Origin of the sequence: Paenibacillus sp. FSL H8-0175, assembly GCF_045040615.1 — a bacterium.
Classification (GTDB): domain Bacteria; phylum Bacillota; class Bacilli; order Paenibacillales; family Paenibacillaceae; genus Paenibacillus_AQ; species Paenibacillus_AQ odorifer.
The window spans coordinates 5,880,265-6,803,010 of record NZ_CP150299.1 but is presented as its reverse complement, the minus strand read 5'-3'; the positions used below and the strand labels follow the sequence as shown (position 1 = coordinate 6,803,010).

The following is a 922,746-nucleotide window of genomic DNA, read 5'->3' as shown; positions in this document are numbered from 1 at the left end:
TGCCGCGGAGAAGATTGAAGCCATGGGCGGGGTTGTGCAGACTTTATTGGTGGAATCTAATGATATGGAGAAGGCTATTGGGGAAATTCGCGGCATATCGGAAGAGGCGGCTGTGAATACAGAAACTATCGCAACTGCCGCACAAGAGCAGCTTGCTTCTGTAGAGGAGATGGCATCCTCGTCTACCGACCTTAGCCGTCTTGCAGAAGAACTGCAGAAGCTGGCGAGCCGCTTTAAGATAAACGCTTCTGGTAATAAGAATGATTTCTGATAGGAGAACCGTGCTTTTTATCTTCCCTTTTGAACTCCTTTGCAAGTATACTGATAAACAATAATGTTGGGTTAGGCAATGGAGAGAGGAGAGATAATAGGAAATGGCAGAGCAATTAAAAGGGATCACTGTCGCCTTGGCGGGTCCACGCAAATCGGAAGAAATGGCCAAGCTGGTTCAGAATATGGGGGGGACGGCAGTAGGCCGGCCTGCTCAAGGGACTGTATTTCTTGATGACGAGGCCTTGCAGGAAGGTTTGAATGCATGGATCAATCAGCCTCCCTACTTGGCGATCCTGACTACAGGGATGGGACTTGATGCTCTCTTCGATATGGCTGAGCGAATGGGGATCGAAGAACGTTTCTTAGAAGTACTTTCTGGTTCTATTATTGCCGCACGGGGTTATAAGACAGTGAATGCTTTGAAAAAAAGAGGACTTACGCCGGAGGTTCGTGACGACGACGGAAGTACAATCGGATTGATTCGTGGGCTTCAATCCCTGAATTTGCAAGGGAAAGAAGTCGTTCTTCAGCTGCACGGCGATCCAGCTCCTCATATGCTTGCATGGCTGCAGGAGGCTGGGGCTACTACCCGCCAAGTGCTGCCGTATCGCCATACCCCACCTGAGCCGGGCGAACTGGAAAGATTGCTTCTAGAAATCATATCAGGCAAAATTGATGCCGTGGCTTTTACGAGTGCACCACAGTTTCGTTTCCTCTGTCAATTTGCCCGGGAACAGGGAAAGCTGGAAGAAATGCTGAAGTCTTTCGAGGATAAAGTGCTTGCTGTTTCTGTAGGACGGATTACCTCTGAGGCGCTTAAAGAAGAGGGCGTACAGCGTATCATTATGCCTGAGCATGAACGGATGGGAAGCATGATTGTAGAGCTAGGCAAATATGTGGCGGCGAATCGCTAAGTCACAAGTTGCGTCAGCTTTACACGAATGACGTTATCGCACAGAAGCATTCCCGCCTGTTATCATGGCCGGGGATGCTTTTTTACCCGGAAAAATAAGCCCAAAGAGCAATATACCTGCCATCTGCATGGACATTCGCGGCAGTTTTCCTTAGAATATAGGCAACATGTGACGAATAATAACAACGAATAAGGAGGAGGATCCCATGGACAAGAGAAAATGTCTATTACTTGGTGATTACACCCATCCCCGGTTTCATCCACTTCAAGGAGTGGACCAACAAATTAGTGAGATCTTAAATGATTTATTAACCGTGCAATGTTCAGAAAATAAAAAATTAATGCGCATTGAGCATTTAGCAAGTTATGACCTATGTATTGCTTACAATGAATTGTGGAACGAAACAGTCTCCCCTCAACAAACGGCTGGTTTGCTCAGCTATGTAAGTGGAGGAGGCGGACTCATTGTTCTTCATACGGGAGCTTCGCTGACGAAACGTAACGAGCTTGCACAGCTAATCGGGGGTCGATTTAACGGACACACAGCTTACGAACCCCTGAACTTCAAAGTGCTAGAGCATGACATCACCGAAGGTGTGGAAGATTTCCAATTGGATGAGGAGCCCTATCATTTTGAATTTGACCCGTTCACAGAACGGACTATTCTGCTTCAATATGAATCTGAGGGGCAATGGATTCCAGCTGCATGGTGCCATAGCTATGGTTTAGGACGAGTAGTATTCCTTATGCCTGGTCATCATGAACCTTCCTTCCGTCATCCGGCACTACGTAAACTAATTCTACAGGCGGCTACTTGGGCTGCCCGTATTCCGGTCACTAACTAAGCAATGTTGTGTTTTTTTTGAAATACGTACACAGTGGGGTATACTTTAATCATAAACTCCGTTATGTAATGAAACGGAATCTTTGGGAGGAAAGTGCCATGAGTGATTTGTTTAAAAAAGCGATCTCTTTAGGAGTGGGCCTCACCATTGTCAGTAAGGAAAAAGTAGAGAAGGTTGTTGAAGAACTAGTGAAACGCGGGGAGCTTGCTCCTTCGGAATCTAGGGCTCTCGTCGATCGGCTAATTGAACGTGGTGAGGAAGAACGAGGCATGTTCAAATCTGCTGTACAAGAGCAAGTACAACGCGTGCTGAAGGAAATGAATGTGCCTGTACAAAACGATATTGCCGAGCTGGAAGGGCGAATTGCAGTATTGGAGCGCCGGTTGGCCGAGCTAGAGGGGATTTCCCATCTAGAGGGAACATCGGCGGAAACGCGTTCGGACTAAATGGCAGTACGCATTAGACATGCCGGACGTTACCGGGCAATCGCCATGGCGCTTATGCGCCATGGTTTTGGCTATATGGTGGAAGAGCTGGGGCTCTATCACTTACTATCCCTTCCACGTCGTCTTGTAACGCAGGAAGCACACACAAGCCTTACGCTTGGGGAGCGGATTCGGCTGGTGCTGGAGGATTTGGGTCCAACCTTTATTAAGCTGGGACAACTCGCCAGTACCCGTTCAGATCTGCTGCCTGATTCTATTATTCAGGAATTGGTAAAACTACAAGATAATGTGCCTCCTTTTCCTGTCGACCGCGTGCGCGCGATCATTGAGCAGGAACTGGATCAGCATATGGATGAAATCTTTAATTCTTTTGAGGATACGCCACTTGCTGCGGCATCCATCGGTCAGGTGCATAGGGCTGTGCTTCACAGTGGACAAGTCGTAGCTGTTAAAGTTCAACGTCCGGGTATTCTGCGAACGATGAGCAGGGATTTGGAAATCCTCAAAGATTTAAGCACGCTTGCTGAAAAGCGGCTCGCTTGGGCGAGGCAATATCAGCTGTGCCGTATGGTAGAGGAGTTCTCGAAATCGCTGCTTGGCGAGCTGGATTACAGCCAAGAGGGGCGTAATGCAGAGAAAATCGATCAGCAGATGGATTATGAGGGAGTGTACATCCCGGATATCTATTGGGACTATACGTCAACACGAGTGCTGACGATGGAATATGTGGTAGGGACAACGCTGAGTCGTCGCGATGAGTTGCTGAGTAAAGGCGTTAAGCTTAAAGCCATTGCTCAGCAACTTGTGGAAATGATGCTTAGACAAATCTTCATTCATGGTTTTTTCCATGCTGATCCTCATCCGGGCAATGTTATACGGATGGGTGATGGAAAGCTGGCTTTGATTGATTTTGGCATGATGGGTCGGCTGAATGAGGAGATGAAGGAGCAGCTGTCTGCACTTATTATCGCTCTGATGCGCAAAAATACGGATGCGATGGTCCGGGCAATTTTGCGTCTTGGAGTCATTCCTGAGGATGCTGATCGAAGTGCGCTGCATGATGATATGGATCGGCTGCGGGATGAATATTATGATGTTCCATTTAGCAAAATGAGTATAGGCAAAGCCCTGAATGATCTGTTCGGCATAGCGCGAAAACACCGTCTAGTGCTGCCGCCGGATTTGACGATGTTAGGGAAGACAATGCTCACGCTGGAGGGAGTCATCAGCAACTTAGATCCAACCATCAGTATTTTGGAGATGGCGGAACCCTTTGGGCGGGAACTTGTGAAGCAGCGCTTTAGCGGCAGTCGATTGCAGCGTAAGTTCCTGGGAGGCGTAGCCGACTTAACAGAGAGTCTGCTGGAGCTTCCTGGGCAGGCTAAGCAGTTATCCGCGCTGATCAGTAAGGGAAAGATAAAGGTGGAGATTGTGGCACCTGAGATGCAGAATCTGGAGCGTAAGCTGGACCGGGTAGGTAACCGTTTAGCATTCAGTATTGTGATGCTCGCGTTTAGCATCATCATGACAGGACTCATTATTGGTACTGCGATGCGTGGACAGCCTTCAGTGTTATGGAATTTCCCTACAGTGGAGGTTGGCAGCGTAGTGGCTCTTCTGATGTTCTTGTGGCTGATCTATGCGATTTTTAAATCGGGAAGGTTCTAGCTTAAGGGATTTGAATAATTATTCTTCAGCAGTTTCACACAAATGCCTTTCTATCAAGTACAATATAAAAGATAACTTTCTAAGCTTAACTTTACTTCTATTGTATAAAGTGGAATGGAACGCAAATGGAGTGCCGTCTTAACGTCCGGTGGATCGCTGCTGCCCAGAAACCGAACTTTGACCGCACTCTTTTAACGGGTCAAGGGATACATGGGACGGAAGGATGCCGGTGACGGTGTTCTTCCGCTTTTGTTTGAATATAGCTGAATCTGAAGCATATGCCCCAGAACAGGACAGCCTATGCAGGCTGCCTCATACAGGGCTTTTGAAGACGGAAGTTAAGAAAGAGATGTAATCAAATTAAACCGAGAAAATAGTGAGGTGGAGAATTTGCCGGGATTTAAAGATTTAGGAGTTTCAGAATTACTGTGTACATTGCTTCAAAGTCAAGGCATTGTTAAGCCTACGCCAGTGCAACAGGAAGCCATTCCGCCATTGGTGCAGGGCTTGGACGTAATAGCTAGAGCGAAGACAGGTACAGGGAAGACTTTGGCCTTTTTGCTGCCAATTATGGACAAGATCCATACGGAGCGGGCTTACCCTCAGGCGCTGATTATGGCTCCAACACGTGAGCTGGCTTTGCAAATTACAGAAGAGGCACGCAAGCTGGCGCGTCACACGGATATCAAAATATTGGCGGTTTACGGGGGTCAGGATGTAGAGAAGCAACTGCGCAAGCTGGAAGGCGGCAGACATCTTATCATCGGTACCCCGGGCAGACTTTTGGATCATATGCGCCGGGAGACGCTGGATCTTAGCGGCGTAAAAATGCTCGTTCTGGATGAAGCCGATCAAATGCTGCACATGGGCTTCTTGGAGGATGTTGAGACCATCATTACGGCTGTCCCTTATCGTCGTCAGACTATGTTGTTCTCCGCGACAATGCCTGATCCGATTAAACGTCTCGCTGCTAATTACATGAAAGAGCCACTGGATATCATCATTAAGAGTGGTTCGCCGATTCCGCTGGATAATATCAAACAGCAAGTAGTGGAATGCTCGGACCGTAATAAAGAAGAAGCGCTCAAATCCCTCATTGAACGGGATCGTCCTTACTTGGCTATTATTTTCTGCCGGACGAAACGACGGGTATCCAATTTGAACGAAGCGCTGCAAGCAGCCGGTTATGAATGTGACGAGCTGCACGGTGATTTGTCCCAAGGTAAACGTGAAGGCGTGATGAAAAGATTCCGTGATGCGAAGCTGCAGCTGCTTGTAGCGACAGACGTAGCAGCTCGGGGTCTGGATGTTGAAGGTATTACTCACATCTTTAACTATGATATGCCGCTTGATGTGGATAGCTATATTCACCGGATCGGCCGGACTGGCCGTGCTGGAGGCAAAGGGCTTGCAATAACTTTCGTATCTCCACGTGATCAAGAGGGTCTGGATTTGATCGAGCATGGCATCTCGCAGCGGCTGGATCGCCGCCGTTACGAGAAGGATGAATTCGGCGTTGGCGAATTCATCCCTGTGCAAGGCGGCGGACGCCACGGCGGTCGCCAAAGCGGCGGCGCTGAGGCAGCGCGCACGGGCCGCGGGCCGAAGACCGGCGGCTCTGGCCGCGGCGGAGCTCCGCGCGGCGAAGGCGGAGCGCGGCAAGGTGGCCGTGGCCGCGGTAAAGAAGCAGGCGGCTGGGGCGCGCCTGCAGAAGGTCGCCGCGGTCGTTCCGATGCGGCGGCGGGCAAGCGTGGCGGCAGCGGCTATGACGCTGCTGCTCCTAAGGGCGGCGGCAAGGCTGCCGGCGTAGTGCGAGTAGGCGGCGGCTATGGCGCCTTCGCCTCCCGAGGCGAAGCGTCTGCCAGCGGTAACGCGGCAACGCCTAGCGCCGGTTCGCGCGGTGCGAACCGGAAGGGCGGACCAAGCACTGGCTACAGTGAGAACGTAGCTAGAGGTGCGGACGGCGGTGCATACACTGGAGGCACTCCACGTGGCGGCTTAGGCAGCGGTTACGGTGCAGGCCCGTCTAGAGGCGGCAAAGGTGGTAAAGGCAGCAAAGGTGGATACGCCGGTGCCAAGGGTGGCGCTGCTGGCAAAGGCGGCCGCAACAGCGGCGGCGGATCTTCACGCGGTGGCCGTAGCAATGGATCCGGTGGCTTTAAAAGCGGCGGTCGCGGCACTTCCAGATAAAGTTAGTAGAGTTTTATAGATGAAACTTGTTACCATAGGGTAGTTAGCGCTGAAGCTAATGACCTATGGTAACCTTTATTTTATAGCGTGGAACATATTGATTTTTATATTAAAAATAGGTTCTTAGTGAAACATTTATGAAGGAAAGCCTGTCTAATAGATAAATAGAATGTTCGGCTTCGAGGAGGAAGAACTTACAGATGTCAAAAAAATTTAAAATTATAATCTTGTTAATTGTCGTTATTGCTGTCGGTTGGGGAATAGGAAAGTACACGTCTCCTTCTGCTTCGGAGAGTAACGGTTCAAATATAAATGTGGGGGATAATCTTCAAGGTGAGCCTGGGGAGACGGGGGAAAGTGATGGAGGGGGGATTACAGACCCGGCAGTAGCTGATCCATCGGATACACCAGATCCATCAGAACCCTCTAGTCCGCCTGAATCAGGCGGTGATAATGCAGGTAGTGTTCCAGATCCTATATCTGCAGAGCCTGATAGTATTACAGTGATGGTAAATAAGCAGTATGGTTTGCCTGATAATTATAAACCAACGGATCTTGTCTATCCTGATGTCCGGTTTACCTTCAAAGAGAAAATCGAAAAGCGTATGATGCGCAGCGAAGCCGCTAAAGCCTTGGAGAAGATGTTCGCAGGTGCAGAGGAAGACGGAATTTATTTAGCAGGCGTTTCTGCCTACCGCTCACAGGCAACCCAGACGACTTTGTATAACCGTTATGTGGAGAGAGATGGGGAAGAAAAAGCCCGTACTTACAGTGCAGTCCCTGGCTATAGCGAGCATCAGACCGGGCTGGCTATTGATGTCTCGGGAAGTGATGGCAAGTGTGCCGCTGAGAGCTGTTTTGGTGGGACGAAGGAAGCCGAGTGGTTGGCCAAGCATGTAGGGGAATATGGTTTTATCATCAGATATCCTGAAGGTAAGCAAGACATTACCGGATATAAGTACGAGCCTTGGCATATCCGTTATGTAGGTAAGGACATTGCTGCCTATATCAATGAGAAGGATATTACGTTGGAAGAATATTATGACGCAATTCCGGTATCGAAATAACACAGACGCAGAGAGCAGTCCTATGAAATTTGTAGGGCTGCTTTTTCTATGGCTATAAAAAGAGTTCAGAAGTTGCATTCCCTTACAGTTCGGGTAAGATACGTAGTGTAGTCTAAGTAAAAGGAAAGAAGGGGAATAAAGATGTCGATCTACAATTTTGCCGGCGTTACACCTTCGGGTAAAGAAGTGCCGTTTGCGGAGTATGAAGGTAAGGTGCTGCTGATTGCTAATACGGCTAGTAAGTGCGGACTTACGCCACAGTATGGAGATCTTCAGAAACTATACGAACAGTATAGCGATCAAGGACTTGTAGTATTAGGATTCCCCTGCAACCAGTTTGCGGGCCAGGAGCCAGGTACGAGTGAAGAGGCTGAGGAATTCTGTCAGATTAATTATGGAGTTACCTTTCCGGTATTCGCCAAAGTTGATGTTAATGGACCGGATGCCAGCCCGCTTTTCAATTATTTGAAGGAGCAGCAGCCTGGTGCTGGGGACAGCAGCGACATTAGCTGGAATTTCACGAAATTTCTAATTGATCGCAGCGGCAATGTAGTGGCTCGTGTGGAGCCCAAAGAATCGCCGGAAACGATGAAACAACATATTGAGTCACTACTGTAGATCCATAATGGGGTCAGTTGCAGAGTGATCTTCCAAGTATCCCCTCGACTCGGTTTCGACCGATGCTCGCGGGGATTTTCTTTTTTTTAAAGGATTAATGGAGATTGCCTTGAATTTTTATTGTGATAAATTATACTTGACGCTTTAAAAAGACGATGTATCCTTTGAAGAGAATATAGCAACTGTGCGAACATGCATAAAAAAGCGGAGTACAGCAGGATAATAACGGCAGGAGGGTTTTATACAAGCATGAAGTTAATTACAGAGGTAGCAGCACAAGCAGGAATCGACGAGCAGCATCTGGAACTATACGGCAAATATAAAAGCAAACTCTCACCTTCCTTATGGGAGGATATGAAAAACAAGCCAGATGGCAAGCTGGTTCTGGTCACTGCGGTGAATCCGACCCCTGCTGGAGAGGGTAAGACCTTAACAACCATCGGGTTGGCGCAGGCAATGAATGCAGCAGGTGTGAAGACTGTGGCTGCTTTACGTGAGCCCTCGCTTGGGCCTTGCTTAGGGATGAAGGGCGGTGCAACAGGCGGCGGGAAGTCGCAGATTGTTCCGGCTGATGAGATTAATTTGCACTTTACCGGTGACATTCATGCGGTAACTTCTGCGCATAATTTATTGTCCGCAATGATTGACAATCATATCTTCCAAGGCAATGAGCTGGGACTGGATCCGCAGCGTATCGTTTGGAAACGTGTCATGGATATGAACGACCGCAGCCTGCGCAGTATTGTGACTGGGCTCGGGGACGGAAATGGAGCGGTACGGGAAAGTGGCTTTCAGATTACAACGGCTTCTGAGATTATGGCTGTGTTATGCTTATGCGATAACCTTATTGATCTCAAGAAGCGTTTAAACCGTATTCTGATTGGATATGACCAAGAGGGACAACCGGTAACAGCCGAGCAAATCGGGGCCGTTGAAGCGATGACAGCGCTGCTTAAGGAAGCAGTTAAGCCAAACTTGGTACAGACTCTGGAAGGTACGCCTGTTATTGTACACGGGGGGCCGTTTGCGAATATCGCTCATGGCTGCAGCAGTGTTATTGGCACTCGTTATGCCCTTAAGCTGGGAGATGTTGTGGTCACCGAAGCAGGCTTCGGAGCGGATCTTGGTGCAGAGAAATTCATGGATATCAAATGCCAACAGGCCGGGTTAAACCCTTCTGCTGCTGTTCTTGTCGTAACTGTTAAGTCCTTAAAATATAACGGTGGTGTGCCTAAAGGTGAGCTTCTAACCGAGAATCGGACGGCGCTTCGCGCGGGATTGGTGAACTTAGAACGTCATGTAGAGAATCTCGGTAAATATGGAGTCCCTGTTTTAGTTGCCATAAATCATTTTGAAGGGGACAGTGAGGGCGAGATTAATGATGTATTGGAGGCCTGCCGCAATTTAAACGTGCCAGCTGCGATCTCAAAAGTATGGGCGGAAGGTAGTGCAGGTGGACAGGAATTGGCTTCTGAACTGAACAAGCTCTTGGACAATAGTGGCCCGAGCCAGTTTGCTCCTCTGTATGAGAAGGATCTCGACATTTCATCCAAAATCAACAAAATTGTCCGTGAGATCTACCGCGGGGCAGAAGTGAACTTTTCTCCGGCGGCTAAGCGGAGTCTGGCGGTTATCGAGCGGCTTGGGCTAAATGATCTTCAAGTATGTTTGGCGAAGACGCCTTATTCCTTCTCCGACCAGCCTAGACTCCTCGGAGCACCGGAAGGCTTTACGATTGGTGTCCGAGATATTACCCTTTCGCTTGGTGCAGGTTTTGCGGTAGTTATTACAGGCAACATCGTTACGATGCCAGGTCTGCCAGCTAAGCCAGCCGCTGAGGGACTATGGATGGATGAGGACGGAGAGATTCACGGTTTGGTGTAAAAGTGTTTTAATAAAAGGCTTCTCCTTGTTGGTATTAGAGGGGAGGCCTTTTTTTATGCTTCCTTTGGATTCCTGCAAATACGGATCATAATGTACCTCCCACGTGGCAAAGATAACGGAGTCGCATTCGGCAGCAGTGGCGGAAAAAAACTTAAAATTGTGAACAATATGAGGATATAGGTAAAAAAGACTTGTAATGTGATAAATATCACAATATAATCAGTTTATAAAGTGAAATCAATCACAACTAACCCATTGTTGATCAGATTCCATCATTGATCGGTCATGCAAGTCAAATATATAACCCGATTGTCCATTTGAAGGAGGAAGAAATAATGAAAGTAGCTGTCATTGGATGTACCCATGCCGGAACCGCCGCAATTGTGAATACTGCTCAGCTTTACCCGGATGCCGAGATTACTGTATATGAGCGTAATGATAATATTTCCTTCTTATCCTGTGGGATTGCCTTGTATGTAGGTGGAGTGGTTAAAGACCCAGAGGGGCTATTCTATTCTTCACCAGAAAAGCTTGCAGAGCTTGGCGTAAAGACCAATATGCGTCATGAAGTAACTGCAGTGGATACGAAGTCCAAAACATTGCGTGTACGCAATCTGGAGACAGGTCACGAGTTCGCTGACACCTACGATAAGCTGATTATGACTACAGGTTCATGGCCGATTGTGCCGAAGCTTGAAGGATTTGAACTCGAGGGGATTTTACTTTCCAAGAACTATGATCATTCCAACACTATTATAGAAAAAGCTAAACAAGCGAATAAAATCACCGTCGTCGGTGCTGGATATATCGGCGTTGAACTGGTGGAAGCTTTTCAAATGAATGGCAAGCAAGTTACGCTAATTGATGGTGAAGATCGCATTCTGAGTAAATATCTGGACCAGGAATTTACTGCACCGATCGAACAATCTTTTCAGGATCATGGGATTAAATTGGCACTGAATGAGAAGGTTAGCTCTTTTGCAGGCAAAGACGGTAAGGTAACAAAGGTTATTACAAGCAAAGGTGAGCATGAGACAGATCTGGTCATTCTCTGCATTGGTTTCCGTCCTAATACTGAACTCTTAAAAGGTCAAGTCGATATGCTGCCTAATGGTGCCATTGTAGTCAATAACTATATGCAGACTAGCTGCCCGGATGTATATGCCGCTGGCGACAGCTGTGCGATTCATTACAACCCTACAGGCAAACACGCCTATATCCCACTGGCAACCAATGCCGTACGGATGGGAACCTTAGTTGCGCGCAACTTGGTAACAGAGACCATTCCTTATATGGGTACACAAGGAACTTCGGGCATTAAGATTTATGAAGACAATATCGCTGCAACAGGGCTTACTGAAGAAGGAGCTAAGGCTGAAGGAATGGACGTAGAAACCGCCATGATTATTGATAACTACCGTCCAGAATTTATGCCCACCTTTGAGCAGGTTCAGTTAAAAGTAGTGTTTGATCGCGCCACACGCCGTATTCTCGGGGCTCAAATTATGTCCAAGATGGATCTGACGCAATCGATTAACACAGTGTCTGTATGTATTCAAAATCATATGACAATCGACCAACTAGCCTTTATCGATTTCTTCTTCCAACCGCATTACAACAAACCTTGGAACTTCCTGAATACAGTAGGTCTTCAAGCGCTGCCGACAACAGTACCAAGCAAAGAGGCTGTAACGGTTTAAAAAGGGACGTTGTTCCTGAGTGATTTATCGAAGAATAAGACAGCCTTGTAAAGCTAGAGAAGCAGTGATCCTCCTGTTACGGGAGGATCACTGCTTTTTTTTGTTAGGTGCAGAATGATTAGCTGCATGGGTAGGTGCAATCCAATGGCTTCGGTGATGGTAGCAAGCCAAATGTGCTCGAAAGTTACGACTAGGGTCAACTGTGTCCGATCGTGCTGAGTCATCGCCTTCTGCAGAAGCTTCCGGACTCAGGAGCTCTGTATAAGGTCAACTGAGTCCGATCGTGCTGAGTCATCGCCCTCCGCAGAAGCTTTCGGACTCAGAAGCCGCTAATTAGCAAATAATCGCCGTTTGAGCGTGGTTTCGGACTCCAATGCAGCTATTACATAGAATGAGTTACAACTAGTGTGTTTTTCGTGCTAATAGCGACCATGGGGTCCGATAGCGAGCCAAATTTGCTCAAAAGCTCTGTATAAGGTCATCTGAGTCCGATCGTGCTGAGTCATCGCCCTCCGCAGAAGCTTTCGGACTCAGAAGGCGCTATTTAGCAATTAATCACCTTTTGAGCGTGGTTTCGGACTCCAATGCAGCTATTGCATAGAATGGGGGACAACTAGTGTGTTTTTCGTGCCAATAGCGACTATAGGGTCCGATAGCGAGCCAAATGTGCTCAAAAGCTACGTATAAGGTCAACTGAGTCCGATCGTGCTGAGTTATCGCCCTCCGCAGAAGCTTTCGGACTCAGAAGGCGCTAATTAGCAAATAATCGCCGTTTGAGCGTGGTTTCGGACTCCAATGCAGCTATTACATAGAACGAGGTACAACTAGTGTGTTTTTGGTGCCAATAGCGACTATGGGGTCCGATGGCAAGCCAAATGTACTCAAAAGTTACGAATAGGGTCAACTGAGTCCGATCGTGCTGAGTCACCGCCCTCCGCAGAATTTATCGGACTCAGAAGCCGCTATATAGCAAATAATCGCCGTTTGAGCGTGATTTCGGACTCCAGTGCAGCTATTACATAGAATGAGGTACAACTAGTGTGTTTTTCGTGCTAATAGCGACCATGGGGTCCGATGACAAGCCAAATGTGCTCGAAAGTTGCGATTAGGGTCAATTGAGTCCGATCATGCTGAGAAACCGCCCACCTCAGAATTTTCCGGACTCAGAAGCCGCTATTTAGCAATTAATCGCCGTTTGAGCGTGATTTCGGACTCCAGTGCAGCTATTACATAGAACGAGTTAAAACTAGTGTGTTTTTGGTGCCAATAGCGACTATGGGGTCCGATAGCAAGCCAAATGTGCTCGAAAGCTACGAATAGGGTCAACTGAGTCCGATCATGCTGAGAAACCGCCCACCTCAGAATTTTCCGGACTCAGAAGCCGCTATTTAGCAATTAATCGCCGTTTGAGCGTGATTTCGGACTCCAGTGCAGCTATTACATAGAACGAGGTACAACTAGTGTGTTTTTGGTGCTAATAGCGACTATGGGGTCCGATAGCGAGCCAATTGTGCTCGAAAGTTACGATTAGGGTCAACTGGGTCCGATCGTGCTGAGACATCGCCCCCCGCAGAAGCTTTCGGACTCAGAAGCCGCTAATTAGCAAATAATCGCCGTTTGAGCGTGGTTTCGGACTCCAGTGCAGCTATTACATAGAACGAGTTAAAACTAGTGTGTTTTTGGTGCCAATAGCGACTATGGGGTCCGATAGCAAGCCAAATGTGCTCGAAAGCTACAAATAGGGTCAACTGAGTCCGATCATGTTGAGAAACCGCCCACCTCAGAATTATCCGGACTCAGAAGCCGCTATTTAGCAATTAATCGCCGTTTGAGCGTGATTTCGGACTCCAGTGCAGCTATTACATAGAACGAGGTACAACTAGTGTGTTTTTGGTGCTAATAGCGACTATGGGGTCCGATAGCGAGTCAAATGTGCTCGAAAGTTACAAATAAGGTTATCTGAGTCCGATGTCCGGGTGTGGGCCAAATATGCTCAAAAGCTAAGATTAGAGTCATCCGAGTCCGATAGAATGCCGATAGTGAAGTATGACGATAGTGAGGTATGACTCCAGTTAGGTATAGCTCCAGTGAGATATAGCTGCATATAGGGTCAACGGTGTCCGATAGCTGCTGCGTACGCTCAAATGTAATCCAACGAAACAAGATATGCTGGCTTAGTAGGCCAGTCGCAAACTTCTATTTGTGCACAGGTCGCAGTAAATTTGACATGTCAGTGAAAACTTTCACTTAGTTTTCTCAAAGTGATAATTATCACGTTAATGTGTTTTACGACACGCTACAATGGTCATAAAGGAACAAATTTGAAGTAAATAGATGAAGGGGATAGGAACCATGGCTTATAGCAAACCGCAGCAAATTGCCGAAGTAACTGTAGAGAACGGCATAAAAAAAGCTCATAATCCGCTAAGTACCGTACTTATTCTGGGCTTTTTGGGAGGAGCGTTTATTGCGCTCGGGTTTTTATTAGATATTCGCGTCATTGCTGGCGCACCACAGGAATGGGGTTCCATTGCTAACTTTATCGGAGCCGCAGTCTTCCCCGTTGGGCTGATCATGGTACTCCTTGCAGGTGGAGAACTGCTGACAGGGAATATGATGGCCGTGCCGCTCGCTTTTATGGCTAAGAAGATTTCTTTCTGGGAAGTTGTGAAGAATCTTTTGCTCATTACGATTAGTAATCTGGCAGGGGCATTATTTGTAGCTTATTTCTTCGGTCATGTGGTGGGTTTAACTTCAGAGGGTGTGTATTTAGAAAAATTGGTGGATATGGCTGGTCATAAAATCGATGCAGAATTCTTTCCGGCATTTGTTTCGGGTATCGGCTGTAACTGGCTCGTTGCGCTGGCCGTATGGCTCTCCTATGGAGCAGATAACTTCAGCGGCAAAATCCTTGGTATTTGGTTCCCGACGATGGCCTTTGTTGCGATAGGATTCCAGCACGTTGTAGCTAACATGTTCCTAATTCCAGCAGCTATTTTTGAAGGTTATTATTCATGGGGGCAATACTTCACTAACTTTGTTCCCGTCTGGCTCGGCAATCTAACGGGTGGAGCAATATTTGTCGCAGCTGCCTATTGGATGGCATACTTGCGTAAAGCACCTACGGCTATTCAATCCGTAGATAGCATGTCCGGCAGCAGTGTCAAAAAACACGCTTAAGCTCGTCTTATAGAGCACTCCATAGAACATTCAAGGTCTGCCTTATTGGTGGCGTTAATGTTTTAGGGGTGCTTTTTGTTATGTAGACACAAAAAAATCCGCCGTGATATATCCGCGCTCGGGGGAACGAAATCGGATCACGGCGAATTTTGAAGGGGGAGTGTTTCTAGGCTCTATTACCCCGTCTTTCTAAAAGCGAATCAGTTTCTTCTTGTTTAGTTTGCTTTACGGACGACAGCCACGGCTTTAAAATAAGAATAGATATTAGAACTAGGGAGGACTGCGGACGTGAACCCCAAGGGAGACGGGATATTTCATGCGATATGTGCGTCTTATCCTCTAGATTTCATGTATACTTTATCACGATAAAACGTCAATGTGTATGCTTGCTCATAGCCCTGTTTTGGGATGATACTGGATGAATTAATGACACATATATAACAGGGGATGTACACTACTTATGAAGTTTTTACAGGCATATCCAAAAGAAGTGAAAATATTTCTAATTGCCAGCCTAATTAACGCAACAGGTAGTGCGCTGATGTGGCCGCTCGTTACGATGTATGTATTTGATGAGCTTGGACGCAGCATGTCAGATGCTGGACTGGTGATTCTTATTCAATCGGTTGGTGGGATCGTGGGTCAACTACTCGGGGGCTCACTCTATCATAAGGTAGGCGTTAACCGGCTGATTGTCGGAGCGCTCGCCATGAATGCTTTGGCACTGTTCACCTTGCCGGCAGCTAGTAACAACTGGACGTTATTTATGGTAGCAATGGGACTGGTAGGATTATTTAATTCCTTATCATTACCTGCCATTCAGGCATTTATCGGCTTTCGTTTCACGAAGCAACGTGGTGAGCTGTTTAATGTTATTTATGTCGCCAATAATATTGGTGTAGCACTGGGGACGGCATTAAGTGGTTTTTTGGCCGATATTTCCTATATGCTAAGCTTTGTAATGAATGGTGTAACTTCGGCGGTATTTGCGGGTTTCTTTTTTATATATCTGAAGAAAATCGGTGGAGAACCTGCGCATGAGGTAATGGGGCATCAGAAGAATGAACCAGAGAAACAATCCACGTGGAAGCTAATGGGGCATACTCGTATTTATCTTTATATGGGGATCGGTTCTTTGTTCCTGCTTCTCGGTAACTCTATCTGGAATACAGGGGTATCTCCGTTCATTATTTCAGAGGGCTGGCCTAAGAAAACTTATGGTTTTCTCTGGACACTGAACGGTATTTTGATTTTTGCAGCTCAGCCATTGGTAACAATGATTAAGCGCTGGTTCGCGTCTACCTCAACGGCGCAAATGACTGCAAGTGCCCTGTTTTATTTGGGTGGCTATGCGTTTCTTTTGTGGATGCCTAATTATCCTGGCTTAGTGCTCGGAATGGTGCTTGCTACACTGGGAGAAATGCTGATTTCTCCAGCGATGCCATCCTTTATCTCGGATCATGCGGGGCGCAGCGCACCATTTTATTTGGGACTAAGCGGAGGGATAGGTGCAGTCGGGAGAGTCATTGGCCCTTACTTCATGGGCAGACTGTATGATAGCGGTGGTTTGGCACCGACAGCCTGGCTGGCCTGTGCGATGGCGCTGCTGTCTGTAGGATTTTTCGTCATCCATGCTTTAGTCAATCGTAAAGGCCATTCGTTAGAGCGGTCCGTAAGATAACTATACACAGTGGATTCCAACATCTGCTGTGAATTCTATAGAGGTGCAAGGCAAGGGGTGTACATCTTATGAAACAAATCAACAAGGCAAGGTTAACTATTAGACCCTCAGAGATTAAAGACGTGCGAGAACTGATTGATCTGGACCATCTAATTTGGACAGAGGACACTAGCCCGGGACCTATGTTGTGGCGCTCACAAGAAGATTTCTTACTGAATGCTCCCCCGGGCTCTCAGCTCGTAGCGCTGCAAGATGACAAGCTATGTGGATATGTCGGGTTTGGCTGCCCTAGTAGAATGGAGAGCAACCGGCATGTGTGCGAGGTTAATATTGCTGTTCATCCGAACTATCAACGTTTAGGCATTGGCCGGCAGCTCATGGAAGCCATTAAGGAACATGCTGCGGCGCATGCTATTCGTAAGCTTCGCCTGCGTGTATTATCCTGTAATGAATCAGCGATTTCTTTTTATCGGAAATGCGGTTTTGTGGAAGAGGGACGTCTGCGGGAGGAGTTTTATCTTGGCGGCCGTTATGTGGATGAGATATTTATGAGCTGCATGCTGACAGGAGGAAATGGATATGGAGATCGTCTCGCTTAATGTCGGTCGGCCGGTGACGGTGGATTATCGGGGAAAACCTTTGGAGACCGGAATTTATAAAACGCCTGTAGAAGGATCAGTTCAGCTTCATATCAATGGATTTGTTGGAGATGGTCAGGCAGATCTTAAACATCATGGAGGTCCTGACAAGGCGGTGTGCGCCTATCCCATTGAGCACTATCCTTATTGGGAACAGCAGCTGGGAAAGAAACTGGAGTACTCGGCTTTCGGAGAAAATATCACCACAACGGGTCTGCTGGAGATAGAGGTGTGTATTGGCGATGTATATGAAATAGGCACCACTCTGCTTCAGGTTAGCCAGCCAAGATATCCTTGCTTCAAAATCTCACAAAAGCATGGACCCGCAGATCTTCCGGCTCAAGTTCTGGATACAAGGTATAGCGGATTTTACTTGCGTGTACTTCGTGAAGGAATGATTTCAACCGGCGATGCAATTGTCAAAAAAGAAAACGGAGACAGCCATGCTTCCGTGGCGCATGTACTGCATTTAATGCAGGTTGGGCTGCAAGAGGAGGCTGCTCTGGCAGAGCTTGTGGAGCTGGAAGCCCTCTCAGCCGTAGTACGGAACAAGTTTCGAAAACAGCTGGGTATGCCAGAGATCTAATCTTGGTCTGCTCAATAAAATAAACCTGGGGGCGTATGCCAGCCAGGTTTATTTCTGCTTGCGTGTTTGTTTAACTTTGCTTTGCTTAAGTAACTTAGCCGAGCAGCTGCCACTCACTACGTAATAAACCATATACGGCGTGATTCACGTAGCCATCGGGCAGCTTTTCTGCCTGTCTGATCACACCTTCGAGCACAAAACCAAGCCGTTCAGGAATTGCCCGGCTAGTTACGTTGGCGGTTGCGCAGCGAATTTCTACCCGCTGCAGCTCCATTTCCAGCAGGGCGTAGTCTACTAGAACTCGGCAGGCACTGGTCATATAACCTTTGCCTTCATATCCATCACCAAGCCAATAACCAATCCCTACGGAACGGTTATGCCAGTCAATCTGGTGATACCCAATGACGCCAGCGAGCTCGCCGCGGACCCAAAGTCCAGCAGTGAAGGCGCCATTGTCGGTGCCTTGTTTTATAGCATTTTTAATGAAATTAAGGGTGTGATCCTGTTCCGTAACGGCATCAACCCAAGGAAGCCATTGCCTAAGTCGTTCCCGCGAGCGCTCCACTAACGCGAATATGTGCCTAGCATGCTCAGGCATGAGTGGCTTTAAGATAAGCTCTTCGTCGATGACATAATTAAACAAGCAGTTGCCTCCTTTTCGGCACAAGGCCTTATGTATGATTATGGATTTTTTCTTATGATTATCATGCTACTCTATCGCCCGCAGAGAAGTCAAAAGGTCTAAAGATGCTAAAAATTGATCCAGGCCATGTGCCCCCTTTTATTGAACAATCTACAGTTAACGGGTATATTAGTAGGAAACATGTTTATACAAGAAGTAGTGTAACACTACAGAACGAAAGGTTGATAGCTGTGGAGAACCGTACTACCCCCTCCAATTTTATTAAAAATGTTATTACCGAAGACCTCCGTACGGGTAAAGTAAAAGAAGTTGTCACACGCTTTCCGCCGGAGCCGAACGGTTACTTACATATCGGACATGCCAAGGCGATTTGGATTAACTTTACACTGGCGGACGAGTTCGGTGGCAAGACTAACCTAAGATTTGACGACACGAATCCTGCCAAAGAAGATACGGAATATGTGAACTCCATTCAGGAAGATGTAAAGTGGCTGGGCTATGAATGGGAAGAGCTGCGTTTTGCATCGGATTATTTTGAAGAAATGTACAAACGTGCCGAATTATTAATTACTAAAGGCAAAGCTTATGTAGATGACCTCAGCGCGGATGAAATTCGCCAATTGCGGGGAACGCTGACAGAGCCAGGACAGAACAGTCCACATCGTGAGCGCAGTATCGAAGAGAATTTGGATCTGTTCCGCCGTATGCGGGCAGGGGAATTCAAAGATGGTGAGAAGGTTCTTCGTGCCAAGATCGATATGGCATCACCAAATATTAATCTGCGTGATCCTGTCATCTATCGGATTACTCATGCGCATCACCATAATACAGGGGATAAATGGTGCATCTACCCGATGTACACGTTCGCTCATCCACTTGAGGACGCTATTGAAGGAGTAACTCACTCCCTTTGTTCGCTTGAGTTTGAAGATCAACGCCCATTTTATGATTGGGTCGTAGCGGAATGTGAGATGCCTTCTGTTCCGCATCAATATGAATTCGGCCGTCTGAATCTCGCTCAAACCATGACTAGTAAACGTAAGCTGAAGCTGCTGGTAGACGAAAAACATGTGGATGGCTGGGACGATCCGCGGATGCCAACGATCTCCGGCCTGCGCCGCAGAGGATATACGCCGGAAGCGATTCGTAAATTCGTGTACGAAGCAGGGATCTCCAAGAGTCAGGGTCTAGTGGACCTGCAAATGCTGGAGCACTTTATCCGGGAAGACCTTAAGTTAACTGTGCCTCGCACCATGGCTATACTTCGTCCGCTTAAGGTTGTTATCACCAATTATCCGGAAGGCCAAACAGAATGGCTTGAAGCGGAGAATAATACAGAGAATGAAGAAATGGGTGTACGCCAAATTCCGTTCTCTCGTGAGATTTATGTTGAGCGCGACGACTTTATGGAGAATCCGCCCAATAAATATTTCCGCTTGTTCCCCGGCAATGAAGTACGCCTGAAGCATGCTTATTTCATCAAATGTAATGAAGTCATTAAAGATGAGAATGGCGAGGTTGTTGAACTGCATTGTACGTATGATCCGGAAACAAAGAGTGGCAGTGGATTTACAGGCCGTAAGGTAAAAGGTACTCTGCACTGGGTAGAAGCTAGTCAAGCTGTGCCTGCAGAATTCCGTTTATACGAGCCACTGATTTCTGCTGAAGAAGTAGATGAAGCTGCAGAAGTTGAAGGTCTGGATTCCACGGTAGAGAAAGCGGAGCCTAGCTTCTTGGATCAGCTTAATCCTAAATCCATTGAAATCTTACAAGGTTTTGTGGAACCCGCGCTTAAGGACAGTGTGGCTCAGGATAAATTCCAGTTCTTCCGTCATGGCTATTTTAATGTAGATAGCAAATATTCGGCGCCTGGGCATCTCGTATTCAATCTTATCGTTTCACTGAAGAGTTCATTTCAGCCTCCAAAACAAGGCTAACACTTGATTCGTTCAGGTTCTTTATAATAAAACAGGCTCAAACGTCCCGTTTAGGTACGTTTGAGCCTGTTTTTTATATTTTCGCTTATAATATTTCGATGTGAGAGAGTTCTTCCTCATCCTCTGTAGGGGGCCGGTAGCCTCCACGGTTTACAAAGAGCCACATGAAAGTAAAGCCTAGCGTTCCAAACAGTGTCAAGAAGACACCCGCTTGATACATGCTCTGTGCCCCTAGATTTTGATACATCCACCCTCCGAGAACTCCTCCAACAATACCGGCTATACCGCTCCAAGTCAGTGTGTAGAGCGCTTGTCCTGAAGCACGGTAAGGTCTTGGAATAAGAAGCATGGTCAGTTGAGTGCCTACATAGAAGAAACCACCAAATGTTATGCAGTGTAAAATTTGAATGAGCACTACTTGGAGGGCTGTAGTCGCGTCCGCCATGAACCACCATCGTAGTACGAATAAAGCGCTAACCAGCGCAAGCCAGCCGAGCAGAACAGATATTTTACGTTTAAGGAATCGGTCGCAGAGAACAAATACACCCACTTCCAAAATAGAGGAGAGGAATACTGCGAGACCAATCATTCCCTTGGAGCCGCCTAGGTCCGTAATATACAAAGACATGAATGTAGTGTTCATGGTGTTCGGTATGGAAACTAGGATACCAAACAATATGAAACACAAGAAAAAGGGATTATAAATTAGTTTGCTGAAGCCTCTATACGGCATAGGAGCCATGCCAATGGTATGGTTAAGTTTCGGTAATGCAAGAATGGATAACATTGATGCACATAGTAAGCCTGCAAACAGATAGGACAAGATAGATACACCAGCCCAATCAAGGACCAATCCGGCGGCAATTGCAATTAGTGCCCACCCCAATGAACCCCAAAGCCGAAAAGAACGGAAGCGATAGTTAGTTCCGTCAATATAGCTGAGAATCATCGTATTGCTCTGAGCAAATAACGGTCCTTGGAAGAAATAGAACAAAAGAATGGAGATGTAGATCATCTCATATGTATTTGCCCGAAACATAAGCTGGGATAACACTAACGTTCCGATTAACATAAGCAAAACGATTCTCCGGATATTCTGGTATCGGTCAGTCCAGATTGCCCAGAATGGATTTGCAAAGATGGATACTAGCGCACCCATAGAAAATACGGCACCGATCTCTAATTTGTTCATCCCTACATCCAGCAGGTATAGTTGAAAGAAGCTGGAGAAGAGGACCATGGTTCCGTATACAAAAAAATTGAACCATTTTAAAGACGTGAAAGAAGATGGATAGTTAACGCCTTTCCGCAAATGCGTCACTCCTTTCCCACTAGATGTCTTGCATGGATATACTGACCAATATTAGGCCCTTCTATCACTGTAACACGTGTTGAAAAGGGATACAAACTTCCTTTTTTACTTTTTTACATTTTTTTAACGTTTATTTAAATTTGATCCGCTAAGTGACAAAAAACGCATATAACAAGTTTACGGGTGGCAGAAATGTTAGGAGTTTGCTCTTCCTTACTAGGAATATGCCTGAGGATTACCCTATCTACGTTTGTATAAAAGAGAATCAATGGGTTTAACTTCAGTTTACAATTCAGGGCTAGGATGGGGTTAAGCGAAACAGAGAAGATACATTCTTCTCGCAGATTCACCAAGAAAAGGGGAGTTTTTGCATGAAAAAATCCGAAGCTAAGGGGAAAACGGCGCTGAAGCCATTCCTCACATTATTAAAAGAAACCAAGCCTTCATACGGCTTATTGGCAATAGCCATTGCACTAAGCATGATCTCGACATTGGTTAGTCTGGTGATCCCAATGTTTACCAAAAATCTGGTGGATGGCTTTTCTTTGGCTTCTGTCAGCAAGCTGCAAATTGCAGGCATAGCGGGTGCTTTTATCGCGCAGACGATCGCCGGGGGAATCTCTATCTATCTCCTGAATTATGTAGGCCAGAAGATGGTTGCAGGTCTTCGTGACCGGTTATGGCGTAAATTTTTAGTGTTGCCAGTAGCTTATTACAATGATAATCGGACAGGAGAAAGCGTCAGCCGGATGACGAATGATACAGGGATCATCAAAACGCTGATCTCTGAACATCTGGCCAGCTTATTTACCGGAGTGATTTCCATTGTGGGCTCCATTGCTGTGCTGTTATTTTTAAACTGGAAGATGACCCTTGTTCTGTTCACCGTTCTTCCACTATCTGCGTTGATTTTGGTGCCACTTGGACGGCAGATGTACAAAATCTCCAAAGGCATGCAGGACGAAACAGCTTCTTTTACCGCCACACTTAGTGGTGTATTGTCAGAGATCCGTCTGGTGAAATCCTCGGGTGCAGAGAAAAAAGAGTACGAAGCAGGCAAAACCGGAATTATGAACCTGCTCTCCTTTGGTATTCGTGAAGGCAAAATCAGCGCTATGATCAGCCCACTGGTCTCTTTTGTCTTTATGATGTTACTTGTGGTCATTATCGGTTATGGCGGAATGCAGGTATCTTCCGGGGCTTTGACAGCTGGAGAGCTGGTAGCCTTTATCCTGTATCTTATTCAGATTATTATGCCGCTTACTCAATTGACCACGTTCTTTACACAGATTCAGAAAGCTAAAGGGGCATCAGAGCGCATTATTGAAACCCTGGCAGCAGAAGAGGAGGTATATGAGGGCCAGGAAGAGGCGAACGGTGCAGAGGGTCCTATCTCGGTAGAAGATCTAAGCTTTGGATATAAAAATGGTGAGAATGTGCTAACCGATGTAAGCTTCCGGATGCTTCCGGGTCAGGTGACGGCTATTGTTGGACCGAGCGGGGGAGGCAAGACTACATTATTTTCACTGCTCGAACGATTCTATGAGCCTCAGAAAGGTATGGTTAAGCTAGGCGATAAACCAGTGTCAACCTTCTCATTACGCTCATGGCGGAAACTGATCGGGTACGTCTCACAGGAAAGCCCATTGTTGGCAGGTACGATTGCTGAGAATTTAACCTATGGATTGGATCGAGACGTTAGCATGGAGGAGATGCGCGCAGCAGCAGCAATGGCTTATGCAGATGGCTTTATCGATGAGCTTCCTGAAGGATATAATACGGATGTCGGTGAGAGAGGTGTGAAGCTCTCGGGTGGACAGCGGCAACGGATTGCTATTGCTAGAGCGCTGCTGCGGAATCCAAAGATTCTTATGCTTGATGAGGCGACCTCCAGTCTGGATAGCCAATCAGAGGCCGTAGTGCAGAAGGCACTGTCCAATTTGATGAAGGGCCGGACTACGATTGTAATTGCGCACCGTTTGGCTACTGTTGTAAATGCTGAGCAGATTATTTTTATGGAAAAGGGCCAGATTACCGGGATGGGAAGACATGAAGAACTGCTGGAAAACCATGAGCTATATCGTGAATTTGCCACCCAGCAGCTGCAGATGAATAACCTTGAGATTCAAGACAATAAAGAGGAGGCTCCAGTGATACATGACAAAAATACTAGTAGCGGACGACGATCCGCACATCCGCGAATTGGTAGAAGTATTTCTGAGAGCTGAGGGGATGGATGACATCTATGGAGCTTCTGATGGATTGGAGGCTCTTCAGATTCTGGAGAGCCATAACATAGACTTAGCCATTATTGATGTGATGATGCCCAATTTGGATGGCTGGGAGCTGTGCCGGAAGATGCGCCAAACCTATGATTTTCCGATATTGATGCTGACGGCTAAGGGAGAGACCTCACAAATTGTGAAGGGCTTTGAGCTGGGAAGTGATGACTATCTCGTCAAACCCTTTGAGCCAGTGGTGCTTATTGCGCGAGTAAAGGCGCTGCTCAAACGCTACCAAATCTCTGCTGCACAAAGTGTGGGGATTGGCCGGCTGCGAATGAATCGTAAAACCTACGAGGTATCCTCAGAGTATGGAGAAGTCACCTTGCCGCTTAAGGAATTTGAACTGTTATTTAAGCTGGGCAGCTATCCGGGGCAGACATTGACTAGAGACAGGCTAATCGAAGAGATATGGGGTTATGATTTTGAAGGGAATGAGCGGACGCTCGATGTGCATATCAACCGTTTACGCGAACGGTTCGCTCCTGATAAATACGGGTTTGTTATTCGTACCATCCGCGGATTAGGCTATCGGCTGGAGGCAGAGGCATGAACCGGTTTAAGGAGCTTCTTAAGCGGATTGGGATGACTTTTATTTACTTCGGTGGTGTTGGGATTAGCTGGAGTGCAGCTTATTTCTTGATGAACTGGATATATGGCAGGGTTGGACGCCCCTCTTCGGAGTATTTGACCCAGTTAATCGGCGTGATGGTCGGAATTGTGATTTTGTTTTTGATGGCATTGGTAACCTCCAAGTTATTCCGGGGCTGGGAACGTGTTTTTTATAAATCGATTATCGAAGGTTTAGGGCGGATTGCTAAGGGCGATTTCAATGTGGTACTGGATAATACTAAGGACTACGGTGATTTCGGTGAGATTGTAGAGAGTATCAACGTAATGGCCAGCGAACTGAGCCAGATGGAGACCATGCGTCAGGATTTTATCTCTAATGTATCGCATGAAATTCAATCTCCGCTAACCTCTATTCGGGGGTTTGCTCTTGCACTGCAGGATGAAACTCTGAGTGTGAAGAGCAGGAGGCACTACCTTAATATTATAGTGGCTGAGAGTACCCGTGTATCTGGGCTTAGTGATAATTTATTGAAGCTGTCCGCGCTTGAATCGGGCAATTTTCCGTTTGAAAATCAGATTTACCGCCTGGATAAGCAGCTTAGAGATACGATTCTGGCTTCTGAACCACAGTGGTTGGAGAAAAAAATAGAGGTAGAGGCTGAACTGGAAGAAGTGAATGTATCTGCTGTAAAAGATTTAATGAGTCAGGTTTGGACTAATCTGCTGCATAACAGTATCAAGTTTACTCCGCAGAACGGTTGCATCCATATTAGCCTTCGCATGGTCGATGAGCAGGTAGAGGTGGAGATTCAAGATAGCGGGATTGGCATCTCGGAGGAAGATCTGCCTCGGATCTTCGAGCGTTTCTATAAGGCAGATAAAGCTAGAACCGCAAGTGGTGGCGGTAGTGGACTAGGTCTGTCATTGGTTAAAAAAATCGTTGAGCTGCATGAAGGTAAGGTAACTGCAAATAGTCGCCCGGGGGATGGGACAGCGTTCAAGGTGAGCTTGCCAGTACGAATGAAATAAACTTGCTGTATGTGAAAAACAGCTGAAGCCGGTATTCTGGGTGGATTCGAAGACAATACCTTCCGTCCTGAGAAAAAGGCTACAAGAGCCGAGGCGGCGGCGACTATTTCTAAGCTGCTCGAAGCTCTATCTCTCTAATAGTGATTGAATAGCTCATCGCTAAGCTTTAAGCACAACGCCGCTTTCCCAGATTGTTCAGTGGGAAAGCGGCGTTTTTGTATTTATGCAATCAAAAGAGGAACTATAATACCGGGATGAACGTTTATCCACCAATTTGAGACATGCGCCGAGCTGTCGGCGTGTGGCTCTGTGCTTTTTTCTCCAGAGCTAAGGCCATTTCATGATTATGGGGTTTGTTGCCCAGCGCTTTCCGGAATAAGGCCTGCACAGCAGCAGGATCGCTTATTAAAGGACGGACATTGTATTCATCTGCCCAATACAGGCAAGCTTTGATGTGCCCATCTGCGGTAAGTCTCAGGCGGTTGCAATTATCGCAGAAGTGCTCGCTCACCGGATGAATCAGGCCGAATGTACCAAGGGCTCCGACAACCCGCCGATTCTGGGAAGGGCCATTCCCGGAGGGCATTTCTGCCGCTTCCGTTTCCCAACCAGCCTCAGTACAAGCTTCTACAACCCTTTCCAGAGGCAGATAAGTTTGGCGCCAAGCATCAGTAGCACTGCCAATCGGCATGTATTCTATAAAGCGTACATTTAGAGGACTCTCCAGCGTAAGGGAGATGAAGTCTTTGATTTCGTCGTCATTAATTCCTTTCATCAATACAACGTTAAGCTTTATCGGTTGAAGTCCGGCGGCTTGTGCGGCCTCGATCCCCTTTAATACCTTGGCGACTTCGCCGCCACGAGTAATCATAGAAAATCGATCCTGCCGTAAGGAGTCTAGGCTGATGTTTACCCGTGACAGACCGGCTTCTTTTAGCTGTGCTGCTTTGGCTGGAAGCATTAAACCATTTGTAGTCAGCGAAATATCTTCTATACCTGGGATCGCAGATATCATAGCAACAAGCTTTTCCAGATCTTTGCGGACAAGAGGTTCTCCACCAGTTAGTCGTACTTTACGTAATCCAAGAGGGGCTAGCGACTTAACGACTGCGGTAATTTCCTCGTAACTCAGAATCTCGTCCTGCGGTTGGAATTGCATCCCTTCCGCTGGCATACAATAGATGCAACGCAGGTTGCAGCGGTCGGTAACCGAAATGCGGATGTAATCGTGTAAACGTCCAAAAGGGTCCGTCAGCGGCTCCATGGCGTTGCTCCCTTCCTTTAAATCTGGCTGATAAATTGCTCTTATACTTTCTCGTATACACGCATAACGTCCCTAATAGGACAGAACGCAAAGTTGTTTATACTTGTTTAGAATTTTAAAGATCGCTTGGATTCACGTCAATGAGCAAAGTTCTGGACGACAGGGTTTCATTACATAAAACTGGACAAACTAGATAAGAAGATAACGCATATTGAACAACGGAAAGTGTGACAAAAGTACGACAAATAAAGTTTTTAGACATAGAATGCTCACGGAAAGCGCTTTTAATATCCGATATAATCTAGGTGCGGATTAGTTTTAACGTTCACTTTTGCGAAAACAGATAGGATACCGGAAACCGCACGTCGGTAATGTGACGGAGAGTGACCGGGAAACCATTGAGGAGGATTTGCAAAATGAGTACACATACTGTTCCATCGCTCACCGTTCCGGAGGCTTTTAGCCGTTGGTTGGAAAGTCGGGGATTAATATATCAGCTTTTAGTGGATTTTTTGGGTAGAAAACCATCACTCTCTCTAGTGGCTCAATGGAGCCGCAATCGCCAGATGAGTGTAGCGGCTGAGATGACGGAAGGCGGTCGGGAGCTGAAGCGCTATTTGAGTCAGGAACCGAACAAGCTGCCAATGATATGCGAGAAAGAGAGCAAAGAATATAAACGGCTTATGCAAGAACAGTCCGTTAGTTCTTTTAAATTGCGCGAAGCAGCGATTTTAGGACGCTCGGAGGATTTCTGTAACGTGCTTGCGGATGTGTACACCTCCGCTGGAATTGTATTCAATAAGTGTAATGGTGAAGCCGATGATCATATTGCTATTGAGCTCGAATTTATGGCAGTCATGCATGAGCGTATGCTTTACAATAGCTTTTCAATAAGAAGTGCTATGGAGCTGCTTGATATTCAGGAGTCCTTTTTGGAAAAGCATCTACTGCAATGGACACCGCAGTTCTGTCAGAAACTGAATGCAGCAACGGATAGTCCGCTATATCTAGGCCTCTCACATATGCTTGAGGAATTTCTGCCACTTGATCTGCAAATGCTTCGTTCCTGGAGAGCTTCATTGGAGAGCAGTGCAGCTACAAGCATTTAATATTAGAAAGCCCGGCCTAATTGATAGGTCGGGCTTTTGCGTGCTGGTCAAGTAGATATGAAGCTTTAATAGAAGCTCTGTAGAAGCACAAATAGAAGTACCGTGGGAAGCATCCTAGTGATGATCTAATTAAACTCCGATAGAAGTAGAGGCTGAAGCACCAACTGAAGTAGTAATTGAAGTACCAACCGAAGCGCCTTATTGTTGCCTAACTCAAGCGCCGATAGAATAATTGGGCAATTTCTCCCTGAAATTCTAGAGTTTCTGGTCATTAGACTAATAATTAGGGAAAACCTCCCTAAAATATAGCTGATTCGGCGGTAATTAAAGAAATCCCCCTTATTATCAGGGAGGAATTCCCTAATTTCGTTCATTTAGAGCGAATATTGGCTTTTTTCAGGGATTTTCGCCCTAATTAGTTTAAGATCCACTCCGCACATCGCCCACGGTACTTCGTCCACCGTTCATAGCCCACTGCATATCGCATATTATACAGCACCCACAGTACATCAGCTATCACTCATCACGTATTTTTCACCGCTCAACTCTCCCTACTCACCACCCAACCTAATGGCGTTGAACAATTGGCACAGCACACAGTCTATTGGCTAAGGCAAGAATCCGCTGTGCAGCCTTTTACTAAAAAAAAGAAGCTGCCTCATAAGTAGAATTCACTACTTTGGAGACAGCCTCTCGTTTGAGCCTATTTACTTGTTCACATCATAGTTCTAATCAATTACCTTTTTGCTGCGGAATTTCATCAGGAATTCATACACGACTGGCACTACTACAAGTGTCAGCAGCGTGGAACTGACCAAACCACCGATTACGGTCACGCCGAGGCCCTTGGAGATAATTCCAGCACTGTTTTCAAGTCCAGTAACCAATGGCAGCAATGCACCAATCGTTGCAAGTGCAGTCATCAGGATTGGACGTAAACGTGTGCCACCTGCTTCAAGCAAGGCTTGACGCGTAGTGAGGCCTTCTTTTTCCTTATGAATAACGCGGTCGATAAGGACAATCGCATTCGTTACTACGATACCAATCAACATCAGCGCACCCATGAGCGAGGACACGTTTAAGGTTTCCCCAGCGATCAGAAGGGCAACGAGTACCCCGATCACTGTGAAAGGAAGTGAGAACAGGATAGCGAATGGTGCTAATCCACCGCCAAATGTAACCACAAGCACGAAGTATACGATGGCAATAGCAGCCGCCATAGCAATTCCTAATTGACCAAACGTATCATTAATCTGCTCGGTTACACCGCCGAAGGTAACAGTTACACCATCAGGCAATTCCATAGCGTCTATTTTTTCTTTCACGCTGTTCGAAGCGCTATTCACGTCACTCGAAATAATTTCGGCAGTAACATCTACCTTCATTTTACCGTCCATACGAGTAATCGAGTCAGGGGAGGAGCCATTTTCAATTTTAGCGACTTGCCCGATTGGCACGGAGATGCCTAGTGGGGAAGTCAAAGTAGCCTCTTCCATTTCTTTAATGCTCTTATACGTTTCTTTATCTGTTTCGATATAGACTTTGTAGTTCTTGCCGTCCAATTCTACTTCTGTGAGCACTGGACGTGTGCCTGCTGGACTCAGCTTCATCGCAATTTGTCCGGCTGTAAGTCCAAGGGAGCTAAGCTTCTGTTGATCCGCTACAATCGTATATTGATCGTAAGCTTCCTTGAGACTTGTTTCTGCGTCTTTGAAATTAGTGGTGTCAGCCTGTACGATTGAGGCAATCTCATCCGCGACCGGCTTCAGCTGATCCAGTTCATCTCCGAATACATTCACGGTCAGAGTGCTTCCACCCATGCCTCCACTCATCAGAGCGGACATGTCACCCCATACACCATCTGGCACTTCTGCGGTCAAACCTTCAATAAGCTTCTCTTTAACAGCTTCAAAATCAGGAGTGTCACTATCATAAACGATAAAAAATAGTCCTGAATTGCTGGATCCACCCATACCCATCGGGCTTCCGCCGCCAATGGAATATTGCATTTTGTCTATATGCTTCTGCGCTAAAATGTATTTTTCAGCTTTCAGACCTTGCTCTTGAACTTCCTCAATCCGTTGTCCAGCCTTTGGTGAATAAGTAAGCATTACGGTTTTATCCTCTTGGGATGGCATAAAGCTTACACCAATAGGTTTGATTAAGAACAAGCTGCCTGCAAGGAGAAGAACGGCAACTCCAAACGTAACGAGCTTATGAGAAAGGCACCAGTTCAGAATCTTTTGATAACCAGCAGAAAGTTTGTCTGGTTTCTCGCTGTGAGTTTTTTTACCTTTCAATCCATTACGGAACAACGAGTGAGCCATTGCAGGAACTAGGGTAATCGCAACTACTAATGAAGCGAGCAGGGCGAAGACCATGGTTAGAGCGAAAGGCAAGAACAGCTCACCAACCATACCACTAACCAAAGCAAGTGGTAAGAACACCGCGATGGTTACAATTGTAGAGGACATGATAGGCACGAACATTTCACGTGTGGCCGCACTGATTAATTCTCTGCCCTTCAGTTTCTCACCAGATAAGGAGAGCCGTCGATATATGTTCTCTATGACTACAATCGAGTCATCGACTACCCGCCCAATCGCGACCGTCATCGCTCCCAGTGTCATCATATTAAGCGTAATGTCCATCTGCCGCAGACACAGTACTGCGATCAGCAGGGATAATGGAATAGAGATGATAGAAATAATCGTCGAACGAATATTCCGCAGGAACACCAAAATGATAATTACTGCGAATAAGGCACCAAATACCGCTTTGGACAACATCGTATTTACGGAGTCCTCAATGGGCTTACCTTGGTCAAGTAGAACAGTAAGGTCAATGCCTTTATATTGTGCTTTTAATTCTTCAGTTTTGTCTTTAACACCATTTACAACATCAACAGTGTTGGCATCATTGGCTTTGACAATCTGAATACCGATCGATTCTTTACCATTTGTACGGGAGATGGATTCGGAATTGCCCACAACCTCAATCGTGGCCAGCTCTCCGAGCTTCACGGTTGGAAGTCCCATACTTGCAGCTCCGCCAGTAGCAGCATTTCCAGCACCAGCAGCTCCGTTAGCAGCACCAGCATCAACGCCGGCAGCTCCAGTAGCTCCAGCACCAGCAGCGTTAGCGCCAGTTGGCATTACCGGAATGGTCACATTTTTAAGATCCTCAACGGTAGTGATGTTGCCATCCACGACAACTGCCTTTTGAGCCTTGTCCATCTCGAATAGTCCGAGTGGAACACGGAGGGAAGAGCCTTGAATGATACCTTTAACGGTATCTTCGGTCAGTCCATATTGATTGAGCTTATCTTGATTGAATTTGAGTGATACTTCTTTGACGTATTGACCAGAGATTTGGATAGAAGCGACACCCTCAACATCCTCCAGGGCCGGGCGAATATCGTTCTCAGCAATACGGGTCAGTTCCTCAAGATCCTGGGTATCCCCGTTAGAAAGACTGAGGGAGACAACAGGCATTGAGCTAAGACTAAAGCGGGAAATGGAAGGCTTCTGCACATTGTCTGGCAATGAGACTTCATTTAGTGATTCGCGCACTGCTGCTGTAGCATTATCCAGATTTGTTCCATAATCGAATTCAATTTGGATACTGGAGGCATTCTCCAAAGAAGTGGAGGTGATCGTCTTTACACCATCCACATTGCGGAGCTTTTGCTCCAACGGTTTGCTGACATCATTAACGACGCCTTCTGGTGCGGCCCCCGGATAAATGGTTGTTACGCTAAGATAGGGTATACTAATATTAGGCAAGGTTTCTTGCTTCATCGTCAGTCCGCTATATAAACCGGCAAACACAATAATTATCGTCAGAAGCCAAATGGCAAATTTGTTCCTGAGCGAGAAATTAATTAAGCTTTTCATAAGTTTCGTTTCTGCTCCTCTCGGCCCTCTTCTTTACGAAATAGGGCGCCATTATAAAAAATCATAATACTCACTATCCATGACTTTCTCTCTACCGAACTCTTCTTAGAGTCAATTAACGAAATACACATGAATTGTGCGGAATTGAGGCAATTAGCTTCCTCAGCTCTTCCAATTCTGCTGTGAGCTCAGAGCAGGATTGGAGGTTGGACAGCATCCCCTGAATGATTGCTTTTCGCGGGTGAGGGATAAGCACTTCACCTTCCAGAATGTTGAGCGATTCCAGCAGATCGGCTGCTTCTTCGGATGTTATACTATCTAGTTTACTGATCGCAGTCTTCATTTCTTTAATGAGCTGTAATGGATTTTTTCGTTTGTTCTCCTCATTCTCCGCCATCCAGTTTGCTAAAGTAGCAGAGTTGATTAGCGGAGCCTGTTTACTAGTAAGCAAGCCAGACACGATCATATCCATTAAATTCATTAGATGATCTGCCATATCGGCAATAGGTACCTGCGTATCCTTACGAAAAATAACCGCAATATAAGATTTGATGAGACCATGTCCGATCATACATAAATCTCCGGTATAGGGAACGACGTCTTTTCCGTAGAGCAACTCCATTTTTACCTGGAACCATCTTAAGAAGGAAGCGTTGTTTCTACGCAGCCAGTCCGGGACTTCAGTATCAAATCCTTTGCCCGCAACCTCCTGAATTTGACGCTGCAAGAACTCGCGTAATTCGTACACATGACTTAGCAGAATTTCTATCTGATTCCTAAGCTTCTCACGTGGTGTTCGTCGGGTTTCCTGTTCTTCACGTAACAAGGGATCCCGAATCATCCGATAACAATAAAGGAAGATACTGCGCTCCAGCTCTTCTTTTGATTTAAATACCAGATATAAACTGCCCTTCGAAATCCCGCATAATTCAGCTATCTCTTGCATGGATGTGGACGAGGAGCCTTTTACAGCGAATAGCTGCATAGCAATCTTAATAATCTGCTCCTGCTTATCAACAGTTTTATCATTCATTAAAGGATTAACCTCCTTTCTGACTACCCGGTTCTATAATTGACTAATTGGTCAGAATAATTATATTCTATACAACCAGGCATTACAAATATCGGAACAGAAGGGTTACAGTTTTGTCGTAAATAGACTTTAAACAGTAATTTGCTAGGAAGAAATGTGTTCTTCATGTAATATATAAAATGTGTCAATTTCGTGTTGCTTGTATGAATAAGAAGGTAGGTAGAGTATGAGAAGAGGACTTCAATCTATAATTATCATTGGGGCATTCATAGCATTTTATTATTTTGGTTTCGGCATTTTTGGGAGTACTGCGGGAACGATTATTAGTATCTTCTCCACTCTGACAGTCATTTCGATTAGCTTGGCTATTTTTATGGAGAACCGTAATCCTTCTACAACAATGTCATGGATCTTATTGCTTGCGTTGATCCCGGTGCTGGGACTGGTCTTCTATTTTCTATTTGGGCAAAATGTGTTCAAACGCCGTAAATATGATAAAAAGGCACAAAGAGACCTTATGGCCTACGAAAGAATTGAGAATGACGCTTTACGTACGCACCAAGATTGGTCAGTCTTTGATCCCTCGCGCCAAAAACTGCTGCTGTTATCCAAAACTTTAGCACGTACTCCTATTTCCTTTGCATCAGAAACACGTATCCTCACTAATGGTGAAGAGACGTTTGGTACGTTATTGTTGGAGCTCCGTCAAGCTAAACATCACATTCATATGGAGTATTACATCTTCCGGGCGGACCACATTGGAACACGCATTAAACAAATTCTGATCGATAAAGCTCGCGCCGGTGTTGCAGTCAGATTTATGTATGATGCCGTTGGCAGTTTTCAGCTTTCCAAAGCTTTTTTGAAGGAAATGAGTGATGCCGGGGTTCAGGTGGCTTCGTACGGAAATTCAACATCCTTTTTTTCCAGTCGTGTGAATTACCGGAATCACCGTAAGATTGTTGTGATCGACGGTGATGTCGGATTCATGGGGGGTCTCAATGTAGGCGATGAATATTTAAGCCGCAGTAAGACTTATGGGTTTTGGCGTGACACACATATGTTGGTTAGAGGCGAAGCGGTACGGACGATGCAAATTATTTTTCTGCAAGATTGGATGCACACTACGGGTGAAAAAATACTGGAGCAAGACTATCTCACTCCGCAGCTTCGCTTTATGACAGGTGATGGTGCCGTACAGATTATTGCTAGTGGGCCGGATAACGAACGTCGTGCGCTCAAAAACATTTTCTTCTCCATGATCACTTCTGCCGAGAAATCGGTGTGGATTGCCAGTCCATATTTTATTCCTGATGAGGACATCTTAACTGCACTGCGTGTAGCTGCTGTTTCTGGTTTAGATGTGCGATTGTTATTCCCGGCTAAGCCGGATAAATGGATTCCGTTTCTGGCTTCACACTCTTATTTTCCGGCGTTGCTGGAAGCTGGCGTGAAGATTTATGAATATGAAAAGGGATTTATCCACTCGAAACTGCTTATCGTTGATGGTGAAATAGCGACCATTGGCACGGCCAATATGGATATGCGCAGCTTCCACCTTAACTTTGAAGTGAATGCACTACTGATTCAGACGGAGAGCGTTGCTCGTATTGTTGCTGATTTTGAACGGGATTTATTATCTACCAGCTTGATTGAGCATGAAGAATTTATGAATAAGCGTATGGTGATCCGTATACTGGAATCTGCTGCTCGGCTTATGTCACCGTTGCTATAACCCAAAAACCACCGCAGAGGGTGTTATGCCTCATCTGCGGTGGTTTTTGCTTTAAAAAGTAGTTAAACCCAAGGTGGTCTGCAACCGGAACAGAATGTACTTGAACCAAGTCACTTCGCCCTGATAAGCCTCAAGAGGCAGAGTATACTCATGGTCCTCGTTATTCCACAGTCGATTGAAGTAGGTTTCCATCTCGGCATAAAGAGGCTGGTCTTGTTTTACAGATACCCACAGATTATTCTCCAGGTTGTAGTCATCCAGATTGCGTGTCGTGAAATTGGTGGAACCGCCAAGAATGATGGAACTTCCAGTCTGTTTGGCAATGAAGAGCAACTTTGGATGATATTGCTCTTTGGTCGTATTGTACCAGCGAATAGAGATCTTTCCGTTCGTGCGCTTGTTCAAGTTCATGGCAACTGGACGGTTAGGAATGCCGATTTTATCACGGCCGAAGGCGTTCTGATTGGGGTCCAGTATCAATTTTACCGTAGCCCCTCGTTCGGTAGCCTCTACCAATTCATCGAGAATGGCATCATCGGCAAGGTAGAACATACCCATCCAAATGGTGTCGCCCTTCTGTGCAGATTGGAGGGCTTGCCGTGCATATTTATATACCTTTCCTTCCGTTAAATAGCGGACCTCCATAGATTCTTCAGAGTGCTGATCCTTCTCCTTGGTGAAGTCTGGCTCATAAGTGAGTAGTGGCCCTGCTTCCGAAAGATTGGCCGCGGCCTGTTCCGTCTGGAGAATATCAGCAATAATTGGGCCTTGTACTTCCAGAGCGATATTGGAATGATAGGCGCTGGCATCATGGATATTTCCTGAGGAGACTAGAGCGGTATTCTCACTAACAACCACCTTACGGTGGTTAGCCTTCACATTAAGTAGCTTCAAATAAGAACGTGCGGTAATATCCGGTCCTCCGCTGGCCATAAGATTGGGAATCCGGCCTTCGCCCGACTGTCCGAACCATTGAATAAAGGTACGCCAGACAGCGGAATAAGCAGGTGTAGAATCGCGTAGAGCATTTACATCGGTCAAAATCACTTTAATCCCCGCAGCCTTCAATTCTTCCAGAAGATGATTGGGTGCAGAGTTGTAATTGGTATTAACCTCATCTGTAATGAAGACGATCTCCATCTCAGGATAAGTTGTTTTTTGTAAAATAAGCTTGTCCGTCAACATTCGGCTGACCGGAGGAAATGACTGATCTTTATGGGTATAATCATTGAAAAGAAAGAGGTCAATCACCAAAAATTCTTTGGACTCCTCGATAATTTGTAGAATCCTCGAAAGAATCTGACTCTCTTGAGTGCCCGTGGCTGTACCGTCCGAATAGGTCAGGTCGTGCCAGAAGGATACATGATTCGTTTTGTATATAGGGCTTTCATAGGAAATGCCGCTGGGTAGAGATTTGTGTGTCTGATAAATCATTACGCCGGTTAACCAGAGGATTAGAATGACGAAAGCCCATAACACCCGTGTACGGCGGCGTGTACCGGAACGTTTCTTCGTAGTTAAACCGGGAGTGTAGTTTATTTCTTTAGGTTTATGGGGGTAAATGGGTTGCTGACGATCTGAATTCATGGAAGTTCCTCCTGAAATTATTGCAGAGCACTTCCTTGTGATTGTTATGCTCCGGTGTATTACCAACCTATTAACACCTAGTGGAGCGAAATGAAGCAGCCCAAATATCCTTAACAGTAATGAAATAACATTCGGCTAGCTATAATGAGTTTGAGCGATTAGTACGATGTTTATGAAATTAATGATTACGAAACCGGAGAATTGTAATCGCTAACCTCATATTGTAAATTCATCTGTAGGGATATGTTATAATAAATCGAGTTTGGAAATAGGAGGAACGCAGCATGAATCATACGCCAGAAGAGGCCGTGCCATATGATGCGACTAGGCAGTCTGGCGCAGATCATGGCAGGGACCTACCGGCTGCAGAGGCTTCTGACAAAAGATCTTTATTACCTACATCGAAGACAGGCGAACGCAAAATTGAACATGTACGCCTTTGCCTAAATGAGGAAGTAGGTGGCGTCGGTGTGACTACAGGGTTTGAACATTACAGATTTCAGCATAATGCTCTGCCAGAGCTGAATTTCGACGATATATCATTGCAGACTACGTTTTTGGATCGTAAGCTGCGTACGCCGCTGCTCATCAGCTCGATGACAGGTGGCAGTGCAGCTACAGGAGCGATTAATGCCCGGTTAGCCGCAGCTGCGCAGCGTCGGGGTTGGGCGCTGGGTGTAGGTTCGGTTCGGGCGGCAGTGGAGCGTTCTGAGCTTACGGCAACCTTTTATGTGCGGGATCAAGCGCCTGATATTCCGGTTATCGCCAATATTGGTGCTGTACAGCTGTCCTATGGTTTTGGGATTGAGGAATGTCGCCGGGCTGTGGATATCGCAGGTGCTGATTTTCTTGTACTACATCTGAATGGCCTGCAAGAGGTCTTTCAACCGGAAGGGAACACTGGTTTTGCCTCTTTGCTATCGCAGATAGAGAAGGTATGCCGGGCACTTGAAGTCCCTGTAGGTGTGAAAGAAGTAGGCTGGGGCATTGATGGAGATGCAGCTGCACGTCTTTATAATGCAGGAGCGGCTTTTATTGATGTTGCGGGTGCAGGCGGGACATCCTGGAGTCAGGTGGAGAAGTTCCGCAGTGTAGATCCTATACGGCGGGCAGCGGCGGAGGCTTTCGCGGATTGGGGTACTCCAACAGCTGATTGTATCACAGAGGTGCGTGCAGTTTCTCCGCAGGGCGCTTTGATTGGCAGCGGCGGACTGAAACATGGCGTGGATGCAGCGAAAGCATTGGCACTTGGAGCTGATCTGGCAGGCTTTGGCCGCAATCTGTTAGGGCCGGCTGTCGATTCTGAAGAGGCGCTGGATGCTGCATTAGCACAGGTAGAACTGGAGCTGAAAATAGCAATGTTTGGTATTGGCGCTCCAGATTTAGCAACTTTACGTGGAACTTCCCGTTTAATACGTAAATAGGATGGTAAATATTGAAGCGAGGAAGTGAGTAAGATTATGATTAAACTGATCCATATGGATGAGTCGGCCTTTCAATTTTTCTTAGGTCAAGCTACCCGGGATTATGCGGAAGATAAGATCAGCGCCGGTGCTTGGGATCCAGAGATCGCGATGAAGCTGTCTGAGGAAGCTATAACACGCTCTTTGCCAAAAGGGCTGCACACAGATGGTGCTTATCTATATTCCATAGTAGAAATAAGCAGTGATGAACAGGTGGGTTATATCTGGTTTAACGTAAGTGAAGGTCGTGGTGGCCGCGAGGCTTTCATTTATGATTTTTATGTTTTTGAACCGTTCCAGAGTAAGGGTTATGGCAAGCAGGCTATGATCGCACTCGATGAAGAAGCCCGGGAGATGAATGTTACCAAAATCGGGTTGCACGTCTTCGGCCAGAACAATCGCGCTTTTGAGCTATACAAAAAAATGGGGTATATCGTAACTGACATCACGATGTCTAAAGATCTGTAGTCCATAAGTGTGAGGACCTCGAAAGAGGTCTTTTTTTTGTTGTTCTACTGAATTATTATGTAAATAATTGTGATAAATATATTTGATTTAGGATGATTAGGAAAATATGATTAAAAAATAACTTCCTGAAAATGGATTAAGTCATAAAGAGAGAAAAGGGGGGATTAAGGTGAGGCCAAGGACTGTATCGTGGGTGGTTGTTTCCGCAGTAGTATTACTATTACTGGTTAGCTGCAACAGTGGCGATTTACCAGGAAAGAAGAAATCTGAGTCTGAGCAAGTTCAGGCAAGTCCGGTTGCACCGCTAGCCTCTTCAGCTGTAGTTGAAGAACAATCGAAAGTAGCGTTGCCTTCATTGACAGTGGAAAAAAGGCTAGAAGATTTTGATTACATGTGGAAGATTATTGAGGAGAACTATCCTTTCCTAGAGGTGAATAAACGTCTCAATGGAGAGGATTGGCTTGCTAAAAAAGAGGAATACCGCAATAAAATAGCAGCCGTGAAATCGGATGATGAGTTTTTGAGACGAATGAGATTTGTCCTTAGCAGATTAAACAATGGGCATACGAATTTTATATCCAAGGAGGAATATCCTTGGTATCTACATACCTATGTTCAAGCAGGTTTTGGTTATGAACCTTGGATCGACGTGGTTCAACAGCCTAACGTATTGGCCCGTTACAACCAGAAACCTTTAACGGAGCAGCAAAACTCTAATGATATCAATAACGATATGCATAATGGTGGAGATGGAGTAGGAGATGTAACAAAAAAGACTTCTGGGAATGTAAAAAAAGTCATTATAGAGCCCGATCGAATCGCTTATCTCGGTATGCAAAGCTTTGACGGGAGTCTCATGGAGATGGACAGCTCCGAGATCCATGATTTTTTAATAGAGGTAAAGGACTATAAGACATTAATATTAGATATCCGCGGAAATGGGGGAGGAAACAGTAATTATTGGAGAATTCATATTGTTCCTCTGTTGATTAATAAACCTATCGAATATAATACATACTTCCTTTATACAAGAGGCAAATATGCGGAGACTTTTATGCAGGCACGTCAGATCACAGCCGGGCAACAACCTATTTCCGGCATCAAAGATGAGCAACTGCCTAATCTGCCATCTGAGGCTTTAAAGATGTTCAAGACATATAGAAAAATAAATGATGTAGTAACTCCTAATAAATCTGTTGGATTTGAAGGGAAAATCTATTTGCTGGTTGATAGCTCTGTGTATTCATCAGCGGAAGGTCTTGCAGCCTTTGCAAAAGGCACCGGGTTTGCAACGGTTGTAGGCGGCAGGACAGGTGGGGATGGACTAGGGATAGATCCGCTTGTTGTTGCATTGCCAAATAGCGGTTATGTATTCAGGTTTTCCTTTGAAATGGGTCTGAATTCTGATGGAAGTTGTAATGAAGAGGTAAAGACTGTGCCTGATGTGGAGGTTGATCCAGATAAATCTAAGCCATTACTGGACCAGCCGGCGATAAAAAAGGTATTAGAGCTTGCGCGTTCGGACACATCTGCTTGACATCCGGTGTTGCTGGCGAATATGTTCTAATATATAATGGTTTAGATCGTATAGCTTATTCGGATGATCAATTTAGCTGAAAATAGGAGTTGTCATATAAATGGCTTTGAAAGCTGGAATCGTCGGACTTCCTAACGTAGGAAAATCCACATTGTTTAATGCGATAACGCAAGCGGGAGCAGAATCCGCTAACTACCCTTTTTGTACCATTGACCCTAACGTTGGTGTTGTTGAAGTTCCAGATGAACGTCTTGATAAACTGACTGAGCTGGTACAGCCGAACAAGACCGTACCTACTGCTTTTGAATTTGTTGATATTGCTGGTCTCGTGCGTGGTGCGAGTAAAGGAGAAGGACTAGGAAACAAGTTCCTGGCCCATATCCGTGAAGTAGATGCTATCGTGCATGTGGTTCGTTGTTTTGAAGATGAGAACGTTACCCACGTTGATGGAAAAGTAAATCCGATCAGCGACATCCAGACCATTAATCTGGAGCTGATTCTTGCTGATATTGAGAGCATTGAGAAGCGGATTGAGCGTTCCCGTAAGAATATCAAAGGCGGCGACAAGAAATACGCTCAAGAAGTTGAACTGCTAGAACGCGTCAAAGAAGTGCTCTACGAAGATAAACCTGCACGCAGTATAGAATTGTCTGATGACGAGAAGCTTATTATCCGTGATCTTCATTTGTTAACATTGAAGCCAGTGCTGTATGCGGCGAATGTAAGTGAAGATGAAGTGGCAAGTGCTGAGGACAATCCTTATGTACAGCAAGTTCGTGATTTCGCAGCTACTGAAGGTGCAGAAGTGGTTCCGATCAGTGCTAAGGTGGAAGCAGAAATTGCTGAGCTTGAAGGCGAAGATAAAGCTATGTTCCTGGAAGAGCTGGGACTGGAAGAATCCGGCCTTAACCGGTTGATTAAAGCGGCTTATAAACTGCTTGGCTTGTATACGTATTTCACAGCAGGCGTTCAGGAAGTTCGGGCGTGGACGATTCGCCGCGGCACCAAAGCACCTGGAGCTGCCGGTGTGATTCATACAGATTTCGAACGCGGATTTATCCGTGCTGAAGTAGTGGCTTACGCGGATCTTGTGGCAGCTGGTTCCATGAACGGTGCGAAGGAACGTGGTCAACTACGTCTTGAAGGTAAAGAATATTTGGTGCAAGACGGCGACGTAATGCATTTCCGTTTTAACGTTTAAGAAGTTTTAAGTGTACGAATGATAAAGGGGTCATCTCGAGCAGTGGGAGTTTCTATTGCTGGGATGATCCTTTTTAAAAATATAAGCTTTTTATTAAGGTATTGTGCGTACGGAACTGTAGCCATTTCACAATATCTTTGGTATAATATAAAGTCGTATATCTATTTTTATGACAGTACAAATTTGATGTTATATTTGCGAATTTGAAATTGAATCAGGAGAGGTGAATTCCCTTGTTGGACCGATTGCAATCCCTGGCGGACCGCTATGAGAAGCTCAGTGAACTGCTTTGTGATCCGGATGTTGCAAACGACAGTAAGAAACTGAGGGACTATTCCAAAGAACAATCAGACCTACAGCCCGCATTTGAGGCGTATACTGAATATAAGAGTGTAATGGAAGAGCTTGAAGCTGCTAAGCAGATGCAAGGCGAAAAGCTTGATGATGAGATGAAAGAAATGGTCAAGATGGAAATTGATGACCTTTCCAAACGTCAAGTGGAGCTGGAAGAGAGAATCCGCGTATTGCTGCTGCCTAAAGACCCGAATGATGATAAGAACGTAATCGTTGAAATTCGTGGTGCAGCGGGTGGTGATGAAGCAGCATTGTTCGCTTCAGACCTTTACCGGATGTACACTCGTTATGCTGATGCACAAGGATGGCGCGTTGAGTTAATGGATGTTAACGCGAGTGATCTTGGTGGATTCAAAGAGGTAATCTTCCTTATTAACGGCCGTGGTGCATACAGTAAGCTGAAATACGAAAGTGGTGCGCATCGCGTACAACGTATCCCAGCGACCGAATCCGGAGGTCGTATTCATACCTCTACTTCTACGGTGTCTGTGATGCCGGAAGCTGAGGCTTTTGAGATCGAGATCCATGATAAAGATATTCGTGTGGATACCTTCTGTTCAAGTGGTGCAGGCGGACAGTCTGTAAATACGACCAAGTCTGCAGTACGTGTAACCCATGTACCTACAGGCATCGTTGCTACCTGTCAGGACGGTAAGTCACAGAACTCCAATAAAGAAAAAGCGCTGCAAGTGCTTCGTGCCCGTATCTCTGATATGAAACGGCAGGAAGAAGAAGCGAAGTATGCTGGTGAACGGAAGAGCAAAGTAGGTACGGGTGACCGTAGTGAGCGCATTCGGACGTATAACTTCCCGCAGAGCCGGGTTACAGACCATCGTATTGGCCTGACACTGCACCGTTTGGAGCAGGTTATGAACGGAGAAATCACTGAAATTATCTCAGCCCTTTCAATCGCTGAACAAGCTGACTTGATGGATAATATGGATAATGGAGAATAATGCTTTGAACGATGGCGTATATGTCATGTCGGAAGTCAAAAGCATCCGGGAAGCCTTTGCGGAGGCTTCTTCTTTTTTGAGCCGGAGCGGCTGCAATGAACCGCAGCGCAGTGCACAATTGCTGCTGGAGCATGTGCTTGGAGTGTCTGGCGCAGCTTATTACATGGCGCTGGCAGATCCTTTTCCAGCTGCGGTTAAGGAAGCATTTGAGGCGGGAGTTACCCGCCGGGGCGCTGGTGAGCCGGTGCAGTATATCATCGGCGAGCAAGAATTCTACGGGCGGCCTTTTGAGGTGACGCCTGACGTGCTTATTCCGCGGCCGGAGACGGAGCTGCTTGTCGAGGCGATTTTACGTTACGGCGCGGAGCTTTGGCCGGACGGCGTTGTAACGCCGGGCGAAGCGGCGCTGGATAGCGCGGGCGGCGCTGCGGCCCGCAACGGAGGCGGCGCGGGGGACGTGCGCGCCGCAAGACCGCTGGCCGCCGTCGATATCGGCGCCGGCAGCGGTGCGATCTCCGTCACGTTGGCGGCGGAAGCGCCGGCGTGGCGGGTCTGCGCCGGCGATATTTCGCCGGCGGCTCTGGCTGTGGCCGAGCGCAACGCTTTGCGCAATGGCACAGCTGTGGATTTTCGGCTCGGCGATCTGCTCGAGCCGTTCGCGGGGATGGAGACGGATATTCTCGTCTCCAACCCGCCATACATCCCCGGCGAGGATATCGCCGGGCTGCAGCGTGAGGTGCGCGACCATGAGCCGCGCACTGCGCTGGATGGCGGAGCGGACGGGCTGGACCCGTACCGCCGCATGATGGAGCAGCTGACGCTGCTCCCGGCACCGCCGCGCCTGATCGGCTTTGAGCTTGGCTTCGGTCAAGCTGAGCAAGTCGCTGCACTCCTTGCGGCAGCGGGCCATTGGACGGAGATTATCACCATTAATGATCTGGCTGGAATCCCGCGTCATGTGCTAGGCATAACGAAATAATATTGCCTGCTTTGCAGAGGGTTCCTTTGTCCGGGGTAGAGAAATTGTATTTTCAATCCGACTTCCTTTACAATAGAATTTAGCAGGATTTCTTAGGGGATCATAAAGAAAGCCCAGATATAGAGTAGGGAGGCAGAGCGTGCTTCAGAAGATTAAAAAGATTGATGGTGCTATTGTAGTCGTTCTGTTATTACTCATGGTGGTCAGCATCTTCGCCATATATAGCGTTACTCATGGAAGAGAGAAGCTGGACGGACATCATATTCGTATGATGATGTATTATGCTATTGGTTTTGTAGCTTTTATTGGAATGACCTTTTTGGATTACAGAATTTTAGTGAAATATGCGATATATATTTATTTGTTTGGGATAGGGATGCTGGTGCTCGTCAGCTTTTTGGGCGAGACTAAAAATAATGCACAAGGCTGGTTGACCCTGCCTGGAGGACTGAGTCTGCAGCCTGCTGAGCTGTTCAAGCTGATATTAATTCTTTTTCTGGCGGCCATGCTTGTCCGCAAGAATAAGAGTAAGCTTCTGTTCTGGCGGGATGTTGTGCCGCTCGGCCTTCTGACCTTGTTTCCGTTCCTTATTGTCCTTACCCAAAATGACCTTGGGAATGCCTTGTCTTACGTTGTGATTCTTGCGGGTCTGTTGTGGATTGGCAATATTAAATACACGCATGCATTAATCGGGCTGGTCATCGTGGCTAGTTCTGCGATTGCGGGAATTATGAGTTATATCCATTATCACGATGAAATTAAAACCTTTCTTACGGATATTGGACGATCTCACTGGATTGAACGTTTTGATCCTTGGCTTGTTCCAGACAAAGCGACAGCCAAAGCCCTTTATCATACTAAAAACGCCAAGCTGGCGATTGCCTCAGGTGGAATGAGCGGCGAAGGCTACATGAACGGCAGTTCCGTTCAGACGGATCGGGTGCCATATACGTATTCAGATTCTATCTTTGTGCAGATTGCTGAAGAGTTTGGGTTTGTAGGTTCTGCGTTTGTGTTGCTGCTGTACTTTATTTTGATTCACCGGATGATTCTGATTGCGCTGGAGTCTAGGGATAGAGCTGGCCCTTTCCTGATTGTCGGCGTTGTCGCGATGATGTTGTATCAGATTTTTGAGAATATCGGCGCATTTATCGGCTTGATGCCATTGACTGGTATTACGTTACCTTTCATCAGCTTCGGGGGTACATCCCTGCTTATCAACATGGCCAGCATCGGGCTGGTAATGAGTGTGCGCCTGCACGGGCAAGAAGTGGAAGAGGATTTTCCTAAACCTACTCCTTATGCAGCTGCCAAACAGGTGTAACCACGAAATAAAGTAGAACCGTCAGGTCCTTATTGTTTAATAGGGGTGCTGGCGGTTCTTTTTGATGGAGCACGGCTTCGTCGGATTGGTGTAATACGTAATACGGGCCGTTTCAGGTAAGCAAGCTGGAAGCAATTCGTATTTGTATTTGTATCGTATTCGTATTTGTATCCTGACTCGGACTCAGATGCCCTTATATTCGAATATTAACTACTTATTGGATAGTATCGGACCGCAAAGACGTTATTTGATCAAAAAGACTGGATTTACTGCAAAATGGCAAGTAATAACGACTCTGGAGTCCGCAAAAGTTCCCGTGGAGCAATAAATTCATAAATAAAGTCTACGGAGTCCGATAGGTTTGGATCATAGAGTAAAATTACGTCAGAGTGTAATTTTAATAGAAAGATATTTTATAGATTGGCTACATAAATTTGGAATTATATTCACGAATGTTCTACAATAGAAAGGAACGACTTTCCCTGAGAGAGGAGAGTTGAAACCTTAACAGAGTAAGGGGCTTGCAGATGCTTCAAAAGTTCAAAAGGATTGATAAGGTAATTGTTACTGTTCTGATTTTGCTGATGGTGATTAGTATTTTTTCAATATACAGTGTAACCAATGGAAGAATAACGCCTCCGATGAAATTGGATGGATTTCATTTACAAATGCTTAAATACTATATTTTAGGTTTTGTAGTTTTTATTGTGCTCGCTTTTGTGGACTTTAAGATATTTGTTAAACATGCACTTTATATTTATCTCTTGGGCTTAGTCTTGTTAGTGTCGGTTAGTTTTATTGGTAAAGTAGAGAACGGTGCTCAATTGGGACTTGAGATCGGTGGACTTAGGTTTCAGCCTGCCGAGCTGTTTAAATTGGTATTAATTCTTTTTTTATCATCGATCTTAATTCGAAAACAAGGGTCTACCTTAACCTTCTGGAAAGGGATTGTTCCTCTCACCATTCTTACGTTCATTCCATTTGGTATAGTCATTATGCAAAATGATTTGGGAAATGCCCTTAGCTACATCGTAATATTGATTGGGCTTCTATGGATCGGGAATATCAAATTGTCGCATGCACTCATCGGTTTGCTTATAGTGGGTGGGATCGGCCTTGCTGGGATTTTGAGCTACATAAACTATCATGATGAGGCAGTCAAATTTTTTGAAGGCATTGGTAAGGATCATTTAGTGGAGCGGTTTGACCCTTGGCTGGTACCTGATTTAGCGACAGATAAGGCAAGCTATCACACGAAAAATGCCAAAATAGCTATAGCCTCCGGGGGAATGAGTGGAGAGGGATATATGCAGGGCAGCTCTGTGCAGAATAATCGTGTCCCATATACCTATTCGGATGCGATATTCGTGCAGATTGCCGAGGAGTTTGGATTTGTGGGGTCTGCGCTGCTGCTCTTGCTCTTTTTTATTTTGCTGCATCGGATGATATTGATTGCTCTCGAGAGTAAGGAGCGTAGCGGACCATTTCTAATCATTGGAATTACGGCTATGCTGTTGTATCAAATTCTTGAGAATGTTGGAGCTTTTATCGGCCTGATGCCGTTGACAGGAATAACACTTCCGTTTATCAGTTATGGAGGCACGTCTCTTCTGATTAATATGGCCAGCATGGGGGTCGTGATGAGCGTGCATCTTTATGGGCAGGATGTAGAGGAAGATTTGCAGCTGCATAAGGAGCTGGCATTGAAGTTATAAATTTAATAGATTCATAGGTTTGCAGTCTCTTATCTCCGGGCATACTACTAGCATGAGAGTTAAGAGGAGAGGGGCTGCAACAAATGAACGATAATCATATGGATAAAAGAGATTCCTTACGTGTAACTTTTAAGTATACTGCCATTTTAATTTGTTTTTTTATGGTCCTCATGATGGCTTGGGAAGGTCAAAAAACCGATGCTGCAGTAGCTGAAGTATCTATTCCCCAAGAATCTATCCGGTTACGTATTCTAGCTAATTCTGACGGAGCGCAAGATCAGCTGGTGAAACGGCAAATTCGCGATAAAATTGTGGAGCAAATGAACCAGTGGGTATCCGCTCTTGAGGATCCACAGAGCTTGGAGCAGGCACGTGCTCTGATTAGAAATCATCTGCCGGAGCTTAACGCGTTGGTTGGATCAGAGCTGGAGAAACGGGGCATTGAATATTCCTATAAAGTGGAGCTGGGCGTAGTCCCTTTTCCAACCAAATTATACGGTGGCACCGTCTATCCTGCTGGGGAGTATGAAGCTGTTCGGGTCACACTTGGTGCGGGCAAGGGGCAAAATTGGTGGTGTGTACTGTTTCCTCCGCTTTGCTTTATCGATGCAGGCTCTGGAGATGCGGCAGCACCTGCTGCTGACAAAGGTACAAAAACAGTGTCCGCTGCTGGTGCGGATAACAGTGCTAAGGTGAAATCAGCAGCTGCAAAAACAGTGCAGGCTGATTCCTCGGCAGGAAGTGCTTCATCAGGAGAAACTGCTGCTGAGCCAGAGGTACGGTTCTTCGTCTGGGAGCTGCTGCAAAACCTTTGGAACTGGATCAGTGGATTATGGTCGTAAGACCCCAGATGTGTTACTATTTTATAAGCAGATCTATCACGGCTCCCTACAGGGGCCGTTTTTTTGCTAAGCTAAATTATATCTTCTAGAAAGCCTGTGATGAGAATGAATGAACACAATAATCCTTTATTCGCCGTTCAGCGGCGGAGTGGAAATAGAGATGAGACTGTATACTGGAAGTTGAATTCCGCTGAGGGAACGAACTCTGAGGTATTTCAGCCGAATGAAGCTGACAAGCTGGCGATAGCGGAGGCAGCAACAATGCTTCGTGAAGGCGGAACCGTGGCTTTTACAACCGAAACCGTCTACGGGCTAGGGGCGGATGCCCGAAATACGGCGGCAGTTGAGGCTGTTTTTGCGGCAAAAGGACGGCCCTCTGACAATCCGTTAATTGTGCATATTGCGGATACGGCAGCTTTGGACGAGCTTGTTGCAGAGGTGCATCCTAAGGCGGCCGCGTTGATGGCAGCTTATTGGCCTGGTCCGCTGACAGTTGTGCTTCCTGTTCGTGAAGGTGTACTGTCGCCCTGTGTGACGGCGGGTTTGGATACGGTTGGTGTGCGGATGCCGGATCATCCGGTAGCTCTAGCACTGATAAGTGCCGCAGGTTGTCCAGTTGCGGCGCCCAGTGCTAATCGTTCGGGTCGCCCGAGCCCGACATTAGCTTCGCATGTGATGGAAGATTTGGCTGGATACATTGATGGCGTCCTTGATGGTGGTGCTGCTGGAGTTGGACTAGAGTCAACAGTCGTGCAGGTACAGCCTGACGGAAAAGTTGCTGTGCTGCGCCCCGGCGGGATTACTTCGGAACAATTGGCTGCAGTGGTGGGAGCAGAAGCTGTAAGCTCAGAGCCCGGTAATGCTGAGACAACTGCTGCCGCTACCGCAACCGCTACTGTCTTGGCTGATTCGGGGACGACAAACTCTGTTATTGATTTCAGTACTGCTGAGCCAATCACAGCTAAAGCAACTACCGCGCAATCTTCAGCGGATTGCCTGAATGTTAACAATCGTGAGCCTTTCGAAAGGGCTTCCGCATCTATTGAGCAGCATGGTGCGGATGCTGCTGGCGATATTTCGGCGCCGCGCGCGCCGGGCATGAAGTACACGCACTACGCACCGCGCGGCTGGCTTGGTGTAGTGCGCGGCTCTTCCCCGCAGCGCGTGGCGGATGAAGCCGCTAGTCAACTTCAGGCGGCGCAGCTAAACGGCGAGGTCACGGGCTTGCTCCTCTTCGAGGAGCATAAGGCCCTTTATCCCGCCGACCCTGCCGCCTGTGTTCTTTCCCTCGGCTCGTTATCCTCGCCGGAGGAAGGGGCTCGCTCCCTATATGCCGCCTTGCGGCGCTTCGATGAAGCGGGAGCGACTTACATCTTAGCCGAGGCTTGCCCGTATACCGGCCTCGGCGCTGCAATCATGAACCGGCTTATGAAAGCCGCCGGCGGATCTGTCATCGACGCCGGATAACCACGGCATTGCTTTTTCGTATATGACTCCCATATGAAGTCATGATTACCCCCTTGTCCGCATATCGTTGTTGTACAAGATATTTCGGACTTGGGGGGTTAAGCATGGGCTTAGGAGATGTATATACCGAATGGGGGCAGATTGTTACCATTACTATAATGGCGGTTGCATTAGGGATGGATGCTTTTTCGCTCGGTGTAGGGATCGGGATGAAAGGTATTCGTCTGCTGCATATTCTGCAAATGAGTCTGCTCATTGCTGTTTTTCATATGCTGATGCCTCTCCTGGGTTTATTGACAGGAAGTTATGTCGGACACCTGTTAGGTCAAGTAACGACTTATGCTGCTGGAGGTCTTCTAGTTCTTTTGGGCGGGCATATGGTGTACAACTCCTTTCGTCCGGACACAGGAAGCTCACGAGCTATGGATCATCGAACCTTGTGGGGGATGATACTTCTTTCGCTCAGTGTCAGTATTGACTCTTTCTCCGTGGGTGTATCACTGGGGATGTTTGTGAATGGAGTACTTTTGACCATCTTAGCCTTCGGTGCTTGCGGGGGACTAATGTCGATTCTAGGGTTGCTAATTGGACGGCATGTCAGTCGTGGTCTCGGGGATTATGGAGAAGCGCTAGGCGGTGCAATACTTCTGGGGTTTGGCTTGCTATTCATCTTTTGATACAATAACGGCATTAGAATATTTAATTTCATGGGGGTGCAAAACATGCTGCATATTTTATTCGTCTGCACCGGGAATACATGCCGAAGTCCTATGGCTGAGGGGCTTTTACGAAAGCTCGCGAAGGAACGTGGAATCGACCTGGAAGTGCGGTCTGCAGGTGTATCCGCCATTTCCGGTACTTCTATATCAAGACATGCTGCAGCTATACTGCAGGAAGAAGGAATTCATGATTCAATGGAGTCGTCACAATTGACAGGTCAAGCTGTCGCTTGGGCCGACCTTGTGCTGACCTTGACGGGTGGGCATAAGCAGCATTTGCTGCAGTATTTTCCAGATGCTGTAACGAAAACCTATACATTGAAGGAATACGTGCATGATGAAGATGCGGTGACGGAAGATATCAAGGAATTGGACAGCCTTTACGCAGATGCGGAGTTGAGCTTAGCCCTTGGTGGTGAACCGAATGCAACGGATCTGCAGCGGATGATTGAGATTCGCCAGCGTATTCCGAGCTTCGATATTTCTGATCCATTTGGTGGCACGCGTGAGGACTATGAGCTAACTGCTGCTGAGATTCGCACTGCGCTATTCAGTTTGCTGGATAAGCTGGAAACCTTCCGCCATTTGTAAATGGTTGATTTTCAGTTCACTTTGCTTTAAGATGAAGTTACAAATAATCGGTTCCGATGTAACTGGCGACAAATGTGGATCAAACCACGATGGAGCATCGGAATAAACGGCCGGTCGCCTGGGCAAAAGAGCAAATCCGCAGCTACCTGCGGACTGCTCTTTTTTGTTTAAAATAAGCTTGTTTGAAGTTTGAGGAGGTAGAGTGATGGACGAAGTTGTGGAGCTATCATTAACTGAAGCCACCGTCACTGTGTTAAGGGAGTTGGCGGAGGCTGGTAACCTTGGGTCAGGCAAAATTGTTGTCGTCGGAGTGAGCACAAGTGAAGTTGCTGGTGTCCGGATTGGAACTGGTGGTGCACTTGAAGTTGCAGAACAACTGCTTGAAGGTGTTCATTTAGTAGCAGCGGAAAAAGGATTTCATCCGGTGTATCAGTGCTGCGAGCATTTAAATCGTGCACTTGTCATGGAACGCTCTCTGCTAGAGTCACTTGGTCTGAAGGAAGTATCAGCTGTACCTATACGAGGTGCTGGAGGTTCGATGGCTACGGCTGCCTATCACGCTATGAAAGATCCTGTTTTGGCGGAAACGATAGAAGCTCATGCTGGTTTAGATATTGGCGAGACACTGATAGGAATGCATTTACGGCGGGTAGCCGTTCCTTTCCGTCCGACTCTACGATACATTGGAGCAGCCAGAGTGAATGCGGCATGGACCAGACCCCCACTAATTGGCGGGGAACGTGCGGTATATCGTGCTCCAGAACAAAGTGGTTCACAGTTTTGTGATTAACGAACTTTAGTTTTTATATTTTTTGCAGAAACGTAGACCTAAGTCTCTTTATGGCGGGCAAATCGTTTCTACTTAAATACAACATATCTACACACACTAGGGAGGAAATAAGAACATGGAACAATTGCGTAAGAGTGACCCGGCAGTACTGGAAGCGATGGAACTGGAACTGAAACGTCAGCGTGCCAACATTGAGCTTATTGCCTCAGAGAATATCGTTAGCGAAGCCGTAATGGAGGCTATGGGCTCCGTGCTTACGAACAAATATGCAGAAGGTTATCCAGGTAAACGTTATTATGGTGGCTGTGAAGATGTAGATATCGTTGAGAACCTTGCTCGTGATCGTGCAAAAGAATTGTTTGGCGCGGATCATGTCAACGTACAACCACATTCCGGCGCTCAAGCAAATATGGCAGTTTATCTGGCTGCGCTTAAGCCTGGCGACACTGTTCTTGGAATGAATTTGGCTCACGGCGGTCATTTGACACACGGTAGCCCAGTTAATGCTTCAGGATTGCTTTATAACTTCGTTGCTTATGGAGTACAAGAAGATACTTTCCTAATTGATTATGATGAAGTACGTAAAGCAGCCTTCAAACACCGTCCAAAAATGATTGTAGCTGGTGCTAGTGCCTATCCGCGTATTATTGATTTCGAAAAACTTGGCGCTATCGCCAATGATGTGGGTGCGCTATTTATGGTAGATATGGCCCATATCGCAGGATTGGTTGCTGCTGGTCTTCATCCGAGCCCGGTTCCTCATGCTCATTTCGTTACAACTACTACGCATAAGACTTTGCGCGGTCCCCGCGGAGGTATGATTATGTGCAGACAGCCATGGGCAGCTGCTATTGATAAAGCGGTATTCCCTGGTTCCCAAGGTGGACCTCTGATGCATGTAATTGCTTCAAAAGCAGTCGCATTTGGTGAAGCATTGCAGCCATCCTTTAAGACTTATGCTCAAAATGTAGTGAAGAACGCTAATGTTCTTGCAGAAACGTTGATCAGCGAAGGGGTTAACATTGTATCTGGAGGTACAGATAACCACTTGATGCTGCTGGATACCCGTAATCTGAACATTACCGGAAAAGATGCGGAAAAAGTACTAGATTCCATCGGGATTACTGTGAATAAAAACGCAATTCCATTTGATCCTACAAGTCCTTTCGTAACAAGCGGTATTCGTATTGGTACACCTGCAGTCACATCCCGTGGTATGGACGAGCAGGCGATGGTCACTATTGGACGTATCATTGCTAATGTTCTAAAGAATCCGAAGGATGAGGCAAACTTGGCAGAATCTGCTCGTCAAGTGGCTGAGTTGACTGACCAATACCCTCTTTATCCAGAATTGAAATACTAAATCTTTGCTTCTAATAAGAAATGATTCTGCCTCCATCCATACCCTCTTCCGGGTTTGATGGAGGCTTTTTTGTTGCATATTGTTCACAAATATTACAGTAGGTATTAGATGAAATTGAATGAAATTAATCATGAAAGTTCATGGAACTTTCAATAAAATTAGTGAAAATAATGTGAATAGTATGAAAAAGCCAAAGTTGCACAACATAATCTAGGTTTTATAAGTGATTGGTTTCCTAATTAAGCCAATCATTACCTTTAAAAACAAGGAAATACAAAGGAATATGTTCAATGTGAGTTCAAGTACCATTCTGAGGTGAAATGCAGCGGCGGGAGTGCTATAATAGACAGGATTTAGCCACTGAGAAGCAAAGCGCTTTCTATGGCTATAGACAAGACTTACAATTACCGGAGGGACAGTAAATGGGAAAATTGGTGATTTGCGATCATCCTTTAATTCAACACAAACTAACATTTATTCGCGACGTTAGAACAAACACGAAGGATTTCAGAGAACATGTTGACGAAGTTGCCACATTGATGGCTTATGAGATTACACGTGATATTCCACTAGAGACCATTACGGTACAAACACCGGTCACTGAGACGGAAAGCAAAGTGATTTCGGGAAGAATGCTGGGGCTTATTCCTATTCTTCGTGCGGGTTTAGGTATGCTTGAAGGTGTACTGAAGCTTCTACCTGCGGCTAAAGTAGGACATGTAGGGCTTTTCCGTGATCCAGACACTCTTCAACCAGTGGAGTATTATATCAAGCTTCCAACTGATGTACAGGAACGTGAGTTGATAGTAATTGACCCGATGCTTGCTACAGGCGGATCCGCAATTGCTGCGATTACCTCACTGAAGAACCGTGGTTGTACACAGATCAAAATGATGAACTTGATTGCAGCGCCAGAAGGTGTTGCTGCAGTTCAGGAAGCTCATCCGGATGTTGATATTTATGTTGCAGCGCTTGATGATCATTTGAATGAACATGGTTACATCGTGCCAGGTCTTGGTGATGCTGGTGACCGTCTTTATGGAACCAAGTAATAAGTAATTAAGTATTAAGTATAGTAATGCGAGAATATTTGATGAGAGGGTAGGGGTTATGTCCAAAATCAAAGTAATGACTATTTTCGGAGTGCGCCCCGAGGCGATCAAGATGGCTCCTCTGGTTCTTGAACTGAAGAAGCATCCTGAGCATATCGAATCAATAGTATGTGTAACAGCACAGCATAGAGAACTGCTCGATCAAGTGTTGGAAGTGTTTAATATCACCCCTGATTACGATTTGGACGTGATGAAGGACCGTCAGACCTTGAATGAGATTACTATTCGTGTGCTTGAAGGTTTGGAACCTGTACTGAAAGAAGTTAAACCTGACCTCGTGCTGGTGCATGGGGACACCTTAACAACGTTTTTAGCTAGTTACGCTTCCTTCCTGCAGCAAATTCAGGTTGGGCACGTAGAAGCAGGACTTAGGACATGGAACAAATTGTCTCCGTATCCTGAAGAAATGAACCGTCAACTCACAGGTGTGTTAGCTGATCTGCATTTCGCTCCAACCGATTTGTCAGCTAACAATCTGAGACACGAGAACAAAAAAGAATCAAGTATTTATATCACAGGCAACACCGTAACTGATGTGTTTCAATATACCGTACAGCCGGATTACCGGCATCCTGTTTTGGATTTTGCTTCAGGAAAAAGACTTATTTTGATGACCGCTCACCGCAGAGAATCTCAAGGTGAACCGCATCGTAATATCTTCCGAGCTATTAAAAGAATCGCTGATGAATTCGAAGATGTCGCCATTGTTTACCCTGTGCATCCGAGTCCTGCCGTTAAGGAACCTGCGCATGAGATACTGGGAGGACATCCAAGAATTAAGCTGATTGATCCGCTGGATGTCGTGGACCTGCATAATTTTTATCCGCATACCCACTTGATATTGACCGATTCCGGCGGTCTGCAAGAGGAAGCTCCTTCTTATGGAGTGCCTGTTCTTGTGCTTCGTGATACAACGGAGCGTCCCGAAGGGATAGAGGCTGGAACGCTGGAACTTGTGGGCACGGACGAGGAGAAGGTGTATCAACGGACACATGCTCTTTTGACTGATAACGAGCTCTATCAGTCGATGAGTCGGGCCGCCAACCCGTATGGAGATGGCAAGGCTTCCCAACGGATTGTCAATGCGATTTTGCACCATTTTGGTGTTAATAAGGAACGTCCTGAAGAGTTTCACAGAATGTTCACAAAAAATAAATAATTTCAATTAAACTAATATCTGATCTGATTAAAATCAACATACAGTGAAACTGTACGGTTTATATGGTTTTGGAACGTTTTGCTGTGATTATTTTCATGTTTTCAAGGGTTTTTAGGCAATGTTCAATGAATTGACAAAGACTCAGGAAATTCAGTAAAATTAGTTGGGATTGTAGCCCATGAAAGAACAAAATAGCAAGGACAGCTTGTTACAGACCGCGCTTGTCATTGGAAGTGCAGGCACTTTGCTTGCCGCTTACATTCTTATTGGTTTTTTTGCGGCAAGATGGCTGAAAGACCTGATGGAGGGGCCGAAATATTGGCTCGCCATTGGCACTATAACTGGAATGATTCTGGGAATTGTGAATGTCGCCTTGTTAATTAAAAAATTTTTGGGGGAGCAGAATGGATAATATGACTCCCATGATCAATACCGTCACTAGAGTTACGCTCGTCCTTATGGCAGGACTCTTAATGGGCTGGGTGCTTCATCATGAGACCCGGGCAATTACACTGGGCATGACTCTGGGTCTGGTGGCGGGATTGGTAAACTTTCGTTATCTGGCCGTCAAGGTTCGACGGGTTACGCAGTCGATTGCGAGCAACGAAGGGAATGCCTTCAGCCTCGGTTTTGTTACACGGATTAGCTTCGCAATTTTGGTCACCATGTTCTCGGTCAAGATTGAGCATTTCTCCCTGGTAGCAACTGTTTCGGGCGTATTCATTCCTCAGCTTCTCGCCATTCCTGCGGGGATATATCTGAGTGTGAAGAATAAGCTTTAACCAGATTAAAGAGAAAGGGGGATGATACTATGCATGACATGCCGAAAATATTTGTCGGGGGAATACCGATAGATTTATCCGCCGTGTTGATGCTTCTGATCAGTTGTACAGTGGTGTTTGTTCTGGTTATGCTTTCGGTTCGTAAGCTTTCCGTTGAAAATCCATCCAAGCTTCAGAACTTCATGGAATGGGTTGTGGAATTTGTAGAGGGTGTCATAAGCAGTGCCATGGATCTGAAGAAAGGAAAACCTTACATATCTTTAGGGTTGACATTGATTCTGTTTATCTTTGTTTCCAATCTACTTGGATTGCCTTTCTCCGTTGTAACTGAGGCGCATGGACCTGTAACAGTGTTTGGCCACGTGATTGAAGCAACTAAGAACTTGGCGAATGGTGAGCATGCAGAAATTTTATGGTACAAGTCGCCAACTGCTGACATTAACGTCACTGCAGGATTGGCAATCATAGTATTTGTACTGATGAACTTTCTGGGCATTAAGCTCAACGGCAAACATTATTTCAAACACTACATCGAGCCGTTTCCAATCTTTTTGCCACTGAACATTATCGAAAACCTGGCAAAACCTGTAGCGTTGGCTATTCGTCTATTCGCTAACATTTTCGCCGGAGAAGTACTGATTACAGTCATTTTGAAGCTGGGGATTCTCAGTATTCCGTTCCTGGCTGTATGGCAGGGCTTCAGTATTTTCGTCGGGGCACTACAAGCGTTTATCTTTACGATTCTGACGATGGTTTATATCGCACAGATGACGATTCACGAAGAAGAAGCACATTAATGAACTGCTGCGAAGAGAACGGCTATCGTCTGATTTTCCTTCGTGGGAGATATCTTATATCATTAAACACAAATATGAACCGAAATTAAAGGAGGATATTTACAAATGGAATTTTTAGCAGCAGCAATAGCGGTTGGATTGGGTGCACTTGGCGCAGGTCTTGGTAACGGTATGATCGTTAGTAGAACAGTTGAGTCCATCGCTCGTCAACCAGAAGCGAAAAATGCTTTGCAAACAACAATGTTTATTGGTGTAGGTATCGTCGAAGTTATTCCGTTGGCAGCAACAGTTATCGCATTCCTGATTATGTTTACTTAATAAACCGTAGTTACGGTTTGGCGGGGACGGCCGATGCCATCCGCGCCTTACTTTTGTATACGTCCGCATGACGCGGTAACGGAAGGGAGTGACCTCAGTGGATATTGTTTGGACAAACATAGTATTTTCAATTGTCGCCTTTGGGATTTTATATTTCTTGCTTAGCAAGTATGCGTTCAGCAAACTTTTTGCAGTTATGGAGAAACGCCGTGAGCTGGTAATGCAGCAAATGGACGAAGCTGCGAAGACTAGAGAACAAGCGGTCGCGTATGTGGAAGAGCAGAAGCAAGCGCTGAACAGTGCACGCCAGGAAGCTCAACAGATTATTCAACAATCGCAAATCACAAGCAATCTACAGGTAGAACAAACTTTGGCACAAGCCAAAGCAGATGCAGCACGTGTCAAAGAAGAGGCCGTGCGCGATATCGAGAACGAAAAGAACAAAGCAGTGGAAGAGTTGCGCAGCGAAATTGGAACGGCATCTGTTCGTATTGCTTCTAAACTTCTTAAGAAAGAAGTTAGTGCTAACGGCGAGCAGGAGCAACTTGTGAACCAATACCTCAAAGAGGTAGGAGGCCAATCATGAGCCGCGATACGGTAGTTGCCAAGCGCTACGCTAGAGCATTGTACAGTGCAGCGGTAGAGAAAGGGATTACCCTTGAAGTAGAAGAAGAGCTCAAGGCAGTGGTTGGATTATTACATTCCGACCAAGAGATAAAGCGGTTTATTCTTGCACCGCGCATCTCGGAGTCCGACAAGCTGAAAGTGCTGCGCACAGCGCTTCAAGATAAGCTCTCTCCCATCGTGATGAACATTGTAGAATTGTTAGTAGAGCGAGGCAGAACCGATATTTTTGCCGATCTGCTGGATACGTATATCAAGATTGAAGGAGACGCTCTTGGCATTGGTGATGCTAAGGTATACTCTGTTTATTCTTTAAGTGAAGAAGAAAAAGCAGCTGTAGCTGCAGAATTCGGCCAACTCGTAAACCGTAAAATCCGGATTACGAATGTGGTGGACCCAAGCCTGTTGGGAGGACTGAAAGTTTATATCGGCGATACGCTGTATGACGGCAGTCTGTCTAACAAATTGGAGCGTCTCGAGAAATCCTTTAATGATAAGCATAGAAGATAGGGGTGAGGATATTGGGCATCAGACCTGAAGAGATCAGCACTTTGATCAAAAGTCAAATTGAGGAATATAAAGCCGATATCGAAGTTGCCGAAGTCGGCACCGTCATTCAAGTCGGCGACGGTATCGCCCGTGTCTACGGTCTGGAAAACGCAATGGCAGGCGAATTGCTAGAGTTCTCCAACGGAGTAGTGGGCATGGCGCTCAATCTGGAAGAAAGCAACGTCGGTGTTGTTATTCTGGGTGAGTACAAGGAAATTCGTGAAGGCGATCAAGTAAAACGTACAGGACAAATTATGCAAGTTCCTGTTGGTGAAGCTCTGCTCGGTCGTGTAGTTAACGCACTTGGTATGCCGCTTGACGGCAAAGGCCCAATTGCTACAACTGAATTCCGTCCTGTAGAAAATAATGCACCAGGTGTTATCGATCGTAAATCGGTACATGAACCGATGCAAACAGGTCTTAAAGCCATTGATGCGATGGTACCAATCGGTCGTGGACAACGCGAACTTATCATTGGTGACCGTCAAACAGGTAAGACTGCAATCGCAATTGACGCGATTATCAACCAAAAAGGCAACGGCATGAAATGTATTTATGTTGCCATTGGTCAAAAGCAATCCACAGTAGCACAGGTTGTAGAAACTCTTCGCCGTCATGGCGCTTTGGAATATACAATCGTTGTAACTGCATCGGCTTCCGAGCCGTCTCCATTGTTGTATATTGCTCCATACGCAGGTTGCGCAATGGGCGAATACTTCATGTACAAGGGCGAGCACGTACTGATCATTTACGATGACCTTTCGAAACAAGCTTCGGCTTATCGCGAATTGTCCTTGCTGCTTCGTCGTCCACCGGGTCGTGAAGCATTCCCAGGTGACGTATTCTACTTGCACTCCCGTCTTTTGGAGCGTGCAGCTAAGCTTAGTGATGAGCTTGGTGGTGGTTCATTAACCGCACTTCCATTTATCGAAACACAGGCATCTGACGTATCAGCTTACATTCCTACGAACGTAATCTCGATTACAGATGGTCAAATCTTCCTTGAATCCGATCTGTTCTACTCTGGTCAACGTCCGGCGATCAACGTCGGTATCTCCGTTTCCCGTGTAGGGGGTTCCGCTCAAATCAAAGCGATGAAGAAGGTAGCCGGCTCGCTCCGTTTGGATCTTGCCCAATATCGCGAACTTCAAGCCTTCTCACAGTTCGGCTCAGATCTTGATAAATCTACACTTGCCCGTCTGAATCGCGGGGCACGTATGATGGAAGTTCTGAAACAAGGTGTGAATCAGCCGTTGTCTGTTGAGCATCAAGTGCTTAGCTTGTACACAGCTGTAAAAGGATATTTGGATGATATTCCAGTTAAAGACGTAAAACGTTTTGAAAAGGAATTCCTTGCTTACATGGATAGCAGTGCTGCTGATGTAGCTCAATCCATCAGGGATACAAAAGATTTGACAGCTGATAACGAAGCCGCTCTTAAAGCAGCGATTGATACCTTTAAAAGAGGTTTCGCTACTAGCTAATATAGATGACTTTAACGGATTTTACTAAGTGAGCTTTGGCTCTGCCGAAGCTCAGGCTGTGCTTATGAAGTAGCTTTGACTTCGTCAAAGTTAAGAGAATGCTTACGAAGTTAGCTTTGACTCCGTCAAAGCTCTAAGGTGGTGAAATCATGGCAAGAAGCATGCGTGATATTAAACGTCAAATTAAGAGTGTTCAAAACACAAGACAGATCACAAAAGCGATGGAAATGGTAGCCGCATCCAAGCTGAGAAAAGCTCAGGAGAAGGCAATTGCCGCCCGTCCTTATGCTGAGAAGCTAAAAGAGGTTGTATCGAGCATTGCTGCTGGCACCGAAGGTGTTCAACACCCTATGCTGGTTAGCCGCCCTGTGAAGAAGACTGGTTATCTAATCGTTACCTCTGATAGAGGGCTTGCAGGTGGCTACAACGCTAATATTTTGCGTAAGGTGACGATGCTCATCGCGGAGAAGCATAAGTCCAAAGATGAGTACGCATTATTTGTTATTGGTCGTAAGGGCCGTGACTTTCTACGTCGCCGTGAATATCCGATTGTACAGGAAGTCACTGAGCTATCGGATGCGCCGAAGTTTGCTGACATCAAGTCGATCGCGAATTCGGCAGTACAGCAGTTTGTAGATGGTACGTATGATGAGTTGTATGTTTGTTACAATCAATTCGTCAATGCTATCACCCAGATCCCAACCGTTGAGCGACTGTTGCCTATGGATGGAGTAGGGAATCAAGAGCATCATGAAGCTTCTGCAAACTACGAATATGAACCTTCACCGGAAGGCGTGCTAGAAGTATTGCTTCCAAAGTACGCTGAAACTTTGATTTATAGCGCTATTCTGGATGGCAAGGCCAGTGAGCTGGGGGCGAAAATGACAGCTATGGGCAGTGCAACGAAGAACGCGTCGAAAATGATCGGAGAACTTACCCTTACGTACAACCGTGCCCGTCAGGCGGCAATTACGCAGGAAATTACCGAGATCGTGGCCGGAGCGAACGCGCAGTCTTAAAATACAAGAAAAGTTAAACTAAGTGCTTAACTTGTCTTGTGTTTTACGAGAAACAGTGTCGCTTGCTTAGGGTGCATAGCTCCTTAAGAACGGCACTGTAAGTTCTTCTTAAAATATAAGAAAGTATGGTTTTACACTATACAAAATGCTTATATTTCTACGAGAAACGGTTGTCATCTTTATATGACGACAACGTCGTTTCTTCTTGATGTAACAGCTTTCGAGGAGGGAAAAGAAGATGAACAAAGGACGCGTTGTAAGCATTATGGGTCCGGTTGTCGATATTGAATTTGAACGCGGCCAGTTGCCCGAGATTTTCAACGCTATCAAAATTGAAACCGTCTTGGACAATGGTCGTCAGCTTAACCTAACACTTGAGGTTTCCAATCACTTGGGAGACAATCTGGTACGTTGTATCGCGATGTCTTCTACTGATGGTCTGGTTCGTGGACTGGATGCAATCGATCAAGGAGGTCCAATTTCGGTTCCTGTAGGGGAAGCGACATTAGGCCGTGTATTTAACGTACTTGGCAATCCAATTGATAACGCTGGTGAAGTTCTTGCTGAGAAAAAGAACCCGATTCACCGTCTCGCACCAACATTTGACGAATTGTCAACACAAGCGGAAATCTTGGAAACAGGTATTAAAGTTATCGACTTGCTCGCACCTTATGCTAAGGGTGGTAAAGTCGGCCTCTTCGGCGGTGCCGGCGTAGGTAAAACAGTAACAATCCAAGAATTGATTAATAACATTGCCCAAGAGCACGGTGGTATTTCCGTATTCGCAGGTGTCGGTGAACGTACTCGTGAAGGTAATGACCTTTATCACGAAATGACGGATTCCGGCGTTATTAAGAAGACAGCAATGGTCTTCGGACAAATGAACGAGCCTCCAGGTGCACGTCTTCGTGTAGCTTTGACCGGTTTGACCATGGCGGAATATTTCCGTGATGTGGAAGGCCGCGATACGCTGCTCTTTATCGATAATATATTCCGCTTTACCCAAGCGGGTTCCGAAGTGTCCGCTCTTCTCGGCCGTATGCCATCTGCGGTTGGTTATCAGCCGACTCTGGCTACTGAAATGGGCCAGCTGCAAGAGCGTATCACATCGACTAAAAAAGGTTCAGTTACATCGATTCAAGCAATCTACGTACCGGCGGATGACTACACTGACCCTGCTCCGGCTACAGCGTTTGCTCACTTGGATGCAACAACTAACCTTGAGCGTAAAATTTCCGAGAAGGGGATTTTCCCAGCGGTTGACCCACTGGCTTCCAGCTCGCGTTTGCTCGCTCCAGAAATTGTTGGTGAAGAACATTACAACGTGGCACAAGGTGTTAAACAATTGCTGCAACGTTATACCGAGCTTCAAGACATCATTGCCATCTTGGGTATGGATGAATTGAGTGAGGATGATAAGGTTATCGTAGCTCGTGCTCGTAAAGTTGAACGCTTCCTGTCGCAGCCATTCCACGTGGCTGAACAGTTTACTGGCTTTAAGGGTAAATATGTACCAATCAAAGAAACTGTACGCAGCTTTAAGGAAATCCTGGATGGTAAGCATGATGATCTTCCAGAAGCAGCTTTCCTATTTGTAGGTACGATTGAAGAAGCAGTAGAAAAAGCGAAATCGATGTAACCTGAGCTTAGCTAATGCTTTCGATGCAAGCTTTACTTCGTAAAGCTTAGTGCATGCTTTCGAAGCGAGCTTTACAATGTAAAGCTTTAAGGAGGAATGGAAGTGAATACCTTTTTGTTGGAAATTGTCACGCCGGAGCATCTCGTTTACTCCAAGCAAGTGAATAGCTTGATTGTAAGAGGGGTCGAAGGCGAGTTGGGTATTTTGCCGGGACACATTCCGCTTGTGACTCCACTTCAGGTTGCTCCGTTATCCGTCAAATCGGACGGTGTTACGATCTCCATCGCTGTTCATGGCGGGTTCGTTGAAGTGCATAAGGACAAAGTAACCGTGCTGGCTGAAAGTGCCGAGCTGCCAACAGATATCGATGTTGAGCGCGCCGAAGCGGCTAGAGAACGGGCTCAACGCCGTCTCCAGACTCGGAGCAAACAAGATGATATCGATCACCGCCGTGCGGAATTGGCGCTGCAACGCGCTGTTACACGGATTAAAGTGTCCACTGGAAAAGGACAACAGTAGGATAAAAGCAGTCAAGCCTTAGGGTTTGACTGCTTTTTATTATAGTAATCTATTGAAAAAAGGTTAAAATTTCTTCATTATTTTGGATAATGGCGTTGAATTGTTTAAAAATTTGTAAAAGTACTGGATTCTTTTGCCCTTCACAAGTATGATATAAGAGTCGATTTCCGAGTAATACGAACACGGAGGGTTAGCATGGAGGATATATTGTCGGGTGGGTTGTCTAGCGCAGTTGGAACCAGCAGTATGGTCTCAATGATTGTATCTTTGCTCAGTGTTGTATTATCTTGGTGGGCATTGCAGAACCTTAAGCTCGATTTGGTCATAAGATATCCCAAGAGTCCTCAGGGAAGGCTGCTGCACTTGCTGTTGGCCATTGTACTTGGTCGTTTTGTAGCGGGGTTCTTCCTGGATTACCTGAGCTGGAGTGGGATGATCCGATATATGTTTTAAGGGGATGTAGTTTGGTTATAAGTGTCTTAGGTCGCAGTGGTCAAAAGGTGTCGAATAATAAGGTTTTATTATGTCAACACTGAACTTTAAGGAACATGCCCGAGTAAATGGGCGTATTGATGGAGTAGAGAACTTTTTTTGCAATTACTTTAATCTAAAAAAATAATTTAAGAAATAATGGACGCGGAGGGAAACCGAAAATGAGCAAATTTATCGTCCGCGGTGGCAACAGATTGACCGGGAGCGTGAAAGTTAGCGGCGCAAAAAATTCCGTATTACCGATCATAGCCGCCTCTCTATTGGCAGAAGAAGGAGTAAGCGTCATTGTAGACGCACCTCCGCTTGATGATGTGATGACGATATCAAAAATGCTGGAATCTCTGGGTGCAGGGGTTACATATCAGAACGATATTATCCAGGTGGATGCTACAAACATCACTTCCTGTGAAGCACCTTATGAATGGGTTCGAAAAATGCGGGCGTCTTTTTTAGTCATGGGCCCACTGTTATCTAGACTTGGTCAGACAAGAATTTCCCTGCCAGGCGGCTGTGCCATTGGTACACGACCGATTGATCAGCATTTGAAAGGGTTTGAAGCACTGGGTGCGGAGATTAGTCTCGGCCAGGGCTACATTGAAGCGAAAAGCAACGGACGCCTGCGCGGTGCCAAAGTGTATTTGGATGTAGCAAGCGTAGGTGCGACCGAAAATATAATGATGGCAGCTACACTAGCCGAAGGCGTGACCGTTATCGAGAATGCGGCTAAGGAGCCTGAGATTGTCGACCTGGCCAATTACTTGAATGGTATGGGCGCAATCGTACGCGGTGCGGGAACAGGCGTTATCCGTATTGAAGGGGTAGAACGTCTGCATGGGGTCAAACATCATGTAATCCCTGACCGTATCGAAGCAGGTACGTACATGGCGGCTGCAGCAATTACCGGTGGCGATGTATATGTGGAAGGCGCAATTGCTGATCACTTAGGTCCTGTTATTGCTAAGATGGAAGAAATGGGCGTAACCATTATTCCCGACGAGAACGGTATTCGTGTAATCAGTGACAAGCCTCTCAAAGCTGTTGATTTGAAGACTTTGCCGTATCCAGGTTTTCCTACGGATATGCAGTCGCAAATGATGGCATTATTGTTGCGTTCTGAAGGTACCAGTGTCGTTACAGAAACCGTATTTGAGAACCGGTTTATGCATGTGGATGAATTCCACAACATGAATGCTGAGATTAAGATCGAAGGTCGCTCGGCGATCGTTACAGGTAATGCACAATTGGTCGGAGCTAAGGTTTGTGCTACGGATCTGCGTGCGGGAGCTGCGCTTATTTTGGCAGGTCTGGTTGCTGAGGGCACTACTGAAGTAAGCGGAACTCATCATATTGACCGCGGGTATGTTCATTTGGCTGAGAAACTATCCGGACTGGGTGCGGAAATTTGGCGCATCTCCATGGAAGATACTTCAGCGCAAACCGTGAAGGATGAAGTTCTTAAACCGGAAGTATCCAAGAGTGAATCGACTAAAAACGAAGAGGTTAAACCACGCTTTCAGGTTCAACCAACTTGGGTATAATATCAATCATTAGGAGAGACCAGGCTGCTGTTTGCAGCTTGGTCTTTTTTTATGGAATCCTCATCTGATGGGGATTTTTTTGTATGCAATTTAATAGCTTGTGGTCTAGTAATAGATTGAGGACAGGAACTCTCTTTCTCTCAAATTGTGTTCTAGCAGTTGCTGCAAATTCATATCTATAAGAATCACCAGTGATTCACGGAAGGGAGCCATAGAGATGAAAGATTTCCGCTACTTGCGAAGAAACAAGACAACGCGCTGGCACTCGCGTCCCCTTGCTCCCCGGCGCAGGCGACTCATCCCCGTCGCCTGGCTCGCAGCGCCTTTCCTGGCGGCGCTGCTGATTCCGCTGGCGGTTGTCCCGCTACACCGGGGACAACCGGCGCCTGTGGCCGTGCCGGCGGTCACGGCCCCTCCGGCGGCGCCGGAAACGGCTGCGCAGGAAGCGCCGCAGCCGGACGTCTCTGTCTATTTGTCGCACAGCGGACAAATAGAGACATTGCCGCTGGAGGACTACGTCCGCGGCGTGCTAGCGGCCGAGATGCCGGCCGACTTTGAGCTTGAAGCGCTCAAAGCGCAGGCCGTAGCGGCCCGCACCTTTATCATGCGCCGCCTGGTGGCTGGCGACAGAAGCGGCGTACCCGTTCCGGAGGCGGATGTAACCGATACGGTAAGCCATCAGGCTTACATATCTAAGGACACGCTGGAACGGCAATGGAAGCTCGGCGGAAGAAGCGCCGACCTCGCAAAGCTGCAGCGCGCGGTCCTTGAGACGCGCGGAGTGATCATGACTTATAAAGGGCAGCCGATAACGGCCTCCTTTTTCGCCTCCAGTGGAGGATATACTGAGAACTCAGAAGAGTATTGGAATGCAGCGATTCCCTATCTGCGCAGCGTGACGAGTCCTTGGGAGAAAGAGATTACCCCAAACTATGCAGTGACTAACACCTTTACTGTTGCTGAAATACTTACTAGATTGGGTCTGAACGATAAAGTCATTCCAGCCTCCAAAGAAACTACCAATTCAGGAACTACAACGAAGATTTCATCATCTTCGAGATTACCTATGGAAGTGTTGTCTCTTACCACTGGACATCGGATTAAAGAGGTCTCAATTGGAGGCTCTATATTTACTGGACGTGAAGTGAGAGAGAAGCTGGGCCTACGATCCAGCCAATTCAGTTGGAGTCGTAAGGGGAATAAGATCTTAATCACGACCTTCGGAAATGGGCATGGAGTAGGGATGAGCCAGTGGGGGGCAAATGGGATGGCTAAAGAGGGTGGAACTGCTACCCAAATTCTCAAACACTATTATAGTGGTATCTCATTTACACAAATCTCAACTCTTCTGAAAAAATAACTTGAAAGATACGTATAAAAGAGAAAACCCCGGTAACACTGGTTACTGAGGTGATAACCATATGAATGAACAAGACAAAAACAAAACAAACCAAGATGAATCTCTCAAAAAAACTCAGGGAGATTTACCTGGCGCAAAACCTTCTTCATGGAACAGACTGGTATCTAAACGTTGGGTATTCCCAGCAGTCTACACGGCGGCAGCGGCAATTATACTAACCTTGGTGTGGGTCTATCAGGATGCCGGCCAGAAGCCGCTCAACCAGGACACTGCCGCCACTTCGCAGCAAGTAGGAACTTCCGCTAACGAAGCTGGTACAACAACCGGTGGTCCAGATGCACTTGAAGTTGTTGCTTCAACGGAAAGTATGACTTGGCCAGTAGCTAATCCAGGTGAAGTAGAAGTAGTTAAGCCGTATTATGATGAGAATGGTACAGAGGACAATCACGTTGCCGCTATGGTGCAATATAACGACAAATTTATTCCTAATGTCGGAATCGATATTGCCCGTGAAGACAACAATACGTTCGATGTTAAAGCAGCGCTCAGCGGTGAAGTGACCAGAGTGGAAGATGTTGCGGTATTAGGTAAAGTGATTGAAATTACCCATCAAGGTAATTTGAAGACTGTATACCAAAGTCTTGGTGAAACAAAAGTTAAACAAGGCGATGTAGTGAAGCAAGGAGATACTCTTGCCACAGCTGGTCGCAGTGAGATCGAAAAGGACCTTGGAAATCATGTACACTTTGAAGTGTACGAAGATGGCAAAGTAGTCAATCCATCGGATTTACTGCCACAGCGATAAAAATTTCTATAGCAGGGGGCGAAAGCCCCCTATTTTTTTGTGTATATAAGGATTTTTAAGGTTGTGTTTGTGATGAGCCTTTTGTTTACGCGGGAAACGGTTGTTGTTCTAAAGGGAGAACGACGGCTTTTCATCATGCTAATAACACGGGTTATTAGGTTGTCCATTAAATAAAATGAGCCCTCCATAGCTTGTCATGTCTTGAAAGCGCGAATATATAAGCCCGCCCCTCATATAATGTACCAAACTATCCACAGTTGGGAGGCGGGAGCGTGCACGATTACATCAAGGAACGTACGATCAAAATCGGACGCTGCATCGTGGAAACCAGGCATACGGTCCGGACCATAGCCAAGGAATTTGGCGTTTCAAAGAGCACGGTGCATAAAGATTTAACTGAGCGTCTGCCAGAGATCAACCCTGATCTGGCCGATCAGGTGAAGCACATTCTCGAATATCACAAGTCCATCCGACATCTTCGGGGGGGAGAAGCCACAAAAATCAAATATAAAAAATCGACGGGGAAAAAACGTGAGGTTGCTGTAGCATCAAAGCCATGAGATTTTCGGAAATTTAAGGAAATATTCAGCTTTAATACATTGTGTACTTCCCCTAAAGTATGGTATTTTTAAATTTAGTACTAACTGCTGTTTTTTCAATTAAAATAACACTTTGGGGGCTCTTTCATTATGTTTAGCAAGGATATCGGAATCGACCTCGGCACGGCCAATGTGCTCATACATGTTAAAGGAAGGGGAGTCGTTCTGGATGAACCTTCCGTGGTCACACTTGAAAGTGATACGAAGAGAGTCCTTGCGGTGGGAGAACAGGCACGTCGCATGGTTGGACGTACACCTGGAAATATTATAACAATCCGTCCTCTCCGGGATGGTGTCATTGCAGATTTTGAAATCACAGAAATGATGCTCAAGTATTTTATCGACCGCGTTGGCGGCCGGTCCTGGTACGCACGGCCCCGTATTCTGATTTGCGCCCCTACAAATATTACATCTGTGGAACAGAAGTCCATACGGGAAGCGGCAGAGCGGAGCGGGGCTAAGGAAGTTTTTATGGAGGAAGAGCCAAAAGCCGCTGCAATCGGAGCGGGAATGGATATTTATCAGCCTAGTGGGAATATGGTCGTCGATATCGGTGGCGGAACGACGGATGTAGCCGTACTTTCTATGGGCGACGTCGTTACCGCTTCTTCGATTAAAGTCGCAGGAGACAAGTTCGATGAGGCCATTTTAAGATATATTAAACAAAAGTATAAGCTGTTAATCGGTGAACGTACGGCAGAGGATATTAAGGTTACAATTGGCACCGTGCGTCCAGGCCTGATACAGGCTGAAATGGATATTCGTGGTCGTGATATGGTAAGTGGACTCCCTCAGACGCTCACTATTACTTCAGGCGAGGTAAAAGAAGCACTATGGGATCCGGTTTCTTCTATTGTGGCAGCTGCTAAGTCCGTTCTGGAACGTACACCGCCTGAGCTATCAGCAGATATTATTGACCGGGGTGTTGTTCTAACTGGTGGTGGCGCTTTACTTAATGGATTGGACGAGCTCCTCTCAGAAGAATTACATGTTCCGGTGTGGATAGCGGAAGACCCGATGCATTGTGTAGTTAAGGGAACCGGAATAATGCTAGATAATTTGGACAAGGTCGTTAAGAAAAAGTTCTAAGCAGCCGATATAAAAGGTAGCAAAAGATTCGGAAGGGGACTACCTTCATGATAAGAGGATTATATACAGCCGCTGCAGGTATGGTTACACAGCAGCGTAGACATGATACGGCAACACAGAACATCGCTAACTTGAATACAACGGGGTACAAGCAGGTTGACAGTGTCAATCATGCTTTTCCGGATGTACTGATCTCTGCTATGAGTAATGGCAATACAAAGCCAGTGGGGCGCCTTAACACTGGGGTTTTTGCAGAACAATCGATATCCCAATATTTACAGGGTGATTTAAGGGAGAGCGGCAAGACCATGGATTTTGCTTTATCTACGGATTTGCAAGTAGCTGATCCAGTGACAGGTCAAAATATCTCCTTTGATGGTTCAGGCAAATATGTAAGCCCTGAGGGTGAGGTTGTTTATCGTCCACAGGCCTTCTTTACTGTACAGGATGCTGAAGGGAATAATCTGTATACGCGAAATGGGAGCTTCTCAATAAACGCGGCTACAGGAGAGGTACTGAGCAGTGGTGGCTTCAAGGTTCTTGATTCCACAGGCAAGCCCCTTGTCTTGACAGGAAATCAGGACACCCTTAAAGTGGACGGGCAGGGTAATTTGCTTAATCCAGTAACAGGACTTCCGACAGGGACCAAGCTTGGTGTGAGTGTAGTAACAAAGCCACAGGAGCTTGTACGTGACGGTAATGGTGTATTTCACGCTGATGATGTAGAGGCGGCAGATATCCGTTTCTCTAACGGAACAGATAACATGCAAGTACGCCAAGGTTACCTGGAAAGCTCCAATGTAGATCCTACTCAGGTTACTGTGGATTTGAATGCCGCCTATCGGGCTTATGAAGCGAACCAGAAGATTGTTCAATATTATGATGGCAGCTTGCAGAAGGCTGTAAGTGAAGTTGGCAGGGTATAGGCAGTGCTTAGGAATGAGCTTTACAGGTAGAGCTTATAGGAGGTTTGATCTATGAACAACTCAACGATTAGTGCAGCAGTCTCCATGTCGAGCCTTCAGCAGCGGCTTGATATTATAGCGGATAATCTAGCCAACATGGATACCAATGGTTATAAGAGCAAGCAGGGCTCTTTTGAGGACGTGCTGACTCGTGTACAACAGCAATCAGATGATTATGACCAACCGGGCCGTTCTACACCTCTAGGCTTTAATATGGGTTTTGGGACTTATGTACCTTCGATCTCAACGAATTGGGAAGAGGGACCCCTTAAAGAAACAGGGAGTCCGACCGACTTAGCCATTCAGGGCAACGGGCTTTTTGGTGTTCAGGTCAATGGTACTACGGCGTACACTCGTCAGGGTGATTTTCACTTTATTCCTGACACGACTGATGCCAAAAAGATGGTATTGGTTGATAACACAGGAAACTCGGTTTTAAATACAGAGGGCAAACCTCTAACGGTTCCTGTAGGTGTGAATGCTGCTATCGATGAATCCGGTCGTGTGTTAACGAAAAAGACGGAGAATGGACCTGTTCAGGTAGCGGGTACTATAATGATAGTAGAACCTAAGACACAGAATGCCTTAAAGGCTGTCGATGGTAATTTCTATATGCTTGCAGATGGAGTTACAGCACGGCAGGCTTTTGTACAAAGAGCGGCAGGCGAGGCATCTGGAATTGGAGTGCGCTCAGGATGGCTGGAGCAGTCGAATGTCGATATGACCTCAGAAATGACAGAAATGATGCAGATTCAACGCACGTATCAACTCGTAGCTCGGGCACTTTCGTCCAGTGATCAGATGTTTGGTCTAGCCAATAACATGCGCGCGTAGAGGTGAAGGAATGGATCGACAGGAAAAAGTTAAATCGGAAGAGAAGAAAGAACCCTCTCCACGAGGGATCTCCAAATGGACCATGATACAATGGGTTCTTATTCCCTTGCTTCTCGTAGCTGCACTTGGAGGCGGTCTGGCCGTCGGTTACGTTGTCCTGGGTAAGAAAGAGTTAAGCGATGCTCTGCAGTGGAGCACGTGGAGACATGTATATGATTTGGTTTTTGCTCCATAAATGAAGATGATTTAACCACTCCCTTGTTATATAAGGGAGTTTTCTTTTTTATGCTGAAAAATGTATAATGGTGGGGGGCCTCGGGCAGCAAAAAGGGCCCTCTCCGCCATGCTGCCGCATCCGGTGGAGAAAGCCCCTTATCTCAACCTCCACTTCTGCAGTTGGTGAAGGATAAATATAGTTTTTACCGAACCTGCCTAATTTTATGCATTTCGGCAAAGAATAAAAGAAAATGTGCAACATCCGAAAGGAGTTTTGTCATAATGCTGGATATCAACCAAATTCAAGAAATCATCCCCCATCGGCCTCCATTTCTGCTGGTGGACAAAATTATCGAGATTGAAATGGGCAAAAAAGCTGTAGGAATCAAAAATGTAACGATCAATGAACCGTTCTTTGTAGGTCACTTTCCGGGCTATCCGGTAATGCCGGGTGTACTGATTACAGAAGCCCTTGCACAAGTGGGTGCGGTTGCTATCCTGGGAGTAGAAGCTAATCGCGGCCGAATCGGTTTTTTAGCTGGGCTGGACGGATTCCGTTTTCGTGGTCAAGTGGTACCGGGCGATACACTTACTCTTGAAGTAGAGATCACCCGCCTTAAGGGCAGCATCGGAAAAGGACAAGCTACTGCTTCCGTTGAAGGTAAGGTTGTAGCCTCTGGAGAAATTATGTTTGCTCTGAGCTAAATATTTTATTTTTCTATAAATATATCTAAAGGAGAGATTCATATGACTCAATTAAGTGCGAAAGCGGCAGACACATTATCCCGCTGGTTGCAGGACCCTTCTGTTGACGAGGCTACAAAGGCAGAGCTTCGCGCTCTGGAGAATGAGCCACAGGAGCTTGAAGAGCGTTTTTACAGAGACTTAGAGTTTGGTACAGGCGGCTTGCGTGGGGTTATTGGTGCGGGCAGCAATCGTATCAATCGTTATACTGTTGGCAGAGCTACACAAGGCTTCGCTAATTATATTCTAGAAAAGCATACTGGAGAAGGCAGACCTTCGGTTGTTATCGCGCATGACTCTCGTCGCTTCTCGCCTGAATTCACACTTGAGGCTGCTCTTGTACTGGCTGCTAATGGCATCGAGGCGCATTTGTTTACCTCCCTTCGATCAACACCACAGCTATCATTCAGCGTGCGTTATTTGAAAGCAACGGGTGGTATTGTAATCACCGCGAGCCATAACCCTCCTGAATACAATGGTTATAAGGTCTATAATTCGGAAGGCGGACAGCTTGTACCACACGAAGCCGAAAAGGTCATTTCTTACATACTAGAGGTTGACACTTTTGATGGTGTAAAGCGGATTTCGCAAGAAGAAGCTGAAGCTCAAGGGCTGTTGCACTGGCTAGGAGAGAAGGATGACGAAGCGTTTACCGATACTGTTGCTGCAGTCAGTCTTGCAAGTGAAGAGATTGCCTCTACGCTTGGGAAAGATTTTAAAATCGTATACACTCCGCTGCATGGTACAGGTAATTTGCCAGTCCGCCGTGTACTTGAGAAAATCGGCTTCACCCAGGTGCATGTTGTACCTGAGCAAGAGCAGCCGGATTCTGAATTCTCTACAGTGAAATCGCCGAACCCGGAGGAACGTGAAGCTTTTACGCTAGCTATGAAGCTGGGCGAAGAGTTGAATGCTGACCTTTTGATTGGTACAGATCCTGATGCAGACCGTATGGGTGCGGTAGTTCGCGACAATGAAGGTAAATTTGTTGTTCTGTCCGGCAATCAATCCGGAGCACTGATGATTCATTACTATTTGAGTCGTTTGCAGGAACAAGGAAAGCTGCCTAGCAATGGTGCGGTTGTAAAGACTATCGTTACTAGCGAAATGGGGGCTGCTGTAGCTTCTCATTATGGTGCAACTGTATTTAATACGCTGACTGGCTTCAAATATATTGGAGAAAAGATGACCCAGTTCGAACAATCCGGAGAATACACTTATCTTTTCGGATATGAAGAAAGCTATGGTTATCTTGCAGGCAATTATGCTCGCGATAAGGATGCTGTTCTTGCTGCTATGCTTATCGCTGAAGCAGGTGCTTATTATAAAGCTCAAGGCAAAACATTATATGATGTTCTTCAGGAATTGTACGAGCAGTTCGGATACTTCTTGGAAAGCTTGGAGTCCCGTACGCTGAAAGGCAAAGATGGCGTTGCGCAAATTCAAGGAATCATGAATGATTGGCGTTCTAATGCACCACAAGAAATTGCTGGATCTGCCGTAACAGAAATTCAGGATTATTCCCTGGGCTTAAATGGACTGCCGAAGGAAAATGTACTGAAGTATTTGCTGGCTGACGGATCTTGGTTCTGCCTGCGCCCTTCCGGCACAGAACCTAAGATTAAGGTTTATTTTGCAGTAGTGGGTGACTCCCTGCAGAATGCTAAGGATAAGGTTGCTGCACTGTCGAAACAGGTTATGGCTCGCGTTGACGGGGGACAATAATAAATATAGAGTGCTTTCTATATTGTGAATTATATTTTACGTAGAAACGGGTACCGTCTCTAAAAGGATGACGATCCGTTTCTACTTTTGTTAAAAGAGTTTTTAAAGCGAAAGAGGAGGTACTTTTGGTGCGGCAAAAATGGCAACGTTGGAATATTACTTCCCGAAAGTGGCTGTGGATCATAGTTGTGGTTGGCGTTATAGCAGCCTTGCCAGTGGTCTATGATCGACTGCAGACGGAGAAGTCTTCCAAAACAGTAGAATTTGTGTTTGATTATCGTGATCTGGTTGATGTAGCCAGCTATCGTGCAAATCCACAAGATTATATTTCCGAACAGTTAGATCGCCTTAAAGACGCTGGTGTTCAGAGTATGGCGATTTACGAAAGCACATTGGAAGATTATCGTAAGGCGCGTCGTCTTATGATATGGGGTGCGGCTGATATAGCTAATCTTACGGACACAATCATTCCTGAAAATGAGAACTATACCTATATTCTTTTTACCAGTGCTGATTACAGCGAAACTTTAGCGCCTGTAATTAAAGAAGCATTTAGTAATCTTGGGATTAATTCAAGAGACTGGAGTTTCCGCGGACAGCAGGGTCTTATCATTGAGACCCCGCTAGAAGACGCTACATTGAAGCCGCTGCAGCCCGATCCATTTACACTGGACATGCTGCATAACAAGGGATTCAGTATTGTACCTCGTCTTGTGGATTCTCTGACTTATAATGAAGCCACGGTAAAGAAGCTGTTGGATCGTTATGAGGAATTGGGTGTTAAACGGATTCTATTTGAAGGTGAGTCTGTTAAAGGGTTTAATGATGATGCCGATACTGGCAGTATCACTGACTTTGCTAATCTCCTTAAGGAACGTGGAATGGGGATTGCAGCAATTGAGAATATTAAAAAACAGCAAAAGGGCTTTAACAGGCTCGCTTATTTGCTGGATTATAATGTGACACGTTTATATTCCCTTAGTGAGGGAGATTCTGCCTTAGATCCAAAAGTAATTTCGGACCGTTTCGCTCTGGCAACAAAGGATCGGAATATCCGCATGATCTACTTAAACACGATTCCTGCAAGAAATACTGCTAAGGCACAGGTTACAGATACATTAGATAACCTTATTACCAGCCTAAGCGAACCAGGCGGAGCAGTTGAGCAGATTAAAGACAATGGATTTAAACTGGGACAAGCTACGGCATTTGAGGTTGTAGATTCCTCTTATCAACGTTACTTTAAGCTAGTTGCGGTGGTTGGAGCAGTGTCTTTAGTGGCTCTGCTGGTCTCTTACTTCATTCCACAGCTCACGCTTGCTGCCTGGGTGTTAGGTCTGATTGGAAGTGCAGGCCTGATGCTAGTGAAGCCTGAAATGTTTGAACAAGCGCTCGCGCTTGCCGCTGCGATAAGTGCACCAACGCTTGCCGTTGTGCTTGCCATTCGTAAGGTTAATGAAATGGGGCCACCTCTACGGAGCAATCCCCTTACCTATAAGGCTATGAGCCCGCAACGCCGGTTTACACATAGCTTAGTGCTTTATTTTAAGACTTCACTGATCTCTTTGAGCGCTGTGCCGTTTATGATAGCACTGCTTAATAATGTAACTTATAGCCTGGTTCTCAACCAGTTCCGTGGTGTCAGTCTGCTTCATATGGCACCTATCGGTCTTGTGGCACTTTACGTGCTTTTGTATCGTGGGGATTTTGTCTTTAACAAGACAGGTAAGCTACTGCGGACACCAATCACATTTGCGATGATTATCATTGCCTTTGTTTTGGCGGTTGTTGGCTATTATTACATGACCCGTACAGGTAACGGTGGCAGTGTGAGTCCGTTGGAAATGGTTTTACGTACATTCTTGGAAAATACGGTTGGCGTTCGACCGCGTAATAAAGAGTTTTTGCTAGCGCATCCGTTATTAATTCTTGGCGCATTCTTGGCCTTTAGATATCGGAATGCAGCGTTTATCATGATTATTGCTGTAATCGGTCAGCTCTCGATGGTAGATACCTTTGCTCATATTCACTCGCCAGTTCTGATCTCGCTCATTCGTGGCTTGCTCGGTCTTGGATTAGGACTGATCATTGGTGTGATTGCCGTAATCGTATGGCAAATTGCAGAAGGGTGTTGGAAACGATGGTCGCCACTCCTAAAAAGATAGTTATTTCCGGTTATTACGGTTTCCATAACAGCGGGGATGAGGCGGTACTGCAATCTATATTGATTGCACTGCAACAACATGCTCAAGCTGCAGGTATAGAGATCGAACCCATTGTCTTGTCCATCGATCCTGAGTGGACTAGCGCCACATATGGAGTGAAATCTGTGCACCGGATGAAGCTGGTTGAAGTCCGTCAAGCTATTTATGAGAGTTCTGGTCTGATTAGCGGTGGAGGCAGCTTGCTGCAAGATGTAACAGGAAGCAAGAGTATTCCTTACTATTTAGGTATTATTAAGCTTGCGCAGTGGATGGGTAAACCGACCTTTATTTATGCTCAAGGTATCGGACCTGTGCATCGTAAGCTTTTCCACCCATTAATCAAATCAGTGTTTCGCAAATGTACTTATATCTCTGTGCGGGATGAACAATCCCGCGAGCTTTTACTTTCTATGGGATTAGAACAGAAGAACATAGAGGTTGTTCCTGACCCGGTGATGGGCTTATCTTTACCTGAAGAGACTGATGCTGCTGAATTACCAGAGTCTTCAGATTCACTTCCGGTAGTAGGTATTTCGGTACGTTATTGGGAACAAGATCGCAAGGAGCTGGACGCTCTTGCTCAAGGCTTGATTAAGGCGAATCTTGAAAAACCATTGCATTTAAGATTCCTTCCGTTTCATCTTCCATCTGATATTGAAGCCTCACGTTATGTGATGGAGAAGCTGGAAGAAAATATAAGCCAGCATGGGGGGCAGGTCAGTATTTGTGAAGATGCTAGTCATCCGCAACACATGCTGCGGGAAGTAGGGCAATGTGAAGTGCTGATCGGAATGCGTCTTCATAGCCTGATTTATGCCGCAGGGCGGCGAGTTCCGCTGATTGGTATCTCTTATGATCCGAAAATTGATCATTTTCTAGACAGAGTTCGGTGTCAGCCTGTGGGCACGACCCAATCATTAGATGCTGGACAAGTTGCTGCTGAGATAGGCCATCTTTTGGAAACAGCAGAGGGATGGAGAAATGAGCGGGAGACGATCCTCTCCTCGTTGATTCAAGAAGCAGGGGCTCCAGCACGGCAAATCGTAGAATATTTCCACCATAAAGGATGATCTAAAGTGAAAGCAGAAAGCGCGGTACCTACAGTTCCTATTTTTGGGATTAGAGTCTCCAAGGTTGATATGGCAGCAACTGTTGCATATTTGACAGAGGCGGTTCATACCCGTATCCCGCATCAAGTGATTACAGCTAATCCGATTATGGTTATGGCTGCTTTGGAAGATCCAGCTTATATGGAGATAATGAAGTCAGCTGAATTAGTTGTCCCAGATGGAACCGGTGTGGTATGGGCTGCTAATTATTGTAAGGAGCCTGTAACCGAACGGGTAGCTGGTTTTGACCTGTTACATGAATTGATGCAACAGGGTGAAAGATATGGATGGAAGGTATATCTCCTTGGTTCTACACCTGAGGTGATTCAGGAAACCGCTGAAAGGTTACAATTGCAATATCCGCGTGTTATTATTGCAGGATATCATGACGGTTATTTTGGTCCGGAATCGGACGATGAAATTATTGCTGGAATTGTTAAAACCAATCCTGACTTATTATTTGTGGCCAGAGGCGCGGATAGTCAGGAACCATGGATTGCAAAACACAAATCCAAGTTAGGTGTTCCGATCATGATGGGGGTCGGCGGCAGCTTTGATGTAATTTCTGGCAAGAGCAAGAGAGCACCAAAAGTTTTCCAAAAAATGAGAATTGAATGGTTGTACCGTTTATTAAAAGAGCCTACGCGGTACAAAAGAATGCTTGCGTTGCCGAAATTCGCATTAAAAGTGGTGCGTGAGAAAGATAAAGTAACAAAAGTCTAGTCAAATGCCGATATTCACCTAGAAAATCAGATGAATAGCCTAAAAAAGGGATTGGAATTTGTTTTTGTAACAGCGTATAATTCAATGCGGTAGAGAAATGGGGGTCGACTGATCAAATGTTAATCATATACATCGCTGGATTTATCGTATGCATGGGACTCGCACTTGGCCTCACACCTTTGGTGAAGAAATTCGCCATTAAGATTGGTGCGACAGATGTGCCGAATGCTCGTAAAGTGCACACGAAAATTATGCCCCGCCTTGGCGGATTAGCTATTTTTCTGGCGTTTGTGTTAGGCCTGCTTGCCGTATTGCCGATTATTCCATATGAGTTCACTCCGCGGGAGGCCAACTTCATCAAAGCGCTGCTGTGTGGCGGCGGACTGATTGTACTTATCGGAGGTTTGGATGACCGATTTGAATTATCAGCAAAGTTGAAGCTGCTGGGCCAAATTGTTGCAGCATGTATTGTAGTTTTCGGTTTTGGTATTACTGTAGATTTTGTGAATATTCCATTTAACAATACGTATTCTTCATTGGAAAGCTGGATTGCTATCCCGCTTACGATTTTCTGGATTGTTGGTGTCACCAATGCTGTTAACCTGATTGACGGGTTGGACGGGCTTGCTGCTGGGGTATCAGGGATTGCGATTGCTACGATTGCGGTAATGGCTTTCTTGATGGGTAACACGATGGTTGCCATGTTATGCCTGTTGCTTCTGGGTAGCATAATCGGATTCTTGTTCTTCAACTTCCATCCCGCCAAGATTTTTATGGGGGATACGGGATCGCTGTTCTTAGGCTTCTGCTTAGCTTTACTTGCTTTGCTAGGGTTTAAACAGATTGCCGTGGTTTCGTTTATTACACCTTTGCTTATTATTGGTGTACCGTTGTCGGACACGTTCTTTGCGATCGTGCGCCGTAAGCTGCAGAAAAAACCAATCTTTGCACCAGATAAAGGTCACTTGCATCATTGCCTTCGCGAGCTAGGCTTTAGTCATCGTCAGACTGTGCTCATTATTTATGGTATTGCTGCATTTTTCGGAGTTTTAGCTGTTATTCAATCCTCTGCCGCTCTTTACGAGGCGAACTGGGTTACCTTTGTAGTCATCTGCATCATGCTCTTCTTCTTGCAGATCGGTGCGGAAGTTACAGGTTTGATCGGTAAGACTAAACGTCCGCTGATTGATTTCTTTTTAAGAATTCGTATGAAGGCTAATCCGGAAAGAGGTTCCAAATCTTAATTTATTAATGGTATTATTCTAATATTTTCTATAACTAACAAAACTCATCCCTTTTCGGATGAGTTTTTTGTTGTTTTCCCTAAAAATATCGCTTCCTATGACCGATAAAGAACAAAGTGAAGGTTTACGAGAATTTATACTCAAAGGAGAGATATAACACATGCAACGCTTTAAGAGACCGTTCGTTTGGCTGATGCTGGCGGCTTTGATCGTTTCTATGTTCCCAGGTAAATACACGCCCATAGCGGCAGCGGCTACCACGAGCTCCACGACTTTCTTCAGTCCGGATGATCTCACATTACGTAATACTGTTCTGTTGAAACAGGATGTTGTAGCAACAACAGCTAATCCTAATCCTGAGGGACTTATTGACCGTTCTAGTGTTTACAAAGTAAGTAGCCCTACCTTTTCAATTACAGGAACCTACTCTCAGGTAACATCTTCCACGATGAAGGTTACTGTAGAGCAGCTTACAAAAGATAGTCAATCTAATAAATGGGTAACAGATGCTACTCACCTGACTACGGGAGCGGTAACAACAGATACCAATAGCCCGGATAACCGTTTTGTAGCATCTGGTCTTGTTTTGTATACAGGGTTTAATAAGGTGACCTTTTCTGGTATGCAAGGGAATCTCCAACGTTCAGAATCATTTTATGTTCTTTATGATAAAGTTCCCTATGTAACAGAATTAAAAGTTTTGGGTGGTCCTTCTGCGCTTAATTTAAATGAAGGAACACAAGTTGTTGTACCAGTATCTACAGTTACTCTTCAAGGTAAAGTAACGAATGCCACTAAAGTCAGTGTCTCCGTGAATGGAGGAACTGCATTACAAACTTCCCTATTGGAAGACGGAACATTTTTCACCCCCGCTCTGAACTTGAGTCCGGGATTAAGTACGCTTAAGATTGTTATTCAAAATGCTTCGGATTCAATAACAATAGACAGATCCGTATATTTCTTTGATAAGGATCAACCGTACGCTTCTTTGAACATCAACCACGACAATGCGGACTATAATATCTTAAATGATAATGTGCCTACGTTGACTGCTGATTTGACTCCAAGTGTTGCAGGTTTTACTGGACAGATCTTAGTTCCATATAACGTGGCTCCGTTTGCAACAAATGCTGTGCTAACTCTTAATAAAGGTAATAGTTCCGAAAAAGTTGTAACGATTAGTGCTGTGACAGAAGAATTAACAATTCCTGGTCCTGATGGCGTTACGCCAACGTATAAATTGGTTAAATTTAAGACTGCAGCTGATTTAGAAATCTTGGCGGGTGTAAATGACTTTAAATTGTCTGTAGATTATGGCAGCCACAGCAGTTCTCATCTTTATTCATATAAATTTTTGAAAAATGAGACTGTTATAACAGAAATGTACTACCTTCCTGGATATACAGGCTCAGGTGATCTTACCAATATCTCTAAATTGCCTTTGAATGGCCAACAGTTAGAGACGGATAGTTTCTATATAATGGCGAAGACAAATAGATCAACAACCCCAGAAGATATAACTGCGAACTATTTGCCATTGAGTAATAAACCACTATCCATAGATTATGTAACTGCAGGCACAGGAACAAATGAATATATTTATAAAATATCAGGGTTCTCTAATGGTCAACAAAAGGTACAATTCCGTTATAAAGGATCCGAATCCTTCTATAATGCTGATATTTCATATGTATCGAAAAACTATATATATGTAAGTAATCTGCAAGATGGTCAGACCTACGAATTCGATTCCAGTGTAGAAAAAAAACTTAATGTCGCTGGGGAATATATCGGGTTCGAAAATATAGAAAATGCACAAGTGCAAATTAACGGTACAGACAGTAACTCATTATCTAGCAATCCTTTTAAGCTTGAAGTAGAAAAAAACTCAACAGTAAATAAAACAACTTTTAATTTCACTGTGACAATCAGTCAGACGGGACCACTGGTATACGGTGAGAATAAAATCGTGTTTACTGGAGTCTCAAGAGATAATGCTGGTAACCAACGTATTATCAAAAAAGAACTTAAAATTTACATCATTGATACCAACATTTCTGGGATAAAACAATTCCATCCTACTTTAGGGGATAATCGTTTACCTTTTACAACTACAACCCTTTCTAATGAAGTCGAGCGTAATGCCATGCTGGCATTGCCAGCTGAGATTGTATATAAGGATGAAAAATATACAACAAGCAAAGATAAATTCGACTTGGTACTACAAGGTAGTGGTGCTACAACGCTGAATCTATATCAGGGCTCTACTTTGGTGTTTACTTCGACGGGGCAGGATAAGCTGCTAATTGACGGTACGGAATCCGATGGACCTATTGGTCCTAAACGTTATCCTGATGAAGTGGCTGCAAATGGTCTGTATTATGACTACATTGGCAGTGCTAAAAACTTTATTTTAAGATTACGTGACATTAAATTTGATGCCCCAGGAAGTCAAGTTTATACCCTAGAGCTTATTAACAAAACAGGAGCAAGAACTACACAACGTCTTGAAGTAGTGCGGGAAGTTGCTCCATATCGTCTTCTGTCACCTGTAGCGACGGTAGGTGAGCAAATTGTTGTTAACAAAAACTTTGTTCGTTTTGATATTGAGGCTGAAGGTGCCACTAAAGTAATAATTGGCAAAGAAGAAGCAATTAAACGTACGGATTTGCCAAATCAAGATCGCTTCACCTATGATTATGTGGGCTTAAAAGCAGACAAATCGAATCCCATTAAGATACAAGTGGTTCGTGCTAACTCCACAATAAGCGATACTATAAATGTGTATTATGCTAGTGCAGTGCAGATTGATACACAATATATGGCGGAGAAGGTAGCTACGAAGTATAGTGTCTTTAATAAAACCTTGGAATTGAACTTCCCTAAAGGCACGATTATGAAGGGATATACTAGCTCTGGTGCTGCAAAATATTATCCTAATACAAAACTGTTGTTTGGTATTGCGGATCCCGCTGATGGCGTTGTTGAACGTAAGAATGATTACGGGAACATTATCAACGTAACGGGTAGTGACGACAGAACCGAAGGCGGGGGCGGGCAGCTTGTGATTCCACAGGATCTTGCTCTGCGCTTTACATCAACCGTCTCTACTAATAACTTTTCGAGAGTATCGGATATCTATTGGCTCAGTGGTGGTCTAGGAAATGATGGCGTTAATCTTGAGACCAACGGGGTTACCCCGCATTTCGTGGATGCCAGTGGAAAGACTGGATACTTTACACAGTATAGTCAAACAAGAAAAATCGTACCTTCTCAACGTGGTGAATTGACGCTTACTTTCAACTCCAGCATTGTGGATGAAGTGGGATCGACTATTACAGTATTCCGATATACAGATTCAGGTAAGTGGGAGAACTTGGGCGGGGTCGTAGATACGAAAAAACATACCATCACCGTTCCATTCGATGAATTTGGTTATTACACTGTTATGAAGCTGCGCCGTGGTTTTGTTGATATTACGAATCATCCATGGGGCAGAAATATAATGAATGGATTGTATTCCAAAGGATTTATGACCAATCTTCGAGCAGATGCATTCGGAGCCGACGATTTGACCACTCGTGGTGAATTTGCTACATTGTTGGTGAAATCATTAAGTATTCCTTTGAACTATGATGCTAATAAACAAACCTTCTTTGATATTGTGCCAGAAGCCGTAGCGGCTACATGGGATTTCAAACACATTGAGACAGCTGCTAGGGCAGGTATTGTTACAGGCCTCAGTGATGGCTTCTTTGGGCCTGATCAAGCCTTAACACGTGAACAAGCCGCAGTAATGATAGCTAGGGCGTTGAAACTCAAGATGTCTTTGAATGACAGTAAACTGCTGGCAAGCTTAAGCAAATCATTTGTTGATACAAGTAACATGGATTTCTACTCACGTCCTGCAATTGAAGCTATATCTAAAGCTAAGATTATGGAAGGAAGCGCTGTGACCGTTACAGGCCAAAAGAAGCCCGTCTATAACTTTAACCCGAAGGGTAAGTTGACTAGAGCAGAGGCTGGTAAGATTACTGTGGCACTCTTACAGAAGAGTACAAGCATCTTCCCTAAGAACTTTAACTAAAGAATAAAAAAGTGCTCCGGCCTGCGAAAAGTATTCGTAGGTCGGAGTTTTGATGTAAAGATAACAATTACCAGCGACATAAATTTTGTAATCTGCACCGATTTACGATACAATAATGTAGAAAATATTATTTTCTGAAAGGTGAAAGCCATCGATGAAACCGATTTTATCAAAAGCACAGTTGGATTACATGAAAGCCAAGAATATGTTTGAGAATAGAGCAAAAGTGTTGGAGAAGGAAATTGCAGCTAAACGGGCACTACAGGAGATCACTCAAGAGGTCATGGAAGAACTGGTGCAAGCAACAGGATTCCACGATTCATACAACGAGCTTGTTGTTACTGAGAATGCTCTGATCGAATGGTCTCATACTACAATCAAGCATGAGAAGAGCTACCGCGAGAACCGCACAGCTATTGATGCAATGTATGACAATGTGAACTCGAGTCCTGAGAAGCGTCAGGAATTGATCCAATTATCTATGAAGATTCGTTAGAAACAATGTAATAGAAGCAAGCGTCGGCAACGGCGCTTTTTTTGTTTTTTGTAGGAATGTTTAAATTAATAGTACAAGTGTTAATGATTCTTAGTAAATATTGCATAATGACGTTTAGAAAGCGACTATGATATACTGTTTTCCGTAGGCACCCATGATTAACAATAGTTAGTAGAACATACATATGTATCTTCTAATGGGATCACACCGGAAAATATAAAAAAGAAGATTTTTTTTGAGAAACCGCAACTTTTTCAAATCTTCTGCGTTTAAGGTGTAGAGTCATTTACACAGGGGCTGAAATTAACCGCTGGTAAAGCCAATTTAACAAAATGGAAAAATTAGCTTTACGTGACTTGAGGCACATTGTATAATACTTAGGTATAATTAGGAATCTAGTATTGTCATGTCCTAAATTCGTTTACCAGTTTCTGTGATACCCGTCACAGACATTATTTATACTTAATTTGCTCAACTCGGGAAAGGGGGTGCATCGGCTAATGAGTGACATGAGCTACTCAACTAAAGAAAAATCTCAGTTTATGAACGTCCAAGGAGGAGAAAAAAAGGTTATGAAGAAAATTTTATCCGTAGCATTATCTACAGCAATGGCATTCTCGATGTTTGCCTCTGTAGCGTTTGGTGACGCAGCAACAACTCCGCAACAAAAATTTGATGCTTTGGCAGCGAAAGGTATTCTCAACGGATACCCAGATGGTCAAGCTCACCTTGAAAAAGATCTTACTCGTGCTGAGTTCGCGAAGATCGTTACTAAATTGTTCGACCTTACTGAAGTAACTAACAAATTGTCTTACAAAGACAAAGGTTACAACGCATCGAACTGGGCTGTGCCTTACATCGAAGCTGTTACTGCAGTAAACTACATGCAAGGTAAAGATACTGTTAAAGGTATCTTCGATTACAACGGTAAAGTAACAGTTGAAGAAGTTGCGGCTGTATTGTTCCGCGCTTTGAAACTGGAACAACCAACTACAACTGACAACTCTGCATCCGCATGGGCTAAAGGTTACGCTCAAGCAGTAATCGACGCAGGTTTGGTTGCTAAAGACACTAACTTCAAAGCTAACGCTAGCCGTTCTTTGGTAGTTGAAACAGCATATGCTGTTGATCAATTGGGTCAAGCAGCTACAATCGCTTCTGCTGAAGCAGTAAGCCCAACTAAAGTAGTTGTAACTTTCTCTGACAAAACTACTACAACTGTTGAATTGACAACTGCTCTTGTAGCTGGAGTTGAAACTACAATCAACTTCAAACACAACGATCATGATTACACTACTAAAGTAACTTTGGCAGCTCCTAAGGTTGTTTCCGCAACTGCTCCAAATGCTAAACAAGTAGTAATCAAATTCAACCGTTCGATCGATGCAGATACACTGGCTGAATCCAGCAAAGTTATCGACGGTGTTGTAAAAGTAACTAAAGTTGGTAGCAAAGATGATGAAGTAGCTAACGCTTATGTAACTTTCAATGCTGACAACACAGAAGCTACTATTACTGTGCCAGGAACTAAAGGTCTTAAAGGTAACTACACAGTTGTTGTGAACGATGCTGTGAAGACAACTGCTGGTGAAGCTGTTCCAGCATTCACAACTTTGCTTCCTATCGCTGACACTGTAGCTCCAACTGTTGCTACTATTAGTTCTACAGCTAAAGCAACAACTAAAGACGTATACGTAACATTTAGCGAACCAGTTAAAACTACTGGCATCGTGGCTTATGTAAATGGTTCTTCTGCTTCCGCGACTGTACAAAATGACACTTACACTGAGTTCAAACTGAGTGGAGTATCGTTGGAAAGCGGTAAATCATATGATGTATCCCTGCTTAATGTAACTGACTATGCAGGTAATGTTGCTAATCCAAACCCAATCAAAACAACTGTAACTGTTGTTTCTGACGTTGCTGCTCCTGTAATCAAGAGCGTAACTCCAGTTAGCGACAAATTCGTTGAAGTTGAGTTTGACAAGAACGTTGACCGTGCATCTTTGGTTGGTAATGTTCGTCTCTTGAACTCTGTTGGAGAAAGCCAAGGTACATTTAGTGTTATTACTACTGGTAATGGCAAGAAATTCACCTTGCAAAGTCCTCTGAATAGCTTCCCATCCACTGGTACTTTCACTGGAACCGTTGTATTCGGAGCTACTGTTAAGGATACATTGGGTAACACATTGGGAACTGCTTCAAGTCAAGCGATCACTTTCACTAAGGACACTGTAGCTCCTACAGTTACTGGCATCACTTACTCAACTTCAACTTCTGTTAAAGGTCTAAAATTGACTTTCTCTGAAGATGTTGTAAACACTGGAGTAGGTTCTGTAGTACTGATCAATAACAAAACTGGTCAATCTACTGCGATTGCTAACACTACAAATGGTAGCGGAAAAACACATACATTAACTGCTGTTAATGTAGACACTGGTGAGTACACTGTTCGTCTGCCAGAAGGACTCTTTAAAGATAAATCTTTCTCTGGCAATAAGCTTGCTGCAACTGTATTGACTGTGAAAATCGGATCAGAATCTACTGATGGCGATGCTCCAGTACTGTTCAACAACGGCATTGTAATCAATGACAGCCAAAAAGTTGTAACTGCAACTGGAACTGTTTATGGTGATGCTACTGTCACTGTTGATCTGAAAGATGCAAGTGGTCTTAACGTTGCTTCTGTACTAGATGTTAATAGCTACACATTGGACGACAAGGCATTGCCTGCTGGTACTTATGTAAATATTAGTACTCTTGATGAGAAGGGTAATGTAACAACTAGCTCTTCCAGTCCGAAATATGCTCGTGCAACAATCAATATCCCTAGCTCTTCAATCACTGAAACTAAATCTGACTACAAATTTGTAGTTAACGGTGTTACTGATGTATCTGGTAACACTATCGAAGCAGTTTCCAAGACAGGTAAACTTACTAGCAGAACTAGCCCAGTGTTCGAATCTGCAGTGGTTTCCAGCGGCAACTCTTATGAATTGATTCTTGGATTCTCTAAAGAAATAACAAATCTAGACGAACAACATCTGGCAATCTACATCAACAATGATACCGTTGGAACTCGTCTTGATCAAAAGTATTACAAAGTAACTAAGATTGCTAATGGATCGGATAAAGGCAAATGGTCTGTTACTTTCTCGAAGCAAATCATTGATTCCAAAGCAAATATCAATGACGAATTGGATCTGAACTCCAATGAAGTTAACAGAATCATCGTTAAGATCGTTAAAGATGCAGACGCTCACGATGAAGTTGGTAACAAAATTACTGGCGAAACAGAAATCTCCGCTAAGTAATCTCCGATTACCGAAGCACAGAATAGCCTCTTCGGAGGCTATTCTTTTTTTATAGGTTTTTATCCCCAATAATGAGGAGGAACTTCTTTGAAACCGGTATGGAAAGTAACAACCGCAGCCGTATTGCTGGCTGGTGGTGTATGGGCTGGATCTCTGCTAAATATTACTGCTGAAGGTGCAGGTGTTGGTTCTCAGCCTGGCACAACGGATGATCCTGTAGTTACGAAAAGCTACGTAGATCAGCAAATTCAGAAAGCACTTTCAGGTGGTACAGTGACGACTCCGGTAGCGACTGCTACACCTGCGCCTAGTGCAACCACAGCACCAGTAGCTACACCTGGTCAAAATAGCAGTAATGAATCTGTGATTGTTGATGTGAAGCCTGGCCAAACTTTAATTGCTTCTGCAGGTGCTGAGTTTATCGTTCGCGCGGGTAAAGCAGTAATCGTTTCGCAGGATGCGAATGGTGTGGCGGATTTAACAGACGGTAAAGATCTTACAAACGGACTAGCTGCACCATCTAACCACTTATTGTCCTTCCCTCGTGATGGTCGTGGAATAACTGTTCAAGAGGGTCAAACACTTGGTCTTGTTGTGATGGTTCGTGGTGGATATACCTTGAAATAATGTGTAATGATATATATTCATAATGCCCGTAAACAGACGTAATCATACCTTCAAACTGTTTTCCAAAGTTACAAATCATTGGCGTGATTGAAGATTAAGTGATGGACGCACAATATTCCTGTAATCTTACAAATTCACAGGAGGTGCTGTAACATGGCACGTAATAATCGTACAGTCGTACCTGAAAGTCGGACAATGCTGAAACAAATGCAATATGAAATTGCAGCTGAATTTGGTTTATATGGGGCTCATTATGGAGGCGGGGCAGACACGGAGTTTGCTTCTGAGTTAGGAGCAGTCGGAGGTAGTAGTTCTGGCCGTAGTCAGTACCTTGGGCATCTAAGTTCAAGGGATAATGGGTCTGTTGGAGGAGAAATTACGAAGAGACTCATTAAGCAAGCTGAACAGTCTCTTTTTCAATAATATCAGGGGTTAGGATGCCCTTATTCCTTATCTGATATTGCTTTTTTATAGCGTGAAATCAATATTCATACTCTCACGGGGGGTTCTGTGTTTAATTGACACCACCCCCTAAATAAGATAATATGACTTTTGAGGAAAGCCTTAAACCTTTTCCATATGGAAAAGGTTCATTTTTTGAAGAGTTTAGTGAATGTAGGCATCAAATTTTGCGAAAATCCTTCATAAAAAGAAATCAGGCAAACCTGAATTATTTATATTATTTAGTTTTATTATTTGGCCTGTTATCATTAAGGAATCCCTTATACAGTGTCAGACTAACCATATGGGAGGTTGTTATACTTGTCTATTAAAGGGCGTCATTTGTTTACTTCTGAGTCCGTTACGGAAGGGCATCCGGATAAAATCTGTGACCAGATTTCCGACGCGGTATTGGATGCATTTTTAGTTAATGATCCTAATGCACGTGTAGCCTGCGAAGTAGCAGTAGCAACAGGTCTTGTACTGGTGATCGGGGAAATCAGTACCAAATCAGAGTATGTTGATATTCCTGCCATCGTACGCAATACCATCAAAGAAATTGGATACACACGTGCAAAATATGGTTTCGACTATAATACATGTGCTGTGTTGAGTTCTCTTAACGAGCAGTCCGCTGATATTGCCCAAGGTGTTAACTCTGCTTTAGAACACCGTGATCCTGCTCAAGTAGCTGAAGAAACAGCTAATATTGGTGCGGGCGATCAAGGACTCATGTTTGGTTTTGCTACGAATGAGACACCTGAACTGATGCCACTGCCGATTGCCTTATCACATCGTATTGCACGTCGTTTATCTGAAGTTCGTAAAAATGGAACTTTGGACTATCTTCGTCCAGACGGCAAAACACAAGTTACGATTGAGTATCAAGATGAAAAACCTGTACGCGTAGACGCTATCGTAGTATCTACACAACATGCAGAGGAAATTTCTCTTGAACAAATTCAGGCGGATATTAAAGAACATGTTATTTTGCCTGTTGTTCCTGCGGAACTGCTTGATGCAGAAACCAAATACTTTATTAACCCAACCGGACGTTTTGTTATTGGGGGTCCTCAAGGGGATGCTGGTCTAACTGGCCGTAAGATTATCGTCGATACATACGGCGGTTATGCTCGTCATGGCGGCGGAGCATTCTCAGGTAAGGATCCAACTAAAGTGGACCGTTCTGCGGCTTACGCGGCTCGTTATGTAGCTAAGAATCTTGTAGCTGCTGGTTTGGCCGACAAATGTGAGATCCAACTTGCCTATGCCATCGGTGTAGCTACTCCTGTCTCGATAAATGTGGATACATACGGAACAGGTAAAATCAGTGAAGAGAAAATGGTTCAACTGATCAGCAACAACTTTGATCTTCGCCCTGCGGGCATCATTTCTATGCTTGATTTGCGTAAACCGATTTATAGACAAACTGCAGCTTACGGTCATTTCGGACGTACTGATGTTGATCTTCCATGGGAACGCGTAGATAAAGCAGAATTGCTAAGAGATCAAGCAGGGTTGTAATTTATCATACGGTCTTATAATATGTTAGCCCGCAAGTTGGCCATGGTGTCAACTCTGCGGGTTATTTTGCGTGCGAAAACGAGCAAGGCTAGTGAATCTAACCATAGAGAAGTAGACTACTAAACTTTGCCAGCCTTTTAGCCGAAATATAAGAATATACATAAAGACGATAGTATGGCTTGAGAGGAGTCTATCACGGAATGAAAAGAAAAATTTCAATATGGACGGCACTTATTCTAGCGGGAGAGTTAGTACTTGGTTCGGGTTATCCTGCTATTGGAATAGGGAATTCAGCAGTGTACGCTGCATCAGAGTTTGGTATAACAGTCTCACCAGCGCCTGGAGCAAGTTATGTAAATATCGGATCATCCCTTAGACTGAGCTTTGATCGTCAAGTAAACCCGCAGTCAGGTGAAATTACTATTACGGGTCAAGGTGATAGCTCACCTTTTTTAACGATTCCTATTGGTAGCTATGGTCTAATTGGTAGTTCAAAAGATTACGAGCTTAAGCTAAATCAACAGTTTACTTCAAACAAGACTTATACAGTGACAATTCCTAAGGGGTTGTTCAAGGATAATGATGGTAATGAGTCAGGTGTTACTTCATGGGCATTTACTACTGCGCCTGAGAGTAATACAGCGATTACGGCAGGCAACTTTTCACCTGCTAATAATACAAGAGTGGATGCAGGAGCCCTTAAGGAGCTAAGTCTAACCTTAAATAAAAACCTGATAAAAGGTGGAGGTTCCATTCGAATTTTGTCGTCTGCAGATAATGCAACCGTTCAAGAGTTCAAAATTAAGGATGATGATACTAGAGTCAACGTTCAGACTGATGCTAACTCTACTACAGTTAAACTAACATTGGATAAAACATTGGCCTCCGGAAGTAACTATTATGTTCTTATAGATTCTTATGCTTTTAAGGATGTTGATAATCGAACGTATTCCGGGATTTCAAGCGGTGATGTATGGAGCTTCTCTACTAAAGGTGTGGCAGAGATTCCAGTGACTCCTGCACCGGCAAACGGATCAGGTGGGGTATCTACCACTGGAGCCCTACAACTTACATTTGATCGTCCTATGATGCCTGCAGCTGGAACCATAACAGTATCTCCAGGTGCAGCTAACGATGCTAGAACGAGATGGCTTAATGTAAACTCCCCAGCCGTTACAGGAGGAAGCAGCAGAACTATAACATTGCTTCCAGCATCAGCAGCATCACCCTTGCTAAACAGTACGCAGTATACGGTGACGATACCGCAGGGAGCTTTTTACGATCAAGACGGAAATGTATTTCCGGCTTCGGGTGCGTATACCTGGACATTTACAACGGCTTCTTTGACAGGACTTAACGTAAGCGCGCTAAATCCGGCTGACCGGAGTGAATCCATAGCTAACAACAGATCATTTTCTGTCACATTCAATCGTAATGTGAATTATAACAGTGCTGTGGAAAATGGCGTAGCACTTTATAAAAGTGGCGGTGCACAGGTTCCGGTTACTGTTAACCGGAGTACAACTGCTGCAAACGAATATGTAATTACACCTAAAACAGCTTTAGATAGCGACTCAACCTATTATATTGATATTGCTAAAGGAGCTTTTGTAGACGCTATTGATGCTAATGTTATCTATGATGGACTAAGCGGAAAAAATTCATGGAGCTTCCGGACCTTGTCTCAGGACAAAACAGCTCCACAGCTCACATCTGCATCACTCGAGAACAATCGGACCATTCGTTTAAAATACAATGAGAGCCTCAACTCTTCCATTGCACTGTTGATCTCCAGCTTTGGTGCTACGGTGAATGATGAGAATCGTACAATTGAAAGTGTCTATATCCAGGGAGACAGCGCCTATGTGGTACTCAGTACAGGGGTAGCGGTTGGACAGAACGTGAAGGTTAGCTATACAGGTGGCCTGCGGACCATTCAAGATCCAAGCGGAAATGCAGCCAGCACCTTTAGCTCAAAGCAGGTTACTAACACTATCGAGTCCTCCATGCCTACACCCAAAGATGGACGGATCACGGGTAGAACTGTAGCGTTGAATTTCAATGACTCCTTAAAGGCAGTTTCCTCTTACGCACATAGTCAGTTTCTAGTGACTTCAGATGGGGGATCCCTAGGGGTCAACTCCATAAGCTCCAGCGGGAACACTGTATATTTAGGGTTAAATAGCGATGCTTCTAATGGCCAGACCGTTCGTGTCTCCTATTATGCAGGCTCTTATCCTTTGCAGAATTCTTTTGGACAAAATATTGCGGATTTCACAGATTTCTACATTCGCAACAGCAACGATACAATTCCACCCGTGTTCCAAAGTGCAACCGGAGGTGGCAATAAAATCCTTCTGAATTACAATGAAGGCTTGTCAACGACAAACCTCCCGATGAACAGCCAGTTCTCTGTGCTTGTTGGCAGCACTCCTAACTATGTTACGAATGTATCAGTCAGTGGCTCACAGGTCACGCTAACGCTCCAGAGTGCTTTGACGGTGAATCAGAATGTTACTGTATCCTATGTTCCGGGGACTACCGGAATAAGCGATTTAAATGGAAACCGTGCAGCTTATATTAACCTGCAGCCTGTGTCCATCTCGGAAAATAGCGGCACTAGCATACCTGAGATTAGTTCTGCCACCATCAATGGCGACGAGCTTACGGTTACATTCAGTAAAAACATGCAGGCATCTGGTTCCCTCTATGCTAATCAGTTCGGAGTTAGAGCAGATGGAAGCAGTATGGGTGTGCAAAACTACACTTTGTCAGGGGATATTTTGAAAATAACAACATCCTCAGTAGTAAAGACCGGGCAAACTATCGATTTGTCCTATATGTCAGGTTCAGGTACGATCAAGGATCTGACCGGTAATGTACTGTCCTCATTCTCTTCTCTCTCTGTTAAGAACCTAACCGGCGTGAGCACCGGAACGGGAAATCGTCCATCCTATCTAGGGACGCTTGCAACAAGTGAGTTTGGAAAAGAATACGCGCTGCTGAAGAGTGACTCTTCACAAATCGTGGATGACCGTTCGTTATACAATCAATCTGTAAAAAGATATACCTTAAACACAGATCGCCTGACGGCCAGTTATGAATATCTGTATAAGGCAAGTAGTGATACATTAGCTTTTGAGGTGCCTGCTACAGAACAATCGGCCTATGTGACTGTTCCTTTAAAGCCTTTGCTTGATGCTGTAAATCGCAGTAAAACCACAAAATTTATGATACGTTATGGCGATCACTTATATAGCGTAGGACTAGACGATATCGATATGAACGGATTAGCGACTAGCTTGATTGCAGACAGTAAAAATATCTCGCTGGTGTTCCGCTTAGAAAAGGTTCCGGCAGGTACGTTCTCCCCATTTGAGCAAAAGCTAAAAACTATGGGGATGCAGAGCGTTACTAGTCTTATGGATGTCCGGGTGACTGCGATAGTAAGCAGCAATTATTCTAATGCTAAGGCATTATCGGTACCTGGAGAATACACTGTGCGTACAACTTCTTCATTGAACAATGCGCAGACATCTGCTGCTAGACTGGATCTTTCCTATTACGATGCAGCTTATCTGCCAACAAAAGTAAGTACGGTAGGTAGCTATACGATTATTCGTGCTCGTACGGAGGGTAATCAGGTGTTAGGAACCTTTATATCAACCCGGGCCTTCTCAGATATGAGTAAGCATTGGAGTAATTCGATCGTAGCTGAGCTTAGTGCAAAGACTATCATCGATAGCAGTTACGGGACTACATTTAGTCCAGAAAAAAAGATTACCCGTGCAGAGTTTGCAGTAATGCTTAGCCGGGGACTTGGTTTGCTAGGCGATCGCGAGACCGCACAGCGCTTCCGGGATGTGCAGCCTTCCACACAAACTGGAGACTATATTGGTGCAGCAGCCAAGGCTGGTATTATTACAGGGAACACGGATGGCTCCTTCCGGCCTAATGATAATATCACTCGAGAGCAGATGGCAATCATGATGATTCGGGCAATGGAATACACCAAACATCCTATTACTTTAAGCGGCACTTCTGCCTCAACACTGGCTCGCTTTAAGGATAAGTCTAAAATTCAGAATCAAAGTGCAGAATTCGTAGCTAAAGCTGTGCAATCTGGGATTATTTTGGGAATGACCACAAGTGAGTTCCAACCTCAGGGTAATGCCACTCGTGCACAAGCTGCTGTGATGTTGCATCGGATGCTGAAGCAAACAGATTATTTGTAGAATAAATAGATTGGTAAAGCCTGGCATTCTGCTGGGCTTTTTTTTATGTTAATAGTTTGTGTTACGAGACTCTATAAAGCTTGAAATCTCTCAATTTCGCAACTTTTTCGCTTATTTTCAGTCTATTAAAAGAGTACTAGAAAAATAGGAACCAGTTTCCAGACTTTTGATAACGGACTTGAAGAGTAAAAAAGAGATGGGAGAGTTACGTCGAAATGAATGAAGTTTTCATGGAGAAGAAGAGTAGAGAAGTTGTTCGGGGAATGAAATTATCATCTACTAAAAAATGGGTTGCCGCTTCATTAGCAGGTGTGTTGTGGATTATGCCGGTAATTGGCAGTGAAGGCTTAGCTATGTTTGGTCATAGTTCCACACCAATTGCTGCCGCAGCCACATCTAATTTTAAAGTAAGCAAGCTGGGTGAAGAAGTAATTACTTCGGGCGCCATTATGATGAAATACAAATATACGGCTACACGTTCAGGAGCGAGCGCTTCTGGCTTGGCGGATGTTATTCGCGTTGACCTCAACAATCCATATGTTTCTTTAGATGTTATGACAGGTAAGGGTGGAAACCTGACAACACGTCAAAGTACTGGCGGGATGGCTAAGGAAACTGGAGCCGTGGCTGCAGTAAACGGAGATTATTTTAATACAGGCGGGGAAGGCGCTCCGATTGGTGGACAAGTATCCAGTGGAGTCTTGGTTTCCACCCCTTCGCAATTGGATGGCATGTATGCCTTTGCAGTGACTAAGGATCGCAAGCCTCTTATTGATGAGTTCAGCTTTGAAGGAATGGTAACCGCACCTGACGGCGCACAGTTTGAGATATCCGGTATCAATAAAGGTGCTTATAGTCCTGAAGGTGGAAGCTCTACTTATAGCCATGCTAATGCAATGTATATCTATACGGATGTATGGACCGCACTCGATCGTCCCAAAAACAGCTCAACCACACCGACAGAGGTGCTCGTTGAGAACGGCGTAGTTACTCAAATATCTGAAAATGCTGCGCTTCCTACAGCGGTTCCAAAGGGAGCTTATATTTTGCGGGCCCATGGCTTAGCCGCACGGTATGTTACTGCCCATCTGACGGTAGGGCAACCGGTAACAAGTGTGTACTCCCTGAAATCCAAGACTACGCAGCAATCGCTAGATCCTGCTAATCTGCAAACAATGATTGGTGGACATACGATTCTTGTAAATAACGGAAAAGCTGCAACGTTCTCTCGCTCGACTAGCAGCATTGGCGGTTATCGTGCACGTACGGCTTTAGGATACTCTCAGGATGGACGTTATGTTTATATTATAGCTACTGAAAAAAATGGCAACAGCTCAGGAATGTCATTGACCGAGCTGCAATCTTTTATGACCAATATTGGAGTCTGGAAAGGGCTTAACTTAGACGGAGGCGGCTCTACAACGATGGTAGACCGGCCTCTCGGTGAAAGCTCAGCTACTCTAACCTTTAATACAGAGTATGGCACAGAGCAGCGCAGCATTGTTAACGCGCTTGGTGTTTATACTAACGCACCACAAGGTGAAGTAAAAGGAATTAAAATTAGCGGAAGCACTTCGCTATTAGTTGGACAAAAGGCTACTTATTCGTTAAAAGGTTATGACACTTACTATAACCCTATAGATGTAGCAGCAGGCAATCCTACTTGGACATCAAGCGGAGGAAGCGCAACTGTAAGTGCAGGAGAAGTAACGGCAGTGAAGCCAGGCACCGTTACCTTAACGGCTAAAAGCGGCGTAGCAAGCGCTTCTACAACCCTTACAGTCTTGGGTGGAGATGATCTATCCAGCATGAGTGTAGGCACTGCTACAGCGCCACTGACAGCTGGGACAACTGTATCTGTCCCTGTAAAGGCCTCTACGAAGAGTGGAGCAACCATAAGCGTTCCAGATTCAGCGCTGAAGTGGGAGTTTGTAGGCTTTAAGGGAGTCGTTCAAAATGGCAAGCTTACTGTAAACTCTGTGGATGCAGGGGTTACTACAGGTTACGCTATTGCTCGTTATGATGGATTTAGCACAGCGGTTGTATTATCGACAGCAGCAGCTACAACATGGGAAGATTTCGAGAAGGTAAGTTATCCAGTTAACTTTACTACCAATGTGCCAGCGGTACAGGGGACTGCAACAATAGTAGACGGATCGGCTGAAAGAGTAGGCTCCAAGGTGCTGTCACTCAGTTATGATATGACGGCTGGCAGCGGTAAAATGTACGCTTATGCTCAACTTAACGGCACAAGTGGAAAAGCCGTTCCAGCGCTTGCAACTTCGATGTCAGTTGATGTGATGGGCGATATGAGCTTAAATTGGCTGCGTGCTGAGTTTGTAGACAATAGTGGAGCTACAGCCTATGTAGATCTTGCGAAGATTATCGATTGGAACGGTTGGAAGAACATAAACATCGACTTGTCAGGATCAGGGATTAAATTCCCGGCTACGCTGAAGAGACTTTATGTAGTGAATGTAGAGGAAGGCCAAGATGAACGGGCGAAGACAGGTACGGTTGCTTTTGATAATATCACCTTCACAATGCCTTCACTTTCCAGTGATGCAGGGTTACCAAAGGGTACAGCTTCGATGAGCATCGGCTCCAAAGCAATGACCGTAAACGGAAATAAGAAGGCTATTGATGTAGCTCCAATTGTGAAAGACGGCAGTACTTATGTGCCGATCCGTTATGTGCTGGATGCTTTTGGAGGGAATGCTACCTGGGATCAGGTGAATAAGAAGATCATGGTGTTGCGGGGAGCCAAGGCACTGGATCTGACGGTAAATAAAAAGGAATACCTGTTAAATGGTAAGCGACAAAGTGCTGAAGTAGCACCTATTATTTTACAGGGTAGGACTTTAGTACCTCTGAGACTGGTTTCTGAACAGTTAGGATTAACTGTAAAATGGGAACAGAAAACGAAGACCGTAACTATCGAATCGTGATATGTTAATATATAAGGAAAACCTTAATACGATCCGATAGAAAAGGGGCAAGCATCCGTGGAATTTCAAGCCGATGCGATTGATCGCGTTATTAAAAATACCATCGACGTGATGGAGAGCAGCAAGTATCAGATTTTTGAAATATTGCAGGTTGCACGTGATGAACTTGCTGCACTCAACAAGGAACTGCAGCGGGTCATGGACGAAACGGATGAAACGTTGAAAAAGGTAGACAAGCTGGAGCTACAGTATCACCGCTCCAGAATCCGGCTGACAGAGGTCAGCCGGGACTTTGTCCGCTACTCAGAGAAGGATATCCGTATTGCTTATGAGAAGGCTACAGAGCTTCAGCTCGAACTCATGATGACGCGTGAGCGAGAGGTCTATCTTCGAAGCAGACGTGATGAATTACAAATGCGAGTGCGCAGTGTCGAAAATTCTGTAGAGCGTGCAGAGTCAATTGGTTCGCAAATGAGCGTAGTGCTCGAATATTTGTCGGGAGAACTAGGCCAAGTGACGAGAATTGTCGAATCTGCGAAGAACAGACAGATGATCGGACTCAAAATTATCCTGGCTCAAGAAGAAGAACGGAAGAGAATTGCCCGGGAAATTCATGATGGTCCCGCTCAAATGCTGGCAAATCTAGTCCTTAGGACGGAAATTGTAGAAAGAATGCTGGTAAAGCAGGAATTTGGGCTGGTGCAGGACGAAGTAGTAGATTTAAAAGGGCAGGTTCGTAACAGCCTGGAAGAAATGCGTAAGGTTATTTTTAATTTACGACCGATGGCTCTCGATGATTTGGGCTTGATTCCGACTTTGCGGAAATATGTGCATGATTTTGAAGAGAAGACGAAACTGCGGACGACTTTGGAAACCCGGGGACAGGAACACCGACTATCTTCAGCGATGGAGGCGGCGGTATACCGTCTTGTTCAGGAAGCATTGTCTAATGCAGCAAAACATGCCTACCCAAGCTTCGTATTGGTGGAGATTACATACCAAGCGCAGTTAATTAAGATTGTGATTAAAGATAACGGATTAGGCTTTAATGTACAAAAGTTAAAAAATCAGCAAGGTAATCGGGAAAGCTTCGGGCTAGTAGGTATGCGGGAACGTGTAGAACTGCTTGAAGGAAGAATGGAAATTGTATCAGCCGAGAATCAGGGGACAACAATCGTGATCCATATTCCGACGAATGTGGAGAAGGGGAAGGAGTAGTGTGATGGAGAACTTAAACTCTAGTAAAACGCCCATTAAGGTTCTTTTGGCGGATGATCATCAGCTTTTTCGTGAAGGGCTGAAACGCATTTTGAATATGGAGGAGGATATCGAGGTCATAGGGGAGTGCGGCGACGGTATTCAGGTATTAGAGTTTTGTAACGGTACTAAACCGGACATCGTATTGATGGACATCAATATGCCTGTTGAGAACGGCGTAGAAGCCACTCAAAAACTTCGGGAAATGTTCCCGGAGGTTAAGGTAATTATTTTATCCATTCATGATGATGAGAGTTATGTATTTGAGACCCTTCGTAAGGGCGCCAATGGTTATTTATTGAAGGATATGGAGGCCGAATCCCTTATTAATGCCATTCGTTCGGTCTGTGAAGGACATGCTTTTATCCATCCAAAGGTTACTGGAAAGCTTATCAATCAATTGCGGCGTATGACTTACCTTAACGAGACTGGCGTAACTACAGATACAGTGGTGAAGGAAGCTGGTGTTAAATTTATTGCTGGTGACAACAATCCTCTAACCCGTCGTGAAGCAGAAGTGCTGCGTCTAATGGCTGAAGGTAAGAGCAACAAAATGATTGGTGAATATTTATTCATTAGTGAAAAAACAGTTAAAAACCATGTTAGCAGTATTTTGCAAAAAATGGAAGTGGATGATCGGACTCAAGCCGTTATTAATTCGATTAAATATGGCTGGGTAACCTTGTAGAAGCTTCACAGTAATACGTTACATATAGGAAAGAAATTAAGTAGACACAGCTTGCTTCCCTGATGGGTGTTCTGGGCAGTCACCGACCTTTTAATGCCGGCATATAGTGTTGGTATACAGAGGAGGTGCATCTCCATGGTAGCCCAGTTGATATGGATTGCGGTTGTTTATGTATCCGCTGCAGTGATGATTCATATGTTGCATAACCGGCAGAAGGTGCGTAAAACACCGCAGTCCGGAAAATGGATTCATTATATTTTTATTACCCGCAATCATGAATCTGTTGTGGAATGGTACATTCGGGCACTGACATTTCAAGCTCTTCTAACCGGAAAACGATTGCGAGTAACGTTCATGGATGATGGTTCGAGCGATGGAACACTTGGGATTGTTTCCAAAATGGCCGCTAGCGGCTGCTCTATCGATCTTGCAACATCTATGTACTCTCTTCAGATGAGTGAAGAATTGCAGCATGAAGGAATTGTAGTAGACTTGCGGCTGTCAGGGCAGTCTGTATCGCTGCCTTTTATGGGGATGGCAGGAAGTAGGGGATGCGAATCAAAGCGCAACAGATCTTAAGTAAATATGTAAGTAACGGGTGAAGCACACTCTCCAAGAACTGGGGGAGTGTGCTTTTTGCGTTTGGGGAGACGGAGTCGTGAATTTGGGATCAAATATGGAGTTGCTAAGTACAAGCGAAAGGTAGGAGGGATTATTATACAAGTCGCTGTATATGCTGTGGAATGCAAGGGGAGCTGGAGGGTTGGAATTTCATTAGATCTTAGCGTGGATAGATGGTGGTGGTCTGTAGCTAGACCGGAGAAGAAAGCTGGGAGTTCCTTAGCGGCGAATAGTTTGGTTCTGCTTTCTTCTGCGTTGCCGCTAGGTTGGGCTGTGAAGCTCCGGGACAACTTTAAACAAAGAAGCGTAATGGGCACCTGGGCGATTAAGGAATGGGGGCAATATATTAATAGTATGCTCGAGGCTGAGTTGAGAGAGGAGAAAGAGGCAGGGGGACTGTGGGAGGCACAGTGGTTAAATGATGGAATATTCATATGGAAGCCTAATAAATCGAGTTTCGGAATAGAACAGGACAATAAGAAGAATGAAAGGTATTGCGGGAGTGAAAAAAAGGGTTTTGATTCTGGATTGCTAGAATTGGATTCAGAGCAATTATTGCGGGCTGTGGCCGGACGCTCTTTATTGGAGCCGGAAGTAGAAGCGCTGCTGGCAGAAGAATTGCCAGAGCTAGGGGGTTGCTGGCGCCAGGCGGCACAACTGGCGCATCTGCAGGGGCGGCTGTTGCTTACAGCCGCCGTAGGCAATGCGCCCCCGGCTGCGCACGGGGCGCGGGCCCGCCAGCTCCCTGCGGGTGCTGGCGTTATGATGCGTGCGGCGGCTAGGCTGCCGCACTTATTGTGGCGCGGCGCTGTCGCTCGCCGCGCGGTTTCGCGCTGCCTGCGTTGCGGCAGCGTGCCCACCGGCCGCACGGCATGCGCCGCGTGCGGGCTTATGGGCTGCGCCTATTGCGAGGCCTGCCTCGCGCTTGGGCGCAGCCGGGCTTGTGCGCTGCTGCTGCGCAGCGCAGCACTTCCGGCCGTGCGATGCACGGCCGCCCTTGACCCCTCCGTGGCCGCAGGCCGGTGGGGGCTGAGCCCAGCGCAGGCGGGAGCCGCTGGCGCTGCGCTGGGTTTTCTGGCGGAGGCGCGCAAGCGCTCCGCCAGTACATGCCCAGAGCGGTTTCTGCTCTGGGCGGTAACGGGAGCGGGGAAAACGGAGATGATCTTCCCGCTCCTAGAGGCTGTGCTCGCCGCCGGAGGGCGGGCGCTGGTAGCGACGCCGCGCCGCGACGTCGTACTTGAGCTCGCGCCGCGGCTCGCCCGGGCTTTTCCGGCGGAGGTTCTCGCCGTACTTTATGGCGGCAGCGCAGATCGCTGGGTGAGTGGTCGCTTAACGCTCGCAACCACCCATCAGCTCCTGCGCTTCCATCAAGGTTATGATCTCGTAATCATCGACGAGCTGGATGCGTATCCTTACCACAATGATCCTATGTTGGCCTATGCCGCTGAACAAGCCTGTAAAGTGGACGGCTCTTTCATCTATTTATCAGCTACGCCACCACAAGAAATGCAGCGTTTGGTCCGGTTAGGCAAGCTTCCACATGCCAGAGTGCCTGTCCGCTTCCATGGTCATCCCTTGCCTATCCCGCAGCATTTGAGTATACCCTCGGTTCTGACCTGTCTAAAGCGTGGAAGTTTGCCAAGATCGCTTATACAAAATCTTCAAAAGTCACTGGAGCGAAAAGCACAAATTTTTCTATTTGTGTCTCGAATAGCTCATATCGAAGGATTGCTGATACTACTTCGTCGTAGCTTTCCCGGCGTGGTTATTGAAGGCACCTCGTCCAAGGATTCATTTCGGGCAGAAAAGGTAACTGCTTTTCGCAACCGTATCATCTCTTTGTTAGTGACTACTACGATCCTGGAACGGGGAGTTACCGTGCCACGCAGTGACGTATTTATTTTGGATGCAGACAGTGGTCTTTTTGACGAAGCCTCTTTGGTACAGATGGCAGGCCGTGCTGGTCGTTCTAAAGATGATCCTGATGGCCATGTTGTATTTGCCTCCCCTCAGTGGAGCCGATCCCAGCGTGGAGCGATTGCTCAGATTCGTACTATGAATATCATTGCTCGCCGCCAAGGATATATTCGTAAAGGTGGGGCTATATGAATACCAAGCTTACAAGGTTCCGAAAATCTCTGTCTTTCCTCCTTACCCCCTCCGTGCCTCAATGTCTAACCTGCGGGAAGCACAGCCCACAGTCCTCACAGCTGCCTGGTATCTGTAAGAATTGTGCGGAATCCATTCCTTGGATACGCGCTCCACGTTGCTTGATATGTGGGCGGCATGTAGGCTGTCCAGACTGCACTCGCAGCGCTGAGCCCTCACCCATTGTATGTAACCGGAGTGCGGTAGCCTACACTAATGAGATGAGAGAATGGCTCGGTCAATATAAATATCGCGGGAATGAACGATATGCCCCTCTGCTTGGACTCATGCTGGATAGGGCATATTTAACCCTAAAGGAGGAAAAGCAGCAGGGGGCTCTTTTATCTCAGAAAGCATCTTTTTTTCATCTTATTCAACATAAAAGGTACATAAAAAACAGCCTTTGGTCAGCTGATTTATTAGTTCCGGTACCTGTCAGTGATACCAGGCTTCTAGAACGGGGCTTTAATCAAGCGGAAAGATTGGCCGATGTCCTATCTCGGCATAGAAAGATTCCACAGCTACCGCTACTAATTCGTACACATCATACAGGTAAGCAGAGCTTTAAAGGACGTGCGGAGAGACTGGCAGATATGAAGAATGCTTTTGGAGCAAATCCGGCAGTCTCCACACTATTTAAGGATTGGCTGAAAGATAACTCACCTATAAGCCGTCCTATTCGAATTATTATTGTTGATGATATCTATACAACCGGAAGCACGATTCGTGCTTGTGCCGAAATTCTAAAACAAATGGTTTCTAACTATGATTATGCTGCAGAAATCTATAGCCTAACCTGGGCGCGTTCCTAAAACGCGAAAAATGCATGATTGTGAACAGCTATATCCATTCCATTAAGGATTAGTTGCGGTTGGTAGCGTTTCTTCTGTCCCATAGACGAATTCCTTGCAATCATGTAATCTAGGAGCATAAGAATATTATGCATTGCACAGAATGTACGGAGAGGAGCGGCTGCTTGTTATGAATCTAGACAATTGTCCAAGGTGCGGCCGGTTGTTTGTCAAGAATCTTATGGGGTTGTGCTCGGCCTGTATCAAAGAGCTGGAGCATGAATATGAGATCTGCGTGAATTATTTACGGGAAAACAAAGGAACCAACATTCAGGAGCTCTCCGATGCTACGGGGATTTCTATTAAAGAGATTACCCGCTTTATTCGAGAAGGCCGGATTTCTATAGCTAATGCACCCAATATGATGTACCCTTGCGAAGTGTGTGGTACACTGATTCGGGATGGCCATATGTGTGACAGCTGTCGTAGCCGGCTCAGGAAAGATCTCACGAATGCTGTCAAGGAAAATTCTGCTGAGGATACTACTAAAAAGACATCTGATGGTGCATATCGTGCCATAGATAAGCTGCGTGACCTATAAAATCTGCAAAAAAACGTTTGCAGCTATAAAGAATGTTTCAGTCTACGCCGATAAACTTAGTAAAGATTATCGGCTTTTTTATATTAGAAGGAAGGTGGAAGTTATGAAAATTAACGAGACCGGACGAATTAACGCGATTAATCCGTATCAACGCAGCGCGGAAGCGCAAAGGCAGGAACAAATGAAGAAAAGCACACGCAAGGATGAGGTTTCGATCTCTGATGAAGCGATTCAACTCTTGCAAGCACAAAACACTGGCAAGAATGATCCAGAACGCGCACTTAAGATCGACAATCTAAAGCAGCAGGTCTCCGCAGGTACCTATCAAGTTGATGCATCTAAGCTAGCAGAGAAACTCGCCCCTTACTTTAAGCAATCCTCCGAGAATTAGGTGAAAACATCCATGGCATTGACGACATTAATAGAACTATTGGAGCGGCTAGATGGAGTGCATGTTCAAATGCTGGATCTGGCCGCTGAGAAGAAACAGACAATTATGGATAACAAGGTGGATGCGTTAATCGACATCCTTAACCGTGAATCCAAGCTAATGAAGGTAATTGGGCAGCTCGAGGAAGAGCGAATATTAGCCGCATATACCGTTTTGCAAGGTGTGGGTATTCGTTCCAACCTGAACCTGAACCTAACGGAGCTGTCCAGGCTTATATTTGACCCTGAAGACAAGGCACGACTGCTGCATATTCAGCAGAAGCTTTCGGGCACTTTGCATCGCCTGAAAGAAGCCAATGACCTAAATCAGAAGCTGATAGAGCAGTCGCTTACATTTATAGATTATTCTTTGGATCTGTTGGTCGGAAGACCAAATCAGGATATCACTTATCATCGTCCGTCCGACAAAGGCAACAACGTAAATCGGTCGGGGATTTTTGATGCACGAGGTTAGAATTGTACTGATGAAGTGTTCTGCCGGAGCAGAACATAAGGAGGAGTAAGAAGCATGACATCCACATTTCACTCGATAGAGACGGCGAGACGCAGCCTTTTTACTCAGACCGCAGCTCTTAATACAACTGGACACAATATCGCTAATGCGAATACCGAAGGTTATACTCGTCAACGTGTTAATATGCAAGCCTCTTTACCTATTGAAGCTTACGGATTGTTAAAATCTACTGTTCCAGGTCAAATGGGTACAGGGGTGGAATTCTCATCTATCGATCGGATTCGAGAAATGTTTCTGGATGATCAGTACCGTGGTGAGAACGCTGCTTTCGGCAACTGGAGTCTACAAGCAGATACGCTCTCTAAGCTGGAAGCTATCGTTAATGAGCCATCCGATACAGGCATTCGTACAGTTCTGGATAACTTCTGGAAATCTTGGTCGGATCTAAGTAAGAACCCTGAAGATCCAACAGCCCGTAAGATTGTAGTGCAAACTGCACAATCTTTGACGGATGCTATGAACTATATGAGCACGCAACTGAATAATCTGGAGCGGGATCTAACCACTAATATAGATGTTAAAGCAAAAGAAGCTCAGGGTTACCTGACCGCGATCGCAGATCTAAATAAATCCATCTATAAGATTGAGGGTATGGGGGATCATGCGAACGATCTACGTGATCAACGAGACCTGATGGCGGACAAGCTCTCCAAAATTGCTAATATTACTGTTGTAGAGACGGAAGCGGGTTATAACATTTCTTTGGGTGGACAACCTCTCGTAGAGGGTGGAGAAGTAACTGCAACCGTAGATGGCGCGTTTCTTAATAATGCTTATGCCTCCGGAACTTTGAAGGGCGGCGAGGCTTACGGAATGATTTTTTCCAATAATACCTATGTTGCCGATTACAAGAAACAGCTCAATGATTTGGCGAGCACTATTGCTACAGGTGACGTTGAAATTACAGTGCCAGCTGGCTCCAATCTTCCTGAGGGCACAGTGTTGACAAGTGATGCCAAGATTACACAAGCTGACGGTACCGTAGTTACTTTGACCGCTGGTCAGGCCATGCCTAAGGGCGCAACAATGTATGAGGACGTCAAGACCATTGTCAAAGGGTTTAACGGACTTCACAAGTTAGGTTACGCGATGGATGGAAGCGCCGGACGCGATTTCTTTGTAACATCAGGCGAGGCTGGAACGATTAAGCTAAATCCGGAAATTGCTGCGGATGTGAATTTATTCGCAACTTCGTTACGTACAACTGTTGATGCGAATGGAAATACGCAAGTCGTTAAAGGAAATAATACGTTGGCACTCTTATTGACTAGCCTGAAGGATAGTAAATTTACTACACCGGATGGTAGTGTGAGCAACACTGTTGGCGGACTTTTTGGCTCTATGGTTGGCCAACTTGGTATTCAATCCCAAGAGGCTGCACGTCAGACGGATAACTCAGATTATCTGGTAGAGCAGGTTAACTCCCGGCGTCAATCAGTCAGTGGCGTTTCACTGGATGAAGAAATGTCGAATATGCTAGTGTTCCAGCATGCTTATAGTGCGGCAGCACGTTTTATGACTACTTTTGATGAACTGCTCGACAAATTGATTAATTCCACCGGCACAGTCGGCAGATAAAAGGAGATATAGCGTATGTTGAGAGTAACCTCTAACATGATGAATTCACAGCTTCTGCTTAACTTAAACCGCAATGCACGTACAATGAACGATACACAATTACAGCTTTCCAGCGGACGCAAGATCAACAAGCCTTCCGATGATCCGGTAGGGATTACCTATTCCCTGCGCTACCGTGCGGAGCTCTCCTCTAATGAACAATATACTAAGAATGTTGATAGCGCACTTTCATGGCTTGATTTCAATGATACAGTTCTAGGACAGGCTGGAGATGTCGTTCAAAAGATTCGTGAACTGACTGTACAAGCTTCGACAGGTACTAATCCGCAATCCGCACTGGACAGTATCAATGCAGAAGTGATGCAACTAAAAGAGCAGCTTGTGGATATCGCTAACAGTACACTAAATGGTAAATATATCTTTAATGGTGAGCAATACACCACCAAACCATATGATTTTGCTAAGGGTGCAGATGGAACTTACGATGTATCTAAAGCAATTACTACGGATACTGGGCAGATTCAGTTCATTGTAGGTGAAGGTGTCCGTTTGCCAATAAGTACAACTGGCAATGATGTGTTCGGGAATACCGGGGATGCGGACAATTTGTTTGCAATCATTAATAATCTTTCTGCAGGATTAAAGGCTGGCGATCTCACGGCTATTTCGGGTCAACTTGATGTAATTGATACGCGTATGGAATCCATTCTGACTGCCCGTTCTGAGATAGGAGCCAAAACCAATCGTGTAGAACTAATGCAGGAACGTCTGAGTGACTTAAATGTAAACCTGACTGATTTACAGGCAAAGACAGAAGATGCCGACTACGAGGGTTTGATTATGGAGTCAAAGATTCAGGAGAATATTTATAATGCTTCCTTGTCTGTGGGCGCGAAAATTATTTCCACAACTCTCGTAGACTTTATCAGATAACGGAGGTGGTTTTTGTGCTTCAGCCGATATTGCAAATACGTCAGTCTCCTGCAGTAATTGGTATTGATGCTGATCTAGGCACATACTCGATTACTCAGCCTAAGGCTGAGGTCGATATAACAACCACTCCGGGGAAACTTACGGTCCAATCTTTTAGGCCAGAGCTTACTATAGATCAGTCCCGAGCTTGGGCAGCCTATAATGGTGGCAATATGCTCGATATGAACAAAAGAATATACTCAGGTATTCAACATTTGTATCTTCAGGGTATTGCAAAAAAGGTCGAGCAAGGTAATCGAATGGCTCAATTTTTCAAGCCTGGAAATACTATTGCAGAAGTATATGGAACAGATACCGAACCAAATTCTTTTCCAGAGATTCGCGGACCGGCATCATTTGACAATGTAGATATTCATATAGAAACGAGAGCACCACAAATTGATTTTCAAGCCGCAAAAGTGAATATTCAAGTAGAAAGACATGATCCCGAAATTGAATATACTCGTGGCAAGTTAAATATTTATATGCAGCAATATGCTTCTATTCAGTTTATTCCACCTGAATTGAATGTCCAATTGTAGCTTCTTAAGCTATAGATGTGCCATTAAGCGCTTCTATAGCTTTTGTGTTTTGTATAATTTATTAGGATTTTGTAAGAGGTTTTTTTTTCCAGCATAACTTTTGAGGAGTGAACAACTTGATTATAGAAACGCTGTCTTGGGGGAAACTTGAAGTAGATGAAGAGCAGATATATTATTTTTCTAAAGGAATTCCTGGGTTTGAGGACGAAAAGAGCTTTGCGTTGATTGCAATGTCAGAGGCTCCTTTTTGGTACTTACAGTCAATTAAGGATCAAGGAGTGTCCTTTCTATTGGGAGATCCATTTGTTTTTCATCCATCATATGAATTTGAGCTGCCTGATAATGAAGCAGAAGAATTGGAAATTGATTCGGAGATTGTAGTTCGCTGTATTATTTCAATTAAGGAGAATACAGCACAATCAACAATTAATCTGTTGGCACCCATTGTATTAAACCCGGTGAAACAAGCGGGGAAACAAATCGTTTTACACAAATCGCCTTATCATACCAAACATAGCTTGTTTCATGAGAGTTCAGATACTGATGGAAAGGATTGTGGCTGAAGTGCTCGTATTATCTCGTAAAAAAGGTGAATCTATTGTAATTCAAGATCAAATTGAGTTGACTGTGCTAAGTGTGGAGGGAGATACGGTTAAAATAGGTATTTCAGCCCCAAAACATGTGGATATTTTTCGTAAAGAGGTATTTCTCACAATTCAGGAATCTAATCATGAATCCGCAGCTCCATTACACTCAGATATGAATGCATTAATTGATCGGCTTCGAAGTCCCAATAATGATTTATGATGTAATATTACAGGTCTAGAACAGTATATTATTATGTAAAAAGAAGCCCCTCAATCAATTAATTGATTGAGGGGCTTCTTTTTACATAAAGGTGACATTATAGTTTCACCATAAAATTTCTGTATCCAATAGTCTTGTGAATTTTTCGGCTCCTTTTATATTTAAATGTGAAGCGTCCATAAAATCTGATTCATTAAAAAAATCAGATTCGAAATAATCCAAATATTGAAACTGATATTTATTTTGAAAATAATTAATGGCATTTTCAAAATCATTGATTACTTTTGTACCATTTATATGTTCTTTGTAGAAGTTTGTTACAGGACATACAACTACAGTGGCTTTAATTTTATACTTCTTTAATAGTATGAGAATTTCTTCGAATATTCGATGATTTTCTTGTACTGTTAATGGGTAGTTTTTGTCAAAGTCCTTTTCGATTTCAGTAATCAAATTCTTTCTTGAATTGTCATCCAGAAAATTACTATCAAACAACTGATTATTATAATTATATAACTGCTGATCACACAAAGCTCTAAAGTTGGATGCGAAACGCACGGTATGATCTTCTAGGAAGACAATATCATTTAACATATTAATTTGGTTAATTTGATCTTTAAGCGCAGTATCCTTATTATTGTGAGTACTCTGCGTTCGATAATAATAATAGCCTAAAAGCCAGTTTTGGGAGCTTAAGGAAAGATCATATTCAAAACTGTATTTAGCTAACCCTATTACACAATGTTGTAATTTACCGTTGTCTTTTAATAAAACCTCTTTCAATAGCATCAAATCATAAAATAGATCTTGGCTAGAAGCGGAAATATTACACATTTTTCTGGTAAAGTATTTTGTGTTAATAGCTCGGAGAGTGTAGGAAATACCTAATACAATACCATCGCTTACGCTAATACGTTCTATCGAATTGAGGTAAACTGCCCAACTATGTGAATGAGTAAAAATAAGATTCCAATATGACTCATAGTTAATTAGTTTATTTAAGTCATGAATGAATAGATTTTTCACATCATCAGATTCGATGAGAATGAAATAGTCATAATCATTTTGGACTACATCGGTTGAGCAAATTAACGGAGTATTTGCATATGAATTCATTTGGGGATTATCCGATATATAGGCCTTAATACAAGTGTTATCTAAAGACAAGATATTACGAACTGCAAAGGTCTTTTCTCCCATACCACAAATTGCGACATTTATTTTAAATAATCTACGAAGGTTATCCTTCAGTTCAACAAGAAGATCAATCAATTTTATTGAAATTGTTTTTTTTAGATTATGTTCCAATTCAACTGCATATTGATTTTTAAAACAATATAGGACATAATTCATCACACTCTGTTTGATTTCCCGAGGGACAAAAATGCATTTGTAAGATACGAGTACTAGTTCGTAAACATTGTCGATATATTCATCTGTATTATAATTAACATTTTCAATACTTATTTTATTCTCGGCATTCCAAATTCTATAAAATAATTTAGCATCTATTTTTGACATATTAGAGTATTGAGTTTGTTCACATATATCAGACAAGTTTGATAAATAATTAGTTGTGTTATAATACGTAGAATTATCTTCAGAAATACTATCTGTAAGACAAAAAAATATAAAGGCAGCTTTGTATTTTTTTTTGACATAAAAGATGCACCCTAAATTATAGAGTAAATCGGAGATATCAGTAAACAAAACTAATCCTTTTTTTAGGGATTGTAGAGAATTATCATAGTCTCCAATTGAATCATAAAATACGGATTTAATAGAATAATACTCTGAAGTTTCTCCAAAGTTATTTAAATACAACTCAACTAAAGAGTAAGCTTTTTCTGTATCTGCATTATTTATAGCAGATTCAAAATTCTCTATTAAACACTTGATGTTACTGGATACAGTATCCCCGGTTTCCATATATAAAAATCCTTTCTATGTATAAATGTACACATCATATGTTTTACTTAAAATTTATGTAATCATAATTGTAGTACTTATATATAATATCGGTGAAATAATAGCAAATAATAAATTGTAAAAAAAGTAAATTATTATTTCCTTTTTAATGCCTGATTTATTGCCGATATATAGGGTTTTTAGAGAATAATTCAAATTATAAAAAACTCTATCATTTATTAATGAGGTGTTGTAAATACGCTAGAATACCCGGATTATGAAAGACGATTAATGTGCAACTCTCGATGAGGATTTTTTTGAAAAGTGATCATGGTTCTATTTTTAAAGCACCGAGAAGCAAAAAAGATGCAATCTCGAGTGATTAGAATACTTGCAAGAAAAGATCATAAATAAACTTGGATTTTCAAATGATTTAGTTCCATATAACTGGAGTTTTAAAAGATGCAAAAAAAGTTCGAAAAAAAACTAAACACTTGAGTACATTTAGTCGATATATATATTAGACGCTGTCCGGCAGGGCGGCCGACCTTAATGGTTCAGCGTTTACCACATGGATGTGGAACTAATTTATTTTCAGGGAGGAAATATTATTATGATTATCAATCACAATATTGCAGCAATGAACACTCACCGCCAACTGGGTACTAACACCACGAATACTAACAAAGCTATTGAAAAATTGTCTTCGGGTCTTCGTATCAACCGTGCAGGCGACGATGCTGCAGGTTTGGCTATTTCCGAAAAAATGCGTGGTCAAATCCGTGGTTTGGATATGGCTACTAAAAATGCTCAAGATGGTATTTCTTTGATTCAAACTGCTGAAGGTGCATTGAACGAAACACACAGCATTCTACAACGTATTCGTGAATTGGCTGTTCAATCTGCGAATGATACAAATACTAATGAAGACCGTGCTGAGCTTCAAAAAGAAGTAACTGAGTTGACTACTGAAATTACCCGTATCTCGACTGACACTGAATTTAATACTAAGAAATTGCTTAATGGGTCTGGCGTAAGCAATGCTGTATTCCAAATTGGAGCTAATACAGGTCAAGCTATTAAATTGTCAATCGGCGACATGAGTGCTGGAAAATCAGGACTTGGCTTGCAGTCCGTTGCTATCGGAACTCAAGTAGGTGCTAACTCAGCATTGGCTATTCTTGATAGTGCTATTACAAAAGTTTCTGCTGAACGTGCAAAATTGGGCGCTAATCAAAACCGTTTGGAACACACTATTAATAACTTGGGAACTACTTCTGAAAACTTGTCTGCAGCTGAATCCCGTATTCGTGATGTTGACATGGCTAAAGAAATGATGAATCAAACGAAGAACAACATTCTTGCTCAAGCTGCACAAGCAATGTTGGCACAAGCGAACCAACAACCACAAGCTGTGCTTCAATTGCTTCGTTAATAGTAATACAAAAAAAAGGAAGCCTCAGGGCTTCTTTTTTTTGTATTACTATTGCTAATCAGTAGGGTATGGAACTCCGATATATATAGTAAAACAACAAGTGACTTATGAGAGGATAACCATATGATCAAGACAGTTTCTTTATGCATGATCGTTAAAAATGAGGAAAAGTATTTGTCTAGATGTTTAGAAAGTGTACGTAATAAAGTTGATGAGATAATTATAATCGACACCGGATCGACTGATAGTACTCTTGAAATTGCGAAGCAATATACAAATAAAATATATCATTTCACTTGGGTTAATGATTTTGCAGCAGCAAGGAATGAATCGTTAAAATATGCAACTTCTCAGTATGTTCTTATATTAGATGCTGATGAATACTTGGATCCTGCAGCAGATCTCCAAAAGGATATCTCTAGTAACTTTGATTATTACTATGTAAAGATTATTAATGATATGTCGTACGGGACTATACTCAAACATACGGCTATACGGTTGTTTGCCAATCATAAAAAACTTATCTATCATAATCGTTTACATGAACATCTAAATGTTATGGATAATCAAGGGGATTATAAAGGTTCAGCGGGAGAATTAATTATTCACCACTCGGGTTACACGAATGAAGTTATACAAGATAAGGATAAGCAAAGACGTAATTTATCTCTAATGCTACAGGAAGTTAAGGAGAGTCCAACAGGATATAATTTCTTTAATATGGGTAAAACCTATATGTGGTTAGGAGAACATGAAAAAGCAATACCTTATTTGCAAAAGGCATACTCATTAAGCAAAGAAATGATAATTATACCAGAGATAATAGTTTCCCTTTGTTCGTGTTTAAAAGATTTACACAGATATGAAGAGGGTTTGATGATTCTAAAAGATGCTATTCCTATTTATCCAAATGAAACTGATATGAAATATATGCAAGGATGCTTGTTTATGGAAGCTGGATATACAAAAGATGCAATGAAGGCGTTCGAAAAATGTATAGAACTTGGAGATCAAGGTATAACTGTTACAGAAGGAAATGGAGGCTATTGGGCTCGGTATAAGTTGGCTGAAATTCATGAGGGAGCATATCAATTATTTGAAGGCTACGATCAAATTACGCAGGTTTTAAAAGAAAAGAAAACATTAGGTGTTGGGTTAGAAAAGTACTTTCAAATTGTATCAAAAGCAAACATTCCTCATGATGAGGTTTATGAAAATTTCAAGCAAATATATACGATAAGTGATGAGGAAGATTTAAAGCTAATACTTGAGGTGCTTTATAAATTACGACATCCACTACTATACAAATATGTTGACCTTTATAATGTCAGTCTTCAGGATAATATTATTGCGGTGGCAAAGCAATATAATAAGATGTATGAAGAAGCAAGAGCTAATTGGATGGTAATGGATGAAATACCGAAACAAAATGTTGAAGATGTTTTATTATTGGCACTGATTTTTAAAGATATGAAGCTTTTATTACTGGTAAGAGATGAATTGAATTTGAGTATTAAGGAATCAAAAGTATTGAATGCAATTATAAATCAGGATGCACTGGTATCTATGAAAATTACTACACCTATTGAAGGTTTACTTTATAGGATGTTAGAGCATTTGATTATTCTGAAAGAGTTTGATCATTTTCAATTATTATCGGAGTATTTTTTACAAGGATCAGTGGAGAATTCCTATAAATTAGGGGAATTGTTATCAGGTTATTCTTTCAAGGAACTTGCTATAGATATTCTAATACAATCATTCAGAAAAAGTCCGAATAATGTTAATGTTGTACGTTTACTTGGAGATATTTGTTTTGATTTAAATTATTTAGAAGACTCTCAGTTGTTTTATACTAAATTACTAGATATATGTCCAGAGTATAGTTCCTATGAAAGAATCTATAATTTATACGAAAAGTTGGATGACAAAAACGGAATGAGTGAAACAAAAAAAACCATGAGAAATAAATTCAAACTTTCTATTTCTGGTTAGTAATTAGACATTATGAGAAGGGTTGGGGGAAGTTTGAGTTTAGATAATTTGGAGAATTATTCAAGAGATTTTAAGGATAATATACAGAATTTGATTGAGAACGGTTATTTAGAAGAAGTTAAAGTAATGATACTAGAATATGAGAAAATTGTGGAAAAAGATTTTGAATTATATTCAATAAAAGGGACTATTGCTTTACTGGAGGGCGATCTAAAAAAGGCGGAAAAGTATTTTTTAGAGGGCTTAACTGAAAAACCATATGATAGCGATTTGATATATAATCTGGCTTATTTATACGAGATGAGAAAAGAAAATATTAGTGCTTATAGACAATATAAAAAGTTATTCCCTTTAGCATTGGGTGATCTAAAAGAAATTGTGTCATTAAAGATTACTGAACTTGAGAAATTAACTCAAGTAAATGATTATATTGAGAGAAAAAAAGTGCTTATTATAGCGTATATTTTTCCACCTCTCGGGGGATCCGGAGTACAGAGAACATTGAAGTTTGTGAAATATCTAAGGGATTTTGGATGGGAACCAGTTGTTCTCACAGTGGATGAAGGTGACTTTCCATTTACGGATAGTACATTAGAAAAAGAGATCCCGCAAGAGGTTGAAGTTATTAGAATTAGAGAGAACAAAGACTTAGATATTTATTATGTTAATAAGCTAATAGAAATGTACCAGACTGTTGTGGGAAATGATGTAATACTGAAGGAATATATTGAATTATTAGAAAGTAATCCAGATAAATTGAATGATTTTGCTTTTCTGCCGGATCATGCAATTGTTTTTGCTAAAGAAGTGCTGGACAAAATAAATGATCTTCTTAATTTTGATGAAATTGATCTTATTTATTCTACTTCAGGTCCATATTCAGATCATCTGATAGGATATTTTTTGAAGAATAAATATGAAAAAAAATGGATTTGTGATTTTAGAGATGAATGGACTAATAACCCATATGCAGATTTTGATAGAAAAAGCATTTTATTTAAAATGATAGAAAGCATGGAAATTAATATTTTGGAGAGCTGTGATAAAATTTTAACCACTACCCCGTTGGCAATGCAAAATTATATTAGAAGTTTTGATCTTGAAACTAATAAAATTGAGACAATAACTAATGGATATGATGAACAAGATTTCTCTGAATTATTAACTAGTAATGAACAGGGCGGGGATAAGAAATTCCGGATTATGCATAACGGAATTATATATATGATAAGAACCCCGGAAACCTTCATGAAGGCTGTCCATAATTTAGTGCTCTATGATCTAATTCCTAGAGAGAAAATAGAGATTATTTTTACATTAACGGAAAATGATGATCATTGGAGAGATATAGCAGAACAATTAGGAATAGACGATCTTGTGGATTTTTTGGGCTATCTAAATCATCAAGAAAGCTTATTGTATGCGTCTAATGCTGATCTTTTGTTACTGATAGTTGGACCTGGGGAAAAAAATAAATCTGTATATACAGGGAAAGTATTTGAATACCTAAGATTAGGAAAACGAATACTAGCACTTTCTCCTTCTGAAAGTCTTGTTGAAGCATTAATTAATAAGACTAGTAGAGGGGCGAATTATGAGTTTGAAGATGTTCAGGGTATGCAAGAATATATTTTAAGCTTGTACAAAGAATGGGAGACTAAAGAATTTTTGGATCTAGTTATTAATGAGGATATAAGAGGATTTGAGAGAAGACAGTTAACCCAAAAGTTAAGTGATGTATTTACTGAGGTTATTAAAGAAAATAATTAAATCTAGTGTACATTCTAGAGGGATACGAGGCTTGGAAACAAGCCTATATTAAACATTATAGCGAAGAAAATTTTCGGATTTACTATTAGATAATAGATTAACGAATTATATAGATATTGAATTGATAATTGAAAGGAGAATGGCAATATGAAAATATTAACTATAATTGGTGCACGACCCCAGTTTATTAAGGCAGCGCCATTCTCAGCATTATTTAGAGAAGAGAATGAGGAAATATTAGTTCATACAGGACAACACTATGATGCGAATATGTCTAATGTTTTTTTTGATGAACTCGGTATTCCAATACCTAATTATTATTTGGGTGTGGGTTCTGGGAGCCATGGTTTACAAACAGGACGAATGCTCGAAAAAATCGAAGAGATAATTAAAATAGAAAAACCTGATGGAACACTTGTATATGGCGATACAAATTCCACATTGGCAGGTGCGTTAGCCTCGAGTAAATTGCATATTCCAGTATTTCATGTCGAAGCAGGATTACGTAGTTATAATAAGGCTATGCCTGAAGAACAAAATAGAATATTAACTGACCATATTTCAAAACTATTATTATGTCCAACCGCAAACGCAGTCGAGAACCTAAAGCAAGAAGGTATAATTTCAGATGTGTTTAATACTGGAGATATTATGTATGATGCAGTACTTAGGAATATAGATATGTCTATAAACCAATATTCTAATGGAATTTGGCTATCTGAGATACATGGAGAAAATGGAATGATTCCTAAGTTACAGGAAAATGAATACTATTTAGCAACCATTCATCGTGCTGAAAATACTGATGATTGTGAAAAATTAGCCTATATCTTTGCAGCCTTAAGAGAGATGGATAAACCTGTAATTATGCCACTTCACCCAAGAACTCGTAAAATGATAGAAATGCAAAAAATTACAACTCACAATGTAATAATTATCGAACCAGTGGGTTATTTATTGATGTTATATTTGACAGCCCATGCCTATATGGTGTTGACAGACTCTGGTGGTCTGCAGAAAGAGGCATATTTTTTGAAGACTCCCTGTGTAACACTTAGGAACCAGACAGAATGGGTAGAAACCTTAGAGAATGATTGGAATGTTTTAAGTTCAATTGATAGTGAAAGTATTTTAACCGCAGCAAGTAGAAAGCTTGATTGTATGAATTATACACAACCTATGTTATTTGGTGATGGATATGCTGCTGACCGTATATACCAAGCTATAGTAAATGGAAGGATAACATAATGGATCTTTTAAAACAAAAATTAATGAATAAAACAGCAACACTGGGTGTTATTGGTTTGGGATATGTAGGTCTGCCTCTTGCTGTTGAAAAAGCAAAAGCTGGATATAAAACTATAGGATTTGATATTCAAAATTCTAAGGTTGATTTGGTTAATACAGGAGTGAACTATATTGGAGATGTCGTTAACGAAGATCTACAAGCTATCGTGCGTTCAGGCATGCTCTCGGCCACTACTGATTTTGCACAGGTTGCTAAAGCTGATTGTGTATGTATTTGTGTACCAACACCTCTAGATGAACATCAGCAGCCAGATATAAGTTATGTCAAGGCTTCTGCAGAGAGTATTGTTCCTTATATGCATAAAGATATGCTGATAGTGTTGGAATCAACAACATATCCAGGTACAACTGAAGAACTACTAAAACCTATTTTTGAAACCTCAGGATTAAAGTGCGGTGTTGAGTTTTATCTAGCATTTTCACCTGAACGAGTTGATCCGGGTAACCTTATTTACAAGACTAAAAATACACCAAAGGTAGTGGGTGGTGTTACACCAAATTGCACAGAAATCGCAGCGATTTTATACGAAAGTGTTTTGGAGGCACCTATTCACAGAGTATCTTCTCCGGCAATTGCAGAAATGGAAAAGATTCTTGAGAACACGTACCGAAATGTTAATATTGGCTTGGTCAATGAACTTGCAATTCTAAGTAACAAAATGGGTATTAACTTTTGGGAAGTTATTGAAGCTGCGAAATCAAAACCATATGGTTTTCAAGCATTCTATCCTGGACCGGGATTAGGTGGCCATTGTATACCGCTTGACCCTTATTACTTGTCATGGAAAGCACGTGAATATGGATTTCATACTTCAATGATTGAATCTTCAATGATGGTGAATGACCGAATGCCAGAATACTGTGTTGAGAGATCAAGTAAAATATTGAATAGATATAAAAAGGCTTTGAATGGATCGAAAATATTAGTTTTAGGAGTAACTTATAAGCAAGATATTAATGACTACAGGGAAAGTCCAGCGATTAGAGTGATTAATGAGTTTGAAAGGCAGAATGCTGAGGTTATTTTCTATGATCCTTATGTGTCTGAGTATCAGGAGCATGGGAAAATAAAAAAAGGCGAAACTGAATTGACAGCTCAACTCATTGAAAATGTTGATCTGGTAGTTGTTGCAACAGCACATACAACAGTAGACTACAGTCTCATACAGGAGTACGCTAAAGTGATTTTTGATACTAAGAATGCTATGAAAGATATTCAAAGTAGATGGAATATAGAATTGTTATAGGAGGCAATAACTTGAGCCTTAGATATGCACTAATTGGGTGTGGGAGAATATCACCAAATCATATAGCCGCAGCGATTGAAAATGATTTGCAGATAATTGCTCTATGTGATGTAGCGACCGAAAAAATGGACGAAGTGATTACTGTATTCAATCTAAAAAATGTTGCTCGGAAATATACTGATTATAAAGAGATGTTAGAAAAAGAGAGGCCCGAATTAGTAGCTATTTGTACTGAAAGTGGCAGCCATGGGCAAATTGCAATAGATGCTCTTAATGCGGGGTGTAATCTTATTATTGAGAAACCCATTGCATTATCATTAGTAGAAGCCGATAAAATTATTCAATTAGCAGCAGAAAAAAACCTCAAGGTAAGCGCATGTCATCAAAATCGTTTTAATAAGTCTATTCAAAAAATCAGAGAAGCTGTCGAGCAAGGAAGATTCGGAAAGTTGTTTCATGCAACTGCTCATGTTCGTTGGAATAGGGAAGAGAATTACTATAAACATTCTCCTTGGAGGGGGACATGGGAGCAAGACGGTGGTGCCCTAATGAACCAATGTATTCATAATATTGATTTATTGAGATGGATGATGAAAGACGAAATTGTTGAAGTTGTAGGAATGACAGATAATTTAAATCATGACTACATAGATGCTGAGGATCTTGGTATGGCAATTATAAAATTTAGAAATGGTAGTTATGGAGTTATCGAAGGAACTGTTAATGTTTTTCAGACAAATCTTGAAGAGACCTTGTACATTTTCGGAGAAAAGGGGACAGTAAAAGCAGGTGGGAAATCTGTGAATCTTATTGAAGAATGGCGTTTTGCGGACAATAGAGATAATCCGGATGAAGTTAAAGAAATGTATAATGAAGACCCACCAAATGTATATGGTTTTGGCCATAGACCACTATATGCAGATGTAATCGAAGCAGTTGAAAATGATAGGCAGCCGTATGTTACGGCTGAAGATGGTAGAAGAGCTTTAGAGCTTGTACTTGCTATATACAAGTCAGCATATGAAGGTAAAAGTATACAGTTACCCCTAGAAAAGGGGAGCACTATGGAGTTTAAAGGTAGGTTTAATAAATGAGTCACTTTGTGCATGAAAGTAGTTATGTTGATGATGATGTAAGCATTGGTGATGGAACGAAGGTGTGGCATTTTAGTCATATTCAAAGTGGGGTTCAAATTGGATCTAATTGCTCTCTTGGACAAAATGTCAATATATCAAATAATGTAAAAATTGGTAATGGGGTCAAAATCCAAAATAACGTATCAGTTTTTGAAGGAGTAGAATTGGAGGATTACGTTTTTTGTGGACCTTCTATGGTATTTACGAATGATTTAACGCCAAGAAGTAAATATCCTAAAGGAAGAAAAGGATATGAAAAGACAATAGTGAGATATGGTGCCACTATTGGAGCTAATGCAACTATTGTTTGTGGGAATACTATCGGTAAATGGGCGATGATAGCTTCAGGTGCTGTTGTAACTGAAGATGTCCCTGATTTTTCTTTGTGGGCAGGTGTACCTGCAAAACAGATTGGTTGGGTCTGTAAATGTGGCAAGTCACTTAAGGATAGAACGAACTGTATATATTGTGGAGAAAAATATATTGTTATTTCTGGTTTGCTTCAAGAAAATCGAATAGAAAAAGGGTAATTTTGAAGAGGTGGATGTATGCAATTTAGGGATCTGCAAGCCCAATATCAAAAATATAAGCAAGAGATAGATTCGGCTGTTCAAGAAGTATTACTTAATGGGGATTTCATTGATGGTAAAGTAATAAGTAAACTTGAAGAGCAACTGGCTGAGTATGTAGGCGTGGAACAATGTATTTCCTGTGCTAACGGCACTGAAGCTATGACATTGGTGTTGATGGCATATGGAATAAAAGAAGGGGATGCTGTATTCGTTCCTGACTTTACATTTTTCTCAACTGGAGAGGTTGTTTCCTTTAGAGGTGCAACTCCTGTATTTATAGACGTAGAGAGAGATACTTTTAATATTGATCCTTTAAAATTAGAAAAAACTATTCAAAGAACTATACAAGAAGGAAATTTAATACCAAAAGTTATTATTTCAGTAGACTTATTTGGTCTTCCTGCTAACTATTGTAAGATCGAGGAAATTGCAGATAGGTATAATCTGTTAGTGCTAGAGGATGGTGCTCAGGGGTTTGGAGGTAATATTAATGGAAGAAAAAATTGTAGTTTCGGTAATGCAGCAACTACTTCATTTTTTCCATCAAAACCTTTGGGATGTTACGGGGATGGAGGAGCGATTTTTACAAATGATAGTGGTTTAGCTGGAAAAATAAGATCTTTAAAGGTTCATGGTAAGGGAGAAAATAAATATGATAATGTTAGGGTAGGTGTCAATTCTAGACTGGATACGATTCAAGCTGCGGTACTAATTATAAAATTAAAAGCTTTTATTGAACACGAACTTGAAGATGTTAATAAATTTTCTCAGCAATACAATAATGAACTGAGTGGTATTGTAGAAACCCCTATTGTTCCAGAAGGTTTTTATTCCAGTTTTGCTCAATATACTATAAAGTTGAAAAGTAAAAAGCAAAGGGATGAATTGCAAGCAAGGTTAAGAGAAAATGATATCCCTAGTATGATCTACTACGTCAAACCAATGCATAAACAGAGAGCATTTTCATATTTAGAAGTAGACGATGAGAACTATACTGTAACTAATGAACTATGTGATGTCGTGTTGTCATTACCAATGCACCCATACCTGACAGAGGAAGATGTTCATAATGTGTGTGTGGTAATTAAAACTTGCATAGCTCCGTAATTTGAAGGGTTCAAAAACATTTTAAAAAATAAGAACTTCAGTCCCCTCTGTACTAAGATGTGGGACATTTGACGATTGATTTCTGTATGACGGTTGAGTGGAGTCCTTCGCTTTAATTGAAATGATTTTTATAGTATTTATCTGTACTATTTCTAAATTATCCCTTCCTGCAACCGATATATATATTATAAACTAAGTGTCGTTGGAGGTCGGGCTCATGAATGTACAGTTCTCCGTATCTGCTAATCCATCAACTGGTGGACAGAGCAGGTCTGAGTCAATACCTGGTAATGGAAAAGTCGGGTCAGTGAACGAATTGACTTCAGTTAAAGATATCAAGGATTTAAGTAGCAAAGAGCGTGAAGGCATTTCAGTCTCGGTTGCAGAGGAGCAGTTGATCAGGAATATTGAGCGCGCAGTGAAGACTTTACAAGGACCGAAAACTATTTTAGAAATCAGTGTACACGAGAAGACACATGACATTATGGTTAAGGTACTAAATGAAGACACTGGTGAATTGATTCGTGAAATACCGCCTGAAAAAACATTAGATCTAGTAGCGAAAATGATGGAAATTGCAGGAATTTTAATCGATCAACGTGTATAGGGAGGAGTGAACAAATGGTTCTTAGGGTTAATGGTTTTTCATCAGGAATGGACATTGATAGCATTGTTAAACAAATGATGTCGGCAAAAAGGCAGCCCCTGGATAAGCTTAATCAACAGAAAACTCTATTAGAGTGGCAGAGGGACAGTTATCGTGAGCTTAACAGTAAACTTGTAGATTTCAAAGCCAATAAGTTAAGTAGTTGGAACAAACAATCTCAAATGAATGCACAAAAGGCAGTAGTGAGTGGAAATACTCTTGCGGTAAAGGCAGAGGCAAATGCTGATGCTAATGGAGTAGAAATGAGTGTTCGGGTAACGAAACTGGCTACAAAATCTTCTTTAGAGTCAACAACACAGCTTACTACCAGTTCATCCGAAAAAGCAACGATTAGAACAAAATTGAGCGATATGCTAGGTGCGACTACTCCATTAGAATTTAAAGTTGATGGAGGGGTCACTCTTACTTTTACTGATGAAGACACCATATCCTCAGCGATTAGTAAAATTAATAGTAGTTCAGCAGGTGTGACGGCAAGTTTTGATGAGGTGAGTGGACGATTTACTATTTCGGCAAAAGAATACGGGGCTGACAATGTATTAGAGAAGAATAAGTTGAGCGGTTCTTTTTTAAGTCTAATGAATGTTGGTGCCGTGAAAAATGCGGAGAACGCTGAAGTTTATATTTCCAGTGGTAAGCAAGGAAGTACGGAAACTCCTGTTAAATATACTCCATCTTCCAACAATTTCACGGTTAATGGCATTCAATTAACTTTGCAAGGCTTGTCTGGAACAGCAGGTACTACAACAATTAATACACAGACAGATCCTACTAAAGCTATTGAAACCATTAAATCTTTCGTGGAAGCATATAATGAACTTATTAGCTTATTCACTAAAAAGACAGATGAGAACAAGTATCGTGATTTCGCGCCATTGACATCAGAGCAAAAGGAAGCGATGAAAGAGAGTGAAATCACAACATGGGAGGAAAAGGCGAAAAGCGGATTACTGAAGAATGATGCAATACTGAAGTCTACAGTTTCTGACTTTCGGTCCGTTATAACTTCTAAGCTTGGAGATCTTAGTTCATTTGGGATTACTACAGGACAATACTATGAGAACGGTAAATTATATATAAATGAAGAAAAATTAAAACAAGCCTTGACTGATAATCCGGAAAAGGTTACATCCTTGTTTCAGACTCCTTCGGGAGGTTCAGGTATATTTACAAGTCTTTCAACCTTAGCTGATAAAGCTCTGGATAAAATTGTATTGAAGGCGGGCACATCTAAATTCTCTGCGGATATAAATAGCACATACAAAACTGAGAGTGTTATGGGAAGACTTCTGAAGGATTATAATTCCCGAATTGATGCGTGGGCTGACAGATTGACTGATATGGAAACCAGATATTATAAGCAGTTTACTGCTATGGAAACTGCAATGAGTAAGTACAATTCCCAATCAAGTAGCTTATCAAGTTTTATGTCTAGCTAGTAAGAGAAAAGGGTGACACAAATGATAAATTCTCCTTATGAAAAATACCGTCAGTCATCGGTAAAAACATCGACCCCCTCACAGTTACTGATTATGTTATTTGATGGAGCGATTAGATTTGTAAGGGCGGGTATGGAAGGAATCGATTCAGTTGACTATCAAAAGACAAACATTAACCTGGGTAAAGCGCAGACAATTGTTAGTGAATTGATGTCAACACTGGATCCTACCTATGACATATCTAAAAGTTTGAATGATCTATACGAATATATAAATCATTTGTTGATTCAGGCGAATGTGAAGAAAGACAAGGTTCCTGCAGAAGAGGCGTTACAGTATTTAACTGAGTTCCGCTTAACTTGGTTGGAGGCGTCAAAGCTGGCACCAGCACACGAGAAGGCCCATGGATAATTGTATCTTAGAGTTAAATAAGATTACTCAAGATATTATTAATAGACTAGATAATTGTTCATATGAAGAATTAAATGATTTCGTCGAACAACGTCAAAATTTGATAGATCAACTCGAACAGCATGTGAAAAAACAGTCGATCGGTGTAAACCAGCAGCATCAGTTACGAGAGTTGTTGGAAGCCGATCCTATGATAATTGCAAGAATGCAACAACTTAAAAGTGAGGCAGCTAAGTGGCTTCAACAGAGAGAACAGGCCAAAACACAACGCAACGCCTATGAGGCCGCCTACACCCCAGACAGTTTTCTTATGGATCGCAAAAAATAGTTTTATCGGTGTTTCACTATAGGAGTAGACGGGTATTAAATACCGTCTGCTCCTTTTTTTGATCATTGTACCGAATCTATTTCTTGTTTATGGAAAATTTAATAGTTTATTTTACGTGGTAAATTATTGAATGTAAACATTTTCTTTTCCAATTGACAATAAAGAAGTTACGGTGGTATAGTCGAATTGTGAGCAAGACTCACGTTCATCTGATGACGAAGGGAATGTTTAATCAATGGAAGGTAAAGTAAAATGGTTTAACGCAGAAAAAGGTTATGGTTTTATCGAGACTGCAGACGGTGGCGACGTATTCGTACACTTTTCCGCGATTCAAACTGATGGTTTCAAGACATTGGATGAAGGTCAATCCGTAGAATTCGATATCGTTGAAGGTGCACGTGGACCACAAGCAGCTAACGTAATCAAATTATAATCATCCGGCGAAGCCGAACTACATATAAGTAGATGGTTAGCAATTTAGACAGCGCTAGCAGGGATCTTGGAATCTTCCAAGATCCTTTTTTTGTGCGTTCATATGTGTCTAGTATAGCCAATCCTAGTAAAGAAAATAGCCTATTTTGTAAATTCATTTTATGGAAAATGTTAGAACTCTGCAAAAGGTGGGTAATAGATATACGTTGAGCTGTTTATCTTACCTCGACACACACTATGTTAGCCTAGGTTACTACATTCACGAAGAAATTCAATATAGCCTAAGCTATCAAAACAATTAGGAGGGTGATTAGCAGGATGAAGAAGATGTGGCGCGGTCTTATGACCGGAATATTAGGTACTAGTATGTTATTGGGGTCTCTCGGCAGCGTATCTGCTGCAACTGTACCTAAGGATATTCAAGGCCACTGGGCACAAGGTCAGCTGCAGGAATGGCTAGATAGAGGTTACCTTGGAGGCTACCCAGATGGAACGGTGAAACCAAACAAAGCAATTACGCGTGGTGAGTATGTGACTATGGTAAATCGCCTGTTAGGGTTTACAACTAAAGCAACAGTAACTTTCAAAGATATGAAAAGCACAAACTGGAATTACAGTGAAGTGGCTAAAGCTGTGGAAGCTGGATATATCGGAGGATACGAGGATAATACGTTCCGTCCTAATAATCCGCTTACAAGAGAAGAAGCAGCTGTAATTACTGCAAAATTACTTAAATTGAGCACCAATACAACTTCGAACAAATTTAAAGACAATGCACAAATTGCAGCATGGGCAAAAGGTGCTGTAGCAGCCGCAGTGGAAAAGAAGATTGTTAACGGTTATCCAGATGGAACCTTTGGTCCTAAGAGATCGTTAACACGTGCCGAGGCTGTAGGTATTATCAATACTTCAGCTATTTATTATCCTGGTAGTGGCACAGGTGGTGGTGTAACACCTACACCAACTCCAACGGCTACTCCGACACCAACAGCTACACCAACCCCAACTGCTGCTCCAGGTGGCAGTACTGGCGGAGGTTCTGGTGGTGGTAACGGTGGCGGCGAAAGTAGCACAGCGCCAACAGTAAGTGGGGCAACCTACGGTAATGTTGGTTCGGTCACAGCGGATGTATACCTGACACCTTCCGTAACTGGTGCAGTATACTATGTTGTAGCTCCTTATAATGCTGATGTAACTGCTCCAACTGCATTGCAGGTGGAAAAAGGACAAATTAGTAACGGGACTGCAAGTGGTATCCATGGTAGTGTTGCGACTGTAGCTGAAACAACGGTTACATTCTCTGTTTACGGATTGAATCCTGGTACAGAATATGCAACATATATCACGCTGGCGGATGCAGCTGGTAACTTGTCTACTGTAACGACAGTTCGGTTGACTACTGCTCAAGCTACTGCTAGCTCGATTTCGCTTTTTGAGCCGGGACAAGTTAGTACAGTTACAGCAGATGTATATGTTAAATATGGTGTGACAGGTGGCACTACAACCCCAGTTAGATATGTAGTATTGCCAGCAAATGATAAGGCACCTACTGCAGCGCAGATTGCTTTAGGTCAAAATGGTAGCGGTACTGCACTGGCTGCTCCATGGACTGACACACTTACGTTTGCTCCTGGTGTAAAACGTACACAGACCCTAACTGGTTTAGCAGCAAATACTGCCTATAAGGTATATGTTATTGCAGGATCGGGTTCTCAATGGTCCCCTGTAGAAATCATTCAAATTCATACCAAATAGCCTGACCTTATGTGATTTCATTCGGAGAATATAAGAGTGGAATCCGTACTATAATAACGACAGGTTTACTTTTGGTCCGGTAGGGCGATTGGTTGCTCTTACCGGACTTGTTTTATTTGTGAACGCTATGACAACATTTGTTATCTAAATGTAAGGGCTGTAAGGAATTGCTTTTTACTTAGCGCTTACAATTTGGTATAATGAAGGTGTAACTAAAGGAGGAGTGGCCATGCAATTCACCATTCGAGGTCAACAAATTGACGTGACCGACGCTTTGAGAGAGTATGTTGATAAGAAGCTCAGCAAACTTGAGAAGTATTTCGAAGCACCCCCTACCTCTGAAGGGTCTGTGACGCTTGGCGTAGTTCGCGGCCTTCATACGGTGGAAGTAACCATTCCGCTTGCTGGCGTGACGCTTCGTGCGGAAGATCGCAGCGATGACATGTATGCTTCCATAGACGCCGTTGTGGACAAGCTGGAACGCCAAATTCGCAAACACAAAACGAAGCTGAACCGTAAGTTCCGTCAAGAGGGACTCAAGACGCTGTTTGTGGATGGAGCTAGTGCCGCTGTTGCTGTAGAAGAACAAGATTATGATGATTTAGAAGTGGTTAGGAACAAACGCTTTACGATGAAGCCGATGGATGTGGAAGAAGCAATTCTGCAAATGAACATGGTAGGACATAATTTCTTTGTGTTTTCCAATATCGACACCTCGGAAGTTAGCGTAGTTTACAAACGTGATGATGGTAAATATGGACTGATTGAACAGGGCTAAGATACAATGATGCCAGTTATGCTCTAAGTATAAAGGGCCTCGAGAGTTAGTCAGAACCTAGGAAATTTAAACCGAGCCCCTATTCGCTTATAGCGAATAGGGCTCTTGTGCGTATATATGAAAAATGTGGCTGTTACACCTTGTATTGCGGCATCTCTTACAAACTGTTACAATTTATGAAGCAGCGGAATCGAATTTATAAATGGCCCTTTCAATTTTGTGAGGATGGGCTCGGTTCCACCATCTGTGTTGCATGAAAGGGGTTAACCATGCTAGGACTTGTAAAGAAAATATTCGGAGACACAAACGATCGTGACGTTAAACGTCTCATGAAGACAGTCGATGTAATTAATGGATTGGAGCCGGAATTTGTAGCACTATCCGATGAAGCTTTAAAAGCTAAGACGGAAGAGTTCCGCGCCCGTATTGAGAAAGGCGAAACCTTGGAAGAAATTCTTCCTGAGGCGTTTGCAACCGTACGTGAAGCTTCCAAACGGACGCTTGGCATGCGGCATTTTGATGTACAGTTAATTGGTGGTATGGCCCTGCATGAAGGCCGAATCTCCGAGATGAAGACTGGTGAAGGTAAGACTCTAGTAGGAACATTGCCAGTGTACTTAAATGCTTTGCTTGGTAAAGGCGTACACGTAGTAACGGTCAATGACTATTTGGCTCAGCGCGACAGCGCACAAATGGCACAAATCTATAACTTCCTGGGCATGACGGTTGGGGTTAACCTAAGCGGTATGGACCATGCTGATAAACAAGATGCTTACGCCTGCGATATTACGTATGGCACGAACAACGAATTTGGTTTCGATTATTTGCGTGACAACATGGTGCTTTATAAAGAACAAATGGTTCAGCGCCCTCTTTATTTCTGTATTATTGATGAAGTGGACTCCATTCTTATTGATGAAGCACGTACACCTCTTATCATTTCCGGACAAGCTGAGAAGTCTACTGAATTGTACTTTGCAGCAGACCGCTTTGTGAAAAAGCTTAAAGCTGAAGAAGACTACACAGTTGATATCAAAGTGAAGTCTGTAGCCTTGACTGAAAAAGGTGTAGCTACTGCTGAACGTGCTTTTGGTATTGAGAACTTGTATGATCACAGTCATGTAACCTTGAATCACCATATCGTCCAAGCCCTGAAAGCAAACGTAATTATGCGTCGTGACGTAGACTACGTTGTTAACGAGGGTGAGGTCGTTATTGTTGATGAATTTACAGGACGTTTAATGTCAGGCCGTCGTTATAGTGACGGTTTGCACCAAGCGATTGAAGCGAAGGAAGAAATCGAAGTACAGAATGAGAGCATGACGCTTGCTACGATTACTTTCCAGAACTATTTCCGTATGTATCGCAAATTGGGCGGTATGACAGGTACAGCTAAAACTGAGGAAGAAGAGTTCAAGAAGATTTATGGTCTTGAAGTTCTTCAAGTCCCTACGAATAAACCGAATCAGCGCATAGATATGCCGGATGTTGTCTACAAGAGTGAGAACGGTAAGTTCAACGCTGTAGTGGCAGAAATTGTAGAACGTCACAAAAAGAACCAACCTGTACTTGTGGGTACAGTGTCGATTGAGAATTCAGAGCTCGTATCTGAAATGCTGAAGCGCAAAGGCGTTAGACACCAAGTGCTTAACGCGAAGCATCATGCTGCGGAAGCTGAAATCATTACACACGCAGGTCAGCCAGGTACAGTTACGATTGCTACCAACATGGCTGGTCGGGGTACAGATATCGTTCTAGGTGAAGGTGTGACAGATCTTGGAGGTCTGCATATCATTGGTACAGAGCGTCATGAATCGCGCCGGATTGATAACCAGCTGCGTGGTCGTGCGGGTCGTCAAGGAGACCCAGGTTCTACACAATTCTACTTGTCCCTTGGGGATGAGTTGATGAAGCGTTTCGGCGCTGACAACGTTTTGAGTATGATGGATCGCCTTGGCTTTGAGGAAGATCAGCCGATTGAGAGCCGCATGATTACGCGTGCTGTGGAATCTGCTCAGAAACGTGTTGAAGGTAATAACTTTGATATTCGTAAAGTCGTATTGCAATATGATGACGTGATGAATCAACAGCGTGAAATTATTTATAAACAACGCCGTGAGATTCTGGAGTCTGAAAATATTAAAGATATCGTACTTGAAATGATTAAGCCGGTTATTGAACGTATTGTTCACGCACACTGCAGTGACGATATTCCTGAGAACTGGGAGCTGCAAGAAGTTGCTGATTACGTAAACAGCAAGCTGCTTGAAGAAGGTGCTTTGACTCGCGATATTCTGTGGGGCAAGGAAGCAGAAGAGATCATTGAGTACATCTTTGAACGTGTACTTGAGAAATATGCTGCTCGTGAAGAACGCCTAGGTTCAGAATTGGTACGTGAATTCGAGAAGGTAATCGTGCTGCGCTCCGTGGACAGCAAGTGGATGGATCATATCGATGCGATGGATCAATTGCGTCAAGGGATTCACCTGCGTGCTTACGGTGGTACAGATCCACTTCGCGAGTATCAATTCGAAGGATTCGAAATGTTTAATACTATGACGGCTACGATTCAAGAAGAAGTAGCTACTTATATTATGAAGGCTCACATCGAGACAAATCAGGAGCGTCAATCCGTTGTAGAGGAAAATAAAATTTCCACTAACAGCGAACCTGCTGAGAAACGTCCGGTACATGTTGAGGCGGCAGCTGGTCGTAATGATCTTTGCCCTTGCGGAAGCGGCAAGAAGTACAAGAACTGCCACGGTCAAAACGCATAAGACAAACGTTTAGTAGCGCTCATATTCAGGTGTTGAAGATGTAAGTCTTTAACCCTGATCTCTATGGGTATACTAACCATAAAGAGCGGCTGGGCCCGGGGGTATCCCCCGTTTACGGCCCAGTCGCTTTTTTTGGATATTTAGCACTTTGAGTGAATGTGGAATGGAGAGAAGGTTTGGAACTGGAGAAACGGAGTGTTCGCCTTTGTTTCGGGATTCCAACCGCTATGCGGTTATCAATTCAAGGAATCTGGAAACAACAGCGATCGGAAGTCCAATCCTTCTCGGAATGGCTGAACATTCACTCATTACTAACTTTCCAATAACGACGACCGTAACAACCTATTTTGAAAGGTGAAGTGACCATATGATTGAAGCTAATGTAAAGCAGGATCTGCGTGAAATAGGCAAGAAACTAACTGACCTTAGGGGGTCTCTTTGACTTAGATCTTAAGCAAGAGATGATCTCGAACTTTGAAGAAAAAATGGCTGCTCCAGGCTTCTGGGATAATCCAGAGCAGGCACAGAGCGTGATCGGCGAGATGAATGCCGTGAAATCGTCCGTGGATCAATACGAGAAGCTGCAACAAGAATACGACGATGCTGCGATGATGGCAGAGCTTGCGGATGAAGAGGGCGATGAAGATCTTGCGGCAGAGATTGGGGAGACGATCAGCAGTTTAGGCAGCAAAGTGGATGAATTCGAGCTGCAATTGCTACTTAACCAGCCGTATGACAAGCTGAATGCTATTCTTGAGCTCCATCCAGGTGCGGGCGGTACGGAATCCCAAGACTGGGGCCAGATGCTACTGCGGATGTATACCCGTTGGGCTGAAAAACGTGGATTCAAGGTTGAGGTGCTGGACTACTTACCGGGTGATGAAGCGGGAATCAAGAGTGTCACATTACTTATTAAAGGCTTCAACGCCTACGGATATCTGAAAGCTGAAAAAGGTGTACATCGGCTAGTACGGATTTCTCCGTTTGACTCTTCGGGCAGACGGCATACCTCTTTTGTATCCTGTGATGTCGTTCCGGAAATTGCCGATGATGTAGAAGTTGAAATTCGTACTGAGGATTTGAAGATCGATACGTATCGGGCGAGCGGCGCCGGTGGACAGCATATCAATACCACAGACTCTGCGGTGCGGATTACTCACTTACCTACGGGTGTGGTGGTAACCTGTCAGAACGAACGTTCACAGATCAAAAACCGCGAGCAAGCAATGAAGATGCTGCGTTCCAAGTTGTATGAGCGTAAACTGCAAGAACAGCAACAGCATTTGGATGAGATTCGCGGTGAGCAATCCGATATTGCTTGGGGCAGTCAGATCCGTTCCTATGTATTCCATCCGTATAACATGGTTAAGGATCACCGTACTTCCGTGGAAACGGGGAATGTGGGTTCTGTTATGGACGGAGATATTGATGTATTCATTGATGGTTACCTGCGTAGCCAGATCAAGATTGAGGCAGAATAAAAGAGAAAGTTTCGGGGGAAACGGATACCATTCATGGATTAGGATGGGATGGCCGTTTCTTCTTTCGTAGAGCAAGATGACACTTTAAGGAGAGCCTTTGAAATGCAAAAAGTCAATTCACGTAATAAACCCCCACTGATTCCTCTGAATGGCCCACTCCGACATGTGGTGGATACGATGTTAATTTTGCTCGGATCGCTAGTTACAGCGCTGGGGTTTAATCTTTTTTTTCTGCCTAATCATATTGCTTCTGGTGGTGTATCCGGTCTGTCGGTATTGGCTGAAGCTTGGTTTGGGGCTGAGCCGGCATTTACGCAATGGGCGCTTAATATTCCGTTGTTTGTACTCGGGGTAATCTTCTTGGGTAAACAATACGGAGTTCGCTCGCTCCTTGGGAGCTTTGTGTTGCCGCTCTTTATCTTGTTGACAAAAGATTTGCCTGCACCTACCACCAATCCACTCTTAGCCTCCATTTATGGCGGTATCTGTGTGGGGGTGGGGTTAGGTCTTGTGTTCCGCGGACGGGGCTCGACAGGTGGACTTACTATTTTGGCGCAGATTATTCAAAAGATATCCGGTCTCAGCTTCTCGATTTCTGTAGTGCTGCTGGACGGGACGGTCATTGTGCTGGCTGCTTTTATACTCGGTATGGAACAAGCACTGTATGCACTGATCGGTCTGTTTGTTACAGGTAAGGCCATTAATGCGATAGAGGTAGGCTTCCGTTATACAAAGGTGGCTTACATAATCTCGGACAAGACGGAAGAAATATCTGAGGCGATTTTGAATGATCTGGATCGGGGTCTGACGAAGCTGGATGCACATGGCGGTTATACTGGTGATGAGCGTACGGTGCTAATGGTTGTAGTAGGTCAGAATGAGGTTTCCAGATTAAAAGCGATTGTTCAATCGGTAGATACTAGTGCTTTTGTGATTATAACTGAGGCGCATGAGGTGCTGGGTGAAGGCTTTAAAAGAGAAGTGTAATTTCTCCGAAAGGAGAAGCTACGCTTCTCTTTTTTTGTAAATAGAATTATATTTAGGAATAAAGAAAGTTAACACTATGTGTTGTATTTATATTAATTCAGTCGTATAATAATACATATTTCTAAGACGGTATGCATTATATTATTTATTATAATTCATGATAAGCAGGAAGTGGGGATGACAGTGGAAGGCAAGCTGAGAGCGGCGATTGTTGGATCAACGGGTTATGGGGGCGTAGAGCTGATTCGGCTGCTACAAAGTCATCCTAAGGTAGAGATTACTTCGGTAATTTCCTCATCAAGTGCAGGGGATGCTATAGAGGAAGGTTTTCCGCATTTGACGGGCATCATTGATCGAAGGCTGGATGGCGTTGACCCGGCTCAGATGGCTGAGCGGGCGGATGTGGTATTTACGGCAACGCCGTCGGGTGTGAGCGCAAAGCTGGTGCCGCAGCTGCTGGAAGCTGGACTTAAGGTCGTGGATCTGTCCGGTGATTTCCGATTGAAGGATGGTGCAGAGTATGAGCACTGGTATAAACATCCCGCTCCGGCTGATGAATATCTAGAGCAGGCTGTATACGGACTTTGCGAGGTGTTTGGAGAGCGTGCGGCTGGGGTTGATTTTATATCTAATCCAGGCTGTTATCCTACAGCTACACTTCTTGGACTAATTCCTGCAATTCAGGCAGGTTGGATTAAGCACGACAGTATTATTATTGATGCGAAATCAGGAGTTACTGGAGCAGGACGCGGAACAAGCCTGATGGTACATTATGCAGAGATTAATGAGAACTTTAAAGCTTATAAAATCAATAAGCATCAACATATACCAGAAATTGAGCAGACGCTCACAGAGATTGCGGGAGAAAAGGTAACGGTAACGTTCACCACACATCTCGTGCCGATGAGCCGGGGAATTATGAGTACGATGTATGCAGGGATGATGGACAATTATACGGAGCAGGATTTTGTGAATTTATACCGTGAATATTATGCGGGCCGGCCATATGTGCGGGTGCGTGATGTAGGTGTGATTCCGGCGACAAAAGAAGTTAGCGGCTCTAATTATTGTGATATTGGATTTGCAACAGATGCTCGTACAGGGCGGGTGACCATAGTCTCCGTCATTGATAATGTTGTAAAAGGTGCGGCAGGGCAGGCAATACAGAACCTTAATTTGATGATGGGATGGGAGGAAACCCTTGGCCTCGGCTACACACCTGTGTATCCATAAGGATCAGCGGTACAAATAATATGAGCGAGATTGAGTTATTTACCACCTTGGAGGGTGGAAGCATCACTTCACCTAACGGTTTTAGGTCCGGAGGATTGCATTGTGGATTGAAAAAAACAGATCGCAACGATCTCGGAGTGATTCTGTGTGAAGTTCCGGCAACGGCTGCGGCCGTGTATACTACGAATGTTTTTCAGGCGGCCCCGCTGAAAGTGACTCGGGAAAGCCTTTCGAACGGAGTATTGCAGGCGGTTATCGTGAACAGCGGGAATGCCAATGCCTGCACAGGCGAACAAGGTGAAGCAGATGCTTATGAGATGCGCGCTGCTGCGGCTCAGCATTTAGGTGTGGCCGTTAATGATGTGGCTGTTGCTTCGACTGGAGTTATCGGTGAACTGTTGAAGATGGACTGCGTACGTACCGGAATTACTGCAATACCAGAGAAGCTGGACGGAGGAGCTATTGGCGCGGAGGAATTCTGCCAAGCTATACTTACCACTGATTTAGTTAAAAAAGAGATCGCCGTGAAGGTGCTCATTGGCGGTGTAGAAGTTACAATTGCCGGAGCTGCAAAGGGCTCAGGGATGATCCATCCTAACATGGCTACCATGCTTGGCTTTATGACCACGGATGCTGATATTGCAGCGGAGGATTTACTTAGTCTTTTACGTTCAGCTACGAATGTTACTTTTAATATGATTACAGTCGATGGAGATACTAGCACCAATGATATGTTAGTGTCGATGGCGAGTGGGCTTGCCGGTAATGAGAAGCTGACACGGCTGCATCCGGATTGGGACGCTTTTGCTGCTGGATTCACTTATGTGTGCCAGACGCTTGCCAAAGCGATTGCTCGAGATGGCGAAGGTGCAACTCACCTGATTGAGGTTCAAGTGAATGGTGCTGTTCATGATGAGGCGGCGGCAGCGATTGCCAAGACAGTGGTTGGTTCTAGTCTAGTGAAATCTGCTATTTTTGGAGCGGATGCGAACTGGGGGCGGATTATTGCTGCGGTTGGACGCGCGGGTGTTCCGGTATCGCCGGAGCATGTGAACATCTCGTTAGGGGATATTGAGGTGCTTTTGCACTCGAAGCCAGTCGCTTTTGACGAGGAAAAGGCTTTGGCCTATTTGCAAAAAAGTGAAACTGTGCTGATCACTGTAGATCTGCATGATGGAAGTGGAAAAGCAACGGCTTGGGGCTGTGACCTAACTTACGATTATGTGCGTATTAACGCCGCATATCGCACTTGATTTATGGCGTGTTAAGCCCATAAGGGAAGGATATCGATTATATGACGCTAAATAGCGAGCTTGAACTTATAGATGCTTTAGATGGTAGTGGATTGTTTGTAATGAAATGCGGCGGCAGTACGCTTGCGGCTCTACCTGATTCTTTTTTTGAGGATTTGCGAGATTTGCAGGAGGAGGGCATTCAGCCAGTAATTGTTCATGGTGGAGGGCCAGCCATTTCCGAGAATCTAGCGAAACTGGGCATTGAAAGCAGCTTTGTGAATGGCCTGCGAGTAACCACCGAGGAAGTACTAGATGTTGTAGAGATGACGCTGGCAGGGAGTATAAACAAGGCGATTGTCCGGCGAATTCAAGGGAGTGGCGGTCTAGCTCTGGGGCTTTCGGGCATCGATGGCAATATGATTATTGCTAAACCAGTGGCGAACAGCGCCGAAGTAGGTTTGGTAGGAGAAGTAACGGAAGTTAAGGCTGAGATCGTAACTGGTATTGTTGGGATGGGTTATATTCCTGTCATTGCACCTATCGGAGTAGATGCAGCAGGTCAGCGCTACAATATTAACGCAGATACGGCAGCAGGGGCAGTTGCTTCCTATGTGGAGTCTCCCAAAATGATCGTCGTCACAGATGTGCCAGGCATCTTGAGTACAGTGGAAGGTGAAAAGATTGTGCTTCCCTCCGTTACTGTACAGGAAATCGAAGCCTTGATCAAAAGTGGGGAAATCTACGGTGGCATGATCCCCAAAGTTCGGGCAGCTATCGATTGCATTCAGGGCAGCGTATCAGAGGTTATCATTGTGGATGGAAAAGAACCACGGGTGCTTAGTCGAGTACTGCAAGGTGAAGCGATAGGTACACGTATTATTCGTTCGTAGAATCATAGATGAATACAAATTAGAGGCGCAGCCTGTTCACAGGAGCAGCCGATGGGAGAGTGACTTAGAATGAGCAAGCTTACACAAGCGGAGTTGGATTCGCAAGCAGGGGCACAGCAGACCGATACAGTAGGATCAGGTACATCGGATGTTGCAGCAGGCAAGCTGAGTGCAGTGTTCCCTTCTTACGCCAGATATGATATCAGCTTAGTTAAAGGCAAGGGCACCTGGGTATGGGATGATAAAGGCAATAAGTATCTGGATTTCACCAGTGGATTGGCTGTGACCAGTCTAGGTCATGCTCCTGAAAAAGTCGGCGCTAAGCTGAAGGATCAGATTGATACGCTCTGGCATGTCTCGAATCTGTTCCATATTCCGGGACAAGATAAAGTTGCCAACCTTCTGACAGAGAATAGCTGCGCTGATCAAGTATTTTTCTGCAATAGCGGGGCAGAAGCGAATGAGGCTGCTATTAAGCTGGCCCGCCGTTACCATCAGAAGATTAAAGGTGTCGACCGTTATGAGGTTATCACATTCGAACAATCCTTCCATGGACGTACACTGGCAACACTAACAGCTACAGGCCAGCAAAAGGTAAAAGAAGGCTTCCTGCCGCTTCCAGCAGGTTTCAAGACCGTACCCTTGCATGATCTCCCAGCGTTAGAAGCTGCTATCGGAGATCATACAGCTGCTATCATGCTGGAGATGGTACTTGCAGAGGGTGGCGTGCTTGAGGTAGAACCTGAGTTCTTGAACGCTGTAGTGGCCTTGTGTAAGAAACACGGATTGCTTCTGATTGTAGATGAGGTACAGACAGGTATGGGACGTACAGGCAAGCTGTTCGCTCATCAGCATTATGGAATTGAACCGGATATTTTCACCTTGGCTAAGGGGATAGCTAGCGGGTTCCCGGCAGGTTTAATGCTTGGCAAAGGGTATTTGCGTGAAGCCTTCTCAGCGGGCAGCCATGCGTCCACCTTCGGGGGAACACCGCTAGCAACAGCTGTTATGGCAGCGACGATTGAGACGATGCTGGAAGATGAGCTTCCACAGCGCGCCGAAGATATGGGTAAGTACCTGACAGGTCTTTTGAAAGAGAAGCTGGCGGACTGTTCTTTTGTGAAGGATATCCGTGGTAAAGGGCTGTTGATCGGGATTGAATGTCAATCCCCAGTGGGCGATATTGTACTGGCTGGACAAAAGAAAGGCCTGTTGTTCGTGACAGCCGGTCCTAATGTCCTTCGTCTGCTGCCTAATCTATATGTAAGCAAAGAGGAGATCGACCAAGCGGTGGACATCCTATGCGAACTCATTCATACTTATGCTAAACAAGCAAACGGGGAGGTAAGCTCATGAGTCAGGGCGTACAGAGTAACAAGCACACCATTGCGCAGCAGCTGAAAGGCCGTGATTTACTGGAGCTGAACGACTACAGCCCGGAGGAAATTACGTATCTGATTGATTCGGCGATTGAGCTGAAGAAGAAACAGAAAAATGGCGAAGAATTTCAGCCGCTGAAGGGTAAAACCATTGGTCTTATTTTTGAAAAATCCTCTACACGTACGCGTGTGTCGTTTGAAGTTGGAATGTATCAGCTGGGAGGGCATGCCCTTTTCTTGAGCAAAAATGATATCCAGCTTGGACGCGGAGAAACTGTTGGAGATACAGCGCAAGTAATGTCGCGTTATCTCGATGGAATTATGATCCGTACCTTCGGTCATGACAAGGTTGAAGATCTCGCTCGTTATGCTTCTATTCCCGTAATCAACGGTCTTAGTGACCTGGCACATCCTTGCCAAGTGCTGGCCGATTATCAAACGATTTATGAGCACAAAGGAAAGCTCAAGGGCCTGAAGCTGGCTTACATCGGCGATGGCAACAATATGGCGCATTCCTTAATGATTGGCGGAGCTAAGCTGGGCGTGGACGTATCTATCGCCGGACCGGAAGGTTATGAGCCAGATGCAGCGGTTGTCGCAGAAGCTCGTGAGATCGCTAAAGAAACCGGAGCGAAGATTGTGGTCACTCGCAGCCCGCAAGAAGCTGTACAAGACGCTGACGTCATCTATACAGACGTATGGGCGAGTATGGGCTTCGAGGAGGAGCAAAAGGCACGTGAAGCGGCATTCAAGGACTATCAGGTTAATGAGGAGCTTGTAAAAGGCGCTAAGAGCGATTATCTCTTCCTGCACTGCCTGCCAGCCCACCGTGAGGAAGAAGTCAGCACAGGCGTGATTGACGGCCCTAACTCGGTGATCTTTGATCAGGCTGAGAACCGGCTGCATGCACAAAAAGCTTTAATGGCTGCGTTGATGAGTTAAGGAATTTAAAAAATATAAAATATAAATCACTATATAAATTGAATTAATGTTGGGCGAAGTTAGACTTTGGACGATGGAGTAATGGAGCGGAATTTTTGGAACTGTAGGAGCGTAGCGTTCGCCTTTATCATCAGATTTTATCCGCACAATGCGGTTTGAAATAAAAGAAATCTGATGATAACAGCGACCGGAAGTCCAAATATTCAGTGTAATTGCGATTTATCGTCAGAGTGCTGGCAAAGGCACGTTTATTTTAATTTATATAGCCCACACGAAAGGAAGTTGCCACACCATGGCTAAAGAAAAAATTGTACTCGCCTATTCCGGCGGATTGGATACATCTGTTATTTTAAAATGGCTTAAAGAAACTTATGACGCGGAGATCATTGCCTTCACTGCTGATATCGGCCAAAAGGAAGAGCTCGACGGTTTGGAGGAAAAAGCACTCGCTACTGGCGCATCGAAAGTATACATTGACGACCTGCGCGATGAGTTCGCTAGCGATTTCATCTATCCAATGTTCCAATCTGGTGCCCTTTATGAAGGCCAATACTTGCTCGGAACTAGTATTGCTCGTCCATTGATCGCCAAGCGCATGGTAGATATCGCCATCGCTGAAGGCGCAACGGCTATCGCGCACGGCGCGACAGGAAAAGGGAACGACCAAGTCCGTTTCGAGCTTGGCGTAGCTGCATTGGCTCCGAACATTAAGGTGATTGCACCTTGGCGTCTAGAAGAGTTCCGCAATCAATTCCCAGGTCGTGCGGAAATGATCGCTTATGCGGAAGCTAATGATATTCCGGTACAAGCCTCTGCGGCGAAGCCGTATTCGATGGACCGTAACTTGCTGCATATCAGCTATGAGAGCGGCGTACTGGAAGATCCTTGGTTTGATCCAAGTGCACCAGAGAACAAAGGAATGTTCCTACTGAGCAATGCTCCTGAGGATGCTCCGGATGAAGCGGAATATTTGGAGCTCGAATTCGTTAAGGGAGACTGCGTAGCCCTGAATGGGGAGTCTTTATCACCCCTTCAAGTTATGGAGAAACTCAATGATCTAGGTGGTAAACACGGCATCGGACGTGTAGATATGGTTGAGAACCGTTTTGTCGGCATGAAGAGCCGTGGGGTATATGAGACTCCAGGTGGAACGATCCTCTTTGTCGCTCATCGCAAAATGGAGTCCATCACGATGGACCGTGAAGTTATGAACCTGCGTGACAGCCTGATCACCCGTTACAGCACTTTGGTGTATAACGGTTTCTGGTTCGCTCCAGAGCGTATTGCACTGCAGGCTCTTGTGACGCAGAGCCAACAAAATGTAACGGGTACTGTTCGAATTAAACTGTACAAAGGCAATATCATTGGCGCTGGAGTGAAGAGCCCAGTCAGCTTATACAATCCTGAGATTGCAACAATGGAAGCTGATCCTACACAAGCTTATGATCAAGGGGATGCTACTGGTTTTATCCACTTGAACGCATTGCGCCTTAAGGTTTCTACAGGTGTAAATGGAGCTTCTAAATAGTACGATAACATAAACTTAAACGGGCAACCCCGAAGGCCGTTCCTCCCGTCAGGATAGGAGCGGCCCTCTGGCGTCCAAGAGGAGGAAACAACAGGTGAGCAAGCTTTGGGGCGGACGGTTTACTAAAGGAACGAACAAGCTGGTGGAGGAATATACGGCTTCCATTGGCTTTGACAAGGCTTTGGCCAAAGAGGATGTGCAAGGCAGTCTGGCACATGTCACGATGCTGGGCAAATGCGGAATCCTTCCACAAGAAGACGTGGAAACAATCAAACAAGGCCTGAATAAAGTGCTGGACAAGGTCAATGCTGGAGAGGTTGTTTTCTCAGTATCGGATGAAGACATCCATATGAATATTGAAAAACATCTGATCGAGGAAATCGGTCCAGTTGGCGGTAAGCTGCACACAGGACGTAGCCGTAACGATCAAGTGGCGACGGACATGCACCTTTACTTACGTGGCCGTGTAGTTGAGCTAGTTAGTTTGCTGCATGAGCTGCAGGAAGCTTTGATCGAACAAGCAAAAGACAATGTGGAGACCATCATCCCTGGTTATACGCATTTGCAACGGGCACAGCCGATCCTGTTTGCTCATCACTTGCTGGCTTACGTATCGATGTTCCGCCGCGATGCAGAACGTCTGACGGACAGCTACAAACGGATCAACGTGCTGCCACTCGGAGCAGGAGCGCTTGCTGGAACGACCTTCCCGATTGACCGTCATTTTGTAGCGGAACAACTGGGTTTTGACAGTGTGTATGAGAACAGTCTGGATGCTGTCAGCGACCGCGATTTCATCGTGGAGTTCTTGGCGAATGCTTCCCTTATCATGACACATCTATCCAGACTCAGTGAGGAACTGGTGCTGTGGAGCAGCACAGAGTTCAGCTTTGTAGAACTGGATGATGCTTTCTGCACAGGCAGCAGCATTATGCCGCAGAAGAAGAACCCTGACGTACCAGAGCTGGTGCGGGGCAAAACAGGCCGCGTTTACGGCAACCTGATTGGCTTGCTGACGGTGCTGAAATCATTGCCACTGGCGTACAACAAGGATATGCAGGAAGACAAAGAAGGCATGTTCGATACGGTTACTACGCTGACTGGTGCACTGCAATTGTTCGCGCCGATGATCTCCACTATGAAGGTGAACAAAGGTCGTATGCGTGAAGCGGTGAACACGGATTTCTCGAATGCAACGGATATTGCCGACTTCTTGGTAGGCAAGGGGCTTCCTTTCCGCCAAGCGCATGAGGTAATTGGGAAAACGGTACTCTACTGCATCAACGAAGGCAAATTCTTGTTGGATTTGACGCTGGAAGAGTTCAAGCAATTCTCATCGCTGTTTGACGAGAATATCTATGCTGTTCTTCAACCGGAAGCTGTAGTTAACGCTCGTAACGTTTATGGCGGCACAGCCACTGTTCAGGTGAAGGCTGCAATTGAACGGGCAGAGCTGGCATTGCACGAAGCTAATGAATGGGTTGTACAACACGGAGACGCTATATTGTAAACCGTATCAATATCAAATCTCGCCTCAGACCTTTATAGGTATCAGGCGGGATTTTTTTATTATCTAAATGAACTATGACTGGATTAGCAGTGTTCTTTACGGTTATCCTTAGGTTAGAGATAGGAGGGTTCGTAGGTATGAACAGAGAGCAAATCCTAGACGAGCTTAGATCGGAATTAAAAGTAGGCAATCATATTATTGGAGTAGCCACCGGTGCTGGTATAACGGCAAAGTATGCGAAGCAGGGTGGAGCTGATTTCATTCTGATGTTAAACTCGGGTAAATTTCGCCAGATGGGGAGGAGCTCTCTCGCTGGTATTTTACCATTTTGTAATAGCAATGATATGGTGATGGACTTTGCATCTAGAGAGATCATACCGTTGGTCAGAGATATCCCTATTATTTTTGGCCTCAATGCAACTGATCCGACCAAAGATATGGAATCCTATATAAGTGAAATAAAGAATAGAGGCTTTGCCGGCATTAACAATTACCCCACGGTGGGTTTAATAGATGGTCAATTTGGAGAAGCGCTCGAAGAAGAGGGGAATGGTTATCTACTTGAAGTAGAAGCCATAAGAATAGCCCATGAGAAGGATTTGTTTACCATTGCTTTTGTATTTGACGAAATCCAGGCAGCACAGATGATCGAAGCTGGAGCGGATATTATTTGTGCACATCTAGGTCTAACAGAAGGCGGGTTATTAGGCGCTAAAAAAGTATTCTCTCTGGAAGCTGCCAAGGTTAAAGCGGATAAGATATTTAATACATGCAATGAGCTAAAGCCAGATTTAATTAAGCTGGTTTACGGTGGTCCGGTGAAAACGCCAATTGATGTGCAATATATGTACAGCAATAATCAAAACTTGATGGGATATATCGGAGGCTCTGCTTTTGAAAGAATTCCCTCGGAGAAGTCCATTACGAATATAACCAAAGCTTTTAAAGTGTCGGGGACGCTGGATGAAGATGATTTTATGGTCAAAATGTTAGACGGCATCACAAAGCACTATGATTATGTTGAATTTGTAAAAGAATACGTAGCTCAAAATTATAGGAATGAGATCTTGTTTGCAGATTTAGCTAAGGTGGCACATGTATCCCGAAGTTACTTGAGTAGTTTGTTCACCAAAAAAGTAGGCTGCAGCTTCCAAACGTATCTCGTGCAATTTCGGATGGATAAGGCGGCGGAAATATTACATAGAGACCCTATCCAGTTATCTGAGCTAGCGCCATTAGTTGGATACCAGGATTATGCGCAGTTTAGCAAAATGTTCAAGAAGTATAAAGGGTTCTCTCCAAAACAATATAAATCTAACATAAACACAAAAACATAAGACATAAAAGCGTTTTCATCCATAAATCAAAGAAGTATGATTAACTCATAAGTTGATCATGCTTTTTTTGTTGTAGATATTTGAAGAGGAGGTTGAAGAAATGAAGACGATTGCTATTGCCGGAACTTTTGACACCAAGGGTGAAGAATATCTCTACATTAAAAATTTACTGGAAAGCTTGGAGTTAGGTACGTTTACGATTCATACGGGTGTGTTTGAGCCCACTTTTACACCGGATATCTCTAATAGAGAAGTAGCAGCAGCCGCGGGTGTAAGTATAGATGAGCTCGTTGCCAAAAAAGATAGAGCACTAGCAACAGAATTATTAGCCAAAGGTATGGAAAAATTAGTACCTGAATTATATAAGCAAGGCAAATTTGATGGAATTATCTCCTTTGGGGGCACTGGAGGCACTTCACTTGTAACCCCGGGTATGCGGGCATTACCTATTGGTGTACCTAAAGTGATGGTTTCGACTGTAGCTTCAGGAAATACTGCTCCATATGTAGGCACTAGTGATATTGTCATGATGCCATCCGTAGTGGATGTTGCCGGACTAAACTCTATTTCAACAAAGATTTTTACCAATGCAGCTTTCGCCATCGCCGGTATGCTTAAATTTGAGAATAAACAAGTGATAGAGAAAAAACCATTAGTAGCTACAACAATGTTTGGGGTAACAACCCCATGTGTAACGGCGGCCCGTAACTATCTTGAGGCTAGAGGCTATGAAGTGCTTGTATTCCATGCAACAGGGGTAGGTGGCCAGTCCATGGAAGCGCTAATCGAGGCTGGTTTTATTGAAGGTGTATTGGATCTGACCACAACAGAATGGGCGGACGAAATTATTGGCGGCGTGCTGAATGCTGGACCTCATCGGTTAGAAGCTGCTGGTAAACATCATATTCCACAGGTTGTCTCGGTAGGCGCGCTTGATATGTGCAACTTTGGTCCTTATGATACGGTACCAGCGAAATTTGCTGGGCATAAGTTTTATAAACACAATCCAACAGTTACTCTGATGAGAACAACGGTAGAAGAAAATGAAGCCATCGGCAAAAAGCTTGTCGAGAAATTAAATATGGCCAAAGAGAAAACGGTGTTAATGCTGCCGCTTAAAGGGATATCCGGCATTGATGTTGCAGGGGAAGCTTTTTATGGGGTAGAGGAAGATCAAATGTTATTTGATACCTTAAGAAATGGTGTAAACAGAAATGTTGTCGAGGTTATCGAAATGGATTGTGCCATTAATGATGTGGAGTTTGCAGAAGCAGCAGCGCAGAAGCTAATAGATCTCATGAGCAAATAAGGCTTTTATAAGATAAATAAATATTTAAAATGGAGGCGTTACACATGAACAAAAATACAAGAACTGAAATCATGGCGAAGTTTAGAGAAGAAGTTTCAAATGGAAAGATTCTTTTAGGCGTGGGAGCCGGCACTGGAATTACTGCAAAAAGCAGCGAAGCTGGCGGAGCGGATATGCTGATTGTTTATAATTCAGGAAGATACAGAATGGCAGGCCGGGGATCACTGGCAGGGTTATTATCTTATGGGGATGCCAACCAAATTGTAGTCGAAATGGGCTCGGAAGTATTGCCTGTTGTTAAAAACACCCCTGTATTGGCAGGCGTATGCGGAACGGACCCTTTTAGAGTAATGGAAGTTTATTTAAAACAACTTAAGGAACAAGGTTTTAGCGGCGTGCAAAACTTCCCAACCGTAGGTTTGATCGATGGCGTGTTCAGACAGAATCTAGAAGAGACCGGCATGGGATATGGTTTAGAAGTAGATATGATTAGAGCTGCGCATGAATTGGATATGCTCACCACTCCTTATGTATTTGATCCTGAGCAAGCAAAAGCCATGGCAGAAGCAGGCGCAGATATTTTGGTGGCACATATGGGCTTGACTACCAAAGGTACAATTGGAGCTAAGACCGCTCTGACATTGGATGATTGTGTAGAAAGAATCGAAGCGATTATTAAAGCAGGGAAAGCAGTAAATCCAGATATTATGGTGATTTGTCACGGTGGACCGATTGCAGAGCCGGAAGATGCGGCGTACGTAATTGAACGGACAGAAGGCATAGACGGATTCTTTGGTGCATCGAGTATTGAAAGATTTGCTGCTGAAAAAGGAATCACAGAACAGACTGGATTATTTAAAAATATCACCAAACAAGCATAATTGCCTTCGGCGTCCTTATAATTAAAAAGAACCCTCCGAAGAGGGCAATCTGAGTAGAACAGATATTAAGATGCAGCTTATGGCTGCATCTTTTTGTTGTCTATTAAGTACAGCTAGTTACTTTTTAAAGGTAGCCATGCCAGCACATCGCGGATTTTGGCATCCCAGTATCCCCATTCATGTGTCCCCGGACCTTCTTCATAGGTTAAAGAAAGTGAGGTTGCCTGGCAAGCATCGCGGAATCTCAAGTTATCGGTGTATAGGAAATCTTCTGTGCCACAGCATTGATACAACGCTGGTTTTGGTCCCGTGGAGCGGTTCACTTCCTCAAGCAGCCAAAGAAGGTCTTCCGGCGTTCCGGCGGTATCTTCTTTTCCGAAGATCATTTCGTATTCTTTGCTTTTAGTGGTAGCACCTTCCCCGTTCAAGAAATTATGCGCCATATCAAGTGCTCCAGACAAACTCGCTGCCGCTGCAAAAGACTCGGGTTTACGCAGTCCCAGCTTAATTGCTCCATAACCACCCATCGACAACCCGGCTACAAAGTTCTCCTCGCGTTTATCGGAAAGCGGGAAAAATGAGCGCGCCAGCATCGGCAACTCCTCACTAATGAAGGTCCAATAACGGCCTCCCATCGCCATATCTGTGTAGAAACTGCGGTGCACATTCGGCATTACCACAGCTATCCCCATCTCCGCTACATACCTTTCTATAGAAGTCCGGCGCAGCCAGATCGAATCATCGTCAGACAAGCCATGCAGTAAATACAAAGTAGGGTGAAGATCACCTCTTGTTACATTACTCATCCCGATTTGTGTAGTTGTTTTTTGCGGCAAAATTACAGTCATTGAGGTATTCAAACCTAGTACTTCAGAATAAAATTTGCACTCTATTAAAGCCATTTCATTCATCTCCTCTCTTTCCAAATCATAGCATAGACCTAAAGTGAGAGATATTGTAGAAATATCTGAATTATAAGGGTTTTGAGGATTGCTGTAGCTGGATATGAGAGAATATAATGGAAGTAGAAAATTTAGGAAAAACGTGCAAATACGAAAAGTATTTTCATAGGCGAGAGGCGGAAAGTAGGATGAAACCGGGCCTAAAGCAGGAAAAAGGATTTACGTTAATCGAAGTGCTGGCAGCTATTGTAATTTTATCGATAGTTTCACTGGTGCTTACGTCTTACTTTACTAACGCCATGAGTTACTCTAAATCGAACCAGAACAAAACGATTATGGTCAATCTGGCGCGAAACGCGCTGTTTTATGTGGAGAAGCAGGATTTTGAGGCGATGAAGGAATTTTTTATAAAGCAGAATCATGATGCGATAGAGGCGGCGAAATGCCAAAAGGATACGGATGATTCTCTGAAATGTGAGGATTACAAGGGGCTTGTTCAGGATACAGAAATCTTAAACCAGGTTTTGAATCCTGCAATAAATGGTGTGAACTATCAAATAGATATTAAATATCAGCGTGATCTACATAACCAAAGCTTGGAATCTAGTGATCCGGAGAAACAAAATATGGCAGTATATTTGTTACCTGTGTTGGTCAAAGTCAGCAGAGCGAATTCTTCTGGCGGACCTGAAAGTGAACCTGTTGTGGAGGGATATATTACCGATGAGAAAATTCGTTAATCTTCTTCGCAGAGAAGGCGGCTTTACCTTAGTGGAGCTAATTGTGGCACTATCGTTGTTTACAGTTGCAGCGGGAATTATTTCGGGGATAACAATGCTGGGCTTACGAAGCTATCATAAAATATCGATTGAAAACTCATTACGAGACGAAGGTGATTTGTTAATGTCGGCGATTATAACGGAGTTGTATACATTTGCTCCTGAGAAGGTCACTCCAACTATTCTCAAAAATGATGCAGGGACTATTATTGATAGCTACATTACGTTAGAACGTCAGGATGGAACTAAGTCTCAGATTCGTATTGTTAATGGTGCTCTTACAATAGCAAATCCTGATGTAGTCGATCCACCAGTAGATGCAAGAACTGAGACGATATCTAAATTAGAACAGGGTTCTGCTATAACTTTAGAGTGTCAGAATAGCATCCCTTGTGATAGCGGCTTGATATCTATAGATTTATCGCTAGTTCAGAGCTACGACGGAAGGGATTACCCATTGGAGTTGAAAAGTAAATTCGGATTCTAGGAGGAGCAGGAGGGATGAAGAATAATGAAAGAGGCTCAGCTCTAGTATTAGTTATGTTTGTTGCTCTTCTACTTACTATACTCGGAGTAGCTGTACTCGGGGCAACGATGGGTGGCGCACAACGAACGGAGACAAGGGAAAACGACGTGCAGAGCCTGCATCTGGCTCAAAAGGGGCTCGATGAAGCAGCGGCATACATACAGACGAAGTTGGACGGGCGTACGGATATTGACCCTGATCATATGGAAGATGAGATTAAAAGTATTGTTAGTGAGGTGACCACCAAAGTTGTCGGCGTTAACAATGGCGTAAGTACGGGATTATCTGGAGCTGGCGGTACGATCAAAAGTATCACTTATGAGAAGCAGGATAAGCAAAAATATTATGTAGATATTGAAGCACAAGCCACAGTTAATGGCGTCATCAGACAGCTGAGACAAAAGATTGTCATTGATACCTATCCTGATTTTCTTAAATATGCTTTTGGATCGGAAAAAGTATTAACATTAAACGGAGCACCTGGTCTCCATGGCAATATATATGCGGGTGAAGAACTAAACATCAGCGATACGGCTGTTTATACGTATAAGAAAGTGAAAGATCTTAAAGAAAAGACTCAATATCCTAAAGTAGAATTACTAAAAGACTCTGCCAGTCCAGCATCTACGGAACCTCTTCCTGAGGTGCATGTGCAATCACTTGAAAGTATTAAATATTCCGGAAATGGAATTATTAACGCAGCAGTAAATAAAAACAATGCCTCAATTATTCTTCCTAACATACTGGGAGTTAATAAAGAGCAGGTGTTTATCAAACCGCAAAAAAAGTTCGTGCAGATTAATGTGCTGGAATCGTTTCTTGATAAAGTGGAGGAAGCGACAGGGTTGACCGGGAAAAGGTCTGAACTTGAGCAAGCTATTGTGGAAGGAAGATTGGGTAATTACTTAAGTGCAACAGCATTGGATAGATTACCCGATGAGAATCCACCCTACACTGAGCCAGTACTTGAAGATAATCCGACAAAAGAAGAAAAGGATAAGTACGAACTAGAGTACAGCCAATACTTAGAACAATTGAGCATATATCAGAATTCCTTGTTGGATAAGGATTTGAATAATTCTACTGTTTATAACAGTAATCTGCTTATCGATGGAATTGATTACAAACAGTTAAAGTTTAGTGATGAAGCCAAAACAGGTAATCCTTCTAATAAGCCCAAATGGTTTATTGTTAATGGTGATCTGGAGGTAAATAACTATAGTCCAGATATAACTAAATTTTTGGAGATTCAAGCTAATATTCTAGTTACAGGTAATGTTACTATTAAAGGACAGGTGAAATTCAACTCTACTATGTTTGTTTTAGGAGAAACGAAAGTCGAGGACGCCGTGATCCAAGGTTTAAGTAGTAAGGAGTTAGTCCTCATATCTCAAGGAGATGTGCTCATTAACCGAATTGATACTTTTACTAATCCACCTAAGAAAAAAGTTGAGCAGGATTCATTTTATATGAAAGCTTTTTTTTACACGGATAGTGACGCTGATTTGTACGGAGTGGGGTCAATCTTTTGGTTAAATGGTGGCTTCTTTGCCAAAGGGAATCTTACAGTAAACGCAGTACTAGGAGGAGTAACTGAGCCCTTAGATCCGGCTCTCGGCTTTAATTTTGAAAATCAGGATGCGGATCGATATAATTTGGGTCACCGTTTTCAGATTCAATATAATCAGGATGTTTTTACTCATCAGCAGTCTAGCCTCCCGCGTGTGCAGCAGGTGAATGTAACTGTAGGCCCTCTGGAGCTTGTGAGTCATTGAGACCAATTGAAAAAGGGTATCCTTAAGCGAGTGCTTAGGGATACCCTTTTTTTCGTTGGAAGTTTCTTATTTTTAAATGTAAAGATTAGTAACGATCGTCATTCTGAGGTGCTACAACCTTAACTGTAATATCTGCTTCTGCTGTTGTGCCTGTGCTTCCGGTATAAGTAACTGTAATGGTGGTTGATCCCTTTTTGACACCTGTAACAATTCCTCTGCTATCAATATTGGTTCCATTATCGACACTGGCGATTCCAGAATTGTCGCTTACCCAACTCAAGTTACCTTTGATTTGCTCGATCGAGATGGAGGTAGGGAATGCCCATAAAATATTGGTTAACGGGAAAGTATGGCCCACTTCAATAGTAATGGACTGTTCTTTAAATCTTAACCCTTTCAAAGCATCAACGATGTTAACCTCGTGTGTTGAAGTCATATCTTTGAATGAAACCTCAATCAGCAGTCCTTCTTTAGCGGTATCACCAGCCGTCAATTTAGCGGTTGAGCCATCACTAGAAGGCGTAAGAGTAGCAATATGATCATTCGTAATAGTGTCATCCGTAATATTTTTATCCGTTGATTTCACGAATCTCCATCTTAGCGTTGCTGGATCAGCATCCGTAGGATTTCTACTTGCGCTTAGGTCGATTTGTCCTCCTATCAATACCGTTGTTGGACCTGTAATCGACAATGAGGTTAGTGGGTTAGTAACTGTTATGGTTTTCTCTTGGGTAATTGGAACCGGGTTACTTGAATTTACAGTAAGACTTACTAGGTAAGTTCCTGACTGCGTCGCACTGAAAATCTTTTCGGTATCATCACCGGGATACTCTGGATTGGTATTAATTACAGCAGTGCTTGCCCCAGAGGTAATGTTTTTAACGGACCAGATATAGGTTATGTTGGTCTCAGGTTCTTTACTGTCTTGGACGTACGAGGCACTTAACGTAATGGATTCATAGATTCTCGCTGTTTCATATCCTTTAATTGATAGAGAACGAGAATTACGTTCTTCTACAGTTATGAATGCAGTACCAGTAACTTCGCTACCATCAAGAGCCTTAACAGTGACTTGTGCTGTTCCTTTGGCCAACCCGATAATATCGCCACTGCTGGAGTCTATTTGTACAACTGAAGCATTACTAGTTGTCCAGAGGAATGCAGAATTACTTAAATCAGAAGGCGTAACTATTGGAATTAGTCGAATCTTATCTCCTACATAAATAGCTTTGTCATCCAATTGCAGGGTTTTAATTTTATATTCGGCTGTAAAAGTTAAAGTCTCAAACGAAACCGTAGTCCGCGCTAAATTAGTCGATGAAGGATCTGTTGGGATTGGAACAGGTAGCGGATAGATTTCCGCTGGTAGGCTACCGGTAAAAGGGAAATGGTATAAAGTGGCACTACTCATATTCATTGAAGCTCCAATGATTGTTCCATACACCTGTCCTCCATCAAAGTTTATAGTAGATCGTGGTGCCAGAATGGTTCCGTATACGTTGGCTTGGGAAATTAGCAAAGGCTTGGCGTTAGGGAAGTTGTATAGCACACGGCTACCGTCGCTCCCCAGTGGGAAATGTAAGAATGGTTCACTGTTACTGTCTTGTTGTACATTAACAATTACCGTTGATCCTTGCGGAACCTTAAGCTCGGAACTGTTAAGCGTATTTAACGCTGAACTAGAAATATTAACAATATTGATATCTGAGTTACCTGTGACCGTAAGTTTTCCGTATTCATGAGTCGCCGTGGCATTGGAAGGCAACTTGGCAATAGCATCAGAGAGTCCAAGGAGATAACTCTCTTGCTTGTTGAAATCGAGAAGTTCTCCGTAATTGATGGTACCATTTTGGATAGAACCAGGACGTTGGTCTTTAACGGTGCCTTTAACCATTAGGTTTCCGTAAACTGTTCCTTCAGGAAGGGAAACATCTCCGCCCGTGACAATACCATATGGCACTTGGTCTTTAAATTGTTCATTTACTGTAATACCCGCGTTGTTGAAGTTGACTGTTCCCCCAGAAGCCAGTGGTCCCTTGATAGTGCCTCCACGAAGTGAAGTGGTATGAAGGATAAATGCGTTGTATTTACCTAAGATTCCTAGAGGTGGCAATGTGGCATGAATATCGACATAACTAAGTTTGGAATCATTTAAAATATAGGTTTGGGTCTCGGTCGGTTTAACTGTGATTTGGAACGTTATAGGCTGTTCAGAGTCTGGTTTATAGATTTGGGCGCCGTTCACCGTTTTCAGTGAATAGGTTATGTTATTTAGATTGCGTGTCAATCTAAACCCACTGGTTGCATTTCCAGTGACTATCGTACCGGCTGGTAATTCTCCTAAAATCTCCAGGTTAGGTGGGAGATTCTCGGTAAATACAATATCCGATATTAATTGTGTGTTAGAGGTCTGGTTGACCGTGCCGACTTTATCAAACGGTACAGATTTTGGGGTGATGGAATAACTAAGAGTGACCGGTTCTCCCTTTTCTATTTTGCCGTTCACAACATTCTGAGAGAGAGATCGTGTTACACTCAAATTGGTGTTCGACGGCAGGACATTTACTCTGAGCGTTTTAATTGAGAGCGCCCCATTTTGATCCCAAGCTTTAATTTCGATGTCGAGTAGACCTCCGTTAGGAAGCGGATTGTCAACTGTTCTATATATATTTTGACCGGACTTGATGTCCATCTTGCTTATTTCATTCATAGGAAAGTATGTGTTCCCTGATTTGAAACGGACTTCAGTTGTTAGATCACGATCGTTAAAGTCCAGATCAGTTACTGTATAGTCGACAAGGAGTGTTTTTTGATAAGACGGAATCGATGAATCATTAGCCGGCGTATGCACGGTAATCTCTGGAGCATGATTGGCACCAATAAAAGCACGATACATAGTATTAACGAACAATTGTTGTTCCCAGACAGGGAATTTCTTTAGATTGGCTGGAATATCACTTACTCCAAAAAAGTGACCTGTACCTGAGTAGGTAATATTTCCTTTGGAATATGTGTAATATTGATTCCAGCTATCCTCGGTATCACGTTGGTATTGATTATATTCTCCATTTGGTTTTATCCTCGTACCTGATGCTTCACTTTGAATGTTATACCAAGATACTACTTCGGGATCTTCCAGATTAAGTGTGAAGTACTGGTTATGTGTTGGTGCAATTTGTGGTGTGGAAATATCGATTTGCTGGTTGCTGTCGTCCCTCTTGCTTAGATAAAAAGGATATTCCATCAAAAGCCCGTCATTCACCGGCTTAACCTTGGTGGAAAGATTGATGGCATTATGGCCTAAGTTGGTCTCAGGATTCACCTGACCAGTAATCCCCATGAAATTATTGATCCAGTTCTTTTTATTTGCATCTAAATTAATGATGGTATCGTGAGTGAACAAGGCGCTTTGCTTGAAAGTACCAGTAAATTGTGTAATAGCGTTAATCGCATTAGTGTTTAAATTAGATTTTTTGTAGTATTCGTCTACAAATCCAAAGATGAGCATGTCATAGGTGCCATTTAATCCGTAACTATGTGTTGCAGCATAGCTGTCATCAACATATTTTTTAAATTCAGTCATCGTTTTGATTTTTATATCGAGCTTATAGTCAGATGTATCGAGAAAATTTGGATTCATATTACTAGTGTCTAGGAGGCTGCTTTCCGTTAGAGTGTCAGGCATAATCTGAAGAATATTTACTATGGTTTTCTCGCCACGGTAACGAATTACACCGCTGTCGAAGTCTTTTAATTGTCTACTGTGATAATCATTAACTTCTAGCTTCCAGTAGAGCAACCCAGAGTATGTTTTTGGCAGAGTGTATTCAATAGTTCCGCTGGACGTACTAATCTCAGTTTCAGCAACGACCTGTTCTTCTCCCATTTTGATGGATTTATCAAGACCAACGTACAGTTTGACTGAGAGTGGAGCACTATTTTGTGTAGAGGGTGTGGTGACATTGAAATTAAAAGAAAGCTTCTCCCCAGGAACATAGATTTTGCTGTTAGTTGCATTAGGGTCATAGTTGGGAATTCTATTCGTAATTTGTAGACGAGGGCGTTTCTTCAAGTCGCTTATGTATTTGGAGTCTTGTTTTTTTAAATCGGCAAAAATATCCGCCAGTTCACTGTCATCTACAAACTTAACATTTGGGTTGGAGGTGGAAAGACGATAACTGTTAAAAGAGCTGTACAGTATACCTTGCTCAGTTTGAGGTTTTGCATCTTTGTCTTTAAAGGGCTGGCTATGAAAAAAAACATATAATCCCTTGTTGATAAATTCCTTCGTAATTTGATCAGCCTTCAGATGAGTAATGTCATTCTTCATACTTTTGGTATTAAGGGCCTTAGCTCTATTTTCCTCCGAGGCGGGTTGTTGATTACTTACCTGTGCAGGATTGTAAGTCCCCTTCCCGATATATACTGCATCATATCTCCCGTCCAGATCATCCCGCAGCGCCACAAAGCGCTTCATACTCATCGTGTCGATGGTAAGGTTAGATATTCCCGTTTTTAGAGACGCAAGCTCACTAACCCCACTCTCTGTAACCTCCAGCATACGAATTTGGTATTCATTAGAACTGGCATCGACATTCATAAAGTGATTTTTGATTGGCAGAACAAGCAGAAGGAGAAGCAGGGTAGTTACTGTAAAAATAAAAACTTTTTTGTTACTGGCAAGTTTCATTGTCATCTCTCCCTGATTGTTAACTATTGGCAGATATGGTCGTATTCCGTCTCGTATATGCTAGATTCCGACAGCCTTTTTCATTCCGTGTCGTTGTAAAATTATCCAATCTATGTTATATACATTCTAGGACATTCAGCATTGATAGACAACATAAATCTATTGAAATATACCTATTAAATTATAACTAAAGTCCTAGTTAGATTGAAAAATACTCAAAATTGACAAATTTATGGAAGGTGTATTTATGGTAATTATATCTTTCGTTTTTGAGCGAATTTTGCTGGGAGTTTGATTTCTATTTCTATAAAAAATATCCATTATTTCAGCCGGCATAAATAACGGCATACGGAGATGAATAGACTTGGCTATCGCGAAAAAGAGACTGGGCGACTTGCTGGTAGAAAATAATATTATTTCGCAGGACCAGTTGCTTGAGGCTCTCGCGGAACAGCGTAAGAGCAAACGTAAGCTCGGCGATCTGTTAATCTCTCAAGGTTATATCACGGAGCAGCAGCTGATTGAAGTGCTTGAATTTCAACTCGGCATCCCGCATGTCAGTTTATTTAAATACCAGATAGATCCCGCAATCACGCAGATTATCCCTGAAAGTATGGCTAAGCGATATCAGGTGCTTCCATTCTTAAAAGAGGGCGGCAAGCTGATGGTTGCGATGGCGGACCCGCTGGATTATTTTGCGATAGAAGATTTACGTATGAGTACTGGCTTCCGGATCGAACCCGCTATTTCTACGAGAGATGAGCTGCAGCGGGCGATTGCGCGTCACTATGGCATGCGCGATTCTATGAATCAGATGCTGGTAGAACTCCCGACACAGGAAGAAATAGAAGAGACCGAGATTACAGATGAGGACTCTCCGATCGTACGTTTGGTCAACCAGATGATTCAGCAGGCAGTTGCCCTGCGGGCGTCTGATATACATATGGATCCAGGTGAAAATAATTTAACCATCCGCTACCGCATTGACGGAACCTTACGGACAGAGCGGATTATTCCTAAGCAGATGCAGGGCTTTATCACCGCCCGTCTGAAAATAATGGCCCGCCTGAATATCGCAGAACGGCGTTTGCCGCAGGACGGGCGGATCAAAATGCAGTTCGATTACAAAATGGTAGATATTCGTGTGTCTTCATTACCAACGATGCACGGAGAGAAGATTGTGCTGCGGCTGCTAGATTTAAGCACAGGGGTCAAATCCGTAGATGCTTTGGGATTCAGTGAGGGGAATGCAGAAGCTTTTAAGGAGATGATAGCTCGTCCTTATGGGATTTTGCTAATCACGGGCCCTACAGGTAGCGGAAAAACAACAACTTTATATTCAGCGTTAAATCAACTTAATGTAGAAAGCGCAAATATTATCACAGTCGAAGATCCAGTGGAATACCAGCTTGAAGGAGTAAATCAGGTGCACGTAAACTCGGCTATTGGACTAACCTTTGCAGCTGGGCTACGTTCGATTCTTCGACAAGATCCGAATATCGTAATGGTCGGTGAGATACGGGATGCTGAAACTGCTGAAATTGCTGTTCGCGCCTCATTAACGGGTCATCTAGTGTTGTCTACTTTACATACAAACGATGCGATTAGCTCCGTCTCCCGATTGCGGGATATGGGGGTAGAACCTTATTTGATCGCTTCTTCGCTGATTGGTGTGGTAGCACAGCGGCTGGTGCGCAAAATTTGCACTGACTGCAAAGAAACCTACAAACCATCTGAACAGGAAGCAATTATGCTACGTAGCCTAGGACTACCTGCGGAAGAGTTACAGCGTGGACGCGGCTGTGGTAGCTGTAACAATTCTGGCTATCGTGGACGAATAGCGATTCATGAAGTACTCAGTATTGATGATCACTTACGGCAGCTCATTACAAACACTGCCTCAGTAGAGGAACTGCGTGCAGCAGGTAAAGCGCGAGGGCTTGTTCAACTGATGGATGACGGACTACTCAAGGTCAGTCAAGGAATTACAACGCTTCAAGAAGTCATGCGCGAGACGGTCTCACATTAGAGGTTAACAGCGATTTAGCATTCTAACTTAGGGGGAGCGGCTAATGCCAACGTATACGCGGGATATTAGACAACTATTACAAACGGCTTACTCCTCCAAAGCTTCTGACTTACATATTTCCGTAGGATCACCGCCGGTTATTCGGATGGATGGAAAGCTGCACTCGCTTGAGGGTGAGTCCGTGGTTGCTGAAGAAGCGGCAGATATGGCCAAAATGCTACTTGGTAATGAACGAATTGAAGCATTTCGGAATGCGGGCGAGTTGGATTTTTCATATCCGCTTGATGGTGGGGTAAGATTCCGGGTGAACGTTTATCGTCAGCGGGGCGAGGTTAGTATCGCCGCCCGGGCCATTCCTGCAGAGATTCCGAGTCTGGAACAGCTGTCGATGCCTTCGATTTTAACTACTTTGTCGCTTAAGCCACAAGGTCTAATTTTGGTTACAGGACCCACAGGCAGCGGCAAATCTTCTACGCTTGCAGCTATGCTGAATTATATTAACCAGACGGAGAGCAAGCATATAGTGACGTTGGAAGATCCGATAGAATTTCTACATAACCATGGAACCTGTCTAGTAGATCAACGTGAAGTGGGAAGTGATACGGCTAGTTTTGCTAATGGATTGCGTGCTGCCTTACGTCAGGATCCGGATGTCATTCTCGTTGGTGAGATGCGGGATTTGGAGACCATTTCAGCAGCGGTTACGGCCGCAGAGACAGGTCATCTTGTGATGGCAACTTTACACACAACAGACGCACCACAGACGATTGACCGAATTATCGACGCTTTTCCGGGCCATCAGCAGGGACAGATTCGTTCACAACTAGCATCAGTGCTGCTGGCAGTAGTCAGTCAGCGGTTGTTCCCAAGGGCTGGAGGTCGGGGGCGTTTATGCGCTACGGAAATTTTGATCAATACACCAGCCGTAGCCAATCTTATTCGTACCGAAAAAACACATCAGATCAAAAATGTGATGCAAACGGGACGCTCACAAGGCTTGCACACCTTGGACATGAGCATCCGTGACTATTTATCGCAGGGGCTTATTGATCCAACAGCAGCTAAGGCGTTTATGGCGGAGGTGAGCAGCTGATGCCTCTTTTTGAATATCAGGTGAAGACATCCGCAGGCAAATCTATCAAAGGGAAACTAACGGCAACCGATAAACCTACGGCGATGGAGGAGCTACGCAAGCGGGGACTTACGGTATTTTCACTGATTGAACGCAAAACCACAATTTTATCGATGGACATTTATATTGGTAATCCCGTTAAGCCGATTCATTTCATCATTTATTGCAGGCAGTTTGCCACGCTTATGCGGGCGGGGGTATCGATTGTGGATGCAACGCGTATTTTGGCAGAGCAGACCGAGAGTAAGCCACTGCGCAAAGCGTTAGTAGATGTTAATTCCAGCCTGATGCGCGGGATATCGTTCTCACAAGCCGTTCAGGATCATAAAAAAATCTTCCCGCAGCTATTTGTCAGTATGATCCGTGCCGGTGAGGAATCCGGTGATATTGAGGGGACGTTGGACAGGTTGGCTATGTTTTTTGAGAAACAGCACACCACGACAGAGAAGATAAAATCAGCGCTTACGTACCCGATTACCGTAGGGGTTATGGCGATTGCTGCGGTTATCTATCTACTTTGGGCGATTGTGCCACAGTTTGTAACGATGTTTGAATCGATGGATGCCGAGCTTCCGGCAATTACACAGATGGTCTTGGCACTTAGCAAAAGCATTCAAGGTCAATGGTATTTCTGGATACTCGGAGTACTTCTCCTAGTGATAGCTTTTCAGATTACAAAACGTACGGAAAAGGGTGCTTACGCTCTGGATTATGCCAAGCTTAAGATACCTGTGTTCGGTAAGCTGAATCAAAAAGGCTCGATTGCTCAGTTTACGCGCACTTTTTCTTCTCTTTATGCCAGCTCTGTACCGATCCTACAGTCCTTGGTGATTGTTGAGGAGGTAGCAGGAAATAAGGTCATTGGGAAATTCATCCGTAGTGCAGGCGATTCGCTAAGACAAGGAAATCCACTATCTGAGCCGCTAAAAAAAGCTTGGGTCTTTCCGCCACTAGTTACGCAGATGATAGCGATTGGCGAAGAGACAGGGGCGCTCGACACGATGTTGTCTAAGGTAGCTGATTTTTATGAGATGGACGTGGAGAATACCGTCGACCGTCTGAAATCGCTGCTTGAACCGCTGCTGATTGCTTTTTTAGCTGCTGTTGTAGGTGTCATTGTAGCTGCCATTATGCTGCCGATGTTCAGTCTGTACGGTAATATGTGAACCTCTTGGTTCCTTGTATATATTGAGAGGGGTGACGCCGGGGAGGCGGGGCAAGATCCACGAACTTACGCTGGCGATTAGACGACGATGGACGAGCTGTTTCCGTAAGCACAAGAAAGCTGATGCTGGATTCACTGAAATTAAGAATATAAGTTTTATCACTCACACACCACTTAGAGGGGGAAATCAAATGTTAGCACAAGCTATTAAGAGAAGATTAAGCAAAGAGGAAAATCAAAAGGGGTTTACGCTGATTGAGTTGCTGGCGGTTATCGTTATTTTAGGGATTATTGCGGTTATTGCTGTTCCTTTAATTGGAAATGTAATTAAAAATTCAAAAGAAAGTGCTGATGTTGCTACCGCACGCCAAGTTTATGATGCTGCAAGATTATATATTGTTGGTGAAAGTAATGGAGACTTTAAAAGTGCTGGAACAGTGAATCTTTCAACTCTTCAAGATAAAGGATATATTGATAGTCCATTAAGTCTACCAAGTACAAAGTTGAAAATTAAATCTGGCACAGTTAACTTTAATGCGTTAGGTCAATTAGCTGATACTACAGCCACTAATGATGCTGTTACTCTTACAACTGAGGCTGCTACTTCTGGTGGTGCTGATGTAGCAAATAAATTTAGTGCAGAAAGCGTTTTAAGTGCTAAAAAATAAGGATAAGATTCAACGAGAAAAATTAACCGTCATTAAGGAATCGGACTTCCCGATTCCTTTTTTAAAATCCAGAAGCTAATAGAGGACAGCCATGACGATATTTATCGCAAGTTACATCACATTACTGGGCCTGATTCTAGGCTCCTTCTATAACGTAGTGGCGCTGCGGGTGCCGGCCAAGGAATCCTTGCTTAATCCGCCGTCACATTGCCCGAACTGCAATACGCGGCTGAAAGCGCGGGATTTGTTTCCGGTGCTAAGCTACCTGCTGTCAGGAGGCAAGTGCCGATACTGCGGCACAAGGGTATCGCCATTATACCCGCTTGGAGAAGCGGCAACGGGTTTGCTTTTTTTATTGGTGTATTTGCAATTTGGTCTGACGGGTAAGGGAATCATCGGGTTCATTCTTGTGAGTTTAGCGGTTATCGTGACGGTTGCGGATTTGAAGTACATGCTGATTCCCAACAAGGTATTGTTGTTTTTTTTACCGCTGCTGCTGATTTTTGTACTGCTATTTCCAGAAGGACCGATATGGCATCATCTGCTAGGAGCTGTGCTTGGGGGAGGGAGCCTTATCCCTTTTGTTCTATTAGGTGGCATGGGGGCTGGAGATGTGAAGTTATTTGCGCTGCTGGGCTTGGTGATTGGCTTTCCGAATGTGATTTTGGCCTTTTTTGTGGCTTGTCTGCTTGGGAGCGTGGTGGGCGGACTGCTGATGCTGCTCGGTGTAATCAAACGTAAACAGCCGGTACCCTTCGGCCCATGGTTAGCTATAGGAGCTTTAATTAGTTTTGGATATGGTTCACACATCATCGGCGCGTATCTCTCGCTCATCGGATAGGAGGACATCGATCACATGCTTGGATTAGGCCCCAAAGTGGCCGGACTTTCAATTGAAGCTGCCGGAATCCGTTATATTAGTTTTAAGAATAAACAGTCATGGGAAGTCCGTAAAAAACGGTTTCTCCCGCTCCTTCCAGGCATGATCATTGAGAATCAGGTGGCGGATAGCGAGGCGCTTTATGATCGGGTAAGGCAGTGGGTGAAGAAGGAAGGGTTAAGGGGAAGTAAGGTTTCTTTGTCCATTCCACCTTCGCAGATCATTATCCGTAAAATGAGTATTCCTAGTACCAATGACAAACAGGTAGAACAACTCGTGAAGCTGGAAGTGGAGACGGGACTGCATTTACCTTTTGAAAATCCTGTCTACGACTATGTAACGCTCGAAGTGGATGAGGAGCAAAGTCACCTGCTCGTATTTGCTGCTCCGCGAAAATCGATTCAGGATTACGTAGAAATTCTGGAGCGGGCGGGTCTTCGGATAAGTAGTGTCGAAATTTCGGCAACCGCCTTAGCGCGTGCTATAACCACTGGGCACGGGGAGAGCTTTGCGGAGACGATGCTGATTAATATGGAGCCATCGGTAATGGACATTTATATGTTCAGAAACGGGAATCCGGTCTTCATTCGTACGATAAACTTACTTGATCTACATAAAGGAAGAAATTTAGCGGGAATGGATCTTTTGACAGACAGTGAAACCTTGGCAGAAACAGCTGTCGCTGTGGAAGAACATTTATCACCCGAGCAAATGGTGGAAATCACTGCGGAAATCTCCCGTATGCTCAGCTTTTATCAATACAGCTTGCATGACGGTTCCACTCGTATCAACAATTTAGTGATTACGGGCACTCCCTCGATTCGTAAACAACTGGACCTGGAGCTCCAGCAGTCCCTAGCTGAACTTGAAATAACACCAATAAGTCTGGAACAGATGGCTAGTGCTGCTGTTTCTGACCCTGATCTAAATGATTACCGTGTAGCTGCCGGGACCGCTCTAAAAAATAGCATCAACACGGATACGATTGATCTATTGCCGAGAGAAGATCGAGAGACGTTGCTATTTCCTTATGTCACGATGGGGCTTGTAGCGATCTGGCTGCTGGGGATGATCGGAACGGGGATTTATTTTTCGGCCAATAAGGGTCAAATTTCTAATGGTAAAGAAGAGCTGCAAGGCCTGCAGGATCGCAGTTTAATGCTCCAAGTAGAGCTCGCGAAGCTTAAGAACAGCGGACCTGGACAGCTAGATCGGAAAGCAGCCATCACAGTGCTTCAGGACAATAAGGTGATTGCAGTCCCTATCTTGGACGAATTAGTGGAAGGATTGCCTAAGGAGGCACTAATCCGTGATATTAACTATACCTACCGGACATCTATAGATCTGACTGTAAATGTATCCACTATGGAGGATGCTTCCAACTATTTAAGACAACTTCGCCAAATGTCTTTTACGGCCGATGCCTCTATTCAAAAGCTTACTGAAGGTGCCGCCGATGCCATTTCATACAATACGTATACGGCTATTTATAAAGTGAACTTAGCAGCGGCTAAGCAGCAAAAAAGTGATACGGATGCCAGCCAAGGGGAGGTGAGAAGCGATGGAACAGATCAATAAATATCGCTCTCCCATCGTACTAGGGGTGTTAATTCTATTCCTGATATTGTTTGCATTCTATATGCTGGGTGTTCAGCCGACTAATAAGGAAATTTCCGCACAGAGCAGCGAGATCAGTCAGTTGGAAAAGGAAGCAGAAGTCCTCCAAACCAAAATCAATGAGCTGAAGGGCAGCGGCAATGAGGGAGATCTAGAACAGAAGGAATTACTGGGGGAACTCCCAAAGGGCGATGACAGCGAAGGTCTGATTGTTGATTTGCGGGAGGTTAGCACGTCCTCACAAGCGCGGCTAAAGGATCTTAGTTTTGTTTTGGATGAGGCTAATCCGATTCAGCAAATGACAGGTTCAGCTGAGGTGTCATTCCCGACGGTCAAACAGATCAAAATGACTGCAGTGGTGGAGGGCACATATTCGGGGATACGGCAATGGATGGATGAAATACAAGCCTTACCTCGTATTGTGAATGTGGACTCTTTCAATTTTCAGCAGTCCTACGAGGATCGTACTAAGAACAATACGGAGAGTATTTTGACTGCTAACGTAGCTTTTACAGCGTATTTTGAGGCCACCGCAGCAGCATCCAATTAGGGTTCTTGTGCTACTTTATTTAACTATATTACTCCGCTTTTCCTGTGAATCAGGAGGGTGGAGTTTTTTTATATTTTCAAAAGAGTTGTAATACGTTTTCATTCCTCTGTTTATTGGGTATTTTAGCTTGCGGGGTGCATAAGCTGAAACAGTGGCGATCGCCTGTATTTTTTAGATGAAAGAGGAGGAACTTCAGATGAACAAAAAATGGATGCTTGGTTCGTTGGCCCTATCCTTAGGCCTTTTATCAGCAGGTAGCGGAGTTATGGCAGCTTCATCATCAGTGGGAAGCTCGGCAATAAAAAATGTGGCTGTGATTGGTACAGGAAAAGAAGGTCCAGCTACCATAAACAATTTGACGGTAAAAAGTGTTGTACCGCTTGTTGTGCATGCCAGAGCAATCTATTTCTATACTAGCCGCGGGGGCAACTTTTTCCCGATGGAAACCTTCATGTATAAAGCGCAAGAGTACCGTTACCTTTCCAATGATATTGGGACAAAGGCGAAGCTGATGAATTACATAAAAAAAGCCTACACGCATAATGCAGCAGCTTATTATGTGCAGACTCAATTTTTGGAGCATGAAGGTAGAATGTCACAGGTGAATGCGGATCTTGGAAACTCATTAATGTTTGAAAAAGCCACCGCCCGAATGCTCTCCAAAACTGCAACAACCGCTGAATTTGACTTAACAGTTCCTTATTCGAGCGGGCAGGAAGGCAGTGAGTCGGTGTATGTGAAGCTGAAAAAGGTGAATGGATACTGGAGAATTGATACGTCACCGGATATTCTTTTTTGAGGAAGGTTTAGGGTAGAAGAGGAAAGGTAAAGAGGTTCTACGCTTGGGCGCGGATAAGGTCAGAGGTATATGCAACACCAGCGAATTTACCTTTGCGAGTGATAATGACACAATCATTTTTCATAGGATTTGGGCGGTTCATAGCGAGGCTCAATATCATATCGAGTGGAGTGGAAATATCAAGAATGAGCGGGGTTTTGTTCATAAGCTTCATGGCAGGTTCTCTGTAGAATAGATCTACTCCGGATCTTCCGGTAGCTTTCAAAAAGAAACGTTCGCTCATCAACATTCCTAGGGGTTCATTCATAGCATTGCAGACGACGATACATTTGGATTCTGGATGCTGAAACATGACGCGAAGGGCTTCTCTGCAAGTGCGTGAGGCGAAAATAGCAGGAGCACTGCGGACAATACCAGTAAGATCATTTACAAGAGCTGTTGTCATAGGTTGTTCATCCTTTCTGATTATGGGCCTACTTCTAATGTACCCCTGAATCGTAAATTTCAAAGCCGGGTAACGTAAGCTACAGGTAAAATAGATTGCTGGCAAAAATAACCGATCAGACCTTAGGGGCTCTGACCGGTTATTTGTTGTTAGCTATTCACTGCGGACGCCGTCCTCCACCAGCTGCTTTCGGGGGACATCCGGGATTATGGATTTGCTCACGCCTCCACGATTAATGGCGATTAATCGTTTTTGTGCGTAATATACGTCGCGGGACAGTTTATTCACCTCAGTGGATTTACCGTCAACATACTTTGTAATGTAGGTTTCAACAATATATCCGGTTTTCCCATTTTGAATAACTCGTGAGCTGCCACGAGGCAGTGAAGAATCGTTTACGTATTTATCGACTGGAGGGAGCACCTCTACTGTTTTTGAATGAACTTTGTAAGTGACATTTTGCGGAAACGTGCCGAACAGCTTTATGGTCAGTGCTTTACCCTGCACAGCTGCTTTAATTATGAGATATTTGCCAGTCGTATTGCGAAAACGAAAGTTGATATAACCTTCAGCGAATGTTGCGTCCTGACCTTTGGGCAAGTAGTTGACGGGCAAGGAATGATTACGGCGTTCCACAATTTCCAGCCCTATACGCAGTGCGGCATTGTAAAGAGTACTCGACACTTGGCAGATCCCTCCACCAACACCTGCTTGCAGCTTGCCGTTCACAATCACTGGCGCTTCACGGAAGCCGTAATTCACCTTTGCTTTTTCTATAGCTTTTCCATAATCAAAGACGGCTCCAGGCGGGAGAATGGTTCCATCCACAGCTTTGGCAGCAGCTTCCACGTTGTAGCTTCGTCCAGGTCCACTTGCACCTAGAGAGGTGCTGAACTGCATTACTTTTCGCTCGATACCTTGTTCCTTTAATTTCTTTAAAGTTATGTCAGGCTGTAGGATTAACAAAGGGACCTCCATCGTGATTCCCTTCTCCAGCAGGGTATTCAGATGATTAAAGCTGGTGGGGGCCGCTGCTCCTATTGAAGTCTCCAGAGCTGTCCAATCAACCTCTAGGGAAGTTTTCTCAGAAGTATATACGATTCGGTCATCGCCTGTAATTCGTCTCGTAGCGTCCACTGGTTCACCAAAGGACTCCTTCTCCCAAGTGGGACTTAGAATCTTTTGAAATTGTGCGATTTCTAAATGGGTTTCAAGCCTCCACAGCTGAGGGAAGCTATAGCGTGCCTTTACCCGCTCCCAAAGTGTTCCTTCGGCAAGCTCTTTTAAGCCCTGCTGAAAAGCAGCGGCTTCATAACTCAACCCAGTCTTACTAAGAGTCAGGGGGAGATCTGCACTGCCTTCCACTTTTAGCACTAGAGGGATGGATTCGAGGGCATGCAGCCGTTTATCCAGCTGGGAGCGGACCTCGGTGAGGGTCATGCCTCCGACCTGCCAGCCGGCAAGGGTTGTACCCTTTGGAAGCGTGGTTTTGCTGCCATATAGATGAAGCCCTCCGTAAATACAGGAGCCGATAAGGACGAGTGCGATGACCACTATGAGGGCAGCATGGATTTTTTTCATGATTAATCTCCTTTTGGGGATTTGGATTGCGCTAAGCAGGTGCGGCCCTGTAACACAACTTAAAGAACACTTCGTGGGATACCGATAATAAATTAGTAAGAAATAAGTAGTCTCTAATAAAGGGAGTTACGACATCTGATAACAGGCACCGCTAGGTGCTTTTTTATATGTATATGTCCAGTCACTACAAAACTTTCGAATAGTCGTGCAGTTACGGGGTACTCAATCAGTTACAGATTTGTTACAATAGATACATTGCGGAAATATTGAAGTTTATGGAAACTTGAGGTGGACAATGTCGATTCGCACAAGTGGAAAATGTCATAATTGGGAAGTGAGAAAATGATTGAAATGCAAGATGTATGGAAAACGTACCCTAACGGAACTCACGCACTGCAAGGAGTTTCAGTGAAAATCGACCGCAATGAATTCGTGTACGTTGTCGGCCCTTCCGGCGCGGGTAAATCTACTTTTATGAAATTGATTTATAGAGAAGAAGTGCCTACCAAAGGACAGATTTCGGTGGGAGGTTTCAATATAGGAAAGCTAAAACCACGCAAAATCCCTTATGTCCGCCGTAATATCGGCGTTGTATTTCAAGATTTTCGGCTTTTGCCCAGAATGACGGCATATGAGAATGTCGCTTTTGCTATGGAAGTTATTGAAGCGCCGAAAAAAGTCATCAAGAAACGTGTGAATGAGGTTCTTGATTTAGTTGGGCTGAGAAGTAAAGCGAATCGTGAGCCCTCACAGCTTTCTGGTGGTGAGCAGCAACGGATCGCTATTGCACGGGCTATCGTCAACAATCCTTCTGTTATTATTGCGGACGAGCCTACAGGTAACTTAGACCCCGAGACTTCATGGGGCATTATGCAGCTGCTTGACGAGATTAATTTTCGTGGAACAACGATTGTAATGGCTACCCATAACAGAGATATTGTGAACAAAATGCGCAAACGGGTGCTTGCGATTGAGAATGGAAACATTGTCAGAGACCAAGCGAGAGGGGAATATGGTTATGAGTTTTAAAACCTTCTTGCGACATGTGCGGGAAGGCTTCAAAAGCGTATTCCGTAATGGCTGGATGTCGATCGCCTCAATCACTTCGATTGTTGTTTCTCTTTTTGTTCTAGGTGTATTTATTCTTCTTGTTCTTAACGTAAATTCTGTAGCTGATGAGGCAGACAGTCAGGTACAGATCAAAGTGCATCTAGCTTTGAATACAGATCAGAAGATGCGTGAGACCCTGCAGACTGAAATTGGCAATATGCCGGAGATCAGCAAGATTACGTTCATCTCCAAGGAACAGGGACTTAAAGATCTCCGCGCAGATATGGGCGAGGAGGCAGCAGAGCTTCTGGAAGGGTTCGATGAAGACAATAACCCGCTTCCAGATACCCTTCAGGTAGAAGTTATTGAACCTACTACCGTTGCTTTTGTGGCTGAGAAGATTCAAGCCCTTAACAAGACACATACCGAACAGCCTATCTACAAAGTGAAATATGGCAAAGGCTCGATAGAAACATTGTTTAAAATCACGCGTGCCGTACGCAACATTGGCTTTATTTTTGTAGCGGGGCTGGCACTTATGTCTATGTTCCTCATCTCCAATACTATTCGGGTAACGATTCTTGCCCGGCGTAAAGAGATTGGGATTATGAAGCTGGTAGGCGCGACAAATTATTTTATTCGTTGGCCTTTCTTTATAGAAGGGGCATTAATTGGACTCATTGGATCATTGATTACTTCGGGTGTTTTATATGCCGGCTACAAGGGTTTGGAATCTTCGATACAGGGAGATCCAATGCTCGGATTGCAGCTGATCCCTTTCAGTGATATTTGGCTGCTGCTCGTAGGTCTGTTAGTTGGACTAGGTGTGTTGATCGGCGTCTGGGGAAGTACGGTTTCTATTCGTAAGTTTTTGAAAGTTTAATTTAAGAGTGAAGGATGGGGAGTGCGAGTTGAAGAAGATTGCCGCCGGACTAGCCGTAATGTTACTAGCTGTCACTATATTCCAACCCTCTGATGGATATGCCAAAAAAACAAGTGTTGCCGAAATCGATAAGCAATTAAAGCAGTTGCAACAAGAGGTGCAGGAAGCTAAGGCGCAGCAAGAGAAAGCGGAGTCCCAAACGCAGGAAGCGCAGCACTATAAGAATAAGACAAATATCAATTTACAATATGTATTGCAGCAAGTGGATCAAGTTAAAGGCAAAATGACCGAAATCTCTAACAAAATTTCCGACACAGAAGAATCTCTTAATGTTACAGCAACGGAATTGGATGAAGCAGAGGCACGAGTGGCCTCAAGAGAAGAACTCTTAGGATCCCGTGTCCGGTTGATGTACACCGATGGAGCGGTATCTTACCTAGATGTTTTGCTCTCATCGACAAGCTTCTCTGATTTTCTGGGCCGCACCGATTCGCTTAAGATGATTGTGGATCAGGATCAGGAGCTGTTAGTCCAACACAAGCTGGACAAGCAGACAGTTGTAGAGAAAAAGCAGGAGCTTGAGGGGCAATATGCTCAAGCCAAGCAGTTATACACCTCCTTGGAAAATCAGAGAAGCCTGCTGAAAGAGAAGGAAGCGGAGAAGCAGGAGCTTATCGCATTTTATGATAAGCAGATTCAAGAAAGCGATGATCTAAGTGAAGAGCAGAATGAGAAGCTGGTTAAGCTGGCAAGCGAACGTTCTGCTTTGGAAACCCAAAAGGATAAGATTAAAGCTGAGGAAGCAGCGCGCAAGGCAGCAGCCGCCAAAGCAGAAGCGGCACGCCGGGCAGCAGCAGCTGCCAAGAAAGCCGCAGCCAGCAAGGCAAGCAGCAGTTCAAGCTCCAGCTCCTCAACCGCGTATGCTGGTGGAGATGGACCCTTCCTGCTCCCTGTAGGCTCGGCAAGAATCTCCTCCTCCTACGGACCACGGACACACCCTATTACGGGGGAGAAGGGGAAAGTACACACCGGGGTAGACTTTGCAGTTCCACAAGGAACCAATATTCATGCGGCTGATTCGGGAACGGTAATCGTAGCTGAATGGTATAGCGGTTATGGATATTGTGTAATTATTGATCATGGCGGCGGAGTTTGGACCCTCTACGGACATATCCGTAAAGGTGGTATCAAGGTTAGTCCTGGGGATAGAGTCAATCGTGGGGATGTGATTGCTGAATCCGGTTCTACAGGTAATTCGACGGGCCCCCATCTCCATTTTGAAGTTCGGATCGACGGCAAGACAGTAAATCCGATGCCTTATCTCTAATTTTTAAGAACTTATAACTCATATTATTTGAGCGTACGGCATATACTGGAAGAGATACCGTACCTTTCAGGACGGACTTATGGAGTTGTTTGCGAGATGGACAAGAAGGGACGGTGGGAACATCATGTTAAAAAAAAGCACAGCGGCGTTTATGATTATCGCCGCCCTGCTATGCGGTAGTCTGGTGACCTTGGGCGTGACGGGTTATAGTCATGTTATCGGACAAGCTGCAGGAGAAGGGCTGGCCTCAGCATTGCAGGTTACTGGCCTTCAGCAGAAGGAATCCCAGAAGCTTGGAACGGCTCTCAGTCTGATTGAGAGCAATTACTACGAGACAGTAGATCGGGAGAAGCTGATAGACGGTGCTGTCAACGGTATGATGGAAGCGCTGGGCGATCCTTATTCCAACTATATGGGCAAAGAAACAGCTGAGAAATTCGAAGAAAGCATTGAGGGTTCCTTTTCAGGTATCGGTGCGGAGGTCTCTTCGGATAATGGCAAGGTAGTCGTGGTCTCTCCGATCAAGGGCTCACCTGCTGAGAAAGCTGGGATTCAGGCCAAAGATGTTATTCTGTCCGTTAACGGTGAATCGTTGGAAGGCATGGAGCTGAATGCAGCTGTTGCCAAGATTCGCGGTCCTAAGGGCAGTGAGGCCACTTTGAAAATACAACGTTCCGGCTCTGTAGAGCCACTCGAATTTGTTCTTACCCGGGATGATGTAAAGCTTGAAACAGTCTACGCTACCATGGAAAAGGACAATGTGGGTGTAATCGAGGTTACGCAGTTCTCCCTGAATACCGCAGAACGATTCAAGGAAGAGCTGGAGAAGCTGGAGAAGCAAGGCATGAAGGGACTTGTTATTGACGTCCGTAATGATCCAGGTGGTGTTCTTCCGATTGTTATTGAAATGGCAGAGCAATTCGTTCCAGCTGGCAAATCTATAGTGCAAATAGAATATAAAGACAAAAAACGCGAAGTTAGTACCTCAAAAGGATCGAGTAAAGCTTATCCAGTGGTCGTGCTGATGAATAAAGGTAGCGCAAGTGCTTCGGAAATATTGGCGGGTGCTTTGCAGCAGTCGGCAGGAGCTAAGCTAATCGGTGACAATTCTTTCGGTAAAGGTACCGTGCAGACGAGCTTTGACAAACAGCTTGGAGACGGCAGCTTGCTGAAAGTTACCATTGCCAAATGGCTTACGCCAGACGGCACATGGATCCACGGTAAGGGCATTAAACCTGATATCGCGGTAGCGCAGCCGGATTACTTCTCGGTGGCTCCGATTAACAAGAGCGTGGCGCTGCAATATAATATGAACAACGCTGATGTGAAGAGTGCACAGACGATGCTGGACGGTTTGGGTTACAAGCCTGGACGTAAAGATGGCTATTTCGATGCTGGCACTAAGGACGCAGTGAAGAAGTTCCAAAGTACAGCAAAGCTCCAAGTCACAGGCATAATTGACGCCAAGACAGCCGAGGCGCTGGAAGCAGCGCTGATCAAGGTCATTCAAGACCCTGTTCACGACAACCAACGGAATAAAGGGATTGCTGAGATTCAGAAGGAAATTAAGGCGGCAGCGTCGAAAAAGTAAGAAGGCTGAATTCAGCCTTCTTTTTTTCTTTTAGATATGAAAATGCCAACCGACGTAGAGGAATTAGAATATATACAAATCAGTCATCGGACGAAAAGGAGTGTGACGAACAGTTTGAATGTGATTCAGGAACTGTTAGGAAGCTTGGGCACTGCGTTCTTACACTTATTGATCCAGCCGTATTACTACATTGCTATTATATTTATTGCGTTATATTACCGTAGGCAGGTGGCATTAGAACGAAAGCTGATACATGTGAAATTACATAGCTGGGGTCAGGAAACGTGGCGGACGGTATGGAGTGGTCTAGTCATGGGTTTGGTCGTCTCTATAGCAGCCGTTCTGCTAGGAATATCATTATCAGGTACGGCTGTAGCCTGCATTTGGGTAGTTAGTCTCGTGTTGTCACTATTGCGTGTACGGTATTTGTGCTTCGCGTATTCTATAGGCTTGTTAGGTATCATTCAATTTGTAATTTCTTTCTTTCCAGATGCTTTAGATAGTGGAACGGTAGGGAATATTACCATCGCCATACGGGAGATGGATATTCCTGCTTTGCTAGTGTTAGCTGCGCTGCTGCACATGGCGGAGGCACTGCTGGCCCGCAGACAAGGGGCCAAGCTTGCAACGCCGCTCTTCCTGAAGGGGAAGCGCGGCATGGTCGTTGGCGGCTATCAGCTGCAGGCCTTCTGGCCGCTGCCGCTGTTCCTGCTGCTCCCATCGGGAGCAGGAACGGATTTGCCATGGCACTCGCTGCTCGGCGGCAGCCTTGGCATCGTCTCTTTGCCCGTCATCATCGGCTTCAGCGAGATGACACAGGGCATGCTGCCCGGGCGCAAGGCGGCCCGCACTGCAGGACGGCTGCTGATCTACAGCATCGTCCTGCTCGGCTTAAGCCTGCTTGCCGCTTGGTGGAGCCCGCTGACTCTGGTCGCGGCGCTCGCAGCTATTGTGCTGCACGAAGGGTTAAGCTGGTACAGCGCTCTGGAAGAGCGCAGCATCAGCCCCATCTTCGTGCATCCACCGCGCGGCCGCAAAGTGCTGGCCGTGCTGCCGGGCAGTCCCGGCCAGGAGCTGGGCATCCTGCCCGGCGAGATCTTACTGAAGGTCAACGGGGTCCTGTTGACCGATGCGGCGCAGCTACATGAGGCGCTGCGCATGAATCCAGCGTTCTGCAAGCTGGAGGTGCTGAACCGTGAAGGGGAGAGCAAATACCTTCAAAGCCCGATCTATGATGGGGATCACCATCAGCTCGGTATTATTTTGGTGCCGGAGACAGATGGGATGATTACCGCTGAGGCGAAGCCTTCCAGCATCTACAGCATCATCGGGATGAAGACAGGCATACGCAGTCGGAACCTTCCGGACGGCCAACTTAAACGAAAAAAAACCACTGAAGCCAAGCAGGAATCAGCGGAAGGATAACTAGAAGATGCCCCATAAGCCATGAAATGGTGAATGGGGCATCTTTGTTTTTGATTAGATGGTAGTTTTGCGTGCGAGAAGTTGCTATCGGACCCAGTTGCCCCTAATCGCAGCATTTTCGCTTTTTTAGAATGGTAACGGACCCCAAAGCCGCTATTGGCATCAAAAATACCCCAAATGAGCCTCTTTCTGAGGAATAACGTCGCTGGGGTCCGAAACTCTGCTCAAAAGCCGATAAAATTGTAAATAGCGTCGCTGGAGTCCGAACCCGCGTCCAAGGAGCAGCGCGTCACTGGAGTCCGAACCCGCGTCCAAGGAGCAGCGCGTCACTGGAGTCCGTAAGAAAAACTAACTTTGGCAGTGGACTATTCATATGCTATATGTTACTAGTTCAACCTTGCCTATTCTTCAAATAAAAAATTGCAATTTGCGTACGATCGCGGAGCTCTAATTTGCTTAATATATCCGTTATGTAATTTTTGACGGTACCCTCGCTTAAAAAAAGCTGTCCGGCGATTTCTTTGTTGCTATGCCCCTCAGCGATAGAAGCCACTACAGCCAACTCTGTTTTGGTCAATCCGAAGGATTCCAGTGGCTGTACCTGTGGCAATTCTTGCCGTGCCGTGGGCTGCAGAAAGGTTGCCAGCTTGCGGGCGATATCAGGGTGGATAAGCATGTTCCCTTCAAAAACCGTTTTAATGCCCTGGATGATCCGGTCTGGCGGTATGTTTTTGAGCAAATATCCACTAGCTCCGTTACGCAGTGCCTCAATGATATATTCATCATCGTCGAAGGTGGTCAGCATCAATATTGCAATTTGCGGAAAAGCCTGCTTAATCTTCTCCGTTCCTTCAACGCCACCGCAGCCGGGCATGCGGATATCCATCAGAGCCACATCGGCCATTAATCCTTCTTGAAGTAATTCCAAGGCTTCGTTACCTTCACAAGCTGCTCCAACAACTTCAATATCTGGGTCCATCCCTAGCAATACTTGCAGACTTTGGCGAATAAAGGGGTCGTCATCAACAATTAACACTTTAATCATTAGCATGGCTCCTTTCGTTATACAATCTCATCTTGCTTATAAATGGGCAGCCGCGTAATGACTGTAAAATGTGGCTCCTGCCTTAGTTCGAGTGTTCCACCGATCAGATGAGTGCGCTCGTACATGCCTTTCATCCCGTCCCCACCACTCCCCAATAATTTGCGGAGCTTCTCTTCTTCTGGAAGTGATCCATTGTTGCTAACCTCCATAGTGATTCCTGCTTGCACATAGTCAATTTTGATCCGGATGGACGTTGCTTTTCCATGCCGCAAGGCGTTAGTTATAGCCTCACGGGCGTTTTTGTACAGGATCACTTGAATACTAGGATAGAGCGGATAAGGTATGCCTTGTACTTGGTATGAGGTCTCGATCCCCGTCTCACGCCCAATCTCTTCGAGCAGCCGGTCTAACGCATAAGCTCCCTCAAGCTTCGGGGTATAGTTGATACGTTTAACTGCGGACCGCATATCGTCCATGCTAGCCGACAGCTGGTCACGAATCAATTCCATCATTTGCATTCCGCTCTCGGGAGAGGTGGGCAAGGTCTGGAGGGCGGCCTCCATCATCATTTTAATCCGGATTAACCGGTGGCCGATATCGTCATGGAGCTGGCGTGAGATTCGGACGCGCTCTTTGGACTGGGCAGACTCTTCTACTTGCGCGCTGAACTCCAGCAGGCGGTTGCGAGCTTCATCGAGTTCGAAATGCTTTTTGCGCAACTCATCATATAGAAGAAGAGTGTCTTCGCGCCGCTGGCCAGCTTTCAATAATAGCTTATTTAGGTAGGCAGTGAGCAGAAATGAAAGGTTAATGTAAGTCACTACGAGTGATGGAGAATTCTTGAGTGCAACGTTCAAAGCTATCAGATGTACACCTGTGAACACGTAAGGCACTGCTTTAGGCTGGAGTCTGGAATAATAAAGCAGTGCTGATATAGCGGGGAAAATCATCATGCTGCCATATTGATAACATAACCAGGCCGTGAACAAGATTTCAATGATACTAATCAAAGCATGAATGGATCGAGGGAGCTTTGGCACCATGACCACAAGGAATAGAAGCATCAGGATATGCAGCGTGAAGATTCCATAATCGTTATATTGATAGACATAAATGGTAATAAACGCAGGGATTAAGATGAGTCCGTAACGCAATAAGTTTAGCTCTCTGGGCACGCCTTAGTCATCCTTTATGTTTTTTAATAATCTTAGCATATTATCCCACTACTTCAGGAGATGACTTTAGTCACCTTCAAAAAATGACCTTTCGTACATCCGCAAAAATTCAACCTAGAATAAAATTGAAAATATAGAAGCACACACGACAGGGGAGATAAGAGATGGCAATCGCGGTGTTGACCGATGTGGTGAAACGGTATGAGAACAAATTAACGGTAGATCATGTGAATGTTACGATTCAAGCAGGAGAGATCTTTGGCCTGCTAGGCCCGAACGGGGCAGGTAAAAGTACAACTATAAGTATGATTTGCGGCCTGCTAAAGATTGATAGTGGAGACATTGTTATTGATGGGTTATCAGTCTCTTCGTATGCACTGGAGGTTAAGAAAAAGATCGGCTTAGTTCCGCAGGATTTGGCTTTGTACAATACAATGACAGCAGCAGAAAATGTAACTTTTTTCGGAAGATTGTATGGTTTGCGGGGAAAATTGCTGAAAGAACGGGTGGCGGAAGCTCTTGCTTTCACAGGACTTAGTGACCGGGCCAAAGAAAAACCAGCCACCTTCTCCGGAGGGATGAAGAGACGTTTGAATATCGCTTGTGCCATCATGCATCATCCAAAGCTGATTATTATGGATGAGCCGACCGTAGGGATTGATCCGCAGTCTCGTAATCATATCCTTGAGTCGGTCAAAGAGCTGAATCGGCTTGGCTCAACCGTCATCTACACTAGTCATTATATGGAAGAGGTTGCAGCCATTTGTGATCGGGTAGCGATTATGGATAAGGGACATATCATTGCTTGTGGCACGGAAAAGGAGCTGCGGGAACGGGTTTCTCAAGAAGAAAAAATAGTGGTCAAAGCAACGAACATCACCCCGGAGCTAATCAATGAGCTTAGTCTACACCCGCGGATCACGAGAGTGGAAAGTAAAGAGGGAACGGTAGAAATGTATCTCCCCTCCTCACAGGATGAGCTGCAGGATATCTTATTTATTTTTGCTAAACATGAAGGCGTTATTGGTTCTTTAAATATTGAGGAGCCGGATCTGGAGACTTTATTCCTTAGTTTGACAGGACGGACATTGCGCGATTAAAGGAGGGAGAGAACGCTTTGAGAAATATTTGGACAATTATGATTTATGAGCTTCGCAGGCTGTTTATTTCACGCTCAATCATCATTAATATGTTTCTGCTACCGCTGCTTTTGATCTTTCTGCTGGGTGCTTCCCTCTCCAGTGTAATCGGTGATAAGGCAGCGTCTAAGATTGACCCTGTACGTGTTGGTGTAGTTAATCTTTCTGGAGAAGGGTATGAAAGCTCGGCGATGATAGACAGCTTTTTGAAGACGCCGGAGCTTAAGGATATCATTATTCCGGTCAAAGTAGGGAGCCGAGAGACAGCGGAAAGTGGCCTGCGCGCCGGGAAATATGGTTATGCGGTTATTGTTCCCCTAGGCTTCGATAAGAAAGTACAAAGCGGCGAAACTGCAAAGCTAGAGTTTGTTCTGGGCAAAGATCGGACAGATAACATGGTTGCGGGGACGGTATTCGATAACTTTTTGAACAATATTAACTATAAGCAATCCGTAGCTATGACGTTGGGTCCAGAAGCTTTGACTGCTACTGCACCAAGTTTGGGAGAGCAGCCTTCTGTTAAGGTTGGGGCGCTCAGTGAAGGTGGCCGATCCTATACAGCCTCCCAATTCTATGCGGTATCCATGATGCTGATGTTTCTGCTATATAGCGGTTTGACCGTCAGCAGCTCTCTTTTTAATGAAAAAGAAAATCACACCCTCTTCCGAATAACCTCAATGCCGGTAAAAGGTTCTGAGCTGTTTATTGGTAAAATGCTAGGCGTAGGGGTTGTAAGTGTAGTGCAGTGCGCAGCGATTATTATCCTGACTCATTTGTTGTTTGGCGTAAATTGGGGCAATCGTCCGGGCTTGCTGCTGCTCTTCTGTCTCTTAATGATCATAGCTTCCATGACATTATCGATTGTTATTTCAATGTTTTGCAAAACTAAAGCAAGTGCAGGAAGTATTGTTAATGTTATCACTGTGGTCATGACCTTCATTAGTGGAGGGATGGCTCCACTTCCGGAATCATGGGTGAACTCGGTCGGGGCATTTACCCTGAATCACTGGGTACTACAAGCTGTTCTAAAAATGATGCTGCATGCAGAGGTCTCAGAGATTTTGCCGAATCTGCTGGTCTTGTCGATCATCTGTCTGGTTCTATTCAGTGCAGCGGTTATCTCGTACCGGAAGGTAGGTTACCATGGATAAGATCTTAACGATTGCTTGGAATATGGTGAAAAGAACGATTGGTTCTCGGAATGGGCTGCTTTCGTATATTCTTCTGCCATGTCTTGTCGTGGCCGGGGTAGTAGCAATTAGTGGAAGTATGGGTGAGAGACCGGCTACTATTTTATATTCGAATATGGACGATGGTGCAGCGGGCAAACATTTGCTTACCGAGCTGGAGAATACCGGTGATTATAAGCTGGTAGAGAAGACAGATGAGGCTGATTTGAGGGAGAGTATTATCGATCAGAACGGAGAAGCCGGTATTTTGATACCGCAAAACTTCACCTCCGCACTGCTTGCTGGAGAAGAGCCACAAATTAGTGTGTATGAGCTTAAGGCTACTGAAACATCCATTATGGTAAAAATGAAAATCAGTGTAATTGCTGATGAAATGCGAAACACTGCTGGACTAATTGGAGCAGCTCGGACTGAGGCTACGGACTCGGACTCACAGTTTGCTGCCGTAATGCAAAGAGCTGAGCAACATAGTGTAGGCAGTATAAGAACAGATTATGATTTATATCCCAAAGAGGGCTTAAGCATCGTCACAGGATTTACTTTGATGTTCTTAATGGGGCTGGTTACAAGTTCAGTGTCGCTTATTATGGATGATCGAAGAGAACGAACAATGAAACGTATGTTCAGTGCCCCGGTTCGTTCGTATGAGATTGCCCTCGGTAATTTTCTGGGAAGCTTCATTGTTGGGTTAATTCAAATTGTTGTAGTACTTGCTTTGGGCCGTTATGTACTGCAGTTTGACTTTGGATTACCGCTCTACTTGTATTTTTTGGTTCTTGCAGCATTTATGCTCGTTTCCATGGGCTTAGCCAGTACGGTAGCAGGTCTGATTCGCAATCCCAATAATACTGGCATGCTTAATTCGCTGATCCTGACCCCGACCTGTATGCTTGGAGGCTGTTTCTGGCCGTTATCCATTATGCCGGATTATATGCAGAAGGCAGCTAATTTTGTACCGCAAAAATGGGCGATCCAAGCGATCGATATCGCTGCTACAGGTGGAGGCTGGAATGAATTATGGCTGCCTTTTGCCATCTTGGGTCTTATGGCCGCGGTGCTGCTGGCGATTGGTTCTGCTATTCTACGTCCGAGTGAAGCCGGAATTAACGCTTAAAAAATTTACAGATCATATAGATATGCATAGCTTGGACTACTCTATTCAGGTACAATAATAGGTATCAAATGTCCCTAGTTCTTAATATGTGTAAAAGAGGGGATTTCTAGGAGGATGAGCAGATGAGCAGCAATAAATTGGCTTGGACATGGCGGGTGAAGGAAGAATGTTTAGAGGAGTATGTAGCTATGCATTTAAATCCTTGGCCAGAAATTTTGGAGGAGCACAGTAAGGCTGGTATTTCTAACTATTCCATCTTTCAGAATGGCAATCAATTTTTTTACTGTTATGAGTGTGAGGATAGTAAGGCGGCTTTTGATTACATTGCCAAAAGTGATGCCTGCAACCGCTGGAATGCGATTACCTCTAAGATGGTTGAAGGGTCATTTGATTTCAATGATGAGGTGCCTATGCAGCCCTTACGTGAAGTGTTCTATCTGAAATAAGCAATTCAATTCTAGAACAAATCAAATGTGCATAATTTATATTATCGGCGCATCTGGTTTACAGTTATTTTAAATATAGGTATAATATAATTTATAAAGTTAAATTGAATAATTATTTGTTTTTTGGAGGAGCCTGTCAACAAGGGCTCCTCTTTGTCTTTTTTTGGCTTGGAGAAGCTCCTGGTTGGCAGTTCTTATATACAACAAGGGAGTGGATTGAAAGATGGAGTTTGTTTTATATCTTATGCTGATCATATTGTTCACCAAAGTAGCTGGTGATCTATCTGTGCGGCTTGGGCAACCAGCTGTGCTAGGCAAGCTTATTGTGGGAATCATACTGGGGCCTGCGGTACTGGGCTGGGTTCAGGATGGAGAGTTTATTCATTATATCTCTGAGATCGGTGTTCTACTGTTAATGTTCATAGCGGGGCTTGAGACGGATCTGGATCAATTGCGCAAGAACTGGAAATCAGCTTTTGCAGTAGCCGTCGGTGGAATTATATTACCCTTTTTGGGTGGGTTCGCCTTAGGAGAAATGTTTGGTTTTGCTTATCATAATGCATTGTTTATGGGCGTTATTCTTAGTGCAACATCGGTCAGCATATCGGTGCAGGTGTTAAAAGATATGAATAAGCTGAACACACGTGAAGGCTCTACAATTCTGGGGGCTGCCGTAGTAGATGATATTCTAGTTGTTATTTTGCTCGCTGTTCTGATGAGCTTTTTCGGTACAGGGGCAGACGTTTCTATTGGTCTTTTAATTGGGAAAAAGGTGTTGTTCTTTGCCGTAGCGATTATTGCCGGCTGGTTCATTGTTCCTCGGGTCATGAAATGGATGGCTCCGTTGAAGGTGACAGAGGCGATTATTTCAGCAGCGTTAATGATTTGTTTCGCATTCGCCTATTTTGCTGAAATCATGGGGATGGCAGGAATCATTGGTGCCTTTGCGGCTGGGATTGCTATCTCGCAAACTTCCTTTAAGCACACGGTAGAATCCAAGCTCGAGCCGATTGCTTATTCGATTTTTGTGCCGGTCTTTTTTGTAAGTATCGGACTTAGTGTTTCCTTTGAAGGAGTAGGCAGTCAAATAGGCTTCGTGATCTTGCTTACGGTTGTTGCCATTCTGACCAAGCTGTTTGGTGGCGGTCTGGGTGCGCGTCTTACAGGCTTTGATAACCGCTCGTCTGCCATTATTGGGTCTGGGATGATTTCACGGGGGGAAGTTGCGTTGATCATTGCCGCCACAGGGCTGCAAAGCGGCTTGTTACAGCAACAGTATTTTACTTCGGTCATTATTGTTGTCATTGTAACTACACTTGTAACGCCGCCACTATTGAAATTTATGTTCCGTGATCCAGTACGTGCGGAAGGGAAATAAACCATAACAAAAGGGAGTCCTGTTGGTCATTTATATGGCTAACGGGGCTCTTTTTTTATGCTCACGTTCCAGTTGCCATCATGAAGAAAAAGGACGGGGATCTGTCTACAGAAGGGGAAAGTTCCCCGTCTTAAGACTGAGTACGAAACCAGCCGTAGGGCTGTTTTGAGTTCAGCCAAAAATGACTAAACTAAATCTCGGGATGGAAATTAATACATAATCAAACAGACATAAGGGGAGTGCCAGAAATCATGTGGAGTGGAAGGGGAAAAAGAAAATGAAATGGTTAACAAAATGGTCGTTCGGTAACAAGGCTGCGGTGGGGCTTTTAGTAGTCATGGCTCTTGTGGTGGGAGGGATGAGCTACACTTCGCTACCGATGGAATTTATGCCAGAGGCGGATAATCCTCAAGTGACTGTAACTGTGCTGGGTCCTGGCCAGGATACACATGCTATGGAGACTAATGTAACGAAGCCGATAGAAGCTGGAGCAGCTTTTGTGAAAGGGAAGAAGGAAATACTGTCCACTTCCGGAGACGGATATGCGCAGGTAAATATTTTTTATGATTCGAAAACGAATATGAAGGATGCTGCGCAGGAGGTTCAGAAGGTCGTCGATTCATTGAAGTTCCCGGAAGGGGTAATGGCTCCTTTTGTACTTCAGTTGAATACCTCCATGATTCCTGTATCACAGGTTACTCTTGCTTTTGACGAAGGCCTGACTAAAGAGAATCTTAAGCTTGCGGAAGAGACTATCATTCCAGAGATGCAAAAAGCTGAAGGGGTAGCGAACGTTGCTTTATATGGTAAGGTAACTCCGCAGGTCAGCGTTAAGCTGGACCCGAAATTAATGGCTGAGAAGGGAGTCACGACTCCACAAGTATTAGGTTTACTTCAAGGACGTAATGTATCGGCATCCCTTGGGGAGCAAACGATTGGTGGGCAGACCGGCAATGTTAACGTAGTTTCTACGATAGATAGTATGGATACTTTGAAAAAGCTTCCTGTATCTGCGGGCGTTAAGCTACAGGATATCGCTGCTGTCGAATTGAAGCAGGATCAGGAAAGTGTCAGCCGTTCGAACGGGAAAGACGTTCTATTCGCCATAGTGACCAAAGAGGCTAATGCGAATGCAGTCAGTGTCGGAGATAACATTCAGGCTGCCGTAGATCATATTAATACAACCACTCCTAATGCAGAAGCAGCAGTGGTATTCAGTACATCGGATATGGTAGTTAGCTCGGTAAACAGTATGATGCGTGAGGTATTGCTAGGTGCATTATTTGCGACGATTGTGATTCTGTTGTTCCTGCGTAACCTGCGGGCTACTCTGATTACGGCAGTATCCATCCCACTTTCGTTAGCAGTCACCTTATATCTGCTGAATATTTCCGGCATAAGCTTGAATATCATTACACTCGGGGGAGTCGCGGTTGCGGTAGGCCGCTTGGTCGATGATAGTATCGTGGTGATTGAGAACATTTACCGTAGGCTGCAAAAAGAACCCTTTTCCCGTGAAATGATTATTAGTGCAACTGGGGAAGTGGCTAGAGCGATTACCTCATCAACCATTGCTACCGTAGCAGTATTTCTGCCGATGGGTCTCTTGCGTGGTAGTTTGCAAGCTTTCTTACTGCCGTTTGCTTTAACAGTGACCTATTCATTGCTTACTTCACTAGTAGTAGCTTTGACGGTTGTTCCTCTTTTAAGCTCATGGCTGCTGAGAAGAACATCAATGAAAGAACACGAACCTTCTAAATGGTTTATCCGCTTTCTGGACTGGAATCTTCGCCGTAAATGGGTTAGCTTATCGTTGGGTCTCCTGCTTCTGATTGGCTCCATTGCTGCTTATGTGACTATGCCCAAAGGGGCGCTCGATGCTTCGGATGCCAGCTATGTTTCTGTTCAGATGAATTATCCGAAGGATGTTCCTGTCAAAGATATTTTGGAAAAGGGAAAGCAGTTAGAACAAGATTTGATGAAGCAGCCACAAGCAGAAACGGTAATCATGCAATCAGGGAATAGTGCGGACGCCGCTAAGTGGGGGAGTGTTACCTCTGAAACCTTAGTGGACTATACCGTTGTTATGAAAAAAGGTGCAGATGCTCAGGCTTTTATTGATCATGTTCGTGAGGTAAAAGATTCATACACTGGAGCAACACTTGTTGCTAACCAAATGAGTATGATGGGATCCAGCTCTACCAGCGAATATATTGATATTGTCGGAGATAATCTTACGGATATTACTACTGTAGCAACAGAAGTTACTGCTAAGCTGAAGACCGTAGAGGGGATTCAAAAAGTCAGCAGCAATATGGAGGATACGAAACCTGTATTTTCCTTTAAGGTAGATCCGGCGCAAAGCAATGCGCAAGAGATTTCAATGCAGCTGTCAGCGATGCTTAATCCGATTCCAATGGGGCAAATTGAGCTCGATGGTGATGCAGCAGGTGTAGTGTTAGATCCTATGGTTCAGCCGCAAACGGAGCAGGATTTAAAAGCGCTGACGCTCATGACGGCTGAGGGGCCGAAGCCACTGTCTCAGCTCGCAACTTACGAGGTTCGGAATGAATCAGCAATGTTGTTCCATAAAGATGGGAAGCCGTATGTACGAATTACAGCAGAGGTTGATCCGAAGAAGGTATCTGAGATCGGTGCGAATATTAAAAAAGAAACCGATAGTCTTACACTTCCGAAAGGCGTGACCTTATTTGCAGGCGGAGCGTCAGTTGATCAGTCAGAGGATTTCAACGACTTGGGCATGACGGCATTGATCTCCATCGGGTTGGTCTATCTGATTATGGTACTCACCTTTAAAACCCTTCGGGCTCCACTGGCGATTATGTTCTCCTTGCCGCTCGCGGCGATTGGTGCGATTGTTGGACTTATCGTGTCCGGTGTAACGCCTGACTTCACTGCTCTGTTCGGGGCGTTGATGTTAATAGGTATTGTTGTTACGAATGCCATTGTGCTCATTGACCGGATTAAGCAAAATGAAGCCAATATGAGTATCCACGAGGCTATTCTAGAAGCTGCCGGAACACGGATGCGTCCGATTCTCATGACGGCGATTGCCACCATCTGCGCCATGACACCGCTGCTGTTCGGCCATGCCGAGATGGGCAGCATCGTCTCGCAAAGCTTGGCGATTGTAGTCATTGGCGGATTAACCGCAGCAACACTGCTTACGCTGATTGTAGTGCCGGCGATTTACGAGTTGTTCTACTTCCGTAAATCGGCAAAAGAGCGTAAAGGAGCAGAAAAGACTAATGCTCCGGCGCTTTAAATAAGCAAACGGCAAGCCTCCGGGTTAATGGGGCTTGCCGTTTTTTTTGTTTTGTTACAAATTCTTATAATTATGGAGTTAACTTGTCTAAACTAATAGCCAAAACTTTGTTTAGGAAAGGCTGAAAGGCGCTTTGCCAGATTGCAATATCCCCCCCCTGAAATAAATATTTATTTTTTAATTTTAAATATTGCTATTTTCACAACAATGTACAGAGCATTTAACATAATTATTAAAAAAGATATTATTGGGAATATTCTATTTACCGCAGAAAACGCCAATATAAATAATGAAAACAAAAGTAAAAATGGAATAGACTTTGTATACTTTCTACTGAAAATCCCTACTAAACTCTTGATGGAATTCATTCCTTTCAGGGTAGCAGATATAAATATGTTGAGCATGATTTCTCGCTAGTCTAAGATTCCATTGTGAAATTTTTTTCTAATCAACGAATATCCTTATTTTCATAGAAAAAATGGATTTCGTATATATTCTAGGTAGGATATAGACAAGTGGTAATTGTTATGCTCTATTCTTTTTTTACGAAATTCCAAGAATACAGGACAGGTGAAAAGTTCTTATCAAATAATCGGCCATAGAAAAATAACCCAAACAATGTTATTTCAATTCTTACTAATCTCCCATAACCCTAACTAATTATGTCATTGTTTTCCTTTGGATGGAGTGCTATGCTCTGTTTAATAAATACCATTAGTTAGGAGAATCGACTGTTTGAATATTCTTGAATGCGAACGAGCTTGGTTTACAGTAGATGATGTAGATAAAAAATCTAATAATTCCTTGTGTGAATTTTACCAACCCTGGAGTAACCTCAAAACAGAAAAATCCTTTTCTATAGAAGAGCTGGTTCCCTACGAGATTTTAGTTGAAGTATTACATTCAGAATTGGCGAAAGTAATGGAATTTCTCTTATTGCCCTTTGTCTTTTTCTTAACAGATCAAGCCGGCAATATTATTAATATTGTCAGTCCATTCGAAACGTTTCAGGAGAAAGTAGATCATTATGGAATTAGGAGTGGAACTAATCTTTCGAAGCAAATCTCTGGAGTGAATGCAGTTTCTTTAGCGATGGAGGTTGAGTCAATTGCAGTAGTGCGTGGAGAAGAGCATAGTATGCCAATGTTTAAAGAGTGGAATTGTGTATGCGCTCCTATAATGATAAATGATTGTATATGTGGATATATAGACATCTCATTTGAAGCCGAGAGGCAACTTGGTTTTTCGATTCTCTTTATTAAACAATTATCCGAAAAGATTGTGTTGAAGTTGAAGGAACGAAGCCCGAAGTTAATTGAGTACATATTTCAGGAGAAGTGTGATTTGTATCGATTATCCCCTAGAGAGAGAGAGGTAGCGTATCACTGGGCACTAAGAAAAGGGGCGCTGCAAATTTCCAACGACCTTAATGTGAAAGAGGGAACTGTGCGGAATATCGTTAAGAGTATTTACAGTAAGATGAATATCAGCGAGAGATGGGAATTGATTGAAAGATTGGCCATTGTGGTCCCAACTATTTAGGAACTGTTCTATATCCGTATCAGCCAGAGAACGTAGGGGAAGCGGGTAAGATTGAGCTCCGGCGCTTTAGATAAGCAAACGGCAAGCCTCCGGGTTAATGGGGCTTGCCGTTTTTTTGTTTTGTTACAAATCCTTATAATTATGGAGTTAACTTGTCTACACTAATCGGATAGGTCTGATCCAGCATCCATTTGCCTGCTTTGGATTTCTTCAGCGTTGTGACAGAGGTGGAGCGGTTATCCTGAAACTCAGGACCCTTAAGCTTGATGCTCGTCTGAACCATATATACGGCTGCGGTATCCTGGGTATAATGAATGATTTTGGCAGATTCCAGAGTGAACTTTAGATCATAGACTGTGAAAATTTGGCTGAAGAGCTGTTTGGTTTGTTCGAGAGCAGGGGACTCAGGATCAATAGTAGATAGCACACCTTGAATATTCTCTGCATTGGTATAGTCCAAGTTGCTCTTAAGCACAGCTAATATATCCGTTTCATCCGACTTCGTCACAGCTGGCTTAGCGTTCAGCAGTTTATCTGGGAGTATATATTGTACGCCTTTAATCTGCAGGTTGTTGATTTTCCAGTCTTCAGTGCTGGCAGTACGCGTTAAGCTATAAATATATTCAGAGGTATTGTCTAAGGTGAATGGACCGCTGAGGTGTGTAGTCGTTTCAACGGTGTGAACCGTAGCCTCTGTGGGTTGAAGGCTGATAACCTCTAATTGATCAAGTGAAGTGGTCAGATCGTATTGTTCCATTTGGCTCTTAATCTGTGGCCCGATGACCACAAGAGGAGACTTGCTATCGATTAGGCTCATGAACCCTTCATAATTCTCATTGTTGGTATAGGTTACGTATTTTTCAAAAAAAGCATTGATTTCCTGCGGGTTTACCTGGTTAGTCTTGCCTGTAATGGTTACTGTCTTCGAGTGTGCATTCCAGGAGACTTCATTACCTGTAGCCTCCCCAACGAAGCGCAGCGGAATGTAAGTGGAATTATTGATGAGCTTAGGGGCAACAGAAAGTTGGGTTATTACACCATTGACGCTGGCCTGCTTGCTGCCTGGTCGCAGTGTAATCGTAAGCCCTTCCTTAGTACCTGTTATGGTACCTGTGGTATGATTCCAATCGATTGAAAGTCCTAGTTTTTCAAAAACCGGGCGAAAAGGAACGACAATTGTACCATTATCATTGAAGGGAGCCTGTCCCTTCAGTGCGAGCTGTTGCTGATTGATCTGAATGGAGATTGGCTTCTCTGCGGCATGGACAGGCCAGGCGATAGCGGTAGAAAGAAGAGTTGCTGCGATTAGGCTAGATATGGTTTTCAACTTGTGATATCTCCTTTGGGTTTTGAATGATAAATTAATAGTTATTAGAGGATAACTCCACTAAGAGCCAAAGTAACTTTTGCTTGGAATAAACCGTACTTTACTTTTTGCTTATCGAATTGCCGATTTAAGTTTAGTAAATCCAGCTTGTCCTGATCTGCCTGAGCCGCTGAGATTAACCCGCTATTTAGGAGAGTATCATTATCCTGGGAGACGCGTACGAGTTCCAATTGCTGCTCTTTTAGTTCTGAATATTCAAAATCAATTTCATTTGCTTCCGGCTTATAACTAGCCAGTTTTTCTTCGAGTTGTTGTTGTACTATATTTTTGTGTGCAATCTGGCTAGACCATAGGACTGAATAATAAGTGATGAGTTCAGCATCGGAAGCTTTAGCTGCATCAAGATTATCTTTGGCGAGTGTGATACGTGCATCTTCTTCGCGTAAATCATAATTACTAGAGAGGCTAATTACTGTATTACAATTCACAGGCTCTGGTGTACTGGAAATGACATCATCTAGAAGGACTTCTGAATAGGATGATAATCCTAACTCAAGCTTAAATTGTTCTAACTGAGCTTCATAACTTCGAAGGTTACGTTCAAAAATAGATTTTCGTACTATGTTTTTACGATTAAAATCGTCCAAACTTCTCTTAGACAGAAGACCATGCTCATAGGACCGCAAGGTATCCTCAGACTGTTGAAACCAATATTGGCTTTCTTGTTTGTCATATTCAATCGTTTTTTTTAGAGAAGAGAGTTGATAATATTTCTGCACAGCATAGTAGCGGATGAGGGCTTCTGTTTTTTGAAGTCGTAACTGATTAATTACTTTATCTGTTTCTAATGTGCGTAACTGGTCACGAAATTCCTTAAGCTGCGCTATTTTAGTCTCTTGATTGTAACTGTTTTGGCTTTCATTCTGAGCGCTAACCCATTGATTCAGAGATGTGTTAATCATAATTTGAATGAGAATGGATTGATTGACCCCTGCCTGTTCTTCTTCACTTAAATCAGCGTAACCAGGAATACTATTGATAAAAATATCAGGATTTACTGGCAGCAGCCCACTGGTTGTGACTACATTTTTTTGCTCCAACTTTTTCTCTTCAGATGATACATATGAAAATTTGGAATCCGTTTCTGCAATATTCCATTGTGAGAGCTTGATATCTACATAGTTAGTTAATGCTAGCTGGATTGCTTCTTCCATGGAAAGCGATTTTATTGCGCTAGATACCTGCGTATCAGCATAAACTGTAATGGAATGCGGCAATAGGAGTAATAAGAAGGCGAGTATCAAGAGAGCTGATTTCTTTAACATTTAGCTGGCAACCTCACTATTCCTTTAAGTTGATTTTTTCAAGAACAAAATCAATGATCTTCTTGGAGTCGGTAATAACAGAGGCTTGCGCTATCATCCCTACACGAAGCTCTCCACGTTCACCTCTGCGATTAACAAGGGGGTCATTGGATATCGTTGCCTCCACCAGATAGTAGCTTAGACCGTCTTGCTGAACAATTGAATCTGTGCTGATAGATGTAATCGTACCTTTTTGGGAACCAAAATTTTGTTTAGGAAAGGCTGAAAAGCTGAAATCAACTTTATTGCCAATCGCTATTTTTCCTGCTTCAGCATTAGGTACAGCGATGCTCATTTTATATTTTGACTCGTTGCTAGGTATAATGGAGATCAAGGCTTCGCCGGATTGTACCATGTCCCCGATGCTGGTTTCTTTTAAAATATTAATGGTCCCGGAAATTGGTGCTATGAGCAGTCTTTTGTCTCGTTCAAGCTCAAGTCCCTTAACAGCCTCTTGCAGCGTAATTAAGGTTCTTTTATTTTCTTCTATTGCTGAATGAATCTGTACAATACGGTCAAGTTTCAGTTTTTTCAATGAGGTTGCTTCAGATGAACGGTTAAGTTTCTCTTGATTCAGTAAATCATTTTGCTGCTCAGCCAGTTGTTTCTTTTGCATTTCTAAAGTTTTTCGTTCTGAAACTGATGGATCGTGCCCATTTTTTAGCAAATCGAGGCTGACCTCTATCTCAACCAATTGCTGATTGTAATTGGTGATATTGCTTTCTGAGCTGAGCACGGCTTCGGTTTGGAATTGGTTGATTTGCAAATATGAACTTTCATATTGATGCTGTTCATCTGTAATCTGGGATTGAGGCACAAGGCGGTCCCCCAAGCTGAGCGAACGATTGTAGATTTCTTTTTTCTCAGCAGATTGTTTAGACAGTTGGACATATTTAATTTGGTATGTATTATATTGTTCCGTCCGTTTGGTATCTTCAATTGGAAGAAGATTTTGATTCTCTTTGATGGATTGCACAAGCAATTTCTCGTTTGCAATTTCAACATTTAGCAGTTTCTTTTTTCGTTCCAATTCAATTTTATTCTGAAGAGATTTATCCGAACTAGATTCGGCACTAAAGGTAGCAGAATCTTGCAAGCCTATATTCTCGTGAATGGCAGCTGTAAGCTGATCCTGGGTTCCTTGAAAGGTCTGCTGCTGCTGGCTGTATTCAAGGAGAAATTGTTCTACCATGTCATAATAGTAACCCTCGTCTGTACGTTCAGAAGAAAATTGATTATCTAAATTGCTAATGCTTTGTTTATACAGCCCGAGATAGTGCAGTTTCTTAGTGAGCTTATTGATTTCTGAATTACGATTGGATAATTCTATATCAAGTTCTTTATGCTCAAAGGAAATTAACCGCTCGCCCTCTTTAATTTGCATCCCTTCATGGACATATACCTGTTCCACTTTTCCCACAGATGAAGTCTGAATGGTACTGACTTTTTCATTGGGTCTAACTACAGCAGAGGCTTTAGCAACTTCATCGATCTGGCCAAAATATGACCAGACTAACGCAGCCCCCAATAGAATGAATAAGATAAGTATGAAAATGGAAATCACAGGACTGGTCTTGGATTCCATGATTTCTCTGCTATCTGTCATTTCTGATAAGTTATGAATTTGTACACTCATACGAGAGACACCTCGCCTACTCCTGCAGCAGCATGTTGAATGGTGTGATCTTGCTTTTGCTCAATCCCGGGGAGTTGATCTTTCCACAAGCCATAGTATTTTCCACGGTAATCCAGAAGCTCCTGATGTGTTCCATGCTCAATGATCCGCCCTTGGTCCATGACATAAATTCGGTCACAGCGCATGATTGTACTCAGCCGGTGAGCGATAATAATCGTAGTCATGTCTTCGAAAGCATTGATCGTCTCCGATACAGCCTTCTCCGTTGTTGAATCCAGGTTACTGGTAGCTTCATCCATAATAAGGATATCCGGTCGTTTCAGCACCGCTCTGGCGATAGCCAGTCGCTGCTTCTGTCCTCCGGAAATATTGGTCGCATTCTCTTCTAACAAAGTGTTGTAACGGAGTGGAAGCTGATTGATGAATTCGTGAGCCTGTGCGGTTTGGCAGGCGGTAACAATCTGTTCCAGATCCAGATCCTGATCGACACCCAGACATAGATTTTCCCGAATTGTTCCGCTAAAAAAGAAAGTATCCTGTGAGATATATGCGATCCGCTGTCTTAAGCTATCTAAATGAATATCTTTAATGTTGTAGTTGTTAATTAAGATATCGCCTTTTTCGTGTTGGTAAAATTGCATAATTAATTTGATCAGGGTGGTTTTACCCGAGCCGCTCTCACCGACAAAGGCGACTTTCTCGCCCTGTCTAAGTCTCAAATCAATATCATGAAGTACAAGGGAACGTGTACCATATCTGAAGCTGACACGATCAAATCTAATATCACCTTTTAATGAAGCAGGTTGAATCTTCTTGTCCTCATCCTCAAGCTTCTCCGCTTCTAAGTCGAGTATTTCCCCCAATCGGTCCGCCGCTACAACAGCTGTTTGCAGGGTAGGCTGGAGATTGATGAGATTTTGAATAGGTTCAAGGAAGTAAGCAAGTAATGAGTTATAAGTGATAAGTTGACCCATGGTCATATTTCCTTTTATTACTTGATTACCACCTACCCAGAGGATTGCTACACCTCCAAGCAACTGAACCACACCTTTTAGCGAGCCTTGTATATTATTGAAAATACCAAAGCTGAACACGGATTTCAGAAACGTGATGAATTTCTGTTCCGTCTCAAAGCCAACTTTAGACTCCGCATGGTAGGCTTTGACCGTCTCGATACCGTCTATGGATTCAACGATGTAGGAGGTAAGTTGGGCGTTTTTCTCCATTTGTTCACGGTTTAACCGGTCGAATGGCTTGTGGAATCCCCACACTAACGCTAGATACAAAGGAACCAGCAGCACAGTTACACCAAATAAAAGGGCACTCTGCGAATAAAGAATGATTCCCCCCGCAATAACCATGATAATATCGATCATGATGGTTAGGGTTGCGCTGGAGATGGCATCCCGTACCTTAGAGGCATCCATAAGTCTTGAGATGATTTCCCCCGTCTTGCGAGTACCAAAAAAGTTCATGGGTAGCTTCAACACATGATGGTAATAGCCGAGAATTAGCGAAATATCAAGCTTTTGGCTCAATGTTAGTAGAATGTGACTACGAAAAGCGTTCAATAAAACTTTGAATAGATATAGAATGATTACTCCAATGGATACTATATTCAGAGTCTTCTTTAAGCCAAAAGGAAGAATCTCATCTAGCAGAAATTGAAAATAAAAGGCTGATAATATACCTAATATTGTATAGAGCATGGATGTCAAAAAAATTCCTAGTAGCATTCTTCTCTGAGGAATAAGTAAACCAAAAAAACGAGTGAATAAACCCTTGGACTCACCGCCCTTTTTGAACTGAGGGGTAGGAACCATTAATATGAGAACACCGGTCCAGATTTTAAAGAAGTCTTCTGGTGTATATTTAACAATGCCCTTCGCAGGATCCGAAACGACAACTGTTTTTTTTGTGATTTTATGAATAACAACGTAATGCAATAAAGTTTGGTCTATGACCACATGAGCAATAGCCGGAAGGGGGAAATCTTCGAAGAATGCCTCGTGAGTCCCTTTTACAGCCTTGGCAGTGAATCCTAATTTTTCAGCAGCTTTAACAAGGCCATAGGCGCTGGTACCCATTTTATCGGATCCCGACATCTCGCGAATTTTAGTTATAGGATAGTTGAGACCATAGTTTTTACTTATAGTGGCGAGACAGGCAGCCCCGCAGTCTTTAATATCTTGTTGTTTGACACATTGGTATTTAGTGAATGCCATATAATCCTCCGAAAAGCAATTATTAAATGATGATTTTATATTGTGACCTGTGCTATACAATGAATCATTTATCTTTGTTGCTCATGTAAAATGCAATGAAAAATCCGATCAGGCCTAACGCCACTAATCCTACGCTTAATAAAATATCTCCAGATCTATTGTCACTTCGAATAATACCTTTTGAAGTTAACATATCTAATATGACTAAAGAAAAATAGATGAAAGCATAAATAAAAACTGCTATAAATGTCTTGTTTTTATTTTTCTTATATATATATATACCTGTTAGAAAAATTAAGAAATTCATTATAAACCATTGGGATGGGAGGATTATATTAGGTCTTACAATTAATAAGAATGATATTACTAGCCCTAAAGTAATGTCTATTCTAATTAGATACGATATTAATTTATCTATTTTCAAAAAAATCACTCGCAATCTATTTATGATTATTCTCTTCTTTTATAGAAGAAAAGATGGAGACATATCCATCTGAAGATGAATGTCTCCATCAAAATTTAGAATGAAGTACCCACTAAATATCCGGCAGCCACTGTACCACTTATGTAGACAACTGCGGCTGTGGCTGTTACTGGTGCGGCAGCAACAGCAGACATGATTGTAACCATACCTAACACTCCTGCACCTACCTTGGCCCAATCAACGCCACCATCAATATTGATACTATCTTCAAGTGTAAGTTCTGAAAAACTAGGGGCATATGAAAGCATTTAATTCCTCACTCCTTATAACAGATATTTAATGTTTTAGTCCGCTACCAGTAAGATATCCAGATACTATTGATCCACCCACTGCCATAATCGCAGTAGGAATCGTTACTGGTGCTGTGGTAACAGCGGCTACCACGGTTACCATTCCCAAGACTCCATAAGCAACATTATCCCAATTTATACCTCCGGAAATCTCCATCGTTTCAATGTTGGACAATGTTGAAAATTGACTGTTAAGACTCAGTTCCATTCTATTCACCTCCTTTCGAGATAGACGAGTTTTGACTAGTTAAAGAAGACTAGGATTGATGCCAATACAAATATCTATTTTTATATTTTCACTAGTACCTTCAGATAAGTTTATATTATATGCGGATGTTATTTGATGTAGATTGTTTTGAGAGATATATTTGACTAAAAATTCATAAGCAGAATTGATGCCATTCATTTTACCTTCATACATCAAGCAAATTGCATTTATTAACTTGAATTCTTGCTTATATATAAAAGGGGGATTTTTTTTAATTTCTCCTTTTACTGGTACCATAATCTCAAAATCCACCATCTCTATGCCATTATTTCGGGATACAGAATGAGTAGAAGTGATTAAAGGACCATTCTTTTGGAGGTTATAGTTGTTTAGTGAAAGGATAAATTCGTTTAGTTTATGATGTAAACAACTGGAAGGAATAGTGTTGCGATATGAGACTAAATTAAAATACTGGAATGTTTGTTTTTCATTAATTTTATACAATTCCACTGTGTTATCTCCTTAGAGGTTTCTTTTTTCTATGACTTAAGGCACATTGAATAGAAGAGAGTGTAAGGATAATTATTAATAATAAATGGGGCATCTAGCGGTTATTTAAGTTCTACAAATGTAATTATGGTCTTTATAACAAAGTTTGAAAATATCCCCCATTGGATATTTACTAATATGAATAAATATGTTAATAGTTGGTTGAATCTTCAATATTTAAATATATAATGGTATCATTTTACATTATAAATGATGGAAATCAGGAGGAGTTGGAATTGACAGTAACATACGATCAGACAAAACTTTGGTGTTCAGCTGAAGATCTAAAAAAGGAACAAATGGATTCTATCTCTTCATTGGGTAAAGTCAAAAGTTCAAAGGCCCCACAAAGAACGAGTGCGCACTCGTTTGAGGAGATTGGCCAGGAATCTATTTATCACGAGGCAATGATTCTTTCCCTACATAACGAGATGATTAAAATTAGTAAGTTTATATCGGTAGATTTTGCGGCTTTTCTAACAGATGATATGGGGGGAATTCTCGATCTGTATTTCTCTTCAGTACATATAAAAGAAGAATTTGATAAGGCAGGAATAAGAGTTGGGAAGAGTTTTGCCAAACAGGATTTCGGGCTAAATGGTGTTTCACTTTCTATGGAAATGAATTCTATTGGAGTAGTTAAAGGGAGCGAACATACGAATTCTATATTTTCTAATTGGAACTGTGTATGTTCTCCTCTCTACTCAGATGGTGTTATAAGAGGCTATGTAGATATTTCTTTCTACAAAGGACTGCAAATCGAATTTGCTATTCCATTTATGCAACAGATAGCTGAAAACGTTACCGAGAAATGGATGTGGAGTAACCCTGAGATGCAGTTACTTAGACTAGAGTTTAGTTTTGAACAATTCAACTTGACTGCCCGAGAAAAAGAGGTGGCTCAAATGTGGTTATGTGAAAAAAGTGCATTGTGTATTTCTAACGAGTTGGGAATTAGTGAAGGTACAGTTAGAAATGTAGTGAAGAGCATATATAACAAAATGAATGTAACTGACCGTTGGCAGTTCACTAAGAAACTTTCATTTAATCCCGTACATAATCCAGAACTTCTGTATGTAAAATAGCATTTTTTAATATGAGAAAAGGAGACCACGTGTTAAGTGGTCTCCTTTATTTAGTGCGCCCAGCCGATAGTTATGGATTTCGTCCGAAAAGACAAGGGCATGATGCGGTAAGGAAAGCCAGAGCATTCATGAAAGAGGGATATCGATTCGTAGTCGATCTAGACTTGGAGAAATTCTTTGATCGCGTCAACCATGACCGACTGATGATGAAGATTTCGGCTAAAGTGAAGGACAAGAAAGTTCTCCTGCTGATTCGTAAATATCCTCAGTCAGGTGTGATGGAGAACGGGCTAGTAAATACGACAACAGAAGGGACACCGCAAGGTGGTCCACTCAGTCCGTTGTTATCTAACATCGTTTTGGACGAGCTCGACAAGGAACTCGAGAAAAGTGGACACCGCTTCGTCCGTTATGCGGACGACTGTAACATCTATGTGAAAACACTAAGAGCAGGAGAGCGAGTGAAGGCATCCGTCACCAGATTCATTGAGACAAGACTAAAACTAAAGGTGAACCAAGCGAAGAGTGCGGTGGACCGCCCATGGAGACGGAAATTTCTTGGGTTTTGCTTTAGTAGCGATAAAGAGCCCAAGGTGAGGATAGCAAAACAGTCCTTGCAGAAAGCGAAGGCTCGAATTCGGGAGATAACGTCCCGGAAGAAAGCGATGCGAACGGAAGAGCGAATCCAGGAGCTCAATCGATACTTGATGGGATGGCACGGATATTTCTCGCTGGCGGATACGCCAAGTGCCTTTAAAGCGATGGATATGTGGATTCGAAGGAGATTGCGAATGTGTCTCTGGAAGCAATGGAAGAGCCCGAGAACCAAAGTCAAAAGGCTTATATCCTTAGGCGTGCCTAAGGATATAAGCCTTTTGAGTGGGGAAATACTCGGAAAGGGTATTGGCGAATTGCAGGGAGTCCAATTCTGCAACGTGCATTGAATAACCAATATTGGGAATCCAATGGATTAAAGAGTGTATTGGACAGATACAACTCCTTACGGAAAACCGCCGTATACCGAACGGTACGTACGGTGGTGTGAGAGGCCGGGGGCTCGCCGCCCCCTCCTACTCGATTTATTATTGAAATATTAACCGCAAGAACAATTCAAAACCGGCTTACGCGCAGCCTGTGTCTCATCCAAACGGCTAATCTCTGTGGTATGCGGTGCGTTGATTACGATTTCGGGTGTCTCCTGCGCTTCTTTAACGATCTGAATCATCGTATCGATGAAGCCGTCTAGCGTTTCTTTACTTTCGGTTTCCGTCGGCTCGATCATCATGCATTCCTCAACGGTCAGAGGGAAGTACACGGTTGGCGGGTGGTAGCCGAAGTCGAGTAATCGTTTAGCAACGTCTAAGGTGCGCACACCATACTGCTTGAGGTTTTTGCCGGACATTACGAATTCATGCTTACATACACCCGGATATGGGATTTCAAAATACGGCGCCAGACGGTGCATCATATAGTTCGCATTCAGCACGGCATTTTCGGATACCTCACGTAGTCCGTCTGGACCATAGGTGCGAATGTAGGCATAGGCACGAACCAGAATACCAAAGTTTCCGTAAAAAGCTTTCACGCGTCCAATGGATTCGTGTCCGCCGAAGTCGAGTGAGAAGCTGCTATCTTCATTCTTCACCACAGTAGGTTGAGGCAAGAATGGAATGAGGATAGATTTTACGCCGACTGGTCCGGCCCCAGGGCCGCCACCGCCATGTGGGGTACTCATCGTTTTGTGCAAGTTCAGATGCACAACGTCAAAGCCCATGTCGCCAGGTCGGGTAATGCCCATAATGGCATTGGAGTTGGCTCCATCGTAATAGAGTAGGCCGCCTGCTTCATGCACGATCTCAGCAATCTCGACGATTTGGGTTTCGAACAAGCCGAGTGTGCTTGGGTTAGTTAGCATTAGTGCGGCTGTGTCACTACCGACGGCTGCTTTCAGTGCTTCAAGATCGACCATTCCTTTATCTGTGGAAGGGATCGTGATCGTTTCAAGTCCTGCTGCTGAGGCACTAGCAGGATTGGTTCCGTGCGAGGAATCCGGCACGATAACCTTAGTACGCGTCTCGCCGCGACTTTCATGGTAGGCGCGGATCATCATGAGGCCGGTCCATTCACCATGAGCACCTGCGGCAGGCTGTAAGGATACAGCATCCATGCCCGTCAGCGCGGACAGATCATTTTGCAGGGTATACATTAATTCCAGTGCGCCTTGAATACTTTCTTCCGGTTGGTAGGGATGAATTTTGGCGAAGCCGGAGAAGCGGGCAACATCTTCGTTAATCTTCGGATTGTATTTCATCGTGCATGAACCGAGTGGATAGAAGCCATTGTCTACACCAAAGTTACGACGTGAAAGAGAAGTGTAGTGGCGAATGACATCCACTTCCGATACTTCTGGAAGTACGACGGGTTCGCTACGGAGTAAACCTGATGGAATCAGGGACTCCAAGGTTTCTTCCTGTGGTACATCGCATAGTGGCAAGGAGTAGGCCGAGCGGCCCGGACGGCTTAATTCAAAAATTAGACTTTGCTCCGGTTTCATAAACAGCCCTCCAGTGCGCTAGCGAATTGGTCGATTTCGGTTTTGCTTCTTTTTTCCGTTACGGCAACCAGCATATGTCCAGCAAGTTCAGGATAATCACGACCCAGATCATAACCGCCGAGATAACCGTCCTTCAGCAGCTTAGAATTAATAGCGGTCACGCTGCTGCCTTCAGGAAGCTTCACAACAAATTCGTTAAAGAATGGGGAGGAGAAGGCAAGTTCAGCACCTGTTAGTCCGCTAAGTTTATTAGCAGCGTAATGGCTTTTGCGAATATTTAGTTCGCCTACTTCACGCATGCCTTCTTTGCCCATAACGGACAAGTAGACGGATGCGCAGAGAGCCAGCAGTGCCTGATTGGAGCAGATATTCGATGTCGCTTTTTCACGACGAATATGCTGTTCACGCGCTTGAAGTGTAAGAACGAAGCCACGTTTACCATTACGGTCTACCGTTTGGCCAACGATCCGGCCTGGCATGCGGCGCATCAGGTGATCAGCTACGGCAAAGAATCCGCAAGTTGGACCCCCGAGAGAAGCTGGAATACCGAGTGGCTGAGCATCACCGACTACGATGTCGGCTCCAAGTTTGCCCGGAGCTTCAAGTACACCAAGAGCTATTGGGTTCGCGCTGACTACAAGAAGACCTTTAACCGCATGGATCAGCAGCTCAACCGAGCGAAGATCCTCAATGCTACCGAAGAAGTTAGGCGATTGCATCAGTACTGCGGCAGTATCACCATCGATAGCTTCAGCAAGCTTAGCTTGATCGGTAACACCGTCTTTATAGTCAATCTCCACCACCTCCAGACCCCAAGCATTAGCCGAAGTACGTAGCACTTGGCGAGCCTCAGGATGAACGGTACGGGAGACGATTAATTTTTTGCGTTTGGTAGCACCAGCCGCGAGAACCGCTGCTTCGGATAAAGCTGTAGCGCCATCATACATACTGGCATTGGCAACTTTCATACCGGTTAGTTCGCAAATGTAGGATTGGAATTCGAAGATCGCTTGCAGCTCACCTTGGCTGATCTCCGGTTGGTAAGGAGTGTAGGCAGTGTAGAATTCAGAACGGGAAATGACATGATTTATGACCACAGGGATGTGATGATCGTATAATCCGGCACCGAGGAAGCTGGCGTGAGAATCAAAGTCGGCATTTTGGTCAGCCAAACCTTTCATGTGGCGCAGCAGGGCGTATTCATCGAGTGGTTCAGACATCGGCATAGTGCCTTGGTAACGTACCGCTTCAGGAATATCGGAGAACAGCTCATCTATAGACTCAATCCCGACGGCCTCCATCATCTCTACGCGGTCCTGTTCTGTCATGGGCAGATAACGGTGCTTCATTAAGGTTTCACTCCTTGGCTTTTTTAAAATATAAGAAAGTACAATTTTCACGCTATACTTTATTCTTCTATTTCTCGCTTAAAAGCTCACCGTCCTTATATGGACGCTAAAGGCGTTTATACTTGTAAAAAGGGGCCTTAATCACTACAGCCTTAAGCTGCTTACCGCGTATCTCTACGTAAACCTCTGTGCCTATTTCACTGTAAGCAGCATCAATCAAAGCCAACCCCAGGTTACGTTTCAGCGTAGGGGACTGTGTTCCGGTTGTGACCTCACCAATCTTAACCCCATCTGCCCAAACAGGATAATGGGAGCGTGGAATGCCTCGATCAATCATTTCTAGGCCGACAAGGCGACGGGGAATCCCAGTTTCTTTTTGCTGTATTAGTGCATCGCGTCCGATAAAGTCTATTTTGTCCAGCTTCACGAAGAACTGTACTCCTGCTTCAAGCGGGGTGATGTCAGCGGATAGCTCCTGACCGTACAGTGGTAATTTTGCCTCAAAACGCAGGGTATCCCGTGCACCCAGTCCAGCAGGTGTTAATCCGTGGGGCGCGCCTGCTGCAAGCAGTCCGTTCCATAACGTTTCTGCACCTTCCAGCGGAGCGTAGATCTCGAAGCCATCTTCACCGGTATAACCCGTACGGGAGATAAGTACCTCTACACCGCAAACGGTAGCGCGTTCGATGAAATGGAAAGGCTTGAGTGCTGAAATAGGAGCATCAGTAACTTCCGCGAGAATGGTCTCTGCCAGAGGACCCTGCAAGGCGAGCAAAAGCGTCTCGTCAGAGACATTAGTGAGCGTGACTTCATCGAATTCAGAGGTCAAATGCTCTTGCAGCCACTGCAAGTCCTTGTCGATGTTGGAGGCATTAACGACGAGCATATAACGCCCTTCGCTTAGGCGATACACGAGTAGGTCGTCGACAACTCCGCCATTTGGATAACAGAGCAGTGTATATTGTGCCGCACCATCCGTGAGGCGGCTGACATCATTGGTTGTCATTTTTTGCAAAAAGGCTTCTGCACCGTTTCCAATCACCATGAATTCACCCATATGCGAGACATCGAACAGCCCAGCCTGCTGGCGAACGGCTTCGTGCTCTTTCACGATACCTGTAAACTGTACTGGCAGCTCCCAGCCACCGAAGTCAATGCACCTGGACTCCGCATAAGCGGAATAGAGATCATAAAAAGGTGTTCTTCTCAAAGCATCCATGTCGTCACTCCCCTTGATCTGATTACATACGAAAAAAGGACAGGCAGAAGCAATCATGCATAAATGCACAAATCGCTTTCTGCTCTGTCCTTTGTACCTGAGAGTTACCCTGCCGTAACTAGCTTGCAGGTTTCCCCGTTGGTGATCTGACGCATCTAGCCTTGCGTCTGATGCTCTCCAGAGATACGTCCGACAAAGGTCCTTTTGCCTGAGAGATTCACCCCTGTTAGGGCTTACTCCTTCGGCGCCGTCTTCAAGTGAGACAGTCTCTCCCTATGCCATCATCCGCAATTATATTTCTTCGAGAAACGGTTATTGTCTATAAAAAGACGACAACGTCATTTCTTCTTGTATGTCTCCATTAAACGGGTATAGTCGGGCGCTGTCAACAAGAAAACGTCGAAAAAATGACAAATTTAAATTTCCTGTTAGTAATATTGACATTGTGAGCCGGGATAACTTAGGCTATAACTAAATTTAGAACTCCAAATTGGAAATGAGGCGGCTTGAAATGAGTGAAGTATTAGACAACCTTCTTTACAGCGAAGAGCATGAATGGGCACAGCAAGTAGAAGGGCGAGTAGTACGTGTTGGGATTACGGACCATGCTCAGCATTTATTAGGCGACATCGTATTTGTTGAGTTTCCTGAGGTAGGATCGACCATTTCAGCCGGTGACAGCGTAGGCAGTATCGAATCCGTTAAGACGGTATCGGAGTTGTATTCGCCCGTCTCTGGGACGGTTACCAAGGTGAATGATGGATTAGAAGCTAGTCCGGAGCTTATCAATGATCAGCCGTATGGCGGGGGTTGGATTTTTGAGATTGAAGTTGATGGAGAGTATGCTGATGCTGTAAAAGGTCTGTTAGATGCAGCTGGTTATAGCGCGTTAGTTGCTGAATAATTGGAAATCGGGGACGGAAAATAGTCTGATCAAGTGTGATATTTTTAGCAGCAAGTTTCTGTGATTCGGGGACTTGCTGTTTGTGTTTCTTATGTGGATTGTGCGAGTATTCGTAAACCCAATCGAGTGGTTTGAGGGTCTAGTGGAGTATGGAATTAGGGAAAACCTCCCTCATTTTAGACGATTATAGCGTGAGAGTTAGGGTTTTAGGAAATTCCTCCCTAATCATCTCGGTAAAACCACTATTTCAGACTAAAAAGAGTAATAATCAGGGAGAAATTCCCTCATTCCGCGATTGGATACGATAATAGGTGAATAATCAGGGAGGTTTTCCCTAATTAAATTGGATGAAGCCCCTTGTAAGCTCAATGTGGTAATTGCAAAGGCCCCTGCCGCCGAACTTAGCTCTGAGCGCAAGCAACTATATTTTATTCCACCTCTTGAAGCTGTCGAAGTACAATGATCTCTACGCGTCGATTTTTCTGTTTGCCTGCTACCGTAGTATTATCTGCTGTTGGTCGGGTATCGGCATAACCTGCATATTGAAAAGTGTCCGGGTTCAGTCCTTCATTATCTAAGAAAAAGCGCAGCACAGAAAGCGCACGAGCACCCGATAGCTCCCAATTGTCGTTATAACGTGAAGCTGATGACACTGGTGTATTATCCGTATGTCCTTCAATGCTGATCGTTGCTCCGATATCTTTGAATAAGCCAGACAACTGCTGAAGAGCAGGAAGGGCTGGTGACTTCACATCTGCTTTACCCACATCAAAAAGAAAACGGTCGCTGAGCGTGATTTCTATGCCCTGCGGTTTGTCGGCTACAAATATTTGTTCACCGAGATTATTCTCCTCCACATAGTGGGTGATCACACCCATTAACTCAGCAAGCTTCGCCTCTTGTTCTCGAAAAGCCAACTCCCGTGCTGAAGGTGTTTCATTCTCCGTTTGTTCATCAGAACCGTCATTTGGTTTTGCAGTTGCGTTCGCATTCCCATCTGTACTCTCTGGTTTGTTGTCAGGGGTCTTTCCAGCATCTAAAATACCATCCCCGCCTTCAAGAACAGTGCTGTTCGACTTGAAAGTCTGGGATAAAGAGCCGGTCACGATATTATATTTGTCAGTGTCCAGGCTGCTCATCGCATACAATATAACGAAAAATATAAGTAAAAGTGTAATTAGATCAGCGTAAGTAATCATCCAACGATCACGGCTTTCTCGATTCTCTTCCCGCCGTTTGCGCCGGTCTCTTTGTCTCATATAAAACCTCTTGCTTCTGCACGGTCATCTGTGGTGGTGTCTGAAATGAAGGAGTTCAGTTTTTTACGCACCAGCAGCGGATGATCCCCGTTCTGTAGAGAAAGAATGCCTACTAGAAGCATCTCCATGCTATGCAGCTCACTTTGGCTGCGGGATTTGATTTTGGAAGCAATGGGTAAAAATATTAGATTAGCGATGGCTACTCCGTACAGTGTTGCAGTGAACGCTACTGCGATAGAGGTACCTAGATTTGATGGGTCCGTAAGGTTGCCCAGTACCCTAATGAGTCCCATAACTGTACCGATGATCCCCATCGTTGGAGCATATCCGCCAGCGGCTTCAAAAATCTTGGCGTAGCTTTCATGCTTCAATTCTTTCGCATCCATTTCCAATTCCAAAATCTGTCTTACCTGCTCAGGGTCAGTGCCATCGACGATAAGCAACAGTCCTTCGCGTGTAAAAGGATCAGGATGCAGTTCCGCTTGTTTTTCGAGCATTAAAACGCCGCCGCGGCGGGCCACTGTGGCCATTGCGATAAGCTCTTCTGCTTTCTCTTCATCACGTTCAGGATTGCGGCCAAAAGCCATGCGCAGAGCGGCGGGAATGGAGCGTAGCTTAGCTGCCGGGAAGCTGATCATTACGGCAGCAATCGTACCTCCAAATACAATCAAAGCTGCATTAAGCTGCAGCAGTCCGGAAAGGCTTCCGCCTTCCCAGAGGTAGCCGCCGATTAGCGCAGCCAGTCCGGCCACTAGGCCGATTATTGCGGTAATATCCATGCTTCAAGCTCCTAACATTTCTGTGTATTATGGTTTGCATCGATCTAAGCAACACTGTATAATGAACGGGAACACATATTCTTATCTTCCATATTTTTTACTGTCGTATGGAGAGAGAAGATTCAGACAACAATTATAATATATTAATCTAGTTTAGACGATAGAGGGGAGACGGGCAAATGAGTGATATTGTCGTCAGTACGAAGACTTTTGAATTGGAGTCCGAGTATACACCCCAGGGCGATCAGCCTCATGCCATAGATGAATTACTACAAGGCATCCGGCAGGGTAAGAAGCACCAGACGCTGCTGGGAGCGACAGGTACAGGGAAGACCTTTACTGTCGCGCAAGTTATTTCCAAATTAAATCGCCCCACGCTGGTTATTGCGCATAACAAGACACTGGCTGCCCAGCTGGCAAGTGAGTTTAAGGAGTTTTTCCCGAATAATTCGGTAGACTATTTCGTCAGCTACTACGACTATTACCAACCAGAGGCGTATATTCCCTCCTCCGATACTTATATTGAGAAAGATTCCAGTATTAACGAAGAGATTGATAAACTTCGCCACTCCGCGACAAGCTCCTTGTTCGAACGGCGTGACGTTATTATTGTAGCGAGTGTGTCTTGTATTTACGGTCTCGGTTCACCAATGGAATACGGAAGCTTGCTGTTGTCCTTGCGGGTTGGGATGGAGAAACCGCGCAATGAGATTCTGAGCAGACTGGTGGATATTCAATACCAGCGCAATGATATCAATTTTGTACGCGGAACATTCCGTGTACGTGGTGATGTGGTTGAGATCTTCCCGGCCTCTCAGGGTGAACATGCGATTCGTGTTGAATTGTTTGGGGATGAGATTGAGCGGATCACTGAAATAGATGTTTTAACGGGCGAATTGATCGGTGAACGCGATCATGTCGCCATTTTTCCGGCTTCTCACTTTGTTACCAAGGAAGAAACGATGCGTGTAGCAATAGTCAATATTGAACGGGAGCTAGAAGAGCGGCTGACCGTGCTTCGTGACGCAGGCAAGCTTCTGGAAGCGCAACGTTTGGAACAACGGACACGTTACGACATTGAAATGATGAAGGAAGTGGGTTTCTGTTCGGGGATCGAGAACTATTCCGGGCCACTAACCTTCAGGGAACCGGGAGCAACTCCATATACGTTAATGGATTATTTTCCTGATGATATGTTAATCGTCGTAGATGAATCCCATGTTACCCTTCCGCAAATTCGGGCGATGTATAACGGTGACCGGGCGCGTAAAACAGTGTTGGTAGAGCATGGTTTCCGTCTGCCTTCTGCACTGGATAACCGTCCGCTTCAGTTCGAAGAGTTCGAAGATAAAGTAAACCAGATCATTTACGTTTCCGCGACACCTGGACCTTATGAAATGGAACACTGCGAAACTATGGTGCAGCAGATTATCCGTCCGACTGGTCTATTGGATCCAATCATCGAGGTCCGTCCTACAGAAGGTCAGATTGATGATCTGATTAGCGAAATCCGTGACCGGGTTGAACGCGATGAACGTGTACTCGTTACCACTTTGACGAAGAAGATGTCGGAGGATCTGACAGACTACTTTAAGGAAATCGGGATTAAGGTTCGTTACATGCACTCTGACATCAAGACACTGGAACGGATGGCGATCTTGCGGGATCTTCGTCTCGGTACGTTCCATGTACTGGTAGGGATTAACCTCCTGAGAGAAGGTCTCGACTTACCGGAGGTATCTTTAGTTGCAATTCTCGATGCCGATAAAGAAGGGTTCCTTCGTTCCGAACGTTCACTAATTCAGACGATTGGCCGTGCGGCTCGTAACTCTGAGGGTCGTGTAATCATGTATGGTGATCGGATCACTGATTCGATGGAGAAGGCGATGAGCGAAACATCGCGCCGTCGCGCCATTCAGATTGCCCATAATGAGAAACATGGCATCACCCCAACCACTATTAATAAAAAAGTGCGTGACATCATCGAGGCAACGAAGGTTGCTGAGTCTAAAGCTGATTATCTCACAGGTGTTGGTGGCAAGATGAATAAGAAAGAAAAACAAAGTCTGATCCAGCGTCTGGAAGCTGAAATGAAGGACGCTGCCAAGAACCTGCAATTCGAACGCGCGGCAGAGCTACGCGACGCATTGCTGGAGCTTCGGGCTGAGTAATAAACTATTAATGCATCACCGATATTTAAAATAGGTATTGAACGGTGCTGTCCTAGACCGTTCTTTTTGAATCAATAGAGGGTCGCGTATCCCGCGATGTTTATGACACTTATGCGTATCCGCAGGGACAGCGCCCGAAATGCACTTGGCACTTATGCGTATCCCACAGGGACAGCACCATGCAATGAACTTGGACTTTTGCGTATCCCGCAGGGACAGCACCATGCAATGAACTTGGACTTTTGCGTATCCCGCAGGGACAGCACCATGCAACGTCTATGACAGTTGCTTGTACCTGCTTTTAGGTAGTGCGAGAATGTCCAAGCGGTCCCGCAGGGATAAGCGCTCCGAGCGTCGTAGTCACTAAGTTACCTCCCACCATACTCCTTCTCCAGAAAATGCGGGTGTCCAGAGGGTGCAACCCTTGGGGCCCTCCCTTGGAAGGGAGGGTTTGGGAGGGATCGAAAGGCTTTGAAAGGGCTTTGAAAAGGCTTTGAGAATATTTTGAAATAAAGTTGAAATAGTTTTTTTAAAAGGAGAGGTTCCGTTGGCGAACGAAAATATTGTAATTAAAGGCGCGAGGGCGCACAATCTCAAAAACATCGATGTGACGATTCCACGTGACCGTTTCGTCGTGCTGACGGGACTTAGCGGCTCAGGTAAATCATCGCTTGCATTTGATACGATTTATGCTGAAGGACAACGGCGTTATGTTGAATCTTTGTCGGCTTATGCACGTCAGTTTTTGGGACAAATGGAGAAACCAGATGTGGATTCGATTGATGGTTTGTCCCCGGCGATATCTATAGATCAGAAGACAACAAGCCGGAACCCACGCTCCACGGTAGGTACAGTTACGGAGATTTATGACTATTTGCGGCTGCTCTTTGCACGTATTGGTCATCCCCATTGCCCAGAGCATGGCATTGAGATTACCTCCCAGACCGTTGAACAGATGGTAGACCGGATTATGCAGTATCCAGAGAAAACTCGGTTACAGATCCTGGCGCCAATCATTTCAGGACGTAAAGGTGAGCATAAAGGGCTTTTCACAGATATCTCTAAGCAAGGCTTCGTACGTGTGCGTGTGGACGGGGAGCTAAGAGATCTGTCAGAGGATATTGAACTAGAAAAGAATAAAAAACATACAATAGAAGTTGTGGTAGACCGGATCGTTGTTAAAGACGATGTGGAGACCCGGCTGACGGATTCACTGGAGACGGCGCTTAAGCTTTCGGGCGGTAAAATCCTTGTTGATATCATCGGCCAGGAAGAGCTGCTTTTCAGCTCTAACTTTGCTTGTCCAATTTGTGGTTTTAGTATTGAAGAGTTGGCACCACGGATGTTCTCTTTCAACAGTCCGTTTGGAGCTTGTACAGAGTGCGATGGACTTGGCATGAAGATGGTGGTCGATCCAGACCTGCTTATTCCTGATGCTGAGAAATCCATTGAAGAAGGTGCTTTTTTAGCTTGGACTGGAAGTACTTCTAATTACTATCCGCAATTTCTGAAGTCGGTTTGTGAACACTTTAAAATTCCTCAGAACGTTCCGGTAAGCAGTCTGACACCTGATCATATGAATAAATTACTGAATGGTACAGGCAGTGAGAAGGTTCGCTTCCGTTATGAAAATGATTTCGGTCAAAAGAAAGATGCGATGGTTGCTTTTGAAGGGATTATACCTAACCTCGAGCGGCGTTACCGTGAAACTGCTTCGGATGGTATTCGTGAATTTATCGAAGGATTTATGAGTGCTAAGCCATGTCATGTATGTAAAGGTAAACGTCTGAAAAAAGAAATATTAGCTGTGACTATCAATGATCATAATATTTCTGATGTTACGGACCTTTCAATAGGAGACTGTCAGCATTGGTTTGAAGAGATAAAATTGAGCGAAAAAGAAACAGCCATCGCCAATCTCATTTTAAAAGAGATCTGCAATCGGCTTGGATTCCTTGTGAATGTAGGCTTGGATTATTTGACGCTTAGCCGTGCAGCGGGTTCGCTTTCCGGTGGTGAGGCGCAGCGTATTCGCTTGGCTACTCAGATCGGTTCAAGTCTCATGGGCGTATTGTACATTCTGGATGAGCCAAGTATTGGCTTGCATCAACGGGACAATGATCGCCTGATCTCTACGCTTGCGCATATGCGTGATTTAGGCAACACGCTGATTGTTGTAGAGCATGACGAAGATACGATGATGGCAGCGGATTATATTATTGATATTGGTCCGGGCGCAGGTATTCATGGTGGACAAGTTATGGCTCAAGGGACGCCAGAAGAGATTATGAAAGATCCGAATTCATTAACGGGTGAATATTTAAGCGGACGTAAATTTATTCCGGTTACCGCTAAACGCCGTCCTACCGATGATCGCTGGGTAGAAATACGTGGTGCTAAAGAGAATAACCTGAAAAATGTGAATGTGAAGATTCCATTAGGTGTATTTACAGCGGTGACAGGTGTATCGGGTTCTGGTAAATCCTCGCTTATCAACGAGATTCTTTACAAGAGTCTGGCACGGCAGTTGAATAAGGCTGTGAAGGTGCGTCCTGGTCAGCATAAAGAAATTCGTGGACTAGAAAATCTCGATAAAGTTATTGAAATCGATCAGTCGCCAATCGGGCGGACGCCGCGTTCCAACCCAGCAACCTATACAGGTGTATTCGATGACATCCGGGACCTGTTCTCCAAGACAAATGAGGCTAAGGTACGTGGTTTCCAAAAGGGGCGCTTCAGCTTTAACGTAAAAGGCGGACGTTGTGAAGCTTGCCGTGGAGACGGGATCATTAAGATTGAGATGCACTTCTTGCCGGATGTGTATGTCCCTTGCGAAGTATGTAAGGGCAAACGGTATAATCGGGAAACACTAGAAGTGAAATATAAAGGCAAAAACATTTCAGATGTGTTAGAGATGACGGTAGAGGACGCAACAGAGTTTTTTGTAAATATCCCGCGTATCCATCGTAAAATGCAAACATTGATGGATGTAGGACTTGGGTATATTAAGATTGGTCAACCGGGAACCACTTTATCCGGTGGTGAAGCACAGCGGGTAAAGTTGGCTTCTGAGCTCTACCGTCGCAGCACGGGTAAAACACTTTATATTTTGGATGAGCCTACAACAGGCCTGCATGTAGATGACATTGGTCGTCTGCTTGAGGTATTGCATCGTTTGGTGGATTCCGGAGAATCGGTTCTTGTTATTGAACATAATCTGGATGTAATCAAGACAGCGGATTATATCATCGATATGGGACCGGAAGGTGGTAGCGGCGGGGGTACCGTCCTGGCAACAGGGACACCGGAGAAGATCATTACAGTCACAGAGTCTTACACAGGTAAGTATCTGAAACCGGTTCTGATTCGTGATACAGAGCGGACCGAAGCGCTTATGCTTGAGACGGCGGAAACCCTCTAAATAAACAGTAAGTAATATAACCTATGTATAATAAGGCCTCGGTATCTTGCCGGGGCTTTTATTGTAGGTTGTAAGCAATAATTTTCACAGGGAAAATATCTAACAAATAACAACGAACAGCTAATCTCGTCCTCTAGAATGGAGTCAAGGCCATTTAAGGCGTTGTAGTTTATCCGGTGATTATACGAAAGACGGCTCATAGATATATGATGTGATATTTCTAGCAAAAGTTATACGAATTCTATAGAAAAAATGGATTTAATAATAGGCAAGGTAGGCATATGTAGGACATGTTCGTAGTAAGATTCAATGAGGAGTATTCTGTTGATAGGGTTAACGGGTAAGTGATTAACATTAGGGTCAAAAGTTCCTTGAAAACCGAATAATTAATCCTTCATATCACTCTATCAAATAACTGTTTATTAGATTAGGGAAAACCTCCCTGAAAATCACAAAATGAGCTGATAATCGGTCAATTTTAGGGAATATTTCCCTAATTCATTAAAACCCTAAATTTCGAGCCCAGAGTTCTAAGTTCTAAGTTCTGAATTCCAATTCCAATTCACTGCTCAATTTATTTCATCTCTAAAGCAGTTAATGGACTTTCTATTGTAACCTTCACGACGAAAGAGTTGACTGGGCTCACAGCACTTTTCACTATGTTGCACTCAATTGTCAGTGATCAATCTCATCAATATTACGGATTTTGCAGGGATAAAATATATTTTTTGCGACAAATACATAATTTTTCTACAAAACCTATTGCATCGCCCAAATGGTAGCGATAACATAGAAGGTGATATGGGGATTACTGGATCTTGCTTGACAACATTTTTGAGGAGGTAAGGTTATGCTGCTTGCAGAAGTTGCCGCGCAAGGACCGTCTAAATTTCATACCTTTGATGTGTTTATGATTTTATTTACCATCTTGATTTTGGTCGGGGTTGTTCGACTATTGAAAGCTCCCCAGAAGAACAAATTTGCCATTGGTTTTGGAGCCGTTAGCTTGCTGGTTTTTGTGATCTCTGACTATGCCATGGTGATGCATTGGTTAAGTTAATGAAAGAACTAAATTGAACAGCTTTGCACCAAAAGACTCCTTTAACGCCATGGGCGCATTGAAGGCGTCTTTTTTCAAATTATATAATGTTAAATTTATCCATTGGCAAAGAGAGGGTTTGGTGAGGAATGAGGAGTATTGGGGAGAAGCTGGTGAAGAAAGGATTGGGTCTATTACTGTGCGGCGTAGTGCTGTCGGGAGTATGGAGTCAGTCGGTGTTTGCTTTTGATAGTACTAGTAAGGTAGTTAGTAAAGCAGCGGCAGAAGATCCGATACCTGGAATTATTAAAAGTATCACTCCTTCTGTTGTGGGCATTATCGGTAAAGACGAGAGTGGCGGTAATAGTGGCCCGGATGATCGGTACAATCTGACGCATGGCTCCGGCATCATTGTGAAATCGAACGGATGGATTGTAACCAATGCTCATGTAATCAAGGATCTGCAAAATGCCATAGTGGTCACTTCGGACTCCAAAACCTACACCGTTAAAGAAACCTATCTGGATGAAGTTAGTGATCTGGCGCTGATCAAAATCAATGCCACCCATTTAAAGCCCGCCAAGTTTATTCCAGCGAGTGGCAAAACAGTGGTTGGGGAGAAGGTTATTGCTATCGGAACACCGATTAGCTTTTCTCTACGAAACTCAGCGACAGTAGGCGTTATAAGTGGTCTTAACCGTGAGGTAGATGCGGCGTATCGTCTTATCCAGAGTGACACTGCGATTAATCCCGGAAACAGCGGAGGGCCGCTTGTAAATATGAAGGGTGAGGTGCTGGGAATCAACAGCCTGAAATACTCAGCGGTGGGTGTGGAAAATATGGGGTTTTCGATTCCAGCGAATACTGTGCAGTATATTATGAACCAGCTTTTAAAATATGGTGAGGTACAGCATCCGAGTCTAGGGCTAGAGCTGGAGGCGAGCTGGTCTACGATTGTGGGATTGCCAACGCTGGACCCGCTGTCCGTCACTAAGGTGGTGTCTTCAGAAGCGCTCAAGTCAGGGGTTGCTGAAGGGGACGTCTTGTATAGCATCGATGGGCATCGTGTGGTCTCACTAGTTGATATTAATGAATTGTTCAAAAGCTACCTGCCGGGAGCAACTGTGCGGCTGGTTATGCAAAGCGATGGGGATATCGTCGTCCGTAAACTCGTGCTCACTCAAGGTGATCCGTTGTTAAGCGGAGATGATTATGAAACGGATGGGGACGAGCACGCGGATGAGTGATCAGCAAACAGGAGAGGGGGACAATAAATGGGCTTAAGAATTTTAAAGCAAGGATTTTGTGCGATGCTGGCCTTATTACTGCTATTTTCTATATTACCCATACAAACAGTATTAGCTTCACAAGGAGATAAGCTACAGCTGAGTCTAAAAGTTGGCAGTACTTCAGCTACGGTGAATGGTAAGAAGTTGGCTATCGAGCGGCCTTATACGGAGAATGGAACGGTTATGGTCCCGCTTGGGGTTTTTAAAAAGACGTTTGGCAGCACTGTTTCCTTAGAGCAGAACAATGTTGTAAAAGTAACCTATGGTGCTCATTCAGGGGTGATGACGATTGGGAGTGATATCGCTTGGAAGGATGGGATCAAAGTTAAACTGGGCTCAGCGCCCCGGATGGTTTCAGATGTGCTGATGGTACCGCTACGTTTTGTAGCTGATGTGTTAGGTGCGACCCTCTCTCAAGGGAGTGGGGGTGAGCTAATGGTTACCCTAGTTCCTATAGACAACGAAGAAGATACGCCAGAGGATACTGGGATTGACAGCGATGTTGGTAAGACTCAAATTGGAAACAGTTATTATCATTGGACACTGAATTATCCCTCTGGGCTGATTGCTGGAAATAGCGGTGGAGATGAAAGTGTGGCTACCTTTTCAAGTGCGGACAATCTATATTATGTGGAGATTCATGTAAGTGACCAGGCGGTTGCGGTGGATGCGGATGGGCTGCTGGAACAGCTGGTTCGGGAGGTCGAGGCAGGTGGGGAGTTGATATTGGATCGGGAGTCGTTCCCCAAAGCCGCGGTACCTTATGCTAGATTGATCAGTAAAGATTCCAGTGGAGCGCTCTGGGAAAGCAGACTGTTATATGCTGAAGGTCGACTCTACGAGATTTATTTGACGGATAACAAAGCAGTTAATTATAAGGATTTTGCTAAATATACAGGATTACTTAACTCTTTCCAGCCTTCTTTTGATACTAAAAGTAAAAAAATCCGTGATCTTTCTACGGTGAAAAGTGGATTGCGTGACGCGTACAATGAGGACTATGGGATTTCACTACAGGTTCCCGCAGATTGGAGTAAGGACGACCAGCATCTCTATTACGAGAGTAAGCAGGGAAGTCATCTGAGTGTGGCAGTTACCTCGGCACCTGCTGGTTCTACACTAGAGAGCTGGGCTGAAGATCTGAAAATGAAAACTAAAGAAAATTTTGTAGCGGATGCTTATATTCTGAAAGACAGCAACAAGTCGGAGATCTCGGGCGTATCCGCACAAATTAATGAGCTACAGCTAAATTACGGCAACGGTGTTACTACAGAATATCAAGCTCTCATACTCAAAAATGGGTATCGTTATTATTTTGAATATGTAACAGCTGCTGGGCAAGATGACGATAAGGCAAAATTCAAAGCCATCATATCCTCTATTGATATTGATTTTGCTCTGCTGAAGGAGAACTTCGGGCGACTCGCTAGTGATGATTATAAGACGCTCAAAAATAAGACACTAACCAAAGTATCCAAAACCTACGGTTATGCCATTGATATTCCAAGTTTATGGACACCTTATCAGGATATTTTTGAGACGCAGTCGATTGAATATCGGTTCAGCGGAGGACGTCTACAGATCAACTCAAAACCCGAGGGTTCAGTGGATTATACAGTTAATGTGCTCAAAGATGCTTATCAAAATAAAAATAATGATCCCAAAGGCCCTCGTATAGAAAGTGTAGTGGAGTCTACCATTGCGGATGTCCCTGCTACGATCATAACTGCACATCAAATCAAAAATGGCATCCCTCTTCGCAGTAAGCAGGTTGTGTTTGGTAAAAATGATGTGGTCTACACGATTACCGTTACGCTGAATGATGCCAATGCCACTGCAGAACAGCAGGCTCTGTTAGACAAGACACTACAATCGTTTCGGTTTACAAACAGTAAGTAGTTAAAAAAGTACGAAAATCGTAGCTGACACACGAATAGAGGCGTATAATTTAATCAGACGAAGAACGTCCCAGTTGCCGATTTGGCTTGGGGCGTTCTTTTTTTGTATAAAGGGGGAAAAGGGATTCGACCTAAGGATGTTATGAACGATTATGGCGTTAACTTTCGTTTTGCTCGTAAATGGTTGCAGAGTTTAGTGGATAAGGGTTAGCTGCGGCCTATTATAAAAAATACATATATTTGTTACTATGTACCGATAGAAGGGTTGTCGGAAGGGTTGTTTTAGGAGGTTTTGATCCAATGTTATCCAAGTTGGGCATAATGTGAATAGCTAAAATGATGCTTTATGTACAACATTTAGTTGTCGAAGCGCTGGATTAGGCAATAAAGTTGCATGTTCTACAACATTCATGGAGTAAAGTGCAATAAGCAAGAAGTCAGCTTCCTGACAGCATTATGACTTTTATTCTATATAAATGTTGGTAAACGCATAGCGCTCAAGTGTGATATTTGATACAATTATCAAGTTAATCAACTAGAAATGACCCGTCAAATGGCGGTTTGGGAGGATATAAATGAAAGAGCAACAAATACGCAGAGAAGACGTGGAGCTATTGGCACCCGCAGGTGATTGGGACTGCATGCGTGCAGCGGTAGCAAACGGAGCGGATGCTATCTTTTTTGGCGTAGAGAAGTTTAATGCACGGGCCAGAGCGAACAACTTTCGCATGGACGAGCTGTCGGAAATTATGGCGTTTTTGCATAGCTATGGTGTGAAGGGATTTTTGACCTTTAATATACTGGTTTTTGAAAATGAATTGTCTGATGCAAAAGAACTGATTGATGCGTGCGTGGATGCTGGTGTGGACGCAGTAATTGTACAAGATTTAGGTTTGGTCAAAATGATCCGCGAAATCTCACCGGATTTCCCGATTCACGGATCGACACAGATGACCATTACTTCGCCGGAAGCGGTCGAGTTTACTAAACCTTTCAGTTTGGAACGTGTGGTATTAGGTCGTGAGAACAATCTGAAACAAATTCGTACGATCGGAGAGCAAGCCCGCTTACCGATGGAAGTATTCGTACACGGTGCTTTGTGTGTTTCCTACTCAGGTCAATGTCTGACTTCTGAAATGTGGGGCGGACGTTCTGCCAACCGCGGTGAATGTGCGCAGGCTTGCCGCCTGCCTTATGATCTGATGGTGGATGGTGAGGTAAAACCTATGGGAGACGTAACTTATTTGCTTTCTCCTAAGGACCTGGCAGCAATTGATCTAATGCCTGAGCTGATCGAGGCGGGTGTGACTTCTTTTAAAATCGAAGGTCGCCTCAAAAGCCCGGAATATGTAGCGAATGTAGTTAGTAAGTATCGTAAAGCGATTGATCGGTATTTTGAAGGCGATCTGTCCAAACCTTCGAAGGAGGAGGTGCGCGAGCTGCAACAAAGCTTCTCCCGTGGGTTTACACATGGTTTCCTGGATGGAACGAACAATAAGAAACTGGTAGACGGGACTTTCCCAAAAAGCCGTGGTGTATATTTGGGGACGGTTGAGCAAATTCTGCGTGACGGAGTGGTCTGCCGTATTCATGCACCGCTTAAGCGTGGGGACGGAATTGTTTTTGACGCTGGGGATCCAACGAAAAAAGAAGAAGGCGGTCGTGTCTACGACCTCCGTCGTAAAGGTGTGAAGCTGGAAGGCGAAGCCGGAGAAGGCTGGATCATCGACATCGTAGCCGGTCGTAATGATGTGGATCTTCGTCGTCTAAATGTCGGTGACCGCATTTGGAAGACAAATGACCCAGCGTTAGATAAGGCGCTGCGCCAGACTTATGAAACTGAAAAGCCGTACCGGGTATTTCCGGTACATGTTAGAGTGCAAGGCTGCGTCGGCGAGAAGCTGACGACTTGGTGGACGGACGTTCAGAAGAACGTTACCGTCCGTGTGGACTCGGAGCTCGCGCTGGAAGCCGCGCAAAAGCGTCCGATGGATACCGCGCTGCTGGAAGAACAATTCGGCCGCCTGGGCGGGACCGTGTTCCAGCTTGACGCGTTGGAGTCGCATCTGCAAGGCGACGTCATTGTCCCTATGCGCGAGCTGAACAGCATCCGCCGCCAAGCGGTGGAGCTGCTTGCGGGCGAGCGCCCGAAACCGCCCGTCTATGTGAAACGGGTGATCGAGGTTTACGGCGACGCCACCCACAAGGGCGTCGCTCCGCAGCGCGTTGGTGAAGCGGAGCTCACCGCGCTGTGCCGCAGCCTGCCGCAGGTGCAGGCTGCGCTCGAGGCCGGCGTGAGAAACATCTACGCCGACTTCGAGTTTATCAAGCAGTTCCCGGCAGCGGTAGATGCGGTACGGGCTGCAGGGGCCAGCATAGCGCTGGCCACGCCGCGCATTCATATGCCGGGCGAGAACGGCTACCACGCGAATATTCTTCGCTTGCAGCCGGATGCTGTGCTCGTGCGTAATACAGGCGCGTTATATTATTATCTGCGCCGCCGCCAGGAGCAGCCGGATGCTGTGCATCCACGCCTGATCGGTGATTTCTCACTGAATATCGCCAATCATAAAGCAGTGGATTTGTTCCTTGAGGCTGGCTGTGACATAGTAACGCCATCCTATGACTTGAACATTCAACAGATGGTTGATCTGCTTGAACACAGTGATACGTCCCGGATGGAGGTTGTTATTCATCAGCATTTGCCGATGTTCCATACTGAACACTGTGTGTACTGTACCTTTATGAGTGAAGGCACAGACTATACGAACTGTGGTCGTCCTTGTGAAGAGCACCGTGCTTCTTTGCAAGACCGTATTGGAATGTCACATCCAGTTCGTGTGGATGAAGGCTGCCGTAATACCGTCTATAACGCTGTTGAGCAGTCTGGTGCGGAGTATCTGAATAATTTCCGTGAACTAGGAGTATCTTCATACCGTGTGGAGTTCTTGGAAGAGACGCCAGAGCAAGTGGCTGAGGTAATCAGCCTCTACAGCCGCGCTCTGCGTGGTGAAATCTCTGGTACACAGGTATGGAAGAGCCTAAAGGCTACTAACCAACTTGGTGTAACGCGTGGGCAATTGGTGAACGCGAAGTAATAAGAGTTAAGAGTTAAGAGTTAAGAGTTAAAGATAAGGGCTAAGTAACTACCAGGTAGATGCTGGTATTGCTTAGCCCTTTTTTTAGAATTGATCTCGTCCTCATCCTAATTTGCATATACTAAATAGTAGTATATTATAGGGTCAGCAAAGTATTTAAAATAGCAATAATTGATTATAATTCCTGCCCTCTTATTTCATTGGAATAGATATACAAATATAACAAACACTCTGACATAAATGTGCTGTAACTGCTATAATTGAAAGAAATATGCCATTTTAGGGTACTTACAGATATGTAATTGAAAAGAGTATACGATAGAAGGAGTTAATGTGATGAAGATCCGTAAAGCGATTATTCCCGCCGCAGGTCTCGGCACTCGTTTTTTACCTGCAACTAAAGCAATGCCTAAAGAAATGCTACCGATTGTAGATAAACCAACGATCCAATATATTGTTGAAGAAGCAGTCGCTTCCGGGATCGAGGATATTATTATTGTAACGGGGAAAGGCAAACGTGCGATTGAGGACCACTTTGATAACTCATTTGAACTGGAATTTAACTTGGCTGAGAAGCAGAAGTGGGAGTTGCTTGAATCCGTTCGCAAATCTTCTGAAATGGCTGATATCCATTATATCCGCCAAAAAGAGCCAAGAGGTCTCGGACATGCGATTTGGTGTGCACGTAAATTCATAGGAAACGAACCGTTTGCTGTCCTACTCGGCGATGATATTGTTGAAGCGGACAAACCGTGCCTCAAACAGATGATTGACATATATGACGAGTATAAATCTTCTATCGTGGGTGTTCAGCCTGTTCCGTGGGAGGAAGTATCACGGTATGGTGTGGTAGATGGTTCGCCTTTGGCGGAACGTGTCTACAAGGCGAATCGTCTAGTAGAGAAGCCGAAGAGAGAAGAGGCTCCTTCGAACTTAGCTATACTGGGACGATATATTTTAACTCCGCGTATCTTCGATATGCTTGGAGAACAGCAGGTGGGTGTAGGTGGAGAGATCCAACTTACAGATGCGATAGCACGTCTTAGCGAGGTTGAACGAATTATTGCCTATGATTTTGAAGGTAAACGTCATGATGTGGGTGAGAAAATGGGCTTTATCCAGACCACCATTCATTACGCACTTCAACACGAGGAGCTCAAAGATGACTTGCTTCGTTATATGAAAGAGCTTGTTGAGAGTGAAGCGGCTAAGACCGGGCTATAATTAAATCTCGTATAATCGAAAAAAAAGGCGCGCCACGGTTATTACAGTGGCGCGCTTTTATGGTTTCATTCTTTTTTAAAATTGTGAATTTGTAATGGCCTCAACTTGTGCTGCTTCCGCAGGATCAGCTGCGATCAGCGAATCGTATAGTGCCTGATCCTCGCCACCAGTTTTCGCCAGTGCAGCAAGGTACCAACGAGCAATCTCACGATTGGTTGCATCAGCGAAATCTTGGCTTAAGGCTGTTTTTAAGATGGAGGCTGCAATTTGTATCTTTCCAGACATATATTGCATTTTCCCTACCTTCAGTGTCACATCCGGAGTAAATATCTTCGAAGGATCATTATCCGCAAGTACATGATCGTAGGCCAAAAGCCCAATAACAAAGCCAGCTTTCATGTTGTCTATTCTATCTGGATTATCTTGTTGTGCATAAGCTGCCTGCCCCAAATCAAATGAACGGCTGATGAGTGAACTGTACCAATTTATATCCCATGGAGTTTCACTGTTCATGATATCCGTGTAATTAGCATCTGAATTAAGCTTGAGAGTGGTGTTCGCTGCATCCTCTTGTCCGGATAAAAGTTGCATTTTGCCAACGTTCAAAGCGATAGTTGGCGTTACTGAGAAAGGGCGCCCTTGCAGTTGTTCTGGTGGAAGAGTCTTCAGATGTTCTATTCCAGCAAGAACGTGATTATATGCTTCTTGCGCTTCATTGAAATACTCTTGTTTCTTTGTCTCATCCTTTTGATTAAGTGCCTGCTGACCTAAGGCAAAGGAACGGCTGATTATTGCATCATACCAATCGATATCCCAGTTGAACTTATCTGCGTTGTCACGGTAAATACCCAAGGCGACGTCGCTTTGACCTTTCAGATCGTAGTAGCTCACTAATTGGAGCAGAAGATTTTTGTTGTATGGCTCATCTTTGAGTGCGCGAGTTAATACACTGTATGCCTCGTCAAGGAACTGTTCCTGTTGTGTTTGACTAAATACCTGCTGATCCAAGGCCGATAGATAAATTGTCGATTCTGGATGACTTGGACGTTTGTTCAAAGTCTCAATCAATGGGGCTCTAAGCTCTTCGTAGGAAGTGCTATAACTTCTCAATTGTTTAGCTTTCAAAGCAGAGTTACTGGAGCCAATATAGCTGATTGACAAGAACACTAGGAACAAGGTTCCTAAAGAAAGCACAGCGAGGTATCCGAAACGGATGCCCGCTTTATTCCAATTTTTCCGCAGTGGCTTGCTATCCATAACGGAGGCCATTCCGGCAAGGCCAATAAAAACTAGTATGCCCATAAAGGCATAACTCATGTTGAAATCAAGTAGACTGTGCACAAGAATAGATAGAGCAATAATTAGATAGAAGAAACCATTCTCAAATTCGTTTTTATCCCGTTTTACATATCCACGAATATATTTATAGAAGATATACAGAATGAAACTCATAAATATGAGAAATCCAACAATACCTACTTCAATGAGAAATTGTAAGAAGAAGTTATGCACCTGCCGGCTTGTATAAGGGTTGTTTTGATAATGCTCATACAGTGAGGCCCAGCCTCCTCCACCAGCACCGAGGACCGGATAATCCTTAACCACCTTCACGGCATCCTTATAAAAAGTAATCCGCTCGAGTACGCTATGTTGCTGGAAATTGATGTTCTCGAGGCGAGTCTCCATGTTGTCAGGTAAGATGCTTTTTGCACTCGTACCGATAAGCAAGAAAGCTACAATAGCAACTAGAGCGACAGATCCGAGCGGAATCCAAAGACCTGTCCGTTTACGTGACGACCAATTCTCTAGTTTTGCATACAACCATGGTGCGACAAAACGCTGAATGACCCAAGAAAGGCCAGCCACAACTATTGAGGCTCCTAATAGATACGCCCAACCTTTTAAAGCTGAAGAAGAAGTGAAATTAGCATTTAACTCTATTCCTAGGTTAGTAACGGGTGTCGTAATGAGCAAAGCTACAATACCAGCAATTCCTAGATGCAGAATCCAAAGGATTTGCTGTGCAGGTTTTAGGAATAGAAGTAGGAGTATGAATACTACAGGTAGCAGGACTAAGCCGCCACGAGATAAGGTTAACAAGATCGACACAATGATGGGAACTAACATAAAGCCATGCGTCAACGTTCCATACCATTTTTTAGAGCGAATAAGCGCGAATATTGCTACAAATAGAAAGGCCATCAAGAAGGCTGCGTACGTATTTGCGTACTGAAAGATCGAAGTCAGACGAAGTCCGTTAGAGTCAGTCATAACTGCATCTAAGTAGACATCATTTCGGACGGTGTTTGAGAACCAGCCCACAAGAGCTCCTGCTAATTTACTGCTGCCTAACCAATTTAAAAGTCCAAAACCCACTATAAAATATGCAATCGCTAATATAGCATTTTGAATGACAACATTTACTTGCTTTTGCTTCATGAGATAAAAGGCTATAATGAAAACTGCGGCATATGTACACTGAATAAATAGCATATTCATCGCCGTGTAATGCGAAACTGCGACAAACAGTGACAGAGCATAGGTCACAGGGAGCAATAATGCTGCCCAAGCTACTAAATCACTCTGCCCTTCAAGCTTGAACTTTTTGTAATACAAGCCAACACAGGCCAGCAGCATCAGTGCGCTTAATAGTGCTGATACATATATTGGCTTCTCGTAATCAACTAGTGATCCATTAAACAATCCCACTTGAAATGGGGTCCAACACAAAAATAAAATAAAACCAACAACTAATGCCCATATCGGACTTGCTATCTTTTCAACATTTCTCGACTGAGCGGCGTTTTTACCGTATACTGGTTTCGACACGTTATAATCTCCTTTTCCTGTAGGTACGACAATATTTTAGCATATTGCTAACTTCTATTACTACTACTATGAATTGCACAATAAAGACCAAGTAAACTAGTACCACTTATTGTATCATCTCTGGACCGTTCTACTAGCGATCTTGATTTAGTTAGACAGAATGGCGTGATTTTAAATATATATTTTTTTTGAAACAGAGGTTATTTCTAAATTTTCGTGATAATTGAAGGGGTATACGAATGAAATTTAAAAAATTGATACTTGCTGTAATGGGACTTATCTTAGTGGTCTTATTCTTTAATATGTTTGCTACATATCAAAAAAATGGAACCAAATTAACTTTTGAGGTTCAATTGAATTCTAACCAGTCCGATGATTACCAACTATTTTATATTATGAATAAGGATCAGGAATGGACAGAAGAACAATCACTTCATCAAAAATATGAGCAAAAGGGAGACTGGGTAAATCTAAAGTATGATTTACCTAAAAATGTATACTCCCTTAGATTAGATGTGGGGAATCAAAAGGCTATAGTTAAGATTAAAGATGTTAAGTTAAAAGGCAACTCAAGTGTAATCATTCCACTTGATGAAATAATAACTCAAGAGCATGAAGTGAAAATAACAAGTCAGAAAGATAAACAAATAGAACTTCAAGTATTAGATTCTGATCCGTATGTGATTTTAGATATTAAAGACCATCGTGATACGGCGATAGAAGGAACTAGCCTTCTGAATATTTCGATAATTTCATTAAGCAGTGTCGTTGCAACGTTAATTAGTCTTTACATTATAAACTCCATTAAAGAAGTTTATAGATTCTTGAGAGAGATATTTAAGGGTAGAAGGCTGATTTTCAGCCTAGCTAAAAATGATTTTAAAACTAAATATGCGTCTTCCTACTTGGGAATAGTCTGGGGGTTCATTCAACCACTACTAACCATTGTGACCTACTGGTTTGTATTTCAGGTAGGGTTACGAAGTGGTAGTGTATCGGATGTTCCATTTATTTTGTGGTTTATAGTTGCCATAATTCCATGGTTTTTCTTCTCAGAAGCTTTGTCTAGTGCTACAAATGTGTACTCAGAGTATAGTTATCTTGTCAAGAAGGTTGTATTTAAGATTGAACTTCTTCCTATAGTAAAGATTATTTCGGCTTTATTCGTACATTTGTTTTTCATTTTATTTATATTCGTGATGTATACTGGATATGGATATTACCCTGATTTATACAGTTTTCAGATGTTATATTATTTAATTTGTACAATCATGCTTGTTTTTTCGATGTCTCTAGTCACATCTGCAATTGTGTTGTTTTTTAAAGATTTAAATCAAATCATAATAATAATTTTGCAAATAGGGTTTTGGTTCACTCCTATTGGATGGTCATACACTATGTTACCGGATTTTTGGAGTAATGTTTTTAAATTAAATCCTATGTTCTATATTGTAGAAGGCTATAGAGATACTTTCATTTATAGCGTTTCATTTATCCAACATCCCTACTATACTCTTTATTTCTGGATGTTCTGCTTAACAGCACTTGTAGTTGGAATAAAGAGCTTGAAAAAGTTGAAGCCTCATTTTGCAGATGTAATATAAAGTTGTAAAGGTGGAGTAAAGTTTTGAATGAGATAATCGAAATTCAAGATGTTGTAAAATCTTATAAATTATACGATAAACCCATAGACCGCTTGAAAGAGGCTCTTTCCATATCTCATAGAACGTATCACAAAGAATTCAAAGCTCTTAACGGTATCTCATTTAAAGTTGAGAAGGGAGACGCTCTTGGGATTCTAGGTAAAAATGGATCGGGTAAATCAACGCTGTTGAAGTTGATAACAGGAGTCTTATCACCTTCAAGTGGGTCTATACAAGTAAAGGGTAAGATATCTGCAATTTTGGAGCTAGGAGCTGGATTTAATCCAGAGTACAGTGGCAAAGAGAATGTGTACTTAAATGGTCTGATGATGGGCTTTAGCCGTGAAGAAATTGACATCAAAATGAATGATATAATCGAATTTGCAGATATTGGAGAATTTATTGAGCAACCTGTAAAAATTTACTCTAGCGGTATGTTTGCGAGGTTGGCTTTTGCTGTTTCTATTAATGTAGAGCCAGATATACTTATTGTTGATGAAGCTCTTGCTGTTGGGGATGTACGTTTTCAAACGAAGTGTATTGATAAAATGAAAGAGTTGAAGAGTAAGGGAACAACAATATTGTTTGTATCCCATGCAACTGAGCAAGTGAAGAGGTTCTGCAATAAAGCAGTTTGGCTTAAGGATGGTATAGTGCAAGCATCAGGAGAATCATCTGAAATTGCTGATCTATATGAAGATTTCATGAAATACAATACTGAGCATATTATGGAAACTACGATTACCAATGATAATGAGCCAATTCCAGTCGTGCCACAAGATGATTTTATTAGACCGACGAATCCCGATGTATTAGCGTCAATTACAAAAGTGGAACTAAACAAGAATAACTTTAAAACTTTTGATGAGCTAGTAGTGGAAGTTGAATATGAAGTTTATGAAGATGTCATAGAAGATTTATTATTGGGTGTAGCGATTTATACTCCAGATCGAGAGTATATATTTGGCCCAAATACACACTTAGAGAAAATTGATATTCCGAATAAATTAGGAAGACATAGAGTGAAATATATTATATCTAGTTTGCCGTTACTTGGTGGGACTTTCTGTATAGATGTAGGGATATTCAATAATGAAGGAATAGTATGTCTACACTATAAAGAGAATATTGTGGACTTTATTATAACAAATAAATATATTTCTGAAGGGCTAATATATATGAACCATAGATGGGAAGTGTCAAAATGAAAAACACACTCTTTGATCAATATCAAAGATATAATAATATTCGGAAAATTATTAATGAAATGCGATGTGGTGATGAAAGCTTCCGTATTCTTGAAGTTGGGGCTAATGAACATCGTAATTTAGAAAATTTCTTGCCTTTAGACAAGATAACCTATTTAGATATTCAACTACCGGAAGAATTACAACATGATCCAAGTTATATTCTCGGCGATGCTACAAATATGGATTTCCCAGATGATGAGTATGATGTAATTGTTGCATTGGATGTATTTGAACATATTCCAGTGGAAAAGAGAAATCAATTTATTGATGAGTTATACCGCGTTAGTTCGCAAGTGTGTATTATAACTGCACCATTTCATTCACAACAATCGATAGATGCAGAATCTAGAGTGAACTCGGTCTATAAGAGTTTATTTAAAAAAAATTTCATATGGTTAGAAGAACATATGGACAATGGACTCCCTAATAAGGATTCTCTTAAAGAGTATCTCGAATTAAAAAATATAAGATATATGATGATTGGACATGGAAGAATAAATATTTGGGAAAAGTTAATGGGAATTCACTTTTTTGCCGCAAAGAATCCGGAATTGGCTGTCTATCGCCAAGAAATTGATAGATTTTATAATTCTTATATATTTGACCATGATTATACGGAAGATTCCTATAGGAAAATTGTTATTTTAGAAAAAGCAAGAAATCTAAACTTATCATTTGAAACATCTTCAGAAATTCCTGCAGAAACATTGAAAACGTTAGAAATGATGGAACGCACATTTTATAACCTATGCTCAATGACAGGTGAAAATGAGGAAGAAAATGCCTTTGTGGATAAAGTTCAGATCTTTATAGATTGTGGTGATGGGTTTACAGAGTCAAATAGTGAGTATTTTCAATTTAATGATGTAGAATTAATGAAATTTGTTAAAGTTGATCTTCGTGATTTTGATGTTATCAAAGGTATTAGAATTGATCCTTCAGATTACTGTGGTTTTTACAAAATCGATAATCTCAGACTTATTGGGGCTAATAATGATACTGAGATAAAATATCAAATGTCGGGTAGTTTTGATTTTAAAACTTCTAATGTTTATTTGTTTGAAAAGGATGATCCAAATATAATATTGAATTTTGAATCTGAAGTGGGCATAGCGCACATTGAATTCTATATATCGAAATTATCTACAACTGAGATTGTCAATCAATATGTGAGTATGTCAGTTAGTAAAGAAAATGAAATTATGTCTATAAATAATGAATATAAGCAGCAAATAGAGATGAAAGAAGCGCATATAAATAATTTAACTAATGACAAATATATCTTGGAAGAAGAAAATGAAAATCATTTAAAGACGAAGGAAATTTTTATAAGTAATTTATCAGATAATGGCAGGGTAATTGAAAATTTGAATGCTGAAATTGAGCACTTAAGAGCAGGAAATATTGTAAAAGAAACCGAAAAACAAGAGTTGATTCAACAATTAGTAGAAAAGGAGCAAATATTTAACCAACAATTAGTAGAAAAGGAGCAAGAGTTAAGTAGTATTTATAACTCTAAAGCATGGAAGTTAGTAGTTAAAACGAGAAGAATATTGGGGAAATAACTAACAAAAGAAGCGCACTTAGGAGGATTGTATTGAAGATTACAGACATAGTTATTCGAATTTTGACAGTGATAGCGGGTGTGTTTGGTTTTAGATCAACCTTGAACCCCCTTCCCGTATCTGATTTGAAAAAAGTGAATGGAACATGGATTTCATTGGGTACAGATCCAGCATTTATTTTGGAAGGGAAGTTTTATTACGGCTGGAACATCATATCTTGGAATTCAGTGAGCAGCGATAGTATTCCAGTTAAACTATATTGGGATGATGGTGCGGGGTTTTCGGAAGAAAAAAGTATGAATTTGGCCTCCATTTCAGCGGGTGAAAGTAAGTATAAAAGTATTTTTCACATCCCCATTGGCGTTAAAAAATTGAGACTAGATCCAGGTGATAGGGAATTTGAGTTTAAAATGGAAAAGGTATTGATTAAAAAAACAATTAAACACTATCTGATTTTAAAATCAATTCTGAATATTTTAAAACAACGTGGACTTAATATAAAAACAATTAAAATATTATTGCACAAAGCTTTAACTGTTTATAAAGCCCAAGGGTTAGCGGGTTTAAAACAAAAAATTAAGATTGTACAAGAAAATAAATTAGATACTAATAATAGTTATCAAGTGTGGCTTACTCGAAATGCTGTTACATCAAGTGCTTATCAAGAAGCTAATGAAAGCATGAAGAATTTTAATTATAATCCTTTAATATCAGTTATTCTTCCAGTCTATAATGTGGATGAAGTATGGCTAAGAAAATGTATTGACTCAGTAGTAGGTCAAATTTATACAAATTGGGAATTGTGTATTTCAGATGATGCCTCACCTAAAATGCATATTAAAAATGTGTTAAAAGAATATGAAGAGCAAGATGCAAGGATAAAAGTGGTGTTTAGGAAGACGAATGGTCATATCTCGGAAAACTCGAACTCAGCTCTTCAAATAGCATCAGGAGAATTTATCGCATTATTAGATCATGATGATGAATTAGCTTCAACGGCATTATTTGAGGTAGTGAAATTATTAAATACATATCCTGACGCTGATATGATTTATACAGATGAAGATAAAATAGGAGTTAATGGGGAGAGACATTCCCCATATTTTAAACCAGACTGGTCGCCTGACCTGATTCTTTCTCATATGTATACATGTCATTTAGGTATATATCGGAAAGAAATCGTAGATCAAATAGGTGGATTTAGAAAAGGTTATGAGGGCAGTCAAGATTACGACCTTGTATTAAGGTTTACTGAATTATCTGAGCGTATACATCACTTGCCGAAAATCCTCTATCATTGGAGATCGATTCCTGAATCTACAGCTTCTGGATCAGGTGCTAAGAATTATACACACTACGCAGGAGTAAGGGCTTTAGAAGATACAATTAAAAGAAGAGGTATAGATGGTAAAGTACAAGAAATTGATGGTTATCCTAATATGTATCGAATTCATTACAATATAAGCAAAGAACCTCTTGTTTCAATAATTATCCCTACAAAGGATGGAAGTGGAATACTAGATCTTTGTTTAGAGTCTATTGTTACTAGAACGAATTATAGCAACTATGAAATAATAATTGTAGATAATGGGAGTAAAGATGAAGAGACATTTTCTGTATTTGAAAAATGGGAACAACGTTTAAACGATAATCTTAAAATAATTCCTTTAGACATTCCGTTTAATTACTCAAAGATTAATAATGTCGCTGTTCAAGCATCTAATGGTTCTTTAATATTGCTGCTTAATAATGATATTGAAATTATAAGTCCGAATTGGTTAGAAGAAATGGTGGGGTACACCCTTCGACCTAATACTGGAGCAGTTGGAGCCAAGCTATATTACCCAGATCGAACTATACAGCATTCAGGTGTAATTATGGGGTTAGGTGGAGTCGCTGGGCACGCTTTTAGAACTTGTAATGAATTCGACCCTGGGTATTTTGGTATGTTATTAACAAATCGTAATAGTTCAGTGGTAACAGCGGCGTGTTTAATGGTAAGAAAAGAAGTGTTTAATGAAGTTGGTGGGCTTGAAGAGGATCTTTCTGTAGCATTTAACGATGTGGACTTTTGCCTCAAATTAATTGATAAAGGGTATTATAATGTTTGCCTAAATAATGTGAGTTTATATCATCATGAATCAAAAACTAGAGGCGCTGAAGATACGGCAGAGAAAAAGGCAAGATTTATGCAAGAAATTGAGTATATGTTAGAAAAATGGCCTGGATATATTAAGGCTGATCCCTACTATAATATAAATCTCTCATTAGAGAGTGATAAGGCTTATCTATTAAAAATTTAGAAACATATCATATTATAGTTATATAGTAGTTTAAAGGAGATTGAGCAATGGGCCCTTCCAAAAGACGTTTATTTGAATTAAATAATGAATTTCAATCTTTTTATTCTTATATAAAAAGTAATAAGCTGTTTTGTGTTGTCATTTTTTTTGTAGCTCTATTTGCCTACGGATTTCCATTAACACATTTTACACTTTCTATTGATGAAGAGAACGCTCTATTTCGTATTGGAGATGCTATAACTGTTTGGAGCATGCAGGGACGTTTTGGAATATCAATTTTAAAGACTCTGTTCTTTAGTGGGCAAACTAATTCTATTACGAGTACCTTTTTGTCTGTATCAGCACTCAGCTTAACAAGTCTAATATGGGCGTACGCCCTTAGTAGCTTGGATGCGGATAAAAATAAAATGAAGTTTGATTTTGGAGGATTGACTGTAGCTGTATTATTTTTAAGCTTTCCTGCTCATTCAGAAAATATAGGGTTCTCTATAATGAGTTTTGAGCTGGGAATTGGATGGGTATTTATATCGATAGCTACATTACTTGTTGCCAAATGGGCGATTTTAAGAAAAGATAACTGCTATATAGCAGTAGGTATTCTTCTATTAATATTGGCCATCTCTATATATCAAGCATATTTACCGGTTTTTATATGTGGTGTGATTTTACTTACATTGATAAATTTAATATCTCTAAGTAAGGTGAATACCAATGTTATTTTTAAGGAATACCTAATAGTAATATTAAAATATATACTTGTTACTGTGATTAGTCTAATTGTCTATAAGATTATTGATACAGTTATTTCATTATATATACCGAGATCCAATTATGTTGAAGGCTTTTTTGTTTGGGGTAAAGAAAATCCTAGTATTATAATCAGAGGCCTAATCAACAACTTTAAAGGCCTTATAATGGGGGATGTCATTTATGGTAGTAACATTATATTACCAAGTATGATTGTTTGTTTCTTACTTTTGTTTTTATTCATATATAAAGCTTTAATCCGTACTGAGGTAAGGAGAACTGCGTGGTTAATAGTAATCTTGTTTCTTAGTTTCGTAGTTTCTCCTTTTTTGATGTCTGTTTTGTTAGGATCTGCCATGCCAATTCGAGCGAATTTTGTTTTAGCATTATTTATCTCCGCAAGTTGGTATTTACTATATAAAATAATAGATATAAAAAAATTAAAAATTGTATTTATAGGTTGTACAATAATTGCGGTTTTTTATCAGTCCCAGTCAATGGCACAATTGTTTTATAGTGATTACAATAGATATGAAGAAGATGTGAAGATAGCTAACCAAATTAGTTATAGAATTATGGACCTTGATTTAGGTGAAACACCGCCATACCCTGTTGTTTATCTGGGTAAACATGAGCAAAAGAAAAGAGCTAATGTTATAAAGCAAGAGGTCTTAGGGTTTTCCTTTTTTGAATGGGATGGAGGGAACAATAATAGGATAGGTAAATTTATGAGTTCTTTAGGATACGAATATAAGATTCCTACTGAAATTGAAAGAGAGAAGGCAACTAAGTTGGCTGAATTAATGCCTGTGTGGCCATATAAAGGTTCTGTGGCATTAGTCGATGACTTAATAATCGTTAATCTATCAGATAATCCCGAAAAATACGGATTGAATTTAATAAATGATGAGAATAAATCTATGTCTCAATATAAGAAAACTGAAAGTGTAAAGCTAGATAAGGATAATATTGATTTTTTTTCTGACTTGGTTATAGAAAATGCAGAAAGTGATAGTTATATTTTGAAGGCTGGGGATATTGATCCTTATATATCAATATCACTTGCAGAAAAATTAGAAAAGGATTCTTTTGAACATATATCCTTTACTATAGAGTCTAATGTTGAAGGTGACATGCAATTATTTTTACTTCAAGAAAATGATTCCTATAGTGAAAAGTATAGTGGGGTTATTAAATTAAAAAAAGGGATGAACAAGATAATCTGTGAAAGACAACAGTTTATGAATAATCTTATATCTCTTCGAATAGATCCTCCTGCCTTATCAGTTATTAAAATTAAGGAAATATCTTTTTTTAAATGATTAGCATAATCAGTTAGTAGGATTTGGTTTTCTATATTATGAATTAAATCACGAGGAGATACGAGATGAAATTGGATGGAAATGAGAAGGAAAGTTCAATTAAAGAAAGTAGTGCACTTGGAGATGAAAGAGGTTATCTAACTGTTATAGAAGGGCAAAATTCTATTCCGTTTGACATTAAGAGAGTGTTTTATATTTATGGAACCTTACCCGATATACGTCGAGGATTCCACGCTCATTATAAAACTAGACAAGCTCTAATAAGTGTATCAGGGAGCTGTAAAGTTTATTTGGATAACACGAAAAGGAAGACGGACGTGGTTCTAGATTCACCAACTAAAATACTTATACTTGAACCAAATGATTGGCATGAAATGTATGATTTTTCTCCTGATTGCGTATTACTCGTTCTCGCTTCCCACTTATATGATTCAGCAGATTATATTCGTGACTATGACAAATTTATAGAGGTGTATGGGGGATGAAACATTACTTTACTCATCCGCAGGCTATTGTCGAATCGGAAAAAATTGGACACAACACCCGAGTTTGGGCGTTTGCACATATCTTACCGAATGCGGTGATTGGTTCAAACTGTAATATTAACGATCATACTTTCATCGAAAACGATGTAATCTTAGGGGATAATGTTACTGTTAAATCAGGAGTGTATATTTGGGATGGTGTTACAATAGAAGATAATGTTTTTATTGGTCCGAATGTTACTTTTACTAATGATTTGAGACCTCGTTCCAAACAGTACCCAACTGAATTTTTGAAGACTGTGCTTGAGGAATGGGTTTCAATAGGTGCAAACGCAACAATTATAGCAGGGAATACAATTGGTAGGTACGCTATGATTGGAGCAGGTTCTTTAGTGACTAAAAACATTCCAAACAATACGTTATGGTATGGTAATCCAGCCAAATTCAAAGGATATATTTGTAATTGTGGAGAAAAACTTAATAATGAATTGTTATGTTCTGCTTGTAGTAAACAATACTTACTGGAAGATGAAGTTATAGTTGAGCAACACTAAATTAATGAAATAGGTGAACAAAACATGATCCCTTTCCTCGATCTGAAGAAAATCAATCTGCGTCATGAAGAAGCTATATTAAATAGTGTTCGCAAAGTTCTACACTCTGGATGGTATATAATGGGTGAAGAAGTTAAATCTTTTGAATCGGAATTTGCTGATTATTGTGGCACCAAATATGCTCTGGGAGTAGCTAATGGATTGGATGCTCTGGAATTAATAATTAGAGCTTATGATATTGGTCCTGGAGACGAAATTATTGTGCCTTCGAATACCTATATTGCATCTATATTATCCATATCCGCTAATGGTGCAATACCTGTGTTAGTCGAACCTAACTTACTAACATATAACCTAGACCCTGACAAACTTGAAGATAGTATTACTCCTAATACAAAGGCAATTCTAGTTGTTCACCTCTATGGTCAAGCATGTAATATGACGCCAATTAAGAGTATTGCAGAAAAATACAACCTGAAGATAATTGAAGATTGTGCGCAGGCTCATGGTGCTGTTTATGCTGATAAAATGGTGGGCAACTTAGGAGATGCCGCAGCATTCAGTTTCTATCCTGGCAAAAATCTCGGAGCTTTAGGAGATGCAGGTGCCATCACTACCAATGATGAAGAACTATATACAAATCTTAAGGCTTTAAGAAATTATGGATCACATAAGAAATATGAAAATATTTTCAAAGGATATAATAGTAGATTAGATGAACTTCAAGCACCAATTTTGAGTGAAAAGTTAAAGTATTTAGATGAAGATAACAACTACAGAAGAACTATCGCAACATATTTCTTGAATAATATAAATAACGAAAATCTTGTATTGCCTTATGTTGAAGAAAAACCAGAATCACATGTTTGGCATGTGTTTGTTGTTAGAACGTCCTTGAGAACTGATTTTATTAACTTCATGAACCAAAAAGGTATTCAAACTATGATTCATTACCCTATTCCACCTCATAAACAGGAAGCATATAAAGAATGGAATGAATTATCCTTCCCTATTTCTGAGAAAATCCATTCAGAAATTCTTAGTCTTCCAATTAGTCCTGTGATGGATATGGAAGATGTGAAAAGAATTGTGGAGGTTGTAAATGAGTATAAACCGAATTAAATTATCGATTGTTGTACCTATATATTATAACGAGCTGAACATTCCACATACTATCCCACGATTGCAGAACTTAGAGAAAATCATTCCGAATTGTGATTTTGAGTTTGTATTTGTAGATGATGGTTCAAAAGATAATTCATTTTCTTTACTAATGGATGCTAAAGAAAAAGATCCCCGTATTAAAGTCATTAAACTAAGTCGTAACTTTGGTTCGATGGCGGCTATACAAGCAGGCTTAAAATATACTACTGGTGATTGTGTTGGCATTATAGCTGCTGATTTACAAGACCCTCCAGAAATGTTTGAAGAGATGTTAGAACATTGGCGGACTGGAAAAAAGGTTGTACTTGGAACAAGAGCAGATAGAGAAGAGTCTCTTTCTCAGAAAATGTTCTCCAATACCTATTATTTTTTATTAGAGAAATTTGCATTAAAGGGTTACCCAAAAGGTGGATTTGATTTTTTGCTAATTGATAAACAGGTTGTACAAGAAGTGTTGGAGATACAAGAGAAAAATACGAATATCATGAGTCTCATTTATTGGCTCGGACATGATCAAGTACAAATACCTTATGTCAGACAAGAAAGAAAACTAGGGAAATCTAGGTGGACACTCTCGAAGAAAATAAAACTATTTGTTGATTCATTTGTAAGTTTCTCATACACACCTATTCGTTTTATGTCATTTATTGGTTTTGCTACAGCTCTTTTGAGTTTTCTATATGGTGTTTTTGTTATATTTAGCACTGTTTTTGGTATTATTGAGTTACAAGGATGGACTACAATTATAGCGCTAATTACTTTTTTATTAGGGATTATAATGATTATGTTAGGGATTATAGGTGAATATCTCTGGAGGATATTAGATGAAAGTAGAGAAAGACCATCCTACGTTGTTGACCAAACTTTTGAATAAACAATTTATGAAATTTGTCATTAGTGGAGGAATAAATACATTATTTACATATTTGGTTTATTTGCTCCTTCTTCAAGCCCTGAGTTATTCCATGTCTTATACAATCTCATATATCTCGGGTATATTTCTTTCATATTACTTAAATACAATTTTTGTATTTAAAGAAAAAGTTACATTCAGGAAATTTCTTAAATTTCCGATCGTATATCTCGTGCAGTATTTAATTAATTTATTAATGTTGTTTGTTTTAGTAGAGTATTTAAATTTATCGAAACAAATCGTACCCTTAATAGTTATTGTAGTGACAATTCCAATTACCTACACACTTTCTAAGCTTATTATTAAAAGTAAATGAATGGAGGGAATATAATGAAAGGCATAATCCTAGCAGGTGGTACAGGCTCACGCTTATATCCATTAACAAAGGTAACAAATAAACATCTTCTTCCTGTAGGAAAATACCCTATGATTTTTCATTCTGTATATAAATTAAAGCAAGCGGATGTAACAGACATACTGATTGTTACGGGGAAAGAACATATGGGCGACGTAGTTAATCTATTAGGTAGTGGGCGTGAAATGGGCGTTTGCTTTACTTACAAAGTACAAGATGAAGCAGGTGGAATTGCGCAGGCATTGGACTTGGCAGAGCAATTTGTCGGAGATGATCAAATGATTGTTATCCTTGGCGATAATGTTTTTGCTGATGATATTGCTCCGTATGTGCGCAATTTCCGTGAGCAAAAGACAGGTGCGAAGATTTTAATACAAGAAGTTTCTGATCCTAAGCGTTTTGGTGTACCTGAACTAAATGGAAATCAAATTGTTTCTATTGAAGAGAAACCAGCTATGCCTAAATCAACCTATGCAGTAACAGGAATTTATATGTTCGATAGTGAAGTGTTTAATATTATCAAAACGATTACTCCTTCTGCACGTGGAGAATTAGAGATTACAGACGTTAACAATGCATATATCAACCGTGGAGAATTGACATTTGATGTTCTACAGGGATGGTGGACGGATGCAGGTACACATGCCTCATTAGCTAAAGCACATAACTTGGCTCAAGACCTTCTCTTTGGTGAAGAATTCGGAAAACTGAAACTTTAGATGTGAAGGAGTTTTGCAATATGAAAGTTACACCTCTACAACTACAAGGCGCTAGTATACTAGAACCTGTGGTCCACGGCGACAACCGGGGTTTTTTTATGGAAAGCTACAATGAAGAGATAGTGCATAAACTCGGTATAACTTACAATTTCATTCAAGACAATCAATCCCTCTCCGCAGAGGTTGGGGTGTTACGTGGCCTGCATTACCAGTTGAACCCTAAGGCGCAAACAAAGTTAATCCGCGTCTTATCCGGTGCTATTTATGATGTTATCGTCGATATCCGTCGTAATTCACCTACATTTGGTCAATGGGTCGGAGTAATTCTTAGTGAATATAATAAACGTCAACTACTGGTGCCTAAAGGCTTCGCTCATGGTTTCTGTACTTTGGTACCTAACACCCAAGTGTTATATAAGGTGGACGAATATTATTCCCCTGAAAATGATCGTGGCATATTATGGAATGATCCAGCCTTAGATATTGATTGGCCGACTTCTAGTCCGATATTGTCGGATAAGGATCAACGTCATCCATTACTAAAAGATGCGGAAATAAACTTTGATTAACAGTGGTAAGCAAAAATTTAAATATAATCTCAAAGAACAAAAGGTGGGCTATAAATGAAACTGCTAGTTACCGGCGGGGCTGGGTTTATCGGCAGCAACTTTGTGCTGTACATGTTACAACAACACCCTGATTACGAAATTGTTAATGTAGATGCATTAACGTATGCAGGCAATCTAGAGAATCTGAAAGCAATTGAGAATAATCCTAATTACACTTTCGTGAAGGCCGACATTACAGATGTTACTGCGATGGATGAACTGATTAGCCAGGGTGTGGATGTCGTTGTCAATTTCGCGGCGGAGTCGCATGTGGATCGGAGTATTTTAGAGCCGGAAGTGTTTGTGAAGACGAATGTACTTGGAACACAAGTGCTTTTGGATGCGGCGAAAAAATACAGTATCACTAAGTTTGTTCAAGTATCTACGGATGAGGTATATGGATCACTGGGAGCGACAGGATTATTCACCGAAGAAACTCCTCTGGCTCCTAACAGTCCATATTCAGCAAGTAAAGCAGGCGGAGACTTGCTAGTACGTGCGTATCACGAAACGTTTGGACTGCCAGTGAATATTACCCGCTGCTCAAACAATTATGGCCCGTACCAATTCCCGGAAAAGCTTATTCCGCTGATGATTTCCCGTGCACTTGCTGATCAAGCGTTGCCTGTTTATGGCGATGGAATGAATATCCGCGATTGGTTGTATGTTGAGGATCATTGCAGCGCGATTGATTTGGTTATTCATGAGGGTGTGAACGGCGAAGTCTACAACATTGGTGGCAATAATGAACGTACGAATGTGCATATTGTAAACACGGTATTGCAGGAACTAGGCAAGCCTGATTCTTTGATTACTTATGTTCAAGACCGTCCTGGTCATGATCGCCGTTATGGGATTGATCCAACTAAGATTATGAATGAACTGGGATGGAAGCCGAAACATACGTTTGAAACAGGTATTAAAGAAACTATCCAATGGTATCTCAATAACCGCGAGTGGTGGACCCGTATTCAATCTGGGGAATACCAAAAATATGCTGAACAGCAATATGGTGATCGTTTAGGTGACTCATTGTAATTTTGATACGGGGGTAAAATAGCTATGAAGGTACTTGTTACAGGTGCGGCCGGACAACTAGGTCAGGACGTAGTTTTACTGCTCCAGCATCAAGGTCACGAAGTGTTGGCTTGCGATCGTCAGGAGATGGATATTACTGATCTGGATCAGTGCATCCAAGTTATTGGCGGGTTTGGACCGGATGCGGTTATTCATTGTGCTGCTCATACGGCAGTAGATGCGGCAGAAAGTGATATTGATGCAGCTTATTTAATTAATGCTACTGGCAGCCGAAATGTAGCGCTTGCTTCTGAAAAAGCTGGAGCCAAGCTGGTGTATATTAGCACGGATTATGTATTTGATGGTATGGGTGCACAGCCTTACCATGAATATGATAATACAGACCCTAAGAGTATATACGGCAAATCGAAACGTGCGGGTGAGGTACTCGTTCAATCCCTCTCCTCTAAGTATTTCATCGTACGAACGTCATGGGTGTACGGCAAATACGGAAATAACTTTGTCAAAACAATGCTAAAGCTTGGTCAAGAAAAGCCAATGCTTCAAGTTGTCGATGACCAAAAAGGTTCGCCTACTTACACAGTCGATTTAGCTCGATTCTTGCTTGAGCTTGTTCAAACTGAGAAGTATGGTGTATACCATGCGTCAAATAGCGACTCTTGTACCTGGTTTGAATTTACACAGGCGATCTTTGTAGAGGCCGAGGATATTTTGGGTTTCAAATTCACTGCTACGCTTGAACCGTGTGCTACGGAACAGTTTCCGAGACCTGCACCACGTCCTCGGAATTCGGTGATGGAGCATCTGTCGATACGTACGAATGGTTTTGAGGACATTCGACCTTGGCGTGAAGGCTTGAGAGATTTCCTCTTAGAGCTAAAAGAATAGAATAACACCAATTGAAACTCCTAAATCGTTTATAACGATGCGGGAGTTTTTTGTGTTCTTTCGTTATAATAAGAAGGAAGCAGGTAGTTAATTAGAAATTACAAAGTCGAGGATACTCATGAATAACAAAACAGTTAGTGTACATATCGTCACCTACAACAGTGCGGATGACATTATAGATTGCTTAGAGGCAGTAATGGCACAGGATTATCCTATTGAGAAAATTGTTGTTGTGGACAATGCGTCTTCGGACGATTGTGCAGAGAAAGTGAATATATTCTTTAACGCGATCGATAAAGGGGCTTTTTTTAGTAATTCACTAGAGGAATTAGATCTGTTCAATTCACAAGCTAACAAGGAAGCGCCCACGAGCCTTCTACTTATCCAAAATCAAAAAAACACAGGCTTCGCCCCAGCTCATAACCAAGCTATAGCTGCTACAGAAACAGATTATGTGCTTGTCCTCAATCCGGATTTGACGCTGGCTCCAGACTATATCTCTAGACTAATCGCACAAATGGAAGCCAACCCGCAGATCGGCAGCGCCACAGGTAAGCTTTTGCTAAAGGCTGATCACGGATTAGTGGATAGCACTGGTCTTCGGATGAACAAAGCACGTCGTGCGTTTGACCGTGGTGCGGGTGAGTCAGCAGAACAATGGACACAGTCGGGGACAGTATTTGGTGTATCTGGGGCAGCGGCGATGTATTCTCGGCGGATGATTGAAGACGTTAGTGTTGATGGAGAGTTTTTTGATGCAGATTTTTTTGCATATAAGGAAGATGTGGATGTGGCTTGGAGAGCCCAGCTATTTGGCTGGCAGGGGTATTATGATGCTGAGGCAATTGGGTATCATGAACGTGGGTGGAAAACGTCTGGCCGTAGTACCAAACCAATGTTCATCCGGCGAATATCTTACATTAATCGCTACAAAATGATCTACAAGAATGAATCGGCTCGAACTATGCTGAAGACAATCTTAGTTTCTCTTCCCTATGAAATTGCCGCGCATGGTTATATGCTTCTGAGAGAGCCAAAGTTAATCGTAGCGTGGAAATCCTTTTTCACTCAGCTCCCAGCGTTAAAAAAGAAACGAAAATATATACAGACCATCGTAAAAGAGCGAAAGAACACGTAAATCAAACAGTATCTGGAAAAACCTCCCTGAAAGGTCACCTCCTCTCAGGGAGGTTTTATGTTATAATAATTGTCGGTAGATTACTATATTTGTCAGGAGCGTTACGCAGTGAATGTAGATGTAAGCATACTTATTGTCAATTACAACACGTGTCGCCTGACGATGGACTGTATCAGGTCGGTATATGACTCAGAAACGAACTATTCCTATGAGATTATTTTGATAGACAACAATTCCCATGATGATTCGGTAGAGATGATTGGTAGAGAGTTTCCAAGTGTCATGTTGATCGCAAATAACGACAATGTCGGTTTTGCGCGTGCAAATAATCAGGGGATGGAAGCTTCATCCGGACGGTATGTACTATTGCTCAATTCAGATACGGTGGTGCGCAGGGATACGCTGGAGACGATGATCTCCTTTATGGATGGTCGGCCCGATGTTGGGGCGTCAGGGTGTAAGATTATTTTGCCAGATGGGTCGCTGGATAAAGCGTGTAAGCGAGGATTTCCTACACCTTCAGCTTCCTTCTATTATGCTTTTGGTTTCAGTAAGTTGTTTCCGGATCGACCGAAGTTTAACGGTTATCAGTTAGGTTATCTGGACCCTGATCTTGATTACCCGATAGATTGTCTGGTGGGTGCGTTTATGCTGCTGCGGCGGGAGACGATTGATCAGGTCGGCGGATTAGATGAAGAGTTTTTTATGTACGGTGAGGATTTAGACTGGTGCTATCGTATTAAAGAGGCTGGTTGGGAGATTTATTATTATCCGAAGACCTCCATCGTACATCTCAAAGGCGGCAGTGCCAGACGTAGACCGTTCAAGATCGTCTATGAATTTCACAGGGCAATGATTTTATTTCATCGTAAGCATTATAGTAGGAAGTACAACAGTATTATAAATGGAACAGTATATGCTGGTGTTGGTATGAAGTTTGCTCTGTCCCTTTTGCGGAATGCCCTAATCTTTCCTAAAGCAGTTCCATCACCTGCACAGAGTCTTAGCTCTGCTACGGAAACAGGCGCTCGTAACGATAAGAATACTGAGGTGAGATTATGATTCGGCGGAATCAGAAATTTTTGACACAGCTCTATATGGTTGCTGACTTTCTTGTCATCCAACTGTCCTTTTTAGCGGCTTGGTGGATCAAGTTCAAGAGCGGATGGATGGAATCCTATAACACGCTGCCTGTAGAGTCTTACGCTTATTGGAGTATGATCTATGGCGGAGTAGCTGTCTTAATCGGTATCCTTTTATCGCTTTATTTGCCTAAGCGTAAGAAACGTTTTGTCGATGAATTTATTAAGATTTTCCAAGTGCATATCATGAGCATCTTCATCCTGCTCGGTCTAATGTTTTTCGTGAAAGAAATTGATATCTCCCGTACATATCTGGCTATTTATATGGGATTTAATGTTCTTTCCATTATGCTTTACCGTTATGTGTTGAAGAAGATGCTTAAATCTTTTCGAGAAAAGGGATTCAACCGCCAGTTCGTGCTTATCATCGGCGCTGGTACACTCGGCAAAAGATTCTACAACAATTTGGAACAATATCCTGAGCTTGGATATGAAGCCATTGGCTTTTTAGACGATTACCATACTTGGGACGGGATTGAGGAGCAACGGTATAAACCTATCCTGGGAACGGTCGATCAGTTATCTGGAATGCTGGAGATGCTGCCTGTGGACGAGGTTATTCTAGCCTTGCCGCTCGATGCGCATTCTAAATATCCTTCGATTATTGCGGCCTGTGAAAAAGCAGGGGTACGCACATTGATTATTCCGGATTTCTTTGATTATTTACCAGCGCGTCCTTACTTTGATAACTTTGCAGGTATGCCAATGATTAATGTTCGTGATATTCCACTGGATATGACGGGGAATAAGATGGCAAAACGTTTGTTTGATATCGTGTTCTCTCTATTCGCTATTATTATGATATCTCCTGTGATGCTGATCGTAGCACTCGGCGTACGTCTTACCTCACCGGGACCGATTATATTCCGGCAGGAACGGGTGGGACTTAATCGGCGTAATTTTATGATGTATAAGTTTCGTTCAATGAAGCTGCAGCAGGACGGGGAAGAGGATACAGGTTGGAGTACGCGGGAAGATCCTCGTAGAACTCGATTTGGAACCTTTATCCGTAAGACAAGTCTGGATGAGCTTCCGCAATTTTTTAATGTATTACTCGGTCATATGAGTGTAGTTGGCCCACGGCCAGAACGACCATTTTATGTAGAACAATTCCGTGATGAAATTCCGAAGTATATGGTGAAGCACCATGTGCGTCCAGGAATTACGGGCTGGGCACAGAGCAATGGGCTGCGCGGGGACACTTCAATTGAGGAACGGATTAAGCACGATATTTTCTATATCGAGAACTGGTCCTTACTGTTCGATATTCGAATTATTTTCAAAACGATTCGCAACGGCTTCGTTAACAAAAACGCATATTGAGACCTGCACTTATTTAGATTTGTGAAATTTTAATAATACCCCGTTTTGCCACTGGCAGAGCGGGGTATTAATTTTCTAATCTAAACTTTGCAAAGGAAACTCACAACTATGAATAAGAAAAAGATTATTGCAACCGTAGTAATGATTGTCGCACTAATAATAATTCTTGTAATAACGTTGAACAAAGAGGAAGAGCAACCCACGAGCGGTTTTGAAGCGTACAGAATCGTTGCACATGCCATGGGGGGAATTAACGGCTATACGTATACCAATGCTTGGGAGGCCTTTGTCGCTAACTATGAACGGGGAACTCGCGTATTTGAAGTTGATTTTTTGTTATCGAAGGATGATCAGTTGGTTGCCCGGCATGAATGGACAGGCAATATGAGCAAGCTTTTAGGTCAGTTGGAGGTTCTCCCTGCTAATAAACAGGGTGTGGCACTAGATTACGAGGAATTTATGGACAGCCCCATCCTGAATATATACTCTCCGCTTGATATTGAGAAGGTGCTTGATCTAATGCAGAATTATCCAGATGCTTATATCGTTACGGATACCAAAGAAATCCAACCGGAACTTATAGAGAAGCAATTTACATTGCTGACCGAAGCGGCGCAGCGTCGGGATCCAGGGTTGTTGGAGCGGATAGTTCCACAGATCTACAATCAGCCGATGCTTGATGAGATCAATAAGGTGTATTCTTTTCCAGAAGTGCTTTACACCCTGTACCAATCTAAGGATACGGATGAACAAGTTATTGAGTTTGTTAAAAAAACAGGTGTGGATATTACGATGCCAGTTAGCCGGGCCACCAAGAGTTTTGTCAAACAGTTAAAAAATATCGGAGCTCGTGTATACGTTCATACAGTGGATGAAGAGGATGAGATTAGAAAGCTATCTCGTATGGGTGTAGACGGATTTTATAGTGATTTTGTGCCTGAAAATGATTTGAATGACCTCAAAGGTATACGCTGAATCTTTCTCCACTCATTACAACTAATATATCCCCGCAAAGTGGTGCTTTCCTCAGATGCGTATTCAGGTACTTTGCGGGGATCTCAAATTTACATGCGAAAAAATGTTCGTATTTTTGTTCGCTTTAAATTGACACACCTCCTGTGCTGGCATAGACTAGATCTATATCTTTTGCGGCGGCAGGAGTGTTTTGTCTTGCCCAAATGACAATTAAGGATGATTCCCATGAAATCAGTACAGCAAATGATCAAACCTTGGCGGCATGTGTTTAAGTTGGACCCAGATCGTATGATTTCAGATGAGGATTTGGAGGCCGTTTGCTTGTCCGGCACGGATGCCATATTGATAGGAGGCTCTACAGGAGTTACTTATGAGAATACAGTAGATCTCTTATCAAGAGTAAGACGTTTTGAGCTGCCCTGTGCACTCGAGGTATCCGAACTTGAAGCTGCTGTACCCGGATTTGATCTTTATATGATTCCTATGGTGCTAAATACACCTGATCCAGCTTGGATTGTAGGCCATCATCGTCGAGCTATAGAGCGTTATGGATTTATGATCCCATGGGATCAGCTGCTAACGGAAGGTTACGTCGTTTTGAACAGTGATTCTTCAGTTGCGCGGATTACAGGGGCCGAGACAACCATTAATGCTGAAGAGGCGGCTGCGTATGCCCAGGTTGCGGACAAGCTGATGTCTCTGCCAATAGTATATCTTGAATATAGCGGTAGATTTGGGGATATGGAGACAGTACGTATAGTGCGTGAGATGGTGGAGCAAGCCCAACTATTTTATGGAGGCGGCATTACTTGTGAGGCAGAGGCCGAGCAGGCAGCAGCTCTATGTGATACAGTAGTTGTCGGCAATATTATTTATCGGGATGTAGAGCAGGCAATTCGTACGGTATTTGCTGTTAAAAAGACGGTGCAAGAGCAGTTCGACTAGCGGTTAGCTTATGGACTACTTATGATTTGTAATTTTATTTTTAGAAAGGAGCATGTTACACATGCAACTTATTAACATACAAGACGCGGTCAGCCGATTGAATCCTCCACAAAGGCAGGCTGTCGAAACTACTGAAGGACCCCTTTTGATTATGGCTGGTGCGGGCAGTGGGAAGACGAGAGTGCTGACTCACAGAATTGCCTGGCTGATTGCTAATCGAAAGGCGCCGCCTTGGGCGATTTTGGCGATTACATTTACGAATAAAGCTGCGAGGGAAATGCAGGAACGTGTATCTAAGCTCGTTGGATCTGAGGGAAGAGATATTTGGGTATCCACCTTTCACTCCATGTGTGTTCGGATCTTGCGGAAGGATATTGAGCGCATTGGATTTACTTCCAACTTCTCGATTCTGGACTCTACAGACCAGTTATCAGTCATTCGTAATTGCATGAAGGAACTGAATATTGATACGAAAAAATTCGAACCGAAAGCTGTACAAGCCATAATTAGCGCATCTAAGAATGAACTGATTACTCCGGCGCAGTATGAGCAAAAAGTCGGTGATTATTTCGAAGGTTTAGTTGCCAAGGTTTATAAAATGTACCAACGGCGTTTGAGAAGCAATAACTCGCTTGATTTTGATGATTTGATTATGAAGACTATCGAATTATTTAAGGAAGTTCCCGAGGTTCTGGATTTTTACCAAAAGAAGTTCAAATACATCCATGTGGATGAGTATCAGGATACGAACAGAGCACAATACATGTTGTGCCGCATGCTGGCAGACAGCCACCACCGCATTTGCGTGGTAGGGGATAGTGACCAGTCGATCTATCGCTGGCGTGGTGCGGATATTACGAATATTCTTAATTTTGAAGAGGATTATCCGGAAGCGAAGACGATTCTGCTAGAACAGAATTACCGTTCAACCGCTAATATCCTGAATGCAGCCAATGGGGTAATCGCGCTTAATAGTGGCCGTAAACCGAAAAAGCTGTGGACCGATTCCGAGGAAGGCGCCAAGATTAAGGTGTACCGGGCGGATTCCGAGCATGACGAAGGGTATTTTGTAACCGGAGAAATCAGCAAAAATGTGAAGCAAGGTCAAGCTTACCAGAATCACGCGATTCTGTATCGGACGAATGCTCAGTCACGGGTAATAGAGGAAATTTTGATCAAATCAGATATTCCATATCAAATCGTTGGCGGGATCAAGTTCTATGATCGTAAAGAAATCAAGGATCTGCTGGCGTATCTACGTTTACTGTCTAACCCTGATGATGATATCAGCCTGACGCGTATTATTAATGTTCCTAAGCGTGGATTAGGGGATACAACGGTTGGCAAGCTGGCAGCTGCTGCTGGTGAACGTGGTGTTTCTATTTTCCGAGTACTGCAAACGGTCGATGATTTGGGCTTTGCTGGACGGACGCGGAATATGCTAGTAGAGTTCTACGATATGATTGAAGCTCTGCACCGTATGGTGGAGTTCTTGTCTGTAACCGAATTGACGGAAAAAATACTGGAAATGTCGCAGTACCGTTTGGAGCTGCAAAATGAAAACACACTCGAATCACGCTCGCGGCTAGAGAATATCGATGAGTTCTTATCGGTGACGATGGAGTTTGAAAAGAACAACGAAGACAAGTCGCTGGTCTCCTTCCTCACGGATCTTGCACTTATCGCAGATATCGATAGTGTGAACGATGATGAAGAGGATCGTAGTGATGCGGTTGTGTTAATGACGATGCACAGCGCCAAAGGTCTGGAGTTCCCGACGGTATTTATCGTCGGAATGGAAGAAGGCGTGTTCCCACACAGCCGTGCCTTCCAGGACAACGACGAGCTGGAAGAGGAACGCCGGCTTGCGTATGTGGGGATCACCCGCGCGGAGAAACAACTGTTTCTCTCTTGTGCGCGGATGCGTACGCTCTTTGGCCGGACGACGGCGAACCAACCGTCCCGCTTCTTAGAGGAGATTCCGGAGGAACTGAAGGAAGATACCGTTAAGACTCAAGACCGCTTCCAGCGCGGAGGCGCGGAGGCAGGCGGTGCTTACGGCGGACGCGGCTTCGGCAGCGGTGGCCGTGGGAACTTTGGCGGCCGGGGTGGCGCCACCGGAGCTACGCCGGCAGGCGGCGGAAGCACGGCGTCAGCGGCGGCAAGCAAGAGCAGCGTGACCGTGACCTCCGGAGGCGCACAGCGTGCTACCGGAGCAGGGGCTGCTGCAGCTGGCGATTACAAAGCCGGTGACAAGGTCTCCCACGGCAAATGGGGCACGGGCACCGTTGTATCTGTTAAAGGCAGCGGGAATGACACGGAGCTACAGATTGCTTTTCCGGCTCCCGTGGGTGTGAAACGCCTGCTTGCGGGGTTTGCGCCGATTACCAAAGTGGAATAATAACAGACAACGATTAACGAACGGATATTTAGACCACGCTAACTTTAGGAAACTTATTGACGGAGGGATGTACCTGCATGGATGCTATGCATGTGATGGAAGAGCTTGTTGCGGAATTAAATAACTATAATTACCACTACTACACGCTGGATGCACCGCTAGTCAGCGATAAGGAATACGATGTTTTATACGACAAGCTTGTAGCACTGGAGGCTGAGAGTGGCTTCGTACTACCGGATTCGCCTACACAACGTGTAGGTGGAGAACTGCTTAAGGGCTTCACGCCGCATCGGCATCTGGCACCGCTTTGGAGTCTGGATAAAGCACAGAATATTGAACAGCTGCGCAGCTGGAATACCCGGGTGCTCCGGTTAGTGAATGAATACAATCTTAAGAATCCAGATACCCCTCTTCCTGATCCTTGTTATGCAGTAGAACTGAAGTTCGATGGCTTGACGCTGAATTTAACCTATCGTAATGGTGTTCTCGAACAGGCATCAACGCGTGGCAATGGTGTAGTTGGCGAAGGAATACTTGCACAGGTGAAGACCATCAAATCCGTTCCATTGACGATTCCCTTCAAGGATGGGGTCATTGAGGTTCAGGGTGAAGGGATTATGAATCTGTCTGTGCTGGCTGATTATAATACAAGGGCTGCAGAGCCGCTGAAGAATGCGCGTAATGCAGCAGCAGGTGCACTGCGTAATCTTAATCCGAAGACTACTGCGGACCGCCGTTTGAACGCTTTTTTCTATAATGTAGGCTTTGCAGAAGGCGCGGAGTTCGCTGACCATCAGGAAATGATGGATTTTCTGCGGAATAACAAATTTAAAGTGAACCCATACCTGACCTACTGCAATGATTTTGATGATGTAACTGAGCAGCTCGCTGGAATCGAGGAGAGTCGTTCGAGTCTTGATTACCTCATTGATGGGGCTGTAATTAAGGTCACGGATTTCCGGATCCGTGAGGTGCTTGGCTACACTGACAAGTTCCCGCGTTGGGCAGTTGCTTATAAATTTGAAGCCGAAGAAACGACGACCGTGCTGGAGTCTGTTAGCTGGAATGTAGGTCGTACAGGTAAAGTGACTCCGCTGGCTCGGGTTGAGGCTGTAGAGCTTGCCGGAGTTACCGTTCAGAACTGCACCCTGAATAATGTGGGTGATATTGAGCGCAAAAACTTGAAATTCGCCTTAGGTTCGCGGGTCTTTATTCGCCGTTCCAATGATGTTATCCCAGAAATTCTCGGCAAGGTAACAGAGGAGAATGACGGTGGAGAGATTATTTTCCCTGAGGACTGTCCAGCTTGTGGATATCCGTTAGAAATGCGCGGAGCACATCTTTTCTGTAACAATAAACTGAATTGTAGGCCGCAGATTATCAGTCGGATCACCCACTTTGCTTCGCGTGATGCGATGGATATCGAGACGTTTAGTGAGAAGACGGCGGGTCAGCTCTATGATGAGCTTAATGTACATGACTCTGCGGATCTGTATGAACTGAACTTTGAGCAGCTTGTACAGCTGAACCGTTTTGGTGAGAAAAAAGCACAGAATTTGCTGCAAGCTTTAGAGGATAGCAAAGGTAGAGATCTTGCTTCATTTCTCTTTGCGTTAGGGATCCCTAACACAGGTAAAGCAACGACGAAGATGTTGGCTGATCATTTCCGCGATCTGGATGCTGTGATGCAGGCCAAAGCCGAGGAGCTCGCTGAGTTACCAGACATTGGTGGGATTGTCGCCGAGAGCATTGTCAGCTTCTTCGCAGACCCAGTTGTAGTAGCTAATGTTTCCCGCTTGCGGACGTTGGGTGTGGAAGCAAAGGCTCCTGAGGCGCCACGTCCTGTTAGTACCGATTCCTTCTTTAGTGGCAAAACGGTCGTATTGACCGGTTCCTTGCAAAAGCTTACCCGAGATGAAGCAGCTGAACGTCTGGAAGCACTCGGAGCAAAGGTGTCGGGAAGTGTGTCGAAGAAGACGGATTTAGTTATTGCTGGTGAAAAAGCTGGCAGTAAGCTGGCTAAAGCGCAGCAGTTAGGCATTCAGGTCATTGAGGATGAAGATGAGCTAATTCGCTTGTTGGATATGTAAGTAACAAACTATATTCGATTCCAAAAGGTTCCCGGTTCCATTTCGTTTAAGTACGAGAGGAGCAGGGGCCTTTTTTGCGTGGATTACAACTAAACGTTTCATTTTTAGAAAAAAATTCGGATGATCTGCTAATATATAGCTATAGATATTTATTACTATATTTGAAAGGAAACCCTTCCTGTGAAGAGAGAAACGATATTGTTAGTAGACGATGAGAAGGAAATTGTAGAACTGTTAACGATTTATCTCTGTAATGAAGGCTATAGACTGCTAAAGGCTTATGATGGAATGGAAGCGCTGGAATGTCTGCAGAAAGAGGAAGTTGATCTAATTATTCTTGATGTCATGATGCCTAAAATGGACGGGCTAGCTGCATGTATGAAGATCCGTGAAGAGCGGAAAATGCCAATTATCATACTATCAGCCAAAAATACAGATATGGACAAGATCTCCGGCCTGAGCCTCGGGGCAGATGACTACGTGGGCAAGCCGTTTAATCCTTTGGAGATTGTGGCACGAGTAAAATCACAGTTGCGCCGTTATCACGGATTTAATAAGGATAGTAATACGTTGGGAAACGACAGCAAACTAAGCTTTGAGGATCTGACTATAGATACGTCTAAGCATGAGGTGTATGTAGACCAGCAGAAGATTAAACTGACTCCGCGGGAATTCTCTATTCTAGAGCTTTTAGCGAGACACCAAGGTCAAGTGCTTAGCTTGGAGCAAATTTACAATAAGGTATGGAATGAACCCTTTTTAGATGGCGGTAACACAGTGATGGTACATATTCGTAATCTCCGAGACAAAATCGAAATCGATTCGAAACGCCCACGTTATATACAAACCGTCTGGGGAGTTGGCTATAAATTAGACGGACCTTCCTGAAAGGATTAGGTGAGGCTTCTTGAATTCTAAATATATAACGACGATTCGCTGGAAGTTTATGTTTGCTTTTTTGCTGAGTGTGCTTTCGGGCGCTTTGCTGCTCATGGCAGGGTACCAACTCGTCAACTTTATGATCTATCTAAATCCGGCTTCAGAGTCGGCTCCCTATTCACGCATACTGCGCTGGATTATTAATCATATTGGCTCTATGCCACTAATGACAGCAGCGGGTATTATCAGCTTTTTATTATTCTTTTTTATCTACACTCGTAAAGTTGTGCTGTATCTGGAAGAGATCACAAAAGGGATTCGAGAAATTACAAGCTCCGGGATGTCCCATAGAATTGAAGTCAGAACCACAGATGAGCTGGGTGTGCTGGCTGAGAATATTAATGAAATGGCTGAGCGTTTGCAGCACTCCATAGAGGAGGAACGTAAAGCTGTAAATGCGAAAAATGACTTGATCACAGGTGTTTCCCATGATTTACGCACCCCGCTTACCTCTGTCTTGGGCTTTCTGGAATACATTGAACAAGATCGATGTCAGGAAGAAGCGGAAATCCGGTATTACGTGGATATAGCCTACAACAAATCCCTGGTGCTGCGTAAACTGATCGATGATCTTTTTGAATACACACGTGTAAATAGTGGAGAGTACCCTTTGGTTATGCAGAGATTGGATTTGAAGGCCTTCATACGGCAGCTGGCGGAGGAGTCAGTTCCTGAACTAACAAAGGCGGATATGATCTATGAAATCGAGGACGTTGCTGATGAGTTATGGATAGAGGCTTCGCCTAAAGAATTAGTACGTGCTTATGAAAATTTGATTACTAACGCGATCCGTTACGGCAGAAGCGGCGGGAAATTGGAGATAGGTTTCAGTAAAAAGGAAAATGATGCTGTGGTCCGTATTAGCAACTTCGGAGAGAGGATTGCGGAAAGTGATATCCCTTTTATTTTTGAACGATTCTATCGGGCAGAAAAGTCGCGTTCACAGCATACAGGCGGCTCAGGGCTTGGACTTGCGATTGCCAAAAGTATCATCGAACGCCACAATGGCGTTATTTATGTAGAAAGTATATCTCTTCGCACGGATTTTATTACCCGTTTCCCATTCTTCATAGAATCTTAAGAAAACTATGGCGGGTTCTTAAGATTTGGAAGTTATCCTTGTGGCACAAGGAGGGAACTACCATGCCAAAACTTCGGACGGTTCGTATCAGCTATTTATATATTTTTATGGGTTGCGCTCTTTTGAGTGCTGCCTTTCTTTTTGTTGTCCAGCGAGCTGTCGCTTTGCTGTATTCTCATTATTCGGGTCAATCAGGAGCCTTTTTTGTCCGGCTTATTCATTGGGTTATTAATCATATGGGTCAAACCCCTAGTGCCATCCTTCTATTTATTCTAGTCTTCGGTGGGCTGTATGTTCTTCGTTCACAGAAAATGGCTGATGATTTGCGCTCGCTAGTGGTGGGAACCTCGGAGCTGGCAGATAAAGGAGTCGCCCAGAACATCAAGGTTCTCTCTGGAGGAGAAATAGGTGAAATTGCTGCTAACCTCAATCGAATGCAAAGAATAGAAGTTCCAGAAAGAGGTGCAAGCTCAAAGCGGATAGAGGACACACCAGCAGTAGCTTTATTAATAAGGACTAGGGCGATACTTCGCACTCTCCGTGAGGTTGAAGAGGATGAGGCGGAAGTACATACACTTCTTGCAGCAGCGAATGATGAAGTGCGGAGTATGGAGCGGTTCCTGGAGAACCTGATTATCGAATCATGAGCAGATGGAATGCACGCACCCGGATATTGCGAGTAGGGTACCTATTATTTGATGTGAGTGTTATTAGTACGGTATTGGTGCTTTTGATTTTGTTCTATGTATACCAGTATGGGGGGATTGTACTTAACCGGCATGAGGATAGGCTGCAATTGCCAGAATCAAGCCTCATCACAGCTTCAGATGGAACAGTTATACGAATGACTCCGCTACCGAGCTCGGGTTATAGGCTTACAGCAGAGCTTGAGGAGATGCCGGCTTTATTAATAGATACCTTTTTAACAGTAGAAGACCGCCGTTTTTATAGCCATCAAGGGGTCGATTATAAAGGGATATCACGCGCGTTCTTAAAAAATATCTTGGACATGAGTTTATCAGAAGGTGGCAGTAGTATTACTCAACAGCTTGCTCGCAATCTTTATTTGAACAGAGATAAGAATATGCTGCGTAAGTTAAATGAAACCGCTATTGCTTTTGCCTTGGAGCAGCGACTGACGAAACGTGAGATTTTGCAGCTGTACCTCAATCAGATTTATATGGGGAGGGGACAATATGGAGTAAAAGCAGCAGCGAAGCGTTACTTCGGCGTGTCTGATCTGAAAAAATTGGAGATCTGGCAAATAGCCACTCTGGCGGGAATCCCTAAAGGCCCCTCTATTTATAACCCAGTAGACAATAGTGCATTATCCAAAACGAGAAGAAATCTAGTGCTAAAGATGATGTTCAATCAGCGACTAATCACGAATGGGCAAATGCAGGAAGCTATGAATAAACAATATCAGCCTCCAGCTGCGGTCGAAAATGGGGTTGCCGGAGTGTACTATGTGGATGCCGCCCTTAAGGAAGCGGCTCAGATCACAGGGAAATCCGTAGAGGAGCTTCGTGCAGGCGGCTACACTATAGTTACAGGTTTGAACATCAAAGCACAGCAGGCACTTGAGCAGGCCGTTCTCAAAGAGGCTTCATTTCCACCTGACGGAAAAGATCAGCAGGTAGAAGCAGCTATGACCATAATGGATCATCGTACAGGAGAAGTAGTGGCATTGATTGGTGGGCGAGATCAAAACGAGGGCAATTTGAACAGAGCTATTATTGATGCACGTCAGCCGGGTTCTAGCTTTAAGCCGATCATTGATTATGGACCTGCACTGGAGAGCGGGAAATTCAACCCGAATAGTATGCTGTCCGACCGTAGAGTTGCTTATGGCAGCTACAAACCTGAGAACTTGAACGGTATATACCAAGGTCAGGTCACAATGAACACAGCTTTGCAAAAATCCATCAATGCACCAGCCGTATGGGTATTGAAGCAGGTTGGAATCTCTTCTGCGCGGCAATTTGCCGCCAAATTAGGAATTGTACTGACGGAGGAGGACAATCATTTATCAATAGCTTTGGGGGGGCTTCATAATGGGGTTTCTCCACTAAAAATGGCCCAGGCCTACAGTGTCTTTGCTAGTGGAGGCAAATTTAATGCGGCTCATATGGTGCGCTCCATAACGGATTCAAAAGGGAAGGTCTTGTATACTCATCCCTCTGAATCACGTCAGGTAATCTCGCCGCGTACCGCAGAAGCGATGACGGCTATGTTACGCAATGTTGTTAATGAAGGAACAGGGAAAAAAGCGCAGATGAACAGACCAGTAGCGGGAAAGACCGGTACGACCCAATTGGACTTGGCTGGCGTGAGCAAGAAAGCTAATCGGGATCTTTGGTTTGTAGGCTATACTTCGGAGTGGACAGCTGCGGTATGGATGGGTTTTGATCGTACGAATCAGGATAATTACATGACTGAAGGCAGCGGGAAGGCTGCCGCTCTATTTTCTACAGTAATGAGTAAAGCCTTAAGTGATCATTGAGAAGTTATTGCGCCGCCCATTCTTCTAATTTCTCATCTCTAGGAAGCAGCAAGGCAAGAAACCCAAGCAGCGGGAGGAAGCCGCAAGCGATGAACACTTTAGCAATCCCGATACTATCAATGAGGTTGCCGAGGACTAATGAGCCGATCCCGCCGAGTCCAAAAGCAAGTCCCGTGATCAGACCTGAAACTGTGCCAATGTTGCCCGGATATAGCATTTGAGCATAAATGACGGTAACAGAGAAGCTGGACAGAAGGATGAAACCGCCAATCAGCAGCAATACAGCCGCCCATAATGGACCTACAAAGGGTAGAGCAAGTGCAAAGGGAACGGTTCCTACCATTGATAGTAAGATGAGATTACGCCGTCCAAAACGGTCAGCCAGCGGACCTCCAAAAAATGTACCCACTGCGCCAGCAGCCAAATACATAAAAATATAGATTTGGGCTTTATCCAGCGTCATTTGATATTTGTCCATTAGATAGAAGGCGTAGTAACTGCCGATAGAAGCGCCATACCAAGACCTAACAAAGACTAGGAATACAAGAATAATCGTTGCTGTTCGTATGCTTTTTCGGCGGGCAGGGTCGATTGCCCGTGCTGTTGATTTTTTATGAAAGGTATAACCGGCATCTAGCATTTCTCTATACCAGCGAGCTACATAGGTCTGAACAGCGATTCCGGCAGCCGCGACGATCGTGAAGCCTAGGGCACCAATCTGGCCAAAGGGGATGAATACCCATTTCGTAAGCATTGGACCCAGGGACTGTCCAGCATTGCCGCCCACTTGAAAAATAGATTGCGACAATCCCTTTCGCTGACCTGCGGCCATATGAGCAACACGCATACCCTCTGGGTGGAAGGTGGCTGAACCGAATCCGATCAGGATAACCGAGAATAAGACCAGAAAATAGCTATTGGCATAAGCCAATAGAAGTACACCTAAAAATGTGCTGCACATACCCAGTGGTAATAATATAGGACGGGGTTTACGGTCTGCAGCATATCCAATGACGGGTTGGATTACTGATGACGTCATATTTAAAGCGAATGAGATCCATCCTATCTGGGCGAAAGAGAGCAGTAGATTATCTTTGAGAATAGGGAAGATTGCTGGAATGACTGCCTGTATAGAATCATTAAATAAATGAACAAAACTGACAGCTAACAAAATTTTATAAATCGTTGCCTGCTGCAGATTACGCTGCTCCTTGTTCTTGCTGTCTACCGTGGATGCAGCGTCTGTAGGTTTGGTCTTCATTTTGACTCCTCTCTGTACTGATAGTTAAAAGGTAAGATTGGCGAATACGATAAATTCTATTTAGCCACAAATAATGGATGAATGGTATCAATTTGTGTTGTATCGAAGTTATTTATACGAATGATTTTTTTATTTCAAAAAAAGCTTGCAAACTCAATGACAGCATGGTATATTATCTCTTGTGCTTACGACGCATCGCACATACGAAACACAAGCGATGAAGAAATAAGTTGACAAGATAGAAACAAACATGATATACTCTAATTCCTGTGCAAGAGACATTGAATGTCGAAATGCTAGGAGCAAGTTCTTTGAAAACTGAACAAATGGAACACGTTAATTTTTAAAAAGATTCAATTAATGAATCGTCAGTTTCAAAATGAGCATATCGCTCTTTTCAATACTAATTGGAGAGTTTGATCCTGGCTCAGGACGAACGCTGGCGGCGTGCCTAATACATGCAAGTCGAGCGGAGTTATTTTGAAAGCTTGCTTTCAAAATAACTTAGCGGCGGACGGGTGAGTAACACGTAGGCAACCTGCCCTTCAGACTGGGATAACTACCGGAAACGGTAGCTAATACCGGATAATTTCTTTTTTCTCCTGAGAGAAGAATGAAAGACGGAGCAATCTGTCACTGAGGGATGGGCCTGCGGCGCATTAGCTAGTTGGTGGGGTAACGGCCCACCAAGGCGACGATGCGTAGCCGACCTGAGAGGGTGAACGGCCACACTGGGACTGAGACACGGCCCAGACTCCTACGGGAGGCAGCAGTAGGGAATCTTCCGCAATGGGCGAAAGCCTGACGGAGCAACGCCGCGTGAGTGATGAAGGTTTTCGGATCGTAAAGCTCTGTTGCCAGGGAAGAACGTCCGGTAGAGTAACTGTTACCGGAGTGACGGTACCTGAGAAGAAAGCCCCGGCTAACTACGTGCCAGCAGCCGCGGTAATACGTAGGGGGCAAGCGTTGTCCGGAATTATTGGGCGTAAAGCGCGCGCAGGCGGCTATTTAAGTCTGGTGTTTAAACCTTGGGCTCAACCTGAGGTCGCACTGGAAACTGGGTGGCTTGAGTACAGAAGAGGAAAGTGGAATTCCACGTGTAGCGGTGAAATGCGTAGATATGTGGAGGAACACCAGTGGCGAAGGCGACTTTCTGGGCTGTAACTGACGCTGAGGCGCGAAAGCGTGGGGAGCAAACAGGATTAGATACCCTGGTAGTCCACGCCGTAAACGATGAGTGCTAGGTGTTAGGGGTTTCGATACCCTTGGTGCCGAAGTTAACACAGTAAGCACTCCGCCTGGGGAGTACGGTCGCAAGACTGAAACTCAAAGGAATTGACGGGGACCCGCACAAGCAGTGGAGTATGTGGTTTAATTCGAAGCAACGCGAAGAACCTTACCAGGTCTTGACATCCCTCTGAATCTGCTAGAGATAGCAGCGGCCTTCGGGACAGAGGAGACAGGTGGTGCATGGTTGTCGTCAGCTCGTGTCGTGAGATGTTGGGTTAAGTCCCGCAACGAGCGCAACCCTTAACTTTAGTTGCCAGCAAGTAATGTTGGGCACTCTAGAGTGACTGCCGGTGACAAACCGGAGGAAGGTGGGGATGACGTCAAATCATCATGCCCCTTATGACCTGGGCTACACACGTACTACAATGGCCGGTACAACGGGAAGCGAAGCCGCGAGGTGGAGCCAATCCCATCAAAGCCGGTCTCAGTTCGGATTGCAGGCTGCAACTCGCCTGCATGAAGTCGGAATTGCTAGTAATCGCGGATCAGCATGCCGCGGTGAATACGTTCCCGGGTCTTGTACACACCGCCCGTCACACCACGAGAGTTTACAACACCCGAAGTCGGTGGGGTAACCCGCAAGGGAGCCAGCCGCCGAAGGTGGGGTAGATGATTGGGGTGAAGTCGTAACAAGGTAGCCGTATCGGAAGGTGCGGCTGGATCACCTCCTTTCTATGGAGAATCGTTCTCTGCAATGAGAACATTCAAATCGGAAGTTTAACTTCCACAACCAATTAACGTGTATCCATTTGTTCGGTTTTGATGGAATTTGCGGGGCCATAGCTCAGCTGGGAGAGCGCCTGCCTTGCAAGCAGGAGGTCAGCGGTTCGATCCCGCTTGGCTCCACCAACAAACTTCATCTATTTGTTATGTCTATACACTTGATCCTTGAAAACTGGATACCGAAACGAATTTGCGTTTTAGAACATCTTTTAGCAACTTGTGTAAACAAGTAAATGTTATTAGTGAGATGATTCCAAAGAGAATGTCATCGTATGATATTTTCCTGCGGAAAAATCAAGGTTAAGCTAATAAGAGCACACGGAGGATGCCTAGGCGCCAGGAGCCGACGAAGGACGTGGCGAACAACGAAACTGCCTCGGGGAGCTGTAAGCAAGCTTTGATCCGGGGGTGTCCGAATGGGGAAACCCAGCTGTGGTAATTCGCAGTTACTCATTTCTGAATACATAGGAAATGTAGAGGCAGACCAGGGGAACTGAAACATCTAAGTACCCTGAGGAAGAGAAAACAATAGTGATTCCGTCAGTAGCGGCGAGCGAACGCGGAACAGCCTAAACCTAAGAGCTTGCTCTTAGGGGTTGTGGGACGTCTCACATGGAGTTACAAAGGAATATGGTAGGTGAAGAGGTCTGGAAAGGCCCGCGATAGAGGTAAAAGCCCTGTAACCTAAACTGTATTCTCTCCGAGACGGATCCCGAGTAGTGCGGGGCACGTGAAACCCCGTATGAATCCAGCAGGACCATCTGCTAAGGCTAAATACTACCTGGCGACCGATAGTGAAACAGTACCGTGAGGGAAAGGTGAAAAGCACCCCGGAAGGGGAGTGAAATAGAACCTGAAACCGTGTGCTTACAAAAAGTCAGAGCCCTATTAATGGGTGATGGCGTGCCTTTTGTAGAATGAACCGGCGAGTTACGTTTAACATGCAAGGTTAAGCCGAGAAGGTGGAGCCGCAGCGAAAGCGAGTCTGAATAGGGCGATTTAGTATGTGGACGTAGACCCGAAACCGTGTGATCTACCCCTGTCCAGGGTGAAGGTGCGGTAACACGCACTGGAGGCCCGAACCCACGTACGTTGAAAAGTGCGGGGATGAGGTGGGGGTAGCGGAGAAATTCCAATCGAACTCGGAGATAGCTGGTTCTCCCCGAAATAGCTTTAGGGCTAGCCTCGGTATAAGAGTAGTGGAGGTAGAGCACTGATTGGGTGCGGGGTCCGCAAGGATTACCAAGCTCAGTCAAACTCCGAATGCCATATACTTATTGCCGGGAGTCAGACAGTGAGTGCTAAGATCCATTGTCAAAAGGGAAACAGCCCAGACCATCAGCTAAGGTCCCCAAGTGTGTGTTAAGTGGGAAAGGATGTGGAGTTGCACAGACAACCAGGATGTTGGCTTAGAAGCAGCCACCATTGAAAGAGTGCGTAATAGCTCACTGGTCGAGTGACTCTGCGCCGAAAATGTAACGGGGCTAAACACACCACCGAAGCTATGGCTAGATACGTATGTATCTGGGGTAGGGGAGCGTTGTGTAGGGGTTGAAGGTGTACTGAAAAGAGCGCTGGACACTACACAAGTGAGAATGCCGGTATGAGTAACGAAAAGATCAGTGAGAATCTGATCCGCCGAAAGCCCAAGGTTTCCTGAGGAAGGCTCGTCCGCTCAGGGTAAGTCGGGACCTAAGGCGAGGCCGAAAGGCGTAGTCGAAGGACAACAGTTTGAAATTACTGTACCACCGTAATCCGCTATGAGCGATGGGGTGACGCAGGAGGGTAGTGACGCGGACTGATGGATGTCCGTCTAAGCAGTGAGGCTGATGTGTAGGCAAATCCGCACATCATTAAGGCTGGGCTGTGATGGGGAGCGAAAATTATAGTAGCGAAGGTCATGATCTCACACTGCCAAGAAAAGCCTCTAGCCAGGAGAAGGTGCCCGTACCGCAAACCGACACAGGTAGGCGAGAAGAGAATTCTAAGGCGCGCGGAAGAACTCTCGTTAAGGAACTCGGCAAAATGACCCCGTAACTTCGGGAGAAGGGGTGCCCCGGTAGTGTGAATAGCACGAGGGGGCCGCAGTGAAAAGGCCCAAGCGACTGTTTAGCAAAAACACAGGTCTGTGCGAAGCCGCAAGGCGAAGTATACGGGCTGACGCCTGCCCGGTGCTGGAAGGTTAAGGGGAGTGGTTAGGGGTAACCCGAAGCTATGAACCGAAGCCCCAGTAAACGGCGGCCGTAACTATAACGGTCCTAAGGTAGCGAAATTCCTTGTCAGGTAAATTCTGACCCGCACGAATGGCGTAACGACTTGGGCGCTGTCTCAACGAGAGATCCGGTGAAATTTTAATACCTGTGAAGATGCAGGTTACCCGCGACAAGACGGAAAGACCCCATGGAGCTTTACTGCAGCTTGATATTGAATTTGGGTACGATCTGTACAGGATAGGTGGGAGCCGTAGAAATCGGAGCGCAAGCTTCGGTGGAGGCGCCGTTGGGATACCACCCTGATCGTATCTAGGTTCTAACCTAGTACCCTTACCGGGTACGGGGACCGTGTCAGGCGGGCAGTTTGACTGGGGCGGTCGCCTCCTAAAGAGTAACGGAGGCGTTCCAAGGTTCCCTCAGAATGGTTGGAAATCATTCGCAGAGTGCAAAGGCATAAGGGAGCTTGACTGCGAGACCTACAAGTCGAGCAGGGACGAAAGTCGGACTTAGTGATCCGGTGGTACCGCATGGAAGGGCCATCGCTCAACGGATAAAAGCTACCCTGGGGATAACAGGCTTATCTCCCCCAAGAGTCCACATCGACGGGGAGGTTTGGCACCTCGATGTCGGCTCATCGCATCCTGGGGCTGAAGTAGGTCCCAAGGGTTGGGCTGTTCGCCCATTAAAGCGGTACGCGAGCTGGGTTCAGAACGTCGTGAGACAGTTCGGTCCCTATCTGTCGTGGGCGCAGGAAATTTGAGAGGAGCTGTCCTTAGTACGAGAGGACCGGGATGGACGTACCGCTGGTGCACCAGTTGTTCCGCCAGGAGCATGGCTGGGTAGCTACGTACGGACGGGATAAGCGCTGAAAGCATCTAAGCGTGAAGCCCCCCTCAAGATGAGATTTCCCAATTAGTAAGACCCCTTGAAGACGACGAGGTAGATAGGTTGGAGGTGGAAGTGCAGCAATGCATGGAGCTGACCAATACTAATCGGTCGAGGGCTTATCCTATACGTAGAATGCAGATTTGTTTCGGATTCAGTTTTCAGGCATCAAGCCTGTAACACGCTTAGAAATTCATTCTCACTTCTGGTGAAGAACCGAATTTCACGCGGCAGCGTCTGTTTCACAGACGCATGTTTGGTGGCGATAGCGGAGGGGTTCCACGCGTACCCATCCCGAACACGACCGTTAAGCCCTCCAGCGCCGATGGTACTTGGACCGAAGGGTCCTGGGAGAGTAGGACGTTGCCAAGCACAAATAGACCACTGTTGATAACTCGACAGTGGCTTTTTTGCGTCTATTATAGATTGTGGAAAACTTGTGGATAATTCATTGGAATTTGCAGAAAACTTACGCACATGTGGATAGATGATTAAAAGGCAAAAAATCACCAAATGGTGTGGATTAAGTACATATTTATGTAGATCTGTCAACAGAAAACCTAAGTAATACACGGGTTGCTGTGGATATAGTCATATTTATGTGGATAGAGGGATTAATAAGTGGATAATTATTTTAACTTGAATAGAACAAGATTACAAGACTATTTTTAAAACTGCCTAAGGCTGTGGATAACTAAAAAAAGTTCGAAAAATATCCTTATAATTCGCACACAATACACTCTCTTGTTATACTAACCATAAAAGTAAATTCATAAATGATGAGGTGAGTTTTGTGGATATCAGACAGTTGCACTCAGAAGAGTTTGATCTAAGCATGGATTTATCTGAATATGCTTTTCAATATAAGCTGCCTAGTGAGAAAAGGGCGAATGCTAAGGAAAGATTTAAAGCAGAACGCGTATGGGGTGCTTTTGAAGAAGGTACTTTGGAAGCTAAACTTACTCTTCTTCCGTTCGAAGTGTACATACAAGGTAGATTAGTACCTATGGGAGGGCTCGCAGGGGTAGCGACATGGCCAGAGAATCGCAGACAGGGGCATGTGGCAAAGCTCCTAGCGCATACGCTGCAAACGATGAATGAGGCGGGGCAGACATTATCTTTTCTGCATCCGTTCTTGATCCCCTTTTATCGCAAATTTGGTTGGGAAGTTTATTGTGAATATAAGAAATACTCCATTCCTGTTGCCAAGTTTCCCAAGAAGGTTGAAGTTGAGGGCAAGGTAAGACGTGGTGTTATAGATATCGAAGTATTGGACAACTTATACAATCGTTTTGCAGTTAGATATAACGGAACACTTAAGCGTGATTTGGACTGGTGGGAAAACTCTGTTCTGGATGATGAAGGTCAGACTGCGGTATTTTATTCACAGCTTGGGGAACCTGAAGGATACGTACTATATAAGATAGAAAATAGAGAGCTGGTCATTGATGAATTTGTGTTTTTGAACGAACAGGCCCGGCAGGGGCTGTGGACATTTCTTGCGAATCACGATTCGATGGTGACCGGTGCATCGCTAAAACTGGTGCCATCCGATGATATGTTACCCTTTTTGCTGCCTGATCCGCGTATAGAGCAGGAGAATTATCCTTATTTTATGGCGCGTATTGTTAATGCTAAAGCATTCGTGGAGAGTTATTCTTTTAAGCGTCACAACAGTCAGAAGAAACAGGTTATCTATATTGAAGATAAATATGCCCCATGGAATGACGGGTTGTGGGAATGGACTGTCTCCGAAAAGGGAGCAGCAGCTTTCTTGCGTATAGAGGGTGAACGGGATGCAGCTGACTTAAGCTGTGATATTGGTTCGCTGACGATTCTAATGTTTGGATATAAACGCCCGGCAGAGCTGGCTCGTTATGGACGTGTGACTGGTAATCCGACGGCTCTGGAATGGCTCGAAGAAATCATACCGCAAGCTGAAACTGCACTTTTTGATCATTTTTAGAAAATAATTAGGCTCTCCCCTTCGAAAGATGCTGGGAGAGTTCTTTATTTCCGAATACATTCGCTGAAAAAAGTGAAAAATAAGAGAATCCTCTTGGAATTAGCACAGAATATGTTATAATATTAAAAAGTCAAAGAAAGTCAAAGTCAACGCACCTGATGACATACAGTGCGATCCTCTGAATTCGTGAAGTTTTCTTCAGACTTATATGAATGAAGTTCACTAATGAATGTCATTAAGGATGCGGGCCGTAAGCGATATTATGAAGCTTTAAAGAGCACTGGAGGATGAGTGATGCGCAATATCTCTGATATTATTGAACAATATCTGAAGAATATTTTGCATGAAAGTCCCGAAGGTACGGTGGAAATCCAGCGAAATGACCTGGCGGACCAGTTCTCATGCGTACCGTCACAGATCAATTATGTTATTAGTACACGCTTTACACTGGAAAAAGGCTATGTGGTGGAAAGTAAACGTGGTGGCGGGGGATATATTCGTATTCAACGTTTTGAATTGCCGCCCAACGTGGCACTGCATGCCCATTTAAACCATACTATAGGTGGCGGGATAGATCAGAACGCTGCCGAAGGGTTGATTTATCAACTGGAGGAAGCTGGTTTTCTAAGCAAGCGTGAGGCGTGTCTTATGCGCGCTGCTGTTTCTCGGGATTGCCTAACGGTTAAGATTCCATATCGGGATGAGATTCGGGCCAAGATTATGAAGGCGATGTTAATCTCTTTGTTAGGCAAATAATTGTCAATCATAAGGGAGGGGCTTTCGCTTATGCAATGTCAGGAATGTGGCGTCAAGCCAGCAACACTCCATTTCACCAAGATCGTGAATGGAGAGAAGACAGAATTTCATATCTGCGAGAGCTGCGCGCGGGAGAAGGGTGAACTGATCCCGGGAACTGCTGGAGGATTCTCCATTCACAGCTTGCTGTCCGGTCTGCTTGATCTTGAAGGGGCCGGTAAGGAAAAGACGGCTGCTACGAAGACTACGCAGAGTCTGCAATGTGAGAATTGTGGAATGACGTACTCGCAGTTTAGCAAATTGGGTCGTTTTGGCTGCAGCTCCTGTTATAAATATTTCAACAGTGCACTGGACCCGCTCTTTAAACGGGTGCATGGCAGCACTTCGCATGTAGGCAAGATTCCTAAACGTGCTGGAGCACAAATTGTGTTCAAGCGGCAAATTGATGAATTGAAGCTGGAATTACAGCAAAGTATCGCACAGGAGGAATTCGAAACTGCGGCAGAGCTGCGGGATCAAATTCGCCAACTTGAAAAAGAAATGGCACAAGAGTAAAGTCTTTGATATATAGGGGGGATATGACATGTCAAGTCTCCGATTTACTGAACAAGCGCTTAGTGATTGGATGCGCTCGGGAGGCAGTCACTCCGAGATTGTAATTAGCAGCCGTATGCGTATTGCACGTAATTTAGAGCATCTTCCATTCCCTATGCTTGCTTCCTTAGAGCAATCGGAAGAAGTATTAGAGCTGCTGGCCCCTGTGTTTCATGGGGAAACTGCTGCCGAATTCGGATCTTTTCAACTAATAAAGCTTGCTGAAGTGAATGAACTGGATAAAAAGGTATTGGTCGAGAAACATCTCATCAGTCCTAATCTGGCTAATGATTCACGTGGCGCAGCTGTGATATTAAATGAAGATGAGTCGGTTAGCATCATGATTAACGAAGAAGACCATCTGCGGATCCAATGTCTGTTCCCGGGTCTTCAGGTAAGAGAAGCATGGGAACGTGCGACAGCCATCGATGATATCTTCGAATCGGCTGTGAATTACGCTTTTGATGATAAAAGAGGATACTTGACCAGTTGTCCCACCAATGTGGGTACAGGGCTGCGTGCCTCAGTAATGCTGCATTTGCCAGCACTAGTAATGACCCAACAGATCAATCGCATATTGTCAGCAGTGAACCAAGTGGGATTGACTGTAAGAGGAATTTATGGTGAGGGCAGCGAAGCAGTAGGGAACATCTTTCAAATTTCCAATCAGATTACTCTCGGTCAAACAGAAAGTGAAATCATCGAGAACCTTCACAGTGTAGTCACCCAGATTATAGAGCATGAACGAAATGCCCGTGAAAGGCTGCTTGTAGATTCCGCTTTAAGAATTACAGACCGAGTGAAAAGATCTTATGGGATTTTGTGTTATGCAGCTCTAATGGAGCTTAAAGAATCCGCACAACGGCTGTCTGATGTGAGACTTGGGGTTGACCTTGGCATACTGGAAGGCCCTTCGATTTCCGTGCTTAATGAGCTTAACGTTAAGACACAGCCAGGATTTCTGCAAAAAATGTTCGGTGACGAGATGAACGCCACTGAACGGGATATGTATCGGGCGAAACTGCTCCGAGAAACACTGGGAACACAACATTAATATAGATATTTATTATTCATGGAGGTGCAGGAGATATGATGTTTGGAAGATTTACGGAACGCGCACAAAAAGTGCTAGCGCTAGCGCAGGAAGAAGCTGTTCGTTTAGGACACAACAATATTGGCACAGAACATATTTTGCTAGGACTTATTCGTGAAGGAGACGGCATTGCTGCTAAAGCATTAATCGCTTTGGGTCTGGGTCTTGAAAAAATCCAGGACGAAGTGGAGACACTGATTGGCAGAGGCCAAGAACAACCTACGAACATTGCTTATACTCCTCGCGCCAAAAAAGTAATCGAGTTGTCGATGGACGAAGCCCGCAAGCTGGGACATACGTATGTCGGCACTGAGCATATTCTGCTAGGACTTATTCGTGAAGGAGAAGGTGTCGCGGCTCGTGTGCTTAATAACCTAGGCATCAGCTTGAACAAAGCTCGTCAGCAAGTGCTTCAGCTTCTGGGAAGCAGCGAGGCTGCATCCAGTCATAGCGGAACACCTGCTAATGTCAGCACACCTACTCTAGACGGCCTAGCACGCGATTTGACGGCTTATGCCAAGGATGGCAACCTGGATCCAGTTATCGGTCGTAGCAAGGAAATTGAACGTGTTATTCAGGTACTGAGCCGCCGGACGAAGAACAACCCGGTGTTGATAGGTGAACCTGGGGTTGGTAAAACAGCTATTGCTGAAGGCTTGGCCCAAAAGATCATTAATAATGAAATTCCAGAAACACTGCGCGACAAACGCGTAATGACGCTCGATATGGGCTCTGTAGTGGCTGGTACTAAATATCGCGGTGAGTTTGAAGACCGCCTCAAGAAAATCATGGATGAGATTCGCCAAGCGGGGAATATCGTACTCTTTATCGATGAGCTTCATACGCTGATCGGTGCTGGTGGCGCAGAAGGTGCTATTGATGCTTCCAACATTCTTAAGCCGGCTTTAGCCCGCGGAGAACTTCAGTGCATCGGTGCGACTACGCTGGATGAATATCGTAAATATATTGAAAAAGATGCAGCTTTGGAGCGTCGTTTCCAACCGATTACGGTGGATCAGCCATCTCCAGAAGAAGCGGTACAAATTTTATTTGGACTTCGCGATCGTTATGAAGCACATCACCGTGTGAAAATTACGGATGAAGCTATCGTGGAAGCTGTAAAGCTGTCTGATCGTTACATTCCGGATCGTTTCCTGCCGGATAAAGCCATTGACCTTATCGATGAAGCAGGGTCTAAAGTAAGGCTTCACTCTTACACTATCCCGCCAAATCTGAAGGAACTAGAAATGCGCTTGGATGATATCCGCAAGGAGAAGGATTCTGCTGTTCAGAGCCAAGAGTTTGAGAAAGCGGCTGCCCTGCGTGATACGGAGCAAAAAATCCGTGAAGAGCTTGATACGACTAAGAACCAGTGGAAAGAAAAACAAGGACGTACCGATTCTGAAGTTACACCTGAAGATATTGCACAGGTTGTTGCAAGCTGGACGGGAATCCCTGTAAGCAAGCTGAAGGAAGAAGAGACCGACCGTCTGCTTAACATGGAAGCTCTGCTGCATGAACGAGTGATTGGTCAGGACGAAGCTGTTAAGGCTGTCAGCCGGGCATTGCGCCGGGCGCGTGCGGGTCTTAAAGATCCGAAACGTCCAATGGGCTCCTTTATCTTCCTCGGTCCTACGGGTGTAGGTAAAACTGAGTTGGCACGTGCGCTTGCTGAAGCTATGTTCGGCGATGAAAATGCGGTCATCCGTATTGATATGTCGGAATACATGGAGAAGCACTCCACGTCCCGTTTAGTTGGTGCTCCTCCTGGATATGTCGGCTATGAAGAAGGCGGCCAATTAACAGAGAAGGTACGTCGTAAACCATACTCTGTAGTACTGCTTGATGAAATTGAAAAAGCACATCCGGAAGTATTCAACATTTTGCTGCAAGTGCTTGAAGATGGTCGCCTTACCGACTCCAAAGGCCGGGTAGTTGACTTCCGCAATACACTTATCATTCTGACCTCTAACGTAGGCGCACAGGCAATCAAGAAGAATTCAACGCTTGGATTCACGGCTGTGCAAGATGCAGGAGCAGAATACGGCAATATGAAGGGCAAGGTTATGGAAGAGCTCAAGAAGAGCTTCCGTCCAGAGTTCTTGAACCGGATCGACGAAATCATCGTCTTCCACTCACTCGATGAGAAACATATCGCTGAGATCGTTACGTTGATGTCTGATGAGCTGCGCAAGCGCCTGCGTGAATATGATGTTGATTTTGTACTCACGGATGCAGCGAAGGCCTTCTTGGCTAAAGAAGGTTATGACCCAGCCTTTGGTGCACGTCCATTGCGCCGGGCAATTCAGAAGCATATTGAGGACCGTCTTTCTGAGGAATTGTTGAGAGGAAATATCCAAAAGGGTGATTCCCTCAATATTGATGAGGTCGGCGGAGAACTTGTGGTGACTAAAGTGGACGCTCCAGTAGCGCCAGCGCTTGAAAAAGAAGTAGAATCCGAATAAAATAAACAAGGCTTTCGCTCCTTATTTATAGAGGAGCGGAAGCTTTTTTTATTGGAAATAGATCAATTTAAAATATACATTTAATGCAAATACCGAATGACCTTTCGTTAAAGGGGTAGAAATGGTAAACTTTCATTAGAAGAAAATGATCCGAATTGTAAACAGTTCGGACCGTAAGGAGAACAAATGGCTAAAGCAAAAACAAAATTTTTTTGCACCGACTGTGGATACGAATCGCCAAAATGGTTCGGGAAATGCCCAGGGTGCCAGGCTTGGAACTCCATGGTGGAGGAAACGGAAAGCGTAGTCAAAACACAGGGAATGAATGCCCCTATTTTTCATAGTAAAGAAAAGGCACAGTCGATCATAAGTATAGAAAGTGACAAGGAACCGCGCATACTGACAGGTATAGGTGAGCTTAACCGTGTTCTCGGTGGGGGGATCGTACCAGGATCACTGGTACTAGTAGGGGGAGACCCAGGAATCGGTAAATCTACGCTCTTATTACAGACCTCGCACGCCCTTACAACACAGGGATTGCGAGTACTGTATATCTCGGGCGAAGAATCGGTAAGGCAAACTAAGCTGCGCGCGGATCGCCTCGATGCGTTGTCAACGGAGCTTTATGTACTATGTGAGACAAATATGGAAAGCATAGAAGAAGCGATCGAACAAATCCAGCCACAATTTCTTGTCATCGATTCTATTCAGACCGTATTTATGCCAGAAGTAACGAGTGCGCCAGGCAGCGTGACCCAGGTTCGGGAGTGTACGACAAGATTTATGCGTATCGCTAAGATTCGTGGAATTGCAACAGTTCTCGTTGGTCATGTTACCAAGGAAGGGGCTATTGCTGGACCACGGATGCTTGAACATATGGTGGACTGTGTGCTGTATTTTGAGGGTGAGCGGCATCATACGTATAGACTTTTGCGGGCTGTAAAAAACCGCTTTGGCTCTACGAATGAAATCGGCATTTTCGAAATGGGTGAAGCGGGGCTTACCGAAGTAGAGAATCCATCGGAGCTCTTTTTATCGGAACGTCCGCTTGGCGTGGCTGGTTCTACTGTGGTGGCCAGTATGGAGGGAACTAGACCTGTGCTTGTAGAACTTCAGGCACTTGTTGCTGCCACCCACTTCCCTTCCCCACGGCGAATGTGCACAGGCATGGATCACCAGCGGATGGCACTTATTATCGCTGTACTCGAGAAACGGATGGGCATGTTCCTGCAGAATCAGGATGCATACCTGAATGTTGCCGGGGGAGTAAAGCTGGATGAACCGGCGATTGATCTAGCTGTAGCTATTAGTATCGCCTCCAGTTTTCGTGATATTTCAACAAAACCTTACGACGTTTTCTTCGGAGAAGTAGGACTTACCGGTGAGGTAAGAGGCGTTTCGCGCGCGGAAATGCGCGTTAAGGAGGCCGCAAAACTTGGCTTCCGGCGGGTGATTATGCCTGAAAAGAGCATGAAGGGATGGAAGCACCCGCAAGATATCCAGATTATTGGCGTCAGTACCGTAGCAGATGCACTATCGGTCGCGTTAGATTAGGGGGCACAGGGATATGAAAGAATATAACCAATTAGAGAATATGAATGATCTGCTCAGACTGGCGGCACCGGGTACACCTTTTCGGGAAGGTTTGGAGAATGTGCTGCGCGCTAAGACAGGGGCACTTATTGTCGTAGGGTACAGTCCTGAGGTGATGGACGTAGTGGATGGTGGATTCTCCATTAACTGCGATTTTTCACCCAATTATTTATATGAGCTAGCTAAAATGGACGGAGCTATTATTCTAAGTGAGGATTTAAAGCGTATATTGTATGCTAATACACAACTTATACCGGATTCCTCTATCTCATCCATCGAGACGGGGATCCGTCACCGGACCGCGGAGCGGGTAGCGAAGCAAACGGGTAAGCTGGTGGTTTCCATTTCACAACGCCGCAATATCATCACGCTCTATCAAGGCTCGATACGTTATGCACTCAAAGAGATCGGGGCTATTTTGGCAAAGGCTAACCAAGCGATTCAGACACTCGAGAAGTATAAAGCAGTGCTCACGCAAGGACTGACGAATTTGTCAGCTTCAGAATATGAGGGCATTGTTACCGTTGCTGAAGTAGTGGGCGTTATCCAGCGTGTAGAGATGGTTTTGCGCATAAAAATGGAGATCAAACGCTATATCAACGAATTGGGCAACGAAGGACGCCTGATCAGCATGCAGATGGAAGAACTGGTTGGAAATACAGAGGAAGAAGCATGGCTTCTATACAGAGACTATGCTAAGGAAGAGCAGGAAGATAAAATCCGTGAAATTATCGCTGGTCTCAAACGGATAAGCGATGATGATCTGATGGATGACAACCATATTGCCCGTATATTGGGTTATTCTTCTACGGCAATTACCTCTGAAGAAGTGGTGACTCCACGTGGTTATCGCCTGCTTAACAAAATTCCGCGGCTTCCGAATGTGATCATTCACAATCTGGTGGAGCGGTTTGAAATGCTGCCTAATTTGATGTCCGCAAGCATAGCTGAATTGGATGAAGTGGACGGAATTGGGGAGGTGCGGGCCCGTAATATTCAGGATGGGCTCAAACGTTTACAGAAGCAAGTTCTTATTGACAGGCAAATGTAAATAACATACAATCACGTAATATTGGGGACGTTAAAGGCCAAAGTTAGAAAATTGAGGTGAAGAAATGATACAAAAATCAATTCCGAGTCTTTTTACGATAGGTAATTTGATGCTCGGAATGTTTGGTATCATGATGGCGTTTGACGGTAAGATTAGCATGGCCGCTATCATGGTTATTATTGCTATGCTGTTAGACGGCTTAGATGGTCGAGTAGCTCGCGCTCTAAAATGCGAAAGCGAATTTGGCAAGGAGTTGGACTCCTTATCTGATGTCGTTTCTTTCGGAGTCGCACCGGCCGTTATTTTGTACGTCTCAAGCCTGCAGGATTTGAACTCTGCATTAGGCTGGACAGTAACTGCGATTTTTCCGGTGTTTGGTGCTTTGCGCTTAGCCCGTTTTAATGTTCGTCCGGGGGTTCCGGGTTATTTTATCGGTTTGCCAATTCCTGCTGCAGGTGGTGTACTGGCCACATTAGCTCTTTTTAATAAAGATGTTTCGGCTCCGTTTATGATCGTTGCTACACTGCTCTTATCCTATTTGATGGTCAGCACTGTTAAATATCCTAATTTTAAAAAGATTGGATTGCCGAAAAAAGCGGTGGTTGGAGCGCCAGTGGTTATTGTTGTTGCAGTGGCTGTAGCTGTTGTGTTCCCAGAGCAAATCGCTAAGCTGATCTTTGTCTTACTTGGAATTTATGCATTATACGGCTTTAAGCAAAATATTGATCGGTTGACAGCCAGACGCCGTCATCGTCGTCGTAGCCGTTCAGAGGATAAAGTGTATCATTCCAAGAACGGTTAATCGGTCCAAAAGGTAAGGTAACTGAATAAATTATGACCAAAGGTTTTGTCTTCCCTGGGGGATGGCAAAGCCTTTTTGCATTTCCAGCGCTACCCCAAGTTTATCGTCTTGAAAATTGGAACATACTGGTGAGGAATAGATCCATTTAGGATGAATAAAAAGGAGGTGCGTTAGGTTATGTGGAAAAAAGTGATTTTGTCTTTTGCCTTAATATGTGGTGCTTGGTCAGGTTTTTCGCTATACCATGCGCTCGAAAGAGGATTCCCCAAGGGGATGGAAAAGCTGGGTGAAAGCTTACCTGTAGAAGGAAGCATTTTATTTACGGTGCTGGGTGCCATTATTTTTTTGTTTGCGGGGTCTTTATGCGCGGAATGGGGAGGTTCAAAACTGCGGGAGGCGGTTCACTACTGTTCGCGTATTCCGATGAATGAATTAGCTGCAAGTGCAGCTGGGCTAACAGGGGGGCTTCTGTTATCTCTCCTGTTATACCCTGCAATGATCTGGCTTGGGAAAGCTGGGCAGCTGCTGCAAGTGCCAGCTACGTTAGCTTTTGGATATCTGGGGCTGCGGATCGGTTTGGAGAAAAAAGAGGAGCTAGCTGCACTGTGGACATCTGGACGCTGGGGTCAAGCGGCTGAGCCGGAAGGCCGCGGGCTTGAGGAACATAAAATCCTCGACACAAGTGTTATTATCGATGGAAGAATCGCTGACATTTGTAAGACGGGATTTATTGAGGGAACCATTGTCATACCTGAATTCGTGCTTGAAGAGCTCCAGCATATTGCTGATTCTTCGGATCTGTTGAAGCGGAACCGGGGACGGCGTGGGCTTGATATTCTCAATAAAATTCAAAAAGAGCTTGATGTGAAGGTATTGATCTATGAGGGAGATTTTGAAGAAATCTCTGAGGTTGACAGTAAGTTAGTGAAGTTAGCGAAGGTATTGCAAGGTAAAGTAGTCACTAATGATTTCAACTTAAATAAGGTTTGCGAATTGCAGGGTGTTTCCGTTCTGAATATTAACGATCTGGCGAATGCTGTGAAGCCTGTAGTGCTGCCTGGTGAGGAAATCGTAGTTCAGGTCATTAAGGATGGCAAAGAACATGGGCAAGGGGTAGCCTACTTAGACGATGGAACGATGATTGTTGTAGAAGGCGGACGTGAATATATCGGGACTACGATGGAGGTTCTGGTCACTAGCGTGCTGCAAACTTCGGCTGGCCGAATGATATTTGCTAAGCCAAAACTTTTGGAAAAAGCGCAATAAGTGAAGATAAAGTGTATGGGGACTGTCCTATGGGTTGGAAATGCCCGCCAAACACGTTATGATGGGATTATACGTGAAAGACAGGAGCCAGATTAATGTCAAACAGTGTGGGCGTCGTCATTGTGGCGGCAGGCAGAGGAACGCGAATGGGAACTGCGGAGAGCAAGCAATATTTGTTACTGCAGGGGAAGCCGATTATCGTTCATACGCTGGAGGTATTCCAGCAGCACGAATTGATCTCTGAAATCGTGCTCGTAACCGGTGAAGAGGATATTGAACGCTGCCGGGAATGGATACAGCTCTATAAGCTGGACAAGGTTAAGGCTATAGTAACTGGTGGATCTGAGCGTCAGCATTCCGTACATAAAGGGTTGTTGAAACTTACGACACAGTGGGTAATGGTACATGATGGTGTTCGTCCGTTTGTACAGCCAAATGAAATTGAGGCTTGCTACGAACGAGCGAAGCAGATGGGTGCTTCGGTTCTTGCTGTACCCGTCAAGGATACGATCAAACAGGTGGATAATGAAGGACAAGTACTGTCTACGCCGGATCGGCGAAGTCTGTGGGCGATTCAAACCCCGCAGACTTTTCGTCTTTCTGATTTGCTGGAGGCTTATGCAGCGGCGGAGCGGGATGGCTTTCTGGGCACCGATGACTCCAGCTTGGCGGAGCGTGCGGGGATTCCGGTTTCTGTGGTAGAGGGAAGCTACAGAAATATTAAGATTACGACACCTGATGATTTGGATTATGCAGAATTCACAGAAAGAAACAGGGGAGAGGGACAATCATGATCGCTGTAGGACAAGGATTTGATGTGCATCAGCTGGTAGAGGGCAGGCCTTGTATTATTGGGGGAGTTACGATTCCTTACGAAAAAGGATTGCTTGGGCATTCCGATGCAGATGTGCTACTACATGCAGTTAGTGACGCGATTCTAGGCGCACTTGGACTTGGTGATATTGGCAGACATTTTCCGGATACAGATCCAGCTTTTAAGGACGCAGATAGCTTGAAGTTATTAGAAGAGGTATGGGCACTTGCTCGTGAGCGAGGATATAAGCTGGGAAATATTGATTCAACGATTATCGCCCAAAAGCCTAAGATGGCTCCGTACATTCCACAAATGACCGAGATTATTGCACGTGCGCTTAATGCCGACCCGTCCAAGGTGAATGTTAAAGCTACTACAACTGAGCAGCTTGGTTTTGCCGGACGCGGCGAAGGAATTGCCGCACAATCTATTGTCTGTCTACTCCAAGATGTGATATCATCTTGAGATGGTCTAAGTAGTAAATTAAGTTCAACCATATGAAGCGGAGGGAATACAATGACGGATGAAGTCCGGGTGCGTTACGCACCGAGCCCTACGGGACATTTACATATAGGTAACGCCAGAACGGCGCTGTTTAACTATCTGTTCGCCCGTAATAAAGGCGGTAAATTCATTATCAGAATTGAAGATACAGACGTAAAGCGCAATGTCGCTGGTGGTGAAGAGAGCCAGCTTAAGTATTTGAAATGGCTGGGTATGGATTGGGATGAGAGCGTTGATGTTGGCGGAGAGTACGGACCCTACCGTCAGACAGAACGTCTTGACTTATATCGTGTACATTGGCAGGATTTGCTGGACAGAGGTTTGGCTTACCGCTGCTATTGCACAGAGGAAGAGCTGGAAGCGGAACGTGAAGAACAGACTGCTCGCGGAGAAACGCCTCGTTATTCTGGCAAACACCGTGATCTGACTGAAGAGCAACGTTTAGCTTTTGAAGCTGAGGGACGAGTGGCTAGCATTCGCTTCCGTGTGCCAGAAGATCGTACGTATGCGTTTGATGATCTCGTAAAAGGCAGTATTTCTTTTGACACAAAAGAAATGGGTGACTTTGTTATTGTGAAGAAGGACGGAATTCCGACCTATAACTTCGCGGTAGCTGTTGACGATCATCTGATGGCTATTACTCACGTATTGCGTGGAGAAGACCATATTTCCAACACACCCCGCCAGCTTATGATCTATGAAGCGCTTGGCTGGGAGCCACCTTTATTTGGTCACATGACGCTTATTGTTGGCGACAACCACAAGAAGCTCAGCAAACGGGATGAATCCGTTATTCAGTTTATCGAGCAATATGATGAATTGGGTTACTTACCTGAGGCTCTGGTTAACTTCATTTCTCTGCTTGGCTGGTCTCCAGAGGGAGAAGAAGAGATCTTCAGTAAAGAAGAACTTATTTCTATTTTTGATGCGGACCGTTTGTCCAAAAGCCCGGCTGTATTCGATAAAAACAAGCTGGCGCATCTGAATAATCATTATATTAAGCATGCTGATCCTAAACGGATCTCTGCGCTAGCTATTCCACATCTGCAAAAAGCGGGTAAAATACCTGCTGAGCTGAACGAAGAGCAACAAGCATGGGCGGAAAGCCTTGTCGCGTTGTATCAAGAGCAGATGACTGCAGCTTCTGACATCGTGGCGCTATCGGAACTGTTCTTCCGCAGTCACCTAGAATTAGAAACGGAAGCAGCACAGGTTCTGGCTGAAAGCCAAGTTCCTGAGGTATTGTCTGCTTTTCTGGCTAAGGTTGAAGCCTGTCAGGATTTCAGTGCAAGCAACATGGCTGTTCTGATTAAGGAAGTACAGAAAGAAACAGGTCATAAGGGCAAAGCACTCTTTATGCCAATTCGTGTGGCTCTGACCGGACAAACGCACGGACGTGATCTTAATATAACCATTGCTTTGCTCGGCAAAAACCGGGTCATCGAACGTTTGAAATCACAAATTAAGGGCGCTTAAGGTCGTATTTCATACGACTAAACCCCCTTGTCAGTATCTTGTCTTTTGCGCTAAGATAGAATTATATGATAATAGCTGTGATCAGGAGAAGTACGTCCATTGAAGACAATTGCCAGAGAGAATAACCGAGAAAGGGACACCCTTTCGGGCTGGGAGTTATTCATTTGTCCGGGGCAGAACATGCGCCTGTGAGCTGCACGGTTGAATGACCTTTTTAAGGCTCATTAGATCGCGCCGGGAACGTCGCCGTTAATGATGCCAAGTGGAACGAAGAAATTCTGCCGTTTGTTACAATAGCGGCTCATTTGATTCGTTCAAGCAGAGTGGAACCGCGGTTAAACGTCTCTGCAGCATTATGCTGCAGGGGCGTTTTTTGTCTAAATATAAGCAAAAATAATTTTCATACAATACTCTTTGTCTTATATTTCTACGAGATAACAAACCAAGCGAACACTCACCGCATATGTATGATAAGGATGATGGGCCTGGAGACAATACCTTTCTTGTGTACCTGTAAACAGGAGATAAGGAAGTTAAGAAGAGAGGAACCGTGATGTTTAAGCATATTAAGTCGGACATTCGGGCGGTATTTGATAACGATCCTGCTGCCCGCAGCTGGTTCGAGGTTGTCTTCACATATGCCGGCTTGCACGCCATTTGGGGTCACCGGATCGCCCACTCTTTTTTCAAACGCCGCTGGTATACAATGGCTCGTATGGTTTCGCAGTTTAGCAGATTTATGACTGGTGTTGAGATCCATCCTGGAGCTGTCATCGGAAATAGGCTGTTTATCGACCATGGTATGGGGATTGTTATTGGAGAAACCTGCGAAATCGGTGATGATGTTATAATCTATCAAGGGGTTACGCTTGGAGGAACAGGAAAAGAAAAAGGTAAGCGACATCCCACGGTCGGCAACAATGTAGTTATTGGTTCCGGTGCGAAGGTTTTAGGATCTTTTCGTATTGGTGACAATTCAAATATAGGTTCGAATGCAGTTGTGTTGCGTGAAGTGCCTAACAACAGTACAGTAGTAGGGAATCCAGGTCGTGTGGTAAAACGTAATGGAGAACGGGTATCCGATCGGCTCGATCATACGAAGATGCCTGACCCGCTTGTCGATTCACTGCGGTTTTTGCAGAAAGAAATCGAAGAAATTAGGGAAAAGCTTGGCGCAGAAGATAAACAAAAAACCGCACAGCGGATAGCAGAAGCTCAGCAGTATATTGGTGACTACGAAATTTAAGCATCCCGGTATGAAGGAATCCGGAAGAACAGAAAGGGCTGGAATAAGGATGGCTTTACAAATATATAACACAATGACACGCAGCAAGGAGCAGTTTGTGCCCCAGGAGCCGGGCAAAGTTAAGATGTATGTGTGTGGTCCAACCGTTTATGGATATATGCATATCGGAAATGCTAGACCTATAATTGTTTTTGATATGGTCCGGAATTACTTGGAGCAGTTAGGTAATGAGGTGCGGTATGTTACGAATTTCACGGATGTCGATGATAAACTGATTCGCAAAGCCGAAGAAATGAACACTACTGTAGCAGAGGTAGCGGAAACTTTTATTGCTGCTTACCGTGACGACCTGGAAGGGCTTGGTGTTAAACCGGCAACCTTGAATCCCCGTGTAACGGAAAGCATGGAGCTGATCATTGGATTTATTAAAGAGCTTGAGGAAAAAGGATACGCATACGAAAGCGGCGGCGATGTATATTACCGCACTTCAAAATTTGAAGACTACGGTAAATTATCTCGTCAGAATCTGGATGAGCTGCAGTTTGGTATCCGTGTTGAGGTGGACTCACGTAAGGAAAAACCGGAGGATTTTGTGCTTTGGAAAGCAGCCAAACCTGGTGAAGTGCACTGGAGTAGCCCTTGGGGAGATGGACGTCCCGGCTGGCATATTGAATGCTCGGCTATGGCGCGAGAGTTCTTGGGAGATACGATTGATATCCATGGTGGTGGACAAGATTTGCAGTTCCCGCATCATGAATGTGAATGCGCTCAGACCGAAGCTCTGACTGGTAAACCACTCTCTAATTACTGGATGCATAATGGATTCATCAACATCGGAGACGAGAAAATGTCGAAATCGCTCGGTAATGGCTGGCTTGTAAAAGACATCCGTGAGCGTTTTAAAGCAGGAGCTATCCGCTATTTCATGCTATCGACCCATTACCGTAACCCGCTGAATTTCTCAGAGGAATCTATGACTTCCGCCGAAAAGAGCGTTGAACGGATCACGCTTGCAGAGAGTAACGTTAAACATCGGCTTGAACTCGCTGCTGATGGTGCTCAAGGTGAGGTCAACTCAGAGATTAATGATAAGCTGTCAGCTATAGTGGCCAATTTCCATGCTAGAATGCAGGATGACTTTAATACGCCTGATGCGATCACGGCTATGTTCGATTGGGTGAGCCTGGCAAACCATACGCTTGCGAATAACGAGGCTGCTCCTGCTGATTTTGCTGCATTACTGCAAGCTTTTGGCGAAATGAATGCTGTGCTGCGTTTGACGCCTGAACTAGAAGAGGAAATTGCAAGTGAAGAAGTTGAACGGTTGATCGCCGAGCGGGTTGAAGCTCGTAAGAATAAGAATTGGAGCCGGTCTGACGAGATCCGTGATGAATTAGGCCGCTTGGGCATATTGCTTGAGGATACTCCACAAGGAATGCGGTGGCGTCGTAAATGAGTGAGGAACGCAAGTTTGATAACGGATGGTTTCCTTATGAGCCTTCCAAACCTGCGCGACTACTTTCGCCTATTGTTCTAGCTTATGTAGGAGATGCTATCTATGAGGTGGCTGTTCGCCAGTATTTAGTATCTCTTCCTAATTTGCGTCCGAACCATTTGCATCGTTCTGCTACAGGGCTGGTATCCGCTAAAGCACAGTGTGCAATTCTGAACTTTTTGGAGCCTAGTCTCACGGAAGAAGAGAAGGATGTCGCCCGTCAGGGAAGAAATGCGAAATCGGGAAGTGTTCCTAAGAATGCGGATGTGCTTGAATACCGTCATGCTACAGCTTTTGAGTGCTTGATTGGTCACTTGTACTACACAGGACAACAGGAGAGAATAGAAGAAATTGTGCACAAGGGTATACAGTTTATGTTGAAACAGCCGTGATAGGCTTTGGCGAAATAGAAAATAGGAGAAGTGAACATGGAAGAAGAATTGAAGACTGAAGAGGAAATATTGGCAGGGAAGCATTCTGTGCTTGAAGCGCTTCGTGCTGGTCGTACATTAAATAAAATTTGGATTGCAGAGACAGCCCAGAAGCATCTGACAGCACCCATCGTTGCCGAAGCCCGGAAAGCGGGAATTGTCATTCAGCATGTGGACAAGCGTAAGCTGGATCAACTGGCACCAGGCGTGCAGCATCAAGGGGTGGTTGCACAAGCAGCACCATTTGCCTATGTTGAAGTGGATGATCTGTTAGCTATAGCAGAAGCCAAAGGAGAACCGGCATTCCTTATTTTGCTTGATGAAATTGAAGATCCTCATAACCTGGGCTCGATTCTGCGGACGGCGGATTGTACTGGAGTACATGGGGTAATCGTACCTAAACGCCGTTCGGCTCAGATAACTGCGACCGTGTCCAAAACATCCGCGGGTGCTGTGGAGTATGTTCCGGTTGCCCGGGTTACAAACCTGGGTCAGACCATTGACCGTCTAAAAGAACAGGGAGTCTGGGTAGTAGGAACAGACGTGGATACCGATCAGAATCTATACCAATCCGATATTTTCACGGGTCCGGTAGCTGTTGTAATTGGCAATGAGAATAAAGGAATGGGACGCCTGATTCGTGAAAAATGTGATGTACTTCTTAAGCTGCCGATGGCCGGAAAGATCAATTCATTAAATGCCTCTGTCGCCGCAGGAGTCATTATGTATGAAGTGATACGCCGCCGGCAACAGCAGGGATAGCTATGGCCGACTGGCGCGATGTGCTGCTTGTGGATGGATATAACATGATCGGTGGCTGGCCGGAACTTGTGGCACTGTCCCAGATTGGTATGCAGGAAGCACGCGACCGCTTGATGGATTTGCTGGCAGATTACCAGGCTTTCTCTGGACGAAGAGTTATTGCTGTTTTTGATGCATACCGTGTTCCGGGGTTGGGAAGGTCTTTTGTCCAGGGTAAGGTCCAGGTGTACTTCACCAAGGAAAAAGAAACCGCAGATGAATGCATTGAGCGACTGGTTGGGGAATATAGCAATCGGCGCCGGCAGATCTATGTGGCTACGAGTGATTTTATAGAGCAGCATATTATTTTTGCACAAGGTGCATTGCGAATTTCGGCAAGGGAATTGCATCTGGAAATTGAAGAGAATCAGAAACAAGTAAAAAAAGCTATTGAACCTGGCGGTGTCAGTTCTACTCGTCATTCTTTGGAAGACAAACTGCCTCCCGATGTGCGCAGTAAGTTGGAAAAATGGCGCAGACAGTGAGATCGAGGAAGAATCAGGAAATATTTTATTCCAATTTATGCTATTCTAGATTGATTTTGGACAAACTCCGGTTGACGGTGGAAGGTAACATAATATATACTGATCCTATATTTCGCGAAGTAACGATGTGTCTTGCGTTGCAGCCGGGGGGATTCTTGGTGAGTGTCGACCTCAAGGAAATAATGCTGTCTGAGTATGATTTCATAAGTGATGAAGATATTGTCGAGGCTTTCCGTGGTGGCGACAGTGGCGCATTAGAACACTTGATTAATAAATACCGTAACTTTGTACGTGCTAAAGCCCGCTCTTATTTCTTGATCGGGGCAGACCGTGAAGATATTGTACAAGAAGGAATGATTGGTCTATACAAGGCTATTCGTGACTTTAAAGGTGACAAGCTCTCTTCATTCAAGGCTTTTGCTGAGCTCTGCATTACACGACAGATTATAACGGCTATTAAGACGGCCACTCGTCAGAAACATATTCCGCTGAACTCTTATGTTTCCTTGGACAAGCCCATTTATGACGAAGATTCTGATAGAACACTTATGGATGTCATTTGTGGAACACAGGTTCTAGATCCAGAAGAGCTAATTATTAATCAAGAAGAATTCATTGGTCTTGAAGATAAGATGGCGGAGATTCTAAGTGACTTGGAGCGCAAGGTTCTGATGTTGTATTTAGACGGAAGATCCTATCAAGAGATTGCTGAAGATCTTAAGCGGCATGTAAAGTCTATTGATAACGCTCTACAACGAGTAAAAAGGAAATTAGAAAGATATCTAGAAGTACGTGACAATTGATGATATAATGAACAAGAGAGGGCTCGGACATCGAGTTCTTTTTTTTAGTCTTTTTGAAATCACTCGGATAGAATTAGGTGCTTGCACCATAAATTACTATTTGAGCCGATTTTAGTCGTTGCCGTTGAAGGTAGGTTTATACACAGACGGAATACCCCATAATGGTAAGGAAGACAGCGAAGTGTGAGGAAGAGATAGACCCAAAGACAGGGTACGGCCATATGACTACTAAACCCGGAATTACCCAGTGCAGAACGGAATTCTTTCGTTGACACAGACCTTGACATTATGCTAAAGTGTTTTAGGTAGGCCTAAATTCGCGGCTTTTTTTTAGGATCAATATTTGCGTCTTCTAATGTGAATTAGAAGGACGTCTCGGGAGGTGCACATCATGCGGGTAATTATCACTTTGGCTTGTACAAGTTGCAAACAAAGAAACTATGCGACTACCAAAAACAAGCGAAATCACCCCGACCGCATGGAGATGAAGAAATTTTGCAAGTATTGTAACTCGCAAACTCCTCATCGCGAAACCAGATAGTCTGTGGAGGTGTAGTCGGCATGAAACGTAGTTTCAAGTCTATGTTTTCCTTTTTCACTGAGAGCTGGAGTGAACTCAAAAAGGTTCGCTGGCCAAGTCGTAAAGAATTGACCAACTATACATTGATCGTTCTCGGTACGATTGTAGTTGTCGCTATTTACTTCTGGGTTCTGGACATCGGTATTTCCGCTGTGATTGAAGCGATTATTTAGAGAGGTCCCAGGTGGCTTGATATGGAAAAAAGATGGTATGTCGTTCATACCTATTCTGGGTATGAGAATAAGGTCAAAGCCAATTTGGAAAAGCGCGTTGAGTCCATGGGCATGGAAGACAAAATATTCCGCGTTCTTGTTCCTATGGAAGAAGAAATCGTAAACAAAGACGGTAAGAAAAAAACCGTTATGCGTAAAGTTTACCCCGGATATGTTTTGGTGGAAATGGTTCAGACTGATGATTCCTGGTATGTTGTCCGCAATACTCCGGGCGTTACTGGATTTGTTGGTTCGACAGGCTCAGGGTCTAAACCAACAGCTTTGCTTCCGGAAGAGGTAGAACAAATTCTGAAGCATATGGGCATGGTTGAACCTAAAGCGAAGATTGATTTCGAAATCAAGGAATCCGTACGTATTATGGTTGGTCCGTTTGCGAATTTTGTGGGCTCCGTGGAAGAAATTTTGGCTGACAAGAGCAAGATCAAAGTGCATGTTAACATGTTTGGACGGGAAACCCCGCTAGAGTTGGATTTCACTCAAGTGGAGAAAATATAACATAAGCTAGGGTTTCTTGTGGGAGAGCGCTATTGGCGTTCGAAGACCACTATTTTTGCAAGGAGGTGTCACTCATGGCTAAAAAAGTTATTAAAATGGTGAAACTGCAGATTCCTGCAGGGAAAGCGAATCCAGCGCCTCCAGTAGGTCCGGCGTTAGGTCAAGCAGGTGTCAACATCATGGCATTCTGTAAGGAATTTAATGCTCGTACTGCCGACCAGGCTGGCTTGATCATTCCGGTTGAAATTACAGTATTTGAAGACCGTTCCTTTACTTTCATCACTAAAACTCCTCCGGCTGCTGTTCTGCTTCGCATCGCTGCTAAAGTAGAAAAAGGATCCGGCGAACCAAACAAGAAAAAAGTAGCAAAAATCGGCCGCGCTGCGGTACGTGAAATTGCTGAAACAAAAATGCCTGACCTTAACGCTGCAACTGTTGAAGCTGCAATGCGTATGGTTGAAGGTACTGCCCGCAGTATGGGTATCACAATCGAAGACTAGTAGTTTTCGAAGAATCGGTCATTCGTGACCCGCAAGTATGTGGGAGGAATTTCCGCTAACACCACAAAGGAGGAACATTTTCATGGCTAAACATGGTAAGAAATACCAAGAAGCTGCTAAGCTGATCAACAGCGAAGCAACTTACGAGCCTTCAGAAGCTGTAGAGCTTGTGAAAAAGGCAGCGACTGCTAAGTTCGACGAAACCGTTGAAGCAGCAGTTCGTCTGGGTGTAGACCCGCGTAAACAAGACCAAGCAGTTCGTGGTGTTGTTGTCCTGCCTCACGGCACTGGTAAAACACAACGCGTGCTTGTATTTGCAAAAGGTGAAAAAGCGAAAGAGGCAGAAGCTGCTGGCGCTGATTTTGTTGGTGATCAAGACATGATCAACAAAATTCAACAAGGCTGGTTTGAATTTGATGTCTGCGTAGCTACACCTGATATGATGAGTGAAGTCGGTAAACTGGGTCGTCTGCTTGGTGGTAAAGGTCTTATGCCTAACCCTAAAGCTGGCACGGTTACATTCGATGTTTCCAAGGCTGTGCAAGAAATCAAAGCCGGTAAAATCGAATACCGTCTCGACAAAGCAGGTCAAATTCACGCGCCAATCGGCAAAGTGTCCTTTGATGCTGCACAATTGAACGATAACCTTAAAGCTCTTATCGACGCTTTGAACCGTGCGAAACCAGCTGCTGCTAAAGGTGTATACCTTAAAGGCATCTCGATTTCTTCCACAATGGGACCTAGCGCTCGTGTGAACACAACCGTCTTCAGATAATTAAGGGTTGACTCTTTGAGTCAATTTTGATAATCTATAACAGTTGTGAAACTTAAGGTATCAATCTTAACCTTGAATATGCTTACCGTAGACAGTAGGTGCCTTAGTGCTTAATTTCCTACCGAGGTGTTGTGATAGAAACAAGAAGTAACGAGCTCGCTCGTATAACTTTCGTTTTATCAAGCCTTCGTGATTCTGCGGAGGCTTTTCTACTGCCTGCGTAGGAGCGGTGAAGCTTTCCTTGGAAAGAACGCCGACACATAAATTTTCAGGAGGTGTATACATTGGCAAATGCAAAAGTAATTCAAGCAAAACAAGACGCGGTTGACGTCGTTACTGCAAAACTGCAAAACAGTCTTTCGACTGTTGTAGCTGACTACCGTGGATTGAACGTTTCCCAAGTGACTGAACTGCGTAAGCAACTTCGTGAAGCTGGCGTTGAGTTTCAAGTCCTGAAGAACACATTGCTGCGTCGCGCAACTGCTGCGGCTGAGTTGAGTGAATTGGATGAAGTTTTGACTGGTCCAACAGCTATCGCATTCAGCACAACTGATGCAGTAGCACCAGCTAAAATTTTGAACGATTTCGCCAAGAAAAACGACGCTTTGAAATTGAAAGGCGGCGTAGTTGAAGGTCGTGTCATTGACGCGGAACAACTGAAAGCACTGGCTGAGCTTCCATCCCGCGATGGTTTGCTGTCCATGCTGCTTAGCGTACTTCAAGCTCCAATGCGCAACTTCGCGCTTGCAGTTAAAGCTGTTGCTGAAAAAGAAGAACAAAGCGCGTAAGCCTTTGACTTTTGCAGCATAATCAATACCACAAATAAATTTAAATATAAAATGGAGGTTCAATCATGAGTAAAGAAGCAATCTTGGAAGCAATTAAAGGCATGAGCGTATTGGAACTGAACGACCTGGTTAAAGCAATTGAAGAAGAATTCGGCGTAACTGCAGCAGCTCCAGTAGCAGCTGGCGGTGCGGTAGCAGCAGTAGCTGAAGAGCAATCCGAATTTGACGTAATTTTGACAGGCGCTGGCGCTTCCAAAATCAACGTTATCAAAATCGTTCGCGAAATCACTGGTCTTGGCTTGAAAGAAGCTAAAGATCTTGTAGACAACGCACCAAAAGCAATCAAAGAAAAAGTAAGCAAAGACGAAGCCGAAGCTACTAAAGGAAAATTGGAAGAAGCAGGCGCAGCTGTAGAAGTGAAGTAATTCCTTCTATTACTGAAAACCCCTTGAACTTGTTCAAGGGGTTTGTTTTATAAATAGAGTCAGTAGGGCGTTTATACCAACTGCTAACATAATAGGAAAGGGAGGAAAGAGATGTCGCAACATTATTATTCGCAGCAGCCGGAAGTACGTCATGACAGACGTAGCATTGATACCGTACTAAGAGGCAAAAGCTTTCGTTTTACGAGCGATGCCGGTGTATTCTCTAAAGGAGACATCGATTACGGTAGCCGAGTTCTTATTGAAGCTATGATAATTCCGGACGGTTCAGCGGTGCTTGATGTAGGTTGTGGTTATGGGCCGATTGGATTAAGTGCAGCATACCTAGCTCCCAAAGGACATGTAACCATGATTGATATTAACAGTCGTGCGGTAGAACTGGCGCGTGAGAATGCTCAGCACAATGGAATCCGGAATGTTACGATAATGGAAAGCGATGTGCTCGGCGCATTGAATGAGCAGCAGAAGTTCGATGTGATTCTAACTAATCCTCCGATTCGTGCAGGAAAAGCTGTAGTGCATAAGATTTTTGAAGATGCTTATGAACATTTAAATGAGGGTGGCTATCTGTGGATTGTAATTCAGAAGAAGCAGGGCGCTCCATCAGCAGTGGCAAAACTAGAAAGCTTGTTCTCAATGGTGGAAGAAGTGGGGAAAGACAAAGGCTATCGTATTATTAAAGCGCAAAAATAAAATACAATAGGTTATTGACATGTGATAGTGATAATGGTATTATTATAAAATGTCAGTATTAAGATAGGCTCCATGTCTTTAGTTTGCTGAAATGTCAAGCAATATATTGTCGCCCGGCTAGCGCATGCCGCACGGCAAGTTTTTGCGAGTTGGTTGTCTATGCTCTAACGTAGCAAATGCTGCGCGGTAATAGATAATAGCGCATAAACTATTGCTTGGTGACGTATAATATGTACGTTTTGGGCAAATCTACTTGATAAGGAGTATTTTGGTCATGGATAAATGCGCTCTTTTTTCGAAGATTTCGATAAGGGCTTTTCTTTTATTTATGACTGAATCCTTGTAGTATGGTTCCATTATACGGTTCCAAACAAGGGTTCGCAATCAATTTTTAAGTGAGTAGACATGAGGGGTGAGTAAAGTTGGCAGGACATCTTGTTCAGTATGGTCGACGCACTCGGCGGAGCTATGCGAGAATTAACGAGGTACTCGAGGTCCCGAACCTGATCGAGATCCAACAAAAATCTTATGATTGGTTTTTGGAGGAAGGATTGCGGGAAATGTTTCAGGACATCTCGCCGATCCAGGATTTCACAGGTAATTTGGTACTAGAGTTCATTGATTACAGCCTGGGTGAACCGAAATATACGGTTGACGACGCTAAAGAGCGGGACGTAACGTATGCGGCTCCTCTGCGTGTAAAGGTGCGGCTCATTAATAAAGAGACCGGTGAGGTTAAAGAGCAGGAAGTGTTCATGGGAGATTTCCCGCTGATGACGGAGACCGGCACTTTTATTATTAATGGTGCGGAACGGGTTATTGTCAGCCAGTTGGTTCGCTCTCCAAGCGTCTATTTCAGCACAAAAGTGGATAAGAACGGCAAAAAAACCTACACCGCCACAGTAATCCCGAACCGCGGAGCCTGGTTGGAACTTGAAACCGATGCTAAGGACATTATGTATGTTCGTATCGATCGGACTCGTAAAATTCCTGTTACCGTACTTTTGCGTGCTCTCGGTTTCGGTAGTGATGCCGAAATTCTGGAATTGCTTGGCAATGATGAATATATTCGCAATACGCTGGATAAAGACAACACGGACTCCACGGAGAAGGCGCTTATTGAAATTTATGAGCGTTTGCGTCCGGGCGAACCGCCGACACTAGACAATGCCAAAAGTTTGCTGGTTGCGCGTTTCTTTGATCCAAAACGCTACGACCTAGCTAATGTAGGCCGTTACAAAATCAATAAAAAGCTACACATTAAGAACCGTCTTTTCAATCAACGTCTTGCTCAGCCTTTGGTTGACGACTCTACTGGAGAAATCCTGGCAGAATCCGGCCAAATGGTCGATCGTAGACTGCTTGATGAATTGATTCCATATTTCGAAAAGAATGTTGCCTTTAAAAACTACCGTGTTACTGGTGGAGTTATGGACAGCGAAGATATTCCTCTTCAAACAATTGACGTATTCTCGCCAATTGAAGAAGGCCGGGTTATTAAGCTGATCGCTAACGGCAATATCGACAAATCTGTTAAGCATATTACTCAAGCTGATATTATATCCTCAATCAGCTACTTTATTAATTTGCTTCACGGAATTGGCAATACCGATGATATTGACCACTTGGGTAACCGTCGTCTGCGTTCTGTAGGTGAACTCTTGCAGAATCAGTTCCGTATCGGTTTGTCCCGGATGGAACGTGTTGTACGTGAAAGAATGTCGATTCAGGATGCTAATGCGATTACGCCTCAGGCTCTGATCAATATTCGTCCGGTCATCGCGTCTATTAAAGAGTTCTTCGGTAGCTCCCAGCTGTCTCAATTTATGGATCAGACGAACCCGCTTGCGGAACTTACGCATAAACGTCGTCTGTCCGCCCTCGGACCTGGTGGTTTGACACGTGAACGCGCGGGCTTTGAAGTTCGTGACGTCCATCACAGTCACTACGGTCGGATGTGTCCAATTGAAACGCCGGAAGGTCCAAACATCGGGTTGATCAACTCCTTGTCTACCTTTGCCCGCATCAATGAATACGGCTTTATTGAAGCTCCGTATCGTTGGGTGGATCCGAAGACTGGTAAGGTGACTGAGCAAATTGACTATCTGACTGCTGATGAGGAAGATAATTATGTAGTTGCTCAGGCTAACGTGTTGATCGAAGAAGATGGCACCTTTAAAGAAGACATGGTAATCGTTCGTTACAACAAAGACTCAGACAACATTACAACGATGCCAAGTAATCGTGTCGATTACATGGACGTTTCGCCTAAACAGGTTGTATCTGTCGCTACGGCGCTCATTCCGTTCCTTGAGAACGATGACTCCAACCGCGCACTGATGGGATCTAACATGCAACGTCAAGCTGTTCCGCTTCTAATTCCAAAAGCTCCGCTGGTCGGAACAGGAATGGAACATAAATCCGCTAAGGATTCTGGCGTATGTATCGTTTCCAAGTATGACGGTATTATCGAACGTTCTTCAGCTAATGAAATTTGGCTGCGTCGCGTTGAGACTGTCGAAGGCAAGGAAGTTAAAGGCGATATCGTTAAATATAAATTACACAAATTTATGCGTTCTAACCAAGGTACCTGTATTAACCAACGTCCTCTAGCTAAAAGAGGGGACATTGTTAAGAAGGGTGATATCCTGGCAGACGGTCCTTCCACAGAAATGGGCGAACTTGCTCTTGGCCGTAACGTAGTCGTTGCGTTCATGACTTGGGAAGGTTACAACTACGAGGATGCGATCCTGTTAAGTGAAAAGCTGGTTAAGGAAGATGTATATACTTCGATTCATATCGAAGAATACGAATCTGAAGCTCGCGACACTAAACTGGGACCTGAAGAAATTACGCGCGATATTCCGAACGTCGGCGAAGAAGCTCTGCGCAATCTTGATGAGCGCGGAATCATCCGCATCGGTGCGGAAATCAGCGCTGGTGACATTCTGGTGGGTAAGGTTACTCCTAAGGGTGTAACTGAACTGACAGCAGAAGAACGTCTCCTGCACGCTATCTTTGGTGAGAAAGCTCGTGAAGTACGGGATACCTCTTTACGCGTTCCTCATGGTAGTGATGGTATTATCGTGGACGTTAAAGTCTTTACACGTGAGAACGGGGATGAGCTGCCTCCTGGTGTAAATCAATTGGTTCGTGTCTACATCGCTCAGAAACGTAAGATCTCTGAGGGAGACAAGATGGCCGGACGTCACGGTAACAAGGGTGTCGTTGCCCGTATCCTGCCAGAAGAAGATATGCCGTTCCTTCCGGACGGTACGCCAGTACAGGTTGTTCTTAACCCTCTGGGCGTTCCTTCTCGTATGAACATCGGACAGGTGCTTGAGGTCCATATTGGTATGGCCGCATTGCGTCTGGGAATTCACATTGCAACGCCGGTATTCGACGGAGCGCGTGAGTACGACGTGTTTGATACGATGGAAGAAGCAGGTATGCAGCGTAATGGTAAAACCGTGCTGTATGATGGCCGTACAGGTGAACGCTTCGAACGTGAAGTTACTGTTGGTGTCATGCACATGATCAAACTGGCGCACATGGTTGATGATAAGATTCACGCCCGTTCAACAGGACCTTACTCACTAGTTACGCAGCAACCATTGGGTGGTAAAGCTCAATTTGGTGGACAGCGTTTCGGGGAGATGGAAGTGTGGGCGCTTGAAGCTTACGGTGCTGCATATACATTGCAAGAAATTTTGACCGTGAAATCCGATGACGTGGTTGGTCGCGTGAAGACGTACGAATCTATTGTCAAAGGTGAAAATGTACCGGAACCAGGTGTTCCTGAGTCGTTCAAGGTATTGATCAAAGAACTGCAGTCCCTGGGTATGGATGTTAAGATTCTTAGCGGTGACGAGCAGGAAATTGAAATGAGAGAATTGGACGATGAGGACGAGACGTCAGGCGACAAACTAAGCCTCAATTTAGAAGGTTCAGAAGTCGGAGTAGAATAATCAAGCTGGAGCTTAAAAGTTCCATTTTATAAAGGACCGCACGCCCTCTTTTGATGTAACAGTCAGAAGAGGGCAAAGCGGTACTAAATCAGGATTAGGTTAAGGAGGGTTGCTCCTTGTTGGACGTTAACAATTTTGAATTTATGAAAATCGGACTCGCTTCTCCGGAGAAGATTCGTTCATGGTCCCGCGGAGAAGTTAAGAAACCGGAAACCATTAACTATCGTACATTGAAACCGGAAAAAGAGGGTCTTTTCTGTGAGCGTATCTTTGGACCACAAAAAGACTGGGAATGTCATTGCGGTAAATACAAACGTGTCCGTTATAAGGGCGTAGTCTGCGACCGTTGTGGCGTTGAGGTTACCCGTGCTAAAGTTCGTCGTGAACGTATGGGTCACATTGAATTGGCTGCTCCGGTATCTCATATCTGGTATTTCAAAGGTATCCCAAGCCGCATGGGGCTTGCACTAGATATGTCTCCAAGATCACTTGAAGAAATTATCTATTTCGCATCTTATGTTGTAACGGATCCAGGTGAAACTCCACTGGAAAAGAAACAACTTCTGTCCGAGAAAGAATATCGTAGCTACCGTGAAAAATACGGTTATGGTTTCCAAGCCGGCATGGGTGCTGAAGCTGTTAAAAAGCTTCTTCAAGATATCGACATTGATAAAGAGCTGGAATTCCTCAAAGAAGAACTGCGTACGGCCCAAGGCCAACGCCGTAACCGGGCGATCAAACGTCTGGAAGTCATTGAAGCATTCCGTAACTCCGGCAACAAGCCTGATTGGATGATCATGGATGTTCTTCCGGTTATTCCTCCGGAGCTTCGTCCGATGGTTCAGTTGGATGGTGGCCGTTTTGCTACGTCTGATTTGAATGATCTCTATCGCCGTGTTATTAACCGGAACAACCGTCTGAAAAGACTGCTTGATCTCGGTGCTCCTGACATTATCGTGCAGAACGAAAAACGGATGCTCCAGGAAGCTGTCGATGCTCTCATCGATAACGGCCGTCGGGGACGTCCGGTAACCGGTCCTGGTAACCGTCCGCTTAAATCGCTCAGCCATATGCTGAAAGGTAAACAAGGACGTTTCCGCCAGAACTTGCTCGGTAAACGGGTTGACTACTCTGGACGTTCCGTTATCGTAGTAGGACCGTACCTCAAGATGTATCAGTGCGGACTTCCTAAGAAAATGGCGTTAGAATTGTTCAAGCCTTTTGTTATGAAAGAATTGGTTAATAAGGGCCTTGCCCACAACATAAAGAGCGCGAAACGTAAAGTTGAACGCGTAAGTCCTGAAGTTTGGGATGTACTCGAAGAAGTAATTAGAGAACACCCAGTACTTCTAAACCGCGCACCAACACTTCACCGTCTCGGTATTCAAGCATTTGAACCGATTTTGGTGGAAGGTCACGCTATTCGTCTTCACCCACTCGTATGTACGGCGTACAATGCCGACTTTGACGGTGACCAAATGGCGGTGCACGTTCCTCTGTCTGCAGAAGCTCAAGCGGAAGCACGCATTCTTATGCTTGCATCTGGTAATATCTTGAACCCTAAAGACGGTAAGCCAGTTGTAACACCTTCCCAGGATATGGTCCTTGGTACTTTCTACTTGACCATGGATAACAAGGAAGAAAAGGGTAGTGGTATGATTCTGCGTACCGTTAACGAAGCTGTATCAGCTTACCAACGCGGAACTGCAGGACTTCATGCTCGTGTTGCTATTCCGGCTAAAGCACTTGGCAAAACATGCTTTACGGAAGAACAACAAAATGCAATGTTGATTACTACGGTCGGTAAGATCATTTTTAATGAAATCTACCCAAGTAGTTTCCCTTATATCAACGAAGCAACCAAAACTAACTTGCTGCACGGCACACCAGAGAAATACTTTATCTACGAAAAAGGCGCGAACATTCGCGAGCTGATTGAATCCGCTCCAGAAGCCAGTGCTGTAGGTAAAGAATATCTGGGTCTGATTATTGCTCGTTGTTTTGAAACTTATCACACAACCAAAACTTCTATGATTTTGGATAAAATCAAACAACTCGGATTCACTTACTCCACACGTTCTGGTGTTACAGTTGCCGTGTCGGACGTTATTGTTCCTGAGGAGAAAGTTACCATCCTGAAAGAATCTGAAGCTAAGGTTGATGTGGTTGCTAACCAATATCGCCGTGGTTTGATCACCAATGACGAACGGTATGACCGTGTTATTGAGATCTGGTCGAAGACTAAGGATGATCTTACGAACATCCTGCTTAAGTCGATGGACCGTTTCAACTCTATCATGCTCATGGTTGACTCTAAAGCGCGTGGTAACAAATCGCAGATCACTCAGCTGGGTGGTATGCGTGGTCTGATGGCAACACCTTCAGGTCGGATTTTCGAATTGCCAATCAAGGCGAACTTCCGTGAAGGTCTTACCGTCTTGGAGTACTTTATCTCCACTCACGGAGCGCGTAAAGGTCTTGCCGATACCGCACTTCGTACCGCTGACTCAGGGTATCTGACTCGTCGTCTTGTTGACGTTGCCCAGGACGTTATTGTCCGTGAAGAAGATTGTGGAACCGATAAAGGCTTCACAGTTAGTCGTATTCAGGATGGTAAAGAAGTTATCGAAGATCTGTATGACCGTATTGAAGGTCGTTACTGCTTCGAAACTGTTCGTCACCCAGAAACAGGCGAAATCATTGTTCACCGCAATGATTTGATTGACTCCGATAAAGCGGAGGCAATTGTAAACGCAGGTGTAACTAAGCTGCAAATTCGTTCTGTACTGAGCTGCCGTGCCCGTCATGGTGTTTGTAAGAAATGTTACGGACGTAACTTGGCAACTGGTAAACACGTTGAGATTGGTGAAGCAGTTGGTATTATTGCCGCACAATCTATCGGTGAACCAGGAACCCAGCTTACAATGCGTACGTTCCATACCGGCGGTGTTGCCGGTGATGACATCACTCAAGGTTTGCCGCGTATTCAGGAGTTGTTTGAAGCTCGTAACCCTAAAGGTCAAGCTACAATCAGTGAGATCGATGGCGTAATCAAGGAAATCCGTGAAACCAAAGACCGTCGCGAAATCGAGGTTCAAGGTGAAGCAGAATCCAAGACTTATTCCATTACTTATGGTTCACGTCTACGTGTTAGCGAAGGCCAAGAAATCGAAGCCGGCGATGAGCTGACAGACGGTTCGATTGACCCTAAAGAAATGCTGCGTATCAAAGGGATCCGTGGGGTACAAAACTACATTCTGCAAGAAGTACAGCGTGTATACCGTAACCAAGGCGTTGAGATCAATGATAAGCACATTGAAGTTATGATCAAGCAAATGCTTCGGAAGATCCGTATCATTGACGCAGGTGACACAAGTCTGTTGCCAGGTGCATTTGCGGATATTCATGAGTACGAAGGTGCTAACAAGGAAGCTATCTTGTCTGGTAAAGAGCCTGCTGTTGCTAAACCAGTCTTGCTCGGTATTACCAAGGCGTCTCTTGAAACGGATTCCTTCTTGTCAGCTGCATCATTCCAAGAAACTACTCGTGTCCTAACAGACGCTGCTATCAAAGGTAAAGTAGATAAGTTGCTTGGACTTAAAGAAAATGTTATTATCGGTAAGTTGATTCCTGCAGGTACTGGGATGAACCGTTACCGTAACGTTAAGCTAAGTGATCCAAATGCAGAAAGCGAACTTGAATCTTTAGAGACGGTTCCTGCTGAATAAATTAGCAATCATGGTAGTGTGCTCATGTCATACCTACTCATAGGTGTGGCATGAGTGTTCTGCTGTGTATAATTTCTATAAAAATTGTTGCTGAATTTCTTGACACCATCTATTGATAATGCTAAAATGTCTAAGGTGCGTGAGTAGCCATGTTATCCTTGTTCATTGGAGGTAAAGAGAATGACTGATGATAGAGGACTACAGGATGCTCAGGTCAAGATCGGTACCAAACAAACCGTCAAGGCGGTAGAGTTGGGCCTAGCCGCAGAAGTCTATGTGGCAGAGGACGGAGATCAAAGGCTTACTTCCAGGATAGTTTTGCTTTGTAACAAACAAGGTGTTAAGATCACATATGTGGATACGATGCTGAATTTGGGCAAGGCCTGCGGAATAGAAGTTGGCGCTGCGATGGCAGCCGTCTTAAAACAATAGCTACAGAAATGTTTTTGTACTGGGGTGAACACCAGCGGCAAGAACTTTTCATTTGTCTTTTTATGAACCGCCTGGGTCTGTGGGCTTAGAGTTCTTAAATCGACTATCATTTCAGGAAGGGGGTGGCAACAACATGCCAACAATTAACCAATTGGTTCGTAAAGGCCGTCAAGCCAAAATCGAAAAATCTAAATCTCCCGCTCTTCAAAAAGGGTATAACGCCCTCAAGCGTGAGGCTACAAATTTGAGCGCTCCGCAAAAACGCGGTGTGTGCACTCGTGTAGGCACAATGACTCCACGTAAACCAAACTCAGCGCTTCGTAAATATGCCCGTGTTCGTTTGACGAACCGTCTCGAGGTAACAGCTTATATCCCGGGTATCGGACATAACTTACAAGAGCACAGTGTTGTATTACTTCGCGGAGGTAAAGTAAAGGACCTTGCAGGGGTTCGTTACCATATCGTTCGTGGTGCTTTGGATACAGCAGGTGTAGCTAACCGGATGCAAGCTCGTTCTAAATACGGTGCAAAACGTCCTAAAGCTAAGAAGTAAGATAACAATATCTGAATAATAAACATTTAAGAAAGGGGGATATCCATGCCACGCAAAGGTCCAGTTACAAAGAGAGACGTATTGCCAGATCCGTTGTATAATAGCAAGTTGGTTACTCGTTTGATTAACCGCATTATGCTGGGTGGTAAAAGAGGTGTCGCTCAAAGCATTCTGTACAATTCATTCAAATTGATTGAAGAACGTACGGGTAAAGATCCGATGGAAGTTTTCGAAGCTGCCATCAAGAATATCATGCCGGTTTTGGAAGTCAAAGCTCGTCGTGTCGGTGGTGCTAACTATCAAGTACCTATCGAGGTTAAACCAGAGAGACGTACTGCTCTGGGATTACGTTGGCTCGTAAACTACTCTCGCAACCGCGGTGAGAAGACTATGGAAGAGCGTTTGGCGGCTGAGATCATCGACGCTTCCAACAACACAGGCGCTTCTGTTAAGAAACGTGAAGATACACACAAAATGGCTGAAGCAAACAAAGCGTTCGCTCACTACCGTTGGTAGGATAAAGGTCATTCAAATAACTTATATTTTGAAGGGAGATCCATTTCATGGCTAGAGAGTTCTCCTTAAAAAATACACGTAACATCGGGATCATGGCGCATATTGATGCTGGTAAAACAACTACCACAGAGCGGATTCTTTTCTATACAGGCCGTACGCACAAAATCGGTGAAGTTCACGAGGGTGCTGCTACAATGGACTGGATGGAGCAAGAACAAGAGCGCGGAATCACGATTACGTCCGCTGCTACGACTGCTGCGTGGAAAGGTCACCGCATCAATATCATTGATACCCCAGGACACGTTGACTTCACTGTTGAAGTTGAACGTTCCCTGCGTGTATTGGATGGGGCAGTTGGTGTATTTAGTGCAAAAGAGGGCGTTGAGCCTCAGTCTGAAACCGTATGGAGACAGGCTGACCGTTATAACGTTCCCCGGATTGCATATGTAAACAAAATGGACATTATCGGTGCGGATTTCCTTAACGTAATCGAAACTATGCGTGATCGCCTTCAAGCCAATGCAGTTGCTATTCAATTGCCAATTGGTGCAGAAAGTGATTTCACTGGTATTATCGACCTAGTTGAGCAAAAAGCACACATGTTCAGAGATGATCTGGGCCAAAACATCGAAGTAACGGATATTCCGGAAGAATATTTGGCCAAAGTTGAGGAGCTGCGTCTCGAGTTGATCGAGAAAGTTGCTGAACTTGATGAGGATCTGACTATGAAGTATTTGGAAGGCGAAGAAATTACAATTCCGGAAATTAAAGCTGCAATTCGCAAAGGCGTAGTTGAAGTTAAATTGTTCCCTGTAATTGCTGGATCTTCCTACCGAAACAAAGGGATTCAGCTTATGCTGGATGCTGTTGTTGATTACTTGCCATCTCCTCTTGACGTTCCAGCTATTACTGGACATCTTGATGACGGTACAGAAGCTGTTCGTCACTCTTCGGATGAAGAGCCGTTTGCAGCTTTGGCATTTAAAATCATGACAGACCCTTATGTTGGTAAACTTACGTTCTTCCGTGTTTACTCAGGCGTACTTGAGTCTGGATCATACGTAGTTAATGCAACTAAGAACAAGCGTGAACGTATTGGTCGTATCCTTCAAATGCATGCGAACAGCCGTCAAGAAATTTCCATCGTGTATTCTGGCGACATCGCAGCTGCTGTTGGTTTGAAAGATACCAGTACAGGTGATACACTGTGTGATGAGAAGAATCCAGTAATTCTGGAATCAATGAACTTCCCTGATCCAGTTATCGAGATCGCTGTTGAACCAAAAACTAAAGCTGACCAAGATAAAATGGGCGTTGCTCTCGGAAAGTTGACTGAAGAGGATCCAACTCTTCGTGCTCACACTGATGAAGAAACAGGCCAAACAATCCTGGCTGGTATGGGTGAACTTCACTTGGACATCATCATCGACCGTATGCGTCGTGAGTTCAAAGTAGAAACCAATGTGGGTAAACCACAGGTTGCTTACCGCGAAACGTTCAAGGCACCTGCTCGCGTCGAAGGTAAATTTGTACGCCAATCTGGTGGTCGTGGTCAATACGGTCACGTATGGGTTGAGTTTGAACCCCTCGAACCAGGTACTGGTAGCAAATTCGAAAGTAAAGTTGTTGGTGGCTCGGTTCCTAGAGAGTACATCGCTCCTGCACTTGCGGGTATTGAAGAACAAATGAAAAACGGCGTACTTGCTGGCTTCCCGCTAGTAGACGTTAAAGCTACCATCGTAGATGGTTCTTATCATGATGTCGATTCCAACGAAATGGCATTTAAAATTGCCGGTTCGATGGCACTCAAAGCAGCTAAAGACAAGTGTAAGCCTGTCCTGCTTGAGCCAATCATGAAAGTAGAAGTAACTGTTCCTGAGGAATATATGGGTGATGTAATGGGTATGCTGAACTCCCGCCGTGGCCGTATCGAAGGTATGGATTCCCGTGGTGGAGCGCAAATTATCCGTGCTAAGGTGCCTCTTTCCGAAATGTTCGGATACTCTACAACACTTCGTTCTGGTACACAAGGACGTGGCGTATTCTCAATGGAGCTTTCTCACTATGAAGAAGTTCCTAAATCCATTGCGGAAGAGATCGCTGCAAAGAACAAAGGCGCTGAATAATTACCAGTTTTAACTTGCCGTCCCGGGTATAAACACTCAGTCATCTAAGATTACACGTATGCGGGCGGCTCAAATATAAGGAACCCCACATTAAGGAGGAACTGTTCAAATGGCAAAGGCAAAGTTTGAACGTAACAAACCGCACGTTAACATCGGTACTATTGGTCACGTCGACCATGGTAAAACGACTCTGACTGCTGCAATCACTACTGTATTGTCCAAAACTTACGGTGGCGCAGCTATCGCATTCGATCAAATCGACAAAGCTCCTGAAGAGCGCGAACGTGGTATCACAATCTCCACTTCCCACGTTGAATATGAAACTCCTAACCGTCACTACGCTCACGTAGACTGCCCTGGTCACGCCGACTATGTTAAAAACATGATCACTGGCGCAGCGCAAATGGACGGAGCTATCCTGGTTGTATCCGCAGCTGATGGCCCAATGCCACAAACTCGCGAGCACATCCTGTTGTCCCGTCAAGTAGGCGTTCCTTACATCGTTGTCTTCTTGAACAAATGCGACATGGTTGAAGACGAAGAGTTGTTGGAATTGGTTGAAATGGAAGTTCGTGACTTGCTTAGCGAGTATGACTTCCCAGGCGACGATACTCCAATCATCCGTGGTTCTGCTCGTGAAGCTCTGCAAAACCCAGATGGCGATTACGCTAAAAAAATCATCGAAATGTTTGAAACAATCGATGAGTACATTCCACTTCCTGAGCGTCAAACTGACAAGCCTTTCTTGATGCCTGTCGAAGATGTATTCTCCATCACTGGCCGCGGTACTGTGGCAACTGGTCGCGTAGAACGCGGAACAGTTAAAGTCGGAGAAGAAATCGAAATCGTTGGTATTCACGAAGATACTAAGAAATCCGTAGTTACGGGCGTAGAAATGTTCCGTAAATTGCTGGATTCCGCTCAAGCTGGGGACAACATCGGAGCATTGCTTCGTGGTGTTGACCGTAACATGATCGAGCGTGGCCAAGTATTGGCTAAGCCGAACTCCGTTAAACCACACACTGAGTTCACTGCTCAAATTTACGTTCTGACAAAAGAAGAAGGTGGCCGTCACAAGCCTTTCTTCACTGGATACCGTCCACAGTTCTACTTCCGTACAACTGACGTAACTGGTATCATCAACTTGCCAGAAGGTACTGAAATGGTTATGCCTGGTGATAACATCTCCGTAACCGTACAACTGATCTCCCCAATCGCTATTGAAGAAGGTACTAAATTCTCCATTCGCGAAGGTGGCCGTACAGTTGGTGCTGGTAGCGTAGCTTCTATCCAAAAATAATAATTCGACTTCTATCTGCGGGTAGATTCCGAATTACAAACACCCCTGATTCTTCTTGCGGAGAATCAGGGGCTTTTTTTGTTTTTTTCTGAGAAAGATTTAATATTCGACACCAATTGATAATAAAGCATAACAATATGATCTTTTTCTACATAATTCGTCAAATTACAACAATCAATTGTTTACAATTATACTAATGATAGAGTAAAATGAAGGAGGAATAATAATGTAAAATAATAGGAATTGTGGGAGAGTGGTAATATGGGGAAATGTCCTTTTTCCTTCATGCATGCGTTAAATGCACGTAATAATAATGTAGATTCTCCTGCCTCTCATTCCTTAGACTTCAAGGATCAGAATCATTCTGTGGCAGAGTCTTTTCATAAGCTGGAGGGACATGGTGAGCTTAACGAGCAGATGAGAATGATTGATCTAACTGAAGCAGATTTGAACTTACTACGCAGGGTGAAACCTGTTGTTGAGCAGAATATAGACTATATCATTGATCAATTTTACAATTCGGTATTAGGCGTAAATAAACTTGAAGCTATTATTTTAGAGCATAGCAGTATAGAGAGGTTGAAAACTACTCTTCGTGGTCATATTCTAGAGATTTTTAATGGAAAGGTTGATGATGAGTACATAGCAAAGCGTCTAATGATCGCTAATATTCATAAAAAAGTAGGGCTTGAGCCTAAATGGTATTTATCTGCTTTTCAGAATCTTCAGAACGTATTTATACGCGTTATATATAATGAAACAAACGATGATAATACACGCCTTCGAGTGGTTCAGACCGTGACCAAGCTCCTTAACCTTGAGCAGCAGCTGGTTCTAGAAGAATATGAGAAGGAGAACATAAAAGAGAAGGAAGAGCAATATCTATTGGTGAAAAATGAATTAAAACAAAAAATTTCAGAGTTTAGCGTTGAATTGATAGATTATAGCATCGATACTAATGCTGCTGTGAAGCAGCTAGTGGCAAGCAGCAATGAAGTAAGTAGAACATTCCAACGTACGGCTGCATCCGCTCTGGAGTCACAGGGATTAGCTACAGATGGGCATGAACACTTGGGTGATTTGACTGAGCAAATTAATCTTATATATCAGACCACCAGTGAGATGGAAGACTCGATCATTGAGTTAAGCGATTCCTCTAAGCAAATTCAAAAAATTGTGAACTCAGTAAGGGAAATTGCCGATCAGACTAAAATCCTCTCACTTAATGCAACGATTGAAGCCGCTAGAGCCGGTGAGCATGGTAGAGGTTTTAGTGTGGTTGCTCAAGAAGTTAGCCGGCTTGCAGAGGATACTAAGAGTACTGTAATTCAGATCGTAGAGCTAACAAATAAATCAGGTCTACTCACTCAGCAGGTTGTAGAAGAGATTCGTAAGGTGCAGGAGTTAACTAAGAATGGGAAGCACCAATCGGTTGAGACTAGTCTTTTGTTCTCTGATATTGTAGACGCTATGCGTAGCAGTACACAGGAGATTGTAATAGTGGAAGAAGAAATAAGAACCTTAATCCAAACCATCGAGGGGATCGGAACAGCAACGGCTCAGACTGCTTCCTCCGCAGAGTTTTTTAAGTCTGCCACAGAGAATCTTTAACATATATATAGTAGAAGAACAGCGCATGAAAAAAATATGCGTTGTTTTTCTATTTTCGCTTGCAATACTGCTGCCTATTATATATAATAATAAATGTTGTTCTGAGACGTTGCGATGATGTGAGAGGTTACTGACACACCCGGCCCCTTTGCCATGGGGACGAGGTCAGAAAATTTTCACGGAGTATGTCCGATACCAAATTGGGCGATAGAAGGAGGGACTAAAATGGCAAAGCAAAAAATTCGTATTCGCTTGAAAGCATACGACCACAGAATTCTTGATCAATCCGCTGAGAAGATTGTTGAAACAGCAAAACGTTCGGGTGCAGGTGTGTCCGGGCCGATTCCGTTACCAACTGAGAAGCAAATCATTACTATTCTCCGTGCGGTACACAAGTACAAGGATTCCCGTGAACAGTTTGAACAACGGACTCACAAACGTTTGATCGATATTGTGAACCCAACACCACAAACTGTGGATGCCTTGATGCGCTTGGATCTACCGTCCGGTGTAGATATCGAAATCAAATTGTAATTCTATTTTAAGTAATTTAGGAAAAGAAAAGAGGTGTCAACATTGAAAGGTATCTTAGGAAAAAAACTCGGTATGACTCAAGTGTTTACTCCAGAAGGTAACGTAATTCCTGTTACTGTTATCGAAGCAGGACCTTGTGTAGTACTGCAAAAGAAAGACCTGAATATCGACGGATATGAAGCAGTGCAATTGGGCTTTTCTGATAAAAAAGAAAAACGTTCCAATAAGCCTGAACAGGGTCACGCCAAAAAGGCAAATGCAACACCTAAGCGCTACGTTCGTGAAATTCGCGGTGTTGATCTCGGGTCTCTCGAGGTTGGACAAGAGCTGAAGGCTGATATCTTTGCTGAGGGCGAATTTGTTGACGTAACTGGTACATCTAAAGGTAAAGGTTTCCAAGGTAACATCAAACGTTGGGGACAAAGCCGCGGACCAATGGCACACGGATCGCGTTACCACAGAAGACCGGGTTCCATGGGTTCTATCCAAGCTAACCGTGTTCCTAAGGGCAAACGCCTTCCAGGACATATGGGTCACACGACTATTACGGTTCAAAAGCTTGAAATTATCAAGGTTGATGTTGAACGTAACGTATTGCTGGTTAAAGGCGCTATCCCAGGTCCTAAAAACAGCTTCGTGAAAGTTAAACAAACCGTTAAGAAATAATTATTGAAGAAAGGAGGAACATGAAATGCCAAAAGTAACACTTTTTAATATTAGTGGCAACGAAGTTGGTGAAGTGGAACTGAGCGATACAGTATTCGGTATTGAACCGAATGAGCACGTTCTACATGAAGCTGCGCTTATGCAAAGAGCTTCCCTACGTCGTGGTACACACAAAGTAAAAGGACGTTCTGAAGTTCGTGGCGGTGGACGTAAACCTTGGAAACAAAAAGGTACAGGTCGCGCTCGTCAAGGCTCCATTCGTTCTCCACAATGGAAAGGCGGCGGCGTTGTCTTCGGACCAACACCACGTAGCTATTCCTGGAAACTGCCTAAGAAGGTTCGTCGTTTGGCGATCAAATCCGCTTTGTCCTCGAAAGTACTCGAGAATGACATTATCGTATTGGATAGCTTGACAATGAATGCTCCGAAGACGAAAGAATTCGCAGCAATCTTGAACAACCTGAAAGTAGATCGTAAAGCGTTGATCGTAGCTACTAGCTATGATGATAACGTAGCACTTTCCGCTCGTAACATCCCTGGGGTGAAATTCGTAGCGGCTGACGGCATTAATGTTCTTGACGTACTGACGTACGACAAACTGATCATCACTAAAGAAGCAGTTCTGAAGGTAGAGGAGGTGTTCGCGTAATGAAAGATCCTCGTGATATTATCAAACGTCCGGTGATTACGGAACGTACTTCCGACTACATGAGCGAAATGAAATACGCTTTTGAAGTGGATATCCGTGCTAACAAAACCGAAATCAAAAAAGCTGTCGAGGCTATTTTCAAAGTAAAAGTAACTAATGTGAACACAATGCGTGTACCTGGCAAACTGAAACGTTATGGTAAATATTCTGGTTACACTCCAGAGTGGAAAAAAGCCATCGTTAAGCTTAGCCCGGACAGCAAACCGCTTGAATTTTTTGAAGCGGTAGAATAATACTCTGTTGAAGTAAGGAGGGAACTACAGTGCCAATCAAAAAGTACAAACCGACCTCTCCGGCAAGACGCGCTATGTCCGTGTCTACGTTTGAAGAAATTACAACAAACCAGCCAGAGAAATCGTTGCTTTCTCCGCTGTTCAAACATGCGGGACGCAACAACCAAGGTAAAATTACGGTTCGTCACCATGGCGGCGGACATAAACGTAAATACCGTATTATCGACTTCAAGCGGACTAAAGACGGCATACCAGGTAGCGTTGCTACAATCGAGTATGACCCGAACCGCACATCTAATATTGCTTTGATCCACTATGCTGATGGAGAGAAACGTTATATCATCGCTCCTAAAGGTCTAAGAGTTGGGGATAAAGTAGAGTCCGGTCCTGCGGCTGACATCAAAATTGGTAACAGTCTTCCACTGGAGAACATTCCAGTAGGTACAGTTATCCACAACATTGAGTTGAAACCAGGTAAAGGCGGACAATTGGTTCGTGCAGCTGGTACAGAAGCTCAATTGCTTGGTAAAGAAGAAAAATACTGTTCCGTTCGTTTGTCATCCGGTGAGGTTCGTAAGATCCTTAGCGTATGCCGTGCAACTATCGGTTCCGTAGGTAACGAAGATCACGAATTGATCAAAATCGGTAAAGCTGGACGTAGTCGCTGGCTGGGCCGTCGTCCTGAAGTTCGCGGGGTAGTAATGAACCCTAACGATCACCCACACGGTGGTGGTGAAGGTCGCGCTCCAATCGGACGTAAATCGCCAATGTCTCCATGGGGCAAACCAACCCTTGGTTACAAAACGCGTAAGAAAAACAAGGCATCTGATAAATATATCGTTCGCCGCCGCACTAAATAAGACGCTTCTGGCAAGTTAATAAAGCGCGAAGCGTCGATTCGCGGTTTGAAGAACCGGATGAAGGGAGGATTCACACATGGGTCGCAGTTTAAAGAAGGGGCCGTTTATCGATGGCTACCTGCTTAAAAAAGTTGAGGAACTGAACGAGGCTGAGAAAAAGGTTGTTGTTAAAACTTGGTCCCGTCGCTCAACCATTTTCCCTCAGTTTATCGGACATACGTTTGGTGTATATGACGGCCGTAAACACGTGCCTGTATACGTAACAGAAGATATGGTAGGTCACAAGTTGGGCGAGTTCGCGCCAACACGTACTTACAAAGGCCACGCGGGTGACGATAAGAAAACAAGAAGATAATAATAAGGTCTCTGTTTGAAAGGAGGTTAAACAATGGAAGCAAAAGCACATGCAAGATCGGTGCGAATTTCCGCTCGTAAAGCGAAACTGGTTGTTGACTTGATTCGCGGTAAGCAAGTGGGGGAAGCAATTGCTATTCTTCGCCACACTCCGAAATCCGCTTCTCCGGTCGTTGAAAAGTTGCTTAATTCGGCAATTGCGAATGCTGAGCATAACTATTCTTTGGACGTGAACAGTTTGTTCGTTAGCGAGGTTTTCGTTAACCAAGGACCTACTATGAAACGTTTCCGTCCGCGCGCCATGGGCCGCGCAAGTCGGATCAATAAACGCACGAGCCACATTACACTGGTGGTATCTGAGAAATAAGGAGGGATAACACGTGGGTCAAAAGGTAAATCCAATCGGACTCCGAATCGGTATTATTCGCGATTGGGAATCTAAATGGTATGCAGGAAAAGATTTCGGTACTCTTCTGATGGAAGACGTCAAAATCCGGGAATACCTTAAAGGCAAATTGAAGGATTCCGCTGTTTCCCATATCGAGATCGAAAGAGCGGCTAGCCGCGTGAACGTTACAATTCATACAGCTAAACCAGGTATGGTTATTGGTAAAGGCGGAGCAGAAGTAGAAGTACTTCGCAGCGCAGTTACAGCAATCGCTGGTGGCAAAAAAGTACACATCAACATCAATGAAATCAAGCACCCTGAATTGGATGCAATTCTTGTAGCTGAGAGCATTGCTCAACAATTGGAACGTCGTGTATCGTTCCGTCGTGCCCTCAAACAAGCGATTCAAAGAACTATGCGTTCTGGCGCAAAAGGGATTAAAACTCAAGTGGGCGGACGTCTTGGCGGAGCTGAGATTGCTCGTTCAGAAGGTTATAGCGAAGGAACAGTTCCACTTCATACGCTTCGTGCCGATATCGATTACGGAACGGCTGAAGCACATACAACTTACGGTCTTATCGGCGTAAAAGTATGGATCTACCGTGGAGAAGTTCTTCCCCCAGCTAAGAAACAAGCTGCTCAGGAAGGAGGCAACTAATCATGTTGGTACCAAAACGCGTAAAACACCGCAAGCAACAACGCGGACACATGAAGGGTATGGCAAAAGGCGGTACTGAATTGAACTTCGGCGAATTCGGCCTGGTTGCACTTGAACCGTCTTGGATCACTAACCGTCAGATCGAAGCTGCTCGTATCGCGATGACACGTTATATCAAACGTGGCGGTCAAGTTTGGATCAAGATTTTCCCAGATAAACCTATTACTCAAAAGCCTCTCGAGGTTCGTATGGGTAGTGGTAAAGGTAACGTTGAGAAATGGGTAGCCGTAGTTAAACCGGGCAAGATTATGTTCGAACTCGGAGGCGTGTCGGAAGAAATCGCTCGTGAAGCGATGCGTCTTGCCGCTCACAAGCTGCCTGTAAAGACTAAGTTTGTGAAACGTGAAGAATTGGGTGGTGAAGCAAATGAAAGCTAATGAACTTCGCAACTTAACCACTGCTGAGATTGAACAAAAGATCGCTGGATTCAAAGAGGAACTTTTTAATCTCCGTTTTCAATTGGCAACTGGCCAATTGGACAACCCAACTCGGATTCGTGACGTGCGTAAGGAAATAGCTCGTGCTAAAACCGTGATCCATCAAAGAGTGCTTGGGATTAGTTAAGTGAGACGGATCGCAGATCCGTATTCAGGAAGGAGGCTAACTAATGAGTGAAGAACGTAATGCACGTAAAGTGCTAATCGGTAAAGTGGTCAGTGATAAAATGGATAAAACCATCGTAGTTGCTGTTGAAACCTATAAGAAACACAATTTGTACCACAAACGCATCAAGTCTACGAAGAAATTCAAAGCACATGATGAGGGAAATGTTGCAAAGATTGGCGATACCGTAAAACTCATGGAAACTCGTCCGTTGTCTAAGGACAAACGTTGGAGACTAGTTGAAGTGGTAGAAGCAGCGGTTATCATCTAAGATAATCAAGAGAGTTTTTCCGGAAGGAGGAAATTATAATGATTCAACCATTTACACGTTTGCATGTGGCTGACAACTCTGGTGCGAAGGAACTGATGTGTATCCGCGTACTGGGTGGTACTGGACGCCGTACAGCAGCAATCGGTGATTTGATCGTTTGTTCCGTTAAACAAGCAACACCAGGCGGCGTTGTCAAAAAAGGTGATGTTGTTAGAGCGGTAGTTGTTCGTACGAAACGTTCCGTTCGTCGTAAAGATGGATCTTACATCGCATTCGACGAAAATGCAGCTGTTGTTGTTAAAGACGACAGAAGCCCTCGTGGAACACGTATCTTTGGACCAGTTGCTCGCGAACTTCGCGATAAAGACTACATGAAGATCGTTTCCTTGGCACCGGAAGTTATCTAATAAACACGGCACCAATAAGTTGAAGGTTAGTTATAGGAGGTGTAATAAATGCCTAGAGTGAAAAAAGTTCTGGAATCCCATAACAATAAACTGCACGTGAAGAAAGATGACGTGGTGCTTGTGATCAGTGGTAAAGACAAAGGCAAAAAAGGCCGTGTCATCGCTGCTTATCCTCGTGAAAACCGCGTTCTGGTAGAAGGCGTCAATATGGTGAAAAAACACCAAAAGCCGAACCAGCTGAATCCACAGGGTGGAATTATTGAGCAGGAAGCTTCGATTCATGTGTCCAACGTAATGCACATCGATCCGAAGACCGGCAAAGTAACCCGTATCGGTTACAAAGTTTTGGACAATGGTAAAAAAGTTCGGATTGCTAAAAGATCCGGAGAGATTATCGACTAATCTAGCCCTTAAGAAAGGAGGTTAAATCTTCATGGCAGCAAGAATGAAAGAACGTTTTCTTAACGAAATTACACCTGCTTTGATGCAGAAGTTTAACTATACAACTGTTATGCAAGTGCCTAAGATCGAGAAGGTTGTCATCAACATGGGTGTGGGTGACGCTGTTCAAAACTCCAAAGTACTTGATGCTGCAGTTAATGACATGCAGTTGATCGCTGGTCAAAAACCAGTAATCACTAAAGCTAAAAAATCCATCGCTGGTTTCAAACTACGCGAAAATATGCCGATTGGGGTTAAAGTAACACTGCGCGGAGAGCGTATGTATTACTTCCTGGACAAATTGTTCAACGTAACACTTCCACGTGTACGTGACTTCCGTGGTGTTTCCACTAAAGCCTTTGACGGCCGTGGTAACTACACACTTGGTCTTAAAGAACAATTGATCTTCCCCGAGATCGAATATGACAAAGTGGATAAAGTCCGCGGTATGGACATCGTTATTGTAACGACTGCTAAGACGGACGAGGAATCCCGCGAGCTGCTGGGTCAGCTGGGAATGCCTTTCGCAAAATAAAGTCGGTTAATCCATTTTCTCCGAAAATGTTTAGGAGGTGTCAGGCTAAGTGGCAAAAACTTCGATGAAAGTTAAACAACAACGTACGCCTAAGTTTAAAGTACGTGCATATACACGTTGCGAACGTTGTGGTCGTCCACATTCGGTACTGCAAAAGTTCAAAATTTGCAGAATTTGTTTCCGTGAATTAGCTTATAAAGGCCAGATCCCTGGCGTGAAAAAAGCAAGTTGGTAAGAAGTTTATAAACGGGAAGGAGGTTTACACACATGACTATGTCTGATCCTATTGCAGATATGCTTACTCGTATTCGTAACGCTAACATTGTGCGTCACGAGACGGTAGAAATGCCTGCTTCTACTATGAAGAAACAAATCGCTGACATTTTGAAGCGTGAAGGTTTCATCCGCGATGCGGAATTCGTTGAAGATAGCAAACAAGGGATTATCCGTATCTTCTTGAAATACGGCCCTAACCAAGAGCGTGTTATTTCTGGTTTGAAAAGAATCAGTAAACCAGGCCTTCGCGTATACACGAAGAGCAATGAAGTGCCTCGTGTACTCGGTGGTCTAGGAATCGCGATTATCTCCACATCTAAGGGAGTTATGACCGACAAAGAAGCTCGTCAATCAAAATCTGGCGGAGAAGTTGTCTGCTACATTTGGTAATAAACGTCACAAGATAAGGAGGTGCAACACATGTCTCGTATTGGTCGCAAACCAATCGCAGTACCTAGCGGTGTAGATGTCACTTTGGACAACGCCGTTATTACAGTAAAAGGTCCAAAAGGTTCTTTGACTCGTGAGCTTCATAAAGACATGAAGGTTACAGTTGAAAATAACGAAATTACCGTTGTTCGCCCGTCGGATAACAAATTGCATCGTTCACTTCACGGCACAACCCGCTCCGTTGTCAACAACATGGTAGCAGGTGTGACTGAAGGTTTCTCGAAATCTCTGGAACTGGTTGGGGTCGGATATCGTGCAAGCAAATCCGGAGATAAAATCGTTCTGAACGTTGGTTATTCCCACCCGGTTGAAATTACACCGGAAGCTGGTATCGAGTTCGAAGTTCCTGCGAACACGAAGATCATCGTTAAAGGTATCGATAAAGAACGCGTTGGCGCATACGCTGCTAAAATCCGTTCCGTTCGTGAACCAGAACCGTATAAAGGTAAAGGTATCAAATATGAAGGCGAGCGTATCATCCGCAAAGAAGGTAAAGCTGGTAAGAAGAAATAACCAGTTTAAACTTAATTGTAAGATACCCCGTGCATCTTAAAGTGAAGCTGTTTACGGCAAACTGAAGGGAGTGAAAGGGAAGTCATGATTACAAAAGAAGATAAAAACAAGGCTCGTCTCAAAAGACACCTGCGTGTTCGTAAGAAGATCCAGGGAACTACTGAGCGTCCACGTTTGAACGTATTCCGTTCTTCGAAACACATCTACGCTCAACTGATCGATGATGTTAAAGGGGTTACTATCGTATCCGCTTCTACACTTGATAAAGATCTGAGCGCTAATATCGGTAATGGCGGTAGCGTTGAAGCTGCAGCGAAAGTTGGCCAATTGGTCGCTGAGCGTGCCAAAGAAAAAGGATATGCAGTGGTCGTATTCGACCGCGGAGGTTACTTGTACCATGGACGGATTCAAGCATTGGCTGATGCAGCTCGTGAAGCTGGTCTTGAATTCTAGAATAATTCTTAAAAGGAGGTTAACGACTTGCGTGTAGATCCGAACAGTTTAGAACTGACAGAAAGAGTTGTACACATTAACCGTGTTGCAAAAGTTGTAAAAGGCGGACGCCGTTTCAGCTTTAGTGCACTTGTTGTTGTGGGCGACGGCAACGGCTACGTCGGTGCTGGTATCGGTAAAGCCGGCGAAGTTCCGGATGCCATCCGTAAAGGCATTGAAGACGCCAAGAAAAACCTGATTCACATCCCAATCGTAGGAACTTCGATTCCCCATCTCGTTACTGGACACTTCGGCGCAGGACGCGTGTTGTTGAAACCAGCATCAGAGGGTACTGGCGTTATCGCTGGCGGTCCAGTTCGTGCGGTATTGGAATTGGCAGGCGTTGGCGACATTTTGACAAAATCACTGGGTTCTTCGAATTCCATGAACATGGTCAATGCAACTTTGGAGGGACTTTCCCGTCTGAAACGCATTGAAGAGGTCGCGAAACTTCGCGGCAAATCTGTCGAAGAATTGCGCGGTTAAGGAGGGGAACGTCAATGGCAAAATTGCAAATTACCCTCGTACGTAGTGTAATCGGACGTCCAGAAACACAACGTGTTACTGTTAAGACGCTCGGCCTGCGTAAACTCAACACGACAGTGGTTCACAATGACAGTCCTGCAATTCGCGGAATGATCAATAAAGTGAGTCACTTGCTATCTGTAACTGAAATTGAAGGCTAAACGCCTCGCATAAATTAACAAACATAAGGAGGTGCAAACGATGAAGTTACATGAACTTGCTCCAGCTCCTGGTTCCCGCAAAGAACGCAATCGCGTTGGTCGTGGTCCTAGTAGCGGAAATGGTAAAACTTCCGGTCGCGGTCACAAAGGTCAAAACTCACGTTCTGGCGGTGGTGTTCGTCCGGGCTTCGAGGGTGGACAAAATCCGCTCTATCGTCGTCTGCCTAAACGTGGTTTCGTCAATCCTACCCGTAAAGAGTATGCGATTGTGAACCTGGAAGATCTGAATAGCTTTGCAGAAGGAACTGAAGTGACTCCGCAGTTGTTGCTTGAAACTGGTGTTGTCAAGAATTCCAAAAGCGGCATCAAGATTCTCGGCAACGGTGAGTTGACCGTAAAATTGACTGTACAAGCAAATAAGTTCTCTCAATCTGCGGTAGAGAAAATCGAGGCTGCCGGCGGTAAAACCGAGGTGATCTAATGTTCAAGACGCTTAAGAATATCTGGCATGTTGAAGATTTGCGCAAAAAGATCCTGTTTACCTTGTTCATTCTGTTTATCTACCGTATCGGTTCGTTTGTTCCGGTTCCTGGTGTAAACAAAGATGTACTGGCAACAGCAAATCAGAGCGGTGACGCTTTGATGGGACTATTGAACACCTTCTCGGGCGGAGCGCTCAAAAACTTCTCGATATTTGCGATCAGTATTTATCCGTACATTACAGCATCCATCATCGTGCAATTGCTGTCGATGGATGTTGTTCCTAAGTTTGCTGAATGGGCTAAACAAGGGGAGCACGGAAAAAAACAATTGGCGCAAATCACTCGTTACGGTACAGTGATATTAGCCCTGATCCAAGGTTTTGCTACGTCGATAGGGTTTAACCGGATATACAATACTCAAATGATGCCGAATGCGACATTTGCTGATTACTTGCTGGTTGCCATTATCTTGACGGCAGGTACTTCTTTCTTGATGTGGCTTGGTGAACAGATTACCGAAAAGGGAATCGGGAACGGGATTTCGATCCTGATTTTTGCGGGAATCGTCGCCGCCATACCGGGATATATCACAAGTACGGCTAACTCAAGTTTTATTCAGCCGGATCAGGTGTTCCTGAATATTCTTAAAGTCGTTATTGTGCTGATTGTGATTGTAGCGATTATTACAGCAGTTATCTTCGTGCAGCAAGGTATTCGGAAGATTCCTGTTCAATATGCTAAACGCGTAGTTGGCAACAAAATGTACGGTGGACAGAATACACATATTCCGCTGAAAATTAATGCGGCTGGTGTAATTCCGGTAATTTTCGCCGTATCATTGCTTCAGTTCCCAGTTGTTCTCTCCAGTTTCTGGTCAACACATGCCTGGGCACAATGGATTACCAAATATTTGGCAACCGATGCTCCGCTTGGTATGCTTCTGTATGTAGTGATGATCATCGGGTTTACGTTCTTCTATACGTTCGTGCAGATGAATCCTCAGCAGATGGCCGATAACATGAAGAAGAATGGTGGTTACATCCCAGGTATCCGTCCTGGTAAAGCTACAGAGAAATATCTGACTAGAGTAATGTCTCGTTTGACTATGTCAGGCGCGTTGTTCCTAGCTTTGATCTCTGTACTACCGATGTTCTTCGGTGCTTTATCCGGATTGCCCAAAGAAGTTCGAATTGGTGGTACTGCGCTCCTTATCGTAATCGGCGTGGCATTGGATACTATGAAGCAGATCGAGAGCCATTTGATCAAACGCCATTACAAAGGCTTCATCAATAAATAGGTGATAGGTTCCGGTGAAGCTTAAGTTTTTATTCTTCCCGGCACCTATTATGCTGTTTCTTGCTTGGTGGCGAACTTTTGGGGGGAGAGAGAAATCGTGAACATTTTATTCATGGGCCCTCCTGGGGCAGGCAAGGGAACACAAGCGGCAGAAATCGTTAAAGAATTTGGTATTCCTCATATTTCGACAGGAGATGCTTTCCGTTTGGCAATCAAACAGGAAACTCCGGTTGGATTGAAGGCCAAATCATTTATAGATCAAGGTTTGCTTGTACCAGATGATGTGACCATTGGGATAGTCGAAGAACGGCTGCAGCAGTCCGATTGCGAAAAAGGATTTCTATTGGATGGTTTTCCAAGAACTCTTTCGCAAGCGGAAGCGCTGGATGATATTCTTAGCCGTTTGAACACTTCTTTGGATCATGTCATCAACTTGAATGTTGACCGTGGATTGCTAATGGCGCGTCTTACTGGACGTCGTATCTGCAGCGTTTGCGGAGCATCCTACCATTTAATCTTCAACCCGCCGAAGCAAGATGGCATTTGCGACATTGATGGCGGTGAATTATATCAACGTCCGGATGACAACGAAGAAAGTGTAGGCAAGCGCCTGGATGAGTATGATAATAAAACAGCGCCGCTGCTTGCGTTTTATGATAATAAAGGTCTTTTGCGTCAGGTAAACGGGGAAAACGAAATTAATGTCGTTACTTCTGAAATCGTGTCTTTAATGCGGGGTTAATGTAATGATCATTTGTAAATCCGAACAGGAACTTGCCTTTATGAGGGAAGCTGGTCGAATTGTTGCCGAGAGTCACCGTCTTATTGCTCAGGCCATTGAGCCTGGCATTACAACGGGCGAGCTCGACAGAATCGCCGATCAATACATTCGCAGTCAAGATGCTGTGCCGTCTTTCAAAGGCTACAACGGTTTTCCTGCCAGCATTTGCGCTTCAGTCAACGAACAATTGGTGCATGGATTTCCAGGTAAACGTAAACTGATCGAAGGCGATATTGTTACGCTGGATATCGGTGCAGAGTACCGCGGTTATCACGGTGATTCCGCCTGGACCTACGGTGTGGGCAGCATTTCCGAAGAGGCTCAGCGTTTGCTGGACGTTACGGAAGGCTCCTTGTACGCGGGACTGGCGTTAGTTAAGCCGGATGTGCGCTTGTTTACAATCTCCCATGCTATTCAGCAATACATCGAAGAGGCTGGTTTCTCAGTCGTACGTGAGTATGTTGGTCATGGTATTGGGGCAAAACTGCATGAAGAACCGCAAATTCCGAATTATGGCATAGCGGACCGCGGACCACGTCTGAAACCGGGTATGGTGCTCGCGATTGAGCCGATGGTAAACGCAGGAAAGAGACATGTCAGAACACTGGAAGATAACTGGACTGTCGTTACGGTTGATGGCTCACTATGTGCTCACTTCGAGCATACAGTAGCAGTTACTCCGGACGGCATGGAAATTTTCACAAAACTGAATGCGTAGGTGATCTCCTCTTGAATACTGTGAGCAGCCCGCAGGTTGGTCAATTAGTGAGAATTCTCAAAGGCAAAGATGCCGGAGAGGCAGCCGTTGTTATCGCAGTTGTTGATAGCAGATTTGTATACATTGCAGATGGAGACAAACGTAAGTTTGATGGGCCAAAGAAGAAGAATATTCTTCATCTTGAGCTCATACCCTTCATCAGCAGTGAGGTTGTGGACAGTTTGAAGGAAACTGGGCGGGTAACAAACGGAAAGCTGCGATTCGCAGTCATGAAGTATGCTGGACCCACCGGAATAAGTGCTGATGAGAAAGGAGACTAACTGTGGCTAAGGAAGATGTCATTGAAGTAGAAGGTACTGTCCTTGAACCGTTGCCAAACGCAACGTTTAAGGTTGAGCTTGAGAACGGTCATCAAATACTTGCCCATGTATCCGGTAAATTGCGGATGCACTTTATCCGTATTTTGACCGGAGACAAAGTGGTCGTGCAGTTATCGCCTTATGATTTATCAAAAGGTCGTATAACTTACCGTAAATAGATGGGAACTACGAAAAAAGTTTTGCTTCGCAAAACTTTGAGGAGGTAATTAACATGAAGGTAAGACCTTCTGTAAAGCCCATTTGCGAGAAATGTAAAGTAATCCGCCGCAAAGGGACTGTTATGGTGATTTGCGAAAATCCGAAACACAAACAAAAACAAGGTTAAGAAGGGGGTGTAGCGTAAAATGGCTCGTATAGCTGGAGTGGATTTGCCACGTGACAAACGCGTTGAGATCGCCTTGACTTATATTTTCGGAATCGGTAAAACGACTTCTCAGAAAATTCTTAATGAAACAGGCATTAGCGCTAATACACGTGTCCGTGATTTGACGGAAGATGAAGTCAGCAAACTGCGTGAAACGATCGACAAAACGGTTAAGGTTGAAGGTGACCTGCGTCGTGAAATTTCCTTAAATATTAAACGTCTTACTGAGATCGGCTGTTACCGCGGTGTTCGCCACCGTCGTGGATTGCCTGTTCGCGGTCAACGTACTAAAACGAATGCCCGTACCCGGAAAGGCCCGCGTCGTACGGTAGCAAACAAAAAGAAATAATAAGGGGGGATAAGAGACAATGGCTAAACCGAAAAAAGTCGTACGTACCAAACGTCGCGACCGTAAAAATATCGAATCCGGCGTGGCACATATTCGTTCCACGTTCAACAACACCATCGTTACCATCACGGATCCTCACGGAAATGCAATTTCCTGGGCAAGCTCCGGCGGCCAAGGATTTAAAGGTTCCCGTAAGTCCACTCCATTCGCAGCGCAAATGGCAGCTGAATCAGCAGCTAAAGCAGCTATGGAGCACGGCATGAAGTCGGTTGAGGTTATGGTTAAAGGACCGGGCGCGGGCCGCGAAGCAGCCATCCGTTCCCTTCAAGCTGCAGGGCTTGAAGTTAACCTTATTAAAGACGTAACTCCGGTTCCTCACAATGGATGCCGTCCGCCTAAGCGTCGTCGCGTATAGTGAAATCAGTATTGTGAATGTGGTATAATTCTGACGCATCTGCTAATAATAGGTGTTTAGGCATACTACATGATGCACCTGATGGGGTGACAGTTTCATATAGGAGCGACGTTGAAGGAGGGGTAAACTCGTGATAGAAATCGAAAAGCCGAAGATTGAGACCGTAGAAGCTAATGATGAAGGTACCTATGGGAAATTCGTAGTTGAACCGCTGGAACGTGGGTATGGCACGACTCTGGGGAACTCGCTTCGCCGGATATTGCTTTCTTCGCTTCCAGGAGCCGCAGTGACTTCGGTCCAAATTGACGGCGTTCTGCATGAGTTCTCGACCGTTCCAGGCGTAATGGAAGATGTGACGGAAATCATTCTGAACCTTAAAGCCTTGTCTCTGAAGATTCATTCAGACGAGGAAAAAGTGTTCGAGATTGATGCTGAAGGGGAAGGCATCGTTACCGCAGGTGATATCCGTGCGGACAGCGATGTTGAGATCCTCAATCCGGATCTTCACATTGCAACGCTGGGACCTGGTGCGAGACTTCATATGCGTATTTTTGCAGGCCGTGGTCGCGGCTATGTCCAAGCGGACCGGAACAAACGTGACGATCAGCCAATTGGTGTTATTCCAGTTGACTCCATCTACACTCCAATTTCACGCGTTAACTACGGCATAGACAATACACGTGTTGGTCAAGTGACTAACTATGACAAATTGACGCTTGAAATTTGGACGGATGGAAGTATCAGACCGGAAGAGGCTGTAAGCCTCGGAGCCAAAATTTTGAACGAGCACCTCGTTCTGTTCGTAGGTCTTACGGACGAAGCGAAAGACGCCGAAATTATGGTTGAAAAAGAAGAAGACAAAAAAGAAAAAGTACTTGAGATGACAATCGAAGAGCTTGATCTTTCTGTTCGTTCCTACAACTGCCTCAAACGTGCTGGTATTAATACCGTACAAGAGCTTACCACGAAGACTGAAGAAGATATGATGAAGGTGCGTAACCTTGGTCGCAAATCTTTGGAAGAAGTTCAGGAAAAGCTTGAGGAACTTGGTTTGGGTCTCCGCACAGAAGAATAGCTGCAGATTGCTTTAGTAAAGGAGGGAAAACACAATGGCATACCAAAAATTGGGCCGTGATTCCAGTGCGCGTAAAGCGTTATTTCGCGACATGGTAACGGATCTGTTTTTATACGAGCGCATCCAAACAACGGAAGCTAAAGCGAAAGAAGTTCGTTCTATCGCTGAAAAGCTGATCACTAAAGCTAAAAAAGGTGATCTTCATGCTCGTCGTCAAGTAGCTGCATTTGTTCGCCGCGAGACTGTTGATGGTGAACAAGATGCAATTCAAAAATTGTTCTCTGACATTGCTCCTCGTTACACTGAGCGTCCAGGTGGATACACTCGTATCCTTAAACTAGGACCTCGTCGTGGCGACGCTGCGCCTATGGTTTATCTTGAATTGGTAGACCGCGCGTAGTATCACAAGTATTGATTTCCGATGCTTCCCTTTCATCCAGCCCTCTTTGGAGTAAAGATGGGGGAAATATCAGCGTTATTGTGCTGCAGAGGCGCAAGACTCTGCTGTACTAATAACCGTGGGAATCACCTTGGTTCAATTGAAGGAGCTCCCGCAGGGGCTCTTTTTTTTGAAATTAAGGATCCTATAGGACTTGTAGTTCTATATATGAAAAATGGATGCCGTCCTTCTAGGGACGGCGAAGCCATTTCTTCAAATAGAAGATCAGACAGTGCTTCGATCGACGTTCTGCTGACCGGTTTAAAAAGGAGAACGGAATGCGTAATCTATTGATGAAGGTCAATTATGACGGAACGAATTATGATGGCTTTCAGACCCAGCCTCAGGGCAATACGATTCAGGATCGGCTGGAGCAAGCCATACTCCATCTGACAGGTGAGAAGCTTAAGATTACTGCTTCAGGCCGCACAGATGCCGGAGTACATGCCTATGGCCAGCCTTTTAACTTTACAACCTCCTCTCGAATCCCAACTGAACGTTGGTGTCTAGCGCTTAATGCCCGGCTGCCACAAGACATCGTGGTTACAGAGGCTAGGGAAGTTCCGCTAACGTTTCACTCTCGTAGAGGGGCTAAGCGTAAAACTTACCGATACACGATCAATGGCAACAGGTTTCCAGATCCGTTTCAGCGGCGCTGGCAGCTTCACCATCCAGTGAAGTTGGATATTCCTGCGATGCAGCAAGGCTTAACGCAAATTATAGGGACACATGACTTCACTTCGTTTGCATCACGACGGTCTACGAAGACTTCTCATGTACGAACGATCTTTGAAGCTCATATGGAAGTAGACCGCAGTATGTGCCGACACTCTTCATCAGATCAAGGAGTTATCCATACTTATATAACGGGTAGTGGATTTCTTCAGCACATGGTTCGCATTATTATGGGGACTTTGATCCATGTGGGGGAAGGTAAAATACCTGCTGATAAGGTTGCTGAAATATTGGCAGCATGTGATCGATCACATGCCGGTCCAACAGCTGTGGCCATGGGGTTAGCTTTGTGGAGTGTTGAATATGACGAGATTGAAAGTGAATAGTTTTTTCTATAAATTTCTTCCTGATTAATAGGTTAAATGTTTAAAAATCACTTGCACTTGTTATGTTTATACTGTAATATAAAAGTTGTGTTTTCTTGATGGCTATCCCACAGCCCCGATCGAGAAAATGCCAAAAAAATGCTTTGCTTAACTCACATAATCGTAATTCAATGAGAAACAAGATATACGAAACAGAAGATTTTCGTACGAGAACAAGGAGGAAACATTCATGCGTACCACCTATATGGCGAAGCCGAACGAAGTTGAACGCAATTGGCACATTATTGATGCCGAAGGCAAAACACTCGGTCGTTTGGCCAGCGAAGCCGCTGCTTTGATCCGTGGCAAACACAAACCGCAATTCACTCCACACGTTGATACAGGAGATTTCGTTATCGTAATCAACGCTGAGAAAATTCACTTGACCGGTAAGAAATTGCAAAACAAAAAATACTACCGTCACTCGATGCACCCAGGTGGTTTGAAAGTTACTAATGCTGAAACTCTGCTGAATACTAAACCAGAACGCGTAATTGAATTCGCGGTTCATGGTATGATTCCTAAGACTCGTCAAGGGGACCACATGAAGCTGAGATTGAAAGTATATGCAGGCGCCGAGCATCCACATGCAGCACAAAAACCTGAAGTTTACGAACTTCGCGGATAAGAATAGAGGAGGACAGTTTCATGGCACAAGTACAATACTATGGGACAGGTCGTCGTAAACATTCGGTAGCACGTGTTCGCCTTGTACCGGGTGAAGGACGCATTGTCATTAACAAACGTGAGATGGACGAATATTTCGGTGTGGAAACACTGAAAATGATCGTAAAACAACCTTTGAACCTGACTGAAACACTGGGCAACTACGATGTAATCGTTCTTGCACATGGTGGCGGCATTTCCGGTCAAGCTGGAGCAATTCGTCACGGTATCTCCCGTGCATTGCTTAAAGTTGACCCTGAATATCGCGGTGCATTGAAGAAAGCCGGCTTCCTGACTCGTGACCCACGTATGAAGGAACGTAAGAAATACGGCTTGAAGGCTGCACGTCGTGCGCCTCAGTTCTCGAAACGTTAATATCTACAGAATTCAACCCTTGGCCATATGGCCGAGGGTTTTATTTTTTATATCAGAACAGAATTATATTTAGAACTGTGTTCCAAAAAAACCTATTTCTTTCGAGAATAGGTTTTTTTATTAATATTTTTTTATTTAATCATAGCAACATTTTCCAATTATAGGCGTTTAAGGTTATAAAGGAGGAGTTGAATTTATGGAAATTGAGAGTTCTTTGAGTAAGAGGAAATTTATTTTGTCCTCAATCGTTCTAATGGTTGTTGCTTCGATTTTTATCTCACAGGTAGATGCTTATGTACTTCGCGGAAACAGAGTGGATAGACCTAACCAAGTTAAATATTGGCTTGATGCCTCTATATCATCAATTGGCTACAATGCCGCTGCCATACATGGAAGTACAGCGTGGAATGGTCTTACTGCTGGTAGACTGTCTATTAACGTTACTTCAACAACTTCAGCCTCTGCTGCTGACGTAAAGTGGTACGCTTCGTCAGAAACAAATGATCTTGGACAATTTTATGCGCAAACCTCTACTTCAGGTACACTAACCTCTACATCAATCGTTAGAATTAACACGGTAAGATTCAAGACAGTAGATGGAAATAGACAAAAAGAAACCACTGCTCATGAAATGGGACATGTACTAGGCTTAACTCATGAAGATACAGTTCCGTCCATTATGCTTTCTGGACCAGCTTGGTTATATGGAACTTACCCAGTACAAGATGATAAAGATGGTATAGCGCATATTTACCAATTTGATTAAGGGGGTCAATATATGAAAAAACAAAATAAGTTTCTTTCAATAGGTGTGTTGGCTTTCGTATTGGTTGTCGGTGCTGCAGGATTCATTAACAATAACAAAGCTGTAAAGGGAGATAATTCTCCTGCATTTATCAGTTCTGAAGCAAAAGTTATTGGTTATCGTGATTTTAATGAGCTAGACAACACGGCTGAATTGATACTGAAAGGCACAAAAGCTAAAGTCATAAATACATTTATCGATAAAAATGAATTTGGTGAAACGATTGATTATCATACGCAATCTGCAATAAAGATTAATCAGATTTTCAAATCTGATAATCAAGATATTGTAGAGGGCTCTGAAGTTACAGTGCAAGAAAATGGAGCTATCGAAACAACAGAAGATGGAACATTTATCTATGGAATTGAAGGTTATCAGTTAATGAATGAAAATGAAGAGTATTTATTATTCTTAGATAAAAGTTTAACCGATCCTAATGTTTATTTTGTTAAAGGAGTTTACTACGGTAAAATTCCTTTGAGTGAACCAAAAGTGAATAAGATATTGGAACAGTCTGAGGAAGAGTCTTCTCAAGAATTAGAAATCTATGGTGAGTATCCTGAAGCGTTAAATACTATATTTAAAGAAGCCTTAGAAAAATACGGGAGATAAAAAAGCACATAAGAAACCTTTAACCTTTATGGTTAAGGGTTTTTGTTGTTTAGCCTCTTTCCACAAGAAATGGGCTTTTTTTGCATCTATTTACTAATTCTAACGGTTGAAACGCATTGACTTCCTCAGTAAAAGTTATATACTATTTCATATAGAATTAGTTGGTTTTATTACTTCTTTTACCTCATTTATTCATACGATTAATATTTTGGATGGAGGAATACCTTAATGAACCTGCTCGAGAAAGAGGATTTAATCAAAGTTAAGGCCGAAGAATTAGAAACTGCTTCACCCGAGGAAATTATCCGCTGGGCTGTAGAAACATTTCCTAACATTACTTTTGCCTGCAGCTTTGGTGCCGAAGATGTAGTGCTAGTTGATATGCTTCACAAAGTTAGTCCGTCTACAGACGTCTTTTATCTCGATACAGATTATCATTTTAAGGAAACCTATGAGACCCGAGATTTGATGGCAGATAAATACGGGTTGGAGTTCGTACGAGTGTCTCCACAAATCACTCCGCAGGAGCAAGCACTTCAACACGGTGATGCGTTATGGACAGTAGACCCTAACCAATGCTGTGGGATTCGTAAAGTAGAGCCGCTGACTCGTATCCTATCTCAATATGAAGCTTGGATTACAGGCATTCGTCGTGACCAAGCGCCTACCCGTGCTAATGCCAAAAAGGTTGAGTATGATTATAAATTTGGTTTGGTTAAGTTTAATCCAATTGCGGATTGGACAACCGAAGATGTATGGAACTATATTCGTGAAAATGATGTAATTTATAACCCTCTACATGACCGTAACTATCCAAGTATCGGCTGTGAGCAATGTACACGTCAGGTTATGCCTGGTGAAGATCCGCGTGCTGGACGTTGGGCTGGATCAGAGAAGACTGAGTGTGGATTACACAAGTAAGACCTATCCCCGTGAGAACACAGAAGGAGAGACGATAATGACTTCAATACGTCCGCATGGCGGGACATTAGTTAACCGTGTAGTAGAGGGTACAGAAAGAGAAGAATTGCTGCAGCTTGCACGTGAATATAAGACGCTTTCCGTGAACACTTGGACTTTATCTGATTTGGATCTAATAGCGGTAGGTGCATTTTCTCCACTAACTGGATTTTTGAATGAACAAGATTATAACTCCGTAGTCAAAAACATGCGTTTAGCAGATGGCACAGTGTGGAGCATTCCAATAACACTTGCTGTAGAAGAGGATGTGGCCTCTGGTTTAGCTATTGGAGACAAGGTATCTCTAATCAGTGAAGAGGATGGCGAGATCTACGGTTTATTGGATATTGAGAGTATTTATACGGTTGATCAAAACCTTGAAGCGCAAAATGTATTCAAAACAACAGATCCTGAACATCCAGGAGTAAGTAAGCTGTTGGCCCGCCCGGCTACCTATGTAGGAGGACCAATTACAGTGCTAAATAGACCACAGCCAGAAAAGTTCGGAGAATTTTATTTTGACCCTTCAGCTACACGTAAGATATTTGCAGACAAAGGCTGGAGAACAGTTGTAGGCTTCCAGACGCGTAACCCTGTTCATCGTGCACATGAATATATTCAGAAGTGCGCTATGGAGGTTGTAGACGCTCTGTTCTTAAACCCGCTAGTGGGTGAGACGAAGTCTGATGATGTACCGGCAAATGTACGAATGAAGAGCTACCTGGCGCTTTTGGAGAATTATTATCCTGAGGATCGTACCTTTCTAGGTGTTTTCCCGGCGGCCATGCGTTATGCTGGTCCGAGAGAAGCGATTTTTCATGCTATGGTTCGCAAAAATTACGGCTGCACCCATTTTATTGTCGGACGTGACCATGCGGGCGTAGGTGATTACTACGGAACTTATGAAGCGCAAGAAATTTTTGCGAATTTCACCGCTGAGGAACTTGATATTACTCCATTATTTTTTGAACACAGCTTCTTCTGTAAAAAATGCGGAAATATGGCTTCCAGTAAAACCTGCCCACATCCTGGCGACGATCATATGACATTGTCGGGTACAAAGGTACGGGCTTTGCTTCGGGAGGGGCAATGTCCGCCTCCTGAATTTACGCGACCTGAGGTTGCGCAGATTCTAATTGAAGGCATGACTCAAGAAGTAACAGCTTAATCATCGTTAGCTAGTACTATTTGGCCTTCTTGTCCCATATAGATGAGTATTATCTATCGGGACGAGGGGGTCTTTGTTATGTCTGGCCGAAAACACAGTAAAGTCTCGGTCTGGATCTCATGGAGCAGTATCAAAAAATGTATGCTGGGCGCGACACTGCTGGCTATAATGATCGGCATTATAGCGTATGACATGCCTACTGCCAAAACGTTAAATTATTGGAGTCTGCCTTTGTCTGGTAAAGTGATCGCTATCGACGCTGGACATGGGGGAGCAGATGGAGGGGCAGTTAGCCGGGAAGGGCTAATTGAGAAAGACATTAATCTTGCGGTCTCTCTTTATTTACGTGATTACCTGCAACAGGCAGGGGCTATTGTTGTAATGACCCGTGAAGGGGATTATGATTTGGCTCAGGAGGGCACTAAGGGCTATTCTAAGCGCAAGACTGAAGATCTTAAGCAAAGAGTAAGAAGCATTGAAGAGAAGGGCGCAGATCTTTTTATAAGCGTTCACATGAACAGTGTGCCTTCAAACCGATGGAGCGGGGCGCAGACCTTTTACTATCCCAATCACAAGGATAATAAAGCTATCGCAGAGTTTGTACAGAGTGAGCTGAAGACTACACTGGAGAATACTGATCGTGTAGCTAAGACTGTAAATACTGTTTATCTACTAAAGGCATTAAAAATACCTGCGATCCTTGTAGAGGTCGGTTTTTTGTCGCACCCTCAGGAATCAGTTCTACTCGGAGATGATGTTTATCAACGCAAGGTAGCGACTAGCATATATCGTGGCATTCTTCGTTATGCTTCCGAGTAGCCGGGACTACTCATCAGGAGATGGGTAATGCTATAATAGACAAAAACTCCGGAAGATTTCTCCTCCGGAAAGGAAACAGAGGTGCTTTCCATGCTGACTAGGGAACATATCCAGGAAATACTGCAGTCAATAACAGACCCGGAAACCGGAAAAAGCCTTGTGGAACTACAGCTAATCCGTGACATTATGATTAAAGAAGATCGTATATCTTTATCAATCGTGTGTCTGGATCCTGAAGAGCAAAGTCGCATGGATCTAGAACAACGGGTTCGTGAGTTGCTTGAAGCGGGTGGAGTCACTAATGTGCATATCCGGCTGCGTGATGCAACCGATTATGAACGTGCTCTGCTTCGAGGAGAGAGTGCCGGGGAAGAGCCGTTGGTTGATGAACCGGGGAAACTTAAGGGACATGCAGCAGGCCTTGACGATCATGAATTAATCAATGAGAACTCTGGTGTTAACTTTATCGCCATTGCCAGTGGTAAAGGCGGTGTTGGAAAGTCTACGGTTACTGTGAATTTGGCAGTAGCTTTGGCTAGAAAAGGTAAAAAGGTTGGATTGATTGATGCGGACATTTATGGGTTTAGCATCCCTGATATGATGGGAATCGAAGAGGGACCCGTTGTAGAAGAGGGAATCATTATTCCTGTGGAACGTTTCGGAGTGAAGGTCATGTCTATGGGCTTCTTTATCCGTGAGAATAGTCCGGTAATTTGGCGGGGACCTATGCTTGGCAAAATGCTGCGCCAATTCTTCGGTGATGTGGGCTGGGGAGAACTTGATTATATGCTGCTTGATCTTCCTCCAGGTACAGGTGATGTGGCGCTTGACGTACATCAGATGCTTCCTCACAGCAAAGAGATTATTGTTACTACCCCTCATGCTACCGCAGCGTTTGTGGCGGCTAGAGCGGGCTCTATGGCTCTGCAGACAGAACATGAGATTATTGGGGTCATTGAGAACATGGCTTATTATGAGTGTAAAGACTGCGGTAAAAAAGATTATATTTTTGGCAGAGGCGGAGGCGCTCGGCTTGCGGAGACACTCCATACGGAGCTGCTTGCACAAGTTCCATTGGGCGCACCGGACAACCATATTTCTGAACCGGATTTCTCACCTTCCGTATACAAGGAAGACACAGCTACTGCGTTGTTGTTTGCTGATATCGCCGATAAGCTGATTGCGAAATATGAGCACTAATTATTGTGCATAAAAAGAGGCCGTCCCACTTTGTTAGGTGGGATAAGGCCTCTTTTTTGTTATGTGCTTGAATCATCGCCGCTACCGCTGCCACTTTCACCACCGCTGCCGCTGCCTTCCTGTTTATCGCCGCTTTCGCCGCCCTTTTTCTGTTCCTTCGGTTCGAGCTCGTCCTGAACGACCTTTTTAAGTAAATTCAATACCTCCATCCGGAATAATGGAGTCTGCATAGATTCCTGGATGGTCTTCATGGATTGCTTTCGGTAGTCAGGTGTTTTGGTGAGATTAAGAAACATGGTCATCATTTCTGGAGACTTCATGATTTCCTCGACGGATTTTTGATAGGTGGGATCTTTAATTAGTTGCAGGTGCAATTCTTTGCTTTGTGATTGAATGGCTTTAGCAAAATCGCCTGCGAACTTGGGATCAGTCATAATTTTCTCGATTTCCTTTTGATATTCCGGTGCAGTGAGGGTATCTTTAACAGCGGTTTTTATATCCTCTGTTGTTTGAAGTGGCATCATTTTCATACTCATTCCGCTGGTGCCTCCAGAACTGGAATTTGATAATGATTCCTCAACTGCTTTTTTTCCATCTTCACTTTTTAATATATCAATAACCATGGTCTTCATTTCTTTATAACTGCCCTGACCAGAAGAAGAACTGCTCTGCTCACTTCCGCAAGCCGTTAAGGCCATAACAAAGCTTAAAGCCAAACCCACAGATCCGATAAATCTCCATTTCATTGGCGCTGCCCTCCTTTATTAGGATTCTCCAGTTGTATTATGCCGCATTAACACACATTTATGTTGCTGATGTAATGGTGTTTTGTCGGTATCCTTGGTAAAATAAATCTGACATAGGGGAGGTGAAGTGGCTGAGTATAAAAAAATGGTTTTATTTATTTTGGACAACCCTTCTAATAGGAGCGGGCGGAGCAGTAATCGCAGGTCTGGCACTGCAATTCGTGAACGGTCGAATTGATTTCAAAAGTGTCGCTGATTTCTTTTTATACCCGCTGATACTATTCGGCTACGGTATGCTTGTCAGTGTTTATGCGCAACTTGGTTTTTTTGCTTATCTAATTTTGAATTACATGGGCAATGGTGTTTTCCCGCCAAAAATTTGGAAATACATACAACTGGTGCTTTCTGTACTCGCATTGCTTGAACTGATTTTTTTGCGTACCGTCGTTGGCGGGGAAAGAAGTGTCTTGTCTGATCTAATATTAGGAATCTTTATTTTGTTAGCTGCCATTATTGTGTCTTATTTCAAAGTGAAAAGTACAAACATCTCAGCTTGGATTCCAACCCTCTTTTTTATGACAGCTATTTCAATTGTGGAAATTATCGGCGTGCTCCGTATAGGTGTTGATAGTGCGACAGTGTTTATTGTTGTTCCGCTCATCGCCTGTAATGCATTCCAAATTTTGATGCTTCACCGTATTCTCAAGCCGGCAGCCGGATAAAGGCTGGGGCGAATTCAGCAAATCATGAACCCCGTGCTCTGGCCTTCAGAAGACGGGGTTTTTTGCTCTAGAATGTATCCTAACGATTAAAATCTGCTGGAGGAGGTTAATCTTAAAGAACAATAGAGCGGATTCTTTGTGTGTAGCACCGCTCACAAAACTAAGTAGATGCTTCCTAAGTGAGTTTTGTACGAAGTTTTTCAATGATGCATATGCTTCACAAAACTAAGCGTATGCTTCCGAAGCAGTTTTGTACGAAGTAATACAAGCGTAGCAACGCTCACAAAACTAAGTAGATGCTTCCGAAGTGAGTTTTGTACGAAGTTTTTCAATGATGCACATGCTTTACAAAACTTTTAGGAGGGGAATATATGGACATCAAGCGTTATATGATAAAAGACACAAATGAAATCCAGCTTAACAAGCTGGACCCGGACGATACAGGTAATTTTAAATCAAAAAAAGAAGCAGAAGCCAAAACAGAGCAGTTAAAGGAACGGTTGGCAGAGCTTCAAGATATTCTTTTTGCACAGAAAAAGCATTCACTGCTAGTAATTCTGCAAGGGATGGATTCCAGCGGTAAGGATGGAACGGTTAAACACATTTTTTCAGGGATTAATCCACAAGGCTTTATAGTGACCAGCTTCAAGAAACCTTCTCTGGAGGAAGAAGCTCACGATTTCTTATGGAGAGTGCATCAAAAGACACCCCCTAAAGGCTACATCTCTGCATTTAACCGCTCACACTATGAAGATGTATTGGTACCGCGGGTACATGGGGGATTGAAAAAGGATGATTTGAAGCGCCGCTTTCGTTACATACGGCAGTTTGAGGAGATGCTGGTGGAAGAGGGAACGACAATTATCAAGCTTTTTCTGCATATTTCAAAAGAAAAGCAGCTTAAGAAAATAAAAGAACGGCTTGAAGATCCCAAAAAACACTGGAAATTCGACGCAAGTGATCTACAGGAGCGGGAGTTTTGGGATGATTACCAAGAGGCATATGTAGATGTTTTTAAGGAGTCTAGTATTGATAAAGCACCCTGGTACTGGATACCAGCCAATCATCAATGGTACCGCAACTATTTGGCCTTATCCATCGTTGTAAAGACACTGGAGAGTCTGGATCTGAGCTATCCGAAGCTGAATACCCCCACACCCGACATATCGGAGCTCATTTCCCCGCGTCATTAATATTTGGATAAGACCAACATCTATTGCGGTACCTAAGATTGGGAGGAGCGTTACAGCCCAGCAGCATCCTCTAAGGCACTATTTAGTGAGGCCGAGTCACGAACCTCTTTACCCTCTGCGTTGCTTTGGCTGATCAGCTCAGAGACGGTAACGAATTCATAACCTTGTCTGCGGAGCTCATCGATAATTTGCGGAAGAGCTTCGTGAGTTTGTTTGCAGGAATCACTGGCATGTAGTAGAACGATATCACCAGGATGTGCTTTAGTCGTTACACGCTTCACGATATTGTCTACACCTATGTTCTTCCAGTCCAGAGAGTCTGTGTCCCACTGGATGACTTTGTAACCAAGATCATTGGCCACTTGCAGAACTCTTTTGTCAAAATCACCATTAGGCATACGAATTAAATTTGGTTCTTTACCGGTTAATTCTGTAAGCACAGTGTGAGCCGTTGTGATCTGAGTGCGAATCTCTTCGTTACTTAGAGTGCTGTAATTGACGTGTTTATGGCCATGACTGCCAATTTCGAATCCTGCGTTTTTAATGCTTGTTACAATATCCGGGTGAGTCTTACTCCATGGTGACGATAGGAAGAAGGTGGCTTTGTCCACTTTCTTGTCTTCAAGTACCTTCAAAATTGGCTCGGGTCTCTTTTCCCCCCAGCTAATATCGAAGGTTAGGGCAATCAGCTTCTTCTCTGTTGGCACACTGTAAATGGCAGAAGGTCCAGCCTCAGAAAAAACGGTGATATTACCCCTCTCGACATAGACAACTCCAGCAGCAAGAAGCACAGCGGCGAAGATATAGATGAACCTTTTGATCTTTTTGCCGCTGAATACATAAAAAGAATTCATTAATGACAGCGCTCCTCTCCCATGCGAAATGCTTGTTTGTTCTAAATGTATGCTCGTACCGCACGGTTATGACCTAAGAAACAGAGATCACAATTTCAGGAGGTATTTATGTTGTCGTTCTTCACGTTTGTTAAAGATATTAAATCGATCCGCAAGGCTTTGCTGCTATCCTGTCTGCTCTTCGTAATAGGAGCGGTTGTTGGCTGGGTAGCGACAAGTAGTCTGGAAAAACTATTGGTTCAGCAATTGGAAGGGCTAAGTGAGATCAGTGGGAACTTAAGAGATACCTCTAATCCGCAATGGAACTTCTTTGTATTTATATTTCTGAATAACGCCATCAAGGGAGTGGTTATTATTTTCCTGGGAGCGTTGTTCGGCATATTGCCAGCTATATTCTTATTTATAAACGGAGCGGTAATTGGCTACTTGATACATTTATCCGCACTGCAAGGGCAGGATTTGTTCGATTTAATCGTAAAAGGATTGCTGCCACACGGGATTATAGAGATTCCGGCAATCATTATCGCTTGTGCCTTTGGACTGCATTTTGGCGGGAAAGTGATTTCAAGTTTATTTCGATCTACAGATAGAAAAGAGGAAAGAAGCGCAGACTGGTCTGCATTCATGCGTCAAACACTTACGGCTTCCATATGGACTGTAATCCTGTTATTTGTTGCAGCCATTATTGAAAGTACAATTACTTTTTCACTTTTATCATAAAACTTCCGGGAATAGAGCATAACATTAAGGGCGTTCATCCAAGGATTGCCTAAAGGTAAGGAGTATATAATCTAGACGAAACCATAAAGGGAATTTTTAATAATTATGGTTATAAAAAGAGGACTCCGGTTAATCTAGTGTAAGAGGATCTTAAGGCAGCTTTCTCCATGAGATGTACTTACTGATTATGCAAAAAAGGTTTTGGGGGTTTAGAGAAGGTGTTAATTGCAACTTCATGAAGGAGGCCAAGCATATGTTGGGAATGTTGTTTAACGAAAAGGAATGCAAGGAACTGGATTATGTTTTGAGAAAAGAACTAGATGAGATGCTGTTAGATTTGAGTGATCAGCGCTTGGACCAAAATATCAGGCACGCCATCGCTAATAGATATAAGACTGTATTCCGGATGTATGCTCGCTTCGCTCCTCAGAAAGAGCTTTCCAAGTATGCATGGGGTGGGCGTTCTTCTCAGTATAAACACTGAAGATATACGAGAATTGCTACAGTTTTATAAAGTTTTCAGATTATTTAATAAAATAGCTTGACTAAAAAGGAGTGCTCATGATAAATTATATCTCGCGCTCCTTTTGCTTGTGTAAAAGGGAAGCGGAAGGCAAGAAAAATTGAAAAAAAGATTTTTCAAAAAAAAGACTTGCCAAACAGCTTAACACTGTGATATATTATAAAGGTCGCCGCTGATAAACAACGACGACGAAATGAGAGACGTTGATCTTTGAAAACTGAACAACGAGTGAGTGGGAAATCACGCAAGTGAAATCCAAATTAGAGAATTAATTTTCTCGTCAGATGTTTCAAAATGAGCATATCGCTCTTTTCAATACTAATTGGAGAGTTTGATCCTGGCTCAGGACGAACGCTGGCGGCGTGCCTAATACATGCAAGTCGAGCGGAGTTATTTTGAAAGCTTGCTTTCAAAATAACTTAGCGGCGGACGGGTGAGTAACACGTAGGCAACCTGCCCTTCAGACTGGGATAACTACCGGAAACGGTAGCTAATACCGGATAATTTCTTTTTTCTCCTGAGAGAAGAATGAAAGACGGAGCAATCTGTCACTGAGGGATGGGCCTGCGGCGCATTAGCTAGTTGGTGGGGTAACGGCCCACCAAGGCGACGATGCGTAGCCGACCTGAGAGGGTGAACGGCCACACTGGGACTGAGACACGGCCCAGACTCCTACGGGAGGCAGCAGTAGGGAATCTTCCGCAATGGGCGAAAGCCTGACGGAGCAACGCCGCGTGAGTGATGAAGGTTTTCGGATCGTAAAGCTCTGTTGCCAGGGAAGAACGTCCGGTAGAGTAACTGTTACCGGAGTGACGGTACCTGAGAAGAAAGCCCCGGCTAACTACGTGCCAGCAGCCGCGGTAATACGTAGGGGGCAAGCGTTGTCCGGAATTATTGGGCGTAAAGCGCGCGCAGGCGGCTATTTAAGTCTGGTGTTTAAACCTTGGGCTCAACCTGAGGTCGCACTGGAAACTGGGTGGCTTGAGTACAGAAGAGGAAAGTGGAATTCCACGTGTAGCGGTGAAATGCGTAGATATGTGGAGGAACACCAGTGGCGAAGGCGACTTTCTGGGCTGTAACTGACGCTGAGGCGCGAAAGCGTGGGGAGCAAACAGGATTAGATACCCTGGTAGTCCACGCCGTAAACGATGAGTGCTAGGTGTTAGGGGTTTCGATACCCTTGGTGCCGAAGTTAACACAGTAAGCACTCCGCCTGGGGAGTACGGTCGCAAGACTGAAACTCAAAGGAATTGACGGGGACCCGCACAAGCAGTGGAGTATGTGGTTTAATTCGAAGCAACGCGAAGAACCTTACCAGGTCTTGACATCCCTCTGAATCTGCTAGAGATAGCAGCGGCCTTCGGGACAGAGGAGACAGGTGGTGCATGGTTGTCGTCAGCTCGTGTCGTGAGATGTTGGGTTAAGTCCCGCAACGAGCGCAACCCTTAACTTTAGTTGCCAGCAAGTAATGTTGGGCACTCTAGAGTGACTGCCGGTGACAAACCGGAGGAAGGTGGGGATGACGTCAAATCATCATGCCCCTTATGACCTGGGCTACACACGTACTACAATGGCCGGTACAACGGGAAGCGAAGCCGCGAGGTGGAGCCAATCCCATCAAAGCCGGTCTCAGTTCGGATTGCAGGCTGCAACTCGCCTGCATGAAGTCGGAATTGCTAGTAATCGCGGATCAGCATGCCGCGGTGAATACGTTCCCGGGTCTTGTACACACCGCCCGTCACACCACGAGAGTTTACAACACCCGAAGTCGGTGGGGTAACCCGCAAGGGAGCCAGCCGCCGAAGGTGGGGTAGATGATTGGGGTGAAGTCGTAACAAGGTAGCCGTATCGGAAGGTGCGGCTGGATCACCTCCTTTCTATGGAGAATCGTTCTCTGCAATGAGGACATTCAAATCGGAAGCTCAGCTTCCACAATAGAACCTTCGGGTTCGAACACTCACTCGTGTTCAGTTTTGAAAGAGCAAGTCTCTTTCGTATGCGTTTGGTGGCGATAGCGGAGGGGTTCCACACGTACCCATCCCGAACACGACCGTTAAGCCCTCCAGCGCCGATGGTACTTGGACCGAAGGGTCCTGGGAGAGTAGGACGTTGCCAAGCGGACAACCAATTGATTGGTTGATTCACAATGTTATATATGTTATATGGGCTTTTAGCTCAGTTGGTTAGAGCGCACCTCTGATAAGGGTGAGGTCGGTGGTTCGAGTCCACCAAGGCCCACCATATAACATTATAGAGTAATTTTATGGGGCCATAGCTCAGCTGGGAGAGCGCCTGCCTTGCAAGCAGGAGGTCAGCGGTTCGATCCCGCTTGGCTCCACCATAAATTTTTAAATGAATAACTTTTTCAACTTGATCCTTGAAAACTGGATACCGAAACGAATTTGCGTTTTAGAACATCTTTTAGCAACTTGTGCAAACAAGTAAATGTTATTAGTGAGATTTTTCTTCGGAAGAATCAAGGTTAAGCTAATAAGAGCACACGGAGGATGCCTAGGCGCCAGGAGCCGACGAAGGACGTGGCGAACAACGAAACTGCCTCGGGGAGCTGTAAGCAAGCTTTGATCCGGGGGTGTCCGAATGGGGAAACCCAGCTGTGGTAATTCGCAGTTACTCATTTCTGAATACATAGGAAATGTAGAGGCAGACCAGGGGAACTGAAACATCTAAGTACCCTGAGGAAGAGAAAACAATAGTGATTCCGTCAGTAGCGGCGAGCGAACGCGGAACAGCCTAAACCTAAGAGCTTGCTCTTAGGGGTTGTGGGACGTCTCACATGGAGTTACAAAGGAATATGGTAGGTGAAGAGGTCTGGAAAGGCCCGCGATAGAGGTAAAAGCCCTGTAACCTAAACTGTGTTCTCTCCGAGACGGATCCCGAGTAGTGCGGGGCACGTGAAACCCCGTATGAATCCAGCAGGACCATCTGCTAAGGCTAAATACTACCTGGCGACCGATAGTGAAACAGTACCGTGAGGGAAAGGTGAAAAGCACCCCGGAAGGGGAGTGAAATAGAACCTGAAACCGTGTGCTTACAAAAAGTCAGAGCCCTATTAATGGGTGATGGCGTGCCTTTTGTAGAATGAACCGGCGAGTTACGTTTAACATGCAAGGTTAAGCCGAGAAGGTGGAGCCGCAGCGAAAGCGAGTCTGAATAGGGCGATTGAGTATGTGGACGTAGACCCGAAACCGTGTGATCTACCCCTGTCCAGGGTGAAGGTGCGGTAACACGCACTGGAGGCCCGAACCCACGTACGTTGAAAAGTGCGGGGATGAGGTGGGGGTAGCGGAGAAATTCCAATCGAACTCGGAGATAGCTGGTTCTCCCCGAAATAGCTTTAGGGCTAGCCTCGGTATAAGAGTAGTGGAGGTAGAGCACTGATTGGGTGCGGGGTCCGCAAGGATTACCAAGCTCAGTCAAACTCCGAATGCCATATACTTATTGCCGGGAGTCAGACAGTGAGTGCTAAGATCCATTGTCAAAAGGGAAACAGCCCAGACCATCAGCTAAGGTCCCCAAGTGTGTGTTAAGTGGGAAAGGATGTGGAGTTGCACAGACAACCAGGATGTTGGCTTAGAAGCAGCCACCATTGAAAGAGTGCGTAATAGCTCACTGGTCGAGTGACTCTGCGCCGAAAATGTAACGGGGCTAAACACACCACCGAAGCTATGGCTAGATACGTATGTATCTGGGGTAGGGGAGCGTTGTGTAGGGGTTGAAGGTGTACTGAAAAGAGCGCTGGACACTACACAAGTGAGAATGCCGGTATGAGTAACGAAAAGATCAGTGAGAATCTGATCCGCCGAAAGCCCAAGGTTTCCTGAGGAAGGCTCGTCCGCTCAGGGTAAGTCGGGACCTAAGGCGAGGCCGAAAGGCGTAGTCGAAGGACAACAGTTTGAAATTACTGTACCACCGTAATCCGCTATGAGCGATGGGGTGACGCAGGAGGGTAGTGACGCGGACTGATGGATGTCCGTCTAAGCAGTGAGGCTGATGTGTAGGCAAATCCGCACATCATTAAGGCTGGGCTGTGATGGGGAGCGAAAATTATAGTAGCGAAGGTCATGATCTCACACTGCCAAGAAAAGCCTCTAGCCAGGAGAAGGTGCCCGTACCGCAAACCGACACAGGTAGGCGAGAAGAGAATTCTAAGGCGCGCGGAAGAACTCTCGTTAAGGAACTCGGCAAAATGACCCCGTAACTTCGGGAGAAGGGGTGCCCCGGTAGTGTGAATAGCACGAGGGGGCCGCAGTGAAAAGGCCCAAGCGACTGTTTAGCAAAAACACAGGTCTGTGCGAAGCCGCAAGGCGAAGTATACGGGCTGACGCCTGCCCGGTGCTGGAAGGTTAAGGGGAGTGGTTAGGGGTAACCCGAAGCTATGAACCGAAGCCCCAGTAAACGGCGGCCGTAACTATAACGGTCCTAAGGTAGCGAAATTCCTTGTCAGGTAAATTCTGACCCGCACGAATGGCGTAACGACTTGGGCGCTGTCTCAACGAGAGATCCGGTGAAATTTTAATACCTGTGAAGATGCAGGTTACCCGCGACAAGACGGAAAGACCCCATGGAGCTTTACTGCAGCTTGATATTGAATTTGGGTACGATCTGTACAGGATAGGTGGGAGCCGTAGAAATCGGAGCGCAAGCTTCGGTGGAGGCGCCGTTGGGATACCACCCTGATCGTATCTAGGTTCTAACCTAGTACCCTTATCGGGTACGGGGACCGTGTCAGGCGGGCAGTTTGACTGGGGCGGTCGCCTCCTAAAGAGTAACGGAGGCGTTCCAAGGTTCCCTCAGAATGGTTGGAAATCATTCGCAGAGTGCAAAGGCATAAGGGAGCTTGACTGCGAGACCTACAAGTCGAGCAGGGACGAAAGTCGGACTTAGTGATCCGGTGGTACCGCATGGAAGGGCCATCGCTCAACGGATAAAAGCTACCCTGGGGATAACAGGCTTATCTCCCCCAAGAGTCCACATCGACGGGGAGGTTTGGCACCTCGATGTCGGCTCATCGCATCCTGGGGCTGAAGTAGGTCCCAAGGGTTGGGCTGTTCGCCCATTAAAGCGGTACGCGAGCTGGGTTCAGAACGTCGTGAGACAGTTCGGTCCCTATCTGTCGTGGGCGCAGGAAATTTGAGAGGAGCTGTCCTTAGTACGAGAGGACCGGGATGGACGTACCGCTGGTGCACCAGTTGTTCCGCCAGGAGCATGGCTGGGTAGCTACGTACGGACGGGATAAGCGCTGAAAGCATCTAAGCGTGAAGCCCCCCTCAAGATGAGATTTCCCAATTAGTAAGACCCCTTGAAGACGACGAGGTAGATAGGTTGGAGGTGGAAGTGCAGCAATGCATGGAGCTGACCAATACTAATCGGTCGAGGGCTTATCCTATACGTAGAATGCAGATTTGTTTCGGATTCAGTTTTCAGGCGATTAAGCCTGAGCATTTACGCTGTAAATGCCCGTTTGGTGGCGATAGCGGAGGGGTTCCACACGTACCCATCCCGAACACGACCGTTAAGCCCTCCAGCGCCGATGGTACTTGGACCGAAGGGTCCTGGGAGAGTAGGACGTTGCCAAGCGGATATTCCCTGATAGCTCAGTTGGTAGAGCACTCGACTGTTAATCGAGTTGTCACAGGTTCGAGTCCTGTTCGGGGAGCCATGCTCTCATAGCTCAGCAGGTAGAGTGCTTCCATGGTAAGGAAGAGGTCACCGGTTCGAATCCGGTTGAGAGCTCCACAGATTTGCAAGGCCCGTTGGTCAAGGGGTTAAGACACCTCCCTTTCACGGAGGTAACATGGGTTCGAATCCCATACGGGTCACCAACTTTTACTTGTACTTACCCTTAGAGGGTCCCATAGATATGGAGGCTTAGCTCAGCTGGGAGAGCATCTGCCTTACAAGCAGAGGGTCGGGGGTTCGATCCCCTCAGCCTCCACCATAATCTTCCTAAGAGATTATGGGCAACATAGAGGTACCATCAATGGGGATTAGCCAAGCGGTAAGGCAACGGACTTTGACTCCGTCACTCATAGGTTCGAATCCTATATCCCCAGCCAAGTGCGAGCCATTAGCTCAGTTGGTAGAGCACCTGACTTTTAATCAGGGTGTCGAAGGTTCGAGTCCTTCATGGCTCACTTTTATTATTATCATGCGCGTGTGGCGGAATGGCAGACGCACCAGACTTAGGATCTGGCGTTTCACGACGTGGGGGTTCAAGTCCCTTCACGCGCACCACTTATTGCGGACGTGGCTCAGCGGTAGAGCATCGCCTTGCCAAGGCGAGGGTCGCGGGTTCGATTCCCGTCGTCCGCTCCATAATTTTGCGCCCTTAGCTCAGCTGGATAGAGCGTTTGACTACGAATCAAAAGGCCGGGAGTTCGAATCTCTCAGGGCGCGCCATTTTATTATTAAGCAATTATAGTATTTATAACGGGATGTAGCTCAGCTTGGTAGAGCACCTGGTTTGGGACCAGGGGGTCGCATGTTCAAATCGTGTCATCCCGATTTTCACCTTTGCGGGTGTAGTTCAATGGTAGAACTTCAGCCTTCCAAGCTGATAGCGTGGGTTCGATTCCCATCACCCGCTCCATAATTTTATAGTAACGGGATGTAGCTCAGCTTGGTAGAGCACCTGGTTTGGGACCAGGGGGTCGCATGTTCAAATCGTGTCATCCCGATACTCAGCTTAATCGCTGCTCAAAAGCTCTTACTTCGGTAAGGGCTTTTTTTGTTATGTATTTAATATACATATAAATACAGTCAAAGAACATATGTTCTTTTATTCCTCCAAAAAAAATCGGACTTCCGGTGGAATTCCAATCCGTAGATAATAGTTTCTCCATGATTCCTCTTGTTCGGGGCTTCTGCCTGAAGATAATAATTTTACAGCAAATACATTAGCTTGACGTTCAAGCTTTTCAGGAGAGAAATAGGAGCTTTCCTCCAGAAAAAAGCGATTGATCCCCTTGTGAAGCCGATCATGTCCTAATTCATGCGCACAAACGAAGCGCTGCCATTCTACAGGCAACTCATTATGAATGACGATAAACCTTCTTCTTAGTTTTCGATAATATAATCCCTTTGTGCCAGTCCCCAGATTCATGAAACGAATTTGAATGCCTAGTGCTGCGGCAAGCTCGAACGGGCAGTTGGTTTTATATTTTTTAATCAGACTATTGATCAGTTCATCCATGTTCTTCACCTGCAGCATGTTAGTATAGTTATTTAGTGTCTTTGGATTTTTTTCTCTTATTCATCTGTTTGGCTTCCCAGAACAATCCGGTTAGTACATCTTTTATCCTCTGTTTATCTTCTTTGTCTAATGGAATCCCGTCAAACATCAGTTCTCCATCATCCTCTAGCATTTTTCGAAAGTCTCTTTTATCTTTGCTTGTAGCCCAATCTGGGACAGCCTCATCGCTTGAAAGAGTCTGGTCCTGCAAATACCCTGCCTGATCCATTAGCTCCTCGTAGGGGACGCCAGTGGCCTCAGCAATTTTGCGTAACGTGGTTGGTTTAGGAACCCCTCTTAATCCATTCTCAATCCGGGAAATTTGCGAACCGCTAATTCCGGCTGCTGCTGCTAATTGATTAATGGTGAGTCCCTTTGTTTCCCGAAGATGCTTCATATAATCCCCGAATTCCTGTTTCATCTCAACTCACTCCTTATTGGCTGTAACCTTATGATAATAATATAAGCCATTTTTGCCAATAGGTAAACAACAAAGCGTATATTATTGCCAAAAGGCAAGATAATGGAGGGATATACGCTCTTTTTCGATAAAAACAGCCTAAAACGGGGTTTTACGAGATTGGTAAAGAAGTGGTATATTATAGAAAAAATACGAACAGAATACGAACAAGATTTATTTTATCACATTGGGCTGGAAAATTCCGCAAATTAAATCTCATTCAGTTAAACCCAAAAGGAGTGCATAAATGATGAACATATCAACTTTACCAGAGTTGGACCGTCGCCGAACCCAGGTCGCTATAGAGAGCATGTTGGAGAAATACCGTATTTTTAAGACCGTTACATTTGAAGCTAAGGAAGCAAGCACAACTTATTCATACACAGAAAGATTTCATGGTCCTACTAACACTGTAACTGATCAGACTGCTGCGATAGCTTCTTATAATGTGGACATCCCCGCCGCAAGGAGAGCTTATTGTTCCGCAATAGACTCTGTGGTAGAGAGACTCGATACGAGAGAACAGCAGCTGGTACGGGAAAGGTATATGAGAAGAGACGAGATGTACGATTATACGATTTACAATCATGTGTTTGATCCACCGGTAAGTAAGGACACTTACGTGAAGATACGCTCGAAGGCTTTTTACAAGATGGCATTAGCGTTAACGGATCTCGGCTTACTGTCTCTGCAAACTTTAGTAAAAACAGCGCCTAGGGTAAAGAAAGAGAAAATGAGTATTACTTAATAGAAGTAGAATAGTTTGATTAGTAAAGAAGACTGTATCGTCCGAGCGGATGATGCGGTCTTTTTTTGAATTATAAGAAAGTATAAGTTTCAGGGTGTACTTTATCCTTATAATCCTCGCACAAATGCTTGCCGTCCATAAAAGGAGGGTCGAAAGCTCTTTAGCTTGTCTTCAATTGTGTACCACCAAAAAAACGCTCTATACCATCCCAAAGCTAGCCAAAACCTCGTCCGTTTACCCTCTCCGCAAGGATAATATGGGGGTATGATTATAACATGGCAAATGAAGCAAAAGAACACCGCAAGAGCATGAATGCTCTGCTAATAGTTCCGCCCTAAGGGTGATGAGAACAACCTAGCGGTGAAAGATTCTTCTCGCATTTGCCTAATGAAGAAGGGATATTATCCAACCTCGGATAGTATCCTTTTTTCTTAAATCTAGTTGAGGGGGTGTCTGCTTAATGTTCATGCAGTTGAAGGTTAACACCATCAAGGATCGACGAACGGTCGCAGATCAGAAAGGAATGGAGTGATGTCGGTACAACAATTGCGAGAACACATTACAAGTACACTTGAACGGTATTTTCCTGATGTGCCTGTATATGTAGAAGGAGAAAAACCTCAAACCGCTTATTTTCATCCCGGATTGATCTCAGCAACACTGGATCGGCAGCGGGAGGGCAGATATTTAGCGGTCTACCGTTTTGGCATCCGTTATGAGCAAGGCAATTTGCTGGAAGCTGAGAGAATGGCAGATAAGCTGAGTGAGGCGATGGCAGGAATGGAGCAGGATGGTGGAGCTTTTCGTGTAGTTAGGCAAGCTTGGGAAGCTGGAACTGAAGGGCATGGGCCGCTGTTTACAGTTGACTATATGTTGTATTTGCAAAACGACAAGCCTGACAGCATTAAGATGGGACAAATGATTGGAGGAGAACGATTGAAATGAGTACTAAAGGGAGTAACGGGAATGGGTTCAGTAAGGAACAGATTGTGAATTCCTCACTTTTTACGCCGAGGGAAAAGGATATATTGAACGTTATTTTGCAGGATGGCAAGAACTATACGCTCGAAGAAGCAAAGCAATCTATGGGATTGTTCAAAAATAAGGAGGTAATGAACTAATGGCAGGCGGAACATGGACAACGCAAAATAAGGTGCGCCCTGGGGTGTACGTAAATGTAGCATCAAATCAAGGTGCCATCGGCAAAATGGGAGAACGCGGGATTACGGCATTGGCGCTTGCCCTATCTTGGGGAGAGCCGGGAGTAATCATGAAGATTACCCCGCAGGATGATGTGAATAAGCTGCTAGGAGTGGATTTGGAACATCCAACTCTACTGCCAGTGCGTGAAGCGTTGAAACGGGCGGGAACCTTGCTGCTCTATCGATTGAATGAAGGCGTTAAAGCGGCAGTCACGAATAACGGCCTTCAGGTAACAGCTAAATATGGCGGTGTACGCGGAAATGATCTTTTGATTGTGATTGAGAAAAATATAGAGAATGCTGCTCTTTTTGATGTAAAGACGTTGCTTAATGGAACCGAACTGAACAAGCAAACGGTCGGAACGGCTGAAGAGTTGGTCGCGAACGATTATGTTCAATTCCAGAAAAATGGTGCAGAAGGCTTGAAGCTAATTGCAGGCATGCCGCTTACAGGGGGGGCTAACGGAACCGTGACGAATGGAGCACATAGTGACTTCCTGTCTGCTCTTGAGGTGCAGGAATTCCAAACAGTGGGTCTAGTATCGCAGGATAGTGCTCTGAAGGCACTCTACAGTTCTTTTGTGAGACGGCTTCGGGATACAGAAGGGAAAAAGGTACAGGCTGTACTATCCGATTATGCGGCTGCAGGTCATGAAGGTGTGATTAGCGTGAATAATGGGGTAGTACTGAGCGACGGAACTACGATTGATAACGTCAATGCCGTTGCTTGGGTAGCTGGTGCTACAGCAGCAGCTGCTGTTAATGAATCGCTGACTTATCAGGGTTATGATGATTCGGTGGATGCTGATGTAAGACTTAGCCATTCTGAGACTACAGCTGCGTTGCTAAAAGGAGAGCTTATCTTTACTTACAGTGGCGGACGGGCTGTGGTGGAACAGGATATCAATACATTTACCGCGTTTTCACCGGACAAAGGCAAAGCATTCTCCAAAAATCGTGTACTGCGCGTGCTGGATGGAATTGCAAATGATATGAAGCGTATTTTTGAGAACTACTATATCGGTAAGGTCGCGAATAATGAAGATGGCCGTGCTCTTTTCTGGTCACAGTGTGCGACTTATATGAATGATTTGCAGGATATGGGTGCGATTGAGGGCTTTAACGCGCAGACAGATGTTGTAGTTGTGGCTGGTGCAGATAGTGATAGTATCGTGCTGGATGTGGCTGTGAAACCGGTAGATTCCGTAGAAAAAGTATATATGAAAGTGAAGGTGGTTTAAGATGGCATTTTTAAAAGCTAGTGATACGATTTCCGGCCAGGAGGGCCGTGCTTATGCTGTGATTGGTACACAAACCGAAGAGATGTTCTATGTGAAAACTCTTGAAGCTACAGTAGAAAAAACAAAGGCAGAGGTGAAAACACTGGGCCGCCGGGGTGTTCAGCATAAAGCGACTGGATGGTCGGGCAGCGGTTCGATGACGATTTTTTATATGACTAGTCGTTTCCGCCAGATGATGCTCGATTATATGAATACGGGTGTTGATCAGTACTTCGATATTGAGGTTACGAACGAAGATCCATCGTCCAGCGTGGGAGCACAGCGTATTATTTTAAAAGGCGTGAACCTTGATAGTGTCATCATGGCCTCACTCGATACAGAGTCAGACGCTCTAGAAGAAGAAGTTAGCTTTACCTTTGAAGATGTGCAGATTGTGCAAGCTTTTGGTGCTCCGGCAGGTTCCGGGCTTTAATTAAGACAACTAGATAGATTGGAGCAAGCAAGACCCGAACGTAGAATGAGCGGCGGGTCTCTTCTCTGTCTATTGGCAGGTAGTAGCAGGAGAAGTATCTAAATAAATAATTCTAGGAGGAAGACAATGAGCGAATTAAGTTTGTTTTTTGCCCAAAATGTAGCATGTGACACAACCGAGGAGTTTATAGTATCCCAGCGTTTTAAGGATAAGGAAGGAAATGCGGTAGCTTGGAAGCTGCGCAGTATGACTGAGGATGAGAATCAGGAATGCCGCAAGGCCGCAACCCGCAAAGTCAAAGGTAAAAACGGAGTGTATACCTCCGAAATTGAGCCTAACGATTATATGGCGAAGCTGATGACCTCAAGTGTAGTGCATCCGGATCTGAAAAATGCTGAATTGCAGCGTTCTTATGGCGTACTTGGCGCTGAGACACTGCTGCGTAAAATGCTGCTACCAGGTGAATTCGCGGCGTTGGGTGAGCGGGTGCAGGCCTTAAATGGTTTTGGCACGGACATGAACGAGCTGGTGGATGAAGTAAAAAACTAATCAACGAGGGCGATAGTGAAGCCAATTTTGCTTATTACGCCCTCCATGAGCTGCACATTTTACCCCATGAGCTGATGAAGCTGTCTTCCCGCGAACGCGCCGCAATATATGCGATGATTGCTGTTCGTGTGGAGAAGGAGAAGCGCGATCAGGCACGGAGTAAGGCGAGGAAGAGATAGTTAGGGGGTGAGAGAATGGCAGGTGTACAAAATAATATAGCTGGAATACAGCAAGTCTCTAATCAATGGATCAATGATATAACCAATCAGATTACAACACAGGTTTCGGCAAATATTTCAAATTCCTTCTCAGCAACCTTAAACCGTATCAGTATGAAAATAGTCAATAAACCCGTGTACAACATCACTAATAATTACAGTGCAGCTTATACCAGAATTCAAGCATCTATTGGAGGTGCGGTTCAGGCTCAGGAGAGACTGAATGATGCGGCTGATAGAGGGGCTGGAGGAGCTGAAAAGCAAGCAGGAACCTGGGAGAAGCTTACTGGAGCCTTTGAAAAGGCTAAGAGTATGGTGGAAAAAGTTAAAGGTGTCATGGAGAAGGTGCTTGTGCCCGCTGCTGAGCAGCAAAAGTGGGAAGATCTTTTTAAAGCAAAAACCGGAAATGCTGATGTTGGTGTAGCTATGTTTGATAAATTCAAGAAGAGAGCGCTAGAAACCGGACAGGACGTCAGCAAGTCTATGGAAAGTGTCTTGTCGTTTTATCCTAAAACACAAAATACGGACCAGCTAGATAAGCTAATGGATTATTCCACAAGGCTTAGTATGATGTCTCCAGAAGGTAAGGATATTGGCGATACTTCATCAGCGATTAATTCTGCATTTGATGGAGACTCTAGTGACTTAGCATCGATGCTTCAGGTAGATGAAGAGGAGCTTGGTGGACTCGACCTAGTAGCCAGTACGGGGAACATGGGCGCTTTTTTAAGTACTTTGGGAGATATCATGACAACGGCAGGTATGACGAGTACTTCGCTGCAAACCATGATGGATTCACCCGTAAATCAGTGGCAGACGCTTCTTGGAAACTATAACAATTCCTTAGCTGGCATGGGGCAAGGGGCTCTTGCAGCATTTTCCCCGTTGTTAAGCATTCTTAACGATGCGTTCTCAGAGGGTACCTTTCAGCCTATTATCGATGGGATGGCCATTGGATTGGCTATTATAGCACAAGGTTTTTCACAAGTAGTACAGGGAGCTTTGTTTCTTTGGAGTGTTCTTAGCAGTACGTTGCCTTATGTAGTACCAATTCTTTTGGGAATTGTTGCTGGGATTATAGCTTATAAAGTTGCCATGGGTGCAGCTGCAATCGCAACTAATATGTCAGCAATTGCGACTGGGATCGCTACCGCTGCGCAAGGGATTTACAACGCTGTGTTAAATGCTAATCCTATTGCTCTTGTAATTGGACTTGTTATTGCACTTATTGTGGCTTTTCTAGGAATTGTCGCAGCTCTTCAGCCAGTAAGAGATTTTCTTGCCAATATGTTCAGGGCTTTGGGACAGATCGTTGCAGATTTTGTAGGTTATGTGATTGATCTTTGGACCGGGTTTATTAATGGCATCATTGATGCTGCCAATTTTTTATTAGGTGGTATTAATAAAGTAATTGGCGCTGTTGGTAAATTTATTGGTATAGAATCAGAGATTAATCTTCATCTTGAACAGGTTGACAGCAGTCAATTTAAACAGAACGTGGAGATGAGCATTGAAAATACTTTTGATACAGCTGCGAATTTCACGCAAGATTTTGATGTTAATAAATTTAAAGAAAGCCTAAACGTTGGTGGAAACACGAATAACGAGACTACAATCAATCAATGGAATACTACTCATCAAGATGAATCAACGAAACCTCCGAAATCGCCTACCATTCCTGAGGTTCCAGTAGTTCCTGTGACGACGACTCCTGCGTTAAATACGCCTTCCGCTGTAGGTTCTTTTCAAAATGCAGGAGTACCGGGTAATCTGAACACCGTCAACCGTGTGAACGAGCTCGGCTCCATCAACGACACCGTAGACATCTCCAGTGATGATCTGAAAATGCTGCGCGAACTGGCCGAGATTCAGGCGATCCAGAATTTTGTGGAGCTTACGCCGACGGTGCAGGTGACGACCGGGAATATTAACAATGCCGGAGACATTGATACGATTATCAACAAGATCGGGCAAAAGCTGAACGAGGAGTTTGTCTCTACGGCGCAGGGGGTGTATACGTAACGTGGAAGAGTACGGGATTTTTTTGGGTTTTAATAATCAGGAGGATGCAATTCGGCTGCCAGTCAATCCAGAGACCTTGGAAATCAAGGAGAGTGGGGATGGAAAAAGCTATACCATTATCGATCTGGGTGAGATCAATACGATTGCTTATCCAAAGCTTACGGAGATCACAATTGAAAGTATTTTCCCGGCACAAAGGTATCCGTTCGTATTGGTGCAAGAGGATGGACTGAAAAGGCCTTTTGAATATGTGGAGCTTATTAAGAAATGGATGACGAGTCGTCGGCCCATTCGGTTTGTGTTCTCCGGTGTGAGGTATCCCGATGATACGAAAAAGGATGAAAAGAAGTTAAACAAACCGCAGAAATGGCTAGAGGAATCTTCAATTAGTGAGGATAGATCTTTAGAAATTGATTTTGCTGTGAATATGGCTATGAGCATTGAAGGTTTCACTTGGAAGCTTAGTGCGGGTACGTCAGGGGATATTGAATATTCGTTATCTCTCAAAAAATACGTATTCTATCAGGCGGTAGCTGTGAAGGTTGTCAAAGGTGAAGTGAAGGCGGAGCAGAAGCGGGCCAATGAAAAAGCAAAGCCTACTACCTATACCTTAAAAGCTGGAGACAGTCTATGGAGCATCGCTCAAAAAAACCTAGGAGATGGCCCGAAGTACAAAGTCATTCAGAAGCTTAATGGCATTCCGGATAGTGAGCTGAAAAAGCTGCCCATCGGTAAAGTCATCAAGCTGCCGTAGGAGGGTGTTATGGAACTGCTAGTGAAGAATAAAGAAGGGAATCTATGGGATATTTCTGGCATCGTCTCAGATATTTCTTGGAAAACCGCACGGTCAGGTAAACCGTCAACGCTAGAGTTAACGCTTGTGGATAGCGGAATCTATCAGCTCCCCAAGTTCGGGATCAGCAATGGTGATATTATTCAGTTCAGTAAAGATAAAGTGGATGTATTTTACGGATTTGTGTTCAGCATTGATACGGGCTCGGATCAGGAGATTAAGCTGACTGCCTATGATCAGATTCGTTATTTGCTGGGCAATGGTAGTTATGTTTTGCAGGATGTTACGGCTAGTGATGTGATCAAGAAAATAACAACGGACTACGGATTAAAGACAGGTGTGCTGGAGGAGACAGAGTACCGGATTCCTTCTTTAATTGAAGATGACAAAAAGCTGTTGGACATCATTATGGGAGCCATCGGCAGTGAGCTTCAGTATAAGGGGCGGTTGATGGCTTTTTACGATGATTTTGGGAAGCTGACGCTGCGTAAACCGGATTCTATGCTGCTTAACCTGGTGCTCGGAGCGGGTCATTATCTGTACGATTATTCGCTCAAAAAAAGTATTGATGACGATACGTACAACACGATTTTTCTGTACAAGGATAACGAGGCATCGGGCAAACGCGATTTCTATCCGGTTAGTGACAAGGACAATGTGAAACGCTGGGGTATCCTGCACTTGTATCAGAAGGCTGATGACAAAGCGAATGCTGCCCAAATTCAGGAGAAGGCAAACAATTTACTGAAAATGCACAACCGTGAAAAGCTCAGTCTCTCCGTACAGGCGATTGGTGATATGCGCGTAAGAGCAGGCAATTTCATTTATGTCCTATTGGATGAATTCGAGACTCAATTGTTTCTGGTGGACCAATGCAGCCATAAGATTTCTGGAGGGGAGCATACCATGTCCCTCGATATTAAGGTGGTGTAGAAATAATGTTAGATATTATTAAAAAAGCAAGTCTAGGAGCCGTGGGAAGTACAAATCCCGTGGCTTTTTCTTATGGAACGGTAACGGAGGCAGCTCCTTTGCAGATCCAGGTGGATCAGCGGTTTATTTTATCGGGGAATGCGTTAGTGCTGCCTGAATCGGTAATGGAAAGCAAGATCGACATCGAGGGCAAAGAAGTAATACTTCGGCGAGGACTAGCGAGTGGGGACCGCGTATTAATGGTTCGAATGCAGGGCGGACAAAGCTACATTGTTCTGGATCGGCTGGTGAGCCCGATATGATCCCTGCGATTGGAAAAGCTGGACCGATAACGGCCCTGCTTGAGGGGGAGGTCAACCTTGAGCGTGGGGAAAGTCCTAGTCTTACGTACCGGATGGATTGGGAGAGAAAAAGGATTACAGGCCAAACGGATGGACTAGAAGCTGTTCAACAGGCGGCGGCTAAAATATTGCGAACCGATCGGTTTGAACATCTGATTTACAGTTCTGATTACGGAACAGAGTGGCGGTTGGTGCTTGGCAAGGATCGGCTGCTGGTTAGAGCTGAAATCAGACGTATCGTAAGTGAGGCACTACTTCAGGATGAACGAATCCTTAGCTTAGAGAATATTGTTGTTTCGTTTACCGGAGATAATCTAACTTTTGACTGCAAGGTCGTCACACGTTACGGAAATTTTCAGCTGAGAAAGGAGTGGAATGAGGATGTATGAGGATCAGACGTATGAGGCTCTTTTGGAGCGGATGCTGGACCGGATTCCATCAGGATTGGATAAACGCGAGGGCAGCATCATTTATGACGCGTTGGCTCCAGCAGCCGCTGAGTTGGCACAGATGTATATTGAGCTGGATGTGAATAATAATCTGTATTTTGCAGATACGGCTACCGGGGAGTACTTAGAGCGAAGTATCTCCTGGTCAGGCATTGTAAGGCGTGAAGCTAGCAAGGCGCAGCTGAAAGGGATTTTTTATAAGGCGGATGGAGGATTGTTAGATGTTCCACTCGGCAGCCGCTTCTCACTCGAAATGCTGAATTATACGGCTGTGGAGAAGTTATCTCCTGGAGTGTATCGCTTGGAAAGTGAAACCGCTGGAGAAGAAGGAAATCGATATTTTGGCTCTTTACTGCCAGTGGATTATATCTCAGACCTAGCGCGCGGAGAAATAGCTTCTCTTCTGATCCCTGGGGAGGACATTGAAACGGATGATGCACTACGCCAGCGTTATTTGGATTCAGCCAGACGCCCAGCTACTAGCGGAAATAAATATCACTATATGGAGTGGGCACTACAAGTTCCGGGTGTGGGAGGCGCACGTGTTTTTCCATTATGGAAAGGTCCTAAAACTGTGAAGGTGATTATTGTGGACGCCGAAAAAAAACCAGCATCCGAGCTGTTGGCGGCTCAGGTGCAGCAATACATTGATCCGGTCTCAGGAGCGGGTGAGGGACAAGCACCGGTAGGGGCTGTTGTGACCGTGGCACCGGCTGCGGGCAAAAACATCAGTATAAGCGCCAAGGTAACCCTTGCTTCTGGCTATGCACTGCAAGCTGTAAACCAAGGCTTTCAGGTGATGCTTGAGAAATATCGCAAGGAGAAGGCTTTTTCAGCAACCTATATCAGTCAGTCTGTCATCGGGGCATTATTGCTTGCTACTGAAGGAGTTGCGGATTACACAGAGCTGAAGTTGAACAGTGGAGCGGGCAATGTGATGTTGAACGAAGAAGAAGTACCGTTGTTCGGCAACGTTCTACTGGAGGTGTAGCATGGGTTATCCAGAGCAAATTGATATTTTTCAAGAAAAACTTAATAAAAAAGCAAACGGTAGCAGTTATGTTATCGAAGAGAGATTACCGCTTGTAAATGGCGTTTATAGTGGTCTTCTAGCGCATGACAATATTAATAATCAGACCATTGCGGTGTACACAGGGTCACAGTATTCCGGGATCGAGCTACGCAATTTCACTGTGTCTTTTCCGGATGAGGCGCCCTGGCGGCGGTTGATTAAGATTTTTGCCGATGTGCCTGAGGTATATGTGACTTACGAAACTCCCGGCGATACGGTTGAAGCAGAGGATATTAACGGTTTGCAGGTGAGTCTTACTGCTGTCCAGACTGAAATAGAGCGTTATAAGAACAAGGGCCAGATTGATGGAGGATCATTTAGAAGAGAGGTGTAAAATGGCACAGACCATACAAATAAAGCGAGGTACAAAGGCTGAGCTAACGAGTTATGGCGTGTTGAAGGCAGGCGAGCTTGGTTTTTGCAGTGATACTAAGGAAGTTTATATTGGTGACGGCACGTCCAATTCCATGGTCGGCAGGGCGCTGTCAGGGCCAGAAGCTTCGCGTCCGGTTGCAGGATCCGTTGGTCGTTTGTATTACGTGACTACGGGTTCGAATAGCGGATATTTATATTTTGATGATGGGGCAGCTTGGCGGCGGGTGAATGCGCAGAAGCTTACCGATCTGACAGGTACAATTGATGATATCGCTGATGGAGCAACCTATGCGAAGGTGCTTAAAGCGGATATTAGTGCGGGACATATCAATAAAGTATCGGATGGCACAAGCGTAAAGACTGCCGCTGAGATCAAGACTCACATTGATGATGTGGCCAAGCACCGGACAATCAATGATACAGGGACTACGATTACAGACTTGTGGTCAGCGCAGAAGATTAAAAATGAAATTGAGTTGGCCAAGCATAACATCGAACCGCAAGCATCGGTAAAAGACCAGAACCTACTGGCTCCACCTGCCAGTCCGGTTGAGGGTGATCGATACATTATTCCAGCGGGAGCAACCGGGGCATGGGCGGGGAAAACGAATCAAATCGTGGAGTACCAATCTGCTGCTTGGGTATTTTATGTTCCTACCGTAGGCTGGACCGCTTACGTCGATGATGAGCAAAAGATCTATAGCTGGAATGGCAGCGCATGGGTACGCACGGGTGGTGCACTACAGACCATTACAGCTGGGAACGGGCTAATTGGTGGGGGTCAGGCCGATGCTGTGACACTGAATATTGGTGCAGGCAATGGAATCACGGTTACTGCAGACGCGATTGCGGTTACGGCAGGAAAAGGGATCACCGTAGATGCAGCCGGTGTAGCTGTAAGTGTGGATGGAAGCAGTATCGTTTATGATGCTGCGAATGGCAATAAACTTACCGTGGCCAGTATTGATGGCGGAACATTTTAGGGGGCGGGACAATGGCTCTAAAAACATTGATTCAAATACGCCGCGGCTTGGAAAGCGCCATTGGAGCGCTGGCTATTGGTGAGTTTGGGTATTGTACAGACAGTGGCAAGCTGTACATTGGTTCTGCCGCTGGTAATGTCTTGCTGGTAGCCGCGCAGAGTACCGGTGATATGCTGAAAAGCATTTACGATACGAATAACAATGGTAAGGTGGATTTTGCACAACAAGCGGATAGTGTAGCTTGGGCGGGGGTAGCAGGTAAACCAGTGGTATTTCCTCCGGCGGCGCATACACATGATTATTTGCCCAAAGGCCCCCTAACTTGGAATCAACTGAAGGGGGTGTAGAGGATGAGTTACGGCAGCTCTTTATACAGCGAATTGCAATATTCCGCAGATAAAGATTCGAGCCATCCGGGTGAAGTCGAGGCGCCTGATCTAATGCAGTATTTGCCGGACTATTATAGGGATGTCCGCGAAATGGAGAAGCTTCAGGAGACCATCGGGCTAGAAATTGGTGGACTGAAGCTGGGCACTATAGACGTACTGGATCAGGCTTTTGTTGAAACGGCAACGGTGAGCCTTGGACGATGGGAAGCTGAGCTTGGACTAAATATCGATTCATCCAAGTCATATGCCACACGCCGAGAGATGATTAAGGCAAAGCTGCGTGGAAATGGGACGACCACACCGGAGATGATTCAGCGGACGGCGTCAGCTTTTTCAGGTGGAGTGGTTGAAGTAAAGGAAGTGCCTGAGGAGTACCGTTTTGAGATTCATTTTGTGAGTACACTGGGGATTCCTCCAAATATGGCAGGGTTGATTCAAATCATCGAAGAGATTAAACCTGCGCATTTAGCTTATGAATTTGTGTTCAGCTATACCTGGTGGGACTCTGTTAAGGCTTTGACTTGGGAGAGTGCTCACAGTAAAACATGGAACGAATTAAGAACTTATAGATAGGAGAGTGACATATGCAAACCACAGGAAATTTGGGCTTAAAAAAGCCAGAGGGAACAGATATCGTTGATATTGCCGATCTGAACGGGAATATGGACATTTTGGACAATGCCGTTAATGGCAAGGTCGATAAAGTAACAGGCAAACAGCTATCTACGAATGACTACACCGCAGCTGAGAAAACAAAGCTGGCGGGGATTGCAACAGGAGCGAATAATTATGTGCATCCTAATCACACGGGGGATGTTATAAGTACTGGTGACGGGGGGACCGCAATTGCGGCTGGGGTGATTGTAAACGCCGATGTTAATGCTTCAGCCGGAATTGAGGCTTCGAAGATTGGAACGGGAGTGGTCTCTAACGCGGAGTTTGGGTACTTGGATGGGGTGACTAGTGGGATTCAGGGGCAGCTGAATGGTAAGGCGCCGTTGGTTACTACGCCTCAGCAGACGACAGCGGATATTACGTACTACGTACGGACGGACGGGAATGATAATAATACGGGATTGGTGAATACGGCGGGTGGGGCGTTTAGGACTATAACAAAAGCTGTGAACATGATTCCGCAGATTGTTACTCATAATGTGAACATTATTATTGCTCCTGGAACTTATGCAGAGAATATAAACATTACTGGATTTGTAGGAAAAGGAGTAATAGAATTAAAGGCTCAAGGTGGAGCAGTTCTTTCAGACTCATACATTATTCAGTCCCTTACTGTAACCCGTTGTCTTAATTCTGTTGTTGTAACCGGACTTAAAGCTTCTTCAACTACGAGCAATGGATTCAATGCAACTTACACGCATTCAGTTCTCTTCAATTATTGTAAAGTTGATGCTGCTACTTCTAATTTCGATGGTGTTTTTGTATCGTTTGCATTTGTGCGTGTTTACGGAGGTTCTTTTTCAAACAGGCGTTCTGGGATCACAGCCTATCTTGTCTCTCAAGTTAACGCTGAAGGAAATACAGGAAACGGAAATGCGACAGGACTGTTTGCAGATGGAGGTACAATTGTTAAAGCATCAATAAATCCATCTGCTTTAGTTGTGGTTAATAACGAGGTTGTCAGTACGAGTGGCGGTATTATTACCTCGGGGGTTGTTAATCCTTGGGGAGATAATACATTTTCAAAACGAAGTGCCTTTTCTGCCATACCATCTACTAATCAAGTGGTTCCGAAAGCCGTTTTAACAAAGATTAATTTCCAAACTGAGTATTACGACAATCTGGGTGAGTATAACCCTTCGACTAGTATGTTCACAGCAGCGAAATCAGGACTTTATCTAGTTGAATGCTCTATTGTAGTTAGTTCGCCGGAAGCACTAACTTCTCATTATCTTCAAATTTATAGAAACGGAACAAGTAGAGAAATAGGTGCTTATGGTATACCAGTGAACTCTGGTGGCGATATACAGCTATCTATAACTGCTATGCTTCCTATAAATGCCGGAGACAAACTTGAAGCCTATGTGCAGCATCATAATTCAATAGATAAAAGTATAACGACTGATTCTATATATTCAAGATTCAAGGTATCTCAAATTGCGTAATGGAGGGATTATAATGAACATATCAGCAGCAATTATGCACATGTACCCAAAATCTGACCCAGTGCATGACTTTACGGTGCGGGACAACGGGCCTGAACCTATTTTACGTGAAGGCGTACACGGACGGACACGCTACGAAATCCGACCATTAGATGAAGACGAAACCGAGTATATAGAAGATGTACACTATCGTTATGTAGTGGATTTTAACCGATTGAAAAAGGGCGTAGACTACGACATTATTGAACGTGGCCCATACATCGCAGCTTGGAACCTAGATGTCCCGCAACCAACGGAAGAAGAACTCGAAGCCGCGTGGGAAGCATATCTAGAAGCAGAAGCTAACAAACCACCAGAATTAAGCGAAGTCGAGCAACTCCGTGCTGAAAATACTGCTTTGCAAGACAGGCTTCAAGATGTCGAAGTCATTATGGCTGAATTACTCAGCATATAAACCCAGAGGGAGGTGAGTTGTAATCATGACAATGAATTCATTAACAGCCGCCAAAATTCGGTTGATGGCCAATGCCTGCATCACTCGTTATGATCGTGAGGAGGGTCCGATAAAGAATATCATTTCTTCCTATAACATGCAGCCGGATAATGAGAATTTGGTTAAGGATCAGATTCTCGAGAAACGATCAGATATTCATTTTGCTGAAAACGATTCGACTGAGCAAGCTTCATCAGCCAAATAATTAGCACGCATCCACACAGGAGCGTGTTTTTTTGTGCCCTCGGTGGTGCCGGGGGCTATTACGCATTAACATCATTACAGAAAGGAGCGGACGAATGGGCGAAGGGGATATTGCGCAATTGGAGAAGCTGCTGCCGCTGGCAGATAAGTATGGGCTGGCTTATATCGTTGCTTTCATTTTGATGATCGTGCTGATGGTGTTATTGCGTGCGATTGTTAAAGGGAACCTTGTACCGCGAGAAATGCTGGATCGGGCAGAGGAGGATCGGGATCGTCTGCAAGCGATTTTGGATAAGGAGCGCTCGGAGTTTATGCAGCCCACACTGGACGTCTTAAAGAAACTGAAGATTGACCATACGGAAGACAGGGGGAGTTAGGAATGCTGTCACAATGGATTCGGCGGCTGCTTCTCCCCCGGCATGTTGATAAAGAGATGGAGCTCCGCAGAGCCTCTACCAGCGTTACACTGACCATAAGTCATTATAAAAATGTCTCGCAGGAAATTCAGGAGGAGATTGATCGCAACCGGTTCGCCAAATATTTAGTTTATGATCGAGGGGATCATGATGCACATGATTGATTTTTTATTATTGGTGCTATATGGCACTACTACGGCCTGCGGAATATACATTATTCATTGCCACAGGCAATATTTTTACGAAAGATTTCATAAAGGTGTGGTCAGCGTTTTTATGCTGGCTATGCTTTTTTTCTTATTGGCTTATACATTCAATATGCTTATCGTTCTACTATTCCGTTTGGCAGAATTACTAGGAGTGGACATGACAACATGGCTGACTTGGCTTCATTATAGCTGGGCTATTGCCCAATTCGGTACAACTGGTGGAATTATCATATTAGCGATACTGACACGTTCCGGGAAATACGACCAATTTATTTATCTGAAAAAGATAGACAGAAAAGAGGAACTTCATGCTGACAATAACTCAGGTGAAAAATAAATCAGCCCAACACCTAACAGGCCTACACCCCGTAGTTCGTTCCGCTGCTACTGCTCTAATCGAACGTTGCTACAAACTCAACATCCCCATTCTCATTACGCAGGGACTTCGCACAATTGCCGAGCAGGATGCTCTATATGCACAAGGCCGCACCAAGCCCGGAGCGATTGTAACCAATGCGCGAGGCGGGTATAGCTATCATAATTTTGGATTGGCTGTAGATTTTGCTCTTTTGCTGCCGAATGGATCGAGTGTGTCATGGAATATGTGCCGGGACGGCAATAACAACCAGATCGCAGATTGGCAGGAGGTTGTGAAGGAGGCAAAAGGGCTGGGCTTCGAGTGGGGTGGCGACTGGACAAGCTTCAAGGATTACCCCCATTTTCAAATGGCGTTTGGGTTAACACTCACACAGTTACGAGCAGGGACAAAGCCCTCAACATCTGCGGTGGAGTCAGCGTATAAGGTCATCAATCGGAAGGAGGAGGAAGAATTGAAAAGTGATGTTATTGCTGTCGTAAAGGTTAACGGGGTTAAGGTTGCAGATGGAGTGCTTGAAAAAGGCATCACCTACGTCCCTGTACGTGTTATTGCAGAAGCGCTGGGTGCTCAGGTAGGTTATGATTCTGCGACTCGAACGGTTGAGATTATAAGTAGCCACTAAGGAGGGAAAAGGATGGAAACTGGAACAATTTTAGATGATGTTATGGCGTTCGCCTCTATATTAGCAGTATTCGTACTGGCACTGGTTCAGTTGGTCAAAAATAGTATCAACATCCCGCGTAATGCAGTACCGATTATCGGACTATTGATAGGTTTGTTCATCGGCGTAGTAGCGTATCCTTTTACTGAACTTGATTTAGTGCTTCGCCTTTGGGCTGGGGGTCTTGCAGGCTTATCTGCAACCGGGTTGTTTGAACTAGCTTTTAAGGATCGCCCGGGCACGACGAAAGGGTAAGTGGATAATAGGTACGAATCATAAAAAGGGCTGTTCCAAAAAGTCTGAAAAAGACCTAAGGAAGAGCCCCATTGTTTTTCTTATGATATTACATAAATAAGTTTCAGAACGAAAGCGTGCTGCCGGGTTGTAAAGAATATAGTCCTGTGAAACCTTCTCCTTTTAATATAGAAGCTACTTGGTCGATATGTGGTTTGGGAGCATGGACGAGCACTGTCCGGTGGCTGGGAATCGTTTGGAGCATTTTGCGAATGTCCGGCAAGCCTTGATGGACTTTATAGCGGATAAGTGAGACTGTACAGCGCACGCTGCTAGATTCTTCGATCATAGCTTGCTTAACAAGACGATGTCCAAAGCTTCCCGCCGCTAAATGTCCCGTAAAAATCACATGGTTGTCAGGAGAAACAGAGAGTTGCTGAAAGTATTCTTGTGCTTTTGCTGACTGCATCATCCCGTCATTGGTGAATACGATAGCTCCCTTAAGATTCAACATTGCCTTCGCGCGTTCGTCCGAATTAGATACAACACACAAGTTTTTTCTGTTAAAAAGCGCATTTACGCGCTGAATAGCGTCCTCTTTCAGCCATTCCACCTTGTCGCTTAATGCTCGTAAAGGAGCGACGAGTACTTCTTCAACGATCAATTGATGATCTGGAAAACATTCATTTGCCCATACGACCAATTCCTGGCTTCTGCCATGGATAGGCACAGGAAGGAGGACTGAGCCCCCTTTTTGCAAGGTGTTATGGATGGCTATCTCTAATTGCTGTAATTTTACAAGCTGCTCATCAGGATCAGCCCCATAAGCGGCATCGATAATGGACAGATCAGCCACATTTTTAGCTTCGGCTTCCATAATTGCTGGGGTGTCTGCCGTGAGCAGCTGCGACTCCTCTGTATAATCCCCCGAGAAATATATGAATTTTCCGTCCCATTGGATAACCAACCAAACCGAACCTGCTAAATGCCCGCTACGTCCCCATTGAACTCGAAGGTTAGGCGCAAGCGTCAGCCAAGTGTGAGGGGAGACATACTCCTCTAAATACATGAATTGAATAGCTTTTTTATCCGTTTCCTCATAGGGGAGCGGGGCGGATTGAGCCGCCACATATTTATCCCAGGCCTCGAAATAATCAGGAAGCTGTAATGAGGTAGATCTAGTAGTCCATACCTTACCTCTGTATCCGTGTTTATAAAGTAAGGGCAGCGCTATGGAATGATCCTCATGCGCATGAGACAGAAATACTGCCTGCAAATGTGGAATAATATCCGTATCAAGTAGGGGGTATTCACCGGGGCCTTCTTTTTTTACGCCACAATCGAGCAGGATGCCATTTCGTGAATCCTTGCCCTGCAAAAGATAGGAGGAACGGCCATGCTCTCCGGCCCCTCCCCAAATCGTTAGTGTGCTCATTGTTGTCTCCGCTTTCTATCTGGGCTTAAATATTCTAAGACTAATAGTAATAAGGTAGTGATGCCTACAGAGATTACAGCCATGGCCATCCCCATGGCTACCGCACCTTGTTCAAACTGGGCAAAAATATAGGTTGCCGAGGTCTGCATTGAAGGTGGCAGAATGAGTAATGAGGCTACCAGTTCCCGATTAGAAATGGTGAAAGTCATCATCCAGCCAGCCACCATCCCCGGAAGGATGAGGGGAAGCAGGATACGGCGGAACACATACAGCTTACTACCTCCGAATACTTGTCCCGCTTGCATCAGAGAGGAATCGATTTGCCCATAGCTTGCTTTTACATACTGAACAGTATAAGGAAGGAAAAGTACGACATAAGTCAGTACAACCATCCAGTAGGTATTATAGAGCGGGATAGGCATCCAGCGGGCATTCCACAGCAGAATTAGCCCTACTACAATTACAATTCCAGGGACTGTATTTGGAAGCAAGCTGAATAAATCTGTAATTTTCTGCTTGAATGTAGCCCCTTTTCCTACCGTTAAGGCAAACCAAGTCCCGAGAATAACAGCGATACTGGAAGCAACGATAGCTAATGTAAAGCTATTTAATAAGGCCTCTAGTCCTTGCGAACCCGGGGATAACAGCTCTGCATAATGTTTTAAGGTTAGATTGCTCCAGGATACACCTTCTCCCCGAAGCTTCAATAATGAGGCTGTTATGATAGAGAAATAAGGAATGCCGATGGATGCCAGAAGCAATAGAAGAACATAACCCCAGCTAAGAAACCCTACGATTCCTGTACTCTTATAACGTTTAGTACGAGTTCCTTTTCCACCGATCAGACGGTAAGAGTAGCGGCTGCTAATTATAGTTTGGATGTACCACATGACAAGACAAACTCCGAGCAGCAAGGAGGCTAGTGAAGTAGCCTTACCAAAATCAATCGGCCAACTGGAGATATATTTATGGATCTCAGAGGTCAGCACGTAAAAGCCGATCCTGCGGCCAAAGGTCGCAGGGGTACCGAATTCAGCAATGGTTTTGACGAAGATGAGCAGTGCTCCAAGCCCATAGCTAGAGAGCAGTAAAGGAATAATCACTCTTTTAAATCTGTAAAAGAAGGGGGCGCCGTGAACAGAGGCTGCTTCCTCCAGATTGCCCCCGATCTGCAAAAGCGCATTGCGCAGCAGCAGGTACAGGAAGGGAAACAGGTGAAGGCTCATGATCAGCACCATACCCCCATAGCTAAAGAAATATGGTGTCAACACGGAGGAGGAGGGCAGAAACTGCTCCATATACCCACCCGTCTGCATAAACAACATCCAGCCCATAGAACCAATGTAAGGCGGCGTCATAAATGGAATTAACAGCACGACATCCAGCCAGTTGTGGCGCCCTAAGTCGGTTTTTGCCATAATCCAGGCTAGAGGTAGCGCAAACAAAGTAGTTAGCAGAATGACGCTTACCCCAAGCCCGATAGAATTCAGCAGCACCTCTACTAGGTCATTGCTCCCCATAATGGTTCGTAGTGGTGCGGCTATGTCGAGATGCTCCTCTGGATAAATACTGGTCCAGAAAATGAGCAGGAGTGGCAGCAGCACGATCACGGTTAGTATAAATAAAGCCAGTCCACCGCTCACCCATTTAAATGAGCGCAAAGAGTTAGTATTCATTACGCTTATTTAAAAATTTGTGTGAAGGTCGAGGAAACTTCATCGCTGTGCTCATTCATCCATTCCCAATTCACATCAAATGTTTTGATTTCTTCAAGATTGGCACGATTTTCTGCCTTCACGTCAGTTCTGCCTGGCAGCAAATAGGCTTTGGCAACAAGGGCTTGTGCTTCATCGGAGAGCAGGTAGTCGATAAAAGCCTTAGCGTTATCTACATTTGGGCTTGTCTTAATGATCGCAGCCGGACGAGGGCTGATTACAGTTCCTTCAGCAGGATAGACGATATCCACAGGTTCTCCGTCAGCCTTTGCTTTATAAGCCATGTAATCTACGCCAGCAGCAACGACGGATTTAGCACCGGTAATCACCGGATCAAGTGTCTCTTGATTGGCGCCTGCCATAGCTACTTCATTGCTTTTATATTGTTTGAAAAGATCCCAGCCACTGTCCCCCTTAGCACTTAAATACCCAGTCATGAAATCAAGAGCCGAGCCGGAAAGTGAAGGATCAGGGATATTGACTGCACCCTTCCATTCCGCTTTGATGAGGTCATCCCAGGAGGTCGGCGGTGAGCTTACTTTTTTGGTATTGTAGACAATACCGAGTGCGGATGCACTGTAACTGAAATAGTTACCTTCATCTATATCTGACCAATCGCTAACCAGCTTGTCTGCATTAATCGCTTCTTTATATGGAAGTAATAATCCGTCGTTTTTCATTCCTTGCATGGACGGAAGAGAGGCGAGGACAACAACATCAACGACCGGATTGGATTTTTCTGCTTCCATGCGGGCAAGTATTTTTCCTGTAGTGCCTTGGAACATTTCAACCTTAACGCCAGTTTTGGCTTCAAAGCCGTCTTTGATTTTATTGGCTAAACCTTCAGGGCCTGCACTGTAAACGACAAGATTGCCGCTTAGTGTCTTTTCTGTTGGTTGTGGGGCTTCAGTTTGCGTCGCCGCCGCAGTATCGGTTTGGTTGTTGCTTGCGTTAGCCGCAGGGGTGTTCGAGGAGCCGCAGCCCACTAAAGTAATACCAAGTGAAGTTGTTAGAAGAAGTGAACTTAACCCTTTTGTCTTTTTCATTTGATTCAATGTTATTGCCTCCCTAATATTGTTGTGTGCATCTTGCTGCATGGAACAGCATCATATAGAGCCATTCCATGCAGTGGACGCTTAATTCAGATGATGGATTTGGTGCTCTGAAGCGTACAGCTGAATCTTTTCCCCTACAGGTAGGCGCCGATCATGATAAGCGGTCCAAGTCCCATTGTGCTCCATGTTCAGAATGATCTCATAGCGATCCCCCATATAACTCACATGCTGAATAGTCCCTGTAAAAGGAAGAGAGGAAGCATTCTCCTGAGACCAGCGTAAATGTTCTGGACGCAGCATCTGTTTATCCGGAACGATCCAGTTGGATTTTCCAATAAAGTGGGCTACAAAAGGATGACTCGGTTTACGATAAATGTCCTCAGGAGATCCACTCTGTAAAATAGTGCCACCTTGCATTACAACTACTTCATCTGACATAGACATCGCCTCGGTTTGATCATGCGTCACATACAGGGCTGTAATGCCCATGTTTTTCACCAAGGAGATTAACTCCAGCCTCATTTCATCTCGCAAGACCGCATCCAGCGCACTTAATGGCTCATCGAATAATACAAGCTGAGGGCGCATGACTACGGCTCTGGCAAAAGCAACCCGCTGCTGTTGTCCACCGGACAGCTGATGTGGAAAACGCAGCTCCAACCCCTCCAGCTTGACCGATCGAAGCGCCTCCTGTACCCGAACCCGTAAATTCTTTTTTTGTTTGGAAGCTCGAAGTCCGAAGGCTACATTCTCGAACACAGTCAGATGCGGCCAGAGGGCGAAATCTTGAAAAACCATGCCAAAGTTACGGCGATGAATGGGGTGGCTAATTCTTTTGCTGCCTGAAAAAATAAACTCATCATCGATCAGAATTTCTCCTGCATCCGGTGTTTCCAGCCCAGCAATCAGACGGAGTAGTGTCGTCTTTCCACAACCTGAAGGACCGAGTAATGTCGTAAAGCTTCCAGCGGGAATCTTCAGATCTGCAGCCTTCAAGGCATGCACATCTCCGAATTTCTTTTCCAATCTGTGGATTGTAATTTCCTTCATTCTATCTACCTGCCTGTTCTTAAGCTTGTTCTTAGTGTAAAGGTAAAGAATTCCCGCTATATTTGCTGAATGTAACTGTGATATTAACTTTTTTGCCGATTTATTTTAACATTCATAGAATTCTTCTATGTTACCGTTTAGGAAAAGGCGAGGGAGTGGAAGAGAATGAACCTTAATCTAATGAAGCTGGAAATTGTAGAACTGCTGAATAAACATAAAAAAATTACCACGGTAGCAGATAAACTCGGACTAAAGCAGCCCACTGTTACGTATCATTTGAAGAATTTAGAGCAGCAATTGGGGGAGAAGTTATTTGAATCCAGAATGGATAAAATGATACTTACGGAGAGTGGCAAAGCATTTCTTCACTATGCGATCAAAATCAATGCGCTTGCTGCGGAAGCGGAGCGGGTGGTAAAAGAGTTCAGTCAGGCAGGTCGGGGAACGCTGAAAATTGGCGCCAGTTATGTTCCAGCTACTTATATTCTTCCACAAATATTGGGGCTGTTTGGCGAACAACATCCGGGGATTACCATTTCTTTATCGGTTAAGCCTTCACCGGTGATCAAAGAAATGCTTGCCAGTCATGAGATTGATCTTGGTATTTTGTCTACGGAATCTTTTTATCTGCCTGATCTGCATACTCAAGCCTTATGTGAGGATGAGCTTGTCCTTGTTTTTGCACCTACACATGATTTTGCCGGATTTTCTAATTTAAACTCAGCGATGATTGCTTCAGCGAGCTTTATTTTACATGACAAGGAATCAAGCACACGCCAGTTGACGGATAAATGGTTTGAACGAGAGGGAAAAGAATCAAAACCGCATATTTTGCTCGATTCACTGGAGGCAATTAAGCAATCGCTCATGAGTGGACAACATGTTTCATTTATTTCACGACTTGCTGTGGAGGACGAGGTAGCCAGAGGAAGATTGCTAATGCGAGCCATTCCGGATTATAATTTTGAAAGACATATTTATTATTCGTATAACCGTGATCGCCATTATTCTCCTTTAATTGGACTGTTCATTGATCAGCTCCGTACAATCCGAATATAAGCATACATAGAGAATATACGATAGAGCCATTATATATATGAAAGAATACATGAAATATAAGGACTGTATAAATTCAGAAATTGGTGTATAATCTTAGGTGCTGTGTCGCTTTACAGCACAAAAAAGTTGCAGATTTTCAAACGGTTTTATTGTATGATATGAGGAAGCTTTAATAGACGATATTTAGACAGACAAACTTAACACATTGATCCGGAAGAGAATGGGGGGAGCAGCATGACCGAACTTACGACTACCGTCAGCAAAAGCAACTCTAACAATCTGCTGCGACGGGACGTACGGTTCTTGGGAAACATTTTAGGAGAGGTCTTGGTTCACCAAGGCGGTAACGAACTGCTAGAGATCGTGGAGAAGATCCGCGAGACCAGTAAATCGCTACGCTCACTATTTTTACCTGAACTGCATAGTGAATTTAAGGAGTTAATCAATTCTTTGGATCCGGAGAACCGTCATCAGGTAATAAGAGCGTTCGCCATTTATTTTCAATTGGTGAATATTGCCGAACAGAACCACCGGATTCGCCGTAAACGTGACTATGAACGTTCAGCTGGGGAGACAGTACAACCCGGTTCTATAGAAAGCGCTATTCAAGAGCTTCGTGAACGTGATTTCTCTCATGAGGAAGTCAACGAGATTATTGAAGGATTGTCTCTGGAACTTGTAATGACGGCACATCCAACGGAAGCTATGCGCCGTGCGATTCTCGATATTCATAAACGGATATCCGATGATGTTATGGGTCTTGATAACCCTACCTTAACTTTCCGTGAACGTGAACAGCTTCGCGAGAAGTTATTGAATGAAGTGATAACGCTTTGGCAAACGGATGAGCTGCGTGACCGCAAGCCTACAGTACTCGATGAAGTGCGTAATGGAATGTACTATTTTCATGAGACGATTTTCCATGTATTGCCGGACGTGTATCAAGAGCTCGAACGCTGTCTGAGCAAATATTATCCAGGACAGAATTGGCATGTGCCAACCTACTTGCGTTTTGGATCATGGATTGGCGGAGACCGTGATGGTAACCCTTCGGTAACCTCAACAGTCACTGCGCAGACTTTACGCATGCAGCGTAAGCTGGCCATTCGTGAATATCAGCGTATTATGCGTGAACTCATGAAATATCTAAGCTTTAGCACAAGTATTGTTAAAGTAACGCCTGAGCTAGTAGAATCCATCGAAGCTGATCGTCAGATCATTAACCTAGGCAAGATGGAAGAATGGCGCAATGACAATGAACCTTACCGTATTAAACTTAGCTACATGATCTCTAAGACACAAAATGTTTTGGATGATGAGAAAAAGGATACTCCTGAGCGTTATGCTACACCTGAGGAGTTCATAGATGATTTGAATGTCATTGACCGCAGTCTACGGCATCACTACGCCGACTATGTGGCCGATACTTATATTAAAAAGCTAATCCGCCAAGTGGAGCTGTTCGGATTCCATACGGCAACTCTTGACGTGCGTCAACACAGTCAAGAACATGAGAATGCCATGACAGAAATTTTGGCGAAGATGAACATTTCGCCGGACTACTCTATGTTGACGGAGATCGAGAAGATTGATCTGCTGGAGAAATTGCTGAATGATCCACGTCCGTTGACCTCTTCTTACCAGACTTATACTGAAAGTACAGAGGAGTGTCTGGCTGTTTACCGGACGATCTTCGCATCGCAGGAAGAGTACGGCAAACAATGTATCACCAGTTATCTGATCAGTATGGCTGAAGCTGCGAGTGACATTCTGGAGGTTATGGTCTTCGCCAAAGAGGTAGGACTATTCCGCAAGGATAACGACGGTACAGTTGTATGTACCCTGCAAGCTGTGCCACTTTTTGAAACGATTGATGACTTGCATGAAGCACCGCAAATTATGAACACACTGCTCAATATGCCGATCTACCGTGATGCGGTAAGAGCAATGAATGATTTGCAGGAAATCATGCTTGGATATTCAGATAGTAATAAAGATGGCGGCGTGGTTACTGCTAACTGGGAACTGCGTGTTGCCCTAAAAGAAATTACAGCGACAGCGGATAAGTTCGGAATCAAGCTGAAGTTCTTCCATGGTCGTGGTGGAGCGCTCGGCCGTGGGGGTATGCCACTTAACCGCAGTATTCTTGCTCAGCCTGCTTCGACAATTGGCGGCGGGATTAAGATTACCGAGCAGGGAGAAGTAATCTCCTCCCGTTACTCCATGCAAGGGATTGCTTACCGCAGTCTGGAGCAAGCGACATCTGCGCTTGTAACAGCAGCAATTAGTGCGAGAGTGCCACAAGCGGATCTTTATGAAGAGAAATGGGAAGAGATTGTTGCCCGTATTTCTGAGGTCTCGCTGAACAAATATCAGGATTTGATCTTCCGTGATCCGGATTTCCTGACTTATTTCAAAGAATCAACACCTCTGCCTGAGGTAGGAGAGCTTAATATCGGTTCCCGTCCTTCCAAACGGAAGAACAGCGATCGTTTTGAAGATCTGCGTGCAATTCCTTGGGTATTTGCATGGACACAAAGCCGTTATTTGCTCCCAGCCTGGTACGCTGCTGGAACCGGACTGCAGAGTTTCTATGAGGGTAAGGAAGAGAATCTGAAGATAATGCAACATATGTATGAGAACTTCTCATTCTTTACTACACTGATAGATACGCTGCAAATGGCTATTTCAAAAGCGGACTTGATCATTGCTAAGGAATACGCCAGCATGGGCAAGAACGAGGAAGCACGTCAACGGATCTTTGGCCAGATTGAAGATGAATTTAATCTGACCTCTGAGCTAATCCTGAAGATTACAGGTCAGCAGGATATTCTGGATAACGTTCCTGTGATTCAAGAGTCGATCAGACTCCGCAATCCATACGTTGATCCGCTTAGCTACCTGCAGGTTCAATTGCTATCTGAGCTTAGAGCGCTCCGTGAAAATGATGGAGATGATAGCGAGCTGCTTCGCGAAGTATTGCTTACCATCAACGGCATTGCCGCCGGTCTTCGGAATACCGGCTGATATAGTCTTAACAACAAAAAGTCCGCCCTATTTGGGGCGGACTTTTTTTGCCTAATACAAGTTGTTGTGATCATAAACTGTATATTGCTGCTGTGAACATTACTTGTTCCTAAATATTGGAGAGTCAAACCCGATATTTCTTTATTACCCTACCCAAGTAACCGAGATGTAATCGGAGGTAATTAACGTGGCACTTATTACTTCGGTGATGGAGCAGCGTAGAGGATATTTGGAACTGTAGGAGCGCCAGCGTTCGCCTTTATCCTCAGATTTCGACCGCTATATGCGGTTTATAATCAGGAAATGTGAGGATAACAGCGACCGGAAGTCCAAATATTTCTCGGAGCTGCACTTAATCGCCTATACCAAGTTGTCCAGTTTTTAACTCAGTTTACATAGAAGGTTACAATACAATCCTTGATTTTTACACAAACTTGAATTACGATTTAATTGCTTGTACCGTGGATATTTGCGAAGAAATACCAAGGGCGGCAAGTCTGGGGGAGTTAACAGGTGGAGAATTTGGAAGGCAGATTGACAAAGCTCGCCTTGAAGGGCGACCAAAGGGCATTTGCCGAGCTTGTGGAACTATATAAAGACAAAATATATCATTTAGCTTACAGGATGTTGAACAATCGCCATGAGGCCGAGGATATTGTTCAGGAGACCTTTTTGCGTGTGTATAGGAATTTGGATCGTTATGATGATAAACAGAAGTTCTCCACATGGATTTACCGGATTGGAACGAACCTCTGTATTGATAGATTGCGTAAACGAAAACCAACCTATTCGCTGGATGCTGAAATGAACGATCAGGAGGGCCTTGATGGCTATTCATTGATTCCGAGCGACAATGTGACACCTGAGACCGAACTATTGCTCTCTGAGACGCAGGGGCTAATCTATGAAGCGATTGACAGTCTGCCTGTGAAATACAGGTCGGTGATGATTCTGAGATACCTGCAGGATCTGTCCCTTCAGGAGATTAGTGATGTCCTGGACATGCCCGTGACCACGATTAAGACGCGTGTACACCGAGGCCGTGAATTTTTGCGTAAAAAATTAGGCCCAAAAATGTAAAAATAGATTTTATTTATGAAACATCTTTTCGAGAGCGACGTATGTAAGTTAAGCAAGTCTTATGTGTCCTGACCCTTTGTCTTAGGATAATTAAATAGCACTCATGAAAGGATTGGCTCCTATGGAATGCAAACTGGCCGTCTCTATGATGCATGACTACTTGGATGACGACTTGCCCGAACAGCAGCAGAGGGAATTGAAGGAGCATCTTCTATCCTGTCCAGATTGCCGTGCAAAGTTTAAAGAATTGGAACAGACAGATATGTTGATGTTCTCCCTAATGCATCAGAATCCTGTAGCTTCAGATGATCTTGTGAGCCGGATAATGAGTTCATTGCCAAAGACTAAGAAAGAAAAAGCCTTTATTACCTGGATCAAGAGACACCCTGCACTTACAGCGGCATCTCTATTCCTTGTCGTTATGCTGATGAGCACCGTAACTTTTTGGAGTCCAGACAGACAACTTGTAGTTAGAGGTGTTGATTTGGATCAAGTGGTCATCAAAGGGGATACTGTAATTGTACCTTCCGGCAAAATAATTACCGGGGACCTTACCATAGAGAACGGTAAAGCACAGGTATATGGAGAAGTGAACGGCAACGTGACAGTCATTGACGGATCTCTATATCAGGCTTCAACAGCTCATATTTCTGGGCAAGTCAAAAGCATAGACCAGGCAGTAAGCTGGTTCTGGTATAAAGTGACGAACATGTTCTCTGAAGTTGCCTACCGTTAATGCGGGCAGTGGTTACCTTGAGCAGGAATATTAATTAGCGCCTCTTTTTCCGGAAAGATGGCGCTTTTTTGTTTCCTTAAATTGGGTGGTTTCGGAAAGGATTGAGGGACTAAACTTGCAACTGAAGCCCGAACGTTATAACCTAGATATGATACAGAGCTAACAGACATTTTACATAAACCCAGCTAATTTGAAATGACGGGGGTTTTAGGCAATGAGTTATTTTACTGAGCTAACATGGAAAGATTCCATTAAAGATATAATTGATATCCTAATCGTCAGTTACATTATTTATAAAGTGCTTAATATGGTACGCGGGACGCGAGCGATTCAGCTTTTAAAAGGGATACTGGTTCTGGTCTTGATTTGGGCGGTAAGCACAATCTTGGACTTGTATACACTTAAATGGCTAATGAATCAAATGTTTACTTTCGGGGTCCTAGCTGTCTTTATTATTTTTCAGCCGGAACTACGAAGGGGACTGGAGCAGCTTGGACGGGGCAGATTTTTCGGACGGGCTGGAGAAAGTGACGAAGAGATTAGTAAGTTAATCGGCGAAGTGATTAAAGCCGTGAATTATTTATCTCGCAGAAAAATAGGGGCGTTAATCGTTTTTGAGCGGGAGACGGGGCTAAACGAATATACAGAGTCAGGTATACCCATGCGTTCCCTGGTCAGCTCCGAATTGCTTATTAACATCTTCATTCCCAATACACCTTTGCATGACGGAGCCCTTATTATGCAGGGAAATCAGATTGCTGCGGCTGCTTGTTACTTGCCTTTGTCCGAGAATCCTTTTATCAGCAAAGAACTGGGAACCCGGCATCGGGCTGCTATAGGAATAAGTGAGGTTGCGGACTCGGTGTCTGTCATTGTCTCGGAGGAGACAGGGCAGATTTCCCTTGCCATCAATGGCCAGATCGTTAGAGACATTAAGGAAGAATCCATGATATCGAAGCTCCATCAAGAGCTTAGTGTAAGTTCATCGCTGAAGGAGAAGGGTTCAACTTTCTGGAAACGGAAGGGGGACAAGAATCATGGATAAGTGGATGAACAATAACAATTTCAATAAGATTCTGGCCCTTGTGTTTGGGATCATTTTGTTTACGATGGTTCATGTCGATACTGCGCCTTCTGGACAGACAACAGTGGATATTAAAACAAAAACTATTGAGAATGTGAAGATTGAAGTGACCGGCCTTGACGAGGACAAATATGTCCTTGAACCCTTGGCTGTCGATAGTGTCAGTCTGGAGGTAGCGGGTAAAAATTCCGATATCTCCTTTCAGTTCTCGGATGACTATAAAGTGATGCTTGATCTGAGTAAGGTTGAACCTGGGGACACCACGTTGCCACTTTACTATAAACTACCCAAAGGTGTATCTCTGGTAAGAATGAATCCTAAAGAGGTTACTGTACATGTAGAACCGCGAAACACGAAGTCTTTTCCCATAACATTGGTTACAAAGGGAAAACCTGCAGCGGGCTATCAAATAGGCACGCCTGTCTTGCAGCCTACAGATACTGTAAAAGTGACACTTGCCGATAATGAACTAAGCAAGGTAGCCAAGATACAAGGGACTATTGAGCTTAACGGTGAGAACGAAACCTTTGTAGAAAAAAAACTGAAGCTACACGCTTATGATAATAATGGAAATGAAATTAAAAATGCTGTAATTGAACCTTCTACTGTATCTGTGGAATTGCCGATTACCTTACCTTTTAAGAGTGTGCCGCTGGAGATTGGCTTTACTGGGCAACTTCCAGATTCACTCGTATTATCCAAAGTGACCCCTGAGCAGGAAACGGTCGTAGTGTATGGACAAGCAGAGGCTTTAAAAGCTTTATCTGCTTATGAAGCTACAGTCGACCTTAGTGCAATAGATTCTGCGGGGACGAAACAAGTAAAGGTGGATCTGAAGGCACCGGCTGGAACGGAGAAAGTTATGCCAGAAGCTGTGAATGTTTCATTAACCATCTCAGAAATTGCTGAGCGGACGATTGAGGCGGTACCCATCAAGCTCCAAGGCGTGGGGGATGAATTGGAAGGAAGTATCGTTAATCCTTCAAGCAAGGAAATTGCGCTTACCTTAAAGGGTGCACCTGCTTTACTTGATCAACTTGATAAGAAAAATATAGGGGTTGTGGCTGATGTTAGCGGACTTTCAGCTGGAACTCACGAGGTTTCTTTGCGGGTATCATTACCCAAGTTCATCGCATTAGCCAATGCAGGGGTGCCACTTACTGTGACCGTGCAGCTGCTATCGCCTGCAGCACCAGTCCCTACGCCTCATCCAGATACGGGGGGTGTGACTACTCCTGAGCCGAGTTCTGAACCTGTTATAGGCGATGTGGAACCTACGGAGAAGCCCACGCATAGTGGAGAGGCTGGTGGAGCAACACCAACGCCTGTCCCGACGGATAACAATCCGGAGAATAACGGCACAGCTAACACAAGTACGAATTCCGAGAATCCTGTAAGTACAGGTGGGACGTAATCTTTTGAGCCCAGAGGTACACCAAAATAGTATGCAATTCATATGATAGTACATTAAGCTAACGTAGCGTATTCAAAGGAGAAAAATAATGGGGAAGTATTTTGGAACTGACGGTGTGCGGGGAGTAGCAAACCGTGAATTGACTGCAGAAATGGCTTATAGTATTGGCCGTTGTGGAGGATATGTACTAGCGGGTAACTTGGATAAACCGAAGGTTGTTATCGGAATGGATACACGTATTTCCGGTCCTTTATTGGAATCCGCGCTGATAGCGGGCTTATTGTCTATTGGAGCCGATGTAATCCGTATAGGCGTAGTGAGTACCCCTGCTGTTGCTTATATTACGAGATTGTTAAAAGCAGACGCAGGCGTCATGATTTCAGCTTCTCACAATCCTGTAGAGGATAACGGCATTAAGTTCTTTGGTGGGGATGGCTTCAAGCTTACAGATGAAACTGAACTGCGCATTGAAGAGCTTATGGATGCTGAGGTAGATGAATTGCCACGTCCTATCGGTTCGGGTTTAGGTATGGTTACCGTAGATAATGATGCTAAGTATCTTTATCTGGAGTATTTGAAAACTACCATTTCTCAGGACTTTAAGGGAATCAAGGTTGTACTGGACTGTGCGCATGGCGCAGCGTATGAGCTTGCTCCAAGACTGTTCAGAGAGCTTGGCGCTGAGGTTATTTCTATCGGGGCTGAGCCGGATGGATTGAATATTAATGATGGATTTGGTTCGACACATCCAGAGACTTTGCGTGAAGAAGTCTTGCGGCATGGAGCCGATTTGGGACTTGCTTTTGACGGAGATGCTGACCGCCTGATCGCTATTGATAATAACGGTGATGAAGTCGATGGTGACTTTATCCTTTGTATTTGTGGTGATGCCATGAACCGTGCAGGTAAGCTGAAGGATAGCACGATTGTGTCAACCGTTATGAGTAACATCGGATTCTATAAAGCTACCGAGAAATTATCCCTGAATACTGCTAAGACAGCTGTAGGGGATCGTTATGTTATGGAAGAAATGCGTCGTGGGGGCTTTAATCTAGGTGGAGAACAGTCTGGACATGTTATTTTCCTGGATTACAATACAACTGGTGATGGTATTCTTACAGCTATTCAGCTGGTAGATACGCTTAAGGCTACAGGCAAACAGCTTAGCGAAGTTAAGAGTATGATGACTAAATACCCGCAGGTGCTGGTTAATGTTCGTGTACAGGATAAGACTAACTACCCTAATAACCCGGCTATAGAAGCGGCTATCGCTGAAGTGGAAGGTAAGCTAGGTGACAATGGCCGTGTGCTTGTACGTCCGTCAGGTACGGAATCTCTAATCCGCGTTATGGCAGAGGGACCAGATAAGTCAGATCTAGATCTTTATGTGAATCAAATTGTGGAAGTAGTTCAACGCGAATTGGTATAATCCATTACCTTAACTATAAGGCTGGTGCAGTGAGCGGGAGCGATTCGAACTCGTTGCACCAGTGTTATTTTATTTTAGGATTGGATCGTTTGAACTCGTTTTGTAAAATTTAGGTTGATGCGCCATTGCCAAAGTACTACAAGGTGCATATAATAGATTAAGTGTCATTCTAGAAGGAAAGCGGGGATTGTGAGGTTAGCAATAGCAAGCGCCAGAGCTTGGTCTAGCGCGGGGGAGAAGGGAAAGCTGCTTACTTGTTATGTAGGCTATGGCTTGAACGGATCACGGCAGACGTAAGCTGACGAGGTGGAGGTGTTCGAAATGTTCGGCGGGGACCTCCCGGTGATGCACCAGAGCCGTAAATGGATACGGAAAATGAAAGGGCGACCTTTCACACAACGTTTTCATGGGTGCAACAAATTATATTATTCATGTGTGCGCGCATCAGAAGGAAACACGTTATTTCTGCCACGGCAGAGGAGAAGGCTGTGCATTTCATGAACATTAGAATGTAAGTGACAGTTTATTTTGTTGATCCTAAAATACAACAGAATATTTGCTTTTTCTCAAAAACATGCCGCACGGCACGTTTCTTTCCTCATGCCGCCACATTACGATAACTCGGACGGGGGAAATTATAATGTGTGGTATTGTAGGATATATTGGTAATCAGAATTCGCAGGGGATCTTGGTTGAGGGTTTGAAGAAATTGGAATATCGTGGATATGATTCCGCTGGTATTGCTGTATTTACCCAAGAAGGACTGCAAGTAGTGAAAGCTCAAGGCCGTTTGGCGAATCTGCAGTCGAAGCTCGAAGACAGCCCGCTGGCAGGTAGCGCAGGTATCGGACACACACGCTGGGCGACTCACGGTAAACCATCCGATGAGAATTCACATCCACATACGGATAACAGCATGAAGTTCTCGGTAGTTCATAACGGTATTGTCGAAAACTATCTGGATCTGAAAGAAGAGCTGATCGCTGGCGGATGCCACTTTGTCTCTGAAACCGATACAGAAGTTATTTCACATCTGATTGCTCGCGAATATGACGGAGATATCGTGAAGGCTGTACAAAAAGCGATTACGTTCATGCGCGGTGCGTTTGCATTAGGTGTCCTGACTGAATATGAGCCAGATAAACTGGTGGCTGTGCGTCAAGCTAGCCCGCTCATTATCGGTCTTGGCGAAGGAGAAAATTTTATCGGGTCAGATATTCCGGCACTGCTTGAATATACCCGTAACGTATATATTTTGAACGACGGCGAAATGGCTGTGCTGACAAGAGATGCTGTCGAATTGATGACGATTGAAGGCAATTTTATTTCTCGGGAAATGATTACTGTCGATTGGGATGCAGTTACCGCAGAAAAAGGCGGCTACGAGCATTTCATGCTGAAAGAAATACACGAGCAACCTAAGGCTTACCGCGACACCATGCGTGGTCGTATCAATGCCGAAGGTAACAAGGTTGTATTGCCTGAACTGAACATGACTGAAGAACAAATCAAGAACATTCGTAATATTCAAGTCGTTGCTTGCGGAACGGCATACAACGCAGGTGTGGTAGGACGTACTATGATCGAATCTTTGGTTCGTATTCCAGTTGAAAATGATATCGCTTCGGAATATCGTTACCGTTCACCAATCGTGACTCCAGAAACTTTGGTTATCGTAGTCAGCCAATCCGGTGAGACTGCAGATACTTTGGCAGCTCTGCGTGAAGCGCAAGCTAACGGGGCACACGTATTGGCGATCACTAACGTAGTGGGCAGTTCTATTGCTCGGGAAGCAAACGATGTGTTGGTAACCTTGGCGGGTCCGGAAATTGCAGTAGCTTCGACCAAAGCTTACACTTCACAATTGATCGCATTTGGATTGTTTGCTCTTTACTTGGCTGAAGTTCGTGGTACACAAACCGAAGCACAAGTTACTAAGATTCTTGCAGCTATGCAATCTCTACCAGAGCAAGTAGAAGAGATCCTAGCTCAAAAAGAAGCGATCAAAGGTTATGCTGAACAAATTTCTGAGCACAAAAACTTGTTCTTCATCGGCCGCGGCGTAGACTACGCTGTTGCTCAAGAAGGATCCTTGAAGCTGAAAGAAATTTCTTATATTCACTCCGAAGCTTATGCTGCAGGTGAATTGAAACACGGTACATTGGCTCTGATCGAAGAAGGCGTTCCAGTTATTGCCCTGGCAACTCAGGAAGCTGTACTTGAGAAGACCGTCAGCAACATCAAAGAAGTGAAAGCTCGCGGCGCAGACGTGCTGGCAATCACGCACCAAGAGCATTTAACTGACCTGCTTAGATCAGTTGATCAAGTGTTCGTGATTCCTAAAACACTTCCAATGCTGACAGCAGCTTTGTCCGTAGTGCCTCTGCAATTATTGTCCTATTATGCTTCTCTTGCGCTGGGTCATGATGTGGATAAACCACGTAACTTGGCGAAGAGTGTTACTGTGGAGTAGAATTGGTGATGTGAAAGTACAGTTTGTAGAATGACATTAAAGTTAGTTATTAGACATTAATGTGAGTATCTTAACAATAATGTTTGTATCTTAACAAAATAGATTGTGATGATTACTGTTTATAATCTTTTTAGCTTGCTGTGGGTAATACGTATGTTGTTACACGTAGGACGTACTAATGTCATAGATAATCTGAAGATTTGTAATAGAAACTACAACGATAATTCAGAAAAACGTTGATAAATCAAGGTGTTTGGGTGTTTATTGCTTTGGATTTCAAGTATTCGGAAAGTGTCTTTTCATAAGATTGAAGATCCTAACGGATGAATATGGAATAGCACTTTCAGAATCGGGAATTTGGGGGAGTTATGAACAAAATTGGAGAAAACGTTCATTTATTAAGAAAAAGAATGCGATTAACCCAAACTGATTTTTCTAAGCAAATTGGCATCTCACAGGGTACTTTGAGCGATATTGAACAAGGTCATTGCAATCCATCTGTTGAAACGGTCCTGTCTATACATGAACAATATGGGGTTAGTTTAGACTTAATTCTAAAGGGATCTGAGGATGATCAATCGGCGAAGTTACATTTGAAAGACAGAAGAAATGATGAGGAAGAGCTTACTTTTTTTTAAAGTGAGGCTTAAGTTTTGTTTTTTTTAAGTGGATCGAATGGTCTCTCGTCCGACCGATTCCAAAATATTTAGCTCGATCACTCGGCGGGTCAAAAAACGAATCGTCCAGCGAGCGTACCCTTTTGGAGGCTCAGAACAGGCTAGAGCAATGATACGGGCTTACACTTCACCCGTGATGGAGGAAGGGCGTGGCGGTTCTGCGTGGCGACGATAGTTCAGCGTCTCTTCCAGCCCACGTGTAAAATAGTCTCTTACCGTATAAAAGACTGTTACATTGCTGACCCCGCAACGACTGGCAATTTCAGCTTGTCTAGGGATCGAGCCTGATTTTCATTCGAGAGCAACAGCACGAGACAACGGCGGCGAATGCCAACAGATGTGGAATCGGCATGAAGAACTTGTTCAATCCTTTCGCGCTCTTTCGGCTCCAGTCGAATCTCTTATTTCAGGGTTATATTTTTATTGGTATATTTCTTCTCTCATTGTTAGTCCTTATGCTAGTGACAATACTGAGTAGAGCATATCAGGAAGTGAAAGAGGAGGTCTTAATTCAAGATTTAATACTAAAAAAAATCTAATTTCAATTTTGCAGGATGTATTATTAAAACTCGAAGAAAAATAATTTGAATGCCACATACAAACTCCTAAAGAGTGGCAAGGATTGATTTGTGGTTGTCTTGGGCGTAATTTTAAAGTATCTATCTGATACCGCTAAGACCTAAACTCCAGCAGGATTTCATGAATTACGGGAAGCCTGGAAGGGATATATGTTCTGAGAAAATAAAGTATTTGACTGGCAGGCTTTTCATTAAGTTAACGGGCAGATAGTTCAATCATAATGTAACACAATTAGAATACGATCAATGGATTCCCCTTTCGATTTAAATAAAAATAACCCCCTATGTTTTTGTTCATAGAGGGTTATTTTTATTATTACGGCTCTATATCAATCTTCTCATAGCATGGGAATTTTTATAATCGTACACTGACTAAAGTTTTCTGTACTCAGTTTTTCTTCATCTGGATATTCTCTTAAATATAGCTCGCAGCCTATCAATGAATCGATCACCTTTGTTCAATTGATGTGACGTAAATTCAGAAAGGCATTCTAGTAGCAAGGCCGCGAAATCAGCCTTGAGACGCATTTAAAGCAACTGGGTCATCAATAAATAATTCTAAAGCTTTTTTTAACTAATGATTTAAGATATTCGATGTTTTTGCTGACAAGAATCATATTGTATACATTACTCCATTCACTGTCGACATGATGAATGAAATTTTCTTTTACCAAGTGGTAAAAATTATCTTGTCTAAGTTTGTTTAGTTTTGTATATTCTTTTCTCTCATAAAATTTGTGTGCTAACTCAAAGAATTCAGAATTCTTTTTAACTTCAGTATTATTACGCATAAACTGCTCGAAGGTATTATTTGCTTTTCCTGTCCCTGAATGATACACAAGTAGAATTGCAATTTTATCATATACTGAGTAGATGGGAGTTAAAGCCGATTCTACAAAGTAAGAATAATCCATATTGGGGAATGCTATTTCTTGTTCATAAAGTTCAGTTCCATTCTGTCCAGATGACACAATTAGGTTTAAGAATATTGCCTAATGGCTTCATGAAGTCTCCATACAATATCTGAATGGTGCAGGATGTATTCATAGGTTTTATCTTTCTTTGTTAAAAAGGGATTTATTATTTGAATAGAATTGGAGATAACATTCGGTTATTAAGAAAAAGGATGGGGATAACACAAATTGATCTTTCCAAACAAATTGGCATCTCACAAGGTACTTTAAGCTTTAAGCGATATTGAACAAGGTCATTGTGATCCATCAGTTGAAACTATCCTGTCTATAAAGTGGAGTTAAGTTATAGAATGTCATTTCGCATCACTATCCTTACATAAATTGGTGATGAACAACTGTGTCTTAAAACTTAATCTATTATCGAAAGTGCCAATATCTCTTCTTCACTCTTAAATAAAGCTAAACTTATTACAGGAGTGAGCTTATCAAAGGACGGAGAATTATTAATACCTAACTCTTTGCAGCAGAAAATCAAAAGGGATTCTGAGATAATATTAGAGAAAGGCAAGGAATTAAGTGGTAAACAGCGGAATTCGTTTAGAGGGCGCATACAAGCTGCTAGAATTGTTAAAGAAGGTACATTTCCAGAACTCAATAAGTTAGCGACAGCGATGGTAAATGAGAATAAATGATATATAAAATCTGTTCGTAAGAAACGCAATAGAAATGGTGTTAACTATTTTAGTGAATGAGGATTTTGTGAAGAAGAACAAAAGTTATGATGTGTTCTTTTTATAGAAATAAGGGGAGTTGAAGTTGTCAATAGACAGCATTGTATTTGCTTTAGTGGAGTTAGGTAACTAAGATATTTCAAAGTATTTTACTGAACATAATATACCCAAAGGTCTATAAAGACATTATAGTTGTGAAGTAGACATTAAAGCTATGAAGTAAACATTAAAGTTATGAAGTGAGCATTAAAGTTATGAAGTTATATAACGTGATGAATTATATTAATGTCTTAGTTCGTTCTGAAGGCGAAAGAGACCATTTGAAAAAAGTGGAAGAGACGCGCCTGTTATCCATTGCAGGACTATCTAGGGTCATTATATATTGGTGAAATACACTCTTGCGACGAGCCAAAGTACATGCACGAGACCACGAAATCAAGGAGCACATGGTATCCATTCACTTGAGCATCCCTATTTCTGATGCCCCGAATGCGAACAGCCCTCTGGAAAAAAGTATGGCGGTTAATGAAAGAATTTCGATCACATCGGTGATTTGAAAGTAACGAAATCGCTCCAACTATACCATTCCGTGGTGTATCCTAACCGACTGAAGCGCCAGTTTCATGCTATTGGCTCTCAACAAAGGGGACACAATAAATATAAACTAATGGATAAGCTTTTATATTATATAGAGAAAAGAAAAACATACTTAGATACTTTTATGAAAAGGAAGTTTATAAAATGCTACTAAATTGATAATATGTATGAGTATACATAATAATTGAAAATGGAGGTATTTTATATGAGTATTTTTGCTCTACCTTTGTGTATTCCTGAGATATATGGCTTCTTGCATCATGCGCATAAGCTAGCAATAATTCTTGAGAATGAAAAACATTTACCTTGGTTCTACAGCAATTATATACAGCTCTACACAGCGGAATATTTGGATGAATTTAAACTTGACTTCTACTCCTTTGATGGTAAATATGCCCGTCATCCTGGAATTAATGAGAATTGGTATGAAAAAGGGTTCTTTTTAAATATGCATTCAGAGATTATACCCTTTATTATTGGTTGTATTACTAATGGCCGGTATGTTGAGATTCTAATGGATGAGTTTTATTTATCCTGTAAACCAGCTTATCAATCATGGCATCTATCTCATCAGAGTTTAATCTACGGTTATGATAAAGATAAGGAACGTTTTTTAATCCTTGGTTTTAACCGGGCAGGTGATTTTGGCGAAATTGAGGTGTCTTTTAGTGAGATTGAAAAAGCATTTCTCAATTCCAGTATAGGGGGAGTCGGATTTTTTGATTGTTCTACGTCAGTGGATTATTCAAATACTAATCCTGAGCTTAACCTCCCTGTCATCAAGTCCTACCTCAATGATTTTGTCCACTCCACAAATTCGTTTATGACTTACACCCCCCCGGGCGCTTCTTATGGTTTAGGTACTTATAAAGAACTATATAAACGTTTGTCTCTAATAGAATCCTCTAGAGAGGATATTAGACCGATACATATTATACTCGAACATAAAAAATGTATGGTAAATAGGTTGTTTTATTTAGAAAAAGAAGGATATATCGAAGAAGCCTCTACTTTGATTAATGGATTTACTGATCTCGTAAAAAATATTAATAAAATGAAAAAGGTACAATTGAAATATTGTTTAACGAAGGATCAACGGTTAATTAGTCATATAACGCAGGGACTTGATGATTTGATGAATAATGAAGAAGAACTTCTGAATCTATTGATAAAGAAACTGGATTAAGGATAGTTATGATAAAATTTTGTGTTGGTGTAGTTTTCATAAAAAAATAATCTTAAGCTGATCCGGCTCAAAACCAAAATCAGTGGCATAAGGCCTCTTGAATGAATCGCTACGGGTTCGGAGGGTTCTTACGATCGCTGTTAAATCCCTATTTCTTGATTAAAAAGAATTATCGGTTGAAATGGGGCTTTAAAGGCGAACGCTGCCATTTCTTCAGAATCCCTCCGACCCTTCGCTCTGTTCAATCGTACAGTCAACCACAGATTTTTAGATTGAACCAAAATGGCTCAAAACCAAAATTAGCGTTTGAAATTTTAAATTGAGAAAAAATGGACATAAATGGAAAGATATCTGCAAATCCTGTATTGTTGTAAGTCCTACCTCAACAATAAAAAGGATATGACAGATGCCACGCCAGTATATCAACGAACTGTTAGGATTACCAGAGCTACAACTTCATAGCGTTCTCTCGATCCAGGAGACTGAAGTGCATTTGGAGGCCACAACCGTGGCCTATAAACAGCCTTGTCCCCTCTGCCACTCCGAAGAAGCGGGAAAACGAGATGGCCGTAATACAGCGCGCAAGATTCGTCATGTCAGCATCTTTGGTAAAAAGTGTTTTTTTGCATGTTCCCTCGTTACGCTTGGCCTGCTCGAGGTGTGATATTGGATTTATTTAGACCTATACGTGTGTTGGCCCCAAGGAACAATAAAGCCGTGCTTTTCGCTCGCAGACCGTAAATCAGGCGCTGGTTTCCACGGCAGCACATAGTGCGAGAATGCAAGAAGCTCCGGCTAGCACGGTTCAGCGCATGCATCAGGAAGCCCTTCCTGCTGAGAGCGAGCGTTTGCTCCAGCAAGCATGGCATCAAGCGAAAGACCAGACGGATCTGGTGCTCGGTATCGATGACTTTGCGATTAAAAAAGGGACACACGTACAACACTGGTATTCACGATCTTCGAGGCGAAACCATGCTAGACCTGCTTTCGGGGCGAAAGCTGGACGCGCTACGCGCGTATGCCAAACAGCATCCGGAATTTTTAAACCTAAATCCCAAGGCCGTCGTCATGGATCTGTCTCAAGCGTATCACACATGGATCAGCGAGTGTTTTCCAAGGGCGATTCGAATTGCCGACCGCTTCCACGTTCACGGTTATGTCATCGAAAGTGTCCAAGCTGTCCAGAAATCTCTTCAATTTACCCTTTCTCCCGGGCCAAAGGGATCTTAAAAAGTCATTACCGACTGCTAAATCCGCCAGCAGATTCGTTAACGGACAAGAGTCAAACTCAGTTAGAGCAGTTGCTGGCCTTCTCTCCGATCTTGCGCGAGGTGTGGGAATGGAAAGAATCCTTTTCCGGTTGGTATGACTATTCACCGAATTTCGATGTGGCCCAGCTTGGTTTTACCCGTTGGTGCCAACAAGGGGAAGGTATTGAGCATGAAGCTGTGCAATCCGCTTTGAAAACGATGCGAAACTGGGAAGAGGAAATCGTGAACTACCATCACTGCCGCTGGACGAACGCGAAAGTAGAAGGGCGACATAATCGCATTAAATCGTATCAACGCCGACACTATTTCACGCGCAATCGTCGATGTTACAAAGCCGGTATTTTATTCGAGTGTAATTGGTATCGGTTATTAGGATGAAAATATCAACCGCTATTTTTAGATTGAGCCGCTGATCCTGCTAGGAAATAAGATTGGCTTATTTTGTTTTAAATGGCTATATGTTGTTAAATTATATTGTTGTTTTTTACGTGAAAAATAGAGTTGTACCTAAATTAATAGGTCAACTCTATTTTTTTATGCTGTTTCGAGATACGAATATTCAATAAGTGCTCCGTTTTCCCGCAATATTTTATGCGATATATTTACTTTTATTGAAATTTATATTGTTAATATGATGGAAAATGAAATTAACGGAATAATCCAACTAATGACAATATATCAACAATTAAAACTAACAACTCACCGAATATCGTAACCACCTTTGAACAGTTTGTATTCCAAGTTTATCCAATCATAGGATTATTTAATAAAGCAAGTACAGCACTTCCCAAAATACAATAATAAAGCCTGAACAAACATTCTTATATCTATAATAGAATGTTTATTCGTAAAATTCAAATAACAACAGCCTTGATTAACATAGCGATTTAAATATATATATATTGATGGAAGCGAGCCAGGAACAACTTTCAAGAAAATGGCTGTGTATCGTCAGATACAATAATTTATCCCTCTGTATTTCGGACCAACTCTAAATAAAGCGAAGGAGGAAGTGTTATCTGAGAGAATAAGCAGTTTATCATATGTTTTTAAAGAAAAAAGTGAATATTATCACTTTTAATTGTTTTATTAGGAAAAAATTACAATGTTGTTACAATGATTGTGCTTTCATTTATTTGCTCATATACTTTCGCTAAAGTCATTCAGCTTATCAATCGTTTTATGCAAACGATTGTCTAACCTTCTTACATAATGATTATCTCGATTAATTGTTGTGCTTCTTAAAGAAATTTACTCTCAATAAAACTATGGGAAGGTGATTCCAATGACGGTTCGGTTAATCTGTTTGCCATATGCCGGAGGTTCGGCATCGGTCTTCCTGCCCTGGAAAAAGCGGCTGCCGTCTTTTATCGAACTTTGTCCGATTGAATATGGCGGACGAGGGAAGAAGAGCTGGCGCGCACCCTACGTATCCATCGAAGAAGCAACAGAAGACATCTGGTTGGATCTCCATCCCCTGATTTCGGAGGGATGGCCCTATGCTTTTTACGGTCACAGCATGGGGGTACTAATTGTTTTTGAATTAGTTAACCGTATTTATGGAACCTCATTGCTCAAACCGGAGCACTTGTTTCTGACCGGGCGCAATCCACCACATCTTCCTGAACAATATTTGATTCATCAACTAACCGACCGGGAATTCGCCGAGGCCCTGTACAGACTCGGGGGAACACCGGAACCCGTTCTATTTAACCTGAAGTTTCAAAAGCTGTTTTTTCCAATCATCCGATCCGATTTACAGGCTGTACAATGCTACGAAGCTCCACAAGAACATTCGGTATGGGACTCGCCCTTGACTATTGTGAACGGTAGCCAGGACGAAGTAGTAGATCATGACCGTTTGCGGGAATGGTCGGATTATACACGGGGCGCATTCCATTGCTACACCTTTTCCGGTGATCATTTTTTTATCAATGAGAAGTCAGATGAACTGATCAAACTAATGGCCAGCGAGTTGTCCGGCTAAGAAGGAGAGTACCATGCACAAGAAGAAGGTATTTATTTTTCCAGGACAAGGGTCCCACTACGCTGGTATGGGAAAAGCGTTCTACAACGAGTTTCAGTCTGTGCGAGCGTTGTATGAGGAGGCCGGTGATTTGCTTGGCTGCAATATGAAGGACGTGTTGCTCCATTACACGATGGATGAACTGGAAAGGTCCGGGGTGGTTCAGCCGGCGATCGTACTGGCGAGTTATTGCTCGTTCAAGGTGTTGACGGAGGAATACGGTATATATCCCGATGTTCTGGCCGGTCACAGTCTGGGTGAAATATCGGCACTCTCCTGTTCCGGTGCGCTAACGTTTGCAGACGCATTGAGACTGGTTCAGAAGCGGGAACAAATCATGGAGGAAGCCAGCGTCGAGCTGGGTGGAATGATCGCGGTTATGGGGATCGATCCCGAATCGGCCGAGCGGGTATGCGAAACTATTCCCTGCGACCTCGGATATGCTGCCGTATCCAATTACAATTCGGATGAGCAAGTGACGATTTCCGGAAGCAAAAGGGCCCTGTACGAAGTGTCGGCCCGATTGAAATTAGAGGGAGGCGGAATACTACCGATTTCGGTTCGTGGGCCGTACCACAGCCGGTTGATGGAAACTTCTTTGCCATCAATGAAGGTCGAGTTGGATAGCTGTTCATACGCTCCAATTGGTATCCCCGTCGTTTCCAGTATCACGGGAAACCTCTACACGTCGGAAAGGGAGATTCCTGAACAGTTGGCCATTCAACTGGTTAGCCCCGTCCGTTGGACACAGGTATTAGCCTGTCTGGCTGAAGGAGGGATGAGAGATTTGATCGAGGTAGGTCCCCAGACTGTTTTGCGTAATCTCTCGCTGACCAACCGCCTCGACCTGACAGTGTACGGGGCAGAAAATCGTCGAGATTTTCAGGAAATTGTGAGATTGTTCTCGGCGGTTCGCAAGTTGGAAGCCGTGAAGGAGTCCAGCCGATACCAACTAATTAACGATTGTCTCAAAGAGGCGGTATGCGCTCCCAATTCCAACTTCAACGAAAAGGAGTTTGAACAGGGGGTACTGATTCCTTATAGGCAGGTTCTCTCGGGGTTGAAGAATTTAGAAAAAGAGGGGAGGCTGCCCAGTTACAGGGAGATGAGAAACGGACTGGACATGCTTCTACAGGTTCTGCTCACCAAAAAAGTAGCGAAGGCGGAGTGTAAAGAGATTGTAGAAGAGGTGTTGCTTGACAGCGGGCTGTTCGATTGTTATCACGAGTATCTGGATGTGTGATCACGAAAAAGGAGGAGGTGAGTACAGGACATGGAAAATACGAAAGATATCGCAGTGATCGGCATAGGTTTGAAATTTCCCCGGGCGGATTATCCCAAGGCGTTCTGGGAGTGTCTGCGCGACGGGATGGATTGTGTGGGCACCCTGCCTGAGGGAAGAATGCAGGATGCAGAGGAATATGTCCGGGCCATTCATAACGACGTCGAAGTGCCTGACTATCGGAAAGCTGCATACCTGGAGCGGATAGATACGTTCGACTACGAATTTTTCAAAATTTCTCCCAAAGAAGCGGCGCTGATGGACCCTCATCAGAGGTTGCTGCTGGAGACAGCCTTTCATGCCATCGAAAACGCGGGTTACGCTCGGAAGATCGCGGGGACCAAATCAGGCGTATTTATAGGGTTTCCAACTGAATTCTCGGCCATTATGTATCAGCATCTCATTATGAAGCTGAATCCGGAGCAAGCGGAAAACTCTTTCTCAGGCAACTTGCCCGCTGTTCTCGCCGGGCGCATCTCCTATTTTTTTAACCTGAAAGGGCCGTCCCTGCTGGTCGACACATCCTGCTCGTCCTCATTGGCGGCTGTACATATGGCTTGTAGCAGTCTGATCAACGGCGAATGCGAGACGGCTCTGGTCGGTGGCATCAATTTGTTCATAGTGCCGATGGTGAATAAAGTTGTCGAAAATATAGGGATTATCGCCCCGGACGGGCGCACGAAGTCGTTTGATGAGGACTGTGACGGGGTGGGACAAGGCGAGGGAGTAGGCGTCATGCTGCTGAAACCACTTTCCCGGGCACTTGAAGACCATGATTATATTCATGCCGTTATCAAGGGCAGTGCCGTGAACCAGGACGGTAAATCAATCGGAATTACCGCACCGAGCGCCGGCGCCCAGGAGCAAGTGCTGATGCAGGCATGGGAAAACGCCGGAGTGGATCCGGTGACAGTCAGCTATATTGAGACGCACGGGACGGCGACGAAGCTTGGCGACCCGACCGAGATTCTCGGTATTCGTAAGGCTTTCGCGAATTACACGCCGCGCAGGCAATTTTGTGGGATCGGATCGGTCAAATCCAACATTGGTCACACGATAGGTGCGGCTGGAGTCGCGGGCATGATTAAAGCGATTCTGTCGCTTGAACAGCGTCAGATTCCGCCCAGCCTGAATCTGATGAGACCGAACCGGAAGATCAAATTTGAAGATTCTCCGGTCTATCTCAATCACCGGTTGCGGCCGTGGTTAGTAAGCCCACGTAGATGCGGTGTCAGCTCGTTCGGTATCAGTGGAACTAACGCGCATGTGGTTCTGGAAGAAGCGCCGGAGTTGTGTAGAGAGAGTCAGGCCGAGCCGGGCCGCTGTATTTTCACACTGTCGGCTATCGGACGTGAACAGCTTCGGGAACTTGCGGAACGTACGGCGGACTATTTGGGCGGTGACCGTTCCGACTCGTTGATTGATCTCTGCTATACCTCTACTGTAGGCAGACTGCACCTGAAATATCGCATCGCGCTTTTAGCGGAAGATGTTGGTGATCTGAGACGTAAGCTGGTCTTGCTGAGCCGGAACCCAGATACACCGCAGGCCAGTGTATGGACCAACAGCGGAAGCTGTACTCCAGCTCCGTCTGACTTGGAGGGAAGAGATATGGTGCCTGTGATGGATGACGCCGCTACCATTTGCGAGAGTTATGTCCGGGGAAGAGATATTCCCTGGGAAAACCTCTATTCTGACACTCCGGCTTACACGGTACCACTTCCGCACTACCCGTTCAAAAAAAATCGTTGCTGGATTCAGACCGATCCGCGAGTGCTGGCCGAACGGAAGCCGAATTCCGCAGAAGAGATGTATCGGACTGTTTGGAACGGCGATCCGCTTCCTTCGACGGCGTTAGCCTGGACCCGCAAGCAGGTGGTCCTTTTCACAGACCACTCGGTCGCAAGCGCTACATTGGCCGCCATGTTGCGGCGCCAGGGCAACCGGGTGCTAGAAATCGAGATCGGTCCGGTATACGTGCCAATAGCAGAGGAACGCATATGCGTCGCTTTGACCGAATCGGATTTCGAGCGGTTGCTTCCGCACTTGCAGGCGTTCGTACCGGATAAGATCATCCACTTGACGACCGCCTTCGGCGACGGGGATCCCGATACTCTCGGACAGCTGGAGTTGAATTTGGAGGCGGGTGTCTACAGCTTGCTGTACCTCGTCAAGACGCTACACAAGCTGAAGCCCGCCGTGGGAATGGAGCTTGTTATCGTGACTGCTGGTACTGCACGCATTGAATCCAGTGACCTGGTCCAACCGCACAATGCAGCACTGGTGGGTCTAGGCAAGACAGTGCGGTGGGAATATCCACAACTGAAATGTAGAAGCATTGATGTCGGTCGGGGTAGCACGGTCGAAGATCTGATGACTGAAATCCAGTGCGTGAGTGGCGAATATACTGTGGCTCTTCGTGGGGGACGACGGTACGTCGAAGCGGTCGAGGCGGTGCCTGCTTCTTCGATGTCCACTCGGCCCGGCCCGTCTCTGTACCAAGGTGGTACTTATGTGATTACCGGTGGGTTGGGCCGGATCGGGATCCGCCTGGCCGAGATGCTGTCCGGCCGCCAAAACATCAATCTGGTGCTACTCGGGCGATCGGAATTTCCACCGAGGGAGCGGTGGCAGGATCTTCTCGCCGGAAGCGATGAAAGGGAGAACGGGCTCAGAGAGACCCTCGTCAAGCTCGCTAAGATCGAGCAGGGTGGTTCCAGTGTTGATGTTCGATCCTGCGACATCGGCGACCGGCATCACGTGGAGGTAGTGTTCCGGGACATCCGCCGCGATTACGGAAGTATCGATGGCCTGATTCATCTGGCTGTTGCCGACGAGACCTGCACCCTGACCGAGCTGACCTCGGAAATGCTGAATAGCTCGATTAGGGCAAAAGTTCACGGTACCTGGATTCTGGACCGGGAGACGCGTGGGGATAAGCTGTCCTTCTTCATCCTGTTCTCATCGGTGATGACACTGGTATCAGGACTGGGGAACGGGACTTACACTTTGTCTAATGCATATCTGGACGCTTACGCCGGGTATCGAAACTCCCAGATGCCGGGAGCGATGGCCATTGATTGGCCGGAATGGGAAGACATCGGCCTGACCGAGGATAAGCAGACCGACGAAGGACGGTCCATCTTCAAAAAAATATCTGCCCAACAAGGGATCGAGACGTTCTCCCGTATGCTGAGCCTGAACGCGGACCGGCTTATCGCGGGGGAACTGAACGTAAGCAGCCAGGTATTCAAGTTGCTGGATTACTTGCCGTTCCGATTGTCGGACGAACTGACTGCCCGGATCCAGTATTACGGTAAGGCGAATCCCGTCTCCCGTCCGCTGGCCGCCGCGGAAATGAGTGTCACACCGCCGTATGAGCAGGGGACGCATGGCCGGGAGGTGCAATCGGCGGTCGGTGTGTCGCAGGTAAGCGTATGGCCGGGGCTATTCTCCGAGAGCCCGGCCCCTGCGCTCGCTGTAGTTCCGGTTCAGACCGAAGTTCTCAGCCAGCCGCTTCCTATTCAACCGGGAAGAGATACCGGCCTGGAGGGAAGGCTGTCGGGTGAATACACCAGCTATGAACGGATACTGGTGAACGCATGGCAGGACATGTTCGGTTACGAGACAATCAACGTCACAGACAACTTTTTTGAATTAGGCGGCGATTCGATCTTTGCCTTCAGGCTGGCCGTGAAGCTTGCCGACGAGGGGCTGAATGTGGAAGCATCCGACATTCTGCGCTATCAATCCATCGAATCTATTGCAGACTTTATCGGTAAATCGGTAGGAGTGGGTGCCGTTACGACATGAAGAAGTATGATGAGGACTTCATGCGCTTGGCCGTCGCGTCAGCCCGTGACGGGATTGAGCGGCTGGAATTTCCCTTCGGCTGCTGTATAGCCCAGGATCGGAACCGTTATGTCTTCGCCGGAAATCATTCACTGAAATCCGGTGATCCCACTTCGCATGCCGAGATCAACACCATACGGGAGTGGAGCCAACGGTACGGGGCCGCCAGTCTGAAAGAAACAGTCATCTATACCACAAGTGAGCCGTGCCTTATGTGCTTGGGCGCCATCAACTGGGCACAGATTCCGCGGGTTGTCTTCGGAACTTCGCTGAACCGATGTATCCATCACGGTTTTTCGGAGGCGAATATCGACTCCGCCGTTCTGACAGCCTCCTTTCCTCATCCTGTTTCTATGGAAGGGGGGATACTGGAGCAAGAGTGTGAACAACTGTTCACGCTCTGGAATAAAAAAAGACGGTTCGTCGATTTATTCTCTAGGCCCTATACGGGCGAAAGACGCCATGAGAGAAGGAAGTGAAAGCGATGAAGAAAATTGGAATCTATGAAATGTTTGCATCTATCCAGGGAGAAGGTCTTCTGCAAGGTATTCCCTCTGTCCTGCTTCGTCTGGTCGGATGCAACCTCTCCTGCTCATGGTGCGATACTCAGGATTTTCTGCAGGGAGGAAGAGGGACGTATTACAGCCTGGAGGAAATTATGGACGCTCTGGCAGTCTACGACTGCCGTAATATCGTAATAACGGGGGGAGAACCTTTTATCCACCCGGAGCTACCTCTGCTGACCCAGGAACTGCATCAGCGCGGATACCACATCACCATCGAAACTAACGCTACACTGTATCAGGAGGTAACGTGCGATCTTATCAGTATGAGTCCTAAGCTGACCAATTCTGTCGTTACGGAAGCAGACGGACAGAAGAGAAACAAGATTGACCTTGAGACTATACGTAAATTCATCGCTAATTACAGCTATCAGATCAAGTTCGTGGTCAGCGAACGGGATGATATGGACGAGGTGGCTTCTATACTGGCAGAGGTTGGGGACTATGATCCTTTCCGGGTGATGATTATGCCGATGGCAGCCACCATACAGGAATTGCAACGGGTGCAGAAAAAGGTGCTTAAAATGTGTATCGACCACAATATGAGATACGCGAACCGTCTTCAACTGCAAATATGGAACAACAAAAGTGAAATTCTAAATTAACGGAGGAGGCAATGAAATGAAAGGACCACTAAGTTTGAAGGAACGCATGGACGATTTTTGGGTGTATCCGAAATTGTCGAAAGTGAATGACAACCGCGAGTACGAGGATACTTTCTTTGATTTCCTGGAGCAGCCGTCTTCAGATAGCAAGGCGGCGAACAACCTATACATACACATTCCGTTTTGTGACTCCGCCTGTATTTTTTGCCCTTATTACAAAGTTCATGGAAGCAGGGATTTGGAAGGGAAAATTTCGTCTTACATCGACATGCTGATCGCCGAGATGAAGCACTACGCCTCGACGCCGTATTTCAATGGGAAAAAGATCGATTCTGTGCATTTTGGTGGAGGCAATCCGCTCCTTATGCAACCCCTGGATTTTGAGCGGATCATTCAGGCCGTTCAGAGTTATTTCCAGGTGGAGTTCAAGGATAACTGGTCGGTTGAAGGTTCAATCAACTGTGTGAAAAGTGTCGATCAAATTCGTCAGATGATGGATCTTGGCATCAACCGAATCAGCTTTGGCATTCAGACGTTCAAGGAAGATATCCGTGAGGCTATGAATATGAGAGTGACCTTGGATGATATCTACCGCGGAGTGGAGATTTTGAACGCTGCCGGTCTTAATGAGTACTGTATCGACATGATGTACAATATGCCGAATCAATCGATCGCCGACTTCATCGAAGATCTTGAGAAAGTAACGGCATTGAATCCCTATCATATCGATATTTACAATATGGCTGTTTTCCCGAACACCTATCTCGACCGCCAGATCAAGAAAGGGGCTTACCGGATCAATCCCTCCAATCCGAACCAGCTGGCCACCTTCCGCGAAGCTCATAAATGGCTGAAAGAACATGGTTATCAACAGATTACGACCAATACCTACTCCTTGCGGCAAAAGGAAACACACATCGGCGATCGCTTGTATCTGACAAACAACAATGTACTGGGAATTGGAGTTTCATCAAGAGGATATTTGGACGGATATGTTTACAAAAATGTATGCGATATTAAGCAGTATGCGGAACAGGTAAGTCTGGGCAAGTTCCCGGCCAATTTGGCGCATAAGCTTTCAGAAGAAGAGCACGACGACCGAACGATGGTTTTTTTCCCAATCACTTTGGCGATTGACAAAGAGTATATCCCGAACTATGCCTTCTATGAAGAAAAGATTAATACAATCATCAGTATGGGCCTCGCCGAATGGATCGGAGATACGTTGAAATTGACCGAGGAAGGGGTCGTCTGGGCGGGTAATATAGCAGCTCATTTTATCAGCGAGGAACGATGGAATACGTATATGAGTTCCTTTTTCCAGTCGGTTCGTGACAAGACGAATTTCTATAACGAAGATGACACAGGGATGAAAGTTGTGGAACTGGAGGCTTAGTCTGCATGCTATACTCCAGTTTGCTAAAAGCAAAAAATAGTGCCCCTGAGCGATGTGCTGTCAGTTGTGACGGACAGCGCATGAGCTATACCGAGCTGGTGAGAGCGGTAGATTATGCGGCAGATCGGCTGGGTGAGCAGGGGATCGGAACTGGCGAGGCGGTTGGCTTAGTTTTGAACAACTCGCTCGAATTCGTCATCTGCCTGTACGCTCTGTCCAGCAGGCATGTGTCTGTGGTGCTGATCAACCCGCAGAATGATGTGCAGAAAATACGCGAAAATCTGCTTGCGATTCAGTTAGATACGGTAATTATGGAGAATCACCTTTTTGATTCCCTGTTGCGCATAGAGGCATCTTTTTCGTTTCGGCTGCTTTTGCGTAAGGATCTTCCCCAGTTTTGCTTTCCCGGTGAGGCGTCGTCTATAGGAGGGGAAACTGCGGACTATCAATTACGAGGCGACGAAGATCCAGTTATCATCCAATGTTCCTCCGGGACGACAGGGATGCCCAAGATGGCTGTCCGCACGAATCGGAATCTGTTGGCGGACACGGACAACATCATCTCAACCTTCGCCTATACAAGGGAGGATATCGTCTATTGTGCAGTCCCAATATGCCATGGATATGGGCTGACAATGGGGCTGCTGGCCCCGCTGAAGGCGGGTGCTCAGGTATGGTTGGAGCGCTGGTTCATGCCGAATCGCCTTTTCAAAGCTTTTTCAGAGCTCAGCCCTTCTGTATTCCTGGGAACTCCCGAGTATTACGACATTCTGAATCGGGCCGAATATGTCGATAGGAACGTTAGTTTTAGGGACGGCCGGTTATTGTTATGCTCCAGCTCGCCTTTGGAAGAGGAGACCAGTCTATCATTTCATCGGCGGTATGGACGTTGGATTCAACAACTGTATGGCATGATGGAAGTCAGTACCATTTCTTGCAATCTGGATGCGGATGAGCACAATGTTGCAAGCGTTGGTCGAGCGGTAGACAATGTCTTGATCCGGATCGGTGCCGGGGATGAAATCGAAGTGTTCAGCGACACTATTTCTGGGAGTTACATCGGAGACCGGCTCTCTAATACTCCCAAACGCCACGAATGGTTTGGTACGGGCGACCGGGGCTATATAGACGCACACGGTCAGTTATATATCCGGGAGCGGATTCAAGTTTCTAATCATCCTATTGAATCGGAGAGTGAAGTATGAAAGTAACTATCGGTAAAGAATTTCTGTTCGAGGCCGCCCATAAACTTCCGAAGGAGGAAGTATACGGATCCTGTCAGAATCTGCATGGACACCGTTATGAATTGGCTGTGGAAGTGACTGGCGATGTAAATGATCTGGGCTGGGTGTGTAACTTCAAAGAATTAAAGGCAATCGTTAAAGAGAATGTAATCGAACGATACGATCATGCCTACCTAAATGATTATTTCGATCTGCCGACCGTCGAGATCATGGCCGTGCACATCTTCAACGTGCTGTCCGAGAAATTGCGCAACAAGCCTTACGATTTGAACCGGATTGTTCTGTACGAAACACAGGACAGCTACGCCGAGATCAAAGCCTGAACAGGATTAACACACTCAGCCAATCTGAAGGGAGAATAACGTTATGGGAATTCTGTACAATCAAAAATCCGAAACAGACCTTCGCCTCTTTATTCTGAAGAAAATCAGCGAGGAGAGCGTGGATGCTGAGCTGTTCGATGAGAATACCGAGCTTGTAGACAGTAAAATCATCTCCTCTATCTCTCTAATCAATTTGCTCGCGGGAATAGAGGAGTTCCTGGACCAGGAAGTCGTCAACAACGAATTTGGTATTGAAAATTTCACTTCAGTCAACAAAATCATTCAAACTGTCAGAGCTGCCTTGCAATGGCCGGATCAAGTTCAATGACCGAAAGCTCACTCATGCAGGCAGAGTTCGTCTTCCATAAAGAATTTGAGTATTATTGCTTCAAAAATTGTTATTGGAAGCTTTTAGGGTTCTATGGTGTGGATCGTCCAGAGTTGTTTCTGGATTGCGGAGTGGAATGGCTGTTTGCTGAGGAAGAAGAAACGGGTAGGTACGGTTACCGTTTCAGCACCGGAGATTTTTTTTCCAGCTTCCTCCCTTCCTGGAGAGGGCATGCTCATTTCCATTCCGATCCAGGTAGCGGGGAAACCGCTACAGAGATCTGGGAGGTCAACCGGCGCAAGTTGAAAGAAGGGGTTCCGCTGATCATGGCAGCGGATGTACATGAGCTGGATTACACCCCCTTTTATCGCAAAAAGCACTCCTATCACTCACTGCTGCTTACGGGTTACGAGGAGAAAACGGAGCAATATCAGGTAATTGACTGGTATCCACCCTGGTTCTTCAAGGGAGAACGCTCCCAAGCTATGCTCGATCCAGCCAGATCCTCAACTAATGAAGCAGACGGGATTTTAAGCGGAAATCCGATTCGCTATCTTTGGGTCGAAGTGGAGCGGGACGGATGGAATTCACCGAAGAAGCATCTGATCGATGAGGCGCTAACATTGTGCCTGGAGCAGTTTTACTGTAGACCGGATGAAGGGCGGCCCGAGCGGCGGGGAATCAACGCCCTTCATGCCCTCTTCGAAAAGATCGAGCAAATGAAGGACGACTCCAGAGATCGGAAGGGTTTTTTGGAAGATCTGCACGGACAACTGTTCTTCACCGCTTCGCGAAAAACGTTTCTGAAATTCTATCTGAAGTCGGCGGCCGCTGAGTGGCCCTCACCTAAGCTGTATAGCTGCATGAACCACTTGGAGGAAACGATCAAGGAATGGAAAAAGCTTTCTTCTGTCGTGATCAAGGCCTCTCTCTCAGAAAAGGCCGAGCTTTTTCAGCAATTGACAGATTTATTTAGACGTCAGATTGATTTGGAGAAGCAGTTCTATTACCAGTTGTACAGCTTAAGCAAAAGTCTGAAGGTGGAGGGGTATCCGGTATGGATATAAAACAAGTTGCAGTCATCGGCGCCGGCATCATGGGAAGAGGGGTCGCTGAGGCATTAGCCGTTGCCGGTATTGCAGTTATCCTGATTGACCGTGAGGAAGATGTGTTGCAGCAATCCAGAGAGCAGCTTCGGAATGATCTGCGGATGCGGGCACTCTTTCGTCAGACCGGAGCTTCAGTTGAAGAACCGGAGGCTATTCTGGAACGAATAGAATGGACAACCCACTTGGAAGCTTTGAATGAGGCGGATTTCATTGTGGAAAATGTTCCGGAAGTAACCCATTTGAAGAAGGAGCTATATCAGCAGATGGCCCCCTTTCTTCCGGAATCCTGTGTCATAGCGGTAAACACTTCCTGTGTATCCATTACCGAGCTGGCTTCAGGCATACATTGGCCGGAGAGGGTTATTGGAGTTCATTTCATGAACCCCGTACCGCTGATTGCAGCCGTCGAAGTAATCCGGGGATACCATACGTCGGAGGATACGCTGAATGTGACCACGTCGCTAATGGGGCGGCTCGGGAAGGAAGCGATCGTGGTTAACGATTTGCCTGGCTTTGTATCTAACCGCATATCCCATCTGATGATGAATGAAGCCGCCTTTGTCGTTCAGGATCAGGTGGCGACAGTCCGGGAGGTCGATGATATTTTCAAGAAATGTTATGGCCACAAGATGGGGCCTTTGGAGACGGCTGATTTGATCGGTCTTGACACTGTAAAGAATTCACTCGAAGTATTGTATGAGAGTTATCAGGATTCCAAGTTCCGCTGTTGTCCGCTTCTCAAGAAAATGGTGGATGCCGGCCTGCATGGCCGGAAGACGGGGGAAGGATTTTATCAGTACCACATTTAAACTTATTTGGGGACAGGAGAGAAATAACCGATGGATGAGGTTCAGTTGAGAATTGAACATTTTCTGCTTCGTATGTTCCGTGTCAATACGATCGGCCTGCACGATGATATTTTTGCGCTTGGTTCCATTAACTCGTTGTTTGCGATGCAATTGATTCTTTTTCTGGAAAAGGAATTCAAAATTCGCATTGAGAACCAAGATATGGATCTGAATCAATTCAAGACGCTGGCTTCCATTACCGAACTAGTGGAAAGAAAACGTCTTATGCTACGGTCATCAGGCGAATAGAGGGGGGAAAAACATGGGGATTTCCGGGATTCTTCAGACCTTTCGGCATGAGGATTTCAGACGGTTCACCGAGGAAGAAGTAATGCCACTGGCTGCCCAGATTGACCGCGATGAGCACCTTCCGGTTGAACTGATTCGAAAGCTGGGGGAGGCAGGTTATCTGGGTGCATTCCTGCCGAAGCGTTACGGAGGACAAGAGATGAACATGGTGGATGTTGGTCGCTTGAACGAAGAACTGGGCAGATGTTGCTCCTCGACCCGGGGAGTCTTAACAGTGCAGGGGATGGTAGAAATCGCCATCGACCGCTGGGGCGTGGAGAAGCAGCGTGAGGAATGGCTGCCCAAGCTAGCTAAGGGTTCCGTCATCGGTGCTTTTGGTTTGTCCGAGCCCGGGGCAGGAACGGATGCGAAAAGTATTCAGACCACAGCCGTTATCCAGGACGGTAAATATGTGCTGAATGGGCACAAGAAATGGATTACGATGGGGCAATTGGCCGATCTGTTCGTTATTTTCGCCAATTGCAACGAGAAGGTGACCGCCTTCCTAATGCCAAAGAGTACCCCTGGCCTGACTGTTCAGCCTATCCGCGGAATGATGGGTGTCAGAGGGTCTATGCTGGCTGAATTGCATCTGGACAATTGTCGGATACCATTGGAGAACCTGCTGGGTTCTGAAGGCGCGGGACTGACCCATGTCGCGATGTCCTGCCTTGATTACGGCCGATATACAGTGGCCTGCGGTTGCGTTGGTTTGGCTCAGGCCTGTCTGGAGGGATCGTTGTTGTATGCACGCAAGAGAAAACAGTTTGGCAACTCGCTTAGAAACCATCAGCTTATCCAGAAAATGATAACCGAGATGGTGGTTGGCATTCAAGCAGCCCGAGTCTTGTGTGAAAGTGCGGGGCGTCTAAAGGACGAGGGAGACCCGGACTCCATTATGGAAACGTGGAATGCGAAATACTTTGCGTCCAAAATGGTCGCTAAAGCAGCCGCTGATGCGGTGCAGATTCAGGGAGCCATCGGGTGCAGCGCGGAAAGTCCGGCAGAGAGGCATTATCGGGATTCGAAAATTTACGAGATTATCGAAGGAACCTCACAAATTCACGAGTCGATGATCGCAACGCACGCTTTTCGGAGAATGTAGACGGGCCGAGTCGGCCGGGGGGGGCATCTGAAAACGATGGTCAAAAGTATAAAATGTGTGGTCTGGGACTTGGATAATACCCTGTGGGACGGCGTCCTTAGCGAAGGAGATCAAGTGGTGCCGAGTAGTGTTGTCTTGGAGACGATAAAGGCGCTCGACTGTAGGGGGATTCTTCAGTCCATCAGCAGTAAGAACGATTACGACACAGCGATGCGGAAGCTGAAACAGTTCGGTATCGAACACTTTTTTCTTTATCCGCAAATTCATTGGAATCCCAAGTCCGAGGCAGTACAGACTATTATCACACGATTGAACATTGCGGAAGACGCGGTTGCCTTTATTGATGACCAGCCCTTTGAACGGGATGAAGTTGCAGATCTTCTGCCCGGTGTGATGATGATAGACGCTGTTTGTATAAGCCAAATTCTTGATTACCCGGAAATGCAGCCAAGGTTTATCACCGATGATTCCCGTCGGCGCCGGGAAATGTATATGCAGAACCAGCAAAGGAACGAGAGCGAGCATAGCTTCACGGGGAATAAAGAGCAGTTCCTGGCCGAGTTAAATATGGTAATGTCCATTTCCAAGGCGGAAGCGGAAGACCTGAAACGCGCGGAGGAGTTAACTGTTCGAACCCATCAGCTGAACTCGACCGGTATTACATATGATTATGAGGAACTTGACAGCATTAGGCGGTCATCGGATTATCGTCTGCTGATGGCGGATCTCAAGGATCGCTACGGGGACTACGGAAAAATCGGCCTCCTGCTGGTGGAATGTGGTTCCCGGGATTGGACCATCAAGCTGATGCTAATGTCCTGCCGGGTCATGTCCAGGGGTGTGGGAACGGTTCTGCTCAGTTATATCCAAAGAGAAGCGAAGTTGGCAGGCGTAAGGCTGTTGGCTGAGTTCTTGCCAAATGACCGCAACCGGATAATGTATGCCACCTACAAGTTTGCCGGCTTCGCCGAAGTGCCATTGGATCACGGGAAAGGTGTTATTGTGCTGGAGCATGACCTGCACAATCAGGCGGTATACCCGGATTATATGAAGATCATCACACCAAATGAAACGCATGAAAATATGAGGGAGAGGCTGCCTTATGGTAAAAGTTAGCGATCTGTTTGTTCCAGACAGTAACCAAGCCAACACTGAGGAGATTTCCGGCTATATACGTCAAATTTTGCGGCTAATCGGAGAGGATCCGGATCGGGAAGGGCTGCTGGATACACCGATGAGAGTGGCCAAGATGTACACGGAAATTTTCAAAGGTTATTCCGCAGATTGTGAGGAGCTGCTGTCGGCTACATTCAATGAGAATTACGATGAGCTGGTAGCCCTGAGCCATATTAAATACTTCAGCATGTGCGAACATCATATGGTTCCCTTTTACGGACAGGTTCACATCGGTTATATTGCCAATGATCGAATCGTTGGTCTTAGCAAGCTAGCACGGTTGGTTGACGCACTATCCAGCAAGTTGCAGGTTCAGGAGAGATTGACAACGGAAATAGCCGATATGATCGAACAATATTTGAAGCCTTTGGGCGTAATCGTAATCGTGGAAGGTGAGCACCTTTGCATGTGTGCCAGAGGCGTCAAAAAGCCGGGAGTGATCACCACTACATCTGTCAGCCGGGGCGTGTTCAAAACCGATTACAACCGCAAAATTGAATTTTTACATTATATTAGACACGAGTAAGCATACGTAAAAAGACTTCGGGAATTCAAAGGAGCTCGATTATGCTTTTAAAGAAAAAAAAGTACAACCTGTTCGACTCTATTTCTATTGCCTTTCGAACAAACCCGATTACAGTAGTCTGTATTCTGGTGTTTGCCGCAATCAATGGTATTGTTCCGTTCTTGCTGATTCTCATGAATTCCAGCTTTATCGATGCGGCGATTGATTACGTCAACAAAAGTACTCCTTTCGGCGATGTACTAACGCCCCTGCTATTGATCTTTCTGTTAATCGGCTATCTTCAGATGTACGCCGTTGTGTCCCAGATTCTTTTCTCCAGGGTCACGATCAGTCTGAGAGAAAGTTTCAATACGGCCATTATTCAGAAACAGCTGTCGGTAAAATATGAGCATGTGGAAAATGAGGAAACCAGTGAATTGTTGAACCGGATTGTCAAAAACCCCGGGTTTTACGCCATTAATGAAGTGTTCAGGCATCTTGTGGATCTGATTGGCATTTTGATTAACTTTGTTGCGGTAGGCTGGCTGGTGTTCAATCTGAAATGGTGGCTGGGTGCCATTCTATTTATCGTTTCCATTCCGCTAGTGCTGATTTCCTACATCTCGCACCGGGATATTTACAACACACTGAGGTCTACTAGCGACCTTGACCGGAAATCGGGGTATATCGAATTTGATGTGCTCCGCGGTCGCGATCTGGCATCTGAACGCAAGTTATTTGGCTTCACTGTTTATTTCAACGAAAAATTCGAGCAATATTTCAATGGCGCCATAAATTTATCGAAGAAGGTCAAATTTAAATGGCTGGCGATCAACAAATTTTCCGTCTTATTTATTATTATCACCTGTATCGGCTTTACCTTCATGCTGCTGACACCTTTGAAAACCAAAGAAATCAGCCTGGGCTATTTCATCTCGCTCATAACGGCAATCTTTCAGCTGCAGGATAAAATGGCGCACCAGATGTCTGACATCATCGGATTTTTGTCGCGGGACAGTGAATATATGAAGGATCTCAATCGGTTTGTTCAATTGGAGGATGAAGAGGATGCTATAGATCTTCAATCTTTAGAAAAGGAAATACCGATCCAGCGAATAGAGACGATTGAATTTAAGGATGTGTATTTCAAATATCCGGGTACGTCCACGTATATCCTGAAGGGCATGTCTTTTAACATCCGGAGCGGAATGCATTATGCGGTTGTAGGGAAGAACGGTTCGGGTAAAAGTACGATTACCAAATTGCTGCTCGGCCTTTACGCGCCGGACCGGGGAGAGATTCTTATTAACGGAATCAGCATTAACCGGATCAAGCCCCATACGTTGCACACGCTTTTCTCGATTGTATATCAGGATTTTGCCAAGTACTCGCTATCAGTGGGTGAGAATATCGCATTGGGGGATACCCATCATTTCAGCAGTAAGGAGCAGATAAACAGGACTAAAGTGATTGAAATCGCTGAATATGTGGGACTCAAAAAAAATGTTGAGCAGCTTCCTCAGCAGTTCGATACTCCCCTGGGTAAAATTCTGCCGAACGGAATCGACCTGTCGGGCGGGCAGTGGCAAAAAATAGCATTGGCCCGATCGTTGATGAAGAGCGATACCGTTCGTATTCTGGATGAACCGACGGCGGCGCTTGACCCGCTGGAAGAGAGCAACCTGTATAAGCATTATTCCAAAATTTCATCAGAGGATACAACCATTTTCATTTCACATCGCCTGGGTTCTACCAAACTTGCAGACATTATTCTGGTCATTGACGACGGGCAGGTTATCGGATGTGGAAGCCATGAGGAGTTAATACAGGACAAAGGGATTTACTATGACATGTTTAATTCACAGAAGGAATGGTACTATGAATCCTAAAACTATGATGAATTATAAAACTAAGATAAAGCCTAAAACGATGTCTTTCCCAAAAATAATGAGCAGGACCTTATCATATGGATTTCAGAAATTACCTGGTTACTTCATCTTTTACATCTTCATCTCCCTATGTTTGGCGGCGCTGAACTTCCTGTCCATCGATATCATGAAGCGAATGTTCGATACCGTCTCCATGGCCTTTATTTCAGGAAAATGGGGAGAGGCCGCCTCCATTATAGTCTGGGCGGGTTTGATTCTGATTGTATATCAATTCATCGATGGTTATCATAACTTTCTAAATGAAGACTACTTTCTGAAATTCATGAGCAAGATCCTGAAAGACATGAACGCTAAGGCAGGAAGACTCGAATTGATAGAATTCGAGTCGGTGGAGCTTTATGAAAAAATCAGTATGGCCATAGGCGGTGTTCATCACGCAATTAAATCGACCATTCTGTTGTTAAACGGTGTAATTTTCCATCTGGTGTTCTTTGTTAGCATCAGTATTTATTTCTTTTCGATCAAGCCCATTCTTGTTTTATTGTGTTTCCTGTTCTTCATTCCAAAGTTCATCTCCCAGCTGATAAAAGGCTCCAATCTGTACAAATTACAGGAAGAGCTTGTACAGAGCACGAGAGAGATGGAATATTATCAAAAATGTCTTACGGATAAAGAGTATTACAAGGAAACGAAAACCTTGAACGCGAGATCGTATTTCTTCGACTTATACAAAGAGAAGCTCCACCAATGCAATCAGAAGGAATGGAAAGCCAATCTTAAAATTGGCCTGGTTGATTTGCTGCTCAGTTTTATCACTTATTTGGGCTATATTGGTTCCTTCGCTTTAATCACCTATTCCCTGTTGAATGGAGATTTATCAATTGGGATATTTGCCGCTGTCTATTATTCGCTGAATAAATTGATGAACGGTATGAGCGATATGATGGAACTGTTCGGTAACATCTACCAGAATGCGAATCTGGCGGGCAAGCTCTACGACTATCTGGCGATTCCAGAGAGTTCAGGAGAGGAAATCCAGCTGCCCGAACTGGAAAAACTCACATTGCGGAATGTTTCCTTTACTTATCCTTATAAAGATAAAGAATCATTGAGAAATATCGATCTGGAAATCGCCAAGGGCACCAAACTGGCAATCGTGGGCACGAACGGATCGGGCAAAACGACACTTGTCAAAATTATTATGGGACTATTTCGAATGTCTGAGGGCGAAGTTCTTTACAACGACGTCAGTATGTCCAACGTACAGCAGAAGAGCATGTACAGCAGGATTTCGGCGGTTTTTCAGAATTTCGGCAAATATAAGCTGACACTTAAAGAAAATGTCATGCTTAGTGAAATTGACAAACCCTATGATGGGGAGTATTTCGATAGCACCTTAACTAAATCGGGATTTAACAACAACAAAGACGGGTTAAAGGATGGAATTGAGACGATGATGTGCCGCTCGTTCGGAGGGATTGATCTGTCTGGAGGAGAGTGGCAGCGATTGGCTATTGCAAGAGGACTATACAAGTCAAGCGATCTTATCGTGCTGGATGAACCTACTTCGGCCATCGACCCGATAGAGGAAGCCAATGTGTACAAACGCTTCAACGAAATAGCTAAAGACAAAACGACTATCTTCGTAACCCATCGTCTGGCATCAGTCAAATCAGCAGACCGAATTATCGTGCTGGATTCAGGCTCCATTCTGGAAGACGGTAGCCATGAACAGCTGATGAGCCAAAAGGGTAAATACTATGAAATGTATATGTCCCAAGCCGAATGGTATGTTCGCTAGAAGAGCTACACATTTTATCCAAAGGAGAGATAATTATGGACGATTTCCTCCTGAGTTATCTGGAAATCAAAATTACGGAGCATTGCAATTTAAACTGTAGCGTATGCTGCGACTTTGGAAACATCGCCGAGGCCGATGAATACGGTGTGGAAACTTACGAGAAAGATATGAAACGGCTGGTGCAGCTTGGCGTGAAGATCAAGAAAATTCGGTTACTAGGAGGGGAGCCGCTTCTGTCCAAGCATGTAGCTACATACATCAAGCTGACGAGAACCTATCAACCAGAAGCGGACATCCATCTAGTTACGAACGGTATGCTGCTTAGAAAAATGCCTCAGGATTTTTTTGAGATAGTTCGGGGGAACGACATTACAGTTCAAATTTCGAATTACCCGGAAGAGAAAAATCAGCCTTATATTGCTGAGGGGCGGCAGCGGTTGGAGGACGAGGGCGTCGTAAATTTTGAATACAAGCCAGTATGCTTCGAGATCGATTATACCTTTGAGGACAATCTAGAGGATGTAGAGAAGATTTTCAAAAGATGCAATTTAATATACAACTCCACCAATCTTTATCGAGGGAGAATATATAAATGCCCACGACCAATCAGTCTAAGACATTATGACAAGAAATATGGAACTGCGCTCTCTGACATGAGTGACGGTATTGACTTGTTCGAGCAGGGAATGACCTCGACTATAATCGAGCAAAGACTTGAGGAGCCGATAAGATCCTGCCGATACTGCACGCTCTATCGGGGTTATGTGGAGTGGGGGCAGAGCGCTCCGAACCCCAATTATTGGATCAATACGCCGGACAATGATCTGTTGATTGACAACTACGAACCGGGCAGCAGGAAAATGTACGATGCTCTCAACAAGTTTGAATATTTGATTATTGAGAATATAGAGGGAAACCTATCCTTCAGGAAAATTCAAATGGGGGAAATTATGGATTATCCCGATCACAGCTTTAATTTATGGCTCATTGATAAATACAGCATAGAGCGTTTCCATTTCTTCAAACGATTGATAAAAAGGCTAAACCGGAACATTACGGGCTATATCATGGACAATGAAGATTTCCTATGCTGGCTAGACGAACAGGAGCAGCAATCGCTGATCGACAAAAAAAAGATTGGGAATCTTCAGAAATCGATAACTATCTTATTCAGTACTGACGAGAAACTCACCTTAAAGAGCCTATCGTCAGTATTGAGAAAAGAGAAAAGAAGAACCGGGAGTCTGACATGAAAATTGTTGTCCTGACCCTCCCTGAAGAAAGTCATGTTAAACCGTTTCTTCATCTGTTCGATTATTTGACGGGGTTGAAACATGAGGTCACGATTTATATTAAGGACTCTCACCGTGCGATTCTACATAATCCCGATATGAAGCTAAAGATTTATAATCAGTACTTTCTGGACTATATCTTCAATTTCGGCAGAAACCTCTCACCGGCTAACGAACAGGTAGTCCCCAAGAACAGGATAGCCCGAACAGAACCGGAGAAGAAAGGCCAGGTGCTTGAGGCTAGCTATTTGTACCGATGGCGGTGTATCAAAAAATACTTAAAAAATCTGGAGGAGGATTTCAGTCAGTACGATTTGCTCCTGTATGATTACTATCTCTACTTTGGATATGTAGTATCAAAAACCTATGGTCTGACGCCGATATCCCTGATTCCGACGTTGTTGCCGTGCGGCTCGATACGGGATGAGAACCTTGATGATTTCCTGAGGATGAACTATGTTCTTGACACCGATAAACCTTTATTCTCAAGAAAAGGCACGGTCGACATGCTGGATGACTTCTCCAAAAGGCTTAGTGCCCAAACGAAGATGGACTTCGATTACTTCAGTAGCTTCTTCAGCGAGACCAATATCGTGGCAAGTTCACGTGAGCTCTATCCGGAAAGTTACTTGAAGAAGGCCGAACAGGCGTATTGTTTTATCGGTAGACAGCCAGCAGACGGTAACTTGCCCAATAGACCTGTACTGGAGAATGCCCCACCCTTAAAAGACTTATTGGTGTACATGGGGGAGATCGAGGATGTGGAGCAAGCTGAGCGAATGAACGACATCATTAAACAACTGTCGGCTTCCGGTTTGTCCGCGTATATTATCACTCGCAATTTGGATCAATGGGCGACGGAAGAGGTGTGCGTTTCTACCAACGTGGTCTGTCACACATATTTACCGATAGAGGAATATCTGAAGCAAGTGAGGGTGTTCGTCAGCCACGGTGGACTAAGTAGCATTAGTGAAGCTGCAATGGAGGGATTGCCGATGCTTCTGATTCCAACATCCGGCGAGCGGCTAATTAACGCCAGAAGGATTCAAGAACTGGGGGCTGGGGTTATGATGTCCGGGGATGTAGCATCTTTCTGTCTGCTGGACAGGATCGGATTGCTGCTGGCAGACGATAGTTACAACGTTAGATCGCGCAGACTGGGAGCCTCACTCCGGAACGCAAGCACCAACCTTTCCATCACCCTAGAGAATGTATTGTAAGGAGGAAGAAATGGACAGTATAGAAGTTTCCAAAGAAGATCTGAGAACGTTTCTGATCGCTTATCAAGGCTTGCTCCCAACGAAGCCCAGTGCTGACCGGCTGGGTATCATCGAATTCATCAAGAGAGTGGGCTGTATTCAGTATGACCCATTGAACATGGTCGGGCATAATCCCGATCTTGTGCTTCAGTCCCGCTTTAACGATTACGACCCAGACTTACTGGACAAGCTCCTCTACGAGACAAGGGATTTAATTGACGGATGGGATAAGATGATGGCGATTTATTCTTTGGAGGATTGGCCATACTTCCAAAGGCTTCGGGTCAGAAAGAGGGAAGAGACCGAGGGAATTCTGGCATACCGAAAGTCGAGTGAAGCGCTCAAGTACGTGGATAACGTCAGGGAATTCATTGCGAACAACGGTCCCGTATCCCCTTCGCGGTTGGACCTTGGCCGCGCTGAGAACGGACGCTGGGGCCATGGAAAACTGTCAAGCGCCACCATGGATTACATGTGGAACATGGGATCCTTGTCGGTGAAAGAAAAGAAAAACACCCAGAAGATCTATGATCTGACCGAGAATCTGCTGCCACAGGACATTCTGGAGCGGGCAGATCCGTTCGGGGACGACCATGCCTTTTATAAATGGTATTTCAAGAGGAGGATTGGAAGCATAGGGGCCTATTGGGACCGTAACGGAGGGGGCTGGCTCGGCCACTTCGTGTCGGACAAGCATCTGCGAGCCCAGGTGCTGAATGAATTGTCCGAAGCTGGTGAGTTGATCAGACTTAAGGTCTGGGACCTGAAGGAGACGTTTTACATGAGGGCCGAAGATATGGCCATTCTGAACAAGACGGCTTTAGATGTGGACCGGAAAGCCTTTTTCCTGGCTCCTCTAGACAATCTGCTATGGGATCGGAAGCTGGTCAAGGACATTTTTAATTTCGAGTACAGCTGGGAAGTATACAAACCCGTTTCTAGTCGGAAATACGGTTACTATGTGCTTCCGGTGCTTTACGGTAACCAACTTGTGGCCAGATTCGAGCCCGAGAAACACCGGGCGAACGAGCCGCTTAGTATCAAAAAATGGTGGTGGGAGGAGGGGGTCGCCGTAACGGACAACACAATCTCCGCGGTGACGGAAGCGCTGCAGGCTTTTTGCTCCTATCTGAAGGCGGACGGGCTGACTGCGGAATCGCTACTCAAAATTATGTAATTAGGTAGGTGACATTCATTGATCGGTTCATTTCCGCAAGAGAAGCGTTTTTTGAACATGGCTGACCCGTTGCTCAGTTCTTACTCCGACAGCGCCAATTTGTTCTCGGTTCTACAGACCCATGAAACCGTCGACCGTTTTAAGCAATGGGTGATCGACCACTATACTGGGCTGTACATCATCAACGACCCATACTCCGATGCCGATTGTTCGCTCAGCTACACGCAAAACTACGGCGAGTCTCTTCTGCTGAATTGTGATCTACTGGAATACCGAAAGTTCGACAGGGCCGATGTCGGACCGGACGGCGTGGCAAGTTGGATCAGACAGGCGATAGATGAAGGTTTCTACGTCGCCGTGTCCCTGAACAAGTATTATCTCCCTTGCGCCGCGGAATACCGGAAGCGGCATTTCAACCATCAAACAATGTTCTATGGATACGACCATCGTTCCGGGCTGTTGTATGCAGCGGACGGCTACAAAGGGGGGAAATACGCGCTGGAGCCGATTACTTATGAGGACGTGTATAACGCCTATAACGCATTCGATGAAGGTATCAATCCGGTATTTCACGATGTCTACCTACTTAGGAAGTACACGGAGGAAAACGGAGAGTGGAACACCTCAACCTTCCGCTCTTCCCTGGCCGACTATGTTCATGGAACACAGTCGGCCGAAGCCATCGGCGGACTGGCCCTTTATGATCGCGCCGTAGAAAGTCTGTCGGATGGGACCTGTCTGAATTGGGGCTTCTTCCATGTGCTACACGAGCGTAACATGCTGCTACGGGTGAAGGCAGAGTATCTGCAAGCCCTGGGGCTTCTGGACCTCACATCGGCTTCCTTCCGAAAGTTTGGCCAACTGGAAGAGGACAGCCTGCGGGTTCGTAATTTCCATTTTAAATATCAGATCATGACAGAACGGGTCGAGAACGAAACCCTCAAAGGTAAAGTGAGACAGGAGCTTCTGAACCTGAAGGAACTTGATGCCGAATGCTGTGAACTGTTGATGAATCTTATGGGGTAATTTAGAAAGGGTGAAATAATGAGGAAAATATTGGATGTTGCCAAGCCGCCATTCTCGTGTGATGTGGACGATGCGGATCTGTTGTCCGTGCTGTGGGTACACGAGGATGATATCAACATGAAGAAGTGGTTTATCCGAAACTTTATCGATCTGTGGTGCTATGAAACGGACGGAATCCAAACGATGTCATTCGACAAGCCATTCTCGACCAAGCTGCATTGCTTTAGACCGGAAGGGACAAAGCATAATTATTTTGACAAGCCTTTTCCGGACAGCTCGATTCACGATTGCCAGCTTCTGAGTAGGGTGGAATGGGACCGGGATACGCTGGAGAAAAAGTATGAGACGATAACGGATTTGATTGAGGAATGTATTTCCAACGGACTGTATATGTTTCTGGAAATTGACTGCTTTTACATTCCGGTCGCCTTATTCAACCAGAGAATCCATTACAACAGCCGCACGCTGATCTATGGCTTTGACACTGAGCAAAAGATCCTGAACGTGGCCGACTTCTACGGGCCCTTCGACCGGAATGTAGCTTTCAAATTCAGGGAAGTCAGCTATGAGGACTTCATCAAGGCCTATAGTAGCTATGAATGCAGCAAAAATCTGGAGCATGAGCGGTTACTGGCCTTCAAGTACAGCTCGACCGAAATCAGTCTCAACAAAGGTGAACTGAAGTACGCACTCAAACGTTATCTGGACGGTTTTGAAGACCCCTACAATAACATCCGGTTCGGTGTTAAATGTTATGATGCGATCAGTGAGGAGCTGGACAAGAAATACATGGACTTCCGGTTGTTCAATTTTGTGTACAGCCATGCCAAAGCTATGAAGATGCGGGCAGCCTATATGAAGGAGCTCGATGTGTTGGATGAATCATTCACGGATTTAAGTGCATTTGACGAATTGGAGAAGTTCGCCCTATCCTGCAGAAACAGCCTTATAAAATTCGTGGTTAGCCAGGATAAAGGCGTGAAGAACAAAGTCATCCAGCTATACGAAAAATTGCGCGACAAGGACATCGAATGCACCCGGTTACTGATGGACCATATCAAGGATGCTGAGAATGTGTACCGCTGGAAAAAAGGGCTGAAAGAGATTGAGCAAATAAGTGCTGATAACAAAGTAATTTATGCGGATAAGGGTTGATTGCCATGCCCAATGACCGTTATGACTTGGATACCGGCACTCTCGTTCCCTATATCCGGCTTTTTCGAGAACGTCTAGACGGTAACCTGATGAAGACGGCACTCGTCTGCGGTGAACAAGCTTTGTCGTACGAAGAGCTGGACAAGCGGTCGAACCGGGTGGCGGCGTTTTTGCAACGGAGGGCGGTTACGAGTCGGAGTGTTGTCGGTCTTTTTATGAACCGGACGTTGGACCTGTCGGTAGCGTTGCTGGGTATTATGAAGACCGGAGCGGCGTTCCTGCCGCTCGACCCGCAGTATCCGCCTCAGCGAATCAGACATATTGTTGAGGACAGCGGCTGCGAACTGATAATCGTTAATCAGAGCCTTGTGCCCAGTCTGGCTTACTATGAGTATACGGTCGGTTACGAGGAGATCGACCTGGTGGACGAATTCGGACTGCAGCCCGCGACAGCGAATCTGGACGAGGCTGCATACCTGTTGTACACATCCGGATCGACGGGCTTGCCAAAGGGCACGGTCATTACCCAGGAAGCGCTAGCTTCATTCGTGTACGGCATCACCGGCGAGATAGCATTCCCGGACGGCGGTGCAATGCTCTTCCTAACAACCATTTCCTTCGATATTTCACTGCTGGAACTACTGGTTCCCCTCTTGTACGGCATGCGGATCGTAATCGCTAACGAGAGGGAGCAGCGAAATCCGCATTTGCTGAAGAAGATCATTTCCGAGAAGGAAATAGACATAGTTCAGATGACGCCTTCCGCTATGCAACTACTGCTGGATTACGATAAGGAACTTGACTGTCTTCGGCGGGTGACCGATGTGCTACTTGGGGGAGAGGCGTTGCCTTTACCGGTGCTGGAGCATATCCGGACCTACACGGACGCCAACATTTATAACCTTTACGGTCCCACCGAGTCTACAATCTGGTGCATGGCTGCTAATCTGAAGAGCCGTAATTCCATCACCATTGGCAAACCGTTTCGTAGTGTGAAGGTGTACGTGCTTGATCCGGACATGAAGGAAGTGGAACCGGGGGTGATCGGGGAGCTGTATATCGGCGGGCCTCAGGTGGCCAAGGGCTATCTGAATCAGCCACAGCTAACCGCCGAGAAGTTCAGGAAAAATCCGTTTGAAGACGGGGGGATGATCTTCAAGTCCGGCGATTTGGTCCGGTGCTCGGATGAGGGGACTTTCGAGTTCCTGGGCAGGAACGACCATCAGGTCAAAATCCGTGGATTCCGGATCGAACCGGGTGAGATCGAATCGGTTCTGTTATGGCAGCAAGTTATTACTCATGTCGCCGTTGTGCCGAAGACTGGGAAAAACGGTCATTCCTATTTGTGTGGGTATTATGTGTCGGATGGGAGTGTAGACGAGCGGCAGCTGATCTCGAGCCTGCGAAAGGTATTACCCGGCTACATGATCCCGGAACAGTTGATCCGGCTAGACCAGTTGCCTTATACCCCGAATTTCAAAATTGACCGAAACGCCTTGATAAGCTTGGAGAATCTGACGGTCCCTCAATGACGGGGAGATCCATAACGAAGGAGTGTGGAAAAGATGAATTCCGTTGAACAGAGAGTCAGAGAGATTATTACAAGCCATGTTGATGTTTCTGTCGATATGGACAAAGTGAAGAACAACAGCTATCTCGATACGATCGGCGTAAACTCCATTAATTTTATTCGATCCGTGCTCGATTTGGAAAGCGAATATACCATCGAATTTGATATTGATATGCTAGGATTCGACAGCTTTGAGACCTTCGGCAATCTGGTGAAATATGTGGAACAGAAGATCAGTTGAAGTATTCAGCGGTGGGGAGATTAAATGGATAAGGAACATCTGAATGTGGCCGTCGTAGGGACGGGACCCTGGGGGAATCAGCACCTGATTTCCTTCGATCGAAACCGGCATACGAAACTGTGTGCCGTGGTCGGTAGGGATGAAATAAAGACGAGGGAAATCGCCGGACGGTATAACATTCGTCCTTACACCGATATCCGCGAGATGTACCGCAGTGAGAAGGTCGACCTGGTCAGTATCTGCCTGAACGGAATGCATAATTATTTGGACACGCTCTATGCAATCCGGCAGGGAGTGCCACTACTGATCGAAAAGCCCTTATCGTTCTCTCTCGCGGAAGGAGAACGGTTATTACAGGAGATCGAGAGGACGCATACCTTTGTCTCGATCAACTTCATGCACAGATTTGGCAAACCTGTGCAGTATGCCTATAAAGCGATCCAAAAAAACAAGCTGGGCGATCCTTTGATCGTCCTGTGGAAGCTTGAGCATCAAGGCAGCTGCGCGGATCACGAATACCGAAATCTTATCGAGAGCCAATGCCACGGGTTGGATCTGATTGAACATTTGTGCGGTGAGATTGAATCCGTTATGGCCGAGATGACAAATGTGACGCAAAAAGGGTGCTCCTCGCTAAGTGTGGCGTTTAAGCTGAAGAACGGGGGGGTGGGGAGTCTTGTTGGTTCTTATGACTCCATTGATTTTTACCGGCCTTCCCAATTCATGGAAATTACAGGAACAAAAGGAAAAATAAGGATAGAAGACTTCGTGAAAAGGTACAGCTTCCAGAGCATGGGAAGCGAAGATCTAGTAGAGTGGCGTCCTAGTCTTTTTAATTCCGTTGATTGTGATGTGATTTACAACCTGGACAAGCACATTAACGAAATATGCAAAGCCCTTGTGCTTGGTAAGGATCCTCCCGTTAAGGCGAGCCACGGCTACAGAGTATTGTATCTGGCAAACCGAATCATAGAATCCTTTGAACGAGGAGTGCGAGTGCTGGTCTAGAACCTTGAGAACAGGCGTTAGTCCATTGAAACACAGGGGGTAAGGATGGAACTTCTCATACCAGTAAGTTTAATCGATCATGACGACGCAAGAAATTGCACCGAGGAGTCTTTGGCCACCATCGCCTCCTTTCTTGGTAAGGATCACATGCTGATGTACAAAGACGCCTGGCACTTTGCTTATGTCACCCACGATCTGGGAGCCGGACCTTACATGTTCGGTCCTTTGCTGAAGCATGACGAAAAGATTGGCCATAACCTCGAATATTTGGCCCAGTACCACGGTATCCGATTTCATTACCTTAAGAAGTCTACGGAACCGGATATTTCCGGTTTTGTCATGGATGAGCTGAAGGATTCCCGGCCCGTTGCCTTGGATATCGACGGCTTTTGGTGCCCGTGGATCGCGGAATATCAAACCAAACATATCGATCATGGTATTGTCATTTCCGGTGTTGATCGTTCCCGGTGTAGCTTCATTTGTACGGACAGCTTCTACGGTAAAAATGGGGTGACTCTACCCTTTAATCACTTGGACAATGGGCTGCTCGGAGTCTACAGATACGAACTGACCTCGTCCCAGATATATCGCTACGAGCAAATCGGTGCCGATATACTGGCGAACTACGAGAAATACGGATCTCTGGAATCGCTGGAGGAGTTCACTGCGGATTTCGGCCGGTATTTCGACTTTGCCACAGAAATTGAAGGTGTACCCGGCTATGACGTTTCACTGTTCTATATTAACTTTGACCGCTATCGGAAGAACAGAAACAAAATGTCCAAGCTACTTGCTTTTATCGCTCACCGAAGCCAATCCGAAAAGATTCATGGGTTGTCCACGGACATGCATGAGATTTACAGGAGCTGGGATATTTTCCATAAGTACATGCTCAAATTGTACCTATCCGGTAAATTTGATGGGGTTAAGGAGAAGGTGATCCGTTATCTCAACGACATTTTGGTCAAGGAAACGCAGTTCTACGAGAAATTAAAACATGCGAATACTCTATTTAACTACTTGTAGGAGTGAGAAGCAATGCAACAAGCGGAGATCGGACTTATTGTAAGGGAAATTGTGAATGAAGTGGCCGAAGCTAATAGGGAACCATTGAGCTTTGATTTTATGAAGTACGAACTAAGCGATTACACCCTTAACTCTATTACTTTCGTTATGCTGATTGTGCGGCTGGAAGGAGAATTCGATATCGAATTCGACGATGATTATTTGAGTCTGGAACGATTCTCCACCTTTGACGATTTCGTCCGGCTCATTTCCGAAAAGCGGCACGAGCAGGTGCTTTGATGAGAGGTATGCATAAGGGAACCTGTACTCAAATGTATATGATGCAAACACGGTTCGATGAGCTGGAGATAGACGAGACCTTTTTGTACGGCCGGTTGCAACTCGGCGAAATTCGGTCCCTGCCTGAGAGAAGGCGGAGTCTGTTTGCCAGATGCCTGTTGTATTATGTGCTGGAGAAGGACTGGGGTATTGGCGACATAGCGCTTGTCAACGGAAGATTTGGTAAACCGCACTTAAACGGTGGGCATGGGGTTCAGTTCAATATCAGCCATTCGGGTGATTGGGTGTGCTGCGCCGTCAGTCCGGACGTAGTGGGTGTGGATATCCAGGTCGTTCACGAGTTGGATTTGGAGATCAGCCAGCGTTTTTTTATGGAGGAAGAACATGCCTTTATTTTATCCGGGGAAGATCCTGTAAGCAGAACTTCCAAGTTCTTTGACATTTGGAGCTGCAAGGAAGCTTATATCAAAATGCTGGGATACGGCCTAAATAAGCCGTTAAACAGCTTTGAAATTAGGCCGAGTATGGAGGATGGCTACTGTGTGCACGATGAGTTGGCGGTGGAGGACTGTCGTTTGTATCTACAGAAGTATGAGGAGGTTTACAAGCTGGCCGTCTGCTACAACACGCCTGAGCTTGTAATGACTGTAGAGGATCATTCGGTGGTGCTCGCGTTCATCTCGGGTAAGTATGGCGGAAAGCAAACAACAGTATTATGAGGTAAGGGAGGCCAAACGTTTTGGAAACCGTTCAAAAGTCAATCCCGGATATGGATATTCCTTATTATATCCCATGTCTATATCCTTTGATCAATATGTGGTTGAACGCCAACCGGTATGATATTGGTATTAATCTTCTGACAAATCACGATCTACTGAGCGTTCCGACGTTCGCCCTGGACCGAACGGATCTTAGAGGCGAAGTATACATGTGGGACGTTCAACGGCTAGGACGCCAGTATTTACAGACAAAGCTGGGTTTGACACTGGAGTTTATTGAAATCGAAGAAAGTGCAAAGCAGGATTACCTTCATCGCTATCTCAAGCAGGACAACTGCCTGATTATGGGTGGAACGACGTATCATTTGCCACAATCCAAGGATTATCACAGCCGACACTTCGTGGATAACATTGTCCGGGATGGCCGCTTGATGCTTATGACGCATTGGCTTGCCGTTACGGGTGGTGATTTTACGTCATATCAACTGTATGACCCGGTCCCAAATAAATTTCAGGGAGATATCGACGGTGATAATTTGATGCAATTCTGGAAAGGTTTGAGGTATATCCCGGAAATTAGCGAGTTTGAGGATGTAAAAGAGCAGTTGGTCAACGGAGTGTGCCACGTCCATATGGACAAAAAACGACTGCCGGACAAACAAGTACTGGCCCGGGATATTTTGCGTGAAATCATACAGATCCATTACCATCGGGGCCCGGTACGGGAAGGCAATCGAGATTTTTACTACGGCATTAATGCCTTGCAGCAATTAGGCTCATTCTACCGGGACGCAATTACGCAGGTTTTGGATGTTCAGGAGAGAGAAGCGCTGTGGAAATGTTTTTTCGACCTGAAATTCAGTTTTCATTTTCTCAGGCTGTTGTTCGAAGAATTCAGCGAAGTGGAGGACGCCCTTCTAGTAGAGAAAATTAAATCAGACCTGGATGAACTGATCGTGAACATTATTAAGCTGTCAAGCATCATGCAGGCCAACCGTATGCGGGGAAAACATGAGAATTATATTCAAAGCAAAGTGGAGAAAAGTCTGGAACAAATAATGAAGAGTCAGAAATCGCTGCTGCTTCTCATGGAGGGATTGTGACCGACTGGTAGGAGAAATCATTAAAATCGGGACGGGGGTTGACAGGTGGAAGGCGATCTATTTCTGTTTTTTATGCAGATCAGTATTCTGCTCTTAGCTGCGCTTAGCCTGGGCGGACTAGCCAGAAGAATCAATCTTCCGGCAATTATCGGAGAATTGCTCGCGGGTATTTTACTCGGTCCAAGCATCATGGGCCTTCTACCCGAAACGTATTCGAAAATGTGGGGGTTTACCGGAGGCGTTTCCGAGCCGCTGAGTTATTTTACCCAGTTTGCGATGTTGTTTTTTATGTTTTATCTGGGCCTGGAAATTGAACTGAAGCATTTCTTCAATAGCCGGAAGACGATTATCATAACAAGCGTGTTAAGTCTGATTGTTCCCATGTTGATCGGAATTGGAATCATTTTTGTCTTTTCCGAAGTTTTCACTTCCGGCTCGGGAAATCTGCATCCGGTTTATCTCGCCGGGTTTATGGGTGTGGCGCTCTCCATTTCTGCCTTGCCGATCATTCTGAAGATTTTGTCGGATCTGAACATTCTGAATACACGGACTGGTTCGATCATAGTCGGATCGGCGATCATCAATGATTTGATCGGCTGGAGTCTATTCGCGGGCGGTATCTTCCTGATCTCGCAGGAGAATCGGTCGGGGCTTCAAATTGCAACCCGGATGCTAACCATCGTGACGTTTCCCTTTATTATGGTGCTGGTCTTCAAATGGCTAAAGTCGTTCATCAATCAGCAGCTGACACGTGTAAAGGGAGCGAACATTGGCTTTGTTATTTTTCTGGTTGTCCTGATCGCCGCATTGGCTGAAAAAAACCATGTACATCCGTTTTTCGCTGTTTTTATAATGGGTATTCTGTTCAAGCATCAATTCTACAACGACACTATTAAAACACTGAAAGGTGGCTTGTCTTCGATTTGTACGTATTTTTTTTCGCCCTTGTATTTCTCGACGATCGGCCTAAAGGCCAACTTCTTTCAGGATTTTGACCTCCAATTGGTATTGATTATTGTTGTGTTCGCCTGTATAGGGAAAATTCTCGGATCCTCGGTCGGTGCGCGTCTGGGAGGGTTGCGCTGGAACCAGGCACTGACGATCGGATTGGGACTGAACGCCAGAGGAGCCGTGGAAATAATTATCGCCTCGATTGCGCTTGAAGCCCAGGTCATTGATAGGAGAATTTATGTCAGCCTGGTTATTATGGCCATTGTGACCTCGATCGGCAGCGCCCTTGGTCTGAAGCTGATCTACCGAACCCCAGCCGTAACGATTCTTCGCCCGGCTGCAAGCCCGCATCCGCTTCCTCTTGAGGAATGATTTCATAAAAAGTGTATGTAGAGTCCCCATTCACTCTCCTTATTATGAACAAACCGTAGATGATCACGGAAACCGGTTACCAGTGGGAGATTAATCTACGGAATGAGACCGTGTTAACCATTGCGAACGGATATATCGGTCTGAGTGGAAGCTGGACGATCCACTCGGTGAGCCGGACCTACCTGAATTGATTCTAAGGCACGGTTCCCATCACTTACGTGGAAGAAGCCTACTGTTATTCCGAAAATAACCAATATATGTTGAACGTAATGAACATCAAGAATGTTGAAATTTATATTAATAGAGAGAAATGCAGTTTGTTCCCCGGTAAGGTTCATTCACACATACGGCGGCTGGATATGCGGCGTGGATCCGTGATCCAGAAACTGGAGTGGGAGACGATAACCGGGAAACGGGTGGAAATTGTATGGGGGGATGGCCTCAACGGATATGTTACAAGCTTTAGCTATGGATGACTGGTATTGTTCTGTTGGTGCTGCACTTTAATACAACATTTTTGTGCATGAATGCCAAAGAAAAATCCTTATTCGCAAGAAATTCAGGACTTCTATTAGAGATATTCTCTGGTAGAAGTCTTATTTTGTTAAGTGCGGTATTGAATATCGCGTTACAAACAAAAAATTTGTTATATGAATTCTACTTTGTGATATTTGACGAATGTCCATAGTAGAAATGCTTGTTAAGCAAATTTAATGTAAGAGATGAAGCCCGTTAGAATCTTATTTGGTTATTATGGATATTCATCTGAGTTTTCTTTGAGAGAAGCATTTAAAGTAAAGATTGATGCGATGCATACATAAGTCCCCTATATGAGGGGGAATGGAACTGCTATGGTTTAACAACGCATAACTCATTTCTGAATCTTTTAGACCTTTAACAGATTCATCTCTAGGCTATTTGACAAACGGATAGAGGGTAAGAGTGTTCATAAAAAATTACAAGTATTTGTATTAAATCTTCTAACGAATACATCGGAATAAAATATTGGGTTTTAGACAATAATGGTTAGTATGGAAACAATGAAGTGTGTTTACCAAACTAATATGTAGTATAACTATTATTTGTTTTTTGGCATGTTCTTTGTGAAATCAAACTAGATTCATAAATGTACTAAGGGTTCACTATTAGATCGTAGCTTAGAGTTCCTGAAAATTAAACTGACATCCGGCATCAAAGAAGTCTGTTTTAAAATATGATAATGAGGTTAATTGGTTACATATAATACTTCTAGAGACGCATGACAGACCTGTTAACCTGTTATGCGTCTTTCTGTATTGAAAGGAGGAGGATTGAATGACAAATTCTGTATACAAAATACATCTAAATCGACTTAGAGATGGAAGAGGACAAGGAAGAGGAGCAGACTACATTCCTTTCATTCAAGCAAATGATAATAAAGTAGCATCCGAAGGATGGTTAACCCGTACTCCAGGCTGGCATTCAAACCGGATACATCATACGCTGTATAAATATGGGTATCAGTATCTGCTAGTATAAGAATGGGAAGGACAAGTTACAGATTGAGTGGGAGCCCCTCATTTAAAATCGATACTAAAAGGAAATCAATACGGTGGATTGGAATCATGACGAACGGTGATCCAGGAGCCGGTTCATTTTTGGTGTTAGATTATCGCTTGGTTCTTAAATTTTTAGATCAAAAATACTTAAATAACTGAAATGAGCTTATTGTAAAATTGAAGAAATAATAACTCCTGTGCCTCTTCCGCTGCCCTGGTTGGATCATCTCGTTCGGAAATAAAATGAGCACCAGCTTCACTTAAATATCTGGAAGCTACTTCTCTAGCTTCTTTGTCAATATTCTCAAATTGGGAGCCAAGTGCTCTTTGTGCGTTTCCAAAAAAAATGTGTATTCTCCGCTTTGTGGCTCTTTTTGAAAGTAAGGCATATAAATGAAAGGCTTCATTTTTTCATTCCTTTCTGAAGAACTTAACGAAATTGTATGTTCGTGATGTCTTCGTGAAATAATTACGAATATATAGAAAATAGTTTAAATTGAAATAAATGGGTTAAAGATTAATAATAACACCTCAGAATAAACATAAACAACTTGAAGGTAACGGCTTCGCCCTTTTTAAGGGCGAGGCCATTAGTTGTTTGAATATGGTATCAAAAACTGGGGGGTTAATATATGTCACGCCGAGCTTCACGCATAGTTAAACTTCAAGAGAACTATATTAAAAAAGGTAGGGGTCAAGGAACTGGAGATCAGTACCAACCCTTTATTCAAGCACACGACAATAAAGTGGCATCTGAGGGATGGATAACAAGGCATAAGGGGTGGAAGACCAAAAGAATTCACCATACCCTATCAGAACATGAAAGAAAATATCTCTACTACTGTGAATGGCTAGATAGTGTTATTGATATAAGAGAACAATACCCTCTTCTTCCTCTGGAAAGAACTATAGAGATATCTAACTGATTAGGTATCCAACATGCCCATGTTGATGGTTCCCCTGTCATAATGACTACTGACTTTATGCTCACTATACGAACTGCTAATGGACCTACCCCTGCAGTCAGAACAATTAAACCCTTACATAAACTAGATACGAGAACTTTAGAACTATTTGAAATTGAAAGAAGATTTTTTGAAGAACTGGGAATAGATTGGTGCATAATCACTGAAAATAGAATTCCTACTACATTGGTCGCTAATGTTGAATGGATGAGCGAGGCCAGATACCTTGATACACGTCCGGGGATGGATGAGGAGCTGCTATTGCTTGTCTCTGAAGTTTTGATACAAGTCTTACTGAAAGATTCATGCATAACACCGGTTGGTAAACTGTGCCTGTTGACTGATCGAGATATTGGTTTACAGCCAGGTACGTGCATGTTTGTTTTGCAACATATGTTAGCTAATAAAAGATGGAAGTGCGAGATGAATAGTAAAATCATTCGGGAAATGGAACCATTAGAAGTTTCACCAATAGAAAAGCCGTTTGTGAATATTAATTTAGCTTAAATCCTTGAGGGGAGTATGGAGTATGCTTATTGTTCAGAATACGATTATTGAGCGGTTGAATGATGAAAATGAAACAGTGGCCTTACTTAGAGTGTTATGGGTATGGGAAGAAGAAAATTATATTGTTGTTATAAACATTGATAGTTCTCATGAGATAGAGTTACCCTTTTTTCTAAACTATGAAGATCTGGTAAAAGAAATATCTGAACAAAAGAGTCGAATAAGCACAATGGAGACTGATTTAAGGTTGATTTCACCTGAAGATTCTTATCTGGAAAAATATAAAGATAGTAGAGATAAAAGATGGGAAATCATTAAAGACATCGTTACCCAAGAACCGGATATTTATATATCTGAGTCAAGGGGAAGGTTGATAACAAAAGCACATCTAAAGTCAGGTAAAGCAAAAAAAGTGATAAGGGATTATTTGAAAAAGTATTGGTTTTACGGAAAAATGAGAAATGGATTATTAGATAATTATTTTGATTGTGGAGCTCCTGGAAGAGAGCGAACATACCAAAATAAACCGGGAGCTCGCTCTCAAGATGGGAATACTTTTTTGATCACTGAAATGGATAAGAAGATTTTTCTCTCTGCAATCCGCTTGTTCCATATTAGAAAGAATATGGATATTAAAACTACTTATGAGCATATGTGTGAAACATTCTACAAACGTGGCTTCTATAGGAAATTTGGTGTTAGAGTGCCTATAGTAAACCCTGAAAAATCCCCCACACTTCGTCAATTTAGATATTGGTATCAAAAAGATACTTCATTTTCAAAAAGGTACGCAAACAGACATGGAAAACGTAGAGCGTCAATTGATGTAAGGCCCTTGCAAGGGAATGCATCTGAAAGAGCTACTTCCATTGGTGCTTTATTTGAAATCGACTCCACGCCAGCAGATATTTCATTAGTTTCATTTGATCGGAAAACAATTCTGGGAAGACCAACTCTATACATTGTAATAGATGTATTCAGTCTTCTTGTGGTAGGGTATCACGTAAGTTTGGCACCACCGTCCTGGATTGAAGCTATGGTTGCACTAGAGAATGCTGTAACTAATAAAGTTGAAAACTGTGCCAGATATAATATGCAAATTGAAGCGGAAGAGTGGCCGTGTCATTATTTACCCCGGAAATTAGTCTGCGATAGAGGAGAATTGAAAGGGAAGAATGCAGAAAAATTCGTGAATCTTGAAGTTGATGTTCTAAATGCACCGTCCTACCGGGGAGATTTGAAACCATTCGTAGAAAGACGATTTAGAATTACAAATGAGACAATTAGGCAGTTATTACCTGCAGGTATTGGTCCTAAGCCACTTGTTAGAGGAGACAGAGACCCCGCTAAAGATGCAGCACTTACTATTGAAGAATTCAATCAGTTTTTAATAGTTTTCTTTTTGACGTATAACAAGAGTGCCCTTAATCGCGAATATCTCCCAACAAAAGAGATGTTTGAAGAAGGTGTAGAATTAACACCACTCAAAGTTTGGAATTGGGGGAGCGGAAAAAGACTTCTTCATGAAAAATCAAGAAACCTCATTCGATATAACCTAATGCCGCGGGAACAAGCGAAGGTTTCAAGATTCGGAATTGAGTTCAAAGAATTATGCTATACCTGTGAGATAGGAATAAAGGAAGGCTGGTTTGAGGAAAAAGGGGTCAAGGGTAGCAAGTATATAGAGGTTACTTATGATCCTAGAAATTGCAGCAGTATTTACTATAAACATAAAGATGGTAATTTAATTCAATGTATACTTACTTCAAAATATCAAGAATATAACGATCTGCACTTTGATGAAGTATCTCTGATCATGAAGTATCGAAAGGAACAAATTAAGCTGCAGGAACGGAATGAGAAACAACATAATTCAGAGCTACATGCATTTTCTCAGGCACTTACTAGATCTGCAATGATCGAAACAAAAAAAGAAACCGCGGAAATGAGCTTTTATGCAAAACAAAAGGATAAACGTGAGCATAGAAAAGTAGATAAGGGAAGATGGGGGGCAACTTATGCTTGGACTAATACCAGTGAGGGCAGTGAAAAGAATCAAGATGCAGATCCAGGAAGATTAATTCAACTAAATCAAGGCTCAAAGATCGAAGAAACGGGAAACAGTGATTTTTACGACGATGCACAGACGCTATTTTCAAGGCGAATAAGTGAGAGGAGGGTAAAACGTGAACTTGATGAATGAAGAATATACTAACTTAAAAGGCACCCACTGCATGGCTAGCTACATTACTCAAATCCTTCCTCAAAACCAGGGCAACCCGTTTATTGAGGCAATACCAAACCGGTTAAACGAAGAAGAATTTATTGATGCACTACATTCTGTACCTCCTTTAATTGATGATTATGAATTATTAAGTATTGAAGATAGATTAGAGTTTGTTCAACAAATAAAACCAAGTTTTTGGCTTCCATATCCTGCACACTATGATAAGTATAGAAACTTATACACTATGATAAAAATAGGTTACCAATCAAGAAATCCGATGCATGCTATGTATAATAGGCAGTTGGCCGTAGGATGGGACAAGATTTTTAAGGCTGGAATAGATGAGAATGGTGCAAATTTAGCAGGGAATGTACAAACAGCTCAAAGTCATGTGGAAATTGCTATCAGTGGATCAGGAAAATCAAAAGTATATGAAAGAATGTTAACTCAACTATTTCCTCAAGTTATACATCACTCTGAATATAATGGTCGGAAGTTACCGTACACACAAATCGTGTGGATGAAAATTGAATGCCCCTTTAATAAATCAGTGGGTGCTTTATGTAAAAACTTTTATTACGAGGTAGATCGGCTATTGGGGACAGATTTCTACGAAAAATTCGGCGAAAAAAAGGGGAGATTAGATACACATGCTAGAAGAATGATAAAAGTCGCTACTCAGATTAACCTTGGTGTACTGGTTATCGATGAAATACAAAAAATTCAAAAAGCTTATTCCGGTGGTGAAGAAGATATGATTGATTTCATCACTGAATTAGTTAATACAATAGGTATTCCAACGGTTTTAATTGGCTCTTATAAAGCCTTGTATTTATTTAATAATTCATTGGCAAATACCCGCCGTGGTATACCGGATGAATTTTCTGAGAATATAACAGGATACATGTTAAAAGAGAGTTGGGAGTGGAGAGAATATATTCATAATTTATGGGATAGTCAATACACAAAGACATTCACGAAAATGACTGAAGAGATTTTGGATACTATGTATTACCACAGTATGGGGATTCCGGATATTGCCGTTAAGCTATTCATGCATGTTCAGTCCAGGGCAATTGTAAACGGGGGTACAGAGACAATCACAGTTAATCTCATAAATGAGGTTGCAGGAAGAAGTTTGAGACTACTACAGCCTATTTACCAGAAGATACGAAGTGGAGATACGGAAGGGTATAATCAATTAGAAGATATCCAACCTGATTGGCTTCCATTAAGAGGATATATTCAAGAAGCAAGTCATCGAATAAAGGTTCATGGAAATCTGATAGAACAACAACAAAGGGCTCTGCAGCAGAGGAATAAAAGTGAGTTACTTGAGAAATTAACATCTTTCGCATTTCATATTGTTAAATCAAGAAGTGTTGCGGAAACTCTTGCTAACCAGGTCTTTGAAGCTAGCGATGGCAAAGGTGATATTGATAATATGTTTGCTGGATTGGCTCGATTAGCTTTAGCTATAAAAGCACCTTATCAGGGAGAGGAAGCGCCTATTTCTACTGAAAGCCTACCGCAACAAAAAAAGCCGCGAAATAAGAATAAGCCGGCTCTGGAGGAGAAGGACATTCGTTATGTGGTTAAGGTTGGTCATCAATGAGGGATGACTACAGAAGAAGCGCTTGAAGAGCGTGGACTTATCAGAGAATGTGATGAATTAAATGATTTTGTCCTGAGAGGAAGGATTTCATGAGTCGTATTCTTATGTTTCCAGAACCCTTTCCTGATGAGGACTTCAGGAGCATTATTTTTAGATATCATGTGCGTTCAGCTAATGCAGATTTTTCTGAAAGTAAATTTGAGCTTTTTGGTACAACTTCATACAAACAAACAGTTTTCCCTAGAAGACTTAATTATTTATTGGGAAAACTACCTATAGGCAGTACTCTTTCAAAAGAGTTACTTTTATACAATCACACATGGTATGGCCTCTATAAGGTTTTTTATATGCCTGAACGTTTTAATAGAACTCTGAAGATTATTAACGGTGAGAGTGGGAGGAAAAGTGAATTTGACGGTTTTTCTCATAGGATGGCTCAATCAATCTTATCTAAAGATATAAAATACTGCCCTGTATGCGTGAATGAGGATGAAGAGATGTACGGTGAAGCTTATGTGCATAGAGGGGACCAAATAGACTTTCTTATATCATGCCCTCAACATAATGTATTGTTAGAGAATAAATGCGCTGAATGTGGTGAAGCCTATGCACACTCAGAGTCGGGAATCCTTTTAAGATCTAAATATTGTGGCTGCGGGAGTAAGATGAAAATAGTAAGGGTGGGGAGTTCTGGCGAGATTGTAAAATTTCAATGCGAAATTTATAATGATCTAGTCATATTAAGAGAGCGGCATTTGGATGTCAATGTTGATATTCTATATCATCAGTTAATAGGATATTTATATAGAGAAAAGTATATCGGAATAACGGGTAAAATTCATAAAAAAATATTAATTAAAGATTTTTTAACCCACTATTCTATTGAGAAACTTAATGGAATAAATATTTCAAAAGATAATATTTCAACTAACCATTTCAGAACACAATTCCTTAATCGGGTTTCAATGTCCAACTTCATTGGGTTCTATTTACTTTTAATTCGCTTTTTAGAAAGCTCATTACAAAAGTTTTTTTTAGCTAAGACGGAAATATCATCGAAAATATTTTTCGGTAATGGTCCTTGGACTTGTCGAAATACCGATTGTGTAAATTATAATATCCCCTTAATAAAAATGTGTGTGAGAAAAATAGACAACTGCGAGGATGAGTTAGGTAAGTTGAAGTATTCCTGTGATTTATGTGGATATGCGACCCTCTTGAGAGGGAACATAAATGGAGATTATTGTTCTACTACTTATAAAGATAAGTATGAAAGAAAAGTTAGTTCTGTAGATAACAACTCTCGAATAATCGTTACTGTGGGAGAAAAGAAAAGATTACATGAAAGAAGAAAAGAAATAATTAGAATTTTAGATAAAGGGGTGGATACTCGTAAAAAAATACGACAGGAGAATGAGGCTGTGTATACATGGTTAATGAAATATGATAGAACATGGTTACTAGCTAGACTACCTCCTGAAATAGATAAAAAAGCACGAAAAGTAGATTTTGCTCAATTAGACAATGAACTTTTGATAAAAATCAAGAATGCTGCTAAAAATATTAATCCGAATTACCCTTATCGAATTACTAAACAAACAGTATGTAATCTTTTGGAGGCTACTGAACGTAATAGACTAAAAACTTACAGAGCTTCATTACTTCCATTAAGTTATCAAGAGTTAGAGAAGTATGTTGAGTCCAGGAAAGACTTCCTAATCAGAAGCATACCGAGATTTTATAGTAAATTAGTTAATCGCGGCACTACATCAATGAATATTTATCTATTTAAATCTGCTACAGCTGCCTTTTATCAAGTAGAGGCCGAAGAGAATATAGAAATAGAAAGAGAGATAATTAAATTTCTAGAAGAGAGAAATGCTCTAATAAAATAATAGTTTTAATAAAGTTATAAATGGAAAGAATAGATACTACCAATACTACTTAGTTGGAGTGAGGGTATGATATTTTTTCCGATTACATATGATGATGAACTTTTTTATAGTGTAATGGCACGTTATCACTGGATTTCAGGAAATGAAAATTCGAAAACATCCATGTTAGAGATGTTTGGTTCTTCGCATATTTGTGCAACAAAGTTGTTCCCTACACATCTACAACAATTATGCGAGAGATTGCCCCTTCCTAATATACATACTCCGTCTGACTTCATAGAAAATAATACATTCCTTCCTTACTATTCGAAATTTATTCCGATGGAAAGATATAAAAAATTAAAAGATATTATGATGTACGGCAACGGAACTTCTGTCTATATGTTACTTGGTATAACAGCGAGTGAAATGAAAAAAGCAAAAGTTCTAAAATTTTGCTCCAGTTGTGTAATAGATGATGAAAAAATATATGGGGAGGCATATTGGCATAGGTCGCACCAAGCAGATAGTATCTCTATATGTTTTAAGCATGGGTGCCAGTTACAACTTTCTAATGTAGAAACTAATCAAAGACATAAGCATGCAATGGTGACTTTGAGCAGCTACCTTACTAATGATCATTATTTTCAGGAAAGTGCTGATGAGTTATTGAACTCAGACCATAATCAGTTTATTGCAGAACAATCGTATTTTTTATTAAAGAGCAAAGTGAGTTCAGTAGGATTAGAACGATTGAGGCAATATTATATAATGAAACTTAAGGAGAAAGACTTAATAACTAAATCAGAGAGAATCAGATGGATTAAGTTAATCTCAAAATTTAATCAATTCTACAGTGAAAGCTTTCTGAATAGTTTGAATTGCAAAGTTATTGTAGGTGATGAGCATACCTGGTTTCATAAAGTACTACGTTCACCAAGAGTGACGTGTCATCCATTAAGACACATTTTGATTCTTGGATTTTTAGGAGAAACAATGGACTCTATGTTTGACTATCTTTCTAAGAATAACATCACTGAGAAAAATAACAGTAAAAGATTAAATAGGCCATCACCTACTTTAGGAGATAGTCAGCTTAAAGTTAGAATTGATTGGAAACAACGCGATTCAGAAATTGCTGATAATATTCGTTTAATTGCCAAACATATTTTCAAAGATGAAAATACAATACGAGTAACAAAAAATGAAATTGGAAGGCGTCTTAGAATTCAGTCCCTACTTGTACGAGCTATAGATAAACTACCAGAATCCAAGAAAGCACTAGATGAAGTAGTGGAGTCTGTAGAGCAATTTCAGAAAAGAAGAATTAAGAAAGCGGTAAAGGAATTAACTAAGGATAGAGCAGCCGTGCAACCCTGGGAAGTCGTCCGAATTGCTGGGTTAAGAAAGACGTACGCGGATAAATTAGAGAACGACATATTAAATGAAATAGATATAAATAAGCAATGTTTCCAAGGGAATATCTAAGTTTGCGATTTGAAATGAAACTCACCTCAATATGTTGAGAGACTGAATGCAATGCATTCAGTCTCTTCTGCACTGGATTTTTACCCCATTAGCCTCCCCTTCATATTCTTCAGTACAATTACTCTCTACACACTATTACTAATTATCTATCAGCAAATTCAACGGTAGGTTCAGATCTCCAATTGCATAATACAAGAGCAGTTTCTTCTTTTTATCCAATTCAGTCCTTCCTTTAATGTTAGTTTTATTATTGTATCAAGAGGCAATTCTCTTTTTTTGTCGTATAATGTTAATAATAGGAATTTGGTGTGGAGAAAAGAAGGGTGGGGCATAAGTGCATATATCTAAGTTGTACATTTCAGGATATAAGAATGCTAAAGATAGATCTGAAATAAGGCTAAACAAAGGACTCAACGTGCTAGTTGGAGAAAATGGTTCGGGCAAAACAACAATTGTTAATGCCCTTAGACTTGCTCTGCGAGAGAACGAATTTTCATATATGAATATTGATGAAGATGATTTCTATATATCTTTGGACAAGCAATATATTGCACCGGAAATTAGAATAGATCTTACACTTGAGTCTTTGAGTCCAAATGAACAGGTTACATTTTTAAGTTGGTGTGACGCCGACTACAATGCACAACTACATTTAGAGATTAATTCGAATCCAAATATAAAAGGGTATTATAAAAAGGAAGTTTGGGGAGGTGCTTCAAAATCAAGCATTTTTGAAGACGAGACCTTTGATTGTATTGATTGTATTTATCTCCCACCTCTTCGTGACGCAGAGGAGAAGTTGGTTAATGGAAAGAGATCGAGATTAGCCCAGTTACTAAAAAAACAATACGGTGATAATAAAGATTCACTTGTGAAGAACGTAACTGATTTTAATTCTCAAATAACGAGTAATGCTGAGAATAAATATAATGAAATTGAAAAAGCCAAAATCAATATTAATAACAAGCTCGAGGAGACCCTGGGGCAAAGACTTGGTCAGAGTATAAATCTTCAATTTGCGGATACATCTTTTAATAAAATTGTAGAGAGTATAAAAATGGTGTTCTTTCCTGGTATCAAACAAAATGACTCCGATAAATTTAGGGATATAGCTATTAATAGCTTGGGATATAATAACTTTTTATATATAGCTACTGTATTTGCAGAGCTTGAGCTATTAAAAGACAATAACATGATGACTGTATTATTAATTGAGGAACCAGAAGCTCATTTGCATCCTCAGCTTCAAGTCAAATTCATAAAGTATTTAGAAGACATAACCCGAAACTCGGAAAATCTACAGGTCGTTATTACAACTCATTCTCCAGTACTTGCTTCTTCTATAGACATATATAATTTGATTCATATATCACAGAAGGAAGAGAGTGTTGTTGCAATTCCGTTAAAAGAAATCGATCTGGGTGAAAGTAAAAACTATATTAACAGGTGGCTAGATGTAACAAAATCTGCACTGCTGTTCTCAAAAGGTATAATTCTTGTGGAAGGTATTAGTGAGGCGATGCTCATACCTACTTTAGCTAAGATAGTACTAGCTCAATATAATAAAACAGCTCTGGATAATTTCGATACATTATTACCAACATCCCTAGAAGAAGCTGGTGTGTCTACGATAAATATCAATGGAATTAACTTTAAACATTTCATGAAATTCTTTTCGAATTGTGATGGTAGCACTGGTGATATACATTTACCAATTTTGTGCTCAGGAATTACGGATAATGATCCACCAAAACTAAAAGTACTCGTGTATGACGAGAAAGGCGAATTAAAAAAAGATAAAGATGATGAGCCTCTAACTAAACTCCAAGATATATTTCCTTTACCGAGTGAATTGCCTGTTGGAGCTAATAGTGCACTTCAACTAATGGATGATATTAACAAGAGTGATTGGGGACGATTATTTTCTTCTCCATTAAAGACATTTGAATATGACTTAGCGATAAAAGGTAACACAAATTTATTGGCAAAAGTTATTTGTGATTTATGGCCCACCGAGGGAAAAGTAAAGCAGCGTTGCACTTCAATATCCTTAAAAAACAATGAGTACGATAACGAAGATGAGCTAAAAGAGGATGCTGAATTTATTTTTAAACATATTGATACTGATGAGGTCGGGAAAGGGATCTACGCACAGAAACTAACAGACTATTTAGAGTGCAAAATAAGAGAGCAACTGAATAAAGTTAATGCTACAAAATCAAACATTAATGATGTTTATTTAAACATAAGCAAAATCATTGATATTCCTGATTATATTAAGAAGTCAATTATATGGTCATGCAGTGGCGGTATAGTATGAATAAGGAAGAAATGGAGCAAGAAATAATACATACTTTGAGTTTGAATAAAGAAGCCGTGAATTCCTATCTCTCACTTATTGATAGTAAAGTGAGAGAAAAAACAGAGCAACAACTAAAGTATGTTCTCTCGTCTGCCAAGAAAAACATCTTCTTAGAGGCTTGTGCAGGGAGTGGTAAAACTGAGGTTGTTGGAATGAAAGCTGCATTTGAGATTAGGAAATGGCGTTCAACTAATAGTGGTATTGCGGTGCTTACATTTACTAATGATGCGACTGATACTATCAAAGAACGAGTGAAAATATTTTCAGGATTAACATCATTATATCCTCACTACATAGGAACCCTATCAGGCTTCATACATGGATTTATTGCGCAGAGTTATGGATATAAATTTTCTAAACATAAAAATAGAGAAGGCGATACTTCTTATAGACTGATTGATAAAAGTTTGGTTGTTTATGATAATCACTGGTTAAAAAAATATAAACTCCCTTATTTAAACCTTGCTTCATCAAGTCAGGACGTATACGCAAATCAAATTTATTATGATCATAAAATTAACGACATCATAATTCATTATTCAGAGAACTATAAACTTTCATTAAAAGACTACTATAAGTTAACTGAGGTACAAGAATTTATTCAAAGCGTTCGCGAAAAGAGAGGGAATAAACATCTATTAAGTTTTGAATATATAAAGAAAGAAATAGGGAAAATCAAACAAACTTTTTTTGAGGATGGGTTTGCCAACTTCGAAGATATGAATTATATGGCATATAGAGTTTTAATGAAGAGTGATCATTTAGCTACACTCATAGCTGCGCGGTTTCCTCTTATTATTGTAGATGAATGTCAGGATCTCTCATGGATTGAAATTAATATTCTTAATCAATTAAAGAGTGCTGGTACTTTTCTTCATTTTGTTGGGGACCTTAATCAATCAATATATGAATTTAAGGATGCAGATCCAGTAACCACCAAACAATATTTATCTGTATTTGAGAAGCATTTTCTAACCGATAACTTTAGAAGTTGCGATTCTATTGTAAATACATCCAACAAGTTATTAGGTGTTTCATTGCCTATACGTGGTTTGGAGATTGATAAATATGGTGAGAAGAGTGTTTGTTATTTAGAATATCGAGATCTTGCATCCTTGAAGCAAAAGTATATAGAATTTCTAAAGGAAGTAGAAATACCCTTTAATAATTCGGCTATATTAGTCCGACAACAAAACATGAAACTAGACTTAGAAACGAATTTTAGAGAAAGTAAACATTTAATCTTAGACTCTCTACAACTTTGGATTGAGAATACACCAAAATCACGAATGTTAGCTTTAGAGCTTGCAAGTAGGCATATGCATAGGTGGTTTGGAGGAGCAACGACAAGGAAAAATTATAATTGTCCAAGTTCAATTGATTCTGTTTATAGATGGAGAATCTTTATCAAAGATTTTTTGGATGGATGTTCTGCAGTTTCTGATCTAGTAAGATTTGATGGTATCAATTATTCAACGTGGTACAAGAACTTCAATAATAACTTCTTGAGTATAGTGCAAGAGGCATATCAAAACTTAGCAATTTGTGATAGTGAGAAAAGAGGTTTTTCTGAAATATCTAAGATGATCTCACCTAGAGGTACTGCCAAACAAGACATTACTGTTTACAACATGCCGGATAAAATAAATCTGGTTTCAGTCAACACCATTCATTCAGTTAAAGGGCAAGCTTTTGATAGTGTAATGGTGGTTTCTAGTCTGAAAAATTCAGGGAGTGGGCATTGGAAAAAGTGGATCGAGAAAGAACTTGAATCTGGGCGTATAGGATACGTTGCAAATACTAGGGCCAAATATTCTTTGGTTTGGGGTGTTCCGGTATTGAATAAAGAGGACAGGGATCTGCTTGAGTCTTATGGTTTTAAAAGGGCAGACTAAACGAAGGTTTGTGAAGAACGGCTATTCCTTTTGGATGGCCGTTTTTATTTTATTTTATTTATAGCTTATACCTTTTAGATTAATTGGTATGATTTAAAATCAAAGAATTACTGTTCGCCATATTTTCACCATCTTCTGAGATATAATTATATGTAATAATAAGGGTGACTAGATATTGGAGGTGAAATCAAATCATGATTATATTAAATATCTATGGAAATATTGAACCGACTATTATATCAAAAAAATTAGGTGTTGGAATATCAAATCCACCTAATGATTGGATAAAGGGATTGCAGGACGATATGCTAGAAGAGATGCTAGTACATGAACATAATTTGAAGGTATGGGGAAAAAGAGAATTTAAGAACAGTAAGCTTAGTAATTATGATCTTGCTGAGTTAGTCAAAAAGGCAAAATGGAATATTTCCCATAACTCCGAATTAGAAGTAATAGCGAGAAATCTTGTCGCCATTGATGTATTGGATTTTGAAAATTCATATTTACAATTAAAAAATGACACAATGGATAGCCCTACATGTGAAGTTTCATTTCCACTAAAGTTCATAAATTTTTGCAATAAAATTCAAAATTCAAGTAAAGGGAAGGACGTGTTAAACAAAAGGATACCATTTTCAACTTTTTCTTCAGATGAATTTAACGAGAAGCCGCGCATTCTGAATTTTTTCCGTGCAATATTAAACTCACAGTTGGATTTTGAAAACTATAATAAAGAGTGTATGTCTTCATTAGTTAAAGTAGGAGCACTAATAGATGATTTTTTGCAAAAGGAAGAGGATTTTTGGATTTTAGATTACATAATAAATTCAATGTATCATGATCGCGATTATAATGCTTACCATGTTTTTAAAGTGATGTCCTTAATTGAAATGTTAATCATAAACCCTTCCGGGAATGGAAAGTTAGTTGGTGAGTTAGAGAGGAAACTTCCACAATTCTTAAACGGAACACGAATCGATATTACTAAGAAAGTTACTTTTGCGGAAATAATGAGAAAGTTACGAAATAAAATAGCTCATGGGGATTACAAAGCGATGCAACAGTTGTTACAAATTTATAGAGATGAGTTTATGGTAAACTACGTATTCGATGAATTTGAGCACAGTATAGAAAATTGGACTTACCTAAATATCTGCTGTCGACTAGATGAAGTATTAAATGAAATTGTATGGGAGCTTATAACAAATAAAAATCAGCTGAGAGCACTTCAGTATGCATAAAGACATTGTGAGTATAGGAGGGACTACTCAAATGTTTTACTATTTCGAATTACAATCTTTAATGTAATTAGAGTTTTGGGGATGTTTTCTTGGACACCAACTATAATGTAACTAAAAAAGTGGGCTGAAAGCCAGAAAAGACTTGATTTACCTCAGTTTCTAAGTAACCAACATTAATGTCACTTTACAGTTGTTTGACTAATTACATTAATGTGTTGTTCTGAACATTAAAGTATTGTTTTGAGTAACAAAATTGCAATAAAGTTGTGTTTTGAAAAGCTTAAGAAAAAAATGAGTGTGGAACAGCAACACTGACATCTAGAGCCGTCCTGAAAATACAGGGCGGCTTTATCTTTTTTTTATATGGGGGAAGATGATCTCACAAGGCCGACTTAGTGAAATTGAGCAGGGAAAGACTAAACCCTCTGCCGAAACTCTAAAAGAATTAAGGAAAGAAATTAATGTTGATTTAAACTGGTTATTCGACGAGGATATTTAATTTTGTTAATATGTTGATGGTGTGCTACCCGCGTACGTTCTTTAATAGGTAATTGGAAATGGAATATAATGAGGAGGACGCAGCCCAAGCGAAGGCGCGGGAGCGTTCTTTTTATTAAACTAACGGGAGGATATCCCTCAATTCAATGTTTTAAGTACGGCAGCATAACGAAACAGTAGTTCATTAGCGTTCGAACCAAAACAGTGAGATACAGACAACTGAAGCACGGATGAGTCGGAACGAAACTATCATACGGACGAAGATCCTGGCAGGCAGCATATCTGACCTCCACCTCATGGACAGGTTGAATGAAGGAATGTGGGAGCTAGGCTGTGAGACTTGGGAGGGTTGACCTCCATGAGGAATGTGGAGATCCATAAGTGCAACCATACTTTTCCTAGATAACCACTTTCTTCAGGGTGTGGTTAAGGAAATGTTCTTTTGCGCTTTTCCTCATCCCAACATTTTCTTCGATTTCAACTTGATTCCACCATGAAGTCGTCTGCACTGAACGAATAAAATCAGAAACCTAAGATATTACGAGCATTCAAGAGAAAAGTGATTCCTCATAGAGGGAGAATAGTTTAACAAAGGACAGGATACCGAAGCACCTGTTCTTCAATAATTTCACCATACTTCGGCTACTCTTTGTAAGTGGATTGATCTGTGTCCATGTAGACTACACATTAAAAGACTTATTAGAACATAATATTACATAGAGGAGAATTGGAGATTATTGCGTAAGGAAATTAATATTATAGTAAACTGATGTTCACATGCACTTTAAAAGGTAGTATAATAAAATAAGGAAAATAATACATTTTATAGTTTAATATTTTCCTTTACGGACCTTATCCATTCGTTCAACATTTAAGTGAATATAATGTTTTAAAGTAGGAAATAATTTATTGGTATAGAAAGGGCGGGATAATATGTTTAAAAAAATATATTTAATAGCCTTTGCAATGACTATTATTTCAGGAGTGGCATTAATATCAAATTCAAAAGCAGACACCTATCCAGAAATGGAAACCGTAAATAAGACAGTTGAAAATCCTGTTAACACTAATTTTTCAACAAATAACGTAAAATCCGTAGAATCCGTAGAATCAGTAAAAAACGTAGAATCCGTAGAATCAAAAATCGCAAAAGGGTATTATAGTCAACTATATACACCTCATGGCATGTTCTTGCGAGCAGATAAACAAAGTATCTTTAAGGAATCGGAGATAGCAAGAAATTTAGATCAAATCGGGCCTAATACGAATCAACTAATTTTTGAAGGCGAGTTTTTTTTAAAAGTAGATGAATCAACATTTCTTAAATCGTATCCCAATTCATTGATCTTAAATGAAACCTTAAATGAAACAGATGAAAACCGATTAGACTGACGATGCTTCATTAAGCTAACTGGCAGGATAGTTTGAATATCCAATATACGGTATTATATTAATTATATCGATAGTAGTACTTTTTATATGCATCGGATACATTGAGTTACAAAGGATGGTTCAAAACAGTCAAACAAAATCATGAAGGTATAAGCCGCTATAATACGGCTTATACCTTATTTTGATGGAATTCACGATGAAGCTTAAATTTGGCCTTCGGGTACATCATAAGATAATCGATTTACGGGTCGGATTAACAACTTTATCAAGGTGATTTTCCATTACAAGAGGGAGGGATATTTTATCGGTCATAGGCCGGTGGAAAGTCGAAGAGGTAGGACCAGAAGTTTCAAAAGTGAAACAGAGGTTATCCCTTTCAATATTGTATCGGACTTCATACGAGCTAATATTTAACTACTGGCTACTCAGAAAATTGTAAGGTAATATCGCCGTTATTTGTATAAGCAGATAATTTTTTTGAACCATTCTCTTTATTGGCAGGCAAATTGCTATCTCCTTTCTTTACCTTGCTTAAGATCGCGAAATCATCATATGACCCTAGAATAGAACCGCTAATATTTCCGTTTTTTGTTTCAAGGGTTATAGCCGTCCCTACATTCAATTTGTCCAGTTGGATATTTCCGTTATTTATGTTTACTTCCACTGTCCCTAAAAACACGATTGTTGGTAATACAATACTTTCATTTGATGTTTTTAAAGTCAAATTTTTTAAAGTTGCATCAGGTATCGATACCTGAATAGTTCTGGTTACTTGCGAACCTTTTCCTCCGATATAGTCGTTCCATTCCTTATTACTGTCACTTACCATTGACAGTTCTTTATCGTCAGATAGATCAATCTTGTAAAAATCTTTCTCACTTTCATAGTAAACAATATGAATTTGTTCATCTTTAGATTGGAGGATAGTTACTTTTTTGTCCTTTACATCAATTGTTAAGGTATCAATCTTTTGGGCAGGGATGATGTAATTTTTTTCCTCCAAGGAAGTGGTGTGGGAGGAGCATCCTGCCAATGATATCAATAGTGTCACCAATATGCCTATAGTAGTTAGTAATTTTTTTGCAGTACTTTTCATTATAAAATGCTACTTTGTTAAATCATTTTTCTTTTTAATATAGCCAGTCCTACGAATGCCAATCCTAAGCTTCTATGCAGAAAAATTGCGATATGCAACAAAGTATTAGAGTTGAACATAATGATCTTGAAAAGTCTACCCAAATATGTTGCAAGAGTTGGATCGGATCATTTTTGTATTTCGTTGCGTTTATCAGTTGCATATGTTTTAATCATCATAAACTTTTGTGTTACAAAAAGGTCAAGAGGGTAGATATGAACAACTATTTTACAATTAAGCAAGCAGCAGAAATCGTAGAGATGACCAGTGAGACCTTGCGGCACTATGATCGTATTGGATTAGTCAAGCCATGCCATAAAGATGAATTGTCGGGATATCGATACTATTCCGAGCAGGAGCTCGTAAAGCTGCAAACCATTGAACTGCTCAAAGCAATGGATCTTACTTTAATGGATATTAAAGATATATTGCAGCAGAATGATCTCTCTAAAGTAATTGAATTTCTAAAACAGGCAGAAAAAAGAGCAGACGATAAAATTGCTCGTCTGCAGTATGCAAAATCGAAAATTAAACGTGCCTATCTACATTATGAAAATAAGTTCCACAACGGTTATAGTCAAAGTGAAAATTACTTTATCAGAAACATAGAGGCAAGGGTAATTATGCTTTCGAATAAAATGGAAAGCCCCACACTAAAGAATTTATGGGACTATCACAGACATTTCTATCAACAAATTGAGACTTCTCTGCATTCACAATTTCTATTTGAAGATATGGCGGGAATGTTCACGAATGAAGGAATAACATGGTTATTTGCTGTTTGCTTAAAATATCCGTCTTTAGAGGGGTTGACTGTGCTACCAGAAGGGGACTATCTGTGTGCAAACTGTACCGAAGAGAATAAGAATGCTGTATTACAAAATTTACTTGAAAGGGCAAAGACGGAATACGATGTGTGTCCAGATTTTGTTCTTCATAACATTACTGTGACTGGAATATTGCAGTGGGATTATCAGATACAACTGTTCATTAAGAAACGCACATGTTAGATTAAATACAAAGGAAAAGGTTTAGGAAGAGAAAATCGTTTGATCAAAAGTCGCTAATTTAGCGGCTTTTTTTTTGATTAAGCAATCACGTTTCTTGCCCCAGGCTGAGGACAAGAACGTTATACTTCGCCGATTAGCTAAATAGATAACATTTAACTATAGTTCAATGTTATCTATTTAGCTAACTGGTAGATTAACGCTATAAGCCTCTTAGGAATAGTATGATTAAGTGAAAAAAGTATTCTAATGAATTCTCTAATGTGAATAAATACAAATTCCACTTCAGTTAATCCATTTTCTATACATATTTTTAATAGTATATTGAGGTAAATAAAGTGATTTTTCACTTTGATAAATCCGAAATTGCTTTGTCGGTATTATTTTATGGCTTCGTAAGGATTGCAAAACCAGCGAAATATGGGAGTTTAAAACAGATGTGTGCCGTAGTTAGTTTTATGAAAGGAAGGTATAGGGGTGAGTATTTATTACGCTTCAAGCAAAGAGGATATCACTAAGGATGCACTCCAAGAGTTATTTCTTTCGGTAGAATGGGAGTCTGGCAAGTATCCAAACGAGCTTTTACAAGCAATCGGAGGGTCTCATTCAATTGTTACCGCTTGGGAAGGAGGAAAGCTTGTCGGTTTAATAAATGCTTTGTCAGATGGTGTTTTAACGGTATATTTTCATTATATGCTTATTAATCCGAGTTATCAGAGTATAGGTATAGGTAAGGAAATGATGAATATAATGCTTGATAGATATAAAGGGTGTAAAACAAAGGTATTAATTTCTTATCCGCATGCAGTGGATTTTTATAATAAGTTTGGCTTTAATACAGAGGATGGAGCTACACCAATGTTTATCTCAGAGTTGATATGATTAAAATAACGGATCACGATAGTTTAATCGCAACAAGAAGGCAGCCGATCAGAGGATCAGCTGCCGTTTTTATTGAAGTAAAGGGGCAGGATAACTCAGTAATTTCGCGAATACTCAAAAGATGGAATTATCACAAAGCTCCCGAATAAGACGTTATAAGAAATCGGCGAGAAACTATAAGGAGCAGAAAACATGAAATGCCCTCACTGTAACAACGAATTAAGTGAACTTCCTTTATGTTACGGAAGTGAAGCACCATATTATTTTTACACTGTACCAGAAGAGAAAAGAACAGAATTAATTAGAGATTTTTGTGTAATTGATGAACAGCATTTCTTTATTAGAGGCCATATTGAAATACCAATAATCGATAGCAAAGAGAAATTTATATGGAGTGTGTGGGTTTCTCTTAGTGAAGAAAACTTTCTGAAGTCTAATGAATTATTGCACGTAGAAGGAAGGGGGACGGAAGAACCTTATTTTGGTTGGTTATCGACTGAACTTTCAATATATCCAATAACTACATTATCGTTAAAGACAATGGTGCATACACAAGAGGTTGGTGCTGTTCCGTTAATAGAATTAGAACAAACGAATCATCCACTTGCAGTTGAACAAAGAGAAGGAATTACAATGGAGAGAGTTAAAGAAATTGCTCATTTAATAAACCATAGTCAGTAAGAGAAAAATTTGAATCTATAGTCGAAGAAGCTGCCGACAGCTTATTAAATCATATCTACGCCAACAGACACCCCTGCAAGGCTAAACTCGGTGCGTAATGTCGTTTAAGCTAACAGGAGACTTTTGTTCAATGAAACAGAGACAGTCTTAATATTTTATTTTCTGCTGACAATGACACTTTTTTATCCAAAAGGCAAACTTTCGGAGGGTATATTCTTGAGGCAGACTAAGCTAACTGAAGTGTTTTTTTATAAGTTGTCGCCCGTGAAACACTCAACGTCACCCGTACTCCTATTAGGGAGTTAACGAGTGGCGTTTTTTCATGCCCGATTCTACAGATGTAGTATCAACAAGGCGTGCCCTAAATCATTACACCTATAAAGATCACGGGTTAAATTGCAATCAACTTCAGCTGATGGAAAGTTAGCTTTACATGTATAATCCAATGTGTTATTCTTACGGAAAGTTAACTTTCCATAATTGCTTCAGGAGGTAAGATATTGAAAAACAGGCTTGAAGAGATTAGAAAAGAAAAAGGTATTAAACAAGAAGAACTAGCGGATAAATTGGAAGTATCCAGGCAAACGATTGGTTCACTTGAAAATGGCCGGTATAACCCATCCATCATTCTTGCATTTAAGATTGCGCGATTTTTTGAAATGAGTATTGAAGATATTTTCATTTACGAGGAGGAGCTGGGTAATGAAAACGGCGAGTAAATGGGTGCTCTTAACAATTGCAGGTGCTATTATGGTTTATATGGGTGGATTTATTTTAACTGACGAGAAGCTAAAAGGAATTTCCGGTTTGCTCATTGGTGTGGGTTCAGTCCTTGCAGTGCTTGGAGTAGGAAATATGGTGTATTCGTTATGGCTTAATAAGCCCCAGAACAAAATAAAGAATGATGAGAAAGTTAGAATGAGTAAAATTGAGGCTAATGATGAACGGAAAATAAGAATAAGAGAAAAAGCGGGTTGGAAAACTAATATTGTTAACTTTTACATCCTAATGGCTCTAACTGTTGTATTTAGTTTAATGGGAGTAGATCAAACTGTAGTCACTGTGTTATGTGGTGTTTTTGTTTTTCAAATCTCCTTAGGAATCTTCCTATTTAATTATTATGCTAAGAGAATGTAATTGGAATGACGTAACATCAATTAGAATATTCGAAAATATTTTGTTAGGAGAGAATGACATGGAAGTATTTGCAGAATATTTAGCGCAGATTGATAACCCGCAACATAGGGAAAGAATGGAAGAGGTTTTAGCTTGGGTAGCTGGAAAATTTACTGATTTAAAGCCAAAAGTTGCGTGGAATCAGCCTATGTTTACCGATCACGATACTTTTATTATTGGTTTTAGTGTATCCAAACATCATTTGGCGGTTGCCCCTGAAATTGCAGGAATTAATCGTTTTTCTGATGAAATTGTGCAGGCAGGTTATGATCACACCAAGCAGTTGTTACGCATCCGGTGGGAAAGTCCAGTTGATTTCTCATTACTTGAAAAAATGATCGAGTTTAATATTTTGGATAAGGCAGACTGTTCAACTTTTTGGCGGAAATAAAACGTATTATTTAGCGTTTAATTCATTTTAAGCAAATTTATATGTGGAAGCACCGGAAGACAAGTCACTTTTTATATGTGATTTGTCTTTTTATTTGAATTCTCAGCACGAAATATTCAATATTTTGGAAGGTGGATGGAATGTTGGAAGCGAATTTATACACGTTAGTTCAACCTGATGAATGATGAAAAATGGAAGTGAGACAAATGGCTGCTGTAGGCGAGAGCTAATTCAGATTGGAGGATGAAAATGCCACTAAACGATGATCAACTATTAGAGCTATTAAGAGGTCAGGGTATTCCTGAGATTCTTGAGATTAAAAGAACAAAACAAGAAATACGCAATCGAGCAGCACTCAATAAAATAGAAGTGTATACGAAAGACAATAAGGTTTTGTCGTTATTAGAGAAAATTACGAAGTCAGATCATATCCCATTTGAAAATACTATTTACAATCATTACTCTACCAAGGATGTATCCGTTCCGAGAGTCTTTTTTAATAAATATGATACAGTTGGACAAGAAGGGATATTGTTGATGGAAGATCTGACCCCGACACATAACAATTTAGCTGACTGGGAAGTACCTATTGAATCTGATAAATTAGCAAACATTATTGATGTGATCGCACAGTTTCATTCTGCTTCTTGGGAGACAAGCGAGTTAGCTCATCCCGAGCATTTGAAAAGTATAGAGCATTATTTAAAGCATATTTCGTATTTGGAGAGAGATTATCTGGCTTTTAGAAAGCACCAGACTTATAACCTTGGGGAAGAACAGTTTAGTATTTACGAGAAGTGTTTACTTAGCTTGCGTGAAAATGCCCAGAAACATATTAGTCGTATCTCCAGATATCAAAATACAACATGCATCCATGGTGATCTAAATGTTGGCAATTTATTATATCCGATGTTCAGCAGTTCAAGGCCGTGCATCATTGATCTTGAAGCAGTGAAGGTTGGGCTTTGTACCGAGGATCTCGTTATGTTATTTATCCACGATTTGTTTCATGGCAGTGAGGAGACTACACGTATTTTTGATCTGTATTTTCATTCAATTAACAATAAAATCAGGAGCGCATACACGTACACACAATTTGTGGAGGACGTTAGATTATCGATTATGGAAGGAATCTTTTTTCCAATAAAGTTATTTGTCCATGAAGGAATTAAGGATGAGGAGCTTATATGGAAATCGATATATGCTTATAAGAATCTATTCTGAAAGGAAGTGGCCCTCGTTGTTTTTTCTTCAGATGTCTGGATACCCCGGATCAGGGAAGTCTTCATTAGCCAGAGTAATAGCGCAGCATACTTCTGCTGTTATTCTTGATCACGACATTGTAAAGTCTTCTCTTATGGAATCACTTGGAGCAAACATTGGGTTCAAGGAAGTTGGAAAAATTTCGTATGACATTGAATGGGCTTTGATAGATTTCCACTTATCTCAAGGTCATAATGTTATACTCGATAGCCCTTGTTTATACTCTGAAATGATAGAGAGAGGATTGAATCTGACCCGGAAATATAATGTGGAATATAAATATGTAGAATGTCTATTAAATGACTATGATGAGCTCAATAATAGACTGCGAAATAGAAAAAGAATGATTAGCCAGATTGAAAGAGTGCCTTCTGAAGAGACATTGCTAAAAACTATTGAAAATGCTAAAAAGCCATCTAATGTCAGAATACATATTGTTAATACAAAGGAACCGATTGAATCCTATATTAAAAGTGTCATTGAATACTTAAATACTTAGCCTAAATTTTGAGGAGGGGAACAGATGGATTTTGAGAAAGCAGCCCATTTCATTTGGACACATGGCAGATTATTAGAAAGAAGGGTTTTTGAATATATTTTCCACGGTGGATCAATGAGCAATGTTGTGACTTCACTAACAGCCTACCAAAACGAAGATGGTGGGTTTGGAAATGCAATAGAGCCGGATTTACGGGTACCCGGTAGTCAGCCACTTTTCATGGAATTTGCACTACGTTTTTTATATGACTGTAACATAAAAGACGAAGAACTTTCTCAAAAAGCATGTGATTATATTTCAAAGCATGCTGATTTAAAAAAAGGGATTCCAACAATATTTCCTTCATCAGCAAACTATCCAAGAGCAGAACATTGGAGTAACCCTCTTTCTACAGAGCCATCATTTAGCAGACTTACTGGTCTTGTCGGGCTTCTTAAGTGGCAAGGGATAGAACATTCCTGGCTTGATAAGGCGACAGAAATTTGTTTGGAAGATATTCACGCACAAGCATATGACGATGCGCATACAATTTTGACTGCATTTTATTTATTGGAAAGCTTACCTCAATCGGATTTTATCAAAGGATTATTTCAAAAATTATCTAAGGAGCTTATTACTGCCAACTTCTTTTGTATGGATGCCGCATCCCACAGTTATGGACTCTCTCCTCTAGAATTTTCGCCATCACCCACTTCTTACTGTAGCAGCATATTTTCTGATGAAACCATTCTTGATCACTTAAAAGTATTAGAACACCAACAGGATGATGATGGAGGATGGCAGATAACATGGGAGCCTCCCGGTGAAACAGCGAGGTTGGAATGGAGAGCCTATAAGACGCTAAAGAGTTTGATGATACTAAATTCATACAACAAGATTAATCTATGAGGCTATTGCGGAGATAATAAACAATCCAAGGAGAGGAACCTATGAACAAATTAAAGGTAATCATAGTTCCGTTATTCTTAATCTTTTTATTTGGATGTAGTAAGGAGCAAATTAGCGATAATTCAAAAAAAGAATATAGCAAAGCTGAACAATTTATTACCGATATGGGCTATCTGATCATTAGTAATGAAGGAATTGTTTCTGAATATTTATTAGATAAAAAACTGCTGACGGAAATGCCATACATACAATATTGGAGTGTTCAAAGTGTTGATCCAATCAATTATATAGGCAAGGAAATAACTACAAGTAAGTTCATCGTTAAAAACCACCCCTTAGATAATGAGAAGGATAATACAAAAAAACAAACCCTGATTTTTCTGCTAGAAGCAGACGATGAAGTGATAGGAGGTTATAGTTTTCCTGATTTCGCTGAATTACATATGGGCTGGGTTTATACCATTGATGGGAATACACTCGAAGAATTGACCGGAGAAGCTTTCCCGAAATGGTCTAAGGAGTGGAATTTAAGATATAAATAATGGCTGGGGAGTATTTATAAAGGAGCAGATATGAAAAAACTAATCCTAGTGCTTGTAGCTGTGGTTATTATTTCGAATGCGATATGGAGTTATTTATATTTCAATAAAGAGGTCGAAACAAATTTAAACACTGGTGTTCAAGTATATACACTTAAGGGTACAGGGATACATGGGATGTTTTAGATTACAAAATAATAATAAGGATGAAACAGTTCTTGTAAATGAAGCTAGGTCAACGGATGGACCCGTTTCAATATTAAGTAACACTGATATCGCGTCTATAACAGGTCCGTATTCGTATGACGAATTAAATAAAAATAGACAAAATTATGAAAATACCACTTTATCTATTACATGGAATGATAATGAAGGGGAGATTCATTCCGAAACAATAAGTTTAGATATTGAGAGTGAAATTTCTCTTAAGGATGATCTTTAAGGGTGATAAATCCAAGAGACTAAGATTGAATCGAAGATCCTCTACGCCCCAAAAGCCTGCCGGTACTTCACAGGAGACATGCCTTCAAACCTTCTGAACACTTTAATGAAATAGCTGGACTGGGCAAAACCGGACTGAGTAGCAACCTGAGCAATGGAGAGTCCTGTGGAAACTAGTAAAAGCTTGGCTTTAGCCAGCCGACAATCGGTTAAATAACGGTTAGGTGTTTTACCCATAACCACCCGGAACAGCCTTAGAAAATGATAGCTGCTGTACCCGGTCAATCTTGCCATCGATTCCAGAGACCAAGGGCTGGCACATTCGACATGAATGATATCTGCAGCACTGCGGATGGACTGCCTAACCTCGTGCGGTACTGAGCCGTGAAGCGGCTCGGAGTTCTGCAGCAATTTTACTAGAAGCTCATACAGCAGAGCAGATAGTCTTGGCTCGCTACGGGTCACGTAGGAAGCGCTTAGTATATACATTTCCTCGAATAGTTCGTCCAGCTTAGCATCCAAATCAAAAGTGAACAGGTATGCACGAGACTGGTCCACTTCTTCTAATAAGGGAAGGACAATTTCAGTGTTAAAATGAACCCAGCGGACATCCCAAGGCTCGCCTGGGTCAGAGCCGTATTGCTGATAAGCCCCTTTAGGGTACAGAAAACCTCGTCCTCTACTCATCGGAATACGTTCGCCCTCATGGAATACATAACCCTCCCCACCAAAGATCAAATGCAGGTTATAACTCCCCAGAAAACCTTCGCTTCTTCTCTCTGTATGTTGTGGAAAGTGAGTGTAATGTCCCAAAAATTCAGGATAACAGACATATTTCGAAAAAGCCGGTGTCGGCAAATACCATTGTTTCTTCATGTTTGGCAGCACCCGTTTCTGTAGCGCAACAGAGCGCAAGTTGGATTAAGGCAATGAACGCAAGATTGTTATATGATAGCAATATTTTGTTATATAAGACCTCTTATCATTGATACTACAATAGAATTATAAAATATTGAAAGCATATTTTTAATACTTTGGAGGTAATGATGAAGAAACCTGTCGCAACTGAAAAATTCGAGCTTGGCGTCTGTTATTATCCGGAGCACTGGCCAGAAAACATGTGGGAGGACGATTATCGCCGGATGCGTGAACTCGGCTTTACGATCATTCGGATGGGGGAGTTTGCTTGGTCTATTTTTGAACCGGCAGAAGGGCAGTTTCAGTTCGGGCTCTTTGATCGGGCGATTGATCTAGCACATAAATATGGTCTTCAGGTTGTACTTGGTACTCCGACGGCGACGCCTCCAGCTTGGTTGACTGATAAGTATCCCGAAGTTTTAAATGTTACCTACGAAGGTGTTACACTTCAGCATGGCATGCGCCGTCATTATAATTACAGCAGTCCTAAATACCGGGAACTGTGTGCACGTATTGCAGAACAAATGGCTGAACATTACGGCAATCATCCGGGTGTAGTTGGCTGGCAAATTGATAATGAGCTCAACTGTGAGATCAGTGAATTTTATTCGGAGAGTGACCATAAGGCTTTCCGGGAATGGCTACAGCAGAAATATGTTACACTTGAGCATTTGAACGAGGCTTGGGGAACTGTTTTTTGGAATCAAAGCTATAGTGACTGGTCTCAGGTCTATCTTCCACGTCCGACTCCAGTACCGAAGCAACCCAATCCTCATCAGGCATTGGATGAAAAACGGTTTATTTCGGACAATACAATTTCTTTTGCCAAAAACCAAGCGGATATCATCCGTAAACTTGCCCCTAAGCAGTGGGTAACCACGAACGGTCTGTTCGGGCATCTCGATAGCCATGAAATGACGGATGAACTGTTGGATTTCTTCAGCTATGATTCCTATCCTCAGTTCTCTACTATTTTTTATGACCCGAATGAGCGGAATCCGCTGAATGATAGAGGCTGGGGACTGTCGTTATCTGTTGTTCGTTCGATATCCCCGAATTTCTGCATTATGGAGCAGCAGTCGGGCCCGGGTGGCTGGGTGAACCGGATGGATATGCCTTCTCCAAAGCCCGGGCAGATGCGGTTATGGACTTATCAGTCGATCGCTCATGGAGCAGATATGGTGTTATATTTCCGCTGGCGGACAGCTACGATGGGCAATGAAATTTATTGGCATGGAATCAATGACTATCATAATCAGCCTAACCGGAGAGTGCGGGAAGCGGGGCAGATCGGTCAGGAGCTGGCAGCAGCAGGTCATGCGTTTGTCGGTACTCGTAATCAGGCTAACATTGCTATTGTTCGTGATTATGACAATGAGTGGGATGGAGAATACGATGTTTGGCATGGCCCGTTTATGTGGAAGAGCAATAAGGAGTGGTACAAGGCGCTTCAGCGGAAGCATATCCCGAATGAAGTACTCTATTTACGCAAAAAAACAACGCTGGAGGAGCTTGCAAGGTACGACGTGCTTATCTATCCTCACCCAGCGATTATGACAGATGAGACAGCAGCACTGCTGGATGAATATGTTCAGCAAGGCGGCAAACTGATCTTCGGCTGTAGAACCGGCTATAAGGATGAGCGCGGTCAATGTTATATGCGTCCTTTCCCAGGTGCTGCTAAGGATCTATGCGGGATCACAGTTGAAGAATTCACAATGGTTAAGGGCAGTCGTCAGCCAACAACAATTAGCTGGTCGGGCGTGACTGAAGTCGTTACAGGAGCAGATGACTTTAATGATATTCTCAAAATAGAGGAAGCTTCGGTTGAAGTGATGGCGGTTTACGCCTCTGATTATTATGCGGGAAAACCGGCGGTAACTAGAAATCGTCGCGGCAAGGGTGAGGTTTGGTATTACGGAGCCGTATTTAATGAACAGGCAGCGGCTGAGATCATAAATTTAATTGATCTACAATCGCCAGCAGATTGGCTGGAGCTCCCAGAAGAGGTAGAACTGCAAGTCCGTACCGGAGCTTCTTCCAGTTATGCTTTTTTGCTTAATTATAGTGAGACTCCTGTCACGATCCATCTTCATGAGACCAAAACAGATTTACTGAGCGGCACAACATTGTCGGGCGAGGTTCTTCTGGAAGGATTTGGGGTATTGGTGTTAAACTAACGTATACATTGATCTCACATTTGAGTAGATTTGGATAATTCTCTCTTTTCGGTTATACTTTGAAGTAGCAATTATATAGTCACGGGAGCTTGGTGGAACCAGGCTGAGAGGATAGTTATAACTATCGACCGTCAAACCTGATCTGGATAATGCCAGCGGAGGAAATGGAGCTCTATTTCTATTTGTCTACTCTAAGGCCGCATCTTATACAGATGTGGCCTTTTCTATGTGTGGGGAGTAGACCGTCTCCGCTTGATCAAATCACCTTATAGGAGGAATTGAGATGACAAGCGAATTGAACAACGATCCAATCAATCTATCAGCTTTTCCAGCAAGTCAAAAAGTGTATGTAAAGGGTTCACGGCCTGATATTCAGGTGCCTATGCGGGAGATCTCACTTAGTCCAACTGCGGGCATAGACGGCGAAGAGGAGAATGCCCCAATTCATGTCTATGACACAAGCGGGGCTTACACGGATGCTAATATTCATACTGATATTCGTCAGGGGTTAGAGCCCAATCGTCTAAGCTGGATTGAGGAACGAGGGGATGCGGAAGCGTACGAAGGAAGAACCGTGAAGCCTGAAGATAACGGGAATGCAACGGGAAAAGCTGTGGCGGAAGTGTTTCCAGCGCTCCATAGAAAACCTTTGCGAGCGAAAAAGGGGCGTAATGTCTCTCAAATGCATTATGCACGCAAAGGGATTATTACTTCGGAAATGGAATACGTTGCGATTCGTGAGAATGTGGCACCGGAATTTGTAAGAGATGAAGTAGCCCGCGGCCGCGCCATCATTCCAGCGAATATCAATCATCCAGAGAGTGAACCAATGATTATTGGACGCAATTTTTTAGTGAAGATCAATGCCAATATAGGAAATTCCGCAGTATCCTCATCCATAGAGGAAGAGGTAGAGAAGATGAGATGGGCCACCCGCTGGGGTGCAGATAATATAATGGATCTCTCAACAGGTAAAAACATTCATACGACACGCGAGTGGATCATCCGTAATTCTCCTGTTCCTATTGGAACGGTGCCTATCTATCAAGCGTTGGAAAAAGTGAATGGGAAAGCGGAAGATTTAACGTGGGAAGTATACCGTGATACGCTCATTGAGCAAGCGGAGCAAGGGGTTGATTATTTTACCATTCATGCGGGGGTTCTGCTTCGTTATATCCCGTTGACTGCACAACGTATGACAGGCATTGTTTCAAGAGGTGGCTCCATCATGGCGGCATGGTGTCTTGCGCATCATCAAGAGAACTTTTTATATACACATTTTGAAGAGATATGTGAAATCATGAAGCTGTACGATGTTTCTTTTTCCCTAGGCGATGGATTACGTCCGGGTTCGATTGCTGATGCGAATGATGAAGCACAATTTGCCGAGTTAGAGACGTTAGGTGAATTAACAGCTATAGCTTGGAGTCATGATGTACAGGTGATGGTAGAGGGTCCAGGACATGTGCCGATGCACTTGATTAAAGAGAATATGGATAAGCAACTTGAAACTTGTAACGAAGCCCCTTTTTATACATTAGGTCCACTGACTACAGATATTGCGCCTGGTTATGATCATATTACCTCTGCTATAGGTGCAGCGATGATTGGTTGGTTCGGTACAGCTATGTTATGTTACGTAACTCCGAAGGAACATCTTGGCCTGCCTAATAAGGAAGATGTACGTATAGGGGTCATTACTTATAAAATAGCGGCTCATGCCGCAGATTTGGCGAAAGGGCATAAAGGAGCACAAGACCGGGATAATGCTCTTTCGAAAGCCCGTTTTGAATTTCGTTGGCGTGATCAATTTCATTTATCGTTAGATCCTGAGCGAGCGCTCGAATATCATGATGAGACATTGCCTGCGGAAGGCGCTAAAACAGCTCATTTCTGTTCCATGTGCGGGCCGAAATTTTGCAGTATGAAGATCTCTCATAATATCCGGAATACGACGAGAATTGAATCAGGAATGCAAGAGAAGGCGCAAGAGTTTCTCCAAGGCGGGAGCCTCATTTATAGATAACTTTTTCTGCTAAAAAGAAATATCTAAAAGAAGTCGTCATTGGCGGCTTCTTCTTTTATACTTTGAATAGATAGGAGTTGATGAAATGGAAGCGATTCGTTCAGAGGAAGCCATTTTAGAGGATTTAAGTAATAGTTTCTATCATTTTTTTGGATTGAAAGTCCTTCATGCTACCCCAATAAAACGTGGCTGGTTAAATCTTAAATGGAAAATCATAACGGAATCAGGACCATTTCTACTTAAACAATACAACAAAAAAAGATATAAATTGTATAATCCAGAAGAACTGAGCTTCGCCTTTTCTCAACAGAAAAGATTGTATCTACAGGGACTCCCATGTCCCGGATTGTTGGCTTATAACCATAAAGTTTTACTGGAATCAGATATGGGAGAGACGTTTATGGTTATGGAATATTGTGAAGGGCGTGTCATAGAGCCGGGCAAAATTAACATCCTTCAAATGTTTGATTTGGGTCGTGCCACAGGTAAAATGCATCGTTTATTAAATGATGGGACCCTTAGTTTGAAAAGAACCCCACAATTTATTCCCCAAAGCCCTGAGGAACGTTTAGAACATTGGAATGTACTCCTACAACAATCAAAGGAAATGGGCAAAACTTCACTCATCACTGACCTAGAGATACAACTGAGAGCGACTGAAGAAATAGATCCGGAAATATTCGAAGGACTTGTAGCTGGATGGGCACATCGTGATTTATGGGTTGATAATCTTTTATTTCAAGATAGCCAATTGTCTGCAATTCTAGATTTTGATCGGTTCAAATATGATTATCCGCAGCTTGATGTAGCGCGAGCAGTGATGTCATGTGCTTTAGATGAAGATTTAGATGGAGCACTAGCTTCAGCATTTATTGACGGATATCGTGAGGAACGAACGGTGGAGCAAGGGGATTTAACAAAATCATTGCAGTTGTTGTGGTATATGGAAAGCCCGTGGTGGATTAATGCCGCGATGGACAAACATAGTGTACCTCCAAAACGTTTTGCAAAAGAAATGAATTGGCTGGCTAAGAACCTGAACAATTTACCTGCTATCTTAGGGAACTTATAGTGAAAACGATTGAATTATAGCCTAAAAGATGCATTGACCAGCAAAAGTTTGGCGCTTATAATCTTAACAAGGAAAATTCATCAGATATTGAACCGTTTGTAAACGCATACAATGAGTTTTTTCCTTATTAATCATTGAAGGAGGAGATTAAAACTATTAAGTATTTCTTTTTTTCTCATTTTTGCAAACGTTTGCACATCACGATAGGCTTAAAATCGTAAGCTGCACTTAAAATTATGAGGAGGTTATTTACTTGGTATCCAAACAATCCAGGCGTTATATTTCGTGGTTAATTATTTTTTCACTCATTTTTAGTTTATTTGGTTTATCGGGTGGAGCATCGGCCAGCAATACGGATCATACAGTCACCTATACCAATCCTACAGCGGCAGCTGTGACCTTACATTGGACTACGAATAACTGGGCTAATACTACGGACACGGTGATGACCAAAAATGGAACCACGTTCATCGCCAACCTCAATGTTCAGGAAGGCGCCACCCTAATTTATTGTTATCACATCACGGCTCCAACGGATAGTTGGGACAATAACGGCGGGAAGAACTGGACGGTTGTTATTCCGGTCGCCGGAAAATACGAAGCAGAGAGTGCATCCCTATCTGGTGGTGCAAAAGTAAATACGAATCACACTGGATATTCGGGCACTGGTTTTGTTGATGGATATACAACTACAGGAGCAGCCACCACTTTTAACGTCCAGGCTTCCGCAGCAGGGTCCTATAATGCCACGCTTCACTATGCTAATGCATCCGGCAGTGCTAAAAAAGTGTCCATTTATGTCAATGGAATAAAGGTTACACAGACAACATTAGCCAACCTGACCAACTGGGATACATGGGCAGACCAAACAGAAACACTCTCTTTACAGGCAGGAAATAACACGCTTGCTTATAAATATGACTCGGATGATAGCGGGAATATTAATATCGACTATGTGACCCTTTCGGCCGGAGCTACACCAACACCAACGATAACTCCTAACCCAACAGTGACACCAACACCTACGGTAACTCCTACCCCAACAGTGACGCCAACACCTACGGTAACTCCTACACCAACAGTGACGCCAACACCTACCATAACACCCACACCAACGCCAACACCTACCGTAACTCCTACACCAACGCCAACAGTGACGCCAACACCTACACCTACTTCAGCGGGGCTAACCGTTCACTTTAAGAAACCAGCAAGCTGGAATGCAGCGATCCGCATCCATTACTGGAATCTGAATCCGGCAACCATTCCGACTAGTGGAGCGTGGCCGGGAATACTGATGAAATCGGACGGGAACGATTGGTATAGCTATACTGTTCCAAATGCTACAGGGGCAAGCCTGATCTTTAATGACGGCAATGGCAAACAGACAGCTGACTTATCTCGCAGCGTAAAAGAGGGCTGGTATAACTCAGATAACGTATGGTATGACGCCAATCCAGACGTTCCTAAGGTTCCGGTGATAACCGTCTCTCCTGTGCCCAAAACCTATGATTCTGCCCAAACGGTGACCCTATCCAGTACAAATAGCGGCGATAAAATTTATTATACGACCGACGGATCAACACCTACGACAACCTCAACGTTGTATACGACTCCAATCCAAGTACCTTCTTCTTTGACTATCAAAGCATTCGGCGTTAACTCTATAGGGCAAGCGGGTAATGTAGGCTCTTTTGCTTATGTGATTGATCTGAATGCCGATTTGCAAGCTCCGATTATCACTGCGAATCTGCCTGTTGGGAATTCGAGCTCAGCGGTTTCCGTATCTTTTAATATAAAAGACAACAAGGCGGCAACAACCACAGCATATTACACAGATAATGGTACGGAACCAACAACGAGTTCAAAAGTCTATATTTCAGGCAATGCACTGACATCTCTTACCGGACCGTCTATCTTGATTAATAAGACGACAACCTTAAAATTCCTTGTGATCGATGGTGCCGGAAATGAAACTAAACAGAGTTTTGTTTATAACATTGGTAATAAGGGCGATTTTCGTGAAGATACGATTTATTTTGTAATCACTTCCCGGTTTTATGATGGTGATTCGAGTAACAATGAGCATGCATGGGAGGATGCCAAGGCAGGAAATCCGGACTCTGATCCAGCTTGGCGAGGGGATTTCAAAGGACTGATTCAAAAGCTCGATTACATTAAAGCCTTAGGATTCAGTGCCATCTGGATTACACCTGTGGTGCAGAATGCCAGCGGTTATGATTATCATGGGTACCATGCAATAAATTTTGCAAAAGTAGATCCAAGATATGAATCCGCAGGGGCATCTTATCAGGATTTGATCAATGCAGCACACGCTAGAGGGATAAAGGTTATTCAAGATATTGTCGTCAATCATACCGGTAATTTTGGAGAAGAAAATCTGTTCCCGATGTTCAAAAAAGATCCAACGGCGGCGGACACCGTGAGTAACATGCTCAAAATTACGGATAAGCTGCCAGCTAACTATGATTCCATGACCCCGGATCAGCAATATCAGGCAAGACTTGCCTTAATGAAGACTGCGGAGACTAACAATAATATTTACCATACGGAAAAAAGTCTTTCTTGGGAGTCTTACACCGTCCAGACAGGACAGATTGCGGGAGACTGTGTGGACTTAAACACAGAGAATCCTCTAGTGAATCAGTATCTAATCGACAGCTATAATCAATATATTGATATGGGTGTGGATGCTTTCCGGGTCGATACTGTAAAGCATGTAAGCCGGTATATTTTTAACAAATATTTTGTGCCGGCATGGAAAACAAGAGGGGGCTCAGACTTCTTTGTCTTTGGGGAAGTGGCTACTCGGTACAGAGATGTGTGGAACAGTGGAATTCCGGCGATATCAACACCATTTTATACTTGGAAAAGCTCAAAACCCTATCCAGGTGACGGTCAAAATGACTACGCTTCCAACAAGCTATCGGTGGAACAAGAGTGGGCAGATAACTCTACTACAGCAGGACAACCTACCTCTAACAATGCATTTTTAACAGGAAATACTTATCATGCGCCTGACTATTCGATGAAATCGGGTATGGATGTTATTGATTTTCCAATGCACTGGGCCTTCAAGACTGCTCAGGAAGCATTTAGTATGAGAAGCGGTGATCAATTCTATAATGATGCTACCTGGAATGTAACTTATATTGACTCTCATGACTATGCACCTGACCAAGCACCAGAAAATCAAAGATTTGCAGGCACACAGGACACTTGGGCTGAGAATCTCGCGCTGATGTTCACCTTCCGAGGAATACCTGCGATCTATTATGGTTCTGAAATTGAGTTCAAAAAAGGATCAGTCATCGATGTAGGTCCAAATGCGCCGTTAAGTACAACAGGCCGTGCTTACTTTGGCGAACATATTGAGGGTAGTGTTACTGTTCAAGATTACGGTAAATATACCAATGCTACTGGCACACTTGCAGACTCGTTAAATTATCCTCTGGCGAAACATATCAGACAACTTAATTTAATTAGAAGAGCTGTTCCTGCTTTGCAAAAAGGCCAATATTCTACAGAAAATGTATCAGGTGATTTGGCATTTAAAAGAAGATACACTGATAGTAGCAAAGGAATCGATAGCTTTGCTTTGGTTACGATCTCAGGAAATGCAACATTCACCGGAATTCCTAACGGAACATATGTGGATGCGGTCACTGGTGATACCAAAACCGTTACCAACGGTGTGATCACAATCAACTGCTCCGGGAAAGGAAATGCACGGGTGTATGTATTGAACGGTAGTGGTGGAATCGGAGAGTCAGGAACCTATTTGAAGTAGGACCTTGTATATTAGTTATCAAAAATAGCCTCAGTTCGGGATGAACCCGTACTGAGGTTACTTTATAGTACAGAATAGTTCAGCGAATAGTAGAAGACATCGAATTGTAGAAATTGAACTACATAAAACATGTAAACTAAACCATAATAGTCAATAAGCACGAATGAGCATCAGTCAGATGATAAAGTGTTGTATTTAAATCCGAAAGAAAGGAATTTGTATGAACATTTAGCGACTGACAACGATTATCATATTAGAATTATTATAAATAACTTGACAGGCCTTAATTTGGTTAATTATAATAATTATAAATAGTATCCACTCTATTCATAAATTAAACCCAAAGGAGATTAAACAATATGTCATTAATCGGAACAGAAGTACTACCATTCAAAGCAAGCGCATTTCAAGATGGGAAATTTATCGATGTTACAGAAGAAAACTTCAAAGGTAAATGGAGTGTAGTTTGCTTTTACCCAGCTGACTTCACATTCGTATGCCCAACTGAACTAGAAGATTTGCAGAACCAATATGAAACCCTCAAACAACTAGGTGTTGAAGTATATTCCGTTTCTACTGACACACACTTTACACATAAAGCATGGCATGAAAGCTCCGCAGCAATTGGCAAGGTGAAGTACATTATGATCGGCGATCCTTCCCATGTGGTTTCCCGCAACTTTGATGTATTGATCGAAGCTGACGGTCTTGCAGATCGTGGTACATTCATCATTGATCCAGACGGTGTTATTCAAACTGTTGAGATTAATGCTGGTGGTATCGGTCGCGATGCTAGCGCTCTTGTTAACAAAATTAAAGCAGCGCAATATGTACGCAATCATCCAGGTGAAGTTTGCCCAGCGAAATGGTCGGAAGGTGCAGAAACTCTTAAACCAAGTCTCGATCTTGTAGGTAAGATTTAAGGAGCGAAAGCTAAATGAAACTAGATCAAGAAATAAAAGCTCAACTAGCGCAATACCTTGAACTCTTGGAAGGCGATGTAGTACTGAAACTCAGTGCAGGCGCTGACGAGGCATCACAAGAGATGACCGAACTAGTTGATGAAATTGCCAAAATGTCACCTAGGATTACGGTGGAAAGAACCGAACTGTCTAGAACCCCAAGCTTTAGTGTAAATCGTGTGGGTGAAGATACGGGCGTAACCTTTGCCGGAACTCCGCTTGGACACGAATTTACTTCATTAGTATTGGCTCTGTTGCAGGTTAGCGGAAGAGCTCCTAAGGTTGAGCAAAGTGTAATTGATCAGATCAAAGGCATTAGTGGTGAATATAAGTTTGAAACTTATGTTAGCCTGAGCTGTCATAATTGCCCTGATGTTGTACAAGCACTGAATCTTATGAGTATCTTTAATCCGGGCATTACCCATACGATGATTGACGGTGGAGTATTCAAAGAAGAGGTAGAAAGCAAAGAAATTATGTCTGTTCCAAGCGTCTACCTTAATGGTGAATTTTTCGAAAGTGGTCGTATGACGGTTGAAGAAATTTTAGCTAAAATGGGCAGCAGTGTGGACGCATCAGAGTTTGACAATAAAGCTCCATATGATGTGCTTGTTGTCGGCAGCGGCCCAGCTGGTGCAAGTGCAGCCATTTACGCGGCACGTAAAGGTATTCGTACAGGTATTGTTGCTGAACGCTTTGGCGGACAGGTTAACGACACGCTTGGTATCGAGAACTTTATTAGTGTGAAGTACACTGAAGGTCCTCAACTCGTAGCTAAACTTGAAGAGCAAGTAAAAGAGTATGGCATTGATGTGATGAAATTGCAGCGTGTCAGACGTCTAGACAAAAATGACTTAATTGAAGTTGAACTCGAGAACGGTGCTGTTCTAAAGAGTAAGACGGTCATTCTGTCTACAGGTGCTCGTTGGCGGAATATGGGCGTGCCTGGTGAAGCTGAATTCAAGAACAAAGGTGTAGCCTACTGCCCACACTGTGATGGTCCTTTGTTTGCAGGCAAAGATGTTGCAGTTGTTGGCGGCGGTAACTCAGGTATTGAGGCAGCTATTGACCTTGCAGGTATAGTGAAGCATGTAACGGTTCTGGAATTTGCTCCAGAGCTCAAAGCTGATGCTGTACTGCAAGATCGTCTCTATAGCCTTCCTAACGTTACTGTTCATAAAAACGTGCAAACTAAAGAGATTACCGGAACTGATAAGGTAAATGGTATTTCTTATGTTGATCGTGCGACAGAAGAGACTCACCATGTTGAATTGCAGGGTGTATTTGTACAGATTGGTCTGGTTCCAAATACAGAATGGCTAGGTGACACAGTTGAACGTACTCGCGTAGGTGAGATTGTTGTAGATAGCCATGGTGCTACTAGCTTACCAGGAGTATTTGCTGCTGGTGACTGCACTAATAGTGCTTATAAACAAATCATTATCTCGATGGGATCCGGTGCAACTGCAGCGCTAGGAGCATTTGATTATCTGATCCGTAACTAATCGATATTATTAGTAACAGCAAGAGAACGAAAGCCCTCACTTTTCACAAAGTGGGGGTTTTTTTTATCTTTTGTGAGAGAGAAATGGGTGTTTATAAACTTTTTTGGAGGATTTTATGAAGATTTTCGCGAATACATATCTAAAATATGAATTAAGCAAAATTAAGGATTTAGATTAAATGCATGTCTGCAAGGCATAATCTGGTTAGACTTGGTGCGCTATAAATAACGTTTTGCTGGAATGGAGACTATATTTCTGTGATTAACAACATTGAATCTTTAGACAAATTTATCTCACTTATACCAATTATAAAATTATCTATCCCCGCTGATTTATCAATAGCGATATGTGATTTGGAACGGTTCGTTGCTTATTTTCCTGGCGACACCATAAATTTAAACATTAACGAAGGACAACCTTTACACAAAGAAGAACCGCTTTACTTAGCGATACAAGAGAATCGTACCTTGAAGTCCGATGTTCCAGCCCACTTTTATGGATTTGAGTTTACAGGTACAGCAACACCTCTTCACGATCAAACGGGACAAGTCATTGGCGGGATTGCAGTTCAGATTCGAAGACAAAGTGAATTAAAAGCTATTGTAGAACAAATCTCGGAATCATTATCCCAAGCCAATGAGCAAATTAATAATATTTCCTATGGTGTAAGTTCACTTTCCGATCACTCTCAGGAACTACTCATTCAATCTCAGCAGGCTGGAAAAGATGTGGAGAATACAACAGAAGTCCTATCCATTATAAACAGGGTTGCTGATCAAACGAATTTACTTGGGCTGAATGCTGCAATAGAAGCAGCGCATGCAGGTGAGAAAGGTAGAAGTTTTGAAGTCGTAGCCAAGGAAATCCGGAAATTTTCAAGGGAAACCGTCGCCTCGACGCAAAACATAAATAAAACCATGTTACAGATTAAGGGAATTACGAATCAAATGGCTAATTCGATAGAGAAGATAGCAGCTATCGGCCAAGAACAGGCGGCATCTGTTCAGCATACTTCTACATTTATTGAGGAAATAAAGATAATGTCCCAAAAACTTAATGAGTTTGCTAATAAATTATAAAAAGAGATTCAGTAGCAGTATTTTTGTCGCAATAAAAGAAAATTTTAAACGTATATTTAAAATCATGAATGGTATAGTAAGATAGTAATGAGTAATCAACATAGGAGGAATAAATTATGTCAACGCCGCACAATGCAGCACAAAATGGTGAAATCGCCAAAACAGTATTAATGCCAGGAGATCCTTTGAGAGCGAAGTATATTGCAGAAACCTATTTGGAGAACCCAACCCAATTTAATACGGTACGTAATATGTTTGGATATACAGGAACTTATAAAGGCAAAGAGGTTTCGGTAATGGGTTCGGGAATGGGAATGCCAAGTATCGGTATTTATTCTTATGAACTATACAAAAACTATGGTGTGGAAAACATCATTCGTATCGGTAGTGCTGGAGCATATACTGATAAATTGAATTTATTTGACGTGGTGTTGGCGGATAGCGCGTGGAGTGAATCTACATATGCCTATGTGCAAAGCGGTGTAGAAGGAGATATCCAGCTGCCAAGTAAAGAATTGAACGAAGTCATTGAAGCAGCGGCTACACGTATTAACAAGCCAGTTCTGACGGCGAGAATTCATTCCAGCGATGTATTCTATCATGAAGACAATGTGCCTGGAGTTAATGAATTTTACAATGAACATGGCTGTGTTTGTGTAGAAATGGAGAGTTATGCGTTGTTCCATAATGCGAAAGTGTTAGGTAAACAAGCTGCATGTATTCTTACCATTTCCGATTCGTTAGTTACTCATGCTGTAACCACGGCAGAAGAAAGACAAAATTCTTTCAACGGCATGATGGAAGTAGCTTTAGAAGCAGCGATTTCTATTTAATAAAAAAGATTAAGCAGCTTAAAAAGTTCTACGAGAAAAAGCTTGAAAGCCTATTAAATTCAGGATTAAGTCCTGATATTTAATAGGTTTTTTTCTCATTTGTAAGGTTGTGGAAATGGATAGGTGAAGCGTGTAAATTATTGTTGTTTTTAATCAAAATTTAATGTTAAATTCGTAATAATTCTCTCGGATTATACCGATATAAAAATCAAACCAAATGGCTACAAATCTTAGAAAAGACATCTAATCTCCATATGGTGGAAGTATTTATATTTTGGTGTAATGCCAAAGGGGGAAAATTGTGATTAAGCGGAGTGGCAATCTTTTATTAGCAATAAGTTTAGTATTCTCTATCGTCAGTTCTCTGTTTATGCCTGCAGTAATTTATGCAGTACCCAGCAATAGCAATATCATAGATCAAAGCTCCACATCAGCTGGAAATTTGAGCAGTGTTGCATTTGGTAACAATGTTTTTGTAACGGTGGGCCAAGGAGGGATATCTACATCATCAAATGGCGTAGATTGGTCTATCTCAAAAAAGGCGGGGAACCCCAAACTAACTTCTATTGTGTTCGCTAATGGGCTGTTCTTAGCTATTGATGGTAGCGAAAAGGCAGTATACAATTCACTCGATGGTGAAAATTGGACAAAAAAAACGTTAGCTATCACACCGGAAAGGTTGAAAGCGGTCAATGAAAAGTTCTTTGTATGGCAGTCAGTATATAAAGCTGGCACCAATCCACCTTCTTATGATGTAACTCTACTACAATCCTCGGATGGCATTAACTGGACAGACACAGGAATCACTTCTACCAATGCAATATTCGGAATGCAAAGCTTAACGGATATTGCTTATGGCAACAACAAATATGTGGTCTCTGCTAACAATGCTGTCTATTATACCTCAACGAATCTGATCAATTGGACAACGGTCACCTTAACCGATCTTGTGATCAACCACTATAACTCTAGTTGGCCTTATGTTACGAATGTAATCTATTTAAATAATCGTTTCTTTAGTTATATCGTGACTCCGTATGCTAAAAAAGTATTCACCTCTACAGACGGTGCTAATTGGACCGTTGATGCCTCATGGGATAACAAGCAATTTTATGGGGGAGGTTCTTTAAATGGGAGCTATTTGTTGTTTGGGCAGGGTGTAATTTATAAATCTTCTGCGGCTCCGCTGGACAGCACCCAGTGGACATCTTCGGATACCCATACAACAATGATGATGAACAATATGGTTTACGGAAATGGAAAATATGTTGCTTCAGGGGGCAACGGCTTACTGGTTTCTTCTGACCTATCGGCGTGGAGTAATGTCAGCGGTAATCTGAAAAGTATTGCTAAGGATGGTAATGGCAATTATGTTGCCGTCTCATCCGGGGAATATGGCTCTATTTACAAATCTAATAGCTCCGCAGTATGGAACGATGTCACACCCTCCAAGCTGCCGGGAATGAATGCGGTCACTTATGGAGCAGGGAAGTTTATTGCGGTTACAGATAAAGAAAACTACAATCTTAACGCCAAAGTGGTGACCTCGACCAACGGTGATACTTGGACTATGACAGATACCGGAGTGCAGGACAATCTGACTGGCGTTGCTTTTGGCACAAATCAGTACGTTGCTGTTTCCGATTATGGCGGAATTTATTCTTCAGTTAACGGAACCTCATGGACAGAGAGATTTAAAAATGGGGATTTTGCATTTAATACAGTAGCTTACTTGAATAATCAATTTGTAGCTCTTGGGATGAAATACAATAGTACTACTTATGAGCAAGAGAGCGTTGTTATCGCAAAATCATCAGATGGAATACAGTGGAATGTGCCCTTAGAGATTGGGTTCCCCAATACTTCTTTAAAGGGAATTGCCTATGATGGTAGAGCTTATATTCTGGTTGGAGAAGATACACTTAGCCAGCAGGCAGTAATTCTAACCACAGAAGATTTGGTAACTTTTACGAAGGTTACAATGTCAGCTAGCGCACTAAATAATATCAGCTTTGGTAATGGAAGTTTTCTGGCTGTTGGATTGAAGGGGGAGTTATTCTCTTCGGCAGACGGATCCACGTGGACTCAGGAAACATCTGATCTTACCTCTAATCTTAATGGCATTATTTACGATGGTACTAACTTTAAGGTCGTGGGGGATTATTTCACTAAAATGACCCTGAACCTAGGACCTACTCTTGCATATAGCATCACCGCCTCAGCGGCGACGTTGACACCTGTCGTAGGTGTGGATAATGGGATTACGCTGACCGTGAAAAATTCGCTGGGCGATACGGATACAACGTTCACCGGAACGAAAGAAGTGACGGTAACGGGTTATGGTGTTGCGCCGGACGGAACGTACGGAAGCTTAGGAAGCACCGCTTTAGCGGCTTCACCGAGCAAGATCAACGTTAATTTCGTTGAGGGTGTAGCACAGGTGAACCTTAAGCTGAATAAAGCGGGAGCACAGGCTGTGGTGTTTAGCCAAGCAGGCGTAACCTCGCCAGCAGCAACAGGGCTGAACATTACACCTGTCGCAGGTAGCACAGCGACAATGAAGCTGACCACGGGTGTAAGTGCCCCGCAGGTCAATGGCGGCAGCTTCGCGCAGCAGCCAGTAATTACTTTGCTGGATCAGTTTGGGAATGTAAACATTGGCGACAACAGTACGGTTGTTACTGTGTCGAAGAAGGACACTGGAAGCTGGACGTTGACGGGGAATACGATGTTGACGGCAGTAGCGGGTGTCATTTCCTTTACGGATCTGGGAGCTACGAATGCAGCTGGAATCACCGGAGCGCAACTGGCATTTGATGCGACAGGACTTCCACAGATCACTAGTGTAGCGTTGAATCTTCCAGAGCCACAGGGAGCTCAAAGCATCACTGCCTCAGCGGCGACGTTAACACCTGTCGTAGGTGTAGATAATGGCATTACGCTGACCGTGAAAAATTCGCTGGGCGATACGGATGCAACGTTCACCGGAACGAAAGAAGTGACGGTAGCGGGTTATGATGTTGCGCCGGATGGAACGTACGGAAGCTTAGGAATCACCGCTTTGGCAGCTTCACCGAGCAAGATCAACGTTGATTTCGTTGAGGGTGTAGCACAGGTGAACCTGAAGCTGAACAAAGCTGGCGCGCAAGCGGTTGTGTTCAGCCAAGCAGGCGTAGCCGCGCCAGCAGCAACAGCGCTGAACGTTACACCTGTCGCAGGTAGCACAGCGATAATGAAGCTGACCACGGGCGTAAGTGCTCCGCAAGCCAATGGAGGCAGCTTCGCGCAGCAGCCAGTAATTACTTTGCTGGATCAGTTTGGGAATGTAAACTTTGGCGACAACAGTACGGTTGTTACTGTGTCGAAGAAGGACACAGGAAGCTGGACGTTGACGGGGAATACGACGTTGACGGCAGTAGCAGGTGTCATTTCCTTTACGGATCTAGGAGCTACGAATGCCACTGGAATCACCGGAGCCCAACTGGCATTTGATGCGACAGGACTTCCACAGATCACTAGTGTAGCGTTGAATCTTCCAGAGCCACAGGGAGCGCAAAGCATCACCGCCTCAGCGGCGACGTTGACACCTGTCGTAGGTGTAGATAATGGCATTACGCTGACCGTGAAGAATTCACTGGGCGATACGGATACAACGTTCACCGGAACGAAAGAAGTGACGGTAGCGGGTTATGATGTTGCGCCGGACGGAACGTACGGAAGCTTAGGAATCACCGCTTTGGCAGCTTCACCGAGCAAGATCAACGTTGATTTCGTTGAGGGTGTAGCACAGGTGAACCTGAAGCTGAACAAAGCTGGCGCGCAAGCGGTTGTGTTCAGCCAAGCAGGCGTAGCCACGCCAGCAGCAACAGTGCTGAACATTACACCTGTCGCAGGTAGCACAGCGATAATGAAGCTGACCACAGGCGTAAGTGCGCCGCAAGCCAATGGCGGTAGCTTCGCGCAGCAGCCAGTGATAACGCTGCTGGATCAGTTTGGGAATGTAAACCTTGGCGACAACAGTACGGTTGTTACTGTGTCGAAGAAGGACACAGGAAGCTGGACGTTGACGGGGAATACGACGTTGACAGCAGTAGCGGGCCTCATTTCCTTTACGGATCTGGGAGCTACGAATGCAGCTGGAATCACCGGAGCGCAACTGGCATTTGACGCGACAGGACTTCCACAGATCACTAGCGCTACCGTGAATCTTCCACAACCACAGGGAGCGCAAAGCATCACTGCCTCAGCGGCGACTTTGACACCAGTTGTAGGTGTAGATAATGGCATTACGCTGACTGTGAAGAACTCGCTGGGCAATACGGATACAACGTTTACCGGAACGAAAGAAGTGACGGTAACGGGGTATGATGTTGCGCCGGACGGAACGTACGGAAGCTTAGGAAGTACCGCTTTGGCAGCTTCACCGAGCAAGATCAACGTTGATTTCGTTGCGGGTGTAGCACAGGTGAACCTGAAGCTGAACAAAGCTGGCGCGCAAGCGGTTGTGTTCAGCCAAGCAGGCGTAGCCACGCCAGCAGCAACAGCGCTGAACGTTACACCTGTCGCAGGTAGCACGGCGACAATGAAGCTGACCACGGGCGTAAGTGCCCCGCAAGCCAATGGCGGTAGCTTCGCGCAGCAGCCAGTAATTACTTTGCTGGATCAGTTTGGGAATGTAAACCTTGGCGACAACAGTGCGGTTGTTACTGTGTCGAAGAAGGACACTGGAAGCTGGACGTTGACGGGGAATACGACGTTGACAGCAGTAGCGGGCCTCATTTCCTTTACGGATCTGGGAGCTACGAATGCAGCTGGAGTTACCGGAGCGCAACTGGCATTTGATGCGACAGGACTTACAGAGATCACTAGTGCAGTTATTGACCTTACCTGGCCTGAACTTGCTGCGCCAAGTATTGAGTCTGTAACAGCAGGAAACGGACATATTCGTATTACTTGGAGTCCCGTATATGGTACCGATAGTTACGCTGTATATCAGTCTACAGCTTCAGGTGTTTATGGAGCTGAGGTAGCTACTATAAGTGGCTCTGAGAACAGTTACGATGCTGTAGGATTAATTAATGGAACTGCTTATTATTTTATTGTTAAAGCTGTTAATCCTGATGGTATCAGTGCGGCTTCCAATGAAGTAACTAGAACGCCGCAGGTTCCAGCGCCGGGCGCGCCAATACTTCATTCACCTGTGGCAAGTAATGGCCTCATCGGCTTAACATGGGATCCGGTGAAGGGTGCGATTGGATACACTATATATCAAGGTATCACTTCTGGAATCTATGAGACCCAAGTGGCTACAGTAAGCGAATCTGTCTACAACTATGATGTGACAGGGTTAACTAATGGCCAATCTTATTATTTCGTAGTTAAGGCATCTAATCCGGGCGGGGAGAGTGCAGCTTCTAACGAAGTCAGCACGAAACCAAGAACATCACCATCTGCACCTACTTACTTAATAGCGGTAGCGGGAGATGGCGAGGTGACTGTGACATTTGCAGTTCCTGATTCGAACGGGGGAACTCCAATTACGAATTATGAGGTAACTGCTTCTCCGGGTAATATCGTAACGGTTGGGGCAACAAGTCCAATAAAGGTAACTGGTCTAGCGAATGGAACCACTTATTCGTTTACAGTTAAAGCGATTAATAGCGCTGGTAGTAGTGTAGCTTCTGAAGTTTCGAACTCAGTGACACCGAAGTCATCAACGGAGGTTGAGGTTACACCTACACCGCCAACACCAACGCCAACGCCAACGCCAACGCCAACAGAATCACCGACATCAACACCGACATCAACACCGACTGCACCACCTTCAACAACTGCACCAACTGCAACAGCAGGATCCACTGCTACAGCTACAGCTACACTATCTAGCAGCATGGTTGAGGTATTGGTGAACGGTAAGGTTGAAAATGCCGGAACAGCAACGATATCTGAGCATAACGGGCAGACGGTTACCACGATTGTTGTAGATCAGGCAAAAATAGAGCAACGTATCGAAAAGGAAGACCAGAATGCAATTATAACTATCCCTGTGACTGCGACTTCAGATGTGATTATTGGCGAGCTTAATGGCCAAATCATCAAAGATATGGAGCAGAAGCAGGCGCTGCTAATCATTCGTACTCCAAAAGGTACTTATACAATATCAGCAGCACAGATTGATATCAGTGCAATTTCAAAACAGTTTGGCACAGACATTGCTCTACAAGATGTGAAGGTGCAAATTTCAATTTCTGTTCCGACTGCGGATGCACTGAAAAGAATAGAAATGTTGGCAGCCAATGAAAAGCTAACGTTGGTAGCTAAGCCATTAGATTTCACGGTGAAGGTTACTTACGCTGGGAAAACTGTTGAACTCACTAAGTTTAATACCTATGTGGAAAGAACTATTCCTCTAGCGGATGGTGTAGACCTTAAGAAGATCACGACTGGGCTAGTGCTTGAAGCGGGGGGGACGTTCCGCCATGTACCCACACAGATTGTTGCCATTGATGGCAAACACTTTGCGAAAATACACAGTTTAACGAACAGTACGTATTTTGTAGTTCAAGATCCACAGAACTTCAAGGATGTCGCCACCCACTGGGCTAAGGACATTGTCAATGAGATGGCTTCCCGTAAGGTTATTAATGGAGTCGGCGACGATTTGTTTAACCCTAATCTGGAGATTACACGTGCAGAATTTGCGGCGATTATCGTACGTGGATTGGGATTGAAGTTGGAAAGCGGGACAACATCCTTTACGGATGTAAAGGTCTCAGATTGGTATAATGATGCTGTGCAGACAGCTTACTCCTATAAGCTAATCAACGGTTTTGAAGATGGAACGTTCCATCCAACAGACAAGATTACTCGGGAACAGGCGATGAGTATTATTGCTAAAGCTATGGTGATTACCGATTTGAAAACAAATCTTCCTGCCAAAGAAGCAAGCGAGCTGCTGAGCATTTACACGGATGCGAATGAAGCATCAGACTGGGCGAAGAGTGGCATCGCAGACAGCCTGCAAGCAGGAATCATCACGGGCAGAAGCGGAAATGTACTTGCCCCACAAGCCTTCATTACTAGAGCAGAAGTTGCGGCTATCATCCAAAGATTGCTGCAACAATCAGATTTGATTTAATACACGGTTCTGATTCGAGAGGATCCTTCATGCAGGAAGAGCTGCGGAGGGTCCTCTTTATTTTATTAGGTCAGAGACAATCATTTGTTGCTTTTTTATTGACAAGAAGAAAAATCCAGTTAATAATAACATATGAACACATGCTCATATGTTATTATTAACTGGAGCTTTTGAATGTAACTGCGCAGGGCTACGAATACTATCTAGCTGAAGGTAATAGGAGGTTAAGCATGATGAACAAGAAGAACAAACGCAATCATCAGGTCGAGAATGTACACGGGCAACAGTCCAATCACGATCACAGTAACCACGACCACACTCATGAAGGACACAGTCACTCCCATGGCTCTCACGGGCATCAACATTTTGATCCTAGTGGAAATAAAAAAGGGCTTTTGATTGCGTTGATCATTACGGTTGGAATTATGTTTTTGGAGTTTTTTGGTGGGTTGATTACTAACAGCTTAGCCCTGTTATCGGACAGTGGGCATATGCTAAACGATGCAAGCTCTCTAGCATTAAGCCTAGTAGCGGTCTGGTTTGCAACTAAACCTGCTTCTCCGAACAAAACGTATGGTTTTCATCGATTTGAAATTTTGGCGGCACTCTTAAACGGAGTTACTTTATTTGTAGTTGCTGGATTTATCATTGTAGAAGCTTATGGGCGGTTTTTTGAGCCGCCGACAGTTGCCAGCGGATCTATGATGCTGATCGCAAGTATTGGTCTTTTAGCCAATGTGGCTAGTGCATGGTCGCTTATGAGAAAAGGGGATGTGAAAAATAACATTAATCTCCGTAGTGCTTATCTCCATGTGCTTGGTGATGCTTTAGGTTCAGTAGGGGCAATTATTGCCGGTTTAATCATGATGATTTTTGGCTGGTATGTTGCTGATCCAATCATAAGCGTACTGGTTGCTCTATTGATTCTTAGAGGGGCATGGGGAATTATCAAACATACCGTTCACGTCCTTATGGAAGGCACCCCGATTACAATTAATCCAGCTGAAGTAAAGGAAATCCTCGAAAGCATTGAGGGGGTTAGAAATGTTCATGACCTGCATATCTGGACCATAACTTCGGGATTAGATTCACTCAGCTGTCATATCTTAATTGAAGAGGAAGCAGATGACCAACGCATTTTGCAGCAAGCGATTCGGTTAATTGCCGATCATTTCAAAATTCAACATACAACCATTCAGGTTGAAACTTCAGCTATAGTTCATGAAGAATTGAAAATCTAATCAATGATTTATTTTTTGAATAGAATAGGGGGGCTATAGTATAATAAAAATACGAGGAAAGGGGTGATCGGTGCATGGATAATCTGACTCACGAGCATGAATCATGCAGTACGGATGAGCGGAAAAGTCATCACTCAGATAAAACTAAAAAGAATTTGATTAGCCGGCTCAATAGAATTGAAGGTCAAGTTAGAGGGCTAAAAGGGTTAATTGAAAAAGACACCTATTGTGATGATGTGCTGCATCAAATCTCCTCGGTCCAATCTGCATTGAACGGCGTGGGCAAGCTTTTGCTGGAGCATCATATGAAAAGTTGTGTAGTGGAACGTATCCAGGAAGGTGAGAACGAGGTACTGGATGAACTATTAGTTACCATTAATAAATTAATTAGATAATTGATCAATCGGAAGGATTCCTCGGAATCCTTTTTTATTTGCTTAAATTGGGTATATATAGAGTAGGGGACTATCCTAATTAATGAATTGAGAGGAGAATGTGTTATGGCACATCAAAACTACAAAGAGTGTATCGATGAGTGTTTAAAATGTATGATAGCTTGCAATCACTGTTACTCAGCTTGTTTGGATGAGGATCATGTGGGGATGATGAAGGAGTGCATTCGCCTGGATCGTGAATGTGCAGATATATGCGAGTTTGCAGCTCATGCCATGTCGATGAACAGTAAATATGCAAAAGAGATTTGTTTAGCTTGTGCAGAAGCTTGTGAAGCCTGCGGCAACGAATGCCAAAAGCATGATCATGAACATTGCCAGCAATGTGCAGAAGCTTGCTTAGCTTGTGCAAAAGTTTGCCGTGAAATGGCGGCGTAATTTAAAGCTTGAAACTGAAAGGGCTGCTGCGGCAGCCCTTTATTCATGAATAGGAAGCCAAATCTAAGGGCAACTAGTGAGGTTTTGTAAAATTATTAAGCAATATAGGTAAATATAGTGTTAAAATTTATTGAAATAATACCTTTATAATCAAGAGATATAGATGCCATAGGGGATGGCTGAGAAAAATAAACAGTTATGAGAGGGATGTTAACGACGGTATGATCAATCTTAGTCCAGAACGACTCCAGCAAGTTAGCTATATAGGGATTACTGAGGCTGATTTAGAATTATTAAAAAGCAAGGAGAAAGAATTCAACTTAATCGTTAGCTCATTGGTTGGGGAGCTGTATAAACAGATGACGATGGAGCCAGAGCTGCTCCACATCATTGAGCAGCACAGTACACTGGATCGATTGAAAGAAACACAGCAGTGGTATTTTTTATCTATGGCCGCTGGTGTGATCGATGAAGCATTTATTGAAAGACGTTTGCTTATCGGGAAAATCCATTCCCGTATTGGATTAACAACGAATTGGTATTTGGGGACGTACATATTATATCTGGATCTGGCTACTGCTTATTTTGAACGGATATTACCAAACGAGTGGAAGCCTGTTATCCATGCCTTAACCAAGATGTTTAATCTCGATTCACAGCTCGTTCTTGAAGCCTATGAAGTGGATGAAAAAGCAAAAATAGAAAACTTGCTTGAGAAGCAAAATCACCTGCTTACAGGAGTGAGTTCAGCCGTTCAGGAGCTGGTATCTTTGATGGTTCAATTAAAGGATAGCAGTGAATCGATAGAAAGTTTAGCTAGTAAAAATGCTGATTATCAAGAGAAAACGCATCAAACGGTATTATATTTGGACAAAGAGGTGGAGTCTATTCATCAAGTGGGTACGATGATTAGAGAAGTGGCTGATCATACGCATCTTTTAGGCCTGAATGCGGCTATTGAAGCAGCCAGAGCTGGGGAGTTTGGAAGAGGTTTTGAAGTTGTGGCTAATGAAGTTCGTAAGCTAGCCCGTCGCTCAAAGGATTCACTGGTAACCATTGACCAGAAACTCGACAATATCAATGCCACCCTTTCCAAGGTGAAAAAAGAATCGGAACACAACTCCATGTATTCCAAGGATCAGGTCAAAAGCTCTCAAGAGCTGGCTTCCTTCGTGAACTTAATTGAAAAAGTGACTGCTGAGTTAGAGAGCTTGAAATGAAACTGCTACGGATTGAAACACTCCTTCAGAAAAATCTGAGGAGTGTTTTTTTGTTTGAAGAAGTTATTAGCGGTATAGCTTAAACATCAGTTTTGGAGACACCGTTTAAGCTGGGCACATAATCAGCAGCCTTATCGATGTTCACCATCTGAGCGGCTTCATTGAAATTGTTGTTATTCTCCGCATTGTTTTTCTTACTTGGTTGATGTTTTCCTGGAGCTTCTTTGGGATTGGCACTATTTTTGGGCATGACATTCACCTCCATATTCTTCACCTAGTATGAGAAGGTAGTTTGAATTTTATGCCAGCAGTTGACAAGTGTATCATTAAAAGATATAGTTCATTTAATGATATATCTTTTAATGATACATATGAGGAGGTGATTAAGTGTCAAGAACGGACTCATTGGAAATGGGAGAGCTCACAGACACTGCATTTTATATTCTCTTGTCTTTAGTCGAAGCCAAACACGGATATCTGATTATGAAATCAATCGAAACGATGACGAACAATCAATTTTCAATTGGGCCTGCTTCCATGTATACAACCATTAAGAAGCTGCTAGCGGCTGAATTTATTGAGCTGTATAAAGAAGAAGAGGACGACAAACGAAAAACGTATATTGCAACGGAAAAAGGGATTGGATTGCTAAGAAAAGAAGTAGAGCGCCGAAAAGAAATGATTAGACATGCAGAACAAATTCTCAAATAAAAGGTGGGGAATAGGCATGAAGAATACAAAATATGTGACCAGCGGGGGCTTAGCTTTTACTGAAAAAGGAGATATGCAGAAATTGAGTAAGTATGCCAAAAGGGGCTGGCTCCTGGAGAGCTTTGCACCTTTGGGTTATAAGTTAAGAAAGGGAGATCCCCAGAATCTTGAGTACAGTGTAGATTATCACACGAATGTGGATGAGGAGTATTATTTGATTTTTGAAGATGCCGGATGGACTTATGTCTGTTCTGCCGGAAATGGGTTTCATATCTTTCGGGCAGCTGCAGGTACGGCGCCTATCTACTCGGACACAGGGACCCTCATTGACAAATATGAACGTGAAAAGAAAACGATGGGCAAAGTAGCCTTGCCATTGCTTATAGCTTTGATTGCTTTTATCTTCCTAGCAATCTTGGGCGTTAATGGATGGTTACCTGAGATCGTGAGGAATATCAGCCTGGTGTTAGTAGTGGTCACACTTTGTATGTTGGTCTTTCCGGGTCTTCCATACATTGCGTATCGATTCAAATTGAATAAATTACGAGAATAGCGAATGGATTTTTATCTAAAGGATGTTTGCACAGCCATGAATGAAGTTGGTTGTGGAACCATCCTTTTTTTAGTTGAGGAGTGAGTACAAATCTAAGTCTCAGATATATAGTACTAATGATCTATTAATGGAATTGCTTATATATTAATTCCATATTCTGTATTACAATGATAGCGAATACGAATTAGCTTGCTGTTTTCTTTCAAATTTATTACCACAATTGAAGAGGAGGCAATGAATGATGAAGAAGGATGCAAAGCTTAGGTTGAGTTGGAAAAGCCTTATTGTCGTATGCTTGGTAATTAGTATTCTTCCTGCCGGTTCCGCGTTTGCAGCAGTGAACAAACCTTTTCCGCAACATTCCACCTACACGAGTGGATCTATCAAGCCAAACAATGTAACCCAGACCAGTATGGATAATTCAGTGAAGACCAAATGGGATGCGTGGAAAACGGCCTATCTCAAACCAGCTGGCACTGGCAAATATTACGTTAAGTATAATTCAGATGGAGAAACGGTATCTGAAGCACATGGTTACGGGATGTTGTTCACAGTTTTGATGGCTGGTTATGACAGCAATGCTCAGACTTATTTTGACGGCTTATATAATTATTACAAGGCTCACCCAAGTGCAATTAACCCTTATTTGATGTCCTGGAAGCAAAACAGCAGCTTTCAAAATATTGAAGGCGAGGACTCTGCTACAGATGGAGATATGGATATAGCGTTCTCATTGCTGCTTGCGGACAAGCAGTGGGGAAGTAGTGGTACGATCAATTATTTACAAGCTGCAAAAGATATCATTAATGCGATTATGGACAATGAGATTAACCAGACACAGTGGACGATCCGTCTAGGTGACTGGGCGAATAGCGGCTCGTATAATACGGCAACTAGACCTTCTGATTTCATGCTAAATCATTTAAAAGCATTCCAACAGGCTACAGGAGATACCCGCTGGACGAATGTTATCGATAAAACGTACACGATTATAAATAGCCTTTATACGGGTTATAGCTCTAGCACTGGGCTGTTGCCTGATTTCGTAGTTTACTCTGGGGGTGTGTATAAACCTGCTGCGGCGAATTTCCTTGAGGATGCCAATGACGGGAATTACAATTACAATTCTTGTCGTACCCCATGGCGGATCGCAACAGATTATTTGATTACTGGAGACAGCAGGGCGCTTACGCAGCTCAATAAGATGAATAGCTGGATTAAGACTAAAGTAAGCAGTACACCTGGTAGTATAAAAGATGGGTATAAGCTAAACGGAACCGTATTTGGAAGTTACAATAGCGGTGCCTTCTATGCTCCATTTGGAGTCAGTGCGATGACCTCATCAACTTACCAAAGCTGGTTGAATTCTCTCTGGAGCCACACAGCAAGCAGTGCTGCAGAAGATTACTATGAAGACAGCATCAAGCTGTTTTCGATGATCGTTATGTCTGGTAACTGGTGGACCTATTAAGATAACGTATAGTTAGAAAAAGGCTGTCCCCAAAACGTTCATGCCCAAAACCATAAAAGTCAAACAGAACAGCGATTCTCCTAATATCGGGGAATCGCTGTTCTGCATTTTTGGTCAACTACTGTTTGCTTCAGTAGATTAGGGGCAAAAGTAAAGCCACCTGATCTCTAATGTTACGGCGGAGCATCCTTTATTTGATAACCAATTGAATCATGGGGCGTACCTAATGATGCTCCAAATGATGCAATAAGTGAAGCACTTATACAGTAATTAGGGAATTTCTCCCTAAAATTCAGAGAATTTTGTTCATCAGACTTATAATTAGGGAAAACTTCCCTGAATTTTGGCCGATTCAGTAACTAATAAAGAAATCCCCCTGATTATTAGGGAGGAATTCCCTGATTTCGTCCTTTTAGAGCGAAAATCGGCTATTTTCAGGGAGTATTTCCCTAATTAGTTTACACTTACGCTGCACATCGCACATCGCACATCGCACATCGCACATCGCACATCGCTCACCATTTCACTATTTTTAGGACAACCTTACTGAAGACTTTGCGGCATACAGATAAGTAGTACCGCAAAAGAATTGTGGTTTTAACGAACGTTGTTTTCGGTGAAACGTCCTGCCTGGTTGTATACAATTGGATTAAATAGGAAGATATAGTTCCTTATATCTAAAAAGGGTAGGTGATAATATTGCTCTCAGACAAGAAACAATCTCTTCTATTTATTATTTTCGTATGGGCAATGGCGTTAGGGATGTTGCTGCTTCCGGAATCGGCGCAAGGTCTGTATGGATTTACTCCTTTTTTCACAGTATGTATCATGATGTTTCTGATTGTGAGAGATGGATACAGTGCTGAGGGATGGAGAAGGTTGAGCTTCAAATTTAGGGGAGGCAAAGAATACATATTGGCTTTAGTTATTCCCTTAGGTTCACTGGGAGCGGGATATGCTGTCTATTGGATGGGATGGAACTCAAGCTTAATTTCTCCAGATTCATGGATCAAGACTGCTATATATTTGCTCGTTTACATTGTTCTTGGTTCATTATCTGCTTTGGGGGAAGAGATCGGTTGGAGGGGTTGGCTGCTCCCGCGTTTTCAATGGATGGGAAGAGTAAGTTCTAGTGTAACAATGGGCTTAATCTGGGCTATATGGCATTATCCGGCGATTCTTGGGCCGCGTGCTTATCATTCCTCTGGAAGCCGCTGGCTCGTGGTGGTGCTCTTTACCTTATCTGTTATGTTTGCGGGCATCATTATAAATGAACTGCGTCTGACCTCCGGTAGTATTTGGCCGGCAGTGCTTTTACACGGAACTAATAATGCTGTAGATAGTGTTTTGCACAATATTACTGTCAGTTCTTCACCTATGTTGGAGTATGTAGCCGGGGAGAGTGGTTGGGTTCCAGTGATTTTATATGGCTGCGCAGCGATATGGATTCTGGATCGAAACCACAGAGTGAAGCAGCAAAAAGCCAGGATAGAGCTATAATTCAATGCGGATATTTAGAGGAGAAGGAATATCATGCATAAAAGTATATAATTTCCTTTGTGATTCATATAAAATGGTAGGGGAATACCAAATAAGAATAGAGATATGTATAATTTTGTTCGTTCGGGGGATTTGAAATGACAGTAAAACTCCGCCAGTTATTCATATCAGGGTTACTTTGCCTTTTTGTTTTTCTTATTATTCATTTTGTGTGGGTCATTCACTCTAACATCTTGCTTGGCGTTGGTCTGGAGCAGAATGAAGAAGGGCAATATTATATTGCTGAGGCAGACGTTTCAAGCGAAGGGTATAAACAGAATCTAAGGGAAGGGGATATCTTATTACGGGTTAATGGGAAACCGATTGATAAAGTGGATGAAGCTGTGAGATATGGAAGCTTAACTCAGGTTCAATCCGTTGACCTTCTTCGTAACTCCAAAGGGGGGGCTCCACTTGCTTTGCATTATGATATTGAGAATAAGTCCTCCATCTATCATACGTTTACCCAGCTTGTAGTCCCTGGAGCGACATTTGTTTTTTTGGCAGTGTTAAGCCTTCTATTATACCGCAGGAAAAGCGGGGATCGCTCAGCAGAGCTGCTGATTTTATTCTTTTTATTAGTCGGAATAACTTACTTTGCGGGATATGCCTCAAGTAGATCTGATCTTATAGGTAGAATCGCGATGGGTAGCGTGTTGCCTTTAATTCCACTGGTTTTTATTCACTTTCTCCAAGTATATCTGAAACGATTTGATGTATTAGTTCTATCTACTACTGTAATCAAAATATACTATGGCCTGGTCATTTTACTAAGCCTATTTTCCACCTCCAGTCTAATGGTTTACTCCTGGGATAGATCCTTGTATTCCTTTGTAAGGTTAATTATTATTGGGTTCTTTGTTTTTGGGATTTTTTACAGCATATTTAAGCTGCTATATTTATACATTACTTATCGAAGCACAGCGCTTAAATCGATGTTTAAAATTATGCTTACCGGACAAATCCTTGCGTTTACACCGTTTGTTCTCTTCTCAGCTGCACCCATTGCTGTTGGGGTCAACCTGATTCCTTACGAAATTACTACGATCTTTTTGTTTTTGATGCCAGTTACTTATTTTTATCTGCTGACGGCTAGGCAACTATTTGATATTGATTTCGCTTTTAATCGGTTTAAATATTATTTATTAATTGCTTTTTTTCCGGCGCTAATGATTGTAGCCGTACTTGCGATCATTCAGAGCAGGCAAGAGTATGATTGGATCAAATGGATTCAGATGTTTTTGGTTGTATATTTATCTATTACAATCTTTTTATTCTTTAAGGAGAAAATAGATTATTATTTCCGGCCTAAACTGTTCCGTGAGCTTTATCATTATCAAGGTAGTCTGGAGCGATTCTCGAAGCAAATCTCCAAGGTTATGATGCGGTCTGATTTGGAGGCTGCAATTTACAAGGAAATCAATGAGATTTTACCGTTTAGTCGTTCTGCTTTTTTTGAGAGAGATGAGGATATGAGTAACCTCGAACAAATAGTCGACAATTCGGGCCAAGAGATCAACATAGAATTTGTATCGAAATCTCCAGTTTTTAAGGTAGGAGAAGTAGTTCAACTCAAACAGGGGATCTTACTCGTAATCGGACGTCACCAAAAAAAATTTCATCTCCTCTGGATTGATCATAAGAAGAACCATACAAAGCTTAATTCGGATGAGCTTAACTGGTTAAATACCCTCGCAAATTATGCGAGTATTGTCTATGAGAATTTATATCTTATTGAAGGCTTGATTGAAGACCTTGAAGCAGAGATGAAAAAAGAGCTACATGCAGCACCATGGGTTCTACGCCTGATCTTTAACTTATCAGAGAAAGAACGCAGAAAGCTGGCGGCGGATTTACATGATTCTGCTCTTCAGGATCAGCTCATTTGGCTTCGCAGGCTGGAAACACTGATCTCCGATCATGATATTGAGGCGGATATTTTGCCAGAGCTGCTTCAGATTAAAGAGGGACTTCTGGATGTGATATATCAGATTAGGGAGACCTGCAATGAACTGCGTCCACCGCTGCTAAGAGAGACCGGAATTGTGAAGGCACTGGAACTATTGTTTGAGTATGCCCAGCTGCAGTCCAACTACATTATCACCTTTACATCCAGTCCGATTGGTGATCTAAGTGAAGACCTGGTGATTGCGTTGTATCGAATAGTACAGGAGCTCCTGCGGAATGCCGGGAAACATGCCAAGGCGAATCAGATTGAAATTGAGCTGGACCAGCAAGAGCACCTCTATTTTCGATATAAGGATGATGGGATTGGCATGAATATAGTTGATATCAGGGAATCTTTTCAGCATATGGGCCTGTCTGGAATCAAAGAACGTGTTGCTAGCTTAGAGGGGGAGTGCACTTTTACCTCGGAGAAAGGGAAGGGACTGGAGGTTATTATTTATTTACCGACAATGGCTTTTGTAGAAGAAAAGCACAGAGGAGGCGATGACGATGATACGTATCTTGTTGGTTGATGATCATCCTTCAGTCGGAGAAGGAACCAAAACTATGATTGAGCAGGACGCGGATATGGAGGTTACTTTTGTTTTGTCAGCGATGGAAGCTTTGGATAGGCTGGAGCAACAAGAATTTGATGTGATCTTATGCGACCTCAACATGCCTACGATCAGCGGACTTGAATTCGCCAAAAGAGCCGTTCAACGTGATCCTGAATCTAAAGTGGTGATTTATACCGGATATGAGATCAGTGCTCATTATAATCTTTTGATGGAGTCAGGGGTCACAGGATTTATCTCTAAAACAGCTTCCCGGGAACAGTTGTTAAATACCATTCGTTGTGCACTAAGGAATGAGGCGGTCATTCCGGTGTCTTTACTTAAACAGCTACGAAGAAATGATATCAAGATTTCTAATCACCGGGATAATCGGCTGCTTGAAGAAGTGTCCATTAATCAAAGAGAACAGGAAATACTCCAAGAAGTAGCTAGTGGAAAAAGCAATAAAGACATAGCCAGCAAGCTTTTAATGTCACAAAGGACTGTAGAGTATAACCTGACGAGAATCTTTGAGAAGCTTAGTGTACATTCCAGATCCGAAGCTATAGTGGAAGGGAAGCGACTAGGTCTTGTTAGGATGGAGACTTTCTAAGTTGAAGCCCATACAACCCAATACATAGTTTTGTTAGTTTTATTCATGGTGTTAAGCACCTCACTTTTGCATCTTGATCGTCATTACCTGTAATTCATAATTCTGAACCATTCAGGTATTTAGAGTATTATTCTGAAGAAATCAAGGAGGAACATCCATATGATTGACATGAACCAAATATTTTTGATTACAGATATCCCAGGTTACTCCCCGCAAATCAGCCGACTTTTATCCATGATGAACTATGCAAGATATACAACATTAGAAGCCGTTAAGGGTCTAACTGTGGAACAACTGGATTATTTATTGGATGCTCAGAGTAACTCTATTGGAGCGTTATTATTGCACTACGCTGCTGTAGAATATGCATATCAAGTAGCAACGTTTGAGCAAAGAGATTTGTCTGAAGAAGAGCTAACGAGATGGGGGCCAGCATTAAATTTAGGAGACGAAGGACGAGCCAATATTAAGGGGAATGACCTGAGCTATTATTTAGATCGCCTAAATGAAGTTAGACAAAAGACTTATGAATTATTCGCAACCGTCGATGATAATTGGTTATATACTGAAGAGGAATTCTGGCATAACAAACCTGCGAACTACTATTTTATGTGGTTTCACGTTTTTGAGGATGAAATCAATCATAGAGGCCAGATTAGGCTGATCCGAAAAAGAGCACTAGCTTAAGAAAGGAGGCGCGCGAATGGAGTACATAGAGAAAAATATAAAGCCTTTATTTAAGAAATATCCGCTGCTCTCGAAATTTGTATTAACAGTGGTGATTATAGACATCGTTTATTACGCCGGAAAACAAGTTGGAGGATTAGCTTATTACCTCATGCACTAATTTCTTTTGAAAATAAGCCGAATAGAAAAGGCGAGTTCCACTCATTTTGAGTGTGAATTCGCCTTTTTATATTGCTTAACCTAAATATCTGCTGTAGCTCTGACTCTTCCATGTGGCTATCCAGTTCATTATCAGTTCACACAAATTTGTTAGGATATGAAACATCAAAAGAGATATAGAGCATGACCAGGAGAGGAAGAGAAACAAATGAAAATATTAGAAGTTAAACATGTAAAGAAATCATATACTTTGTACGGTAAAGAAAAGGTGCCAGTACTCCATGATGTGAATCTAAGCTTTGAGACAGGTGAATTTGTCTCTATTCTAGGTGAGTCTGGCTGCGGAAAGTCCACACTGATGAACATCATTGGGGGAATGGACTCCGATTATGAAGGCGAGGTCCTTGTCCGCGGAAAGAATTTAAGCACGATGACCGAAAAGGAAATGGATGATTATCGCAAGAACAATATTGGCTTCGTTTTTCAAAATTTCAATCTGATCCCGCATCTGTCAGTTTTGGAGAATGTTACAGTGGCGATGCAGATGACGGATACCAGTGAGAAGGACCGTAATAAACGTGCTATAGATATTTTGACTGAGGTAGGCTTGAAAGAGCACCTGAAAAAACGTCCCAATCAGCTGTCCGGTGGACAGAAGCAAAGAGTGTCCATCGCCCGCGCGCTAGCGAATAATCCTGATATTATTTTGGCAGATGAACCTACAGGGGCATTGGACAAGGATACCGGCGATCAAATTTTAGCCTTATTGGACAGCATAGCCAAAAGAGGGATATTGGTCATTACCGTGACCCACTCACAGAAAGTAGCCGACTCTGGTACCCGTATCGTAAAGGTGGAAGAAGGACGGATTAAAGATGATATTCAGTTAAAGGACCGCTCTTTGATTAGTTACGATGGAGGAGAGGGGTCATCCCGGAATCTCAGTTTATTTGCATCTTTTAAAATGGCTCTGCAGAACATGAAGCTCAACGCCAAACGTAATGTATTGGTAGCTTTGGGTGGGTCTATTGGTATTTTAAGCGTACTGTTGATGCTTTCCTTAGGGAATGGAATTACGAACTATATGAATGACGAAATTAATTCAAGTATGGATCCTTTACTCGTGGATATAACTAAACCCAGTGAAGAAGCTAAAGGCATGCAAGGTCCAGAGGCAATGATGTTGCCCGGCGAAACGTTTACGGCTGCCGATATTGAAACCATCCGAAATATTCCAAATGTTGATTATGTAGAAACCATCACTTCCATTTCGGGCAAATCTACTATGGTTTATGCAGATCAGACGGTTAGTCTTACACAATTAACAACCTTAACGGATGCTTTTGCTAAAGAGACGATTACCGCAGGGGCTTTTCCAGAGGGCAAAGAGATATTATTACCCGTGAAAACGGCAAGTAAATTAAGCGGAAATGACAGTCCAGAGTCTTTAGTAGGGAAATCGATTTATCTATATATTAATGAAATGGATGCTAAGCATAAACCGATCACATTGGAACAAGAAGTCACTATCTCTGGTATTTATGAAAGCACTGATCCAAGAGCGCAAATGCAACCCACGGGTTATCTTCCAGCGCAGACTTTGGAGCAAATGTATGCTGACAAGGGGACTACAATAGGTCCAATTCAAGTTAATGCTTTTGCAACCGATATGAAATATGTGAATGATATTAATGCAGCCGCTGTTGATGCTGGATTCTCAGGTTCTCAATCGGCAAAAATCATGGAGCGAATCACAACTTATGTGAATATGGCTACTATAGTTCTCTCTGGTATTGCCGGGATTTCACTTCTCGTATCAGGGATCATGATATTGGTTGTGCTATATATCAGTGTAGTGGAACGGACTAAGGAAATTGGGATTCTTCGGGCAATTGGCGCAAGGAAAAAAGATATCAAACGTATATTCTTTTCTGAATCAGCTTTATTAGGTGTATTCAGCGGTATCTTTGCGGTACTCTTTGCCATTGTCATTAGTTATGTGTTAAATATTCTCTTGGACAATGCTTTTGGAGTGAAACTTATTAATCTATCCGGTTATTATGTGTTATTTGGGATCGTTGTGAGTACCCTGATTAGTATTATCGCCGGTTTGATGCCATCCTCTAAGGCTGCCAAACTGGATCCAATGGAATCTCTACGATATGAATAAATAGGTTAGCGGAGAGGAAAATTGAGAGATGAACACGATTCTAGTGGCGGATGATGATTCTCATATCCGTAGATTAATACGATTATATCTTGAAAAAAACCAATTTTCCGTAGTGGAAGCAGCAGACGGTCAAGAGGCATTAGACATTCTAGCGCATACAAAGATCGATTTGGTGATTGTAGATGTGATGATGCCAAATGTAGATGGTATTGAATTGACCGAAGATATCCGATCTTATATCGATATTCCAATTCTGATGGTTACAGCTAGAGGAGAATCTAAGGACAAAGTCAGAGGATTTAATGCCGGATCAGATGATTATTTAGTCAAACCGTTTGATCCCATTGAATTGGTCCTGAGGGTAAAATCACTATTAAAAAGATATCATTTAACCTCCTCGAGTGTGATTCAACTAGGCGCAGTGATGATTGATCTGGGGAATTTGAACGTTGTTACGGCTCAGAGAACGGTGGAGTTGAAGAAAAAGGAATGTGAGTTGTTATTTGCTCTGGCGGGTTCGCCAGGGCAAATATTCACGCGTTCTCAGCTCATAGAAAATATTTGGGGTGTCGATTATGAAGGCGACGAGCGTACGGTAGATGTACATATCAAACGTCTGAGAGAAAGACTTGAATCGATTCCCGAGCTAATTATTTCTACGGTAAGAGGACTTGGATACCGTCTGGAGTTGGCCTAAATGTTGAAAAAAAGCCTGCGTCTGCGTATTGTCATTACGTTCATTGGGATTGTGATCGTCAGCTTAATGATCTCTTTTTTGCTAAATGTACGGTTTTCCGAAAATAATGTGACCCCAAACCATATCTTCATTAGAGTAGCTGGAGACGTAGCCAAAGTGCTTACCCTAATCGATGATCCGGAAAAAGCACAGGCATTTACTAAACTGCTCAATAAATATGGGGTCGATATTGCGAAAGTGAGAGTGAATGAGTGGAGTGATGCTGTTTTTTCAGTGGATAAGGAGAAGGTTGCCGCTCTATTTAAGCCAGATTCCACAGACGCAGTGATGCTTAATGATAAGTCTGGTGTTGCTATTGTTGGCATTCCCATCGTAGATAAGGAGAAAGCTGCGCTCATCATTAAAATTGATTTTTCGTCGAGCTTGATCACATTCAGACGCAACGTGTTTTTTACACTTCTAACGGTTTTAGTCATTGGAAGTTTACTGATTCTCTTGATGTCCGGATTCATTGTTAAGCCTATCAAACGTCTGACGGAAGCAGCTAAAAAAATGGCATCAGGCGATTTATCTGTGCGCTTGACGCATAAAAATCAAGATGAGTTCGGGGAACTGATGGAAAGCTTTAATCATATGGCTAGTGAGCTGCAAAAGATAGACTCTGTTCGTGATGATTTTGTCAGCAATGTCTCTCATGAAATGCAGTCTCCGCTTACGTCCATTAGAGGGTTTACTAGAGCGCTGCAAGATGGTGTCGTTCCAGTAGAAGAGCAAAAAGAACATCTGGATATTATTTATCAGGAAACGCTGCGCTTATCCCGCCTAAGTGACAATCTGCTTAGATTAGCCTCGCTTGATTCAGAACATCATCCGGTTAATCTCACCACTTTTCAGCTGGATGAACAGTTAAGAAGAGCGATCGTTCTGGCGGAGCCACAATGGGCACAGAAAAACATTCAGATAGAATTGGATTTATTACCCTGCCAAATTACGGTGGATAAAGATTTGTTTGATCAAGTCTGGCAAAACCTAATCAATAATGCTATAAAATATACAAGCCAAGAGGGTATCATTCATGTCGAAATCGAGCGTTCTATAGCGTTTGTGAAGGTTTCTATTAAAGATTCTGGTCAAGGCATACCAGAGGCAGCATTGCCCCGCATTTTTGATCGTTTTTATATGGTGGATAAAGCGCGGAGCAGCGTTCATAAAGGGAATGGACTTGGATTATCCATTGTTTTAAAAATTCTAAAAATGCATGATTGTAAAATAGAAGTGGAGAGCAAGGTTGGGGAAGGAACCCAGTTTATCGTCTGGATCCCTGTCTCTCAACCCTATGAATAGTTAACGGGCTGAAGCTTAAGGCAAACGCAGACCCTTTCATTTGTGAACCAAGCAATAGAAGACTCTCAAAAAGTTCCCAGAACTCGGTTCGCGCAAGCCATAGTTGCAGTAGGAACTGAACATTTGATCGGCATGATTGAATTAAATATTAGTAGCCATACGGACAGAAGCGGCGAAATCGGCTATATTGTCCATCCTGATGCCTGGGGACAGGGAGTCGCTACAGCAGCGGCCAGACGAATGTTGAAATTTGGCTTTGAAGAACTGCAACTACATCGAATATATGCGACCTGTGACCCTAGAAATAGCGGATCATCCAAGGTACTCACCAAGATAGGTATGACTTATGAGGGAAGATTAAGAGATGCTTTGCTTATTAAAGATGGATGGCGGGATTCTTTGATGTTCAGTATGTTGGAGCATGAGTGGACGGTAGCCCGCTAAAAATTAACTCTTGCTTCCGATTGGTAAGTTCACTAGAATATAAGTATTAGCTTATATACTTTCAAGAGGAGGAGAGAAGGAATGCAGACACTAACGGAAATTGCTGAAGACTTGAAGCTGTTCGGAGATAAGACACGATTGGCAATGCTTTCTCTTCTGAAAGAGCGGGAATGGTGCGTGTGTGAATTCGTTGATATCTTTGACATTTCCCAGCCGGCGATTAGCCAGCATTTACGGAAATTGAAAAGTAGAGGAATCGTTAGGGAAAGCAAGCGGGGACAGTGGGTACATTATTCGTTAAATGTCGAGGATAAACCACATCTTAAAGCTGTTCTTCAACAGATGCCTAGTTCCAAATCGATATTGGCTGAACTGAATAAAGAGGCTAAAGAGCCATGCTGCGACTAAATTTCAGGTAAGGATTTTTTTGATTTATATATAATCATATAGTTATATAATGATGTTGGATTGAAGTCACATGCTTATATAGGAGTGTTGAAAAAGATGTGGATTTGCAGTAAAAGGAGGATGGCACTTTGGCTATTGTAGCTATCCTTATATTTTTAGTAACTTTAATCCTTGTAATCTGGCAGCCCCGTAATTTATCGATTGGATGGTCAGCCTGCGGTGGCGCGATCATAGCTTTGCTAGCTGGGGTAGTCAGCTTTAATGATGTTCTGGATGTAACGCAGATCGTGTGGAATGCTACTTTAGCGTTTGTGGCTATTATTCTGATTTCTTTAATTCTGGATCGAATCGGATTTTTTGAATGGGCTGCTTTACATATGGCGCGGGCTGCCCGCGGGAATGGCAGACGAATGTTTGTGTATGTCATCGTTCTTGGTGCGTTAGTGTCTGCATTTTTTGCGAATGATGGAGCGGCTCTGATTCTTACGCCTATTGTGCTTGCGATGGTAAGGGCATTGCATTTTGATGAGAAAAAAGTCTTTCCGTTTATTATCGCCAGCGGTTTTATTGCCGATACCACCTCACTGCCGCTCGTGGTCAGCAATCTGGTCAATATCGTATCAGCGGATTTTTTCGGAATTACGTTTATGGAGTATGCAGGCAAGATGATTATACCTACGTTGTTCTCCCTTGTTGCGAGCATCGTGGTGCTCTATTTCTTTTTTCGCAAAAGTATTCCCAAGCATTTTAACGATTCACAGCTAAAAGATCCGCATGAGGCGATTAAAGACAAAAAAATGTTCCAGCTGTCATGGATTGTATTGGCTGTTCTTTTGGTAGGGTATTTTGTCAGCGAATTTTTGGGTATTCCGGTATCTGTGGTTGCGGGGATCATAGCTATTTTGTTCCTGCTTCTCGCGAGAAGAAGCCCTTACGTCAAGGTGAAAGAAGTGATTACAGGAGCGCCTTGGGCGATTGTGTTCTTTTCCATTGGAATGTATGTCGTAGTATATGGACTTCGAAATGTTGGGCTGACGGATTTACTTGCTAAGATGATTGGGTCTATTGCTGATCAGGGCTTATTTGCCGCAACGATGGGTATGGGCTTCATAGCTGCATTGATCTCATCGCTGATGAATAATCTGCCTACCGTTCTGATTGACGCGCTTGCCATTGATGCGACGCATACCACTGGAATCATTAGAGATGCTTTAATATATGCGAATGTTATAGGCTCGGACTTAGGACCGAAGATCACTCCGATTGGCTCACTCGCCACACTGCTGTGGCTACATGTACTTTCGGCTAAAGGCGTGAAGATTTCTTGGGGAACGTATTTTAAGACAGGTATTATTTTAACCATTCCAACGTTATTTATTACGCTTTTAGGTCTTTATATGTGGTTGTTGATTAACTAATTTGGACAGGGGAAGATCAAGATGAACAAGAGAACGATTTATTTTTTATGTACAGGGAATTCCTGCAGAAGTCAGATGGCTGAAGGCTGGGCTAAGCAATATCTAGGAAAAGAATGGAGCGTGTACAGTGCAGGTATTGAAGCTCACGGTCTAAATCCAAAAGCTGTACAAGCGATGAGCGAAGTAGGCATAGATATTTCCGGCCAGACTTCGGATATTATTGATGCTAATCTGCTGAATAATGCGAATCTGGTCATTACCTTATGCGGAGATGCTGCGGATAAATGTCCAATGACCCCTCCGCAGGTCAAACGGGAACACTGGGGCTTCGATGATCCGGCAAAAGCGCAAGGGAGTGATGAAGAGAAGTGGGCAGTGTTCCAGCATGTGCGTGACCAGATTGGTGAAAGAATCAAACAATTTGCGGAGACGGGTGAATAAGCAAAAGGGAGGAAGTAACCTATTCTTTTAACTTAGGGTATTTCACCACTGGCCATTTCACTTTCCGTAAGGCATTGATCACTTCGGGCCCAACGTTCAAATTACTTTGAACCAATTCATGGGGAGTGAGAGCCATCCATTGGTTCAGAGAGACGTCGGCAAAACGGTCACTTTTGAACATTTCGAGGAACCACAACGATTCTTCTCCTGTATTCTGAATATAATGTCCAAATGCAAAAGGAACATACCCAACATCGCCAGCCCTGTAATTAAAGGTACGTGCTGCACCGTTTCCGGCAAACACAGTCATCCGTCCTTTTCCGGTAAGATAATATTGCCACTCATCGTTGTTGGGGTGCCAGTGGAGCTCTCTCATTCCTCCAGGTTCAATCTCTACCAGTGCAGCAGCCACGGTCTTGGAGACCGGAAAGTTGCTGGAGTCAACGATTCTGACGCTCCCGCCAGGAGTCTTTAATGGAGGCTGTGCCAACAGCGAATGTTTGAAGCTCTGTGGAATTTCTCCATATGGCGATTGCACCTTTTGGCTTTGTAATGAGCCGGGAACTTGATCCTGATAAATATAGACTTGTTCAGTGGGGATGGAGTCAAAGGCCTCGGCAGGTATTCCAAAGTTAGCTGAAAGTACCTCTTTAGGCGTATGGGCGAACCAATCGGAAATAGACAAGGTATTCAGATCAGAGAAGCTTCCGTCGTCGAAGACAAGGAGAAATTCACAGCCTTCTTCAAGACCTTGTATAGAGTGAGGAATACCCGGCGGAAAATACCATAGATCACCAGGTCCTACATCTGCTATAAAGTTCCGTCCATTCTGATCCACAGCAGTAATCCGGGCGCGGCCTAACAGCATATAAGACCATTCCGCTTGCTGATGCCAGTGAAGCTCTCGTACTCCACCGGGGGTCAGGCTCATATTCACACCTGCCAGTGTAGTTGCGATAGGGAGTTCTCTGACGGTTACTTCTCTGGACCAGCCACCATGATTAAGCTGCATATGCGCATCGGAGAAAGAAAATTTCAAATTGGGAACCAGGCCCGCATCAGTCACCGGAGGAACGAACATATCCGGATTCTCAAGATCCCGCATAACATCGCGGGGTCCTTTATCTAATCCCCCTGTGCCATCGCTTCGGATGGGCTGGGGGATGTTTGTTTTGTTTGCCGAATCCTGTCCAGCAGAAGTCATAAGATGTTCTCCTTTCTTGTTCCTAAAGCGTTCAATGAAAATATATGCGGAATGCTGTCTTTTATGATGGATAGCAGAAGTGGTACAAGTTGACATGTGTAGGGTCATCATTGATTATTACTAATAGAGGCTAAGGTTCTAGATGAACTGGAGAGGGGTTTGTGATGATTCACATCAAGGAGTCCTTACAACGATTAGGGAAAATAAAAGCTTACGTAATAGGTCTATTAGTGATTATGTTCGCCGCGGGATCTGCGGTTACACCTACATCGGTGTCGGCAGCTGTCCAGTTAGGGACACAGGTAATGCCACTGTCATACGGGGGATATTACGTGCTTTTTCCAGGTAAACTCGCCCCTTATTTCAAAGCAGGTAAATTAATGGTGCCGATTCGAGCCTTCTCCAATGCGATTGGCGCAGATTTGCTCTATGACGCTCTGAGCAAGAGTATTACTGTTTCACTGCTGGACCGATCGGTAGGAAATATTAAAGCAGGGCAGCTAGAGGCAGATTTTAATGGGGAGACCGTAGATTCATTAGGCGTTGCTCCAGAGATAAAGGATGGCACTCTGTTTGTTCCGGCGTCTCCCATTTTAGAAGGGCTTAAGTCTTTTCGCTGGGAAGTGCAATTTAATAATGTGAATAAATTAACCCTTGGTATTGGAGCCAGAAAAGGGGAGGAATGGGTGAAGCCTGAGGCAGATCGTGCGCTTGCTCCTTATCCACTCGAAACGACAGCACATCCGTATCCGTTATATCCTACTATGCTAACGCAGGCTCAATCCGGGAAAGAATATAGATTGACCTTAGGCGTGCAAAATACCTCCGGATTCATCATCCCTAAAGGAAACGCTGAATTAGAGCTGGTGAGTGTGGACAGTAAAGGGAATTCTTTTTATCAAACGTTGAAAGGACCTGATTCCTCAACCTCCAAGACGGCATTATTATCATTTTCCGTTAACATACCAACAGAGGCTGAATACGTCATTTTCAGGTCACGCACCTTGAGAGCGCAATAAGGCAATTGCTATAGATTATTCCAACAAGCTAGACAGAGAGCGGGTAAAGAAACAGATGACAGGTAACAAAGAACAGCAATATCGCTTCAGCGAAGCACCGATTTGGGAATTGCAACGAACATATTATGAAGAGCAGGGATTAAAGGCTTGGAATAATGATCAGGTCCCGCAGTACATTACGAGTAACCCTATGATTGCGACAGCATACGCAGAGATGATCTTTGGATTTCTGCAAGACCGGGCTGGACAAGGGCATCTCTCAGAGACCGTTACGATTCTAGAACTTGGAGCAGGAGCAGGCCGGTTAGCCTTCCATGTGCTTAAAAAGTTATGTGAAATCGTAGACTACGCAGATATTCCTCTTCCTCCTTTTCGTTATGTGATGAGTGATTTGCCTTCCAAAAATATATCCAGCTGGCAGCAGCACCCGAGCCTACTTCCTTACGTAGAGCAGGGTATTTTGGACTTCGCTCGTTTTGATGCTGTGCAGGATGTAGAACTACATTTAGTACACGCTAAGCTCAGCATTCGGCCGGGTGATTTACAGCAGCCATTGGTGATTGTGGCAAATTACTTTTTTGACAGCATTCCGCAAGAATTAATTTATGTGGATGAAGGAAAAATATATGAATGTGAGGTTTCGATCCAGTATTCGGCGGAAGTTGATCCGGATAACCCCTCCGATGCGCTCGGCAAAATCATCCCGCAGTACCATTATAGGCGTGCGGCTAGTTATGAAGAGGAGACTTATCCCTATCATGACGTTATAGCGCTTTATCAGCAGAAGCTGGAGGATTCACATATACTCTTTCCGGTTGTGGGGCTTACTTGTCTGGAGCGGCTTGCGCGGCTCTCTACAGAGGGATTCGTGCTGCTTACAGCGGATAAGGGAGACCATCGCTTAGAGAACTGGGAATTTGCAGAACCTCCATTGCTGATTCATCACGGAAGCTTCTCTTTGACCGCGAATTATCATGCGATAGAGCATGTGCTGAAACAAAAAGGGGCGCATTCAATATTCACCAGTCATCACTATAAAAACCTGAACATCGGCTGTATTCTTATGCTACCAACACCGCTGAGCTATACAAACACTCGGCTGGGTTACAAGCGGTTTATAGAACGTTTTGGCCCGGATGATTTCTTTAGTATGAAGGAATGGATGGATCAGCAATTAGATACGATGGGGCTGCAGCAAATTTTGGCCTTTTGGCGTTTGGGTGGGTATGATGCTGAATGGTTTATCCATAGCGCTGAACAGATTTCGGAGCTGCTGCCGGGTGCCAGTGATGAAGAAATGCTGGATCTACAGCGAGGTATACAGTTGATGTGGACGGGCTATTATCCGATGGAACAGAGTTATGATCTGTCGCTAGATGCGGGGTTGCTGCTGTATGAAATGGATAAATTCGCGGAAGCATTGGGTTACTTAGAACGCTCCATGCATGCGATCACGGAAGAACCATTGGCATCAGTGCTTTATAGCATGGCAATTTGTAACTACGAGCTAGGAGCTGAAGCTGCTGCATTGGAATACGCGCGTAGAGCTTTGGCTGCAGAGCCTGACAATGAAGTAGTATTGGAACTTCTAGCGGCGCTGAGCGGGGAATAAGCACATTTACATAGGGTTATCTTTTTGGTATCCTATACAAAATAATCAAACGCGATGACGAGAAGAGTACATGAAATCATTCCTTCACAGAGAGCCCTGGATGATGAGAACAGGGTAAGGGGGATTTTATCGAAACAAGCCTCTGAGCGGCATATCGGAACCGGATTAAGGGGATGGTATGACGGGAGCTCCTGTTATAGAGCTAGAGTATAAGCACTGCGTAAGATGTTTTGCCGTACTTGATGAGATTAATATGGCGACATATTAATGAACCTGGGGTGGTACCGCGAGAATTTCGTCCCCAAGACCATAAGTCTTGGAGGTGAGGTTCTTTTTATTTTGCAGATTAAGCAGGCGGATATCACTTATAAACAGGAGGTAACACCAATGAGCGAGGAACCGGAAGTATTAGCAGAGAGTTACATCGACAGATTGATTCAAGAAGAGCTGGAAGCAGGGACTTACAATAGAGATATATGCACGAGATTTCCACCGGAGCCTAACGGGTATCTGCATATTGGCAGTGCGTATGCTATTCATACGAACTATACGACTGCGAAAAAGTATGGCGGGAAGTTCCATTTGCGCTTTGATGACACCAATCCTTTAAAAGAGGATCTGGAGTATGTAAATGCCATCATCGAAGATATTCAATGGATGGGCTATCCACCGGACCATATTTTTTATGGATCAGACTATTCTGAGAAAATATACAATAGCGCAGTTACGTTAATCCGAAAAGGAAAGGCGTATGTCTGTGATTTATCACCTGAAGAGGTGACAGCCTATAGAGGGACGCTTACGGAGCCGGGAAAAAACAGCCCGTTCCGGGAGCGTTCTGTGGAAGAGAATTTGCGGTTATTTACGGAGATGAAAGCTGGAGATTATCCAACGGGAGCCAGAGTGTTGCGAGCTAAAATAGATATGAGCTCACCTAATATCAACTTACGTGATCCGGTGATTTACAGAATCATTCATGCGGAGCATTATAGAACGGGTAACGAATGGTGTATCTATCCGATGTATGATTTTGCCCATCCTATACAAGATGCTATCGAAGGGATTACGTATTCCTTATGCTCGATTGAATTTAAGGATCATCGGCCGCTCTATGAGTGGGTATTGAATGAGCTGGATATCCCTGAGGCTCCTAAGCAAAGAGAGTTTGGACGGGTGAACATCACCGGAGTTGTGACGAGTAAACGATATATCAGACAGCTGGTTACAGGCCATTATGTGGATGGCTGGGATGATCCGAGACTTCCTACGCTTCGCGGTTTACGCAGAAGAGGTTTTACGCCGGAGAGTATCCGGAATTTTGTGAAGGAGATTGGCTTTGTCAGAAATAGCACCATTGTGGATATTGCCATGTTAGAGCATGCGCTTAGACAAGATCTGAAGGCAAAGGTTCCAAGTGTGATGGCTGTTCTTAAGCCTTTAAAAGTGGTCATTACTAATTATCCTGAGGATCATAACGAAGGGCTGACGATTGAGAATAACAGTGAAGATAAGTCACTTGGAGAAAGAGAGGTTCCTTTTTCACGAACCCTTTATATTGAACAAGAAGATTTCATGGAGGAGCCGCCAAAAGGTTATCACAGGCTGACTATGGGGAATGAAGTAAGGCTAAAGGGTGCTTATTTCATAAAATGCAATGAAGTAATCAAGGATGAAGTTACCGGAGAAATCCTAGAGCTTCGCTGCACCTATGATCCGAGAACGAAGAGCGGAAGCGGGTTTAAAGAACGGAAGGTTAAGGCGACCATTCACTGGGTATCGGCAGACCATGCTATCAAGGCTGATGTTCATCTATATGAGCGTCTGCTGAAAGATAACGACGGTCCTAAAGAAGACGGTGAGCGCTGGGACGAGTATCTTAATCCAGATTCCTTAACGATCCTGAAGGATTGTTTGCTGGAGCCATCAATGGGCAACGCAAGGCCAGAAGATAAATTTCAATTGATCCGGCACGGATTTTTCTGTGTGGATAAGAAGTATACCACGGCAGATAAGCTAGTGCTGAACCGGATAGTACCGCTCAAGGACACATGGAAGAAAAATTCATAAGCAGCTTAAGCTGGGCGAAGATCGGGTAATTCCTGATCATCGTCCAGCTTTTTTTGTGCCTAGTCGTTGGTGAACAAGCAAATGAAAATTCCATATGAAACATGTTTACATTTTTCAGAAATAAGCATATACTTTAAATATAAGTTGCACAGGGGAAACTTTCGTGTATATAGACAACTTTTTCAGGGCAAGAGGAGGAATTGAAATGCTCGAACAAACTTTAGTAGAACAACCACATATAAAACAACATAAGAACTCGGTTTCAGCACAAGCCGTACTTAACGGGGAGATCAAAGGGATTAAACGATTACTTCCTTTTCTAGGCCCAGCTTTTATCGCTGCTGTTGCTTATCTGGATCCAGGTAATTTTGCCACCAATATTACGGCGGGCTCCAAATATGGATATCTCTTATTGTGGGTGATCGTGGCCTCTAATCTAATGGCTGTGCTAATCCAAGCGTTATCCGCCAAGCTGGGGATTGCGACAGGCAAGAACTTGCCTGAGATCGCTCATGATCGTTTTCCGAAGAGTGTATCTATCTTCTTATGGATTCAAAGTGAGCTAGTGATTATAGCTACGGATCTGGCAGAGTTTATCGGGGCGGCATTAGGACTATATCTCTTATTTGATATTCCCATGCTGCCAGCAGCACTGATTACTGCGGTGGGCTCATTTGCTATCTTAGAGCTGCAACGCCGGGGATACCGCTCCCTAGAGGCAGGGATTGCTGCGATGATCCTTATAGTCGTATTAGCCTTCGCTTTTCAAGTTATTGTAGCTAAACCGGATATGGGAGCAGTTGCCGTAGGCATGTTTACACCTAAGTTTGAAGGGGTGGACAGCATCCTATTGGCCGCAGGAATTCTAGGTGCAACCGTGATGCCACATGCGATTTACCTGCATTCATCACTTACACAGAACCGTATCGTCGGGGTGAATGAATCGGAGAAAAAACAGATTTTCAAATTGGAATTTATAGATATTATTATTGCGATGATTATCGCAGGTGCAGTAAATCTGGCTATGGTTATTGTCTCCGCGGCATTGTTTTTCAAAAATGGTCTCGTGGTTGAAGATCTGGATGTCGCGTTTCAACAATTTGGTCACTTAGCTGGGCCAGTAACGGCGATCTCGTTTGGGTTGGGACTACTCATTGCGGGACTGTCGAGTTCCTCCGTAGGGACTATGGCTGGCGATGTGGTTATGCAAGGCTTCATCAACAAAAGAATTAACCTGTACTTGCGCCGTGCGATTACCATCATTCCGCCACTAGCGATCATTGGTTTTGGTGTGAATCCAACCAAAGCGCTCGTGATCAGTCAGGTGATCCTGTCCTTTGGGATTGCGTTCGCGTTGATTCCGCTGGTTGTGTTTACAAGCAATCGCCAGATTATGGGCGGGTTAGTGAATCGCAAAATGACAGCCACTCTGGGCTGGATTATCTCCGGTCTGGTTGTATCGTTGAACTTGTTCTTGGTCTATCAAATGCTCGTATAAGGAAGCAGTCAAAAGAGCCCGACCCACAGATCTCCTCAGATCATACCTGAGAGATACATGGGTCGGGCTTTTTTTTGGAGTGTTGTTCCAGCCAGTTATTTAAAATAATCCGCAACGCCTTCAGCGATGGCTTTAGCCGCTTTTTTCTGATAGGAGGCCTTGCGGACAATGGACTCGTCTGTAGGATTGGTAAGGAATCCAAGCTCAACCAAGGTAGCTGGAATCCGATTCTCCCTTAGGATGTGATAATCGCCAAAGGACAACCCGTTGCTTTTCAGACCGATGCCTTGCCCCAGCCGGGTTTCAATCGCCCGCGCCAGCTTCAAATCATCCGCTTCTGAATAAAAGAAGGTCAACGTTCCGGACACATTTTTAGGTGAAGAATTATAATGAACGCTTACAAAAGCATCAGCACGCAGGGCTTGGCTCATCTGAACACGACGCGCTAACGTCGGCTTCTGATCATCTCGGGTGCGCGTCATCTCTACCCGTGCTCCTTTAGCAACAAGAGCATCGCGGACATAAAGTGCAGTATGCAGATTCAAATCTTTTTCCATGGTGTTATATGTAGTGCCAAGCATGCCTGGATCACTCCCGCCATGACCAGGATCGATGACGATCAGCTTTCCTCGTAGTCCGCCTTTATGCTGGACGGTACTTATGCTGCTCGTACTGCTTGATGTGCTTCCACTTCGGATATACTGCTCTGCCACCCAACCGGTTTCACCGCTGGCTGTACGAATTCGAGCCCAGCCGTTCTGATGAAGAAGGAGAGTGACTGTATCCTTGGCTTTTAAAGAACCGAGCACCTTATATTGTGTTCCTGGGCCATTTCGGATGCGCAGAGAATTAGCCGTGACTGTAGCCTTTGAAGTTCTACTAGAAGCATTGGCTGATGTTGACGAGGCAGTATTGGTTTTAGTAGCAATAGACGTTCCAGAAGCGCTGGATTGCAGGGAGTTGCTGTTCACCTTTTTTAGGTAATAACCCGCTACCCAGCCAGAGGTGCTCCCCGCCTTAACCTTTAACCATCCGTGCTGCTCATCAGTCACAGTAACCCGAGCCCCATTCTTAATTGATCCTACAACAGTTGCATTCTTAGCCGGTTCATCGCGTACATTTAAAGAACTCGCATATACCTGTGCGGTATAACTTCCCGCTGCTGTCTTTGCTCCAGCAGACTGTGGCGCTGCTATACCCAAAAGGCAAGCTGTGAGCAGGGTGACACCTATCATTTTGTTCATAGTATCCTCGCTTTTTGAGAGTAGTCGTAATTCCTTACCCAATTTACGAGGTTTAGAATAATATTTTTTGAGAATATGGCCTCTTTTCTGGTGGTCTAAAGACTTGTATAATTATTACATATCGGGAAAGAGGATGAAGGAGCATTGCCGTGACTAAACCAAAGCTATTCATTGGATCTTCCAGGGAGTCTATACGTTATGCAAGAGCGATTCATGAGCAGCTGAAGAGGGATGCTGAAGTGCATCCTTGGTATGCCAACGCTTTTCGGGCGAATGAATACACTATGGAGGCGTTGGAGCGAAATTTGGATGAGAGCGATTTTGCCGTATTTGTGTTCTCGCCAGATGATGTCGCCAAAATCCGTGGTAAATATTATTATGTGACCCGCGATAATACGGGGTTTGAAATGGGTTTGTTTTGGGCTAGATTACGGCGCAGCCGTGTTTTTTGTCTAGTGCCTGATCAGGTAACTGCGCGTGATGATCTCATCCCTGGAGAAAATGTAGAAGAATATCATCTGCTATCTGATTTAGCGGGAATTACATCTTTAGAGTATGAAGTACATCACGATAATCCTACGGCTGCTGTGGATGTGAGCTGTGGTAAGATTATTGATAGTATTCAAGAGCGTGGAAGATTCCGTGACCCGCTTAAAGATTTAGAGCAGCTAAGGATGGATTTAAGGCGCAAGGAAAGTATCCTTCATTTTTTTTGGCAATATAATAGTAATGTGACCATCTCCGAGAATGGAGAGAAGTATCACGCACTTAGTGAGGCGATACGCAATTCCTTTTTACCTCCGAAGCATTGTCGTGTAATCGGTGCAGCCATCTGGCAGGCACAAGAGAAGGAACAACTTGTTCAGGTGGGGGGGAATGTCGGACGCGGTCACTCCTATCCCTTGTCTGTAACGAAAGGGAATGAGAAGCAGCCTAGTGTGGTAGATGCATTTTTATCGAGTAAATGGACTTTTTTTCAACGCACGGAAGTTGCAGAGGTATATATCCTATGCTATCCTCTAGGTAAGAAGTATGTTCTTTCCGTTCATTTCTCAGGAAGTGATGGATTATCTGCAGATGATCTTAAGGCGGTAGTTGGGAATAATCAGGATTTATTCCGTACCATCAATCATTTAGTAGGAGAGGATTCAGCATGAAGAGAATAAAAGGTATTAACAGCTTATCCGATGCTGTTCTCCGATCTGCGAGTGGTGGGAGCAGGAGTGCAGGCGGCGATGACAAAAGCACCAAAAGAAAAGCGGGCTCGAGTCATTCTGCTCAGCAGCCAGCTTCAGCTCAGATTTATACTGCACCTTCTTTGGACGGCGGAGACGACGAATATAAGAAGCTTATCAGCGGAAAAGTAGATAATAATAAACCATCCTTTGCGTGATTTTTTTTATAAAAAGGGGGCCTCAGCCGTTGGCTTGAGGGCCCCTTTTTGGTATTCCATTCTAACGGCTGTTCTTCTTGGCGATCTCACGCCGTACTACAGGTGCAACCTCTGTTGCCAAAAGTTCAATGGCTTTGGCTACCTGAGCGTAAGGAAGGCCGCCGATATCGAGCTGAGTCATAAAGCGGCTATGACCGAACAGCTCATGCTGATAGAGAATTTTTTCGATAATTTGCTGCGGGCTGCCCACAGCCATCGTGTTATCAGCAGATACATATCGCCCAAAGTCATCACGAGACACCTTGTACTCTTGACCCGGTTTTGGACTGATAGAGTTACGGTAACTATAGTAGTAAGGGTAATATTCATCCAAAGCCTGCTGTGAGGTTTCAGCAATGTAACCGTGGCTAGTGATCGCAATCTTTAGATCCTCAGGTGGATGTCCTGCTTGAATTCCGGCACGCCGATAGGTTGCGGCAAGCTCTTGAAAAGGCTCTGGACTGCCGCTTAGGATGGCGATAGCCATTCCGGTCCCGAGCATCCCGGCCTTCTCCGCGCTTTCTGGAGAACCGCCTACACCAATCCAGAGCGGAAGATTCTCCTGTAATGGACGTGGAGCAATCTCCGAATTCTTCAGCGATGAACGGAAGGCGCCCTCCCAGTTCATAACTTCATGTTTGTTAAGCTCCAAGAGTAAATTGATGTTCTCGGAAAATAGTCGGTGATAATCTTCAAGCTCATACCCGAAGAGCGGAAAAGACTCCACAAAAGCACCACGCCCCGCAATAATCTCTGCACGTCCATTCGACAGCAAATCAAGTGTGGCGAAATCCTCGAACACCCGTACAGGATCAATGGTGCTTAATACGGTTGTTGCGCTCGTTAGTTTAATTCTGTTAGTAACCTGAGAAATGGCAGCCAGCACCACTGGCACCGAAGAAATTACAAAATCAAGACGATGATGCTCACCTACACCAAATACATCAAGTCCCGCCTCATCTGCCAGCTTAGCTGCAGCTACAACTTCGTCGAGACGTTGTTTTGGACTGATCTTCTTCCCTGTATGACAATCCGCTACGATGTCTCCTAAGGTATAGATACCAAATTCAAAATCGGATGCTGGTGCTGCGGTTGCTTCGTTACTCATGCTCACAAACCCCTTGTTATTCATATATTTGCTAAAGCCTGTCCGTGTATGGAGGAATGTGATTATTATAACACAATGACTTACAAAATGTAAGTTTGTGAGTAAATGTTTTGATTTCTTCTGTTGTTTTTGACAAAATGGAATAATAATCCATAAGGATTGTGTCCTGCTCGTCCAATATTATTATATTTGATTTTAACAAGCTATCCAAATGAGGCAGTTACTTATATGAGGAGGAGTTTGGTGGTGAGAGGAACAATATTGAAATCTTATCTTCGTACTGCAGTTATTGGTTTAGGGGTATTGCTTATGGTAAATCCGGTACAAGCAGCTGCGGTTGATCCACACATCTCTTTTATAGGCTCGAATGGTGATGATTACTATGCAAACCTGCCTGCTGCGAAGGTTGAATGGTCAACAACAATGGATTTGCCAGCTTTGAAAGATGTGCCGTCGGATTATATCATGGGTAAGGGTGTTGTTGCAGTCGGAGCGGGCAAAGCTTTTATCCTTCAAAAGGGTCAGCTTTTAGCGATTAACGTCCAGACTGGAAAAGTAATGTGGAAATACGGCTCCAAATTAACAACGCCGCTGCTCTATCAGGATGGCGTGGCTTACGTCACTTCGGAGGCAGGTACGATCTATGCAGTTAACGCGGCTACGGGCAAAAATAAATGGAGCTCATCGGCAACCAGTAAAGGTGTCAGTAAATTGTTAATTGATAAAGAGCAGCTATTCGCTGCTAATGGCGATATTCAAGCCTACAATCTGAAAGATGGCAAGTTGCAGTGGCGCGATAATTTCAGCGAAATGCTGTTTGAACCATTTATGGTTGAGGGGAATCTGGTGCTAGCTCAAAACTCAGAATCCGGAGCGTATACGTATGACATTTTACATGCGTTTGATCGAACAACAGGTAAAGAGCTTTGGAATAGTGGTAATCATAGTCTTCCGATTGCAGCAGAGGGGACTACGCTTATCTCACAACGGGAAGCTACATTGGTAGACCCTCTTCCTTTGACGACACTCGATCATTTGGATGTGAAGACAGGTAAGCTTGTAAAGGCTGTAGAGTATAACCCCGCTCATATAGATCCTAATCATCCGAAACCAGAAGAAGAATATATGACTAGCGGAGGCAGAGCCTGGATCATTGGGGACAGGATATATATTGGGGGACAAAAAGGAGTCTATGGCTACCCAGTAAATGTTGATCCAGCTGCCGTAACACGAGATAATTATTCGTATGAATCCATCGGAGATAAGTTATCCTACGCGGCGGGTCCTTATGATGGAAGAATTCTTTTTAGTAACGAACAGAGCATCTATGGTGTTAAAATGTCTAATAAATCTGTGTTCCAGTACGGAGGAATCAGCAATCCGATTGCCCGCTTCGATCTGCTCGGACATGGCATGTATGTTGCCCAGACCGATGGGAAATTGGTTGCTATTGATCTAATTACCGCCAAACCTATCGTGCAGCTCAAAACATCAGGTAGAGTATTCGGCCCAACCTTGCTGGAGGATGGGATGATTATTGTGCAGAGTAAAGGGAAGTTAACTGCTTTCAAGGAGCCTCAGGCTCTGAAAATGAAATAATCGAATCCACAACGGCTCTCCGATAAACATCCGGCAGAGTCGTTTTTTAGTGGAATGATTCCACAAACCCAGTGCGAAAAATACAAATCTATTTTATGATAATAAGGTTATAGGATGAGTAGACTGTAAGTTAACGAAATTACATAGAAGGACCGAGGGATATTATGGAACAGCAAGCGGTTTGGGCGATAGGCATTTTTCTGCTGATTTATGGACTTATTATTTCCGAAAAGATTCACCGTACCATTCTGGCGATGTTAGGAGCTATCGTCATGATAGCGATGGGCATTGTGGATCAGGAGACGGCACTGCAGCACATCGATTTTAATACTATAGGATTGCTTGTAGGAATGATGATGATTGTAGGGATTACCGCTGACACGGGGCTCTTTAAATACGCAGCTGTGAAATCAGCTAAGTTGGCGAAGGGGAAGCCGAAGAGAATACTGATTGCTTTGTTTGTGATTACCGCAGTGGCTTCAGCCTTTTTGGATAATGTGACGACAGTGCTGCTTATGGTGCCAGTCACCTTCAGTATTACAAGACAACTGCGCATACATCCGCTGCCTTTTTTGATGTCACAAATTATCGCATCTAATGTAGGCGGAACGGCAACCTTGATCGGAGACCCGCCTAATATCATGATTGGCAGTGCGGTTAAGGAGCTGACCTTCATGGCTTTTATTAGCAATCTGACACCCGTGATTATCATCATTGTTTTGGCGTATATCCCGCTGCTGTTATTGATGTTCGGTAAACAAATTAAAACTACACCTGAATTGCAGCAGAGCATCATGGACATGGATGAGAAGGTTATGATTACAGATCATAAGTTGCTGCGAAAATGTTTGATCGTACTGGCAATTACGATTGCCGGGTTCTTTTTACATCAGGCGTTACATTTGGAGTCCGCTACGGTTGCACTGGCTGGTGCATTTTTACTGCTGCTGCTGACCGGAGGGGAACATATGCTGGAAAAAGCTTTTCACAGCGTGGAATGGATTACGATCTTCTTTTTTATCGGACTGTTCGTGTTGGTGTCAGGGCTTGTAGAGACAGGTGTGATTGCAGAGCTGGCAGCAAAAGCGATTGAAATAACGAATGGTGATGTGCTGATGAGCTCAATGATGATTTTATGGGTCAGCGCCATTACCTCGGCATTTCTGGATAACATCCCTTTTGTAGCAACTATGATCCCGCTGATTCAGGAGATGGGGAATATGGGGATCAGCAATTTGGAGCCGTTATGGTGGAGTTTGGCCTTAGGCGCTTGTCTGGGTGGCAATGGCACATTGATTGGTGCGAGTGCTAATTTGATCGTAGCAGGTTTGGCAGGAAAAGAGGGGTACCCGATTACATTCATGAAGTATTTGAAGGTCGGATTTCCTTTAATGCTGTTGTCCATTGTGATCTCCAGCGTGTATTTATATTTAAGATATCTGATGTAAGCAGCGTTGCTAAGAGCCGGGGGAGCGATATGCTTGAAGTGATATTTTGAAACGGTAGAAGTTGTGGAGGAAGTAGAAGGAGTAGGAGTAGTGGAAGTAGTGGAAGTGGTGGAAGTAGAGGAAGTAGAGGGAGTAGTGGGAGTAGAGGAAGTAGAGGAAGTAGAGGAAGTAGAGGGAGTAGTGGGAGTAGAGGGAGTAGAGGGAGTAGAGGGAGTAGTGGAGTAGAGGAAGTAGAGGGAGTAGATGCAGAAGTATAAGTAACAAGTGGAGGCAAAATGCAGATTTTGAAGTGGTAGACATAGGTTGGAGTAACGGTGGGAGCATATAAGTGTATTTTGTACAGTTATAACTCATCGAATAAATTGTCCCCAAAAAATAGCTGTATTCAGTACACTTATTTTCATGATTTCCTCAGCTAAAGGTGGTTTTTCTGGATTTTAATTGTATAGAATACAGTTATATTTAGGACAACCCCTTTTTTATACGAAATAAGTGTACAGAATGCAACTAAATCAAAGATTTGATCTAGATTCGGCGATTAAAATATACGGGGGATCCGGAGGAGTTATTCCGAGGTTTACCCAAAGTCGACTTAACGCTACGCAATGCAGATAATCAAGCAGGCATTGATTCTCCAATATCTGGAGGCTCACTGCCTGCTTGTTTTTTCATTAGAAAGGGCTGCTTAAGGAGTATGACTTCCGAAATACTGGTAAGTTCCTTTGGGATATTGATTCCACTCGCCCTCAAGTGAATACTGCTGTGATCCAGTGTATATACCGGATTTACGGACAATAGTTCCACCTGTGGAGAGGAATTGCTGAGTTGAGGTAGGGTCACCGAGAACATCTACGATTTGGCCGTTTTTCTTCAGTACTAATGCTGTAATATTATATGTTTTTGGATTATATAGACTTAGCTCATCATTGTAATAGGAGATATTCATTAAATCAAATGCGTCCCCAAAAGTAGAATCTATAAACATATAAGGCATTGCTACAGATACAGGAAATAATGGCCGGGAATAAACCTGTTTGGTTTGGGTGGCTTTCATAAATTGGTGGACTTCAAGGGTGTAACCTTCTGCTTTTCCTGCGGAATTACCATTTCCTTTATAGTACAGCTCAACTGCGATTCTGCCGTCACCGCCGTCCAGATACTCTGAGAAGAATAGCTCGGAGGTACCCTGTGAAGCCACACTTATAGATAATACAACCGCTTTGCCATCAGAACCTACTATCCATACCGTTCCTGGACTTGTAGGACCATTCCATATAGCTCCATTCAGAGTTACAGGTCCGCTCAATGAACCTGTGCTGCTTTCTGTATACACTTTAAATTGACTCTGATTAGGAATCAGCTTGGAAATATCGAAGGAAATATTGGATACACCTTGCTTGGTGGTTATTGGCACAAAGCCGTTGTTTACAAGCTGGGCTGTAATCAAGGTGAAAGTTGAGGTAGTTGAACCTCCTTTATCATCCGTTGCTGTGAGGGTCACTAAACCACTCGCTGAACTATTAGCTGCCGGAGTTATCGTCAGAGTGTTGCCATTAAGGCTAAGTGTACCAGCATTTACGTTATCTATAGAAGCTGAATAAGTAAGCATGTCATTGTCTGGATCTTGAAAAAGCTGGGCCAGATCAAATGTACGTGGTGCCGTGATACCTGGTGTTAAGAGTTGAGTAGTGATTCCAGATATTGCAATTGGTGGCTGATTAGACGTTACAGTGAATACAAAGGTAGCAGTGTTAACGCCACCTTGGCCGTCCATTGCTGTTATTGTAATCATGGCTGTACCTGAATCGACCGGCACAAGGTTGAGATGATTCCCATTTACAGATACAGTGGCAACGCTAGCGTCAGAGGATGCAGCTGCGAATGTAAGCGGGTCGTCGTCCGGATCAATGAACACATTACTGATGTCGACGTTTTGGACACCACTTGTGATCAGAGCAGATATTGGATCAATATTATTTTGCACGACTGGTGCATGGTTCACCGGAGTCGCGACCGGAGTAGGACTAGGAGTCGTCACCGGAGTAGGACTAGGAGTCGTCACCGGAGTAGGACTAGGAGTCACTACCGGAGTAGGCTCAGGAGTCGCGACCGGAGTAGGCTCAGGAGTCGCTACTGGAGTAGGACTAGGAGTCGCCACCGGAGTAGGACTAGGAGTCGCTACTGGAGTCGCCACCGGAGTAGGACTAGGAGTGGCCACCGGAGTAGGACTAGGAGTCGCGACCGGAGTAGGCTCAGGAGTCGCTACGGGAGTAGGCGTCGGAGTAGGACTCGGAGTCGGATCGCTCACGGCGTTAGCAGACGTGGACGAAGTATACACAGGAGCAACGGCTCCAGATGCATTTTGAACCTTTTGGATATTATCTTGAATGGCTGTGTAATTTGTTATGAAATGTGAAGGCAGACTGTTGCCAGGCAACTGCAGATTTTGAATAGACAAGGAGGGATCGATGGTGATCCTAGCGCCGCCTTCGACTATTTTTAAGGTTTGCAGGGGACCGCTGCCATGAATAGTAACTGGAGTTATAGAGTCCACAATGATCTGCCCAATTTGGCCCTGAAAAGTTATACTCGAAACGCCATTTTTAATCTTTAGATCACCGGTAACATTACCTTTAATAACAACATCATTTCCAGAAATATTGAGCAAAGAACCGGAGGGAAAGCCGGAGGTATTTAGTTGAACCCCTTTTTGTACAATTTCAAGCTCTTGTAAACCATCTACATGACGATTCAAGGAATTGAACTTAAGGACAGCTCCTCTTAAAGCATCATGGTTGCTATCACCCATTAATTCTTTGAGTGTACCTTCAATGAGGTAAGGCGTGCCATTGATCGTTACGAAATCTCCATCTATATTGTCGATCGTTGCAGTTTGTTGTTCTTCTTTAAAAATATTCAGCAGAAAAGAAGCCATATCCTGCCGCTGAACAGTACCTTTGGGGCTGAACATATCTTCGGGAGAGTCTATAAGTTTAAGACGTAGTGCGACATCAGTATACTCTTTTGCCCAATTGCTGATTGTGGATTCGTCATTAACCTTGTTGGCTTGTCCGCCTTGTGCTCCAGTTCCGCGGATGGCACGTACAAATATAACTGCAAGCTCTTCCCTAGTTACAGGTCTGGATGGATTAAAATCACCTGTAAGATCACCCTCCATAAATCCTGCCTTTTTAACAGCCTCAATAGCGGAGACACTCCAACTGGAATCAGATACGTCTCTAAAGGAAGAAGCGGAATTCACTGAGGAATCTAGCTTTAAGGTCTTCGCTAAAATGGCTGCCAGCTCTTGGCGAGTCATAGTCGCAGTGGGTCTGAATTGTCCATTGGGATCGCCTTTAAGCAATCCTAGACGAGCAGCCTCGAGGATTGCGGCACTTTTCGTCTGTTGTATTTCGGTTAAATCGGAGAACGGTGGAGTGATTTCAGCTGCAGATGCATAGAGAGTACCACCGAACAAGGTGTTAAGGGCAACAAGTGTTGCTCCCCATTTTAATGATATGCTTTTCAAGCAAAAGCCCCTTCCTTAGAACCAATTTGTCATAAGCTTACTTCATTATATCGACGCAAAAGCAAAGTTTTTTAATACTTTCATCCTACTAAAAGTGATTAAATTCATTGCTTTTCAAACTTATGAACTAGAAATAACTCCACTTCTGTTCCATAAAAGGGCTTGTTTTTTGTTGACAGCTTATAAAATCGATGATATTTTAAATATTATAATTCCAATTGATTTACTTTGAATAATGATTGCCGACTGTTCCTACAGAGGTATTGCGAATGTAAAAACGCAATGCCTCTGTTTTTTTGTCCATACAGATTAAAGGAGGGGTCAAGGTGGGAGAAGCGTTGCTGTCTATTTCGAACCTAAATAAACGTTTTGAGTCTGCCGGTGGTCATGTTCAAGCACTCCATAATGTAGATCTCCATGTACAGGAGGGCGAATTTATTACAGTCATCGGCCCCAGCGGCTGTGGAAAAAGCACACTATTACGCATCGTAGCCGGTCTGGATAGCGGGTACACTGGCAGTGTCACCCTGGAAGGGGTGGAGATTGGGGGTCCTGGGATCGATAAGGGTTTTATTTTTCAGGAGCATCGCCTCTTTCCCTGGCTTACCGTTGAGAAGAATATTGCCTCTGATTTACCGCTAGGGAACAAGGAGGTTAGGCGGAAGGTCGATGAATTGATTGATCTGGTGAAGTTAAATGGATTTGAGAAATCTTATCCCCGCGAGTTGTCGGGAGGGATGGCCCAGCGGGTGGCAATAGCTCGTGCACTTCTGCGCAATCCGAAAATACTGCTGCTGGACGAACCGTTTGGTGCACTGGATGCATTCACTCGGGCTCATATGCAGACGGTATTGCTGGACATTTGGCGGGCTAACCAAACAACCATGATTTTTGTGACACATGATATTGATGAGGCTGTGTTCTTGGGGAATCGGGTAGTGATTCTAGAGCCGCGTCCCGGGAAAATACGTAAAATTGTACCGATAGATTTACCGTATCCACGGAAAAAAACAACGACATCCTTTCAAGAGCTGCGTTTGAAGGTGTTGAATTATTTTGAAAAGGTAGATGAGCTAGAGCTTACAGACGGAGCCGGAATATAAAATAGGTCGACCATACCCATGGAGACTTTCGAAGGCATTAACATTCGAGGGTCTCTTTCTGTTTATTTAAAGTGATTGTAAAGCTGAAAAAAGGTGGGTTCAAAGTATGACAAATCGGGCTGTAGTCATAAGAACTTCCGGAAGACCCGGAAAGGCGGCAACACTAGGACTTGGTCTTTTGCTGCCGGGCAGTGTGCTAATTCTGTGGCAGACGCTCGGGCATTATGGAATGATCTCGGAGATGCTGTTCCCTACGCCGTATACGATTGCGGAATCTTTTGTAACTTTAGCGGCTTCAGGCGATCTGTGGCCGAACTTTAGAATCAGCTTGGTCAGAGCCTTTTCTGGATTCCTGCTAGGTGGTGGACTGGGTCTGCTGTTAGGACTTCTCGTAGGCCTGTTCCGCAGATCGGAGAAGCTGTTAGATCCTTCCCTGCAAATGATCCGCATGATTCCCAGTCTGGCGGTAGTACCGCTGTTCATTTTATGGTTCGGGATCGGTGAGGAGTCGAAGGTGCTATTGATTGCTAAGGGAGCTTTTTTCCCACTTTATATCAATACGTTCATGGGAATTCGCGGCGTAGATAACAAGCTGTTCGAAGTTTCCCGGGTACTTGGCTTCAGCCGGTTGAAGCAGATTGGCAGGTTAGTACTCCCAGCAGCGCTGCCGAACATTATTCTCGGAGTGCGTCTCTCTCTAGGGCTTTCTTGGCTGGGGTTAGTAGTGGCAGAGCTTATTGCATCTACCTCAGGCATTGGATACATGATGTCCGATGCGCGTCAATTTGCGGACACACCAGTGGTGTTCGTGGGAATTATTATTTTTGCCGTAGCTGGATTGTTGAGTGATTCCATTGTTCGTTACATTGAACGACGGTTGTTGAGATGGCAAGACAGTTATCGCGGATAACCTTGAACGCTCATTAAACAAAAGGGGGATGCACCATGAGCGATGGAGTAGAAGCTATTATCAAAAATACTAAAAGAGCCAGAGAAACGCTGGATAGCGGCGGCACAGCTCCTTTATCCAAGAAGACACCGAAGAAACCCGCAATACAAGTTGCATGGAAACCCCTGCTCTCTGATTGGGGAATGGGTGCAATTATCCCGGTGGTGACGTTAGTCCTTTGGCAGCTGGCAGGGAGTACGGGGCTGGTCTCAGCAACCTTTTTGCCGACTCCGCTTTCGATTGCAAGAGCTTTTACCGACTTGTTGGTTACTGGAGAGTTAACTCATCATCTGGGCGTCAGCATGGGTAGGGCGGGCATCGGATTTCTTATTGGAGGTGTGTTGGGTCTTCTATTCGGCGTACTGACCGGCTTGTTTCGCAGTGTAGAATATGTGCTCGATCCTAGCGTACAAGTGCTTAGGCTTGTTCCCCATTTAGCTATAGCGCCGCTCATTATTCTCTGGTTCGGGTTTGGAGAGATGTCAAAAGTTGTGATCATTATGACAGGCTCATTTTTTCCGCTCTATATTAATACATTTAAGGGCATCCGCAATGTGGACAATAAATTGTTCGAAGTAGCTCGGGTATTGGGGTTTAGTCCTTATCAGAAGCTGCGCAGGCTTATACTCCCGGCGGCGCTGCCTGGAATTTTGTTAGGGCTAAGGTTGTCGCTGGCTGTAGCTTGGATTGGTTTGGTTGTAGCAGAGCTTATTGGATCACAGTCAGGTATTGGGTTTCTTATCAATGAAGCGAAGCAGAACTCTAATACAGAGGTTGTATTCGTAGGCATTATTATTTTCGCAATTGTCGGTAAGCTGATCGATTCCTTGTTCCGGATTATTGAACGAAAGTTCCTGTTCTGGCGCGATAGTTACGAAGGCTAAACAAACTGAGGAGGTCTTAAACATATGAGTGGATCGGTGAAAAAAGGATCGGTGAATTTGGTGGCAGACGTGCTCGTTATCGGAGGAGGTCCGGCAGGAACGTGGGCAGCCCTTACTGCATCAGCGAAGGGGGCCAAAGTAATCCTTGCAGATAAAGGGTACTGCGGTTCAAGTGGGGCAACGGCACCGTCGGGAACGGGAGTCTGGTATGTGAAGCCGGATGAGAAGCTCCGGAAAGAGGCAAAAGCAAGTCGTTATGCGCTTGGCGGTCAGCTGGCTGAATCTCGCTGGATGGACCGGGTGCTGGATCAAACCTATGCCAATATGAACAAGCTTGGTGTTACCGGTTATCCATTCCCTGTAGATGAGCAGGGCAATCAATTCCGAAGAAGTCTGCAAGGACCGGAATATATGAAATTAATGCGTAGGCTGGTGAAAAAGGCAGGCGTCAAAATTCTAGATCACAGCCCAGCCTTGGAACTCCTGGCAGATGAGCATGGCGTAGCTGGAGCGGCTGGAGTTCATACCCAGAGTGGAGAAACCTGGACTGTTCAGGCAGGAGCAGTCGTCATTGCTACCGGAGGCTGCGCCTTCCTAAGCAAGGCACTTGGCTGCAACGTGTTGACCGGAGATGGTTATCTCTTCGCTGCTGAGGCTGGGGCGAATCTGTCCGGCATGGAATTCTCCAATGCCTATGCGATCTGCCCTACGTTCTCTTCGGTGACCAAGACGGCGTATTACAGCTATGCCAGCTTTTATTATGAGGATGGAAGCATTGTGGAGGGAGCCGGTTCCAAGAAAGGCCGTTCTGTAATTGCCCGGAATCTGTTGGCAGGTAATCAGGTGTACGCCAAGCTGGATGGGGCACCAGAGGATTTAAGACCGCTGCTGCGGGTGGCGCAGACGAACTTTTTCCTTCCTTTTGACCGCCAGGGAATTGATCCGTTCAAGGATGCGTTTCCGGTTACTTTGCGGCTCGAAGGCACGGTTCGGGGGACGGGTGGCATCCATATTACAGATGAAAGCTGCGGCACAGGTGTTCCCGGACTTTACGCGGCAGGAGATGCTGCTACCCGCGAGCTGATTTGCGGAGGTTTTACTGGCGGTGGCAGCCATAATGCGGCGTGGGCGATGTCTTCAGGTTCTTTTGCTGGTGAAGGAGCTGCTGTCTATGCACAGAGTCTGGGGTCGCACGCTGCGCAGCGTAGTCCAGTCGGCTTATCATCATCACCACTGGTGCATCAGGAAGTGAAGCCGGGAGTGGCGGCCCAAACGGCAGAGTATGTGTCTGCTGTACAGGCTGAGGTGAAGCCGTATGACATCAATTTGTTCCGGACAGAACAAGGGCTGACTTCTGCACTAGATCGTCTGGATGGATTGTGGAAAGAGCAACGAAGCCGCGAAATTCAGCGTACGCCAGAAGGGGTCAAGGCACGGGAAGCCGAAGCCATGACCGCAACAGCCCGCTGGATGTACAATTCTGCACTTGCTCGTACAGAGACGAGAGGCATGCATAAGCGTGAGGATTTCAAGGCTACAGATCATGGCCAGCATCACCGCTTGATCAGTGGCGGATTAGATCAGGTATGGGTGAAGACGGAAGCCGTGGCTAAGGAGGGTGTTCTATCGTGATTGAGGTGATCAGCGCTGCCAGATGTGTAGAGTGCAACCAATGTGTATCTGTCTGCCCGACTAATGTTTTCGAACGGGTAGAGGATGGCATTCCTGTTATTGCCCGGCAGAGCGATTGCCAGACTTGCTTTATGTGTGAGCTGTATTGTCCTGTCGATGCTCTCTACGTTGCACCAGACTCTGAGAATATTATTGGTGTGACAGAAGCGGAACTTCAGGAGCAGGGACTACTTGGCGGTTATCGTGAAAAAGTAGGCTGGGGTAAGGGCAGGCAGCCGGTAGCAAGCCATGAATTTATGTATAAATTGGCATCGAGGGCAGGGTTCTGAGCTGGATCAAGATTTAAATAAATAGCATAAACCTAGGGGGAGAAACAATGAAACAAGCGTACAGAGAGATTCAAGGGAAACGTTCTAGGAAGATTCGGTTTGCACTTTTAACTACAATTATGATGGCCATGCTGGTGCTTCAGGCTTGCGGAAATAATACGGGCGGCAATGGAGCGTCTGCCTCCGGGGGATCAAATACGGAGAAGGCGGGAGAAGAGGCCACGAGCATTAGCAATGTTCCAGCGGTATTGAACTTTGGGTTTATCGGTTCCAACAAATTGAATGTGCCCGGCGGTGCAGAGGGTTGGGGCTTTTATAAAGGGATTATTCAAGAAGAGTTGAAGAAATACGGCATTACTGAAGTGAAGCTTACTGGCTTTCCAAACGGTCCGGATCAGACAGAATCCTTGATTAGTGGTCGGCTGGATATCGGCAGTCTTGGAGATACACCTGCTATTATTGCCTACGCTTCTGGGGCCAAGACCCGTCTGATTTCACAATCTTCCGCGAACACGATTGGTTATTTGATCGGCAAGAAGGATGGGCCCAAGACGGTGAAAGATCTGCAAGGTAAAACTATCGCGATTCAAAAAGGCTCCTTCATGCACCGTTATGTAGTTGGATTACTACAGGAAGAAGGCGTGACCGACTACAAACTCGTGCATATGCTCATTCCAGATGCTACTGCAGCTTTAGCCCGTGGAGATGTAGATGCTACAACAAATTTAGGCGTTCCTGCGCTGAAGCTGATTGACCAAGGCTACACTCACTTGGATGATGCCTCGAAGCACCCGAACCTGCTTGGTTCTAGCGCAACAGTTGTGTCTGAGGATTATCTGGCGAAATTCCCTGATTTTCCGAAGGTATGGAACGAAGCTAGAGAGAAAGCCTTGGCAGACTTGAAGCAGCATGAAGATGAGTATTATCAATTTCTGGCTGAAATCGGAGATACAACGCCTGAGCTGGCGAAGCAAGTGAATCCGATTAGTGATATCAAGGATACTGCGTTCACTGATGAAGGAACAAAGCTGCTGGACGGTACCAAAAACTTCCTCGTAGAAGAGAAGTTAGCGAAAAAAGACTTCAATATTAGCGATTGGCAGCTGAAATAAAGTTGCTTAAAAGCTGTTTTAATTGAACTTAAGATTCTTCTGTAAAGGTAATTGAGTGACTGCGGTGAATATTTGGACTTTCGGCCGCCTCTCCGCCACTCCTCCCTTTAGTGATTTTTAAGTTCAACTAACTCAGCTAATGGTGTAGGAGGAAAAAATATGTCGCAGCTTAAGAAGAAAATGACAGTGGATGTCCTCGTGCTTGGCGGAGGTCCTGCTGGGGCGTGGTCGGCATGGAGTGCAGCCTCGCAAGGTGCAAAGGTAGTCCTGGCGGATAAGGGCTACTTGGGCACAAGTGGCGCAACTGCACCGGGTGGAACAACGTTGCTCGTTATCCCTCCCATTGCCGAGCTGCGGGAGCAGGCAGTGCAGGCCAGACTTAAGGCCGGCGGATATTTGTCGGAGAATGCTTGGATTCACCGGGTGCTGGATCAGGTAGAGCAGAACCTGGCTCAAGTGGAGCAGTGGGGGTATCCGTTTCCGAAGGATGAAGAAGGAAACTCACTGCGTACCCATCTCCATGGACCAGAATATATGCGGATTATGCGAAAAGTTGTGCGCAAAGCAGGGGTCGCAATTCTTGATCAGTCACCAGCGCTGGAACTTCTTCATGATGAACACGGTGTTGGTGGAGCGCGTGGGATCAACCGCCTGACAGGAGAGTCTTGGGAAGTGAAGGCAAATGCCGTTGTAATGGCTACCGGCGGCTGTGCTTTTCTCAGCAAAGGTCTTGGTTGCAACGTGCTGACAGGGGAGGGATTGTTGATGTCCGCAGAGGTGGGAGCTGATCTCTCGGGCATGGAATTCAGCCGCCAATATGCGCTAAGCTTTGCGGACGGAACCGTAACACGTGGCCGTATGCTGGCTTGGGCCACTCTCTATGACGCGGACGGTCATCCGTTGCATAGAGGGGATCGGACCTTTGGCAGCATTCCTGAGCTGATGCTGAAGGGTCCGGTTTACGCTTCGCTGGATCTGGCAGACACCGCGGAGAAACAGGATTTCCTGCGCAAAGCGCATCCGATTTTCTTTATGCCGCTGGAGCGGGCGGGAATTGATGCGTTTAAGCAGAAATTCCCGCTCACCCTGCGCTATGAGGGCACGATGCGCGGGACTGGGGGTCTGCGCTTGAGCGGTACGGATTGCCAGACGACCGTGCCCGGACTCTATGCGGCCGGTGATGCCGCATCTCGCGAGAAAGTGACCGGCGCCATCTCCGGCGGCGGGGCTTATAACGCTTCCTGGGCCATGTGCAGCGGAAGCTGGGCTGGACAGGGAGCCGCGCAGCATGCGCTGTCCTGCCGAGGACAGGCGAACAGCCGCAAGCTGACCGCAGCGGGACGCTACGGGCTGGCGGCTGGCGCCGATGCCTCGGAAACGCTGGAGGTGAAGCCGCTAATCGCGGCAATCCAGCGTGAAATCTTGCCGCTGCAGATCAATTATTTCCGCAGCGAGCCGGGCATTTCTTCAGCCTTGAAGCGGCTGAATGCCTTGATGCCCTATTTGAACGGGCAGGCTCCTGCCAGCGTTCAGGGCATCGTGCAATCGCGTGAAGCCGCGGCTATGCTCGCGGTCGGCAGGTGGATGTACACCGCGGCACTCGCCCGGAAAGAGACCCGCGGACTGCAAAAGCTAGCGGAATATCCGGAGCTTGATCCGCGCCAGACTCACCGGCTGATCTTATCCGGTATTCAACATATAAGCGTCAGTACAGAGGCTGTGCCCCATGCTCATGAACTGAATGCGCTGAAGGAGGGGCAAGCGATATGATCGAATTAATCAGCTTGGAGCGTTGTGTTGGTTGTAAGCTGTGTACGAAAGTATGTCCGACGAACGTATTCGAAATGCAGGGGAAGATTCCGGTCATTGCCCGTCAGGAAGATTGCCAGACCTGTTTCATGTGTGAAGCTTATTGTCCTGTAGATGCTTTATACGTGGCACCACAGGCGGATCAGCTGATCGGTGTAAATGAGGAGGCGCTGATTCAGTCAGGTGTGTTGGGAAGCTGGCGTGCTGAAATCGGCTGGGGACCTGGTGCGAATGGTTCGATGGCGGAGAGGGACACGACTCCTTATTTTGAAGTATTTACCGAGCAGTACCGTACATGATTAAGCAGATGCTTAAACCCAAAAAATCCGCCCGAAAGCTGGGCGGATTTTTCATATATTAGAAACTTATAGCAGGGCTTCGATAGCTGGTTCAATATCCAGCGGGTCCACCGTAGATTCGAATCTAGTGACCACATTGCCTTCGCGATCAATCAGGAATTTAGTGAAGTTCCACTTGATTTCGTCATTGTTCAGAGCCTCTGGATCTTTGTCTTCAAGCATGCTTTGCAACAGCTTTCCTGAAGAATGGTTGATATCGAACCCTTCAAATCCAGCCTGTTCTGTCAGGTAGGTGAAAAGAGGGTGTTTAGCTTCGCCTTTTACGTCAACCTTTTCAAAGAGTGGGAAGGTTACCCCGTAATTGATTTGGCAAAATACATTAACCTCTTCATTGCTGCCGGGTTCTTGCTCTCCAAATTGATTGGAAGGAAAGCCGAGAATTTGGAGGCCGCGTTCCTCGTACCGCTCATAAAGCTTTTGCAGATCTGAATATTGGTGGGTAAATCCGCACTTACTTGCTGTATTCACTATCAGTAGCACTTTACCTTTGTATTGCTCTAGCTCGATATCTTTTCCCCGAATACTGCGTGCTGAATATTGATAAATGCTCATGGCTGCTACATCCCTTCAGTTATCTATGCTTTTTGAAAAAGAACAGGAAATATTTATAATAATTAAATTGTAAACAATTCAATTATCGCTGTCAAACAATACAGCTTGAAGGAATTGGAACCGTAATTGCCAGGTTGGAATAGGATAGATAGTGGGTATGGATCAGTCAAAAAAATTTATTGCGTTAAAGCTACTCTGCGTTCCATTATTATCTTGCATCGGGAACGTTTTTTGATTAAGATAGCAGAAACCAGCGCAAAAGCCGCGCTGACATAGATAAGGACTATGACGAAGAGAGTAAGCATTATAGCGGATCTTAACAGGGAAGGTGTGCCGGAGACTGAGAGCACCCTCATGAGACGATTAATGCCGAAGTTCACTTCCGAGTCGGCCCCTGAAGTAGTTTGTCACAAGTTGTGGTGGCAGGTATGAGTAGGGAGGCCCGCGCCCCGCGTTACCGGGTGAAAGACAGAATTAATTCTTAGTCAGGGGAACATGAGATTCTATTCCTTTGTGCTAGTATTCGGGTTAATTCTAAATAAGGGTGGTACCACGGCTCCTCGTCCCTTGCGACGGGGGGCCTTTTTGCGTTCCAAATTATAACAAAAAGAGGGAGTGGAAGGGTAATGAGTAACGTGGAATTGGATGTTCTTAGAGGTCGTCTGGATGAAATTAATGGGCAATTGCTGGAGCTGATCTCCGAGCGGGCTAAGATTGTTCAGGAGATTGGAGGAGTTAAAGAAAAACAAGGTGTCCCTAAATTTGATCCAGAACGGGAAAAACAGATGCTGGATAAGCTCGTAGCGAGCAACAAAGGCCCTTTCACTAACGGGACGATCCGTAGCCTCTTCAAACAAATTTTCTCAGCTTCTCTGGACTTACAAACAGATGATCATAAAAAAACTTTACTGGTAGCCCGCAAGAGCCACAAAGAGGATACAGTGATTGTTCTACCGGGAGATGTAACGGTTGGCGGTCCTTCTTCACTGATGGTAGCCGGTCCTTGCTCCGTGGAAAGTGAACTACAGACTCGCACCGTAGCTGCCGCCCTGCAAAAAGCCGGAGTACGTGTAATGCGTGGTGGTGCCTTCAAGCCTCGGACTTCACCTTATGATTTCCAAGGACTGGGAATGGACGGTTTAAGAATATTACGAGAAGCAGCAAATGAATATGGACTGCTGACCATCAGCGAAATTGTAGATCCAAGACATATTGAAGAGTCACTTGATTATGTGGATATCATCCAGATCGGTGCACGTAATATGCATAATTTCGAGCTGCTAAAAGCGGTCGGAGAAGTCGACAAGCCGGTGCTGCTGAAACGTGGATTGGCTGCCACACTCGATGAATTCATCCATGCAGCGGAATACATCATGTCTCGTGGAAACACACAGATCATGCTGATTGAACGTGGAATTCGTACCTATGAAAAAGCGACCCGCAATACGCTTGATATCTCAGCAGTGCCAATTCTCAAACAGGAATGTCATTTGCCAGTATTGGTTGATGTAACTCACTCGACAGGCCGCAAAGACATCCTTATTCCATGTGCGAAAGCCGCACTCGCAGCTGGAGCTGACGGCATAATGGTGGAAGTGCATCCTGATCCTGCAACCGCATTGTCTGATGCCGCTCAGCAGCTGAACATTGATGAATTCAACACCTTCTTTAATGAAGTGAAGGCTTCCGGATTGTACCGGTAATCTAGAAATATAGAATTTGCATGATATTTTAAGGATTCGCTAGAAAATGAGGTGTATAAGCGCTTACAAGTCTAACTAATCTTTTTGTGAAGGTGAAGGTGGGTCGAGTACAATAAGCAACATTAGCGTTGCACCGGCCCCGGGTCTTTTCTGACAAAAGATCCACACATTTTAATAGTCACAGGAGGAAAATAGATTTTGAAGCAGCTTACCTTAAATAATGGGTGGTTTTCTAACACTCGAACCGATATTTTATCGGGGATGACCGTAGCCGTTGCGCTGATTCCTGAAGCGATCGCTTTTTCGATCCTGGCGGGAGTAAGTCCGATGGTTGGTTTATATGCCTCTTTTTGCATTGCGATTGTAACGGCACTTGCCGGAGGCAGACCCGGAATGATCTCGGCGGCTACGGGAGCTATGGCTCTGTTAGTCGGAAGTCTCGTACTAGAACACGGAATAGAGTATCTGTTCGCGGCAACTGTACTGGCTGGTGTGTTTCAGATATTGATGGGGATGCTAAAGCTGGGGCGGTTTATCACCTTTTTGCCACAGCCGGTCATGACGGGTTTTGTCAACGCGCTGGCGATACTAATTTTTATGGCACAGCTTACCCATTTTAAAGGACAAGGCTGGGTGATGTACGGACTGGTAGCTCTGACCTTGCTTATTATCTACACAGTTCCTCGGTTTACCAAAGCCGTACCTTCAGCACTTGTAGCGATTGTTATTGTTTCTATTCTTAGCATCGCTCTTCATCTGGACGTAAGAACCGTAGGCGATATGGGGAATATTACAGCAACTTTGCCACTATTCCATCTCCCGCAAATCCCATTTACGTTGGATACGCTGCTTATTATTTTGCCATATTCACTTTCGCTGGCTGTAGTTGGGCTATTGGAATCCCTGATGACTGCCACCTTAATAGATGATATTACGGGCACAGGTAGTGATAAGAACAGAGAGGCGAAGGGACAGGGGCTTGCGAATGTAGTCACTGGTTTTTTCGGAGGGATGGCAGGCTGTGCGATGATTGGCCAATCGATGGTTAACATGAAGTCAGGAGGACGCACGCGTCTGTCCACGTTTGTATCAGGGATCTTTTTATTATTCTTAATTATCGTACTTGGCGATGTGGTGAAGCAGATCCCGATGGGCGCGCTCGTCGGCGTAATGATAATGGTCTGTATCAGCACCTTTGAATGGGGCTCACTCAAAACTTTAACCCGTGTTCCGCTAAGCGATGCGCTGGTTATGATTGTGACGGTGGTCACTGTGGTGGTTACGGACAACCTTTCTATTGGGGTTTTGTTTGGGGTACTGCTAAGTGCTTTAACGTTTGCTTGGAAAATAGCCTCGATCCGCCTAACTGTTCAGGAAGCAACCTCTTCCAAAACATATGCGGTATCCGGCCAGTTGTTCTTCGGCACGACAAGCCACTTCATTCATGAATTCGCCTACGATAGCGATCCGGATCATATTATTATCGATTTTTCACACTCCCATGTGTGGGACCAATCCGCTGTCCATGCCATAGCGAAGACGATGAGCAAATACGCCGAGCATGGCAAAAAAGTCACCATTACCGGACTTAATGACCAGAGCTCACAGCTGGTTCAGCGGGTGGGATTATCCATATGAAAAAAGATTGCGCTATATGCGCGATCTTTTTTTTATAGCAGATATTAACTGAAAGAAAGGCCAGCAAGGTTTTACTTTTGGTGCAAACTGATATAAAGTATAAAGTGGATAATGTTTATCCGCTTTATACGCGGATGGTATTATCTACAGTTTGAATCAAGCTATTTACGTAAATCGAGGTGCTGTACATGCATATGAAAACAGGGGTAGAGCAGTCGGTATATGCACTGGTTCTACTCAACATGCTGCCGGATAAGGCGGTGTTGTCTGGGGAAGCGATTAGCCAGCAGCTCGGAGCATCGGCGACCTATTTTCAGAAACTGTTAAGAAAGCTGGTAACCGCAGATATCATCACGTCTGTTCCCGGCATTAAAGGCGGTTTTAAATTAAAGAAAAGCCCTGAAGATATTCGTGTATATGACGTTTACCTTGCGGTGGAAGGCCAGCAGTCGCTGTATTCATCGAATGGTATTCTGGTAGACATGTTGGATTTAGAAAAAGAAGACAGCTGCTGCCTGTTATCGAATCTGATGGAAGAAGCTGAATCCTCTTGGAAAGCCGTATTAAAGCGGGAGACTATTGCTTCGTTGTCGGAGGAAATGCGTGGTGAACGCTTTAAAGATAAGATTGCTGCCCTAGAGGAATGGGTCAGTAATAAAATGGTCATCTAACCAAAGAAGGGATGTATTCGCATGAGATTAAGCGTATTGGATCAGGCACCCGTGACAAGCGGCAACACTGCGGAAGGTGCCCTGAATAAAGCAGAAGAACTCGCTATTTTAGCAGATGAGCTGGGATATAGCAGAATGTGGATGGCAGAGCACCATGGCGGAAATACATTTGCTAGCTCAGCTCCGGAAGTAACGGCTGCCCGTTTAGCCGCCAAGACCAACCGTATTCGAATCGGCACCGGCGGTGTAATGATGATGCATTATTCTCCTCTTAAACTGGCTGAAGTATTTAAAACGTTAAGTGCTTTTTCCCCGGGGAGAATTGATTTTGGTGTGGGACGAGCTCCTGGTGGCGATACAAGCGCCATGTACGCTTTATCTGAAGGCCGTGAGTTAATGCTGCATAATATGTATGACAAGCTTGGCATTACCATGCAGCTGCTTAGTGATCAGATTCCGGAAGATGAGCTATATGCCAAAAATCTCGCTGCTCCAACGAAGGTGGCGCTCCCTGAAGTATGGCTGTTAGGCTCGAGCGGCAATAGCGCGCGAAAAGCTGCACAAATGGGAGTCGGATACTCCTTCGCACAATTTTTTAATGGTGCGATGAGTAATGAGATCTTGGACCATTACCGGAATAACTACCAGCCTTCTATCTTTATGGACAAACCAGAGATCAGTGTATCCTATATGGTGACCACAGCAGAAACGAAGGAAGAAGCTGAGTATGAAGCATTACCGCAGGATATTTTTCGGTTGATGATGAGTAAGGGCCGGATTACTCAGGTGCTGACACCAGAAGAAGCTCAGAACATTTCGCTATCGGAAATTGACCGGATGTCAATCAAGGAAGGGCGCAAGATTCATTTAGTTGGTGCGGTTAAAGACATCGCCGTACGTTTGCAAGAAGAACAAGCACAATATGGATTCCAAGAAGCAATGATATGCAGCATCCCACATTCGCAGGAGAAACGGCTAGAGGTTTACCGACTACTGGCGCGTGAACTGCTAGGCTCTTGATTCTGGATAGCTAACCTTAACCCGCATTTCATGCGGGTTTTTTGTATGCCAATTCAGCTTTTTGATCGGCGCATACCCTCAAAAGACAATAAATTAACCCTCCCGCCTCCTAAAAGTAACATTTGAATGCCTAACTTCATCTATGATTAATGAAAGATTTAATTTTAAAAAGAGGATAGGAGGTGATCAAGGATGTTTCCTTTACATAAATCCGTTACGCTGACAGCCTTGCTTCTAATGAATCTGCTGGCAGGTTGCCAACATCAGGTGGACCCATCCCCCTCTCAATCGGCTAACGACTACCACATCTCAAGACCGAAGCCAACAAACACCGCTGCTAACCTCATTAAGCTGGATTGGAAGCTGGTGGATACAATACCCATAGTCTCTCAACTAAGTGCTCCACCCACAGGCGCTACTTTGATTACAGAGAAGAAGCTGGAAGACTTCAGAGGAGTCAAAGTGAGTGTGTATACGATGGCTAGTGACGAAGACTATGTGTATGCCAGAACTTCTACTTCCAAAGGACAATACAGTCTAGGGGCGATAGGAACTTATAATTATCGTCAACCGGAGGATATTAAGGTAGAAGTAGTGCGGCTGTTTAGCGAAAAGGTGTTGAAAATCACCGGGGGACTAGGAGCAAATAACTCGCTCAGTAACTATTATTTAATCGACGAGAGCGGTAACCCCTCGGGTTTGCTGCAAATTGATACCGGACATTCCAAAGAGCTGGATGTTGATCAGGATGGATCTTTTGAGGGTGTAGCCGCACATGGAAATCCAATGAGTGCCTATATTTACCGCTGGAATGTTGATCACGCTGAGATAACTTTTGTTAATGATGCTTTAAAGGCGGACTCCGTGGTGCTAACGGATGAAGGAATATATGAAGCTTCTAATATCGGGGACAAGCAGAGCAAGAAATTCCGGTTGACCGTAGAAGGACTGATCCCAGAGCGGTAACGCCATGACCACTGCTGTTGAAATATTTCCTGCGACCATTTACCCTAAACCTCCGTATAGACGGTTAAGCTTGAATGATTATCCATAATCTAGGAGGGGTATTGGATGAATATGCAAATGAATCCGAAATTGAAACAGCTGCGTCCGGGAAAAATAGTCACCGGTATTGCAGCGGTGCTTATTGTATTGTTGATCGGCGCGAACTCTTTTGTATCTGTGGAATATGGGCATGTAGGTTTATACAAAACCTTTGGTAAATTAAATGACAATACATTGTCACCCGGCATTCATTTTAAAATTCCATTTATTCAGACGGTGATTCAGGTCAATACACAGGTAACGAAGGCGGAGACCGATACTTCAGCCTCTTCAAAAGATCTTCAGCCCGTGTCCACACATGTGGCGGTGAACTATTCCGTAAATAAGGCTTCCGCCTTTAATCTGATGAACAATATCGGAGGTAATTTTGATAGTGTAATTATCAATCCGGCCATTCAAGAAATCGTTAAAGAAGTGACAGCCAAATATCCAGCAGAGGATTTGATTACGCGTCGTGATGTAGTGTCGAGTGAGATCAGTGAGCACTTAACCGCTAGGCTGGCAAAATATGACCTGATCGTCAACGATATTAACATCGTTAACTTTAAATTCTCGGAGGCATTTAACCAGTCGATTGAAGCAAAGCAGGTCGCCCAGCAGCAGGCGCTGAAGGCCGAAAATGATCTCCGGCGGATTGAGATTGAAGCGAAGCAAAAAATCGCCCAGGCGCAAGCAGAGGCTGAATCTTTAAGACTTAAGAAGCAAGAGGTTACACCTGAGCTGGTGCAGCTGAAGCAAATTGAGGTTCAGGAGAAAGCGCTGGAAAAATGGAACGGCGTGCTGCCATCTGTAACAGGGGGAGCCACACCTTTTGTGGATGTTCAATCCCTGACTAAATAATTCATTATTGGGTTTCTGATTTATTTCCTCTGATGAAAAAGCCCTACTTCTATAGAAGTAGGGCTTTTTATGCTATTAATATTGATAAAGCATCGTAGGAATTTGCCAGCCAGCGCCAACTGACCAAAAGAAGACATAATCGCCACGTTTGATTCGTCCGTCCTCGACTCCGCGTTGAAAGGCGATAAAAGGACTGCTTGTGGCTGTGTAGCCGAACTCGTCGCCTACATAAATGAACTTTTCTGCGGTTAGCCCAAGTCCGATTTGGATGAGCTCGATATTTTTCAGTGAGAATTGTGAAAGGCAGAATGCAGAGATATCATCCGTAGTCAGACCGTTGCGTGAGAGAAGCTCCTTCATATCCGCTATAGCCGCATCCACACACACTGTACCGTCAAAAGGGGTCCACCGTATCCGAATCTGCTCTGGGGTCATACCCTCTTGATAAATATTCGACAGGCCGCAGGCCGGGAACATAATATTCTCGGAGCCTTCAGAATCGGTGTAATAAAGGGAATCTATGAAGCCTGCATGCTCACTGCTGCGCTCTAGAATCACTGCTGCTGCGGCGTCCCCAAAGTTAGGGTAAGTAATTTCATCATCTGTATTGCAGTTCACTGAGCTGTAGTCGCTTCCTACAACGAGTGCGTACCTGATGCTGGGATTGGCTTGCATATAACGACTTGTCTGCTCCACGGCGGAGACCATTCCTGCGCAGTTAGCATTGGAATCCTGCGTAATGGTCCGGTGTTTACCTTGAAGCATACGGTGTAGGAGAAGTGCATTGGTAGGATAGGTGTACTCTGGCGTCTGTGAAGCGAACATGATCATGTCCATATCCTCACCTTGCAAATTCGCTTCGCTAAGCACTTTTTGGGCAGCCTTTAATCCCATCGTCAGAGCATTTTCACTCTGTTCTTTTACGATGTATCTCCGGTCGCGACCCATGACTTCTAGGAATCGTTTGATGTCCTTGCCCATACTCTGAAAATGCTTCAGATAATATTCGTTATCTACGATATGCTCTGGGTGGTAATAAGCAGCTTGGCGAATCGCTATATGTCCCAAGTGGCGCCTCCTATGCTTCAATAATTTCGTAATTTTCTAATTTCGTTGCCCGTGCCACTCGGCTTAACTGCATTTTTAGGACAGGGCTTTTGGCAATAATAAAGGTTACTTTTTTAAATCCGGATTGTTTGTACAGTATGTAGCATTGCTCAAGCATGGGAAGTGTGTCCTTTGAGGATACATTCAATGTCTTGCAATCTAGGATGATCTCATATTGTTTCGGGTCGAATGCACTTATGATTTGGTTGTACTCATTAATGAAACGTCCTGCATCTTCTGGCGACATAGTTCCTTCCACTTGTACATTCAGTTTTTGATCGGCAGCATTTGTGGCGAAATTGAAGTTTCCCATTTTTGATTAATCTCCTCCTAAGTTTTATCTAAGAAAAATTTTGATGAATAGGATAAAAAAACCTATTAATCTAAGACTATTATCGTATTTTTAATTGGGAAAGTTTAGGGGATTAAACCTTTATTTTTTTAAAAAGATAATTTAGGGAATGATAAACTACTTAAAATCCATAAAATCTGCACAAATTAAGGTTTGAGGTAGGCATGCCCACCCTGTTTGCTTTGCAAAGCACAGTTCTATTGGTATGATTACAGAGATGAAAAAAACTACTATCCAAATCATGGAGGAATAATAAAAATGAGCGAAATTACACTATCGGGGATCATTGATCATACACTGCTTAAAGCAGATGCACGGAAAGAAGACATTATTAAATTGGCGGAGGAAGCTAAAACTTATAAGTTTGCTTCTGTTTGCGTAAACCCTGCTTGGGTAGCTACTGCCCATGAAGTGCTGAAAGATACGCCTGAGGTTAAAGTATGTACAGTAATCGGCTTTCCGCTGGGGTCATCGACAACAGAGAGCAAAGCATTCGAGACTACCGATGCTATCGCTAAAGGTGCAGGCGAGGTGGATATGGTCATCAATATCGGAGCATTAAAAGATGGCAACGATGAGCTGGTTAAACGTGATATTGCAGCTGTTGTAGATGCAGCGCGCGGCAAAGCCCTGACAAAAGTCATCATTGAGGCTTGTCTGTTAACGGAAGAAGAAAAAGTTCGTGCCTGCAAGCTATCTGTTGAGGCCGGAGCAGATTACGTAAAAACATCCACTGGATTCTCTACAGGCGGGGCAACGAAAGAAGATATCGCGCTTATGCGTGCTACAGTTGGACCTAATATCGGTGTAAAAGCTTCCGGTGGTGTACGTAGTGCAGAAGATGCACATGTAATGGTACAAGCAGGTGCAAGCCGTATTGGAACTAGTGGTGGTGTAGCGATTGCTAAAGGCGAAACAAGCCAAAGCAATTACTAAGCCGAAGGGCTGAATCGGAAGCGGCGAGTGAGGAGGACAAGCTCATTCGCCGCTGTCCTGATTCAAACTATTAACCGATCAGTTTGATTAGCGATTGTGTTTTATACATAAGGTTGAGGTTTTTATTAATTTATATTGAAAGCGTTATCCAGTAGGTAGAGGACACTAGCAGAAGCATTTGACCAAAGTACAATAATTCACACCGGAATAATGAGATTTTTTTCTTTTCAAATGACGTGGTTTGTGAGAGAATGGGTACAATTCAAAATTGTTAATCATTTCTATACTTAATTATAGGGGAGGAAATACCTATGTCAGAAGATCGCAAGCTGTCGTTTGAAACTTTGGCTGTCCATGCAGGCCAGGAAATTGATCCAACTACTTTCTCACGTGCTGTACCGCTTTATCAGACCACTTCTTACGGGTTCCGTGATGCTGATCATGCAGCGGATCTGTTCGCGCTTAAAGAATTCGGTAATATTTATACTCGGCTGATGAACCCAACTACGGATGTATTTGAACAGCGTGTGGCAGCACTTGAGGGCGGGGCAGGTGCGCTTGCTACAGCTTCCGGGGCAGCGGCTATTTCCTTTTCCATTCTAAATATTGCGGGCGCTGGGGATGAAATTGTATCTGCAGCAAGCCTATATGGCGGGACTTATAATCTATTTTCGACAACACTGCCTAAGCTTGGTATTAAGGTACATTTCGTAGATTCGGATAATCCTGAGAACTTCCGTGCTGCGATTACAGATAAGACCAAAGCCTTGTATGCAGAAACAATCGGCAACCCACAGGGGAATGTTCTGGATATTGCGGCAGTTGCAGCGATCGCCCATGAACATGGGATTCCTCTCATCGTAGACAATACGTTCCCAAGTCCATATTTATTGCGTCCGATTGAGCATGGCGCGGACATTGTTGTCCATTCGGCAACCAAATTCATCGGTGGACATGGTACATCCATTGGCGGGATTATTGTTGACGGCGGTAAATTTGATTGGAAGGCAAGCGGTAAATTCCCAGGTCTTACGGAGCCAGATCCAAGCTATCATGGATTGGTTTATACGGAAGCGGTGGGCCCGATTGCTTATATTATTAAAGCCCGCGTTCAATTGCTTCGCGATTTAGGGGCGGCGATTTCACCGTTCAACTCTTGGATGCTGCTGCAAGGTCTGGAGACTCTTCATTTGCGGATGGAACGTCATAGCCAGAATGCGCTGAAGGTAGCGCAATATTTGGAGGCACATTCAGATGTGGAATGGGTAAGTTATTCGGGACTTCCTACGCATCCATCTCATGAATTAGCGCAAAAGTATTTGCCTAAAGGCCAAGGTGCGATCCTTACTTTTGGTATTAAAGGTGGAAGTGCTGCGGGACGTAAGCTGATTGAGAATGTGAAGCTGTTCTCTCATTTAGCGAATGTTGGGGATTCCAAGTCATTGATCATCCACCCAGCGAGCACAACTCATGCACAGCTGTCGGATGAAGAGCAAATCACAGCCGGAGTAACGCCGGAATTGCTGCGTTTGTCGATCGGGACGGAGTCCATTGATGATATTATCTATGATCTGGAGCAAGCAATTGCTGCCAGTCAACAATAGAAGTTTATATTTCGAAAAGCATTACTGCTCTGCGGTAATGCTTTTTTTGTTGCCTAAAAAAGTTGGAATATTCATCGGATTTGGCAACGCTTGCATATTTCAGGTGTGGCTCCCGTATTTATAAGTGAGGTAGGTAAATGAAATGTCGGTCGCTTATGTTATATAGCTTGGCATACCGGCAGCAATCCAAAGATAAAGGGTGGGTGCGAGGATGAAGGGTGAACGTCAGCAGGATGGTTTGCGGAGTAGTGAAGAGCGCCCGTTCAAGTTCATGTATAAGGCTGGTGATCGGACTGTGGGAATGGAAATGAGCCAAGCTGGATCCGTAGCCTCCGCTGCCGCAGAATTTATCGCTGGAGTAGAGCAGAGGGATGTCATTGAGCCTTTGAAGCGATCTTATTTTAAGCGGCCGGGGGAACCATCGACATTCCTAGTGCTGCGTGAAGGAAGAGAAGAACGTCTTGCTGGACGGGAAGGAACAAGGACTGTTCAAGCGGGCCCGTGTTTGATACGGAGTGAGGAATGGCTGCTGGAACCAGAGCTGTTCTGTCTTTATGAGAACTGGTTATCTAGCGAAGATGAACTCCAAACAGCGCGTATTCTGCAGCGAATCTCTTATCGTCTGCGTGCAGCTGTTGCCGAGCTGCTCGAATCGCCGGATGGCGAATGGGCAGCGGTCACCCTGCTGCATCCAGAGTCGCTTGCGGTGGCGCAGCCCGCCAAGCTTGCCGCGCTTCAGGACGCGCAGCTCGAAGCGCTGTTCGCTGCGGTGGCGGAGAGCCAGCGGCAAGGCGGCGATTGCCGCCTTGACCTGCTGGTCGCCTACACCGCAAGCGCAGCCGAATTCGCCGCAAAGCGCGAATTCATCGAAGACGTGGCCGATCAGACACTCGGCCACGCTTATGCGGCGGCATGCCGCATCGGGGCGCTGATCGCGCCCGATGTGGAGCCTGCCGCCGCTGCGGAAATCGCGCGTATCGCCGATTTCCTAGTGCTGGACGGCGCGGCGGGCGAACACGCGCCGGAAGAGACCGCCGCGGAGGAATTCGCCCTGGCGGCGGGGAAGATCTTTGCCGCCGTGACGAGCGTGAAGCCGGCGGCGGTGGTGCTCGCCGCGGGGACACCGGCGGCGTCGGCTTTGGCCGATCTGTATCAGATCGGGCTCAGCGGGATCTTTTGCAGCGCCGGTCAGCGGACCGAAGCGCTGCTGAGAGCGGCCTGCCTAATCTGGATCGCCAGGCAGCGAGAAACGCTGGATACTGCCGCCGGGGGAAGGCAGTAAGCTTTTTCTGCTGAACGATACGGTGCAGTTCATATAAGAATCGAAAAAAGACTTCAGAGCAGCGATTATCCGGTTATCGGAGAATCGTTGCTTTGTTTTTTTGGTCGTTAGCTACCTGCTTCAACAGCGTATATATAACCCAGTCCTCAACTCCGTGCTCCTACCTGTGCTCAACCTCAGCACTTAAACTAATCAACACTCAAACTAGGCACTAACCTCTGCACTCCTCACCCCCCGATGCTTAAGGACCCAGATGACGCTATTTGCCTGATTTTAGCTTTTTAAGCATGGTTTCGGACACGAGAGACACTATTCGTTAGGAAGAGGTACATATTTGGTGCTTTTCAGGTCAATAGCTGCAATGGAGTCCGTTTGAATACCAAATGTGTTTAAAATCAGCGATTAGGGTCAGCTGAGTCCGATAGTAGCAACATACGCGAGCAACTTGCATCATACGTTCATCACTCGTGTCGTATTCATACTTTGCGCTCTACCTCCGCACTCAACCCCCTGTACTCCTACCCTGTTCCCAACCTCCGCACTTAAACTAATCTGCACTCATGCTTTGGATGCAACCTCCGCACTCCCACCCTGTGCCCAACCACCGCACTTAAACTAATTTGCACTCATGCTTTGCATTTAAACTCTGCACTTAACCTCTGCACTCCTCAACCCCCGATGCTTAAGGACCCAGATGACGCTATTTGCCTGATTTTAGCTTTTTAAGCGTAGTTTCGGACACCAGAGACGCTATTCGTTAGGAAGAGGTACATAATCCTCTGTACTATCACCAATAGCTACATGCAACATTAGTTTTAGGACATCCAGATACGTTTCCAGCTTCTCCTTACATTTTACATAAACAGGATAATGGCCGCAGCCGCTCGAATTTTATTAGCATCTTGCTGAATAGGGGTGCTGTAGATGTCTACAAATTTTAGAGTTGGCCTGCAAAAGGTCGTAGATCATTCTTACGATATTGAGATTGGGGAAGGTCTTTTTGGCGCTCTGATCGAGGATTTGAAACATGGAATTGTCGAGAATGTAAGCAAATTCGCGATTGTTACAGATTCAAAAGTTGAAGCCCTGTATGGACAAGCCTTGCTGGAACAACTGCATCAGAATGATTTTCAAGCGGAGTTATTTTCTTTCCCTGCTGGAGAGAAGTCTAAAACCCGAGAAACGAAGGCACAGCTGGAGGACCGGCTATTAAGCCGGTCTTATGGACGGGATTGCTGTATCCTTGCCATTGGAGGTGGAGCGGTAACGGATTTGGCAGGTTTTTTGGCTGGAACATTTGGTCGGGGAGTGCCAAGTTTGAACTATGCAACTACCCTTTTAGCAGCAGCGGATGCTTCTATTGGTGGTAAAACGGGCGTGAATACACCGGTTGCAACCAATCTAATTGGTGTTTTTCATCAGCCTAAAAAGGTCTACATTGACCTAGCCACTTGGAGAACGCTTCCGGTACGTGAGCTTCGTAGTGGGTTGGCTGAAACAATCAAACATGCCTGCATCGCGGATGCTGATTTTTTTGAGTTTCTTGAACAGAATATGGAGCGAGTGGTTTCCTCAGAAGGCGATCTTGTATTAGATCGAGAGGTTTGCGAACGGATTGCTTTTCATAATTGTGAGATCAAGTATAGCGTGGTGGAAAAGGATGAACTGGAGAGCAACCTGCGCCAAATTCTAAATCTGGGGCATACTGCTGGCCGGGCGTTAGAGGCTTTAAGTGGTTATGAATTATTACATGGTGAAGCTATTGCGATTGGACTCGCGGTTCAGGTGCAGCTGGCAGAGCAGTTGGGGTATGTAACACCTGACCAAACTCAGCGTGTGATTGCTTTGTTGAAGAAGGCGGGACTTCCGACTGAAATACCAGCAACCATTACAAATAGAATGCTGATTGATAAGATGTATACGGATAAAAAGGTTCGCAAAGGGCGTATACGGTTTGTGTTCCAAGCTGGAATTGGAGCGATGAAGTCTTTTGAAGGTGGAGCTTATTCGACGCCAGTCGAAGAGCAAGTCCTATCCGAGCTTTTAAATAAAATACGCAGCTAAGAGAGGAAAACGCTAATTTAAATTTATGACGAATAACCCGGAAGGTAGGGTTTACTTTTTCGTTCAAGGTGGTATTATTAAAATATAAGTTGCACTAAGGAAATATAGTTGTACTATTGCAACAATGATTATCATTCTCACTACTCATAGTTATCATTCATGCTGTCCCGGCTAAGCCGGGGCAGCATGTGTCATTTTAGGGGTCTTAAGAATGGCTCTCATTATCATTTAGACAAAACAAAACGTATGCTCACGAAGCAAGTTTTGTTGCGAAGAGAAGTCAATGAAGTAATCCTACACAAAACTTTCAGGATGGTGATTATTATGCAAGCAACATCAAAACATTTACCCCAGCAAACCTCAATCTCCGGCAGCATGAAGAAACCAGGCGCTCCAAAACGCCGGTTCGATCTGAGAGCCATGCTCAGCAACTCCGAGATGCAGGCTGCGCTTGGCAGCGGAGTACTTATGCTTTTTGCTTGGGCTATGGGCAGCTGGTCAGAAGTTTTCTCTATAGTACTTTATGTTATTTCGTATACCGTTGGTGGCTGGAACAAAGCCAAAGAAGGCATTGAGACGCTCGTCAAAGAACGTGATCTCGATGTGAACCTGCTGATGATTGCGGCCGCACTAGGCGCAGCTACCATTGGGTACTGGAATGAAGGTGCTATGCTCATCTTTATTTTTGCGCTTAGTGGAGCTTTAGAGAGCTATACGATGGAACGGAGTAAGAAGGATATTTCCTCACTTATGGCCTTGAAACCTGCCACAGCCATGCGGATTGAAAAAGGAAGCATGAACGAGGTAGCTATTGATCAGTTAGTAATCGGAGATCTCTTGCTTGTACGTCCAGGGGATCTTATTCCTGCAGATGGCAAGGTGTACAGAGGAGAATCGGCAGTAGATCAGGCTTCCATTACAGGAGAGTCAGTGCCTGTTGAAAAATGTGCCGGCAGCGAAGTATTCGCAGGTACGGTCAATGGAGAAGGTCCACTTTATATTGAAGTAACGAAATCAGCAGAGAACACACTTTTTTCCAAGATCATTAAGATGGTAGAAGAAGCAGAGACGGATGTTCCAAATTCACAGCGATTCATTAAAAGACTGGAAGCCATCTATGCACGGGTAGTCGTTGCCTCGACTGTGGCTCTTATTTTCCTTCCACCCTTTTTGCTGGACTGGAGCTGGAGCGCAACCTTTTATAAAGCGATGGTTTTTCTTGTAGTAGCCTCGCCTTGTGCGTTGGTCTCATCGATTATGCCTGCGATGCTGTCGGCCATTTCCAAAAGTGCGCGAAAAGGGATTTTATTTAAAGGAGGGGTCCACCTCGAAAATATGGCCCGGACCTCTGTTGTAGCTTTTGATAAGACAGGGACCCTTACAGAGGGAACTCCGCAGGTGACAGACTTTATTGCAGCTGAAGGCTACAACCGGGAAGAATTACTGGCGATTAGCGCATCCATTGAGCATATGTCCCGCCATCCATTGGCGGAAGCCATTGTGCGTAAAGCTGAGGAAGAATATCTGGAGCTGCGGGGTGTGCAGGAAAGTAAAACCATCACTGGCTGGGGAATTGAAGGTCAAGTTGACGGGCATCTCTGGAAAATTGGAAAGTCCAATTTACTGGATGAGCTGACTTCGTCTGCGATAAGTTCTGAGCTTGCATTCTGGAGAACTAAACGGCAGCAGTTGGCGGAAGAGGGGAAGACTGTCTCCATTATTTTGGACGGTGAGCATATCGCAGGTATGATTGCATTGCAGGATACAGTTCGCCCACAAGCAGAAGCCGCAGTGCGGAAGCTGCAGGAGCTGGGGATTAAAGTGGCTATGCTTACGGGTGACCGGGAAGCTACAGCAAAAGTTATTGCGGCTTCAACCGGAGTAGATTTAGTATTTGCCGACCTTTTACCAGAGGATAAAGTAAAGCATATTAAGGCGCTTCGTAAAGAGCACGGTAATGTTGTGATGGTGGGTGACGGTGTGAATGATGCGCCTGCTCTGGCTACAGCGACTGTTGGTATGGGAATGGGCATGAAAGGCAGTGGTGCAGCGCTTGAGATCGCCGATGTAGTGCTTATGAATGATAATATTGAAGAGATCGCCTCGACCATTTCATTGGCACGGCGCTCACAGCGTATTGTGAAGCAAAATATGATTTTTGCTGTAACAGTAATCGCGGTTCTGATGATCAGTAACTTTGTGCAGGGCATCGCCCTTCCTTTTGGCGTGATCGGTCATGAAGGCAGTACGATATTGGTTATTCTTAATGGGCTGCGATTGCTGCGGTAAGTGGTCAGTGAAGTTACTGTGTATTATTTATTGCCAAAAATTAAATTGTTCACAAATGATTTTTCCCTGAGGGAGTCTGGCTTATTGACATTTTTGCTTTCAGTTAGCATAATTAAGACTACATTATAATTATTTTAAATAAGAAGCGACGTCACTGCCGTCTAACTCAAGGAGGATATAGATATGTATAAATCAATAATTGTTGGAACCGGACCGGCGGGGTTGACTGCTGCTATCTACTTGGCTCGTGCCAATTTGAACCCACTAGTAATCGAAGGACCTCAACCTGGCGGACAATTGACCACCACTACAGAAGTGGAGAATTTCCCGGGATTTCCTGATGGAATTATGGGTCCAGACTTAATGGATAATATGCGTAAACAAGCTGAACGTTTTGGTGCGGAATTCCGTACGGGTTGGGTGAACAGTGTAGAACTTGGAGAGCGTCCTTTTAAGCTTAATGTTGAAGGATTGGGTGTTCTTACGACGGATACCCTGATCATTTCGACTGGCGCTACGGCAAAATACCTCGGTATCCCAGGCGAGCAGGATAATGTGGGACGCGGTGTGAGCACCTGTGCTACCTGTGATGGATTCTTCTTCCGTAATAAAGAGATCGTGGTTGTTGGCGGTGGAGATTCTGCGCTTGAGGAAGCGGGTTTCTTGACTCGTTTTGCCTCCAAAGTAACGCTGGTACACCGTCGTGAAGAGCTACGTGCTTCCAAGATCATGCAGGATCGCGTTCGCGATAATGTTAAAGTAGCTTGGAGCCTGAATCGTACTCCTCTGGAAGTAACTTCTGGAGACAAAGGCGTGAGTGGACTAAAAGTGCTGAACAATGAGACCGGACAAGAAGAAATCATTGAAGCAAGCGGAGTGTTTGTGGCGATTGGCCACCATCCTAACACTGCATTTTTGGGTGGACAAATCACAACTAATACTGAAGGTTATATCATGACTAACCCAGGTACTTCTGAAACTAATATCCCAGGCGTATTCGCTTGTGGTGATGTGCAGGATACCCGTTATAGACAAGCAATTACGGCAGCAGGCAGTGGATGTATGGCAGCTATGGATGCTGAGAAATACATTGAAAGTCTGGAACATAGCGCGGTTATTCTGTAACATAACTGTAATCTTCCATAGGAGGTCTAATGATGGAAAATGTAATTGTATATACATCAACAAATTGTCCACATTGCCGTCAGGTGAAGAGCTTTTTGAGTGAAAAAGGCGTAGCCTATGAAGAGCGTAATATTGAGCAGAATGATGATTACGCGCAGCAGGTTTGGGATATGGGAATGAGAGCTGTTCCTGTAACTGTAATTGGTGAGCACAAAATCGTGGGGATGAATAAAACTCAGTTCGACAAAGCATTGGCGACTGTTTAATTAAATATATTTCTGTGAGGAAATTGCAAAAGGTCGCTTCCATTTTGGAGGTGATCTTTTTGTGGTCTAAGTATACAAAAATAGCCTGACGCTAATATGCGCAGGCTATTTTTTATGATGTAAATCGCAAAGTTCAATTTAAGCTTGAGTGAAAGAGGTAATGATCTGAAATAGGACGTATACAGCAACACCGCTGCCGATCAGAATGAATCCTGATTTCTTTTTGGCTTGAAAAAAACGGAGCACACCGAGACTGATCAAAGGGGCAATAATGAGCAGAAAAAGCAACACAGTGATGAACATCTGTGCCGAGATATCAGACGTATCAACATAGGTCATGGACTCGCTCTCCATTTCAAAAAAGGGGTTGTAGTGATAAATGTCACACTAACTTATCCTTTATTATATAGGATTTAAGTTGCTTTTACTGCACTTTTGATCCACCTAAATGCGGCAATTTTACGTCAATTCTATCCGCTCTTGAATTTCACCCGTGAAACTGTCCCGCAAAACGTTGTCCATTAGACTACATTAAACGGTCACCCGAATATCGCCTAGAAAATGCATAACTGCAGAGAACCCCGCGCCTATCATCGTGCCTCGGCTGCCCAGCTTGGAGAAGGTAATCTCGAGCTGCTGCTTATGATAAGGAAGTGTACGCTCGGCTACAACCCGGCGAAGGGGCTCCCCTAACCAGGCTTCTGCTTCGGATAAGGCTCCACCGATGACAATCAGCTCTGGATTAAAGCTATTGATTAGATTCGTTACTCCGATGCCGAGATATTCACCTATAGATGAGAAGTGGTGCAAGGCGTCTTCTTGTCCAGCGGCTGCATAACGGACCAGTTCTTGTGTGGTATGAGCAGGGAGGGAGAACTCGGAATGGTCATAGGTTTTCTCCGAGGCATATAGCTCCCAACAGCCACGGCTCCCACAACTGCACGGCTTGCCTTGTGCTTCAATCGTCATATGTCCGGTCTCGCCGGCATATCCTCTTGCACCTTTGTACAGCTCTCCGCCAATAATAATACCGGATCCGATCCCTGAACCCGCACTGATATAGAGCAGATGTCTAACATCTTTTGCCGCCCCAAAGTTCAGTTCACCTTGTGCACCTGCGTTAGCTTCGTTATCAATAGTGACTGGAACCGCGAATTCCGCCTCCAAAATACCCCGCAGGTCGACCATTTCCCAGCCAAGGTTGGGAGCAAAAAGAACAACCCCGTTCTCATCCACCATCCCGGGGACACCTACTCCGATGCCGACGATACCGTATGGGGATTCAGGTGCTTTATCAATCAAGTCTGAAATTGTTTTTTTCATCCGTTCCAGTACATAAGGCAGAGCATGATTGTCCAGGGAGAAATCGCTTTCGAAAAGAATGCCACCACTTAAATCACATAAGACGGCTGTCAGTTGCTTCACCCGTAGCTCTATACCGATTACACTGCCGGCCATGCTGTTAAAATGCAGCATTAGCGGCTTTCGTCCGCCACTGGATTGACCTGGTCCAACTTCAGTCACTAATTCTTGAGCGCATAGCTCAGCCACCAGATTGGATACGGTAGCTTTATTCAGTCCGGTCATCTCTGAAACCTTGGCGCGCGAGAGCGGAGAGTTCCTTCGAATAGTATGTAGTACGATCGATTTATTGATTTTTTTGACCAGCGCCTGATCTCCGGTAACCTTCACGAATCACACATCCTTTTTAGCATAGTTCCCTTTTGTTGTATGCCACTTAGTCTAGAGTGATGTGCTGGAAATTGCAATACATCGGCAGAAAAGAGGAAATCTATGTTTGTTGGATTTTTTGAATATTAAACGGATAGGCAAGGGAGACTTAAAGAGGCGGAAATTTTATAAAAAAACTTTGTTTAACCAATATACAAAGTCAAAAAGATGTGTTAAGATGATGCTGTAAACGCTTGCTAGCGTAGCACAATATGAGGAGGATTACACAATGGCTTATTTTGAGACAGTGAACAAAATCTCTTACGAGGGAAGCCGTTCCACCAACCCTTATGCATTTAAATTCTACAATCCTAAAGAAGTCGTAGCCGGCAAAACTATGGAGGAACATCTGAAATTTGCAATGGCTTATTGGCATACATTAACTGCTGGCGGTTCTGATCCGTTTGGCGCTGAAACTGCAATTCGCAGCTGGGACAAATTGAGTGGTCTTGATAAAGCTAAAGCTCGCGCTGAAGCAGCATTCGAATTTATGGACAAGATGGATCTGCCTTACTTCTGCTTCCATGATGTAGATATCGCACCAGAAGGCGCATCTTTGCGTGAGTTCTACAGCAACATCGACACTATTGTTGATATCCTTGAACAAGGCATGAAGACTTCCGGCAAGAAATTGCTGTGGAATACAGCTAATATGTTCACTAACCCGCGTTATATGCACGGTGCAGGTTCTACACCTAACGCTGATGTTTTTGCACATGCAGCAGCACAAGTGAAGAAAGGTCTGGAAGTTGGTAAACGTCTGGGCGCAAGCAACTATGTATTCTGGGGCGGCCGTGAAGGTTACGAAGAATTGCTGAATACAGATATGGGTCTTGAACAAGATAACATTGCACGTCTGTTCAGCATGGCTGTAGATTACGCTAAGGAAATTGGTTTTGATGGTCAATTCCTGATCGAACCTAAACCAAAAGAGCCTACTAAACATCAATATGATTTCGATGCAGCAACAACAATTTCGTTCTTGCAAAAATACAACCTCGACAAGCACTTCAAGCTGAACCTTGAAGCTAACCACGCTACGCTTGCAGGTCATACTTTTGAACATGAACTTCGTGTAGCTCGTATTAATGGCATGCTTGGATCACTTGACGCTAACCAAGGGGATACACTGCTTGGTTGGGATACTGATGAATTCCCAGTAAACATCTACGATGCAACACTTACTCTTTATGAAGTATTGAAGAATGACGGTCTTGGCAAAGGCGGAATTAACTTCGACGCTAAAGTACGTCGTCCTTCCTTCGAGCCACAAGATCTGTTCTTGGCACACATCGCTGGTATGGATACTTACGCAAAAGGCTTGAAAGTTGCTGCTAAATTGATCGAAGATCGCGTATTCGAAGATTTCATTGACAAACGCTACAGCAGCTTCACAGAAGGCGTTGGTGCAGACATCGTTTCCGGTAAAGCAACATTGGCTTCTTTGGCTGAATATGCTTTGAACAATGAGAACCCACGTCCTAACCAATCCGGACGTCAAGAATACCTGAGAGCTACCCTTAACCAATACATCTTGGCTGAGTAGTCCTTATAGGGAGCTTGAAGCTTAGGCTTTGAGTCGAGTTTGAACAAATGCAACGGGGGTTGCTGAAGAGAGCATTCTTCGGCAGCCCCCTTTTTGTAGTAAAAACTAAGCAAGATGCTTACGAAGTAAGTTTTGCTCGAAGTAATTCAATGAAGTCTATGCTAACAAAACTTTTAGGAGGTCAAAAATGAAATACGTTATAGGTGTTGATTTGGGGACTAGTGCAGTGAAGACTGTTCTAGTGGACCCGCAGGGGAAGGTGGCTTTTGAGCATTCCGAGTCCTACCCGCTAAGCAGACCCCAACCGAACTGGAGTGAGCAAAATCCTGAAGATTGGGTAAAGGGCACGCTGGTCAGCCTGCGCCGTCTGATTGAAGTATCAGGCATAGACCCTTCTCAAGTAGACGGTCTAAGTTTCTCCGGACAAATGCACGGATTGGTACTGGTAGATAAAGAAGGGCAAGTGCTGCGTCCAGCTATTCTTTGGAATGATACCCGTACTACTGCACAATGCCGTAAGATTGAGAAGACGCTTGGAACGAAGTTGATCGATATCGCCAGAAACAAAGCATTGGAAGGTTTTACACTGCCTAAGATTCTGTGGGTTCAAGAGAATGAACCAGAAGTATTATCACAGGCGCATCAGTTCCTGCTGCCAAAAGATTATGTTCGTTATCGGTTGACGGGTGATTATGCAATGGATTACTCCGATGCTGCCGGAACGTTGCTATTGGATGTAGGTTCTAAAGAATGGAGTGCAGAAATCGCAGAGGCTTTTGAACTTCCGCTTTCTCTTTGTCCTAGATTGGTAGAATCCTTTGAACAGACTGGAACTTTATTGCCGGACATTGCTGAAGCGTCAGGTCTTTTATCTTCAACGAAGGTATTTGCTGGTGGTGCAGATAATGCTTGTGGCGCGCTCGGAGCAGGTGTATTGGGAGAAGGCCGGACCATGTGCAGTATTGGTACATCTGGTGTAGTTCTTTCTTATGAGAGCAATAAAGATTTGAATCTCGAAGGCAAAGTCCATTTCTTTAACCATGGTGAAAAAGATGCCTACTATATTATGGGGGTTACACTAGCTGCTGGTCATAGCCTTACGTGGTTCAAAGAAACCTTTGCGGCGGACAAAAGCTTTGATGAGCTGTTAAGCGGAGTTTCCTCTATTCCAGCTGGCAGCGGAGGCCTGTTATTCACACCTTATATTGTAGGAGAACGTACACCACATCCAGATGCGAATATTCGCGGAAGCTTTATTGGTATGGATTCAGGGCATACGTTGACGCATTTTACACGTGCAGTATTAGAAGGCATTACCTTCTCACTGCGTGAATCCATTGAGATTGTACGTGAGTCAGGCAAAGAGATTACAGAGATCATTGCAATTGGTGGTGGAGCTAAAAATGAGGCTTGGCTGCAAATGCAGGCTGATATTTTCAATGCATCCATCGTGAAGCTGGAAAGTGAACAGGGTCCGGCAATGGGAGCAGCTATGCTGGCGGCTTATGGAAGCGGATGGTTCACATCCCTTGCGGAATGTGCAGAAGCGTTTATCCGTCCTGCTGATGTTTATAAACCAGATCCGAAACAAACGGCAATCTATGACGGTCTATTCAACCTCTATCAGGAAGTTTATGGCCAGACCCGCGAATTGAATAACAAGCTGGCTGCATATCGCCAATAAAACGCCATTTATCAATCTGTCTGATATAAAAGAGGTCTTTCGCATCTGGCGGAAGGCCTTTTTAAAGACCATCTTCTTTATAGAGGTGATGAACGGCAATATTCAAAAATGTTGCCGTTTTCATTTTTCTTCTGTAAAGTATGGAATATCTCCAAGGTAGTGGCAGCCTGTACATGAGATAGTGAAGGTTTCGGGGGGCGAAAGGCCATGTTTCAATGGTTTGTTAAGGTGCTGAATGACATCAAAATCCGCAATAAGCTGCTGCTTGCTTTTTTACTGACTACACTTTTACCGGTATTACTGGTAGGTGGTTATCTTACGATTGAGATGAGGACCATGGCGTTTGAGAACGCACTGGAGCAAGCTTCAATTAACGTAGATCGGGTAAAAAAAAGAACAGAAGAAGTCATCGGTGTATCGCAAGATATAGCGTATCGATTGTCCAATGATGCCCGGCTGAAAAAACTCGCCATACGCCAGTATGTAAGCACTTATGATGTGGTTGAGGCTTATCGGGATTACACTGATATGCGTGAATACCTAAGATTATATAAAGACATATCCAACATACGTTTATACACTGATAATGCTACGCTGCTTAACAACTGGGAGCTGATCAATCCTTCGTCTGCCATTAAGGAGAGCCAGTGGTATCAGAGAGCACAGCGGTACGATAGCCTCGTCGGTTGGGAATATATAGAGGATGAGCGTGATCAGCGGAATTATTTAAGTCTTGTCCGCAAAATCGAGCTGGAGGGCTCCAGTAAAATTGGCGTGCTCGTTATTAATGTAAACAGTCACCAGCTAACCTCAATTCTGAGCCAGGAATCATTTGATACCATGATCGTGGATGATCAGGATAATATCATTGCTGCGAACCGGAGCGATCGGACAGGAAAGAAACTGGCAGATGTTTCTTTTGATACAAAGCTTTTGGGGCAAGGAAGCGGGAGCTATGAGGCAGAAGTAGATGGTGAAGCCTCCAAAATAGTGATAGAAGAACTTAAACCACAAGCCAGCCGTAACGCCCTGCGAATTATTTCTGTTTTTTCTATTGATAGTATAGTCAAAGAACCTAATCGGGTGATTAAGCTTTCGATTACCGTGATTGCCGTAAGCGTTTTATTGGCCTTTTTAATCATATATAGTTTCTCTTCATTATTTTCACGTCGATTATTGCAGTTAAGCAGACATATTAACCGCGTTAGTACGGGTGATTTTGACACTTCATTAAAAATTGATGGCAAAGATGAAATTGCCCTGTTAGCTCGTCAGTTCAATTCTATGGTACGGAGTATTAACGATTTGATGTACGAGGTACAGGAATCTAATGACCAGAACAGCCTGCTGGAACAGAAACAGAATGATATCCGTTTTAAAATGCTGGCAAGCCAGATCAATCCTCATTTCTTGTTCAATGCGCTGGAATCTATTCGTATGGAGGCCCATATGAAAGGGCAAGTGGAGATTGCACGGGTAGTGCGTCTTCTTGGCAAAATGATGCGCAGTAATCTGGAGGTAGGCCGAAGTAAAATTTTGCTTAGCCAGGAGCTTGAAGTGGTTCGTTGTTATTTGGATATTCAGCAATTCCGTTATGAGGATCGTTTGAAATATCAATTTATTGTAGACCCTGCCGTCGAATCACTCTACATCCCGCCGCTGATTGTGCAGCCGCTTGTGGAAAATGCGGTGATTCATGGGTTAGACAACACGATGGATGGAGCAATGGTTACGGTGAATATCAAGCGTGAGCAGAATCATGCGGTCTTTACCATTACCGATAATGGAGCCGGGATCACTCCGGACAAGCTGGAGCAGATCCGTTATACCCTTGAGGTTCGTGATGAGCAGGAAGAGGCACGGATCGGGCTGCGCAATGTACACGACCGTTTGAAGTTATCCTACGGTGTTGAATATGGACTGAATATCGAAAGCCGGATGAATGAAGGAACATCTATTACGTTTCGTATTCCAATGGAGGACATAAATCTATGATCAAAGTATTGATTGTTGATGATGAGCCAAAGCTGCGGGAAGGCCTTCGGGCTCTAATCCCTTGGGAAGAGCTAGGGTATACGGTGGTGGCTACGGCCGCCAACGGCTTGCAAGCTCAGGAGAAATATCATATTTTTTATCCGGAACTGATTGTGGTGGATATCCGCATGCCTGGTATGGACGGGCTGGAGTTAATCGGTGAGCTGCGCGAGGAAGGCTCGACCAGCCATGTGCTAATTTTAAGTGGTCATGCGGATTTTGAGTATGCTAAACGAGCCATTTCTTACCGCATTGACGGCTATTTACTGAAGCCGGTGGATGAGGAAGAGCTAATCAACTATTTGGAGGAACTCAGAGTCACGATCGCTCAGGAAGATCGCTTTAGCCGCTGGAATGAAGAGGAGCCTGCCCGTAATCGCGAAAGCCTGCTGCGTACATTGCTGCAGCCTTCAACAGCGGAGGAGGGGGAGAATGATCCTGCTAAGCAGGCGGCAGCACTGGGTCTTAAATCAGACCATGTCGAAGTGATCCTACTCGAATTACTCGCGCCTGCGGGCGGCAGTGAGGAAGGGGAGCGGGCCGTTAAGGCCGCGGTAGAACAGTATTTTGGCAGCAGTGAAGAGCGGATGTTTTTCACGATGCCGCCATATATTGGATTCCTGCTGCAAGAGCCGCTGCCAGGAAAGCAGGAACAGGAGCGGCTGATGGAAGAGCTTGCTTCCTTAATTTGCCGCGAGGGATACAACTTCAGCGCAGCAACGGGAGGCCCTGTAGCTGGACCAGAAGAGGCGGCACAGTCTTTTCAAGTGGCGCGTGAACTGCTGCGCCGGGCATTCTTTTACCGCAAAGGGATTCTGATCAGCGCCGATCTCTCCGGTATGTTGTTTCCTGGAGTGGCGGAGGCGTACACCGAAGAAGGGCAGGATGCGGAGAGCCGCCTAATGCTTGCTGTTGAAACCGGAAGCCGCGCGGCCATTGAACCGCTGGTGGATACGATCTGTGCGGAGCTACTGGCTGCGGGCAGTGAGGAGCAGCAGATCAAAGATACATTTGTGCGGATTCTCAGTACGGTGTTGGCCCGTCTCGAACCGGTCTATCCAGAGATTCGCAGCAATGCCGCTAAGCATTCCCCGCCGATCGGTGAGCTCTACCATAGTCATTACCTGGCAGACCTGCAAGAGCAGGCCGTCAATTTCATGGCGGAGATCGCCGATCAAATGTCCAGTGGCAGCAAAGGGAATGAGATCAAAAAAATTACGGAGCTAATCAACCGCCGTTACAATGAGAACCTTAAGCTTGAGACCTTATCTGAGTTATTTAATTACAACAGCGCATATCTAGGTAAAATGTTCAAGAACACTACCGGGGAATACTTCAATACGTATGTGGACAAAGTGCGGATTGAGAAGGCGAAGCAATTCCTCGCGCAAGGCATGAAAGTATATGAGGTGGCCGAGAAAGTTGGGTACATGAACCCCGATTACTTCAACGCCAAGTTCCGTAAATATGTAGGACTCTCCCCAAGTTCTTTTCGCAAAAACATCTAAAATAGAAGCCCAAAAAGCCACAGTTGCAGTTCAGGTATAACCTGAGCTTTAGCTGTGGCTTTTTTTCTTACATTAAAGCTACTTCACTAATAATAAATCTAATCTTTGTTGCAATTCTTGATTTGCAGGGTCCTTTAGAAGGGCAAGAAGTAACTCTTGAATTTGATCCATCTCTTTATAAGGTTCATTTTGTACATATTTGTCATGTATTCTGGTTTCCAAGGTATATCCATAATCGAACCCTAATGTTGAATACGTCGAAAGGGCAGCAACTTTACTCGCTTGCTCTACAGCAAGAATGCTTGGTGTTGAGGATCGTTCTAATTCCACTCTTAGACCGTCGAGTTCTGATGTCAGATTCAGGTCCAGCCTATCCATTAATCTGTTATGACTTACGTTGTTATTGAATTGAAATAAATTTAGTGTCAATAATACTGCAGCAATAATCAATAATAATATCTTGATGTTTTTGTTTTTCATTGCTCTCCTATTACCCTCCTTTAGGAAAAGAAATTGCAGGTACAACAGATAATGTCGACTCGGCATGTGCGTATAAGGAATATGTATCTGAAATAGTTGAAGTACTGATGTATCAGGTAATATTTTCTAGCTAAGATGATATTAAAGTAATTAATTTTAATTGAACCATACGGAGGTTTTCGTTGAGGAGCAGGGCAGGGGTTACGGGTATACTTGTTACGCCTCATCTGAGAGCATATTATAGTTTTCATTCGCGGGTATGACGGACTCCAGAGTCGTTATTTGGGCTATTTCGAGTCCAATTTCGATTTATCGGACTCCATGTACGTTATTAGCTGCAAATGTTCTCCAAAAGGTGGTTTTTTAAGTGAATAAGGTCTTTATAGTCCGCCTAACCCAATAAGATGTGCAATTTGCTTAAATAGGGTCATTTCAGTCCGCGCCTTCGCTTCCGGCCACGTTCACTTATAGAACGTTAGCTCGGGGCGTTTTTTAATTATGGGATGAAGTATTAATTGTGTGAAATAGACAGGGGATTAAGTATCGTATTGATTTATGAAATCAAATAATTTCACTTAATTTTATTTTCAGTAAATTCATGTTTGTTTTCAGTGTTTTCAACGATGTATCCGCTTTATTTGGGCTCTAAATCTCTAATTTTCACCTGATTTTAGGTCGAATTTATAGGGTACTGCAATCGCTTACAGAGATTTAGAATATAGACATAGAGAGGAGGGGCTTTATGAAAGCGGACACAGTAACTTCTCAAATCCCGCCGGATACCCGAACACGCAACAAAAAGCCTGCTTCAGGAGGACGGTTTTGGAGAAGCTTTAAGAATCAAAAGTACTTATGGATGATGTCGATACCTTTTGTGATCTGGGCATTCGTCTTCAGTTATCTCCCGTTATGGGGCTGGACGATGGCTTTTCAAAAGTACAAGCCCGCACGTGGCTTTTTTGAACAAGAATGGGTAGGTTTTGAACACTTTAAGACACTGTTCAGTGACTCGCAATTCCTTCTGGCGCTGCGTAATACGCTGGCGATGAGTGGAATGGGCTTAGTCGCAGGATTTATCTTTCCAATAACGTTTGCAATATTGCTCAATGAAGTGCGTCTTGGCTTCTTTAAAAGATTTGCTCAAACAGTCTCGTATTTGCCCCACTTTGTATCATGGGTGGTTGCAGCGGGGATTGTAACTAAAATGTTATCTGGTGAAAATGGTCTTGTAAACGATATCTTGTTAGGAATAGGATTCATAGACGCACCTATCCAGTTTATGGCCCAGGGCCATCTCTTCTGGGGAATCGTTACCTTATCGGATGTCTGGAAAGAGACCGGATGGAACGCCATCATCTACCTTGCAGCTATCGCAGGTATTGGGCCTGAATTGTACGAAGCGGCCCGGGTAGACGGTGCCAGCAGGCTTCGTCAGGTATGGCATATTACAATTCCGGGTATTCGCCCAACAATTACTGTACTACTCATTATGTCGGTGGGTAATTTGCTCAATATCGGCTTTGAGAAGCAATTCTTGCTCGGAAACAACCTCGTTACCGATTATTCTCAAGTGCTAGACTTGTATTCACTGAAATACGGACTGGGCATGGCGAGATATTCCTACGGTACTGCGATCAATATATTCAACTCAGTGATCAGTGTAATTCTACTGTTTACGATTAATGGAATCTTCAAACGTACAACAAAAGAGAGCCTTCTGTAGCACAGAAGGCCCTTCTACCCAATCGTGGCAGTAAATTGCCCTTTTCATGAAAGGAGAGCGTTACAGTGGGAAATTCAGCTATCACCGGAAAGTCATGGTCAGACCGGATCTTTGATTTCTTTGTATATTTTGTAGTACTGTTCGTGGTTGTAATCACGATTTATCCGTTTTTGAACGTGCTTGCCATCTCACTGAATGATTCAGTGGACAGTGTGCGCGGTGGAGTGACCATCTATCCCCGGGATTTTACCTGGGACAATTACCTAAAGATCTTCACTTTCTCCGGATTAATCACCGGGTTTAAAATATCCGCTTTGCGGACAATTATCGGTACTTTGTTCGGACTGATCAGTGCCTCGATGCTGGCGTTTACGATCAGCCGCCCTGACTTTGCAGGTCGCAAGTTTGTCTCCACATTCTTGGCAATGACCATGTATATCTCAGGAGGAATGATTCCAATCTATATGCTGATCAAGGATCTGCATATGATGAACAGCTTTGCAGTCTATGTATTGCCTGGACTGGTTAGTGCCTTTAACGTCTTCGTTATCCGCTCCTTCATCGACGGCCTGCCGTATGCGCTGCAGGAATCGGCGAAGCTGGATGGAGCCAATGACTTTACTATCTACTTCCGCGTTATTCTGCCATTGATGAAGCCAGCGCTAGCAACGATCGCGCTGTTCCTAGCAGTAGGTCAATGGAATGCTTGGTTTGATACTTATCTGTACAATGGTTCAAGCCCTAACTTGACCACATTGCAATATGAATTGATGAAGGTTCTACAGACCACAACAAGTGGTAACGGAGGCGACTACCGCTCCAACATTGCTTCGCTGGCTTCCAATCAGGTCTCGCCGGAGTCGCTCAAAATGGCGATTACGATTGTCGTAACCGTACCGATCCTGTTGGTTTATCCGTTCATTCAGAAGTATTTTGTTAAAGGTATGACACTTGGTGCTGTGAAGAGTTAATCACAGTTTAACGGGGGAGCTTAGTCTCCCCTATGCTTAAAACCTATTGTGTATCCGTTTTCTTTTGGCAAGCTGGGTAAAGTATTAACAGGTCTTCACCTGTGATACGATAGATAAACAATTTTAAGGAGGGTTTATTTAATGGGAAGTAATAGAAAGATAAAAGCCAAAGCTACGGCATTAACGCTCACTTCTATTATGCTGCTCGGTGTGCTTGCAGGCTGCGGCGGTAACAATGGCAACAATGGTAATGCTGCAGCTGGAAATACAGGCGGCAATGCAACTAATGCTGGAAATGCGACCAATGCGGCTGAGGATATTTCCCCGCTCACGATGACCTTTTTCAGTGCAGACCCTAACCCGAACTGGACAGGTATGCAAGATGAAGTTGGTAAAGTGATTACGGAAAAAACGGGAGTAACCCTAAATGCTGAATATGCAGTTGGTGATCCTCAACAAAAAGTAGCCTTGATCGCAGCGAGCGGCGAATATCCGGATTTGATCAGTGCTAAGACTGATGTCAGTAAGCTGGTGGATGCAGGCGCAATGCTTGATCTAACAGACCTGATTGAAAAATATGCTCCGAATATCAAAAAAGTATTGGGCGAAGAAGGCATGAAACGTTCACGTTACAGTGACGATGATCACGCGATTTATGCCATCCCTACCTATGCAGGTGTGGACAACAAATATTTTGATGCTGGTGGCGGATTTGAACTACAGCACCGTGCTGTTAAAGAAGCTGGATATCCTGCAATCAAAACTGTTCAAGATTATGAGAACGTAATCAAGGCTTACCTGGAAAAACATCCTACCGATGAAAATGGTAATAAAAACATCGGCCTGACTCTGAATGCAGATGATTGGTACATGTACATTACAGTAACTAACCCAGCATTTATTACTACTGGTTCTCCTGACGATGGTGAATATGCGATTGATATCGACACCCAAGAAGTAACTTATCACTTCCGTCGTCCGGCTGAAAAAGAATATTTCCGCTGGCTCAACCACATGAACGATATCGGATTGCTTGATCCAGAAAGTTTCGTTCAAAAGTATGATCAGTACAAAGCTAAAATCGCTACCGGCCGCGTTATTGGTTTGATTGACCAAGACTGGGGTTATGGCGATGGAGAAAGAGCATTGAAAGCTGAAGGCAAGCTGGATCAAGGCTATGGACACTATCCTGTAACCTTGTCTGAGGAGTACAAAGAAACCTCCTTCTGGCCTACAGGCTTCATGGGTGGTAACGGAATTGGGATCAGCGTAGATGCTAAAGATCCAGTTCGTGCGATTAAATTCCTGGACTACCTAGCTTCCGACGAAGGTCAAGTATTGGTTAACTGGGGTATTGAAGGCAAACACTACAATGTTGTTGATGGCAAACGTGTCATTCCTGAAGATGTGAACGACCGTAAATATAATGACACTACCAACTTCCAAAAAGAAACTGGTTTGGGTAATGTCGGATCAAACTATGCATTGCTGAGCGCTCACTATGGCGACGGTGTATTGGATCCATCTGGTAACTACTACACAACTCGTTTCCCTGAGCAAGTAACCGTAGGTTACAATGCGGTTGAAAAAGAAACACTTGCTGCTTACAAAGCAACAACTTGGAAAGACCTCTTCCCAAGTGAAGATGAGTTCAAAGTTAAACCTTGGGGCGCAGCATGGAACATCACGATTCCTGGGGATAGCGAAATTGTCGTTCTTGACAACAAGCTGAAGGATATCAGTTGGAAACGGATCCCAGAAGCAATTTTGTCTAAACCAGCTGATTTCGATAAAGTTTGGGATGCTTACATGGCTGAGCTTGATAAAGCTGGTGTAACGAAAGCTGAAGATTTGCGTGAAGAGCTGGTTAAACAACGCGTGAAACTTTGGAATGATTAATTATTAAATTTCGTCTAATCCAATAAAAGCATGAAGATGGCGGGAAGTCCGAACGAAAGTCCGGGCCTCCCGCTGATTGCTTTTCACCGGTAATAACAGGACAGGAGGAATATACATGGGAGAGAGCAAGAACTCCGGACGGCATGAGTTATGGTACAAGCAGCCGGCGGCTGGATGGGAAGAGGCGCTGCCCGTAGGTAACGGCAGGCTGGGCGGCATGGTCTTTGGTGGAATCGAAGAAGAACGGATTCAATTAAATGAAGACACTCTATGGTCAGGTTTCCCGCGGGATAAAGCCAACTATGAGGCACTGCGGCATTTGGCTCCAGCTAAACAGCTAGTTGCAGAGGGGAAATACAAGGAAGCAGAAGCACTGGTGGACGCCAAAATGTTAGGCAGCCGGACGGAATCCTATCAACCGCTTGGAGATTTGCGATTGAAGTTTAATTTTGCAGGTCCTGTAGAGGATTACCGGAGAGAGCTTGATCTGGATCAGGCGTTGGCTACGGTAACCTATACTGCCGGTGGTGTAAGGATCGTACGTGAAGTATTGGCCAGCAGACCGGATGACATTATAGCTCTTCATATCCGTGCTGAGGGGGGGGAGGGCCAAGCTACTCTGCCAGATTTCTGGGCGGATCTGGCATCACCACATCCTTTCAACTCGGAGATTACTCCGGATGGCATGCTGATTATGACTGGCCGTGCCCCGTCGCATGTGGCTGATAACTACGTAGGGGATCACCCGCGTGCCGTATTATATGAAGAGGGGCTTGGCATAAGTTTTGCTGCGGTTATGGAGATCCAGACGGAAGGTGGGACTTGTGTAGCGGAGAACGGCTCGCTGTTGATTTCTGGCGCGCACTCCATTACCCTTCGTCTGGCTGCGGCAACCGATTATGCCGGGTATGACCGGATGCCGGGAAGCGGTGGCAAGCTGCCAGCGGAGTTGTGCCTAGTGCAGTTAGCTTCAGCCTCTAAAGCATACGCAGAGCTTAAGCAGCGCCACTTAGAGGATCATCAATCCTTGTTCCACCGTGTGGAGTTGACGCTTGCATCTGCTGCTTCCCGAGGAGAGCTTCCGACTGATGAGCGCCTGGTACAATACCGCGAAGGACAGGCAGATCCTGAACTGGAAGCGTTGCTGTTCCAGTATGGCCGCTACCTGATGATTGCTGGCTCACGGCCGGGGACGCAAGCTCTGAATCTGCAGGGCATTTGGAATCCCTATATTCAGCCACCATGGAACAGCAATTATACGACAAATATAAACACCGAAATGAATTATTGGCCAGCCGAGTTATGCGGATTGGGTGAATGCCATGAACCTTTAATAGATTTTATCACGGAGCTTAGCGTGGCTGGCAGCCGTACAGCGAGTATTCATTATGCCGCACGTGGCTGGACAGTACACCATAATACCGATTTGTGGCGGATGACTTCTCCATCAGACGGTAAGGCGATGTGGGCTTTTTGGCCGATGGGCGGGGTATGGCTCTCTCGCCATCTATGGGAGCGTTACGCTTTTCGTCCAGATGAGGACTATTTGCGCACAGCTTATCCCATACTAAAGGGAGCCGCATTGTTTTGTCTGGATTGGCTAGTAGAGCTGCCTGATGGAAGATGGACGACAGGTTTGTCTACCTCGCCAGAGAATGTATTTCTGACTGCTGACGGCACACCATGCAGTGTCTCGGCTGGCTCAGCTATGGATTTATCGCTTATCGCTGAGTTGTTCAAGCACTGCATTCAGGCTGCTGATATTTTAAATACCGATGTAGAGCTGCGTCAGGAGCTTATGCAGAAACAGAAACAGCTTGCCCACCAAGGGATCGCACCGGACGGAACTGTCCGCGAATGGAATGAGGATTTTGCTGAACAAGAGCCTGGGCATCGTCATGTTTCTCATTTGTATGACCTGTACCCTGGGAACGTAATTAGCCCTTCCTCCACACCAGAGCTAGCGGAGGCGGCAGCCTTAACACTGAAGAAACGTATAGAACATGGAGGTGGCCATACAGGCTGGAGCGCAGCATGGTTGCTTAATCTTTATGCGCGTCTGAAGGATGGCGATAGTGCGGTTAGCTGTCTACGTCGCATTTTGCAAGATTCCAGTTTGCCGAACCTGTTCGGAAATCATCCTCCGTTTCAGATTGATGGAAACTTCGGCACTACAGCCGGAATAGCAGAAATGCTTTTGCAGAGTCATCAGGAGGGTCTGGAACTATTACCTGCTCTTCCAGAGGAATGGTCTGAAGGCAGCGTGAAAGGGTTGGTGGCACGTGGTGGCTTTGTCATGACTATAGAATGGAGCGGGGGCTGTTTAACAAGGGCAGAGGTTACCTCGACTCATGGCCGATCCTGCAGAATTGTTCAACACCAGCCTTTGCTCATTCAAAAACCGGATGGTACACAGATTGAAGGAGCGGGGCTGGAATTTGAAACAGTAATAGGAGAGACCTATATCATTACACCCCTAAAGAAATAATTCATATTGATCTGGTTTAGAGGCTGTTCTCAGAGTAGAATTATTCTACAGAGAACAGTCTTTTTTTGCCCAAGTCTTCATTATCTATTAAATGGAGGGTTTTGAATAAGTCTGTAGGAGCCGGAGGATCAGAATAATTATGTGGAAAAAACGCTTCACGTTGGCAAAAGTCATTCTTGGAGGAGTGATTATTTGCGCAGCCATTCCCCCGACATTGTATTGGACCTGGGGGCATGCTTATGCGGCCACGACTTCACCGACCGTTCGTTCTGTGAGTGAAATTGCCCAGAAGCTAACCGGTGCGATGAATAATCGTAGAGAGACTATCACTTTTACTTATGAGGGGAAAACCTCGAATTTAAAAACACAGATACAAACGGGTCTAGATCAAGCGATGAATAGCGATCCCTATTTGTATTACATCATAGATAGCTACGGATACACTTATCGAGGGAGCAAAAGTTCTGTAAAGGTTACGGTAGAAGTGAAATACTTGGAAACGCTGGAGCAGACCGCTTTTGTGAACAAAGAAGTAAAGGCAACGCTCAAGAAGATCATTACACCGGGCATGAATAATCATCAGAAGGTTAAGGCTATCCACGACTGGGTGGTGCTGCGTCTGAAGTATGATACCTCTTATCGTAAATATACGGCTTATGAAGGCCTGAAGAGTGGCAGTGCCGTTTGCCAAGGGTATTCGCTGTTGACCTATAAGCTGCTCAAGGAAGCGGGATTCAGTAATAAAATCGTCGAGGGCACTGCAAAACAGCCGGGAGGACGCAGCCAGTCTCATGCTTGGAATCTAGTGCTGCTCGAAGGGAGATGGTATCATCTCGACACAACTTGGGATGACCCGACACCTGATAAAGCCGGCGTGGTAAGCACCGCGTATTACTTGAAGACGGATGCACAAATGCGTCAGGACCATAGCTGGACGAAGTCTTATCCGGCAGCTTCGGTTGCCTATTATAAGACCTTGTCAGCACTTGTAGAGCGTGGAGGACAGAACGCCGGGGTGTATAAGCAGCTTCAGAAGGACCTTAATTATGAGCTGTATGCCGAGGAACGGATTGTACGTTCAGCAGCAGATTTAATTCAGCTGGCGAATAAGGCTGTCGCTTCAGGAGAGGGATCTTTATTATTCCGTTATCACGGTAGTGGAACCCAGCTGAAGAATGATCTACAGGAGTTATATAAACTTGGACTAGAGGAAGTGTCTTATTCTAGCACTTCTTTTGATAATACGGGTGATCTAAAAGTGTATGTGACTTGGGAATAGGCAAAGGGCTAAGTAAAATCAGGAGTTGAATATACTAGATTGATTTATATAAAAAGGGATATCCCGCAGCCTTTCAGGCTTCTGGATATCCATTTTTGCGGAGTCTATTTATTCTGGGTGAGTACTAAGATCGCATTTTTCCAAAGGAATAATATTACTCTTGCGGAAGAAGCGATAGCCGGCCCAAATCAAGACGAATAATGGCAGGCTGATATAGGAAACGGCAATACCGTACCAGTCGATGTTTCCACCTGAGAAGGCACCCATATTCTGGCCAAGGATGGCTACCGTACAAAGTACTAAGGCAAATATAGGCCCAAACGGGAACCATCTAGCCCGGTAAGGCAGCTCATCAAGGGAATGACCTTGAGCTATAAAGGCGCGTCTGAAACGATAATGGCAGACAGCGATGCCGAGCCAGTTAATAAATCCACACATACCGGAAGCATTAAGCAACCAGTTGTATACAGCACCATCACCAAAGAATGATGCTAAAAAGGCTAACATACCAACGGCTGTGGTCACGAGCAAAGCACCAACAGGAACACCGCGGCGATTAAGCTTGCCTAGAGCACGTGGAGCCATTCCATCCTTAGCCATAGCGTACAGGACGCGGGTGGAGGCGTACATTCCCGAGTTCCCGGCTGACAATACGGAGCTGAGAATGACAGCATTCATGACGGATGCGGCAATAGCAAGTCCTGCTTTATTAAATACGATCGTAAACGGACTGACTCCGATATCATCAATACCACCGCGCAGCAGATCTGGATTCGTGTAAGGAATCAGCATTCCGATTACTAGTATAGCGAGGATATAAAAGATTAATATACGCCAGAAGACTTGGCGAATAGCAATAGGTACGTTACGGCGAGGGTTCTCACTCTCACCTGCTGCAACACCGATTAGCTCGGTGCCTTGGAAGGAGAATCCCGCAGCCATAAAGACACCGACGAAAGCGAAGAAGCCACCGTGGAACGAGCTGCCCCCGATCTGGAAATTGCTGAAGCCTACGGCTTTTCCGCCCATGATTCCGAAAATCATCAAAACTCCGACAATAAGGAAGGCGATAACAGTAATAATTTTGATAATGGCAAACCAATATTCTGATTCTCCGTATCCACGAGCAGATAGGAAATTAAGACCGAACATCAGCAGCAGGAACACGAGACTCCAGAGAAAGGAGGGACTGTCCGGGAACCAATATTTAATAATGACGGTGGCGGCAGACAATTCTGCTGCAATCGTAACCGCCCAGTTATACCAGAAGTTCCAGCCGATGGCGAACCCAAAAGCGGGGCTGACGAAACGCGTGCCGTAAGTGCTGAATGAGCCCGAATCCGGCAAATAGGTAGCGAGCTCTCCCAGACTGGTCATGAGGAAATAAACCATAACACCAACAGCCGTATAGGCTAGAAGTGCTCCACCGGGTCCGGCTGAAGCGATAGCGCCACCACTGGCCAGGAAGAGTCCAGTACCAATAGATCCTCCAAGCGCAATCATGGTCAAATGCCTTGCTTTAAATGATTTTTTTAGCTCAGGCGGGTTACCTACGTTGCCTTGTGCTAGATTTTGCTGCTTGCCCTGCATGATTTGACACTCCTTATGATCTAATCTTTCAATTCATGAACGGGGAGTGCTGAGCTGCTTCCTCCCGCAGAGCGGGAGAGTGTATTTGGTGGTCTCCATAAGGTTATGGACAAACACTAAATATACAAATTCTGTAAACGCAAAGAAACCGCAGACTATATCTGCGGTTTCCATCTATACAGCTCCGCATCATACTCCCTGTGAAGATAGCGCAACACATTATGACCTGCTGCTATGCAGGTTATACAATGTGACAGTTCCGTGCCTTTCGGCAACGGCCCCAGCCTGCACCGCTGTAAGAGCGACAGTGCAGACTTCGGCAGATATTCCTTTCGACGCGATTCATAGACGGCTCTAACGTCTCCACGCGCGTACTCTTTATATCCGCGACCTCTACCTCATCTTAGTATGACGAGGCTATCTTTACTTCATTCATTTATAAACAACAGGAATTAGTATAAAGCAAGTTCGCAAGTCAAGCAATGACAAAATCCGGTAGGGAATGTTAGCTGCGACGACGCTCTGACATTTGCTGCCAAACGGTACCCGCCGCTGCTTCACCGGAAGCGATACGTTCCAAAGCCATTTTGGCCTGAAGTCCAACCTCGAATTCCGGATCTTCCGCCGCAACTGACAGCGCTTCTTGGGCATCGGATGTGCCCACCTCATAGAGGAAACGAGCTGCGCGCCAGCGGACAAGCTTGCTCTTATCTGTCAGTGCCGCCGTCATCACTGGCGTGGCGGCAGGATCGCCGATGTCGGACAGCGTATCGCCTGCCGTACGTCTCACGGCTGGCGCGCTGTCTGCCATCGCCTCATAGAGCAGCTCCATCGCTTCAGGCGTGCGAAGGTCGCCTAGATACACGACCGCAAGCCTGCGAATATGCAGCTTGGGATCGTGCAGCGCCGCCTTAAGCTCCGGCAGGAGCTCCGCCGTCGGCGTAAGATCCTCCAGCGCGGCGTAGCGCACGCGCCAATCCTCATGCTTCAGGTCTCGCAGCAGCTCATCCTGACTGCGGGTTCGTCTCTGCTCGACGAACTCACCTTCGGCGCCGTGCGCAATGGCTTGCTGCACGAGAGAGTCGAGGCGTTCCTGCGGATACGCCGCTTCGACCTCTTGCTCCACCTCGCGTGCAATCTCCGCGGGCTCGCCATAACGCACGCCGTAATCAGTGAGCTTACGCTCTTTAATCATCACGGCGCTAGCCACATCCATAACCGCCTTCGTGAAGCGGTTTGCTAAGGAGATGCGCTCTTCATTCGCGCCGGTCTTAACGCGGATTTGCAGCGGAATTCCGCGGAACATCTGGACGAAGACTTGAGCTTCGCCGAAATGAGCGCCAGCGTTCTCATCGGCAAGATTCCAATCGTCATTTAAGCCTTCGCTGTTGCCGAAGCGGTTCTGGACTTCTCTTAGAATCGCTGCCCAATCCGCATTGCCCTTGCGTTCGAGCGCTGCAAAGTCAGCAGCGTGATAGATGCTAATAACGCCCGGTATCGTTAACATTTCGCGTGCCCAGGCCGGTGCGGAACGTTCACTTTCTGGTGTATAGGTTCTGCGGATTCCAGGTTCCAGACTTTCGTCCAAATGAAGCTTCATCGTATTTGGACTTGGAGTCGGTTCAATAAAAGTAATCTTCATACGTAGCTCCCCCTTGAACGGTATATGCACCGCCATACTTTATACACATATTATCTCATTTCTGGCGTGAAACACAAAAGGGTACTTAGATATTTTGCGGAAAAAGGGCGCACCATTACCAAGTAACTTGTATATTTTGCAAAATACTCTGCCGTTCAATATAGTTGTATTATATTCGCTAAAGTAAAGCATGCTCGGCAAACTTCTAAAGATGAGGTGCTCTATGGCTAAATTTCGCTACAATAACCTCGACAATGTGAGTACCGATAAAACACTTAAAGAGTTTCGTAAGTGGCGGGAGGAACGTCGACGGAAGAAAAAAGATTATTCATATGTAGTGCCAAGTACGCCGCCGAGGTTAGCTTATCTGGCGGAGAATCGCCTGGAGACCACCATTACGTGGATTGGGCATTCAACGTTTTTCCTTCAATATGAAGGGATGAATATCATTACTGATCCAATTTGGGCGAGAAGACTAGGCTTTGAAAAAAGATTAGGGCAACCCGGGATTCCGCTCAGCGAAGTGCCTCCCATTGACCTGATTCTGATCTCGCACTCTCATTATGACCACTTGCATATGGCTTCTATCCGTAAATTATATAGAGCAGGGACAACCCTTGTTGTTCCTATAGGCTTGAAACGAAAGATGCTCCGCAAAGGATTTCATAACTGCATAGAAATGGAATGGTGGCAGGAAAATACGCTAGGTAAAATTAAGCTTACCTTCGTGCCGACTCAGCACTGGACGCGGAGAACGCCTTGGGACACGAATACTTCTCATTGGGGAGGATACATTCTGCAGCCGATCGAATCGGATAGCGACAAGCTGCCTCCTAACCTGTATTTCGCAGGAGATAGCGGTTATTTTCCGGGTTTTAAGGAGATTGGGAGCCGCTATAAGCTTCATGTTGCACTCATGCCGATTGGAGCTTATGAACCGGAGTGGTTCATGACCTCGCAGCATGTAACCCCTGAAGAGGCTATACAAGCATTTGTAGATGTTGGAGCGGAGACCATGATTCCGATGCATTACGGCACCTATAGACTTGCTGATGATACGGCCCGGGAAGCGCTGGATCGGATGGAAAGTGCCCGGCTTAAACAGGGTATTTCTGAAGAACGAATCCGTACGCTCAGCTATGGCGAAACGCTTATTATACAACCCAAGAATCGCATAACTGGACAATAATTGAAAAAATTCCTCCTAACTGGCGACCTCTGTACAGCAGCTGGAATAACTTTAGTATTGGAGAGAACAGCTGAAAAGGCTATTTTACGGGCTTTTTGCTCTCTATTTATGCTATAATGAGCCGAAACCCTAAGTGAAAAGGATGGTAATGCGTAATGATTAGCACAAGCGGCGTAACACTCCGCTACGGAAAACGCGCTCTCTTTGAAGATGTAAACATAAAATTCACCCCTGGTAACTGCTACGGTTTGATTGGTGCCAATGGTGCCGGTAAATCAACCTTTCTGAAAATTCTGTCTGGTGAGATCGAAGCAAATACCGGTGAGGTACATGTTACACCGGGCGAACGTCTCGCAGTACTCAAACAGAACCATTTTGAGTATGATGAATTCCCAGTACTTGAGACCGTAATTATGGGTCATACACGTCTTTATGAAATTATGAAAGAAAAGGATGCGCTTTATGCGAAGTCCGATTTCACAGAAGCGGATGGCCTGCGTGCAGGGGAGCTTGAAGGTGAGTTCGCTGAGCTTAACGGCTGGGATGCTGAGCCAGATGCAGCTGCCATGCTGATTGGTCTCGGAATTATGCGTGAACTGCATGACAAAAAAATGGCCGAACTGAGCGGCAATGAAAAGGTACGGGTACTCTTGGCGCAAGCCTTGTTTGGCCGTCCAAATAACCTGCTGCTAGATGAGCCTACCAACCACTTGGATCTCGAATCTATTGGCTGGTTAGAGAACTTCCTCATGGACTATGAAGGTACTGTTATCGTCGTATCCCATGACCGTCACTTCCTGAATAAAGTATGTACGCATATTGCGGATATTGATTTTGGCAAAATCCAGATGTACGTCGGCAACTACGACTTCTGGTATGAGTCCAGTCAGCTTGCGCAAGCTTTGCAGCGTGATTCGAACAAGAAGAAGGAAGATAAAATCAAGGAATTGCAGGCATTTATCCAGCGTTTCTCGGCCAATGCTTCCAAGTCTAAACAAGCGACATCACGTAAGAAGCAACTTGAGAAAATTACACTGGACGACATTCGTCCGTCCAACCGTAAATATCCGTTCCTTAACTTCAAACCAGAACGTGAAGCGGGTAAACAATTGCTGACAGTCAGCGGATTGTCCAAAGCGGTTGAAGGTGAAAAGCTTCTTGATGAAATTAGCTTTGTAGTAAATAAAGGGGATAAGATTGCGTTTGTAGGCCCTTACTCCCAGCCTAAATCACTGCTGTTTGATGTGATCATGGGTGAGCAAGAAGCGGATGCGGGCGAATATACATGGGGAGTAACTACAACTCAAGCGTATTTCCCGAAAGACAACTCCAGCTATTTCGATGGTGTGGAAATGAATCTTGTAGAATGGCTACGCCAGTATTCTAAAGATCAGGACGAAACTTTCCTGCGTGGATTCTTGGGCCGTATGTTGTTCGCCGGAGAAGAAGCACTGAAGAAAGCAAGTGTGCTGTCCGGGGGCGAGAAGGTTCGCTGTATGCTGGCCAAAATGATGCTCAACGGCGCGAACGTGCTTGTGTTCGATGAACCAACCAATCACTTGGATCTGGAATCCATCACGGCACTTAATAACGGGCTGATCGATTTCGATGGCACGATTCTATTCACTTCCCATGACCATCAGTTCATCCAAACCATTGCTAACCGCATCATCGAGATTACACCTACAGGTGTAATTGATCGCTCCATGAGCTACGATGAATATTTGGAGAATCCAGAAATTAAGGAAATGCGCCAGCGCATGTATCCTGTAGAAGTATAATATTTAATTTCCGCTATGCGGAAGGAATCCATGAAGCAGCTACACTAATCCTTTTAGGATCAGGGTAGCTGTCTTTATAATTTCAATTTTGAAAAGTTATTCACAAGTAGAATTCTACGGGGTGTATGCGGGGTTTCCAAGACAGGAGTCTTTAGCCCTTGAGGTTTCCCAAAGCGCATGTTTTCAGCTGGCTAATCGTACATTAAAGAGAAGCAATTATGAATTTGAAGAGTTCTAATCCATCCTATCAGGCAGGACGAACGTATAAACGGCTGCGTTTCCCCGAGGGATTCGCAGCCGTTTATGTTTAAGTATAAGTAAATACTAAGATCCGCCAGTACGACGGCGTTGGTTGTTAGGCTTTTTGTTATTTTGGCTTTTTAGCGGTTTGGCGGAACCGGCCTGAAATGTGGATCCAGGCTTGGAGGAAGATTGTTGCTTCTTCTGTTCCAGTTTTTTACGGATAGCTTCCGCTAAGTTGATTTTTCCTTTATCGTTGCTTTCGCTCATTATGATAACCTCCTTCGAAGCAAGTCCTTACACTTTATTCTAATTGTTTTTAAATGCTGCCACAAGGGCAAGAATAATTGAAAGAATTCTTTTCCGTATTTAAAATAATCGGGGAAAAGAGGGGGAGCCAAGAATGACTGATATTTACGAAGATATACGTAAAGGTGAACGAGGAGCTTGGGTGAGCATAGCGGCTTACCTCATCCTATCATCATTCAAGCTGGTTTGTGGTTATTTATTTGCATCTAGCGCACTCGTAGCGGACGGGGTCAACAATTTAACAGATATCGTAGCATCCATAGCTGTACTGGTGGGGTTACGGATTTCGCGGAAGCCACCTGACTCTGACCACGCTTATGGGCACTTCCGGGCAGAGACCGTAGCGGCGTTGTTGGCTTCTTTTATCATGGCGGTAGTGGGCCTTCAAGTGATTGTGGAGGCGGTGCGTTCCTTTTTCGATCGTACAAAAGAAACGCCGCAGCTCTGGTCGGCAGGGGTGGCTATTGTATGTGCAGTAGCTATGATGGGGGTATACATATATAACAAAAGACTGGCCAAACAAATTAACAGTGGGGCACTTATGGCAGCGGCTAAGGATAATTTTTCTGATGCAATGGTCAGTGTTGGAGCCGCAGTTGGGATTGTGGGTGCACAGTTTGGTTTGCCATGGATTGATTCCGCAGCAGCTGTTCTTGTCGGACTCATTATCTCCAAGACCGCTTGGGATATTTTTCGTGATTCGACCTATCGGCTTACCGATGGCTTTGATCAAGATAAATTGATGGATCTACGCAGTACGATTGCTCGAACGCCGGGAGTTGAAGAGATTAAAGATGTGAAGGCACGGGTTCATGGTAATCATGTGCATGTGGATGTTGTAGTGGAAGTGGATGCGAATATTTCTGTGACGGAAGGTCATGAAATAAGTGATTCCATCGAAGAAAGAATGAGCAAAATGCATAATATTATGAATGTGCAGGTGCACGTGGAACCTAAAAAATAAATCACGAAATGCTATATTAAGGAAAAATAACACATATTCAAGGAGAAATCGAGACTTTAGACCTGTGTGTTACCATAAAGTGGCATGATTATATGTGAAATTTGGAGCATGTTCCAAATCCCGGGCAAGCCTATAATGAGGGCATAAAGGAATAATGTAGTACAATCCTTTATTGAAATCTCATCATGGAATTTGGGGGAACGTATGATCAAATCACATAAGCAAATTACAGCATCTTTGTTAGTATCTGCTGCAATTGTTGCAGGTTTAGGAGTATCTGCTCCTGGACAAGCAGCGGCAGCCTCAAGTTCATCTAATTCAGTTACAGCAGCTTCAGCCGTTCAAACAGGTGTGATCGAGGCTAGTGTTCGCCTTCGCAGCACCCCTTCTACTGACGGAGAAATAGTGAAGTACTTGCAAAAGGGAGATCAAGTGCAGATCCTTTCGCAGCCGAACAGCTATTGGTATCAAGTAAAAACGGCTGATGGTTCAGTGGGTTATACAAGTGCAGGAGATAAATATATCAGTGTATCCTCTGCTTCAGTAACGACACCATCGGCACAAACTGGCACCATTAAGTATGGTGTGAATCTTCGAGTTTCACCTTCAACAAGCGGGAAAATAATGAAGCTTTTGAATAAGGGAGAAAAAGTAGAAGTTCTGGCGCAGCCTAACAGTTACTGGTATCAAGTTAAAGCGGCGGATGGTAGCATCGGATATATAAGTTCAAGTGAACAATATAGTACACTTTCAGGAAACGGTGGGGGATCTGGAACGGTAACACCAACACCAACACCAACGCCTACACCCAATCCACCTGTAACCACACCGGGGGCTTCAGCCCAAATCGAACGGGTGATTGCTGCAGGTATGGGATATCTAGGAACGCCTTATGAGTATGGCTCCAGCAGAAATGATACAAGCACCTTTGATTGCTCGGACTTCATCCGGCAAATTTTTATGGATGCAGCCAATCTCAAACTGCCGGCGGATTCCCGTCAACAGGGAGATTGGGTGAAGTCGAATAGTACGGTGGTTACGTCTATTTCCAATTTGAAGCGCGGCGACTTAATGTTCTTTATGGATTATAAGGGGAATTCTGCTTCTGCTTATGAGGGAATCGACAAATCTACAGCTAGAATATCGCATGTTGCAATGTATCTAGGAGATGGACAAGTTCTACAAACTTATTCCGTAGCTTCAGGCGGGGTAAGAGTAGATAAACTAAGCGCTTCTTGGATGAATCGTTTTCTCTACGGAGGTTCGGTCATTCGCTAAATATATGAAAATGCAGGAAGCGACAGCATCGCATGTTTGTGACGGGTGAACGATGGCGGGCGTACGCGCAAGAGGGCTATCCTTTTAGTAGAATTCTCTACTGAAGGGGTAGCTCTTCCTGTTTATCTGTTCAGAATATGTACTCTCCACATAAAAAAAGGGCAGTACCATCGGCCATTTTCTTGGCTCTTGGGACACCCCTTCTTCGCTTATTGATTAATTATGGCAAAATCACATTGGCTGATACAGGAACCTTAACCCATGCTTTTCCTAGCCAAGTGTAAATTTCTCTCCATTCATTACCCCAAGTATCCGAAATGACTTCACCTGTTGTATCAAGAGTCTGAACGCCAAGCCAGCCTGCTGGAATTATACCTCCGACTGAAAAGTAGAAAGGTGTTTTCTCAGTCAGCACTATTTGCGGTGTAGCTGGACTCATATCCGCTGGAGTAATAATGGTTTCAAAAGAATTGCTGTAAGTGCTTCCAGTTACGGTTGCAGGAGCCGTAGTAGTTCCTGTTACTTCAGCTGCTGAAGCTGTAGCTGCAATGGAAGCCATAAGTCCTAAGGCTACTGTAAGGCTGGCGATTTTTTTCATGTTTGGTTCCTCCTGTGGGGGTTGGATGTATTTTTTTCCAAAAGCGCTGTTTGTTAATAAGCTAGTAAACGTAATTGATGCGTGATGAACCACCCATTCAACATTTCTTATTTTCTCAAGTGACATCTGTGCAGGAATGACCTATACTTTCTGCATGATGAATAAGATATATGGATAGATATGGGAGGGATACAACAGTCACACCATTAATAAGAGGGGCTACATAGATCTGCCTCTGCGTCCCGTGAAGAGAGAAATTACAAACAGAACCAGGAAGACGAAGAACAGGATCTTAGCAAGACCAGCAGCGGCAGCTACTAGGTTGAAGAAACCAAAGATTCCGGCGATTACTGCGGCTACAAGTAGTATTGCGGACCATTTTAACATTACATATCACCTATCCTTTTTTGATTAATGTAGTCATTGTATAAACGGGGACTTTGATTTTGAAACAAAAGGGAAGAGGGACTCTTGACAACGCTCGACAAGATGTTTCGGCTTATGGGACCAGGGGTAACTATGCAGTATACAAGGCTGATTAGCCGATATTTATGAGATATGGAAGGGGTTATGAATATGATCATTGAACTTAGTGTAGCACTCGTCGCAATTGCATTCGCAGTACTTGTTTTCTTTTTAATTAAAACTTTAAAGTCGGCAAAGGATTCACTCGACAAAGTCAGCCAAACCTTGGTGGAAGTACAGAAGACGATGGATGAGCTTACTTATGAAGTGAAAACGACGGTCAGACACGCAAATGAAATCACTGCCGATGTACAGCATAAGATTCAGAAGATTGACCCAGTCATCGATTCTGTCAAGAATCTGGGTGATGTTATGAATGAGCTAACCTTAACAGTCAAACAAGTGTCAGTCACAGTGATCGAGAAATATCGTAAATCGCGTGAGCTGAAGGAGAAAAGTAAGGAAGTCTCTATAAAAGAAGCTCCGCTAACTCCTGCTGAAGAACGTACTGTTAACTCCTATGATGCCATTTATGCTGAGAAGTCACCGGGAAAAATAGCTACAGTGCTAAAAGGTGTAGACGTAGCTGCAACTCTTTGGAAGAAATTTCGTCATTAAGCATAAGATAGTAAGGCTTCTGTAATCGGTGGCTGCAGATAAGAAAGGTGGGACACAACATGAACATGATGATCCTTTTATTTGGTCTTCTTTTCCCATACTTTGATGCGTCTCCACAGTTGGTGCCTATCTCTACTTTTATTGAACAACCTAAGTCGGTTCTCGCATTTGAACATGCTTCAGAATCCAGCCCATATATAAATCGCTTTGATTCTCTGCAAGGTGTCGCTTTATACACCACAAAGGAAGAACTGCTTCTGACCAAAGGCAATCCGCTTGCGGTGACAAATGATCCATTGCTAGAGACAGTGGAGTACCATTACGCAGATGTGACAGTGGGTGTGGGCGAGGGTGTTGTACTTTATGTACATGTTGCACCTCCGCAAGCACAGCAGTTCGGTTTACATGTAGATGGCGTAGAAATCGATCCTTTAACAGATAATCTGCAAGATACTCTGGGCAAACCGTATTTTATAGCCGAAGATGGGGATGTATACCTGAGAGGGAATAACGCACTCAAAATATATCGAAATTTGGCGGGTGAATTTGAAGGAATTGATTTATTTGATAGTATTTCTTCCTAATCTGTTTCATATTTGAGCAAATTGGTTAATAAACATAGGCTGTCTTTAGAATAGAGTAACCTCCAGCCCCACTAGGTATAGTGGGGCTGGAGGTTACTTTGCTGAATACGTAAATTGATCCTATGACTATATTTACATATTATGAAAATAGAAATAACACTGTGAAATAGCGTATGATATAGTTAGTAGGTTTGCAGAATTTTACGGTCGTAATACTAATCGTGTGAGGTGAAGATGATGAGAATCTTAATCGTGGATGACAATCCGACTAATGTTATCATTATCCGTGAAATCCTGAAAAAAGAAGATTACCGAAATTTCGTAACCGCATCCTCTGCCAAAGAGATGCTGGAACGGCTTGGAATCGGTTCGGGGAGTGAAGATGGACGTCCCCGGATGTCAGATATTGATCTGATTTTACTGGATATGATGATGCCAGAAATGGATGGGATCGAAGCATGTCGTGTTGTGCAGCAATACGAACATCTTAAGGATATTCCAATAATAATGGTTACAGCTGTAGGTGATTCAAAGAAATTGGCCGAAGCGTTGGATGCAGGTGCAGTAGATTATGTTACGAAACCTATTAATAAAGTGGAGCTAATGGCCCGGATTCGGCTTGCTCTGCGGTTGAAACGTGAGAAAGATTGGCATAAGGAACGGGATCAGCGGATTCAGGAGGAATTGAGACTGGCTGCACTCGTGCAGAATGCTGTACTCAGCCTACCCCTGCAGGAAGAGAATTTCGAGGTGCATGCTATCTATCAGCCTTCCTCTGAATTGGCGGGTGATTTATATGCCTGGTATCCCCTTGGGGATGGCCGATATGGCGTAATCCTCCTGGACATTATGGGACACGGTATATCGTCCTCTCTTTTTTGCATGTTCCTTGCGTCAGTATTAAAGGATACGGTAACTACCTATGTAGAGCCGGAAAAGGTAATTCAGGAACTCAATCGAAGGTTTAACCAACTTTATATTGAGAAAAAGCTGATTCAATATTATTTTACGACGATTTATCTTGTGATCGACACTCGTATAAAGCGTATTGACTACGTTAACGCCGGGCATCCACCTGCGCTATTTTTTGAGGGCGCAGCTAAGACTCCGGTCTTGCTGGAAAGTAATTGTCACCCTGTAGGCCTGTTTGAACGGATTGATATTCAGCCTCAGAGCTTGACCTACGAAGATGAAGGGCATTTGGTTCTCTATACAGATGGTCTGCTGGAGCTGGTTGAGGGTGAACAGGAAGAGCAGCTGAAGTTTATGATTAAGCATTTAAATGTTGAGCATGAATGGAAGGAAGAAACTATACGGGCTGCTTTTTTTAATGCTGATGTTCCTAAAGAGCGTGACGATGACAAATGTATAGTGTGGATCTCACTGAAGAAGGGAACAGAATGAGGATGAAAATAAAGGCTAAACTCTTAATTGGTTTTAGTGCGATGCTGGCGATTATGCTGGCACTTACAATGATTGGATACGATCGTTTGGATTATATGAATGGTCAGCTTGAGGGTTACCAGGATAGATATATGAAGGGGCGCTCTTCTTCAGGTATGCGTGGAGAAGTGAATGATATGGCGCGCATATTAACGACGACCATGTTAAGCGCGGATACATCAACGGTAGAATCACAAAAAAAAGAGATTGATAAAAAAATAGCTAAGGCGAATGAGCACTACGACAAAATAAAAGAATCAATGACTAGCGCTGAAGAGATGCAGATCGTTAATCAAATTGATGATTCTTATACGATCTATCTAAATTATCAGGAAAAAATATTGAAGCTGCTATCAGCTGGTTATTTCCAGAATGCCAGCACGTATTCTAACACAGAGGGACAAGCGATTCAGAATGCCGTGTTAAATGCTCTGAACAGTCTCTCTGATTATAATGCCTTTATTATGAATGAAGAGAGCGCAAAAGCTAAAGATGCCTATCAAAGCTCTACTCAGATGGTCATCTTGATGATGATTGTGGGCCTGCTACTTGGACTTGGAGTTGTTCTATGGATCATTCCAAGCATTACGCGGGGGCTTAATGTCGTTTCGATGATGATTACCAGCTTTGGCAACGGCAGAATTCGGGCCATAAGGCGCATAAAGGTTACTTCGAAAGATGAGATTGGTGAGGTTGCCCTTGTCTTTAAGAAAATGGCATTAGATCTTGAAGAGAAACAGCAAATGGAACAGGCTTATGCACAGGCACAGAATGATCAATCCTGGCTGAATGCAAATGTTGCTCAGGTGACAGAACTTCTCCGGGGGGTTAGCTCATTGGATCAGGTCTCACAGACCTTTATCAACGAGTTCACCCCTGTGCTGGGAGCCCAGTTTGGGGCAGTATATTTGAAGGATGCTAACCGTCCCGATTTTTTACGAAGCAGTGGTTATTATGCAGTAGATAACGATAAGAAACCAAAGGAAGGTTTTTTGATTGGAGAAGGGCTTGTAGGACAAAGTGCGCTTGATATGCACCCAATCAGATTGGAGCGGGCTCCTGAAGATTATATCTCCGTGAAATCCGGCTTTGTGGATTCACAGCCAGGATATATTTCCATTCATCCGCTTATTTTTGAAGACGAGCTGCTCGGTGTAGTAGAATTCGCTTCATTCCAGCCATTTAGCAGTCTGAAAAATGATTTGCTGCAACAACTTGCGAATAATTTAAGCATTATTTTCAATAATATTAGTCGTCGTCTGATTGTAGAGAAATTACTGCGTGAGTCACAAGCACTTACGGAAGAACTGCAATGTCAGTCAGAGGAGCTGCAGACTCAGCAAGAAGAACTGCGCCGTTCTAATGAGAACTTGGAAGAGCAGACAGATGCGCTTAAACGTTCAGAAGAACTGCTGCAACGTCAGCAGGAGGAACTGGAGCATTACAATACGGAACTCGTCGCCAAGACTCGTGCACTAGAGGAGCAAGTGCAGGAGGTTGAGGAGAAAAAAGATGAAATTGAGCATGCTAAGGTTCAGCTAGAGAAACAGGCTATGCAATTATCCGTGACTAGTAAATATAAATCGGAATTTATGGCGAACATGTCCCATGAATTGCGGACGCCGCTCAACAGTCTGCTGATCTTGTCTCAGCTGCTTACTGAGAACAAAGATGGTAATCTAACGGAGAAACAGGTTGAATTTGCCCATACGATTTACATGTCAGGTGCTGACCTGCTTAAAATGATTGATGAAATTCTCGATCTATCCAAGGTTGATGCAGGAAAAATGGAACTGAATCATGAAGAAATTAAACTGACTGAGCTGAAAAGCTTTGTGAAGCAGAATTTTGCTCCGCAGGCGATCAAAAAAGGACTCTCCTTACGGATAGCCTTTAACGAGCCGCTGCCAGATAGCGTTATTGCCGATAGTCACCGGTTGAAGCAGGTCTTAAGAAATCTGCTCTCCAATGCCTTTAAATTTACAACCGAAGGTTTTATTGAGTTTTCAGTTAGCCCGGCAGATAATAATCTCTTGCCACTAAATCTGCCGAGTGATAATGAATATATTGCTATTGCTGTGAAGGACAGTGGCATTGGTATTCCGGCTGACAAAACAGATATTGTATTCGAAGCCTTCCAGCAGGTAGACGGAACAACCAGCCGTAAATATGGAGGCACGGGGTTGGGATTGTCGATCAGCCGTGAATTGGTTCGTATAATGGGTGGCGCTATTGTGCTCGAATCCCGTGAGGGACAAGGCAGTACCTTCACTTTATATTTGCCGGTGAAGGCAAATTACAGTAAACAACGTGCAGAAATAGAAGCTGCGGTGTCCAAAGAGGATTCCACATATGATGAATATATTGGAGACATGCTTCCAACCTTAGTGCCAGCAGCCGTTAACGTACCCCTTCCACAACTGACAATTGAGGATGATCGTGACAATTTGACGGCAAATGACAAAGTCCTGCTTATTATTGAAGATGATGAAAGCTTTGCGAAAATCTTGTTAGACATGGCTCGTGGGCGCAGATTTAAAGGTTTAGTAGCGCTTCAAGGCGATATTGGACTACAGATGGCAAAAACTTATTTGCCAGATGCGATCATTCTCGATATACAGCTGCCTGTAATGGACGGCTGGACCATCCTTAGAGAGCTGAAAAGTGCATCTCAGACCCGTCACATTCCTGTTCATGTTATCTCAGTGAACGATGAAGTGAAGCAAGGATTAATGATGGGAGCTATGGCGTATCTTAGAAAACCATCTTCAAGAGAAGCATTGGAGCGGGCTTTCTCACAAATTGAGAACTATACGTCCAGCACAGTGAAGTACCTTCTGATTGTTGAAGATGATGAGATTCAACGTCGTTCCATTATGGAATTGATTGGTCACGATGATGTAGCTATCACCGCGGTATCAACCGGCAATGAGGCACTGATGGAGCTGCGCAAGCAGAGATATGATTGTATGGTTCTGGATCTTATGCTTGGGGATATGAACGGCTTTGAATTGCTGGATCAGATTCGTGATGATGAAGAATTAAATGATCTTCCTATTATTATTTATACAGGTAAGGATTTAGATAGCAAAGAGGAGACACAGCTCCGCAAGTATGCTGAATCCATAATTATTAAGGATGTTCGTTCTCCGGAACGACTACTGGATGAGACAACGTTGTTCTTGCACCGGGTAGAAGCCAATCTTCCGGAAGATAAACGTAAAATTTTGCAGAAGCTGCATAACAAAGAAGAGTTATTCGAAGGGAAGAAAATACTGCTCGTCGATGATGATATTCGTAATGTTTTTGCACTCTCTAGTGTACTGGAAGAATACCACATGGAAGTGAAGTTTGCGGAGAATGGACGTGAAGCGCTGGAAATGCTGGTAGAGCAAGAAGATTTTGATCTCGTGCTTATGGATATGATGATGCCGGAAATGGACGGATATGAAGCTATGCGCCGAATCCGTGAAATGCCGCAATATCAGAAACTGCCTATTATTGCGCTTACCGCCAAAGCAATGAAAGAGGATCGCGCCAAATGTATTGAAGCGGGAGCTTCTGATTATATGAAGAAACCGATCGCAACAGGTCAACTTCTTTCGTTAATGCGTGTCTGGTTGTATTCGTAAACTCAAATTTGGGGTAATACCTTTTTAAGAACTAACATGACTAGAATTACGGTGTGTTAATAAGGGAGTCGGGATAACAATGAAAGCGATAGAACACGGATATGAGGAGCAGCCCGTTATGGTAGGAAGTGACGAGTTGGAGCAAATTGAGATCGAGCTGCTCCTTGATGGAGTACACCGTTTATATGGATATGATTTCCGGAATTATGCGTTGCCTTCTTTGAAGCGACGTATCTGGCATCATGTGCATGCGGAGAATGTACACAGCATATCCGCGCTGCAAGAAAAGGTGCTGCATGATCGTGCCTGTTTTGAACGATTTGTCTATAGTCTCTCCATTCCGGTTACCGAAATGTTTAGGGACCCGGGGTTATTTTTAACGTTTCGCCAGAAGGTAGTTCCGTTGTTGAGGACTTATCCCTATATTCGTATCTGGCATGCTGGATGCTCCACTGGTGAAGAAGTATACTCTATGGCCATCCTGCTTCATGAAGAAGGGCTTTACGATAAGGCTCGGATTTATGCCACAGATATGAATGAGCGTTCTTTACAGCAGGCTAAGGAAGGCGTCTATGATATTAGCAGAATGAAGCAGTACACTAAGAATTATTTGGAGGCGGGAGGTACCCGGGCATTCTCTGAATACTATACAGCGAAGTATAACTCGGTTATTTTACAGCCATATTTACGCAAAAACATTATATTCGCTGAGCATAACTTGGCTACAGATACTTCTTTTAATGAGTTTAATGTTATTTTCTGCCGCAATGTGATGATCTATTTCAATGATGAGCTGCGGGATCATGTTCACGGCTTGTTTCATGAAAGTTTGAGTCGTTTTGGAATACTTGTTCTAGGCTCTAAAGAATCCATTCACTTTACGAAGTACAGCGATTGTTATGAGTCTTTGGACAGAGTAGAAAAAATATACCGTAACATAAAATAACGCATGAAGGAGGGTGGTCCTATGGGGTTTCAAGAACCAATTCATATACTACTAGTAGATGACCGTCCTGAAAATCTGCTGGCGCTGGAGGCGGTACTTGAAAGCCAGCATTATGAGCTAGTCAAAGCCACCTCCGGCGAAGAAGCGCTGCGGTGTTTGTTAAGGTATGATTTTGCTGTCATCGTACTGGACGTGCAGATGCCAGGTATGGATGGGATCGAGACCGCAAAGTTGATTAAAGCCAGAGAAAAAACAAAGGAAATTCCGATTATCTTTATCTCTGCGAATAGTAAGGAAGCGGAGCATTTATTCGCGGGCTATTCTGCAGGGGCTATTGATTATATGGTCAAGCCCTTCATTCCACAAATTCTGAAGTCTAAGATACAAGGTTTTGTCGAGATGTATATTACGAGCAAGAAGCATCAGACTCAGACCATGCTGCTGCAGCAAAAGACGAAAGAACTGGAAATCATAAATAGTGAGCTCGTAAAGGCTAAGGAAGAGGCGGAGATCGCCTCCAAAGCGAAGTCGGAATTTCTGGCTATGATGAGTCATGAGATTCGTACACCAATGAATGGCGTAGTGGGTATGATTGATTTATTAATGGAGACTGACCTTGCTCCTGAGCAGAAGGAGTATTCCGAGATCATTCGGAAAAGTGCAGACACGTTGATTACGGTTATAAACGATATTCTTGATTTCACCAAAATGGAATCCGGTAAAATGGAAATCGAAGAGCAGCTGTTCGAACTTCGCACATGTATTCAAGAGGTGTTCAGCCTCTTTTCGGTGGAAGCGGGAAAAAAGAACCTGGAGCTCGCTTATTTTATCGATCAGAAGTTGCCTAGACTTTTATATGGAGATATGGCCCGTTTACGCCAAGTATTAATTAATCTGATTGCTAACGCAGTTAAATTTACGAATCAAGGCGGTGTCTATTTAGTCGCTTCCATCAAAGAAACATCTGGGAACAAGGTAGAAGTCGAGTTCACGATCATGGATACTGGGATTGGTATTTCTCCAGAGAAATGCGACCGATTGTTCCAACCGTTCTCACAGCTGGATTCTTCAATGACACGGAAATACGGGGGGACAGGGCTTGGTTTAGCCATATGTAAATCCCTTGTAGGCATGATGGGCGGAGAAATACGGGTAGAATCCATGGAGCAAAAAGGAGCTACCTTTATTTTTACGATACAAGCATCCGTACCTGGAGAAGATTTGACAGGAGGTTATCAAGAAGAGGAATCGCCTCATCTTCTTCTTAATCAGGAGAGCAGAAGCCGAATCCTTGTTGTAGATGACCATCCTATCAATCAGCGTCTGATGGTTAGCATGCTAGATAAGCTCGGCTATGAAGCTGATATGGCTGAGGACGGGAAACAGGCTGTGCAAATGGCGCTTAAGCAGCCCTATGATTTTATCTTTATGGATCTCCAAATGCCAGTAATGGATGGCCTGGAGGCAACCGCTCAAATCCGTCGAGAAGGCGGTCCGGCGGCTGAGAAGACTATTATTATTGCAATGACTGCGAATGTCATGGATGGCATCCAGAATCGCTGTAAAGCCTCAGGAATGGATGACTATATCAGCAAGCCACTTAAGATGAGTAGTATTAAGCAGATTATCTCTCGGTATTCTAGCAGCGATAATCGGATGGTTGAAACAGATACCTCTATTTTTCAGGCGTAACCCAAGATTTACTAGTTTATATTTTAATGTTATTTGTTTCAAAGGTAGGACTATGAGGTTATTAATATAGAAAATATTTATCAGGAGAGATCGTCTATGAACACGCATAAAAGTAATAAGTTTCACGCTAAGACAGAGACAAAAGAAAGTGTATGTACGGTTTTCCTGAATGGTGAACTTGATCTATCCGTGGCTTCCGATTTCCGTTTGGTAATGGAGCCGCTTGTAGGTGATACGAAGCATGATTTAGTAATAAATCTTAAAGAATTAAAATACATCGATAGCACGGGTATTGGTATTCTACTTTCGATCCTGAAATCAAGACAAGGTATGGACGTTAAGTTTATGGTTGAGGATGTTCCTCCCCAAATTCAGAAGCTGTTTGACATGACTGGTATTACCAAGTTTTTTGCCTCCCAAGAGAATTCCCACTAGGAAAGGATAGAACAAAGAATGAGTGATGATGTGCAAAAAGTAATTCTTCAGCTGCCGGCTAGCGCAGAGTATGTGGATATTGTTAGGTTGAATTTATATGGTATTGCTTCAAAAATGGGCTTCACCTACGAAGATATTGAAGATATGAAGGTAGCTGTATCAGAGGCGTGTAACAACTCAGTATTGTACGCCTATGGACAACAAGACGGAATGGTTGATGTAATCTTTGAGGTGGGTGAAAGTGCCCTATCCATTACAGTCAAAGACGAGGGGGAGAGCTTTGACGGTTTGGAAGACTCGTCCAGTGAGCGTATGACACTGCATGATAAAGAGTTAAGTGACGTTCAGGTCGGCGGTTTAGGGTTCTACTTAATGCAAGCGTTGATGGATGACGTGAGCGTCGTAAGTGAGGCCGGAAGAGGGACGGTAGTAACTTTGAAGAAGCACCTTAACTTTAGCGAGGAAAAGGTATGAGTGATAAGGTGACTCCCCCCGAGTCCATGAATGAAGCAGTCACCCAAATTTGGGAATATCAGCAGACTAAGGATAATGAACGCGCAACAGTGCTGATTAAGAAATATGAGCCTATGGTAAAAATGGCTGCTGGAAAAATTTCTCGCAACCGCCCCGACTTGTATGAGGATTTATATCAGGTCGGGCAAATGGCGCTCATCCGGTTATTACAGCAATATGATATTAGCCTTGGAATCCCTTTTGAGCCCTATGCGATGAAAAGCATGATTGGACATATGAAGAATTTCCTACGTGATAAATCTTGGTACATACAGGTACCTAGACGGATTAAAGAAAAGGGAGCACTTGTTCAACACGCGATTGACGAACTAACAGTGAAGCTGGAACGTTCGCCTGCGGTGGATGAGATTGCTCATTATCTTGATTTGTCTGTTGAAGAAACTGTAGAAGTACTGGCGGGCAGAGAATGTTATCATTACGTCTCCCTAGACTCGCCCCTTTCTCAAGAGGAGACAGGAGCCACACTAGGCGAGCTGATCAGCTCTGACGCAAATGATTACGAGACCGTAGAGAAACGTATGGATTTGCAACAAGCACTAGGTCAATTGAAGGAACAGGAGCAGCAGGTGCTGCTGTTAGCGTTCCAAGATGGACAATCCCAGCGGGCGATCGCCCAGAAGCTGGGGGTATCACAGATGAGCGTTTCACGCATACAGAAGCGGGCCACTGAGAAGTTAAAGCAGATTATGGCCAACTCTTCCTATTGAGTTCCTGTATGGGTAATATACATTTTCGACGATAAGGACATGCCTCTCTCCGCTGACTGGAGACCCGCATGTCCTTTATTTGTATACTGTTGTAGACTTATTCCCCCGCTTGTCCGTCCAACCTAGAGGATTAGACGGACAAGCGGGGGAAGCGGTCGATAGTTGGGGAATAGATTGATAGTCTTGCGGTTAGCTATTAGCATCAATGTATTTTTTAATTTCGCCAAGATACTCTCCGATTACTGGAACATTAAGAAAAAGACTAAGAATGTAGCCTAATAAACCAAGGACTACAAATGTTCCGAGAGATAGTCCAAGTCCCCGAGATATACCGGCCATCAGGTTTGTGATGATTCTTTTTTTCGGATCTGAATAGTTGTCGAGAATGTCTTTGAATTCTGATTTTTCCAGTGAGTGAGCGATCTTATCAAGACGACTGTTTAAGCGTTTCACTTCATGTCGCAACTCGAAAGGATGTTCATCAATTTCATAAGGTTTTGTTTGGTTATTTGAATCTGCCATGCGCCATCCCTGCTTTCTATAGCCCGAACGGGCATTAATTAAATGTCTAGTTGTATCTGCTGATGTGAATAAAGGTGTAACTAAACAACAGCCAGCTGCGGTCAGCTGGCTGTTGTTTGTTAAAGTGATAGCTGTATGATGCCGCAGATTAGTAATTGGATTTATAGGAGGATTTTACATCCTCTTTCGCATCCTTAGCCTGATTGGCAACCTCTTTAGAGGATGCTTTAGCTTCATCAGCTACGTCTTTAGAGGCGTCTTTAACATCCGAGCTTACATTGCTTGAGGCTTCACTTACAGTGTCACCAATTTTACTTCCAGCCTCTTGAAGAGTGGCGGCAATTTGTTGTTTGCTGTCACTGACAGTGGTATAGATATCAGAAGCTTTATCTGACACCGTACTAGCCAAATCGGTTGCTTTTTCGCCAACGGTTGTCGCAATAGCTTTGGTTTTGTCAGTTACGGCACCAGCAACTTCTTTGGTCTTGTCTGTAGCTTGAGAAAGTTTATCTGACAGATCACTGCGCATTTCACGACCAGGCTTTGGTGCAAATAGCAGGGCTGCTGCGGCACCAATTAAGCTACCAATAAAGATACCTTTTAATAAGCTGCTTCCGTTCTCTACTTCATGTTCTACGTTACTCATCACCAATCACTCCTTATAATTTATCTTACTTCGTATATAAACTTTGGCGTATGGGCTGAAACAGTTGAAGAGCAAGGGGGAGATTACGGGAGTTTAAGGGAGGATACGGTAACCTAGAGGGCTTTAGGTCATATAAACCGCCTTTTTAAGGCTTTATCAAGATTTGTTTATGCGCAAAAAGAAGGGCGAAGACAGGCTGTGATATGCAGCATATGTCTCCATCCTTCCACGATTGAATTTATAATGTTACGGATTAATCATTAACGGCTTGGAGTACCGCATAGCCGAATTCAGGCAGATTCAGATGCAGCTGGGATGTGGAGGTTTCAGTCCGTTTCTGCGTCTTTAGATTTACCCATATTGTGTCTGCTCCGGTTACAGGAATGATGACTTCGGCCATAACATCTTCATTGTTCAATACGATTATAAACCGGCTTTGTTTGTCCCACCGCTCATATACAAGCAGCTTTGGATAACCCGGAATCTCCAGCGCTTTAAATCCACTGCTCCGGAATGCGGGATGAGATTTACGAAGGCTGATCGTCCAGCGATAGTATTCGAACAATTCTTGATTCTGTTTCTGGGAGTCCCACTCCATACATTTTCGGTTGTCCGGATCGTATCCGCCATCCATGCCGATTTCATCGCCATAATAAACACAGGGTGCTCCTTGAAAGGTCATCTGGAACAAAACGGCCAGCTTTAACTTCCTGATGTCACCGCCACAAAGTGTCAGGAAACGAACTGTATCATGGCTGTCTAGCAGATTAAAGGCGGCTTCCGTAATTTGCTGCGGATAATTCGCTAGCATAGTAGCAACCGACTGAGAGAATTGTGCAGCATTGATCTGTCCGTGAGCGAAAAAATTAATTTGAATATTCGTTAGCGGGTAATTCATAACGGCGTCAAATTGATCGCCAAGCAGCCACGGCAAGGAATCATGCATGATTTCTCCTACGAGATAGGCTTCTGGATTAATGCTTTTGATCGCACTGCAGAATTGCCGCCAGAACGAATGGGAGACTTCATTTGCGACATCAAGCCGCCAGCCGTCTATACCGATTTCCTCGATCCAATAGCGGCCTGCATTCAGTAGATATTCTATGACTTCAGGATTCTCAGTGTTGAACTTAGGCATGATAGGCTCAAATGCAAAGGTGTCATAGGTGGGAATTCCGTCGATGACCTGTGGCGGCCACTCGCGTACATGGAACCAATCCGCATAACGTGAAGATTGCCCGTTCGCGAGCAGATCAACAAATGGCGGGAAGGTATGTCCGCAATGATTAAAGACACCGTCCAGGATGACACGGATGCCTTTGGAGTGACAGGAGTCCACAAGCTCTTTCAGCAATGTATTGGTGCCAAAATGAGGATCGACCAAATAATAATCTTTTGTATCGTATTTATGATTGGTGGTTGCCGCAAATAAAGGATTAAAATATATAGCATTGATGCCCAATTCACAGAGATAATCCAAATGATCTAGTACACCCTGTAAGTCCCCTCCGAAGAAATTCCGAGGGCTCGGCGTGCCGCCCCATTCCAATACATCTGTCGGATCGTTGGTGGGATCCCCATTCGCGAAACGCTCCGGGAATATTTGATAAAATACTGCATCTTTCACCCACGATGGAGGGGAGTGCACATCTTCACGATTCAAAAATGGAAAGTCGAACAAGCCCTCATATACCACAGCAGGTGGCTCTGGATAAAAACCTTTTTCCAAAAAATAAAGAACTTCGTCTTTGTCATAAAGCGCAAAGTAATACGCGAGTCTGCGGTAAACGGGACGGACGGAGGCTTGCCAGTAATCGAACAAGCCGTCAGAAGCGAGGCGCTGCATTGGAATGACCTCATGCGTTTTGTCCCAGCCAAATTTATCTCCACAGAAAAGATCGATCTGTGATACGTTGTCCCGCTTAGTTCTTATGCGAATATGAAGTGTAGACTCATCGTAGGCATATGACCAATTTTGTCCCATACGGTGATAAACGGCTTCCGGTTGAATCATACTCATTTTCCATCCCTTCGGGCATGTAAACGCAAAAAAGGGCCAACCTCATGATTTTCAGAGGTTGAACCCTTGGCGGTTTCATTGCCTTTAAATTTGTCTGCATCTTACCATAACCCTCAAGAGCAAAGCAAGAGGTTATTTCACAAGAATTTACAATATGGAATTTTTAGTATGTGGTAGGGATAAAGAGAAAATAAAAGAAAAGAAAAGATAAACTTTGTTAAACCGTCTTTTTTGGACTTATACTCTGATTGCAATCAAAATTATGGATATTATAGAATGAGGGCGAACGAACTTGATTTTTCATAACACGCATTCAAATTAAAGGCACTGTTACCTGGAAAGGTACAACCTCGGCACTTTGTGCAAATGAGGTTGTACCTTTTTTATATGCTTTTTTTCAATGCGGGTTAGGTTTAATCACTCATGAACGAAGGGGAGATGAGCAAATGAAGAAGAGTAAACGTTCCAAAATGCAAGCGGTAACATTTAGTTTAGTCCTATGCCTGCTGTTAACTTTGACGGTCACCGCATGCGGTTCAGGCAATGGGAACTCCGCATCAAAGCCGAATTCGAGTCCGAATTCCGCAGTGAACGAGCCGGGGGGAACCACAAATGAGACAAATACTTCCGGAGAGAATACCACCGATGAGGAAATGAAACCAGAAGCAGGGGCCAAACTGATGGTCTGGGAAGCCAAGGAGCAGCTTGAGTACATGAAGCAGATTGCTGCTGATTTCGAAAAAGAATATGGTGTTCCCGTCACAGTTGAGGAAATGGCAGGTGGTGATCAAGGCGCAAGACTGGCGACGGATGGTCCGTCTAAACTTGCTGCAGATGTGTTGACTCTGCCCCATGACCAGATCGGGCAAGCCGTAAAAGCAGGGCTGCTTTTGCCAAATGATGTTTTTGAGGAAGAAACCAAATCAACGATGGTGGCAACAGCCGTTCAGGCATCGTCTTATGATGGCATTCTTTACGGTTATCCTAAATCGGTAGAAACCTATGCGCTGTTCTACAACAAGGACCTGATTCCTGACGCTCCTAAAACGTGGGATGATGTGATTGCTTTTGCAGATACGTACAACAATCCGAAGGAAAACAAATTCGCAATCATGTGGGAATTCGTCGGATATTACAGCTATCCGTTTATTGGCAGCTTCGGCGGATATATTTACGGAGACAACAATACGAATTTCAAGGATATTGGATTGAACAATGAAGGCACTATCAAAGGGTTTACGTTTCTGCAGAGCCTCAAAAAAATTCTGCCTTTGAATGCAGGAGATATCACTTATGACGTGAAAACACAGTTGTTCCAAGAAGGTAAGCTGGCGATGAATATCGACGGGCCGTGGTCCATAGCGGCGTTTAAGGAAAATGTTAACCTGGGTGTGGCGCCTCTTCCAAAGGGACCTGACGGTCAAGACAGTCTTTCTTTCTCCGGGGTCAAATCGTATTATGTCAACTCATATACGGAATATCCGGTCGCAGGCCGTTTGTTCGCACATTTTGCAAGCAATAAGGAGAATCAGCTTAAGAATTTTGAGATGACGGGAGCGATTCCTGCGAGTATAGAGGCTGGAGAAGCGCCGGAAATCAAAGATGACCCTATTATTGGCGGATTCTTCGAGCAATTCCAAAATTCCGTTCCAATGCCTTCCGTTTCAGAAATTAAATCGGTCTGGGAACCCCTAAAAGCAGCGTTTGTGTCCCTGTGGAACGACTCAAATCTTGATGTTAAACAGACGCTGGATCAGACTGTAACCACGATTCAGGCCGATCTGGAGTCGAAGTAAAGGGCAGGTGATTTAACCATGAGGAAGAAAACAGGCGCAGCGCTACTCTCGGCTATTATTCCGGGACTGGGCCAGTTCTACAACCGGCAGTGGCTGAAAGGATTGGTATTCCTGCTGGTGGGGTCTGCTGGAATCTACTATATTGCTCATGATCTGATGGGACATTTGCATGGCTTAATTACGCTTGGTGAATTTCCAAGCCGTATGGTCAAGGTAGGCAAATTAACCCGGATGGTGGAAGGCGACCACTCCATTTTTATGATGATCAATGGTCTAATGGCATTGCTGGCGCTGCTCTTTTATACAGCTTTTCATTTACTGAACATCAGAGATGCATTCCTAGTTGGAGCTGCACGGGAACGGAAAGAGCCCATTCATTCATTCGCTGAATCGCTCAGAGCTATGGGGCGGAGGAATTTTGCCTATCTTGTCCTCGCGATTCCCTTTGTGGCCGTGGTTTTTCTGACGATATTACCACTTGTTTTTTCGGTGCTACTGGCGTTTACGAACTATGCCGACCCCATTTTACCACCAGCACATCTGGTAGACTGGGTGGGTTTCGGTAATTTTAATAAAATGCTTAGTCTGGATGTCTGGAGTTCCACCTTTGGTGGAGTGCTGACTTGGACCTTGATCTGGGCGGTTATTGCTACTGCGACGACTTACATTGGAGGTGTGCTTATTGCAGTACTTATTCACCAGCCCCGTGTCCGCTGCAAAAAGCTTTGGCGCACACTTCTGATCGTTCCTTTCGCTATTCCCAATATGATTTCTCTGCTCGTCATGCGCAATATGTTCAATAATCAATTCGGACCGATCAATAGTTATTTAAGAGCCTTGGGACTGGAGGGTGTGGCCTGGCTAACCAATCCTTTCTGGGCTAAGGTCACTGTAATCCTGGCTAATATGTGGATCGGCATTCCGGTGACCATGATTCTGGCCTTCGGGGTGCTGACAACAATTCCGAAGGATATGTATGAAGCGGCAGAAGTAGACGGTGCTGGGTCATTTTATAAATTCCGCATGATTACGCTGCCCATGGTATTGTTCGCAACCGCACCTATCCTGATTATGCAGTTTGCCGGCAACATTAACAGCTTTAATGTCATTTATCTAATGACTAACGGAGAACCGGTTAATCCTAACTACCAGTACGCGGGCCACACTGACCTGCTGGTGACTTGGCTTTATAAACTGGCGCTGAACCAGTCACAGTACAGCTTTGCTTCTGTCATCGGGATTGTCATCTTCCTGATGGTCGCGACATTCTCCATCTGGAGCTACCGGCGGACGCGATCCTTTAAAGAGGAGGATATGATTGCATGAAGCTAAGACTGACGGAAGCGTTAAAAACGTTTGGAAGCCATTTATTGCTGATTGTGCTCAGTTTTATTAGTCTTTTCCCAGCTTTCTGGATTATTATGTCTTCTTTCAAAACAGGAAACAGTTTGTTCAGTGACTCATTGATTCCTAAGAATTTCACCTTTGTTCATTACAAGGAACTGTTTGAGCAAACTAAATATTTGCTATGGTTCATGAATACGCTAAAGATTGCGGCGTTGTCTACGCTGCTCGGCACCTTTTTGCTGCTGCTGACTTCGTACGCCATTTCTCGTTATCGATTTACGGGCAGAAAAACTACACTAACCACGCTCCTAGTTCTGCAGATGTTTCCGGGATTTATGGCTATGATTGCAGTTTACGTGCTGCTGAACACACTTGGGCTACTGAATTCTCATTGGGCACTTGTGCTCGTGTACAGCAGCGGTGCTATTATCACGAATGTTTTTGTGGCTAAAGGTTTTTTTGATACGATTCCTAAAAGCTTGGAAGATGCTGCGCGAATGGATGGGGCGAGTCATATGAAAGTATTTCTTTCTATCATGATCCCGTTATCTAAGCCGATGCTCACCTATGCCAGCCTTATGATTTTCAACGGCTGCTTTGTGGATTTTATATTCGCCGACCTTGTATTGCGCACGGAGGATACAAGAACGCTCGCCGTTGGGCTTTACCGGATGGTGAACCAAAGTAACTCAACCGAGTTTACGTTGTTCGCTGCCGGAGCGGTATTGGTCGCTCTCCCAGTCACGCTGCTGTTCATTTTCCTACAGCGTTTCTTGGTGGATGGCCTGACCGCAGGTGCAAGCAAAGGATAAGACGAACTGCGCTACCCTTGTGAGGCTACGCTGAATTCCATAAAAACCGCTTTCTACTCAGAGATCAAGATTCTGAGAAGGAAGCGGTTTTTTATATTTTATCCGGTTTCTAAAATCTTCTTGGTGGGGACAGGATTGAAGAATAATGAAAATAGGAGTAGAATTCCTCATGGAACCAACACTTAAGGGAGTTTGTAGAGTACTCAAAAATCCCGGAGCACGGGGTTATTTTCTAGCATTTATTAAATGTGAATACTAATAAGTCCTTGTGAGTTATAGAGCATCTAGTTAAAAGAGGAGAGAAATCATGGAAACCGTATTAGTACGAGAGTATCGGGCGGATTTGCTGGAATGTGTCCATAGTGGGCATATTGCCATCGTAGGAGAGAACGGAAATTCAAAGGGGTATGCAGGTGATCCGGAATTTGTATCGTTCACCCGTTCAGCTGCTAAACCCCTTCAGGCTATTCCAGGCGTACGTGGGGGGATTGTGGAGCATTACGGCTTTACACCCGCAGAGGTTGCCCTGATGACCGCCTCTCATCGGGGAGAGAGCTACCATGTAGCTGCGCTAGAGAGCATATCCTCCAAGATTGGCATCGATGAGCAACAAATGATCTGTGCAACGAGTTACCCGCTGGATTATTCCAGTAGGGAGAACGCCATTCGTGGTGCGGGCAAAAGAAAGTTCTATCATAACTGTGCGGGCAAGCACATGGGTATCTTATCTTACAGTAAGCTCAAAGGTTTGCCGCTTGAAGAATACTCACAGCCGGAGCAAACGGTGCAGCGTGAGATTATCGACACCATTGCTTATATGGCTGGTGTGGCCCCAGACAGTATCGGTTTAGGTACGGACGGATGCGGGCTGCCGGTATTTGCTCTGCCTCTGACCGCCTTGGCGACGGCCTATTTGAAATTAGCCAATCCGGATTTGATTGCAGATGAAGCTACTCGCAAAGCGGTTACTACTATTACAACGGCAATGAATGCTTATCCGGAGATGGTTTCTGGATCTGGTCGCCTTGATTCTATTCTTTTGGAAGATGATAATATTATTGCTAAGGGTGGATTTAAGGGTGTCTATTGCTTCGGCTTACGCCGTGAGCGACTGGGGATTGCTTTCAAGATTCTGGATGGGTCGGAAGAAGAGTGGGGACTTATTGTACAGGGAATTTTAAATCAAATTGGTTATAGTCAGAAAAATACCATGGAAAAGCTGCGCAATGCATTTTCAGGCGTGATTTACAATGACGGGGGTACACGAGTAGGCCATGCGGATACCGAGTTCAAGCTTAATTTCATAAAGTAGGATCATATAAAAAGAGCCCTTCGACTACGAATCCATCTTCTGGATACGCAGCGAAGGGCTTTTTTCTACGAGAAGCGGTGGTCATCTTTAAAGGACGGCAACATCGGTTCTTCTTGTAATAGGGAGAACTATTATTTATGACGTAGACGGCCGAGTTCGGAGACGAGTGCTTCCACCTGAGAAATACTCAGTCTGTCACTGCCCATGGCTACCTCATAAACATCATAGATATCTTCATAATGATCTACTGAAAAAGCGGAGGCTTGCATCGCCGCGGCACTGGCCATTTTTAATTTGTTCTTGATAGCCTCGATCATATACTCAACATTTTCCTGACTAGGCTTTGTTAAATCCATTAGGTTAAAACATCCTCTCTGTATACTGATTCATGTATTTTACCATGTTTGGCAGCTTGACCACCATTTTTTTGTCGGGTTCACTGAAATCATGTTAAATTAAAGGCATGAGATCAAAAATATCATCGAAGGGAGGAAATGTATTGGCAATCAGGGAACAGGGAAGCGGAAAACGCATTAAAATGGACGATGCTGGATTAGTGTCCTTTTTCATGGAAATAGCTGCTCTGCATTCCGCCGAGGAAGTCACGTTCCTGTGCATTGGAACAGATCGGTCTACAGGAGATGCACTCGGTCCGCTGACGGGCAGCAAACTTGTGGAACATGGCTTCCGACATGTAATCGGTACGTTGCCGTCTCCTTGCGATGCAGATAACTTGGTGGCCAGAGTGGCTGAGATTCCCTCCGGGCATATTGTAGTTGCGGTAGATGCTTGTCTGGGTCCTCCGATCGCGCTTGGATATTACTTCGTTTCGAGTGAGCCACTACAGCCTGCACAATCGGTGGGGGCAAATCTTCCAGCCGTAGGTCACTATAGTTTGGCGGCCGTTGTAGATATGAATGGCCCGAAACCCTATAGAACGTTGCAGACCACTCCACTGCATAGAGTGATGGTTATGGCAGAACATATCGCTATAGCGGCAGCAAAAGGATTCGGACTCCAGTAGTACCCATTGGGCACTTAAAAATAAGTTGTCCGTTTCAAGGCGGGCTGTTTTGCTTAATAATAGATATTAGACACATTATCTTAGTATTCTAGAAAGAGGGAAGCAGCCATGGAAAGAGTTCGTTGTGACGGAAGCAATATATGCTACAGTGATCAGGGGAAAGGCGAAGTTATTGTATTGCTGCATGGCTTTTGTGGAAGCGCTGAATATTGGGAACAAGTCATTCCTGTCTTAAGCAGCGGCTACCGAGTGATTGCTCCCGATTTACGTGGTCACGGAGCTTCGGAAGCTCCATTAGGACCTTATAGTATTGAACAAATGGCAGATGATGTTCTGGGTCTGTTAGATTCGCTGGAGATTGCTGAATGCATCATGCTTGGTCATTCGCTTGGCGGATATATTACGCTATCGTTTGCTCAGCGTTATGCTTCTCGATTGAAAGGCTTTGGATTAATTCATTCTACTGCTTATCCAGATAGTGAAGAAGCTAAGGAAAAACGACTGAAGAGTGTCAGCGCGATTCAAAATGAAGGGATTACTCCTTTCGTAGACAGCTTCGTACCAGGATTGTTTGCTGAAGCAACCGCTTCTGCATCTCCACAGCTGCTGGAGCGCGCTAAAGAAATCGGCTACAAAACGCCTCCACAAGGAGCGGCAGGAGCTGCACTGGCGATGCGTGAGCGTCCAGATCGACGGGATGTAATTACGGCCACTACGTTGCCGGTATTGCTTGTTGCTGGCGAGCAGGATGGATTGATTCCTGCTGAACGAACCTTTACTGCGGATAAACCGAATATAACGCAAGCAACGATATCGGGTGCAGGCCACATGAGTCTTTTTGAAGCTCCTGAACGATTAGCCGAGATCATAAAGGATTTTGTTCAGGCTTCCGTTTTAGACAATAGCCGCGTATAAAAAATCATCTACAAAGAGGCAGCACGGCGCCATTATGGCGTGTGCTGCCTCTTTTTTTAAGGGCTATCTAATGATCTGGTATTCTCCTTAACTGGCATAGAATTCGGCAATGGTTTAAGATAAATCAATAGAATAACTTAAGTGGTCTGAGTCCTGAATTTTTTGCTACCACAGTACGGAAAAGGAGGAATTGCATGTTTCGAAGAGACTATATTGTCCGGATGATCGAAGATATGACGGCGATGGTTGCCAAGGTATTTTCTCTGAAGCAGGAACGGAAGACGACAGAAGCTTTATGGGAAATCGATGAGCTGTTGAACCGGCATTTTCCGCTGAATTCACGTCTTTTAAATTCACTATCTGTAGAAGATATCATAGATATGTTTCGTTTTGGCGGTGTGGTTGAGTCCGATAAGCTTCAAGGTCTGGCCAAACTGCTGAAGGAAGAAGGCAGCATTTATGCGGCAAATGGCGATAAGGATGCAGCATTATTTAGAAGTATGAGAGCTTTACATTTATATTTGTACGCGGATCTTCATGGAGCAGACAGGGAGCTGCTGCATATGACTCAGGAAATTGATGAACTCTTGCAGGATGTGCAGGCCTATCGTCTCCCGTCTAAAACGGAGCGGCTACTGTTGGAGTATATGGAGTCGGTAGGACGATATAGTAAAGCGGAGGACAGCCTCTACCGGCTGTGGGAGCAAGGAGAAGATGTTGTAATAGAAGGGGATAAGCTGTACAATCGGCTGCTGCTCAAATCATCTGCAGAATTGGAACAAGGTGCCCTTCCTCTGGAGGAAGTAGAGCAGGGGTTAAAAGAGTGGGGCAGGGTAACAGCGATACGAAAGGAAGCAGGAACCTGATGAATACGATGAATATCCCTTTATATATTATCGATGCTTTTGCAGAACAGGCTTATTCAGGCAATCCTGCGGCGGTATGTTTACTGGAGCATCCTGTCGATGAAGGTTATATGCAGAAGACAGCAGCGGAAATGAACTTGTCAGAGACAGCTTTTCTCTGGCCAGAGGAAGATGGATACCGCTTGCGATGGTTTACACCTAAAGTTGAGGTCAAGCTATGTGGGCATGGGACTCTAGCAAGTGCGCATGTACTATGGGAGAGCGGATTGCTAGCGCCTGACATGGAAGCAAGGTTCTATACACGCAGTGGGTTGCTCAGAGCTTCTCGTTCAGGAGATTTGATCTCACTGTACTTCCCGCCTTATCAGCTTCAACCCTCTCCTGTAATTTCAGGTCTCGCAGCAGCACTTGGTATTGCAGAAGCCAATGTGGTGGAAACTATGCGATATGCTGACAATGTACTTGTACGACTGGATCAGGAAGCCCGGGTTCGCGAACTCAGCCCTGACTTCGGAGCTTTATCCGGACTTGAAGGGAGAGGTTTCGCGGTTACCGCAGAAAGCTCTATCGAAGGTATAGATTGTATATCACGTTTTTTTGCGCCGAAGGTAGGAGTGAATGAGGATCCGGTAACAGGCTCAGCGCATACTGCATTGGCACCTTTTTGGGCGGATAGACTCAATCGTACGCAGTTGACCGCTTATCAAGCTTCGAAACGTGGAGGTTTGCTTCAGTTAGAGGTAAGTAAAGACGAGATTAAGTTGTCTGGGCGAGCATTAACTATAGTTAGTGGTGAGCTGCATGTTAAGCCCTGCTAGAACAAGGAACGCCCCTTGTTAACACGTGATATAATGAACGATGATGGTTAGGAGACATAGATTCTCCATTTTTAATCCCGAAAGTGAGATGTGCGTTGTGGAATCTTTAACAGCTCTAATTGAACAACTAATTAATGACCGTACTTTGATTACGGCTACCCTAAGTCAAGTACGTTATAAAGGCGAAAATTGTACCAAAGTGCAGGTTAAACCTGTTGAACTAAAGGGGAAGCTGCATTATCAGTTTGCGTCCTATATTGGTACAAAGGTAGAACATCGCAACGTACCCGCAGAGTTAGCGGCGGAAGAAATATCTCTTTTATTTAGAGAAACGTATCGGCAAGGTTTGTTGTGTACAGTAGAAGCCGATTATCAGGTGCTTATTAGTAAGAAATTCAAAGTATCCATCCTAACCAAGTCTCCAAGTAAAAAGGAAGAGCCGGATCTAGCTCACAACCGTCGCAAACGTTATGTGCTGGAGGATGGAGAGCCTGTGCCATTTCTGGTGGAGCTTGGAATCATGAATAAAGAAGGTAAAGTGCTGGCCAAAAGATATGATAAGTTTCGGCAGATCAATCGTTTTCTGGAGATGGTAGAGGACGTGCTTGCCGATCTGCCAACAGGCCGACCGTTGACGATTGTGGATTTTGGCTGTGGAAAATCATATTTGACCTTTGCGCTGTATCACTATCTGACCGTTCGCAAGAAGCGGGAGCTTAATATCATTGGGTTAGATTTAAAAGCAGATGTGATTGAGCATTGTAACGAACTTGCTGCCAAAATCGGTTATGATCACTTGAAGTTCTTCGTGGGTGACATTGCCGAGTATAATGAGCTGGAGCAGGTGGACATGGTGATCACACTTCATGCTTGTGACACAGCTACCGATGCTGCCCTTGAAAAAGCAGTACGTTGGGGAGCGTCTGTAATTTTATCTGTGCCTTGCTGCCAGCATGAATTATTCGCACAAATCGAAAATGAAGTAATGAGCCCTATGCTTTCGCATGGCATATTGAAAGAACGTTTTTCCGCCTTGGCTACAGACGCCATTCGCGCCAAATTGCTCGACATGATGGGCTATAGCAGCCAGCTGCTGGAATTCATCGATCTGGAGAATACACCGAAGAACATTTTGATTCGTGCTGTTAAGAGCTCAGCCGGGGACAACTCCGTCAAATGGCGCGAATACACCGCATTCCGCGATTTTCTGGGAGCAAAACCCTACCTCGAACGCGTATGCGCCGATCTGCTTCCTACTGAGAGTTCGGTAGAAGGGTAGAGGATATTAAGGTAGAAAGCGTAGGACGGTAGGACTGTAGCATGGTAGAACGGTGACTGTAGAATGGGCACTTATAGGTGCAGCCTAATTCGATCAGTTGTACTTTTTACAACTATATAGCTTTTTTAATGGGAAATTGGATGGTGCAGCTAGTGTGATCTAATGGTTAGGACGGTACGGCTCGTGCGATCTAATGGTGAGTTGATTTAGTTGTACTTTGTGCAACTGGATATGCTCTGAAGCTGCGTTTTAGTGATTTAGTTGCACTTTGTACACTTAAAAACCGCATACGGCGGGATTCTCGAAAAACAGTTGCAGAAAGTACATTTAAAGTGGAGTAAGCAGCGAGAGCACGGGAATAGCTGCACTTTTTACAACTATATAGCTTTTTTTATGAGAATTAGGATGGTGCAACTAGTGTGATCTAATGATTAGGATGTTGCAGTGAGTGCGATCTAATGGTTAGGACGGTACGGCTAGTGTGATCTAATGGCGAGTTGGTTTAGTTGTACTTTGTGCAACTGGATATGCTCAGAAGCTGCGTTTTAGTAATTTAGTTGCACTTTGTACACTTAAAAACGAACAATACTCCGCATATGGGGGGATTCTCGAAAAACAGTTGCACAAAGTACAATTAAAGTGAAAGTAAGCAGCGAGAGCACGGGATTAGCTGCACTTTTTACAACTATATAGCTTTTTATGGGAATTAGGGCGGTGCGGCTCCTTTGTGGAGAGGTATCGTCTTTTTGCGTTCTAGTCTTGTATAAGGGAAATGTGGAAAGGATAGAGATAAATTAACGAATACAGGGGTATCTAAATGTGGCGTTTTAAAAAAGACCGGAGTCTGGAATCATTAACCGCATATATTTGTGGAGCCTTAGTGATAGCGGCTGGGGTGGGTGCTTGTTTGTTGCGGGGATTGTTTTTTACTGAGGAGATGTATCCCTTTCTAACTTTATGGTTTGTATTGTGTTGTACGTGCTCGCTTTATTATCTTGTTGGGGTTGGCGCATGGAGAAAAAGTGGGGGAGGTGCAGTAAGTGGTATTACGGGAGTCAATGGAGTTAGTGAAGGTAGTGAAGGTAGTGAAGTTAGCGGAGAAAATAAAGCGTTAAGAATATTATTAAGCGTCCCTTTAATTATTCTATCGCTTTATGTGATTCATTGGTTGCGCGGGCCGCTTTCCTCCCAGGGAACTATGAATGAAATGCTGCGGTGGGGCTTGTATGCTAGCTTTGCAATATTGGTTTGTTTTTGTGCGGTGAACCGGGTGGGGCGGCGGATTGTAAATGTAACTTGGTCTATGGCGGGTATGTTTTTGAGCATGAGCGCTTTGTTGGCTGTTTGCGGAGTGGTAAAGTTGCCTTTCGCTGTCGCCTACAGCAATTCATCGGAAGTGAGCGCCACAGGGGTTAGGTTAGCAGGATTGATGGAATATCCGAATGCTTTTGGTGCTGTGATGGCTGTTTTTCTGCTGGAACGGCTATTTGTTGTTGCTGTTTATTACGGGGAGCCAAAAAAGAGCGTGAATATGTTGGGAGCAAGAAGTGTTGGGCTGGGGATGGAGTGCGCAGAAGCAGAACGGAGGAGCAAAGGGGCAGGAGGCGTGGAAGCGGAGCAGGGAAAAGCGGGAAGCACGACCGCCGCGCTGCTGCGCTTGCTGCCGCTGTTCCCGTACACCGCCGCGCTGCTCCTCAGCGAGTCGCGCGGCGCATGGCTGACGGCGGCTTGCGCCTGCGCCGCCGTCTTGCTCTGGAAGCGGCAGCTAATCGCGCCGCTTCTTGCTGCTGGTGCCGCGCCCGTGGCCGCCGCGGCGCTACTCTACCGCCAACTGGCCCGTGCCGGGTTGGCGGTAGAGCCTGTGCCCGGCCTGCTGTTGCTGGCCGGGCTTTGGGCCGGCGCGCTGCTAGCCGGCCTGTGGCTGTGCCGCCGCCAGCGCAGCGCGGCGGGCACTGCCCGAGCCGCCATGCTGGCATTGGCGGCGGCAGGTTGGACGGCGGCCGGGATCGCCGTCCTCCTGCACGTGCGCGAGCGGATTACCGGACCGTCATCGACGGTATCCGCGCGCGGGCTGTTCTACCGCGACGCCTGGCGGCTAGCGGCAGAGGCACCTTGGCTGGGACGTGGGGGTGAGACTTGGCGGCATGCCTACCTTGCCGCCCAATCTCGCCCTTATGTAGGCAGCCAGGTGCATAATGGATACCTTGACATCCTGTTGAACTTAGGATTCGTTGGTCTTGCAGCCATACTCCTTATGCTGTTGGCAACAGGCTGGCTGCTGGCTACTAAATCGCCGCGGTTGCTACCGCCGTTTCTGGTCATCGTCTTACACAGCGTCGTCGATTTTGACTGGAGCTACGGATTATTTTGGCTGCTGCTATTCTGGCTGCCAGCGCTTGCTCTGGCTGAGGATAAGCAGAAACATCAATCTGCGCCAACCCACCCTCAGTCTGAGACCAAGCTGCCAATTCAATCCACATCTACGAACCCGCTCACCAATGTCACTACACCTACGAATCCGCTAATCGCTTACCCCACACCCAAGAAATCGCCCCAAATCCGCCTTCGCCGACTAATCGGAACTGCGGCATGTTGTTTTTCGCTTCTGCTGGGGGTGCTATCTTTTCACGCCGCTCAAGGAGAGAAGTTCTATCGACAAGCGATTATGTCGGTGGATCCTTCGGTGAAGGTAGAGTTGCTACAGCAATCGCTGGGTTGGAATCCCCGGTCACCTCGAACGGTTATAGCATTATCTAGGTTGCTCTCGGGTGAACAGAGCGTGAGTCTGCTTCGGCAGAGTTTGTTGTATTCTCCCGAGAATGCCAGCTTAAGCTGGGAGCTGGCTGAACGATGGATAAGCAGTGGCCGTCCGGGGGCGTCGTTATATTGGATGCGCCAGAGCCTTAGGCTGGATAAGTACAACAATGCCAAGTGGATGAAGGCGATTGAAGGGATGTTTCTTATGGGGCAAAAAAAGCTTGCAGAAGGAAATCGAAAGGAAGGCTTAGTCTGCGTCGCCTCTGGGAATGAACTTCTTCTGGAATATAGAAGGTTGGCAGAAGAGGAGGCTAATAAAGGAGGGCAACATAATGACCGTGAGTTCCAAATGACAGAACAAGCCGACGACTTGAGTCGACGGCTTAGTATGTTGGCTTTACGATTTTAGCGGACGTGAAATCATCCAGGAGTAGAGAATGGGCACGATAATTGCAAGTACGAGTGCCGTAATAATAAGAAGCTGAGACAAGGCTCCGCTCAAAAAGGCTCCTGCAAAAATAAGTAGGCCACCGATCATCCACATTATCCCGGATAGGCGATGTGTTTTTCGCCATACCTCGGGGTTGGCGAGCGTCCAGGCTGTACGAACCCCAAACAAGTAATTATCTTTTATCTGTGGCATGTAGTTGCCAAGAGCAATAAACATAATTCCAACAGCGCCTATGGCGATCTTCCCAACGTTTATATCTTTACCTAGACCGTAAGCAATCGACAGCACCAGCATTAGATTAAAAAGCACCCCAATAGCAAGTCTGCTCATGGCATAGGCATTTTCGAATTTTTTGTAATTGTCCCGCTTAGGGTCGATGCTGCGTGTGAACTGCATGATCAGCGGGAGCACAATGCCTAAGATTCCGAACACAAAAATAGCTATATTTTTGTCCCAGTATCTGTTGACCTTACCCGTAATTCCAAATTGTGCCGGTAACTCCTGCGGAAGCTTGCTGTAATTGATCAGAGCGTAGGCTAATGTAGCTAAACCTAATATTACGATGAGGGTATCCTGCCATCTCCATTTGAAATCTTTCATCATTAATCCGCCTCCTTTTTGGAATCGATATCCTGATGTTGCTGCTTTCCGTCCAGTGATTTACTCTCCGTCTCCGTTTGCTTACCTGTCCCAGTGAGCTCCAATAACCAACCGAGAACCTCTTCGAGGACTGTTGTGTTTAGCGAGTACATAATAAATTGTCCTTTTCGCTCATCCTGTACAAGATCGGCATGCTTCAGCGCATTCAGATGGTGAGAAATGCTTGGCTTAGACATGTTGAAAAAATCTGCGATTTCACCTGCGGTTCGATCTTTCTCCCTTAGTAACCGAATGATTTGGCGACGGGTAGGGTCAGCTAGTGCTTTGAAGGATTCATTCATATTCCACCCTGCCTTTCGATATTTAAATAATTATCTAAATGTATAATAACTCTTTGTTTTAATAGCTGTCAATGCAGTATTCACTTAGCAATAGCGTGTGTAAAAGTGTCACCGAATCTTTAAAATTAAGGACCGTTCAAAGCCTCCTCCTGTTCATACTAACGAAGGGCATGCATTCCTTGATGCACCGAACATACGATGCAGAGGAGCGGATATATGATACTAACCAATAAAGTCGCAGTTGTTACGGGTGCAGGATCGGGGATTGGAGAAGCGATTGCTCTGCTTTTTGCCCGACAGGGTGCTAAAGTGATTGCTGCGGACATCCATCTGGCGAATGTAGAAGCGGTAGCCAAAAAGGCGGAAAAGGGTGAGGGACACGGAGTCGTCTACCCTGTAAAGGCCGATGTCTCGAAGGAAGAGGACACACAGCGAATGATTGATGCCGCAACCACACAGTTCGGAGGCCTTCATATCCTTGTTAATAATGCCGGAATTATGGATAAAATGACGCCAGCGCACGAGATCACTGATGACTTATGGGAGCAGGTGCTTGCGGTCAACGTAACCGGTCCGATGAGAGCCATTCGTAAGGTTTTGCCGATTTTTATGGCGCAGGAAAGCGGATGTATCATCAATGTAGCCTCTATTGGCGGCTTAGCGGGCTCGCGTGCGGGAGTGGCTTATACTTCCTCTAAGCATGCTGTAATCGGGATGACCAAAAATATAGGATTTCAATACACTAAGCTTGGAATTCGCTGTAATGCGATAGCGCCGGGCGGGGTAAAGACAAATATTGATCTGTCTGATCCAAGTCCTTTTGGGAGTCAAAAAGCGGGCGAAGGTATGGCGTCGATGCCACGGACAGGGGAGAGCAGTGAGATTGCTTCAGTAGCTTTATTTTTAGCTTCAGAGGCTGCAAGCTTTTTGAATGGATCGGTGATAACGGCGGATGCCGGCTGGATGGCTTATTGATTGAGCGCAGATAAAAAGGTGTTCATTTTCCCTTTATTGGTGGAATTTGTTCACCTCTTTTGTTTATGCCTGTTACTCAAACTCTTTTTAAGTATGGATTGGAAGATGGAAGCTGCTTGCCGCGTAAGTAGAAGTGATAAGGTTGCTTGTGCTAGAATAGGCTAAGAGAAACTGGAAAATATAGCAGAGCGGCAAAGCTTTTAAAAATATAAGAAAGTATAAGATTAGTATCTATGCTTTTATGTTCTTATATTTCACTCGCTTAAACGCTTAGTGTCTTATAAAGATGCCAAAGGCGATTAGCTTGATACATGTAGCCATATTCTGCGGAAAAGGGAGGAGGAGCACGTTTGCATTTTATTTCTGATCTGATCTCGACATTATTTGAATGGATTCAGAGTCTTGGTTATTTTGGGATTATGATCGGACTGATGATTGAAGTTATTCCTAGTGAAATTGTATTGGCTTTCGGTGGTTTCTTGGTATGGAGTGGAGATATTAATTTTTTCGGCGCAGTATTGTTTGGTACGATAGGCGGAGTGATTGCCCAGATCTTTGTATATTGGATTGGCCGTTATGGGGGCAGGCCTGTACTGGAGAAATACGGGAAATATATTCTTATCCAAAAAAAGCATATTGATCATTCGGAAGAGTGGTTCAATAAATATGGGACAGGCGTAATCTTTACGGCACGCTTTATTCCCGTTGTTCGCCATGCCATTTCCGTTCCAGCGGGGATTTCTCGTATGCCTTTAGGTAAGTTCACTTTATTGACTACACTTGCTGTTATTCCATGGAGTGCTTTGTTCGTATATCTCGGTATGACATTGGGGAATAAGTGGGAAGATATTGACGAGGTAGCAGCTAAGTATACCAACGAAATTATTCTCGTAGCGTTAGCACTAATCATCATTTATTTTGTGTATAAGTGGTTTAAATCCAAGAAGAGGGGGACTGCAAAATGAAACCGAATGTAGCTCATAAATTTGGAAAAGGTCTTACACCGCGCCAATTTGTAGAAAGCATGACGAAGAACCAGCAGGCTTTTGAATCCTGGTATGAGAAGTTTTCTTGGGAAGATGAGAGTGACAAGGAATTTTTTGAAAGCCTGAACCATCGTGATGATTTGCGAGTACTTATCCTTGCCGCTGATTGGTGTGGAGATGTAGTTCGTAATGTCCCTGCGGTATTCCGTATTTTGGAGACTGCCGGAATGAAGACAGAGGTATTCATTTTGGAGGAGAACCAGGAGCTTATGGATGAATTCTTGACCATGGGCGGAAGATCTGTTCCGATTGTGATCTTTGCAGATACCGGCGGATATGTGCTTGGACATTGGGGTCCTCGTCCAGAGCATGTGCAGAGCCTAATGAGAGAGTTCAAACGTGAGAATCCTGATCGCGAGGCCGCTGATTACGACAGCAAAATCGCAGAAGTACGTAAGGCTATGGGGCAAGCTTATGGGGAAGGAACGGAATCACAAGCAGTTATCGCAAAAGAGCTGCGTAGTCTGATTTCCGGATTCTAGACCAATGCTAAATATACGTTCGTTTAATTTAGGTCCTCTTCAGACCAATGCCTACTTGCTGACAGGTGCAGATCCAACGAAGGGTATCATTATTGATCCCGGTATGAATCCTGCGGCATTAGTGCGGAGTATTGAAGGGATGGAGATCGAGGCTATTTTGCTGACGCATGCGCACTTTGACCATATGGGCGGCGTAGACGAAATTCGTAAAGCTAAGAAATGCCCTGTTTATTTACATCCACTAGAGAGTGAATGGCTCAGCAGCCCTAAGCTAAATGGTTCATTGATGTGGCCTGATGTTTCATCTCCTTTAACTACAGATCCTGCAGAATATGATCTGGCAGAAGGACAAGTTCTGCAATTCATCGGACATACCTTCCGCGTGTACCATACACCTGGGCACTCTCCGGGCAGTGTCAGCTTCCTATGCGGGAATGATTTATTCTCTGGAGATGTGCTGTTTAAGATGGGAGTTGGGCGCACCGATTTGCCTGGTGGCAGGGAACGTGATTTGTTCGATTCTATTCGTGGCAAGCTGTACAAAATGGATGATGAAGTGAAGGTTTATCCAGGTCATGGTTCCCGAACAACCATCGGTTTTGAAAAAGTTCGTAACCCTTATATCCCTCAATAAACAATCATTCTAGTAGAACTGACAAGAATCGAGGAATTTTTGATAGACAAAGGGATACAAAAGGACTACAATATTGTTAATTAAATGTAACATTAACCTCGCGAAGCACGCAGACTGCGGAATTAATCCCGGTTTGCGTTCTTTTTTTGTCTACATATAGGTTTAAAAGCATGGGGGGAAATAGATTGGAGAAGAATATATATTACCCGTTGGATTACGGATGGTATGACTCCAAGGAGAAATGGACTAGTTTTTGCAGCAGTAAATGCCGATGTTTTTCAGAATGTTCTGGAAAGGGCGGTTTTTGTACTTCCATAGAACGCAGGGACATACAATCTGAGAATAAGGATGGGAGAATACCAGTGAATTCAGGAGGCGAGCCTAGAAGAACGCCTCTTTTTTGGCATTTCCCTGCTGAAGCAGGATTGCTTCAGCCATGGCGGCGTAAGCTCTGGGAGCTCAAAAAATAAAATTAAAGCGCATTGAACGAATCACTATACATAATCGTATTACAAATAAGAACGAAATCCTGAATGGAGGGGCAGATGAGCGATCAGGCGCTGGAGAAAATCAGACGGGCACAGCAGGGAGATACTTCAGCACTGTCTTCACTGCTGCGAGAACATTATACTTTTCTGTTCAAATATCTACTCAAAGTGACTATGGATCCGTTGCTGGCAGAGGATCTTGTACAGGACACGATGGTCAGATGTATGGAAAAAATCAATACCTATAACGGTTCTTCTTCGTTCTCCTCTTGGTTAATTACGATAGCCACCAGAATATTTATCGATCGAAAGCGGCGCTGGAAACGTGAGGCAGAATGGAAGAAACGGGAACAGCAGGCGCAGGGCACCCGTTCGATTCGTTGGCGGTTTGAGAGCAGGGGGGAAGAATGGAGTGAAGTACTTGATTCCATTTCCAAGCTACCCTCTGCTCAGAGGGTAGCTGTGCTGCTGAAGCATTATTATGGCTATAGCTATGAAGAAATCGGTGTGATCATGCAAATTCCTTCTGGCACGGTCAAATCGCGTGTGTCCCTTGGTCTTAACCAATTGCGAAAGGAGCTGAATGAGGATGGAGAAGGATAAGGAGCCAGAACTGTATTTGCACAAGCTTACTGAAGAGCTTGAACGTTTGGATGCGCAATATGATGACATCACCCCACCTTCGTTACAGGAACTGGAGTGGTTAATGGCTGATGCAGCTGTGCAGAGAAAGAGAAGGGAACGCAAAGAACTACTGTTATTCTGGGGGGTCTCATTGATCCTGATCTGCGCATTTTTATCCATTCTCACTTCTGCGCCAATGATCTATTGGATTATTCAGGCGATCATTCCTATTGTAGGACTGGGTGGCTTAGGGATCGCCAGGATCAGAAGAAATAGAGAAGGTGTACAAGAATGAATGAGCTGCAGGATGTGCCTCTTTGGTTGTGGTTTGGCATAGCAGTAGCGTTAATGCTGCAGGGGACCTTACTGTTCCGGGACGCAAGACGGCGCGGGAAAAAAGCTTGGTTCTGGGGATTATGGGCGATTACTACAGTTCCGTCACCCGCATTAGTCTACTTACTTGTTGTTATTCTTCCTGATCGACGTAGACGGAAGAAGCAGTTGTGAAGCTTTAGTAAAAAGCTCGTTCCTTTCATCTTATTACAAGGAGTGGTACTTCATGGAAGAGGTAAAATGGGGTTTAATCATGCCGTTAATTATTCTGCAGGCTTTGCTTGCTATTATTGGTCTGATATCTCTGGCCAAAGCGGATAACGTTCGTGGTCCAAAATGGATGTGGATTATTATCATTATTTGCGGAAATATATTAGGCAGCGTAGCTTATTTCACAATAGGAAGGAAAGATGTCTGATGTCACTCCTTCAAGTTAAGAATTTGCGCAAAAGCTATGGGGCGCATATTTCCGTAAATGATATAAGCTTTGAAATTGAGAAAGAACGGTGCGTCGCTTTACTGGGGCCTAACGGTGCTGGGAAAACGACCACACTTCGTATGCTGGCAGGGCTGCTAGAACCCACCTCTGGAATGATTTCATTTGAGGGGAGCCGTCCTGGAGCCGAATATCGCAGAGGATTAGGATATGTGCCACAGTCCCCAGCTTTTTATGGTTGGATGACTGGACATGAATATGTTGTTTTCGCTGCAAAGCTTAGTGGAATGGGAACTAAAGACGCAACCAGCAGGGCATTGGAATCGCTCGAGCGTGTAGGGCTTAAAGGTGATGCTCGTCGCCGGATTGGTGGATACTCCGGTGGGATGAAGCAGCGGCTGGGTCTGGCTCAGGCGCTTGTGCACCGGCCTCGTCTGCTGTTGCTTGATGAGCCTGTATCTGCACTTGATCCGATTGGCCGCAGAGAAGTAATGGGACTGCTGCGGGAGATACGTGAAGAGACAACTGTAGTTTTTTCTACACATGTGCTGCATGATGCAGAAGAAATTTGCGATGATATTATTTTAATGAATCAGGGCTTGATTGCTGAGAAGGGGTCTTTATCACAGCTGCGTAGACAATACAGCCTTCCTGTTATTCGTTTACGTACAGAGAAGCAAGAAAAAGCTATTCAGTGGCTGGAGTCTCTTGCTGCCAAACCGTTTGTACTAGAGACTCAGTTGTTCGGAGATCAGGCAATTTTTAATGTGAACGATGTAGACATGGCCCGATGGACGATTCTGCAAGAAGCGGCGCAGCTCGAAATTCCATTACTGCAATTTGAAGCGGGTTCTTCCACGTTAGAGGATTTATTTATGAAGGTGGTGGGAGTATGAGAAGCGCCTGGGTCCTTTATCGCAAAGAAATGCTCGAAATGGCTCGCAGTTATAAGTTAATCTGGATACCTGTCGTTTTTATCCTATTAGGTATTATGCAGCCGTTAACTACTTATTATTTGCCGGAAATATTAAAAGCTTCAGGTGATGTTCCCCCAGGTCTGCTAGAGGGGTATGAAATACCGAGTGCCGCAGCTGTGATGGCGCAATCTCTGGGACAGTACGGAACGATCGGAATGTTAGTATTGGCGCTTGGCGCGATGAATGTTTTAGCCGGTGAGCGCTATAGCGGAACTATGGAATTAATTCTGGTAAGGCCGGTTTCTCCAGCCGCAATAGTGTTCGCTAAATGGGCAGCGCAGCTGACCCTGTTGATCGTTGCTCTAGGATTAGGTGCAGCGGGGGCGGCTTACTACACGGAGCAGTTGATTGGTTCACTATCTTGGGGAGATGTCATCGCAGCTTCTGGAGTATATGGATTGTGGCTGTTATGTGCTGTCTCAGCTACGTTGTTGTTTAGTGGATTTTTAAAATCTCCAGTTGCCGCCTTTTTAGCATTGGCGCTAATGGCAGGATTATCATTAGGCCAAAGCTTATTACCTTCATGGTTTGAATGGGCACCTGCGGGGCTTTCCGGGTTATCGGCTGGAATTCTTATGGCTGGAGAAGGCTTCAGGGTTGGACCCTATCTTTCAGCAGCTATTTTGATCTTGATTTGTTTAGTGGGTGCTGCACTTTTGACAAGGAAGAATAACTTACCCGCTTGAACCATAAGTTATATTTTTATTAAATATAGTATATTTTCATAGAATTTGTAGGATCGGCCAGCCTTCAACTAGACAGTTCTATCTTTTTTTAGTAGACTGTTGAAACAAGCAAAATCTTGAAAGATTTTGGGGTTAGGAGGTAGGGCGATGCTGCGTTTAGGAGAGAAGATTGTCATTGTTGCGGACGCTTTCGAGCAGAGTCTTCCTATCGGGGAATACGGCTACCTAATTGCTTACGACCGCAATCCCGATAATGCGTTTGACTATGTTATTCGTGTACCAGAGGCTAATAGGAACTTTTATGTTCCGGCTGAGGACATTGAGGCGGAAGAACATTTATTAGTAGCTGAGGCTGAGAGAGCAACGTATGAAGCGTTGATTGATTATGCTTTGTCCACGTACAATGAGAAGCTGTTCCATCATTTGATGAACGGTGAAGATATGGATATAGAAGAGACGGAATCAACGTCAAGCGAAAGCATGTCCCAAGCGGATTTCATCAAACAAGTGAATCTTCGAGCTTGGATTTAAGGAAGGCCGGCGCAAGCCGGCTTTTTTGTTTTGTCATACCGCTGCTAAATGCTGTGAAATCACTGACTGTCAAAACCCTTCTCTATGAATATACTAACGATACGCTCCTTTAAAATGTGTAGGAATCTCCTTCACTTTGATAAAGGAGCGTTTGTTTTACAGCCCATCATTGAATTGTCCAAGCTTCTACAATATAATTAAAAACGTTATCCGGGCGCTTTAGCCCTTTAAACAGGAGGGATTTTTCTTATGAGCATTACCGTTAAAGATGTGCAGCATGTGGCCAAGCTGGCTCGTCTGCAGCTGAGCCCGGAAGAAGAGGCAACCTTTACAGAACAAATGAATGCTATTTTACAATATGCCGAGAAATTAAATGAGCTAGATACGGAGAATGTAAAGCCGACAACGCATGTGCTGCAAGTCAGCAATGTAATGCGGGAGGATGTTGTGAAGGATAGCCTTACGCAAGAGGAAGCACTTCTTAACGCTCCAGATGATGAAGACGGACATTTCAAGGTTCCAGCTGTTTTGGAATAACTACATAATTAGAAAGGGGGAAGAATCTTGAGCCTGTTTCAAAATCGATTGCCTGAAGTACACCGCATGTTAACTGCTAAAGAGGTATCGGTCAGTGAACTGACTGAAGAATCGCTGGCGATTATCGCTGAGCGGGATAAGAACGTAAATGCATTTTTGACCTTGAATGAGGAGGGCGCTCGTAGCACTGCACGCGCTTTGGACGACAAACTGGCATCCGGAGCAGCACGTGGGTTGCTGTTTGGTCTTCCTGCTGGAATCAAGGATAATATTGTAACTAAAGGCCTGCGCACAACTTGTGCCAGCCAATTTTTGAGCGACTTCCAGCCGATTTATAACGCTACTGTAGCTTCTAAACTGAAGCAAGCAGATGCCGTAACGATCGGTAAATTAAATATGGATGAATTCGCAATGGGCGGATCTAATGAGAACTCAAGCTTTGGTCCTGTACGCAATCCTTGGGATTTAGAGCGTGTGCCCGGCGGTTCCAGTGGCGGATCTGCAGCAGCAGTAGCTGCGGGCGAAGTGTTCTTCTCACTAGGTTCGGATACTGGGGGTTCCATCCGCCAGCCAGCTTCCTATTGTGGTGTTGTAGGTCTCAAACCTACTTATGGTCTTGTATCACGTTACGGGCTGGTAGCCTTTGCCTCCTCACTAGATCAGATTGGACCATTAACACGTAATGTAGAGGATTCTGCCTATGTGCTTCAAGCAATTGCTGGTTATGATGCCCAAGACTCTACTTCGGCTAAAGTAGAAATTCCTGATTATTTGAGTTCACTTACTGGTGATGTTTCCGGACTTCGCATTGCTGTTCCTAAGGAATACCTGGGAGCAGGTGTCGATGCTTCTGTGCGTGAGACAGTTTTGTCTGCACTTAAAGTGCTGGAAGGAATGGGTGCTGTCTGGGAGGAAGTTTCATTACCACATACGGAATACGCAGTAGCAGCTTATTATTTGCTGTCCTCTTCGGAAGCTTCATCTAACCTCGCGCGTTTTGACGGTGTGCGTTATGGCGCACGTGTAGATGAAGGCGGAGGATTGCTTGATCTATATCTTAATTCCCGCAGCCGCGGCTTTGGCCCTGAGGTTAAACGTCGTATTATGTTGGGTACTTATGCACTCAGCTCCGGGTATTACGATGCTTACTATTTAAAAGCACAAAAGGTGCGTACTTTGATTAAACAGGACTTTGATGACATCTTTAAAAAATATGATGTGGTCATCGGCCCAACAGCACCAACGACAGCATTCAAATTGGGTTCACAGACTGAAGATCCGCTGACCATGTATCTGAATGATATTCTCACGATTCCTGTAAGCTTGGCGGGTATTCCGGCCGTGAGTGTTCCTTGTGGTTTTGCGGAAGGTATGCCTGTAGGTCTGCAAATTATCGGTAAGGAATTTGACGAGAGCACGATTCTGCGTGTCGCTCATGCTTTTGAACAAAATACAGATCATCACAAGCAGCGTCCACAGCTGTAGTAAAGGAGGGAATGGGATTACTTATGTCTAAATACGAAACGGTCATCGGCTTGGAAGTTCACGTAGAGCTTCATACCAACTCCAAAATCTTTTGCGGATGCTCCACTGAATTTGGAGCCCCACCTAACACTCATACCTGTCCTGTCTGCTTGGGTCACCCCGGCGTATTGCCAGTGCTCAACAAACAAGCGGTAGAATACGCTATGAAAGCAGCGATGGCGCTGAATTGCACCATTGGTGATGTTAGCAAATTCGACCGCAAAAACTATTTTTACCCGGATTCACCAAAAGCTTATCAGATTTCACAATTTGATCAGCCTATCGGCCTGAACGGTTGGATCGACATTGAAGTTAACGGAGAGACCAAACGGATCGGCATTACTCGTCTTCATTTGGAAGAGGATGCAGGTAAGCTTACGCACGTAGATGGCGGTTTTGCCTCGTTAGTCGATTTTAACCGGGTGGGAACACCGCTTATCGAAATCGTATCCGAACCTGATCTGCGCTCCCCTGAGGAAGCTCGTGCTTATCTGGAGAAAATCCGTGCGATTATGCAGTATTGTGACGTATCCGATGTCAAGATGGAAGAAGGATCGATGCGCTGTGACGCGAACATCAGTCTACGCCCAGAAGGACAAGAGGAATTCGGCATTAGAGCAGAGCTTAAGAACATGAACTCCTTCCGCGGTGTATTGCGTGGACTGGAGTATGAACAATATCGTCAGGCTGAGATCCTGGATGATGGTGGAGTTGTTGTGCAGGAGACTCGCCGCTGGGATGAAGCACAAGGGAAAACATTATCGATGCGCGGGAAAGAAGAAGCGCATGATTATCGTTACTTCCCGGACCCGGACTTGATCGTTCTGCATATTGATGATGCTTGGAAAGAATCCATTCGTTCAACGATTCCAGAACTTCCGGATGCTCGGAAAGCACGTTATAGCGGGGAACTGGGCCTGACAGCTTATGATGCAGGCGTCATTACATCCTCTAAATTGTTAGCGGACTTTTTCGAAGGGTGTCTTGCCTATACGCAGGATGCCAAGGCTGTAGCTAACTGGATTATGGGTGACTTGCTTGCCTATTTGAATGGTAATAATCTGGAGTTGTCGCAGGTACAAATTACACCACAAGGGCTAGGCGAGATGATCGGGCTGATTGCAGCCGGAACCATCAGCAGCAAAATCGCTAAAACAGTATTTAAAGAAATGCTAGAGAGCGGTAAACTGCCAGCTGTTATCGTTGAGGAAAAAGGTCTAGTGCAGATCAGCGATGAAGGTGCCATTAAAGGGATAGTGGAAGCAGTCGTAGCCGCCAATCCGCAATCAGTGGAAGATTATAAAGCGGGTAAACAGAAAGCAATCGGCTTCCTGGTCGGACAAGTCATGAAAGAAAGTAAAGGTAAGGCGAATCCGGGTCTTGCTAATAAACTTCTCATCGAGGTATTGAGCAGCTAAACGCTTGTCGTCTGTAAAAGGACGCCAGCGGCGTTTATAATTGGGGTAATATACTTATGTAATAAGCTAAGGGCTTGTCGGCAACGGCAGGCCCTTAGCGGCATATAAGGGGACTGGTTAGGATGAATACAATTAACAAGCTAAATCTGCAGGATGAAAGCACCGTTAATGAATTATGGAGTCTTCAGCATAAGGCCTATAGACTGGAAGCTGAACTTATAGGCTTTCGTGAAATACCACCTCTGATGGAGACGAGAGAAATGCTCAGCAGCTCTAAAGAGGGTTTTTATGGCTGCTTCGATAAAGATGAGGAACTAATGGGTGCTGTTGCTGTAGAGGAAGAATCTCCTGGCAAATTGACGATTACACGAATGATGGTGGGGCCGGACTTTTTTCGTAGAGGTATCGCTAGCCATCTTTTGGAATATGTATTTGAGCATTTTGCAGGGATGGAGCAATTCATTGTGTCGACAGGCAAAAAGAATACACCTGCCGTTTCGTTGTACAGTAAACATGGTTTTCTGCCTACCGGTGTGGAGGAAGTCGCTCCAGGTGTTGAATTGATTGAATTTCATCGGAGTGGTTCTCTTTGAAAAAAGATATTCATAGACAACTATTTACGAAAGGAGGAGTCCAAAATGAAACATGACTCTGCAATGCTCCCAGAGCAGGAAGAACTGCAAGGTTCTGTTGATATAGAGACTAAGGAAAATGAGATACAGAAGAGGATTATTCCTCCGCGTCCGAAGCGGCGCCACCGCAAACGTAAATTTATTGCTGGACTGCTGGCAGCACTCATCCCTGGGACGGGGCATTTGTATTTTGGGCTTCTCCGAAAAGGAATCACCTTCATCTTTCTAATTCTTTTGGATATCTCAGCTTTATTGTATTTCTCATCCATCGGGATGCAGATCAATGTTCCACTGCTTATTTTACTTGCGCTCATTATTCCAGTGATCTATTTTTATAACGTGTATGACGTATTGCAATCAGCGGACAGGCTTCTTCGCTTCCCAGAGGATCATGATCTTGCTATTTCTGTGACCAAAGCAAACGAGGCTCCTAAACGTCGTAGTATCGTCAGCGAGCCTGGGATATCCTTTGGACTCTTATTGCTCTTAGGGGGCGCCCTGCTTATTCTGTTCCGGCAGAAACCAACATGGCTCCAGTTCTTTATTGAACATTATGCCGAAATGGCCGTGTCTGTCATTTTAGTATGCGGTGGCTTATTTATAGGAGCTAGAGAAATTGCCAGAGCAGTTGTGCAGCGTAAAGACAATGAACCTCGCAAGCGGCGCGTGGGAAGATATACGGCTTCTGTATTACTGATAGCTATTTCTGTTCCTTTGTTTTTGGATTGGAGAGAGGGAACTGACTATATGCTTCTGCTCTTGAAGTGGTGGCCAGTCATCCCGGTGTTATGGGGGATTGAGTTCCTGCTGATGTTTATCTTCTCTAACCGTTCAGCCAAGGGAACCAGAATCAGATTGGATTTACGTGGGCTTTTATCTGCTATATTGCTAGCTGCGAGTGTATTTATTGTTGCAGAGCAAGAACATTATTTATATCTATGGAAAAATGTCAGTCTAAACCTGACGGCAGCAGCAGTGGACTATGGTGAGGCTAAAGGCAGCAAATATCAGAAAGCCCCGCTAATTGTTCCGGTGGAATTAAATACAGCAAAAATATCTATTGATAGTATTAATGGTGATATTTTATTACACCGTGCTCCAGTGGATGATATTCAAATTACAACGACAATTTGGGTAGATCAGTTGGATGGGCCGATGGCTGAAGCTATATCAGAACAGTCCTTTGTGGACGTTGTTGAAGGGCCCAACATAAAAATCACCTCGAATAGCAAGGCCTATGGAGAATCCGGTAAACGCCAGCCACGCATGGATTTAGACATTTACTTGCCGGAGGATCGCCGCTTTAACCTCGATGTTCGCACTATGAATGGCGGGATCACGTTGCAGAATGTAGAAGCCATTGAAGACATTTCTCTGGAAACGGGGAATGGAGAGCTGATCCTTCATCGTATCTTTGGTAATGTTAAGGGAAAAACACTGAATGGAGCTGTCCGTGCCAGATCTGTTCAAGGTAGCGTTGATTTAACAACGAGCGGAGGCAATATGAATGCTTGGGATGTTACCGGTGCTTTGAAATTATCGACGGCTGTCGGCAATATTAGTGCGATCGGAAATAGCAATGATATCGATATTACTACCAAAAACGGTAATTTAGAGGTGGATGGAGCCAGATCCAAGCTACATGCCGAATCTCTAAATGGTACCATTGATGTTCGCTCTTCTGATGTCGCTGGAGATTGGGACATTTATAGCGCAGTTGGTGACATTCAATTGTATTTACCGATGTTAAGCAACTATACAGTGAATGGTTCCAGTGGATATGGTGATATTACTTCAGATTTGCCTGAACTTACAATTGATAAGAAAAAAGTATCAGGTGAAGTGGGAACCGGCGAGTTCAAGCTTCATGTTGAAGGAAATAGCAATCTAAATGTTAGGAAATATTGAAAAAAGTAATTTTTCTTATATAATAATAAATATAATGTATAGACTTCGTTGACAATATTGAAAAATCGGTCTTACAATCTTAAGAAGTATTTCTTTTATTTTTAAATTCAAAAGGCGGTGACAGTAATGGGGAGTGGAGTACAACATGCACTGGAACAATTAAAGACAACAGGTGTCCGTATAACGCCCCAGCGTCATGCGATTCTTACGTATTTGATGGAAGCAATGAATCATCCTACAGCTGACGATATATACCGGGCGCTAGAGCCGAAATTTCCGAGCATGAGCGTAGCAACTGTATATAATAATCTCAAGATGTTTATGGAAGCCGGCATGGTTCGCGAGTTGACCTACGGGGATAGTTCCAGTCGTTTTGATGCCAATGTATCTGATCATTATCATGTCATCTGTCAGCTATGCGGTAAGATTGAAGATTTTAGTTATCCTTCGCTTCATGATGTAGAGATACATGCAGAGCAGGAAACGGGCTTCAAAATTACGGGTTTGCGTATGGAATTGCATGGAGTTTGCAAATGTTGCAGAGAGAAGCAACAATAAGACAGAATACTACTGTACTTAAGGGCGTATAGCCAAGCTACACAATAAACGTGTGAAATCCGAAAGCGGAGGACTCACGTTTTTATTTTTTTTCAAAATAACAAAATATAGTGAAAATGACTAACTTATACTGGTTATCCGGAACCAAGTGGATGTTATAATCGTATTGTTAGACTTAACTTAAAATCATCTAATATTTGGAGGATATATTTTGGACAGAAGATATAGACAGAAACGCGTCAAAAAGCGCGGAGGTCTTTTCCGACGCTTTTTTGGACTTTTGCTCATTGCGGCAGCAGCTTATTGGGTTGTGTTTTTTGTATTGCCAAATCGCCAGCACATCGATCCAGACTGGAAAGGCCTAGAACATCCTATCTTCGTAAAAGGAGAGCTAACAGGATATTCCGCCTCAGGGACCGGTGATAGCATGCTTTTACCTCTACCATTACTGCAGGAACATGTGGACTCATCTATTCGTTATGAAGAAAAGACTAAATCGGTCATCCTATCAACGGAAAGTGAACTTCTATATATGCAAGAGGATAAAACCGATGCTAGTCTGAACAATCGTCCGCTGCAGCTGCGGCTGGCACCTGAAGTTAAGGAAAAGATAACTTATCTTCCTGCGGATGTTTTAGAAGACCTGTATGGGTTTGAGATTCAAGAGGATACGACTACCGGGGCTGTGCTGTTAATGACAGCAGGGGAGACTGTACCGCTGGGGAAAGTGAAAGGTGAAGCAGGTGATAAGACAGTCGCTCTTCGCAGCGAAGCGTCGATTCACGCACCCATCGTGGCCGATATGTCCCCAGGTGCCATCGTGAGTATTTGGAATAAGGAAAATGAGGACTGGCTGTATGTGCAGTTAAGCAGCGGTTATGCGGGTTATACCAAGGCCAGTGATATTATCTCAGACGGTCAAAAGACAGTGGAACCCAAAAGCACCACTCCCTCACGGGCAGAACGAAGCTGGAAAGGGAAGTCAGTGAATTTGTATTGGGAAGCTGTTTATCAACGCAAACCTGACCCAAGTACATTCGGTGAGCTTCCGGGCGTTAACGTGGCTAGCCCGACTTGGTTCAGTATCATAGATGGTGACGGGAATGTGCGCAGTCAGGCTGATAGTGCGTATGTGCAGTGGGCCCATGAGCGCGGTTTGGAAGTATGGGGGCTGCTCAGCAATAGCTTTGAACCAGACATAACCACTGAGGCATTGTCGAGCTATGAGAAGCGGATGAACGCGATCGTACAGATCCTCGAGTATTCAGATTTATACAAGCTGGATGGAATTAATATTGACTTTGAGAATGTATATACGAAAGACGGGGAGAATGTTACACAATTTATGCGAGAGCTAAAACCTATGGCTCAAGCCAAAAACTTAATCGTCTCCATAGACGTAACCCCTAAATCCAACAGTGAGATGTGGTCAGCATTCCTTGATCGTAGAGCTCTTAATTCAGTAGTTGATTATCTTATTGTTATGGCTTATGACGAGCATTGGGCTGCTAGTCCTGTAGCGGGCTCTGTTGCGTCTCTGCCGTGGGTAGAAAGCTCGTTAAGCCGGATCATAGAGGAAGACGATGTGCCGCCTGAGAAGCTGATTCTAGGGATTCCACTGTATACTAGAATCTGGACTGAGGCCCAGGTGGATGGCAAGACCAAAGTAAGCTCTAAATCGGTTAGTATGAATGCCGTTGAAAAAATTATTAAAGAGAAGAAGCTGACCCCAACCTTTGATAAGGCAGCAGGGCAGAATTACGTTGAGTATAAGGAGGATGGCGCTCTTAAAAAAATATGGATCGAAGACAAAGTTTCTTTAAAAGCTAGAGTTGAGCTTGCTAAGTCTTTAGGGCTTGGTGGCATCGGTTCATGGAATCGCAGCTTTAGTAATCCGTCTGCGTGGGAGGCATTACAAGGGATTCATAAGTAATTATTATTTCATTCATAATAAACAAAGGGGCTCCCAATATAGGGGCCCCTTTGTTGTATTAAGCAAATGTTTGATTGCATTATAAATCGCTAGTAATAAGCTTCTGTAAGATGTGTTTTATTGATTAAGCTGCTGACTCTTAAGTTGTTCCGCAGTAATATTGGCCTCAGCTGGATCCATAGTAAGGATGGTATGGCAGAACATACAGCGGTCTGTTTTGCCCAGCATTTTGGTCAGCTTGTGACATTCAGGGCATTCCAGTTGGACTGCGCTAGTTGACAGCATCCCAGCCCAGAAATAGATTGCAAGACTTGCCATCATTGAGATTAAACCGATTACAAGACCGATTCCAGCGAATACTTTTCCAGTTGAGCCCCAAAACACGATGCCCGCTGTACCCAAAACCATAAGTCCCATTCCGAGCATTGTGAGCAGTAATCCCCATGTGCGAAAAGCGTTGATCTTAGCCGTTTTAAACTTCATGAGTGTTTGCTCCTAACTAAATATAGTTGGGTTGTCCAGAAGGAACTGTCTTTCATATGTAGAATAATAATTATAACTGAATTATAACTGACTGGACGCAAAATCGCCAAATTTAATGGAGGGAAGCATGGAATTGTCCAATGTAACTTTGTTGAGTGGAGAAACGTTTGATGAGAATGTTTTAGGAGCGGTCGTTTTGCGGCAGAATGGGGATATTCCGTTTCAAAGCGCACTTCTTCAAGATTTTGATATGGTAGTGTTAGTATTGCATGAAGAACAGGATAGAGAGCATATTGTTCGCCATACCATTGCCGGTGACCAACGGACCCAGTCAGTCCATATCGGCCTTTTTGCTTTGGAGCAGGCTGTTATGGCAGGGGATAATAACGAACTTCTTATCAGTTTGATGAGGGGGGAAGTGATCTGGGACCCCAAGGGAATACTCGAGGAAATGCGCCGCGAGATATTACAATTTGAAGGACCGATTAAGGAACGGGTCGCATTTATGGAGTTTGCTCGCTTTTTGCATATGTATGTGAAATCCAAGCGCTATATAGAGGCTGGCTTTATTATGGATGCTTACAACTGTGTATTGATAGCTTTATATCATTGGGCAAGAATAGAAGTGAGTGAAGTGGGTGCTTTCCCCGAGCCAGCTATTTGGGAGCAGGTTAAAAGCATGAATACCTCCGTTCATAAACTTTATGAGGAGTTAACGGTCAGTACTGAGACCTTAGAGCAACGTGTTGAGCTTGTGCTTCTTGCATGTGAATTTGGGATTATGTCCAAAATGACGGACTGTTGTCTATTGCTCTTTAATATTTTGAATAGCCGTAAGGAAGCATGGAGCATTAAAGAATTACTGCAGCATTCAGGTCTGAGTCAATTAGAGTCTGAACTACCCCTTGTTTTACGAAAGCTGGTTTCTCGTTCGCTAATCCGAGAGATTACATCTTGGGCTGATGTTCACGAGGGAGAAGGGCATGCGATCCGCTATACATTATAGAGATGAATTAGATACAGCAGAAGATGTTTAATTATAGAGAGATGAGCAAGGATAGGGAGAGGCTGAGCACTCTCTTTTTGTTTGTTTACTAATATGAAACGCTCATATTTATTCAGAAAAATTAATGGTTGACTCTTTCCTTGTTCATGTGTTAAATTATAACTCGTCCCTCTGACACAGAGATGTGCTTTCGAAAACATTCGAAAGACAACCAAAAAAAGAAATTAAAAAAAAGGTTGACTAAAACGAGGACGCTGTGATATATTATAAAGGTCGCTGCTGAACAACGCATCGACGAAATGAACAGCTTGATCTTTGAAAACTGAACAACGAGTGAGTAGGGAATCACGTAAGTGAAATCCAAAATTAGAGAATTAATTTTCTCGTCAGATGTTTCAAAATGAGCATATCGCTCTTTTCAATACTAATTGGAGAGTTTGATCCTGGCTCAGGACGAACGCTGGCGGCGTGCCTAATACATGCAAGTCGAGCGGAGTTATTTTGAAAGCTTGCTTTCAAAATAACTTAGCGGCGGACGGGTGAGTAACACGTAGGCAACCTGCCCTTCAGACTGGGATAACTACCGGAAACGGTAGCTAATACCGGATAATTTCTTTTTTCTCCTGAGAGAAGAATGAAAGACGGAGCAATCTGTCACTGAGGGATGGGCCTGCGGCGCATTAGCTAGTTGGTGGGGTAACGGCCCACCAAGGCGACGATGCGTAGCCGACCTGAGAGGGTGAACGGCCACACTGGGACTGAGACACGGCCCAGACTCCTACGGGAGGCAGCAGTAGGGAATCTTCCGCAATGGGCGAAAGCCTGACGGAGCAACGCCGCGTGAGTGATGAAGGTTTTCGGATCGTAAAGCTCTGTTGCCAGGGAAGAACGTCCGGTAGAGTAACTGTTACCGGAGTGACGGTACCTGAGAAGAAAGCCCCGGCTAACTACGTGCCAGCAGCCGCGGTAATACGTAGGGGGCAAGCGTTGTCCGGAATTATTGGGCGTAAAGCGCGCGCAGGCGGCTATTTAAGTCTGGTGTTTAAACCTTGGGCTCAACCTGAGGTCGCACTGGAAACTGGGTGGCTTGAGTACAGAAGAGGAAAGTGGAATTCCACGTGTAGCGGTGAAATGCGTAGATATGTGGAGGAACACCAGTGGCGAAGGCGACTTTCTGGGCTGTAACTGACGCTGAGGCGCGAAAGCGTGGGGAGCAAACAGGATTAGATACCCTGGTAGTCCACGCCGTAAACGATGAGTGCTAGGTGTTAGGGGTTTCGATACCCTTGGTGCCGAAGTTAACACAGTAAGCACTCCGCCTGGGGAGTACGGTCGCAAGACTGAAACTCAAAGGAATTGACGGGGACCCGCACAAGCAGTGGAGTATGTGGTTTAATTCGAAGCAACGCGAAGAACCTTACCAGGTCTTGACATCCCTCTGAATCTGCTAGAGATAGCAGCGGCCTTCGGGACAGAGGAGACAGGTGGTGCATGGTTGTCGTCAGCTCGTGTCGTGAGATGTTGGGTTAAGTCCCGCAACGAGCGCAACCCTTAACTTTAGTTGCCAGCAAGTAATGTTGGGCACTCTAGAGTGACTGCCGGTGACAAACCGGAGGAAGGTGGGGATGACGTCAAATCATCATGCCCCTTATGACCTGGGCTACACACGTACTACAATGGCCGGTACAACGGGAAGCGAAGCCGCGAGGTGGAGCCAATCCCATCAAAGCCGGTCTCAGTTCGGATTGCAGGCTGCAACTCGCCTGCATGAAGTCGGAATTGCTAGTAATCGCGGATCAGCATGCCGCGGTGAATACGTTCCCGGGTCTTGTACACACCGCCCGTCACACCACGAGAGTTTACAACACCCGAAGTCGGTGGGGTAACCCGCAAGGGAGCCAGCCGCCGAAGGTGGGGTAGATGATTGGGGTGAAGTCGTAACAAGGTAGCCGTATCGGAAGGTGCGGCTGGATCACCTCCTTTCTATGGAGAATCGTTCTCTGCAATGAGGACATTCAAATCGGAAGCTCAGCTTCCAAAACTCAGGTTTAGGCCTGTTACTCACTCGTTGCTCAGTTTTGAGAGTTTAAGCTCTCAAGTAAGACTTGATCCTTGAAAACTGGATACCGAAACGAATTTGCGTTTTAGAACATCTTTTAGCAACTTGTGTAAACAAGTAAATGTTATTAGTGAGATTTTTCTTCGGAAGAATCAAGGTTAAGCTAATAAGAGCACACGGAGGATGCCTAGGCGCCAGGAGCCGACGAAGGACGTGGCGAACAACGAAACTGCCTCGGGGAGCTGTAAGCAAGCTTTGATCCGGGGGTGTCCGAATGGGGAAACCCAGCTGTGGTAATTCGCAGTTACTCATTTCTGAATACATAGGAAATGTAGAGGCAGACCAGGGGAACTGAAACATCTAAGTACCCTGAGGAAGAGAAAACAATAGTGATTCCGTCAGTAGCGGCGAGCGAACGCGGAACAGCCTAAACCTAAGAGCTTGCTCTTAGGGGTTGTGGGACGTCTCACATGGAGTTACAAAGGAATATGGTAGGCGAAGAGGTCTGGAAAGGCCCGCGATAGAGGTAAAAGCCCTGTAACCTAAACTGTATTCTCTCCGAGACGGATCCCGAGTAGTGCGGGGCACGTGAAACCCCGTATGAATCCAGCAGGACCATCTGCTAAGGCTAAATACTACCTGGCGACCGATAGTGAAACAGTACCGTGAGGGAAAGGTGAAAAGCACCCCGGAAGGGGAGTGAAATAGAACCTGAAACCGTGTGCTTACAAAAAGTCAGAGCCCTATTAATGGGTGATGGCGTGCCTTTTGTAGAATGAACCGGCGAGTTACGTTTAACATGCAAGGTTAAGCCGAGAAGGTGGAGCCGCAGCGAAAGCGAGTCTGAATAGGGCGATTTAGTATGTGGACGTAGACCCGAAACCGTGTGATCTACCCCTGTCCAGGGTGAAGGTGCGGTAACACGCACTGGAGGCCCGAACCCACGTACGTTGAAAAGTGCGGGGATGAGGTGGGGGTAGCGGAGAAATTCCAATCGAACTCGGAGATAGCTGGTTCTCCCCGAAATAGCTTTAGGGCTAGCCTCGGTATAAGAGTAGTGGAGGTAGAGCACTGATTGGGTGCGGGGTCCGCAAGGATTACCAAGCTCAGTCAAACTCCGAATGCCATATACTTATTGCCGGGAGTCAGACAGTGAGTGCTAAGATCCATTGTCAAAAGGGAAACAGCCCAGACCATCAGCTAAGGTCCCCAAGTGTGTGTTAAGTGGGAAAGGATGTGGAGTTGCACAGACAACCAGGATGTTGGCTTAGAAGCAGCCACCATTGAAAGAGTGCGTAATAGCTCACTGGTCGAGTGACTCTGCGCCGAAAATGTAACGGGGCTAAACACACCACCGAAGCTATGGCTAGATACGTATGTATCTGGGGTAGGGGAGCGTTGTGTAGGGGTTGAAGGTGTACTGAAAAGAGCGCTGGACACTACACAAGTGAGAATGCCGGTATGAGTAACGAAAAGATCAGTGAGAATCTGATCCGCCGAAAGCCCAAGGTTTCCTGAGGAAGGCTCGTCCGCTCAGGGTAAGTCGGGACCTAAGGCGAGGCCGAAAGGCGTAGTCGAAGGACAACAGTTTGAAATTACTGTACCACCGTAATCCGCTATGAGCGATGGGGTGACGCAGGAGGGTAGTGACGCGGACTGATGGATGTCCGTCTAAGCAGTGAGGCTGATGTGTAGGCAAATCCGCACATCATTAAGGCTGGGCTGTGATGGGGAGCGAAAATTATAGTAGCGAAGGTCATGATCTCACACTGCCAAGAAAAGCCTCTAGCCAGGAGAAGGTGCCCGTACCGCAAACCGACACAGGTAGGCGAGAAGAGAATTCTAAGGCGCGCGGAAGAACTCTCGTTAAGGAACTCGGCAAAATGACCCCGTAACTTCGGGAGAAGGGGTGCCCCGGTAGTGTGAATAGCACGAGGGGGCCGCAGTGAAAAGGCCCAAGCGACTGTTTAGCAAAAACACAGGTCTGTGCGAAGCCGCAAGGCGAAGTATACGGGCTGACGCCTGCCCGGTGCTGGAAGGTTAAGGGGAGTGGTTAGGGGTAACCCGAAGCTATGAACCGAAGCCCCAGTAAACGGCGGCCGTAACTATAACGGTCCTAAGGTAGCGAAATTCCTTGTCAGGTAAATTCTGACCCGCACGAATGGCGTAACGACTTGGGCGCTGTCTCAACGAGAGATCCGGTGAAATTTTAATACCTGTGAAGATGCAGGTTACCCGCGACAAGACGGAAAGACCCCATGGAGCTTTACTGCAGCTTGATATTGAATTTGGGTACGATCTGTACAGGATAGGTGGGAGCCGTAGAAATCGGAGCGCAAGCTTCGGTGGAGGCGCCGTTGGGATACCACCCTGATCGTATCTAGGTTCTAACCTAGTACCCTTATCGGGTACGGGGACCGTGTCAGGCGGGCAGTTTGACTGGGGCGGTCGCCTCCTAAAGAGTAACGGAGGCGTTCCAAGGTTCCCTCAGAATGGTTGGAAATCATTCGCAGAGTGCAAAGGCATAAGGGAGCTTGACTGCGAGACCTACAAGTCGAGCAGGGACGAAAGTCGGACTTAGTGATCCGGTGGTACCGCATGGAAGGGCCATCGCTCAACGGATAAAAGCTACCCTGGGGATAACAGGCTTATCTCCCCCAAGAGTCCACATCGACGGGGAGGTTTGGCACCTCGATGTCGGCTCATCGCATCCTGGGGCTGAAGTAGGTCCCAAGGGTTGGGCTGTTCGCCCATTAAAGCGGTACGCGAGCTGGGTTCAGAACGTCGTGAGACAGTTCGGTCCCTATCTGTCGTGGGCGCAGGAAATTTGAGAGGAGCTGTCCTTAGTACGAGAGGACCGGGATGGACGTACCGCTGGTGCACCAGTTGTTCCGCCAGGAGCATGGCTGGGTAGCTACGTACGGACGGGATAAGCGCTGAAAGCATCTAAGCGTGAAGCCCCCCTCAAGATGAGATTTCCCAATTAGTAAGACCCCTTGAAGACGACGAGGTAGATAGGTTGGAGGTGGAAGTGCAGCAATGCATGGAGCTGACCAATACTAATCGGTCGAGGGCTTATCCTATACTTAGAATGCAAATTCGTTTCGGATTCAGTTTTCAGGCATCAAGCCTGGTATGAATATTCCCTGATAGCTCAGTTGGTAGAGCACTCGACTGTTAATCGAGTTGTCACAGGTTCGAGTCCTGTTCGGGGAGCCATATGGAGAGGTGTCCGAGTTTGGCCGAAGGAGCACGATTGGAAATCGTGTAGGCGCCACAAGCGTCTCGAGGGTTCGAATCCCTCTCTCTCCGCCACAAATTTTTAATTAGTATGGCCCGTTGGTCAAGGGGTTAAGACACCTCCCTTTCACGGAGGTAACATGGGTTCGAATCCCATACGGGTCACCAAATTTTCACTTGATTTATCCTAGTGGACTTTGGTACAATAACAATTGTTGTTTATGGAGGCTTAGCTCAGCTGGGAGAGCATCTGCCTTACAAGCAGAGGGTCGGGGGTTCGATCCCCTCAGCCTCCACCATAACATTTTCTTACTGACGCGGGGTGGAGCAGCCCGGTAGCTCGTCGGGCTCATAACCCGAAGGCCGCAGGTTCAAATCCTGCCCCCGCAACCAATTAACTTAAGCAATTATATCTTTTGGAACCGTGGTGTAGTTGGCCTAACATGCCTGCCTGTCACGCAGGAGATCGCGGGTTCGAATCCCGTCGGTTCCGCCATTTTCATCATGGCTCGGTAGCTCAGTCGGTAGAGCAGAGGACTGAAAATCCTCGTGTCGGCGGTTCGATTCCGTCCCGAGCCACCATTTATCATCACAAAAGAATGAGTGCCATGCCGGTGTAGCTCAATTGGTAGAGCAACTGACTTGTAATCAGTAGGTTGGGGGTTCAAGTCCTCTCGCCGGCACCATCCTTGGAGGATTAGCGAAGTGGCCAAACGCATCAGACTGTAAATCTGCTCACGTGAGTGTTCGGTGGTTCGAATCCATCATCCTCCACCAGTTTTTAGGGGCATAGTTTAAAGGTAGAACAACGGTCTCCAAAACCGTTGGTGTGGGTTCAATTCCTGCTGCCCCTGCCAAGTTCTTTCTAAAGTTTAATATGGCGGCCGTGGCGAAGGGGTTAACGCACCGGATTGTGGTTCCGGCATTCGTGGGTTCGAGACCCATCGGCCGCCCCATTTACTTTAAAATGAATAATGGCAACAATATCAACTTAATATGGCGACTGTGGCGAAGGGGTTAACGCACCGGATTGTGGTTCCGGCATTCGTGGGTTCGAGACCCATCAGTCGCCCCATTTTATTTTAAAATGTTATTGGGGATTAGCCAAGCGGTAAGGCAACGGACTTTGACTCCGTCACTCATAGGTTCGAATCCTATATCCCCAGCCATTTTATGCGGACGTGGCTCAGCGGTAGAGCATCGCCTTGCCAAGGCGAGGGTCGCGGGTTCGATTCCCGTCGTCCGCTCCAAGTTTTCATGGCGCCATAGCCAAGTGGTAAGGCAAAGCTCTGCAAAAGCTTTATCCCCAGTTCAAATCTGGGTGGCGCCTCCATTTAGTTCATATGTGCCGGCGTGGCGGAATGGCAGACGCGCTCGACTCAAAATCGAGTGGGAAACCGTGGAGGTTCGAGTCCTCTCGCCGGTATCTTAAAAAGGTTTGTAAGAATGCTTTTATAAGCAATCTTACAAACCTTTTTTCTTTATGTCCTTGGGTTTACAGCAGTAAGCCGTTGAATAGAGAGTTTCTCTATTTCAACGGCTTTTTTTAATCTGATTAGTGATTAACCTGATTGATTATTAATGCGGAATGCTCGCGGGGTAAGACCTATTTCTCGTTTGAACATATTGCAGAATTGGGCATCGTTCACAAAACCTGCAGCAGCAGATACTTCAGAGATTTGCATCTGAGTATGACGTAATAGAGATTTTGCATAATCCAGGCGTTTTAACAGCAAATACCGCAGGGGTGAAGACCCGAAACGTTCTTTAAATAGATGGCGAAAACGATCGTAACTATATCCGGACATTTCTGATAGTGTTTCGACGGACAATTTATGGCGATAATGCTCATTCATATAATTAAGGACATATTGTACTCGATCTTCTGTTGGGGATTGATATCCAGAGGCACTAAGAAGCCTCATAAGATGGACGGTAATCTCGCTCATTTGTAGGTTTAGAAGCTCAGAGAATCCGTCTTGCTTGCGTGTAAACTCTGCTTTCATTCGCAGCAGGATTTGAAGAACGGTCTGATCTTTATCATCTTCATATACGCCGAGCAGATTACTCATATTAGGGTGTTCCGAGTGGAAGCCTACAAATAATACATTTGCATCCTCACGGTGGTGCTCGTCATGTTTATGATTGGGTGGCACAAGCGCGAAAGAAGAGGAGCGAAAATGGTAACTTCGTGGGCCAACATTGGTTGTCCCTACCCCCTGTAAATAATAGACTAGTTCGTAGCATTCATGCTGGTGTGGAGGGATATAAGTATTTAGCTCATGTGTGGCACTTACAATATATAGAACACGATCCATGATGATCCTCCAATACTTATGTTTTAGCCGAATCGTACAAAACTATGACCGAAATCATATAATTATTTTTAATAATATTTGTTATGATCGTATCAATAAATCCGAAAGTTCGCAACCTGACTGGCCATCTCGTTCGGAAATAAAGCGGATTATTAATAATAATGGTATTTTTATTGCTATTTTTGAGCCTAAACGTTAAGTTTATTACTTTTAATGATACTTTATTTGGAAAAAAGAGAATTTCCATTTGAACCGTGAATTATACAATGGGTGAAGATGGGATTCTGCGGATTACTAACCAACTAAAATTAGGGGTGGAATAGAGTAATGAATAAAAAAGTTCTTTCTTTGTTGTTATTAATGGTGATGGTTCTGGTCACAGCATGTGGGAATAACACGTCCAATAATGGTTCTTCAACGAATACTGGATCCAAAGCGGACGAAGGCGGAGAAACAGGTGCAGGGGATAAACTCAAGGTTGTATTGCTGATTCCGGGGACACTTGGGGATAAATCATTTTTTGATTCCGCTAATAACGGCTTGCAAAAGGTTAAGGATGAACTTGGTGCAGTAACAAAGGTTGTTGAAATGGGCGTTGATAAAACGAAATGGGAGCCTACATTTAACGATATCGCTTCCGAGGATTGGGATGTAATTATTTCTGGCGGTTCTGAAATTACAGAGATGTTTAATGCAACGGCAGAATTGTATCCAGACAAAAAATTCATTAATTATGATACCGACATCGATGAAGCACCAGATAACATGTACAACATGTCTTATGCGACAAATGAAGTATCTTTCTTGGCAGGTGCAGTAGCAGCATTAGCTACACAATCGGATATGCCGAATGCTACCCCTGAGAATGTGATTGGGTTTGTGGGCGGTATGGATATTCCGGGGATTAATGCTTTCTTGGTCGGTTACATTCAAGGTGCTCAGTACGTTGATCCTGATGTAAAAGTGGCTGTGTCGTACGCTGGTGATTTTGTTAACCCGGCAAAAGGTAAGGAGCTGTCTCTAATTCAATATAACTCCGGTGTGGATGTTATTTTTAACGTGGCTGGGGGTACAGGTCTTGGGATCTTTGACGCAGCTAAAGAGAAGAAAAAATATGCAATCGGTGTAGACTCCGATCAGGCAATGTTGATTAACGATACAGATAGTGAAAAAGCAAATCTAATCGTTACTTCATCTATTAAAAAGATTGATACGGCTATTCTAGGTGCAGTGAAGAGATCGCAAGAGGGTACGCTAGAAATGGGCAAACGTGATGTATTGAGCTTTGTAGATGATGGTGTAGGTATTGCTGAGAATGATATTTATAAAAATGTATTCCCGGCTGATCTTCAGGCCAAGGTTGAAGAAGTGAAGCAAAAGCTGATCAATAAAGAAATTAAAGTGGATAATGCGATGGGGATGGAAACCGCAGAGGTAGAAGCTATTCGTAACGCAGTTAAGCCTTAAGCTTTAAATCTTAAGATCAGTTCTATAGAGATAAACCTACAGTTGGAGATTCTTCTAGTCAGGGGAATTCCAGCTGTATATTTTTGCAGACCTCCAAGTTGAAAGGCGTTGAGACCTATGTACACAGCTCTGCTGGAAATGCGGGGAATTACCAAGGTATATCCCAATGGCGTCGTTGCAAATAAAGACGTGCATTTTTCTTTACGTGAGGGAGAAATACATGCGATTGCAGGTGAGAACGGTGCAGGTAAATCGACTTTAATGAAGATTATGTTCGGCATGGAAGAGCCAAGTGAAGGCGAGATCTATATCAAGGGTGAAAAAGTAAAGCTGCAATCCGCTCAGGACGCCATTGATAGAGGCATCGGCATGGTCCACCAGCATTTCATGTTGGTACCTTCTTTTACGGTGGCAGAGAATATGGTGCTAGGTATGGAGCCGCGCAGAGGAGTTGGCATTAATTATGCCGAGGCTGTGCGCATGACGGAAGAAACCGCAAGGAAATACAATCTGGCCGTGGATCCAAAGGCAAAAGTAGAGGATCTTACAGTTGGGATGAAGCAAAAGGTTGAGATTCTTAAGGCGCTGCTGCGTGGTGCGAAAATTCTGGTGCTTGATGAGCCAACTGCGGTGTTGACTCCACAGGAAACAGAGGAATTGTTCCGCGAGCTTAAGCAATTAAGGGAACAGGGCCATACGATAGTTTTTATTTCGCACAAATTAAAGGAAGTCAAAGCGATTTGCGACAGAATTACGATTATGCGCAGCGGCCGTAGTGAAGGTGTTTTTCAAACACAGGATGTGACAGAACAGGAAATCTCGCGGTTAATGGTCGGCAGAGATGTCGTGCTGAAATATGACAAAGAGATTCTGGCTGTTAGTGAGCCAGTACTAACGGTGCAGGGACTCGGTGTGAATGATGCAGATGGCAAAGCATTATTGTCGGATATCAATTTTGCGGTACGTGGTGGGCAGATCGTTGGGATTGCTGGTGTAGAAGGCAACGGGCAGACACAGCTCATTGAAGCTCTTACAGGTAGCTTGAGAGGTGTCTCAAGTCAGGGTTCTGTACTAGTGAAGGGAAAGGATATCCGTGAATCGGATATTTTGGATATTCGTAAGCTAGGCGTTTCCTATATACCGGAGGATCGGATGCGGCAAGGGATCGCTAGTGAGGCAAGCATAGCTGATAATCTGCTATCTACTCAGTATCGTACAAAAGCAATGAATAAAGGTCTTTTTTTGAATGGCTCACGAATTGCCAAGCTAGCAGTATCCCTTGTAGAGGAATTTAAAGTCCGCTGTTCAGGACCTTCTCAGCCCATAGGAATGTTGTCAGGTGGTAACATGCAGAAGGTAGTCGTAGCTAGAGAGTGTTCGACTGAACCGCAGCTGCTTATTGCAGAACAGCCGACACGGGGTGTGGATATAGGCGCAGCCCAGTTCATACATCAAAAGTTGTTGGAATTACGTTCAGACGATTGCGCGATTTTGCTAGTGTCGGCAGATTTGAATGAGATCTTGGAGATCAGCGATAGTCTGTTAGTAATGTACGAGGGTAAGATTGTTGCCTTTTTCGAGGAGCCATCTAAGGTTAGTGAGGAAGAATTAGGTCTTTATATGCTGGGGATTCATCGACAGGACGAGGAGCACATCGGGAGGGCCGTAAATCATGTTTAAAGTTAAATATTTTGAGTACATTCGGACATCGGCGGTAATCGTTATTGCACTCGCTATTGCCTTTCTGATCATCTCTTTGGTCAGTAATCAGCCTGTGAAGACGATTGGTATATTCCTATTAGAGCCGTTATCCAGTAAAGGTCATATTGGTAATGTGATTGAGATGGCGATTCCGCTCATGTTCACTGGGTTGGCAGTATCCTTGTTGTTTCGAGCCAATATGTTCAACCTGGGAGCTGAAGGGATTTTCTATTTCTCCGGTGTTGTAACTTCCGTATTGGCTATTCATTTAACGCTGGACGGCTGGCTGCATCCGATGGTAGCTATTGCTGCAGGTTCAATTGTAGGAGCGTTGCTCTCGGCAATACCTGGTATTCTGAAGGCAAAATGGAATGCTAATGAGTTGGTTACATCCTTAATGTTCAATAATATTTTGTTCGGAGTAGGGCTATACCTACTGAACTATCATCTGCGTGATGCTAAAGCTTTTGCCAATGTATCCTACAAATTCGAGAAAACGGCACTGCTGAGTAAAATGGTCTCGGGCACCCGTATTCATACCGGTCTTATTATCGTTATCGTGCTTATTATTGCAGCTCATCTATTCCTATACAAAACGAAATGGGGATATGAGCTGCGTATGACAGGCATCAACCGGGACTTTGCCCGTTATTCCGGTATGAAGACAGCCAAGGTTATTATTCTCGTCCACTTGATTGCAGGTTTTATCGCAGGTATGGGGGGTTCCGTAGAAGTGCTGGGGATGTATAACCGTTTCCAATGGACGTCACTACCTGGTTATGGTTTGGATGGTGCCCTTGTAGCGATGCTAGCCAAAAATAATCCGCTGTCCGTAATCGGCTCTGCATTGTTCCTAGCGTACATTCGAATTGGGGCTGACATGATGGCGCGTCTGTCTGATGTACCTTCAGAGATGATCTCAATCATACAGGCAATTATCATTCTTCTAATTTCGGCTGAGCAATTTCTGAAGTTCTGGAAAAATCGGATGCTCTTGAAGGAGGCGAAGGAAGCGTGAATAGTTTGTTTGATGTGATTTTTACAACTGACTTTGCGTTCTCTGTCCTTCGCGTGACGACTCCGATTCTGTTCGCCGCGCTCGGCGCACTCATCTCCAACCGTGCAGGGATCATTAACATTGGGATGGAGGGCATCATGCTTGTTGCCGCTTTAGCGGGTGTCATCATAAGCAGCTATACACATAGCGCATGGGTAGGTCTGCTTGGGGCGGTGCTGTCTGGAACATTGATCGCTGGAATATTAGCTTTTTTCACCCTGAAATTCAAAACACATATCATTCTCGGGGGTGTGGCCATTAATATGTTCGCTTCGGGAGGCACTGTGTTTATCCTCTATCTGCTTAGTGGCGACAAGGGTTCTTCCACTTCGCTGGCGAGTAAAGTTCTGCCTAGTGTCCAGATTCCTTTGTTGAAGGATATCCCGGTGCTTGGACCTATTTTATCGGGGCATCACATTCTGACGTATGTTTCTATATTGGCTGTGTTTGTTGTCTACTATCTATTAAACCGTACACCGCTTGGACTGCGCATTCGTTCAGTGGGTGAAAATCCACATGCGGCTCAATCCGTGGGTGTAAGTGTTGTGAAAATACAGTATATGGCTTTGCTGCTTAGCGGATTTTTTGCCGGTTTAGGCGGTGCTTATATGTCGATGGGGTATTTGTCACTGTTTACCCGCGATATGATCGCTGGCCGGGGCTGGATTGCCATTGCCGCTGAGTCGATGGGAAGAAGTACGACCGTAGGCACGGCGCTGACCTCTTTATTATTTGGTACTGCAGATGCATTGTCGAATGCGCTACAGGTGTTGAAGATTCCTGCGGAGCTAATCGCTACTCTTCCTTATGTAGCCACAGTAATTGGACTTGTGATCTACGCAGTATCTGAGACACGAAAAAAGAATAAAAAACTTAAAAGTCCGCTAGTTAAATAGCGATTGAAATGATTGATACACAGACAAGGAGTGAGTAACTATGCCAACACCTATTATTATTGACTGCGATCCAGGGCATGATGACGCAATAGCGATACTGCTTGCCATAGCAAATTCGGAGAAGTTAGATCTGCGCGGGATTACAACGGTTGGTGGAAACCAAATTTTAGATAAAATCACGAAAAACGCCCTGAAGGTGATCAGCTTCGTGAATGTTGACATTCCTGTAGCTAAAGGGGCTGCTGGCCCACTGTTCGGCAAGCTTGTTACAGGTGAGGAAGCGCATGGAGAATCGGGCATGGATGGGCCGCTTTTGCCTCCAAGTAAATTCCGCCCTGTAGAGCAGGGTGCTGTGGAGTTTATGCTGAATATCATCCGTTCTTCAGAGGAGAAGATTACGCTCGTGCCGATGGCTCCTTTAACAAATATCGCACTGCTAATCACGGCTTATCCAGAGATTAAAGACAGAATTGAAAAAATCTCACTGATGGGGGGAGGTATCTCTTATGGGAATGTCACCTCTACTGCGGAGTTTAATATCTATGTAGATCCTGAAGCAGCCCGTATTGTGTTTGAGTCGGGGATTCCGATCACAATGAGTGGTCTGGATGTGACCGATAAGGCTGCTATTTTTGAAGATGAGATCCTAGCATTGAAAGAGCGGGGACCAGTGTCTACAATGGTCGGAGAATTGCTGGATTTCTATTCGATTTACGGTAAAAAAATGGGCTATGTCGGCAGTGCGCTGCATGATCCATGTGCGGTTGCCTGGCTGCTGCATCCGGAACTATTTGAATCTGAGCATCTATATGTAACGGTGGAGACAGAAGGCAAGCTGACGCGGGGAATGACAGTTGCAGACAGACGGAAGAAGACGGATCGTCCAGCGAATGTGCAAGTATTGGTGGGCGTTGACCGGGAAGCATTTATGAAGCTGATCTTTGATTCACTGGAAAAGCTTGATCAAGAGCTGCTGCTAGCGGCTGAAGGGAAGTAGCCTATGGCAGGATGGGAGAGACTTCAAGAGACCGTGCAGTTTGAAATTGCTCAGCGTGGAGAAGAAGGTTGTCTGATTGAGGGTTTTGCGGATAAGCTAGCGGCTGCTGGTGCCGATGAGCTCAAGCTGATGCAGGTATACAATGAGCTAATGGAGCTTAGGATCAGTGAGGATTTTCCGTATCAAGAGCCATCCTCTCTGGAGGAGATTCGTCATCTACGTCCAGAAGGCCCACGTAAGCTTGAGGCGGACTGGAGCGAGGCGGAATGGAGAGATAAGTTCTATGGAGCCTGGCTCGGTAGAAGTGTCGGCTGCGCACTCGGGAAACCGCTGGAGTATTGGGACTATCTCTATGGGAAAGATGGCCGTCCGGGCTGGGAGAATATTGAGCTATGGTTTCAGGGTGCGGACGCCTGGCCAATTACTGGCTATACGCCTGGGCATTCACGGGCAGAGGCTGAATATGGTCTTGGCTTAAGTGAATGGACACATGCGAGTACCCGCGAGACGATCAAGTATATGGAAAGCGATGACGATATTCGCTACACTGTCCTGGGTCTTATGCTGCTGGAGCAGAAGGGTCTGAACTGGGATTCTTGGGATATCGGAAAGCTGTGGCATACACATTTAACATATAGTCAGGTGTGCACGGCGGAGACACAGTCATATATGAATTTTGCGCAGGAGACCTCTCATCTGCATGGCGAGAAACCTGCGGATTGGCTGGTGCGGCAGGAAAGAGTGCGGATGCACTTAAACCCTTACCGCGAGTGGATTGGTGCCGCTATACGCGCAGATGGACTGGCTTATGGCGCAGCAGGTTATCCTGAACTTGCGGCAGAACTAGGCTGGCGCGACGCTTCATTTTCACATGTGAAAAATGGCATCTACGGTGAGATGTTTAACGCGGCGATGATATCGGCAGCTTTTGCAGAGAAGGATAATGAACGGATCCTAGAGATAGGCCTTAGTGAGATTCCGCGTACCAGTCGTTTGGCCAGTGATGTTTTGCGGGGGATAGATATTGCGCAGAAGGCCAAAAGTGAGCGGGAGTTGGTTCGTAACATTTGGGATACTTTTAGCCACTATGATACAGTCCATACAAATAATAATGCTGCTCTTGTAGCTGCGTCGCTTGTTTATGGCGGGAATGACTTTGAAAAAACAGTTGTCACTTCCGTATATGGTGGAATGGATACAGACTGTAACGGGGCTACTGTGGGCTCAATTATGGGAGCGAAGCTTGGAGCAAGTAAGTTGCCGGCTTCATGGATCGAACCGCTTCACGATACGTTATATGCCGATCTGCCCGGATTTCATCCGATAGCGATTTCGGAATGTGCGGAACGCAGCTACCAAGTGTTCTTGAAGATTCGCAGAGAGCTTGGCGAAAAGGCATAAAAGATTTAGCGAGTATGGGACTCGATAGATCAGGGATTCAGGGATTACTATATGAATTATGGGATGTCTTAAGCTATTGGCTTAGACATCCTTTTTTGCGTAACAGCAGGTCTTTAATCACACTCCAACCAACCAAATGTAGCTTTAACTGCATTTCATACACTTAAAAAAACCAAATATGGCTATATTAACAGTGGAGCGTTTAGTGGTGGGGCAATAGGAGAATCATGATTTCAAGAGGGAAGGATTATCTTTGCTACCCTTTTTTATTTTATTAATAAATGTGTAAAAAGAGCCCGGTATAAAGGGTTTTTAGGTTTTCATCAACCTTCCTGGTATATCATTTAAAGAAAAATGATGACACAGCAGAAGAAATGTCTTATTATTTAAGGAGATTTTTAATAAAACAGATTTTAGAAAATTGTAATACAATGTCTCACTTGATGGAGGTTCATTATATAAGGGAAAGGAAGGGGGAGCTTCTAATACTGTCGCTGAGTCGGGTAAGTAAAGGGTTCAAGCTGAAGGAAGGCATCTATCAGGCTGTAGATGAGGTATCGCTGGAGGTAAAGCAGGGATCCATTCATGGGATCATTGGTGAGAGTGGTGCGGGGAAATCTACACTGCTGCGACTGATGAATCTTCTGGAACAGCCGGATGAGGGAACGGTTACCGTAGATGGCCACAACCTGACCGAAATGCCTAGTAAAGCACTGCGTAAAGCAAGGCAAAAGATTGGAATGATCTTTCAACAATTTAATCTTGTTTATAACGTCACTGTAGAGCGGAATGTTTCGATCCCGCTGGAGCTGGCAAATGTCCCAAAGCATGAACGAATGAAGCGTGTGAAGGAGTGTCTGGATTTTGTTGGACTGGCAGATAAGGCAAAACAATATCCGGCACAGCTCAGCGGAGGACAACGTCAGCGTGTTGCGATTGCCCGCGCGCTAGCGAACAGTCCGGGAATATTACTGTGTGACGAGCCAACGTCCTCCCTGGACCCTGGAACCACTACAGATATCTTGAACGTGCTGAAGCATGTGAATTCAAGTCTTGGAGTAACGGTTGTCATTGTTACGCATGAGATGGATGTTGTCAAAAGCATATGTACTCATGTATCGGTGATGGAAAAAGGGCGCATTGTAGATTCGTTCTCTCGTAAAGACGGTGAATTCCGTCCAGCGGCAGCCAGTACCGGGACATACCGCGATCAGATTCTTGGTAAAGCGGGGGAAGATCATGTTTGATAGTGTACTTCAATATCAGGCACAGATGTGGGATTCGATTGGTGAAACCTTTGTGATGGTTGGTATTTCTGTTGGAGCGGCAGTGCTGCTGGGGCTTCCACTGGGTACCTTGTTGTTTTTTTTCCGAAAAGGGCAGCTTTATGAGAATACAACATTGTCTCTGGTGCTCAACAGTATCGTTAATATTATCCGCTCTTTTCCGTTCCTGCTGCTGGTCGTTGCGCTAATTCCAGTCACTCGTTTCCTGGTCGGGACCGCCATTGGTACGATTGCAGCAGCGGTTCCATTATCTATAATCGCTATTGCCTATTATGCTCGGTTAGTGGAGCAGTCGTTGCTGGAGGTTCCTAAAGGGGTCATTGAAGCAGCATTATCGATGGGAGCCTCGAAGCTGGGCTTGATCTTTAAATTTCTGTATGTGGAAGCTCGTTCGGGTCTAGTCCTTGGACTTACTACTTCTACAATTAGCTTTATCTCCTTCTCGACCGTGATGGGAGTTGTTGGTGGGGGAGGGGTTGGTGATTTCGCTATCCGTTATGGTTATCAGCGTTTTGAGACGGAAGTGATGATCTATGCCATTCTAGTGATGATTGTATTAGTCCAATTGGTTCAGTTCACCGGGGGGACTATCGCAAGGCTGTTGGATAAGCGGTAATACAAAATAGTTCAATATATAAACTGGGGGTTAGTAGTACTAATGAAAAAATCAATGATACTTGTGCTTACATTAATGGTATTGGTCGTAGCGGGTTGTGGCTCTAATAAAGCAGCCGAGAACAATGCTGCAAAAGGTAGTAATGATGAGTTAACCAAATTAAAGATCGCTACACTGATCCCACCTATGACAGAAATTCTGGATATTGTGAAGCCGCTCCTGAAGGAAGATGGCATTGATCTGGAGATCGTTGTTCTCTCTGATAATGTGCAGCCTAATGAGGCGTTGGCTAATAAAGAAGTAGACGCTAACTTTTTCCAGCACGTTCCTTATATGAAGCAATATAATGAAAGCAAAGGTTCTAATCTGGTAGAGGTACAGCCTGTTTATGACGCTATTTATGGCGGATACTCCAAACGTTACAAGACTATAGCTGATCTTCCTGAAGGGGCTACGCTTGTAATGGCTAATGATCCATCTAACATCGGTCGTTCATTGCAAATGTTCGCTGCAGCTGATCTTATTAAGCTAAAAGAAGGCGTAGGCATTCAAGCCACACAAGCAGACATTACTGAAAATCCAAAAAAATTCAAGTTTGAAGAAGTCGATCTCCTAATGCTGGCCCGTATGCTTGATGATGGCGATCTGGTAGCCATGACTCCGGCTTATGCGAGCCCACTAGGATTGACACCGAAGAAAGATGCACTGATTACGGAGGGCGAAGATTCCGAATTCACAATTACTTTGGTGGCACGTGAAGATAACAAGGACTCTGACGCCATTCAAAAGCTGGCTAAACGGATCAGCGGTCCTGAAGTGAAGAAGTTCCTTGAGGATAATTACGCGGATATTGCGTTGCCTGCGTTTAAATAAGCTGAATATGGATCTATAAAAAAGGGCAGCCCGGCGATATTTACCGGGCTGCCCTTTTTGTAATAGGAGTATTTAGGTGTGTCTTACATTACTCGGCTTCTCTCAGCCGTTCCACAATGGATGCTTGGGATAACGTTTTATAGGCTCTCAGTGTCACTGTGTAAGCGAGAATTAACAAAATAGGAACGGTGAGGATAAACGGCAGCCAACTCATCTGAAATACCATAAAGGCCATATTATCCGTGATGCTTTTGGAAAGGTTATAGGTCAGCAATACACCTAATGTTGAGGTTATGAGGACGGTTAGCAAAACGGTGTAGAATCCTTCAAGGATCAGCATACGTTTTAGCTGCTTTTTAGTCATGCCAATACTCTCCAGCATGGCAAGTTCATTCCGGCGGGAGACTACCCCGGTGAGTACAGTGTTGATATAATTCAGCACCCCGATTAGAGCAATGACCAGGCTAAGCCCATACCCGACGGTTTGAAAAATGCGAATGAATCCACCGAGCTCATCCTTGTAATCCTCCCTTGATTTTAAAGTTAATTCATCAGTTGAATCTGTTAAAGCTTTGACCACTTGTTCTACCTGGTCCAGCTTAGTCGGATCGACATGTAGTGTGGCTGAAACGATATTGGCTGGATCTGTACCCTTCGGCATTTCCTTCTGCAGCTCCGAAGCAGGGAGGAAGATGTTGTAACCTAACATAGAGTAAGATTTTGTTGTGGCAGCATATACTGCATCATGTTTTACTACTGCCATCACTTCATAAGATTTACCCGACTTCTCGAAAGTGACTGTATCTCCAGGATGATAATAGGTGCGGTAGCTATCTTCTTCTATAAACATGGCCTCAGATATGACCGCATATTTTCCTGAAGCAAACTTCTGCCTGTTAAACTCCCCTTCAATAATATCCTTGTCCACAAGATCATACCAGCCCGGATCTAATCCATATAAATGATTGTAGACCATCCCCACCTTATCTAAAGTGGAGAGAAGATAAGGATGTGGGTCAGCAGCTGCCATTGGCTCCAAAATAGCCCGGACAGCATCATCGACAGGAGATGGAACATATCTGTGGTAAACCTTATCAACAGTTTCTACACCGTCAATTTTACTTAGGTTGTTGGCGAACTCCTCTGAAAGCTTATATGGATCACCGTCTCGAGGCCCTGTAATACTGACTAGCACTTCATTCTGAACCACAAAATCACCGGAGATAAAGGCACGCAGATATTTATTCACATCCAGTGAGGAAATTACTGTAAAAATGGTACTGAACAAGATGATACTCAAGGAGAGTGAAGAGAGCATCAGGATCAGCTTCTTTTTGCTTCTGAACAGGTTGGAGAACGCCATGTTGTGAAGTTTTGCGCCATGTTTTGATTTTTTGGCATTCCGTTTTCCACCGCTGCTGACTCCGGCAAATTTTACAGCCTCTACCGGCGAGGTTCGCGAAGCCATTCGGCCCGGTTTGCTTGCGGCGATCCATACTGTCATAAACGAGAATGCTGCTGCACCAATAAATATCCACGGGCTAGCAGAATAGACATTATCAGTAGAACCGTTTAAAAATGAGGAGGCCATAGGGAGAATCAGCAGACCTAGCAGATACCCGAACCCCAATCCAAAAGGCAATGCGACGAGATAAAGTGACCGGGCCTGAATGGAGATGATCTTTTTCAGTTGTCGGGGTGTGGTACCGATGGTCTTTAGCAGCCCGTAAAATTTGACATCCCGCACGACGGAAATAAAAAAGATATTGTAGATTAGTAAATAGCCGCTCAGCATGGTGATAAGAATGACAACTGCATAAGGAATGATATTCAGTAGATTATCGGAGAGAGAAACACTTGTATAAGCCGGATTGACACCATAAGGTACATCCAGGCCGGTGTCCGTCAAAATCTTTTGTACCTTCTGTTCAATATTATAAGAATTATTAAACATCACCCCTAGACCTGCGGTGTTCACATAAGAACCCGTTGCCTCAGAGATGTCCGGGTCAATATGGGAAATGTTCTTCTGTGTAAATGCTTCGGATACAAAAGCCAATCCTGACATCGCCAAATTTTGATCGGTTTCGTAATATCCGGAGAGCTTAAAGTCTTGGCTTATGACTTTTTCACCAATGTCTATATCCAGCTTCACAGTCTGGCCTAACTCATGTTTTGCTCCTAGCAAGTCAAGCGCCCAAGTATTTAGGACGATTTCATTCTCTTGGGAGGGCAGTCCGCCGGCTATAAAGTTGATAAAACCGTGTTTGGCATAATTCTCGTCAATTCGAAGGACCTCTACCCGGTGATTCTTGAACAGACTGGTGCTTATATCGCCAACCTTAAGGAAGACGCCATACTCTTTGATGGATGGTTGATTCTTCAGCTTCTCCAACTCGGCAGGATTCAGATATTTGAAGCTTCCATGATAATCGCTGCCGGTAGTCTGCATTTGTGCGCGTTGCATCGATTTGTTAATACTGAGCGCCAAGGTAAACACGCTGGTGATCAAAAGCGTAGTCAGTACGATGGCACAGATGATAGTGAAATTGCGAGCACGGTTGGCTTTGAGGCTTTTTTTGGCTAAAGTAGCAATGGTCTTATGGTTATTCGTGCTGATCATGGCTGGCTCACTCCGGAGCTACGGGGTTGTCCAGTGAAAATGACGCCATCTTCAATACGGATAATACGGTCAGCAGTTTGAGCAATTTGTTCATTGTGTGTGATCATCACAATGGTTTGGTTGAATTTTTCACTCATCTGTTTAAGTAAAATCAGCACTTCTTGGCTTGTTTTGCTGTCCAGATTACCTGTAGGTTCATCTGCTAAGATGATTGAAGGTTTGGTCGCCAATGCTCTGGCTATTGCCACCCGTTGCTGCTGTCCGCCAGACAGATTAGAAGGTAGAGTATTCATCTTTTCCTGCAAGCCTAAAGTGCGGATGATCAGATCAAGATAAGTTTCGTCAATTTTGCCACCGTCCAGTTCAATGGGCAGCACAATATTCTCCCGCACATTTAGTATGGGTACCAAATTGTAGTTCTGAAAAACAAACCCCACCGATCTGCGCCGAAAAATGGTCAGCTTCTCATCACTCATCGCAAAAATATCATTCCCGTCCACGTAAACCTTGCCCTCTGTTGCCCGATCTAATCCACCAAGCATATGAAGAAGGGTGCTTTTGCCGCTGCCGCTAGTGCCGACAATGGCGACAAACTCCCCTTTATCCACTGACAGTGATATACCGTCCAAAGCCTTAACGCTTGCGCCAACCTTTCCATAGTGTTTTTTTAAATTTTCAGTCTGTAGAATCGGCATAACTCTTCCCCTCCAATGAGATCTGTTTGTCCATGATTTAAGGGTAGCAAATCAATCTGACAGGAGAGTGTCTGAATTCTGACCATAATGACACATTCTATTTCAGCGCTGGGGCAGGTAAACAGAGAAGGTTGTACCTTTTCCAGTTTCAGAAATGACGTTGATATGGCCGCCTTGCGCCGTGATAATCTCTCTGGACAAAAACAACCCGATGCCGACCCCCTCGAATTCACGCGCTTGCTTTCCTCGGTAAAACCGCTTAAAGATGTGAGGGATTTCTTCGCTGGGGATTCCAAGTCCAGTATCGGTAAGGTGGAGACAGGTGAACATCTCGTTGCTTTCAGCAAGAACGGAAATTTGTCCGTTATGTGGTGTGTACTTCACAGCATTCTCGAGCAGGTTGAATAGTGCTTCACTTGTCCATTTGACATCGTGGCAGGCTAAGATGTGTGTCCCGCAGTCAATATTGATCGTAATTTGTTTGTTTTCCGCTTGTGCATAAATCTGGGATAAAGCCTGCGTCAGAGTTTGTATGAGCGGTTTCGCCTCAATCTGCTGTAGGGAGATCATTCCTGTTTCCAAACGTGATAATTTGATTAGAGACTGAATCAGCCAATCCAACTTATCTGACTGCGCTTTAATATGCTGTATGTAGTGCCGGACATTCTCATTTAGTCCGGGCATCTCTTCGAGCAACTGACTGAATACCATGATATTAGAGAGGGGGGTCTTGGTTTGATGGGAGATATCCGAGATCAGCTCTTTTATTTTGTTTTTCTCTGTTTGGATATTTCGTTCATTCGCCTTAGCCATCCCTATATACCGCTTTAGTTTATGTTCCATCGAAGACAGAGCGGTTTCTTCATAGTTAGTGAGTGGCGGCAGGTCATGTATAGCCCGTTCAATCGCAGTATCCAAGGTCTGTATATAGATTGCGATCTGGCGGTTCCATAACCAGACCCATACGGCTCCTGTCGCTAATATACAGATGATAAATAGAGAAGTCAGTTGGAGCAGAGTGGGGTCGAACCCGTACAGAAACATTATACTGCCGATAAAACAGGCCACTAGTATAAGGATGATCAGTAAAAAGAGCCTATGAATTTGCTTGAAATTAGCAGGTGGGCTATTGGTTTTCATGGTTTTTGCCCTTCAGTCCACATGTATCCAAGTCCGTAAATGGTCTTGATATATTTGGGTGCTGCCGGGTCATCCTCAAGTTTAGCACGCAGCCGTTTGATGGCTACTGTCAATGCGTTTTCATCCACAAATTCGGCATCCTTGCTCCAGATCTTGTCTATCAGCTGTTCTCGGGTCAAAATATTGCCCGTATTCGTCACCAGCAGCCGCAACAGTTTTTGCTCAGTTTTGCTCAGCTGGAGCGATTGTTTATTTTTGCTGTACTCCAGTTTCTCAAAATCGAGTTCTAACGGACCCAATGTTATTTTTCCAGTCCCTAGCGATTCCGTTCTTCTGAGCACTGCCATTACTCTGGCGCGAAGCACCATTAGGCTGAATGGTTTAGTGATATAGTCATCGCCCCCCAATGCAAAACCGGTGATAATGTCGGACTCCATATCATTGGCGGTTAGGAAAATAATGGGTACGCGTGAGGTCTTGCGAAGTTGCTCGCAATAGTCCAGCCCACTTCCGTCTGGCAGATTGATGTCCAGAATGATGAGATCAATAGGGTTAACTGCGAAAATATGCTCCGCCGCGGCAATATCGTAGGCTTGATGGATCATGACATTGTTTTGAGAAAGAGTGAGAGCGATCCCTTTATTTAAACTACGGTCGTCCTCAACGATCAGTATGTTCATAGTAATTCTCCTTTGTTTCTTATTTGATCATTATACATTCTCGGGATTTATTCGAAAGCGAGATTTTTATTTAGTAGACAGTTGAAAGTGGACTTTTCTTTATAATCTTTAAAAATGTTTTATTGTATATTAAATGTAATTTTCTAGAACAAATAGTTAGTATAGTCCTCAAAAAAAACATTGTAAACGAATTTTTTTATATAAAATAGTAAATTAATGGAATAAAGTGGATCTTGGAAAAAATGTCGAAGCACACACTATTTATTCTAGTTATTGGTATTGCAAGAAATTTCACGACGGTATGACACATGAAGAATCAGATATTCTAAAGAAATAGAGGGGTTGTGCATGAGTATATTAAAAGCTAACGACTTGAGAAAGTATTACGGTAGTGAACCAAACCCTGTCAAAGCGTTGGATGGCATAACAATGAGTGTGGAGCAAGGTGAATTTGTGGCTATCGTTGGGACTTCCGGCAGCGGTAAGTCTACGCTACTGCATATGCTCGGGGGCCTTGATAATCCTACCTCTGGCACCGTAGAAGTGAATGGGAAAGAACTGTCAAAGATGAACAGTGATCAGCTTACGATTTTTAGACGTAAAAATATCGGGTTCATTTTTCAAAATTATAATCTAATGCCGATACTTAATGTCTACGAGAATATCGTTCTGCCGATTGAACTTGATGGAAACAAGGTGGATAAGGAGTATGTGAACATCATTGTAAGGATGTTAGGACTGAAGGAGAAGCTGAATAATTTACCCAACAATTTGTCTGGGGGCCAACAACAGCGTGTAGCAATTGCAAGGGCTTTAGCGATGAAGCCCGCTATTATCCTTGCCGATGAGCCCACTGGAAATTTGGATAGTCAAACAAGTGAAGAGGTAATCAAGCTGCTGGAAATGACTAGTCACCAACTAAATCAAACAATCATTATGATTACACATAACAACGAAATTTCCTTGCGTGCTGATCGGATTCTCCGTATGGAGGATGGGAAAATCGTGGATTAGAGAGGGAAAAAATGTATAGAAATCATTCTTCATCCGTCATCCGAAAATTATTTCGGAGATACTATAAGGCAAACAAAACCAGAAATATTATATTGGCATGCGCCATCATTCTTACGACCATTCTGATTACAGCAGCTTGCAGCACATTTTACAGTTACTTGAAATTATCTAAACATCAAGAAATGAAAGAAACCGGGACAAGTGCTAATGTTATTTTGAGTCGTCCAACACAGAATCAATTAGATTTATTAAGTAAATTTGATATTTTAAAGCCTGAAATGAATATTCAAACCAAAATGGGATCACTTGTCAATAATAAGGGACAGGCTGGGATTGATATACAGATGATCAGTTCTACAAATTGGGAGGAATATAGCGGATCACTTGTAGATAATATGCAGGGTACCTATCCTGCTAAAGGCAATGAAATCATGATGTCAACATGGCTGTTGAATAGGTTGGGATACTCAAAGCCGCAGACTGGAATGGAGGTTTCATTGTCTGTTGCTATCAGTGATATTTCAAAAAACGGCGACGCAGAGGTTCAGAGCCTTCCCTTTACTCTGTCTGGATTCTATGAGGACACGGCAAATATCAATTCTGAAAACAATCGAATTGTCTTTTTTTCAGAAACATTTTTAAGAGAACATCCGCAGGAAGTGCCGAATCTTGTAGGGTTATTATTTAAAGATACCAGACATTATCACGATAAAATCGAGCAGATTCGAGCCTCCATTGATTTGGATGGAAATCAGCAGTTGATTCCTTCATATGACGGTAAATTGAATATGAATGTCAAGGATTCACTGGTTGCAGTAATAATGGTTTTGTTTTTTATGTTTGATGGATACCTTATTATTTTCAACGTTGCGTATATCTCTATTACTCGAGACGTACGATTTTATGGGCTGCTGAAAATGCTGGGAATGACTAGTGCGCAAATCAAGCAAATTGTCTATTACAGTGTTGCTAAAGTAGCCTTTTTTGCCCTGCCTGTGGGGATGCTGTTGGGATGGGGGCTTTCATTTTACGTAGTGCCGCTTGCCTTATCTTCGTATGAGGGTTTCTCATCCATAGATAGGCAAGTCAACTTATGGGTGTTGCTCTTGGCCCTATTTTTCTCAGCGTTAACTCTATTTTTAAGCTATAGAGCACCTGCAAAGAAGGCAGGGAGAATTTCTCCGATTGAAGCGTCGAAACATACTGATACACAATCCGGAAAACAAAAATCAAGAGGTAGACATGGTGCGAAAATACCGTATATGTCGTTAAAAAATATACTCCGTAGTAAAAAAAGATTGCTTTTTGTTGTGTTAACGCTCTTCTTAGGCAGCACTGCACTTGTGGTGCTTTCCACATTTCTAAAATCCTTCAGTGCGGAGGAATACATCAATGCAGAGGTTAAATACGACATTGCTATGTATAACCAAATGACCAGAGCCAGTTTTAATCCAACAGAGGAGCAGCACTTTACTCCTGAGTTGCTGTCGCAAATTTCCGCAGTAAACGGGATCCGTGAACTCGAACGAACGACGGTAGTATCTATTTTCCAGCATTATTCAGATAGTACTCATGGTGAGTGGCTGCGAAATTACAATGAATTTCGTGCAGGTGTGAATGAGGAACTCAGAGATAAAAAACATTATGAAGAAGATCCTAAAACTAACTTTTGGGGTTTATTGATCGGCATTGATGATAAAAAACTGGAGGAGTATAACCGTACTGCTAAGAACCCGATTAATTTAAGCGACTTTTCCAAAGGGAAGATAGCATTGGTAACTGATATTAATGGGAATGGCATTCCAATAGGTGTACAGATACCCTTCACGGTAATTGACAACAACAAGAGCTATAAGGTGAAAATTGGCGGTCAAATGACGTTTGAACGTGATGCTATGAATAGTGGTGCTGCTCCATGGCTAATTGTGTCAAATAATGTTATCAACAAATATCATTCTGATGCTGTGATTTACTCTATTAAGATTAATGCGCAAAAAGGAAAAGAACAGGATGTGTTGAATGAGGTTAAACTACTTACAAGCGGAGACAGCAGCATTTCAGGCACCTCAAAAATTGAACAGGCAAAGGCGTTTGCTGACTTAAAGCAGTCTTTTTCCAATCTTTCTATTGTTATCATTATCATTTTAAGCAGCATCGGTGTTTTGAATTTTATTAACACTATATTAGTAAGCATTGTATCCAGAAAACAGGAGTTTGCTGTTCTAGCATCTATTGGCGCGACGAAGAAGCAGATTAAATGGCTGATCACCTTTGAAGGAATCTGGTTTGCTCTAATTGCTTTTGTTCTTACATTAATAGTGGGTAGTGGCATTAGTTATCTGGTCTTTAATATATTGCATGAATATATAGGCTATGGAGTGTTTAGATATCCGGTCACCTCTTTAATCATATATTCGGGGGTTGTTTTGTTGATCTGTTCAATAATTCCTGGTTTGTTGTACAAATCTATTTCCCGTTCAAGTGTTATTGAACAGCTAAGACAAGCAGAATAATAATGCAAGGGAGGTGGGAACTTTGAAACACAATAGTGGAAAAACTATGAAAAAGTTGGCAAAGCGCTCTCTTAAATCTAGCAAAAATTATTTTGCTATTCTGGCAATAGCCTTGGCTGCGATTATGTTCACCAGTGTATTTACTATTGCAGGGAGTTTGTTAGAGTCAATGAAAGACAACAAGATGAGAATCGCGGGGAGCAATGCTCATGGTGGATTTCATCAAATGTCTATGCCTGAGTATAAAAGAGTCTCTTCAGATTTAATGATTAAGGACATCTCCTATTCGGTTCTTATCGGTGATGCACAGGGGGTTGCCTTTTCTAAGTTACCTACAGAAGTGAGGTATGGTGAGGAAAAGTATGCAAAATGGGCGTATAGCTTACCACAGCTTGGAAACATGCCACAGCAAAAGAAAGACATAAGTGTAAGCACCTTGGTATTGGATGCGCTGGGTCTTCCCCATACATTAGGTCAATCTATTTCGTTAACCTTCAAAACAGATGAAAAAACAATAACAGATACCTTTACCGTTTGTGGAATTTGGGATGGAAATCCGCTCTCTTGGCGTCAAAATATTTGGCTTTCTCGTGAATATGCAGATTTAATAGCTCCTGTGGCAACTGAACCATGGAACAACCGTCCCAATGTGTACTCAGGCTATATCAACAGTCAATTTTGGTTTTCGAATACGTGGGATATTGAAACGAAATCTGAACAACTTGCCAGCAGAAGTGATTTTGATGGTCAAATAACTGTTAACGCTTCTTATGATATTCTAGGATCTGAACCTCAAAATATACTTCTAGGTTTCTTTGTAATCACAGTGATTTTCTTAGCTGGATATTTGTTAATCTACAATATATTCTATATTTCAATTGCACAAGAAATTAAATCTTATGGATTATTAAAAGTCATTGGGACAACTTCAAAACAAATCAAAAGAATGGTTCGTTATAAGGCAATATATCTTGCTTGTATCGGTATTCCTTTTGGACTAGTGATAGGTTGGACGATCGGTCGTTTTCTTGTTCCGGCTATTATCGATATTTTTGGTGAAGATATGCGCGTCGTAACAAGTGTACACCCGCTTATTTTTGCTATTGCCGCTATATTCAGCCTCTGCACAGTGTTATTAAGTTGCTTAGGGCCAGCAAAGGTTGCATCAAGGGTTTCTCCAATAGAAGCTCTAAGTTATGTTGAAGGAAAACAGGCGGGAGAACTAAGAAGAAAAAAGAAAAAAGCTCAACCAATAACATCCGTTCGTCTAGCAATGGCTAATTTAAAGAGGAACCCCCGAAAAGTGATCATCGTCACGTTTTCTTTTACACTTAGTTTGGTTATTCTTAATAGTACTTATGGTCTTGTGCATTCTTTTGATTTTAATAAGTTCATTGAGTTTCAGTCTGTTTCGGACTTTACGGTTGCTGATACTTCGATCATAAATAATTCGCCTCCATTTGATACTTCCGGTGTAAGCAATGAGTTCATAAAACAAGTAGAGTCATTGGACGGGCTTGAAAATAGCGGTAATGTTTATGTACTCCCTTTAACACAAAATTTAAGTGATCAGGCAATGTCTGCGCTGAAAAGAGAAGTCGGCTTGATGAATGAAAAGGACCAAGAGGAATTTCTGAGTTCTCAGGAAATGGTGAAACGGAGATCAATAGTGAATACATTTGGTTTCAGTGAGTGGCCGGCACAGATGATTCAAGTAAAGGAAGGAGCTTTGGATCAAAAACGCTGGGAGAACGGAGAGGGAATCTATGTTACTAACTGTAAGAAATTCCTAGATGGTACAAGCAGCATTTATCATCCGGGAGATAAAGTTAAAGTGAGTTTTGGAAACGGAAAGGAAAAGGAATATGAAGTGCTTGCCATTGTTGATTTTCCGGGAGCTATTCACTCAGTGGCATATTATGATATAGGATTAGAGTATTTGTTGCCTTCGGATGAACTGCTTGCCCATGCAGATTCTATGCTGCCAATGTATACAATCTTTAACGTAGATGATGAACATTTAACTCAGACAGAAAAATGGCTGGAGGACTATTGCTTACATACGGATACCGGATTGGATTTCTATTCGAAGAATACTTCTAGAGAAACCTTTCGTAGTTTAATCTTTATGTATGAGGTGGTAGGAGGTGCATTTTGTATTCTGCTAGGTGTTATTGGGATTCTGAATTTCATAAATTCCATGCAAACTTCTATTTTAACCAGAAAACGAGAAATTGCCATGCTGCAATCAATAGCCATGACGGATAAGCAGGTAAAAGAAATGCTTATCTTTGAGGGGGGCGGGTATGCCTTCCTAGGGCTGATGTTTTCGATTGTGCTAGGAAGCTTGGCAAATACTACCCTAGTACCCGCAATGGGAGCAGAACTTGATTATTTTACTTGGGCTTTTACATTAACCCCTATTTTACTTAGTATAATCCCCTTTATGCTGGTCTCTATTGTAGTACCCGTTTTGTGTTACCACAGCATATCTAAGAAGACTATTATTGAAAGATTACGGAGCGAGGTTTTTTGATAAAGAGCCACATAGTTAACCCTAAAGGAAAGTTCAAAAGGGCATCACCTATATAGGGTGGTGTCCTTTCAATTTTTGATGGGTAGCATTCCCATTTATATGTGCAAAGGTTGGTTATGACCTACAACTAGCCCAACAGTGGTCTGTAGTCGTACAGCTACCTCGACTAAGGTCCAGTACGAAAAACCGTCGTTGGTCTGTTTTGAAAGTCTGCGATTTACCCTAGAATAAGGCTATAAGGTTAAGGACAACGAAAGGCGGTGAGAAAAAATGCAAAGAAGACAAGGAAACGGATTAGCGGTTGTACTGATTGTGATTGGTGCGGTTATGCTGCTCGGCATTGCGCTTCCTCTGATCCACGGAATGTTCAGATTACTTTTCCCGGTATTGCTGGTTGTTCTCGGGTACTACGGGATTAAGAGCGGACGCAAGATTATTGGTTGGGTACTGATGTTCATTGGTGTGATGTCCCTGATCGCGAAGCTTTCCTGGATCATTGGACCACTTCTAGGAGTGGCGTTGATCGTCTGGGGCGTATCAGCATTAAAGGGCAGAAGTAACAAGGGTACTTATTAAGAAGCAATGTACTTAAACAAGAAGCAGGGAGGGAGCAGGAGATCATGAGTGTTTTTCGTCGCATGAGGGATATTACTGTAGCTAATCTAAACGAACGTCTGGAGCAAAGCCAAGATCCCGTGAAACTAATTGATCAATTTCTACATTCAACCCGTGAGGAAATCAGTGAAGCTGAAAGGCTGTACCAGCAATATGCTTCCCACACGAAGCAATTGCAGCAGCAAGTGAACCAAGCAACTGCCATGAGAAACAAACGTGAAGAGCAGGCGTTGTTGGCACTGAAAGCAGGCGAGGATCATCTCGCGAAGCTGGCTTTACAAGAAAAGATCATTCACGAGGAAAAACTGGAGCAATATAGCGGGCTGCTAGAACAGAGCAAGCAATCCTTGTTTGAACTTGAAGCACAGCTGAATGAGCTGAAAATAGAGTATCAAACGGTGTACAGCAAACGTCAGTATTATTCGGCACGAATGGAGTCGCTGCGATTGCAGCAACGGATGAATCAAAGAGCCAGTGCTTATGGCAACGGTGGTGATGTTCCCAAAATGTTCGGTCGTCTGGAAGATCAGATGTCGGATTGGGAATTAGAAGCAAAGAGCTTGCGTGATTTGCGGCGCATGGGACAGGAATATGCGGTGCAAGCGGGTGAGACCGTAGCGACCGTACTCGAAAGAGAAATGGCTCGCCTAAAGGAGAAACTGAACAATGGTGGAAAGGAGTAGCGCTATGAGTCGATTGTATCGTTCAACAAGAGATAAAGTGATGACGGGGCTTGCAGGTGGATTATCTGAGACACTCGGTATTGATTCCACGTTATTCCGGATTCTATTACTGGTCAGCATTCCGTTTACAGGTGGTGCGGTGATTCCGGTATACTTCATTGCAGCAATGGTCATTCCTAAGGAACCGACGCATTATAATCCATTTGGACCAGGGCCTGGGGCACCGGGTGGCCCATACGGCGGACCCTACTCAGGCAGACCGGAACATGGACACGGACCACAAGCTACTGGCGGATATGGACCTTATGGACGCCAGCCAAATTACAATCCTAATTTTGAGAAGAACAACGCTTATTCCGCACCGGACTCCGGTTTGGATGCGATGATGAAGGATATTGAGAAGAAGGCTTTGCAAAAAGAAGTAGAAGAACTCAAACAAAAACTGTCTAAATATGAGAAAGGGGAATTGTAAATCATGGGAGTATTTCAAAGAATTAAAGATATGACAAAAGCGTCGGTAAATGACTTGTTGGATAAGGTAGAGGACCCAATCGTAATGCTTAACCAATATCTGCGCGATATGGAGGCTGAAATTCACGAAGCAGAAGTAACAGTTGCTAAACAAATGGCTAACGAACGCCGTATGAAGCAACGTGTGGAAGAAGCAGCAAAAATGTCTGCACAACGTGGATCACAAGCTGAACTGGCACTGAAAAATGGCCAAGAAGAAGTAACTCGCAAGCTGTTGGAAGAAAAAATCTACTTTGACCAAAAGCAAGTGGAATACAGTGATCTTCACGCACAAGCTGAAGTACACGCTAAGGAATTAGTGCAACAACTGCATGACATGAAGGATGAGTTCTACAAGCTGCGCAACAAACGTAATGAGCTTGTATCCCGTGCTCAAATGGCTAAAGCTAAAAAACAAATGTCGCAAATCAGCAGCGTACATTCCATTGAAAGTGGCAGTGCATCACTCGGATTCCACCGGATGGAAGAGAAAATTATGCAGCTTGAGGCTGAAGCAGATGTAATGCGTGCACCTTACAGCCCATCCGCTGCTTATAGCAAACCCGTTGATGTTGAGAAGCAACTGAAAGTGGATGAGCAATTGGCGCTACTGAAAAACAAGCTGAATGATACACCTGCGGCTCCTTCTCTAAACAAAAAAGAACAATAAATCCTGTTCCTAAAACTTGGACGGATATGATATGCTGGACAAGAAGAAGCCATACGGTATGGATCTCCATACCGATATGGCTTTTATAGCGGCTAGCTATAATATTTAACGGTGATAATATTCCTCATCATAGTGACGGATATCTAACCGATAGTATAAAATGAGTTTTGCTTCGCAAAACTTTTAGGAGGTGCGAAATGGATAAACGAAACCGTTTGATTGCCATCGGACTGATTGCTGTTGGCTGCATGATGATTTTTGGTAGATGGCTCGGCTTTTTCTCCATTGTCGCGCTTCTGTTCCTGCTGCTGGGAGTCTACCGTACGACATCAGGCAAAGTAAAGCAGGGCTATAAACTGCTCGGGATAGGTGCTGTATTGCTTTTGCTGGACCATTTGGTGCTCGTGCTGGGGATTTGTTTAATCTCACTTGGGATGTTTTTTACCAAATCCAAAAGAGTACAGCGTAAGGAAGGGTTTATGCAGAAGCAGAACTTTTCATCCAGATTTGACTGGGACCGCTCACCTTGGGTGATGCACAGCCTTAGCTCTTGGCATGTACTGGGTGAAGCCGATGTGGATCTTTCATTAGCTATGGCGGATCATAAGGAAACGGTCATGCTGTTTCAAGGGATTTTTGGCGATATGGACATTAACCTGTCCGATGATTACGGCGTGGAAATTGAAGCTTTTGTGCTCTTTGGGTCCATTGAATTCGGCAACCAGCGAGATACAGGGATGTTGAACCGTCTGAATTGGAAATCAGCTAATTATGACAGCAGTGAATACAAAGTGAAATTTAGTGTTTCTTATTTAATGGGAGATCTAGATGTACGATTATCTTGAAAAGCTTGATAGAGAAGGGAGAGTCCCCCGCATGGAAAAAAAGAACAAAAACATGATATCACGCAGCATGGGTGAGGGGGCTCTGTTCTCTTTGGTCATGCTGCTTGTGATAATGTATGTCATGTATACATATGGCTATTTGAAGCCTTTTGAAAGCTGGAAATTTGGCGTGCGGACAGCCGTCACTCTAATTCTTCTGCCTATGGGCTTTGGGATTGGTTATGGCTTTTATCAGAGCTTTCGTGTGAAGCGGCAGTTGGAACGTCTTAGGCAGACCCTCGTATTATGGGAAAAGGGAAATTTGACGCTGTCCATGCCGGATCTAGGTGATGATGAGCTGGGAAGGCTTGGAGAACAGCTTGGCCGGATTAGCGGCAAATGGGAGAATCAAGTGACGACGCTGCAGCGGTTGTCCACGAATAACGCGAAGCTTGCGGAGCAGGCGCGGGTATCTGCTATTATGGAGGAACGGCAGCGGCTTGCGCGTGAACTGCACGACGCTGTTTCCCAGCAGCTATTTGCAATCTCCATGACTGCCACGGCGGTAGGCCGGACCTTGGAGAAAGATTTCGATAAAGCCCAGCGGCAAATTGCGCTTATAGAAGAAATGTCTGCCGTAGCCCAATCGGAGATGAGGGCATTGCTGCTGCATTTGAGACCTGTTTATTTGGAAGGAAAGGGCCTCGAACAAGGTCTGCAGGAATTGATCAAGGAGCTTAAGATCAAGGTTCCAATCGAAATTGTATTTGAAATGGACCCTGATGTGCAGCTGTTAAAAGGGGTAGAGAATCACTTGTTCCGTATCGTCCAAGAGGCGATTTCTAATACACTTCGTCATGCGAAGGCAGAAAAAATGGAAATCCGGCTGCATAGACGGGGAGATACAGTTCGCTTGACGTTGCGTGATGATGGAATCGGCTTTGAGATGGACGACACCAAACAAGCTTCCTATGGTTTGTCGAACATGCAGGAGCGGATTAATGAAATCGGAGGCTCCATTCAGTTCATTACCGCTCCGGGTAAAGGGATGCGTATTGAGATTACCGTTCCGTTAGTCAATGAATAATAGGAGGAAAGAGTAACCATGGAGATGGAGGAAGCAATTAAAGTACTACTCGTAGATGATCATGAAATGGTACGGATCGGACTAGCAGCTGTTTTAGGTACCGAGGATGGAATTGAGGTCGTAGGTGAAGCTGGAAGTGGAGAAGAAGGCATTCGGCTGGCTCAGGAGTACAATCCCGATGTGGTCTTAATGGATCTCGTAATGGATGGTATGGATGGCATAGAAACGACTAAACAGCTGATGAAGCAGTACCCAGAGATCAAAGTTATTGTTCTTACAAGCTATTTGGACGATGAAAAGATGTATCCTGTTATTGAAGCGGGCGCTTTTAGTTACCTGCTGAAGACTTCGCGGGCTAGTGAAGTGGCGGATGCGATCCGCGCTGCGGCAAGAGGACAGTCCGTGCTTGAGTCACAGGTGGCCTCTAAAATGATGAACCGTTTTAGAAACAATGCAAAAGGAGAATCACCTGCTTATAAAGAGCTTACGGAGCGCGAGATGGAAGTATTACGTCTGTTGGCGCAAGGTAAATCCAATCAGGATATTGCCGATCAACTAATTATTGGAATCAAAACTGTGAAATTTCATGTGACGAATATTCTCGCGAAGCTGGGCGTGGAAGACCGGACCCAAGCAGCAATTTATGCATATAAAAATGGACTAGCTGAATAACAATAAAGGACTGAAGCCTCTGCTTCAGTCCTTTTTATTGTACAAGAAAGTGTGTTTTGGGGCTCCCGCAAAGTACTTGAGTACGCATCGAAGTATAAACCCTCACTTGGTGGGGATATTTCAGGTATAGAATCTCCTAATTCGAACATACTGTCTAGTAGATTGCTAGAGAGGTTCGAAGGGAGAATGACATATGCGGAAGATGAAGCTGAACAACGGAACAAAAAAAGGGACTTTTTTTATAATGATAATCGTGTGCTGCGCTGCGGCTCTGCTAGTTAATCTGCAAAGTGTTAAAGCGAATTCAACCGTTCTTGATGAGGGCGTTAACCAAGCTTCAACAGGAGCCGAACTGAATCATGCTCTTGTGAGCTTAATTGATCTCGGAAAAGAAACAACCGTTTCTGATTCACCGCTGCGTTTAGTGTTAAAGTGGCAGGGAGAAAGCAGCAATTACGCGGATCTGTCTGCCGAAGTTGCTAAGCTAAGCACAAGTCTCGGATTGAATGTACCGTCAGGTACTGAGGAAGATGGACATATGACGTATCGTACAGAAGCTGTAAAACCATATGAATCGCGGCTCTCCTTATTTTGGAGTGAGCTTAGCGAAGGCAACAGTTATGTGATTGTAACGTTAGAAGCGGCTGATCTGCAAAATGAAGCCAGCTTTCAAGCGGCTGCTCGTGAAGTAAGTATGATTCTTGAACAGAATAAAATTAAGGCGGAATGGAATGTATCCCTTCAAGGAAGCGCGCAAGAACAGGGAGCACCTGAAAAAGTTCTAGCACAGACGGAGTCATTGATGCATGACCGGTTTGAAGCTGTGACCGGAGGAGAAAGCTACAAGGATATCTCAACGGTTAGCCGTACGTATTCGATTCCTAATTTGAATCGTTCTGTGATGAGTGGAAATCAGTCAGTTTCTGCCCAAATCGCAGTGCATCATGAAGATCAGAAGGGGACAAACCGCGTAACTATAGGCTTTCCTTTAATAACCATCGAATATTGACAATTTTCTCTTATATAAGCGCAGATATAGTTAATAATAAGAAATATTAATTGAAATTTGCGAAATCCCGAGAGTATTTGTCAGGAATGTGATAGCATCCTTTTTAGGAATATGCTAAAATGACATAACGTCGTTATTCACCTTATGTTAGTACCGACGCTGAGCATGTCAATAAACTATATTACATACAGAAAGATGAGGAGCCATGGCTGAAAATCAAACCCTTGATGCACTGCACACACCCGGTGCTGTCTTTTTTATCTTTGGGGCAACCGGAGACTTAGCCCGGCGTAAGCTTTTCCCGGCGATTTACAGCTTGTACCGTGAAGGTAAGCTGGCACAAGATTTTGCGGTAATTGGCGTGGCGCGGCGCCCGCGTACTCAGGAAGAATTTAGAAGTGATGTGAAGGAATCCATCCTTGAATTCTGCCGTTACAAAGCGGGAGAAGAAAGCGAATGGAATGAGTTTGTTCAGCATTTCGAATACAAATCTCTGGACATTAACAATATTGATGGTTTCCGCGAGTTAAGAGCACAAACTGAAGTTCTTGAAGAGAAATTCAGTATTCCGGGCAATCGGATGTTCTATCTTGCGCTGGCGCCTGAATTGTTCGGCAGTGTCTCCTTCAATCTTAAAGCTGGCGGGATGCTGGATAGTACGGGTTGGAATCGCCTCGTAATTGAGAAGCCTTTTGGTTATAATCTGGAGTCGGCTGAACAGCTGAACGAACAGATTCGTCAGGTCTTCAAAGAAGAGGAAATTTACCGGATTGACCACTATCTTGGTAAAGAAATGGTACAGAATATCGAAGTGATTCGTTTTGCTAATGCTTTTTTCGAACCGCTCTGGAATAATAAACATATTGCCAATATTCAAATTACACTTGGCGAAACCGTAGGTGTAGAAGAACGCGGTGGTTACTATGACCATGCGGGAGCCTTACGGGACATGGGCCAGAATCATATACTGCAACTGCTGACTATGATTGCAATGGAACCACCAAGCCGTCTGCTCGCAGAAGATATTCGTGATGAGAAAGTGAAGGTACTTCGTTCCCTTCGTCCTTATGCGACATCTGATGAGGTGCGTGAGAATGTCGTAAGAGCACAATATATTCAAGGACTACACCAAGGAAAAACCCTTCCTGCTTACCGTCAGGAAGATAAGGTTGACCCTGAGTCGAATACAGAGACGTATTTTGCTGCCCGTGTATTTGTAGATAACTTCCGCTGGGCTGGAGTTCCTTTCTACATCCGTACAGGTAAACGTCTCCCAGTGAAGACGACGGAAGTGGTAGTTGAGTTCAAAGGTATGCCAACCAACGTTTATTTGGGACAAAAGCATAAACTTGAGCCTAACCTCCTTGTAATCCGTGTGAACCCAATGGAAGGCATTTATGTAAAGATTAATGCCAAGAAACCGGGTTCAGAGTCTGAGATTCAACCGCTGGCTATGGACTTCTGTCAGAGCTGCCTGGTTGGAATCAATTCTCCGGAAGCATATGAGCGCTTGTTACATGATGCCGCACGCGGCGATTCCACTTATTTCACTCGTTGGGATGAGGTATCCTCGGCATGGTCATTCGTGGATCGTATTGCGAAAGCATGGAGCGAAGAGTCTAGCGACTTATCTTCTTATCCTGCTGGCTCTTGGGGTCCAGTGGAAGCAGATGAACTGCTTGCTAAAGAAGGTTTCCATTGGTGGCCTGTAAACGGCCAAGATGAAGATAATGTGGTTTGGCTGAAGAATAACTAAACCTTGAGTTAATGCTATCTCCCTGCAGAGGATGCAGGGAGATTTTTTGTAATGCTAAGATCTAAAAGATCGGACTTCAGACGGTGTTTGGGGGATCTGGGCACTGTTCTAATAACTGCACTTTGTACAATTAAAATCGCTTATCTCGTTGTGATTAGTCTTTTAGATGTATTTTCTGCAACTATAATCACCGGATAAGGCGGAAAAGCGTGCACAACTTATTTTTAATTGCATCAAATGCAACTAAAGGCTAATGAAAATGCTAATACTTCAAGTAAGTGTAGGAAATACATCTATTTTCTTGAGCGATGATATGTGGGGATCATAATCCAGACCATTTGGGAGATATTTTGCGGCACGCGCTTTTTAGTAGATAATGTCTGCCGGATTTTGATATACTTTAGAGGATGCTTTCACTTGAAGCGGACTGGAGCTAGACCTAAGAGCTATTCATTCAGAAATGAAGGGGTATGAACAATGAGCAGAGCACCGATTTGATGAACCCCAGTGTAATTGAAGCAGAAGCAGGAATTTTATATATGAAGGGATATGTGTAATGAACAAAGCAATAGATCAGAAGCTGCAAAAGGAAGTGGATAGACGCAGAACCTTTGCGATCATTTCCCACCCGGATGCGGGTAAAACAACTTTAACGGAGAAACTGCTGTTATTCGGTGGCGCGATCCGTCTGGCGGGAACGGTTAAGGCCCGTAAAGCGAATAAGCATGCGACGAGTGACTGGATGGAAATTGAGAAGCAGCGGGGGATTTCTGTAACGTCTTCCGTGATGCAGTTTGATTATTTGAATCATCGCGTGAACATTTTGGATACACCGGGTCACCAAGACTTCAGTGAGGACACCTACCGTACCCTAACTGCAGCGGATAGTGCGGTCATGCTTATTGACGTGGCAAAAGGTGTGGAAGCTCAAACCACTAAACTGTTTCAGGTATGTGCTAAACGGGGTATTCCGATCTTTACCTTTATTAACAAGCTGGACCGTGAAGGACGTAGCCCGTTTGATCTGATGGAAGAGCTGGAGCAGGTTCTTGGTATTCGTTCTGTGCCAATGAACTGGCCGATCGGTAGCGGACGTGAGCTATGCGGCGTGTATGACCGGATGAAAAATCAGGTAGAGCTGTTCCAAGGTGACGATCACTCCGTAATCAAGGTTCAAAAGGTTGACGGATACCGTGATCCAATCATTCGTGAAATGGCTGGAGAGTATCTGCATGATCAACTGTGTCAGGATCTGGAGCTGCTGGATGTAGCAGGCGATGCTTTTGACTATGAAAAAGTATTAAGTGGTGAACTCACACCTGTGTTCTTTGGCAGTGCGATCAACAATTTTGGTGTACAGACTTTCCTCGATAATTTCTTGGATCTGGCACCGAAGCCTGAACCACGCCGCAGTACTATAGGGGTAGTAGAACCAACGAATGAGAAATTCACTGGTTATGTGTTCAAAATTCAAGCGAACATGAACCCGGCTCACCGTGACCGGATTGCTTTCCTGCGTATTGTGTCCGGGAAATTCGAACGGGGTATGAGCGTGAAGCATGTACGTGCCGGTAAAGATATCAAGCTGGCGCAACCACAGCAATTTTTGGCGCAGGACCGCGATATCGTAGAGGAAGCTTATCCGGGAGATATCATCGGTCTGTTTGATCCAGGTATTTTTAGAATTGGTGATACCTTGAGCCAAGCAGGAGATATGGAATTCGATGAGCTGCCAACGTTCTCACCAGAGATTTTTGCTAAAGTGAGTATTAAAAATGCATTGAAATCGAAGCAGTTCCAGAAGGGTGTCGATCAGCTGACTGAAGAGGGCATGATCCAGGTGTTCCGCACGGTCAACTTTGACGATATTTTGCTTGGCGTAGTTGGACAACTGCAGTTTGAAGTGTTTGAGTACCGCATGAAGGGTGAATATGGTGTGGATGTTCAGTTGCAGAGAATGCCGTACCAGTTTGCACGTTGGATCGTAGATGAAAGTAAGCCGGATGCGAGCAAATTCAGAATCAACTCAACGTTGGTGACGGATAAGAAGGGCAATTTTGTCGTGTTGTTCGAGAACGAATATGCTATGCGGACAGCGATGGATAAGAACCCGACAGCTAAATTCCTGGAAATGGCTCCAAAAGCATTACTATAATTAGGACGCTATAACTTTCTGAATGTAATAATAAAACCTCCGCCTCCATAGGTGAAGTTACACCATGGTGAGCGGAGGTTTTTGACTAGTTGCGGTCAGTTTACGATGTGATATCCCCAGGGGTAATAGTCTCCAGGTGATCATGTAGCATGGTAACCAACCTATCTTGCTTAGCGGGATCTAAATCCTTCCAGATCATTTCGAACACGGCGCCAAGTCCCGGGAGTGCTGCCTCCGGACCGTCCACAGAGCCTTCAATCATATGACGTAAATCCTCTTCAGATTGACCGTGCACTTTATGAATAATCGCCTGGCGCAAGTCAATGGTAACGGGCATAATGTACCTCCTTTTTTGAAAATATAGTGATATTGACCTCGTTATAATGTGCCCTGCAAAGGTGCTGGAAATTCAAGTTTTTGTCCAAATATAAGATAGTATAAGTTTGACACATATATATCATCCTTATATTCCTACGAGAAACGGTTGTCATCCATAAGGACGGCAATGACGTTTCTTCTTGGCTTATGCTATACTGTTTGAGATATAGAATGCTACGGGAGGTACATAGACATGGCCAAAAAACAATATGCCGTCATCGGTATGGGGCGTTTCGGATCTAGTGTTGCTAAGGCGCTCAGCGGCATGGGGTTTGATGTACTTGCGATTGATGCTGACGAGCAGCGAACACAGGAAATTTCAAGTATTGTAACTCATGCCGTATCTGCAGATTCCACGGATGAGGAGGCGCTGCGTGCCCTTGGTATTCGCAATTTTGATGTGGTGGTTGTAGCCATTGGCGAGGACATACAAGCTAGCATCCTGACAACACTTATCCTAAAAGACCTGGGTGTGCCTGCAATTCTGGCAAAAGCCAAAGGTGAACTGCACGGCAAAGTATTAAGCAAAATTGGTGCGGACAAGGTGATTTATCCTGAACGGGATATGGGAATGCGGGTTGCGCATCATCTTGCTTCGCCTAATATATTGGATTATATTGAGCTGTCGCCGGACTACAGTATTCTGGATATGAAGGTATCCGGACCGATGCTCGGAAAAAATCTACAGGAGCTCGACATCCGCGCAAGATTTGGCTGCAACGTAATGGCCATCCGCCAAGGTGAAGAAATGAACATCTCTCCCCGTGCAGAGGATCGCCTGATCGATGGCGATATCCTTGTTATTGTTGGGCATAAGGATAATTTGACGAAGCTGGAGATGGCGTATCAGTAGGAACAAAGAATAAATGGCAAGGCAGAAGAAAGGAAGACTTTATGGAAATCATGTCTCCGCAAAATACGCGGGTTAAAGAGTGGGCCGGGTTACAGGAGAAAAAGCATCGTGACAAGGCTCGTAAATATATCGTAGAGGGCGTTCATCTGGTTCAAGAAGCACTGCTGGCTGAAGCAGATGTGGAATGCCTAGCTTATGACCTCGACAAAGGAATGCCTGCTGAACTTAAGGGGCTGCTTCAGGCCGTTCAGGGAATGGAAGTGATTGGCGTTTCGGCGGCGATCATCTCAAAATGCAGCAGCACCAATACGCCGCAGCCGGTGTTCGCCATCGTGCGGAAGGAACAGCAGGCTGTAGAAGCTATCCTAGCGAAGAAGGATAGCCTTGTGGTTGTGCTGGACGGCGTGCAGGATCCGGGCAATGTCGGCACCATCATCCGCAGTGCGGATGCAGCGGGAGCAGACGGAGTGATCCTCGGACAAGGCTGTGCTGACCTCTATAATCCGAAGACCATCCGGTCCACGATGGGCTCGATGTTCCATCTTCCGGTGGTAGAGGGAGAGTTAAGTGAGATTTTGCCACAGGCCCAGGAAAATGGGGCGCTGCTGGTAAGCACTTCGCTGCAGGGCGAAGAATCATGCTATGAGCACGATTTTCAGGGCAGCCAGTGGCTGCTGATCGGCAGCGAAGGCAAAGGCATCTCGCCGGAAACGGCGCGACTCGTGGACAAGAGTATCATCATCCCGATGGCAGGCCGCGCGGAATCGCTGAACGCTGCAATGGCGGCGACGATTTTGCTGTTTGAGGGAATGAGACAGCGGGGATAAATTGTCACCGTTTGTAACGTAGTTTTCTCACACTAAATCCAGTCCTGATGATCAAGATAATCTTGATCATCAGGACTTTTTTATAATCCTGCAACAGTATTGGCTGCATATTGGGCTGGTCATTTCCATTCTCAATACTTATACATTCTTTAGAAATTACTGTTTTCCGAGTATTCATCTGTCATTCTTTTTTACGACAAATATATACGAATGTTGGAGGGAAAGTGTAAGGCACAAATTCAATTTTCTCAATAAGTAGTTGTTTAGCCCATCTTTTTTTCATGTGCAGCGAGTGCTGATATGCAACTAAAATTCCGCCTGGTTTAAGTGACTTAACAATCTGATGTAGGATTTTGTCACGCATTTCAATTGAAAAATTAAAAAATGGTAATCCGCAAATTATGCAATCTAACTCACCGATGCCTTCCTGATTCAATTTCTTGAGTAAGTAGCTGGCGTTGGAATGGAAAATGCATTCCGGATAAATTGCTTTTAAGTGTTCTCTCATTTTTTTATTCCGCTCAAACAAAAGCACTTTTGTAGAATTCGTTAATTGTGATGTCATGAGATGTGTAATAGCACCTGTACCAGCTCCAAGTTCTGCAACGGCATTTACATTATGCCATTGTACAGACTGGACTATTTTATTGGCTAATAATTGCGAACTGGGTAGAATATTTCCTACCCGCTTTGGATCTTTGAGGAAGCCTTGTAAGAAAAGTAAGTATTCAGACATAATCAATTAGCAATCCTCTCCGAAAGGCAATCTCAGTTGGAATGTGAAGACGTCATGAGTGTGTTTAAGCGTTAAAGTACCCTTGTGCAACTCAGCAATATTCCTAGCTATCGAAAGACCAAGTCCTGCTCCGGTTTGAATTCCCTGGCTTTTTCTTGAGTGGTCAACCTTATAAAATCGGTCAAATAGACGGTTTTCTTGATCCTGTGAGAGGGGAGTTCCTTTATTTTCAATCTCAATGGTACAGTGTTCAGAATCAGTTGTAATTCGTATGCTAATGCTTCCCGGGCTGATGGAATATTTTAAGGCGTTCATAAGTAGATTATCTATGGCTCTGGCTATTTTCTCACTGTCGATTAAGGTGAGGATTGGATTCTTATCTATCTCTTTTATAAGGTGGACATTGTTTTCTTGAGCGATCGGTTCGAATTCGAATAACAATTGATTCAAAAGCTGCGACAAATCGATTCTCTCCAGATTTAAACGGGAGTCAGCCGAATTAAGTCGGGTATATTCAAACAAATCATCGAGGAGTTTCTTCAAATGAAGCGCCTTGTTATAGGTGTTTTGAATAAAACGTGTGTATTCTTTTTTATCTTGGTACGATTCTGTACGTAAAAGCTCAATATACCCGATAATACTTGTAAGAGGGGTACGTAAGTCGTGTGAAATCCCCGTGATCATCTCCATCTTGGATTTTTCTATTTCGCGTTCCTTGATGATCTGTTGCTCTAAGCGCTCTGCCATCCGGTTGATGTTCAAAGCCACCAGTCCTAGTTCATCTTGGCGCACAACATTTACCCGATAACTCAAATTACCTTCGGATATAATCTGAAGTCCTTGTTCCAGCGCAATTAAATCTTTGACGATTCGCCGGGTCAATGTAAAAAATGTAATAACGAAAATAATGAAAAACATCGGAGTAAGAAGGTAGGCAAGAAAATTGAACACCCAATCCAATTTTGTTGCATTTCCAAAATGAAATAACAAGATGCTAAGTGAGGTATTTATCGCAATGGTAATTATGAAACTCAACACCATCCTGATTAAGATATTGGATTGAATGCGTTTATTTATTTGTAGATTTCGTATGATTTTAATCAACTTTGTAACCAACTCCCCAGACTGTCTTAATATACAGAGGTTCTCTTGGATTTTCCTCTAATTTTTCTCTTAAGTTACGAATATGAACCATTACGGTATTGTCAGAATATCCGTAAGGCTCTTTCCATACACTCTCGTAAATTTGCTCCGAACTATAAACTTGCCCAGGCCGGCTTGCAAGCAGGGTTAAAATCGCAAACTCTAGTGGAGTTAATGAAACTTCAATTCCATTTAACTTTACGGAATGTTTATTTTTATCTATGATCAGGTTTTTAATTATAAGCAGAGAGTTGAATTCTTCCTTTCCAATTAAGGACTGACGCCGTAACTGAGCTTTTACACGGGCCAGTAGTTCCAGTGGATTAAACGGTTTGATCATGTAATCGTCTGCCCCGGTAGTTAGACCCGTGATTTTATCAATGTCCTCTTGCTTGGCTGAGAGCATAATAATTGGGATATTTGATATTTCCCTAATTTTGAGACAGGCTGTGATACCGTCCATTTGAGGCATCATGACATCCAGGATAACCAGTTGAATGGATGTTGTTTGTATTGTACTCAACGCCTCTTGACCATCTGCAGCTTCAAGCACTTGGTAACCTTCATTTCTTAAGTAAACATGAATCACATCTCGAATTTCAGAATCATCATCTGCAACAAGAATTGTATTCAATGGACGCTGCCCCTCTTCTATATTTATTTTATTATGTTTCCCTTTTACGACAGACGTAGACGAAAGCGGGAGGGAAATTAAATGGCACATATTTTATTGTATCAATATTAAAATATTCGGAGAGTTGCTTCTTCATTTGAAGTGAATACTGAAAGGCAATAAATAATCCCTCAGGTTTAAGGGATTGGTAGATCTGTTCAACCAATGTATTTCTTAATTCGGGCTCAAAATTGAAAAAGGGCAGCCCACTAAAAATACAATCTAACTGATGAATATGTGAACCTTTAATTGTTTCTACTAAACTAGCAGCATTATGATAACAAGAAAAGTCCGGATAGCTTGTCTTCAGGTTATGCCTCATGGTTTTATCCATCTCAAATAGTAACACTTTCGTTGTACTAGTTACCTTAGTATTGATTACACGGGTGATTGCACCTGTACCTGATCCAAGTTCAGCGACTGCTTTAACTTCATGCCAAGGGGCTTGGTTAACCATGCTGTGTGCCAGAAACCGGGAACTCGGGGTAACACTGCCTACCTGTTTTGGATCCTGAATAAAACTTCTTAAAAATAAGAGTTTTTCATTGAAGCTCATTCGGAATTCCTCCATAATTTTAGAATTGATTTAGATGTTTATTAATTTTGATAGGATGTGATCTCCAAAGTACGTTCCTACAAAAAAGAACAGTAAGGTCCAACTTAAAGCACTGGGATATGAAATAAGGGCAAATCGTTTATAGCTTGTACCGCTGAGCCCGATCAACATGGGAATGATGTAACGTACAACTGGAATAAACATGCCGATATACATAGCTGTACGCCCACGTTTTTTTAGAATCTGCTCTGCTTTTTTAAAATGTCTATTAGCTTCAAATTTGCACTTCAGCTTTTGCCCAAAGAATTTACCTGCAAAGTAGGCAACCGTAAAGGCCGTTAATAGCCCTGATAAAATGCAGAAATAAGTCATCCAGGAATTGATAATCCCCATGTGGCTTAGGGTAGCTCCAGTGAGGATTGTAATTTCATTAGGGATTGGAATTCCAAAAGGGCCTAACGTGAAAGCAAGATAAAAAATCAGATATCCATACTGATTGATTAGCTCTAAGACGGTATTACTGGCCAATATGCCACCTCCTTCGCTTACTTCAATACAGAAATCTTAACTAAAAAAACTGAGGAATTAGGTGGGGGAATTCTAAAGAAATCCTGAAGAGACTTAAAATTCGATAGGATTGGCCAAGTCTCTTATTTATAGGGGGCTAAATTATGATAGAAGAAGGGATCCGTTTCTGCCTTGCAATTTGAAATGTCGCTGATATCAAGGAATCAGTCCCACAGTCACAATAAAAAAGTCCTGAGGATCAAGAAACTCTTGATCCATCAGGACTTTTTACATAATGACCTACCCTTTCATCATCAAACGAAGCGAAACGATGATGAGAAAAACGGCTAATAGCTTTAAAAGCAGCTTGGCAGGAAGGCGTTTTGCCAGGCGTGCGCCAATTTGACCGCCGATAATTGCGCCAGGTGCTAGGGCTAACACCATAAACCATTCAACATTCAATAAAAAGGCATGTGTTGTGGTGCTTACGATAGCTGACAGGAAAATTTGAAGCATAGAAGTTGCAACAGCGATATGGGGGGCAAAGTTGAGAAGTAAGGTCATTGTCGGAACCATAAGACTCCCGCCGCCAATCCCAAATAGGCTTGCTACAAAGCCAACAAGAAAACTGATGATTATGCCGGTAGGCATATGATAAGCATATTCGAAATGAGCACCGCTATTATCGGAAAAGCTTCGCTTCACGGTTGGTTTGAAAGGCCAATGGATGGGTTTATTCGGCTTGAACAAGAGCAATAAAGCGACAAGGATTAAGAAAATACCGAAGCTTACGAAAAACATTCTCCCGCCCATTTGCTTGGTAAAGAGTGCACCTATTACTGAACCCGGAATCGAAACGGCGGCAAAGGTGAGCGCTGCTTGATAATCGATTCTCTTCTGCTTTGCGTACACATAAGTACTTGAGATGGAGTTGAAAAGCAGCATCGCCATTGATGTTCCAGCCAGATGTGAAGGCTCCATATCAGGAAAAAGGAAAGCCAACGCAGGCACAACGATGAACCCGCCGCCAAGTCCGACCAATGAACCGGAAATGCCAGCTGCTAGCCCGATGACTAAGAGCAGTAAGTAAGTTAGCACAACAGCATGTTCCTTCCTCTACGTGAATTCTACAATCATTTATCTTACCAGAAAAAACGTCCCGCAAATAAATTGTTTTTTAGCCAATTGCGCTGTTCTGCTGCTAAACGGGGATCATTGTCCATTTGGGACAGGATATCTTTTTTTACAAGTTTGCAGACGGATTGAACAATAGTTTGATCCTGGCTAGCATCTAACCAGAGAATTTCCGCAGACCGGGGATTAGGGGTGTATCGTTGCCAAGCAGGTTGTCCCTCAGCATTAGGATTACCGGTATATAGGAAATGCCGTAAATAGTCCCTCATTAGGGAAGAGAGCATGTTACGCCCAGGCTCGTTATGCTCGGAAATTACATCCGCAGGAAATCTTTCCTGGACACCGGAAAAGTCACCTGTATAGAAGGGGATGTCTGCACCATGCGGGGCACCCATAAGAAAACGGATATAAGGATCGATCACTCCGTCTCTTAACCCCCAGGCGAAGCGGTAAGCATAGATGGGCATCTCCGGAATCGCACTTAATAATATCTCTGTAGTCTGCTCTACATTAAATTCTGCATACAGATCGCTCCCATATTGGACTGCAGCTTCATAGAGCTTCTTTTCTTCCAGATTTCCGGCTAACTCTTCCTTTTGCACTAGGGAGAAGAAATGAGTATCCCATAAAGTGAACTCGGAGAATTCGCTGGCAGTGCTGCCAAGGATGATCGGCAGGGAAGGGTGATCGCGGTTATTTAGATTGTCGAAGCCACCAATAGGAATGACCGTGCCATCTTCGATCAAATGGGGAAAAGCAGCCATCTGAAGCCCCGTCTCACGAATGATTTCGACAAAGTGAAAGGCATTCTGACGATATAGGAAGGCGGAAATCTTATCCGCAGATTGTGTGGAAATCCATACTCTTGCCTCACCTTGAGTGCTGACCATTCCTGTTTTTATTAATAACTCTGTTAAAATGTCATCTGCTTTTTCTTCGCTTTGCTCCGTAACAGCCGTTGTTAAACCTCCGCTCATAATAAAAAGCTTATGAAAGAGCCCTCTGCCCAGCGGTGAAAGGTAAGCAGCTAATGCATTTCTTGCACCTGCAGACTGGCCCCCTAATGTTATGTTCCCTGGATTTCCCCCAAAGCAAACAATGTTATTGCGCAGCCACTTTAGCGCATGAAGAACATCGAGGAGACCGTAATTTCCTGAGTCATCCAAGGGGTCCCCGGTTCGGAGTGAGGGATGCCGGAAAAATCCCATTGCTCCTAAACGGTAATTCACTGTAACCACTATACTATTTGTCTTACACGCCAATTCTCCAGCTTGAAAATCCCGTCCCGAACCCCCAATATTTCCGCCGCCGTGGAGGAAGACGAATACGGGTAAGCCTGCCTCGGCATGATCCGGTCGCCAAATATTCAAAAAGAGGCAATCTTCACTGCCGCCAGGTTCCCCTTGAATGAATTGGACACTGCTATTATTAAAATGGCATGCAGGCAATACACCTGTCCAAGGTTCTATCTCACGCGGTGCTTTCCATCTGAGCTTATCTATGGGAGGTTCCGCATAAGGAATCCCTAACCATGCGATCGCCCCAAGTGTTGGCAGACGTATGCCTTTAAGCTGACCGCTGGAGACTGTAATAATTTCTTCCATGGGTTCTCGTGTGCTCATTTATAGTTCCCCTTTCTCCTGCAGATTCTTATGTATTTTTAATTCTCTTTATTATAGTGTTCTGCTATGATGATGAAAAATATATTATTATATATAAAATACATAACTCTAAGGTTATAGAAGAGGGTGGGTTCGTTGGATTTACTTTCGCTTCGGTACTTTCAAACGGTTGCAAAGCTTGAGAATATGACCCAAGCAGCCGAAATACTCCAAATCTCACAGCCTGCTATAAGTAAAATGATCAAAAATCTTGAGGGCGAATTAAACGTCAAATTGTTTGATCGCACAGGAAAATACATTCGATTAAATGAATATGGAAAGCGGTTTCTTGTGAAAGTTGATTTAGCCCTACAAACGTTAGAGGAGGGGAAAACAGAGCTATTGGACTTGTCTGAGCGACCGACAGGAACTGTAGTGATTTTTATCCAAGCGGGTTCCTATTTGCTTCCGGATATGATCACATTATTTCGTCAGAAATACCCGGAAGCTCAATTCAAGCTATTGCAGCAGGATCAGGAGATCTCACGTTATCCGGCTTTTGATTTGTGTATTTCTTCTACTCCGCTCAAGATTCCAGGAACAGTGTCGACACCGGTATTAACGGAAGAAATCCTGCTGGCGGTTCCTAATGAGCACAGGCTCGCAACCCGTAAAAGTGTACGTCTGAATGAACTCGCGGAAGACGGTTTTATTAGTTTGAAAATAGGCAAGCAGCTGCGCGACACGACGGATTCTCTATGTCACGCCGCCGGATTTGCTCCGCGTATCATTTATGAATGCGATGAGCCTTCGATGGTACGCAGTCTAGTCCGTTCGGGACTAGGGGTTTCTTTTATCCCCGCTGTAACTTGGGGGGGGTCTCAAGGATCCTCTGTCGTGCTTCTTCCCATTGAAGAACCCATAAGTACCCGCACCATTGAAATCTCATGGTATACCAACCGGTACATGACTAATGTCGCTAAAAAGTTCAAGGCCTTTGTTGAGGATTATTACAAGCAGTTAGAAGAAGACAAATTAAAAAATGAGTCAACTAACCCTAAGGCTTAATTGACTCATTGTCAGCAACGCTAATCATTTAATCCCTTGCCCTCAAGGATTTGCGGGATGAATTTTTCAATTCGGGATACGCGGGTTTTGGATTGTTTGGCTTGAGAAAAATGATAAATATATGCGTTTTGCCGTCCAGGCGTTAGGGCTTCAAAAGCAGTTTTCAAGCCAGGAAGTTCAGCGAATTTAGTCTGAAGCTCTTCAGGAATGAGGTAATCCTCTTTCTTTTTTAATTCGACTTCCAAACCCGCTTTTTCAACTTCTATGGCATTTTGAATGTAGGCTTTCAGAACAGCTTCCATTTCAACGATTTGTTGCACATTCGTAAACCGAATTTGGCGCGCTGCCTGCACATTTTCTGTTTGTTGAATTAGAATCCCATTGGGATCCTGTAACAAGGCACCTTTGTGAAAGAGAAGCGCACAATATTCTTTAAATCCATGAATTAATACTATGTTTTTATCATCAAATGTGTAACATGGATGCATCCACTTATAATCTTCGGTCAGCCCGCAATCAAGCACGATCGTTCTCAACTGCTCATATTCTTCCCGCCATTGTTTCGCTTTACTTAAAAATTTATCAACCCTAGGATTCAATACATTATTTGTCATAAAAAACACCCATCTTCATCATATTTTCAATACAATTTTACTTTTTTTATGGAATGTACAGTCGTAATCTTCTGGGAATGGGCAACCTATGTTGTCTCCCGTTCGATCAGTTGGAATGATAGGGGCTGCAGCTCCATATCCAGTCCAAGCAGGGTTGGAGCCAGCAGAAGAAAGGCGTTCTCCGCCTGTCCTGCAATCGGATTCCGAACAGTGGTAATTCCGAGTGTCTGTGACAGCTCCGAATTATCAAAACCAATGATGGCTAGATCACGGGGCACCTCCAGCTGCTGTCTACGTGCTTCGCTCAGAACGCCCACCGCCACCAAATCATTGGAGCACAGAATGGCATCCGGCTGATCTGGTTGTCCAATTAGGGTTCGCACCAATTGCTCTCCGTCACGGATTCCATAAATCGTGGAGTAATACCATTTCTCAACAATGGGAAGATTATATTTGGTCATGATTTGCTCATAAGCTAGTCGTCTACTCTGGGTATTTATGCTGCTTGGGCGGCCAAAAGCATTAGCGATACGCGTATAACCCCGCTCTATCAAATGCTCTAGAGCGAGTGCATATCCGTCATATTGGTTCATGGCAACTGACGGTATTTCAGGATGGTCCATGCGTTGCCAAGACACAATCGGGCCGTATTTGCAGTAGGAAGTTATGACATTTTTATCGTTAACAGCGGTCAGAATAAGCAGAGCGTCGACTCTTTTTTGTTTGAGATCCTCGAAGGCCTGAAGTTCCTTTTGCTTATCACCGCCGGTGGTATAAATAATCGTCTGATACCCGTAACGGCCGGAAATTTCGACGAAGCTGTTCATGAAGCACAAAATAAGCTCGTTGAGGTCTAAGGTAATCATGCCGATTTGCTGGGTTTGGCCTTTGGATAAAGATATGGCATTCCGATTGGGAACATAGTCCGTCTCTTTCATAATGGCGAGAATTTTCTCCCTAGTTTCCTTGCTGACATGGGGAGAATCGTTCAGGACTCGGGATACCGTAGCTTTGGAAAAGCCCGACAGCTTAGCAATTTCGTCAAGTGTGGACATCGGCTTATCTCCTTTGCAAGATTAATCCTTGACATGTAACGCGTTCCAAGGTTTAGGATTCGGATTAGAGCAGTAAACCTATACTATCACAATAGCAAAGGCGGGAAGAAATATGAACTTACAATTTCCAGAAGGATTCCTATGGGGTGGGGCTGTAGCCGCTAACCAGCTTGAAGGGGCATATCAGGATGATGGCAAAGGCTGGTCTACCCAAGATGTCATGCCGCATGGCATTAAGTCTGCGCCTACAGAAGTTCCTACCGACGATAACATGAAGTTGATTGGTATCGATTTCTATCACCGATATAAAGAAGATATTAAGCTGTTTGCGGAAATGGGCTTTAAAGTATTCCGGACGTCTATTGCCTGGTCCCGGATTTTCCCGAAAGGGGACGAGCTGGAGCCGAATGAACAGGGCTTGCAGTTCTACGACGACCTGTTCGACGAGTGTCATAAATACGGCATCGAACCGCTAGTTACGATCTCCCATTATGAGACCCCGCTGCATTTGGCACGAGAGTATGATGGATGGGTTAACCGTAAGATGGTGGAATTTTACGAGCGTTATGTGAGAACGATCTTTAATCGTTACAAGAACAAGGTCAAATACTGGCTGACCTTTAACGAGATCAATTCTATCCTAGAGTTCCCATTTATGAGTGGCGGAATCAATACTCCATTGGAAAAATTGAGTAAGCAGGATCTGTATCAGGCCATTCACCATGAGTTCATTGCAAGTGCTTTGGCGGTAAAAATCGGTCATGAGATCAATCCTGATTTCAAAATAGGCTGCATGGTGCTGAGCATGCCAATTTATCCGCTCACTCCGCATCCGGACGACTTGATCAAGGCGATGCAAAGTGATCACAAAAATATGTTTTTTGCGGATGTTCATAGCAGAGGTTATTATCCAGGCTATATGAAACGGTTCTTTAAGGAAAATGGAATTCACATTCATTTCGAGCCAGGGGACGAGGAAATTCTGAAGCATACCGTGGATTTCATATCGTTCAGTTACTATATGAGCACATGTGAAACGGCTGATCCGGAGAAACAGATCAGAGGAGAAGGAAACCTGCTGGGTGGGGTACCGAATCCGTATCTGGAAGCGAGCGAATGGGGTTGGCAGATCGATCCGCAGGGCTTGCGTTATGTGATGAATATGTTCTATGACCGATACCAAAAACCGCTGTTTATCGTGGAAAATGGCCTTGGCGCCGTCGATCAGCTGGTTGTAGACGGGAACGGTGAGAAGATCGTAAACGATGATTACCGGATCAATTATTTGCAAGATCATTTGGTTCAAGTAGCGGAAGCTATTGCTGATGGCGTGGAAGTTATGGGATACACAAGCTGGGGCTGCATCGACTTGGTTAGCGCAACAAGCGCCGAGCTGAAGAAACGTTATGGTTTCATTTATGTAGATCGTCATGATGATGGTTCAGGTACACTGGACAGATACCGTAAGAAGTCCTTCCACTGGTACAAAGAAGTAATTGAATCCAACGGACAAAGCCTGTTCTAAAAAAAAGTCCTGATAATCAAGTTATTCTTGATTTATCAGGGTCTTTTTTGTTATCCAATATTATACAGGCTCTGGTTTATTGTTGACATCATTAATTGAACATGTTAATTTGTAAATAATAAATTAATCGGATATCAGGATTGCTACTGCATAGCAGGCAAAACCTAAGTTTCATTTATGATTACGGGGATAATCTCTCTCGTACATAGATGTGATTTAGGTTTTTTTGTGTTCCCTGATATCGGTGATTAATTGATCTGTTACAAAGGGGTGTATAAAAATGAGTTATGAACAGCTAAGTAAAGACATTATTCAATCTGTCGGTGGGGAGAAAAATATTAACAATGTGATTCATTGTGCCACGCGACTAAGATTCACACTTAACGATGAGCAAAAAGCTGATAAAGAAAATTTGGAAAAAATGAAAGGGATTATTGGGGTAGTTAGCAAAGGGGGACAGTTTCAAGTTATAGTGGGTACCCATGTTGCTGATGTGTATAAAGAAATTGCCAAATCCATATCCCCTAACAGTGACTCTGGCGAGAACAAGATAAAGAAACCTATAGGGACTCTGATTTTTGATGTTATTTCTAGAAGCTTTTCGCCTCTGATTGGTGCTTTAGCAGGTGCGGGTATGTTGAAAGCGCTATTAACCGTACTTGCTTCGTTACATGTTCTAAGTGCGGATAGTGAAACTTACAAAGTATTAGCCGGCGCTAGTAATGCTGTGTTTTATTTTCTACCCATTTTCTTAGGAATTACGTTATCGATTAGGCTGGGTGTTAATGCTTATGTGGGTGGCAGTATCGGTGCGGCTTTACTTGAACCTAATATTACGGGATTAGCAAGTGTTGAATCTCCACATTTTTTAGGTATTCCTTTAGTAATTTCGGACTATTCATCAAGCGTGTTTCCGATTTTTATCGCCATCTGTATATACGCTTTATTGGATAAGCAGCTAAGAAAGTTTATACACAAGGATTTGCAGATGTTCTTGGTCCCTATGCTATGTTTGATTGTCATTGTTCCGTTAACTATTTTGGCTTTCGGACCGTTTGGCGTGAATGTAGGGAATTTAATTGGAGACGCTATTTTGTTCCTCAGTACGAAAAGCGGTATTGTTACAGGGGCAATTGTGGGAATAGCTTGGACGTATTTGACTGTACTCGGATTGCACTGGGGACTTGTGCCAATTATTCTTGAGAACATTGCTAAGGGTGGAGATCCAATATATGCAATGGCCGGCATGGCCATCTTCGCGCAGCTGGGTGTAGCGTTGGGTATCTTCCTGAAAACAAAGGACAAACAGTTGAAAACATTGGCCGGCAGTACATTTATACCAGGCGCGCTTTCCGGTGTAACAGAACCTATTATTTACGGTTTGCTGACTCGTTACAAACGAACTTTCATTTATGTAACCATTGCCGGCGGTGTAGGTGGAGCACTTAGTGGTCTTTTCAAAGTGAAGATGGAAGTCTTCGCATTTGTGAGCGTATTAAGTCTTCCCGCATTCTCTCCGCTGGCCGTTCAAGCGATTATAGCAGGTGTGACCATTGTATTGGCTATGGTAATTACCATGGTATTTGGTTATGAAGATAAAAAGAAAGTGAATATTGTAGAAGAAAAAACGAATACTGAAAAAAGCGGGGTTATCCTCCCTCACGCCGTTAAAAGTTCAACCGTTGTAAGCCCTCTGGCTGGTAACGTAATCCCGTTAACCTCAGTAGATGATGCTGCCTTTGCTTCTGAAGCAATGGGCAAGGGGATTGCAATTGAACCCACAGAAGGTAAGCTTTATTCACCGGTAAGTGGAGTTGTATCCACTATTTTCAGAACAGGTCATTGTATTGCGGTAGTATCGGATGAGGGTGTTGAGGTCTTGATTCATATCGGTATAGAAACCGTGAAGCTAAAAGGTAAATACTTTGATGTGAAGGTGCAAGAAGGAGCAACCGTTAAACAGGGTGATCTATTGATTGAGTTTGATTTTGAACAAATAAAAAATGAAGGTTATCAATGCACAACACCGATAATTATTACCAATACGGCTAATTATAGTGATGTGATTGGTACCAATAAAACAGTTATTACACCGGGTGAAGATTTGCTGACTGTTGTAGTGTGATCTATTGAAGAGTCATAAGGTATGAATGGAATCGATCTCTTAGTACTGCTACTTAGAGATCGATTTTTTATTATAGAATACTATAAAAAAGTGCTAGCTTCGTAAAATGAAAAGGTAAGGAGCTGTAATATGCGGATCGAAAAAGTGTTAAACAACAATGTTGTTACTGTCATAGATGACCAAAATTTTGAACTAGTAGTTATGGGAAGAGGACTGGCCTTTAAGAAAAAACGTGGAGACTTTTTAGAAGAAGATAAAATTGAAAAGATATTCACTTTAAGTAATCAAAAACTTTCAGATAAGCTAAAAACGCTGCTTTCCGAGATTCCAATCGAGCACATGGAGCTCTCAGAAGAGATTATTAACTTCGCCAAACTGCAGCTCGGTAAAATGCTGGATGACAGTATTTATGTTAGTCTGACAGATCATATCAGTTTTGCGCTGGAGAGATTCTCAAAAGGGATGAAGATTAAAAACGCCATGCTTTGGGAAATCAAAAGATTCTATAAAGAAGAATATGAGGTTGGGAAAGCTGCGCTTCAAATTATACATTCCAAGCTCGGAGTCAGACTTCCCGAAGATGAGGCCGGACATATTGCGCTCCATCTGGTGAATGCAGAACTAAATGAAGAGATGCCTAACATGGTGAATATCACCAAGATCATGAACGACATCCTAAATATCGTGAAGCGCCATTTCAGGCTAGAGTACGATGAGGAGTCCCTTGCTTATTACCGTTTTATCACTCATTTGAAATTTTTTGCACAACGTCTCATCAACGGTACTCCACCTCCTGATAATGAGAATGGCTTATTTATTTTGGTAAAGCAGCAGTATAAGGAAGCTTTCGCAAGCGTTGAGAAAATTAAAATCTATATTGATAAAACATATAATCGGGAGTTAACAAATGATGAAATGCTGTATCTGACCATACACATTGAAAGAATCACAAACCAGATCATGGAGTAGGGACGGTTAAGCCTTAAATTTTAACTTTGACTTTCGGGAGAATCGCGTATAAGATTACTTATATGTTTTCTGTGATAATCATTATCAATAGATTGATAACTGTTATCATAGAATAAACTTCGAACGTTGAATCCAGGGGGATAAAGTAAATGCACAAAAGGTTAATTAGTTTATTTATGGTTGTTGCTATCATATTGGTCGTATCAGGCTGTGGTACTAACCAAAAGAATAATTCAACATCGAACGCGGGAGCAACTGACAAACCAGCTGCTGAAAACGCGGGCAGTGAATCTACAAGCGGTCCTATTGTTTTAAAGGATTCTAAAGGTGAGATTACGCTGGACAAACCTGCGCAAAGAGTTGTGGTATTGGAATGGACCTTTACGGAGGATGTTATTGCACTGGGAGTGCAGCCAGTAGGTAACGCAGATAACGAAAACTATAAGCTGTATGTGACTTCTGAAGCACCACTTGATGCAAACGTGACTGATGTTGGTTCCCGTGACGAGCCAGATCTGGAGACAATTGCTTCATTAAAGCCTGATCTGATTATTGCCAATACGGGTGGGCATGAAGGAATTTATGATCAACTTAAAAGTATCGCTCCAACATTGATTTTCGGCTTGTATCCGAATGAAGGAGAAGGTAATCAGTACACACTGATGGAAGATACTTTCAAAACAATTGCAGCGGCAGTAGGTAAAACAGCAGAAGCCGATAAGGTTCTTGCTGATTTGGATGCACATTCTGCAGATGCAAAAGCAAAGCTGGCTGATGCAGGCAAAGAAGGCTTGAACTATGTACTGACACAAGCATACAGCTACCAGAATGCAGCAACGATGCGTCTTTTTACAGATAATTCACTTGCGGTACAAACTTTGGATCGGATCGGTCTGAAAAACGACTGGAAACCCGAAAATTTCGAAGTTTACGGATTCAGTACCTCTACAGTTGAGGCATTGCCTGCGGTTCAGGATACAAATCTAATCTATATCGTCCAAGAGGATGATAATATTTTCACGAAAGAACTGAAGGATAATTCCGTTTGGAATGGCCTTAACTTTGTAAAAGAGAATCGCACCTTCGGATTGAGCAGTACTACTTGGGTGTTCGGCGGTCCGATCTCCTCCAAAGTTATCGTGGATGAAGTTGTAAATACATTAACGAAATGAGTGCGGTTATGAACGAAAAGAGTAGCAAAGAAGCCTCTATCGGCATGAACTGGCGGATCATTGGAATATTTGGGGGCGGCTTTGCCGTCCTCTTCATTCTGTTCGTTTTAAGTTTGGGCTTTGGGGAAGCCAAGATTCCTGCAGCTACTGTAATAGATGGTTTGCTGAATCGCCAAGATATAATGGAACATAATCTGCTCTGGGATATCCGCATGCCACGTACAGTTATTGGTCTGCTGGCCGGGGCTGCTCTGGCTGTGGCTGGGGCATTATTGCAAACTATAACGAAGAACCCGCTTGCTTCCTCAGATACACTTGGGATTAATGCCGGGGCATACTTTATGGTCGTGCTTGGTATGGTAGCTTTTCCTGCTTTGCAGCATGAGTTTCCATTTTTGCTCGCAGTTGCAGGGGGACTGCTTGCTGCTTTAGCCGCTTATTTATTGAGTGGAGGCAAGGCAGCCACACCTGTTCGGCTGGCTTTGTCAGGTATGATCGTCTCCATGGTGCTCGGAGCGTTTACATCGGCCATACATATTTTTAAAAGAACAGAAACACAAAATCTGTTTTTATGGGGTTCAGGTTCCCTAATCCAGTTGGATTGGGAGGGTGTTATATATGCCTGGCCTTTTGTCGTAGTGCTGCTATTGGCAGCGATATTTGCCGGCAGACAATTTGATGCGCTGGAGCTCGATGAGTCAACGGCCCGTTCACTTGGACAGCGAGTAGGGTTAATTCGGGCGACGGGGCTTGGCCTATCGGTATTAATGGCTGCGGTTGTAGTCAGCGTGGTCGGCCCGATTGGCTTCGTCGGCTTAGTGGCTCCCCATCTTGTCCGGCTTAGTGGAATTCGCAAGCATCGCCTGCTCATTCCTGCAAGCGCGTTGTGGGGAGCCTTGCTCATCACGGCAGCGGATACGCTAGCGCGTGTAGTGCGAAGCAGTGTGGGTGAAATGCCTGTTGGTGCAGTTATGGCGATTATTGGAGCCCCGTGGCTCATTTGGCTGGTACTCACCAAGATGAAAAATATATCGGGCTCAGGCGCTGGCCAATCATCGATGAGTATCGGTGGGGCGGGACTGCGTCTGCGCTTTGTGCCGACGGCTATAGTTATGACTGTGCTGCTGATTGCTATTATCCTCGTAAGCTTATCGTTTGGGGGAACAAAAATACCGATCAGCGAATTGCTGAGCAGTCTGTTCCATAGGGGGGATCAATCCTATTCCGTCCTGCTGAATTTACGGCTTCCCCGTACACTCGTAGCGGCTGCAGGAGGGATCGCACTTGCAATCAGTGGTGTACTGATTCAAAGTGCTGTTCGAAATCCACTGGCAGATGCTTCTATTATTGGTGTGACCTCAGGGGCTGGCTTTGGTGCTTTGGCCGTAATGACCGTTTGGCCAGCATTGACGGTATTTGCAGTTCCGCTTGCCGCAATCGTGGGTGGGGCACTGGCTGCAGCTTTTGTCTTTTTTATGGCCTGGCGCAGGTCCTTGAATCCATCGGTTCTGATCTTGCTTGGAATCGCAGTCTCTGCAATTGCCTCTGCCGGAATCCAGGTCATGATCGTCAAAGGAAGTTTATGGAGCAGTAGCTCCTTAATTTGGTTAACGGGTTCGACTTATGGACGAAGCTGGAATCAATTTTACATCCTATTTGTATTCCTGCTTGTACTTGTTCCGATTGCATACTATTTGGGCCGAAAATGCGATTTGTTGGCATTTGGTGACGAGAGTTCAACAGGATTGGGCTTGCCGGTTCGAGGAACGCGGCTTTGGGCTATGATTATCGGCGTTTTGCTTGCAGCGGGAGCCGTTGCAAGTGTGGGAACAATTGGCTTTCTCGGACTCATGGCGCCGCATGCGGTGCGGATGATGATTGGTCATCATACGAGACGCTCGATTGTTTTGTCAGGATTACTTGGCGGCTTGATGCTCGTCATTGCCGATACGCTCGGAAGAACCATAATGGCGCCGAAAGAAATCCCTTCAGGTCTTATTATTATGCTGATTGGGGCTCCGTATTTCTTGTTTTTAATGTACCGGTCACAGGTTAGAAAAGTGTAGATTTTGTTATAAGAAAAAATCAGGGGGTGCCCCATCAGCCGTAAAATGGCTGCTGGGCACCCCCTGATTAATTAGAGCTTGCTCTATCAAGAACTCCTCAAACATCGTTTCATCTGTTTAAAATTCCCCTCCCTTACGCTACAGCTATCGGACACAGATGACCTTAAACGCAGCTTTATTTCGCATTTGAAGTGCCAACGGACCGCATAGTCGCTATTGGTATGAAAAGCACCCGATTTGCCCTTCTTCCTATGAAATAACGTCATTGGAGTCCGAAACCAAGCTCCAAAGGCTAAAAATGCGCATATAACGTCATCTGAGTCCGTAGGCCTCAGCGAATGTTGAGAATTTATTGGTGCAGGCCACCAACGCCCATAAACAAAAAGCAGCGATTCTCCCATACCGGGGAAAGCTGCTTTTTTAATTGGATATTATCGATTTGTGAACAATTATTTAACTATTATTCTTAATTTTGTATATTTCCGTTTGCTAGTTTATACTTTAATCTTATGCTGTAGAATTTTGGAAATAAGGAGTGGGATTATGTGAGGCTCTTCGACAGAAAAGGTGTACAAGACGACAGCAAAACTATTAACAACTCTGGCGAATTAAGAATCAATATTTTTTTCTTTAGCACTTTTATTATTTTTTGTGTGATTATCCTACGCCTTGCGGTCTTGCAATTTGTCGAAGGACCTACGTTATCTGAAGCTGAGGCTAATCGGGATACGAAAATAGTGGCATTATCGGCATTGAGAGGGAATATCCTCGCTGCTGATGGTGAGAAATTGGCATACTCAACGCCCGTTCAATCTTTGTACCTTACTTTGGATAAGGAATATACCGCAACAAAAACAGATAAAACTACGAAAAAAGTTACCTTAACTGCTGAGGCAAATAATAAATCAAAGGCACTCGCCAGCAAGTTAGCAGAAGCCTTCGAAACTTATGGTGATACTAATGAGAAAAAACTAACCACAGAAGAGATCCTTGAGTCTATGGATTTATATTCAAAAAAACTCTCTGGTTATGTAGCACGAAGAATTAAATCAGGTTTAACTAAGAAAGAAATCGCTTATTTTTTAGAACACAAAAACGAATATCCAAACCTTGAAGTGATAGAGGAAAGCAGCAGGCATTATGATACCGATACGGTGGCTGTACAAGCTGTTGGTTACGTGAAATTTTTTAAATCCTCTACTAGTTTAGATCTTTATAAGGATGTACTTCAGGCGATGAAAAATAATCAGAACCCTGGACTTAACTATAAAGAGGATGAGCTAGTAGGCTTTGATGGCTTGGAGCTGCAATACCAGAAGGAGCTTCGGGGACAGAATGGTTATAAGGAAGTTTCCGTAGATCCGCAGAATATGGCGGAAAAAATTGTCAGTATTGAACCCCCGGTCAAAGGAAGCACTATCTGGACGACCCTTAATAAAAAAATCCAGCTGAAGACCGAAGAAGCCATTAAAGATCAGATTCAGTGGTTGCATTCACACACCGTTCAGGGAGAAACACATCCTGATGCTTTAACAGGTTACGCTGTAGCCATGGAAGTGGATACAGGTAATGTTATTGCTATGGCAAGTATGCCTGACTATGATACCAACAGCTGGGCTACGGGTTCGATCTCTCCAGAGGTGTATAAAAAAATTGAAAAGCATTACCAAAATGGAACGATAACTCCATACTCATCAGGAAGATCAGGGCATAATTTTGAATCCACCGTGCTGCTTGGTTCGACCATAAAACCATTGAGTGTGTTAATTGGCTTAAAAGAGGGCTTTATAAGTACTTCTTCTACTTACCAAGATAAGGGGATCACCTCATTTGGTAGGGAAGGACATGAGACTAATGTAAGGAACTCATCCAATCATGTATACGGCTCTTTGTATCCTTATACAGCCATTGAAAAATCTTCAAACGTATATATGGTTGATATGATCGGGAAAAAATTGTATGACAAATACAAGTCTAAGGGCATTGGGGTATGGGACACATATATGAAAGAATTCGGTCTAGGTGTTCCAACAGGGATAGGTTTACCAAGGGAATACTTGGGTGATTTGAATTATAAAGCTGAAGCTAAAGCGGGTTCAGTTCAGTCGGCACTTGTTTATGCTTCTTTTGGGCAGCAGGGACGTTATACCGTTCTTCAGTTGGCGCAATATGCGGCTACACTAGCCAATGAAGGGCAACGAATCAAACCACAGCTAGTAAGCAAGATCACGGACTCCAAAGGTAAGGTTATCAAAGAATTCAAACGAGAAGTGCTTGATGAAGTGACTACTTTCGATAAATCCTATTGGCGGGAGATAAAGAAAGGGATGAACAGTGACGTTAAAAGTGCCTTCGGTGATTTTCCCTATGATTTTGCACGTAAAACAGGAACTTCACAACAGACGGATAGTAAAAACATAAACCGTGATAACGGAGTGTTTATAGCTTTTGCACCACGCGAAAATCCAAAGCTTGCTGTAGCTGTAGTTATTCCTGAAGGCGGATTTGGATCTAGCAGTGCAGCACCTGTAGCGAGAAAAATTTTTGATGCTTATGATTGGGAGTACGGATTGGATGGAATTCCGAAGAAAAATGTGGATAAAAGTATCAGCGAATAACACAAAGGAGAGAGCGCACACTGCGCTTTCTTTTTCTTTTTACAGAGCGGTTTGTGGCGGATCGAAGGAACGGGTTCCAGATTAAAATATTGTAACCATAAAGCGTGAAACTTTTATCCTAGTAGGAGCGTCAAAAGGTTAGGAAAAAAATGTATTCGTCATTCCAGGAGGGTGAATCTGTGAAGAAGTTATGGATTTCTATTTTAGTGGGCTTATTAGTTTTGCCGATGATGTTTCAATCTTCAGTGAAAGCTGCTACTGCGCCCATCAGTATTTTTATTGACGGGGTTCGATTGTCCACAGATCAAGCACCGGTGATGGTAAATGGACGGACGATGGTACCCCTACGGGCAATCTTTGAAGCCTTTAATGCTACCATCAAGTGGAATCAGAAAACACAAACTGTAACTGCAACTAAAGATGATACAACGATTATGTTAAAGATTGGCTCAAAGACAGCCACGATTAACAATAAAGCTGTAACTCTAGATGTGCCGGGACAGAATTTGAAAGGAAGAACGATGGTTCCTACACGGTTTGTAAGTGAGTCATTGGGTCATGATGTGGGTTGGAATCCGAGCACCAAAGTGGTGACCATAACGACTTCCGGCGGTAAAACTGGAACTGTAAATCCGGCATCGAATGTGCAGTTAAAGGATGTAAGTGATAACGGTGACGGCCGTGATCTCCAGGTCAGCTTCACCCAATCTTCTAATGAAGCTCTTGTGGATCATTACCGGGTAATGATTGTAAAGGCTTGGAGCACTTTTAATATCTCATCTGCACAAAAGGTTACATCCGCCAATTATTCTACTGTTTTAGCTACGGGCACTAATCCTACGATTAGAATGACCGCAAATTCAAGGGATGTGGATGGTGACCTCATTAAAGGTAATCAAACCTATGTAGCTTATGTTTTCGCAGTGGGCAAAGGCAATAATATCAGCGCTCTCTCGTATAGTTCTTCGACTATATCGCTTAATACTAATACCGTAGTCGTCGCCCCAAGTAATGTACAAGTAAGTGATGTGAGCGATTATAGTGATGGCCGCGATTTAGCCGTAAGTTTTAATAAGGTATCGGATGAATCCAAGGTGAGTTCTTACCGGATATTTATAGTCAAAGCTACTAATTATTCTTCTTTTAATTTGGCGACAGCAAATGCTGTTAGCAGTTCAAATTACACACAGGTCAACAAAACAGGTTCCAATATCACCCAGATCTTATCGTCTGGAGCGAGGGATGTAGATGGAGCCCTCATTAAGACGGGAGTTGGTTACCGTGTGTTTGTTATGGGTGTAGATAGTGGCAGTAATACAGCCAATAATTTATTGTCTGCTGCTTCATCTGCGATTACGCTGTCCTCGGTCAATGTCTCTAATTTAAGTGTAAGCGACGTTAGTGACTTTGGAGATGGCCGTGATTTAAAAGTATCCTTTAACCACGCTACAGATGAAACGTATATTAGCCAGTACCGAATTCTAGTTGTGCCTACAGCTTATTCCAACAACTTTAGTTTATCTGAGGCGAATAATGTCTCCAGCTCTTACTACACAACGGTGAGCACAACAGGATCTAGCACCAGTCAAGTGTTAGCCTCGTCAGCAAGAGACGTGCGTGGTAATTTGATTAAGAATGGAACACCTTACAGAGTGTATGTGTTAACGATTGGAAGCGGGAAGAATTTGGGCACCAACATTCTCTCAACGGAGTCAACATTAATTACGTTGGCTGTTGACTACAATGTGAGTGCTGTCTACAATTTGGATGTAAGCGACGTAAATGACTATGATGATGGCCGGGATTTAAGAGTATCCTTTGACCACGCTACGAATGAAACGTATATTAGCCAGTATCGAATCCTGGTTGTACCTACTTCCTATTACAACAGCTTCAGTTTATCTGACGCCAATAATGTGTACAGTTCCAACTACACAGCAGTGAGCACAACAGGATCCAGCACCAATCAAGTGTTAACCTCGTCATCAAGGGACGTGCGCGGTAACCTGATAAAGAGTGGAATCAATTACAGAGTATATGTATTAACCGTCGGAAGCGGGAATTACTCGGGCAGCAATGTTCTTTCTTCTGGTTCACCTTTAATTACGTTGAATGTAGATTACAAATTGGCTCCTATTTCGAGCTTGGATGTAAGGGACGTTAATGATTACGAAGACGGCCGGGATTTAAAAGTATACTTTAACCATGCCACGGATGAAACGTACATTAGCCAGTATCGAATCCTGATTGTACCTACTTCCTATTACAGCAGCTTTAGTTTAACCCAGGCAAATGCTGTTTCTAGCTCCAATTACACAGCGGTAGGCACTTCAGGAAATAACACCAGTCAAGTCTTGGATTCTTCAGCCAGAGACGTAAACGGAAATTTAATAAAGAGTGGAATCAGTTACAGAGTGTATGTGTTAACGATTGGCAGCGGCAAGTACTCAGGCACTAATGTGTTGTCCTCAGAGTCGAATGCCATAACTTTATCCACTAAGCTGCCGGTAACCTCTGTCACCAATGTAACGTACAGTGTGGATGAGGGTAAAATACTAGTAAGTTTCAACCGTTCCTCTAACGAGTCTAACATTTCGGAATATCGAATTCTGGTGGTTCCGTCCAAACAAGGTTTTGGTTCAGCGGAAGCAATTGAGGTGAAATCCTCGTATTATACGTCGATAACGCCTAACGGAACGAATCCTACAATTGTAGCCTCGAGAAGAGATGTTAATGGTGCATTAATTGTTAAGGGTGTTAAATATAAAGTATATGTTCTTGCGGTAGCCAATAATAATGGCGTGCAGAGTGGTGGTCTTTCGGATTCAACGGAAGAGATTGAAATATAAGGATAGGGAATAAAATCATTATAATATAAGGCAAAAAACCTTCATTGAGCACTGGGCTTGATGAAGCGCTTTTTGCCTTGTTTTTTTGTTTTCTATTTTTTATAAAAATAGGGTTGCGATTATACACATTTAAAACATTTGGTTTAACCTATTGGAAGCGCTATAATTGAAAATAATTACATGCTTAAGGAGTCTATCATGAAAAGAGGCAGGATATTCTACAAGATTTTTGTTCCTATTCTGGTGCTGGGAATTGGCCTGGTTATTAGCTTCGGTGGCTATATTTATCTGACGACGATTAATTCGGTAAATGAAAGAGTAGCGGATGATAAACAGAGTTTAATTACTCAAATTAAAAACACCTTGGAACAGAAAATTCAGACCATCGAATACGCTTTTAATACTTACAGTACCACCAGTTCCTTCAGGGAGGTCGTGCAAAATCCGATCACCGAGCAGGATTTTGAGAAGTATCGCGAGATTAATTCCCAGCTTAACTACATTGCCAGCATGGGGATGGATTTTGTTAATTATTCTCTAATCAGTTTGGAGCAGAAATGGCAGATTTCCAATGGTAAGCTTTCACATTTAACGGAAGAAGAGAGCAGGACACTTTATGAGAGCTATATTAATAACCGTAGCCGGGGGTTGTTTTGGGTTAAGACGGATAAGGGTATCCGCTTTGTAAATACCCTGCCGGTATTCTCACAGACCAAACAGGCGATTGCCTTATCTGATATATCCCTTCAGACCTTGCAGAGCACCCTTCAGACCGAAGGAAACACACCGGTGTTTATTCTTAACCGGGAGGGTGAGCTTTTATATGAGTCGGAAACTGGAAAGTCCCTGCTGACTAATAATCAACTTAGCCATATCACTAATGTTGCTGGAGGCGGGGGGCAATTGGGGACGATTGCCATGGAGCGGGCTGATCACCAATCGATAAAAGCTATTTATGCTAAATCTTCTTATAATAATTGGATTTACGTAACTATTTTGGATAAATCAGAAATTTCTGATGCACTAAAGACAACCCGATTTGGGATTGTGATGATGGTACTGCTTATTACGTTGTTGATTGCGGTAGTCGCTTATGTGATCTCTTTGTATTTCACCAAGCCATTCCGGCAGATTCAGCGCCGATTATTGCCTGCCAATGCGGAGCTAGAGCCTAAGAATGAGGTAGACTGGATTATTAATTCGATTGATACCATCTTATCGGAGAAAGAAAGCCTAGAGGGTCTGATTGAGTCTGAGATGCCTAAGTTGGAAACTCAGTTTATTCTAAATCTGTTTCGTAGCCGGATATCCCAAGAAGAGCTTAATCTGGGTTTGCCTCGTTTCGGTTATGAGCTGTCACAGAATTCGGTGTATGCAACGCTGCTAATACAGCTGGATAACTATGGGGAACGGCAGGCTAGCGATAAGGATCTTCTGCTTGTAGCGGTTAACAAACTGGTGGAAGAGCTAATTCCGCAGGAGAAGCGGATGATTCCTATCCTATTAAATGACCGTACACAAGCAACCATCCTGATCTTTGAGGGAGCGAATGAACAGGAGAACCGGAGAATAGCACTGGACTATGCCAAGACAATTATTCGAACAGCTAGAGAGATCCTGAAACTATCCATTAGCGTTGGAATCAGCAATTTTTATGATAATTTATTGTTTAGTAGGGAAGCTTGCGAGATGAGTAAGCAGGCGCTGCATCATCGTTTAAATCTGGGCAAAGAGTCTATCATCTTCTATGAGGATATATCGAAGGTGATCTCGGGTCCAGTTCTACTGCATTATCCGTCTGAGTTTGAGTCCCAGTTATTTGACGCGATTCGGATTGGAGATGAAGAACAAGTCTCCTGTTCTCTGTATCCATTACTCGGGGAAATGATGAAGCACAGTAAGAACCCTTTGAATTTCGAAGTCACATTAATACGTTTCGTCAACAATCTGATTCAGTTGGAGCAGCTGCTGGGTGTAGAGGTTCTGCTGACAGAGGACAATTCTACGTTGTATCACCGATTGTTAGACATCCGTAATCCGGAAGAGATCGAACGCATTTTGGTCAAAGAAGTTATCCATCCGATGGTGACCAGCGTTAAGGAGAAGACAGACCGTCAGTTCCGCCTCTTATCCGATAAAATTGCGGTGATTGTCCGCTCGGAATTTGATCAGGACTTAACGCTAGAATTAATTGGTGATCGTCTCCATTACAGTCCGAACTATTTAAGCAGTATTTTCAAAAAAGAGTACGGGATGACGTTTAGCGAGTATCTGATGAACTATCGTCTGGAAATGGCTAAGAAGTGGCTGGTGGAAACGGATATGACCATTAAAGAGATTGCTGAAAGGCTGCAGTACCATAATCCACAGAACTTTATTCGATCCTTCCGTAAAAAAGAACATGTAACACCAGGTGCATACCGAACCCAGAAACAGGAGAAGTAAGGCGCTGAACACAAACAGCCAGCCCCGGGAGACCGGGGCTGGCTGTTTGTGCAGCTGCAATGTTTTAGCCTTTTACAGAACCCAGCAGGGCTCCTTTGGTGAAGTGTTTTTGTACGAAAGGATAGGCGAGCAGCATTGGAACGGTTGCGACTACGATAACCGCCATTTTGATGGTTTGAGCAGGTGGGATAATATCAACAGAAGCATTATCTCCCTGCATCCCGCTGGCGACGATAACAATTTGGCGCAGCAGGACTTGAATAGGCCACTTAGTGGAGTCTGTCATATATAAAATTGCACTCATATAAGTGTTCCAGTAAGCTACCCCGTAGAACAAGGAGAGGGTCGCGATAGATGGCATCGCCAGCGGAAGCATGATTTTGAAAAATACACCAAAATCATTAGAGCCGTCAATCTTGGCTGATTCCTCTAGCCCTTCCGGCAGCGCCTGGAAGAAGTTACGCATAATGATCAGGTTAAAAGCATTGATCGCAACAGGCATGATCATGGACCAGTAGGAATCGATTAATCCGAAATATTTAACTACCAGGAAAGTAGGGATCATTCCCCCGCTGAAGAGCATGGAGAACACGATTACGAAATTGATGAAATCTCTTCCGTATAGATATTTTCTAGATAATCCATAAGCCATTAAAGAGGTAAGAACCATACTGACAACTGTACCCACTAAGGTTACACCGATGGATACGCCAAGCCCTTTAAAAATAGTAGGCGTTGACAGTATATAACGGTAAGCATCCAAAGAGAATGTCGTCGGGAACAGGATGAAGCTTTTTTCTACTACCTCCTGTGTTGAAGCAAAGGAACTGGCAAACACATTGACAAAGGGTAAAAGACAGGCTAGGGCAATGAGTGTAAGCAGTGTGGTATTTACAATAGTAAACAGCCGGCTACCCATATTTTCTTTTTTAAAAGATGATTGCGACATGCAGATATCCTCCTTGTAATCGTTTCATTGAAACTTTAACAGGGGTCTGTTATTCCGTATATAATCATTAGCTTGGGCTTTGTTTTGGGAGGAAAAAGCGTGATAAGGCATAGATGATCTTTATGTATTGTAGTAATCACTATAAGATGCACGGGCCTGGAAAACCTTATAGCTGTAGGGTTCTCGGAGTATCAGTATCTGATGATTATATACGTAATGGACGAATGATCGTAATCTGGGAATCGTAAAGAAACGCGATCAAGGAGGCCGATCAGGTGAAAGAGGCAAACGTCACCATGCTGAACACGAAAGTTAATCCAGTAAGAAAAAAGCGAACGGGGCCTAGCTGGCTGAGTTTAAAAAGAAACAAGTTATTGTATCTAATGATACTCCCGGGATTTTTGTATTTTGTTATTTTTAAGTACCTGCCTATGGGCGGTCTTATCATTGCATTTCAGGACTATCAGCCGTTTCTGGGTATAGCGGATAGCCCGTGGGTAGGGTTTAAGCATTTCGTCCGATTGTTTACAGAACCTACCTTCTTTATGCTATTGAGTAATACACTTATCCTGTTTGCATTAAACATTTTTATTTTCTTCCCGCTACCTATTATAGTGGCGCTGATGCTTAACGAAGTTCAGCACAAGTTATTTAAGAGCACCATTCAAACGATTATTTATATCCCCCATTTCATGTCATGGGTTATCATCGTCTCCATTTCCTATGTATTTATGAATGTGGATGGAGGGGTGCTGAATGAGATGTTGGCGGCCCTTGGGATGCAGAAGATCAGCTTTTTGACTTCTCCTGAGTGGTTGCGTACCGTGTATATCGGACAGATCATTTGGAAAGAAATTGGTTGGTCAACCATTATTTATTTGGCAGCCATTACCGTAGTGGATACGCAGTTATATGAAGCAGCTGAGATGGATGGAGCGGCAAGATTACGCAAAACATGGCATATCACCTTGCCGGCGATTCGCCCAATCATTATTACCTTGCTTATTCTGAAGATTGGCCACACGCTGGATCTGGGCTTTGAGCATATGTACTTGCTGATCAATTCCTTGAACCGCGAAGTTGGAGAAATTTTCGATACCTATATCTATACAGCTGGTTTAAAGAACGGACAATTGAGTTTCAGTACCACAGTAGGTCTGTTCAAGGGTGTGGTTGGCTTGATTCTCGTTATGCTGTCGAACAAGTTAGCCAAAAAAATCGGCGAAGATGGTGTTTACTAGGCTTCATAGTATGCTGAATTCTTACCTCTGCCTTAAAGGCAGAGGTGGAAGATACAACACAAATACATTAGTAAAAGGGGTAATGTTGATGAATCGCAATTACAAAAAAATTGCAGCCTTAATGTTGTGTAGCGGGTTAGTACTCACTGCATGCGGAGGAGGCAATAACGCGAAGGAGTCAAATTCTTCAAATGAGGGAACGAATTCAACGGCTAAAACTACTGCCGCACCTGCAGATGTGCTAGATGCTAAAGCAAAGATTAGCTGGCTGAACATTTTACAAACGTCTACAACACCAACGGGTCCTATTCTGGATAAAATTGAAGAATTGACGAATACAGAGATTGAATTCTCATGGATTCCGGATCCTTCCAAAGAAGAACGTATTAATACTTCATTAGCATCGAATTCCCTAGCAGACATCGTTACCCTGACTATTCTTGATAACTCTTCTGTACGTAATGCACTGAAGGCCGGTATGTTCTGGGAAGTAAGTCCTTATCTTGATGAGTTCCCGAATTTGGCTAAAATTTCACAGGATACACGTACATCGGCATCGATTGCAGGTAAGCTGTACGGGGTTCCTTTCCAGAAGTCCTTGGCTAGAAACGGCGTTGTTCTCCGTAAAGATTGGCTGGATAAGCTTGGACTGCAGGTTCCAAAAACAACAGATGAGTTGATGGAAGTTGCGAAAGCGTTTACCGAAAAAGACCCTGATGGTAATGGCAAAAAGGATACCACAGGCTTCATGGACCGCAGCGATCTTGTATATGGAGCATTTAAGACATTGGGCTCATACTTTGGAACACCGAACTATTGGAGTGTAGATGATGCGGGTAAAATGACACCAGAGTTCGATACAGAGGCTTATGTCAAGACCATGGATTATATGAAGACTCTTTATGATGGTGGTTATATCAATCAGGATTTCGCTGTGACGGCTAAAACAGATCAGCAGCAGAATTTTGCGCAAGGAAAGGCTGGAATTTATGTGGGTGCCTTGTTTGACAGCAAGAACCTGCTGAATCTGTCTAAAGGCATACAGGATGGTATGGATTTGGTTATGGTTAACGATATCACTTCCACCGGTAATGAAGCGGATCGCGCCATCTGGGCTGGTAATAACGGAATTGGGGGACTGTTGTCTTTCCCGAAATCCGAAGTCAAGGATGAAAATGAATTAAGACGGATCTTGAAATTTGTTAATGATCTTATGAATGAAGATGTCTATGGCTTGATGACTTATGGTATTAAGGATGTCCACTATACAATCGATGGAGAACAAGCGGTTACGATTAAGGATACAGATCTCTGGAAGCAAGAAGTTCAGCCATTTTCGGCATCTCGTCCATTAGAGAATGGATTCATTATCCATGATGCTGATCCACTCAAAGTTGAAGCTGATAAGCTGATCGTTGAGAATGCTAAATATGCTGTACTGAATCCTGCTTACTCTCTGGAATCTGAGACCTATTCTACTCAAGGATCTGAGTTGCAGAAGATTATGACAGATGCCACTTATAAATATATCCTAGGCAAAATTGATTTGGACGGATTTAAAGCTGAGGTTGAAAAGTGGAAGAAATCCGGCGGCAGCAAAATCATTACTGAATATGAAGCTGCTTATAAAGCTGTAAATCCTTAAGAAGTACTACAGACTATATTCTAAGAAAATAGTAGAGGGGTCCTAAATGGGGAGGCTGCGTTTAGGACCATATCTATTCAAACAGGAGGAAAAAATGAAAGACAACAATGCACTTAGGAGTATGGGCTGGGGTGTTCGAATGGCAGATTCGATTATGGAGCGAACGCCAAGATTATATGAGGATAACGGATATCATGGAAAATGGTCTTATGATTATGGAGTCATCTTGAAGGGTTTTGAGCTGCTGTGGAGACAGACCGGGCAGGTTAAATATTATCAATTCATCAAAGATAATATGGATTATTTTATTGAGGAAGACGGCTCTGTGAAGGGATATCGCCTGAGCGAACATAATATTGATCACTTAAATAACGGAAAGATCCTATTTGTGCTCCATAAAGAAACTGGGTTAGCGAAATATAAAATGGCTGCAGATTTATTAAGAAAGCAGATAACAACGCATCCTCGAACCTCGGAAGGTGCGTTTTGGCATAAGAATGTATATCCTTATCAGATTTGGCTGGATGGCTTGTATATGGGCTCTCCTTTCTATCTGGAGTATTTACTTGAGTATGAAGGCGGCAAGGGTCTGGACGATGTGACCCGGCAATTTATTCTGTGCGAGCGTCATACCAAGGATGCTGAGACGGGCCTTCTGTTTCACGCATGGGATGAAAAGCGGGTACAGCCGTGGTGCGATCCTGAAACGGGGCTGTCTCCGAACTTTTGGGGGCGTTCGCTGGGCTGGTATGTGATGGCGCTAGTGGATGTACTCGGAATGCTCCCTGAGGAACACGCGGATTACGAGATCTTGGCACGTATTCTGACAGATACGCTGACAGCGCTTCGTCAGGTTCAGGATGCGGATGCTGGAGTCTGGTATCAGGTTGTAAACATGGGCGGCCGTAAAGGCAATTATTTGGAGGCTTCCGCCTCTAGCATGATCACCTATGCAATGGCTAAGGGCATTCGGATTGGTGTACTCGATGATAGTTGGTTCGAGACTCTTGACCGTGCTTATCAAGGTCTTATTGCTGAATTTGTGCTGGAAACCAAAAAAGGCTGGGTTAACCTGAATAAAAACTGCCAGGTCGCTGGACTCGGTGGTGAGGACCGGAGAGATGGTACTTACGCCTATTATATCAGTGAACCGATCGTAACCAATGATCAGAAGGGGCTTGGCGCATTCCTCCTGGCTTGTGGAGAATATGAATATTTGCAGCGTCCCGCCGTGACGAAAGGAAGCGAGTGAAGCACATGTCTATCTACAATATAAACGACTACGGAGCACATCCTAATAGTGCAGAGCCTTCAACGGAAGCGATAGCCAGTGCCATTCATGCGGCAAGCGAGGCAGGGGGAGGAACAGTTTATGTTCCTTCCGGGCACTATCAGACGGGTGCTATCTTCATGAAAAGCAATATTGAGCTGAAGCTCAGTCCTGGAGCTGTGCTTAGCTTCAGCTCTGATCCTAACGATTATCCGGTGGTGGATTCCCGTTGGGAGGGTGTGAAGCAGAACGTCCATGCTTCATGTATTTTTGGAATAAATCTAGAGAATGTATCGGTTACAGGTGCAGGCAAGCTGGATGGAAGGGGCGCACCTTGGTGGGATAAACATCGGAATTCTCCTGATTCACTGCTGTATCCCCGCCCGAAGCTTATCAGCTTCGACAACTGCCGTAGAGTCACGCTCAGAGATCTGACACTCGTGAACTCCCCAAGCTGGACTGTGAATCCTATCTGTTGCCATGATGTTACGATTGATAATCTGTCGATCTATAATCCGGCGGATTCGCCTAATACAGACGGTATTGACCCAGAATCCTGTGTGAATGTCCGCATCAGCAACTGCAATATCGATGTGGGTGATGACTGCATCGCCATTAAAGCAGGGACGGAGGATACGAAGGAGCGGGTTGCCTGCGAGAATATCACGATAACTAACTGCACGATGATTCATGGTCATGGCGGTGTGGTGCTGGGAAGCGAAATGAGCGGAGATATCCGTAATATCGTGATCAGCAATTGCGTGTTCAAGCAGACGGACCGCGGCATTCGGCTGAAGTCCAGACGCGGGCGCGGAGGTGTTGTCGAAGATATTCGTGTCAGCAATATCGTGATGGAGGACGTGATCTGTCCGTTTATTCTTAATCTTTATTATTTCTGCGGACCACGTGGTAAGGACAAATATGTATGGGATAAGAATCCTTATCCGGTGACGGAGGAGACCCCCTGCTTCCGACGGATTCATTTCGCTAATATTACTGCTCGGAATGTTCACGCGGCTGCAGGTTTTCTTTACGGCCTTGCGGAGCAATACATTTCAGAAATTACCTTTTCCGATATTGATATTTCCATGGCAGAGAATGCAATCCCTGGTCGTCCAGCCATGATGTCAGGAATCCAGGATATGAACAACCGTGGGTTCTATCTGGGCAACGTAAGAGATATTCGCTTCCGCCAAGTGACGATCGAGAATCATGAGGGACCGGCTTTTTATATTGAAAATGGAGAAACGGTAGATATCACCGGCTGCCAATCGAGAAACACCCGTAAAGTTGAAGAGTTAGTGCAGCAGGTGACCGTTATCCCGTCACAGGAAGATCTAAGTGAGCAGACAGACTGATAATTGAACAGGATAGACTGCAGATTTGCTTAGGGTGAAGGGTGCAGATGTATGGAAATAGGAAGGAGTATGAAGATGATTACAGATAACATTCAGACTGGAGTTATTCACAATCCCATATTAAAAGGCTTCAATCCTGACCCTTGTATTGTAAGAGCGGGGGAGATGTACTATATTGCTGTTTCTTCTTTTGAATGGCTGCCCGGTGTGAGGGTGTATCAATCAGCGGACTTAGCAGACTGGGAGCATTGCACAGATATTCTGACTCATCAGGTGGATCTGCGGGGAAATCCGAAAAATTGCAGTATCTGGGCTCCACAGCTTAGTTATTATGACGGTTTGTTTTATCTGATTTATACCGATGTTAAGAGCACTAAACGGCCTTTTAAAGACTGTCATAACTATCTGATCACTGCGGAGGGTATTGAGGGACCTTGGTCTGAACCGGTATACCTAAACAGCAGCGGGTTCGATCCATCTCTGTATCATGATGAGGATGGGCGCAAATGGCTGCTGAATGAGCTGTGGGATTACCGGATTACGGAGGGCAACAAGTCCTGCGGGATTGTAATTCAGGAGTACGATCCAGAGCAGTGCCAATTAATAGGTGAACCTGTGAAAATCTTTGATTGCACGCCGCTGAAGAAGACGGAAGCGCCGCATATTTACAAGCGGGGAGGTTATTACTACTTAATTACGGCAGAAGGCGGCACTGGATCGGGGCATGCCGTAACCGTAGCGCGCTCCAAGGCGCTGCTTGGTCCGTATGAGGTGGATCCGCTCAATCCGATGTTGACCTCACGGGATAATCCCGAGCTGCCGCTTCAATGTGCCGGCCATGGAAGTCTGGTAGAGACGCCAGAAGGTGAATGGTATATGGCCCATTTATGTACGCGACCCCTGGAAGGCGAATACGCCATACTGGGGAGAGAGACTGCCGTTCAGCAGGTGCACTGGAATGAGGAGGGCTGGTTAAGACTAACCTCAGGCGGAAATACACCACAGCTCAAGGTACCAGCACCTAAAGGAACACAGTTCCTGAACCAAGTGCGGACGCTTGAATTTGAGGATGATTTTAACGGTCCGGAATTGAAAAAGAACTGGAATACATTGCGGATTCCTAGGAATGAAAGCTGGTGTTCCCTTGCTGAAAGACCGGGCTGGTTAAGAATCAGGGCCGGGGAGTCCGTGCAGAGTCTGTTTGAGCATCATATTCTGGCTATTCGCCAGACGGATATAAGCTTCCGCGCTGAAACAGCGCTTGAATATGAACCGAATACTTATCTGCAGATGGCAGGACTACTGTTATACCTGAATGAGGATAACTATCTTTATGCGTATATCAGCCAGGAAGAAGGACGTGGCAAGGTGCTGCGGTTAATGCGCTGTCAGCGCGATGAATTCACTGCGGAGCCTGTAATGATTGAACTAAATGCAGGGGAGACAGTGCGGATCGCGGTTGAGGTGCAGGAAGTGACTGGGCAATTTGTTTATCTTAAGGGTGACGATACGGAGTGGAAGCCACTTGGCGATCCGCAGAATATCAGCTTTTTGTCGGGAGGCTTCACTGGGAACTTTGTTGGCATTGCGGCGCATGATATGCAGCAGTTTGGTGGCAGCAGTGCTGATTTCGCATATTTCCGTTATCAGGGCAAGGAATAATACACACGGCTTTACTAAGGAAGGGGTTGCTCTGAGGACAGGGCCCCCTTCTTATTCCAATAGATATTAGGAGGTCTTGTATGAAGAGAAAATGGTTATCCGGGGCGCTGGTTGCGAGTCTTCTTGCAACATGTATGCCATTTGGTGGTGTCGAGGCCGCTTCTTTGGAAGCGCTTCCTGCCTTTCCGGGCGCAGAAGGCGGCGGCAAATATGTAACCGGCGGAAGAGCTCAACCTGTGTATGAAGTAACGACGTTGGCTGATTATGGTATCAAGGAAACTCCGATCCCCGGCTCCTTCCGCGATGCGGTAAGCCAAAGTAATCGGACCATTGTTTTTCGAGTGGGGGGAACCATCCATCTGAAGGAATCCCTCAAGATTACCGGCTCAAATCTGACGATTGCCGGACAAACGGCTCCAGGTGACGGAATTACAATTGCCGACTACACAACCTCTGTTGAAGCTGACAATATTATTATGCGCTATATGCGTTTCCGGTTAGGCGACCGGGTAGCTAGTGAAGATGATGCTTTTGGATCAAGGTACCATAAGGATCTCATTATCGATCATAGCTCATTCAGCTGGTCGGTGGATGAAGTGGTCAGTCTGTATGATAACGAGAATACTACTGTGCAATGGTCGATATCCGCTGAAAGTATGCTGATGACGACACACCAGAAGGGACGTCACGGCTACGGAGGAATCTGGGGTGGCAAAAATGCCAGTTTCCTTCACAATCTGATTGCTCATAGCACCAGCCGCAACCCCCGTTTGCCGACGGTGACCAAATTGGTGGACCTGACGGAAATGTCTAATAACGTTATCTATAACTGGGGATTCGCTTCGACCTATGGTGGGGGAGCAGAAGATTATCGATATAATATCACTAACAATTATTATAAAAATGGTCCAAACACCTACACCAGTGTAAAAAATCAATTGTTTGGGGAAGTGTCACCAGAAACCCGGTTGTTTATAGATGGGAACATCATGGATGGTAATCCGAAGGTTACTGAAGACAACTGGAAGGGTGTGCAAAAGTATTCGGATATCTCTAAGCTTACGGAGCCGGCAAAGATGCCTAACCCCTATGCGGCAGTGTCGGCGGAGGAAGCCTACGTAAATGTAATGGCTGATGCCGGTGCCACTCTGCCAAGGCGTGATGCTTACGATGCGCGGGTCATTAATGATGTGAAGAATCGCACTGGACAGCATATTAATTCACCTATTGAAATAGGCGGTTACCCAGACTATACAGAGACAGCTTCCAATGTAATCGACATGGATCATGACGGTATGGATGACAGCTGGGAGATTGCTAATGGACTAGACCCTACCGATTCTGAGGATGGTAAGAAGACGACATTATCTGCGGAGGGCTATACGAATCTAGAAGTGTATCTGAATGATCTGATTGTTTTGGGAAAAGCAGGGAATGAGCATACAGACAATCCTGTAACCGCTATCAATTATCCTGTGAATAACCAAATCATAGAGTCAGGCAACAATGTGAAGGTTACAGCCTCTGCCAGTGATAGTGATGGTATTGCTAAGGTGGAATTTATCGTTAATGGTGTGAAGCAAGCCGAAGCTACCACAGCACCTTATAGTTTCGATTGGAACAATGTGCAGGATGGTACCTATTATCTCGTTGTTCAGGCTATAGACAATAAGGGTCTCAAGACACAATCTGATAACGTGGCTATTCATGTCAACACGTCTGGATCCGTTCTTCCTTGGACTTCGGTGGATATTGGCCATCCAGGGATAGCGGGAGTGACTACGCTTCATCCGGATAGCGGGAAGATTACGCTCAAATCGGCTGGACTTATCGGAGCAACATCAGAGAGCGAAACTGCTGTTGATAATTTTCATTTTGCTTATCAAACCCTGACAGGCAATGGTGAAATTACTGCTAGAATCGACTCCGTAACGGGAACTGACGATTATGCCAAAGCAGGTGTCATGATTCGTGATAATCTCAATGAGAACTCTAAAATGACAATGCTGGCAATCCCTTATGTCAAATATGGCAAGAAGGGAGTTATGATTACCCGCTCCACCACAGGAGCCAAGGTGGTAAAAACAGAACCGGACAGCTTCATCAATACACCTTATTGGGTGAAGCTGGTTCGTCTTGGTAATGAAGTGACAGGTCTGGTATCGCCGGATAAAGTAACATGGAGCAAGGTAGGCACGGTGAAGCTTGACCTGAATGATACGGTTTATTTTGGTCTTGCAGCCGATGCCGCTAAGGTAGATAACGAGGTTAATCGTTATAATGCATCTGTCTTCAGTGAGGTGGAGCTGAAACCGCTTAGTGATCAGTTTCCTACTGCGCCCCGTGGTCTTACAGCGACAGCAGGTGAGGAAAAAGTGAAGCTGAATTGGGAGGATGTTGGTTCTGCCAAGTCGTATAGTGTTAAACGTAGTGAGGTTTCAGGCGGTCCATACAAGACGATCAATACTGAAATTAAAGATAGCCTGTATACTGATTCCGGACTCAGCTCCGGAAAAACTTATTACTACGTGGTCAGTGCTGTGAATGAGCTTGGTGAAAGCTTTGATTCCGATGAGGCCAGCGCTACGGCTGAAGGTGAAGCAGGTAATGTGTATTATGTGGATGAAGACTTTGAACAGGTTGCTGTGGGTGTGACACCAGAGTATTATGATGTGACTCCAAATCCACAGACTGAAATTCAAAAGGTTATTGTATCTCCCACACCGTCTGACAGTAAGGGGAATACGTCAGATCAAGTGTTGAATGTGTTCGATGGTGCGAACGGCAGCGTGCAGTTTATCCGCAAATTCGCGCCAATTACGGGTGCACTCGTTATTGACACTGACTTTATGTTTGCGACAGAATCGGGAACCTCGGTGTTCCTGCAGGCCCAGAGTACAGATGGAAGCAAAACGGCATTCTCCATTGAGAGCAGAAAGCCAACGCTTCCTGAAGCTACAGGTAAATATACGCTAACCATGAGTAGGGGAAGCAGTCAGTATCATCAACTGATGAACTCTTATTCCCTAAAACAATGGTATAACCTGAAGCTAAAGGTGGATGTGAACAACGATAAAGTGGATGTATATATCGATGATCAGCCTGCGGGCTCTTTTCCGTTCACAACCACGAATTTCGCCAGCTATGGCATTGGGCGTATTTTGTCCAAGACACCGGGCGGCGGCTCAGGAAATTATTACTTAGATAATTTAAAGATCTATGTTGAGCCGATTGAAACACCGCTTGGACTGACTGGACTTCCAGGAAACCAAGCAGCCCAGCTATCCTGGCCTGCTCTTGAAGGGGCAACTTCCTACAATATTAAGAGAAGTCTTAAGAGCGGGGGGCCTTATGAGACTATTGCCAACGCTATTACAGAGACATCATATATTGATACTGAAGTTACCAACGAAACTACCTATTATTATGTTATCTCGGCGATGGCGCCGACTGGTGAATCGGGAAATTCCAATGAAATTAGTATTACCCCATCCGCTTTGGCGGTGAAATTGCCTGCGCCAGAATCGTTCGCGGCTGTAAGCCGGAATACTCAGCTGGATCTCAGCTGGAATGCTGTGGAGAATGCAGCCAGCTACAGCATCAAGAAGTGGAATGAGACTTCAGGCAGCTATGAACTCGTGGCAAAAGAAATCGCCGGCACAACTTACCGCGTCGGAGGTCTGGCCAACGGGCAAACCTACCGTTACGTCGTATCTGCAACCAATGTGGCCGGAGAGGGAAAAGAATCAGCGCCTGTTGAAGCTACTCCGCAATCTCCTTTGGGAACGCCTGTGGTTTCCATTGAAGCTGGTGACAGTGTAATGAAACTAAGCTGGCCAGCGATTGAGGAGGCGAACCAGTATATTGTCAAACGTGCCACATCGGCGAAAGGTCCTTATGAAGTGCTCGGGTCTGATTTATCAGGCACAAGCTTTACTGATAGTGGGCTCGTAAACGGAACACCGTATTATTACAAAGTCAAAGCAATAAATGGTACCCGTAGTAGTCTAGATTCAGCTGTTGCCTCAGCGGTTCCATACCAGAATTCCGGCCAGTCGCAGGCTCCACAAGGAGTTAGTGCTGAGCCTGGCAACACTGATATCCATCTGACTTGGAATGTAGCTGATGGAGCTAGCAGCTATCAAATTCTACGCTCGGAGAGCGGTGGCAGTTATGCGGTCGTGGCCGACGGCATCGAAGCAACCGATTATACCGATAAAGGCTTGAGCAACGGGACTGCCTATCAATATGCGGTAATCGCCATCGGTGATAAGGGTGCCAGTCTTCCATCCGAGGTGGTCAAGGGAATTCCAGCTCCTGTCATTATTGTTGCTCAGAATGGGACAGGAGATTATAAAACGATTAATGACGCTATTCAAGCAGCACCTGATAATAGTGCCCTAACCACGATTATTAAAGTGAAGAACGGCACGTATAAGGAGAAGGTGCTTGTACCTTCTAGTAAGATGAATATTAGTATCATCGGTGAGAGCCGGGAAGGTACCGTACTTATTAACGGTGACTCCGCGAAAACCATTGGCTCAGATGGTAAAGAAATGGGCACCAGCGGCAGTTATACACTAAAGGCTGCTGCAACTGATTTCACACTGGAGAACATGACGGTTGAGAACAGTGCTGGGCGGGATGCCGGTCAGGCAGTCGCTTTATATGCTGAAGGAGACCGGGGAGTGTACAGAAATGTTAAGCTTCTAGGATATCAGGATACCCTGTTCGCAGATAAGGGAAGAGCCTATTTCGTCGACAGCCATATTGAAGGTACAGTGGACTTTATCTTCGGTAATTCCGCTGCTGTATTCGAGAATAATGTGATTCAAAGTGCGGGTGCTGGCTATGTTACTGCGCCTTCCACGGCAGCGGGTAAGCCTGGTTATGTGTTCATCAATAATCGACTAACTGCCAGTGAGGACGTTGCTGCTGGAACCGTTGATTTGGGCCGGCCATGGAGAGAATATGGCAGCTCTACCTTCATTAACACGGAGCTGGGAGCTCATATTCGTGCTACTGGCTGGCATGAATGGTATGAAGGTCGTTCCAAAACTGCACGGTTCTCTGAGTTTTTAAGTTACGGAGAGGGTGCTAATGCAGCTTCACGTTACAGCTGGTCCAAACAATTAACAGCAGAAGAGGCGGCTGCCTATACGATTGAAGCTGTGCTTGGTGGAAGTGATGGCTGGAATCCACAGCAATCCAAGATCTTAGTGGGTCAAGAGCAGATACCTGAGGCACATGTCTCTTCAATTACTGTAACGGGTAAAGATGGAATTAGCAGCATTGAGTCGAAGGGCGGTGCCTTGCAGCTGCAAGCCTCTGTGCTTCCAGAGAATGCGACGAATCCTAAAGTTATCTGGACGGTAACTGAAGCAGATGGGGTAACCTCTACGGATAAAGCGGTTATTAATGAGAAGGGCTTGCTGACAGCTAGAAAGAACGGTAGCGTACAAGTAACTGCGCGAGCTATAGATGGAAGTGGAGTATCCGGAAGCCTAGAGATTAACATCAGCGGACAAGATGAGATTGCCCGTAATCTGCCCGCTGCAACGCTGAACGGACCGGTCACAGTGGTGGCAGGACAGGATTTCACTTACCGTGTAGGGATTACAAATGTTACTACCTCCGTCTACAAGGAAGTGTATGCTGTAGACTTTACCATGGCATATGACGTATCTGGTGTGGAATTTGTATCTGCTCAGACCTTGCCAGACGGATTCAGCATCACTCATATTAATGAGGACAGTCCAGATCTAATAACAGTTAGTGTAGCTGGAACGGAGGCAGGAAATATCCTGACCGATGATGCGGAATTCTTAGAAATGGTCTTCAAAGCGAAGAAGACAACCCGTGAAATCGCCGTGCCGCTTGGATTTATTTCTTTCCGGGGATCCAACACAGATGTTGATTTTGACATCCTGCATGAGGCACAGTCGGTTGTTCATGTCATGCCTATATCCGTCATGGAGATAAAAGTCTCCTCCAAAGATAATGTGAGCGAAATCAAGTCAGGGCAAACCCTGCAAATGGCAGCTGTAATCCTGCCGGACCATGCATCCGATCCAGCAGTGAGCTGGTCAGTAGTGAATGAGGATGGATCAGCTACTGAGCGAGCAACTATTACGGATACCGGCTTGCTCACTGCAATTGCAGCAGGCACGGTAACCGTGAGAGCGACAGCTAAAGATGGCTCCGGTGTTGTAGGTACGATGTCCATTGAGATTAAGGCAAAATCGCAGGTTTCAGAATCGGGCGGTACTTCATCTTCAACGACAGTCAAACCAGTGAAACAACCGGAACCAACTGTGAACGCAGATGGAGTTACTCTTTCCGTGACAGCGGATGTGAATGGTAAAGCTATTGCAGAGGTATCCTCAGCGATTCTGCAACAAGCAATTGGCTCAATGCAGAATGGAGTATTGAGAATCACAGTGAAGCCAGCCTCTGCCAGCTCGGTGGTTGAACTGACCTTGCCAGCTCGTGAGTTGGCTGGAGCGGGAGCAAAAGCAATTCAACTTTTAGAAATAGACATGGGATTGTCTACGTTCCGAATAAATGCTGACCTGCTTCTTGCGATGGCAGGATCTGACGCCGTAAGCGTTAAGCTTGTAGTTGGCAAAGTTGACGCGAAGACACTGTCGCTTCAGACAGATGTCGGGGATATTTATGAGTTTAAGTTCTTTGTTGATGGCAAACAGTTTGACAGCTTTGGGCGTGGACTGAAGGTTGAACGGGATTACAAACCAAAGACAACTTCAGGTGTAGAACAAATAGTAGTCTACCAAATCCGTGAAGACGGGACTGTGGAGGTGGTTAGAAACTCTCAGTTTAATCTGACAACTGGCAAGATCATCTTTAGACCAGACAATTCCAGCAGATTCGCAGTAGCATATGCGGAAAATTCCTTTAAGGATATCGCTGGACTAGGCTGGGCACAAAATAGCATTCAAGCCCTCGCCGCCAGAGACATCCTGAATGGCACCGGAGATCATAATTTCGGGCCACAGCTGAATGTAACTCGGGCACAGTTCTTGAAGATGCTGATGCTTGCATTAGAGCTAGAGGAAGGTAATGCGGCAAGTACATTTAAGGATGTTTCACTGGATGCTTGGTACTACAGCTCCGTTGCTGCTGCTCAGCAGCTAGGAATTATTCAGGGCAGATCTGATGGAACCTTCGGTGCTAATGAAACGATTAGCCGTGAGGAAATGGCGTTGATGGCTTATCGTGCAGCACAGCTCGCTAAGCTTACGGTCGTGGGAGTGGACCAGCCAGTGAATTTCAATGATGCCGCTGACGTTTCAGCCTACGCTCGTGAGGCTGTACAATTCATGAGCGGAGCAAAGATTATTCAAGGTGTGGGCAAAGATAACTTTGCACCTAAAGCCAATACAACTCGTGCTCAGGCAGCTGTTATTGTCTATCGATTGTTCCAGCTAAATCCTTAAATTTCAAGTTGACACCCTGTGTGATTTATCATATTATGATTGGAGTTGTTATAAGTAAATAAACCAAACTCTATCCAGTGGATGGAGTGGCGGAATTTTGTCAAAGATGTATTCTTTGGTTTCAATCGCCCCTTGTCATTTCGATGACAAGGGGCTTTATTATGTTAATGAGCTTGCTCAAGAGAAAGGGAAGAGGTTTACGATGAATATGAAGTTATTCAAATATGCTTTACTAGTTTTTTTAGGCGCTTGTAGTTATGGCTCACTCTCTACGATCGTCAAGCTTGGAATGAACGATGGTTTTAGAATGAAACAATTGGTAGGATCACAATACTTTTTTGGATGGTGTATGCTGCTCTTGCTGGTCTTATTATTTTCTCGAAAGAAATTAGGGTTAAAAACAGGCGGGAAATTATTAGCCGCTGGGATCACCATCAGTTTAACTGGCATATTTTATGGCTTCGCCGTTGAACAATTACCTGCTTCGATTGCGATTGTACTGTTATTCCAATTTACTTGGATCGGTGTAATTCTGGAGGCGGTTGTAGATCGAAAACTTCCTAGTCGGGAAAAAGTGATTTCGATGGTTATCCTTCTAATTGGTACAGTATTAGCGGGGGGCATCCTTGAGCCGAGTATAGGTGGAATTACGACCACTGGTGTGATTTTTGGCTTAATGTCAGCCGTGTCGTTTGCTTTCTATATTTTTGTGAGTGGACGAGTAGCTACGCAGGTGCCTGCCGTTAATAAAAGCTTGTATATGACCACTAGTGCAATGGTTATTATTATGACTGTTTTTTCGCCTTCGTTTTTATATGACGGTGCGATTACCGATGGGCTTTGGAAATACGGCCTACCTCTAGGTTTGTTGGGCATCGTAATTCCAGTTCTGTTCTTTTCGATCGGGGTTCCGAAGCTGGGTTCAGGTCTAGGCGCGATTTTAGGGGCAGCGGAGTTACCGGCAGCTGTAGTAGCCTCCGTGTTAGTTCTGCAAGAAGAGGTATCATTACTTCGCTGGATCGGGATTATCGTAGTTCTGATCGGGATCGCAGCTCCACAAATCCTACCGATGGGGACAGGGAAAAAGTCATCCAAACCATCACCGAAGCAATCACTCCGTAAGGTAGAACTTTAATCGGCAAACTGGCATCGATGGTATGATCTGATCCTGAGAGGATTAGATTATCTATCGGTGTTTTTTTTGTGAAAAAAAAGATTGGTGTTAATTTTTCTGGTATCGATAATGGATGTCTATTATATAGTGGTTCTATTCTTAACTAAATGGAGATGACCACTTATGAACACTAAAAACTATGACTATTTTAAAACGCTGCATGATCAAAAAAATCCACTGATCCTGTACAACTGCTGGGATGTAGCCTCGGCTAAAGCAATAGAGCAAGCTGGATCAAAGGCGCTAGCAACCAGCAGCTATTCCATGGCGGAAGCGTGGGGATATTCGGACGGTGAACAGCTTACATTTGAGCTTATGCTTTGGATGATATCAAAGATTGCCGAACGGGTAGCAGTTCCATTGACCGTAGACATCGAAGGTGGATATGCTATAGATGAGGATATTTTAGCGCATAACATGGAGCAGTTATTTCAATTAGATATCTGTGGTATCAATTTTGAAGATCAGATCGTAAATCATCCTAACAATGAACTATGGGAGACCAGCGAACAAAGCCGGAGGATCAAAACCATACAACAAGTAGCCTCCAAACTGCAAAAGCGCGTGTTTATTAACGCTAGAACGGATATCTTTTTCAAGGCTAAGGAACATTCGATGGATCTAGTCAATCAAGCTATAGAACGTACCTATGCTTATGCTGACGCTGGAGCGGATGGGATTTTTATACCGGGGCTCGCTGATCCAAGCTTGATTGAACAATTTGTTGAAAAATCGCCACTGCCTGTGAATATTATGGTTATGGACGGTATGCTTTCAAATCATGAATTGCAAAATATTGGCGTGAAACGGATTAGCTATGGACCGCGTAGTTTCTTTCAGGCACAACATAACCTCCAAGAAAATGCCCGGCAAACGCTTGATGCCTCAGGACTTTATTTAGAAATGAGCTAACCACACTATGATAACTAATGAGCAGGATATCGATAAATATTATAAGATGCTGGTCGAGAAAAATTCGAATTATGAGGGCGTATTTTTTGTAGGAGTGAAAACAACGGGCATCATGTGTAGGCCAACTTGTCCGGCTAAAAAGCCATTAAAAGAAAATTGTGAGTTTTTTGCTACAGCCAAGGAAGCCTTATTAGCTTCATATAGACCTTGTAAAAGGTGTCAGCCGCTATCCAATCCAACAAAAATGTCTCCTGAAGTAAAGCTGCTTGTAGAAGCTATTGAGAGCAATCCGGAACGAAAATGGACAGATAAAGATTTTGATGAGCTGTCTATTAGTGCAAACACGGCACGCCGCCAATTTAAGAAACAATTTGGAATGACCTTTATCGAATATGCACGTTCTAGACGTTTAGGACTGGCATTCAAACATATTAGGAAAGGGGATTCAATCATTAACGCACAACTGGAAAGCGGGTACGATTCGAGCAATGGATTTAGGGATGCTTTTTCACGAACGATGGGGACTGTCCCGAATCATTCCAAGCAGATTAAAGTGCTGTACTGTACTTGGATAGAAACGATATTGGGTTCTATGCTGGCCATCTCCGATGAAGAGAGTCTTTTACTGCTGGAATTTGTGGATCGCAAGGGACTTGAAAATGAAATCAAGAGATTACGCACTCGTTTAAATGCAACTATATTACCTGAAAAGGTAGCCGTCCTTCACCAAATTGAGGAGGAATTGAAGCTGTATTTCACCGGTGAACTTACGGAATTTACAACGCCGGTTCGTTATTTGGGCTCAGACTTTCAGCAAAAGGTGTGGAATGAACTCCGGAAAATACCTCTGGGACAGACAGCTTCTTATAAGGAGCTTGCAGAGAAAATCAACAATCCTTCTGCTTGCCGCGCTGTAGCAAGGGCGAATGGCACCAATCAACTCTCAATCTTGGTTCCATGTCATCGAGTGATAAATAGCAATGGTGAATTGGGGGGCTATGGAGGCGGGCTTGCCAGAAAAGAATGGTTAATCAAACATGAGTCTAACCGCTCCTTAAAGGAGAATAATTTTATTTAACTACTTCTCTCTATTACGGAGAAAGTGATGGGTCCCCTTACTTCAAGGCAGGAGATTCATCACTTTCTGTACTTAAATACTGAACTAACATGTCCACAAATCGGTTAGCAATTTGAATATCCTGAAGTTCGTTGTTGAAATCGTCTTTGGAAATCAGGCTCATTTTCTGCAATAAACCCATCATAGACGTGAAGATGAAATGAGCAGTGGATAAGGGTTCTGTATCAAATTTTAATGATCCATCTTTAACTCCGGCCTCTAGAGCATCCATTAAGAAATGTCGTTCTTTACCCCGCATCACAAAATTTCTGTAATTTTCTTTGAGTTCTTTACTGTAATCATAGGCTTCAAAATGCAAATCGAATAGAAGAATGAATTTGATGTAACCTGGGTGTTGCCGGGCATAATCAATCCAAGCATTAAGCATCGAAGCAAGCATTTGCTTACCATTCATTTCAATTGAAGAAGGTGCGCTTCTAACAAATTGCGTCATACTCTCCAGGATTTCCATCTGGACCTCAAAAATCAGTTCGTTCATGGACTGGAAATGCTTATAAAAGGTAACCCGGCTTACACCAGCCACGTCGCAGACATCCTTAATATTAACTTTAAGAAAGCTTTGCTTCATAAAAAGATCCTTCGCCGCAGCAATCAATTCTTCCCGGTTTCTGTTTTTTAAATTCTGGTGCCAGTTCTCAGTCATGGGTTACACTCCTTTCTTGTTCTTTTTTTGGTTTTTGTAAGGTGATGAAAAAGGCTGAGGCCAGGATAATTGCCCCAAAAATATAGGGGATATCCATGTGTTTGTCAAACATCAATCCTGCTAAAATGGGTCCAAGTATGTTTCCTATGCTGGTATACGTTGTATTTAATCCGGCAGCATATCCTTGCCGATCACCAGCTGAGTTGGCAATCAATGTACTTACTGTGGGTCGTAAAAAAGCATTAAAAGCAAAAAATAAACCGGATACAACTAATAAATAACCTAAATTGATCTTGAATATCATCAACAATAAGGTTATAGCGGTCATCACCAATGATATACGTATAAGCTTTATCTCGCCAAGTCTCTTAATCAGATGATCAAGCAGCCAGATCTGCACAATAATGCCTATAATAGCACCAACCGTAATAATGATTGAGATTTTCGTTGCATCAAAACCGTATTTTTGTTCCACAAAAAGGGCGTACACCGTTTCATAATTCATCAGACCAAATGTCATGATCAGAATGAGCAGAAGATAGCGGAAATAGGACGTCCGGAATGAATTTACGATTTGATTACGAATGGATTCGCGAGGGGCCTGTTTGTTAACAGATTTCCGTTTTTCCTTTGGGAGTGTCTCTGGCATATAAAAACAAAGTATCGTAGCGATAAGTCCAAGTCCACCCGCAAAAAAATAAGGCATCCGTATGCCAAACCCAGCGATAATGCCGCCTAACCCTGGACCAAGTACCATACCCAAATTCATGGAGGCCCCCAAGTACCCCATACCTTTAGCACGGGTTTCATGGGTAGTGATATCAGCGACGTAGGCCATATTGGAAGGAACCATGATTCCGATACCTATACCCCCAATAAATCTTGCGATATAGAGTAGGGGTAATGTCGTAGAGACAGCAAATATCAGATCTGAAAGCACGGTTAAAAACATTCCGGAAATGATCATTGATTTTCTTCCCCATTTATCCGAAAGCTGTCCCCCTATAGGTGAAAAAATAAACTGTGCTGCTCCAAAAGCTGCAATAAGATATCCGGCAGCAGCTCCTGACGCATTAAACAGCTTCAGATACTCAGGTAGAATGGGAATAACCATACCTTGCCCTAATAAAGCGATAAATAGATTCAACATCAGAATGAAAAGTGGAAATCTAGCAGACTTAGATAAGCTGCTCATATCTTTGCCCTCCAATATGGTTTACACTATGTAATTCTTTACTCAATGTAAACCATGATAATGGAATGATGGGTCCTTGTAAAGGTGTATCTGAAATATAGGATACGTCGTTTTTTGTGCGTTTTTTCAAGTAAAAAAAGTACTGTTTTAAACAAAAGAAGGAAAATTTATGAATTCACATCATTATCCAAGTATGATAGCATGATCTATATATTTTGGTGTAAAGCGCGGGCTTATCTTAATAAGATTGGAGCGAACATCATGCTTAAGGTTCTGATCGTGGACGATGAACCCTGGGTTCTTGAGGGGCTAAGGACGATGATCGACTGGGAAAAATTCGGTTATGAAGTTTGTGGTGAAGCTCAAAACGGCACGGATGCGATGAGGCTTATCCAGGAGAATAAACCGGAACTGGTTCTTACGGATATTAATATGCCTGTAATTAACGGACTTGAGCTTATTACAAAGTTGAATGAGGTCATGGAGAAACCTCCTAAATTTGTGATTCTGTCTGGATATGATGACTTCAAGTATGCACGTACGGCATTGCGCCAGCGGGTAAATGAATATTTATTAAAACCCATTGATGATGAAGAAATAGAGGCTTTATTAAGCAGGATCACTCCAATAATCCAAAATGAAATCGCTTCCAATGAGGAGTTTGATAAAAAGCAATTTTTTATCGTAAATAATATCATCAACCGCCTGATCCAAGGGGAGTATAACGAAAATTTAGAGCTTCTAACCCGAAACACCTTGAAGCTTCAAGCGGATGCAGAGTTAATGTGTATTCTTATCGAACCGGCCTCCTCTATGAATCCATTCCAACCGCAGATAAGTGATTATTTTTCCGAGGAACACTTCTGCTTCTTTCAAGACGGATCGGGAAGAGCGGGGATCATTCTTCAGTCTGCTTCTATCGGCAATGAGAGCCTGGAGACTATCGTCAACCAGATGCATTCAGATCTCACTGAACAATCACAGGAGCTGGTCTTTTTAGCACTTAGCAGCAGAATGGTCGGGGTGAGCTCGATTCGAGAGATTTATAGGCAGGCACTTGAGGTATGGAAACGAAAAACGCATCAGCAGAAAAGAGGGGTCTTTTATTATAGTGAGCTTAGGAACCTGAAAAAGGAAGAACCTCATGAGGACCATTTCAGACAGCTGCTGCATAAGGTCCAAACGAATGATACGGAACAGATCCAGCCTTGTGTAAAAGAAGCGTTCACTGCTTTCGTTGAGAATCTGTTGACCCTTGAAGTTGTAAAAGCAAAAGTGGCCCATTTAGAGCTTACGATCTGTAGAATTATAGCTCAAATGAATGGAGACCCGGATACGATTATGATTAAGCTTCAGCAAGAATACGGAAATCTAGGTGAGCTTAGTGATTATTTTATATTAAGCCGTTATGTACAAAGTCTGTGTGAACGGGCTGCCGTCTATCTGTCTGAACTAGAGCAGCAGAATGAACAAAATACGATTTACAAGGTTATTCAGTATGTGGATCGGGAATTTCGGAATAAATTAAAGCTTCAGGATTTGGCACAACAATTTCATATTAATTCTACCTATTTGGGACAACTGTTCAGAAAGCAAACGGGTCAGGGTTTTAGTGAATACCTAAATGCCAAACGGATTGAAGAGGCAAAAAGTCTGCTGAAGCGAACACAGTTAAAGATATCGGATATAGCGGTGCAGGTGGGATTCTCTAACACTGATTATTTTATAGATAAGTTTAAGCTGCTTGTAGGGGTAGTACCATCCGTGTATAAAAATGAGAATAAGAACCAACAGCTCTAGGGGAAGCAAGGTGTTTCATATGGAGAGAAAAAAATTCAGATTTAGAAAAGTAGTGAATGATATTCCCTTAAATTATAAATTTTCCCTTATTTATATCATAGGTGTTCTTCTCCCTATCATTATTATTAACCTTGTTTTTTTGGATCGGATTTCCGATCTGATCAAATCGAGAGAGCAGCAGAATCTAGAGATATCCTTAGAAAGAGCCCGAAAGGATATTCATGACTTCATTGAAGGTGGGGTAGCTGTCAGCTATACGCTTTCTGCTGATAAGAACCTGTATGAATTGCTTGAGCGGACGTATGGGAACTCTATTGAATTCTATGACACTTTTGATGAACAGCTAAGAGGCCGCATGAATAGCTATATGCCGGTGAACAATCAGATTGAACGGATTACTGTATTCACGAACAATGATTCCATTGTTTCTGGCAGCAACTATCAGGTCATCAATGAAAAGGTTATGAATAGTGAATGGTATAAGCAGTCGAAGGCTGCGAATAAACATCTGTTTCTTGCCGCTTATCATATGAGTGACATCTCTAGTGTGATTTCTACAGCGCCTTATTTGAGTGTTATTGAGCGAATGGACGCTTACAGCTCATACAATAAATTTGAAAAGCTGCTTAGAATTGATTTGGATCTCAGTAAAATATATGACGTGATTATCAGAGAAAAAGATTACTTGAGTCTTTATCTGGTTAACGAGCAGGACGAGATTATTATGTCTGCCCAAAGCGGGTATCAAAGAGGCACCACGGAACCTTATCCCGTGTTCAAGCTGCAGGATGATGAGCGCAAGGAGGATGTGCATATTGTACCCGTCGGCGGAGCTAGTTATATAAAAGGCTGGCGGATAATAGGAATTACACAAGGTGAGCGTATTGCCCAAGCGATAATGGAGATTCGGATTTATGCAGGGATTCTGGCGTCTATTGTCACGCTAATCACAACCGCTTTTTTATATGTGATGTTAAGATCCTATAATTATCGGGTGAAACGGTTGTCCAGACATATGCAGAAAGTATCCAATGAGAAATTTGAGCTGATTCGGATTGATGAAGGTCAGGATGAGATCGGGGGCTTGATCCGTAATTTTAACAGGATGACCACTACCATTAATTCCTTGATCAATGATGTATATAAACTGGAGATTCAAAAAAATAATCTGGAGATGGAAAGAGTAAGAGCTGAACTGAATTTCCTGCAAAGCCAGATGAATCCGCATTTTCTGTTTAATACGTTAAATGCCATTTTGGTGGTCTGTACTAAAAATAATTACTCGGATGTTACGGATATCATTAAGAGTTTATCGAAATTACTTAGACGGCTGCTGAGCTGGAAAGAGGATCTCGTTACCTTGGAAGAAGAAATGACTTTCATCGAGATGTATTTGAAAATTGAAAAATTCCGGTTCAGGGATAAATTCGACTATCAATTTGAGATCGATGAGCAGTCGCTTCAATATAAGATTCCCAAGCTAAGCATGCAGCCGCTCGTTGAGAATTCCTGCAAACATGGTCTACAGGCCATAGAGGGACTAGGTGTGATAAAAGTGAAGACGTTAGTGGAGGAGGGACGATTAAAAGTTACCGTCTCTGATAACGGTAAAGGGATAGAGCCAGAGAAGCTGCAAGAATTATTAGGTAATGTTCAAAATGAAGCGTCTTCGGGAACGAATATCGGAATCCGCAACGTGTACCGCCGATTAGAATTGTACTATGAAGATCAGGTCCGTTTTGATATCAGCAGCGTTCCGGATGAAGGGACCATTGTCACTTTTGACATTCCACTAAAACTCCTGGAACGGAAGAATAGCTAGAAAGTGAGGGACCCCCAATGAAATACAAAGTATTATTGATCGATGATGAGCCTAGTGCGCTTGAAGCGATGCAGCTGTGGATTGATTGGCAGGAGCTTGGCTTTGAGGTATGCGGAACCTCCAGCAATGGCAAAGAGGGGCTGGAGCTAATGAAACAGCTAGAGCCAGATCTTGTAATTACGGATGTTAATATGCCGCTAATGAATGGGTTGGAGATGGTCGCAGCTTGGCAACAAGCTGAGATTAAGGAGATCAAATTTGCCATACTAAGTGGTTATAGTGAGTTTGAATATGCCAAGACAGCTATACACTATGGAATTAATCATTATCTGATGAAGCCAGTGTTTCCGGAAGAGGCGGCAGAAGAATTGCTGGAGATATATCAGGAGCTGGAGCAGGAAGCTCAGAAGCGCAGTTTAAATCAAATAGCCTCCGCGGAGGAGGCTGTTTCTCTCCTGAAAGGAATGCTGCATGAGAAAGCTGAGCAGTCGAATCAGGAGGTACTTAACCGACTATCGAAAGGTAAAAGCGTTTGGAATATTTGTTTGATACAGACAGAGCCGGTTTTATATACGGAGATCAGAGAGCAAGCCTCAGCCCTCCTAACCGATAAAGATTCGATGTTTCTGATGGATCTGGAGAGTCATTGTTTTGGAATCGTATATGGATACAATTCATTGTCCACTGAGGGAGCTGTGATCGATCAGATTGCAACTCCTTTGCTGAATGAACACCCCAAACAAGCTTTATATATTGCAACAGGTGCTGGTGTAGGCTCCTTGCTTCAGATCGGGAACAGTTTCCGAATGGCGAAAGAAGCATTAATGTATTATTTTTATTATTCTGAAAATGTAGAGATCCTGACTTATCAGGAGATTAAGGATAGTCCCTTTAGTTATCATTATGATCAAATTCAACTGATGGATGACTTGATAAGACCGATTAACACCCTGGACTCCGCAGGCTTTAGCCAAGCTGTGAACTCGGCAGCCCGCAGTTTCCGGGAACAGCGCATCGCTCCAGAGGTTGTGAAGAAAATTGTTATTCATATGATGTATAAGATTATTGAGTTTACCTCGGAAGCCAGTGAAGTTCATGAGTCCTCCTTATCTAATCAAATTAGAATCCCCGCGATGTTAGACTCAATGATCACCTTGACGGACTTAATGCGTAATTTGCTATTCTGCGGCGAGGCCAGTATCGATATCCTTCTTAAGGAACAAAACCTAAAATCACAGGGGATTGTTCAGGAGATTAACAATTATATTGAAGAGCATTTTCGCGAATGTCTTACCATTAAGAGACTATCAGAGGTTTTTTTCCTGCACCCGGTATATCTGGGTCAATTATTGATCAAGAAGAACGGTATTAATTTCAATGAACAGCTGCATAACCTCCGAATAAAAGAGGCAGTACATTTACTTCAACAAAATAAATTAAAAAATAGTGAAATCGCTGAAAAAGTGGGCTATGGCAATTATAGTCAGTTCCTCAAGCAATTTGAAAAAAAACTGCATATGAGCCCTAACGAATTTAAAAACACTAATACCTAAACTTTTTGGGGGTACATCTTTAATTCTGGCGTATTTTCAGAAGATTATCACCTCTATAATTTAACTTGTAAGGGCTTACAACATTGTTACACCAACAAATATATGGAGGTGCTTTATGGGGGGCAAGTTAATATCCAAATGGAAACTTAGTCTGATTGCTGTGTTATCCCTAAGCTTTACCTTAGCAGGGTGCGGAGGAAATAACAGCAACAATACGACGGCTAAAGGGGAAGACAAACCAGCAGAAACAGCCACTTCAACTGCTGCAGGAACAGATTCTGATAAGATTGAACCTTTTGAAATTAGTATCTTTCTTGGAGAAGCAGGCCAGCAACCAACACCAGATAATAAAATTTACAAAATGATTAAAGAAAAAACAGGCGCATCCTTCAATTTCGAATTCTTAGCTGGGGATCTTAACCAGAAGCTAGGCGTAATGATTGCCGGTCAGGATTATCCGGATTTGATGACTGCCAATACTAAGCTGACAGGAGCGGAAGCTTTTATCCCGCTTGAAGATTTGATTGAACAATATGCTCCAAACTTGAAAGCGCATTACGCAGATTACTGGAACATGATGAAAGACCCGAATGATGGACATATTTATACGCTTCCGAATTATGGTGCGTATAACGGTAAAGTGAATACAACCTATTATGCAGGTCCTGCTTTCTGGATTCAGAAGGACATCCTGAAAGATGCTGGTTATCCAAAGGTGAAGACCTTGGACGAGTATTTTGACCTCATTGTGAAATATAAAGAAAAAAATCCAACTATCGATGGAACGCCAACCATCGGATTCGAAATTCTTAACAACGACTGGAGAAACTGGGGGTTGTTTAACGCTCCTCAGCATCTGATCGGACACCCTAATGATGGCGGGGTAGTAGTTAATGATAACGTTGCAGAAATCTTCGCAGATAAAGACTATGCTAAGCAGTACTATCAAAAGCTTAATGAAATGAACCAATTGGGCGTTATCGACCAAGAAACATTTGTGCAAAACTACGATCAATATTTGGCGAAACTGTCTAGTGGAGCCGTTCTGGGAATGTTTGATCAGCACTGGAACTTTGGTTCAGCAGAAGATTCACTCCGGACACAAGGTAAAGATGAAAGAACTTATGTAGGACTTCCACTTGTGTTTGATACCAGCACTAAAGATTATTATCTGGATCGCCCAGCGCTGAACTTGAATAATGGCTTCGGGATCAGTATCAATGCCAAAAACCCTGAAAGAATTATTAAACTAATGGATACATTGATTCAAGAAGATTGGCAAAAAATCTTCACTTGGGGTATTGAAGGTGAAGATTATCAAGTGGAAAATGGCCGTTTTATAAGAAATGAAGAACAACGGAAGAACGCAGTTGATGCTACATGGAAGCTCAGCAACAAAGCAGATGCTTGGTATGCTACAGCTCCGAAATTGCAAGGATTCTTTGAGGATGGAAACTCAACAGATGCTGCGGCTCAACCAGAAGAATACCGGGCTGCACTCAAGCCGTATGACAAGGAAATCCTTGATGCTTATGGCTACAACAGTTATGTGGATTTCTTCAGCGAGCCTGAGCCGAACCCAGTAGCTTATCCAGCTTGGTCCATAGATCTTGTTGAAGGCTCAGATGCCAAAATTGCCGAAACGAAGCTGAATGAATTGCGAACCAAATACCTGCCAAAAGCAATCTTGGCCAGTCCATCAGAATTCGATAAGGTTTGGAATGACTTTGTTGGAGAAATTGGTAAAGCGAATGTCAAAGCCTATGAAGACAAAATCAATGAACAGCTTAAATGGAGATTTGATACTTGGAGTGTTAAATAGTTAGAGCTTGCTTAAAAATCAGAAAGTGGTGGCTTATTAGGCCAACCACTTTCTGAAATATATGGATGATGTGGGGAGAAAACATATATGGATGAGATATTAACGGGGAAAAAAGTTAACCGGCATCCTAAAAGAAAAAAGAAGCAACCGATTACTATGACCTTGATTAAGAATCAGAAACAGCTGATTTGGATGTCGGTTCCATTAATGCTTTATATTATACTATTTGCTTATGTTCCCATCTGGGGATGGACGATGGCTTTCCAAGATTATAAACCAGCTAGAGCATTTAGTGAACAAACATGGGTGGGTTTAAAACACTTCAAGTTTCTTTTTACGGACGATAGCTTTTTGAGAGTACTGCGCAATACGTTGGCCATGGGCCTAATTAATCTAGTTCTAGGATTTGTGACTGCGATAATACTGGCATTGCTGCTTAATGAGATCAAAAATGTATTTTGGAAAAGAACCGTTCAGACCATATCCTACTTGCCTCACTTCCTCTCTTGGATTATTGTAACAGGCATTGTAGCTACTTCTCTTTCGGTTAATGACGGGATTATCAACATCGTGCTCATGAAATTGCATCTCATTGATTCACCGATCCTTTGGTTGAGTGAAGGGAAGTATTTCTGGGGTATTGTAGGTGCTTCACACGTCTGGAAAGAAGTCGGATGGAGTACTATCATCTACTTGGCGGCTATCGCCTCTATTGATCCGGCTTTATATGAAGCTGCTGAGATTGATGGAGCGAACCGGTATAAGAAAATGCGTCATGTAACTTTGCCGGGCATGAAAGCAACCATTGTAATCCTGTTAATAATGTCCGTAGGACATGTACTGGAAGCTGGATTTGAGGTTCAGTACTTGTTAGGAAACGGGCTTGTCGTAGATTGGTCGGAAACGATTGATATATTTGTATTGAAATATGGTATAGCGCAAGGGAATTATTCCTTAGCTACCGCGGGTGGTATTTTCAAAACAGTCGTAAGTGTAACGTTGCTGCTATTAGCTAACTGGACTGCGAAGCGGCTAGGGGAAGAGAGGCTGTTATAATCATGGAAAAAACTCAATTGATTCCTCAAAAATCTCCAAAAAGTAATGCTGGAAACCGGATGAAAAATCTGAGGTTCGAACCCGTAGTGTTCAGCACCTTCAATACTATATTTATGGTTTGTCTAGTTATTGTTACCTTGTATCCATTCCTGAATACTATAGCAGTCTCCTTTAATGCGGGGAATGATACCATCCGCGGCGGCATTTATTTATGGCCTAGAGAGTGGACCATACAGAACTACAAAGCGGTTTTTGCCTCAGGTACAATTTATAATGCTTTTTGGATTTCGGTAGCACGAACAGTGATATCTACGATCCTGAATCTATTTTTAACCACGATGCTTGCGTATACGTTAAGCCGGAAAGAATATGTTTTCCGCAAACATATTACCTTTATATTCGTCCTTACCATGTATTTTAGTGCGGGTCTGATTCCAAACTATTTCCTTATGAAGGATCTTCATTTGCTCAATTCGTTCTGGGTATATGTAATCCCGTCCATGGTAAGTGCATTTAATATGATCGTTATCCGTACTTATATTGGTACCTTACATGAAAGTCTTATGGAATCTGCAAGAATCGACGGTGCCGGGGAATTCAAGATCTTCATGAAAGTAGTCTTCCCTTTGTGTAAACCTGTTCTTGCTACCATCGCCCTTTTTGTTGCAGTAGGTGCGTGGAACCAATGGTTTGATGCGTTTATCTACACCTCTTCCCGCCAGAACTTGAGTACATTGCAATATGAATTAATGAAGCTGCTATCCTCTACTATGAACTCGAACAGTAACCCTAGTGTAAATAACGGGACAGGGATGACTCAGGAGTCGGTACATGCCATGGTTACACCAATCTCCATACGGGCAGCCGTTACGATCGTTGCTTCGGTTCCAATTTTGCTAGTTTATCCATTCATGCAGAAATATTTTGTGGTCGGTCTAAATGTAGGAAGCGTGAAGGAATAAGGAGCTTGCAATCACTATTAAGTAATAGGAAGGTTGTCTGTTAAATTATGACCCCATCTTCAATCACATACACGAATCCGATACTTCCAGGCTTCTATCCTGATCCAAGTATCACTCGGGCAGGGGATGACTACTATTTAGTTTGCAGCTCCTTTGAGTATTTCCCTGGCGTACCTATTTTTCATAGTCAGGATTTGATTCACTGGACACAAATAGGTCATGTACTCAATCGTGTAAGTCAGCTGGATACTCGTAAAAGCAAGAGCTCTGGAGGGATATTTGCACCAACGATCCGCTATCATGAAGGAACGTTTTACATGATAACGACCGAAGTACACGGGAAAGGGAATTTCTATGTTACGGCTACGGACCCTGCGGGTCCGTGGTCAGATCCGATTAGTATTCCTTATGGAGGAATTGATCCTTCTCTAATGTTTGATGAGGATGGAAAAGTATATGTAACCACCCAGCAGGGGGCAGATTATGACTCCCATGCCATCCAATATGAGATAGATATCGCTACGGGAGCAGCATTAACAGAACCAGTTGTCATCTGGACTGGGGATGGCGGACCTTGGACGGAAGGCCCTCATTTGTACAAAATAAATGGAATGTATTATATCATGACGGCTTCAGGAGGAACGGCTAAGGAACATCGGGAGATCATTGGCCGCAGCTCCTCTCCATATGGACCGTTTGAACGATTGCCGCATCCGATATTGACGCACAGCGGTACTGACAATCCCATTCAGTATTTAGGGCATGCCGATTTGATTGAGGATCGTAACGGGGATTGGTGGGCCGTATTCCTTGGAGTAAGACTAGTAGATACAAAATTCACTGTGCTTGGAAGAGAGACTTTCCTTGCTCCCGTAAGCTGGACTGAAGACGGATGGCCGATGATCGATAATAATGAAGACACAGTTGGACTGGAAATGAGGGTTTCACGTGTACCTGGTCAATCGCCAAAACCTGAGACTAGTGGAAGATATGATTTTGATGATCAAGTATTGCCGCTGGGATTAGCCTTTCTGCGGAATCCGGCTGAGGGAAGCTGGTCCTTAAACGAAAGACAGGGATGGTTATCTCTTCGAGGACAATCTGCAGGTCTCAGTGAAGTAGGCCAAGTGGCTTTTGTAGGCAGAAGACAGCAGCATACTTCGGCAGAATGGAGCACGCTGCTTGAAATGCCTTCATCTATTGCTGATGTGGAAGCTGGACTTTGCGCCAGATTAGATGAGAATGCTCATTATGAAATTGGACTTGTTCAAAAAAACGGGCAAAAAGTGATTACAGCTCATGTGACTATGGATGGAGTAACCCATACAGCGGCAGAGGTTCCAACTACTGCCGAGCGAATTTATTTGAAAGTTAAGGCTGAGCTTACCGAATACAGCTTCCTTTATTCTTTGGATGGGCAGGAGTGGAATAAGCTATCAACAGCAGCAGCGTATCCATTATCTCCTCAAGCCGTAAAAGGAAATGGATTTACGGGTGTTCTTATCGGATTATATGCAACAGGTCATGGCAAGGTGGCTGAGGTGCCTGCCTACTTCGATTGGTTCGATTATCAGTCTTAATTATTCGAATACTGATATAAATGCGTTTGTCAGGAGGGAACTTGTTGAGACAAGCTAGTGATTACACAGAACCTGCACTAAAAACAATATTTGCTGAGGATTTCAAAATTGGCGCAGCCGTTAACCCGTTGACGATACAATCACAGGAGCACTTGCTCACCTATCATTTCAATAGCATTACCGCTGAGAATGAGATGAAGTTTGAAAGTCTGCATCCGCTTGAAGACAGTTATAACTTTAAACTAGCAGATCAGTTGGTTGCCTTCGCCCGAAAACATCATATGGCTATGCGTGGGCATACTTTAGTCTGGCATAACCAGACTACGGACTGGTTGTTTGAGGATAAGAAGGGCGGGCCTGTAAGCAAAGAGACATTGCTTGCACGGCTCAAATCACATATTCAGACCGTGGTTGGGCGTTACAAGGAAGATATCTATGCTTGGGATGTTGTAAATGAAGTTATTGCAGATGAAGGAGAAGAACTTCTTCGCCAGTCAAAGTGGCTGGACATTGTCGGACCGGAGTTTATCGGCAAAGCTTTTGAATTCGCTCATGAAGCCGATCCTAAGGCTTTATTATTCTACAACGACTATAACGAGTCTAATCCACTTAAGCGCGACAAAATCTATAAAATGGTGAAGTCGCTGCTGGAACAAGGAGTGCCGATCCATGGCGTCGGATTGCAAGCCCACTGGAATCTATACGATCCGAGCTTAGACGATATACGTGCTGCTATTGAGAAGTATGCATCTTTAGGGCTTCAGCTCCAATTGACAGAGCTGGATGTGTCCATGTTCCGTTTCGATGACAAACGAATGGATTTAAAGGTCGCACCTGCCGAACTGCTCGAGCTGCAGGCAGAGCGCTATGAAGCGATGTTTGCTCTGTTGAAAGAATACCGCGACGTGATTAGCTCAGTCACTTTCTGGGGAGCAGCGGATGACTATACATGGCTGGACGGCTTCCCTGTTCGGGGACGGAAAAATTGGCCATTTCTATTCGATGAGCAGCATAATCCTAAGCCAGCGTATCACCAATTGCTTAACGCTGTCACCAAATCATAGAGCGGGTAACCTGCTCAAGCTTGCGAATCATGAACCCGTCCTTTTCAATCCAGGGCGGGTTATTTATACGGGAGGAATAAACATGACAAATACCGCTTATGAGGCTTGGCTCAATTATGGTCAGCTGAAATCAGGATCTCTATACAATCAATATATAGATTGGTGTGTTGAGTTGGTAGTAACGGAGGACAACGAGACGATTCAGGCGGCAGCCGCGGAATTCATACAGGGGATGACCTCTATGCTGGGCAAAGCGCCACTGCTCACAGCGAAACCTGAAGGACCGTGTATCGTTATAGGAACCTTCCAAGGGGGGAATCCATTAATTAGTAGAGTATTCGCAGGAGAACGAACCGATTCACTGGGTCCTGAAGGTTTCCTTATACGTACAAACGCTACTGAGCAATGTATCGCTGTCGGTGCTTCAACGCCTGTTGGAATATTGTATGGCGTATTCCATCTGTTACGGCTGATAGGAACAGAAAGCGAAATAGACGCTCTGAATTTGTCTATGAATCCGGTGAACGGCCTGCGAATGATTAATCACTGGGATAATTTTGATGGCAGTATTGAACGTGGCTATGCTGGACGGTCCTTTTTTTACGCGTCCAATCAATTTCTTAACGATACAAAGCGGCTGCGTGATTATGCCAGATTGATGTCCTCTGTGGGGATCAACGCGATTTCGATTAACAATGTGAATGTTCATGAGCTTGAATCTCTATTTATAACGGAGCAATATTTGCCTGATATCGCGTTAATTGCAGGAATATTCCGCGTATACGGAATTAAGCTATTCCTCAGTGCTAACTTCGCCAGCCCGATACAGATCGGAGCATTGGAGACAGCTGATCCACTGGACCCAGCGGTGCGGCAATGGTGGAAAGATAAGGCTGGTGAGGTTTATCGAGTGATCCCTGATTTTGGCGGGTTTGTGGTCAAAGCAGATTCAGAAAATCGACCAGGGCCATTCACTTACGGGCGTGACCATGCCGATGGCGCTAATATGCTGGGAGAAGCACTGGAGCCGTTTGGCGGAATCGTGATTTGGCGTTGTTTCGTATATAACTGCAAGCAGGATTGGCGTGACCGTAAGACAGATCGGGCCAGAGCAGCGTATGATCATTTCAAACCATTGGATGGCCGATTTAATGATAATGTAGTGCTGCAAATCAAGAATGGACCGATGGATTTTCAAGTCAGAGAACCGGTATCTCCGCTGTTTGGCGCACTGGAACATACCAATCATCTGATGGAGTTTCAGATTGCTCAAGAATATACAGGGCAGCAGCGGCATCTCTGTTATCTCGTTCCACAGTGGAAAGAAGTCCTTGATTTCAATACTTATGCCAAAGGGCAAACTACACTTGTGAAACATATTGTGGACGGATCGGTGTGGGGAAATAAATATAATGGTGTGGCTGCTGTAACTAATGTCGGGGATGACATGAACTGGACGGGGCACGGGTTAGCTCAAGCTAATCTGTATGGATATGGGAGATTAATTTGGAATCCGGAGCTGACGGCAAAAGAAATAGCTGAGGAATGGATTCGCCTTACCTTTGGCACTGATGAAGGTCTAGTGGCTGCTATTCGCGGGATGTTAATGGACTCATGGAGGATTTACGAATCTTACACAGCTCCATTAGGTGTGGGCTGGATGGTTAATCCGGATCATCATTATGGGCCGAATGTGGATGGATATGAATACGCCAAGTGGGGAACGTACCATTATGCGGATCATAAGGGCATTGGTGTTGATCGTTCAGTCAAATCGGGAACGGGGTATAGCGGACAGTATATGGGTCTTAATGCATCAAATTATGAGAATCTAGCGTCTTGTCCAGAAGAGCTGCTGCTGTTCTTCCATCATGTTCCATACACGCATGTTCTGCAATCGGGGCAAACGGTTATACAACATATCTACGATACTCATTTCGAAGGGGCAGAGCAGGCTGCACAGCTTCTAGCAACATGGGAATCACTTGAAGGCAGCATGGATAGTGGATTGTATGTGCAAGTGAAGCAACGTCTTGAAGAGCAAGCAGAGCATGCGCAGGAATGGAGAGATCGGATCAATACGTATTTTTACCGTAAGAGCGGAAATGAGGATCTTAAAGGCAGAAAGATTTATTAGATTTCGATTCGAGGGATGATGATAGTGAGCCTCACGATTAGAGCGATTTTGAAAGATTTAATGGGAACTGTGGAACAGGTAGAAGGGACTGTGGATATTCTGAACCCAGGGGAACCGGAAACTGAAGTCACAGGGATTATTACGGCCTTCTCTGCCACACAAAATATTGTGGAGCAAGCAATAGCGTTAGGAGCCAATTTGCTGATCACGCATGAAGGTGTATTTTATAGCCATCATGCAGCGAGCGAGTGGTTAGAAGGTGATCCGGTTTATCATGCGAAAAAAAGTCTGATCGAACATTCCCCAATAGCTATTTTTCGTTATCATGATTATTGGCATCGGCAAGAGCCGGATGGGATTATGATGGGTTTGCTGCGAGAGCTGGATTGGTCAGACTATGTGGAAGAGCAGCAAGCGGCTGCTACGATTCTCACTATTCCTGCTATGACTGTAATGGAAGCTGCTCAGTATATTAAAAGTAAGCTAGGCATCTCTTATGTACGCGCTGCTGGTGACCTGTCTCTGTCCTGCAAACGCGTAGGGATATTAGTAGGTTACAGAGGAGGTGGGATGATGGCTATTCCGCTTTTTAATGATCACAATCTTGATTTAATTATCGCTGGAGAGGGACCAGAGTGGGAGACTCCGGAATATGTGCGGGATGCAGGGCACCAAGGCAGATCTAAAGCGCTCATCATGTTGGGTCATGCGGAGAGTGAAGCGCCGGGGATGAAATATTTAGCTGAAATCTTAGCAGACAAATATCCCATGCTTCCTACCCGGTTCATTGCTGAACAACCCATCTATCAGATGGTTTAATCTGGGAAAATTAAGAGTACGGAATAAATAAACATATTATGGAGAAAATGAAGGGAAACAGGTCACTGAGAAAGGAGTGTTTCAATGGAAATTCCTTTGGAGGCTGATGAAGTATTAAGTCGGATCAAAAAGCTGCAAAGCGACGGAAGCTCAATCAGTAAAAAACAAGTAAAGCAAAGCGACCCAGAGCTTATGAGAAGTGCGCTGTTCTTTTTTCCAAGCTGGGAGCATGCATTGAAAAACGCCGATCTTTTGTAGCCATAGTATTGTAAAAGGAAGCTAAGTGGACAGGGGGAGATCTCTGATTCTGCTTAGCTTTTTTCTTTTTTATGAAATCATTCGTGCTGTTCATGTGAAATAATATTAACAAGCTTGCCAAACGGATCGGGGACATAGAAACGACGAACACCCCAAGGTACAGAAACTGGCCCAATATTGGTATTGAAGATTGTCGTTTCTTATTAAATAGGAAAGTACTGGTGAATCACCCCCTTTTTCGCTTGCTTCAGAGCTGTTTTTCTAAAGAAAACGAGTAAACAAGAGCAAAAGAAAGAGAAAATGAAGAGTATGCTTAATATGAAATGAAAAGCATTGCTTTCAACATTATTTTGACCAGAGCCCTCCTTTACAAGAAAACCTTACAAGAGTATGATTCATCTCAGAACTGAGAATTATCTTAAATTTACAATTACATAAGCAATCCGCTTAATTTCCGTTTCTGGAAAGCGGGGGAACCAACAACTGGCAGCCGATGTGAGAGTCGGCACTGGTTATGGGGTGAATCCTGTTCCGGGTGCATAATATGCATCCCTGCAGGTAGGGCAACTCTCACTGCCCGAATCCGACAGCTAACCTCGTAAGCGTATGGAGAGAGGATGAATGGCGTGTTTAGTGATGAATAGCCACAGAGAATCCCTCTGTGGTTTTTTGCTGCGTTTTTAAGCAGATATAGTCGTAGAATTTATTATGAAAGAGGTGTTACCTTTGCCTATCGCTAAACTGAACGGAACTTCGCTCTATTATGAAATCAATGGAACTGGCACTCCGGTTGTGTTTATCCATGGACATGGATTAACACACAGTATGTTCAAACCACAGCTGGAGTATTTTTCCGATAAATATAAAGTGATTTTGTGCGATTTACGGGGGAATGGCAAGTCTGGTAAACTGCTGGAGGCCCCACATGAGATTATTGAGACGCAATGTCTGGATCTGATTATGCTGTTGAATGACCTAGGTATCCGTGAAGCAGTTTTTGTAGGAATCGCCTATGGTGGCTTAGTCGTTCAGCATATTGCCAAACAATATCCTGAGCGTGTAAAAGCAATTGTGGTCGCGGATAGCTTTTGTAGGACTCACGGATCAACAATAGTAGGGAAAATACAAACTATGGCAGCATATTGCAGTTTACTAATGTATTATCTCCCAAGCGAGCTGGTGTTGCCTTCGATTCGGATGATGTACCGAGAGCGCTGGAGTCTGGCCTACAATGAGATTAGAAGAGGACTGCTGGACAAACGCCCCCGGGAGTTATATCGGCAAAGGCTGGCTACGAGCCATGTTGATTACACCAGATGTTTAAAGGCTTTTAAACGTCCTGCATTATGTATTGTGGGGGACTTTAATGAATTTGGAGTGAATTGTATGAAGGAAATGGTGTCTCAGCTGCCGCAGGCGCAGTTGGCGATTATTCCGAACGCATTAGATCCAAGTAATCTGTGCCAGCCGGAGCAATTCAATGCGATTCTTCAGCGTTTCTTAGAGAAGCAGCAGGGCAGTCAGCAGATTAGCTGATCTATAGGGAGACCTTCACAAGCGAAGCGTTTAAGTGAGAAAATAGGCGTCCCATAGCCAGGGCGGAATGAGCTGGCTATGGGTCGTCTTTCTGGGAAGAACTTTAGGGGAATTCTCCCTAAAATGAAGGAGATTATGGCTCCTAGAACGTAGATTAGGGAAATCCTCCCTAATAATAGGATGTTTTTAGCCATAAATGGGTATTTGCATGAATTTTTAGGGAGGAATTCCCTAAAAACCTCATTTTAAAGCGATTATCGATGAACATTAGGGAGGATTTCCCTAATATAATGGACATCCAATTAAAGGCTGGCTTATCCGTAGTGAAATCTACGAATGAGCCAGCCTTTGGTTATTTTACTAACCGATGGATGTTGAACATTTACAAGCATATTGTACCTAGAACGCTACTTAATGTCCCTACCCTACCACAGCACCAAATATAGCTCACCCGACGTGGGAAAGAACTGTAGGCCCTAAGTAGTGAAGGTAAGTGTATAGAAGGAGGCGTAGTAAGCAACGCATCTGCTACTCTTGCATTTTGTACAATGCGATCTACTCGTGTAAGATTAAGATAATTCATACTAAAGGAGCTGAGTCATGATGTCTCAAGCTGAAACTATAAAACTGACTTCATTATCTTCAAAAGGGGGCTGCGGCTGCAAAATCGGTCCCGCCGATCTCATGCAGGTTATTCGTAGTCTGCCACCAACTGTTCCTAACCCGGATCTACTTGTAGGTCTTGATACTAGTGATGATGCAGGGGTGTATCGTTTAAGTGATGAATTAGCGTTAGTGCAAACTGTTGATTTTTTCACGCCGATCGTGGATGATCCCTATTCATTTGGTCAAATTGCAGCAGCCAATGCATTAAGCGATATTTATGCGATGGGTGGAAAGCCGCTTACGGTGCTTAATATTGTGGCCTTTCCTATTTCTGTTTTAGATAAAAGCGTTCTTGGTGACATTTTGCGCGGTGCAGCGGATAAAGTACAGGAAGCAGGAGCTACTCTTGTGGGCGGACATTCCATCGACGATAAAGAGCCCAAATTCGGATTGGCCGTTACGGGCCTTGTGCATCCTGACAAAGTAAGAACGAATGCGGGCGCCAAGGTGGGAGACAAGCTGATTCTAACGAAGCCTATCGGTGTGGGGATCTTAACAACTTCCATTAAAAAGGATCAGCTATCTCCTGAAGAAACCACACGCCTTACGACAGTAATGTCTACTTTGAATAAAAAAGCGGCTGAAATCATGGAGCCTTATGATGTACATGCTTGTACAGATGTTACCGGATTTGGGCTACTGGGACATGCCTCGGAAATGGCTAAAGGGAGCGGCACGGGCCTGATCATTCGTCAAGGCGATGTACCTATGCTGCCAAGAGTAAGAGAGCTTGCGGAACAGGGATTTGTTCCAGGAGGCACTAAGAATAACTTTGCCCATCTGGAAGGCAGCATTCTTTATCCGGAGGAGATGGACCAACTAAGCCGCTATATTCTATGTGACGCTGTGACTTCTGGCGGACTGCTGATCTCTGTGGCCCCTGAACAAAGCGAAGATTTGCTAAAAGAGTTAGTAGATGCAGGGGTAGAAGCGGCATTGATCGGAGAGGTAACGGAAGAGCATCCGGGTCAGATTACAGTTATAGCTGCTGTGGAATAACTGTTGTATATCAGCTTAGAGCAAATTATGAAGGTTAGCCACCAGAGGAGAGAGCATATTGTTTCAGGACATTACACTGGAAGAACTTAGAGTGTTAAAAAACAAGAAGCAGATCACCATTATTGATGTTAGATCTCCTTCTGAATATAAAGATGCAACGCTGCCGGATAGTTTGAATATTCCCTTTTTTGATGATCAGGAACGGGCTGAAGTAGGGACGTTGTATAAACAGACAAGTGTGCAGGCCGCGAAAGAACGTGGTTTGGAGATTGCTGCGGCAAAACTGCCTTCTTTTGTCAAAGAATTTGCAGCGATTCAAGGAGACAAAGCAGTATTCTGCTGGAGGGGAGGTATGCGCAGCCGTACAACTGCGACCGTACTCTCTTTAATGGATATTCATGCTTACCGGCTGATAGGCGGCTATAAGGCTTATCGTAAATGGGTGCTCGACGAATTGGAGTCCTATGAATGTAAGGCGAAGTCTTATGTGATTCACGGAAATACAGGCACAGGTAAAACCAATCTGTTACACCGCCTGAAAGCGCAAGGCTACCCCGTTCTGGATTTGGAAGGGATGGCAGGTCATCGTGGTTCTATTTTTGGTGAGATTGGCCTTCGTGCGAACAATCAAAAAACGTTCGATAGTCTTCTTTTAGAGGAGTTAATTAAGATCGGGGATTCTCCTTATGTACTATTTGAAGCGGAGAGCAAAAAGATTGGTAAGGTAGTAATGCCCCCATTTATGGCCGAGCAAAAAGAGAGCGGAACGCAGATCTGGATTGAGATGCCTTTGCAAGCCAGAGTGCAGCAAATCCTTGAGGATTACCGGCCAGAAGAGTACAAGGAGCAGTGTATTTCTGCATTTCGGAGTATTAAATCCCGAATTCATATCCCTGTTGCAGCAGAAATCGAACGATGCTTGCAGGCGGATTTGTTCGGCGAAGCTGTGGCGCTGCTGCTAGAATATTACTATGATCCTAGATACGATTATACGTCCACTCACTATGAAGGCATTGAGAGAGTTACTTTTAAAGTGAATAATCTGGATGAAGCTGAGACTGCTGTGCGTTCTTTTTTAAAACATCAAGAAGTATAAGTTTCGCGTTATGGTTAAAGGGGGCTTTACTTAATATGATCTATTTAGATTACAACGCTACAACACCAGTAGATAAGGAAGTAGCAGAGGTTATGATCCCTTATCTTTACGGTCATTTTGGGAATCCTTCAAGCAGTCATTCTTTGGGGCGGGAAGCTAAACTCGGAATAGAGCAGGCAAGAACACAGGTGGCTGATTTCCTGAATTGTGCGCCGGGTGAGGTGCTTTTTACCAGTGGGGGTAGTGAGTCTAATAATACTGTCATTAAAGGAGTAGCCCAAACGTATCGCCATAAAGGTAATCACATTATCCTGTCTGCTATTGAGCATCCAGCGGTAATTAAACCTTGTCAGTACCTGGAGCAGATGGGATACAACCTGACTTATGTACCTGTTGACTCGTATGGAATGGTGCAGGTTGACGATGTGAAAAAGCAGCTCACGGACCAAACCATTCTGGTCTCCATCATGCACTCTAATAACGAAACGGGTACGATCCAGCCGATCAAGGAAATAGCTGAGGTCTGCCACGAACGGGGTGTTCTTATTCATACAGATGCTTCACAGTCTGCGGGAAAAGTAGACCTCGATGTAGCGGATTTAGGGGTGGATTTTCTAACGCTTGCAGGCCATAAATTATATGCGCCCAAAGGCATTGGAGCACTGTACATTCGGGACGGCATTCACATTGAGCCTTTGATACACGGTGCGGGCCATGAACAGGGGCGAAGAGCGGGGACAGAAAATACACCCTACATTATTGGCTTAGGAAAAGCCTGTGAGCTTGCTGCTGACTCTGATTCTAGAAAAAGAGTTAAGCAAGTTACGGAGTATTTCTATGGAAGACTGCAGGAGTCTTTTGGCGAAAAAATTCATTTGAATGGTCATAAACACAAGCGCTTGCCTAACACCCTTAACGTTAGTTTTCTTGGAGCAGTGGGTCATGAAATTATCGATTCCCTGGAAGCTGTGGCGGCTTCAACTGGCTCGGCGTGCCATTCCGGTGAAACGTTGATTTCGCCTGTTTTAAAGGCTATGCATGTGTCGGAGAATATTGGACGGGGAGCGGTTCGTTTTAGTGTGGGACGATATACGACTACAGCGGAAATCGATGAGGTCATCGATAAGCTGAAGGTGTATTTGTTATAAGCTGAAATCGTATTAGTTGTGAGGTTCGTTTTTGCAAACAGTGGCAAAGTGTGAATCCTAGTGAACGGACTTTGACTTCCAGTGGACGGACTATGACTCTCAGTGAACGGACTATGAATCTCAGTGAACGGATTATGGCTCCCAGTGAACGGACTATGGCTCCCAGTGAACGGACTCGCTATCGGACTCAGGCGCTCTTATTTGCAATATTTTCCTATTTTTGAGTTGCTATAGGACTCCATAGGCGTTATTAGTACAAAATAGACACTACTGAGCACCATTTCTGCCCAATAGCGCCTCTCAGGTCCGATAATCTCTCTAAACAGTGATAAATTAACGAATAGCGGCATCTGAGTCCGAAAGATCAAGCGTTGAATCCGCATATTACAAAAAAAGCATCTGCCACCTCCTTCAAAAGGAATCGCAGATGCTTTTTTTAACTTTTTTTAGTGATTATACAATCGTAAAGCCAGCACTTGCATAACCAGTGACTGTATTTACAAGGGTAAGACCTGTAGCGGTGGCTGAGAATACCATAAGCAAACGTGTCTGTGGTGTTACAGTAAAATTGATACCATTCGTAATTCCGCTGACAAAAGTTCCAAGATTAATAGTACCGGTGATAGGTGGAAGTGGGACTGTTGCGCCTGGAATAGGAGTAAATGTATTATTTGGTGTGGTCGATTGGTACAACTGTGCTGTTACATTTATCGTAGTACCAAGCAGCGATAAAGCTATGGTATTACTGAAGTAAGCAGCAATGGAAGTTATTACTCCTGCTCGAGGAGTTGAGAATGCAAAGTTGATAAGCGGTCCAAGGAGAGTACCTGTCAAATCAATATTACCGCCAACAAGCGAAATGCCTGTGGCTGAACTTCCGAAGCCTACAAGACTTGTTGTTCCAACCAAACCACCCAAAACCGTGGTCATAATAATAGGTCCTCCGGATGCCAGCGGAATAATTGCACCGTTACCGGTTGCACCAGTGACTCCGGTAATGCCAGTAGCTCCAACCGCGCCGGGATCACCCGTCGCGCCCGTTGCCCCCGTAGCTCCGGCAACGCCGACCGCGCCGGGATCACCCGTGGCACCCGTTACACCGGTAGCTCCGGCAACGCCGACCGCGCCGGGATCACCCGTCGCGCCCGTTGCCCCCGTAGCTCCGGCAACGCCGACCGCGCCGGGATCACCCGTCGCACCCGTTACACCCGTAGCTCCGGCAACGCCGACCGCCCCCGGATCACCCGTCGCCCCTGTGGCACCCGTAGCTCCGGCAACGCCGACCGCGCCCGGGTCGCCCGTCGCTCCCGTTGCACCGGCAGGGCCCGCCAAGCCGTCAGCACCAGTCGAGCCCGTCGCTCCAGTTGCTCCTACGCCTGGACCCGCTGGTCCTTGCGCACCTGTTGGTCCTTGAATCCCTTGCACACCCTGTGGTCCTTGAGGTCCCACCGCGCCACCAGCGATTAACAAGTAATCTGGTGAACTCCCGGGTATTCCAGTAGGTCCGGAAACGGTAGCTATATAGGTGCTGCCATTGAAGGTTACTACTTGACCTGCTGGATAAGTAGGACTTTGTGCAGGATTAAATATTACAATCCCTTGCAGCCCTACCCCTTGTGGTCCCTGAGGTCCTTGAAGTCCAGGCGTTCCTTGAGGGCCTTGTGGTCCTTGCGGTCCTTGCGGTCCTTGGGGGCCTGTGGAGCCACCAGCAATTAATAAATAGTCTGGTGAACTTCCAGGTGTTCCCGTTGGTCCAGCAACAATAGCAATATAGGTACTGCCATTAAAGGTTACTACTTGACCTGCTGGATAAGTAGGGCTTAATGCAGGATTAAAAGCAACAATTCCTTGCAGCCCTGCCCCGGTGGTTCCCTTTACGCCCGGAACCCCTTGCGCTCCTTGCGGACCCTGAGGTCCCTGTGGCCCTTGAGGTCCAGTCGCACCTTTAATAGGCAATCCGATTGCTTGTGTAATAGAAGCTTGAATATGTCTGATCTGAATAATCAACTGATCTTTACAATTAGAGTCAATCTTCGTGGCGAGAATAAAAGATAATAACTCAGCTAACAACAGTTGAAGATTGGTGCCCACGCTTACGACAGAGAAGGGACTGACTTCGGTCGATACAATGGTTATCTCTACTACAGAAAGTAGCTCAGTTCTAAAAGGACTGCATAACTTAGAGGTATGCAAGAATTCCAATAATTCTCTTAACACTCTTTGTAGATTGGCAATATGAAGTGTTGTGGGATTCGTAAGTACGGGGGGTACCACTGCAGAGAGATCAGTGACTATTTTTAATAGTGCGTTACACTCCCTCTTTCTAATAGGACTGCTGATCCTTCCATGCTTGTTTAGGATAGCATCGCCTTTAAATGGTCTGTAATCAGGCATATTTCTATATCTCCTCCTTGAACTTCTCCTGTTCATTCCTTTAAAAAATGGGAACCTGCCCAATCAGCATATTCTGAGAAGCGGAAGTGGTTACAAAAATTGCCCTAAAAGCCGTTATTCCTGAAAGTCGTTATTAATGAAGTAATACAAAAAAGGCAGGCCACCGCTAATTACGGTAGTCTACCTTTTTAATAGATACGTTAAGTAGTCTCTCCCTTAATAAGAGTTACGTCTACAGTAGTGTTGTTGATTAGCTCTCCATCAGCACTTTCGATCATTTGCAGGAGAGTATTGGTCAGCATGACCCCGATCCGATCACTAGGTTGCATAATGGTAGTCAATTTAGGACTCTGAAGCATGCGGGTAAAGCTGTGGTAATCATAACCGATGATTTTCAGTTGCTCGGGCACTCGAATGCCTTGCTGTTCAGCATAAATGTATAAAGCATAAGCCACAATATCATTACTGCAGAATACTCCATCATATTCTCGAAGTTGGGCCGGAGAGATATTTTCGGTGACAAAGGACCAAAAATAATCAAAGGTAAGCTTGTTGTGCGCGCCTTCGATAATATCGTAAGTTACACCATGTTTCATACTTGTGATGACAAAAGCATCCCGACGGCGATTCGCTAGAATATCCAGATCTAGCGGGCCGGAGATATGTAGCAGCCGTTTACAGCCCAGCTGTATCAAATGTTCGGTAGCTAGCTCACCACCGCGGTAATTATCCGATCCCACACAAGGGATATTGGAAGAAATAAAACGGTCAAAAGAGACAATAGGGAAAGGGACCTTTTTATAGCTTTCAATATTCATAGTGTGGCTGCACATGATAATGCCATCTACTTGATTCTGGCGAAGCATGCTAATATAGTTGGCTTCCTTCTCAGGATCGTCAAGAGAATTACATATTAGCAATTTATAGTTTTTTTCATTAGCACTCATTTCAACATACTTGATGAGATCGGAAAAGAAAGGGTGATTTGAATCTGGAACAATAATCCCAATAAAAAAGGATTGATTCTTCTGTAAGGCTCTGGCGATTTGATTAGGATGATAATCTAAGGCGTCCATCGCTTTTTCAACTTTTTTTCGCGTCTCTTTGCTGATATATCCCCGGTTGTTCATTACTCTGGACACGGTAGCTACAGCAACGCCCGCCTCCTTGGCAACATCTTTAATACTTGCCATACCCTCATCCCCGTTTCATAAAATGCTCTAATCTATATTCTACAACTTTCTTGGATTGTTGACACTAATCGAGACTAACAATTGTAAAAGCATAGATAGTTTTTGATAGTTATAATAGGTATGTTATACGTTACCACAAATATTTAGATATAATATTAAAAATCAATCATTATACCCATATTTTATTGATTTAATTATATGAAAACGTTTGACATATTATTTGCGCATCTATAAAATTGGTTTTGAATAAACCTTCATCTAGGGAGGAACAAGATCGTTAGGAGAACGCTTTCATAAGTTGCGTTAGTTTGATGATTTCTCAGACCTTATGAAGCAAGGGTGTATAAATTGAAATAGAAGGAGAACGCCAATATGCAGATTAAAAATGAAGCTATGCTTATCACTTACGCAGATAGCATGGGAAACAATTTAAAAGAACTAAACGAAGTACTGGATACACACTTGCAAGGAGTCGTGGGTGGGGTTCATTTATTGCCGTTTTACCCCTCTTCGGGCGACCGGGGATTTGCTTCGATGGATTATACGAAGGTTGATTCGGCTTTTGGCGACTGGGCGGAAATCGAAGAGATGAGCGAGAAGTTCTACATGATGTATGATTTCATGATCAATCACATTTCACAGCAGTCTCCATACTTTCAAGATTTCCTTGAGAAGAAGGATGCATCGCAGTACAAGGATTTATTTATTCGGTACAAGGATTTCTGGCCTAACGGTGAACCAACTGAGGTTGATGTGGATTTAATTTATAAACGTAAACCGCGGGCGCCATACGTAGAGGTTACCTTTAAAGATGGGACGAAGGAAAAGGTTTGGTGTACGTTTGATGAGCAGCAGATCGATCTGGACGTGACTACGGAAACTACGAAGAAATTTGTAAAAGACAATCTGACCTTCCTTGCTGATAAAGGAGCATCGATTATCCGGCTGGACGCTTTTGCCTATGCCAACAAAAAGATGGGTACCAACTGCTTTTTCGTAGAACCGGATATTTGGGAAATGTTGAATTTGTCTAAAGAAGTAGTGGAGCCTTATGGCGTAACTGTTCTTCCGGAAATCCATGAGCATTACAGCATTCAATTGAAGATTGCAGACAAGGATTATTATGTCTATGATTTCGCCCTGCCAATGTTGGTATTACATGCTCTATACAGTGGAAAAGTAAATCGGCTTGCGCATTGGCTGGAAATCTGTCCGAGAAAACAATTCACTACCCTGGATACACATGACGGCATTGGCGTAGTGGATGTTAAGGATCTGATGACCGACGAAGAAGCTGAGATGACCAGAGAAAGCCTATATAGCCAAGGAGCAAATGTTAAGAAAAAATATAGCTCTGCCGCTTATAATAATCTGGATATTTATCAAATTAACTGCACTTATTATTCTGCACTTGGCAATGATGATCAGGCATATCTTTTGGCCAGAGCTATTCAGTGCTTCGCCCCTGGTATTCCACAGATTTATTATGTAGGTCTATTCGCTGGCGAGAATGATATTGAGCTGCTCGAAAGCACAAAAGAAGGACGCAATATTAACCGCCATTATTATTCTAAAGATGAAATTGCTGCTGAGGTACAACGTCCTGTTGTTCAGAAGCTGTTCGCATTGTTGAAATTCAGAAATAGCTGTCCAGCTTTTAATGGTGAGATCAAGATTGAACAAGGTAGTGAGAATGAGCTGAACATCACTTGGAAAAATGAAAACAGTGTGGCGAAGCTTGAAGCTAATCTGTTGACCAAAGAATACACCATTGTTGCAGGTGAGAATGAAGCAAATATTGCGAAGGTATTTTAATATTTCCTTTGATATCGAAAGGTGTTCCAAAGGCCAATGTAATGGCTGCTGGAGCACCTTTCTTTTTGGGGGATAGGTGATTCATGTTATGAACTGTTTTTGGTCCGTCTGAATTCTATTGGTGTAAGGCTGAAGTTGCGTTTGAACATCCGGTGGAGATAAGAACTGCTGGTGAAGCCAGTTACTTCAGCAATATCCGATACCGATAAATCACTCTCTACAAGCAGGCGGCATACTTCCTTCATCCGTACCTCCATGATGACATCCACAATAGTGGTTAGGGTCTGCTGCTTATAAAGTCTGCTGACATAGATTGGAGACATATTAAGTTCATCGGCAATTTGGTTCAGACTTAAGCAAGGGTCCATGTAAGATTGCTGAATGGTTTGGTTAATTTGCCGGATTAGATCGCTTTGCTTGGAGCTGCGCTTATCCGCTTGGAATTCCTGAATATGATCAAAAAGCTGGTAAAAAGCTGCCTCAAATTCTTCTATTGTTTCATAATGTTCAAGCGAAGGCATCACCATCATCCCTTCGGTGGGGGTAGGACTAAGCTTCTTGATGTTATCGACAATTCGTTTAATCGTTAGCGTCACCCTTGAAACAGTAAGTTCCAGCACATGATAGGGATATTGCTCCATTTCACGTACCATTTCGGAGAAGTGACTGCGGGCTTCGTCTGTTCTGCCACTTGTGAGCGCATCGACCAGCTTTTTCTCGCTGTCAGCCGGGTAGGAGTAAAGATTGTTCTGAAGCTCGCTAATTCGCTCAGCATTGATCAGGCTGCCATGACCATAAAACAGTCTATGTTTGGAAGCTTCTCTGGCCTGACTGTACAGCCGGTTTAGTACATCTGGATTATCACTGATAGGGCTGTACACTAACGACAGTCCGATTTTTAAATAATCACAACAGGCCACACGGATCTGCCGCAGCAGCACTTCAATCAGCTCGGTATCCAGATGCTCAGTGGAGGTCATGCTGCTAAGCAACATGACCACACTATCGTCATTCATATCTACAGTTTCCACCTGATAAGTCTGTCCACAGATCTCTGAGGCAATATTCATGATGGCAAACTTGTACGGAAGGAGATAAGAGCCTCGTTCCTTTCGCAGAGCTTCGTACTCATCAATGCGTAGTAATACTAGCCGGTAGCCCTCGTTTAAATTAAAAGAAATACCCAGCTGTTGAACATCATTTTGCCGGCTGTTATGAGGAGATTTAATGCCAAGCACCAGATTGCGTAATGAGTTCTGCCTGATCGTAAACATACTGTTGCGTTTATCTGCCTCAAGGGTGTTCATTCGGCTTACGATCGAATCAATCGGCAGATAAAGCCGTTTGGACAGTACCCTAGAAATAACAAGACCGAACAATAAAATAATTAAAGAAATCAGAAGCGTAGTATTGCGGATATGATTGGTCTGTTCAGTAATTACCTCATAAGGAGTAATGCGCACATATTGCCAGCCAAGCGAATCGGGCGAAGTATAGGACACCAGTGATTTATTCCCTCTAAAAGGGGCAGTAAAATAGCCGGCAGAACGTGCTTTTACTTGATGCTCCAGCCAACTGTTTTCATCCCCGGAGAGCTTCTCCAATGTCAGCTTATTCCCCGACAGAAAACGGCCTTGGTCATCCAAAATGTAGGTACTGCCACTACCGGGTGTATTGCCGTTAGCCAGTTCTTTATTGATCCAAGCCGCGGATATGTTAACAATAACCGCAGAGTTAATAGAGCGGTCCCAATTGATCGCATCATAGCAAAGGTAAGTATAGACTGAGATGGTTTTTTTCTCAGGTTCATCTATGGAATAGGTTCGCGGAATCGGCGTAAATGTTTTGTAATCCTGATAATGATTCAGCATCTGAATAATTTCAGTGTCCACCAGTTCGCGGGTGGTGAATACGCCATTCTGGCCCTGTGCTGCCGAAATATAAACCGTGTCATTATTCGGATTATATACATAGATGGATTCAATATAAGGCATGGAATTTAAGTAGTTTCCGAGATCGGACATCGCCGCGGTTACCTCATAAATAGAGGGCTTGTTGTAGAACAACAGATGAGAAATCGTGCTGGTTCGATACAGTTGAAATGAAAGCGTTTGCGCGACTTCAGCCATGTTGACCACTTTTTTGCCAGTCTGGGTCAGATCCCTTAGATCGGAGCGAAAGGTTTGCGTCTTCTCGACGCCGATGTAGTACGTATAGTAAACAAAAGTAGAGATAAGAAGGGTTAACGATATGCATAGGGTTATGGTGGTGAGCAGCTTGCCATACAGTAGTCTTTTTCTCCGTAGATCATTATTCTTCATACCGTCCCCCCTGATCATCATATGACTTACTCGGACAAGACTCTGGATGAATTCATATTATGAAGTTCCTTTATTATAAGTCCCCAAGAGTGAACAGAACAGTGGAGCAACCTTAGAATCCTGCATTTTTCCAATCTGAAGGGAGTGAACAAATTAAATATTCGTGTACAAAACAGTCTTTTCTACAAGGATTATAAGGAGTTAGCGAAGCTTGAGAAGCTCAGTGGGTCTCCGAAGACTTTTACATAAACATCCTGATTGTTCAGTTCCTGTTTCGCCAGTTTGAGCAGTAAGGCTTGTAAGCTTCACTTCTGTGTTCAGAAGAATCCCCCTATAGTGGAATTATGCAGTTTCTATATTAAGGGGAGTGAGAGATCTTGAGCCAAACCTCATCCAAAGGAATTTCAAACGTCGAACTTGGCATCCAGGCTGATGGTAGAGCACGCTTACGAACGACAAGAAAGAAGAAAGGATTGTTGTATGAGCTGGTGCACAATCGGGTAATGTTTCTGATGCTGCTGCCCACCTTGATCTTTTTTCTGGTGAATTCCTATTTTCCAATGGTAGGCATCTATTATGCGTTCACTCAATTCGACTTCAACAGCAGCATGTTCAACTCCAAGTTTGTGGGATTACAGAATTTCGAGTTCCTTTGGAGATCCGGTACGCTGGTGAAGCTCACGATGAACACGATAGGATACAATATTGCTTTTATTGTACTAGGGAATGTGCTGGCAATTGTCTGTGCGATCCTGCTGAGTGAGCTCAATGGAAAATGGTTTAAAAAGATTAGCCAATCGGTAATGTTTCTGCCTTACTTTGTATCCTTTGTAATTCTCAGCGTAATTGTCTACAACTTGTTTAATTATGACAGCGGTTTCTTAAATACAATGCTTACCCAATTTGGCCTTGATCCGGTCGACGTTTACAGTAAACCTTGGGCATGGATCTTTCTGATCATTATCTTTTATCTATGGAAAAATCTTGGCTACAGCATGGTGATTTATCTGGCGGCGATTACGGGGATTAGTGACGAATATTATGAAGCGGCCAAAATTGATGGCGCTAATATTTTCCAACGGATTTGGTATATAACGGTGCCGATGCTGAAATCAACCTTTGTGGTGCTGCTGCTCTTTGCGCTCGGGAGTATTATGAAGGGCCAATTCGATCTTTTCTATCAATTAATAGGCAATAACGGGCTGCTCTACAATACGACGGATATCCTTGATACCTATGTATACCGTTCGCTTAAAGTAACCTTTGATGTGGGCATGGCAACGGCTGCCGGGGTCTATCAATCCTTGTTCGGCTTCGTCCTCATTATGACGGTCAACTACATTATCCGCAAAATAAACGATGACTACGCCCTGTTCTAGGAGGATAAGAAATGAAAATTCAAAAGGATAAATATACGCGAATGCTTCATTGGATTGCCTATGTGGTCATTATTGGCTTATCGATCGCTTGCCTGCTGCCCTTTTTGCTAATTATCTCTGCATCTTTGACCAGCAATGAGTCCATTATTCGCGATGGCTATCATCTGATTCCGGCACAGTTCTCACTGGAGGGCTACAAGACGGTATTCATCTTCCCGGATGAGGTGCTGCGGGCATATGCGATCACAGTCAGCACAACTGCTATTGGAACGGTAATGGGACTTTTTTTCATGACTATGGCGGGTTATGTACTGGCGCGTAAAGATTTTAAATATCGAAATAGCTTTTCCTTCTATATATACTTTACGACTTTGTTTGGGGGAGGACTTGTCCCGTGGTACATCATGATTACGAAATACCTCGGTCTGCTGGATTCCTATGCGGTACTGGTGCTTCCAGGTCTGATGACGCCATTTTTGATCATTTTAATGAAAAACTTCATCAAATCAGCAGTTCCTGAGGAATTGTTCGATTCTGGAAAAATAGACGGGGCTGGTGATTTCCGGATTTACTGGCAGATTGTACTCAAGCTTTCCATGCCGGGCATCGCTACAGTCGGTTTGTTTCTGGCTTTGTATTACTGGAATGACTGGTTCACCTCTTCACTGTTCATCAATGATACGCATAAATATCAGCTGCAGTTCTATCTGTACAATGTTATCAATTCAGCACAGTTTATCGCACAGATGGGGGCGGGAACCGGGGTGTCACTGGCTACGGAGGTCCCTGCTGAGTCTACCAAAATGGCGATGGCAATTGTCGTGACGGGACCTATTCTTTTTCTGTACCCGTTCGTTCAGCGTTATTTTGTCAAAGGCCTAACCATCGGCGCTGTAAAAGGTTAGAACCGCAACCTGCCCACTACCGGGTAAAGGTACAGTCGGCTAACATAGAAGCATAGTGAAAAGGGAGGATTCAGATGAATAAACAACGGGGCAAACGCATGTCTATTCTGCTTACGTCAGTACTGGGCATGACGCTACTGGCAGGCTGCGGGGGGAATTCTAATTCTGCAAACGGAGACAATGCGGCGGTAAAAGAGAGCAATAGCGGAGGAAACACAGCACAAAGTACGAACGCAGGGACGGAGGAGAAGACCGGACTGGACACTTCCAAAAAGGTCGAGCTGCAATTCTATATGCTAGGCGATGCGCCGAAGGACCTCTCAAGCATTGAAGCGGAAATTAACAAAATGGCTGAAGAGGATCTGAATGCAACCGTTAAATTCAACTATACAACCTGGACAGATTGGGATCAGAAATATAAGCTGCTGCTGTCGTCGGGTCAATCGATCGATCTGATCTTCACTGCGGACTGGACACAATATCAAGCTTATGCGAAAAAGGGAGCTTTTTTGGCTATAGATGATCTGCTGCCCAAAGCTGCCCCGGAACTCCAGCAATTCGTACCACAGGAAATGTGGGATGCCGTGAAGATTGATGGCAAGATTTACACCGTTCCAGCGACTTATAAGGAGTATGTAACGAACGGCTTCGTATGGCGTGAGGATCTGCGCAAGAAATACAATCTGCCTCAGCCGACAGATCTGGCTAGCTATGAAGCATACATGGAAGGAATCAAGAAAAATGAACCGCAGATGTCACCTGCTTCTTTTAACAGTGATGTAAGAGGTAACATTCATGATGTATATTCAACACTTACCGCACAGGTCGGCAGTCCGCTGCCTTATGGTATTGGTATTAAGTACGATGATCCTTCAAAAGCTTATCTGTATTGGGGCTCGGAGGAACATAAAGAAGAGCTGCTGACGATGAGACGCTGGCAGGAAAACGGATTGATTTCCAAAAACGTCCTGAACTTGAAGGATACCATCCAGGCTCCGATTATCGCGGGCAAGGCAGCAAGCATCTTCGGAGATAATCCGACTCGCTTCAACGATACGTTGATGAAGGTGAAAGCAGCACATCCGGATTGGGATCTAGGTTACTATCCTTATGGCAATACCATTGGTTATGCAACACCAGTTCATCCTATTCATAATGGTTTCGCCATTCCGAAGAGCAGCAAGAACCCTGAACGTGCACTGGCCTTCTATGAAAAAATGGTCATGGATAAACGTTATAATCAGCTGACACAATACGGTGTGGAAGGAAAGAACTATAAAATTGATGCGAACGGCTACTATGAACTTATTGGAGATGCTTCAACGAACGGTTTTACACGCGAGGGAATGAATGGCTGGGCCTGGCGGAATCCGGAGTTCATGCTATTTGATAAATCCTATGATGGCGTGAAGGAAATTTTCGCTGAGCTCGACAAAATTCAGAAGCCGGATATTTTCACAGGTTTTGCTGAGGATTATACCTCCTATCAGGCGGAAAAAGCAGCACTAGAGCAGGTGGAAAAGCAATACCTGTATCCATTGCAAGCTGGATTAGTAGAGGATGTTGATGCGGGTTTAGCCACCTTTATGGAAAAGGCTAAGCAAGCCGGCCTTGAAAAAATTCAGACCGAATATATCAAGCAATGGGATGCTTATGTGCAGGAGAAGGGTTTGAAATAATAAAAGTAGCAAGGGATGTTCCTTAAGCCTAATGGCAGGGAGCATCCCTTTTTTTGTGTTCTTTAACGTACTCAGATTTACGAGAAACGTTGACGGAATTCCCGTGGAGTGGTTCCTTCTATTCGAATAAAGCTGGAGCTGAAGTAAGGGGCCTGATTGAAGCCGACTTCCTCGGCTATACGGGCAATCGTGTAGCTAGTCTGCATCAGCAAAAGTTTACTTTGCTGAATCCGATAATGCAGCAGATATTCCATCGGCGCACAGCCGTATTCCTTCTTCATGCAACGAGCGATATATACAGGGTGAAAGCTTAGACTTTCCCCGAGCTGCTGCGCAGTGATATGCTCACGAAAATGGCTGCGTAAATAGGAGGCCGCTTGCTCTGCACATATTTTGGAGGGCGAGGGGCGCTCATGGCTGAGGGAGGCGGATAACTGCTGTATAACCTCCTGAAACAACAGCTGCTGCTGAAATGGAGTATCGCTTAAATGGGAATTAGGCACAAGCTGATTCAGCTGCGAGAGCAGCTCTTCCATCTTGGACGGCTGCAGCAGAGTTGTATATTGAGGCAAGCGTAAGCTAAACGGCCGGATATCAAATTCGTCAGATTGCAGGGGGTTCTCTATTTTGACGTTGTCTTTCTCAAGCGCAGCGGCCGTATCCTCGGTTATATTCCAGTCGCCCACCGTTTGAAAATGCAGCCAATAATAAGAGGTGGATTCCTTGCAGCTGTCCGTACTGAAATGATGGCTGTCTGGACGAAGCAAGAGCGCCTGACCCGCTTTTACTTGAAAAGGGAGACCGCCTTCACTCATATATAAACAGCCTTGTTTAACTACAAGCAAATCGAACACCCGGGTATTATGGCGGCTCATATGATAATGGCCGGGGGAGAAAGTATGGAATCCGCTTACAATGTAGTACAGCAACGGAGGAACGGTGAAGTTCAAGATGTTCATGTCAGAAGCTCCTTTTAGTGAGGTTGGAATAATGTAATAATTGGTTTGAAATCTGTACCATCATCCAAAGTATATCATCTATAATTTAGTCTGACCTAATGAATAAAGATGTTATTTTTTAGGCTAAGTCTGTAGGTATGGTTTACGAGGAGGGTTTGTATAGTGAAAAAAGAAAGACAGGGTTTTGGACTCTGGGTATTGGCTTGGCCTATATTTATAGAGGTATTTCTACAGACTCTGCTGGGTACGGTAGATACATTAATGGTCAGCCGTATCTCTGATGATGCAGTCGCCGTAGTCGGTATTTCCAATCAATTGTTCGGTGCATTGACCACACTTTTTACAACATTTGCGGGTGGAGCGGGGATTCTGATCGCACAGAGAATGGGCTCCAAACGTTTTGGTGAAGCGCGCACGATTGCTATTATGGGGGTAACGGTTAGCCTCGTGTTGGGGATTGTCGTGAGTATTGTATTGTTTTTCTATGCGGGCCCTATTGGTGGGGTTCTAAATATAGCACCGGAACTATTATCACTTTCGAATGTCTATATCTCCTACGTCGGCGGCGGACTCTTTATGGTCGGGATGATCGCTTCCCTCGGTACCGCTATCCGGAACACAGGGAATACCAAAGGGCCAATGTACACAGGGATCATCATCAACGTGATTCATATTATTCTGAACTATATTTTTATATTTGGTGTATTCGGTCTGCCACAGCTAGGCCTTGCGGGCATCGCGATCTCCAGTATTGTCAGTAGACTGGTCGGAGTGATTATTCTCTACTCCTTATTCCGGCGTTCTTTCGAGATCAAGGTTAGACTTAGAGATTTCCGTATATTCAATGGCAAGCTGTTCAAGCAAATTCTGAAGATTGCCTGGCCTCTCGGGATCAATTCTTCCTGTTGGGTATTCTCCCAGCTTATTGTGTATTCCTTTCTGGCTGCACTTGGAGCCGAAGCGTTAGCAGCACGCACGTATCTTAACACCTTGGAGTCCTTTTGCTTCACGCTTGGTTATGCTTTTGCGCTGGCGGGGCAGATACAGATTGCTCATTTATTCGGAGCAGGCAAACTGAAAGAAGCTTACCGCAGTGCATATCGTACACTCTTCATTGGTTTGAGTATTGTGTCAGCTAACATGTTGTTATTATTCTTGTTCGGAAAACAGCTGCTCGGTTATTTCACATCTGATCCGAAAATTATTGCGATCGGGGTTTCTTTGTTAGCTCTAAATCTATTGCTCCAGCCCTCCAAAATGCTGAATATGGCCCTCGGCAACGCGCTGAATGCCATCGGGGATACGCGTTATACGATGTATACTTCCATCGTGTCTATGTCCCTCATTGGCGTGGGCTGCTCCTATTGGTTAGGAATCAGCTTCGGCTGGGGACTCATAGGTATCTATTGTTGTATGATAGCCGACGAATTGGTGAGAGGTTTGCTTGTTTTGGCGCGCTGGAGGGGGCGAAAGGTTCTCCGCCAAGCGGATATCGGCTTGAGTGAAGAGAATGCTTCACTACATGGAGCGGGGAAAAGAAGCGCCTCGTTAACCACATAAGCGGGACTCTATAAGCCTAGCTTGATGGGCAATGGAGTGGTTTTAGAGTAGGACGTTGTTTGTGGAGTAGTGTTTTTGTTTCGGCAGTAGGGTGGTAGTAGTGCTGCAGTAGTGCGACAGTAGTGCGACAGTAGTGTGATAGTAGGGAGGCTGTGGGAGGGCGGTAGTGGGGCGGTTGCGGGCGGGTCAGTGTGCTTTCGGACTCAGCTGCCGCTATTTGCTAATTTAGAGCCTTTTGCGGGTAGTTTCGGACTGGAGAGGCGCTATTCCTCGTAAAATGGCTCATAATGGGGTGATTTTGCGGCAATAGTGACTCTGGAGTCCGATAGCTTATGAAAAGAGACGTTTGTGCGGAAATAACGGCTCTGGAGTCCGAAAGCGACTTTGAAAGTCCAAGTAACACCGTGCATCCAAGCGACAACGAGCACTTCAAGTAATATTAAGCATCTTGAGTAACGGCGAGCACTCTAGGTAACATTAAGCATCTCGAGTAACGGCGAGCACTCTAGGTAACATTAAGCATCTCGAATAACGGCGAGCACTCCAAGTAACATAGAGCAACTCTGTGACTTAAAAATTGATTAGGTTAGGGGCGGTAGGGCGGTTGCGGGAGGGATGACGTTGTGCTTTCGGACTCAGCTGCCGCTATTTGCTAATTTAGAGCCTTTTGCGGGTAGTTTCGGACTGGAGAGGCGCTATTCCTCGTAAAATGGCTCATAATGGGGTGATTTTGCGGCAATAGTGACTCTGGAGTCCGATAGCTTATGAAAAGAGACGTTTGTGCGGAAATAACGGCTCTGGAGTCCGAAAGCGACTTTGAAAGTCCAAGTAACACCGTGCACCCAAGCGACAACGAGCACTTCAAGTAATATTAAGCATCTTGAGTAACGGCGAGCACTCTAGGTAACATTAAGCATCTCGAGTAACGGCGAGCACTCCAAGTAACTTTGAACATCCCGAGTAACATCGAGCACTTCAAGTAACTTTGATCATCCCGAGTAACGTCGAGCACTCCAAGTAACATTAAGCATCCCGAGTAACGTCGAGCACTCCAAGTAACTTTGAACATCCCGAGTAACAACGAGCACTTCAAGTAACATAGAGCAACTCTGTGGCTTTAAAAATTGATTAGTTTAGGGGCAGTAGGGCGGTTGCGGGAGGGATGACGTTGTGCTTTCGGACTCAGATGCAGCTATTTGCTAATTTAGAGCCTTTTCCGGATAGTTTCGGACTGGAGAGGCGCTATTCCTCGTAAAATGGCTCATAATGGGGTGATTTTGCGGCAATAGTGACTCTGGAGTCCGATAGCTTATGAAAAGAGACGTTTGTGCGGAAATAACGGCTCTGGAGTCCGAAAGCGACTTTGAAAGCCCAAGTAACACCGTGCACCCAAGCGACAACTAGCACTTCGAGTAACATTAAGCATCCAGAGTAACGTCGAGCACTTCAAGTAACACCGTGCACCCAAGCGACAACGAGCACTCCAAGTAACATCAAATTTGCTGATGCTTTTTTGAAAGAGGTTACCTCATGAGTAATTACTTCTGTGAGGGCCTCTTTTTTATGCGCGTATAAAGTTTAAGTTTGACGGTCCTCAAATTTGATTATTCATTCATATAGAGTTTGATTCTATGATATAAATGAGGTAGCCTTTATAGAATGGGTAGCCGTTATATAAATACATGTCAGTGAAGGGTTTGAGGGAAATGTTGTTGTCAAAATGGAGAGGGTTTTCGTTACTAGGGCTGCTCTTAATGCTTGTACTATTATCAGGCTGTTCTAAAGGAACAGCGCATGTCACAGTGAATAAGAATGGAAGCGTAGATTTTGCAGTGAATATGAAAGTGAATTCGCGGGCAGAAGCGTTGATTAGCGGAAAAATGGAAGATGCTCTGGTAAACAAACTTAAAGATCAGGGGATTGAGCTAGAGAAAAGCCAAGATGGAAAATCTACAGTCTATGAATTCATGAAATCTTATGCCTCTTTTGAGGAAATGAAAGCACTCTCTGGTGACTTGGATATTGTGGACCTGAAATTAGATACCAAAGATTATTGGTTTTATACCAAATATGATGTTGAGGCGAAGCCCAAATTAAATAGTTACATAGACACCATAATGGATAATATGGGATCGCTCAGCTTATCGAAGCCGATTATTCGGGCGTTTTTACAAAACATGGCTTTCGACTTTAAATTAACGTTACCTGTGGATTTATATGGAGACAATAATGCAAATGTGGAGGACGGCAGAACCCTTACTTGGAATGTTACACTAGCGGATACAGAGCCAATTCAAATGCAGGTTTATGTGCCTAATGTATGGAATATCGTGATTGTGCTTATCATTTTAGTGGTGGTTATTGTAACTGCGATTATATTGTTCGTCAGAAAAAGAAAGCAGCGTAATAGAAAACGTTTCTAAGTGGGTTCGTAAGGTTTAGGAAGTGCCGGGAAGCTAAGATGCTTTACCGGCCTTCTTTACTTTTTAGCAGGCACAGAGTTATAATTAGTACCAAGTACTAATATCAGATACTAAATGAAGAGGTGATTGGAATGACAGGTGCAAAAATTACCGCTATCGGAACCTATGTCCCAGCCAAAAGACTGACTAATGCCGATCTGGAGCAGATCGTAGATACAAATAATGAATGGATTGTACAACGGACCGGAATCCGTGAGCGCCGAATTAGTAGGCAGGATGAGTATACAAGTGATTTATGTGCAGCAGCTGTGCAGGATCTTATGACTCGTTATGGAAAAAGCGTTCAGGATGTCGATATGGTCCTGGTAGCTACGAGCACACCTGACTTTTCCTTTCCCTCAGTAGCTTCTTTGATTCAAAATCGTTTTAACATTCCACAGACTGCGGGTGCTATGGATTTGAGCGCAGCATGCGCGGGTTTTGTCTATGCACTGCATACTGCTCACAGTTATGTGGCTTCAGGAATGCATCGTAAGGTCCTGGTTATTGGTGCGGATACGATCTCCAAGATTACGGATTATACTGACCGCAGTACATGTATTCTTTTTGGGGACGGAGCGGGAGCTGTACTTGTGGAAAGTGATGAGCAGTCGACGGGATTTTTGGGCTTCCAGCTGGCAAGTGATGGCGGTGGGGCACATCATGTGTACCGTACGGGGCTTGCCCATACTGTAAACAATATTGAGCTGGTAGATACACAAATGCTGGTACAGAACGGACGTGAAGTGTTTCGCTGGGCGGTCAGAACGGTTCCTTTAGGTGTGCAACAGCTGCTTGAAAAAGCGGAGGTAACTCTGGAGGAAGTAGACTGGTTTATTCCACACAGCGCTAATATGCGCATGATTGAGCCAATTTGTGAGCGATTAAATTATCCGCTGGAGCAGGTGCTGCACAGTCTTGTGAATTTCGGCAATACTTCTGCTGCCACGATTCCTTTAGCACTCGATTTGGGCATCCGCGAGGGTAAAGTACAAAATGGACAAAAGATCCTGATGTATGGTTTTGGTGCCGGATTGACCCAGGCTGGACAATTGATTGAGTTGAATTTGGATCATCAGGTAGGGATACCTACTCCATATTAAGAGGTGGAATTTGGCGAGTTAATGTCCAATGAATGTTTATAACGAAACGTTTCGGTTAATCAATAAAAAGACAACGCCGTTTGCGGAAACCCGCTTTCATTGGCTGTTGTCTTTTTTTTGTTGATTACTGAGTATTTAATTGACTGCCACAGGATTCACGTACAATAAGCACAGGCTCCACTACAAACGATCCACCGCCAGACTGATTGTTAATCAAGTCATAGAGCATATGAGCAGCGAGGATGCCAAGTCGTTCTTTGTTCTGGCGGATGGTCGACAGTTTTGGACTGGTATATTTACAGGCTTCAATGTCGTCACAACCGATAATGGCAATATCTTCAGGAACGCTGAGGCCGTGTTCTTTCAAAGCCCGGATGGCTCCCAGAGCCAGCAAATCAGAAGCCGCAAAAATGGCTTTTGGTAAATTTCCGGTTTGAATTAATTGCTGCATAGCCGTATAACCGCTGGGCTCAAAGAAATCGTCGCCATGAACAAACCACTGACGGTTCAAAGTGAGGCCGAAGCTTTCAATAGCTTTGACATATCCGGATTCCCGCAGGTTAGAAATATCTGAATCCGCTGCACTTCCGATAAATCCAAGCTCTCTATAGCCAAGTAGATAAAAATGCTCCACGACCTTGGAAGAAACCTGAAAGTTATCTGACATCACAAAGCCGGATTTTTTGCCCTTTAGCTCAAGGTCGACCCCGATACAAGGAATACTGCTCATATCCAGATCGCGGATGGTAGGCTCCATCTTTTGCCCGGAAATAATGACACATCCATCCACATTAAAATGAACAGATCGAGCGAAATAATCGCCGCTGCTGATGAATTTCTCGTTGGAAAAGAAAATGAGATCGTAGCCCAGAACGCCCATCTGCTTTTTAAAGGAATTTAGCACTTCTACGAAAAAGGGATGGGTAAATTCGACATTAAGCTCGCCAGCAAAAATAACCCCGATCAGGTTCGACTTCTTCGTTGCGAGTGTCTTGGCGGAGTTGGAAGGTGAATATCCGGTTTGTTCGATGATCTCCAAAACTCTTTGCTTGGTTTTTTCGGAAACATCGCTGTAATTGTTCATAATTTTCGAAACAGTCGAGACAGAAACGCCGGCCATTTCGGCAATCATTTTGATATTCATAGTTAATAAAGCCACCCTCCGCTAAATAGTTGAAATTTGAGAAAAAGACTGTTCTAGAGCGGTTATTTGCGAGTTATTATGAATAGGGTGAATGAAAATTCAATTATTTTCAGTCTATTATTATTGCCGAAACAAGTCAAATATATATTTCACTATGCAGATTTATTCCAAAATAATCTATGTAAAAAAATTCAAAATTACATCTTTACAAAAATAGAAAACTAAGCAACAATAGCATTGTCGAAACCGATTTCGATTTTTCGCTTGAATTACGAATATTACGAAATTCGAGGAGTGATGTTTAGGATGAAAAGGAATTTCACAGCAGCGCTTGCTGCTATGCTCCTTGTCACCGGGCTGCTATCACCGGTTGGGAGCATGAATGCTTCAGCGGCAGAGGCGTTAAAGGAAAACTCACCTGATTCAGCGGCAACGAAAGTGGAAAATGAACCAATCATTGGATTGAAAGCGTTTACTGATGTATCTCCAAGTCATTGGGCCGCAGGCCATTACAGCGTTGGAGCGCAAATGGGATCATAAGCGGATATGACGACGGGTCGTTTCGTCCGGGTAAGGAAGTCACGAAGGCAGAATTCGCAGCTATTATGAATCGTATATTTAATTATCAGGAGCAATCGGATAAGGTTCCCGCTGATGTCCAGGCTACAGACTGGTATAAAAATGATATAGCCAAAGGGATTGCAGCTGGATATATAAGCAGTGATCAGAAGAACAATATTTATCCTTCAAAAGCACTTTCGCGCGCTGAGGCGGCGTTAGCCTTGGAGAAAGTGTTTCGTTTCAATGCAGACAAAAGCAGTACAGCAGCATTCACCGATCTGAACGGAGTCAGCGATGAAACCGCAAAAGCAATAGCTGTTCTATCGAGTGCAGGTTTTGTAAAAGGATATCCTGGAGGTTTGTTTAAGCCAGATGGTGGGATCACCCGTGCAGAGTTAGCTCAGTTGGCTGATCGAATGGTTTCGGGACTCCTCCTGAAATCAGGAGAGACTTCACTAGGAACAGTTAAGGGCAATGTAGTCATAAATCGGGCTGATGTGATTCTTAAAGACACGGTCATCCAAGGTAATCTTTATCTAACCGAGGGGGTAGCTGACGGGAATGCAAAGCTTGAAGGTGTAAAGGTAACAGGGACTACTTTTGTACGCGGGGGCGGCGAGCAAAGTATCGGCTTACACCATACTTCTCTTGGACTGCTTCAAGTAGCCAAGCCTAATGGTAAGGTTCGGATTTATGCCAACGGGTCAACAGCTGTGGGTACAGTGCAGCTGCTATCTGGGGCAATCTTGGAAGAAAGCAGCGATCTTACCGGGGCAGGGTTTGGGGATGTTGAGATGGATGTCGTTCCTCACAATATTTTGCTTCGCGGAACATTTGGAGCGGTTCGTTCGGCAGACTCAGCAGTCAGCGGTTCTTTGTTAAGAATCCTTGGAACTGTCGGCAGCCTTACTCTGGGAAGTCCGACCCAATTAACATTGGAGAACAATTCACAAGTGGCGGCACTAATCCTATCTGCGAGCGCTGGAGGTACAACAATTCAAGGCAGCGGAAGCGTAACCACAATAGATAACAAAGCCGATGGAGTAACGATTGGCGGTGTAGCATTAAAAAAAGGAAACACTGGCAAAACAACATTGCCAATAGCAAGCTCAGCGCCAAGCAGTTCGGGGAATGTAGGTCCAATATCGACACCAAACTCCACACCTGAAGCAACGGCGACACCTACGGCAACTGTTACGCCAATCGAAACACCAACACCAACAGCCACACCGACACCAACAGCCACACCAACACCAACACCAACACCAACACCAACAGCCACACCGACAACAATACCAACAGCCACACCGACACCAACAGCCACACCGACACCAACACCAACGCCAACGCCAACACCCACAGCCACGCCAACAGCCACGCCAACACCAACCACTGATCCGTGGACACTGGTGTGGGGGGATGAGTTTGATGATGGAGAGATTGATGCTACAAAGTGGACCTATGACCTTGGAGATGGTTCGCAATACAACAATCCAGGTTGGGGAAACAATGAGAAGCAGTGGTATACCAACGATGAGAAGAATGTAAAGGAACAGGACGGTAACCTGATTATTACGGCCCACAAAGAAGAAAAAGCTGGCAAACAATATACTTCTACACGGATTAAGACTAAAGGGTTGTTTAGTAAGAAATATGGGAAATTTGAAATTCGGGCCAAAGCACCTACTGGAAAAGGGTACTGGCCGGCGATCTGGATGCTGCCGGAGAACGATGTGTACGGGACTTGGGCTGCTTCCGGTGAGCTTGATATTATGGAAGGCTGGGGCAGTCGTCCAGACACGGTAGCGGGGACGATTCATTACGGCGGTATGGCGCCGAACAATGTATACTCCGGCAAAGAGTATGTATTTCCGGATAACGCTACGATTGAGCAGTTCCATACGTACTCTATTGAGTGGGAGCCGGGCGAAATTCGCTGGTATGTGGATGGTGAATTATATTCGACCAAAAATGACTGGTACAGCATCAGCAATGGGCAGCCTGCCAATAATGTGTATCCAGCGCCGTTTAATCAGAAGTTCCATTTGCTGATGAATCTGGCCGTAGGCGGTAACTTTGATGGTGATCCGACTAGCGAAACCGTATTTCCAAAATCGATGGAGATTGATTACGTTAGAGTCTACGAGCTGACAGGTCGTGAGTACCGCGAGCCTATTCCAGTTACACTGGAGAAGGAAGCCTATCCAGAAGGCTCCAAGCTTGCACTGGCAGACGGCAACATGGTCTATAACAACAATTATTCGGAGCAGGTGCCGGGGGATGACGGTATGGGAATCCCAAATACCGCACATTGGGCACTTTATAAAGAAGCAGGGGCTGAAGCTACGGTTTCTACCGTTCCTATTGGGGAGCGCAATTATGTGAAGGTAGATATCAGCAGTGGCGGCGGGAATTTTTATTCGATTCAACCCCAAGCTATCGTATCTATAGCTAAAGGCAGGTTCTATAAACTCAGCTTCGATGCCAAAACCGATATGTCCCGCAGTATGAGCGTTCGGTTAACAGGTGGAGAATCTCGTGGATTTGCAGCGTATTCTCCATCGTTTAAGGTAGATCTAACTTCAGCGATGACGCATTACGAAACGATGTTTCAAATGAAGGAGAACTCAGATATTGCTGCACGCGTCGAGTTCAACGTGGGTACCAATACTTCACCGGTATGGTTTGGTAATGTCAGATTAGAAGAGATTGAGAATATTCAATTCCCGCATGATAGTGTGAAGGAACCGCTGGCCAACGGTAATCATCTGTACAATGGTACTTTCGATATTGGCGAACCCAATCGGATGAGTTATTGGCATACGGAAGCAGCTGGTGGTGTCACGGTAGAATCAAGCGTTAATGACAATGGCCAGTTAAAGCTACAGATTGGCGGCAGTGAAAATGGTGAGGTTCGGTTACTTCAGAAGGGAATTCAGCTCATTCAAGGGCAGGACTACGAGGTTACCTTCAATGCTTCAGTATCCTCTGCACGCACAGGAACGGTCCAACTACTAGGAAAAGACGGCAGTGTACAGGCAGAACAACCGGTTAGCTTAAGCGAAGGTGAGCAAAAAATTAAAGCCACCTTTATCAATCTTAGAGGTGCAACCGATCATGAAGGACAATTCGTATTATTGTTAAACGGGGCAGCGGATACAGTCGTTCTGGATAACTTCCAGATGATACGTACTAGCTTCTATTTTGATCCATCGCTAATATATTACCCGCTCCTGAATGGTGAATTTAACTTTGGGTTTAGCGCCTGGGACCGCCTGTTGACAGAGCAGGGTGGTCAGAGCAGCGCTACGGTTGCAGATGGAGCAGCGAAATTTAGCATTACGAATACCGGCAGTCAGGCTTATTCTGTAATGTTGTTTCAGAACAACTTGAAAGCTGCTGCTGGAATGGATTATGTGGTTGAATTTGATGCCAGTTCAACCGTAATCCGCAAAATCGGGGTGAACGTAGAAAATGGTACGTATCAGGCCTCGTTCAGCAATATTCTGGAGGTAACGCCGGAGACGAATCATTACAGATTCGAATTCCGGCAAGGCAGCAAGGATACATTGTCTCTTAAATTCCTGCTTGGGAAGGTTGAGGGGATTAGTATTCCTCAAAACCATGATATTATCATTGACAATGTGAAATTTGAGATCAAAAATGCACCGGCCAAACCGCAGGAGCTGCTGAGCGACAGCAGTAATAACAGAGTTTCGCAGCCGATTGAGCTTACTTTTATCGACAATGCAAATTGGCGGAATCAAATCATGGCGGTAAAGGTTAACGGTACAACACTTAATGCAGAGCAGTACACTATTGAACCGGGAAAAATCACAATTGAAGCAGCAGTATTTCCGGCAGAAGGAAGTTATACCATTACTGTTGAGGCTGAACATTATGTTACTGCAACTGTCGCGCAGACTATTCTAGCTAATGATAACAATCTAGTCATCAATGGTTCGTTTGGCAGCGATAAGACGGGCTGGACTACATGGTCCGGAGAAGGTGGCGTCTCCGCGTTTAATGTGAAGGATGGCGTAGCTGAAATCCTGATTACGTCGGCCGGATGGGAAGCGTGGCATACACAATTTTTCCAAGAGGGTATTCCACTGGAGGGCGGAAAAACATATGAGGTGAGCTTCAAAGCAAAATCAACGGTTCCGCGCCAAATTGTGTTAGAATACTCCAATACTTCAGCTGCTTCCGCGCAAGCTAAGTTTGATATTCATGCGGATTGGGCTACTTATACAGCACAATTTACGGTGTCGAACAGCAACCCGCTGAAGCTTAATTATCTGATCGGCAAAACGCTGGGCGCTGATCCTGCGGCTAACAGTACACCGCATACGATTTCTTTTGACGATATTGTGGTCAGGGAGGTACAAGGGGGTCCACCAGTAACACCGCCAAGCGGTACCCTGGATAATGGAACCTTCGATGTAGATGCAACGGGCTGGAGCCAGTATTTTGACGGAATCGGAACTGCTTCTGTTCAAGAGGGGGAATTTGCTATCAACTTAACAGGTACCGGGCAAGCCCCTTATAGCGCACAGGTGGATTACGAAAATCTCAAGCTCGTTCAGGGAAAGACGTACACCTTGAAGTTTAAAGCTCGTTCTACAGTAAACCGCAATATTCAGGTAGCTGTGGAGCATAAGGGCGGGGACTACACCAAATATATGGAAGCTGAGCTTGTAGCCTTGACCCAGAATATGGACGAATACAGCTACACTTTTACCATGAATGGGGCAACAGACGCTGGTGTTCATCTGGTGTTTTTGCTAGGGCTTATAGATGGGAATAGTACGGAGACGAATAGTGAAATTAGCGCGGGCAGTACAATTTATTTAGATGATGTAAGCTTGATCGAAGGGTAAACGAGAAAAAACGGCAGTGTTTTCCTTTTTACAGGAGCACTGTCGTTTTTTTGTGTGTTTTTTGTGGGTTTGACTTAAGTTTCTTTAGGGATAAATTCAAAAATTTTGCCACTCTCAAAAGATTCTATTAGTTTCAGCAACCAGCGGTAGTAGTTAATGGATTCAGTTATTTTTTCTTCATCTGTATTTAAGAGCTGCATAAGTTTACTATCGTCACTATACTCTTTTTTCATATCGTTAATTTCTGCAAGTGATTTCGCTAGTGAGATCATATTACCTTCGACGGCTTTTCTCCATTTAATAGAGAAGTAATCACTGAAGTTCTGATGCCAGTCAGGCACAGTGGTGAACAAGTCTTTGCGCGTCCCTCTCCCCCATACTTTGTCGATCATTTTCAGATCTAGAAGGGTACGGACTCCCGTACTCATGGACGTTTTACTCATTCCCATTGTTTTACTGAGTTCATCCAGTGTCACTGGACCTTGATTGAAGTACATATAACCGTATAAATGTCCAATAGACAAGGTAATGCCATACAGATCCATGTTTTTGCCGATAGAATCGATCACACGTTCACGGGCTTTACTAATCTTCTCTATTTGTTCGGGCGTAAGCCCTTCTAAATCGTTCATGATGTCCCTCCTGAGGAATAGGTCGATAGACTGCAACCTTATACAATGTATTGTAATCAAATCCCCCTCCATAAGTAAAGAATTCATGAAGAAAGGAATTTGGCGTAAAACAGAGTATTCCATACATAAAGTTCATAAAGTTAAAACTGTACACTAAATTTTATCCGTATATGGTGTTTGCATGAATTTTCAATAGTCCGGTAAACTACTATAAGTGAACTAAACCCGGATAACATTTCGGGAGAAGGAGGACGGCATGGCTATTATAGAGGTGAAACAACTAACCAAAGTATTCGGTCATGATGCGGGACGCGCGATTCCTTTATTAGAGCAAGGGATGTCGAAGGAAAAAATTGCTCAGGAATTGAAGTTGACAGTCGGAGTCAACAAAGCCGAATTCAGCATTGAAGAAGGAGAAATATTCGTCATTATGGGTTTGTCCGGCAGCGGTAAGTCGACGCTGGTTCGTTTGTTGAACCGCTTGATTGAGCCTACAGGGGGGCAAGTTCTTTTTAAAGGGAAAGATGTTGTGAAAATGAATCCGGAGCAGCTGCGCCAATTCAGACGGAAGAATATCGGCATGGTGTTTCAGAAGTTCGCATTATTTCCACATCGAAGCGTACTGGAGAATGCAGCATACGGGCTTGAAGTTCAGGGCGTAGATAAAAAGAAAAGAACTGAACTGGCAACAGAAGCCTTGCATCTGGTAGGTCTGAAAGGTTGGGAGAATCATCGTCCTGATCAACTCAGTGGAGGGATGCAGCAGCGTGTTGGACTGGCACGGGGCCTTGCTAACGACCCGGATATCCTGCTTATGGATGAGGCATTTAGTGCACTGGATCCGCTTATTCGTAAAGACATGCAGCAAGAGCTGCTGGAATTACAGGCCAGAGTGAAGAAGACCATCGTGTTTATCACTCATGATCTAGACGAAGCTTTGCGGATTGGAGATCGGATCGCACTGATGAAGGACGGAGTCATTGTGCAAATTGGTACACCGGAAGAAATCCTCATCCAACCTGCCAATAAATATGTAGAGCGATTCGTGGAGGATGTGGACTTGTCCAAGGTGTTGACTGCAGCTCATGTAATGCGTCAGCCGGAAACAGTCAGACCTGAACGCGGGCCTCGGGTAGCGCTTCAATTAATGCGTGACAGTGGTATATTCAGTCTGTATGTAGTGGACAAGGAAAATAAGCTTCTGGGTGTTATTACAGCTGAGGATGCCCTTAAGGCACTGAATGATAATAAATCTATTCTGGAAGTAACGCGGAGAGAAATCCCACGTGTTCAACCGGAAACGCTACTCAATGATTTCTTTGAATTAATATCTGAGACACATTTGCCTGTAGCCGTCGTAGATGAAGCGGATAAATTGAAGGGTATTGTGATTAAAGGAGCCGTTCTTTCCGCACTCGCCGGCAACGCGGTACCGGAAGGAGGATTATAATGGACATTCCTAAACTGCCTTTGGGAAAGGCACTCGAGTGGTTGGAAAATTGGCTGACGACTTATTGTGGGCCCCTGTTTGACTTCATCCATTCGATTATCGGTGGTATGGTGGCTGGCATTGAAAATGCACTTACCTTCCTGCCAGCATTAGTACTTATCGTGCTTATTGCAGCTTTGTCTTATTGGATCGGTAAATGGCGCATGGCACTATTTGCGGTCATTGGGCTGCTTCTGATTGATAATCTTGGATTATGGGGACCTTCTATGCAGTCCTTGGCCCTTGTTCTAACCGCCTCGATATTGGCTGTAGTAATTGGTGTGCCGATTGGTATTTTATGTGCGCAGAGAAATACCGTTAGAAATATAGTTACGCCTATTTTGGACTTTATGCAGACGATGCCGGCTTTTGTATATTTATTGCCAGCAGTATCCTTTTTCTCATTGGGCGTAGTTCCAGGGGTTATTGCTTCGATTATTTTTGCAATTCCGCCAACGATTCGCTTGACCAATCTCGGAATTCGTCAGGTTTCGGAGGAACTGGTGGAGGCAGCAGATGCTTTCGGATCGACACCTACTCAGAAATTAGTTAAATTGCAGCTTCCAATCGCTTTACCAACAATTATGGCAGGTGTGAACCAGACCATAATGTTGTCACTGTCAATGGTTGTTATCTCATCGATGATTGGTGCACAGGGCGTGGGTGCCTATGTATACCGTGCGGTATCACAGGCTAAGACAGGAGACGGATTCGAAGCAGGGATTGCGATCGTTATTATCGCCATTCTGCTGGACCGTTTGACACAGAACGCACTAAAACCAAAACAAAGATAGGAGTTTTAAATAAATGAAGAAGAAAAATATAGGGGTATTCCTGTTAGTTATTATGATGATTGCTGTTATTGCTGGATGTTCTTCATCAAGTAAAGAGAAGGTAAAATTAGCATATGTAGCATGGGATTCGGAAATTGCGAGTACTTATGTAGTAAAGGAAGTACTTGAAACTAAGCTTGGAGCTACCGTTGAAATGCTGCAGGTAGATGCTGGTCCAATGTGGGCTGGGGTTGCAGACGGTAGTGCGGATGGAATGGTTGCAGCTTGGCTGCCAAGCACCCATGCGGCTTATTTAGAGAAGTACGGTGCAAAAATTGAAGATTTGGGTGCAAATCTAAATGGAACTAAGGTTGGCTTGGCTGTTCCGGCCTATATGGATATTAACTCTATTGAAGACTTGAAGAACAGTGATATGGCAGCAAAGCTGAACAATCGCATTATCGGCATTGAGCCAGGTGCCGGCATTATGACAACCACAGAAAAGGCTATCGCGGAATATGATCTTAGCGATTACACACTTCTTGAAAGCTCATCCGCAGCGATGGCTCAGGAACTGCAAAAGGCTTATGACAACAACGAGCCAATCGTTGTTACAGGCTGGACACCGCACTGGATGTTCGCCAATATGGATCTGAAATATCTGGAAGATCCAAAAGGGGTTTACGGTGCGGATGAACAGATCCACACGATGGTTCGCCAAGGTCTGAAAGATGACATGCCCAATGTCTACAAATTCCTGGATCAATTCGAATGGACAGCAGAAGATATGGCCAAAGTAATGATCGAGGTTCAGGGTGGGAAGTCCCCAGAAGAAGCCGCTAAAACTTGGGTGGAAAGCAATCCGGATAAAGTGAATGCTTGGGTTGCAGGTATAGAATTGTAAGTAGATTAAAAACTGTGTTATGATGTGAAGAATAAATGGAAACAAAAATGTAACTTGTACGCTAACTACTGTTCTTTACACATTACACTTCATAAGCAAGCTCATTCAATAAAACACCCCGTAAGGGGTGTTTTTCTTGGGAATATAAGCAAAGTATTACAAGCTCTTAGTGTACCCTGCTTATATTTCAATAAGAATGGATACCTAGTTTACACACTTAGACTTATGCTTTGTCAAAGTAAATCAGGAGGCAGCTGCTGCAAGGAGTCAAGAGAGGAGACTGCTTCATGACAGAGACCATAAATACCTGGATTGATTGGCTGCTGCAAACGCTGGGCCTTAGCGGGCCATCTATTTTATTCGTGACCATCCCGCTCGCACTTTTGCAGAGTATATTAGGATTTTTTCCATTCGTAATTTTGATCGTGCTGCATGTCTCTGTTTTTAACGTAATTGGAGGCATGCTGATCAGTTGGCTGGCCTGCAATCTGGGCGGAATACTGATGTATTTTCTCATTCGGCGATATCTGTATAACTGGTTTGACCGAAAATGGAGAAGCAAACTGAAGCGCTATGATAAATGGCAACGTTACTTGGATCGATATGGGATTTGGACACTGGTGCTATTGCGTACGATCCCGATTATTCCGAATAATGTAATCAATTTCATGTCTGCTGTTTCACCGATTAAAGCCTCATCTTTTATATGGGGAACCGTACTTGGTAATTTGTCTTATATATGGTTATTCGGTACGATCGGATCCACCCTAATTGTTCCGCGTGAAGAATGGAATGGTTATCTTACCTGGTATGCGGTGTTTATAGCTATTCTCATTGGCATCTTTATTCGGCGTCATTGGGACCATTTGCAGGAGGATAAGCGGAGCAGAATGCACTAATATCATCTTCCCAGTTCATGATCTAAAGGATGAAGAACGTTACTTCAGGCGCAGTTTGCCGGAGGGAACGTTCTTCTTTTTTGTCCTCTTAGCGAATACCTTAAATTAAGTGGAGGTGGCTTGACCTCTGCGTAAGGCGGGAGGGACTGTTGCAATGGGCAGATTGAAAAAATGGGGAAACCGAAGGCTGAGAATACCTGATCTAGGCCATTTTCGGCTGCCAAAAATAAATGGGGACACGAATCGGAGATTCTCAGCGAGAAGCTCCGCATTCAAGTCAAAACCCAGCCGGGCAGCGGTTAGGCCGCAGCGTACGCGCTTTGAAGCCAAACGTAGCAAAGGCCGCTTTAGATTATCCAGCCGGCCAGAGAGTAAGGTAACGGTTGCAGGCGGAAGAACACATAAGCCAAGAAGCCGACGTAAATTTTGGCTGATAGCATCCTTAGTAATACTTGTGCTGGTGCTGCAATCCTTGCGCTATGTGGAGCTGCATATGAAACCGCCCATCCTGCATTTAGCACAAATACGTGTGAAGCAAATCGCTACGGAATCGATTAATAAGGCGATTACCTCACAGGTTGCGAATGGAGGGAATGCGGAAGAGCTAATTGATTGGAAGACGGATAAGAACGGGAAAATATCAGGGTTCATGCTCAACTACGCGGAGCATATGCGTATTACTTCGCAAGCGGCACAGGTCATTCAGTCTACGCTGCAGGAATTGCATAATCGAACAGAATATATTCCGCTGGGGCAAGCGCTGGGCAGTCCCCTTATTGCTTCTTATGGACCCGATATTCCGATCAAGATTGAACCACAAGGTGCGGTTAAGGTTGAACTCAGCACCCGCCAGCAAAACGCTGGGATCAATATGATTCTGGTCGAGGTATACATTCATATTGTGACAGAGGTTGCAGTCGTCATTCCTTTTGATATGGAGCCGCAGGTAGTGGATACAGAAATTCCTGTGTCTTATCTGATGGTTGTTGGAGATGTACCTATGTATTATTACGATAATCAAGGTCAACCTGTGGGGGCGAACGGCAGCAGTGCTCCGGGAATTGCCATTCCTGCTCCAGCTGTAGGCGGGGATAAGAGTGGAGTAGTGGATCAGGGCAAGGATACCACCAGTAACAGTCAGAAAGATAACAGCTCGTCTCCAGCGGCAACCGATCCCGCGAGTACGGGTGCAGATCATACGGAAGAAGACAAAGGCGCGGGCGGAGGAAATTAAGGGGATATCACGCTTCAGCGCTCATAGACTATAGGTAGAACAGCTTTAATAAATGGAGCGTGAATCCTAATGTCGCAAGAATCTCTGAATGTGGAACGCTTGGCGGGAAGGTATGGGTTCTTGGAGCGCACGGGACTACTTCCACTGCCGAGTAAAGATGGACTTACCCTTGTAGTTGAGCTAAGCCGCCTGGAATGTGCCGCAGCTTGCTTACCCTTGCTGCTGCTCCATTCTGGAGAGTCTGTGCGCATTATTGCTGTGGCGATGACTCCTGATTTTCCTATGGAAACTTTAGCGGAACAGTTCTCACCGGAGCAGTCGATTCTCTTTCTTCCTTATGAAAAGGAGGAGTACATGCCTAACCAGGCTTTGGCACAGATCGAAACCAGTTTCGCGGTTTTGCTTGAAGATTCGATCATGGTATCGCCTGGCTGGCTAAGTGAGCTATTGTGGGTTCCTTTTGATGACGCTTCAGTTAAGGTGGTGGCCCCTCGCTCTTCAACCGAAAGAGGGGAAGGGAAGAAACGTCTTCACTTCGGCACCTATGATGAGTTTGCTGCTCATGTAAGCTACAATCTTGGCCGGCATCAAGGAGAATGGCGAGAGATGGATGTACTAACGGGTTCTTGCCTCCTGTTCTCTAAAGAGCTGCTTCAGCGTATCGGAGGGTTGGACACCTCGCTTCAAGTGCGGTCTCTTATGATTGCCGATTGGTGTCTTCGAGCGCGGCAGTCTGGAGCCAAGCTGGCGCTAAGTGATGCTGTGTATGTTCATGCTATACATTCACTTGATAGGGGCCAGAGAAGGATGAACGGACCAACACTTGCGGATGGCTGGCAGGCGTATAGTACAAAATGGGCACTGGAAGATGTCTTAGAAGCCGAAGAACATCTTGTACCGCAGAATGGATTCTTACAATCAACACAACCTGTTATTCCACTCGGTAAGGCAACCTTGCAAACGCCATTAGTGACGGCGATTGTTTATTGTGAAGAGGATGGGAATGGGGACCATCTTCCGCAGGAATGGGCAGCTACACAGGAGCAGCAGAGCTACAAGAATATTCGCTGGATCTGGATCAAGGACAGATGGATGAACACAGCTTCCGGCTTGCCAGTAAATGAACAGGATGTAGTGATTGCAGTTCGTGGTCAAGAGGCTTGGCTGCGGGCTTTGAAGAATGCATCTGCATTATTTGAGAGTGAGATAACTGTGTATTTATCAGACTCTATCAGGTATGAGAAATATTACGTTGAACGGGTAGTGAAGGCGATCACCCAAGGTTCCGCGGATCTGATCGTTAGTTTATCTACGGATATGGACGAAGAGGTGGGGCGGTTGCTTAGGGGGGACCCTTCGGGAATTGTTTTTCCATTAGAGCGAGTTGCTCATAAAGGCGGGAATGTGCCTGGAGTGATTACCTGTAAGGCGTCTACTTCGCACCAATTGCAGCTTCACCCTGAAGCTTCACTAACTATAGGTTATGTGGGGGATTTGTCCGAACCGCAGGGGAAGAAGGCAGATAGGAGCAGGGGCAAGGAGGCGCAGTCATGAAATATTTAATTCTGAGCAGAGGCTCCTGGGAGGAATACGAATATAAAAGACTGTTGGATCTTCTGCCCGAGCGGGAAGAGGTCTGTTTTGCCGGAAGAATGACTCTTGAGCAGCAGACTAACAGCCAGATCAAGCCGGTAATGATCGCGGATATTCATACTCTCAAGGCGAGGGAGTACACATTTCTGGTCTCTTCTCCCTATTGGCTACCAGAGGTTCTTTCTTTGCAAGCGGGATATATAGTGGCTTTATTAGAGCGCTGTCCGGAAGAAGAAAATAAGGTCTTATGGGATAAATACAGCGGCTTGCTTGGAGCAAAGGCCGATCTAGTAGGAACCCGGTCAGAACGGATCTATTTGGAGCAGAGCTTGTGCAGGGAGAATATTATTTATCTCGACGGGGATCAGCAGGAATCGTATGGAGTTGTATGTCAGCGCGAGCGGATTTATTTTCTGACAGATTATGAGATGTTGTGGAGTAAGGCGATTGAGAACTTATGGCAGGAGGAGCCCCTCCTTGCTACGGACTGGTTTAGGATTCAACTCCAGCTTAGGGCGGATTATTATACCTCGATGTGCGCCAAGCTGCCCAGCCAGCCTGTTGTACATTATTTGGCAGCATCTTATTTGTATTTGCTTGGGGACTCCACAGCGAATCGATATCTGGCGCAATCCTTTGAGTTAATGGTGCTGTATGAATATTTGGATTGCCTTATTTCACACTTCCGGTTTTTTTCTGCAATAGAAGCCAAGACAGGGAATTTGGAAACGGCGGTCCGCCAATTTGCGATTACAGCATTTACCGCAGAGGAGAAGCAAGCAGTAGAAAGGATGGAGGGCTGGCTCCATTCCGGGCAGGATGAACTGGTTCGCGCGGAGTTGTTCCACCTGAATGAGGATGAGGCAGCGGCAGTAAGAATTTTAAGTCCGCTAACTTCTCCCGAGGCAAAAGCGTTGCTGGTGCAAAATTATGTGCGGACTTTTCAATGGGAAAAGGCAATAGTGCTGCAACATGAGCAGGAAGAAAATGTGGATGAAGCCATGGAAGGCACCATACACTTGCTGTATGGCAGGCGGCACGAGGCCATTCGCAGCTTTTTAAATGCAGGAGGGCAAGACAATCAGGCATGGCCACTTTTGTCAGAGATGGCAGATCTCGAAGAGGCTGTAAGACGATTGAGAAGGAGAGTGGAGGATGAGTAGTCATAGAGGGCCACTCCGCAAAACATCAGGCAACCGTCTGACCGCTATTATGCAGGTTAGGAACGAAGCCGGAAGGTATTTAGAGCAGGTGCTGGAGGAATTAAGTGAGTTCGTGGATGATATTGTGATCGTGGATGATGGAAGTACAGATCATACGGCTCAGTTATGTCTCTCTTTTGCCAAAGTTAAGAAGCTCGTAACCCTGCAAAGCTCTTTGTTTAACCGTGAATGGGAGCTACGGCAAACATTGTGGGAGCTGGCGGTATCTACGAATCCGGATTGGCTGCTGTCTGTGGACGCCGATGAGTTCTATGAAGAGTCTGCTAAACGGGAGATGAGGCGACTCATCGATCAGGATGTGTATGACTGGGTATCCTTCCGATTATTTGATTTTTGGGGCGGCACCACACATTACCGTGAAGATGAGCATTGGAATATCCACACGAAGCATACCCGTACACTAGTCCGCTATTTGCCGAACTTTCATTATTTTTTTCCGAAAATGGATCATCATGTGCCAAGACTTCCGCTCTCTTATTCGGTATTGCCGGGGTTTCTTACCGAGCTGCGTGTGAAACATTATGGTTGGGCGATATCCCCTGAGGAGCTTCGGCGAAAATACTCGCGTTACCTGGAGCTTGATCCAGAGGGGCGCTGGGGTAGTCTGGAGCAGTACGAATCTATCCTTGATGAGCAGCCCCATCTGGTGGAATGGCAAGAGGAGCTTTGAAATCCGCATCTGATCTGCCAACCGGCTAAGTCCGGCTGGCAGATCTCAGAAGCAGCGCAGAAGGGATATGAGCTGATGGTATCCCTTGCGGATATACTTCTGCTGCGAGCTGCAGCTTGTAATAAGCGAGGCTCACGGCTGCGGTAGCCCCCCCGACTCTACGCAAAGCGGCTTCATCCTCTACATGAAGGATGGGCATCTCTCCACAGGAGTAGGCTATCGCAGCGTATAATTGCCACTCGGTACAGTCCGCAGGTGTATGATATTGAGGGTGCTTGCTGACATAAATAGAGCACCATTGTTTTTTTATGGAGGTGGGGGCTTCAAGTAATCCGTAGAGTAAGGGCTGCGGCAGACTGGACCAGTGTAAGGAAGATCCTTCCGAATGGCGATAAAGTGCTAATAAACTATTCCAAGCACCAGTCTGAAGCAGCAATTGTGCTGCATAGCTTAGATCCGAAAGATCAGCTTTAAGGCTATAATTCCCTGCTAAAATATGATGGATCGATAAAATCCCCGGTCTGTAAGGCAATAGACAGACAAGCCAGCGCATGGCAGACTCTGTATCTCCAATACGGCAAGAGAAAGCCCACAGATAGCCAAGTACAAAGGATCGGTTGGAAAGATGGGAAGGATCATGAAGCAGCTGTTCAAGCGGTGCGAGTGTCTGAAGATGTTCCGGTTGATTGTTTATTTCCAGAATCGCCTGCAATGCAGTCTGAACAGATGAGGGTAACTGGCTGGCTGTAGAAAGCTCAGCTTGCCATTCCGGATCGCGGGCATTGAGCGCTGCGGGCAGAAGATAAGTCAAAGTATCAGGAGATAAAGAGTGCAGATGGTTGTGGGTCAATGCTCGTAGTTGTGCCTTCTCTCCAGATAGAAGGCTTAGTGGGATGAGTTCTTTCCACGCCTCGTTATAATCAGGCTTATGTTGTATGGCAGCCTCGTAATGTCTCCACGCATCCGGATATTGGTATAACTTCTCACAGACTCTTCCGGCTAGTAGTTCTGTCCGATACGTTCCACTGCCTGAGGAAGAAGGGTATTTATGTGCTGTATTTCCGCTCTGAAGTGCGTTCTCCAAGAAATGCTTGGCTGAGCTGAGCTTCCCTTGTTCCAGTAACAGGAGGGCATAGCTTTCTAATAAATCAGTGAAATCGGGAAAAAGACCGCTCCCCGTACGAAAAACTTCCTCGGCTTCCTGCTTTCGGCCACATAGTTGTAAGGCGTACGCCGTCTTAAGGTAAATATCTGAGACATAACCGGAAGGGGCTGGAGCATCGGTGAGCAGCGGAAGGAGGATCTCTGCCGCTTCTTTATATTGACCCTGCTGATAATACTCTGCCCCTAACGCGTAACGAAGAAAAAGATGGTTCGGTTGAAGCCGCAGACCCCTGTTGATGAGTGCTAAATTGCGGTTATATTTATTTTTACGCATCAGTTCATCTTCTAAATATCCGTAGTGGAAAATACGCAAATCTGCATAAGTGATCTCCCCAGCTGGAAGCTCCCAAATGCTGCTGGCAATCTCCTCATGAATACTTCCACGAAAAATAATTCTTTTATCATTTTTGAATAATCGACAGACATGATCTGTAACAAAATCCGCTTCAGGTATTTCACCGACATAGTGGATAATGGGCAGCCAATACCCATGAATATACTCGGCACCAAGCAAGGGCTGGAGCAGCTCCTCACTCCAATGATCCACAGCCTCATCAGCATCCAGTACCAGAACCCAAGCGGAAGTTGCATACTCTAGGCTTATATTCCGCGCTTTGGAAAAATCATTTTCCCAAGGAATGTCGATAATCTTTGCACCGAACCTCTGAGCGATTTCTTTACTGTTATCCTCTGAGCCTGTATCCGCAATGATAATCTCAGACACTAGCCCGCGCACAGAGGATAAGCATTTCTCCAGATGGTTTGCCTCGTTCTTAATAATCATGCAAAGTGTGATATCCGGTGTGGTCATAGGAATACGTCCTTCCTAATCTGAAACTCTGGGCAGTGGAAGTGCGAGTCGCACTCTTTTAGCCGCTGGAGAATAGGGGGTTGAAGAAGTGAGGGAGGCAAGCAGACGATCCGCCAACAAAAGCTCCGAACGCCCTGGGTGATAGGCTGGGTTGAATAACGAGTCATTAGATGAGGACTGCCCTGTGGTCTTCATCAGCTGTTTTGCTGCCTCTTCACATCCCTCAATCCGCAATAAATCTAAGAGAAGTCCGCTTTTAGCGGCTGTGTATTCGGGTAGATGAGCGTGAAGCCAGCCCAAAATTTCATTTTCGCGCTCAGCACATTTTAAGGCTCGGATCAGTCGGGTTATAATGGGCGTTGGCTCGGGATGAAGCTGAGCAGCTTTGGTATAACAGACACAGGCCTCGGTCTCATCGCCTATTTCTTCGCATAACTGTCCCAGCAAATAAAATGTCAAATAAGATCCGAATCCGGACTCGGTATGGTAACCGGAAGGAGCTTCTCCAATGACTAAGGCTTGCAGCAATGCTGTTTTGGCCTCAACTAGGGCCCCCATTTGAAACAGCAGCACACCTTTGATATGAGCCAAGTCAGGATAATCTGGATGTAAGGTTATCCCTGAGTCGCAAGCTTCCAGCGCCGCGTTGAAATCTTTTAATTCTGCCAGGCAGCGGATTTGATATTTGTGCAGCAGATGAACATAACTTGTGTCGGGTGGAGCTTCGTTAAGTGATCTTTTGATATGCTCTAGAGCCGGTTGATATTCACCAAGCCGCATATATTCAACAGCCATATTGAAATGGTGGAAGGGGTCATTGGGATTTAACTTTAGCTGTTCCTTGAGCAGCTCAACATTTCGTTTGATCTTATCTTTTTTTGCTACTACGCCGTCTGCATAACCGTAATGATGGATGACTACGTTGCTTAAATGCATTGCTGCTTTGGGTGTAGCTTTTACGATCGTTTCTGCAATCTGTTCGTGGATGATGCCGCTGAAACGGTACTGCGGGCGGTTACGGAATAGCCGGATAATCGGATTAACAGTAATGGTCTGTGAAGCTGCGGTTAAACCTTTATGATTATGAATGCGCAGAAAAAAAGCTTCATACTCCAAATGCTCCGCACACAGCAACAGCTCCCCCTTACTTTTCGCATCCAGTTCCTCGTCTCCATCCAGAATGAGAATCCATTGTCCGTGGGCTTGCTGAAGACCCGCGTTGCGGGCAGCGGCAAAATCGCCATTCCAAGTATGGTGAACAACTTTAGCTCCAAAGCTTAGAGCAATTTGTAGCGTGGAGTCAGTAGAGCCAGTATCGACTACAATAATCTCATCGGCGATACCACGTACACTTTTTAAACATTGGTTTAGGTTATCTGCTTCGTTCTTAACGATCATGCATAGAGAAATCAGAGGTTTTTGGCTGGGCATGCTCATTTGGCTGTCCTCCCCTCACTCTGGCGGAAGCTCCACTGTGTATGCCACGGTGTACGATTTAGTAAAAAGATGGATTTATGGATGGCACCAATATCCGTTTGCAGTGGACCATGAACGTTAGCTGCATCCAAGCTGTTTAGTGCCTCCTCCATGCTATGCTTCGCTTGCTGAAGGTAACAGAGTGCTAAACCCACTCGGGCAGCCTCATGCTCAGGCATCTGCTCCAGCGCTTGTTGAAACCATTCACTGGCTTCCGTGTAATGCCCTTTGTCAAAGACCATCTCACCTATATAAAAAAGAACCTTCGCATCAGCGGCTTGATCGCTAACTAACCTGATAAAATGCTCACCTGCCGCATTCCTATTGCCTTCTTTATATAATGCTGCGGCTAATTCAGACCGAAAGGTAGGGAACAGCTTTACCAAAGCGTCGCTTAACTCGGGCTGGTGTAGTTTTACTGATTGTTCGATCAAATCTGAAATGAATGAGGAATGTAATGGTAATGAATCTACCTCTGCTTCAGCGGGATCTACCTTTTGTTGCTGGTGGCACTTCTGAATGTATTGCAGTCCGAAACGAAGTTCGTCTGGTACATAGGTTAGCAGGTCATTGTGGAATTCTCCAAAAAGCGACCAAGAGCAAATAGCCCAGAGGGTAGGCCACTTTTTCAGATATTCTAAATCATGGTTATCTTGCGTAGCTAAGGAGGTCATTTGTCTTATGGTTGTATAGGCGTCCTCTAGCTTGCCGGTGATCAGGAGTGAAGAGATCATCCAATTTGCCGTCTCTAATTCCAAGGGAAAAGTGTCTCGGGATAAGTTAGTGATGGTCTCATTAGCATTTATCGCAAATAAGCTGTCAATGATCGCAGCTCGTTGGGCAGCATTAGTTGGGGGGACGATTTGTATCAGCAAGCCGGCAATCTCCTCATCGGGTACAGCTAAGCGTTGAAAAGCAGAAGCTATTCCCTGCAAGGCAGGCCTATATAAAGAGTGGTGTTGAAGCGCACGGTGGTAGAATCTCGCAGCGTCCTCCTGAAGCTCAAGCCGCTCTGAGATTAAGCCTAGTCGATAAAGTGGGCGGAAGGTGTTCATCCCTTGCTCAGATACATATTTTTGACTAACCTGATCTCCAGAAATGGATGCTGCACGCTGATAAGCTTGAAAAGCACGTTCTAACAAGCCTTGACTCTCCAAAGATTGGCCTAATAAAAAATGCAGGTCAGGGTAATCCTCATAACGCTCCAATTCAGGCAACAGCAAGGGATCTATGATATTCGTTTTTCCTTGAGTCAGATAAATTTTACAGAGATCTCTAATCATCGTAGGACGGTAGGAAGCTTCAAGTGGCACATGGTGAAGGGTCTGGCGAAGTAATGTCTCTGCTTCCAGAAGACGACCGTCCTGACAGCAGGTGACTGCTAAATTATACGAGTGAAAAGGATCTTCCGGTTGTTCGGCTAAAGCGAGTCGCAGCAGCTGCTCATTGCGTTTGATTTTATTTTTTCGTGCCATGATTTCCGGCAAATATCCGAAGTGTTCAATCTCAATATCACTATGCTCAATCGCCGAGATGTTATGTGATTTAAGGATTGCAGCGTCAATTCCTTCATGAATTCTTCCGCTATATCGATAACCCTGTCCATTTCGGAATAAACGAACCGCACTGTGCTTTACCTTATCCTCAGGCCGAACGCCAAGCCAATTATCAATGTGTACTGTAAAAGCCTGAGCTTGCGTGTTTTGCAGGAGGCTGCGGAGTTCCGGAAGTGGAGTTTGCAGGCGTTCATCGGCATCAAGGACTAGAATCCAATCGGTATCCGCCTGATCGAGACCTTCGTTACGTGCTGCAGCAAAGTTTTCTGTCCATTCCCGTTGGAATACTCTAGCCCCGTGCGCTTGGGAAATAGCTATGGATTCGTCAGTAGAGCCTGTATCTATGACCACAATCTCGTCAACACCTGCTACGCTTGTGAGACAGTGGGGCAGAAGATCAGCTTCATTGTTAACGATGAGGTGGACGCCAAGCGTAATATTGTTCACGTTGTTTCCTCCTTGTTACATATGTAGAAGTAGAAATCAGCTTTTGCTATCAAAAGAAAAAGCACATGGATATCCATGCACTCTTTCTTACAACATATGATGGGCATCTGCATTACGTTCCCTGTGCGTTGAAACTTACATTGATTGTTGAGGCGGCCCCTGCATTCGTTGATTGATAGGATAAGCGTGTATATTTCAGGAATCTGGCTGGAACTATGACATCGATAGAACCTGCTGCTAAAGGATTATCTCCTGTGGTATCGACGAAATAGTTCGTTCCGTCAGCACTGATTTCTACTCGTGTGTTGACCGGGTTAGCTCCAGTGTTATTGATGAAAAAGGAATAGGTCCCCAATACGCTCGTAGTCACTGCTGGCAGTGGAGTATAGGCATTAGCAGTTGCAATACCCGTCGTTGTCTGTTCGATAAAGCTGCGTTGTGAAATAGAGGTCACACTACTGAGCGTACCAGCCGTAATGGTGGCTCCGAGCACGCTGGTAATGGTCCCGTTTAAGAGATTGGTGACCGTACCTGCTGAGGACAGAGTACCCGCAGTGATCGTGGCTCCGAGCACGCTGGTAATGGTCCCGTTTAAGAGATTGGTTACTGTACCTGCGGAGGACAAAGTACCCGCAGTGATCGTAGCTCCAAGTACGCTGGTAATGGTCCCGTTTAGGAGGTTGGTGACCGTACCTGCTGAGGACAGAGTACCCGCAGTGATCGTGGCTCCGAGCACGCTGGTAATGGTCCCGTTTAAGAGATTGGTAACTGTACCAGCCGAAGACAGAGTACCCGCAGTGATCGTGGCTCCGAGCACGCTGGTAATGGTCCCGTTTAAGAGATTGGTTACTGTACCTGCTGAGGACAAAGTACCCGCGGTGATTGTGGCTCCAAGCACGCTGGTAATGGTCCCGTTTAAGAGATTGGTTACTGTACCTGCGGAGGACAGAGTACCGGCTGTGATCGTAGCCCCTAGCACACTAGTAATGGTACCAGCCGTAATCGTAGCTCCGAGCACGCTAGTAATCGTGCCTTCGAGAATGTTAGAAATGGTACCTGCGGAAGACAAAGTACCCGCTGTGATGGTAGCTCCAAGTACGCTAGTAATAGTCCCGTTAAGAATGTTGGTAACCGTACCTGCGGAGGACAAAGTACCCGCAGTGATGGTAGCTCCGAGCACGCTAGTAATCGTGCCTTCGAGAATGTTAGAAATGGTACCTGCGGAAGACAAAGTACCAGCTGTGATGGTAGCTCCAAGTACGCTAGTAATAGTCCCGTTAAGAATGTTGGTAATGGTACCTGCGGAAGACAAAGTACCAGCTGTGATGGTAGCTCCGAGTACGCTAGTGATCGTCCCGTTAAGAATGTTGGTAACCGTACCTGCGGAGGACAAAGTACCCGCAGTGATGGTAGCTCCGAGTACGCTAGTAATGGTCCCGTTAAGAATGTTGGTAACCGTACCTGCGGAGGACAAAGTACCCGCAGTGATGGTAGCTCCGAGTATATTGGAAATCGTACCATCTAGGATAATTGTCGTTAGATTTCCGCCTGGATCTGTAGTGAGCGGATGATCAATCAGCGAGGCATCCCGGCCAAAAATAAGCGTTCGTAGATTATCGGGATTAGCTTGAAAAGAGCTGTAGTTAGGCAAAGTTCCTCGTCCCTCTCTTATAAAATTGTTAACTCATACCTATAGACTGGGCTTGGACGTATACATCAATTTTGCCTAAACCCGTTGACTGTTGCGTGGAGGCGGATATCCGAGTCCACTTTAAAAATCTGCTTGGCACTAGCACCTTCATTTCTTTTGCAGCCACGATCTCTTCTGAATCTATAAAAGAATCAAAACTGTTCGGACTAATCTCCAAGCGGACGCTAACAGGGTGGTCTCCTTGGTTCATAACTGCGTAAGAGATCATCGTTTTAGTTCCGCTTTTTTGCCAAGGCAGAGGTGAAATGGAGCTGGACACGGGGAATCCGATAAATTGATGCTCGGAAAATAAAGGACTGATCGTCACCTTACGGCGGTTTCTTCGACCCTTTGGAGGTGGAAATGATTGCGGATTTCTAGAACAATTCCCCTGTTTTTTTGAGTGTTTTATTTTGCTGCGCTTTTTTAGTTCCAGACCGTTATGGATTTCATTCACCTCCTACGGGTTTTCTGGAACCCTATCCATAAAAGGACCCTAACCGTCGTTTGAGCCCTGAGCATCAATAAACCGCAGTTCAATAAGCCGCGAACCGTTAGGGACAATCCTTAGCCATTCGAATGGTGATAATAATATATGGTGAAAAATAAGAGGTGATTGGGCTGGAAAAGCAAAAATACGCACATTCCCAAACAACCTGTTACTTAGAGCGGCATAAAATAAGATAAGCTCAAGTACGGGGAGGATAGCGCATGCCAAACGATTCAGTCTTTAATCAGAGTAGCCAGCCACTCTTTACAGAACAAGTCAACACGTATGTTGCACCTGGTATAGATTCAGCTCCGGAGGGAGGAGCGGCTAAGGCGGGGCTATTGTTTGGAATCCCTTTTACTTCTACGGTAACGACTGCTGCACCGTTAGTTGTTCAGATTAGTAATCCGGCAGGCAGCGGACGTACATTGTATGTATCCCGGGTTGCAGCTAGCTCGGCAACAGCTGCTGTTACTTTATCTCTGCTTCGGAACGCTACGGTCACCGGGACTACCGTTACACCGATAAATTTTAATTTTGGAAGTGCGTTAACCAGTGTGATGACGGCCAGAACCTCGACTGCTGCCCCTACGGGAGGTCCGGCCACTCTAGTATCTTTATTACTGGCAGCGGGGCCCGTCATTGTTGATTTTACTGGACAAATCGTTGTTCCTCCCGGAAATTCTATAACCACGTCCATCACGATTGCATCGGGAACTTCAGCAGCGACAACATCTATTAGTTGGTGGGAATATTAGAAATGGGAGGGGATAATCATGCCTAATCAATATGTGTTTAACGACAATGATCAACCTCTTTTTGTGGATATGGTCAATACCTTCCAATCTCCGGATATCAGCGCGCCACCTGAAATAAGTGCTTCGAAGGCTGCGGTCTTGTATTCTACCAACACATCCGCGTCTAGTTTGGTCGTACTTAGTCTTATTTCTGCAATTACTTCTATTCGGATTAGTAATGCTGCTGGTAGCGGGAAAACCGTATATATCTCTCGTATTAGCGGCAGTATCGGCGGATCTTCTCTGCTATCGGCTATGTCTGGAAGCTTTACAATTGTAAAAGGAGGGACGTTAACCTCTCCTGCAACCTTGACACCAACCAATAATAATCTCGGAAGCGCGGCTACAAGTGCGATGACCGTTCAATCTTCAACAGCGGCAATTAGCGGGGGGACGACGCTTTACAATTATCAATTAGCTCCAGGCGCTTTCTCACAGAACTTTACGGGCAGCATCATCGTTCCGCCGGGGACTGCTATTTGTGCTAACGTAACTTCATCTAGCTCGGCTGTAGGCTTAACGATTACTTCTGCACTTGGTCTTCTTTGGTGGGAGCAATAGAGTTTATATTTTTTTTTGAACCTATAACGGTGGTAAACCTTGACATCATTTGGTTAAGGTTTTACATAGAAGGTTGGAATGAATAGAAAATAAAGGGGATTGGCATTATACAATAAAGTTGGAATTCAGTATGGAATGTGAAAAGAGGGACAATTATGGAAAGTTGTTTATTTATTCATGGCTTTACCGGAGGTGAGCATGAAATCTCTCCCTTGTCCCAGTTTATGGAGCAGCATAATTATCGTTCCAGAACATTTACCCTGAAGGGGCACGGGGGCAGCAGGAATGATCTACTGCATTCGGATCGACATGATTGGCAGCAAAGTGCTGAGGATGAATTAACAGAGCTGTTAAAGACAAATGACGGCGTTCATCTGATCGGTTTTTCAACCGGTGCTCTTATTGCTTCACATCTTTCCGTGCGCTATAAACCTTGGATTAAATCTCTCACTTTGTTGTCTACCCCTGTGTTTCCGCTGAATCCTGTAGAAATTATTAAGACCCTTGGGAGCTTTTCCATGCTAAAAACTTATATTAGTAAATTCAGTTCAACGCCTCCAAAAGCAACTCGAGAGTTCCAGCGATTGGTTCGTGAGAGCTTTTCTGTCTATCCGCATATTGAGACTCCAACCCTGATCGTGCAAGGAAAAAGAGATCATCTAGTGAAGACTAGAAGCGCCGATTACCTACGACATCATATGATCAAGGCGACCCAAAAACAGGTGCTGATGGTCGACAACAGTGGTCATATGGTGTGCCATTGTGAAGAGAAGGACCGAATTATGAATGAGGTCTTGCAGTTTATTCAGACGGCGGGACGCTGAACTCAAACAGTAAATATTCAACCCCAAGAGCTTCCTAAATAGGAGCTCTTTTTTTGTTGTGCATTTCAATTTTAAGGCTTGACAATGCGTCTTGTGTCATGGTAATTTTTAGTAGGGAAACCGGTTTCCCTAAAATTCGTTTGTTTCTATGCCAAAAACATCGCTGGAAAGGTCGTTTTTAATCCAAGAAGTAGGTTTTAGTGTGTTATGAATACGCTTTAATAAGAGAGGGAGATGCGCGCGATGAAACGTAAGTTATGGTACGTGCCCGTTCTGATTACATCTATTCTTCTTTCTACTGTGATTAATTTATTCGTCTTAGCGCCACAACAGGCAGATGCAGCCAGCATCGGTACGATTAACGAGAATGATACCATTTATCAGATTATGGTTGACCGGTTTAATGACGGGGACTCTTCCAACAATGCTACGGGAGCGGCAATTCGCTATGGCGAGAACTCTGAAGAAGATTTCCGTTATATGAAAGGCGGAGATTGGCAAGGAGTGATCGACAAGCTGTCTTATATTAAAAATATGGGCTACACCGCGATCTGGATTTCCCCAGTGGCGGAGCCGCAAATGACGAATCGGGAGAACAATGGCAGTGGTAAAAACACGGCGTATCACGGGTACAACGTTAAGGACCCTAACGCAGCCAATCCCTACTTCGGTACAAAGGAGAAGCTGAAGGAGTTAGTGGATTCCGCACATGCGGTTGGCATCAAGGTGGTTATAGACGTTGTGCCAAACCATATCGGGGATTATATGCTGGGTACCCAAGCCTACTATGATATCCCTAGTCTGCAGCCAGCAGCTCCTTTCAATAACCCGGCTTGGTATCACCATAACGGAGATATCAACTGGTCTTTGGCAGACGGAAGATACGATCAATGGGCACAGGATTACTTAGAAAATCATGATTTAGGCGGACTGGATGACATTGACTTCGATGTCCCTGCTGCTAAAAAGGCCATATTTGATTCGATTAAAGGCTGGTTTGACTATACAGGGGCAGATGGTGCGCGTGTAGACGCAGCCAAGCTGATGAAGCCGACTGATATTGGTGAATTGCAAAATTATCTGGGGGTTAATACCTTTGGCGAGAATTTTGACGGCAATGCTGAATTTGTCTCGCGCTGGGTCGGCAACAACAAGGAGTGGGGCATGCTTGATTTCCCAATGTTCTTCTCCGTTCTAAATAGCTTCGCATATGGGCAGTCTTTTGACTCCAATATTAAAAGCACCTTGGCACAGGATTCCTACTATAACGGAAATGCCAATCACATGGTTACCTTTATCGACAATCATGACCGCAATCGTTTTCTCACAGAAGCTGGAGGAAGCGTAGATAAGCTGCAGAACGCTTTGAGTTTTATTTTTACAGTGCGTGGAACACCCGTTGTCTTCCAAGGTACGGAACAGAACAAAGGCAATGGTAATGGGCAGATTATGACGGGAGGCATCGCCGATACCTGGAACCGCTGGTCAATGGTGAAACGGGATGCAAACGGCAATGTAATAGAGAATTATTTTAATGAGAATGCCAGCACCTACAAGCACGTAGCCAAACTTAATGAGATTCGGAAAAATAATCCGGCACTCCGTACAGGCACTCAACGTGAAATGTGGTCTGCACAGAACTTATATGCTTTTTCACGTCGTATTGACACTGGAACTAATCTGGGGCAGGAAGTTATCTCCGTATTCAGTAATAAATCCAGCGGCTCGCAGACCGTTACCATTCCACTGCGTGCAGAGAGCAGCTTGGCAGTCGGGACGGTTCTTTATAACCAGTTGAACACTTCGGATACGGTAACCGTACAATCGGGTGGAGCAACTGGCAAGCAGATCACTGTAACCGTGGGTGCAAATGCAGCCAAAATCTATGCCAAACAACAGCTTCCTACAGATACAGTTGCTCCAACTGTACCCACTAACGTGACCGCAACCGTTCAAAATGCATCCAGTGCTTTAGTAAGCTGGACCGCTTCCACCGACAATGTAGGTGTGACCGGATATGAAATTTATCGCAACGGCGTAAAAGTGGGTACATCCGCAACTACTTCATATACGGATAACGGATTATCTGCCAGTACTACGTATGACTATACGGTAAAAGCAATGGATGCAGCAGGCAATCTATCCCTCCTTAGCGCGATTGCTTCAGTGACAACACCAGCGGGGAACAGTGTCACTATTTACTATAAGCAGGGCTATACCTCGCCTTATATTCATTATCGTCCTGCAGGAGGAACTTGGACGACATCACCGGGTGTGGCGATACCTGTCTCTGATGTAGCAGGCTACAACAAAATAACGATTAATATTGGCTCAGCCAGCCAGCTTGAAGCTTGCTTTAACAATGGCAGCGGCACTTGGGACAGTAACGGGGGCAGCAACTATTTATTTAGTGCCGGCACCTGGACCTATACACCAACTGGCAATATTCAATCGGGTGGACCCGTGACGCCGACACCAACGGTAACGCCGACACCGACACCGACGGTAACACCAACGCCAACTCCGACGGTAACGCCGACACCGACACCAACCGTAACGCCAACACCGACGCCAACGGTAACGCCGACACCGACACCAACCGTAACGCCAACACCAACACCAACGGCAACACCTGTCGGCAGCACGGCAACGATCTATTATAAGAATGCGGCTTATAGCAGCTCTTATATCCATTATAAGCTCGATGGTTCAACGGTCTGGACGACGTCTCCAGGCGAGCAGCTTCAAGCTTCTGCTTTTACAGGATATAAGGCGGTTACGATTCAGTTGGACACGGCAGCTGGGCTGACCGCAGCCTTTAATAATGGCAGTGGCACATGGGATAACAATGGAGGCAATAACTATCATTTTGCTGCGGGCACCTGGAGTATGGTGAATGGTAACATCACCGCAGGAGAGCCACAAGCGGATAGTGTTACATTCCGAGCAACTGTTCCTGCGTCTACTCCTGTGAGTGATCCCGTTTATCTCTCCGGTTCCTTCAATAGCTGGAATGCGGCAGATCCGAACTACCAACTGACGAAGGGTAGTGATGGTATTTACTCCATCACACTAAGTCTACCGGCGGGAACAGCAATTCAATACAAAGTTACACGAGGTGCTTGGACTAATGTGGAGGTGAATTCGAATGGATCGGATCTTTCCAATCGAACCCTTACGCCATCAGGCGGTGCACAAACCGTAAATCTGACGGTTCAGCGCTGGAAGGATCTATAAGCTTCATAATATCTACAGCTTAAACACACCAAGGAGCGGCTCCCGTATGGGGCCGCTCCTTGGTAAGCAGTATGAAGCTTTTTAATTGCATAAAGTACAATTAAACTTTCTGTTTGAAGCTGGTAGAAAGATTTAACTGTATTTTGTGCAGTAGAATTCAGGAAAAAGGCTGTTTTTTGCCGATTTCACGAGTTTTGACTGCACAAAGTGCAATTAAATCGAATGTTACCCATCCTATAAGGATATCTATTGCACAAAATGCAATTAAATCCGATGTAGCCATTTTGGCTACTCAAATTCTATCAAGCTAAAGCAGTTACTCCAGACAATCAAGCCGAATCAGCACGCAGCGCAATAAAGTTCAGTCAGCTACACAAGCTCAATCAAGCTCAGTTAGTTACTCAAACAATCAAACCGAAACAGCACGCAGCGCAATAAAGTTCAGTCAGCTACACAAGCTCAATCAAGCTCAGTTAGTTACTCAAGATAATCAAACCGAAACAGCACTCAGCGCAACCAAGCTTCCTGCCTCTTCACTAAGTTCCCGCCGGGAACTGGGATCTCATAGTTGACTCACGAGGAATGAGTTCTGGCTCGAGAAGCAAATGCCTAGAGGGTATGTTGTTGTTACGAATGCGTTGCATCAGCAGCTCGCCTGAAGATACCCCCAGCTGGAAGGTGTCGATATTTAGCGAGGTTAGAGGAGGCGTAGTGTAACGGGACAGAGGATATTCATCAAATGCGGCAATGCCGAGCTGTGAGGGAACATGAATATCCAGTGATTTTGCAGCTTGAAGCACCCCGAAGGCAACATAGCTGTTCATGCATACTACGGAGTCTGGTCGATCTTCGCTCTGTAGAAGCTCAAGTGCAGCAAGATAGCTCTCATGTTCATCAGCCTTACAATTGATAATCCATTGCTGCTGATCGGCAAGATCTGCTTGCTGCAATGCTTGCAAATATCCACTCAGACGATGAGTATAAATCTTTTCCTGCTGCTGCCCGCCTATGAAGGCTATTTTGGAGTACCCCTGCTTTATTAAATGTGAGGTCAGCATGCTGCCGCCTGCTTCATTATCGAAATCAACCCAGCTTCCGGGAGTCATAATTTCGCCGATGGAGATGTAGGGAAACTCCAAGCGGTTCAGTTCTTCGCAAAGCTCTTCCGTTAGTACGGAGTTATTCGCTATGATTCCGTCGACACGTTTGCTGAATACAAGTCTATTTAGAAAATGTCCTTCCGGACTACTATGCTGCACATTGGAAATAGTCAGCTCGTATTTTAAAGGTGCAATTACACTTTCTATTCCACCGATGATGTTGTAGAAAAACTGGTTTAGAAATTCACTTTCCTTGGACATATCGACCAGAAGACCAATATTACAGCTGCTTTGTCTGGCTAATCCGGTAGCGATACTACTTGGTGTATAGTTCATTTGCTTCATAATTTCGCGAACTTTGTGTTTCGTTTCCTGTGATATTTTTGGGGAATCGTTTAATACTTTGGATACGGTAGATTTAGCCACATTGGCTGCTTTGGCAATATCAGAAATGGTTACTTTCATTGTCTTCCCCTCATAATCCGGAACGGTATTTGTAACCATAATAACACAAATTTAGCAGTCTCTCTAATCACAATAAGTCTCATAGATTTAACGATAAAAGTATAAAAAGGAGTTTAGAAGTTATGCCTCATACATGGTTTTTATATCATACAAGTGAAGATCCGTTTGCCTATCCTATGGGTACGGGCATCTTGAAGCTCAGACTGTTCACGCAAGCTGGACAACAATTATCCTGTACCGTCATCTACTCAGACCGTTATGATTCTCCGGGGCATGAAGTTCCTTTGCAGATGGAGCGGATTGGGTCGGCAGGTGTTTATGAGATACATGAAGCGGTCATTGAGACCCCTACTAAAAAATGCAGATATCTATTCCATGTAACTAATCCTGCTGGTGAATATGTCTGGTATGGAGAGAGAGGGGCGTCGGAGAACCGGGAACGCGCGGGTTCTTTTCAATATGCATATCTCCATCATTCTGAGGCGTTGAAGTTACCTTCATGGAGCATGGATGCAGTAACCTATCAAATCTATCCCAGCAGTTATAACGAAGGGACCTTACAAGGCATCTCTGACAAAATGCCCTACCTGCAACAGTTAGGAGTAAACGTTGTTTATATGACGCCTGTATTTGAGTCTCCTTCAGAACATAAATATAATACCTCCGATTACTATAAGGTTGATCCAGTATTTGGGGATACGGAAGGATTGAAGGCACTGGTCAGCCAGGCGCACAGGCATGGAATCAAAGTGATTTTAGATGCTGTGTTTAATCATTCGGGAGATCGCTTTTTCGCGTTTAAGGATGTGTTGGCAAAAGGAGAGCAATCTCCGTATAAAGATTGGTTCTTCATTCATTCCTTTCCGGTTACGCAGACTCCTGTACCCAATTATGAAACGTTTGCCAAAGCTGAAGCGCATATGCCAAAGCTGAACATGGATAATCCGGATACGGCGAATTACATGATTGAGGTTGCGAAGTATTGGGTGCGCGAGACAGGGATTGACGGCTGGCGTCTGGATGTGGCCAATGAAGTTAATCCGCGTTTTTGGTCCCGGTTTCGGCAAGAACTCAAATCTGAATATCCTGAAATCCTGCTGATCGGTGAGATTATGCATGCTTCTGGGCCATGGCTTAGAGGGGATCAGTTCGATGGAGGAATGAATTATGTGCTTCGTGATGCAGTATTAGAATTTTTTGCGGAACAATCGACGGGGCCAGTTCGCTTTATGGAGCAATTGCTCCATCAGGAGGCGTTGTATAATGACCAGGCGAATTCGGCTATGTTTCAGTTGCTTGGCAGCCATGATACCCTGCGGTTTCTTACGGCATGTAAAGAAGGTGGGCGTGGTTGGGACCGCTTGGGTACCGCTGTTGAACGTATGATGCTGGCTGTTTTTTTCCAGATGACCTATATCGGCATTCCAATGATCTATTACGGGGATGAGGTTGGGATGGAAGGGGCGACGGACCCCCACTGTAGAAAAGCTATGATATGGCAAGAACAAGCTCAGAATGCAGTGCTGCATAAGTGGTATCAACAGTTGATTTCTCTGAGAAAAAGTCATGAGGTTCTGCGCAAAGGCTCCTTCCGTCCTTGGTTTACTGATGAAGTTCGTAATGTGCTTGGTTACATACGAGGTGTGGAGCACGAAAAGATAGGGCTGATTATCAATAATTCTCCAAACCCTTACCAACTAGAGCTTAGCCCATATCGAGCTGATAAGAACGAATTAACTGATTTATTGTCTGGAGTAATTTTTAAAAATAATAATAAGCTTACGGTCAGCATTGAACCATTCGGCTGTTTGATGTTGTATTAAAAAAGAAAAGGCCCCTCTCTAAGGAAAGGGACCTTATTCTAATTTACGGCACTTTTTTTGCTTCTTTTGTTCTTTAAGTCTCTATATTCCTGATTCTCCCATTGTTTCAGCAACGGAAACGGATCAAAAGCCCATTCGGTAATTCCGCGATCGCGGTAAATGCCAAAATGTAGATGCGGAGGAAATTTCCCTTGAGTTCCGGGATTGCCGTAACCCGAGCTGCCTACCCAGCCAATAATCTCACCGGGGGTGACTATATCTCCGCGAGAAATGGTTTTGTTATATCCAGATAGATGAGCGTAATAATGGTAACGGTTCTCAATATCGCGAATCCCGATTCTCCAGCCGCCGTATCGGTTCCAGCCTTTTGTCTCCACTAAGCCAAAGCAGGTGCTTCGGACGGGCACTCCTTGAGGTGCAAATAAATCTGTTCCTTCATGGATACGTGCTCCACCCCAGCTTCTTCCAGTGCCCCAAGTGCTACGATAAGAATAAAGGTTACTTAAGGGAAGCGGGAAGGCATTGCCGGATAGGTCCAGCCGTCCAAAATGTTCATATAACTTCGCGAACTGGGTAATGCGCTGCGAGGCGCGGCCATTGTGATAATACTCCCAGACCCCGATACTGAAATCACTAGCGGATTGTCCATACTTCAATAAGTGTCTAGCCATGCTATAGAGAACGTCCGCATCATTCTCTGGATCAGCAATGCCGTCTCCTGAGCCATCACTGCCAAAACCATCAAAGAAGCTAATGGAGTTCGGGGAAGTATCCCCTTGATCCGGATTGAGTGGACCAGCCCATACCGGTGCCGGGATCTTTATGGCTGTAAGGCGCGTGGAGACAGGCTGCCCTGAGGCTCCCTTTTTGGCGAGCGTGCGTTCATATTGATCAATGGCTGCGAACCTAAACCACGGGATACCAGTAGCTGCGCTCATTTGCTCATAAATCTGTCTACGGCCAGACCATTGCGCTTCTTTGCTAGCACTAGCGGGATCCCCGCTGCTCATCACCGGTTGGATTGTAGGCCGCGCTACAGCTGCTGAAACGGGAAGGTTTAAACCACCCCAGAGGATAGCGGCCGCGGACAGGCATAACAGGGTTCTCCGGTCTTTAATATTCTTAAATAGGGCCAGCAAGATAACAGCCTCCTTTTGTCCGGGCATTAAATTGAATGTAGTCACTTCGGATGAAGCTTTTTTATAGATTGGTGCAAAATGCTACTTTTTATCCGTTCTTGTCTAAAGGTACCAGAAAAATCTCGCTGGAAACTCCAGATGATACACCCTGCATATTTCACAAAAACAGGCAATTGTAAATCGCACATGTTATAATATGAGGCAGCAACTTTCATCTGCAGCATCACATTCAGGAGGAAGCGGGGTTTATCATTTTGTCTAATAAAACAGCAAAGCAACCTAAACCGGATTGGATTAAGATTAAGCTAACTACCGGTGACAACTATCAGGAAATCAAAAGCATGATGCGTTCCAAAACTTTACATACCGTATGTGAAGAAGCTAGGTGTCCGAATATTTATGAATGCTGGGCAAACCGTACGGCTACCTTCATGATTTTAGGTGATATTTGTACACGCGCATGCCGTTTTTGTGCAGTGAATACAGGGATGCCTACAGAACTGGACCTGCAGGAGCCTGAACGTGTAGCTGAAGCTGCAGAGAAAATGAATCTTCGTCACTGTGTGGTGACTAGTGTGGCCCGCGATGATCTTGCGGATGGTGGCGCTCAGATTTTTGCTGAGACGGTAGCGGCGATTCGTAAACGCCTTCCGTTATGTAGTGTTGAAGTGCTTATTCCAGACTTTTTAGGAGACCGGAATAGTCTTGAGATTGTCATGAACAGTAATCCAGACATTCTTAATCATAATATTGAGACCGTGGAACGGATGTCAGATCGTGTACGGGCTAAAGCGAAGTACCCTCGTTCCTTGGAATTGCTGCGCAGAGCCAAGGAAATGAAACCCAATATTCCAACCAAATCGAGCATCATGCTTGGTGTCGGTGAAGAGTGGAATGAGATTTTACAAGCAATGGATGATTTGCGAGCCGTAAATTGTGATATATTGACTTTAGGACAATATTTGCAACCCACTCCAAAACACTTAAATGTGGAGAAATATTATCCACCGGAGGAATTTGCACTGTTGAAGGAAGAGGGAATGAAGCGTGGCTTCAGCCACGTGGAATCAGGCCCGCTAGTTCGCAGCTCTTATCATGCGCATGAGCAGGTGAAGTCTGCAGCTCAAGCTCGCGAGGAGCGTGCGGTTTCTTCTAGCTAATTATTGCTTTTCTGTGGTTTAATTCACGGAGAATGTTAGTAAGAGGAGGAAGAAGCGACAGCGTTCTGATATCTCTGCTCTTAGGTTACCCATAAAAATCGTTGATTTGCGTCATCGGAGGGGAATATTGGTGCTGTAGGAGCGGTTCTAGAACAGCGACCGAAAGCCCAATATTCCACATAGATGGCGGCATAATCAACGCCACGATACCCAAAGAAAGGCAGGCGACAAAAGGTTTGATCGTAATAGGCGGAAAAGGCTATGAACTTATGTTGGATCATAAGGATGGTTGGAATCCGGAGGCGTTTCGCGGGAGATATAGCGAGGTGCTGGAAAGATACGACTATATTATCGGTGACTGGGGTTACAGTCAGTTGCGTTTGAAAGGTTTTTACCGGGACAACCATCCTAAGGTGAATCGGGATACAGCGATTTCGGGTATGGTTGATTATATTAATGAATATTGCAATTTTGGCTGCGCTTATTTTGTGCTGCATAAATTGAAAGAGGTACCACAGGAAGGCATGTTCAAGGATATTTTAATCAAAGAAATACCAGAGCCGAGTGATGAAGAGGCCTTGGAGCAAGAAGGGGAAGCTAGTGATGAAGCGGCTGCAGATAAAGAGTTCTCTGTTAAAGAAACATCCTCTAAGCAAGGCTCGAATCACTCATTGGCATTTAAAGAGATGACTTCTTCTAAGGACAATATGGCGAAGGATAGACCTGTGAGAGAACATCAGAGCCGAAATCACCGGGGCAAGGATTCACAGGGCAAGAAATCCAAAAAGGATTTCCAAGGCAGACCGCCACAAGGTCAGTCTCAGAAGCCCCAAAACACACCAAAACCTCAAAGCGCTCAAAACAACCAAAACAACCAAAACATAGAAAATTCACAATCTTAATGATGAAAGCTGAACCATAAGTAGAGTCCTTCTACGAATGAGCCAGCTTTTTTTCTTATAAAAAATAGCAGAGCAGCGTTTCTCCCGGTACTTGGAGATCGCTGCTCTGCTGTTGCTGTGCCGCTCGGTGTTGCTGTGCCGCTCGGTGTTGCTGTGCCGCTCGGTGTTGCTGTGCTGCTGTGTGTTGCTCTGCTGCTCTTTGCTGTTAGTCGTTGGCTGCTTGACCCAGCAGTTTCATCATCCCCTAAGGCTTAAGGACCCAGATGCCGTTATTTGCGAATTTTCAGCCTTTTGAGCGGGGTTTCGGACTCCAATGATGCTATTCGTTAGAAAGAGGCGTAATTATGGTGTTTTTCATACCAATAGCGACTATGGGGTCCGATAGCATAACAAATATGGATTAATATTGCGTTTAGGGTCATCCATGTCCGATAGGTGCTACAGATGTTTCGTAGGTGCAAATATTATCAAACTAAACAAAGAACAGAAGTTGTCTCAACGGCCATTTCATGGCTTATGTGACAACTCCTGTTTTTACTCATTGGTGCTTGATTCAGCAGCTTAATGATTAGTGAGATTAAGGATCTATTTTACAGATAATTTCAATTGTTTCTGTGTTGCATTGTAACTCCATACAAGCGCAGGGAACTTCTTCTTAAAGGCATTTAATTCAATGAAGGTCTCGCCGTTCTGAGAAAGCGCCTCTTTGGAGGACAATGTAAAGCCGGTCGCTTTACCTGCCCCGTTCGTTACGATGACTTTTTTGTTCTTGGCATCCCATGTGATGTCGCCTTCGATCAGTGCACCTAATACGAGCGAAGAAGCATAAGTCTTATCTCCTTGCTTTATTAGACCCACATTACCAGCAAAGGCAACCCCGTTGACGTTCAAGATATGATGATCACCGGAAACCTCAATGCTTTTCATTCCTGCAATCTGAAGAGCGGTAATCAGCTGTGCAGTTTTGCCTTTAACCTCAATATCCGGTGCAAGGCCGATGTGATTAAAGTCTTCTTTATTTGGAGTTAGGTATTTCTGCGTAGTCAGCTTCAGCATGTCTCCATTAGACATTGGAAGCAGGCTCTGAATACGTGCTTTGCCGAAAGAACGAGTGCCTACGACGGTAGCGAGCTTATTGTCACGTAATGCGCCAGTAAGCGCCTCAGAAGCGCTGGCAGTGTACTCATTCGTTAGAATAACGACGGGTACACCTATTTTGCTGCCGCTGGTAATCGTTACTGGAGTAAGTGCTCCGGTTTGATCGGAGGTATACATCATGATGCCTTTATCCATAAAATTGGAGGTAATGTTGTATGCCGAATCCATATAGCCGCCTAAGTTGTCACGCAAATCAAGCACCATCGATTTCATACCTGCTGCGCGCATCTTTTTCAGCATGGCGGCGAATTCTTCATCGGAATTCTGTGTGAAACCGCTCAGTGTGATGTAGGCTATTTTCTGTCCAACAATGGTTCCGGTAACGGAAGTTGAGCTGATTTCATTCCGGGTTACACGAAATGATTTAGACACTCCATTCCGGAGCACCTGCAGAGTGACCTTGGTGCCTGCGGCTCCGCTTAACTCGTCACCTTCAGTCTCTTCAACGGGGATTCCGTTAATTTTGACTATCGTATCGCCGCGTTTCAGACCTGCTTGTTCTGCAGGCGAACCGGGTGTTATGTCTTCGATGTAGAGTTCTGTTGCGGTATATTGCAATCTAACACCAATACCAACGTATTCCAGATCAACATCATGTTCAAATTGTGCCGCTTCCTCGGTATTGAAGTATTGGCTATAGGGATCATCCAGGGTGTTCACCATGCCGTCAATGGCTCCACGAATCAAGGTATCCTTATCTACACCGGAGAGGTTATAGTTCTCCAGAATATTCATGACTTCATTGATAAGATCACGGTTATCTGTAGATGCCTGAGCGGCATCGGCAGCAGACACCACTGGAGCAAAAGTTAGGGATAAAGCCAGACAGCTGCCTAGAAGTGCACTTATTACTTTATTGGATTTCATGGAATCATACGCCCTTTTTATATAATTTATAAGATAAGAAAGTATACACTGCACGAATTAACTTTCTGTGACGTATGGTTGTTAGGATTTCACAAGTTTATAGTAAACGCTGTAGGTGTTATCAGTAGTCCATACCCCGTTATCCGACTTGGATAAAATGAAGATCGTGCCTTGCTCAAAAGTTTCCTCTTCACTGGCATCCTTCTCTTTGCTTTCTACATAAATAGCTGCTTCTTTGGCGCTAAAATAGTAGATACTCGAAACGCTTGGAGTATAAATGACGTCATATGAAGTAAAGAAATCTTCCAGATCTTCCTTAAGGGAAGTATCATATTCTTCTCCGTATGAAGTCATGGTGGAAAGAACAGCGGCCGAATTTTGTTCATTCATAGCTTGATAATATTTGGTGATATTACCTTTGATGGCATCCGCATCATTTTGAGGAATGTTAGCTGCTGTTTTTAGAGCTTGTTCACGAGTCAGCAGTATCACGGAGCTTTGGGATTCCACAGATGATATTTTCCAGCTTCCATTCTTGCGGATAAGTGTATACATGTATTCGTCCTCTGTATCTGGCGTATAGGCCCCACCTGTCCGGCGAGAGCTTTCCAGTGTATAGACAGTAGCGTCATTGCCTGAAATATCAATGATTTCCAAACTCTCAATAGTATTTTTTATGTCAAAAATCTCAAAGGATGCATTAAGATCCGCCACCGAGTCCGCATTAGAGGATTCTGAATCCATAAGGGAATAGAAGCTAATTGCTTTTTCTTCATTGAAATATTTATTAGACAAACGGATTAATGCTGTAATCGCTGCTTCGTCCTTATCTTTGGATACTGGGGTGGTGATTTGCACGCTTCTGCTGGTTGAATTCCAGACGGCTGTGCCTCCGGTTGCCTCTGCGATAAAACGTAAAGGAATGTATGTAGTGCCAGCTGAGGAGACTGGTGCGGTGGTCAGTTTTTTCACGGTTCCGTTAACGGTTGCGCGGTTGCTGCCAATTTTCAGGCTGATCGCCAGATTTGAACTTTTACCTGTTACTGTTCCAGTCTTGGCATCCCAAAGCACCTGAAGTCCAAGCTTTTCGAAGATGACCCGGAAAGGGACAAGTACAGAATTGTTCGCTAAGTATGGGGTTCCTGCGGTAAAGGAAACCTTACTGCCGTTGATATAAACATCAATCGGTTTTGAAGCAGCAAAAGCCGGGACCGCCAGTATCAGGGCCAGAAGACTTATGCTCAAGAGGGATAATAATTTTTTCAACAGTACTCTCTCCTTTTATGTAACTCTTTGTAAAATAGCCTCATTATACCATTTGATTTCTCTCTATGTCTATCAATTGGTGTTAGTTTTGTCACACCAAAAATAGCCGGAGATATTGAAATCTCCAGCTTTTTGATCCCCTGATCTCAGACTAAGAAAGCTTCACGGACACGGTTCCAGAACGGAAACGGACGATACCTTGCAAAGCTGACTTTTTTGTCTGAAACTTGACAGCGTACTGAAATCAGGTCATCAACAGGAATGTTGTTATGATCTACGGTGAGCAGCAAACGCTGGTCTTTACATGAAAAAATGTCACAATGATGATGCTTCGGCAGTAGTAGCGGAGAGCCCATTGTCCGGAATACACGGTTGTTAATAGACGCGATTTCGGCAATCTGCAGCGCTTCTATTGAAGGGTGAACCATAGCGCCCCCAAGGCTTTTGTTATAAGCGGTGCTGCCAGAGGGAGTTGAAATACAAAGTCCATCGCCCCGGAACATTTCGAAGGTGACATCATTGATGTCGATTTGGATCATTATAGTTCCATCCACCCCTTTAAGGGTAAATTCGTTGAGGGCAATGTGAGACGAAGATCCCGATTTTTTGTGAATCTCCAGCTCTATTAATGGATATTTCACAATGCGCGGTATTTGCGGCTCAGTATCACCGGTTCCGCACATATAATCGATTAAGGTGGGCAGCTCTTCTGCTTGCCAGTCCGCATAGAAGCCGAGGTGTCCTGTGTGCACACCTACAAAGGCTAAGTTGGGAATCTGATCGATAAAGGTATGAAAAGCGTGCAGCATTGTGCCGTCTCCACCTATCGAGATGACGATTTCCGGAGACTCGGCATCCAGTTGCAAATCCCGCTCCGCCGCCAGCTTGTGAAATTGCTCGGCAAGTTTGATTGACAGCTCATCACCGCGGTCCAGAACATAATATCTCAAGATGTACAAGCTCCTTTATATAATTCCGTCATACACCGATCATAATCAATCTTGCCCCGGAACACAATATGTAATCAACTTCGGCGCATCAATCGGAGCATTGCCATAAAGACAGGAATAAGCAGTGACACTAGAAGAGCAGCGGCCAGTATAAGACTCAGTAGAGCTAGGTTGGCAGTGACACCAGAGGCTGAAGGTGTAAAGGCGGTGGAGGCTGGCAGAGAGACCCAGGCAGAAGACAATCCTGATCCCATCACAGGCTTCCATAGCAGCACCACGAGACCTGCTGCGAGTACGGCATGTATTAGTCTCGCAGTTAAGAAAGGCAGATAACGCAGCCCGGTACCGTTCAAAATACTGGCGACTTGGGCATGTACAGATAATCCGCCCCAAGAGAGAATAAAGGCAGCTGCTGCGACCTTGAATTGAAGCGGGATGGAAGAAGCGGCTTCACCAGCAGAACGGGCACCTATGGTGACCTCGAATAATCCGCTGATCAAGGCCTGAGCTAATTCGGGAGGCCCTCCAACAAGGGAGACGAGAGATCCGGCCAGGCTAAATAGTGAGGGCAGGATTCCGGCACGGGCAAGCAGCTCCATTAGCACGTTGAAGAATACAACCAGACCCCCTACGACAATAATAAGCTGTAGCGAGGATTGGATCGCTCCTTTTAACAGCTCTCCGAAGCTACGTCCATCCTTGCGCCGGGCTTCGGACATCGCAAGGAGTGCGGCATGTATTCTGCCGAATCCTTGTTTTGCTGGAGCAGAGGGGACGTCAGAACTACTTTTTGTTGGGTCTTGGGTGGGGGTCTTTTGTTCCTTACGTCCATGAAATGACATTAGGAGACCAACCATTAAGCCACTTCCGTAGTGGGCTAGTGCCAATATTAGCCCCAAAGAAGCATCGCGAAAGAACCCAACGGATACCGCCCCTAATAGAAAAATAGGATCGGAGGAGGTTGTAAATGCTACAAGGCGTTCACCTTCGATTCTGCTGATCAGCTTCTGCTCCCGCAGCTTAGCGGTTAATTTGGCTCCAACGGGATATCCTGATACATATCCCATGGCCGCGACAAAACCACCGCTGCCTGGTATACCGAAGAGGGGACGCATCAGTGGATCAAGTAAAGCGCCGAAGAGATGGACAATGCCTAAGCCTAGCATGATTTCAGAAATGACGAAGAAGGGAAACAGTGAAGGGAAGAGCACGTCCCACCAGATGGCCAGGCCACGTAAGGCTGCGGCAAGAGATGCTTCAGGATGAAGTAACATAAGCAGCATACAACCTGCCAATATGAATCCCAGCAGCGGGCCGCCAATCTTTTTAAAAGTCATAATTAACGCCTCCTGGTCTATGGTTAGATGTATGCAAAAAGAGGGACAAACAGCACAAAAAAATGGAGAAAGCGGTTACAATTATCTGTGCTTTTTCGCAGGAATTATGATATTATGTAATAAATAAATGCACCCTCTGTTACACGATTAAATGGGATGGAGTGATGGCGATGAGCGTTATAGCCGGAGTTCTCGTTTGTGCTTTTGTATATGTAATCCGGGTCTCTCTCGTCCCTCCTGGTGATGAGGAATTTAGGACCTACTAACCTTACTCTTCAGGCGCTGAACTATAGTTTAGCGCCTTTTTTCTGTAGTTTAGAGAGCACTTTCGACGGATATCCGTGTTATGCTTATCTTTGGTATAATAAAATAAGTAACGTTTCATTAATATGGAAGAAGGCTGGTAACCTCAATGAATCCAAATGAGAGTATATATGACAATCTAGGGGGGGCTGAAGCACTACATCGGTTGGTGGAAGTGTTCTATGCCAAGGTACAGCTTCATCCGCAGCTGGGACCCTTGTTCCCTGAAGATATTACTCCAGTTCTGGAGAAGCAATATCAATTCCTGACACAGTTTTTTGGCGGGGGTCCACTTTATTCGGAATTACATGGACATCCCATGATGAGAGCAAGGCATATGCATATTCCTATTACTCCAGAACGTGCTGAGGAGTGGTTACAATGTATGAAAGAGGCACTGGTGGAGACTGGAGTCGAAGAACCACTGCGTTCATTCGTGCTTAGCCGCCTTGCAGGTCCTGCACATCATTTTGTTAACATGCCCCAGGAATAACAAGGGACAGGTTGATCCTGAAAGGAATGAGAGTACTTGACAGAGTTAATACCCCTATATTCTATTAAGGTCAAGTGTTGCAACTGTGAAAATGAATTTTCAACCTCGCGGGTACGTCCTAGTCTAAAAAAGGCTATTCGACGTGATGCTGATTTCTGCGCGTATTATAAAAATGAGAATCCGGATTATTATGTTGTACGGGTCTGCCCCAATTGCGGGTTTGCCTCCACAGAAAATTCGGCTGACAAGCTGACGGAACGCCAGCGCAAGGCATTTAATGAACAGGTAGGGAAACGCTGGAAGAGCCGGGACTTTGGAGAGAAACGAGACTGGGAAACTGCGCTCGAGACCTATAAGCTGGCGCTTTTATGTGCTCAAAGTATTAACGATAAAGATCGGATTATCGCAAGTCTGCTGCATCATATTGCTTGGCTCTATCGCTATCAAGGGGAGACTGAGCAGGAGAAGCGTTTTTTACGCTATTCTTTGGACGAGTATGTTAAGGTCTATGAAATAGATGGCATTGCCGGCAATGATGCCCGGCTCATGTACCTGATCGGCGAACTTAATCGGCGGATCGGAGAATACTCAGTGGCTGTAATGTGGTTCTCCCGTCTGATCAATGATCAGAAGATCATGGATGCGGCGATGATTCGAGCGGCACGTGAGCAGTGGGTTATTTTACGGGAGCAAATGCGTGCTGAGGCTCTAGATGTTGAAGTTGATATCGAAGGCTTGTCTTCAAGTTCATAATGTTTGCGAACAACAAAAAGCGCAGAAGAGAATTAAATTCTCCTCTGCGCTTTGTAGAAAGAAAATGTTAGGATTTGCTTATCTGACAGCTCGATCGAACAAAAGGTAATCGCCGTCATTATCTATAACTGTAGGACTGGCGCTGCAGCAGGGGAAGACGAGCAGTTTTTTCTTGCCGTCACGAACGATTTGTAATTCTTTTGGCTTCATAGGCAGAAGCACATTCTCTGAGTTGCAGAATGGACAGTATTGCACATACATATCGCCTAGAATGATGTCATAAGGCCAGGTATGACTAAATGGAATCATTGTGAGTCCTTCCCAGAAGGAGTCTCTTCATTTTCTCCCTCAGTTTGTGGGGGATTTTCTTTTTTGGATAGCTCCGCTATTTTTTGTAGTAAAATATGTTGGGGCATATGCATCAAGTGTTCCAAAGGAACGCCTAGTTGCTTGGATAACGTAATGGCTGTTTCCGGTGAAATTTGTAGTGGCTTCATATGGATGCCCTCCTAAAGTTTATCGGCTATAAATGTTCAGATATCGTTATTCACTTTACCATGGTGTTAAGACAATTACAAAGAAAGTCAAATGAAAGCAAAGGAATGGTGAGTACACATGAAACAACCGTTATCACTGACTTGGGAACTTGATACTATTTTTCCGGGGGGTTCTTCGTCTGCAGAGTTAGAAGGGTTCTTGAGCAAGCTTGAAAAAGATATTTTATCCTTGCAAGGCTTTGTGAAGGATGCTGTGGCACCAACGGATGTTGCGTCTACAAAAGCATTGGATGAGGTTATAGCATTGCTTCAGAGCTGTTCAGGAAGACTTGTGGAGGTCACTTCCTTCGCAGACTGTCTAGGCGCTCAGAATCAGATGGACAAGGGTGCGGTAAGGCTGGCGGCCAAAGTGACAAGCATGCGCGCCGGATTCGAAGGGATCAGCTCGCAATTTAGCAATGTACTTCGTCAGACTACGGACAAGGTATGGGCTGAGTGGATGGCTCGTCCAGAGATTGCTCCTTTAACGTTCGTACTGAGCGAGAGCCGTGATTTGGCCCGTGAGAAGATGAGCCCTGAGCTGGAAAGCTTAGCGTTGGAATTAGCTGTTGACGGATATCATGGATGGAGCGGGCACTATGATACGATTGTTAGCTCGATCAAGATCCCATTTGAGGATGAAGAAGGAACAAAGCTGCTATCTGCTGGTCAAGCTTTTAATAAGCTGGATGATCCAGATCCAAAAGTGCGTCAAACGATGTTCCATAAATGGGAAGAGGCTTGGACTGAAGCGGCAGATAATTGCGCGGATACCTTAAATCACTTAGCAGGCTTCCGCCTGAAGCTCTATAAGGGCAGAGGCTGGGACGATGTTCTGAAAGATCCGCTCAGCATCAATCGTATGACACAGGACACCTTAAATACGATGTGGGACGTGATTACGAATAGCAAACCTGTACTTGTGTCCTACCTTCAGCGTAAAGCCAAGCTGCTGGGGCTGGATTCTCTCTCATGGGTCGATGTCGAAGCTCCTGTAGGCAAATCCTCCGGCAAGATCCCTTATGATCAAGCTGCGAAGGATATCGTCACACAGTTCCGTAAATTTAGTCCTAAGATGGCTGAGTTTGCAGAGCGTGCCTTTGATAATAACTGGATCGAGGTTGAGGATCGTAATGGCAAACGTCCTGGTGGATTCTGTACTTCCTTCCCTGAGAGTAAAGAATCACGGATATTCATGACTTACAGCGGCACACCTTCCAATGTTTCAACATTGGCTCATGAGCTGGGACATGCTTATCATTCCTACCTGCTTGATGATCAACCTGTATTTAATCAGAATTATGCAATGAACGTTGCAGAGACCGCTTCAACCTTCGCAGAAGTGATTGTATCTGATGCTCAGGTTAAAGCTGCGGGCAATGCAGAGGAGAAGCTGGCTCTGCTTGAAACGAAGATACAGAACAGTGTGGCATTCTTTATGAACATTCACGCTCGATTCTTGTTCGAGACTCGCTTTTATGAGAAACGTAAGGAAGGTCTTGTAAATGCTGAGGAACTGTCCGCTCTGATGGTGGAAGCACAGAAAGAAGCTTTCTGTGGTGTGCTTTCTGAATACCATCCTCACTTCTGGGCGTCGAAGCTGCATTTCTATATCACAGATGTACCTTTCTATAATTTCCCGTACACCGTTGGTTATATGTTCAGTACAGGCTTATATCGTCTGGCATTACAAGAGGGAGCTTCCTTTGCAGACAAATACGATAGCTTGTTGCAGGATACCGGCGTGATGACATTGGAGGATTTGGTGCTCAAACATTTGGGTGTGGATCTGACAAAACCGGATTTCTGGCAAGGAGCTACAGATCTGATCGTGGCTGATATTACCGAGTTCTTGGAGATGACAGAGCATTTAGCGTGAAATGTCTAAAATAAGACAAATTTCAGGACACAAAAAATAACGGAATTTCAGTGTGAACACGCAAAGACCCCGGTTAAGGGGTCTTTTTTTAATGCTTAAATGTCGAAAACCCCCGGTTTATAAAAATTAATATACGAATGATCCATGAATTTTGCGCATTACTAGGGATAATAACCCAATTTTGTAGAATAATGTTGTTTGACGTATTTAAGGGGTCTATAATGAGCCTTGAGCCTTATAAAAGGCTTGCATGGAAGACAAATGAGCTCAGCTCAAAAAGCTTAAGTAAGCGCTTACTAAGCCGATTTGTACGAAGTAAACTCGAAGTAGCTAAGCTCACAAAACGATATAAATCGAACCAGAAACTTGGGAAAAGGGGAAGGAGTGGCGGAGGGGAATTTTGGAACTGTAAGAGCGAGAGCGACTGCCTTTGTCTCCGAATTTCACCCGCTATACGCGTAAGAATTCAAGAAATTTGGAGAGAACAGCGGCTGGAAGTCCAAACATTCCCCGCAGTGGCGACGGGCCCTTAGCCCAAATATTTAGGGTTCGATTTATAAGACGAAGTAAACTCGAAGTAGCTAAGCTCACAAAACTTTTAGGAGGAAAGATATGCTTAAGACAGAACAGCTATCATTAGCAAGACAGATGGATTTGGTGTTTAGGGAACTGCAAGAGGAATTGTCAGGACTATCTTCCGGTACGGTATTTGTGCAAATACGAAATAATACCATTGGCAAATTCGGCATACGTCATCATCCTTTAGCCGGTCGGGGGGGGGGATTCACAGAAGTGAAGGAAGGAATAACGGAGAGCCAGCAGTCTTCTTTTCGTCTAATGGCACTGGAGAGTCTGAAATACAAACGCCGTTGGACTCATGGTGAGATCAGCTATGAGTTCGCTATAAGACAGGGAAAGCTAATCGTAGATGCTACGCTGGAGTCTAATTATAATATGGCGAATCTGATGATTCGATCTCCCCGTAATGCTTACGCCGAGAGTGCTGATCAATTTTTAAGTTAAACGTTTTACATAAAAATTGTTTGCAGCTGGGATTATAGGCTATAAATTAGAAAAACCTCCCACAGCTTCTGGAAGAAGTGTGAGAGGTTTGAAAGCTAGTCGGCAATAGGCTTTTTAAGACCTCTGCCGGATAAAACACTTAAGATAACGATGTTACTGACGACCGGACAGTTGTTGTTCTGCCAGTTGTACTAGACGTTTAGTGATGTAACCTCCCAAAGAACCAGTTTCGCGGGAAGTGTAGTTCCCGTAATAACCGTCAGCTGGGATCGTTACTCCAAGCTCTTGTGCTGCTTCATATTTCAATTGTTGCAACGCTGCATTTGCTTGAGGAACTACAAGGTTATTGGAACGGCTGCTACGACCTTGACCTGCTTGACCCATGTGTGTCACCTCCTTCGCCCGTTGTGAAGATAGTATGAGCGCTAAGAGGCTAATTCATGCATGCTATCGAAAGGTTTTAAGGATGGTAATTATTAGTCGATTAAAAGTAAGGGTAGGAAAGCCTAAATAACTAAGCTCGCACAAAAAATCGGCCTTCTCTTACGTAAACGCAAGGGAAGACCGATATAATGTATATCTGCTTTAATTCTCGGGATAGATCATTTCCAGCATAGTGGACAGCTCAAGACTTTGACCTGGTTCTACCTTCAGCAAGCCCGTGAAGGAAGGGTCATCTGAAACGTTAGGAGCATCCGGGAGCCAGGTGTAAGGTTCGATGCACAGAAATTGATCGGCCGGTCCTTTGGTATACAGGACCCAGTGACGGAAATGATTCTCGTCAGCTGTATAACGAAGACCATAACCATCATCGCGTAATAGCAAGGCTTCTACGGGCTGCTTGTCACCAATACGTAGAGCAGTATCAAAATTAGTTCCCTGGAGGTTGATTCCAGAGTTTAGTGAATCTAGATCACCAAGTGGAATTAGATTGCCGCTAGGGAGCAATTCATCGTTTAGTTCATAAATGCTGTTTACGGGCAGCTTGAGATTCCAGCGTTCAGGTTCTCCATCGATCATAAACCAGGTGTGATAACCGATCCCAAAGGGAATACGGTGATCGCCGAGATTTGTAACCTTTAAAGTCTGGCTGAGCCGGGCATCCTGAAGCCTGAATGTCATTTCGAATTTGAGTGGAATGGGAAATTGCTCCATCCAGTGCGGATCATCTTCAGTAAGGAATTCAGTAGTGACTGCACAACCGTCCTCGTCTTCTTCAATATCGCTGACACACCAGGATTGAGTCCGGTGTAGACCATGGATATGATTGTCACCAGCGGTATTCTGGTCAAATTGATAACTTGTACCCTCGAATTGAAATTTTCCTTTACGAATTCTTCCGGGTGGAATTAAGAGCGGGATGCCAAAATGGTAAGGTTTTTGCATAAAGAAAGCTTGATCGCTTTCATCAGGCCGCCGCAGAATTTCCCGTTGTTCTTTTACATCAAACAATGAAATCACGTTGTTTCCTAGTCGCGGCAAAAGCGTGACTTCCAGTTCGCGGCTGTGCAAAATATAAGTATCATAACCGCCCCACTGCCCTTTGGTCACCTGTTTCATGAGATATGCTCCTTTATCGTAACTGTAATCGAATAGAACATGGATAACCTTATCATAACAGATTTATGCGGAAGTGGTTAAGTGATTTGACAACTTCTCTTTATGGTTCTATGATGAAGGCATTAAATTATGATGAGAATGTGATGACGGGGACAAGTAGACAGGAAATGCACCTTCAGAAAGCCGGTGGTTGATGCGAACCGGTAGGACACTCCTGATGAATGGACCCCTGAGCGCCGCGCTTGAACGGGAGCAAGATGCCCTAGTAGACCGGCCGGATCTTCCCCGTTAACGGAAGACTAAGGCTGTTTCCCTTTGACTATACAAAGGTTAAGCAGCGAATAAGGGTGGCACCACGGTCTCACGTCCCTTGCGGATGAGGCTTTTTTTGCGTTCTCGGAAATCGGAAATTACATCTAACGGAGGTCTATATTATGTTGAAAAAAGTAATGTCAGGCATACAACCGAGCGGTTCTCTAACTTTGGGTAACTATATCGGAGCGCTGAAAAATTTTGTGAAGCTGCAAGACGATCATCAATGTTTCTTTATGGTTGTCGATATGCATGCGATCACCGTTGCTCAAGATCCTGCGGCACTGCGTGAGCAGTCTGAAGCTGTAGCTGCACTCTTTATCGCGGCAGGAATTGATCCTGTGCGTTCGAATGTATATATGCAGTCTCATGTGCCTCAGCATGCGGAATTGGGCTGGATCATGACTACGCTAACGGCAATGGGCGAGCTTGAGCGTATGACACAGTTCAAAGATAAATCATCAGGTAAGGATTCAGTTGGCGCGGGCCTATTCGTATATCCTTCTTTAATGGCAGCAGATATTCTTGTTTATAATGCGGATCTTGTGCCAGTAGGTGAAGATCAGAAGCAGCACTTGGAGTTGACCCGTGATTTAGCGGGCCGATTCAATAACCGTTTTGGCGAATTCTTTACGATTCCTGAACCGTATATCCCTGAAGTGGGCGCACGCATTATGTCTCTGGATGATGGCACTAAAAAAATGAGCAAGAGCAGCCCGAATGCAGGCAGCTATATTGCCCTGTTGGATTCGCCGGATGTGATCCGTAAAAAAATCAGCCGCGCAACGACTGATTCTGGACGTGAAGTGATCTTTGATCCGGCTAACAAGCCAGAGATTAGTAACTTGATGAGTATTTACTCGGAATGTTCTGGGATGTCCCTCCAGCAAATTGCCGATCGTTATGAAGGACAAATGTATGGTGGCTTTAAGAAGGATCTTGGGGAAGTGGTTGTATCCACACTTGAGCCTTTGCAACAAAGATATCATGAAATTCGCAGTTCAGGTGCGATCACTGATATTCTTGCTGAAGGTGCTGAACGTGCACGTATTGTTGCAGCTGAGACGTTGAATGGCGTAAAAGAGCGGATGGGCTTTCTGCCAGCTCGTTAATCTTAGTCAGAGCTTAAGCTTTCCTGTTTGCGTCTAATTCTGGCTTTGAGGATAAATCCCCAGCCAATATTCATTACGCAAAGAAAACCAAGCAGAAGTGCCAGCCAGAAGCTATAGCTGATCGCGATTGAAGCGGCAGTGAGAATAAGAATAGAAGAACAAGCGAACCAAAGTGAGAGTCCTTTACCCATTAAGAGCCTTCCTTTCCGTGTCTGCTAAAATGAATCCCGGAGTATTATAAAATACTCCGGGATTTTTTGTGATTATAGAATAGATCTCTCAGTAAGTCTACAGTTTCATCGTAAAGAACCAGGGTCGATGGAAAATCGTTTGTCGAGCTTATCACTGCTAAGCCAGCCTACATAAGTATTTAAAGGTTTATATTGGTTATCCATAATTAATACAGCCACAAAAGGGTATTGTTTGCGGTGTAAATAACGAACGTCTCCCCAGCGCACCATATATCCTGAAGGAAGCTCCTCTACTTCGGCAACCGCATAAGAGGTGAAATATAGAAAGGACTGAATATCTGGATGCGACTTGGATATTTCCACAGCGGGATGATTTGAGCAGACCGCATGTTTGAACCATTCCAGACGGTTGTTCAGTAGCTGCCCAACGTCATAGCTGCCGTCTTTTTTCACTTTAACTACGTTCCAGCGTTTAAGTGAAATTGTAGGGATTACAATATAACGTTCGCCAGCATTATGGTGTATATCTTTAAGCTTGATGTTTCGTGTAAGGCGGGCATGAACAATCGTTCTCCAAATATAATAAAGAATGGTACAGGCATAAAGCGTAATAAATAAAGGTTTGGGCGGCACAATCCCAGTGATCCAGAGTAGAATAGCTGCGATATGGCTGCCAAAAATAAATGGATCGAAAATGTGGATGATATTCCAGGCAATCCATTTCTCAGTGAATGGACGGGCGGCCTGGGTTCCATAGGTGTTAAACAGATCAGAGAAGACGTGCACGCCTACGCCTATGAAACCCCAGAGTGCAACATGGCTTAAAGCTGCCAAATCAGTAAATCCAAACAGAGGCCCTAAGACTAGGGCAATCAGAGCGGGCCACAAAATTAGAAAAGGCAAGGAGTGTGTGATTCCCCGGTGATTACGAATATATATTGCATTGTCCTTCAGTCTTAATGCGGTATCGGCATCAGGAGCTTGTGAGCCTAAAATCGTAGCCAGCATAACGGCTCCGGCCAGTTTAGGGTCAGAAGCAACGACAGGATCTACGAATGAAAGTCCGGCTAACCCTATGCCCATAACTAAATGTGTAGCGGTGTCCATTGGTCAGTTCTCCTTTGTTGTTCGGAAGTACATTATTAATAATTACCCAAATACAGCTTAGGTTATTAACGGGCTGGAAATAAATATTGTCACGTAATTGTCAAATTCATGAACATACTGTGCCATGACTGTCAAAGTCTCCTCGGGTTTGATATGATAAAGTTAACAGCGAAGTCTATTTAGTGCTTCGGCTAGAACGTTAGAAGTTCGTTTAGAAGGAGGATCATTTGGTGTGGATAATCATATAACATTTCAAGCTTCTTCCGATTCTGCAGCTATGTCTGCAAAATCTCCACCGGAAGGTGCAAGTTGGCGTGATTTCATTACCGTAACAAAACCCGGTATTATCCGATCTAACCTCATCGCTGCCTTTGCAGGATATTGGCTGGCTTCAGGTTGGGATGTTCAATACGGCAGATTAGTTCTGACTCTGCTCGGTACAATGCTGGTTATGGCTTCGGCCTGTGTTTTTAATAACTATTTCGACCGTGACCTGGACATGAAGATGGAAAGAACGCGCGATCGGGGGCTTCCTACAGGACGACTGAAACCCAAAACCGTATTGCTGTATGCTATTGGGCTAGGGATTGCGGGCTTGATTGTACTGTTTGCTTTTTCCGGAGTTTTAGCCGGTCTGTTCGGGATTGTAGGGATGTTCGTTTACGTTGTAGTATACACCCTTTGGTTGAAACGGACATCAACATGGAGCACTTCAGTAGGTGCGATCTCTGGAGCTATGCCACCGGTAATTGGCTACGTTGCAGTTACGGGAACAGTTGATCTAGGGGCTTGGCTGATGTTTGCGATGTTGTTTCTGTGGCAACCTCCCCATTTCTGGGCACTCGGGATTAGACGTAAAGAAGAATATAGAGCCGCTGGATTTCCGCTGCTGCCTGTAGTCAAAGGAACACGTCGTACGAAGTTTCAAATGATTCCTTATGTAGCACTGTTGCTGCCTATTCCAGTGTTAATGTACGCCTACGATTATGCAGGCATTTTTTATCTGGTGATTTCAACAGCGCTGTCCCTGGCTTGGTTAATCATAACCTTGATGGGCTTTGCAGCAAAAGATGACGAAGTCTGGGCGAAGAAGAACTTCCTCTTCTCCATTAACTACCTAACGGTAAGTTTGATCGTACTTGTATTGAATACGATTCACGGTTAAGAAGAGGGAGGGTATTATTGTCCGTGCAGACCTTTAAGCGTTATAAATGGACCTGGATTCTACTATTGCTTGCTTTGGTAATGGCTGGTTATCTGGTAGTTAATTCTTTGAATTTAGGAAAAGAAAAACTGCCGGTAATCGGAGAAGTGCAGGACTTTTCACTTGAAAATGTGGATGGAGACCAGATTACTCTGGCTGATACACAAGGTAAGGCGCGGCTGGTATACTTTTTTTTCACACAATGTCCGGATGTATGTCCTATAACTACGTTTCTGTTATCTCAGACGCAGAAAATTCTGGTCGACGATGGCAGCTTTGGAAAAGATACGGCGTTCGTCTCCATTTCTTTTGATCCAGAGAATGATACGCGTGAAGCCATTAAAAGCTTTGCGGACCGTTTCCAGACAGATTATAAGGGTTGGTACTTCTTACGGGGGGATCAGGAAGTCATTCGTAAGCTGGCAACTGATTCTTTTAAAGTACTAATTGCAGGGAATAGTAAAGAAAATTTCGTACATGCCAATCGCATAGCATTGGTTGATCGGGACAATCGTCTCCGTGCATTGTATGACGCAGGGGATACGGATAACATAACGCCTGAATTTCTTGCCGATAGGCTGAATGAATTGGCTCGTGAATAGAACATAACCGCATAACAGAAACGCCTTTTTCGAATCCCATTTATTGAAGGATAACGAAAAAGGCGTTTTTAATTTCTTAGGCAATATATCGCGAATCAAAAAGGAATGGGTTCAGGGTAAATGATGAACTCTTCCAGACCCGCTTTTTCAAGCTGATTAATATTGTATTCATCTGGAGTGCCTTCCACTCCGGCATAACCCCGGCGTGTATAGATGTGACCAGCATCGGGAAAGGCATCGCGGAGAATCCCGCGTATTTTTTTGCCTGAACTGTCGTTATCCATATAAAGATATACTTCTCCATCTCCTACTTTTTGTCGCAGGGACTCGAGTTTGAGCGTATTTAATGTACCAAAGGTACAGAGGATTTCGACTTCCGGTACCAGCACGCGTCGTAATCTGCTGCGATCGTTTTTGCCTTCGACAATAATCGTAATGGACATTTGCTGACAATCACCTCCGGAAATGAAGTCTGAACTTACAGACTCATTATAGTTTACCGAAGGAGGAGCAGTTTTAACAACTGTTTCTACAGGAAAATCTTCATTCCCCGGGAAATGTCGTAAAAACAATAAATCATGCGGCCCGCCCATTCCATTTGGAAGAGTAGGTAGACAGTTTGGTTGAATTTTTTGGCGGAAGCAGTAATAGTGCAACCATCAGCAATAGAAAGGCAATGAAATAAGGTGAAACAACGGCTCTTAATTGTCCTGCGGCCACAGGGCCTGCGAATGCGCCTAGTGACATGGCTATCGACTGCATGGAGAAGGTGCGTCCCATACGTCCCGGTCCACCTAGACTAATAAAGAGCGATGCCATTGCAGGAAATAATATTCCTTTGGCTGCACCCAGCATAAAGAGAATAACGGAAGCGGGAATGCTGTGAAGTGAGGCGAGCGCAAAAAAACAAAGGGCCATACCTAGCAAGGCCACGGCTATTCTTCCTCCTGGGGAAAAGCGGTTCAGGAAGAACAAACTGAGTGTTACCAAAGCCCCTAAGCTAAGGAGCGATAAAAGAATTCCTGTGGAAACAATGCTATTACTTCCGGTCTGAGATAGAGGAAGTTCAAAGAACAGAACCCCTTGTGAACAAGAAACGAAAAAAGGCAGCAGATAATAACGTTTGGAAACTGGATTGGCATCGGATATAGGGACCGAAGGAAGATCCTGTTTTTTTAAAGGAGGTGCTGCAGAGTTTACAGGGCGCACTAAACGCCGGGCAGGCGCCGGTACACTGAAAAAAGCCATGATGCCTGTAGCGATAAGCAGCCATCCCAATGTGGTGAAGGTGCCGGAATAGCCAGCTTTAGCTACGATAAAGGCCCCCGCTGCCGGGGATACCACTGAAGCTAAGGTATGAACGATACCATGTCCGGACATATATTTCCCCTGCTCAGTAGCATCAGATGATAATGAAGCCAGCAAGGTCATGCACGCTGGAGAGAGGAAGGCGAGCGCGAACCCGCTTGCTGCTCGTAGCATCAGCAAATGCCACGGAAGCTGAGCATGAGCCTGCAGCAGTAGAATGGCTCCCGCAGTAACAAGGCTAAAGACGATGTAGCGGCGGCTGCCATTACGATCGACGAGTACGCCTGCGAGCAAATTGCCAGGAAGATGGGTTAACGAATACATACCCATCATCCAGCCAATAAAGGCGGGTCCCGCACCAAGAGAGATGGCAAAGGGCGTTAGAATAGGATACTGTGCATGTAAATCAAAAAACGCCAGAAAAAGAAACAGGTACAGCCACAGCGCAGTTTTCACAGGGAAACACCTCCGAGAGCCACCTACAATAAAGATTAATGCAGGAAGGCGGATTTTAAGAAGATCAAATTCAAGCAACTACTTGTACTTTACGTGGGACAGAGAGGGCTTATACCGCTTTTTTAATTCCTATAAGCAGGTATACCTTTCTCTGGCTGTGGAACCATGAATTATGATGGGCATTCATGTATAATAATTAATATTGGCGTCATGTCTATAGAGGAGATAATCCTTAGGACGAAACTAGGTGATAGGGGTGTTGTGAGGTTGATGGATCCAGAGGTGTGGTCACAGTTTATTAGAGAGAATTGGTTAGTTATTGTTATTGCGCTCATTCTGTTGTTCGCGGTTGTTAATTTGGTCAAAACGATGTTGAAATGGGCGATTGTCATTATTATCGTTGTAGGTCTATTCATCTATAGTGGTGTGACAATGGACCAAATTGGTAACGCTGTGAATAAGGTGGCAGATGGAACGGTAAGTACGGTGAAGAAGGAAGCACAAGAGGTTATGCTTAAAGAGGCGCAGGATGCGAAGTACACTTCAAATGGTGACGGAACATTTACGATTACAACTCCGAATATTGAAGTGAAAGGTACTACTGGCGAAGATAAGGTAGAGGTTACTTTCCGCGGAGTTAGTCTTGGGAAGTGGAGTATTACTGATACCACACAAACATTTATCGAGGAAGCTCGGAAACATCAATAAACGGCTTCAGTTTAAATCATTATCAAAACAAGCAAGCGGGCGACTGAAAGGGGAGATTGGATATGATAAACGGTTGGTTGACTAGTCTGAGTGATGCAAATATCATCTCCATCGCCCTCCTGCTGGTAGTAGTCTTTTCACTATTGCAAGGCTGGAGCAGAGGGTTCTCAAGTGCTACCGGAAGATTATTCGGTCTGCTGGGAACAGGACTGTATACAATAGCTTCTTTGGTGCTGGCCATTCCTGCTGCGGCTTATCTCAATCCTCATGTACAGACTTGGGCAGCAGGAATAAGTCTGCCTGATAAACAGCTGACCCAGTGGCAGCAAATTTATTATACGGCTGTGTCTGTGCTGGCGGAATCGCCGCTGGTGCGGTTTCTATTGTTGTTATTGCTCTCTTATATCTTAATTCGCATGCTTCTGGGATTGTTGTCTATGCTGCTCCCATTCCATCAGCTACGGCGCACCAAGACATTTAAGGACAGAAAGATTACGCAAGTAAGCCGTATGGGCGGAGCTATCATAGGATTAATTATAGGTTTGACTCGTGGTTTAATTATTGTGCTTGCTCTCTTCATTTGTGTTGGCCTAAATCCAGAAAGTCAATTTAGCCGTTATGTTGAATCTTCTCCGATCTACAGTCAAAGCGCTGCCGCTGTATTTGAGCCCTTTGTTGGGGAGACAGTGCAGAAAAAGCTGCCTATTCTGACGAAGACCGTTGCAGCTGAGATGAATGATATCCTGCGCAGAAAATATGAAGTTATTGATCATGACATTCCACAAGATATTGTGGGTGCGGCTGAAGATATTATTGGACAAGCGCAAGGAGACGAGAAGAAAGCCAGACTACTGTATGATTGGGTAGGAACACGAGTAACTTATGATTACGCCAAAGCGGAAAATTATGAAAAAAATAGAATTTGGCATGAACAGACCCCGCAGGATACCTTCGACACACGCATAGGGGTATGTATTGATTATGCACGTCTTTACGCTGTAATGGCCCGCTCCCAAGGATTGCTGGTGCGCGTTGTAACGGGTCAAGGCTATGATGGTCGAGGCGGGTATGGCGCACATGCCTGGAATGAAGTTTATATAAGTGACCGGCAAGCTTGGATTCCATTGGATCCCACTTGGGCGAGCAGTGGGGATTGGTTTAATCCGAAGGATTTTGACGATACGCATATTAGGGAGAACGCACTCTGAGTGAGGGCGCCGCACTCCTTCCGTGTGGTACAATAAACTCATACCAACCGCTCTAACACAAATGCGAGTGCAATGCTCACAATCAGCTTCTTAGAAATCACCTTCATTATAAGAGCAATGTCGCTGGCTAAGGCAATTCAGACATTATTTTTATATAGAAGGGAAGAAAGCTGGTGAGCTTTGGGAAGCAGCTCCCGCCTGCGGACGGGAAATCTTCGAAACATTCTGTAGGTCTGAGATTGAATCTGTTTTTCTTTGGCACCTTTTTTATTTTTTGTATCATTATTGTGCGTCTTGCAGGTTTGCAGTTTACTGAGGGAGCTTTGCTGACAGAAGAAGAGATCAAACGGGATACGAAGTTTGTTCCGCTGGCAGCCATGCGAGGGATTATTTTTGCTGCCGGGGGTGAGCAGATAGCCTATTCTACACCTATTGAGTCGCTCTATCTTACCCTAAATAAGGAATATACAGCTAAAACTACCGATAAAGTAACGGGTGAAACCTCACTAACGGAAAAAGCGAAAAATAAGTCTAATGACCTTGCAGCAAGATTAGTAGCGGAGTTTGAGAAATATGGAAGTGCAGATGCCCCTAAGTTAACGCAGCAGGACGTGCTGGATTTACTTGATCTGGACTTTAAAAAGTATCTGGGTTATGTACCGCGTCGTATAAAAGCAGGGCTAACTTCAGAAGAAATAGCTTATTTCATGGAACATAAGGATGAATATCCAGGTATTACCATTGTGGAAGAAAGTGTACGCCACTACGATAAAGATACGGTAGCTGTGCAGACGGTGGGTTTTGGTAAACCTTTTAAATCAACCGAAGACATAGCGATGTACAAAAATATTCGTAGTGCAATGAAAGACAATTCTTCACCGGGACTTATGTATAAAACGGAAGAATATGTAGGATTTGACGGTCTGGAAATGCAGTATCAACGCGAACTGCGCGGAGAAAATGGTTATCAGGTCATTTCGGTCACTCCTCAAAATATGGCGGAGAAGGTAGAACAGACCGTTCCCCCTGTAAAAGGCAATAACATTTGGATGACCATTAATAAGAATGTTCAGATGAAGACTGAACAGGCCATATTGGATCAGATTAAATGGCTGCACACCAATGCTGTTCAAGGCGAAACTCATCCTGATGCTTTAACAGGTTATGCAGTAGCAATGGAAGTAGAGACTGGGAATATTGTCGCTATGGCGAGTATGCCTGATTACGATTCGAATGTATGGACAAAGGACTCGCTGCCTACATCTGTCTGGAATAAAATTATGAATAATCATCTGAATGGTACAATTACCTCGAATTCTTCCGGGAGATCGGGTCATGATTTTAGCTCACTTGTATTCTTGGGATCGACCATTAAACCGTTAAGTGTATTAATTGGTTTAAATGAAGGTTTTTTTAACACCTCGAGCACCTATCCCGATGTGGGAATTACCTATTTCGGTAAGGATGATAAATCATCGGTTAGAAATTCATCAGGTCACGTCTATGGAAAATTGTATCCGGCTGATGCTATCAAGCAATCCTCTAACGCATTTATGGTAGATATGGTCGGAAAGCAACTATACAAGAAATACCTGGGGGATAAAGGTGTAGAGGTCTGGGACGAATATATGAAAAAGTTCGGACTGGGTGTGTCAACACAAAGTGGTCTTCCCGGTGAATCACCAGGTCAGATTAACTATACAGATTTCAAGGCTGCAGGGAGCTCACAAGCCGCGCTCGTCTACGCATCTTTTGGCCAGCAAGGCAGTTATACTACATTACAGCTTGCCCAGTATGCTACTACACTTGCAAATGAAGGTGTGCGAATTAAACCGCAGCTTGTAAGTAAGATTACGGATGCGCAAGGTAAGGTGGTTAAGGAATTTAAAAAAGAAGTGCTTAATAGCGTAACCTTTGATAAATCGTTCTGGAGAGAAATCAAACAGGGAATGAGCAGTAAAGTTAGTGCTTTTGACGATTTTCCTTATGATTTTGCCCGTAAGACAGGAACCTCTGAAAAAACGGATAGAAAAAATATAAACCGTGATAACGGGGTCTTTATTGCCTTTGCTCCACGTGAGAATCCGAAGCTGGCTGTAGCGGTTGTGATTCCGGAAGGCGGCTTTGGCTCCAATAGTGCAGCTCCGGTTGCCCGTAAGATTTTTGATGCTTATGATTGGGAATATGGGCTGGATGGGGTTCCGAAGAAGAATATTCCACCTGTGGCAGATCCCGTTCAAGAACAATAAGCTTAAATTAGAGAAAAAGGAGAGACAAACTGTGAGTTTTTTCCGTAAGCAGGCCTCACCTCCTGACGAGACCAGCAGCAAAAGTTCCATCGGCCTGCGACTCAACGTGTTTTTCTTTAGCACGTTCGTTATATTTTGCGTAATCATCATCCGACTAGCTGTTCTGCAGTTCGTGGAAGGCCCAACTTTAACTGAGGTAGAGACGAGTAGAGATACTAAAAATGTACCGTTAGCTTCCATGAGAGGGGTTATATACGCTGCAGGTGGTGAGAAGCTAGCTTATTCCACACCTGTTCAATCGCTGTATATCACACTCAATAAAGAGTATACGGCTAAGGAAACAGATAAAGTCACCGGTAAAACAACGCTGACCCCAGAGGCTAAGGCCAAGTCTGATGCATTGGCAGCCAAGCTGGTAGCTGATTTCAATAAATATGGGGATCCAAATGCAGAGAAGATGACGGAGAAAGATGTAATTGATGCGTTGGATTTATATTTCCGTAAATCACTTGGCTTTATGGCACGGCGAATTAAGGCTGATCTGACTACTGAAGAAGTTGCTTATTTCATGGAACATAAAGGAGAATATCCGGGGCTTGAGATTGTCGAGGAGAGCATTCGTCATTACGATAAAGATACGGTTGCTGTACAGACGATTGGTTATATCAAACCCTTCAAATCCGCGAACAGTCTTAATATTTATAAAAACATTCTAAGTGCTATGAAAAACAATCCGGAGCCAGGGCTAACGTATAAGGATGATGAATTTGTTGGATTCGATGGGCTGGAGCTGAAATATCAGCGTGAGCTTCGCGGGCAAAACGGCTATCAGGAAATTTCCGTCAATCCACAGAATATGGCGGAGAAAATTGAGCGTGTCGTTCCGCCTGTCAAAGGAAATGACATCTGGACAACAATTAATAAGAACGTTCAGATGAAGACAGAACAGGCGATAACAGATCAGCTCAAATGGTTGCACTCTAATACCGTACAAGGCAGAACGCATCCGAATGCTTTAACGGGATATGCAGTAGCGATGGAAGTAGATACTGGCAATATTGTTGCTATGGCGAGTATGCCTGACTATGATACGAATGTTTGGACAACGGGTTCTTTATCTGCAGATGTCTGGAACAGTATTATGGATAACTATCAGAACGGTACGATAACTCCTATTTCTTCGGGAACCTCAGGGAACGGACTAAGATCTGTATTGCTTCTAGGTTCAACGATTAAACCTTTGAGTGTACTCGTGGGCCTGAATGAAGGGTTGTTTTCAACTTCTTCTTATTATCAGGATAGAGGTTTTGCGACTTTTGGTAAGTCTGGGCATGAAACGAAGGTAAGAAACTCTTCTAACCACGTATATGGTTCTTTGGATCCTGCTAGAGCCATTGAGAAATCCTCGAATGCATTTATGGTCGATATGGTCGGTAAAAGATTGTATGACAAATATAAAAGCAAAGGGATAGACATCTGGGATGTCTATATGAAAGAGTTCGGCCTTGGTGTATCTACGGGAATTGACCTGCCAAATGAATTCTTGGGTCAAAGAAACTATACCAATATAGAAGCTGCTGGTAGTGCGCAGTCCGCACTGGTCTATGCCTCTTTCGGACAACAAGGAAGTTATACAGTAATGCAGCTTGCGCAGTATGTTACAACACTTGCTAATGAAGGACAGCGGATTAAACCTCAATTGGTTAGCAAGATTACTGATGCAGATGGAAATATAGTCAAAGAGTTTAAACGTGAGGTGCTCGATGAAGTAACAAACTTCGATAAGTCCTACTGGAATGAAATTAAGCAGGGGATGCGAAGTGAAGTTAGTGCTTTTTCTGATTTCCCTTATGACTTTGCCCGTAAGACGGGAACCTCTCAGCAAGTAGCTAAGGGTGAAATTCGCGATAATGGGGTATTTATTGCATATGCTCCACGTAATAATCCTAAGTTGGCTGTGGCGGTTGTAATCCCTGAAGGTGGTTTTGGTTCACAAAGTGCGGCACCAGTCGCACGTAAAATATTTGATGCCTATGATTGGGAATATGGCCTTGATGGAGTTCCAAAGAAAAGTCTCCAGTCTGGCAATAATACTAATGATAATGCGAAGGAGGGAGAGACTACAGGTACCGAGTAACTCTGACCCTATGGCTAAGATTTAAAAAATAAACAGCTTCTCAAATGAGAGCATACAAGAATGGAGGGGTGGCAAATGATTGCCAAATACCGCCTGCTTGCATTGGATATGGATGGAACCCTACTGAATGATGAACAGATAATTACACCCACAACGGTGGAATGGATTCAAAAGGCGGTCAACGCAGGCGTTCATGTCTGTCTGTCGACAGGCCGAGCATTTGTAAGTGCCTTACCCTATGCAGAGCAGCTAGGTTTAGAGACACCGATGATCACTGTGAACGGCAGTGAGGTGTGGAGAGCGCCACATGAAATATACCGGAGATCACTAATGGATCCCAAGCTGGTACAAGAAATGTATGATCTTGCAAAAGCAGATGACATCTGGTTCTGGGCTTATTCTCTGGACGAAGTTCTTAAACAGGATAACTGGGATGGGGATGTAACGGGTAGAGAATGGCTTAAGTTCGGTTATCACACTGAAGATGATGAGCTTCGTCATAAGCTGTTGCTTCGTCTTCAAGATATGGGTGGACTGGAGATTACGAACTCTTCTCCGCACAATCTGGAGATTAATCCTCTAGGCGTGAATAAGGCAGCAGGAATAAAGGAAGTCTGCAAGCTGCTGGGAATAGAAATGTCGCAAGTTGTAGCTGTGGGCGACAGCCTTAACGATCTGGCGGCGATCCAGCAGGCTGGGCTTGGGGTTGCCATGGGCAATGCGCAAAAGACGGTTAAACAAGAGGCTGACGTTGTGGTGGCGACCAATAATCAAGACGGGATTGCTGAGGTCATCCAAAAGTATATCTTTACCGAAGCTGCAGCCTCTGTAGGCAGCAAATAATAAAAGCAGTACTGCGAAGTGAATCCATGGAGCATTATGCTAGTAGGAGGTTAAGAAATTGACGATCCTGGGTTGGATTCTTATCATTGTTTTGTTTGCTGTAGGATTGGCAGGGGCTGTGTATCCTATACTGCCGGGTGCGTTAGCGATCTATCTTGCCTTTTTTGTATACGGCTGGTTCTTTTCTTTTGAGCCCTTTGGGGTTTGGTTCTGGATTATTCAAACACTGATCGTTGTAGTTCTTTTTGTTGCTGATTATGTTGTAGGAGCGTGGGGTGTCAAAAAATTTGGCGGCTCACGTTCATCGATTATCGGGAGCACGATCGGGCTGATCTTGGGACCTTTTGTTATTCCAGCTTTTGGTCTTATCATTGGACCATTTCTAGGGGCTTTTATTGGAGAATTGATTGTGGGATCTTCCCCGTCTAAAGCTGCTAAGGTAAGTGTTGGCTCCATACTCGGCTTATTTAGCAGCACCTTGGTCAAAATCGTGTTGCAGGTAATTATGGTCGTCCTCTTTTTTATATGGGTCGCCCGGTTTTAATTTAACAGTGAAGAAGGGGAAAGAGTTTGTCCAAGAAAGAGTCTTTTGTTAAAGGCACGCTTATCCTTGCTGCTGCAGCTTTGGTGGCAAGGGTACTCGGGCTTGTCCAGCGGGTGCCGCTGGAGCATTTATTTAATGATGTTGGTAATGCTTCATTTACGCAGGCAAACACAGTTTATTTGATGTTATTACCGCTGGCTACAGCAGGGATTCCAAGTACATTAAGTAAAATGGTATCTGAGCGTTATGCACTGAATAGGCCAAATGAAGCTCAACAGGTGTATCGGGCGGCATTAATGTTTGGTGTTGTAGTTGGCGTAATTATGAGCGCATTGTTATACATAGGTGCTCCTTATTATGCAGAATATGCAAAAGTTCCTGAAAGTACTTTGGCGATCCGGGCCATAGCTCCGGCACTCCTACTCTTCCCTTCTATAGCAATGATGCGTGGGTACTTTCAAGGGCGGAATAATATGATGGCTGGTGGCATCTCTCAAATTGTGGAGCAGATCGCGAGGGTATCTACAGCTGTTCTTCTGGCATTTGTATTGTTACAAAAAGGGTACGACAACACTTGGATGGCTGCTGGAGCATCATTCGGTAGTGTATTTGGTAGTGTTGGTGCTTTTGGTGTAATGCTCTATTACGCTATGAAATTACGGCGTAGTGAGGGGCAAACTGCGTTATACGAAACGAATGAAGCAAAGCTTCCTCTATTTGGAATTTATAAGGATATATTTAAATTATCCATTCCTATCGTTCTATCTTCAGTTACGGTTCCAGTAGTGAACTTTATTGATACATCTTTAATTGTACCGTTACTGAGTGGACAAGTTGGTGTAGCTGATGCCACACGTGCTTTGGGTATTTTCGGGAGTCGGGCACAGAGTGTCGCCGGGATTCCGCCGGTTCTTTCTATAGCACTGAGCACTTCACTAATACCAATTATTTCAGCTGCATATGCCCGTCGGGATGAAAAACATCTAAAAGGGCAAGTGACGTTAGCACTTCGTATCTCTATTTTAACAGGAGCACCGATTGTTCTATCACTCGTAGTTGCTGCATATTCAGTTAATGGCCTCTTATTCAGTAGTTTAGATGGCAGTGGTATCGTAGCCATGCTTACTTTAGGAACGATCTTTCAGATTACGATGATGACAACGAACTCTATTTTGTTAGGTATGGGCAAATCGCGAATTTCCATGTATTATGTGTTAGCGGGTATTATTGTAAAATTAGTGGCAAGCTTATTACTTAGTAAGGTATTTGGCATCTACGGAATCATCGGTGCAACAGCACTTTGTTTCGTGGTCATTACTTTGCTTAACTTACGTATGCTGAAATCGATTGTGCCTTTTGAAATTATGGGCAAGCGTTGGGGCGGTTTCGTGATTGCGGTACTTGTGTCCGGCGGGATTGGTTATGGCTTGAATGAGGCTGGGATTCTGTTAACAGATCTGATGCCTGCACGTTTGGCGTTTCTGATCACTTGTCTTGTTGTAGGAGCCGCTGTTGTTGTTATTTATCTAGTACTGCTTATTGTGCTGGGCGTGCTGACTAAACAGGAAATCTCCAGTTATCCGCGGGCGCTGCAAAAATTATTGAATCCGCTGATGAAGTTACAGCCTGCACGTGTTCGTATGAGAGAATAGGTTTGACTTCTACACTGCATTTTGCTTCACTTAAAGAGTAGAAAATAGACAGATATTGAAGAAGGGACTGAGTAAATCATGGACAAAATTAGTTCTCCTGCTGAATTTCAGGTAGCCATTCAATCACCTCGATTAACAGTGGCCATCTTCAAGGCTGACTGGTGCTCGGATTGCAAATTTATCGATCCTTTTATCCCAGAGGTAGAGCAGTCTTATGCAGACCGCCTTACACTGGTTGAGGTAGATGTTGATGCCGTGGGCGATGTTAGTCAAGAACAAAATATTATGGGTATTCCAAGCTTCGTCGCATATTCGGATGGGCGGGAATTGGTTAGATTCGTTAATAAATTGCGCAAATCCCGTGAAGAGATTGAGAATTTCCTTGATAAAGCGGTCCAAGTGCATCAAAGCCTTCAAAAGTAATTCCTAAGGAACCACCGCTTTCGCCTGTTTGTGCAAAGCGGTGGTTTTTTGAAATATAAGTCTGGCTGCTTCTTCATTACTAAAAACTGCGGGTGATATTTTTGACGACAAATCAGTTGAAATGGCTTAGTTATCTTACTTGCCTTATCATGTTCCTCGCTGTACTCGGAGGAGCGGTAGTGACGAAGACTGGATCGGGCTTGGAATGCGGAAATGAATGGCCGCTCTGTCATGGAAAATTAATTCCGGCTTATACTATAGGCTCGATGATTGAATACACCCATCGCTTGTTTAGCGGTTTGGCAGGGTTATTCTCACTTGCCTCGATGTTTGCTTTTTGGCGTTATGCTCGTACGCGGCGCGATTTGCTGGGATATGCATTTATGACCTTAGTATTCGTCATCGTTCAAGGTGGTATGGGAGCGCTTGCAGTAATTAAATCCCAATCCGCCGCTGTAATGGCGTTGCATATGGGTTTTTCTTTGATCGCCTTTTCAAGCGCTATGATGTTGGCTCTTGGAACCAAGAGATGGCATGAAGCACGTGAATATGATCATAAGCTGGAGGCTCAAAAGAAGCCCGTAAGTAAGGCTTTTCGCAATTTAACCTGTTTTACTGCCATCTATTCATATATTGTCGTGTATATTGGAGCCTTTGTAAGTCATACGGATTCACAAGGCGGGTGTACGGGTTGGCCGCTTTGTAATGGAGAATGGGTTCCGGAGCTTTCCGGAGGTGTAGGTGTTGTTTTTACGCATCGGATTGCGGCTTTAATCTTATTCATGCTTACTGCGCTGCTTGGGCATTTAGCATTTTGGAAACATAAGGATTATCCAGAGCTTAGAGCGCTGGGTATAGCTGCAGTGCTGTTATGCTTGATGCAGGTATTTAGTGGGGCGGCTGTGGTTTACACTCTAGATAATGAAAGGCTGTACATATTTGCCGCTTTGGCTCATATTTTGCTGATTGCCAGTTTGTTTGGTGTCTTATGTTATATGAGTGTAAGAGTCTGGCAGCTAAATCGCGCGAGTAGTGTCGTGTCTGGAAAAAATGTAACGAGCCCAATGATTCCACCGCCTTGGTAGAACATTCCCTCCGTGGATAGAGGTGCTTCACCCGCGGAATAATAAAGTGGAAATCGGTATATCGTGGAGCTGATTGGCCGATGCTTACGTCGCGAGTTTTGTACGAAGCAGTCCATGGAAGCAGACGCTGAACAAAACTTTAGGAGGACTGGGATATGCTGCGGGTATTACTTGGAGAGCCGCCTCGAAAGAACAGCGGTGTGTTGGCTGATGCGATGGAGAATATGGCCACTTTTGCAGCATTGCTGCGCAAGGAAATGAGTGCCCATGAGGATAATGACCATGAATACCGCAAGCTGGAGATTTGGACACGTGGGCTGATTTCCTCTCTGGATGAACTGGAGCAAAGTTGGTTCGCGGCCGCTTTTTACCGGAAATTAGTGATTGCGGGTTATATGGATGATATGACACCGGTGGAACAGGGTGATTATGCACGTTATGTTTATTTTTATAAAGATGGCTTTATCCGGGTTTTCTCTCTTCTGGACAAGCTTGGGACGGTACTGAATCATTTTTATGATCTCAAAACATCCAAATTAAAAACGCACTTTTCTTACTTTACAGTGCTGCGTCAGCTTCAATTATTGAATGTGCATCCTGCATTAGCGGATCAACTGGAAGAGATTAAGAACTCCTACCGCGATCCATTGGAGAATTTACGCAAGCGCAGAAATGCTGAAATTCATTATATGAATTCCGAAATGCAGGATGATTTGTGGCAGCGGCACCAAGGTCTGCATGACAAAATTCAGCTCGAGGATCTGGATAGCCATCTTGAGGATTTAAAACAATCGCTCGAAATGAACTGTAAGACATTAATCGCGGCATTTAGCTACAGCAATGAACAGCTGCGTAAGGAAATAAGCAAGGTAAAGAGCATAAAATCGTAATTGTTCAATATATTTCCTTTTGACAAAAATAGATAAACTCACTATACTTATGCTTGCATTAAAGTATGTACGATTTCAGAAAAAATATAATTTCATAACTTTATCTTATCGAGAGCGGCGGAGGGATAGGCCCGATGAAGCCCGGCAACCGATTTGTAACCAGCGCGGGAAGCGTTGTACAAATGTCATGGTGCTAATTCCTACAATGGCGCAGGTTGCGGTCGTTGGCAGATGAGAAGGCATTGTCTTAATAAACCCACAGAGCCTCTTGCGATCTGCATCGATCGTTGGAGGTTTTTTTGTATAGAATAAGTGAAGTATAAAGGGGGGGCGACGAGAGTTGATTAATCTAAAAGGGATAACAAAGGTTTATGGAAAAGGGAGTAATGCGGCAACAGCACTTTCTGGATTGAATCTGTCCATCGAGAAAGGTGAAATATTCGGAGTCATCGGCCACTCTGGAGCCGGGAAAAGTACATTGATCCGTTGCATTAATCTGTTGGAACGTCCGACAGAAGGAGAGGTCTGGGTAGACGGTGTTGAGCTAACCAGTCTTAACCAAGGTCAGCTGCAGGAACAGCGGCGCAAGATTGGGATGATTTTTCAACATTTCAATTTGCTGTCTTCGGCGACCGTATACGATAATATTGCCTTTCCACTGCGCCTTGCAGGTACATCTAGAACAGCTATTGATACAAAAGTCAAAGACCTGCTCGCTCTAGTTGGGCTTGAAGAACATAAAGATAAGTTTCCTTCTCAGTTATCTGGAGGACAAAAGCAGCGGGTCGGCATCGCCCGGGCACTAGCCAGTGACCCTGATGTGCTGCTGTGTGACGAGGCCACTTCTGCGCTTGATCCCCAGACAACGGATTCCATTCTTAAGCTGCTGCTCGATATTAATAAAAGATTCCATTTGACCATTGTGCTGATCACACATGAAATGCATGTAATCCAGAGCATCTGCGACCGTGTCGCGGTCATTCATGGTGGTGGGATTGTTGAGCAAGGCAAAGTTACAGAGGTATTTCTCAAGCCGCAGCATGAGGTTACACGCGATTTCATTCGCAGTGAGACACAGAATGAAGGACCTCTTCGAGTGGCGCTTGATGCTGCTGCCGGGGATAACTCTAAAGCTGTCAAAATTACTTTTTTCGGAGAAAAAACATACGGCTCGGCACTATCCGATGTCGTGCGTGATACGGGTGTAAGCTTTGCAATCTTACATGGTACCATCTCAACGATTAAAGATGTGCCTTATGGACAGATGATTGTGCGGTTCGAAGGGCCAGCTGAGGCGATTGCTGTAACGATCTCCAGGCTAATTGCTCAAGGCCTTGATGTGGAGGTGATTTCGTAATGAATTTTGCAGATCTAAATTGGCAAGAAATGATGGATGCTACGGTTGCTACTATAAAAATGATATTTTTTTCCGGATTGTTCACAATTATTCTTGGTTTACCACTCGGAATTCTATTGTATTTATGGGGGAAATCGAATAGTATAGTAATCAGAGTAACTTACTCGGTCTTATCATTACTTGTAAATATTCTACGTTCCGTACCCTTTATCATTTTGATGGTGGCTCTAATTCCTTTCAGCAAAGCCGTTGTTGGAACCTCCATTGGTGTACTCGGTACGATTCCACCTCTGGTGATTGGTGCAGCTCCGTTTTTTGCCCGCTTGGTAGAGACGTCGTTAAGAGAGGTAGACCGCGGAGTCATCGAAGCCGCACAAGGTATGGGAGCATCGACGAACCAAATCGTTATGCGTGTTCTTTTGCCAGAAGCTCGTCCAGGTCTGCTCGCTGGAGTTACGATCACACTGGTTACACTGGTCTCCTATACAGCAATGGCTGGTATGGTTGGGGGCGGCGGATTAGGTGACTTGGCGATTCGTTACGGCTACCACCGCTATGAGACGGAGATTATGATTGTTTCTATAATATTTATTGTCGTACTGGTGCAATTGCTACAAATGGCCGGTGACCGACTCGTAAAACATTACACACGGAAATAAGGTACATCCATATATATCCTTATTCAATACAAAATATAGATTAGAGGGGGATTTACAATGAAAAAAGTTCTACTTACATTTTTTAGCCTGACACTGGTTGCGGTGCTTGCGGCTTGCGGTAACAACAATGCATCTAATAATGCTGGGAGCTCGGCTGCTACAACAGCACCAAACGCAGAAGCAACAAGTGAACCTACTAAAGATCCAGTAAAATTGGTGATTGGTGCCTCACCTGTTCCTCATGCTGAAATTTTGAAGGCTATTGCTCCATTGCTTGAAAAAGATGGAATTACACTTGAAATCAAAGAATTCACTGACTATATTCAACCTAACGTGCAGCTTGATGAGAAGGAGTTAGACGCTAACTTTTTCCAACACCAACCGTATCTGGATGACCAAAACAAAAATAATAAAACCGACCTGGTCTCTGTTGCATCCGTTCACGTTGAACCTTTTGGAGCTTATTCCAAAAAAATCAAATCGATCGATGAGTTGGCTGATGGTGCAAAAGTTGCCATTCCGAACGATGCTACTAACGGTGGCCGTGCACTAATCCTACTTGCAAAAAATGGTCTGATTACCTTGAAAGATGATACAAACATTGCTGCAACAAAAGCAGATATCACTGAAAACAAGAAAAATCTCGACATCATTGAGTTGGAAGCTGCTATGCTCCCACGTCAACTGGATGAGGTAGACCTTGCTTTGATCAACACGAACTTTGCACTAGACGCTGGTCTTGTGCCAACTAAAGATGCATTGTTCATCGAGGGTGTAGATTCCCCTTATGCTAACATTTTGGTAACCCGTCAAGACAATAAAGATTCCGAAGCCATTAAAAAGCTGGTTGCTGCCCTGAATTCTCCAGAAGCTAAAGCTTTCATTGAAGAAAAGTACGAAGGTGCGATCATTCCAGCGTTTTAAGGAATGAAGCTAAATTCGTCTATAGTCATAACAAGAACCCGCAGCCAAGTTGGCTTGCGGGTTTTATGTTCTAAGGTTGTGAGAGAATGTTAAATCCTCTATAATAAGAAAATCCCGATCTCCTATACAGGAGAATCGGGAGGGTTATTGAACGGGATTTAGAATACTTGAACTACTTCTTCAACGCCTTCTACTTCTTCAAGGAGGGCGCGTTCAATCCCGGCTTTCAAGGTGATCGTGGAGCTTGGGCAGCTGCCGCAGGCACCCATAAGTTTCAACTTAACGATGCCGTCTTCCACATCGACCAGTTCTACGTCACCGCCATCGCGCTGCAGGAACGGACGAAGCTTATCCAGCACTTCTAGTACTTCATCATACATTTCGGTGCTTTGTGCATTCTCACTCATTTCTCAATCACTCCTTTCGTAAGTTCATTATAGTACAAAAAGTTAAAAAATAAAATGGTTAGGCGGAATAGGGAGATTATCATGAGACCAATTATTGAATTTTGTTCCAGCAACATGGGTCACGGAACAGACAAGCTAATGCATAAGCTGGAGGAAAATCCAGATTATGATGTTATTGAATACGGATGTCTGAACAATTGTGGAGAGTGTTATTTAATGCCTTTCGCCATGGTTGAAGGTGACATTATTGCAGCAGACACTGTTGCAGAGCTCGAAGAGAAAATTGAGGCCAAGATCAAAGAGCTTGAGGCTTGGTTTAATATAGATCTTGACTAAATTTCTCGAGAAAAAAAGAGGGAGCACTCCATAATCTAAATTATGGAGTGCTCCCTCTTTTTGGAACCTTACTTGAACAAAATCCACCAATTTGATCGATTAGGCAATATATTGGAGAGTGCAGGGGCTACCGTGAAGGTGCCACCGGACTCAGGCGACCTTATATTGAGTGTTTTCCTACATTTGGATTGCTATCGGACCCCATAGTCACTATTCACCTGAAAAACAGCATAAATGAACCTCATTATAAGCAATAACTTCACTGGAGTCCGAAACTCTCCTTCAAAGGCTGAAAATTTGCGAATAAGGTCATCTGAGTCCGAAGGGTATACGCACCAATAACGTAAGGAAGCTACTCTCGTGTTTATCTGAGAGTAGCTTCCTTTAATACTTATGAACCATTATAGGCTTATCCTAAAGTGCGTTTCGACATCCAGAGCACTCCGCTCTTGAGGATGCGGGGAACCCGTCCTTTGACGGAGCGTTGTCCCATAAGTCCGAATCCTGCTTTTTTTCCTAGTGACCCTAAAGTACCCTTCAGGCGAATAGGATGAAGCTTAGGAGTCTCACCGCGCCAGGTCGCTTGGATAACCTGAGCTACCTGCTCACCCTGTGCTCCAGCGGCTTGTGCGCTTGGTGCGAATGGCAGACTGGCACAGTCACCAATCACATATACCTCAGGATAATCCGGTATACGATAATACTCATCCAGCATAATCCGTCCACCGCGGTCCTTCGACACATTCAAATCTTGAACTACTTTTACAGGTTGAATCCCTGCGGTCCATACTGTCACATCTGAAAGGATTTCCTCGGTACCGTTAAAAATCGAATCCTTCTCTACATGAGATACAGAGATTCGTCCCAGCGTTTGCACCTGATGGTGATGAAACCATTCCTCTACGTACTGTGACAGCTTTGCCGGAAAGGCAGACAAAACACGTTCACCGCGATCCAGAATAGCGATGTTAAGGTCTGGACGGCTTTCCCGAAGCTCTGCGGCTAATTCAACACCGCTCAATCCTCCACCTACGATGTTTATCGTTCCGTAAGGCTTCACATCATTTAAACGGCGGTAGGTTTCCCGAGTACCAGCAAAGGTCTGGATGCTGCAGGTATATTGATCAGCACCAGGGATGTTGTGGTAATTATCGGTACAGCCAAGAGCAATGGCTAGGAGATCATAAGATACAATCTCACCGGATTCCATACTGACTATTTTGCTCTCCAAATCAATGGAACTCACTTCACCGTACCGGACAGTAAGCCGGGGGTGAACCGGAAAATGAATGCGCAGGTGATAATCAGTTACGGTACCTGCGGCGAGCGCATAATATTCCGTTTTGATTCCTTGATAAGGCATTCGGTCAATTAAGATAATTTCAACATCATGAGGAAGATGATTATTGAGTAATTCTTGAATTAAGGCTAGGCCGCCGTAGCCACCGCCAAGAACGAGTATTGTTCTCATGCTGACCGAACTTCCTTTCCAATATGGGATAACAAATCTCAGGTAGTCTTCTTATTCGTATACCTTAACCTCATTATAGAAAGTGTCACGTTCGACAGGAATTCGTCCAGCACCTTTCACTAGCCAGATCAATTCGTCGCGAGTCAGACCTTCCGGTGTTAAGGCGCCAGCCGCGTGGCTGATACGTTCTTTTAGAATTGTGCCATGCACGTCTGATGCACCGAAGTTCAGCGCAACTTGAGTAAGCTGAGGGCCAATGTTAATGAAGTACGCTTTGATGTGATCGAAATTGTCCAACATCAATCTGCTGATCGCAATGGTCTTCAGATCCTCATAAGCAGAGTTGCGGCGCATGATGCCAGCGTTTTTATTCTTAGGCTGCATGGACAATGGAATGAATACCATAAAGCCATTGGTTTCGTCCTGCAAATCACGGATTTGCATCATATGGCGGATACGGTCTTCGTGAGATTCAATGGAGCCGTACAGCATAGTGGTATGGGTCTTCATCCCAAGCTGATGTGCTGTCCGATGGACTTCCAGATATTCTTCCACATTAGCTTTGTCTACACGCATTTTTTTACGATATTGGTCGGATAATATTTCTGCACCACCACCGGTGAGTGTTTTCAGTCCAGCAGCACGCAATTGTTCCAGTACCTCACGAATACTCAAACCGCTAATACGGGTGAAAAAATCAATTTCAGCGGCAGTGTAGGCTTTTAAGGTAACCTCAGGGAAACGTTTGTTCAAAGCTTTTAAAGAATCCACATAATATTGGAAGGGAACCTTGTCGTTATGGCCACCAACAATATGGAATTCACGTACGCCTGGGTGGATATGCTGTTCGACATATTGCACCATTTCCTGACCGGAAAGGGTATAGGCTCCCTCTTCTCCATCATCTTTGCGGAAATTGCAGAATGCACAGTGCGATTCGCAAACATTGGTGAAATATAGACTCATGTTTTCGATAAAATATACCCGATTGTGATTCTTGGCGATATTGACTTCATTCGCTAGCTGGCCAATGGTAAGTAAATCGTTGCTTTGATATAAATAAACGCCATCTTCCAAATTCAATCTTTCGCCGCTGCGAACCTTATCAATAATGTTCGCCATTCGGGCATCCGTGTGGGGGGTAAAAAGAGTAGACATATTATGATTTCCTCCTGAAAGTTTACGAGCAGATTGCTCGAAGATAAATTCCAGACGTACCCAAGTGGTAGCTGTTCATTCTAAAAAAGAAAGAGGCGAGCTTGCCTCCGTGACAAATTTCCGAATTTTTACTTAGAGTGCCTTCCCTATTATAAACCTACTCTCCTAAGGGTATCAACAGCTTGATATTGATGGTGTTTTTTGCTGTGAAGGGTCATGCCTAAGGCAGTTGTGACTTGAGGGTAACGGAATAGTCGGTTATACTGAATTTATCAAGCATAAACGTCATTGGCATCCTTATAAAGTTGATAAGCGTTTAAGCGAGAAATATAAGACATAAAGAATAGGTGCAACACTTATACTATCTTATATTTTTATGAAATAACTTTTGGCCGGAAGGTCCCTTAAACATAAGTTTCCGCTTATGAAGGGAGACGAATTTGTAGGAGGATGAGATCATGATTAATATTAGTGAAAAGGCAGCAGAACAATTAAAGGCGATGCTTGCTGAACAAGAAGTACCGAACATGTTCCTCCGTATTGGAGTAACGCCCGGCGGTTGTAGTGGATTCTCGTACGCTATGGGCTTTGATGATAATGAAACCGATCAGGACGTATATATGGACATTCAAGACATGAAAGTGGTTGTGGAGAAGGAGAACCTTCGTTACCTGGATGGTCTCGAAATCGACTTTGAAGAATCCGGCATGACGGGTGGTTTCACCATCAACAACCCTAACGCTACTGCAACTTGCGGCTGCGGTTCAAGCTTCCGGACAGCTACGGATGCAGGGAAACCTAACGAAGAGCCTTGCTAATCGTTGATGAGGCGCGGTTTATTGAGCTTTTTGAGCTAAAGCGCTAGGCTCTGGGGTAAAATGTTGGTCTAATAACCATGGATTATGAATTGTAAAGGAAAATAAGCACACCGCAATCATCATTTTGTGTGGTAACAACCCTAAAATGATGGTACGAGGATTGCGGCTTCCAAACCTCTTGAAGTGTGTATGATGCAAAATACACTTTTAGGAGGTTTTTTTATGTTGACCAAGAAGCAAAAAAGAGCACCGATTGGAAGAAGAACTGACCAAGACGAGTATCCGAGGATTAGCTTCATGCAAGGACTCGATTTTGCGATTAATGCTAAACGTGCGGAAGGGCTTAGAGAACGAACGTTAAAGGATTACAACAAGCATTTTGGCTATTTCTTCACATGGCTAACCGAAAACTACCCCGAAATGCAATTTATTGATGAACTTACACCCTCCATTATTCGTGACCACATCAACTATATGCGATTCGATGCAAAGCGGTACGCTAATCACAAATATATCAATTCGGATAAACAAAGAATTGGGTTGTCTGATACTACGGTTAATATTCGCCTAAGAACATTAAAGGCGATCTTCAACCAGCTTCGCAAAGACAAGCTAATTGAGATTAATGCTTTCGAATCGGTTAATTTGCTCCGTCAGGATGTTGATTTAACTAACTGCCTTACGGATGATGAAGTCAAGGTTATATTAAAACAACCCAACCAACGTGACTATGTAGGGTTTAGAGATTACGTGGGTATAGTGACCATGCTTGATTCAGGATTGCGCATTAAAGAGTTGCTAAGCTTAAGGATGGGAGATATTGATTTTCAAGCAAGGTTCTTCACTATAGATGGAGAAGTGAGTAAAAATAGGAAACCACGGCTAATTCCTTTCTCAAGTTTTACCTCTAAACTACTACTCCAATTGATATCGAAGAACAAACAACACTTTAGCACGGATCGTGTCTTCTTATCATGCTTTGGTCAGCCATTAGGTGCGAATCAATTCAATAAACGCTTGAAGTACTATGGGGAAAAGGCAGGAGTTAACGGTAAGAAGATGACTGCTCACGTGTATAGACATACTTGGGCTAAAAATATGACATTATCTGGAGCAGACCCATTTTCTCTACAAAAAATGGGAGGTTGGTTAGATATTCGCACTGTACGCCGTTACATTCAAATGGATACTAGCGATATTAGGAAGAGTCATGATGATCATTCTCCAATAAATAAATTGTTAGGTTCAAAAAGACGAGTATAAGGCTATGGAAGGCAATACAGTGGAGAAATAGAACGATTGTCTACCTGTTCAACATCAAGCTCAAACAGGTGCATTTGAGAGCGTCAGGAGTGGCATTTAAATGAAGTGAGGCGGACAATATGGGACGGAATGATGAAATAAGCTTGGACGATTCGGAATGGCAATGTAAGACTTGTCAACATATCATAAGGCTGATTAAGGACGAGCAGATATTGTTAAATGAGGCATTGCATCCAAAAGTTGTTGAAGCTACGCTTCGGGTCATCGATATACTCTTAAAATCAATTCAAGAAGAGTAGGGGGAAAATCAACGAATAGAAGGATTTAATGCATCTATATATCATATTTATTTTATGATGTCAATGGTTTATATTGACAAAGTCTATTGAAAATGTTATAATATCATTATAGTAAATGAACGGAAGCTTTTATTAACATGTTGAGTAGCCTCGCAGAAAATCTAGGAATATAGAAAATGTGACCGAAATGTGACCGGATGATATTAGTATCTAATATAAAATTTCAATAGAATGAAAATACTAATAAATAGTTGATAAATACAATATTTGACAACCAAGTGGTTATATGGTATAATATGGTTATAAGTCGAAGAGGAGCACTCTGTCTGAGTGCTTCTTTATTTAATTGGAGGAGATTGTAACTGATCTCCTTATTTCTGTTGTAAAAAATTGAAAGGAGAATGAAAGTGTCTGAAAAGGAAGAGTTTAGACTTCTGCGGCTGAAGAAGCGAATTACTCTAACGGAATTAGCCGAGTACATAAAATGCTCAAGATGCCACATTGGTAATTACGAAAATCGTAGAGCAAATATGGACTACAAGAAAGTAAGAAAGTACAAAAAATATATTCTAAAGAAAAGAGTTGATAAGAAATGAGTTTATGTATTGCGGTTAATAACCCAGGAAATTTCGTGATTATTAGTGGAGACGGACGCATCACCAGCGCTAGTAAAATTGTAAGCGATTCACATAAGAAGCTTACTAAGCTCACTGATCACGTATCAATGTTTTGTTCAGGCGCTCAGGATTATTGCGAGATGTTACGTTCATTGGTAGCGAAGCAAGTAAATGAGTCAACTTCTATTGAACAGATTACAAGAATCGTAGAGAGGGAATCTTTGAGAGTTCATAAACAATTCCTTATAGATTATCCAACCTACTATGATGTAGTACCAGACGGAGCATGTTTGGCTACTGTGTTAGCTTTTTATGACATAGATAAAGGAGAATGCGGCATGATCGAATATTGCCATAGAAGTGGTTTTGATCCTCGTATTGTAGTCGGATCTGCGATGTCTGCTAGAGGAGGAGGACAAGATAAGGCGTTAATCTACCTGCCAAAGCATTTCAATCCTCACAATCCAATAGAGAGCGTTCTGAATGTGTATAGGATTATAGGTGAGGAAGAAGAAAGTGTGGGTGGAGATATTAGCATACACGTAATATCTGAGGCAGGAACTAAGGAATATGTAGTGGAGGGTGCAAAATGAATGTTTTAATGAATGTAAATCGAATTACTAATCAGCCTAGCGAGTTTCTCTATAAAGATGCTGTGAAAGTAAGGGGGTTAGAAAAAATTGGTAACCTTCAGCTTGGTAGAAATGTGAAAATGTCACCTGAAGCAACGATAAGTTGGACGCAAGTAACCAATCAACCACATATTCCTGCTCTTCCAAGCTATATATCCGCTACTAAGATTACTCAAACGACAATTGAATCTCCGAATATATTTGGTGGCACAATTGCTATAGGTAGTGGTAATAACGTTTTGAAAGCGGATTCTAACGGAGTTTACTTAGGTAATGCAACGTTTGCCAGTGCGCCTTTTAGTGTGAGTATGGATGGCAAGCTGAAAGCACTTGACGGTACTTTCACGGGAACAATTAATAGCTCTACAATAACTGGTGGGTTAATCAGGACAGCGGACACTAGCATGAGCAGATTGGAACTGTCAGGAAACGGTTTACGCTCGATGAATGAGTATGGAGAGAAGAATGGTGTTGTCATTGATGGTGGCAACTTCTCATCCTTGGACTTTTACTATAGAGATGAATATCGTGGTGGCTTAGCACAGACCGCTGGGAATATAGCATTAACGTCAACCATTGGACCTATCGTTATTGAAGCAGCTCAAGCGAGTAGAATTTTATTTAGGGGGAAGGTGGATTTCTCTGATGCTACTGTAATAGGAGTGGTGGCTACGTTTGGTTAAATCTAAATGTTAACTTCTATGTAACCGAAATACATGAATTTATTGGTAATGAAATTATTATCAAAATAATTAAAAGGAGAGTCAATAATGAACAACACTTACGTTAATAAAGATAATTCGGAAGAGATAGTAGAGATGAGGGCGTTATTAATTTCAAATTATGTTTGCGAAGCTGAAGAAGAAATGAGAATTAATCTATATAAAAATGAAATCACTCGTTTAGTTGATTATATTCAAATATATGGCTATTTATATAACCAAGAGGAAATAAATGAGTTAGAGGTAATGATAGAAGACCTTATAGTAAAAGTGAATAAAGCTGAAATTCAATTAACAAAGAATCGAATTTTTAGGAGCAAATTAGCTAGTGAGTTTATAGATTTAGACATTACTAAAGATGATTTGGATATCATTAAGGAAAGTATAGATGAGTATTGATAAAACGATAAACATAATCTAAAAAGTACATTTCGCATTTCAATTAATTATTAGTAAAAGATTTGTGCTTTATCTTACAGGATGGTTTTTTCCTGTCTATTTTTGCTGCTCATTTATGAAAAATGTATGTAAATGTTGATGTATTACATTTGATTTAACTAATAATTTTAGGAGGTAATATTTATGGAATCTAAAACAAAAATGTGCGGTAGATGTGACCAACTTCTGCCGCTAAGCAATTTTTATGATCAATCTAATACGAAGGATAAGAAGGGCAACTACTGCAAGAAGTGTAAAAGCAAATATCAAAAAGAACAAACAAAGATGTTGAAAGAAAAAAATCTATCGATGTACTTATTAAGAGAATCATGCTATGCGGCTTTTGAAAGAGGTAAGATCACATATAATCGTCCAGGTTATGAGAATGTTAGATGTAGCTACGACAATGCAATGAGCTTATTTAAAGCTTTATGGGATGATGAAGTTTTCAGAAACGAATGGAGAGCTCAAACGGATGTGTATGTAAAACACAGTAAGTACAAGTATCGCCCAACACTGGACAGGATCAATCCTGAACTTGGTTATGAAAAAGGTAACATTAGGATGTTGCCACAATACATAAACGTCTCCAGAGATAAAGCAGTATGCTAATCAAGTCGATTGTGTGAGAGTCTATATGAATTAATAGTAACTCCAACATGTTTCCGTGAAGTGAACGGAGCTTTTTTTGTTTGGATATTTATGAAAGGAGGAAAGCAATGTTTTCAGAAAATGAGTTTTTTTATTGCTATAGTATGAAGTTATTCAAGTTCCTACGTATGGATAGAGAGTTTAGTTTTATTTGTTCAGGGCTTCATGAGAAGACGATGCAGAAATTTTGGCAGTTCAAACGAACTGAAGAATTGAATAGAGCATTGTTGGAGTTCAGTCAGCGCCATTATTGTTCTAATGAACAGTAATGGCTAGTGGTCTTAGTGTTAGATTAATTGGTGTTAAATTATAAGGAGAAGTGAGAATTATGGGGAATAAAGAAAATAAAGAAAATAAAGTGCCATGGGTCGCCATGCCCATTCAGATGTTTAATTATGATAATACAAAGCTATTTATCCTGAAAGAAGATGACTGCGCTTTCAATTTATATTTTAAGCTGGCGAAGTTGACACAAAATCCTTGGGATTATGGAAAGACCGTCACTTCTGTAGCGCTACTTAGTGATCAAATGCCGATAGTTGCAGATAAGACAAAGAATAGAGCCGAGCACAAGCGTTTGCTGGCAGTGCTATCAGATAGAGGCTATATCAAAATTAGTCCTACTAATTACAAAAACGATACACCTATTACAATTGGGGTGCCGAATGCCGCAGATACGATTCAGAAAGAAGAAAAAGACGATGAAGGTAAGAAGTTCAAATTCAATCGTTTCGTCCAAGTAACGAAAGAAGACTATGAGTCCTGTCTAGGTAATGCTAGATACTTCAGAGCTTGGATTTACGCTGAACATAGAATGTTTAGGGGACAGGGAAATGAAGGTGAATGGATTATCCATAATGATGAATGGCAGAACGTGATGGGAATCCAAAGCAAGACTACTATCTGTAAGCTATTCAAGGATATGCAGTCATTGAATATCATCGATAAAATTCAAGGCAAGACCTACACAGACAAAAATGGTAATGTAAAAAATGAAGGTAGTAAGTACATTCCTGTTAGCAAGGGAGTTCGTTCTGACGATCAGGAGCAATCTGAAGGCAAAAAGAAAGGCGAAAAATTAGCTGAATCTCAGAATCGGGTAGTTGATGCATTGGCTACAACTATGGACGTTACAGATGATCGTGTTCATGAAACCAACCTGATGAATCCTGATAAGAAGGTCAAGTTAACAGGTAAAGACATTGCAATTTACTTAGACACTGATTGTGAAGTTACGAAAGCCTATGTTAAAAAGCGACTAGATGGATTGGAAAAAGCACATCCTGAAGCCTACAAGAGTCTTATGGCGGCAGGACATAAAGAATACGACAAGCTGAAGCAAGAGCGTGCAGGTAAGAAGTGGGTTGAAGAAAGAAACAATATCCAGTTGTCACAAGAAGAAATTGAATCTCGGAACAAACCCTTGGTGTATAAGAAGAAAAGTAATGGTGGGGTAGATTTATCAAGTATTTTAGACTAGTTCATATTCAGGATGAAATCATCCCACTATTGAACTAGGGTGGTTCAGTTTTAGGATGAAATCACCTCATTATTGAACTTACCTAGTCCATTTTTGGGATGAGAACGGGCTCAGGAATGGACAGTATAAACAAAAGAACTATAAGAAAGAAAAAACCTACCAGTGACTATTCGGGTAAGGGTGTTCTCGCTTACGCTCCCTGAAGGTCAAGATCTTAAAACCCTGTCGCTTCGCTCCTGTCGTGCCGTTGGCACTCAAGCATTAACACTCAGCTCAGCTCATCTCAACCTTAATGTATTCAATTTCTCCAGTGTCAGCATTCTTAATAAATTGCTTAATGGAAGTCATTTACCTTTATTTTCACTTCTCTTCCTTCGTAGAGAAGGCTCTTATGCGCGTGTTACGGCGTGGCTGAAACATTCTAGTTGGCACAAATTTGATTTTAGGCTCACTCTCCAGTCCAGCTTCACTCATAGCAAAGACAAGTTTAAGCTTATAAGAACGGTAGAGGGCTTCTTTAAGATAATCGTTGAACTAATTCTTCTATTGCCCTGAGAGATCCTTTGCCTTGTTTAGCATAATACTCCGTGTGAGCCTTTGCAGCCTGTAATGCATTGACAAAATATTCTTTCCCATAATCATTTAGAATGTTTAATAAGAAATACTCAGTCGCCCTAGTATTCATTGTTCGATGATATTCATTTCCTTGCATCATTTGACTAAAGTCATGAACATAGGCAAGTGCTGAGCCACGTCCCATCCCTGTGGCTGCAACAATTGCATCAAGGGCTTTACTAAGTTCGATTTGTTTATGATATACCTTTTTTGCATTATCATAAGAAACTTCAATCATTTGGTTAGTTATTGCTATACCCATTCTCTGTCATCCCCCACTTAGTCCAGTTCTAAAATGTATTTAGAACTAATTTGCGTTGGTAGAAAAATCACTTAAAGTAGGCTGTACCGTATAAGAAATCTGAGTTTTATGTAAGGACATGATAGCTAGTTTTCCTTACTCTTCTTCTAAAACGAATAAACGATTCTCCTCATTATTGAAATCACTGCTTTCATAGCAACTTTCACAGCATGCAATGGAATCCGCATCTATATCATCAAGTGATAAAATGAAACTAGTTGTGGTCGATTGGCAGAGAGCACATGGGATTCCGTTAATGTGCTTGAATTGAGCCTGGCGGAGTTTTCTACTTTTTAAAATATCTAATATTTCTTCCTCAGCAAGAATCCTCGTCTCGTATCCATTATCCGCTCGAATCGTTTTTACATATTGATTGCAACTTGGACAAGTTATGTCCTCGTTATCCTTAAATCCACGTAGAATAAATGCCTTAACCTCAAAGTTACACCCACAGTCGCATGTCAGTAAGCTGTACTCTACTTCGGAATTCATATTTGTTCCACCTCTTAGTTATTTTTAGTATTACTATTACTATTCACTCTATCTTCCCACGTGTCAAATAAGAAATTAGCCATGAACCACCTGGTGATGTTCCATATTTATTGAAGGTGAGATTAAATGCTAGTATAAAGGCACAAAACACAATCAACTGTGTTGCGAGTTCTACTAAAGAGGGTTCTTTTTTGCGTCTTCTAGCCAATTATGAGGCTCCTATTCATCTAGATTATGGTAGTATATGTATAGGTAATTATAACTATGTTTATAGAATTATGGAATAAACGGAATCACATATATTAGCAGAATTCGATGGGATAACCTCATGTGTAATCCAACGTTTGAATTCCCTGGCTGTCGGAAGCTTGCTTCCAATAATAGAAGTATATAGTCCAGATTCATTAATTAAAGTAGACTTCATATTCATACCCTCCAATTTGGCGGATATGAAATCTTCATTGTCCAATCTCTTTATCAATGCATTTGTCTCAGAGTATCCTAAAATATCGCATATATCTTTTGCTACAAACCACGATTCATTATTAATAATCATGGTTCTAACATTTCGATCACCGTAGGAGAATACGCTTGCTAGTACTAATATTTTTAAAACGATTAAGGAGAATTCCAGATGACAATTCCACAGGGAATAACGCGTGAACATATAATTAGCGCTATAAATGAAGTTAAAAACAACGGGGTTCCTAATCACAGGCATTCTATGAGATATATTCTTGTCTACGAAGGGAAAACATACCCACCTAAATATATAGTTGGACTCGCCAACAAGTATGCGAATGGATATGAATTAGATCGAAAAGATCATCATAGTGGTGCTGAGACTAACCAATTTCTTGGGAGTTTGGGATTTGAGGTGATAGAAAAGAAACTATCAGAAAATGGGATGCTACCAGGAGAACTACTTGAAAATAATACTTATGTAGAAGGTGCTAAAAAAATAGTGCTCGTAAATGCATACGAAAGGAATCTTGCGGCAAGGGAGGCTTGTCTTAAACATCATGGATATAGCTGCGTAGTTTGCGGATTTAATTTCGAGGATGTATACGGAGAAATAGGTGAGGGATTTATACATGTTCATCATCTGAAACCATTACATGAACTGAAAGAGGAGTATAAAGTTGATCCTGTAAATGATCTTCGACCTGTATGTCCTAATTGCCATGCAATGTTACACAAATGTGAGGAGACACTTACTATTGATGAGCTGAGAACAATAATTAGGGATAATAAATAGTCGAACAAAATGGTAAAGCGGTAACGGATAGTTTGACAATAGCGGCAGTGTTTGGGAAAAGACATGCAGATGTGATACGTGATATCAAATCCCTTGAATGTAGTGAAGAATTCACTCAACGCAATTTTGCGTTGGTTGACTATACTGATGCAAAAGGTGAACTTAGACCTAAATACTACATCACACAAGATGGATTCTCCTTTCTTGTCATGGGATACACTGGAAAACTTGCGGCACAATATAAGGAATCCTATATTAGAGACTTCAATCGTATGCGTGATAAGCTTCAATTGAAAATGTGGCTAAATAAATGGTAAAAGAAATAAAACAGCCCAATGCATACCTAGGTGTATGATGTGGGCTGTTTTATTATTTTTAGTCTATAGTTTAATAAGCCCACTCTCCACAATGTCGAAGCCAGGTTCTATCCATTGAAATAGACCATTACTACATTCAACAATATTGGGAATTTCAACCTCATCTACGCATGACCACCACAATAATTCATCACTACGTGCTAATCTATAGTTTTCATGTTGTTGAGCTTCCTGTTTGTCGAATGTGATAGTTAGCTTCTTAGACTTGATCCATGCTCCATTGTGGAGAATTTCCTTTATAGAGCCCTCATAGGCATAAGCTGTTTTTACGTTAGAAAATGTGATCGTCATGTCCAACTTTTTTTCGGTATTTATCATTATTTAATCCTCCATTTCAATTGTTGCCCCATATGTATCGGCTATATTACTAAACTTTGCGTGTAGATAAATAAGAATGTATACTAGGGCTGGTTGCTACAATATACCGATATCGGTATATTGTCAACTGTATATTTTCCAAAAAAACTAGGGGGAAAACATATGAGATTAAGGATTAAACTTCAGGATATTCTTACTGAAAGAAAAATGACTCAGGTTCAGTTGTCCGAGTTATCTAATGTAACTCAAGCTAAAATTTCTAATTTATGTAATAACAAATTCAAGGAACTTAACATCGGAATTATTGAGCGAATAGCGGCAGCCTTGGCGATAGAAGATATTTCAGTGCTCATGCAATTGGAGAAGGTGGAAGTAGTTAAGGGGGATATTTAGGGCTTGTAGTGTTCAACCGCGCGATAGTGTTATAGATTCACGTTAACTTGTCTTTTTAAAAAATTTAAAACGATGAAAATTCAAAAAAAATTTGCACTCTTACGTTAGCGATTCAGTGGCAGAGTGCATTTTTTCGTTCTGCAAGGATTATATAGGTTTATATTGGGTTTAGAATCAGCGTAAAGATTACTTACGTTAACCTCAAAGGTTATTAACGTTAAATAATGTCGAAGAATATGGGAAATGGGGTCTTAGCTGAGTAGATAGAATTTGAGTTTTATCTATGTGAAAAGCAATGGGAAGTATTGTGTAAATATGGATATGTAGTATATTATTGAGACTAATGAAACTAATATGTTGGAAAAAGGGGAAGAATATGCGTCTAAGTGAAGCAAGAGAAATAATTGAACAAAATATTAACCTACTATCAACTTATAAAGGTAAAGACTTAGGTAATGGGACAACTGAACTATCTAACTATGAAGATACCATTTTTGCGATCAATAATATTTCTAAATTGGGAATAATTACAGATGAAGTTAAGGGGCTTAATCAACTTCCAACTATTTATTTTAGTTCCGTACCCAAGCCGATAATCTTAACTGCTGATTTTAACTTATTTGGTAATATTATCTATGCGATAAAACAAAAATCAAATGCTGCGCTAGATTTAATTAATAACGCAGTTCCCACTGAAAATGAACATAGTGTTAACATTAAGCTTCCAGAATATGGTGATTTAAAAGAGATTGCTACTTTTTTTAATGAGTTGGATTTTATTTTTAGGAGTACGATTACATCTGGATTAGTAGATGGGCGAGTTGAAATTGAAAAGTTTGAATCAGGATCAATGTGGATTGGTGTTGCTGTTGGAACCAAAGTTGCAGCTAACTTTATTGGTAAAGTGGCAAAAGCTGGACTAGAAATCCAAGAAAAATATTATAATAATCAAAAAATGAAAAGGGAATTGGAACAGCTTGACTTAAATAATGAGAAAGATCGAACAAAGAATGACATGTTAAAAGTGATTAGTGATGCAATGGAGAAAAATTTAAAGTTACTTATTAGCGAAAAAACTGAAATGTTACTTAAAGAAGAGAATATAGAAGGATCACAGGAAAAAATAGGTAATTTAGAACGATCTCTTGAAAAACTTGGGAAATTATTTTATGAGGGAATGCAAATTCGTCCATCATTAACAGCGTCAGAGGAGATCAAACAGGAGTTTCCTCAAGAGCCTAAGGTACTGAACAGTAAAGAAGTCAAATTACTGAAGAATGATGAAGAATGATTCTCACGTACTTGGAAGAGGGTTGTAGCATTAAACACATTTGAAAATATTCAACTGTAAAATACAATTCACTGATTAATAGTGATTCGTATTTTTTTGCTCTTCACAATACCGCATGATATAAGCTAAAGTTTAATAGAATAATCGAGTGATTCGACATGGAGCCTCTGGCATGAATAGTCGCGAAAGTTACGAAGCATAATGACCTCGCGATGTTATCCGGTTTATCGTGTCTGCCTTTCCATATAAGATCGCTATATATAGATTAAGCACCACGTATAGCGAGGAGAATTCTTTTTGATGGAAACTACAAACTTATTTTTCGTAATAACTAGTCTTCCAATTGCATACTATAAAATTAAATAGAATGTAAGGAGGACTTATTATGAAAAAAGTATTTTTATTTCTTAGTATGTGGAAAAGAGAGCGTGACCAAGCTAAGCATTGGAAAGCTGTCGAATTGGTTGCAACTACTTATGGAATATCGCCTAAAATACTTGCACTAATATTGCTAAAGCATTCTTTAGGTGATGAAGGTGTTACTCGGTTTTTGGAAAATCAAGAAGCTTCATTTCCAAAACACTTTAATATTAGAAAAAGTGGATGATTTATTATGAGATTTTCCGAACCAACAGTTTTTTTATTAAGTTGGAAACAATGAGGTCTCACTTGTCGTAGTGATTATAAAACTATTCCCCAAAACGAATGTTTATGAGACTATTTTAGCCGATACGCTAATTTAGCGTAAAAATACTTAAATGATGTATCAAAACCCTTCTCATTATCAAAGTAGCAAAAGACTGGACATTTTAGCTTTTGAAATGTACAGTCTGGGCTGGGTAAATAATGAGGAGGTTTTTTTATGGCGTATATTGGATATGGACGTGTGAGCACCCTTGATCAATCTTTAAATTTACAAACGGATGCATTGACTAAAGCAGGTTGTATAAAGATATTTGATGAGAAAGTTTCGGGGAAAAACGATGATAGACCGGAACTTGCCAAAGCTTTAGACTATCTTCGTGAAGGTGACGCGTTGGTAGTGTACAAACTAGATCGTTTGGCAAGATCAACAAAGAAGCTCATTGAATTGAGTGAAGTGCTTGAACAAAGAGGAATAGAACTAATATCCATACGTGACAACATAGATACGACTACAGCAGTAGGGCGTGCAATGTTCAAAATGCTTGCGGTGATCGCGGAGCTTGAACGTGACATTATTAGTGAAAGAACAATGGCTGGGTTGGAGGCTGCAAGAGCAAGAGGGCGTTTAGGTGGAAGACCTAAAACTGACAAAAAGAAATTGGATCAAGCAATAAAGCTATATGAAAGTAGACAATATACCCTTAAGGAAATAGTGGAGCTAACTGGTGTGTCTAAGCCTACGTTATACAGGGAATTGCATAAATTTAAGAGCTTAGTAATAGAGTCTTCATAAAAGAAGGCTCTTTATTTATTTTTATTTTCAAGAAAGAGTGGGGGGGATAGTTAAAACTTCTAAAAAGTATTTGATTACTTATAAGGTAGGGGGCACTTCAGGGAGGCGCAGAGGAGGGGAAAAATGATAATCATGATCATTATTAATGTTTTCATATGTTAGTAGTTATTACAATTAATCAAATCTGAAAAATACACAGAAAAAGATATCGTGGTAAAATTTTGTAATATAAAGTAGTATAAAGGAAGCGGGGAATAGGAAAAGGGGGACTAAAGATGGACTTATCTGTATTGAGCAAGAAAAATAACCAAATCGTTCTTAAAGCATCAGGTGGCTTGCAATTTGGTCAAACTGTAATATCTACACAGTGTTCAGTGAACGATGTACTTAAATTTCTTGAAATTGATCGAGAAGTACAGAGAGATATTGATACTGAACGGGTTGGTCAGATTAGCAAATACATACAATCGGGATTAATAAACAATGATATATTCTTTTCCCCACTAATATTTTCTGCAAGAGGAAGAGGAACATTTGAAGAAGAAATAGAAGAATACCGTCTTAGTATGAGTGAAAGACTTGTAATCATCGATGGACAGCATCGAATCAAAGCCTTTGAAGTCTTGAAAAATAGATTGGAAGCAATGATTGAACAGACGCCCAAAGATAACAGCATAATAGATATGTATGAAAGACTGATAGATTTTCCCTTAACAGTTCAAATTTTCCATAGTTTAGATATAATTAAAGAGCGCCAACTTTTTACTGATGTGAATTCTAAATCATCTTCTGTCAATAACACCCTATTGGTTATGTATAAGAAAAATGATCTATATGGGGAATTGGTAAAGGATATTATTAATACACACCCCACGATATCTATGGATTATTTTGAGTGCAGAGCAAAAACAACCAGAACTAAATTAGCCACAGCATCAACATTATATACTATAGTACTCGCTTTAAATGAAGGAATAATTCATAAAAATTATAATTCAAAAATAAATAAAGGGAACTATTCTTCGTACAAAAAGAACACAGAGAAATTTTTGACAATGTTAAGAAAATATACCCCTAAAGATGCATTTGATAGGGATAAATACATCGTGTACTCATCAAATGTAATGATCGCGATAGCCAAGTTTGTTTATGAAATGCAAAAGCAGTATCCTAACAAACCTATGGAAATATTCTTTAAAAAAGCAATTTATCCTATTGATTGGAGTCATAAGAATAATGATTTTCGGGCACTAGCAGCAAAATTTAATAATCAAACAAAGAAATATAATTTTGGATCAGTCGGAAGAATCGTGAGAACTTTCTCTAAGTATCTAATAGATCAATTTGAAGAGGGGGTTAAAATTAATGGGTGAAGTGGTCTTGAAAGGAAGTGTTGATACAATCAATTCTTTGAAGACGAAGGGGCTAATGTCGACACAGATATTTATAAAAGATTTATTAAGTTTATATAAACTTGACCTAGAGGTTAATCGTGACCTATCTTACAATAGACTCCCAGATTTGATAAAATATTACGCTAAATTCCAATCTGAAGCTGGGATATTTTTACCAGCTCTGGTTTTCTCATTTCGGGAAAATCCTAACTATGATGTCGATAAAAATGCATTAATTTTGAATAATTCTTCTCGATTAGTGGTTATCGATGGACAACATAGGATTAAAGCTATGGAGAAATATATAGAACGAATCAAAGATGAAACCCAAAAACAAGAATTTTTAAACAGTGTGATAACTTCCCAAATTTATTTAGGTCTTAATAAAGAAGATGAAAGAAAGCTATTCTCGGATATTAACTCGAATGCCAAGAAAGTTTCCATGTCTTTAATTACACAATACGATTCAAGAGATGTAATGAATTTATTAGTACAGGAATTACATAGGCTATCAACTCCGCTAAAAACGGCGGGTATTGAGCTGAATAAAAGTAAAGTTATACGTCCGGCGAACAAAGCGTTTTCTACAGGTATGCGACTTAAGTTTTTTATCAGTTATTTATTATTTGGCAAAAAGAAGATTTCCCCAAGAGATGAAAAAATTTTAAAATTGCAATATGATGAAATAGTGAGTTTTTTAAATAAATTTTTTTCTATTTTATTTAGTACGTTACCAAGCACACCAGGAGATGTACTGAAATATATACTTGGACATGAAACAACTCAAAATGCTATAGCATTATATTTAAATGAGAGCTTGATGATAGAAGATACAGAAATGTTGGGATGGATAGACGATTGGGAAACAGAAGTTGAACAACTTGCGATAATTGATTGGTCCGTTAAAAATATTGATTGGAACAAATGGACAATAATAAATAATAATTCAGAAAAGAAAATTTCTTATAAAGGTTTAATTGAGAGTGCAACACCAGAAATTGTTACTTATATCAAAAGCAAAATTAACTAGATCTTAAGATTTTACTAAGAGTACATCTGCCTAGAGACCGTACTTAGAAAGTAAGGTGAAATCATCTCTTCTCAGACAATGATCTCACCTCATTTTCTAAGAAAGCCGAAAGGGAAGAGTCTTTTGCTAAGGACCCTTCCTGTTATTTGTTTTTGAATACTTCATTCAATATTATCCTTGCTCTTTTCAATTCTTTATCATCAAGAGATAGAAGTAAATCCAGTACATCATCAAATTCGTCCAGCTTCTTTGATATTTGATTCTCAGCCTTATGATCAACAAAAAATTCATAAATCTCAACGTTCAATGCATGTGCTATCTTTTCCAAGTTCTTAATGGATACGTTATTTTCCGCTCTTTCAATTCCTCCAATATATGAAAAAGTAAAGCCACATCTTTCTCCTAGCGACTCTTGTGAAAGTCCACGAGATTTTCTAATTTCCCGTATACGCTTACCTACTTTATTTAAAGCATCTGGCATTGGCTACACCTCTTAAAGAAAGTGTAGAGAAGAATTATCTGATGGAACATATGTATTTATAGGTCAAAAATTATAAAAATTGATACATATATTAGTTATTCCGTGGTACTATTTTAATATTGAGAGTGCTAGATATAAAAAAGTTTGTTTTTGGTGAAATATATTTTGACGGTATGGCGTAATGAGGATAATATCAAAAGGGAGAAAAAAGGAATTAAATGAAGTTTTTTGTAAAAATTTTAAAATTAGGGGGACGTAGTTTGGAATATTGTAATCAGTGTGGAAATTCTTTAATTGAAGGAAGTAAATTTTGCAATGCATGTGGAGAGAAAGTATCGAGTTTACCTAATGCACCAGATTCCACACAAATTAATAGAGGTGTTCAATTACCTGTTACAAGTGGAGTTAGTGAAAAACAAAACATGAAATTGGTTAGATTTTTGAAATCCAGATGGATAATTTCAGTAATCACACTGATAGTTTTAGGTTTGGGGACCTTGTACGTTTATAATAGGTACTTTACTCTTGAGGGAAAAGCGAAATCAGTAGTGGCAAATTACATAAAGGCTATTCAGAATGGGGATTCCACATATGAATTTACTTCGAGCAATGTGGATGATTTTTACAATGTACTAGACTATAAATTTATTAAAGCTTCAAAAATGGAAGTCGATACAATCGTTCATGTTGATAGAGTTAAGTGGGACAAGGATTTTTTGTCTGGTCTTACTTTTACGAAAACTTATGAGAAGGAAAAGGAATATTTTAGAGCATTATACGAGGCAAAGGGAGTGGGAGGTAAAGTAATTGCTGAAGATGATGATACAATGACGATAAAAACTGGGTCGCAGCATGATAAGTTGATGTTACTATATGATTTGCAAGCCATTAATGGGGCGGGCGAATCGGTTCTAAAAAGAGTGTATTTTACGCTAGAGAATAATGATTATGGTGAAAATATGGAAATAACAGAAACGGTTTATTGATTTTCTTGAAGGATTCATAAAAGAGCCAAGGAAGATTTATCCTATGGCTCTTTTAGTTTGAAGTGGGATTGCAGGATCATAATATAGGGAAAATACGCACCACTTTGATTAAAAAGGGTAATAATATGTCGAAAATTTCATAATCCAGTTTACACCTACTCTTACTTTGGGTATAATCCGATTAGCATCATCCACAATTCAAGTGATATGCAATCCATAATCTATTTTACAATCAATAATACCCAAAAGAGCCCGAAAAGCTTGTTAAATCAACGATTTTGATTTTGATCTTGGTTTCGGTGGTTTCACCATCAACAACCCTAACGCTACTGCAACTTGCGGCTGCGGTTCAAGCTTCCGGACAGCTACGGATGCAGGGAAACCTAACGAAGAGCCTTGCTAATCACAGCAATCATGGCTCCAAGCCCCGTGTTGGATTCTAACAACACAGGCTTGGAGTTTTTTTTATTCTCAATGACAAAAATCATCACAAGGAGTTCGGAAATGGAAATGGAAATCAGAAAATTAAAAGCTGGTGAACAGCCTCCATTAGAATTACTTCTATTAGCAGATCCTTCGGAGAGCTTAGTTAACGGATATTTACAAAGAGGGTTATGTTGTGTGGCTGAGGTCGATAACAGCATCATCGGAGTCTACGTTGTGCTGCAGACAAGACCGGAGACTGTAGAGATTGTTAATATCGCCGTCGACGAAAATAAACACGGGCAAGGAATAGGTAAGCAGCTGCTGAACCATGCGATTCAGAATGCCAAGCAGCTTGGGGCAAAAACCATTGAAATTGGCACAGGAAATTCGAGCGTTGGACAATTGGCACTTTATCAGAAATGTGGATTCAGAATCACCGGCATTGATAGAGATTTTTTTATTAGGCATTACAGTGAAGAAATCTTTGAAAATGGGATTCAAGTCATAGATATGATACGCCTGTCGCTGGATTTATGAGTAATAGGGGAGTTTCTCAGAAGTCATTTAATGGGCGCTGGGGTAGCTCTTTATTTTTTACATAGGAAGCAAACCTTGTATCGCGAACGATATATCGCTAACTATGTATCGCAAGCCATGTATCGGACACAGATGACCCTAAACGCCGCATTTTCCCATATTTGTGGTGCCAACGGACCGCATTGCTGCTATTGCTATGAAAATCAGTAAATATGAAGCTCTTTCTAAGCGATAGTGTCACTGGAGTCCGAAACCACGCCTCAAAGGTTGAAAATCTGCAAATAACGTCATCTGGGTCCGAAATGCTCATGGGTTAACGACACTGTTGAAGCAGATAGCTATTGTTTAAAAACACAGAGCAGCGATTCTCCACATAACTGGAGAATCGCTGCTCTGTGTTTTTTTTGCGAGGGTCGGACCGTCTATGCATAGAAGTAAGCTGTTTATAGGCAGTCCCTGCGTACATTAGGCTGGAATAATAAACTTGTAATTAATCATAAATACGATGAGCGCTGCAGCTCCAAGGGAGAAGGCGATACAGCCCGTACCCAGTGCTCTGCGTTTGTCTTTAATAAATTTAAAGCCAATGGCGCAGATCAGTATAGTCGTTCCAGCCAATACAATGGACATCCCAAGCATAGCCACCCAATATAAAACCTCAAAAAACTGTGCCATTCTGAGCCCTCCCCGCGCTGTGCTTTTTAGTGATTCTGTTAGTACTCACTATAATAGTAGAAATTGAAAATGTAACCGCTATTAATAATACAACGATTTTGAAGATTATTCTAGTTATAGTGAACTCATCCATTAAGATAATGTTGTCGAATTTTTTGAGAACTGAATCTACAAAATCCGCGTTTGTACCCTGTCGCTGTCGACTGATGCTGTGCTAAACACTAAGCCCTTTTTGCTAAGAGCGGCATCTTACACGGACAATCATACAAGAGGGCGAGACCTTCTCTGAGTAATGTATAGGGTAGGCTGGATTGTGAAGGGAGGGAAAGGACGATGGCAGGAAGACAATTGGCCAGTAAGTGGCTGAAGACAGAGGCGTTGCTGACCGATGCTCGGGTTGCACCCTATATCCCAATGACGAGGGGGTACAGGGCAGAAACGCTGCTGGCAATGCTTCGTAGATATGGAAATGTTGTCATTAAACCTATTGTAGGTGGCGGAGGTTACGGTGTAATCAAAGTTTTTCGGGATAATCGCGGTTATGGATTCACCTATATGGACAGAACTCGAATTTACAAGGATTTTGGATCCATGAGACGTGCGCTTAATACTGTGAAGGCAAAACGCAGATATTTGATTCAACAAGGGATTTCCCTGGCGAGAATCGGCGGGCGGCCTATTGATTATCGGGTCAAAGTAGTTAAGAATGGTGAGGTTTGGGAATTTCGCTCCATGGTAGGGAGATTGGCTCGGCCAGGTCTGTTCGTAACCAATCTTTGTAAAGGGGGAACGATGCTATCATGTCGTGAAGGACTTCGTAGATCGTTGCCGCGGATTAAAGCTTCAGCGAAGAAAGCAGAAATGCGGAGACTAACCCATGTATGTATCGGAATTATGGAACGGCATTTTCCGGGAATAGGTGAGCTGGGCTTTGATTATGCTGTAGATTATTCGGGGAAAATATGGATTTTGGAGGTTAATACAAGACCTCAATAAATTAACAATTATTTTAAGAATTGACGATAATAGAGTAGTAAGATAAAATTGCGTTTAGTTGCGTTCTTTTGGGGTAAATAACATTGTAATTTATTTACAATAAAAATATATTTTTTGCTTTATACAAGTGGTTCAATCCTGTGTATAACTATTATCCCCATAGTCCACTGTGTAGCTAGTACCTTTATAACGCTTACACACATTTTATACACAGGATTTCCACATGTACTTGTGGATAACGCGAACGCTTGTTCGAAAAATGATAGTTTGATATGATAGATTCAGATCCAAATAAAGGAAAGGTAGATGAAGTTTATGGTTGAATTGTCGGATGAGATGCTGCTTGACTCTTACCATAGAGCAATAGAGCTGCAACTAGAGCATGATTTCATCGCTCTTCTACTCGTTGAAATTCGCAAACGAAACTTACACTCTCCAGTACATGCGGTTCTTCATTAAAAAAGCGCAAAGGATAACTTTGTAGCAGGCTACATATATAAAACCGCGAGGCACAAACAAACATAAAAGGGTATCCTCACAGGCTGTTATTAACAGGTCTGTAAGAATACCCTTTTTTATTGTGTTAATAGATTTAGAGTTTCATATTACTGCTGTGACCCGGTGAAAGCTTCGCTTCTGGATCAATGTACACCTTAGCATTATTCACAGCCGTTGGAGCTTCGCCAAATCCTACAGCAATCAGCTTCAGCTTACCAGGATAAGTTGTGATATCGCCGGCAGCAAAAATGCCTGGAATGCTTGTTTCCATACGCGAGTCAACAACAATGGAGTTCCCCTCAATATCAATACCCCATTCGGCAATAGGACCTAGGGAAGAGATGAATCCGAAGTTCACAATAACGCTGTCCACTTCAATTTCTTGAGTTTCTTTGGTCTTGATATTTGACAATGTAACCTTGGTAATGAACTCATCACCATGCAGCTCTGTAATTTCAGTAGGGGTAACTACGTTAACCTTGGAAGCCATCAGGTTCTCAACGCTATGTTCATGCGCACGGAATTTATCCCGGCGGTGAATCAGGGTTACCTGTTCAGCGATGGGTTCCAGCATGAGCGCCCAGTCAACTGCAGAGTCACCGCCACCGCTGATCAGAACTTTTTTATCTTTAAAGGCATTTAGATCATTTACAAAATAATGGAGGTTTGCTTTTTCAAAACGTCCAGCGTTGGGTAATTCCAAACGACGAGGTTCAAATGCACCTACACCAGCTGTAATGATGATCGCCTTACTGTGGTATTCGGCTACATCGGTTGTAACCACAAAATGACGTTCGTCCCGTTTTTGAACAGAAATCACTTTCTCCTCCAGCCGGATATTGGATTGGAACATATCCATTTGCCGAGACAGGTTGTCGACCAATTCTTGTGCTGTTATTTTTGGAAAACCTGCCACATCATAAATGTATTTTTCTGGATAAAGGGCAGCAAGTTGTCCCCCCAATTGGGGCATACTTTCAATAAGGGTTACTGATGCCTGACGCATTCCGCCGTAAAATGCGGCAAACATGCCAGCTGGCCCGCCACCTATGATTAAAAGGTCGCTCATAGGAACGCTGGATTGCTCTTGGGTCACGGGATATTACACCTCCGAGTTGATATATTCATTTTGCCATACTTGTGTACCTACTTATTATAATCATTGTGACACATACCTGCAAAGAAAGACTTTAGAAGTCAATAAAAGTGTGACGTTTTTTAGTATTTTAATGTTTGATTAATGCTACACTAAGGTTTACAATGGATATGGTCAATTTAGAAATGCTTCAAGTTTGATTGGAATTTCTTCTAAATATAAGTGTATAAATTCACAAAAAGGACCGTACATTGTTTCAATAAAAAATACAAAGACAGATTTACCTCTTGGAAGGAGCCGGAACATGAGTAGTATTCCCAAAATCGTTATCTTAGGCGCGGGCTATGGGGGTATTTTGACCGCACAGCGCTTGCAGAAGGCTTTGAATTATAATGAAGCGGATGTCACGCTTGTAAACCGTCACGAGTACCACTATTTTACTACCCATCTACATATGCCTGCGGCGGGTACGGACAGTATTGAACACACTCGGGTGTCCATTTCGAAACTAATCGATGAATTCAAGATCGACCTCGTGAAGTCATCTGTTCAGGAAATTCGTACTCAGCAGAAAAAGATTATTTTGGAGGATGGTACCCTATCGTACGATTATCTTGTCATTGCTTTAGGTGGAGAGCCTGAAACATTTGGTATTCCTGGACTTGATAAATACGCACTGACAATCCGGAGCATCAATTCCGTTCGTTTAATTCGCGAGCATATTGAATATCAATTCGCTAAGTACAAGAACGAGAACAATGCTCAGGAGCATATTAATTTTGTTGTCGGTGGTGCCGGCTTTAGCGGTATCGAATTTGTAGCTGAATTAGCTGACCGTATCCCTGGACTGTGTAAAGAATATGACGTTGATCCAAGTATGGTTAATATATATAACGTAGAGGCTGCTCCGACAGCACTGCCTGGTTTTGCTCCTGAGCTTGTTGAGTATGCGATGGACTTGCTCACCAAAAAGGGAGTTACCTTCAAGATGGGTGTTGCGATCAAGGAGTGTCTGCCAAACGGGGTAATTCTGGCATCAGGCGAAGAAATCAAAGCCTCCACAATTATTTGGACAGGCGGAATCCGTGGCAATCGTCTTATTGAGGCTGCCGGATTTGAAGCTATGCGTGGGCGCGTGAAGGTAGATGAATATCTACGTGCACCGGGCCAAGAGAATATCTTCATTATTGGTGATGGCTCCCTTATGATTAATCCGGAAGGACGCCCTTACCCGCCAACCGCTCAAATTGCTATGCAGCAGGGTGAATGCTGTGCGCATAATTTGGTGGCGGCAATCCGCAATCAACAGCCGAAGAAATTCGCATTCAGCAATAAAGGAACCGTAGCTTCCCTAGGCAAAGGCCAAGGAATCGCTGTAGTAGGCAGCAAAACTTACAAGGGCTGGACTGCAGCTCAGTTGAAAAAAGTTGTAGATATGCGCTACTTGTTCATTATCGGCGGAATTCCGCTGGTTCTGAAAAAAGGAAGATTCTTATAAGATGCGCCATTGCAGCGTACAGGTACGCGGACTGCTGACTCGTGAAGAATTGGACCGTTATAACGGACTGATAGAGGTTGGATCTTATCTGGAGGATCAGAACCAGTATGATCTGGCTTATATCGTTCAGAAGGAAATTGATCTGCTCATTCTCCCTGGTATCGAACGCCTGAAGGATAAAGGGCGCGCTCGGGATCGGGCCACGGCTGAATATCTGGAAAGTTTACGTGAAGATGATGAGGATAACGAAGATGAGGATTCAGGAACTTCGGTGTCTTAATCTAATCATATGGCAGTTAAAAAGGGTGTGTCTCCATGCGAACTCGAGACACACCCTTTTTTTGTTGTTACAGCTTGAGCATTTCTTCAAAAGATTCTTCAGTCAGCAGATTGCCGACATAAAAAGGTCCGAATTCGCCGTAGCGAGCACTTACTTCGTCAAAACGCATTTCGTATACCAGCTTTTTGAATTGCAGTGCATCTTCAGCGAACAGAGTCACGCCCCATTCCCAGTCATCAAAACCGACGGAGCCGGTGATAATTTGCTTCACTTTACCTGCATATGAACGTCCAATTAACCCGTGTGAAGCCATGAGCTCCCGGCGTTTGTCCATATCAAGCATGTACCAGTTATCGGCAAGCTCGCGTTTTTTGTTCATAGGATAGAAACAAATGTGTTTCGCTTGCGGTAAAATAGGCTTTAAACGTGCGGCAACATGCGGATTCTGCATAGGGTCGCTGCCGTCGCTGCCACTGCCACCAGCAGCGTAGTTGCTTAATTCAACAATACTTACATATGAATAAGCTTTGGTTGTATATTGAGCAAAAGCGATTTTGTTAAAGGCGGTCTCAAGCTGGTTCAAAGCTTCTAGGCTTTCGCGCAAAAACATCATTACAAAATCAGCCTTTTGGCCCACTATGGAGTATACTGCGGTGCTGCCTTCTTTAGCTTCCTCAACAGGGCTCCATTCCTGCATAAAAGCATGTAGTTCTTCCAGGGCAACGGCACGTTCTTCATCATCTGCTGCCGTCCAAGCGGTCCAGTTCAGAGAGCGGAAGTCATGCAGTGCATACCAGCCTTCCAGTGTCAAAGCGGCTTCGATCATGATCTCACTCCTTAAAAGTTTTACGAAGCATAAGCCTCGCCCAAAATAACATCGCGTAAAACTCGCAATTGAAGCATAAACTTAGTCTTACGAAGCATCTGCTTCATAGGCTATGTATGATCTGATTAATCTACTTGCATTGTATCGCAATCAAGCCGCCAAGAGCAAACGGAGGCATCCTCTAAGTGTGCGAATTAGTGCGTGAATTTGAATAAAGTTCATTGCTTCGTGACATTTTTTCTAGTAAACTTACTACTAGCTTGTAAAAGATGTGCGCTTCTTTATAGAAAGGGGTGGAGACGGTAAGATGGGATTTATTCCAGTGTTTATCCTAGCCGTTTTATTCTTTGTGATGATGTTTGGTATCGGCTTTATTCTTAACATGTTAATGAAGACAACCTGGTTTCCCGCTTATCTATTCGTACTTATTATTCTACCCGTCGTAATCTATTCTATTTGGGATAGAAACGCGATGTCGCTCTGGGAGCATCTCTCCAGTTTCCACTTTGTTGATTATCTTACAGGTGTCGCTGGTCTTGCAGGTGCTATACTTAGTGGATGGACCATTCAAAAGCTGCGCTTTGGCGGTTACAAGATGTTTTAAAGATTTGAAAGAGCCTATGTTATGAATCAGTCTTATATTTCTGCGAGAAACGGGATACCTTCCTCTTTAGAGGACGGCGAAGCCGTTTCTTCTTGTTTAATAGAGGTAGATATTCGTAAGAAGAAGTTGATTATATTGCGAAAAGAGTCGAAATTGGGATTTTATTTACATTTTCGCTATGTTAATTTGTGATAGAATAGAATCCTGTATGAATTCGTGTAAACAAGGGGGTATCCGTAGATGCGGATGAGTAACTTACATCATTTCACCGAACATCATCGGTACTGCGTTTCCCGCGAATTTGGTCTTAGTGTTATAGATGGACGTATGCTTAGCTCTGTATATCAACCTATGGTAGGAGCCTTTGCAATCAGTTTCTATCGCTTGCTGGTTGAACATGTGCCAGCAGATAGCATTGGCTATTCTGGAGTGGAGCAACAGCGCAGGCTATTTATGACTTTGGGTGTTGAACCCAATGAGAAAGGCCGCAAATATTTAATTGATCAGGCTTCCCGGTTAGAAGCAGTGGGTCTGTTGCAGACCTGTCGAATCTATGTGCCGGAAACAGATGATTATTTATATGAATATGAGCTAATGCCGCCGCTATCGCCAGCCGACTTTTTTGCCACTCAGCATTTAACCTTGCTGTTACGTGATAAGATTGGCAAATTTGCTGTGCTGTCCTTACGGGAACAGTTCTGGAATCGCGAACCGGAAGAGTGGAGTCGCAGATCTATAGGCAAAGAGAATATTTCCGTGCCTTTTTATGATATTTTTCAACTTAATACACATGTCATTGATTATGAGCTGGAGCAAGCTTTGGCAGAGGTAGCCTCTGTTCGACAGCCCGGCACGCTTGAATCCGGAGAGCAGGCAATCGGATACAGTGACATTATTTTGCGTTTTCCACGGGAGTCTGTGAATCGGGCTCATGTAGAAAAACTGCGCTTTGACCATACTCAAATGGGTGTAATTAACTATGTTGCTCATAAATACGAACTGAGTCCGCAGGATTTATGTCGTTTGCTGGATGAGGATGGAGTGTTCTCACCGGAGGGCGAGGTCATGCTGGATGCGTTGCAATATAAAGCGAGCCAACATTTCAGGCAAGATATGAAACGACAGGAAAAACGTGAAATTGCAGCTGCAAAAGTTGTTTCTATCCGGTCCAGTGCAACCGAAGAGAATGATGATTCTATAGCACCACCAGAGCAATCTGTTGAGATGGAGTATTATGTAGAAGTACCGCCACAATTTTTGTCCAAATGTGACATTCACCAATATAATATGATGCTGCGGAACGAACCTTATACGAGACTGCTACAAACCTTTTTCCCGGGTGCAGTGCCCAGCCATCTGATGGATATGTTCGAGAAAATAGATCTGAACTATAAGCTGAGCGGTGAAGTAATTAATGTACTCATTCATTATTTAATGACTATGGTAGCCTCGGGTGGAGAACAGCGGATGAACCGCAATTTTGTAGAGGCTATCGCCTCCAATATGCTGGTGAAACAAGTGAACACCTACGAGAAGGCTGTAAGATATATTAGAGATCAGTCCAAAGTGAAGGGCAAGGGGACAACGGCTAATGCTGCTGGAGGAACACGATCACGTTCTTATGCCAAAAATACAGGCCGCTCCAATAAACCGGAAATTCCGATTGTGCTGGATGATGGAAGTGCTGGAACAGTATCGGAAGAGGAATTCGCGGCGATGATGAAGAAAGCGGCAGAAATTAAGGCTAGTAAGAAAAAAGGCGTATCGCAAACGCCTTAATGAAAGAGAGGTGGAACAATGGAGTCTATGGGCGATGTACTTCGTTCGATCAACAATCCAACTCTACGGCAGCGTCAACGCGATCTTGAACAGGGGTTATTCAATCATCCACTTGTGAAGGCATTACAGTCCGAACATCCTGAACTGGACGAATCACGACTGCGGCTTCATATGAGTCGCCTGTATCAATATGTAGAGGAAAGCCGAAACTGTGCGAACTGCCCAGGACTAGAGAAGTGTCCAAATGATTTTCCTGGCCATTATAGTAAACTAACGGTAGAAACTGTGAATGGTTCAGTGGATCTATATGAACGCAAGACGGCATGCCGGCTTAAAGTGGCACAAGATAATCAGGATAACATCCGCAAACGTATTCGTAGCTTTTATGTGGACGAGCGTGTACTTAACGGCGGTTATGATGAGATAGATATTATGGGCAAAGACCCGCGCCGGGTCTCGGCTGTGAATAAAATATTTGATTATATCACGAATGTTAAAGAGGAAGGCCTGACTTCACGCGGCATTTATTTACATGGCTCTTTCGGAACAGGCAAAACTTTTTTGATGTGTTATTTGCTGCATGAGCTTGCTGTTGCTGGATATACCGGAGTGATCGTATACATGCCAGACTTTATAGAGGACTTGAAATCGATCATGATGGATGGCCAGAAGATGAAGGAAACTGTCGATACAATGAAAAACTGCGATTTACTTATTTTTGATGACATTGGTGCGGAAAATTTGAATCCTTGGGCTCGTGATCATGTGCTTGGGGCGATCTTAAATTATCGGATGAACCGCAAACCAACCTTCTACACCTCGAATTATCCGTTGGATGGCTTGGAGAAACATCTTAGCTTTACGAGCAAAGATGGTGAAGAGGTCTATAAAGGCCAACGACTAATGGATCGCATTGCTCCTTTTGTGGATGTTCTTCCACTGCATGGGGAGAATCAAAGAGGGGCCAATAGATAAGCCTGGAATATTCATAATGTAAAATTCAAAAGAGCAGTGATTCCTCTTTTATTGGAGGATCGCTGCTCTTCGTTTTTTTAGTTATTCGAACTCAAACGCCGCTTTCTCTCTGCTACGAAGCAGGATCGCCTTAAGTCCTGATTGTTTTTCACTTGTTCAAACACACTTTCGGGTTGCAGCATCTGGCGGGCATACTGAATCTGATCGATAATTAGGGAGGAATTCCCTGATTCCGTTCATTTATAGCAAATATCGTCAGGGAGGTTTTCCCTCATTATTCTCAAAAAAAGAAGCCGCCCCATAAGTAGCATTCACTACTTTTGAGACAGCTTCTTTTTATTGTGTGATGATTCCTTTACTCCGAGAGAATAAACTTAAGGATGACCATTCCGAAAAAGACAACCGTCATAAACGTGGTCATTCCGAAAAATCCGGTCATTAAATCCCCAAGATCATTGCGGGGTTCTTCGTTGATATGTTCTCGTGGGTCCCGTACTTGCGCGTTAACATCCATAGTTTCTGCCTCCTTACAGGGACAAGCCCTGTATTATTAGATGCAAATTGACATTTGTTTATGAAATAAGTCATTGACAATTAATGCGCTTTCTTTAAGTATACCGAAATGCTGGGGAGGTTGTAAAGAAAAGAGTACGCAAAAAAATACATTGAAAGCAATATAATTGCGAGTGATATTTCACATATCCCATAAAGATATGTTATACTTGTAATGTGTCGGTAAGTGGTAATTTGGTTATCATATTACATGAAACAATTTATTAACTCATATTTCGGAGCAGCTTCCATGAACTAAGCTTTGGCTTAAGATGTGCGTAATGCTTCGCAAAACTTAAAGGAGGAACAATATCATGGCTATCGTGAACGTGTCTGACCAATCCTTCAGTAACGAAGTGGAAGGTCAAGGTACTGTAGTAGTAGACTTCTGGGCTCCTTGGTGTGGTCCTTGTAAAATGCTCGCTCCAATCTTGGATGAATTGTCCACAGAGCTCGGAGACGACGTGAAAATTGCAAAATTGAATGTGGATGAGAATCCGGAAACGGCTTCCCGTTTTGGTGTTATGAGTATCCCAACTCTGATCTTCTTCAAAGATGGTCAACCGGTAGATAAAGTTGTGGGACTGAACTCCAAAGAATCCCTGAAAAATATCGTAGCAAAACATCAATAATTGATAGATGCTACTGTTCGGGCCTCGGCCCTGCCACTCAGCGCCTTCGGTTCATTCCGGAGGCGTTTTGTGTGCTGAATGCCAACTAATCATGGGTCCAATTTAGCTGGAGGGGATCATTTTGGACAATATCCGCAATAAACTGGCACTACTACCCGATCTGCCTGGCTGCTATCTGATGAAGAATCAGGAAGGCACTATTATTTATGTGGGCAAAGCGAAGGTACTCAAGAATCGGGTGCGGTCTTATTTTACAGGCAGTCATAATGGTAAAACGCAGCGGCTTGTCGCTAATATTGCTGATTTTGAATATATCGTTACGTCCAGTAACATGGAAGCGCTCATTCTAGAGTGTAATCTGATTAAGAAACATATGCCGCGTTATAATGTGCTTCTAAAAGACGACAAGACGTTTCCTTATATAAAAATAACGAATGAAACTCACCCGCGCCTTGAGGTTACACGCCGGGTGATTAAAGATAAAGCAAAATATTTTGGCCCTTATCCTAATGCTTATGCTGCTCAGCAGACAAAAAAGCTCCTAGATCGTATGTACCCGCTTCGTAAATGCGGCGTGATGCCAAAGGAGGTCTGTCTTTACTATCACATGGGCCAGTGTTTGGCACCGTGTGAGAAGGAGGTTCAGAAATCCGAGTATGAGCAGATTACGCAGGACATCGCTGCTTTTCTAGGCGGAGGTCATGAGGCGGTTAAAAAGGATTTACAGCAAAAAATGCAGGAAGCTGCTGAGGAATTATATTTTGAGCGGGCGAAGGAACTGCGGGATCAGATTATCCATATCGATGCATTGATGGAGAAGCAGAAGATCAACACTACAGATACTAAGGACCGGGATGTATTTGGTTATGCTGTAGACAAGGGATGGATGTGTGTACAGATTCTGTACATGAGACAAGGGAAGATGATTCAGCGCCATTCCTCCGTGTTCCCGTTCTATGGTGAAGCCTACAGTGACTTTATGTCTTATGTGACGCAGTATTATAGTGATAATCCCGCTTTGCCGCAGGAGATCCTGCTGCCGGATGTGCTCGATGAGGAGTCTCTGGCTAATAAAGAGACTAAACCCGAGATCGCCATAGCTGCTCCAGCAGAAGCGGATTTACAACAGGGTGAAGATACTCCTGAATCGGCTGAAGAGGCTGAGGCACGTGCGACGGCGGCGGAGGAAGCTGCGGCAGCTGGGATCGTGGATGCCGCTGGCGGCGCCTCCATTCTGCAGGAGTGGCTGGGCATTAAGGTGCTTGTGCCACAACGCGGTCTTAAGAAGCAGATGGTTGGCATGGCTTGCCAAAATGCAAGAGTGGCTATCGACGAGAAATTCCGGCTGATTGAACGGGATGAAGAGCGTACCTCTGGAGCAGCGATCAGCTTAGGCGAGAGCTTGGGGCTTGAACGCTTGAGCCGTATTGAGGCGTTCGATAACTCGAACATTCAGGGGACTAATCCGGTCTCAGCGATGGTTGTCTTCATTGATGGCAAGCCTGCACGAAAAGAGTACCGTAAATATAAGGTTCGTACGGTGGTGGGTGCGGATGATTATGGAACGATGCGCGAGGTCATTCGGCGGCGATATGAGCGGGTATTGAAGGAGAATCTTCCGATACCGGATCTTATCGTGGTCGATGGAGGGAAAGGGCAAATCTCCTCTGCTATTGATATTCTGGAGAATGAGCTGGGATTATTCATTCCGGTCTGCGGCCTTGTTAAGGATGATAAGCATAAGACGGCTCAGCTTTTAGTTGGAGATCCGCCAGAGCCTGTCGCGCTAGCCCGGGACAGTCAGGAATTTTACCTTTTGCAGCGGATTCAGGATGAGGTCCATAGGTTCGCGATCACCTTCCACCGTGAACAGCGCGGGAAGTCCATGGTTACCTCCAAGCTGGACTCTATACCTGGTATAGGTGAGAAGCGCCGTAAAGCGCTGCTAAAGCATTTCGGGTCGCTTAAGAAAATTAAAGAAGCCTCCGTGGATGATTTCCGTACACTTTCTATTGGAGAAAAGCTGGCAAAACAAATTCTTGATGCGCTCAAGGATGAAGAGCCAACCTCATAGCAATGGTGACAAAAGAAAAAGGGTATCAAAGCAGCGACTAAAGCGGCTTTGATGCCCTTTTTTAATTTCATTACGTCTTCACATTAGTTTAAATCAAAGAAGAAGGCTCCACCGGCTTAGGTTTCTGTGGTGGATTAAATCGATAGACGATGTAAGCGACTATGAACGGTATAATAATCGCGAAGATACCCGCGCCTACATTTACGCTCTCCTTCATAAAGATCAGCGTAGCGCCCATCAGGATGCTGTCAAACACGACGTGGCTGAACATGACAGCAATAAACCCGTAACGAAGGAAAATATAGCTGAACAGCAGCCCGATTACAGTCAGCTCAATGGGACGGGAGCTGATGGGATAGATCGGATATAACGTATGGCCAAACGCCCAAACCAGCGTGGTGATCAAGCAAGCGATAAAAGTGTTCCGGAACACCTTTTTCAGCATAGGAATTCCGAAAAAGCGATAAATGGCTTCCTCAGATAAACCAGCGAGCCATGCGACGATAGGCAGAAGCCAAGCATATCTCATGTTATAAGGAGATTGGGTGGCGTCTGTAGTAGACCAATTGTGCAAGGTAAACGATAATATGATGAACATAACCGTCTGCACCCCTAGCAGAACGAAAGCCCAGATGTATCCAGCCCGGATACTGTCCAACACATATTGTCCATAGCCGGGCTCTTTGGCGCGGGGCCAAGGGTTCATGCCTTCCTCTTTTCGCCATAGGCCATTACCGCCCACTAAAGAGAAGTAGAGCAAGGAGGACATCAGCAGGCTGTACAAAGCATAAATGATAAACATAATGACAGAGGTAATCTGTGCTTCTAGCCCTTCGCCCGTTGATTCAGGCAGCATATTATAGGTGCTGATCATCATGATTACAAAATAGGCTGAGCTTAGGAATACTCCACGTTTAAAGGAAGTATGCTCTCTTCTAAGAATACTGTAGACGAGTGCCAGAATTCCTAAAATCAGTGTGGGTATACCGTAACCGAATAATGTTAGCTTTTCCGCTAAAGAGGTCTGTCCTTGTACGTAGGAGGTATGCCAAGCCGGTGCAGTGAATCCGGCATTAAAGCTGGATACCTGCTCTCCACTGAAATCAAAATAATAGTGCAATAAGGATTCGCCGACCTGAACAGTACTATCCGTATACACTAGCCCATGGCTTCCTGTATTCGATTCAATTTGTAGCTTGGCAGGATTTACTTCCCATTCCTGAAGCCAAGGACGAGCAAGATTCTCCTTCTGCGCTAGAGTGAGGTCAGCTCCCTTGTCCTCTTTTGCACCAACGGAAGCGATGCCTGACCCCTCTTCGGAGACAACTTTTGCAGCCTTTGAGAAAGCGACAATCTTACCGGTATACATATTGAGGTCAACGATGATTTGCGGTTCTTGCTCCGCTGAAGGAGTAAGCGTTGCCCGAAAGACATCAAAAGGATATTTTTGATCCAATTTTTTCTTGGTGTAGTCCTCCACAAGCTTCTCGCGAGACATATAACCATAAAAGGAAGAGTCCGTCTGGTAAAGTACATTCCATTGATCGTTTGGTGCTTCGGTGTAGTTGAGCTTTTGTTCTGCGAATAATATGGCTTGGTCACGGGCTTCTGCCTTGCTAATGACGGTGGTATCTTCACCTGTAGGGCTACTAAGCAGTGAAGGGGAAATCTGAAACATAATAAATAGAATAAGACCGATAATGCCCGAGATGATGAGCCTCTTGGAGAGGGCACGTTGCTGTAAGGGCTGGCCGACGGGATTCATGTAACGCCTCCTTGTTATGTACTGACAATGTTATGTTCCATTATAGTATTAGTGCCTGGTTGGTTACAAAAAACATTATATGTTCTTTTTATGGGTAATAGAGATAGTATAGAATAGTCATGTGAATTTATACCATGAATTTTATCGTGTTCATTTCTGCACGAATGATGAGAATCGGTGTAATTGCAGGGAAAACACGGAAAAGTGATGAGAAAAGGCACTCCTTTTGATGCAGTCTCTTTAAACCGCATTTTTTCATGTGAATGAGCATTAATTGTGTCTTTGTGAATTCACTAAATAACGTATATAATTTGTATGCAATTGTATAGTAGCCGAATTTCTGGTGAAAACGGGGGAACCATAAGAAGTGATGAAAAGTGGAGTGTACACGATAAATGGCACTTTCATCAGGGGTGAATTTCGTTCTGGGAACGAATAGGGCAGCCTGCACAGTCCGAATCCGACAGCTAACCTCGTAGGCTAATTTACTGCAGGAACCAAGTCAGCATTGGTTTTCCAGTGCTTTTTTTGTTGGAATTTTTGATAAGAAGGTGAGCAAAGTGGCTTCACAGTTTCGCAGGATTTCTGAATTTAAGTTTCTGAAGCTCTCGCCGCCGCAGATACTGGTGCTTGGTTTTGCATCGATCATTCTGATAGGGGCCTTGCTGCTTATGCTGCCCATCTCAAGCACAAGCGGGAATTCCGTGGAATTTATTGATGCATTATTTACTTCAACGTCGGCAACCTGTGTTACAGGGCTTGTTGTGCTGGATACCGGAACTTCGTTCACCATTTTTGGGAAAACCGTAATTATGATCCTGATCCAGATCGGCGGCTTAGGTTTTATGACCATGGCCACTCTATTTTCACTGGTGTTAAAGCGTAAAATATCTTTGCGGGACAGGCTAATCCTACAGGAAGCCATGAATCAAGGCTCTATGGAAGGAATTGTGCGACTGATCCGGAGAGTCCTCATATATTCTCTTGTCATAGAAGGCTGTGCCGCTGTGCTGCTGTCTATTCGCTGGGCTTTTGATATGCCGTTGGGAAAAGCGATTTATTATGGCATATTTCATGCGGTGTCTATGTTTAATAATGCGGGGTTCGATATTTTTGGGGATTTTCGCAGTTTAACTGATTATGTATATGATCCGCTTGTGAATATTATTGTGATGTTTCTGATTGTCTCCGGCGGGATTGGTTTTATTGTAATGTCAGATCTGGTGGAGTTTCGGGTAACCCGCAGGCTGTCTCTACATAGTAAAGTTGTCTTGTCCACCAGCACAGGGCTGATTCTGATCGGAGCTTTGGTTATTTTTATATTTGAGTTTACTAACACTCGTACCCTGGGTTCACTGAATTTCGGCGGTAAAATATTATCGGCCTTCTTTCAATCCGTGTCTCCCCGTACGGCTGGCGCGAACACAGTAGATATTGCTGGACTTCGGCAGGCTACACAATTTTTTATAGTGATTCTTATGTTTATTGGTGCTTCTCCGGGCTCAACGGGCGGGGGGATTAAGACAACAACCTTTACGATGATGATTGGTGCTGTAATTGCTATGCTGCGTGGACGGGAAGATGTTGTGTTGTTCCGTTATCGGCTGGCTCAAGAGCGCATCTACAAGGCATTAACGATCACGCTGCTGGCTTTGTTGTTAATCGCCTCTGTGTCGATGATACTCTCCACAACTGAAGACAGTAATTTCTTGGCAATCTTGTTTGAGACGACCTCCGCCTTTGCTACGGTAGGACTGACTATGGGGCTAACTCCGGAACTGTCAGCGATCGGTAAGATTCTACTCTGTCTGACGATGTTTGCAGGTCGGCTAGGTCCACTAACCTTAGCGTATGCACTCGGTCCCAAACAGGGTAAACCACTGTATAAGTATCCGGAAGGTAAAATAATTATTGGATAGGAGTTAATTAGAAATGAAAGCACAGCAATTTGTAGTAATCGGCTTAGGTCGCTTCGGTTCAAGCCTGGCGCTTGAGCTGATGGAAATGGGCTACGAGGTGCTCGGCATTGACCACCATGAAGAACGCGTGGAGGAAATGAGCGATCAGCTGACGCATACGGTAGTAGCAGATGCTACAGATGAGGGAATTATGCGCTCGCTTGGTGTACGGAACTTTGATTGTGGGATTGTTGCGATTGGTGACAATATGGAGAGAAGCATTCTGGCGGCCATTTTGTTGAAGGAGATTGGAGTCAAGCAAGTGGTGGCTAAGGCAATCTCTATCCTTCATGGCCGCGCACTGTCGCGGCTGGGGGTTGATCGGGTTATTTTTCCGGAGCGGGATATGGGGATTCGTGTGGCACATCAGCTGGTGACGCCCAATTTGCTGGATTATATTGAACTGTCCAAGGATTATAAAATTGTCGAGCTGACCGTACCGTCCTGCATGAACGGCAGAAGCTTGTCTGATTTAAATACAAGAGCTAAATATGGCTGCAGTATTGTTGCCCTAAATAGGGAAAGCGGAATAATCGTCGCTCCAACTGCCCATGATTATTTGAGTGAAGGCGATGTTATGGTACTCATTGGTCCTAATGAAAGTATTGACCGTTTTGAGAGTGAAGTTGTGAACCAAGAATCATAGGAAAAGAAGCTGACTCAAAAGTAGTGAATTCTACTTAGGGGCAGCTTCTTTTTTATGGAGTAAAGAGTAGGAAACGTATTGGATTTTAATATGCCATATGACTATAGACTATGCGTAGTGTTCTAAGATATTGCTTTGGGGGTAGGCGAGTTGCTAGGTGTGATATTCGTACGGCTGTAGTAGATGATTTGTGGTATCTGTGACGGTGAAATATGTGTGGCGAAAAGCGATATGTGTTCTTTGTTTGTGCGATGTACAGAGTGGGTTTGAAACTAGTTGGGGAAAAACTCCCTGAAAATAGCCACTATTCGCTCTAAATGAACGACATTAGGGAATTCCCCTCTAATAAACAGAGGAATTCCTTTATTAGTTAATTACTGAATCGGCCGAAAATAGGGGAGTTTTCCCTAATTATAAGTCTGCTGAACAAAAATCTCTGAATTTTAGGGAGGAATTCCCTAATTCCTCGATAAGTGCTTCACTTATTGCCTCATTTGGAGATCATTAGGTGCGCCCCTTGATTCATTTGGTCCGGCTTTACTGCTCACGTTCTGTCAGAAACATCTCTTCGGTAACTTGCACCAGACTGCGAGCCGCCGTGCTCATGCTTCCATCGTCACGGTAGATCAGGCAGGTGGTCCGTTGAGTTTGCTCCAGCTCCTTGATATGTAAGGACACCAGCCCGCCGCCGTTCAGCAGTTCTGGACGCAGATAAGACTTTGGCAGCAACGCAGCCGCTTTGACAGTCGGAAGCAGCCGTACGATGGCTTCGAAGGAGTCAATCTCCATGCGCACATCGGGATCAATCCCGCAGCGCTGGAATAGATCGTCCGTCAGACGCCGGTACCAGGTCCCCTTTGAGAAGAGAATCATAGGCAGCCGGGATAGATTATCCATGGTTAGCTTGGAAGATAAATTTAAAGGATGCTGCTCTGAGACGACTAGTCGCAGTTGATCCTCAAATAGAGAAATGCAGCGCAACCCGGGTTCTTGAATAGAGGAAGCGATCAGACCTACATCTGATTTTCCCTCACTAACTGAGGATACGATCTCATGCGTTCGGCCAGTGATCAGCTTCAGCTCTGCGGTCGGATATTTGTCCATATAAGCGTTTACCAGCGGCGGAAGCGTGGTCTGCAGGGAGGTAAGACTAGCCCCCAAGGTGACAAGCCTTGGCTCCCCCTCTTTGAATTTGGAAAGAGCCTCCAGAAACTTCGAACGCTGCTGCCGTTGTTCAAGCGCATAGGAATAAGTGAGACGCCCAACCTCGGTTAACTCCAGTCGTTTGCCATAACGATTAAACAGTGCGACCCCCAGACGTTCCTCGAGTTTAGAAATTTTGCGAGACAAGGCGGGCTGGGATAGATTGAGCTGGCGTGAGGCCCGGTTTAAGCTGGAATGTTCCACAACTGCTGCAAAAACATCTAAATCGTCAAACATAATTGAGTTCCTCTCCTAATGCGATGTACGATCAGTAGTGATGAAATTCATAGCCGTAAGAGTAACTGTTCTTATTACATAAGGAAAATCAGGTTATGTCGGAAAATGTTGTTTTGCTAAATGAGAATTATTATCATATAAAATCTATTCTTATGCGTTTATTGTATAACGTTTAATAATTAGATTGCAATTCCCTTATAAGCGAAAAAAGAGTAACATGAAAAGTGACACAAGATATTCACATTTTGTGAAAAATAAAACTAAGTCCGGTAAACTCTAGGATAACGGTAAATTAAGGAATTATGTCATTGGATTGTCAACGTTATCCTGTGTCAAATGTAGTTCCGGCGGTGAATACCCATTAATGAAAACGCTGTTTTAATCGGAAAGGGGTTACTTTGTATGAAAGGATTTTATTCCAGAAAGATTCATTCCTTGCTAGGCGTTATCCCACTTGGAGCCTTCTTCATTGAGCACATGATGACGAATTTTGCGGCTGTAGAGGGTGGCGCTTCCGGTTTCACTGACAGCGTGTTATGGCTGAACAGCCTGCCGCTCGTTTTCTTCCTGGAATTGTTCGGTATATGGCTTCCTCTGCTGTACCATGGGGTATACGGACTTTATATTGCGTATCAATCCAAGCCGAACTTGAACCGTTTCAACATTGAAAGAAACTGGCGTTATACCCTGCAACGGATTACAGGTATTGTTACCTTCATCTTTATCGTCTGGCACTTGTTCCAAACACGGGTTCAGGTGGCGGTGGGTAATGTGGAGCACGAAGAATTAGGCGGTCTGATGCATGATATCGTGACTCAGCCACTTCTGCTGACACTGTATATTATCGGTATCGTTGCTGCATGCTTCCACTTCTCGAACGGTCTCTGGTCTTTCTTGATCAGCTGGGGAATTACCGTAGGTCCACGTGCACAGCGGGTATCTTCTTACCTCTGTCTTGGCATATTTGTATTAGTAACTTTCATGTTCCTGATTTCGCTGGTTACTTTCCGTGACAGTGAATTTCAAACTGCAGCAACCATTGCCCAGTCCATAAAGACCTTCATTTAATTTAAGAATCCTTTCTGATATTTTCGATAAAAGGAGTGAACTATCATGGCAACATCCGATATCATTATCGTGGGCGGCGGCCTGGCCGGCCTGATGGCTACCATCAAGGCAGCGGAAGCTGGTGCGCATGTCCATTTATTCTCATTAGTTCCTGTAAAAAGATCACACTCCGTATGTGCGCAAGGCGGCATCAATGGCGCTGTAAATACCAAAGGTGAGGGCGACTCCCCTTGGGAGCATTTTGATGACACCGTCTATGGCGGTGACTTTTTGGCGAATCAGCCGCCGGTTAAGGCGATGTGTGAAGCTGCGCCAGGTATCATTCACCTTATGGACCGGATGGGCGTTATGTTCAACCGTACGCCGGAAGGCCTGCTCGACTTCCGGCGTTTCGGCGGAACGAAGCGGCACCGTACAGCTTTTGCCGGCGCGACTACAGGCCAACAGCTGCTGTACGCGTTGGATGAGCAGGTGCGCCGCTGGGAAGCTGAAGGTCTCGTAACTAAACGCGAGAACTGGGAGTTCCTTTCAGCTATCATCGACGACGAAGGTGTATGCCGAGGCATCAGTGCCCAGAATCTTAAGACGATGGAGATTGAGACTTTTCCTGCGGATGCTGTTATTTTGGCAAGCGGCGGGCCGGGTATTATTTTTGGCAAAACAACGAACTCCGTAATTAATACAGGGACAGCCGCAAGTGCGGTATACCAACAGGGCGTACATTATGCCAACGGAGAATTTATCCAGATTCACCCAACGGCTATTCCAGGAGATGACAAGCTCCGCCTGATGTCGGAATCGGCACGTGGCGAGGGCGGCCGTATCTGGACTTATAAAGACGGGAAACCGTGGTATTTCCTCGAAGAAAAATATCCGTCCTACGGTAACTTGGTGCCGCGCGATATTGCTACACGTGAAATTTTTAATGTGTGTGTGGATCAAGGGCTGGGCATTAATGGCGAGAACATGGTGTATTTGGACCTCTCTCACAAGGATCCGAAAGAGCTGGACGTGAAGCTTGGCGGGATTATTGAAATTTACGAAAAATTCATGGGGGATGATCCCCGTAAAATACCAATGAAGATCTTCCCTGCTGTGCACTATTCTATGGGCGGCATGTGGGTTGATTACAATCAAATGACGAACGTTCCTGGTCTTTTTGCAGCCGGAGAATGTGAATATCAATATCACGGAGCGAACCGTCTAGGCGCCAACTCTCTGGTATCTGCTATTTACGGCGGTATGGTCGCAGGACCAAAGGCTGTTGAATACATTAAAGGCCTGAAGAAATCATCGCAGGATATCTCTTCTTCCGTATTCGATAGCTTCCACAAAAAGCAAACGGACAAATATGAGTCTCTATTGGCAATGTCAGGGACAGAGAATGCTTATGTGATCCACAAGGAACTGGGCGAATGGATGACCGCTAATATGACCGTGGTGCGGCACAATCCGAAGCTGGAAGCGACCATTGGTAAAATCAAAGAGCTTAAGGAGCGTTATCGCAAGATCAATATGAATGATGCATCGCGCTGGAATAACCAAGGTGTGGCCTTCACTCGCCAGCTCTGGAATATGCTGGAGCTGTCCGAAGCGATGACACTTGGAGCGCTTATGCGCGATGAGAGCCGTGGTGCACATTACAAACCGGAATTCCCGAATCGTAATGATGAGGAGTTCTTGAAGACCACAAAAGCAGCCTGGACTGCAGAGGGTCCACAAATCTCCTACGACGAAGTGGATGTCTCGCTGATTCCTCCACGGGTACGCGATTATTCGAAGGATTAATGCTTTCCAGTAACAGAATAGCTTGCGAGGCAAGCTTCATGAAATAAAATCAGGCAATTTTAGGAGGGAACCATTATGGCGGAAACAGCTGCAGCTCCCAAAAACGTAAAGTTTATCATCACCCGCCAGGACGATCCACAAAGTTCATCGTATGTCGAGGAATTTGAACTTCCTTATCGTCCAGGTATGAATGTGATCAGTGCTTTGATGGAAATTCAGCGTAACCCTGTGAATGCCAAAGGTGACAGCACAGTTCCCGTATGCTGGGATTCCAACTGTTTAGAAGAAGTGTGCGGAGCTTGCTCCATGGTGATTAATGGCAAACCCCGCCAAGCCTGCGCTGCACTTATAGACAATCTGGAGCAGCCTGTACGAATTGAGCCTATGAAGACATTTCCGGTGGTGCGTGACTTAGTCATTGACCGTACCCGGATGTTCAATGCACTAAAAAGGGTGAAAGCATGGATTCCGATTGACGGTACGTACGATCTTGGACCGGGACCGCGGATGCCGGAGAAAAAACGGCAGTGGGCCTATGAATTATCCAAATGTATGACCTGTGGCGTATGTTTGGAGGCTTGTCCGAATGTCAACGAAAAGACGGATTTCATCGGACCGGCAGCCATTTCTCAAGTACGTCTGTTCAATGCTCACCCTACAGGTGAAATGAACGCTGACGAAAGATTGGACGCTCTGATGGAGGATGGCGGGATCGATGGCTGTGGTAACTCACAGAACTGTGTACGTGCTTGTCCAAAGGGGATTCCTCTTACGACATCCATTGCAGAAATTAACAAGCAAACAACGAAGCATATGTTCAAACGTTGGTTAGGTGTGTAATTAATAGTACCGCCAAATGTTTATCTATTGAGCTATCCTCAAAGTGGATTCCATTCGCTGGGGGGTAGCTTTTTTTATGTTGTTATGACTCTCTTATCTGCTTGTGGCGGGAAAGTCTTGCAGGGCTGGAGCAGGTTCAGAACATTGACCAATTTATGCTATAATATCCATTGTTAACGTAATGTTAGCTGTGGAACAAGGAGGAATAATCGTGATTTGTCGGGAGCAAGATGGAGCAATTGTAATGGTTAAGCAGCATGATCACGGGAAACTTGCCGGAGAGCTGGCCATTGGGTTCAAAGAGCAGCATGTGCCAACTGAAGGACGCCGGGAAGAGGTACTGTGGGCAGTAGCGCAGCATGATAGGGGTTGGATTGATCTCGATGAGACCCCTTTCTGGAATGATGCGGAGCAAGCACCCTACACCTTTATTGATTTTCCTGTAGTGCCTAAGTTGACCTTTTATAAGCGTGGATTAGATGAGATTGAGGAACACACACCGTACGGAGCGTTGCTGTGCAGCTTGCATTTTGAGCGGCTTATTAAGATTGCGGGACTCGATTATCCAGAACTAACGTTATATCAAGAACATGAAGAGGAACGCAGAGCACGTATCCATCGGGAGCTTGAAGCTTCCAAGCCTATTGGGGAAGATGAGCTGTATTATGATGCCCGCCTTTTAGAATTCTGCGATGATCTGTCCTTGTATTTGGCCTTAAATGAGCCAGGGTGTCCGAAATCAGAGGAGCATCCATGGTGGCGTGAAGGGTTCTCAGGTACTGAAGATTTCAGTTTTACGTCAGGTCGTGTTATCACAGCGGAGTGGCAGGATAAGTCAACGTTAATGCTTGAACCGTTTCCTTTTGAAAAAACGCTGGAAGTAGCATTTATGCTGAGACGAGTTGAAAAATCAGAAATCGCAAAAAAAGGGATTGCACGCGCTTACAGCGAAACTCCGGAAGAAGAATGCCGGATTGTTCTAACTGCCCGGAATAATATATAAGTTATTATTTGGACCATCTGTTTTTCGGGGAAAAGGTAAAGAAAGGAGAATCTCCCTATGAAGATACAATCGTCTGGGGCTTCTCCCAATAAGAATGGCGATAAGATCCACAAGGACACCTCTAAGGGGCGTTCTGGTGGCGAGTCAACAATTACCCGCCGGCAGTTCCTGACTCGGAGTGCGGCTGCTGTAATCGGCGCAGGATTGCTTACAAGCGGATATGCATGGCAGGGGGAGCCGAACTGGATTGAGGTCACTAAGCTGGACTTGCGCTTTAAGGAGCTTCCTTCCGCTTTTTCAGGGATGAAGCTTGTTCATTTCAGTGATACGCATCTCGGATTTAATAAGGATGCCAGGGATCTGACCCGACTCGCTAAACATATAAGCAAAGCTGAACCGGATCTTATTTGCTTCACGGGTGACATTGTGGACAGCGATCCTGAGGATCTTGTTGAAGCCGTACCGGTGCTGGCAGCGTTAAGTGCGCCATTGGGTAAATTTGCGATATTAGGCAATCATGATTACAAGAATACCCAGCTGGTTACCGAGCTGCTGGAGTCTGCGGGCTTCCGGGTGCTAAGGAATAAATCCTACCTTCTAAAAAGAGGCGGGGCAGTCATGGCGGTTACGGGTCTGGATGATCTGTTACACGGTAAACCCGACCCAGCGAAAGCCATTACTGGTGTTCCTGAAGGAACCTTTAACGTCCTTTTGATGCATGAGCCGGATTATGCGGATACCGCACAGGCCTATTCATTTGATCTACAGCTTTCCGGGCACAGTCATGGCGGACAAATTCGCCTGCCCTTTATAGGTGCGCCATTTACACCTTATGGATCTCTTAAATACATAAATGGATTGTATTATACAGAAGACAAAGCCATGCCTGTGTATGTGAATAGAGGGTTTGGAGAGACATACATGCCTTTTCGGTTATTGTGTAGGCCAGAATTAACGGTTCTGACGCTGCATCGGTCCATGAGCTGATTAGGCTGGAATTTTAGCTGCACGGAAGGGGAGAGAAGATGAGCACCTATGGAGCAGTGTTGTTAGAGACACAACATGGTTTAGCGGTAGATCTGAGGCTGATCATGCCTGAGGATGTTTTAGCTTTGCGGCAGCTGCTCTCCCATCCAGATGTGCAGCGCCATATTCTAGTACGCTCCGGCCCTGGATCAGTATCTGCCCAGGTAGAGAAGCTGGTAAACCGGATGTTATTTGCCTTCGATCCTTGTGCGCTGCATGCCGGGATCTATTTAAAGGGGCAGCAGCGGTTGATCGGTATAGTGGCTTTGCAGAATTGGAACCGCCGTGAGGGCACAGCTACCTTAGGATATATGCTGGACCCGGCATGGTGGGGATGCGGGCTGGCGACGGAGGCCGTGGGTTTGTTTTTGAACTATAGTGTTCATACCCTTGGGATAACAAGGATCGAAGGACGCTGCACAGGAGATAATATTAGATCGGAACGTGTGATGCTCAAGAACGGTATGAAGCTGGAGCGGGTGATGCCCAAAGTCGGCTCCTTGGACGATGTAATGAAAGTATTCACATTGTTACACAAATGAAATAATGCCGTTATCAAACTCTAACAGTGTGCGGTTAAACTAAGTACATGACCCCCTTTTAAAAATATACTGCTTTGGGACCCGATGATTCGGGTCCATTTTTTTTGTTTGAAAAGAGTAGCGTAAGTGATTGGCAGTACCGAATCCGATCGTTTATGATTAACATACTATGGATTGGAATGACCAAGGAGGCGTAACATTTTGAATGAAGTGGTACAAACATTAAAAAATCATCGTTCTTTCCGGCAATATTCAAACCAGCCTGTGGAGCCAGAGAAGCTACAAACAATGATTGAATCGGCTCAAGCCGCACCGTCATGGGTTCATGGACAGCAGGTATCGATAATCGCCATCAAAGATCCTGCGCGTAAGCAGCAGCTTTCAGTTTTGTGCGGAAATCAGAAGCATGTAGCGGCAGCACCGGTTTTTTTGGTGTTTTGCCTGGATTTTTATAGAGCTAAAGTAGCTAGTGAGCTGGAAGGCAAGTCTTTTGAAGCCGTAAAAGATGTGGATGCACTTTTGGTTGGAGCTACAGATGTGGGAATCTCATTGTCTAACGCGATTGCAGCGGCGGAATCCATGGGACTGGGCATCATTCCTATTGGAGGTGTACGCCGCAACACAGCGGGTGTGATTGAACTGCTGAAGCTGCCGGAGTACGTATTCCCTGTCGTCGGTCTCTGCGTGGGATACCCAGCGGAGGAGGTTTCTCAGAAGCCGCGGCTGCCGCTGGAAGCTATATTTCATGAGGAGCAATACAATCCGGATGTACAAGGCCTCCTGGAGGCATATAATCAAACCCACCGTGAATACTTGCAGCAGCAGGGGATGACGGAGAGAGATTGGACCAGTACGATTGCTCATTTTTATGAGATCAACCCGGAATATGGAGATGCGAAACGTACGCTGAAACAACAAGGTTTTAGCTGTGATAATCTGTAAATAAACAAAAAAATGCACCAAGCTGAGATTGGTTTAACGGAGGGTGAACCCTGCCCCTAAACCAATAACGCTTGGTGCATTATTTAATTTCTCGCTTTAACGCTTACCGTCCTTATAGGGACGTTGAAGGCGTTTAGGCTTGATTACAGAGAAACTTTGACTTTTTGGCGCTGCTTGTAATAAACCCAGTGTGTAAAGCCTATTGCTTTGAGCTGTGCAGCTACCGCATCCCGATCCTCAGCGACCCGGGACGGCTTATGTGCATCCGAACCGAAACTAACCTCTACGCCAAAATGTAGTGCCCGCTCCAGAATATCTTCAGAGGGATACCAGCCGCCGACCAGCTTAGTTCCGCCTGAGGTATTGATTTCGATGGCCACGTCACATTCACTAATTACACGCAGACAATCGTCAATCGGCTGAGGTGCAGGAATTTCGGAAAAAGCAGGATAATTCCCCTTCATCGCATCAATATGCCCGAGTATTTGGAACATACCACTGCGTGCGGAATCAGCAATCAACCGGTAATATTCAGACTTCACGCGGATCTTCTCATTTTTGCTAAGGTTTTTCCAGCGCCCTTTGTTAAAAATGCTGACTCCACCAACACTATGTACCGATCCAATCACATAATCAAAAGGGTAGGCGGATAATGTCTTGCGGTATATCTCAGCATGTTCGGGGAAGTAATCTGATTCGATGCCTAACAGGACGTCGATAACGCCCTCGTACTCTTTTTTGAGGGAGAGAACATCATCTACATAATTAGCAAATTCGGATTTAGCCATTGCGATTTTGGGAAAAGCCTGATCGGATGGATCTCCGAAATAGGGAGTATGATCGGAAATACCTATAACGCCCAATCCAGCGGCAATCCCAGCTTCGATATAATCTCTAATCGTTCCGTCAGCATGGCCACAGCGGAAATGATGGGTGTGTAAATCAAATTTCATCAAGAACATCTCCTTTAAACAAGGTTATGCAATCAGCTCAGAAGTAATCGGTTCCACTTTGTGGGTGGGATTTATTCAGACCCGATAAATTGGGTTTCTGGCATGCCTTTAAGATCGCTTAGGAACTGCCTCATAGCAGAGTTTACGTATTTTCCTGATTTCGTGATCACACCAACAGGATGCGTGACCTCCAGCTCAATAATTGGCACAATTTTGAGAGTGCCGGCTCGAACCTCAGCGGTAACTGACTGCTTGGAAATAATGGCGGCGCCCAAATCGAGCTCGACCATCCGTTTCACTTCCTCGCTGCTGGTCAGCTCCATAATGACCTGAGGTTGAATGCCATGTTTGTTCAGAACCTCATCCGCAAATTTACGGCCCACTGTGTCTGGTGAGAGCAGAATCAGCGGGGTTTTGCTTAAGGCTTCTATCCCAGCGGTCTTCACTTGAGCGAGAGGGTGTCTGGGAGAGACCACCAGTTCGAAGGTATCATAATACAAAATGGAAGTAGACATGCCCGGGCTACGTCCAATTAAATAACCGATGCCGACATCAACAATGCCGTTTTCGACATGCTGATAAATTTGTGATGAGGACATAGAGGAAATTGATGTTTTGATATGGGGGAACTGGTCTTTAAAATAAGATAGAATACGCGGTAAAATTTGAATAGCGATTGAGGTAGTTGTGCCTAAAACTATATGACCTTGGGGATTTTCATCAAGATCTGCAAGCCGTTCCTTAAGTTCCTCGACAATCCTCACTATTTGTTCCGCATGCTCCAGAAAGACAGTCCCTCTATCCGTTAATGTAACAGGCTGGTTTCGGTCAACCAGCTGAGTCTTGAACTCTTCTTCAAGGCTCTTAATCTGTGCTGAAACCGCTGGTTGGGTCAGATTAAGCAGTTCTCCGGCCTTGCGAAAGCTCATCGTTTTGGAAATTGTTATTAGTGTCTCCAGCTGGCTGATGTTCATGGAATACCTCCTTTGGACCATCGAATTGGATGTGTAATTGCGTTAATATCTTACGTTCCACGTTGGCATTTGTTTAAATTATAGGAGATAATACCCGGCAGAGCAATGTTGCTGCGTAAACTATCTTGGGTTTGAATTCGACATATGCATTAATTTTTGCTGAATTGTGCCGATATATAAAGTATAATATATCCATATTGCTTGGGACTTTTGGTATATGACCAAAGCACGATAAAGGGGGAGACTAGACATTCATGAAAGCAGAAGTAATTAATCCGTTTCTAGAGTCTGCACGGACTGTTATAGAACAAGTAATTCAGGTCTCGCCTTCTACGGGGAGTTTAGGCATTAAAGAAATTGAACTGATCGATAATCATATATGGATTCAAGTAGGGATGACAGGCCAACTGAGCGGAAATATTATATTTGGTATCGCGGAGCAGGTAGCCTTGCGAATGGTATCGATTATGATGGGTGGCTTTGTGATCACCGAGATGGATGAGATGGGTCAAAGTGCGATTTCAGAGCTGAGCAATATGATCAGTGGGAATGCCAGTACCATTCTATATAATCAAGGTGTTTCGGTGGATATAAGTCCTCCTCAGATTATGAAGATGGAAAGCATGTCTTTTATGCCTCGTAAAGCGCTTAGTATTCCGTTGTTGATGGATGGGGTTGGAGAGATGGATATTCAGGTGATGATCTCTTAGGCAAGAGTTAGGAGCTGAAATACTATTCATGGTACTCAAAGATAAGGTTGTTGTGATTACAGGAGCGTCCAGCGGCATTGGTGCATTAACGGCACAGATGCTTAGTAAAAAGGGGGCAATCCCTGTCCTGGTAGCACGTTCCGAAGCGAAGCTGAAAGAAACAGCGGCCGGTATCCCGGGCGTTTTTGGACTGTACACCTGTGACGTAACAGATGCTGAGGGTGTTCAGAAGACCTTCGCACAAATTTTGGAGGCATATGGCAGAATTGATATTTTGCTAAATAACGCAGGGTACGGCAAATTTTCTGCTTTTACGGAGATGGAGCCTCATGAATTTGACGATATGATGGATGTTAACTACATGGGGATTGTCCGGTGCACGAAGGCTGTTATTCCACATATGCTGGAGCGGGGAAGCGGCCAGATTGTAAATGTGGCTTCCATGGCAGGGAAGATAGGCACAGCCAAGTCCGTAGCCTATACGGCTACCAAACATGCTGTACTCGGATTCACAAATGCGCTCCGTCAGGAGCTGCGGAAGAGTGGAATTATCGTCTCGGCTGTGAACCCGGGGCCGATTGCCACCGATTTTTTCAAAACGGCTGACCCGTCTGGCAATTATGAGAAGAGTGTAGCCCGGATGATGATGACCCCAGAGCATGTATCTTCCAAGATCGTTAAGGTTATGGAGACCGGCAAAGAAGAGCTCGATCTTCCGGGTCTGGCAGGGTTTGGCATACGGCTTTACGGGCTGTTTCCTCGCCTGGCGGACAAGCTTACTTATAATGCGATGAACAGAAAATAGACCCTGTTGTCAGCTTTATTGGCCTTCCATTTGGTGGAGAGGCCTTTTTGGCATATAATGAAGATATTATCTCAAGCGAAAAGGATGAATTACACTTATGAATAAAGCTTCTTTTGCGGCTATCGGCATTCAGGAAGACCTCATTGCCCGGTTGTCGGAATTCGGCATTAACGCTCCATCCCCGGTACAAGAGCAGACAATACCGCTTCTACTAGAGGGAAGAGATGTTATTGCAGCTTCCCAGACTGGAACGGGTAAGACGCTGGCCTATCTATTGCCGCTGCTTCAAGCGATTAATCCGGAGCAGAAGGTGGTCCAAAAGCTGGTGCTCGCCCCTACACAGGAGCTGGCGATGCAAATCTTACGCGAGGCGGAACGTTATGGTGAACAGCGCGGAATCCGAGTTATGGGTCTTATTGGCGGGGCCGCAATCAAACGCCAGATTGACAAGCTGCGTGAGCATCCACAGCTAGTTGTGGGAACACCTGGGCGGATCCGCGAGCTGATTGGACTTCGTAAATTGAAGATGCATGAAGTCAGTACTATTGTTCTGGATGAGGCGGACCAAATGTTCCAGCTTAGCGGAGCTGGCGAAGTTACAAAGATTGTCAGCAGTGCGCTGCGTTCACGCCAGCTTGTTATGCTGTCGGCAACGATCGGACCAGAGACGAAAGCGCTGGCTAATCGTGAAATGAAGAATCCGGCAGAGGTTGGGATTGCTCCAGGTGTAATGACTGCTGAAAGCTTGGAGCATCATTATGTTGTTGCTGAAGAGCGTAACAAAATGGACATGCTGCGCCGGGTGATTCGCCATTACAATCCCGATAAAGCGATTGTGTTCGTGAATGCTACAGATGATATTGCCGAGGTTGAGGCTAAGCTGAATCATCTTGGGCTTACTGCGGCAGCACTTTACGGAGATGCCGATAAGGTAACGCGCAGCAATGTATTAAAAGGTTTCCGGGAAGGCAAATTTCGTGTGCTTGTTGCCAGTGACGTAGCTGCCAGAGGACTGGATATTGAGAATCTTTCTTTGGTAGTTAGCTACGATCCGGCTTTTGATTCTGAACATTATGTACACCGTGCAGGCCGTACCGGACGGATGGGACGCCGCGGCTTATCTGTAACAATAGTTACAGAGCAACAGACCTTTATCATGCGGAAATTCGCCCGCGAATTGGATATTGCGCTTGAGGAGCGGGAGATGGTCGGTGGTAAGGTGCTTGCAGCAGATGAAGCACGCAGCGCTTTGCACAATGGACGGGGACGGAGTAATGAAGGCAGTGGGCAACGCCGTGATGGATCTGCTCCACGCAGCGGCAAGCCGCCTGTTAGCACATCTGGAGCCTCCAATGTTCAGTCGCCATCCGTTGGAGCAGGTACACCGCCTGCCAAAAGAATGGCTACGATTAACACAAGTGAAACAACAAGCGGAGAACAACAACGCGATTCACAGCGCAGCGCGAATCCTTCTGCGGGAGCACGCGGAGATGCGACTCCTGCACGGAGCAAACGCAGCAGCAATGCGGAACGTGAGAAGAACCGTAAAAATAAAGGAGCTCCAAAGTGGTTGAAAGACAAAACTCCGAGAGGTGACGGTCAATGAATAATGCTCCCGTATTGCAAATTACGGGTCTCAGTGGTGGGTACAGCCTGAATAAGCCAGTGCTGCATGATATTGCACTTCAGGTGCAGCCTGGCGAAATGGTTGGATTGATTGGTTTAAACGGAGCAGGAAAAAGTACGACGATGAAGCATATTCTAGGATTGATGTCGCCCCATAAGGGCGATATCACCGTACAGGGCAAGACGCGTGCTGAAGATCCCGTTGGATACAATAATGCGTTGTCTTTTGTACCGGAATCGCCGCTGCTGTATGACGAAATGACGGTTCGTGAGCATGTTGAATTTACTGCCAGAGCTTATGGGGTAGATCAAAAGGATTATGAATCCCGCACCTCGCATCTTGCCAAGCTGTTCCATATGGAGGATAAGATGGACACCCTGTCGACCCATCTATCCAAAGGGATGAAACAGAAGGTTATGATCATGTGCGCTTTCGTTGCACGACCTGCGTTATATGTCATCGATGAGCCTTTTTTAGGATTGGATCCGCTAGGGATCCGTTCCTTGCTTGATTTCATGATGGATCTGAAGAACTCTGGATCGTCGATTCTGTTAAGCTCTCATATTCTTTCCACAATAGAGAATTATTGCGACCGTTTTATTGTATTGCATAAAGGTAAGGTGATTGCACAGGGCACGCTGGCGGAAATAGCGGCAACTGCCGGGCATCAGGGGCTGACTTTGGAGCAGCTGTTCTACGAGCTGGTTCAGGGAGGGAAATAATATGGATTTGAAAGAGCTGCGGCGCACGCGGCGCGGTAGATTCATGGGAAGTATGCTTCCTTATGTGGGATATATCATTCAAAGCGGCGTAGCCATGGTCTTCCTGTTCGTGTTGATCGTCTTCTCTGCTTGGTATACATCGCTGCTACAAAATGTACCTGAAGGCATTCCCATTCGCTGGATTATGTTAGCATTACTGTTGCCTGCGACAGTGCATAGCGGCTTCCGAACCTATTTGCAGACCCCGGATACGATCTTTCTGCTGCCTCAGGGTCACCGCATGAAGGAATATTTTGCACCATCCTGGGTCAGTGGAAACGTGTGGAAGATCATTCGCTTGTTATTTGTACTGATCACCCTTTGGCCGTTGTACATACGTACAGATGATTCTCCCAAGCGACTTTTATTTACAGTGTTGATCCTGATTGCTGTGAAGCTGATCGCGAGTTATGGATTATGGAAAGAGATAGCTATGCTGTCACGTCCGATGGCAGGTGTGTATGCTTTCTTGCGCTGGGCAGTTGGAGGTTTGATTATTGCCGCTTGGTTGTGGCAGCCTGCCGGTCCGAGCCTGATATTTATGGTGTTATTGGCCGCAGCCTATCTTGCTGCACTGTCTGTGCCCGGACGTCACGCTGTGCCATGGGAAAGACTGATCGCCATGGAAAACAATCAAGGTGCACGTGCGCTGATGGTTCTGGGCTGGTTCGTGGATGTGCCGGGCCGTGAGCAACGGGTGTATTCCCGCCGTTATCTTTCCAAATGGGGCGCTAAGCTGCCTTGGCGCAAGGATACTGCTTATCGGTATCTGCTGACCAAAAGCTTTGCCCGGGGCGATATCTTTGGAATCATTATGCGGATATCGGTGCTGGCTCTGCTGCTGAATTGGTGGAACCGTGATAGTTACTTTGGCACCGGAATTTATTTGTTCTTCCTGTTTATCATTGGTGTTCAATTGTCGGCACTCCGCAAATTGCATAGCGAGTCTTTTTGGCTGACAGTGTATCCTTTTCCTGAAGGCAGTAAGGCGGACAACACAACACAATTTGTATTCCGTGCGCATCTGGTTGTGGCATTGGTTCTTGGATTACCTTTCTTAGCTTCCATAGGTGACCGTCTGATGCCAGTGATCTTTACCTTAGCGGCAGGTATTGTGGTAGTCTTTCTGTTTAAAGGATACTTGTCCCGCAAAGCAGCACGATTGGATGACGACGATCTGTAAGGCAATTTCATATTCACAATAAAAAGGCTGTCTCACAGTAGAGAAATTCTACGAATGAGAGAGCCTTTTTTTTGCTGGAAGCATAATTTGAGCCGGGCAAGTCCTTAAATTTGCAAAAACGGAACAGAGTATTTAAAAAATGCTGTATGTCTTTTACCAGATGGCTCCAGCATAATAAGCCTGTATCTTACATCATGTATACGCTTCCAATCATGGGCGTAGTCATCCGTACCAACAAAACAGTATTGGGGGAGGATTCAGGCGTGAAAAGAAGATTATCAATATTCATAGTGGCGCTTTTACTATCATCCTTATTCTTGAATGTGCTTGAGGCGGGTATACCACGGGCCGCAGCGGATGCCGCAGGAGTTCCAGTGTACTATGATCCCACAAAAAGTGTGGAGGAGCGCACTGCGGATCTATTATCCCGAATGACGCTGGAAGAGAAGATTGGGCAGATGGTTCAAGCAGAAAGAGCTGCCGTCACTCCTGAGGAGGTACAGAAATATGCTCTTGGCTCTGTACTCAGCGGGGGAGGCTCATTCCCTAACGGAAAAGAAAGTGACAGCACTCGCGATAACTGGAGAATTTTGATTGATAGTTATCAGGATGGTGCATTGTCTACCAGATTAGGCATTCCGCTGCTCTATGGGGTGGATGCGGTGCATGGACATAACAATGTCAAAGGTGCGACGCTTTTTCCGCATAATATTGGTCTAGGGGCTGCTAATGATCCCGCATTGACTGAGCTTATTGGTGCAGCTGCTGCTAAGGAAGTAGCCGCAACAGGAGCGAACTGGACGTTTGCCCCAACGATAGCCTCCCCTCATAATGCAAGATGGGGTAGAACCTATGAAGGTTTTAGTGATAATCAGGATATTTCAGCAGAACTAGGTGCGGCTTATGTGTTTGGTCTGCAAGGACGGACTGCTGCTGCATTGGCAGGGACAGATACAATCACGGCAACTGCAAAACATTATCTAGGTGAAGGTTATACGGATAATGGTGTAAATCAAGGCAACATCACTAAATATACCGAGCAAGAGATCATGGATAAGGATTTGAAAATTTATAAAGCAGCTGTAGACGCAGGGGTGCAGACGGTTATGGCCTCCTATCACAGCATCCAAGGTCTTAAAATGCATGCCCATAAACATTTGCTGACCGATGTTTTGAAGGGTGACAAGAAAAATGGCGGACTTGGCTTTACCGGTTTCGTTATCTCAGATTATAACGCTGTGCAGCAAATCACAGTGGATAGCGAAGGAAAAGCAGTTAGCGGGTTGAAGAACCAGCTGAATGTGTCCGTAAACGCCGGAGTCGATATGTTCATGATGCCGACCGTTTGGAAGGATACGATTAAGTACATCACAGAACTTGTAGGCGAAGGTAAAATCACTAAGGAGCGCATAGATGATGCGGCAGAACGTATCCTGCAGGTCAAAATCGCTTCAGGATTGTTCGAGCATCCCAAAAGCGATCCGGAGCTGTTGAGTGCTTTTGGCTCAGCAGAAAGCCGCAAATTAGCCCGCCAAGCTGTGGCGGAGTCGCTTGTTCTTTTGAAGAACGATGAGGTAAATGGAAGTCCAATTCTATCACAATTAAGCGGGATGGATAAAATATTCGTAGCGGGTAAAAACGCTAATAATATCGGTAACCAAGCCGGCGGCTGGTCGATCACTTGGCAAGGGAAGTCGGGCAATATAACTGAAGGCACGACGATCCTCGAAGGGATAAAGGAGGCTGTTCCTGCTTCTACAACGGTCACATATAACCTTAATGGGCGTGGGGCTGCGGGTTATGATGCGGCGATCGCTGTTATCGGTGAGACACCTTACGCCGAGACCGATGGCGACCGGACCAGCTTGAATCTGGATGAGCAGGATCTGGCGACACTTGCGAATATACGTGCTGCTAATCCTAATATTCCGCTTATCGTTGTACTGGTGTCTGGACGTCCAATGACGATAGCCAGCCAATTGGAAGATTGGGATGGGCTTGTGGCAGCTTGGCTACCAGGCACAGAGGGTGCTGGAGTAGCTGATGTGTTATTTGGTACTAAGGATTTTGTAGGCAAAAATCCGATTCGTTGGCCATTCACTTTGAACAATTATCCGGCAGACAATAACAGTACAAATGTGTTGTTCAAAACGGGATATGGCTTGACCAAAAATGAGAAAACACCAAAGCTTCCAACCGCTCCTGTCGATCCGGAAGCTCCAGAGATTCCTTCTCTGCCGATTCCCGGCAAAATTGAAGCAGAGGATTTTTTGAACAAAAGCGCAGGACTGCAAACTGAAAATACGCAGGATATAGGTGGCGGTCTCAATGTCGGCTATACCTCGGCTGGCCAGTGGCTCGAATATAACGTGAATGTGGCGCAAGCAGGTACGTATCAAGCCGATTTCCGCTATTCCGTTAATAGTGGCACTACAGGCGTCAACATCAAATCAGCAGAGGGAACTAAGCTAGGAACATTAAGCGTGACCTCAACAGGTGGCTGGCAGAATTGGCAGACGAAAGCTGTAGAAAATGTTGTGTTTAAGAAGGCAGGGTTGCAAAAGATCCGTCTGGAATTTACCGGTGGAGATATCAACCTGAATTGGGTAAGCTTCACTCGAACAGGTGATGTGCCTGTAGATCCATCGAATCCCGGAGATGGCGGGGAAAGCACTAAACATGTTATTAAGTCAGATGTAGTTAGCTCTTGGGTATCGAGTGAGCGAGATCCTTCCGATCGGAAGTGGTATTATGCTGACCGTTATCAAGAGGGTGATTTGAAGCTGGAAGAGCAGGCGAAGCTAGATATTGTAGTTCCCGACGTGAAGGCAGGTACAGAGATTCATATTGATCCGGACCGGAAATATCAATCTATTCTAGGGATCGGTACCTCCATGGAGGAATCGACGGTCAATAATCTGGCGAAGATGTCTGCGGCGAAGCAGGAGGAATTGCTGCGGAAAATGATTGATCCTGTATCGGGGATCGGAATGAGTATGCTCCGGTTGACGATTGGGACGGCTGACTTTACAGATAAACAATTTTATACCTACGATGATATGCCTCCAGGACAAACCGACATTAATTTGGAGAATTTCTCCATCCAAAAGGACATTGACTTCCATATCATCAGCACGGTTAAAAAAATTCAAAACATCAATCCGGATATTAAGTTTTTTGCCTCACCTTGGAGCCCGCCCGGTTGGATGAAGACTACAGACAGTATGATCAAAGGCCAAGTGAAGGATGAATATCTGCCTGTACTGGCCAAATATTATCTTAAATTCGTACAGGAGTACGAGAAGCTGGGAATTACCTTTGAAGGTCTGACCTTGCAGAATGAACCTTTGCTGGAAATTGAATATCCAAGCACCAAAATGCCGTGGGAGCAAGAAGCCCAGCTGGCTAAACTGCTGCGGAAGGAATTAGATGAACATGGTTTCAAAGACGTGAAGCTGTGGACATTTGATCATAATCCTGGTGACACGATGGCCTATCCAGCACAAATCCTAGGCAATCCTGAATTAGGTGCCTACGATGCGGTGGACGGAACTGCTTTTCATGATTATGGCGGTGACCTTGGTCTGATGACCCAACTCCATAATCTCTATCCTGACAAAAATGTATATTTGACCGAACGCGCAGTCTGGGGTACCTCAGGCGCAGACCGCATTGCTCAATATTTCCGTAATTGGGCCCGCAGCTATAACTCCTGGGTAGCGATGCTGGACAGTGATATTGCCTCCCATCAGTGGACCGGAACGCCAGACCCAACCCCGATTGTGCAGGATTCGGGAGACCGTAACCATTATTGGCTGCTGCCAGAATATTATCTGATGGGCCAATATACAAAATTCGTTAAACCGGGGTACGTGCGGATTGATAGTGACTACGGCTCAAGCAGTACTGTAACGAACGTAGCTTTTGCTAGTCCAGATGGAAAAGAGATTGTGACGGTAGTAATCAACCAGACGTCGGATCCACAGCCGTTTAAATTGCTAGTGGACGGTGCGCAAATTAGTGCTGTGCTGCCGGCGAAATCAGTGGGCACTTATAGCTGGGAACGTCTGAATGGTATACAGGCGGTGCCGGGTGTAGTGAATGCTGTTGATTTTGAAGAAGCGCAAGGGGTTTACACTGTGAATGAGCAGGGTTATATTGGCGGGTTCTCGCCAGACGCATCGTCCACCTTCGACTATGTGATTGATGTTAAAGAGAGCGGTGAATATTCACTTCAATTTAATCATGCCGCTCAATTCAGCGATGGCGCCGGAAAATCGGTGGAGATTAGTGAAGATGGTAAGGTTATTGCTACGCTTCCAATTGTGCAGCAGACGGAGAGTCTGACCGATTTTGCAGATTATCAATCCTTGATCTCTCTGAACAAGGGCATTCACAAGCTCACCTTGAAGACGAACGGGAACGGTTATAATATCCGTTCATTAGCTTTACGCCAAGCACCTTCCGGATCACATGAGCTTCCTGCTGTGCTTCAAGGGCAAGACTACACGACAGCTTCAGGTGTATTAGTAACGGGTGGTGCAGTGGGTTATACTGACCCCGGCGATTGGGTGAAGTACAAGATTAATGTACCTGCCAGCGGTACCTACCCACTCCTGATCTCCTATGCTACTAATCAGGATGATGCAGAGCTGGAACTGCTGACGGGAGAGGATGGAGTAACGGTAACGGCAGCTACTTATGCTTTGACGAAGACGGGGGGATGGTCCAATTGGCAAATAGCTAATGGAACGGTAACCTTGCCTGCCGGGGAGCAGACGCTGACCATGAAAGTAAATGGAGCAGGATTTCATCTGCAGTCGCTTACAATCGGCCCCGCGCTTCAATCGGAGACTGCTCTGGTAGAAGGAAATGAGGAGGGTGCAGAAGTTATCGTCAAGCTAGTAAATGACAAATATGCACCTGAACTGGACACCGCTTATTGGTCTATTGAAGGTTACGAAGGTACAGTTGTCAATAGCGTATACCGGGTGGATGATTATACAGCGAAGGTCGTATTAGCGGGTACGCGAATTATTGATTTCGACACGGATCGTATTCTTACGGTTACCGCTGATGTGTATCAGACAGAATCAAATCAGTCTTTTGACAGCGTACATGTTCTGAAATTGCCTCTTATAGTTACAGCAATCAACGACGAAGAGAGCATCAGTCTTTCTCCGAGCACGCTTCCTTATCAAGTGAACGGGAATGAATTGGTAGTCAGCCTTTCAGGAGGGACATTTAATCCTGATGCCATTCAGAGCATTTCTGTCTCGGGCCCAGGTAAGGATCAGGGGCATGTAAGTATTGGGGCAGCTGCCTTACTTGACCCTACCCATGTGAAGCTGACGCTGGCCTGGAATGATCATACCCCGTATTATAGTGATTTGCAGCTTGCCGTGAATGTGCCTGCAAATGCTTATGCCGATTCAAGTGGTGGCGGCGTGCTGCGTGCGGAGGTTAAGCTCTTAGGAACAACTAGTGCTACAGCACCTATAGAAGTCACAAGCTTGAACGCACTGGATCAATTCTACCAGCTGCAAGGGATCACAGTCAGCGGCCAAGGCAGTGGAGCGAAGCTGACCGGCATTGATGCTGGAGACAGCATCGATTACTGGGTAAATGTGCCGCAGGATGGAAACTATGCTTTTACGCTTACCGTAACTTCCGCGAATGGTGCTCCTAAGGGCATTATTTATAAAACGGAGGATGGGAAGACATTAAGAACCGTTGATGTGCCGAATCTTTACTCGCAAACCGTTGGCATACGCACCGTTCTTCAATTGAAGGCGGGTGAACAGAAGCTGCGCCTGCAAGCTGGATCAGCAGGATACGAGCTCAGTGGTATTCAAATAGAACCTTATACTGAAGAAATCATGGATGGCGCTGGTTCTTTAAAGGTGGAAGCCGAGAATTATTACGATGCTACACCCAATGGAATTCAGAGTACCATGACTGGCGGTGTGCTGGACTTTAGAAATGTAGGGTTTACCGTTGCAGGGGGTTCCATGGATTATGTCCTTGATATTACTGAAGCCGGATTTTATAAAATCGTATATCGGTATGCTACAGCACAAGGCGGGGTAAGCACTACGTTATCTGTAAAGGGTACAAAACTCTCAACAGTGCCTATGCCTACTACAGGTGGATGGTCGAATTACACGCTGGCGAGTGGTGTCGTACAACTTGCGCAAGGAAAACAGGTAGTACGGATGAGCTTCAATAATGACGGTGCCAATCTAGATTGGTTTACGCTGGAACGGACGGAAGAAGGAGAGCAGCCGATTCATTCAAAGGTTTCCTTACCCGTTTCTTCTTTGAAACCGGGAGCTTACAGCGGATTACAAACGATCAGCCTTACTACAGCGACATCAGGAGCAGAGATTCATTACACAACCGATGGGTCATTGCCTACAGCAGACAGTCCACTTTATACCGGAACTATTGACGCAGCAGGAGTCACAGTTCTTCGTACGATAGCGGTAAAAGAGGGCATGGAGAACAGTTTTGTAGCTCCATTCACATATGTGATCAGCGGAGTGGTTGATATGAAAACGGTGTCTGCACCGCAGGCTGATCCTGCCGGGGGAACTTATACAGGGCAGGTTGCCGTGAAGTTAACTACAGCTACAGCTGGAGCGTCTATTCACTACACGTTGGATGGCACTGTACCTACAGCAGCCAGCGAACTGTATAGTGGAGTGATTTATGTAGGCAAGAGCAAGACGATTAAGGCGATTGCTGTAAAAGAGGGCTGGAAGCCAAGTGATATTTCCAGTTTTGAATATATTGTTTCTGCGGATAAACCTGATCCAACACCTACACCAACAGCAACGCCTGAACCAACCCCAAGTCCAACCATTGAACCGACTACTCGGCCAACGACAGCACCAACTTCCGGAAGCGGGGGTACCACAGGTGGTGGCAACAGCGGAACAACAGGGGGGAATTCAAGCGGAAATGCAGGCAGTGTAACCGGCAGCACCATCCTTACAGCAACACCAGTGCTGAACAGTAATATCGGTGCGGCGAGAGCAAGTGTAGACCTGGAGAGCTTGAAAAAGGCTGCTACAGCAGGCTTAAGTGGAGCAACTTCAGCGGTTACTGTTGATATACCGGCAGTAGCTACAGCTAAGGGTTATGAGCTGCAATTGCCAAACGGTATAATCTTTGCAGATGATAAGACTTCATTGGTCGTTCATACTGAATTTGGTGTGCTGGAGCTGCCAGGTAGTCTGCTGAAACAAGCGGCAAAAGAGGCAGGAACCCCTTGGGTAATTACGATAACCAAGGTGGATTCAGATTCTCGTCCAGAATTTAAACTGAGCGTAACTATCAATGGCAAGGAAGCCGTATGGAACAGTCCTGACATGCGGGTTAAGGTGTCCCTACCGTATATTCCACGATCAGAAGAACGTGGTAAAGAAGGACATATAACGATTCATAGTCTGAATCCGTTGGGGATTCTAACGGTTGTTCCAAGTGGCAGATATATCGCTGCTACAGGGATGGTTTCCTTTACAGGAATTCTCTCTGGTACGTACAGTATCACCTTTACGGAGAAGACATTCCGGGATATCGGTAAATTTGAGTGGGCCCGCAATGCGATTGAGGTGCTTGGCTCCAAAGGCATCATCAACGGAATGACAGAGGATCAATTTGTACCTCAAGCGGAAGTGAAGCGGGGAGATTTTGTGCTCCTGCTTATAAAAGCGCTTGGCTTGGAAGGCGTTAGTGCAGAAAGCTTCACAGATGTGCAGCCTGGCGATTACAGATATGAAGCGTTGGCTATAGCGAAGCAGTTGGGGATCGCCACTGGTCGTCCAGATGGAAGCTTTGATCCTAACGCTTCTGTTACGCGGCAGGAAATGATGACATTGGCTGCAAAAGCGATTGCAGCAGCCGGCAGACAGCTTCCAGCCGGCAACGGAGCTTCAATGACCCGTTTCACGGATAGCCAGCAAGTATCAGCGTTTGCACGTGACAGTGTGGCAGCACTAATACGTGCTGGCCTGATCAAGGGAGACGGCTTGCGGATTCATCCACAAGGTGTTACCACCCGTGCAGAGGCAGCGGTTTTGATCTACAACTTGTACAATCTGTAATACATCAGTTGTAAAGATACTTTAAGCTTTTGGGCTGTCGCAGCCGTAGATTTTCTACGTTTGCGACAGCCTTTTTTAGGTGTGGTTGTTGGATCTACATTAAGCCCGCACCTCCGCCGCCGATCATAATTATCCCCTGAGGCTTACGGACCCAGTTGACGTTATTTGCAAATCTACAACCTTTATCGGGGAAGTTCGGACACCAGTGGCGTTATTCCCTATGAAGAGGTTCATATTTGGGGTTTGGCATGCCAATAACGGCTTTGGGGTCCGTAAGTGAGTAAAATATGGGATTATACTGCCTTTAGGGTCTGCGGTGTCCGATAGCTGCTTTTATGCGGGCAAATGTGATCTGAGGTAACAAAGGTTGGTGCGGTTGGTGCTAAGAACAAGGTGGAATTTTTAAAAAAAGACGCAGACGTCACAGCAGCCATTATCATGACCTACTGGACACCCACGTCTATTGTAAAAAAAGGGATTGAAAATAGGAAAGAGCTTAAAGCTCTCTCCCGAGACTGTCATTAATGGTTAGACAAAAAGTGAACGGCTGATGATAACCAGCAAGATAAAGAGAACCAGGATGGCGCCAGTGCTAGTGAATGGGCCACCTCCACAACATCCATATCCGCCTCTAACTTCTTCGCTCATGTTCATTCCCCTTTCGGTGTGTGTGTTGTACTTGAGTACATCGTATTGTATGTGCGGAGAGAGGGGCGTGTATAGGCCAATGTCGGATTCGTGTACAAAAAAAATCAGCTCCATGAAAACGGAGCTGATTGTAAGCTATATAAAGTTCAGTTAGGCTTTTTCTAAATCGCGAACACCTGCGTATACAAGATCGAAAAGATCTTCGAGCTGTTCCTCTTCGATACATGAGAAAGCAATACGTAGGTCAGTTTCACCCAAAGCAATAGTGCCTAGTCCGTAATTATGAATCAGGTGAAGCCGGAGATCTTCAGCCGCAACTGTGTGCAGCTTCAGACACATAAAGTAACCGGAGTTAAAAGGATAATACGTCCACACATCCTCGCCGTATTTGCCGCTATCCAGCAGTGCTTTTACTTTATTCGCACGGCCTTTCATGATCTGGAACTTCTCTTCCTTCTGTGCTTCGAATTCCGGAGATTTCAAGGCGTCTAGTACGAAGGTCTGCGAAGGATGCGCACCGCTGGAAATGGTGGCACGGATGATGCCTAGTGTTTTTTGCTCCAATGCTGCCAGCAGGTCTTTGTCCTCCGAGGCATAAGTGATGAAACCCACACGGAAGCCCCAGACAAATTCTTCTTTGGTCGCACCGTCAATCTTGATTGGAAGCACACGAGGATGCAGATGAGCCAGTTTGCCAAACAGCGATTCTTTAAGTGAATCCTCAAAGAATAACCCGAAGTATGCATCATCACTTACAACAACAACGTTGATGCCTTCCTCAGCCGCACGAAGGATAGCTGCAACGATCTCATCGCCTTCCTTAATCCCTGGAGTATATCCGGTAGGATTGTTAGGGAAGTTCAGCAGCACAATCGCTTTGCCGCGTTCTTTTTGAGCAAGCAGCGCGTCTTCCAGACCTGCACTGTTAAACGTCATTTCTTCTGTGAACAGCGGATAGTTAACGGTCTCCCCATGGCGGCGGATTCCGAAGGTTAATTCGTAGTTCTCCCAGTTCTTGTCCGGGTAGATAATCGCGTCACCTGGCTCTGCGAAGAGGTCAGCGACAATGCTAAGCCCGTGAGTCAGGGCATTGGTTACAACGGGATTGCTGATGGTTTTACCTTCTAGCGATGGATTTTCGCGCAGCATCTTTTCACGCCATACAGTACGCAGCTCTGGTTTACCTGCCGGAGGGGCGTAACTATAAAGATCCTTAGGACTGTAAGCGGAGAGTTTATCCTGAATGACGCCGAGGTGCATAGGTACGCCACCTTCAGTAGCAATACCGATGGTTGCGTTGTATTTCTTGGCGTGAGCTCCTGCTTCAGCGGATTGGCTCAGGATGCCCTCTTTTGGGAAGTAAATCTCTTTGCCAAGCGTAGAGAGCATATCATACACATGTTCATTTCCTGCTTTGATACTTTCGTTTAATTGTCCAGCTAGTGGATTCATCAGTTTCATCCTTCCAGGGTTCTTTGGGGATAACATACTGTTAACATTGCCTAACATTATATCACCGCCAATTGCAACCGTCACTTGGAAAGATACGATTTTAAAAAAATATCATTCGGCGTGGAAAGGGCAGTATTTTTTCATCATTTCTATCGTTTCTTCATCACGCGGATTATTTCTTTCAGACAGGCCGGAAATGATGCCGGAGCGCTCTTCTTCTTTTAGGTTTTGCCCAAACTTAAACTTCGCAGTGATCTCCTCGGGGGTAATGCGCACAACGGCAACACCCTTTAGACGGGGACGATATTTAGGGTCCTCTGCATCGATGGAATCATAACCCCCCTCGGGCTGGAGCTTTTTCATAAATAAGGAGAGTACACTGGCTTTTTCACTAATGTCTTCAACAGGTTCGGCTGTGCCGTAGGCGGTCACACTTTTAAAATAGGCGGTTGCTGGGCAGGCCAGCTCGGGATCGCTAAAATAAGACGGGATAAGGGCATACTCATCCGCTACCGTAAAGCAGACCTTCTGCTGATTGCGGATCGACTTCATTTTGCCACCAGCATGACTGCCATGGAAATAGAAACAACCATCTGTATATACAAAATTCAGCGGTGTCACCCGCGGTTGCCCCTGTTCATCGCTTGTACCGAGAAAACCAAAACTCATTCCGTTAAGAAAAGAGACCAATTCTTCCTCCCGATCTACTTTGAATTCTTTTCTGCGCATAGGGATCACGTCCTCTTTCTTTTTTAGTCTAGAGCGTCTGCTCCAATGTAAATGTTCTTTAAAGAATAGTAGAGTGGTTGACAATTAAAAAGGACCAATTAAGATAGTTTTTAATGGACCACTTGCTGGTCAAGGAGGATAACGATGAATATCACGCTGGCATACGATCAATATCTGGCGATACACCGTTACAAATATTTAGCGTTATATCACGCGCTCCGTGCAGGAATACTGGAAGGAACACTTCCGGGAGGCACTCCGCTGCCGTCTACACGAAGTCTTGCTAAGCACTATGAGCTGTCGCGCGGATCGGTCTCGCAGGTGTATGAAATGTTGCTCGCTGATGGTTATGTAAGGACTGAAACGGGGCGGGGGACATTCGTATCGGAAGATAGCTTTGCTTCAGCTACCAGTGGCAGTGACGGTGAGAACCGGGCTTTGGGTGAAGCCGCAGATGCTGCTGGAGGAGATTGTGCAAGCGAGACTACGATTCCGATCTCGGCGTGGGGAAAGCGGCTGCTTGCGCGCCCGATACCCTTTTATGAAAAGAGTAACAAGAAAGTAGTGAGCTTCCAGAGTAGTGGTATGCGGATGGAACATTTTCCTTACTCCGAATGGCGCAGTGCGCTCTCTTATGCTGGAGGGAAGGAAGGTGGGTTGCTGCAAAGCACTTGTCCACCTCAAGGCGATGAAGGGCTTCGGAAAGCTATCGCTGCACATCTGCGGATTACCCGCGGGATTCGCGCGGATGCAGAGCATATCGTATTGTTCAGCGGCTCGATGCAAGGCATCGTTATTTTGACGCAGCTGCTGCTGGATGCAGGAGGCTCAGCGGTCGTTGAGAACCCGGGCTTTCACGGGATTCGCCGAGCCGTAGAGATCACCGGAGGCCGATTGCTGGCAGGGGAGCTGGATGGCAACGGTCTTATTCCGGAGGATTGGGATGCCCGGCTGTTGTTTGTTACGCCGAGCCGTCAATTTCCTACGGGTGTGGTACTGCCTTTGGAACGACGCCGAACCTTGTTGGAATGGGCGCAGCGGCATCATGCAGTAATCATTGAAGATGATTATGACAGTGAGTTCCGTTGGGCTGGGCGTCCTATCGAGCCCTTAAAAGCACTGGATCGTGAAGAGCGGGTCGTATATGTGGGCTCCTTTTCAAACACGATGTTTTCAGGCCTGCGGCTCGGCTTTGCAGTGCTTCCGCCCTCTTTAGTAAAGCCGACTATCGCCGCCAAGGCGCTATATGAGCCCTTGCCGGTAGGGCTGCTGGAGCAGCGAGCCTTGGCGAGGTTCATGAATACAGGCGGCTATGGCCGTCATCTGCGCCGGATGACACGCATCTATGGTGAACGCGGACGCATCCTCAGGACGCTGCTGTCGGAACGGCTTAAGGAGCTCTTCGAGCTGCTGCCTGGTGATGCAGGCTTGCATGTATATGCCCGCTGGCTGCGCAGCAGCGAAGAGTTTGTAGCTTTCCGAGCGGCAGCGCTTAGGCGCGGCACGGATTTTAGAGATGCCGCGTTATATCAGCTATCACCGGGAGCGCCGGCCGCTTGTTTTTCTTTTGCCCATCTGAATGCCGCGGAGCTGGAGGAAGGGATAACAAGCCTGCATCTGGCGTGGGAAGATGTACAAAATGCAACATGACAAGGTATGATAAAGAAGATGAAATGCAAAACTAAGCGAATGCTTACGAATTTTGACGAAGAAACTCGGAGTAGATTAAGCTAAACAAAACTATATAGACACTGCGAAGTCAGAAAGAGCAGATTTGCTGAGAATACTAAGCGGATGCTTACGAAGCAAGTTTTGCGAAGTAGTTCAAAGTAGGTTATGCTAACAAAACTTTTAGGAGGGAACGTTATGCTGCATGCATCGCCGTCCTCTTTTGTTATTTTGCCGGCTCTGGCTAAGATTGTATGCGAGCCGGGCTGGAAATGGCAAAAAAGAGAGAAGTCGCTGCAAAATTATGATTTATTTTATGTATGGAGCGGGGAAGGGACGGTTGTGCGTAACGATGAACCCTTTCAAGTAGGTAAGGGAAGCTGCTTCCTTTTTCGTCCGGGTGACCATACAAGTGCTACACATAATCCGCAAAAGCCACTTGTACTTACATATATTCATTTTGATGTCTCCGAAGAGGTGACGGATATTCCGCTGCCCTATCGTGAGCTTACAGAAACCGTTGAATTTGAACATCTGCTTGCTAGGTACGTTCGACTATTTCTGGTGGATACTTACGCCGCTGAGGAAGAGGGGCAGCTTGTACTGAAGCAGCTGATGATTCATCTGCTGAGGGAGGACCGTGTGAAGCCAGTAGAACGTTATGTTAGCAACCATTTGACAGAAATCATTCACGAAATAGCGAACTATGTGAGCCAGCATCCGGGGATTGCACATCGAGTAGAGGATCTTGCTGCTCGTGCGGGGCTTTCACCGCGGTATTTTTCAATTAAGTTCAAGGAGCTTACGGGTTCTTCTGTGCAGTCTTATGTCATCCGAGCCCGGATTGAGCGTGCTCAGCATTTACTGCTGTACGCGGGAATGAATGTTACTGAGGTAGCAGATGCGCTTGGATATCGTGACATTTTCTTTTTCAGCCGCCAGTTCAAGCAATATACCGGAAAAAGTCCATCTGAGATCCGCTGATTCACTTTTTTTGTTTCAGTTTGATCAACCAAGGGTAAATACTTTGCAGTTTAGTTTACAGAGAATTTACATAACTTCTTGGAAGGAGACTCTTGGCATGATCATCAGACGCAGAATTTGCAACACGGATTGTAAGAGTGGAGGCGGAGGTATTTTTAGAAACCGCTTAAAACGGTTAAAGCAGGCGAATGCTTTTGTCGTGGATAGCTGGTTCTAATTGAACAAGCAAGCATAGAATCGCATGATATGACTAAAAATATAAATAGCCGGGGCCGTGAGGCATCCGGTTTTTTTGTGTTGTTAGAAAATGATATATATAATGAACTTAAGTCGAAGATTAGAGTAACTGATGGGCATTTCATCGTGCCTCACGTTGTATTTTGTACAATAGATTGACTCTAATAGCAGTCGAATTTGAATTCTGAAGCACATCTTACATTCAAATTCAGGAGAAACAGCCTTTCTAGAGATTATCACGATAATTTATTGCACGAAGTACAATATAATGTATCTTCAAGTGATAGTTAAGATTTTCTGTTGCACATTCTGCAATGAAGCGTACGCTCATTTACCGCAATATCCACACACCATTCACGCTCCATGCACGCCTCATTCACGTACCTTTGAGGATGTTTAATTGGCCTAACTATGAGGTAGCGGTAGATATTTATTTCTACGATTGGGTTATTACTAAGGTGAGAGCTTTCTGCGATACGTTTCGCATAATGTTGTTCGTCGGTAGAATATATAAGGTTCATAGTTGGAAGGAGAGAGAGAAAATGTACGAAATCGTACTTATACGTCATGGTGAGAGCCAGTACAATGTACAGAATTTGTTCACAGGCTGGAGTGACCCGGATTTAACTGAGAAGGGTATCCAAGAGGCAAAGACTGCTGGTAAGCTGTTGAAGGACGCTGGGTATACATTTGATCTGGCTTTTGCTTCGGTACTCAGACGCTCGATTAAAACTCTTAACTATGTACTGGATGAGATGGATTTGCTGTGGATTCCCGTGCAAAAGTCTTGGAAATTGAATGAACGCCATTACGGGGCATTGCAGGGATTAAGTAAAAGCGAGACAGCACTAAAATATGGAGATGAGCAGCTGCATATCTGGCGGCGGAGTTTATCGGTGAGACCCCCGTTGCTGGAGCTTGATGATCCTAGATATGCCAGAAACGATATTCGCTACAGCAGTGTTCGTCCGGGAGATATCCCGCGTGGAGAGAGCCTGGAGGACACTGTACATCGTGTAGGCGATTTCTGGGGAAACCGGATCGTACCTCTTTTGCGTAAAAAAGAACGGGTGCTTATCTCAGCCCACGGCAATACGCTGCGTGCATTGATTAAATTTATGGAGGATATTGATGAAGCGGCATTACTGGAGCTCAATATCCCTACTGGAGTACCACTCGTGTACAAACTGGATGAGGACATGAATCCTATCAGTCGCTTTTATCTAGGCGATCCGGAACAGGTAGCGGCCAAGGCGCTTGATGTTGCTAAGCAGGGACATGTGTAATTGGCGTGTAATAAGCGTATAGGCGTAGCAGGTGTATTGAGTATGACGGGTGTACAGTAATAAGCAAAACGGGGCGTAAAGGTTAAATAAGCGCAACAGGTGTAATAGGTTATATAAGCGTAACAGGCGTATTAGGTGTAATAAGCATATTAGGGCGTAGCAGGTTGAATAAGCATAACAGGTGTAGTAGGTTAAATAGGCGCAACAGGTGTAATAGGTGGGTTACATGAAAAGATAAAAGGACAGCCTTGGGGCTGTCCTTTTTGTTATTAGTGTGTTTGTGACCAATTAAATGTGCGAAAATGGCGCGTTTAAGGTCAGTTGGGTCCGATGGCGTTGAATGCTAACCTTTCACCAACTTTCCGTTGATTCTCGACCAACGCTCGACCAGCCCTCCACTAACGCTCGACCAGCCCTCAACTAACGCTCGACTAGCCCTCCACTAACGCTCGACTAGTCCTTAACTAACGCTCGACTAGCCCTCCACTAACGCTCGACTAGTCCTTAACTAACGCTCGACTAGCCCTCAATTTACTCTCGGCCAGCCCTTAACTAACTTTCGACCAACCTCCACCAACGCTCTGCAAATGCTTACGGACTCAGCAGCCGCTATTTGCCCATTTATCGCCATTTGAGCGGATTTTCGGACTCCAGCGCTGCTATTGCCTAAGATCTAGCGCAAATAGGGTGTTTTTCATGCCAATAGCTGCGGTGGAGTCCGATAGAATCGCAAATGTGTCAAAAATCCGCGTATAAGGTCAGCTGGGTCCGATAGCGGCGAGCGCACACCTTCCACCAGCCCTCAACCAGCCCTCAACTAACACTCGACTAGCCTACACTAACACTCGACCAACCTCCACCAACGCTCTGCAAATGCTTACGGACTCAGCCGCCGCTATTTGCCCATTTATCGCCATTTGAGCGGAGTTTCGGACTCCAGCGTCGCTATTGCCCAAGAATCGATTCTATTATGGCGTTTTTCATGCCAATAGCTGCGGTGGAGTCCGATAGAATTACAAATGTGTGAAAAAGCCGCGTATAAGGTCATCTGGGTCCGATAGCGCTGAGGCTAACCTTTCACCAACTTTCCGTTGATTCTCGACCAACTCTTGACCAGCCCTCAACTAACGCTCGACCACCTTCCTCCAGCTCTCGACTAGCCCTCAACTAACGCTAGACCAACCTCCACCAACGCTCTGCAAATGCTTACGGACTCAGCCGCCGCTATTTGCCCATTTATCGCCATTTGAGCGGAGTTTCGGACTCCAGTGTCGCTATTGCCTAAGAATCGACTCTAATAAGGCGTTTTTCATGCCAATAGCTGCGGTGGAGTCCGATAGAATCGCAAATATGTCAAAAATCCGCGTATAAGGTCAGCTGGGTCCGATAGCTAACGATAGGTATTCGATAGCTAACGATAGGTACACGACGGCTAGACGATAGGTATACGATAGCTAACGATAGCTAACGATAGCTAGAGCGTTCGCGTCCGCAACTGTGCTCCACACTAAGTCCCAAAAATTAGAGGGCACCCCAGCAGCCATTTCATGGCTTTTGAGGCACCCTCTAATTTTTCTGGGAATTCGCCTAAATCTCCCTACAAAGGTCGATGCAACATTCCCAGTAGTTCGCCCATTTTTACCTTTGAGTTGACCTCAAGCTTGGGTCTCGGGGTAAAGGTACCGCTTTCCGTGAGCAGCACTACGGTGGAGCCAAACTCAAAATAAGCCAGATCATCGCCTATTTGCCACTCGGCAGCGGTATCATCCGTATAACGAATACTGCTGACGTTCATTGCGCCTACCTTTACTACCGCGGTTTCTCCGTGACTCCCGGCAATATACGTAATGAGACGTTCGTTGCGGTTCAGGACACCCTTCATATGTCGCATTCCGAAATCGTTGACAGGATAGGCCCGTCCGCGAATATAATCGCTCTCCACCTTTTGTCCGGTAAGGGGAGAGTGAATCCGGTGATAATCGGTAGGACTCAAATAAAGAACGAAGAAAAAACCCTTCTTGTACAGCTCCAGATGCGGGGAGTGATTAAGGAGATCCTCGATCTTATAATCCTGCCCTTTTACATTCATAATCGTACCGGCGTTAATGTCACCCATAGCAGTAATCGTTGCGTCTACGGGACTAACCAAAGCGTCAGCGTCGGTTGCAATAGGCCGCATGCCCGGCTTCAGCCGGCGGCTGAAAAACTCATTAAGAGTGAGATATTCTCCAGGATTTTTCTCCGCTTGAGCGGAGGGGATTTGATAAGTCTTAATAAATGCCGGGATAAGAAAACGGCTGATTCTACTATGAGAAAAAGATCCCATTAACCGTGAAAGCCACCGGTGTGAGGATAGCTCGGTCATCAGCCGTAGCAATTGTTTTACCATGCCCATCTCCCTTCCATAATGCAGCAGTACGGTTGTATACGGGTCGTCTCTGCTCTGCATTATATTGACATAGAATAGGAGACAAATCAATAACTGTTATATACCGTACTGTTCGTTTCTATTAAAAAACGCGCATATCCCATAGGTCTGCGATAGCTGTCTTTCCAAATTTCCGTAAGGCCGGCTTTATGAAATCCGTAGCGTTGGTCGCGACCGTTACATTCTATGAAGAAGAGTCGTCCGTCCTTAGTAATGCCTATATCCAGTCCGATATCGGCCAGTCCGGGAAGGTGTTGCTCCAGACACCGCGCGATTGCAAGGCTAAGTATTTCGACAGACATACGGATGTGGGCCGCTGTGGATCTTGAAAAGGCTTTTTCGAGCGCCAGGGAGGAGCTTAACGCTTCTCCTCCGCGGGCTATATTGGAGACAAAGCCCCCTGGGGCAGCCAGTTTGGCGAAGAGCCCAGTGACCTGCCAATCTCCTCCCCAGCCGCGCTGAACGGTGACGCGTAGATCAAAGGGACGTCCTCCAATCTCAGCAAGGGAAATACGTTCTTGTACAAGATAAGGCACGGAGGTTAGGCGTGCGCGGAGCGCTTGTGGCAACGCCGCCGGATTAACGGGAATACTTCTCCAGCGCTGCATCGAAGGGGAGAGGTAGCTCAAGGTCCAACGCTGAGCTCCCTTGCGGACCAGCCGCATGACCCCATTCCCTATACTTCCACGGCAAGGTTTAAGAATGAGATCGGGATAAAGATTCATCATTTCTTTTAGGCCTGAGACTCTCGTTGTTACGGGTAAATATTCGCGAAGCTCCGTATTTTTTTCAAGCAGCTGATGGATCTCATCTTTGCCGTATCGATTACATGTATTGAAAATCAGGGGATAGTGCTTCAGCAGACGCTGCATCCCCGGGCTGTTTTTGCTGTATATTGCCCGGTTATGGATAACAGCAGGCGTAGGAACAACTACGCTTTTATATCCATTAGCTCCCTTTATATAGGCGGCACTAAAGCCTGTGTCCGTATCGATGTCCGCGAGCTTCAGGAAGCAAGGGACTAAACCGTATGCCGCCGCGGCCTCTTCATAGTTGGATAGAGACTCCTGTCCTGTTTTTAGCCGGGGAACGCCCCGGTGCATATCGGCATTTAGTAATATTCCAACGAGCTTATGCCCCATGTTTGTTCCTCCTGTTTCATCGGTTACATGATCCCTGCTTTTTCTACTCTTGTCATAGTATGTTTGTACCCGCGTGTCAGGGTGGACGAATGCGCGAAGGCAGATGCCTTTTTTTATACATAATCTTATGAAGGCCTCATCGCAAAAGGGTGTCATAAGCCCATACCGCTGCATATGATGCCTAGGAGAAACATTAGATGGAAGGAGGAGACTGCTTGTGAGGGGTTCCAAAAAAAAGCAGCCGCGCAGTCCACAGAAACGACTCTATTTTGTAGATAATCCCAATAAAGAGGAACTGAGTATGCTGGATACCAAAAGCAGCTCTAGAAGCTCGGGGAATAACAGTGACGGAGTCAGTGAAGCAGAGATCGCGGAAGTTCAGGTAAGTGGGGGAGCAATAGCTGAAGTCGTTCTAGAGGAGCCAACTTCTGCTCCAGTTCTACAATTGGAGCCGGAGCTTATAGAGGAAGCGCAGCTTCAGAAACAGGCGGATAATCTTCCTGAAACCGTATGGTTCGCTCCTCCAGAGAAAGAACGTTTTCAGCCCGTTTATACAGATGATCTTTCGGATGCAGCGGTGACCGGAGCCAAAATCGCTCCACGTACCATTGACGGTTCTAAGCTAAAGTTCGGCATTATTGGTACACCTTGGCTGCAAGATTACGCTGTACAGAGTATCAATATCGCGGACAAGGCAGTCACTTCTGCAAAAATCGCACCAGAATCGATAGTGGGCGAGCATTTAGCAGAAGGAAGCGTTAGTGGCGGTAAGCTGCTGGATCATTCGATCAGTGGAGAGAAGCTGAAAAATGGCAGTATTAGTCCAGAGAAGCTGGCTGATCGGATTATAGGCGGCGCTCAAATTGCAGATAAAGCTATTGAGAGCCGCCATTTAAGCGATTTGATTATTACTGCGGATTTACTGGAAGATGGAGCCGTTACTAGTGACAAAATAGGAAGCAGCAGCATCACAAGCCGCCACCTAGCAAACGGCAGTGTTGACCGTTCCAAGCTGGCCGATGCAGCGGTATCTGGCGATAAAATAGCTGATGGTGAAATCAGCAGCTCAAAGCTAGCGGATGCTGTCATTGAAGGCCGCCATCTTAGCGACGCTTTGATAACCGCCAGACATCTGGCCCCGGGAGCGATTGGTTCTGATCAGCTTGCCAGCAAATTGATCGGTAAGGAACAGCTGCAGACGGGTATTATCGAAGGCGGACATTTAGCTGATGGAGCCATAGGCTCCAAGCAACTTGGTGCAGATGTCGTGAGAAGCATCCATTTAAGCCCAGAAAGTGTGAATGGTAATCATATCGGTGATGGCGAAATATCGAGTCGGCATTTGGCTGACCGCAGCATCTCTTTTTTAAAGCTGGCTGAGGGTGCAGTAGGGACTGCACAGTTAGTGGAGCAAGCGGTAACCTCGTCCAAAATTGCTGACCAAAGCATTCTCCCACATAAGCTGGCAGACGAAGCAGTGACCACAAGACATATTGCTAAATCCGCCATTCGCGGACCGCAAATTGCTATGCAAGCCATAACTTCTATTCATCTGGAACGCGAAGCAGTGAATCATTCGCATATAGCTGCGGAAGCGGTCGGCTCGGAGCAGCTCAAGGAAGAAGCTATTCAGACTCAACATTTATCTTCCGGTGCTGTGACTGGAGAACAGCTGGCTTCAGAATCTGTGGGTGGGGAGCATCTACGTGCACAGAGCGTTACTTCAGCCAAGTTGGCAGATGGAAGTGTAAATGCAGCTAAGCTGGCAGCGGGTGCAGTGATTGGCAGCACGATTGCGCGTGAAGTAGTCAGTGGTGAACATATCGCTTTTTGTACAGTGGAGGAAAAGCATCTGGCGGATGCCAGTGTGAGCGGCCGTGTATTGCAGGATGCTGTGGTAAATAAGGATCATTTGGCCACGGGAGCCGTGGAACGAAGACATCTTGGTGAAAATAGTGTGACTTCCGCTGCGATTCAATCGGGCTCAGTTTCAGGAGATAAGCTGGCTTCCGCTGCGGTGAGAGAAATTCACCTGGCAGCAGGAGCCGTGCAGCCTCATCATCTGGCCGATCATGCAGTAACCTCGTTGAAGCTTTCACCGGAAAGTGTCTCAACGGATAAAATCAGTGATTTAGCAGTCACTTCGGCTAAGCTTGCAGACGGCAGCATAGAATCCAGTAAACTGGCGGCGTCAGCAGTTCAAGCGGAGCATTTGTCGGTAAATGCTGTGAGTTCGAAAACCATAAGCGAAAGTGCTGTTCAAAGTAGACATTTGAATCCCGGCAGTGTCAGTGGGGCGCATATCCGGCCGTTGTCTATCGGGAATGGTCATATCCTTCCGAATTCTATTTCTGCAGTTCAAATCCAAGAGGGCAGTATTAATAGCTCTAAGCTGGTAAAAGGTGCCGTGGATTCTCAGCATCTTTCACCTGGTAGTGTAGACGGCAGCCATCTGTGTATCGATACCATTGAAGGCCGTCATATCCTACCGGGTGAGATCACGCTGGCTCATCTGGCGGAAGAGGTACGTAGCTCTGAGTTGCTGCCAGACGGCTGCATAACTGGGGAGAAGCTGGCAGAAGGATCGGTAGATTCCAACCATCTCCTGCCTGGAAGTGTGAACGGAAGCCATTTGAACTCGGGTTCTGTAGAAGGTCGACATATCCTACCGGGTGAGGTCACGCTTGCTCATCTGGCTGCAGATGCATATACCTCCGACTTGCTGCCTGAAGGCAGTATTACCGGGAAGAAGCTGGCGGGAGCATCTGTGGATTCTATTCATTTAGTGTTTGGAAGTGTGGAAGGCGGACATCTGAGTTCAGGTTCCGTCGAAGGACGTCATATTGGAAAAGGTGAGATTACCCTAGCTCATCTCGCCGATGAAACCCGAAGCGCTGATCTGCTGCCAGACGGTAGCATTACTAGAGAGAAGCTGGCGGAAGAATCCGTAAGTTCTATACATCTAGTGCCTGGCAGTGTGGATGGCAGCCATTTAGGCCCAGACACAGTTGAAGGACGTCATATCCGATACGGTGAGATCACGCTGGCTCATTTGGCAAAAGAAACACGCAGCTCTAAATTGCTGCCAGACGGTAGTATTTCTGGAGTAAAGCTGGCACATGCTTCCATAAATTCAAATCATCTAGTACCTGGCAGTGTGGAAGGCGTTCATCTAAGCTCAGGTTCTGTCGAAGGACGCCATATTGGAAAAGGTGAGATTACGTTAGCTCATCTGGCCGAAGAAACACGTAGCGCTGACTTGCTGCCAGACGGTAGCATCACTCGGGAGAAGTTGGCGGAAGAATCCGTAAATTCTAATCATCTGGTGCCTGGAAGCGTAGATGGCAGTCATTTGAGTCCGGACACGATAGAAGGACGTCATATCCGATATGGTGAGATCACGCTGGCTCATTTGGCCGAAGAAACACGCAGCTCCAATTTGCTGCCAGACGGTAGCATTACTGGGGAGAAACTGGCGGAAGCATCCATAAATTCAAATCACCTTGTACCTGAAAGCGTGGAGGGAACTCATCTGAGTCCGTCTGCAATAGAAGGACGCCATATTGGAAAAGGTGAGATCAAGCTAGCGCATCTGGCGGATGAGGTACGCAGCTCCGAGCTGCTGCCAGACGGAAGCATTACCGGGGAGAAGCTGGCGGAAGCCTCCGTAGAAGCAATTCATCTAGTGCCTGGCAGTGTGGATAGAACTCATCTGAGTCCGTCTGCAGTAGAAGGTCTCCATATTGGAAAAGGTGAGATCAAGCTAGCACATCTAGCGGAAGAGGTACGCAGCTCCGAGTTACTGCCGGATGGCAGCATTACCGGTAAAAAGTTGGAGGGTGGATCTATTACTGCCTACCATTTGGCTCCTGGCAGTGTCTATGGGGGACACTTAGGGGGGAATGCGGTAGATAGCCGCCATATCCGTGCTGGAAGCATTACTCTGAATCATTTGGCAGAAGAAGTGCGCAGCGCTGATTTATTGCCGGAAGGCAGTATTACAGGGGAGAAGATTGAAGTCGGGACGATCCAGTCTTTCCATTTGGCCCAAGGCAGCGTCTCTGGAGGTCATTTGGCCGGGGATGCGGTGGATGGCCGCCATATTCGATCGGACAGCATCACGCTGAAGCATTTGGCAGAAGAGGTACGCAGTGCGGATTTGTTGCCGGATGGCAGCATTACGGAAGAAAAACTCGCTGAAGGCTCCGTGAGTTCTTCACATTTACAACCATGGAGTGTTTACGGAGAGCATCTTGCTGACAAGATCGTGGCAGATCGGCATTTGCAGCCTGGCATCATCAAATTAGAACATCTTGCAGATGAAACACGCAGCTCAGCCCTGCTCCCGGATGGCAGTATCAACGGAGCTAAGCTGAAGGAAGGCAGTATCGAGTCCGCTCATCTGACAGAAGGTGCAGTAGGGACAACAGAGCTTCAGGATGAAGCGGTAGTAGCATCCAAAATCTCTTCGTTTGCGATTCAAGCCCGCCATCTGGAAGAAGAAAGTGTTCAGGAATATCATATTTCCCCAGGTGCAGTAAACGGGACTCATCTGGCACCGAACTCTGTAAATACAGATCATCTGTCCTTCAGTCCGATTCAGACAGCTGGGAAGCGAGAAGCACTACAGCAGTTTGGAATGACAGCATTTATGTTCAATGGGGATGCTGAGAGTGTAGAGGTGACCGTATCGTTTGATGAGAGCTTTGGGCATACGGGTTATGTGCTTGTTGCCATGACCAATCAGCCTTACTTCTATGCTTCCTTAAAGAGCAGAGCCAATGGAGAAGCAGTGATTCAAGTGGTGCGGTTGCGCGAAACTCCGCATTTCTATGGGGTCATCTCTTGGATTGCTATAGGCGCTCCTTTAGCTAAACCGGCAGCGGATGATCGCGTATTTGATTGAACCTTAAGCAATTCCTCTTAAAAACAGCAGAGCAGCGAATCTCCTTATTGGAGATCGCTGCTCTGTTTTTTTGGTGGGGAACGGTACTTGTCAGCATCGCCGGGTTCTAATTATTCGCTGTGGCTGCGGATCTGTCCGATAGCCTGGTAGTCTAACATCCGCTGCCACTACGGACCCAGATGGCGTTATTTGCAGATTTATCGTTTTTTGAGGCTGGTTTCGGACTCTAGTGGACCTCTGTCAAGAAAGTGGACAGTCACGCAACAGACATTCTAGTCAATTGCTCAGCAAAACGAACTGGAGAAAGATACCCCAGCGCGCCATGCATTCGCTTGCGGTTATAGTAAAATTCAATATATTGAAAAAGTGTCTGGTAGGCTTGCTCCTTAGTTTTGAATCGCGGATTACAATAAATGAGCTCCTTTTTCAAAATGCTGTGCCACGACTCGATACAGGCGTTATCATAACAGTTACCTCTGCGGCTCATGCTGGACTCCATGCCATACGCTTTCAACTGCTTCGTGTATTCATGAGAAGTATATTGAGAACCTCTATCGGAGTGATGTAATAGACCCTTTTCCGGTTGTTTAGCTTCGTAAGCATCTTGTAAAGCGCCCGAAATCAAGCTAGTTTCCATATGGTTCTCCAAGCGCCACCCCACGATTTCGCGCGTGCAAAGGTCCATCACACTTGCCAGGTACAAGCGCCCTCCCCGGCAAGGAATGTAAGTAATGTCGGTAACCCATACTGAATTGGGTTTGAGTATTTTAAATTGCTGGTTCAGCGTATTCGGGGCAATCGGATGGTCATGATTGGAGTCGGTGGTCTGTACGCGATACGTTTTGGAGACAATGGAGCGAAGCTTCATATGTCGCATGTACACACTCACCGTGCGTTCGGTAACGGTATAACCTTCTTGATGTAACAGGCGGGTGATCTTCGGACTCCCATACCGCTTTTGATGGTCTGCAAAATGATACTGAATTCGCTTCATTATCGCAGCCTTACGAAGCATATGCGTAATGGTTTTTTCTGTCCGCCACTTGTAGTACCCGCTCCGTGACACATGTAGGGTCATGCACATCTTCTCCAAGAGAAACTCGGAGCGATGTTTTTCAATAAACTGGAATCTCAGTTCCTTGGTTTGCTGAAGATGTGCACTGCTTTTTTTACGATCGCTAATTCCTCTTCCACATCGGCAATCTTGTTATCTTTTTCTTGAAGTTGCCGACGCATCTCCTTCAACTGTGCCTCGAGTTCCCGTACTCGATCCACGCTAGCTGCCGGTTCATTCTTTAGTTCTCGATACTGGCTCATCCATTGATGCAGGGTACTTTTTGGGATGTTGAGCTCTTCCGCCAAGTCGCCCACTGTCTTTGTTTGCTCTTGAATGAACTGCACTGTCTGTTTTTTAAATTCTTCGTTATACCGTTGTCGATGTTCTCCCATGTGAACACACCTCCGTGGACTCATTATCGCCAGTCTGTTAACTACTGTCCACTTTTTATTCTAGCTTCACTAGTGACGCTATTGTATAGAAAAAGAGCCTTATTGGGTTCTTTTCATGCCAATAGCTGCTATGGAGTCCGTTAATAACCTAAAAGTGTGATAATGCGGCGAATAGGAGCAACTGTGTCCGATAGCGCTGAAGTATAATCATCCGCTGTGGATTCGGTTGTGTCCGATAGTGCAAAAGTATAATCATCCGCTGCAGATTCGGTTGTGTCCGATAGTGCAAAAGTATAATCATCCGTTGTGGATTCGGTTGTGTCCGATAGCGCTAAAGTACAATTACCTGATGCGGATTCGGCTGTGTCCGATAGCGTCCTAACCTAATCCCCCTGTTGCGTTACTGCGTTCGTTACCGCCGCAGGTTGTGTCCGCGGCAGCTGGCTATGCGCAATGTATCTAAGCCGAAGTTTGGTGGGGAGTACATTTGTCCTGTTTTCAGAACGACAGGAGACAATTGCCGTTACCCTGTGCGTTGTAGTACATAAACTGTGATGTAACCCTCAGCCTGAAGAATTGGCTCTGTAAGGAAGGTGGATGAGCATGAAGCCCAAACGAACTTCTGCCCGCCGCACAGGGCGGCGGGTCTCTCGGATGAAGCGGCGGACTTCACGCCCAGTGCGGCAAGTCGCTGTAGTCCCTATAGTTAACCATCCTAATCCCTATGTTTCGGTTATTATTCCAGCCATGAATGAAGCTCAGACCATTGCGGGAGTGATATCTGGAGCCAGAGGGGTCCATCCGCGCTGCGAGGTAATTGTGGTCGTGAATGGATCCACTGATCAAACGGCAGGGATTGCACAATCGCTAGGTGCGCGTGTTATTTCCTATGAGTTGCCGCTTGGACACGACGCTGGCCGTAGTGTGGGAGCTGAGGCAGCTAAGGGAGAAATCCTATTGTTTACAGATGGAGATTTGGTGATACCTGCTTCGGGGCTGCGTCCTTACGTCACTGCTGTTAGTGGTGGAGTGGACATAGCGCTTAATGATTATTCCGGTCCGGTCCGGAAGCTGTCCCCCCATCCGGTGGTGCTGTCTAAACATGCACTGAATATTCTGCTTGGCCGTCCAGATCTGAAGGGATGTTCGATGACGGCAGTTCCGCACGCAATCAGCCGCAGAGCACTTGATATTCTAGGGTGCGATTCATTATCACGTCCTCCACTGGCGCATGCCCAGGCAATTCTTAGTGGACTGCAAGTGGTAGCCGCTCACAAAGTACCTGTAGGGAAGTTAAATGCGGTGAGGCGCAAGGAAGACGGCATAGATCCATTGCAGCAGTTAATTACAGCGGATCATATGGAGGCTGTATCCCTCTTGCTGGAACATCGGGGGAACAGAGCGGGCTTTGGCGACGGAGCCCGGCGCAGAGAGATGGTGAGATGATGGTTGCAACTTTACGAGGCACAGCAGCTCGAACGGCAAAGAAACGCCCAATCCGTCACAGGTCAGCCAATCGCTCTGTAAAAGCCAACGCTGCTGCTCGCCCGCTTCTGTCTCGGCAATCGAAGGCAGGCAAGGAGACTCTGAAATTACCGAAGTTACGCGGGACTTTGTCAGTCATTATCTCCGCGCGTAATGAGGAGCAGACCTTGTCACGTCTGCTGCATCAGGTTGCACGGCTTGAACCTGCAGAAATTATCGTCGTACTTAATGGCTGCAGTGATAACTCTTTTCCTATTTCTAGACAACATCGTCAAGCCATTGTAGTACACTGCCCAGAGTCTGTCGGACATGATGTGGGCCGGGCTATCGGTGCAAAGCTGAGTCGCGGGGATATATTGCTTTTTCTGGATGGAGATATGGTCATTCCGGCCTCTCAGCTCGTTTCATTCACGGCGGCTGTAGATCGCGGAATTGATGTAGCTCTTAATGATTTAGACTCACTGATGCCTTCCTTTGGATTATGTGATGATGTCACCCGCAGCAAACTGTTTCTGAATTATGCTCTGGATAGGTACGATCTCGGGGTTAGCTCTATGACAGCTGTTCCTCATGCGCTTTCGCGGCATGCGCTTGAGACCATAGGCTACCGTGAATTAATGGTTCCACCTAAAGCCCAAGCTCGCTCTGTATTAGAAAAGTTACGGGTGGAGAAGGTAGGAACGGTAAATGTTATTAAACATAATCGGCTGCGCAAGGCAAATACAGGGGTTGGAAATGCTGTGGAAAAACTGATCATAGGAGATCATGCTGAGGCTCTACATGAGGTTCTTTCCCGGCGAAAAGCTGGCGGTTTGCTAAGTAGTGAAACACAGCGTGAGTACCGCAGACAGGTAGCCGCTTGGAGGAATCGGATATGACGCTGACGAGTATTATTATTCCAACCTACAATGCGCTGCCCTTGCTGCGGGCCTGTGTGGAATCTATTCGTGCCTACACTCCGCCGCCTTATGAGATTATCGTAGTGGACAATGCTTCAACGGACGGAACAGACACCTATTGCCGTGCGAATCATATAACGTTTATTTCATTGCCAGACAATCGCGGCTTTCCAACTGCATGCAATTTGGGGCTACAGCTAGCGTCAGGTGATGAAGTCCTGCTGCTGAATAACGATGTAGTGGTGTCTCAAGGATGGTTAACTAATCTGAAGAGGGCTCTATATAGTGCTCCTGATGTAGGTATTGTTGGACCAGTCACAAACTATGCCAGTGGACGTCAACAGGTGAAGACCGATTATGAAGGTCTGATAGGTTTTCATCAGGCTGCTGAGAGGGCGAACCTTCCAAATCCCCAGAAATGGCTGGAGACGAGACGGCTGGTAGGATTATGTTTTTTATTCAAAAGAGAGCTGCTAACTTCCGTAGGTCTACTGGATGAGAGATTCTCACCTGGACATTACGAAGATGATGATTATTGTTATCGCGCCAGGATAAAGGGATATCGGCTGCTTATCGCCGGGGATTGCTTGGTGCACCATGAAGGAAGTGCAAGTTTCAAGCAAGTTTACAATACCGGACTGCAAGAACTGGTGGAACGAAATCGCAAGATCTTTATAGATAAATGGAATGTAGATCCTATTAATTTTATATGAAGTGCAGATCCGAAGGCAAAGGACGTAGATAAAGAGGAGGAAAGTAAGTGAAAGGAGTCATACTGGCGGGCGGAACAGGATCTAGACTTCAACCGCTGACCCGGCTTATGAACAAACATTTGCTTCCGGTCGGCAAATATCCTATGGTCTGTTACGGCATAGACCGGCTTCGCCGGGGAGGAATTACCGACATTCTTCTGGTCATAAGCAAGCAGTCTGCTGGCCTGTACACGGATTTTTTAGGCAGCGGTGCTGCATTTGGTGTATCTCTGACCTATAAAATTCAGGAAGCTGCCGGAGGCATTGCCGAGGCGCTTGATTTAGCAGAAGGGTTCATTTTCCCAGGGGAACGATTTGTTGTATTGCTCGGGGATAATCTTTTTATGGATGATCTGAAGCCTTATGTGGAGAGTTATCTTCGTCAGCCGGCGGGCACTGCAAAGGTGTTGCTGAAGCCGGTGGAGGACGCGCGCAGATACGGTGTACCTGTATTTGATAGTCAAGATGCGGCATGGATTGCTTATATCGAAGAAAAGCCTGAGCATCCGAAGACCAATTATTGTGTAACTGGTATTTATATGTACGATGAAGCTGTATTTGATATCATCCGGCGGGTATCGCCTTCCAAGAGGGGGAGCTGGAGATTACCGATGTAAATAATATATACGCCGCTGATCGCAGACTTAGTTATGATGTGCTTAAGGATTGGTGGAGTGATGCGGGGACGTTCCAGTCTTTACACGAGGCGGGGGAAAAGTTAAAAGATGCACTGCCATAAGGCAGTGCTTTTTTTGTTGTAATCCTGCTATAGATAGCCGCAAGGGCTTTGAAATCACACGTTACTCAGAGAGCTCGAGGGTTAGAAATCCTCCACCAGATTAAATCCTCAGTTTCTTTGTATCTCTCAGAGCCTAGACGCTCCAATACTTTGTGGGAGGCTGTATTATCTTTTTCAGTGTCAGCGATTACATAGACAGCTTGGGGATGGGAGAAGATCCATGCATTAATTGTGTGTAGTGCCTCTGTTGCATACCCTTTTCTTCTATATTTCTCATCAATCCCATACCCTAGAATAACCTCGCCTTTCTCATTCGGGTAACCTTTAAGGATAATGAATCCTATAATACATTGATCTTCCCGATGAACGATGGCCCAGTTCGTTAACCATAGGTAATGGTCGGGGTCCTGCTGCACCTTTTTTAGCCTGATCTGCATAGCATATTGCATTTCATCATCAAGCGCCGCACTGATGGCAGCTAAGCCTAATTGCTGCTGTAGCTCCGAATAGTTATCTATTGCTAGCGTGAGCTCTGGGGCAGTTAAAGGTATTAGATCGATACGCTTGCTTTCAAGCTTCATATATTCCCCACCAACCTTTGGTAAACTCAGGATTGTGCATTTCACATTTTAATCCTTTTAAATGTACTTAGCAATAACGTAATTTTTATGTCATTCCAGTCACGAATAGAGCCTTAACTTGTCGAGGATCCCGGCACCGTCCCGGCTCCTGCCGCATATGCTGTAGCAGGGCGTTTGAGCAAAGGAGACATGAAGGTGCAGAGTAAAATAACTAAAGTCCTGCAGCACATGGCCCATACGCACGAACAGATGGCGCGGATATTAGACGCTGAGCGCCATGTGGCTGTCCGTATGTCGCAAATTGTCCACGATCTGCCAGATGCGGAGCCTGATTTTGATGGGATCAGCGGGATGATCGAAAGCTCAACTCAGGTAAACAAGAACATTATTGCTTACTTGAATGCACTTGCAGATCTGGAAGAAGCGATGGCTGATGGGGTAGGCAGAGTGATTAAGGAATTGAACGGTCAAGAAGAAGAGTAACGCTATAGGAGCAGGAGGCGGAAGATGAGCAGAGAAAAGGCTTATCTGCAAATGCTGGAGTCCACCGCCGCCATCCAGTGGAACGTTGCGTTGATTCTGGAAGCTAAGGCGGTTGAAGCTGAAAAGGTAAAGCAGTGGGCACAGCATCATATCCACGCTAGAGCCTTTGATTCCCACAGTGAGCAACTGAAGGAGTCCCTCTCTATACACGAGGTCATCGTGGAGATGGTCGAAGGGCTGACCAAACTGGAGAACGGACTCTACAGCAATTTAAAAGCAGTGCTGGGCAGTGGTGAAGACGATGGTGGCGGGGAAGGTTTTGGAGACATGTCAGGTGATGGCTTTAGTTTTGGAGAAGACAGCAAATGAGCGGGGACCGTCTCTCTGAACATGCCGTCAAGCTGGAGATGATTCGCTCCATTTCGCGCAGTCAGGCTGCTTTGGCGGCCATCTTGGAGAGCATCGCCGAATTGACGGAGCAATCTGAGTTGACGGCCCGCAAATTGAGCGACAATATCAGGATTTTAAGTGGGTATCAGAGTGCGATGTGCCGGATGATGTCCGGGATTTCACTACATCGTCCTAAACGGGGAATTCCTGCTGCGCCATGGCTGAGCAAGGCATACGCCGTAGGAACCTCCAGAGAACATGGAGCACAGGAGGAGTAGAAGCATGAAGAAAAAAGCCGCAGAACGCTACGTTCAGGCAGAACCCGTAGACGCACATTGCTGCTCTCGCGGAAAGCAAAAGTTCGTAAAGGGCTAGCCCGTAAATCCCGCAGAGTTCTTGCCCGGAAAACTGCTCGTTATGGGAAGTCAAAGAAAGGCCTATTGCTACGCAAGAAAAGAAGACTTCGTCGCAAGCTTGTTCGTAAAGTAAGGGTTGCGCAGCCACCGGTGATTGTGGTACCCGTGAGCGAGGCTCCGCCTGCTCCACAGGTAATTCCGCTCCCCCCGGAGCTGGGCGTTTCGCCGGAAACGCCTCCGGCAGACGCCTTTCAACAGGGCTACACCGAAGCATACAACGTGGGGTTCGACGCCGGTTTCGCCAAGGGCTTCGAGGACGGGCATAAGCTGGAATTCAGCTAGGAGACACAGATGACAAGATCCGCTCCGTCCGTGAGCGGGTCTTGGGGTTTTCGTGCGGACTGGTTTGCTGCGCTGCCGATGTGATAAACTTCATAATGAAAGTGAAAATAATATGAGGTTAAGATGAAGGCAGGGATGATTCATGGGTACTGAGATTCGCAGAGCACGCAAAGATGAGATTGATGAAATTATGGAGCTGATTGCCAAATGCGTACAGGTGATGCAAGCAGGTGGCAGCGATCAGTGGGACGAGCATTATCCGAACCGGGAGATCATCTCCCTTGATATTGAACGTGGCAATCTATGGGTATGTGAGGAGAACAATGCGGTGGCCGGCATTCTAGTGTTGGACGAGCATCAATCTGAGCAGTATGGGAAGATTGACTGGACTGAAACGCAAGGGCCTCATTTAATTATGCATAGATTGGCTGTGCATCCCGAAGTGCAAGGGAAGGGAATTGCACGCCGTCTTAGCACTTATGCAGAAGAATATGCTCGCCAGAATGGTTATTCCAGTATCCGTCTGGATACATATGCTAAGAACACTGGGGCACTCGCCCTATATCCCAAGTTAGGTTATGATCGCAGGGGTGAAGTAACTTTTCCGGGGCGCACCGCTAATTTTCCGGTGTTCGAGAAGGTTCTAGAAAAGCACGGAAATTCGGAAGCTTAACATAGCAAGAGAACCGGAGGATATCTCAGAGCCATCAAATGGCTGCTGGGATATCCTCTTTTTTCGTGAAAATAACACCTTTCTCTAAACAAAAACTTTGTTTGATTAGGTAGCATTTGCGCATTTGCGCTTACGAAAACCCTGCTCAAAAGGCGATAAAAGTGCAAATAGCGTCAGCTGGGTCCGAAACCTGATCAATAAGCGAAAATATGCAAATAGCGTCATCTGGGTCCATAAGCATCAGCAGTTGAGTATGACTCGATAGTAACGGACCCAGATGACCTTAAACGTGGAATTTTCCCACATTTGGGATGCTATCGGACTCCAGCGCAGCTATTACTATAAAACACACTGCATATGGACCTGTTTCGAGGGAATAGCGTCACAGGAGTCCGAAACCCTGCTCAAAAGGCGATAAATGTGCAAATAGCGTCATCTGGGTCCATAAGCATCAGCAGTTGAGTATGACTCGACACTATCGGACCCAGATGACCTTAAACGTGGAAGTTTCCCACATTTGGGATGCTATCGGACTCCAGCGCAGCTATTGGTATAAAACACACTACATATGGACCTGTTTCGAGGGAATAGCGTCACTGGTGAAGCTAGAATAAAAAGTGGACAGTAGTTAACAGACTGGCGATAATGAGTCCACGGAGGTGTGTTCACATGGGAGAACATCGACAACGGTATAACGAAGAATTTAAAAAACAGACAGTGCAGTTCATTCAAGAGCAAACAAAGACAGTGGGCGACTTGGCGGAAGAGCTCAACATCCCAAAAAGTACCCTGCATCAATGGATGAGCCAGTATCGAGAACTAAAGAATGAACCGGCAGCTAGCGTGGATCGAGTACGGGAACTCGAGGCACAGTTGAAAGAAATGAGCCGTCAACTTCAAGAAAAAGATAACAAGATTGCCGATGTGGAAGAGGAATTAGCGATCGTAAAAAAAGCAGTGCACATCTTCAGCAAACCAAGGAACTGAGATTCCAGTTTATTGAAAAACATCGCTCCGAGTTTCTCTTGGAGAAGATGTGCATGACCCTACATGTGTCACGGAGCGGGTACTACAAGTGGCGGACAGAAAAAACCAGTACGCATATGCTTCGTAAGGCTGCGATAATGAAGCGAATTCAGTATCATTTTGCAGACCATCAAAAGCGGTATGGGAGTCCGAAGATCACCCGCCTGTTACATCAAGAAGGTTATACCGTTACCGAACGCACGGTGAGTGTGTACATGCGACATATGAAGCTTCGCTCCATTGTCTCCAAAACGTATCGCGTACAGACCACTGACTCCAATCATGACCATCCGATTGCCCCGAATACGCTTAACCAGCAATTTAAAATACGCAAACCCAATTCAGTATGGGTTACCGACATTACGTACATTCCTTGCCGGGGAGGGCGCTTGTACCTGGCTAGTGTGATGGACCTTTGCACGCGCGAAATCGTGGGGTGGCGCTTGGAGAACCATATGGAAACCAGCTTGATTTCGGGCGCTTTACAAGATGCTTACGAAGCTAAACAACCGGAAAAGGGTCTATTACATCACTCCGATAGAGGTTCTCAATATACTTCTCATGAATACACGAAGCAGTTGAAAGCGTATGGCATGGAGTCCAGCATGAGCCGCAGAGGTAACTGTTATGATAACGCCTGCATCGAGTCGTGGCACAGCATTTTGAAAAAGGAGCTCATTTATTGTAATCCGCGATTCAAAACTAAGGAGCAAGCCTACCAGACACTTTTTCAATATATTGAGTTTTACTATAACCGCAAGCGAATGCATGGCGCGCTGGGTTATCTTTCTCCAGTTCGTTTTGCTGAGCAATTGACTAGAACGTCTGTTGCGTGACTGTCCACTTTCTTGACAGAGGTCCATGGAGTCCGAAATTTTGCTCAAAGGCGATAAATGTGCAAATAGCGTCATTGGAGTCCGAAACCCTGATCAATAAGCGAAAATATGCAAATAGCGTCATCTGGGTCCATAAGCATCAGCAGTTGAGTATGACTCGATAGTAACGGACCCAGATGACCTTAAACGTGGAATTTTCCCACATTTGGGATGCTATCGGACTCCAGCGCAGCTATTACTATAAAACACACTGCATATGGACCTGTTTCGAGGGAATAGCGTCACTGGAGTCCGAAACCCTGCTCCAAAGGCGATAAGTGTGCAAATAGCGTCATCTGGGTCCGAAAGCATCAGTGGCAGAGTATGACTCGACACTATCGGACCCAGATGACCTTAAAAGTGGAATTTTCCCACATTTGGGATGCTATCGGACTCCAGCGCAGCTATTGGTATAAAACACACTGCATATGGACCTGTTTCGAGGGAATAGCGTCACTGGAGTCCGAAACCCTGCTCCAAAGGCGATAAATGTGCAAATAGCGTCATTGGAGTCCGAAACCCTGCTCAAAAGGCGATAAGTGTGCAAATAGCGTCATCTGGGTCCATAAGCATCAGCGGCTGAGTATGACTCGACAGTAACGGAACCAGATGACCTTAAACGTAGAATTTCCCCACATTTGGAATGCTATCGGACTCCAGCGCAGCTATTGCTATAAAACACACTGCATATGGAACTGTTTCGAGGGAATAGCGTCACTGGAGTCCGAAACCATGCTCAAAAAGCGAAAAATGTGCAAATAGCGTCATCTGGGTCCGAAAGTATGGAGGATTATGACTCACCAGTGGTGTGGACGTAGCGAGAGCAGTAGAAGCAGAAGCAGAAGTAGATGTAGATGTAGATGTAGACGTAGCAGTGCAGAAATAAGAGTAGTGTAGGGACAGTAGTAGTAGCAGAAGCAGTAGATGTAGCAGTGTAATAGTCGCAAGGGGAACATAGATGTGCAGAAGTAGAAGTAGTGTAGGGACAGTAGTAGCAGAAGCAGTAGAAGTAGCAGTGGAGTAGGCGCAGGGAGAAAGTAAAGGTGCAGAAGTAGGAGTATAGTAGGAGCTGTAGTTGTAGTTGTTGTAGCAGTAGACGTAGCAGTGTAATAGGCGCAAGGGGAACGTAGAAGTGCAGAAATAAGAGTAGTGTAGTAGCAGTAGTAGAAGCAGTATCAGTAGACGTAGCAGTGGAGTGGGCGCAAGGAGAATGTAGGAGTGCAGAAGCAGTGGAGTAGGCGTAGGGGAGAAATACAAGAAGCCGAAGCAGTGCAGAAGTAGCAGTTGAGTAGCAGTAGGGTCGGCATAGGTCAGTTAGATGAATAGAGCTAGACGTACACTTTCGGGCTCTGACCAGTTTATCATATTGCGCTATATGCACAGCGGTTTAGCACAACGCGTTAGAGTAAGCAGAGATACTGTCCGAAATGGTCGACCTAATCGTGCGAAATGGCCGACCTAATCGAACGAAACGGCTGTCTCTTAAGCCGTGAAATAGCTCTCGGATAGCTTATTTTCTATGTTTTCCTGACAGTAAATCTGACGCAAAGTACAGGGTATCGTGATCGAAATTTTCTTCGAACAGAATAATCGTGATCATAAATCGAATTATGTTATTTAAAATAACATAAAATACTGAATCACTTTTATGAAACAGTATTAATAAAACGAAATCAATTTTATGTGTCATATATATTGACATGTAACCTGTCTTTAGATTATTATTGGACTATTCAAATTACAAATGAATAGTCTTTTTTCGTATATCCTTAATAATTGGTTTAAGGGTCTCTACCGGGAACCGTAAATTTCTGGCTACGAAAATATGCTCAGGCATATTTTTGTGGCCTTTTTGTGTTACAAGCGTGAAGTTGTGCTGGAATTAACTCAATGAGGGGGAGAAGGTCTATGGGAAATATTTTGATCAAAAATGCCGAAATCATTACGATGAACAAGCAAGAGGAAATTATACACGGGGATGTCCGGATTAAGGATGATCTCATTGTTGAAATCGGCACTGGCCTGATCCCGCAGGGCGACGAACAGATCATTGATGCTACGAACCGTACATTAATTCCGGGTTTTATTCAGACTCATATTCATTTATGCCAGACGTTATTCCGTGGTAAAGGGGACGATCTGGAGCTGATGGATTGGCTGCGCAAACGAATCTGGCCATTAGAGGCCGCGCATGATGAAGAATCCCTTTATTATTCGGCTATGCTTGGCATTGGCGAACTGATCACCAGCGGCACGACGACGATTGTGGATATGGAGACTGTCCATCATACGGATTTTGCGTTTCAGGCTATAGCTAAAAGTGGAATCCGGGCCTTGTCCGGCAAGGTGATGATGGATCAAAAAGGGGGAGATGTGCCTGAGGCGCTGCAGGAGGATACCGCATCTTCTTTGCAGGAAAGTGTCGATCTACTGGAAAAATGGAATGGTTATGGAAACGGCCGGATTCAGTATGCATTTTCTCCACGTTTTGTGATTTCCTGTACAGAGCCTTTATTAACCGAGGTGCGGGATCTGTCCGCAAGATACGATGTGAAGGTGCATACTCATGCGTCTGAGAATTTAGGGGAAATTGAGATTGTGCAGGCCATGACTGGCATGCGTAACATCGTCTATCTGGATCATCTAGGATTAGCCAATGAACGGCTTATACTGGCGCATTGCGTGTGGCTGGATGCTGAGGAGCGGCGGATTTTGCGGGATCGAGGGGTGCATGTAAGTCATTGCCCGGGTTCCAATCTGAAATTGGCCTCCGGAATTGCCGACACACCAGGGATGCTTCATGAGCATGTTTCTCTTAGTCTGGGAGCGGATGGCGCTCCATGCAATAACAATCTGGATATGTTTAATGAGATGCGATTGGCGGCGATTATTCAAAAGCCTCATCACGGACCCACAACCATGGATGCCCGCAGTGTATTCCGTATGGCTACTATTGGTGGGGCGAAGGCCGTAGGGATGGAGGATAAGATCGGGAGTATCGAGGTAGGCAAAAAAGCAGATCTAGTGCTCCTGAATCTCTACAATTTTCATACCTTCCCCTCTTACGACGTAGATCCCATCTCTAGAATTGTATATTCCGCTACGCGGGCAGATGTGGAGACAACGATAATCGACGGGGAGATCGTGATGGAAAGAGGTTTGCTAAAGACTGTGGATAAAGAAATTGTACTAAATGAAGCTAACCGTTCTATTAAAAGATTACTCACGCATACCTCGATCGTTTGAGGGGAAAGGTCGATTCGGATTCGGATATCTTATCATTCGCAGGGGATCATCACTGGACCCCCTGTTTTTTTATGAGAAAATATGAACATAAGGGAACTAAAGTGCCTTTTATGAGGTCGTATTAAGTGAGGTGAAGCTAATTGGAACTGGAAGGTCTTCAGCATAGCGAGACGATGAATGAACAGCAACTAAGAGAAATCATGAGCCGTTACGGAGAGGATATATGGAATTATATCTATTATCTTACCAAAAATTCTGAACAAGCCGATGATCTGGCTCAAGAAGTATTTATTAAATGTTATTACCGGATTGGAACGTACCGGGGGAATTCTTCATTTAAAGCATGGTTGCTTACGATTGCCAGGAATACTGTTTTTTCGCACCGGAAATCGCGCTTTTTTCGTTCGGGCTTATGGGGTGGTGTACAGCCATTGTCCACGGTTGATGTGGAGCAGCGGGAAAAAACTATCGAACCTATTGGCGTAGCCCGATCTGCGGAGATGGAGTATTTGGGTAATCAGTCCATTGGTGAGATATGGGATCTAATTATGGCATTGTCTCCAAAGCTGCGCGAAATATTGGTCCTGGATTTGAAATATGAGCTCTCTATAAAAGAAATAGCTGAACTGATGAACTTGAGTCACGGAACGGTAAAATCAAGATTGCACCGAGCGCGGCAAAAAATTCAGAACAAATTAAAGGGGGTAGAATGATGGAGGATCATAAACCGGAATGGTATGCTCAGGCCCGAAAAGGACCTTTTGGAAATGAAAAGTTTACTATGAGGCATGCAGACAACGTCATTCGCCGAATTCAAGAAGATCAACAGGGAGCGAAATCTTACTCAGGAAAAAGACTGCCTGTGCAATTGTTGGCTGTGGCGGGTTTTATTGTATTGTTGGGCTTAGGTGTATTCTTTCTGAACGGAAGGTTCCTCGGTAATGATTCAAGCAACCCTGCGCAAACTGAGGTTTCGTCGCATTTCACGGAGGCTGAGCTACAGCGGAACGCAGATCAGGTGATGCAGAGTTTACTTGGAAAGACTTATCCGCTAGATCACCGGGAATGGCTTAAGGAGCAACAGCAGATATTTTACTCTTACCAGAAAGGTGAGGACTCCGCATATATCTGGATCAATTATGAGACAGGAGAACTGGTGCAAACGAAGATGAGTAGGATTCTGACAGCTGCGGAGATCGACGCTGAAATGAATACCCGTGCGGAAGAGATCAAGGGCAAACTGGGTTATGCGAATGATTCAGCTTATGAAGTGCTCAGATACGTTGAATATGATGTTACACAACATTCTGGCGTGAAAATTGAGAATAACTTTAGGGCGGAGAAATGGCGTATCGGATTTGTAAATGGTGAATTCGATTACGCATCAGCCACGCTTGAGGCCTCGACGGTTTCAGAAGAGATGCGTCAAGCTGGGGAAGAGGCATTGAAGGTGTTGAGAGGTAACGGAGGTGATGAAGAGCTTAGTTTAGTATTTCGGGCTATGGACAAGGATCAGGATACGCTTACGCTGCAATACGGATCAAAGATTTCGGTTACGTTCGATACTGTTACTAGAAGGATTGAGCAGATTAGTGATACAAATCCTCGTGCTAGTGATAAAACAGATCCCAAACAACTAACGGTATTAGACCGGGAGCTGTCTCTAATTGATGGGGATCGCCTACGTGAGAAGGCAGCACCTCTGCTGACTAAGATATTTAGCGTTGCTGATGTGGGCGAATATAGCTTGCTTAAAAGAGATCAGGAGCCCGGGAATCTCACCTTTCATAAGCTTGGCAGTCCTGAGATCACTGTATATTATGATAGTGATTTAACGATCTGGAAGGTAAAAGAGGATTTGCCAGCAAGCCAGTTTTAGATTGAAAGGCATAACATAATAGGCTTAAATAGGGAGGTTCCACAGCCGAAAAGGCGTGGGATTTCCCTATTTGTAGTGGGAGCGAACGGTGCACATTTTTGATAAAAAAAGTAAGTATTGTTATACTAGAACAATCTGATATTTTACAGAAAAGATGAATAGAGTTCATAATCAGAACAAATGAAAAGGTAAGAGGGGATTAAAACGTGAAAAAGCACGGGCCGAATCGAGCTCAGTTCTATATTGTTGTCCTGCTGCTATGGTTGAAGCTGCTCCTGCTGAGAGTGCTGTTCTTTGATAGAATTGCTTGGGAATGGATTGCAGCAGATGTTGCTCCAGTCCTCTTCATCATGGGGATACTGGCGGTCATTACTCCTTCGCGGGTGAGAACAGCCGTCTATTGGACATTTAACGGGATATTATCGCTGCTGCTGTTCGCAGCCAGTGTATATTTCAATCACTTTGGTTCTGTTCCTACGTATCTGGCTTTATATGAACTGAATCAGGTGTTTCAAGTGAAGGCAAGCGTAGAATCAACGATACAGACTATTGATTATTTATTTTTCGCTGATTTTGTGATCATGGCAATCTATGTCTTGATCCGCAGATGGAAGCATGGAAAAGCCTATCCGCGTGGGCGTGAGCGATTCAGCTCCCGGAACACACGATTGGCACATATGATGGTGATTCTGGTGGCTATTCTTGGAGGTTTTGCTTTATCGGCCAATTCTGTCAATTCTGCGCGGGGAATTACAAATGAGCTTGTGCAGGCAGAAAGTGCCGGATTCCTGAATTATGAGGTCGTTGCCGCAATTAAGGTCAAGGAAGATAACAATCTCATTGGAACCGGAGATATTAAGGATACCATCGCGAAGATTGATGAGCTACAAGCTTCCTATCCTTATAGTAGTAAGGCCGCGGGCACAGCACCTGATTATTTTGGCTCGCAAAAGGGCAAAAATGTAATTGTCATCCAAATGGAAGCTTTCCAAAACTTCCCGCTGCATCAATCCCTGAAGGGTCAAGAGCTGACTCCAGTGTTGAACAAGTTGGCAGATGAGGGATTTTACTTCCCCCATGTCTACCAGCAGATTGGTCCGGGCAATACTTCTGACGCTGAATTTATGAGCAACACGTCGATTTATCCAATCGGGACCTTGGCAATGTCCACTGGATTCGGGGACAGGGAACTGCCGAGCCTACCACGTCTGCTGAGAGATAAAGGATATGAGGCGTACACCTTTCACGTGAATCAAGTGGGTTTTTGGAATCGGAATGAGCTATATCCTGCACTTGGATTTAACGGCTATTATGATAAAGATTATTTTACCAATGATCATTTTAATGCGTTTGGTGCTTCCGATGAACAGCTTTATATTACGGGTGTCGAGAAATTGGCAGAGCTGCAGAAGAAAGGAACTCCTTTCTACGCACAAATGGTGACGGCGTCCAGCCATCATCCCTTCCAAATTCCGGACTCTTTTAAGAAGATTTCAGTGCCTGATGAGTTAAAAAACACGATGCTTGGCGATTATTTGACTGCTATTAACTATACTGATTATGCCATTGGAACTTTAATAGAGGGTTTGAAGAAAAATGGAATGTGGGATAACACTGTGCTGGTGATGTATGGCGATCATTTTGGCTTGCAGCCGCAGGATGTGCCACCGGAGCAAGTAGAAAGTGCGTTGGGGATTCCATACGATTCCCGGATCAGTCGCTTTAATATTCCATTGATTGTACATGTACCAGGAATGGTGCAAGGGAAGGTAGTAGAGAGAACAGGTGGACAGTTGGATATTCTTCCTACGATAGCTAACCTATTGGGGGTTTCTTTAAAAGAAGAAGGTTATACAGCATTTGGTCATGATCTCTTGAACATTGATCGTAATGTGTTAGGAATGCGGTATTATTTGCCTTCTGGTTCTTTCTTTAATGATGATATTCTCTATGTGCCTGGTAAAGATTTTGCTGATGGTAAAGCTGTGTCGCTGGATACGCTTAAGCCAGTATCGGATTTCACAAAATATCAGACTGATTATGAGTATATTTTGAAGCTAATGAATTTGTCCGACGAATATGTGAAGCTGTTACCACAGAGATAGGGGGAATCATGAAAAAGTTCTGGAAACCGGAGTATCTCGTAGGCCTTGCCGGCTGCGGTATCATTATTTATTTGCTATTCGTAGGGCCATTTATTGGTGTTGCCGATAACGGAGATTTTCTGCGTATGATGAATACCATCGGTCTGAACTACTATGACACTGGAGCATCGTATGCCGACCAGTTTTTCAATTTTAGTCATTCCAGTTTTGCTTATGAAAATTTATTTAGAGGTTTTTATCCTTCCTCACAGATTTTAATAGTACTTGTGCCGAGATTGATCGGCGGGCTCATCCATGGCAGCTTTTTTGATGTTCGTTTGCTGGGTGCAGTTTATGGGCTTCTTTTACTGGCGGCAACTTGGCTGCTGGTGAAGTATAATGCTCGTGGCTCTTATGTTACAGGGCTGCTGTTGGGAGCAGCTATCTTATTTGTGTTTTACGATATCGGGTATGTGGCCTATTTCAACTCCTTGTTTGGAGAACCAGTGTCGATGGTGTTTATGCTGCTGACATTTGCATTAGGATTAAGATTAACCAGCCAAGAGAAGCCAACCACTAAAGGATTAACTTTGTTTTTTATCGCAATTCTGTTTCTGGTCACCTCCAAAATCCAGAATGCACCGATTGGGATTGCCTTTGCTCTGATTTTCTTGCGGTTTATGATGCTTGACGGAGAGGGCAAATGGAGGAAGCTGGCTTTACGTTTTTCGATTGCCATCTTTCTTGTATCCATCGTTTTGTATGTGGCAGCGCCAAAAGATCTGAAGCATATTAATCTGTATCAAACGGTGTTTTTTGGGATTTTAAACGAATCGCCGGATGTGAAGGGAGACTTGCAGGATCTCGGATTGCCGGAGCGGCTGGAGGTACTGGCGGGTACAAATTATTTTCAGACCGATACAGTGATTAAGCAGGATGATCCTTCGCTGGTTCCGGACTTCTATGACCGTGTATCTCATAAAGATGTATTGTTCTTCTATCTGAAGCATCCGGACCGGTTGATAGATAATATGAAATATGCTGCGAGTAACAGCATGGCGATTCGCCCGTATTATCTAGGAAACTACGAGAAAAGCGAGAATAAACCAGCAGGTGCATTATCCTATACTTACAGTGCATGGAGCCAATTCAAAAACAAACATATTCCGCACACGCTCGGATTTCTCTCCATATTCTATCTGGTGTATTTTGCGGGAGCTTTGTTCCAGTATTTCCGCAGCAGAGATATTCGTGGCAAAGTTGCCGGCGAGCTGCTGATGCTGCTAGGGCTAATAGGGATTTTCTCCTTCTTGGTTCCGATTCTTGGGGACGGAAGGGCTGACATCGGTAAGCATTTATTCTTGTTTAATGTGTGCTTCGATATGATGGTTGTAGTCATGTTTGGATGGATTGTACACAAGCTGACGGGGATTGCGAGACGCTAATTTCAAGCATCTATCAAACACAAAATAACACAAAGCAAACAGCAAGTTTTCGATTTGGAGACCTGCTGTTTTTTTATAAATATGACTATGTTAAACTTTGTTGTTGATGTTTGATAATTACGAACAAGCGTTCTATAATAAGGGCAATATAACTGTTCGGAGATGATTTGCCCATGGATTTAAAGGAACTGAAAAAGCTTGCTGATACGTTGGACGATAATGGTAAGCGAGAACTTATCTACTTTTTGCAGTCCCGAACCAAGGGAGTGGCACTTCCAGTTCGAGCGATTGATGAAATTCAAGAGCAGAAGCATAAAGATGGACTTGTTTGCCCGCATTGCAAAAACCATTCTGTTGTTAGATTTGGAAAGTAGGCTGTAAGAACACGCACTGGAGAGGTTAAACGTCAACGTTACCGTTGTAAGTCCTGTCGCCAAACATTCAATGACCTTACGAACACCCCTCTGCAACGAATGAGGCGACCTCATATGTGGGTTCGTTTTATCGAATGCATGATTGAGGGCTTTTCTCTGAGAAAATGTGCAGAGCAGTTAAACGATGAAGTCACGCATGTCACCTTGTTTTACTGGCGGCATAAGATTCTTTCCGCTCTGAAGCAGATTCCAACCGAAGCATTTCAAGATATTGTTGAAATGGACGAGACCTACTTTCTTTACTCGGAAAAGGGCAAGCGGAATATTACCGAACGCAAGCCACGTAAACGTGGCGGCAAAGCGAAATATCGTGGTATAAGCCACGATCAAGTGTGCGTGCTGGTTGCCCGTGACCGTCAGAAAATGACTTACTCTGGCGTACTTGGGCGTGGACGTATTCGGATTACAAAATTAGACGAAGCGATTGGTGGTCATCTATCTGACTCAAACGTGTTATGCACTGATTCATGGAGGGCATTTAGCTCCTATGCGAATTCAAAAGGCATGACTCATTACCGATTCAAGACCGACGGAAAACAACGTGTGAAAGGCGTGTACCATATCCAAAACGTAAACAGCTACCACAGCCGCTGGAAGAAATGGATGGATCGCTTCACTTTTAGGGAATGTAAACATCTAAATAACGTAAGGAACGAGGAGGCAGACAATTCATGGGAGGAACGAATGTATGGGATGCGGAGTGGGAGGTTAACGAAGAGCAGGCGCGGACGCTGATCGGCAGACAATTCCCTCAGCTGTCATCGAAGCAAGTGAAGCGATTGGGCTGGGGCTGGGACAATACGGTTTTTCTCATCGGTGACGAGTACGTGTTCCGGTTTCCAAGAAGAACGATTGCAGTTGGCTCGATTCGTATGGAAGGGAAGCTGCTGCCAAAGCTGGAGACATATATAACCATCCCCTATCCGAAACCGTTGTTTTATGGCGAAGCAAGTGACGAATACCCGGCACCATTTCTTGGCTATGACTACGTGCTAGGAGATTTCCCAATCGGCTTGACGGAAGAACGCCGGGCTTTATCGGCAGAGACGCTGGCGAAATTTTTGCGGAGATTGCATGAGTTTCCGGTGCAGGCGGCGCTGGAGTGCGGAGTTCAGCAAGATCATCGAAACTTGACGGACATAGCATCGCGCAAAGTGAAATTGGAGGGCTTTCTATCGAAGGTGGTTGAACACTTGTCGCCGGAGGAGTCCGGTGTGATCGAAGCGTATATTAGCAGGCTGAAAAAGGACCGTGTCGAGGCGGTGAATGCACTGCTACATGGCGATCTTCATTTCAAAAATATGCTTGTGAATGAGAACGGGATCGTTTCCGGCATCATTGATTGGGGCGATCTGAGCGTAGGCCATCCGGCTTGCGATTTGAGCGTTGCTTATAGCTTTTTACCACCTTACGCTCGCGGCGTGTTTTTCGAAACGTACGGAGGAGCGGACGAGGAAACGAAGCTACTGGCGCGGCTAATCGCGGTATACATCCCCATACTGATCTTAATGCAAGCGGTCGATGACGGGAATGAAGCAATTGCGGCAGAGGCGAAATCCAACATCATGCGGGCACTGTCGGATTAGGCTTATTATTTCGTTGCGGCTATGGGGCTATGGCTATCGGCACCATTTTGTCGTTTAAAGGCCGCGATAAGGTACGATCCGCCTTCTCTGATGCCGCTTTATGTTGAGGAACACGAAATTCAACAGAGTAAGTCGTTGCGCTAACGGGACACGATAGCAATAAACCGCCTTTTCAACGAAGGCGGTTTTCTTATGGTCAAATATCAACATTAGAATTTAACATAGCCTATAATATAAGAATTTATATGTTCCATGTTGTAAATTATCCTTATATTTCTCGCTTAAACGCTTACCGTCCTTAAAGGGACGTCGAAGTCGTGTATGCTTATTCATCTTCAAATAACTCACGCAACATCCCTTGACGATCGTTCATAAACGCTTTGGTCACGGTATAATGTTCGGTTTCCTCCAAGGCGACGGACCGTATTCCCTCCCCCTCCAAGAGAAAAATTTCAGCACCGGGATAGGACATCAGAATGGGGGAATGAGTTGCGATAATGAACTGTGAATCCTGTCCGACCAGCTCATGCATACGCACCAGCAGAGACATTTGACGTAAGGGGGAAAGCGCTGCTTCAGGCTCGTCGAGGATATAAAGGCCGCGGCCGCCGAAACGGTGAACGAATGTAGCTAAAAAAGACTCTCCGTGGGACTGCTCATGCAGAGATTTACCTCCGTAGGAGTCTTTGATCGGTGGGCCACCGGGTTGTTCATCCAACTCATCAATATAAGAAGCCACATTATAGTAACTCTCCGCACGCAGAAAAAAGCCGTCCTTCGGCCGTCTAACCCCTCTAGCAATTCTAAAATACTCATAAAGATTCGAATGCGAGGAACGAGTGTTAAAAGAAAAGTTTAGCGTTCCACCCTCAGGGTTAAAGCCCCAAGCAGCAGCAATTCCCTCTAACAAGGTTGATTTGCCTGTGCCGTTCTCTCCAACAAGAAAGGTCACTGGTTTTTGAAAAGTCAGGCGATCCAGCGTTCGAACAGCAGGCAGATGAAATGGATAGGTTTGAAAGGATGGCACCAGATCACGCAGCAGCTCCGCGTGTCGCAAATACAACGTGGTGTTATTCATAGTTCCCCCCTTGTGAATTTCAAAAAGTAATCATCTTCGGACAGATTGGACAGAGATGACAAGTTTAGTGCCTCTAGCTAGACCTTTATAGTATAACAGCATCCAGCGAGTGGATGAAATCTGGTGGGGTTCGGGCAAGCCGGGCAAAAGACAGGGTACATCTGCCAATTTAGTTCTAGTAATGACAGATGTCCATGAGGCGAGTGCTGACTCCGCATATAGTTATACTGTCTTGAGAATACAACGGGGCAGGGTGAAGGCCGTGAAAGCGAAAAGGAGAAAACACAAGCGTCCGCGAGATTATCGCGACGGTTATCACGAAGGATATCGTCTTGGCATGTGTGAGGCTGTGCAGCGTCGGAGTACTGTAGAGGTCGAAGCCTGTCGGCCATTTAAGCTAATGTATGTTCCTCAAGGGTTCCATGCAATCGATACTGGGGTAATTGAGGCGCTTCAGCAGCTTGTAAGTGAGCTTGTGATAAGCACTCCAGAAACTATGCTGGAGACCGCAGCTCGGGAGATGCCCGGGGCAGTGCTGGTTATGAATGGACTGCATGTTTTTCCGGAAAATCATTTAGAACAGATTACAGAAATCAGAAAGCTGGGCATTCGGACTGCGATCTGGTTTGTGGATGATCCTTATTTTACAGAGGATACTTCAGTGATTTGCCGGCATTATGATCACGTCTTTACGCATGAGCTCGGTTGTGTGGAGTTTTATCAATCCTTTGGAGTTCCATCCGTTCATTATTTACCGCTTTGCGTCAATCCAAAGATGTTCTATCCGCGCCGTACGGCACCGCAGTATAAGTACGACATTGTGTTTATTGGCAATGCATTTCATAATCGGACAGCGCTGTTTGATGAACTTGCCCCCTATTTAAAGGATAAGAAGGTGCTGATCGCTGGCGGCTTCTGGGAACGGCTTGCGACTTATGACCAGCTTGCCCCTTTTATTAGCAATGGCTTTATCCCACCTGAGGAAACTGCGAACTATTACAGTGGTGCAAAGCTAGTCATTAATATTCACCGTCCGTGGGAGGAGGGGCAGGATAACCGGAATAGCTTCCGTTTACCATCACGCTCTATCAACCCACGTACTTATGAGATCAGTGCCTGCGGTACTATGCAGCTTACGGATGTTCGTGAGGATCTGGGCAATTATTATCGGCCAGGTTATGACTTGGATACTTTTGGCTCTGCTAAGGAATTGCAGGAGAAGATTGAGTACTATCTGAAGCATGAAAAAGAGCGCCGAATTTACGCTTTACGGGGACTACAGACAACCATGCGGAACCATACATTCACTGCGCGTTTGCCTCATTTGCTGAATGTGATTGCTTCAAGTGTATGAAATCTATAACGGGATAAAGGAGCGAGGATGATGATAAACAACAATGAATTTATTATGCCTGCACCACCGCTACCACTGACACCTCCAGAGGAAGAAAAGCTTCGTGGTCGTCTGAGTGGTTTTAAGGGCGGATATGATGAGGGATATTTACGGGGACGGCTTGCGATTTTAGATGGTCGGCCAGAAGAAGTATTTCCTGTACGGAATATTCATGTAATGTATGTGGCTTCTGGTAAAGGATATCCCTACTCTCCATTAGACGATGCAGTCCTCTACGCGCTGCAAAAATTAACCACACAAGTCACGATAACAGATGTGCGTCAAAACTTAGTGGAGTTAGCCGCCGCTCAAAGACCGGATCTGGTACTTGTGCTGGATGGTATGGATTTACCGCTTGAGCAGATCTCCGTTCTTCGGGCTAGCGGAATTAAGACAGCCATTTGGCTTACAGATGATCCTTATTACACTGATTTTACAGTTAAAATTGTGGCGCATTACGATTTTGTGTTCACGCTTGAGCGTAATTGTATTGATTTTTATAAGGGACTTGGCTGCCCTGAAGTTCATTATCTTCCTTTTGCCGCTCACCGCGAGCATTACCGTCCAACTACAACACGTTCACCATTGAATCGCGAAGTTAGTTTTATTGGCTCTGCCTATTGGAACCGGGTTAATTTCTTCCGTGAGATTCTTCCGGATTTGATGAACTATAACACGGTGATTAACGGCATCTGGTGGGACCGTCTGCCTGAGGCGGCACTTTATGGAGATCGAATTGAGATTGGTAAGTGGATGTCACCACAGGAAACAGCGGTAGCTTACAGCGGATCCAAAATCGTCATTAACCTCCACCGCTCGCACATTGATGAAGTAGTGAACAACAATACGCTTTCGATTCCGGCGGTATCTCCTAATCCGCGTACTTTTGAAATCGCGGCTACGGGTACGCTGCAATTAGTGGATGCCAGAGATGATATGGGATCTTTCTACAAACCTGGTGAAGAAATTGAGACTTTTGCAAGCCCTCAAGAAATGATGGATAAAATCCGTTATTACCTGACTCATGAGGAAGAACGCCGTGCGATTGCCCTGCGCGCTTTTGAACGGACGCTTAAGGATCACACCTACACCAAACGTATACACCAGCTGTTAACAGTAATTTATGGCTAGGTCATATGCCCGGAAATGGAACGGAAATGTGCGCTTACCAGGGGACAGGTGTCGTGCCGGCATCTGTTTTTCCCCGATATACTGTAGAACCGAACCTCAGCTTATGCCTGTGGCCTGATGAAAAGAAGCAACGTCTGGAGCGGGCTTGTATAGCGGAGCGGAAGCTACTGGCTAGATTCGAGAGCAGAGTGGAAGTGAAGGGGCGAAGCTCGGGAGCGAATTGAAATTGACTGACGAGATTCTAGAGCGAAGCGGAAGCGATGTTGCGAGTCACAGGAGCGACCATTTTCAAAGAGAGTTTTACTGCGAAGGATAGAACTTAGCGCAAAGTTTGTAAATTTTTTAAGGAGGTGAATGGCTGCTCCAGGCCCCTCGTTAGGGAGCGCCGAAACGCCATGGCTGACAAAGCTACAATCGTCCTCTTTTCACATGTATCCAATACACGCAGTATTACGGGAGCGGAGAAGCTATTGTTGTTTTTCGCTCAGGAGCTTTCTCCGTACTTTAATTGTATTCTCGTTGCGCCTCAGGACGGCAAGCTGACTTCTCAGGCTCGAAGCTGTGGAATAAGTGTACAGTTGCTTTCGATTCCTCTTTTATATGGAATGTACACTCCTTATGCAGGGTTGGAGGCAGATGCTCAGAAATTCCAGGAAAGCAGGGAGTATCACGAATTAACAGACTGGCTGAATTCCCTGCGCCCGGCGTTTGTTATTACAAGTACCTGTGTGCATGCTCTGCCAGCAATGGCTGCAAAGTCACTGGGCATTCCGGTGATATGGAAAATATCAGAGACGATAACAGACAATGAATATACACCTATTAGTGTAGGGCTGATTCTTCGGAATAGTGATGAGATACTAGCTATTTCACAAACAGCTGCAGCTTGCTTTCCAGAGGACGTGAGAGCGGAAAAAGTGATCCAGCTGCCTCCCTCTTGGAATGATAAAGAGATGATGATTGAGGCTTGGAGCAAGCTTCGGAGCGAACGGCGGCGGGAATTGCGGGTTAAACCGCATGAACAGCTGATCGGTTATATTTCTTCTTTTATCAACAAAGAAAAAGGTCTAGAACATTTTGTGAAAATGGCTGTGCTTGTGCACGCGGTTCATCCAAGCTCGAAATTTGTTGTCATTGGGTCAGCTGGCGATAAAAGCTATTATGAGCGTTGTGTCCGCAAGGTAAAGCTTGAGGGACTGTATACCCGGTTTAAATTTGTTGGTTATGCTGAATGTCTTCCATCTGCCTATTGCGCCATGGATGTGCTAGTGGTTCCTAGTCTGATCCGCGAAGGCTTCGGTATGACTGCTTTGGAAGGAATGGCTTTTGGAAAGCCCGTGATCGCTTACGACTCTGGGGGCTTGCGGGAAATTCTGCACGCAGCGGGCTGCGGCGAAAATCTCGTGCCAGCATCGGACATTTCCGCGCTGGCAGAAAGAGTCAACGTCATGCTGGCGCAGCCGGGATTAGCGTTGACTCTAGGCAGTCAAGCGCGGGAGCGCGTCGACGCCGTCTATGGTCCGGCGGCTTATCGGAGCCGCCTGCAGGGTCTTGCGGAGATGTGGAACCTCCGCTATTGCAGCGCACCTGCGGTGCGCGAGGCTGACAGCGTGGTGGTGGTGGAACCACCTGCTGTCCAGCCTGATTTACCCGCAGCGTCGCCGGCTTTGCCGCCGCGAAGCAAGGGCCTGCCGAGCCGCGTCGCCCGCAAGCGGCGCGGCAAAGCCCGGGCGCGCCGGCGAAGCGGGCGCCCGTTGGTTTTGCGCCGCGTTGCTCGCAAGCGGCGTAAAGGTTCTGCCCGGCGGCGCAGCACCGCCGGGGGCAAGCGCCGCCGGGCCCGCCGCGGTGGACGGCGGCGCGCGGCGTAAATGCCTCGATTGCAGCGAAGCGGCAAGCTGAGCACAAAGAGAGGCATATTTGCCCTCGAATGCGTCGAATTCGGCAAGCTGAGCGCAAAGAGAGGCATATATGCCCTAGATTTCGTCGAATTCAGCTAGCTGAGCGCAAAGAGAGGCATATATGCCCTAGATTTCGTCGAATTCAGCTAGCCGAGTGCAAAGAGGGGCAAATCTGCCCTAGAATGCGTCGAATTCGGTAATCTGAACGCAAAGAGAGGCATAAATGCCCTAGAATGCGTCGAATTCGGCAAGCTGAGCGCAAAGAGAGGCAGTTATGCCCTTGAATGCAGCGAATTTAGCTAGATGAGCCCAATGAGCGGTATAATTCCCGCTTATTGATCTCAATCCAGCAACCAGAGCCAAATGAGCGGTATAATTCCCGCTTATTGATCTCAATCCAGCAACCAGAGCCCAATGAGCGGTATAAATCCCGCTAAATGAGCTCATTCCAGCAACCGGAGCCCAATGAGCGGTATAATTCCCGCTTATTGATCTCAATCCAGCAACTTGAGCCAAATGAACGGTACATTTCCCGCTCAATGATCTCAATCCAGCAACCAGAGCACAGTCCGCTGACTGAGCCAAGTCAGACCATAATTAAACAGGCAGGGGAGTGAACTCATGAAGATCATGACGATTTTAGGCACGAGGCCTGAAATCATTCGCCTCAGTGTAATCATTCCGCTTCTCGACGAACATGCTGAGCGGCACATCCTGGTGCATACAGGCCAGAACTTCACCGCCAGTCTCAGCGGCATTTTCTTTGCTGAGCTGGGTCTGCGGGCACCGGATTATGTGCTGCAGGATAAACAAGCAGGACTAGGCGGCCAGCTTGCCGCCATGTTCGGAGGGTTAGAAAGTATTTTACTAAAAGAACAGCCAGATCGTGTTTTGCTTCTGGGCGATACGAACAGCGCGTTATGCGCGATTTTGGCTGAACGTATGGGAATTCCGGTGGTGCATATGGAAGCGGGCAACCGCTGCTATGACCTCCAAGTACCAGAAGAGAAAAACCGCCGTGTCATCGACGCCGTTTCGACCATTAATATGCCTTATACGCAGCAGAGCAAAAGACATCTAATCAGCGAAGGTTTCCCCAGCAGGCGTATCGTGTTAACAGGAAATCCGATCCATGAGGTCATGACCCACTTTGAGCACAAAATCCAGACTAGCGACATTCTGGAGCAGCTGAAGCTTACCGCAGGACAGTATTTCCTAGTCACGGCCCACCGTGCTGAGAATGTAGATGATCCAGAGTCCCTTGTACAAATTATGTCGGGTCTTAACGCAGTGGCTGAGCATTTTGGAATTCGTTTAATATGCAGCATTCATCCTCGCACTCGCTCCAAACTTACCGAGCAATTTTCCCTTCCAATGAACCCACTAGTTGAATTTCATGAACCTTTCGGATTTTTTGATTTTGTCTATTTGGAACAGCACGCCTTATGTGCCATCACCGACAGCGGGACTGTACAGGAGGAATGCTGCTTGATGAAAGTGCCAACAGTTACGATTCGCAGAACGACGGAACGTCCAGAAACAGTGGATTGTGGCAGTAATGTAGTCTCAGGTGTAGATCAGAAAAGTATTCTGCGCAGCGTCAAGCTGATGACGGCGCTCAATCGGGATTGGGAGGCACCGGAAGGATACATGACTCCGGATGTTTCGGTCAAGGTAGTTAAATTCTTGCTTGGAGGGAACCTGCATGTTCAATAATAAAAGGATTGTGGTCACAGGCGGAACTGGTTCCTGGGGGCATGAGCTGATTAGGCAACTTCTGCCACAAAATCCTAAGGAAATCATCGTATTCTCCCGCAGTGAATCCGCTCAAGTGGCGATGAGCCGGGAGTTTGAAGATCAACGTCTCAGCTTTATCATTGGCGATATCCGTGACAAGGATGCGCTGATTGCAGCCTGCCGTGGCGTTGATTATATCTTTCATCTGGCGGCGCTCAAACATGTTCCAGTCTGTGAAGATCAGCCTTATGAAGCACTCAAAACCAATGTAGTGGGAACTCAAAATGTGATCGAAGCTGCCATTGTAAATGGCGTTGAGAAAGCAATTTACATCTCTACCGATAAGGCTGCGAACCCATCCAACTTCTATGGAATGACCAAAGCGATCGGGGAAAAATTGTTCGTATATGCCAATCTGATTGGCTCAAACACCCGGTTCGTTACTGTACGCGGAGGTAATGTGCTCGGAACGAACGGCAGCGTAGTGCATTTGTTCATGAAGCAGATTAAAGATAAGGGTCAGGTACGCATTACGGATATGAAAATGACCCGCTTCTTTTTTACCCTACGCGATGCTATTACGTTATTATTTAAAGCTTCTGAGGTTAGCTTAGGTGGAGAAATCTTCGTCATGACTATGCCTACCTGCCGAATTATCGATCTTGCTGAGGTGCTGATTGAGGCTTCCGGAGAGTCCAATGTGAGTATTGTTGAGACCGGGATTCGTCCGGGGGAGAAAATCCACGAGATTCTGATGAGCGATTTCGAAAGCTTAACTACCGTTGTCTACGATGAACAGTATCTAGTAATTCTCCCTACGCTGAACATGCCGGAATTAAAGGCACATTATAGCGCTTATCCTCATGTCTCTTTCAATAGCTTCAGTTCAGAGACGAATCTGATGGATCGGGAAGAGATCAAAAGCATCTTGATCCGGGGAGGGTTCCTGCAATGAAGCTGCTTATCCTAGGTGGAAACGGTATGGCGGGGCATATGCTGGCGGATTATTTTCGCCGCCAGGGCAAGCATCACGTCTTCCATACAACCCGGGATAAGAGCGATCTTGGCGGGCTGTATGTAGATGCGAACGATATAGCCGGAGTTGAGAAGCTGGTCGATATCGTTTCCCCTCATTGCATTATCAATGCAATGGGGGTTCTCAATCAATTCGCGGAGCGTGACAAAATTGGGGCTTACCACGTGAATGGCTTTCTCCCTCATCACTTGTGGCGAAAGGCGGAGGATGTTCAGGCAAGGCTCATTCATATCAGTACCGACTGCGTGTTCGAAGGAACACGCGGAGGGTACACCGAAGAGGATGCTCCTGATGGAACCTCTGTATATGCAATTTCGAAAAGTCTCGGTGAGGTGCAAAAACCCGGGCATCTTACGATTCGCACTTCCATTATTGGTCCCGAAATCCGCTCAGGCGGTATTGGTCTGATGGATTGGTTCCTGGCGCAGAGTGGTAAAGTTTCAGGATACCGGCGGGTGATGTGGAACGGGGTCACAACGCTCCAATTAGCCAAAGCAGTGGATGTAATGCTGGATTCCCCCGTATCGGGGCTAATCCATTTAGCGCATCCAGAGCCGGTAAGTAAATATGAGCTGCTTCAGCATATTCAGGTGGCTTTTCATAAAGAAAATGTGGAGATCATCCCTGAGGATGAACATATTCAGGATCGTACACTAGTGAATACAAGAGCGGATGTCCTCTTGCCGCTGCCTTCATATCCTTTAATGCTGCAGGAACTGGCTGACTGGATGAAACAGTCAGAGATGTATTTATGACAGGTCAAAGACTTCTGATTACCGGAGCCGGTGGATTTACCGGGCAACATGCCGTTCGATTATTTTCGGCAGGAGGGGCTGAGGTTATCGCTGTATTGCGGCCGCAATCGACAGCTGCCTCCACTCTTTTTCCAGAAGGAGTAAAGATATATATTTGTGATTTAAGTGACCGGAAAGCAGTAGCTGAGATGATCAAGCAAACTACACCGGACGCTGTCCTTCATTTGGCTGGGAAGAACTCCGTACCCGAGTCATGGCTTAATCCCTTGCTTTATATGGAGACCAATGTGATGGCCACCTTATATTTACTGGAGGCTATGCGAAGCCTGCCGAGCAGTCGGATTCTAGTGGCTGGCTCCAGACTTAAGTTCAAACCGGGTGTGGTGGCTGGGCCACCACACCCGTACAGTCTTAGCAAAACAATAGAAGAGCTGGTGTCCCTCGCTTGGGGCACCTTATTTAAACAGCCGGTTATGCTGGCTGAGCCCTGTAATCTGATTGGTCCCGGTCCTTCCACCGGCTTCTGCTCTTTATTAGCACAGCACATTGTCCGAAGTGAAGGCCAGCCAGAAGAGGAAATACCTCCATTTAAGCTCTCTTCTCGTTATGCGCTGCGTGATTTTTTAGATGTAAGAGATGCCGTTAGAGCTTATGATTACATTTTGCGTAAAGGTACAAATGGAACCATCTATCGCATCGATTCGGGGAAGCAGCGGGAACTCGGGGAGATCGCGGAGCAGTTGCTCAGTCATTCTGTAGGTCCAGTGCCAATGGACTGGGGACCTGCAGATGCTGAACGGGCTATTTCAGAGATCGCAGCCACAGCGGATAAGAAGGTTCATTCAGAAGCATCAACCCCTGAGGCTGATGTGACTTCACTGGGCTGGCTTCCGGAAATTGGGCTTAAGCAATCGTTAATGGATATTTTGAATTATTACCGAGTTAGCGGGGAGGGGAGGTTGTTATGAGACCGAAGGTTTCGGTAGTGATTCCTTTTTATAATTGTCCTTATATTGAGCACGCCCTGCAAAGTGCGTTCTCCCAGTCTTGGGAACCTTACGAAATCATTGTTGTCGATGACGGCTCGCATGCCCATAGCAATCTAATTACACCGTATCTTTCCCGAATTCATTATTTGGGCAAAGGCAATGGGGGAACCGCCTCCGCACTGAATCACGGCATATTGAATGCAACGGGGGACTATGTGGTCTGGCTTAGCTCGGATGATTTATTTTATCGGGATAAGATCAACAATCAGGTTCTGTTCATGGAGCAGAACCACTTGTTAATCTCCTATACCAACTTTAATTATATTAACGCTCAATCGCAGCTGGTTCAGCTGAATGCTGCGCCATTGTTTCCTAGTCACTTGGATTACTTACGTTGTTTTTTACACGGTAATCCCATTAATGGCTGTACGGTGATGTTTAAACGAGAGGTGTTTGGAGCCATCGGACTTTTTGATGAATCACTTCCTTACACCCATGATTATGACTTATGGTTCCGCGCCATTCTGAACGGATATCCACCGGTGATGTTGAATCAATCCCTCACAGCTTACCGGACGCATGAGGGCATGGGAACGATCAAATATTTTGATGTAATTATGGCAGAGGCAGCTGCGACCAATGCCCGCTACAAGAATTCGCTGCAGCACTTGATTTCTTCTATGGGGGGCTGAAGGTAATGTACCGGGAAATTGAAGTGAATGACTTTCTGCCAGTCTTACTGGAACAGTTGAAATTCTGCCAGAGTATTCTGGATATCGGCAGCGGCACCGGTACCCTGCTTGAACGATATGAAGCCGCAGTAGTGCTTGGATTAGAAATTCACAGGCCGTACCTGCTGCATCGTCAATATAAGTCACCTCATATTATTCCGGTACATGCAGATGCCAGTCATATGGATAAATTATTCCTCCCCAAAACATTTTCAGCGGTTACCTTTATTGATTCAATAGAGCACTTTAATAAAAATGAAGCGAAGACTCTGCTAGGGATGGCCGAAAGAATCGCCAATAACCGAGTAGTTGTATTTACCCCTCGGGGCTTTTTTCCACAGGAGGGTATGGATCATTATCATTTGCAGGGAGAGCATTATCAAAAGCATCGGAGCGGGTGGGAGCCGGAGGATTTTATTGCACTTGGGTATGAGGTAACGGTACTTAAAGGTTTCCATCATGCCCAAAACCCATCGTTTCGTGAAGCATTCGGGGAGAGCCATGCACCAGTAGATGCCCTGCTTGCTTGTAAAACAGTATAAAAGTTGAGCTCCGGGTGAAGGAGGTGAGTGCGTATGAGTGAAGAACCTAAAGTATCGGTGATCATCCCATTTTATAACTGTTCGTATGTGGATCTCGCCATCCAAAGTGTCTTGGATCAAAGCTATCCGAATATAGAACTTATTGTAGTCGATGACGGTTCTACCCTATGGCTGGAGAAGTTGGCCCCCTTTCGTGACAGAATCATTTATATACAAAAGAGTAATGGAGGGACGGCTTCTGCTTTGAACAAAGGGATAGAAGTGGCTACCGGAACGTATTTTGCCTGGCTCAGTGCAGATGATCAATTTCACCCGGATAAAATCAAAAACCAAATAGAAAAGCTCAAAAGTACGGGTACTTTGTTTAACTATACAGCTTATTATTATATAAATGAGCAGGGAGAACGGATCTCAGATACGGTAAGTATGCTTTTTAGCAGCAGAGCCCATTTTATTGAGACTATGATGTTGGGTTGTCCGGTGAATGGGAGTACAGTTCTTCTTCATATGGATATATTTCGTGCTGTAGGAACGTTCGATGAAATGTTGTTATATACTCAAGACTATGATTTATGGCTGCGTATTTTACCGCATTTTAGCTGGTCTTATATTGAGTATCCGCAGCTTGATTATCGAGTGCATCAAGAGATGGGCTCAGTGATTTATAGTGAGGCGCAGAAAAGAGAGATAGAACAGGTACAAGCAAACCATCATGGGGTTCTATCGCATCTGCTGCTAAAGGAGAGAGGGGAATGAAATTAATATTTCCTGTTCTAACTCTATCTAGGGGCGGAGCACAACGGATGCTGGCAGAACTGGCTAATCGTCTGTCAGAGATCGGTCATGAAATTACGATCCTCTTGCCCAGCGATGGTGTCGTTGAATACGAGATAAATTGTGAATTGCGTTATGCGGCAGATGGTGATTTGTCGGCCAGCGATTTTCCAGTGGGGGACGTGATTGTCTCCAACTTTTATACCACAGTCGAGGTATCGCAGCAGGCAAGTAATGAGGGAAAAGGGATTCATATTCGTTTAGCGCTTTGCTACGAGCCCACTTTTTTACCTGACAATAGCCGTTCTTTTGCATCCTATAGTTTAACCAGCAATCTGCTTGTACTATCCCGTTGGCAGCAAGAAATCGTCCAGATGAATCATGGGATTAAGGGGACAATCGTGCCCATTGGTGTGAATCCTGTTTTTAGAAATTTGAACATTCGTGAACCTGAAAATAAGCTTGTAGTTTCCGCGGTTATGCGAAAGCCAGAGGGTGGATTCTCAGGCCATCGTGAACAAGACTATTTGCTTGAACAGTTAAATCGGGTCAGAAGACTTCATCCAGAAGTTGAACTTTATTTGATCATTCCTCCTGGTGAATTTGCTGAGTCGACTACCCTGCAAACTTTATTAGCGGACGAACGATATCATATAAGGACTCCTGCAAATGATACTGAGCTTTGTTACCATTATAGTGAGAGCGATATTTTTGTAAGCTCAAGTACGTATGATACGGGATCGCTACCAGGCATCGAGGCTATGCGTTGTGGAGCAGCGCTCGTTACTGTTTACTCCGGTGGAAATATGGAATATGGCAGGCATGGCCATAACTGCTTAATGTCCTACCGGTTTGAGAATCGGCTCGCGGATGATATCATAACCTTAATTAAAGACCCGGATTTACGCCAGCGGCTGGCTCGTAAGGGGGAGCAGGATTCACAGCATTTCACTTGGGAAAAAAGCACACAATTGTTTCAGAATGCACTGTTTGAGATCGTAGCGAGGAACTCTTAATAATATGTCCTTAAAATATAAAAAACCTTCAATACCACGTAAGAAGTGGCTTGAAGGTTTTTTTGCATGATATCGGTTAGAAGATGGCATAGGAATTCATCATTTCACGAAAAGATTGCGCATACTTCTCGGTTCCGAAGCGTGAGACCATATATCCTCTTCCTTGCTGGCGGAGACCCTCTCGCAGAGGAATATTGTTCATAAGCTCCAGTCCTTCGTTGACGGCAGTTGGAATATTGCCAAGCGGGTAAAATTTACCCGTGACATTATGAACAATAAAGGATCTGACACCATCGGAATCTGTACTAAGTACTGGACAAGTGCAGCAAATCGCTTCGGCAACAGCATATCCAAATCCTTCTGTAATGGAGGTAGCTAACAGGAATCCACCCGAATTAGCGATCGAGGAATAATAAATGGGCATTACATGATTAGGAATATTGGTAAAAGTACTTAGACGATCATTCAGTCCTAGGGCGCGTAGCTCCTCCTGAAAGGATTGTTTCTGATCCTCTGCGGCTAAATTAGGATCATGGAACATCCACAAATGAATATCTGGTTTATAAAGGCGAATTTCATGGGCGATTCTCAAATATTCCCGCCAATTTTTATTGCTCTCTAGCCGGCCTACCCAAGCGATAACCGGATTAGCGGGAGGTTCAGCAGGGATATGCTGAAAGGACTGGACATCAACAATATTCGGAATTACATAACGATGCAGCCAGGGACAGATTTCAATAAACAGCTCCAATAAATGATCGGTTGGCGGGATTAGTACCGCATTACAATAAGAACGTAAATAAGGGACGGCATCTCTGATCAGAGTTTCCGCATGACTGCGTTTTCCAAGGCCTTGAGATTCGTATATCATAATACCGCGGTAACCAAGTTCACGCAGACGTTTCAGTAATAAATAATCAGATGTAACAATAATGGCATCGTAATTATGGGTCTCCAGCAAATTTTTAATTTCTTCATCTGAAGATGAGACAAATACCGGAAAATTGGTCGTATTCTGGCCTGAACCCGGCATTAGATATAAAACATGGCATTCGATCCCACTTCGCTGGAGACTTTCACATCGCAGCTTATTTAATGTCTCCACCCCGCCACTCGGTACATAAAACGTAAATAGAACTTTCATGCACAAGCCTCCTGACTTTTGCGGAGTAATACCGACTTGTTGAGATATGGCTTACTGTTTATAAGATACGCCGATCTGCACTCGCGGGTGACGGTCAAAGCGGCATAGTTCCAAATCCTTTCAGGATAGCTTGTTCTTCAGAAGGTCATCCTAACGATCGTACACTGCACACATACAACATTAGAGATGGAGGATGAATTCATGTTGCGATCCAAGATCAGTATGTCAGTCTCAGCTGCATTGCTTCTCGGCTTGGTGAGTATTACAGGGTGTGGAACCAATACGGCAGAAAAATCGAATGTGCAAACCAATAGTGTCCGGGGAGTAAATGATGGGCGTATTGGTGTGAATTCCGTACGCGGTGGCACGCATAACATCACTAAGATGGAAGTTAGTCAGGAGCTTGCAGACCGGATTGCTGCAATGCCTGAAGTCCGCTCAGCGAATGTAATGCTTGCAGGAAAAAGCGCGTATGTAGCAGTAACTTTAAATGATGCAACTGCTGGCCTGCGTGCCAAAGGGACTCCATCGTATCGGGCAAAATCCTCAACCACTCCTCACAATTACGGACCGACAGGCGTAATGTCTGGTACAGGAAGAGTGAAAATTGGCCGTGATGGAATGAATGATACTGGAGCCGTAACCAATGGTATGAACGGAGCCTTAAAAGGTACTGTAAATACAGTTCCTGGTACAACAAGTACTGGACCGGCAACCAGAAATGGAATCAATGGCATGGGTAAATTGGGAGCGGGTATGTTGGGGACAGGAACAGGAACAGGTACAGGTACTATGGGAACAGGTACGACAAGAAACCATACTTATAATAATGGTCCTCTGCTGAACAGCAATGGCTCGAAACATGATGTAGATATGGGGATGGGAAAAGGTATGGGAACTGGAATGGGAATGGGCATGCGCAGTACCACTCCTAGTACCCATGATACGAATTACAGAAGTAATTCGACGCATATGTACAACACCAATAGCACGAATAACACAAATAACACCATAAATACAAGAGAAACAGAAACAGTTACCAAAGCAATTAAAGATAAAATTGCTGCGGAAGTTAAAAAACATGATGCGAGAATTAAGGATGTATACGTATCAGCAAATCCTGACTTCGTGGAACGCGCCAATGTTTATGCTGAAGAGGCTCGTGCCGGTCATCCGATAAAAGGATTTGTGGATGAATTCCGCACCATGGTTGAACGAATTTTCCCAACTCGTAATTATTAATGATTTTTGTGATCTAAATAAAAAAGCAACAATCTCACCATCTGGAGAGAATTGTTGCTTTTTTGTTTGGAGCTAATTTTATTAAGTGGTGATTGGACGTCCGCCGATCCATACGCCGCGAATATTAAATTCAGCATCAAGGCGTAGGATATCGCCGCGTTTTCCAGCCTCCAAGGAGCCAATGCTTCGTTCCATTCCAATGGACGCCGCTGGCGTAAGGCTTGCAGCGCGGGAGGCCTCTTCCAAGGTGAGTCCTACCTCTTGGATCAGATAACGGAAGCCGCGAATCATCGTTAGTGTGCTTCCAGCTAGAGCAGCGGGATTATCTTTAAGGGTAGCGATGCCATCTTGAACGAGTACAGGTAAATCACCGATTGTATATTCACCATCACTAAGTCCAGTTGCAGACATGGCATCAGTAATCAGTAATAAATTGTTCTCTTTCTTGAGACGGGTCAATATAGAAATGGCTGCGGGATGAACATGAATCCCGTCGGCTATAATCTCTGCGCGAATGCGCTTATCGAACAAAATAGCTCCAGCCGCTCCAGGCTTACGGTGATGTAGGGGTGTCATCGCATTGAACATATGCACGGCTTGGTTAAGTCCAGCATCTGCTGCGGCAATAACCTCTTCAAAGGAGGCATCCGTATGCCCGAGCGCTGCAGTTATACCGTGCTTGCGCAGCCAGAGAATAGCTTCGAGGGCACCTTCACGTTCCGGAGCAAGCGTGACTTGCCGGATCATTCCTGGATAATCGTTCTCCCATTGTGCTAGCCACTCAATATTGGCAGGAACAATATGCTCTGGATTTTGTGCGCCGGACCATTTCGGGCTGATGAAGGGTCCTTCCAAATGCATGCCTGCGATTTGTGTGTAAGGCATTTCAGCAGCGCGATAAGCGCTGACTTCGGAGAATACTTGGTCAATAGCAGACTTGGAAGCGGTCATGGTTGTAGCCAGCATTGTTGTTGTTCCTTGGGAACTATGGAACTTAGTGATGGCATTCAGCGATTCAGTATCACTGTACATAAAGTCGTGGCCAGCTCCACCATGAACATGTACATCTACAAATCCGGGGATCAGAAGATCCGTTGCTTGACCACTGGCAGGCCAATGCGCGTAACGCTCTGGAAGCCAAGCCGCATCGCCAGCATAGTGGATCTGCTCTCCAGATACGGCAATCACACCGTGCTCAATTAAACCTTGGGGAGTCAGTACCTTACCGAATAGCAACTGTTCTAGTTCTTTATTTATTTCAGCCATTTGCCTGCTCCTTCATCTACGAGAACGATTACATTTGGATGACTCTGCAGCAAGGATGCAGGGCATTGGGTTGTAATCGGGCCTTCCACAGCATTGCGGATAGCTTCAGCTTTGCCGGCACCACGAACCAATAAGAGGATTTGGCGTGCTTTTAGGATGCCTCCAATGCCCATTGTGATCGCTTGCCGAGGGACCTCATCCAAACTGTCAAAGAATCTAGCATTTGCTTCCCGGGTATCTTCAAGCAGGTCGACGACATGGGTTTTGCTGCTGAGGTTAGCATCGGGTTCGTTGAATCCAATGTGGCCGTTGCTGCCAATACCGAGAATCTGCAAGTCAACGGGTCCGTTTTCTTCCAGCATTTTATCGTATGCAAGGCATTCTGCTTCCATATCCGCTGCGTTTCCGTTAGGGATATGTGTCTGTCCTGGATCAATATCTATATGGTTAAATAATTGCTCGTTCATGAAACTGCGATAGCTTTGTGGATGGTCGACAGGCAAGCCGATATACTCATCCAGATTAAAGGAAGTTGCTTTAGAGAAACTCACAAGTCCTTTTTGGTGCATTTCAACCAATTTGGCATAAACCCCAACTGGGGAGCTTCCGGTCGCAAGACCGAGCACGGCTTTAGGATTGCTTTGCAGCAGGCTGGCAATAAGATTCGCACCCGTTTGTACGAAATCTTCATCACTATGGAACTTTAGAATATTCATTAGGATTGTCCTCCTCGTTTGTTTCGGTATTGTTGGACATTGAGATAAGATTGCTCCAGTCTAGGAATAAAATCCCCAAAACGGGTGCTGACCATTCCAGTGAACAAAATATCAATGATGTGAAGCTGAGCTATGCGTGAGGCCATGTCTCCCCGTCGCATGCCTTTCTCCAAAGATGAGGAGAATAGGGGGATATCCGCCAGAGTAGCCAAGGTGCTGCTGCCATAAGAGGTTAGTGCGATAGTGCTTGCTCCGCTAGCCTTCGCACACATCAAGGCATCAATGGTCTCGGGAGTCTCTCCCGAATAGGATACTGCGAACACGACATCACCTTCGGAGAGTGATGAAGCAGAGGTAATCTGCATATGGGAATCAGCAAAAGCAGTACAATTTACGCCTATGCGGATCAGCTTCTGATAGAAATCCTGAGCGACAATGGAAGAGGTCGCCATCCCGTACAGATCAACGCGGCGTGCTTGGCACAATAAATTAACTGCTGCCTGCAATCGCTCCAGATCTAACAGTGAGGTAGTATCCCGGATGGAGGTCAGATGGTTCGTCTGCATCGCTTCCACAATCACGGAGAGTGGGTTGCCGGCTACAATATCTTGATAAGAAGAGCCACCATCCTGCGGCGAGGCATCACTATGAGCAATTTCTGCTGCCAGCTTCACCTTGAAATCCGGAAAGCCTTTAAAATGAAGCACCTTACAGAAACGTGTGATCGTTGCCGGGCTTATTCCGCATTGTTCTGCTAATTCTGTAATGCCCATATGAACGATTTCGCCTGGTGAGGAGAGAATTCGTTCAGCCAGCTTTCGTTCCATTTGAGAGAGCTTGGCCTTCTCATGCTCGAGTGCATGCAGTATTGGGGACATCCATTCATCCACCTCGTTTCAATGGGGTATTGAAATTATTTTTATGATTATTAAATAAATGCAGAAAATTATTTTCATATTTAGGATAAAACAAATTCCATTCGGAAGCAAGGGATAAAAATGAATACTAAAGGGGAATATGCAAAAATAAAAAACGGTCTACTCGCAGAAGGCTGCAAAGTGGACCGTTAAAATGATGTAATTACGGAGATATAAGATGAAAAGGATACTATACTGTATTGCGTTCTATAATACGGTACTCAAGCTTGCGATGAACGGGTTGTCCATCATTTCGCTGGATCTGATCATAGATAATCCGAAAAGCGGATATGCCCATTTCAGTTAACTGATTATCTACAGTGGTCAGACCTAACGTTCGGCCGATAGGCTGATCATCAAATCCAATGACGGCCAAATCTTCAGGAATGCGGATACCCTTTTTCCAAGCTTCGATGATTAAACCAGCCGCTATATGATCGCCTGCTGAAATAATCAGGGCATCAGGACGATTCTTCATCTGCAGCAGTTGGTGAAGTACGCGGGCACCGTCCTCTTCGGTCAGACAGTTATAGATCATCCATTCATCATTGTAAGGCTGATCTGTAGCTTCTAGAAAGTCTCTAAAGGCAATTTGGCGGATAGAGCTGCTGCTGCCGTGTGGTCTTCCTTCACAGTAGCCAATATGGCGGTAACCTTTATCATTCAAATATTGAAGGCCACTGCGAAAAGCAGAATAATGCTCAATATATACAGAAGAAAATTGGCGTTCTCCCCTATCCTGACATACCACAATAGGACCATAAGCTGTATATTCTTCAATAGCTTCTGAGCTCATTGTTGAAGAGACCATAACTACACCGTCAATTTCTTTGTTCCGCAGCATCTCAAGCACCTTAATTTCTTCTTCCGTACGATAATCGGTTTGGCAGAGAACGAGCCGGTATTGAGCCAGCAGTGCTTCTTGAGCCAAGCCTGCAATAATGACTGAGAAATAAAATAAGTTGGTATACGGAATAATAACAGCTATAGCTTGAGTCCGCCCAGTGATCAGATGCACGGCGTTCATATTACGCGTGTAGTTTAATTTTTCAATAGTATTTAGGACTGCGGTTCGTTTGACTTCACTTACATAAGGGTGATTATTGAGCACCCGCGAGACTGTTGTCACAGAAACACCAGCCATACGGGCAATTTCTTTAATATTAGCCATTAGAGTACAACAGCCTCCCTTTTGTGCTTGTGTATAGTCATTTTATTTTATCATATTGTCCGCAAATTACCTCCCAAATAAAAAGCTTGCTATGGAATCCATTTCATAAATTAGACTGTAAATGCAAGAGATTACCGGACTAAACCGGCGTAACCACAAGGGCGTGACGGACCGGTATATCTATTGTATTAATAAAACTAAGCTGTTCGTGAAGCCTTTGGCGATCTGTTCCGAAACAGCTCCCACACAATAAACAGCAGGACAAGCAGCTGTGGAAGCAAGGTTTCCCAAGTGGGATACATGCCAAGCCAGTTAATTGAAGGCAAGCCCTCTTGTACATGTGCAGGAAGTTTGCCGGCGACCTGAAGCGAGTGAATGCTCTCCCCAAGAAAGCGGAATACTAGGTAATAAATCAGAATTGTAGCTGTACGGAAGAAGGCGGCAATCGGCAATTTTGCACTCAAGGAAATAATTGCATAACCTACAATACCAAGAATAATCAGAGCACATCCAATCCCAAGCAGTAATTGAGACAGCTTGATGGATGGAGCCATGCCCACATAAAAGATTGTAGTCTCTGCACCTTCACGTAAAATCGCAAGCGCTGCAACGGAGGACAGCGACCAAAGATTTCCTTTGGCCAGCGCGCCATCAACTTGCCTATCCACGTAGTTGTTCCAATTCGCAGTGTTTGATTTGCTATGCAACCAGCGTCCGATTGTGAGCATCATAACTACCGCGACAAGACCAGTAATCCCTTCAATCATCTCCCGTGCTCCCCCGGAAGCTGCCCGAGAAATGGTATAAGTGAGCACAACAGCCAATCCGATACTTGCGATGAGGCCGACAGCTGCACCGGACCAGATCCATTTTTGCGCTTTGGCGTTGCCATCACGTTTCAGGTAAGCAAGAAGAGCTGACAAGACGAGAATAGCCTCAAGTCCTTCGCGCAACAGAATCAAAGCGGCATCCCAAGCATTATAAGTGGTTTCACCAGCCAAAGGCGTTAGTTCGCTAAGCATATTGTTCATGATGGTTAAAGCTTGATCCAGTTTAGGCGGATTTGAGAGCAGGTAACCTGTGACAGCCGCACTCTCATTTTCGATATTGTTGTAGACTGTTGGTGAGGCGATCTGGACTTGCCCTTCGGCAGAAGGCCAGGCTACGATGAATTGCTCCATGATGTTAGCGGCTTCTGTGCTGTTATTGTCTTTGGCAGCGGAGGATGCTTTGTTCAGGTAGCTGATTAATCCCTCTATAGAAGCTGGTTCACTGGAAGTATCCCCAGCGTCAATGGTTTTGCCTTCACTGTAATCAGCCAGCAGTTGATACAGAGCTTCTGCTTCCGATTTCGCCGATGCCTCGCGAAGCGGTTCAGCCTGCAGCGCAATCCGCAGCAGGCTTATTCGCGTCTCCAGCAGGCTGTAAACGGCGGAATCGTCCGCCCGGATGTTGCGCTCCGCCGGCTTCCATCCGCTGACGATGTCGCGGTACGCTGCCGCTGCCGCGCTCCAGTCGGCGCTGCGCGCCGCATCCCGCGTGCGTTCCGCCGCGGGCAAAAGCTTCGCCGCCGTCTCGCGTCCGGCGGCTCCAGTGTCACCGCCGACCGTGCCGGAGGCGGCGGTGACGTACGCGTCCACGCTTCTCGCGAGCGTGGACAGTGCGGTTTTGGCGGGCTCGCCGCCGCCCGCCGCAAGGGCTTTCGCCGCGTCTGCAAGCGCGGCGTCAACGGCAGCAGCCGGACCGGCGAGTGCCGGGTCCGGCGTGCCTGTGTTCGCGGTGCGCCACAGCGCAGCGAACACTTCTACATCGGCCGCGGCCGCGTCCCAGCGGCTCTGGCCGGCTTCGACGAGTGCGCTGCCGACCGGCGGCAGGAGCTCGTCGACCGTGCCATCGCCCTCCACCCCCGCGGGGCTGGAGAGCAAAAGCATACACAAAAAGCCAAACAGAATCAGCAAGGCAACCTTTGGCATTTGCCGTTTAGGATGCGTAAGAGATAACATCGGGATAATCCCCCTTCAATAATGGACAGCCATAAATTTAGCTTAGTAGTGTTTCCCCGATAAAGCCGCCACTGCGGACACCGGGGAAGCAGGCAAATACCGCGCTGCCGGTGTGAGTCATATATTCGTTCAGGAGATCAGTCTTAGAGAGGCGCTGCTGAATGGCAACGAATTGTTTCATTAAATCACGTTGAAAGCTAATGAATAACAAACCTGCATCAAGCTGGCCCGTGGTGACGTCCAAACCGCTGGAAAAAGAGTAGGAGCGGCGCAGCATTTTGACTGTACCGTCACCATGCGCCAATGCGGAATGTGAATTCACCGGAATGACAGGTTTCCCGGAAGCGTCCGCAGCTGAAAGATCCAGATCATCGAATTCATCCTTAGCTCCGAGTGGAGCTCCGGTGTGACGATAACGCCCGAAGGTAGCCTCCTGATCACTTAGCGACGACCGATCCCAGACTTCAATACGCAGACGTACCCGGCGTACCGCCATATAAGTGCCGCCGCTCATCCAAGAAGGACCGTCACTGCTGCTGTTCCAGACCACTTTGTTCATTTCAGCGTTATCGGTTGTATCGGGATTGCCCGTGCCGTCTTTGAAACCCAAAAGATTGCGTGGCGTAGCCCCCTTGGGATCCGCTGCTCCAGTGCGTTGAAAACCTTCCTGTGTCCAGCGCAGTACAGCAGTCCCCCGGGCGATACGCGCCAGATTACGGATCGCATGGAATGCGACCTGCAGATCATCCGCACAGGCTTGCACACAAATATCCCCGCCACACCATTTCGGATCAAGATTGTCACCCGCAAATGCCGGAAGATCGGCCAATAGGGCTGGGCGTTTCGAAGCTAAGCCGAATCTTTCATCAAAAAAGGAAGGACCAACACCAAAGGTCAGCGTACACCGTGCAGGGTTTAGCCCGTCCGCTTCCCCGGTGTCTGAGGGTGGAAGATTGGGGTTGTCATTTACGTCACCAATAAGCTCGCCAGTAGTAAGAGCGGCAGCGGCAGTGGTCCATGCTTGCATTAGTTTTTTCACATCGGCCAGTTTGGTTGTGGTGAAATCAAAGGCAGCAAAATAAATAAAGTTCTGTGCAGGTGTCAAAATCCCCGCCTGATGGCTCCCATAAAAAGGAATGGAACTGGAATCACCTTCTGCGGATTTCGTTGGCTCAGCTACAGCATTACGCGCAGCCATAATTCCACCGACACCTCCGCCCCCTAACAAAAGACCAAGGCCAGTGGCGCCAGTAAGCCGCAGCATATCGCGGCGGCTTAATTTTTTACCAAATATAGGCTCATTCTTCGATTGATCATTAAGAGGGGGACTTTCAGGATTACCTGGTACTCCAGTGAACTTGTTATGTTTATTCATGAGGGTCACACTCCTAGAATAGTTCCCATATTGGACAATGGCTCAGCCAAGGCGTCCAAATTCTGACTCAGTTTACGTACTTCATCTTCTTTCAGCTCTTCATAGGAAACATATCCATCTCCAGATTTGAAAGGGGCAAGCTCAGCTTGCAAGGCAGCGAATCGTTCACCAATGGTTTTTTCAAGATCGGCATCTTTTTTTGCTAGTTCTGGTTTTAACAGCTCGTATATCTTTTGCGCACCCTCAACGTTTGCGACGAAATCATACAGGTCTGTGTGCGAGTAACGTTCTTCCTCTCCGGTTACTTTGGAGGAGGAGACCTCATTTAAAAGCTCAACAGCACCAGTTACGAGCAGATTCGCGTCGATCTCAACGGTCTCCACTTTCGCACGCAGCAGCTGTGCATCCTTCAGCAATTGGTCAGCAACTTCTGTCATGTCTTTAGTTGTATTGTCCTGCCAGAGTGCTTTCTCAAGCTTGTGGAAACCGCGCCATTCTGCCGCATCTACATCATTTTCCCGGGCATCGATATTTGGGTCCAAGTCACCAAGGGCTTCTGCAATAGGCTCAATCCGTTCATAATACATGCGGGCAGGAGCATAGAGCGCCTTAGCCTCATCAATCTTGTCCTCTTTTACAGCGTTGGTGAAACTCTCTGTTTGCTTCACAAATTCATCACATTGCTGGATGACGTATGTGCGATATTGATCTATAGCTGACGTGAAGTCAGCGGTGGCAGTCTCCGGTGTGTTGGTAGCTGCTGCAGTCGTCGGTGCGTTGGTGGCTGTAGTGCTGTTGGCAGCAGTATTTGTAGAGTTGTTGTTATTGGCACATCCAGTGAACAGTATGGAGGCCGCAAGTAGACTTGCAGGCACAGCATAAGTAAATTTCATTAAAAAAACACCCCTTTTTTTATATCTAAATGATAATCGTTATCAATTATGCTGGACTTATCATAAGTCCGTATACAATTACTGTCAATATAAAAATGTGATGTATCTCATTGTAATAATGGCACGACAAAAAACTCCCAGGGTCGGGAGTGTGTTTTGTAGTAATGTATCCGATTACAATTGAAAAAGCAGAATAGTAACCGCGCCAGCAAACCAGTGAACGTACACAGTAGTATGTAATGGGCCCAACTATTCTCTTCGCATATTCAGCAACAACGAACTCAGCTCTAGTCTCAGCGAACCTTTGCGTGAACGCAGCAGTAACCGATATTTTGATCTTTGCGCATAAGCAGTAACTAAAGGACCCAGATGACACTAAATGCAGCATTATTCGATATTTGAGCCGCTATCGGACCGCATAGTCGCTATTGGCTTAGAAAGTACCCTATATGAGCCTGTTTCTAAGGAATAGCGTCACTGGAGTCCGAAACTTCGCTCAAAAGGCGATAAATTTGTTAATAACGCCATCTGGGTCCGAAAGCCTCAGTAGGGGCGGTGAATAGACTATTGAAGCGGGCAGCCGACCCGTCGAACCAGCGAACCATTGCGCGCACGCAGCAGTAACCGCGCCAGCAAACTTTTGCGCATAAGCAGTAACTAAAGGACTCAGATGACACTACATGCAGTATTATGCGATATTTGAGTCGCTATCGGACCGCATAGTCGCTGTTGGTTTGAAAAGTACCCTATATGAGCCTGTTTCTAAGGAATAGCGTCACTGGAGTCCGAAACTTCGCTCAAAAGGCGATAAATTTGTTAATAACGCCATCTGGGTCCGAAAGCCTCAGTTGGGGCTGGTGAATACACTATTGGAGCGGGCAGCCAACAGCCTACAACATAAAGCAGCGATTCCCATTAATGGCGAATCGCTGTTCTAAGTCGTTTACGATGTTCAAATGAAGGGAACCGTCTCATTTATAGTTAATTAAGCTGTTAAAGTGACAGTTCCATTCTTTGAAGGTTTGATCTGCTTAAGAATAAGATCAAGGCGTCATCCGCTTTTTATCGTTCATTATGGGATTCATGATCTGCAGAGGGTTGGTTTTCGAACACTTCTGCAGCTTCCTCTGCAGAAAATTCAGGTTCGAATTTACCTACGAGTGGTAATTTGTTTAATTTCGTTGTTTGTACTTCTGCTTTGGTAGGTTGATTGTTTTTTGAATGGCTCATACATACACCTCCTTTAATAAGGAACAACAAACCGTAGTTTGCCCTGAAAAAAGATGTTCTTATTCATGAAAATTTCAGACTTTTGCATTTGAATGAACTAAGCCCATTTTATAATTGTGACAGCACCATTAACATCAACAATACATAATATGTTTTGACTGTATCCCTTTACCTTGTTATACCAAACAAACCCAGGGCAAGGAGGGGTGACACCATTGAAGGGGAACGAACACCACAGCAAATTTCTGTTGACTCATCGTGAGCGCGAAGTTTTTGAGCTTCTCGTGCAGGACAAAACGACTCGTGATATCGCTGGCTTATTATTTATCAGCGAAAAAACAGTTCGAAACCACATTTCCAATGTAATGCAAAAACTAAACGTTAAAGGCCGTTCACAAGCGGTTGTCGAGCTGATCAAGCTTGGGGAGCTGAAAATATAGCTGGCCATGTCTTCGGAAGTGACGCGTTTAAGCCTTCTTTTGCCCTTCGGGGCAAAGGGAGGTTTTTTGTTTACTCACCAAAACAACTGAAGAGTGAGTTAGATCACCGTATGATTTTTATGACATGATAAATTAGAGCTATTAAGGTAGTTCAGGAGGATCTGTTATGACCAGATATGAACAACAAAGAAATTTTCTGAAATCCAATTTTCATGAATTCAAACATATCAAAACAGATAAGATCAAGGGAATTGCACAACCGCCAATTGTTAAGCCATTTGATTCAGATGCACTAATTATTGATTTGCCCAAGGTCAGCAAAGACGTTGTGAGTAAAGAAAATATTTTTGATTGTATAGATCAAAGAAGAAGTACACGGTTCTATTCTGAGGATACTGTTAGTCTGGAGGAGTTATCCTATTTATTATGGGCTACCCAAGGGATTAGCGGTATGAATAAGAACGGACTTACGCTGCGGACTGTACCCTGCAGTGGGGCGACGCACACCTTTGAAACCTATTTAATGATTATGCGTGTAGAGGACATTGGGCAAGGGATCTACAGATATCTGCCTGTGGAACATAAGCTCTTATTTATGTTTGAATTAGATCAACTTGAACAAAAGATTGATGCTATTACTTTGGATCAGCCCTTTGTCCCTAACTTTGCCAAAAAGGCTTCTGTATTGTTTGCCTGGAGTACCACACCCTACCGCTCCGAATGGAAGTATGATATTTCTGCTCACAAAAAAATCCTCATCGATGTTGGACATGTCTGCCAGAACCTTTATTTAGCCAGCGAATCCATCGGTGCAGGTGCTTGCGCAATTGGAATCTATGATCAAAAGTTGATAGATGAGATTTTAGAATTAGACGGCGATGAAGAGTTTGTTATCTATCTTGGGGCAGTTGGGAAGAAACGAGAGTAGCTATGAAGGCTAGATACGGCTTCGGAAGTGAGACATATAAGCCTTTTTCACCCTTCGGGGTGGGAAAGGTTTTTTTGATTATAATCCAGTGTATTTGCCCAACTGCTCAGTCTGAACGAAGAGGAAATCGTAATGTTTAATTGATAATCATTCTCATTGCATATATAATTAACCCAAAGTAAGAGGAAGCAGGGATGTGCATGGAGCGAAGCAATGGACTGAAAGAAGCAGAAACGATTGATGCCCATAAGACGCTTACATGTGAAGGGGTGGATTATAATTATCGTTTTGATGGGGCTCATTTTGAGATTAAACCTCCAGTCGAAATAGGGGAAGGCAGTTGCCGCAGCCTGCTTAGCCATGGGTATATCCAGATGACAGATTTTAATCTCTGTTTTAATCGGGATATCGAAGCGAAGGGCAATTTTAGCACTCCGCGTACAGAGCTGGCATTCTGCATGGGGCATGGCATTGAGTGGGGGACCTCGCTGAAATCGGACTATTTTGTTATAGATACAGGAGAAATTGCGCTGTTTCATGGCGGAGTAAGAAGTGAAAACTGCACATACCTGAGTGGAGCGGGGTACCGATTCATCAGCATAGATATGAGCCCTGCACAATTTGAGCGGATGACCAGTGGTCTGACTGAGGATACACGGCTTCGCATCGGAGCTGGTGCGGGTTTGTTTTTTGGAAAAAATAACATCACACCATCCATCCGCTTCATTCTATCGCAGATTGCGGATTGTTCCTATAGCCATGGCATGCGTGAACTTTATCTGGAGGGCAAAATGCTGGAGCTTATGGCGGTCTATCTCAATGAATCTTTATATGAAGCAGACCGGATTCCACGCTCGGTCAAGCTGTCCAGAGAGGATATGGAGAGCCTGCGGCTCGCTAAGGAGATTTTACAGCGTGATTATTTGCACCCGCCGACGCTTGCAGGCCTTTCTCGCATTATATGCCTCAATGAGTTCAAGCTGAAAAAGGGCTTTAAGGAAATGTTTGGTTATACCGTGCATGCCTACGTTATCGAACAACGGATGCAGAGAGCGCAGCAGCTGCTGGAACAAGGAAGTATGACTGTAAGTGAAGCAGCCTCCAGAGTTGGATACGGTAATGTGAGTCATTTCTCGGCAGCCTTCCGCAAAAAGTTCGGTGTGCGTCCAGGAGAATATCTGATCAGCGGCAGGCAGCGCCTCTTCGGTATTAAGTTGTAAGTCCGTATCCTGCACAGATGCTCCTGATTTGGTTAATTATAATCCCTTAAACGGTAGCAATCGTGAACAACGTTCCTATACACTAGTGCACAGAGAATCATTCTCAGTGCACTTTTTTTGCGCGTAATTACCAAGAGTGGGGGAACGGCTGTGAGTAAAACCAAAACCGGCATGCCAAGGCTGCTGGAGATCGCCGGAGAGAAGCGAGGTTTGCTGCTCTTGTCCGGAATATTGTCATCTGTCAGCGCCGTATTAATGCTGATTCCGTTTTTGTCTGTTTATTTCATTTTGGCAGAGCTGCTGCGCCATGCTTCATCGCCTGGACAGGTCGACGGTGCGTATATGATCCGCTGGGGGTGGATTGCACTTGGAGGGTTAATCGGAGGGCTGGTGACTTCGTATTGTGGTATTATGTGCTCGCATATTGCGGCTTTTCGTATTCAATATAATTTGCGTGTGCGAATGACCGAGCATTTGGGCAGATTGCCGCTCGGTTTCCTGAACGGGACTTCAACAGGCGTGGTCAAGAAGACGCTAGAGCAGAATGTCGACAAGGTGGAAAATTTCGTAGCGCATCAGCTTCCCGATTTAGTCAGCGTGCTGGCTTCTACAGTGCTGATGATCGTGGCGATGTTTTGGCTTAGTCCGCCGTTGGCGGTAGCTTGCCTGCTGCCGATAATTATAGGATTAGGTGTGCAGTCAGCGCTTATGATGAGCAGCAGTGGCAAGGCCAGTGTGAAGCAGTATCATGATTCGTTGGAGCAGATCAATACTTCGGCGGTGCAGTATGTACGGGGGATGCCCGCGGTTAAGGTGTTCGGGCAGACGGTGCATTCTTTCAGAAAGTTTTACAGTGATATGACCAGCTACCGCGATTATTGTCTGGAGTATACGGACCGTTATCAAACAGGTTATATCTTATTCAAAACATTGCTTGCGTCACCGTTTACCTTTATTTTGCCGGTGGGCGTCTTCATGCTAAGCGGTCGGCCGGATTCCATGTCCTTTGCGCTTGTGCTGTTGTTCTTTCTGATTATGGCACCCGGTGTTTCATCTCCGCTCTACAAGCTACTTCTGCTGGCTTCAAGCACTCGGGATATTGGCGAAGGCGTGGAGCGGATGGACCGTCTCTTGGCACAGCAGCCTGTACCGGAAATAGCAGAACCGCTATCTCCGCATACTTTTGACGTTGAATTTGTCGATGTAACCTTCTCCTACAGTGAAGATGCAGGGACTGCAGCGGCGCTCAGCGAAGTCTCATTCCGTGCGGAACAAGGGAAGGTTACAGCACTGGTAGGCCCGTCAGGTTCGGGAAAATCGACGGTGGCCAGCTTGGTGCCGCGGTTCTGGGACCCGCAAGTGGGTGCAATCCGCATCGGTGGAGTCGATATTCGCCATATGGCGATCCATGAATTAATGAATACAGTTGCTTTTGTATTTCAAGAAACCTTCCTATTCTATGACACTTTGTATGAGAATATTGCTGTCGGCAAACCGGGAGCGACTTTGGAGGAAGTCCAGGCTGCAGCCAGAGCGGCACAATGCGACGAGTTCATTACTCGGCTGCCGCAGGGATACGATACGTTAATTGGTGAAGGCGGTGTCTATCTCTCGGGTGGTGAGGAGCAGCGCATTGCAGTAGCTCGGGCTATTCTCAAAAATGCACCAGTGCTCGTGCTCGACGAAGCGACTGCTTTTGCCGACCCGGAAAATGAGTTTCATATGCAGTTAGCACTTACGGAGCTTATGCGCGGCAAGACGGTTATTGTCATTGCTCACCGACTCTCCTCTATACGTGAAGCTGCACAAATTCTGGTGCTGCGGGATGGAGAAATCGTGGAACGTGGAGAGCACGCAGGTTTGATTGAGGCGAAGGGGCTTTACGCAAAAATGTGGCATGCCTACAGTGACGCCGGAGATTGGCATATGGAAAAAGGAGGGGATCAGCTATGAAGGTATTGCATAATATTACTGCCGGTAAACCGCAGCAGTTGCTGAAGCCTGTACTTTTTTCTTTGCTGGCTAATCTAGTTAGTGTGCTGCCGTTCGCGCTTGTAATTGAGGCGGTGCGGTTGATTTTTGCTCCTTATATTACTGTAGGCGCAGAACTTCAGACAGAACGCCTTTGGTGGATCTGCGCAGGGCTTGTCGCCGTCATGGTGCTGATGTTCCTGAGTGAGATTCCCGCCTATCGCACCGCTTACCGCGGGGCATACAATGTTGCTGCACAGGGACGTGCGGAATTAGCAGAACATCTGCGGAAGCTTCCGCTGGGTTACCTGACTCGCCGGGATCCAGGTGATTTAGCCAATATGATGATGGGCGATTTCACGCTCGTTGAGACGGGCATTTCACATCTGCTGCCACAGCTTGCGGGAGCTTTTGTACTGCCGATATTTGCACTTGCTGGTTTACTGTTTCTGGACTGGCGGATGGCGCTTTCTATGTTCGTAGCGCTGCCGGTTGCTCTCCTGATCATGTATATATCGGGCAAGCTGCGGCGGAGACTCGGAGCGGATCATATGAAGGCCAAGCTGAACGCTGCGAACCGCTTGCAAGAATACTTGAACGGTATACGGGTGATGAAGGCCTATAACCTGACGGGAGAACGATTTGTCCGTCTGGATAACTCTTTTAAAACTTTGATGAAGGAAAGTGTGAAGCTGGAAGGGATGTTCGGTCCGGTTATTCTAACCGCTATGGCTCTTCTTCGTGCGGGACTGACCTTAATGGTATACGTAGGTGTTCATCTATTATTAGGGGGGGAGCTCGGTATTTTGCAGTTGGCAGTATTCCTTATTGTCGGCACACGTATCTATGATCCATTGACCACGGCGCTAGCCAATTATGCCGAATTCCGCTACAACGAACAAGCGGGTGAACGTATAGTAGACCTGCTACGCCAGCCGGTAATGACAGGTAATACGAGTCCTCTTCCTAAAAGCAGCACCATTCGGTTTGACAATGTAACCTTCAGCTATGGAGGAGAGCCTGTTCTCAAAAATTTAAGTCTGGAAATGCCGCAAGGTTCACTGACTGCAATTGTGGGCCCGTCAGGCAGCGGCAAGAGTACAGTGCTGCGCCTGATCTCACGTTTCTATGATCCTGAAGAAGGGAGCGTTCTGCTAGGTGGGCGCAACATCAAGGATATTGATCCAGAACATCTGCTAGGATCTGTATCGGTGGTGTTTCAGGATGTGTACCTATTCCAAGATACCATCGGGAACAACATTGCTTTTGGGCGGCCGGGGGCGTCGCAGCGGGATATTCAGCAGGCAGCGCAAATGGCTCACTGTCATGATTTCATCATGAAATTACCGCTTGGTTATGACACGCCGGTAGGCGAAGGCGGCAGTACGCTGTCCGGAGGGGAGAAGCAGCGAATTTCCATTGCCCGTGCGATTCTCAAGAACGCTCCAATTGTGCTGTTGGATGAAGCTACTGCATCGCTTGACCCGCAGAATGAGGCCGAAATCCAGAAAGGAATTGATGCGTTGATTACGGGCAGAACCGTCATTGTTATCGCCCACCGGTTGAAAACCATACGCGGTGCGGACAACATTATCGTACTGGAAGACGGTCGGCTGGTCGAGCAGGGACGACATGAAGCCTTACTGTTGCGCGGCGGACTGTACGACCGGCTCTGGAAGCTGCAACAGCAATCCGTTGGATTCCGCATCACATCTTAGGCAATGCTCGGCACATTTTAGGAGGGAAACGTATGGCTATAACAAAGGATGAATCCGCTTGGCCGATCATAAGCCTTAGTTTGGGGGAGGCGTTTGATCAGGAGACAGTAGAAGAATATATCGCATATTGGGAAGAACTGCTCGCGCGCCGATCTGCCTTCGGCCTGCTGATGGTGCATTCTGCTGAGAAAAACACACGTCCAGAGCGTGCGGTCACACAGCTGTATATGAACTGGTGCAAGATGAACAAGCGGGAAATCGCCCAATATTGTTCAGGCATCGCGGTCGTAATGCAGAATGCAAAGTTGCTTGCTGTCTACAAGCCAGTTACAGCGTTGTCCACTAAAAGAACCTACGGCTGCCCCGGAGGCGCCTTCTCTGGAGAGGCTGAGGCGATAAGGTGGCTGGAGGAGCAATTGACTAAGACACCCTCAGGTACGAAAACCTAATATAGCTGCCCATATTTTGGGGATACACATTAAAGCTTTCTTCACCCTTTTGGGTGGGGAAGGCTTTTTTTATCTAGAAAGATAAGAATCTGCCAACCCCTCACAACCAACGTGTCAGAGTAAGCTTTTTGAAATATAAATGGGGTGTGTTGGATGAAGATAAATAATAATTATTTGAAAGAAGAATTAAACCAAGAAGTTTGTAGAGGAATTAGGTTTTCAAACATTAGAGGATGATCTCTAGCCAATGGTTATTTCAAGTGGTCGAAGAGATGATGGAATTCTTTATTATTGACTTGCTGAAGTTACCTGATGACCAACCAATCCTAATAGATTTAGGAATAATGCCTGAATTTATATTACCGTTTATCCCGGAAGAGAGAATGCACTAAGCTGGGCATCAAAACCATAGAAAGAACACCAAACATGAGCGTAGAAGAACAATTTAGGTTAGTTCGTAAACATTTTAAAATGTAGGGATGACCGAAAGGTATACCAACTCAAAGAAACCGTTCCTTTGTCAGGGATGGTTTCTTCATAACTAGAAAAGTACACAGGTATGCCCGTATAATAAATAGGAGCAAGTAATTGGAAGTAGATTGATGATGAGGGGAGAGAAGACATGTTTTTCTTTAAAAAAAATAAAGGCATCACAAAAGAGGAGCTACAGGCCTTGGTTGAAGGCTTGGAGCAGGCTTATATGGATAAGGATGAAGAAGGTTTGAGCAAAAGATTTCATCCAGATAGGAGGGGAATGTCCTTTTTAAATCATTTTCAATTAATGATGACATTTCAAATCTATAATATAAAATCTGAAATTCTCGAATTTGAATTGCTGTCAATGGATGCCACTAAAGCAGTCTTTACATACACTCGGAAGCACATTCATACCTGTATCAACCCCGCCGATGAACGTGAGGAAAAAAGAAATCAAATTATCAGTTATTACGTTGAGGCTGTGAAGGAGAATGGTTCAATTTGGATTACGAGGTACAGCTCTTATAGCACGATTTTTGTAGATAAGAAGGGTGATTTCCTTAGTGGTGTGGATGCGGTCATTCCTCCTGGAGAAGAGATCAATTCAGGCATTGCGCGATTCATCCCGTATTTTCAGCTTGATAGCTATGTACCTGCAACCTTCCATGTCTACAGTAACAGTCAATTTATCGGATATTATCCGTTAGGAGAATACCATCGGTACGAACCTTCGCATACGTTCACGATTAATTATTTTGATAAGATAGAGGCATCTTCTGTAGAGAAGCATACAGCGGATTATATCTCCCAAGAAACCTTGTTGACTGCTCAAGTACTGCATCAGACTGTTAATAGCTCTATAGTGGAGACGCAGTTGATGAACAATAATGTATTAGAACATGAACTTGTTACCAGCCTGCTTACGAAGGATGGGTTCTATATGATTAGATTTCTGTATGACAAAGGGGAGCCGATCCCGCCAGAGGAGCGAGAAAAGTGGAAGCGTGAGATGGTCACTTTAATAGAAAAAGAGCACAGCAGTTAACACAGAAACTTGCCGTTACAGACAATACGCGAACCGTATCCTAAGTAACGATAAGTTTTTTTGGTAATAATGAGAGAAAAGGAGAGATGAAAATGTCCTATATCGTTGATTTTAAAAATGTGTCTACGGTTGGGTTAGAATCTTCACCTGTAGTAGATGCACTTGCTGGTCTGCGTGCTAATGAGGCCCGTTACTTTATGAACAAATACAAACATGAGTTTACGGTTGTACGAGCCAGCGAAAGTCAGGAGACCCTTGATTATGTGAACCGAATTTTAAAAGAAGAACGTGATATTGAGTTTGCGGCCAAACCTTTAGAAACATCGCGTTTTCAAGTGGAAAATATTAAATTCGCTTATGTCTTTTATGAGGATGGTCTTGCGGTGAACGTTATGTATACGGTGGATGACCCTAAGAAGCGGGCTGTTGGTTTTAAGCTTTCTGAGGGGATGGAGATCCCAAAGGAGCTAGAAGAGAAGTTTAAGTTTGCTAGGCAGAAGTCCAAGCTAGCCGGAACAATTCGGGGTTCGTTTTTTGTAATTAAAGGAGAGTATTAAGGTTAGCAAAATTGCAACTTAATCAATGAGAGGGCCATCCTGTAAAAGGATGGCCCTAAATCTTGCCGATATAGATAATTTGCGTAGGTTATCTATGGGAATGGACTCTCATTCAAGAGGCCGAATTTATTATATAGGGCAACGAAAACTGGAGTTGCGAGCGTACTTCATAATTATTTTGCATGAATAGCTGGGACGGTAGAATGTACGGTATAAATCCCGTAGATAAGAGCTGGAGTAGCTGAAACGGTGGAATGTACGGTATAAATCCCGCAGATAAGAGCTGAAGTGGCTGAAACGGTAGAATGTACGGTATAAATCCCGTAGAAAAGAGCTGAGGTGGCTGGAACGGTGGAATGTGCGGTATAAATCCCGTAGAAAAGAGCTGAGGTAGCTGAAACGGTAGAATGTACGGTATAAATCCCGTAGAAAAGAGCTGAAGTGGCTGGAACGGTGAAATGTACGGTTCAACTGGTGGATATTCGCCAACATGTGATACGTAGACAGAGTAAACAGCAACATATACTCCATTGATGCAGGGTACTTTTTGGGATGTTAAGCTCTTCCGCCAAGTCGCCCACTGTCTTTGTTTGCTCTTGAATGAACTGCACTGTCTGTTTTTTAAATTCTTCGTTATACCGTTGTCGATGTTCTCCCATGTGAACACACCTCCGTGGACTCATTATCGCCAGTCTGTTAACTACTGTCCACTTTTTATTCTAGCTTCAGTGACTACGTTATAGTCCTTACCGTAAAGGACAAAGAACCGCCTAAGTTGCCAGCAACATGGAAGATGTTGGATGCGGTCAAAAACAATCGAATGATTGAGATTGATATGGAAAAATATTTTGCAGCAGATTCATACTCCTCCTTATTACAAGCCGAAGATATTGCCGACAAATTAACGAAGCTGGCTTCATCAAAATAACCTTATTGGATTGAACCTACCTGAAGCCATCTAAATATAAAGACGAAGCCTATTATGGCTTCGTCTTTTGTAGTTTTGCATACCCTTTTACAAATGAACTATTGGACCGAAAGTACAGTCTCCAGCTCAGGGATATATTCCTTGACCATATTGTTGTCTTCCCACAGTCCTTTAGTCCCAGCTGGGGCTTGACCTTCGGAAACGACTAAGTACGGTTTGATGGTTACGGTATTCGGTATAGTCTTGAAGGGTTCAAAACGAACATTATAAGATTCGCTTAAGGGGTGAGCACCGATGGGCTTCAGTTGAACGCCACGTTCATCGACAATGTCAAATTGAAGAGCGATGACGCCCCCGTTAGCACCCTTATATTTCGAAGGGATAGAAGCGAGCATTTCTTCTACGCTCTGGCCCGGTTTGGTTTTGTACTCAATGGATACCTGCGTTGTGATTGGGGTGATTTCTACCTTACTGATCTGCAAGTTAATGTTATCGTGATGCTTGGTCTCCTCTGAAGTTAGTGCGGTAACAGGCGTTGATTTGGTAACAGGCAGAACGAATTCGAACGGGACATCGTAACCCTTTAACGTTACATTTACAGTCAAGTCAAACTGATCAGGGAACTGGACAGTCTGTGTTGTTGTGCTCGGATCATAATAAGTGTTCAAAACCTGAACCATTATGCTGGAAGCAGTCTCACCATCCATGTGTTCGTAACTCCAGAGCAGAGGTTGACCTTTATAGAGAACCTCAAACTTATCCACCGCGCCTTTATTGGCATCTGAAGGCGGCGAATTGGGCTCCGAAGCCAAACGGTTTCCAGGAGTGGTTAGGTTCATAAGAATTCGGGTTCCGTCAAATAACAACGTTGGGATATTCATGGTCACCTCGCTATGGGTCACGCTTTGGTTTACGTTTGTGATGAAATCCCCGGCTTGTTGAACACCGGGATCTAAGTTTTTTTCGCCCCATAATGAATAGATTTGTCCCAAAACCGGAATTTGCTTGAGTGCACCAGCCATTGCGGGCGATACAAAGCCGGAAGCAAGGACTGTAACTCCAAGAATTGCAGCGGCTGCAGTGGAAATCAACCACTTATTAAAAGTTCTTGATGTATCCATCTTTCTCTGAATGGGGGAAGTGGAATTATCGGTCTCCCTGATGATTTGGTAAGTCTCATTCAGTTTGGAGCGGGCAATATCCGATAACTGAGCGGGAAGTAGGCTTTGGCAGTTCTTTAACTGTTCTTCTAACTTAGTGTTTACCATGTCGCAACTCCATTTCTTGATTGAATTGAGATGAATGCTTTAGCTTTTTGCGGGCGCGATGCAGCCGGGTCTTCACGGCAACCGTAGAAATTTCGAGAATGTCGGAAATTTGACGGATCGGCATGTCCTGTAGGTAATGAAGGTGAATGACAATCCGGAGGTTCTCCTCAAGATGTTGAACGGCATCCCATAATTCGATTTTCTCATAATCCTTGGAAGTGGAAGGGACTTCGGGAAGCTCTCCATAAGGGAGGGCTCTTGAGTTGTTTTTGAGCATTTTATTGCATTCATTAATCAGAATCCGGAAGATCCACGTTTTGAAAAAAGCGGGCTCTCTGAGTGTATGGATGTTCTTAAAGGCTTTAAGCATCGTCTCCTGCAGGGCATCTGCACAATCTTCTTCTTTGTTGACGATGGACCTTGCAGTTCTGTATAAAGGTAACTCTATCTCCTGCATCAACTGCACGAATGCTTCAGGGTCTCCAGCTTTGGCTTTGACGACAATAGGATCTATATGCAAAGATTTACCTGCTTTCTTGACTAGAAGTCTTAGGATGTTCGTAACGTTACTTAAATATTAGATCGGGTAGGTAGCTAGAAGGTTACCACAAACATGATTCCATTCTCCGCAGCTCGCAATGCTAGCAAGGGGAGAAATTGTTTTTTTTCCACAAAAAAATCGCCGTTCAAATTCCCTGTCAGGAATCGGACGACGATTTTCAAAAGCTAGTCAGTCAGTTAGTCAATCAATCAGTCAATCAATCAATGATATAAATGACCCATTCCCCTTGATCGTTTGGCCGAATAGCGTATAGCATTTTTACATTTTCAACGGTCTTTGCGGCCATATCCAAGCGTTGTCCGGTCACCGTTATATTTACCTGATGTTCGTTGGGTAATATGGAATCGATGCTTTCGATGTCTGTGAATTTGTACTGATATTGTTCGTCATAATAAGGTTCCATAGCATCTGCTAGTTTTTTGTTTACGAACCCGGATTGGAAAAGTGTGTGGTCATGCTCAACCAAAGCGGTTAGGTTTTTTTCCAGCACTTCAAGCGCGGGGAGATCATACTCTGTCAATTGATCTGAATATGATTTCAGATTTATTGACAATTCTGCTTTAAAGCTGGTTTCATTTGGCTGCTTGGGTTCTGTGTTTTGCGGCTTTTGCGTATTCATCGCTGGACTATGAGTTGGCGTATTTGCTCCTGTGCTCGGCTCCTCGATGGGTTTAACATCCCCTGCACATGCTGCCAGAAAGATTAAAGACATCAACATGAGCATTCTTGCAATAGTTTTTAACATCTAACCCCACCTTTTTAAGGATATGTTAGTTAGTCGCGAGAAAATATGGAGAAGTTTCAAGGGCTGAATGAAGCCCGAAAAAGCGGATTAAATCGCTAGTTTTTGTGGATCATCTACAGAGTAACGTCCGCTTACCGCAAGCATGATTGTAGAAATAATGACGAGTATGAAACAGAGCACAAATGAATACCGGTACCCAACAACACTAGCTAATAACCCGCCAACAAGACTGCCAATCAGTCTGCCGATCGTGGATGAATTAGAGTAGAGCGTGGATGCATACCCAGGCATGTTTGGAAGCAGATCCTGAATGTAGCTAATGCCAATCGCTGAAATAACGGCAACAAAAAAGGCAAGCAAAATTTGGGCTGCAAGCATTTGCCACATCGCGCCTGAAGTAATGACAACGAGATAATAAGCTCCTCCGAAAATGGCTCCGCACATCATCAGGATTCGGTTACTGTATTTCGCACTAAGTAGTCCCAGCATGATCATAAAAGGAATTTCCAGCGCAGCACAAATACTGCTGACTAAACCAACATCGCTTGTTGTTCCCCCTAGATTGTTGGTAATAAAGAGGGCAGTATTGATGCTACTCGTCCAGTGGGCTACATACATGAGTATCATAATCAGAAAAGGAAGCAGAACATTACGGTTCTGACCCAACCGGAAACTTTTTACTTTTACTTCTGCAGTACTGCTTTTCACTTCTGTATTTGATTTCAGGAATAGCGAAATAAGTAAGGCAACCAGCAGGAATACTCCGATGGTGCCCGAGAAAATCCCCTTAAACCCAACAGCAGCAATTAGTAGAGTACCGATTAAAGGACCTGTAATAAAGCCGAGAGAGAAAGCAGAACGCAAGGTAGAATTTGCAAACGCAGTATCCGTAAAATCGCTCTTATTCACTGCTTCTCTAGCTATGGCGAACAATTGAGGCATCCCTGGTGCACCGAGGGCGGTGAACACAATCATGTAGATGAATAAGATCGTAAAATCCCCAATGAGCAAGTATCCGCTATAAGCCAGAGCATTACAGAGCGTGGAGACAAGGTAAATGTTTCTTCGATTTAAGCCGAGGTCAGAGCGTCTTCCGATTAGTGTACTGATCCATATCCCGGCAATTAACGTGGTGGCCAGAAAAACACCAAACAGCCCGACAGATACTCCAAGCTGTTCCGTAAAATAAATGGATAAAAAGGGTGCGCTGAGTGAAATCCCCATCCCCTGCAGTAACATACATAAAAAGAGTAAGCCATAAGAGGGAATCGAAAATAGTGCAGTTAGTCGTTTGAACATGTTGTGAAAGTACTCCTCTATATTTGTTTAGATATTTCATAAAAAAAAGCCGTTGAAATGAATTCCAACGGCTTTTTGTATGCTTGTTTTTTTCAAGACCTTATTCAACATCATAATTGATCAGAAAGAATAAGTCTATACTTTCGGCTGGATTTTATTTACTATTGTGAAGCCGGCAAAACCTAATAAATGGAGTGTTGTTAATGGACGTTACTTGTCATCTCGATAAGGCTGACTTACAGGATTATATTAGTAGGGTTTTTGGCAGCAGTTATTTCGTTGCTCGTGTTTCGCGCATGCATGGCGGCGCACAAAAGGTGGTCTACAAGATTGAGTGCAGTAATGGATTTTCCTGCGTTTTGTATGTGTGGGATCTTTCCATGAATTATTTTAAAGAAGAAAAAGCCAATGAAGATATAAATGAACAATCCTATGGAAGTCATTTATTCGAATTAAATAACAGGTACTTAACACAACATGGAATTCAGACCCCTGCTCTTTATGATCTGAATAAGGCAAGAGATCGTTACTCTTTCGATTATGCTCTGGTTGAATATATAGATGGAAGAATGGCAGAAACCTATTTTCATCATCCCGAGTTACGTGTTCAAGATAAAGTTTTTCAGCGTGTGGGGGAGATGCTTACTGCTATGCATACCCACGAGAGGCATGTTTTTGGGAAAGCAAATGCTAACGAGAGCAGCATGGGGCAATGTCATTTATTACAAATGGAAAATGCGAAAGTACAGCTAGCCTATGCCTCCCAACATATTGAGAAGATCAGGTCTAATCAAAGCAAACTGCTCGATAAGTTGTACGAGCTTGAATCAAAAATTCAACCCAGACAGCAATATGGGTTTATTCACGGGGAACTGGGCCCTGACCATGTTATGGTTAACGATAAACTGGAACCTTTCTTGATCGATATCGAAGGAGCAATGTTTTATGATATTGAGCATGAACATAGTTTTTTGCAGATGAGATTTGGGGATTTCTACCGGTACTTAAAGAACGATGCTCTGGATCATGATAGGCTGTTATTTTATCAATTCCACCATCATGTCTCCTTAACTTCAGGTGGATTAAAGCTGCTGCATAGAGGATTTCCTGATCAACAATTCGCCCAAGGCCTAGCTGATTATCAATCGGGACGCGCGCTGAGGTTTATCGAAGGATGAACTAAACAAGGCCTTTGAATTGATAACCTACTGCCATGTCCTTGAAAGTAACCTATTAGCCTTCTTCACCCTTTAGGGTGGAGGAGGTTTTTTCGGTATACAACTACAAGGCATAATAAAAGACCGCATCCACTGAAATTGCTTCCAGAACTGGCGGTCTGATGTCTTCGTTATGAATCAATCTTTATCTGAAGGGTTAGTTAATGAAATTTAACGGTCTTGATGCGAGCCTCTTCTTCATAGCTAAGTGGTTTCGGAGATTGCGGAGTGTGCAGATGACGCTCCACGGAGTACTCCATTTTCCGGTAGTCCTCATTACCTGTATTCAATGTTGGATTCCAGTTTTCTGTCACCCAATTTTTAAGTTCTTTAAGTCCTGCTAGCATTTCCTCCAGCCTCCTTTGGCGAAGAAACAAAATAGATTTTGTAGTTCTTTGTTTACGCTTTCATTATAATCCTAAACTCCATTTTTTAAAAGGTGTGTCCGTCTGAAAAACACAGATTATTCAGTGAACATTGTGTGTTATTTAGGTTTTGTGCTTCATCTGGAGAGAAGTGTCTCCCTGTAGGAGACATTTTTAACGAAGCTGAAAGGATACTCATTAGTACCACTTTTTTTAATTATTTTACATCCGTATATCCAACAAATACTGCCCTGAAGAAATAAATTTAGGGTGGAGAATTTACAGGATTATTTTCTAATGAATATGGAAAAATAAATGATTATTAGCTGCGAGTTGCACTGAAAACCATTATTTTGCTAATCATAAATAAGATTGGTGGAAATAAATTTTATTTTTCTAAAAATAGAGAAAATAATTTACAAAAGCAAAATATAATGATATTTTGTTTATGTAGAAAAGAAACCGCTCACAACTTAAGGGGGATTAACAATGACACTCACAAAGTTCCACGGAATTATACCTGCCTTTTATGCCTGCTATGACGATCAAGGAAATATTTCGGAATCCCGGACGCATGCTTTATGTGATTACTTATTTGAAAAAGGAGTTCAAGGTGTATATGTGGGAGGCAGCTCAGGAGAATGTATTTACCAGAGTCTCGACGAACGCAAAGCGGTACTAAGCTACGTAGCTAGTAACCTGAAAGGTAAAATGACACTGATTGCCCACGTGGGTGCCCCTTCCACTAGAGATAGTATTGAGTTAGCGAAACATGCTGCAACCTTAGGATACGATGCATTATCCGCAATCCCGCCTATATATTTCAAGTTACCTGATAGTGCAGTCTATAAATATTGGAGCGAGATTATGGAGGCAACCCCTCTAAGCTTCATCATCTACAACATTCCTCAGACTACTGGATATACACTGACTCCGTCCCTATTTGAGAAGCTGCTTGCGAACAAAAAGGTGATTGGTGTGAAGAACTCCTCCATGCCGACTATGGATATTGAAAGATTCAAAAGAGTGGGTGGAAAAGATGTAGTGGTATTTAATGGACCGGATGAACAATATGTTGCGGGAAGAATCATGGGAGCGGATGCGGGAATCGGTGGAACCTATGCGGTTATGCCTGAGCTGTTCCTGCAAGCAAATGAATTTGTTAAGGCTGGTAAGTTCGAAGAAGCTGGACAAATTCAAAGCGATATCAACGATATTATCATCGCCCTTTGTTCGCTGAAAGGTGCCATGTATGCCGGAATAAAAGAGATTCTAAAATTAAGAGGCGTAAACATTGGTAGCGTAAGAGCACCGCTTGAGGCAGTAGCCGCTGAAGATGCTGGTCCGATCGCAGACATTATGAAATTGATTGATCAAGCTATTGAAAGATATTGCGGTTAAGACAAATGAAGAAATCCATCGTATGCTTTGGCGATTCTAATACTTGGGGCTACGACGCAGAGACAGACCGCAGATTTAAGGATGATATTCGTTGGACGGGAATTCTTCATACAGAATTGGGTGACGCCTACCGTATGATCGAAGAAGGGCTTCCCGGCAGAACAAGTGTCAGTGAGGACCCTCTATTCGAAGGACTTTCTGGAATTTCCTATATCTATCCCTGCCTGATGTCACATTCGCCATTAGACTTGGTTGTGATCATGCTTGGGACCAATGATACCAAAGAAAGGTTTGGATTAACTTCTTATAACATCGCACAAGGTATTGTTAGACTGGCTCTTAAAGCTAAAGGTAGCGGTGCAGGACCTGAGGGGAAGGCTCCAGAGGTTCTAGTAATCGCGCCCCCTCCGATTGGAGCAGAGTATATTCATACCCCTATTGGCAAACCAATGGGTAGCGGGTGTAGTGAGAAGTCTATGGAGCTCGCTGAGCATCTTGCAGCTTTGCTAACGGGAACTGGTATCCACTTTGTAGATTCCAGAGACCATGTATCGATGAATGAAATTGATTATATGCATCTTGATCCGCAAGGACATCGCAGCATGGCCGATTTAGTGCAATACCATGCCAAACGGATTTTAAATTAAAGGTTCTATGCTTTCGAAGCGAGTTTTGTACGAAGAGATTCAGAGAAGATAATGCTCACAAAACTTTAAGCGTATGCTTTCGATGCGAGTTTTGTACGTAGCGATTCAGAGAAGGTAATGCTCACAAAACTTTTAGGGAGGTTTATAAATGAAGAAAAAACGTTTACTCTCGGCAATGCTTGCGCTAATGGTGATTATTTCTTTAATTTCAGGTTGCTCAGGTAACAATGCTGCGAGCTCTAATACATCCGATAATTCTTCTGCGTCTGGGAAGGAAAAAGTGGCGATCAGAGTATGGCTGACTCCACAGTGGAAGGGTGTTGTGGATGCCACGGAGGCAGGCGCGGACTATGACAGCTTCCTAAAGCACGCCGCTGAGAAATTCAAAGCACAATATGATAAATACGATGCAGATATTCAAATAGAGGTCATTGCTGGAGATCAGCGCGATCAATTGCTTAACGTTAACTTAAGCGGAGGAACACCTCCAGATGTGTTCTTTGAGAGTGTATTCCCGATGGGGGATTACGTTCACCGGGGAGCATTGGTTCCTTTGACCGACATCATTGATGAAGACGCGAAAAGCGATATTGCTCAAAACTACTGGGACGCTGTAACGTTCGGAGAAGATATTTATTTCTATCCATTCCAGCACAACCCAGGCACCTTGGTTTACAACGCGGACATGTTTAAAGCAGCAGGCTTAGAAAAGTTTGTGGGTGAAGAATCCGAAATCAAAACTTGGAACTTGGATGAATATCAACAAATTCTTGAGGGTCTGAAAAACAATCTGCCGAAGGATAAGTATTCCAATGCATATCCAATGGCATTATTCGCTGTAAATAATCAGGGCGATACATGGAACCTTGCCTATATGAGAATGTTCGGCAATAAGTTCTTTGATGATCAAGGCAACATTGTCCTGAATGATGAGAACGGAGTTAAAGCTGCAACTTGGCTGAAAAACCTATATGACGGCGGATATACAAATCCAGGCGCAGAATCTGTTTCTTCTAATGATGCCAATGCTATGTTCCAAAATCAGCAATTAGCGATCAGTTTCACTAACCCAATTCTGTTTAATGGTACGAAAGCTAATATGGCGGACGGTACGGCAGCGAAATTCGATATGAGACTTGCTAATATTCCGTCGGAAAGCGGAGATCCTCTATCCTTTACTTATGTAGTAGGCGCTAGTGTATTCAAGTCCAAAGATGCTAAGAAGACTGAAGTAGCTAAGGATTTCGTGAAGTTCTTCTCAAGCGATCCTGAGTTAGTTAAATCCTCTAAGAATGGTATTCCTGTAAGAAGTTCTGTAGCCGAAGCGCTTAAAGCGGAGAATCCACTGTTTGCAGCTTACGATGCCAACTCTAAATATTTGTTCAACTTCACAGGCAACGTTCCAGGATACAGCCAATTAAGAGAGGTCTTATATCCAGAGCTACAAGCACTTTACATGGGAGCTAAGACACCGGAACAGTTTGTGCAAGATTATCAGGCAAGTGGCAACAAGGTGATTGAGACCAATAAAGCTGGCTCTGTAATTTTCCAATAATCTAAGACCAGATAAACAATACACGATTGACAGCCTTTAGGGTCTGAAGAGACTCTGGGGCTGTTAATTAGAAAGGTAAACGATATGAAACTACGTAGTAATTACCTAAAAGAGAATATTACAGGTTATCTGTTTATTTTACCTCAGATGATAGTATTCTTAGCCTTTCTTGTCTATCCGATCTTAGAAGGGATGCGGCTGAGTCTATACCAGATTAATTATGACAGCGAGAAGTTTGTGGGTTTTGCCAATTACACCACATTGTTTAATGATCCGGTATTTTTTAAGGCTACCATCAACACCGTTGTGTTCGTAATATTTATCGTTCTACTTACAGTGGGGTTTGCATTGTTCGTAGCCTCTGCGGTATTTGATAAGAATGCTAAGTACGTTTCCTTTATTAGAGGAAGTTATTATATCCCGGTAATGGTGTCCATGGTGGTTATGAGTATGGTCTGGAGCTTTTTGCTGAATCCGGCTAACGGACTTATCTCTTATCTATATAAAGACATGGGACTAGGGACGATTAATCTGCTGGGAAATCCAAAGACGGTTCTGCCAGTCGTGATATTTGTAACCTTCGCAACTAACGTGGGCCAGGCAATTATTCTGTATATAGCTGCGATGATTGGTGTCTCGAAAGAGCTTTTTGAAGCAGCAGAAATCGATGGTGCTAGCAGATGGCAAGTGATTACAAAGATCCTGATTCCTTCGGTAGGACCTACAACAACTTATATTACGATTATCAATATTATTGCCGTATTAAAAATCTTTGTAGTTATTCAGTTATTGACCGGTGGCGGACCGAACAATTCCTCCGTAACGCTGATGTACTACCTTTATAATAATGCCTTTAAATATAACCAACTCGGTGTAGCTTCTGCGGTAGGGGTTATCATGTTCGTGATTACATTGATATTGTCTGTGCCACAGCTACGAAGCATGATTAAGGTGAAGTGAGGGGGAATACAACATGTCGAAGATTAAAAACAAGAAAAAGAGAGAGAAGTTTGATGTGATATCGAATGTGATCATTATCCTCTTCGCACTCCTTAATCTTTTTCCACTATATTGGTTATTCACAAGTTCACTCAAGAACAGCTCGGATGTTGTGAAGATGCCTCCAGACTGGTGGCCCAAATCGATTACATTCTCCAACTATGTGGATGTATTTCAGAACCAGCCGGCTTTAAGATGGACGTTTAATAGTATTTATGTATCTGGTATTTCTACTATTTTGGTTATTGTTGTAGGCTCTATGGCCGCCTATGCGTTCTCAAAGATTAATTTTAAAGGTAAAAATATAATCTTCATTATCTTTATATCAAGTTTGATGATTCCTAAAGAAATTATGATAGTACCCTTATTCCGGATCACCCAACAATTTGGAATGGTAAATAGTTATAACGGTATGATTTGGCCGAACGTGGCGGGTGCATTTGGAGTGTTCCTATTAAAGGGATTCTTCGATTTAACCCCTAATGCCTTAAGAGAAGCCGGGAGAATAGATGGTGCAAATGAATGGAGAATCTTCACGCGCATCATGTTGCCTATTGTCAAACCTGGTATTGGAGCCTTATTTATTCTGAATTTCGTGCAAGTCTGGAATGATTACTTGTGGCAGCTGGTTATAGGCCAAGAGAACAAAATGAAAACATTAATGGTTGGTACTGCGACCTTAATGCAGGATTTGAATCCTAATTTCGCTTATAAAATGGCCGGAGCTACCATCGCTGCAATTCCGATGTTGCTAGTGTTCATGTTATTCCAACGGTTCTTCACCAATGGGATTACGGCAGGAGCAGTTAAAGAATAAATAAAAATGTGGAGTGGGTTACTGATGAATACTGAAAATAATGTACTTAAAAAAATAAAACATAAACTAGTCGTCTCCAGTCAAGCCTTACCAGAAGAACCGCTGCATAGCCCGTTTATTATGGGGAGAATGGCTTATGCTGCTTACTTAGGCGGGGCTTCTGGAATTCGGGCAAACAGCGTAGCGGATATTCAAGAAATCAAAAAGCAAGTGAATCTGCCGATCATTGGGATAATCAAAAAGGTGTATGAAGGCTCTGAAGTCTTTATTACACCCACTCAAAAGGAAGTCGATGAGCTGTACCGCGAAGGGGTAGATATCATTGCTATGGATGCTACAAACCGTATTCGCCCGGACGGATCTACTATTTCTGAACTTTTTCCACTTTTAAAAGAGACCTATAAAGATCAACTGTTTATGGCGGATTGTTCTACATTTGCGGAAGCTGCGAAGGCTGTTGAGCTGGGATTTGATCTGATAGGAACTACCTTGAGCGGTTATACAGAGGCTACTAAAGGCCGCAACTTGCCAGATTTTGAATTGGTTCAGCAAATCGTCAACAACTTCTCTGTTCCCGTTATAGCTGAAGGTGGGGTTTCCACTCCTGAAGAATTAAAGACCATGTTTGATTTAGGTGTGTATTCAGCAGTGGTTGGCTCTGCGATCACGAGACCGATGGAGATTACGAAACGGTTTGTGAACGCTATTCAGTAGAACGCCAGAGAGGGTAGATGGGAATGAGAATTGTAGCCGTAGATATTGGCGGTACCAATACCAAGATGTGTATATGCGATAAACAGGGGAATGTACATGACTTCAAGGAGTATGCAACAGAAAGCTACTTGGGGGGACCCCATGTAATCTCAAGAATGCTGGAAAAGATTGCAGAATACGATCATTTTGATGCCATTGCCATAAGCACCGCGGGCCAAGTTAATGCAGAAGAAGGATTTATTGTCTATGCTAACGAAAATATACCTAGATATACTGGAATGAAAATTAAGGATATTGTCACCCATCATTTTCATAAACCTGTTATGGTAGAGAACGATGTGAATTCAGCAGCATTAGGCGAAGCTTATTATGGAGCTGCTCAGAGCTTTAACAATTTCTTATGTCTAACCTTTGGCACAGGCATTGGCGGTGCGATCGTCATTAATCGCCAAATCTATAAAGGGGCTAATGGGGTAGCGGCTGAATTTGGCCATATCTTTACTCACCCATTGTCGGCCCCATCCGGAGTAGAAGGACTGCCGTATTATGAAAAATACGCTTCAACTACAGTTTTAGTGAAGATGGCTCAGCTGGCAGATCCCGAATGCACGGACGGAAAAGCTTTATTTGATAAAATACAGAGCGGAAATGAGCAGCTTGATCGTATTCTAGATCTATGGATTACTGAGGTGGCTGTGGGTTTAGCTTCTATCACACATATCTTCAATCCATCCGCGATTATTATTGGTGGCGGCGTAATGGAACAAGAAGATTTGGTTCGAAGGGTAGAAGAACGCACGAAGTCTTTGATTATGGAAAGCTTTGCGGGAGTGAGAATTGTTAAAGCCTCATTAGGGAATAAGGCAGGTCTGCTGGGAGCTTCCTCCTTATTCGTACATTAATTTATTGAAAAGGAGGGGCTTTTTTGCGGACAATCAGTATTTTTTCTTCAATTCATTCTAAATACAATAATTTGACAAATACGGAGAAGAAGGTAGCGGACTACGTACTGGAGAATACGAGAAGTGTAGTCTACATGTCGATTACTGATCTTGCAGATGCATGTGATGTTGGGGAATCAAGTATATTTCGATTTTGCAAATCTTTAAGTTATAAAGGGTATCAAGAGTTCAAGATCGCATTGGCACATAGCATCACTGTGGAGAATGAGATCCCGCAGCTTACCGATCAAATTCTGATGGATGATACGATTGAAGCTGTTGCTTCTAAAGTGCTGACCACGAATGTAAGTGCACTCAACGAGACCTATAATTTAATTGATATACAGAAGATCAGTGAGGCCATTGAGTATTTGATTAATGCAGAACGTGTATTGTTTTTCGGTGTGGGCTCTTCTCTAGTCACAGCTATGGAAGCCAAGATTAAATTTATGCGCATTACGAACAAAACGGAATGTTTAATGGATTCACATCTGCAGATGATGTCGGCAGCGTTGATGTCTAACCGGGATGTCGCTGTTGTGATTTCTTATTCCGGCTCGACCAAGGATAGCATTGAGGTTGCGAGAAAAGCAAAGGAACGAGGAGCCAAAGTAATATCCATTACCAGGTTTGAAAAGTCACCGTTAACCTCGTACTCCGATCTGACCCTGCTATGTGGGGCTAATGAAGGACCGCTGCAAGGGGGTTCATTATCTGCAAAGATATCGCAGCTTTATCTGCTTGATATTTTATATGTAGAATATTTCAAGAAGACTAGTGAGCAATCCATAATCAATAAAGAAACTACAGCTTCAGCAGTCAGTGAGAAACTGGTTTAGCACATTAAGATGTGAGGGGAATGGGAAGTTATGATCTTAGGTTCTTTGTCATCTTGGGAAGAGCATATCAAGTATGAGAATCCTGTCATTGTTGAGGCTATTGAGGAATTGAAAGTAATCTTACAACATGATCCTGATCTTGGGCGAATCGAAATCCGCGGGAACGAAATGTATGCTTCGATTATGGCTCTGGAGGCAAAATCGCTGGAGGAACAAGTCGCAGAGAAGCATGAGACTTATATTGATGTGCATTATCTGATCGAAGGTGAAGAAACGATTGGCTGGGCACCCCTGCAAGAAGGGATTGAACCCATTAAGCCTTACGATGCCGAAGGAGAATATGCGCTTTATCCCCCATCAGCAGATGAAATATTGTTATCTTTGAAGCCTGGAATGTTCGCGGTCTTTTTCCCTCATGATGTTCACAGACCGGGCATGGGTCAACCGGGGCAGCAGATTAAAAAAGCTGTCATTAAAATCCACACAAATCTACTAACTCCATAATATAGAGATTGAGGCTGGTAGCGGAACCATTCCGCTGTCAGCTTTTTTTGCGTCGCTTCTATTTACTTATATCTAAATTTATAAATATACAAAATATAAAGATTGGTGGTAAACTTAACATGCCTAAAGCTTTTTTTGTAGAGCTTAAGGATTTTTTTGCATGCACATTTATGAGTGAGCAAAGAATATTACAGAGAATTACACTATAGAAAGAATAATGGAGGCAGGAGAGTTAAATGAAGAATAAAGGTCTAAAGAGAATGTTGTTGTTATCTATGATGGTTGTTGTCAT

At 44.3% G+C, this 922,746-nt stretch carries 791 protein-coding genes, 31 tRNA genes, 9 rRNA genes, 5 pseudogenes, 8 riboswitches and 3 other annotated features (2 of these 847 cut by a window edge); of the genes and pseudogenes, 689 read left to right on the top strand and 147 right to left on the bottom strand.

From position 1 onward, the window contains the following. The 14 genes from MHH46_RS30210 to MHH46_RS30145 all read left to right on the top strand — a co-directional run. On the top strand, window positions 1-271 hold the final stretch of the coding sequence (locus tag MHH46_RS30210) for a methyl-accepting chemotaxis protein (RefSeq protein ID WP_405132545.1). The gene continues 1,742 nt to the left of window position 1, outside the view; 271 of the gene's 2,013 nt are visible here — the last part of the coding sequence; the start codon falls outside the window, past its left edge; the stop codon is at window positions 269-271. Between the two features lie 103 nt (window positions 272-374). After that, the gene (locus MHH46_RS30205; protein ID WP_076123976.1) at window positions 375-1,187 is read left to right on the top strand and encodes a uroporphyrinogen-III synthase; all 813 of its coding nucleotides are present in this window, start codon (window positions 375-377) and stop codon (window positions 1,185-1,187) included. A 205-nt stretch (window positions 1,188-1,392) separates the two neighbouring features. Next, window positions 1,393-2,031, top strand: coding sequence for a ThuA domain-containing protein (locus tag MHH46_RS30200; protein WP_076123974.1), 639 nt, complete (start codon window positions 1,393-1,395; stop codon window positions 2,029-2,031). Between the two features lie 98 nt (window positions 2,032-2,129). Then, window positions 2,130-2,477, top strand: coding sequence for a phasin family protein (locus tag MHH46_RS30195; RefSeq protein ID WP_036681962.1), 348 nt, complete (start codon window positions 2,130-2,132; stop codon window positions 2,475-2,477). After that, on the top strand, window positions 2,478-4,145 hold the full coding sequence (locus tag MHH46_RS30190) for an AarF/ABC1/UbiB kinase family protein (protein ID WP_076123972.1): 1,668 nt from the start codon (window positions 2,478-2,480) through the stop codon (window positions 4,143-4,145). It begins immediately after the preceding gene. Window positions 4,146-4,535: 390 nt separating this feature from the next. Next, on the top strand, window positions 4,536-6,335 hold the full coding sequence (locus MHH46_RS30185) for a DEAD/DEAH box helicase (RefSeq protein ID WP_081383618.1): 1,800 nt from the start codon (window positions 4,536-4,538) through the stop codon (window positions 6,333-6,335). Between the two features lie 200 nt (window positions 6,336-6,535). Beyond that, window positions 6,536-7,402, top strand: coding sequence for a D-alanyl-D-alanine carboxypeptidase family protein (locus tag MHH46_RS30180; protein WP_076179201.1), 867 nt, complete (start codon window positions 6,536-6,538; stop codon window positions 7,400-7,402). Between the two features lie 141 nt (window positions 7,403-7,543). After that, on the top strand, window positions 7,544-8,020 hold the full coding sequence (locus tag MHH46_RS30175; protein ID WP_036681956.1) for a glutathione peroxidase: 477 nt from the start codon (window positions 7,544-7,546) through the stop codon (window positions 8,018-8,020). Between the two features lie 249 nt (window positions 8,021-8,269). Next, the gene (locus MHH46_RS30170; protein WP_076191749.1) at window positions 8,270-9,904 is read left to right on the top strand and encodes a formate--tetrahydrofolate ligase; all 1,635 of its coding nucleotides are present in this window, start codon (window positions 8,270-8,272) and stop codon (window positions 9,902-9,904) included. A gap of 335 nt (window positions 9,905-10,239) precedes the next feature. Further along, window positions 10,240-11,604: an FAD-dependent oxidoreductase gene (locus MHH46_RS30165; protein WP_038573671.1), complete on the top strand. Its 1,365-nt coding sequence runs from the start codon at window positions 10,240-10,242 to the stop codon at window positions 11,602-11,604. Between the two features lie 2,352 nt (window positions 11,605-13,956). Further along, window positions 13,957-14,784 carry a formate/nitrite transporter family protein gene (locus MHH46_RS30160; RefSeq protein ID WP_036681949.1) on the top strand — a complete coding sequence of 276 codons (828 nt, stop codon included), beginning with the start codon at window positions 13,957-13,959 and terminating at the stop codon, window positions 14,782-14,784. 460 nt (window positions 14,785-15,244) lie between these two features. Continuing rightward, window positions 15,245-16,465 carry an MFS transporter gene (locus tag MHH46_RS30155; protein WP_076192335.1) on the top strand — a complete coding sequence of 407 codons (1,221 nt, stop codon included), beginning with the start codon at window positions 15,245-15,247 and terminating at the stop codon, window positions 16,463-16,465. A gap of 68 nt (window positions 16,466-16,533) precedes the next feature. Then, the gene (locus MHH46_RS30150) at window positions 16,534-17,064 is read left to right on the top strand and encodes a GNAT family N-acetyltransferase (RefSeq protein ID WP_038573668.1); all 531 of its coding nucleotides are present in this window, start codon (window positions 16,534-16,536) and stop codon (window positions 17,062-17,064) included. Continuing rightward, entirely contained in the window at window positions 17,045-17,689 is a 645-nt protein-coding gene (locus MHH46_RS30145; RefSeq protein ID WP_081387844.1) for an MOSC domain-containing protein, read from the top strand. The genes MHH46_RS30150 and MHH46_RS30145 overlap by 20 nt, the downstream gene beginning before the upstream one ends. A 94-nt stretch (window positions 17,690-17,783) precedes the next feature. Here MHH46_RS30145 and MHH46_RS30140 read toward each other — a convergent pair whose 3' ends face one another. Continuing rightward, the gene (locus MHH46_RS30140; protein WP_036681941.1) at window positions 17,784-18,332 is read right to left on the bottom strand and encodes a GNAT family N-acetyltransferase; all 549 of its coding nucleotides are present in this window, start codon (window positions 18,330-18,332) and stop codon (window positions 17,784-17,786) included. Between the two features lie 230 nt (window positions 18,333-18,562). Between MHH46_RS30140 and MHH46_RS30135 the strand changes: the two genes are divergently transcribed. Then, window positions 18,563-20,269 carry a glutamine--tRNA ligase/YqeY domain fusion protein gene (locus tag MHH46_RS30135; RefSeq protein ID WP_038574952.1) on the top strand — a complete coding sequence of 569 codons (1,707 nt, stop codon included), beginning with the start codon at window positions 18,563-18,565 and terminating at the stop codon, window positions 20,267-20,269. A gap of 85 nt (window positions 20,270-20,354) precedes the next feature. Here the strand turns inward: MHH46_RS30135 and MHH46_RS30130 are convergent, their stop codons facing one another. Beyond that, a complete protein-coding gene (locus tag MHH46_RS30130; RefSeq protein ID WP_305953522.1) occupies window positions 20,355-21,590 on the bottom strand; it encodes an MFS transporter in 1,236 nt (411 codons plus the stop codon). Window positions 21,591-21,952: 362 nt separating this feature from the next. Between MHH46_RS30130 and MHH46_RS30125 the strand changes: the two genes are divergently transcribed. Genes MHH46_RS30125 through MHH46_RS30110 form a run of 4 tightly spaced genes read left to right on the top strand, consistent with a single transcriptional unit; the run spans window position 21,953 to window position 25,603 of the window. Beyond that, window positions 21,953-23,809 (top strand): ABC transporter ATP-binding protein, encoded by a 1,857-nt coding sequence (locus tag MHH46_RS30125; protein ID WP_076192341.1) that lies wholly within the window; start codon window positions 21,953-21,955, stop codon window positions 23,807-23,809. Then, entirely contained in the window at window positions 23,739-24,416 is a 678-nt protein-coding gene (locus MHH46_RS30120; RefSeq protein ID WP_036681932.1) for a response regulator transcription factor, read from the top strand. Before MHH46_RS30125 ends, MHH46_RS30120 begins: the two co-directional genes overlap by 71 nt. Further along, window positions 24,413-25,465 (top strand): HAMP domain-containing sensor histidine kinase, encoded by a 1,053-nt coding sequence (locus MHH46_RS30115; protein ID WP_076192343.1) that lies wholly within the window; start codon window positions 24,413-24,415, stop codon window positions 25,463-25,465. Before MHH46_RS30120 ends, MHH46_RS30115 begins: the two co-directional genes overlap by 4 nt. A 33-nt stretch (window positions 25,466-25,498) precedes the next feature. Next, entirely contained in the window at window positions 25,499-25,603 is a 105-nt protein-coding gene (locus MHH46_RS30110; protein WP_081383200.1) for an S-layer homology domain-containing protein, read from the top strand. Between the two features lie 124 nt (window positions 25,604-25,727). Here MHH46_RS30110 and moaA read toward each other — a convergent pair whose 3' ends face one another. Continuing rightward, window positions 25,728-26,729 carry a GTP 3',8-cyclase MoaA gene (gene moaA / locus MHH46_RS30105; protein ID WP_076192346.1) on the bottom strand — a complete coding sequence of 334 codons (1,002 nt, stop codon included), beginning with the start codon at window positions 26,727-26,729 and terminating at the stop codon, window positions 25,728-25,730. Between the two features lie 416 nt (window positions 26,730-27,145). Here moaA and MHH46_RS30100 point away from each other — a divergent pair, with 416 nt between their 5' ends. Further along, on the top strand, window positions 27,146-27,838 hold the full coding sequence (locus MHH46_RS30100) for a molecular chaperone (RefSeq protein WP_076123947.1): 693 nt from the start codon (window positions 27,146-27,148) through the stop codon (window positions 27,836-27,838). Between the two features lie 728 nt (window positions 27,839-28,566). Here MHH46_RS30100 and MHH46_RS30095 read toward each other — a convergent pair. Further along, window positions 28,567-31,734, bottom strand: coding sequence for an efflux RND transporter permease subunit (locus MHH46_RS30095; protein ID WP_076192349.1), 3,168 nt, complete (start codon window positions 31,732-31,734; stop codon window positions 28,567-28,569). Between the two features lie 115 nt (window positions 31,735-31,849). Further along, window positions 31,850-32,767, bottom strand: a complete 918-nt coding sequence (locus tag MHH46_RS30090; protein ID WP_076123944.1) for a TetR/AcrR family transcriptional regulator — start codon at window positions 32,765-32,767, stop codon at window positions 31,850-31,852. A 226-nt stretch (window positions 32,768-32,993) separates the two neighbouring features. Between MHH46_RS30090 and cls the strand changes: the two genes are divergently transcribed. Further along, window positions 32,994-34,502 (top strand): cardiolipin synthase, encoded by a 1,509-nt coding sequence (gene cls / locus MHH46_RS30085; protein WP_076123942.1) that lies wholly within the window; start codon window positions 32,994-32,996, stop codon window positions 34,500-34,502. 51 nt (window positions 34,503-34,553) lie between these two features. Here the strand turns inward: cls and MHH46_RS30080 are convergent, their stop codons facing one another. Continuing rightward, complete coding sequence (locus MHH46_RS30080) at window positions 34,554-36,089, bottom strand: phospholipase D family protein (protein ID WP_143762745.1); 1,536 nt, start codon at window positions 36,087-36,089, stop codon at window positions 34,554-34,556. A gap of 284 nt (window positions 36,090-36,373) precedes the next feature. Between MHH46_RS30080 and fni the strand changes: the two genes are divergently transcribed. The 62 genes from fni to csrA all read left to right on the top strand — a co-directional run bounded on the left by fni (window position 36,374) and on the right by csrA (window position 106,148). Next, window positions 36,374-37,513, top strand: coding sequence for a type 2 isopentenyl-diphosphate Delta-isomerase (fni, locus tag MHH46_RS30075; RefSeq protein ID WP_081387845.1), 1,140 nt, complete (start codon window positions 36,374-36,376; stop codon window positions 37,511-37,513). Between the two features lie 36 nt (window positions 37,514-37,549). Next, the gene (locus tag MHH46_RS30070) at window positions 37,550-38,020 is read left to right on the top strand and encodes an N-acetyltransferase (RefSeq protein ID WP_232061473.1); all 471 of its coding nucleotides are present in this window, start codon (window positions 37,550-37,552) and stop codon (window positions 38,018-38,020) included. A gap of 169 nt (window positions 38,021-38,189) precedes the next feature. After that, window positions 38,190-39,557, top strand: a complete 1,368-nt coding sequence (locus MHH46_RS30065) for a S41 family peptidase (protein WP_143762346.1) — start codon at window positions 38,190-38,192, stop codon at window positions 39,555-39,557. 100 nt (window positions 39,558-39,657) lie between these two features. Next, window positions 39,658-40,758, top strand: coding sequence for a redox-regulated ATPase YchF (gene ychF / locus MHH46_RS30060; protein ID WP_036681604.1), 1,101 nt, complete (start codon window positions 39,658-39,660; stop codon window positions 40,756-40,758). A 233-nt stretch (window positions 40,759-40,991) separates the two neighbouring features. Continuing rightward, window positions 40,992-42,068, top strand: coding sequence for a peptide chain release factor 1 (gene prfA / locus MHH46_RS30055; RefSeq protein WP_036681601.1), 1,077 nt, complete (start codon window positions 40,992-40,994; stop codon window positions 42,066-42,068). A 25-nt stretch (window positions 42,069-42,093) separates the two neighbouring features. Next, window positions 42,094-43,047, top strand: coding sequence for a peptide chain release factor N(5)-glutamine methyltransferase (gene prmC / locus MHH46_RS30050; RefSeq protein ID WP_339248812.1), 954 nt, complete (start codon window positions 42,094-42,096; stop codon window positions 43,045-43,047). Between the two features lie 139 nt (window positions 43,048-43,186). Further along, window positions 43,187-44,371: an FtsW/RodA/SpoVE family cell cycle protein gene (locus MHH46_RS30045; RefSeq protein WP_076123938.1), complete on the top strand. Its 1,185-nt coding sequence runs from the start codon at window positions 43,187-43,189 to the stop codon at window positions 44,369-44,371. A gap of 527 nt (window positions 44,372-44,898) precedes the next feature. Further along, a complete protein-coding gene (locus MHH46_RS30040) occupies window positions 44,899-46,086 on the top strand; it encodes an FtsW/RodA/SpoVE family cell cycle protein (protein WP_076192355.1) in 1,188 nt (395 codons plus the stop codon). Between the two features lie 98 nt (window positions 46,087-46,184). Beyond that, window positions 46,185-46,928 (top strand): stage II sporulation protein R, encoded by a 744-nt coding sequence (spoIIR, locus tag MHH46_RS30035; protein WP_076099806.1) that lies wholly within the window; start codon window positions 46,185-46,187, stop codon window positions 46,926-46,928. A gap of 105 nt (window positions 46,929-47,033) precedes the next feature. After that, window positions 47,034-48,395, top strand: coding sequence for an L-threonylcarbamoyladenylate synthase (locus MHH46_RS30030; RefSeq protein ID WP_076192503.1), 1,362 nt, complete (start codon window positions 47,034-47,036; stop codon window positions 48,393-48,395). A gap of 104 nt (window positions 48,396-48,499) precedes the next feature. Then, window positions 48,500-49,072, top strand: coding sequence for a manganese efflux pump MntP family protein (locus MHH46_RS30025; protein ID WP_076182070.1), 573 nt, complete (start codon window positions 48,500-48,502; stop codon window positions 49,070-49,072). A gap of 45 nt (window positions 49,073-49,117) precedes the next feature. Continuing rightward, the gene (locus MHH46_RS30020; RefSeq protein ID WP_036681588.1) at window positions 49,118-49,705 is read left to right on the top strand and encodes a low molecular weight protein arginine phosphatase; all 588 of its coding nucleotides are present in this window, start codon (window positions 49,118-49,120) and stop codon (window positions 49,703-49,705) included. A 48-nt stretch (window positions 49,706-49,753) separates the two neighbouring features. Continuing rightward, window positions 49,754-49,836: riboswitch (ZMP/ZTP riboswitch) on the top strand. A 74-nt stretch (window positions 49,837-49,910) separates the two neighbouring features. After that, entirely contained in the window at window positions 49,911-50,495 is a 585-nt protein-coding gene (locus MHH46_RS30015; protein ID WP_076192358.1) for a TIGR01440 family protein, read from the top strand. 115 nt (window positions 50,496-50,610) lie between these two features. Continuing rightward, the gene (gene glyA / locus MHH46_RS30010; RefSeq protein WP_038573642.1) at window positions 50,611-51,858 is read left to right on the top strand and encodes a serine hydroxymethyltransferase; all 1,248 of its coding nucleotides are present in this window, start codon (window positions 50,611-50,613) and stop codon (window positions 51,856-51,858) included. Between the two features lie 422 nt (window positions 51,859-52,280). Continuing rightward, window positions 52,281-52,910, top strand: a complete 630-nt coding sequence (upp, locus tag MHH46_RS30005) for a uracil phosphoribosyltransferase (protein WP_036681583.1) — start codon at window positions 52,281-52,283, stop codon at window positions 52,908-52,910. 58 nt (window positions 52,911-52,968) lie between these two features. Beyond that, window positions 52,969-54,129 (top strand): non-hydrolyzing UDP-N-acetylglucosamine 2-epimerase, encoded by a 1,161-nt coding sequence (gene wecB / locus MHH46_RS30000; RefSeq protein ID WP_076123932.1) that lies wholly within the window; start codon window positions 52,969-52,971, stop codon window positions 54,127-54,129. Between the two features lie 178 nt (window positions 54,130-54,307). Next, on the top strand, window positions 54,308-54,541 hold the full coding sequence (locus MHH46_RS29995) for an AtpZ/AtpI family protein (RefSeq protein WP_036681579.1): 234 nt from the start codon (window positions 54,308-54,310) through the stop codon (window positions 54,539-54,541). Further along, window positions 54,534-54,911: an ATP synthase subunit I gene (locus MHH46_RS29990; RefSeq protein ID WP_036681578.1), complete on the top strand. Its 378-nt coding sequence runs from the start codon at window positions 54,534-54,536 to the stop codon at window positions 54,909-54,911. The genes MHH46_RS29995 and MHH46_RS29990 overlap by 8 nt, the downstream gene beginning before the upstream one ends. Before the next feature lie 29 nt (window positions 54,912-54,940). Next, window positions 54,941-55,708, top strand: coding sequence for a F0F1 ATP synthase subunit A (gene atpB / locus MHH46_RS29985; protein ID WP_036681575.1), 768 nt, complete (start codon window positions 54,941-54,943; stop codon window positions 55,706-55,708). Window positions 55,709-55,813: 105 nt separating this feature from the next. Then, window positions 55,814-56,026 carry a F0F1 ATP synthase subunit C gene (gene atpE / locus MHH46_RS29980; protein ID WP_036681574.1) on the top strand — a complete coding sequence of 71 codons (213 nt, stop codon included), beginning with the start codon at window positions 55,814-55,816 and terminating at the stop codon, window positions 56,024-56,026. A 97-nt stretch (window positions 56,027-56,123) separates the two neighbouring features. Continuing rightward, the gene (gene atpF / locus MHH46_RS29975; RefSeq protein ID WP_076123930.1) at window positions 56,124-56,612 is read left to right on the top strand and encodes a F0F1 ATP synthase subunit B; all 489 of its coding nucleotides are present in this window, start codon (window positions 56,124-56,126) and stop codon (window positions 56,610-56,612) included. Then, entirely contained in the window at window positions 56,609-57,160 is a 552-nt protein-coding gene (locus MHH46_RS29970) for a F0F1 ATP synthase subunit delta (protein WP_076123928.1), read from the top strand. Before atpF ends, MHH46_RS29970 begins: the two co-directional genes overlap by 4 nt. Window positions 57,161-57,171: 11 nt before the next feature. Further along, on the top strand, window positions 57,172-58,683 hold the full coding sequence (atpA, locus tag MHH46_RS29965) for a F0F1 ATP synthase subunit alpha (protein WP_036681566.1): 1,512 nt from the start codon (window positions 57,172-57,174) through the stop codon (window positions 58,681-58,683). Window positions 58,684-58,832: 149 nt separating this feature from the next. After that, a complete protein-coding gene (atpG, locus tag MHH46_RS29960) occupies window positions 58,833-59,702 on the top strand; it encodes an ATP synthase F1 subunit gamma (RefSeq protein ID WP_036681564.1) in 870 nt (289 codons plus the stop codon). 238 nt (window positions 59,703-59,940) lie between these two features. Next, the gene (gene atpD, locus MHH46_RS29955; protein ID WP_036681562.1) at window positions 59,941-61,341 is read left to right on the top strand and encodes a F0F1 ATP synthase subunit beta; all 1,401 of its coding nucleotides are present in this window, start codon (window positions 59,941-59,943) and stop codon (window positions 61,339-61,341) included. Between the two features lie 102 nt (window positions 61,342-61,443). Continuing rightward, the gene (locus MHH46_RS29950) at window positions 61,444-61,860 is read left to right on the top strand and encodes a F0F1 ATP synthase subunit epsilon (RefSeq protein WP_036681559.1); all 417 of its coding nucleotides are present in this window, start codon (window positions 61,444-61,446) and stop codon (window positions 61,858-61,860) included. 195 nt (window positions 61,861-62,055) lie between these two features. Continuing rightward, a complete protein-coding gene (locus tag MHH46_RS29945) occupies window positions 62,056-62,313 on the top strand; it encodes a DUF1146 family protein (RefSeq protein WP_036681556.1) in 258 nt (85 codons plus the stop codon). A gap of 200 nt (window positions 62,314-62,513) precedes the next feature. Continuing rightward, a complete protein-coding gene (gene murA / locus MHH46_RS29940; RefSeq protein WP_076123926.1) occupies window positions 62,514-63,890 on the top strand; it encodes a UDP-N-acetylglucosamine 1-carboxyvinyltransferase in 1,377 nt (458 codons plus the stop codon). A 217-nt stretch (window positions 63,891-64,107) separates the two neighbouring features. Next, window positions 64,108-65,250: a stage II sporulation protein D gene (gene spoIID, locus MHH46_RS29935; RefSeq protein ID WP_076182075.1), complete on the top strand. Its 1,143-nt coding sequence runs from the start codon at window positions 64,108-64,110 to the stop codon at window positions 65,248-65,250. Between the two features lie 61 nt (window positions 65,251-65,311). Then, window positions 65,312-66,055: a M23 family metallopeptidase gene (locus MHH46_RS29930; RefSeq protein ID WP_076123922.1), complete on the top strand. Its 744-nt coding sequence runs from the start codon at window positions 65,312-65,314 to the stop codon at window positions 66,053-66,055. A 272-nt stretch (window positions 66,056-66,327) separates the two neighbouring features. After that, a complete protein-coding gene (spoIIID, locus tag MHH46_RS29925; protein WP_036681548.1) occupies window positions 66,328-66,615 on the top strand; it encodes a sporulation transcriptional regulator SpoIIID in 288 nt (95 codons plus the stop codon). A 129-nt stretch (window positions 66,616-66,744) separates the two neighbouring features. Further along, entirely contained in the window at window positions 66,745-67,743 is a 999-nt protein-coding gene (locus MHH46_RS29920; RefSeq protein ID WP_076192361.1) for a rod shape-determining protein, read from the top strand. Between the two features lie 47 nt (window positions 67,744-67,790). Next, on the top strand, window positions 67,791-68,669 hold the full coding sequence (locus MHH46_RS29915) for a flagellar hook-basal body protein (protein WP_038573634.1): 879 nt from the start codon (window positions 67,791-67,793) through the stop codon (window positions 68,667-68,669). A gap of 51 nt (window positions 68,670-68,720) precedes the next feature. Continuing rightward, window positions 68,721-69,542 (top strand): flagellar hook-basal body protein, encoded by an 822-nt coding sequence (locus tag MHH46_RS29910; protein ID WP_076182078.1) that lies wholly within the window; start codon window positions 68,721-68,723, stop codon window positions 69,540-69,542. 10 nt (window positions 69,543-69,552) lie between these two features. Next, window positions 69,553-69,777 (top strand): DNA-directed RNA polymerase subunit beta, encoded by a 225-nt coding sequence (locus MHH46_RS29905; protein WP_036681538.1) that lies wholly within the window; start codon window positions 69,553-69,555, stop codon window positions 69,775-69,777. A gap of 263 nt (window positions 69,778-70,040) precedes the next feature. Beyond that, the gene (fabZ, locus tag MHH46_RS29900) at window positions 70,041-70,463 is read left to right on the top strand and encodes a 3-hydroxyacyl-ACP dehydratase FabZ (protein ID WP_036681536.1); all 423 of its coding nucleotides are present in this window, start codon (window positions 70,041-70,043) and stop codon (window positions 70,461-70,463) included. A 42-nt stretch (window positions 70,464-70,505) separates the two neighbouring features. Next, entirely contained in the window at window positions 70,506-72,227 is a 1,722-nt protein-coding gene (locus MHH46_RS29895; RefSeq protein WP_076123920.1) for a phospho-sugar mutase, read from the top strand. A 128-nt stretch (window positions 72,228-72,355) separates the two neighbouring features. Next, window positions 72,356-74,392: a DUF5693 family protein gene (locus MHH46_RS29890; RefSeq protein ID WP_076192363.1), complete on the top strand. Its 2,037-nt coding sequence runs from the start codon at window positions 72,356-72,358 to the stop codon at window positions 74,390-74,392. Then, the gene (csaB, locus tag MHH46_RS29885; RefSeq protein ID WP_076192366.1) at window positions 74,368-75,501 is read left to right on the top strand and encodes a polysaccharide pyruvyl transferase CsaB; all 1,134 of its coding nucleotides are present in this window, start codon (window positions 74,368-74,370) and stop codon (window positions 75,499-75,501) included. The genes MHH46_RS29890 and csaB overlap by 25 nt, the downstream gene beginning before the upstream one ends. Before the next feature lie 6 nt (window positions 75,502-75,507). After that, window positions 75,508-76,263, top strand: a complete 756-nt coding sequence (locus MHH46_RS29880) for a WecB/TagA/CpsF family glycosyltransferase (protein ID WP_036681526.1) — start codon at window positions 75,508-75,510, stop codon at window positions 76,261-76,263. 116 nt (window positions 76,264-76,379) lie between these two features. Next, the gene (locus MHH46_RS29875; RefSeq protein WP_036681523.1) at window positions 76,380-77,507 is read left to right on the top strand and encodes a glycosyltransferase family 4 protein; all 1,128 of its coding nucleotides are present in this window, start codon (window positions 76,380-76,382) and stop codon (window positions 77,505-77,507) included. Window positions 77,508-77,667: 160 nt separating this feature from the next. Continuing rightward, window positions 77,668-81,594: an S-layer homology domain-containing protein gene (locus MHH46_RS29870; protein WP_076192369.1), complete on the top strand. Its 3,927-nt coding sequence runs from the start codon at window positions 77,668-77,670 to the stop codon at window positions 81,592-81,594. Window positions 81,595-81,748: 154 nt separating this feature from the next. Beyond that, the gene (locus MHH46_RS29865; protein ID WP_076192371.1) at window positions 81,749-82,090 is read left to right on the top strand and encodes a hypothetical protein; all 342 of its coding nucleotides are present in this window, start codon (window positions 81,749-81,751) and stop codon (window positions 82,088-82,090) included. 542 nt (window positions 82,091-82,632) lie between these two features. Further along, entirely contained in the window at window positions 82,633-85,404 is a 2,772-nt protein-coding gene (locus tag MHH46_RS29860) for an Ig-like domain-containing protein (protein WP_179086293.1), read from the top strand. Between the two features lie 87 nt (window positions 85,405-85,491). Continuing rightward, window positions 85,492-86,031, top strand: a complete 540-nt coding sequence (locus tag MHH46_RS29855; protein WP_076192374.1) for a hypothetical protein — start codon at window positions 85,492-85,494, stop codon at window positions 86,029-86,031. Window positions 86,032-86,184: 153 nt separating this feature from the next. Beyond that, window positions 86,185-86,454 carry an alpha/beta-type small acid-soluble spore protein gene (locus MHH46_RS29850; RefSeq protein ID WP_076192376.1) on the top strand — a complete coding sequence of 90 codons (270 nt, stop codon included), beginning with the start codon at window positions 86,185-86,187 and terminating at the stop codon, window positions 86,452-86,454. 339 nt (window positions 86,455-86,793) lie between these two features. After that, window positions 86,794-87,996: a methionine adenosyltransferase gene (metK, locus tag MHH46_RS29845; RefSeq protein WP_036681514.1), complete on the top strand. Its 1,203-nt coding sequence runs from the start codon at window positions 86,794-86,796 to the stop codon at window positions 87,994-87,996. Window positions 87,997-88,196: 200 nt separating this feature from the next. Next, entirely contained in the window at window positions 88,197-92,231 is a 4,035-nt protein-coding gene (locus tag MHH46_RS29840) for an Ig-like domain-containing protein (RefSeq protein WP_076192379.1), read from the top strand. A gap of 215 nt (window positions 92,232-92,446) precedes the next feature. After that, window positions 92,447-95,179, top strand: a complete 2,733-nt coding sequence (locus MHH46_RS29835; RefSeq protein WP_081387847.1) for a stalk domain-containing protein — start codon at window positions 92,447-92,449, stop codon at window positions 95,177-95,179. A gap of 57 nt (window positions 95,180-95,236) precedes the next feature. Further along, window positions 95,237-96,397, top strand: a complete 1,161-nt coding sequence (locus MHH46_RS29830) for a sensor histidine kinase (RefSeq protein WP_036681511.1) — start codon at window positions 95,237-95,239, stop codon at window positions 96,395-96,397. Between the two features lie 4 nt (window positions 96,398-96,401). Continuing rightward, window positions 96,402-97,124, top strand: a complete 723-nt coding sequence (locus MHH46_RS29825) for a response regulator transcription factor (protein WP_036681509.1) — start codon at window positions 96,402-96,404, stop codon at window positions 97,122-97,124. Between the two features lie 135 nt (window positions 97,125-97,259). Beyond that, entirely contained in the window at window positions 97,260-97,703 is a 444-nt protein-coding gene (locus MHH46_RS29820) for a glycosyltransferase family A protein (RefSeq protein ID WP_076123908.1), read from the top strand. 57 nt (window positions 97,704-97,760) lie between these two features. Further along, window positions 97,761-99,854, top strand: a complete 2,094-nt coding sequence (locus MHH46_RS29815) for a DEAD/DEAH box helicase (RefSeq protein WP_405132544.1) — start codon at window positions 97,761-97,763, stop codon at window positions 99,852-99,854. Continuing rightward, window positions 99,851-100,705 (top strand): ComF family protein, encoded by an 855-nt coding sequence (locus MHH46_RS29810; protein ID WP_256716465.1) that lies wholly within the window; start codon window positions 99,851-99,853, stop codon window positions 100,703-100,705. The genes MHH46_RS29815 and MHH46_RS29810 overlap by 4 nt, the downstream gene beginning before the upstream one ends. A gap of 169 nt (window positions 100,706-100,874) precedes the next feature. Then, window positions 100,875-101,285, top strand: a complete 411-nt coding sequence (locus MHH46_RS29805) for a TIGR03826 family flagellar region protein (protein WP_076124340.1) — start codon at window positions 100,875-100,877, stop codon at window positions 101,283-101,285. Between the two features lie 103 nt (window positions 101,286-101,388). Continuing rightward, on the top strand, window positions 101,389-101,676 hold the full coding sequence (flgM, locus tag MHH46_RS29800) for a flagellar biosynthesis anti-sigma factor FlgM (protein ID WP_036678454.1): 288 nt from the start codon (window positions 101,389-101,391) through the stop codon (window positions 101,674-101,676). 12 nt (window positions 101,677-101,688) lie between these two features. Then, entirely contained in the window at window positions 101,689-102,189 is a 501-nt protein-coding gene (locus MHH46_RS29795; protein WP_036678457.1) for a flagellar protein FlgN, read from the top strand. Window positions 102,190-102,243: 54 nt separating this feature from the next. Continuing rightward, entirely contained in the window at window positions 102,244-103,827 is a 1,584-nt protein-coding gene (gene flgK, locus MHH46_RS29790; protein WP_038573615.1) for a flagellar hook-associated protein FlgK, read from the top strand. 15 nt (window positions 103,828-103,842) lie between these two features. Continuing rightward, the gene (gene flgL, locus MHH46_RS29785) at window positions 103,843-104,760 is read left to right on the top strand and encodes a flagellar hook-associated protein FlgL (protein ID WP_036678463.1); all 918 of its coding nucleotides are present in this window, start codon (window positions 103,843-103,845) and stop codon (window positions 104,758-104,760) included. Window positions 104,761-104,774: 14 nt separating this feature from the next. Then, a complete protein-coding gene (locus MHH46_RS29780) occupies window positions 104,775-105,341 on the top strand; it encodes a DUF6470 family protein (RefSeq protein WP_076192382.1) in 567 nt (188 codons plus the stop codon). A gap of 116 nt (window positions 105,342-105,457) precedes the next feature. Then, the gene (fliW, locus tag MHH46_RS29775) at window positions 105,458-105,904 is read left to right on the top strand and encodes a flagellar assembly protein FliW (RefSeq protein WP_076192384.1); all 447 of its coding nucleotides are present in this window, start codon (window positions 105,458-105,460) and stop codon (window positions 105,902-105,904) included. A gap of 1 nt (window position 105,905) precedes the next feature. After that, a complete protein-coding gene (csrA, locus tag MHH46_RS29770) occupies window positions 105,906-106,148 on the top strand; it encodes a carbon storage regulator CsrA (RefSeq protein WP_038574930.1) in 243 nt (80 codons plus the stop codon). A 105-nt stretch (window positions 106,149-106,253) separates the two neighbouring features. On the opposite strand, the gene MHH46_RS29765 is transcribed toward csrA, so the two are convergent. Beyond that, window positions 106,254-108,077 (bottom strand): hypothetical protein, encoded by a 1,824-nt coding sequence (locus MHH46_RS29765; RefSeq protein WP_076192387.1) that lies wholly within the window; start codon window positions 108,075-108,077, stop codon window positions 106,254-106,256. Window positions 108,078-108,669: 592 nt separating this feature from the next. Between MHH46_RS29765 and MHH46_RS29760 the strand changes: the two genes are divergently transcribed. From MHH46_RS29760 to MHH46_RS29625, 28 genes are all read left to right on the top strand, one after another. Beyond that, window positions 108,670-109,491: a flagellin gene (locus tag MHH46_RS29760; protein ID WP_038573606.1), complete on the top strand. Its 822-nt coding sequence runs from the start codon at window positions 108,670-108,672 to the stop codon at window positions 109,489-109,491. A gap of 123 nt (window positions 109,492-109,614) precedes the next feature. Beyond that, window positions 109,615-111,486, top strand: coding sequence for a glycosyltransferase (locus MHH46_RS29755; RefSeq protein WP_076192389.1), 1,872 nt, complete (start codon window positions 109,615-109,617; stop codon window positions 111,484-111,486). 12 nt (window positions 111,487-111,498) lie between these two features. Beyond that, complete coding sequence (locus MHH46_RS29750; RefSeq protein ID WP_405132543.1) at window positions 111,499-113,256, top strand: glycosyl transferase; 1,758 nt, start codon at window positions 111,499-111,501, stop codon at window positions 113,254-113,256. A gap of 147 nt (window positions 113,257-113,403) precedes the next feature. Further along, on the top strand, window positions 113,404-114,504 hold the full coding sequence (wecB, locus tag MHH46_RS29745) for a non-hydrolyzing UDP-N-acetylglucosamine 2-epimerase (protein WP_076192395.1): 1,101 nt from the start codon (window positions 113,404-113,406) through the stop codon (window positions 114,502-114,504). Continuing rightward, window positions 114,504-115,811: a nucleotide sugar dehydrogenase gene (locus MHH46_RS29740; RefSeq protein ID WP_076192397.1), complete on the top strand. Its 1,308-nt coding sequence runs from the start codon at window positions 114,504-114,506 to the stop codon at window positions 115,809-115,811. Before wecB (MHH46_RS29745) ends, MHH46_RS29740 begins: the two co-directional genes overlap by 1 nt. Window positions 115,812-115,822: 11 nt before the next feature. Beyond that, window positions 115,823-116,905 carry a Gfo/Idh/MocA family protein gene (locus tag MHH46_RS29735; protein ID WP_038573598.1) on the top strand — a complete coding sequence of 361 codons (1,083 nt, stop codon included), beginning with the start codon at window positions 115,823-115,825 and terminating at the stop codon, window positions 116,903-116,905. Further along, window positions 116,902-117,477, top strand: a complete 576-nt coding sequence (locus tag MHH46_RS29730; protein ID WP_038573596.1) for an N-acetyltransferase — start codon at window positions 116,902-116,904, stop codon at window positions 117,475-117,477. The genes MHH46_RS29735 and MHH46_RS29730 overlap by 4 nt, the downstream gene beginning before the upstream one ends. Before the next feature lie 18 nt (window positions 117,478-117,495). After that, window positions 117,496-118,626 carry a DegT/DnrJ/EryC1/StrS aminotransferase family protein gene (locus MHH46_RS29725; protein ID WP_076192400.1) on the top strand — a complete coding sequence of 377 codons (1,131 nt, stop codon included), beginning with the start codon at window positions 117,496-117,498 and terminating at the stop codon, window positions 118,624-118,626. Between the two features lie 217 nt (window positions 118,627-118,843). Beyond that, on the top strand, window positions 118,844-119,233 hold the full coding sequence (locus MHH46_RS29720) for a flagellar protein FlaG (RefSeq protein ID WP_038573590.1): 390 nt from the start codon (window positions 118,844-118,846) through the stop codon (window positions 119,231-119,233). 14 nt (window positions 119,234-119,247) lie between these two features. Beyond that, on the top strand, window positions 119,248-120,732 hold the full coding sequence (gene fliD, locus MHH46_RS29715; RefSeq protein WP_076192403.1) for a flagellar filament capping protein FliD: 1,485 nt from the start codon (window positions 119,248-119,250) through the stop codon (window positions 120,730-120,732). A gap of 21 nt (window positions 120,733-120,753) precedes the next feature. Further along, the gene (gene fliS / locus MHH46_RS29710) at window positions 120,754-121,143 is read left to right on the top strand and encodes a flagellar export chaperone FliS (protein ID WP_076192405.1); all 390 of its coding nucleotides are present in this window, start codon (window positions 120,754-120,756) and stop codon (window positions 121,141-121,143) included. Next, entirely contained in the window at window positions 121,136-121,471 is a 336-nt protein-coding gene (locus MHH46_RS29705; RefSeq protein WP_076192408.1) for a hypothetical protein, read from the top strand. The genes fliS and MHH46_RS29705 overlap by 8 nt, the downstream gene beginning before the upstream one ends. A 235-nt stretch (window positions 121,472-121,706) precedes the next feature. After that, entirely contained in the window at window positions 121,707-121,904 is a 198-nt protein-coding gene (locus tag MHH46_RS29700) for a cold shock domain-containing protein (protein ID WP_019915069.1), read from the top strand. 317 nt (window positions 121,905-122,221) lie between these two features. Beyond that, complete coding sequence (locus MHH46_RS29695; protein WP_076192410.1) at window positions 122,222-123,658, top strand: S-layer homology domain-containing protein; 1,437 nt, start codon at window positions 122,222-122,224, stop codon at window positions 123,656-123,658. Window positions 123,659-123,887: 229 nt separating this feature from the next. Next, entirely contained in the window at window positions 123,888-124,436 is a 549-nt protein-coding gene (gene hpf, locus MHH46_RS29690; RefSeq protein ID WP_036678506.1) for a ribosome hibernation-promoting factor, HPF/YfiA family, read from the top strand. 269 nt (window positions 124,437-124,705) lie between these two features. Beyond that, window positions 124,706-127,213, top strand: coding sequence for a preprotein translocase subunit SecA (gene secA / locus MHH46_RS29685; protein ID WP_036678509.1), 2,508 nt, complete (start codon window positions 124,706-124,708; stop codon window positions 127,211-127,213). Window positions 127,214-127,580: 367 nt separating this feature from the next. Next, a protein-coding gene (gene prfB / locus MHH46_RS29680) for a peptide chain release factor 2 (RefSeq protein WP_139329815.1) occupies window positions 127,581-128,694 on the top strand; the annotation gives its coding sequence in 2 pieces (ribosomal slippage) (window positions 127,581-127,652 and window positions 127,654-128,694; 1,113 coding nt in all). A 102-nt stretch (window positions 128,695-128,796) separates the two neighbouring features. After that, entirely contained in the window at window positions 128,797-129,681 is an 885-nt protein-coding gene (locus tag MHH46_RS29675; RefSeq protein WP_036678511.1) for a YitT family protein, read from the top strand. 177 nt (window positions 129,682-129,858) lie between these two features. Beyond that, window positions 129,859-130,914, top strand: a complete 1,056-nt coding sequence (argC, locus tag MHH46_RS29670; protein ID WP_076192412.1) for an N-acetyl-gamma-glutamyl-phosphate reductase — start codon at window positions 129,859-129,861, stop codon at window positions 130,912-130,914. 20 nt (window positions 130,915-130,934) lie between these two features. Continuing rightward, the gene (argJ, locus tag MHH46_RS29665) at window positions 130,935-132,167 is read left to right on the top strand and encodes a bifunctional ornithine acetyltransferase/N-acetylglutamate synthase (RefSeq protein ID WP_076192414.1); all 1,233 of its coding nucleotides are present in this window, start codon (window positions 130,935-130,937) and stop codon (window positions 132,165-132,167) included. Window positions 132,168-132,208: 41 nt separating this feature from the next. Continuing rightward, on the top strand, window positions 132,209-133,039 hold the full coding sequence (gene argB, locus MHH46_RS29660) for an acetylglutamate kinase (protein WP_076192417.1): 831 nt from the start codon (window positions 132,209-132,211) through the stop codon (window positions 133,037-133,039). A 69-nt stretch (window positions 133,040-133,108) separates the two neighbouring features. After that, entirely contained in the window at window positions 133,109-134,395 is a 1,287-nt protein-coding gene (locus MHH46_RS29655) for an acetylornithine transaminase (RefSeq protein WP_076192420.1), read from the top strand. Continuing rightward, a complete protein-coding gene (argF, locus tag MHH46_RS29650) occupies window positions 134,392-135,360 on the top strand; it encodes an ornithine carbamoyltransferase (RefSeq protein ID WP_036678521.1) in 969 nt (322 codons plus the stop codon). The genes MHH46_RS29655 and argF overlap by 4 nt, the downstream gene beginning before the upstream one ends. A gap of 292 nt (window positions 135,361-135,652) precedes the next feature. Then, window positions 135,653-136,888: an argininosuccinate synthase gene (locus tag MHH46_RS29645; RefSeq protein ID WP_076137265.1), complete on the top strand. Its 1,236-nt coding sequence runs from the start codon at window positions 135,653-135,655 to the stop codon at window positions 136,886-136,888. Between the two features lie 94 nt (window positions 136,889-136,982). Further along, complete coding sequence (argH, locus tag MHH46_RS29640) at window positions 136,983-138,398, top strand: argininosuccinate lyase (RefSeq protein WP_076192422.1); 1,416 nt, start codon at window positions 136,983-136,985, stop codon at window positions 138,396-138,398. Window positions 138,399-138,535: 137 nt separating this feature from the next. Next, window positions 138,536-139,735, top strand: coding sequence for a phosphoenolpyruvate hydrolase family protein (locus tag MHH46_RS29635; RefSeq protein ID WP_076182123.1), 1,200 nt, complete (start codon window positions 138,536-138,538; stop codon window positions 139,733-139,735). A gap of 100 nt (window positions 139,736-139,835) precedes the next feature. Next, window positions 139,836-141,044: a Tm-1-like ATP-binding domain-containing protein gene (locus tag MHH46_RS29630; RefSeq protein ID WP_076179797.1), complete on the top strand. Its 1,209-nt coding sequence runs from the start codon at window positions 139,836-139,838 to the stop codon at window positions 141,042-141,044. A gap of 44 nt (window positions 141,045-141,088) precedes the next feature. Continuing rightward, window positions 141,089-141,925 carry a phosphoenolpyruvate hydrolase family protein gene (locus MHH46_RS29625; protein WP_076123853.1) on the top strand — a complete coding sequence of 279 codons (837 nt, stop codon included), beginning with the start codon at window positions 141,089-141,091 and terminating at the stop codon, window positions 141,923-141,925. A gap of 113 nt (window positions 141,926-142,038) precedes the next feature. Here MHH46_RS29625 and MHH46_RS29620 read toward each other — a convergent pair whose 3' ends face one another. Next, the gene (locus MHH46_RS29620; protein WP_076123851.1) at window positions 142,039-142,827 is read right to left on the bottom strand and encodes an alpha/beta hydrolase family protein; all 789 of its coding nucleotides are present in this window, start codon (window positions 142,825-142,827) and stop codon (window positions 142,039-142,041) included. Between the two features lie 188 nt (window positions 142,828-143,015). Here MHH46_RS29620 and MHH46_RS29615 point away from each other — a divergent pair, with 188 nt between their 5' ends. From MHH46_RS29615 to MHH46_RS29605, 3 genes are read left to right on the top strand one after another with little or no spacing between them, the layout of a single operon-like run. After that, the gene (locus MHH46_RS29615; RefSeq protein WP_076192425.1) at window positions 143,016-143,567 is read left to right on the top strand and encodes a prepilin-type N-terminal cleavage/methylation domain-containing protein; all 552 of its coding nucleotides are present in this window, start codon (window positions 143,016-143,018) and stop codon (window positions 143,565-143,567) included. Further along, window positions 143,551-144,093 carry a type II secretion system protein gene (locus MHH46_RS29610; protein WP_038573563.1) on the top strand — a complete coding sequence of 181 codons (543 nt, stop codon included), beginning with the start codon at window positions 143,551-143,553 and terminating at the stop codon, window positions 144,091-144,093. Before MHH46_RS29615 ends, MHH46_RS29610 begins: the two co-directional genes overlap by 17 nt. 14 nt (window positions 144,094-144,107) lie before the next feature. Further along, window positions 144,108-145,907: a hypothetical protein gene (locus tag MHH46_RS29605; protein WP_076140747.1), complete on the top strand. Its 1,800-nt coding sequence runs from the start codon at window positions 144,108-144,110 to the stop codon at window positions 145,905-145,907. Between the two features lie 85 nt (window positions 145,908-145,992). Here MHH46_RS29605 and MHH46_RS29600 read toward each other — a convergent pair whose 3' ends face one another. Then, on the bottom strand, window positions 145,993-150,597 hold the full coding sequence (locus tag MHH46_RS29600) for a DUF5057 domain-containing protein (RefSeq protein WP_076192428.1): 4,605 nt from the start codon (window positions 150,595-150,597) through the stop codon (window positions 145,993-145,995). Between the two features lie 364 nt (window positions 150,598-150,961). Between MHH46_RS29600 and MHH46_RS29595 the strand changes: the two genes are divergently transcribed. From MHH46_RS29595 to MHH46_RS29560, 8 genes are all read left to right on the top strand, one after another. Next, entirely contained in the window at window positions 150,962-152,626 is a 1,665-nt protein-coding gene (locus MHH46_RS29595) for a GspE/PulE family protein (RefSeq protein ID WP_076099665.1), read from the top strand. Between the two features lie 43 nt (window positions 152,627-152,669). Further along, window positions 152,670-153,719 carry a type IV pilus twitching motility protein PilT gene (locus tag MHH46_RS29590; protein WP_076192431.1) on the top strand — a complete coding sequence of 350 codons (1,050 nt, stop codon included), beginning with the start codon at window positions 152,670-152,672 and terminating at the stop codon, window positions 153,717-153,719. Then, window positions 153,719-154,924: a type II secretion system F family protein gene (locus tag MHH46_RS29585; RefSeq protein WP_076123841.1), complete on the top strand. Its 1,206-nt coding sequence runs from the start codon at window positions 153,719-153,721 to the stop codon at window positions 154,922-154,924. Before MHH46_RS29590 ends, MHH46_RS29585 begins: the two co-directional genes overlap by 1 nt. A 190-nt stretch (window positions 154,925-155,114) precedes the next feature. After that, window positions 155,115-155,591 (top strand): type II secretion system protein, encoded by a 477-nt coding sequence (locus MHH46_RS29580; RefSeq protein ID WP_076192434.1) that lies wholly within the window; start codon window positions 155,115-155,117, stop codon window positions 155,589-155,591. 91 nt (window positions 155,592-155,682) lie between these two features. Continuing rightward, window positions 155,683-156,432 carry an A24 family peptidase gene (locus MHH46_RS29575; protein WP_076192436.1) on the top strand — a complete coding sequence of 250 codons (750 nt, stop codon included), beginning with the start codon at window positions 155,683-155,685 and terminating at the stop codon, window positions 156,430-156,432. A 15-nt stretch (window positions 156,433-156,447) separates the two neighbouring features. Further along, entirely contained in the window at window positions 156,448-158,049 is a 1,602-nt protein-coding gene (gene pilM, locus MHH46_RS29570; RefSeq protein WP_076192439.1) for a pilus assembly protein PilM, read from the top strand. Then, complete coding sequence (locus MHH46_RS29565) at window positions 158,033-158,638, top strand: type 4a pilus biogenesis protein PilO (protein ID WP_076182144.1); 606 nt, start codon at window positions 158,033-158,035, stop codon at window positions 158,636-158,638. Before pilM ends, MHH46_RS29565 begins: the two co-directional genes overlap by 17 nt. 196 nt (window positions 158,639-158,834) lie before the next feature. Continuing rightward, window positions 158,835-159,437 (top strand): DL-endopeptidase inhibitor IseA family protein, encoded by a 603-nt coding sequence (locus MHH46_RS29560; protein ID WP_051491029.1) that lies wholly within the window; start codon window positions 158,835-158,837, stop codon window positions 159,435-159,437. Window positions 159,438-159,474: 37 nt separating this feature from the next. Here MHH46_RS29560 and MHH46_RS29555 read toward each other — a convergent pair whose 3' ends face one another. Both MHH46_RS29555 and MHH46_RS29550 read right to left on the bottom strand, forming a co-directional pair. After that, a complete protein-coding gene (locus MHH46_RS29555; RefSeq protein WP_076192442.1) occupies window positions 159,475-159,882 on the bottom strand; it encodes a CBS domain-containing protein in 408 nt (135 codons plus the stop codon). Between the two features lie 153 nt (window positions 159,883-160,035). Continuing rightward, window positions 160,036-161,463, bottom strand: coding sequence for a VanW family protein (locus MHH46_RS29550; protein ID WP_076192444.1), 1,428 nt, complete (start codon window positions 161,461-161,463; stop codon window positions 160,036-160,038). Between the two features lie 342 nt (window positions 161,464-161,805). Here MHH46_RS29550 and ftsE point away from each other — a divergent pair, with 342 nt between their 5' ends. The 5 genes from ftsE to MHH46_RS29525 all read left to right on the top strand — a co-directional run bounded on the left by ftsE (window position 161,806) and on the right by MHH46_RS29525 (window position 167,739). Beyond that, window positions 161,806-162,492 carry a cell division ATP-binding protein FtsE gene (gene ftsE / locus MHH46_RS29545; protein ID WP_036678556.1) on the top strand — a complete coding sequence of 229 codons (687 nt, stop codon included), beginning with the start codon at window positions 161,806-161,808 and terminating at the stop codon, window positions 162,490-162,492. After that, a complete protein-coding gene (gene ftsX / locus MHH46_RS29540; RefSeq protein WP_076123828.1) occupies window positions 162,482-163,396 on the top strand; it encodes a permease-like cell division protein FtsX in 915 nt (304 codons plus the stop codon). The genes ftsE and ftsX overlap by 11 nt, the downstream gene beginning before the upstream one ends. A gap of 28 nt (window positions 163,397-163,424) precedes the next feature. Then, window positions 163,425-164,723, top strand: coding sequence for a murein hydrolase activator EnvC (locus MHH46_RS29535; protein ID WP_076123826.1), 1,299 nt, complete (start codon window positions 163,425-163,427; stop codon window positions 164,721-164,723). Between the two features lie 124 nt (window positions 164,724-164,847). After that, window positions 164,848-166,314, top strand: a complete 1,467-nt coding sequence (locus MHH46_RS29530; RefSeq protein ID WP_076123824.1) for a S41 family peptidase — start codon at window positions 164,848-164,850, stop codon at window positions 166,312-166,314. Window positions 166,315-166,428: 114 nt separating this feature from the next. Continuing rightward, window positions 166,429-167,739, top strand: coding sequence for a PDZ domain-containing protein (locus MHH46_RS29525; protein WP_076192447.1), 1,311 nt, complete (start codon window positions 166,429-166,431; stop codon window positions 167,737-167,739). A 391-nt stretch (window positions 167,740-168,130) separates the two neighbouring features. On the opposite strand, the gene MHH46_RS29520 is transcribed toward MHH46_RS29525, so the two are convergent. Both MHH46_RS29520 and MHH46_RS29515 read right to left on the bottom strand, forming a co-directional pair. Next, the gene (locus MHH46_RS29520) at window positions 168,131-168,784 is read right to left on the bottom strand and encodes a response regulator transcription factor (protein WP_076123821.1); all 654 of its coding nucleotides are present in this window, start codon (window positions 168,782-168,784) and stop codon (window positions 168,131-168,133) included. Window positions 168,785-168,801: 17 nt separating this feature from the next. Then, on the bottom strand, window positions 168,802-169,959 hold the full coding sequence (locus MHH46_RS29515) for a sensor histidine kinase (RefSeq protein WP_076182158.1): 1,158 nt from the start codon (window positions 169,957-169,959) through the stop codon (window positions 168,802-168,804). 164 nt (window positions 169,960-170,123) lie between these two features. On the opposite strand from MHH46_RS29515, the gene MHH46_RS29510 reads away from it, so the two are divergent. From MHH46_RS29510 to MHH46_RS29480, 7 genes are all read left to right on the top strand, one after another. Further along, window positions 170,124-171,059, top strand: coding sequence for an ABC transporter ATP-binding protein (locus MHH46_RS29510; protein WP_036678569.1), 936 nt, complete (start codon window positions 170,124-170,126; stop codon window positions 171,057-171,059). A gap of 17 nt (window positions 171,060-171,076) precedes the next feature. Next, on the top strand, window positions 171,077-172,249 hold the full coding sequence (locus tag MHH46_RS29505; RefSeq protein WP_081387850.1) for an ABC transporter permease: 1,173 nt from the start codon (window positions 171,077-171,079) through the stop codon (window positions 172,247-172,249). Next, window positions 172,242-173,402 (top strand): ABC transporter permease, encoded by a 1,161-nt coding sequence (locus MHH46_RS29500; protein WP_076192450.1) that lies wholly within the window; start codon window positions 172,242-172,244, stop codon window positions 173,400-173,402. The genes MHH46_RS29505 and MHH46_RS29500 overlap by 8 nt, the downstream gene beginning before the upstream one ends. Before the next feature lie 122 nt (window positions 173,403-173,524). Beyond that, window positions 173,525-173,848: an L-rhamnose mutarotase gene (locus tag MHH46_RS29495; RefSeq protein WP_038573529.1), complete on the top strand. Its 324-nt coding sequence runs from the start codon at window positions 173,525-173,527 to the stop codon at window positions 173,846-173,848. 223 nt (window positions 173,849-174,071) lie between these two features. Beyond that, a complete protein-coding gene (locus MHH46_RS29490; protein WP_076192453.1) occupies window positions 174,072-175,226 on the top strand; it encodes a cation:proton antiporter in 1,155 nt (384 codons plus the stop codon). Window positions 175,227-175,503: 277 nt separating this feature from the next. After that, complete coding sequence (locus MHH46_RS29485; protein WP_076192455.1) at window positions 175,504-178,512, top strand: efflux RND transporter permease subunit; 3,009 nt, start codon at window positions 175,504-175,506, stop codon at window positions 178,510-178,512. A gap of 735 nt (window positions 178,513-179,247) precedes the next feature. Continuing rightward, window positions 179,248-180,054, top strand: coding sequence for a helix-turn-helix transcriptional regulator (locus tag MHH46_RS29480; RefSeq protein ID WP_076192459.1), 807 nt, complete (start codon window positions 179,248-179,250; stop codon window positions 180,052-180,054). 139 nt (window positions 180,055-180,193) lie between these two features. Here MHH46_RS29480 and MHH46_RS29475 read toward each other — a convergent pair whose 3' ends face one another. From MHH46_RS29475 to MHH46_RS29445, 7 genes are all read right to left on the bottom strand, one after another. Further along, complete coding sequence (locus MHH46_RS29475; RefSeq protein ID WP_076192461.1) at window positions 180,194-181,381, bottom strand: copper amine oxidase N-terminal domain-containing protein; 1,188 nt, start codon at window positions 181,379-181,381, stop codon at window positions 180,194-180,196. Between the two features lie 44 nt (window positions 181,382-181,425). Then, window positions 181,426-182,706 carry a hypothetical protein gene (locus MHH46_RS29470; protein ID WP_076192463.1) on the bottom strand — a complete coding sequence of 427 codons (1,281 nt, stop codon included), beginning with the start codon at window positions 182,704-182,706 and terminating at the stop codon, window positions 181,426-181,428. A 16-nt stretch (window positions 182,707-182,722) separates the two neighbouring features. Further along, window positions 182,723-184,381: an HlyD family efflux transporter periplasmic adaptor subunit gene (locus MHH46_RS29465; RefSeq protein WP_076192465.1), complete on the bottom strand. Its 1,659-nt coding sequence runs from the start codon at window positions 184,379-184,381 to the stop codon at window positions 182,723-182,725. After that, window positions 184,378-186,606, bottom strand: coding sequence for a peptidase domain-containing ABC transporter (locus MHH46_RS29460; RefSeq protein ID WP_076192467.1), 2,229 nt, complete (start codon window positions 186,604-186,606; stop codon window positions 184,378-184,380). The genes MHH46_RS29465 and MHH46_RS29460 overlap by 4 nt, the downstream gene beginning before the upstream one ends. A 519-nt stretch (window positions 186,607-187,125) precedes the next feature. Further along, on the bottom strand, window positions 187,126-187,338 hold the full coding sequence (locus MHH46_RS29455) for a hypothetical protein (RefSeq protein ID WP_076123801.1): 213 nt from the start codon (window positions 187,336-187,338) through the stop codon (window positions 187,126-187,128). Between the two features lie 28 nt (window positions 187,339-187,366). Then, entirely contained in the window at window positions 187,367-187,588 is a 222-nt protein-coding gene (locus MHH46_RS29450; protein WP_076123799.1) for a hypothetical protein, read from the bottom strand. Window positions 187,589-187,627: 39 nt separating this feature from the next. After that, the gene (locus MHH46_RS29445) at window positions 187,628-188,098 is read right to left on the bottom strand and encodes a hypothetical protein (RefSeq protein WP_076123797.1); all 471 of its coding nucleotides are present in this window, start codon (window positions 188,096-188,098) and stop codon (window positions 187,628-187,630) included. Window positions 188,099-188,373: 275 nt separating this feature from the next. On the opposite strand from MHH46_RS29445, the gene MHH46_RS29440 reads away from it, so the two are divergent. Together MHH46_RS29440 and MHH46_RS29435 are read left to right on the top strand one after the other, a co-directional pair. After that, window positions 188,374-189,222 carry a helix-turn-helix transcriptional regulator gene (locus tag MHH46_RS29440; RefSeq protein ID WP_076192469.1) on the top strand — a complete coding sequence of 283 codons (849 nt, stop codon included), beginning with the start codon at window positions 188,374-188,376 and terminating at the stop codon, window positions 189,220-189,222. Window positions 189,223-189,290: 68 nt separating this feature from the next. Further along, window positions 189,291-190,267: pseudogene (locus MHH46_RS29435) on the top strand (reverse transcriptase domain-containing protein); the annotation flags it as partial. Window positions 190,268-190,315: 48 nt separating this feature from the next. On the opposite strand, the gene gcvPB reads toward MHH46_RS29435, so the two are convergent. The 3 genes from gcvPB to gcvT form a co-directional block, all read right to left on the bottom strand. Beyond that, the gene (gcvPB, locus tag MHH46_RS29430; RefSeq protein ID WP_076192472.1) at window positions 190,316-191,776 is read right to left on the bottom strand and encodes an aminomethyl-transferring glycine dehydrogenase subunit GcvPB; all 1,461 of its coding nucleotides are present in this window, start codon (window positions 191,774-191,776) and stop codon (window positions 190,316-190,318) included. Then, window positions 191,773-193,125, bottom strand: coding sequence for an aminomethyl-transferring glycine dehydrogenase subunit GcvPA (gene gcvPA / locus MHH46_RS29425; RefSeq protein ID WP_076192474.1), 1,353 nt, complete (start codon window positions 193,123-193,125; stop codon window positions 191,773-191,775). The genes gcvPB and gcvPA overlap by 4 nt, the downstream gene beginning before the upstream one ends. Before the next feature lie 106 nt (window positions 193,126-193,231). Continuing rightward, window positions 193,232-194,344: a glycine cleavage system aminomethyltransferase GcvT gene (gene gcvT, locus MHH46_RS29420; protein ID WP_076192476.1), complete on the bottom strand. Its 1,113-nt coding sequence runs from the start codon at window positions 194,342-194,344 to the stop codon at window positions 193,232-193,234. Between the two features lie 186 nt (window positions 194,345-194,530). Next, a riboswitch (glycine riboswitch) is annotated at window positions 194,531-194,629 on the bottom strand. Between the two features lie 226 nt (window positions 194,630-194,855). Between gcvT and gcvH the strand changes: the two genes are divergently transcribed. After that, the gene (gene gcvH, locus MHH46_RS29415) at window positions 194,856-195,248 is read left to right on the top strand and encodes a glycine cleavage system protein GcvH (protein WP_036678614.1); all 393 of its coding nucleotides are present in this window, start codon (window positions 194,856-194,858) and stop codon (window positions 195,246-195,248) included. 428 nt (window positions 195,249-195,676) lie between these two features. Here the strand turns inward: gcvH and MHH46_RS29410 are convergent, their stop codons facing one another. Next, complete coding sequence (locus MHH46_RS29410; protein WP_076192478.1) at window positions 195,677-196,507, bottom strand: flagellar motor protein MotB; 831 nt, start codon at window positions 196,505-196,507, stop codon at window positions 195,677-195,679. Further along, on the bottom strand, window positions 196,504-197,286 hold the full coding sequence (locus tag MHH46_RS29405; protein ID WP_076123782.1) for a flagellar motor protein: 783 nt from the start codon (window positions 197,284-197,286) through the stop codon (window positions 196,504-196,506). Before MHH46_RS29405 ends, MHH46_RS29410 begins: the two co-directional genes overlap by 4 nt. Window positions 197,287-197,465: 179 nt before the next feature. On the opposite strand from MHH46_RS29405, the gene uvrB reads away from it, so the two are divergent. The 7 genes from uvrB (at window position 197,466) to galU (ending at window position 211,426) form a co-directional block, all read left to right on the top strand. Then, window positions 197,466-199,457, top strand: coding sequence for an excinuclease ABC subunit UvrB (uvrB, locus tag MHH46_RS29400; protein ID WP_036678623.1), 1,992 nt, complete (start codon window positions 197,466-197,468; stop codon window positions 199,455-199,457). A 547-nt stretch (window positions 199,458-200,004) separates the two neighbouring features. Further along, the gene (gene uvrA / locus MHH46_RS29395; protein ID WP_076137311.1) at window positions 200,005-202,878 is read left to right on the top strand and encodes an excinuclease ABC subunit UvrA; all 2,874 of its coding nucleotides are present in this window, start codon (window positions 200,005-200,007) and stop codon (window positions 202,876-202,878) included. Window positions 202,879-203,728: 850 nt separating this feature from the next. Beyond that, complete coding sequence (locus tag MHH46_RS29390) at window positions 203,729-203,938, top strand: DUF2759 family protein (RefSeq protein WP_036678627.1); 210 nt, start codon at window positions 203,729-203,731, stop codon at window positions 203,936-203,938. 128 nt (window positions 203,939-204,066) lie between these two features. After that, complete coding sequence (locus MHH46_RS29385; RefSeq protein ID WP_076192481.1) at window positions 204,067-205,164, top strand: S1C family serine protease; 1,098 nt, start codon at window positions 204,067-204,069, stop codon at window positions 205,162-205,164. A 27-nt stretch (window positions 205,165-205,191) separates the two neighbouring features. Further along, window positions 205,192-207,105 carry a stalk domain-containing protein gene (locus tag MHH46_RS29380; RefSeq protein ID WP_076192483.1) on the top strand — a complete coding sequence of 638 codons (1,914 nt, stop codon included), beginning with the start codon at window positions 205,192-205,194 and terminating at the stop codon, window positions 207,103-207,105. 574 nt (window positions 207,106-207,679) lie between these two features. Beyond that, window positions 207,680-210,202, top strand: a complete 2,523-nt coding sequence (locus MHH46_RS29375; RefSeq protein ID WP_076192485.1) for a U32 family peptidase — start codon at window positions 207,680-207,682, stop codon at window positions 210,200-210,202. A 336-nt stretch (window positions 210,203-210,538) separates the two neighbouring features. Continuing rightward, window positions 210,539-211,426 (top strand): UTP--glucose-1-phosphate uridylyltransferase GalU, encoded by an 888-nt coding sequence (gene galU, locus MHH46_RS29370; RefSeq protein ID WP_076192487.1) that lies wholly within the window; start codon window positions 210,539-210,541, stop codon window positions 211,424-211,426. A 75-nt stretch (window positions 211,427-211,501) separates the two neighbouring features. On the opposite strand, the gene MHH46_RS29365 is transcribed toward galU, so the two are convergent. After that, window positions 211,502-214,255: an O-antigen ligase family protein gene (locus MHH46_RS29365; RefSeq protein ID WP_076192490.1), complete on the bottom strand. Its 2,754-nt coding sequence runs from the start codon at window positions 214,253-214,255 to the stop codon at window positions 211,502-211,504. A 239-nt stretch (window positions 214,256-214,494) separates the two neighbouring features. On the opposite strand from MHH46_RS29365, the gene MHH46_RS29360 reads away from it, so the two are divergent. The 25 genes from MHH46_RS29360 to MHH46_RS29240 all read left to right on the top strand — a co-directional run bounded on the left by MHH46_RS29360 (window position 214,495) and on the right by MHH46_RS29240 (window position 244,346). Then, the gene (locus MHH46_RS29360; protein WP_076099648.1) at window positions 214,495-215,859 is read left to right on the top strand and encodes an ABC transporter permease; all 1,365 of its coding nucleotides are present in this window, start codon (window positions 214,495-214,497) and stop codon (window positions 215,857-215,859) included. A gap of 23 nt (window positions 215,860-215,882) precedes the next feature. Beyond that, window positions 215,883-217,106: an ABC transporter ATP-binding protein gene (locus tag MHH46_RS29355; protein WP_076192492.1), complete on the top strand. Its 1,224-nt coding sequence runs from the start codon at window positions 215,883-215,885 to the stop codon at window positions 217,104-217,106. Further along, entirely contained in the window at window positions 217,103-218,713 is a 1,611-nt protein-coding gene (locus MHH46_RS29350; RefSeq protein WP_076192494.1) for a class I SAM-dependent methyltransferase, read from the top strand. The genes MHH46_RS29355 and MHH46_RS29350 overlap by 4 nt, the downstream gene beginning before the upstream one ends. Before the next feature lie 32 nt (window positions 218,714-218,745). Then, entirely contained in the window at window positions 218,746-221,016 is a 2,271-nt protein-coding gene (locus tag MHH46_RS29345; protein ID WP_139330099.1) for a glycosyltransferase, read from the top strand. 47 nt (window positions 221,017-221,063) lie between these two features. Continuing rightward, window positions 221,064-223,085: a glucosyltransferase domain-containing protein gene (locus tag MHH46_RS29340; RefSeq protein WP_076123767.1), complete on the top strand. Its 2,022-nt coding sequence runs from the start codon at window positions 221,064-221,066 to the stop codon at window positions 223,083-223,085. 65 nt (window positions 223,086-223,150) lie between these two features. After that, window positions 223,151-223,570: an FdtA/QdtA family cupin domain-containing protein gene (locus tag MHH46_RS29335; protein ID WP_076123766.1), complete on the top strand. Its 420-nt coding sequence runs from the start codon at window positions 223,151-223,153 to the stop codon at window positions 223,568-223,570. Further along, window positions 223,567-224,124, top strand: coding sequence for an acyltransferase (locus MHH46_RS29330; protein WP_076099643.1), 558 nt, complete (start codon window positions 223,567-223,569; stop codon window positions 224,122-224,124). The genes MHH46_RS29335 and MHH46_RS29330 overlap by 4 nt, the downstream gene beginning before the upstream one ends. 24 nt (window positions 224,125-224,148) lie before the next feature. Next, a complete protein-coding gene (locus tag MHH46_RS29325; RefSeq protein WP_076123764.1) occupies window positions 224,149-225,246 on the top strand; it encodes a DegT/DnrJ/EryC1/StrS aminotransferase family protein in 1,098 nt (365 codons plus the stop codon). Next, window positions 225,227-226,162 (top strand): glycosyltransferase family 2 protein, encoded by a 936-nt coding sequence (locus MHH46_RS29320; protein WP_076099641.1) that lies wholly within the window; start codon window positions 225,227-225,229, stop codon window positions 226,160-226,162. Before MHH46_RS29325 ends, MHH46_RS29320 begins: the two co-directional genes overlap by 20 nt. Further along, entirely contained in the window at window positions 226,113-226,517 is a 405-nt protein-coding gene (locus tag MHH46_RS29315) for a GtrA family protein (RefSeq protein WP_076123762.1), read from the top strand. The genes MHH46_RS29320 and MHH46_RS29315 overlap by 50 nt, the downstream gene beginning before the upstream one ends. A gap of 14 nt (window positions 226,518-226,531) precedes the next feature. Then, window positions 226,532-227,275: a sugar phosphate nucleotidyltransferase gene (locus MHH46_RS29310; protein ID WP_076099639.1), complete on the top strand. Its 744-nt coding sequence runs from the start codon at window positions 226,532-226,534 to the stop codon at window positions 227,273-227,275. 20 nt (window positions 227,276-227,295) lie between these two features. Beyond that, a complete protein-coding gene (gene rfbC / locus MHH46_RS29305; RefSeq protein WP_076123760.1) occupies window positions 227,296-227,844 on the top strand; it encodes a dTDP-4-dehydrorhamnose 3,5-epimerase in 549 nt (182 codons plus the stop codon). Between the two features lie 54 nt (window positions 227,845-227,898). Further along, window positions 227,899-228,921 carry a dTDP-glucose 4,6-dehydratase gene (gene rfbB / locus MHH46_RS29300; protein WP_076099637.1) on the top strand — a complete coding sequence of 341 codons (1,023 nt, stop codon included), beginning with the start codon at window positions 227,899-227,901 and terminating at the stop codon, window positions 228,919-228,921. A 24-nt stretch (window positions 228,922-228,945) separates the two neighbouring features. Further along, window positions 228,946-229,809 (top strand): dTDP-4-dehydrorhamnose reductase, encoded by an 864-nt coding sequence (gene rfbD / locus MHH46_RS29295; protein ID WP_038573485.1) that lies wholly within the window; start codon window positions 228,946-228,948, stop codon window positions 229,807-229,809. Between the two features lie 118 nt (window positions 229,810-229,927). Then, window positions 229,928-230,947 (top strand): glycosyltransferase family 2 protein, encoded by a 1,020-nt coding sequence (locus tag MHH46_RS29290; protein ID WP_076123758.1) that lies wholly within the window; start codon window positions 229,928-229,930, stop codon window positions 230,945-230,947. A gap of 162 nt (window positions 230,948-231,109) precedes the next feature. Then, window positions 231,110-232,009 carry a glycosyltransferase family 2 protein gene (locus MHH46_RS29285; RefSeq protein ID WP_254848765.1) on the top strand — a complete coding sequence of 300 codons (900 nt, stop codon included), beginning with the start codon at window positions 231,110-231,112 and terminating at the stop codon, window positions 232,007-232,009. Then, the gene (locus tag MHH46_RS29280) at window positions 232,006-233,412 is read left to right on the top strand and encodes an undecaprenyl-phosphate glucose phosphotransferase (RefSeq protein WP_076123754.1); all 1,407 of its coding nucleotides are present in this window, start codon (window positions 232,006-232,008) and stop codon (window positions 233,410-233,412) included. Before MHH46_RS29285 ends, MHH46_RS29280 begins: the two co-directional genes overlap by 4 nt. Window positions 233,413-233,520: 108 nt before the next feature. Then, on the top strand, window positions 233,521-234,387 hold the full coding sequence (locus tag MHH46_RS29275) for a phosphatidylinositol-specific phospholipase C/glycerophosphodiester phosphodiesterase family protein (protein ID WP_076123752.1): 867 nt from the start codon (window positions 233,521-233,523) through the stop codon (window positions 234,385-234,387). A gap of 225 nt (window positions 234,388-234,612) precedes the next feature. After that, window positions 234,613-235,332, top strand: a complete 720-nt coding sequence (locus MHH46_RS29270) for a heptaprenylglyceryl phosphate synthase (protein ID WP_139330100.1) — start codon at window positions 234,613-234,615, stop codon at window positions 235,330-235,332. Between the two features lie 61 nt (window positions 235,333-235,393). Beyond that, the gene (gene pcrA, locus MHH46_RS29265) at window positions 235,394-237,733 is read left to right on the top strand and encodes a DNA helicase PcrA (protein WP_076192497.1); all 2,340 of its coding nucleotides are present in this window, start codon (window positions 235,394-235,396) and stop codon (window positions 237,731-237,733) included. A 77-nt stretch (window positions 237,734-237,810) separates the two neighbouring features. Beyond that, the gene (gene ligA / locus MHH46_RS29260) at window positions 237,811-239,823 is read left to right on the top strand and encodes an NAD-dependent DNA ligase LigA (RefSeq protein ID WP_076099629.1); all 2,013 of its coding nucleotides are present in this window, start codon (window positions 237,811-237,813) and stop codon (window positions 239,821-239,823) included. Window positions 239,824-240,003: 180 nt separating this feature from the next. Continuing rightward, window positions 240,004-240,711, top strand: coding sequence for a response regulator transcription factor (locus MHH46_RS29255; RefSeq protein WP_036678667.1), 708 nt, complete (start codon window positions 240,004-240,006; stop codon window positions 240,709-240,711). 19 nt (window positions 240,712-240,730) lie between these two features. After that, entirely contained in the window at window positions 240,731-241,843 is a 1,113-nt protein-coding gene (locus MHH46_RS29250; protein ID WP_076123748.1) for a cell wall metabolism sensor histidine kinase WalK, read from the top strand. Window positions 241,844-241,905: 62 nt separating this feature from the next. Further along, on the top strand, window positions 241,906-242,490 hold the full coding sequence (locus MHH46_RS29245; RefSeq protein ID WP_076123746.1) for a hypothetical protein: 585 nt from the start codon (window positions 241,906-241,908) through the stop codon (window positions 242,488-242,490). Then, window positions 242,487-244,346 (top strand): transglycosylase domain-containing protein, encoded by a 1,860-nt coding sequence (locus tag MHH46_RS29240; protein WP_076123745.1) that lies wholly within the window; start codon window positions 242,487-242,489, stop codon window positions 244,344-244,346. The genes MHH46_RS29245 and MHH46_RS29240 overlap by 4 nt, the downstream gene beginning before the upstream one ends. A 4-nt stretch (window positions 244,347-244,350) precedes the next feature. Here the strand turns inward: MHH46_RS29240 and MHH46_RS29235 are convergent, their stop codons facing one another. Then, complete coding sequence (locus MHH46_RS29235; protein ID WP_076123743.1) at window positions 244,351-245,607, bottom strand: MFS transporter; 1,257 nt, start codon at window positions 245,605-245,607, stop codon at window positions 244,351-244,353. 404 nt (window positions 245,608-246,011) lie between these two features. On the opposite strand from MHH46_RS29235, the gene MHH46_RS29230 reads away from it, so the two are divergent. The 78 genes from MHH46_RS29230 (at window position 246,012) to MHH46_RS28845 (ending at window position 312,240) form a co-directional block, all read left to right on the top strand. Further along, a 16S ribosomal RNA gene (locus MHH46_RS29230) occupies window positions 246,012-247,569 on the top strand. A 101-nt stretch (window positions 247,570-247,670) separates the two neighbouring features. Next, window positions 247,671-247,746 (top strand) — tRNA-Ala (locus MHH46_RS29225). A 172-nt stretch (window positions 247,747-247,918) separates the two neighbouring features. After that, window positions 247,919-250,845 (top strand): 23S ribosomal RNA (locus MHH46_RS29220). Between the two features lie 128 nt (window positions 250,846-250,973). Next, a 5S ribosomal RNA gene (gene rrf / locus MHH46_RS29215) occupies window positions 250,974-251,090 on the top strand. The 16S, 23S and 5S rRNA genes sit together here with 1 tRNA gene alongside, the layout of an rRNA operon. Before the next feature lie 421 nt (window positions 251,091-251,511). Beyond that, window positions 251,512-252,684, top strand: coding sequence for an enhanced intracellular survival protein Eis (gene eis, locus MHH46_RS29210; RefSeq protein WP_076130022.1), 1,173 nt, complete (start codon window positions 251,512-251,514; stop codon window positions 252,682-252,684). Between the two features lie 294 nt (window positions 252,685-252,978). Further along, a complete protein-coding gene (locus MHH46_RS29205; RefSeq protein ID WP_036680465.1) occupies window positions 252,979-253,440 on the top strand; it encodes a CtsR family transcriptional regulator in 462 nt (153 codons plus the stop codon). A 30-nt stretch (window positions 253,441-253,470) separates the two neighbouring features. Then, window positions 253,471-253,995, top strand: a complete 525-nt coding sequence (locus MHH46_RS29200) for a UvrB/UvrC motif-containing protein (RefSeq protein WP_036680467.1) — start codon at window positions 253,471-253,473, stop codon at window positions 253,993-253,995. 28 nt (window positions 253,996-254,023) lie between these two features. Further along, window positions 254,024-255,088: a protein arginine kinase gene (locus MHH46_RS29195; protein ID WP_036680469.1), complete on the top strand. Its 1,065-nt coding sequence runs from the start codon at window positions 254,024-254,026 to the stop codon at window positions 255,086-255,088. A 35-nt stretch (window positions 255,089-255,123) separates the two neighbouring features. Further along, on the top strand, window positions 255,124-257,592 hold the full coding sequence (gene clpC, locus MHH46_RS29190) for an ATP-dependent protease ATP-binding subunit ClpC (RefSeq protein WP_036680471.1): 2,469 nt from the start codon (window positions 255,124-255,126) through the stop codon (window positions 257,590-257,592). Window positions 257,593-257,778: 186 nt separating this feature from the next. Continuing rightward, window positions 257,779-259,146 carry a DNA repair protein RadA gene (gene radA / locus MHH46_RS29185; protein WP_036680472.1) on the top strand — a complete coding sequence of 456 codons (1,368 nt, stop codon included), beginning with the start codon at window positions 257,779-257,781 and terminating at the stop codon, window positions 259,144-259,146. Between the two features lie 13 nt (window positions 259,147-259,159). After that, window positions 259,160-260,236, top strand: coding sequence for a DNA integrity scanning diadenylate cyclase DisA (gene disA, locus MHH46_RS29180; RefSeq protein WP_036680475.1), 1,077 nt, complete (start codon window positions 259,160-259,162; stop codon window positions 260,234-260,236). Window positions 260,237-260,300: 64 nt separating this feature from the next. Then, window positions 260,301-261,038, top strand: a complete 738-nt coding sequence (gene pssA, locus MHH46_RS29175; protein ID WP_036680477.1) for a CDP-diacylglycerol--serine O-phosphatidyltransferase — start codon at window positions 260,301-260,303, stop codon at window positions 261,036-261,038. A gap of 177 nt (window positions 261,039-261,215) precedes the next feature. Next, complete coding sequence (locus MHH46_RS29170) at window positions 261,216-262,304, top strand: PIN/TRAM domain-containing protein (RefSeq protein ID WP_036680481.1); 1,089 nt, start codon at window positions 261,216-261,218, stop codon at window positions 262,302-262,304. A gap of 95 nt (window positions 262,305-262,399) precedes the next feature. Continuing rightward, window positions 262,400-263,098: a 2-C-methyl-D-erythritol 4-phosphate cytidylyltransferase gene (ispD, locus tag MHH46_RS29165; RefSeq protein WP_076130021.1), complete on the top strand. Its 699-nt coding sequence runs from the start codon at window positions 262,400-262,402 to the stop codon at window positions 263,096-263,098. Further along, window positions 263,095-263,583 (top strand): 2-C-methyl-D-erythritol 2,4-cyclodiphosphate synthase, encoded by a 489-nt coding sequence (gene ispF / locus MHH46_RS29160; RefSeq protein WP_036680486.1) that lies wholly within the window; start codon window positions 263,095-263,097, stop codon window positions 263,581-263,583. The genes ispD and ispF overlap by 4 nt, the downstream gene beginning before the upstream one ends. A 51-nt stretch (window positions 263,584-263,634) precedes the next feature. Continuing rightward, on the top strand, window positions 263,635-265,098 hold the full coding sequence (gene gltX, locus MHH46_RS29155; RefSeq protein WP_036680487.1) for a glutamate--tRNA ligase: 1,464 nt from the start codon (window positions 263,635-263,637) through the stop codon (window positions 265,096-265,098). Between the two features lie 553 nt (window positions 265,099-265,651). Continuing rightward, window positions 265,652-266,344, top strand: a complete 693-nt coding sequence (gene cysE / locus MHH46_RS29150) for a serine O-acetyltransferase (RefSeq protein WP_036680489.1) — start codon at window positions 265,652-265,654, stop codon at window positions 266,342-266,344. A gap of 49 nt (window positions 266,345-266,393) precedes the next feature. Beyond that, window positions 266,394-267,800, top strand: coding sequence for a cysteine--tRNA ligase (gene cysS, locus MHH46_RS29145; RefSeq protein ID WP_076130023.1), 1,407 nt, complete (start codon window positions 266,394-266,396; stop codon window positions 267,798-267,800). Next, a complete protein-coding gene (locus MHH46_RS29140) occupies window positions 267,797-268,231 on the top strand; it encodes a Mini-ribonuclease 3 (RefSeq protein WP_076099622.1) in 435 nt (144 codons plus the stop codon). Before cysS ends, MHH46_RS29140 begins: the two co-directional genes overlap by 4 nt. A 36-nt stretch (window positions 268,232-268,267) precedes the next feature. Next, window positions 268,268-269,032 (top strand): 23S rRNA (guanosine(2251)-2'-O)-methyltransferase RlmB, encoded by a 765-nt coding sequence (rlmB, locus tag MHH46_RS29135; RefSeq protein WP_076105935.1) that lies wholly within the window; start codon window positions 268,268-268,270, stop codon window positions 269,030-269,032. A 2-nt stretch (window positions 269,033-269,034) separates the two neighbouring features. Further along, on the top strand, window positions 269,035-269,556 hold the full coding sequence (locus MHH46_RS29130) for an NYN domain-containing protein (RefSeq protein ID WP_036680494.1): 522 nt from the start codon (window positions 269,035-269,037) through the stop codon (window positions 269,554-269,556). Window positions 269,557-269,714: 158 nt separating this feature from the next. Next, window positions 269,715-270,359 carry an RNA polymerase sporulation sigma factor SigH gene (gene sigH / locus MHH46_RS29125; RefSeq protein ID WP_036680496.1) on the top strand — a complete coding sequence of 215 codons (645 nt, stop codon included), beginning with the start codon at window positions 269,715-269,717 and terminating at the stop codon, window positions 270,357-270,359. Window positions 270,360-270,750: 391 nt separating this feature from the next. Beyond that, the gene (gene rpmG, locus MHH46_RS29120) at window positions 270,751-270,900 is read left to right on the top strand and encodes a 50S ribosomal protein L33 (RefSeq protein WP_076099620.1); all 150 of its coding nucleotides are present in this window, start codon (window positions 270,751-270,753) and stop codon (window positions 270,898-270,900) included. 20 nt (window positions 270,901-270,920) lie between these two features. Next, entirely contained in the window at window positions 270,921-271,112 is a 192-nt protein-coding gene (gene secE / locus MHH46_RS29115) for a preprotein translocase subunit SecE (RefSeq protein WP_036680497.1), read from the top strand. 21 nt (window positions 271,113-271,133) lie between these two features. After that, on the top strand, window positions 271,134-271,667 hold the full coding sequence (gene nusG / locus MHH46_RS29110; protein ID WP_036680499.1) for a transcription termination/antitermination protein NusG: 534 nt from the start codon (window positions 271,134-271,136) through the stop codon (window positions 271,665-271,667). Window positions 271,668-271,741: 74 nt separating this feature from the next. Then, entirely contained in the window at window positions 271,742-272,167 is a 426-nt protein-coding gene (gene rplK / locus MHH46_RS29105; RefSeq protein ID WP_036680502.1) for a 50S ribosomal protein L11, read from the top strand. Between the two features lie 82 nt (window positions 272,168-272,249). After that, window positions 272,250-272,942 carry a 50S ribosomal protein L1 gene (gene rplA / locus MHH46_RS29100; RefSeq protein WP_036680504.1) on the top strand — a complete coding sequence of 231 codons (693 nt, stop codon included), beginning with the start codon at window positions 272,250-272,252 and terminating at the stop codon, window positions 272,940-272,942. 67 nt (window positions 272,943-273,009) lie between these two features. Next, window positions 273,010-273,162 (top strand) — a sequence feature (ribosomal protein L10 leader region). 64 nt (window positions 273,163-273,226) lie between these two features. Next, a complete protein-coding gene (gene rplJ, locus MHH46_RS29095) occupies window positions 273,227-273,730 on the top strand; it encodes a 50S ribosomal protein L10 (RefSeq protein WP_076099619.1) in 504 nt (167 codons plus the stop codon). 65 nt (window positions 273,731-273,795) lie between these two features. Beyond that, a complete protein-coding gene (gene rplL, locus MHH46_RS29090; RefSeq protein ID WP_076194812.1) occupies window positions 273,796-274,155 on the top strand; it encodes a 50S ribosomal protein L7/L12 in 360 nt (119 codons plus the stop codon). A 111-nt stretch (window positions 274,156-274,266) separates the two neighbouring features. Then, window positions 274,267-274,866 carry a class I SAM-dependent methyltransferase gene (locus tag MHH46_RS29085; RefSeq protein ID WP_076186625.1) on the top strand — a complete coding sequence of 200 codons (600 nt, stop codon included), beginning with the start codon at window positions 274,267-274,269 and terminating at the stop codon, window positions 274,864-274,866. A 422-nt stretch (window positions 274,867-275,288) separates the two neighbouring features. After that, the gene (gene rpoB / locus MHH46_RS29080; RefSeq protein ID WP_038573461.1) at window positions 275,289-278,834 is read left to right on the top strand and encodes a DNA-directed RNA polymerase subunit beta; all 3,546 of its coding nucleotides are present in this window, start codon (window positions 275,289-275,291) and stop codon (window positions 278,832-278,834) included. Between the two features lie 116 nt (window positions 278,835-278,950). After that, window positions 278,951-282,562, top strand: coding sequence for a DNA-directed RNA polymerase subunit beta' (gene rpoC / locus MHH46_RS29075; RefSeq protein WP_076130019.1), 3,612 nt, complete (start codon window positions 278,951-278,953; stop codon window positions 282,560-282,562). Between the two features lie 180 nt (window positions 282,563-282,742). After that, window positions 282,743-282,994 carry a ribosomal L7Ae/L30e/S12e/Gadd45 family protein gene (locus MHH46_RS29070; protein WP_038573459.1) on the top strand — a complete coding sequence of 84 codons (252 nt, stop codon included), beginning with the start codon at window positions 282,743-282,745 and terminating at the stop codon, window positions 282,992-282,994. Between the two features lie 133 nt (window positions 282,995-283,127). Further along, window positions 283,128-283,547, top strand: coding sequence for a 30S ribosomal protein S12 (rpsL, locus tag MHH46_RS29065; RefSeq protein ID WP_036680518.1), 420 nt, complete (start codon window positions 283,128-283,130; stop codon window positions 283,545-283,547). A gap of 45 nt (window positions 283,548-283,592) precedes the next feature. Next, on the top strand, window positions 283,593-284,063 hold the full coding sequence (rpsG, locus tag MHH46_RS29060; RefSeq protein WP_036680520.1) for a 30S ribosomal protein S7: 471 nt from the start codon (window positions 283,593-283,595) through the stop codon (window positions 284,061-284,063). A gap of 47 nt (window positions 284,064-284,110) precedes the next feature. Further along, a complete protein-coding gene (fusA, locus tag MHH46_RS29055; RefSeq protein WP_036680521.1) occupies window positions 284,111-286,189 on the top strand; it encodes an elongation factor G in 2,079 nt (692 codons plus the stop codon). A gap of 109 nt (window positions 286,190-286,298) precedes the next feature. Next, a complete protein-coding gene (tuf, locus tag MHH46_RS29050; RefSeq protein WP_036680523.1) occupies window positions 286,299-287,489 on the top strand; it encodes an elongation factor Tu in 1,191 nt (396 codons plus the stop codon). A 261-nt stretch (window positions 287,490-287,750) separates the two neighbouring features. Then, a complete protein-coding gene (locus tag MHH46_RS29045) occupies window positions 287,751-289,100 on the top strand; it encodes a globin-coupled sensor protein (RefSeq protein WP_076194814.1) in 1,350 nt (449 codons plus the stop codon). A gap of 225 nt (window positions 289,101-289,325) precedes the next feature. Next, complete coding sequence (gene rpsJ, locus MHH46_RS29040) at window positions 289,326-289,634, top strand: 30S ribosomal protein S10 (protein ID WP_017692074.1); 309 nt, start codon at window positions 289,326-289,328, stop codon at window positions 289,632-289,634. A 42-nt stretch (window positions 289,635-289,676) separates the two neighbouring features. Next, window positions 289,677-290,300 carry a 50S ribosomal protein L3 gene (gene rplC / locus MHH46_RS29035; protein ID WP_036680532.1) on the top strand — a complete coding sequence of 208 codons (624 nt, stop codon included), beginning with the start codon at window positions 289,677-289,679 and terminating at the stop codon, window positions 290,298-290,300. 25 nt (window positions 290,301-290,325) lie between these two features. After that, window positions 290,326-290,949 (top strand): 50S ribosomal protein L4, encoded by a 624-nt coding sequence (rplD, locus tag MHH46_RS29030; protein ID WP_036680536.1) that lies wholly within the window; start codon window positions 290,326-290,328, stop codon window positions 290,947-290,949. After that, window positions 290,949-291,242 carry a 50S ribosomal protein L23 gene (gene rplW / locus MHH46_RS29025; protein ID WP_036680537.1) on the top strand — a complete coding sequence of 98 codons (294 nt, stop codon included), beginning with the start codon at window positions 290,949-290,951 and terminating at the stop codon, window positions 291,240-291,242. The genes rplD and rplW overlap by 1 nt, the downstream gene beginning before the upstream one ends. Before the next feature lie 29 nt (window positions 291,243-291,271). Next, window positions 291,272-292,102, top strand: a complete 831-nt coding sequence (gene rplB / locus MHH46_RS29020) for a 50S ribosomal protein L2 (protein ID WP_036680541.1) — start codon at window positions 291,272-291,274, stop codon at window positions 292,100-292,102. A 76-nt stretch (window positions 292,103-292,178) separates the two neighbouring features. Continuing rightward, on the top strand, window positions 292,179-292,457 hold the full coding sequence (gene rpsS / locus MHH46_RS29015) for a 30S ribosomal protein S19 (protein WP_036652940.1): 279 nt from the start codon (window positions 292,179-292,181) through the stop codon (window positions 292,455-292,457). A 33-nt stretch (window positions 292,458-292,490) separates the two neighbouring features. After that, entirely contained in the window at window positions 292,491-292,823 is a 333-nt protein-coding gene (gene rplV, locus MHH46_RS29010) for a 50S ribosomal protein L22 (RefSeq protein WP_036680546.1), read from the top strand. A gap of 13 nt (window positions 292,824-292,836) precedes the next feature. Beyond that, the gene (rpsC, locus tag MHH46_RS29005) at window positions 292,837-293,502 is read left to right on the top strand and encodes a 30S ribosomal protein S3 (protein WP_038573452.1); all 666 of its coding nucleotides are present in this window, start codon (window positions 292,837-292,839) and stop codon (window positions 293,500-293,502) included. A gap of 2 nt (window positions 293,503-293,504) precedes the next feature. Beyond that, the gene (gene rplP / locus MHH46_RS29000; RefSeq protein ID WP_036680552.1) at window positions 293,505-293,939 is read left to right on the top strand and encodes a 50S ribosomal protein L16; all 435 of its coding nucleotides are present in this window, start codon (window positions 293,505-293,507) and stop codon (window positions 293,937-293,939) included. Continuing rightward, entirely contained in the window at window positions 293,929-294,126 is a 198-nt protein-coding gene (rpmC, locus tag MHH46_RS28995; protein WP_019908232.1) for a 50S ribosomal protein L29, read from the top strand. The genes rplP and rpmC overlap by 11 nt, the downstream gene beginning before the upstream one ends. A 43-nt stretch (window positions 294,127-294,169) precedes the next feature. Next, window positions 294,170-294,436, top strand: a complete 267-nt coding sequence (rpsQ, locus tag MHH46_RS28990) for a 30S ribosomal protein S17 (protein WP_036680554.1) — start codon at window positions 294,170-294,172, stop codon at window positions 294,434-294,436. Between the two features lie 38 nt (window positions 294,437-294,474). Further along, a complete protein-coding gene (rplN, locus tag MHH46_RS28985) occupies window positions 294,475-294,843 on the top strand; it encodes a 50S ribosomal protein L14 (RefSeq protein WP_036680556.1) in 369 nt (122 codons plus the stop codon). A gap of 48 nt (window positions 294,844-294,891) precedes the next feature. Continuing rightward, window positions 294,892-295,245, top strand: a complete 354-nt coding sequence (rplX, locus tag MHH46_RS28980) for a 50S ribosomal protein L24 (protein WP_076099615.1) — start codon at window positions 294,892-294,894, stop codon at window positions 295,243-295,245. 31 nt (window positions 295,246-295,276) lie between these two features. Next, entirely contained in the window at window positions 295,277-295,819 is a 543-nt protein-coding gene (rplE, locus tag MHH46_RS28975; RefSeq protein WP_036680558.1) for a 50S ribosomal protein L5, read from the top strand. 49 nt (window positions 295,820-295,868) lie between these two features. After that, window positions 295,869-296,054, top strand: coding sequence for a type Z 30S ribosomal protein S14 (locus MHH46_RS28970; protein ID WP_013312154.1), 186 nt, complete (start codon window positions 295,869-295,871; stop codon window positions 296,052-296,054). A 32-nt stretch (window positions 296,055-296,086) separates the two neighbouring features. Continuing rightward, window positions 296,087-296,485: a 30S ribosomal protein S8 gene (gene rpsH / locus MHH46_RS28965; protein WP_036680560.1), complete on the top strand. Its 399-nt coding sequence runs from the start codon at window positions 296,087-296,089 to the stop codon at window positions 296,483-296,485. A gap of 30 nt (window positions 296,486-296,515) precedes the next feature. After that, window positions 296,516-297,058, top strand: a complete 543-nt coding sequence (rplF, locus tag MHH46_RS28960; RefSeq protein ID WP_036680562.1) for a 50S ribosomal protein L6 — start codon at window positions 296,516-296,518, stop codon at window positions 297,056-297,058. An 84-nt stretch (window positions 297,059-297,142) separates the two neighbouring features. Further along, window positions 297,143-297,511, top strand: coding sequence for a 50S ribosomal protein L18 (gene rplR / locus MHH46_RS28955; RefSeq protein WP_036680564.1), 369 nt, complete (start codon window positions 297,143-297,145; stop codon window positions 297,509-297,511). A gap of 27 nt (window positions 297,512-297,538) precedes the next feature. Then, window positions 297,539-298,036: a 30S ribosomal protein S5 gene (gene rpsE, locus MHH46_RS28950; RefSeq protein WP_036652980.1), complete on the top strand. Its 498-nt coding sequence runs from the start codon at window positions 297,539-297,541 to the stop codon at window positions 298,034-298,036. 14 nt (window positions 298,037-298,050) lie between these two features. Beyond that, window positions 298,051-298,236, top strand: a complete 186-nt coding sequence (gene rpmD, locus MHH46_RS28945; protein ID WP_036680567.1) for a 50S ribosomal protein L30 — start codon at window positions 298,051-298,053, stop codon at window positions 298,234-298,236. Between the two features lie 40 nt (window positions 298,237-298,276). Next, entirely contained in the window at window positions 298,277-298,717 is a 441-nt protein-coding gene (rplO, locus tag MHH46_RS28940) for a 50S ribosomal protein L15 (protein ID WP_036680569.1), read from the top strand. Then, complete coding sequence (gene secY / locus MHH46_RS28935) at window positions 298,717-300,015, top strand: preprotein translocase subunit SecY (protein ID WP_076194816.1); 1,299 nt, start codon at window positions 298,717-298,719, stop codon at window positions 300,013-300,015. The genes rplO and secY overlap by 1 nt, the downstream gene beginning before the upstream one ends. A 96-nt stretch (window positions 300,016-300,111) precedes the next feature. Then, entirely contained in the window at window positions 300,112-300,756 is a 645-nt protein-coding gene (locus MHH46_RS28930) for an adenylate kinase (RefSeq protein ID WP_038573451.1), read from the top strand. 4 nt (window positions 300,757-300,760) lie between these two features. After that, window positions 300,761-301,513, top strand: a complete 753-nt coding sequence (gene map / locus MHH46_RS28925) for a type I methionyl aminopeptidase (RefSeq protein WP_038573450.1) — start codon at window positions 300,761-300,763, stop codon at window positions 301,511-301,513. A gap of 11 nt (window positions 301,514-301,524) precedes the next feature. Continuing rightward, window positions 301,525-301,833, top strand: a complete 309-nt coding sequence (locus MHH46_RS28920; RefSeq protein ID WP_036680581.1) for a KOW domain-containing RNA-binding protein — start codon at window positions 301,525-301,527, stop codon at window positions 301,831-301,833. 2 nt (window positions 301,834-301,835) lie between these two features. Continuing rightward, the gene (gene infA / locus MHH46_RS28915; protein ID WP_036652996.1) at window positions 301,836-302,051 is read left to right on the top strand and encodes a translation initiation factor IF-1; all 216 of its coding nucleotides are present in this window, start codon (window positions 301,836-301,838) and stop codon (window positions 302,049-302,051) included. Between the two features lie 53 nt (window positions 302,052-302,104). After that, window positions 302,105-302,218 (top strand): 50S ribosomal protein L36, encoded by a 114-nt coding sequence (rpmJ, locus tag MHH46_RS28910; protein ID WP_003322638.1) that lies wholly within the window; start codon window positions 302,105-302,107, stop codon window positions 302,216-302,218. Window positions 302,219-302,237: 19 nt separating this feature from the next. Then, on the top strand, window positions 302,238-302,606 hold the full coding sequence (rpsM, locus tag MHH46_RS28905; protein ID WP_036680583.1) for a 30S ribosomal protein S13: 369 nt from the start codon (window positions 302,238-302,240) through the stop codon (window positions 302,604-302,606). Window positions 302,607-302,625: 19 nt separating this feature from the next. After that, window positions 302,626-303,021: a 30S ribosomal protein S11 gene (gene rpsK / locus MHH46_RS28900; RefSeq protein WP_019908251.1), complete on the top strand. Its 396-nt coding sequence runs from the start codon at window positions 302,626-302,628 to the stop codon at window positions 303,019-303,021. A gap of 130 nt (window positions 303,022-303,151) precedes the next feature. Next, window positions 303,152-304,096: a DNA-directed RNA polymerase subunit alpha gene (locus tag MHH46_RS28895; protein WP_036680585.1), complete on the top strand. Its 945-nt coding sequence runs from the start codon at window positions 303,152-303,154 to the stop codon at window positions 304,094-304,096. 34 nt (window positions 304,097-304,130) lie between these two features. Continuing rightward, window positions 304,131-304,496, top strand: a complete 366-nt coding sequence (gene rplQ / locus MHH46_RS28890) for a 50S ribosomal protein L17 (protein ID WP_019908254.1) — start codon at window positions 304,131-304,133, stop codon at window positions 304,494-304,496. Window positions 304,497-304,813: 317 nt separating this feature from the next. Further along, on the top strand, window positions 304,814-305,596 hold the full coding sequence (truA, locus tag MHH46_RS28885; RefSeq protein WP_076194818.1) for a tRNA pseudouridine(38-40) synthase TruA: 783 nt from the start codon (window positions 304,814-304,816) through the stop codon (window positions 305,594-305,596). Between the two features lie 229 nt (window positions 305,597-305,825). Then, the gene (gene rplM, locus MHH46_RS28880) at window positions 305,826-306,263 is read left to right on the top strand and encodes a 50S ribosomal protein L13 (protein ID WP_036680589.1); all 438 of its coding nucleotides are present in this window, start codon (window positions 305,826-305,828) and stop codon (window positions 306,261-306,263) included. Window positions 306,264-306,283: 20 nt separating this feature from the next. Next, window positions 306,284-306,676, top strand: coding sequence for a 30S ribosomal protein S9 (gene rpsI, locus MHH46_RS28875; RefSeq protein ID WP_025706574.1), 393 nt, complete (start codon window positions 306,284-306,286; stop codon window positions 306,674-306,676). Window positions 306,677-306,872: 196 nt separating this feature from the next. Then, on the top strand, window positions 306,873-307,442 hold the full coding sequence (locus tag MHH46_RS28870; protein WP_076194820.1) for a matrixin family metalloprotease: 570 nt from the start codon (window positions 306,873-306,875) through the stop codon (window positions 307,440-307,442). A 12-nt stretch (window positions 307,443-307,454) separates the two neighbouring features. Then, a complete protein-coding gene (locus MHH46_RS28865) occupies window positions 307,455-308,093 on the top strand; it encodes a hypothetical protein (RefSeq protein ID WP_076194823.1) in 639 nt (212 codons plus the stop codon). Window positions 308,094-308,321: 228 nt separating this feature from the next. Beyond that, window positions 308,322-309,014, top strand: coding sequence for a phosphoadenylyl-sulfate reductase (locus MHH46_RS28860; protein ID WP_036680616.1), 693 nt, complete (start codon window positions 308,322-308,324; stop codon window positions 309,012-309,014). A gap of 37 nt (window positions 309,015-309,051) precedes the next feature. After that, window positions 309,052-310,221, top strand: coding sequence for a sulfate adenylyltransferase (gene sat, locus MHH46_RS28855; protein WP_076194826.1), 1,170 nt, complete (start codon window positions 309,052-309,054; stop codon window positions 310,219-310,221). A 78-nt stretch (window positions 310,222-310,299) separates the two neighbouring features. Continuing rightward, the gene (cwlD, locus tag MHH46_RS28850; RefSeq protein ID WP_038573445.1) at window positions 310,300-311,040 is read left to right on the top strand and encodes an N-acetylmuramoyl-L-alanine amidase CwlD; all 741 of its coding nucleotides are present in this window, start codon (window positions 310,300-310,302) and stop codon (window positions 311,038-311,040) included. A 90-nt stretch (window positions 311,041-311,130) separates the two neighbouring features. Next, window positions 311,131-312,240, top strand: coding sequence for an Mrp/NBP35 family ATP-binding protein (locus tag MHH46_RS28845; RefSeq protein ID WP_076130012.1), 1,110 nt, complete (start codon window positions 311,131-311,133; stop codon window positions 312,238-312,240). Window positions 312,241-312,299: 59 nt separating this feature from the next. Here the strand turns inward: MHH46_RS28845 and gerD are convergent, their stop codons facing one another. Then, window positions 312,300-312,986 carry a spore germination lipoprotein GerD gene (gene gerD / locus MHH46_RS28840; RefSeq protein ID WP_036680627.1) on the bottom strand — a complete coding sequence of 229 codons (687 nt, stop codon included), beginning with the start codon at window positions 312,984-312,986 and terminating at the stop codon, window positions 312,300-312,302. Window positions 312,987-313,117: 131 nt separating this feature from the next. On the opposite strand from gerD, the gene MHH46_RS28835 reads away from it, so the two are divergent. After that, window positions 313,118-313,708, top strand: coding sequence for a KinB-signaling pathway activation protein (locus tag MHH46_RS28835; RefSeq protein ID WP_038574906.1), 591 nt, complete (start codon window positions 313,118-313,120; stop codon window positions 313,706-313,708). 371 nt (window positions 313,709-314,079) lie between these two features. After that, window positions 314,080-314,901, top strand: a complete 822-nt coding sequence (locus tag MHH46_RS28830; RefSeq protein WP_052097348.1) for a PPK2 family polyphosphate kinase — start codon at window positions 314,080-314,082, stop codon at window positions 314,899-314,901. 50 nt (window positions 314,902-314,951) lie between these two features. On the opposite strand, the gene pdaB is transcribed toward MHH46_RS28830, so the two are convergent. Further along, window positions 314,952-315,755 (bottom strand): polysaccharide deacetylase family sporulation protein PdaB, encoded by an 804-nt coding sequence (gene pdaB / locus MHH46_RS28825; protein ID WP_036680629.1) that lies wholly within the window; start codon window positions 315,753-315,755, stop codon window positions 314,952-314,954. A gap of 108 nt (window positions 315,756-315,863) precedes the next feature. Between pdaB and MHH46_RS28820 the strand changes: the two genes are divergently transcribed. From MHH46_RS28820 to MHH46_RS28725, 20 genes are all read left to right on the top strand, one after another. After that, window positions 315,864-316,475, top strand: coding sequence for a stage II sporulation protein M (locus tag MHH46_RS28820; RefSeq protein ID WP_036680630.1), 612 nt, complete (start codon window positions 315,864-315,866; stop codon window positions 316,473-316,475). Window positions 316,476-316,728: 253 nt separating this feature from the next. Next, window positions 316,729-316,959 (top strand): hypothetical protein, encoded by a 231-nt coding sequence (locus MHH46_RS28815; protein ID WP_036680631.1) that lies wholly within the window; start codon window positions 316,729-316,731, stop codon window positions 316,957-316,959. A gap of 358 nt (window positions 316,960-317,317) precedes the next feature. Continuing rightward, a 16S ribosomal RNA gene (locus tag MHH46_RS28810) occupies window positions 317,318-318,875 on the top strand. A 124-nt stretch (window positions 318,876-318,999) separates the two neighbouring features. After that, window positions 319,000-319,116: ribosomal RNA gene (rrf, locus tag MHH46_RS28805) — 5S ribosomal RNA — on the top strand. A gap of 46 nt (window positions 319,117-319,162) precedes the next feature. Beyond that, window positions 319,163-319,239, top strand: a tRNA-Ile gene (locus tag MHH46_RS28800). Between the two features lie 24 nt (window positions 319,240-319,263). Next, window positions 319,264-319,339: transfer RNA gene (locus MHH46_RS28795), tRNA-Ala, on the top strand. A 139-nt stretch (window positions 319,340-319,478) separates the two neighbouring features. After that, window positions 319,479-322,405, top strand: a 23S ribosomal RNA gene (locus tag MHH46_RS28790). Window positions 322,406-322,479: 74 nt separating this feature from the next. Beyond that, window positions 322,480-322,596, top strand: a 5S ribosomal RNA gene (rrf, locus tag MHH46_RS28785). A 6-nt stretch (window positions 322,597-322,602) separates the two neighbouring features. Beyond that, window positions 322,603-322,678: transfer RNA gene (locus tag MHH46_RS28780), tRNA-Asn, on the top strand. A 1-nt stretch (window position 322,679) separates the two neighbouring features. Beyond that, window positions 322,680-322,755 (top strand) — tRNA-Thr (locus MHH46_RS28775). An 11-nt stretch (window positions 322,756-322,766) separates the two neighbouring features. Then, window positions 322,767-322,841: transfer RNA gene (locus tag MHH46_RS28770), tRNA-Glu, on the top strand. A gap of 40 nt (window positions 322,842-322,881) precedes the next feature. Then, window positions 322,882-322,957 (top strand) — tRNA-Val (locus MHH46_RS28765). Between the two features lie 43 nt (window positions 322,958-323,000). Then, window positions 323,001-323,075, top strand: a tRNA-Gln gene (locus MHH46_RS28760). 5 nt (window positions 323,076-323,080) lie between these two features. Continuing rightward, window positions 323,081-323,153 (top strand) — tRNA-Lys (locus MHH46_RS28755). A gap of 16 nt (window positions 323,154-323,169) precedes the next feature. Further along, window positions 323,170-323,253 (top strand) — tRNA-Leu (locus MHH46_RS28750). A 6-nt stretch (window positions 323,254-323,259) separates the two neighbouring features. Then, a tRNA-Gly gene (locus tag MHH46_RS28745) sits at window positions 323,260-323,334 on the top strand. A gap of 7 nt (window positions 323,335-323,341) precedes the next feature. Then, window positions 323,342-323,418 (top strand) — tRNA-Arg (locus tag MHH46_RS28740). A 31-nt stretch (window positions 323,419-323,449) separates the two neighbouring features. After that, window positions 323,450-323,523 (top strand) — tRNA-Pro (locus tag MHH46_RS28735). Between the two features lie 11 nt (window positions 323,524-323,534). Beyond that, window positions 323,535-323,608, top strand: a tRNA-Gly gene (locus MHH46_RS28730). Between the two features lie 14 nt (window positions 323,609-323,622). Next, a tRNA-Pro gene (locus MHH46_RS28725) sits at window positions 323,623-323,696 on the top strand. Window positions 323,697-323,797: 101 nt separating this feature from the next. Here the strand turns inward: MHH46_RS28725 and MHH46_RS28720 are convergent. Both MHH46_RS28720 and MHH46_RS28715 read right to left on the bottom strand, forming a co-directional pair. Beyond that, a complete protein-coding gene (locus MHH46_RS28720) occupies window positions 323,798-324,211 on the bottom strand; it encodes an ImmA/IrrE family metallo-endopeptidase (RefSeq protein ID WP_076194059.1) in 414 nt (137 codons plus the stop codon). Window positions 324,212-324,239: 28 nt separating this feature from the next. After that, entirely contained in the window at window positions 324,240-324,671 is a 432-nt protein-coding gene (locus tag MHH46_RS28715) for a helix-turn-helix domain-containing protein (RefSeq protein ID WP_038573442.1), read from the bottom strand. A 289-nt stretch (window positions 324,672-324,960) separates the two neighbouring features. Between MHH46_RS28715 and MHH46_RS28710 the strand changes: the two genes are divergently transcribed. From MHH46_RS28710 to MHH46_RS28595, 24 genes are all read left to right on the top strand, one after another. Then, window positions 324,961-325,458: an ArpU family phage packaging/lysis transcriptional regulator gene (locus tag MHH46_RS28710; RefSeq protein ID WP_076194061.1), complete on the top strand. Its 498-nt coding sequence runs from the start codon at window positions 324,961-324,963 to the stop codon at window positions 325,456-325,458. Between the two features lie 531 nt (window positions 325,459-325,989). Beyond that, a complete protein-coding gene (locus MHH46_RS28705; RefSeq protein ID WP_038573440.1) occupies window positions 325,990-326,403 on the top strand; it encodes a DUF6838 family protein in 414 nt (137 codons plus the stop codon). Continuing rightward, window positions 326,400-326,579, top strand: coding sequence for a hypothetical protein (locus MHH46_RS28700; protein WP_036681241.1), 180 nt, complete (start codon window positions 326,400-326,402; stop codon window positions 326,577-326,579). Before MHH46_RS28705 ends, MHH46_RS28700 begins: the two co-directional genes overlap by 4 nt. Continuing rightward, a complete protein-coding gene (locus MHH46_RS28695; protein ID WP_076193913.1) occupies window positions 326,579-327,901 on the top strand; it encodes a phage tail sheath family protein in 1,323 nt (440 codons plus the stop codon). The genes MHH46_RS28700 and MHH46_RS28695 overlap by 1 nt, the downstream gene beginning before the upstream one ends. A 1-nt stretch (window position 327,902) precedes the next feature. Then, window positions 327,903-328,373 (top strand): phage tail tube protein, encoded by a 471-nt coding sequence (locus tag MHH46_RS28690; RefSeq protein ID WP_036681245.1) that lies wholly within the window; start codon window positions 327,903-327,905, stop codon window positions 328,371-328,373. Between the two features lie 126 nt (window positions 328,374-328,499). Further along, the gene (locus tag MHH46_RS28685; protein WP_076193915.1) at window positions 328,500-328,922 is read left to right on the top strand and encodes a phage tail assembly chaperone; all 423 of its coding nucleotides are present in this window, start codon (window positions 328,500-328,502) and stop codon (window positions 328,920-328,922) included. A gap of 194 nt (window positions 328,923-329,116) precedes the next feature. Beyond that, window positions 329,117-331,162 (top strand): hypothetical protein, encoded by a 2,046-nt coding sequence (locus MHH46_RS28680; protein WP_076193917.1) that lies wholly within the window; start codon window positions 329,117-329,119, stop codon window positions 331,160-331,162. A 1-nt stretch (window position 331,163) separates the two neighbouring features. Continuing rightward, window positions 331,164-331,916: a LysM peptidoglycan-binding domain-containing protein gene (locus tag MHH46_RS28675; protein ID WP_076193919.1), complete on the top strand. Its 753-nt coding sequence runs from the start codon at window positions 331,164-331,166 to the stop codon at window positions 331,914-331,916. Between the two features lie 9 nt (window positions 331,917-331,925). Further along, window positions 331,926-332,888 (top strand): hypothetical protein, encoded by a 963-nt coding sequence (locus MHH46_RS28670; RefSeq protein WP_076193921.1) that lies wholly within the window; start codon window positions 331,926-331,928, stop codon window positions 332,886-332,888. Window positions 332,889-332,893: 5 nt separating this feature from the next. Continuing rightward, window positions 332,894-333,190 (top strand): DUF2577 domain-containing protein, encoded by a 297-nt coding sequence (locus tag MHH46_RS28665; protein ID WP_076099903.1) that lies wholly within the window; start codon window positions 332,894-332,896, stop codon window positions 333,188-333,190. Continuing rightward, complete coding sequence (locus tag MHH46_RS28660) at window positions 333,187-333,618, top strand: DUF2634 domain-containing protein (RefSeq protein WP_076099869.1); 432 nt, start codon at window positions 333,187-333,189, stop codon at window positions 333,616-333,618. The genes MHH46_RS28665 and MHH46_RS28660 overlap by 4 nt, the downstream gene beginning before the upstream one ends. Continuing rightward, window positions 333,611-334,669 carry a baseplate J/gp47 family protein gene (locus MHH46_RS28655; RefSeq protein WP_036681258.1) on the top strand — a complete coding sequence of 353 codons (1,059 nt, stop codon included), beginning with the start codon at window positions 333,611-333,613 and terminating at the stop codon, window positions 334,667-334,669. Before MHH46_RS28660 ends, MHH46_RS28655 begins: the two co-directional genes overlap by 8 nt. A 1-nt stretch (window position 334,670) precedes the next feature. Continuing rightward, window positions 334,671-335,084, top strand: a complete 414-nt coding sequence (locus tag MHH46_RS28650; protein WP_036681259.1) for a hypothetical protein — start codon at window positions 334,671-334,673, stop codon at window positions 335,082-335,084. 1 nt (window position 335,085) lies between these two features. After that, complete coding sequence (locus MHH46_RS28645) at window positions 335,086-336,108, top strand: DUF2793 domain-containing protein (RefSeq protein WP_076193923.1); 1,023 nt, start codon at window positions 335,086-335,088, stop codon at window positions 336,106-336,108. 11 nt (window positions 336,109-336,119) lie between these two features. Next, entirely contained in the window at window positions 336,120-336,455 is a 336-nt protein-coding gene (locus MHH46_RS28640; RefSeq protein ID WP_076193925.1) for a hypothetical protein, read from the top strand. A gap of 3 nt (window positions 336,456-336,458) precedes the next feature. After that, the gene (locus MHH46_RS28635; protein WP_076193927.1) at window positions 336,459-337,070 is read left to right on the top strand and encodes a putative phage tail protein; all 612 of its coding nucleotides are present in this window, start codon (window positions 336,459-336,461) and stop codon (window positions 337,068-337,070) included. An 11-nt stretch (window positions 337,071-337,081) separates the two neighbouring features. Next, entirely contained in the window at window positions 337,082-338,617 is a 1,536-nt protein-coding gene (locus tag MHH46_RS28630; protein ID WP_076193929.1) for a C1q-like domain-containing protein, read from the top strand. A gap of 13 nt (window positions 338,618-338,630) precedes the next feature. Further along, the gene (locus tag MHH46_RS28625; RefSeq protein ID WP_076193931.1) at window positions 338,631-339,071 is read left to right on the top strand and encodes an XkdW family protein; all 441 of its coding nucleotides are present in this window, start codon (window positions 338,631-338,633) and stop codon (window positions 339,069-339,071) included. A 25-nt stretch (window positions 339,072-339,096) separates the two neighbouring features. Continuing rightward, window positions 339,097-339,315: a hypothetical protein gene (locus MHH46_RS28620; RefSeq protein ID WP_081387930.1), complete on the top strand. Its 219-nt coding sequence runs from the start codon at window positions 339,097-339,099 to the stop codon at window positions 339,313-339,315. A gap of 94 nt (window positions 339,316-339,409) precedes the next feature. Beyond that, window positions 339,410-339,691, top strand: a complete 282-nt coding sequence (locus MHH46_RS28615) for a hypothetical protein (protein ID WP_036681272.1) — start codon at window positions 339,410-339,412, stop codon at window positions 339,689-339,691. Window positions 339,692-339,693: 2 nt separating this feature from the next. Next, window positions 339,694-339,894 carry a hypothetical protein gene (locus MHH46_RS28610; protein ID WP_036681274.1) on the top strand — a complete coding sequence of 67 codons (201 nt, stop codon included), beginning with the start codon at window positions 339,694-339,696 and terminating at the stop codon, window positions 339,892-339,894. Continuing rightward, window positions 339,887-340,276 carry a hypothetical protein gene (locus MHH46_RS28605; RefSeq protein ID WP_076193933.1) on the top strand — a complete coding sequence of 130 codons (390 nt, stop codon included), beginning with the start codon at window positions 339,887-339,889 and terminating at the stop codon, window positions 340,274-340,276. The genes MHH46_RS28610 and MHH46_RS28605 overlap by 8 nt, the downstream gene beginning before the upstream one ends. After that, entirely contained in the window at window positions 340,248-340,940 is a 693-nt protein-coding gene (locus MHH46_RS28600) for a M15 family metallopeptidase (protein ID WP_076193935.1), read from the top strand. Before MHH46_RS28605 ends, MHH46_RS28600 begins: the two co-directional genes overlap by 29 nt. A gap of 12 nt (window positions 340,941-340,952) precedes the next feature. After that, window positions 340,953-341,234, top strand: a complete 282-nt coding sequence (locus MHH46_RS28595; protein WP_076099882.1) for a holin — start codon at window positions 340,953-340,955, stop codon at window positions 341,232-341,234. A gap of 103 nt (window positions 341,235-341,337) precedes the next feature. Here the strand turns inward: MHH46_RS28595 and MHH46_RS28590 are convergent, their stop codons facing one another. The 4 genes from MHH46_RS28590 to MHH46_RS28575 form a co-directional block, all read right to left on the bottom strand. Next, the gene (locus MHH46_RS28590) at window positions 341,338-342,648 is read right to left on the bottom strand and encodes an MBL fold metallo-hydrolase (protein ID WP_076193937.1); all 1,311 of its coding nucleotides are present in this window, start codon (window positions 342,646-342,648) and stop codon (window positions 341,338-341,340) included. After that, window positions 342,645-344,324 (bottom strand): iron ABC transporter permease, encoded by a 1,680-nt coding sequence (locus MHH46_RS28585; protein WP_076193939.1) that lies wholly within the window; start codon window positions 344,322-344,324, stop codon window positions 342,645-342,647. Before MHH46_RS28585 ends, MHH46_RS28590 begins: the two co-directional genes overlap by 4 nt. A 5-nt stretch (window positions 344,325-344,329) precedes the next feature. Further along, the gene (locus MHH46_RS28580) at window positions 344,330-345,409 is read right to left on the bottom strand and encodes an ABC transporter substrate-binding protein (protein ID WP_076194065.1); all 1,080 of its coding nucleotides are present in this window, start codon (window positions 345,407-345,409) and stop codon (window positions 344,330-344,332) included. Between the two features lie 90 nt (window positions 345,410-345,499). Beyond that, complete coding sequence (locus tag MHH46_RS28575) at window positions 345,500-346,468, bottom strand: ABC transporter ATP-binding protein (RefSeq protein WP_036681283.1); 969 nt, start codon at window positions 346,466-346,468, stop codon at window positions 345,500-345,502. Window positions 346,469-346,633: 165 nt separating this feature from the next. Here MHH46_RS28575 and MHH46_RS28570 point away from each other — a divergent pair, with 165 nt between their 5' ends. From MHH46_RS28570 to MHH46_RS28530, 9 genes are all read left to right on the top strand, one after another. Then, on the top strand, window positions 346,634-347,527 hold the full coding sequence (locus tag MHH46_RS28570; protein ID WP_076193941.1) for a LysR family transcriptional regulator: 894 nt from the start codon (window positions 346,634-346,636) through the stop codon (window positions 347,525-347,527). Between the two features lie 234 nt (window positions 347,528-347,761). Continuing rightward, window positions 347,762-350,554: a phosphoenolpyruvate carboxylase gene (gene ppc / locus MHH46_RS28565; protein ID WP_076193943.1), complete on the top strand. Its 2,793-nt coding sequence runs from the start codon at window positions 347,762-347,764 to the stop codon at window positions 350,552-350,554. 513 nt (window positions 350,555-351,067) lie between these two features. Then, window positions 351,068-351,634 carry an RNA polymerase sigma factor SigW gene (gene sigW / locus MHH46_RS28560; RefSeq protein ID WP_036681288.1) on the top strand — a complete coding sequence of 189 codons (567 nt, stop codon included), beginning with the start codon at window positions 351,068-351,070 and terminating at the stop codon, window positions 351,632-351,634. A 121-nt stretch (window positions 351,635-351,755) separates the two neighbouring features. Further along, the gene (locus MHH46_RS28555) at window positions 351,756-352,370 is read left to right on the top strand and encodes a zf-HC2 domain-containing protein (protein ID WP_036681404.1); all 615 of its coding nucleotides are present in this window, start codon (window positions 351,756-351,758) and stop codon (window positions 352,368-352,370) included. A 214-nt stretch (window positions 352,371-352,584) separates the two neighbouring features. Beyond that, window positions 352,585-353,415, top strand: a complete 831-nt coding sequence (gene cdaA, locus MHH46_RS28550) for a diadenylate cyclase CdaA (protein ID WP_036681290.1) — start codon at window positions 352,585-352,587, stop codon at window positions 353,413-353,415. Continuing rightward, window positions 353,408-354,868, top strand: coding sequence for a YbbR-like domain-containing protein (locus MHH46_RS28545; RefSeq protein ID WP_081387931.1), 1,461 nt, complete (start codon window positions 353,408-353,410; stop codon window positions 354,866-354,868). The genes cdaA and MHH46_RS28545 overlap by 8 nt, the downstream gene beginning before the upstream one ends. Before the next feature lie 88 nt (window positions 354,869-354,956). Continuing rightward, complete coding sequence (gene glmM, locus MHH46_RS28540; protein ID WP_076129780.1) at window positions 354,957-356,297, top strand: phosphoglucosamine mutase; 1,341 nt, start codon at window positions 354,957-354,959, stop codon at window positions 356,295-356,297. Window positions 356,298-356,937: 640 nt separating this feature from the next. Continuing rightward, a complete protein-coding gene (glmS, locus tag MHH46_RS28535) occupies window positions 356,938-358,770 on the top strand; it encodes a glutamine--fructose-6-phosphate transaminase (isomerizing) (RefSeq protein WP_076129781.1) in 1,833 nt (610 codons plus the stop codon). A gap of 368 nt (window positions 358,771-359,138) precedes the next feature. Next, complete coding sequence (locus MHH46_RS28530; protein WP_076193947.1) at window positions 359,139-359,408, top strand: helix-turn-helix domain-containing protein; 270 nt, start codon at window positions 359,139-359,141, stop codon at window positions 359,406-359,408. Window positions 359,409-360,570: 1,162 nt separating this feature from the next. Here the strand turns inward: MHH46_RS28530 and MHH46_RS28525 are convergent. Further along, a complete protein-coding gene (locus MHH46_RS28525; RefSeq protein WP_076193951.1) occupies window positions 360,571-360,996 on the bottom strand; it encodes a hypothetical protein in 426 nt (141 codons plus the stop codon). A 113-nt stretch (window positions 360,997-361,109) separates the two neighbouring features. Between MHH46_RS28525 and MHH46_RS28520 the strand changes: the two genes are divergently transcribed. From MHH46_RS28520 to MHH46_RS28285, 48 genes are all read left to right on the top strand, one after another. Then, window positions 361,110-361,226: a helix-turn-helix transcriptional regulator gene (locus MHH46_RS28520; protein ID WP_081387932.1), complete on the top strand. Its 117-nt coding sequence runs from the start codon at window positions 361,110-361,112 to the stop codon at window positions 361,224-361,226. Window positions 361,227-361,415: 189 nt separating this feature from the next. Continuing rightward, complete coding sequence (locus MHH46_RS28515; RefSeq protein ID WP_179088219.1) at window positions 361,416-361,631, top strand: hypothetical protein; 216 nt, start codon at window positions 361,416-361,418, stop codon at window positions 361,629-361,631. 841 nt (window positions 361,632-362,472) lie between these two features. Next, on the top strand, window positions 362,473-363,453 hold the full coding sequence (locus MHH46_RS28510) for a hypothetical protein (RefSeq protein WP_076193953.1): 981 nt from the start codon (window positions 362,473-362,475) through the stop codon (window positions 363,451-363,453). A 906-nt stretch (window positions 363,454-364,359) separates the two neighbouring features. Next, entirely contained in the window at window positions 364,360-364,683 is a 324-nt protein-coding gene (locus MHH46_RS28505) for a transposase (RefSeq protein WP_305953706.1), read from the top strand. Further along, window positions 364,641-365,102 (top strand): transposase, encoded by a 462-nt coding sequence (locus tag MHH46_RS28500; RefSeq protein ID WP_256716579.1) that lies wholly within the window; start codon window positions 364,641-364,643, stop codon window positions 365,100-365,102. The genes MHH46_RS28505 and MHH46_RS28500 overlap by 43 nt, the downstream gene beginning before the upstream one ends. A 907-nt stretch (window positions 365,103-366,009) precedes the next feature. Further along, window positions 366,010-366,711: a thioesterase II family protein gene (locus tag MHH46_RS28495; protein WP_076193955.1), complete on the top strand. Its 702-nt coding sequence runs from the start codon at window positions 366,010-366,012 to the stop codon at window positions 366,709-366,711. Window positions 366,712-366,724: 13 nt separating this feature from the next. Beyond that, complete coding sequence (locus tag MHH46_RS28490; RefSeq protein ID WP_076193957.1) at window positions 366,725-367,993, top strand: ACP S-malonyltransferase; 1,269 nt, start codon at window positions 366,725-366,727, stop codon at window positions 367,991-367,993. Between the two features lie 30 nt (window positions 367,994-368,023). Then, complete coding sequence (locus tag MHH46_RS28485; protein ID WP_076193959.1) at window positions 368,024-371,845, top strand: type I polyketide synthase; 3,822 nt, start codon at window positions 368,024-368,026, stop codon at window positions 371,843-371,845. Continuing rightward, window positions 371,842-372,363 carry a nucleoside deaminase gene (locus MHH46_RS28480; RefSeq protein WP_076193961.1) on the top strand — a complete coding sequence of 174 codons (522 nt, stop codon included), beginning with the start codon at window positions 371,842-371,844 and terminating at the stop codon, window positions 372,361-372,363. The genes MHH46_RS28485 and MHH46_RS28480 overlap by 4 nt, the downstream gene beginning before the upstream one ends. 5 nt (window positions 372,364-372,368) lie before the next feature. Continuing rightward, a complete protein-coding gene (locus tag MHH46_RS28475) occupies window positions 372,369-373,052 on the top strand; it encodes a 7-carboxy-7-deazaguanine synthase QueE (RefSeq protein WP_081387933.1) in 684 nt (227 codons plus the stop codon). Between the two features lie 16 nt (window positions 373,053-373,068). Beyond that, window positions 373,069-374,448, top strand: a complete 1,380-nt coding sequence (locus MHH46_RS28470) for a coproporphyrinogen-III oxidase family protein (RefSeq protein WP_076193963.1) — start codon at window positions 373,069-373,071, stop codon at window positions 374,446-374,448. A gap of 5 nt (window positions 374,449-374,453) precedes the next feature. Beyond that, the gene (locus MHH46_RS28465) at window positions 374,454-375,653 is read left to right on the top strand and encodes a class I adenylate-forming enzyme family protein (RefSeq protein WP_076193965.1); all 1,200 of its coding nucleotides are present in this window, start codon (window positions 374,454-374,456) and stop codon (window positions 375,651-375,653) included. Further along, window positions 375,650-376,015: a 6-carboxytetrahydropterin synthase QueD gene (gene queD / locus MHH46_RS28460; RefSeq protein WP_076193967.1), complete on the top strand. Its 366-nt coding sequence runs from the start codon at window positions 375,650-375,652 to the stop codon at window positions 376,013-376,015. Before MHH46_RS28465 ends, queD begins: the two co-directional genes overlap by 4 nt. Window positions 376,016-376,058: 43 nt before the next feature. Continuing rightward, on the top strand, window positions 376,059-376,343 hold the full coding sequence (locus tag MHH46_RS28455) for a hypothetical protein (RefSeq protein WP_076193969.1): 285 nt from the start codon (window positions 376,059-376,061) through the stop codon (window positions 376,341-376,343). Then, window positions 376,340-377,410, top strand: a complete 1,071-nt coding sequence (locus MHH46_RS28450) for a BtrH N-terminal domain-containing protein (protein WP_076193971.1) — start codon at window positions 376,340-376,342, stop codon at window positions 377,408-377,410. The genes MHH46_RS28455 and MHH46_RS28450 overlap by 4 nt, the downstream gene beginning before the upstream one ends. Beyond that, a complete protein-coding gene (locus MHH46_RS28445; protein ID WP_076193973.1) occupies window positions 377,401-378,261 on the top strand; it encodes a 3-hydroxyacyl-CoA dehydrogenase family protein in 861 nt (286 codons plus the stop codon). Before MHH46_RS28450 ends, MHH46_RS28445 begins: the two co-directional genes overlap by 10 nt. A gap of 30 nt (window positions 378,262-378,291) precedes the next feature. Further along, window positions 378,292-378,549 (top strand): acyl carrier protein, encoded by a 258-nt coding sequence (locus MHH46_RS28440; protein WP_076193975.1) that lies wholly within the window; start codon window positions 378,292-378,294, stop codon window positions 378,547-378,549. A gap of 13 nt (window positions 378,550-378,562) precedes the next feature. Further along, the gene (locus MHH46_RS28435; RefSeq protein ID WP_076193978.1) at window positions 378,563-379,693 is read left to right on the top strand and encodes an acyl-CoA dehydrogenase family protein; all 1,131 of its coding nucleotides are present in this window, start codon (window positions 378,563-378,565) and stop codon (window positions 379,691-379,693) included. 36 nt (window positions 379,694-379,729) lie between these two features. Continuing rightward, window positions 379,730-380,809, top strand: a complete 1,080-nt coding sequence (locus MHH46_RS28430; protein ID WP_076193980.1) for an HAD family hydrolase — start codon at window positions 379,730-379,732, stop codon at window positions 380,807-380,809. Then, complete coding sequence (gene folE / locus MHH46_RS28425; RefSeq protein WP_076193982.1) at window positions 380,796-381,395, top strand: GTP cyclohydrolase I FolE; 600 nt, start codon at window positions 380,796-380,798, stop codon at window positions 381,393-381,395. The genes MHH46_RS28430 and folE overlap by 14 nt, the downstream gene beginning before the upstream one ends. 41 nt (window positions 381,396-381,436) lie before the next feature. After that, a complete protein-coding gene (locus tag MHH46_RS28420) occupies window positions 381,437-383,263 on the top strand; it encodes an ABC transporter ATP-binding protein (protein WP_081387935.1) in 1,827 nt (608 codons plus the stop codon). Window positions 383,264-383,321: 58 nt separating this feature from the next. Next, window positions 383,322-385,064, top strand: coding sequence for an ABC transporter ATP-binding protein (locus MHH46_RS28415; RefSeq protein WP_179088218.1), 1,743 nt, complete (start codon window positions 383,322-383,324; stop codon window positions 385,062-385,064). Between the two features lie 35 nt (window positions 385,065-385,099). Further along, a complete protein-coding gene (locus MHH46_RS28410; RefSeq protein ID WP_076193986.1) occupies window positions 385,100-386,317 on the top strand; it encodes a radical SAM protein in 1,218 nt (405 codons plus the stop codon). After that, window positions 386,314-387,576 carry a nucleotide disphospho-sugar-binding domain-containing protein gene (locus MHH46_RS28405; protein ID WP_076193988.1) on the top strand — a complete coding sequence of 421 codons (1,263 nt, stop codon included), beginning with the start codon at window positions 386,314-386,316 and terminating at the stop codon, window positions 387,574-387,576. The genes MHH46_RS28410 and MHH46_RS28405 overlap by 4 nt, the downstream gene beginning before the upstream one ends. 10 nt (window positions 387,577-387,586) lie before the next feature. Further along, a complete protein-coding gene (locus MHH46_RS28400) occupies window positions 387,587-388,792 on the top strand; it encodes a DNA glycosylase AlkZ-like family protein (RefSeq protein WP_076193990.1) in 1,206 nt (401 codons plus the stop codon). An 18-nt stretch (window positions 388,793-388,810) separates the two neighbouring features. Further along, the gene (locus MHH46_RS28395; protein ID WP_076193992.1) at window positions 388,811-389,818 is read left to right on the top strand and encodes a hypothetical protein; all 1,008 of its coding nucleotides are present in this window, start codon (window positions 388,811-388,813) and stop codon (window positions 389,816-389,818) included. Window positions 389,819-389,836: 18 nt separating this feature from the next. Then, window positions 389,837-390,973: a hypothetical protein gene (locus MHH46_RS28390; protein ID WP_143762778.1), complete on the top strand. Its 1,137-nt coding sequence runs from the start codon at window positions 389,837-389,839 to the stop codon at window positions 390,971-390,973. Window positions 390,974-390,978: 5 nt separating this feature from the next. Further along, the gene (locus MHH46_RS28385) at window positions 390,979-392,505 is read left to right on the top strand and encodes an amino acid adenylation domain-containing protein (RefSeq protein WP_076193995.1); all 1,527 of its coding nucleotides are present in this window, start codon (window positions 390,979-390,981) and stop codon (window positions 392,503-392,505) included. 33 nt (window positions 392,506-392,538) lie between these two features. Beyond that, window positions 392,539-392,784 carry an acyl carrier protein gene (locus MHH46_RS28380; protein ID WP_076193997.1) on the top strand — a complete coding sequence of 82 codons (246 nt, stop codon included), beginning with the start codon at window positions 392,539-392,541 and terminating at the stop codon, window positions 392,782-392,784. 24 nt (window positions 392,785-392,808) lie between these two features. Then, window positions 392,809-393,792 carry a Gfo/Idh/MocA family protein gene (locus tag MHH46_RS28375; protein WP_076193999.1) on the top strand — a complete coding sequence of 328 codons (984 nt, stop codon included), beginning with the start codon at window positions 392,809-392,811 and terminating at the stop codon, window positions 393,790-393,792. Between the two features lie 45 nt (window positions 393,793-393,837). Beyond that, the gene (locus MHH46_RS28370; protein WP_076194000.1) at window positions 393,838-394,818 is read left to right on the top strand and encodes a hypothetical protein; all 981 of its coding nucleotides are present in this window, start codon (window positions 393,838-393,840) and stop codon (window positions 394,816-394,818) included. A gap of 12 nt (window positions 394,819-394,830) precedes the next feature. Further along, a complete protein-coding gene (locus MHH46_RS28365) occupies window positions 394,831-395,097 on the top strand; it encodes an acyl carrier protein (RefSeq protein ID WP_076194001.1) in 267 nt (88 codons plus the stop codon). After that, window positions 395,097-395,816: a 4'-phosphopantetheinyl transferase superfamily protein gene (locus MHH46_RS28360; protein ID WP_076194002.1), complete on the top strand. Its 720-nt coding sequence runs from the start codon at window positions 395,097-395,099 to the stop codon at window positions 395,814-395,816. The genes MHH46_RS28365 and MHH46_RS28360 overlap by 1 nt, the downstream gene beginning before the upstream one ends. Window positions 395,817-395,836: 20 nt before the next feature. Further along, on the top strand, window positions 395,837-396,919 hold the full coding sequence (locus MHH46_RS28355; protein WP_076194003.1) for a hypothetical protein: 1,083 nt from the start codon (window positions 395,837-395,839) through the stop codon (window positions 396,917-396,919). A 45-nt stretch (window positions 396,920-396,964) separates the two neighbouring features. Next, window positions 396,965-398,242, top strand: coding sequence for a cation:proton antiporter (locus MHH46_RS28350; protein ID WP_076194004.1), 1,278 nt, complete (start codon window positions 396,965-396,967; stop codon window positions 398,240-398,242). Window positions 398,243-398,301: 59 nt separating this feature from the next. Continuing rightward, the gene (locus MHH46_RS28345; RefSeq protein WP_256716575.1) at window positions 398,302-398,433 is read left to right on the top strand and encodes a hypothetical protein; all 132 of its coding nucleotides are present in this window, start codon (window positions 398,302-398,304) and stop codon (window positions 398,431-398,433) included. 27 nt (window positions 398,434-398,460) lie between these two features. Continuing rightward, window positions 398,461-398,718 (top strand): hypothetical protein, encoded by a 258-nt coding sequence (locus MHH46_RS28340; protein ID WP_076194006.1) that lies wholly within the window; start codon window positions 398,461-398,463, stop codon window positions 398,716-398,718. A gap of 838 nt (window positions 398,719-399,556) precedes the next feature. After that, complete coding sequence (locus MHH46_RS28335; RefSeq protein WP_076194010.1) at window positions 399,557-399,760, top strand: hypothetical protein; 204 nt, start codon at window positions 399,557-399,559, stop codon at window positions 399,758-399,760. 952 nt (window positions 399,761-400,712) lie between these two features. After that, window positions 400,713-401,252 (top strand): TnsA endonuclease N-terminal domain-containing protein, encoded by a 540-nt coding sequence (locus MHH46_RS28330; RefSeq protein ID WP_256716578.1) that lies wholly within the window; start codon window positions 400,713-400,715, stop codon window positions 401,250-401,252. Between the two features lie 22 nt (window positions 401,253-401,274). Beyond that, the gene (locus MHH46_RS28325) at window positions 401,275-403,455 is read left to right on the top strand and encodes a Mu transposase C-terminal domain-containing protein (protein WP_076194012.1); all 2,181 of its coding nucleotides are present in this window, start codon (window positions 401,275-401,277) and stop codon (window positions 403,453-403,455) included. Continuing rightward, window positions 403,448-405,094, top strand: coding sequence for an ATP-binding protein (locus tag MHH46_RS28320; RefSeq protein WP_256716577.1), 1,647 nt, complete (start codon window positions 403,448-403,450; stop codon window positions 405,092-405,094). The genes MHH46_RS28325 and MHH46_RS28320 overlap by 8 nt, the downstream gene beginning before the upstream one ends. A gap of 89 nt (window positions 405,095-405,183) precedes the next feature. Continuing rightward, window positions 405,184-406,989 (top strand): TnsD family Tn7-like transposition protein, encoded by a 1,806-nt coding sequence (locus MHH46_RS28315; protein WP_076194017.1) that lies wholly within the window; start codon window positions 405,184-405,186, stop codon window positions 406,987-406,989. A 66-nt stretch (window positions 406,990-407,055) separates the two neighbouring features. After that, on the top strand, window positions 407,056-408,456 hold the full coding sequence (locus MHH46_RS28310) for a TnsD family Tn7-like transposition protein (RefSeq protein WP_076194020.1): 1,401 nt from the start codon (window positions 407,056-407,058) through the stop codon (window positions 408,454-408,456). 334 nt (window positions 408,457-408,790) lie between these two features. Then, window positions 408,791-410,776 (top strand): ATP-dependent endonuclease, encoded by a 1,986-nt coding sequence (locus tag MHH46_RS28305; RefSeq protein WP_076194022.1) that lies wholly within the window; start codon window positions 408,791-408,793, stop codon window positions 410,774-410,776. After that, entirely contained in the window at window positions 410,773-412,713 is a 1,941-nt protein-coding gene (locus tag MHH46_RS28300; protein WP_076194024.1) for a UvrD-helicase domain-containing protein, read from the top strand. The genes MHH46_RS28305 and MHH46_RS28300 overlap by 4 nt, the downstream gene beginning before the upstream one ends. Before the next feature lie 194 nt (window positions 412,714-412,907). Continuing rightward, window positions 412,908-413,954, top strand: a complete 1,047-nt coding sequence (locus MHH46_RS28295) for a hypothetical protein (RefSeq protein ID WP_076194026.1) — start codon at window positions 412,908-412,910, stop codon at window positions 413,952-413,954. Window positions 413,955-414,327: 373 nt separating this feature from the next. Continuing rightward, window positions 414,328-414,453: a helix-turn-helix domain-containing protein gene (locus MHH46_RS28290; RefSeq protein WP_081383471.1), complete on the top strand. Its 126-nt coding sequence runs from the start codon at window positions 414,328-414,330 to the stop codon at window positions 414,451-414,453. Between the two features lie 932 nt (window positions 414,454-415,385). Next, on the top strand, window positions 415,386-415,844 hold the full coding sequence (locus MHH46_RS28285) for a hypothetical protein (protein WP_076194028.1): 459 nt from the start codon (window positions 415,386-415,388) through the stop codon (window positions 415,842-415,844). A 421-nt stretch (window positions 415,845-416,265) separates the two neighbouring features. Here the strand turns inward: MHH46_RS28285 and MHH46_RS28280 are convergent, their stop codons facing one another. Further along, window positions 416,266-416,940, bottom strand: coding sequence for a DUF4097 family beta strand repeat-containing protein (locus MHH46_RS28280; protein WP_081387940.1), 675 nt, complete (start codon window positions 416,938-416,940; stop codon window positions 416,266-416,268). A gap of 254 nt (window positions 416,941-417,194) precedes the next feature. Between MHH46_RS28280 and MHH46_RS28275 the strand changes: the two genes are divergently transcribed. From MHH46_RS28275 to MHH46_RS28220, 12 genes are all read left to right on the top strand, one after another. After that, the gene (locus MHH46_RS28275; protein WP_076194033.1) at window positions 417,195-417,989 is read left to right on the top strand and encodes a MerR family transcriptional regulator; all 795 of its coding nucleotides are present in this window, start codon (window positions 417,195-417,197) and stop codon (window positions 417,987-417,989) included. A gap of 474 nt (window positions 417,990-418,463) precedes the next feature. After that, window positions 418,464-418,868, top strand: a complete 405-nt coding sequence (locus MHH46_RS28270) for a GNAT family N-acetyltransferase (RefSeq protein WP_038573410.1) — start codon at window positions 418,464-418,466, stop codon at window positions 418,866-418,868. Between the two features lie 192 nt (window positions 418,869-419,060). Further along, window positions 419,061-419,549, top strand: a complete 489-nt coding sequence (locus MHH46_RS28265) for a DUF2199 domain-containing protein (protein WP_076194036.1) — start codon at window positions 419,061-419,063, stop codon at window positions 419,547-419,549. A gap of 500 nt (window positions 419,550-420,049) precedes the next feature. Further along, window positions 420,050-420,268, top strand: a complete 219-nt coding sequence (locus MHH46_RS28260; protein ID WP_038573407.1) for a helix-turn-helix transcriptional regulator — start codon at window positions 420,050-420,052, stop codon at window positions 420,266-420,268. Next, entirely contained in the window at window positions 420,252-420,686 is a 435-nt protein-coding gene (locus MHH46_RS28255; protein WP_076129794.1) for a hypothetical protein, read from the top strand. The genes MHH46_RS28260 and MHH46_RS28255 overlap by 17 nt, the downstream gene beginning before the upstream one ends. A 58-nt stretch (window positions 420,687-420,744) precedes the next feature. Then, window positions 420,745-421,116, top strand: coding sequence for an iron chaperone (locus MHH46_RS28250; protein ID WP_076138373.1), 372 nt, complete (start codon window positions 420,745-420,747; stop codon window positions 421,114-421,116). Window positions 421,117-421,365: 249 nt separating this feature from the next. After that, on the top strand, window positions 421,366-422,340 hold the full coding sequence (locus tag MHH46_RS28245) for an aminoglycoside phosphotransferase family protein (protein WP_076186544.1): 975 nt from the start codon (window positions 421,366-421,368) through the stop codon (window positions 422,338-422,340). A gap of 16 nt (window positions 422,341-422,356) precedes the next feature. Continuing rightward, window positions 422,357-422,878 (top strand): AAA family ATPase, encoded by a 522-nt coding sequence (locus MHH46_RS28240; RefSeq protein ID WP_076186542.1) that lies wholly within the window; start codon window positions 422,357-422,359, stop codon window positions 422,876-422,878. Window positions 422,879-422,902: 24 nt separating this feature from the next. After that, a complete protein-coding gene (locus MHH46_RS28235) occupies window positions 422,903-423,766 on the top strand; it encodes a hypothetical protein (RefSeq protein ID WP_076194038.1) in 864 nt (287 codons plus the stop codon). 41 nt (window positions 423,767-423,807) lie between these two features. Beyond that, window positions 423,808-424,308 (top strand): hypothetical protein, encoded by a 501-nt coding sequence (locus tag MHH46_RS28230; RefSeq protein WP_076194041.1) that lies wholly within the window; start codon window positions 423,808-423,810, stop codon window positions 424,306-424,308. Window positions 424,309-424,338: 30 nt separating this feature from the next. Beyond that, a complete protein-coding gene (locus MHH46_RS28225) occupies window positions 424,339-424,491 on the top strand; it encodes a hypothetical protein (protein ID WP_179086325.1) in 153 nt (50 codons plus the stop codon). After that, window positions 424,478-424,747: a hypothetical protein gene (locus MHH46_RS28220; RefSeq protein ID WP_076194044.1), complete on the top strand. Its 270-nt coding sequence runs from the start codon at window positions 424,478-424,480 to the stop codon at window positions 424,745-424,747. The genes MHH46_RS28225 and MHH46_RS28220 overlap by 14 nt, the downstream gene beginning before the upstream one ends. Before the next feature lie 41 nt (window positions 424,748-424,788). On the opposite strand, the gene MHH46_RS28215 is transcribed toward MHH46_RS28220, so the two are convergent. After that, window positions 424,789-425,622, bottom strand: a complete 834-nt coding sequence (locus MHH46_RS28215; protein ID WP_076129799.1) for an AraC family transcriptional regulator — start codon at window positions 425,620-425,622, stop codon at window positions 424,789-424,791. Window positions 425,623-425,792: 170 nt separating this feature from the next. On the opposite strand from MHH46_RS28215, the gene MHH46_RS28210 reads away from it, so the two are divergent. From MHH46_RS28210 to MHH46_RS28150, 13 genes are all read left to right on the top strand, one after another. Continuing rightward, complete coding sequence (locus tag MHH46_RS28210) at window positions 425,793-427,844, top strand: beta-galactosidase (protein ID WP_076194047.1); 2,052 nt, start codon at window positions 425,793-425,795, stop codon at window positions 427,842-427,844. Between the two features lie 71 nt (window positions 427,845-427,915). Beyond that, window positions 427,916-428,024: riboswitch (TPP riboswitch) on the top strand. Window positions 428,025-428,127: 103 nt separating this feature from the next. Continuing rightward, window positions 428,128-429,870, top strand: a complete 1,743-nt coding sequence (gene thiC / locus MHH46_RS28205) for a phosphomethylpyrimidine synthase ThiC (RefSeq protein ID WP_076194050.1) — start codon at window positions 428,128-428,130, stop codon at window positions 429,868-429,870. An 85-nt stretch (window positions 429,871-429,955) separates the two neighbouring features. After that, complete coding sequence (locus tag MHH46_RS28200) at window positions 429,956-430,942, top strand: phosphotransferase (protein ID WP_076194052.1); 987 nt, start codon at window positions 429,956-429,958, stop codon at window positions 430,940-430,942. 253 nt (window positions 430,943-431,195) lie between these two features. Beyond that, window positions 431,196-434,753: an alpha-amylase family glycosyl hydrolase gene (locus MHH46_RS28195; protein WP_179086326.1), complete on the top strand. Its 3,558-nt coding sequence runs from the start codon at window positions 431,196-431,198 to the stop codon at window positions 434,751-434,753. A 359-nt stretch (window positions 434,754-435,112) separates the two neighbouring features. Then, window positions 435,113-435,676, top strand: a complete 564-nt coding sequence (gene ahpC / locus MHH46_RS28190; protein WP_036681373.1) for an alkyl hydroperoxide reductase subunit C — start codon at window positions 435,113-435,115, stop codon at window positions 435,674-435,676. Window positions 435,677-435,690: 14 nt separating this feature from the next. Beyond that, on the top strand, window positions 435,691-437,220 hold the full coding sequence (gene ahpF, locus MHH46_RS28185; RefSeq protein ID WP_076194054.1) for an alkyl hydroperoxide reductase subunit F: 1,530 nt from the start codon (window positions 435,691-435,693) through the stop codon (window positions 437,218-437,220). A 257-nt stretch (window positions 437,221-437,477) separates the two neighbouring features. Next, complete coding sequence (locus tag MHH46_RS28180; protein ID WP_076129804.1) at window positions 437,478-438,299, top strand: methyl-accepting chemotaxis protein; 822 nt, start codon at window positions 437,478-437,480, stop codon at window positions 438,297-438,299. A 116-nt stretch (window positions 438,300-438,415) separates the two neighbouring features. Next, window positions 438,416-439,132 carry a purine-nucleoside phosphorylase gene (gene deoD / locus MHH46_RS28175; RefSeq protein ID WP_036681380.1) on the top strand — a complete coding sequence of 239 codons (717 nt, stop codon included), beginning with the start codon at window positions 438,416-438,418 and terminating at the stop codon, window positions 439,130-439,132. 301 nt (window positions 439,133-439,433) lie between these two features. Beyond that, window positions 439,434-446,270 (top strand): S-layer homology domain-containing protein, encoded by a 6,837-nt coding sequence (locus tag MHH46_RS28170; RefSeq protein WP_405132542.1) that lies wholly within the window; start codon window positions 439,434-439,436, stop codon window positions 446,268-446,270. Between the two features lie 233 nt (window positions 446,271-446,503). Continuing rightward, window positions 446,504-447,511 (top strand): cation diffusion facilitator family transporter, encoded by a 1,008-nt coding sequence (locus MHH46_RS28165; RefSeq protein ID WP_076193680.1) that lies wholly within the window; start codon window positions 446,504-446,506, stop codon window positions 447,509-447,511. A 74-nt stretch (window positions 447,512-447,585) separates the two neighbouring features. Continuing rightward, the gene (locus MHH46_RS28160) at window positions 447,586-447,906 is read left to right on the top strand and encodes a metal-sensitive transcriptional regulator (RefSeq protein ID WP_076128794.1); all 321 of its coding nucleotides are present in this window, start codon (window positions 447,586-447,588) and stop codon (window positions 447,904-447,906) included. A gap of 105 nt (window positions 447,907-448,011) precedes the next feature. Next, the gene (locus tag MHH46_RS28155) at window positions 448,012-448,341 is read left to right on the top strand and encodes a four-helix bundle copper-binding protein (protein WP_076193614.1); all 330 of its coding nucleotides are present in this window, start codon (window positions 448,012-448,014) and stop codon (window positions 448,339-448,341) included. 221 nt (window positions 448,342-448,562) lie between these two features. Further along, window positions 448,563-449,561 (top strand): globin-coupled sensor protein, encoded by a 999-nt coding sequence (locus tag MHH46_RS28150; RefSeq protein WP_076193616.1) that lies wholly within the window; start codon window positions 448,563-448,565, stop codon window positions 449,559-449,561. A 79-nt stretch (window positions 449,562-449,640) separates the two neighbouring features. On the opposite strand, the gene MHH46_RS28145 is transcribed toward MHH46_RS28150, so the two are convergent. After that, on the bottom strand, window positions 449,641-449,811 hold the full coding sequence (locus MHH46_RS28145; protein ID WP_155288200.1) for a hypothetical protein: 171 nt from the start codon (window positions 449,809-449,811) through the stop codon (window positions 449,641-449,643). 137 nt (window positions 449,812-449,948) lie between these two features. On the opposite strand from MHH46_RS28145, the gene MHH46_RS28140 reads away from it, so the two are divergent. The 15 genes from MHH46_RS28140 to arsC all read left to right on the top strand — a co-directional run bounded on the left by MHH46_RS28140 (window position 449,949) and on the right by arsC (window position 464,717). Next, window positions 449,949-450,272 (top strand): PadR family transcriptional regulator, encoded by a 324-nt coding sequence (locus MHH46_RS28140; RefSeq protein ID WP_036681391.1) that lies wholly within the window; start codon window positions 449,949-449,951, stop codon window positions 450,270-450,272. A gap of 16 nt (window positions 450,273-450,288) precedes the next feature. After that, entirely contained in the window at window positions 450,289-450,825 is a 537-nt protein-coding gene (locus MHH46_RS28135; protein ID WP_076193619.1) for a DUF2812 domain-containing protein, read from the top strand. Between the two features lie 238 nt (window positions 450,826-451,063). Continuing rightward, the gene (locus tag MHH46_RS28130; protein ID WP_256717231.1) at window positions 451,064-452,296 is read left to right on the top strand and encodes a glycosyl hydrolase family 8; all 1,233 of its coding nucleotides are present in this window, start codon (window positions 451,064-451,066) and stop codon (window positions 452,294-452,296) included. 690 nt (window positions 452,297-452,986) lie between these two features. After that, window positions 452,987-453,796: a type II CAAX prenyl endopeptidase Rce1 family protein gene (locus MHH46_RS28125; protein ID WP_405132541.1), complete on the top strand. Its 810-nt coding sequence runs from the start codon at window positions 452,987-452,989 to the stop codon at window positions 453,794-453,796. 137 nt (window positions 453,797-453,933) lie between these two features. Further along, window positions 453,934-456,315 carry an ATP-binding protein gene (locus tag MHH46_RS28120; protein ID WP_076193624.1) on the top strand — a complete coding sequence of 794 codons (2,382 nt, stop codon included), beginning with the start codon at window positions 453,934-453,936 and terminating at the stop codon, window positions 456,313-456,315. Further along, window positions 456,293-456,949 (top strand): response regulator transcription factor, encoded by a 657-nt coding sequence (locus MHH46_RS28115; RefSeq protein ID WP_038573390.1) that lies wholly within the window; start codon window positions 456,293-456,295, stop codon window positions 456,947-456,949. Before MHH46_RS28120 ends, MHH46_RS28115 begins: the two co-directional genes overlap by 23 nt. 168 nt (window positions 456,950-457,117) lie before the next feature. Continuing rightward, window positions 457,118-457,636: a DinB family protein gene (locus MHH46_RS28110; protein ID WP_076128815.1), complete on the top strand. Its 519-nt coding sequence runs from the start codon at window positions 457,118-457,120 to the stop codon at window positions 457,634-457,636. Between the two features lie 16 nt (window positions 457,637-457,652). Next, entirely contained in the window at window positions 457,653-457,796 is a 144-nt protein-coding gene (locus MHH46_RS28105; RefSeq protein ID WP_162636847.1) for a hypothetical protein, read from the top strand. A 207-nt stretch (window positions 457,797-458,003) separates the two neighbouring features. Then, window positions 458,004-459,965 carry an ATP-binding cassette domain-containing protein gene (locus MHH46_RS28100; protein WP_076185467.1) on the top strand — a complete coding sequence of 654 codons (1,962 nt, stop codon included), beginning with the start codon at window positions 458,004-458,006 and terminating at the stop codon, window positions 459,963-459,965. A gap of 28 nt (window positions 459,966-459,993) precedes the next feature. Next, complete coding sequence (locus MHH46_RS28095) at window positions 459,994-460,662, top strand: response regulator transcription factor (protein ID WP_076128780.1); 669 nt, start codon at window positions 459,994-459,996, stop codon at window positions 460,660-460,662. Then, the gene (locus MHH46_RS28090; protein WP_076277125.1) at window positions 460,663-462,006 is read left to right on the top strand and encodes a cell wall metabolism sensor histidine kinase WalK; all 1,344 of its coding nucleotides are present in this window, start codon (window positions 460,663-460,665) and stop codon (window positions 462,004-462,006) included. A gap of 42 nt (window positions 462,007-462,048) precedes the next feature. Further along, window positions 462,049-462,450: a GNAT family N-acetyltransferase gene (locus MHH46_RS28085; protein WP_076193627.1), complete on the top strand. Its 402-nt coding sequence runs from the start codon at window positions 462,049-462,051 to the stop codon at window positions 462,448-462,450. Window positions 462,451-462,531: 81 nt separating this feature from the next. After that, the gene (locus MHH46_RS28080) at window positions 462,532-462,858 is read left to right on the top strand and encodes a helix-turn-helix transcriptional regulator (RefSeq protein ID WP_076128778.1); all 327 of its coding nucleotides are present in this window, start codon (window positions 462,532-462,534) and stop codon (window positions 462,856-462,858) included. 128 nt (window positions 462,859-462,986) lie between these two features. After that, window positions 462,987-464,276 (top strand): arsenic transporter, encoded by a 1,290-nt coding sequence (locus tag MHH46_RS28075; protein ID WP_076193629.1) that lies wholly within the window; start codon window positions 462,987-462,989, stop codon window positions 464,274-464,276. Between the two features lie 21 nt (window positions 464,277-464,297). Further along, window positions 464,298-464,717, top strand: coding sequence for an arsenate reductase (thioredoxin) (gene arsC, locus MHH46_RS28070; protein WP_076193631.1), 420 nt, complete (start codon window positions 464,298-464,300; stop codon window positions 464,715-464,717). Window positions 464,718-464,736: 19 nt separating this feature from the next. Here the strand turns inward: arsC and MHH46_RS28065 are convergent, their stop codons facing one another. Continuing rightward, window positions 464,737-465,921, bottom strand: a complete 1,185-nt coding sequence (locus MHH46_RS28065; RefSeq protein WP_076128773.1) for an oxalate decarboxylase family bicupin — start codon at window positions 465,919-465,921, stop codon at window positions 464,737-464,739. A 164-nt stretch (window positions 465,922-466,085) separates the two neighbouring features. Between MHH46_RS28065 and MHH46_RS28060 the strand changes: the two genes are divergently transcribed. From MHH46_RS28060 to MHH46_RS28045, 4 genes are all read left to right on the top strand, one after another. After that, window positions 466,086-466,940: a copper amine oxidase N-terminal domain-containing protein gene (locus MHH46_RS28060; RefSeq protein ID WP_076193634.1), complete on the top strand. Its 855-nt coding sequence runs from the start codon at window positions 466,086-466,088 to the stop codon at window positions 466,938-466,940. A 55-nt stretch (window positions 466,941-466,995) separates the two neighbouring features. Next, window positions 466,996-468,552 (top strand): SAM-dependent methyltransferase, encoded by a 1,557-nt coding sequence (locus tag MHH46_RS28055; protein ID WP_076193636.1) that lies wholly within the window; start codon window positions 466,996-466,998, stop codon window positions 468,550-468,552. Between the two features lie 45 nt (window positions 468,553-468,597). Further along, window positions 468,598-468,858, top strand: a binding site (T-box leader). 81 nt (window positions 468,859-468,939) lie between these two features. Further along, window positions 468,940-470,619 carry a glutamine--tRNA ligase/YqeY domain fusion protein gene (locus MHH46_RS28050; RefSeq protein WP_076193638.1) on the top strand — a complete coding sequence of 560 codons (1,680 nt, stop codon included), beginning with the start codon at window positions 468,940-468,942 and terminating at the stop codon, window positions 470,617-470,619. A 205-nt stretch (window positions 470,620-470,824) separates the two neighbouring features. Continuing rightward, entirely contained in the window at window positions 470,825-472,117 is a 1,293-nt protein-coding gene (locus MHH46_RS28045) for an Nramp family divalent metal transporter (RefSeq protein ID WP_076104178.1), read from the top strand. A gap of 95 nt (window positions 472,118-472,212) precedes the next feature. On the opposite strand, the gene MHH46_RS28040 is transcribed toward MHH46_RS28045, so the two are convergent. Then, window positions 472,213-473,361, bottom strand: coding sequence for an N-acetylmuramoyl-L-alanine amidase (locus tag MHH46_RS28040; protein WP_076193640.1), 1,149 nt, complete (start codon window positions 473,359-473,361; stop codon window positions 472,213-472,215). A gap of 149 nt (window positions 473,362-473,510) precedes the next feature. Between MHH46_RS28040 and MHH46_RS28035 the strand changes: the two genes are divergently transcribed. Both MHH46_RS28035 and MHH46_RS28030 read left to right on the top strand, forming a co-directional pair. Next, the gene (locus MHH46_RS28035; protein WP_179086322.1) at window positions 473,511-474,518 is read left to right on the top strand and encodes a TIR domain-containing protein; all 1,008 of its coding nucleotides are present in this window, start codon (window positions 473,511-473,513) and stop codon (window positions 474,516-474,518) included. Then, a complete protein-coding gene (locus MHH46_RS28030) occupies window positions 474,515-474,754 on the top strand; it encodes a hypothetical protein (protein WP_036680302.1) in 240 nt (79 codons plus the stop codon). The genes MHH46_RS28035 and MHH46_RS28030 overlap by 4 nt, the downstream gene beginning before the upstream one ends. A gap of 61 nt (window positions 474,755-474,815) precedes the next feature. On the opposite strand, the gene MHH46_RS28025 is transcribed toward MHH46_RS28030, so the two are convergent. Next, window positions 474,816-475,901, bottom strand: coding sequence for an LLM class flavin-dependent oxidoreductase (locus MHH46_RS28025; RefSeq protein ID WP_076128762.1), 1,086 nt, complete (start codon window positions 475,899-475,901; stop codon window positions 474,816-474,818). Window positions 475,902-476,147: 246 nt separating this feature from the next. On the opposite strand from MHH46_RS28025, the gene MHH46_RS28020 reads away from it, so the two are divergent. The 3 genes from MHH46_RS28020 to MHH46_RS28010 all read left to right on the top strand — a co-directional run bounded on the left by MHH46_RS28020 (window position 476,148) and on the right by MHH46_RS28010 (window position 479,173). Continuing rightward, window positions 476,148-477,500, top strand: a complete 1,353-nt coding sequence (locus tag MHH46_RS28020) for a PQQ-binding-like beta-propeller repeat protein (protein ID WP_076193642.1) — start codon at window positions 476,148-476,150, stop codon at window positions 477,498-477,500. 164 nt (window positions 477,501-477,664) lie between these two features. Further along, entirely contained in the window at window positions 477,665-478,948 is a 1,284-nt protein-coding gene (locus tag MHH46_RS28015) for an SLC13 family permease (RefSeq protein WP_076128758.1), read from the top strand. 90 nt (window positions 478,949-479,038) lie between these two features. After that, window positions 479,039-479,173, top strand: a complete 135-nt coding sequence (locus MHH46_RS28010; protein WP_256715816.1) for a hypothetical protein — start codon at window positions 479,039-479,041, stop codon at window positions 479,171-479,173. Window positions 479,174-479,633: 460 nt separating this feature from the next. Here MHH46_RS28010 and MHH46_RS28005 read toward each other — a convergent pair whose 3' ends face one another. After that, window positions 479,634-482,477 (bottom strand): S-layer homology domain-containing protein, encoded by a 2,844-nt coding sequence (locus tag MHH46_RS28005; RefSeq protein ID WP_143762769.1) that lies wholly within the window; start codon window positions 482,475-482,477, stop codon window positions 479,634-479,636. Window positions 482,478-482,803: 326 nt separating this feature from the next. Between MHH46_RS28005 and MHH46_RS28000 the strand changes: the two genes are divergently transcribed. From MHH46_RS28000 to MHH46_RS27965, 8 genes are all read left to right on the top strand, one after another. Then, on the top strand, window positions 482,804-483,580 hold the full coding sequence (locus tag MHH46_RS28000) for an ABC transporter ATP-binding protein (protein WP_076128757.1): 777 nt from the start codon (window positions 482,804-482,806) through the stop codon (window positions 483,578-483,580). A gap of 106 nt (window positions 483,581-483,686) precedes the next feature. After that, window positions 483,687-484,490 carry an ABC transporter permease gene (locus MHH46_RS27995; protein WP_076193645.1) on the top strand — a complete coding sequence of 268 codons (804 nt, stop codon included), beginning with the start codon at window positions 483,687-483,689 and terminating at the stop codon, window positions 484,488-484,490. 35 nt (window positions 484,491-484,525) lie between these two features. After that, entirely contained in the window at window positions 484,526-485,413 is an 888-nt protein-coding gene (locus MHH46_RS27990; protein ID WP_076193648.1) for an ABC transporter permease, read from the top strand. A gap of 24 nt (window positions 485,414-485,437) precedes the next feature. Beyond that, complete coding sequence (locus MHH46_RS27985) at window positions 485,438-487,045, top strand: FAD-dependent oxidoreductase (RefSeq protein WP_076193650.1); 1,608 nt, start codon at window positions 485,438-485,440, stop codon at window positions 487,043-487,045. Next, complete coding sequence (locus MHH46_RS27980; RefSeq protein ID WP_076128750.1) at window positions 487,042-487,374, top strand: ferredoxin family protein; 333 nt, start codon at window positions 487,042-487,044, stop codon at window positions 487,372-487,374. The genes MHH46_RS27985 and MHH46_RS27980 overlap by 4 nt, the downstream gene beginning before the upstream one ends. Before the next feature lie 47 nt (window positions 487,375-487,421). After that, window positions 487,422-488,486, top strand: coding sequence for an ABC transporter substrate-binding protein (locus tag MHH46_RS27975; protein ID WP_076128748.1), 1,065 nt, complete (start codon window positions 487,422-487,424; stop codon window positions 488,484-488,486). Between the two features lie 159 nt (window positions 488,487-488,645). After that, window positions 488,646-490,256 carry an FAD-binding protein gene (locus MHH46_RS27970; protein WP_076193653.1) on the top strand — a complete coding sequence of 537 codons (1,611 nt, stop codon included), beginning with the start codon at window positions 488,646-488,648 and terminating at the stop codon, window positions 490,254-490,256. After that, window positions 490,253-490,594, top strand: coding sequence for a 4Fe-4S binding protein (locus MHH46_RS27965; protein ID WP_076099941.1), 342 nt, complete (start codon window positions 490,253-490,255; stop codon window positions 490,592-490,594). Before MHH46_RS27970 ends, MHH46_RS27965 begins: the two co-directional genes overlap by 4 nt. A 66-nt stretch (window positions 490,595-490,660) precedes the next feature. Here MHH46_RS27965 and MHH46_RS27960 read toward each other — a convergent pair whose 3' ends face one another. Next, the gene (locus MHH46_RS27960; RefSeq protein ID WP_038573366.1) at window positions 490,661-491,206 is read right to left on the bottom strand and encodes a glutathione peroxidase; all 546 of its coding nucleotides are present in this window, start codon (window positions 491,204-491,206) and stop codon (window positions 490,661-490,663) included. 626 nt (window positions 491,207-491,832) lie between these two features. Between MHH46_RS27960 and MHH46_RS27955 the strand changes: the two genes are divergently transcribed. The 6 genes from MHH46_RS27955 to MHH46_RS27930 all read left to right on the top strand — a co-directional run bounded on the left by MHH46_RS27955 (window position 491,833) and on the right by MHH46_RS27930 (window position 498,143). Further along, window positions 491,833-492,909 (top strand): bifunctional 3-deoxy-7-phosphoheptulonate synthase/chorismate mutase, encoded by a 1,077-nt coding sequence (locus MHH46_RS27955; protein WP_076193656.1) that lies wholly within the window; start codon window positions 491,833-491,835, stop codon window positions 492,907-492,909. A 195-nt stretch (window positions 492,910-493,104) separates the two neighbouring features. Beyond that, window positions 493,105-494,547: a SulP family inorganic anion transporter gene (locus MHH46_RS27950; RefSeq protein ID WP_076185450.1), complete on the top strand. Its 1,443-nt coding sequence runs from the start codon at window positions 493,105-493,107 to the stop codon at window positions 494,545-494,547. A 188-nt stretch (window positions 494,548-494,735) separates the two neighbouring features. Continuing rightward, a complete protein-coding gene (locus MHH46_RS27945) occupies window positions 494,736-495,218 on the top strand; it encodes an Rrf2 family transcriptional regulator (RefSeq protein WP_076137019.1) in 483 nt (160 codons plus the stop codon). A gap of 21 nt (window positions 495,219-495,239) precedes the next feature. Further along, window positions 495,240-496,238: an LLM class flavin-dependent oxidoreductase gene (locus tag MHH46_RS27940; RefSeq protein WP_038573362.1), complete on the top strand. Its 999-nt coding sequence runs from the start codon at window positions 495,240-495,242 to the stop codon at window positions 496,236-496,238. Window positions 496,239-496,430: 192 nt separating this feature from the next. Continuing rightward, on the top strand, window positions 496,431-497,204 hold the full coding sequence (locus MHH46_RS27935; RefSeq protein ID WP_076128735.1) for a hypothetical protein: 774 nt from the start codon (window positions 496,431-496,433) through the stop codon (window positions 497,202-497,204). A 105-nt stretch (window positions 497,205-497,309) separates the two neighbouring features. Next, entirely contained in the window at window positions 497,310-498,143 is an 834-nt protein-coding gene (locus tag MHH46_RS27930; RefSeq protein WP_076128733.1) for a prohibitin family protein, read from the top strand. A 75-nt stretch (window positions 498,144-498,218) separates the two neighbouring features. On the opposite strand, the gene MHH46_RS27925 is transcribed toward MHH46_RS27930, so the two are convergent. Continuing rightward, entirely contained in the window at window positions 498,219-499,211 is a 993-nt protein-coding gene (locus tag MHH46_RS27925; protein WP_076128731.1) for a ketoacyl-ACP synthase III, read from the bottom strand. Window positions 499,212-499,221: 10 nt separating this feature from the next. Continuing rightward, entirely contained in the window at window positions 499,222-499,563 is a 342-nt protein-coding gene (locus MHH46_RS27920; RefSeq protein WP_076099934.1) for a hypothetical protein, read from the bottom strand. Window positions 499,564-499,860: 297 nt separating this feature from the next. On the opposite strand from MHH46_RS27920, the gene deoC reads away from it, so the two are divergent. The 7 genes from deoC to MHH46_RS27885 all read left to right on the top strand — a co-directional run bounded on the left by deoC (window position 499,861) and on the right by MHH46_RS27885 (window position 509,168). Continuing rightward, window positions 499,861-500,538, top strand: a complete 678-nt coding sequence (deoC, locus tag MHH46_RS27915; RefSeq protein WP_036680262.1) for a deoxyribose-phosphate aldolase — start codon at window positions 499,861-499,863, stop codon at window positions 500,536-500,538. A gap of 311 nt (window positions 500,539-500,849) precedes the next feature. Then, window positions 500,850-502,142 carry a homocysteine synthase gene (locus MHH46_RS27910; protein ID WP_076128728.1) on the top strand — a complete coding sequence of 431 codons (1,293 nt, stop codon included), beginning with the start codon at window positions 500,850-500,852 and terminating at the stop codon, window positions 502,140-502,142. 211 nt (window positions 502,143-502,353) lie between these two features. After that, window positions 502,354-503,424 (top strand): hypothetical protein, encoded by a 1,071-nt coding sequence (locus MHH46_RS27905; RefSeq protein WP_076128725.1) that lies wholly within the window; start codon window positions 502,354-502,356, stop codon window positions 503,422-503,424. A gap of 924 nt (window positions 503,425-504,348) precedes the next feature. Then, window positions 504,349-505,488: a 3-dehydroquinate synthase gene (gene aroB, locus MHH46_RS27900; protein ID WP_076128722.1), complete on the top strand. Its 1,140-nt coding sequence runs from the start codon at window positions 504,349-504,351 to the stop codon at window positions 505,486-505,488. Window positions 505,489-505,812: 324 nt separating this feature from the next. Further along, on the top strand, window positions 505,813-507,777 hold the full coding sequence (locus tag MHH46_RS27895) for a heavy metal translocating P-type ATPase (protein WP_076128720.1): 1,965 nt from the start codon (window positions 505,813-505,815) through the stop codon (window positions 507,775-507,777). Between the two features lie 183 nt (window positions 507,778-507,960). Further along, complete coding sequence (gene trxB / locus MHH46_RS27890; protein ID WP_076128718.1) at window positions 507,961-508,902, top strand: thioredoxin-disulfide reductase; 942 nt, start codon at window positions 507,961-507,963, stop codon at window positions 508,900-508,902. Window positions 508,903-508,934: 32 nt separating this feature from the next. Then, on the top strand, window positions 508,935-509,168 hold the full coding sequence (locus MHH46_RS27885; RefSeq protein WP_076128716.1) for a glutaredoxin family protein: 234 nt from the start codon (window positions 508,935-508,937) through the stop codon (window positions 509,166-509,168). A gap of 138 nt (window positions 509,169-509,306) precedes the next feature. Here the strand turns inward: MHH46_RS27885 and MHH46_RS27880 are convergent, their stop codons facing one another. Together MHH46_RS27880 and MHH46_RS27875 are read right to left on the bottom strand one after the other, a co-directional pair. Beyond that, the gene (locus MHH46_RS27880; RefSeq protein ID WP_036680251.1) at window positions 509,307-509,507 is read right to left on the bottom strand and encodes a hypothetical protein; all 201 of its coding nucleotides are present in this window, start codon (window positions 509,505-509,507) and stop codon (window positions 509,307-509,309) included. A 192-nt stretch (window positions 509,508-509,699) separates the two neighbouring features. Beyond that, entirely contained in the window at window positions 509,700-510,860 is a 1,161-nt protein-coding gene (locus tag MHH46_RS27875) for an ROK family transcriptional regulator (protein WP_076128714.1), read from the bottom strand. Between the two features lie 268 nt (window positions 510,861-511,128). On the opposite strand from MHH46_RS27875, the gene xylA reads away from it, so the two are divergent. From xylA to MHH46_RS27855, 4 genes are all read left to right on the top strand, one after another. Then, complete coding sequence (gene xylA / locus MHH46_RS27870; protein ID WP_076128712.1) at window positions 511,129-512,445, top strand: xylose isomerase; 1,317 nt, start codon at window positions 511,129-511,131, stop codon at window positions 512,443-512,445. Window positions 512,446-512,632: 187 nt separating this feature from the next. Beyond that, window positions 512,633-514,129, top strand: coding sequence for a xylulokinase (gene xylB / locus MHH46_RS27865; RefSeq protein WP_076128710.1), 1,497 nt, complete (start codon window positions 512,633-512,635; stop codon window positions 514,127-514,129). 207 nt (window positions 514,130-514,336) lie between these two features. Beyond that, window positions 514,337-516,124: a sensor histidine kinase gene (locus MHH46_RS27860; protein ID WP_076128708.1), complete on the top strand. Its 1,788-nt coding sequence runs from the start codon at window positions 514,337-514,339 to the stop codon at window positions 516,122-516,124. Next, window positions 516,121-517,671 carry a response regulator transcription factor gene (locus tag MHH46_RS27855; RefSeq protein WP_076128706.1) on the top strand — a complete coding sequence of 517 codons (1,551 nt, stop codon included), beginning with the start codon at window positions 516,121-516,123 and terminating at the stop codon, window positions 517,669-517,671. The genes MHH46_RS27860 and MHH46_RS27855 overlap by 4 nt, the downstream gene beginning before the upstream one ends. Before the next feature lie 78 nt (window positions 517,672-517,749). Here the strand turns inward: MHH46_RS27855 and MHH46_RS27850 are convergent, their stop codons facing one another. After that, window positions 517,750-518,151 carry a hypothetical protein gene (locus tag MHH46_RS27850; protein ID WP_076128704.1) on the bottom strand — a complete coding sequence of 134 codons (402 nt, stop codon included), beginning with the start codon at window positions 518,149-518,151 and terminating at the stop codon, window positions 517,750-517,752. 742 nt (window positions 518,152-518,893) lie between these two features. Between MHH46_RS27850 and MHH46_RS27845 the strand changes: the two genes are divergently transcribed. The 5 genes from MHH46_RS27845 to MHH46_RS27825 all read left to right on the top strand — a co-directional run bounded on the left by MHH46_RS27845 (window position 518,894) and on the right by MHH46_RS27825 (window position 526,511). Then, a complete protein-coding gene (locus tag MHH46_RS27845; protein WP_076128702.1) occupies window positions 518,894-519,874 on the top strand; it encodes a sugar ABC transporter permease in 981 nt (326 codons plus the stop codon). 65 nt (window positions 519,875-519,939) lie between these two features. After that, complete coding sequence (locus MHH46_RS27840; RefSeq protein ID WP_076128700.1) at window positions 519,940-520,845, top strand: carbohydrate ABC transporter permease; 906 nt, start codon at window positions 519,940-519,942, stop codon at window positions 520,843-520,845. 141 nt (window positions 520,846-520,986) lie between these two features. Beyond that, on the top strand, window positions 520,987-522,744 hold the full coding sequence (locus tag MHH46_RS27835) for an ABC transporter substrate-binding protein (RefSeq protein WP_080742630.1): 1,758 nt from the start codon (window positions 520,987-520,989) through the stop codon (window positions 522,742-522,744). 115 nt (window positions 522,745-522,859) lie between these two features. Continuing rightward, window positions 522,860-525,232: a glycosyl hydrolase family 95 catalytic domain-containing protein gene (locus MHH46_RS27830; RefSeq protein WP_076128698.1), complete on the top strand. Its 2,373-nt coding sequence runs from the start codon at window positions 522,860-522,862 to the stop codon at window positions 525,230-525,232. A gap of 139 nt (window positions 525,233-525,371) precedes the next feature. Beyond that, window positions 525,372-526,511 (top strand): transglutaminase domain-containing protein, encoded by a 1,140-nt coding sequence (locus tag MHH46_RS27825; protein WP_076128696.1) that lies wholly within the window; start codon window positions 525,372-525,374, stop codon window positions 526,509-526,511. 108 nt (window positions 526,512-526,619) lie between these two features. On the opposite strand, the gene MHH46_RS27820 is transcribed toward MHH46_RS27825, so the two are convergent. After that, window positions 526,620-528,101 carry an amino acid permease gene (locus MHH46_RS27820; protein WP_076128694.1) on the bottom strand — a complete coding sequence of 494 codons (1,482 nt, stop codon included), beginning with the start codon at window positions 528,099-528,101 and terminating at the stop codon, window positions 526,620-526,622. 199 nt (window positions 528,102-528,300) lie between these two features. Further along, window positions 528,301-528,505: riboswitch (Lysine riboswitch) on the bottom strand. A gap of 101 nt (window positions 528,506-528,606) precedes the next feature. Continuing rightward, window positions 528,607-529,743 (bottom strand): virulence factor, encoded by a 1,137-nt coding sequence (locus MHH46_RS27815; RefSeq protein ID WP_076128692.1) that lies wholly within the window; start codon window positions 529,741-529,743, stop codon window positions 528,607-528,609. A gap of 223 nt (window positions 529,744-529,966) precedes the next feature. Between MHH46_RS27815 and MHH46_RS27810 the strand changes: the two genes are divergently transcribed. After that, a complete protein-coding gene (locus tag MHH46_RS27810) occupies window positions 529,967-530,932 on the top strand; it encodes an MBL fold metallo-hydrolase (RefSeq protein WP_076128690.1) in 966 nt (321 codons plus the stop codon). A gap of 155 nt (window positions 530,933-531,087) precedes the next feature. Next, window positions 531,088-532,713, top strand: coding sequence for an ABC-F family ATP-binding cassette domain-containing protein (locus tag MHH46_RS27805; RefSeq protein WP_036680232.1), 1,626 nt, complete (start codon window positions 531,088-531,090; stop codon window positions 532,711-532,713). Window positions 532,714-533,037: 324 nt separating this feature from the next. Here the strand turns inward: MHH46_RS27805 and MHH46_RS27800 are convergent, their stop codons facing one another. Then, window positions 533,038-533,223, bottom strand: coding sequence for a hypothetical protein (locus MHH46_RS27800; protein ID WP_036680230.1), 186 nt, complete (start codon window positions 533,221-533,223; stop codon window positions 533,038-533,040). 133 nt (window positions 533,224-533,356) lie between these two features. Between MHH46_RS27800 and MHH46_RS27795 the strand changes: the two genes are divergently transcribed. Together MHH46_RS27795 and MHH46_RS27790 are read left to right on the top strand one after the other, a co-directional pair. Then, window positions 533,357-534,226: a cation diffusion facilitator family transporter gene (locus MHH46_RS27795; protein ID WP_076128688.1), complete on the top strand. Its 870-nt coding sequence runs from the start codon at window positions 533,357-533,359 to the stop codon at window positions 534,224-534,226. 204 nt (window positions 534,227-534,430) lie between these two features. Continuing rightward, on the top strand, window positions 534,431-535,504 hold the full coding sequence (locus MHH46_RS27790; protein WP_076128686.1) for an SH3 domain-containing C40 family peptidase: 1,074 nt from the start codon (window positions 534,431-534,433) through the stop codon (window positions 535,502-535,504). Between the two features lie 220 nt (window positions 535,505-535,724). On the opposite strand, the gene MHH46_RS27785 is transcribed toward MHH46_RS27790, so the two are convergent. Then, a complete protein-coding gene (locus MHH46_RS27785) occupies window positions 535,725-536,102 on the bottom strand; it encodes a hypothetical protein (protein WP_076128684.1) in 378 nt (125 codons plus the stop codon). 219 nt (window positions 536,103-536,321) lie between these two features. After that, complete coding sequence (locus MHH46_RS27780; protein ID WP_076193659.1) at window positions 536,322-536,489, bottom strand: DUF1328 domain-containing protein; 168 nt, start codon at window positions 536,487-536,489, stop codon at window positions 536,322-536,324. Window positions 536,490-536,678: 189 nt separating this feature from the next. On the opposite strand from MHH46_RS27780, the gene MHH46_RS27775 reads away from it, so the two are divergent. From MHH46_RS27775 to MHH46_RS27735, 9 genes are all read left to right on the top strand, one after another. Continuing rightward, complete coding sequence (locus MHH46_RS27775; protein WP_036680224.1) at window positions 536,679-537,185, top strand: DUF948 domain-containing protein; 507 nt, start codon at window positions 536,679-536,681, stop codon at window positions 537,183-537,185. 59 nt (window positions 537,186-537,244) lie between these two features. Next, window positions 537,245-537,769: a hypothetical protein gene (locus tag MHH46_RS27770; protein WP_076128682.1), complete on the top strand. Its 525-nt coding sequence runs from the start codon at window positions 537,245-537,247 to the stop codon at window positions 537,767-537,769. 237 nt (window positions 537,770-538,006) lie between these two features. Further along, on the top strand, window positions 538,007-539,173 hold the full coding sequence (locus tag MHH46_RS27765) for a SpoIIE family protein phosphatase (RefSeq protein ID WP_076128679.1): 1,167 nt from the start codon (window positions 538,007-538,009) through the stop codon (window positions 539,171-539,173). Between the two features lie 2 nt (window positions 539,174-539,175). Next, complete coding sequence (locus MHH46_RS27760) at window positions 539,176-542,844, top strand: response regulator (RefSeq protein WP_076128810.1); 3,669 nt, start codon at window positions 539,176-539,178, stop codon at window positions 542,842-542,844. A 79-nt stretch (window positions 542,845-542,923) separates the two neighbouring features. Beyond that, window positions 542,924-543,790 (top strand): protein-glutamate O-methyltransferase CheR, encoded by an 867-nt coding sequence (locus MHH46_RS27755; RefSeq protein WP_051491113.1) that lies wholly within the window; start codon window positions 542,924-542,926, stop codon window positions 543,788-543,790. A 21-nt stretch (window positions 543,791-543,811) separates the two neighbouring features. Next, window positions 543,812-545,482, top strand: coding sequence for a response regulator (locus tag MHH46_RS27750; RefSeq protein WP_076128677.1), 1,671 nt, complete (start codon window positions 543,812-543,814; stop codon window positions 545,480-545,482). Window positions 545,483-545,578: 96 nt separating this feature from the next. Continuing rightward, complete coding sequence (locus MHH46_RS27745; protein WP_076128675.1) at window positions 545,579-545,917, top strand: STAS domain-containing protein; 339 nt, start codon at window positions 545,579-545,581, stop codon at window positions 545,915-545,917. Window positions 545,918-545,935: 18 nt separating this feature from the next. Beyond that, the gene (gene rsbW, locus MHH46_RS27740) at window positions 545,936-546,391 is read left to right on the top strand and encodes an anti-sigma B factor RsbW (RefSeq protein WP_036680217.1); all 456 of its coding nucleotides are present in this window, start codon (window positions 545,936-545,938) and stop codon (window positions 546,389-546,391) included. Next, window positions 546,388-547,158 (top strand): sigma-70 family RNA polymerase sigma factor, encoded by a 771-nt coding sequence (locus MHH46_RS27735; RefSeq protein WP_076128673.1) that lies wholly within the window; start codon window positions 546,388-546,390, stop codon window positions 547,156-547,158. Before rsbW ends, MHH46_RS27735 begins: the two co-directional genes overlap by 4 nt. Window positions 547,159-547,347: 189 nt before the next feature. Here MHH46_RS27735 and MHH46_RS27730 read toward each other — a convergent pair whose 3' ends face one another. From MHH46_RS27730 to MHH46_RS27720, 3 genes are all read right to left on the bottom strand, one after another. Continuing rightward, window positions 547,348-547,680: a DUF5665 domain-containing protein gene (locus tag MHH46_RS27730; RefSeq protein ID WP_036680215.1), complete on the bottom strand. Its 333-nt coding sequence runs from the start codon at window positions 547,678-547,680 to the stop codon at window positions 547,348-547,350. Between the two features lie 148 nt (window positions 547,681-547,828). Then, entirely contained in the window at window positions 547,829-548,326 is a 498-nt protein-coding gene (locus MHH46_RS27725) for a YtxH domain-containing protein (RefSeq protein WP_076128671.1), read from the bottom strand. Between the two features lie 253 nt (window positions 548,327-548,579). Beyond that, window positions 548,580-550,346 (bottom strand): glycoside hydrolase family 13 protein, encoded by a 1,767-nt coding sequence (locus MHH46_RS27720; RefSeq protein ID WP_305953558.1) that lies wholly within the window; start codon window positions 550,344-550,346, stop codon window positions 548,580-548,582. A gap of 446 nt (window positions 550,347-550,792) precedes the next feature. Here MHH46_RS27720 and MHH46_RS27715 point away from each other — a divergent pair, with 446 nt between their 5' ends. The 4 genes from MHH46_RS27715 (at window position 550,793) to MHH46_RS27700 (ending at window position 555,613) form a co-directional block, all read left to right on the top strand. Continuing rightward, window positions 550,793-552,142, top strand: coding sequence for a maltose ABC transporter substrate-binding protein (locus MHH46_RS27715; RefSeq protein ID WP_256715815.1), 1,350 nt, complete (start codon window positions 550,793-550,795; stop codon window positions 552,140-552,142). 18 nt (window positions 552,143-552,160) lie between these two features. Beyond that, window positions 552,161-553,468: a carbohydrate ABC transporter permease gene (locus tag MHH46_RS27710; RefSeq protein ID WP_076193661.1), complete on the top strand. Its 1,308-nt coding sequence runs from the start codon at window positions 552,161-552,163 to the stop codon at window positions 553,466-553,468. Continuing rightward, window positions 553,465-554,301: a sugar ABC transporter permease gene (locus tag MHH46_RS27705; protein ID WP_076128667.1), complete on the top strand. Its 837-nt coding sequence runs from the start codon at window positions 553,465-553,467 to the stop codon at window positions 554,299-554,301. The genes MHH46_RS27710 and MHH46_RS27705 overlap by 4 nt, the downstream gene beginning before the upstream one ends. A gap of 307 nt (window positions 554,302-554,608) precedes the next feature. Next, on the top strand, window positions 554,609-555,613 hold the full coding sequence (locus tag MHH46_RS27700; protein WP_076193663.1) for an asparaginase: 1,005 nt from the start codon (window positions 554,609-554,611) through the stop codon (window positions 555,611-555,613). Between the two features lie 131 nt (window positions 555,614-555,744). Here MHH46_RS27700 and MHH46_RS27695 read toward each other — a convergent pair whose 3' ends face one another. Next, complete coding sequence (locus tag MHH46_RS27695; RefSeq protein WP_036680203.1) at window positions 555,745-555,969, bottom strand: DUF1128 domain-containing protein; 225 nt, start codon at window positions 555,967-555,969, stop codon at window positions 555,745-555,747. A 143-nt stretch (window positions 555,970-556,112) separates the two neighbouring features. On the opposite strand from MHH46_RS27695, the gene yyaC reads away from it, so the two are divergent. From yyaC to MHH46_RS27665, 6 genes are all read left to right on the top strand, one after another. Then, the gene (yyaC, locus tag MHH46_RS27690; RefSeq protein WP_248549634.1) at window positions 556,113-556,637 is read left to right on the top strand and encodes a spore protease YyaC; all 525 of its coding nucleotides are present in this window, start codon (window positions 556,113-556,115) and stop codon (window positions 556,635-556,637) included. Between the two features lie 108 nt (window positions 556,638-556,745). Continuing rightward, a complete protein-coding gene (locus tag MHH46_RS27685) occupies window positions 556,746-557,552 on the top strand; it encodes an alpha/beta fold hydrolase (protein ID WP_076128663.1) in 807 nt (268 codons plus the stop codon). A 194-nt stretch (window positions 557,553-557,746) separates the two neighbouring features. After that, window positions 557,747-558,418, top strand: coding sequence for a DUF6483 family protein (locus MHH46_RS27680; protein WP_076128661.1), 672 nt, complete (start codon window positions 557,747-557,749; stop codon window positions 558,416-558,418). Next, entirely contained in the window at window positions 558,418-559,236 is an 819-nt protein-coding gene (locus tag MHH46_RS27675; protein ID WP_256717064.1) for a PhzF family phenazine biosynthesis protein, read from the top strand. Before MHH46_RS27680 ends, MHH46_RS27675 begins: the two co-directional genes overlap by 1 nt. Before the next feature lie 88 nt (window positions 559,237-559,324). After that, window positions 559,325-560,515: an SAM-dependent methyltransferase gene (locus MHH46_RS27670; RefSeq protein ID WP_076303094.1), complete on the top strand. Its 1,191-nt coding sequence runs from the start codon at window positions 559,325-559,327 to the stop codon at window positions 560,513-560,515. Between the two features lie 817 nt (window positions 560,516-561,332). Continuing rightward, complete coding sequence (locus MHH46_RS27665; protein WP_076193665.1) at window positions 561,333-563,681, top strand: O-antigen ligase; 2,349 nt, start codon at window positions 561,333-561,335, stop codon at window positions 563,679-563,681. Here MHH46_RS27665 and MHH46_RS27660 read toward each other — a convergent pair. After that, a complete protein-coding gene (locus MHH46_RS27660; protein WP_076193667.1) occupies window positions 563,670-564,326 on the bottom strand; it encodes an SdpI family protein in 657 nt (218 codons plus the stop codon). The two genes, MHH46_RS27665 and MHH46_RS27660, sit on opposite strands and share 12 nt — an antisense overlap. Then, window positions 564,326-564,664 carry an autorepressor SdpR family transcription factor gene (locus tag MHH46_RS27655; protein WP_076179758.1) on the bottom strand — a complete coding sequence of 113 codons (339 nt, stop codon included), beginning with the start codon at window positions 564,662-564,664 and terminating at the stop codon, window positions 564,326-564,328. The genes MHH46_RS27660 and MHH46_RS27655 overlap by 1 nt, the downstream gene beginning before the upstream one ends. A gap of 216 nt (window positions 564,665-564,880) precedes the next feature. Here MHH46_RS27655 and MHH46_RS27650 point away from each other — a divergent pair, with 216 nt between their 5' ends. The 18 genes from MHH46_RS27650 (at window position 564,881) to MHH46_RS27565 (ending at window position 580,386) form a co-directional block, all read left to right on the top strand. Beyond that, window positions 564,881-565,639, top strand: coding sequence for an SDR family oxidoreductase (locus MHH46_RS27650; RefSeq protein ID WP_076193669.1), 759 nt, complete (start codon window positions 564,881-564,883; stop codon window positions 565,637-565,639). Window positions 565,640-565,989: 350 nt separating this feature from the next. Continuing rightward, entirely contained in the window at window positions 565,990-566,604 is a 615-nt protein-coding gene (locus MHH46_RS27645; protein ID WP_036680184.1) for a DedA family protein, read from the top strand. Next, the gene (locus MHH46_RS27640; RefSeq protein ID WP_076128653.1) at window positions 566,601-567,167 is read left to right on the top strand and encodes a thioredoxin family protein; all 567 of its coding nucleotides are present in this window, start codon (window positions 566,601-566,603) and stop codon (window positions 567,165-567,167) included. Before MHH46_RS27645 ends, MHH46_RS27640 begins: the two co-directional genes overlap by 4 nt. 4 nt (window positions 567,168-567,171) lie before the next feature. Continuing rightward, a complete protein-coding gene (locus MHH46_RS27635; protein WP_076128651.1) occupies window positions 567,172-567,801 on the top strand; it encodes an MBL fold metallo-hydrolase in 630 nt (209 codons plus the stop codon). A gap of 545 nt (window positions 567,802-568,346) precedes the next feature. After that, complete coding sequence (gene sigY / locus MHH46_RS27630; RefSeq protein ID WP_076179762.1) at window positions 568,347-568,892, top strand: RNA polymerase sigma factor SigY; 546 nt, start codon at window positions 568,347-568,349, stop codon at window positions 568,890-568,892. Beyond that, a complete protein-coding gene (locus MHH46_RS27625) occupies window positions 568,879-569,208 on the top strand; it encodes a YxlC family protein (protein ID WP_076136947.1) in 330 nt (109 codons plus the stop codon). Before sigY ends, MHH46_RS27625 begins: the two co-directional genes overlap by 14 nt. Beyond that, complete coding sequence (locus MHH46_RS27620) at window positions 569,205-569,420, top strand: hypothetical protein (protein ID WP_036680176.1); 216 nt, start codon at window positions 569,205-569,207, stop codon at window positions 569,418-569,420. The genes MHH46_RS27625 and MHH46_RS27620 overlap by 4 nt, the downstream gene beginning before the upstream one ends. Before the next feature lie 52 nt (window positions 569,421-569,472). Further along, the gene (locus MHH46_RS27615; RefSeq protein WP_036680175.1) at window positions 569,473-569,664 is read left to right on the top strand and encodes a PLDc N-terminal domain-containing protein; all 192 of its coding nucleotides are present in this window, start codon (window positions 569,473-569,475) and stop codon (window positions 569,662-569,664) included. Beyond that, on the top strand, window positions 569,664-570,578 hold the full coding sequence (locus MHH46_RS27610) for an ABC transporter ATP-binding protein (protein ID WP_076193671.1): 915 nt from the start codon (window positions 569,664-569,666) through the stop codon (window positions 570,576-570,578). Before MHH46_RS27615 ends, MHH46_RS27610 begins: the two co-directional genes overlap by 1 nt. Next, window positions 570,575-571,345, top strand: coding sequence for an ABC transporter permease subunit (locus tag MHH46_RS27605; RefSeq protein ID WP_076128640.1), 771 nt, complete (start codon window positions 570,575-570,577; stop codon window positions 571,343-571,345). Before MHH46_RS27610 ends, MHH46_RS27605 begins: the two co-directional genes overlap by 4 nt. Before the next feature lie 147 nt (window positions 571,346-571,492). Next, complete coding sequence (locus MHH46_RS27600) at window positions 571,493-571,876, top strand: ATPase (RefSeq protein ID WP_076193673.1); 384 nt, start codon at window positions 571,493-571,495, stop codon at window positions 571,874-571,876. Between the two features lie 249 nt (window positions 571,877-572,125). Then, window positions 572,126-572,413, top strand: coding sequence for an Asp-tRNA(Asn)/Glu-tRNA(Gln) amidotransferase subunit GatC (gene gatC / locus MHH46_RS27595; RefSeq protein WP_036680166.1), 288 nt, complete (start codon window positions 572,126-572,128; stop codon window positions 572,411-572,413). A gap of 27 nt (window positions 572,414-572,440) precedes the next feature. Then, entirely contained in the window at window positions 572,441-573,898 is a 1,458-nt protein-coding gene (gatA, locus tag MHH46_RS27590; RefSeq protein WP_076193675.1) for an Asp-tRNA(Asn)/Glu-tRNA(Gln) amidotransferase subunit GatA, read from the top strand. Window positions 573,899-573,909: 11 nt separating this feature from the next. Continuing rightward, complete coding sequence (gatB, locus tag MHH46_RS27585) at window positions 573,910-575,355, top strand: Asp-tRNA(Asn)/Glu-tRNA(Gln) amidotransferase subunit GatB (protein ID WP_076179766.1); 1,446 nt, start codon at window positions 573,910-573,912, stop codon at window positions 575,353-575,355. Between the two features lie 122 nt (window positions 575,356-575,477). Further along, entirely contained in the window at window positions 575,478-575,948 is a 471-nt protein-coding gene (locus tag MHH46_RS27580; RefSeq protein WP_076146333.1) for an N-acetyltransferase, read from the top strand. A 45-nt stretch (window positions 575,949-575,993) separates the two neighbouring features. Further along, window positions 575,994-577,895, top strand: coding sequence for a DUF4097 family beta strand repeat-containing protein (locus MHH46_RS27575; protein WP_256717232.1), 1,902 nt, complete (start codon window positions 575,994-575,996; stop codon window positions 577,893-577,895). Between the two features lie 126 nt (window positions 577,896-578,021). Further along, window positions 578,022-578,453, top strand: a complete 432-nt coding sequence (gene perR, locus MHH46_RS27570; protein ID WP_036680160.1) for a peroxide-responsive transcriptional repressor PerR — start codon at window positions 578,022-578,024, stop codon at window positions 578,451-578,453. A 211-nt stretch (window positions 578,454-578,664) separates the two neighbouring features. After that, window positions 578,665-580,386 (top strand): glycosyl hydrolase family 18 protein, encoded by a 1,722-nt coding sequence (locus MHH46_RS27565; RefSeq protein WP_076193678.1) that lies wholly within the window; start codon window positions 578,665-578,667, stop codon window positions 580,384-580,386. Between the two features lie 117 nt (window positions 580,387-580,503). On the opposite strand, the gene MHH46_RS27560 is transcribed toward MHH46_RS27565, so the two are convergent. Then, window positions 580,504-580,869: a DUF2614 family zinc ribbon-containing protein gene (locus MHH46_RS27560; RefSeq protein ID WP_036680151.1), complete on the bottom strand. Its 366-nt coding sequence runs from the start codon at window positions 580,867-580,869 to the stop codon at window positions 580,504-580,506. Window positions 580,870-580,984: 115 nt separating this feature from the next. Here MHH46_RS27560 and MHH46_RS27555 point away from each other — a divergent pair, with 115 nt between their 5' ends. The 19 genes from MHH46_RS27555 to MHH46_RS27465 all read left to right on the top strand — a co-directional run bounded on the left by MHH46_RS27555 (window position 580,985) and on the right by MHH46_RS27465 (window position 588,600). After that, a complete protein-coding gene (locus MHH46_RS27555; protein ID WP_081383530.1) occupies window positions 580,985-581,875 on the top strand; it encodes a nucleotidyltransferase-like protein in 891 nt (296 codons plus the stop codon). Between the two features lie 425 nt (window positions 581,876-582,300). Continuing rightward, window positions 582,301-583,858, top strand: a 16S ribosomal RNA gene (locus tag MHH46_RS27550). 232 nt (window positions 583,859-584,090) lie between these two features. Then, window positions 584,091-587,017 (top strand): 23S ribosomal RNA (locus MHH46_RS27545). A gap of 60 nt (window positions 587,018-587,077) precedes the next feature. Next, a tRNA-Asn gene (locus MHH46_RS27540) sits at window positions 587,078-587,153 on the top strand. Window positions 587,154-587,156: 3 nt separating this feature from the next. After that, window positions 587,157-587,249: transfer RNA gene (locus tag MHH46_RS27535), tRNA-Ser, on the top strand. A gap of 18 nt (window positions 587,250-587,267) precedes the next feature. Next, window positions 587,268-587,342, top strand: a tRNA-Glu gene (locus MHH46_RS27530). Between the two features lie 55 nt (window positions 587,343-587,397). Further along, window positions 587,398-587,473 (top strand) — tRNA-Val (locus MHH46_RS27525). 17 nt (window positions 587,474-587,490) lie between these two features. Then, window positions 587,491-587,567: transfer RNA gene (locus MHH46_RS27520), tRNA-Met, on the top strand. 25 nt (window positions 587,568-587,592) lie between these two features. Further along, a tRNA-Asp gene (locus tag MHH46_RS27515) sits at window positions 587,593-587,670 on the top strand. 10 nt (window positions 587,671-587,680) lie between these two features. Then, window positions 587,681-587,756: transfer RNA gene (locus MHH46_RS27510), tRNA-Phe, on the top strand. Between the two features lie 28 nt (window positions 587,757-587,784). Then, window positions 587,785-587,860 (top strand) — tRNA-Thr (locus MHH46_RS27505). A 5-nt stretch (window positions 587,861-587,865) separates the two neighbouring features. Then, window positions 587,866-587,951 (top strand) — tRNA-Tyr (locus tag MHH46_RS27500). A 6-nt stretch (window positions 587,952-587,957) separates the two neighbouring features. Next, window positions 587,958-588,031: transfer RNA gene (locus MHH46_RS27495), tRNA-Trp, on the top strand. 23 nt (window positions 588,032-588,054) lie between these two features. After that, a tRNA-His gene (locus MHH46_RS27490) sits at window positions 588,055-588,130 on the top strand. Between the two features lie 43 nt (window positions 588,131-588,173). Then, window positions 588,174-588,249: transfer RNA gene (locus tag MHH46_RS27485), tRNA-His, on the top strand. Window positions 588,250-588,268: 19 nt separating this feature from the next. Then, a tRNA-Gln gene (locus tag MHH46_RS27480) sits at window positions 588,269-588,343 on the top strand. 6 nt (window positions 588,344-588,349) lie between these two features. Then, window positions 588,350-588,424, top strand: a tRNA-Gly gene (locus MHH46_RS27475). 9 nt (window positions 588,425-588,433) lie between these two features. Further along, a tRNA-Cys gene (locus MHH46_RS27470) sits at window positions 588,434-588,507 on the top strand. Between the two features lie 14 nt (window positions 588,508-588,521). Continuing rightward, window positions 588,522-588,600 (top strand) — tRNA-Leu (locus MHH46_RS27465). 136 nt (window positions 588,601-588,736) lie between these two features. Here MHH46_RS27465 and MHH46_RS27460 read toward each other — a convergent pair. Then, entirely contained in the window at window positions 588,737-589,492 is a 756-nt protein-coding gene (locus MHH46_RS27460) for an AraC family transcriptional regulator (RefSeq protein ID WP_076130295.1), read from the bottom strand. Between the two features lie 327 nt (window positions 589,493-589,819). On the opposite strand from MHH46_RS27460, the gene MHH46_RS27455 reads away from it, so the two are divergent. The 9 genes from MHH46_RS27455 to MHH46_RS27415 all read left to right on the top strand — a co-directional run bounded on the left by MHH46_RS27455 (window position 589,820) and on the right by MHH46_RS27415 (window position 599,786). Continuing rightward, entirely contained in the window at window positions 589,820-590,959 is a 1,140-nt protein-coding gene (locus tag MHH46_RS27455; protein ID WP_076130296.1) for a BMP family ABC transporter substrate-binding protein, read from the top strand. Between the two features lie 117 nt (window positions 590,960-591,076). Next, on the top strand, window positions 591,077-592,639 hold the full coding sequence (locus tag MHH46_RS27450) for an ABC transporter ATP-binding protein (protein WP_076130297.1): 1,563 nt from the start codon (window positions 591,077-591,079) through the stop codon (window positions 592,637-592,639). Then, window positions 592,632-593,678: an ABC transporter permease gene (locus MHH46_RS27445; protein WP_036685569.1), complete on the top strand. Its 1,047-nt coding sequence runs from the start codon at window positions 592,632-592,634 to the stop codon at window positions 593,676-593,678. Before MHH46_RS27450 ends, MHH46_RS27445 begins: the two co-directional genes overlap by 8 nt. After that, the gene (locus MHH46_RS27440) at window positions 593,675-594,613 is read left to right on the top strand and encodes an ABC transporter permease (RefSeq protein WP_036685567.1); all 939 of its coding nucleotides are present in this window, start codon (window positions 593,675-593,677) and stop codon (window positions 594,611-594,613) included. The genes MHH46_RS27445 and MHH46_RS27440 overlap by 4 nt, the downstream gene beginning before the upstream one ends. 40 nt (window positions 594,614-594,653) lie before the next feature. Beyond that, entirely contained in the window at window positions 594,654-595,610 is a 957-nt protein-coding gene (locus MHH46_RS27435; protein ID WP_076194077.1) for a nucleoside hydrolase, read from the top strand. Window positions 595,611-595,613: 3 nt separating this feature from the next. Next, window positions 595,614-597,011 (top strand): ADP-ribosylglycohydrolase family protein, encoded by a 1,398-nt coding sequence (locus tag MHH46_RS27430; protein ID WP_076194079.1) that lies wholly within the window; start codon window positions 595,614-595,616, stop codon window positions 597,009-597,011. Between the two features lie 485 nt (window positions 597,012-597,496). Beyond that, window positions 597,497-598,258 (top strand): methionine ABC transporter ATP-binding protein, encoded by a 762-nt coding sequence (locus tag MHH46_RS27425; RefSeq protein ID WP_081387946.1) that lies wholly within the window; start codon window positions 597,497-597,499, stop codon window positions 598,256-598,258. Continuing rightward, a complete protein-coding gene (locus MHH46_RS27420) occupies window positions 598,251-598,913 on the top strand; it encodes a methionine ABC transporter permease (protein ID WP_036685560.1) in 663 nt (220 codons plus the stop codon). Before MHH46_RS27425 ends, MHH46_RS27420 begins: the two co-directional genes overlap by 8 nt. A gap of 42 nt (window positions 598,914-598,955) precedes the next feature. Beyond that, window positions 598,956-599,786 (top strand): MetQ/NlpA family ABC transporter substrate-binding protein, encoded by an 831-nt coding sequence (locus MHH46_RS27415; RefSeq protein ID WP_036685556.1) that lies wholly within the window; start codon window positions 598,956-598,958, stop codon window positions 599,784-599,786. Window positions 599,787-599,874: 88 nt separating this feature from the next. Here the strand turns inward: MHH46_RS27415 and MHH46_RS27410 are convergent, their stop codons facing one another. The 4 genes from MHH46_RS27410 to MHH46_RS27395 form a co-directional block, all read right to left on the bottom strand. Next, window positions 599,875-602,409, bottom strand: coding sequence for an ABC transporter permease (locus MHH46_RS27410; protein ID WP_076130301.1), 2,535 nt, complete (start codon window positions 602,407-602,409; stop codon window positions 599,875-599,877). Further along, window positions 602,406-603,104: an ABC transporter ATP-binding protein gene (locus MHH46_RS27405; protein WP_076130302.1), complete on the bottom strand. Its 699-nt coding sequence runs from the start codon at window positions 603,102-603,104 to the stop codon at window positions 602,406-602,408. Before MHH46_RS27405 ends, MHH46_RS27410 begins: the two co-directional genes overlap by 4 nt. 102 nt (window positions 603,105-603,206) lie before the next feature. Then, the gene (locus tag MHH46_RS27400; RefSeq protein WP_076130303.1) at window positions 603,207-604,244 is read right to left on the bottom strand and encodes a sensor histidine kinase KdpD; all 1,038 of its coding nucleotides are present in this window, start codon (window positions 604,242-604,244) and stop codon (window positions 603,207-603,209) included. After that, on the bottom strand, window positions 604,241-604,924 hold the full coding sequence (locus MHH46_RS27395) for a response regulator transcription factor (RefSeq protein ID WP_076130304.1): 684 nt from the start codon (window positions 604,922-604,924) through the stop codon (window positions 604,241-604,243). The genes MHH46_RS27400 and MHH46_RS27395 overlap by 4 nt, the downstream gene beginning before the upstream one ends. A gap of 348 nt (window positions 604,925-605,272) precedes the next feature. Between MHH46_RS27395 and MHH46_RS27390 the strand changes: the two genes are divergently transcribed. The 13 genes from MHH46_RS27390 to MHH46_RS27330 all read left to right on the top strand — a co-directional run bounded on the left by MHH46_RS27390 (window position 605,273) and on the right by MHH46_RS27330 (window position 620,968). Next, window positions 605,273-605,938, top strand: coding sequence for an ABC transporter ATP-binding protein (locus MHH46_RS27390; RefSeq protein WP_076130305.1), 666 nt, complete (start codon window positions 605,273-605,275; stop codon window positions 605,936-605,938). A gap of 158 nt (window positions 605,939-606,096) precedes the next feature. After that, window positions 606,097-608,451, top strand: coding sequence for an ABC transporter permease (locus tag MHH46_RS27385; RefSeq protein WP_179088221.1), 2,355 nt, complete (start codon window positions 606,097-606,099; stop codon window positions 608,449-608,451). A gap of 22 nt (window positions 608,452-608,473) precedes the next feature. After that, window positions 608,474-610,987 (top strand): ABC transporter permease, encoded by a 2,514-nt coding sequence (locus tag MHH46_RS27380; protein WP_218642212.1) that lies wholly within the window; start codon window positions 608,474-608,476, stop codon window positions 610,985-610,987. Between the two features lie 270 nt (window positions 610,988-611,257). Further along, complete coding sequence (locus MHH46_RS27375) at window positions 611,258-611,563, top strand: LiaF transmembrane domain-containing protein (protein WP_076130307.1); 306 nt, start codon at window positions 611,258-611,260, stop codon at window positions 611,561-611,563. Between the two features lie 44 nt (window positions 611,564-611,607). Beyond that, window positions 611,608-612,285 (top strand): PspA/IM30 family protein, encoded by a 678-nt coding sequence (locus MHH46_RS27370; protein WP_036685541.1) that lies wholly within the window; start codon window positions 611,608-611,610, stop codon window positions 612,283-612,285. Window positions 612,286-612,289: 4 nt separating this feature from the next. Then, window positions 612,290-612,757 carry a PspC domain-containing protein gene (locus MHH46_RS27365; protein WP_036685653.1) on the top strand — a complete coding sequence of 156 codons (468 nt, stop codon included), beginning with the start codon at window positions 612,290-612,292 and terminating at the stop codon, window positions 612,755-612,757. 3 nt (window positions 612,758-612,760) lie between these two features. Beyond that, window positions 612,761-613,465 carry a PspA/IM30 family protein gene (locus MHH46_RS27360; protein ID WP_036685540.1) on the top strand — a complete coding sequence of 235 codons (705 nt, stop codon included), beginning with the start codon at window positions 612,761-612,763 and terminating at the stop codon, window positions 613,463-613,465. A 197-nt stretch (window positions 613,466-613,662) separates the two neighbouring features. Further along, entirely contained in the window at window positions 613,663-614,310 is a 648-nt protein-coding gene (liaF, locus tag MHH46_RS27355) for a cell wall-active antibiotics response protein LiaF (protein ID WP_036685537.1), read from the top strand. Between the two features lie 31 nt (window positions 614,311-614,341). Beyond that, a complete protein-coding gene (locus MHH46_RS27350; protein WP_076130326.1) occupies window positions 614,342-615,376 on the top strand; it encodes a sensor histidine kinase in 1,035 nt (344 codons plus the stop codon). 18 nt (window positions 615,377-615,394) lie between these two features. Continuing rightward, window positions 615,395-616,048, top strand: a complete 654-nt coding sequence (locus MHH46_RS27345; protein WP_036685532.1) for a response regulator transcription factor — start codon at window positions 615,395-615,397, stop codon at window positions 616,046-616,048. A gap of 193 nt (window positions 616,049-616,241) precedes the next feature. Beyond that, complete coding sequence (locus MHH46_RS27340; protein ID WP_076130308.1) at window positions 616,242-617,057, top strand: YwmB family TATA-box binding protein; 816 nt, start codon at window positions 616,242-616,244, stop codon at window positions 617,055-617,057. A 205-nt stretch (window positions 617,058-617,262) separates the two neighbouring features. Further along, entirely contained in the window at window positions 617,263-618,813 is a 1,551-nt protein-coding gene (gene zwf, locus MHH46_RS27335; RefSeq protein WP_036685526.1) for a glucose-6-phosphate dehydrogenase, read from the top strand. Between the two features lie 556 nt (window positions 618,814-619,369). Continuing rightward, window positions 619,370-620,968 carry a peptide chain release factor 3 gene (locus tag MHH46_RS27330; RefSeq protein WP_076194083.1) on the top strand — a complete coding sequence of 533 codons (1,599 nt, stop codon included), beginning with the start codon at window positions 619,370-619,372 and terminating at the stop codon, window positions 620,966-620,968. A 100-nt stretch (window positions 620,969-621,068) separates the two neighbouring features. Here MHH46_RS27330 and MHH46_RS27325 read toward each other — a convergent pair whose 3' ends face one another. After that, on the bottom strand, window positions 621,069-621,305 hold the full coding sequence (locus MHH46_RS27325; RefSeq protein ID WP_076130310.1) for a small acid-soluble spore protein SspI: 237 nt from the start codon (window positions 621,303-621,305) through the stop codon (window positions 621,069-621,071). 234 nt (window positions 621,306-621,539) lie between these two features. On the opposite strand from MHH46_RS27325, the gene MHH46_RS27320 reads away from it, so the two are divergent. Then, on the top strand, window positions 621,540-622,199 hold the full coding sequence (locus MHH46_RS27320) for a TrkA family potassium uptake protein (RefSeq protein WP_036685517.1): 660 nt from the start codon (window positions 621,540-621,542) through the stop codon (window positions 622,197-622,199). Between the two features lie 41 nt (window positions 622,200-622,240). Further along, the gene (locus MHH46_RS27315; protein WP_076194085.1) at window positions 622,241-623,026 is read left to right on the top strand and encodes an RNA methyltransferase; all 786 of its coding nucleotides are present in this window, start codon (window positions 622,241-622,243) and stop codon (window positions 623,024-623,026) included. 181 nt (window positions 623,027-623,207) lie between these two features. Here the strand turns inward: MHH46_RS27315 and MHH46_RS27310 are convergent, their stop codons facing one another. The 7 genes from MHH46_RS27310 to MHH46_RS27280 all read right to left on the bottom strand — a co-directional run bounded on the left by MHH46_RS27310 (window position 623,208) and on the right by MHH46_RS27280 (window position 629,397). Further along, window positions 623,208-623,762, bottom strand: coding sequence for a class I SAM-dependent methyltransferase (locus MHH46_RS27310; protein WP_081387947.1), 555 nt, complete (start codon window positions 623,760-623,762; stop codon window positions 623,208-623,210). 6 nt (window positions 623,763-623,768) lie between these two features. After that, window positions 623,769-624,803, bottom strand: coding sequence for a cell wall metabolism sensor histidine kinase WalK (locus tag MHH46_RS27305; RefSeq protein WP_139329893.1), 1,035 nt, complete (start codon window positions 624,801-624,803; stop codon window positions 623,769-623,771). Window positions 624,804-624,858: 55 nt separating this feature from the next. Next, a complete protein-coding gene (locus MHH46_RS27300; protein WP_036685458.1) occupies window positions 624,859-625,539 on the bottom strand; it encodes a response regulator transcription factor in 681 nt (226 codons plus the stop codon). A gap of 31 nt (window positions 625,540-625,570) precedes the next feature. Then, entirely contained in the window at window positions 625,571-626,134 is a 564-nt protein-coding gene (locus MHH46_RS27295; RefSeq protein WP_076194087.1) for a class I SAM-dependent methyltransferase, read from the bottom strand. A 30-nt stretch (window positions 626,135-626,164) separates the two neighbouring features. Further along, the gene (locus tag MHH46_RS27290) at window positions 626,165-626,662 is read right to left on the bottom strand and encodes a DedA family protein (RefSeq protein WP_076130315.1); all 498 of its coding nucleotides are present in this window, start codon (window positions 626,660-626,662) and stop codon (window positions 626,165-626,167) included. 279 nt (window positions 626,663-626,941) lie between these two features. Further along, complete coding sequence (locus tag MHH46_RS27285; RefSeq protein WP_076194090.1) at window positions 626,942-627,739, bottom strand: sulfite exporter TauE/SafE family protein; 798 nt, start codon at window positions 627,737-627,739, stop codon at window positions 626,942-626,944. A gap of 44 nt (window positions 627,740-627,783) precedes the next feature. Then, the gene (locus MHH46_RS27280; protein WP_076194093.1) at window positions 627,784-629,397 is read right to left on the bottom strand and encodes a carboxylesterase family protein; all 1,614 of its coding nucleotides are present in this window, start codon (window positions 629,395-629,397) and stop codon (window positions 627,784-627,786) included. Between the two features lie 135 nt (window positions 629,398-629,532). Here MHH46_RS27280 and MHH46_RS27275 point away from each other — a divergent pair, with 135 nt between their 5' ends. Beyond that, on the top strand, window positions 629,533-630,444 hold the full coding sequence (locus tag MHH46_RS27275; RefSeq protein ID WP_076194098.1) for a LysR family transcriptional regulator: 912 nt from the start codon (window positions 629,533-629,535) through the stop codon (window positions 630,442-630,444). A 20-nt stretch (window positions 630,445-630,464) separates the two neighbouring features. Here the strand turns inward: MHH46_RS27275 and MHH46_RS27270 are convergent, their stop codons facing one another. Next, a complete protein-coding gene (locus tag MHH46_RS27270) occupies window positions 630,465-631,058 on the bottom strand; it encodes a YdeI family protein (RefSeq protein ID WP_076098816.1) in 594 nt (197 codons plus the stop codon). Window positions 631,059-631,144: 86 nt separating this feature from the next. Next, a complete protein-coding gene (locus MHH46_RS27265; protein ID WP_076130318.1) occupies window positions 631,145-632,113 on the bottom strand; it encodes a LacI family DNA-binding transcriptional regulator in 969 nt (322 codons plus the stop codon). A gap of 112 nt (window positions 632,114-632,225) precedes the next feature. On the opposite strand from MHH46_RS27265, the gene MHH46_RS27260 reads away from it, so the two are divergent. The 8 genes from MHH46_RS27260 (at window position 632,226) to MHH46_RS27225 (ending at window position 647,882) form a co-directional block, all read left to right on the top strand. Next, a complete protein-coding gene (locus MHH46_RS27260) occupies window positions 632,226-633,638 on the top strand; it encodes a glycoside hydrolase family 1 protein (protein WP_076194102.1) in 1,413 nt (470 codons plus the stop codon). A gap of 280 nt (window positions 633,639-633,918) precedes the next feature. Next, a complete protein-coding gene (locus MHH46_RS27255; RefSeq protein ID WP_076194104.1) occupies window positions 633,919-635,763 on the top strand; it encodes a beta-glucoside-specific PTS transporter subunit IIABC in 1,845 nt (614 codons plus the stop codon). A 129-nt stretch (window positions 635,764-635,892) separates the two neighbouring features. Beyond that, complete coding sequence (gene licT, locus MHH46_RS27250; protein WP_036685434.1) at window positions 635,893-636,732, top strand: BglG family transcription antiterminator LicT; 840 nt, start codon at window positions 635,893-635,895, stop codon at window positions 636,730-636,732. A gap of 149 nt (window positions 636,733-636,881) precedes the next feature. Next, window positions 636,882-637,904 carry an ABC transporter substrate-binding protein gene (locus MHH46_RS27245; protein ID WP_076194106.1) on the top strand — a complete coding sequence of 341 codons (1,023 nt, stop codon included), beginning with the start codon at window positions 636,882-636,884 and terminating at the stop codon, window positions 637,902-637,904. 8 nt (window positions 637,905-637,912) lie between these two features. Further along, a complete protein-coding gene (locus MHH46_RS27240) occupies window positions 637,913-639,970 on the top strand; it encodes an iron ABC transporter permease (RefSeq protein WP_076194108.1) in 2,058 nt (685 codons plus the stop codon). Window positions 639,971-640,515: 545 nt separating this feature from the next. Continuing rightward, window positions 640,516-642,588, top strand: a complete 2,073-nt coding sequence (locus tag MHH46_RS27235; protein ID WP_076194110.1) for a penicillin-binding protein 2 — start codon at window positions 640,516-640,518, stop codon at window positions 642,586-642,588. A gap of 179 nt (window positions 642,589-642,767) precedes the next feature. Next, window positions 642,768-645,437 carry a copper amine oxidase N-terminal domain-containing protein gene (locus tag MHH46_RS27230; RefSeq protein ID WP_076194112.1) on the top strand — a complete coding sequence of 890 codons (2,670 nt, stop codon included), beginning with the start codon at window positions 642,768-642,770 and terminating at the stop codon, window positions 645,435-645,437. Between the two features lie 198 nt (window positions 645,438-645,635). Continuing rightward, window positions 645,636-647,882: an AraC family transcriptional regulator gene (locus MHH46_RS27225; RefSeq protein ID WP_036685428.1), complete on the top strand. Its 2,247-nt coding sequence runs from the start codon at window positions 645,636-645,638 to the stop codon at window positions 647,880-647,882. Between the two features lie 64 nt (window positions 647,883-647,946). Here the strand turns inward: MHH46_RS27225 and MHH46_RS27220 are convergent, their stop codons facing one another. Continuing rightward, window positions 647,947-648,831, bottom strand: coding sequence for a carbohydrate ABC transporter permease (locus MHH46_RS27220; RefSeq protein WP_076130456.1), 885 nt, complete (start codon window positions 648,829-648,831; stop codon window positions 647,947-647,949). Between the two features lie 383 nt (window positions 648,832-649,214). On the opposite strand from MHH46_RS27220, the gene MHH46_RS27215 reads away from it, so the two are divergent. From MHH46_RS27215 to MHH46_RS27175, 9 genes are all read left to right on the top strand, one after another. Continuing rightward, complete coding sequence (locus MHH46_RS27215) at window positions 649,215-650,072, top strand: ABC transporter permease (RefSeq protein WP_370510797.1); 858 nt, start codon at window positions 649,215-649,217, stop codon at window positions 650,070-650,072. Window positions 650,073-650,160: 88 nt separating this feature from the next. After that, the gene (locus tag MHH46_RS27210; protein ID WP_076130457.1) at window positions 650,161-651,717 is read left to right on the top strand and encodes an extracellular solute-binding protein; all 1,557 of its coding nucleotides are present in this window, start codon (window positions 650,161-650,163) and stop codon (window positions 651,715-651,717) included. Window positions 651,718-651,811: 94 nt separating this feature from the next. Continuing rightward, a complete protein-coding gene (locus MHH46_RS27205; RefSeq protein ID WP_076194114.1) occupies window positions 651,812-652,969 on the top strand; it encodes a glycoside hydrolase family 105 protein in 1,158 nt (385 codons plus the stop codon). A 5-nt stretch (window positions 652,970-652,974) separates the two neighbouring features. Continuing rightward, window positions 652,975-654,345 (top strand): glycoside hydrolase family 28 protein, encoded by a 1,371-nt coding sequence (locus MHH46_RS27200; protein WP_076130458.1) that lies wholly within the window; start codon window positions 652,975-652,977, stop codon window positions 654,343-654,345. 75 nt (window positions 654,346-654,420) lie between these two features. Continuing rightward, on the top strand, window positions 654,421-656,007 hold the full coding sequence (locus MHH46_RS27195) for a glycoside hydrolase family 43 protein (protein ID WP_076184803.1): 1,587 nt from the start codon (window positions 654,421-654,423) through the stop codon (window positions 656,005-656,007). An 80-nt stretch (window positions 656,008-656,087) separates the two neighbouring features. Next, on the top strand, window positions 656,088-663,464 hold the full coding sequence (locus MHH46_RS27190) for a pectinesterase family protein (RefSeq protein ID WP_076194115.1): 7,377 nt from the start codon (window positions 656,088-656,090) through the stop codon (window positions 663,462-663,464). Window positions 663,465-663,672: 208 nt separating this feature from the next. After that, a complete protein-coding gene (locus MHH46_RS27185) occupies window positions 663,673-664,599 on the top strand; it encodes an EamA family transporter (RefSeq protein WP_076130480.1) in 927 nt (308 codons plus the stop codon). Window positions 664,600-664,761: 162 nt separating this feature from the next. After that, window positions 664,762-665,550 (top strand): isocitrate lyase/phosphoenolpyruvate mutase family protein, encoded by a 789-nt coding sequence (locus MHH46_RS27180; RefSeq protein ID WP_076130461.1) that lies wholly within the window; start codon window positions 664,762-664,764, stop codon window positions 665,548-665,550. 7 nt (window positions 665,551-665,557) lie between these two features. Beyond that, window positions 665,558-666,628 (top strand): bifunctional transcriptional activator/DNA repair enzyme AdaA, encoded by a 1,071-nt coding sequence (locus tag MHH46_RS27175; protein WP_076194116.1) that lies wholly within the window; start codon window positions 665,558-665,560, stop codon window positions 666,626-666,628. 37 nt (window positions 666,629-666,665) lie between these two features. Here the strand turns inward: MHH46_RS27175 and MHH46_RS27170 are convergent, their stop codons facing one another. Beyond that, window positions 666,666-667,331, bottom strand: a complete 666-nt coding sequence (locus tag MHH46_RS27170; protein WP_076194117.1) for a TetR/AcrR family transcriptional regulator — start codon at window positions 667,329-667,331, stop codon at window positions 666,666-666,668. Next, entirely contained in the window at window positions 667,324-668,526 is a 1,203-nt protein-coding gene (locus MHH46_RS27165; protein WP_076194118.1) for an MFS transporter, read from the bottom strand. The genes MHH46_RS27170 and MHH46_RS27165 overlap by 8 nt, the downstream gene beginning before the upstream one ends. Window positions 668,527-668,787: 261 nt before the next feature. On the opposite strand from MHH46_RS27165, the gene MHH46_RS27160 reads away from it, so the two are divergent. From MHH46_RS27160 to MHH46_RS27110, 11 genes are all read left to right on the top strand, one after another. Then, window positions 668,788-670,326, top strand: a complete 1,539-nt coding sequence (locus tag MHH46_RS27160; RefSeq protein ID WP_076194119.1) for a response regulator — start codon at window positions 668,788-668,790, stop codon at window positions 670,324-670,326. Between the two features lie 19 nt (window positions 670,327-670,345). After that, on the top strand, window positions 670,346-672,148 hold the full coding sequence (locus tag MHH46_RS27155; protein ID WP_076184836.1) for a sensor histidine kinase: 1,803 nt from the start codon (window positions 670,346-670,348) through the stop codon (window positions 672,146-672,148). A gap of 17 nt (window positions 672,149-672,165) precedes the next feature. Further along, on the top strand, window positions 672,166-673,701 hold the full coding sequence (locus MHH46_RS27150) for a response regulator (RefSeq protein WP_076194120.1): 1,536 nt from the start codon (window positions 672,166-672,168) through the stop codon (window positions 673,699-673,701). Window positions 673,702-673,816: 115 nt separating this feature from the next. Beyond that, the gene (locus MHH46_RS27145) at window positions 673,817-675,523 is read left to right on the top strand and encodes an extracellular solute-binding protein (protein ID WP_076194121.1); all 1,707 of its coding nucleotides are present in this window, start codon (window positions 673,817-673,819) and stop codon (window positions 675,521-675,523) included. Between the two features lie 87 nt (window positions 675,524-675,610). Beyond that, a complete protein-coding gene (locus tag MHH46_RS27140) occupies window positions 675,611-676,579 on the top strand; it encodes a sugar ABC transporter permease (protein ID WP_076130468.1) in 969 nt (322 codons plus the stop codon). 59 nt (window positions 676,580-676,638) lie between these two features. Beyond that, entirely contained in the window at window positions 676,639-677,541 is a 903-nt protein-coding gene (locus MHH46_RS27135; protein WP_139329891.1) for a carbohydrate ABC transporter permease, read from the top strand. Between the two features lie 47 nt (window positions 677,542-677,588). Continuing rightward, window positions 677,589-679,121, top strand: a complete 1,533-nt coding sequence (locus MHH46_RS27130; RefSeq protein ID WP_076194122.1) for a glycoside hydrolase family 43 protein — start codon at window positions 677,589-677,591, stop codon at window positions 679,119-679,121. 44 nt (window positions 679,122-679,165) lie between these two features. Continuing rightward, window positions 679,166-680,185 carry an endo-1,4-beta-xylanase gene (locus MHH46_RS27125; protein ID WP_256717241.1) on the top strand — a complete coding sequence of 340 codons (1,020 nt, stop codon included), beginning with the start codon at window positions 679,166-679,168 and terminating at the stop codon, window positions 680,183-680,185. A gap of 82 nt (window positions 680,186-680,267) precedes the next feature. Beyond that, window positions 680,268-682,322, top strand: a complete 2,055-nt coding sequence (locus MHH46_RS27120) for an alpha-glucuronidase family glycosyl hydrolase (protein ID WP_076194126.1) — start codon at window positions 680,268-680,270, stop codon at window positions 682,320-682,322. A 24-nt stretch (window positions 682,323-682,346) separates the two neighbouring features. Continuing rightward, window positions 682,347-683,141, top strand: a complete 795-nt coding sequence (locus tag MHH46_RS27115; protein WP_370510796.1) for a Nif3-like dinuclear metal center hexameric protein — start codon at window positions 682,347-682,349, stop codon at window positions 683,139-683,141. Window positions 683,142-683,225: 84 nt separating this feature from the next. Next, complete coding sequence (locus MHH46_RS27110) at window positions 683,226-683,399, top strand: hypothetical protein (RefSeq protein WP_169744809.1); 174 nt, start codon at window positions 683,226-683,228, stop codon at window positions 683,397-683,399. A gap of 77 nt (window positions 683,400-683,476) precedes the next feature. On the opposite strand, the pseudogene MHH46_RS27105 reads toward MHH46_RS27110, so the two are convergent. Beyond that, a pseudogene (locus MHH46_RS27105) lies at window positions 683,477-683,587 on the bottom strand (glyoxalase); the annotation flags it as partial. A 246-nt stretch (window positions 683,588-683,833) separates the two neighbouring features. Next, window positions 683,834-684,020, top strand: a riboswitch (cyclic di-AMP (ydaO/yuaA leader). An 87-nt stretch (window positions 684,021-684,107) separates the two neighbouring features. On the opposite strand from MHH46_RS27105, the gene MHH46_RS27100 reads away from it, so the two are divergent. The 4 genes from MHH46_RS27100 to MHH46_RS27085 all read left to right on the top strand — a co-directional run bounded on the left by MHH46_RS27100 (window position 684,108) and on the right by MHH46_RS27085 (window position 688,844). Beyond that, entirely contained in the window at window positions 684,108-684,935 is an 828-nt protein-coding gene (locus MHH46_RS27100) for an alpha/beta fold hydrolase (RefSeq protein WP_081383340.1), read from the top strand. A 603-nt stretch (window positions 684,936-685,538) separates the two neighbouring features. Next, window positions 685,539-686,600: a selenide, water dikinase SelD gene (gene selD, locus MHH46_RS27095; RefSeq protein WP_076194128.1), complete on the top strand. Its 1,062-nt coding sequence runs from the start codon at window positions 685,539-685,541 to the stop codon at window positions 686,598-686,600. A gap of 58 nt (window positions 686,601-686,658) precedes the next feature. Continuing rightward, window positions 686,659-687,696, top strand: coding sequence for a tRNA 2-selenouridine(34) synthase MnmH (mnmH, locus tag MHH46_RS27090; protein WP_076194130.1), 1,038 nt, complete (start codon window positions 686,659-686,661; stop codon window positions 687,694-687,696). 35 nt (window positions 687,697-687,731) lie between these two features. After that, window positions 687,732-688,844, top strand: coding sequence for a cysteine desulfurase family protein (locus MHH46_RS27085; protein ID WP_076194132.1), 1,113 nt, complete (start codon window positions 687,732-687,734; stop codon window positions 688,842-688,844). A 453-nt stretch (window positions 688,845-689,297) separates the two neighbouring features. Here MHH46_RS27085 and MHH46_RS27080 read toward each other — a convergent pair whose 3' ends face one another. Beyond that, window positions 689,298-691,238, bottom strand: a complete 1,941-nt coding sequence (locus MHH46_RS27080) for an exosporium glycoprotein BclB-related protein (RefSeq protein WP_081387945.1) — start codon at window positions 691,236-691,238, stop codon at window positions 689,298-689,300. Window positions 691,239-691,438: 200 nt separating this feature from the next. Further along, window positions 691,439-692,431: a LacI family DNA-binding transcriptional regulator gene (locus tag MHH46_RS27075; RefSeq protein ID WP_076128039.1), complete on the bottom strand. Its 993-nt coding sequence runs from the start codon at window positions 692,429-692,431 to the stop codon at window positions 691,439-691,441. A gap of 372 nt (window positions 692,432-692,803) precedes the next feature. Here MHH46_RS27075 and gtfA point away from each other — a divergent pair, with 372 nt between their 5' ends. Beyond that, window positions 692,804-694,246, top strand: a complete 1,443-nt coding sequence (gene gtfA, locus MHH46_RS27070; protein ID WP_076194134.1) for a sucrose phosphorylase — start codon at window positions 692,804-692,806, stop codon at window positions 694,244-694,246. Between the two features lie 86 nt (window positions 694,247-694,332). Here the strand turns inward: gtfA and MHH46_RS27065 are convergent, their stop codons facing one another. After that, a complete protein-coding gene (locus MHH46_RS27065; protein WP_076128035.1) occupies window positions 694,333-696,567 on the bottom strand; it encodes an AraC family transcriptional regulator in 2,235 nt (744 codons plus the stop codon). 503 nt (window positions 696,568-697,070) lie between these two features. Here MHH46_RS27065 and MHH46_RS27060 point away from each other — a divergent pair. The 3 genes from MHH46_RS27060 to MHH46_RS27050 all read left to right on the top strand — a co-directional run bounded on the left by MHH46_RS27060 (window position 697,071) and on the right by MHH46_RS27050 (window position 700,530). After that, entirely contained in the window at window positions 697,071-697,946 is an 876-nt protein-coding gene (locus tag MHH46_RS27060; RefSeq protein ID WP_094903677.1) for a sugar ABC transporter permease, read from the top strand. An 11-nt stretch (window positions 697,947-697,957) separates the two neighbouring features. After that, window positions 697,958-698,851 (top strand): carbohydrate ABC transporter permease, encoded by an 894-nt coding sequence (locus tag MHH46_RS27055; RefSeq protein ID WP_076194136.1) that lies wholly within the window; start codon window positions 697,958-697,960, stop codon window positions 698,849-698,851. Window positions 698,852-698,919: 68 nt separating this feature from the next. Further along, a complete protein-coding gene (locus MHH46_RS27050; RefSeq protein WP_143762780.1) occupies window positions 698,920-700,530 on the top strand; it encodes an extracellular solute-binding protein in 1,611 nt (536 codons plus the stop codon). Window positions 700,531-700,607: 77 nt separating this feature from the next. Here MHH46_RS27050 and MHH46_RS27045 read toward each other — a convergent pair whose 3' ends face one another. Further along, window positions 700,608-701,489 carry an AraC family transcriptional regulator gene (locus MHH46_RS27045; protein WP_076194140.1) on the bottom strand — a complete coding sequence of 294 codons (882 nt, stop codon included), beginning with the start codon at window positions 701,487-701,489 and terminating at the stop codon, window positions 700,608-700,610. A 159-nt stretch (window positions 701,490-701,648) separates the two neighbouring features. Between MHH46_RS27045 and MHH46_RS27040 the strand changes: the two genes are divergently transcribed. The 3 genes from MHH46_RS27040 (at window position 701,649) to MHH46_RS27030 (ending at window position 706,614) form a co-directional block, all read left to right on the top strand. Continuing rightward, on the top strand, window positions 701,649-703,049 hold the full coding sequence (locus MHH46_RS27040) for an MATE family efflux transporter (RefSeq protein ID WP_076194142.1): 1,401 nt from the start codon (window positions 701,649-701,651) through the stop codon (window positions 703,047-703,049). 1,754 nt (window positions 703,050-704,803) lie between these two features. Further along, the gene (locus tag MHH46_RS27035; protein ID WP_076193402.1) at window positions 704,804-705,472 is read left to right on the top strand and encodes a DUF3153 domain-containing protein; all 669 of its coding nucleotides are present in this window, start codon (window positions 704,804-704,806) and stop codon (window positions 705,470-705,472) included. A 131-nt stretch (window positions 705,473-705,603) separates the two neighbouring features. Next, entirely contained in the window at window positions 705,604-706,614 is a 1,011-nt protein-coding gene (locus MHH46_RS27030; RefSeq protein WP_076128027.1) for a ketoacyl-ACP synthase III, read from the top strand. Window positions 706,615-706,738: 124 nt separating this feature from the next. On the opposite strand, the gene MHH46_RS27025 is transcribed toward MHH46_RS27030, so the two are convergent. Continuing rightward, the gene (locus tag MHH46_RS27025; protein WP_076193400.1) at window positions 706,739-707,758 is read right to left on the bottom strand and encodes a LacI family DNA-binding transcriptional regulator; all 1,020 of its coding nucleotides are present in this window, start codon (window positions 707,756-707,758) and stop codon (window positions 706,739-706,741) included. A 306-nt stretch (window positions 707,759-708,064) separates the two neighbouring features. Here MHH46_RS27025 and MHH46_RS27020 point away from each other — a divergent pair, with 306 nt between their 5' ends. Next, entirely contained in the window at window positions 708,065-708,298 is a 234-nt protein-coding gene (locus tag MHH46_RS27020; RefSeq protein ID WP_405132540.1) for a hypothetical protein, read from the top strand. A gap of 65 nt (window positions 708,299-708,363) precedes the next feature. Beyond that, complete coding sequence (locus tag MHH46_RS27015) at window positions 708,364-713,199, top strand: carbohydrate binding domain-containing protein (RefSeq protein WP_405132632.1); 4,836 nt, start codon at window positions 708,364-708,366, stop codon at window positions 713,197-713,199. A 74-nt stretch (window positions 713,200-713,273) separates the two neighbouring features. Here MHH46_RS27015 and MHH46_RS27010 read toward each other — a convergent pair whose 3' ends face one another. Beyond that, entirely contained in the window at window positions 713,274-713,831 is a 558-nt protein-coding gene (locus MHH46_RS27010) for a GbsR/MarR family transcriptional regulator (RefSeq protein WP_036685364.1), read from the bottom strand. Between the two features lie 256 nt (window positions 713,832-714,087). Between MHH46_RS27010 and MHH46_RS27005 the strand changes: the two genes are divergently transcribed. The 8 genes from MHH46_RS27005 (at window position 714,088) to MHH46_RS26970 (ending at window position 722,616) form a co-directional block, all read left to right on the top strand. Further along, window positions 714,088-715,281, top strand: coding sequence for a glycine betaine/L-proline ABC transporter ATP-binding protein (locus MHH46_RS27005; RefSeq protein ID WP_036685362.1), 1,194 nt, complete (start codon window positions 714,088-714,090; stop codon window positions 715,279-715,281). Further along, entirely contained in the window at window positions 715,281-716,114 is an 834-nt protein-coding gene (locus MHH46_RS27000; protein WP_076099393.1) for a proline/glycine betaine ABC transporter permease, read from the top strand. The genes MHH46_RS27005 and MHH46_RS27000 overlap by 1 nt, the downstream gene beginning before the upstream one ends. A 13-nt stretch (window positions 716,115-716,127) precedes the next feature. Beyond that, window positions 716,128-716,997 carry a glycine betaine ABC transporter substrate-binding protein gene (locus MHH46_RS26995; protein ID WP_038573223.1) on the top strand — a complete coding sequence of 290 codons (870 nt, stop codon included), beginning with the start codon at window positions 716,128-716,130 and terminating at the stop codon, window positions 716,995-716,997. 287 nt (window positions 716,998-717,284) lie between these two features. Continuing rightward, window positions 717,285-717,896 (top strand): TVP38/TMEM64 family protein, encoded by a 612-nt coding sequence (locus MHH46_RS26990; protein ID WP_076099392.1) that lies wholly within the window; start codon window positions 717,285-717,287, stop codon window positions 717,894-717,896. A gap of 154 nt (window positions 717,897-718,050) precedes the next feature. Continuing rightward, window positions 718,051-719,130, top strand: coding sequence for a sporulation protein YunB (gene yunB, locus MHH46_RS26985; protein WP_076184782.1), 1,080 nt, complete (start codon window positions 718,051-718,053; stop codon window positions 719,128-719,130). A gap of 69 nt (window positions 719,131-719,199) precedes the next feature. Continuing rightward, entirely contained in the window at window positions 719,200-720,684 is a 1,485-nt protein-coding gene (locus MHH46_RS26980) for a hypothetical protein (protein ID WP_076184781.1), read from the top strand. After that, complete coding sequence (locus MHH46_RS26975; RefSeq protein ID WP_076184780.1) at window positions 720,681-721,886, top strand: hypothetical protein; 1,206 nt, start codon at window positions 720,681-720,683, stop codon at window positions 721,884-721,886. Before MHH46_RS26980 ends, MHH46_RS26975 begins: the two co-directional genes overlap by 4 nt. Beyond that, a complete protein-coding gene (locus MHH46_RS26970; protein ID WP_076193397.1) occupies window positions 721,879-722,616 on the top strand; it encodes a glycosyltransferase in 738 nt (245 codons plus the stop codon). Before MHH46_RS26975 ends, MHH46_RS26970 begins: the two co-directional genes overlap by 8 nt. Window positions 722,617-722,641: 25 nt before the next feature. Here MHH46_RS26970 and MHH46_RS26965 read toward each other — a convergent pair whose 3' ends face one another. From MHH46_RS26965 to MHH46_RS26945, 5 genes are all read right to left on the bottom strand, one after another. After that, window positions 722,642-724,591, bottom strand: coding sequence for a glycosyltransferase (locus MHH46_RS26965; protein ID WP_076193395.1), 1,950 nt, complete (start codon window positions 724,589-724,591; stop codon window positions 722,642-722,644). A 15-nt stretch (window positions 724,592-724,606) separates the two neighbouring features. After that, complete coding sequence (locus tag MHH46_RS26960; protein WP_076184777.1) at window positions 724,607-726,028, bottom strand: glycosyltransferase; 1,422 nt, start codon at window positions 726,026-726,028, stop codon at window positions 724,607-724,609. Continuing rightward, entirely contained in the window at window positions 726,025-728,070 is a 2,046-nt protein-coding gene (locus MHH46_RS26955; protein WP_076193393.1) for a glycosyltransferase, read from the bottom strand. Before MHH46_RS26955 ends, MHH46_RS26960 begins: the two co-directional genes overlap by 4 nt. A 112-nt stretch (window positions 728,071-728,182) precedes the next feature. Further along, a complete protein-coding gene (locus MHH46_RS26950; RefSeq protein WP_405132539.1) occupies window positions 728,183-729,721 on the bottom strand; it encodes a DUF6385 domain-containing protein in 1,539 nt (512 codons plus the stop codon). Window positions 729,722-729,749: 28 nt separating this feature from the next. Then, window positions 729,750-730,088 carry a DUF6385 domain-containing protein gene (locus tag MHH46_RS26945; protein WP_076128014.1) on the bottom strand — a complete coding sequence of 113 codons (339 nt, stop codon included), beginning with the start codon at window positions 730,086-730,088 and terminating at the stop codon, window positions 729,750-729,752. Window positions 730,089-730,471: 383 nt separating this feature from the next. Between MHH46_RS26945 and MHH46_RS26940 the strand changes: the two genes are divergently transcribed. The 4 genes from MHH46_RS26940 (at window position 730,472) to MHH46_RS26925 (ending at window position 735,669) form a co-directional block, all read left to right on the top strand. Beyond that, window positions 730,472-731,008, top strand: a complete 537-nt coding sequence (locus MHH46_RS26940) for a hypothetical protein (RefSeq protein ID WP_076128012.1) — start codon at window positions 730,472-730,474, stop codon at window positions 731,006-731,008. Between the two features lie 18 nt (window positions 731,009-731,026). Continuing rightward, entirely contained in the window at window positions 731,027-731,608 is a 582-nt protein-coding gene (locus MHH46_RS26935; RefSeq protein WP_036685335.1) for a hypothetical protein, read from the top strand. Window positions 731,609-731,763: 155 nt separating this feature from the next. Next, window positions 731,764-732,432 (top strand): carboxylesterase, encoded by a 669-nt coding sequence (locus tag MHH46_RS26930; RefSeq protein ID WP_036685332.1) that lies wholly within the window; start codon window positions 731,764-731,766, stop codon window positions 732,430-732,432. Window positions 732,433-732,675: 243 nt separating this feature from the next. Beyond that, complete coding sequence (locus MHH46_RS26925) at window positions 732,676-735,669, top strand: carbohydrate binding domain-containing protein (RefSeq protein WP_076193390.1); 2,994 nt, start codon at window positions 732,676-732,678, stop codon at window positions 735,667-735,669. Window positions 735,670-736,205: 536 nt separating this feature from the next. Here the strand turns inward: MHH46_RS26925 and MHH46_RS26920 are convergent. After that, window positions 736,206-737,273: a LacI family DNA-binding transcriptional regulator gene (locus MHH46_RS26920; RefSeq protein ID WP_405132538.1), complete on the bottom strand. Its 1,068-nt coding sequence runs from the start codon at window positions 737,271-737,273 to the stop codon at window positions 736,206-736,208. Between the two features lie 83 nt (window positions 737,274-737,356). On the opposite strand from MHH46_RS26920, the gene MHH46_RS26915 reads away from it, so the two are divergent. Further along, entirely contained in the window at window positions 737,357-739,057 is a 1,701-nt protein-coding gene (locus MHH46_RS26915) for a glycoside hydrolase family 13 protein (protein WP_076128007.1), read from the top strand. 38 nt (window positions 739,058-739,095) lie between these two features. Here the strand turns inward: MHH46_RS26915 and MHH46_RS26910 are convergent, their stop codons facing one another. Continuing rightward, the gene (locus MHH46_RS26910) at window positions 739,096-740,196 is read right to left on the bottom strand and encodes a M23 family metallopeptidase (protein ID WP_076099379.1); all 1,101 of its coding nucleotides are present in this window, start codon (window positions 740,194-740,196) and stop codon (window positions 739,096-739,098) included. Between the two features lie 254 nt (window positions 740,197-740,450). On the opposite strand from MHH46_RS26910, the gene lipA reads away from it, so the two are divergent. The 3 genes from lipA (at window position 740,451) to MHH46_RS26895 (ending at window position 742,513) form a co-directional block, all read left to right on the top strand. Then, window positions 740,451-741,356 carry a lipoyl synthase gene (lipA, locus tag MHH46_RS26905; protein ID WP_036685320.1) on the top strand — a complete coding sequence of 302 codons (906 nt, stop codon included), beginning with the start codon at window positions 740,451-740,453 and terminating at the stop codon, window positions 741,354-741,356. Between the two features lie 236 nt (window positions 741,357-741,592). Continuing rightward, on the top strand, window positions 741,593-742,258 hold the full coding sequence (locus MHH46_RS26900) for a YutD family protein (RefSeq protein WP_081387895.1): 666 nt from the start codon (window positions 741,593-741,595) through the stop codon (window positions 742,256-742,258). A 117-nt stretch (window positions 742,259-742,375) separates the two neighbouring features. Next, entirely contained in the window at window positions 742,376-742,513 is a 138-nt protein-coding gene (locus tag MHH46_RS26895) for a hypothetical protein (protein ID WP_248549587.1), read from the top strand. 330 nt (window positions 742,514-742,843) lie between these two features. Here MHH46_RS26895 and MHH46_RS26890 read toward each other — a convergent pair whose 3' ends face one another. The 4 genes from MHH46_RS26890 to ylbJ form a co-directional block, all read right to left on the bottom strand. Beyond that, a complete protein-coding gene (locus tag MHH46_RS26890) occupies window positions 742,844-744,283 on the bottom strand; it encodes a S41 family peptidase (protein WP_076128004.1) in 1,440 nt (479 codons plus the stop codon). A gap of 81 nt (window positions 744,284-744,364) precedes the next feature. Further along, window positions 744,365-745,549, bottom strand: coding sequence for a copper amine oxidase N-terminal domain-containing protein (locus MHH46_RS26885; RefSeq protein WP_076193388.1), 1,185 nt, complete (start codon window positions 745,547-745,549; stop codon window positions 744,365-744,367). Between the two features lie 146 nt (window positions 745,550-745,695). Then, a complete protein-coding gene (locus MHH46_RS26880; protein ID WP_076193385.1) occupies window positions 745,696-746,499 on the bottom strand; it encodes an NAD kinase in 804 nt (267 codons plus the stop codon). 74 nt (window positions 746,500-746,573) lie between these two features. Continuing rightward, window positions 746,574-747,836 carry a sporulation integral membrane protein YlbJ gene (ylbJ, locus tag MHH46_RS26875; protein ID WP_076193383.1) on the bottom strand — a complete coding sequence of 421 codons (1,263 nt, stop codon included), beginning with the start codon at window positions 747,834-747,836 and terminating at the stop codon, window positions 746,574-746,576. A 412-nt stretch (window positions 747,837-748,248) separates the two neighbouring features. Between ylbJ and MHH46_RS26870 the strand changes: the two genes are divergently transcribed. Further along, window positions 748,249-748,632 (top strand): globin, encoded by a 384-nt coding sequence (locus MHH46_RS26870; RefSeq protein WP_076134176.1) that lies wholly within the window; start codon window positions 748,249-748,251, stop codon window positions 748,630-748,632. A 36-nt stretch (window positions 748,633-748,668) separates the two neighbouring features. Beyond that, window positions 748,669-749,385: a DUF2225 domain-containing protein gene (locus MHH46_RS26865; RefSeq protein ID WP_036685310.1), complete on the top strand. Its 717-nt coding sequence runs from the start codon at window positions 748,669-748,671 to the stop codon at window positions 749,383-749,385. 78 nt (window positions 749,386-749,463) lie between these two features. Here MHH46_RS26865 and MHH46_RS26860 read toward each other — a convergent pair whose 3' ends face one another. Together MHH46_RS26860 and MHH46_RS26855 are read right to left on the bottom strand one after the other, a co-directional pair. Further along, window positions 749,464-749,694, bottom strand: a complete 231-nt coding sequence (locus tag MHH46_RS26860) for a hypothetical protein (RefSeq protein WP_036685307.1) — start codon at window positions 749,692-749,694, stop codon at window positions 749,464-749,466. Continuing rightward, the gene (locus MHH46_RS26855) at window positions 749,691-749,882 is read right to left on the bottom strand and encodes a YycC family protein (protein ID WP_036685305.1); all 192 of its coding nucleotides are present in this window, start codon (window positions 749,880-749,882) and stop codon (window positions 749,691-749,693) included. The genes MHH46_RS26860 and MHH46_RS26855 overlap by 4 nt, the downstream gene beginning before the upstream one ends. A 118-nt stretch (window positions 749,883-750,000) precedes the next feature. On the opposite strand from MHH46_RS26855, the gene MHH46_RS26850 reads away from it, so the two are divergent. Together MHH46_RS26850 and MHH46_RS26845 are read left to right on the top strand one after the other, a co-directional pair. Beyond that, entirely contained in the window at window positions 750,001-751,800 is a 1,800-nt protein-coding gene (locus MHH46_RS26850; protein WP_036685300.1) for a M3 family oligoendopeptidase, read from the top strand. Between the two features lie 612 nt (window positions 751,801-752,412). Next, window positions 752,413-752,823 carry a hypothetical protein gene (locus tag MHH46_RS26845; RefSeq protein ID WP_036685297.1) on the top strand — a complete coding sequence of 137 codons (411 nt, stop codon included), beginning with the start codon at window positions 752,413-752,415 and terminating at the stop codon, window positions 752,821-752,823. Between the two features lie 153 nt (window positions 752,824-752,976). On the opposite strand, the gene MHH46_RS26840 is transcribed toward MHH46_RS26845, so the two are convergent. Further along, window positions 752,977-753,207 carry an alpha/beta-type small acid-soluble spore protein gene (locus MHH46_RS26840; RefSeq protein ID WP_036685295.1) on the bottom strand — a complete coding sequence of 77 codons (231 nt, stop codon included), beginning with the start codon at window positions 753,205-753,207 and terminating at the stop codon, window positions 752,977-752,979. Between the two features lie 201 nt (window positions 753,208-753,408). Next, on the bottom strand, window positions 753,409-754,383 hold the full coding sequence (locus tag MHH46_RS26835; RefSeq protein ID WP_076184767.1) for an aldose 1-epimerase: 975 nt from the start codon (window positions 754,381-754,383) through the stop codon (window positions 753,409-753,411). Between the two features lie 134 nt (window positions 754,384-754,517). After that, window positions 754,518-754,757 (top strand) — a binding site (T-box leader). Between the two features lie 63 nt (window positions 754,758-754,820). Between MHH46_RS26835 and trpS the strand changes: the two genes are divergently transcribed. Continuing rightward, the gene (gene trpS, locus MHH46_RS26830; RefSeq protein ID WP_036685592.1) at window positions 754,821-755,807 is read left to right on the top strand and encodes a tryptophan--tRNA ligase; all 987 of its coding nucleotides are present in this window, start codon (window positions 754,821-754,823) and stop codon (window positions 755,805-755,807) included. A gap of 2 nt (window positions 755,808-755,809) precedes the next feature. On the opposite strand, the gene MHH46_RS26825 is transcribed toward trpS, so the two are convergent. Both MHH46_RS26825 and MHH46_RS26820 read right to left on the bottom strand, forming a co-directional pair. Beyond that, on the bottom strand, window positions 755,810-755,998 hold the full coding sequence (locus tag MHH46_RS26825) for a hypothetical protein (protein ID WP_036685291.1): 189 nt from the start codon (window positions 755,996-755,998) through the stop codon (window positions 755,810-755,812). Window positions 755,999-756,103: 105 nt separating this feature from the next. Beyond that, a complete protein-coding gene (locus MHH46_RS26820) occupies window positions 756,104-757,105 on the bottom strand; it encodes a metal-dependent hydrolase (protein WP_076193381.1) in 1,002 nt (333 codons plus the stop codon). Window positions 757,106-757,337: 232 nt separating this feature from the next. On the opposite strand from MHH46_RS26820, the gene cyoE reads away from it, so the two are divergent. Beyond that, window positions 757,338-758,270: a heme o synthase gene (cyoE, locus tag MHH46_RS26815; protein ID WP_036685285.1), complete on the top strand. Its 933-nt coding sequence runs from the start codon at window positions 757,338-757,340 to the stop codon at window positions 758,268-758,270. Window positions 758,271-758,293: 23 nt separating this feature from the next. Beyond that, complete coding sequence (locus tag MHH46_RS26810; protein ID WP_143762762.1) at window positions 758,294-758,911, top strand: SCO family protein; 618 nt, start codon at window positions 758,294-758,296, stop codon at window positions 758,909-758,911. A gap of 95 nt (window positions 758,912-759,006) precedes the next feature. Here MHH46_RS26810 and MHH46_RS26805 read toward each other — a convergent pair whose 3' ends face one another. Next, window positions 759,007-759,354, bottom strand: a complete 348-nt coding sequence (locus tag MHH46_RS26805; protein ID WP_036685586.1) for a DNA primase — start codon at window positions 759,352-759,354, stop codon at window positions 759,007-759,009. 133 nt (window positions 759,355-759,487) lie between these two features. After that, window positions 759,488-760,675 (bottom strand): MFS transporter, encoded by a 1,188-nt coding sequence (locus MHH46_RS26800; RefSeq protein WP_076127992.1) that lies wholly within the window; start codon window positions 760,673-760,675, stop codon window positions 759,488-759,490. A gap of 270 nt (window positions 760,676-760,945) precedes the next feature. On the opposite strand from MHH46_RS26800, the gene MHH46_RS26795 reads away from it, so the two are divergent. The 13 genes from MHH46_RS26795 to MHH46_RS26735 all read left to right on the top strand — a co-directional run bounded on the left by MHH46_RS26795 (window position 760,946) and on the right by MHH46_RS26735 (window position 775,354). Then, window positions 760,946-761,383 carry a hypothetical protein gene (locus tag MHH46_RS26795; protein ID WP_076127990.1) on the top strand — a complete coding sequence of 146 codons (438 nt, stop codon included), beginning with the start codon at window positions 760,946-760,948 and terminating at the stop codon, window positions 761,381-761,383. A 62-nt stretch (window positions 761,384-761,445) separates the two neighbouring features. Further along, window positions 761,446-762,591 (top strand): transglutaminase domain-containing protein, encoded by a 1,146-nt coding sequence (locus MHH46_RS26790; RefSeq protein WP_076193379.1) that lies wholly within the window; start codon window positions 761,446-761,448, stop codon window positions 762,589-762,591. A gap of 173 nt (window positions 762,592-762,764) precedes the next feature. Then, on the top strand, window positions 762,765-764,840 hold the full coding sequence (locus MHH46_RS26785; protein ID WP_256717221.1) for a penicillin-binding protein 2: 2,076 nt from the start codon (window positions 762,765-762,767) through the stop codon (window positions 764,838-764,840). Window positions 764,841-764,871: 31 nt separating this feature from the next. After that, window positions 764,872-766,977, top strand: a complete 2,106-nt coding sequence (locus MHH46_RS26780; protein WP_076193375.1) for a penicillin-binding protein 2 — start codon at window positions 764,872-764,874, stop codon at window positions 766,975-766,977. 75 nt (window positions 766,978-767,052) lie between these two features. Further along, a complete protein-coding gene (locus tag MHH46_RS26775; RefSeq protein WP_036685270.1) occupies window positions 767,053-767,820 on the top strand; it encodes a Cof-type HAD-IIB family hydrolase in 768 nt (255 codons plus the stop codon). Between the two features lie 58 nt (window positions 767,821-767,878). Then, window positions 767,879-768,364 (top strand): DUF456 domain-containing protein, encoded by a 486-nt coding sequence (locus tag MHH46_RS26770; protein WP_038573189.1) that lies wholly within the window; start codon window positions 767,879-767,881, stop codon window positions 768,362-768,364. Window positions 768,365-768,390: 26 nt separating this feature from the next. Next, window positions 768,391-770,016: a polysaccharide biosynthesis protein gene (locus tag MHH46_RS26765; protein ID WP_076127983.1), complete on the top strand. Its 1,626-nt coding sequence runs from the start codon at window positions 768,391-768,393 to the stop codon at window positions 770,014-770,016. Between the two features lie 78 nt (window positions 770,017-770,094). After that, a complete protein-coding gene (locus MHH46_RS26760; protein ID WP_076127982.1) occupies window positions 770,095-770,439 on the top strand; it encodes a thioredoxin family protein in 345 nt (114 codons plus the stop codon). A 92-nt stretch (window positions 770,440-770,531) separates the two neighbouring features. Further along, window positions 770,532-771,524, top strand: a complete 993-nt coding sequence (locus MHH46_RS26755; protein ID WP_405132537.1) for a COX15/CtaA family protein — start codon at window positions 770,532-770,534, stop codon at window positions 771,522-771,524. A gap of 155 nt (window positions 771,525-771,679) precedes the next feature. Beyond that, window positions 771,680-772,414 carry a Cthe_2314 family HEPN domain-containing protein gene (locus MHH46_RS26750; protein WP_076127978.1) on the top strand — a complete coding sequence of 245 codons (735 nt, stop codon included), beginning with the start codon at window positions 771,680-771,682 and terminating at the stop codon, window positions 772,412-772,414. 102 nt (window positions 772,415-772,516) lie between these two features. Continuing rightward, window positions 772,517-772,652, top strand: a riboswitch (SAM riboswitch). A 102-nt stretch (window positions 772,653-772,754) separates the two neighbouring features. Beyond that, the gene (locus MHH46_RS26745; RefSeq protein WP_076193371.1) at window positions 772,755-773,771 is read left to right on the top strand and encodes a methionine ABC transporter ATP-binding protein; all 1,017 of its coding nucleotides are present in this window, start codon (window positions 772,755-772,757) and stop codon (window positions 773,769-773,771) included. 29 nt (window positions 773,772-773,800) lie between these two features. Further along, the gene (locus MHH46_RS26740; protein ID WP_370510542.1) at window positions 773,801-774,430 is read left to right on the top strand and encodes a methionine ABC transporter permease; all 630 of its coding nucleotides are present in this window, start codon (window positions 773,801-773,803) and stop codon (window positions 774,428-774,430) included. 57 nt (window positions 774,431-774,487) lie between these two features. Then, window positions 774,488-775,354 carry a MetQ/NlpA family ABC transporter substrate-binding protein gene (locus tag MHH46_RS26735; protein WP_036685252.1) on the top strand — a complete coding sequence of 289 codons (867 nt, stop codon included), beginning with the start codon at window positions 774,488-774,490 and terminating at the stop codon, window positions 775,352-775,354. Window positions 775,355-775,512: 158 nt separating this feature from the next. Here the strand turns inward: MHH46_RS26735 and MHH46_RS26730 are convergent, their stop codons facing one another. Then, on the bottom strand, window positions 775,513-775,761 hold the full coding sequence (locus MHH46_RS26730; protein WP_036685249.1) for a NifU family protein: 249 nt from the start codon (window positions 775,759-775,761) through the stop codon (window positions 775,513-775,515). Between the two features lie 81 nt (window positions 775,762-775,842). Here MHH46_RS26730 and MHH46_RS26725 point away from each other — a divergent pair, with 81 nt between their 5' ends. Beyond that, on the top strand, window positions 775,843-776,097 hold the full coding sequence (locus tag MHH46_RS26725; RefSeq protein ID WP_036685247.1) for a YuzB family protein: 255 nt from the start codon (window positions 775,843-775,845) through the stop codon (window positions 776,095-776,097). Window positions 776,098-776,506: 409 nt separating this feature from the next. On the opposite strand, the gene MHH46_RS26720 is transcribed toward MHH46_RS26725, so the two are convergent. Continuing rightward, window positions 776,507-777,568, bottom strand: a complete 1,062-nt coding sequence (locus MHH46_RS26720; RefSeq protein WP_076099373.1) for an NAD(P)/FAD-dependent oxidoreductase — start codon at window positions 777,566-777,568, stop codon at window positions 776,507-776,509. Between the two features lie 51 nt (window positions 777,569-777,619). Then, window positions 777,620-778,726 carry an aminofutalosine synthase MqnE gene (gene mqnE, locus MHH46_RS26715; RefSeq protein WP_076193369.1) on the bottom strand — a complete coding sequence of 369 codons (1,107 nt, stop codon included), beginning with the start codon at window positions 778,724-778,726 and terminating at the stop codon, window positions 777,620-777,622. A 458-nt stretch (window positions 778,727-779,184) separates the two neighbouring features. Between mqnE and MHH46_RS26710 the strand changes: the two genes are divergently transcribed. The 8 genes from MHH46_RS26710 (at window position 779,185) to MHH46_RS26675 (ending at window position 785,646) form a co-directional block, all read left to right on the top strand. Further along, window positions 779,185-779,544 carry an iron-sulfur cluster assembly accessory protein gene (locus MHH46_RS26710; RefSeq protein WP_036685235.1) on the top strand — a complete coding sequence of 120 codons (360 nt, stop codon included), beginning with the start codon at window positions 779,185-779,187 and terminating at the stop codon, window positions 779,542-779,544. A gap of 222 nt (window positions 779,545-779,766) precedes the next feature. Then, window positions 779,767-780,807 carry a site-specific integrase gene (locus MHH46_RS26705; RefSeq protein ID WP_076193367.1) on the top strand — a complete coding sequence of 347 codons (1,041 nt, stop codon included), beginning with the start codon at window positions 779,767-779,769 and terminating at the stop codon, window positions 780,805-780,807. Window positions 780,808-781,698: 891 nt separating this feature from the next. Beyond that, entirely contained in the window at window positions 781,699-782,316 is a 618-nt protein-coding gene (locus MHH46_RS26700; RefSeq protein WP_076193359.1) for a hypothetical protein, read from the top strand. Continuing rightward, window positions 782,313-783,038 (top strand): hypothetical protein, encoded by a 726-nt coding sequence (locus MHH46_RS26695; RefSeq protein ID WP_076193357.1) that lies wholly within the window; start codon window positions 782,313-782,315, stop codon window positions 783,036-783,038. The genes MHH46_RS26700 and MHH46_RS26695 overlap by 4 nt, the downstream gene beginning before the upstream one ends. A gap of 87 nt (window positions 783,039-783,125) precedes the next feature. Continuing rightward, window positions 783,126-783,476 (top strand): hypothetical protein, encoded by a 351-nt coding sequence (locus MHH46_RS26690; RefSeq protein ID WP_076193354.1) that lies wholly within the window; start codon window positions 783,126-783,128, stop codon window positions 783,474-783,476. A 183-nt stretch (window positions 783,477-783,659) separates the two neighbouring features. After that, window positions 783,660-784,127 carry a hypothetical protein gene (locus MHH46_RS26685; RefSeq protein ID WP_076193351.1) on the top strand — a complete coding sequence of 156 codons (468 nt, stop codon included), beginning with the start codon at window positions 783,660-783,662 and terminating at the stop codon, window positions 784,125-784,127. Between the two features lie 143 nt (window positions 784,128-784,270). Beyond that, the gene (locus MHH46_RS26680; protein WP_405132536.1) at window positions 784,271-784,435 is read left to right on the top strand and encodes a hypothetical protein; all 165 of its coding nucleotides are present in this window, start codon (window positions 784,271-784,273) and stop codon (window positions 784,433-784,435) included. A 59-nt stretch (window positions 784,436-784,494) separates the two neighbouring features. Further along, complete coding sequence (locus MHH46_RS26675) at window positions 784,495-785,646, top strand: hypothetical protein (RefSeq protein ID WP_076193346.1); 1,152 nt, start codon at window positions 784,495-784,497, stop codon at window positions 785,644-785,646. A gap of 517 nt (window positions 785,647-786,163) precedes the next feature. Here MHH46_RS26675 and MHH46_RS26670 read toward each other — a convergent pair. The 4 genes from MHH46_RS26670 to MHH46_RS26655 all read right to left on the bottom strand — a co-directional run bounded on the left by MHH46_RS26670 (window position 786,164) and on the right by MHH46_RS26655 (window position 787,610). Then, window positions 786,164-786,523: a hypothetical protein gene (locus tag MHH46_RS26670; protein ID WP_076193343.1), complete on the bottom strand. Its 360-nt coding sequence runs from the start codon at window positions 786,521-786,523 to the stop codon at window positions 786,164-786,166. Between the two features lie 135 nt (window positions 786,524-786,658). Continuing rightward, window positions 786,659-787,054 (bottom strand): hypothetical protein, encoded by a 396-nt coding sequence (locus MHH46_RS26665; protein WP_076193340.1) that lies wholly within the window; start codon window positions 787,052-787,054, stop codon window positions 786,659-786,661. A gap of 43 nt (window positions 787,055-787,097) precedes the next feature. Beyond that, complete coding sequence (locus MHH46_RS26660; protein WP_179086315.1) at window positions 787,098-787,262, bottom strand: hypothetical protein; 165 nt, start codon at window positions 787,260-787,262, stop codon at window positions 787,098-787,100. A gap of 60 nt (window positions 787,263-787,322) precedes the next feature. Beyond that, entirely contained in the window at window positions 787,323-787,610 is a 288-nt protein-coding gene (locus tag MHH46_RS26655; protein ID WP_076193337.1) for a Bro-N domain-containing protein, read from the bottom strand. 78 nt (window positions 787,611-787,688) lie between these two features. On the opposite strand from MHH46_RS26655, the gene MHH46_RS26650 reads away from it, so the two are divergent. Then, window positions 787,689-788,312, top strand: a complete 624-nt coding sequence (locus MHH46_RS26650; protein ID WP_076193335.1) for an HNH endonuclease — start codon at window positions 787,689-787,691, stop codon at window positions 788,310-788,312. Further along, window positions 788,309-788,629, top strand: coding sequence for a Rha family transcriptional regulator (locus MHH46_RS26645; protein WP_081387890.1), 321 nt, complete (start codon window positions 788,309-788,311; stop codon window positions 788,627-788,629). The genes MHH46_RS26650 and MHH46_RS26645 overlap by 4 nt, the downstream gene beginning before the upstream one ends. A 63-nt stretch (window positions 788,630-788,692) precedes the next feature. On the opposite strand, the gene MHH46_RS26640 is transcribed toward MHH46_RS26645, so the two are convergent. Beyond that, window positions 788,693-789,007: a hypothetical protein gene (locus MHH46_RS26640; RefSeq protein ID WP_076193331.1), complete on the bottom strand. Its 315-nt coding sequence runs from the start codon at window positions 789,005-789,007 to the stop codon at window positions 788,693-788,695. 162 nt (window positions 789,008-789,169) lie between these two features. Here MHH46_RS26640 and MHH46_RS26635 point away from each other — a divergent pair, with 162 nt between their 5' ends. The 6 genes from MHH46_RS26635 (at window position 789,170) to MHH46_RS26610 (ending at window position 794,553) form a co-directional block, all read left to right on the top strand. Continuing rightward, window positions 789,170-789,400, top strand: coding sequence for a helix-turn-helix transcriptional regulator (locus MHH46_RS26635; protein ID WP_076193329.1), 231 nt, complete (start codon window positions 789,170-789,172; stop codon window positions 789,398-789,400). A 376-nt stretch (window positions 789,401-789,776) separates the two neighbouring features. Continuing rightward, window positions 789,777-790,691, top strand: coding sequence for a hypothetical protein (locus MHH46_RS26630; protein ID WP_076193326.1), 915 nt, complete (start codon window positions 789,777-789,779; stop codon window positions 790,689-790,691). A 385-nt stretch (window positions 790,692-791,076) separates the two neighbouring features. Then, window positions 791,077-791,298, top strand: coding sequence for a hypothetical protein (locus MHH46_RS26625; RefSeq protein WP_076193324.1), 222 nt, complete (start codon window positions 791,077-791,079; stop codon window positions 791,296-791,298). Window positions 791,299-791,553: 255 nt separating this feature from the next. After that, window positions 791,554-792,129: a recombinase family protein gene (locus MHH46_RS26620; protein ID WP_076193321.1), complete on the top strand. Its 576-nt coding sequence runs from the start codon at window positions 791,554-791,556 to the stop codon at window positions 792,127-792,129. Between the two features lie 275 nt (window positions 792,130-792,404). Further along, complete coding sequence (locus MHH46_RS26615; RefSeq protein WP_076193319.1) at window positions 792,405-793,502, top strand: DNA sulfur modification protein DndB; 1,098 nt, start codon at window positions 792,405-792,407, stop codon at window positions 793,500-793,502. Continuing rightward, a complete protein-coding gene (locus MHH46_RS26610) occupies window positions 793,495-794,553 on the top strand; it encodes a DNA sulfur modification protein DndB (protein ID WP_076193317.1) in 1,059 nt (352 codons plus the stop codon). The genes MHH46_RS26615 and MHH46_RS26610 overlap by 8 nt, the downstream gene beginning before the upstream one ends. Before the next feature lie 142 nt (window positions 794,554-794,695). On the opposite strand, the gene MHH46_RS26605 is transcribed toward MHH46_RS26610, so the two are convergent. Continuing rightward, window positions 794,696-795,034: a helix-turn-helix domain-containing protein gene (locus tag MHH46_RS26605; RefSeq protein WP_076193315.1), complete on the bottom strand. Its 339-nt coding sequence runs from the start codon at window positions 795,032-795,034 to the stop codon at window positions 794,696-794,698. Window positions 795,035-795,252: 218 nt separating this feature from the next. Here MHH46_RS26605 and MHH46_RS26600 point away from each other — a divergent pair, with 218 nt between their 5' ends. The 3 genes and pseudogenes from MHH46_RS26600 to MHH46_RS26590 all read left to right on the top strand — a co-directional run bounded on the left by MHH46_RS26600 (window position 795,253) and on the right by MHH46_RS26590 (window position 796,983). After that, complete coding sequence (locus tag MHH46_RS26600) at window positions 795,253-796,020, top strand: zinc ribbon domain-containing protein (protein WP_076193312.1); 768 nt, start codon at window positions 795,253-795,255, stop codon at window positions 796,018-796,020. Between the two features lie 295 nt (window positions 796,021-796,315). After that, a pseudogene (locus MHH46_RS26595) lies at window positions 796,316-796,423 on the top strand (iron-sulfur cluster assembly accessory protein); the annotation flags it as partial. Window positions 796,424-796,530: 107 nt separating this feature from the next. Continuing rightward, window positions 796,531-796,983 carry an N-acetyltransferase gene (locus MHH46_RS26590; RefSeq protein WP_076193410.1) on the top strand — a complete coding sequence of 151 codons (453 nt, stop codon included), beginning with the start codon at window positions 796,531-796,533 and terminating at the stop codon, window positions 796,981-796,983. 465 nt (window positions 796,984-797,448) lie between these two features. On the opposite strand, the gene MHH46_RS26585 is transcribed toward MHH46_RS26590, so the two are convergent. Then, window positions 797,449-797,658 (bottom strand): hypothetical protein, encoded by a 210-nt coding sequence (locus MHH46_RS26585; RefSeq protein WP_036685233.1) that lies wholly within the window; start codon window positions 797,656-797,658, stop codon window positions 797,449-797,451. A gap of 333 nt (window positions 797,659-797,991) precedes the next feature. On the opposite strand from MHH46_RS26585, the gene MHH46_RS26580 reads away from it, so the two are divergent. Further along, a complete protein-coding gene (locus MHH46_RS26580; RefSeq protein WP_076193310.1) occupies window positions 797,992-798,654 on the top strand; it encodes a YheC/YheD family protein in 663 nt (220 codons plus the stop codon). Window positions 798,655-798,969: 315 nt separating this feature from the next. After that, window positions 798,970-799,113, top strand: coding sequence for a sporulation histidine kinase inhibitor Sda (locus MHH46_RS26575; RefSeq protein WP_036685584.1), 144 nt, complete (start codon window positions 798,970-798,972; stop codon window positions 799,111-799,113). Window positions 799,114-799,246: 133 nt separating this feature from the next. Here the strand turns inward: MHH46_RS26575 and MHH46_RS26570 are convergent, their stop codons facing one another. After that, window positions 799,247-800,221, bottom strand: coding sequence for an NAD(P)/FAD-dependent oxidoreductase (locus tag MHH46_RS26570; protein ID WP_076184831.1), 975 nt, complete (start codon window positions 800,219-800,221; stop codon window positions 799,247-799,249). A gap of 331 nt (window positions 800,222-800,552) precedes the next feature. Here MHH46_RS26570 and MHH46_RS26565 point away from each other — a divergent pair, with 331 nt between their 5' ends. Together MHH46_RS26565 and MHH46_RS26560 are read left to right on the top strand one after the other, a co-directional pair. Further along, on the top strand, window positions 800,553-801,746 hold the full coding sequence (locus MHH46_RS26565) for an NAD(P)/FAD-dependent oxidoreductase (protein ID WP_036685230.1): 1,194 nt from the start codon (window positions 800,553-800,555) through the stop codon (window positions 801,744-801,746). Between the two features lies 1 nt (window position 801,747). Continuing rightward, the gene (locus MHH46_RS26560) at window positions 801,748-802,026 is read left to right on the top strand and encodes a hypothetical protein (RefSeq protein WP_036685228.1); all 279 of its coding nucleotides are present in this window, start codon (window positions 801,748-801,750) and stop codon (window positions 802,024-802,026) included. Window positions 802,027-802,093: 67 nt separating this feature from the next. Here the strand turns inward: MHH46_RS26560 and hemQ are convergent, their stop codons facing one another. Further along, entirely contained in the window at window positions 802,094-802,852 is a 759-nt protein-coding gene (gene hemQ, locus MHH46_RS26555) for a hydrogen peroxide-dependent heme synthase (RefSeq protein WP_036685226.1), read from the bottom strand. 307 nt (window positions 802,853-803,159) lie between these two features. Here hemQ and MHH46_RS26550 point away from each other — a divergent pair, with 307 nt between their 5' ends. From MHH46_RS26550 to dnaI, 3 genes are all read left to right on the top strand, one after another. Next, on the top strand, window positions 803,160-803,456 hold the full coding sequence (locus MHH46_RS26550; RefSeq protein ID WP_036685224.1) for a YuiB family protein: 297 nt from the start codon (window positions 803,160-803,162) through the stop codon (window positions 803,454-803,456). A 240-nt stretch (window positions 803,457-803,696) separates the two neighbouring features. Continuing rightward, a complete protein-coding gene (locus tag MHH46_RS26545) occupies window positions 803,697-805,235 on the top strand; it encodes a DnaD domain protein (protein ID WP_076193307.1) in 1,539 nt (512 codons plus the stop codon). 18 nt (window positions 805,236-805,253) lie between these two features. Further along, on the top strand, window positions 805,254-806,210 hold the full coding sequence (dnaI, locus tag MHH46_RS26540) for a primosomal protein DnaI (protein ID WP_076134190.1): 957 nt from the start codon (window positions 805,254-805,256) through the stop codon (window positions 806,208-806,210). Window positions 806,211-806,565: 355 nt separating this feature from the next. Here the strand turns inward: dnaI and MHH46_RS26535 are convergent, their stop codons facing one another. Beyond that, complete coding sequence (locus tag MHH46_RS26535; protein WP_094902239.1) at window positions 806,566-806,724, bottom strand: YqzM family protein; 159 nt, start codon at window positions 806,722-806,724, stop codon at window positions 806,566-806,568. Window positions 806,725-807,076: 352 nt separating this feature from the next. On the opposite strand from MHH46_RS26535, the gene trxA reads away from it, so the two are divergent. Then, entirely contained in the window at window positions 807,077-807,394 is a 318-nt protein-coding gene (trxA, locus tag MHH46_RS26530) for a thioredoxin (RefSeq protein WP_036679814.1), read from the top strand. A gap of 121 nt (window positions 807,395-807,515) precedes the next feature. Next, a complete protein-coding gene (gene uvrC / locus MHH46_RS26525) occupies window positions 807,516-809,468 on the top strand; it encodes an excinuclease ABC subunit UvrC (protein ID WP_282580007.1) in 1,953 nt (650 codons plus the stop codon). Window positions 809,469-809,556: 88 nt separating this feature from the next. On the opposite strand, the gene MHH46_RS26520 is transcribed toward uvrC, so the two are convergent. Further along, window positions 809,557-811,233, bottom strand: a complete 1,677-nt coding sequence (locus MHH46_RS26520) for a CPBP family intramembrane glutamic endopeptidase (RefSeq protein WP_076193304.1) — start codon at window positions 811,231-811,233, stop codon at window positions 809,557-809,559. Window positions 811,234-811,553: 320 nt separating this feature from the next. Further along, window positions 811,554-811,729: riboswitch (cyclic di-AMP (ydaO/yuaA leader) on the top strand. A gap of 64 nt (window positions 811,730-811,793) precedes the next feature. Between MHH46_RS26520 and MHH46_RS26515 the strand changes: the two genes are divergently transcribed. Together MHH46_RS26515 and MHH46_RS26510 are read left to right on the top strand one after the other, a co-directional pair. After that, complete coding sequence (locus MHH46_RS26515) at window positions 811,794-813,152, top strand: TrkH family potassium uptake protein (protein WP_249267754.1); 1,359 nt, start codon at window positions 811,794-811,796, stop codon at window positions 813,150-813,152. A gap of 13 nt (window positions 813,153-813,165) precedes the next feature. Then, the gene (locus MHH46_RS26510) at window positions 813,166-813,837 is read left to right on the top strand and encodes a TrkA family potassium uptake protein (RefSeq protein ID WP_036679808.1); all 672 of its coding nucleotides are present in this window, start codon (window positions 813,166-813,168) and stop codon (window positions 813,835-813,837) included. Between the two features lie 537 nt (window positions 813,838-814,374). On the opposite strand, the gene MHH46_RS26505 is transcribed toward MHH46_RS26510, so the two are convergent. Further along, a complete protein-coding gene (locus MHH46_RS26505) occupies window positions 814,375-815,277 on the bottom strand; it encodes a LysR family transcriptional regulator (protein ID WP_036679806.1) in 903 nt (300 codons plus the stop codon). A gap of 402 nt (window positions 815,278-815,679) precedes the next feature. Here MHH46_RS26505 and MHH46_RS26500 point away from each other — a divergent pair, with 402 nt between their 5' ends. From MHH46_RS26500 to MHH46_RS26470, 7 genes are all read left to right on the top strand, one after another. After that, on the top strand, window positions 815,680-816,345 hold the full coding sequence (locus MHH46_RS26500; protein WP_036679804.1) for a succinate dehydrogenase cytochrome b558 subunit: 666 nt from the start codon (window positions 815,680-815,682) through the stop codon (window positions 816,343-816,345). 45 nt (window positions 816,346-816,390) lie between these two features. Further along, window positions 816,391-818,133, top strand: a complete 1,743-nt coding sequence (gene sdhA / locus MHH46_RS26495; protein ID WP_076193302.1) for a succinate dehydrogenase flavoprotein subunit — start codon at window positions 816,391-816,393, stop codon at window positions 818,131-818,133. A gap of 75 nt (window positions 818,134-818,208) precedes the next feature. Continuing rightward, window positions 818,209-818,973 (top strand): succinate dehydrogenase iron-sulfur subunit, encoded by a 765-nt coding sequence (gene sdhB, locus MHH46_RS26490; RefSeq protein ID WP_036679800.1) that lies wholly within the window; start codon window positions 818,209-818,211, stop codon window positions 818,971-818,973. 211 nt (window positions 818,974-819,184) lie between these two features. Continuing rightward, window positions 819,185-819,976, top strand: coding sequence for a DUF3891 family protein (locus MHH46_RS26485; protein ID WP_076193300.1), 792 nt, complete (start codon window positions 819,185-819,187; stop codon window positions 819,974-819,976). 57 nt (window positions 819,977-820,033) lie between these two features. Then, the gene (locus tag MHH46_RS26480) at window positions 820,034-820,963 is read left to right on the top strand and encodes a metallophosphoesterase (RefSeq protein WP_081387889.1); all 930 of its coding nucleotides are present in this window, start codon (window positions 820,034-820,036) and stop codon (window positions 820,961-820,963) included. Between the two features lie 38 nt (window positions 820,964-821,001). After that, a complete protein-coding gene (locus tag MHH46_RS26475; protein WP_076184756.1) occupies window positions 821,002-821,544 on the top strand; it encodes a GNAT family N-acetyltransferase in 543 nt (180 codons plus the stop codon). A 210-nt stretch (window positions 821,545-821,754) separates the two neighbouring features. Further along, window positions 821,755-822,486: an NADPH-dependent oxidoreductase gene (locus MHH46_RS26470; RefSeq protein ID WP_256717223.1), complete on the top strand. Its 732-nt coding sequence runs from the start codon at window positions 821,755-821,757 to the stop codon at window positions 822,484-822,486. A gap of 143 nt (window positions 822,487-822,629) precedes the next feature. Here the strand turns inward: MHH46_RS26470 and MHH46_RS26465 are convergent, their stop codons facing one another. Together MHH46_RS26465 and MHH46_RS26460 are read right to left on the bottom strand one after the other, a co-directional pair. Next, window positions 822,630-823,439, bottom strand: coding sequence for a histidinol-phosphatase (locus MHH46_RS26465; RefSeq protein WP_076193295.1), 810 nt, complete (start codon window positions 823,437-823,439; stop codon window positions 822,630-822,632). A 71-nt stretch (window positions 823,440-823,510) separates the two neighbouring features. Then, window positions 823,511-824,413, bottom strand: coding sequence for a LysR family transcriptional regulator (locus MHH46_RS26460; RefSeq protein ID WP_038573173.1), 903 nt, complete (start codon window positions 824,411-824,413; stop codon window positions 823,511-823,513). Between the two features lie 254 nt (window positions 824,414-824,667). Between MHH46_RS26460 and MHH46_RS26455 the strand changes: the two genes are divergently transcribed. The 6 genes from MHH46_RS26455 (at window position 824,668) to MHH46_RS26430 (ending at window position 837,607) form a co-directional block, all read left to right on the top strand. Continuing rightward, the gene (locus MHH46_RS26455) at window positions 824,668-825,123 is read left to right on the top strand and encodes a chemotaxis protein CheX (protein WP_036679793.1); all 456 of its coding nucleotides are present in this window, start codon (window positions 824,668-824,670) and stop codon (window positions 825,121-825,123) included. 28 nt (window positions 825,124-825,151) lie between these two features. Next, entirely contained in the window at window positions 825,152-825,928 is a 777-nt protein-coding gene (locus MHH46_RS26450; RefSeq protein WP_076193293.1) for an SDR family oxidoreductase, read from the top strand. Between the two features lie 97 nt (window positions 825,929-826,025). Continuing rightward, the gene (locus MHH46_RS26445; protein WP_076127920.1) at window positions 826,026-827,534 is read left to right on the top strand and encodes a DEAD/DEAH box helicase; all 1,509 of its coding nucleotides are present in this window, start codon (window positions 826,026-826,028) and stop codon (window positions 827,532-827,534) included. Then, window positions 827,531-828,277, top strand: a complete 747-nt coding sequence (locus MHH46_RS26440) for an ABC transporter ATP-binding protein (protein ID WP_036679788.1) — start codon at window positions 827,531-827,533, stop codon at window positions 828,275-828,277. The genes MHH46_RS26445 and MHH46_RS26440 overlap by 4 nt, the downstream gene beginning before the upstream one ends. Window position 828,278: 1 nt before the next feature. Beyond that, window positions 828,279-829,499 (top strand): ABC transporter permease, encoded by a 1,221-nt coding sequence (locus MHH46_RS26435; protein WP_076141980.1) that lies wholly within the window; start codon window positions 828,279-828,281, stop codon window positions 829,497-829,499. A 146-nt stretch (window positions 829,500-829,645) separates the two neighbouring features. Next, entirely contained in the window at window positions 829,646-837,607 is a 7,962-nt protein-coding gene (locus MHH46_RS26430) for a glycoside hydrolase family 3 N-terminal domain-containing protein (RefSeq protein ID WP_405132535.1), read from the top strand. A 528-nt stretch (window positions 837,608-838,135) separates the two neighbouring features. On the opposite strand, the gene MHH46_RS26425 is transcribed toward MHH46_RS26430, so the two are convergent. The 3 genes from MHH46_RS26425 to MHH46_RS26415 form a co-directional block, all read right to left on the bottom strand. Beyond that, on the bottom strand, window positions 838,136-838,255 hold the full coding sequence (locus MHH46_RS26425; protein WP_212592220.1) for a YjcZ family sporulation protein: 120 nt from the start codon (window positions 838,253-838,255) through the stop codon (window positions 838,136-838,138). 150 nt (window positions 838,256-838,405) lie between these two features. Continuing rightward, window positions 838,406-839,707 (bottom strand): aminotransferase class I/II-fold pyridoxal phosphate-dependent enzyme, encoded by a 1,302-nt coding sequence (locus MHH46_RS26420; RefSeq protein ID WP_036679816.1) that lies wholly within the window; start codon window positions 839,705-839,707, stop codon window positions 838,406-838,408. A 111-nt stretch (window positions 839,708-839,818) separates the two neighbouring features. Further along, window positions 839,819-840,436, bottom strand: coding sequence for a pyridoxamine 5'-phosphate oxidase family protein (locus tag MHH46_RS26415; RefSeq protein WP_076184750.1), 618 nt, complete (start codon window positions 840,434-840,436; stop codon window positions 839,819-839,821). Between the two features lie 144 nt (window positions 840,437-840,580). On the opposite strand from MHH46_RS26415, the gene MHH46_RS26410 reads away from it, so the two are divergent. The 3 genes from MHH46_RS26410 (at window position 840,581) to gpmA (ending at window position 844,611) form a co-directional block, all read left to right on the top strand. Then, window positions 840,581-842,086 (top strand): PLP-dependent aminotransferase family protein, encoded by a 1,506-nt coding sequence (locus MHH46_RS26410; RefSeq protein ID WP_076184749.1) that lies wholly within the window; start codon window positions 840,581-840,583, stop codon window positions 842,084-842,086. Between the two features lie 216 nt (window positions 842,087-842,302). Continuing rightward, window positions 842,303-843,088, top strand: a complete 786-nt coding sequence (locus MHH46_RS26405) for an AraC family transcriptional regulator (protein ID WP_036679782.1) — start codon at window positions 842,303-842,305, stop codon at window positions 843,086-843,088. Between the two features lie 779 nt (window positions 843,089-843,867). Further along, complete coding sequence (gene gpmA, locus MHH46_RS26400; protein ID WP_076141983.1) at window positions 843,868-844,611, top strand: 2,3-diphosphoglycerate-dependent phosphoglycerate mutase; 744 nt, start codon at window positions 843,868-843,870, stop codon at window positions 844,609-844,611. Between the two features lie 1,597 nt (window positions 844,612-846,208). Here the strand turns inward: gpmA and asd are convergent. Continuing rightward, entirely contained in the window at window positions 846,209-847,000 is a 792-nt protein-coding gene (gene asd / locus MHH46_RS26395) for an archaetidylserine decarboxylase (RefSeq protein WP_076195251.1), read from the bottom strand. A gap of 86 nt (window positions 847,001-847,086) precedes the next feature. Beyond that, window positions 847,087-848,181, bottom strand: coding sequence for a YheC/YheD family protein (locus tag MHH46_RS26390; protein WP_076195253.1), 1,095 nt, complete (start codon window positions 848,179-848,181; stop codon window positions 847,087-847,089). Between the two features lie 217 nt (window positions 848,182-848,398). On the opposite strand from MHH46_RS26390, the gene MHH46_RS26385 reads away from it, so the two are divergent. Further along, window positions 848,399-853,087 (top strand): WIAG-tail domain, encoded by a 4,689-nt coding sequence (locus MHH46_RS26385; RefSeq protein WP_076195255.1) that lies wholly within the window; start codon window positions 848,399-848,401, stop codon window positions 853,085-853,087. A gap of 256 nt (window positions 853,088-853,343) precedes the next feature. Here MHH46_RS26385 and MHH46_RS26380 read toward each other — a convergent pair whose 3' ends face one another. Beyond that, the gene (locus tag MHH46_RS26380; protein ID WP_405132631.1) at window positions 853,344-854,207 is read right to left on the bottom strand and encodes an IS3 family transposase; all 864 of its coding nucleotides are present in this window, start codon (window positions 854,205-854,207) and stop codon (window positions 853,344-853,346) included. An 11-nt stretch (window positions 854,208-854,218) separates the two neighbouring features. Next, a complete protein-coding gene (locus tag MHH46_RS26375) occupies window positions 854,219-854,536 on the bottom strand; it encodes a transposase (RefSeq protein ID WP_076305695.1) in 318 nt (105 codons plus the stop codon). A 603-nt stretch (window positions 854,537-855,139) separates the two neighbouring features. Here MHH46_RS26375 and MHH46_RS26370 point away from each other — a divergent pair. From MHH46_RS26370 to MHH46_RS26355, 4 genes and pseudogenes are all read left to right on the top strand, one after another. After that, window positions 855,140-855,982, top strand: coding sequence for a glycosyltransferase (locus tag MHH46_RS26370; RefSeq protein ID WP_256717266.1), 843 nt, complete (start codon window positions 855,140-855,142; stop codon window positions 855,980-855,982). Beyond that, window positions 855,979-856,899 carry a glycosyltransferase gene (locus tag MHH46_RS26365; protein ID WP_111505479.1) on the top strand — a complete coding sequence of 307 codons (921 nt, stop codon included), beginning with the start codon at window positions 855,979-855,981 and terminating at the stop codon, window positions 856,897-856,899. Before MHH46_RS26370 ends, MHH46_RS26365 begins: the two co-directional genes overlap by 4 nt. Then, entirely contained in the window at window positions 856,896-857,633 is a 738-nt protein-coding gene (locus MHH46_RS26360) for a glycosyltransferase family 2 protein (RefSeq protein WP_076142551.1), read from the top strand. The genes MHH46_RS26365 and MHH46_RS26360 overlap by 4 nt, the downstream gene beginning before the upstream one ends. Window positions 857,634-857,680: 47 nt before the next feature. Then, window positions 857,681-858,411: pseudogene (locus tag MHH46_RS26355) on the top strand (sugar phosphate nucleotidyltransferase). A 65-nt stretch (window positions 858,412-858,476) separates the two neighbouring features. Here MHH46_RS26355 and MHH46_RS26350 read toward each other — a convergent pair. Further along, entirely contained in the window at window positions 858,477-858,992 is a 516-nt protein-coding gene (locus MHH46_RS26350) for a GNAT family N-acetyltransferase (protein ID WP_076195275.1), read from the bottom strand. Window positions 858,993-859,187: 195 nt separating this feature from the next. Between MHH46_RS26350 and MHH46_RS26345 the strand changes: the two genes are divergently transcribed. From MHH46_RS26345 to MHH46_RS26285, 13 genes and pseudogenes are all read left to right on the top strand, one after another. After that, the gene (locus MHH46_RS26345) at window positions 859,188-859,475 is read left to right on the top strand and encodes a hypothetical protein (RefSeq protein WP_036679726.1); all 288 of its coding nucleotides are present in this window, start codon (window positions 859,188-859,190) and stop codon (window positions 859,473-859,475) included. A gap of 24 nt (window positions 859,476-859,499) precedes the next feature. Further along, window positions 859,500-859,844, top strand: coding sequence for a hypothetical protein (locus MHH46_RS26340; protein WP_036679724.1), 345 nt, complete (start codon window positions 859,500-859,502; stop codon window positions 859,842-859,844). After that, complete coding sequence (locus MHH46_RS26335; protein WP_051491084.1) at window positions 859,841-860,143, top strand: hypothetical protein; 303 nt, start codon at window positions 859,841-859,843, stop codon at window positions 860,141-860,143. Before MHH46_RS26340 ends, MHH46_RS26335 begins: the two co-directional genes overlap by 4 nt. 562 nt (window positions 860,144-860,705) lie before the next feature. After that, the gene (locus MHH46_RS26330; protein ID WP_076179672.1) at window positions 860,706-861,236 is read left to right on the top strand and encodes a GNAT family N-acetyltransferase; all 531 of its coding nucleotides are present in this window, start codon (window positions 860,706-860,708) and stop codon (window positions 861,234-861,236) included. A 669-nt stretch (window positions 861,237-861,905) separates the two neighbouring features. Beyond that, the gene (locus tag MHH46_RS26325; RefSeq protein WP_036683594.1) at window positions 861,906-862,223 is read left to right on the top strand and encodes a transposase; all 318 of its coding nucleotides are present in this window, start codon (window positions 861,906-861,908) and stop codon (window positions 862,221-862,223) included. Next, complete coding sequence (locus MHH46_RS26320; RefSeq protein WP_143762804.1) at window positions 862,172-863,098, top strand: IS3 family transposase; 927 nt, start codon at window positions 862,172-862,174, stop codon at window positions 863,096-863,098. The genes MHH46_RS26325 and MHH46_RS26320 overlap by 52 nt, the downstream gene beginning before the upstream one ends. A 1,778-nt stretch (window positions 863,099-864,876) precedes the next feature. Then, a riboswitch (purine riboswitch) is annotated at window positions 864,877-864,975 on the top strand. 70 nt (window positions 864,976-865,045) lie between these two features. Further along, entirely contained in the window at window positions 865,046-866,383 is a 1,338-nt protein-coding gene (locus MHH46_RS26315; RefSeq protein ID WP_076130441.1) for a 5'-deoxyadenosine deaminase, read from the top strand. 140 nt (window positions 866,384-866,523) lie between these two features. After that, window positions 866,524-867,096 (top strand): RNA polymerase sigma factor, encoded by a 573-nt coding sequence (locus tag MHH46_RS26310; RefSeq protein ID WP_076141513.1) that lies wholly within the window; start codon window positions 866,524-866,526, stop codon window positions 867,094-867,096. After that, window positions 867,096-868,262 (top strand): hypothetical protein, encoded by a 1,167-nt coding sequence (locus MHH46_RS26305; protein ID WP_076195123.1) that lies wholly within the window; start codon window positions 867,096-867,098, stop codon window positions 868,260-868,262. The genes MHH46_RS26310 and MHH46_RS26305 overlap by 1 nt, the downstream gene beginning before the upstream one ends. 206 nt (window positions 868,263-868,468) lie before the next feature. Beyond that, the gene (locus MHH46_RS26300; protein ID WP_076130438.1) at window positions 868,469-870,367 is read left to right on the top strand and encodes an LTA synthase family protein; all 1,899 of its coding nucleotides are present in this window, start codon (window positions 868,469-868,471) and stop codon (window positions 870,365-870,367) included. A gap of 8 nt (window positions 870,368-870,375) precedes the next feature. Then, window positions 870,376-871,791: a hypothetical protein gene (locus MHH46_RS26295; RefSeq protein ID WP_076130437.1), complete on the top strand. Its 1,416-nt coding sequence runs from the start codon at window positions 870,376-870,378 to the stop codon at window positions 871,789-871,791. Window positions 871,792-871,964: 173 nt separating this feature from the next. After that, a pseudogene (locus MHH46_RS26290) lies at window positions 871,965-872,870 on the top strand (IS1595 family transposase); the annotation flags it as partial. Between the two features lie 26 nt (window positions 872,871-872,896). Next, window positions 872,897-873,811, top strand: coding sequence for a phosphotransferase (locus tag MHH46_RS26285; protein ID WP_076130436.1), 915 nt, complete (start codon window positions 872,897-872,899; stop codon window positions 873,809-873,811). Between the two features lie 325 nt (window positions 873,812-874,136). On the opposite strand, the gene MHH46_RS26280 is transcribed toward MHH46_RS26285, so the two are convergent. Then, window positions 874,137-874,889, bottom strand: a complete 753-nt coding sequence (locus tag MHH46_RS26280) for an AAA family ATPase (RefSeq protein ID WP_076130435.1) — start codon at window positions 874,887-874,889, stop codon at window positions 874,137-874,139. A gap of 253 nt (window positions 874,890-875,142) precedes the next feature. On the opposite strand from MHH46_RS26280, the gene MHH46_RS26275 reads away from it, so the two are divergent. The 4 genes from MHH46_RS26275 (at window position 875,143) to MHH46_RS26260 (ending at window position 879,281) form a co-directional block, all read left to right on the top strand. Next, the gene (locus tag MHH46_RS26275; RefSeq protein WP_076098583.1) at window positions 875,143-876,243 is read left to right on the top strand and encodes a glycosyltransferase; all 1,101 of its coding nucleotides are present in this window, start codon (window positions 875,143-875,145) and stop codon (window positions 876,241-876,243) included. Between the two features lie 54 nt (window positions 876,244-876,297). Continuing rightward, window positions 876,298-877,413: a glycosyltransferase gene (locus tag MHH46_RS26270; protein WP_076134266.1), complete on the top strand. Its 1,116-nt coding sequence runs from the start codon at window positions 876,298-876,300 to the stop codon at window positions 877,411-877,413. A 53-nt stretch (window positions 877,414-877,466) separates the two neighbouring features. Next, complete coding sequence (locus MHH46_RS26265; RefSeq protein ID WP_179086339.1) at window positions 877,467-877,637, top strand: hypothetical protein; 171 nt, start codon at window positions 877,467-877,469, stop codon at window positions 877,635-877,637. Between the two features lie 171 nt (window positions 877,638-877,808). Beyond that, window positions 877,809-879,281 (top strand): glycosyltransferase family 4 protein, encoded by a 1,473-nt coding sequence (locus tag MHH46_RS26260; RefSeq protein ID WP_076130433.1) that lies wholly within the window; start codon window positions 877,809-877,811, stop codon window positions 879,279-879,281. Between the two features lie 258 nt (window positions 879,282-879,539). Here the strand turns inward: MHH46_RS26260 and MHH46_RS26255 are convergent, their stop codons facing one another. Beyond that, on the bottom strand, window positions 879,540-879,851 hold the full coding sequence (locus MHH46_RS26255; RefSeq protein ID WP_143762796.1) for a hypothetical protein: 312 nt from the start codon (window positions 879,849-879,851) through the stop codon (window positions 879,540-879,542). A gap of 81 nt (window positions 879,852-879,932) precedes the next feature. Here MHH46_RS26255 and wecB (MHH46_RS26250) point away from each other — a divergent pair, with 81 nt between their 5' ends. The 8 genes from wecB (MHH46_RS26250) to MHH46_RS26215 are packed head-to-tail and all read left to right on the top strand — an operon-like array spanning window position 879,933 to window position 886,891. Next, window positions 879,933-881,027 (top strand): non-hydrolyzing UDP-N-acetylglucosamine 2-epimerase, encoded by a 1,095-nt coding sequence (gene wecB / locus MHH46_RS26250; protein WP_076195127.1) that lies wholly within the window; start codon window positions 879,933-879,935, stop codon window positions 881,025-881,027. Next, window positions 881,017-882,003, top strand: coding sequence for a polysaccharide biosynthesis protein (locus tag MHH46_RS26245; protein WP_036679704.1), 987 nt, complete (start codon window positions 881,017-881,019; stop codon window positions 882,001-882,003). Before wecB (MHH46_RS26250) ends, MHH46_RS26245 begins: the two co-directional genes overlap by 11 nt. Continuing rightward, entirely contained in the window at window positions 882,000-882,839 is an 840-nt protein-coding gene (locus MHH46_RS26240; RefSeq protein WP_076195129.1) for an SDR family oxidoreductase, read from the top strand. The genes MHH46_RS26245 and MHH46_RS26240 overlap by 4 nt, the downstream gene beginning before the upstream one ends. Next, window positions 882,836-883,807 (top strand): NAD(P)-dependent oxidoreductase, encoded by a 972-nt coding sequence (locus MHH46_RS26235; RefSeq protein WP_076195131.1) that lies wholly within the window; start codon window positions 882,836-882,838, stop codon window positions 883,805-883,807. The genes MHH46_RS26240 and MHH46_RS26235 overlap by 4 nt, the downstream gene beginning before the upstream one ends. Then, entirely contained in the window at window positions 883,804-884,520 is a 717-nt protein-coding gene (locus MHH46_RS26230; protein ID WP_076130428.1) for a glycosyltransferase, read from the top strand. The genes MHH46_RS26235 and MHH46_RS26230 overlap by 4 nt, the downstream gene beginning before the upstream one ends. A 5-nt stretch (window positions 884,521-884,525) precedes the next feature. Beyond that, entirely contained in the window at window positions 884,526-885,101 is a 576-nt protein-coding gene (locus tag MHH46_RS26225) for a class I SAM-dependent methyltransferase (RefSeq protein WP_076130427.1), read from the top strand. Between the two features lie 33 nt (window positions 885,102-885,134). Further along, complete coding sequence (locus MHH46_RS26220; RefSeq protein WP_076141520.1) at window positions 885,135-885,857, top strand: glycosyltransferase; 723 nt, start codon at window positions 885,135-885,137, stop codon at window positions 885,855-885,857. Continuing rightward, entirely contained in the window at window positions 885,854-886,891 is a 1,038-nt protein-coding gene (locus MHH46_RS26215) for a glycosyltransferase family 4 protein (RefSeq protein ID WP_076141521.1), read from the top strand. Before MHH46_RS26220 ends, MHH46_RS26215 begins: the two co-directional genes overlap by 4 nt. Window positions 886,892-886,967: 76 nt before the next feature. On the opposite strand, the gene MHH46_RS26210 is transcribed toward MHH46_RS26215, so the two are convergent. Next, window positions 886,968-888,035 (bottom strand): glycosyltransferase family 4 protein, encoded by a 1,068-nt coding sequence (locus MHH46_RS26210; RefSeq protein WP_076195135.1) that lies wholly within the window; start codon window positions 888,033-888,035, stop codon window positions 886,968-886,970. Between the two features lie 201 nt (window positions 888,036-888,236). Between MHH46_RS26210 and MHH46_RS26205 the strand changes: the two genes are divergently transcribed. After that, window positions 888,237-889,277, top strand: coding sequence for a YhcN/YlaJ family sporulation lipoprotein (locus MHH46_RS26205; protein ID WP_076195137.1), 1,041 nt, complete (start codon window positions 888,237-888,239; stop codon window positions 889,275-889,277). An 81-nt stretch (window positions 889,278-889,358) separates the two neighbouring features. Here MHH46_RS26205 and nagA read toward each other — a convergent pair whose 3' ends face one another. The 8 genes from nagA to MHH46_RS26165 form a co-directional block, all read right to left on the bottom strand. Then, on the bottom strand, window positions 889,359-890,543 hold the full coding sequence (gene nagA / locus MHH46_RS26200) for an N-acetylglucosamine-6-phosphate deacetylase (protein ID WP_076130422.1): 1,185 nt from the start codon (window positions 890,541-890,543) through the stop codon (window positions 889,359-889,361). Next, a complete protein-coding gene (gene nagB, locus MHH46_RS26195) occupies window positions 890,531-891,259 on the bottom strand; it encodes a glucosamine-6-phosphate deaminase (RefSeq protein WP_076130421.1) in 729 nt (242 codons plus the stop codon). Before nagB ends, nagA begins: the two co-directional genes overlap by 13 nt. Beyond that, complete coding sequence (locus tag MHH46_RS26190) at window positions 891,259-892,137, bottom strand: MurR/RpiR family transcriptional regulator (protein ID WP_076130420.1); 879 nt, start codon at window positions 892,135-892,137, stop codon at window positions 891,259-891,261. Before MHH46_RS26190 ends, nagB begins: the two co-directional genes overlap by 1 nt. 229 nt (window positions 892,138-892,366) lie before the next feature. Beyond that, a complete protein-coding gene (locus MHH46_RS26185; protein WP_076130419.1) occupies window positions 892,367-893,347 on the bottom strand; it encodes a LacI family DNA-binding transcriptional regulator in 981 nt (326 codons plus the stop codon). Window positions 893,348-893,544: 197 nt separating this feature from the next. Continuing rightward, window positions 893,545-895,149, bottom strand: a complete 1,605-nt coding sequence (locus MHH46_RS26180; protein ID WP_256717260.1) for an FTR1 family protein — start codon at window positions 895,147-895,149, stop codon at window positions 893,545-893,547. 238 nt (window positions 895,150-895,387) lie between these two features. Continuing rightward, a complete protein-coding gene (gene efeB, locus MHH46_RS26175; RefSeq protein WP_076130418.1) occupies window positions 895,388-896,725 on the bottom strand; it encodes an iron uptake transporter deferrochelatase/peroxidase subunit in 1,338 nt (445 codons plus the stop codon). A 5-nt stretch (window positions 896,726-896,730) separates the two neighbouring features. Continuing rightward, entirely contained in the window at window positions 896,731-897,618 is an 888-nt protein-coding gene (gene efeO / locus MHH46_RS26170) for an iron uptake system protein EfeO (protein WP_076130417.1), read from the bottom strand. A 1,062-nt stretch (window positions 897,619-898,680) separates the two neighbouring features. Further along, window positions 898,681-898,848: a hypothetical protein gene (locus MHH46_RS26165; protein ID WP_169744806.1), complete on the bottom strand. Its 168-nt coding sequence runs from the start codon at window positions 898,846-898,848 to the stop codon at window positions 898,681-898,683. Window positions 898,849-899,063: 215 nt separating this feature from the next. Here MHH46_RS26165 and MHH46_RS26160 point away from each other — a divergent pair, with 215 nt between their 5' ends. From MHH46_RS26160 to MHH46_RS26125, 8 genes are all read left to right on the top strand, one after another. After that, entirely contained in the window at window positions 899,064-899,288 is a 225-nt protein-coding gene (locus MHH46_RS26160) for a LuxR C-terminal-related transcriptional regulator (protein WP_019908812.1), read from the top strand. 166 nt (window positions 899,289-899,454) lie between these two features. Further along, entirely contained in the window at window positions 899,455-900,216 is a 762-nt protein-coding gene (locus MHH46_RS26155) for a SagB/ThcOx family dehydrogenase (RefSeq protein ID WP_076194569.1), read from the top strand. Between the two features lie 200 nt (window positions 900,217-900,416). Beyond that, entirely contained in the window at window positions 900,417-901,436 is a 1,020-nt protein-coding gene (locus MHH46_RS26150; RefSeq protein ID WP_179086330.1) for a helix-turn-helix transcriptional regulator, read from the top strand. A gap of 171 nt (window positions 901,437-901,607) precedes the next feature. Beyond that, entirely contained in the window at window positions 901,608-903,389 is a 1,782-nt protein-coding gene (locus MHH46_RS26145; protein WP_076194625.1) for an ABC transporter ATP-binding protein, read from the top strand. Continuing rightward, on the top strand, window positions 903,386-905,125 hold the full coding sequence (locus tag MHH46_RS26140; protein WP_076194572.1) for an ABC transporter ATP-binding protein: 1,740 nt from the start codon (window positions 903,386-903,388) through the stop codon (window positions 905,123-905,125). Before MHH46_RS26145 ends, MHH46_RS26140 begins: the two co-directional genes overlap by 4 nt. A gap of 32 nt (window positions 905,126-905,157) precedes the next feature. Then, window positions 905,158-905,574 carry a hypothetical protein gene (locus tag MHH46_RS26135; protein ID WP_081386447.1) on the top strand — a complete coding sequence of 139 codons (417 nt, stop codon included), beginning with the start codon at window positions 905,158-905,160 and terminating at the stop codon, window positions 905,572-905,574. A 622-nt stretch (window positions 905,575-906,196) separates the two neighbouring features. After that, the gene (locus tag MHH46_RS26130; protein WP_076194575.1) at window positions 906,197-907,096 is read left to right on the top strand and encodes a hypothetical protein; all 900 of its coding nucleotides are present in this window, start codon (window positions 906,197-906,199) and stop codon (window positions 907,094-907,096) included. A 92-nt stretch (window positions 907,097-907,188) separates the two neighbouring features. Further along, on the top strand, window positions 907,189-907,653 hold the full coding sequence (locus MHH46_RS26125) for a phage tail protein (protein WP_076194578.1): 465 nt from the start codon (window positions 907,189-907,191) through the stop codon (window positions 907,651-907,653). A gap of 467 nt (window positions 907,654-908,120) precedes the next feature. Here MHH46_RS26125 and MHH46_RS26120 read toward each other — a convergent pair whose 3' ends face one another. Further along, on the bottom strand, window positions 908,121-908,312 hold the full coding sequence (locus MHH46_RS26120) for a transposase (protein ID WP_076194580.1): 192 nt from the start codon (window positions 908,310-908,312) through the stop codon (window positions 908,121-908,123). A 116-nt stretch (window positions 908,313-908,428) separates the two neighbouring features. Here MHH46_RS26120 and MHH46_RS26115 point away from each other — a divergent pair, with 116 nt between their 5' ends. After that, window positions 908,429-908,581 carry a hypothetical protein gene (locus MHH46_RS26115; RefSeq protein WP_179086331.1) on the top strand — a complete coding sequence of 51 codons (153 nt, stop codon included), beginning with the start codon at window positions 908,429-908,431 and terminating at the stop codon, window positions 908,579-908,581. 98 nt (window positions 908,582-908,679) lie between these two features. On the opposite strand, the gene MHH46_RS26110 is transcribed toward MHH46_RS26115, so the two are convergent. From MHH46_RS26110 to MHH46_RS26095, 4 genes are all read right to left on the bottom strand, one after another. Further along, complete coding sequence (locus tag MHH46_RS26110) at window positions 908,680-909,849, bottom strand: DUF4179 domain-containing protein (RefSeq protein ID WP_076194583.1); 1,170 nt, start codon at window positions 909,847-909,849, stop codon at window positions 908,680-908,682. Beyond that, window positions 909,836-910,369 (bottom strand): RNA polymerase sigma factor, encoded by a 534-nt coding sequence (locus tag MHH46_RS26105; protein WP_076129163.1) that lies wholly within the window; start codon window positions 910,367-910,369, stop codon window positions 909,836-909,838. The genes MHH46_RS26110 and MHH46_RS26105 overlap by 14 nt, the downstream gene beginning before the upstream one ends. Window positions 910,370-910,607: 238 nt before the next feature. After that, window positions 910,608-911,156: a hypothetical protein gene (locus MHH46_RS26100; RefSeq protein WP_076194586.1), complete on the bottom strand. Its 549-nt coding sequence runs from the start codon at window positions 911,154-911,156 to the stop codon at window positions 910,608-910,610. Between the two features lie 87 nt (window positions 911,157-911,243). After that, the gene (locus MHH46_RS26095) at window positions 911,244-912,455 is read right to left on the bottom strand and encodes a sugar efflux transporter (RefSeq protein WP_052097297.1); all 1,212 of its coding nucleotides are present in this window, start codon (window positions 912,453-912,455) and stop codon (window positions 911,244-911,246) included. A 248-nt stretch (window positions 912,456-912,703) separates the two neighbouring features. On the opposite strand from MHH46_RS26095, the gene MHH46_RS26090 reads away from it, so the two are divergent. Then, window positions 912,704-913,633 carry a phosphotransferase gene (locus MHH46_RS26090; protein WP_076194627.1) on the top strand — a complete coding sequence of 310 codons (930 nt, stop codon included), beginning with the start codon at window positions 912,704-912,706 and terminating at the stop codon, window positions 913,631-913,633. Between the two features lie 200 nt (window positions 913,634-913,833). Here the strand turns inward: MHH46_RS26090 and MHH46_RS26085 are convergent, their stop codons facing one another. After that, entirely contained in the window at window positions 913,834-914,019 is a 186-nt protein-coding gene (locus tag MHH46_RS26085) for a hypothetical protein (RefSeq protein ID WP_036679656.1), read from the bottom strand. 507 nt (window positions 914,020-914,526) lie between these two features. Between MHH46_RS26085 and MHH46_RS26080 the strand changes: the two genes are divergently transcribed. From MHH46_RS26080 to MHH46_RS26035, 10 genes are all read left to right on the top strand, one after another. Next, the gene (locus tag MHH46_RS26080; RefSeq protein WP_038573110.1) at window positions 914,527-915,438 is read left to right on the top strand and encodes a dihydrodipicolinate synthase family protein; all 912 of its coding nucleotides are present in this window, start codon (window positions 914,527-914,529) and stop codon (window positions 915,436-915,438) included. A gap of 5 nt (window positions 915,439-915,443) precedes the next feature. Further along, a complete protein-coding gene (locus MHH46_RS26075) occupies window positions 915,444-916,085 on the top strand; it encodes an SGNH/GDSL hydrolase family protein (RefSeq protein ID WP_076129213.1) in 642 nt (213 codons plus the stop codon). Between the two features lie 148 nt (window positions 916,086-916,233). Further along, on the top strand, window positions 916,234-917,640 hold the full coding sequence (locus MHH46_RS26070; RefSeq protein WP_076129167.1) for an ABC transporter substrate-binding protein: 1,407 nt from the start codon (window positions 916,234-916,236) through the stop codon (window positions 917,638-917,640). An 84-nt stretch (window positions 917,641-917,724) separates the two neighbouring features. Beyond that, window positions 917,725-918,600 carry a carbohydrate ABC transporter permease gene (locus MHH46_RS26065; protein WP_076129168.1) on the top strand — a complete coding sequence of 292 codons (876 nt, stop codon included), beginning with the start codon at window positions 917,725-917,727 and terminating at the stop codon, window positions 918,598-918,600. Window positions 918,601-918,613: 13 nt separating this feature from the next. Further along, window positions 918,614-919,456, top strand: coding sequence for a carbohydrate ABC transporter permease (locus tag MHH46_RS26060; protein WP_081382492.1), 843 nt, complete (start codon window positions 918,614-918,616; stop codon window positions 919,454-919,456). Window positions 919,457-919,480: 24 nt separating this feature from the next. Further along, window positions 919,481-920,170 carry an N-acetylmannosamine-6-phosphate 2-epimerase gene (locus MHH46_RS26055; RefSeq protein WP_076194589.1) on the top strand — a complete coding sequence of 230 codons (690 nt, stop codon included), beginning with the start codon at window positions 919,481-919,483 and terminating at the stop codon, window positions 920,168-920,170. Between the two features lie 23 nt (window positions 920,171-920,193). Continuing rightward, window positions 920,194-921,072 (top strand): ROK family protein, encoded by an 879-nt coding sequence (locus MHH46_RS26050; RefSeq protein WP_076129169.1) that lies wholly within the window; start codon window positions 920,194-920,196, stop codon window positions 921,070-921,072. Between the two features lie 23 nt (window positions 921,073-921,095). Beyond that, on the top strand, window positions 921,096-921,950 hold the full coding sequence (locus tag MHH46_RS26045) for a MurR/RpiR family transcriptional regulator (protein WP_051491079.1): 855 nt from the start codon (window positions 921,096-921,098) through the stop codon (window positions 921,948-921,950). Window positions 921,951-921,980: 30 nt separating this feature from the next. After that, on the top strand, window positions 921,981-922,454 hold the full coding sequence (locus MHH46_RS26040; protein ID WP_076186392.1) for a YhcH/YjgK/YiaL family protein: 474 nt from the start codon (window positions 921,981-921,983) through the stop codon (window positions 922,452-922,454). Window positions 922,455-922,690: 236 nt separating this feature from the next. Then, window positions 922,691-922,746, top strand: partial view of an ABC transporter substrate-binding protein gene (locus tag MHH46_RS26035; protein ID WP_139329957.1) — the 5' portion only. 937 nt of this gene lie beyond the right edge of the window; only the first 56 of its 993 coding nucleotides appear in the window; it begins with the start codon at window positions 922,691-922,693; the stop codon falls past the right edge of the window.

Coding starts and splice junctions, on each gene's coding strand:
- wecB (WP_076123932.1), top strand. CDS start 52,969: ATGTCCAAAATCAAAGTAATGACTATTTTCGGAGTGCGCCCCGAGGCG.
- MHH46_RS27770 (WP_076128682.1), top strand. CDS start 537,245: ATGAACATGATGATCCTTTTATTTGGTCTTCTTTTCCCATACTTTGAT.
- MHH46_RS29140 (WP_076099622.1), top strand. CDS start 267,797: ATGAGTGAGGAACGCAAGTTTGATAACGGATGGTTTCCTTATGAGCCT.
- MHH46_RS28100 (WP_076185467.1), top strand. CDS start 458,004: ATGAAAATATTAGAAGTTAAACATGTAAAGAAATCATATACTTTGTAC.
- MHH46_RS28115 (WP_038573390.1), top strand. CDS start 456,293: ATGATACGTATCTTGTTGGTTGATGATCATCCTTCAGTCGGAGAAGGA.
- MHH46_RS26150 (WP_179086330.1), top strand. CDS start 900,417: ATGGAGCGAAGCAATGGACTGAAAGAAGCAGAAACGATTGATGCCCAT.
- MHH46_RS26100 (WP_076194586.1), bottom strand. CDS start 911,156: ATGTTAAAAACTATTGCAAGAATGCTCATGTTGATGTCTTTAATCTTT.
- rplO (WP_036680569.1), top strand. CDS start 298,277: ATGAAGTTACATGAACTTGCTCCAGCTCCTGGTTCCCGCAAAGAACGC.
- MHH46_RS26330 (WP_076179672.1), top strand. CDS start 860,706: ATGGGTACTGAGATTCGCAGAGCACGCAAAGATGAGATTGATGAAATT.
- MHH46_RS29320 (WP_076099641.1), top strand. CDS start 225,227: ATGAGTATAAACCGAATTAAATTATCGATTGTTGTACCTATATATTAT.
- MHH46_RS30165 (WP_038573671.1), top strand. CDS start 10,240: ATGAAAGTAGCTGTCATTGGATGTACCCATGCCGGAACCGCCGCAATT.
- MHH46_RS27795 (WP_076128688.1), top strand. CDS start 533,357: ATGACTGATATTTACGAAGATATACGTAAAGGTGAACGAGGAGCTTGG.
- MHH46_RS29375 (WP_076192485.1), top strand. CDS start 207,680: ATGAAAGAGCAACAAATACGCAGAGAAGACGTGGAGCTATTGGCACCC.
- MHH46_RS27710 (WP_076193661.1), top strand. CDS start 552,161: ATGAGGAAGAAAACAGGCGCAGCGCTACTCTCGGCTATTATTCCGGGA.
- MHH46_RS28865 (WP_076194823.1), top strand. CDS start 307,455: ATGAAAAAACAAAATAAGTTTCTTTCAATAGGTGTGTTGGCTTTCGTA.
- secY (WP_076194816.1), top strand. CDS start 298,717: ATGTTCAAGACGCTTAAGAATATCTGGCATGTTGAAGATTTGCGCAAA.
- MHH46_RS29645 (WP_076137265.1), top strand. CDS start 135,653: ATGGCTAAAGAAAAAATTGTACTCGCCTATTCCGGCGGATTGGATACA.
- MHH46_RS27935 (WP_076128735.1), top strand. CDS start 496,431: ATGTTTCCTTTACATAAATCCGTTACGCTGACAGCCTTGCTTCTAATG.
- MHH46_RS27815 (WP_076128692.1), bottom strand. CDS start 529,743: ATGAAGATTACTTTTATTGAACCGACTCCAAGTCCAAATACGATGAAG.
- MHH46_RS28220 (WP_076194044.1), top strand. CDS start 424,478: ATGGGATGTTTTAGATTACAAAATAATAATAAGGATGAAACAGTTCTT.
- MHH46_RS27185 (WP_076130480.1), top strand. CDS start 663,673: ATGAAGTTATTCAAATATGCTTTACTAGTTTTTTTAGGCGCTTGTAGT.
- MHH46_RS27155 (WP_076184836.1), top strand. CDS start 670,346: ATGGAGAGAAAAAAATTCAGATTTAGAAAAGTAGTGAATGATATTCCC.
- MHH46_RS26650 (WP_076193335.1), top strand. CDS start 787,689: ATGACAATTCCACAGGGAATAACGCGTGAACATATAATTAGCGCTATA.
- aroB (WP_076128722.1), top strand. CDS start 504,349: ATGTCTACAAATTTTAGAGTTGGCCTGCAAAAGGTCGTAGATCATTCT.
- MHH46_RS26805 (WP_036685586.1), bottom strand. CDS start 759,354: ATGTCCATTACGATTATTGTCGAAGGCAAAAACGATCGCAGCAGATTA.
- wecB (WP_076192395.1), top strand. CDS start 113,404: ATGAAAATATTAACTATAATTGGTGCACGACCCCAGTTTATTAAGGCA.
- MHH46_RS26915 (WP_076128007.1), top strand. CDS start 737,357: ATGCCTCATACATGGTTTTTATATCATACAAGTGAAGATCCGTTTGCC.
- MHH46_RS27450 (WP_076130297.1), top strand. CDS start 591,077: ATGTACACAGCTCTGCTGGAAATGCGGGGAATTACCAAGGTATATCCC.
- MHH46_RS29635 (WP_076182123.1), top strand. CDS start 138,536: ATGAACAGAGAGCAAATCCTAGACGAGCTTAGATCGGAATTAAAAGTA.
- ispF (WP_036680486.1), top strand. CDS start 263,095: ATGATCGCTGTAGGACAAGGATTTGATGTGCATCAGCTGGTAGAGGGC.
- MHH46_RS30170 (WP_076191749.1), top strand. CDS start 8,270: ATGAAGTTAATTACAGAGGTAGCAGCACAAGCAGGAATCGACGAGCAG.
- rpsH (WP_036680560.1), top strand. CDS start 296,087: ATGACTATGTCTGATCCTATTGCAGATATGCTTACTCGTATTCGTAAC.
- MHH46_RS26350 (WP_076195275.1), bottom strand. CDS start 858,992: ATGAAGCTTGAAAGCAAGCGTATCGATCTAATACCTTTAACTGCCCCA.
- efeO (WP_076130417.1), bottom strand. CDS start 897,618: ATGAAATTTACTTATGCTGTGCCTGCAAGTCTACTTGCGGCCTCCATA.
- MHH46_RS28315 (WP_076194017.1), top strand. CDS start 405,184: ATGAGTCGTATTCTTATGTTTCCAGAACCCTTTCCTGATGAGGACTTC.
- ppc (WP_076193943.1), top strand. CDS start 347,762: ATGACCGAACTTACGACTACCGTCAGCAAAAGCAACTCTAACAATCTG.
- MHH46_RS27190 (WP_076194115.1), top strand. CDS start 656,088: ATGAAGAGAAAATGGTTATCCGGGGCGCTGGTTGCGAGTCTTCTTGCA.
- rplL (WP_076194812.1), top strand. CDS start 273,796: ATGAGTAAAGAAGCAATCTTGGAAGCAATTAAAGGCATGAGCGTATTG.
- MHH46_RS29865 (WP_076192371.1), top strand. CDS start 81,749: ATGAAACCGATTTTATCAAAAGCACAGTTGGATTACATGAAAGCCAAG.
- MHH46_RS28030 (WP_036680302.1), top strand. CDS start 474,515: ATGAAGAGAATAAAAGGTATTAACAGCTTATCCGATGCTGTTCTCCGA.
- MHH46_RS27910 (WP_076128728.1), top strand. CDS start 500,850: ATGTCAGAAGATCGCAAGCTGTCGTTTGAAACTTTGGCTGTCCATGCA.
- MHH46_RS27245 (WP_076194106.1), top strand. CDS start 636,882: ATGCACAAAAGGTTAATTAGTTTATTTATGGTTGTTGCTATCATATTG.
- MHH46_RS27430 (WP_076194079.1), top strand. CDS start 595,614: ATGGCAGGATGGGAGAGACTTCAAGAGACCGTGCAGTTTGAAATTGCT.
- MHH46_RS29720 (WP_038573590.1), top strand. CDS start 118,844: ATGAATGTACAGTTCTCCGTATCTGCTAATCCATCAACTGGTGGACAG.
- MHH46_RS26610 (WP_076193317.1), top strand. CDS start 793,495: ATGGGTGAAGTGGTCTTGAAAGGAAGTGTTGATACAATCAATTCTTTG.
- MHH46_RS28385 (WP_076193995.1), top strand. CDS start 390,979: ATGCCCAATGACCGTTATGACTTGGATACCGGCACTCTCGTTCCCTAT.
- MHH46_RS27150 (WP_076194120.1), top strand. CDS start 672,166: ATGAAATACAAAGTATTATTGATCGATGATGAGCCTAGTGCGCTTGAA.
- MHH46_RS28470 (WP_076193963.1), top strand. CDS start 373,069: ATGAAAGGACCACTAAGTTTGAAGGAACGCATGGACGATTTTTGGGTG.
- MHH46_RS26280 (WP_076130435.1), bottom strand. CDS start 874,889: ATGAATAACACCACGTTGTATTTGCGACACGCGGAGCTGCTGCGTGAT.
- MHH46_RS28430 (WP_076193980.1), top strand. CDS start 379,730: ATGGTCAAAAGTATAAAATGTGTGGTCTGGGACTTGGATAATACCCTG.
- MHH46_RS27580 (WP_076146333.1), top strand. CDS start 575,478: ATGAATACAATTAACAAGCTAAATCTGCAGGATGAAAGCACCGTTAAT.
- MHH46_RS26220 (WP_076141520.1), top strand. CDS start 885,135: ATGAGTGAAGAACCTAAAGTATCGGTGATCATCCCATTTTATAACTGT.
- arsC (WP_076193631.1), top strand. CDS start 464,298: ATGAACAAGAGAACGATTTATTTTTTATGTACAGGGAATTCCTGCAGA.
- MHH46_RS27145 (WP_076194121.1), top strand. CDS start 673,817: ATGGGGGGCAAGTTAATATCCAAATGGAAACTTAGTCTGATTGCTGTG.
- gatC (WP_036680166.1), top strand. CDS start 572,126: ATGAGCATTACCGTTAAAGATGTGCAGCATGTGGCCAAGCTGGCTCGT.
- MHH46_RS26835 (WP_076184767.1), bottom strand. CDS start 754,383: ATGAAACAGGTGACCAAAGGGCAGTGGGGCGGTTATGATACTTATATT.
- MHH46_RS27045 (WP_076194140.1), bottom strand. CDS start 701,489: ATGAACATCTTGAACTTCACCGTTCCTCCGTTGCTGTACTACATTGTA.
- MHH46_RS29280 (WP_076123754.1), top strand. CDS start 232,006: ATGATTCGGCGGAATCAGAAATTTTTGACACAGCTCTATATGGTTGCT.
- MHH46_RS27395 (WP_076130304.1), bottom strand. CDS start 604,924: ATGAACATACTGATCGTTGAGGACGACCGTAGTTTAAATAAAGGGATC.
- wecB (WP_076195127.1), top strand. CDS start 879,933: ATGAAGATCATGACGATTTTAGGCACGAGGCCTGAAATCATTCGCCTC.
- MHH46_RS26190 (WP_076130420.1), bottom strand. CDS start 892,137: ATGTCCCCAATACTGCATGCACTCGAGCATGAGAAGGCCAAGCTCTCT.
- MHH46_RS29325 (WP_076123764.1), top strand. CDS start 224,149: ATGATCCCTTTCCTCGATCTGAAGAAAATCAATCTGCGTCATGAAGAA.
- MHH46_RS27850 (WP_076128704.1), bottom strand. CDS start 518,151: ATGAAAAACAAAAACATCAAGATATTATTATTGATTATTGCTGCAGTA.
- MHH46_RS28120 (WP_076193624.1), top strand. CDS start 453,934: ATGACAGTAAAACTCCGCCAGTTATTCATATCAGGGTTACTTTGCCTT.
- MHH46_RS26545 (WP_076193307.1), top strand. CDS start 803,697: ATGCGGATGAGTAACTTACATCATTTCACCGAACATCATCGGTACTGC.
- MHH46_RS30120 (WP_036681932.1), top strand. CDS start 23,739: ATGACAAAAATACTAGTAGCGGACGACGATCCGCACATCCGCGAATTG.
- MHH46_RS28375 (WP_076193999.1), top strand. CDS start 392,809: ATGGATAAGGAACATCTGAATGTGGCCGTCGTAGGGACGGGACCCTGG.
- MHH46_RS28655 (WP_036681258.1), top strand. CDS start 333,611: ATGTATGAGGATCAGACGTATGAGGCTCTTTTGGAGCGGATGCTGGAC.
- MHH46_RS26145 (WP_076194625.1), top strand. CDS start 901,608: ATGCCAAGGCTGCTGGAGATCGCCGGAGAGAAGCGAGGTTTGCTGCTC.
- MHH46_RS28585 (WP_076193939.1), bottom strand. CDS start 344,324: ATGAATACTAACTCTTTGCGCTCATTTAAATGGGTGAGCGGTGGACTG.
- MHH46_RS27685 (WP_076128663.1), top strand. CDS start 556,746: ATGGAAAGAGTTCGTTGTGACGGAAGCAATATATGCTACAGTGATCAG.
- MHH46_RS26475 (WP_076184756.1), top strand. CDS start 821,002: ATGAGCACCTATGGAGCAGTGTTGTTAGAGACACAACATGGTTTAGCG.
- MHH46_RS28300 (WP_076194024.1), top strand. CDS start 410,773: ATGAATAAGGAAGAAATGGAGCAAGAAATAATACATACTTTGAGTTTG.
- MHH46_RS27350 (WP_076130326.1), top strand. CDS start 614,342: ATGGAAAAAAAGAACAAAAACATGATATCACGCAGCATGGGTGAGGGG.
- MHH46_RS27775 (WP_036680224.1), top strand. CDS start 536,679: ATGATCATTGAACTTAGTGTAGCACTCGTCGCAATTGCATTCGCAGTA.
- MHH46_RS29970 (WP_076123928.1), top strand. CDS start 56,609: ATGAGCCGCGATACGGTAGTTGCCAAGCGCTACGCTAGAGCATTGTAC.
- MHH46_RS26230 (WP_076130428.1), top strand. CDS start 883,804: ATGAGACCGAAGGTTTCGGTAGTGATTCCTTTTTATAATTGTCCTTAT.
- rpmD (WP_036680567.1), top strand. CDS start 298,051: ATGGCAAAATTGCAAATTACCCTCGTACGTAGTGTAATCGGACGTCCA.
- MHH46_RS28575 (WP_036681283.1), bottom strand. CDS start 346,468: ATGAAGGAAATTACAATCCACAGATTGGAAAAGAAATTCGGAGATGTG.
- MHH46_RS27315 (WP_076194085.1), top strand. CDS start 622,241: ATGGAAATCATGTCTCCGCAAAATACGCGGGTTAAAGAGTGGGCCGGG.
- MHH46_RS27920 (WP_076099934.1), bottom strand. CDS start 499,563: ATGGGAAACTTCAATTTCGCCACAAATGCTGCCGATCAAAAACTGAAT.
- hemQ (WP_036685226.1), bottom strand. CDS start 802,852: ATGATCGAAGCCGCTTTGACACTGGAAGGCTGGTATGCACTGCATGAC.
- MHH46_RS27010 (WP_036685364.1), bottom strand. CDS start 713,831: ATGAACGATTTAGAAGGGCTTACGCCCGAACAAATAGAGAAGATTAGT.
- MHH46_RS27060 (WP_094903677.1), top strand. CDS start 697,071: ATGTTTCTGATGCTGCTGCCCACCTTGATCTTTTTTCTGGTGAATTCC.
- glyA (WP_038573642.1), top strand. CDS start 50,611: ATGGAACAATTGCGTAAGAGTGACCCGGCAGTACTGGAAGCGATGGAA.
- fliD (WP_076192403.1), top strand. CDS start 119,248: ATGGTTCTTAGGGTTAATGGTTTTTCATCAGGAATGGACATTGATAGC.
- MHH46_RS28700 (WP_036681241.1), top strand. CDS start 326,400: ATGAGTACTAAAGGGAGTAACGGGAATGGGTTCAGTAAGGAACAGATT.
- MHH46_RS27735 (WP_076128673.1), top strand. CDS start 546,388: ATGAGTGATAAGGTGACTCCCCCCGAGTCCATGAATGAAGCAGTCACC.
- MHH46_RS28345 (WP_256716575.1), top strand. CDS start 398,302: ATGATCACGGAAACCGGTTACCAGTGGGAGATTAATCTACGGAATGAG.
- MHH46_RS26670 (WP_076193343.1), bottom strand. CDS start 786,523: ATGGGTATAGCAATAACTAACCAAATGATTGAAGTTTCTTATGATAAT.
- MHH46_RS26995 (WP_038573223.1), top strand. CDS start 716,128: ATGAAGAAGAAAAATATAGGGGTATTCCTGTTAGTTATTATGATGATT.
- MHH46_RS28830 (WP_052097348.1), top strand. CDS start 314,080: ATGGACATCAAGCGTTATATGATAAAAGACACAAATGAAATCCAGCTT.
- MHH46_RS28285 (WP_076194028.1), top strand. CDS start 415,386: ATGTTTAAAAAAATATATTTAATAGCCTTTGCAATGACTATTATTTCA.
- MHH46_RS29315 (WP_076123762.1), top strand. CDS start 226,113: ATGAAAGTAGAGAAAGACCATCCTACGTTGTTGACCAAACTTTTGAAT.
- MHH46_RS27755 (WP_051491113.1), top strand. CDS start 542,924: ATGAAAGCGATAGAACACGGATATGAGGAGCAGCCCGTTATGGTAGGA.
- MHH46_RS29895 (WP_076123920.1), top strand. CDS start 70,506: ATGACTCAATTAAGTGCGAAAGCGGCAGACACATTATCCCGCTGGTTG.
- uvrB (WP_036678623.1), top strand. CDS start 197,466: ATGAGTGATATTGTCGTCAGTACGAAGACTTTTGAATTGGAGTCCGAG.
- MHH46_RS29205 (WP_036680465.1), top strand. CDS start 252,979: ATGCGCAATATCTCTGATATTATTGAACAATATCTGAAGAATATTTTG.
- MHH46_RS26575 (WP_036685584.1), top strand. CDS start 798,970: ATGGTTGAATTGTCGGATGAGATGCTGCTTGACTCTTACCATAGAGCA.
- MHH46_RS29920 (WP_076192361.1), top strand. CDS start 66,745: ATGTTTAGCAAGGATATCGGAATCGACCTCGGCACGGCCAATGTGCTC.
- MHH46_RS28715 (WP_038573442.1), bottom strand. CDS start 324,671: ATGAAACAGGAATTCGGGGATTATATGAAGCATCTTCGGGAAACAAAG.
- sdhA (WP_076193302.1), top strand. CDS start 816,391: ATGGCAACATCCGATATCATTATCGTGGGCGGCGGCCTGGCCGGCCTG.
- cwlD (WP_038573445.1), top strand. CDS start 310,300: ATGTCTGGCCGAAAACACAGTAAAGTCTCGGTCTGGATCTCATGGAGC.
- MHH46_RS28015 (WP_076128758.1), top strand. CDS start 477,665: ATGGAACAGCAAGCGGTTTGGGCGATAGGCATTTTTCTGCTGATTTAT.
- MHH46_RS30195 (WP_036681962.1), top strand. CDS start 2,130: ATGAGTGATTTGTTTAAAAAAGCGATCTCTTTAGGAGTGGGCCTCACC.
- truA (WP_076194818.1), top strand. CDS start 304,814: ATGCGTAATCTATTGATGAAGGTCAATTATGACGGAACGAATTATGAT.
- MHH46_RS26600 (WP_076193312.1), top strand. CDS start 795,253: ATGAAGTTTTTTGTAAAAATTTTAAAATTAGGGGGACGTAGTTTGGAA.
- rplF (WP_036680562.1), top strand. CDS start 296,516: ATGTCTCGTATTGGTCGCAAACCAATCGCAGTACCTAGCGGTGTAGAT.
- MHH46_RS30100 (WP_076123947.1), top strand. CDS start 27,146: ATGAGTACACATACTGTTCCATCGCTCACCGTTCCGGAGGCTTTTAGC.
- MHH46_RS26285 (WP_076130436.1), top strand. CDS start 872,897: ATGGGAGGAACGAATGTATGGGATGCGGAGTGGGAGGTTAACGAAGAG.
- MHH46_RS28475 (WP_081387933.1), top strand. CDS start 372,369: ATGAAGAAAATTGGAATCTATGAAATGTTTGCATCTATCCAGGGAGAA.
- MHH46_RS27170 (WP_076194117.1), bottom strand. CDS start 667,331: ATGACTGAGAACTGGCACCAGAATTTAAAAAACAGAAACCGGGAAGAA.
- prmC (WP_339248812.1), top strand. CDS start 42,094: ATGTCGGAAGTCAAAAGCATCCGGGAAGCCTTTGCGGAGGCTTCTTCT.
- MHH46_RS29500 (WP_076192450.1), top strand. CDS start 172,242: ATGGATAAGATCTTAACGATTGCTTGGAATATGGTGAAAAGAACGATT.
- MHH46_RS27670 (WP_076303094.1), top strand. CDS start 559,325: ATGTGCGTTGTGGAATCTTTAACAGCTCTAATTGAACAACTAATTAAT.
- MHH46_RS29760 (WP_038573606.1), top strand. CDS start 108,670: ATGATTATCAATCACAATATTGCAGCAATGAACACTCACCGCCAACTG.
- MHH46_RS29240 (WP_076123745.1), top strand. CDS start 242,487: ATGAGCAGATGGAATGCACGCACCCGGATATTGCGAGTAGGGTACCTA.
- MHH46_RS27830 (WP_076128698.1), top strand. CDS start 522,860: ATGGGAGAGAGCAAGAACTCCGGACGGCATGAGTTATGGTACAAGCAG.
- MHH46_RS28555 (WP_036681404.1), top strand. CDS start 351,756: ATGGAATGCAAACTGGCCGTCTCTATGATGCATGACTACTTGGATGAC.
- MHH46_RS27120 (WP_076194126.1), top strand. CDS start 680,268: ATGACAAATACCGCTTATGAGGCTTGGCTCAATTATGGTCAGCTGAAA.
- MHH46_RS29590 (WP_076192431.1), top strand. CDS start 152,670: ATGCCAACGTATACGCGGGATATTAGACAACTATTACAAACGGCTTAC.
- MHH46_RS26960 (WP_076184777.1), bottom strand. CDS start 726,028: ATGAGCATGCCCAGCCAAAAACCTCTGATTTCTCTATGCATGATCGTT.
- MHH46_RS28530 (WP_076193947.1), top strand. CDS start 359,139: ATGAACAAAATTGGAGAAAACGTTCATTTATTAAGAAAAAGAATGCGA.
- MHH46_RS26260 (WP_076130433.1), top strand. CDS start 877,809: ATGGCTGACAAAGCTACAATCGTCCTCTTTTCACATGTATCCAATACA.
- MHH46_RS26790 (WP_076193379.1), top strand. CDS start 761,446: ATGATAAACGGTTGGTTGACTAGTCTGAGTGATGCAAATATCATCTCC.
- MHH46_RS26870 (WP_076134176.1), top strand. CDS start 748,249: ATGAATCCAAATGAGAGTATATATGACAATCTAGGGGGGGCTGAAGCA.
- map (WP_038573450.1), top strand. CDS start 300,761: ATGATCATTTGTAAATCCGAACAGGAACTTGCCTTTATGAGGGAAGCT.
- MHH46_RS27200 (WP_076130458.1), top strand. CDS start 652,975: ATGTCTATCTACAATATAAACGACTACGGAGCACATCCTAATAGTGCA.
- MHH46_RS29565 (WP_076182144.1), top strand. CDS start 158,033: ATGGAACAGATCAATAAATATCGCTCTCCCATCGTACTAGGGGTGTTA.
- rlmB (WP_076105935.1), top strand. CDS start 268,268: ATGGAAGAAGAATTGAAGACTGAAGAGGAAATATTGGCAGGGAAGCAT.
- MHH46_RS27600 (WP_076193673.1), top strand. CDS start 571,493: ATGCTGCGTTTAGGAGAGAAGATTGTCATTGTTGCGGACGCTTTCGAG.
- MHH46_RS29495 (WP_038573529.1), top strand. CDS start 173,525: ATGAGCAGCAATAAATTGGCTTGGACATGGCGGGTGAAGGAAGAATGT.
- rpmJ (WP_003322638.1), top strand. CDS start 302,105: ATGAAGGTAAGACCTTCTGTAAAGCCCATTTGCGAGAAATGTAAAGTA.
- MHH46_RS30020 (WP_036681588.1), top strand. CDS start 49,118: ATGCTGCATATTTTATTCGTCTGCACCGGGAATACATGCCGAAGTCCT.
- MHH46_RS29610 (WP_038573563.1), top strand. CDS start 143,551: ATGAGAAAATTCGTTAATCTTCTTCGCAGAGAAGGCGGCTTTACCTTA.
- MHH46_RS28440 (WP_076193975.1), top strand. CDS start 378,292: ATGGATGAGGTTCAGTTGAGAATTGAACATTTTCTGCTTCGTATGTTC.
- MHH46_RS26075 (WP_076129213.1), top strand. CDS start 915,444: ATGAAGAAATCCATCGTATGCTTTGGCGATTCTAATACTTGGGGCTAC.
- MHH46_RS26360 (WP_076142551.1), top strand. CDS start 856,896: ATGACGCTGACGAGTATTATTATTCCAACCTACAATGCGCTGCCCTTG.
- MHH46_RS29905 (WP_036681538.1), top strand. CDS start 69,553: ATGGATCGACAGGAAAAAGTTAAATCGGAAGAGAAGAAAGAACCCTCT.
- MHH46_RS29580 (WP_076192434.1), top strand. CDS start 155,115: ATGTTAGCACAAGCTATTAAGAGAAGATTAAGCAAAGAGGAAAATCAA.
- atpB (WP_036681575.1), top strand. CDS start 54,941: ATGCATGACATGCCGAAAATATTTGTCGGGGGAATACCGATAGATTTA.
- MHH46_RS30030 (WP_076192503.1), top strand. CDS start 47,034: ATGAATGAACACAATAATCCTTTATTCGCCGTTCAGCGGCGGAGTGGA.
- MHH46_RS27280 (WP_076194093.1), bottom strand. CDS start 629,397: ATGAGCACACGAGAACCCATGGAAGAAATTATTACAGTCTCCAGCGGT.
- MHH46_RS29730 (WP_038573596.1), top strand. CDS start 116,902: ATGAGTCACTTTGTGCATGAAAGTAGTTATGTTGATGATGATGTAAGC.
- moaA (WP_076192346.1), bottom strand. CDS start 26,729: ATGGAGCCGCTGACGGACCCTTTTGGACGTTTACACGATTACATCCGC.
- MHH46_RS26970 (WP_076193397.1), top strand. CDS start 721,879: ATGAGTAGTCATAGAGGGCCACTCCGCAAAACATCAGGCAACCGTCTG.
- MHH46_RS27675 (WP_256717064.1), top strand. CDS start 558,418: ATGAATACGATGAATATCCCTTTATATATTATCGATGCTTTTGCAGAA.
- xylA (WP_076128712.1), top strand. CDS start 511,129: ATGGCTTATTTTGAGACAGTGAACAAAATCTCTTACGAGGGAAGCCGT.
- pdaB (WP_036680629.1), bottom strand. CDS start 315,755: ATGAATTCTTTTTATGTATTCAGCGGCAAAAAGATCAAAAGGTTCATC.
- MHH46_RS26060 (WP_081382492.1), top strand. CDS start 918,614: ATGTCGAAGATTAAAAACAAGAAAAAGAGAGAGAAGTTTGATGTGATA.
- MHH46_RS29485 (WP_076192455.1), top strand. CDS start 175,504: ATGAAATGGTTAACAAAATGGTCGTTCGGTAACAAGGCTGCGGTGGGG.
- rplW (WP_036680537.1), top strand. CDS start 290,949: ATGAAAGATCCTCGTGATATTATCAAACGTCCGGTGATTACGGAACGT.
- MHH46_RS26580 (WP_076193310.1), top strand. CDS start 797,992: ATGGCAGGAAGACAATTGGCCAGTAAGTGGCTGAAGACAGAGGCGTTG.
- MHH46_RS29455 (WP_076123801.1), bottom strand. CDS start 187,338: ATGCTTTCATATGCCCCTAGTTTTTCAGAACTTACACTTGAAGATAGT.
- MHH46_RS30025 (WP_076182070.1), top strand. CDS start 48,500: ATGGGCTTAGGAGATGTATATACCGAATGGGGGCAGATTGTTACCATT.
- MHH46_RS28255 (WP_076129794.1), top strand. CDS start 420,252: ATGAAAACGGCGAGTAAATGGGTGCTCTTAACAATTGCAGGTGCTATT.
- rpmG (WP_076099620.1), top strand. CDS start 270,751: ATGCGGGTAATTATCACTTTGGCTTGTACAAGTTGCAAACAAAGAAAC.
- MHH46_RS29945 (WP_036681556.1), top strand. CDS start 62,056: ATGGAGGATATATTGTCGGGTGGGTTGTCTAGCGCAGTTGGAACCAGC.
- MHH46_RS26560 (WP_036685228.1), top strand. CDS start 801,748: ATGCGCCATTGCAGCGTACAGGTACGCGGACTGCTGACTCGTGAAGAA.
- MHH46_RS29575 (WP_076192436.1), top strand. CDS start 155,683: ATGACGATATTTATCGCAAGTTACATCACATTACTGGGCCTGATTCTA.
- MHH46_RS28605 (WP_076193933.1), top strand. CDS start 339,887: ATGATTGATTTTTTATTATTGGTGCTATATGGCACTACTACGGCCTGC.
- MHH46_RS26570 (WP_076184831.1), bottom strand. CDS start 800,221: ATGAGCGACCTTTTAATCATAGGTGGCGGGCCAGCTGGCATGTTTGCC.
- MHH46_RS28135 (WP_076193619.1), top strand. CDS start 450,289: ATGAAGAATACAAAATATGTGACCAGCGGGGGCTTAGCTTTTACTGAA.
- cdaA (WP_036681290.1), top strand. CDS start 352,585: ATGAGTTATTTTACTGAGCTAACATGGAAAGATTCCATTAAAGATATA.
- rplN (WP_036680556.1), top strand. CDS start 294,475: ATGATTCAACCATTTACACGTTTGCATGTGGCTGACAACTCTGGTGCG.
- sdhB (WP_036679800.1), top strand. CDS start 818,209: ATGGCGGAAACAGCTGCAGCTCCCAAAAACGTAAAGTTTATCATCACC.
- MHH46_RS28415 (WP_179088218.1), top strand. CDS start 383,322: ATGAGCAGGACCTTATCATATGGATTTCAGAAATTACCTGGTTACTTC.
- MHH46_RS26990 (WP_076099392.1), top strand. CDS start 717,285: ATGACAGAGACCATAAATACCTGGATTGATTGGCTGCTGCAAACGCTG.
- gpmA (WP_076141983.1), top strand. CDS start 843,868: ATGTACGAAATCGTACTTATACGTCATGGTGAGAGCCAGTACAATGTA.
- MHH46_RS27560 (WP_036680151.1), bottom strand. CDS start 580,869: ATGAAGTTTAAAACGGCTAAGATCAACGCTTTTCGCACATGGGGATTA.
- MHH46_RS27000 (WP_076099393.1), top strand. CDS start 715,281: ATGGACATTCCTAAACTGCCTTTGGGAAAGGCACTCGAGTGGTTGGAA.
- spoIID (WP_076182075.1), top strand. CDS start 64,108: ATGAAAGATTTCCGCTACTTGCGAAGAAACAAGACAACGCGCTGGCAC.
- MHH46_RS29460 (WP_076192467.1), bottom strand. CDS start 186,606: ATGGCATTCACTAAATACCAATGTGTCAAACAACAAGATATTAAAGAC.
- MHH46_RS29600 (WP_076192428.1), bottom strand. CDS start 150,597: ATGAAACTTGCCAGTAACAAAAAAGTTTTTATTTTTACAGTAACTACC.
- MHH46_RS27650 (WP_076193669.1), top strand. CDS start 564,881: ATGATACTAACCAATAAAGTCGCAGTTGTTACGGGTGCAGGATCGGGG.
- MHH46_RS26110 (WP_076194583.1), bottom strand. CDS start 909,849: ATGGTAAACACTAAGTTAGAAGAACAGTTAAAGAACTGCCAAAGCCTA.
- MHH46_RS27620 (WP_036680176.1), top strand. CDS start 569,205: ATGAATGAGCTGCAGGATGTGCCTCTTTGGTTGTGGTTTGGCATAGCA.
- MHH46_RS27705 (WP_076128667.1), top strand. CDS start 553,465: ATGAAGCTAAGACTGACGGAAGCGTTAAAAACGTTTGGAAGCCATTTA.
- MHH46_RS28845 (WP_076130012.1), top strand. CDS start 311,131: ATGCTGACTAGGGAACATATCCAGGAAATACTGCAGTCAATAACAGAC.
- ychF (WP_036681604.1), top strand. CDS start 39,658: ATGGCTTTGAAAGCTGGAATCGTCGGACTTCCTAACGTAGGAAAATCC.
- MHH46_RS28160 (WP_076128794.1), top strand. CDS start 447,586: ATGGATAATCTGACTCACGAGCATGAATCATGCAGTACGGATGAGCGG.
- nagA (WP_076130422.1), bottom strand. CDS start 890,543: ATGGCTGAAATAAATAAAGAACTAGAACAGTTGCTATTCGGTAAGGTA.
- rsbW (WP_036680217.1), top strand. CDS start 545,936: ATGAGTGATGATGTGCAAAAAGTAATTCTTCAGCTGCCGGCTAGCGCA.
- MHH46_RS27695 (WP_036680203.1), bottom strand. CDS start 555,969: ATGGATTTAACAAAGCCTAGTCAGGAAAATGTTGAGTATATGATCGAG.
- MHH46_RS27205 (WP_076194114.1), top strand. CDS start 651,812: ATGAAAGACAACAATGCACTTAGGAGTATGGGCTGGGGTGTTCGAATG.
- MHH46_RS26325 (WP_036683594.1), top strand. CDS start 861,906: ATGGGAGAACATCGACAACGGTATAACGAAGAATTTAAAAAACAGACA.
- MHH46_RS26860 (WP_036685307.1), bottom strand. CDS start 749,694: ATGATTCCATTTAGTCATACCTGGCCTTATGACATCATTCTAGGCGAT.
- MHH46_RS26760 (WP_076127982.1), top strand. CDS start 770,095: ATGGACAAAATTAGTTCTCCTGCTGAATTTCAGGTAGCCATTCAATCA.
- zwf (WP_036685526.1), top strand. CDS start 617,263: ATGGCTGAAAATCAAACCCTTGATGCACTGCACACACCCGGTGCTGTC.
- MHH46_RS27240 (WP_076194108.1), top strand. CDS start 637,913: ATGAACGAAAAGAGTAGCAAAGAAGCCTCTATCGGCATGAACTGGCGG.
- MHH46_RS27265 (WP_076130318.1), bottom strand. CDS start 632,113: ATGTCCACACTTGACGAAATTGCTAAGCTGTCGGGCTTTTCCAAAGCT.
- MHH46_RS29285 (WP_254848765.1), top strand. CDS start 231,110: ATGGACTGTATCAGGTCGGTATATGACTCAGAAACGAACTATTCCTAT.
- galU (WP_076192487.1), top strand. CDS start 210,539: ATGAAGATCCGTAAAGCGATTATTCCCGCCGCAGGTCTCGGCACTCGT.
- tuf (WP_036680523.1), top strand. CDS start 286,299: ATGGCAAAGGCAAAGTTTGAACGTAACAAACCGCACGTTAACATCGGT.
- rplM (WP_036680589.1), top strand. CDS start 305,826: ATGCGTACCACCTATATGGCGAAGCCGAACGAAGTTGAACGCAATTGG.
- MHH46_RS28490 (WP_076193957.1), top strand. CDS start 366,725: ATGCACAAGAAGAAGGTATTTATTTTTCCAGGACAAGGGTCCCACTAC.
- MHH46_RS28055 (WP_076193636.1), top strand. CDS start 466,996: ATGACAGGTAACAAAGAACAGCAATATCGCTTCAGCGAAGCACCGATT.
- MHH46_RS28365 (WP_076194001.1), top strand. CDS start 394,831: ATGCAACAAGCGGAGATCGGACTTATTGTAAGGGAAATTGTGAATGAA.
- MHH46_RS27340 (WP_076130308.1), top strand. CDS start 616,242: ATGCGGAAGATGAAGCTGAACAACGGAACAAAAAAAGGGACTTTTTTT.
- fni (WP_081387845.1), top strand. CDS start 36,374: ATGAATCATACGCCAGAAGAGGCCGTGCCATATGATGCGACTAGGCAG.
- MHH46_RS29470 (WP_076192463.1), bottom strand. CDS start 182,706: ATGTTAAAGAAATCAGCTCTCTTGATACTCGCCTTCTTATTACTCCTA.
- MHH46_RS27020 (WP_405132540.1), top strand. CDS start 708,065: ATGAAAAGGAATTTCACAGCAGCGCTTGCTGCTATGCTCCTTGTCACC.
- MHH46_RS26725 (WP_036685247.1), top strand. CDS start 775,843: ATGAGACCAATTATTGAATTTTGTTCCAGCAACATGGGTCACGGAACA.
- MHH46_RS29675 (WP_036678511.1), top strand. CDS start 128,797: ATGCAAAAAGTCAATTCACGTAATAAACCCCCACTGATTCCTCTGAAT.
- deoC (WP_036680262.1), top strand. CDS start 499,861: ATGAGCGAAATTACACTATCGGGGATCATTGATCATACACTGCTTAAA.
- MHH46_RS27160 (WP_076194119.1), top strand. CDS start 668,788: ATGCTTAAGGTTCTGATCGTGGACGATGAACCCTGGGTTCTTGAGGGG.
- MHH46_RS26820 (WP_076193381.1), bottom strand. CDS start 757,105: ATGGACACCGCTACACATTTAGTTATGGGCATAGGGTTAGCCGGACTT.
- MHH46_RS26620 (WP_076193321.1), top strand. CDS start 791,554: ATGGCGTATATTGGATATGGACGTGTGAGCACCCTTGATCAATCTTTA.
- cysE (WP_036680489.1), top strand. CDS start 265,652: ATGTTTAAGCATATTAAGTCGGACATTCGGGCGGTATTTGATAACGAT.
- MHH46_RS28545 (WP_081387931.1), top strand. CDS start 353,408: ATGGATAAGTGGATGAACAATAACAATTTCAATAAGATTCTGGCCCTT.
- MHH46_RS26630 (WP_076193326.1), top strand. CDS start 789,777: ATGCGTCTAAGTGAAGCAAGAGAAATAATTGAACAAAATATTAACCTA.
- MHH46_RS29465 (WP_076192465.1), bottom strand. CDS start 184,381: ATGAGTGTACAAATTCATAACTTATCAGAAATGACAGATAGCAGAGAA.
- rplX (WP_076099615.1), top strand. CDS start 294,892: ATGCCTAGAGTGAAAAAAGTTCTGGAATCCCATAACAATAAACTGCAC.
- MHH46_RS28450 (WP_076193971.1), top strand. CDS start 376,340: ATGACCGAAAGCTCACTCATGCAGGCAGAGTTCGTCTTCCATAAAGAA.
- ftsX (WP_076123828.1), top strand. CDS start 162,482: ATGAGTTTTAAAACCTTCTTGCGACATGTGCGGGAAGGCTTCAAAAGC.
- MHH46_RS29195 (WP_036680469.1), top strand. CDS start 254,024: ATGTCAAGTCTCCGATTTACTGAACAAGCGCTTAGTGATTGGATGCGC.
- MHH46_RS27680 (WP_076128661.1), top strand. CDS start 557,747: ATGTTTCGAAGAGACTATATTGTCCGGATGATCGAAGATATGACGGCG.
- MHH46_RS27760 (WP_076128810.1), top strand. CDS start 539,176: ATGAAAATAAAGGCTAAACTCTTAATTGGTTTTAGTGCGATGCTGGCG.
- MHH46_RS26500 (WP_036679804.1), top strand. CDS start 815,680: ATGAAAGGATTTTATTCCAGAAAGATTCATTCCTTGCTAGGCGTTATC.
- MHH46_RS28695 (WP_076193913.1), top strand. CDS start 326,579: ATGGCAGGCGGAACATGGACAACGCAAAATAAGGTGCGCCCTGGGGTG.
- MHH46_RS29405 (WP_076123782.1), bottom strand. CDS start 197,286: ATGGATATTACCGCAATAATCGGCCTAGTGGCCGGACTGGCTGCGCTA.
- MHH46_RS26245 (WP_036679704.1), top strand. CDS start 881,017: ATGTTCAATAATAAAAGGATTGTGGTCACAGGCGGAACTGGTTCCTGG.
- MHH46_RS29335 (WP_076123766.1), top strand. CDS start 223,151: ATGAAATTGGATGGAAATGAGAAGGAAAGTTCAATTAAAGAAAGTAGT.
- rpsK (WP_019908251.1), top strand. CDS start 302,626: ATGGCTAAACCGAAAAAAGTCGTACGTACCAAACGTCGCGACCGTAAA.
- MHH46_RS28295 (WP_076194026.1), top strand. CDS start 412,908: ATGATTATATTAAATATCTATGGAAATATTGAACCGACTATTATATCA.
- MHH46_RS28245 (WP_076186544.1), top strand. CDS start 421,366: ATGCCACTAAACGATGATCAACTATTAGAGCTATTAAGAGGTCAGGGT.
- MHH46_RS30150 (WP_038573668.1), top strand. CDS start 16,534: ATGAAACAAATCAACAAGGCAAGGTTAACTATTAGACCCTCAGAGATT.
- MHH46_RS26460 (WP_038573173.1), bottom strand. CDS start 824,413: ATGAACATCAGCCAGCTGGAGACACTAATAACAATTTCCAAAACGATG.
- secE (WP_036680497.1), top strand. CDS start 270,921: ATGAAACGTAGTTTCAAGTCTATGTTTTCCTTTTTCACTGAGAGCTGG.
- MHH46_RS26120 (WP_076194580.1), bottom strand. CDS start 908,312: ATGGGAGAACATCGACAACGGTATAACGAAGAATTTAAAAAACAGACA.
- MHH46_RS29245 (WP_076123746.1), top strand. CDS start 241,906: ATGCCAAAACTTCGGACGGTTCGTATCAGCTATTTATATATTTTTATG.
- MHH46_RS26185 (WP_076130419.1), bottom strand. CDS start 893,347: ATGGCTAATATTAAAGAAATTGCCCGTATGGCTGGTGTTTCTGTGACA.
- MHH46_RS26130 (WP_076194575.1), top strand. CDS start 906,197: ATGTTTTTCTTTAAAAAAAATAAAGGCATCACAAAAGAGGAGCTACAG.
- MHH46_RS28065 (WP_076128773.1), bottom strand. CDS start 465,921: ATGACTTCTGCTGGACAGGATTCGGCAAACAAAACAAACATCCCCCAG.
- MHH46_RS27790 (WP_076128686.1), top strand. CDS start 534,431: ATGATCAAATCACATAAGCAAATTACAGCATCTTTGTTAGTATCTGCT.
- MHH46_RS28235 (WP_076194038.1), top strand. CDS start 422,903: ATGGATTTTGAGAAAGCAGCCCATTTCATTTGGACACATGGCAGATTA.
- MHH46_RS28570 (WP_076193941.1), top strand. CDS start 346,634: ATGAACCTTAATCTAATGAAGCTGGAAATTGTAGAACTGCTGAATAAA.
- MHH46_RS27660 (WP_076193667.1), bottom strand. CDS start 564,326: ATGATGAAAGATTTCAAATGGAGATGGCAGGATACCCTCATCGTAATA.
- MHH46_RS27745 (WP_076128675.1), top strand. CDS start 545,579: ATGAACACGCATAAAAGTAATAAGTTTCACGCTAAGACAGAGACAAAA.
- MHH46_RS27810 (WP_076128690.1), top strand. CDS start 529,967: ATGGCTAAATTTCGCTACAATAACCTCGACAATGTGAGTACCGATAAA.
- MHH46_RS29385 (WP_076192481.1), top strand. CDS start 204,067: ATGAGGAGTATTGGGGAGAAGCTGGTGAAGAAAGGATTGGGTCTATTA.
- MHH46_RS28080 (WP_076128778.1), top strand. CDS start 462,532: ATGCAGACACTAACGGAAATTGCTGAAGACTTGAAGCTGTTCGGAGAT.
- MHH46_RS29705 (WP_076192408.1), top strand. CDS start 121,136: ATGGATAATTGTATCTTAGAGTTAAATAAGATTACTCAAGATATTATT.
- MHH46_RS28505 (WP_305953706.1), top strand. CDS start 364,360: ATGACTTTGCGATTAAAAAAGGGACACACGTACAACACTGGTATTCAC.
- xylB (WP_076128710.1), top strand. CDS start 512,633: ATGAAATACGTTATAGGTGTTGATTTGGGGACTAGTGCAGTGAAGACT.
- MHH46_RS27975 (WP_076128748.1), top strand. CDS start 487,422: ATGAAACAAGCGTACAGAGAGATTCAAGGGAAACGTTCTAGGAAGATT.
- MHH46_RS28045 (WP_076104178.1), top strand. CDS start 470,825: ATGCTCGAACAAACTTTAGTAGAACAACCACATATAAAACAACATAAG.
- MHH46_RS28445 (WP_076193973.1), top strand. CDS start 377,401: ATGGATATAAAACAAGTTGCAGTCATCGGCGCCGGCATCATGGGAAGA.
- MHH46_RS26095 (WP_052097297.1), bottom strand. CDS start 912,455: ATGTTCAAACGACTAACTGCACTATTTTCGATTCCCTCTTATGGCTTA.
- MHH46_RS27855 (WP_076128706.1), top strand. CDS start 516,121: ATGATCAAAGTATTGATTGTTGATGATGAGCCAAAGCTGCGGGAAGGC.
- MHH46_RS26750 (WP_076127978.1), top strand. CDS start 771,680: ATGCTGCGGGTATTACTTGGAGAGCCGCCTCGAAAGAACAGCGGTGTG.
- MHH46_RS26695 (WP_076193357.1), top strand. CDS start 782,313: ATGAATGTTTTAATGAATGTAAATCGAATTACTAATCAGCCTAGCGAG.
- MHH46_RS28050 (WP_076193638.1), top strand. CDS start 468,940: ATGAGCGAGGAACCGGAAGTATTAGCAGAGAGTTACATCGACAGATTG.
- rpsM (WP_036680583.1), top strand. CDS start 302,238: ATGGCTCGTATAGCTGGAGTGGATTTGCCACGTGACAAACGCGTTGAG.
- MHH46_RS27880 (WP_036680251.1), bottom strand. CDS start 509,507: ATGACCTATGTTGATACGTCTGATATCTCGGCACAGATGTTCATCACT.
- MHH46_RS27960 (WP_038573366.1), bottom strand. CDS start 491,206: ATGAGCATTTATCAATATTCAGCACGCAGTATTCGGGGAAAAGATATC.
- glmM (WP_076129780.1), top strand. CDS start 354,957: ATGGGGAAGTATTTTGGAACTGACGGTGTGCGGGGAGTAGCAAACCGT.
- spoIIR (WP_076099806.1), top strand. CDS start 46,185: ATGGATAAAAGAGATTCCTTACGTGTAACTTTTAAGTATACTGCCATT.
- MHH46_RS28400 (WP_076193990.1), top strand. CDS start 387,587: ATGGACAGTATAGAAGTTTCCAAAGAAGATCTGAGAACGTTTCTGATC.
- thiC (WP_076194050.1), top strand. CDS start 428,128: ATGACAAGCGAATTGAACAACGATCCAATCAATCTATCAGCTTTTCCA.
- MHH46_RS27295 (WP_076194087.1), bottom strand. CDS start 626,134: ATGAGCTTCAATGAAAAACTCTTATTTTTAAGAAGTTTTATTCAGGAT.
- MHH46_RS26845 (WP_036685297.1), top strand. CDS start 752,413: ATGCTTAAGACAGAACAGCTATCATTAGCAAGACAGATGGATTTGGTG.
- MHH46_RS27555 (WP_081383530.1), top strand. CDS start 580,985: ATGGAGGGAAGCATGGAATTGTCCAATGTAACTTTGTTGAGTGGAGAA.
- MHH46_RS29605 (WP_076140747.1), top strand. CDS start 144,108: ATGAAGAATAATGAAAGAGGCTCAGCTCTAGTATTAGTTATGTTTGTT.
- rfbB (WP_076099637.1), top strand. CDS start 227,899: ATGAAACTGCTAGTTACCGGCGGGGCTGGGTTTATCGGCAGCAACTTT.
- gcvPB (WP_076192472.1), bottom strand. CDS start 191,776: ATGAAACCGGAGCAAAGTCTAATTTTTGAATTAAGCCGTCCGGGCCGC.
- MHH46_RS26975 (WP_076184780.1), top strand. CDS start 720,681: ATGAAATATTTAATTCTGAGCAGAGGCTCCTGGGAGGAATACGAATAT.
- gtfA (WP_076194134.1), top strand. CDS start 692,804: ATGCAGATTAAAAATGAAGCTATGCTTATCACTTACGCAGATAGCATG.
- MHH46_RS27825 (WP_076128696.1), top strand. CDS start 525,372: ATGTGGAAAAAACGCTTCACGTTGGCAAAAGTCATTCTTGGAGGAGTG.
- MHH46_RS30040 (WP_076192355.1), top strand. CDS start 44,899: ATGCTTCAAAAGTTCAAAAGGATTGATAAGGTAATTGTTACTGTTCTG.
- rpsG (WP_036680520.1), top strand. CDS start 283,593: ATGCCACGCAAAGGTCCAGTTACAAAGAGAGACGTATTGCCAGATCCG.
- MHH46_RS26980 (WP_076184781.1), top strand. CDS start 719,200: ATGTCGCAAGAATCTCTGAATGTGGAACGCTTGGCGGGAAGGTATGGG.
- MHH46_RS28370 (WP_076194000.1), top strand. CDS start 393,838: ATGGAACTTCTCATACCAGTAAGTTTAATCGATCATGACGACGCAAGA.
- ahpF (WP_076194054.1), top strand. CDS start 435,691: ATGAAACTAGATCAAGAAATAAAAGCTCAACTAGCGCAATACCTTGAA.
- MHH46_RS26705 (WP_076193367.1), top strand. CDS start 779,767: ATGTTGACCAAGAAGCAAAAAAGAGCACCGATTGGAAGAAGAACTGAC.
- MHH46_RS29085 (WP_076186625.1), top strand. CDS start 274,267: ATGTCGCAACATTATTATTCGCAGCAGCCGGAAGTACGTCATGACAGA.
- MHH46_RS27210 (WP_076130457.1), top strand. CDS start 650,161: ATGAATCGCAATTACAAAAAAATTGCAGCCTTAATGTTGTGTAGCGGG.
- MHH46_RS26505 (WP_036679806.1), bottom strand. CDS start 815,277: ATGTTTGACGATTTAGATGTTTTTGCAGCAGTTGTGGAACATTCCAGC.
- MHH46_RS26740 (WP_370510542.1), top strand. CDS start 773,801: ATGATGGATGCTACGGTTGCTACTATAAAAATGATATTTTTTTCCGGA.
- MHH46_RS27985 (WP_076193650.1), top strand. CDS start 485,438: ATGAGTGGATCGGTGAAAAAAGGATCGGTGAATTTGGTGGCAGACGTG.
- MHH46_RS29310 (WP_076099639.1), top strand. CDS start 226,532: ATGAAAGGCATAATCCTAGCAGGTGGTACAGGCTCACGCTTATATCCA.
- MHH46_RS29200 (WP_036680467.1), top strand. CDS start 253,471: ATGCAATGTCAGGAATGTGGCGTCAAGCCAGCAACACTCCATTTCACC.
- MHH46_RS26735 (WP_036685252.1), top strand. CDS start 774,488: ATGAAAAAAGTTCTACTTACATTTTTTAGCCTGACACTGGTTGCGGTG.
- MHH46_RS27215 (WP_370510797.1), top strand. CDS start 649,215: ATGATACTCCCGGGATTTTTGTATTTTGTTATTTTTAAGTACCTGCCT.
- secA (WP_036678509.1), top strand. CDS start 124,706: ATGCTAGGACTTGTAAAGAAAATATTCGGAGACACAAACGATCGTGAC.
- MHH46_RS26140 (WP_076194572.1), top strand. CDS start 903,386: ATGAAGGTATTGCATAATATTACTGCCGGTAAACCGCAGCAGTTGCTG.
- MHH46_RS28485 (WP_076193959.1), top strand. CDS start 368,024: ATGGAAAATACGAAAGATATCGCAGTGATCGGCATAGGTTTGAAATTT.
- MHH46_RS29725 (WP_076192400.1), top strand. CDS start 117,496: ATGCAATTTAGGGATCTGCAAGCCCAATATCAAAAATATAAGCAAGAG.
- csaB (WP_076192366.1), top strand. CDS start 74,368: ATGGTCGCCACTCCTAAAAAGATAGTTATTTCCGGTTATTACGGTTTC.
- rplA (WP_036680504.1), top strand. CDS start 272,250: ATGGCTAAACATGGTAAGAAATACCAAGAAGCTGCTAAGCTGATCAAC.
- MHH46_RS27895 (WP_076128720.1), top strand. CDS start 505,813: ATGCAAGCAACATCAAAACATTTACCCCAGCAAACCTCAATCTCCGGC.
- MHH46_RS29765 (WP_076192387.1), bottom strand. CDS start 108,077: ATGGAAACCGGGGATACTGTATCCAGTAACATCAAGTGTTTAATAGAG.
- MHH46_RS26940 (WP_076128012.1), top strand. CDS start 730,472: ATGCCAAACGATTCAGTCTTTAATCAGAGTAGCCAGCCACTCTTTACA.
- ligA (WP_076099629.1), top strand. CDS start 237,811: ATGGATGCTATGCATGTGATGGAAGAGCTTGTTGCGGAATTAAATAAC.
- MHH46_RS28145 (WP_155288200.1), bottom strand. CDS start 449,811: ATGCCCAAAAATAGTGCCAATCCCAAAGAAGCTCCAGGAAAACATCAA.
- MHH46_RS28405 (WP_076193988.1), top strand. CDS start 386,314: ATGAAAATTGTTGTCCTGACCCTCCCTGAAGAAAGTCATGTTAAACCG.
- MHH46_RS27785 (WP_076128684.1), bottom strand. CDS start 536,102: ATGAAAAAAATCGCCAGCCTTACAGTAGCCTTAGGACTTATGGCTTCC.
- MHH46_RS26590 (WP_076193410.1), top strand. CDS start 796,531: ATGGAAATCAGAAAATTAAAAGCTGGTGAACAGCCTCCATTAGAATTA.
- ispD (WP_076130021.1), top strand. CDS start 262,400: ATGTCAAACAGTGTGGGCGTCGTCATTGTGGCGGCAGGCAGAGGAACG.
- ftsE (WP_036678556.1), top strand. CDS start 161,806: ATGATTGAAATGCAAGATGTATGGAAAACGTACCCTAACGGAACTCAC.
- MHH46_RS27345 (WP_036685532.1), top strand. CDS start 615,395: ATGGAGATGGAGGAAGCAATTAAAGTACTACTCGTAGATGATCATGAA.
- MHH46_RS28310 (WP_076194020.1), top strand. CDS start 407,056: ATGATATTTTTTCCGATTACATATGATGATGAACTTTTTTATAGTGTA.
- gerD (WP_036680627.1), bottom strand. CDS start 312,986: ATGAAATGGAGATTTATCGGATCTGTGGGTTTGGCTTTAAGCTTTGTT.
- MHH46_RS29275 (WP_076123752.1), top strand. CDS start 233,521: ATGAATAAGAAAAAGATTATTGCAACCGTAGTAATGATTGTCGCACTA.
- MHH46_RS29655 (WP_076192420.1), top strand. CDS start 133,109: ATGAGCAAGCTTACACAAGCGGAGTTGGATTCGCAAGCAGGGGCACAG.
- MHH46_RS29995 (WP_036681579.1), top strand. CDS start 54,308: ATGAAAGAACAAAATAGCAAGGACAGCTTGTTACAGACCGCGCTTGTC.
- MHH46_RS27640 (WP_076128653.1), top strand. CDS start 566,601: ATGAAACCGAATGTAGCTCATAAATTTGGAAAAGGTCTTACACCGCGC.
- MHH46_RS27055 (WP_076194136.1), top strand. CDS start 697,958: ATGAAAATTCAAAAGGATAAATATACGCGAATGCTTCATTGGATTGCC.
- MHH46_RS27575 (WP_256717232.1), top strand. CDS start 575,994: ATGAAACATGACTCTGCAATGCTCCCAGAGCAGGAAGAACTGCAAGGT.
- MHH46_RS27110 (WP_169744809.1), top strand. CDS start 683,226: ATGGAAATTCCTTTGGAGGCTGATGAAGTATTAAGTCGGATCAAAAAG.
- atpG (WP_036681564.1), top strand. CDS start 58,833: ATGGCAAGAAGCATGCGTGATATTAAACGTCAAATTAAGAGTGTTCAA.
- MHH46_RS27130 (WP_076194122.1), top strand. CDS start 677,589: ATGACCCCATCTTCAATCACATACACGAATCCGATACTTCCAGGCTTC.
- trxB (WP_076128718.1), top strand. CDS start 507,961: ATGTATAAATCAATAATTGTTGGAACCGGACCGGCGGGGTTGACTGCT.
- MHH46_RS29700 (WP_019915069.1), top strand. CDS start 121,707: ATGGAAGGTAAAGTAAAATGGTTTAACGCAGAAAAAGGTTATGGTTTT.
- MHH46_RS26535 (WP_094902239.1), bottom strand. CDS start 806,724: ATGGATGTTAACGCGCAAGTACGGGACCCACGAGAACATATCAACGAA.
- MHH46_RS26455 (WP_036679793.1), top strand. CDS start 824,668: ATGAAAGCAGAAGTAATTAATCCGTTTCTAGAGTCTGCACGGACTGTT.
- MHH46_RS29930 (WP_076123922.1), top strand. CDS start 65,312: ATGAATGAACAAGACAAAAACAAAACAAACCAAGATGAATCTCTCAAA.
- MHH46_RS29615 (WP_076192425.1), top strand. CDS start 143,016: ATGAAACCGGGCCTAAAGCAGGAAAAAGGATTTACGTTAATCGAAGTG.
- MHH46_RS29235 (WP_076123743.1), bottom strand. CDS start 245,607: ATGAAGACCAAACCTACAGACGCTGCATCCACGGTAGACAGCAAGAAC.
- MHH46_RS26390 (WP_076195253.1), bottom strand. CDS start 848,181: ATGGGGCATAAGCTCGTTGGAATATTACTAAATGCCGATATGCACCGG.
- MHH46_RS26295 (WP_076130437.1), top strand. CDS start 870,376: ATGAAAAAGTTCTGGAAACCGGAGTATCTCGTAGGCCTTGCCGGCTGC.
- queD (WP_076193967.1), top strand. CDS start 375,650: ATGAAAGTAACTATCGGTAAAGAATTTCTGTTCGAGGCCGCCCATAAA.
- MHH46_RS26405 (WP_036679782.1), top strand. CDS start 842,303: ATGCTGCATGCATCGCCGTCCTCTTTTGTTATTTTGCCGGCTCTGGCT.
- MHH46_RS29520 (WP_076123821.1), bottom strand. CDS start 168,784: ATGATTAAAGTGTTAATTGTTGATGACGACCCCTTTATTCGCCAAAGT.
- MHH46_RS28480 (WP_076193961.1), top strand. CDS start 371,842: ATGAAGAAGTATGATGAGGACTTCATGCGCTTGGCCGTCGCGTCAGCC.
- MHH46_RS28600 (WP_076193935.1), top strand. CDS start 340,248: ATGCTGACAATAACTCAGGTGAAAAATAAATCAGCCCAACACCTAACA.
- MHH46_RS29795 (WP_036678457.1), top strand. CDS start 101,689: ATGGCATTGACGACATTAATAGAACTATTGGAGCGGCTAGATGGAGTG.
- MHH46_RS26640 (WP_076193331.1), bottom strand. CDS start 789,007: ATGATAAATACCGAAAAAAAGTTGGACATGACGATCACATTTTCTAAC.
- fliS (WP_076192405.1), top strand. CDS start 120,754: ATGATAAATTCTCCTTATGAAAAATACCGTCAGTCATCGGTAAAAACA.
- MHH46_RS28335 (WP_076194010.1), top strand. CDS start 399,557: ATGACAAATTCTGTATACAAAATACATCTAAATCGACTTAGAGATGGA.
- MHH46_RS28230 (WP_076194041.1), top strand. CDS start 423,808: ATGAACAAATTAAAGGTAATCATAGTTCCGTTATTCTTAATCTTTTTA.
- MHH46_RS28580 (WP_076194065.1), bottom strand. CDS start 345,409: ATGAAAAAGACAAAAGGGTTAAGTTCACTTCTTCTAACAACTTCACTT.
- argB (WP_076192417.1), top strand. CDS start 132,209: ATGACGCTAAATAGCGAGCTTGAACTTATAGATGCTTTAGATGGTAGT.
- MHH46_RS26270 (WP_076134266.1), top strand. CDS start 876,298: ATGCCTGCACCACCGCTACCACTGACACCTCCAGAGGAAGAAAAGCTT.
- rpsJ (WP_017692074.1), top strand. CDS start 289,326: ATGGCAAAGCAAAAAATTCGTATTCGCTTGAAAGCATACGACCACAGA.
- MHH46_RS27860 (WP_076128708.1), top strand. CDS start 514,337: ATGTTTCAATGGTTTGTTAAGGTGCTGAATGACATCAAAATCCGCAAT.
- disA (WP_036680475.1), top strand. CDS start 259,160: ATGAAAGAATATAACCAATTAGAGAATATGAATGATCTGCTCAGACTG.
- MHH46_RS29740 (WP_076192397.1), top strand. CDS start 114,504: ATGGATCTTTTAAAACAAAAATTAATGAATAAAACAGCAACACTGGGT.
- MHH46_RS28105 (WP_162636847.1), top strand. CDS start 457,653: ATGGAGTACATAGAGAAAAATATAAAGCCTTTATTTAAGAAATATCCG.
- liaF (WP_036685537.1), top strand. CDS start 613,663: ATGGATAAACGAAACCGTTTGATTGCCATCGGACTGATTGCTGTTGGC.
- MHH46_RS28670 (WP_076193921.1), top strand. CDS start 331,926: ATGGAACTGCTAGTGAAGAATAAAGAAGGGAATCTATGGGATATTTCT.
- rplV (WP_036680546.1), top strand. CDS start 292,491: ATGGAAGCAAAAGCACATGCAAGATCGGTGCGAATTTCCGCTCGTAAA.
- MHH46_RS29340 (WP_076123767.1), top strand. CDS start 221,064: ATGGGCCCTTCCAAAAGACGTTTATTTGAATTAAATAATGAATTTCAA.
- MHH46_RS27420 (WP_036685560.1), top strand. CDS start 598,251: ATGTTTGATAGTGTACTTCAATATCAGGCACAGATGTGGGATTCGATT.
- ylbJ (WP_076193383.1), bottom strand. CDS start 747,836: ATGACTTTTAAAAAGATTGGCGGCCCGCTGCTGGGATTCATATTGGCA.
- MHH46_RS27370 (WP_036685541.1), top strand. CDS start 611,608: ATGAGTGTTTTTCGTCGCATGAGGGATATTACTGTAGCTAATCTAAAC.
- sat (WP_076194826.1), top strand. CDS start 309,052: ATGACTTCAATACGTCCGCATGGCGGGACATTAGTTAACCGTGTAGTA.
- MHH46_RS27175 (WP_076194116.1), top strand. CDS start 665,558: ATGATAACTAATGAGCAGGATATCGATAAATATTATAAGATGCTGGTC.
- MHH46_RS28510 (WP_076193953.1), top strand. CDS start 362,473: ATGAGTATTTTTGCTCTACCTTTGTGTATTCCTGAGATATATGGCTTC.
- MHH46_RS26585 (WP_036685233.1), bottom strand. CDS start 797,658: ATGGCACAGTTTTTTGAGGTTTTATATTGGGTGGCTATGCTTGGGATG.
- MHH46_RS27780 (WP_076193659.1), bottom strand. CDS start 536,489: ATGTTAAAATGGTCCGCAATACTACTTGTAGCCGCAGTAATCGCCGGA.
- MHH46_RS27405 (WP_076130302.1), bottom strand. CDS start 603,104: ATGCCGATTCTACAGACTGAAAATTTAAAAAAACACTATGGAAAGGTT.
- MHH46_RS26550 (WP_036685224.1), top strand. CDS start 803,160: ATGGGATTTATTCCAGTGTTTATCCTAGCCGTTTTATTCTTTGTGATG.
- sigY (WP_076179762.1), top strand. CDS start 568,347: ATGAGCGATCAGGCGCTGGAGAAAATCAGACGGGCACAGCAGGGAGAT.
- MHH46_RS27180 (WP_076130461.1), top strand. CDS start 664,762: ATGAACACTAAAAACTATGACTATTTTAAAACGCTGCATGATCAAAAA.
- MHH46_RS28645 (WP_076193923.1), top strand. CDS start 335,086: ATGGCACAGACCATACAAATAAAGCGAGGTACAAAGGCTGAGCTAACG.
- atpE (WP_036681574.1), top strand. CDS start 55,814: ATGGAATTTTTAGCAGCAGCAATAGCGGTTGGATTGGGTGCACTTGGC.
- MHH46_RS27605 (WP_076128640.1), top strand. CDS start 570,575: ATGAGAAGCGCCTGGGTCCTTTATCGCAAAGAAATGCTCGAAATGGCT.
- MHH46_RS27955 (WP_076193656.1), top strand. CDS start 491,833: ATGAGTAACGTGGAATTGGATGTTCTTAGAGGTCGTCTGGATGAAATT.
- MHH46_RS26840 (WP_036685295.1), bottom strand. CDS start 753,207: ATGGGTCAAGCAGGTCAAGGTCGTAGCAGCCGTTCCAATAACCTTGTA.
- MHH46_RS27305 (WP_139329893.1), bottom strand. CDS start 624,803: ATGGTGTTGAGTTTCATAATTACCATTGCGATAAATACCTCACTTAGC.
- MHH46_RS26410 (WP_076184749.1), top strand. CDS start 840,581: ATGAATATCACGCTGGCATACGATCAATATCTGGCGATACACCGTTAC.
- MHH46_RS28690 (WP_036681245.1), top strand. CDS start 327,903: ATGGCATTTTTAAAAGCTAGTGATACGATTTCCGGCCAGGAGGGCCGT.
- MHH46_RS30180 (WP_076179201.1), top strand. CDS start 6,536: ATGTCAAAAAAATTTAAAATTATAATCTTGTTAATTGTCGTTATTGCT.
- MHH46_RS28820 (WP_036680630.1), top strand. CDS start 315,864: ATGTTGTCGTTCTTCACGTTTGTTAAAGATATTAAATCGATCCGCAAG.
- MHH46_RS26440 (WP_036679788.1), top strand. CDS start 827,531: ATGAATAATGCTCCCGTATTGCAAATTACGGGTCTCAGTGGTGGGTAC.
- MHH46_RS30070 (WP_232061473.1), top strand. CDS start 37,550: ATGATTAAACTGATCCATATGGATGAGTCGGCCTTTCAATTTTTCTTA.
- MHH46_RS26340 (WP_036679724.1), top strand. CDS start 859,500: ATGAGCAGAGAAAAGGCTTATCTGCAAATGCTGGAGTCCACCGCCGCC.
- gltX (WP_036680487.1), top strand. CDS start 263,635: ATGACGGATGAAGTCCGGGTGCGTTACGCACCGAGCCCTACGGGACAT.
- MHH46_RS28165 (WP_076193680.1), top strand. CDS start 446,504: ATGAACAAGAAGAACAAACGCAATCATCAGGTCGAGAATGTACACGGG.
- MHH46_RS29820 (WP_076123908.1), top strand. CDS start 97,260: ATGGTAGCCCAGTTGATATGGATTGCGGTTGTTTATGTATCCGCTGCA.
- MHH46_RS29070 (WP_038573459.1), top strand. CDS start 282,743: ATGACTGATGATAGAGGACTACAGGATGCTCAGGTCAAGATCGGTACC.
- MHH46_RS27940 (WP_038573362.1), top strand. CDS start 495,240: ATGAGATTAAGCGTATTGGATCAGGCACCCGTGACAAGCGGCAACACT.
- MHH46_RS26210 (WP_076195135.1), bottom strand. CDS start 888,035: ATGAAAGTTCTATTTACGTTTTATGTACCGAGTGGCGGGGTGGAGACA.
- deoD (WP_036681380.1), top strand. CDS start 438,416: ATGTCAACGCCGCACAATGCAGCACAAAATGGTGAAATCGCCAAAACA.
- MHH46_RS30190 (WP_076123972.1), top strand. CDS start 2,478: ATGGCAGTACGCATTAGACATGCCGGACGTTACCGGGCAATCGCCATG.
- MHH46_RS26240 (WP_076195129.1), top strand. CDS start 882,000: ATGAAGCTGCTTATCCTAGGTGGAAACGGTATGGCGGGGCATATGCTG.
- MHH46_RS27030 (WP_076128027.1), top strand. CDS start 705,604: ATGACAGGTGCAAAAATTACCGCTATCGGAACCTATGTCCCAGCCAAA.
- MHH46_RS27995 (WP_076193645.1), top strand. CDS start 483,687: ATGACAAATCGGGCTGTAGTCATAAGAACTTCCGGAAGACCCGGAAAG.
- MHH46_RS27820 (WP_076128694.1), bottom strand. CDS start 528,101: ATGCAGGGCAAGCAGCAAAATCTAGCACAAGGCAACGTAGGTAACCCG.
- rplR (WP_036680564.1), top strand. CDS start 297,143: ATGATTACAAAAGAAGATAAAAACAAGGCTCGTCTCAAAAGACACCTG.
- MHH46_RS28150 (WP_076193616.1), top strand. CDS start 448,563: ATGATCAATCTTAGTCCAGAACGACTCCAGCAAGTTAGCTATATAGGG.
- MHH46_RS28815 (WP_036680631.1), top strand. CDS start 316,729: ATGTTGGGAATGTTGTTTAACGAAAAGGAATGCAAGGAACTGGATTAT.
- MHH46_RS26720 (WP_076099373.1), bottom strand. CDS start 777,568: ATGAGAACAATACTCGTTCTTGGCGGTGGCTACGGCGGCCTAGCCTTA.
- MHH46_RS27220 (WP_076130456.1), bottom strand. CDS start 648,831: ATGTCGCAATCATCTTTTAAAAAAGAAAATATGGGTAGCCGGCTGTTT.
- MHH46_RS28705 (WP_038573440.1), top strand. CDS start 325,990: ATGTCGGTACAACAATTGCGAGAACACATTACAAGTACACTTGAACGG.
- murA (WP_076123926.1), top strand. CDS start 62,514: ATGAGCAAATTTATCGTCCGCGGTGGCAACAGATTGACCGGGAGCGTG.
- rplQ (WP_019908254.1), top strand. CDS start 304,131: ATGGCATACCAAAAATTGGGCCGTGATTCCAGTGCGCGTAAAGCGTTA.
- MHH46_RS28635 (WP_076193927.1), top strand. CDS start 336,459: ATGAGTTACGGCAGCTCTTTATACAGCGAATTGCAATATTCCGCAGAT.
- MHH46_RS29550 (WP_076192444.1), bottom strand. CDS start 161,463: ATGAAAAAAATCCATGCTGCCCTCATAGTGGTCATCGCACTCGTCCTT.
- MHH46_RS26215 (WP_076141521.1), top strand. CDS start 885,854: ATGAAATTAATATTTCCTGTTCTAACTCTATCTAGGGGCGGAGCACAA.
- gcvPA (WP_076192474.1), bottom strand. CDS start 193,125: ATGAAGCACCGTTATCTGCCCATGACAGAACAGGACCGCGTAGAGATG.
- MHH46_RS28465 (WP_076193965.1), top strand. CDS start 374,454: ATGCTATACTCCAGTTTGCTAAAAGCAAAAAATAGTGCCCCTGAGCGA.
- MHH46_RS28860 (WP_036680616.1), top strand. CDS start 308,322: ATGAACCTGCTCGAGAAAGAGGATTTAATCAAAGTTAAGGCCGAAGAA.
- MHH46_RS26420 (WP_036679816.1), bottom strand. CDS start 839,707: ATGAATCCACTAGCTGGACAATTAAACGAAAGTATCAAAGCAGGAAAT.
- MHH46_RS28090 (WP_076277125.1), top strand. CDS start 460,663: ATGTTGAAAAAAAGCCTGCGTCTGCGTATTGTCATTACGTTCATTGGG.
- MHH46_RS26085 (WP_036679656.1), bottom strand. CDS start 914,019: ATGCTAGCAGGACTTAAAGAACTTAAAAATTGGGTGACAGAAAACTGG.
- MHH46_RS28680 (WP_076193917.1), top strand. CDS start 329,117: ATGGCAGGTGTACAAAATAATATAGCTGGAATACAGCAAGTCTCTAAT.
- MHH46_RS28495 (WP_076193955.1), top strand. CDS start 366,010: ATGACGGTTCGGTTAATCTGTTTGCCATATGCCGGAGGTTCGGCATCG.
- fabZ (WP_036681536.1), top strand. CDS start 70,041: ATGCTGGATATCAACCAAATTCAAGAAATCATCCCCCATCGGCCTCCA.
- MHH46_RS28320 (WP_256716577.1), top strand. CDS start 403,448: ATGAATGAAGAATATACTAACTTAAAAGGCACCCACTGCATGGCTAGC.
- MHH46_RS28660 (WP_076099869.1), top strand. CDS start 333,187: ATGATCCCTGCGATTGGAAAAGCTGGACCGATAACGGCCCTGCTTGAG.
- MHH46_RS28040 (WP_076193640.1), bottom strand. CDS start 473,361: ATGAACAAAATGATAGGTGTCACCCTGCTCACAGCTTGCCTTTTGGGT.
- MHH46_RS27005 (WP_036685362.1), top strand. CDS start 714,088: ATGGCTATTATAGAGGTGAAACAACTAACCAAAGTATTCGGTCATGAT.
- MHH46_RS26615 (WP_076193319.1), top strand. CDS start 792,405: ATGGACTTATCTGTATTGAGCAAGAAAAATAACCAAATCGTTCTTAAA.
- folE (WP_076193982.1), top strand. CDS start 380,796: ATGGTAAAAGTTAGCGATCTGTTTGTTCCAGACAGTAACCAAGCCAAC.
- rplP (WP_036680552.1), top strand. CDS start 293,505: ATGTTGGTACCAAAACGCGTAAAACACCGCAAGCAACAACGCGGACAC.
- MHH46_RS28110 (WP_076128815.1), top strand. CDS start 457,118: ATGAACCAAATATTTTTGATTACAGATATCCCAGGTTACTCCCCGCAA.
- MHH46_RS28615 (WP_036681272.1), top strand. CDS start 339,410: ATGGGCGAAGGGGATATTGCGCAATTGGAGAAGCTGCTGCCGCTGGCA.
- licT (WP_036685434.1), top strand. CDS start 635,893: ATGCGGATCGAAAAAGTGTTAAACAACAATGTTGTTACTGTCATAGAT.
- rpsI (WP_025706574.1), top strand. CDS start 306,284: ATGGCACAAGTACAATACTATGGGACAGGTCGTCGTAAACATTCGGTA.
- MHH46_RS27970 (WP_076193653.1), top strand. CDS start 488,646: ATGTCGCAGCTTAAGAAGAAAATGACAGTGGATGTCCTCGTGCTTGGC.
- MHH46_RS27715 (WP_256715815.1), top strand. CDS start 550,793: ATGAAGAAGAGTAAACGTTCCAAAATGCAAGCGGTAACATTTAGTTTA.
- MHH46_RS26125 (WP_076194578.1), top strand. CDS start 907,189: ATGTCCTATATCGTTGATTTTAAAAATGTGTCTACGGTTGGGTTAGAA.
- MHH46_RS28025 (WP_076128762.1), bottom strand. CDS start 475,901: ATGAGTAACGAAGCAACCGCAGCACCAGCATCCGATTTTGAATTTGGT.
- MHH46_RS27320 (WP_036685517.1), top strand. CDS start 621,540: ATGGCCAAAAAACAATATGCCGTCATCGGTATGGGGCGTTTCGGATCT.
- MHH46_RS30160 (WP_036681949.1), top strand. CDS start 13,957: ATGGCTTATAGCAAACCGCAGCAAATTGCCGAAGTAACTGTAGAGAAC.
- MHH46_RS27330 (WP_076194083.1), top strand. CDS start 619,370: ATGAACAAAGCAATAGATCAGAAGCTGCAAAAGGAAGTGGATAGACGC.
- MHH46_RS30145 (WP_081387844.1), top strand. CDS start 17,045: ATGGAGATCGTCTCGCTTAATGTCGGTCGGCCGGTGACGGTGGATTAT.
- MHH46_RS27065 (WP_076128035.1), bottom strand. CDS start 696,567: ATGAAGAATAATGATCTACGGAGAAAAAGACTACTGTATGGCAAGCTG.
- MHH46_RS26225 (WP_076130427.1), top strand. CDS start 884,526: ATGTACCGGGAAATTGAAGTGAATGACTTTCTGCCAGTCTTACTGGAA.
- MHH46_RS28610 (WP_036681274.1), top strand. CDS start 339,694: ATGCTGTCACAATGGATTCGGCGGCTGCTTCTCCCCCGGCATGTTGAT.
- MHH46_RS27165 (WP_076194118.1), bottom strand. CDS start 668,526: ATGAGCAGCTTATCTAAGTCTGCTAGATTTCCACTTTTCATTCTGATG.
- MHH46_RS26685 (WP_076193351.1), top strand. CDS start 783,660: ATGGAATCTAAAACAAAAATGTGCGGTAGATGTGACCAACTTCTGCCG.
- MHH46_RS29860 (WP_179086293.1), top strand. CDS start 82,633: ATGAACGTCCAAGGAGGAGAAAAAAAGGTTATGAAGAAAATTTTATCC.
- MHH46_RS29990 (WP_036681578.1), top strand. CDS start 54,534: ATGGATAATATGACTCCCATGATCAATACCGTCACTAGAGTTACGCTC.
- MHH46_RS27410 (WP_076130301.1), bottom strand. CDS start 602,409: ATGATCAGCACGAATAACCATAAGACCATTGCTACTTTAGCCAAAAAA.
- argF (WP_036678521.1), top strand. CDS start 134,392: ATGAGTCAGGGCGTACAGAGTAACAAGCACACCATTGCGCAGCAGCTG.
- MHH46_RS26235 (WP_076195131.1), top strand. CDS start 882,836: ATGACAGGTCAAAGACTTCTGATTACCGGAGCCGGTGGATTTACCGGG.
- MHH46_RS27765 (WP_076128679.1), top strand. CDS start 538,007: ATGAGAATCTTAATCGTGGATGACAATCCGACTAATGTTATCATTATC.
- MHH46_RS30125 (WP_076192341.1), top strand. CDS start 21,953: ATGAAAAAATCCGAAGCTAAGGGGAAAACGGCGCTGAAGCCATTCCTC.
- MHH46_RS27365 (WP_036685653.1), top strand. CDS start 612,290: ATGAGTCGATTGTATCGTTCAACAAGAGATAAAGTGATGACGGGGCTT.
- MHH46_RS26510 (WP_036679808.1), top strand. CDS start 813,166: ATGAAAGCACAGCAATTTGTAGTAATCGGCTTAGGTCGCTTCGGTTCA.
- MHH46_RS26305 (WP_076195123.1), top strand. CDS start 867,096: ATGGAGGATCATAAACCGGAATGGTATGCTCAGGCCCGAAAAGGACCT.
- MHH46_RS27260 (WP_076194102.1), top strand. CDS start 632,226: ATGAACTTACAATTTCCAGAAGGATTCCTATGGGGTGGGGCTGTAGCC.
- MHH46_RS27700 (WP_076193663.1), top strand. CDS start 554,609: ATGGAAACCGTATTAGTACGAGAGTATCGGGCGGATTTGCTGGAATGT.
- MHH46_RS26205 (WP_076195137.1), top strand. CDS start 888,237: ATGTTGCGATCCAAGATCAGTATGTCAGTCTCAGCTGCATTGCTTCTC.
- MHH46_RS28630 (WP_076193929.1), top strand. CDS start 337,082: ATGCAAACCACAGGAAATTTGGGCTTAAAAAAGCCAGAGGGAACAGAT.
- rplK (WP_036680502.1), top strand. CDS start 271,742: ATGGCTAAAAAAGTTATTAAAATGGTGAAACTGCAGATTCCTGCAGGG.
- MHH46_RS27665 (WP_076193665.1), top strand. CDS start 561,333: ATGTGGCGTTTTAAAAAAGACCGGAGTCTGGAATCATTAACCGCATAT.
- MHH46_RS27905 (WP_076128725.1), top strand. CDS start 502,354: ATGAAGGGTGAACGTCAGCAGGATGGTTTGCGGAGTAGTGAAGAGCGC.
- flgK (WP_038573615.1), top strand. CDS start 102,244: ATGACATCCACATTTCACTCGATAGAGACGGCGAGACGCAGCCTTTTT.
- MHH46_RS28210 (WP_076194047.1), top strand. CDS start 425,793: ATGAAGAAACCTGTCGCAACTGAAAAATTCGAGCTTGGCGTCTGTTAT.
- gatB (WP_076179766.1), top strand. CDS start 573,910: ATGGGATTACTTATGTCTAAATACGAAACGGTCATCGGCTTGGAAGTT.
- argJ (WP_076192414.1), top strand. CDS start 130,935: ATGAGCGAGATTGAGTTATTTACCACCTTGGAGGGTGGAAGCATCACT.
- MHH46_RS29625 (WP_076123853.1), top strand. CDS start 141,089: ATGAACAAAAATACAAGAACTGAAATCATGGCGAAGTTTAGAGAAGAA.
- argC (WP_076192412.1), top strand. CDS start 129,859: ATGACAGTGGAAGGCAAGCTGAGAGCGGCGATTGTTGGATCAACGGGT.
- MHH46_RS29875 (WP_036681523.1), top strand. CDS start 76,380: ATGTTAATCATATACATCGCTGGATTTATCGTATGCATGGGACTCGCA.
- MHH46_RS27100 (WP_081383340.1), top strand. CDS start 684,108: ATGAAAGAGGTGTTACCTTTGCCTATCGCTAAACTGAACGGAACTTCG.
- MHH46_RS29350 (WP_076192494.1), top strand. CDS start 217,103: ATGAAAAACACACTCTTTGATCAATATCAAAGATATAATAATATTCGG.
- MHH46_RS26920 (WP_405132538.1), bottom strand. CDS start 737,273: ATGGTTACAAATACCGTTCCGGATTATGAGGGGAAGACAATGAAAGTA.
- MHH46_RS29915 (WP_038573634.1), top strand. CDS start 67,791: ATGATAAGAGGATTATATACAGCCGCTGCAGGTATGGTTACACAGCAG.
- MHH46_RS26930 (WP_036685332.1), top strand. CDS start 731,764: ATGGAAAGTTGTTTATTTATTCATGGCTTTACCGGAGGTGAGCATGAA.
- MHH46_RS28095 (WP_076128780.1), top strand. CDS start 459,994: ATGAACACGATTCTAGTGGCGGATGATGATTCTCATATCCGTAGATTA.
- MHH46_RS29850 (WP_076192376.1), top strand. CDS start 86,185: ATGGCACGTAATAATCGTACAGTCGTACCTGAAAGTCGGACAATGCTG.
- MHH46_RS29330 (WP_076099643.1), top strand. CDS start 223,567: ATGAAACATTACTTTACTCATCCGCAGGCTATTGTCGAATCGGAAAAA.
- MHH46_RS27725 (WP_076128671.1), bottom strand. CDS start 548,326: ATGAGTAACGTAGAACATGAAGTAGAGAACGGAAGCAGCTTATTAAAA.
- efeB (WP_076130418.1), bottom strand. CDS start 896,725: ATGAATAAACATAACAAGTTCACTGGAGTACCAGGTAATCCTGAAAGT.
- MHH46_RS27390 (WP_076130305.1), top strand. CDS start 605,273: ATGAGTATATTAAAAGCTAACGACTTGAGAAAGTATTACGGTAGTGAA.
- MHH46_RS27835 (WP_080742630.1), top strand. CDS start 520,987: ATGGGAAGTAATAGAAAGATAAAAGCCAAAGCTACGGCATTAACGCTC.
- MHH46_RS27720 (WP_305953558.1), bottom strand. CDS start 550,346: ATGAGTATGATTCAACCGGAAGCCGTTTATCACCGTATGGGACAAAAT.
- MHH46_RS29840 (WP_076192379.1), top strand. CDS start 88,197: ATGAAAAGAAAAATTTCAATATGGACGGCACTTATTCTAGCGGGAGAG.
- MHH46_RS27015 (WP_405132632.1), top strand. CDS start 708,364: ATGAATCGTATATTTAATTATCAGGAGCAATCGGATAAGGTTCCCGCT.
- MHH46_RS30080 (WP_143762745.1), bottom strand. CDS start 36,089: ATGAATTCAGATCGTCAGCAACCCATTTACCCCCATAAACCTAAAGAA.
- MHH46_RS28720 (WP_076194059.1), bottom strand. CDS start 324,211: ATGGATGAACTGATCAATAGTCTGATTAAAAAATATAAAACCAACTGC.
- MHH46_RS28410 (WP_076193986.1), top strand. CDS start 385,100: ATGGACGATTTCCTCCTGAGTTATCTGGAAATCAAAATTACGGAGCAT.
- radA (WP_036680472.1), top strand. CDS start 257,779: ATGGCTAAAGCAAAAACAAAATTTTTTTGCACCGACTGTGGATACGAA.
- MHH46_RS26565 (WP_036685230.1), top strand. CDS start 800,553: ATGAGTAGTATTCCCAAAATCGTTATCTTAGGCGCGGGCTATGGGGGT.
- MHH46_RS28290 (WP_081383471.1), top strand. CDS start 414,328: ATGATCTCACAAGGCCGACTTAGTGAAATTGAGCAGGGAAAGACTAAA.
- MHH46_RS27400 (WP_076130303.1), bottom strand. CDS start 604,244: ATGAAAACCAATAGCCCACCTGCTAATTTCAAGCAAATTCATAGGCTC.
- MHH46_RS27805 (WP_036680232.1), top strand. CDS start 531,088: ATGATTAGCACAAGCGGCGTAACACTCCGCTACGGAAAACGCGCTCTC.
- MHH46_RS26935 (WP_036685335.1), top strand. CDS start 731,027: ATGCCTAATCAATATGTGTTTAACGACAATGATCAACCTCTTTTTGTG.
- MHH46_RS26700 (WP_076193359.1), top strand. CDS start 781,699: ATGAGTTTATGTATTGCGGTTAATAACCCAGGAAATTTCGTGATTATT.
- MHH46_RS28640 (WP_076193925.1), top strand. CDS start 336,120: ATGGCTCTAAAAACATTGATTCAAATACGCCGCGGCTTGGAAAGCGCC.
- rplE (WP_036680558.1), top strand. CDS start 295,277: ATGGCAGCAAGAATGAAAGAACGTTTTCTTAACGAAATTACACCTGCT.
- MHH46_RS29360 (WP_076099648.1), top strand. CDS start 214,495: ATGAAATTTAAAAAATTGATACTTGCTGTAATGGGACTTATCTTAGTG.
- MHH46_RS29555 (WP_076192442.1), bottom strand. CDS start 159,882: ATGACAACAGCTCTTGTAAATGATCTTACTGGTATTGTCCGCAGTGCT.
- MHH46_RS28325 (WP_076194012.1), top strand. CDS start 401,275: ATGCTTATTGTTCAGAATACGATTATTGAGCGGTTGAATGATGAAAAT.
- MHH46_RS26655 (WP_076193337.1), bottom strand. CDS start 787,610: ATGATTATTAATAATGAATCGTGGTTTGTAGCAAAAGATATATGCGAT.
- MHH46_RS27460 (WP_076130295.1), bottom strand. CDS start 589,492: ATGGATCGTGTTCTATATATTGTAAGTGCCACACATGAGCTAAATACT.
- upp (WP_036681583.1), top strand. CDS start 52,281: ATGGGAAAATTGGTGATTTGCGATCATCCTTTAATTCAACACAAACTA.
- rpmC (WP_019908232.1), top strand. CDS start 293,929: ATGAAAGCTAATGAACTTCGCAACTTAACCACTGCTGAGATTGAACAA.
- MHH46_RS28250 (WP_076138373.1), top strand. CDS start 420,745: ATGGAAGTATTTGCAGAATATTTAGCGCAGATTGATAACCCGCAACAT.
- MHH46_RS29045 (WP_076194814.1), top strand. CDS start 287,751: ATGGGGAAATGTCCTTTTTCCTTCATGCATGCGTTAAATGCACGTAAT.
- pilM (WP_076192439.1), top strand. CDS start 156,448: ATGCTTGGATTAGGCCCCAAAGTGGCCGGACTTTCAATTGAAGCTGCC.
- MHH46_RS26465 (WP_076193295.1), bottom strand. CDS start 823,439: ATGAAATTTGATTTACACACCCATCATTTCCGCTGTGGCCATGCTGAC.
- MHH46_RS29910 (WP_076182078.1), top strand. CDS start 68,721: ATGAACAACTCAACGATTAGTGCAGCAGTCTCCATGTCGAGCCTTCAG.
- MHH46_RS28710 (WP_076194061.1), top strand. CDS start 324,961: ATGAACATATCAACTTTACCAGAGTTGGACCGTCGCCGAACCCAGGTC.
- MHH46_RS28380 (WP_076193997.1), top strand. CDS start 392,539: ATGAATTCCGTTGAACAGAGAGTCAGAGAGATTATTACAAGCCATGTT.
- MHH46_RS26480 (WP_081387889.1), top strand. CDS start 820,034: ATGAAGATACAATCGTCTGGGGCTTCTCCCAATAAGAATGGCGATAAG.
- MHH46_RS28215 (WP_076129799.1), bottom strand. CDS start 425,622: ATGAAGAAACAATGGTATTTGCCGACACCGGCTTTTTCGAAATATGTC.
- MHH46_RS28390 (WP_143762778.1), top strand. CDS start 389,837: ATGAGGAAAATATTGGATGTTGCCAAGCCGCCATTCTCGTGTGATGTG.
- nusG (WP_036680499.1), top strand. CDS start 271,134: ATGGAAAAAAGATGGTATGTCGTTCATACCTATTCTGGGTATGAGAAT.
- MHH46_RS26165 (WP_169744806.1), bottom strand. CDS start 898,848: ATGAGCCATTCAAAAAACAATCAACCTACCAAAGCAGAAGTACAAACA.
- rfbC (WP_076123760.1), top strand. CDS start 227,296: ATGAAAGTTACACCTCTACAACTACAAGGCGCTAGTATACTAGAACCT.
- MHH46_RS28590 (WP_076193937.1), bottom strand. CDS start 342,648: ATGAGCACACTAACGATTTGGGGAGGGGCCGGAGAGCATGGCCGTTCC.
- MHH46_RS28155 (WP_076193614.1), top strand. CDS start 448,012: ATGGCACATCAAAACTACAAAGAGTGTATCGATGAGTGTTTAAAATGT.
- MHH46_RS26680 (WP_405132536.1), top strand. CDS start 784,271: ATGAAGTTATTCAAGTTCCTACGTATGGATAGAGAGTTTAGTTTTATT.
- MHH46_RS29490 (WP_076192453.1), top strand. CDS start 174,072: ATGGAGTTTGTTTTATATCTTATGCTGATCATATTGTTCACCAAAGTA.
- MHH46_RS28650 (WP_036681259.1), top strand. CDS start 334,671: ATGGGTTATCCAGAGCAAATTGATATTTTTCAAGAAAAACTTAATAAA.
- MHH46_RS26450 (WP_076193293.1), top strand. CDS start 825,152: ATGGTACTCAAAGATAAGGTTGTTGTGATTACAGGAGCGTCCAGCGGC.
- MHH46_RS30175 (WP_036681956.1), top strand. CDS start 7,544: ATGTCGATCTACAATTTTGCCGGCGTTACACCTTCGGGTAAAGAAGTG.
- MHH46_RS26605 (WP_076193315.1), bottom strand. CDS start 795,034: ATGCCAGATGCTTTAAATAAAGTAGGTAAGCGTATACGGGAAATTAGA.
- atpD (WP_036681562.1), top strand. CDS start 59,941: ATGAACAAAGGACGCGTTGTAAGCATTATGGGTCCGGTTGTCGATATT.
- MHH46_RS29130 (WP_036680494.1), top strand. CDS start 269,035: ATGGCCGACTGGCGCGATGTGCTGCTTGTGGATGGATATAACATGATC.
- MHH46_RS27445 (WP_036685569.1), top strand. CDS start 592,632: ATGTTTAAAGTTAAATATTTTGAGTACATTCGGACATCGGCGGTAATC.
- MHH46_RS26070 (WP_076129167.1), top strand. CDS start 916,234: ATGAAGAAAAAACGTTTACTCTCGGCAATGCTTGCGCTAATGGTGATT.
- MHH46_RS26710 (WP_036685235.1), top strand. CDS start 779,185: ATGATTAATATTAGTGAAAAGGCAGCAGAACAATTAAAGGCGATGCTT.
- MHH46_RS26850 (WP_036685300.1), top strand. CDS start 750,001: ATGAAACAACCGTTATCACTGACTTGGGAACTTGATACTATTTTTCCG.
- MHH46_RS26635 (WP_076193329.1), top strand. CDS start 789,170: ATGAGATTAAGGATTAAACTTCAGGATATTCTTACTGAAAGAAAAATG.
- MHH46_RS27360 (WP_036685540.1), top strand. CDS start 612,761: ATGGGAGTATTTCAAAGAATTAAAGATATGACAAAAGCGTCGGTAAAT.
- rplD (WP_036680536.1), top strand. CDS start 290,326: ATGCCAAAAGTAACACTTTTTAATATTAGTGGCAACGAAGTTGGTGAA.
- MHH46_RS29270 (WP_139330100.1), top strand. CDS start 234,613: ATGAAATCAGTACAGCAAATGATCAAACCTTGGCGGCATGTGTTTAAG.
- nagB (WP_076130421.1), bottom strand. CDS start 891,259: ATGAATATTCTAAAGTTCCATAGTGATGAAGATTTCGTACAAACGGGT.
- MHH46_RS29410 (WP_076192478.1), bottom strand. CDS start 196,507: ATGAGACAAAGAGACCGGCGCAAACGGCGGGAAGAGAATCGAGAAAGC.
- rpsQ (WP_036680554.1), top strand. CDS start 294,170: ATGAGTGAAGAACGTAATGCACGTAAAGTGCTAATCGGTAAAGTGGTC.
- MHH46_RS26795 (WP_076127990.1), top strand. CDS start 760,946: ATGGATCCAGAGGTGTGGTCACAGTTTATTAGAGAGAATTGGTTAGTT.
- MHH46_RS26625 (WP_076193324.1), top strand. CDS start 791,077: ATGAAAAAAGTATTTTTATTTCTTAGTATGTGGAAAAGAGAGCGTGAC.
- MHH46_RS26370 (WP_256717266.1), top strand. CDS start 855,140: ATGAAGCCCAAACGAACTTCTGCCCGCCGCACAGGGCGGCGGGTCTCT.
- MHH46_RS29530 (WP_076123824.1), top strand. CDS start 164,848: ATGTTAAAAAAAAGCACAGCGGCGTTTATGATTATCGCCGCCCTGCTA.
- MHH46_RS29620 (WP_076123851.1), bottom strand. CDS start 142,827: ATGGCTTTAATAGAGTGCAAATTTTATTCTGAAGTACTAGGTTTGAAT.
- MHH46_RS28130 (WP_256717231.1), top strand. CDS start 451,064: ATGATGAAGAAGGATGCAAAGCTTAGGTTGAGTTGGAAAAGCCTTATT.
- MHH46_RS30115 (WP_076192343.1), top strand. CDS start 24,413: ATGAACCGGTTTAAGGAGCTTCTTAAGCGGATTGGGATGACTTTTATT.
- rfbD (WP_038573485.1), top strand. CDS start 228,946: ATGAAGGTACTTGTTACAGGTGCGGCCGGACAACTAGGTCAGGACGTA.
- rpsL (WP_036680518.1), top strand. CDS start 283,128: ATGCCAACAATTAACCAATTGGTTCGTAAAGGCCGTCAAGCCAAAATC.
- MHH46_RS26040 (WP_076186392.1), top strand. CDS start 921,981: ATGATCTTAGGTTCTTTGTCATCTTGGGAAGAGCATATCAAGTATGAG.
- MHH46_RS29825 (WP_036681509.1), top strand. CDS start 96,402: ATGGAGAACTTAAACTCTAGTAAAACGCCCATTAAGGTTCTTTTGGCG.
- MHH46_RS26855 (WP_036685305.1), bottom strand. CDS start 749,882: ATGAAGCCACTACAAATTTCACCGGAAACAGCCATTACGTTATCCAAG.
- MHH46_RS29695 (WP_076192410.1), top strand. CDS start 122,222: ATGAAGAAGATGTGGCGCGGTCTTATGACCGGAATATTAGGTACTAGT.
- MHH46_RS27195 (WP_076184803.1), top strand. CDS start 654,421: ATGATTACAGATAACATTCAGACTGGAGTTATTCACAATCCCATATTA.
- MHH46_RS26375 (WP_076305695.1), bottom strand. CDS start 854,536: ATGGGAGAACATCGACAACGGTATAACGAAGAATTTAAAAAACAGACA.
- selD (WP_076194128.1), top strand. CDS start 685,539: ATGTCTCAAGCTGAAACTATAAAACTGACTTCATTATCTTCAAAAGGG.
- MHH46_RS27435 (WP_076194077.1), top strand. CDS start 594,654: ATGCCAACACCTATTATTATTGACTGCGATCCAGGGCATGATGACGCA.
- MHH46_RS27885 (WP_076128716.1), top strand. CDS start 508,935: ATGGAAAATGTAATTGTATATACATCAACAAATTGTCCACATTGCCGT.
- MHH46_RS27750 (WP_076128677.1), top strand. CDS start 543,812: ATGGGGTTTCAAGAACCAATTCATATACTACTAGTAGATGACCGTCCT.
- rpsS (WP_036652940.1), top strand. CDS start 292,179: ATGGGTCGCAGTTTAAAGAAGGGGCCGTTTATCGATGGCTACCTGCTT.
- MHH46_RS26675 (WP_076193346.1), top strand. CDS start 784,495: ATGGGGAATAAAGAAAATAAAGAAAATAAAGTGCCATGGGTCGCCATG.
- MHH46_RS28625 (WP_076193931.1), top strand. CDS start 338,631: ATGAACATATCAGCAGCAATTATGCACATGTACCCAAAATCTGACCCA.
- dnaI (WP_076134190.1), top strand. CDS start 805,254: ATGGAGTCTATGGGCGATGTACTTCGTTCGATCAACAATCCAACTCTA.
- MHH46_RS29810 (WP_256716465.1), top strand. CDS start 99,851: ATGAATACCAAGCTTACAAGGTTCCGAAAATCTCTGTCTTTCCTCCTT.
- clpC (WP_036680471.1), top strand. CDS start 255,124: ATGATGTTTGGAAGATTTACGGAACGCGCACAAAAAGTGCTAGCGCTA.
- MHH46_RS29390 (WP_036678627.1), top strand. CDS start 203,729: ATGCTGCTTGCAGAAGTTGCCGCGCAAGGACCGTCTAAATTTCATACC.
- MHH46_RS27965 (WP_076099941.1), top strand. CDS start 490,253: ATGATCGAATTAATCAGCTTGGAGCGTTGTGTTGGTTGTAAGCTGTGT.
- MHH46_RS28420 (WP_081387935.1), top strand. CDS start 381,437: ATGCTTTTAAAGAAAAAAAAGTACAACCTGTTCGACTCTATTTCTATT.
- MHH46_RS27455 (WP_076130296.1), top strand. CDS start 589,820: ATGAATAAAAAAGTTCTTTCTTTGTTGTTATTAATGGTGATGGTTCTG.
- MHH46_RS28265 (WP_076194036.1), top strand. CDS start 419,061: ATGAAATGCCCTCACTGTAACAACGAATTAAGTGAACTTCCTTTATGT.
- MHH46_RS27140 (WP_076130468.1), top strand. CDS start 675,611: ATGGATGAGATATTAACGGGGAAAAAAGTTAACCGGCATCCTAAAAGA.
- MHH46_RS27415 (WP_036685556.1), top strand. CDS start 598,956: ATGAAAAAATCAATGATACTTGTGCTTACATTAATGGTATTGGTCGTA.
- MHH46_RS27135 (WP_139329891.1), top strand. CDS start 676,639: ATGAAAAATCTGAGGTTCGAACCCGTAGTGTTCAGCACCTTCAATACT.
- MHH46_RS26430 (WP_405132535.1), top strand. CDS start 829,646: ATGTCTTTTACCAGATGGCTCCAGCATAATAAGCCTGTATCTTACATC.
- MHH46_RS27945 (WP_076137019.1), top strand. CDS start 494,736: ATGCATATGAAAACAGGGGTAGAGCAGTCGGTATATGCACTGGTTCTA.
- MHH46_RS27075 (WP_076128039.1), bottom strand. CDS start 692,431: ATGGCAAGTATTAAAGATGTTGCCAAGGAGGCGGGCGTTGCTGTAGCT.
- MHH46_RS28435 (WP_076193978.1), top strand. CDS start 378,563: ATGGGGATTTCCGGGATTCTTCAGACCTTTCGGCATGAGGATTTCAGA.
- MHH46_RS26050 (WP_076129169.1), top strand. CDS start 920,194: ATGAGAATTGTAGCCGTAGATATTGGCGGTACCAATACCAAGATGTGT.
- asd (WP_076195251.1), bottom strand. CDS start 847,000: ATGGTAAAACAATTGCTACGGCTGATGACCGAGCTATCCTCACACCGG.
- MHH46_RS30015 (WP_076192358.1), top strand. CDS start 49,911: ATGGACGAAGTTGTGGAGCTATCATTAACTGAAGCCACCGTCACTGTG.
- MHH46_RS26335 (WP_051491084.1), top strand. CDS start 859,841: ATGAGCGGGGACCGTCTCTCTGAACATGCCGTCAAGCTGGAGATGATT.
- MHH46_RS26520 (WP_076193304.1), bottom strand. CDS start 811,233: ATGAATCCCGTCGGCCAGCCCTTACAGCAACGTGCCCTCTCCAAGAGG.
- MHH46_RS26135 (WP_081386447.1), top strand. CDS start 905,158: ATGGCTATAACAAAGGATGAATCCGCTTGGCCGATCATAAGCCTTAGT.
- MHH46_RS26730 (WP_036685249.1), bottom strand. CDS start 775,761: ATGAGTGAGAATGCACAAAGCACCGAAATGTATGATGAAGTACTAGAA.
- pcrA (WP_076192497.1), top strand. CDS start 235,394: ATGCAACTTATTAACATACAAGACGCGGTCAGCCGATTGAATCCTCCA.
- MHH46_RS26925 (WP_076193390.1), top strand. CDS start 732,676: ATGAAACGTAAGTTATGGTACGTGCCCGTTCTGATTACATCTATTCTT.
- MHH46_RS26065 (WP_076129168.1), top strand. CDS start 917,725: ATGAAACTACGTAGTAATTACCTAAAAGAGAATATTACAGGTTATCTG.
- MHH46_RS28225 (WP_179086325.1), top strand. CDS start 424,339: ATGAAAAAACTAATCCTAGTGCTTGTAGCTGTGGTTATTATTTCGAAT.
- MHH46_RS29630 (WP_076179797.1), top strand. CDS start 139,836: ATGAAGACGATTGCTATTGCCGGAACTTTTGACACCAAGGGTGAAGAA.
- hpf (WP_036678506.1), top strand. CDS start 123,888: ATGCAATTCACCATTCGAGGTCAACAAATTGACGTGACCGACGCTTTG.
- MHH46_RS27655 (WP_076179758.1), bottom strand. CDS start 564,664: ATGAATGAATCCTTCAAAGCACTAGCTGACCCTACCCGTCGCCAAATC.
- MHH46_RS27035 (WP_076193402.1), top strand. CDS start 704,804: ATGCTTGTACTATTATCAGGCTGTTCTAAAGGAACAGCGCATGTCACA.
- MHH46_RS27990 (WP_076193648.1), top strand. CDS start 484,526: ATGAGCGATGGAGTAGAAGCTATTATCAAAAATACTAAAAGAGCCAGA.
- gcvT (WP_076192476.1), bottom strand. CDS start 194,344: ATGGATGCTTTGAGAAGAACACCTTTTTATGATCTCTATTCCGCTTAT.
- MHH46_RS29510 (WP_036678569.1), top strand. CDS start 170,124: ATGGCAATCGCGGTGTTGACCGATGTGGTGAAACGGTATGAGAACAAA.
- MHH46_RS28685 (WP_076193915.1), top strand. CDS start 328,500: ATGAGCGAATTAAGTTTGTTTTTTGCCCAAAATGTAGCATGTGACACA.
- MHH46_RS27325 (WP_076130310.1), bottom strand. CDS start 621,305: ATGCCCGTTACCATTGACTTGCGCCAGGCGATTATTCATAAAGTGCAC.
- yunB (WP_076184782.1), top strand. CDS start 718,051: ATGGGCAGATTGAAAAAATGGGGAAACCGAAGGCTGAGAATACCTGAT.
- MHH46_RS27845 (WP_076128702.1), top strand. CDS start 518,894: ATGAAAGCGGACACAGTAACTTCTCAAATCCCGCCGGATACCCGAACA.
- MHH46_RS26055 (WP_076194589.1), top strand. CDS start 919,481: ATGAATACTGAAAATAATGTACTTAAAAAAATAAAACATAAACTAGTC.
- MHH46_RS28455 (WP_076193969.1), top strand. CDS start 376,059: ATGGGAATTCTGTACAATCAAAAATCCGAAACAGACCTTCGCCTCTTT.
- MHH46_RS28620 (WP_081387930.1), top strand. CDS start 339,097: ATGACAATGAATTCATTAACAGCCGCCAAAATTCGGTTGATGGCCAAT.
- ahpC (WP_036681373.1), top strand. CDS start 435,113: ATGTCATTAATCGGAACAGAAGTACTACCATTCAAAGCAAGCGCATTT.
- MHH46_RS26665 (WP_076193340.1), bottom strand. CDS start 787,054: ATGAATTCCGAAGTAGAGTACAGCTTACTGACATGCGACTGTGGGTGT.
- cysS (WP_076130023.1), top strand. CDS start 266,394: ATGGCTTTACAAATATATAACACAATGACACGCAGCAAGGAGCAGTTT.
- MHH46_RS27610 (WP_076193671.1), top strand. CDS start 569,664: ATGTCACTCCTTCAAGTTAAGAATTTGCGCAAAAGCTATGGGGCGCAT.
- MHH46_RS30200 (WP_076123974.1), top strand. CDS start 1,393: ATGGACAAGAGAAAATGTCTATTACTTGGTGATTACACCCATCCCCGG.
- MHH46_RS28595 (WP_076099882.1), top strand. CDS start 340,953: ATGGAAACTGGAACAATTTTAGATGATGTTATGGCGTTCGCCTCTATA.
- MHH46_RS28665 (WP_076099903.1), top strand. CDS start 332,894: ATGTTAGATATTATTAAAAAAGCAAGTCTAGGAGCCGTGGGAAGTACA.
- trxA (WP_036679814.1), top strand. CDS start 807,077: ATGGCTATCGTGAACGTGTCTGACCAATCCTTCAGTAACGAAGTGGAA.
- mqnE (WP_076193369.1), bottom strand. CDS start 778,726: ATGTCTACTCTTTTTACCCCCCACACGGATGCCCGAATGGCGAACATT.
- MHH46_RS30205 (WP_076123976.1), top strand. CDS start 375: ATGGCAGAGCAATTAAAAGGGATCACTGTCGCCTTGGCGGGTCCACGC.
- MHH46_RS27615 (WP_036680175.1), top strand. CDS start 569,473: ATGGAAGAGGTAAAATGGGGTTTAATCATGCCGTTAATTATTCTGCAG.
- MHH46_RS28360 (WP_076194002.1), top strand. CDS start 395,097: ATGAGAGGTATGCATAAGGGAACCTGTACTCAAATGTATATGATGCAA.
- MHH46_RS28280 (WP_081387940.1), bottom strand. CDS start 416,940: ATGAAAAGTACTGCAAAAAAATTACTAACTACTATAGGCATATTGGTG.
- MHH46_RS26365 (WP_111505479.1), top strand. CDS start 855,979: ATGATGGTTGCAACTTTACGAGGCACAGCAGCTCGAACGGCAAAGAAA.
- MHH46_RS29755 (WP_076192389.1), top strand. CDS start 109,615: ATGATCAAGACAGTTTCTTTATGCATGATCGTTAAAAATGAGGAAAAG.
- MHH46_RS27730 (WP_036680215.1), bottom strand. CDS start 547,680: ATGGCAGATTCAAATAACCAAACAAAACCTTATGAAATTGATGAACAT.
- MHH46_RS26315 (WP_076130441.1), top strand. CDS start 865,046: ATGGGAAATATTTTGATCAAAAATGCCGAAATCATTACGATGAACAAG.
- MHH46_RS26825 (WP_036685291.1), bottom strand. CDS start 755,998: ATGGGTAAAGGACTCTCACTTTGGTTCGCTTGTTCTTCTATTCTTATT.
- MHH46_RS26080 (WP_038573110.1), top strand. CDS start 914,527: ATGACACTCACAAAGTTCCACGGAATTATACCTGCCTTTTATGCCTGC.
- MHH46_RS29380 (WP_076192483.1), top strand. CDS start 205,192: ATGGGCTTAAGAATTTTAAAGCAAGGATTTTGTGCGATGCTGGCCTTA.
- MHH46_RS29290 (WP_076123758.1), top strand. CDS start 229,928: ATGAATAACAAAACAGTTAGTGTACATATCGTCACCTACAACAGTGCG.
- MHH46_RS26435 (WP_076141980.1), top strand. CDS start 828,279: ATGGATTTGAAAGAGCTGCGGCGCACGCGGCGCGGTAGATTCATGGGA.
- fusA (WP_036680521.1), top strand. CDS start 284,111: ATGGCTAGAGAGTTCTCCTTAAAAAATACACGTAACATCGGGATCATG.
- MHH46_RS27635 (WP_076128651.1), top strand. CDS start 567,172: ATGCTAAATATACGTTCGTTTAATTTAGGTCCTCTTCAGACCAATGCC.
- MHH46_RS29450 (WP_076123799.1), bottom strand. CDS start 187,588: ATGGAACTGAGTCTTAACAGTCAATTTTCAACATTGTCCAACATTGAA.
- MHH46_RS29585 (WP_076123841.1), top strand. CDS start 153,719: ATGCCTCTTTTTGAATATCAGGTGAAGACATCCGCAGGCAAATCTATC.
- MHH46_RS27255 (WP_076194104.1), top strand. CDS start 633,919: ATGAGTTATGAACAGCTAAGTAAAGACATTATTCAATCTGTCGGTGGG.
- MHH46_RS27085 (WP_076194132.1), top strand. CDS start 687,732: ATGATCTATTTAGATTACAACGCTACAACACCAGTAGATAAGGAAGTA.
- MHH46_RS26425 (WP_212592220.1), bottom strand. CDS start 838,255: ATGAGCGAAGAAGTTAGAGGCGGATATGGATGTTGTGGAGGTGGCCCA.
- MHH46_RS29170 (WP_036680481.1), top strand. CDS start 261,216: ATGTGGAAAAAAGTGATTTTGTCTTTTGCCTTAATATGTGGTGCTTGG.
- cls (WP_076123942.1), top strand. CDS start 32,994: ATGAGAAGAGGACTTCAATCTATAATTATCATTGGGGCATTCATAGCA.
- MHH46_RS26775 (WP_036685270.1), top strand. CDS start 767,053: ATGATTGCCAAATACCGCCTGCTTGCATTGGATATGGATGGAACCCTA.
- MHH46_RS28200 (WP_076194052.1), top strand. CDS start 429,956: ATGGAAGCGATTCGTTCAGAGGAAGCCATTTTAGAGGATTTAAGTAAT.
- MHH46_RS26690 (WP_076193354.1), top strand. CDS start 783,126: ATGAACAACACTTACGTTAATAAAGATAATTCGGAAGAGATAGTAGAG.
- pssA (WP_036680477.1), top strand. CDS start 260,301: ATGATACAAAAATCAATTCCGAGTCTTTTTACGATAGGTAATTTGATG.
- MHH46_RS26445 (WP_076127920.1), top strand. CDS start 826,026: ATGAATAAAGCTTCTTTTGCGGCTATCGGCATTCAGGAAGACCTCATT.
- MHH46_RS26155 (WP_076194569.1), top strand. CDS start 899,455: ATGACCAGATATGAACAACAAAGAAATTTTCTGAAATCCAATTTTCAT.
- MHH46_RS27025 (WP_076193400.1), bottom strand. CDS start 707,758: ATGAATATCAAAATGATTGCCGAAATGGCCGGCGTTTCTGTCTCGACT.
- MHH46_RS27930 (WP_076128733.1), top strand. CDS start 497,310: ATGAATATGCAAATGAATCCGAAATTGAAACAGCTGCGTCCGGGAAAA.
- MHH46_RS27080 (WP_081387945.1), bottom strand. CDS start 691,238: ATGCCTGATTACAGACCATTTAAAGGCGATGCTATCCTAAACAAGCAT.
- MHH46_RS26965 (WP_076193395.1), bottom strand. CDS start 724,591: ATGACCACACCGGATATCACACTTTGCATGATTATTAAGAACGAGGCA.
- MHH46_RS29870 (WP_076192369.1), top strand. CDS start 77,668: ATGCAACGCTTTAAGAGACCGTTCGTTTGGCTGATGCTGGCGGCTTTG.
- MHH46_RS28870 (WP_076194820.1), top strand. CDS start 306,873: ATGGAAATTGAGAGTTCTTTGAGTAAGAGGAAATTTATTTTGTCCTCA.
- MHH46_RS27225 (WP_036685428.1), top strand. CDS start 645,636: ATGAAAAGAGGCAGGATATTCTACAAGATTTTTGTTCCTATTCTGGTG.
- perR (WP_036680160.1), top strand. CDS start 578,022: ATGGGGAGTGGAGTACAACATGCACTGGAACAATTAAAGACAACAGGT.
- MHH46_RS27625 (WP_076136947.1), top strand. CDS start 568,879: ATGGAGAAGGATAAGGAGCCAGAACTGTATTTGCACAAGCTTACTGAA.
- MHH46_RS27800 (WP_036680230.1), bottom strand. CDS start 533,223: ATGAGCGAAAGCAACGATAAAGGAAAAATCAACTTAGCGGAAGCTATC.
- flgL (WP_036678463.1), top strand. CDS start 103,843: ATGTTGAGAGTAACCTCTAACATGATGAATTCACAGCTTCTGCTTAAC.
- MHH46_RS27270 (WP_076098816.1), bottom strand. CDS start 631,058: ATGACAAATAATGTATTGAATCCTAGGGTTGATAAATTTTTAAGTAAA.
- MHH46_RS30090 (WP_076123944.1), bottom strand. CDS start 32,767: ATGAATGATAAAACTGTTGATAAGCAGGAGCAGATTATTAAGATTGCT.
- MHH46_RS26415 (WP_076184750.1), bottom strand. CDS start 840,436: ATGCGCAGAAAAGAATTCAAAGTAGATCGGGAGGAAGAATTGGTCTCT.
- MHH46_RS29560 (WP_051491029.1), top strand. CDS start 158,835: ATGAACAAAAAATGGATGCTTGGTTCGTTGGCCCTATCCTTAGGCCTT.
- MHH46_RS30155 (WP_076192335.1), top strand. CDS start 15,245: ATGAAGTTTTTACAGGCATATCCAAAAGAAGTGAAAATATTTCTAATT.
- MHH46_RS27310 (WP_081387947.1), bottom strand. CDS start 623,762: ATGTCTGAATACTTACTTTTCTTACAAGGCTTCCTCAAAGATCCAAAG.
- MHH46_RS29805 (WP_076124340.1), top strand. CDS start 100,875: ATGAATCTAGACAATTGTCCAAGGTGCGGCCGGTTGTTTGTCAAGAAT.
- gcvH (WP_036678614.1), top strand. CDS start 194,856: ATGAGTGAAGTATTAGACAACCTTCTTTACAGCGAAGAGCATGAATGG.
- MHH46_RS28275 (WP_076194033.1), top strand. CDS start 417,195: ATGAACAACTATTTTACAATTAAGCAAGCAGCAGAAATCGTAGAGATG.
- MHH46_RS30095 (WP_076192349.1), bottom strand. CDS start 31,734: ATGAAAAGCTTAATTAATTTCTCGCTCAGGAACAAATTTGCCATTTGG.
- flgM (WP_036678454.1), top strand. CDS start 101,389: ATGAAAATTAACGAGACCGGACGAATTAACGCGATTAATCCGTATCAA.
- glmS (WP_076129781.1), top strand. CDS start 356,938: ATGTGTGGTATTGTAGGATATATTGGTAATCAGAATTCGCAGGGGATC.
- MHH46_RS29750 (WP_405132543.1), top strand. CDS start 111,499: ATGAGAAGGGTTGGGGGAAGTTTGAGTTTAGATAATTTGGAGAATTAT.
- MHH46_RS26890 (WP_076128004.1), bottom strand. CDS start 744,283: ATGAAATCCAATAAAGTAATAAGTGCACTTCTAGGCAGCTGTCTGGCT.
- MHH46_RS28060 (WP_076193634.1), top strand. CDS start 466,086: ATGATTCACATCAAGGAGTCCTTACAACGATTAGGGAAAATAAAAGCT.
- MHH46_RS29835 (WP_081387847.1), top strand. CDS start 92,447: ATGAATGAAGTTTTCATGGAGAAGAAGAGTAGAGAAGTTGTTCGGGGA.
- MHH46_RS27375 (WP_076130307.1), top strand. CDS start 611,258: ATGCAAAGAAGACAAGGAAACGGATTAGCGGTTGTACTGATTGTGATT.